The organism is Winslowiella toletana, assembly GCF_032164335.1.
GTDB classification, from domain to species: Bacteria; Pseudomonadota; Gammaproteobacteria; order Enterobacterales; family Enterobacteriaceae; genus Erwinia; species Erwinia toletana_A.
The window spans coordinates 1-922,746 of record NZ_CP134152.1; the positions used below are offsets into that span (position 1 = coordinate 1).

Sequence of the window (922,746 nt, forward strand, 5' to 3'; positions counted from 1 at the left end):
GTGTCACTTTCGCTTTGGCAACAGTGTCTTGCCCGCCTGCAGGATGAGCTACCTGCCACAGAATTCAGCATGTGGATACGCCCGCTACAGGCCGAACTGAATGACAATACACTGGCCTTGTATGCACCTAACCGGTTTGTACTCGACTGGGTTCGTGATAAATATCTGAATAATATCAACGGACTATTAAATGAATTTTGTGGCACGGATGCGCCATTGCTGCGTTTTGAAGTTGGCAGTAAGCCTGTGACTCAAATCATCAGTCAACCGGTGGCGGCGACCGCCAGCGTCAGCGCGCCACCTGCTCCGGCAGGCGTGCGTCCGGCACCTTCACGCCCAAGCTGGGACAACGTACCGGCTCCTGCGGAGCTTTCTTACCGCTCGAACGTCAATACCAAACATAACTTCGATAACTTCGTCGAAGGTAAATCGAACCAGCTGGCGCGTGCCGCCGCACGTCAGGTTGCCGATAATCCCGGTGGTGCCTATAACCCGCTGTTCCTTTATGGCGGTACCGGCCTGGGTAAAACTCACCTGCTGCACGCGGTAGGTAATGGCATCATGGCGCGCAAGCCCAATGCCAAAGTGGTGTATATGCATTCCGAGCGCTTTGTGCAGGATATGGTGAAAGCGCTGCAAAATAATGCGATTGAAGAGTTCAAGCGCTATTATCGCTCTGTCGATGCGCTGCTGATCGATGACATTCAGTTCTTCGCGAATAAAGAGCGCTCGCAGGAAGAGTTTTTCCATACCTTTAATGCCCTGCTGGAAGGTAATCAGCAGATCATTCTGACGTCGGATCGCTATCCAAAAGAGATCAACGGCGTGGAAGATCGTCTGAAGTCGCGCTTCGGCTGGGGATTAACGGTCGCTATCGAGCCGCCTGAGCTGGAAACGCGCGTGGCGATTCTGATGAAGAAAGCCGACGAAAATGACATTCGCCTGCCGGGCGAAGTGGCGTTCTTCATTGCCAAGCGTCTGCGTTCCAACGTACGTGAGCTGGAAGGGGCACTGAACCGTGTGATTGCCAACGCCAACTTTACTGGCCGCGCGATCACTATCGATTTCGTGCGTGAAGCGCTGCGCGATCTGCTGGCGCTGCAGGAAAAACTGGTTACCATCGACAATATTCAGAAGACGGTGGCCGAGTATTACAAAATCAAGGTGGCCGATCTGCTTTCCAAACGTCGTTCTCGTTCAGTGGCGCGTCCGCGTCAGATGGCGATGGCGATGGCTAAAGAGCTGACCAACCACAGTTTGCCGGAAATCGGTGATGCTTTCGGGGGTCGCGACCACACGACCGTGCTGCATGCCTGCCGTAAAATCGAGCAGCTACGCGAAGAGAGTCACGACATTAAAGAAGATTTCTCAAATTTAATCAGAACATTATCTTCCTGACGCTATGAAATTTATTGTAGAACGTGAGCATTTACTCAAACCGTTACAGCAAGTCAGCAGCCCGTTAGGTGGCCGCCCAACGCTGCCTATTCTTGGTAACCTGCTGTTGCAGGTTAATGAAGGCAGCCTGCTGTTAACCGGTACAGATTTAGAAATGGAAATGGTAGCGCGCGTGGCGCTGGCGCAGCCGCACGAGCCGGGCGCAACCACCGTACCGGCGCGCAAATTTTTTGATATCTGCCGCGGCTTGCCGGAAGGCGCAGAAATCACCGTGGTGCTGGAAGGCGACAGAATGCTGGTGCGCTCAGGGCGTAGCCGTTTTTCACTGTCGACGCTGCCTGCCAGCGACTTTCCGAACCTGGATGACTGGCAAAGTGAAGTTGAATTCACGCTGCCACAGGCTACGTTGAAGCGCCTGATTGAAGCCACACAGTTTTCAATGGCGCATCAGGACGTTCGCTATTACCTGAACGGTATGCTGTTCGAAACCGAAGGTGAAGAACTGCGTACCGTGGCAACCGATGGTCACCGTCTGGCGGTTTGTTCAATGCCGATTGGTCAGGCATTACCAAACCATTCGGTGATCGTGCCGCGTAAAGGGGTGATTGAGCTGGTCCGTCTGCTGGACGGCGGTGAGACGCCATTGCAGGTGCAGATCGGCAGTAATAACATCCGCGCGCATGTCGGTGACTTTATTTTCACCTCCAAACTGGTGGATGGTCGTTTCCCTGATTATCGTCGCGTACTGCCGAAAAATCCGGATAAAACGCTGGATGCTGGCTGCGATCTGCTTAAGCAGGCGTTTGCCCGTGCTGCGATCCTCTCCAATGAGAAGTTCCGTGGCGTTCGCCTCTATATCAGCGAAAATCAGCTGAAAATTACCGCGAATAATCCCGAACAGGAAGAAGCGGAAGAGATACTCGACGTCACTTATGGCGGCACCGATCTGGAAATTGGCTTTAACGTCAGTTACGTGCTGGATGTGCTGAACGCGCTGAAATGTGAAAACGTGCGTTTACTGCTGACCGATTCGGTTTCCAGCGTGCAGATCGAAGATGCGGCCAGCCAGTCGGCGGCCTATGTGGTTATGCCGATGCGCCTGTAGTGGGTGAAATATATCGGGCTTACTTGCCATTTTGCGTCCGGGCAGTGCTCGCCGTACTCAGGTACGCTGTGGGGCTGCCGCTGGCCGGACGCAAACCGGCTGCGACGCTGATGCCCAGAATCGGAGTGGGTGACTGATTCACCTGCGGAGTTGTTTCTTCTATGGCTTTAACCCGCCTTCTTATCAAAGATTTCCGCAATATTGAAAATGCGGATCTCGCGCTTGCCCCCGGTTTTAACTTTTTAGTTGGCGCCAATGGTAGCGGCAAAACCAGCGTGCTTGAAGCCATCTATACCCTTGGCCATGGCCGCGCCTTTCGCAGCCTGCAAGCCGGACGCGTCATTCGCCACGAGCAGGATGCATTTGTCCTGCATGGCCGTATCGACGGAGCCGACCGTGAAATGTCGGTTGGGCTGACTAAAAATCGCCAGGGTGACAGTAAAGTGCGTATTGACGGCAGCGATGGCCATAAAGTGGCCGAGCTGGCGCAAATGTTGCCAATGCAGCTGATTACGCCCGAAGGTTTTACCCTACTCAATGGCGGGCCGAAGTATCGCCGTGCCTACATTGACTGGGGATGTTTTCACAATGAGCCAGGATTTTTTACCGCCTGGAGTAACCTGCGCCGCCTGTTGAAACAGCGTAATGCCGCGCTGCGTCAGGTGTCACGTTATCAACAAATTCGTGCCTGGGATCAGGAACTGGCACCGCTGGCGGAGCAGATAAGCCGCTGGCGTGCAGCATACAGTGAAGCGATCGCGGCGGATATCACCGCCACCTGCGCGCAATTTTTGCCTGAGTTTCAACTGAGCTTCTCTTTTCAGCGCGGCTGGGACAAAGAGAGCGATTATGCCGAGCTGCTGGAAAGGCAGTTTGAGCGCGATCGTGCCTTAACTTATACCGCCAGCGGCCCGCACAAAGCGGATTTTCGCATTCGTGCCGAAGGGACGCCGGTGGAAGACTTACTGTCACGCGGGCAATTAAAGCTGCTGATGTGCGCTTTACGCCTGGCGCAGGGTGAGTTCCTTACCCGACAGAACGGGCGACGTTGCCTGTATCTGATAGATGATTTTGCCTCTGAGCTGGACGAGAGTCGCCGCCGCCTGTTAGCGGCGCGTCTGAAGGCCACTCAGGCCCAGGTTTTTGTCAGTGCCATCGGTGCGGAACACGTCATCGATATGACTGATGAAAAGGGCAAGATGTTCCACGTAGAACAAGGTAAAATAGCAGTTCAACCTGAAGATTAAATGAGCGAGAAACGTTGATGTCGAATTCTTATGACTCCTCAAGTATCAAAGTCCTGAAAGGGCTTGATGCGGTACGCAAACGCCCGGGCATGTATATCGGCGATACGGATGACGGCACCGGTCTGCATCACATGGTATTCGAGGTTGTGGATAACGCCATCGACGAAGCACTCGCCGGGCACTGTAGCGATATTATCGTTACAATTCATGCTGATAACTCTGTCTCCGTGCAGGATGATGGCCGTGGTATTCCGACCGGCATCCATGAAGAAGAAGGTATTTCTGCTGCTGAAGTCATTATGACCGTACTGCATGCTGGCGGTAAGTTTGATGACAACTCCTATAAAGTGTCCGGCGGCCTGCATGGCGTGGGCGTCTCAGTGGTTAACGCCCTGTCGCAAAAGCTGGAGCTGACCATTCGTCGCGATGGCAAAGTTCATCAGCAGACTTACGTGCACGGTGTGCCACAATCGCCGCTGGCAGTGTCTGGCGAAACAGAGGCCACCGGTACCCGCGTGCGTTTTTGGCCAAGCCACGAAACCTTTACCAACGTCATTGATTTCGAATATGAGATCCTGGCAAAACGTCTGCGTGAACTCTCCTTCCTGAACTCCGGCGTCTCGATTCGTCTGGAAGATAAGCGTGACGGCAAGAACGACCATTACCATTACGAAGGTGGTATCAAGGCGTTCGTTGAATATCTGAACAAAAACAAAACGCCTATCCATCCGAACGTCTTCTATTTCTCTACTGAAAAAGATGGCATTGGTGTGGAAGTGGCGTTGCAGTGGAATGATGGTTTCCAGGAAAATATCTACTGCTTTACTAACAACATTCCACAGCGCGATGGTGGTACTCACCTTGCGGGCTTCCGTGCGGCGATGACGCGTACGCTGAACGCCTATATGGATAAAGAAGGCTACAGCAAGAAAGCCAAAGTCAGCGCTACCGGTGACGATGCGCGTGAAGGCCTGATTGCTGTGGTATCCGTTAAAGTACCGGATCCGAAATTCTCTTCACAGACCAAAGATAAACTGGTCTCTTCTGAAGTGAAATCTGCGGTTGAGCAGCAGATGAACGAACTGCTGGCTGAATATCTGCTGGAACACCCGTCCGATGCCAAAATTGTCGTCGGTAAAATTATTGATGCCGCCCGCGCCCGTGAAGCTGCGCGTCGTGCGCGTGAAATGACCCGCCGTAAAGGCGCGCTGGACCTGGCTGGTCTGCCAGGCAAACTGGCGGATTGTCAGGAACGCGATCCGGCACTGTCTGAAATCTACCTGGTGGAGGGTGATTCTGCAGGCGGTTCCGCCAAGCAGGGTCGTAACCGTAAGAACCAGGCGATTCTGCCGCTAAAGGGTAAAATCCTTAACGTAGAAAAAGCGCGTTTCGACAAAATGCTGTCTTCGCAGGAAGTTGCCACGCTGATCACCGCGCTGGGCTGCGGTATTGGCCGCGACGAATACAATCCGGACAAGCTGCGCTATCACAGCATTATCATCATGACCGATGCCGACGTCGATGGCTCGCACATCCGTACGCTGCTGTTGACCTTCTTCTATCGTCAGATGCCGGAAATTGTTGAGCGTGGTCACGTATATATCGCTCAGCCACCGCTGTACAAAGTGAAGAAAGGCAAGCAAGAACAGTATATTAAAGACGACGAAGCAATGGACCAGTACCAGATTTCGATTGCGCTGGACGGTGCAACGTTGCACACCAATGCCGATGCCCCTGCACTGGGCGGTGAGCAGCTGGAAACGCTGGTCGCTGAGTTCAACAGTACGCAGAAAATGATTAAGCGTATGGAACGTCGTTTCCCGGTTGCGTTACTTAACTCACTGATTTATCACCCAACCTTAAACGATCTCAGTAACGAAGCTGCGGTGCAGAGCTGGATCGAAAGCCTGGTGATTTACCTCAATGAGAAAGAGCAGCACGGCAGCACCTACAATGCGGTAGTGCGTGAAAATCGTGAACTGCATCTGTTTGAACCGGTACTGCGCATTCGTACCCACGGTGTTGATACCGATTACCCGCTGGATAACGAATTTATGCTGGGTGGCGAATATCGCAAAATCTGTACCCTGGGTGAAAAACTGCGTGGCCTGATTGAGGAAGACGCATTTATCGAACGCGGTGAACGTCGTCAGCCAATTGCCAGCTTTGAGCAGGCGCTTGAGTGGCTGGTGAAAGAGTCACGCCGTGGGCTGTCAGTGCAGCGCTATAAAGGTCTGGGTGAGATGAACCCGGATCAGCTGTGGGAAACCACCATGGATCCGGACAGCCGTCGTATGCTGCGCGTGACGGTTAAAGACGCCATTGCGGCTGACCAGCTGTTCACCACCCTGATGGGTGATGCGGTTGAACCACGTCGTGCATTTATCGAAGAAAATGCGCTGAGAGCAGCGAATATCGATATTTAATATCTGCTGCAATGTGAATTAAAAGGAACGGCAATTGCCGTTCCTTTTTTTTTACTCCTGCATTTCCGAAGGCGGTAAAACAAATTTATAGCCTTTACCCCACACGGTAAGAATACGTTCAGGAGCAGCCGGATTGGCCTCGATTTTCATCCGCAGCCGGTTGATATGGGTATTCACCGTATGCTCGTAGCCATCATGCTGATAACCCCACACCTGATTCAGCAGATTCAGACGGGAAAATACCTTTCCGGGATTTTTAGCAAAATGGTAGAGCAGATCAAACTCACGTGGCGTCAGATCGATATTACGCTGAAGCAGCTGCACTTCACGCGAAATCGGGTCGATTGTCAGATCGGCGATATTGAGTTTTCCCGTTTCTCTGCGCAGATTGGTCGTCATCGCTTCCTGACGACGAAACAGGGCTTTGATGCGTGCCATCAGTTCCAGCATCGAAAAGGGTTTGGTCAGGTAATCATCCGCACCCAGCTCCAGTTCTAAAACGCGATGAACCTCGCTGGAGTGTGCGCTGATAATAATAATCGGCGTGTAGTGGGGCATCAGGCGTGCGCGACGGCACATCTCCAGACCATCCACTCCCGGTAACATAAGATCTAAAATTAAGGCATCCCAGCCCCCCTGTTCCAGTAACAAGACGCCAGAATTCATATCAGTCGCGTGACTGATTGCATATTCTCCGTTGCGTATATTAAGTTGCAGAAGTTCAGCAATGTTGCTGTCATTTTCCACAATTAATATCTTTTTTGATCCCATCATCACTCATTGGCCTGTGCTTACGTCCTGCAAACTCGAGTGGAGATAGTACATAACTTCATCACTGCAAGTTATCACATTTTGTTTAACTTATGTGAGATATCGGTGAAGATTAGGGAAATTAACAGATTTTTATTTTCCTCAGTGCAAATTATTGTTTATTTTAATTTGCGGATTTTTTTAATCATTTTTGATTAACAAGCTGCTGTCGCTGCATCAGAGGCTGGTCACTTATTTCGCATTATTCACGCTGGTCAATGTGAGCGGGATCGCGCTAGCATGGTTAACACACCGTTATCTGACGAGGATGTTATGGCGATAAAACTGATTGCAATTGATATGGATGGCACGTTACTTAACCATCAACACCTGATTACGCCGCGCGTGAAAGAGGCGATCAGCCGGGCGCGGGACAAAGGCGTGCATGTGGTTCTGGCAACCGGACGACCTTTTATCGGCGTACAACGTTACCTGATGGAGCTGGATTTGCAGCAGGAAGGCCAGTTCTGCATTACCAATAACGGTGCGCTGGTGCAGCGTGCTGATAATGGTGACTGTATCGCCGAAGTTACCCTCTCTTTTGCTGATTACCTCTATTTTGAACAGCTTTCTCGCCAGCTGGGCGTTCATTTCCAGGCGCTGGATAAATCACTGCTGTATACCGCCAATAAAGATATCAGTGAATTTACCATTCATGAGGCGTCAATGACTGGCATTCCTTTGCGCTACCGCAGTGTGGAAGAAATGGACCGTAGCCTGACCTTTCCGAAAGTAATGATGATCGATCCGCCAGAGGTTCTGGATGAAGCGATTAAGCGCCTGCCGCAGGAAGCACGCGAGAACTACACCATTCTGAAAAGCGCGCCTTATTATCTGGAAATCCTGCATAAACAGGTGAATAAAGGTGCAGGTGTTAAAGCGCTGGCCGATCGGCTGGGCCTGTCACGCGATGAAGTGATGGCAATTGGCGATCAGGAGAACGATCTGGCGATGCTGGAGTTTGCTGGCACCGGCATTGCGATGGGTAACGGCATCGAATCGGTAAAAGCCATCAGCCAGTTTGTCACGAAAACCAATATGGAAGATGGCGTCGCGCACGCGATTGAGAAGTTCGTTCTGTAGTTTCTGGCTCTCTTTTCCGGGCCACATCACGTGGCCCGTTATGTAATCCCACCTGAAATCTGCTTGCTGATTCTCTGACAGCGAACTGTCCGTTTTGTGATCTCGATTGTAGTACAATATATATTTGTAGTACTACAATGGTCGCATCATCCCGCACTGAAGATTAAGGACATGATGTGACCAGCTATATCGCTATCGACTGGGGCTCAACCAATCTGCGTGCCTGGCATTATCAGCAGGGCAAATGCATTGATCAGCGACGGTCTGAGGCCGGCGTCACCCGGCTGGCTGGTCGCAGTCCGGCTGAGGTGTTTGCCAGCATCACCGCGGGCTGGCCGGTTGAGCAGTTGCCGGTGGTGATGGCTGGAATGGTGGGAAGTAACGCCGGCTGGCAGTCGGTTCCCTATCTGCCTTGTCCGGTTGCGCTGACTCAGCTGGCATCAAATCTGAGTAGTGTTCAAGGAAAAGCGTGGATTGTGCCGGGATTAAGCATCGAACGTCGCGATAATCACAATATTATGCGAGGTGAAGAGACGCAGCTGCTGGGCGCATTCAGCCTGGCGCCGTCGACAACCTATGTGCTGCCCGGTACCCATGCCAAATGGGTGCAGACTGAAGGCGATAGCGTGCGCGATTTTCGCAGCGTAATGACCGGCGAACTGCATCATCTTCTGCTGCAACACTCCCTGCTGGGCGCGGGCCTGCCGCCACAGCAGCCGGATGCCGCAGCATTCCGTGACGGGCTGGAAACCGGTTGTAACGACCGCAGTATTCTCTCACGGCTGTTTGAAGTGCGCGCCGCACATATTCTGGGCTCCCGTCCCGCTGAATCAACCAGCGAATTCCTTTCCGGTTTATTGATTGGTCATGAAGTGGCGCTGATGCAGCAGCAATTCGCCCCCGACAGTCATTCACCGCTGACGCTGATCGCTGACGGCTCGCTGGCAGAACGTTATCAGCAGGCGATGATATTTGCCGGTATTCCGGCGCAATTACTGGAGGGTGATGTGGCCTTCCTGCATGGAATAAGGAGCATTGCCGATGAACTGGCCAACTAAGCTGCCGTTAATCGCCATTCTGCGGGGTATCGAGCCGGAAGAGGCTGAGGCGCACGTCAGCGCACTGATTGCCGCCGGTTTTGATGCGATTGAAATCCCACTGAATTCACCGCAGTGGCAGCGCAGTATTGCCCAGGTGGTACAGCGCTATGGTCATCAGGCGCTGATCGGCGCTGGCACAGTGCTGACGCCCGAACAGGTCGAGATACTGAGTGATATAGGCAGCCAGCTGGTGGTAACACCTAACACCGATCCGGCGGTAATCCGCCGCGCAGCAGAAAAAGGCATGACGATTGCTGCCGGTTGCGCCACCGCTTCTGAAGCGTTTAGCGCGATCCACGCGGGTGCTCAGGCGCTGAAAATTTTTCCATCATCAGCATTTGGGCCGGATTACATCAAAGCGCTGAAAGCGGTACTGCCGCCAGCGATACCGGTGTTTGCCGTCGGCGGCGTTACGCCGCAAAACCTGAAGGATTTTCTGGCTGCGGGTTGTATCGGCGCAGGTCTGGGTAGCGATCTGTATCGGGCAGGCCAGCCAGTTGCGGTGACTGCCGCTAAAGCACAGGCTTTTGTAGACGCTTATAAGGAAGCTGTACGATGAAAATAACCAAACTGACCACCTATCGTCTGCCCCCGCGCTGGATGTTCCTGAAAATTGAAACCGATGAGGGCATTGTGGGCTGGGGCGAACCGGTCATTGAAGGGCGTGCGCGCAGCGTTGAAGCAGCGGTGCATGAGTTTTCTGATTATCTGATCGGTCAGGACCCGGCACGCATCAATGATCTGTGGCAGGTGATGTATCGCGGCGGGTTTTATCGCGGCGGTGCGATTCTGATGAGTGCGATTGCCGGTATCGACCAGGCATTATGGGATATCAAAGGAAAAGCGCTGGGCGTGCCGGTTTATCAGCTACTGGGTGGTCTGGTTCGCGACAATATTAAGGCCTACAGCTGGGTAGGCGGCGATCGACCGGCAGAAGTGATTGAAGGCATCAGCAAACTGCGCGCGATCGGGTTTGATACTTTTAAACTCAATGGCTGCGAAGAGCTTGGCATCATTGATAACTCGCGAAAAATCGATGCGGCGGTCAATACCGTGGCTCAAATTCGTGAAGCTTTTGGTCATCAAATTGAGTTTGGCCTCGATTTTCACGGTCGGGTGCATGCGCCGATGGCGAAGGTGCTGATCAAAGAGCTGGAGCCGTATCGCCCGCTGTTTATTGAGGAGCCGGTACTGGCGGAACAGGCGGAATACTATCCCCGCCTTGCGGCGCAAACTCACCTGCCGATTGCCGCTGGTGAGCGGATGTACTCCCGCTTTGAATTTAAACGCGTACTGGATGCCGGTGGCCTGGCGATTCTGCAACCCGATCTGTCACATGCCGGTGGCATCACTGAGTGTGTGAAAATTGCCAGCATGGCGGAAGCTTATGATGTGGCGCTGGCACCGCACTGTCCGCTCGGCCCGCTGGCGTTGGCTGCCTGTCTGCATGTGGATTTCGTCTCGCGCAATGCGGTATTCCAGGAGCAAAGCATGGGGATTCATTACAACAAAGGTGCAGAACTGCTGGATTATGTGGTGAACAAACAGGATTTCAGCATGAATAATGGTCACTTTGCTCCGCTGAATAAACCGGGGCTGGGTGTGGAAATTGACGAGCAACTGGTAATTGAGCGCAGCCAGCAGGCGACAGACTGGCGCAATCCACTGTGGCGCTATGCCGATGGTTCAGTCGCAGAATGGTAATCCCTCAGATAACAAGAATTCTTATAGTTCATAAATAATTCGCGTTGCAGCCAGCCTGGCCGCAGCCTGAAGATTGACGAAAAGAACCCGTGGCAAATAAACCTGGCGTAAATTGCGGGCGGCTTACTGCTGCCCCGCTAACGATACGTGAATAAAAGAGGTTGTTATTATGAACACCGACCTGTACTCCTCAACGCTAAAACAACTCAATGCCAAAATAATACCTTTTATCGTTATTTGTTATTTTGTCGCCAACCTGGATAAAACCAATATTTCGATCGCTGCATTACAGATGAATGCCGATTTAGGCTTGTCCGCCAGTATGTACGGGCTGGGCGTAGGCATGTTCTATATCTCGTATATTATTTTCGAACTGCCGAGCAATATTATTATGACCCGCGTCGGCGCGCGTATCTGGATTGCCCGTATTATGATTACCTGGGGCATCGTCAGTACCGGCATGGCCTTTGTTCAGTCGGCTAACCAGCTGTATGTGATGCGCTTTTTGCTCGGCATGGCGGAAGCCGGTTTCACCCCCGGCATCATTTACTACATCTCCTGCTGGTTCCCGAAAAGCAACCGCGCCCGCGCCATGTCATTTTTCTATATGGGATCGGTCGCCGCATCCATTATCGGTTTGCCGATTTCCGGTGCGCTTCTCAATATGCACGGCATTGCTGATATCGCTGGCTGGCGCTGGCTGTTTGCTATCGAAGGTGTTCCGGCGCTGGTGCTGGGCGTGCTGGTATTACGGCGCTTACCGGACTCTCCGGCGCATGCCAGCTGGCTGAATCCGCAGCAGAAAAGCTGGTTGCAGCAGCGCCTGCAACAGGACAATGTGGGCGTAGAGATCGGAGCCAATCACTCCTGGCTGAGCGCGCTGAAAAATAAAACTGTACTGCTGTTAAGCCTGGTGTGGTTCCTGCAGGCATTTGGCTCGATTGGTATTACCCTATTTATGCCGTTAATTATAAAAAGCATGGCCGCTGAACAAAGTAATTTTGTTATCAGTCTGCTTTCTGCGGTGCCGTTTGTCTGTGCCTGCTTATTTATGTATTTAAACGGACGCCACTCGGATAAAACCGGCGAACGTTCATGGCATCTTGGATTACCGCTGATCTTTTCCGGTCTGTCGCTGGCAATCGCCATCTGGTCCGGCAGCCTGCTGCTCTCTTATCTGCTGCTGATCTTAACCGTCGGCTTTAACTTTGCGCTGACGCCGATCTTCTGGGCGGTTACCACGGAAAAACTGGCTGGCGTTGCCGCTGCCGCTTCGATTGCTTTTATCAACACGGTCGCCAACTTTGTCGGCCTCGGCCTGCCGCCGATACTTGGAAAAATTAAGGATCTGACCGACAGCTATCACTACGGTCTGTTAATCGTCGCACTGGCGCTGATTATTGGCGGCATTATCGGCATTGTGGTGTCGCGACCGACGGGTAATTCTGCGGCGAACGCACTCTCTCAGGTATCAAAATGAAACAGAAAATCTTATTACAGGCGGCGCTACCCGCGCCGTTAATCGCAGAACTGCAACAGCGCTATCAGCTGATCGATTATCAAACTCTGACGCCAGCCGATTTTTCCGCCGTCGCCGCAGAATTTCAGCTGCTGCTGACCAACGGCGAAGCCACGGTGACCCGTGAGTTAATCGCTGCGCTGCCCAACCTGGCGCTGATTGCGGTATTTGGCGTCGGCTATGACGGCGTGGACGTGGCCGCTGCGCGCGAGCATCAGGTGGCGGTAACCCACACCCCGGGAGTGCTGACCGATGATGTCGCAGACCTGGCGATGGGGCTGATGCTGGCGACCTCAAGGCAAATTGTTGCGGCCCAGCAGTTTATTCAGCAGGGAAGCTGGGCGCAGGGCGGCTATCCATGGACGCGTAAAGTATCGGGTTCGCGGCTGGGTATTGTCGGTCTCGGGCGCATTGGGATGGCGGTGGCAAAACGCGCCGGGGGATTTGATATGTCGATTGCTTACTGCAACCGTAGCCCGCTTGATGGCGCGCCGTGGCACTATCAGCCGGATTTACTGACGCTGGCACAGCAGAGTGATTATTTACTGGTCTGCACCCCAGGCGGAGCCAATACCCGCCATCTGATTAATCGGGCGGTGCTCGATGCGCTGGGTGAACAGGGAACGTTAATCAATATTTCACGCGGTAGCGTGGTTGATCAGCAAGCACTGATCGCCGCGCTGGACGCCGGTACTCTCGGTGCCGCCGGGCTGGATGTATTTGATGATGAGCCGCGGGTGCCGGATGCACTGCAAAATCGTGCCAATGTGGTGATTACGCCGCATATGGCCAGTGCCACCTGGTCGACGCGGAAAGCGATGTCGCAACTGGTTCTGGATAACGTGCAGGCGTTTTTTGCCGGTCATTCACTGGTGACGCCGATACCCTAATGGCAGCGAATGTTTTACCCTTAACAGAATCACCGTGAAGGGTAAAACAGATGACGGAAAAACAGCTTACTTTTGATGACCGGAACCATCAGCTCACTAATATCAATGTCTGGACCGCCGACAGTCAGTGGCTGGTATACGATCTGCGCCCGTCCGGCGCGTCCTTTACCAGCCTGACGGTTGAACGCGTTAACTGCGCCACCGGTGCAACTGAAGTGCTGTATCAGGCCACTCAGGGCGCGCACGTGGGCGTGATAACCGCCAGCCCTGATCTGCCTGCCCGCTACGTCTGTATTCACGGGCCGGAACATCCCGACAGCCACTGGCAGTATGATTTTCACCATCGTCGCGGCGTGATCATTCAGCACGGCCAGGCGGAAAACCTCGATGCCTGTGATATCACCGCACCTTTTACCCCAGGCGCATTGCGCGGCGGCTCGCATGTGCATGTGTTCAGCCCTGACGGATCGCGTCTGAGTTTCACCTATAACGACCATGTGATGCATGAATGGGATGCCAGAGAAGATTTACGTAACGTTGGCGTGGCGGTGCCGCTGCATGCGGTCTGCCCGGTTAAACAGCATCCACGGGAATATGACGGCAGCCATTTCTGTGTGCTGGTGAGTCAGACCAGTGCAAAACCGATTCCCGGCAGCGATGAGATCAACCGTGCTTATGAAGAGGGATGGATCGGCAATCAGGGCTATCGCAAGCCGGACGGTAGCCAGCAGCGCTGGGCGCTGGCATTTATTGGCGATACGCTGAGCAGCCAGGGCGACACGCTGGCGGAGGTGTTTATTGTCGATTTACCGGAAAAAATGCAGGATTACGCGCAGGCGGGCGACTGGCCGCTGGAAGGTAGTGAAACGCGCTTACCGGCTCCGCCGCGGGGTGTGCATCAGCGTCGCCTGACGTTTAGCGCCGAGCGGCGCTATCCCGGCGTTGTCAGCCAGCCGCGCCACTGGCTGCGCGCCTCGCCGGATGGCAGCGCCATTGCTTTTCTGATGAAAGACGACCGCGGTATTGTCCAGCTGTGGACGGTCTCGCCGAATGGCGGCGCTCCGCAGCAGATTACCCGCAGCGCCAGCGATATTCAGTCAGCGTTTAGCTGGCACCCACAGGGTAACGCGCTGGCGTTTATTTGCGATAACAGCGTGATGTTATGTGAGGTAGTCAGCGGGAAGATGCAGAGATTAACGGCACGCAGTGACAGCGCGCCGTGCGGAGATGCGGTGGTGATATCGCCGGACGGCCAGCAGGTGGCCTATGTGCGCGATATCAATGGCTACCGTCAAATCTTTACGGCCGCGATCAATTAGCGGCCAGTGGAGCGCTTTCTACCATGCTGTCATGAGTTTGTGACAGCTTTTCGCTTTGCAGTACACGTTCGCGCGGTGAGTCTTCCGCTTTATTATCATCAGAGCGGGCGTAGTCCCACGGCAACAGCAGCGTATCCATAACGGCGGAAAACGGCAGGTCGATCACCGCCAGGGGTTTAAGCGCCCAACTGGTCTGGTCATCGGCAATAATAGCAGCACTGGCGCGCGTGCCTGGGTAGTAACCCTGGCTGGCGCCGGTATGTGACATTACACTGGAACAGCCGGTAGTACTTGCCAGAGAACAGCAAGCGAACAGACCGGCTAAATGGTAACGCTTAATTGCTTTCATCTTGAATATCCCTTCAGCCATGGTCACAGTGCCTGCCTGAGTTTACTCGCCGACGAGCAGGGAAACTTCCCGGTTACTCTGTGGTAACTCTTACCCGATTCTCAGCGATGTCTCAAATGAGTGTATGTCATTTACCGTGGGATGGTTAAAAAAATTGCTGGCCCCACACTTGAAAGCGACATAAATGTCACCATTTTTAAATCACGGTCACAAAAGAGTACGCCGACAGGGTACTGCTTTGATGGCTGACAGCCTGTCCATTGGGGAAGGTTGTTTATCTCACTCGCTGAATTTCAGGAGCTATTACTATGCGTAACTTTGATCTCTCTCCACTTTACCGTTCTGCTATTGGTTTCGATCGTCTGATTAACCTGCTGGAATCCAATCAGGGCCAGAGCAACGGCGGCTATCCTCCGTATAACGTCGAGCTGGTGGATGAAAATCACTACCGGATTACCATTGCCGTGGCAGGATTCGCTCAGAGCGAACTGGATATCACTTCCCACGACAATCTGCTGATTATTCGCGGTGCGCATGCTGATGAGCAAACTGAGCGCCAGTATCTCTATCAGGGCATCGCCGAGCGTAACTTCGAGCGTAAATTCCAGCTGGCCGAGCACGTGCACGTCCGTGATGCACGTTTAGAAAATGGCCTGCTGTATATCGAACTGGAGCGTGTGGTTCCTGAAGCCATGAAGCCACGCCGTATCGATATTCTTAGCTAATTGCGACGTTGTTACAGCAGCCAGCACCCGTCTGGCTGCTGAATTATTGCTGGTGCTGCCGCACATTGCGCGATGGCATCAGCATTCCGCCAAACATATTGAGTAACAGTCCGGCGATAATTATCCCCGCGCCTACCATCTGCATCAGTGACAAGCTTTCATCCAGCAGTAAAGCCGCACTAATAATACCCACCACCGGCACCAGTAATGCCAGCGGCGCAACCCGCCAGGTTTCATAACGCTTCAGCAAACTCCCCCAGATGGCATAGCCGACAATAGTGGCGATAAACGCCAGGTAAATCAGCGCCATAATGGTTGTTGAGTTAATGTTTATCAGGCTGGAAATCATCGCTGACGAACCGTCATACAGCCAGGAACAGGCCAGAAAAGGCCCCACGGGAATCAGCGCGCTCCAGACCACCAGCGACATCACCGGCACCTGACTATTACGCATAATCACCTTATTGGTGATATTGCCCAGCGCCCAAGACAGCGCCGCTGCCAGTGTCAGCAGCAGAGTGACAACAGTGATACCGCCGCTCTGATTCGCCATACCGGCCTCTGCCAGCACCAGCATACCGGCCGAAGCCAGCAGAATGCCGGCAATATGGTTCCACTTCAGCTTTTCAGACAGCAACACTGCGCCGAGCAGAATGGTGAAAAAGGCCTGAGCCTGAATCACCAGTGAAGCGATACCGGCTGGCATTCCCAGCTTGATTGCCAGGAAAAGAAACGCGAACTGACCAAAACTGATGGTCATACCATAAGCCAACAGCCATCTGAGCGGGACTTTCGGCGGTTTGATAAAAAGGATTGCCGGAAAAGCCACCAGTGCAAAGCGCAAGCCGGCCAGAAGAAATGGCGGCATATCGTGGAGACCGACTTTAATCACCACAAAATTCACTCCCCAGGCGATTACTACGCAGAGAGCCAGCAGCATATCTTTGACCGACATAGCGTTATCCTTCTTTAAGCGTTTACACCCCTTCAGCGTGGGCGCGATCGATCTCTTCGGCGAGAATTTTAATGCCTTTCTCGATAGTCTCGCTGTCCGGCACGTAGTTCATGCGCATGCACTGATGAGTATGCGGCCATTCGTGCTCCAGCCCCGGGAAGAAGAAGTGGCCCGGTACCATCAATACGCCGCGCTGCTTCAGGCGCTGATAGAGCACTTCGGTGGTAATCGGCAGATCTTTAAACCACAGCCAAAGGAAAATAGCGCCTTCTGGTTTGTGAATCAGGCAGCGATCTGCTGATAAATAGCGGCGAATGACGGCAATCGTCTCAGTTACGCGCTGCTGATAGAATGGCTTAATGACGTCGTTCGAGAGCCGCAGCAGATCGCCGCGCTTGATCATTTCATTGGCTATCGCCGGGCCAATACTGCCTGGTGCCAGGCTGATGATGCCGTTCATATTACCGATCGCCGAAATCACTTTTTCGTCGCCAATAATAATGCCGCAGCGTGAACCCGGCAGGCCGAGCTTGGACAGGCTCATGCACAGAATAATGTTGGGATTCCACAGCGGGCGTACATCGCTGAAAATAATGCCCGGGAAGGGAACGCCGTAGGCATTGTCGATCAGCAGCGGGATATCATGCTGTTGCGCCAGTACGTCGAGCTTCATCAGCTCTTCATCGGTAATCACATTGCCGGTCGGGTTGGTTGGGCGTGAAACGCAGATTAACCCGGTATCCTCGGTGATCGTTAAATGCTCGAAGTCGACGTGATATTTAAACTGGCCTTCCGGCAGTAGCTCAATATTCGGCTTGGCGGAAACAAACAGATCCTCATCCAGCCCGGCGTCGGCATAACCGAGATATTCCGGCGCCAGCGGAAACAGCACGCGCTTCTTGCTGCCGTCGGCGCGACGCCCGGCATAAAGATTAAACAGATAGAAGAACGCGCTCTGACTGCCGTTAGTTAAGGCAATATTTTTCGGCGAAATTTGCCAGCCAAGATGTTCGCGCAGCATCTCTGCCAGCGCATCCAGCAGCACGGTTTTGCCGCGTGGTCCATCATAGTTACACAGTGCATCAGTCAGCTTGCCTTCATCATGCATCTGCTGCAACAACTGCTGAAAATAGTCATTCATCGCCGGAATCTGGGCCGGATTACCGCCGCCCAGCATCACTGTACCGGGGGTGCGTAAGCCTTCGCCCATGTCTTCCATCAGGCGGGTGATGCCTGAGTGGCGGGTAAATTTGTCACCAAAAACGGAAAAGGTCATAGCGTGTAAATCATTTGTTAGCGCAAAAGGTGAGTCACCATAACGCCAGAGGAAAGGGGGTGCAATGGCTATCACAAATATAAAACGAGGCGGCCGAAACAGGTTCCGGGAGCCGTTTTCAGCTCCCGGAATCTGGGGGTTATTTCAGCAATTGCGGGTTAACGCAGTTTTTCTCAACTTTACCGCTCAGCGCGGCAATCAGGTTATCAACCGCATCCTTTGCCATTCCGTAGCGCGTTTCATGGGTTGCGGAACCAATATGCGGCAGTGCCACGACATTCGGCAGCGTCAGCAGCGGCGAATCAACCGGTAACGGTTCCTGCTCGAACACGTCCAGACCGGCGGCGTGAAGGGTGCCGCCTTTCAGCGCGTCAATCAGCGCCTGCTCGTCGACCACCGGACCGCGTCCGGCATTAATTAAAACTGCGCTGCTCTTCATTTTTGCCAGCTGCTCGCGACCAATCAGATGATGGGTTTGCTCGGTCAGTGGCAGGCTGATGCACAAAAAATCGGACTCTTTCAGCAGGGTGTCGAGATCGCAATACTGCGCGTCGAAACGCTGTTCAGCTTCTTCATGATGCTTACGCGCGTTATATAAAATCGGCATGCTAAAGCCGAGATGCGCACGCTGCGCCAGCGCCAGACCGATGCGGCCCATGCCAAGAATACCCAGTTTTTTATGATGAACATCGATGCCGAACCAGTCCGCACCGATACTGCTTTGCCATTCACCGGCCTTCACGCGTTCGGCCACTTCTACCACGCGCCGCGCCGAAGAGAGCACCAGCGCCATCATGGTATCAGCGACGGTTTCCGTCAGCACGGTTGGCGTGTGCATCAGCAGCACGCCACGCTGATTCAGCGCGTCGACGTCAAAGTTGTCATAACCGACGGAAACGGTCGAGGCGACGCGCAGTTTTGGCGCTTTGGCCAGAAAGGTGCCATCCACTTTGCCGCCCGAACCGAGAATACCCTCAGCCGATGCGAACGCTGCGGCGTGCTTCTCCAGGTTCTCTGCGGTCAGGCCATCGATTTCGGTTACGGTAAAGTGTTCATCAAGACGCTGGCGTAAATCGTCAGGTAAGGATTTATACAACACCACTGAAGGCTTCATGCGTTTCTCCCTGTTAAAGCAATTTAATGCGCTGAGGGCGACACGCATGTCGCCCAGGATTATGTTAACGACCTGGCCATTTTCAGGCGGATTTTGCGCCCTGACCCATCGGCTGCTGCTTGTTGTCGGCGGGTTTAACGATCAGCGTCAGCCAGACCGCAACCAGTAATGCCGCACCCATAAAAATATAGGATGCCGACGGGCTACCGGTAGCACCGTTGAGATAGCCGACAAACCATGAGCCGGTAAACGAACCGAGTGCGCCCATGCTGTTGATCAGCGCCATTGCCCCGCCGGAAACATTGCGCGGCAGCATTTCAGGAATGATGGCGAAGAACGGGCCATAAGGTGCATACATTGCCGCTCCGGCAACCACCAGTAGCGCATAAGACATCCAGAAATTACCCGGGCCAACCAGATAGGAACCTAAAAAGGCCAGCGCACCAATTAACAGCAGCGGCCAGACAAACAATTTGCGGTTCTGTAATTTATCCGATGCCCATGAAACGATAATCATCGCAATGGTGGCGGCCAGATAAGGCACCGCAGAAAGCCAGCCAGCTTCTACCATACCCATTTGTGTGCCGTTGCGCAGTATTGATGGCAGCCACAGCACGAAACCATAAACCCCAATGCTCCAGGCGAAATACTGCATGCACAGCAGGATGACATTGCGCGATTTAAACGCTTCACGGTAGTTGGGTACCGCTTTAATGCTCTCCTGCTCTCTTTTCAGCTCAGCTTGCAGCGCGGCTTTTTCGTCCTCGCTCAGCCATTTTGCCTGCGCCGGTTTGTCCTGCACCAAAAACCACCAGGCGATGGCCCAAATTACCGCCGGGAAGCCCTCGATGATAAACATCTCGCGCCAGCCGTAGGATTCGATCAGATAACCGGATACTACCGACATCCACAGCACCGTCACCGGATTGCCGAGGATCAGGAAGGTATTGGCGCGCGAGCGCTCCGATTTGGTAAACCAGTTACTGATATAAATCAGCATGGCGGGCATCACCGCCGCTTCCACCACGCCGAGAATAAAACGAATGGCGGCCAGCATCGGAATATTACTGACGATGCCGGTCAGTGACGCACAGCCCCCCCACAGGATCAGACACCAGAAAATCAGCTTTTTCACGCTGCGGCGTTCAGCATAAATCGCGCCGGGGATCTGGAAGAAGAAATAGCCGAGGAAGAACAGCGCGCCCAGTAACGATGACATGCCTTTGGTAATGCCTAAATCTTCATTAATCCCGGCTGCTGAGGCGAAACTGAAGTTCGCCCGGTCCAGATACGCCAGACTGTAGGTGATAAACACGATGGGCATGATGTACCACCAGCGTTTAGGCGCGATCGTATGCTTTTTCATAATCTAATCCTCTGTTGAGGTGGCCGCATTCTGGTCCACTGGGGATCGATGCGATTTTATTTTGTAGCAGGGACCTGTGGTTCAGCCGACGACTAAAAGTCGCCGAGTTCAGCGCGCGTCGGTAGCCCTTCGCTGTCGCCAATCACCTGAATCGCCAGTGAGCCGATTTTGTTGCCGCGTTTAATCGCCTGCGGCAGCGACTTACCTTCCAGTAACGCGCTGATCACGCCAACCGCAAAGCCATCGCCTGCGCCAACGGTATCCACCACGTTTTCTACTCTGATCGCTTCCACCTGGCCTTTCTCGCCCTGTGCGGTTTTGTACCAGGCGCCGTCGCAGCCGGTTTTGATAATTACCGCTTTCACGCCCTTATCGAGGTAAAAGTCAGCAATCGCTTCTGGCTGGCTGTAACCGGTCAGGATTTTGCCCTCTTTCTCGCCGGGCAGTACCCAGTCGGCATACTCTGCCAGATGGTTCAGCTGCCGGACCATCTCCTGTTCGCTCGACCACAGCACCGGACGCAGATTCGGATCAAAAGAGATAGTTTTCCCCAACGAACGCATCTCTTTCGCCGCATATTTCGACAGTTCCAGCGAGCTGTCAGAGATCGCGGCTGAGACACCACTCAAATGTAAATGGCGTGCCGCGCCAAAATAGTCGCGGTTGAAGTCTTCAATCGAAAGATGGCTGGCAGCCGAACCTTTGCGGAAATATTCCACCAGCGGATCGGAGCCATCATCGACTTTTGATTTCAGTTGAAAACCGGTGGGATAGCGCTTATCTACCGTGACCTGACGATGATCGACCTGCTCTTTCTCCAGCTGCTGACAGGTAAAGCGGCCAAAGGAGTCGTCACCGACGCGGCTGACCCAGCCGACTTTCAGCCCCAGTCGTGACAGGCCGATCGCCACATTCAGCTCGGCGCCGGCGATACGCTTGATAAAGCTCTCTGCGGCGGCCAGATCGCCAGTTTCGCGCGCGACAAACATCGCCATCGCTTCACCGATGGTTACTGCATCCAGCATGCCATTGCTGTTAGTTGTCATCAGGGTTACTCCTCTCGCAGCAGGTTGACGTAATGGCGTGTAACGGCCACCAAGTCGTCACCTTCTAACGGAAATTCGATGCCGCGCGGAGCGGCGGCAGGCAGCAGCTTAAGCAGCTCACGCCAGAGGTTATCGGCGTCGTCGAGTGCAATGGCGCGGAAAGAGTTGCGATGGGGCGTGGCCGCCTTAACATGAATGTAGCTGACAAAACGCCCCAAACTGTCGGCCGCTGCGCGCGGGTTATCGCCCACCCACAGCCAGTTGCCCATATCAAACGTCATGCTGTTTGGCATACGCGCCTCGGCACAGTCAGCGAAAAACTGTTCCAGCGCCTGCTGCTTGCCGCAGTCGGTTTGATCGTTTTCTACCACCACGTGCAGCGAATAGGCCGCCAGCTGCTGATGCAGTGCGTTGCAGTCAAAACCGGGCGTGTAATGGCCTAAGGAGAACTTAAGCAACTGGGCATTCAACTGTTTTGCTTCAGCTACACGCTGATCCAGCGCCGGATTGAGCGTGCCATCCGCCATAAACAGTGCTTCTGGCACAGAGTAGAAGGCGATCAGCTGATGCTGCGCAATCGCGGTTCCCAGTTCGCTTAGCTGTTGCAGTTCGCTATTGCTCAGCAATTCACGGCGAATCTCAACGCCATCCGCTCCGGCTTCAGCAATAATCGGCAGCAGCGCTCGCTGGCCCCCTAAGGCTTCAACTCGTTGATGACCATACGCAGCGGTCACGACAATCACTTCTCTCTTCATCTTTATTCTCCGGCCCCGTCGCCTCGACGTTATAAAAACGTTAAATGGAACCGGTTCCAAAGCAAAGTACCAGAGTGTGAAATTATGATCGCGCTCACGATGTGAGCAATTATTAGCAGGGTATTGTCTGAATTAAGGCGGGTGAAACGTCAGGGGGAAGTGACCTCCCCCTGCGCATTATATCGGCTGGGATGAACCGCGAACCACCAGTTCAGCGGAAAACATCTGCTCGCCGATCGGCTCTTCGCTGCCTTCGATACGGCGAATAACCTGTTCCAGCGCGGTATAACCGAGCTGCCAGGTTGGCTGTTTTAAGGTGGTGATGCCGACGCCCGCCAGTTCTGCCCACTCCAGTTCATCAAAGCCAAGCAGGCCGATATCTTTGCCCCAGTGTAAATCGAGGCGGCGTAATGAACGTGCGACTTGCAGGGTCAGTGCCCCATTCGCTACCAGTAATGCGCAGCGATGAGACTGATGACGTTGATAAAAATCCTGCAGGATAGCGTCGAGCTTCGCGCCCTGGCTGAGCGCCACTTCGGCTTGCTCAGCGATCGCCTGTGGATGTTGCTGCGCAGTCGTTTTAAACGCCTGTAAGCGCTCAAGGCGCGTATTGACCAGCCCGAGTGGTTCGCTGACGAATAAAATCGCCTGATAACCGTTAGCCAGCAGATGTTCGGTGGCCGCGGTAGCGGCTTCGGCATTATTAAGCCCAACCACATCACAGGCAAAATCAGGAATTTTACGGTCGATCAGCACCATTGGCAGCAGAGATTGCTGTAACATATTCAGCGCTTCTTCCCGCATGCCTACCGCATTGACCACAATGCCTTCTACCTGATAGCTGCTGAGTAATTGCAGGTAGTGGCGCTCCTGATCAACCTCGTTATTGGTGTTACACACCAGCAGGGTAAAACCCTGCGCGCGGCAGGCGGCCTCAATCCCGGAGAGGACATCGACGGAATAGGGGTTGGTAATATCGGCGATAATCAGGCCAATCAGTCGGGTGCGGCCACGTTTCAGTCCGCGTGCCATCTGGCTGGGGCGATAATCGAGATCGGCAATCGCCGTTTCAATGCGCTGTTTCAGATCGGCCGACAGCGCATGCTGCTCGCCGTTCAGATAACGCGAAACGCTGGTTTTTCCGGTGTTTGCCGCGTTGGCGACATCGCTGATGGTTGCTCGTGCAGCTTTGCGCTTCATGGCTTTCCTTTGGCGTTCAGATTCAGCCGAGACTAGCACAGCTTTTTTATCCGGCGTTAATTGCGCGTCGGGCAGGGGCAGCACGCGCCCCTGCTGGCGAGAGAATTACAGTGGGCTGAGGGTGATTTCCACACGGCGGTTTTGCGCTTTACCGCTCTCAGTATTGTTGCTGGCGATTGGGTTATCCGGCCCTAATCCACTGGTGCGAATGCGGTTAGCCGCAACACCCTGGGTAATCAGCGAGCTGCCGACGCTGTCTGCACGCTGCTGCGACAGTGTCATATTCAGCGCACGGGTGCCGGTACTGTCGGTATAGCCGATAATATTCACCGCGGTTTTTGGATACTCTTTCAGTACCATCGCCACGCCGGTCAGGGTATTCGCCCCGGCAGGTTTCAGCGAGCTGCTGCTGGAATCGAAAGTGACGTTGCTTGGCATATTCAGAATAATATTGTCGCCGTTACGGGTGACGCTGACGCCAGTGCCTTTCATCTGGTCGCGTAGTTTCGCTTCCTGCACATCCATATAGTACCCGGCACCACCGCCCAGAGCAGCACCTGCTGCTGCGCCAATCAGCGCGCCTTTGCCGCGATCTTTCTTCGACGAAGAGAGTGCGCCGACGCCCGCGCCTAAGGCGGCACCCAGTCCGGCTCCGATCCCGGATTTACCGGCCTGCGACTCACCTGTGTAGGGGTTAGTGGTACAGCCGGAAAGTGCGATGGTGCCGCTCAGTAACAAGGCGAGAGTAATAATGCTTTTTTTCATGGATTTTCCCTTAATCGAATTCACAGGTGCCAATGCACGTACACCTATAAGCGGCACGATTATGCCGCTTAATTATGAGGAAAATACCTAAGGTTAAGTCTTAAAGTGTAAAGTTAGACGTCTAAAGATTACGAGGATGGCAAAAGCAGTTAATAACGTGATCGTTAACCAGCCCGCAGGCCTGCATAAATGCGTAACAGGTGGTCGAACCGACAAATTTAAAACCGCGCTTTTTTAATGCTTTTGATAGCTCGTCAGAAACCGGGGTTTTACTCGCAACCTCGGCGAGGCTTTTCAGCTGATTAATCTGCGGCTGATTGTCGACAAAATCCCAGATAAAACGCGCAAAATCTTCGCCTCTGGCTTCCATTGCCAGCAGCGCACGCGCATTTGCAATAATCGCTGAAAGTTTACCGCGATGACGAATCAGACCGCTGTCCTGCATCAGCTCATCAACCTCTTTTTCGCCCATCAGCGCCACCGCTTGCGGGTCGAACTGGTGAAAAGCGCGGCGGTAGTTCTCGCGTTTTTTCAGCACCGTAATCCATGATAAACCCGCCTGTTGCCCTTCGAGACAGATCATTTCAAACAACGCGTTACCGTCGTTTTGCGGAATGCCCCATTCCCGATCGTGATAGGCAATATAAAGCGGATCTTGTGTGACCCAACCGCATCGCTGCATGACTAAACTCCTTATCAATAAAGGCGCAAAATTTGTTGTTTTTATCCTTGAACTGCTGCTTAATCGGTCAATAGTTAATCAATGGAATGAGATAACTCTCTGGCTGATTAATAATACTAACACTTCGCCAATTTGGCTCTTTCTCGGAGTCGTTATTATGCTGCAGAAAAGACAGTGCAAAGGTGGCCGTTTATCCGCTGGCGCGATGATGGTGACAGGGATTTTGTTCTATCCGATGGCGGCAAGCGCCTGGGATCAGTTATATGTCTTTGGTGATAGTCTGAGTGATAGCGGAAATAATGGCCGTTATACCTGGGATGGCAGCGCACACCCGCTTTACGACGATATTCTGGCGGAAAAGATCAATCAGGCGCTGAAACCCTCAAAAGAAGGCGGTACGAATTTCGCCGCCGGTGGCGCGGTGGCAGTACCGGCACTGAATCCACAGGATAACACTCAGGATCAGGTGCAAAATTATCTGGCCGCCAACGGTGGGCGGGCAGACGCCGATGGCCTGTATATTCACTGGATTGGCGGTAATGATCTGGCCGCAGCGGCGATCAATCCGGCTGAGGCGCCGGATATTGTCAGCAACAGCGCCTTTGCTGCTGCCAGCCAGGTTAAGGAACTGCTGTCTGCCGGGGCGAATACCGTGATTGTCCCGACGGTGCCGGATATCGGTGCCACGCCAGCACTGCTGGAAGCCGTGATTCAAAGCGGGCTGACACCGGTCGCCGACGCGGCGCTGTCGGCCGCTTACCAGTCGCTGAACAGCCAGACCACTCTCAGCACCGCAGCGCGTCAGCAGGCGATTTACGAGGCGCTGTTTGCCGCAGCCGGTACTGCCACCTCGGTGCCGGAACTGCAAAAAGCGATAGCCGATCAACTGCTTGCCGCCTGGCAACAGATCAGCCGCCAGGCATCGGCGTTGACCAGCAGTTACAATCAGCAGGAAGAGCGCTACCTGGCGAACATCGGCGGCAATATCGTGCGCGTCGATGTTTATGGGCTGTTCAATGAAGTGCTGGCCGATCCGGCACGTTACGGTCTGAGCAATACTGCCGGTATGGCCTGTCCACCCGGCGTATCGGCGGCTGTCTGTGGCGTCTCGACGCCGGGCTTTTCCAGTGAGCAGAATTATCTGTTTGCCGATCGCCTGCATCCCAGTCCGGCAGTTCACCGGCTAATTGGTGATTATATTCAGTCGGTGCTGGATGCTCCGGCGCAGGTGGTAGCGCTGAATCAGGCCACGCTGGCGATGTCGCGTGATATGCGTAATACCCTCGACAGTCATCTGCAACAGCAGCGACACAGCGATAATCCGCAGGGCTCGCTAAGCGTTTTTGGCGGCTACGCCGGGCAGCGTTATGACTATGCCGCTAATCTTGCGGCAGGTAACGGCGATGCCACCAGCCATAATCTGACCCTTGGCGTGGACTATAAGCTGACGGATAACTGGCTGATGGGCGTGCTGCTTTCCGGCTCCAGTGATAATCAACAACCGACGCCTGGCTACGATTATAAAATGCGTGGCTGGCTGGTCTCAGCTTACAGCGAGCTGGACTTTTCCTCGGGCGGTTGGATAAATGCCGATCTGCATTTTGCCACCGCCGACTATGACGATATCTCCCGCCGGATAATCTTAGGCCCTGCCAGCCGCACTGAGCAAGGCAGTACCGATGGCAAGCAATTAGGCGGGCGGATAACCGCTGGTTGGGATTTCCCGCTTGCCAGCTGGCTGACTACCGGACCAACGCTGCAATATGCACTGGACTACAGCAAGGTATCGGGCTACAGCGAACAGGGCGATTCCAGCACTGCAATGCGCTTTAACGACCAAACTTACCATTCGCAAATTGGTGCGGTTGGCTGGCGAGTGGACTCGCGAATGGGCTGGGTGAATCCCTGGGCGCAAGTCAGTTATAACCATCAGTTTGGTGACGATGTCTGGCGAGCCGGTGGCGGACTGAAATCGACCCAAATCTCGTTCTCGCGTGATACGGCACAGCAGGATACCAACTGGGTTGATGTCAGCGTCGGTGCCAATGTGCCACTGGGCGAAGATGTCGCCGCGTTTGCTTCACTGTCGCAGAGCGCGGGCCTCAGTTCGGGTGAGCAATTTATGTATAACCTGGGGGTCAGCGCGCGCTTCTGATCTGGCTCTGAAACCAGTATCCATGCCGCTTTGCGGGCTATCAGGGCATCAAAGGTGAAGTTAAAATACAGTTAAATAATATAATTATCGGGATAATCATAACTATGGAAACATTATGCCGTCCGATCTTGCCGTTATTCGTAATAAACTCTTCGCCTTTTTGGCATGCGCTGTCTTTTTGGCAATGATGATGGGCCTGATTTTTATGGATGTGAACTGGATGAATAATGCCGTTCACGAGTCCTCTTTTACTGAAATCGCACAGGAACTGATTTTGGCTGCGATTGCTTCTTCATTTTTCATTGCCGCTGCGGGTCATGAGCAGCATCGCCCGAGCCTGCTGCTGCTGGGTGGTTTTTTTGGCTGCATGCTGATCCGCGAAATGGACTTCCTGTTCGACGAGATTCACCACGGTGCCTGGGTGTGGTTTGCGCTGGCGCTGGCGGCTTTTAGCCTGAGCTATGCCGCGAAAAATCTGGCAAAAACCCTGTCTGGTCTGGTTCATCTGCTGCAACATCCTGCCTGGAATATGATGGTGGCTGGCCTGCTGACGGTGCTGGTGTTTTCCCGTCTGTTTGGCATGCATCAGCTGTGGCAACATCTGATGCTGGACGGTTATAACCGCACGGTGAAAAATATCGCCGAAGAGGGCAGCGAACTGCTGGGTTACAGCTTCTGCCTGTTTGCCAGCGTGCGCTATTTGTGGGAGCTGAAAACTGCCACGGTGAAGAAGCCCGTGATGGTGTGGCAGCAACAAAACTAATTTATTGTCGCGATTACGACCTTCCGCGCCGGATTCAGGCGATCTCCTGCGCTAAAATTGTTAGAATCGTGGAAGGACGTTAACTGCTGTTCGCTCCCGCTGCTTTACATTAACACCAACCAGAGACTGAGCCATGTCTGTCAAAATCTTAACCTCAACCATTATCGGCATGGATGCATTCCGTCATCATCCGCTGGAAGCGCTGGCGTCGGCGGAGCAAGGTACGGTCGCCGTATTCGACAACAATGCGCCGGTATTGTACGCGGTCACGCCCGACAGGCTGGCAGAGTTGCTGGCGTTTGAAGCGTCTGCCAGACAGGCGCGTTCGGATGTGACGCTGGAGGAGAGTTTGTTTGATGATGAACTGGCACACCCCGATGCGATTCCGGTTCCTGCCGGTAAATTCCCGATGTATCAGGGCTGGCAGCCGGATGCGGATTTTGTGCGTCTGGCAGCAATCTGGGGCGTGGCGTTAAGTTCAGCGGTGACGCCTGCCGAGCTGGCCTCGTTTGTCAGCTACTGGCAAGCGGAAGGACGGGTGTTCCACCATGTCCAGTGGCAGCAAAAGCTGGCGCGCAGCATACAGCTGAGCAGAGCGGCCAGCGGTGGTCAGCAGAAACGGGATCTTAATCAACTTCCGGAACCCGACCAATCCATTCCTGATGGCTTTAGAGGTTTGCGATGAAAAACAGTAGCGACTTGCTGAAACGCATGCAGCGCTTAATGCCTGCGCATATTAAGCCCAAGTTTAAGGACAGTGCCGAGCTGTTTGCCTGGAACCAGGAGCAGGGACGAATCCGCTCGCAGGACATCGTTCGTGAAAACCGCGCAATGAAAATGCAGCGTATTCTGGGTCGTTCCGGCATTCGTGAACTGCACATCAACTGCTCCTTTGATAATTACCGCGTGGAATGCGCAGAGCAGCAGTACGCGCTGGATTGTGCACGTCAGTATGCGGAAGAGTTTGACGGCAGCATCGCCAGTTTTGTTTTCTCGGGTAAGCCGGGTACCGGTAAAAATCATCTGGCGGCGGCAATTGGTAACTATCTGATTCTTCGTGGTAAAAGCGTGCTGGTGGTGACGGTTGCCGATTTGATGTCAAATATGAAGGGCACCTTCAGCGGCAGTAAAGGCGTGACTGAAGAGAGCCTGATCCACGATCTGAGTACCGTTGATTTGCTGGTAATTGACGAGATTGGAATGCAGACCGAATCGCGCTATGAAAAGGTGATTATCAACCAGATTGTCGACCGTCGTTCCTCTTCCAAGCGCCCGACCGGGATGCTGTCCAACCTCGATATGGCGGGAATGAATACGCTGCTCGGCGAGCGCGTAATGGACCGTATGCGCCTGGGTAAAAGCCTGTGGGTACGCTTTAGCTGGGACAGCTATCGCAGCCGGGTGACCGGTGAAGAGTATTGACTGTCAAGGGCGGCAAAAAGCCGCCCTGTTAAACAGCACTCATTAACCCGCGCGGTTGCCCACCAGTTCCGTGACCAGGTTATTGACCCCATCACTCATGGTGGTAAAACGGCTTAGCGGCGAGCGCGTGACCACCACAAATACGCCCACGTTATATTGCGGAACCATCGCCATATAGGTAATAAAACCGCCACCACCGCCGGTTTTCTGAATAATTCCAGGACGTCCATCTTTCGGCTGCATATACACCCAGCCCATTCCGAGCGCATCGGCTTTGCCCGGCACATCCATGCCTTCAAGTTTAGTTAACTGATTACGCGAGTAGATCAGCGTCTGCAACCGGTCGGCCTGCGCACTGCGCTGATGCACGTCCGAGGCGAGAAACTGCTGCATCCAGCGGGCGATATCGTCCGGCGTTGAGTAAATACCGCCGCTGCCAATCGCTGCAAGGGTATTCACGCAGGGGCTGGCACCTTTTTCCGCCACCATCAGGCGCGCGCACTGTTCTGGCGACGGGATAAACGTGGTGTCTTTCATCCCCAGCGGTCGGGTGATTTTGCTGCTGAGCAAATTCGGATAGGTCATACCGGAAGCGCGTACCAGCGCATCGCCGAGCAGATCATAGGCCAGGTTCGAGTATGATGCACTGACGCCCGGCGGGGTAGTTAAGCGGGCGGTTTGCAGCCAGTCCCAGCGCTCGGCGCGGGTAGGCCAGACAAATACCGGACGCACCGGTTTACCGCCCGGCTGCTCACGCGGCAGGCCGCTGGTGTGGGTCGCCAGATTGATCAGCCTGATTGGCTGGCCCGCATAGGTCGGTACACTGCTGCCAGGCGGAGCAAACTTACTCAGCGGATCGTCAAGACGCAGAACCCCGTCCTCGGCCAGTTTCAGCAGCAGTTCACTGGTCAGCAGCTTGCTGATCGACGCGATACGGATCAGCGAGTCCTTTTGTGGCCTGACGTTATTGCCGGGCCGGGTATCGCCTAAGCTGGTAAACACCCGTTGATTACCATCAATCGCCACCATCGCCATCCCGGTGGCTGCGGTGCCGTAGAAGATATGCTCCGCATAGCGATCAACGATTTGCGAAGCCAGTAGCGGATCGGGTGAGCTGAGTTGCTGGCTGCGTGCGGGCAAAGCGATAACCATCAGAGCCAGTAAAAAGGAGAGGGATGATTTCAACGGCGATTTGTCCAGATGGATGACAGAGAATAATCAGCATAGTAGTCATTTCTGTTATTCATGGCACTAATCAAATTTTGCCGGACGATGTTTTTTTAAGGTCGGTCACGCTGGGAGATAATTTACAGCGTCACTTCGCCGAAGCGTTCGCGATACTCTTTTGGCGTAGCGGCGTAGCTTTTCTTAAACACCGAATAAAAATACTGCAGTGACGGATAGCCACACATCTGCGAGATTTCATTGATCGACAGCGATGACGAAACCAGCAAGCTGCGCGCCTTTTCCAGCTTTTCACTGTGGATCAAGGCATGGATGGTTTCGCCGGTCTCATCTTTAAAGCGTTTTTCCAGATTAGAACGTGACATGCCAACGGCATCCAGCACCTGCTCCACTTTGATTCCTTTGCAGGCATTGAAGCGAATGTAGTGCATCGCCTGAATCACCGCCGGATCGTACAGCGACCGATAGTCAGTCGAACGGCGTTCGATAACTTTTACCGGCGGCACCAGAATACGTTGTAACGGCAGCGCTTGTTTATCCAGCAGGCGATGCAGCAGTTTTGCCGCCTGATAACCCATCTGTCGCGATCCCTGCGCGACCGATGACAGCGCCACGCGTGACAGATAGCGCGTCAGCTCCTCGTTATCAATGCCAATCACACACAGTTTTTCCGGCACCGGTATCTTCAGATGTTCACAAACCTGCAGCAGATGACGAGCGCGTGCATCGGTAACGGCAATAATGCCGGTTTGCGGCGGCAGGGTTTGCACCCAGTCGGCGAGGCGGTTTTGCGCGTGCTGCCAGTTTTCCGGCGCGGTCTCCATGCCCTGATACACCACCCCCTGATAGCGTTCCTGCGCCACCCGCTGCCGGAAGGCGTGCTCACGCTCCTGCGCCCAGCGTTTACCGCTCGACAGCGGTAAACCGTAAAAAGCAAAGCGATGCACGCCTTTCTCTTTTAAATGCAAAAAGGCGCTTTCGATTAACGCCGCGTTATCCGTCGCGATGTAATGCACCGGCGGATAATCCTCCGCCCGGTGATACGAGCCGCCGACGCCGACAATCGGCACATCAACCTGTTGCAGCAGTGACTCAATCTGTTTGTCGTCGTAATCGGCGATCACCCCGTCGCCCAGCCATTCGCGAATATTATCGATGCGGCAGCGAAAATCCTCTTCAATAAAGATATCCCAGTCGCTTTGCGAAGCCTGCAAATATTCACCCACGCCTTCTACTACCTGGCGATCATAGACTTTGTTGGCATTAAACAGCAGGGTGATACGAAAACGTTTCTCAACCATGGCGTCTTTCCCGGAGTGAATCACTCCATTTCAATAACACGCCGTAATATCCAGCAGAAAAAAATAAGCCAGCCCTGTGATCGCTATCGATAATCAGACGCGGCGTTTGGTTGCCGAATCCATCCACACCGCCAGCAGCAGAATCGCGCCTTTAACGATGTATTGCCAGAAGGTCGGAACATCCATCATGCTCATGCCGTTATCCAGCGAGGCCATAATAAACGCGCCCATTACCGCCCCGGCTACCGTGCCGATGCCGCCCGCCAGACTGGTGCCGCCAATCACGCAGGCGGCAATCGCGTCCAGTTCGGCGATATTACCGGCGGAAGGCGAGCCGGCGCCAAGGCGTGAACTGAGGATTAACCCGGCGATCGCCACCATCAGGCCGTTAATTGCGAACACCGCCATTTTGGTGCGGGCAACGTTAATACCCGATAACCGGGCGGCATCGAGATTGCCACCGATGGCATAAATTCTTCTGCCAAAAGCGGTACGCGTCGCCATAAACATTCCGGCCAGCAGCAGCAGGGAAAGGATCAGTACCGGCGTCGGCACGCCACGATAATCGTTCAGCATCCAGATGGCGCCGAGCACCAGAATCGCGGTCAGCGACTGACGCGCCACTGAACCGGTGGCGGAAGCCTGCGGCAGGCCCATGCTTTGACGGCGCAGGCGTAAGCGCCACTGCCAGAAGATAAACAGCAAAAGCCCGACCACACCAAAGCCAAAACCGATGCCGTCCGGCAGATAACTCTGGCCAATCTGCGACATCGCCGGACTGCCAGGGGCGACGGTGGTGCCATTGGTGATGCCGACCAGAATGCCGCGAAACGCCAGCATGCCGGCCAGCGTGACGATAAACGACGGCACCTTGCGATACGCCACCCACCAGCCGTTCCACGCGCCAAGCAACAGTCCGAGCGCCAGCGTCACCAGAATGGTCAGCGGCAGCGGCCAGCCCAGCCAGACGTCAAATATTGCCGCCACGCCGCCGAGCAGCCCCATCATCGAGCCAACCGACAGGTCGATTTCGGCGGAAATAATCACAAACACCATGCCAACCGCCAGAATGCCGGTAATCGCCGTCTGGCGTAGCAGGTTAGAAATATTACGTGCGCTGAGATAAGCACCGTCGGTCATCCAGGTAAAAAACAGCATAATCAGCAGGATCGCGGCCAGCATCACCAGTACCTGGAAATTAAGCAGTCGAAACTTACCGCTGGATGCGCTCGCCGCTGGCGATAACAGACTGCGCTGAGTTGAGTCGGTCTTAAGCATAATGTTCGCTCCGCAGTGCCGCTTCCATTACCTGTTCCTGGGTCAGGTTCTGATTGACTAAGTCGGCTTTGATTTGCCCCTGATGCATTACCAGCACGCGATCGCTTAATCCCAGCACCTCCGGCAGTTCTGAGGAGATAACGATAATCGCGATGCCTTGCTGAACCAGCTGATTGATCAGTTTGTAGATTTCATATTTGGCACCGATATCGATGCCGCGAGTGGGTTCATCCAGAATCAGAATGCGCGGATTAAGCAGCAGGCATTTGGCCAGCACCGCTTTCTGCTGGTTGCCGCCGCTGAGGCGACCAATCGGCAGTTCCGGCGACGAGGTTTTCACTTTCAGCCGCACCAGTGCCTGCTGGATCGCCAGCTGTTCCTGAGCATCGTTAAGGGTGGAGACTGCGCCGCTAAACTGATCGAGTGAAGCAAGCGTGATATTTTTCCCGACGCCCATTACCGGAATGATGCCGTCCTTTTTACGATCTTCCGGCACCATCGCAATACCGTGCGCCAGCGCATGCTGGCAGTCGGTAATGCTGACTGCTTTGCCATCAATAATGATCTGCCCCTGCCAGCGGCCGGGCCAGACGCCAAACAGGCACTGAACGGTTTCGGTGCGCCCGGCACCGACCAGCCCGGCGATGCCAAGAATCTCACCGCGATGCAGGCTGAACGAGACGTTATCGACTCGTTTAATCTGGCGGTTAACCGGATGCCACGCCGTCAGGTTTTCAACCCGCAGGATTTCGCTGCCGATCTGGTGCAGTTCATTAGGATAGAGAGAAGTCAGCTCACGACCGACCATCATGGTGATAATTTCATCTTCACTCATCACCGTCGCGTCACGCGTGTCGATATGTTTACCGTCACGGATTACGCAGATGGTGTCGGAGATGGCTTTCACTTCATTCAGTTTGTGCGAGATATAAATGCAGGCGATGCCGTGCTCGCGCAAGTTGTTAATAATTGCCAGTAGCACCTCAGTTTCCTGTTCGGTGAGCGAAGCGGTCGGCTCATCAAGAATCAACAGGCGCACCTGCTTATTCAACGCGCGGGCGATTTCCACCAACTGCTGCTGGCCCAGCCCCAGCTCGCCGACGCGGGTGTCCGGCGACACATCAAGCCTGACCCGGGCCAGCAGCTGCTGGCAGCGCAGCGTCATGGTTTCATAATCCACCATGCCAAAGCGGGTCAGTTCTGCGCCAAGAAAGATGTTTTCCAGCACCGTCAGCTGCCGCACTAAAGCCAGCTCCTGATGGATAATCACAATGCCTCTGCGCTCGGTATCGCGGATACCGCTGGCCTGCATTTCATCACCGGAAAAAAGTATCGTGCCCTGATACTCGCCAGCGGGATAAAGACCGCACAACACCTTCATCAGCGTCGATTTACCCGAGCCATTTTCGCCGCACAGCGACAGCACTTCACCGGCCTGCAGGCTGAGGCTGACATCATCAACCGCTTTGACCACGCCAAACAGCTTGGTGATGTTTTTCATTTCCAGCAGCGTTGTCATGTCACCGTGACCTCCGCAATTTGCCCATTACGAGGAGACCGCCAGCGGCAGGCTGGCGATCGCAGAAACCGTCAGAGATCGCTTTTCTTATGGAAACCGTCGGCGATCACCGTGCTGTCGATATTGGTTTTATCGACCGCAATCGGTTCAAGTAAAAAGGCAGGCACCTCTTTGACGCCGTTATTCAGTTTGGCATTCGACTGGGGTTGCTGGTCATTACCTAGCTCAACGGCGATTTTTGCCGCTTCGTCAGCCAGTTTGGTGATCGGTTTATACACCGTCATGGTCTGCGTACCGCTGTTAATACGCTTGATGGCCGCCAGATCGGCATCCTGGCCGGAAATCGCTACCTTGCCCGCCAGCCCCTGGGCGCTTAACGCCTGGATAGCACCGCCGGCGGTCGCATCATTGGAGGCCACTACCGCATCGATTTTATTGCTGTTTGCCGTCAGCGCATTTTCCATAATTTTTAGCGCGTTTTCCGGTAACCAGGCATCGACCCACTGATCGCCAACCACTTTGATTTTGCCAGAGTCGATCAGCGGTTTAAGCACTTTCATCTGGCCGTCGCGGAACAGGCGGGCGTTATTGTCCACCGGCGAGCCGCCCATCAGAAAATAATTACCCTGCGGCACGCGTTCAGTCAGGCTTTTCGCCTGCATCTCTCCGACCTTTTCGTTATCGAAGGAGATATAAAAATCGATATCGGCATTATTAATCATTCGATCGTAGGCTAATACTTTAATTCCTTCGCGTTTGGCTTCGGTAATAACATTACTTAACACCTGTCCGTTATAAGGAATAATAACCAGAACATCGACGCCGCGATTTATCATATTTTCGATTTGCGACATTTGCGTTTCTTCATTGCCGTTTGCTGACTGGACAAATACTTTTGCGCCCAGTGCTTCGGCTTTTTTGACAAATATGTCACGATCTTTTTGCCAGCGTTCAAGACGCAGGTCATCAATGGCCATACCGATTTTAACTTCTTTTGCACTCGCCGCATGGCCGATCAGAGCCAGCGCGGCGCATACCGCCAGTAAAGCGTGTTTAATCTTCATCGTCGTCACCTTGTAGGTTGGCTGCTTTTGACATTCGCATAGTCAGGCGGATGAATTGTTATCACAGACGTTTCTGACGGCAATTACAGATTTTCCTCCTGACGTTATGTTTTTTGGTTTATTTGCGAAACTATGACGGGGATCGGGTTTTTTCTCCCGTAATATCTGGCTTCCGTTATTTTGCGAGCTGGCGCACATTTATTAATTATCTTAATTCAGGTGTGAAATAACGTAATTGAGCGGATGCCATTGCGATAACACAATCAACCTAAGTTAACGATTTTATTAAATGGCAACCTTGAGGAGCCGGTTATGCACGCTTATTTTGACAAGCTGGATGGTGTTCGTTACGAAGGAACGCAAAGTACTAACCCGCTGGCGTTTCGTCACTACAATCCCGATGAGATGATTTTGGGCAAGCGCATGGCCGATCATCTGCGTTTTGCCGCCTGTTACTGGCACAGCTTCTGCTGGAATGGTGCAGATATGTTTGGCATCGGGGCATTTGACCGTCCGTGGCAGCAGCCGGGTGATGCGCTGGAACTGGCAAAACGCAAAGCGGATGTCGCATTCGAATTCTTCCAGAAACTGAACGTGCCGTATTACTGCTTCCACGATGTCGATGTATCGCCTGAGGGCGATTCACTGCACAGCTATCTGGAAAACTTTGCGGTAATGACCGATGTATTACTGGAAAAACAGCAGCAGAGCGGCGTCAAGTTGCTGTGGGGCACGGCGAACTGTTTTACCCATCCGCGTTATGGTGCCGGCGCGGCAACCAACCCGAATCCAGAGGTGTTTGCCTGGGCGGCGGCGCAGGTAAATAGCGCGATGAACGCCACCCATAAGCTGGGCGGTGAAAACTATGTGCTGTGGGGCGGACGCGAAGGCTACGAAACCCTGCTGAACACCGATCTGCGGCAGGAACGCGATCAGATTGGTCGTTTTATGCAGATGGTGGTGGAGCACAAACACAAAATTGGCTTCCAGGGCACCTTACTGATTGAGCCAAAACCGCAGGAACCGACCAAGCATCAGTATGATTACGACGTAGCAACGGTGTATGGCTTTCTGAAGCAATTCGGGCTGGAAAAAGAGATTAAGGTTAACGTTGAGGCCAATCACGCTACGCTGGCCGGTCACTCTTTCCATCACGAAATTGCCAGCGCCATTGCGCTTGGAATTTTTGGTTCAGTCGATGCCAACCGCGGCGATCCGCAGCTCGGCTGGGATACCGATCAGTTTCCAAACAGTGTCGAAGAGAATGCGCTGGTGATGTATGAGATCGTTAAAGCAGGCGGATTTACTACTGGCGGTTTAAACTTTGATGCGAAAATTCGCCGCCAAAGCACCGATAAATATGACCTTTTCTACGGTCATATCGGCGCGATGGATACCATGGCACTGGCGCTGAAAGTGGCGGCGCGCATGGTTGAAGCCGGTGAACTGGATAACCGTGTCGCACAGCGCTACAGCGGCTGGAACGCTGAGCTGGGCCAGCAGATCCTGAGCGGTGAGTATTCTCTGGCGGCACTGGCGCAATATGCGCAGCAGCATCATCTCAGCCCACAGCATCAAAGTGGACGTCAGGAGCAGTTGGAGAATCTGGTTAATCACTATCTGTTCGACAAATAATCGCGCGAAGGAGCAGGCAATATGGTAATCGGCATCGATTTAGGCACGTCGGGCGTTAAAGTGGTATTGCTGGATGCCGCAGGCCAGCTGCTGGCCAGTAAAACGGAAAAACTCAGCGTGTCGCGGCCACAAGCACTCTGGAGTGAACAAGATCCTGAAAGCTGGTGGCAGGCGACCGATAAGGCGCTCCAGGCGCTGGCGGCGGAACAGGATCTCAGTCAGGTGCAAGCCATCGGACTGAGTGGTCAGATGCACGGAGCCACGCTGCTTGATGCGCAACATCGGGTACTGCGTCCGGCGATATTATGGAATGACGGACGCAGTGCAGTGCAGTGTCGTGAACTGGAAGAGAAAGTCAGCGACTCACGGCAGATTACCGGTAACCTGATGATGCCGGGCTTTACCGCGCCAAAGCTGCTGTGGATTAAGCAGCATCAGCCAGAGATTTTCGCTAAGGTTGCTAAAGTGCTGTTACCAAAAGATTATCTTCGCTTCCGCCTGACCGGTGAGTTTGCCACAGATATGTCTGATGCGGCGGGCACCTTGTGGCTGGATATGGCAGCACGCGACTGGAACGATGCGCTGCTGAGTGCCTGCGGCCTGAGCCGTGAGCAGATGCCTGCCCTGTTTGAAGGATGCCAGATAACCGGCCAGCTAAGCCCGCAGATTGCCGCCCGATGGGGGATGTCAACGGTGCCGGTGGTGGCAGGTGGCGGCGATAATGCCGCAGGTGCACTGGGTGTGGGCATGTTTCAGCCTGGCCAGGCGATGCTGTCACTCGGCACTTCTGGGGTCTATTTTGTCGTCAGTGACGGTTTTCGCAGTAATCCGGAAAGTGCGGTACACAGCTTCTGCCATGCACTGCCGCAGCGCTGGCACCTGATGTCGGTGATGCTCAGTGCGGCCTCCTGCCTCGACTGGGCAGCGCAACTCAGCGGCTGCAAAGACGTGCCGCAACTGCTGGCGGAAGCGGAAAACGCGCAGCGCGATCTGTCGCCGGTATGGTTTTTGCCTTATCTTTCGGGTGAACGCACGCCGCACAATAATCCCGAGGCTAAAGGGGTATTTTTCGGTTTTACCCATCAGCATGGCCGACCTGAGCTGGCGCGTGCAGTGCTGGAGGGCGTTGGCTTTGCACTGGCGCAGGGCATGGACGTGCTGCATGACAGCGGCGTTAAGCCACAGACCATTATGCTGATTGGCGGTGGCGCGCGCAGCGCGTTCTGGCGACAGCTGCTGGCCGATATCAGCGGTCAGACGCTGGATTATTCCAGCGGCGGTGATGTGGGCCCGGCGCTTGGTGCGGCGCGTCTGGCGCTGATTGCGCTGCATCCGGAAACTCCGCTGGCAGAACTATTACCGACGCTACCACTGGAGCAGCGGCATCAGCCGGATGCCGCTCGCCATCAACAATATCAGGCGCAGCGTGAAACCTTTGCCCAGTTGTATCGTCAACTTGAGCCGCTAATGTAGGAGCGTTTCTGGCTGACCGTGGCGTATTACGGCCATCAGATAATCGGTCCTGAACCTTGTCTGATATGTCCTTTTTTGGCCTTCATCATCATCAGGATTCCCGTCATTATTGGGCTTAACCCATCTGACGAGGCGTCCTGAAATGTCCAAAACGGCACTGTTACTGATCGATATCCAACAATCTTTCTGGCACCGGGGCTATTCAGAAACAGCAGAAACCCCGGCTTTTGAACAAAAGGTCAGCCAGTTGATAGCCGGTTGTCAGCAAAAAGGTATTCCGCTGATTGATGTGTTTCACGTTGAAGCTGAAGGCCCGTTTTCACGCGCGTCAGGGCTGGTTGAACGCCTGCCTTTCTTACATCATCAGGCAGATAAAACCTTTTATAAACAAGTGCATAATGCACTGACAGAATCGGGTCTTGAAAGCTGGCTGCGTGAACAGCAGATTACTAAGGTGATAATCAGCGGGCTGCGTACCGAACAATGTTGCGAAACCACCGCGCGCGTGGCTTCGGATTTAGGCTATAACGTTACTTATGTCACTGAAGCCACGCTGACTTTCCCGATCACTCATAATGGCATCACGCTGAGCGTGGCTGATTTACGCCATCGTACCGAAAGCGTGCTGATCAACCGCTTCGCCACTATTCGCACCGTGGAACAATGCCTGCAGGAGCTAGAATAATATGCCGATTCCGGTGTGGTTTTTGACGTTACCTGGCGTGATGACGCTGGACCTTACCGGCCCGGCCGAGACGCTGAAGCTGGCGAAAGGCGCATTTTCACCGCGTTACATTGGCCCGCAGGACGCGGTCATCACCTCCACCGATATGACCATCAGCAGAATTGAGCCGCTGCCGGAAAGTTTACCGGACGGCAGTTTGCTGGTGGTGCCTGGAGTGTTCGATTCCAGCATCTGTTTTGATACTCCGCAGGCGCTGATCGCGCGAAACTGGCTGATGCAGCTGCAACCGGCTATTTATGCCCGCAAAATCACGCTGGTCTGTGTCTGTTCCGGCACGTTACTGGCGGCACGCGCCGGTTTAATGCAGGGCGTGCAATGCACCACCCATCATGAAGTACTGGCGCGACTGAAGGCCGCCGATCCCCGTGCGTTAGTTAAAGAAAATCGTATTTTCATCGAAGATCGCGGCATCTGGACCAGCGCCGGAATCACCGCTGGCATCGATCTTGCGCTACATTTGATCCAGCGCCTGTGTGGATCGCAGATGGCGCTGGAAGTGGCGCGGGAAATGGTGGTCTATTTTCGGCGATCCGGCGACGATCCGCAGTTATCACCGTGGTTAAGCTATCGAAATCATCTTAATCCGGCGATCCATCGTGCGCAGGATTTGTTGATTCAGCATCCGGAGAAAAGCTGGCAGCTGGAAGAGATAGCCGGGCGTGTGCACGTCAGTGCGCGGCATCTTACGCGGCTGTTTCGCCAGCATCTGGGCATCAGCGTGCGCGACTATCATGAACAGCTGCGGCTGGCGGTGGCGCAGCAGCGAGTCACGCAGGGTGAAGGCGCCGAACGCGCAGCGCTGGCGGCGGGGTTTTCCTCGTCGCGGCAATTGCGACGTGCGGCCTTACGCTGGCAGCGCTAACGGCGTGGGGACTTTTCGGACATTTCAGCATGATGAATATTTTGTGCTAGTGTTATCGGTAACAAAAATTTACGTCCCAGCGGGATTAAGGACTCAGTTTGGTCACAAACAGCAGTGATAAATCGACGTGGTTACACTTGGGCGCAGGGGCTTTTCACCGTGCTCACCAGAGTTGGTATCTCAATCAACTTCGGGATCAGGGTGAAACCTCCTGGAGCCTTACTCTCGCCAATATCCGCAACAGCGCGACTCAGCAAACCCTGCAACAACTCGCCGATCAGCAAGGCCGCTATACGCTGGAGATTATCTCTCCTGAAGGTCAGATGACGTACCAGCCGATCACCGCCATCGAACAGGTTATTCTTTGGGATAGCGGCCTGAAGACGCTGATCAACGTCGGTGCCGACAGTGCCACTAAAATTATCTCTTTTACCGTCACTGAAGGCGGCTATTTCCTCGATGATGAAGGCCATCTGAATACTGACGATCGCGCGATTCAGGCTGATCTAGCCGAAGAGGATGAAACCTCGACGCTGTATGGCGCACTGGTAAAAATTCTACGGGCGCGTATGCAGCAGAACGGCGGCGCGGTGACGTTGCTGAATTGCGATAATTTACGCAATAACGGTGACAGTTTTTACCGTGGACTGCTGGAGTTTGTCAGCGAAAAAAATGACCCGGACCTGCTGGCGTGGATTAAGCAGCATACCTCCGCACCTAACAGCATGGTTGACCGCATCACACCTAAATTTGATGAAGCAATTTACTCGAGGCTGGAACAGCAGGGGATTACCGATGATCGGGTGCCGCTGTGCTGTGAAGCGTTTTCTCAATGGGTAATTGAAGATAACTTTATTGCCGGCCGTCCTGCGCTGGAGCAGGTTGGCGTCGAGTTTGTCGATGACGTTACGCCGTTCGAAGAAGCAAAAATCCGTATCCTGAATGCCAGCCACAGCGGCATTGCCTGGGCCGGCTCACTGCTGGGTTATCAATACATTGACCAGAGCCTGACGCCGCAAGTGCAGCAATGGATCCGCGATTATGTATTGCAGGATGTGGTTCCGTGTCTGGAGCCCGCACAGTTTAATCTGGCGGAATACTGTGATACCACGCTAAACCGTTTTAGCAATCGCTGGGTGCGCGATACAAATCAGCGCGTTTCCTCCGATAGTATCGCCAAACTACATGAGTTTATTGTTCCGACGCTAAAAGCGCGTTTTCAGCAGCATCAGCAGCCTGATGCGACGCTGGTGCTTACCGCACTATTTTTCCTGTTCATGCAGCAGCGCCATCAGGGAAAACTGGCGTTTGACTATCAGGATCGCGCCATTGATTCGCTGTCGTTTGAAGAGATCTACAACGCTGACGATCCGCTGCGCGCGTTTGCCTCGAGTAAAAAACTGTTTGGTTCACTGGCGGGCAAACCGGAGTTTATCGATCGGCTGGCGGCGGTGGTTGAGCAGGTGAAACAAACTATCGTGGCCGAGGAGAAAACGTCATGAAGAATATTGCAATTGTCGCACTTACGCTGATTCTGGCGCTGATCTCTATCGTCAGTCTGTCACCCTGGCCGATTGCACTGGGTACGCTGGCAGCCTGGGTGACCACCGGTTCGTTTTTCTTGCAGGTGCTGCATATTATTAAAAATAAGGATACCAGTGGCTTATCGCTGGGCATGTGGGCGGCGCTGTTCTTCGGCGTTTCTTGCTGGACGTGGTACGGCTATCGCATGGGGGATATTCCGGTGATGTGCGCCAACGGTATGACCGCGCTGCTGGCATTTACCGTCATTGCGCTGAAGCTGTGGCACGAACGTCCGGTACGCAGCAACACTCCGCGCCGCAAATTTGTGCGCATTCCGCGCGTGATTATGAAACCGCGGATCAACCGTTTGCGCCCGCTGGCCAGCGACAAACCGCAAAAAAGCAGCAAGGCGGACAAAAAATCCCGGCGGCGCGAAATCGCCTAACTCACCAGATGATACTTATCAATGCGGCGTAGGCCCAGTGCCAGCAGCAAGCTACCACCGAGGGTAATGAAAAAGACCAGCGGAATATCCAACAGTGGCTGGCTGGTATGATCGAAATCGTGGGTGCGCATAAAGTGAATAAACAGCGCATGGAAGCCATAAATTGGCAGCGAATTGCGCGAGATGGTGGCTAAAATTGGTAACGGGCGTTGATTCAGGCAGTTTTTGAACAGTACCAACAGGCTGATGGCGGCGATAAACACCAGTGGGCCGCAGTACAGATACCAGGTATCGGAAAAGGCGCCGTTAACATGCAGCTCTTTACGCGTACCGATGGAAATACCCATCACACAGGCAGTAAATAATCCTCCCGCCAGCCAGCTGAGCGCGCGCTTTTCGGTATTCATCATGCCGATAGCACGCCCCAGCAGCGCATACAGCACATAGTAAAATGTATCGCCATTGATATACAGATTGATCGGCAGCCAGTGGAAGGGGCCGAACGACTGATCGACGGTATTCGGGTTTGCCACTACCGCAACGATTAACACCAGTATTGCCACATAGCGTGCGCTGACCGTTTTAACCTGAATCAGCGGCGACAACAGATAAATTACGGTAATCGCGAAGAAAAACCACAGGTGATAGAACACCGGTTTTTGCAGTAAGTGTTTAAGGGAAATCGCTTCACTGATCGGCGTCAGTAAGGTGATATAGACCAGCGCCACCGCGCTGTAAAACAACAGGCACAGCGCAATACGTAAGAAATGGCGGTTTTGCGCGCTGCGCTCGCCGAAGAACAGATAACCCGAAATCATAAAGAAAATCGGTACGCAGACTCGTGAAGCGGAATTAAGCAGATTGGCAATATCCCAATGGAATTCGGCCACTTGTGGACTGTTGGTAATATACCAGGTGGTGGTATGGATCATGATGACCATCAGGCAGGCCACAGCGCGTAAATTATCTATCCAGCCAATCTTTTGCGGCATTACTTCCTCTTTTTACTGGCGCTTCAAGGCGTAAAAAGAGGTTAGCCAGGCGGCAGTCATTCAACAACCTCTGACGCCGTGAATCGGAATCAGCTTAGACGAATGGGATGACTTAAACGCGATTGGTTGATTATTGCACAGTAGGGTATTGTTTAAGCCAGTGGATTAAGGAAAACGGTAAACTCGATGGAATGGAGAAAATCACAGGCCAAAGGGAAGAAAATCGCTAAGTCATCGAAAAAATGCAGGGTATTTGCCCTGGATACTGATGCCGCAAAATTTTTTCCCTTCGATGGCAACCGCGTTCGCTACGATGAAAACAGTATTCCAGAAGAAGAGATCTGGCGCATCCATCCCGACCAGAAACAGTATGGTGTGATTTTGATAGCAGAAGATCGCCGTAAGCATAGCCGGGCCGCTGTATAACGATTGGCCGCTGACCAGCGGCCATTTCGCGCATAATCCTGACGAATCAATATCACGGGCTGCATAAATGGCGGTCAAAGGGTATACTGGCGCACACTTTTTTAATCCACTCGTATCGCGTGCGAAATCATCATGCAAAAGTTTGATACTAAGACCTTTCAGGGCCTGATCCTGACCTTGCAGGATTACTGGGCGCGTCAGGGCTGCACCATTGTTCAACCACTGGACATGGAAGTCGGCGCCGGCACCTCTCATCCAATGACTTGCCTGCGTGCGTTGGGGCCGGAGCCAATTGCTGCCGCCTACGTGCAGCCGTCACGCCGTCCAACCGACGGTCGCTATGGCGAAAACCCAAACCGCTTACAGCACTACTACCAGTTCCAGGTGATTATCAAGCCATCACCGGACAATATTCAGGAGCTGTATCTCGGCTCGCTGAAAGAGCTGGGCATGGATCCGACTATCCACGATATCCGCTTTGTTGAAGATAACTGGGAAAACCCAACGCTGGGTGCCTGGGGTCTCGGCTGGGAAGTGTGGCTGAACGGCATGGAAGTGACGCAGTTTACCTACTTCCAGCAGGTTGGCGGCCTCGAGTGTAAGCCGGTAACCGGCGAAATCACCTACGGTCTTGAGCGTCTGGCGATGTATATCCAGGGCGTGGACAGCGTATACGACCTGGTGTGGAGCGACGGCCCGCTGGGTAAAACGACCTACGGCGATGTGTTCCATCAGAACGAAGTGGAGCAGTCCACCTATAACTTCGAATACGCTGACGTCGATTTCCTGTTTACCTGTTTCGAGCAGTACGAGAAAGAGGCACAGAGCCTGCTGGCGCTGGAAAAACCACTGCCATTGCCGGCTTACGAACGCATTCTGAAAGCAGGCCACACCTTTAACCTGCTGGACGCGCGCAAGGCGATCTCGGTTACCGAGCGTCAGCGCTATATTCTGCGCATTCGTACCCTGACTAAAGCCGTGGCTGAAGCTTATTACGCGTCTCGTGAGGCGCTGGGCTTCCCGATGTGCAATAACAAGAAATAAGAGGCAGCCATGACTGAAAAAACGTTTCTGGTGGAGATCGGCACCGAAGAGCTGCCACCAAAGGCTCTGCGTAACCTGGCTGAATCTTTTGCCGCTCATGTGACTGCCGAACTGGATGCCGCTAACCTGGCGCACGGTGAGGTCAGCTGGTTTGCTTCACCGCGTCGTCTGGCGCTGAAAGTGGCAAATCTGAGCGCCTCCCAGCCGGATCGCGAAGTTGAAAAACGTGGCCCGGCGATTGCTGCCGCGTTTGATGCCAATGGCGTTGCCACTAAAGCAGCCGAAGGCTGGGCGCGTGGCTGCGGCATTACCGTCGATCAGGCCGAGCGCCTGAGCACCGACAAAGGTGAATGGCTGCTGTATCGTGCACAGACCAAAGGCGAAACTGCCCAGGCGCTGTTACCGGCGATGGTGGCAACCGCACTGTCTAAGCTGCCGATTCCTAAACTGATGCGCTGGGGCGATAAAGAGACTCAGTTTGTGCGTCCGGTGCATACCGTGACTCTGCTGCTGGGTGATGAGTCGATTCCTGCGACGATTCTCGGCATTGATTCTGCCCGCACCCTTCGCGGCCACCGCTTTATGGGCGAAGCGGAATTCACCATCGATAACGCCGACCAGTATCCGCAGATTCTGCTGGAGCGCGGCAAAGTGATGGCGGATTACGCCGAGCGTAAAGCTAAAATTAAAGCCGATGCCGAAGCCGCAGCGCGCAGCATTGGCGGTAATGCCGATCTGAGCGAAAGTCTGCTGGAAGAAGTGACCTCGCTGGTGGAGTGGCCGGTAGTACTGACGGCGAAATTCGAAGAGAAATTCCTCGCAGTTCCGGCTGAAGCGCTGGTTTACACCATGAAAGGTGATCAGAAGTATTTCCCGGTGTACGACGATGCCGGTAAATTGCTGCCGCATTTTATCTTTGTTACCAATATTGAGTCGAAAGATCCGCAGCAGATTATCTCCGGTAACGAGAAAGTGGTGCGTCCACGCCTGGCCGATGCGGAGTTCTTCTTCAACTCCGACCGTAAAAAGCGTCTGGAAGATAACCTGCCGCGTCTGGAAACCGTGTTGTTCCAGAAACAGCTCGGTACGCTGCGTGACAAAACCGACCGTATTCAGGCGCTGGCTGGCTGGATTGCCGCGCAGATCGGTGCTGACGTGAATCATGCTACTCGCGCTGGCCTGCTGTCGAAGTGCGACCTGATGACCAATATGGTGTTCGAATTCACCGACACCCAGGGCGTGATGGGAATGCACTACGCGCGTCATGACGGTGAAGCAGAAGACGTTGCCGTGGCGCTGAACGAGCAATATCAGCCGCGCTATGCCGGTGACGATCTGCCGTCAAACCCGGTGGCTTGTGCGCTGGCGATTGCCGATAAAATGGATACGCTGGCCGGTATTTTTGGTATCGGACAACATCCAAAAGGCGATAAAGATCCCTTTGCACTGCGTCGTGCGGCGCTGGGCGTACTGCGTATTATCGTCGAAAAAAATCTGCCACTCGACCTGCAAACGCTGACGGAAGAGGCGGTGCGTCTGTACGGCAACAAGCTGACTAACGCGCAGGTTACCGATGACGTTATCGACTTTATGCTCGGTCGCTTCCGTAGCTGGTATCAGGAGGAAGGTCACAGCATTGATACTCTGCAGGCGGTACTGGCACGTCGCCCAACCCGTCCGGCTGATTTTGATGCGCGCATGAAGGCGGTTTCGCACTTCCGCACGCTGGAAGAGGCCGCTTCGCTGGCCGCAGCCAATAAACGCGTCTCGAATATCCTGGCAAAATCGACTGAAACGCTGAACGACAGCGTGCAGGCGTCACTGCTGAAGGAAAATGAAGAGATTCAGCTGGCGACATTCGTCACCGCGCTGACCAGCAAACTGCAACCGTTCTTCGCGGAAGGCCGCTATCAGGATGCGCTAATCGAGCTGGCGCAACTGCGCAAGCCGGTGGACAACTTCTTCGATAAAGTGATGGTAAACGCGGACGACCAGGCAGTGCGGATCAACCGCCTGACGCTGTTATCTAAGCTGCGTGAGCTGTTCCTGCAGGTCGCGGATATTTCGCTGTTGCAGTAATGCGAGGGTGGTAAATCTTTGCAACGGGCGGTAAAAATACCGCCCGCTGAGATTTCCATTTAGTCTGTCGTAGGGGAGCCATTTTCGGCTCCCTTTCTTATGCCGAAGGCGGAACCGTCCGGGCAAAACTCTCGCGCTGAAACATTTTTTCAGCCAGTTTAATCAATGATGGGCGCTCGACGCACCAGTTCGGCACCACGCGGCGAAAATTAAGATAACCGATGGTGCAGGCGGTGGCGATATCGGCCAGCGTCAGGCTCTCGCCGTTCAACCACTCCCTCTGTGCCGCATGTTTTTCCAGCGCATCCAGCCCGCGCTGAATTTTATTACGCTGGCGCAGCAGCTCGCTTTCCGACTGTTGTTCCGGCGGCAGCATCTGTTGACGCACGATTACCAGCGCCGCATCGCATACGCCATCGGCCAGCACTTCAATCTGACGCACTTTCAGCGATGCCAGCCTGTCAGAAGGCAGCAACGCCGGGTCAATATCCAGCTGATCGAGATATTCGGCAATCAATGCAGAGTCGTACCAGATCTCATCAGGTTTAACTACCAACGCCGGCACTTTACCCAGCGGATTGTATTGCGGCACAGGACTCTCGTCATGCCAGGGCGATTCATTGATAAACTCAAACGTAATGCCTTTTTCCAGCATAATAACCGAGATTTTACGCACATACGGGCTGGTATAATTGCCGATCAATTTCATTACGCTCTCTCCATTGGTTCGCTAAACAAAGTCCGCTTAATCACCCGAAAAATTATTCACCTGGAAATTAAAAGGATTCAGGCTGCTGCGGGTAAAGCCTTCCTGCTCCATACGCGCATCCAGCACCAACGTGGCAAGGTCATCGGCGACCGGTTCCACTGCCGGATCTTTCTGCTGATAAAACAGCTTCAGCCCGGTGCCGCAGTCGCCGCAACTTTCTGCTTTTACCACCCTTAGTGCATTTATCCGGCGCAACGTACCACTCGCTTTCACACAGATTACAATGAAGATAGCGCAGATCGTCATTTTGACTACCGATATGCACCACGCTGGCGACCGGAGCGCTGTTACAAACCGGACAAAACTGGTGATGATCGCTGGCTTCATTTCGGCGATCAGTGAATGCAGCAGTCGTTGCCAGTGCGCTTCGAGCGGCAGGATATGAACATTGAGCGGCGGTTTGCCACTGGTAGCGCTGGTAACCAGCTGCGGGTGTAAATCCATTAGCAGCGGATGGTCGTACAATACGGGGCCCCCTGGAAAACGGAAATTATCCCACGTTAAGACTGTTTTTTGTACATAAGCATTTTGTTGCTTTTATCACCATCTTTATTCTGTGCATTAGCCGGTGGTATCTTTAAGAAATTAAAACAAAATAATGATTCGCGATCTGTGGGTAAATTTTTTGACTGATTAAACGCGAGCCGCATCACTTGACCACTACCTGACAATATCCTGAATAGCGATGGCGATGCTATAAATGGTGCATATCCTGTTTGTGGAGTGAAATTAACGTCACCATCATCAAGCTCAGACCTGAGCAGCATAAGTTACTGTATCTTTATTTCTAAATTCCAGAACGACAGAACGGCTTCCTGAAGGATATATTTTACGATTACCAATCATTGTGACGCTTGAAAATAATTTTGAAAATAAAAATAATGATAATATCAAAAAATATAAGTTTTAGATTTTTTTAATATTAAGGTGTTGATTATCACTGTTGCTACCTGATTTAGCATTTCTAAAACCCCTTAAAAAGGATATTTAAATCACAGCAATATTGGCATGAAACGTTTGAGCATTCATTTCACCTGCCAATACTTATATTCTTCACTAATCATTATTTTTCTTGGGGGGCTAATTTCTACTGATAACTGATCGCATATTGAACGGATGCAGCAACGGTACCTGGAGTGGCAGCCCCAGTTGCGTAAGATTGCGCCGAGAAAGCAGAGGTTGCTTCAGTTTCACCGGATGCAAGAGAAAGGTCTTACTGCGCGGTGTAACGTGAAGTCAGAGCTATCGGTTGAGCGCCAGTATCTGGTAGCTGCATTGTCACATTCCGAGCTGTACCAGTATGTGTATTATCCACAAGGTTGCCAACGAAAACTGTGCTGATATTTGTAGCCGTAGAGCTGCCAGTACAACCAGACACCCCCATATTAAATGAAGCCGCATCGGCAACATCACCCGCTGCGGCCACGTCTCCTGCATAAACGGTAGGTAATAAAATAACAGCTGGAGCCTCATTCCCATTTACCATCAATGAACAGGTCTCATCCGTTACTTCACCATGGAACGATATGGTGTTAGTTGACGCTATTGGCACATGGCTTGAAGCAAAGATAGCGAACAAACTTCCAGCGATAAGTAGATTCTTTTTCATTCAAATTTCCCTATTTGTAATCATGTTAAAAGCGATTACTTAAGTTAAGTAAACAAACCGTAATAACCATAACTCAAGTGGGAAAATGATAATTAAAATTTTTATTTTTTTGTGTCGATAACCATTGAAAATGTAAATATTAAAACTACACAATCACCGCTTGCGTAGTGTTTTATGTTGTTTGTTTGGTTTTTATAGTATTTTATATAATTGAGTTTTAAACGAAATAGGGCTTACTCTAAAATATTTAACTAAACAATTAAAAAGTAACTAAGGATATTAGCCAAGAAGAATCCTGGATGATATAAAATAATTTTTCTTTATTTAAAAAAAACATATCTGTGGAGTGTGTTATTTTGCCATAGCTCGGGCTTGGTTGAATAAATCGAACTTTTGACGGTAGTCAGGATCAGATCACCACACTCCTGATCCTGCAGCGATATCGCGTGGCAAAAAAAGTTCAAAATCACCAGCTGGGCTACCTACACACGGTGCTCATCCATCGGGGCTCTGACATTCTGGCTTGATGAGTCGGTCATTCAGGCCTGGTGTGACGAGCCCAACATGAATCCCGACATTTAATTACATAAGCCGGCGAATAATACTTAGTGTTAATAATTCATTTGCTGAATGTATAATCTAATGCTTAAATAGCTCACCATCGCGTATGAAACACAACAACCTGTAGAATAAAAGAATTACTCAAAGGATTAGGACAATGGCAGGGAGAAAATACCTCACTCATTTGGAAATTGAGAAACTGATCGCCGCAACTGCGGTCGGAAAGAACGCAGTCAGAGATAAATGCATGTTATTAATGTGTTTTATTCATGGCCTTCGCGTCAGTGAATTAACAAAGTTACGGGTAAACGACATTGAGCTGGCAACGAATATAATTCACATATCCCGTCTGAAAAATGGTTTTTCGGTCCATCACCCGTTACAAATCCGCGAGGTAAAGGCAATTAAAGACTGGCTGAAAGTACGTTCACAATATCTTGATTCAGACACTGAGTGGTTATTTCTCTCACGACACGGTGGTCAGATCTCCCGCCAGCAGATCTACCGTTTAATACGCAACTATGGAAAACAAGCCGGTATCAATGTCAATGTTCACCCCCATATGCTCCGGCATGCCTGCGGGTTTGCGCTGGCAGATAAAGGATGTGACACCCGGCTGATTCAGGATTATCTCGGCCACAGAAATATTCAGAATACTGTTATTTACACGGCAAGTAATGCCGAGCGGTTCAGAGCCATCAATATATAGTCATCGTGTTCTGCGCCCCAAAACGGGAATGCCCGCTTTATTTATGAAGGGGCATTTCCTCCGCCCGCAGGCCTTTCCCCTTCACGGCCTGTTCAGCACCTTTTTTTAACTCCTGTTATTTAACAAATGTTTTTCAACATCAGGAACAGCTCGGAATCGGTTTTCACTCCCAGTTTGCGCATCGCATTGCATTTGTGCGCACTGATCGTTTTGATGCTCAGCTGCTTAGCTTGTGCAATTTCACGCAGGTCCATGCCGTTAAACAGATGCCTGAGCACCTCAGTTTCGCTTCGCGTGATCCGCGCGGAAACCTGTATATTTTGTTCAGTCAGACGCACCAGGTCACAACAGATCCGCGGGCTTAAGACGCGCTTTCGGGCAAACGCCTGTCTGAAATAATCTTCGGTGTCGCTCAGCGATTCACCGCGTGCGATCAGACTGATATTGCGCTGGTTGACCAGCTTTCGCAGTTCGTTGCCGTTATGGCAAAGCGTATAGACCACGATATCCAGACGGGGAAATTGCTCACTCAGATTTAGCAGAATATCCAGCCCCTGGTGCAGGTTTTCCTGCGCGCTTTGCAGGTCTGTCACCAGAATATCCACGGAGTGATACATCAGGGCTTCTGAGATTTTCTCCAGACATGTTTCTTTCACGCGGATATCGCAGCCGCTATCAATGGACTTAATCAGTGATGACAGTCCGGAGAGCGTCAGCGGCTGGCTGTCCATCAGCGCCACGGCGCGGGTCGATGTATGAGTATGATACATAACTCTCTTGCTCCTTGCTGCCGGGCTTCATTTCCCGACACCGTTCCATTTGCGGATGCCCTTTTGCCACCGGGATTAATGGCTGGCAGCCGGACCAATCTTCGCCATCCATGTGCCCTGGGCAAAAAGTTCACTGTCATTGTGAAAACCCAGTTTCGTCATCGCATTGCGCTTATGTGTGCTCACCGTGCGGATATCGCGATACAGCGTCTGCGCGACGCTGGAAACGCTCATACCCGAGAAAAGACAGGTCAGCACCTCGAGTTCACGGGCGGTGAGTGCCGGGTTTTTCATCGCAGTGTTCGTCACCAGCCTCTTTGCTTTCGGGCTAAGCCACTGCTCCCCACCGGTCATCACGTCAAAAACACACTGCACCAGCGCCAGCTCCGGCTCGTGTTTAAGTAACACACCGTTGGCCGGAGAGGACGCCAGCAGTTCCAGCACGCGATGATCGCTGAAATCAGTGCAGATGATGATTTTCATCTCCGGATGTGAATCTTGCAGATGGGCCAGCAACAGCAGGCCATCAAGCACCGATTCCTTTTCGCCGCAGATATCCATGATAAGCAGGGCCGGTAACGAGCGGGCGATGGCCGCCGGGATATCCGCAAGGCGTTGTACATAATTGACGGATTTTGTGATGCCGCAGGAACCGGTCAGTACACGCTTCATGCCCAGAGCTGTAACGGGACAAGCGTCCATAATCAATACGCCTTCCACCGGTAAATTTCGGCTGAAAGCGTCATGGGTACCATGACCCGGCGTGAGGTTTTCGACACTGTTCATCATAGCTTCCTTGTTTTTTCAGTCACTTCCCGACAGGGACATAATCCGGGACAAAATCCTTACGTTCTTTATTGATGGTTCTTATTGATGGTTCTTATTCATGGTACTTGCTGATTTTCCTCAGTTGCTGATCGTTCAAATGGGCTTACTGGTAGGTAAACGTGACTTGCACGCTGCCGACAATCGTCCCCGGCGTCACCTTCCCCTGCGCGCTGTATGCCCGGGCGCGCATGTCAAACGTGGTACTGCGGGTGGCGGTGTCAATGTTCTGAACTTTTTGCGCCGCGTTTCCCAGTGCCGTACCGTCGCTGGTTTCCAGCTGAATTTGCACCTGCGTGGCGCTGCCGGTGTTGGCGTACATGTCGCTTTCAGTCTCATCCGGTGTCCCGTTAACGGTCATGGTGGCTTCGGAGGTCGAGGCCGGACACGCCGTCAGCGCAATCGAGAAAGGTTTCCAGTCTGATGATGAGCCGGCCTCTGCCATCGACGAGGCCAGAATCTTCTGCCCCAGATCCACATTCATTCCGCCGGAAGGCAGGCTGATCGTGCACGGCGACGCTTTAATATTGCCGGTGATATTCAGCACGGTGTCTGCGCTGGCTGTTTGCCACAGCGTGCTGGCCGTCAGCCCCAGTCCAAGCGCCAGAACCAGTGCCGATGCTTTTCCCTTAGTGATTACAAATGCCGTTAAGCCTTTCATCATGGTGATATCCCCTTACCGGTCACGTCCCGGAATTACTGTATTTCTGCGCGGATGGTCGCGGTGGCGGTGAAATCACCGGTGCCCGGCTCTTTACCACTGGTGTTAATCGGAAATAAGTTAATCTGCGACGTTCCCACCTGAGTAGCGTAATCCATCGTCAGCGGTAAGCGGCCGCTGAGCGGTGCCACGGTGGCACCCGCGCTGTCCTGGATCCTGACGCCCACATCGGCGTTAGTGGTCGAGAGTGCGGTCGGATCGTTGGCATCCGGCGTTCCCTGGAAAGAGAGGCTGACATTGACGCCTTCGGAAATATTGGTACAGGCCACGTTGAAATTGACGTTTTTCGGCGTGAAGTTTTTCGCCATCTGACCTTTGGTGGCGATATCGCCCGACAAGATGTCGTCGAACGGTACCGTGATCACGCCACCGCCATTGATAACGCACGACTGCGGCACAGTCACTGTGCCGCTCATCCAGACGGTCGAGACAGGAACGGCCGACTGCGTCGTCGGATCAGAAGCGATATACACATCCACTACTTTGGTCAGCGGAATGGTTTGTACACCGACAAAAGGCCGGCGGAAATAGAGTGAAATGGTGCCGCGTGCGCCGGTGGCATAAGGATATCGGGCGCAGTTGGCGGCGGTATTCTGGTTGCTGACACTGGTGAACGGCGTCGATTTAAAATCGCCAACTCCTCCGGCGATATAAACCTGACTGGCCACGGCGAGAAACTCGTTGATACTGTAATAATTCAGGTCACCGTCGGTGTACGCCAGCCCGGTATCCGGCACTTTTGCGGTCACGTAACCCCCGACATAGCTGCCAGTGCAGGAACAGGTAACATTGTAGTTACCGCTGAGGTTCCACTGATAGGCGTTGTTAACGATCTTTCCGGCCGTGTTTTGGGTCGGGTCGGTTAACAAATAACTCATGTTGAACGTATAAGATTTTGTCCCGTCAGTCGGGGCGCAGTCACTTGCCTGCGCATTGGCGCTCAGTATGCCACCGGCCAGCATCAGCCCGAACAATGCACCCTTTTTACCCCCGGACACGCGGCAGAGGATTGGCTGGCGTGGTGAAGTCACGTCTGTTGATAATTGATTCATACGATCGGTCATTTCCATGTTCCGCCTTACCGGCAGTCTCCGTTAATAAGTTGAATACCCGACGTGGCCGGTTGTTCAGGCAGGCGATAGTTCACCTGACAGGACTGCGCCGCTGAATTACCCCATTTCACTGTCAGCGTGCCGCTGTCGGACATGCCTGACAGATAAACCTGCCCACCGTCCCCGACAATGCTGCTGTTCTCCTTGCCACCGTTGTTCACGCCTGCGGTGGCACCAAATGGCACCGGCTCGCCGTTGGCGCGGGTCAGTGTCATCAGCACACGCTGGCCGACGTTCGGATCAAAGTCCGCACGCACCACCGCGCCACGCGTTGGGATCACCGTGGTGCTGGTCAGCGTCATATCGACATTGTCCGGCAAGGTTGAGGTATCAAGGGAAATCTGGTTACGCCGGTACGCCGTGGCGTAAGGCACCACCGCATAGCCGCGCCAGTCTGTTTTAACCCCGGTATTGCTGGCGATGCTGACATCGTCGGCGCCCGGCGCTTTCACCAGCACCACCGTTTCACTCAGCGGTTGCGAGAAGGTCACGCCATTTTCGTGCAACAAAATGCCGCCCTGCAGACCGTAATCCATACGGCGCTGCGTGCGGTCATAGCCGTAACCGGCATTCACTTCGCCGTAACCGCCTTTATAGTCTGCGCTGGCATAGCCGTTCGCACCCTGCCCCTGCGTGGTGTAACCCTGACTGATGTTGTAATTCAAATTGTCATCACGCAGTGCCGTGCCGCTCAGCCCGACGTTATGTGAGGTATTGCCGTTTTTACTGCTGTTAAGGTTATAGGTGGCGTAACTGCCCGGCAGCCATTTGCTCAACGGCACGCTGATGTTGACGGCCACAATCTGATCGGTGTAATAGGTCCGGTTGCCGTTGCTGTCCGTGCCATTGCGGTTATAGGTATAGTTAACCCCCCAGGAAATGCCTTCCCAGGTGTTGTTGTAGCCCACGCTGCCCGACTGGGTTGACCGGTTATTATTCCAGTATTCTTCTTTAACCAGACTCAGCGAAAGCGCACCGCCCTTTTCCCACAAGTTCTGGCTCAGGGTCAGTTCAGCGCGGCTTTTCTTGTGATCGCTGTAATATCCGCTGCCGCCGGAGTAGCTTTCCAGCGCTTCCTGCAAGGTGTAAAAACCGGCGGTGGAATAGCGGTAGCTGGCCAGGCTGAAGTTGGTGCCTGACTCGACAAAGCTTTTGCCGTAACGCAGACGGTAAGACTGACCGCTGTCTTTTGGCGCGTCTTTCTGTTTAGTCCAGGCCTGCGTCACGTCAGCGGAAAGCGCACCGATGCTGCCGAGGTTTTGACCCAGCCCCATCGCCACCGACTGATATTTGCTGGCCGCCTGCAAGCCGCCATACACCGTCGCACCGTGCGATAAACCATAAATCGCGGTGCCCTGAGTGAACGGCGTCTTTTCGACGTTATCGTTATACGAGCGGTACTGACCGCTGGTGAAGCTGTATTTAAGATGTCCTTCGCGCTGAAGCACAGGCACCGACGCGAAAGGCACCACCATATTTCGCTCACTGCCGTCGGCTTCTTTAATCGTCACATTCAGGTCGCCACTGCCCGCTGTCGGATAGAGATCTGAAATGGCAAAAGGCCCGGCAGGCACGTAACTCTGGTAGATGACATACCCGTTTTGGCGGATGGTCACCTGCGCATTACTGTTCGCAATGCCACGCACCACAGGCGAGTAGCCTTTCATACTGTCCGGCAACATATCGTCGTCAGAGGCCAGCTGCAAACCGCGAAACGGAACCGTATCGAACACTTCGGTCGGTGAGTTACTTTCGCCTAACGTCAGCTGACCCCGCAGCGCCTGGATATCACGTTGCAAATAGGTATTGATGGAATCCCAGTGGTCAGTGCCATTGCTGTCGCGGTTCCAGGTGGAATAGTTACGCAAACGCCAGGCACCCAGATTCGCCCCGGAACGCAGATTCAGGTAATAGGTATTGCTGTTACGAGCGTCGTTTTCCCGCGCTTCGGTGTTCGCGCCGCTGAAGCTGTAGTTCATCAGCAAAGCCGGAATGCCCGGTTCCCATTTGTCAGGAGACACGTAACCGCGCGCCTGCGAATTCAGCGCCGCCTGGGGAATGCTCAGATCCAGCCGTTGCTGATCGAAGCGGAAAGCAGCAGAGGATTGCGCTATCGCACCGGTGAAATTGGCACACTCGTCTGTAGCCTGGATACCGGGGAACATGCCAATTTTCACGCCCATATCTCGCAGCAGTTCGCCGCTCAGACAGGGCTGCAGGCTTTGCTTACCCGCCGTATCCGTTGTCAGGGTAAATTTTACGTCGCGGGTATCGACCGCTGAACCATTCAGATAAATATCAACACGATAAGTGCCTGGCGGCTGTAAATCCCCCTCTTCGAAAATCGACAGATCGGCATTACCCTGTGCAGGATTATCGATTTCCAGTAAGGCCGGGTTGAAATATTCCGCTGCGCTGGCCAGAGGTGTTCCGCCCATTAACATTGCTATCTGGCACGACACCAGCCAGGCAAGCCGGGAACGCGTAAAGCCGGTCGAATTATGACTTTTCGTTTTGTTCTTCATTGTGTTAATTCCATGTTTGCAACGCAGCCAGAATTTCTGGCGCTACTCCCTCGCCTTCCTTGTTTACCGCCGTGACAGACTTCTTCTGGTCATTAATTCAGGTCAGAGACTGGCAATAAAAGGTTTGCTGGTGCCTCCGTAATCGTTGATGAATTGCCAGCTCAGTGAGCCGCCGGTGACGCCGGCCGGTAAGTCAAAACTGGCATCAGACTGCGGTGCGACCATGGTGACGTTCTTCATCGCGCCGCCATTGATTTTCACGTTAAAGAAAGTGATGTAATGCGCCGACGGGTTGGTCACCTGAATGCGGTTACCGATGCGTTTCCATGTCAGCGTTTTAGCGGACTCTTCCAGCGTACTTTTCACGCCGGACGGGCGAAAAATCAGCTTGATGCGCGTTTTCACGGCAATCTGCAGGGTGTTTTCTCGCTTCTCGGCGGAAGGGATCGATTTGATGTTCAGCCAGTACAGCGACTCTTTGGTCTCGGGCAAATCACCGCCCGCACGCACTACGCGCAGAATGTTTTGCTGATTACCGTCAAGGCGGAATAAAGGTGGAGTCACGATGAACGGCGCTTTGTCAGCCGATGCTGTTTTGCCGTTTTCAGCGCCATCCACCCAGGACTGGATCAGATAAGGCGTTTTATCGGGGTTACTGATATTGATGGAGGATTCTTTCTTGCCGCCGTCATAGATGAGACGCGTGCCGCCGACCACGACACCCGCCTGTGCGGCCATGCCGAAGGTCATTAATAATGCTGCCACCGCTGTAGCGCGCCATGTTTTCATCGTGTCCCTGCCTGTCTTAACCATTCAAATAGACCAGGGGCATGCACTCCCCTGGTCTGACTTAATTCAACTGAAGCGAATCAAAAGGGCTTATTGATAAACCACGGTGAACTGAGTCACGCCGTTTGCATCACCCACGGTGACTGAGTCGGTCAGGGAGATGTAACGAGCGCTAAAGTCCAGATTGTTAGGACCGGTGCTGACCAGCGGATAAACAGAGGAGTCTTCGTACAACGGAACCACTTTGTTCTGGTTGTCAGAAATCTGAATACCTACGCCTGAGGCAGTGTTGTCACCGGCAGTCAGCGCCAGCACGGTGTTGTCACCAGAAACCTGAGTACCGTCGAAACGCACGGTCGCACCGGTCACGGTGTCAGGGCAGTCGGTCAGAACTAAAGTGAATTTTTTGGCAGCGGCTAGTGAACCCGCAACAGGGAACGCGGTACGGGCGATATTACCCAGGAAGACATCCTGGTTTTGAGAAGCAGTATCGATCGTACAAGCCGCATCTGTGATAGTGCCAGTGAAGTTAACGGCGCCATCTGCTGCAAAAGCGGAAGAAGCGAATGCAGAAGACGCGATCAGGGCAACAGCAAGAAGATTCTTTTTCACGAAATTTTTCCTATTAACATAATGCAAATCGAAACACCTTTCCCGGTGTTCGAATTAGTTTTGACAAAACCATCTGTCATTCCTTTATTTAGTTCATGAGGTTCCACCCCACTTAATAAGCCGCCGGGCGTGTTTAATCCCGAAACCCAAACGATTCATTTTGAACTAAAGTGACTCCTTTGGTTTATTGTGCTAAATATGGAATTTTGTGCAGAATCTAATGCTTTTATATGGGGTTATTATGAGATAAAACTAAAGTATTTGCCGGCAGAGTGAGTATGGCGTGAGAAATCAAGCGAAGGGGATGTAAGAAAAAACCGAGAGACTTCCGGTATGTCGAATTAACAAATTAATCTATAAGAAACTGAATTTTATATGATTTTAATAAACTTCTGCGGAGGGTGGCACTCAGTATTGACAGAAATTTACCGGCTGATTAGAGTATGCTCCAATTTAGTTCAAAATGACCCCATTGAAACAATTAATTACAGGTTGGCTACCAGACTTCTTTAAATCTTTTGGCGTTACTCGCCGTATATAAAACCGTGTTCTGAATATTACGATGACCTAAATAATCCTGAATTAAGCGGGTATCAATCCCTCTGTCTGCCAGCGCAAAACCACAGCCGTGTCTTAACATATGCGGATGGGCGTTAATAGTTAGATTAGCGGCCTGACTATAATTTCTTATTAACCAGTAAATGCGCTGTCGTGATAATTTAGAACCACGATTAGAAAGAAACAACCAGTCGGAATCCGCACCACGGTATTGCTTTCTTTTATTCATCCAGAGCATTAACGATTTCCTTTCCCGCATATAGAGAGGATGAACGGTAGAGAAGCCATTTTTTAACCGGTGGATATAGATATTATTGCCTTCCATGTCGATATCCGAGAGCCGCCAGCTGCTGATTTCACTGACCCGGCAACCGTGGATAAAACACATCCAGATCAGGCAATAATCCCGTTCTGCGTGCCTTCCGCGCAACGTAGCCTCAAGCAGTTTCTCAACCTCAGACGGAGTCAGATATTTACGATTTTTCATAGTGCCTCTTCATGTTCATAGTGTCCCGGATAAGTATTGATTTCGGTGGCACTCATCATTCAACACTTTTCCGAAAATGGAAATAGTGATCGCCTGCTGCACAACGGTTCATTAATTCATCGTTTAATAACAGGGGTTTTTAATATCCCTGTGTGGTTAGGGCCCTCCTTAAAGTGATGCGTATAAAGTCAATTCATTCATTTTCAATATACGTCCTAAACCAAACGCCATCAAATAAAATAAAAATCAAAGCTTTATGGTTATCATCACTGACAATTAAGTTTATATCATATTCGCCATAACGTAGGCGTAATTTAAAATAATTCACGGTTTTAAACTGTTGTGAACTATATTAACAGATCAAGTACGTGGCAATCAGCATGGCGTATTTTCGCGTTTATCCTTTAACACCCTCTCATTTTCGGTGCTACGGAGGCATTTTATCCTGCCTGTGGCAGGAATTTTTTACAAGGAAATTTCTGAGGCTTTTTACGCATTTTCAGGGCGGGCGAGAAGTTTATTTCAAGTGTATAGCTTAACATCCGAAAGTTGTGCCGAATAAACGGCGATCTGGCAACCACCAGTCGTTTTTTCGCGGCTACGGCGGGGATTAGCAAAGCAGGAACAACCTGAGACAGCGCGGAAATAAAAAAAAACAGGACGCAATGCGTCCTGTTTTGGTCAGGCAGAAGTAACGGGAGATCAGGCGGAAAGACCACCGTCCAGAATGAGACTTTGTCCGGTCATGTACGTGCTGTCCTCACTGACCAGCCACGCCACCGCGCCTGCCACTTCGTCCACCTTTCCGAAACGTTTCATCGGAATCGTTTTACGCAGCGCAACAAGCTTGTCTTTAGGCATATCAGCGAGAATTTCGGTGTCGATATAACCGGGCAGCAGGCAGTTAATCCGAACGTTAAAGCGCCCCAGTTCTACCGATAACGTTCGCGCAAGGCCGATCATCGCCGCCTTACTCGCCGCATAAGCGCTCTGCCCACTGTTACCCTTTATCCCCGTCACCGACGACATCATTACCACCGAACCACCGCCCTGCATCATCATCGGTTCAACTAACTGGCTGTTCCAGTAGAAGATGGCGTTTAAGTTGGTGTCCATGACTTTACGCCAGTTATCGGCGTTTTGGTGGATATGCAGCGCATCAAGCGTGATACCCGCATTGTGTACCACGGCGTGCGGCGCGCCGTAGCGTGCCAGCAGGTCAGTGGCCAGATGTATAACCGCCTGCTCATCACGCCCGTCGCACTGATGACTTTCGACCCGGCCGGGCAACCCCGCACAGGCCAGCTCCACCTCGTGCGCGGCGCTTTCGCCCTGACACCAGGTAAATACCACATTCCATTCTTTCGCCAGACGCTGTACGGCGGCGCGTCCGATCCCCCGGCTGCCACCGGTGATTAAAATCCATTGATTTTCCATGACTTCTTTCATGGCTTAGTGGCTTTTTCGCTGAGATACTGGCACAGCTCACGCACCGTAATGTTCACGTTATCGACGAACAAATCAGCCTCGATGGTGACGCCAAACTCTTTCTTCGCCAGCACCATCAGTTCAACGTAATCCAGGCTATCGAGTTTGAGCTGATACAAGGGCATGTCCGGGGTGAGATCTTCCTGCTCAAGATCCTTCGCGTCACACAGCATCTCGCAAACCTTGCTGTAAACCTCATCATAATTCGGCATGTTTATTCCTTTAAGTGATTAATTTATATTTCTTTTTTATGAAAAATTAGTGTGTCATTCAGTCAGCGGTCCGGTTTTAAGCGTGACCGCGACGGACATCAGCGGTTCAGCGTCCTGCCATGCCTGAATGCCTGCCAGCAGCACCAGCCCGCGCTGTTTTTCGCCTATGACCAGCGTCGGCAGGATGGCGTAATGTATCGCGCCGAAACGCGGTTCCTGTTCTGTCTGCGTCAGTAATCGCGGGGAAAAATGCGTTTCATGATGCGTCTGCACCACCTGTACCAGAGTAAAAACGTCACCCAGGCTGGTCGCATGAACCGACGGTAAAAGACTGTGCACGGTTTCCAGCGTCTGCGGGGCGTTCACCAGCTGGCGAAACAGCACCGCGTCGAGAAAACTCCACGGCGGAACCACCGGACTGCCGACAGCCAGAAACTGCGTATGCAGCGTTGCCAGTTCCTGCGCGCCCAGCGTATTCACCTGCGTGACCGGTGACAGCACCAGTGCCTGCGTCGGCGTCAGTTTGCTGCTGATGCTGGCCTGCTGTGTCTGCGCATGACGCAAGCTTGCGCTCAGCTGCACCCTGTCATCACGCAGCGTTTCGCGCACCGGCAGCTGATACAGCGTGTCGCACAACACCGGTTCGCGTAGACGGCTGGTGAACATCAGTCCGTCTGCCGTAACCCCGTGCTTTTCCCGCGAAGTACTCAGCGCCGATTTCATATCCAGCATCGCGCGCATTCCGTGAACACATAATCCGGTCAGACCAAGACGCTGCGCCTCAGCAGCATCAAAATGGATCGGATTGTAATCACCGGAAAATGCCGCCCAGCGTTCGGCATCAGACAGGCTGTAACGCAAAGTGTCAGCCGCCAGCATTATTTTCCCCTTCCGATCACCAGCGCGGCGTTCGCCCCGCCGAAGCCGAAACTCAGGTTCAGCGTGGTGTTCAGTACCGCCGGGCGATGCACATTGGGGACGTAATCCAGATCGCACGCAGGATCGGGCGCATCAAGATGGCAGGTCGCAGGTATGATTTGATGCTCAAGTGCCTGCAGGCAGATGATTGATTCAAAACTGCCAGCCGCCGCGATCAGATGTCCGGTATAGGATTTGGTGCTTGAGCACGGGGTGCTATAAGCCGCCGTTTCTCCCAGCGCAATCTTGATTGCTTCGGTTTCATTGAGATCGTTGAGCGGCGTAGAGGTGCCGTGCGCATTGATATAATCCAGATCGCTGGCGGCAATACCGGCCTGCGCCAGCGCATGGCGGATGGTTTGCACCCGCGCAATTTTGTCTTCAGCCGGTGCGGTAAAATCAAACGCATCTGAGAAATTGCCGTAACCCAGAATCTCACCGAGAATGTTTGCGCCGCGCGCAACGGCCGATTCCCGTTCTTCCAGACATAGCACCGCCGCACCTTCGCTGAGCACAAAACCGTTGCGATGCAGGCTGAACGGGCAACAGGCGCGGGTGATCGCTTCCTGTTCACTGGCCAGCGCGCCCAGCACGTCGATATTCCATACCGCCGAATCAGAACGCAGTGATTCTCCCGCACCCGCCAGCATCATGCTGGCCCGGCCACTGCGGATCAGTTCGAAAGCGTCGCCGACCGCGATAGTTCCGGTCGCACAAGCCGCAACCGGCGTGTTCTGATAGCCACGCAATCCCCACAGCAAACTGACTGCCGCCGTGGCGGAATTCGGCATGGAGAAAAAGCAGCCAAAAGGAGATCCCATACCGGTACGCAGATAGTCTTCGTAATGCAGCTGAGTTTCATCCTGGCCCGCCCAGCCGGTACCCATAATGACGCCACAGTCGCGCAAATCGTAATGTTGCTCCGGCTTGTCATCGCCAAACGCCATCTGCATCGCTTCCCGCGCGGACGCCAGCGTCAGCCGTGCATAACGCGGCAGGCGGCGACGGATCGCCGCAGGCACGCCTTTGAGCGAAGGTTCATGATCAATCAGGCCGTAAAAACGCGATTTAATCCCGGCAGCTGATTTGTCGCAGTAGCGGTAACCAGGCGTGTAATCCATGATCGCGGCCCAACTTTCGGCGGAGTTCAACCCCAGCGGGGTCACCGCACCGTAACCGGTCACGACCACCCGACGCGGCGTGTCTGCCGTCTGTAAAACATCCTTTTGCATGCTTTATCCTTGTTGACTCAATGTGTTGTCTTCCCCGCCACCCAGCGCCAGCCAGAGTTTCATGGTTGAATACAGGTAGTTATATTGCGTGGTGACCAGCGTGTTCTGGCTGTCCAGCAAGGTGTTCTGCGCGTCGAGCAGCGTCTGATACGCCACCGAACCGTGACGATACTGGCTTTCCACCAGCGCCAGCCGCTGCTGGCTTAATACCAGATCTTCCAGCTGTCGCTGTTTTTCCTGCTGATAGGTCAGGCGCTGCGACATGGCATTGTCGATATCCTGCAACGCGCTGTACGATGCGCTGCGGAACTGAATCGCCGCGGTTTGTACATCCAGACCGGATTGTTCAACGGTCAGCCGTACTTTGTTCCATTCGATAAACGGCAAGTTGAGCGCAGATCCAAGCGTTCTGGCCGGATTGCTGAACCATTGCTGAAACACAGAAGCCCCGGCATTCAGTGACGCATTCAGCGTCAGCGACGGATAAAAGCTCAGCCGTGCGACGTCCGAACCGGCCAGCGCCGCACGCAGATTCATCTCAGCCGACTGCACATCCGGCCTTCTGGCGATTACTTCAAGCGGTAAACGCTGCGCCACAGGCACGCTCTGATGAATATCCAGCGACTGACGCTCTGCAAGGTATTGACCCGGCGGACGGCTAAGTAAAATCGCCAGTGCATTACGGTTTTCATCGCGCTGTTGATACAAATCGCGCAGGTTATTTTCGCGGCTCAGCACCGTTTGCTGTGCCTGCAAATAATCCAGTTGACCGAGATCACCGGCTTTCCAGCGTGACGTCACCATCACCACGGTTTTCCGCGCAATCGCCAGGCTTTGCTGCAAATTACTGATTTGCTGATTCAGGCTGGCAATCTGCCAGTAAAGCTGTGAAGTGGTTCCGATGAGCGTCAGTGCGGTGGCCTGCAAATCCTGCTCCGAGGCTTTTGCCAGCCAGTCGGACTGCTCGCGGGTGCGCGCCAGTTTCCCCCACAGATCCAGCTCATAAGAGGCCGACAGTGAGTTCGTGTAACTTTCGACCGGCGTGGTTTCGCGGCGCATATTTTTGGTGTTGCTGGCCGATGCATTGGCAGAAAAATCAGGGGTCAGATTCAGATCTGAGATACCCGCCGTCAGCAGCGCTTGCCGCAGTTTTATGCCCGCCAGCGCCAGATCGTTATTGCTTTGCAACGCGGAAACAATCAGCCGTGACAGCTGCGGGTCATCAAAGTTATCCCACCAGTGCGGAGAAAATTTCGCCACGCCCTCGCCGGTATCCTGCACCCGCCAGGTTTGCGGCACCGACAGCATCGGCCGCTGGTATTCGCTTTTCAGCGCCTGACCACAGCCGGTGATCAGTAACGTCATCACTGCCATTGAGAGTAAATTCAGTTTGTTCATTCGCGTGCCAGCGCCTCTGTCGGATGCAAACGCGCGGCGTTACGTGCCGGGAAAAAGCCGAAGCCGAGACCGATAAGCGCCGAGAAACCGCAGGCTAAAAGGATCGGCGGCCAGGTGAAAATCATGGTAAATTCCTGCGTAACCTGAGAAAAAATCAGCCCTGCCACGCCGGATCCGACAATGCCGATCAGGCCGCCAAGGGTACAAATCACCACCGCCTCAATCAGGAACTGACGCATGATGTCCGCCGGACGTGCGCCAACCGACAGACGAATGCCAATCTCGTGCGTTCTTTCCGTCACCGACACCAGCATGATGTTCATCACGCCCACACCGCCCACCAGTAGCGAAATCCCGGCAATGGCGGTGATCAGCAGCGTCATTGATTCCGATGTTTTACGGATAGTCTTCGTCAGTTGGTCGTTGGTCATGGTGAAGAAATCGCGTTTGCCATGCGCCGAATCCAGCAGTTGCTCGACGTTGCGCTGGGCGACATCCGTCGGATAACCGTCGGCAATACGCAGGGTGATGGATTGCAGCGGCGTATCGCCCGACATGCGCTCCAGCAAGGAGGTGTAAGGGATCCACGCGCCGAGCTGCTCGCCGATATACTTCGGCCCTTTTTTATCCGCTACGCCGATCACCCGGTAAGGCACGCCGGAAAGCTGAATAATTTCGCCCAGCGGATCCTGTCCGGGAAACAAGGTGCTGCGCACATTCGGGTCGATGATCACCACCGGCTCGCGGTCGTCGAGATCGCGGGGCGTAAAACGGTTTCCGGCAATAAAATTGAGCCCCTGCACGCGAAAGAATCCGTTACTGACGCCCGACAACGACACCAGCACCTGTTTACCGCCACGAATTGCCATTACGGTTTTGCTCACCACCGGCGACAGGCTGTCGATGTACGGCTGCCTGCCGAGCAAATCCACGTCTTCCAGCGTCAGGGAACGTTCAAAATCAGGTCGCGGTTTATCCCAGCCCAGACCGGGCTGAATTTCGATGGTGCTGGTACCGAGCTGGCTTATCTGGCTGAGAATGCTCTGCCGCGCGCCTTCACCCACCGCCATTGAGGACACCACCGAAGAGATGCCGATAATGATGCCGAGCATGGAAAGAAAGGCGCGGATCCGGTGCCCGAGCAGGGAACGCCACGCCATACGCACCGCTTCTTTCAGACTCTGCCACATCGGCGTGCGTCCGGTGGCGGCTATTGCCGGTAATCCCTGAGATTTGCCCTGCTGTATCACCAGATTGATGCGATCTGCGATAATCTCGCCGTCGTGGATTTCGACAATACGCTGACACTGTTCGGCGATACTGCGGTCGTGGGTGACGATAATCAGCGTATGGCCGGCCTGATGCAGGCCATGCAAAATCGCCATCAGCTCCTGACCACTGGTGCTGTCGAGCGCGCCGGTCGGCTCGTCGGCGAGGATCACCGGCGCACCGTTCATCAGTGCCCGCGCAATACTGACGCGTTGCTGTTGCCCGCCGGAAAGCTGCGCGGGCCGATAATTCATGCGGTTGTCAAGACCTAACCGGTTGAGCAAATGTTCCGCCCGCGCCTGACGCGCCGCCGCGGGCATGTCGGTATACAGCGCCGGAATAGTGACGTTTTCGAGGGCCGTAAGATAGGGCATCAAGTGATAGCGCTGAAAAATAAAGCCCAGATACTGGCTGCGCAATTGCGCCAGTTGTTCGCTGGTCGCCACATGCGCAGGCACATCCATAATGCGCATTTCGCCTTCCGACGGCTTATCCAGACAACCGAGAATATTCATCAGCGTCGATTTACCCGAACCGGACGCGCCGATAATCGCCAGCATTTCCCCGGCATTGACGCGCAGGGAAATATCTTTGAGCACCGTGACGGCGGCGTTGCCCTCACCAAAACGGCGGGAGATATGCGAAAGTTCGATGACCGGAGAATTAGCCATTTGCCGTCTCTCCCTCATTTTGCATCACCACCACGTGCTCACCTTCGCTCAGCCCGTCTTTCACTTCGACAAACTGGCGGTCATTGATGCCCGCGCGGATTACCCGTTGTTCGGTCTTATCACCGTTCACCACCTGCACCTGAAACCGGTCATCGCCCAGTGGCTGCCCCAGCGCCATCACCGGCAGACGCAGCACATTTTTGGCTTGTTCGGTGATGATAAATACCTGCGCGGTCATTGAGGTGCGCAGCAGATGGTCAGGGTTCGGCACGCTGAATACGCCGTTGTAATAGACGGCAGAAGGTTGTTGAGTCTGGCTGCTGGTGCTTTCATCCTGTAAGGCGTCGTTTGGCGCGTCCTGCAAGGTGCCCATTACGCTCTGATAACGATGTTTGGGATCGGCGACCACGTAAAACCACAGCGGCTGGCCGGGATGCACTTTCAGGATGTCGGTTTCTGAAATACGGGTTTGCACGGTCATGGTATCGACGTTGGCCAGCACCAGAATGGTCGGTGCGGTCTGCGAAGAGACCACGGTTTGCCCTTCTTTGGTGACGATGCCGAGCACCTGCCCGTCCACCGGTGCCAGGATCCGCGTATAGCCCAGATTGGCTTTCGCCGTTTCCAGCGCCATCTGCGCCTGCACAATCTGCGCTTCGTTGACTTTGATCTGCGCTTTCTGGGTATCGACTTTAGCCTGCGCCTGCTCGAGATTGCTTTTGGTGCCTGAGCCATCGCGATCCATCTGTAACTGACGTTTCAGCTCCAGCTGATATTGCGTGAGCGTGTACAGCGACGCCTGTTTTTGCGCCACGGCACTGTCGAGTTCCGCTTCGGATTTACGCAGTTCGCTCTGTTGCAGCGTCGGGTCGATTTCGGCCAGTAACTGGCCTTTTGTGACCCGGTCGCCCGCACGGACATACAGTTTTTTCAACTGACCGTTGACCTGCGCACCAACGTTGACCTGCGCGGAAGGCTTGAGGATACCGGTCGCCAGTACGGTTTTTTCGATATCCCCGCGACCTATAGCCTGTGAAACCAGCGGCGCAGCAGTGCCGGACATTATGCTATGTACACCGTACGCAGCACCGGCCAGCAGGATCAACAACACAATGATCAGTGCATAAAATACCTTGCGGTGTCCGACGGCGATTTGTCTGATCGAGAAACTCACGCCGGTTCTCCTTGCGGGGTGATAGTGGAAATCACAGTGCTCGTTGTCGCGGCTACGCGACCATTTCTCATCACACAGATGCGGTCAAATAAGGCCAGCGCGGTTTCACTGTGCGTTACGGTGATCAGAATTTTTCCGTATTCATGGCAATGACTGATCAGGGTTTGCATCACCTGCTGCGCCGTCTCTTCATCGAGATTGGCCGTCGGCTCATCCAGCACCATCACCGGACAATCGCTGTACATCGCACGTGCCAGCATCAGACGCTGACGTTGCCCCAGCGACAGCGCGGGATGGCTTTCGCGGATCAGCGCGTTTTGTTTGCCTGGCAGACGGTCGATCACCTCCGTCAGGTTCAGCCCGCGCAGCGACTTATCGATACGCAGCTGTTTTTGCGCGTCGTGTTCACGATCAAACAGCGTGATGTTTTGCAGAACGCTGGTATTGAACAGGATGTCCTCCTGACTTTGCAGGAAGAACAGCTTCTGTACCTGACGGCTGCTGACCGACTGTCCGTCGACCAGGATTTCTCCGCCCTGAGGTTCGATAAGTCCGGTAATGACTTTCAGCAACGTACTTTTCCCCGCGCCCGACTCACCGACAATCGCCAGCGTTTCGCCATGACGCACCGTCATCGACACGTGATCCAGCACCGGTTTACCAGGATCGTAAGCAAACTGAAGTTCCCGGTAGATGAGCTCCTGGCTAAAGCGGACAGGCAGCAGTAAGTCACCGGCGGCCTCTTCTCTGACCTGCGGGAACAGATCGGCGGCTCGGGTATCAATCACGTGCAGCTGATTCTTTTGCAGCACTGAGAAGAAAATCTGCGTGATGTAAGCGGTAAAAATCTGACGGACAAAGCTGTAGGCGAAGAATTCACCCAGTGAAATCCGGTTATCTTTCAGCAACGGTAGCGCCAGCAGCATAAAGAAAACCATCTCGAGGCTGCCAATCAGCTGATACAGGCTGCTTTTCACCTGCTCGTACACTTTCTGTTTCTGGCGGCAGTCAAACAGCGACAGCGCATATCCGGCGAATGCCGCCTGACGCTGGCTGTTCAGTCCGGCGGATTTGAGCGTGGCGAAACCCTGAATAGTTTCCAGCAGGAAGTCGCTTTGTTCTGCACTCTTTACCTGAACCTGCTGAGTGTAATAGCGGTCGCGGAAAATCGCCCAGACGCTGACCAGCCCCATCAGCGTGACGCCGATGGCGGAAATTCCGGCCAGCAGCGGGCTGATATAGCACATCACCGCCAGCGCAATCACGCCGACGACCCAGTCCACACGCAGGCCGTTATCCAGCTCGATTTTTTGCGCCGCCGCCATCTGCCAGTTGGAGAAACGGCTGTAGATTTCACCGGGGCTGCGTTTCTCAAAGAAAGAGAGCGTGTTGTTCAGCAACCGGGCAAAACCGCTGACGCTCTGCATCACGACAAAACGTTTGATAAACCGCTCGGTCACGCTGCGCACAATAAACGCCAGCAACGTCGAGACAACGAAGGCCAGCAGGTAATAGAAATATGGGAATTCGGTTTTGCCGCCGGAAGAGAAAACGTTGTTGATTGCCGAGCTGACCATCACCGGCATGATGAACAAGGTCAGTGATACCAGAAATGCCAGCAACATCAGCTTGTAAATGCCGGGGATCGCCGCCGTTTGTTTCAGGCTCATGCATTCGAGCGCACGGAAACGACGCGTGCGCGGTTGTTTTTCTGCCGGCTGCGCAGTGCGCGGCGCCTCCTGATCGAGCACTACCGCGTAACCGCTGATTTCAGATTTGAGCGCGGCAATCGGCAGAAGCTGTTCGCCAATCGCCGGATTCATCACGCAGACATAGCTTCCCTGACGATAGGCCAGCAGGACATAGTGACTGGCACCGTAGTGCAAAATGGCCGGTAAAGGCAGTTCTGCCAGCTCATCGAAATCAAACGCTACCGGATACGCCGGGATCGCCAGCTCAGATAAGATGTCGCACAGGGTCGACAGCGCGGTGCCGTGGGACGATGTCGGGAAACGTTCACGTAACACTTCAAGCGGTGCGCTGATGCCCTGAGTCTCCGCCAGCATAGAAATACAGGCCAGCGCGCACTCATTCGTTTCTGCCTGATAAACCAGCTTAGGAATAATATTATCCATAATCGATACCTTAAAACGCCCTGTTTTTTTCAGTAATATCGCTGCGCTGTTGCGGATTGGTTTTCATTCATTAATAAAAAATAACGAATGTGAATGCCACAGCATCCAGTCGGTTGAGTGTTCACGAATACTTTGTTCAATAATGCGCGGCATTTTTTCTTTTAATTCTTTTGCACTGACCGGGTCATGAATAACGATATTCAACCCCTTGTCGTAATAAAGATGATAAAAAATCACCTTCGCAGACATCATTCGTGCCAGCCGGATAATACCGCTGTGTAAACTGGCAGGACGGCCAAACATCCGGCAGGATAATTTTTCAGCTTTGTCTTTACTGGCGAACTGCGTGAAATCAGGCGTGATATCCGGGAATAAAATAATATTCCGCTGGTTATCGGCTGCCTCCATGACCGACGTCATCAAATTCCCGGCAATGTTTTTATTATCTGCATGTATCGAACAATAGGTCAGATCGACGCCACCCAGTTGCCGTTCCGCTGCGGAATGTTCATCCGCGCTGCGCGAGGTGATGACCGTCGCTTTACCCGGAAACGCCGCAGCACCGACCATAGTAGTGAGTACGTCGGACACCATGTGTAATGGCGCGAGGATCACCGGCTGACCGGCGCGTTGCAGCGGCTCGACCACCGCATTGAGCCTGGCCGAGCAGTCGGCCAGCTCACGTAATGCACGGCGGTTCTGTCCGTAGGTCACCGCCTGAATCAGCAGCTGTCGCCGCTGGGTCAGCCAGATATAATCAAATTTCTTATTGTCATTCATCAGACACTGACGGTTAGACTGCGCGACCGCCGCCCGTAATTTCACATCGCGGCCTGTCAGCCCTAAAAAGCGGCTGACGTGGGACAAGGAAAAAATAACGCGATAATGCATATGCCGGAATAATAAACAATGCGCCCTGTAGCCAGTAAGCCGAAGTTTATACAAAAACCACTGACATCTGACGGTGAGGTTTTTCCAAAACAGCGCGCACCACAGGGCAACGAATTTCATTATTTCTCCGGCGCTTGATCATTCTTTAAAATAGAGAGTAATTTGTCAGAGAATGACGGAAAATCACGGTCCTGAATCGCTACCCATTTTTTGGCCACAATAAAGGTCGGGGTCGCATTAATGTCGTAATATTGCGAAACGCGGGTCATATAATCCAGCAGATCTTTGACTTCTGCCGACTGACTGACTTTATGGTATTCATCGACATCAATCTTATTTTCTGCCAGCCACGCATCTCGTTTTGCCGCATCACCTAAATCGATGTGATTTTTCATGACCGCGTCATAGGCGCTTTCACGATGGGCTTCTTCAATACCCATTACCTGCAATGTGGCAAATACCGGTGCAAAACGCGCCAGTCCGGCCTGATTATCCAGGCTTAAGTGCAGGCGAACCAGTTTTTTACCCGCTGGCATACGTTTTTCCAGCGCCTCAACATTCTTTTCGTTTATTGCACAGTAATGACAACCGTATGAGAAGATTTCAATAATATCTTCACCATCCGTAATTGGACTTTTGGCTAATTTATCCGCCGACAACGACGTCAGAACCTGTTGTCCGTCATCGCTGGCTTGGTTGCGCACAAGGTAATGGATCCAGGCTGTCGTAATCAGCGCTGAAATAACCGCGACAAAAACAGTATACGCCAGAATGGGCAGAATTCTTTTTTTCATGGGGGGCTTTTCATCCTGAAATAATAATACGCGACGCTCACAGGGGAAATATCAGGCGGGCGTTGTATATGAAATACAACGCCCTGTCAGAAAAACAGTACAACTATTTATTCTGATTTAATAAGAAACGGATGTTTCTCAGCCTACGTTACCGCAGTTGATGATTGCTGCAGCGGTGAACGTTTTAGTCACAACGCCATTTTTATCAGTACAGGTTTTCACTGCGTTACAAACAGTTGCATCACCCACCAGGTTTAATTCAAAGCTGTTTACGCAAGTAGTGGTGCCGCCAACAATTGCGCTTGCTTCATTCATGTTGATCTTTTTCATCTGTGATATCCTTATTTAGTTAGAATTAATATAACAATAGTCTGCAGATATCGTTCACTGACCTGCTTCCAGTGACTCTCCGCACAGAGAAAACATGATAAAAACATGTCCCCTGCACTCCGAAATAATCCCCTTGAAGAAAAACATTCAGGATTTCATTATCGGATCCGGCGCATTGTAGCGGCGGTTTTTTAATTGGGCAATACACCTGAAATGACATGAAACGAGCAAAATCAATCGTTCTATTACACAGGTTGCAGGAGTTTTCTGATATAAAATCAAGATAAAACGCACCGGGCAAATTCAGACTTGCCCAATGCCAGATCTGTCTAATTTATGATGCAGGACATTTCTCAGAAAATATCAAGAATAGCGGATCCTGAGACGGCAAAATTTTTTAAAAATAATTTGAGGGAAACGTTATGCAAAGCTTTAGCGGGGACACAGGCAGGAAAATGAATAGCCGCGACCTGCAAAATTCACGGATGTTCGCCGTTATGCTTCGCTGGTTTGTGTCGTATCGGCAGCCAGAGCCACCCTGACAGACGAAGTTATTGATCTGCACGAGCGAATTATGGGCAGTCTGTTCAGCAGGGGAAAGCAGCGGAGGAATGTTTTCCGCCACGTGCCGATCGCTTTCCTCCAGCGACTGTTGCGGGATTATGCGAATACTCATCAGGGGCTTTTTTCTGTGGTTTACGCCCATCCGCTGTTGGTAAACCGCTAATGGGCTGAGAGCGATTGGCTGATGATAGCAGCCATGAAGGTGCACTTCTGCTCAAAATTTATCCATAACCCGATTTGGACTGCCGATGCTGACGAATTTTTTGCGCCGGCACGCCGAACGGTTCAAAATCGCTGCAGATAAAGACCAACAGGTAGCGTTAACGTGAAAGGTACAACACCGGATTCAGTGATTAATCCGCAGCAGCTTGCCGGAATAAGCTCGGTTCAGGTATGGAAAAAAGAGGATTTGCAGCATGCGCAGCCAGACTGGCTGGCCGATGAAGTACCGGTTGCACTGGTCTACAACGGCATTTCGCATGTGGTGATGATGGCCTCGCCAAAAGATCTTGAAGCCTTTGCCATTGGTTTTTCATTGTCAGAAGGGATTATCGCTGCGCCGCAGGATATCTATGGCATCGATGTGGTCGACTCCTGTAACGGAATCGAAGTACAGGTCGAGCTTTCAAGCCGCCGTTTTATGGCGCTGAAGGCCCAGCGTCGAGCAATGGCCGGACGCACCGGCTGCGGCGTATGTGGCGTTGAGCAACTGGCTGAGATCGGCAAGCCAATTCAACCGCTGCCTTTTACCCAGACTTTTGATTTGCAGTATCTTGACCTGGCATTACGCCAACTGCGTCAATTCCAGCCGCTTGGCGAATATACCGGCTGTACCCATGCCGCCGCGTGGATTACGCCTGATGGTCAGCTGATGGGCGGCTATGAAGATGTCGGGCGTCATGTGGCGCTGGATAAGCTGCTCGGTTATCGCAGCCAGCAACAGTGGACACAGGGAGCAGCGTTAGTTTCCAGCCGCGCCAGTTATGAAATGGTGCAGAAATCAGCGATGTGCGGCGTCGAAATTCTGTTTGCGGTTTCCGCGGCCACCCGGCTGGCGGTTGAAGTGGCGCAGCGCAGTAATCTGACGTTAATCGGCTTCAGTAAACCCGGGCGCGCAACGGTGTATACCCACCCGCAGCGACTGATTTAGCCTACGCTAAAGCGGATAAAAAATAACCATACTAAAGGCGGGGCATTGATAACCATTTTCAAGATCATTTATTTAACTATAATGATCCGACTGCTTACGCGGTGCTAAACCAAATAATGAGTGCCGCCCAACATTAATGGAGATGATGAACATGAGCTATTCACTGCCATCCCTGCCTTACGCATACGACGCACTGGAACCGCATTTCGACAAGCAGACGATGGAAATCCATCACACCAAACACCACCAGACCTACGTTAACAACGCTAACGCTGCGCTGGAAGGTACCGAATTCGCTGACTTGCCAGTCGATGAACTGATCACCAAACTGGATCAGGTTCCGGCTGACAAGAAAACCGTGCTGCGTAACAACGCAGGTGGTCACTCAAACCACAGCTTCTTCTGGAAAGGCCTGAAAACCGGCACCACTCTGCAGGGTGACCTGAAAGCGGCAATCGAAAAAGATTTCGGTAGCGTTGATGCCTTCAAAGCAGAATTCGAGAAAGCTGCTGCTACCCGCTTCGGTTCTGGCTGGGCGTGGCTGGTTAAGAAGGGCGACAAACTGGCAGTTGTTTCAACGGCTAACCAGGATAGCCCACTGATGGGTGAAGCCATTTCTGGCGTTTCCGGCTTCCCGATTGTTGGCCTGGACGTGTGGGAACACGCTTACTACCTGAAATATCAGAACAAGCGTCCTGACTACATCAAAGCATTCTGGGAAGTGGTTAACTGGGACGAAGCCGCAGCGCGTTTCGCTTCAGCTAAATAAGATCTTCTCCTCACGCTAACGCGTGACGACCAACCGACGGAGCTGGCTTCGTCGGTTTTTTATTGCCTGTCGTTCAGCCTGCCGAAAGCGGACGCCAGCATATCCTGTTGGTTTAATCCGAATTGTTATCTGTTTCACTCTGCTAATTCTCTCTTTCTCTTCGCTAACTCTCTGTTATGTCTGGATGTCTGGATGGCTAATAACTTTTTGTGTTAGCTTATGCGCTTTCGATGGTTGTCGTGGGCAATCATTCCGATAAGAATGCGACCAACCTGGCGCTAAAATCCGAGAGCAGAAATCCTGATGACCCTGTTAAATCGCCTTGAAATGCACAACATTTCCATCGCTTTTGGCGGTTTCGCAGCGCTGACCGCAGTGGATTTCACCCTGCAAGGGGGATCGATCCATGCGCTGACGGGTGCTAATGGTGCGGGAAAATCGACCCTGATGGCGGTGCTGTCGGGGGCATACAACCATTATCACGGCGATATTTTGCTGGATGGCCAACCGGTAGCCATCAACTCGCCGCGCGATGCGAAACAGCTGGGTATTCATCTGGTGCAGCAGGAAGTGGATGTGGCGCTGGTGCCGACGCTCAGCGTGGCGGAAAACATCATGCTGGACCGGCTGGCGGAAGGCGGGCAGCTGTATCGCTGGGGTCAGATTCGCCGGCAGGCCCGCGAACTGCTGGCGCAGCTGGAGGTGCAGATTGATGTCAGTCGTCGTATCGACCAGTGTTCACTGGCAGAAAAACAGCAAATCTTGCTGGCGCGGGCGTTATCTCACCACTGCCGCTTTCTGATCCTCGATGAACCGACTGCGCCGCTCGATCAGCATGAAAGCGAGCAGTTGTTTAGCGTGGTGCGCCGCTTGCAGCGCAACGGGATTGGCGTGGTGTTTATTTCCCACCGTATTCATGAGCTGAAAGCAATTTGTGACCAGCTCACGGTACTGCGCGATGGCCGTCTGATTGAAACCGGATCGATGCAAAATCTGAGTGGCGAACAGATCGTTGAAAAAATGCTCGGCCACCAGTTGGATGATATCTATCCGCCGCGCCGTGCCGATCTTCAGGGGAAAATCCTGCTGAGTATTGAAGGCCTGCACGACGATAAGCTGCTGCAGGATATCTCGCTGTCTTTGCGCAAAGGCGAAATCCTCGGCATTGCCGGCCTGGCCGGCGCGGGCAAAACTGAGCTGTGCAAAGCGCTGTTTGGCGCCAGCCGCAGTCGGGTGCGCCGCGGTGAACTGCACGGTAAGGCGTGGAAACCCTCTTCACCGCATGCCTCGGTTGAAAAAGGGCTGGCGCTGGTGCCGGAAGAGCGGCGCAAAGAGGGCATTTTTATTGATGAGCCGGTCAGCATGAACCTCAGCGTCAGTGCGGATAACAGTTTCTCCCGTTTCAGCTTCTTTTCCCATGGGTCGGCGCGCCGCTGGGCTGAGAACATCATTATCCGGCTTGGTATTCGTACTACCGGGCCGCAGCAGACGCTGCGCCGTTTGTCCGGCGGTAATCAGCAAAAAGTGGCGATCGGCAAATGGTTGCGTAATAACGCCGACGTGCTGATTTTTGATGAGCCAACAAAAGGCGTTGATGTTAAAGCAAAAACTGATTTATTTGTGCTGATCGACAGGCTGGCGCGCGAAGGGAAGGGGGTCATTTATGCTTCCGGAGAATTTGCCGAGCTGGTTGGCCTGTGCGATCGCATATGCGTGCTATGGGATGGCCGGATAGTCGCCGAAATGGATGCGCGTAACGTCGACGAAGAGACGCTTTTACTTTATTCCACCGGAGGAACGCCTGCGTGAGCAGCAAAGACATTTCCCTGAAGGGGTCGCCATTATGGCGTCACCAGTTTTTTGAATTTCTCTACAAGTGGGGAATGTTACTGACGGTCGTTGCGCTGATTACCGGCTTCGGCATGGCATCGGACAGCTTCCTCGATCCCAATAACATCATCAATATTTTACGCTCCATCGCCATCGTGACGGTGATTGCCATCGGCGTGTCGGTGTCGCTGACCATCGGCGGTTTCGATCTGTCGGTAGGTTCCACGGCGTCACTGGCTAACTCACTGGTGATCTCGCTGTTCGTCTGGTACGGCTTTGGCTCGACGCAGGCGATTGTTGTGACGCTGCTGCTCTGCACGCTGGTCGGTCTGTTTAACGCCTTTATGATTGTGGTGCTGAAAATTCCCGACATGCTGGCAACGCTGGCCAGTCTGTTTGTGGTGCAGGGCGTGGCGATGACCTACAGTTTTGGCGGCTCGATTACCGAAAATATGGTGCTGCCAGGCGGTGATATGGCGGAAGGCACGATTCCTGCCGGGTTTTCGCTGCTCGGCCAGGTGCCGACCATCGTCATCATTATGCTGGCGGTGACGGTGGTTGCTCAGTTGCTGCTGTCACTGACCAAACATGGGCGGCGGATGTATGCCATTGGTGGAAATCCTGAAGCGGCGCGTCTTTCCGGGATTCGTACCACCCGCTACCGTGTCGCGGCGTATGTGATTGCTTCACTGTTGGCGGGCCTCGGTGGCATTCTGCTGGCATCACGTATCGGCTCCTCTCAGGTGAACGCCGGTGGTGGCTATCTGATGGATGCGGTGGCGGCGGCGTGGATTGGCCTGTCGCTGGCTGGCTCCGGCAAGCCGAATGCGCTGGGAACCCTTCTGGGCGCGGTGATTCTCGGTGTGCTGCAAAATGGGTTGGTGATGCTTTCCGTGCCTTATTACGCGATGGACATTATTAAAGGGTTAGTGCTGGCGGTTGCGCTGGCGATCACTTATATCCAGCGCCGCTAACGCGCTGTTCACTTCAGGACAGGGACTAAAATGAAAAAATTTACCATATCACTGCTGGCTCTGAGCTTGCTGACGGCGGTTCCTGCTTTTGCCGCACAAACCCTGGCACCGGTTCCGGCGGCGATCGCTAATCATGATGGCCCGGTGCGCGTGGCGGTGATCCGTAACCTCGGTTCGGACGATAACACCACGCAGTTTGTTGCCGGAGCAATCCAGCAAGGTAAGAAGCTGGGCTTTAAGGTCAGCACTTTTCTCAGTAACGGCGACGATGCGCGCTTCCAGGATTTCGTCAATCAGGCGATTAGCCAGAAATACGACGGCATTATTCTCTCCCATGGTCGCGATCCGTATTCAACCGCGCTGGTGAAGCGCATTGCCGATGCCGGAATCAAGGTGGCGGTTTTCGACACGCCGGTAAACAGTGAAGTGCCAGGCGTGACGGTTTCTCAGCAGGATGATGCCTCGCTGGCGAATCTCTCGATTAGCCAGCTGGCGAAGGATTTCAACGGTAAGGCGAATATCGTCAAACTGTGGGTTGCGGGCTTCCCGGCAATGGAACGCCGCCAGGCCGAATTTGAAAAATTGCAGAAAACCTGGCCGGAGATTAAACAGCTGGAGTCGATTGGTGCGGTCTCTTCGGACGTGCAGGGTGATACGGCGAACAAAGTTGGCGCAATTCTGGCGAAGTATCCGAAAGGTAAAATTGACGCCATCTGGGGAACCTGGGACGCTTTCAGTCAGGGTACTTATAAAGCGCTGCAGGAGAATGGTCGTACTGAGATCAAACTGTACAGTATTGATATCTCCAACCAGGATTTGCAGCTGATGCGTCAGCCGAAAAGCCCATGGGTCAGCAGCGTGGCGGTGGACACTAAACTGATTGGCGCCGTTAATATGCGTCTGATTGCTAACAAGATTGCTGGTGAAGACACGCCTGCAACCTATGAGTTTAAAGCTGCCGCAATCCCACAATCATTGCTGAACAGCCAGCAGGGTGCGGTCAACGTCGCGACCTTAAGTAACATCATTCCGGGCTGGGGCCAGACGGATGACTTTATCGCCCCGTGGTTTGCCACCCTGGAAGCAAAGTACGCTAAGAAATAAGCAAAAAAAAGGGGTCGCATTAATGCGACCCTGATTCATTCTGCTACTTCTTTACGCTTCTGGATCAGGACAAGTTATTCCAGAACTTAAATTTATTTTTCGGCTGAAAAATGTTTACGACCGTTTTGATTAAAACGCTTTCTTGGCGAAACCGGTCATCTCTTTCAAGCCCATTTCCCGGCCCAGTGCGGTCATCGGGTGAACCACCACAATGCCGCGTACCGCTTTCTTCAGGCCACCCATATCAGCCTGCTCTTTCTTGGTGATCGGACGGCTGAACGGTAACTGCTGCAGTTTCTGTGCTTCAAGGCTGAGCTTCTGCTCACGCACACCTTTCAGACGTTCGATCTCTGCCAACAGCTTATCTTTCTCTTTCAGCAGTTCGCCGAGTTTCTCTGCATCACCTGATTCCAGCAGCGCTGGCTCTTTGTGATTCAGGGCATCAAGCTGATCGCTCAGACGTTTAATTTCTGCTTTTTCCTGCTCTTTCATGATTGTTACCTGATAAATTGACGCTATGCGGCAAAGGATACACCAAAATTCATCGGCTCGCGGCGTTACTTTTTAAAGGCTTGTTTCATACTGATGCGGGAAATCAGTTCGGTCAGGGAGAGAACCATTGTGGAGCGTACCACTTGCAGATAGCGCTGACGTTGCATGGCGCGCAGTTCGTCATCTTCGCTGATAAAGTGTGGCTGGGGGGGTAAAGCAGTGACGCAGTGCAGTTCGCCAAAAGGACCAAGGATTTCATCGTCGTTAAAGCGATATTCAGTGCTATCGTCGTTCAGCTCTTCACGCAATGCCATCAACAGTTCGCAATCTTCGTATTCGCTGCGGTTAATCACCCCAAGGCCGTAAATCAGCTTCAGGCGTACCGACAGATCGCCCAGCGGGCCATCACCTAATAACAGCGGCTCTACGGCGTATTTCACCGCATAATCGTCTTTGCGAAACACCTGAATAACCAGCATGTTGACCGCTTCTGCCAACAGTTCTACCGCGGCGATCAGAAAGCTTCTCACCGAACGACCGGCATTCAGGCGCTCAAGCACCCGATTTTCAAAAGCCCGCTTCTCTTCCATTATCGCCTGCATATCTGTCATTGCGCCTGAGGGCACAGCAGTGCTGTGCCCTTGTTGCCCTTCCAATTATTTTGCGGAGATGGCGTTATAAGCCCGCACCACTGCGGCAACAACCTCGCTATCAGCATCCAGCCCGGATACCTGTGCCAGCGTTGCTTGTGGCCCCAGCTTATCCAGCAGCGCCACCAGTTCCTGCGCCTGCGGATCCTGTTCGCTGCGGTAATGCATCGCGGCAGCAATACCGGTAACCAGATTGCTATGTGGCAGCTGATATTCCAGCGTGCCGAGAGTCGGTTTAATCAGGCGATCGCCAGCGCTCAGTTTACGCAGCGGCTGGCGGCCAACGCGCTCCACATCATCTTTCAGATACGGGTTTTCAAAGCGACCAAGGATTTTCTCGATATAGGCGGCATGTTTAGCGGCATCGAAATCATAACGTTTAATCAGAACTTCACCGCTCTCCTGCATCGCGCCTTTCACCACCTGACGCACCTTCTCATCCAGAATGGCATCACGAATGGTCTGATGCCCCGCCAGCTGACCGAGATAGGCGGTGATGGCATGGCCGGTATTGAGGGTAAACAGTTTACGTTCAACAAATGCCATCAGATTGTCAGTCAGTTCCATACCCGGAATGTTCGGCAACTCACCTTTAAACTGGGTCTTATCAACAATCCATTCGCTGAAGGTTTCAACTGTGACTTCCAACACATCGCTGCTGCCCGCTTCGGATGGCGGAACAATGCGGTCAACGGCAGAGTCGACAAAGCCGACATGCTGTTCTGTCCAGGCGTGATACTGCTGCGGCAGCGCTTTCAGTACATGCTGTTTTAGCTGGCTGGTGCCGCGCACCATATTCTCACAGGCAATAATATTTAACGGACGGACATTACCGCTATCACTGCGTTTGGCCAGTCCCTGCGCGACGCTACCTGCGATGCGCTCAAGAATCTGCGGGCCAACCGCCGTGGTAACGATATCAACCTCAGCAATCAGCGCGATAATGTCATCACTGGTGCTGTTAACCGCGCTGACGCCTTTGACTATCTCAGTCTGGGCATTCTCACCCACCACATGGACTGGATATTCGTGACGCGCATTCAGCGCATCCAGTACTGCCTGATTCACATCCGCAAAAACCAGTTCGATACCGGCGTCTGCCAGCAATTTACCAATAAAACCACGGCCAATGTTACCTGCGCCAAAATGTAGAGCTTTCATATGATTACCCATTTAAACGATCAAAGGGCCAGGCATGCCTGCCCCGAATGAAGGGGCTGGGCATGCGCAGCCCCTGGGAAAGTGTTGCCTGAGCGACTAATCAGGCCGATTTTTTACCTGACAGCAGATCCAGAACTTCCTGAACGCTGGTGGTGGCAGCCAGCTTCTCAATCACGCTTTCATCGTCCAGCGCGTTGGTCAGACTGGTAATCACCTGAATGTGTTCATTATTACGCGCGGCGATACCGATAACCAGACGCGCAATATCGTCCTCTTCTTCGCCGAAACGCACGCCTTGTGGATACTGACAGAACACCACGCCGGTTTTCAGCACGCGATCTTTCGCTTCAACAGTACCGTGCGGCACCGCAATCGACTCACCAAGATAAGTTGGGGTTAATTTCTCACGGTCCAGCATCGCCTGTACATATTCCGGCTCAACATAACCGCCTTTTACCAACTGCTCACCGGCAAAGCGAATTGCCTGCTCTTTTTCTGTCGCCTGCAGACCGAGGAAAATATTACCTTCGCTCAGTTTGAACAGATGATCCTGACCTTCGTCGAAGCTGTCATTCAGCGTGCTCATCACTTTTTCACGATGGTCAGCGGAACGGTTGGCATCAACCAGACGCGTGGTCAAATCATTATACAGACCGCTGTCGAGGAAGTTGGTCAGAGAAATATGCTGCGCATGAGGCGCCTGGCGCATCGCTCGCTCAGTCAGGTCGCGGTGAGTAATCACCAGATCGACATCGCCCGGCAGGCTATTAATGGCGCTGTTGGACACTGAAATATTGCTCAGACCCGCATCGCTGACTTTCTTACGCAGTACACCGGCACCCATGGCGCTGGAACCCATACCGGCGTCGCAGGCAACGATGATTTTACGCACGTGGCTCAGGTCGCTGTTCAGACCATCCGCTGCGGTAACCGCGGCTCCGCTCTGGCCTTTAGACTGCGCTTTCATATCCTGCACGCGGCGTGCAGCCGCTTCGATATCGTCATCTTCTTTGATTTTGCTGGTTTTCAGCAGAATCGCGGAGACCACGAAAGAGACGGCAAAGGCTGCTGCAATCGCCGCGATGTTGGCGAAGTAGGCACCTTTTGGCGTCATTGCGAGGATAGCCAGGATAGAGCCTGGTGAAGCCGGGGAAACCAGACCGCCGTTCAGCACGGTCAGGGTAAATACGCCGGTCATACCACCGAGGATTACGGCGATGATCAGACGCGGGTTCATCAGCACATACGGGAAGTAAATCTCGTGAATACCGCCGAAGAAGTGAATGATAGCCGCACCGCCCGCAGACTGTTTGGCATTACCGCGACCAAAGAACATATACGCCATCAGTACGCCCAAACCTGGGCCTGGGTTAGCTTCGATCAGGAAGAAAATCGATTTACCCGCTTCGCTGGCCTGCTGAATACCCAGTGGCGAGAAGATACCGTGGTTAATTGCATTGTTGAGGAACAGGATTTTCGCTGGCTCAACAAAGATGGAAGTCAGTGGCAGCAGATTGTTCTGCACCATCAGGTTTACACCTGCGGCGAGGATATGTGACAAGCCCTGAACCAGTGGACCGATTGCCAGAAACGCCAGAATTGCCAACAACATACCGATAATACCGGCAGAGAAGTTGTTAACCAGCATTTCAAAGCCACTTTTGATTTTGCCGTCAACCACGCGGTCAAAAGTTTTGATGACCCAGCCGCCCAGCGGGCCGGCAATCATCGCGCCGAGGAACATTGGCATATCGGCACCGACAATCACACCCATGGTAGTGATCGCACCGACCACGCCACCGCGGTCTCCACCAACCAGACGCCCACCCGTATAACCGATCAGCAGCGGCAGCAGATAAGTAATCATTGGGGCAACCAGCTTGGCCAGGGTTTCGTTTGGCAACCAGCCGGTCGGAATAAACAGCGCAGTGATGATACCCCAGGCGATAAACGCCCCGATATTCGGCATCACCATATTGCTCAGAAAGCGACCAAAGCTCTGAACTTTGATCTTAATATCTGATGAGGACATAAAACACACCCCTTATTGTTACGCGCTGATAAATAAGAGAGCGCGTTGATTTTTGTATGAGACATTCCGGCGGGGAGCCGACGACACCATTACTGTATGCAGGCGGACTCTAACACGCCAATATGACGCTGCGTAGTCAGGGGAAAAAATGTGATATTCATCACGCTAAGTGAGGGGGTTAAGAGGTATTTTTAGTGATGCAGATCACATAAATAAGCTGTAAAAAAAGGACGCTGATGAATAATTAGACTGAGATAGTGGATAAATGTGACTTGAATCACGAAAAGTTGCTGAGGGTTTGTGACTAAATTGTGACTGACATCACAATTTATTTTTAGCCTGAAATGCGTACCATCACACAATACCCTGCTGATAAATTTGCCAGCGAGAATAATGTAAGAAAGTTACGGCAATCCTTTTCCTTTATAAGAATAGAACTGCCGCATAATCAGAATTTACCGCTTACTGAAAACCACCCTGAACGGCACTTTTCGCCTGCTCCAGCGCCGGTGTTTTCGACGACAAATTACTCATAATGGTATTGTACTGCGCGGCCTGCTCACGGGTGGCAAACTGCACGCCATTATTATTAAAGGTGACGCTGGTGCCCTGTTGCTGCAGGAAATCGCCAGCCTGTAACACGTCCTGGCTCAGCGACTGCAGTGCAGGTAATAAAGGAATCAGTGAATTAGCCGGCTGAGTGACCACTTTAGTAAAGACGCTGTCATAGACCGCTTTTAAATCTTCTGGCTGTTTCAGCGTGGCTTTACTGCTGTCTGCCTGGCTTTTTGCACTCTGGATCTGTTGCGCCAGCACATTAAGCGAGCCACTGGCCTGTCGTAAGCTATTGCGGCGCGTCAGGTAATCCTGCGGTACGCGAATCGTCAGCAGCTCATCCACCACTGGTTTCAACCCGTTATCTACCGCTTTATTCACCTGCTGCGAGAAGCCATAAATAATGGCGTAATCACTGGCGTAGTTACCCATTTTCTGTTTCTGATCTTCGCTTAACGCGGGCAGATGTTCGCCGCTGCGCATCACGGTGTTTTGTAGAAAATCGATAAAGGCTTTACGTTGATCCGGCTCTTTATCACCGCAGCCGGTCAGTTGAAAGACGATAAACAGTGCCGCCAGTGGCACCCATACGCGGGCCCAGACACGGGAGATTCCTGCCGCCATAAATAAACTCCTGTCTTTGAAAAGGGTTAACTACCTGATAACGCTTAGCAACATTTCGAGCCTCAAGGATAGTCTAATGTGCCTGCGCTGAATACCCTTACAATGGGCTTTCTACTGCGGCAGAATGCGGTTTTCCGCAAAAAAACAAATCAGAACGCATAAAATTTAAGGCTAATAAGAATCTGTGAGGATGCTATGATTAAAGAGGAATAATTTATTTTTCTTTATCAGCTTTATTTATAATCTGGTAGCGTAATATCAAATAACTCATGGAATGAGTATTATGACATTAGTAAAAGGCCAGTCGCGACCACTTACCACAGGTGAAATATCATTAGCTCGATCAGTATTTTGTCATGGGATTGATTACAGTCGGGTAGAAATTCATCATGGCAGTTACTTTCCGTTTGATCTGCAAAGTGAACAGGTGGCAATGGCACCGAACGGTAGTATTTACTTTATGACAGAGCTTTATAGAGATGACTTATTTCACGAGGATCCTCGTGGAAAACATCTTTTTATCCATGAAATGGCTCATGTCTGGCAATATCAAATGGGTATGAATGTCAGAATGCGTGGATTGGTTAGCGCAATAGTCTCATATAAGTATAGTTTACCACACTATAAAACTCTGCGTGATTATAGTCTGGAGCAACAAGCCTCGATTATTGCTGACTATTACTATATTATGCAATTCGGTTTGAATGGTTTTGAACAGCGTAAAAATTTTATTGGAATTATTGGGCCTAATTTGATGCAGCTTTATGAAAGTACTCTGGTCTACTTTCTTGAAGATGCTAAAGAGGTTCGAAGTATACGATGAAATACTATATTCGAACTTTATTTACGGTGTCAGCAACAGTATTATTAAGTTCTTGTCTTTTTCATCGTCAAATGTCCTGGTTGATGGAGGTTGAAATAGTTAATAATGCTCCTTGCTTTCTGATACCTGCAGACGTTAAAACACGTAATCATCACATGTCAAACAATGGATTGATGATATCTAAATGGGTTGATGGAAGTTACCAAACGATATGGACGGCACAGATAATGGGCAGGAAGAACCACGTTTCTGTTATTCCTGGAAAGTGCTTAGTCAACGATTTTGATGACTGGCAGGAAGGGCAATATACAATTGATACCGGTATTTGGTTTGATAGTGAAACAGATCAGCGGCTTTATTATGCTGAATTTTCCTTGATTCGCGACCCTCAAACACAGCAACTGAAACTAAGCGATCAGCGGCGGATAAAATAATCTGCGGGGGCCAGCACTCACCCCCTTAACAGATCTAAAACACCACTGCCTGTCCATCCTTACGACTTTCCGTCGCGGCAATATAGAATCCTTGTGGATCGCGCACGATCGCCTGCGCACCACCAAAATTATAACTTTGCAGCGGATCTTCCAGCACGATCTTGTGGCCCATCGTGCGTAAAGTTGCCAGCGTATTGCGATCGATTGATGGCTCAACAATCACTTCACGGCCTGACACCACTCGCCAGCGCGGTGCATCAATCGCGGCCTGCGGATTTTGCTTATGAAGCATAATGCGCAGCACCAGTTGCAGATGACCCTGTGCCTGCATTGGCCCGCCCATTACGCCAAAAGACATTAATGGCTGCCCGTCACCGCCCAGCGCAAAGGCCGGAATAATGGTGGTAAATGCGCGCTTGTTGCCCGCCACCACGTTGGGATGCTGCTTATCCAGCACAAAGTCTGCACCGCGATTTTGCAGGCTGATACCGGTTCCGGGTATCCAGAACGCATAAAATTTAAGGCTAATAAGAATCTGTGAGGATGCTCTGATTAAAGAGGAATACTTTATTTTTCTTTATCAGCTTTATTTATAATCTGGTAGCGTAATATCAAATAACTCAAGGAATGAGTATTATGACTTCAGAAAAAGGCCAGTCGCGACCACGTACATACAGCAGCTTTATCAAAGTACATTGCTGTACTTTCTTGAAAATCCTAAAGACAGCAGGTGCATAAGATGAAACTTATTTTTAGAACACTCCAATCATTAATAGTGATCTTACTATTAAGTGGGTGTTTTTACTTCCAACGGCCATGGTCTTATCCAATAACAGTAAAACTTATAAATGCTTTTCCCTGTTTCACAATCCCTGGTGACCGTGCGATAAGGCAACATAATCTAATGCATAATGGCTTTATGTTGCAAAAAGTAGTTAATGGAAAATATGAATTAGTTTGGGCAACCCAAGGCAAACCTGATAATGTCAGCCTGCCTGTAAAGATCAATGAATGTCTGCTAGTGGAATTTGATAACTGGCAGGCGGGAAAATATGCTCTTTCAACCGGAGTATGGTTCGATGATGGGATAGATAAAAGATATTATCGTGTTAAATTTTCCCTGATTCGCGACCCTCAAACACAGCAACTAAAACTAAGCGATTAACGGCGAGTAAAAATTTTAGGGGGCCAGCACTCACCCCCTTAACAGATCTAAAACACCACTGCCTGTCCATCCTTACGACTTTCCGTCGCGGCAATATAGAATCCTTGTGGATCGCGCACGATCGCCTGCGCACCACCAAAATTATAACTTTGCAGCGGATCTTCCAGCACGATCTTGTGGCCCATCGCGCGTAAAGTTGCCAGCGTATTGCGATCGATTGATGGCTCAACAATCACTTCACGGCCTGACACCACTCGCCAGCGCGGTGCATCAATCGCGGCCTGCGGATTTTGCTTATGAAGCATAATGCGCAGCACCAGTTGCAGATGACCCTGTGCCTGCATTGGCCCGCCCATTACGCCAAAAGACATTAATGGCTGCCCGTCACCGCCCAGCGCAAAGGCCGGAATAATGGTGGTAAATGCGCGCTTGTTGCCCGCCACCACGTTGGGATGCTGCTTATCCAGCACAAAGCCTGCACCGCGATTTTGCAGGCTGATACCGGTTCCGGGTACTACCACGCCGGAGCCAAACCCCATGTAGTTCGACTGAATAAATGACACCATCATGCCGTCGGCATCGGCAGTGGTGAGATAGACGGTGCCGCTTTGTGTTGGCGCACCGAAGGTAAAATCACCCGCTTTTTTTGCATCAATCAGCGCCGCACGGGTTTTTAAATATTCATCACTCAGCAAATGCCCGGCTGGAAATACCATATGATCTTCATCAGCGATATAGCGCTCCAGATCGACCAGCGCCAGTTTCATCGCTTCAATCGACAGGTGCAGCCATTCAGCGGAATCAGGTTGATAGCGGCCAATATCCCAGTGCTCAAGAATGCCGAGTGCAATCAGCGTCGCGATGCCCTGACCGTTAGGTGGCAGCTCATAAACTGAACCGTCAGCAAACGGACGTGACAGCAGCTCTACCCAATCAGCCTGATGGTTTTTCAGATCGTCGAGGCTCAGTGCAGCGTGATGCTCGCGGGCAAAAGCAGCGATCTTTTCCGCCAGTTCGCCACGATAGAAAGCCTCGCCGTTAGTCGCGGCGATTTTTTCCAGCGTGTCGGCCTGGTCAGGGTTGCGGAATAGCTCGCCAGCACGCGGCGCGCGCCCCAGTGGAGCGAAACAGTCGCTAAAGCCAGGCTGATCGCCCAGCTTATGATAGCCGCGCTGCCACAGTTCAGCGATCAGCGGCGAGACCGGAAAGCCGTGGCGCGCGTAGTCGATTGCCGGCTGGGCGAGGGTGGTCAGTGGCAAAGTAGCAAACCGCTCTGCCAGTTCAACCCACGCAGAAACTGCGCCTGGTACGGTGACCGCATCCCAGCCCGTCTCTGGCATTGCTGCTAAATGGGCGAAATCCTCGTGTTTCCAGGCAGCAGGGGAGCGGCCAGAGGCGTTCAGTGCATGTAATTGCTTACCATCCCAGACAATGGCAAAGGCATCGCTGCCAATACCGTTGCCGGTCGGTTCAACCACGGTCAACGCAATGGCGGTAGCAATCGCCGCATCGACCGCGTTTCCGCCCTGTTGCAGCATACGCAGCCCCGCTTGTGCGGCCAGTGGCTGCGAGGTGGCCACTGCGTTATGTCCCATCATTGGCGCACGCCACGAGGGATATCCGACGTTAAAATCACTCTCTCCACTCATCACTGTTCCTTAAGGATTAATCGCTGCACAAATCGCTAACATTCGGTGCTACAACGACTTTTGTTAAATGAGACCAGAGCCTCATAAAGCAGGATTAAAATATAGTCAAAAAAGGGGGCGCAAAACTTTTTCCTTCAACTAATACTTACCGTTCTGGTGAATTTCTGTGCTGACCTGACGTCTTTTTCAGCTGCTGCTTGCCAGTCTTGAGCGCCACAGTTTTTTGGCACTCTTTCTCTGTTCTGGTCATGTCATTTCATTGCGAGTTGTAAGGAGTTCTCGATGGAAAATAAAGATCCAATGTTTGAATTGTTGAGTAGCCTTGAACAAATTGTGTTGGCTCGTGGAGTGGTTAACGTTGCCCCTGCTTTGCAGGCCCAACCTGTTGTGATGCCAGAACCGCAGCGACTGCGAGAGATTACCGGTATGCAGGTTGATGAATTTGCCCGGGTAATGGGCGTAAGTATCTCTTCAGTGAAAAGCTGGGAGGCGAAGCGCACCAGACCCTCAGGTTCGGCGCAGAAGCTGATGCAGTTGCTCCATTCGAATCCAACCCTTGGTCGACAATTGTTAGACTGAGTTGATGTAAAAACCCGCCCACTGGCGGGTTTATTATTTCTGCGGTGACAATGCGGGCAGATTAGATTTGGGTATTTTTCATTATTCGTCTTGTCGAAGCTGATTCTCGTTTATTTTTTACCTGCCACACTGACCCCCCAAGTCACCCCCCAAGTCACCCCCCAAGTCACCCCCCAAGTCAGAGTGCTTTGAAAGAACTGGCAGATAAGCTGTTCTGCTAACAAAAACCGCATCACCACTAAACGTAGCGCGCCGCCTGTCGGGTAAACCAGTCAGCCGGAATATTGTACGGCGGCTCGCTCAGTTGCCTGATGCCTTGCTCAATAATCACCGAGGCTTGCTGCCACAACTCGCGATTACCCTCTTTAAGCAGATCAATCTGCACCCGCTTTTCCACCAGATAAATCCGTGCGAAGCTGGCATCGTAATGAATAATCGAGCGGGTGTTGTCGATGATGTCAGCCAGTTTAATGGTTTGCGCATCGGGGCTGGCTTCAGCCGTGTGGCGAAAATGCGCCGCTTTGCGCATCGCGCGGTTTTTCGCCTGTGGCTGTTCGCCATCGGTAAGCATTGCGACCAGCTTAGCCACCTCATCGCCAAAATGACTTTCAATATCATTCAGCGTGGTGGCGGTATCTTCAACTGTGTCATGTAACCATGCCGCCGTCAGCATCGCTTCGTCGTCCGTCACACTGCGTACCAGTTCCACCACCGCCGCCGGATGAACAATATACGGTTCGTCAGTATATTTACGCCGTTGTCCGGCCTCGGCATGCGCTTTTGTGGCGTAGCGCCGCGCCTTTTCTTCCAGAGTTTGCATGCCATTGTCTCCCCAAGTAAAAAAGTTGCTTGCAATTATATAGCGCACTATCTATATTTTATTCCATGACATTACAACAAAATGTCAAAAAAGAGCCGGACGCGCCACTGTTGCTTGATTGGCCCTCTTGCTCAGGCCGGAATCAGCTATGCTGATGGTTGATAGTTATAGTGATTTTCAATATAAATCGCTCGCGATTTAATAGTGTATATAGATGCCCCTGAGGGCGAATCCCTGACAATAAGGAATACTGTTTATGTCATTAGAAAAAGTCGTCTATCGTGCAAAAGCTAAAGCAACCGGCGGTCGTGATGGTCGTGCAACCTCTTCCGACGGCGTGCTGGACGTAAAACTGGGCGTGCCAAAAGAGATGGGCGGGGCCGGTGGCGAGGCGACAAACCCTGAGCAGCTGTTTGCTGCCGGTTACTCTGCATGCTTCCTGGGTGCAATGAAGTTTGTTGCCGGACGCGACAAAATTGCGATGCCTAAAGACGCGTTTATCGAAGGTGAAGTGGGTATTGGCCCTTTGCCAACCGGTTTTGGTATTGAAGCGCAGCTGAATATTCACCTGCCAGGTATGGACGAAGCTGAAGCTCAGAAGCTGGTCGATGCCGCGCATATCGTTTGCCCGTACTCTAATGCCACGCGCAACAATATTGATGTGACGCTGAATATCATTAACTAAGCTTCCCGGGCGGCAACCCTGCCGCCTCTGTTTTATCCCGCCGACTTGTCCAAAACGCGCCTTTCCCGTTACAAATTTAATTTTCCCTGAACAATAGCGCTAAATATGTTTAACTACGCGGCGATTTCAGCGAAAACGTCAGACATTTCGCTTAAGAATCATCTTGATCATGATTTCAGAACGTCTAATTGCCCTTATTCCCGAACTCTGGCGCGACAACAGGGTCTGATTAGCGTTTAGAGTTTACTTCGTTACGCCGGGAAAAAAGGTCGAATGAATTTTATAAAATCGTTAACGCAACAGAAGTTATCCATTCTGCTTGCCCTCTATATTGGTATCTTGCTGAATCTCCCCGTCTTTTATCGACGTTTTGATCCTTTACTGACCCACTCTTCTTTGAAAAGCTGGCTGTCTGCCACCGCTGAAGTCGTTGCTATTGTTTTACTGACCTTCTTTCTGATGCGCATATTATCGCTCGGCGGGAAAATCTTTTATCGCATTGTCGCCAGCTTAATGGTGCTTATTTCCGTAGCGGCCAGCTACTACATGGCGTTTTTCAACGTGGTGATTGGCTACGGCATTGTGGCGTCGGTAATGACTACCGATATTGATCTGTCTAAAGAAGCGGTAGGGTTCCAGTTTGTCATCTGGATGGTGGTGGTCAGTGCACTTCCGCTGCTGATGATTTGGCGTAACAAGTTAAGCCTGACGCTGCTTGAGCAGCTAAAAACCCCCGGGCATCGCATCAGACCCCTGATCGTTATGGTGATCTCGCTGGCACTGGTCTATCTGCCGATTCGCTACTTTGATCAGGCACAGTCAAAACAAGAGAAAATCACCAATGTCGATCTGCCAAGCTATGGCGGCGTGGTGGCGCACTCTTATCTGCCGTCCAACTGGCTTGCCGCGCTGGGTTTATTTGCATATACCCGTGCTGATGAGTCAATGAACGATCAGGACTTACTGGATCCGGCGCAGGAGTTTACTTATGTGGCCCCTGCCGGTCTTGATGATACCTATGTGGTATTTGTGATTGGTGAAACCACGCGCTGGGACCATATGGGAATTCTTGGTTACGAGCGTGATACCACGCCAAATCTCTCTAAAGAGAAGAACCTGGTGGCGTTCCGTGGCGAATCCTGTGATACCGCGACTAAACTCTCGCTGCGCTGCATGTTTGTCCGTGAAGGCGGGACGATGGATAATCCCGGCCGTACGCTGAAAGAGCAGAACGTGTTTGCGGTGCTGAAAGCGCTGGGCTTCAGTTCTGAGCTGTTCGCGATGCAGAGCGAAGTCTGGTTTTACAACAATACCGATGCGGATAACTACGCTTTCCGTGAGCAAATTGGCTCAGAGAAGCGCAATCAGGGCAAAGCAGTGGATGATATGCTGCTGGTGCCGGAGCTGAAAGCCTCCGTTGACCGTCATCCGAACGGTAAGCACCTGGTGGTGCTGCATACTAAAGGTTCGCATTACCTCTATTCTCAGCGCTATCCGCGTGAGTTTGCCCGCTATCAGCCGGAGTGTATGGGAGTTGATGATTTCTGCAGCAAAGATCAGCTGATTAATGCCTTTGATAACTCGGTACTCTACACCGATACCGTATTACACAGCGTGTTTGATCAGCTGCGCGATAAAAAGGCCATTGTCTTCTACGCATCGGATCATGGTGAATCCATCGACGAGAATATGCATCTGCACGGCACGCCGCGTGAAATGGCCCCACCAGAGCAGTTCCGGGTGCCAATGATTATCTGGGCGTCGGATAAATATCTGGCTGATGCAGACAATAAGAGCGCCTTTGAGCGGCTGCAGGCGCAACAGCGTCTGGGGAAAACCCATCGCCATGTTGAGTTGTACGATACCATTCTGGGCTGCTTAGGTTACACCTCTCCGGATGGGGGTATTAACCCGGCAAATAACTGGTGTCAGGCTCCGGCGAAGAGTGGGCAGGAAAATCCCTGATCCTGCTTTTAAAGGAAGCACTTAGCTTACGTTCGCACGCTTTCCAGGCAATCGGTAAGCATTTTTCAAAAAGTCATTGACGCTATCAGGGGGTAGCAGTAACATGCGCCCCCATCGGCGAGTAGCGCAGCTTGGTAGCGCAACTGGTTTGGGACCAGTGGGTCGGAGGTTCGAATCCTCTCTCGCCGACCATCTTCAGAACCCCAGTCAGCAATGACTGGGGTTTTTTGCTTTTTGCATCCGCCATTTTCTTTGTTATCTCTTCAGTAATCTGACCAGCTTAACCTTTCTCTGCCGCTGTTTTATTCGACGTAAAACACTTCTCTGCATTCTGATAGCTGTGATTTGCCTTAAACCCTTGCACCGTACGGGCTGAGCGCTTAATTCGCGACACGTTCTTCTTATGACCGATTCCCGCTTGTTGACCATTTCTTATGCCACAATGCCAGCATATTTAGCTGCTTTGGTGCTGGATAACAAAATTTATCGAGCAGTTATTCAGCGTTTAACGACAATTTTTATTTGTTTTTTAGTGGTGTAAATCGCTGGTAAATTTTTGTTACACGCGATCATTGTCTGGTTATTGGTGGCTGTAGAGTGTTTTTTAACTGTAATTGTTAGCAGGAAGTTTTTTTTATGTTTGCTTGCTGTTTCTCACACTCTGTGTAAATACCTGATAGTTGTATTGACGTTGGTTGCAACTGTTGACAAATTGATGCCTCAGTGAAGTGGAAGTAAGCGGATTCGTCTGATGGATTCCACGGAGTCAGACGTAAATAAAACTGCTTTTAACCGAAATTCTTCATTGATCTCCTGACCACATTAAAAAAACACAGGTCGGGCGTAACGCACACAACAACACATCACAATTGGAGCATAAGCATGAGTATTTCCTTGGCTAAATCAGGGATGCTGAAGGTTGGTCTGAGCCTGATCGCTATGACCGTTGCCGCAGGTGTCCAGGCGAAAACCCTCGTCTACTGTTCAGAAGGCTCACCTGAGGGCTTTAACCCGCAGTTATTCACCTCCGGCACTACCTACGACGCCAGTTCTCGTCAGATTTATAACCGTCTGGTTGAATTTAAAATTGGTACGACCGAAATTCAGCCGGCGCTGGCTGAAAAATGGGACGTCAGTGAAGATGGCAAAACCTATACATTCCACCTGCGTAAAGGTGTGAAATGGCACACGACCAAAGACTTCAAGCCAACCCGCGATTTTAATGCCGACGACGTTATCTTTACCTTTGAGCGTCAGCTGGATAAAAACAACAAGTATCACGGCGTTTCCGGCGGCAGCTACGAATACTTCGAAGGCATGGATATGCCTAATCTGATCAGCAAAGTTGAGAAAGTAGACGATAACACCGTGCGCTTTGTGCTGACCCGTCCTGAAGCACCGTTCCTCGCTGACCTGGGGATGGATTTTGCCTCCGTGCTGTCTGCCGAATATGCCGATAACATGCTGAAAGCCGGCACCCCGGAAAAAGTGGACCTGAACCCGGTAGGGACTGGCCCATTCCAGCTGCTGCAGTACCAGAAAGATTCACGCATTTTGTATAAAGCTAACGCCGATTACTGGGGCACCAAGCCGAAGATTGATCGCTTAGTGTTCTCTATCACGCCAGACGCGTCCGTGCGTTACGCGAAAATGCAGAAAGGCGAATGCCAGGTGATGCCGTACCCGAATCCGGCAGATATCGCGCGCATGAAGCAGGATAAAAACATCAACCTGATGGAGCAGCCTGGCCTGAACGTCGGCTATCTGTCATTTAACGTTGAGAAAAAACCGCTGGATAATCTGAAAGTGCGTCAGGCGCTGACCATGGCGGTAAATAAGAAAGCCATCATCGAAGCGGTTTATCAGGGTGCAGGCCAGTCGGCTAAAAACCTGATCCCACCAACCATGTGGGGCTACAACGATGAAGTGCAGGATTACCCATACGATGTGGAAAAAGCCAAAGCTCTGCTGAAAGAAGCGGGCATGGCAGATGGCTTCAGCATCGATCTGTGGGCGATGCCGGTACAACGCCCTTATAACCCGAACGCGCGCCGTATGGCTGAGATGATTCAGGCTGACTGGGCGAAAATCGGCGTGAAAGCCAAAATCGTAACCTACGAGTGGGGCGAGTATCTGAAGCGTGCCAAAGCCGGTGAGCATCAGACGGTTATGATGGGCTGGACCGGTGATAACGGGGATCCGGATAACTTCTTCGCGACCCTGTTCAGCTGCGCAGCGGCGAAAGATGGTTCTAACTATTCGCGCTGGTGTTACAAGCCGTTTGAAGATCAGATTCAGCCTGCCCGTGCAACTGAAGATCACGAAAAACGTATCTCTTACTACAAGCAAGCTCAGGTTGTGATGCACGACCAGGCGCCTGCTCTGATTATCGCGCATTCTACTGTCTATGAGCCAGTCAGTAAGAAAGTCAGTGGTTATGTCGTCGATCCATTAGGCGGCCACTACTTCGTCAACGTCGATATCGCAGAGTAAGTCGTTATACCCTGCAGGGCCAGCCTGGCTGGCCCTTTTCCCGGATGAATAAACTGGTCAAGGCGCGAGCTGGCTCCTGTGAGAGTCAGAGCGTCGCGGTGAGCGCTGTCTGGTTTACCGCAAGATGTGAGCAATTATAATCCCGTCGGCTACGCGCTGCGGGAAAATACAGAGATTACGGATTATGCTGCAGTTCATACTCCGACGTTTGGGTTTGGTTATCCCAACGTTTATTGGTATCACCCTGTTAACTTTCGCTTTCGTTCACCTGATTCCGGGCGACCCGGTAATGATTATGGCCGGTGAACGTGGCATCTCTCCTGAACGTCATGCCCAGTTACTGGCCCAGTTGGGGCTGGACCAGCCGATGTGGAAGCAGTACCTCACCTACATTAATGGTGTGTTGCATGGCGATCTGGGTATCTCCCTGAAAAGCCGCATCCCGGTATGGGACGAATTTGTACCGCGCTTTAAAGCCACGCTGGAGCTGGGCATCTGCGCGATGCTGTTTGCAATTGCGGTAGGCATTCCGGTTGGCGTGCTGGCGGCAGTAAAACGCGGGTCAATCTTTGATCATACCGCTGTTGGGATCTCCCTGACCGGTTACTCAATGCCAATCTTCTGGTGGGGCATGATGATGATCATGCTGGTGTCGGTGCAGCTTAACCTGACGCCGGTCTCCGGGCGCATCGGCGATACGGTGTTCCTTGACGATACCATGCCGCTGACCGGTTTTATGCTGATTGATACGCTGATTTGGGGCGAGCCAGGCAACTTCCATGATGCCGTGATGCATATGATTCTGCCTGCGGTAGTGCTGGGCACCATACCGCTGGCGGTAATTGTGCGTATGACGCGTTCATCAATGCTGGAAGTGCTGGGCGAGGATTACATCCGTACTGCTCGCGCTAAAGGGCTGACGCGCATGCGGGTGATTGTGGTGCATGCGCTACGTAATGCGATGTTACCGGTGGTCACCGTGATCGGTCTGCAAGTCGGCACGTTGCTGGCAGGTGCGATCCTCACCGAAACCATTTTCTCCTGGCCGGGACTGGGCCGCTGGCTGATCGATGCTTTACAGCGTCGTGACTATCCGGTGGTTCAGGGCGGCGTCCTGCTGGTTGCTACCTTGATTATCCTGGTAAACCTGCTGGTCGACCTGCTGTATGGCGTGGTTAACCCACGTATCCGACATAAAAAATAAGGGGGCCAGGATGTCTCAAATTACTCCGGGCAGCGTCAGCGCTGCACCAAAGCCGATGACCCCGATTCAGGAATTCTGGCACTATTTTAAGCGTAACAAGGGTGCGGTTGTCGGCCTGGTCTACGTGGTGGTCATGATTTTAATCGCGGTGTTCGCCAGCGTGCTGGCACCGCACGCGCCTGCTGAGCAGTTCCGTGATGCACTGCTGCGCCCGCCGGTCTGGCAGGAAGGCGGCAGCTGGCAGTTTATTTTGGGTACTGACGATGTTGGCCGTGACGTGCTGTCACGCCTGATGTACGGCGCACGCCTGTCGCTGCTGGTTGGCTGTATGGTGGTGGTGCTGTCACTGATCCTCGGCGTGGTGTTCGGCTTAATCGCCGGTTACGTCGGTGGTGCGGTAGATGCGGCGATTATGCGTCTGGTCGATATCATGCTGGCGCTGCCAAGCCTGCTGCTGGCATTGGTACTGGTTGCCATCTTTGGCCCGTCGATCGTTAATGCTTCGATTGCGCTGACCTTTGTGGCACTGCCGCACTATATCCGCTTAACCCGCGCCGCGGTATTGGTGGAAGTGAACCGTGACTATGTTACCGCGTCGAGAGTCGCGGGTGCTGGCGCACTGCGGCAGATGTTCGTCAATATTTTGCCGAACTGCCTCGCACCGCTGATCGTGCAGGCGTCTCTTGGCTTCTCCAACGCGATTCTTGATATGGCTGCGTTGGGCTTCTTGGGTATGGGCGCGCAACCGCCAACGCCGGAGTGGGGCACCATGCTCTCCGACGTATTGCAGTATGCGCAAAGTGCCTGGTGGGTCGTCACCTTCCCGGGTGTTGCGATTCTGCTGACGGTTCTGGCATTTAACCTGATGGGTGATGGCTTACGTGATGCCCTCGACCCGAAACTCAAGCAGTAAAGAGGCACCGACATGGCGTTATTAAATGTAGATAAATTATCGGTGCATTTCGGCGACGAAAAGGCACCGTTTCGTGCGGTTGACCGCATTAGTTACCAGGTTGAGCAGGGGCAGGTAGTCGGTATTGTCGGCGAATCTGGCTCCGGTAAATCGGTCAGCTCGCTGGCGATTATGGGGCTGATCGATTATCCCGGCAGGGTGATGGCCGACAAGCTGGAGTTTAACCAGCGCGACCTGAAGAAAATCTCGGAGAAAGAGCGGCGTCAGCTGGTGGGTTCGGAAGTGGCGATGATTTTCCAGGATCCAATGACCAGCCTTAACCCGTGCTATACCGTCGGTTTTCAGATTATGGAAGCGATCAAGGTTCACCAGGGCGGCAACCGCCGTACTCGTCGCCAGCGCGCCATCGATCTGCTTAACCAGGTGGGGATTCCCGATCCGGCCTCGCGTCTCGACGTTTATCCGCACCAGCTTTCTGGCGGAATGAGCCAGCGCGTGATGATCGCCATGGCGATTGCCTGCCGCCCTAAATTACTGATTGCCGATGAACCGACCACCGCACTGGACGTGACGATTCAGGCACAGATTATTGAGCTGCTGCTCGACCTGCAACGTCAGGAAAATATGGCGCTGATCCTGATTACTCACGATCTGGCGCTGGTGGCGGAAGCGGCACAGCACATTATTGTGATGTACGCCGGGCAAGTGGTGGAAACCGGGAAAGCGGTCGATATTTTCCGTGCACCGCGGCACCCGTATACCCAGGCGCTGTTACGTGCGTTGCCGGAGTTTGCCGCCGATAAAGCGCGTCTGGCTTCGTTGCCGGGCGTGGTGCCGGGTAAATATGACCGCCCAGAGGGCTGTCTGCTTAACCCGCGCTGCCCGTATGCCAACGTGCGCTGCCGTACCGAAGAACCTGAACTGCGTGATATTCCAGGGCGTCAGTCCAAATGCCATTTCCCTCTGGATGATGCCGGGAGACCAACTTATGAGTCATGATAAATCGCTGGAGCAGCAGTATCTGTTGCAGGCTATCGATCTGAAAAAGCACTATCCGGTGAAGAAAGGGCTGTTTGGTCAGGAACGCCTGGTTAAAGCGTTGGATGGCGTTTCGTTTAATCTTGAGCGCGGCAAAACGCTGGCGGTAGTCGGTGAGTCGGGCTGCGGAAAATCGACGCTTGGCCGCCTGCTGACGATGATTGAGACGCCCACCGAAGGCCAGCTGTATTGGCACGGTCAGGATTTGCTGAAACACGATCCCCAGGCGCAGAAGTTGCGTCGGCAGAAAATCCAGATTGTGTTCCAGAATCCGTATGGCTCGCTGAATCCGCGTAAAAAGGTCAGCCAGATACTGGAAGAGCCGTTACAGATTAATACCAGCCTGAGCAAAGCCGAGCGCCGTGAAAAAACGCTGGAGATGATGGCGAAAGTGGGTCTGAAAACCGAGCATTATGATCGCTATCCTCATATGTTTTCCGGTGGTCAGCGCCAGCGCATCGCGATTGCCCGTGGCCTGATGCTCGATCCGGATGTGCTGATCGCTGATGAGCCGGTCTCCGCGCTTGATGTATCGGTCAGGGCGCAGGTATTGAATCTGATGATGGATCTGCAACAAGACCTCGGCCTTTCTTACGTGTTTATTTCCCATGACTTATCGGTTGTTGAACATATCGCCGATGAAGTGATGGTGATGTATCTTGGCCGCTGCGTGGAAAAGGGCAGCAAAGAGGCGATTTTTGCCAATCCACGTCATCCGTATACTCAGGCGCTGTTGTCGGCAACACCGCGTCTGAATCCGGACGACCGTCGTGAACGTATTAAGCTGACGGGAGAACTGCCCAGCCCGCTTAATCCACCGCCGGGATGTGCGTTTAATGCCCGCTGTCGTCGTCGTTTCAGCACCTGCACGCAGTTGCAGCCAACGCTGAAGCAGTATGGTGAACAACAAATCGCCTGTTTTGCCGTCGATCAGGATGAGCAGCAACACGCGGTGTAAATCAAATCAGGCCGACATCTGTCGGCCTTTTTTACCGACATAACTTTGACTAACCCCTTCATTCAGTGATGATTAATTTCTTTCTTACTCATCTTTCAGCATGAGAAAAATCCCGCTTTATCCATTTAAGAATTTTAAATAGTTACGGTGACCATAAATAACAGACGTAATCATTCTGGAATTAACTAATCCATTGGATTAAAAACAATGATGTATCATCACGTTTAATTAATTAGAATCTTCTGACTCAACATTTTGGAGTGTGCTATATTTTTCTCAAATCAAGCCATTAATACGTTGAATCATATGAAAAGTTATGATGATTTGCAGCGATTCAAAGAAAAAACGCAAACAAATAACATCAAATTCAAGGACATGTCCGAGCAATCCCTTGAATCTGATACCACTAATTGGGCAATCATCAAGCAATTACTCAATGACAATAACGGCGATTCTGCGCTGGAGCGTGGGCAAAGTATTGATGTGATTCAACCGCAACCGATACCAAAAGATCAGTTTGCCTCACCGGTCTCAGCGCATCAGGTGGTGAAGTCTTTTATTGCCGCTCCGTCGGTGACTCATCAGGACGGCTCACTGTTTGACAGTATTGCGGCAACGCTAAAGCCCGCTGCCGAATTGTCGTCAGCACGGCCAGACATGCCGCCAGCTGCACAAATGACACCGCCTGCTGCGGCTTCCATTTCGCCGTGGACTGAAGCTGCTGCTGTTCCCCTGTTTCAGCAGGCCGCCGCTCAACTGGCTGCTGCGCCGCCTGTCAGCCATACTGAAAATACGTCGCGTTACAAACAGTTGTTTCACTCCCGTTCTGCCAGCCCGGCAATCAGTCTGACCAAAGATGCATTACTTAAACCCCTGCTGGAGAAGATTGCTTTATGCCGTTAGTTTGTGTGTGTTCTCCAAAAGGTGGCGTGGGTAAAACCACCATGGCGGCTAATCTGGCTTACGCACTGGCGCGCGGGGGAAGTAAGGTACTGGCCATTGATTTTGACGTGCAAAATGCGCTGCGTCTGCATTTTGGCGTACCGCTGTCTGACGGGCGCGGGTTTGTTGCCCGTTCGGCCGAAAACTCCGACTGGAGCCAGTCGATCCTGACTACCGGCGGTAATATCTTTGTACTGCCTTACGGCGATGTCACTGAAGATCAACGCGTAGCGTTTGAAAATAATCTGGCGAACGACCCCCACTTTCTGCGACGTGGGCTGGATACGGTACTCAATTATCCCGGGCTGGTGATTATTGCCGATTTCCCTCCCGGCCCTGGCCCGGCGCTGAAAGCGATGAGTGAGCTGGCAGATTTGCATTTGGTGGTGATGCTGGCAGATACCGCGTCCTTGTCACTGCTGCCACAAATTGAAAATGAACGGATGATCGGTAAAGCGCTGAACCAAAAATCAGGACATTACTTTATTCTGAACCAGAGTGATTCGCGCCGTAATATCAGCCGCGATGTCACGGCGTTTATGCAGCAGCGTCTTGGTGAAAAACTGCTGGGTGTCGTGCATCGCGATGAGAGTGTGGCGGAAGCCAATGCGTCGCAGCGTTCGATTTTTGACTTTAGCCCGGTATCCGCCGCGGCGTTTGATATTGAGCTGGTCAGTAAACGTCTGGCTGGCTTACTGAATATTAAGGTTGGTGATGGCGAAGTTCATGCCAATCTGCGTTCATTCTGACGTTGACGTGGCAAGGATGCCGCACCCAGTAGTGGGTTACAAATAGCTTATTTATAAGCATTAAAATCTATCCTTGCTTGCGGGATTCCCAATGAATAAAGCGCTCTTTTACCTGCTGTTGCTGGTATTATTTCCAGTTGCAGCGGTGATTGTCATCACGCCAATGGACAGTCAGAAGCAATATATATTTGGCTTAATTAGTATCGGAATCTTGTTTTTACTCGGTCTGAGTAAAAGTAAGCAAGTCTCAATTGTGATGGTGATCCTGTCGGCGTTAATGTCCACCCGCTATATTTATTGGCGCGCCACGGAGACGCTGCATTTCAATTCTGAAATTGAAGCGATCCTCGGGATTGGCTTATTTATTGCCGAACTGTATGTCTGGCTGATTTTAATCCTCGGCTTCCTGCAAACCACCTGGCCGCTAAAGCGCACTATCGAACCGCTGCCGGATGATATCAATCTGTGGCCGACGGTCGATGTTTACGTGCCGACCTATAACGAAAGCCTTGATGTAGTCCGTGATACGGTGCTGGCGGCACAGTGTATTGATTACCCGCGCAATAAACTCAAAATCTACCTGCTGGATGATGGCAAGCGCAGTGAGTTTGCAGTGTTCGCCGCCGATGTCGGCGTCGGCTATATTACCCGTGAAGATAACTCGCATGCGAAAGCGGGCAATCTTAACCATGCGATGAAAATCACTAAAGGCGAGCTGATTTGCGTCTTTGACTGTGACCACGTGGCGACGCGGACTTTCCTGCAGGCGACGGTGGGGCCATTTCTGAACGATCCGAAGCTGGCGCTGTTGCAAACCCCGCACTATTTTTACTCTCCCGATCCGTTCGAACGTAACCTGCGCGCGGCACGCAATGTACCCAATGAAGGCGCGCTATTTTATGGGCCGGTTCAGCAGGGCAACGATAACTGGAATGCCACCTTTTTCTGCGGTTCCTGTGCGGTGATTCGCCGCTCGGCGCTGGAAGAGATTGGCGGTTTTGCGGTTGAGACGGTGACCGAAGATGCCCACACCGCATTAAAGATGCAGCGTCTCGGATGGGGTTCCGCGTTTCTGGCGATCCCGCTGGCAGCCGGTCTGGCGACCGAGCGTCTGGGGCTGCACGTGGTGCAGCGCACCCGCTGGGCGCGAGGCATGACGCAGATTTTCCGCGTCGATAATCCTTTACTGGGTCGCGGCCTGAAGTGGCAACAGCGTCTCTGTTATCTTAACGCGATGCTGCACTTCCAGTTTGGCTTGCCGCGCGTGGTGTTTCTGACCGCGCCGCTGTGTTATCTGCTGTTTAATCTGAATATCATTCACTCATCGGCTTCACTGATTTTTGCCTATGTACTGCCGCATCTGGTGATGTCAGTGTTCGTCAACTCACGAATGAATGGCCGTTTCCGCTACACCTTCTGGGGTGAAATTTACGAAACGGTGATGGCATTTCATCTGGTGATCCCGACGATATTAACCCTGTTGTCGCCAAAGCACGGCAAATTTAACGTTACCGATAAGGGCGGCTTGCTGGACGTTGGCTTCTTCGATTTTAACATCGTGCGACCGCACGTTATTACCGCAGCCTTGCTGTTTATCGGCATTGTTGCCGGTATTACCCGTGCCGTCGCGCATGACTACTTTGGTGTTGATCCTTACGTTATCGCGCTGAACGTTGGCTGGGCGATCTTCAGCCTGATTATTCTGATGGCGGCAATCGCCGTGGCGCGTGAAACTCGCCAGACGCGTAAAACCATCCGTATTGATGTAAAAGTGCCGGTGATTATTCACTACGCCAGCGGTATCTCTTCACGCAGCACCACGGTGAATCTGTCGATGGGCGGTGCGCAAATTGTCGCGCCGGATAATCGTCATGAAAATGATGAGATTGAAGAGATTGATCTGCTGTTGCAGTCTGGCGCTATCTCTATCCCGGTGAAAACCATGGGTGCCAGCGATGGCGTGATCCGCATGAAATTTGAAGAAATGCCGCTATCGCGGCGGCGTGAACTGGTACGCGTTGTGCTGGCGCGTGCCGATGCCTGGATTCAACCACCGCATCAACCGGATAACCCGCTGCGTTCGCTGTTAACCATTATCCGCACCGTTTTTGAATTGTTCTGGCTTACCTGGCAGGCGCGTCGTGACAAACGCAAAGCCAGCAAAGCCGCTGAAAACCCGGTGCAAGAGGATAACGCCGCATGAAGCAACTTTTTATCAAGGCGATGCTGGCAACCCTGATTGGCGGCAGTATCACGTTGAGCAGCGCCGGGGCAGTGGAGCAGAGCGTCACCGTCGACAGCAATGCGTTGTCGCAACTTCCGCCGCCAGCGGATATTGATACCGCAGAAAGCAGCCTGCGTTCCTCTGCTGAAGCGATGCCGTATGCGCCTGAAAGCCTGCTGACCGGCAGCCAGATAACCGATCCAGCCACGACGGCGGCACCGGAAACGGCGATCGCGCAACCTGCTGAGCTCACTCCGGCCGATTTGCCGCCGGTGGCTGGTAATGCGCCAGCGTTGGCGTTTCAGCCGATTTCCAGCAGCGTGACCGTGGCGCAGATGGGTCAGCAGAAGGGTATCACGCTCAGCGGGGGGCAGTTGCAGTCAGGCATCGTGTTTACCCTGCCGAGCGACCAGGTGATTACCAATGCGCATCTCGATTTAACGTTGCACGTTTCACCCGCGCTGGCCGCGCGCAACACCTCAATGCAGCTGATGCTCAACGGCCAGCCGTTGGGTACGCTGCCGCTGAGCGCTTCCGACAGCGACAGCGCCAGTTTCCAGCTGGATATTCCGGCGGCGATGGTGGTATCAAGTAACAACCTGAGTTTTAAAATTAACGACGCCGATCAGCTGTTGTGCGAGCGTGACAGTGCCGATCAATATCAGGTCACTATTCTGCCGCAGACCCGCCTGTCACTGGAAGGTCAGCAGCTGAATATCGGCACCAGTATGCGTAACTTCCCGCGGCCGTTTATTGATCCGCTGCAGATGACATCTGCTACGGTGCCGATGGCTTTTCCTGCCAAGGTCACACCAGCACAGGTTACCGCTGCGGCGATGGTGGCTTCATGGGTTGGCATCCAGGCAGACTATCGTGGCGCGCGCTTCCCGGTGCTGCGTAATCAGCTGCCAGAGAAAAACGGTATGGTGTTTGGCCAGCCCGGCGAAAGAGTGGGCAGCCTGACGCTACCTGCGGTAGACGCGCCAACGCTGCAACTGGTAGATAATCCTGATAACCCCACTTATAAATTGATGCTGGTGATCGGTAAAAATGAAGATCAGTTACGTCAGGCCGCTTACCGTTTAATCAATGCGCCGCTGGCGCAGGATTCACCGACGCTGACGGTTGCGACGCAAACTATTCCGCAGCGCAAAGCCTATGATGCGCCGCGCTGGATTAATACCGATCGGCCGGTGCTGCTAAGTGAATTATTGCGCAAGGACCAGAGTCTGACCACCAACGGAATCTGGCACGACGCCTTGCGGGTTAACTTCCGCGCCGCGCCGGATCTGTTCCTGTGGGACGGCGATACCATTCCGGTGCAGCTTAACTATCGCTTTCCGTCAGAAAACTGGATCGATGAGAATAAATCACTGCTCAATGTCACGCTGAATGGCACCTTTTTGCGTAATCTGACGGTGAATAAAGTCGGTCTGCTGGAGAATATCTGGCATCGGCTGGGGGGGGATGCGCGTCAGGAAAAGTATACGCTGAATCTGGAACCCTATCTGATTTATGGCGATAACCAGCTGCAACTCTATTTTAATATCCAGCCAAAGGCCGATGCGCCTTGCAGCGTGTTACTGAATAATAATATCAAGAGTCGTATCGAAGAGAGTTCGTCGATCGATCTGAGCAATACCCGTCATTTTACCCTGTTGCCAAACCTCTCTTACTTTGTTGGCGCATCGTTTCCGTTCTCGCGTTTGGCTGATTATTCACAAACGGTGATGCTGCTGCCGGAAAAACCCACCGATGCAGAAATTACCGCGCTGCTGGATATGGCCGGGCGCTCAGGCAACGCCACCGGTGCGACGCTCGACCACAGCAGCGTGATGTTTGGTATTCCTGCTGGCGGCGCGAATCTCGCACGGCTGCAAAAAAGCGATGTGCTGGCGGTGTCGACGCTCGGACAGAGCGCGTTTAATCAGCAGATGTTGCAGTCCTCACCCTACTACACCAACGCCCGGACCTTTGGCGTCAAAGCACCGGATACGCTGGAAAAACTGCGCAGCTGGCTGACCGGTGACTGGTATCGCAAGCCACTGGACGCCGATCGCTACTTCTCCTCTAACGAAGCCTGGCGCGGGTTTGTCAGCTATCGCTCGCCATGGAGTCAGGATCGTCTGGTGGTGATGACCATCGGCAGTAACGATCAGCAACTGCTTAATTTACATAACGACCTGAATTCTGCGCGGATTAATGCCGGGATTCGCGGCGATACTGCGATCATCACTGATGAAAACGGTATTCGCAGCTTCCGCGTCGGTCCGCAGTTTCCGAGCGGCCAGATGCCGTGGTACATGATGGTGGTGTGGTATGCCAACCAGCATTCAGTATTGATGGCATTGATGGCGTTACTGGTCTCTGTGGTGATAGGTAGCTGTGCTTATCTGATGCTGAAGCGCCATGCGTGGCGGCGTCTGCATGGGCATAAAAAAGATGATTCCTCTGGCGAACAGAAGTGATACAACCATGAAAATAACCACGTTAACCGCCAGAGTTCGTCAGGCACTACTGCTAAGCAGTGCAATGGCTGCCGGCGCGTTTTCGCCCATGCTGCTGGCGGCAGAAAATAATCCGGCGTTGCAGGCGTTATTCGACCAGGCCACTTACTGGCATCAGAAATCGCATGATGATCTGGCTAAAGATGCGCTGCAAAAAGTGCTGATGGTCGATGCCAATAATACGCAGGCGCTGTATCTAATGGCGCTCTATTCGCAGCAAAATGGCGACAACGCGGCGGCGGCTCAGTGGCGTAATCGTCTGAGCAGCGTCTCGCCGCAGGACCCACGACTGAGCGAGCTGGACAATGCCAGACAGTTGCAATCGATTCCTCAGGCGCAGCTCTCGCTGGCACGTCAGCAGGCGCGCAGTGGTAACGTCAGTGCGGCACTGCAAACCTGGCGTAATACTTTTGCCGGTAGCGAACCGCCTGCCAGTATCGCAGCGGAATATTATCTGACGATGGCGGGCGATCGCAGCTTGCGTCCGCAGGCTATCGACAGTCTGCGCCAGTTTGCTACTCAGCATCCACAGGATGCTGGCGCTCAGCTGGCATTGGGTAAAGCATTGACCTGGCAAGAGTCGACGCGGCGTGAAGGGTTGCAGATGTTGCAGGGAATGGCCGACGGTAACCCTGATGCCGATCGCTCAATGCGTCAGGCTTTATTGTGGTTAGCGCCGCAGCCGGAAGATGCCGCACTGTACCAGACCTGGCAGCAGCGCCATCCTCAGGACAGTGCCGTGCTGGAGTACTATCGCAAAAATGTCGGTGGTGCCGAGAAAGGCCAGGGCTTTACCGCACTGAACAGTGGGGATGTTGCTGGTGCGCAAAGCGCCTTCGAACAGGTGCTGCAGGCCAATCCACAAGATGCCGATGCGCTGGCCGGTATGGGTTATGCCGCGCAGCGCAGCGGTAACTACAGCGCCGCCGCTGATTATCTCGAGCGCTCAGCGAAGCTGGGAGGAAATGACAGTCAACAGCGTCAACAACAGGCCAGTGACGCGCGTTTTTATGCGCAGTTAGCTTCGGCGCAGCAGGCGCTGAAATCCGGTGATACTGCCCAGGCGCTGACGCTTAGTGAGCCGCTGGTGCAGGCCGACGGAGAAAAGGGCATTGCGGCCAGGTTATTTCGTGCCGATGTGTTGCGCCGTACTAACCAGCTGACGCAGGCAGAACAAACCTATCGCTCGGTGTTGCAGAGTGATGCGGATAACCGTAACGCCAAAGAAGGCCTGTTCTACGTGCTGCGTCAGCAGAATCGCGCTACAGAAGCCAACGCCTTATTGTCATCGCTGCCTGACAGCGTGCGTCAGAGTGTGATGCCACGAGCTGTCAGCACCAGCGAGCCGGTACGTCAGCAAGCGAAACAGGCGCTGGCGGCAGGGAACGCCTCACAGGCGATGACGCTGTTGCAGCAGGGTATTGAACGTTTTCCAAATGATGGCTGGCTGCGTCTTGATCTGGCACGAATTTATCGGACGCAGGGTGATAACGCCGCGGCTGCAAGTGTCATGCAGCCGGTGTTTCGTAACGGGGCCAGCAGCAACGAGCTGTACGCCGGTGCGCTGAATGCCAGCGAAAGTGGCGCATGGCAGCAAGCCAGCACACTGCTGGCGCGCATTCCTGTCAGTAGCCAGAATGCGGAGATGCGCGCGCTGGCACAGCGGGTGAACTTTAATCTGCAAATGGCGACCGCCGCACAGTATCTGGCACAGGGTTCTGATGCGGCCGCGGCTAATACCTTGAAAGCGCTGGCAGCCAATCCGCCGTCGAATCCGGCCGATGCTGGCAAGCTGGCACAAAACCTGGCGCAGGCCGGAGATATTTCAACGGCGATAGCGGTAGTACGCGGCAATATGCAGCGTGGCGTGCAGGGCAACGCTGGCGATTATGCTGCGCAGGTGGCGGTGCTGAATCAGGCGGGCCTGAGCGCCGAAGCACAGCGTTTTCTCAGTAGCCCGGAGTTGCAATCGCGCAGTACGCCGACCCAGCTGGCTGGTATTCGTAATGGTTATATCATCAATGAAGTCGACCGGTTGCGTGAGCAGAAGCAATACGCAGCGGCTTACGACAAGCTGATTGGCGCACTGCAAAACGACCCGCAGAACAGCGATCTGATGTTTGCCATGGCGCGACTGTATCAATCCGGCAAAATGAATAAAGAAGCCGGCGTGGTTTACGATTATCTGTTAACCCGTGATACCCCAACCCAGGATGCACGCGTCGGTTCAATTGACGTGGCGCTGGCACTGAATGATGTGCCGAAAGCTCGCGCATTAACCAACGGCCTGCGTGGCGAACAGACACCGGAACGCCTGCTGTTGATGGCGCGGGTGTCTGAAGCGGAAGGCGAGCATAACCAGGCACTGGGTTACTTACGTACCGCACGCGGCAAAATGATAGGGCTGCAAGGTGCAGAAACCGGCAGCGTGCCAGCAGTGGGTGGGCTGGCGCTGGCGGATAATCCATTTATAAACCGCAGCACCCCAGACCGGCGACGTACAGCTTCAACTTACGGTGCCACTATGCCATGGCAGCAGGCGCCGGATGCTACCAGCTATCGTGATATCGATGGTCAGACGGCGGCTATCGATGTGCCGTCACAGCAGAGCCGGACGCTGCATCAGATCGACAGCATGATGGACGATCTGCAACAACGCACCGGCACCTGGGCGCAGGGTGGCGTACAGATTCGCGGCCGTGATGGCGAATCCGGTTTGAGTAAGCTGACTGAAGCCAAAGCGCCGCTGAGCTGGTCAAGCGTGCCGTTTGGCGATTCGCGCTTTGAATTTACCGTCACACCGGTCTCGCTTAATGCTGGCAGTGCCGACGGTCAGTCAAGCCGCCGCTTCGGAACCGGTGCGCTGTCGCAGGCGGTTTCCGCCGCGGTTCAGACCCTGAAGAATGAGAAAATTACCAAGAGCGACGGCACTGATTTCACCTTTGACGATCTTAATCCGCTGACGACGAAAGGTCTGTCGACGCTGCAATCGGTGCAGAATTCGCTGGCCGCCGCCACCGATAAAGCCAATCTTGATGATGTCACCGTTGACTCTCCGGGTTCACAAAACGCCTCTGGCGTTGAGCTGAAACTGGCGCTGACTGGCGATCAATACAAAATTGATCTCGGCAGCACGCCACTGGGCCAGGATCTGAGTACGCTGGTGGGTGGCATTCAGTGGTCGCCAAAAATTACCGATTATCTGACGCTGATCCTGACCGGTGAGCGCCGTCCGGTCACCGACAGTCTGCTCTCTTATGTCGGTGCAACGGATAAACTTTCCGGCGAAAGCTGGGGGCGCGTCACTAAAAATGGCGGCAATGCCTTACTCAGCTATGATGACGGCGATGCCGGTTTTTATGCCGGTGTGGGCGCATACAGTTATCTCGGCGAGAATGTCACCAGTAACAACAGCGTGGTAGCGAATGCCGGTGCTTATATTCGTCCTTACCATTACGAAGACCGCGAGCTGAAGACCGGTATCAGTATGAGCTGGATGGATTTCTCAAAAAACCTCAGCTATTTCAGTTACGGCCAGGGTGGCTATTTCAGCCCGCAGGACTATGTCAGCGTCTCTTTCCCGGTGGAGTTTACGCAAAAGTATGACGATTTAAGTGTGCGTTTCGGTGGCTCAGCGGGCTATCAATCTTATTCACAGGATCGCAGCGCCTACTTCCCGAACAATCCTCAATGGCAGAGTCAGTTAGAGACCGCAGTCACCAATGGTTATGCGACAGAAGCGTACTACTCGGGTGGCAGCAAAAACGGCATTGGCTATAACCTGCATGCCGGAGCGGATTATAAGGTGAATAAAGATGTCACCATTGGCGGACAGTTGGGCTATGACACCTTTGGTGATTACAACGAAAGCACCGCGCAACTCTATTTCCGCTACATGCTGGGAGACAAATAACGATGAGTGAACCGTCCAACACTTTGCATCAATCCCGTCTACACTCTCATCAGCCTGGCTGGTTTGATCTGCTGAGCGTGATTGTGGCTGGCATGCTGGAAAATGCCGGTGAGCAGGAAAGTCAGCTGTTTTTGCAGCAAATGGGTCAGCAACTGGCGCAGCGTTATCCACTGGAGAGCGCCCGCACGGTGCGCGACCTTGAGGTGCAGATTAATCTGGCGTTATCCCGCTTTAACTGGGGATTTGTAGATATCGAGCCGCTGGAAAATGCATTAGTGATTACCCATCGCGCATTACCGGCAGGTGATGAGCATCTTGAGGCGGTACACTGGCGCGATGCTATGGGTGCCGTACTGACCGGGCTGTATGCTGCCTGGTTACGTGCGCAAGGGGGGAGTGAACAGGTTCCTCTGGTGTGTGACTCGGTATCTGACGATGCTGCTTTATTATTCCGTTATCAAAATAGTTAGCGAGGTTGAAAGGTGAAGTTTGTCTGGCGTCATTGGCTGATGATGGTTGTACTGGGGATGTTTAGCGTGCAGGTGGCGGCAAGTGAAGGATGGAGCAGTTATAAAACTCGCTTCATGGCTACCGACGGGCGTATCAAGGACACCGCAAATAACAATGTTAGCCATACCGAAGGCCAGGGCTTTGCCATGTTGCTGGCGGTAGACAATGATGATCGCCAGGGGTTTGAACGCCTGTGGCAGTGGACGCGCCTCCACCTTAGTAATAAGCAGAATGGGCTGTTTTACTGGCGCTACAATCCGGCCGCCGCCGATCCTGTTATTGATAAAAACAATGCCTCGGATGGTGACGTACTGATTGCCTGGGCGCTGTTACGCGCTGGTGAGAAGTGGAATGTTGCAGACTACCTGACCCAGTCTGACAAGATTCAGCGGGCGATTGTTTCGCGTAACGTCATTCGCTTTGCCGGATATACCGTTATGCTGCCGGGTGCGCAGGGCTTCAATAAAACCAGCTATGTCGTATTAAATCCGTCCTATTTTCTGTTTCCTGCCTGGCGAGACTTCGCGCGCCGCAGCCATTTAAAAATCTGGAGCCAGCTGATTGATGACGGCTTTGACCTGCTGGGCAAGATGAATCATTTTGGTCGTTCCGCATTGCCGCTCGACTGGGTGGCGCTTAATGTGGATGGCAGCATGGCTCCGGCGATTGCCTGGCCGCCACGCTTTAGCTACGACGCCATCCGTATTCCGCTGTATATCTGGTGGTATGACCCGCAAAGCCTGCGGCTGGTGCCTTTCCAGCGCTACTGGGCTAACTATTCCCGCTTACAAACACCGGCGTGGATCAATGTCAGCACTAATGAAGCCGCCCCCTATAATATGGACGGTGGTTTGCTGGCGGTACGTGATTTGATCATGGGCGACACGGCTCAGCTGACCGACAGGCTGGATGCACAAGAGAATTACTATTCAGCCAGTTTACGTCTGCTGGTGTGGAGTGCATGGCAGAGTCGGCAAGCTAAATAGCCGCTGTTTCGATACCTCTCTCCTGAAGGGGGCGCTGCTTTTAGCTCCCTTTTTGGTGTGATGTAGCGTGCAAAACCCCGGCACGCATGGTGAAAACGCAGTACCTGAAAAATACTGTTATTTAAATATCTGCCTTTGTTAACGTCGCTGAATATTCTTTACTTTCCCATACATTATTTCCGTAAGAAAAATGTTTTTTACGAAAAATACTTTCTTTGAATATATCTAGTATCCGGAGTAATAGAAAACTGGAATAGAATTTTATAATGAAAGCGATATCACCTAAACTTACACCAGAAACGTACAGCAACCCGAGCGTATCCCACTCAGAATCTCCTGATGCATCGTTAAAAGTCGCGACAGAACGCATGAGTGACGACCTGAGTAATTGTTACAGTAAGCTGATAAAAACAAATGAAAAGTTTACTGCGCCAGAACGCGATTTATTAAATAGAGTGGCGCAAGAACTTTATAAAAATGAAAAAAACGATATTAAGAACAGCTACTCTGACGCGACAGAACTTTCTGATTCTGAGGATTTTCTAAAAAGTTTACTGGCAAAACACCAGGGAAAAACAAGCGAAAATATTGGAGCAGGGGAGCTGGAGAATTTCAGCAACGCTCTGCGGGATAAGCTTGGGGAGAATCCAGCAAAGTGGAATGAAGCTTTTGCTGAGCAGCAGAAAGTATCAGGCGAGGGCGCAGCTCCTGCGGCCGGCGGGTTATCCCTGCTGGGAGCGGCAAAATTATTTGCGCAGTCCCTTCTGCCCTGGACGCAGGCATCAGCGGTTTATGATCCTTCACGCGCCTGCGCGCAGGCGCGTGAAGTATTTCAATCAGCCTCACCGACGGATATAGATTCCCTTATTCTTTTGGTGCGCGATAAATTAAACGATGATGAGAAGTCAAAAACGATTCTGGCCCAGTCACAGCCGAATGGCTTCGAAAAATTAATGACGGAAGCCAGTACGCGGGGGCCTTTATTTCCAATCGCACTCAGTGATTCACAACTGCGTTTGTTAACTGAAAATACATTAGGTCATGACCTGTCTTTTGAAGCGTTGAAAGAGAAATGTCCTGACCTCATGATGCTATTAAACGCAGAGTTTCATCGGGCAGCGGCGTCCGCGGTACCCGACATTACGGCTATCGTAGAAAATCCTGTTCGTCATCTTCGGGGAATGGTCAGCAATCTGCTGCCATCGGCATTAACGCATTTGTCAGCCAGTCTGCACCCGGGGTTACCTGCAGTAATTGAGCTTTTCCATATACTCCAGAACGTTAAACAACATGGTCTTACTCAGGAGCTGGAGAATCAGGTAAAAAAACAGGCAGTCGGCCTGTTAATGATGATGGACAGCAAAGAAGGAAGCTCTTTTCAACAGCAAATTAATGGCGCATTAGACCAGATGTTGAAAAAAGCGGGTTACAAGTCATCACAGCCGGTAACGCTGAGTGGATTGCTGACGTCAACGTTGGGCAATGTTATTGGCATTCGCAAAGGTGCTGATTTGCACGCCAATACTCTGGTAGAAAAGAAAAGAGTGACAGAATTTCTACAAAAGTATTTGGATAAAACCCATCTGCGCAACGTTGATGAGGGAAAAGTATCGGCTGACGAAATGATCTATGCGCGAGATAAAGTGTATACAGCAATAAAACAGGGTATACCGACCACGCCCTATAGCCTGACCCGCCAGGGGGATCCGATCAGTTACTTAGTTAAGTTATCTGATAAGGGGCTAAATTCTTTGGCAGGGGCAGTAACAGGTATGGCAGTGGCTGGTCCTGTTGGCTCGGTGGTGGGCGGCGCTTTGGGCGCGATAGTCGGCGCTGAAGCCCGTCCTGTGCCCAATGTATGGGTAACTAAACTGAGCGTCAGTGATGAGGTTAAATCGGAGTCAGCCGAGCAGTTTATGGATTCTTTGTCCGCAGAGTATCAAAAGGAAATTTCCCGTTTTCCTGAAGTGAGACTCCTGCAACCCAGCAGAATTGGTTTAGAAACGTGGGGGAAAACGCTTAACCTTGAAGAAGCCCTTTCGGTGATAGAAATAGAAAGAGATGAGGGCTATCTTAAAGGCTGGGAAATGTTATTACCCGCGCAATGGACACCCTCGCTTAAGGAAACCGTAAAAAAATACGTTGGGCAAGAGCAACCTGAGCAAAAGCCTGTGTTTGACGCCAATGTATCTCAAATCCATCAGGCGATAAGAGACGCCAGCTCGGGTATTATCCGTGCTCAGATGTCAGATGATTCTAACGGAATATCAGAGAGCGTAGTAAACCGTCTGGTAATCGATGCACGCAAAAGTTATGCGCAGCAATATCTCAATGATTTAAAATATATCGACGAAAATCGCTCTCAAAAGCCAATTTTTCAGTCAATGATTATCGCCAGGGACAGAGCAGGTTTGGCTGAAGATCTGTTACCCGGCGAAATGCTCAAAGAGAAGAAGTTTATCTATGAGCTGAGTAAAATGTTGGTGAAAGGTGAAATTAACGATCCTCTGCTTCAGGCTGGTAGTCTGGAGAAGAAGATGGAACCTCTCTTCTCCAGAACGCCACCAATGCTTTCACTGGTGGAGGAAGGGCTGCGCCAGGCGCATGAAATTCGAGTAGAGAATCAGATTAGCCGCTATTATTTCCCTGATGGCGGAGCCGAAGTGCGACTGGCTGCGAAGAGTTTTGATGATAATCATATTAGCAAGATGATGGAGGTATACGCCCTGCATTACAGTAATATGCATGAGGATACAGAAGAAGAAACTCTTTTTAACCAGCATGGAATATTGGCCAATTATGATTTTTGGTATACTGAGGCCGGTGTAGCAGAAACAGTTAACGATTTATCTTCTGTCATCTCCGATGCACAAATAAGTGGATATGTCGAGTCGGCAGCAAAAAATAATGGCGTAAGCGCCCTGATAACACAGGATAAATATGTTGATTCGGTAGAAAGATTTAATGAAGGAAAATCGGCTGTTGCGGATTATGCAAAAAACTTCCATTTCAATACCGTGCTGGAAGATATTGTTATTGATGAGGTGAGGAAAATACCAGGCCTGGAGAATGCGCGGCTTAATGATTCCATAACCATAGCGTCTGCGCCTGGCCGCCTTGATGTACCACGACAAGATTTTACAATAAAAGAGATCGCGATAGGCGCTATTTATAAGCACTCTTCTTTATTTGGCAATATCAGAATTGATATTAAACAAGATGAAAATGGAAAAGATTATACGGTTGATCACCCCGACGCTTACTTTTCAGGACTGAAGTTTTTGCCAGGTAAAGTTGAGGAAAGGTTAAAACAAACACTTGAGGAAAGTATCTCGCGTCCTGATGCGAAAAATGTAGTAGAAAAGTTTAATGATATTGCAATCAGAAACGCTCTGTTAGATTATAAAAAAAGTGCGACAGACAGCGAGAAAAAAGAGTTTGGCGTTGCCATTGATAATTTCCTTGCGGGAAAAATTCAGCCTAAGGTATTACAAATATTTGATAATAAGATGTCTGATATTGTCGCCCTGCAAGGAGCATCAGACCGTTATTTAGCTGTTTCACTGCTCAAGCAGGAGTGCAGGATCGTTCCCGAAGCAGCAGAACTGGAAAGTGATAAGGACGTTCAGGGTTGGTTATTAAGCCACCTTTCACATTATGACTCGCAGAAAAACGCAGTAAAGAATTCTTTTGAACCACACTTAACTGACGCGATGCATGCGGCCTACTTTTATGAATATCCGGTAAAATACAGTGGCGTAGATAATTACAAATCAGAGCTGGCGCAACGTCATTTTGACAAAATGACAGATGATGCTGACAGCATGATAAAGACGCTAATGGAGAAGTCAGGTGATGCGCTCCTCAGGATAGGGGCTGAGTTACTGTCAACGGCAATCATATTCACGCCGGCCAGCCCGCTGGGTATATTCTGCAGTGCGGCCATGGGTACTGGCGCTACTGCGATGCAGATTGCCAGGTACTTCATCGCAGACACCCCGGATGAAAAGATGGATGCGGTATTTGGCGCATTAATGACCGGTCTTTTTGATACGGGTATCGAGTTAGCTCAGGCCGTAAAATTCTTCCGTCATCAGCTGGCAACGACAATAAAGTCTGCGTTGCCAAAAGCAGGAGGCAATTTCAAGCTGCCGGATGTCGTAATATCAGCAAAAATGGGCAGAGATTACCGACTTACTGCGCCTGTTGGTGAGGGAACCGCAGCAAAGGTCTACAATGTAGACAATTTCATGGTTAAAGAATATAAGCGTCCACTGAAAGAGGGGACTTTCTCTAAAGAGGCGCTATCCTCAGCGGAGGCGAAAACCAGCAGCTATTCGGGTGCATTGCACGAGGCCAATAATAACGCCGTGGCTTATAACCGTCTTTATGGCGAGGGATCATCCGTTGTCTTTATTGATGATGTGGCAGGTGCTAAAACTGTCTCAGTGACGATGCCTAAAGTTCCGGGTCATTCTTTAAGTTCGATTTTGGAAGATATTGACTTACCGACTATCAGAAGTGCTAAAGCATTACTGATGGATGAAAAAAATATGCAGTTTGTCGTCAATGACGTGCTCGCCGATTTGCAGAAAAACGGTATTAATCATCTGGATATTAATGCCGGTAATATCATGTTCGATAAGAGTAAAAATAAATTCAGATTAGTGGATTTTGATCGTGCTAACATTAATCCTAAAGTTAACGATCAGATACCTGAGTTGTCTGCTGGCCAGATGAAAACAATGGAGCATAAGCTTAAATCTGACTTAACAGAATTCAGAACAAATGCGGTAAAAGTAGAGGCCTTAGAAAAAAACGCGTTAAGCCTGAATATAAAAGCCGATCAACCCGTTGCCGAAGTGGGTGGATTTAAATGTTTAATCAAACGTTCAGTGGATGATGTCACCTGTATACCCAGCCCTGTCAGCATCGAAGACCTTGTATCAAAAGAGGCGGCGTTTACCACCTTTTTGGAAAGCCCGGATCATAAGTTGTTTCATGAGCTAATGAACACTAAAGATAAATTTATTTCAAAAATAGAGCATCTTGATAAACTCGACTATAAAGTAGGCAATGAGTTATATCGTGCTCACGCCGGAACTAAGGATGAAATACTTTCTCGCGGGCTTATTCGTCGCCACAGTGTGGGTGAGGATATCGGTGGTACTGATGCGGTACAAAAATTTGATACCTATCTGAAAAATGTCTTCATACATGCAGGCGGAACCGGGAGCAGAGGTAAAGCGTTATCGTTATCGACTGAAAAAAAGATTTCTAAAGATTTTTTTAAAAGTGAAGGTAACGATAATAATGTCCTGGTTAAATTAAATCCGGGCAATAATAAAGGGCTGTTTTTAACCGCGCCACAGGTAGTTAAAAAATATGCTGGTTATGCACTTGATAAAAAATTGATAACATCAAATCAATTAGAAAGTGTTTTAACTATGCTCCCACTGTCTAAAAAAGAACATGAAGTGTTTTTTATGGGTAAATTTCCGGATAGTGACTGGGGAGAACTGCCGGTTAGCGCTGTTCAGGTGATAAAATCGAAAAACTAAACTGTGCGCCAGACAGACCGGGTTGCAGTAGTATTACTTGCCCGCCGTAGCCGCGAGGCAAGGCGGGCAAGTTCGTTTTATCCTGCCGCTGGCATCCACCCCGTAGTGCGATGGCCGAAAAATTGGCTTAAGCACCGACGAGGTGGCTGTGCTGCTATTGCGGATAAGCGACCCAATCCCCGCCATTCAGTCGAATCCATGGCTTGCCCTGATACATCATTACCACGGCATTATCATTTTCCGACACCACCGGCGTCTGCGGCAGATTTTCGATTAGCGCCGACATATTAACATTGGCGGCGTTAAACACTTTGCCATCCACTGCCCGGGAAATCAGGTCGGAAAGCGCTAACAAACTGGTTGGCGTATTAACGCTCAGCGGCTGATCCTGATGGTGTGCTTTCATGCCGACAAACTTAATTCCCACCGGCACGTGGGTAATGCTCGGGCTGGGAATATCACGCAAACCAGACATCTGCATTTTATCGCCCACCACCGCTGCACCATGCTCAGGCACCACCACCACCATCACCCGACGGCCTGATTTATCCAGATTGGTAAAAAAGGTGTCCAGTTGGTCAAATAATGCCTTGGCCCGTGGCAGATATGGCGCCGTTTTGGTGCTGCCGAGTTCACGCGTGCCGTCATGCAGTGGAATCAGATTGTAGAAAGTGGCACTGCGCGTATCGCTGCTTTTCTGGCGATTATCGAGCCAGCGTCGCATCAGCTCGGCATTACTGAATACCGGTGTGCCATCAAATGAGGTCAGTTCAGGATCAATGCCCGCCAGCGACATCAACGGCGCCTGCATATCACCGTCTTTGCGCAGATTATCCAGATAGCCACCAAACTCGCCGGTGTGATCCATCATCAGCTCAGTTTTAAAGCCCAGCTTCGCCAGGTTATCGAACATATAGCACTGGCTGTCAGCTGGCTGATAGAGATCGTGATGTGAGCTCTGTCCGCAGCTGGCACGCAGCAGGCGAATCCCTGCCGGGCCGCTGTAAGCGGTCGCCGAGTTATAGTTATTAAACAGAATATCAAAATGCTTCCATAACGGATGATCGCGCAGCTGCACCGCGTCAATATCTGACCAGGCAAGTGAACAGATGTTAATAACCAGCAGATCAAACGGCGCCGAGTCTGGCGGCAGCGTTTGCGGAAAATGGCTGACGCGCTTTTTCTCTTCGTCATAAAAGCGATTGAGATACGCCGTCAGGTTAGCGCTGGTCGGCGGTGCTGACTGATCGAGCACATTTTGCGATGCCGCTTGCGGTTTTTCCGGCGTCTGGTTGTCTGACAACACTGCTGGCGTCGCGATTTTATCTGGCAATAAAGAGAACGCTGGCCCGGCAATATTCACCAGGTTAATCCACAGCAGCAGCAGCGTGACGATCACCGTGACGCGAATCCATTGTGAAATAAACAGATAAATAACCAGCAGCACAAAGGCGGAACCCACCATTTGCCAGTTAATAAAGCGATTCAGTAAATCAACAATATAGTCGAAGGAGAAGCCAGACAGCTGCCCTCCCTGACTGATTATGCTGGCAATGCCTGGCAGCCAGGTATCGTGCCAGAACAAAGCAAAACCAATGGGAATTGAAATCCAGTGGCGAATGCGATGCAGGCGCAGAGAGCGAACTGGAAACAGCAACCAGGCGAGAAAAACCAGGTTACTTAACGGATGAAAATTGAGATAACCGAACCACAGCAGCGCGAATTTCAGCAGAAAATAGAAGTTCCAGCCTTCAAGACCGCGCCAGCAGGCCCACAGCGAGGGAGAGGAACGGTATGGCCTTTTCGGATCACTCATGATTTATCCTCATTGTTGTTTGAGGATTTTCGATGCCACGTCCCCTCATACTTCAGGTGGCGTGGCGGCATAATGCGATGGATAATACGGTGCCATGTTGCTGGTAACCAGCGGGTATAAAATGGCTTTAAAATTAGCAAAATTATCAGCAGTAATATCAGAATCTGCACCGCGTCCATGATGTTCATTTTTGGCTAGCCTGGCGGGTGCCGACACCCAGAGTAATGGGCTGAGGCACGCGGCGTGAAACAGGTTTTTTATCCTGTTTATCAATCACTTTATCTGCCTCACTCACCGGCTTAACATCACGCCATGCGGTGGGGATCAGCCCCTTAATTTGCCTCACTTCTGACAAGATTTGCAGATCTTCATACCAAATAAGCCGATTGGAGAAAATTTCATTATGAGGCAGGCGAAAAATAGATTTTAAAGCAGTATCAAGATCGTTAAAGCGGCAGGAAGAAAGAAACAGGTAGAGTCGGTCGTTTATGATGGTGACCAGATCGCCATAACGTCTTGGCTTACACAATGTTAACGCCTGGTCGGTCTGCAATTCCGGCACCGGGCGCAGCGCGACTAACAACCCCTTACCATCTTCGGGCAGCTGAGTATTACCGATCAGTAACGTCACCGCGTCGCAGAAACGTTCCATTGGCAGATAGCCCTTTTCATGCAGTGGCTGCATTGACGCCAGTAACCGGGACAGATCGGCCGGAACATGACGAAGATAGCGTTGACCCTGCAGGCCTTCAAGCGTGGTCAGAAATTTCGAAAGCGTGGTATCAAAAGGCACTACATTGTTGGCGCCACAGGCCAGCAGTAATCGTTCATCGCTGTAACGCAAGCTGGTTTCCAGTTCACGCACCACAATCTTCATCGCGCTGCCACGCGCCCGACGCAGGCTGTGAATACTCTGTGCCAGAGTATTAATTTGTTGATTGTTACTGAGGCTAAAAATAACCGTCGCTGAGCTGGCCTGCTGCGCGCGGGAATAAACGGCGTCATTATTTTCAAAAATAAGCCACTGATGTGATAAAGGCGGTGCACCTTCTAAAACATGCTTTTCTGCAATGAAACTATTCTCATCATCCAGCGTCAGTGGTCTGCTCTGTTCGTCATCATTAATTAACAGATAAATCTCATCTTTAATGCCCAGGCGAACAGCACGGTCGGCCATAAGCTGATTGCCATTACACCACCAGTTAATTCTGTAATTCCAGCTGTCCTGTTGCCATTCCAGATGTGAAGTGCCATCCAGATAGCGAAAAAAACCTTGTAACTGGTTTCGCAGGTTATTAATACCTGCACCGGAGGAAATAATTAATAGCGTGGATTGTTTCGTGATTAACAATCGGGTAATTTTTTTAAGCCATGATGAGATTTCGGTGGTAGTTAACGTTTGCCAGGACGAATATGAGGTATAAAGTAGGATCAGCCCTGGCCGGGGCGCTAACGCACGTGACAGATCTTCATCAATATTTATCAGAGCCTTACGTGTTGCGGGCAGTGAGTACATCGGGATTTTTTGCGTAATGCCAGCGGGCGCAGGCGTTAATAAATCCTGCGGCCTGTCGGCGTTGCTTATCAGGGTTAATGCCTGTTGCGCGGCAATAACCTGCCGTGCCAGCAAACGGGCATCTGGCTGGCGATCGGCGGTTATCCAATAGCAACCCGGCGGCTGCATTAGCATTAACTCGCACTGCAACTGATCAATACCAAGCGTATATGATAGCGTCATGTGATGTTTCGCAAAGTTGGTAAGCCAGGACTACTGTATTATAGAAAGGAACCTCTGGCACTAACTGTAATTTAAAAATATTGTATAGCACTAAATAAGCCGTCACATTTTTATGAGCCAAATGGCTTAGCCGTATATTAACCGCAAGAAAAAAGGCGGGTTTTCATGGCGATCGATGATAAAAGTGATATAGCCATTTCTGTTGTGGCCAACGCCAGCGGGCAGCATGATGATATCAGCGCGCTGAGCGAGGCATTCTCTTTAAACGCATTCCACTATATTGACATTGCCAGAGACGAGCGTCTCGAAAATATACTTTCGCGCTGGTCATTGTTGCAGGAGTTCTTTCCCGACACTCAGGAGAATCGTCAATAATGCCGATTATCGCACTGCAGGGGCTTCGCGGCGGTACGGGAGCCAGTTCAGTCACCGCCGCGTTGGCCTGGGCTTTTAATCAGTTGGGTGAGGAAGTGCTGGCGATGGACTTTTCCAGCAGCAATCAACTGGCGTTGCATTTCAATGCGCCAGTCGGGCTGACACGTGGCTGGATGCGGGGCGCGCTGGACAGTGACGACTGGCAGCAGAGCGCATTACGTTATTTGCCAGGCCTGGATTTGGTGCCTTTTGGCACCCTCAGCGAACGGGAGTGTGAGACGCTGGAGGCGGGCGGTATCGATATTTTACTGTCGTGGTTACAACATCTTACCGATCTAAAAACCGACTATCGCTGGTTGCTGCTGGATGTTCCGGCGCAACAAAACCGCTGGTCGCGACAAATTCTGGCCCACGCCGATCGTGTTATCAGTGTGATCACGGCTGATGCCAACTGCCATATTCATCTGCATCAACGGCAGCCAGGCAGTAACACACTATTTTTGATCAATAATTTTAATGCTAACAGTCAGTCACAACAGGATCTGCAACAGCTATGGCTCAGCACGCTGGACAGGCTGATTCCGGTTGTTATTCATCGTGATGAAGCGATGGCAGAAGCATTACTGGTAAAACAACCGACGGGTGAATATCGCCCCGAGAGCCTGGCAGCGGAGGAGATCACCACGCTGGCCAATTGGTTATTGATCAATCTCGCTGAGGCGCGAAAATGAACCCGCTACGCTGGTTGTTAATACCGCCCGCCAGACAGGCACTGAGTCAGCGATATAGTGGCTGGCGGCGCAATGGCGTCAGCCGATTTGCCGCCTCGATTCACTGTTTGTGGATTATTCTCAGCTGGTCGCTGTTGCGTTTAGAGACGCCGGCGTGGCAAAAAATTATCGACCAGCGACTTTTATTTTATCCGCAGATTTCTCCTGAGCGCCCGCGCCCGGCTGATGCGCTGCGGTATCTGGTACAAAGCCTGTGGCTAATTCTGTTTCTGCCGGTGGATGCTTCAACCCGCAGTCAGCGCCAGCGCTTCAATGCATTCCATTCGCTATATCAATGGCGTCAGCGCTTTAATCTGTGGCTCGATAACCTGCCTAAACGTGCGGCGAAAAAAAACCTGCAAGCGCGCACGGAGAAAAGGCTGGAACAGCTTAGTCCAGGGGTGCGTAAGCTGTTGTATGGCGTCTGTGCCACTATTGGTACTTTGCTGGCGATATTATGCATCTCCCAGCCTTTTGACCTGTTTACTCAGTTTATATTCGTGGTGTTGTTGTGGTCGGTGGCGATGGTCGTGCGTCGGATCCCGGGGCGTTTATCAACCACTATGCTGATCGTGCTGTCGCTGACGGTCTCCTGTCGCTATTTGTGGTGGCGCTACACCGCCACGCTGAACTGGGATGATCCACTCAGCCTGACCTTTGGCCTGATGCTGATAGCCGCTGAGACCTTCTCATGGGTGGTACTGATTCTTGGCTATTTTCAGACCCTGTGGCCGCTTAATCGTCAGCCGGTTTCGTTACCGAAAGATATCGCCAGCTGGCCAACGGTGGATCTGTTAATCCCGACCTATAACGAACCGCTCAGCGTGGTGAAGCCGACGATTTATGCCGCGCTGGGTATTGACTGGCCGCAGGATAAAATCTGTATCTATTTGCTTGATGATGGTAATCGCCCGGAGTTTCGCCAGTTTGCCGACAGCGTTGGCATCAATTACCTCGCGCGCAGCACCCATGAACATGCCAAAGCAGGCAATATTAATCATGCGCTGCGCGTGGCTTGTCGTAGCGAATATCTGGCGATTTTTGACTGTGACCATGTGCCAACCCGCTCTTTCCTGCAAATGACCATGGGCTGGTTTATAAAAGAGCCCGAACTGGCGATGATGCAGACGCCGCATCACTTTTTTTCCCCCGATCCTTTCGAGCGTAATCTGGGCCGTTTTCGCCGTACGCCGAACGAAGGCACGCTATTTTATGGTCTGGTGCAGGATGGTAATGACGTCTGGGATGCCACCTTTTTCTGTGGTTCCTGTGCCGTTATAAAACGTAAAGCACTGGACGAGGTTGGTGGGATTGCGGTGGAAACCGTAACCGAGGACGCGCATACCTCGCTGCGTATGCACCGCAAAGGCTACACCTCAGCCTATATCCGCATTCCGCAGGCGGCCGGGCTGGCCACCGAGAGTTTATCGGCGCATATCGGTCAGCGTATTCGTTGGGCGCGCGGTATGGCGCAAATTTTCCGGCTGGATAATCCGCTGTTCGGCAAGGGGCTGAAGCTGGTACAGCGGCTCTGTTATGCCAATGCCATGCTGCATTTTCTTTCCGGTATTCCGCGGCTGATCTTCCTGCTGGCACCGCTGGCTTTTCTGCTGTGCCATGCCTACATCATTTTCGCGCCAGCGCTGGCCATCGCCATTTTTGTGCTGCCGCATATGATTCATACCAGCCTTACCAACTCACGTATTCAGGGGCGTTATCGCCACTCTTTCTGGAGTGATATCTATGAAACCGTGCTGGCCTGGTATATCGCCCGGCCCACCACAGTGGCGCTGTTTAATCCGCATAAAGGCAAATTTAACGTCACCGCCAAAGGCGGGCTGGTTGAGAGTCAGCATCTCGACTGGGTGATTACCCGGCCCTATATCTTTTTGGTACTGCTCAATCTTGCCGGCGTTTTTGCCGCTATCTGGCGTTTTAGCTATGGGCCAGAAACCGAAATGCTGACCGTACTGGTCAGTTTACTCTGGGTTTTTTACAACATGATTATTCTCGGCGGCGCAGTGGCGGTTTCCGTCGAGGCGCGTCAGATCCGGGAATCTCACCGGGTAGAAATTGCGATGCCGGCGGCGGTGATGCGTGCCGACGGACATATGTTGCCCTGTACCCTGCGTGACTACTCCGACGCCAGTGTCGGTATTGAATTGCGTGAAGAGGGAATGCTGAAGGATAACGAGCAGATTTTTCTGCTGCTTAAACGTGGTCAGCAGGAGTTCAGCTTCCCTTGCTATGTACAGCGCGTGTTTGGCAGGCGAGCAGGGATCAGCCTGAAAGAGTTAACCACTAAACAGAATATCGAATTTATTCAGTGCACTTTCGCCCGGGCGGATACCTGGGCGTTGTGGCAGGACGGTTTTCCGGAAGATAAGCCTATTCAGAGTCTGACCGACATTATGTTGCTGGGATTCAAAGGCTATATCCGTCTGGCGGAATATGGGCCAACAGGCGTGCGTCGTCTGTTCAGGCTATTGACCACTTTTATTCTCTGGATCGCCTCGTTTTTCCCAAGAAGCCCGGCGAAACTCACTACATGATGATGACACTATGATGAGAAAATTAAGCTGGTTTACCGCAATGCTGATGGGTTCGATGCCGCTGTGCCAGGCGGCTCCTGAAGGAATTGTTCCGCTGCAGACACAAGAGACGGCATCGCCATCGGTCATGCCGCTAAACAGTGATGCCCCGACCGCCGATTTTGCGCCGATGCCGGTCGATCCTGCTGCGCCGTTACGCGATGTGGTGCTGCCATTCAGCAAAGTTGCGCCCCCGCCCGGAACGTTTAACCTGCGCGGCGTTCGACCTCAGGGGCAGATTGAATTTGGCGTGCGCAGTGACGAAGTGGTCACCAGGGCGCTGCTGAATCTTCACTTTCGTCCCTCTCCGGCACTGATTCCGACGTTATCGCATCTGAAAATTTATCTGAATGATGAGTTAGTCGGGCTGGTAACGCTGACGACAGATCAGCTGGGAAAAGATAATCATGTGCAGATCAATATCGATCCGCGATTTATTGGTGACTTCAATCAGATCCGAATGGAGCTGGTGGGGCATTACACCAACGTCTGTGAAAACCCGGCATATAGCTCGATCTGGCTGGATATCGGTAAAGACAGCTCGCTCGACCTGACATTGCAAAAATTGCCGCTGAAAAATGACCTTTCGCACTTCCCGGAGCCCTTTTTTGATGCCCGCGATAACCGTCCGTTGACGCTGCCGATGATATTCGCCAGCGCGCCGGATCTCGCTGCGCAGCAGGCTGCGGCGGTACTGGCATCGTGGTTTGGCGTGCAGGCAGACTGGCGCGGCCAGTCCTATCCGGTGCTGTACAACCAGCTGCCGCAGCAGCAGCATGCGGTGGTATTTGCCACCAATAATAAGCGGCCAGATTTTTTGAAGGATTATCCTGCGGTGCAGAAACCAACCGTAGAGATCGTCAGCCAGCCGGATAATCCTTATCAGAAAATGTTGCTGATACTCGGGCGTGATGACCAGGACCTGATCACCGCAGTACAAGGGATTGCGCAAGGTGAGGTGCTGCTGCGGGGTCAGACATCGGCTGTTGATAGTGTGAAATCATTACAGGCGCGGCAGCCCTATGATGCGCCTCGCTGGGTACGAACCGATCGTCCGACCACCTTTGCCGAGTTGAAGGCTTATGAAACTCAGCTGCAGTCCGACGGCCTTCAACCTGCTCCGATAGTGCTTAATATGAATTTGCCACCCGATCTGTTCCTGGTGCGGGCGCGTGGCATCAATATGGACATCCACTATCGCTACACTTCGCCGTTGCAGAATAACGACGGTTCGCGTCTGGCGATTCACCTGAACAATCAGTTTATTCAGGATTATCCGTTGCTGGCAAAAGAGGATAAGGGTAAGCAGTTTTTGCATATCCCGCTGATTCAGGGGCTTCAGGATAGCAATACCGCGTTGACCATCCCCGCGTTACGGCTTGGTGTGGTGAATCAGATGCGGTTTGATTTTGATTACGCCACCACCTTTATCGGCGGCACCAGTGATGGCCGCTGCGAAACGGTGACGCCGGTTGGTAATCATGTGGTGATTGACGGTACATCGACGGTGGATTTCTCAGGCTATCGCCACTATATCGAGATGCCCTCACTGCGTGCCTTTGCTAACGCTGGTTTCCCTTTCAGCCGTTATACCGATCTGTCGCAGACGCTGGTACTGATGAGTCCGCAGCCTTCCGCGGAGCAAATCAGTACTCTGCTGAATGCGCTCGGGACGGTGGGTGCGCAGACCGGTTATCCGGCGCTGAAAATCCAACTGACCGATGACTGGAATAAGGCGCAGGGAAGTGATGCCGATCTGCTGATGATCGGCACGATCCCGGAGAATCTGCGTGATGATACGAAGATCAATTTGCTGGTTGAGGCGGCGAAAAGTTGGGTAAACACGCCGAATCGTCGAACGACGGGCGATAACAGCGATGTTTCCGACAGCGACCGTAAAGCAGAGAGCCATACGGCGATCAGTTCCAGCGGTCCGCTGGCGGCGATTGTTGGCTTTCAGTCACCGTTTGACGAACAGCGTAGCGTCATTGCATTGCTGGCCGACAGTTCGCGTGGCTGGCAATTACTCAATAATGCGCTGCTGGATACCGGTAAGCGCGCGGCGATTTTCGGTACGGTGGCGATTGTGCGCGAATCCGGAGTAAACAGCCTGCGCGTAGGGGATAATTACTACGTCGGCTATCTGCCGTGGTGGGAGCGAGTGTGGAATGCACTGGCAACACATCCGGTATGGCTGGCGGTATTCGCGGTGATCGTCGTCGTGCTGTTTGCCCTGCTGATCTGGCGGGTGATGAGGCTGGTCAGCCGCCGCCGCTTTGGCGATGAGGATGATAAATAGTGGCCATTAAAGCGCTGCCGTGGCTGGGCCTGATACTGCCCGGCATGGCTTTGTTTGGCCCAATTGCTGCGGTGGCGGCAGAGACACCCGTGTCACACGAAGTGGCACCGGTAACGTGGTTGCTGCAGCAAATACGTATTGGTGAAGCCACCAATAAATTCGATCTGGTGACGCAGTCGCTTTACCGGCTGCAAAAAATCGATCCGGATAATCCTGAAGTGCTGGCCGCGCAGCTGCGGCTGGCGCTGCGTCAGGGCGATCAGGCCAAAGCTCAGCGCCTGATGGAACAGCTGAATAAAACCGCCGCAGATTCTCAGGCGGCAAAGCAGTCGGCTGCCAGTATGCTGCTGATCACCCCGGACGGACGCCAGCAGTTGCAGCAAGCCCGTTTACTGGCGACGGCGGGTCATCTTGAAGAGGCGCAAGCCGCTTACGACAAACTCTTTAACCGCCAGTTTCCGGGCGTCGATATCGCGCTGGAATACTGGCGGCTGGTGGCACGCATAGACGGCCAGCAGCCGCAGGCGTTAGCTCAGCTACAGGCGTTGGATCAGCAGTATCCGGGTAATTCCGGCCTGCGATTACAGATTGCCCGGATGCAGCTGGAGAACAACAAAAACAATCAGGCCATTGTTGAGCTGAAAAAAGTGGCGCAGGACCCGGCAGGCCGTGAGTCGGCGGGAGCGCTATGGCTGGCAAAAATTCAGTCGCAGGCGGTTACCGAGAGCAGTGTCGCCGAACTGAAGCGGTATCTGGAGACGTTTACTGGCGGAGATGCGCAGCGCAATGGCCAACAGGAGCTGGAGCGTCGACAAAAATTGCTGGCCGATCCGATATTTCGCCAGCGTGAGCGTGGGCTTTCGTTAGTGGACAGAGGAGCAGGCGCGGCGGCGATTCCTGCATTACAGGCGGCGCTAAAGGCCAGGCCGGACGATGCCGAACTGCTTGGTGCCATGGGACAGGCGCAATCGCGCGCTAATCGTCGGGCTAGCGCGATTGGCTATTTTGAACGCGCGATTCAGGCGGGCCAGCAAAGTACCCGTATCGGTAAATGGCGTAGTTTGCTGACATCGAATCGCTATTGGCTGGCAATTGATAAAGGCGATAAGGCGCTGGCGAAGGGCGATATTACCGCAGCACAGCACCAGTATCAGCTGGCACGTACGCTGGATAACAGCGACAGCTATGCGCTGATTGGCCTTGGAGACGTGGCGCTGGCGAATAAAAATAACGCCAGTGCTGAACAGCAGTTTCTTCATGCCTTGCGGCTTGAGCCGGGCAACAGTACCGCGACTCGTCGTCTGGCGGCGCTGTATCAGCAGCAATCGCCACAAAAGGCGATCGATTTTATTAACCGGCTGACACCCGGCCAGCAACGTGCGCTGGGCAATACGCTTAATGACCTGCGCAGCGATGCGCAACGGGCGGAAGCGGATGCGCTGGCCGCGCAGGGCAACTGGGCGCAGGCGGCGGAGAAATACCGTCGGGCACAGCGCGATGCGCCGGATGACGTCTGGCTTAACTATCGTCTGGCTGGCGCTTTGCGTGAGTCAGGGCAACTGCAGCAGGCGGATCGGCTGATGGCGGCAATGGCGAGTAAGCGTGCTGACGATCCGGCGCAGGTTTATGCTTACGGGCTGTATCTCTCGGGCAGCGATCGGCGCGATCGGGCTCTGGCGCAGCTCAGTACTCTGCCCAGAGCGCAATGGGACGAAGATATTGTCAGTCTTGCCGGGCGACTGGAGCAGGACAAAGTGTTTGAGCGTGCCAGTGCATTGCGTGACGCAGGCGATGAAGCCTCAGCGATTGCGCTGTTACAGCAGCAGCCATTCTCGGCGCGCCGTGATAATACGCTGGCGGACTGGGCGCTGGCGCGCGGCAACGCCGCTCAGGCGTTGCAGGGTTATCAGCAGGTTCTCACCCGGCTACCGCAAGACAATGATGCCGCGCTGGGACGAATTGATGCGCTGGTGGCGCTGAAGCGCAGTGCCGAGGCACGTAGCGCGTTGCAATCGCTGCCGCCAGAGGCAGTAGCCGAAAGCAGTAACACTGAACGTCGGGTTGCCAGTGCCTGGCAGAGCGTCGGTGAAACTCAGCGTGCAGCCACGCTGTATCACGGCCTGAAAGCGCGTGCGGCTAAAGAGATGCCGTCGCAAAGCAGTGCGCTGGTATTTCGCGACGCGGCGCGGCTGGAAACTGAACAGCGCCAGCCGCAGATAGCACTGGATGATTATCGTCAGGCGATGGTTGCCAGCGGTATCACCCGGCAACTTCCGCCGGATAATAATGAATTCACCCGGCTAATGCGCAATGACGCGCGTGATGACTGGCTGAAACGTGGCATACGCAGCGATGCCGCCGATCTGTATCGCCAGCAGGACACCACGCTGACGCTGGAGCAGGATTATTCACGTAATAAAGGAACCGGCGGAATTTCTGACTTTACCGCCCACACCACCATGTTTGAAGCGGAAACACCGTTGGCCGATGGCAAAGGTTTTCTGCGGCTGGATCATGTTGCCGCTTCGGCAGGCAGTTTCTCTACCACTGACGGGTCTCATCGCGACGTGTTCGGCAGCTGCGCTGACAACAATACCAATGGCTGTAGCCGCGATCTGAAACAGCGTGCCGAAGGCACGGCTCCGGCGATTGGCTGGCGCAACGATCGCTGGTCCGCCGATATTGGCACCACGCCAGTCGGTTTTGAGGTGGTGAACTGGGTGGGGGGCGTCAGCTGGGATACCGACTACAGAGATATCGGTTTGTCATTTACGGCTTCACGACGTCCAATTGCCAGCTCGCTACTCTCTTTTGCTGGCGCTCGCGATCCGAGTATTGAAGGAGGCCGCAGTTGGGGCGGGGTGGTCGCCACCGGTGGCAGCATCGGTATGAGTTACGATCGGGGCGGCGCGCATGGCGTATGGGCGGATCTTAGCGCGCACCAAATCACCGGTAAAAACGTGGCGAACAACTCACGTGAAAGATTGATGGCGGGCTACTACTATAAGCTCATTAATGAAAATAACCGTCGCGCCACGATGGGTCTTAACAGCATGCTGTGGCATTACCAGAAAGACCTGAGTGACTACGCATTTGGTCAGGGCGGTTACTACAGTCCGCAAAGTTATTTCTCGTTGGCGGTGCCGTTGACCTGGCGTCAGCGTAGCGAAAACTGGTCGTATGAACTGGGCGGTTCAGTGTCATGGTCACACTCAACCACCAAAGCGCAGGCGCGCTATCCGGTTAACCCGGGTTTTCAGACCACGGCGAATCCGATCTCATCCGACAGTTCCGGTGGTGGAGTGGGCTACACGTTGCACGCGCTGGTAGAGCGGCGATTAACCGCGCACTGGACGCTGGGTGTTGGCATTGATATTCAGCAGGCAAAAGATTATACCCCCAGCCACGGGCTGCTCTATCTGCGATACTCGCTGGCAGGTTGGGAAGGCGATCTGGATATGCCGCCACAACCGCTGACGCCCTATGCCGATTTTAAATAGTATGTTGCGGTAAAATCTTGTTATTTTACTGCTGAACGAGGGTTTCGACTCGGAAAAGACTTAAACACCACTATCAGGCATTCTGCTGTCATATAAAATTGAAAGCATGGGATATACTCTGGACAGTTTTTTCCTACTTATCCTTACGAGGAGCCTGGAGAACAGCTTTGCGCGTTAGTCGTTCACTTACGATCAAGCAGATGGCAACGGTTTCAGCGATTGCCATTATCACCATCTGCATCTTTATCGTTATTCAGCTTTTCCATTTTGTGCAGCAGCGCAGGGTTGACTACGCCCAGCAAATGGAAAACATCGCGCACACCGTTCGTCAGCCCTTGTCTGAAGCGGTACTGCGCGCCGACATCCCTGAGGCAGAGAGCATCCTTAATTCGCTTAAACCGGCGGGAATTTTGTCACGAGCTGATGTGGTGCTGCCGAATGCATTTCAGGCGTTGCACACGGATTTTTCGCCGGAAAAACCGGTGCCACGGCTGGTGGCTCGCGTGTTTGAACTGCCGGTGCAGATTACGGTGCCGCTCTATGCAACGGAGCGCACTGCGGCACCGAAACCGTTGGCATATCTGGTGTTGCAGGCTGACTCATGGCGCGTTTATCAGTTTATCCTCAGCACCGTCGCTACCATGTTGACCACTTATTTGCTGCTGGCGCTGATCCTGTCAGTGGCGATCAGCTGGTGTATTAACCGGCTGGTGATTCATCCGCTGCGTGATATTTCACGCGAGCTGCAGGCGCTGCCGCCGCAGGATATTCTCACCCATAAACTGACTATTCCGCCGCTGCATCGTGATGATGAAATTGGCATGTTGATTCGCAGTTATAATCGCAATCAGCAGGTGCTGGAATCAATACATGATGAGATGAGCCGCCTGACCACTCACTTTGCACTGACCGATTTGCCAAACCGAACGCTGTTTCTTGCGCTGCTGGAGCAGCATATGAGATCGGCCGGTACGCTCAGTGGTTTTACCGTGATGGTACTGCGTGTTGAGACTTTGCAGGAAGCCAATGGCGTTCTGACCGATGAACAACGCGACACCCTTATTTTGACGCTGACGGAAAAAATTCGCAGCTGTCTGGATGACCGAACGGTGCTGGCGCAGCTGAACGGCAGTGATTTTGCGCTGCTGGCGAAAAGGGCCAACAGCCCGTTTCGCGCGGTGCGTCTGGCGCGCAATATGATGATGCGTCTGACACAACCGGTGGCGCTGCAACATATGCAAATTCGTCCGGTTGCCAGTATTGGTATGGCGCAGCGTGATGCCGCCACCCTCGCCGTGGCTGACCTGCTGGGTCGCGCGACTTCAGCGATGATGTCGGCGCGCCATCAGGGGAAAAATCAGATTCTGTTTTATGATCCGCTGCTGACCGAGCGCGCGCAAAAGCGCCTGACGCAGGAACATGACATCTTGCGCGGACTGGAACAGGAACAATTTGCGCTCTATCTGCAGCCCCAGGTCAATATGCAAACCGGTGAGCTGGTGGGGGCTGAAGCGCTGTTGCGCATGCGTCAGCCGGATGGCAGCTACAATTTGCCGGAAGATTTTATTGTCGGTGCCGAAGAGCTTGGCGTGATTGGCGATTTGGGCCGCTGGGTATTTGAAGAGTCCTGTCGCGTACTGGCCGGCTGGCAAAAGCGCGATATTATTCTGCCGCTTAGCGTCAATATTTCAGCGGTACAGCTGCGCGATCCCGGCATCGTGCCGCATTTACAAGATTTGCTGGCGCGCCATCGAATTTTGCCTGGCAGTCTGGTGCTGGAAATTACCGAGACCGCCGAGATTGGCGATCCGCAACAGGCCGCCGCATTGTTGAGTGCTTTGCAGCGAGTTGGCGTGGCGGTAGCGCTGGATGATTTTGGGATGGGCTATTCCAATCTTAACTATCTGCGCCAGTTTAAATCATTGCCAATCAGTAAGTTGAAGATGGACCGCAGCTTTGTATCGGCACTGCCTGCTGACGATACTATGGTCAAAATCATCGCGGCGATCGCTGAAATTGTTGATATTGATGTGGTGGCTGAAGGGGTGGAAACTGACGAGCAGCGCGACTGGCTATTGGCGCGCGGGATTAATATTGGTCAGGGCTATCTCTACTCTCCGGCATTGCCGCTGGCCAGTTTTGATCAGTGGTTACTGCGTGCGGATTATCTGAAATCAAACCCTTCCAGATAACGCTTTAGGTTAATCCAGGGTTATGGATTTTCATGCTGAAGCGTTTCAGTTCATAGTTATTGATTATGCTTTCATCAGCTTGTGTCAAGATATATCAATCTTGTTACCCCGATGTTATTTTCCGCGCTGTTGTTCAATTCTAATGATAGCGATGTAAATCGCATGTTCGGCCGCAAACGGAAACGCTTTTTATGAAAACATCACTGTTCAAAAGCCTTTATTTTCAAGTTCTTACTGCTATCGCCATCGGCATCCTGCTCGGGCATTTCTACCCGGATCTGGGCGCGCAGATGAAGCCACTTGGCGATGCATTCGTTAAACTGATTAAAATGATTATCGCCCCGGTCATCTTCTGTACGGTAGTTACCGGTATTGCCGGTATGGAAAGTATGAAGGCGGTCGGGCGAACCGGTGCGGTAGCACTGCTCTATTTCGAAATTGTCAGCACCATTGCGCTAATTATCGGACTGCTGGTGGTCAACATTGTGCAGCCTGGCGCCGGGATGAATGTCGACCCGGCCACGCTGGATGCCTCTGCGGTGGCGGTCTATGCCCAGCAGGCTGAGCAGCAAGGGGTAATACCGTTCCTGCTGGATATCATTCCTTCCAGCGTGATTGGCGCTTTCGCCAGCGGGAATATTTTGCAGGTACTGCTGTTTGCCATTCTGTTTGGTTTTGCCCTGCATCGCCTCGGTGATAAAGGCACGATGATTTTCAATGTCATTGAGAGCTTCTCCAAAGTGATCTTTGGCATCATTAATATGATTATGCGTCTGGCACCGATAGGCGCCTTCGGCGCGATGGCCTTTACCATTGGTAAATATGGCGTTGGCTCGCTGGTGCAGCTCGGACAGCTGATTATCTGCTTCTACATCACCTGTGTGCTGTTCGTGGTGGTGATTTTGGGGCTGATATCGCGTTACGTCGGCTTCAATATCTTCAAATTTATCGGTTACATCAAAGAAGAATTACTGATTGTGCTTGGCACCTCCTCTTCTGAATCAGCGCTGCCGCGCATGCTTGAGAAGATGGAGCGGCTGGGCTGTAAGAAATCGGTGGTGGGACTGGTGATTCCGACCGGCTACTCGTTTAATCTCGACGGCACCTCAATCTATCTGACTATGGCCGCGGTGTTTATCGCTCAGGCGACCAACAGCCATATGGATATCGTCCATCAGATTACCCTGCTGGTCGTGTTACTGCTGTCATCGAAAGGCGCGGCAGGCGTCACCGGCAGTGGGTTTATCGTGCTGGCTGCTACCCTCTCAGCGGTGGGCCATCTGCCGGTGGCGGGCCTGGCGCTGATCCTCGGTATCGACCGCTTTATGTCGGAAGCCCGTGCGCTGACTAACCTGATTGGTAACGGTGTGGCGACGGTGTTTGTTTCCAAATGGGTTGGACAGCTGGATGAGAAAAAGATGAAAGAAACGCTGTCGTCATCGGTTAAAACTGAAAAAACCGCCTGAAAAATCACTCTGAGCGACTAATTCAGCTAAAAAGCCCCTGAAATGCCCGCAGCAGCTTGCCCTTGCTGCGGGCATTTGCATAATAATCCCCACTTAGCATTTTTTTTCATGATATTTCACTTCGTTGCGCGACATCTTTCTAATCGCGTGGTCTAAGAAGCTGTTCTCTTAAAACAGCAGCTTCCCTTTGTGATCTTATGAACTGATAACAAAGGATAACGTAGCGCCAGTGATTATTATTGGTTTGTTATTGAGTAGGGGTTCACATGCAGGGCACCAGATTACGTCTTTTGGTTGGTGGGTTGTTACTGGCAACAGTCAGTTACACGGTGCAGGCTGAAACACTACAACCAGATCCTGCCTGGCAGCAGGGGAAATTAGCAAATGGATTTAACTGGCAGGTGCTCAGTACGCCGCAGCGCCCCAGTGACCGGGTCGAAATTCGACTGCTGGTGAATACCGGATCGTTGGTGGAGACCGCCCAACAGATCGGATTCAGCCACTTATTACCACGTCTGGCGCTGGTGCATAATACCGCGCTGGATACTACGCAGCAGCGAGCACTGTGGGCCCAGGGCATCGACCCAAGCCGCCCATTGCCGCCTGCCGTTACCTCGTATGATTTCACCCTTTATAATCTCAGCCTGCCGAACAATCGCCCGGAAGTGGTCAAAGATGCCCTGAGCTGGCTGGCCGCTACTGCCGGCAAAATGACGATTAACGATCAGGTGGTGAATACTGCGATCAATGCTGATAACCCGGTGAAAACCTGGCCGACGAATCCCCAGGATGTCTGGTGGCGCTACCGGCTAAAAGGCTCACTGTTATTGGGGCACGATCCCTCTGAACCCGCCAAAGCGCCTGTTGATATCAACCAGCTGAGCAGCTTCTACAAGCAGTGGTATACCCCTGATGCGATGACCCTGTTTGTGGTCGGTAATGTCGATACCCGCAGCTTGTCAGAGCAGATTAATAAAGCGTTCTCCTCGCTGGAAGGCAAGCGTGAAGCGCCTTCACCGATGCCGACTCTTTCGCCGTTGCCGCATCAGCCGGTCAATCTGGTGAATAATGACGTCAGCCAGGATCGCCTGTCGCTAATATGGGATACCGCCTGGCCGCCGATTCGTGATTCACAAAACCTGACGCGTTACTGGCAGAGTGACCTGGCACGTGAGGCGCTGTTCTGGCATGTGCAGCGGGTGCTGAGTGACAGTAAAGCGCAGGGCGTGCAGGTGGGTTTCGATTGCCGTGTGCTGTATCAGCGCGCCCAGTGCGGAATTAATATGGATTCCAGCAACAGTACGTTACTGGAAAATATGAATCTCATTGCCCGCGAGCTGGCGAATATTCGTGATAACGGCCTGCCAAAGGATGAGTTTGATGCGCTGATGGTGCAGAAAACCGCTGAGCTGAACAAGCTGTTTGCTACCTATGCGCGCACCAGTACTGATGTGCTGATGAGTCAGCGTCTGCGCTCGCAGCAGAATGCGGTGGTGGATATCGCTCCTGAGCAGTATCAGAAACTGCGCCAGGCCTTCCTGTCTGAATTAACGCTGCCGATGTTAAATCAGGAGTTACGTCAGCAGCTAACGCAGGAACTGACCATGGTGCTGATGCAGCCGCAGGGTGAAGCCGAAACCAATGTCAAATCACTGCAGGAGAGCTGGCAGCGCATTATGACTCCGGCGACTGCGGCCAGCGCACCGGCTGACAACAATAAACCGGAAGTGTCAGATATTCCGGTTCCGCAGTCCTGACAGGATTGCAGGGCGGGAGCCGGAAACGGCTCCCGTTTAGGGATTTCAGTAACCCCGTTTACAGCTTTCGCGTAAGTAATATCTTCGGCATCCGGCTCTGATGAATAACGCCGATCACCTCAACACCGCCAGGCGGCTGTAGGTAATAAATCACATAGCTTAAACTGAACACTCCGGGTAACAGGGTTAAATCTTCTGTACGGCTAATATTTGGATGAGAGGCCAGCAAATGCAGGGTGTCGCGCAAATCCATTAGCGCATTTTCCGTTAGTTTGCAGCGCTCCCTTACATATCCTTCATAAGCTCATCGAATACTGCATCACCATCATGAACAAGGCCTGCTTTAGTCTGAGCAATAGACTGGGCCAGTTCAGCTTGAAGGTGCAGAAGTTTTCATTCCTCGATCTGGTCCTATTCTTCTGCAGAAATCAGAACAGCAACGCGTTTACCGTGTTTACTGATCTCAATCGGTTCGCGCTGCGTTTTCATCAGCGGCTCAAAAGCTAAAGGTGCTAATGACAGGATGGTCCACCTTAGTTCGACTAATTCGAAAATCATGACGAAGCACTGGCAGGCGTGACGTAAATGAGTGGCAAGGTGTAGGGCGGAGTTAAAAGGATTGCGGTAATCTCAGCGATTTGGCGCTTAATCACATTGGTTATGCTCTGACTACCCATAGAGTTAACAGTGCCCGGCAGGGCACTGATTGGAAGATTAACTGCACTTATTGTGGCATAGCACTTTTGGGAATGATCGCCCCGCGGTGCTGAATAACGGTACTGGCCGTCAGGTGACCGCGCCCGGCGGCCTGCTCTGCACTGCCGCCGGATAAGCGTACCGCAAGATAACCGGCGCTGAAAGAGTCACCTGCTGCGGTAGTATCCACCACTTTGTCGCTGGCGAGTCTGACCGCAGGCACTTCGACTAATGGCGTATCACCGGTCGCAACCAGGCAGGATTCGGCACCGCGTTTAATCACAATCTCTTCAACGCCCGCAGCAAGCGTGCGCGCCACAACCTGCTCAATGGTCGCTTCACCCCACAGTAGGGTTTCATCATCCAGCGTCAGAAACGCGATATCGGTGCAGGCCAGCATCGCGGCGTAAGTCTGCTGCGCCTCTTCACGGCTTTGCCACAAGCGCGGGCGATAGTTGTTATCAAAAATCACCTTACCGCCGTTACCGCGACACTCGGCTAACAGCGTCATCAGTCGGGCACGGCTGTTGTCGTTAAGAATTGCCAGGCTGATACCGCTCAGATAGAGATAATCGAACAGCGCCAACTCTTCACAAATTTCATCGGCGCGTTCGCTTTCCAGCCAGTAACGGGCGGCCGCTTCATTGCGCCAGTACCAGAAAGTGCGCTCTCCCGCAGCATCAGTTTCGATAAAATAGAGCCCTGGCAGTTTGTTTTCCATGCGCTGGACCAGCGTGGTACTGACATTTTCCTGCTGCCAGGCGTCAATCATTTCGTTGCTGAAGGTATCGGTTCCCAGCGCGGTGACATACTCGACCGCGATCGTGCCGGCGGGCAACTGACGTGCGAGGTAGACCGCGGTGTTCAGGGTATCACCGCCAAATCCACGGCTTAAATCTGCGCCTTTTTGCGACAGTTCAATCATGCATTCGCCAATGATGGCAATTTTTTTATGCGTCATGGTTTCCAGCCTCAGGAAATATCAGTTCCTAGTCTCGCTTTGCATCAAGCCTCAGTCAATGATTTAAAACGCTGTTTTAAATTTATTTACAGCGAATATATGATGATTAAATAGCCTGGCTGACCGCTAAAGTGATCGCTATTAATTCGATTGAAAAGTTAAGGAGCTGATAAACTGGAGGGTGTGAAACTGGCTTTCAATGCCGGTAAAGTTATGCAGGCCAGTGCCGATACTTGCTGAGCGGGATGCCATTTGAGGCAATCTCAAATAACCAGGATGTAAACCATGATGCTGAAAAAAATCAGTCATCGGCTTCCTTCCTCAATTGTTGTGCAAAAACATCAGGAAGAGCGTCTGTTCTGGAAACAGTGTCAGCGATTGTACACTTTTCAGCCGATCTACCAGGTCACTGGTCGCTTGATGGCAATTGAGTTGCTTACCGCGGTGTTTCATCCTGCCGCGCCGAGTCAAAGGTTATCGCCCGAAGACTATTTTGCCGCGCTTGATATTTCACAGCGGTTACATATCGTCCAGGAACAGCTTGAGCTACTGATCCAGTGGGAAAGTAAATTTATTGATGGTGATCTGGTCGCTTCCGTCAATATCGACGGGCCATCGCTATTAGCCATACAGCATCACCACAACATTCGGGCATTGATTGCCCGGCTGCCTTGGGTGCGCTTTGAGCTGGTTGAGCATCACGTATTACCACAGGAAGAGATTGTCGCGCAGATGCCTGAACTTGGCCCACTGTGGCTGGACGACTTTGGCTCCGGCATGGCAAATTTTTCTGCACTGACCGAATTAAAGTATGACTACATCAAGCTGGCGCGTGAGCTGTTTGTTCTGCTGCGCGCCACCGAAGAAGGCCGTAATCTTTTTCTGATGTTGCTGGCGTTAATCAATCGCTACTGTAAGGGCGTGATTGTTGAAGGTGTGGAAACTGCGGAGGAGTGGGCGCAGGTGCAAAGCTCTTCAGCCTTTGCTGCACAAGGCTATTTTTTCTCGCGGCCGTTACCGTTTGAGCAGCTGACGGATATTCCTCTGCAACTGATCTGATGCCGATCTCATTGGTCTCTACTATCTTTAATCAAAGATAAAGGATGAGCAAGGAGTTGGAGATGTCGCGTAGTGGGAAAATAATAAGCTGGATCGTCGGGATTTTTTTGTTGCTGGTGATCATTGTGGTACTGGTTATTGCTTTCTTTGACTGGAACCGCCTGAAACCCACCATCAACCAGAAAGTCTCGACGGAGCTAAACAGACCCTTCGCTATTCGGGGCGATCTGGGTGTCGCCTGGCAGCGCAATCGTGATGAACCGGGCTGGCGTAGCTGGATACCCTGGCCGCATGTGCACGCCGAAGATATTATGCTCGGCAACCCGCCTGAAATTCCTGAAGTCAGCATGGTGCATCTGCAACGAGTCGATGCCACGCTGGCACCGTTAGCGCTGATCGGTAAGCAGGTGTGGATTCCGTGGATCAAACTGCAGCAGCCGGATGCCAAACTGATCCAGACCGCCGACGGTAAAAATAACTGGACGTTTAATCTGGCAGAGAGCGAAAACAAGGATGACAGTCAGACACCATCTGCCTGGTCATTCCGTCTTGATAATATTATGTTTGATCGCGGGCAAATCGACTATCGCGACGAAATCAATAAAGCCAAAGTGCAGATACTGGTTGATCCGCTGGGCAAACCGGTGCCTTACGGCCAGCTGGCTGGCGGTGACGATAAACAGGAAAATGCGGCCGATTTTGTTTTCGGCTGGAAAGCGCGCGGTACCTACAATAATGAGCAGTTGAACGGCGATGGCAAAATCGGCGGCATGCTCTCTTTACGCAGTAAAACGACTCCATTCCCGATTCAGGCTGACGTGCGCAATGGCACCACTCGCGTTCGTATTGCGGGTATCGTGCAGGACCCGATGAATCTGGGAGGCGTTGATCTGCGCCTGCGCTTTTCAGGTGATACGCTGGCCAATCTGTATGGTCTGACCGGCGTGCTCCTGCCGGACACGCCGCCTTATGAAACCGATGGTCGCTTGCAGGCGCGTTTCCAGCAAAAAGGCGGCGCGGTATTCCGCTATCAGAACTTTAACGGCAAGATTGGCGACAGCGATATTCACGGTACTCTGACTTACAGCCAGGGTAAACCACGGCCAAAACTGGAAGGTTCACTTGAGTCACGCCAGCTGCGTATGGCTGATTTGGGGCCGCTGATCGGCGTCGATTCGGGTAAAGGCAGTGAGAAAACCAAACAGGCGAAGGCAAAACGCGGTGAAGCCTCTTCTCAGCCAGCCGATCGGGTACTACCGCATGATAAATTCGATACCAAAAGCTGGGACGTGATGGATGCGGATGTGAAGTTCAGCGGTAAGCGTATTGAACACAGCAATTCGCTACCGATAAGCGATCTTTACACTCATCTGGTGTTGAAGAAGGGGGATTTGCGCCTCGACCCGCTGCGGTTTGCCATGGCCGGTGGCAACCTGAATTCCACCATTCATTTAGAAGGTGACAGAACGCCGATGCGCGGACGCGCCGATATTCACGCGCGCAAGCTGAAGCTGCGCCAGCTCTTCCCAGGTGTGGAGGCGATGCAGAGCAGTCTGGGGCAGATGAACGGTGATGCGACGCTGAGCGGTACCGGCAATTCGGTGGCTGACTTGCTGGCAACCAGCAACGGTAATTTGAAATTACTGATGAATGACGGTTTGATCAGCCGCAGCCTGATGGAGATTGTTGGACTCAACGTCGGTAACTACCTGGTCGGCAAACTGTTTGGCGATGACGAGGTGCGCATTAACTGCGCCGCCGCCGACCTCAATGTACGCAACGGCCTGGCATCAACGCGGCTGTTTGTGTTTGATACTGAAAATGCGGTGATTAATATTTCCGGCACCGTCAATTTTGCTAATGAGCGGCTCGATTTGTCGATCGATCCGGAAAGTAAGGGCATGCGCATTATTACCCTGCGTTCACCGCTGTATGTGCGCGGCACCTTTAAAAATCCGGATGCTGGTGTGAAAGCCGGCCCACTGATTGCACGCGGTGCGGCGGCCGTGGCACTGGGCGCGGTGGTTGCACCTGCGGCAGCGTTGCTGGCACTGATTTCAACCAGCGATGGTGATGATAATCAGTGCAGTAATGTGTTGCAGCAGATGAAGTCGAAGAAGTAGACCAAAAAAAGCCGGACGATGTCCGGCTGTTCACTCAGTGATGGGGGGATGCCCTCAAAGCGTCTGGTGTCGCGTCTCTTTCGAGGCGATCAGCGCCAGCAGCGTCAGGCAGGCCATCGCGGCGAGGTATAAACCCACCGCATACAGACCATAGGTGGTTGCCAGCCAGGTGGCGATGTAAGGTGCCACTGAAGCGCCAAGAATTGACGACAGGTTGTAGGAGAATGATGCACCGGTATACCGCACTTCGGTCGGGAACAGCTCCGGCAGCAGCGCACCCATTGGGCCAAAAGTCAGGCCCATAATACTCAGACCCAGCAACAGAAAGCCCATCACCACCCATTGATTACCTGAACCCAGCATCGACGGGAACAGCAGCGAGAAGGCGATAATCATCAGGGTAATCACAATCATGGTTTTACGACGGCCAAAGCGATCCGCCAGTACACCGGCAATTGGCACGGTAATACCAAAACCAATGACTGCCACCATCAGCATCCACAGGAAGCTATTACGTGAATAACCCAGACCAATTGGTTCAGCTGCGGTTCCGTAACTCATTGAGTAAACAGTCATAATATAAAACAGCGTATAGGTCGCCAGCATAATAAAGGTGCCGATAATCGTTGCCTTCATATGCTTACTGAACAGGGTGCCAATCGGAACTTTAACCTGCGCATTGGCTTTCTGTACTTTGGCGAACACCGGCGATTCATGCAGCGATACGCGGACATATAGGCCGATCAGCACCAGCACCGCCGAGAGAATAAACGGGACGCGCCAGCCCCATTCCATAAATTGCTCATCGCTTAACAGCCATGAGAGCAGCAGGAAGGTGCCGTTGGCAAAGAAGAAACCAATCGGTGCTCCCAGCTGTGGGAAAGAGCCATACAGTGCCCGCTTCTTCGCCGGGGCATTTTCGGTTGCCAGTAGCGCTGCGCCGCCCCATTCGCCGCCAAGACCGAGGCCCTGACCAAAGCGCGCCAGCGCCAGCAGCAGAGGAGCGAATACGCCAATGGTCTCGTAGCTGGGCAGCAGGCCAATTACTACGGTTGAAATACCCATGGTCAGTAGCGAAGCAACCAGCGTGGCTTTGCGGCCTACGCGGTCGCCGAAGTGGCCAAACACCGCAGAACCAATGGGGCGTGCAATAAAGGCAATGGCAAAAGTCGCCAGCGACTGTAGCGTGGCAACGGTGGCATCGCCCTGTGGGAAGAAAATATGCGGGAAGACGATAACCGCTGCCGTGGCATAAATATAGAAATCGAAGAATTCGATAGCTGTGCCGACCAGCGAAGCGACCAGCACTTTTCCGCGTGAGTTTACTGGTGTGGCATCGTGTTCGGCGTCGAGAGTTGGTGCGATGGAGGCTTGCATAATTGTTTCTTATTTTTAATACGTGAAAGGGAATCTTACGCACAGCAAATGGCGCATTCAATGGCGAAAGGCGGTGTCGAAACGGGCCTTGTTGGTTGAAAAGTCGATAATTTTTATCAATGGATATTTGCTGGCGAATGCCAAGGCGATTGAGCCATTTTTTAGCGGGAATCACTGGCAAAGGGCTAAATAAAAGTTAGCTGTCAGCGATTAATGCTGGATACTGCGCAAAATTCAACCGCAGGACGAGATTTTTAACTGTTTTTTCAGCGTTTCATCGGTGTGGAGGCGGTGCGCCACCGCTAATCTGTGTGGCGCACCGGTCGATTATTGCGTGCCTGAGTCGGTCACTGACTCTGGCATTATCTTGTCATCTTTGTACTGCGCGGTGGCAATCCACGCGGCGCAAAACAGCGTCAGACGTGCGAAGAAGTAGAAGAACGCCATCAGCCCCAGTACCGAGCCAAACGCGGCACCCGAAGGGGAAGAGGCCAGTTTTGGTAGCGTCAGGGTCATAATAAATTTAATCACTTCAAAGCCAATCGCCGCCAGCAACGTGCCGCGTAACAGCGCTTTTTTGCGGGGTTTATGGCGCGGCAAAATCCAGAAAATCCATAAGAACAACAGATAGTTGGCAAATATCGAAATCGACAGGGCAATCACCGTCAGCGCCGGACGTAACCATTCAATATGATCAAGACCAAGGGCACTGACAATTGCTGCCTGCGCCGAACCCGCCACTGAAGTCAGCGACAGGGTAATAATCAGCGCCAGCACCAAACCGGTAAGCGAAATAAAGTCGCGGGTATATCTGAAGTAAATCTTCTCTTTGTCGGTGGGATTCCGCTCCCAGACATCGCGCGACTGGGCGCGAATCGCCTCGCGCAGATTACCCATCCAGCTAATCCCGGAATAGAGCGCAATCAACAAACCGGTCAGGCCGACGGTGGTGCGCTGCTGAATTGCCGTATTCACGGTATTTTTCAGGGTCTGAGCCAGCGTCGGATCGCTGATACTGCTGACAATTTTATCGATCAGTTCGGTCAGCAGCGTGGGATGCGAGGCGAGAATAAAGCCGACGGCGGCAAAGGAGACCATTAAAATCGGGATAAGCGATAAAAAGGAAAAGTAGGTAATCGCCGCGCCGAACTGGCTGCCGAGACGATCGTTAAAACGTTCACCCGCGCGGATAAAATGCGCCACCGCTGGGATAGCCTGGAACCAGCTGACAAAACGTGACACGCGAGTAATCGAGTGATCAACGGTTTTATTACCGGTTTTAATGGAGATCAGTGGCTTCTCTTCAGCCACTTCATGGGGATGGTTGGGTTGATTTTGCTTGTCCGTCATTAACCGCTCTTGTCCTTATTTTTAAATGCCTGAATAATAATTATAGCCCGGCTGTCACTCTGCGTAGCGTTTCATCGCCTGAGTCAGCCATTCCATAAACACCTGCACCCGACGAGCCAGGTTACGCCGGTGTGGGTAAATCAGTGAAACCGGCATCGGCTGGGCGCAAAATGCCGGTAGCACCTCTTGCAGCGTTTTCGCTTTTAATTCGCTCTGTACCCCAACGCGGGGCACCTGAATAATCCCTAATCCAGCGATGCAGGCTGCGCGATAAGTTTCGGTACTGTTTACCGTCATTACGCCCCCGGTCTGAATGATATGGCAACGCTGACCATCAAAAAACTCAAACCCAACGGGTGGGCTACCCAGCTGCTGGCTGTAGTGCACCATCGCATGTTGTGACAAATCATCCAACGTTTGCGGCGTACCAAAACGGGTCAGATAGTTCGGGCTGGCGCAATTTATCATTGGCAGATGTCCCAGCGGACGGGCGATCAGGCCGGAATCCTTCAGCGTACCGACGCGCACCACACAATCAAAGCCTTCACTGATTACATCAACCAGCCGGTCGCTGCTGCTGAGTTCCAGCTCAATCGCCGGATAGTGCTGTAAAAATTCCGGCAGCCGTGGAATAACAAAATTACTCGCCAGACTGACCGGCATATCCACCCGCAGCCGTCCGCTGAGAGTGGCGGGATCGTGCTGGAACAGTGAATCCATCTCATCCAGCGTCGCCAGCAGGTCGCGACAGCGCTCATAGTAGATCATGCCGTCCTGGGTTAGCTGGACGCGCCGCGTAGTGCGATGCAACAGCCGGACGCCCATCTGATTTTCCAGTGCCTGTAACTGGCGCGAAACGCTGCCTTTAGGCAGACCCAGGCTTTCGGCGGCGCGGGTGAAACTCTGCATTTCAGCTACTCTGACAAAAACCTGCATAGCGTGAATTTTATCCATTTTGTGCACCGATTGTTATCTGTAGTGAAACAATGAAACGTAGCTACAGGCGTTTATAGATCAAAACGAGAGGAATATCCTGATTTTCGTCCCCACTTTTCTCCGAGGAGCTTAAAATGACGCGTAAAATTGCATTAATCACCGGTGGCAGCCGCGGTTTAGGTAAGAATGCAGCCCTGAAGCTGGCTAAAAAGAGCAGTGACATCATTTTGACCTACCACAGCAAACAGCAGGAAGCGCAGGCGGTAGTTGAGGAGATTGAAGCACTCGGCGCGCGTGCGGTGGCGCTTCAACTGGATATATCCAACTGCAGCAGCTTTGATGCTTTTGCCACTGAGGTGAGGCATCAGCTAAAAACGCTGTGGCAGCGCGAGAGTTTTGATTATTTATTAAACAATGCGGGTATTGGCATTCACGCTCCGTTTGAAGAGACCAGTGAAGCGCAATTTGATCAACTGGTGAATATTCAGTTCAAAGGGCCATTTTTCCTGACGCAAAAGTTGTTGCCGCTATTGGTTAACGGTGGCCGTATTCTGAACGTTTCCAGTGGGCTGGCGCGCTTCAGCCTGCCGGGCTACTCCGCGTATGCAGCAATGAAAGGCGCGATGGAAGTGCTGACGCGTTATCAGGCGAAAGAACTGGGCGCACGTGGCATTGCGGTAAATATTATCGCGCCGGGTGCCATTGAAACTGATTTTGGTGGTGGCGTGGTCAGGGATAACAGCGAGTTAAATGCTTTTATCGCTTCACAAACTGCGCTGGGGCGCGTTGGGTTACCGGATGATATTGGCGATGCGATTGCGGCGATTCTCAGTGATGAAAGCGGCTGGATCAATGCGCAACGTATTGAAGTGTCTGGCGGGATGTTTATCTGAGGCGGCATTGATGCCTCTGGCGTACGGGAGCCGTTTTCGGCTCCCGCACTGATGTCATTGTTGATTAAAGCCGGATAGTGCCATCAATCACCGTCACCGTCTGGCCACCAATCCAGATGTCATCATTCTTGTAGCTGACCTGCACTCGGCCATTGCGTTGCATCGCCGTGCCCTGACGCACCCGGTAATCATCGTTTTTTCCCTGCTGCTGAAAATAGCGAGCGAGGCAGGCATTGGCGCTGCCGGTTACCGGATCTTCCGTCAGCGATCCCTGCTCAATCAGCAAGCCACGCACTTCATACTGCTCATCCCCTTCGGCCAGTGGACCAAACGGCATCACGCCGTTGACGTTGGCGTGTTGTTGCAGGCGTTCGAGATCTGCCGGATTCGGCTTTATTGCCAGTACCGCCTCCGCAGAAAGCATCGGCACCAGCAGCCAGCGAATCCCCATATCTGCCACCATAACCGGCTGCTGTTGATCAAAGGCATCACTGTTTAACGCCGACGTGAGCAGTGCATCACTGTAAGGTGTCAGAGTAGCGGCCGGGGCGGCAAAGGCCAGCGAGCCGTCGTCGGCAATATTGATCGTCACCAGACCAACACCGCACTGCTGCACGATTTGCCCGGCGTTTTTACACGCAATGCCTGCTTCCAGCAGCGCATGGGCGCTGCCAAGCGTCGGGTGCCCGGCAAACGGCAACTCATAATCCGGCGTGAAAATGCGCAGGCGATAGTCAGCCGCTGCGTCAGTGGCTGGCAGCACAAACGTGGTTTCCGACAGATTGGTCCAGCGCGCAATATCAGCCATCTGTGAATCGCTTAAGCCGTCGGCCTGCATAATCACCGCCAGCGGATTGCCATTAAAAGCAGAACTGGTGAAAACATCGACCTGTTTAAACGGTATGAATTGTGACATTGAGATCTCGCTATGCTGACGAATAAGCTCTATTACTACTGCGAAGAGATTGCCATCGTCAACCAATGGGTTTATGAATAACACTATGTACCTTAAGAGAAAGTGACGGTTTTATGCTGAAAATTCTGGGAAGAGCGTCATCGATTAACGTCAGAAAAGTACTGTGGCTGTGCGACGAACTGGATATCGATTTTCATCGTGAAGAGTGGGGCGAAGGGTTCAAATCGCCTCATGAAGCAGAATTTTTAGCCCTTAATCCGAATGCAATGATTCCGGTGATTCAGGACGATGATCTGGTGATGTGGGAATCGAATGCCATTATTCGCTATCTGGCGAACGCTTATGGCGGCGAATGGCTCTATCCCCAGCAGCCACGCGCCCGTGCGCCGGTTGATCAGTGGATCGACTGGCAGGCCACTGAACTCAACACGTCATGGCGCTATGCATTTATGTCGCTGGTGCGTAACTCGCCTGCGCATCAGGACCCAAGGTTACTGGCCGCCGCCTGTAAAGGCTGGTCGCACACCATGGGCATTCTGAATAAACAGCTGGAAAGAACCGGTCGCTATGTTGCGGGGCGTCATTTTTCGCTGGCGGATATTCCGGTCGGCCTGTCGGTTAACCGCTGGTATGAGACGCCGCTGGATCATCCGAGTTTGCCCGCAGTGCGCGCCTATTACGAGCGTCTGACCGAGCGCAGCGGCTATGCCACCTGGGGACGTAACGGAACGCCCTGAGATTTAACCGATGCCCGGCGACAGGCCGCTCATCTCACAGGCCAGCGCGCCGGTACGTTTAATTGCGTAAGTGTAACGCTCATCAAACGGGTAGCAACAGGAGAGTCGCAGCGCGTTATTACAGCGTTCACTTAGGGTATAGAGTGCGCCTGGCGTAACGCAGATTTTCTCCTGGAGCAGACGGTGGAACAGCGCAATACCATCGACATTACCCGGTAGCTCAACCCAAAAGACAAAGCCGCCCTGCGGCAGGGTGGCGCGTGTACCTTGGGGGAAGTGGCGAGCAATCAGACCACGCGCTTCATCCAACTGACTGATATAGCGACGGCGCAGACTGCGCAAATGATGATCGTAACCACCCGACTCAAGGAAATGTCCCAGCGTTTCCGAAAGCAGTATCGATTCTGACATCGATGACACCGCTTTTAATCGCGCAATCTCCGCGCTGAAGCGACCTGCTACTATCCAGCCGACACGGAAATCCGGTGCGAGCGTTTTGGTAAAGCTGGAGCAGTAAATCACCCAGCCATCGCGATCAAAGGCTTTTACCGCAGGTGATAGCGGCGTGCAGAACTGTAACTCGCCGTATAACCCGTCTTCAATCAGCGGAACCTGGTAGTGATTAACCAGCTGCGCCAGTCGCTTTTTATCTTCCAGTGACATGCTGCAACCCAGCGGATTCTGCACGTTCGGCATGGCTATCAGCGCCGAGATGCGTTTCTCAATTAACAGCATTTCCAGCGCATCCAGCGACAGTCCACGCTGTGGATCGGTGGGAATTTCAATCGATTTTAGTCCGAGGCTGGCGAGCAGCGGAAACAGGAAAAAATAGGTCGGAGTCTCCAGTCCGACACAGTCTCCCGGTTTAGTCAGGGCGCGTAGTGCCAGTTGCAGCGCCTCCATACAGCCGTGGGTCAGCGTAATATCGTCAGCAACCAGTGCCATGCCGGAATCCATCGCGCGTCTGGCGACCTCCCGGCGCAGGCGCATGCTGCCAGGCGGCATGGCATAGCGACCAATCATTCCCGGCTGGCGGCGCAGCAGTGAGGCCATAATGCGGCTCAACCTGGCCGCCGGATAGAAATCGCCATTTTGCGGGCAGGCCAGTGAAATATTGGTGTAGTCAGGATGATTTTGTGCGGCAAAAACGGTATCAATAAGATCCAGTTTTTCACTGCTCGGTGACGAAACTTGTGCACGGTGCTTACTGGCTTTGGTCACGGACGGCAGTACCCCACGGACAAAATACCCCGACTGCGGTCGCGCTTCTATCAGGCCGCGATCTTCAAGGATCCGCCAGGCATTTAACACCGTATTGACGCTAACCTGATGTGAACCTGCAACCCGACGAATCGCCGGTAATCGGCTGCCAGGAGGATAAGTGCCATGATGAATCGCTGTGGCAAAGGTTTCGGCCAGCTGATGATAGAGCGTCGTTTCCTGTGGTTCGATGATGGACACAATTTCCTCCTGACCTGATGGTTACAATGCGTTCATTTGTCAGATTGTACTCAATACAATAGTCATTTTGTGTATCTGTTACCATCACGCAGTAGTTTTTACACTGGTGCTCTGATAATTCATAAACAGGTGCACCATGCTCGATCCCTCATTTTTCAGTTATGTCACCGTAATGTCGATCACACCCGGCCCAAATAACCTGTTGCTGGCAACGTCAGGGGTTAACTTTGGCCTGCGGCGGACGCTGCCAATGGTTTTCGGTATTTTAGTTGGCTGTGCGATACAAACCATGCTGGCTGGCTTACTGCTGGAGGTGTTACTGCACTGGATGAGCCAGGTGCGTTTGCCGCTGACTTTGCTCGGCTGTACTTATCTGCTCTGGCTGTCGTGGAAACTGTTTCGCTCATCGGCACCGGAAATGCGGGCCAACGGTCGGCCCATGACGCTGATTGGCGGCGCACTGTTTCAGGCAGTAAATCCCAAAGCCTGGCTGATGGCGACCAATGTTGCCTTGTTGTACAGCGCCAGCAGCGGAGTATTAACCGTGATGGCAGGTTTTATGCTGCTTAATCTACCCTGTATCCTGGTCTGGGCGGTGATGGGCGATCGTTTACGTCATCATCTGCAAATACCGTGGAAGCTGAAGCTGTTTAATAGCGTAATGGCGTTGTCGCTGGTGGCTACCACACTATGGATGCTGATTGAGGCGCTGCAATATTAATGGCACATCTGATAAAAAGCCCTCATCGCAAATGAGGGCAGGTTGGTTTACTGTCTGATTAAGCGCGGAACTTCAGGAGTTTCTTCAAAATTGCTGCGGAATGGATTAATATCTAAACCTCCTCTGCGCGTATATCTGGCAAAAACAGTTAATTTATCGGGACGGCAGTAATGGTTGATATCATTAAAAATTCGTTCAACGCACTGTTCGTGAAATTCATTATGCATTCTGAATGAAATCAGATATCGCAATAGTTTTTCTCTGTCTATCCTGTTTCCTTTATACTTAATTACAACGCTTACCCAGTCAGGCTGATTAGTCACCAGACAATTAGACTTTAACAGATTAGAAGAGAGTGACTCATAAACATAGTCGCCGGAAGTGGCGTCAGAAAGATATTGAGGATTAAAGTCATAATCATCGATCTGTATGTCAAGATGATCAATGCACTCTCCCGGAAGTGAGGTGGTTAATAAGGGATAATGATTGAGGTGAGGATAAATTTTAACGCTAACCTGACCGTTGGCGGCCTGGGATAAGTCTTTTTTAAGTGCTGCCGAAACATGATCCGGCGTATCAAATTTGCTTTGATTAAAACTATTAAGATAGAGTTTAAAAGATTTCGATTCGATCAGATTACTGCTGGTTGCCGGAATAATAAACTCGGCAATAGCAACAATCGGCTTACCGCGCGGATTTAACCAGGAAAGCTCGAATCCAGTCCAGAGATCAAAGCCTGAAAATGGCAAGTTGTCTGGCTTAATATCAATTTCATCCCGGCCATAAGCTCTTGGCAGAGATTCCAGTAAATCGGGTGAGTAATACTGAATATATTCAGTGTTTTTACCGAGCAGGGTGATTCCTTCGTTACTTTTCACAGGCATTCCTTTTTTGTGCGTTAATATATCTACTGAATAACTCACGAGCTGCATAGATCGGCCCGACACCGATGATGGCGTAGGCTAACTTTATGATAAATTGTGAAATGATCATGGTTTGTATGGTTTCTGTACTCAGTACGTTATAAAAAGCAAGAGTACAGAATATAATACTGTCTATAGCCGAAGCTATCACCGTACTGGTAATCACCCGGATAAACAGAAATCTGGAATTAGTCAGCTCTTTTATTTTACATAACAGTAAGGAGTTTATATTTTCTGAAATCAGATAGGCACAGCTTGATGCAAACAGCACGGCGATAATGCTTTCGACAAACTCACTGTAGGATTTATTCAGATCCCATTCGCTCAGGCCCGGCAACAGACTGGTAGCCCATAATCCGGTAACAAATAAGATATTGGCGATAAAAGAGATAAGAATGGTTCTTCTGGCCATTCTTAGTCCGAAAAATTCATTAAGGATATCAACGAAAATAAATGTTAAAGGGTAAAAGAAAATGGCCGGTGGAACTACAAAATTGACCAAGGGAATGTGGATGGGTTTGACCCCACTTATAGTACAAAGAATGTAAATCACACACATGGTCACACTGATTATCAAATAAGCATACCATGATCTTTCATGCCGATCCGCCAGGTCGTAAGAGGTAATGGTATTTATATCACCATATAAACGGCGATAGAGAGCTTTAAGCTCATTGCGATTAAAGTCATCGGTAATTATGCTATTATCCAGCTCCTGTAAGTCAATATTGAGATGCTTGCCTGTTGCAAGTACCATAATATTGGCTTTTATGGTATCCGCGCGACTAAAACCCAATAGTTTGTATTTTTTATTGCAGTCCATTTAATATTTATCCTTAAATATTTAAACTACATTTCATTCAAACTCACTCTTTCTTCAATAATCGAACCCAACAGCATCTCGCCATATTGCTGCATATGCTTTCCATAATTATTGTTTTGTCTAAAAAAGATTCCATCTTTTTCTGAATGGAAGAGTCCCAGCTGTTTATTTGATGGCGGGCTGTGACGTCTTATAATAAGTGTGTCTCCAGGGAAAAAGAGATTTTTTATTTTATCTTCTACTTTTAATGCCACCATATTAGACACGTCACCAAAGTACCATGTTACCGGATACTGAGTGGCCAGAAATCCGACTCTCTGTTTAAAACACGACAAAAAAACCGACTGCGGTATCACCGGAATTGCCGCGGGATTTTTATCTCCTTCAGGCGATAACATTTTTTCAATGAACTCAATCTGCTCTAAATCGTGATTTTCAATGACATCACAAGTTACGCCAAAGAAGTCAGCAATACGGGTAATGGTAGAGTGCTGGACGTTATCTACCTTACCCTCAAGGATTTTATATAATGTTGCACGCGTTACGCCGGTGCGGTTAGCAAACGACACCTTCGTTTCACCCCGACTTCGCATAATATAATCTATATTGTTGATTATATTATCCTTTCTCTGAGAGCCAGATACTTTCATAGATTAGCTTTCCCTGCTCTAAATTGAGTCGCCTTAGCATATAAATATTTCTAATGGCTGTCCATGTTCCAGAGGGCCAGTGGTGCATATAAAGAGCTAAAATAACGACTTAAATTCATTTTCCAAAATATAAATAAACTATTTAACTTATTGTTTATAATAATTAAAATAAAATAGTGTACATTAATGAATTCAAAATGACTCTTTTTCGGTTGACTTTGCCCCCTCTGAGGAATTAATTTCTCTTCATAGTTTCGGTGCGTTATCGGTTTGTCTGGCGACAAATTACTGAGTAACAATCTCTAAGCAATAGCTATTACCTCTGATTTTTACGCTGTATTACTACGATTTTATCAGGAGATAAAATGAATGGAGTCACTTCGCAAGACTGGCATCGGGAAGATATCCTTGCTGCCGTCAGAAAGAAGAAAAAGTCGCTTGCTGCTCTGTCGAGAGAAAATGGTCTGTCATCAGGTACGCTGACTAACGCATTACAAAGGCCCTGGCCGCGTGGGGAAAAGATTATCTCTCACGCCATTGGAGTCGCACCTGAAGAGATATGGCCCAGCCGATATCTGAATAAAATTTAATAAATTAATATTTATTTTCATAGCCTTACATAACAGCTTGTTTTGCGGTTATCTCTTTGCTCCACACCAGGGAAATTTAGATTTTTATTTTGCTGAAGATGCTGGCTGATAAACGCCAGGCTGAATTAAAGAATCTGGCTAAAAAGTCTGACAGCGAGCTTGATTACCGCGGTATTCCCCTTCGGTAAGGCGCGGCTTAACGCTCTCCTGCGTAAGGAATTGCCGCGTGAGTTAAAGGGCAAATAATGTCTACGAAACAGGATTATCGCAAAAAAAAACGGCGGCATAATTGCCGCCGTTGTTCAGACAAGCTGACTTATCGACTAGTTCTGCGCTGCCGCGGCGGGTGCTGCTGCCGGAGCGTCGTTAGCGTTTGAATCGTCGTTCGCCGCTGGGGTCATTGGCGTGTAATCAAGCTGCAGAATACGGCTGGTATCACCCAACTCTTTTTCTGTCGCGGCAACGTTACCATTCAGTTTCTGGCCGTAAGAAGGGATGATCTCCTTCAGTTTAGCCTGCCACTCTGGCGTAGCGACTTTGTCTTTAAACACTTTGTTCATCAGATCCAGCATGATAGGTGCCGCAGTTGATGCGCCAGGTGAAGCACCGAGCAGTGCGGCGATGCTGCCATCCTGCGAGGAGACCACTTCGGTGCCCAGGCGCAGTACGCCGCCTTTCTCGGCATCTTTCTTGATGATTTGCACGCGCTGGCCTGCAATCACTAAATGCCAGTCCTCTTTCTTCGCGTCCGGGAAGTACTCTTTCAGCGCCTCGTAACGATCGTCATCAGACAGCATCACCTGGCTGATCAGGTATTTCACCAGATCAAAGTTATCCATGCCAACGTGCATCATCGGCATCACGTTAGAGGTGGTGATGGAACCGAACATATCCCACAGTGAACCGTTTTTCAGATACTTAGTGGAGAAGGTAGCGAACGGACCAAACAGCAGAACCTGTTTGCCATCCAGTACGCGGGTATCGAGGTGCGGAACGGACATTGGCGGCGCGCCAACGGAGGCTTTACCGTACACTTTCGCCAGGTGACGTTTTACCACTTCCTGGTTTTCAGTGACGAGGAATTCGCCGCCAACCGGGAAACCGGCATAGTTTTTCGCTTCAGGAATACCTGACTTTTGCAGCAGTGGCAGCGCTGCGCCACCGGCACCGATAAAGACGAATTTCGCCTTAATGGTTTTCTCTGCGCCATTATTTTTCAGATCAGCGATGGTGACATTCCAGCTACCGTCGTCATTACGCGTGATATCGCGCACTTCGTGGCTGGTCTGCAGATTAAATTTGTCGCTTTTTGACAGTGATGCCACTAACTGACGGGTGATCTCGCCAAAGTTAACATCAGTACCGATGGTAATGCGCGTCGCGGCAACTTTCTGATTAGGATCGCGACCTTCCATCACCAGTGGGATCCACTGTTCAATTTGCTGATGATCTTCTGAGAATTCCATTCCGCGGAACAGCGTGCTCTGCTGCAGTGCGGCATAGCGCTTGCGCAGGAACTCGACGTTATCGTCGCCCCAGACAAAGCTCATATGCGGAGTGGTGTTAATAAAGCTGCGTGGATTTTGCAGCACGCCTTTCTGTACCTGATAAGACCAGAACTGACGTGAAATCTGGAAGGATTCGTTAATCTCTACGGCTTTGGAGATATCAATCGAACCATCTTCTTTTTCCGGCGTGTAATTCATCTCAGCCAGCGCTGAGTGGCCGGTACCGGCATTGTTCCAGCCGTTAGAGCTCTCTTGTGCTACGCCATCAAGACGTTCGACCATCTCAATGGACCAATTCGGTTCAAGTTCATGCAGATAAGTCCCCAGAGTGGCACTCATAACTCCGCCGCCGATCAGCAATACATCGACGTTCTTTTCTTGTTCTGCAACTGCTTGTTTGCTAAAGCCAAAAGCATTCATACACAGCGCGAGAATTAATGCTGTTTTGCGCATTATGCGACATCTCCAACCGTTGATTTCTCAACATTTCTTTGCAGGCGATAGAGTTCCAGCTTCTGATGAGCGGTTAATCTATTTCCACCACGATAAAAAGGACACTCACGAGTAAAGCAACATAAAGCGTCATTTTGCTTAACTGCACGTTATACATGCGAGCAGAAATATAACATTCCTGAAATTAATTTGAACAATTTGTTTAAAATTTAAAATATGTAGCGGGATTTTGACGGGCTGAAACGATAAGGCTGAAGAGGGTATCAGCCTGAAATGTTAACAAAAATTGCTTTCAAAAGATTATCGACAGCGGATCAGTCGCGCGGCGCGCTGTCCGGTAATTTTCGCGTACTGATAGCCAGCCGGTTATAGGTATTCATCAGGCCAATCGCGATAGTCAGATCAATAATCTCTTTTTCGCTGAACTGAGTAGCCAGTGACGCATATAATGAGTCAGGCGCGCCTTGCGTTGCGATTAATGTCAGGCTTTCGGCCCACGCCAGCGCTGCTTTCTCTTTTGCGCTGAACAGCGTGCCCGACTCATGCCACACCTGCGTCAGCACGATTTTATCCCAGCTTAAGCCCGCTTTGTGCAGCGCTTTAGTGTGCATATCGATACAGTATGCACAGCCGTTAATCTGTGAAACGCGCAGGAACACCAATTCGACCAGCTCATGCGCAAGGCCGCTTTGCGAGACATAGCTGTAAACCGCGCCGAGTGCCTTCATGCCTGCCGGTGCAACCTGAGAAAAATCAATACGTTCGCTCATTATATCTCTCCTGCCATCATTAATGTTGGGTTAGCCTTGTGGCGTTGATGAGTATTCTCTTCTCTGTGATGGAATAGAAAAAGTGCCAGGAATTGATAAAAATAGTGGTCCATTCAGAATCAGCGTTAATCGCGATGCGCGTAGCGGATTAACCGAGCAGATTCGCAGTGCCATTACTCAGGCGATCGGTGAAGGACGATTAAAACCGGGGGCGCGAATGCCGTCCTGCCGCGACCTTGCCGCGCAGCTTGGCGTTGCGCGTGGCACTGTGCGAAGCGCCTACGATATGCTGGCTGACAGTCAGTTGCTGGAAGCGAAAGGTGCGGCCGGAACCTTTATTACCCAATATCCGCCGATCACAATTTCAAACTCCGTGCCATCCGTGCCATCCGTGGCGCTGACGCCACTGCCGGATATCGTCTGTGACTATGATACGCCGCCACTGACCTTTCAGATGGGCGTACCGGCAACTGATGCCTTTCCGGCCAGCGTCTGGTCACGTATTCTGCAACGCCATGCACGTAGTAGTGCCACCCAGCCAGTCTGTTATCCCGATCCGCGTGGTAGCCTGGCACTGCGTCAGGAACTGGTGGCGTACCTGGCGATGTCGCGTGGCGTTAACTGTCAGGCAGCGCAAATCATTATTACTAACGGCTACGCCGGTGCGCTGGGGCTGATCTGTCTGGCAATGGGTTTTCGTGACGCTCAGGCGTGGATTGAGGAACCGGGCTACTTACTGGCCTGTAAGGCGCTGGGATTAGTCGGTATTGAGCCGGTGCCGATTGCGGTTGATGAGCAGGGCATCAGGGTGAGTGAAGGGATACAGCGTGCGCCTGCCGCCAGCTTCGCGCTGGTGACTGCCGGGCAGCAGTCACCGCTGGGTATGGCACTTTCGCCGGAGCGTCGCAGTGAGCTGTTGGCATGGGCACAGGAAAATCACCGCTGGATTATTGAAGATGACTACTTAGGCGAGTTGCAGCTTAGCAGCCGCGCGGCTCCGGCGCTGGCTTCAAGAGACAGCGCCGGGCGGGTCATCCATATCGGCACGTTCAGCAAAACGCTCAGTCCCGCGCTGCGCCTCGGTTTTGTCGTCGTCCCGCTGGCGCTGGCTGCGCGCTTTGGTGATATCGCGGCGGCAATGGCTCCGGCATCGGGTGCTGTATCGCATAACGCGGTGGCGGAGTTTCTGCGTGAGGGTCACTTTTTACGCCATTTGCGCCGCATGAAGCGCCTCTATGCCGAGCGAATGGAGAAAATGATGCAGGCGCTGCAACCGCATTTTCCCCAGCTCCGGCGCGGCGGGCTGGCGGTTATCGTGCAGCTACCGGCGGGAATCGCCGACCGTATCATTGCTCGTGAAGCGCTGGCCTGGGATATGGCTCCCTCGCCGCTGTCAGCATGGTTTCAGCGTGATGAGCTGCGCCAGTATGGCCTGATATTAGGGGTGACCAATATGCCAGGCGACGGCTTTGAACAGTGCGCGCAAAAACTGCGCCAGTTAGTTGACGCACATTTGCCGGTGGTTACTTCTCCAGGGTCTGATTGACGCGCTGCAACATCCAGGGATAGAACGGATTGGATGAGATACGCATCAGCATATCAAGGCTGACAATCAGCACCGAGCGTTCGCCGCGCGGCGTCAGGCTGCCAAAACTGACGCCAAATTCTTCTGGTTTGTCCGGGTAGCGGCCATACAGCGAGTCGCTAAGTGGGAACGGCAGCGAGACGTGCGACAGTGAATAGATATCCGTCGGATATTTCACCCCCAGCGGCTCGGTCACCGAGACGGTTTCACCGGCCAGCGTGCGTATAGCGACAGCTTCACTGCTGGTGTGGGAGGCGCTGGTGATCAGTGTAGTAGTGTAACGCCTTGGAGGGGGCGGTAGTAGGTGTTCACTTGCATGCAGTGAGCTGCTGCGCATTAACGGTGACAGGCGTACCGACTGATTCACATCAAATAACACCAGTTCGCTGCCGTTAGCCGGTAACTGATTGTATAACGCATTGATTACCGCAGGCGTACTGACGGTGGCATCCGCTACCGACTGGAAGGTCAGTACCGGAGGCAGTCGGTTTAAGCCATCAGCGCGCGCAAAATCGAGAATTTCCTTCTGTAGTGCACGGGTTAACAAATAAGACTGCCGCGCAGCTTTTACCGGAAATGAATTGTATTTAAATGGATTAAACTCCGGCAGGATGCCGAGCCACGCGGTGCGGGCAAATGCCGGTAACAGTGAAGGCAGCCCGGCCAGTCCGGCATAACGGGCATAGCCGCTGACGCCAATCATTGGTGAAATCAGAACCAAACGCTGCGGTATCACCAGCCGTGGATCATCCAGCGCGTCCAGCGCATATTTCATTGCCAGCGCACCGCCATTGGAAAATCCCATAATATGCAGTGGAGCATCGGCCGGAACCCGCTGGCGGGCTTCACGCACTGCCAGCCGCGTGGCCGCCATCCAGTCTTCCCAGTTGACGCGCGTCAGTCCGCCCGGCACGGTGCCGTGTCCTGGCAGACGAATAGCGACAGCAACAAAGCCGTGCTGCTGATAATTTTCCGCAAAATGACGCAGGCTGTAAGGCGAGTCCGTCAGGCCGTGCAGCAACACTACCGCACCGCGTGGTTTTCCTTCTGGCAGCAAGATATAAGAACGGTTCCAGTCATGGGCAAAGCCGGGTGGATAAACCGGACTTTTCGCGGCGTAGCGATTGAACGTTTCCGGCTGATCGTCACTGAGTTTGTCAGTGACGTTGGCTTTTACTGCGGCAAAAACACGGTTTTCATTTTCTGCCCACGTAGCCCAGTTGGCTCTGTCCATCGCGCTGGCGCTCAGCTCTTCCGGTACATAGGTGTGCCACAGCTCAAGATCTGGCCCGCGCTCTGTCACGGTAATACGTATTGCCAGCAGCACAATTGCCACGATGACAAACGAAATGATTGCGCGTTTCAGCCAGGTCCTGGTCCGTTTTAACATCGTGATTTTGTGCCTTTAGCGATTAAATTTTAAAGTACCGGCGATAAATATAGCGGATAACAAAATACTCAATAGCGCCTAATAACAGAAACCACAGGCAAAATACCAGCGTGTACAGCTGGCCAATATCCTGCAAATGGAAGGTTGCCATCAGCGATTTAGTCAGCTGCACGCCAAACCACGGTGCCGGCAGCAGCAGGGCTGACAGAAAACCGAGCATCAGGATGCCCATTGGGATCAGAAAGGTTTCAAAGGTGCTTTTCATGCGTTCAGACTTGTTCGCTAAAGTGAACCGGCATTGTCAGATAATATTCCTTCAGATTCAATATTCATGCCCGTGCCAGCAGGCTGCGCATCTTCTCAGGCATTTCCAAAGATAACGCTTTGATCTGTATAGGGCCAGCGTCGTCTGGCCCACAGAATTCAGCAACGGGCAAGTTAGCCTGCGTTAAAATGTATAGCCAAGGCTATACTCAAATCCATGATTTTATTGTCTTTTTATCTGCACCACTGCGTGATAGCATGCGCGCTCTTTTGGAAAGTTCGCACAATTTTGACGAAAAGCAGGCTTTTAATTTCGTCAGCACGCAGTCGGTATAACAACAATGAACGTTTACGCCACACTGATTCTTGCATTTGCTATGTCAATGGATGCTTTTGCCGCTGCAATGGGTAAAGGCGCCGCGCTGCACCGCCCGACGCTGAAAGAAGCGATTCGTACCGGACTGATTTTTGGCACGGTTGAAGCTTTAACGCCGTTGATCGGCTGGGCCATCGGCCTTGCGGCCAGCCAGTATATTATGGCGTGGGATCACTGGGTGGCTTTCACCCTGTTATTTATTCTCGGTGCGCGGATGATTGTTGAAGGTTTTCGCCGCCCGCAGCAGGAAGAGTATCAACAGCCACAGCGCCACGGCTTTTTACTGCTGGTCACCACTGCGATAGCGACCAGCATCGACGCCATGGCAGTTGGTGTGGGTCTGGCATTCCTGCAGGTCAATATTGTGGCAACCGCACTGACCATTGGTGCTATGACGGCCTTTATGGCGGCAAGCGGGATTTTATTAGGCCGCTTTATTGGCCCGGTAATGGGAAAATGGGCTGAAGTGGTCGGGGGTGTGGTGCTGATTGGTATTGGCTGTAGCATTCTGGTGGAACATTTAGAGCTGCTGGGCTAAGTGCAATTAAAACGTCTTATATTACTGAGCTGGCATGATTTTCTGCCGCATTCGGCGGCGAAACTTCACCCCTGATTAGTCAGTATTGCGGGCAGGCGTGCTGCCCGCAACAAGGCTTATTACGACTTATTTTTGCAGCGCATTCAGCTCAGTGCGTGCCTGGTTCAGCTCCTGCTGAATTTCACTCAGGTCAGACTGCTTTTCGGCTAACTTGCGTTGGTATTTAGCGATTTTTTGGCTATCACCTTTGGCTTTCGCTGCGCTCAGGTCTGCCTCAACCTCAGCAACATCATCATTTTTTTCAGCCAGCTTTTTCTCCAGCTTATTCACGTCTTGCTGTGCGTCAGCCAGCACGCTTGCAGGAGTGCAGTGCGCTTTCACTTCCGCCAGCGCTTTTTTCAGTCCGGCGACTTTATAGGTATTGCCATATTGTTCAGCGATGCTGATCTCTTTTTCCAGAGCTGCGCTTTTCGCGGAACAACTTTCTGCTGCATGCGCAGAAGCGAACATACCAACTGAGGCCACAACGGCCAGAACGGATACTAATTTTTTCATCATCTTTTTCCTTAATTGATGAGTCGCCGGAGCCAAATGCTACGGCAAGTTTTGCAGGCTAAAGAGTCGTACAGATGCGCCCTCATTTTTTTGAAAAACATTCCCTGCGGGCAGGCATGGATGGTGGTGGGCGCAAGCTGATAAGTCAACACTAATCAAATGGTCATTAACGTTGAATCCGGCTGTTCAGGTAAGATTTTGTGATCTACTTCAAATAAATTTGCCTGAAAAACGTGCGGATTGTATAATTTTTTGCGTTATTAAACAAAATTTGAACCAGGTGGCACCATGAAAAAATTCTTTAAATATGTATTCCGCACCTACGTTGAAGCTTATAAGCACGTACCGCCGGGCGCACTGCACTGAGTTTTCATCCCGAAACCGGTCAGCTAAGAACCCTCGATAGCCACGGTTAAGGATCGACCGATGGTTATCAAACCTCTGCTTTTCTCCCTGTAAATTCTCTCTTCTTGCTATTTTTCCCTTATCAGGCAATGTATTAGTTAAACCAGTCTGGCTATCCCTACAGGCGATTTAACCGGAGATGATGATGAGTCAACACGTTGCTGCTCTGCTGATTATTGATATGCAAAATGGTTTGGTAAATGGTGAAAAGACGCCCTGGGCCAGAGAAAGCTTACTTAATAATATTAATAAGCTGATCGCTAAAGCGCGCGAAAGCCAGCAAACCATTATCTTTGTGCAGCATACCGGGCCGGATGGAACGATTCTGGCGCAAGGCAGCGAGATGTGGCAGATCGCGCCCGAATTGCAGCGGGAAGAGCACGACAGCTATCTGACCAAAACGCGGCCAAGTTGTTTTTACCAGACGTCGTTAATGAGCCTGCTGGCAGAGAAAGGTATCAAAAAGCTGATAGTGTCGGGAATGCAGACGGATTACTGTGTCGATACCACCTGTCGTGCTGGCCGCGATCTGGGTCTGGACACCGTGTTGGTCAGTGATGCTCACAGTACTTTCGCTAATGGTGTGCTGAGCGCTGAGCAAATCGTGGCTCACCACAATAAGCTGCTTTCGGGTCCATTTGTTACTTTACTGACAAGCGATGAAGTGAGCTTTAAGCGCTGATGAAAGCTGGCGACAGTGCTGCCGCCAGCCGGTTACAAACTCAGAGTTTCGTATCGATAATCGGGTCGCGAACGACAAACAGGTAGGACATCGCACCCAGCACCGTGACGCAGGCACAGATGGTCAGTGCCAGACTGAACGAGTTAGTGGTGTCAAGGATCCAGCCGGTGACTACCGGGGCGAATGAGGCAAAGACAAAGCTGGCAAAGTTCTGGATGCCACCGACTGACGCGGTCATCCGCGAGTTAACCGCCACGTGAATCAGGCCCCAGCAGGAGGTGCCGGCAAAGTGGATGCAGAAGAGCGCCATACCAATTAACACCACCGCACTGCCGGTGTTGTCGGCGCGCACCACCACCGCAGTAAAGGCGGCAGAGAACAGCATACCGGCGACAATACAGATTTTGCGGGTTTTCAGCGGTTCCATGCCTTTGCGCACCAGCGCATCGACGACAAAACCATTCAGCAACATACCAGCAGCGCCAAACAGGAAAGGTATCGCGGACAACAGGCCGGTGCTTTTTAAGTCGAGGTTATACGTGGTTTGCAGATAACCCGGTAACCAGGCCAGATACAGCCAGGCAGTGTAGTTAATGCCGCTGAAGCCAATCATCATCCCCCACATGGTGCGGTTTCTGAACAGTCCACGCCACTCGCGAAAACTCAACGGTTCTTTGCTGGCGCGGACGCTGCCCGCCTCCAGATAATTAATCTCTTCCCTGGTCAGAGTGCTGTTATCGCGGTTGCGATACAGCATGTACCAGCCCACCGCGAGGAACATCCCCAGTACCCCGATAGTGACAAACATGCCGCGCCAGCCCATTACCAGCATCATTGCCGCAAGGATGGGTGGGCTGATCGCCAGGCCGACGGTAGAAGCGGCGTTGAAAATCCCCATCGGCATGCCGCGATCTTTGATATTAAACCAGTCGTTGATCACTTTAACGCCACACGGGTTCATCGGCGCTTCACCAATACCCAGCCCGATGCGCACCAGAATAAATTGGGTGAAGTTATGTACCAGCCCGGACAGCGCCTGGAAAAATGACCAGACAAACATGCCGATACCCAGCATGATGCGCGGCCCTTTGCGGTCCAGCAGCGCGCCGCAGGGCAGCTGAGCAATGCCGTAGGCCAGTGAAAAAGCAGACAGCAGAAAGCCAATTTCAGTGGCGCTCAGGCCCAGCTCACCGCGAATCGTCATATTTGCGACCGACAGTGAACTGCGGTCGAGATAGTTGATGATGGCCGCAAGGAACAACAATATCATTGCGGTGGTCTGAATCTTTTTGATCCGTGGCGATCGTAAAATCGCGCCGCGAGCAGGCACGAAATCAACGGGATCGGCGCCCTTAGCGGTACTGGCTTCGTTACCGGTTACGCTGCGACTATTTTCCATTACTCACTCCCGGAATATGTAGAGTTTTATTATTTTGCATCGGCAACCTCACCAGAGGGTCGGTTGCCAGTCGGGGTTTGGGGATTAACAGATCAGCAGACTAGAGGGCAAAAATTGAGCGTGTTACGAGGTTGTTTCATTTCCGTGCGACAGCTAATGCTTTGCGGTTTTTTATCGGTACTTAATCGCTTTTTCTGGCGACAGGATGAAAAAAACGCTGCCGCAGACTCAGTTGTACTGATTAATTGAGCGAATCATCGATTGCTTGGCGGTAGACAGATGGCGATGCAGTTCACAGTGCGCGTCTACGTCATTGCGGCTCAGCATCGCGGTGAGAATCGCCATATGTTCTTCCAGCGCAACGATATTGCGTGATTTTAAATCGCTTTCATCCCACTGATAATGTGAATGAAAAATGACCGATATAATTTCAAGAGACTGATTGAAGAAGGGATTATTTGCCGCTGACAGAATCAGTGAGTGCATCTCTTTATCCAGCTGGGCAAACATGCGGTAACTGCTGGCAATGGTATCGCGCATCTGGCGATGGCGATCGAGCAGATCTCTGGCCTGCATCCAGCGTCCGTCATCGCCAGGCAGATTCATAAAGCGATTAAGCGCGTGCGTTTCCAGCATTTCGCGCAGCTCAAACAGTTTTTCCGCATAGTTTTGATCGAATTTTTTCATATGCCAGTAGCCGCGCCGCACCTGTTCAATCAGGTCATAGCGGCAGAAGCGCAGTAAAAACTCCCTTACCACCACCGGGCTGACCTTTACCGACTGTGCCAGCTTAATTTCCGAAAACGTGTCGCCCGCTTTCAGCTGGCGCTGATTAATCATCTGGAAAAAAGCCTGTTCAAACAGTGTGGTCTGTTTATCCACCGGTGGATAAAGCTCGCTAAAACCGTCCTGCTCATTGGGCTGACGGGCAATCAGATAGCATCCGGCAACGTTCTCCAGCACGCCACATTGCTCAAAATGCGCCAGCGTATGGCGCACGGTGGTCCGGCTGATATTAAACATTTCGGCCAGTGCCGCCTGCGGGGGCAGCGGTGAACGGATATGCCGATGCACCATGGCGTCAATCATCTGATTGATCACGTTCTGACGAAGTTCCAGCGATCGGCTCATGGTGTCTCCCGGTTTTTTTAAGCTATTAAAAACCACATGAAGACCAAAAAATCAGTCGACGGTCACAGTTCTGCACTGATGAAATTTCCGCGTCGTTTTTTTACGCCATAACAGCGCACAGACAACAGGAGATTAGCCATGACGATGATGAACACGCTGGTATGCCCGGAACCGAGAAAAATGGTTTATCAGCAGGTTGAGAAACCGACCCCGAAAGCGAATGAAGCGCTGATCAAAATCATCGCCGCAGGAATTTGCGGCACCGATATTCATGCCTGGGCAGGAAATCAGCCGTTTTTCAGCTATCCACGCGTACTCGGTCATGAGCTGTGCGGCGAAGTCGTGGCGCTCGGCAGTGAGGTGAAGCATCTGCATATTGGTCAACGCACGGCGCTGATTCCTTATGTGTCCTGTTTACGTTGTGGTGCTTGCCGCAGCGGTAAAACCAACTGCTGCGAAAATATTTCGGTAATTGGTGTTCATCAGGATGGGGGGTTTGGCGACTATCTCAGCGTGCCTGCGGCGAATCTGCTGGCGGTTGACGATCTACCGGCGGAAACCGCGGCGCTGATCGAGCCTTTTGCTATCAGTGCCCACGCGGTGCGCCGCGCCGGATTGCAGCCGGATGAAGATCTGCTGGTGGTGGGTGCCGGGCCGATTGGCCTGGGTGTGGCGGCGATAGCCAAAGCGTCAGGAGCGAATGTCATCGTCGCCGACACCAGCGAGTTTCGTCGTCAGCATGTTACCGACACGCTTGGTTTACCGGTGCTGAACCCGCTCGACGCGGATTTCGAAATGGCACTGCGTCAGCATTGCTCCGGCATGCTGGCCGCGAAAGTGATAGATGCTACCGGTAGCCCACAGGCGATGAACAACACCATCAGCCTGATTCGGCATGGTGGCACGATTGTGTTTGTCGGGCTGTTTAAAGGCGATTTGCAGTTCTCTGATCCGGAGTTCCACAAGAAAGAGACCACCATGATGGGCAGCCGCAATGCCACGCTGGAGGATTTTACCCGGGTCAGACAATTGATGGGCGAAGGTAAAATCACCGCCGGTATGATGTTGAATCAGCACTTCGAATTTGCCAGTCTGGCTGACGTGTTTGAGGAGCAGGTGATTAACAACCGGCAGTTAATTAAAGCTGTGATTCACTTCTGAAGCCGCGTTAAGCCTCGCGATACTTCAGTTTATCGGCCTCGGTAATTTCACGCATCACCCGGCAGGGATTACCGGCGGCCAGCACATTTGGCGGCAGATCTTTAGTCACTACGCTGCCGGCGGCAATTACGCAGCCATCGCCAATCGTCACGCCCGGCATCACTGAGACGGCTGCGCCAATCCACACATTATTGCCGATAGTGATAGGAAAAGCGTATTCCAGCCCTTGATTACGGCGCCCGGCATCCAGCGGATGCCCGGCGGTATACAGACCAACGTTCGGCGCGATAAACGCGTTATCCCCAATAGTGACTTTCGCGCCATCGAGGATCACCAGATTCATATTGGCGTAGAAGTTTTCACCGACTTCGATATTAAAACCGTAATCACAGTAAAATGGCGGTTCAAACAGGAAGTTTTCACCGGTCTTTCCCAGCAGGGATCGCAGCAGCGCCGTGCGCCCGGCACCGTCACGCGGATGCGTATGGTTGTAGTCAAATAACTTCGCTTTCGCTTCTTCGCGCTGACGCAAAACTTCTGCATCGTAATTAGCGTCGTACAGCAATCCTGCAGCGGCTTTTTCCATCTCTTTCATGAGTGAAACCTGGTTTTCAGCTGAGTAATGCTTCACAGTTTAGTTTTAGTTACACCCAGCGCAACTATACTCTCTGGCAGACAGATTTGAGGATGTTTCAATGATGATTAAATCTTTGCTGGCGGTAGTGGTAGGGGGCTCGGTAGGCTGCGTACTACGCTGGCTGATTTCAGTACGCTTTAACCCGTTATTTCCCAATCTGCCGCCGGGAACGCTGATCGTTAATCTGGTGGGCGGGTTTATTATCGGTATGGCGCTGGCGTATTTTATTAAAAATCCGCAGCTTGATCCGGCATGGAAATTATTGATCGTGACCGGCTTATGCGGCGGCATGACCACTTTTTCAAGCTTTTCGGCAGAAATTATGACGCTGTTGCAAAGCGGTAATTATCTGTGGGCAATGCTCAGTGTTATGACCCATGTCATTGGTTCGGTGCTGATGGCGTTTGCCGGGTTTGCAGTGATCACGATGCTTTAAATAGCCGTTTTAATGGGGCGACGTTCTCGCCGCCCGTCATTTCAGATTTATTTCAGACAGTCAGCAATAAACTGAGCGGCGGTTTGTGCGCCCTCGGCGGAAATAGAGTGGCCGGTTGTTGGTTCAATCTGGGTTTTCACCTGCACGCCTGCAGCGATCAGCCGTAGCGCGGCAGATTCACTTTCCGCCCATGGAATCACCGTATCAGCCTGACCGTGAATCAGTAGTGCTGGCGTCTGCTTCGTCGGCGTCAAGGGTTCAGGTGAAGCCAGTCGCCCGGAAAATGCCACCACGGCGGCGACCGGCCAGCGTCCGGTTACCAGCGCATCCAGCGCCATAATCGACCCCTGTGAAAAACCGACCAGCACTACGCGGTGCAGTTGCTCACTCATCTGATGGGCTTCAAGAATACTCTGTAGTTTAGCGTCAAAGGCTTCACGCGCCTCAGCCACCCGCGCCGGACGATTCTGTTCGGTAATGCCGTTCAGGCTAAACCATTGGTAACCGCCGCCATGCTCAAAGTGAAACGGTGCATCAGGTGAAGCAAAGATCGCGCCGGGTAATGCCGGTGACCAGTGGTTGCCTAAACCCGCCAGATCGTCGCCGTTACTGCCGACACCGTGCAGCATAATGATTAAACTTCTTTCCATCTCTACTCCTGAATACGAATTTCTCCACTTCACGCTTGAAGAAGAAGTCAGTGACTCAACATAATTACGCTGTTCATCGTCCAGATCAACTGACAGCGCCAGCGGCGATTAATCCGCTTTACGATAAGGCAGAGCGTCGCGCGCCTCAACGATCCAGTCGGCAACCCCGGCACGCTCCTGCCGGAGAAAATCATCCACCGCCGCACGTAAACCGGGATGACACAGATGATGCCATGAGCGGGTTAACGTGGGCTCAAATCCTCTGATTAGCTTATGTTCGCCCTGCGCACCGGCGTCAAAATGGCTGAGCCCGGCGGCGATGGCATATTCCATCCCCTGATAAAAACAGGTCTCAAAATGTAGCCGATCGAACTCGGCTATCGATCCCCAGTAGCGGCCATAAAATGTGCTGCCGCTGACCAGGCTGAAGGCCATTGCCAGCGGTTGTCCGCGCAGTTGTGCCAGCACCACGCGGATATTCTCCGGCATCCGCTGCGCCAGCAGGCTAAAAAATTCTCGCGTCAGATAGGGACGTTGCCCGCGCACCGCATAAGTATTGGCATAGCAGGTGTAGATAAAATCCCATTGATTTTCCGTCACCTGCGCACCTTCCAGCCAGATAAATTCAATGCCGGATGCCGCCACCTGCTGGCGCTCTTTACGCAGTTGTTTACGTTTGCGCGACAGTAAACTGTCGAGGAAATCCTGGAAGTCGCGGTAACCGCAATTGTGCCAGTGATACTGGCAGCCATGGCGTTCCAGCCAGTCTGGCTGGGCCGCCAACAGGCCATCAGCCTGCGCATCGGTAAAATTGATATGTGCGCCTGACAGACCGTGGCGTAACAGATAGTCGGGCAGCTGCGCCAGCAGCTGGCTGGCCGCCCCCGCATCACCCAGAACTCTGGCTCCTGTCACCGGACTGAACGGAATCGCTCCCAGCCATTTCGGATAATAAGCAATACCAGCACGATGGCAGGCGTCGGCCCAGCCATGATCGAAAACGTATTCACCGCGCGAGTGGCTTTTACGATAGCCGGGAATCGCCGCGCGCAGCGAGCCCTGCTGATACCACAGCAGATGTTCAGGCTGCCAGCCGCTGTGCTGATTCAGGCAACCGCTTTCTTCCAGCGTCGAGAGAAAAGCGTGGCGCAGAAACGGATTATCATCCGGCAGCAGCGCGTCCCATTCGGCGGCGGGCAGTGCTGACAATGAGGTCAGGCGAGTGACAGACATCAACAGGCTCCGTGGGCGTGAAAAGTCGAGTGTAATGCAAGTCGGCAGTGGCTGTCCGGGATAATCAGCGCCCGGAAGGGGTTAAAAACAAGCCCTCAGTCCATAAAGTCCATAATTGAAATATTTAAGTCACTTGTAATTTGTGACATTCATTCCGGCTATTAACTTGTTAAGTTGCTTATTTGTCGGGTTTGACTCTACTCTCAGCGCAAGAGTAGCCGCGTGTTTCTCTGCCGACACTCCCGATATAAATGAAACGTAAGTTCCAAAAATAGTGATTACGATAGATTTTCATCTGCCTCGCGGAGAATCATAATGAAATTTGCCCAAAAATTACTGCTGGCTGCTGCACTCAGCTGTTCCGGTTCGGCCGTTGCCGAAACCATCGGTGTCTCTATGGCCTATTTTGATCAGAACTTCCTGACTATTATTCGCCAGTCGATTGATAAAGAAGCAAAAGCGCGCGGGCTGGAGGTGCAGTTTGAGGATGCGCGCGGCGATGTCGGTCGCCAGACCGATCAGGTGCAGAGTTTTATCAGTGCTGGGGTTGACGCGATTATTGTCGATCCGGTGAATTCGGCGGGTACGCCAGCGATAACCAAACTGGTACATCAGGCAAATATTCCCCTGGTGTATGTCAACCGCACGCCCGGTGATGTGAAACTCCCTGCCGGTGTCGTGTTTGTCGGTTCGGATGAGAAAGAGTCCGGCAAAATGCAGATGGAAGCGCTGGCGAAGCTGGCAAATTATCAGGGCAACGTGGCGATTATGATCGGCAATCTGACCGACGCCGGAGCGGTGCAGCGCACCAAAGATGTTGAGCAGGTCGTGGCGAAGTACCCGAAAATGAAGGTAGTGCTAAAACAAACCGCCAACTATTCGCGTAACGAAGGCATGGATCTAATGCTTAACTGGCTGACCAACGGTGAGCAGATCGATATTGTGGCCGCCAACAATGATGAAATGGCGATTGGCGCGATTATGGCGTTGCAACAGGCGAAAAAGACCGACGCTAAAATTTTGGTTGGCGGCATCGACGCCACGCCGGACGGCCTGAAGGCGCTGGCTTCCGGCAAAATGCAAGTGACGGTATTTCAGGACGCGGTTGGTCAGGGCAAAGCCTCAGTGGATGTTGCCCAGCGTCTGATTAAAGGCGAAAAACTCGAGCCTTACTACTGGATTCCGTTTGAGCTGGTGACCAAAGAGAATATGCAAAGTTATATCGACAAACAGTAATCAGCTGCGGCCAGCAGAGCATTCTGCTGGCCGTTAGTTCTCATCAGCCTGCATCTGTAATGCCATGGCGCTGGCCGGATCAAATAACGACAGGCTCTCAATCTGATCGAGCAGGATAACCTTACGAAACGCCATCGCCGATTTAGGCTCTGAGATCAGCGTAATATCATGTTTTGCATACCAGGCACTGTAATTATGCTCGACGCAGAGTTCCAGTGATTTACTGTTGCGATAACCGCTCAGCATGGGGATCAGTACCAAATTATTGGCGGTTGAGTTGTCAAAAGAAGCTGTATGGATCATGCCGATGTAAATACGCCGGGACTTCAGCGTTATCCACGCCAGCTCACCCTCTTCCATACACTGATACAGTATTCCTTCCACGCCATTGGCGCGGGTCAGGCGCTTATACAGTCGTTGCCTGCCGCTGCTGCTCAGCCGTGCACTGGGCGCCCAGTTTGAGCGATATAAACAGAACAGTATCGCAAATGACAGCATCACCACCACCGGGGCCTGAATGCCGAGAAAACTCCAGTTCATAAATTCAATCTGGTAATGGTGATGTTCAAAGCCGGAGAACTGTGGCAGCGTATTAAGCGTGGCCGACACCGTCAGCAATATCAGCCAGGTCAGGCCGGTCGCGATCACACCTTGCAGTACAAAGATGCAGCCGTACAGCGCCACCAGAAAGTAGACGTCCCAGCCGAAGGAGCGTTTGATTTTAAACCGGGTAGAGAGGTCGCGGCTGGTGTACCAGTAGCCGCACACCATCAGCACCATAAATATCGCGGTACCCATCTCAAGCCCTCTTCAACGTGTTAACGTGCTCGTCAAAATCACGTTGCACCTCTTCGCTAAGGATATTCACCGTAGCGTTGCCATCTTCGTCGATAATGATGCGTTCGCCATCGGCAATCGACTCTTCAATATCGCTACGATTTAATACCTGCAATAACTTTTCCGGGCTGGAAAACAGTGAGCGAGCCAGTCTGAACATAGATATCTTCCCTCTTTTGAACGTTAAGTGTAGAGCGTCTGCGGGGAAGGGACAGGAAGATAATTCTGCATTACAGGGTTTAAACGCCCGTTCAGCGCCTCGGCTGCACGGGCAGGGGATCGGTAATTATCGCTGGAGTAATCGTCAGTTTTATCAAACTTGATTATTCGGCATCTTGCCGTTCGCGGCTTGCCAGCAGCCATGCCTGACGGCGATTCTCCAGCGGCGTGACGGTAATACCGTGTACCACAATACTGGCAACGACCAGCGTAAACGCCATATCGATCATCCGTTGCGCATCCGCGCCTGCCAGCCCGTGCATTGAGGCAAAAGCGATATAGTTGATACTGCCAATGCCGCGAATGCCCAGCCAGCCAATCAGCAATCGCCGCATGCGCGGCATGCCGGTGCCGATAGTCATCAGGTATACCGCCGCCGGACGAATCAACAGAAACAGTATGGCCGCAATCAGTAAACCGGTCAGATTCCAGTGCAGGGCAAGAGTGACGCCGAGAATCAGCACCACGCCCGCCGCCAGTAGCCGCTCAATGGTATCGCCAAATGATAACGCATCGCCAACCACCAGACCGACAGACTTGGTCAATCCGGCACCGGTGTGACGCTGGCGCTGATTGATATCGACCAGCATTTCCGCTGGCGGATAGCGATCGTCTTCCGGCATATTTTCCGGCGGATGGCGCATCATCACCCGCAGTTCCGCGCGCCGCAGGCCGACGCCTGCGGCAAAAGTAGCCAGAAATCCGGAGGCATCTACCGCCTGCGCCGCCGCATAGCTGAGGGCGATCAACGCCAGCGCCAGAAAGTCATTTGGCGCAATATCCTGATGTGCGCTGCGCAGATGAGTTGTCAGTACGCCAATCAACCGGCCCATACCAAAGCCGATGGCAATTCCCCCGGCCAGCGCCCAGATGACATCGACCGCAGCCCAATGGGCAAAGTCACCGAACGAGAGTGGCTGCTCACTAACTATCATCATCATCGCCAGCATCAGCAGTGGCAGCGCGGAGCCGTCATTCATGCCGGCCTCACTGGAGAGCGCCACGCGCAGCGAGTCATTATCGCGTGCGTCATTAACCGAAATCAGGCTGGCCAGTACCGGATCGGTCGGCGCGACAATCGCACCGAACGCCAGCGACAGCGGCCAGTCAAAATGGGCGAGAAAGTGCGCCACTACCGCCACGCCCGCTACCGTCAATAACATCGCCGGAAAAGCCAGCCGCATGCCAACGCGCCAGTCTGGCGCTCGCAGCGGCAAACGCAGCTTAAGACCGGTAATAAACAGCGAGGCCGCCATCGCAATTTCGGTGATATGTGAGGCCAGCGTGGCGTGTTTGACGATATCGATGCGTAACAGATCCAGTACCCACGGGCCGCAAATAATACCGGCCGCCAGATACAGGCCAAAGGAGGTGACCGGACCGCGAAGGATCCACCCTGATGCTAAAGACATTAAAAGTAGCAGACCGCCAACCGCGGCGGTCCAGCCCAGAAAATCCATAGTGATTATTTCCTTTCTACAAGAGTTAAAGCGGAAAAACGGCACACTAAGCCTGGCATATTGTGGATAAGTCGCTATTTCATTGCGTAACGATCGGTCCCGGTACGCTGTGGAGGTAAAGTGAGGTAAATTTCCTGCTTCACACCGTCGTTGCTGTTGAAAGAGATGAGAAATCATCAGTTATACTGTGCGCTGTTTAATTTCTAAGTGGATGCTATGGAACGTTTCGCAGAAAATCTTATGTATGCCTCTCGCTGGCTGTTGGCACCGGTCTACATCGGCTTATCCCTTGGCCTGCTGGCGCTGGCGATCAAGTTTTTTCAGGAAGTTTTCCACCTGTTGCCGCATGTACTGACCATTGCTGAGAATGATTTGGTATTAGTGCTGCTGTCGTTAATTGATATGACGCTGGTGGGCGGTTTGCTGGTCATGGTGATGTTATCCGGTTACGAAAACTTCGTTTCCAAACTGGATATTGATGAGGGCAAAGAGAAGTTAAGCTGGCTAGGCAAAATGGACTCCGGTTCGCTTAAAAATAAGGTCGCCGCGTCGATTGTCGCCATCTCTTCAATTCACTTACTGCGGGTGTTTATGGATGCGCGAAACATTCCCGACAATAAGCTGATGTGGTACGTGATTATCCATCTGACCTTTGTGCTTTCGGCATTTGTCATGGGCTATCTCGACAATTTGTCACGCAAGGATGCCAAAAAGTCACTCTGAAACCGGTCATTTTTGTCGGGTCGCAGATTTGTATCCTGCCTAATATCATGAGAGGAGCCGAAAACGGCTCCTCTTCAGTATCCATTTGAATTAACGTCATTTTTATTCCCACCTGATTCCCCACTTAACAAGGCCGCCGCCACGACATGTCGCCCCGCTCAGTGTGAGATTGATCACATCTGCTACGCTTAATAGTACGTTAAGCATAACGATGAAGGAGCGCACCATGAGTGATCACCACAAGACATCAGCTAAATCGCTACTGACCACTGACTACCCGGCTCCGCCTTTTGAGCGCCAGCCGCAGCCGATTCCAGGACTCGCCAGCAAAATGATCCCGGTGCCGGATCATGGTGAAAAAAGCTATCGCGGCTCGGGTCGTCTGGCCGGCAGAAAAGCGCTGATTACCGGCGGTGATTCCGGTATTGGCCGCGCGGTGGCGATTGCCTATGCACGCGAAGGTGCTGATGTGGCGATAAACTATCTGCCAGAAGAAGAGTCCGATGCGGCAGAAGTGATTGCGCTGATTAAAGCCGAGGGGCGTAAAGCGATTGCGATTCCCGGTGACATCACTTCCGAAAGTTTCTGCAAAAGTCTGGTTCACCAGGCCGCTGAACAGCTCGGTGGTCTCGATATTCTGGTTAACAACGCCGGACGCCAGCAGTTTGCCGAGTCGATTCGCGATCTCACCACCGAAGCCTTCGATGCCACTTTTAAAACCAACGTCTATGCGATGTTCTGGATAACCAAAGCGGCGCTCGACTATCTGCCGCGCGGGGCATCGATTATCAACACCTCTTCGGTTCAGGCGTTTAAACCGAGCGAAATTCTGCTGGATTACGCGCAGACCAAAGCCAGCATCGTGGCCTTTACCAAATCGCTGGCGAAGCAGCTGGGGAAAGAGGGCATCAGGGTAAATGCCGTTGCGCCTGGACCATACTGGACGCCATTGCAGTCCAGCGGCGGGCAGCCACAGGAGAAAGTGCAACAGTTTGGTGAATCTGCTCCGCTGGGGCGTCCTGGTCAGCCTGCTGAAATCGCGCCGCTGTATGTCACGCTGGCCTCAACGGAAAGCAGCTACACTTCAGGCCAGGTATGGTGTTCTGATGGCGGTACTGGCACGTTGTAAATTCACTGGCCGTTACGGCGGCCTGCTTTAAAGATTGGGAACAGTATCAGAACTGCCCGACCGACTTTTTATTAATTCGGAGGAACTGATTTGACTACTGATTATGAAAGAAAAAATATTCAGCATGCGATTGGCGAAGCTGCGATTCTGCTGGCCGACGACCGGCAAGTTTTGAGCAAGAATGCGGTGATGGCGAAATTACAGCAACTGGGCGAAGTCGAAACTGATGATCGCCGGGTGCTGGTTTACTGGAATGCGCGCAAGCTGCTGGGTTATATCCGGCAGTCCGCAACCGGTTTTACCCTGCCATCGTATGCTGCACGCGGTAACCATGCCGACAATGATAATGATGGTGCTTCGACTCAGGACAGCTACCACCAGTGGCGCGGGCGCAACGGGCGTTCTGACGAACACAATCGCGGCGATTAGCGCGTAGCTTATCACGCTGGCTGAGAAGCCAGCGTGTTGTTGGCGCAGGTTTACCAGCGATACTTATTGGAGTCTTCCCACTCTTTCAGCTCTTTCTCGGCCTGATCTTTACCGTAGCCATAGCGCTCCTGGATTTTACCCAGTAGCTGCTCGCGTTTACCTTCCACCACCGTCATATCGTCGTCGGTTAAATCGCCCCACTTTTCCTTTATTTTCCCTTTGAACTGCTTCCAGTTGCCGCTGATTCGATCTTCGTTCATGGTGATCTCCTGGGATGTGATCTCGCCGGTCTGGTGAGATGGCTGAGGCTGGTTAGCCTGTGATAAGCTTAGCTGCAGAGTGGGGATTCGCCCTGCCGAAGTGTGATCCCACACGTTAAACCATCAATTATTTTTTTCCTTGAATGTTCAAACAGTGAAAGCCTTGCCGTTGTTGGTCTGCGCCGCATTTTGTCGGTCAGCCTCGGGCTTTTAAACTTTAACTATTCTCGCGGATTTCCGCGGGTTCAGGACATTTCATGCCTCACTTCACGATTGATGTGCTTGCCGACCAGTGCGGCGTGACGCCGGCCAATATCCGCAGCTGGCAGCGTTATGGGTTGCTGACACCGCTGCGCGATGAGCAGGGTCACCGTTTTTTTGAAAGCAGCCACATTGCCCGTATCGCCACTATTGTTTCCTGGCTGCAAAAAGGGGTGGCACTGAGCGACATGCTGGCGCTAATCAATGGTGAAACCTTGCGTGAGACTTCGGGCTGGATGACCTGCCAGCAGCAGCTTCTTACCCATTGCGAGGCGCTCAGGCCGTTAAAGCTGCGGGGGCTTATCTGGCGCTACGGCCGCGAAATTCCGCCGGCAATTTTTGTTGATGAAGTGATCCGTCCGCTGCGTCAGTGGCTGAACGTGGGTAAGCAACCAGAGCTGGATATGCCGCGACTGTTGCTGGATACCGCGCTGACCGAATACGCCACCTTTCTGTTAAGCAGCATGCGCAAACGCCCGGCGGCGAGCCTGATGATTATGGCTTTCAGCCTGAAAGATCCGCTGGATCTGTGGCTGGAGGCGATACGCTATGCCGGTGATGGTTTTCGCGTCGAGGTTTTGAGTGGAGCGGTAGCTAAACCCGATCTCAGTCGGGTGCAGGCCGAGCATATTATGATCTGGAGCGACAGTGCGCTGACGCCCAGCCAGCAGCAGCAATACGACAGTTGGCTGAAAAGTGGTTTATATGTTTTCCTCGCCGGACCGGCAGCAAAAGTAGCCAAAGCACCGCCGAAAAAAATCTGGTTTACCCCGGCAGATGACGCATCTGACGCTTTCAACACCCTTCCTGTCGATAAAAATCGCTAAAATTGTCAATTGATACTGGCGTATCGAGCGTTTGCGACTAGATTTAAGCAACAATCATCTGGCGTGCTGAAGAATACCGCCGATGAGGTCCATTCCTTGTGCTACACATTGCCAGTTTTGCTATCCGCTTCCCTGTCCGGAGCGGATTTTTTTATACCATGGAGAGAACGATGAGTACTCAGCTCACAACGGATGAAGAGCTACGTCTTCATCTGATGAATTCGCAGTCAACGCATACGCCAGGCAGCACCGCTGATATTCTGCACGCGGTTAATCATCAGATCAGCGCATCAGCCAGTAATGTGACGCGTAAAAATCTGCTGGCAGTAATTGTTGAACGGCTGGAAACAGAATCAGATGCGGCCGAGCAACAAGTATTACGTGAAGCGCTGGCGATGTTATTGAGTGCCAGCAGCAAGTAATTGCTGTATTAATGCTGCGCTAATGCATCAGTGAGCAGACTATTCAGTAGCCGATGACTTTCAGACAGGATGAATCTATGCGCTTACTACGTTATATGAAATGGATGTTGCGTGGCCTGGTGGTAGTGATCTCGCAAAATCTCCCGGAACTCAACTACCCGCCGTCGAGTTTTATTATGTATGCCTGAGTTGACAGAAGCCTGCGGCCTTGCAGCAATTTGTTGTGATTTTCACACCAGGTTGCAAAGGCCGTGGCTGCTTTTGTCGTTTTAGCCCCCTGCACGATACGCTGGCTATTCTTTCGAAAAAAAGCTAAAACGGTTTAGCTTTGTTTGACTGAATGCGTAAAAAGGTGAGTTAAAAATGACAAAACGAGTCTGGGTACTTGGCGATGCGGTAGTCGATCTGTTGCCTGAAGAGTCTCTCCGTCTGTTGCAGTGCCCGGGTGGCGCACCTGCTAATGTCGCGGTCGGCATTGCCCGCCTGGCGGGAAACAGTGCTTTTATCGGCTGTGTCGGCGGCGATCCCTTCGGCGATTTTATGCAGCAGGTGCTGAGTGCTGAAGGGGTAGACAGTGTTTATTTACATCAGCTTAATCAACAACGTACCTCGACGGTGCTGGTAAGCCTCGATGCTCAGGGTGAACGTCACTTTACCTTTATGGTGCGTCCGAGTGCCGATCTGTTCCTCACTGTCGATCATCTGCCGTCATTCCAGGCAGCAGAAGGGTTGCATCTCTGTTCTATCGCACTCTCTGCTGAGCCGTCGCGCACTGCGGCCTTTCAGGCGATTAACGCGATAAAACAGGCCGGCGGCTGGGTGAGCTTTGATCCTAATCTGCGTGACGATCTGTGGCCAGATAAACAGCTGATGATGAGCTTGCTCGACCGCGCTTTCCGCCAGGCAGATATCATAAAGCTGTCGCTGGAAGAGCTGGCACTGCTGAGTGAAGGTCAGCAGTCGGAAGCGGCGATCTGCCATTTCGGCGAAAAATATCAGCCCGCTTTACTGCTGGTTACGCAGGGAAAAAATGGTGTGACGCTATGGAAAAACAATCAGTTGCAGCATTTTTCTGCTCCTGAAGTACAGGTGATTGACACCACTGGCGCGGGTGATGCCTTTGTGGCCGGATTGCTGGCGGCGCTGGCGCAACAGCCCGATCCGCTTGATCCCGACGATCTTCCTGCTGCCATTGCGCAGGCACAACGCTGCGGCGCATTAGCCACAACTGCGAAAGGGGCGATGACCGCGCTACCCTACGCCAAAGATCTTCTGCCGGCTTAATAGCTGATGGTAAAAATGCCAACCCGGTCACAATTAGCTAACCGGGTTAGCAAATCTCGTTGCCTTCCTCTTGTTGATTCCAATAATCTTCTTATCGAACCGGTTTAGCCATTCCGCTACATCATCATGGAACTGAACAGACAATGATAAGAAAAAGCCATCTGGCCATCGCCATAGGGTTAACACTTGCAGGCAATACCTCTTATGCCGAAACCTCATTAAGCAGCCTTGAAGCGCGATTAGCGGCGATGGAAAAGCGCTTGCAGATGGCGGAAAAACGTACCGCTGCGGCAGAGCAGCGCGCCAGCGACGCCGAGCAAAATGTGGTGATGCTTCGCCAGCAGGCCGAAAAAAATCAGCAAAACGTTGCCGCATTGAATCAGCAGGCACAGCAGAATCAGCTGGCGACGCAGCAGGTTACCGAACGCACCGCCGCCATTGAAAATAAGACCAATGTGGCGGATGGCTTTGAATTTCATGGCTATGCCCGTTCCGGGCTGATCATGAATGATGCAGCCTCGGCGACCAAAAGTGGCCCGTACCTGACTCCCGCCGGAGAAACCGGCGGTTCGGTCGGGCGATTGGGCAATGAAAACAACACCTATGTTGAGCTGAATCTTGAGCACAAACAGCGGCTGGAGAGCGGTGCCACCACGCGCTTTAAAGTGATGCTTGCGGATGGGCAGGAGAGCTACAACGACTGGACCGGCGACACCAGCGATCTCAATATTCGTCAGGCGTTTGTAGAACTGGGCAGCCTGCCAACGTTTAACGGCGTGTTTAAACATAGTACCTTGTGGGCCGGTAAACGCTTTGACCGCGATAACTTTGATATTCACTGGCTGGACTCTGACGTGCTGTTCCTCGCCGGGACCGGCGGCGGTATCTACGATGTGCAGTGGAACGAATCGCTTAAGAGTAACTTCTCGATTTATGGGCGTAACTTCGGCGATATTGAAGCGATCGATAATACAATTCAAAGCTATATCGTCAGCGCCAACAACTTTGCCGGACCCTGGCAGTTTATGCTGAGTGGGCTGCGCGCCAAAGATAACGATCGGCGCATCAATGTTGCACAGCGTAATGATAAGGCTGGTGACAGCGGGATTCACAGCATGCTGGCGCTGCATAACGACAGTTTCTATGGCCTGCGCGCAGGGCAGTCGAAAACTGCGCTGTTATATGGTCACGGCCTCGGTGCTGAAGTGAAGGGACTGGGTTCTGACGGTAACCTGACGCAGGATGCCAATACCTGGCGTCTGGCAACCTATGGCGTCACGCCGCTGAACTCAACATGGAGTTTTGCCCCGGCGGTGCTCGCTCAGCAGAGTAAAGATCGTTATGTCAAAGGCGATGAGTATCGCTGGGTCACCTTCAATGCCCGCCTGATTCAGGAAATTACTCAAAACTTTGCGCTGGCTTACGAAGGCAGTTACCAGTACATGGATCTCTCGCCGCTGGGCTATAAAAATCGTCAGGCGGTCAACGGCAGCTACTACAAATTAACCTTTGCGCCGACCTTTAAAGTGGCAGATATCGGTGACTTCTTTACCCGCCCGGAAATTCGCTTTTTTGCCAGCTGGATGGACTGGGATAAGTCGCTGGACAACTACGCCAGCAATGACGCTTTCGGCAGCAGTGGATTTACTTCCGGTGGTGAGTGGAACTTCGGCGTACAAATGGAGACCTGGTTCTGATCGAACTCAGGTCACCGCTGTGAACAAAGGGGAAAGGTATGGATGTGAATCAGGTAGCCGGGCAGATGGTTCCGCTGCTGGGTGGTAAAGAAAATATCGCGACGGCGGCGCACTGTGCAACGCGTTTACGGCTGGTGCTGGTGGACGATTCGCTGGTGCAAAAAGAGGAGATTGAAGCGCTGGACGGTGTAAAGGGCTGCTTTAGCAACGCCGGACAAATTCAGATTATCTTCGGCAGCGGCATCGTCAATAAGGTGCATGCGGCCTTTATTCAGGCGGCGGGGATTAGCGAGTCGAGTAAAAGTGAAGCGGCCGATATAGCGGCAAGAAAACTCAATCCTTTCCAGCGGCTGGCGCGGCTGCTGTCGAATATTTTTGTACCGATTATTCCGGCGATAGTCGCCTCCGGCCTGTTAATGGGCCTGCTTGGCATGGTGAAAACCTATGGCTGGGTCAATGCCGACAGCGCGCTGTTTGTGATGCTGGATATGTGCAGTTCGGCGGCGTTTATCATTCTGCCGATTCTGATTGGCTTTACCGCGGCGCGTGAGTTTGGCGGTAACCCTTATCTGGGTGCAACGCTTGGCGGTATTCTGACTCATCCGGCGCTGACTAATGCCTGGGGCGTCGCCAGCGGCTTCCACACCATGAATTTCTTCGGGCTGGAAATCGCCATGATCGGCTACCAGGGCACGGTGTTCCCGGTGCTGCTGGCGGTGTGGTTTATGAGCCTGATTGAAAAGCGCCTGCGCCGGATTGTGCCGGATGCACTGGATATTATTTTGACGCCGTTCCTGACGGTGATTATTTCCGGCTTTGTCGCCTTGCTGATTATCGGCCCGGCAGGCCGGATGCTTGGCGACGGCATTTCGCTGGTGCTCAGTACCCTAATTGCTCACGCCGGCTGGCTGGCGGGTGGAATATTTGGCGGCCTGTATTCGGTAATTGTGATTACCGGTGTGCATCACAGTTTCCATGCCATTGAGGCCGGGTTGTTGGGCAATCCGTCGATTGGCGTTAACTTCCTGCTGCCAATCTGGTCAATGGCTAACGTGGCGCAGGGCGGTGCGTGTCTGGCGGTATGGTTTAAAACCCGCGATGTTAAAACGCGCAGTATCGTGCTGCCATCCGCGTTTTCCGCTATGTTGGGCATTACCGAAGCGGCAATTTTTGGCGTTAACCTGCGCTTTATTAAGCCATTTATTGCCGGAATTATCGGCGGGGCGCTGGGTGGGGCATGGGTAGTGGCGATGCATGTCAATATGACGGCGGTCGGCCTGACGGCGCTGCCGGGGATGGCGATTGTGCAAGCCAGCTCCATTGTTAACTACCTGATTGGGATGCTGATCGCCTTTGGCGTGGCGTTTACCGTTTCGCTGTTACTGAAATACAAAATTGAGGCCAGGTGATGAACGAGCAACATCTGCTGAAGCAAACTCTGCGTGCGGTAATGGCGGGCCAGCAGCGTGCGGCAGCCGATCCGCATCGGCCGATGTGGCATCTTGCGCCGCCGGTCGGGCTGATGAACGACCCGAATGGCTTTATTCAGTTTAATCAGCGTTATCACCTGTGCTATCAGTGGAACCCGCTGGCCTGCGCCCACGGCGCTAAATTCTGGGGCCACTGGAGTTCTGCCGACCTGGTGAACTGGCAGCATGAACCGCTGGCGCTGGCGCCGGTTGAAGCGTATGAAAGCCACGGCTGCTACTCCGGCTCTGCGGTTGATGACCACGGCGTGCTGACGCTGATCTATACCGGCAATGTTAAATTTGAAAATGGCCGCACCGCCTGGCAATGCCTGGCGCGGCTTAATCCACAGGGCGAATTTGACAAGCAGGGGCCGGTACTGGCGTTACCGGCAGGCTACAGCGGCCATGTGCGCGATCCTAAAGTCTGGCGTTACCAGGATAGCTGGTGGATGGTACTCGGCGCGCAGGATGTCGACTTACAGGGCAAAGTGCTGCTGTTGCAGTCTCCCGATCTGCAAAGCTGGACGCTAAAGGGCGAAATTGCCGGCAGCGGGCTGGGCGGGCTGGGGCCGTTTGGTTATATGTGGGAGTGTCCGGATCTGTTCCGGCTGGCCGACCAGGATATTCTGCTGGTTTGCCCGCAGGGTCTGGCGGCGGAGCCGTACCGCTATCTGAATACCTTTCAGAGCGGCTATTTTAGCGGTGAACTGGATTATCAGGCAGGCCACTATCATCACGGTGAGTTTCACGAGCTGGACCACGGCTTTGAATTTTATGCGCCGCAGACCACCGCCAGTGACGATGGTCGTCGCCTGCTGATTGGCTGGATGGGCGTGCCGGATCAGGATGAGTTTTATCAGCCAACCGTTGAGCATGGATGGATTCATACCCTGACCTGCCCGCGTGAACTGAGCTGGCAGGCGGGAAAACTGTTTCAGCAACCGGCGCGCGAGCTGCGCCAGCTGCGCGATACCGGCCGCACTTTTAGCGGCGTGGCGGCTTCACTGCCGGCGATGGATATCGCCAGCGCTGAGATCGATTTTGCGGTGACCGGTGACGTTAGCGCCAGCTTTGGCGGAATTTTGCAACTGAACTGCGATCGGCAGGGTCTGACCCTGACGCGCAATAATCGTCGCACGGGTGACATCGAGCATCGCTACTGGCGCGGAAGCGTGACGCATTTACAAATTCTGTGCGATTGCTCAAGCGTGGAAATTTTTATTAATCACGGCGAAGCGGTAATGTCAGCACGCTATTTCCCTGGCAGCCAGCCGCAGCTGCGGTTACAGGGTAGCAGCACGCTGGCCTTGCATCACTGGAGCTTGAAAAGATGCGTGATAGAATGACGGTACTGAGCCACCATCACTAAGCAGAATGTGAATAAAAGCAAACGTGTCACCATCAATGATATTGCACGACTGGCCGGCGTCTCCAAATCCACCGCCAGTCTGGTTCTTAATGGGCGAGGTAAAGAGCTGCGAGTGGCCGAAAGCACCCGTTTGCGGGTGCTGGAAGTGGCAAAGCAGGAGCATTACCAGCCCAGCATCCACGCCCGTGCGCTGAACTCGTCGCACAGTAATACCATTGGTCTGGTGGTTCCGGAAATGACCAACCACGGCTTTGCGGTGTTTTCACATGAGCTGGAAAAGCTTTGTCGTGATGATGGTTTGCAGCTGTTGATCGCCTGTACCGATGAGAATGCCAGCCAGGAAATTCTGGCGGTTAACAATCTGATTCAGCGTCAGGTCGACGGGCTGATTGTTGCCTCCAGCATGCTGAGCGACGGTGAATACCAGAAAATAAATCAGCAGCTGCCGGTGATCTTATTTGACCGCCATCTTGGCGAATCGTCGCTGCCGCTGGTAATTACCGATGCGATTGAACCTACCGCGAAGCTGATTGAGCATGTCGCCAGTGAAGGCTACGACGAGCTGTATTTTTTCGGCGGCCAACCGCGCATCTCACCTACCCGCGATCGGCTGGAAGGATATAAGCGCGGCCTGCAACGTGCCGGGGTAGAACTGCAACCGGAGTGGGTGATTTATGGTCATTACCATTCCAGCTCAGGCTATGAACTGTTTGCCGATCTCTGCTCGCGCCTGGGACGCGTGCCGCAAGCCCTGTTTTGTGCCGCTTGTGGGTTGCAGGAGGGAGTGCTGCGCTATCTCAGCCAGCATGGCTTGCTGGAAAGTGATATTCGCCTGTGCAGTTTTGACGATCACTATTTATATGATTCCCTCTGTGTGCCAATTGATACCGTGGCGCAGGATGAGCGGCTGCTGGCATGGAACTGTTTTGAGATGGTTACCGACCTGATTAAACAGCGCTCGCCCGAACCGCTGCAGCGCTGGTTGCCACCCTCCATCAGGCTGCGCGCGAATAAAAATCCGCGCTGACGCCTGAATCATTTCACGTCAAAATTTATTGCGGCAAGCAAAAAGCATTTTACATACCGACCGGTAGGTATGTAAAATTCCGGCAGGAACTTTCCTGCCCTGTTATCGGAAATCAATCTTATGAATCTTTTTCTCGCCTGGACGGCCCTTGCGGGTGCCATCGTCATGGAAGTGGCTGGCACCATGTTTCTCGGCAAGTCAGAGCAATTTTCACGTCTCTATCCGTCCCTGATGACGGTGCTGTTATATGGCCTGTCGTTTTATTTGCTGTCACAGGTGCTGAAAACCCTGCCGCTGGCGGTGGCGTATGCCTCATGGGGCGGGCTGGGGATTGTTTTAACCGCAGCAATTAGTGTGGTGGTGTTTAAGCAGCGGTTGGATCTGCCCGCGATTATCGGTATTGCGCTGATAGTTACCGGGGTGGTGGTGGTCAATGGATTTTCTAAAATGGTCGCGCACTGATGAGTGATAAGTCGCAATCGCGCAAACGACAGCCGGAATATGTCCGTCAGCAATTGCTGATCAGCGCCGCGCGGCTGGCGGTAGAACAGGGGCCAGCCAGTGTTACCGTCAGCGCGGTGGCAGAGGCGGCAGGCGTCACTAAGGGCGGTTTTTTTCACCACTTTCCCAGTAAACAGGCGCTGATTGAAGGCCTGTTTGATGAAATTATTAATCAGCTGGATCGCGATATTGACCAGTTTATTGCCGCCGACCCGCAGCAGTATGGCTGCTTTAGTCGCGCCTATATCAGAACGGTTTTTCTTGATAGCCACACCGAGAATAGCTGGGCAGTACTCAGTTTTACCCTTGGCAGCGATAGCCAGCTGACGTGCAAATGGGACAGCTGGCTGAAGAACCGGCTGAAACAACATCAGCAAACCGACAGCGACCCACAGCTGGAAGTGGCGAGGTTAGCATCTGACGGGCTTTGGTTTGCCTGCATGCTGCATCGTGTCGGCACCAGCGAAATGTTTCCACATATGGAAACACGGCTGATTGCCATGACTCTGGCTGCCAGTTAACGGCGGTATTAGCAACGGGAGTACATAATGTTCAGGAAAAATATCGTGTCTGATTTAATCATCTGGATTGATGAAAATATCGATAATCGCCTGAAAATTGATGATTTTGTTGAGAAATCAGGCTATTCAAAATGGCATATTCAGCGGATGTTTCGTGAGGCGACCGGTCAGCCGTTAGCCTCCTACTGTCGCCAAAAAAGGCTGGCTGCGGCGGCGAAAATGCTGTGCAGCCAGCCCGGTCCGATCCTTACCGTGGCGCTGTTACATGGTTTTCCATCCCATGAAACTTTTCATAAAGCGTTTAAGCGCCAGTTTGGTGTTACCCCCGGTCAGTATCGGGAAAATCACCCGCTCGCTTAGCGAGATGACAGGCAATTATTCGTGATAATGCCGCTTTCGCCCCGTCGACTGTCAACCTACTCTAAACCGCCTGGCAGTTCTGTCTCGTCGCTCGCCCTGAAGCATTGACGGCGTGACCGCGACAATTTATTTATAAACTTCCTTATAAACAGGGAGGTTCTGTGCCTATGCAAAAGTGTTTATTGATTTTTCCCGCATGTTTTCTTGTCATATCCTGTAGCCCTTACCAATACGAAGCCAATAGCGCCAAAAAGCCGGTCTGGAGTGAGAACAGGCCGGTAATCTATGTGCCCGACGGCAAGGGTGGGATGAAGAGAGACCGGCGTATGGAGCGGATTCAGGCTCGCGGTCAGCAAGACAATAGTACTGATGGCGGTTGGCAATCTGGCTGGTGAATTACCCGGTGGATTAACGCCACCGGGCAGCAGGCGTTTACAGCCAGTGTCTTAGCAGCGCCGCCGCAACAATGCCAACGGCGACGGTAGAAAACAGTGACAGGCGGCTGGCGGCAATCAGGGTAATCACGATGGCCAGCAGATCGGCTGGGCGATCGGTGACAAAATAGGGCGCAATAACTGAAATCAGTACGCAACCCGGAGCGGCGTCCATCACCGCTCTGGCGCGCGGCCCCAGCTCGCGGTTACGTAAACCAATATAGCCAATCACCCGCGTTAGCCAGGTTACGCTGGCCATTAACAAAATTGTCAGTACCGTGATGCCGCTAATCATGATTTTTTCCCGACAAAAAACAGTGCAGTCAGCATTCCTGATAGCGCACCCACCGGAACGTACCAGGCCCCTGGAATCAGATAATAGGTTGTAGCGGCCATCACCAGGCTGACCATCCACGGACGCGCCGCGCGGAAACCGCGCCACATGCCGCGCAGCAGCACCAGAAAGATCGCCGGAAACGCCATATCAAAGCCCCACTGGCTGATATCGCCCATCAGCGGGCCAAGCAGCACGCCGGAGGTGGTGAACACCACCCAGATGACATAAAGCGAAGCCGATACGCCAGCGTAGTAAGGAATGCTAAAGCTATTTACGATGCCCGCCTGACGGCGTTTAGCCGCATCGGCCATTCCCATCGCCCAGCTCTCATCGGTCATCACAAACAGCGCGGCGAACGCTTTACGCTTCGGCAGATGGCGCAGATGCGGTTCAATGGCGGCACCCATCAAAATATGGCGGCTGTTAATCAGGAAGGTAATCATCATAATCACCAGAATATGGGGCGGATGCGTCCACAGTTCGATGGCGGCGAGTTCCGAACCGCCAGCGAAATTCAGGCCGGTCATCAGCGGCAACTCTATGGCGCTAAATCCTTTCTTCGCCGCCTGCGCGCCAAGCACCAGTGCCAACGGAATCACGCCCAGCAGCACCGGTAAGCTGGCTCTGACACCACGCCAGAACTCTGATTTTTTTGTTATGTTGCTGGCAGCCGGCCAGACAGAATCTGTATCGCTCATATCACCTCCTGAAGGAGCTGAATTATAAGCGTTTTGCTGTGAAATTGGGTTGCTATTATGCCAATATTTCGTTATCAATTGGCAGTTGAATGCTAATTTTTTGCTTAAAATGGAATCTGATGCCATGAACCTTGATCTCACCGATCGTAAAATCCTTAATGCACTGCAACGCGATGGCCGCATGCAAAATATTGACCTGGCTCGCGAGGTCGGTTTATCACCGTCACCCTGTCTGCGGCGGGTTAAGCAGCTGGAGCAAAGTGGCGTGATAAAAGGCTATGTGGCGCTGATTGACGGTGCCAAAGTGCAACGCAACGTCACCATTTTCACCCGCGTCTGGCTGACCCGGCAGGATGCTGAAACGGTGGATCATTTTGCTGCTGAAATTATGAAGCTGCCGGAGGTGGTCGAGTGCCATCTGATGGCCGGGGAGTGTGATTATCTGCTGCGGGTGATTACCGCCAGCCTGGATGATTATCGCCAGCTACAAATTAATCACCTGACGCGCATTCGTGGCGTCTCCAGTATTAAAACCGATATCCCGATGCAGTGTTATAAACAGACCACCGAATTGCCGTTGTTATAACCACTGCTGCCGTTACCTGATGATTAATTACTGTCAGTAATTAATTAAAAATCATTAACTATCAACTGGTTAATCTCGCATTTCCCTTATTTTTTGCAACACTTTAAAAGTTAATAAATCTTTACAAAACTATAACAAGAGCGTGAGATATATCACCTTCTCATGTTTCAGAATTGTAGGTTTCGATGATAACACGTAGGCAGATTCTCATTTCTGGTGCGGCTTTGGGCGGGTTTGCGGCACTGAATCCGGTTTTGTCCTGGGCTTCTCAGCCCGCCGCTGCTTCTGACCAGGGGATGTTCCATACATTATCAAAATTACTCACCGGTCGTACGGCATTAAGTCAGGTGGTGTCTGCCCGCGCACTGCATTGTCTGGTATCCGAAGATGCCGATTTCCTGATAAAAATGCATGCGCTGGTGGACGCGTTAAACACGGCAAATATTAGCGCCGCCGACCAGCTTAATGGTCATCCCATTATGCAAAATCACCTCGCCAGCGAGACGGTTAAAAAAATTGTTTCTGCCTGGTATCTCGGCTTTACCGGCACGCCGGTGTCACTGCGGGCGGTCGATAATACCCGCTTTGTCACTTATACCGATGCCCTGATGTATGCACCAACGCTGGATGCCACGGTTATTCCGACCTATTCGCGTGGGCACACCAATTACTGGACGCAGCCGCCAGCCACGATAAAAAACGATTAATCTTTTCATTCTTTTGTGAGCAACACCATGAGCAAACACTATGATGCCGATGTGATTGTCATCGGTTCGGGTGCATTGGGTAGCAATGCCGCCACCACCCTTGCCCGTAAAGGCAAATCGGTGATTATTCTGGAAGCCGGAGAGAAAATCCCGCGCTGGAAAATTGTCGAAAATTTCCGTAACTCCTCGAAAAAAGCCAACTATAACTCGCCGTATCCTAACCAGCCGTGGGCGCACCACTCTTACGACGAACAATATATCGAAAACACCGGCTCGTTTGATTTTCGTCCCGGCATGCTGAAACTGGTGGGCGGCACCACCTGGCACTGGGCCTCGGCCTGCTGGCGTTATCTGCCTAATGATATGAAATTGAAAACGCTGTATGGCGTGGGTCGCGACTGGCCGATGGAGTACAGCGAGTTAGAACCGTGGTATGTCAAAGCCGAGCTGGCGATGGGCGTATGCGGTAGTGATACCGACGACCAGAGCGGGCAAGGAGGCAGCGCCTTTCCACCGCGTTCGCAGCCGTATCCGATGGAGCCTGAAGGTGAAACTTATCTGTTCCAGCGCCTGAAAAGCCGCATCAGCCCGGCAGGTTACCACTTTATTCATGAGCCCAACGCGCGTGCGACCCGCCCTTATGACGGTCGTCCGGCTTGCAGCGGCAACAACAACTGTATGCCGGTCTGCCCGATTGGCTCGATGTACAGCGGCGATAAACATGCCCAGCATGCGGAAGATGCCGGTGCGCAGCTGATGACTGATGCTACCGCCTGGAAGCTGGAAAAAGGTGCGGATGGCAAAATCGTAGCGGTGCACGTTCGGAGTTCAAAAGGCGAAGATAAACGGCTGACGGCAAAGTACTTTATTGTCGCGGCCCACGGGCTGGAAACCCCTAAGCTGCTGCTGATTTCTGATGTCGCTAACAGTTCCGATCAGGTGGGGCGCAATCTGATGGACCACACCGGCATGGGGCTACAATTCCTCGCGGATGAGCCGGTCTGGCCGGGGCGTGGTGCGGTACAGCAGGGCGGTATTTTCAACTTCCGCGATGGCGAATTCCGCAAAAAACACGCCGCGATTAAGCATGCTATTTCTAATAACGTGCCCAATATGACAATCGCGCAACGGCTGATCGCTGATGGCGTGTTGGGGCATGAGCTGGATAAGCAGATTCGACACCAGGCTGCACGCTGGGTGGATATCTCCACGGTGTTTGAAATCCTGCCGCATGCCAGCAATACCGTGCGTCCCAGCACTACCCGTAAGGATGCGCTCGGTATCCCGATGCTGACGGTTAACTATGAAGTGGATGACTATGTGAAAACCGCCAAAGCGGTGGTCGACGCTGACTATAAACAGTTTGTCAGCCTGATGGGCGGTACGGTGGTCGAGGACAATACCGGCTGGCAGAACCGTGACCATTTGATGGGGACGGTGATAATGGGTGATAACGCGAAAGATTCCGTGGTTAACCATGAGTGCCGCAGCTGGGATCACAGCAATCTTTTCCTCGCGACGACTGGCGTTATTCCGGCATCCGGTGTGATTAACCCGACTCTGACCGGTGTTGCACTGAGTATTCGTGCGGCTGAAATCATCGATCGGGAGATTTAATGATGCAGATTACGGGTAAATTTTTCGCCGCCGCCGCGCTGTTGGCTGGCCTCGGCAGCACAGCAGCAGTAAGCGCTGCGCCATCTTCTGCCGATGCGGCGCTGATAAAACGCGGTGAGTATCTTGCCGTTGCGGCAGACTGCGGCGCTTGCCACCGTAAGACCGCTGAAGACGGCGCGCCGTTTGCCGGTGGTTACGCCATTGATTCGCCGATGGGGCGAATTATTGCCAGCAATATCACCCCTTCAAAGCAATATGGCATTGGTGATTACAGTGAGCAGCAGTTTGCCGATGCGCTGCGTAAAGGGGTGGCCGCTGACGGCAGCAATCTCTATCCGGCGATGCCTTACACCGCTTACCAGGGGCTGACTGACGAAGATATTCATGCGCTGTACAGCTACTTTATGCTGGCGGTAAAACCGGTTGATATTGCGCCGGATGAGCATACCGATCTGAGCTTTCCGTTTAATATCCGCCAGATCATGTGGGGCTGGAATCTGCTGTACCGCAGTGATAAACCGTTTGAAAAACAGCCTGATTTATCAGAACAGCTGAATCGGGGTAAATACCTGGTTGATGTGCTGGCGCACTGTAGCACCTGCCATACGCCGCGCAATATGATGATGGCTGAAGACAGTAGCCAGTATCTGGCCGGTAGCCCGCTGGGCGGCTGGTATGCGCCGAATATCACGCCGGATAGCAGCGGAATTGGCGACTGGAGTCAGGATGATATTGTCAGCTACCTGAAAACCGGTCATCTGGCTGGAAAAGCGCAGGCGGCGGGGCCGATGGCTGAAGCGGTGGAGCACAGCTTCCGTTATCTCGGTGATGACGATCTGCATGCCATTGCGGCCTGGATTCAACAGATTCCGGCGATCAAAACGCCAGTGGCGACGCCGTCAGCACAGGCAGCAGAGCCGCGGGATATAAATCAACTGGTGAAAGGACAGGGGGATCAATCCTCGCTGGCCGACAGCAGTTCAACCGATGGTGCTGAACTGTATAACGGTGCTTGCGCCAGCTGTCATGGGCGCGAAGGGCAGGGCACAGCGGACAATTTCTATCCTTCACTGACTAAAAATAGCGCGGTCTCTGGCCCGACGGCGCAAAATTTGGTGATGACCATTGTCGACGGTATCCATCGCAAAAGCAGTGACAGCGATGTCGGGATGCCGGCTTTCGGTCAGCAGTTGAATGATGCGCAGATTGCTGCCGTCACCCACTACGTGCGTCAGCAGTTTGGCAATATCAATGAGGATATCTCGGCGGAACAGGTTAAAACTCTGCGTAGCGGTGGCGAAGCGCCATTTATCGTGCGCTATGTTGATTATCTGATTGCGGCTGGAGTGTTTATCGCGTTGTTATTGTTGCTGTTAATCGTACGTCTGCGGAAGAAATAGTCAAAAAAACGGCATCCCCCGCCGGGGATGCCGTTAATTTTGTGCGGTTAGCCTCTTTTACGCACCAGCTGAGTGCGGCGGGTAATAAATTCCAGCGGCACGCTCCAGATATGCACCAGACGCGTAAAAGGAAACAGCAGAAACAGCGTCATACCGGTGATCAGATGCACGCGGAAGATCGGCGCCACGCCATCAAGGTATTGTGACGCACCAAAGCGGAAGGTCACGATGTGCTGCGCCCAGTTCACCAGCTTCATCATTTCGCTGCCGTCCATATGCTGCGCCGAAAAAGGTATGGTGGCGAGTCCAAGTGTCACCTGCACCATTAACAGCGCCAGAATCAAAATATCAGCGACGCTGGATGAGGCACGCACTCGGGCAACAAACAGGCGGCGATACAGCAGCATCATGCCGCCAATCCACATGGTTACGCCGCAGATGCCGCCCAGCACCATCGCCATCCACTGTTTAGCGGGCAATGACAGGAACGACTGATACATCCAGTGCGGTGTCAGCATGCCCACTATGTGACCGAAAAAAATTCCGATCACGCCGATGTGAAACAGATTCGACGCCAGGCGCATCCAGCGTTTATCGAGAATCTGGCTCGAACCGGCGCGCCAGCTGTACTGACCGTAGTCGTAGCGGAGCAGGCTACCGAGCAGGAAGACAGTACCGACGATATACGGATAGATATCAAAGAAAAACAGGTTAAAGAACGACATTATTTTCTCTCCCGATTCTTCGGCTGTGCTTGCTCAATATTGAGATACTGCGGAGCCACAGCGCCGGAAAAACGCTGCTGATGCTGACGCGTCTCGCCACAATCACCCTGCTGGGTTGCCATAAAACGTACCTGTTCTTCTTCCCACACCGCGTCCAGCGCGGCGGGGGTATCATCACGTGCCTCTTGCCCGACCTGGTGTTGCAGGTTTTCACTGCTGGCGTCGCTGCCGGAGAGCTGGGTTAACAGATCCAGCAGCAGTGCGTAATGACTGTCGCGTTGATGCAGGCGTGCTGCCAGCAGCGCCAGAATCGGCGCAATGCTTTCCAGCCAGCTGGTGGCTTCTTCGCTGCTGAGCTGCGCGAGAAATTCGAGAAACAGCGGCAGATGATCCGGCAGCTCATTGCTGTTCAGATCGAATCCGGCCTTGCGATAGTGATCCAGCAGATCGACCATTGCCTGGCCGCGATCGCGTGATTCGCCATGCACATGTTCAAACAGCAACAGCGACAGCGATCGGCCACGATCGAACAGGCTACCGTAGTCGGCCTGTGCATCTAACAGGCGGCCAGAGATACGCCACTCAATCACGCGCTTCAGCACTGCCTGCTGGCTGGCGTTAAGTTCTGTTAGCTCATCCACGGCTTCCAGCAGTTCGCTTTTTGCCTGCCAGAGAGACTCGTCGGGATAGTCGAGTAATCGGGAAAGTATCAGTAACGATCTCATTAGCGGCCTCCCGTGGTTTTGGCATCAACGTTAATCGCATCAATACGTTTAGAGTTGAACAAGTCGAATTTGCTGTTGCTGCCGTGGCAGCCATCGCCAAAGCTAAAGCCGCAACCGTTGCGTTCCGGGAAGGCATCGCGCGCCAGTTCACGGTGGCTGGAAGGCACCACAAAACGATCTTCGTAGTTTGCAATCGCCAGATAGCGATACATCTCTTTCGCTTGTTGTTCAGTCAGGCCGACCTCTTCCAGCGCACTGATATCGTGCTTGCCTTCAACGGTTTCCATGCGTTTATAGTGGCGCATCGCCAGAATACGTTTCAGCGCCAGTGCTACCGGTTTGGTATCCCCGGCCGTCAGCAGATTAGCCAGATATTGCAGTGGGATGCGCAGCGAATCGATATCCGGCAGCACGCCGTTTTGTTCCAGCACGCCAGCATCGGCGGCAGACTGAATTGGCGACAGCGGCGGCACATACCATACCATCGGCAGGGTGCGATATTCCGGATGGAGCGGCAGTGCCAGCTTCCATTCCATCGCCATTTTGTACACCGGCGAGCGCTGTGCGGCTTCAATAACGCTCATCGGAACACCATCTTTCTCTGCCTGTGCAATCACCGCCGGATCGTGAGGGTTGAGGAATACCGACAGCTGGCGCTCATACAGATCCTGCGTATTCTCAGTCGAGGCGGCTTGCTCGATGGCATCGGCATCGTACAGCACCACACCGAGGTAGCGAATACGTCCGACACAGGTTTCGGAACAGACGGTTGGCATGCCTGATTCAATGCGCGGGTAACAGAAAATGCACTTCTCAGACTTGCCGCTCTTCCAGTTGAAGTAGATTTTTTTGTACGGGCAGCCGCTGACGCACATGCGCCAGCCACGGCATTTATCCTCATCGATCAGCACGATGCCATCTTCTTCACGTTTATAGATGGCACCACTTGGGCAGCTGGCGGCACAGGCTGGGTTCAGACAGTGCTCGCAGAGACGCGGCAGATACATCATAAAAGTGCTTTCAAACTGGCCGTACATCTCTTTCTGGATATGCTCAAAGTTTTGATCCTTTGAGCGTTTGGCAAACTCGCCGCCGAGATCGTCTTCCCAGTTAGCGCTGCGATGGATTTTATCCATCCGTTTGCCGGTCAGCAGCGAGCGCGGCCGCGCAATCGGCTGTGCTTTACCGGGCTTCGCGGTGTGCAGATGCTGATAATCGAAATCGAATGGCTCGTAGTAATCATCGATCTGCGGCATATGCGGGTTAGCAAACAGATTGGCCAAAATGCTGAGTCGTCCGCCCTGACGCGGCTGCAATTTGCCGCTGATCTTGCGAATCCAGCCACCTTTCCATTTCTCCTGATTTTCCCAGTCAATCGGGTAGCCGAGGCCGGGTTTGGTCTCGACGTTATTAAACCAGGCATATTCCATGCCTTCGCGGCTGGTCCAGACGTTTTTACAGGTGACTGAGCAAGTGTGGCAGCCAATGCACTTATCCAGATTCATCACCATGCCAACTTGTGAGCGGATTTTCATTTCACTGTCCCCTTGGCCACTGCCGCTTGTTCACTGTCACTGTTTTCATCATCCAGCCAGTCGACACGGCGCATTTTGCGCACTACGACAAACTCATCGCGGTTTGAACCGACGGTGCCGTAGTAGTTAAAGCCGTAGGCTTGCTGGGCATAACCGCCAATCATATGGGTCGGTTTCGGACTGATACGGGTCACCGAGTTGTGAATTCCCCCGCGCTGGCCGGTAATTTCGGAGCCAGGAATATTCACCAGTCGTTCCTGCGCGTGATACATCATCACCATGCCAGGTTTAATGCGCTGGCTGACGATGGCGCGTGCCGACAGCGCACCGTGGGTATTAAACGCTTCGATCCAGTCGTTATCTTCAATCCCCAAATCGCGGGCGTCGTCTTCACTCAGCCAGACAATCGGGCCGCCGCGCGCCAGCGTCAGCATCAACAAGTTGTCGCTGTAGGTAGAGTGAATACCCCATTTCTGGTGCGGGGTGATAAAGTTCAGCGCTTTTTCCGGGTTGCCATTCGACTTACGGTTAAGCAACGGCTGCGCGCTGCGGGTATCGATTGGTGGGCGATACACCATCAGGTTTTCACCAAATGCCAGCATCCACGGGTGATCCTGATACAGCTGCTGACGGCCACTCAGGGTGCGCCACGGAATCAGCTCGTGCACGTTGGTATAACCGGCGTTATAAGAAACGTGTTCATCTTCAAGGCCTGACCAGGTCGGGCTGGAGATGATTTTGCGCGGTTGCGCCTGTAAATCGCGGAAGCGAATTTTTACTTCACGCTTTGGCAGTGCCAGATGGGCATGGTCGCGGCCGGTAAATTTGCCCAGTGACTGCCAGGCTTTTACCGCGACTTCACCATTGGTTTCCGGTGCCAGCGTCAGAATCACTTCAGCCGCATCTTTGGCGGTGTTGATCACCGGACGTCCTTGCGCGCTGCCGCTTTCATGGCGGCGATTCAGCCGGCCCAGCAGCTCCACTTCTTCTTCGGTATTCCAGAAAATGCCTTTGCTGCCGTTGCCAAGCTTATCCATCAGCGGACCAAGCGAGGTAAAGCGCTCATAGGTTTCCGGATAATTACGCTCGACTACCGCGATATTCGGCGCGGTTTTACCTGGAATCAGATCGCACTCGCCTTTTTTCCACTCTTTAATATCACCGGTTTGCCCCAGCTCTTCGGCGGAATCGTGCTGCAACGGAACGGTAACCACATCGGTTTCCACTCCCAAATGGCCGACGCAAACTTGCGAGAAGGCTTTCGCTATCCCTTTATAAATTTCCCAGTCGCTGCGTGAATCCCAGCAGGGATCAACTGCCGCCGACAGTGGGTGAATAAACGGATGCATATCCGAAGTATTCATATCGTCTTTTTCATACCAGGTGGCGGTAGGCAGCACGATGTCGGAATAGAGACAGGTGGTCGACATACGGAAATCCAGTGTAACCACCAGATCCAGCTTGCCTTCGCGGCCTTGTTCCAGCCACTCGACCTCTTCCGGACGCTGACGCCCTTGTTCACCGAGATCGGTTTGCTGAATGCCATGCTCGGTACCCAGCAGGTATTTCAGCATGTATTCATGGCCTTTACCGGAAGAGCCAAGCACGTTTGAGCGCCAGACAAACAGGTTACGCGGTGAGTTCTGCGGCGCGTCCGGTTGTTCAGCGGCAAAGCGGATATCGCCGGATTTCAGTGCATCCACCAGATATTCTTTCGGCGTCTGACCGGCGGCGGCGGCGGCTTTCGCCAGCCCAAGCGGGTTAGTATCCAGCTGCGGTGCCGAAGGCAGCCAGCCCATACGTTCGGCGCGCACGTTGAAGTCAATCAGGCTGCCGCTGTAGCGTTTTTTATCCGCCAGCGGAGAAAGGATCTCTTCCGTACTCAGAGTCTCATAGCGCCACTGACTGGAGTGATTGTAGAAAAATGAGGTGCCGTTCATCTGGCGTGGCGGACGCGTCCAGTCAAGGGCGAACGCCAGTGGCAGCCAGCCGGTCTGCGGACGCAGTTTTTCCTGGCCGACATAGTGCGCCCAGCCACCGCCGGTTTGACCGACGCAGCCACAGAACACCAGCAGGTTGATGATGCCACGGTAGTTCATATCCATATGGAACCAGTGGTTGATACCGGCACCGACGATAATCATCGAACGACCATGGGTTTTATCAGCATTATCGGCAAACTCGCGCGCAATGCGGATCATATCCTGCTGCGGCACACCGGTAATTTTTTCTGCCCAACCTGGCGTATAGGCTTTAATTTCACTGTAATCGCTGGCGCTCTGGCTGTCGTCGACTTTTGCATCGCCCCAGTCGCGGGCAATACCGTAATTTGCCAGCGTTAAATCAAATACGCTGGCAACCAGCGCGCTGCTGCCATCAGCCAGCGTTATACGTTTCGCGGCGATCGGATGTGAAATGACATCTGACAGTGCCACCGGGCGGAAGTGTTCGCTTTCAATTCCGCCAAAGTAAGGGAACAGCGTATTGGCGATTTCGTCATGCTGGCCGAGCAGCGACAGTTGCAGCGTGACGTCACGGCCATCATTGCCCGCGCGCTGTTCAAGATTCCATTTGCCTTGCTCACCCCAGCGGAATCCAATTGAGCCTTGTGGCGCAACCAGATCGCCTTGTTGATCGACGGCGATAGTTTTCCATTCCGGATTGTTGTTTTCACCGAGAGCGCCGAGCAGATCGGCGGCGCGCAGCTGACGTCCGGCGACATAAAAGCCATCCTCGCGTTGATCCAGCATGACCAGCATCGGTAAATCACTGTAGCGGCGGGCGTAATCCAGGAAATAACTGCTCGGCTTTTGCAGATAAAACTCTTTCAGAATCACGTGGCCCATCGCCAGTGCCATTGCGCTGTCGGTACCCTGTTTTGGTGCCAGCCACTGATCGCACAGCTTCACGACATCGGCATAATCAGGCGTCACTGCGACGGTTTTGGTGCCTTTGTAGCGCACTTCGGTAAAGAAATGGGCATCCGGAGTACGGGTCTGCGCGACGTTTGAACCCCAGGCAATCAGATAAGACGAGTTATACCAGTCGGCGGATTCCGGCACGTCGGTCTGCTCACCCCAGGTCATCGGTGATGCTGGCGGCAAATCGCAGTACCAGTCATAGAAGCTCAGGCAGGTGGCACCGATTAATGACAGATAGCGCGCACCGGCGGCATAAGAAACCATCGACATCGCCGGAATCGGCGAAAAGCCAGCAATGCGGTCAGGGCCGAAGGTTTTCGCGGTATAGACGTTAGCGGCGGCGATCAGCTCGTTCATTTCCGCCCAGCTGGAGCGCACCAGCCCGCCGCGCCCGCGCGCTTGTTTGTAACGTTTTGATTTTTCAGGATCGTTAATAATGCTTGCCCAGGCATCTACCGGATCCTGATGCTGCTGGCGTGCTTCACGCCACATTTCCAGCAGCTGCTGGCGAATTTGAGGATATTTCAGGCGGTTGGCGCTGTAGATATACCATGAATAACTGGCACCACGCGGGCAGCCACGCGGTTCGTGATTCGGCAGGTCGGGGCGAGTTTCTGGATAATCGGTTTGCTGAGTTTCCCAGGTGACCAGGCCGTTTTTAACATAAATCTTCCAGCTGCATGATCCCGTACAGTTCACACCGTGTGTGGAGCGAACGATTTTGTCATGCTGCCAGCGTTGACGATAACTGTCTTCCCAGTCCCGGTTGGTTGCCAGCGTCTGACCATAACCATCGGCAAAGGGTTCTGCCAGTTCCTTGAAATATCGGAACCGATCCAGAAACTTACTCATTCGACACACTCCTCACAGATCAAATAACTGCAAAAACGATTTATTATCATTCGCGAATAAAACGCGTTGTTTTGGCATGATCAGTTAATAAAATTTCAGTTCGTAAGCTGACTATTCAATAAGGGTCGGCGACATAATGAAATTACTGTCTCTCTAACCCGAAGTGAGTAGAAATTAATTTCACAGAACACTTTACAAACTCACCTGCGATCAACCAGAATTCAATTCACTCGGCAAAAGTGATGTCTCAAAGCTGGTCAAATTTTCCCAATAGCATGTCAGAAAACATTGAGAGGATATTGATCTGTGTCGTATAAAAATGACATTAAAGCCGAAAGCACCCGCGGTGTGCTGGCTACATGGACCCCCGAAGATAAAAATTTTTGGGAGCGAAGTGGAAAGAAAATTGCCGCCAGAAATCTCTGGATTTCAATTCCCTGTTTACTCCTGTCGTTCTGCGTCTGGATGTTATTCAGTACCGTTGCGCTTTACTTACCCGGAGCTGGATTTAGTTTCACCACCGACCAGTTATTTATGCTGACGGCGCTTCCTGCGCTGGCAGGCGCAATTATGCGCGTGCCCTATTCCTTTGTAATTCCTATATTTGGCGGTCGCCGCTGGACAGCTTTCAGCACTATTATTCTGGTGGTGCCAGCTATCTGGTTAGGTTTTGCGGTGCAACAACCAACTACCCCTTATTGGGTATTTGTCATTATCGCTTTATTATGTGGCGTGGCTGGCGGTAATTTTGCATCCAGTATGGGAAATATCAGCTTTTTCTATCCAAAACATTTGCAGGGTGGCGCACTGGGACTAAATGGCGGCCTCGGCAATCTTGGCGTCAGCGTGATGCAACTGGTTGCGCCGTTGGTGATGAGCGTTGCGATTTTTGGCTCGTTTTCCGGTGCCGGTCAGGTTAGCCCGTCCGGTGATGTACGCTGGATTGAACATGCGGCATTTATCTGGGTGCCACCGCTGGTGATTTTCGCCGTTGCCGCCTGGTTTCTGATGAATGATATCGCCACTGCGAAAGCGTCACTGGCTCAACAGCTGCCGGTATTGAAACGTCCGCACATGTGGATTATGGCGTTATTGTATCTGGCTACGTTTGGCTCTTTTATCGGCTTCTCTGCCGGTTTCGCCATGCTGACCAAGACTCAATTTCCAAATGTGGTCATTCTGCATTACGCCTTCTGGGGGCCATTAATTGGCGCGCTGGCTCGTCCGGTCGGTGGCGCGCTTTCCGATCGCTTTGGTGGTTCGAAAGTCACCTTAATCAATTTTGTGATGATGGTGATTTTCGCCACGCTGATTTTCTTTACGCTGCCGGGTGAAGGACATCAGGGCACATTTGGCGCTTTCTTTGTGGTATTCCTTGGTCTGTTCCTTACCGCCGGATTGGGCAGTGGTTCCACCTTTCAGATGATCTCAGTGATTATTCGCGCCGATACGCTGCGTCGGGTTAAACAGGTCGGAGGCAGCGAAAAACAGGCAGCGCAGGAAGCCGCCACAGACTCTTCGGCCGCGCTGGGATTTATTTCTGCTATTGGTGCCGCCGGGGGCTTCTTTATTCCAAAAGCGTTTGGTACTTCACTGGCGCTGAGCGGATCGGCAGAAGGGGCTTTAAAACTGTTTCTGCTGTTCTATGCGATTTGCGGCGTGATTACCTGGTGGTGCTATATTCGTAAATCTATCTCGTAACGGCCTGCACTACTCCACAATTGACTCTTCAGGGCCACACTTGCTGGCCCTTTTCTCTTCCGCTCCAGCCCGCTTAGCCGATATTTAATCAAACATTCATCAGGCTTGCCCTGTACTAACCAGACATAATCAGCGCCAGAGTAAAATCGGTGCGCAGATGCGCCATTCACTTTTCTCGCGGTGAGTGAACGGTCGATTCTCAGCGGACGTCAGACTAAAAGGACTTAAATACGATGTATGCGGGCGATTTCTTATCTCCGGTGAGTTATGCCGCAGGCGATGAACTTTCAGCTATCGCGACGCGTTTATTCTGGTTTGAAGCCGGAGTAATGGAAGGGTGCGAAATCATCGTCAGCCAGAATGATTGCTGTGCTCGTTTACATCTGGCTGCCGGTGAAGCGGGCATGTTTGCGGTAAAAAGTAGAAAAGTGCTGATCGAATCCGGTAGCGTGCAGGGGGTCGAATTAAAGGTTATTGCAATGGCAAAATTGCAGGCTTTTATTGATGCCGGCAGCCGCACGGCCGGGCAGACCAAAAAAAAGGAGACGTTATTTGGTTTCAGCCGCTACCGACGTCCTGAAGAGCTGTCGCGTAAAAAGTTTGAATACTGGTTAATTAGCCAGAGTGTTAAGCAGTGTCAGGGTATGGATAATATCGTCCAGTTGATTCGAGATAATGAATGCTACTGGATAGTTAATTATTTACTAACCCGATCGGACGAATATAAATCTTTGCGGGAAATTGGTGGTCGTTACGGACTTTCCGTTTCACATTTTCGTCGTTTAAGTAAATCAGCGTTGGGAAATACGGCAAAAGTGGAAATGTGTGACTGGCGTCTGATTCGTGCCATTCTCGATATTATGGATGATGAGCACAATCTGACGGCCATCGCGATGAAGCATGGTTATGCCTCGTTATCGCATTTCTCCGGAGATGTTAAAAACAGATTCGGTATTCCGCCACGGGATTTAAAAAAAATGATCAATTGTGAGTTACTTAAATGAAACGGTCATCGCTTATGCTACTTTTTTTGGCGGTTTCTTTTATGTACTGCTGTCTGGCAATTGCCGTTACACCGGTTGAAGAAAAAATGCCTGCCCAAGGCTACGTTACCGCAAAAGACGGTGTTAAACAGTTTTTTGATGCGCTTTCCGCCAGAATGAAAACACCCTTTATTGTCAGTAACCTGGCGGCAAAGAAAAGAATCAGCGGTAACTTTGATTTTTCCGCTCCGCAGGCATTGCTGGATAATATCACCAACAATATGGGATTGGTCTGGTATTACGATGGGAATACTATTTATATTTATGACGCCAGCGAATTAAAAAATGGCGTTGTTCGGCTGAAAAACAGCTCGGTAGCGGAACTGCAAAAGTTTCTGCTGGCTTCCGATCTTTATGATGATCGCTATCCGCTGCGAACTGAACCCGGCAGCCAGACTTTTTATCTCGCCGGGCCACCGGTCTATTTTATGCTGGTCATGCAGACGGCTGCTTATCTTGATCAGCTGGCGGTAACAGATGTTGAAGCAACCAGCCTGTCGGCGATCCCGTTGTACAACAGTTTCGTGGAAGATCGAAAATATAAATTTCGTGATGAAGTGATTACCATTCCCGGCGTGGCTTCGGTGATTCGGGCGTTAACTTTTAACGGTATCGCGACCACTCAGGTAGAAAACCGACCAACAACCGAACTGCAGAGCGGCGCGGAAGAGGATACAGAAGCACCAGCCCTCGGTGATGAAGTGGCAGAAAAAGCGCTGCAACCGGCAGTGCGCACTGCGATTGAAAACGAGATGGTGGTCATTGCTAATCCCGATAACAACAGCCTGCTGATTAAAGGATCCGCTGAGCAGCTGAGTAATATTAAGCGGCTGGTGAATTTGCTGGATGTACCAAAACGGCATATAGAAATGTCGGTGTGGATTATCGATCTGCAGAAAGATGAACTGGAGCAGTTGGGCGTGACCTGGCGCGGTACGCTTAATTTAACCGATCAGTTTGGCGCCTCGTTTAATGGGGGTATCTCCAGCACTGTTGATGGAGCCAGCTTTATGACGGCGATTATGGCTCTGTCGCAGCAAAATCGTGCCAATGTGGTTTCACGCCCAATGTTGCTGACGCAGGAGAACGTCCCGGCAATTTTCGACAACAGCCGCACGTTCTATACCAAACTGATTGGCGAACGCAGCACCAGTCTTGAGCATGTGACCTATGGAACATCGCTCAGTGTTTTACCGCGATTTACCGATGCGGAAGAAATAGAAATGATGCTGAACGTTGAAGATGGCAATCAGTATCGTCAGGAAAATGACAAAGAGAGCAGCCTGCCGGAAGTTGGCCGAACCAATATCAGCACGGTGGCCCGCGTGCCGAAAGGCAAAAGCCTGCTGATCGGGGGCTATACCCGCGATGAAAACAGTAATTTACGCCAGGGAATTCCGTGGCTAAGAGATTTGCCGCTGATTGGCGGCCTGTTCAGTTATCGTCAGAGCCGCAATGCCAATATGGTACGCGTCTTTCTGATTCAGCCTAAAGAGATCGATGGCCGTGAATCACGCGACAGTACGCGGCTGGTTGCCGGGCTACGCAATAAGCCTGCTGAGGCTCCGCTATTTGACTGGATGAACAATTTTCTGGATGCGCAACGGTGACCAGCCCAATTGCTGCGCTGACCCGACCGCTGCTGTCTGGGCAATTGTTGCCAGAACCGCGCACAATACTGAGTGACCAGTTGAGCAAGCCGCTGGCAAATTCTGCCGGTCATCCCGGTGGGGCGGTTGATAACGATGGTCTGATTGTCAGCGCGGAAAACTTTCTGAAATCCGTTGATGAGTTTTCTGTTTTTATCAGCCAGGTACGCAGGCTAAGGGACATTGCCGGGCGCTGTGATTTTTCTGCTGCGGCAGAGATCTACGAGCTACTGGATGATGATGCCGAAGCAAAGATTGCCGCACTGTGGCGGGTGATAAAAACGCAGCAAACAAAATCTGCCGCGCTATTACTGCACGAGGCAAGAAGTCTGTTTCCCGATGAAAGTAATCGGGTGGTTGCCCTGCGAGAGATGCTGAAACATCGCAATATCTTAGAAATTGAACGTGAAATTATAGAGCAGGCGCTGGCGATTGCCGAAGATGATGCCTGCCCGACGCGGCTAAAGTCAGGAATTAATGTTGCGCTTAAAGCGCGGTTAATGAGTAAGCAATTAAAACTGTCACCGGCTGTTATTCGTGAAAGCTATCGTAATTTTATTGAAAGCAACGAGAATGAGCGAAAAATATATCAGGGATGGGTATTAATGTTTGGCGGGGACAGACGTCGCATGCTGATCAACTTTATGGAGGCTGCGTTGCTGGCAGATATGAATGCCAGCGATCCGGGATGTACCGATATTGAATTTGGTAATTTACTGGGGCGTCTGACACAAATAAAGTTGATTCGTTCAAGCGAGGATTTATTTATCCAGCGTGCCAGTAAAGATGGTTTTCTAAAACGCTTTAATTTTTCTGAAGATGACTGGCTACTGTTTATATTATCCATTTTACATGATGCCGGGCTGCTCTACGATCAGTTGAGACAGTTGGGAAACAATGTCTTAAGTCGGATGTCACCAAGAGAAAAAGTGTGTTTTATCCAGAAGATATATCACTTTGTCCGCGAATTCCCATCGGGAATTTTTGACAGTTTTGACCAGCAGCAATTGTTGTATCAACACTTTATATCGTTGATCGGCCACGGCTATCAAGCTGAACTGGCAGAGAGCAGAACTTATTAATATTCATCCTCGTTGGTATATCAGGTACTGAGCATGATTAATGACTTTTTCATCAATTTGAGGAAGCATCCGGAATTATTTATTCTGTTATTGGTCGTTATGATTATCGCCATGTTGGTTATTCCCTTGCCAACCTATCTGGTCGATTTCCTGATTGGGCTGAATATTGTTATTTCGGCGCTGGTGTTTCTTTCTTCTTTTTATATTGATCGTATTCTGAGTTTTTCGTCGTTTCCAGCGGTATTGCTGATTACTACGCTATTCAGACTGGCATTATCGATTAGCACCAGCAGGCTGATATTGAATGATGCCGATGCCGGAGAAATTATTGCCACTTTTGGTCTGTTTGTTATTGGTGACAATCTGGTGGTGGGGTTCGTAATTTTTTCAATTGTCACAATCGTGCAATTTATGGTGATCACTAAAGGTGCGGAGCGCGTGGCGGAAGTGGCGGCACGCTTCTCGCTGGATGGCATGCCCGGCAAGCAGATGAGTATTGATGCCGATCTGCGTGCCAGTTCGATTGATGCGGAACAAGCCACCCAGCGGCGCAGCATTCTGGAGAAAGAGAGCCAGTTATACGGCTCTTTTGACGGCGCGATGAAGTTTATTAAAGGGGATGCCATCGCCGGTATTCTGGTTATTTTTGTCAACTTTATTGGCGGCATCAGCGTGGGTGTGAATCAGCACGGCATGGATATGTCCACGGCGCTGTCCACCTACACCATGCTGACCATTGGTGACGGGCTGGTTGCGCAAATTCCTTCGTTGCTGATTGCCATCAGTGCCGGATTTATTGTCACCCGGGTCAGTGGCGAGGGTGACAATATGGGTATCACCATGATGTCACAGCTGATGAATAATCAGTTTGTCCTGATTATCGCGGCGATCATTGCCGTCGCCATCGGTTTTTTACCTGGCTTTCCGCTGTTTATTTTTCTGCTATTGGCGCTGATTCCTGGAGGATTGTTTTTCTTAAAGTGGCGTGAAGCGAACAATAAATTGGCGGGCGGCAAGCCGGGTAGCGTGAAGCAAAACAACGATGCAGCGGATGAGGCGAGCCCAGTTGCTGCTGATGCCGATACCCAGCTGGGATTAATTGAAAATCTTGACCAGGTTACCCCGACGACCATTCCGCTTATTCTGCGGGTTAACCCGTCGGCCGGTGATTATCTGACCCAGCTGGATGCCGCCGAACGTTTTCGCAGCCAGTTTTTTGTCGATTACGGCATCCATCTGCCAGCGATTGTCATTCGGTCGACTGAAAATCAGCAGCAGAACAAAGTCGCTTTGCTGATTAATGAAATTCAGGCTGAACAGTTCGATATTTTGCTCGGACAAATTACCGTGGTGAACGTCTCTGATGAGCTTGAGCATCTTGGTATTCAACCGGTCAACTATGGCGGTGTAGTGTGGGTTGCCGCTGAACAGCGGTCGCTGCTTACCGAGCTGGGTTTTCACACCCGGACACCGGTTGACGAGCTCTATTACTGCATTGCTAACTCGCTGGTGCGCAATGTGAGTGAGTTTTTTGGCGTGCAGGAGACCAAAGCACATATCGATAAGCTGGAGAAAGACTATCCCGATCTGATTAAAGAAGTGATGCGCCACACCACGGTGCAACGGGCATCGGAAGTGATGCAGCGACTACTCGGCGAGAAAATCTCGGTGCGAAACACCAAGTTGATCATGGAGTCCCTCTCCGTCTGGGCACCACGAGAAAAAGATGTCATTACCCTGGTGGAACATGTGCGCACTTCTCTCTGTCGTTATATCAGTCATAAATTTGCCGTCGGTAATTCCCTGAAGGCGGTATTAATTTCCGCTGAGATGGAAGAGACCTTGCGTCAGGGAATTCGCAGTACCGCCGCCGGAACTTTTCTTAATCTGGAACCAGCGGCTTCTGAAAAGTTAATGGACACTTTTACCCTCGGCTTAAGCGACATTCTGATGTCGCAGAAGGACTACGTCATTCTGGCGTCAGTCGATATCCGACGCTTTGTGAAACGCTTTCTGGAAAATAAATTTAAAAATCTTGAGGTGCTTTCTTTTGGCGAAATTTCAGAAGGCATTTCAATTGATGTAATCAAATCAATTCAATAATAAGGGACTTTCAGATGGATATTGATATTGCCTCTCTGGTACGAGAATCACTCCGCTCTGGCGGTTGCGATGCTTCGCTGCTCAACAATTTTGATGGCCACTCTACCATTTTGTTAGATTTTGACGATATGCCCGGCATTTTAGTCAGCGTGGTTGATAAACAGGTGGTGCTCTGGTCTCAGCTCTGCGATCACAACGTTCATGTCCTTTCTCAGGTCGCCGACCGGATACTTGAGCTGCTGCTTGAACCGGCAAAATATTCGGTAACCGGTCAGCTGCAGATCGCCAAAGAAGATAATGCGACGGTATTGAAGTGTGTGCTGGAAGAGAGTTGCCTGAATGAAGCCATGTTCGGTGATGCACTCGAAACCTTTTATCTGAGCCTGCGCAAATATTGTGAGGTATTGCGCTAATGCCATGGCCGACACTGGTGCGCTATCAGGCGCATCCTGTGCGTGTCACCGGCCCGATCCTTGAAGCCCGGCTGAAGGGGGTCACGATTGGCGAAGTGTGTAATGTGCTGAGAAGTGACAGCGACAAAACGCTGGTCGCCAGAGCGCAGGTGCTCGGTTTTGAAAGAGATTCAACCATACTCAGCCTGATTGGCTCGGCCGAGGGCTTGTCACGCGACATGGTGATCAGTCCTACCGGTCACGGTTTGATGATGGAAGTGTCAGCCATGCTGGCTGGTGCGGTTCTCACTCCTTCAGGCAAGGTGTCTGAGCGTTTCTCGCCCGCGGCTGAAGGCGCGTTGGTAGAGAGCCGCCCGGTCAATGCGCCACCGCCGGCCTGGGATCAGCGCTGTGGCATCAGCGAGCTGTTAGTCACCGGCATTCGGGCGATAGACGGCCTGCTGACCTGCGGCATTGGGCAAAGAATGGGTATTTTCGCCGCCGCCGGATGTGGCAAAACGACCCTGATGCAGATGCTGATCAACAATGCGGATGCGGAGATATTTGTCGTGGCGTTGATTGGCGAGCGTGGCCGCGAAGTGACGGAGTTTGTCGAGGCATTGCGGCAAATGGATCGAAGATCACGCTGTGTGGTGGTGTACGCCACTTCTGACTATCCGGCGCTGGACCGCGCCAATGCGGCATCGGTGGCGATGACTATCGCCGAATATTTCCGTGACTGCGGGCTGAACGTTCTGCTGTTTCTTGATTCGATAACGCGTTATGCCCGCGCGCTGCGCGACGTGGCATTGGCTGCCGGTGAACCGCCGGCGCGTCGTGGCTATCCGGCCTCGGTATTCGAAAAACTTCCCGCCCTGCTGGAAAGGCCCGGCAAAACGCAGCGTGGCAGTATCAGCGCCTTTTTTACCATCCTGTTGGAAAATGAGGAGGAGTCCGATCCGGTCGCGGAAGAGATTCGCTCGATCCTTGACGGCCATATCTGGCTGAGTCGCAAACTTGCCAGTAAAAATCATTACCCGGCTATTGATGTATTGCGCAGCGTCAGTCGTGTCTGCCAGCGAGTGACCAGCGATAGTCACCAGGCTCACGCCAGTAACCTGCGTAATTTGCTCGCCAGAATGGAGGAATTGCAGGTGCTGGTCGACTTCGGCGAGTACCAGCCGGGTGTGAACCCTGACAATGATATGACCTTTAACGCCAGCGCTGAAATTCAACGCTTTCTCTGTCAGCCAGTAGAGCAGCAATGCGCGCTTGCCGACACGCTAATAAGGATGCAATACCTTGTTAAATAACATTCCAGTTGTTATTCGTCGGATTGAACAGCGCACGGTAAGCAAAGAGAGTGCGCTGCAACAAGTCCAGCTCACTATTCATCACATCCAGTCAGAAATTACCGCCGGCGACCAACAACGCGATCTGCTGCTCAGGCACCTGTCCTCACTGATTATTGCCGGTAATACCAGCCTTGAAGCCATTCTGGATAACAAAGCGCGGCAGGGATCGCTGCAACGCAAAGTTGCGGAAATGGAGCTGATGCTGGCGGATAAACATCATCAACTGCAACAGCAGTGCCAGCAGCACGCCAGCCTGAAAGCCGAACGCATTCAGATGCAGCGCAAGTCAGAAAAATTGACTGCTCATTTGCGACAGCGTCAAAAGCAGCAGCTGCAATGCAGACAGCGTCAGCACGAGACCGAAACCGAGGAGCAGCTGAATTGGCAAAGATAACCGGACCCGTTTCCCCCCACTTTACCCAGGCAGGCAGCAGCAGTGATGCCGGTTACCCCACCGAGCTGGACGAACGGCTGAAAAAAGCGAAAAAGGAGCAGGGTGCAGAGGCGATGCCACCGATCGGCCTGATACCGCCACTGCTCCGGATGTTTTCGGAACCGCCGCCTGCCGTAACGGATTTTGCCCGGTATACGGCACTGACGGTTAAAGCCGACTATCAGGTGGGTAATTGGCAACATCCTCCGCGATACGCGACGGCAACGGCTCAAACTACGACGCTGGCGGCTGAGCCGTTGACCGAGGACAGATCGCTGCCGCAGAGCGCCGCTACCAAATCTTTCACGACGCCCAGCCGTGACACGCCATCAATGCCCCGCGGCAGTCGCCCGCTTTCGGCAGCACATAATAGCCACCGCTCTGTTGTGCGTGAGAGTCTGACGCCGCCGGGTAGTGCAGTCGCACTCAGTGATAACACGCCAGCGGATCGCCCACTGGATAAATCACGCCGCGAAGAAAACAGTGCCGCCCCGTTGCCTGCCTTGCCGCCACCGCTGCCAGGCGATGGGGAAGCGGTAGCAAAAAGTCGACCCGTCGCGGCAAAAAGTGAATCGCATCAGCTTTTCGCACAGGCTTCTGTCCGGCCAGCTAAATCAGCGCCGTCAGCCGAGGGACAAAATAAAATCAGCTACTCCTTTAGCTCATGGGGCAGAGAACACCGGGTAGTGCTGACCACCGTGCGTGACAGCAGCCAACAGCTGGCGGTGATGATGACTCCCTCTGATGCGCTGGTCAGCCACCGTTTACAGTATGCCATCAGCGCCCACCCGCCGGTTACGGCAATTGCCCTGCGAGAAGAGCGAGGTGATGGGCAGCAGCAGCGTGATAAGCAGCAATCGATGGTGGATGAGGAATGAAAGCGCTGGCGATACGACGTTACGATGCGCAATCCAGCGCGTTGAAGCTGTTTTTTCGCTATCTGGAAATGCATCACCAGCCCGTGCTGATGACCACGCCGCCGCCCGGAGCGGTGCTTGCCAGGGCAACGGCACAAATAACCGGCGTTGAATTGCTGGTCGATGTGCGGGCCTGGTTTGGTAAAAGTCTGCCGGAAAAAAGCGGATTACGAGCCGATTTGATCACGCCTGATGAAATCAGGGATCTCTTTCACTACAGCGGCGCGCTGCTTACGCTGCATTTGCCGGGCGAAGCTGAAGAGCCACTGACGGTGTTGGCACCTGTCGCGGTGGAAGAGTATCGCGATAAAGCGATGCCGAGGGTTAACACCAGCTGCGGTCCTGGTTGGCTCACGGCAGTGAACACCCATTATCGGAGCCATATATGCCAGGTGTTACCGTCGCTACTGCATGGCACGATTCCATTCCATCTGGACTTAATGCTTGGCAGCAGTGCGCTGAGTTATCGCCACCTGAAAAAGTTACAGCCGGGCGATGTGCTGCTGGTGAATCAGCTACTGGAGACGGTAGTGACAGGCAACAGGACGTTAGCTAAATACCGGCAACAGGAGGACTATTTAATGCTGGAAGATATCTACGACGACGAGGAACAACACGAGCATTATCAGCCGCTGCACCCGCACCAGAATCTTCAGGCGCAGCGTATTGGCATCAATAATATACCGGTGCAACTCACCTTTATTATTAATCAAATGACCCTGACGCTGGATGAATTATCGGTTCTGCATATCGGTGATGTGATAGCCGTGGGAACCGAAGGGGAAAACAGTATCACTATTTGTGCCAATGGATCGCTGTTGGCAAAGGGTGAGTTGGTGATGGCTGATGAACGGCTGGGAGTAGAAATTCAGACGCTGTGTCATGAGGCACAGTATGGAAAATGATATTTCGCTGATTGCCGTGCTGGCTCTCTCATCACTGGCTCCATTTCTGATTGCCTGTGGCACCAGCTATATCAAATTTTCCATCGTGTTTGTGATGGTCAGAAACGCCATTGGATTACAGCAAATTCCCTCCAATATTACCCTGAATGGTATCGCCTTTGTGTTGTCGGTATTTGTCATGATGCCGGTAATGAAAGAGGGATATAACCATTTCAAACAGCAGCCGATCGATTTAAGCAGTGCCGAAGCAATCGAATCCTGGATCGACAGTGGTTTTGATGGCTATAAGGCTTACCTGCGTAAGTATGCCGATCGAGATTTAGCGGCGTTCTTTGAGCAAGCCCAGCGACAGCGTGATGGCGAGCCAGACGATGCTGAAAATCCGCCCGAACCCTCTTTGTTTGCCCTGCTGCCGGCTTACGCCTTAACCGAAATAAAAGATGCTTTTAAAATCGGTTTCTACATTTATCTGCCCTTTGTGGTTATCGACTTATTGATCTCCAGCATCCTGCTGACGCTGGGCATGATGATGATGAGTCCGGTGACTATATCCGTGCCGATCAAGCTGCTGCTGTTTGTGGTGATGGATGGCTGGACATTGATTTCAAAGGGTTTACTTAATCAGTATCTGGATCTTAGCGCCTCAGGGGCAACTTTCTGATGGATGAAGTGATTCTGGCAGGAAATAAAGCCATCTGGCTGGTACTGATTTTGTCTGCCGTGCCGGTAGTGGTGGCAACCGTCATTGGTTTACTGGTCGGGCTGTTTCAGACGGTAACGCAATTACAGGAACAAACCCTGCCTTTTGGCATCAAGCTGCTGGGTGTCTGTATCTGTTTATTTTTATTATCCGGATGGTATGGCGAAACATTATTAGCCTACGGTAAGGAAGTGATTTATTTCGCACTAAAACGATAATGGAAAACATACAAACCGAGCTCTATTTTGAGTTAAATAACTGGCTTTTTATGGTGCTGTTAAGCTCAGCGCGTCTGTTCCCGGCATTTATGCTGTTGCCTTATCTCAGCAATTCAACGCTTACCGGATTATTTAAGTTTCCATTGGCATTTTTGCTGGGTGCTTCGCTGTGGGATGCGCAGGGAGTGCTGATATATCAACTCGGCGTGCTGGAATTTAGTGCTTTAATGATCAAAGAAATCGTCATCGGGCTAATTATTGCCATCTTTATTTGCCTGCCTTTCTGGACCCTGCATGCGGCAGGTAGCCTGATAGATAACCAGCGTGGAGCGACGCTGAGCAGCACGCTAAATCCGCTGAGTGGCATTGATACCTCTGAACTGGCGAATTTATTCAATCTGATCGCCGTGGTGATTATTCTGGAGGCAGGGGGAATGCTGACCTTTCTGCAGGTAATGCAGCAGAGTTATCAGCTGTGGCCGCCATTGTCGGCGGCGATGCCCGGCTGGGAGAATGTGATTAGATTTCTCGGTGAATTGATGAAGCATGCCGTCAGGCTCTCTGCGCCAGTGATCTCCATCTTTCTGATTACTGAACTTTTTCTTGGCCTGTTGGCGCGCTATACCCCCCAGATGAATGCTTTCTCCATGGCGTTAACCGTCAAAACTCTCATCGGGTTTATGGTGCTGTTGCTCTATTTTTCTCCAGTACTGCCCTCTGAGGTAATCGGACTGGAAAAGATCTTTTTTCCACTTAGCTGACTTAAGCTGCGGAGGCCGGGAGAACACCAGCATGGCGGGCAATAAAACTGAAAAGCCGACCGACAAAAAAAAGCGTGATGCGGCCAAAAAAGGACAGACATTTAAAGGCAAGGATTTAGTCACCACCTGCCTGACGCTGGTCGGAGTCGAGATGGTGCTCAATTTCACCTCTCTGCGCGAGTTTTCAGACATTCTGCACAGCATTGTTGCGCGTCAGTACGACTACTCATTGCAGGGATATATTCTGCAATGCGTCTGGTTTGGCATAAAAATATTACTGCCAATTGCCATAATTTGCATTGCCGCCTCGCTGTTACCGGGCCTGCTGCAGACCGGTATGCAGCTGGCGACTAAGGCATTAAAACTAAACCTTTCGGCAATTAATCCTCTTAAGGGTATTAAAAAAATATTTAACCTGAGAACGTTAAAGGATCTGCTTAAGTCAGTGCTTTACCTCGGCTGCTTTGTGCTGGCGACTCTGTTCTTCTGGCAAGAAAATCGCGCACTGATTATCAGTCTGGTCTGGTCAGAGCCGGGTGTCATGCTGAAAGTGTGGGGGCAGCTGGTACATTCACTGCTGGTGATCTTTATTGCCTGTATTTTCATTATTATTCTTATCGACTGCGTGGCAGAGTATTTGCTGTATATCAAAGATCTGAAAATGGACAAGAAAGAAGTTGATAATGAAACCAAAGAGATTAATGGTAATCCCGAGATAAAGAAAAAAAGAAAGGCTCTTAATCAGGAGTTACTTTCTGAAGAATTCAAAAAAGACATCAAAAAATCCAGTGTTGTTATCGCCAACCCTAAACATATTGCGATAGGAATCTATCGTAATCTGGCGATTACACCCATACCGTTTATTTCATTCATTGAAAAGAATCAGCGTGCTCTCGCGGTACGTCGCTATGCGGAACAAGTCGGTGTGCCGGTGGTTGAAAATATTCCGCTGGCAAGAGAGCTGTTTCGTACCCATAAAAAACATGCGTTTGTTAGCCTGAAAATGTTTACCGAAGTGATGGATATTCTTTTTTGGCTTGAGCAGGTTGAGAACAACTGGATGGCTGAACACGCCGAAAATAATCCGTCAGAAACCGTTGTCGATGAATCTACATCCGCTTCACAAGGCACAGAAAACCCTGCTGCTGATGAGCGTTCTTTGTGAGTAAAAAAAATACAACTTTGTTCTAATAACACCATTCATCATGGATGGTTTAACTAAGGAAGAGAGATGACTCAGGAAAACGAGAAAATCCATGAAGCTGAAATGTGTTCCATGCTAATGGAGTATGTTCAGCAAGGTATATTACTGAAGGACTTACAGGGTATCCCGGATGATACCATGGAAGATATTTATGCCCATGCTCACCATTTTTATTATCAGGGGCGTCTGGATGAGGCAGAACATTATTTTAGTCTGCTCTGCATGTATGATTTAAATAACCCGGATTATTTTATTGGACTGGGAGCCGTAAATCAGTTGCAGAAGAAGTACCAGAAAGCCTGCGATCTCTATTCTCTGGCGTATATTTTCTCGAAAGACGATTACAGCCCGGTATTTTATAGCGGCCAATGTCAGCTACTGATGGGAGATGTGATTAAAGCTCTGCAATGTTTTGAAGTAGTGATAAAAAAATGTCCGAATGAACATCTGGTAAAAAAAGCTCAGGTTTATTTTGAAACCATCAAAAAAAATCGAAAGATGCTAAATAAAGATAAAGAAACCACCGAGTCTGCTAAGGAGAGTTAGTCATGTCTAATCTGACAGATTTATCAATAAATGGAACATTTGCTAATTTTTACAGCAATAATCTTCATCAGAAAAATAACGATCTTGCTGCAGCTGGCAGAGTTGCTAACCGCTTTAACGATATTAACAAGGTATCTGAAGCAAATGCTCGCTTTATTCATGATATTGCCGAGCAAGTGATCGAGGACAACGTTGATAATGGCACGGACAGTAATCGCGTGCTGCGCAACGTGGCGTCAACGTCAAAGTTCGATAAAGAGAGCAATATTCTGCTTCGCTTGTCCGCAACGGATGAAAACCATGCTGTAGAGGCGACTAACCCTGCATCTGAGCAAAGCAGCGCAGAAGAGTTACGTAAAAAACGGCGCGAAGTGATTTCAAGTCTGCTCAATCGCGCAGCTAAGCATCAAAAGCAAGCAACCGAGCTCTCGCAAGCCATGGATAGGGCTACCGGGCAGTTGCAGGCCGCAACCCTTGAGCTGGATGCGGCAATCGGCTCGCTGGATAACAACACTGCCATATTAAAAGAGCTCAAGCAGCAACATACTGCCTTACAGGGTGAGCTGGGCGAACTGTCGCTGGAGAGCGGAGAGAAGAACGCGCCACGCTATATTGCGCTTAAACAGAAAATTGAGCAGGCCAAAAATGCCATTAATTCCGCCTCACAGACGGTAATTGCCGCTGAAGCGGAGATGCTAAAAAAACTGGATATGTCACAGGCGCTGATTATTCAGCATGGCGATTTAATCAGGCAACTGACGATATTGAGCTGTAACACTGCTGGCGTAGTGGTGAGTAATCATCAGCAGTTAATTACCGAGGAGAAGAAGAATTTATCGTTTCAGGCGATGGTGACTTTGCGCATGGCGCAGATGCAGAGCATTGTTCATGAAAACAATCTGAATAAATTGAAAAACGACCGGGAATTAAGTGCAAAGCTGATGGAAGCGACGCGCACCAGCCTGACAGAAAAAGCTCGACAATTTGATGAGCAACAGGCAAAGGCGAGAGAAGCTGCTGAAAAGATGAGTAAGTGCACCAAAATTTTTGGTGGCATCGCGACGGCACTGGGAGCCATGACCATGGTGTTTGGCGGTGCAGGCGCACCACTGATGGCACTGGGCCTTGGTTTGCTGGTCGCGGATACCGTTACTGAAAAATTGTTCGGTTTTTCAATTACTGAGAAGGTGATGGGTCCGTTAATGGATCATGTCTTTATGCCATTGATGAATGCCATCAAAGATGTGGTCAGCGATATTTTCGATCACACCCCCATAGGCGCGCTGCTGAATTATATCGATCAAAAAACCGGTGCCAATATGATGAACACTATCCACACCGCGGTGGCGGCAGCGGCTACGGTGGCGATTATTGTGGCTGCGGCTTTTATCCTGAAAAGTGCCGGCAAAGTGCTGTACAAAACCCTCGGTAAATCGCTGGCGAGGGCCGTGGGGTCCTATGTTAAAACGGCGATTAAATCGGCACTGGAACAGATGCCGAAGCTGTTAAAAAATGCCGTTAAATCGATTAAAAATTTCGCACAGCAGACCAAACAAATGCTGGATGAGCTGGCAACAAAATCACTGGAAAAACTGCATTTCTCTCCTGCTAACCGGATAGTGGCCGGGCGGATCGCCACTATCGCGGGCGAAGTTGTCACCCTCGGTGATACAACCAACAGACTGGCTAATAGCATTATTATTGGCCAGCATAATAAACAGGCCCACGATGCTTTGGCTAATTATCAAATCAGTCGTGAGCTGTTGGATCATTTGACGAAAAAACTTAACGCCCTGCTGGAAACATTGAAGAAAGATGATGCAGAAACTAAGTCGCGCGGCGAAAAAATCAGCGAATTAATTCAATCCAGTCATCAGGCCAGAGTCTCTATCGTAAGAGCTATCTAAGGATAAATTTATGGAAAGGTTAACTTCATTGACTTCCTGCTGGCAAACGACAGTGGCGGAGAATGGTTTGTCGGAAATATCGCTTAAGCCAGCAGTAAAAACATCGGCAACATTGCCGGTTAGCTTAACCGAATTGATGAGCAATATCAGTTTCATCACGGCTTTTGAAATGCTGGCAGAGTTGCGTCCGCCGCTGAGAGAAAGACGGGACAATCTCAGTGCGCTGCTTGGTACTTTTCTTAACAATATATTGGAAGTAATCGAAACGGATACCCCAACAGATAAGCCACAATCCGGAAAGACAGATTGGTCCAACTACAATAACTGGTCATCGCGAATGGTGAATATGCTGGATCAACTGGTGGAAATATTAGTGTTGCTCTCGAAGGCAGATAATGAACTCAGGGCAGCTAATACCATCAATCAATTTAAAGCATCGTTCGCCAGCGCTGAAAAGACCAAACTGGCAGGAGAAGATAGTTTACTTGGAGCAATTAACTCAGGAATGTTCGGTCTGGCCTTTGCGGGTGCTGGCACCTGGAAAACGGTAAAGAGCACCGCGCTACATATGAAAACTGAAGCCTCAGTGGTGTCTGATAAAGGAAAGTTACATGACTCAGTTCGCGATAATAAGGCACTGATCATCGATAAAACGGCCTCAATGAAAAAGCTGGAAACTGCCAGTATAAGCAGTAGCAAAAAACAGCATGCTATAGACGAAGAGATCAAAACGTTAAACATCCAGAACGATGCCATTAAGGCGAAACTTTCAGCCAATGAGCGAGAAATACAAAAAGCCGGTGCTGACGGCGATAGTCTTTCCGTTACCGGTTTAACCAGAGAAGGTGACGAACTGAATGCGCGGCTGAAAGAGAATACAAAGATCATAACGGCGAAGGAAGCAGAAATAAAACAGCTGGTCAGGATGGATATTGAGCGTAATAAGCAGAGGGAAGCACTGGAGAAAGAGATTCACAAACTTAATGCCAGCAATGATGAAATTCATGTTCAGCTGGAGAAGCTTAACCACGATCTCAGTACGTCACAGCACAAGTTACAAAAATTGCAGGCTGAAAGTGCATTGCTAATTCAGATGCAACGCCCAGTTTCTGCTATCGCTGAGGCAGAAGGACAGCGACAGGCTGCCGCTAACAGCGCGCAGGCAAAGTTACTTGAAGAGAATTCACGCGTTTTTCAACAGACGGCCGCAACGGAAGAGGATCACAAACGCAAAGCTGATGCTCTTAAAGAGATGATTATTAAAATCGTGGGCGATCTGATAAACGCCAATAATGCGCGAATAAGCACCACCATTAGTTTGCTGACGGTGCGTGCCTGACCATGCGTGGTAATAGCTTCCTTTTAAAGTGAGATAACGATGACATTTAATATCAGTTCATTACCCACCCTCCAAAACTTCCTGCCTCTGGCCGCTGCAAAGCAGCCGGTTGAAGATAACCCTTCGCTGGTGCGGGATGAGCCACAAGTGGGTATCACCCGCACGTCAGCTGACGTTAGCGCCGAGCAGGCCTGGCTGGCATTTCGTCGCTATCTGACACCGTTACAAGATAAACTTTCCCGTGGCGATGCGGATTGGTTGGTCAATGCTGAAGGTGCTAATGAAGAGCTTGAGTACCATCTTCTTCGGCTGACGATGCAGGAGAGGAATACGGCTGGCGACACGCCACCGCCCGGTGAGGTGATCAGTGGCAATGATTTAATCGATAAGCATCTGGAAACCATCGGCGAGATGGAAACTGAATATTTGCAGGTATTTCTGCACGCGTTCGATCAGATGAGTGCATTTTATAAAGCTTTTGTTGAGCTCAAAGCAACGCTGTCGAGTCATCTGCTGCCCAGTGATAAAGAGGGGCAGATACTCTTCCAGGCACATAATTTTGCTCAAAAGGTGCAGGAGCTGATCAATAAATTCAGTGGCACGAATGGGCAGCTTTTCCCGCAGCCTGATGCCGACGGGAAGTACGGCACCACCACGGAAGATATCGCAAAAAAATGGATAGCAAATTTGGGGCTACCAGCTGACTGCCTGAAAGGTGATGAAAAAAGTGGCTTCTGGGTACAGATCGATTTGAAACCCTTAAACAACATCGTTCAGACCCTGCTTAACTTACAGGGAAGCCGTAATTACGGAGCCATTATCCTTAATGCTGCGATTTATAATGCATGGGAAAGCGGATTTAACTCACATGCTGAAGGTTTTCAGACCCTCGCGAACCTTTTAACGCAAAAAATGACCAACGCCAACTCTGCATTCGACCAGCGAGTGCTGATACTGAGCAAGTTCACCGAGCAGGAGGCTCAGTCCAGAATGATGGTTATACAAAATCTTAAGTAAGGGGCGGCAGCGATGATTCGCAGTGGAGACGTTACTGATGATGAGCTTGCACAGCTGACGATGGCACGTCGGCAGCATATTAAACAGATTATTGCCCGTTGCAGCGATTGCGACAGTCAGTTAATCACTGACTCATCGTTACTGGCGATGGATCTCTATATTGACTCTCTGATTTTGACCGACATCGTTTATGAAGCCGAATCTGCTTTTAGTATCGCTATTACAGAAAGTGAGATGGCGATAGTTGAAGATGTCACTGATTTTTATCGACTGGTAGAAAGTAAATTAGCGAGGACAGAATCCTAATTTCAGAGAAAGTTTATTTTTGCAGGTTAACTATGATGAATTTGATAAAAGTTGAATTTAACGCGTAATGTTTTTCATGTTTCATTCGGTCAATGTAATTCGAATTGGTTTAAGTTATATCTGAATAATAACAATGACGTAAGGTTGAAATTATAGCCTTAAAATCAACTGAATTGTTGCGAAATGCTCTCGATTAAAGTCACTATCAACCTTGACGTCAGGAAAATTAGCGGCGAAAGATTAGATGGAAATTCATCATTATTCTGTCAAGTATCGATAATTTTGACATGGTAACCTGGCGTCATAATCTTAAGGACGTTTGGTAAGCAACGGATGATGGGAATGTATAATGACGATGTGAGACATCACTATGTGATACGTTTCATGAATACATTGCTGATGGGATGCGAATACGTTATCAGTGAGGAAAGAACCACTTATATCGTTGCTGACCGCCATACCCTTGAGTCTGAACAACAGCATACCGACGATCCTGCCACTATTTATGTGCTGGATGACAGGATCAATACCCGGTTCGTTATCCTGTTTACCGCCGCGATGTCGCAGCCGCAGCTGATAACAGAGAACGAAAGCCAGGCTACAACGAGTTCGGTTAACTTTCATCAACTGATAAACGTCGACGATGTTCACTTTGTGTTGCGGCCGGAGCACAGCGAGTGGCAACAGCCAGTAGATGAAGTCAGTAGCACGCAGGAGGTCAGCTCCAGCATCGCTTCTGCACCAGCCAAAGCGCCACGCAAGCCGTGGAGAAAAATGCTGTTGCTGCCGTTAGTGTTGATGGGTTTGATCGGATTGAGTGCTTTCTGTCTTCTGTACCCGCGTGAAGAAGATGAGATAATTTCTGTTAACCTGGCGTTAGGAGGAGAATCGCAAGAGCTTAACAGCTTTATGGGCGGTGATGGCCGAGTGTATATTTTTGCGCGTACGACAAAAAGCAGTAACCGCGCTTTGCAATCGCTGATTAAGAACAATATTAGTAGTGATGTCACCGTTCTTTCCGCTAAAAAAGAACAAGAGAAAATTTTCCGGGAGATAATGGCACGCTGGCCACAGGTTAAGTTTCATGACGTACGTTTTGATGACCCCGCTAAACCTGAAATCATTCTGAGCCAGGAGCGGGCAAAACTGATGACGAAATCCCAACTGGAGAGTATCTCGGCGGAGCTTTCGTTATTATTTACCTGGGCTCATACCTTCAGATTTAGTTATCTCAGCGATCGCAGCATTGCTGATAATGCTGAACAGGGGATACTGAGTATTACGCCTTTTTTCAATAAAAGAAATAACATTGATAGCGTCACGTTTTCAGTCGTGGGAAATCTTAATGATAGCGAGCTCAACGCAATTAAGAATTTTATCAATGATTTCAGAAGTCAGTGGAGTAGTGGATATATTCAGTTTGATATCAAGCTGGAAGAGGATCGGCTAAAAGGTAAGTCTTATCGATATGGTGCGGGTGGTTATATTAAAATAGCTGCCGAGCAATGGTATTTTCCCGAGAAAATTTAATGGAGTAAACTTATGTCTGGTAATAATGAAGTTACCGAATCCTGGAAAGGATTTCTGACCGAGATGTCAGCAGAGTTCGATGAAAAAGTGGCAAGTTTAAACCTGGAGCTGCAAGCAGCATTGGAAGAGTTTAAAAAGGACTCATCCGATCCAAAGATTCTGGCAAAATATCAATCACTGGCATCAGACTATCAGGTATATCGGCAAACGCAATCGGGAGTGGTAAAAAGCTACAAGGATGTCGCAACCTCGATTATTGCTAACTTCAGATAAGATCTGAGTTTCTGGAATGAATCATGCTAACTATCGCCCTTGAAAAAACCGGAATGACGCAAAATTTGAGTAATGATATGGCAACCGAGTCACTTGAAGGATTACTCAGGCAAGCCTATACCCAGCATGTTGCAGTGGAATATCAGGATAAAATGGCCGTGCTGACCAGTGCTAACGATCCGGTTAAATCAACAGATATTGATGAAATATATCAGTATCAGCTAAAAACATCAGAATATAATATTAAAATTTCGCTTTACTCAATTTTGACAAGAAAAGCAGTCACGGCTGTCGATACGTTAATTCGTGCTTAATTATGAGGATGCTAAAAGTGACTTTACTTGCCACATTGCTGCTTATAAGTGGATGTAAAGAAGAAGCCTTGCTAAATGGTCTGAATCAAAACCAGGCTAATGAAGTTGTCGCACTGTTGCAGAAAAATAATATCGAAGCCAGAAAACGAAATATTGCCAAGTCCGGATACAGTGTCTATGTTGGTTTACGAGATTTTTCGGCAGCGGTAGACCTGACAACGATATATGATTTACCATCAAAACCACGGGTGGAAATAGCAGAGATGTTTCCGAGTGATGCATTGATCTCTTCGCCTCGTGCTGAAGTGGCGAGGATTTATTCTGCCATTGAGCAGCGGCTAGAGCAGACGCTTAACCAGATAAGTGGTGTTGTCTCATCGCGCGTCCATGTCAGTTATGATATCAGTAACACAGATGCAGAGAAAAAAGGCAAACCAATGCATTTAGCTGTTTTATTACGTTATGACACCGCTAATAACGCGCCAGCAAATTTGATTGCCGATGCAACTCGGTTATTAAAGAACAGTTTTTCGAATGTTGATTATGATAACATTTCGGTGGTGATGACGCCGGCACCGGATGCGTATCAACTGCCTCCGGTACAGACGAAAAAAGATAACGTACAATTTAAGATGGTAGGGTTATTTTTAGGCGTGATTTTAACGATGTTCATCATTGTTTATATTTTAGATAAAAATGGTCTAGTCAGAAAAATCAAGATAAATAAGAAAGTGTAGTGTACTATGAAATATTCTATTTGCTCTGAAAGAATTATTTCTGATCCAGTGTCATGGATTCACTCTTCAAGAACTGGATTACCGGATTTATGCTGTGAAGGTATTCCTCGTGGAATTATTAATAAAACATTAGTACGTCAGTTTTCACTTGATGAAATTCACCGTCTTGAGAGTGGCGTGGGTATCATTCAGGTGGTTGTCGATAACTGGTATCTGTTGCGTGAGGCCGCATGGAGTATGGCTTGTCAGCGATATCGGGCATGGATTTTACAAAATAAGGCTCAGGATTTTCTGACGCCAAAAGCGCGATCTTTTATGATGCTCAACATTGTACCGGCTGGTTTACCTCGCAAAGAAAAAGTTGAGGAAATAAAAATATGGCAACTGGCTTATGCAGAACTGACGCCTCTTAATGCCTTATTACCTGACGCGCTAATCAAACGCATCAGATTATTGTTTCCTGAAGGCATAAGTGATGTTTCAGTGGAAAGACAGTCAGAGTTTGATTCTGTTTTGTTTTTGATGGCGGTTCAGCATGCAAAAAAATTTACAGTCACACTTTGAACTGGCGGCGATTGAGGATACATTACTCACCCGTGACTATCTTGCTGCCAGAAAACGAACGAATAATATTGATGCTGTAGCCAGAGAACAAGCGAAGAAAATTATCAATCAGGCATGGCAACAAAGTGACGAAATAAAAAAGGAATCTTTTAGCCAAGGCTTCGAGGCTGGGTTTATTCACTGCATTAGTAATATTGTCGCCCATTTTAATGCGATAAATCAAGAGCAAAAGAGACTCGAATCGGTACTTGCAGAAAGAATCATCTCCATGTTGCAGGCAACATTCAGAGATAATGATTTATTTCTGAGTATCGTTATCGACTGGTATGAAAGAAATAAAATATCGGGACATGATGAGATATTGCTGACTATGCCGCTGGGCCATAAAAAATTGGCAGCACAACTCTGTGAACGATTACGACCTCAGATCTTGATTGAGCCAAAAGTTGCGTTCCATGCTTATGATTTTTACCAGGTGAAAACAGGCGATCAGATTATTGAATTTAACTCAGAGGAATTTACATCCGCTCTTATTAAACATCTGGTTTACGAAAATGATGATATTCGCAACAGAATTAGTAACATAAGCGCCAGTTCGCGTGAACTGCTTAAATCTCTTTTACTATAATAATACGGAAAAAAATGGATATTCTAATCAGTAATCTAACCAGTCATATTGATGTAATGGAAGATCTGCCGGTCAGCACTCCAGAGCAGACGATTATGGATTTGATGATGCAAGGAATGATAGACCGCTGGCGCAGTGAAATTCTGTTATCGGAAGGTGGAGTAAGCGAAGAGAGTAAAATCGAGTGGTAGTCGGTAATAAATTTTTTATTAACTGGTTAATATTGACTCTGCTGCTGATTCTCACGGCAGGCTGCGGGATAGCTAATCCTTCAGCAATGGCCGATCGCAACAAGGGGGAGTGCGTTGATATCTCACCTGAAACTGTCGGTACCATTACGGCTGAAAGACACTATGAATATATGATCAACTGTATCAGAATGAAGCATTATGCGAATGCTTCATCACATTATGCTATTGCTGGGGTACAAACCTGGCGCGATTATTTGGCCAGTCCAGGGGCTGCCAGTAAACAGCGTCATCAGACTGAACTGCGTAAACAGTTAGGCAAGTTAAATGATAAAGAAAGGAAAGTTTTCTGGGATAAACTTAATGTCACACTGCGTGATGATGAAAAATTACAACAACTTTGTCAGCTGCTGGAAATATCAGAGAGTAATCATCGCTCTAAAATTCTTTGGCACAAGGCGAAAAATGGTTATCTGCACTGTGAGCCAGCAACGGTATTCTGAATCCTGCATAATAGTCAGAGAAGTTACCTGAAAATATTTCTCTGCTTCCCTTCTTAAAATTCGATAAATTTACTACTTTTTATACTTCAATAATATTATATTTTGAATATATTAAGATTGTTCTTGATTGGCACCCCCATAAATCGATAATCACCGTATGATTTCACATTTTAACTGATGCCGTTATGTTATCTTTTTTACAGTCGAGCATCTGTATATCACGTCATCTTCTTAAGAAGAGTGTATATAACAGTTGATAACATTTGTTAGAAAAATTTGTTTAACAAAAAATGGATAAATTGACATGGAAAATTATCGTTTCAGTGACTTTACACTTTGCGGTGATCAAGTACTGTATCACAAAGACAGGATTGTCACTGTTCCCCCCAAGGAAATGGCTGTATTGCTATTATTGGTTAAACATGCGGGAGAGGTGATTACTAAAGATCATATCATTCGGGAGGTGTGGAAAGGTGGTGAGGTATCAGATGAATCTCTCTCACGCTGTATTTATGTGTTGAGGAAATTATTGGGAGAAAGTTCGACATATCGTTATATTAATACGGTCTATGGCAAAGGTTATCTTTTTGTCATGAATGTGACCAGGGTAACGCGGCAGTCAGCTAAAGAGCCTCCTGAGCAGAAAGATACGCTGGCTATCTTCCCCTTTGTCATGCAGGACAAAACGTTGTCGATGATAATCTTTGATTTTATCATTAATCATAGTGCTATTTTCGAAGAAAAAGGTTTTCGCTTTTTACCGGCGGCATTAACGGTCAACAGCAATAATCTGACAGATAGCTTTAATAATTTAAGAGCGACCGGGGTACGCTATTTTCTTACCGGGATAGAACTCAAAACTGGCTCAGATACGGTGATAAAAGTTGAGCTGATTGACAGTGCTTTACTGACGGTAGTTTTTCGTGATTCAGTGGTGCTTTCTGACGATAACTCACTTAATCTGGTCAGGTTTAATAATATTATTTCTCTACTTTTGCATAAAATATCACATTGTGAAAAGAAAGAGTTTGCTAAAGCTTTAGTTTCAGCCAATAACAAACTCTGTCAGATAAAAAATAATTATAATAATTATTCTTTCTTTTTGTTTGAGTCGTACAAAAACGTCGACTCACACTCTTTGCTGCTTGATAACTACGATACTGTGACCCTGTGCCACCTTGCCGGGTGCTACTTTTCACTGGCCAGTTTGGGACTGATGAAGTATGAAAAAGCTGAGGAGATAATCAACGTTATCACTGATAAAGTGCTGGTCGAGGAGCCTTGCAATGCCCTTGCTATTTCGATGAAAACCCTTATTTGCCGCGATAATTACACTAAGCAGAAAGAGTCAGATTTTCAACTGGCAATTATTCTTTCGCCCTTAAGCGCCGAGGTCTATTACTACTACTCCTGCTGTTTGGTTCAGAATCAGGAATATGATAAAGCTCAGATTATGACGGGTGTCGCACTTTCTCTGAATCCTGATTTCTTCGCAGCTAAAATTTTGTATGCAGTGATTCTGACTCTGAGTGGAGATGCCGCTGCTGCTATTGCCTATGCGACTGAAATGAAAGGTCGCGATAGTTCATGCGACATCATTATTAATTGCCTGCTGGCGATTCTTTTTTCTCGTACAGAGCAGATGGATAAAGCGGTAGCCTGCATACTTGAAGTGCAGCATTACCGCGATTCTTGTGCCTTTGTCGGCTGTTGCTATGCTGCGGTGATGGTCAAGCAGGGAGGCGATACGCTAAAAACGCTTAAGCGTTTACAGAATATGCCACAAAAATCGCTGCCTAAAAAATCTGTCTACTGGATGCCATTATTCGACTGAATGAGTTCTTGCTGTTATTGATTAACTCATAGCCACTCTGTCGTCTCCTCCTGCAAATTGATTTTCTTAACGGCTGTTAATTTGCAGGGGCTTTTTTATCAACATTTTCTTGTTGCTGCTCCACCTCTTAATTAAAACTGAGCGAAATATGATAGCTCAATGACTTTATTAAATATAAAATTATATTCAATAAAATAATTCAAGAGGAGTTTTATATCTACTAAATGATAAATTAATATTTATTGTTAACAATAGTCGGCTGCTTTCCGCTAACAATAAGAAAGGAAGCTGTCTATTGAGGTTATAAATCGGGAGCTTTTTATGTCAATTATCGATTCTTTTAGTACCGCAGTGGTGCAGAGTTCGCCTGTTAGCTCTGACCATCCTGCGATATCGCAGTTAGCGATTAATCTAACCTCTGCAAAGAATGAACAGATCAATTTAAAACCTTTACTCCTGTCCACCGTTGCCTCCGGTTCTGCGCTCAGTACTCATCCTGCTACCGATCCACCCGTTCCAACCGGCAGCCGTTTTTACCAGGCAGTGGTCGATATAAAAAACTTTATCCAGAACTGGGGGCCTAATCATCTGATACTGCAATGTGGTCCACAAATCAAGCACCCCGCAACCGGCATCGATTTTAAATTCACTCCTACCCTGGTATTAGCAAGCGATCATGTGGAAGGTTATCTTTGGCATACCGAAGTGGGAACGGTAATTCCAATGGGTTCTGACTATGTTAATGGCTATGCTCTGGGCGTTAATCAACAGGGCATTGAATTCAATTGGTGTGATCGAACTCTCACTTATAACCGGCAACAGCTGGGAAGAGTGGAGCTGGATATTCCTTACGGTAAATCCGGTTTGCAGTTTACTGTGGCGGTAGAGCTGGGAATGACCAGTAAAACCCGAACGCTGTTCAGATCATTGCAACATGCGGTACAGGATACGATTACCCAGGTACCGGCTGCGACTTTGTTGCTGACTCGTGCTTATCATCAGCTGGGGATTATTGGTTCGATTATTGGCTTACTGTCCATTCCTTCTGTCATGGATAAAATCGTGGAATGGGCAATTCCCGGTGGTAACGAACGGGATAATTATCTCTGGTTCGGCTTATCTATTGGCTATGCGGATTATAATGGTAACGTAGCGCCCAATCTAAATGAGTATGATGATCCGTCGTTGCCTGGGGTTAATATACTGGCCACTTCTTATCTGCGTCATGGGGAAGCGATGAGTTATGACTTCCAGACCAAAAAAGTCACCCTTCCCTATGGGATACGTAAGATATTGGGGAATTCTTATCAGTCATCCGCTGATTTTATCAAGAATGCTTTACATAGCCGCGATCTTCTTAGTCGGGACCTCGTTCAATCGCATAAAAACGGAAAGATTACCGCTGAGGTGAAAGATTTTATTATCGATATTGCCGATGAAATAATTTTAAAGGCGAGTAGTGGTGTTGAAGTTCGGCAGAATATTCAATCCAAAGCGGAAATTGATGAGATTGATAATGCTTTCTCATTTATAGAAGATGAAGTGATTAAATTCGAAATTAATCAATTTTCAGTGGAGAAAATCGCACAAGAAATCGCGAGGCGTAAGCAGTGTTACGTCGTATTGAATAAAGAAGGTGAGGTGAGGATAGTGATCGACAGAAATGGCAATCATACAGAAGAAAGTCTTATTGAATCCGGATTTGGTGTCATCGTTATCGGTGCGGATAGTATTGTCGAAATGACATCCAGCCTTATTGTAAATGAATTCGCCATGACCAAAGGTTACAGTAACTATGATTTACTTAATACGTTAGAAATTGCCGTTAACTGATTAAACTGGTTATTAAATAATAACTTCACCCTTCGCTAATGTGGGCCGACGAGTGATACTAAATCATCCCTGTATTACAGGCTATGCATCGACGCATAGCCTGTTGGGTGACACCGGATGGCTTAACGCATGGTGACAAATTCTTCCGAACCAGTCGGATGGATAGCAACGGTATTGTCGAAGTCTTTCTTGGTTGCGCCCATTTTCAGCGCTACCGCGAAGCCCTGCAACATTTCATCCATACCATAACCAATACCGTGAATGCCGACGATCTTTTCGTCTTTGCCGACGCACACCAGCTTCATACGGCAAGGCTGGCGATGCTGAGTCACCGCGGTGTACATGGCGGTAAACGACGATTTATAAACTTTGACTTCGTCGTCGCCATACTGTTCACGCGCTTGCGGTTCACTCAGGCCGACAGTACCAATCGGTGGATGGCTGAATACCACGGTTGGCACATTGCTGTAATCCAGGTGCTCATCTGGCTTGTTATTAAACAGGCGCTCTGACAGACGACGACCAGCAGCAACGGCGACCGGTGTGAGCTCTACTGCGCCGGTGTTATCACCTACCGCATAGATCCCTTTGACGTTGGTATTCTGGAACTTATCGACGTTGATATAGCCTTTATCATTCAGCGCCACGCCAGTCACTTGCAGATTGAGGTTATCGGTCGCAGGCTCACGGCCAATCGCCCATACCAGACAATCAACGGTATGCTGTTTGCCATTTTCCAGCGTCAGCGTCAGGCTGCCATCGGCATTTTTCACAATCGCTTGCGGGATCGATTCGGTATGCAACGCCGGGCCTTCGGCGTTCATCACTTCGACCAGCGTATCCACAATCAGCGGATCAAAACTACGTAGTGGTGCGTGTTTACGCACGAACAGATGGGTTTCAGAACCCAGCGCGTTAAGCACACCGGCAATTTCTACCGCGATATAACCGGCACCCACTACCGCAGTGCGTTTTGGCAGAGCATCCAGCTCAAAGAAGCCATCGGAGTCGATACCGTGTTCCGCACCCGGAATATTCGGATGACTTGGGCGGCCACCGGTGGCGATTAGAATATGGTCTGCTGTAATGGTTTCACCGTTTACTTCCACGGTGTGCGCGTCAACAAAACGGGCAAAACCTTTAATCACATCGACCTTGTTTTTGCCTAATACGTTGTCGTATGAGGCATGAATGCGGTCGATATAGGCGCTGCGGTTTTTAACCAGGATATCCCAGTTAAACTGGTTAACGGTGGTATCAAAACCATAATCCGGGCCATATTGATGGATAGCTTCGGCGATCTGAGCAGCGTGCCACATCACTTTCTTCGGCACGCAACCCACGTTGACGCAGGTGCCACCAAGATCTTTTGCTTCGATCAGCGCACATTTCTGTCCGTACATGGCCGCGCGGTTAATGGAGGCGATTCCGCCGCTGCCGCCACCGATTGCAAGGTAATCATAATGTCTGGTCATCGAATCTGTTCCATAAGTTGAGTAGGAAATTGCCATAGAGTGTAACGCCACTCGCCGTATTGCCGCAAAGTTTGCGTCTATGGTTGTGATAGGGTAGGAATTAACTGGCTTAATATAGCCGATTCGATCTGCTGATTTAATGAGTAAAACTGGAATCATTACATGGAACTGCTTTTCCTCGGCACCTGTGCCGGTACTCCCAGCCGGGAGCGAAATGTCACTTCAATCGCGCTGACGCTGGGCAACAGTGGCAGCGGAGGTTACTGGCTATTTGACTGCGGTGAGGGCACGCAGCATCAGATGATGCGCAGCCCGTTAAAGCCGGGGAAAATGGAAAAAATCTTTATCACTCACCTGCATGGCGATCATATTTTTGGTTTGCCGGGTCTACTGACCAGCCGTTCAATGGGCGGCGTAACTGAGCCTTTGACCATTTATGGCCCGGTGGGGATTAAGGCTTTTGTCGACACCACGCTGAGCCTCAGCGCTTCTTATGTCACTTTTCCGCTGGAGATTATCGAGATTAGCGCCGGAGAAGTGTGTGATGACGGCCAGATACGTGTTACTGCATGGCCGATGTCACATGTGATTGAGTGTTATGGATACCGTATTGAACAACATGATAAACCGGGTGTGCTGGATGCCGCGCGTTTAAAAGCGGATGGTATTCCGGCTGGCAACTGGTTCCAGCGCCTGAAGCGTGGCGAAACCGTGGTGCTGGAAGACGGGCGCCAAGTTTGCGGATGGGATTATCTTGGTCCCTCAATTAAAGGTAAATCGCTGGCGATATTCGGTGATACTGGGCCAACGCCGGTAGCCAGCGAACTGGCGGCAAATGTTGATGTGATGGTGCATGAAACCACCCTGGAGGCTTCGATGGCGGAAAAAGCCAACGGACGCGGTCATTCGACTACCGTTCAGGCAGCAAACGCGGCAAAACTGGCGGGGGCGAAGCGGCTGATTGCTACGCATTTCAGTGCACGCTACGGCTTTGCCGACAGTGAAAGGTTGCTGGCAGAGTGCCGGGCGATTTTTCCTGCCACTGAGCTGGCGAGAGATTTTGCGGTGTTTAAAGTGTAACGGTTAGCGGCCAATCCGTTTATCTGGTTGATCCATAAGGTTCAAACCGGCTGAGCGGATTAGGGAAAGATAGTTTTAGCCCGCTCTTCAGGATCTTGCTTGTTAAAATGCCGATCTTTGGGATAGTACTGTCAGTCTCGGTTATAATCGACGTTTATTTTACATTACTGTTCATAAGGCATTCGAACTTGTAAAATTGTTGTGGCGTCTTATATAACGGTCTGGTACATGGCGGGTTCGTCCTGTTAAACACTCCCGGCTTAACCCCAGCCCAGTGCCTTATCGGCGAGGTGATCAACCCGCGCCAGCGGGCTACAGAATTCATTCGGATCGTAAAGCTGGGATATTTTAAACATACACCTGACTTATTATTAAATTAAGTGTCACTAATATTTCCAGCTTCAAATATCAACCTCTATTTCAATATTTTGAAAAGACCAGTTTTAATACCTGATTTAAAGAAATCCTCCAGCTCAGAAATGGTTATTTCTACAGGGGATTCAACTATACTTACTTCAGCAGGCCAACTGCCTGGCAAGTCAAGAACAAAAAAATAACAGTCAAATCCCAAGCCAACTCTTCCTTTTAAAAATTTGAATAACTTATCTCTAACTCTTTGAGCAACAGATACTAACCGTGTCGGTTTATTAAAAATATAAAATAATGTTGCATCCATTCTGGAGGATAAAATACTGCTCTCAACGTTAGCTCCTTTATACATAACAGACACCGTGCCTTCTGAAATCTCACCATCAATGGAGTAAACGTTAATATCCTTACACTGATCATGGTGCGTTCCATTTTTAGAACGTTGTTCAAAATATAATATAAAATAGCTCATTTAATCTTGCCCATAAAAAATATGCCCGTGGTTACTAAGATGTTGATTTGGATGCGCATGAGGTAATCGGCCTGCTGTTGATCCTGTTAATGGATTAACGTGAGGTGCATGCATCATGGGTTTACCGTGTTCAACAGCTCTGGCAATAGCTCTTGCTTCTTGTTTTGTAGAAACTAAAACATCTTCCCCATTACGTACACGCCTTATCACTTCCACCGGCAATTGCGGCGGAGCGACCGTTGATAAATACGTCTGGCGAGCCGCTACGAATGGTGCCCCTTTTACGCACTCTGCCCCTGCCGTTCTCACTCATTTCGCTACGTGCAGACTCGGCGGCCTCAACGGCCAGATAGCCAACCGCCAGGCTGGCGGCAACCAGTAGTGCTCCGGCTGCAATGCCACCGGCTGTTGCGATCAGGCCACCGACCAGTGTGCCAGCCAGCATCCCAGCCAGCGCATCTGAGTGGCCGATATCGTCCCCGATACGTGCTGCTTCATACATAGCAACAATCCCTGTTGTTAACGATGGAAAGCAAAGCTGCCAAGCAGGCTGCTGAACAGCTGAGTGTCAGAATCATTTAGCGGATTGGATTTGCTTAGGGTAAACACCAGCAGCTGCGTCTGCCCGACAGCAAATATCGCCTGTTGCTGCCAGATTCAGCGGCTATCGTAGCGATAGTTTGTGAGCGCACACTCACCAGGTAACAGTTGATCGCCCAGCCAGACGGGCTGGCGTTCCTGCAGTTTCCAGTCGGTCAGTTGCTGATTCAGCAGTAATAGCTGGCGATCGATATAGGCTGCCGCCGTCTCGCCGTCAGCCAAAATATCGCGGGAGATATTAACGCCCGGCGCGGCGGGTTGTTCAGAGATAAAAACATTTACCGTCCGGTCCTGATAACCTTCCGGCAGAATCACGCTACCGTGATTAAAGCGGCAATATTGTGGCGTGGTTTTCATTGCGCAGCATCCTTGTGCTCCTGACAGGTAAAGCCCCTGAAAGATTACGCAAAATTACTATTTTTAACGGGCGGAAGTTTCGAGCGGGATCGAATAACGGGCAAAAAAAATCCGCCAGCAGCGTGCTGGCGGATGCTTATCGATTCAAACCGTGGTCAGTGATTATTCCGGGACAAGCATATTGACGCTGGTATGGCCGGTGCCGGCAGGAACCAGCGTTTTATGCAACCACGGCAGCAGGTCGCGCATCTGCTTTTCCAGTTTCCACGGTGGGTTAATCACGATCATTCCGGAAGCGGTCATGCCGCGCTGATCGCTGTCCGGACGCACCGCCAGTTCAATCTGCAGAATATTACGAATGCCAGTGGCTTCCAGATCCTTACACATACGCTTAATTTGCTGGCGTAGTACCACCGGATACCACAGGGCGAACACGCCGGTACCAAAACGTTTGTGGCCTTCCTGGATGCCTTTAACCACGTCCTGATAGTCAGTTTTCAGCTCATAAGGAGGATCGATTAAAATCAGGCCACGGCGTGAGTGCGGTGGCAACTTCGATTTCAGCTGCTGATAACCATCGGCCTTTTCAGTGCGCGCGCGGTTATCTTTCAGAAACTCATTGCGCAGCATTGGAAAATCACTGGAGTGCAGTTCCGTCATCTGCAGTTTGTCATCTTCACGCAGCAGGTGGCGGGCAATCAGCGGCGAACCCGGATAAAAACGCAGGTTACCGTTTTTATTCAGCGCTTTTACCGCATCGATATAAGGCAGCAGCGTTTCCGGCAGATCGTCCTGTTGCCAGATGCGCGCAATGCCTTCCAGATATTCGCCGGTGCGCTCTGCATGCTCACCGCTCAGCTGATAGCGTCCGGCACCCGCATGGGTGTCGAGATAGAGAAAAGGTTTCTCTTTCTCTTTCAGTGCTTCGATGATCAGACTTTGTACGGTGTGCTTAAGAACGTCAGCATGGTTGCCGGCGTGAAAACTGTGGCGATAACTCAACATAACTTTGGTGATATCCGGTGCGTTCCTGACGAAGCAGGAGAGGGGCGATAGCTGCGCAGACGATGCGGGCGCGTATATGGCGATAGTATACCTGGAAGAGAGAAAAATTGCTGAAAAGTCGACAGGGGTTTTTTATCAGGCTGCTTATGTTGTCGCCAACTCGACCGACGACCATTGATTTTCGCTACACTTAACCGCATGTTAATCAGATTGCCAGATTGCGCGCAAAGCAGCGCCACTCACAACCATAAGGACTGCGCTATGACCAATCCGTTACTTTCTTCTTTTACGCTTCCTCCTTTTTCCGCAATCAAACCAGAACACGTTGTGCCAGCCGTTCAGGCGGCACTTGATGATTGCCGTGCAGCGGTAGAGAAAACCGTTGCTCAGGGCGCGCCTTACACCTGGGATAATCTTTGCCAGCCGCTGGCCGAAGTGGACGATCGCCTTGGTCGCCTGTTCTCGCCGGTCAGCCATCTGAATTCCGTTAAAAACAGCCCGGAACTGCGTCAGGCCTATGAGCAGACGCTGCCGCTGCTGTCCGAGTACAGCACCTGGGTTGGCCAGCATGAAGGCCTGTATCAGGCTTATCGCGATTTGAAAGAGGGCGACAGCTATGCTGCGCTCAGCCAGCCGCAGCAAAAAGCAGTGGATAATGCACTGCGCGATTTTGAGCTGTCAGGTATCGGCTTGTCGAAAGAGAAGCAAAAACGCTATGGCGAAATCGCTGCGCGCCTGTCTGAGCTGGGTTCGACCTACAGCAATAACGTGCTGGATGCCACCATGGGCTGGAGCAAGTTGATCACCGACGAAGCGGAGCTCTCCGGTATGCCGGAAAGCGCGCTGGCGGCAGCAAAAGCACAGGCCGAAGCCAAAGAACAACAGGGCTGGTTGCTGACGCTGGATATTCCCAGCTACCTGCCGGTAATGACCTATTGCGATAACCAGGCGCTACGTGAAGAGATGTATCGTGCTTACTCGACGCGTGCTTCCGATCAGGGGCCGAATGCCGGTAAGTGGGATAACAGCGAAGTGATGGCGGAAGAGCTGGCGCTGCGTCATGAGCTGGCACAGCTGCTCGGCTTTGACTCCTATGCCGATAAATCGCTGGCGACCAAAATGGCGGAAAACCCGGCGCAGGTGACGGAGTTTCTGACCGATCTGGCGAAACGCGCGCGTCCTCAGGCCGAGCAGGAGCTGGCACAACTGCGGGCTTTTGCCGAGCAACAGCACGGTATCAGCGAACTGCAGCCGTGGGATCTGACTTACTACGGTGAGAAGCAGAAACAGCATCTGTATGCCATCAGCGACGAGCAGCTGCGCCCGTACTTCCCGGAAGAGCGCGCGGTAAACGGTCTGTTTGAAGTGGTAAAACGCATCTACGGCATTACGGCGAAAGAGCGTAAAGATGTCGATGTCTGGCACGACGATGTGCGTTTCTTCGATCTGTTCGATGAGAGCGGCGAACTGCGCGGCAGTTTCTATCTTGATCTCTATGCGCGCGAGCACAAACGCGGCGGTGCATGGATGGACGACTGCGTTGGCATGATGCGTAAAGCGGATGGCACGCTGCAAAAACCGGTCGCTTATCTGACCTGTAACTTTAACCGTCCGGTGAGTGGCAAACCTGCGCTGTTTACCCATGACGAAGTCACCACGCTGTTCCACGAGTTTGGTCACGGCCTGCATCATATGCTGACGCGCATTGAAACGCCGGGAGTGTCAGGTATCAGCGGTGTGCCATGGGATGCAGTCGAGCTGCCAAGCCAGTTTATGGAAAACTGGTGCTGGGAGCCGGAAGCGCTGGCGTTTATCTCCGGTCATTACGAAACCGGCGAGCCGCTACCGCAGGAGCTGCTGGACAAAATGCTGGCGGCGAAGAACTACCAGGCGGCGCTGTTTATTCTGCGTCAGCTGGAGTTTGGCCTGTTTGATTTCCGCCTGCATGCTGAATTCGATCCGGCACAGGGCGCGCAAATCCTGACCATGCTGGCAGAAATTAAAAAGCTGGTGGCGGTAGTACCAAGCCCGTCATGGGGCCGTTTCCCGCACGCCTTCAGCCATATCTTTGCCGGTGGTTATGCGGCCGGTTACTACAGCTATCTGTGGGCTGACGTGCTGGCGGCGGATGCGTATTCGCGTTTTGAAGAAGAGGGTATTTTCAATCGCGAAACCGGTCAGTCGTTCCTTGATAACATCCTGACGCGCGGCGGTTCTGAAGAACCAATGGAGCTGTTTAAACGCTTCCGTGGCCGTGAGCCGCAGCTCGACGCGATGCTGGATCATTACGGCATTAAGGGATAACGCCGCGCGTGAAGATCTGTTTAATCAATGAGTCAGGCGCCGATAACGGCGCCTTATCTGTTTTAGCGCAGCGCTGGCAGTTAGAGCATGACGACGAGGCGCTGATGGCGCTGGTGATGACGCCGCAGCATCTTGAGCTGCGCAAACGCGATGAGCCGAAGCTGGGCGGTATCTTTGTCGATTTCGTCGGCGGCGCGATGGCGCATCGTCGTAAATTTGGTGGCGGGCGCGGCGAAGCGGTTGCCAAAGCGGTCGGTATCAAAAGTGGCTATCTGCCGGACGTGGTGGATGCCACTGCCGGATTAGGCCGCGATGCATTTGTGCTGGCGTCAGTGGGTTGCCATGTGCGGATGCTGGAGCGTAATCCGGTGGTAGCGGCACTGCTGGATGATGGCCTGCAACGTGGCTATCAGGATGCGGAGATTGGCGGCTGGCTGCGTGAGCGTCTGACGTTATTACATGCTTCGAGCCTGACGGCGCTGACCGATATTACGCCGCCGCCTGATGTGGTTTATCTTGATCCGATGTATCCGCACAAGCAGAAAAGTGCGCTGGTAAAGAAAGAGATGCGGGTATTTCAGACTCTGGTCGGTGCCGATGAAGACGCGGATGGCCTGCTGGAACCGGCTCGTTTACTGGCGAAGAAACGCGTGGTGGTGAAGCGCCCTGACTATGCGCCGCCGTTGGCAGAAGTGGTCACGCAATCTGCGGTGACTACCAAAAGCCACCGCTTTGATATTTATCCCCCGCTGGCGTAATTCCGCTTCCCCCACCCTCTGGGGGAAGACCGGAATCAGCGTGGTAATTACTCGTCGTCTTCCTCATCGCGCAGTGGCACGATCAGCATATCAATGTGGACGGTGTTAATCAGCTGGCGTGCGGATGACATCAGCTTGCTCCAGAAATCCTGGTGATGTCCGCAAACCACTAAATCCACATCGTATTTTTTAATCGCATCAACCAGCACCTGGCCCAAATCACCGCTACCGCTCAGCGTTTCGCTGATGGTGTAACCGGCGCTCTGCGAAAGTTCGGTCAGCGCGCTGTGGGTCTCTTCGGAGATGCGTTTCTGCATATCACCGAGATTGACATCAATCAGCCCGGTATAGAGATCGGAATAGTTTACGTCAACATGAATCAGTGACACTTTGGCGTCATAAGGGCGTGCCAGCGAGACTGCCTTTTCGACCAGTAGTTTACTTTCCGGGGAAAGATCTACTGCTATCAGAATATGTTTATAAGCCATTATTAAACTCCTTCCATTAGATGCCTGCCATGAGGCGCATGTGCTGCCCGCATCACTTTGTTATACCTTGAGTATAGCGCTAATTGTTAACAGATGTTGTTGCCAGACGCATCCTTTGCGATAGCGATCAATGTGAAATTTTTTCCATTTTGTCGTAAGCGGTGAAACATCGCTGGAAAAAAATTGAGCATATCTCCTACACTGAAGTATGACGGTCTCAACATCGCTTGATGGTCGCCATCTTCTTTTATAAAAAACAATTCGGTCCGGTTCAATAATGGTTGGCAATAAGTTGTGGGGCGTGTTCAGCGTGACCCGTTGAAAACTGTCCCTGCGGTAATTAGCCGGGAGGGGATCATGATCAGCACCATCGCATTGTTTTGGGCGTTATGTGTGGTTTGTTTAGTGAATATGGCGCGGTATTACTCTTCTCTGCGTGCGCTGCTGGTGGTGCTGCGCGGCTGTGACCCATTACTTTATCAATACGTTGATGGCGCAGGCTTCTTTACCTCGCATGGACAGCCGAGTAAGCAGGTGCGGCTGGTGCGCTATATCTGGGCGGAGCGTTATCGCGATCATCATGACGATGAGTTTATTCGCCGCTGCCAGCGGCTGCGTGGGCAGTTTATTTTGACCAGCGCGCTCTGTGGGCTGGTGGTGCTCAGCCTGGTAGGATTAGCAATCTGGCACTGAATGCCGGGACTGAAATGAAAAAGGGCGGCAGTTAATCACTGCCGCCCTTAAAGACACTGCTATCAGATAAACCGCAATGCAATCCAGTACAGGCTACCAGAAAGCAAAATCGAGATTGGCAGGGTAAATACCCACGCCAGCGCGATGCTCTTGATAGTGCGACTCTGTACGCCGCCGCCGTCAACCAGCATGGTACCGGCTACGGAAGAGGAGAGGATATGGGTGGTGGATACCGGCATTCCGGTATAACTTGCCACGCCAATTGACACCGCTGCGGTTAGCTGCGCCGACATCCCCTGAGCATAAGTCATGCCTTTTTTACCGATTTTTTCACCAATGGTGGTCGCCACACGACGCCAGCCAATCATGGTGCCAATCGCCAGTGCCAGCGCAACCGCAATAATAATCCACACCGGTGCATATTCAACGGTATTCAGCAGATCGCCTTTCAGCTTATTGAGGAAGCGTTTGTCATCCGCGCTGGTTTCCGGCAGTTTCGCCGCTTTATCGGCGGTGTCGGAAATACACATCAACAGACGACGCATCTGGGCGCGTTGATCGACGTTCAGGCTGTCATAGCTCTGCAGATTATTCAGCAGACCCTGAGCTTGTTGAATCGCCGACAGGGCGCGGGCGCTGTCACAGTGGAACTCAGTCGGACCGCTTGGCACTTGTTCCGGCGTTGGCACGGCCGGTGGTGCCATCTCGATAATGTGCGCCAGCGTTTTGCTGTGCTGCTGGTAATACTGCTCGAGATGGTTGACCGCATCGCGGGTACGCGTGATGTCGTAACCGGAAGCATTCATGTTCACCACGAAGCCCGCAGGTGCCACGCCGATCAATACCAGCATAATCAGGCCGATACCTTTCTGACCATCGTTCGCGCCGTGTGAGTAGCTCACGCCGATAGCGGAAACGATCAGGGCGATGCGCGTCCAGAATGGCGGCTTTTTCTTACCGTCGATCTTCTCGCGCTCGGCGGGTGTCATATGGATACGGCGACGTTTTTTATTGCCGCTCCAGTAACGACGCAGCAGGAAAATCAGACCACCTGCTACTACCAGACCAATAATCGGAGACAAAATTAACGACATGAAAATGCCGATCATTTTGGGAATATTAAGCGCATCGACCACCGAGGTGCCAGTAAGCAACGCGTTGGTCAGACCGATACCAATAATGGCACCAATCAGCGTATGGGAGCTGGACGCAGGCAAACCGAAATACCAGGTGCCTAAGTTCCAGATTATCGCGGCGAGCAGCATGGAAAAGACCATCGCCAGCCCGTGAGCCGATCCTACATTGAGCAGTAAATCGGTGGGGAGTAGGTGGACAATTGCATAGGCAACGCTTAAACCGCCCAGCAAAACGCCAAAGAAGTTAAATACCCCGGCCATAACAACCGCTAATTGCGAGCGCATTGCACGGGTATAAATAACAGTAGCTACTGCGTTGGCGGTATCATGGAAGCCGTTGATAGCTTCGTAGAACAGCACAAACATCAGAGCGAGTACTAATAACAGGCCGGTATGGTAATCAAGACCAGCAAACAGATGCAGCATAAGCGTTACGCCATTTTGGAGGACATGAACGCGGCGCATTATCAGCGACAAACCGCGCCGGGGGAAAGTGAAATATAGACTTTTTTTGACATTAAAGCGTAATAAGACCCGATTAGGGGGTGAAAAAAGCCTATAAATTAAACGGTTACATTGTGTTACTTTCCCAACAGTTTTGTTACGCTGGCATCACCGCCAGCAACTCTCTACAATCAGCGTTTTTTGCCAGCCGGCAGGAGTGAGTTGTGGAAAAGTTTGACGTTATCATCATAGGCGCCGGGGCCGCAGGACTGTTCTGCGCCGCACAGGCAGGCCAGCGCGGTCGCCGGGTGCTGCTGCTGGATAACGGCAAAAAGCCAGGACGCAAAATTCTGATGTCCGGTGGCGGGCGCTGCAACTTCACCAATCTCTATACCGAACCGGCGGCCTATCTGTCGCACAACCCGCATTTTGCCAAATCGGCACTGGCGCGTTACACCCAGTGGGATTTTATCGATCTGGTTAACCGTCACGGCATTGCCTGGCATGAAAAAACGCTTGGTCAGCTGTTCTGCGATGACTCGGCGCAACAGATTGTTGAGCTGCTGCTGAAAGAGTGTCAGCAGGGGAATGTCACGCTGCGCCTGCGCAGTGAAGTGTTGAATGTCGAACGCGATGAGCAGGGTTATACCCTGCAGTTGAATGGCGGCACGGTGCAGGCGGAAAAACTGGTGATCGCCAGCGGTGGCTTATCCATGCCGGGCTTAGGTGCCACGCCGTTCGGTTACAAACTGGCTGAACAGTTTGGCCTGCGGGTCTTCCCGACGCGCGCCGCACTGGTGCCCTTTACCCTGCATAAACCTTTACTCGACCATTTGCAGACGCTTTCCGGCGTATCGCTGCCGACGGTAATGAGCGCTGAAGACGGCACGGTGTTTAAAGAAGCGATGCTGTTTACCCATCGTGGGCTTTCCGGTCCGGCGGTATTACAGCTTTCCAGCTACTGGCAACCGGGTGAGTTTATTACCATCGATTTGTCGCCAGCGCAGGATCTGGAAGCGTTTATTAATGAAGAGCGCGCGGCTCATCCGAATCAGAGCCTGAAAAATACCCTGGCAAAAGTGTTGCCGAAGCGGTTGATTGAGGTGCTGCAAACGCTGGCGATTGTGCCGGACGTCACGCTTAAGCAGCTGAACAGTCGTCAGCAGAGTGAACTGGCGGCGACGCTGCACCAGTGGCGGGTGCAGCCAAATGGCACTGAAGGCTACCGCACCGCCGAAGTGACGCTGGGCGGGGTCGATACCACTCAGCTTTCATCCAAAACCATGGAAGCGCGTGAGGTGGCCGGTTTGTACTTTATCGGTGAAGTGGTCGATGTCACCGGTTGGTTAGGCGGTTATAACTTCCAGTGGGCATGGAGCTCGGCCTGGGCTTGCGCGCAAGCGGTTTAAATTTTTGGGCGATAAACGTTGTACATAACGCTTCTGTTTTGTACGAAGTTATCCTTGTGAACTTTGGCATCAGGACATTGATTAGGCTTCACCTGTACTCAGAACAGCTCAAAACAGAGAGTGGATGACATTGTCGATGGTGCGTCTTACAGGTAAACGCTTGAGTTGCCTGGGGGGCACATTGCCAAAAGTATGATAAAAATACCGGAAAATCATCAGCATTCTGAAGTCAGAGTCGATACCTTGCTTTAGATGCTCATTGTTTAGCAGACTTTTAAGCCTTAACGAGTTACGCCATCGACGATTATCGCCATCTGATACGCCAAAATTATTAGCTGATTAACACTTAACGTTGCCGATTGGTTGCAATATAAGAACGTAGAAAATTTGAGTACTTAATTGATTAATGGACGATTACTCCGATATCGTAGCAATACTGTTTTCTATAATTTTGTAGCGTGTTACACATCGTAAGCCTTTATCAGTTTCCGATGAACAAATCATTGCAAAAACATCCTTATTGGCTTCCTGAACTTTCGTCAGGTACATAAATTCGTTTGATGAACAGGTAAACTCCTTATCTTTCAACAGGCCTACATATTTATCCCAGTTTGCCTTGAAGTTATTGTTGTCTACATAGACGTTACAATCATTTATACGCGCTATTTTATTGTGAGCGTAGACAAGCTGTTCGCGGTGTATTGGCGAAGCCATTAAGGAAAAGTAAATTATGATGGCTAATACCAGAAAAAATAAAGCAGGAATGATTATTTTCAAATTCAAACTTTTTATCCACGAATTTTTCTCTGGTATAGCCTTCTCAGGAGGCGTTTCTGTATTGTCATCTGACAGTTCTTCCAACAATATCGGATCTGCTATTTTTTCTTCTTTCTCAATAAAATCAACCGCCCCTATAAAGGTGAATCCTATCTTAGGAATGGTTTTTACCGTGGAGTGTAAGATGCCTGCGCTACGCAAATTTTTGCGTAGAAGTGAAACATTTTGATATAAAGTATTCGCAGTCACCAGCTGTCCGTGCTTTTCCCAGACCTCTTTAAATATTTTTTCCTGACTCACTACTTCTCCGTGATTATGCAAGAGTAATAGCAGAAATCGGCTTACAGGAGTGTTCATAAGGGTCTCCTTGCCGCGCAATCCCAATGGAGTAAGCGTACGATCGGAGGGACTGAAGATCACAATGTTTTCCAGTAGTATTTTTTCCATAAATTCAATAACCTATAACTTGAAGCAATAAATTTCTTAAGTGATCATACAGCAGCTTAAGATTTTTTTCTTAAGAAATTATATTCATATATAACAATGATTTAATAAATAAACTGTGTTCTTTATTTATGCTGCAAGATAAAACTTAAGGAGTGTTACAGGAGTCTGGCCATAACCGGCTAATTCGTTGTTATTTATATATTTTTCTCTTAATAAGAATATTTAACATTACTTCATTCAAAGAAATATCCTAATAACTGTATATTTTCTCACGGCAAAACCGAGATGTTTCTTAAATTCATATACACAGATGATATCAAGTAATTTTGATAAACATTGTGATTAGCGTGATTGATTTAATTATAGTGCCAGGATCTCTATCCCATGAAATTAGTAAACATAATGAAATGGAAGTTCGATATGAAAAAGCAATTATTTGTAGCAACAATTCTATCAACAAGTCTTTTTTCATCCGTAAATGTCTTCGCTGAGGATGGCCGGATTAACTTTGTCGGCAGTATTACCGATGAGGCCTGCACTGTGGTGAATAATCCGGGTAATCCCCTGACGGTGACCTTAGGCACAGTTAACCGTACGTCGCTGGATGGCGGTGCAGGTAAAACAGCGGCTCCAACGAGTTTTGCCATAAAGCTGACAGATTGTCCTTCAACTGTTACCAGTGCAACTGTGAAGTTTGACGGAAAATCAGCTAATGGCGATAACACCGCTCTGGCACTCACTGCAGATACTGACGTTGCAACTGGGGTCGGAATTCAGATTACTGATGCTCAGAATGCAATTGTGCCGTTATATACAGACTCTTCTGTCTACGATCTTGTTCAGGGTGAAAATAGTCTTAATTTTGTCGCACGCTATCTCTCGATTGCAGACAAAGTTGAAGCAGGCCCGGCTAACTCGACCAGTCAGTTTACAATTGCTTATAACTAAGCGGTGATTGAAACTTGCCCATTACCGGGCGGGGTTAAAATATATACGGACTGGATATAACCAGTCCGTATATTTATCCGGAGTGGATGTTATGAAAAACTGCCTTAAGGCTTTATCAATTATTTTACTTCTAACCACAAGCTTTGCTCAGGCGGTGGGAGCGGGTGGAGTGACTGTAGGCGGTACTCGCTTAATCTATGAGGGTGCAAAAAAAGAAGCCGCTATAAACGTCACAAATACCGATACCATTCCTTACCTTATCCAGTCCTGGGCGGAAAACTCAGATAATGGTGCAGGTAAAGCGCCTTTTATTGTTACACCTCCGCTGTTTCGTCTGGAAGGTAATCAGCAGAACGTGCTGCGAGTCGTACGCACGGGGGGTCATCTCCCGGAAGATCGTGAATCCCTTTTTTGGTTGAACATAAAAACGATCCCGGCCGCAAACAAAAACGAAGCGACTAATACCCTGCAGATCGCGGTTAAAACTCGCATAAAACTGATTTATCGGCCTCAAACTCTTCGCGGCGTTCCGGAAGATGTGGCCGCTAAACTTCACTGGCGTCAGTCCGGTAATCAGCTGACTGTCACTAATCCGACACCGTTCGTAATGAACTTCCAGTCGGTAAAAGTAGGCGGGAAAGAAATAAAGACCGCGACCTATGTGATGCCTCACTCTCAGGCTACGTTCACTATGCCCACAGGCGCATCAGGCAGCGTTTCCTGGGCGTTAATTAACGATTACGGTGGTTTTGGAAAACAGTACACAAATAGCCATTAGCAGCATATTCCGAGAAGCATGGGCTTAAATAACAATAAAAAAGAACATATTTATTACAGAGCCTAAGGGATTAAGGATGAACATCATTAATCGCAAAAATAAAACTAATCAACAATATTTAACCAGACTGTCATATTTTTTTGCAGCCCAATTAGCCCTGGCGGCTGGATTGATGGAATATGCACAAGCAGAGGATTATTTTAATCCAGCACTACTGGAATTAACAGCGCCCGATCAAATGGCAGCCGATTTGTCTATCTTTGAGAAAAAAGGTGGACAAATTCCGGGAACCTATCGTGTAGATATTTATCTGAATAATACAATGATGGAAACCCGCGAGGTTGAGTTTCGCATGATGAAGAATCAGGCTGGAATCGAGACTTTGCAGCCCTGTCTTCAAATCAGCGATCTTGAAAACTGGGGAGTGCTGGTAAAAAAAATTCCAGACTTAAATGTCGCTGGTTGCAATTGCGCTAATTTGCAGGCTGTACCAGATGTCAGTAGCGATTTCATATTCGGCCGGCAACAGCTATTGCTGAGTTTCCCACAGTCATTAGTCAGCAATTCTGTTCGGGGTTGGGTGGACGCTAAACAATGGGATGATGGTATTTCAGCATTCTTAATTAACTATAGCGTTAGCGGAGCTAATAATTACGTCGACAGCAGTCAGGGTAGCGACGCTAACAGCCAATATATCAATCTGCGGCCAGGCATTAATGTCGGCCCCTGGCGATTCCGTAATTATACCACCTGGTCCAGAACCAGCGCTGATGCCAGGGATGAGACGGTCAGCAAATGGAATACTGTGTACACTTATGCCAGGCGTAATTTAATCGATCTGAAAAGTCAGTTGACCCTGGGGGATACCACCACACCCTCCGAGGTATTCGACAGTATTCCTTTCAGAGGAGCACAGCTCGCCTCAGACGATGATATGTTGCCTGAAAGTCTCAAAGGCTATGCGCCCGTGGTGCGCGGCATTGCCCGAACTAACGCGCAAGTTACCATCAGGCAGAATGGTTATATTGTGTATCAGACCTACGTCTCGCCGGGTAGTTTTGAAATTAATGATATGTACCCCACAGGGGGATCGGGTGATCTGTTTGTCACGATAAAGGAATCTGACGGTAGCGAACAGCAGTTAGTTGTCCCTTATGCCTCGCTGCCGGTATTGCAGCGAACGGGGCGCTTAAAGTACAGCCTGACATCAGGGGTTTATCGTTCAAACGATAGCATCGCAGATAAAACCCCACTTATGGAAGCTACGGCAATTTATGGCTTGCCGTGGGGGTTTACTCTCTATGGTGGCGGACAAGTCAGCAGTCACTATCAGTCAGTGTCACTGGGCCAGGGGAAAAACCTGGGCGACCTTGGGGCGATCTCTGTTGATATGACTCAGGCATGGTCAACGCGAAAAAATGACCAACAGGAGAGTGGTCAGTCGTGGCGGATCCGCTACAGCAAAAACTTCGTTGAAACCGGGACGAATTTCGCGATGTCGGGTTACCGTTATGGCACCAAAGGTTTTTGGAATATGCAGGAAGTATTAGATACCTATGTCAATGACAGATCAACTGCGGTAAAGGAACGGCGTCGAAATCGCGCGGAGATGACGCTGAACCAGTCTTTATGGCAAGGCTGGGGGAGCATTGCATTGACCGCCGTCCGTGAAGATTACTGGAGTACTGGCCGAAGTATGGCGTCATATGGTACCAGCTACAACAACTCATACAGTGGTATCAGCATAGGGATTAGCTACAGCTATAACCGTAACGCCTTAAGCGCAACAACCGCAACAACGACCGGCTGGGAAGGGAGCCGTATTTACGAAAGGGATCAGTTACTGGCAGTCAACGTCAGCGTGCCGCTGGATCGTCTGTTCCGTAACCATCCTACGTATGTTAATTACATGATGAATACCAGTAAAAATGGTCATTCAACTAATAGCGTGAATATCGGCGGAACGCTTCTTGAACGTAATAATCTGAGCTGGAATGTACAGGAAGGTTATGGAACTCAGGGCAATGGTAATACTGGTGGCGTTAATGCTAATTGGCGTGCGACCTATGGTGAAGTAACGGGTGGTTATGCAAGAGACAACTATACACAACGCGTAAATTATGGTCTGCAGGGCGGTATAGTCGCGCATGAATACGGTGTGACATTCGGGCAGCCTCAAGGGGAGACGATAGCGCTGATAGCCGCGCCTGGTGCTAAAGGCGTTGGTGTTCAAAATCAAACAGGTGTTCGCACTGACTTTCGCGGTTACACCATTGTTCCGTACGTCAGTCCATACCGTAAAAACGATCTTACGCTGGATACACAAACGCTAAAAGATGACACGGAATTGGCATTAACGACGCAAACAGTGGTGCCAACACGCGGTGCTGTTGTCATGGCTAATTATAAAGTCAGTGTAGGTTCACGCGTCCTGATGACAATCATAAGGCCTGGCGGAAAGCCGGTGCCATTCGGTGCGACAGTGACAGACCGGGCATCGAAAGAGGATCAGGGATTTATTGTTGGCGATGCGGGTCAGGTATATCTGACGGGGCTGAAAGTTAAGGGGCAATTAAACGTTAAGTGGGGCCATGCTCCTGATGAACAGTGCAGTGTCGATTACTCTTTACCGAATAACTCGCACGGTATTCTGGATATTAACGGCCAATGTCGCTGAGGAATAATGATATGCTGGTGTATAAAATATATTTTTTGATTAATAACCCGTTTAAATCCATTACAGGGTTAGCCTGTTTTCTATTATTAATTACCGGAAATAACGCTTTAGCGTCAGTTACCTGTACAAAGAATGTTAACAGCATTTCTGTCTCGGGGGGGACAATATCTGTCCAGCGTGATAAATCTGTCGGTGAATCATTTTCTAATGTTTTAAGCGGTAACATGCAGGAAGTTGCTTCTTGCTCAATAAAAAATAACGACAGTTTTTACATAAATTTAGAGTCAGCAATTCCGAACAGTACAAAAACACCAATCTTTGGAAATAAGGCCGTCTTCTCGACAGGTGTCAACGGCGTAGGCTTAATTATGGGAGTCAGTGGGGGGCTAAGTGATCCCGGCAGAACAGGCTATTACATCAGATCTGGTAATAACACAATCAATCTGACGGGATTATGGAATAGTGGTTCTGGAGGTCCCTATCCGATTTATATACAGAACTTATTCCAATTTATTAAGACCGAGCAACCCATGCTATCCGGAAATATTTCTGGCAGAGTTGCCAATGTTGTCCTGAGACAAGGGACGGTAAACGGGCCAATATTGCTGACTATTCCAGTGAACCTCACAGCAACTGTAAAAGTGTTGGCCTGTTCTGTCAGTAGCTCTAACGTTACTGTCCCTCTGGACACTGTTTTTGCTGATACTTTTAATGCTGTTGGATCGACTAAAGGCGACAGCCTGTTTACGGTGGGGCTGAGTTGCGATGCCGGAGCCAGAATCAACGCCACAATGAATTTTACGCAGGACGAAGATACGGCTGACAATAGTGTTATCGCATTAACAGGTAAAGGAAACCCTGATGTCGCTACTGGTGTTGGCATACAATTATTGTATGGCTCTACGCCATTGAAAAATAATACTAATGTAGTGCTAAAAACATCAGAAGGTGGGCAGGAATTTCCACCGGGAGCTTTTACTGCAAGGTATTTTCAGACCCAAAAAACGGTTAAGCCAGGTAGCGCCAATGCAACAGCAACCATGACGTTGACTTATCAATAATAAATCAGCGTGTGGTGATGGTGCTCATGTGAAGGATCTTTTATGACTTTTTTATTAAAATTAATGAGTAAACTAATCTTAGTTCCGCTGATTCTATTATTAAGCGTCAAGACATTTGCTGCCGACAATGTGACGATTAATATTACTGGGAGGGTTGCTGCTTCATCCTGCAACATCGATAATAGCGGTACGTACAATATCAATCTGGGGCAGAAAATTCCGTCAGTAAAATTAATTAATGCCAATTCTTATACAGACTGGATACCTTTTAACTTCACCCTCAGCAAATGTCCGACGGGAACCTCAAGTGTGACAGCGACTTTTTCAGGTAATGCCGACAGTTCTGACAGCACAATTTATGCGAATGCCACTGGAGATGAGTACGCAAAAAATGTTGCTGTACAGTTACAAAACGCTGAAACGGGCAGTAATCTGGGCGACAAGACTACCATGAATATAAAAGTAGCCAGTGATAAATCAGTTAATTTTCCGTTGCGGGCGCGAGTTTATAGTACTCAGGGAAAGGCCACCTCAGGAAATATCAGTACCACAGTGCTGATAAACCTGACGTATAATTAAATGCTCTGTAGTTATTTTCATCACGCATTTTATCTCACTGACTGTTGTATCTAATTCTGGCGGCAGGCCCCTACAGCGACACTGCGGTTAAGGTGTGCCAGAAAGCAGTTCAGCGCGGGTGAAGGCGCTTCATTATTGCGCCAGAAGACGCCAACACTGCCTTTCTGCTCAATGCGTGGCAGATTGAGAATCGCGAGCTTATCCTGGCTGGCATAGCGTTCGGCCAGGCGTAAAGAGAGAATCGAGATCATATCGCTACTTTGCAGCAGATGACTGGTCACGTTCATTGAGGCCGATTCGAGAATTTTTTCCGGAAACATCACCCCGTTATCCGCCAGGCTGCGATCGATACTTAACCGAATCGGCGTGCCGCCAGGCCAGACAATCCAGCGCCAGGGGGCGAGATCGTTCCAGTTAAGGCATTGTCGGCTGGCTAATGGATGAGCCGGACGGGCGACGAAACAGACGGGTTCGGTATACAGCACCTTATAATTGAGCGGCAGCTGTAACGCGCGTCCTCCGACACGCCCCACCACCACATCCACCCCGCTTGAGAGCAGCTCATCAAGCAGAGGCGTCATCACCTTTTCCTCGATATTGAGGTGCAGCCCTGGCATCTCCCGTAACAGAGAAAGAATCGCTTGTGCCACGCAATCGGTGGCGACCGGTGAACAACCAATTTTCAGGCAACCGGCATCGCCGCCCTGTTTGAACCGCTCCATTTCAAACTGTGAACGCTCCATTTCTTTGATCAGCCGCTGCGCATGTTGCAACAGCAACTTGCCTCCCTGAGTAGTGCGCAGCCCTTTGCTGTGACGCTCAAACAGTCGAATCCCGATATCGTCCTCCAGCTGCGTCAGCCATTTTGACAGCGCGGGCTGGGTGATACTTATCATTTTCGCCACTTGTGTCAGGTTTCCCTGTTCACCCAGCGCAACCAGCATTTTGAGATGATGCAGCTTCAGTTTCTGCGTCCAGTTAGCCATCTGATATAACCTCCATGTTATGTCATTGTCACAAAAGCCATTGTACTTCTCTTTCTATCCGAAACAGTATCTCGGCAGATAAAAAACAACCTTTCCTCTCTGACCGAGGCATTCCTTATGACGCAACGACGTGAAATACAGGAACTGATCAACGCCGCTCCCGTTAGCGCAACGCAGTGGCGCGTTGTCATCTGTTGTTTCCTGGTTGTGATGATGGACGGTTTTGACACTGCGGCAATTGGCTTTATCGCGCCAGATATTCGTGCTCACTGGCAGCTGACTGCTGGCGAGTTGGCACCTTTATTTGGCGTTGGGCTGCTGGGGCTGGCAATGGGGGCGTTGCTGTGTGGCCCGCTGTCCGACCGCTTTGGACGCAAACGTGTCATTGAGTGGTGTGTGGTGGTGTTTGGTGCGTTCAGTCTGCTTTCGGCTTTTTCGCCCAATCTGGAAACGCTGGTGATACTGCGCTTTTTAACCGGCCTCGGGCTGGGAGGCGCGATGCCTAACACGATCACCATGACGTCAGAATATTTACCGGCGCGGCGGCGCGGTACGCTGGTCACCCTGATGTTTTGTGGCTTTACGCTGGGCTCGGCCTTAGGCGGAGTGATCAGCGCGCAGTGGATTCCCCATATCGGTTGGCAGGGCATCCTGATATTGGGCGGCGTACTGCCATTAATGCTGGTTATTGCGCTGCTGGTGCTATTGCCGGAATCACCTCACTGGCAGGTGCGTCGCCAGCTGCCAGCTGCCGTTGTTGCCCGCACTCTGAGTGCTATAACCGGCGAGCGCTATGAAAATACCCAATTCTGGCTGAATGAGCCGGCAGCGAGTGAGAAAGGCAGTATTCAGCAGCTGTTCAGCGGCGGTCAGTTAGCGATCACGCTTATATTATGGGTAATCTTCTTTATGAGCCTGCTGATCATTTATCTGCTCTCCAGCTGGCTGCCAACCCTGCTTAATCAACGTGGCATCAATTTACAGCACGCTTCCTGGATCACCGCAGCTTTCCAGATCGGTGGCACCTTAGGCGCGTTATTGCTGGGGGCGCTGATGGACAAAGTGAACCCCTACAAGGTGCTGGCGATGAGCTATGCGCTGGGAGCGCTGTGCATCGTGATGATTGGCCAGAGCGAAAGCTACTTGTGGTTTATGGCGCTGGCGATTTTTGGCACCGGCATCGGTATTAGTGGATCGCAGGTCGGCCTGAATGCGCTGACTGCCACACTCTATCCGACCCATAGCCGTGCGACGGGAGTCAGCTGGTCAAGCGCCGTGGGGCGTTGCGGGGCGATCTTCGGTTCACTCAGCGGCGGCATGATGATGGCAATGAATTTCTCTTTCGCCACTCTGTTTATCATTATCGCGGTTCCCGCCGCCATCTGCATGGTGATGCTTACTGTTCTGGCGCGGGTTGCCCGCCGGAAGGTATCTGTACCTGAAACTGCCCGGATGGGCGTGGTGAATGAATAAGGATATTCCTCATGTCAAACAGCAATCAGCGTAGTGAAAACGGTCGTCAGCAGTTTTATCAGCATATTTCCGGGCACAATCTCACCCCGCTGTGGGAGTCACTGCATCGTCTGGTGCCACCGACGCCGAATGCTAACTGCGCGCCAGCGTACTGGAACTATCAGGAGGTGCGGCCGTTGCTGCTGGAGAGCGGAAAGCTGATTGGCGCAAAGGAGGCGGTGCGGCGGGTATTAGTACTGGAAAACCCGATGCTGCGCGGTCAGTCTTCGATTACCGCCTCGTTGTATGCCGGGTTGCAGCTGATTCTGCCGGGAGAGATTGCGCCAAGTCATCGCCATAACCAGTCGGCATTGCGCTTTATTGTTGAGGGTAAGGGAGCATTCACTGCGGTAGATGGCGAGCGCACACCGATGCAGCCAGGAGATTTTATTCTGACACCGCAGTGGCGCTGGCACGACCACGGTAATCCAGGGGATGAACCGGTTATCTGGCTGGATGGTCTGGATTTACCGCTGGTCAATTATCTCGGCTGCGGTTTTGCGGAAGATCATCCGCAAGAGCAGCAGCCGGTGATGCGCAAAGAGGGCGATTATTTGCCGCGTTACGCTGCCAATATGCTGCCGCTACGCCACCAGGTGGGAAATTCATCGCCAATCTTCAACTATCGCTATGACCGCAGTCGTGAGGTTTTGCACGATCTGATGTCTCTGACTGAGGCTGATGAGTGGGATGGCTACAAGATGCGTTATATCAATCCGGTAACCGGAGGATATCCGATGCCGTCTATCGCTGCCTTCCTGCAACTGCTGCCAAAGGGGTTTGATTCCCGTATTGCACGCTCCACCGACAGCACTATCTATCATGTGGTGGAGGGCGCTGGCCAGGTCACTATCGGCGAACAGAGCTTTAACTTCCAGGCGAAAGATATTTTCGTGGTGCCAACATGGCATGAGGTGTCTTTTCAGAGCCGCGATGAAACGGTGTTGTTCAGTTTTTCAGATCGACCAGTACAGGATGCGTTGGGCTTATTTCGTGAAGCTCGTTATTAATCAGGGAAATATAAATGACCAGATATGTCTTTGAACCACCTGCGGTTGTCACCGTGCCGGTTGCCGGCAGCAGTGAACAGTTTCCGGTACATCGGGTTTATTGTGTCGGACGTAATTACGCCGCTCATGCCCGTGAAATGGGCTTTGACCCCGATCGTGAACCGCCATTCTTCTTCTGCAAACCGGCGGATGCGACGGTAGCCGTGGCTGCCGGTGAAACGCTGAAATTGCCCTATCCGACACAGACCGACAATTATCACTATGAAATTGAACTGGTGGTAGCGATTGGTAAAAAAGGCCGCGATATTCCACTGGAAAGCGCCGCCGAATATATCTGGGGTTATGCCACCGGTCTGGACATGACCCGGCGCGACCGCCAAATGGAGATGCGGCAAATGGGGCGCCCGTGGGAGATCGGTAAAGCGTTTGATCTCTCTGCCCCAATTGCGCCGATACACAAAGCTGCCGGGGTTGCCAGCGTAAACGCTGCGCCTGTCTGGCTGCAAGTTAACGGCGAAGATCGTCAGCGTAGCGATATTCGCCACTTAATCTGGTCAGTCAATGAGACCATCAGCTATCTGTCCGGTTTTTTCGAACTACAACCTGGCGATCTGATTTTTACCGGCACCCCGGAAGGCGTTGGCGCAGTGGTGAAGGGGGATGTAATCATCGGCCAAATTGAAGGCTTGACCCCGATTGCTGTGGAAATTGTTTGAGGTAATAAATGAAGTTGTACGGTTTTTTTAATAGCTCTGCTTCGTACCGCGTACGTATTGCGTTGGCACTGAAGGGGATCGATTATCAGTCCATCGGGGTCAACATTCGCGTGGGCGAACAGAAAACAGCAGAGTTCAGCCGCCTGAATCCGATGGGACTGGTTCCGGCGTGGATAACGGATAAAGGCGAGTCGCTCGGGCAGTCGCTGGCGATTATTGACTGGCTGGACAGGCATTATCCGTTAACGCCGCTGTTACCGGCGGAAGATCCGCACCGTATGCGGGTAATGGAAATTGCCGGTGCCATCAGTTGCGACATTCATCCGATCAATAACCGGCGGGTATTAGATTACCTGAGTGAAGAATTACACATTACTGAAGAAGCGAAACAACGCTGGTACGATCACTGGATTCGGCAAGGGCTAAGCGCCGTAGAGCAATTGTTGCAACATAACTCATCAGGGCAATTCTGCGTCGGGGATGTGCCGACACTGGCTGATTGTTGTCTGATTCCACAATGGGCGAACGCGCTGCGAATGGGTTGCGATCTCAGAGATTATCCGCGTTGCCGCACGGTGTATGAAACCTGCATTCGGTTACCTGCTTTTATCGCGGCGGCACCGGAGAATCAACCTGACAAAATCTGAGTAACCCTAAGCAGGGCAAAGTGAGTCGACGTGGGTATCGACATCAATGTTATAGCTTGTTAAATGCCTGCTCGTTGGCTGAAGCTGGTTGCGGACCAGTCAACGCCACACCACACCAGGGAGAGACGTTTGCAATAGAGCGTCTGCAACTGGCTTCAGCCAACGAGCAGGATGGACGATTTTAGCGGCCCTTTTTCTTACGTCCGGGCTGTGCAAAGCGCTTACGGGAAGCCGCGTTGCCTTCAGGCTTTTCGGCGATTTTTGGCCGGTTAACCGTCGGTTTTTTAGCGGCTGGCTTGGCTTGTGCTTTCTTCGTCGGTTTATCTTCAGACGAAGAGTTTTCAATCAGCTTAAATAACTCAATCAGCTCATCGTCGGTTAAATCACGCCATTCACCGAGCGGCAACCCTTTCAGGTTGACGTTCATAATGCGGGTGCGCTCAAGTTTGGTGACTTCATAGCCAAAGTGTTTACACATGCGGCGAATCTGGCGGTTCAGTCCTTGCACCAGAGTGATACGAAAGACAAACGGCGCTTCTTTCTTCACTTTGCATTTTTTCGTCACCGTGCCGAGCATCGGTACGCCTGCGCTCATGCCGTGGATAAATTCATCCGTCACCAGTTTATTTACCGTGACCACATACTCTTTTTCGTGATTGTTCCCGGCACGTAAGATCTTATTGACCAGATCGCCGTGGTTAGTCAGAAAAATCAGGCCCTGGGAGTCTTTATCCAGCCGGCCAATTGGAAATACGCGCTTGCTGTGGTTAACGAAATCGCTGATGTTGTCGCGCTCACCTTCTTCCATGGTAGTAATGATGCCAACCGGCTTATTCAGCGCAATAAGTACCAGGTCTTCTTCATCACGTGGCTCGATAAGCTGACCGTTTACTTTCACCACATCCCCAGCAAATACCTGAGCGCCAACCGTAGCTCGTTTGCCGTTAATAAAAACATTGCCCTGTTCGATATAGCGATCGGCATCGCGACGAGAACAGATCCCGCTCTCGCTAATGTATTTGTTAAGACGAATGGATGAGTTGGTCAGCATGGTTCCTCCGTAAAAAAGCGGACTATACCCTACCTCCGCCATGTTGCGAAGCCTGGCGGGGGGAATCGACGTTACGGTTTATCATCCACTAAACCTCACACCTTCACTCACTTTCTCAACAATCTCTAAATCGTCATCTGCCTGAGCTTGATTTTGAGCGCTCGCTCAATTATCGTGCGGCCTTGAGCGGTTGCTCAATTTTAACAACACCTATTTTGATCGGCAGCTTAAGCTGAGATTCAGAGGCACTTTTATGCACGCCAATAAACGCTGGCTGATACTGGCAATTCTCACCAGCACACTTTTTTTGATCGTTGTTGATATGACGGTCCTGTACACCGCATTGCCACGTATTATGCAGACGCTGGATGCTTCCGCGTCTGAGAAGTTATGGATTATCAACGCCTATCCGCTGGTCGTCGCTGGGCTGTTGCCCGGTGCCGGTATGCTGAGCGATCGTATCGGGCATAAGCGACTGTTTATGACCGGATTACCGCTGTTTGCGCTGGCATCGTGGTGTGCGGCGTTTTCACCCTCAGCGCAGATGCTGATTGCATCGCGGGTGTTCCTCGCGGTGGGGGCGGCGGCAATGATGCCCGCCACGTTAGCGATTGTTCGTCAGGTATTTATTGATGAAGGTGAACGCGCGATGGCGATTGGAATCTGGGCGGCGGTAGCCTCTGGTGGTGCGGCACTTGGCCCGGTGTTGGGTGGCGTGATGCTGGAGTATTTCTGGTGGGGATCGGTATTTTTAATCAACGTACCGATTGTACTGATGGTGATTCCCTTTGCCTGGGCGTTGATTCCCGCCGGAAGCAGCAATCAACGTCGACCTTGTGATGTCATCGGCTCGCTGCTGGTGATGGTAGGTCTGGTGGGCGTGATTTATGCGCTGAAAGAGCTGAGTAAAATCGATGTATCGCTGATTACTCTGTTAATCGCGGCGCTGGTGGGCGTATTTTCTCTCGCTTTGTTTGTCCGTCGGCAAAAACATTCAGCGCAGCCGATGATTGATTTCTCACTGTTTCGTAATCGCTATTTTGCCAGCGGCGTCGCCATTGCGGTTATCTCGATGATTGCGCTGACCGGTATTGAGCTGGTACTGACTCAGCGTTTACAGCTGGTACTGGGATTGTCTCCGCTGATGGCGGCGCTGTTTATGTTGCCGGTGCCGGTTGCAGCGGCACTTGGCGCGCCGCTGGCGGGTAAGCTGATGCCGCGCCTCGGCGAGCGCCGCATTATCCTCGGTGGCTTTACCCTGACGGCCTTAGGGATTATCGCTCAGGTGCTGCTGGCTCACAGCGATATGCTTTTGCAGTTGATCAGCCTGTTTATTATCGGCTTTGGTCTCGGCGGCACTTTCACCGCGGCTTCAACGGCGATTATGCTGAACACGCCGGAAGAAAAAGCCGGTATGGTGGCGGCGATTGAAGATGTGGCATGGGAACTGGGCGGCGTACTTGGCGTAACGCTGCTGGGGGGATTAATGACTGCGGTTTACAGCCACGGGTTAGCTCTGCCGCCGGGAGTGGTTAATGGCAATGGCGCTTATGACAGCATTGACGAGGCGTTACGCATTGCCGCTACGCTGAGCAATGATAAAGCTGAAATGTTGGTGCAGCTGGCCCGTAGCGCATTTGATCAGGCTTTTCTGGCGGTACTGATTGCGGCGGCTGGTTTGCTGATTATCAGCCTGATGGGATTAAAACGCGCGCTGCGCAGGCCGAAAAGAGTCCCGGGCACATAGTGGCAAATAGCATTTCGCTCAATCGCCCTAGAATGTCGCCTTAAGCTCAGGAGACAGTTATGAAAAGCGTTGTTGAAGTACTGACAGAACACCGTAGTGACAGAAGTTTTTTAGAAACGCCGATTGCGGACGAGATCTTAAATAAAGTTATCCTGTCGGCGTATCACGCGCCGACTTCGGTTAACTCGCAGCAGGTATCGGTAATCCTCGTTCAGGATAAAGAGCATAAGCAAAAAATTGCGGCATTAGCGGGCGGCCAGCCGTGGATCGCGCGCGCACCGGCATTTCTGATTTTTGTGCTGGATATGTATAAAAGCGCACAGGGAATGGCGGCAATCGGTAAACAACAGATTGCACATCAGAGTATTGAGAGCCTGATTTCTGGCGCGACCGATGTTGGCATCGCCCTGGCTTCCGCTTTGGCAGCTGCACGTTCGGAAGGATTAGGTGGCGTGCCAATTGGCGGCATCAGAATTAATCCGCAGCAGATGATCGAAATTTTAGACCTGCCGGAGATGACTTTCCCGGTCGCCGGGATTTCAATTGGTTATGTCGATCAGCCTGCTCATATTAAGCCGCGTCTGCCGCTGGAAACATTTGTACATCACGAGAAGTACAGCACTCAAGGCCTCGTGGAGAAGATTGATAGTTATAATCAGCAACTGACGCAGCACTGGAAAAAGATTGGCCGTACGGAAGGTGAATCCTGGAGCGAAAGCGTCAGCAGTTACTATGAGAAGATCTATTTTCCTCAGGTTGCCCCGGCCATCAGGCAACAGGGCTTTGGTACTGATAAATAACAAAAAAACGGAGAGAAATCTCCGTTTTTTATTGCTGGTTTGCTGCGCTGTTCCGTTTGTTATGTTCACTGCCGGGCCACCCTCCGTTAAGCGTATCCCCCAATGGAAGAATCTGAGTTAACCGCTGGAAAAGCAGGAAAACACGCCAAAGCGGTAATTCTCCAGATTTTGCAGATGTTTTTTCATCAGGTTCAGTTGCATATCAGGAATTGATGAACCATAGTGACTTGTTACATTTAGAATTGTTTTTAATTATAACAGGTAATTTATGAGTCACATTGCACCAGATAAGCCGGTTAAACGAAGTCATATTCATCCCCCCGTTTTTTACACATCAGCAATTCTGATCTTTATTCTGGTGGGATTCGCCGCCCTTTTTCCTGAAGTGGCAGACCAACAGCTTAAGGCATTACAAGGGAGCCTGTTTGCCAATGCCAGTTGGTTTTACATTCTCGCGGTCGCCTTGATCTTATTGAGTGTGGCCTATCTTGGTTTATCGCGTTACGGCAACATTAAACTCGGTCCGGACCATGCCCAACCTGATTTCAGCTATGTCTCGTGGTTTGCGATGCTGTTTTCCGCCGGGATGGGTATCGGGCTGATGTTCTTTGGCGTCGCCGAGCCGGTGATGCACTACCTGGCTCCGCCGGTTGGAACACCTGAAACCGTTGAAGCCGCGAAAGAAGCCATGCGTATTACCTTCTTTCACTGGGGGCTGCATGCGTGGGGTATTTACGCCATAGTGGCGTTAATCCTGGCATTTTTCAGCTACCGACACGGCCTGCCACTGAGATTACGCTCGGCGCTGTACCCGATTATCGGCGATCGTATTAATGGTCCGATTGGCCATGCGGTGGATATCTTCGCGGTGATTGGCACCGTGCTGGGCGTGGCAACCTCACTGGGCTATGGCGTTTTACAGGTTAATGCCGGGCTGAACCATCTGTTTGGCTTGCCGATTAATCAGACTGTGCAGGTGATTCTGATTGTCGTTATTACCGCGATGGCGACCCTTTCGGTGGTATCCGGGCTGGATAAAGGCATCCGTATTCTTTCCGAACTTAATCTGGGGCTGGCGGTATTACTGCTGGTGCTGGTCGGTACGCTTGGCCCGACGGTACTGTTACTGAAATCCTTTGTGGAAAATACCGGTGGTTATCTTTCTGAAATCATCAGTAAGACCTTTAACCTGTATGCCTATGAGCCAAAGTCTAATACCTGGTTAGGAGGATGGACGCTACTCTACTGGGGATGGTGGCTTTCCTGGTCACCGTTTGTCGGTATGTTTATCGCCAGGGTTTCTCGTGGGCGTACCATCCGCGAGTTTGTTACCGGTGTACTGTTTGTACCGGCCGGTTTTACCCTGCTGTGGATGACGTTTTTTGGTAACAGTGCCATCTGGTTGATCATGGAAAAAGGCGCTCGCGAACTGGCTAATGTGGTGCAGAATGACCAGGCGCTGGCGCTGTTTAACTTCCTTGAACACTTCCCGTTCGGCAATATCCTGTCGTTTATCGCCATGGCGATGGTGGTGGTGTTCTTCGTCACCTCGGCTGACTCCGGTGCAATGGTAGTGGATACGCTGGCGGCTGATGGTACTGAGAATACGCCGATCTGGCAGCGTATCTTCTGGGCCGGACTGATGGGCGTGGTGGCTATCACTCTGCTGCTGGCGGGGGGAATGAGCGCGCTGCAAACCGTCACTATTGCCAGTGCCTTGCCATTCTCAATAATTCTACTGGTCTCAATTTATGGCCTGTTTAAAGCGCTACGTGTTGACGCTTATAAACGCGACAGCCAGCAGATGACCACTATCGCGCCGACGGCGTCACGTAATCCGATCTCCTGGCAGCAGCGACTGCGCAAAATCGCCTGGTACCCGAAACGCTCTAACGTCAGACGTTTTATGACCGAGGTGATTCAGCCGGCGATGGAAATGGTGAAGGCAGAGCTGGCAAAACAGGGTACTGTCTCTTCAACCAATGACAGCGAGGACGACCGTATTCGTTTCGAGGTGAATATGGGCGAGGACCTTAACTTTGTGTATGAAGTGCGCCTGCGCGCCTATTTGCAACCGGCGTTCGCACTGGCTGGCCTGAAAGATGAGGAGCGCGATGAGGAATATAAATATTATCGTGCCGAAGTCTATCTGAAGGAAGGTGGCCAGGATTACGATGTTATGAGCTGGACGCAGGAACAGATTATTCACGATATTCTCGACCAGTATGAGAAGCATCTGCACTTTCTGCACCTGGTGCGTTAATTACCGTGATATCGCCCGCGTTAGCGGGCGATTTTCATTACGGCCGCAGGCCGTTGATTAACAGAGCAACCACGTGTTTCGCCAGCTGGCTGGCATCGGGCTGGCTTCCCGATGGCTGACTTAATACCCGGGCAGAGGCCATCGGCAAAAAAGTGAGCCCGAACAGTGAGATAAAAATCAGTTCCGGATTAATATCGGCATTCAGTTTTCCCTCTTGCTGCCAGCGAGTCAGAGACTGCAAAGAGGCCTTTCTCTGGCTGTCGCCGTAATGCTCTTCCATCCGCTTTTTCAACATTCCGCTGTCGCTGATAATCTCCCGCACCCACAGTGGAGCGAACCATTCATGCTTAACCGAGATATCAATAAACTGCTCGGCAAGCTGCGTTAACGTCGCGACCGGATCGGCATCAGGATCCTGAAACAGATTGCGAAAAGAGGAGCGGATAGGCAAAAAACGTTCTTCAATCAGCACATCGAGCAGCTGCTCACGGGTATTGAAGTAGTAATGCAGCATCGCTGGCGTGACGCCCGCTTCACGGGCGATCAGGGTTAATGGTGTATCGGCAATTCCCTGACGGGCAAACAGCGTCAGCGCGGTTTCCAGCAGCAATGCACGGCGATCCGCACCTTTTGCTCCTCCGGCAGGTCGACCCGGTTTTCGCGGAGAAATACCTGAATTATCAAGTGTTTCAATCTTAGTCTTCGCCGGTTTTACGCTTTTTTTACTCGCCATGGGTTATGCGATCCATTGACCAGAGATAAATTTTACCCATATATTAATTACCTTGTTAATTAATATCAAGCAGGTTACTAACGCGATGACAGCGCATCACTCTTCTTCGACAGCAAGCGATAAACCGGCCATCCCTCCGGCTCCGTCGATACGGCTGCTGTTTTCGGCATTGCTGCTGGTCATGCTGTTGGCAGCACTGGACCAGACGATTGTATCCACCGCGCTGCCGACCATTGTTGGCGAACTCGGCGGGCTGGAAAAGTTATCGTGGGTGGTGACGGCCTATTTACTCTCATCGACCATCGCGGTGCCGCTGTATGGCAAATTTGGCGATCTGTTTGGCCGTAAGCGGGTGCTACAAATCGCGATTATGATATTCCTGCTTGGCTCGGTACTCTGCGGGCTGGCGCAAAATATGACTCAGCTGATTCTGATGCGCGCATTGCAGGGGTTAGGCGGCGGTGGATTAATGGTGGTAACGATGGCGGCGATTGCCGATGTGGTGCCGCCCGCCGACCGTGGTCGTTATCAGGGCTTATTCGGTGGCGTGTTTGGGCTGGCAACGGTGGTCGGGCCGCTGATCGGCGGCTTTCTGGTGCAACATTTCTCCTGGCACTGGATTTTCTTTATTAATTTACCGCTCGGCCTGGTTGCGCTGCTGGTGATTGGTGCGGTATTTCAGCCGCAGGCGACTAAAATTAAGCATGAGATTGACTACCTGGGGGCGCTCTATCTGGCCGGTGCGCTGACCTGCATCATTCTGTTTACCACCGAGGGGGGGTCGGTAATGCCCTGGGATTCGGGCCAGCTCTGGTGCATTCTGGCTTTCGGACTGGTCTGCCTCGGCGGTTTTATTTACGAAGAGCGGTTGGCGGCGGAACCGATTATCCCATTGCATCTTTTTCGTCAGCGCACCTTTTTACTCGGCTGCCTGATAAGCTTAATTATTGGTATGGCGCTGCTGGGCTCGGTGACTTTTTTGCCGCTTTATTTGCAGGTAGTCAAAGGTTCGACTCCTTCAGAAGCCGGCATACAGCTGCTGCCGCTAATGGGCGGGTTGTTAATGACCTCGGTGATTAGCGGAAGGATTATTAGTAAAACCGGTAAATACCGGCTGTTCCCGATTGCCGGCACCTTACTGGCACTGGTCGCGATGCTGCTGTTGGGCACGCTGAAAAATACCGACGCCATGTCGAGGCTGTATCTGTATATCGCGCTATTAGGTTGTGGTTTAGGCATGGTGATGCAGGTATTGGTGCTGGCGGCGCAAAACAGCGTTGAGCCGAAAGAGATTGGCGTGGCGACCTCAAGTACTTCGCTGTTTCGTTCCATCGGTGGTTCGATTGGTGTAGCCGCATTTGGCGCGGTGTTTACCCATTCACTGCAAACGCGTTTAATGGCGCTGATACCAGAGGGAACCGCCTTACCACAGGCGATGGGGGCAGAAGCGATTCGTCAGTTGCCTGATGGCATACAAGCTGATTATCTTGCGGCATTCGGCGGCGCGATCCATAACGTTTATCTGATTGCGGGTTGTGTGATGGCGGTGGCTTTTTTGCTGTCGCTGTTTATTAAAGATCAGCCGCTGCGCGCGCACTGATAGCGGAATGGCAGGATTGGCGAGCGGTGCAACACCGCTCGCCAGAGTGAAATCAGAAATCCGCTTTCAGCACGACACGGTAATTGGCTTTACCGGCACGGACATGATCCAGTGCATCATTGATTTTCGACATTGGGAAAAACTCGACCTGCGGCGCGATATCGCGACGTGAAGCCAGTTTCAGCAGCGAACGCAGCTGGCCTGGTGAGCCGGTTGAAGAACCCGTTACCGCTTTATCGCCCATAATCAAATCAAACGCCTGAACCTGGAACGGCTTCATCACGGCACCGACGGTATGGAATTTACCTTTTGGTGCCAGCGCATCAAAGTAAGGTTTCCAGTCGAGATCCACTGCCACGGTGCTGAGAATCAGATCAAAGCGGCCAGCCTGCTTCTTCAGTTCTTCTGCATCGCGGCTGTTGACGACTTCATCGGCACCCATATCAAGAATCGACTGCTTTTTGCTGGCAGTGGAGCTGAATGCCACCACTTCTGCGCCAAGGGCACGCAGCAGCTTAATTGCAATATGGCCAAGGCCGCCAATGCCGATTACGCCAACCCGGCTGGTGGCCGTGATATTGCTCATCAGCAGCGGTTTAAACACCGTAATGCCACCGCACAGCAGTGGGCCTGCGCTGGCTGCATCCAGTTTTTCCGGTAATGGAATCACCCACTGCCAGTCGGCACGCAGCTTCTCAGCAAAACCACCGTGATTAAGGATGGTCGGGGTGGTGCCCTGCTGGCAGTTAACCTGCTCGCCATTAATACAGGCATCACAGTGCTGACAGCTTTTCGCCGTCCAGCCGATACCAACACGTTGTCCAATGGATAAGCCTTTATTTTTGGCGGCTTCACCCAGTGCGGACACGCGACCAATCACTTCATGGCCGGCAATGGTCGGATAGCTGGAAATGCCCCATTCATTATCAATCATCGACAGGTCAGAGTGGCAAACGCCGCAGTATTCGACCTCAACCTCAACTTCCTCTGCACTCAGCGCGCCCGCATCGTACTCGTACAATTCCAGAGCCTTACCGGCTTCCATAGCTGCGTAGCTTTTGATTTTCACACTTCACCTCAGATTCAGTTTTTGGTTCAGATAACAGTGTAGCGGCTTGGGCCGGGCAATGAGTGTCCGCAATGGCTGTTTTCGCCAGGGCGGCGCAGAATTTTAGGTGAAATATTTATTTTATTGACATAAAAAATCGACATGTTCATTTTATTACGATGCCACGAGGATTAACTGAAAGCGTAGCGAGGATAAAAAATGGCGAGTTACACGTTATCGGTCTGTGCGGAAATGGTCTTTTTGAAGTTACCGTTTATCGAGCGGGTGAAGCGTATCGACAGGCTGGGATTTGGTGTGGAGATCTGGAACTGGGCCAATAAAGATATTGATGCGCTGGTGGCGACCGGTGCGCGCTTCACCTCCATGACCGGCTATTTGTCCGGTAATCTGACTGACGACCGGCAGATTGCCGCGTTACTGAACAGTGCTGAACAATCGCTGGCGGTGGCGCAGCGGCTCAATTGCCCCGGACTCAATTTGCACGGCACCGGCCTTGATGAAAAAGGATTACCGGTTAAGCCGGTCGAAGCGGTGAGTGGCGCGATGTGGTTAAAGGCGCGTCAGACCCTGAGCCAGCTGGCCGCAATGGGAGAGAAAGCCGGAAAAGTTTTTACGCTGGAAAACCTTAATACTGCGGTTGACCATCCCGGCACGCCATTTGCCAAAGCCAGTGATACCCTGGCGCTGGTTGAAGCGGTGAACAGTCCGGCCCTGAAAATGAATCTCGACCTTTATCATGCGCAGATTGGTGAAGGCAACCTGATCGCGTTGCTGAAGCGCAGTGCGCCAGCAGTTGGTGAGATTCAGGTCGCGGATGTGCCGGGCCGTTATCAGCCGGGAACCGGTGAAATTAACTATCGCGCCATTGCCCGCGTGCTGAATGAGATCGATTACCGTGGCGTGGTGGCGCTGGAAGGCTGGGCGCTGGGTGACGACGTGGAAGCGTTGGAACAGTTCCGCGACTGCTTTAGTGGCTAATCGATGCGCCCCGCCGCAGCGGGGCGGCAGTATTAGCGAAACTCCACCCAGCTGGCGTTATTATCTGCCGAGCGTACGCAGTTCTCTACCCAGCGTACGCCCATCAGTCCGGCATAAACATCGGGATACCAGAAATCTTCCAGCAGTGCCCGATCGTCGCGATCGGTGGCGTCCATCGCAATGGCAAAACGGCGGTAGAGATTCGACCAGGCTTCAAACAGACCTTCCGGGTGCCCGCCGCCAATGCGATCCTCCTCCAGCGCCCGCGGTGTGAGATACCCCATACCGCGTTCGAGAATGCGAACCGGCTCCCCCTGAACTTCGTAGCGCAACTGGTTCGGCTGTTCATCCCACCATTCAATACTGGCTTTTGAGCCAATTACCCGTACTTTCTGGCCGTGCATCGAACCGCAGTTAACTGCCGAGCACCACATCGAGCCGACGGCACCGTTGTCATACTCCATTAATACATACGCATTATCTTCCAGCGGCGCGCGTGTTTTCACAAAGCTCTGGCGACAGCACATCAGGCGCTTAATCGATAACTCGGGCACCATGGTTTCGGCAATAAACAGCGGATGGGTCGCCAGATCGCCCAGTACATAGCTCGGCCCGACATAGCGGGGATCGACACGCCATTGCGTGCTGGGATTCTCCCGTTCTACCGCCTGGTTGTGAAAGCCGTGCGAGAACGACATATTGATAATCCGAATATCACCGAGCAGTCCTTCGGCGATCATCGCGCGCGCCTGCTGAATCAACTGATGCCCGGCATAGCCGTAAGTGACGCCAACGATCTTATGGTTGCTGCGACAGAGATCCGCCAGGATCTGCGCCTGTTCGCTGGTAAAGCACAGCGGCTTTTCACACACTACGTGCAGTCCGGCCTCCAGCGCGGCACGGCAAATATCAAAATGGGTGTTGTTTGGCGTGGCGATCGACACCGCTTCAATACCGTCTGCGCGGGCGGCCTCAGCTGCAAACATCGCCTGGTAGCTGGCGTAACAACGGTGCGGGTCAACGCCCAGCGCAGTGCCAAACGCTTTGCCACGTTCGGCATCAATATCAAACGCACCGGCTATCAGGGCAAAAGTGCCGTCGCGCTGTGCAGAGGAGCGATGGATATAGCCAATCTGGCTGGTGCCGCCGCCGCCAACCATGCCCCAGCGTAGCGAGCGGTCGAGAGGTTTTAAACCGTTAATCATTCTATTTCCCCTGTCAGAAGCCGACGGAATGCAGATAGTTCAGGCTGGCAGTGACATCGCGCAGGCTGCTCCCGACGTTACGAGGATCGCGCTCCTGTTCGATGGTGATCCAGCCCTGGTAATCGCGTTCGGCAAGGAAAGCGCGTATCGCCGGATAATCAATCGCACCCTGGCCCAGTGGGCACATCACGCCCTCTGCACAAGCGCTGAAGAAGTCCAGCTCGCGTTTCAGGCCCGATGCAAATATCTGCGGGTTAACATCTTTAAAGTGCAGATAGTCGATGCGTGAGAAGTATTTTTCCAGCCAGATCAAAGGATCCATACCGGCGTAGTACAGGTGCCCGGTATCGAGGCACAGCCCGGCGACAGAGTGCGGAATATCCGCCACCAGTTTTTCCAGTTCATCGGCAAATTCGATATTGCCACCGGCATGAGGATGAATTACCGGGCGCACGCCGTACTGCCGGGCGATATCGCTGAGCGTGATGATGTGCTGCATCATGCGTTGCCAGTCAGCCGCGCTCAGACGTGGCGCTTTATCATACTGGCCGGCCAGCCTGGCGCGATTGGCATCACCAAAATCGATAATCACCAGATACGGCGCTGGCGCGTTATCTCCGTGAGTTTTCTCAGCAGTCGGCACGTCGGACAGGATTCGACAGATGTTATGCGTCAGCGCGATCATATTGTCGACATTGGCTTCGCTGACCAGGTCATCAAACAGGGTGCCTGCAACCAGCGATAAACCGTGTTGATTCAGCGCCGTGGTGAGCTGTTGGCTGTCGGTTGGCAAATAGCGCCACGGACCTAATTCAATACTGCGATAACCTGCCTGTGCTGCCTCCTGCATAACTTTTTCCCACGGCGGTAAAAAAGGATTATTAGGGTCATCGACTCCCCAACTGCACGGGGCATTAGCAATATGTAGGGTCATAGTTATTTCCGTTACTGACAGGGTTAAAGGATCCGGAGATAGCGATCGATCGCCGATCGCTGTCGATCGTTAGCGAGAGTATTAAATAGATATTCCAAAACCATCAATGATGGAATCTTTGTTTTTTGATAGCGATCAAACTATTTATGATAGTTTTAAATGATAGAAATCTATCATTCAGAAGTGCAGTCAAGGTGAATGCGATGCGGAATAAGGGCGGTGAAAGGTGCTACAGCAAGCGGTAAATGCCCGAGGCTGTAGCAGCAGAACTAGCAGTTTTCGGCGGTAAGCAGTTCGAAAGGGCAGGTGTGATTGATAAAACCGCTGTTGTTATCCAGCACTGCTTGTCTGAACGCATCGATCACCGTGCTGGAGAGCTCGGCCAGCCGATGGCCGATAATCAGGTCAACCGTACCATTGATAAGCGCCAGATCGCTGTCAGCAAAAGGTCCGTGAGAAATCAGCGTCAACGTTTCCCGCCTGCCATGCTCTGCGGTTGCGCGAATCACCCCTTCAACACCACCACAGGGCGCATAGATGACCGATAAATCGGGATGCTGTTGTAACAGTTGCATTGCAGCCTGATAGCCACCGGCAATACTTTCATGGCTTTTAACCGGTTCGAGAATCTGGTGGCCAGCCATGCGCTCGCGCAAATAGGAACGGAAGCTGATTTCACAGGTTTCCTGACAGAGAAACTGATGGTCGCCGATGATAATGCCAATTTTACCGTTTTTGCGCTGAAGCCTCTCCACCGCCCAGGCGGCAGTTCGGCCCGCCTTGCGATTATCCAGCCCGATATAGCCCGTGTGGCCACAGGGTGAAAGGTCGGATAACAGCGCAAAGACTTTGACTCCCCGGCGAGTTACTTCCTCAACCGCATGGCGGATCAGCGGATTATCCAGCGCGACCAGCCCGATAACATTGACTCGGGTCGCCAGTTCGCGGATGCGTGCAGCGGTCGCTTCAATGGCATCGATGGCATGAAAATGAAATTCTGGCCGATCATCGTCCTGGTGCCAGGGCGCGGCTTGCTGCCTCAGCTGCTGAGAAAATGGATAATAGAAAGAGTAATCTTCTGGCAGCAGGATAAACCCCATTTTAATGCTGGTGCCAGTTCTGAAAGCATGGGATGTATCAGGCAGGCCTTGTGGAAAGCGATAGCCTAAGCGAGTGGCTGCGGCCATCACTTTTGCTTCAGTTTCCTGACGTACCGGCGCACGGCGGTTTAGCACCCGATCCACGGTAGCCACACCCACGCCCGCCTGTTGCGCAATATCCTTTATTGTTGGATTTCTCATCTTTCATCAACTTTGCTGTCCACCTGACAGAAATTTATCACGTAACAGAATGTATAGCCTGAAAAAAACGGCAGTACGGCTGGTTAATCTGCCTGAGAGAGTGGCAACGTGCCGAGTTTTTTCGCCTTTACGCTAAAAAAGTCACGATAAGATGATCTGGCGCAAAGAATGTCAGCGAGAGCGGATCGGTGAATGTTAATAACTCCAGGTTTATTTTATAAATATTTTAATAACCGGAAAAGTTCTTAACAATTATTGTTAATTTTCTTCACCAAAAAACATTAGCGGCATTAATATTGATGAATAATTAAGAAATAATATTTCCAAATGTGAATAATATTACCGAATTATCCCAAGAATTTTCTTAAGAAAGCGTAAATATTCCCGGAACTCAGCCGATTCCCTTCCTAAACGTGAGTTAAACCGCAGTTTGGCCTCAGCACAAAAATTGTGTCATTGGTGGTTTTTAAGTGATTTATTTTGCGTATGGCGGATTTATATGGCTTTGTGACTATATATGCATTTAACTTATGATTAATCGGAAATGATTTCGGGGGTTGACGATATTTGTTCCGGCTCCGTATAATTTTCACACACGAACCGGATGGTTCATTGTATTTCATCAGTGATTGGCCTTTTTTGTCTTTTAATGCCAGGGGTTCTACTTTTATAAGGAAGGCTATGGGTGAACAAAGCGAGAGAGAAAGTTTTGTGGCTCTGGCCTGCAAATAAATTATTTGAATCTTCGATAAAGTTTTTGATCAGCGAGTCCAGTTTAGTCACCAACAATAACTTTATTATTGTTGTGGATTTTAACGTAGGTAACACGCGGGAAATTGTAATTAACGAAAAAGGATTGTTCAGCAAAGATCTGTCCAGGGATTGTATTGTCTTTCTGGCAGACGAGCATACGTTGCCGATTGCTAATTACTACGAGCGCAAGTACGGGCACGTTTTTAAAAGCACCACGGTAATGCTGAACAGTCATGTTGATACTATTCGCGATGAGATTATAAATGCCGTCGAACCTGCGAGTCCTGTTTCGTATGGCTGTCGGGAAAATCTCGAGTCGTTAAATAACGAAGAGTATTTCCTGTTGCGGGAATTACTCAGAGGGCGGGATATCACCTCCATTGCCAATATTATCAAGATGAATCGGAAGTCACTCTATAGCAGAAGGAATGCATTACTGACGAAACTGAAAGTGCCGAGTATTTTTGCATTAATTTAACCCTCAATACCATTAGTGTTCTTTTAATATTTACCTGGGAATTTATAAAATGAAAAAAATTGCTCTGATAGCTGCTTTATCTGCCGGTTTGTACAGCGTTAATACTTTAGCTGACGTTACCGCAACTGCTACTGCAACCTGGACAGCAACCGCCACTAAAGATACTACCAGTACTCTGGTAGTCACTCCGCTTGATTCAATCACCTTCCAGTATGCCGAAGGCATGCAGCGCTTTAATACTCAAAATGGTGCGTTCGATGTCACTATTCAGGGACAGAGTGGGGCTACCGATTTTAAACTGGCCGCACAGGTACTTAGCAATACGCTTACCGGCAGCGGTGCATCCACTCTTGATGTTGGCGTAGCGTGGAACGGCACTGCGCTGTCTTCCACCGCAGCCACCGATCTGGTTAACCACGGTAACAACCTGACCAGTGGGCTGGCGAGTCTGGTTAGTAACAATGCTTATGCCAGTGCAGATCGTACCAGCGCACAGGGTAATTTCACTTTTAGCATTGATTCTGCCACTTCAGATGGCAGCACGACGACCACCTTTGCTCAGCTGAATGACGGTTTCTGGAGTGGTGACGTTAAAGTTCAGTTTACCGCGACCTGGACGGTAGATGAGAGCTCAAGCAGTGATTCTTCTTCAGTACAAGTTGGTGCCTAAAGTTTAAATAACTAAGCCAATTATTAGTCAGTTGGGGCTTTATTAAGCCCCATTTTTAAAGTCAGAGAAAATGCATAAAATTACGGTCGGACTTTTATTTTCTTCGCTGATGCTGATGCTTCCCGCGGTTAACGCCATTGATGTGGGTGAGATTACCTCTATTATGCATCCCGGTGAGCATATTCATGCTAAAGAAATTACCAATACCAATAATACCGCACGTTATATTCAGTTAAACGTGGTGCGTATTTCCTCTCCTTTGCCCGGCGGTGTTGAGATCCCGATGGAGTCAAAAGGGGAGTTATTATCTACACCGGCCAGTCTGGTGTTGCCAGGTCAGGCAAAAGATGTTTTTCGTTTAATCTATAAAGGGCCTGAAGATAATAAGGAACGTTACTATCGTCTGCAGTGGCTTGATGAACCACTGGCTGATAATAGCCGCAACACTGCCAGTAAATACGGTGTGGCGACAACTTCAGCTGAAATCGGCACTATTCTGGTCGTGGCGCCACGCAAAGAGAATTTCAAATACAGCTTTAAGAATGGTTCGGTCACCAATGAAGGTAATACGTCATTTCGGATTATTGCGCATGGTGAGTGTCTGAAAAAGATGGAAGACCAGGACAGCTGCAGAGAGCGATATTATGTAATGCCTGGTATGTCGAAAAAACTGAACTATGTAAATCTCAGTTCGGCGAAAAGCCATGTGGGTATCTGGCGCGGAAAAACTTTTATCAGTATTAAATAATAATTAAAGGTTTAATTATGCGTGCCTCTAAAATGAGTGCTGCGGCTTGGCTTATGGCGGCGGCAATCAGTCCGGCGATGGCCAAAGAACAGACTTTTAATACCCTGGGTGATTATATTATTCCTAAGGCTTTTTCCCGTGCGCTCTCTCAGGGCATGAAAGTCCCGGTCTATTTAAAGTTTGTTGATAGCCAGGATGCACCAGGCCAGCAAAAAATTGCTGATGCTATTGTGTCTGTCGATAAACAAGGCCTTTTTGTGAAAGAGATCGAACTTGTTGAACTGAAAGACAATACCGAACTTGCCATCGAAACGAAAAATATCGTCAAAGCAATGAAAGATACCCATTTCGATGCGGATAATAAAATCGCTTTTTCGTCAGACGCGGTATTAAACCTCGACATTAAATCATTTCAACTGGTTCTGGATGTTTCACAAAAAGCCCTTACGGCAGTGATGAAGCCGAGAAGCTCGCTGCTGGGTGAGGCAGATGTCACCGGATTGAGTTCGGTTCTGACCTATGCCATTGGTAGCTATTACAACCAGTACCGCGCGACATCCAGTTCCAGAACTTATGTGACGCTGGATAACACCACGTCCAAAGGTGAGCATCATTTTAATCTGAATGGTTCGCTATACGGTGGCGGCTCGTCCGATCTGTCCGGCAAATGGTATCGGGCGATGTACGAACGCGATTACGCAGGCAGGCGCTTTGCTGCCGGGATGGTCGATACCTGGAATCTGCAATCGATCACCAGCCTCGATACGCTTAACTCCGGAAAAATTTACGGCGCCAGCTATGGCAATAAAGCCAGCACCAAAATTGAGAACAATACGTTGTCGTTGACGCCGATTACGGTGTTCTTACCGGCGGCAGGTGAAGTCCATGTATTGCGTGATGGCAAGCTGCTGAGTATTCAAAACTTCTCAATGGGAAGTTATGAGATCGATACTTCACGTCTGCCGTACGGCGTTTATCCGGTTGTGCTGGAAGTGGTGGTAAATGGTCGTATGGTGAGCAGTCGTAGTGCAATGATCAACAAGGCTTTTTCTCGTTCTTCGGCCGAAATGAATCAACTGGCCTGGCAATTTTTTGGCGGCAGTCTGCAATACAATAAAATCGACTACCGGCGGAATTACTCGCGCGATTATGGCCAGCAGACAACCTGGCTGGCGGGTGTTGCAGGGGCGATAAACTTTCCGCTGCTGTCGGGGCTGGCGATGAAGTCGAGCCTGTACGGTTTTGACCAGAATGGCGTCAGTGAAACCGAAGCGAATCTTGCCATCAGTGAGCAGGTGAGCCTGAACAGCCGCGTAATGGTGTCAAATAATCGTTCGTGGCGTAACGTCAGTACGGTTAACCTGCAAATCCCGGCCGGTTATGGCTCGCTGTGGATCAGTCGTGATAAGAGCAGTATTCAGCAGGGATTGCCGGTTGAAGAGACGGATTATCTGGCAGCAGGGGCAACGCTGAATCTCAATCAACTGGTCAACCGTGCCGGCTTAATCACTCTCAGCCGCACCAATAATCGCCACACTGGCAATGAATACACCACTTTTGATTATTCCACTAATCTGGCATCTACCCGCTACGGCACCATTGGTTTACGCGCCGGTGTGCAGCGTTATAACTACACCAATAATGCCAATAGCGACCTGACGGAGAAATATATTTCGCTGGATTTCTCTCTGCCGCTCGGCAAATGGCTGAGTGCGGGCATCTCCAGTGAAAATGGCAGTAAAAGCGCTAATCTGACCGCCAGAAAACAATTTAATGACGGACTGATTCGCTCGGTGGGCGCATCGGTATCTAAACGTCTTGATGGCGGTAACTCTCATGCTGATAACTATGCCATTAGTGGCTTTACCAACTATATCTCGCCGTATAACTCCGGCACGGTGTCGGTAAATCGCTCCTCAGACGCCTCGACTAACGTCAACTTCTCTTCAATGGGATCGGTTGCCTGGAGTGGTGGTGGTGTGGGCTTTAGCCATGAGAAGCAGCGCGCCGGCGTGATGATCAAGACTGGCTTAAAAGATGACGGCGATCTGGCGGCGAAAATCAATGGCAAAACCGTCAGGGTGTCGGGTAAGGGCAGCTATATCTCGCTACCGCCTTATGCGCGTTATCACATTGAGTTTATGAACGATAAAAACTCAGAGGACAGCTTTGACATTGTCGATGGTCGTCAGAGTAGCGTGACACTTTATCCCGGCAATGTCGGGGTTATTCAGCCGACCATTAAGAAAATGGTGACGGTTTTTGGCCGGGTTAAATACCCGTCCGGTGCCATTGCCGCCAACCAGGATATCCACAACCACATTGGCCGCACCCGCACCAATGAGGAAGGGGAGTTCTCGATGGATATTGATACCCACTACCCGGTGCTGACGCTGACTGACAGCAGCGGAGCGCGTTGTGAAGCCGATCTGCAACTGGATAAGGCCAAAGGGGCGATATGGGTTGGTGATGTTAATTGTGTTCCACAGCAAGTTACGGCGAGTCGTTAATCTGATGAAAAAAATTACGCTGATTGTCTCTTTTATCGCAGCATGTTGGGCGCAGCAGGTGACGGCCGCGACGGCCACTTCAGCCAGCGCCGTGACCAACAATTTTCTGTTTATTGAAAATGATATTGATAATGAATATTTCATTACGCCGAGGACGACCGATCCACGTTTTAGCGGTGCTAACGTTTGGGTGAAGTATAATTCCAACCAACGTAGTTTGGGCTATATCGGTACCAGCTGGGCTGATTCAAACCAGTACAAAGATATATGGTTTAACGATTCGCCAATCCAAACGCCGTTTAGGGGTCTACGCTGCATGAATAACGGCTCAACCTGCCCGTCTGGCAGTAACATCCCGGCTGATGTTACTGATGCCAATGGCATCTATCATGCCCTGAGCGGTAACAGCGTTAACAACGGATCCTATGCTTTCGCAACATTGTCCTCCTCTGCCTATGAGTATTTTAAAGCGATGAGCGTAGGTGGCAGCGAGACTCTGGTACTGAATTATTGCACCACCGCCGTTAACTATGATTACGCTGCGGGGGTACGCTGCAAGGATGTGGCTAACGCCACCTGGCGCTATCGCAATTTTATCCTGAATAAACTGGGCCATTTGACGCTGGTCAGCACAAATGCGCTGGCGGAGCTGTTTATTGCCAGCGACGGCACGCCAAGTATCAACAGTGGTTCAAATTATTGCAGTGTTGCGGTGGTGAACAATGTCAGCGGCGTAACCTGCCAGATGGTTTCCTATAGTCTTAGGCAGTCGGCGGCACTTGGCACTGGTGTAACCTTCAGGATGCAAATTGACAACAGCGTACTGGGTTTTACCCCAACGGCGGCTATGGTCAGATACAGCGGTAACGGTACCAACTGGTATAACTTCAGTCAGTCTACTGCTTACAGCAATGTATTCACCACTTCGGGTGAATATGTTTACATATTTATGTCGAATAACTTTCTGCGAGCGATTGTTAATGCCGGTACCAACATCAGTACCTCTACGCAACCTTTCACATTCTCCTTCAGTAACTCAGCGGTTCCTGAGTCCGGCTTCTATGAGTTCACTCCCTCCAGTGCGATAGTGATCACGCCAAAAGAGTATGGCATCAGCATTGTTGCCAGCGACGGCGAAATCTCACCAAGCGGAACCGGCACTATTGGCGGCGACGATATTGAGCTTGATTATCGGGTGACGGTTTCCGGACCGCAGCAGGCCGATGCGATCACTGCGCAGGTGACGGGAAGTAGCGTCATCCTCGACAGCATTCCATATTGTCTGTTCACTTCCGCTGACAACAGCGTGTCCGTGCCGGTTCCTGCCCGCCTCTCTTATACTTCGGCCAGCGGAACCCGGGTAAGAAAAAGTAACAGTTGCAGTGAAGAACCGATCAGTCTGAATGACGCGCAGTGGACGGAAACCGCATGGGATGCGTCCAAAGACGATGGTTACTACTACAGTACCGATCTAAAGCTGCTATTCCCGATGAGTGTGAATCGCTCGTTTAAAACCGTTAGCGGCGATGACTGGGAAGGCACGGTTTCAGCATCCGGCGAGATCAAAGTCACCGCTACCTGGATAGGCGTAACGGCGAATTAAGATGATCAAGAAATTACTGTTATTGCTGCAATTTATCTCTGGGATCAGCGCATCGTCCGTTAGTCAGGCCGCCTGGTTTGATTCGATTATTTACGATATGGATGCCGATCAGAACTTTATTGCGCGGCGGGTACTGAATAATACCGGTTCGTCAAAGCTGTATAACGTTTCGGCGGTAAGGATCGATAAGCCGGGCGTGGGCGGCGAGAATGCCTCGCCGCTGCAACAGGGAGAGCTGCTTTACGCGCCGCTGAAGTTTTTTCTTGAGAAAAATCAGAGCGAGTTTTTCAAGATTTACTACAAAGGCCCGCAGGACGATCGGGAGCGTTATTACCGCATCAGCTATTCCGAAACCCCGCTCAACCTGGTGCATAAACCTGATGCGAAGCAGGCATTTCTGCCACAGCCGGTTATCAGCATGAGCACAATCCTGATAGTCAGGCCGCGCAAAATAAATTTGTCCTGGCATCTTGATGAGCAGAAAGGCGTGCTGATGAATAACGGCAATACCTATTTTACCGTGCTGATCCATAAAGGCTGTGAAGCCAACGACAACAGTGCCACCCGCATCAATTTATTGCCGGGTGAGCATTTCAGCAGCCATAAACTGAAAGACATTAACAAGAAGTTCATTGTCGGGCTGAAAAAGTATATGCGTCTTGGCAAGGGGTGTTTCTGATGAAGTTTTTTTGCGGACGTCATGATGAAAGAGGATGAGGTGCTGACGCCTTTTTTCCAGCCCATTATCGATTACTCAGCCAGAAAGATTGTCGCTTTTGAAGTGCTGGCGCGCTGGCGGCGCGCAGGAAAATGGTGCAGCCCGGCGGCAGATTTTAATCTGCATAATGATGTGGATCGCGAAATGCTGCATTTCGCTGAAATGATGCATAAAGTCAAAATGATGGTGCGGGCGCATGCCGACTTCTTTGCTGTCGTTGACTACCTGAGTTTCAACATCAATGTTAATAATGCCGATCAGCGAGTGATTTCCTGCTGCCAGGATTTTCTATCTTGCGGCTATCAGGGCCGGATCATGATTGAGCTGAATGAAGCGCAGGACATTGCCGCAGATCGCGCCATCTCTCAGCTGCTGGAAAAACTTAACGGTATGGGCGTGATGCTGGCGCTGGATGATTTTGGCAACGGCTATTTATCGTTTATCACCTTACTGAGATTTAATTTCAGCGTGATCAAGCTTGATAAGTCACTGATATTAAATGCGCAGCAGGCACGGCCAAAAGCGGTTATCCAGCATCTCACTGATTTGGCACATGAACTGGGCATGCAGGTAGTGGCTGAAGGGGTGGAAACGCTGGCGGTGGCCGAAGAGCTGAGGCGGATTAATCTTTCGCTCATGCAGGGATTCTGTTTTGGCAAACCGGTTAGTTTTGCCGAGGTGCTGAGCGCTTTTGGCAACCGTATGACCCGGCATTAAAGTGAAAAATATCCCCTCAGTGGCCTGAGGGGATAGAACGATTACTCGTTAATATTTGGATGCTGGTTAATCAGATGCTTACGCTTCTGCTCCAGCTGTTCAATCTCATCGTTGATATCTTCGATTTTCTGTTCGATGTTATCGTGATGTTCCTGCAAAATTTCTTTCGCTTCAGCCAGGTCGGATGCGGCCGGAGTCGCGCCACGCAGTGGCTTATTGGCCGTCTCTTTCATCATGATACCGGTAATCAAACCGACAACTGCCACTACCATCAGGTAGTAAGCCGGCATATACAGATCGCCGGTGCTTTCGACTAACCAGGCGGCCAGCGTTGGCGTAAGACCAGCGATTAATACCGAGATGTTAAAGGCACTGGCCAGCGCACTGTAGCGAATATGCGTCGGGAACATCGCTGGCAGAGTGGAAGCCATTACCCCGGTAAACGAGTTAAGAATCACTGCCAGAATCAACAGACCAGCGAAGATCAGGCCAAGCACGCCACTGTTAATCATCATAAAGCACGGAACCGCGAACGCCATCAGTGCGATACTGCCGATAATCACAAACGGACGACGACCAAAGCGGTCACTCAACAGGCCCATTACCGGCTGTACAAACAGCATACCGATCATGATGGCGATAATAATCAATACGCCATGATCTTCCGAGTAGTGCAGGTTGTGTGACAGGTAGCTTGGCATGTAAGTCAGCAGCATGTAGTAGGTCACGTTGGTGGCAATCACCAGACCGATACAGGCCAGCAAACTTCTCCAGTGCTTGGTTGCGATCTCTTTGAAGGAGACTTTCGGACCTTCACGCAGGCCGTCACGATCGCCCTGTTCCAGTTTCTCAACGTGCTGCTGGAATGCTGGCGTCTCTTCCAGCGCATGGCGCAGGTAAAGGCCAATAATACCGAGCGGCAGTGCGAGGAAGAACGGAATACGCCAGCCCCAGTCAAGGAACTTCTCTTCGCCAATAATCGCGGAAATCAGTACCACCACGCCGGCACCGAGGACGAAACCGGCAATCGAACCGAAGTCCAGCCAGCTGCCCATAAAGCCACGCTTACGGTCAGGAGAGTATTCCGCAACAAAGATAGACGCGCCGGTGTACTCGCCACCTACCGAGAAGCCCTGTGCCATTTTTGCCAGCAGCAGCAGCACTGGCGCCCAGATGCCGATGCTGGCATAGGAGGGTATCAGGCCGATGGCAAAGGTACTGATCGACATGATGATGATGGTAATTGAGAGGATTTTCTGGCGGCCGTATTTATCACCGAGTGCGCCAAAGAACAGGCCGCCCAGTGGACGGATTAAAAACGGTACTGAGAAGGTTGCCAGCGCTGCAATCATCTGTACGCCAGGATCGGCACCAGGGAAGAAGACCTTACCGAGTGCATAGGCAACGAAGCCGTAAACCCCGAAATCGAACCACTCCATAGCGTTACCGAGTGACGCTGCGGTGATTGCCTTACGTAATCTTGCATCATCAATGATGGTGACATCATTCAGCGCAATTGGCTTTACACGCTTCCTACGTAGCTTCATATAAAATGCCCTGTATTTACCCAAAAATGAAAATTTTCACTGACCGGTATGCACTGACTGAACAGGCCGTCCAGGGCCAGGATAAATTCTTATAATGGCCATTTGGTAGCCATGCCAAAGAAGTACCGGGAAAAACTATTTCCTGAGGAAATCGGTACTCTCCGGATTACAGTATATCGTCTGAATAGCGCTATATGTAATTTTCGGTCAGTTTATCTGTGGCGAATCTGAGCGAATTGTCAGTTAATGTTGTGATTAATAGCGTAATCATGCGCTTTGGCAGCAGGGTGATGGGATAAGAAAATTCTTGCGCAGAATAATCGTTTGCTGGTTTTTTAGGCGGAATTTATCGGTTTACAGTGGATTTACGCGCAGCCTCAGCCCTGAATGACCTCATGAGTTCACTCAGGGCTAATCGTTGCCGAACGCACTAATTGGCGTGAAAAACGGTGGTTAACGGCAATGTGCCTTCATTCGCCAGCCAGTGGATCAACGCCTCGCTGCTCATCGGCCTGGCATACAGATAGCCCTGAATAAATACCACGCCATGATTCTTCAGATACTCCAGCTGCATCGGCGTTTCAACCCCTTCACCCAACACCTGCAATTCCAGCTTATGGCTGAGGTTAATGATGGCGTCCAGCACCGGCGTTTCGCCGTCAACCGATTCGATAGCGTTAATAAAACCGCGATCGATTTTCAGGTAATCGAGTTCGAAGGTTTGCAGATAAGAGAGCGAGCAGTTGCCGGTGCCAAAATCATCGATGGCAATTTCAATCCCTTCTCGTCGCAACAGCGCCAGCTTTTCAGCCACCTGCTTACCTTCACTGATCAGGCTACGTTCGGTCAGTTCAAGGATGATAACCAGCGGTTTATCCGCCACTTTGGCTGCAAACTGACGAATATCGTTGACGAAACACGGGTGCTGTAAATGCTCGGCAGCGACGTTAATACCCAGATGGAAGCCGGGTTGCACTTCCCATTGACTGACGTCTTTCGCAATCAATTGCAACAGATGCTGGGTCAACGGGATAATCATGCCTTCGGCTTCGGCGGCGGCAATAAACACATCCGGACGTACCCACTCACCGTCAGGCCATTGCCAGCGCATTAGCGCCTCTGCACCCGCATAAGAGGCAGTAGTGGTGTTATAAACCGGCTGATAATTGACTGTAAACTCTTCGTTAGCGATGCCGCGCCGTATTTCATCACGGTACGACAGCCTGCGCTTCAGCCAGTTACTGGCCAGCGCCACAAATAACAGTGACAGAATCGCTGCCATCGGCAGAAACGTCAGGAATACCTGACGCCAGGCTTTAATCGCTTCTGAGGGCGGGGACGTCACGCTGATGGTGATTGGGTAGCGATCCGAGTTAACGCGATACTTATTGCTGTTGAAGAACAGGTTGCTGTCGGTGTCAATGTGGCCGCTTTCAATGCGATAGCCATGATTAAACTGCATGGTAATCTGATAGCTGCGAGATAAGCTCAGCGCATGCATAAAATCGAGTAAATACTGGCCGTCGATCAGCGCGTAAGCGCCGTATCCGCTGGGTTGCTGACGTAAAAAAAGTACTGCCGGGCGCTGTGGCGCGCCCGCAGTGCCGGCGAGCGACTGAACCCAGGTATCGGGGTGTGGGGACGGTAACGACCTGTGGGTCATACCCTGTAAGGTGCCCGGATACTGACCGTAGGCTGAAGAGCACAACACCTGATTATTGTGGATCAATCCGACAGCGCGAAAATAGGCGGTAATCGAGCCAATACGCTGAATGTCTTTGCCAATAGTGCCACAGGCGCGAGGATCGTATTGTTCAAGCTGCCCTATCATATCCCAGGCATGATCGCTGATATTTTCCGCATGGTTTAACACCATGTCAGCAGTGGTCTCCAGCTGACGCTGCTCGATGCGCTGTGCAACAATAAAGGTAAAAAACACACCCAAAATCAGTGGCAACAGACCCGCCGCGAACAGCACAAGCCAGCCGCGTTCGCGTTTCTTTTGCATGGATGGCACCACTATTTTCCCCTTATTCACTGATCGGATGTAGTGCAAGGCACGGTGTTTAAACAAAGGTATTCACTGGAGTATATTGCTAAACTGCCGGAAATCGATAATGTCGATTAACAGATAAGCAATCTTACCTGACTTGCATCGGTTAGCGGGAAAAGGCAATGAAACTCAGCAATATTGCATTTGGTACCACGGCATGGTCGGCGGTGGCGGCAACGGAACATCAGGGTGAAAAGGGCGTTGCAACCTGGAGAACACAGCAATTCGGCGATGTTCGCGTCAGAATGGTGGAATACAGCCCTGGCTATCTCGCCGACCACTGGTGTTCCAAGGGGCATATCCTGCTGTGCCTTTCGGGTGAACTTCACACCGAGCTGGCAGACGGGCGGGTATTTTCTTTGCAGGCGGGTATGAGTTATCAGGTCGCGGATAATGCTGAAGCCCACCGCTCCTGGAGCGACAGTGGCGCAACGCTGTTTATCGTTGATTGATGGGTGGCAACACAGTATACAACCTGCTGCCCCACACTGACCTTCCCCCCTATTTTAAGGGAAAGGTCAGTGGGAAAGATTAATGTTGGAAAAAACTCTGCTTCAGTGCCAGCTCGACGCCGCGTAGCTCTGCCAGCCCTTTTAGCCGACCGATGGCGGAATAGCCCGGATTGGTTTTTTTATGCAGATCGTCAAGCATCTGATGACCATGATCTGGCCGCATAGGAATGGCGCGCGTCTTGCCCTGTTTACCGCGCTGGTGCTCTTCTGCCAGGATGGCTTTTATCACCGCGACCATATCAACATCGCCACCGAGGTGTGCCGCTTCGTGGAAGCTTTTGGGATTCTCTTCGCGCAGAGTGGCACGCAAATGCGCGAAGTGAATGCGGTCAGCAAAGGTTTCCACCATGTTCACCAGGTCATTTTCCGCCAGTACGCCATATGAGCCGGTGCAGAAGGTAAAACCGTTGTGAATACTATCGACGGTCTGTTTTAACCACTGCATATCTTCAATATTCGAAACGATGCGCGGCAGGCCGAGAATCGGGCGCGGCGGATCGTCCGGATGCACTGCCAGCACAATGCCGGACGCCTCGGCCACCGGTACGATGGCGCGCAGAAATTCGGCCATATGTTCACGTAACCGGCCTTTGTCGATGCCATCATACTGCGACAGCTGCGCCTGGAACTGCTCCAGCGTATAACCTTCTTCAGCGCCCGGCAGGCCGGCGATAATATTGCGCGTCAGCTTTTCGATCTGCTCGGCGCTCATCGCCGCGAAGTAATCAGCTGCCTGCTGCTGCTCCTCGGCGGAGTAATCCTGCTGCGCGCCAGGCCGTTGCAGGATATGCAGTTCAAAGGCAGCAAAGGCAATAAAATCAAAGCGCAGCGCTCTTGAGCCATCTGCCAGCGGATATTCGAGGTCGGTGCGCGTCCAGTCGAGCACCGGCATAAAGTTGTAGCAAACGGTATCGATGCCACAGGCACCGAGATTGCGCAGTGACTGCTGATAGTTAGCGATATATTTTTTAAAGTCGCCGCGTTGGGTTTTAATCGATTCATGCACCGGAATGCTTTCCACCACCGACCAGACCAGCCCTTTTTCCGCCAGCAACGCCTGCCGTGCTTTAATTTCCTCCACCGGCCATACGTCACCGTTGGCAATATGATGCAGAGCGGTAACGATGCCAGTGGCTCCCGCCTGACGGGCATCATCCAGCGAAACCGGATCTTTCGGGCCATACCAGCGCCATGTGTGTTCCATTGCTTCTCTCCACGCAGGGACGAGCTCATCGCCCGTCTGAGGATTGTGGCCCAGTGGTCAGGCCGCTGGACCAAGAATAACGTTAATCTTGTCGGTTATGCCGTGATGGCGATCCCAGCCCGGCAGATATTCAGCAAGATAAACGCTGTGATAAGCTGCATGGCATCAATGCGCTATACAGAGAGCGGTATGGAATTACCTACACTTAAAGTCGAGCGACTGTATCGGCAGATTTCTAATCTATTGATTAACTGTATTCGTCAGGGGCAATTTGCTCCCGGTGCGATGCTGCCGGCCGAACGTGAGCTGGCTAAACAGCTGGGCGTCAGCCGCTCATCGATTCGTGAAGCCCTGATTGCGCTGGAAATTACCGGCTGGGTTGAGATTCGCACCGGTAACGGGGTGTTTATTGCCAGTCCGCTACCGACGGCGGTTCCTGCACGCGCGGAAGATGAATTCAGCCTGCAGGATTTAATTAAAGCGCGTCAGTCTTTTGAGGCGATGACCGCCGAGCTGGCAGCCCGCAATGGCAGCGATCATCAGCGTGCTGAACTGCGGGAGCTGACGCAGGATTTGATTCAGCACCAGCTTAACGATGAGGCGTTTTTGCGTGACGATAAACGATTTCATCTGCTGATCAGTGAGATGAGTGGCAACGATGTGCTGCGCGATATGATGGAATATCTGTGGGACAAACGTAACAGCTCACGTTTTATGCGGCTGGAAACCCATTATGCGGAAGGCGATTTTGCGGCAGAGATGAATCGCGACCATCAGCAAATTGCCCAGGCAATTATTGGGCGCGATGCGCCACGTGCGCGTAGCTGTATGGAGCAGCATTTGCAGCACGTTTACGATCGGCTGTTTAGTGCTGGCTAGCCTGGTTTTTTCATCGGTCGCCCGTCGCTGAGCAGAATAGCCAGCTTGCTGCCGCCCGGTGTCGTCTCCATCAGAATCTTACAGACGCTGGTCAGCGGCACCGACAGCAGCATACCCACCGGGCCGAGCAGCCAGCCCCAGAAAATCAACGACAGAAAAACCACCAGCGTCGACATGCCAAGACCGCGGCCCATCACTCGCGGTTCGAGAATATTACCAAATACCATATGAATAGCGGTAAACAGCGCTCCGACCAGCGCCGCATCGTAGACGCTGTTCAATACCAGCGCCTGAATCAACGGCGGGATACCGGCAATAATCGGCCCGATATTGGGAATAAAGTTGAGTACAAACGCCACCACGCCCCACAGCAGCGCAAATTTTACCCCTAACAGCAGCAGCGTCAGCCAGACGGCGACGCCGGTTATCAGGCTAATCAGCGTTTTCAGTGCCAGATAGTGAGTGACGCCTTTTAACGCTTTATGCATCCCTGCAATACGAATCTGCGGATTTACCAGCGCATTGCGCAGTTTGTAGGGCAGATGGCGCACCTCAAACAGCATAAATACCACCGTCAGAATCAGTAGTACAAAATTGGTCATCGCGCCGGAGAACTGCGTCAGTACCATAGTGGCGACATTCATCAACGAGTTAGGATCGAGCCGTGCAGCCAGCGATTCTGCTGAAATATTAATATGCACCGTGGCGGCAAGGTGCTGTACCACACCGAGTTTTTGTTCCAGCGTGGCGCGAATTTCTGGGTAGAGATTACTGAACTCATTAACCGAGCTGGCCAGCATCGCCACTAATAGCGTAATCACTACTAAAATGGCGACGATCACCAGCGAGATGGCGATACTGCGGCGAATACCGCGCTTCATCAGGATGGTTACCAAAGGATTCAGTACGATGGCAAGAAAACTGGCCAGCAGAAACGGCACGATGATTTCGGCTGCCGCGCGTATACCGGCGAGGATGATTACCAGCATCGCCATTTTCAGCAGCATGTTCTGGCCTATTTTTTCCTGCAGCGGTGCGTTCATTAAGGCTCCTGAGAAGAGATCAGCACTGCAAGTGTAGTCGCTGCACGGTTAACTTTATGATTTTAGGAGTAATGGAAATCGCCAAGACAGTAAGGCGTGAACAGTAAGCAAACAATTGTCACTCGAGGATTGCTGAAAAAAGCGTATAGTTATTTTTCCGCACTACGCCAATATCAGATCGCGAGCCATAAATTTCATGTCAGAGCCACCTGCTACGGAAGTTGTCCAGAGCGGATTACGCTTAAATCTGCGCATTATCTCCACCGTCATTTTCAACTTTGCCAGCTATCTGACCATCGGCCTGCCGCTGGCGGTGCTGCCCGGCTATGTCCACGACGTTATGGGCTATAGCGCTTTCTGGGCCGGCCTGGTGATTAGCCTGCAATACCTTTCGACGTTACTGAGCCGCCCGCATGCCGGACGTTATGCCGATCTTTGGGGGCCGAAGAAAGTGGTGATTGTCGGTCTGTGCGGCTGTTTTATCAGTGGCGTCTGTTACGCGTTGGCAGCGCTCAGCGCGGCAATACCGTTGCTGAGCTTGGGGTTATTGTGCGCCGGACGACTGATTCTTGGCGTTGGACAAAGTTTTGCCGGTACTGGCTCGACGCTGTGGGGTGTCGGCATGGTCGGTTCGCTGCACATTGGACGGGTGATTTCATGGAACGGTATTTTCACCTACGGCGCGATGGCGATTGGCGCACCGCTGGGGGTGCTGATTTACCGGCTTGGCGGCTTGCTGCTGTTGTCGGCCATCATCATGGCAATTATCGTAATTGCCGTGGTGCTGGCACTGCCGCGTCCGGCCGTTAAAGGCAGCAAAGGTAAGCCGATGCCGTTTCGCGCGGTACTTGGCAAGATTTACGGTTACGGCCTGATTCTGGCGATGGCGTCCGCCGGTTTCGGCGTAATCGCCACCTTTATCACTCTGTTTTATCAGGATAAAGGTTGGGAGGGGGCGGCATTCGCACTGACGATGTTCAGTGTGGCTTTTGTCGGTACCCGGCTACTGTTTCCCAATAGCATCAACCGCTACGGTGGATTACAGGTCGCCATCTGTTGCTTTACGGTTGAAGCCATTGGCTTGTTTCTGGTCTCGGCCTCATCGCTGCCGTGGATGGCGCTTCTTGGCGCACTGCTTACCGGTGCCGGCTTCTCGCTGGTGTTCCCGGCAATTGGCGTCGTGGCGGTAAAAGTGGTGCCGCCACAAAATCAGGGTAGTGCGCTGGCAACCTATACCGCGTTTATGGATTTATCACTGGGAATAACCGGCCCGGTTGCCGGATTTATCATGACCTATGCCGGGGTTCCGATGATTTATCTGTTAAGTGGGTTACTGGTGTGTGTGGCGCTGGTGGTGACATTGCGGATGCGGCTGAAAGCCGAGCCGCAGGGGAGCTGAAACGCCCCCCTGGGGATTGATTAGCGGTCAGCCCTGCATCAGTGCAATACTCTGGCGGATTTCACGTTCGATATCCGCTTCGCTCCAGCTTTCCAGTTCACTTGAGAAGGGCTCAAAGGCGTAAATTCCTTGATAACCGAGCCTTTCCAGCCGCTGAACCTGCTCTACACTTTTCAGCAGATCGCCTTCACTCAGCATAATACGCTGTTCATCAGTCAGCTCTTCAGTGGCACGGGCGTCCTCAACGCCAGAAAGATGTACCAGCCCGATGCGGTTGATATCGATTGCGCTGAATTCCTGCTCTGCATGTTCATACAGATGATGGTGGAAGGTATCGAGTACGATACTGAACGGCACCTGTGCATCACGGATCAGTGCCTGCGCCTGTACCGCCGAGCGCAGAGAGCTGACCGGGAAACCCAGAGGTTCCACCAGACCCTGAATAGCATACTTCTCAAACAGCGGAGCCAGCTTTTTCATTGCCGCTACGGTGTCTTCCGCCGGGATCGCGGTACCCTCATTAAGCGGGCACAATACCAGCGCTTTCGCGCCCACGCCCTGCGCATCTTTCAGTAATCCCTCGGCTTTGGCCAGCAGCGCATCATCTGCCTGATTAAACGGATAGACCGCGTTAATGGTGACAATTTCCAACCCGTATTGTTTTGCCAGCGCCTTCACTTCAGCATGGCTGAGATTGTCCGTTACCTTGCCGCCAGGCATATCGTTGCGTAATTCAACTTTATTCAGGCCCAGCCTGTGCACCAGTTTAAAAAAGCTGTTGATGGACAGCGTGGGCGCAATTTTGCGGTTGATACAAAAACGGGTTGGATCGATGGCCATGTTGTCACTCCTGCGGACAGAAAAAGGGGATAAAGCATCTGTTGCATAAGAGAACATTTATTTCACTATAAGTTAATTGTGAAATTTAAATTTTTAGATCGGCTTCGCATAAAATCGCTAATCAGCACTGTCTCCGCAGGTTGTCAGGCCGGATAACAGACCAAAATCGGCAATAATTTAGCGCGATTGTTGTGGTGAACAGCTTGGCTTGCAGGCCAGTGCTGATGCGGTTTGTTGACCTGCTGGCGCGGCGGCTGAGATCGTTGAATGTCGCTTGCAGCAAAAATGCGATCCACCCCGCTAAAAATGAATTTTCCAAAGGGAAATATTTGAAAAATTTATTTCAATATAATACTTTCTTAGCACGCATTCGGGTTTTGCCCGGTCAGGTAGCGTGTGACGTTAAAGACTGCCTGCAGGGATCTATCACATCAAAGAGGCAAGAACATGAATATCACGGGTAACTTTATTGGCGGTAAAACTTCGCTGAGTGCCAGCAACGAAACGATTCCGGTCTACGATCCGGCTACCGGTAAAGCGGTACGCGAGCTGACGCAAAGTAGCGCGCAGGAAGTCGCCAATGCGATTGAAGTGGCACATAACGCCTTTGATGAATGGTCCCGCACCTCACCGCTGCGCCGTGCGCGAATTCTGTTTAACTTTAAAGCGCTGATGGAACAGCATCGGGACGAGCTGGCCGAGCTGATTGTCAGCGAACACGGCAAGGTATGGTCAGATGCGCTGGGTGAACTGACGCGTGGCCTCGAAGTCGTTGAGTTCGCCTGCGGTATTCCGCATCTGATTAAAGGGGAAAACTCCGCTGACGTCGGTACCGGCGTCGACAGCTACTCGCTGATGCAGCCGCTGGGCGTGGTAGCGGGTATTACCCCGTTTAACTTCCCGGCGATGGTGCCATTATGGATGTTCCCGATCGCGCTGGCCTGCGGTAACACCTTTGTACTGAAGCCGCCGGCGCTCGATCCTTCTGCTTCGGTGCGCATGGCCGAATTGCTGACCGAAGCTGGCCTGCCGGACGGCGTGTTTAACGTGATTCACTGCTCGAATGAAGATGCAGAGCAGCTGTATACCGACCCGCGGGTGCAGGCGGTAAGCTTTGTCGGCTCGTCTGGCGTGGCGGAACATATTTATAAAACTGCCAGTGCGCACGGCAAGCGCGTGCAGGCGTTTGGCGCGGCGAAAAACCATGCCATCGTGATGCCGGATGCCGATCTCGATGCAACGGTTAATGCCATTATGGGCGGTGCCTTCGGATCTGCTGGCGAGCGCTGCATGGCGCTGCCGGTGGTGGTCGCTGTCGGTGATGATACTGCCGACAAGCTGATTGCAGCCCTGACGCCGCTGGTAAAAGCGCTGCGCGTCGGCCCTGGCATCCAGAAAGGCAATGACGAAAACGAAATGGGGCCGGTGGTTTCCGCTGCCCATCAGAAAAAGGTGCTCGGCTATATTGATAAAGGCGAGCAGGAAGGGGCGAAGCTGGTGGTCGATGGCCGCAATATCAGCGTCCCGGGTTATGACGAAGGTTACTACGTTGGCGGCACGCTGTTCGATAACGTCACCTCTGATATGGTGATCTGGCGTGAAGAGATTTTTGGACCGGTGCTGAGCATTATGCGTGCGCCAGATTATCAAAGCGCACTGCAACTGGTTAACAGTCACGAGTTTGGTAACGGCAGCGCAATTTTCACCAGCAATGGTCACACTGGCCGAGACTTTGTGCGGGAAGTTCAGGCGGGCATGGTTGGCGTTAACGTGCCGGTGCCGGTTCCGATGGCATTCCACAGCTTTGGCGGCTGGAAACGCTCGGTGTTTGGTGCGCTGAATGTGCATGGCCCGGATGGCGTGCGTTTTTATACCCGGATGAAAACCGCTACCGTGCGCTGGCCAAGCGGTCAGCAGACGGTGTCTGAATTCAGTATGCCAACCCTGGAATAATCACCGGGCACAGGAGAAGCCGATGTCTTTGTTAGCCAAATATCAACAACCGGATGCCAGTGGTCGCATCCAGCACGTCACGCCGGAAAGCGCAGGCTGGCGCTATGTGGGGTTTGACGCCTACCAGCTTAAGCAAGGGCAGACCCTGACACTGGAAAGCGGCAATAAAGAGCTGTGTCTGGTGCTGGTCGCCGGGCTGGCGTCGGTCAAAACCCGGCATGCTGAGTTTCCGGGAATCGGCAAGCGCATGTCACCGTTTGAGCGTACACCACCCTATTCGGTGTATGTACCGCATGGCGATAAAGTGGAAGTGGTGGCCGATTCCGATCTTGAGCTGGCGGTGTGTAATGCACCCGGCAACGGCAATCTGCCAGCGCGGCTGATTACGCCAGCAGATGTCGGCGTTGAACAGCGTGGTAAAGGGCGCAATAAGCGCCTGGTTCACAATATTCTGCCGGACGATAAACCTGCCGACAGCCTGCTGGTGGTTGAAGTGTATACCAATGAGGGCGATACCAGCTCTTATCCAAGCCATAAGCACGATCAGGAAAATTCAGAACACGAAACCTATCTGGAAGAGACCTATTATCATCGGTTCAATCCGGAGCAGGGTTTTGCGATGCAGCGTGTTTATACCGATGACCGCTCGCTCGATGAGTGCATGGCGGCGTATAACCGCGACGTGGTGACGGTGCCACGCGGTTATCATCCGGTGGCAACTATCGCCGGGTATGATAACTATTATCTGAACGTGATGGCCGGTCCGGTACGTCTGTGGAAATTTACCTGGGAGAAAGATCACGCCTGGGTAAACAGTGACGAATATCCACGCAGTAAATGACGGGCAGTGATGCTGGTAAGGGAGCCGAAAACGGCTCCCTTGCTATATATTGCAGTTATAACAGTCGGTTGTTGGGCGACTAACCGGCGTTATTCAGTGCCAGCGAGACCGCCAGCGTTTGCGCCAGACATAGCGACGCCACCTGCGAACGGAAGCCATCTACCTGCGCTTCACGCACCACAAAACAGATATCACTGAAGGCGGCCAGCGGGCTGACCTGGCTGTCGGTGATGGCAATCAGATGCGCGCCGCGCTTGGCTCCCAACTCCACCAACTCCACCGCTTCACGCGCGTAAGGTGAATAGCTGATGGCAATCACTACGTCCTTCGGGTTCACCATACTCAGCTGCTCGGTAAACATGCCGCCGAGGCCGTCGATCAGAAAAGCACGACGCTCAAGGTGGCGCAGCGCATAGGTCAGATAAGAGGCGACGCTGAACGAGCGACGCAGGCCGATAACATAAATATTTTCCGCTTCACTCAGCATCTGCACCGCTTTTTCCAGCTGCTCAGGATTGGTCTGCATCGCCAGCTGTTGCAGAGCCTGCGAGTTAACCATAGTGAAAACGTTGAGGATCTCAGCCGGGTTTTCCGGCGCGGCGGCATTCTCATCGGTAGCGGTCTGACGAAACAGCCGGGCGCGCTCGGTATAGTTGACCGTCTCTTCCATCAGATGCTGACGGAAAACTTGTTTCATTTCGTTGAAACCACTAAAGCCAAAAGCATTGGAGAAACGAATCAGGGTGGATGGCGGCACGTCAGCCTGCTGCGCAATCGAGGCAACGGTATCAAAAGCAATGCTGTTACTGTTATCAAGAATATAGCGAGCGACCTGTTTCAGGCGTTTGCTGAGAGTGTCATAACGACGACGAATGTCGTCCTGCAGCAGGGAGAGTTGAGTAGGGTTATTGGTCATCACTTCGGCTCGCTAAAATTATTGGCGTTTTGCTGAACGATATACTACCAGATGAATGGAAAATTTCACTTTATGACTAATATTGCCGAGTTTATTTCATGGCAATATGAATCACTTCACATTCTGTCGACTTACGTTCGGCGGAGATTAAAAAGGCGACCCGCCGGTCGCCTTAGCTGTTAATGCAGATTTATTGCGCCGGGCGCGCTTCGCGCCAGTAGCCGATAAGCCGCAAATAGTTGCTCTTCACCTGATTAATCAGCGACTGATCGTCCAGTTCGCCCTGAAGCCACTGACGTGAAGGCTGAGCGAAAATGGTGCGGCCAACGGCAAAGCCTTTTACCCATGATGCTTGCGCCGCGTCAGCAAAACCGGCTTTCAGCTTCTCTTCCGGTGCGTCCAGCCCCAGCAGCAGGATACCGCGGCAGTGTGGATCCTGCTGTTCGATCAACTGGCCAATGGCCTGCCAGTTTTCCAGCGGCAGCGGTGGCAGTTTCCACCAGTCTGGCTGGATGCCGAGGCTGTAGAAGTGGCTGAGCATATCGTGATAGTAGGAGGGGTTATGATCAGGATTATCCTCCGGCAGAATCACTTCCAGCAGCAGTTCATGACCAGATTTATTGCAGCCGCGCCAGACGTCGAGGATCAGTTCATCCTGCTGCTGGCGCATCTCCGCGCTGTCGTGTGGGTGGTAGAACACCAGGCATTTCACCACGTGCTCCTGCGGCCAGTCGATCAGCTGCGAGCCAATATTGCCATGCTCAAGACGCAGCGGGCGCGAGCTGGGTAGCTCAATCGGACGGCCAATCCACCAGCCTTTACCGGTAATTGCATTCAATGCCGTCTGGCCATAAGTGGTATCCGCCAGAATACCGCTGCGATGATCGAGACCGGCTTCTGCCGCTGCAGATTCCGCTGCTTTCAGTAACAAACTTTTCAGTTGTGGAATTCGTGATTCATCCACACCGGCTTCACGCGCCATTTCGGCCAGTTGCTTACGGTGATCAAAGGCAAAAACATTCAGTTCCTGCCACTGCTGTTTGCGGGTGGTGACGCGATGCAGATGGTTCAGATGGGCATCAAGGTCCGGGCGTTTCACTTCGTTATCGCGACCGAGAAAATCATCCAGCTCTTCTTTGGTTGGCATCGCTGGCGCACAGCCGTGGCGGGAAACGACCAGCGCACCACAGGCGTTGGCATAACGGCACGCCTGTTCCCAGCCTTCATCATTCAGCCAGCCGCGCAGCAGACCAGACATAAATGCATCGCCCGCGCCAAGCACGTTCAGCACTTCTACCCGCACACCGCTATGCAGACGGATCTGTTCCCAGCTGTCCGGAATCGCCTCTTCAAACACCACGCAGCCCATCGGGCCACGTTTACACACCAGCGTGGCGTTGGTCGCCTGACGCACATTTTTGAGCGCGGTCAGAGTGTCGGTGCTGCCACCGGCAATATGAAACTCTTCCTCGGTACCCACCACCAGATCGAAGTAGTGCAGCACTTCCTGCAGTTGCTGCGTCACGTGCTGTGATTCAATAAAGCGGGTTTCGCCATCGCCCAGCGAGGTCAGGCCCCAGAGCACCGGACGGTAGTCAATATCCAGCGCGGTGCGCAGACCGTGAGCTTTGGCAAATTCCAGCGCTTTCAGCACTGCGGCACGGGTATCCGGGTGTGACAGATGGGTGCCGGTTATCGCCAGCGCCCGTGAAGAGGCAATGTACTCCTCACGAATATCTTCTGGTTTCAGTCCCATATCAGCGCAGTTATCACGGTAGAAAATCAGCGGAAAGGACTCTTCATCTTTAATTCCGAGGATCACCAGCCCGGTCAGACGCGACGGGTCAGTGATCAGCGATTCGGTATCCACACCAACGCGTTGCAGCTCTTCACGCAGGAAACGACCATTGTGCTCATCACCCACGCGCGCCAGCATCGCCGATTTCAGCCCCTGAATCGCGGTACCGTATGCGACATTACCGGACGAGCCGCCGAGATATTTGGAAAAGGTGCTCATATCTTCCAGTCGCGCACCAATCTGCTGACCATAAAGATCAACGGCGATGCGCCCGATACAAATCACATCAAGCCGCTTCTGTTGTGTACTCATACCTGTAGTTTCCTTCTGTGATAAGCAGACTCCGTCGGGCTTTGCGCCAATCACGCCACCAGCACGCGGGAAGACGTCTGGTGGATAAAATCGAAAGCCGCTCGAACCGGATTTAACATGTTTTGCAGTATGAGGAATAAAAATTCCAAGTTCAATATGAAATGAAATTATCACCCCAAAATTGTGAGGTAGATAAAACTCTGGCTGAGGCTGTGATCCAGGCGCGGTTTTTCAGAGCATATCCCGCCCGCCTGAAAGCGGCGAGCCGTACCGCAACACCGCCTTGCTATATAAAGAAAGCTGTTGAAGTGAAATGAAATTTCCTTTTTATCGCGTTGTAGTAGAGAGATGTTCCAATTAATGGACTCTGACAGCCGGTCAAATGTCGTTTCATCACAGAATTTGATCTCTCTCGCAAAATGAAATGTTTTTTCTGTAATTGTATTTAGTGGAAAAAATATTTGTTTATAATCGCCTCACGTTTCACTTATTTGCTGTCGCCTCTGACAGCACCCGATACCCAAAGGATGAGCACATGGGCACAATCAGATTAACTACCGCACAGGCGCTGGTCAGATTTCTGGATAACCAGTATTTGTCGGTAGACGGTGTGGAAACTAAATTCGTGAAAGGGATTTTCGCCATTTTCGGCCACGGAAATGTGCTCGGTCTGGGTCAGGCGCTGGAGCAGGACAGCGGCGATCTGGTGGTGCATCAGGGGCGCAATGAGCAGGGGATGGCTCATGCGGCAATTGGCTTCGCCAAACAGAAACTGCGCCGTCAAATCATCGCCTGTACCTCATCTGTCGGGCCGGGTGCGGCAAATATGATTACCGCCGCGGGCACTGCCAGCGCTAACCGTATTCCACTGTTACTGCTGCCGGGCGATGTGTTTGCCACGCGCCAGCCCGATCCGGTGCTGCAACAGATTGAGCAGAGTTACGATCTGAGCATCAGCACCAATGATGCCTTCCGTGCGGTCAGCAAATACTGGGATCGTATTAACCGCCCTGAACAGCTGATGACGGCCTGTATTAATGCCATGCGCGTGCTGACCGATCCGGCTGAAACCGGAGCCGTCACTCTTTCGCTGCCGCAGGATGTGCAGGGCGAAGCCTGGGATTTCCCGGACTATTTCTTCCAGAAACGCGTACACCGTCTCGATCGCCGCCTGCCGACGCTGGCCCAGCTGCAGGATGCGCTGAAACTGTTGGCCGGCAAACGCAAGCCGCTGATTATTTGCGGCGGTGGGGTGAAATATTCCGAAGCCGGTGAAGCGCTGCGTCAGTTTGCCGAGCGCCATAATATCCCGTTTGCCGAAACGCAGGCCGGTAAAGGCACCATCGTTTCCGATCATCCACTGAATGTCGGTGGCGTGGGTGAAACCGGTTGTCTGGCGGCCAACCTGCTGGCGAAAGAGGCCGATTTGGTGATTGGCGTTGGCACCCGTTATACCGATTTTACCACCGCATCTAAATGGATCTTCCAGAACCCGGAAGTCAGCTTCCTGAATATTAACGTCAGCAATTTCGACAGTTATAAGCTCGACGGCGTTCAGCTGGTGGCCGATGCGCGTGAAGCGCTGACGGCACTGGACGGTCGCCTGGCCGCGCAGGGCTTTACCAGCGGCTGGGGCGAACAGGTCAGCCAGGCGCAGAGCAAGTTGCTGAAAGAGACCCAGCGTGTTTATCAGGTTGAGTACAGCGGGGCTGATTTTATTCCGGAAATTGCCGATGGCATCGACCGTGAAGCGCTGTTCGCGGAGTTTAATCGTCTGACCAACTCCTTCCTGACGCAGAGCAGCGTCCTCGGCACGCTTAACGAGCAGCTCCCAAAGAATGCGGTGATCGTCGCCGCAGCGGGGAGTTTACCTGGCGATCTGCAACGCGTGTGGCGCACCAAAGATTACAACAGTTACCACGTCGAATATGGCTACTCCTGTATGGGGTATGAAGTCAATGCCTCGCTGGGCGTCAAGCTGGCAGAGCCGCATCGGGAGGTCTACACGCTGGTCGGCGACGGCTCGTTTATGATGCTGCACTCCGAACTGGTGACCTCCATTCAGGAAGGCGCCAAGATCAACGTGGTGCTGTTCGACAATATGACCAACGGCTGCATTAACAATCTGCAGATGGAACACGGCATGGATAGCTTTACCACCGAGTTCCGCTTCCGTAATGCCGAAGGTGGCAAACTGAACGGCGGGTTTGTGCCGGTGGACTTCGCGGCGATTGCGGCTGGATACGGCTGTAAAACTTACCGCGTTACCACACTGGCGGAGCTGAAGCAGGCGCTGGAAGATGCCCGTCAGCAAACCGTTTCAACGCTTATCGATATCAAAGTGCTGCCAAAAACCATGGTGCACAAATACTTCAGCTGGTGGCACGTTGGCGGCGCGCAGGTTTCGACCTCCGATCGCGTTGATGCCGTCGCTAAAATGCTCAACGAACATGTTGATCAGGCGCGTAAGTATTGATTTAACAGCTTTATCTGATGCGGGATAACCCGCATCGATCATAAAAAAATTAGCCCCAACCCTACAAAATTCCGGAGTTATCATGACGCTACGTTTAGGTGTTATCGGCACAGGTGCCATCGGTCAGGAACATATTCGTCGCTGCAGCAAAGTCCTGCAAGGGGCAGAAGTGGTGGCGGTTTCAGATATTAATGTTGAGGGCGCGCGCGCGGCGCTGGCTAAGCTCGGCCTTAATGCAGAAGTGTATGCCGACGGTCATGAGGTGGTGAAGTCTGCTGACGTTGATGCGCTGCTGGTCACCTCGTGGGATCCGACGCATGAAGAGTTCACGCTGGCCGCGATTGCCGCAGGTAAACCGGTATTTTGTGAAAAACCGCTGGCGATGTCTGCTGAGGGCTGCCGCCGTATTGTTGATGCTGAGATTAAATTCGGTAAGCGTCTGGTTCAGGTTGGCTTTATGCGTCCGTATGACGCCGGCTATGTGGCGCTGAAAAAGGTTATCAGCGCCGGAGAGATTGGCGAGCCGCTGATGCTGCACTGCGCGCACCGTAATCCGACGGTACCGGAAAGCTATACCACCGATATGGCAATTACCAACACCCTGATTCATGAGCTGGATGTGCTGCGCTGGCTGACTGAAGATGACTACAAGTCGGTACAGGTCGTGTTCCCACGTACCACCTCGAAGTCACATGCCAAACTGAAAGATCCGCAAATTGTGCTGTTTGAAACCAACAAAGGTATTCGTATCGACGTCGAAATCTTTGTTAACTGTGCTTACGGCTACGACATCCAGTGCGAAGTGGTGGGTGAAAGCGGAATTGCCAAACTTCCCGAACCTTCGTCAGTGCTGATGCGCAAAGATGCCAAACTGTCTGAAACCATTCTGACCGACTGGAAAGACCGCTTTATTGATGCTTATGACGTTGAACTGCAAGCGTTTATCAATGACGCGACGGCGGGACAGCTAAAAGGTCCATCGGCCTGGGATGGCTACGCCGCGTCAGTCGCAGCGGATGCCTGTATCAAAGCCCAAAACAGCGGTGCCATTGAGCCGGTTGAACTGCCTGCGCGTCCGGCATTCTACGACAAATAAACTGCAACAGCTCCCCGCTGCGTGCGGGGGGATCTCCCCTTTATATTGTTGTACGTTGGAGAGACTGATGAAAATTGCTTTTGATGTTGATGTCATAAAAGATTTAGGCATCACCAAAATGGTTCACCAGGTTGCCGACTGGGGCTACAAATATATTGAGCAGTCGCCGCATCCGCAAATCAACCCGTTCTATAAACATCCGAAAGCCAGCCGCGAAATTATCACTGAATATAAAAACGCGCTAAGGGCAACGGGCGTCGAGCTTTCCTCGTTTATCGTGGTTTATCGCTGGTCAGGCCCGGACGAAGCGCGGCGCCAGGCGGCGGTGCGTAACTGGAAACGCATGATTGAGATCGCGGTAGAAATGGGCGTACAGGTGATTAATACCGAGCTTTCTGGCACCCCGAACGAGCCGGAAATCTGCGAAGAGATGTTCTATCGCTCGATGGAAGATCTGCTGCCGATTATTGAGCGAGAAGGTATTCGTATCGAAATTCAGTCGCACCCGTGGGACTTCTGTGAAGAGAATAATGAAACCGTCGATCTGGTGAAATCGTTCCGCAGTGAGAACGTCAAGTACCTCTACAGCGTGCCGCACACATTCTTCTATGACAAAGGGAAGGGCGATGTGAAAAGCATGCTGGAGTACGCCGGTGACGATCTGTCGCATGTGTTAATTGCCGATACCATGAACCACACCAAGCATTGTCGCTACATCGTTAACCCGCCGGGCGTGGATGCCACTATTCACCAGCATGTTGGCGTCGGTGAGGGTGAAGTTGATTTCGACACGCTGTTTAAGACGCTGCGCGAAACCGATTTTGCCACCCGCAGCTACAAAGTGGGCGGCGAACCGATTATTGCCGCTTCGCTGTTTGGTTATCCGGAAAAAATGAAGTATCAGGCAGTGGAAACCCGCGAGCTGATTGAGCGCGAATTACTGAGCAAATAAACGTATCCGTAGGGGCGGCGAGATCGCCGTTCCTGGAGGCATCACGATGAATAAAGATCATGTAAAACTGGCGATTGCGCCAATCGGCTGGACTAACGACGATATGCCGGAGCTGGGTAAAGAGAATACTTTCCAGCAGACGGTCAGTGAAATGGCGCTGGCCGGCTTTACCGGCAGTGAGGTGGGCAGTAAATATCCGCGCGATCCGGCGGTGTTAAAGCCGATGCTGGAGATCCGGGGTATCCAGATTTGTAACGCCTGGTTCAGCACCTTTTTTGCCCAGGGCGATAAAGCAAAAACCATCGACGAGTTCGTTAATCATATGAACTTCCTGCACGCTATGGGTGCTAAGGTGATTGGTTGTTCCGAGCAGAGCAAGAGTATTCAGGGCACGGAGCTGGCAGTTCTGGAGCAGAAACCGCACTTTACTGATGAAGAGTGGCAGCTCACGGCAGACGGCTATAACGAGCTGGCGAAAATCGCCGCGGAAAAAGGCATGCAGGTGTGTCTGCATCACCATATGGGCACGGCAATTCAGACCAATGCAGAAGTTGATCGCTTTATGTCGCTGACCAATGATGATGTGTTCCTGCTGTTTGATACCGGCCACGCCTACTACTCTGAAGGTTCGCAGCAGGAGATGCTGGCGCTGCTGAAGAAGTACCTGCCGCGTATTAATCATGTGCATCTGAAAGATGTGCGTGATGAGATTGTGGCGCAGGTTCGTCGCGAGAGCCTGTCATTCCTTGATGGCGTCAAAAAAGGCACTTTTACCGTTCCGGGTGATGGCGTTATCGATTTCAAACCGGTGTTCAAAATTCTCGACGATTATGGCTATAAAGGCTGGATGGTGGTAGAAGCCGAGCAGGATCCGGCATTAGCGAATCCGTTCGAGTATGCGGTAAAAGCGCGGAAATATATCCGCGAGACGGCGGGTATTTAATCCGCTGTTACGCAGGGGCGGCACACTGCCGCCCCTCATGATTGATTACTTCAGCGTGATGGTATTAATAATATTATCCGCTGCGATCTGCGCCTGCTGCTGATTATCAGCCGGCAAGGTAATTTGCATTGTCAGCAGTTTGCCATCCACTTTTGCCAGCACCACTGAAGACCAGGCAGACTGATTATTCGCCGAGATCACCGTGTTCAGCTGCTGCACCGTCTGGCCCTTCAGCTCGACAGATTTATTGGTCACCACCTGCAACTGTGGGTCGCGGTTACGCTGTTGGTCTTCCAGACGCTTAGCCAGTACATCCAGCCCTTCGTTGGTGGTATCACCGACAATAATAATCACCGCTTTCTGGCCGGATTCGTCGGCATACACGTGCATATTATTCGCCTGAGTACCCAGCTTTCCGCTCTTATCGGACATATCTGCTGGCAGGTTAAAACTCAGTTTACCGTCAAGCAGACTGATAGTTTGAGTGGACTGGCTGCTGCTGACGCCATTAGTATCGGCTGCTGCTTTGTCATCTTTTCCGTCACAGGCGGCTAAGCCCATTACCAGTAAACCTATTCCTACATATTTCGCTAAATTACGCATCAGGTTCCCTTTATCTATTCGCGTACGGAGTGTCAGGCATTGATACCCGCGATACTTCAATCAGCAGATCGAATTTCTCAGGCTATATACAAACCAAATCAGTCACTAAATGCAACCGACTTACTGTCACAGAATATAGCCTTTGCTGACAACACCAGTGAGATGTTATCCGAAATTCAGCCCGGCGTTAGTGCTGCGCTCGGCCAGACGCTTTAACGCGGCGTTAAGCAGCAGGCCATAGGCTGGCAAGAAGAATGCCATGCAGATCAGCACCTTAAAGCAGTAATCCACCAGCGCGATCTCCATCCAGTTTTGCGCCATAAACGGATCGGTGCTCTTATAGAAGGCGATAAAGAAGAAGGCGAGGGTGTCGCTGATATTGCCGAGGAACATCGCCGCTGCCGGAGCAATCCACCATTTAGCGTTACGGCGCAGGCGATTAAACACGTGCACATCAAGAATTTGCCCCAGCGCGTAAGCCATAAAACTGGCGCAGGCAATGCGGGCAACAAACAGATTCATCTGGCGTAAAGCCTCTACGCCCTGCCACTCACCCTGATAAAACAGTGAAGAGAGCGCGTAAGAGATAAATAGCGCCGGAATCATCACCATCAGAATGATGCGTCGTGCCAGTGGCGCGCCAAAAATACGCACGGTCAGGTCGGTCGCGAGAAAGATAAACGGAAAGCTAAACGCACCCCAGGTGGTGTGAAGGCCAAAAACGGAGATCGGCAGCTGCACCAGATAATTACTGGAAGTGATCACCAGCAGGTGAAATAGCGACAGCCATACCAGCGCATAAGCGCGCTGACGCGGAGTAAACGGAATCATATGTAGCCTTTTTAACAGTGGGGTGAGGGAACCCAGCAGAAATTTGTGGTGTTATTGATAGCAAGCTAATGCTTTCAACCGGCCGGAATCTTACCGATTTCACTTTTCAATGCAATGGTTAATTTTAACGCAAACGTTAACGTCCGGCATCTTACTTGCACGCCTGGCGCGCAGGGGTAAAATAAGCTGCAATGTTGTCTTTACGTTGATGAGAGTGTTATGAGCGATATTTTCGCCGAAGCCGACCAGACTCTGGATGCGCTCGGTCTGCGCTGCCCTGAACCTGTAATGATGGTGCGTAAAACCGTGCGGAATATGCAGCCGGGCGAAACGCTGCTGATTATTGCTGACGATCCCGCCACTACCCGCGATATTCCCGGCTTTTGTCGCTTTATGGAACATACTTTGCTGGCAGAGTCCGTCGAGCAACTGCCGTATAAGTATCTGTTGAAGAAAGGATTGTAAGCAAAACTGAGCCGGTAAGGATGTTGATCATTAACCGGCCCATTGCTTAACTCACTGATAAATTTGTACGGCGTGATGCCGTACAAAAGTCTGCATCATTTATCTTTACGCAATAACCGTAAAGCATTTGCCGTAACCAGCGCCGTAGCACCTGAATCGGCAAGTACCGCCAGCCACAATCCGGTAATACCCAACAGCGTGGTTAGCAGGAAAATCGCTTTCAGGCCAAGCGCTATCGTAATATTTTGCCGGATATTGGCATGGGTGGCGCGTGACAAACGTATCATTGCGACCAGACCGGTCAGGCGGTTATGCGTCAGCGCCGCATCGGCAGTTTCCAGCGCCACGTCAGTGCCGCCGCCCATCGCGATGCCAATCGTGGCGGCTTTCATCGCCGGTGCATCATTGATGCCGTCGCCGACCATCGCCAATGGCTGCTGCTGATTAAGTTTGTCCACCAGCTGGACTTTATCTTCCGGTAACAGGCTGGCGTGGAAGTCGATGCCCAGTTCATCGGCAATGGCCGCCGCGGCGCGCGGGTTATCGCCGGTCAGCATCACGCTGTTGATGCCGAGTGCTTTCAGCTGATTAATTGCCTGTCGTGCATCGCTTCGTAAGCTGTCGCGTAGGGCAATCAGGCCAATAGGCTGCTGCTCTTCCAGCACCACCACGGTAGTATTGCCCGCCGATTCCAGCGCCGCAATCTGCGCCTGCTGCGCCTCATTAAGCTGAGTCAGTTTTGCCGGTGCGCTTAGCAGCAGGTGGCGTCCATTGACCCAGGCTTCGATACCGCTGCCTGCCAGTGCACGTTGCCCTTCGGCGACGGGAACAGGCTGATTCAGCGTGGCGGCATGTGCCACAATGGCGCGCGCCAGCGGGTGCGATGAGCCACTCTCAACCGCCGCTGCTTTTAGTAACAGTGAGCTTTTATCTTCACCGTTTAGCGCGACCACTTCGGTAACCTGCGGTTTCCCTTCGGTCAGCGTACCGGTTTTATCAAAGGCAATGGTGCGCACTGCGCCCAGACTTTCCAGCGCCGCGCCGCCTTTAATCAATGCGCCGCGGCGGGTGGCCGCTGCAAGGCCTGAGGTGATGGCCGCTGGCGTCGAGATCACCAGCGCACAAGGACAGCCAATCAGCAGCAGTGTCAGCCCTTTATAAATCCATGGCTGCCACTCAGCGCCGAATAACAGCGGTGGCACGACGGTAACCAGCAGCGCCAGCGCCATAATCGCCGGGGTGTAGTAGCGGCTAAAGCGGTCAAGGAAGCGTTCTATCGGCGCACGGCGCTCTTCGGCCTGTTCAATCAGATGCAGAATACGGTCGATAGCGCTTTCGCCGCTGCGTGAGACCACTTCCATCCGCACCTGACGATCGACGCTGGTGCAGCCTGCGGCCACCGTTTCACCCTGCAAACGTTCAACCGGAACTGATTCACCGGTCAGCGCACTTTCATCAAAGCTGGCAAAGGCGGTGAGTAATCGGGCATCGGCGGGTAAACGGGCACCGGCGGCGACTTCGATCATATCGCCGGGGCGCAGATCATCGACAGCCACGCTTTCTCGTTGATCGCCTCGAAGACGCACCGCTTCGTCGGGTTTCAGCGCCATCAGTGCCGTCACGCCCTGTCTGGCACGACCGGCGGCAAAAGATTCCAGACGTTCGCCCAGTAAAAACAGCAGCAGCACCATCGCGGCTTCCGCGCTGGCACCGATAAACAGTGCGCCAATCGCCGCGACGGTCATCAGGGTTTCAATGGCAAAAGGGGTACCGCTGCGCATCAGTTGCAGCGCTTTACGGCCAACCGGCCAGATGCCCATCAGCGTAGTGGCGATAAAGGCAATGCGCCCGCTGGTTTCATCAACACTGCTCAGCAGCCAGCTGGCCAGCATCAGCAGGCTCAGTAAAAGGATGGTACGATTCTGCTGCCAGAAACTGGGTTCTGGCGCTTTTTCGCGTGTTTTCAGGCTAAATCCGGCCTGTTTAACCACCTGTTCGATCTTTTTACTGAGATCGGTGTTGCTGCTGACCACCAGTTTTTCGGTGGAAAACAGTACGCGTGCGCGGCTGACGCCATCGATCCGCTGTACCGCAGTTTCTATTTTCCGTGCGCAGCTGGGGCAATCCATACCGTTAATCAGCCAGCTGTAATTTTTGCCGCCAGCAGGCCTGTCGCCTTCGTCGTCGACCTCTTCACCCGAACCGCAGCCGCTGTCATGGCAGCAGGCGGCTTCACTGGTGGTGGCGGACAGGGCAGTAATTTTCTGGATAACCGGGCGTGACGCAGTGGCGCAGGCCGGTTTGTTTGCAGCGTGGCGCTGGCCACAGCCGCAGGACGTGTGCTGATGCATAAAGCCTCCCGAAGAGTCAGACAGCGGGCGAAGCTACCCGACTGTCCGAATATTCTACACTCTGGAGTCAACTCCAGAGTCAAGGATTGAGCGCTGAGTATTTCTCAACGGCAGGCGATTGCTGGCTTACAGATACAGTGAACGCACAATCATAAAGTGGCCCGCGAAGTAGCAGGCGGCAATAATTGCCCGATCGGCGCTGAAACGGCGGCGAAAATGGCTGATAAACCAGACGCTACTCGCCAGTAGCAGGAAGATGGCGCCGACCAGCAGCGAGAAGCTGTAATCATCAGGGCGGAAGTAGTACTGCTCTGCGCTCAGCCATACCATTACCAGCGTCATGCCGATGAAAGTACACACTGGCCAGCGCAACTCTTCCAGCCGCGTCCACAAAATAGCAATCAGCACGACACCCATTAACAGCATGACCAGCGGTATCGGCCAGAAGAAACTCAGCGTCATATGCCCGGCAAAGCTGATGGTGTACAACAGGTGAGAGAGGAAAAACGCGCCGATAGCGTACAGCATGCGCTGTTGCGGCAGTAGCGTCAGGGTATCGCCGACCAGCGTTGCCAGCAGGCCGAGCAGAATCAGATAATCAGTGGTCTTCAGCACTGGCGCTTGCCATGCCCAGGCAAGCAACAGCAGCATTGTAACCGGCTTAAATACCCAGCGTTGCCACTGTGGGCCACGATACGAAGCATCAACATACAGCCAGCCCGAAAAAAGCACGGCTAAAAAGGACCAAAGCATAAATTTATTCCTTTTTTTGTGGACTTACGTCCTTCAATAATGAGTGTTCATTTCCCGTAATGTCGATCTCAGTTTAGGTTACACGCTCTGAATGTGACAATGACAGCGATCTGGTTGTATGCTTTTGCCGGGTAAAATGTTTTCAACCGCATACCTGAGGAGCACGAGAAAAAACATGGGCAAGCCACCGCTACTCTTTTTCATCGTCCTGGCGATGATTGCCATTCTTGCTACCCGCCAGTTTATTAAGCAGCGGCGTGAAGTGGCGGTCAATGATGCCTCACCATTACGGATGATACCGGTTGAAGTGAAAACGAAACGTGAATATCCGGCATCAAATCGCCGCTCACGTCAGCGGGAAGTGATCCCGGTTGAAGAGATGCGCTATGAAGCCTGGTTTCATCCGCTGAACGGCGCGGGCGATTTTAAGCTGGTGCTGACGGCTAATGATTATCATCAGATTGATAAAGGCGTGAAGGGACAGTTGCAGGTGAAAGGCTCGCGTTTTGTCAGTTTTAGCCCGGCAATGCAGTAACTGCGCTGCGGCAAAGGGCGGCGAGCGCGCCGCCCGGTAATCAATTTATCTTACTGTTTTGGATAATGTTTTTTCTGCCACGCCAGCAGTTCAAACACGCCAAAAAAGAAAATTTTCGTCTGCGTCCACTTGCTCAGTTTTGGCCCTTCCTTTGGCTGAGTAGCGCGCAGCAGCACCAGCTGTAATCCGTGCATCACCACCATAAAAAACAGTGCGATATCAACAAAGTACTTTAATGGTTTGGGAAACGGCTGCACCACATTCAATAGCAGAAACGCCCAAACGCACAGCATCAGTAAACGTCCCAGATTAAGCCACATCATCATTCTCCTTGTTGATGGTCTGACGCACATAGAGTCGGTAAGCTACCTGGCCGGCGATTTTCTCGCGGTGCAACTGCCAGTTTACCGGCACCGGCGGCATACCGTTTTCCACTTCACTTTCAACATAAATCAGTGCGCCATCGGCCAGCCAGCCCTGGCTTTCCAGTAAGCTGAGGGTTTGCTCCAGCAGCCCTTTGCGGAATGGCGGGTCGATAAACACCAGATCGTGTGGCTCGCCAGCCTGTGCCAGCCAGCTCAGGGTGTTGGTGTTGATCACCCGGCCATTGGCGGCACCCAGCGTAGCGAGATTTTTTTCCAGCTGTTGCGCGACCGGGCGTTCCAGCTCTAATAAAGTAGCAGATGCGGCGTGACGCGACAGTGCCTCCAGCCCCAGCGCGCCGCTACCGGCGAAGCAGTCGAGACAGCGCGCCTGCTGAATATCCGGCGCCAGCCAGTTAAACAGCGTTTCGCGTACCCGATCGGTGGTTGGGCGCAAGCCTGCGCTGTCCGGCACCGGCAGCTTTCGGCCACGCCATTGCCCGCCGATAATACGAATCTGTCCGGCGGCATTGCTGCGGGGTTTTTTATTCATCTTGCTCACAACTCGTCATAATTTGTTGCGTAGTTTAACGGGCTAATTGGGCTGTGGAAACGTTAAAAAGGGTGCTGGTGTTGCGCTGCATGGAAAGTGTTAGACTAAGAGATTCATTATCAGGTTATTTCTCATAACCCAGGGCGCGCAGTCGACCGGGTTTTAGCCATCGAGGAGTGTGGTTGCACAATGGCAAAAGATAAAAAACGTGGCTTTTTTTCCTGGCTGGGCTTTGGGCGTGATGAGCAGTCTTCACCGCAGGAAGAACAAAAAGAGACGTTAAAAGAACAACAGCCTGATGCTGAAAATGCATCGGATGCCGCAACGCTCCCACCGTCTGACGCTGACGCGCAAACCCCTGAGCAATTAGCTGAAGAGATTGTCGCCGTTACCGAAACGGTCGCTGAAGAAGAGCGCGCTGCGCCAGAGGCTGCTGAGCAAACGCCGCCGGTTGCGCCAGTCATCGAAGAAGAAACGACGCCGACTGAACTGTCGCCGGTTGCTGAAGAGTGGCTGCCGGAAGATGCGCCAGTTGAGCCTGTGCAGGTTGCAGAGCCAGTGGTTGAGGCCGAGCCGGAAGAGGTTACTGAGCCAGAGCCAGTGCTAATCTCTGAGCCAGAGCCAGAGCCAGAGCCAGAGCCAGAGCCAGAACCAGAACCAGAACCAGAGCCAGAATTAATCCCTGAGCCGGTGGCCGTTGTCGAGCCGCAGCGGGTCGAGGCTGAACAACCAGCAGCAGAAGAGGCTGAGGTCATCCCGGCGCTGGTTGAACAGCAGCGTCCGACCAAAGAAGGTTTCTTTGCCCGACTGAAACGCAGCCTGGTTAAAACGCGGCAGAATCTGGGTTCAGGATTTATCGGATTGTTCCGCGGCAAAAAGATCGACGACGATCTGTTTGAAGAGCTGGAAGAGCAGTTACTGATTGCCGATGTCGGTGTGGATACCACGCGTCGCATCATTACCAATCTGACTCAGCAAGCGAATCGTAAACAGCTGCGTGATGCAGAAGCACTTTACGGCTTGCTGAAAACCGAAATGTCGCAGATTCTGGCTAAAGTGGAAGCGCCGCTGGATGTCAGTGGCAAAACGCCGTTTGTCATCCTGATGGTCGGGGTTAACGGTGTCGGTAAAACCACCACTATCGGTAAGCTGGCTCGTCAGTATCAGGCGGAAGGTAAATCGGTGATGCTGGCGGCAGGTGATACCTTCCGTGCTGCTGCGGTTGAGCAGTTACAGGTCTGGGGCCAGCGTAACAGCATTCCGGTCATTGCCCAGCAAACCGGGGCCGATTCTGCATCGGTGATTTTCGATGCTATTCAGGCGGCGAAAGCACGTGGCGCAGATGTACTGATTGCTGATACCGCAGGTCGTTTGCAGAACAAAGCGCACCTGATGGAAGAGCTGAAAAAGATCACCCGTGTAATGAAGAAGCTTGATGGCGATGCGCCACATGAAGTGATGCTGACCATTGACGCCAGCACCGGCCAGAATGCCATCAGCCAGACTAAGCTGTTCCATGAAGCGGTGGGGCTGACCGGAATTACGCTGACGAAACTGGATGGCACCGCGAAAGGTGGGGTGATTTTCTCGGTAGCAGATCAGTTTAGTATTCCGATTCGTTACATTGGTGTTGGTGAAGGTATCGAAGATTTGCGGCCATTTAAGGCCGACGATTTTATTGAGGCACTGTTTGCCCGAGAGGACTAATTAGGATGATTCGCTTTGAAGAGGTCAGTAAGGCTTATCTCGGCGGTCGGCAAGCGCTTCAGGGAGTAGATTTTCATCTGCGCCCTGGAGAGATGTCGTTTCTGACCGGACACTCCGGGGCAGGGAAAAGTACCTTGCTGAAGCTGATTTGTGGCATTGAACGACCAAGCGCCGGACAGATCTGGTTTGGCGGGCATGATATTAGCCGCCTGAAAAGCCGTGAAGTACCGTTCCTGCGTCGTCAGATTGGCATGATTTTTCAGGACCACCATCTGTTGATGGACCGTTCGGTGTACGACAATGTGGCGATTCCGCTGATTATTGCCGGTGCCAGCGGTGAAGATATCCGTCGCCGCGTCTCGGCCGCGCTGGATAAAGTCGGCCTGCTCGACAAAGCGAAGAGTTTCCCGATTCAACTCTCCGGCGGTGAGCAGCAGCGCGTCGGCATCGCTCGTGCGGTGGTGAACAAACCTGCGGTACTTCTGGCCGATGAACCAACTGGTAACCTCGATGATGCATTGTCGGAAGATATTCTGCGTCTGTTCGAGGAGTTTAACCGCGTTGGCGTGACCGTACTGATGGCTACCCACGATATGGGGCTGATTGCGCGCCGCAATTACCGCGTGATGTCACTGAATCAGGGACGTATGTACGGAGGCCATGATGGTGAATAAACGTATCAAGCGCGCCCCGGCACCGAAGGCGAAACAGCCATCGAAAAGCAAAGCGCTGAAGGGCGGCTGGCAGGAGCAGTGGCGTTATGCGCTGCACGGCTCGCTGTCGGATATGTGGCGTCAGCCGCTGGCAACGCTGCTAACCGTGATGGTAATTGCCATCTCGCTGACGCTGCCAAGCGTCTGTTATATGGTGTGGAAAAACGTCAGTCAGGCTGCCGACCAGTGGTATCCGGCACCACAACTGACGGTATATCTCAGCAAAACGCTGGATGACAGCGCGGCCGAGAATGTTGTCGCAAAGCTGAAGCAAGAAGACGGTGTCGATAAAGTGAATTACCTGTCGCGAGAAGAAGCGATGGGTGAGTTCCGCAACTGGTCTGGCTTTAGCGGCGCGCTGGATATGCTGGAGCAGAATCCGCTACCGGCGGTAGCCATCATTACACCGAAACTGAATTTCCAGAGTTCTGACACCATGCAAACCCTGCGCGATCGGGTGGCGGCGGTTGAGGGAGTGGATGAGGTGCGGATGGATGACAGCTGGTTTGCCCGGCTGGCGGCTCTGACCGGGCTGGTTGGTCAGGTGGCGGCGATGATCGGCATTTTGATGATAGCCGCAGTATTCCTGGTGATTGGTAACAGCGTGCGGCTGAGTATTTTTTCCCGCCGCGACACCATTAACGTGCAGAAGCTGATTGGTGCAACCGATGGCTTTATCCTGCGTCCGTTCTTATATGGCGGTGCGCTGTTAGGTTTCGCCGGTGCGCTGTTGTCGCTGGTGCTGTCTGAAGTGCTGGTGTTACGGCTGGAATCGGTGGTGACGCAGGTGGCATCGGTATTCGGCACCACTTTCACTCTGAGCGGCTTATCCTGGGATGAGAGCCTGCTGTTACTGCTGATAGCCGCGATGATTGGCTGGATAGCAGCATGGCTGGCGACGGTGCAGCATTTACGTCGATTTACGCCGCAGTAACCCACAGTTACTTTTTTCTGCTATAATATTCCTCTGCTGCAAGAGTTTGTGCCGCAGAGGAAGTGCTCCTCTTTCGTTCCTTCTGCGTCTCCTAAGCCAACTTCACAGCTCACTGCTTTGTGTGTAAAATATACACAGTAAAATTGAACTTGTGGATAACTCTGCCGTCAAAACCAGCACGGATTGCTTTCGATTTCTGCTGGTAATTCAAGTAGTGTAATGATGGCGCGAAGGAATCGCGTGGCAATATGGCAATTTTAATTGAGAGGGTTTGAATGACCAAAGAAATGCAAACTTTAGCTATCGCACCTTTAGGTAACCTGGAATCCTATATTCGGGCTGCCAACGTCTGGCCGATGCTGTCGGCAGAAGAAGAGAAGGCGCTGGCTGAACGGCTGCATTACCAGGGCGATCTGGATGCGGCTAAAACGCTGATCCTGTCTCACCTACGCTTTGTTGTTCATGTCGCTCGTAATTACTCTGGTTACGGCTTGCCGCAGGCGGATCTGATTCAGGAAGGTAATATCGGCCTGATGAAAGCTGTGCGTCGCTTCAATCCTGAAGTGGGCGTGCGCCTGGTTTCCTTTGCCGTGCACTGGATTAAAGCCGAGATTCACGAATACGTACTGCGCAACTGGCGTATCGTTAAAGTCGCTACCACTAAAGCACAGCGTAAGCTGTTCTTTAACCTGCGTAAAACCAAGCAGCGTCTGGGCTGGTTTAACCAGGATGAAGTGGAAATGGTGGCGCGCGAGCTGGGTGTCAGCAGTAAAGACGTACGTGAAATGGAATCGCGTATGGCAGCGCAGGATATGACCTTTGATCTGTCGTCGGATGATGAATCCAGCGAAGGCAAATCCATGGCGCCGGTGCTTTATCTGCAGGATAAAACCTCTGACTTTGCCGATGGCATCGAAGAGGATAACTGGGAAAACCACGCTGCCGACAAGCTGAGTGACGCGATGCAGGGGCTGGATGAACGCAGCCAGCATATTATCCGCGCTCGCTGGCTGGACGACGATAACAAAACCACGCTGCAGGAGCTGGCCGATCAATACGGCGTCTCTGCAGAGCGTGTTCGTCAGCTGGAAAAGAATGCGATGAAAAAATTGCGCATGGCGATTGAAGCCTGATGCGTTAAGCCGCTTACCCAGCCAAAAAAGCCCCGCTGTGTCTCACGCGGGGCTTTTTTTATGCCGCATGACAACTGAGCGACGTCAATAAGCAAACAAACAGTGTTACCCCGGCATCACGCTTTTCGTCCAGCCGGTAGCTTCAGGCTGGAAACCGGATGCCTGCATAAATGCCGTAATCACCTGCGGTTGTTCACTGCCGTCATTGGCTATCCACCAGTGGTCAATCGACGGATTCTGCACCAGCGTCTCAGCCAGTAAATAGTGGCCGACGCCACGACGGCGGGTGACTTCTCTCACCTGTAAATCAAAAAGTTTGCCCTCTGCTCCGGTAATCTCAAGACGCAGCGCGCCCAGCAGCCGATCGTTAAAGCGTGCGGCATACAGCTGATGCTGGTCATTCAGCTGTTTTTCTAAAGCGGCGATATCTTTTTCCGGCCACACTTTGCTCAGATCCTGTCGGTCCTGCGCGCTGAGTTGTTGCAGCCGTATAATAGTCAGTTTCATTCATCTCACCCGAAATGCTGGCAAAGGCATATTGTAGCGAATTTGTGCAGCGCGGGGCGCGTAACTTTTCTCATGCCAAAACGATGCTATCTGTTTTTTATCTGGCTTATTATCCGAGCAAAAAATCAACAAGTGACTATATTGACAGCATAACGCGCTGGTAAATTGCTGATTATGCCACCGAAAGCTCCAGGTAATTATGCTGCTGACCCCGTGAGTTTCGACAGATGTCAGTTGATTTACAGAATAAAATTCCTGTTTAATAACCTGAAAAATAAAGCCTTATTACAAGAAAAAGCCGATTTTTAAGATAACTTGTTATTAGCTAACGAGTTTTCTACATAAATCAGGCAAAAAAATAACTGCAATCACACAACAGACCAAACAGATGGGGAAGTCCGGATGAAAATCAGTAAAGGTAGCGCGTTTCTGGCGGGTTGCGTTGCGCTGGCGATGAGCCACGCGGCAATGGCAAAAGACATTAAAATTGCCATCGTTGGGGCGATGTCGGGTCCTGTTGCGCAGTATGGCGATATGGAATTTACCGGCGCCAAACAGGCAATTGCTGACATCAACGCCAAAGGCGGCGTCAATGGCAACAAACTGGTCGGCGTGGAATACGACGATGCCTGTGATCCGAAACAAGCGGTAGCGGTGGCAAACAAAGTGATTACCGATGGCATCCGTTACGTTATTGGTCATCTGTGCTCTTCCTCAACTCAGCCGGCTTCTGATATCTATGAAGATGAAGGCATCATCATGATCACGCCAGCGGCAACCAATGCCGATCTGACCACCCGTGGTTATAAAATGATTATGCGTACCACCGGTCTGGACTCCGATCAGGGCCCAACCGCGGCGAAATATATTCTTGATGAAATTAAACCGCAGCGTATTGCCGTGGTGCATGACAAGCAGCAGTACGGTGAAGGTCTGGCGCGTTCAGTGCAGGACAGCCTGAAAAAATCTGGCGGTAATGTGGTGCTGTTCCAGGGCGTAACAGCCGGTGATAAAGATTTCTCCACGCTGGTGGCACGCCTGAAGAAAGAGAATATCGATTTCGTTTACTTCGGTGGTTACTACCCGGAAATGGGGCAAATTCTGCGTCAGGCGCGTGCCGCCGGGCTGAAAACTCAGTTTATGGGGCCGGAAGGCGTTGGTAACTCTTCGCTGTCCAATATCGCCGGTGCCGCTTCAGAAGGCATGCTGGTGACGCTACCGAAGCGTTATGACCAGGTTCCTGCCAACCAGCCGATTGTGGATGCGCTGAAAGCGAAGAAACTGGATCCAACCGGGCCGTTTGTCTGGACTACCTACGCCGCGCTGCAATCGCTGACCACCGGTATGGAGCGCAGTAAGAGTGAAGAGCCAGAAGATATCGTGAAAAACCTGAAAGAAGGCCAGCCGGTTCCGACCGTGATGGGCGATCTGAGCTGGGATGCAAAAGGTGACCTGAAAGGCTTTGAGTTCGGCGTGTTTAAATGGCACGCAGACGGCACCTCGACAGCGGTGAAGTAAGGCCAGGCGATTTTCTCTGCGGCCAGTTGGCCTGCAATAATAACGCCTGGTTACTAAACCGGGCGTTTTTTGTACCTTCCGGCAACGGGCGGATGAGTAAGGTAATAAGGTATGTCCGAGCAGTTTCTCTATTTTCTGCAGCAAATGTTCAACGGCGTGACGTTGGGCAGCACCTATGCGCTGATCGCCATTGGTTACACCATGGTGTACGGCATTATTGGCATGATCAACTTTGCCCACGGCGAAGTGTATATGATCGGTAGCTATGTCTCTTTTATCGTGATTGCTGCCCTGATGATGATGGGCATTGACGTTGGCTGGATGCTGATTGCCGGTGGCTTCATCATGGCGATTGTGATTGCCAGCGCCTACGGCTGGAGTATCGAACGTGTGGCCTACCGCCCGGTGCGATCCTCCAAGCGTTTGATCGCGCTGATCTCCGCCATCGGGATGTCGATCTTCCTGCAAAACTACGTCAGCCTGACGCAAGGCTCGCGTGATCTCGCGCTGCCGAGCCTGGTAACCGGGCAGTGGACGCTGGGTGAAAGCAATGGTTTTGCCGCGACCATCTCCACCATGCAGATCGTTATCTGGTCGGTGACATTCCTCGCGATGCTGGCGCTGACGCTGTTTATCCGCTATTCCCGCATGGGGCGCGCCTGCCGTGCCTGTGCTGAAGATCTGAAAATGGCCAGCCTGCTGGGCATTAATACCGACCGTGTTATCTCGCTGACCTTTGTTATTGGTGCGGCGATGGCGGCGGTGGCTGGCGTATTGCTGGGCCAGTTCTACGGCGTGATTAACCCTTACATCGGTTTTATGGCCGGGATGAAAGCCTTTACCGCCGCGGTTCTTGGCGGCATCGGCAGCATTCCTGGTGCGATGATCGGCGGCCTGATCCTGGGCATTGCTGAAGCGCTGACCTCCGCTTATCTCAGCACGGAATATAAAGATGTGGTCTCCTTCGCGCTACTGATCGTGGTATTGCTGGTAATGCCTACCGGAATCCTTGGGCGTCCGGAGGTAGAAAAAGTATGAAACAGCTTAATCTGATTAACGCCATCGTGTCGGCGTTAATGCTGCTGATTCTGGCCTCTTTCTTTATGGGGATGCGTCTGAACCTCGACGGCACGCAGCTGGTGGTGAATAACGCCGGTAGCGTGCGCTGGAACTGGATCGCCGTCGGCTGTGCGGTGGTATTTTTCTTCCAGTTATTGCGGCCGATGTTCCAGAGCGGGCTGAAAAAGATCTCCGGCCCGTCGTTTGTGTTACCGAGCTTTGATGGCTCCACGACCCGGCAGAAACTGCTGGTGGTGGCGCTGATAATCGCGGCGGTAGTCTGGCCGTTTGTCGTTTCACGCGGCACGGTGGATATCGCTACCCTGACGCTAATCTACGTAATGCTGGGTCTCGGTCTAAACGTGGTGGTGGGTTTGTCCGGCCTGCTGGTGCTTGGCTACGGCGGTTTCTACGCGATTGGCGCCTATACGTTTGCGTTGCTGAATCAATACTACGGTCTGGGTTTCTGGCAATGCCTGCCGCTGGCGGGGCTGGTTTCGGCGATGTTTGGCCTGCTGCTGGGCTTTCCGGTCTTGCGTTTGCGCGGCGACTACCTGGCGATTGTCACCCTCGGCTTCGGCGAAATCGTGCGTATTCTGCTGCTGAATAACACCGAAATCACCGGTGGGCCGAATGGCATCAGTCAGATTCCGAAACCGACCTTCTTTGGCCTTGAGTTTAACCGCAGCGTGCGTGACGGTGGCTGGGATACTTTCCATAATTTCTTTGGTCTGAAATACGATCCGAGCGACCGCATTATTTTCCTCTATCTGGTGGCAATACTGCTGGTAGTGCTGACGCTGTTTATTATTAATCGCTTACTGCGTATGCCGCTGGGTCGCGCATGGGAAGCGCTGCGTGAAGATGAAATTGCCTGCCGCTCGCTGGGCTTAAGCCCGCGTCGTATCAAGCTGACCGCTTTCACTATCAGTGCGGCCTTTGCCGGTTTTGCCGGTACGCTGTTTGCCGCGCGCCAGGGGTTTGTCAGCCCGGAATCCTTTACCTTTGCCGAGTCGGCGTTTGTGCTGGCGATTGTGGTATTGGGCGGTATGGGTTCGCAGTTTGCGGTGATCCTTGCGGCAATTCTGCTGGTCGTTTCACGCGAGTTGATGCGTGATCTGAATGAATACAGCATGTTAGTGCTGGGTGGCTTGATGGTGCTGATGATGATCTGGCGTCCGCAAGGATTATTGCCGATGCAGCGCCCGCAGTTGAAGTTAAAGCGTGACGGGAAAGGAGAGCAGGCATGAGCCAGCCTTTGTTAGCAGTAGATGGCCTGATGATGCGCTTTGGCGGCCTGCTGGCGGTCAACAATGTAAAGCTTGAGCTGCACCCGCAAGAGATTGTTTCGCTGATTGGCCCGAACGGTGCCGGTAAAACCACGGTGTTTAACTGCCTGACCGGTTTTTATCGTCCGACCGGCGGCACCATCAAGCTGCGCGATCAGCATCTTGAAGGATTGCCGGGGCAGAAAATTGCCCGCATGGGCATCGTGCGGACTTTCCAGCACGTTCGCTTGTTCCGTGAAATGACGGTGATTGAGAATCTGCTGGTGGCTCAGCATCAGCACCTGAAAAGCGGCGTCTTTGCCGGCTTGCTGAAAACACCGGCCTTTCGTCACAGCGAAAGTGAAGCGCTGGATCGCGCCGCCAACTGGCTGGAACGAGTGGGATTACTGGAAATGGCGAACCGCCAGGCGGGGAATCTGGCTTACGGCCAGCAGCGTCGGCTGGAAATTGCCCGCTGCATGGTGACACGCCCTGAGATCCTGATGCTGGATGAACCGGCGGCGGGGCTGAATCCGCGTGAAACTCATGAGCTGGATGAGCTGATTGCCGAACTGCGTGGTCAGCATCAGGTCTCGATTCTGTTAATTGAACACGATATGAAGCTGGTGATGGGAATTTCCGACCGTATTTACGTAGTGAATCAGGGAACGCCGCTGGCGAATGGCAAACCGGAAGAGATCCGCAATAACCCGGATGTTATCCGCGCATATTTAGGTGAGGCGTAAAATGGCGAACCCGATCTTAACACTTGATAACGTCAGTGCGCATTACGGCAAAATTCAGGCGCTGCACGGGGTCAGTCTGCATATTAATCAGGGGGAAATTGTTACCCTGATCGGTGCCAATGGCGCGGGCAAGACTACGCTGCTTGGCACGCTGTGCGGCGAACCGCGCGCCACGCAGGGTTCGATCACCTTTGACGGTAAAACCATTACCGACTGGCAAACCGCGCGCATTATGCGTGAAGCCATTGCGATTGTGCCGGAAGGCCGTCGGGTGTTTTCCCGTATGACGGTGGATGAGAATCTGGCGATGGGCGGATTTTTTGCTGAGCGGCAGCAATATCAGCAGCGCATTCAACGGGTTTACGAACTGTTTCCACGCTTACTCGAGCGCCGTGTGCAGCGGGCAGGCACTATGTCCGGTGGCGAACAGCAGATGCTGGCGATAGGCCGTGCGTTGATGAGCCAGCCGCGTTTACTGCTGCTGGATGAGCCGTCGCTGGGTCTGGCGCCGATTATCATTCAGCAGATTTTCGATACCATTGAGCAGCTGCGTAGGGAAGGGATGACCATCTTCCTGGTCGAACAAAACGCCAATCAGGCGCTGAAGCTGGCCGACCGTGGCTACGTGCTGGAAAACGGCCATGTGGTACTGGAAGACAGTGGCGAAGCGCTATTGGCTAACGAAGCGGTACGCAGCGCCTATCTCGGCGGATAACCGCGGCGTTCTCATCCCCAGCGCCACGGATTAGCACATTGCATCCCCTCTGAACGGGAGTCGAAAATGGCTCCCGTTCAGAAATTACAGGCTATTTTTTCTGGTTATTCCGTCACTCTCCCGTCACATTTCCGTCACAACACGGTTATCTCACTGTCATTTTTCCATGTCATGTTACTTCCCGAACATAAGATGCGTGAAATCGCGCGTAACAATCATGTTATGGGAAACTGATATGCCATCCTTCACATTTCGTCGTACCGCACTGAGCATCGTGCTGGGTTTCGCTTTCACCGGCAACGCGCTGGCCGCAACCGAAATCCCATTCTGGCACTCCATGGAAGGCGAGTTAGGGAAAGAGGTTGATTCACTGGCTCAGCGCTTCAACCAGGCGCACCCTGATTATAAAATTGTTCCGGTTTACAAAGGCAACTACGAACAGAGTCTTGCCGCCGGCATTGCTGCGGTACGCACTGGCCGCGCACCGGCTATTTTGCAGGTGTATGAAGTCGGCACGGCCACCATGATGTCGTCAAAAGCCATCAAGCCAGTGAACGAAGTGTTTAAAGATGCAGGCATCAGTTTCGATGAGTCACAGTTTGTGCCAACGGTAGCCGGTTACTATACCGATGCTAAAAGCGGCAAACTGCTTTCCCAGCCGTTTAACAGCTCTACCCCGGTGCTGTATTACAACAAAGACGCCTTTAAGAAAGCCGGGCTGGACCCGGAGCAGCCACCGAAAACCTGGCAGGATCTGGCCGCTTACAGCGCCAAACTGCGTGAAGCAGGGATGAAATGTGGTTATGCCAGCGGCTGGCAGGGCTGGATTCAGATCGAAAACTTCAGCGCCTGGCACGCACTGCCGGTCGCGACACAGAACAACGGCTTTAGCGGCACCGATGCGGTGCTGGAATTTAACAAGCCGGTGCAGGTGCGCCATATCCAGCTACTGGAGGATATGAATAAGAAGGGAACCTTCACCTACTTTGGCCGCAAGGATGAGTCGACCGAGAAGTTCTATAACGGTGACTGTGCGATTACTACCGCCTCTTCCGGTTCACTGGCCGATATTCGCCACTACGCCAAATTTAACTATGGCGTCGGCATGATGCCTTACGATGCGACAGTCCCTGACGCACCACAGAACGCCATTATTGGCGGAGCCAGCCTGTGGGTAATGAACGGCAAAGATGCGGACACTTACAAAGGCGTCGCGGAATTTATGCAGTTCCTCGCCCAGCCGGAAATTGCTGCGGAATGGCATCAGAAAACCGGCTATCTGCCAATTACCACCGCAGCCTATGAGCTGACGCGTAAGCAGGGCTTCTACGATAAAAACCCAGGGGCAGATATCGCCACGCGCCAGATGCTGAATAAGCCACCGTTGCCGTTCACCAAAGGGATGCGTCTGGGCAATATGCCGCAGATTCGTACCATTGTTGATGAAGAGCTGGAAGGCGTCTGGACCGGTAAAAAAACGCCGCAGGCAGCACTGGATACCGCCGTTCAGCGTGGCAACCTGTTGCTGCGTCGCTTTGAGCAGCAGACCAAATAACCTTAGGGGCGGCGTCCTCGCCGCCCGAAATCCTTTCTGATCCCCGAGCTAAACTATGTCCTCAGTTCGCCCCGGTTTTCGCACCAACTGGCTACCCTATCTGTTGGTACTGCCACAGCTGCTGATCACCGCCATCTTCTTTATCTGGCCTGCCGGAGAAGCGCTGTGGTATTCAGTGCAAAACGTCGATCCGTTCGGCATGTCCAGCCAGTTTGTCGGGCTGGAAAACTTTAGCCGACTGTTTGACGATGAATATTATCTGGCCTCGTTCTGGACCACGCTGATTTTCAGCGGGCTGGTGACCGGTTTTGGCCTGCTGATATCGCTATTTTTCGCTGCGCTGGTGGATTATGTGCTGCGAATGAAGGGCTTCTACCAGACGCTAATGCTGCTGCCATATGCGGTGGCCCCCGCGATTGCCGCCGTACTGTGGATGTTTCTGTTTAACCCTGGTCTTGGGCTGATAACCCACTTTCTCGGCCTGCTGGGTTACAACTGGAACCATGCGCAGAACAGCGGCCAGGCGATGTTCCTGGTGGTGCTGGCCTCGGTCTGGCAGCAGATTAGCTATAACTTTCTGTTCTTCTTCGCCGCGCTACAATCGATTCCGCGCTCGCTGATTGAAGCGGCGGCGATTGATGGTGCTGGCCCGGTGCGCCGCTTCTTTTACCTGTCGTTGCCGCTGATCGCCCCGGTGAGTTTCTTCCTGCTGGTGGTCAATCTGGTTTACGCCTTCTTTGATACTTTCCCGATCATTGATGCCGCGACCGGCGGTGGGCCGATGCAGTCGACCACTACCCTGATCTATAAAATTTATCGCGAAGGTTTTGCCGGGCTTGACCTCTCTTCCTCGGCCGCTCAGTCCGTAGTGCTGATGCTGTTAGTGATTTGCCTGACGGTGATTCAGTTCCGCTATGTCGAACGTAAGGTGCGCTACCAATGATTGAAAATCGACGCGGGCTGACGATTTTCAGCCATATCATGCTGGTTTTCGGCATTCTGACCATTCTGTTTCCGCTGTATGTGGCGTTTGTCACCGCCACGCTGGATAACGTGCAGGTTTATCAGGTGCCGATGACGCTGATTCCCGGCACCCATTTATGGGAAAACATCCGCACGATCTGGCAGGACGGCGTCAGCAGTAACAGTGCGCCCATCGGCATCCTGTTGCTGAACAGCACCATTATGGCGCTGGGGATTACCGTCGGAAAAATCAGCGTCTCGATGCTCTCAGCCTTTGCGTTGGTGTGGTTTCGCTTTCCGCTGCGTAATCTCTGTTTCTGGCTGATTTTTATCACTCTGATGCTGCCGGTTGAAGTGCGCATTTTCCCGACGGTGGAAGTGATCGCCAATCTGCATCTGCTGGACAGTTACACCGGCCTGACGTTACCGCTGATGGCTTCCGCCACGGCGACCTTCCTGTTCCGCCAGTTCTTTATGTCGTTACCGGACGAACTGATTGAGGCAGCGCGAATTGATGGTGCCAGCCCGATGCGCTTCTTCTGGGACATTGTGCTGCCGCTGTCGAAAACCAATCTTGCGGCGCTGTTTGTCATCACCTTTATTTACGGCTGGAATCAGTATCTCTGGCCGATTCTGATCACCAGTGACAGCAGCATGGGCACGGCGGTAGCCGGCATCAGAACCATGATTTCCAGTGGGGACGGATCGACGCAGTGGAATCTGGTAATGGCAGCAATGTTAATGACGTTAATTCCACCGGTGGTGGTGGTAATGGTAATGCAGCGCGCCTTTGTGCGTGGTCTGGTTGAGAGTGAGAAATAGCAGATGGCAGGCGTAAAACTTCAGGCGGTGACAAAATCTTACGATGGCAAAAATGCGGTGATCAAACCGCTGGATGTCACGGTAAACGACGGCGAATTTATGGTGATGGTCGGGCCATCCGGCTGCGGTAAATCGACGTTACTGCGCATGGTTGCCGGGCTGGAGCGCGTAAGCTCCGGCGATATTTATATTGATACCCAGCGCGTCACCGATTTGGAGCCGAAAGATCGCGGCATTGCGATGGTATTTCAGAACTACGCGCTTTATCCGCATATGACGGTGGAAGAGAATATTGCCTGGGGCCTGAAAATTCGTGGGATGGGCAAAGAGCAGATTCGCCTGCGGGTACTGGAAGCGGCGCGCAGCCTCGAACTGGATGCGCTGTTGCAACGTCGCCCGCGTGAACTTTCCGGCGGCCAGCGCCAGCGTGTGGCAATGGGGCGTGCGATTGTACGCGAACCGGCAGTGTTCTTGTTTGATGAACCGCTGTCTAACCTCGATGCACGGCTGCGCGTGCAGATGCGCCTCGAATTGCAACAGCTGCACCGTCGCCTGAATACCACCAGTTTATATGTCACGCACGATCAGGTGGAAGCGATGACGCTGGCGCAGCGGGTGATGGTGATGAATAAGGGCGTGCTTGAGCAGCTTGGCACCCCGGTTGAAGTCTATGAGCGGCCGGCAACGCGTTTTGTCGCCAGCTTTATTGGTGCGCCATCAATGAACCTGCTGGAAGGCGCCATCAGTAGAGAAGGCACGCGTTTTGAACTGTCGCCGGGTTTTGCTTTGCCGCTGACCAGTAGCCGACCTAAATGGGCTAACCGATCCTTGACGCTGGGCGTGCGCCCGGAGCATATTCAGCTGTCGACGCCAGAAGATGGTGGAATTCCACTGGTGGTTGAGACGCTGGAGATGCTGGGAGCCGACAACCTGGCGCACGGTAAATGGGGCGGCAACAATGTCGTCGTACGGTTGTCACATACTGAACGACCGGCGATGGGAGAGACCCTGTGGCTGCATCTGCCGGCTAACGCGCTACACTTTTTCGATTCGACTACGGGAATGCGTCTGGAATGATAACTACAGCATGGCCTTATCCGACGATCGTTGCCCATCGTGGCGGCGGCAAGCTGGCACCGGAAAATACCCTGGCAGCGATTGATGTCGGTGCGAAATATGGCCATACCATGATTGAATTTGATGCCAAACTGTCGGGCGATCGGCAGATTTTCCTGCTGCATGACGACACGCTGGACCGCACCAGTAACGGTTGGGGCGTTGCTGGCGAGCTGCCGTGGGAAAAGTTACAGCAGCTGGATGCCGGCAGCTGGTTCAGCAGCCAGTTTCAGCATGAAGCGCTGCCGCTGCTGAGTGAAGTGGCGCAGCGCTGTCAGCAGCATGGCATGATGGCGAATATCGAGATCAAACCGACGCGCGGCACCGAACGCGAAACCGGTCAGGCCGTGGCGCTGGCGGCACGCGAACTGTGGCAAGGGCAAACCGCGCCATTGCTGTCGTCATTCTCGTATCAGGCGCTGGAAGCAGCGATGCAGGCGGCCCCTGAGCTGCCACGCGGTTTATTGCTGGATGACTGGGAGGAGAACTGGCAGCAGATGACTACCGCACTGGCCTGCACCTCGATTCATCTGAATTATAAATTACTTAACCCGGAGCGCACTGCGGCGCTGAAAGCCGCCGGATTGCGTATTCTGGTGTATACCGTGAATCAGCCGCAACGCGCACGCGAGCTGCTGAGCTGGGGTGTCGATGCCATCTGTACCGATCGCATCGACACCATCGGGCCGCACTTCGTTTAAGGCGTCTGCTTAGTATTATTGCCCGGCTGCGACTGAATCACACGCTGCTGGGCACTGTTGCGCTGCTCCTGCATTTTACGCTGGGTATCCTGAGTCTGACGCTGTTGATCCAGTCTCAGCTTCTGCTGTTGCTGCTGTTGCTGGCTTTGCATCTGCTGCTGCATCCGCTGTTGACTCGGGTTATAACCCGGCTGGGCAGGATTGTTATTGTTGCTGTTGTTATTCAACATGTTTGCCATTCCGCTCAGCGGTACCAGCGCGGCAAAAATTATTAACCATTTTTTCATCTTTTATCCTTCCTCTTTCAGGCTGGCGACGGATGCTGTGTGCCTTGCCGGTCAGGCAGAAATCCGCCAAAACCTGTTGTCGCCTGTTACAAGTCTAACGCACCCCGCAGATTCTGAATTCAGGAGTGATCCGAATTTGACTTTGCATTGGTGTTTTTGCTTATCTGGTATTCACTTACCAGATGTAAAACCAATGTAAACAATCATAAAAAGGTGTGGCAGGATGATCAAACCCGGCAATATGCGACGCGTTTCCTGGTCGCTGATGGTATGTTTTTGTTTCTGGCAGGGTGCTGGTGCGGCGCAGCCCGCTCCTCCGGTCTCTTACGGTGTTGATGCAGACACCTTTCATCCGGTAAAAGAACGCCACGGGATGGTGTCCTCAGTTGATGCGATAGCCACCCAGGTTGGCGTCGATATTCTGAAGCAGGGCGGCAATGCGGTCGACGCAGCGGTCGCGGTCGGTTTTGCGCTGGCGGTCACGCATCCGCAGGCCGGTAATATCGGCGGCGGCGGTTTTATGCTGCTGCGCACCGCTTCGGGCCGCACCACCTCGATTGATTTCCGTGAAATGGCACCGGTAAAAGCCAGCCGCGATATGTTCCTTGATGCGCAGGGCAATGCCGACAGCAAATTATCACTCACTTCACACCTCGCTTCCGGCACGCCGGGCACGGTAGCTGGTTTTGCTCTGGCCGCACAGCAATACGGCACCTTGCCACTGAGTCGCTTACTGCAACCGGCTATTGAGCTGGCGCGTAACGGCTTTGTCGTCAACGATTCACTGGCGGACGACCTGAAAACCTACGGCAGCGAAGTGCTGGTTAACCACCCTAACAGCAAAGCGATCTTCTTTAAGGCCGACGGTACGCCTTATCAGAAGGGGGAGCGGCTGGTGCAGCGTAATCTGGCGCGTAGCCTGGCGCTGATTGCTAAAGAGGGGCCGGACGCTTTTTATAAAGGCGCGATTGCTGACGACATTGCCGGTGAAATGGCTCAGCACGGTGGCCTGATTAGCAAGGCCGATCTGGCAGCTTATCGTGCGGTTGAACGTCAGCCGATTAGCGGCACTTATCGTGGCTATGAAGTCTTTTCGATGCCACCGCCGTCTTCCGGTGGGATTCATATCGTGCAGATTCTGAATATTCTCGAAAACTTTGATTTGGCGAAAATGGGTTTCGGCAGCGCTGATGCCATTCAGGTGATGGCTGAAGCTGAAAAATATGCCTATGCCGACCGCTCGGAATACCTCGGCGATCCGGAGTTTGTCAAAGTGCCGTGGCAGGCACTGACCAGTAAAGCCTATGCCAAAACGCTGGCAGAGAAAATTGACGTGGCGAAAGCGCGACCGTCGTCGGAAATTAAGCCCGGCAAACTGGCACCTTACGAGAGTAATCAGACCACCCACTTCTCGGTAGTGGATAAAGACGGCAACGCGGTGGCGGTGACCTATACCTTAAACACCAATTTCGGTAGCGGTATTGTCGCAGGTGACAGCGGTATTTTGCTGAATAACCAAATGGATGACTTTTCAGCCAAGCCGGGTACACCGAATGTCTACGGCCTGGTCGGTGGCGAGGCTAATGCAGTCCAGCCTTATAAGCGTCCGCTCTCTTCTATGTCGCCGACTATTGTGGCTAAAGATGGCAAAACCTGGTTAGTCACCGGCAGTCCGGGCGGCAGTCGGATTATTACCACCGTGCTGCAAATGGTGGTCAACAGCATCGATTTTGGAATGAACGTCGCAGAAGCCACCAACGTGCCGCGCTTCCATCATCAGTGGTTGCCGGATCAGCTGCGTGTCGAAAAAGGCTTCAGCCCGGATACCCTGCGACTGTTGGAAAGCAAAGGGCAGCATGTGAAGGTGCAGCCAGCGATGGGCAGTACCCAGAGCATTATGATTGGGCCGGATGGCATGCTGTACGGTGCATCCGATCCACGTACGGTTAATGATTCAACCGCCGGTTATTAAGGCAAATCGGGCGGCTGGCACGCCGCCCGTTCAGGTTTAATCACGCATACGCGCCATATAAAACGCGTCAATTTTCTCGCCGTTACGCAAACCGTACTGACGCCCGGTGCCTTCCACTTCAAAGCCGAATTTGCGATAGACCGCGATAGCCGCTGCATTATCGGTAAATACCGTCAGTTCAATGCGCTCGATTGCCAGCCAGTTGTCACAGAGATCGATAATCGCCGCCAGCAGCGCCTGCGCCACGCCTTTACCACGATGATTGACGTCAACGCCCATCCCAAAGGTGGCGGTGTGACGGCGGCGGGGTGAGGAATTAATTTCTAACGTAATTTGCCCTACCACCTGGCCTTCAATACAGGCAACCAGCGAATGCACGCCAGGGCGCAGATCCGTCAGACGATCCTGCCAGTGCTTTAGTGATGGAAACGGCACCTGTAGCGTATTCGCCTGCGTATCTGGCTGGCTGTAAAGCTGCTGAAGGGCGTGTGCATCATCAATGCTCACATGGCGAATCGATATCTGACTCATCGTGCTGCTCCTTTTGCTGGTGGGTTATTCCTCTTGAAGATCAGGGACTTTAAGCAAAAGGTCAATTGAAAATTAATCGCAGAAAGATCTTTACAGATGCGAATGATAATGATTATTATTGTCGTGCGTTCTCAGGAAGTCCACCCTGGATCTACTGTGAAGGCACGACATTGCTCACATTGCTTCAGTGTTTCTTAGCCAGCTCGGGTGCTGGCTTTTTTTTTTGGCCGCTATTCTGGCATTACATGGTGTAGTAAGTCGCAGCCCCTGGCCCTACCGGTAAACCAAAACCAAATACCCAAATCACAAACAGTAAGCTCCAGCCGATCAAAAATACCACGGAGTAAGGCAGCATCATCGCCACCAGCGTACCGATACCAAGATTGCGTTGATAACGCGCCGCCACCGCCATAATCAAACCAAAATAGCTCATCATCGGCGTAATTAAATTCGTCACCGAATCACCGATGCGATAAGCCGCCTGGATAACTTCAGGTGCGTAGCCCACCAGCATCAGCATCGGCACGAAAATCGGGGCAGTGACCGCCCACTGCGCCGATGACGAGCCAATCATCAGATTGATAAAGCCGCAAATTATAATAAAGCTGAAAAACAGCAGCGGGGCGCTGAGATCAATCGCTGACAGCAGGCTGGCACCTTTAACCGCAATCACCGTACCAAAGTTACTCCAGCTAAACAGCGAGACAAACTGGGCGGCGAAGAACACCAGCACGATATACATACTCAGCATACTGATACTTTTCGACATCGCGCTAATAACGTCGCGATCGCTGCGCATGGTGCCAAGCATCCGGCCATAGACATAACCCGGAATAGCGAAAAACAGCATAATAAACACCACGATGCCATGCAGGAAAGGCGAACCGGCTAAACCATCGGTCTTCGGATTCAGCAGGATGCCGTAACCCGGAATCAGCGTCAGCGACACCAGCAGGCTCAGTAGCAGAAAGGTAAGCCCCGCGCCTTTCAGCGCCCGTTTCTCCTGCGGCGTGACTTTGCCCATATCGCCCTGTGGCGCATCGCCCTCGCTTTCGCGATATTTACCCAGCTTTGGCTCAACAATGTAGTTGGTTATCCAGGTGCCAAGCAGCGCAATAATAAAGGTACTGATAGCCATAAAGTACCAGTTCACTTCTGGCCCAACGGTATAGCTCGGGTCAATAATCTGCGCGGCGTTTTGCGTTATGCCTGACAGCAGAGGATCAACGGTGCCGAGCAGCAGATTGGCGCTGTAGCCACCGGAAACGCCCGCGAAGGCGGCAGCCAGCCCGGCCAGCGGATGACGGCCTAAAGAGTGGAACAGCATCGCCGCCAGCGGAATTAACACCACATAACCCAGTTCAGAGGCGCTGTTGGAAATAATACCGGCGAACACCAGGGTAAAAGTAATCAGCTTTTTAGGTGCGCTGAACACCAGCGCGCGCATCGCGGCCGACAATAGCCCGGAGTGCTCGGCAATTCCCACCCCCAACATGGCAACCAGCACCGTGCCAAGTGGCGCAAAACTGGTAAAATTGCTGACCAGGTTGCTGATAATGCGCTGTAAACCTTCAGCGCTGAACAGGTTGACCACCTGAATGACGCCATCAGCGGCGCGACCACTGACGCCTTCCGGTCGGGGATCGATAACGCTGAGGTTAAAGCCGGCCGCAATGCCTGAAGCGACGATGATAAACAGGCAGAGTATGGCAAACAGCGTGATGGGATGCGGCAGCAAGTTTCCCAGCCACTCAACGGTATTCAGAAAGCGGGTAATCGGACTGATAGGCTTTAGTGTTGTATTGTCGGTCATATTCTGTCCCTGAAATTGCTGCTAATCCGGCAGTTGCGTTCCAATGTCAGGCCATCTTACGTGGGTAAAAAAAGTTACCAAGGCAGCAAAGCCGAGCAGATACCAAGGGAAAACCGAATTAATTTGCAATCATTAGCTATCAGTAGATGCGTTAGTCGATGATTTTGCTGTATTTATTGCGCGTTCGGTGCGGAATTTCACTGCGGGTTTAGCCTGTTTTAGTCAGCGTTGAGTTTCAAATAGTGTGAGATGGATTAGAAAAACTCATTGGGAAATTTTCAGGCATTATTAACGCCATTGTCCGTTCATCAGGCCGAATAACTGCGGTTTTTTTCATTCACTTTTTTTGAACAGAGGAGTGAAGTTTTTCAGCTATCATCCGGCTCGAATCAAGTCCAGACTAGGTCAAAACGTTGAGGAGAGTTGAATATGATTTATGTACGTAAAGCTGAAGATCGCGGTCACGCAAACCATGGCTGGCTGGACAGCTGGCACACGTTCTCCTTTGCTAATTACTATGATGCAGACTTTATGGGCTTTTCCGCACTGCGAGTGATTAACGAAGATGTTATCGACGCCGGGCAGGGTTTTGGTACCCATCCGCATAAAGATATGGAAATTCTGACCTACGTATTGTCCGGGGTGGTTGAACATCAGGACAGCATGGGTAACAAAGAACAGATTCCGGCGGGTGAGTTCCAGATTATGAGCGCAGGTACTGGCGTGCGCCACTCCGAGTACAACGGCAGTAAAGATCAGCCGCTGCATCTTTATCAGATCTGGATCATTCCGGATACGGCTGGCATTGAGCCGCGTTACGAGCAGCGCCGCTTCGACGATGTTGAAGGCCGTCAGTTAGTACTGTCACCGGATGCCCGTGACGGTTCTCTGAAAGTGCATCAGGATATGACGCTGTCGCGCTGGGCGCTGAAAAAAGGTAAGCAATCGGCAATCGACGTTGAGGCTGAACGCCGCATCTGGATTCAGGTAGTGAAAGGTGACGTTCAGGTGAATGGTGAGAAAGTGACCACCAGCGACGCGCTGGCAATCTGGGACGAAAGTGCGCTGTCAATTCAGGCCGACAGCGACGCAGAAATCCTGCTGTTTGATCTGCCACCGGTCTGATTTATGGGTCATAAATAATGGTCAGATTATTCTGGCCATTATTATTTGCGCGGTAACTCAATGATGTTACCGCAACATTTTTTGATAGACTCATCGTTACCTCACTACACAGTCTGATAACGATGAAAAAAAGAAGACCCGTCCTGCAGGATGTTGCCGATCGAATTGGCATCACCAAAATGACCGTCAGCCGCTACCTGCGTAATCCAGAGCAGGTCTCCGTTGCCCTGCGTGAAAAAATCGCTGTGGCGCTGGATGAGCTTGGCTATATCCCCAATCGGGCGCCGGATATGCTATCCAACGCCACCAGCCGCGCCATTGGCGTGCTGCTGCCCTCGCTGACCAATCAAGTTTTCGCCGATGTACTGCGCGGTATTGAAGCCGTCACTGATGCTGCGGGTTATCAGACCATGCTCAGCCACTTTGGTTACAACCAGGACAAAGAGGAGTTGCAGCTGCGTTCGCTGCTGGGCTGGAATATTGATGGCCTGATCCTCACCGAGCGCAGCCACACGCCGGGCAGTTTGCGAATGATTGAAACCGCCGGTATTCCGGTGATTGAGATGATGGACTGCGTATCGCCCTGTCTGGATATGGCGGTGGGTTTTGATAACGTCGAAGCGGCACGGCAGATGACGCGGGCGATTATCGCTAAAGGCCATCGCCATACGGTTTATCTCGGGGCGCGTCTGGATGAGCGAACGCTACAGAAACAGCGTGGCTATGAAATCGCGATGCGCGAGGCCGGTTTGCAGTCACAGAGCGTGATGATGGAAGAAGCCTCTTCGTTTACCGCCGGTGCCGATCTGTTACGCGAAGCGCAACGTCGTTATCCGCACGTCGACAGCCTGTTCTGTACCAATGATGACCTGGCGGTTGGCGCAATGTTTGAGTGCCAGCGGCAGGGGCTGAGGGTGCCGGACGATCTCGCCATTGCCGGTTTCCACGGCCACGATATTTCTCAGGTGGTGAATCCAAGACTGGCTACGGTGCTGACGCCGCGTGAGCAAATGGGGCGTGAAGCCGCTTCAATGCTGCTGGCGCGGATTGGCGGTAATAAAAGCGCCGTGCAGCCGGTAAATGTCGGTTTTGAGATTTCTGAAGGCGGTAGCATCTGATTATTTCAATTATTTGAGGTATCTCACATTTACCACCTTTTCCCGGCGGAACGGTTGCCATTGCCAGCGCACGTACTGAGAATGTGATCAGCAATTGTTATCGGTAACATGCGCATACTCATCTGCCGGAGTTAAAATAATGAAAACGAATTCCTCGTCACATCATGTGTTTATCCTGATGGGCGTATCTGGCAGCGGTAAATCCGCCGTTGCTAACCAGGTTTCTTATCAGTTGAAAACCGCCTTTCTTGATGGCGATTTCCTGCATCCCCGCGCCAATATTGAGAAAATGGCCGAAGGTCATCCGTTAAATGACGACGATCGTCGCCCGTGGTTACAGTCGCTGAACGATGCCGCCTTCGCCATGCAGCGCACTAACGATATCTCGATTATCGTCTGCTCGGCGCTGAAAAAAAGCTATCGCGATATCCTGCGCAAGGACAACAGCAACCTGTCATTCGTCTATCTGCAGGGTGATTTCGAAACCATCGAAGCTCGCCTGAAAGCGCGTAAAGGCCACTTCTTTAAGCCGCAAATGCTGGTTACCCAGTTTGCCACGCTGGAAGAGCCGGGCGCAGATGAGCAGGACGTGTTAGTGGTTGATATCAATCATTCGCTGGAAGAGGTTGTTGCCGCCACCGTCGCTACCATCGAAGGTGCGATCAAAAAGGATTAGTTGTAATGAGTACCGCAACACTGGTTCTGACCGCAGCAGGTTCGGTATTACTGCTGCTGTTTCTCGTGATGAAAGCCCGTATGCACGCCTTTGTGGCGCTGATGTTAGTCTCAATCGGTGCCGGAATTTTCTCCGGCATGCCTGTCGATAAAATTGCTGACACCATGCAAAAAGGCATGGGTGGCACCCTCGGTTTTCTCGCCATAGTCGTCGCACTGGGCGCGATGTTCGGCAAAATCCTGCATGAAACCGGTGCGGTTGATCAGATAGCCATCCGGATGCTGAAGGTATTCGGTGAAAGCCGCGCGCACTATGCGATGGGGATTGCCGGCCTGATTTGCGCGTTGCCACTGTTTTTTGAAGTGGCGATTGTGCTGCTGATCAGTATTGCCTTTGCCGTCGCGCGCCGCACCCACGACAACCTGGTGAAGCTGGTGATTCCGCTGTTTGCCGGTGTGGCTGCGGCCGCCGCATTTCTGCTGCCGGGGCCGGCTCCGATGCTGCTGGCTTCACAGATGCACGTCGATTTCGGCTGGATGATTCTGCTTGGCCTGTGCGCGGCGATCCCCAGTATGATTATTGCCGGTCCGCTGTTTGGTAACTTTATCAGTCGCCATGTTGAATTCCGCGTGCCGGATGACGTCTCGCAGCCGGAGTATGACAGCAGCAAACTGCCGTCGTTTGGCTTCAGCCTGTCGCTGATTCTGTTTCCGCTGGTGCTGGTTGGACTGAAAACCATCGGGGCGCGTTTTACCACCGAAGGCAGCACGCTGTATCAGTGGCTGGAGTTTATCGGCCATCCGTTTACCGCCATTCTGCTGGCTTGTCTGGTGGCGATTTATGGCCTGGCGTATCGCCAGGGAATGGATAAAGAGCGGGTGATGGAGATCTGCGGCAGCGCGCTGCAACCGGCGGGGATTATTCTGCTGGTGATCGGTGCCGGTGGCGTGTTTAAGCAGGTGCTGGTGGATTCCGGCGTCGGTCCGGCGTTAGGTAATGCCCTGACTGGTGCCGGGCTGCCGATTGCGCTGGCTTGCTTTATCCTGGCTGCCGCGGTACGCGTGATTCAGGGTTCAGCAACCGTTGCCTGCCTGACGACCGTCGGTCTGGTGATGCCGGTCATTGAGGTGCTTAACTACTCGGGCGCGCAGATGGCCGCGCTGTCGATCTGTATCGCCGGTGGGTCAATAGTGTTGAGCCACGTGAATGATGCCGGATTCTGGCTGTTTGGCCGATTTACCGGTGCCACCGAAGCGCAGACGCTTAAAACCTGGACGCTGATGGAAACCATTCTCGGCACGGTTGGTGCGGTAGTGGGGATGATCGCGTTTGAGTTGTTGTCGTAATCTTTCGGGCGGCAGTCCATTTTGGACTGCCGCCAGATTGTCAGATTTTTAAATACGCCCGAATCCCATCCAGAAACATCTGCGTTGCCAGCATAATCAAGATCAAACCCATCAGACGCTCCAGCGCATTGACGCCTTTATCGCCCAGCAGGCGCAGAAACAGGCCGGAAAGCAGTAAAATCACCACGGTTACGCCCCAGGCAATCATCAGTGCGACCACCAGATGCCCGATCTGATTCGGATACTGGTGCGACAGCAGCATCAGGGTTGCCAGCAGCGACGGTCCCGCTACCAGCGGTATTGCCAGCGGCACCAGAAACGGCTCTTCACCCGCGGATAAGCCGCTGCTGCTGCTTTCGTGCGAAGGAAAAATCATTTTGATGGCGATCAGAAACAAAATAATGCCGCCGGAAATTGATACTGTCTCAGTGCGCAGATTAAGGAAAGTCAGAATTTTTTCGCCGGCAAACAGAAACAGCAGCATGATAAACAACGCAATCAGCATTTCGCGGATTAACACCACTCGTCGACGTTTCGGCTCCAGATGCTTTAAAACCGACATAAAAATCGGCAAATTGCCCAGTGGATCCATGATAAGCAACAATAATATTGTTGCGGAGATCATCTCAGTCATCGTTGTTGTTCTCTTGTTCCATTGCGATATTCATCGGTTATAAGCCGTACTGCTGAAAAAATGCTGAGCATCGATTTAATTCACTTGCCTGTTTTGCTGCATTTTGTAAGGTGGTAGTTATCTTTCGTTTGTTTTACTTACTCTAACAGGCCTGGCGATATTGGCGCAGCCTGAAGCAGGTACCAGGACATGAAAAATGTAGGACTAGTAGGCTGGCGCGGTATGGTCGGGTCAGTGTTAATGCAGCGTATGATCGAAGAACGCGACTTTGATGTGGTGCGTCCGGTGTTCTTCTCCACCTCACAGCACGGCCAGGCCGCGCCGGAATTTGCCGGCAAGTCCGCAGGTACGCTGCAGGATGCTTTTGATATCGAAGCGCTGAAGGCGCTGGATATCATCATTACCTGCCAGGGCGGCGATTATACCCATGAAGTTTATCCTAAATTACGCGCCAGCGGCTGGCAGGGTTACTGGATTGATGCGGCTTCTTCGCTGCGTATGGATGATGATGCGATCATCATCCTCGATCCGGTTAACCATCATGTGATCCGCCAGGGGCTGGATAACGGCATCAAAACCTTTGTTGGCGGTAACTGTACCGTTAGTCTGATGCTGATGTCGCTCGGCGGCCTGTTTGCTAACGATCTGGTGGAGTGGGCGTCGGTTGCCACTTATCAGGCGGCTTCCGGCGGCGGCGCGCGCCATATGCGTGAGCTGCTGAGCCAGATGGGAATGCTGCATAACCATGTGGCAAAAGAGCTGGAAAACCCGGCCTCAGCGATTCTGGATATCGAACGCAAAGTGACCGAAATGAGCCGCGCTGGCGTGCTGCCAGTGGATAACTTTGGTGTGCCGCTGGCGGGTAGTCTGATTCCGTGGATCGATAAGCAGCTGGAAAACGGCCAGAGCCGCGAAGAGTGGAAAGGCCAGGCAGAAACTAACAAGATTCTGCAACCTGCTGGCATCATCCCGGTCGACGGGCTGTGCGTCCGCGTTGGCGCACTGCGTTGTCACAGCCAGGCGTTTACCCTGAAGCTGAAAAAAGATGTGCCGCTGAGCGAAATCGAACAGCTGCTGGCTGCGCATAACGACTGGGTTAAAGTGGTGCCGAATGACCGCGAAATCACCCTGCGTGAACTGACGCCTGCGGCAGTCACCGGCACGCTGAATACGCCGGTCGGACGTCTGCGTAAACTGAATATGGGCCCGGATTATCTTTCGGCCTTTACCGTTGGCGATCAGCTGCTGTGGGGCGCGGCGGAACCGCTGCGCCGCATGCTGCGTCTGCTGGTGGACTAACCCGATACTGACGGGCCCGGCGCAACGGGCCCGTTTATCGTCCATCGTTATCTGTTAAGGAAAATGCGTCCATTCCGGAACAACTGACCTGTGTTCCTGCTTCAACTGAGTCCTTCATACTTCTTGTTTCTTCTTTTTGGCATTAACAAAAATTATTTATGCATTCTTACCAGGCTAATTGTCGGCCTTAGCTATGCTTAGAACAGGTGTTCTGATTTTTGACTGTTTTTGCTTTCCAAATAAATTGAATTTGTTCGCAGCAGTGGTTTTCTGTTCCAGCGGATGGATATTCACCGTGCCTGCGAGCTGATGGCTCAACAAAGAGCAGCCTTCATCTGATGCATTATTTATCAATGCGTCACTGATTCGCTTGCCAAATGTCACAGGAAGAATGCCATGTCTGAGCTTCCCGATCGCCATGCGATCAATGCGATTATTTCCGGCCATTATGCCGACCCTTTTGCGCTGCTTGGTATGCATCAAACCGACGCCGGGCTGGAGGTGCGTGCTCTGTTGCCTGATGCGTCAGAAGTCTGGGTGATTGAAACCAAAACCGGGCGGAAGTGTGTGCAGCTGAAGTGCCTTGATTCACGCGGATTTTTTAGTGGTGTGATCCCACGGCGTAAAAACCCGTTTCGCTATCAGCTGGCGGTGATCTGGCATGGTGAACAGAATTTAATTGATGATGCTTACCGTTTTGGTCCGCTACTGGCTGAGCTGGACAGCTGGCTGCTGTCGGAAGGGACGCACCTGCGCCCGTATGAAACCATGGGCGCTCATGCTGATGTGATTGATGGCGTTACCGGCACGCGCTTTTCCGTCTGGGCGCCCAATGCCCAGCGTGTTTCGGTGGTAGGCGAATTCAACTATTGGGATGGCCGTCGCCATCCGATGCGTTTTCGCCGTGAAAGCGGCATGTGGGAACTGTTTATTCCGGGGGCGCGTCAGGGGCAGCTGTATAAATTCGAAATTATCGATGTGTATGGCCAGCTGCGGCTGAAAGCCGATCCTTATGCTTTTGAAGCGCAGATGCGACCGCAAACCGCCTCGATGATTTGTGGCCTGCCGGAAAAAGTAGAGATGAAACCGGAGCGTAAGGCGGCGAATGCCTTTGACGCGCCCATCTCTATCTATGAAGTGCATCTCGGTTCCTGGCGTCGCCATACTGATAACCATTTCTGGCTCAGTTACCGCGAGCTGGCTGAGCAGCTGGTGCCCTATGTCAAAGAGATGGGGTTTACCCATATCGAACTGCTGCCGATTAACGAACATCCGTTTGACGGCAGCTGGGGTTATCAGCCGCTGGGGATGTACGCGCCGACCCGCCGTTTCGGTACCCGTGATGACTTCCGCTATTTTATTGCTGCGGCGCACGCCGCCGGGTTGAACGTGCTGCTCGACTGGGTGCCAGGCCACTTTCCTTCCGATGAGTTCGGTCTGGCGAAGTTTGACGGCACCGAACTGTATGAGCACGGCGATCCGCGCGAGGGCTATCACCAGGACTGGAACACGCTGATTTACAACTTTGGTCGCCGCGAAGTGAGTAATTACCTGGCGGGCAACGCGCTCTACTGGATGGAGCGCTTTGGTATTGATGGCCTGCGGGTTGATGCGGTGGCATCGATGATTTATCGCGACTACAGCCGTAAACCAGGCGAGTGGATCCCCAATGCGTATGGTGGTCGCGAAAACCTCGAAGCGGTGTCGTTCCTGCGTTACACCAACCGCACGCTAGGGCACGCGGCACCGGGCAGTATTACCGTTGCCGAAGAGTCGACTGACTACCCCGGCGTGTCGCGTCCGCCGGAATCGGGCGGGTTGGGATTCTGGTTTAAATGGAATCTTGGCTGGATGCACGACACCCTCGACTATATGAAGCTCGATCCGGTGCATCGTCGCTATCATCACAATCTGATGACCTTTGGGCTGCTGTATAACTACACCGAAAACTTTGTGCTGCCGTTGTCCCATGACGAAGTAGTGCACGGTAAGCGCTCGATCCTCGATCGCATGCCGGGCGACGCCTGGCAAAAGTTTGCCAACCTGCGTGCCTACTATGGCTGGATGTGGGCATTCCCGGGTAAGAAGCTGCTGTTTATGGGCAACGAATTTGCTCAGGGACGCGAGTGGAATCATGACACCAGCCTCGACTGGCATCTGCTGGAGGGCGAGGACAACTGGCACAACGGCGTGCAGCGGTTGGTGCGCGATCTGAACCTGACCTATCGCCATCATAAACCGATGCATCAGCTCGATTTTGACCACAGCGGCTTTGAATGGCTGGTGGTCGACGATCATGAAAACTCGGTATTTGCCTTTGTCCGCCGCGACCACGCGGGCAATGAGATTATCGTGATCGCCAACTTTACGCCGGTCGCACGCCATGACTACCGTTTTGGCATTAATCAGCCGGGCAGCTGGCGTGAAATTCTTAATACCGACGCCGGACATTATCACGGCAGTAACCTGACTAACGGCCTGCTGCACAGTCAGCCAGTCAACAGCCATCAGCGTGAACATTCGCTCAGTATGGTGGTACCACCACTGGCAACCGTGTGGCTGATGCGGGAGGGCGAATGAGTTCATTACTGGAGGGGCGTCCTGAGCCGTCGGGTGCCAGCTATGACGGTAAAGGCATCAATTTTACGCTGTTCTCCCACTTTGCCGAGCGCGTAGAACTGTGCCTGTTTGATGCCGAGGGCAACGAAACGCGTTATGACCTGCCAGCGCGCAGTGGTGATATCTGGCATGGTTATCTGCCCGCCGCCACGCCCGGCCAGCTGTATGGTTATCGCGTACACGGCCCGTGGCAGCCGCAGCAGGGGCACCGCTTTAATCCGGCCAAGCTGCTGGTCGATCCCTGCGCCCGTGAAGTGATCGGGGAAGTCACCGACGATCCGCGTTTCCAGTGCGGTATCGAAGAGCCAGACGGCGAAGACAGTGCCGCCATCGCACCGAAAAGCGTGGTGATTATCGACGATTTCGACTGGGGCGATGACCAACCGCCACGCGTGCCGTGGGGATCGACGGTTATCTACGAAGCCCACGTGCGTGGCCTGACGAAACTGCATCCGGATATTCCTGAAGAGATCCGCGGGACTTATGCCGCACTGGGCCATCCGGTGATGATCGACTATTTCCAGCGGCTGGGTATCACCGCACTGGAACTGTTACCGGTGGCCTATTTTGCCAGCGAACCACGACTGTTACGGCTGGGCTTAACCAATTATTGGGGCTATAACCCGCTGGCAACCTATGCGCTCGACGCGCGTTACGCTTCCGGCGTGGATCAGCTTCATCCGCTGAATGAGTTTCAGCAGGCGGTTAAAGCGCTGCACAGTGCGGGTATTGAGGTGATTCTTGACGTGGTGTTTAACCACACCGCCGAACTGGAAGAGACCGGGCCCACGCTGTCGAAACGCGGCGTTGATAATAAAAGCTATTACTGGCTGAGCGACGAAGGCGAGTACCAGAACTGGACCGGCTGCGGTAACACGCTGAATATCAGCCATCCCGAGGTGATGCAGTGGACGCTGGAGTGTCTGCGCTATTGGGTGGAAGTCTGTCATGTCGACGGTTTCCGCTTTGACCTCGCCACTGTGATGGGCCGCTCGCCGGATTATGACCCACAGGCCGTGATGTTTGAGGCGCTGAAAGCCGATCCGCTGCTGTCGCAAGTTAAGCTGATCGCCGAGCCGTGGGATGTTGGCCCCGGTGGTTATCAGGTGGGGAATTTCCCCGAGCCGTTTGCCGAATGGAATGATCATTTTCGCGATGCGATGCGCCGCTTCTGGATGTATGGCGATATCTCTAATGGCGAATTTGCCCGCCGCTTTGCCGGCTCCAGTGATGTGTTCCAGCAGCGGGGGCGTCTGCCCTCGGCCAGCATCAATCTGGTTACCGCGCACGACGGTTTTACACTGCGCGATGTGGTGAGTTTTGAGCGTAAGCATAACCAGGCCAACGGCGAAGATAATCGTGATGGCAGCAACAATAATTACAGCCATAACCACGGTGTTGAAGGGCTGAAGGCGCCACTGACGGTAATTGAGCATCGCCGTAACAGCGTTCATGCGCTGTTGACTTCGCTACTGCTGGCGCAGGGCACGCCGATGCTGCTGGCCGGTGATGAACATGGTCACAGCCAGCATGGCAATAATAACGCTTACTGCCAGGACAACCAACTGACGTGGCTCGACTGGCAGGACAACGATAGTGGGCTGTTTGACTTCACCGCCGCGCTGATCCACCTGCGCCGCCGTATTCCGGCGTTACAGCAGGACAGCTGGTGGCAGGAGGGCGACGGCAACGTACAGTGGCTGAATGCTGACGGGCAGCCACTGAGCAGTGAGCAGTGGGAGCAAGACGTGCACAGAATGCAAATCCTGCTTTCAGACCGTTGGCTAATAACAATAAACGCCTCTGAAGAGGTGAGTGACATCGTACTGCCTGATGGAGAGTGGCGCGCCATTCCTCCTTTTGCCGGGGATGATAACCCGATCCTTACAACCGTCTGGCATGGACCCGCGCACGGTGTGAGCGTGTTCCAAAAGCAATCATAAGGAGTCAGACATGGTTAAATTAGAAAGAGCAGATCATCTGATGTTGGCGAGACAGCTGCCAACGCAAACTGTAGCCCTCATCCTTGCTGGCGGACGCGGCACGCGCCTGCGGGATCTTACCGCTAAACGTGCCAAGCCTGCCGTGCATTTTGGCGGCAAATTCCGCATCATCGACTTTGCGCTGTCAAACTGTATTAATTCGGGCATCCGTCGTATTGGCGTGATTACCCAATATCAGTCACATACGCTGGTGCAGCATATTCAGCGTGGCTGGTCATTTTTCAGTGAGGAGATGAACGAGTTTGTTGATCTGCTCCCGGCGCAGCAACGTTTCTCGACGGAAAGCTGGTATCGCGGTACTGCCGATGCGGTGACGCAAAACCTCGACATTATCCGACGCTATAACGCGCAGTATGTGGTGATTCTGGCGGGCGACCATATCTATAAAATGGATTACTCGCGCATGCTGCTGGATCATGTAGATAACCGCGCGCAGTGCACCATTGCCTGTATTCCGGTGCCGATTGCCGAAGCCAGCGCCTTCGGTGTGATGGCGGTGGACAGCAACAATAAAGTGATCGAATTTGTTGAAAAACCGGCCAATCCGCCGTCGATGCCGGGTGATGATACTCAGTCATTAGCCAGCATGGGGATTTACGTCTTTAACGCCGATTATCTCTATCAGTTACTGGAAGAGGATCTGCAACAGCCTGATTCCAGCCATGACTTTGGCAAAGACCTGCTGCCAAAAATTGTCGCCAGCGGCGAAGCTTACGCCCATTCATTTAATCTTTCCTGCGTACAGAGTGACGATAACGCCCCGCCTTACTGGCGTGATGTCGGCACTTTAGAAGCCTACTGGCGCGCCAATCTTGATTTAGCCACGGTGACGCCGGAACTGGATATGTATGACCATGAATGGCCGATTCGAACCCAGATGGAGCAGCTGCCACCGGCTAAATTTGTTCAGGATCGTTCCGGCAGTCATGGAATGACCATGAACTCACTGGTTTCCGGCGGCTGCATTATCTCCGGTTCAGTGGTGGTGCACTCGGTGTTATTCCCGCGCGTGCGGGTGAATTCATTCTGCAATATCGATTCCTCGGTGCTGTTACCCGATGTGGTAATTGGCCGCTCATGTCGTCTGCGTCGTTGCGTGATCGATCGCGCCTGCGAGCTACCGGAAGGCATGGTGATAGGTGAAAACCCTGATGAGGATAGCCGCCGGTTTTATCGCTCGGAAGAGGGGATTGTGCTGGTGACGCGAGCGATGTTGGCCAGACTGGCCAAAGCGGCTGGCTGACGGATGAAAACGGTTATCGCTGTTGGCGCGCTGGAGCGCGCCAGAGCCTAGTTAAGGAGCCCAGAATGCAGGTTTTACATGTCTGTTCAGAACTTTTTCCGCTGCTCAAAACCGGGGGTTTAGCGGATGTTGTCGGGGCATTACCAGCAGCACAGATTGCAGAAGGAACGGATACGCGGGTGTTATTACCGATGTTTCCTGATTTACGTAAAGGCATTACCGATACAGAAGTGGTTGCGGAACTACAAACCTTCGCCGGTTACGTTCGGCTGCATTTTGGGCATTTTAATGGCGTCGGGATTTACTTGATTGAGGTGCCGGGCCTGTACGATCGTCCGGGAAGCCCTTATCACGATGAGTCTCAGTTTGCTTACACGGATAACTATTTGCGCTTTGCACTGCTGGGCTTTATCGGCTGTGAACTGGCATGTGGGCTGGATACCTGGTGGCGTCCGGATGTGGTGCATGCGCACGACTGGCATGCCGGTTTAACCTGCGCCTATCTGGCGGCGCGTGGGCGTCCGGCGAAGTCGGTATTTACCGTGCATAACCTGGCCTATCAGGGGCTGTTTTCGGCCCATCATATGGATCAAATTCAGCTGCCGTGGTCATTCTTCAGTATGCATGGCCTCGAGTTTTACGGGCAGATCTCATATCTGAAAGCCGGGCTATTTTATGCCGATCACATTACGGCGGTCAGCCCGACCTATGCGCGTGAGATTACCCAGCCGGAGTTTGGTTACGGCATGGAGTCGCTGCTGGAGCTGCGATTACGTGAAGGGCGGCTGAGCGGTATTCTCAACGGTGTTGATCCGGCGATCTGGGACCCAGAACATGATCTGCTGCTCGGTTCGCGTTATAACCGTGATGTGCTGGAAGCCAAGGCGGAGAACAAGCGACAGTTACAGACGACCATGGGCTTAAAAGTCGATGACAAAGTGCCGGTGTTTGCGGTGGTCAGCCGTTTAACCCGGCAAAAGGGGCTGGATCTGGTGCTGGAGTCGCTGCCCGGACTGCTGGAACAGGGCGGTCAACTGGTGCTGTTGGGAGCCGGTGATGCGGTGCTTCAACAGGGCTTTCTCGCGGCGGCGGCGGAACATCCGGGGCAGGTTGGCGTGCAAATTGGTTATCACGAAGCCTTCTCCCATCGCATTATTGGCGGCGCAGATGTCATTCTGCTGCCCAGCCGCTTCGAACCTTGCGGGCTGACGCAGTTATACGGTCTGAAATACGGTACTTTACCGCTGGTGCGCCGTACCGGCGGGCTGGCGGACACGGTTAACGACAGCTCGCTGGAGAATCTGGCGGATGGTATTGCCAGTGGTTTCACCTTCGAGGACAGTAATGCCTGGTCGCTGCTCAGAGCAATCCGGCGTGCTTTTGTTTTGTGGTCCCGTCCTTCACTTTGGCGTTATGTACAGCGTCAGGCGATGGGGATGGATTTTAGCTGGCAGGTGGCCGCACGTGCCTACCGCGATCTTTATCAACGCTTGCTGTAACCAGCACATGGGATACTTGATATGAACGCACCTTTCACCTACGCCTCACCGACACTCAGTGTTGAAGCGCTGAAGAATTCGATTGCCTATAAGTTAATGTTTACGCTGGGTAAAGATCCTTCGATTGCCAATAAACACGAGTGGCTTAACGCCACGCTGCTGGCAGTACGTGACCGGATGGTGGAGCGCTGGCTGCGTTCCAATCGGGCCCAGTTGTCACAGGATGTGCGCCAGGTTTATTACCTGTCGATGGAGTTTCTGGTTGGACGTACCCTGTCGAACGCGCTGCTGGCGATGGGTATCTATGATGATATCAACCGGGCGCTGGAGGAGATGGGCTTTGACCTTGCCGAGCTGATTGAGGAAGAGAACGATCCGGGGCTGGGCAATGGTGGTCTGGGCCGACTGGCTGCCTGTTTCCTCGACTCGCTGGCAACGCTGGGTCTGCCGGGGCGCGGTTACGGTATCCGCTACGACTACGGCATGTTTAAACAGAATATTATCGATGGTCGCCAGGCGGAGTCACCGGATTACTGGCTGGAATATGGCAACCCGTGGGAATTTCAGCGTTTTAATACCCGCTATAAAGTACGCTTCGGTGGCCGAATTCAGCATGAAGGCAGTAAGGCGCGCTGGGTCGAAACCGAGGAAGTGCTGGCAACCGCTTACGACCAGATTATTCCCGGCTACAACACCGACGCAACCAATACCCTACGGCTTTGGGGTGCGCAGGCGAGTAACGAAATTAACCTCGGTAAATTTAACCAGGGTGATTACTTCGCGGCGGTAGAAGATAAAAACCACTCGGAAAACGTGTCGCGGGTGCTCTATCCCGATGATTCAACCTATTCCGGACGTGAGCTGCGTTTGCGTCAGGAGTATTTCCTGGTCTCGGCGACGGTGCAGGACATTCTGCATCGACACTGGACCATGCATCAGACTTTCGACAATCTTGCCAATAAAATCGCCATTCACCTGAATGATACCCATCCGGTGTTGGCGATTCCTGAGCTGATGCGCCTGCTGATCGATGAGCATAAATTCAGCTGGGATGAGGCGTTTGAAGTGACCTGCCAGGTGTTCTCTTACACCAACCACACGCTGATGAGTGAAGCGTTGGAAACCTGGCCGGTTGATATGATCGGCAAAATTCTGCCGCGTAATTTGCAAATTATCTTTGATATCAACGACTACTTCCTGAAAACCGTTCAGGAGCACTATCCCGACGAATGGGAGCTGCTGTCACGCATCTCCATTATTGATGAAAATAATGGTCGCCAGGTGCGTATGGCTTGGCTGGCGGTGGTGGTCAGCCATAAGGTGAACGGCGTATCAGAGCTGCACTCTAATCTGATGGTACAGTCGCTGTTTGCCGACTTCGCCAGAATATTTCCCGGTCGTTTCTGTAATAAAACCAATGGCGTAACCCCGCGTCGCTGGCTGGCGCTGGCTAACCCGCCGCTGTCCAGCGTGCTGGACGAAGCGATTGGCCGCACCTGGCGCACCGAGCTGGGCGAGCTGAGTGAAATAAAACAGCATATCGACTATCCGACCTTTATCGAGGATATCGCCAATGCCAAGCTGACCAATAAAAAGCGGCTGGCAGATTGGGTGGCGAAAAATCTTGATGTGGTGCTCGATCCAACTGCGCTGTTTGATGTGCAGATTAAGCGTATTCACGAGTACAAGCGTCAGTTGTTAAATGTGCTGCATATCATTACGCGCTATAACCGCATCAAAGCCGATCCCACCGCTAACTGGGTGCCGCGGGTGAATATTTTTGCCGGTAAAGCCGCTTCGGCGTACTACACCGCCAAACATATTATCCATTTGATCAATGATGTAGCGAAGGTGATCAACAGCGATCCGCAGGTGAAGAATAAGCTGAAAGTGGTGTTTATTCCTAACTACGGCGTCAGCCTGGCACAGATCATTATTCCGGCGGCGGATCTTTCCGAGCAGATCTCGCTGGCAGGGACTGAGGCCTCCGGCACCAGTAATATGAAGTTTGCCCTGAATGGTGCGCTGACGATTGGCACACTGGATGGCGCAAACGTTGAGATGCTGGAGCACGTCGGGGAAGAGAATATCTTTATCTTCGGCAATACCACGCCGCAGGTTGAGGAGCTGAGACGCAACGGTTACAACTCACATCAGTATTATGATGAAGATCCGGAGTTACGCCAGGCGCTGACGCAGATTGCCACTGGCGTGTTCAGCCCGCAGGAACCGGGCCGCTATCGCAACCTGTTTGATTCGCTGGTTAACCTTGGCGATCACTATCAGTTACTGGCCGATTACCGCAGCTATGTTGATACCCAGGATAAGGTCGATGAGTTGTATCGTCATCCGGAAGAGTGGCAGCGTCGTGCGGCTTATAATATTGCCAATATGGGTTACTTCTCGTCGGATCGTACCATTCAGGAATATGCCGATGAGATCTGGCATATTTCACCGATAAGGCTGTAGCAAGGGTACTGGCAGGAAGTCGGGCGGCGTTCTTGTATAGCCGCCCGTATCTTTTAAGACGCCAGCGATAACGCCGGTTTTTTCTGGTGGGTAGCAAGCCATTCGCTGATGCGCGCTTGCTGCTGCTCGTTCAGCCACATACCCTGCTTGGTACGACGCCAGATGGCATCATCCAGTTCGCGCACCCACTCGTGCTGCACCAGGTAGCGCAGCTCGGCTTCGTAGAAATCGTGACCAAAGTTCTCACCTAAATCTTCGAGGCTGGTGGCATCTTTCAGCAGCGCTTCGCTGTTGCTGCCGTAAGTCCGCGCATAGTGACGCGCCATTCCTTCAGTAATAAAGCTATAACGACGGCGCAGGCTGGCCGCGTAGTCATCACGACCACCCGCGATATCACCACCCGGCAGTACGCAGTTGCGCGTCCAGGCTTCACCGATATTCGGGTAGTACTTCGACAGTTTCTCTAACGCATGCTCCGCCAGCTTACGATAAGTGGTTAGCTTGCCGCCAAACACCGACAGTAGTGGGGCTTTACCTTCGTCATCGCGCACATCCAGCGTGTAATCGCGGGTGATGGCTTGCGGTGAGTCGGACTCGTCGTCACACAGTGGACGAACGCCGGAATACGTCCAGACGATATCGTCACGCGCCAGGTCTTTCTTAAAGTGTTCATTAAACACTTTAAGCAGGTAATCGATCTCGTTGTCGTCAATTTTGACACTCTTCGGATCGCCTTTGTACTCCACGTCGGTGGTACCGATAATTGAGAACTCGTCCATCCACGGAATAACAAACACGATACGGTTATCTTCGTTCTGCAGGATGTAAGCCTGTTTCTGCGTATGAACGCGCGGCACCACAATATGGCTGCCTTTAATCAGACGAATACCGTAAGGCGATTTCAGCTTCAGGCTGTCGTCGAACAGCTGTTTAACCCACGGGCCGGCAGCATTCACCAGACCTTTGGCACGCCAGGTAAAGGTTTTACCGCTGTCGACGTCTTCTGCTTCCACCATCCACAGCCCTTTTTCGCGCCATGCACGGGTAACACGGGTGCGGGTACGGACTTCACCGCCGCGTTTCACCACTTCCTGAGCATTCAGCACAACCAGACGCGCATCGTCGACCCAGCAGTCGGAATATTCGAAACCGCGCACGATTTCAGGTTTAAGTACCGAATCTGAGTCAAAACGCAAACTTTTGCTGCCCGGTAAGCTGGTGCGCTTGCCGAGATGATCGTACATAAACAGGCCAACGCGGATCATCCACGCCGGGCGCAGATGCGGGCGGTGCGGCAAACGAAAGCGCATAGGAAAGGCAATATGCGGCGCCATTTTCAGCAGCACTTCGCGCTCGGCCAGCGCTTCGCTGACCAGGCGGAATTCGTAGTGTTCCAGATAGCGCAGGCCACCGTGGATTAATTTAGAACTGGCGGAAGAGGTCGCACAGGCCAAATCTTGCGCCTCAAGCATTAGCACAGACAGTCCGCGTCCTGCAGCATCAGCTGCAATGCCGGCACCGTTGATGCCGCCGCCGATTACGATCAAGTCTTTGGTTTCCACGTCATCTCCCCCGATGTTCGGAATGGCTCAATTATGTTCGTTTTCGAACATGATATTAGTCGGAAACCAACATTGATGCCAGTGGTTAACCGAATAAAAACATTTATGCGTGATGCAGGTAACATAATTAGCGACACAAAAGCGCGGTAACAATAACATTTGTCTGGTTATTGCCGACCGGGTTCAGGTTACAATAGCGCCAATTCGTTTCGTAATTGACTGGAAAACACCATGGAACAATTTGAATGTATCAGCGTGCAGCAGGCACAACAGCGTCTGGAACAAGGCGCGGCGCTGCTGATTGATATCCGCGACCCGCAAAGCTTTGCAGCCGCCCATGCCAGCGGTGCCTTCCATCTGACTAACGATTCACTTAACACCTTTATGCAACAAACCGATTTCAGCACGCCTGTACTGGTCATGTGCTATCACGGCAACAGCAGTAAAGGTGCGGCGCAGTATCTGCTGACTCAGGGGTTCGATCAGGCTTACAGCATCGATGGTGGCTTTGACGCCTGGCGCGCCGCTTTCCCACAGCAGGTTGAAACCACAGCAAGCTGATTTTCAGCCGACCGGCAATTAACACAGACAGGCACAGGGGCTGACAGTAATAATGAGGCGTATAACCCACTTTAATAATCCGCGTCTGGCGCAGGCGTTTGTCGACTATATGGCGACGCGCGGCGTGACGCTGCGCATTGAGCACCAGGAGGGCAGCTGGAATATCCTGCTGCCGGATGAAGCGCAGGCTGCGATGGTCGAAAACGAACTTCAGCAGTTTGTGCGTGATCCGCTGCACCCGCGCTATCAGGACGCCAGCTGGAAGTCAGGCAATACGTCCAGCGGCTTGCGTTATTCCAGCGCATCGCTGCTCGATAACATTCGCCAGCGCGCCGGTCCGCTGACCATGACGCTGATGGTTGTCTGCGTGGCAATCTATATTCTGATGCAGCTGCTCGGCGACCGCGCCGTAATGGCCTGGCTGGCGTGGCCGGATGGCGAAGGTCAGTATTTCCAGCTGTGGCGCTGGTTTAGCCATAGCTTATTGCATTTCTCACTGCTGCATATTTTGTTCAATCTGATGTGGTGGTGGTATCTCGGCGGAGCGGTAGAAAAGCGCCTTGGCAGCGGCAAGCTGATCGTGATTACGCTGATTTCGGCGCTGCTCAGTGGCTGGATGCAGGCAAAATTCAGCGGCATCTGGTTTGGTGGTTTATCAGGCGTAGTGTATGCGCTGATGGGTTATGCCTGGCTGCGAGGCGAGCGCGATCCCGAAAGTGGAATTTACCTTGAGCGTGGTTTGATGGGTTTCGCTATCCTGTGGCTGGTGATTGGATACTTTGGCGTGTTCGGCTTAGCGATTGCCAATGCTGCGCACGTCACCGGCTTGCTGGTGGGGCTTGCAATGGCATTTGTCGATACGCGCCATGTACGCAAATAAAAAGTATAAAGTTCGGAGATCTTCGTGAAGCAGACGCAACGTCACGACGCCATTATCGATCTGGTTCGTCGTCAGGGATATGTCAGTACTGAAGAGCTGGTGGAGCATTTCGACGTCAGCCCGCAAACTATCCGCCGCGATCTTAACGATCTGGCCGATCAGAATAAAATTCAGCGTCATCACGGCGGCGCGGCGCTGCCTTCCAGCTCCGAAAATACCGCGTGGCAGGATCGTAAAATGATGTGGTCAGCGGAAAAAGCGCGCATCGCTCAGCGGGTAGCCAGCCAGATACCCGATGGTGCCACGCTATTTATTGATATCGGTACCACGCCGGAAGCTGTCGCCCATGCGCTGATGAATCACAATAATCTGCGGGTGGTGACCAATAATCTCAACGTGGCAATGCTGCTGATGTCCAAGCCGGACTTCCGCCTGATTCTGGCCGGTGGTGAAGTGCGTACCCGCGATGGCGGTATCATGGGCGAGGCGACGCTTGATTTTATCTCTCAGTTCCGTCTGGATTTCGGCATTCTTGGTATCAGCGGCATCGATATGGATGGCTCGCTGCTGGAGTTTGATTACCATGAGGTGCGCACCAAGCGCGCGATCATCGAGAATTCGCGCTGCGTGATGCTGGTGGCCGACCATTCAAAGTTTGGCCGTAATGCGATGGTTAATCTCGGTAATATGAGCCTGATCGACCATCTGTATACCGACGAGCCACCGCCGCCGAGCGTGATGAAAGTGATTGAGCAGCATGAGGTGCATCTGGAGCTGTGCTGAATTGATGATTGCGGGCGGTGAGAACGCCGCCGCGCATTCATTTCTTAACGGTGATTGATCACGCCACGCCCATTCCCATCAAATGCAATAACTGCTGCGCCTGCTGTACGGCTTCCTGGCGATGTACCACGCCCAACTTCTGATAAAGATTACGAATATGGGTTTTAATGGTGGTTGGCGCGACGTCCAGTTCGCTGGCGATTTGATCGTTGCTGTAGCCGGAATAGATCAGTCCTAACACCTGCCACTCGCGCTGGGTCAGCGGGCTGGTACGAATCAGCTCCGGTACTTGTGGGTGGGTTAATAATCGGGTGATAAACGTCTCATCAAAATGGGCGAACTTGTGACGGTGATGCTGGTTGATATCGCGTAAAATCCTCTGCGCACGGTGCTGTTCCAGTTCGGGCAGGGTATTCAGTTGTAATAACTGCCGCAGCTGCTGCGCCATCGCTTCACCTTCAATCACAAAATGGCTGACAAAGCCGGTGCGGTTAGCCAGCGACAGCGACTCTATCAGTGCTTTCTGCGCATCGCTTTTACGGTCGGTCTGCCAGTAGAGCGCGTTGCTCAGCAGCAAGTTACGATTGAGATCGCTGATTAAACGCAAACGGCGTGCATTTTCATTCAGCTCATCCAGTACCACTTCGGCTTCATCATATTGCCCAAGCAAAATTTGCGCGCGGGCGATATTGCGCCACTGCCCCTGCAAAAAGTGGTTATCGGCATCTGCCGGTTTTGGCGTCAGTCGCAGCCAGTTAGCGGCGGCCACTTTGTCATTGGTCATCTGCCAGTAAATTACCCGCGGCTTGTCGGCATTCGTTACCCAGTCGCTGTGATACTGGCCGTTACCCAATAAGTTTTCACAGCGGTTAAGATGACGACGGGCATTATCCATATCTCCGCGCGCCAGTGCACATTTCGCCAGCATCGCCAGACACTGTAGCTGTTGCTGCGGCTGGAAATTTGCCAGCACCTCCAGCCCATTGCGCGCGGCGGTTTCAGCATCATCAAGATGCGACCACGACCACAGCAGCTGCGCGCGAATACGCAGCAAAAATTCGTGCATCGGTAACTGTTCCAGCCCCTGTTTATCAATCAGGGCAAAGGCTTTTTGCTGGGTTTCGAACGCGGTTTGCAGGAATCCCTGGGCGATCAAAATTTCACTCTGCTGCAATAGCGCCCAGAGCGCGTAATGGCAGATATCATGCTGTTGAGCCATCTGCGCGGTTTGCTGCATCATCGCCAGCGCCTGGCTCAACTCACCCTGGCAGTGCAGCACTTCACCCTTAACCGAGGTGGCAACAATCCGGCTGTAGTAATGAGCCAGCGGCAGTGTATTCAGCGCGTGAGTGGCCAGTCGCTCCGCTTCATCTGGCTTACCGGCGTTGATTGCCACCTGCGCGCGCAGCGCATCAAATTCGGCGCTCAGAACCGCATCAACCGCTATTTGCTGCATTGCCATCTCCTGCTCAGCGCGTGCCAGCAGCAGATTGACTTCATTATACCGATGCTGACTCTGTGCCAGCCACGCCTGCAATAAGATCAGCCGTGGGTTTTCCACCAGCAATTGCCATGGCAGCGCTTTCAGACCCTCTTCCAGCAGCGCCAGTTCGCTATGATTGAACAGCGACCAGGCGTGTTGCAGCAAGATATCGCGCAGTAACAAGGTATCTTCCGCCGCCAGCGCATGATGAATGGCTTCTCCGGCAAAGCCGAGCGCCATCCAGCCTTCCGCCGCCGCGCGATGCAGCTGATGCAGATCGCTACCCAGCTCCCACTGGCAGCGCTGGCGCAAAAAGCTGACAAACAGCGGGTGAAAATTAAACCACTGGCCGCTGTCGTCCATCCGCTGCAAAAACAGCCCCTGCCGCTCGGTCTCTTCCAGACGCAGCTGGCCATTTTCTTCGCCGGTAATGCGGGCAATCAGCTCATCATTCATTGAGCGCAGTACTGAGCTGCGCAGTAAAAAGTTACGCGTGGCGTCATCAACGCAGTCGAGCACTTCATCGACCAGATAATCAGACAGATGGCTGGCATTAATGCCCGCCAGTCGTTGCGCAGACTGGTGTGTTGGCGTATTGGACTGGCGTTCCGACAGCGCAATCAGCTGCAAAGCGGTTGCCCAGCCAGCCACATCATCACACAGCCGCTGGGAGTGAGTGGCATCAATTGGCTGCTGTAAACGGCAATCGAAGAACTGTTTCGCCTCGCCGTGGGTAAATGCCAGCGACTGGCTGTTAACTTCCAGCAGTTGCTCACGCACCCGCAGATTGGCAATGCCAAGTGAGGGCAGATTGCGCGACAGAATCACCAGCGTCAGGTTTTCCGGCTGGTGACGAATAAAAAAGCGCATAGCCTGATGGATGGCATCATTCGTCAGCAGGTGATAGTCATCTATTACCAAAAACAGCGGACGGTGCCATTCAGAAAGTTCGACAAACAGCTGGGAAAACAGGGCGCTCAGGCTGGCGTACTGACGTTTTTGCGCCAGCGCTTCGCTGCGCACGCAGTGGCCGCCGGTAGCCTGCTGAATGGCGGCCATAAAATAGGTGGCGAAGCGCTCGGGATAGTTGTCACTCTCATCCAGAGAGTACCAACCCAGATCGCTTTTATCGGCGGCCCACTGTGCAACCAGCGTGGTTTTGCCATATCCGGCCGGGCTGGTGACCAGCGCCAGGCGGTAAAAATTAATATTCGTGAGCCTTGCAATCAAACGCTCCCGAACAATGGTGTTCTGAAGCCGCGATGGACGGCTGAGTTTAGATGGTATCAGCATGGCTTACACTTCACTGTGCGAAATAGGAGGATACAACCGGAATTATTTTACAGCGTGTAATTAAGTACATTCCGTCAGTCGGCAGCCTATTGCAAGGATCGCTGATAATGAGAATTCATTATGTTGCACCTCATCACATTTCCTTACGCAAATTTTAATATTTCAGCTCACGGTATTAATTGAACATAACGAAATAATTAACTGTAGTTATCATTTTTATCAACGTTTTATCTTTACTGCTGCGGCTGCCGAGCTTCTGCCCGGCCAGAAAAATGGGCGCGTCAGAGAGTGACGTCAGCAGAATTTTTTGGCTTTATTGTCGTCATTAATGAGCTTTTTTCCGCATTGCCGTCTTAAATTAAGTGCTGGCGATCACATTTATGGCTACGCCCTGCAACTCATCCCCGTCTAAGCCCCTCACAGGATGATGCTGTGCGATAACGCAACCGTCAGCATGTGCGCATCAATTTTTCGCGAAACTATTCACTTACCGGAAGAGATTTATGTCGCAGCAAAAATTTAATAAGGCACGTTTTGAGGCAGCGCTGACTCGCCAGTGGCAACACCTGGGATTGAACTCGTTGCAGGAGCTGAACAGCCATCAGCGCTGGCAGGCGGTAAGCGGCGCGCTGGCCGAGCTGCTGGCCGCACAGCCGGTGGCGAAAGCAGATAAAAAGCAGCGTCATGTTAACTACATTTCAATGGAGTTTCTGATTGGTCGCCTGACCGGTAATAACCTGCTGAATCTTGGCTGGTATAACGAGGTGCAGGCGGTTCTGGCCGACCAGCAGATCAGCCTGACTGAACTGCTGGAGGAAGAGGTCGATCCGGCTCTGGGCAACGGTGGGCTTGGGCGTCTGGCGGCCTGCTTCCTCGATTCAATGGCAACCGTGGGCCAGTCGGCGATCGGCTATGGCCTTAACTATCAGTATGGTTTGTTCCGGCAGTCGTTTGATGATGGTCACCAGCAGGAAGCGCCGGATGACTGGCATCGCCAGTCTTACCCGTGGTTCCGCCATAACGCCGCGCTGGATGTGGATGTATCAATCGGCGGTAAAGTCGTGCGGGGTGATGACGGTCAGTATCGCTGGCAGCCGGGCTTTGTACTGCGCGGTGAAGCCTGGGATCTGCCGGTGATTGGCTACCGTAATGGCGTGGCGCAGCCGCTGCGACTGTGGCAGGCGACCCATGTTCATCCGTTTAACTTTACGCTGTTTAATGACGGCAAATTCCTGCAGGCAGAACAGCAGGGGATTGATGCCGCCAAACTGACCAAAGTGCTGTACCCGAACGATAATCATCAGGATGGCAAACGTCTGCGCCTGATGCAGCAATATTTCCAGTGCGCCTGTTCCGTTGCCGATATTTTGCGCCGCCATCACCAGGCCGGGCGTGCGATTGCCGAGCTGGCCGATTACGAAGTGATTCAGCTCAATGATACCCATCCAACCATCGCCATCCCTGAGATGCTGCGGGTGCTGCTGGATGAGCATCAGCTTGGCTGGGAGGCTGCATGGGCCATCACCAGTAAAGTGTTCGCTTACACCAACCATACGCTGATGCCGGAAGCGCTGGAGCGCTGGGATGAGAAGCTGGTACGCAGCCTGCTGCCGCGTCATTTAATGATTATCCATGAAATTAACAAACGCTTTAAGAAACTGGTCGACAAGCAGTGGCCGGGCGACGAGGCGGTATGGGCGAAGCTGGCGGTAGTGCATGACAAGCAGGTACGGATGGCGAACCTGTGCGTGGTCAGTGGTTTTGCGGTTAACGGCGTGGCGGCGCTGCACTCTGAACTGGTGGTTAAGGATCTGTTCCCGGAATATCACCTGCTGTGGCCGAATAAATTCCACAATGTCACCAACGGCATCACGCCGCGTCGCTGGCTGAAACAGTGCAATCCTGAACTGGCAGCGCTGATTGATGACACCCTTAAAGTGGAGTGGGCCAACAATCTGGATGCGCTGAAAGGGCTGGAGCCGCTGGCCGATGATGCTGCGTTCCGTCAGCGTTATCGTCAGATCAAGCATGATAATAAGGCCCGGCTGGCAAGTTACATCCACCAGCTGACCGGCATCAGTGTGAATCCGGATGCGATGTTTGATATCCAGATCAAGCGCCTGCATGAGTATAAGCGCCAGCACCTTGGGCTGATGCATATTCTGCACTGCTACCGTCAGCTGCGCGATAATCCGCAAAGCGAGATGGTGCCGCGCGTATTCCTGTTCGGTGCCAAAGCAGCGCCGGGCTACTACCTGGCAAAAAATATCATCTACGCGATCAATAAAGTCGCCGAGAAGATCAATAACGATCCGCTGGTGGGCGATCGCCTGAAAGTGGTGTTTATTCCGGATTACCGCATTACCGCCGCAGAACTGATGATCCCGGCCGCCGATCTTTCGGAGCAGATCTCTACCGCAGGTTATGAAGCCTCCGGCACCGGCAATATGAAGCTGGCGCTGAACGGCGCACTGACCATCGGCACGCTTGACGGCGCGAACGTCGAAATTGCCGAGCAGGTGGGTGAAGAAAATATCTTTATCTTCGGTAATACCGTGGATGAAGTGAAAGCGCTTAAAGCTAAAGGCTATGACCCGCGTAAGCTGCGTAAAAAAGATAAACATCTTGATAGCCTGCTGAAAGAGCTGGAAAACGGCTTCTTCAGCAATGGCGATAAGCACGCCTTCGATATGCTGCTCGACAGCCTGACCAAAGGTGGCGATCCGTGGCTGGTGCTGGCAGATTTTGCCGAATACATTGCAGCGCAGCAACGGGTTGAAGCCTTATGGCGCGATCAGGAAGCCTGGACGCGTACCGCGATTCTTAATACCGCGCGTACCGGCATGTTTAGTTCGGATCGTTCAATTCGCGACTATCAGCAGCGTATCTGGCAGGCCAAACGGCAGGGCTGATTTCAGGCTGGTTTACTGGCGAGTCTGGCACTGTCCAGGCTCGCTGCAATAATGACGCCTGACAGGCAGGATTGGCCAAGGTGAATAATGGATTCAAAACAACTTAACAAGGCTGCCACTGCGGCCGGTATTGCATCCAGCTATATCAATGCGAAGGGGCAGCCAGAGGCGATTGCCGACGAGACCAAACAGCGCCTGCTGGCGGCGATGGGCAATCCGAAGCCGGCCAGTGCTGCGCCGCTGCCGGCGGCCAAAGTATTTAGCGGCAGCGGTAAGTTAACGCTACCGGTCGATGGCAAAGGGCATTTCCACTGGCACTTACAGGCAGAAAGCGGCAAGCAGTATCACGGCGAGATTGCCGCAGGCGATACCCTGACATTGCCATCCCGGCTGGCAACCGGCTATCACCAGCTGACGCTGACTCAGGGCAAACAACAGTGGCCGTGCCGTATTATTGTTGCGCCGAAGCGCTGCTTTGAGCCACAAAGACTGCGTGACGGTAAAAAGCTGTGGGGTGCCTGCGTCCAGCTTTATACCGTGCGCTCCGAGAAAAACTGGGGCATCGGCGATTTTGGCGACCTGCGCAGAATGCTGGAACAGATTGCCGATCGCGGCGGTGATTTTATCGGCCTTAACCCGATTCATTCGCTCTATCCGGCTAACCCGGAAAGTGCCAGCCCGTACAGCCCCTCTTCGCGTCGCTGGCTGAATGTGATTTATATCGATGTCGCACAGGTAACCGATTTTCAGCAGAGTAAAGCGGCGCAGCGCTGGTGGCAGGAGAGTGCGACTCAGCAGGCGTTAAGCCGTGCGCGCGACAGTGAATGGGTGGATTATCAGACCGTCAGCGATCTGAAAATTGCCGCACTGCGTCTCGCCTGGCAGCAGTTTTGTACCCGCGATAAGCAGGATGAAACCTGTGTCGATTTTGAACGCTTTATTACCCATGGCGGCAGCAGCCTGTTTTATCAGGCGGCTTACGATGCAATGCATGCGGCGATGCTGAAAGAGGATGCGCAGCGCTGGGGATGGCCGGTATGGCCGGAAGCGTATCAAAATGCAGATAACGCAGCTGTACAGACTTTTTGCCAGAAAAATCAGCAGGAAGTGCGCTTCTGGCTGTGGTTACAGTGGCTGGCTAATCGTCAGTTCGACCAGTGCTGGCAGCAGAGCCAGCAGCGTGATATGTCCATCGGGCTGTATCGCGATTTGGCGGTCGGCGTGGCAGAGGGCGGAGCGGAAACCTGGTGCGACCGCGAACTCTATTGCCTGAAAGCCTCGGTGGGCGCGCCGCCGGATATCTTAGGGCCGCTGGGACAAAACTGGGGCCTGCCGCCGATGGATCCGCATGTGATGGCGGCGCGGGGCTATCAGCCGTTTATCGACCTGCTGCGTGCCAATATGGCCAGCTGCGGCGCATTGCGCATCGATCATGTGATGTCGATGCTGCGGCTGTGGTGGATTCCGTACGGTGAAACCGCCGACCACGGTGCCTATGTGTATTATCCGGTGGAGGATCTGATGGCGATTCTGGCATTAGAGAGCCAGCGCAATCAGTGTATGGTCATCGGTGAAGACCTCGGTACTGTGCCGGTGGAGATTATCGGTAAGCTGCGCGACAGCGGGGTTTATTCGTGGAAAGTACTCTATTTCGAGCAAGAGTCGGCCGATCGCTATCGTGCGCCGGATGCCTGGCCAGCTCAGTCGATGGCCAGCGCCACCACCCACGATTTACCGACGCTGCGCGGGTTCTGGAGTGCCGGTGATTTGACTCTCGGTGAAGAGTTAGGACTGTATCCTGATAAGGTGATTTTGCGCGGGCTGTATGAGAATCGTCAGCAGCAGCGGCAGGCGTTGCTGGATGCATTGCACCAGTACGGCTGTGTGCCTAAGCGGTTGGGTAAGCGGGCGCTGAACATGCCGATGACGCCAGAGCTGAATCGCGGTATGCAGCGTTTTATCGCCGACAGTAACAGTGCGCTACTGGGTTTGCAGCCGGAAGACTGGCTGGATATGGAAAAGCCGGTGAACGTGCCGGGAACCACCGATCAGTATCCCAACTGGCGGCGCAAGCTCAGCACTACGCTGGAAGCGATGTTCACCGATCAAAAAGTTAATCGCCTGATTAAGGATCTGGATCGGCGTCGGCGTTAGAAACCAAGACGACCCGACAGGCGGAGTGATTCGCCCGTCGGGTAATTGTCCATCAAAATCATTGAGTTAAATTAGCACAGGCAAGTTTAGGAAAGAGAGATACGGTATAAAATTCTTTAATCCATCAGAAATTCAGTTTCTTTTGAAGAAAATAGCAGCAAAGTTGGGGGAGGCTTATCTGTCCTGGTATGGATGATGAGGTTTCTACAGTTAATCTTACCTGTTCCATTAGCTAAACGTGTTGCGCGACAGCTTTAAGAATCAATATTTATTCAGCCGGGATGATTAACGTCTTTTGATTCTCCGGATACATTATGCACCTTCAAAAAAGTCATTCATTACTTAACTCCATTTATCACTCACTCCATTATCGCAACGTTTTTGATTAGTCGATCATTTGGAAAGTGGCTGTCCGGCGATCAATTTCACTACGTTAAAATTAATCGCATAAAAAAGGGTTCATAACACTGTTATGAACCCTCCGCACCATCAAGTTTTCATGGCGTGACGACAAACTTAATAATAAGAGTGCTCGCCGCGCTGGTGTTCTGTCAGATCGCGCACGCCTTTCAGCTCCGGGAAAGTTTGCAGCAGCTCTTTCTCGATACCTTCTTTCAGCGTCACGTCGACCATTGAACAGCCGTTACAGCCGCCGCCAAACTGCAGAATGGCGTAGCCTTCATCAGTGATCTCCATCAGCGAGACTTTACCACCGTGGCCTGCCAGCTGCGGGTTGATCTGCGATTGCAGCTGATACTCAACGCGCTCAATCAGTGGCGCATCGTCTGACACCTTACGCATTTTCGCGTTAGGCGCTTTCAGCGTTAGCTGGGAACCGAGGTTGTCAGTAACGAAGTCAATTTCAGCATCATCCAGATATGGCGCACTAAGTTCATCAACGAAAGCGGACAGTTTTTCAAACTTAAATTCGGTGTCAGTGGCTTCTACTGCATCGGGTGGGCAGTAGGAGACGCCGCACTCGGCGGTAGGCGTGCCCGGATTAATAACGAATACGCGGATCTGGGTGCCATCTTCCTGGTTTGACAGCAGTTTTGCGAAGTGTTCTTGCGCAGAATCAGAAATTCGGATCATGGCGATTGCTCAATAGTTAACACATTTAACTGGTTATAATACGCCCATCACTGGCGCGCTACAAGGTTCGACACTGGCATGTCACGGCAAAGCAGAAGCGGTAGCTCTTACTGCTAAAAAGATAGCTCCTTGTCCGGTCCAGGCCTCAAACAGCGCGATTCAATTTTCTCCATTTCCAGACATTTTTGCCTGATTTTGTATAGCGTTTTGCTCTACGCTGGATTTGGCTGGATGTGACATCAATACTGGCAGATATCTACTGTTCATCACTGGCGGAGATTCCTGGTATGCCAATACTGCTTCTTCGCTGTAGTTCAGAAGTAAGAGTTAGGTTTTTGGGCAGCCCGTGACTTGCGGGTAATTGCGACAGACCAGATTGAGTTTGTATTTCGGCTCGAAACCCTTATCCAACATGCATTGCTGAACAATAGCGGCTTTGCGTAGTGTCGGCACGTAGGGCACCGAGCCCAAAGGTTGCGGATAACCGCATTGATACATTACCGCCAGTGCTTGTTTGTCGTTTTCAATTTCATGAGAATAATGCAGCGAGGCCCCCGCTTTACGCCAGCTAATCAGCGAGAACGTGCTCACGCCGGAATCCGGCTTTATCGGATGAAACCCTCTGTCTGCAACAAAAGGCAGCGCTTCTAACTGGCTCTGACTCAAGGGATGCCCCTGCTCTTGTTCAAGGCAGGCTGGCGTATCGTGGTAAATACGAATGCTGCAAATTTTGAATCCGTCTTTTCGGGTAAACCCCATATTTTCCATGCATTGGTAATACAGAACCGACTCATTATCCGTTTTAGGGATATCGGGCCCAGGCAGTTGTACGCCGCATTTACCCATCGCGATACGCACGCCGTTGATGTCGGTATCAGGACGCTGCCACTGTGTCAGATCCGGTGCTGGAGGGCATCCTGCCAGCAGTAATACCGACGTTGTCAGCAGAGGTAAAGTTATCAGAGTCGATTTGCGGAACATCAAAAAACCTTAATTATTATAGTTTCAGCTGGCATCCATACTCTGCCCGTATTGCTCCTCACTCCAGTAAAAATTTCAACCTTTCTGGATTGATCAGTTTCCACAACGGATCTGAAATATTCGACCCGCTGATACCCTGGGATTTACGTTGAGTTCTGACTGCTGTTTTTCGCTTATAGCGGCCTGATAACCCGTTCCCCCAGAAATTAAATTCTCATTTATTAAAGCCTGCGCCAGTCACTGGCTAATTTTGTCTGGTGGACAATCTTATGCTAAGCAATCTGCGTATCGCGGTTTCGGCTATCACTTATACCGAGATGCCGAGCGGTCCAAATGGCACGGCGATTGTCGGGTACGCCATTGCCGTCGGCGCCGTACTGGTAAAAATAATGTGAGGGTGTTTAAGCGGGAGCCGGATCTGGCGCTGGAAGATTTCGTCAGCTAGCTGCAGGCCCAATCTCGAAGTTGTAAGGTCCGCTTTGTGCCAGAAGCGGACGTAGGGCATGTCCTGGAACTTTAAAATAATCTATCTGATGAGTCGCAGCCCTCTGAATACGATTTTTTTGAATTCTTCACATTCGGAATGCTCAGTCTTTGTACAACATGCGACATGTTTCAGCCCCCGGCTTAACAACTGGAGTTTGCGGATAGTGCCGTCGATCTCCGTTGCTCGCTGAAGAAGCTGAACGCTGTCTAATGCGAGTTTGTTCTCTGCACTAAACATTGCGCCTATTTCATCAAGAGAAAACCCCGCAGCCTGCCCAAGCGCGATTAATTGCAGTTTATTGATAACATTTTCATTGTATTGCCTTCTTAGCCCGTTACGGCCAACAGGTTTGATTAGTTTTTTCTTTTCGTAATATCGCAACGCTGACGGGGTAACTCCGGTAAGGTCAGCGATTTCCCTGATATCCAGTTCTTTCATTGTTGACTTAAACCTCACTTTAAGTTGCACACTGATCATTATGTCATTTAAAAGAAGGAGTAAGCATTGGATATCATTATTTTTTTCAAAACTGTCATCACGGGCATTGGCGCAACACTGGTCATGGATTTGTGGTCGTTATGTCAAAAGCTCATTTTAAAAATTCCACCATTGAATTATGCGCTGGTAGGCCGCTGGATTTTATGGCTTCCACAAGGAAAATTCAGGCATCACACCATTCTTTCAGCGTCACAGATACGTGGGGAGAATCTTACTGGCTGGGTATTCCATTATCTGACCGGGATAATTTTTGCTGTTATCCCGCTTTTGCTTAACGGAAGGGGTTGGCTCCATGAGCCTTCTATCTCCACAGGTGTGTTGACAGGTTTGTTAACTTTGATTGCTCCGTTCTTAATTTTGCAACCCGCGTTTGGCTTTGGTATCGCCGCCTCCCTTACACCTCGTCCATGGGTGGCGCGTTTGTTAAGCCTGATTACGCACCTTGCGTATGGTATTGGGTTATATGGCATTACCGCTGTTATGACGTCATCATCATAGCGACATTGAGCAGTTCAAGTGTCAGAACACCCACTTTTATTGCCTTGCACTGACCCTATCGCTGTTTTGATAAGCCGGATGAACAGAAAGTTATTAATTGGCGGACAATTTCATTGTCCGCTTCTCGTTCTTAGCGGAAATTCGTCAGAAGAGTTAGTTTGCTCTTTGCCAGAAACGGAAGTTGTGACAGCGGCTTATCCGGATAAATGGAGAGTAAGCGAGCTTGCCCTTTGCCTCGCGGCCAGAAATACATCCTCTTGAATATGGAATTATTATTCAGGTTTTAATCGCTCTTCAAAGGTTTACGAGAATCGCTTCTGACATGTTGTGATGTCCTCAAAGCCATTCATAATATAAAAGTGAACAACTTGGATACCGCAACGCACCTGGAGAGCAAAAATGGATAAATATGCGGAGCAACTTACAGGATTTATGCGGGCCGTAGGCTGTATGAATGATGCGGCAAACCGCACGTCTGACTATTTCGTGATGAAACTTGAAGAAAGCGATAGCATGCAGACTTCTGTGGCGATATATCACTCGACCATTACAGATAAGTTTCCTGCCGCATACTGGCACCCGCAACTTGAAGCTTGCGATGAAAAAATGTTTATGGAAAAGGTGGCGTTATGGTTTTTTGAGCATCGGGACACTCAGCGGCTGCCTACTTCACTCAAGCAGAACCTGCTCGCCCATTTTCACGATGGACTCACTTACATGACCGGTAATGCGTTGTACTTTACCCTCATCACCAGCCCACCAGTTTGGTATGGCTCCCTACATGATGAGTTCGTCATTGAGTCACAATATGGCAGATTCCTCGTGCATTTTAGTTGTACTGACTGACTCTTTATTCATCATCCAGCGGCAGTAACGTTCCGATTAATAATGTATTTAACAGGCTAATTAGCCGCTGGCAGTAGAAGCGGTCCTGGCAGAGGCTGTGCGGTGAGTAGGTGGCCGGGATTATAAGTTTAACTCGATGTCATTACGAAGCTGTAAAAAGTAAAACGTCCGCTTCTCGCTCATAGCTGACATCGACGACAATTAAAATAAGAAGTAAACACAAAAAAGTCGAGCGGCATTATTTGCACGCTTACCGCATCTGTTGGATACCATATCAACAGAATCTCCCTGTTGGCATAGCGTAACGGCCTCTTTAATCATACCCCACGAAAATCATTCGGGAACCGTTCAGCATGGTTCAAACAGCGCTACAGGGTTCGGCACAGGCACCAGACCTGCACGCTGGCGGCGCCAGCAGCCATTAACAGACGGCTGATTTCGCCAACGGTACTGCCGGTAGTGACCACATCATCAACGATGGCGATGTGACGCCCGCGAACGTCAATTTCCAGCCTGAAAGCCCCACGCAGATTTTTACGCCGTGCGCTGGCGCTTAACTGATGCTGCACCTTTCCGGCGCGCACCCGGCGCAATCCTTGTGGCTGATAATCACTACCGCACCAGTGCGCCAGTAAACGCGCCAGCAGGTCGGCCTGATTAAATCCCCGCTGCCATGCGCGTCGCTGATGCAGTGGCACGGCAACAATGATCGCTGGCCTGGCTAACGGGCGAATTCGTCGTTGCTGCCACCAGCTCAGCAAAATCAGCCGCGCCAGCACCGCAGAGAGTGCCGTTGTGCGATGGAATTTGAACTGAGTCAGCAATACGCTGAGAGGAGGCTGGTAGTTGCTGACAAAGCACAGCGCCTGCCACGGCGGCGGACGTCGCAGGCAGCGGCCGCACTGCCCGGTGATACCGGCTGCTGGCAAGCCACAGCGCGGGCAGGCCGCCGGATGAAGCGGCAACTGGCGATAACAGTAACTACAAACTCCCTGCTGATGCAGCGCCAGCGGCATCAGGCATAGCCAACAACATCCCGGCATTGGTAGCATAGTGGCCTCTAAAGTAATTCTGTAACGAATAAAGGACAATAACCGATGGCGCAGCTCTACTGGCAGACCGCCGGCACAGGAAAAGTTGATCTTGTGCTGTTGCACGGATGGGGACTGAATGCCGAAGTGTGGCATTGCATAATCGACCGGCTCAGCCCGCATTTTCGTCTGCATCTGGTAGACCTGCCAGGCTTTGGCCGCAGCAGCGGTTATGGCGCAATGACGCTGGACCAGATGGTGGACAGCCTGCTGCCGCAGATGCCGGAACAAGCGGTGTTAGTTGGCTGGTCGCTGGGCGGCCTGGTCGCCAGCCGCCTGGCGCTGCGTTATCCCGACAGAGTGCGGGCGCTAATCAGTGTGGCATCGTCACCTTGTTTTACTGCCCGCGAAGACTGGCCCGGGATTAAACCGCACACCCTGCAAGGTTTTCAGCATCAGCTGAGTGAAGATTTCCAGCGCACGGTTGAGCGTTTTCTGGCGCTGCAAACGCTGGGTACTGAATCTGCGCGGCAGGATGCGCGGTTGCTGAAGAGTGTGGTGTTGTCGCAGCCGATGCCGTCGGTCGAGGTACTGGAAGGTGGGCTGGAGATTCTCAGGCAGGTCGATCTGCGTGCTGAGATGGCCGGATTAAAAGTGCCAATGTTACGGCTGTATGGCTATCTCGACGGGCTGGTGCCGCGCAAGGTTGCCAGTTTGCTGGATGAGCAATGGCCAGATAGCGAATCACGCATTATTGAGAAAGCGGCACACGCGCCATTTATCTCGCATCCCGAGGCGTTCAGCCAGCATGTTATTGATTTTACGCAGTCGCTGGCGCAGTAACATTTGGTCATATAACTGGCAAATTTGTAAGTTAGCAGTAATAATTGCTCAGGTAAGCAAGGCTGCTAATTATCTCATCAGTCTGAGTTGTCCACGGAACCGGGCAATAATTTTTTGGCTGTTTACGTGTTCTGAAGTGGTAATTGCACATATCAATATCGATCTAAGGAGAGGCTTTATATGAATGTATTAAAAACTATTGCTGCAACATTAGTACTGGGTTCAGTTTCTTTTGGCGCGCTGGCGGCGGAAGAAGTGACCAAAGAGCAGGTTGAACAGATGAAGCTGGAAAAAATCGGTACGGTAACCACTACCGCTGAAACCACTTCACCAATGGATGCTAAAGCAGTGCTGTCAAAAGAGGCTGATAAAAAGGGCGGTAAATACTTCCTGGTTATCGCCGGACGTGAGCACGGTAAAATCAGCGCGACTGCTGAAGTTTACAAGTAATCCGTTCGCCGGGCATGCCTGATTAAGGCACGCCCGTTTTCAGCCACAGATAATGCCACGGCGCTAACACCAGCGTTTCATTCCCGTCGATCACCTCTTCGCGCACAATATCACGATACTTTCTTTGCTCGGGCAGCCGGGTTTCCACGCTTTTACTGCTCAGGTTATACACGCATAACAGGCTGGCTTGTCCGTCATGCGAGTAGCGGCGCAGTATCAACAGCGTATTGTCGCTGTCGAGAATTTCCATTGGATTATCAGGATGAAAAGCCGGCTGGCGGGTTCGCAGCTGGATTAATGCGCTGAGCTGCGTAAACACCTGATGGCGCAGCCCGTTTTCTGCCGTCAGCTGCTGCTCAATATCGGCAATGGCATATTTCTCGCGATTAATCGCGCGGTTGTGGCCGGCCGCTTTTACCCCTTCGTTGTCATTGCGCGAACCCAAAATACTCTGTACATAAATCGCCGGTACGCCGGGAAAGGCCAGCAGCAGGGCATGTGCCAGCATAAATCGGCGCAGACGCGTCTCGTCGTCGTCGTCCTGCTGGTTAAGCGCGTCCATATAGGTGACGTTAATTTCATAGGGGCTGGTGCTGCCATCCGGATTGTTTTTATACGAGATCAACGCGCCTTCCATTGCCAGATCGCGCACCAGTGCGACGATCTCTGATTCCGGCAAAATACCGCGCGCCGGATTAAGACCAATACCGTCATGTGAAGCGAGGAAGTTAAAGAAAGTGGTGGTGCCACCGCCGGAGTCCAGCGAGGCGGCCCACTGGCGCAGCGCGCGTGAAGAGCCATTATGTATTGCATGCAGCACCAGTGGCGGCAGCGAAAACTGATACACCATCTGTGCTTCATCCTCGCCGTTACCAAAATAGCTGATGTTGTCCTGATGCGGCACATTGGTTTCGGTAATGATCACCGTGCCGGGCGCCACCTCATCGACGATGGCGCGAAACAGTTTCACCAGCTGATGGGTTTTCGGCAGATGAATGCAGCGGGTGCCGGGGGTTTTCCACATGTAGCCAACTGCATCAAGGCGGACATAATCGGCCCCTTTTTTCAGGTAATCCAGCAGTACGCCGGCCATGCGAATCAGCACTTCCGGATTGCCGAAGTTGAGGTCTATCTGGTCGGCACTGAAGGTGGTCCAGATAAAGCGCTTTTCACCATTGGCAAAATCAAACGGCGTCAGCAGCGGCGAAGTGCGCGGGCGCGTGACCGCACTAAGGTCGGTGGCGGGCGGCATACTGATAAAAAAGTCGTCCCAGCCGGGGTCCAGCGCCAGAAAATGTTTAAACCAGGCGCTGTGCGCTGACATATGGTTGCAGACAAAATCGAACATCAGCCGCGTATGGCGATGTAATTCGGCAATATCTGACCAGTCGCCACAGATACTGTCGATCCGATGGTAGTCAATCACGGAAAAGCCATCGTCGGAAGACCATGGAAAGAACGGCAGCAGATGGACAATATTAAAAGTGTTGTGCAGATGCTGTTGGTAAAAGCGGGCAAAGGTGGCCAGCGTTGGCGCTTCGCTTTCGCGGAACTGATCGGCATAGGTAATCAGCACCACATCTTTCTCATCCCAGTGTGGCTTACGGGCATTTTTTATTGACTCGCGCGCCGCACGTATATCAGAAAGCAGCCGCTCGCGGCTGGCCTGCGGGAAGGTCGATGAATAGATTTCGTCTATTAAATTATTGATATTATGCATTTTAATCCAACGGGCCACCGCGTGGAGAATGAAAAAGCACTCTTTTTCACTGTAGACCGTTGGACTAAATTCGCAACCACCTGGCAGAGTGAAGCTGCAGACTAATGGCAGTTTTTGCTCTGTTTACATCCCCGGCAGCCGGATGATGAAAGCGTCGTGATGGCAATCCTTTCTGACGGCAGGCGCAAGTGACGGAGTATGGCGATCACCAGCAGGTTAAACACCACGACTAAGGCGATGGCGATACTGCTGTAACGCGGATGAACGGCAAAGGTGGCGAACTGATAAAACAGCGTAGCCAGTGAAAAGGCCAGATTTAATCCCCAAAATATGGAGAACGCCATCCAGCGGCGGCTGCTTTCGCGGGCGATCGCCCCCATTACCGAGACGCAGGGAACATACAACAGCACGAATAACAGATAGCTATAAGCGGCAGCATTGTTTGCGAATTTACTGCTCATCATACCCATCGCGCCGCTGGCCATTTCGCCATCGCCTTTGCTGGCTTCAATCGGATTAGCCAGCACGCTGAGTGAAAAGGTGGCTTTCAGGCCCTGCCAGGTTTCATTCAACGCTTCGGTGAGTTCCTCACGCAGGCTGAACTGGCTGGGATCAAATGGCGTCTGGCTGATCGCTTCAGCGGTATACAAGGTGTTAAGCGTACCGACCACCACCTCTTTTGCCATTGCTCCGGTTACCAGGCCGACGGTGGCCTGCCAGTTATCATTGTGCACGCCAATCGGCGCCAGCAGCGGCGTAATGCTGCGGCTGACGTTAGCCAGCGCTGAGTCGTTGATGGTGCTGACCGGCTTACCGCTAAAGGAAAAACTGTTAAGTGCGCCGATAATAATACTGGCGACAATGATCACTTTACCGGCGCGCAGCACGAATCCCTGTAAGCGCTGCCAGGTTTGCAGCAGTAAGGTTTTCAGATGCGGAACGTGGTACAGCGGCAGCTCCATAACAAATGGCGTCGCGTCGCCACGCATCAGGGTATGCTTCAGCAGCAGGCCAGTGCCAATCGCCGCCAGAATGCCGGTAATGTAGAGGCTGAATACCACCAGCGCACCGTTCTGACCAAAAAAGGCGGCGGCAAATACGGCAAAAATCGCCAGCCGCGCCCCGCAGGACATAAACGGGGCCATCATTACGGTGATCAGCCGCTCACGCGGCGCATCAAGGGTGCGGGCACCCATTACCGACGGCACATTGCAGCCAAAGCCGACGATCAGCGGCACAAAAGATTTGCCTGGCAAACCGAGCGCCTGCATCAGGCGATCCATCACAAACGCCGCGCGCGCCATATAGCCGGAGTCTTCCATAAACGACAAAAACAGATACATCATGCCAATCTGCGGCACCAGTGGCAGCACGGTATTGATGCCGCCGCCCACTCCCTGCGCCAGAAACAGCGTCAGCCAGTCGGGGAGCTGCAACATCCAGCCCAGCCATTGCATACCATGAATAAACAGCGCTGCCGAGCCGATATCAAACAGCGGCTGTAGTGCACCGCCAATGTTTATTGCCAGCAGAAACATCAGATACATCATCAGCAGGAAAATCGGCACGCCGAGCCAGCGGTTGAGGATCAGGCTGTCCAGCCGTTGCGACAGGCGATGGGGCTGCGCCAGATGACTATTGCTGACGGCGGCACTCAGCTTTTCGATGGTGCGGTAGCGCGCTTCAACGATGGCCAGTGCGTAATCCTGCGATAGCGATGCCAGTAATGCCTGGGCTGCGGTTCCGGCTTGCGCAATACTAAAGATATCGCCTTCCAGCATTTGAATCGCTAACCAGCGACGTTGCGCTGCGGAAAAAGAAGCGGGCAGCGTCTGCGTCAGCTGCGTGGCGGCATGGTTAATCTCAACCGGATAATCAATCGTCAGTTCGGCGGCCTGAAGTGAATGCTGATCTATCGCCTGCTTCAGCGCATCAATACCCTGCGCCCGGGTTGAAACCAGCGGGACTACCGGGCAACCGAGACGTTTTGCCAGTGCCTGAGTATCGATGCTGATACGCTGATTTTCGGCAATATCCAGCATGTTAAGCGCCACAATGCAGGGCACGCCGAGCTCCAGTAACTGCACGGTGAGATAAAGATTACGCTCCAGATTGCTGGCATCGACCACATTAATCAGCAGGTCGGCGTCGTTGCTGAGAATGTAGTGGCAGGCGATCTGCTCATCCAGCGAGCTTTGCTGCGCCAGCGTGGTCAGCGAGTAAGTTCCCGGCAGATCGATCAGCCGCACCTGCTGCTGAGCGGTGTTAAAGCTGCCCTCTTTGCGCTCAACGGTGACGCCCGCCCAGTTGCCAACACGCTGGCGTGCGCCGGTTAACTGATTAAACAGCGTTGTTTTGCCAGCGTTTGGGTTGCCAATCAGGCCAATGGTGCAGGTTTTCATCATCAGCCTCGTTTAGCTCACGCATTCGAGCTGGAGCAGGGCGAGATCTTTTTTCCGCAGCATCAGATTAACGCGTCGCGTTTCAATCTGCAGCGGGTCACCCAGTGGTGCAATACGCACCACATCAAAACTGGTGCCGGGCAGCATGCCCATCGACAGCAGTTTCTGGCGAAATGCTGCGCCGATAGTGGCGCTGAAACCGATGATTTTATAGCGTTGTTGAGCGATAAGTTGCATTAAAGCACCTCGATATTGTCGCCGGGCGACAAAGAAGATCAGGGTGTAATTTTAATGAGAACGATTATCGTTGGAATTGACGTAAAACAATTTCGCGGTGAACTGAGAAAAATAATCAGGGCGAAAAAGATTCCGCCCTGTGAGGTGATTACTTTTTACCGAAGGCCGCGGCTAATGCATCGCCCATCGCGCTGTTGCCCGCCGGGGTCTGACTGGCTTTTGGACGCGGTTTGCCCTGTGCCGGACGTCCGCCATCACGCGCGGCGCTCTTGCCGTTGCCGCCTGCGCGGACATTACTTTCGCCAGGCTGTTCGTCGAGACGCATGGTCAGTGCGATACGTTTACGTTGCAGATCGACTTCCATCACCTTCACTTTGACGATATCACCGGCTTTCACCACTTTATGCGGATCGTCGATAAATTTGTCGGAAAGTGAAGAGATATGCACTAAGCCATCCTGATGCACACCGATGTCGACAAATGCACCGAAGTTAGTGACGTTAGTCACCGCCCCTTCCAGCACCATGCCAGGTTGCAGATCGTTCATGGTGTCGATGCCGTCGGCAAACTGCGCGGTTTTGAACTCAGGACGCGGATCGCGACCCGGTTTTTCCAGCTCTTTGATAATGTCGCTGACGGTAGGCACACCAAAACGCTCATCGGTAAAATCAACCGCTTTCAGGTTACGCAGCTCAGACGGATTACCCATCAGCTCGTTCAGCGCCTGGCGGGTAGCAGACAGTATGCGCTCCACCACCGGGTAAGCTTCCGGGTGCACGGTTGAGGCATCCAGCGGGTTATCGCCATGGTTAATACGCAGGAAGCCGGCACACTGTTCAAAGGCTTTCGGCCCGAGGCGGCTGACTTTCAGCAGCTGCTGGCGGTTGCGGAAGCGGCCGTTCTCATCACGCCAGCCGACGATATTCTGCGCCATCATTTTGCTCAGCCCGGCCACGCGCATCAGCAGCGCCACCGAGGCGGTATTCAGATCGACACCCACGCCGTTTACGCAGTCTTCGACTACCGCATCGAGCTTTTTCGCTAACTGGCTCTGGCTGACATCATGCTGATACTGGCCAACACCAATGGATTTCGGATCGATTTTCACCAGCTCGGCCAGCGGATCCTGCAAACGACGGGCGATAGATACCGCGCCGCGCAGCGACACGTCCAGATCCGGGAACTCCAGCGCCGCCAGTTCGGAAGCCGAGTACACCGAGGCACCGGCTTCACTGACAATCACTTTCTGCGCCTGTACCTGCGGGAACTGTTTCTGCACGTCCAGGAAGAAGCGCTCAGTTTCGCGTGATGCCGTACCATTACCAATCGCCACCAGCTCAACCTGGTGTTTACTGCACAGATTCGCCACCGCCACTGCCGCTTTCGCTGCCTGGCCGGTGTGTGGATAGATGGTATCGGTCGCCACCAGTTTGCCGGTGGCATCGACTACCGCCACTTTTACGCCGGTACGCAGGCCCGGATCGAGGCCCATGGTGGCGCGCATGCCGGCCGGGGCCGCCATCAGCAGATCGTGCAGGTTACGGGCGAACACATTGATGGCTTCATCTTCTGCACGCTCGCGCACGCTGCCCATCAGCTCGGTTTCCAGATGCAACAGCACCTTGATGCGCCAGGTCCAGCTGACGACCGCTTTACGCCAGCTGTCAGCCGGCGCATTGTTCAGGCGCAGATTCAGGTGTTCAGTGATGATCTGCTCACCGTGGCTTTCACGCGGCGGCTCATCAAACTGCGGATCGGCATTCAGCGCCAGCTGCAGCACGCCTTCGTTGCGGCCACGAAACATCGCCAGTGCCCGGTGTGAAGGCACCGTCGACAGCGCTTCATGATGATCGAAGTAGTCGCGGAATTTCGCGCCCGCTTCCTCTTTGCCTTCCACCACGCGGGAAACCAGATGGGCGTTTTTCCACAGGTATTCGCGCACCTTCGCCAGCAGCGCAGCGTCTTCAGCAAAGCGCTCCATCAGAATATAGCGTGCGCCATCCAGCGCGGCTTTCACATCGGCCACGCCTTTATCGGCGTCGACAAATTCTGCGGCCAGCTGCTCAGGCTGATGTGACGGATCCTGCCATAGCGTATCTGCCAGCGGTTGCAGGCCCGCTTCCATCGCGATCTGTCCACGCGTGCGGCGCTTCGGCTTGTAAGGCAGATAGAGGTCTTCGAGTTCGGTTTTGCTCATCGTGCCGTTGATCGCGGCAGCTAGCGGTTCGGAGAGTTTGCCCTGTTCGTCAATGGATTTCAGAATGGACTGACGGCGCTCTTCCAGTTCGCGCAGGTAGCCAAGACGCGTCTCCAGTTGGCGCAGTTGGGTGTCATCCAAACCTCCGGTCACTTCCTTACGATAACGTGCAATAAACGGCACGGTATTCCCTTCATCCAACAGGCGAACAGCGGCTTCAACTTGTTCAGCTCGTGCCTGAAGTTCACTTGCAATAATGCGGCTCAGCGAATCATTCATCATCGGTTCAACTATCTTGCTATCACAGGGTTGAGAATCAGGGGACAGTTATACGGATCGACGCGCAAAATTGCCAGCCAGCTGGCAGTGATTGCGCCATAATCCGAATTTTCTATCCGGCGTAGCTGATTTCATTCACGTACCACAGCGCTTCGCCTGCCGGTGTATGAACGATAACGGCATCGCCGACTTCTTTTTTCAGCAATGCGCGCGCCATGGGTGAGTCAATAGAGATATAGTCGTTACGACCAAAGATTTCGTCATAACCCACGATGCGAAAGCGTTTGATGTCGCCATCATCATTTTCAATCTCGACCCACGCACCGAAGAACACTTTGCCATCCTGCTGGGGTGAGTAGTCGACAATGCGCAGCGCTTCGAGGCTTTTGGTGATATAGCGCACTCGTCGGTCGATTTCACGCAGCCGTTTTTTATTGTATTGATAATCGGCATTTTCACTGCGGTCACCCAGACTGGCAGCCCAGGTCACTTTTTTGGTCACTTCCGGCCGCTCTTCACGCCAGAGGAAGTCCAGTTCCTCTTTTAGCCGGTTATAGCCTTCACGGGTAACGAGTTTGGTTTTCATCGGCTTTTAGCTCTGTTGGTTATGACATGCTGTTACTGCGATTTTAGAGGGAATATTATCAGAGCTTCAACCTTGTTCGGGTTAAGCTGTGACAATCAGTGGCGATAAGGTTGCAACGGCGCAAAAATGCGCACAGACCTGTTAAAAATCAATGTTAAGCCCCTGTTTAATATGCTTTGTAACAATTTCGGCTACAATATAAACCATTAATAACTGTCACTGTACGGCAACTTTTTTAAGAATAGTGACTCAGGCAATCGCGCCTTTGGGAGTATCGAAATGCAAGAAAACTACAAAATCCTCGTCGTTGATGATGATATGCGTTTACGTGCGCTGCTGGAGCGTTACCTGACCGAGCAGGGCTTTCAGGTGCGCAGCGTGGCTAACGCTGAGCAGATGGACCGTCTGCTGACCCGTGAATCTTTCCACCTGATGGTGCTGGACCTGATGCTGCCAGGTGAAGATGGCCTGTCTATTTGTCGTCGTCTGCGCAGCCAGAGCAACCCGATGCCGATCATTATGGTCACCGCCAAAGGTGAAGAAGTCGACCGTATCGTCGGGCTGGAAATTGGTGCGGATGACTATATTCCTAAACCGTTTAACCCACGTGAACTGCTGGCGCGTATTCGCGCGGTGCTGCGTCGTCAGGCCAATGAACTGCCGGGTGCGCCTTCACAGGAAGAGGCGGTGATTGCTTTTGGTAAATTCAAACTGAATCTCGGCACCCGTGAAATGTTCCGTGAAGATGAACCGATGCCGCTGACCAGCGGTGAATTTGCGGTACTGAAAGCACTGGTCAGCCATCCGCGTGAGCCACTTTCCCGTGACAAACTGATGAACCTGGCGCGTGGCCGCGAATACAGCGCCATGGAACGCTCCATCGACGTGCAGATCTCTCGTCTGCGTCGTATGGTTGAGGAAGATCCGGCGCATCCGCGTTATATCCAGACCGTCTGGGGCCTCGGCTATGTCTTTGTGCCGGACGGCAGCAAAGCATGAGGCGATTCCGCTTCTCTCCGCGCAGTTCGTTTGCCCGAACGCTGTTACTGATTGTGACCCTGCTGTTTGTCAGCCTGGTCACAACCTATCTGGTGGTGCTTAACTTCGCCATTCTTCCCAGCCTGCAGCAGTTTAATAAGGTGCTGGCATACGAAGTGCGTATGCTGATGACTGACCGGTTGCAGCTGGAAGATGGTACGCAGCTTGAAGTGCCGCCAGCGTTCCGGCGCGAGATCTATCGCGAACTGGGTATTTCGCTGTATACCAATGCAGCGGCGGAAGAGAGCGGATTACGCTGGGCGCAACACTATAAGTTCCTCAGCGATCAGATGGCGCAGCAGCTGGGTGGGCCAACCGATGTTCGGGTCGAGGTGAATAAAAACTCGCCGGTGGTGTGGCTGAAAACCTGGCTGTCGCCGGATATCTGGGTGCGTGTGCCGCTGACCGAAATTCATCAGGGTGATTTCTCGCCGCTGTTCCGCTATACGCTGGCGATTATGCTGCTGGCTATCGGCGGGGCCTGGCTGTTTATCCGAATTCAAAACCGACCCCTGGTGGAACTGGAGCATGCTGCGGTACAGGTGGGTAAAGGTGTGATCCCGCCGCCGCTGCGTGAATATGGCGCATCGGAAGTGCGTTCGGTTACGCGTGCTTTTAACCAGATGGCGGCTGGCGTTAAGCAACTTGCGGATGATCGTACCCTGCTGATGGCAGGCGTCAGCCACGATTTGCGTACGCCGCTGACGCGTATTCGCCTGGCGACTGAGATGATGTCGCAAGAAGACGGTTATCTGGCCGAGTCGATTAACAAAGATATCGAAGAGTGTAATGCGATTATCGAACAGTTTATTGACTACCTGCGCACCGGCCAGGAAATGCAGACCGAACTGGCTGATTTGAACAGCGTGTTAGGTGAAGTGGTGGCCGCTGAAAGTGGTTATGAACGTGAAATTGAAAATGAGGTAATGCCTGCCGAGTTGCTGGTGGAAATCAATCCGCTGTCGATCAAACGTGCGGTGGCAAATATGGTGGTTAACGCCGCGCGTTATGGCAACGGCTGGATTAAAGTCAGCAGCGGCAGTGAGCTGCAGCGCGCGTGGTTCCAGGTGGAAGATGACGGGCCGGGAATCGCACCTGACCAGCTAAAACATCTGTTCCAGCCGTTTGTACGTGGTGACAGCGCCCGCAGTACCAGCGGCACCGGGCTGGGGCTGGCGATTGTGCAACGCATTATCGATGCGCATCAGGGGGCACTGGATATTGGTGTCAGTGAGCGTGGAGGTTTACGCATTCGCGCTTACTTACCGTTGCCACAACAAGCGTCAGTAGCGTTACCGGCAATAACAACGCCGTCCTGACGGAGAGCTGGGCGAAAACGCGGCGCGTCGTTACCCGTATCGAAGGTTTGCATCAGAACGGGAGCCGGGAACGGCTCCCTGCGTTATTCCTGTCAATCTCAGAGCTGTGGGCCTGCTTTAACCAGCGCGGCACCAGCAGGTGTATCAGTGTATTTATCAAAGTTATTAATAAAGCGCTGTGCCAGATCGCGTGCTTTGTCGTGCCACTCTTCTGCGGTCCGGTAGGTATTGCGCGGATCGAGAATCTGACTGTCCACTCCCTTCAGTGCTACCGGCATTTGCAGATCAAAAATCGGCAGTGTCCGGGTCTCCACTTCACTCAGTTCACCCTGCAAAATGGCATTAATAATCGCACGCGTGTCTTTGAGTGAAATACGCTTGCCGCTGCCGTTCCAGCCAGTGTTGACGAGGTAGGCTTCAGCGTCAGCATCCTGCATGCGCTTCACCAGCACTTCGGCATACTGTGTCGGATGCAGAGTGAGGAATGCCGCACCAAAACAGGCGGAAAAGGTTGGCGTTGGCTCAGTTACGCCGCGCTCGGTGCCCGCCAGCTTGGCGGTAAAACCGGACAGGAAGTGATACTGCGTTTGATCGGCGGTAAGACGCGAGACCGGCGGCAGTACGCCAAACGCATCGGCGGTCAGGAAGATCACTTTTTTCGCGTGGCCCGCTTTTGAAACCGGCTTAACGATATTATCGATATGATTGATCGGATAGGAAACGCGGGTGTTTTCGGTTTTGCTGCCGTCATCAAAATCAATCGAACCATCGCTTAATACCACCACGTTTTCCAGCAGCGCGTCGCGACGGATGGCGTGATAGATTTCCGGCTCCGCTTGCTCGGAAAGTTTGATGGTCTTGGCGTAGCAGCCACCTTCGAAGTTAAACACGCCGTCATCATCCCAGCCGTGTTCATCATCACCGATCAACTGACGCAGCGGGTCGGTAGACAGGGTGGTTTTTCCAGTACCGGACAGGCCAAAGAATACTGCCACATCGCCTTTTTCGCCGACGTTCGCCGAACAATGCATCGAAGCAATACCTTTTAATGGCAACAGGTAGTTCATGATAGCGAACAGACCTTTTTTCATTTCGCCACCGTACCAGGTGCCGCCGATCAGCTGAACGTTTTCCGTCAGGTTAAACGCGACAAAGTTCTCCGAGTTTAACCCCTGCGCTTGCCAGTCCGGGTTGCTGCATTTCGCACCGTTCATCACGACAAAGTCGGGTTTAAAGCTGGCCAACCCGGCTTCATCTGGCTGGATAAACATGTTTTTCACGAAGTGCGCCTGCCAGGCAACTTCAGTGATAAAACGCACGCTGAGGCGGCTGTCAGGGTTAGCACCGCACCACGCATCGACAATAAATAAGCGTTTGCCGGACAGTTGCCTGGTCACCAGCGCTTTCAGTGAATCCCAGGTGTCCTGTGACAGCGGCTGATTATCATTCTTGCCTTTACCCTGATCGCACCACCACAGGGTGTCGCGCGTGGTGTCATCACGCACAATATATTTATCTTTGGGTGAACGTCCGGTAAAGATGCCGGTATCCACCGCAATAGCACCGGATTGAGTCTGAATGCCGCGCTCGTAACCTGTTAAACCGGGTTGGGTTTCTTCCTGAAAGAGAGTGTCATAATCGGGGTTATGAACAATCTCAACCGTATCAGTGATGCCATAAGCGACGAGGTCCTGGGCGGTCAGGCCGTTAGCGCGCATATTACTGCTCCTTTATCGGTTTTTTTACTGCATAAAATGTAGGGGGTATTTCGTTTTCACCGACCGTGATCATCGATATCAAGGGTGAAACAGGGCAGGGATAATCACGATCGCGCGCAGTGTACACCTGTGACTCATTAGCGAAAGAGCGGAACGGCAGAAATGAGACACGAAACGATTTAATGATGTAATTCAGTGCAATCTGAGGCGGGAATATGTCGTAAGCATCAGAGAAGCCAGCTTTAATTGTCGATATTAGTGATAATAACAGTGGGGAATAGATAAGGAGATGGCTTAAGAATTTTAGTGCGGGCGGCGCGGCCGCCGCCCATGACTGATTAATGTACTTGCTGGTTGCCGGTCGCTGAGTCGTTACGAATGGCGGCAATATCGATGGCATCATAGACATAGTGGCTACCACAGTAGTCACAGTTCATATCAATTTCACCGTCTTCCGCGAGAATTTCATCCACTTCGGATTGCGGTAGCGTAGTCAGCACTTCGCCACAGCGCTCACGCGAGCAGGTGCATTTAAACTGCACGTTCTGCGGCTCATAAACCGTCACTTCTTCCTGATGATACAAACGCCATAACACTTCGTTGGCAGGCAGAGTAATCAGCTCTTCGGTTTTAATGGTTTCGGTTAAGGTCGCCAGATGAGTAAAGTCATCAGTGCTGGCATCCTGCGCCGGTAAGACCTGTAGCAGAATGCCGCCGGCACCTTTCTGGCCTTCCACTTCACCGGTGCGCAGGAACAGGCGCGTTGGCAGCTGCTCGGAGCGCATAAAGTAATCTTCGAGACAGGCAGCCAGCGTATCGCCTTCCAGCCCGACCACGCCCTGATAGCGCTCACCCTGCTCCGGGGAGATAGTGATCACCAGGTAGCCATTACCCACCATTTCTTTCAGCGTGCTGCCTTCAGCAATTTCACCCTGAGTACGCGCCACGCCGCGCATCTCCTGACGATTGTTGCCATTGATTACCGCCAGATTCAGTGCGCCATCACCCTGCAACTGCACGGTGATATCACCGTCAAACTTCAGCGTCGCGGTTAGCAAGCTGGTGGCAATCAGCAGTTCGCCCAGCAGTTGCTGAACCGGCTGTGGATAGTCATGGCCTTCAATAATTTCGCGCCAGGTGTCAGAGACGTTTACCAGTTCACCGCGTACGGCATAGTTTTCGAACAGGTAACGATGCATTTGGTCTTGATGGGACATAATTTTCTCTCATAGTTGCGATCTATTCATCGCCAGAATGTTTAAATTTCATCAGATCGCGGCGCTCTTTCTTGTCGGGGCGGCGGTCGGGATGGGGCATCGTCAGCGCATTCATTTTGCGCGCCAGCGCCACTTTTTCGCGTTTCTCAATACTTTGTGCCGTTTCGGCGTACAGCTGCTGGGCTTCCGTTGCGGGACGTCGTTGGTCGGTAATTGCCAGTACCACCACGGTTTTTTCATCGTTGCCCTGGCGCAGTGTCAGTTCGGCATCCACTTCCATTAGCTTGCTCGGTTTGCTGCGCTGACCGTTATAGTGAACCTTGCCACCTTCGATCATTTCGCGAGCCGCCGCGCGGGTTTTATAAAAGCGTGCAGCCCAAAGCCATTTATCGAGCCGGACGCCCTCAGTGCTTTTCTCTTTCATTGCTGCTCCTGATTAACGATCTTCCGTCACTATCGCGCTAACGCGGCTAGCAGGGTGCGATAGTCATTTATCGCAGGATGGCGGGCGAAGGTGATATCGGGTCGCCCTGAGTCAGGATTGCTGATGCCTAAACAGTAGCCAATTCCCCAGCATTTTGCCGCATCGAGAATCTTTTCGTTATCGTCGATAAATAGCGTGCGCGCATTGTCAAAGCCTGTCTGCTGCTGAACCGCCTGCCACAAACGCTGATCTTCTTTCGGATATCCAAATGTGTGGGTAGAAAGTAATAAATCAAGGTGCTGGTCAAGGCGGGTTTGTTCCAGCTTCACCTGCAGATTCCACGGGTGCGCATTGGTCAGCAGGATGGTGCGCTTGCCGCTGGCGCGCAACGCCGCAAGAAATGGCAGCGTGTCGTCACGCATCTTCGCTCGCTCGCGCATCTCCCAGGTCATCGCACGGATATCAAGATCCAGTTCCCGGCTCCAGTAATCCAGGCAGTACCAGTCCAGCGTATGCTGCACCGCCTGATATTTATCGTCGATCAGCTGGCTGGCGGCATCAATGCTAATACCACGCTGGTTGCTGAGCGTTAGCGGCACGTGCTGTAGCCAGAAATGGCTGTCAAAAGCGAGATCGAGCAGGGTGCCGTCCATATCAAGCAGGACGGTATCAATTTCAGACCAGTTCAGTGAATCAGGCATGCGGGCTCCGCGCGAGGATGAAAAACCGGGCGACAGGGTAGCACAGTTACTTAGCGGTCAGAACAGCGGCCGTACCGCCTGAATGGAGGTCAGCGAGTGGTTAAAGCAGTGTTCGTAATAGCGCTGTATTTCGACCATCCGCGTACGATTTCGGTGCATTCGCTTCAGTGCCAGCAGGCTGTTTACCAGCAGAGTGATGCTGACGATTAACAGCAGTAAACTGGTGCCGAGGTAGCGCCACAGGCTAAGGGCGTCCGGCTCATTGTGCAGCGCAACGTGCTGAGTGCCGTTCGCATCGGTAGTGATACTGGTGATAATACCGGAAGCGCTAAACGGCGTATGCAACAGCATTGATGACAATCGTTGCAGCTCATTCCACTGATCCGGCGCATTATAATCAAACAGCGAAACCGCTGGCTGCGGCTGGCTGACCAGCTGGCGGCCTTCATCACTGATAATCAGGAAACCACCCGGAGGTGGGCTGTTCAGCGCTTCCGCCGCGCGATGAGTTTCGCGATAGAAGAAAGAGGAGGTGGCGGTGTTTACCAGGTTTTCCAGCGCCTCCGCACTGACCGGCCGTAACAGCACGTTCATGCCGTTCAGCGCACCGGAATTTGCCCGACCAATCAGCGTTTCCCAGTCTTTAGCATTACCAAGATTAACCAGCGCGTTCTTCAGGCGCACACAGTCCTGCGGCTGGCTACACAGGTCCTGCGTTTTTACCACCAGGTCCGAAAAGTCATCCAGCAGAATCATACCTGATTTCTGAATGGCAGTAGCCAACTGTGGGTTTAGTTTGGGATCGGTACTGGTTTGCGGATGCAGTTGCTGATTGGTTGTCAGCTGTAAAGCGGTGGCTTTATCAATGATCTCAGACTGCGGCTGTGGCAACGGTGCGGCATTATTCCAGTAGATCGCCGAACAGTCGAACGGCATAAAGGCGTAAGTGCGGTTGCTCTGATAGTTGGCGGGCACTGAGCACATGCCGCTACCGCTGGCATGCAAGCTGTCGCCAACCCGCAGTGAAATTTTCTGCAGATCGTCAACCGTCGTCACCTTGATGCTTTCGGTGCCTTTAATCCACGCCATACTCAGCTTGATTGGCATGCTGAGCGGTATCCAGCTGACCAGCAGCACCAGTACCAGCAGCGAGCCGCAGGCCAGCACCAGATTTTTTCTCCAGCGCTGAATGGGAAAATTACGTACTTCATCCTGCAATGACAGGAAGCGCCCCTGGCGTACTACCTGGCAATTAAGATAGATATCTACTTCGGTGGTCTGGCCTAAATCGTGATTAACGTAAGGCTGCCAGTGTGGCGGATAAATCAGATCGATAATGCCCAAAGAGATATTACTGATCTGACCCTGATTAGACTCACTAAACAGCCCCCAGCGTTTCGGCGCACCGCGCAGGCAGTGAATCTCGCGCAGGTCTTTTTCCGATGGGCGACGATACAAAAACCAGCAACTGACGGCGATCATCACAATACCGGCGCTTATCAACCACGGCATCAGCAGCGCAGGAGAGATCAGGCTGATAAAGAACATCAGCAGGGCGCAGCCAATCACTACCGCTTCACGGGTGCCCTCTGGCCGCGACAGGCTGTACTCTTCAATCGTCTCTTTACGAATGTTGAGCAGCTCAATATTTTCGCCTTCTTCTTTACGAATTGACGCGTTAGGTGCCAGTGGGCGCACCATCGGTGGCAGCGCGGGCTGTTCAAAGGCGTAGCTGGTCAGCGAATGGCCGTTAAGGGAGATCACCAGCGGGATGGTCTGCGTTTTAATCAGCTCAACATAGTTCTCATCGGCGATATGCTGTTCCCACAATGGCGGCAGATGAACTTCAACTGCATCAAGGTAATAGCGCCATTTATGCGGCTCATCGGTGGAGAGTCCGTAACGGGTAATCGCTCGGGTAACCGGATAGACATTGCTGCTTTGCGAGTTAAGCGCCAGTTTTACCGGAGAGGCGCTGGTTCCACCTGGCAGTTTACTGGCAGCGTTCTTCGTCAGCGATGCGAGGTAGCGTTCGACGGCAGCGCGTTCTTCATCGGTAAGTTTACGGTGAGGGGGACTGACAAACGGCAGTGGTTTCGCCAACGGCGGACGATGCCGCATAGCGTACCAAAAGAAACAACCTGCTACGATCGAACAGGTTAGCATTACAGCCAATATGATGACTATTGTGCTCATGCTTTGCTCATCCCAGCCAATGTACTCCCGTCACAGTCTTGCTCATTCCTGCATACATTATATCTTAAGGTTAATTTTGGCGTGGCAGGGCAGAACTGGTAACTGGCCTTACATACAAAATAGCGCACAAAATCATAAAATTAGAGGGTTTTTACAGTAAGCCTTGTGCAGATGTTACCAGGCATGTCTGTATTTAAGTATCGGCATAGTCCTATTTTTATCGCCAAAACGGTGATTTATGCAAAACTTTTTCTTAGCATTTACAACCATTTGTTATAAGAAAGTAAATTAAAGCATGCGATGATTGGATTCCGCTGGTGGCTATCGCACAATGGAATTTAATCACATTCTGCGCTTCGCTTCACAATGGCGAAGATGCACCTTATTCGGCTTTTCCCTGGGGCCATTATGACCAGACAATTACAGAAACCTGAAATCCTTAACGTAGAAACAGTTGCGCGCTCGCGGTTATTTACCGTTGAAGCAGTCGACCTGGTATTCAGCAATGGTGCGCGCCGGGTCTATGAACGCATGCGCCCTTCCGGTCGTGAAGCGGTGATGATTGTGCCAATTATTGATAATCACCTGATTTTAATCCAGGAGTATGCCGTCGGTCTGGAAAGCTATGAACTGGGTTTTCCCAAGGGACTGATCGATCCGGGTGAATCGGTGTTTGAAGCGGCGAATCGTGAGCTGAAGGAAGAGGCGGGCTTTGGCGCAAGCGAACTGGAGACACTCAGCAAGCTGACCATGGCGCCATCTTACTTCTCCAGCAAGATGAACATCGTAGTGGCTGAGGGGCTTTATCCGGAAAAGCTGGAAGGTGATGAGCCAGAACCGTTGCCGCTGACGCGCTGGCCGCTGGATAATTTGCTGGCGCTGCTGGAAGAGCCGGATTTTCGTGAGGCGCGCAATGTCAGTGCGCTGTTCCTGGTGCGGGAGTGGTTAGTGAAGCAGGGCAGGCTGGATTACTGACAACAGATCCAGGGGCGACGTTGCCGCCGCCCCTGTTACCCTCAGAACAATTCGTGACTTTCGCCATTATCCATCAGGGTGGTGCCGACATCGTGCACGGAGTATTCGGTTGGCTGTGTGCCATCGATAAAGTATTCCGCACGGCTGTTACCGCCATTAGCCAGCTTACCGGTGCTGCGATCGATATTCACCGTCACCACGCCTTCTGGCGGAGTAAGCGGCTCTACCGGAACGCCATCCAGCGCCGATTTCATAAAGCTGTCCCATGCTGGCTGAGCGCTTTTTGCTCCGCCTTCATAACCAGAGATCTGGTCAGGGATAGCACCTGAAGCGGTGGTACGACCCAGATCGCGACGATGATCGTCAAAACCAATCCATACCGATGTCACCACGCCTGGGCCATAGCCCGAGAACCAGGCATCTTTTGAACTGTTCGTGGTACCGGTTTTACCGCCGATATCATTACGTTTCAGATCACGCCCGGCACGCCAGCCGGTTCCCATCCAGCCTGGTTCGCCAAAGATATTACTGTTCAGCGCGCTTTTAATCAGGAACGACAGCGGTGTGTTGATCACGTGTGGTGCATACAGCTGCTCGCCATCCTGCTGGGGCTGGCCACCCGGCACCTGCTCAAGCTGTGGCTGCGGTACTGCGACATTACGGTTTTCTTGTGAAACCGCCACGTTCTCCACGCTGTCTTCGTTCATCGCCAGTGCTTTTTTGGTTTCACCGTAAATCACTGGCAGATTGCACTCAGGACAGGCCACTTTTGGCTTCACTTCAAACAGCACGTCACCCTGTTCATTCTCGATTTTGCTGATGAAATAAGGGTCTATCAGGAAGCCACCGTTAGCCATAACCGCATAGCCGCGCACTAACTGCAGTGGGGTAAACGAAGCTGAACCCAGTGCCAGCGATTCAGTATGCACGATATTCTGTGCCGGGAAGCCAAAGCGTTGCAGGTATTCCGCCGCGTAATCGACACCCATCGCGCGCATGGCGCGAACCATCACCACGTTCTTCGATTCACCCAAGCCTTGACGCAGACGGATTGGGCCATCATAGCGCGCCGGGGAGTTTTTCGGACGCCAGTCTGAACCGGCACCCGCATCCCAGCGAGAAATGGGCACATCGTTAAGGATTGAGGCGAGGGTTAAACCCCGGTCCATCGCGGCGGTATACAAGAACGGTTTGATGTTAGAACCGGCCTGGCGCAGTGCCTGAGTCGCACGGTTAAATTTGCTCTGGTTGAAGTCAAAACCGCCAACCAGGGCGCGTACCGCACCATCTTTAGGGTTGAGTGATACCAGTGCCGAGTTGACATCCGGTACTTGTCCCAGCCACCAGTCGTTATCAACTTTGCGAACCCAAATCTGCTGGCCCGGCTGAACGACCTGGGTCACGCTGCGCGGCGTAGCACCCTGCTGGGTATCCGATTTGAAAGGGCGCGCCCAGCGCATTCCGGCCATGCCGATCGACACGCTGTTGCCATCGCGCATCAGCACGGTGGCTTCATCGTTGTTAGCCGCAGTGACTACCGCCGGGATCAGCGGTCCGTAAACCGGAAGCGCCTTCAGGGTTTTCAGTATTTCTGTATTGTCCCAGGCGGCTTCACCAGCCTTCCACAGCACATTTGACGGGCCGCGGTAGCCGTGACGCATATCGTAAGCCATTACGTTATTGCGAACGGATTCCTGCGCCGCCGTTTGTAGCCTGCGGGTAACGGTGGTGTAGACTTTAAAGCCGTCAGTGTAAGCATTTTCACCGTAGCGCTTGATCATCTCCTGGCGCACCATCTCGGTCAGATATGGCGCCGAGAAGACAATTTCAGGTCCGTGATAGCTGGCTACCAGTGGTTCGTTACGGGCTTCGTTGTACTGTGACTGACTGATGTAGTTTTGATCCAGCATACGCGCCAGCACCACATTACGGCGTGACACCGCACGATCGTGCGAGTACAGCGGGTTGAAGGTCGACGGCGCTTTCGGCAGACCGGCAATCATTGCCATTTCGCTCAGCGTCAGCTGGTCTACGTTTTTACCGAAATAGACCTGTGCCGCTGCGCCAACACCATAAGCACGGTAGCCGAGATAAATCTTGTTCAGATACAGCTCAAGAATTTCGTCTTTATTCAGCAATTGCTCAATGCGGATCGCCAGAAACGCTTCCTTAATTTTACGCATCAGCGTGCGTTCCGGGCTGAGGAAGAAGTTACGTGCCAGCTGCTGAGTGATGGTACTGGCACCCTGCGAGGCGTGACCGGACATCAGCGCAATGCTGGCAGCACGGAAGATACCGATAGGATCGACACCGTGATGTTCATAGAAACGGCTGTCTTCCGTGGCAATAAACGCCTTAACCATTTCTGGTGGCATTTGCTCGATAGTCAGCGGCACACGGCGTTTTTCACCGTATTGTGCAATCAGATCGCCTTCGGCACTGTAGACCTGCATAGGGGTCTGCAACCGGACGTCTTTCAGCGTGTTCACATCGGGTAGCTGCGGTTCAATGTACTTATACAAGCCATAAACCGAGCCGGCTCCCAGCAAAATGCAACACACTGCAAGGATCAAAAAATACTTTACGAACTTCACCTGAGATTTCCCATTTAATGTCGATTGGGCAGTTTATAAACAATCGCGCGGTAGTATAAAGGCAAGCCAGTAGCTTTGATACATCCTTCGTACCCGAAACCGGATAACAACCTCTGACGATATGGAGATCGCGCGAAATGGCTTTTCAGACATGGCAAATTGGACTGGATATTCAGAACGGACAGCTCTGTGCCTTAGGCATCCAGCGCCGTCGTAACGGCTGGCAGTTGCGCCACTGGTGGCAACATGCGCTGCCGAAAGATACGTTAAGAAACGGCGCACTGCAACGTTCTGCCGAACTAACCGCAGTACTGCAATGCTGGCGTAAGCAGCTTCCCCGCCATATCTCGCTGCGCGTTGGCTTCCCGCCTCAGCTGGTGTTGCAGCGCCAGATTGACCTGCCGCGCCAGCCATTACGCGAACCGGAGCGTAACAGTTATGTGCGCGCGGCGGCGAGACGATTTTTCCCAATTGAGTTGGATGCGCTGGCGCTGGATTACCGTGAATCGCCGGACTATCCCGGTCAGCTATGCGTGACGGCAGCACGGCGAGAAATGCTGGAACAGTGGCTGGCGTGCCTGGCTCAGGCTGAGCTGCTGCCGCAGGTTTTTGAGTTAACCGCTGCGGCGTTGCGCTCGCTGGCACTGGCGCTGGCGCTCGATCAGGCTGCGACGCTGGTCCATCGGCTGGCCGATCACTGGCTGTGGTTTTCGCCGCAGGATAAACAGCAGCCTTGCGGTTGGTGCACGCTGGATGACGCCGCTGATTACCGTGCGCTGCGCCAGCGCTATCTGCCTGCTGCCACGGTTATCTATTACAGCGCGCTTGAAGCCGATAGTTTGCCTGAGGGAGCGCGTGACCTGCTGCCGCTCGATGCACTGCAACTTATGCAACCGCCATTGCCGCACAGCAGCGGCAGTTTTGCGCTGGCTGCCGGGCTGGCGCTGCGTCCGGAGGATTGCTGATGGTGTGGGTAAATCTGCTGCACTGGCGTGAACAGCAGCGGGCACAGCGTCAACGCCAGTGGCTGTGGGCTCTGACAGGCATAACCGTGCCTGGTCTGATGGCGATAGCGTGGCTGCATAATGATTTAGCGACCAGCAATCAGTTCTGGCAGCAGCGGCTGAGCCAGCGCCAGGCGGCGATAGCATTGGCTGACGCGCTGGCATACAAGCTGGCACAGGCGCAACAGGAGCACCAGCGCTTGCTGGCGGTTCAGAGCCAGCAACAGCAGAGACGGCAGCATAATCAGCAGTGGTATCAGTTTGCGCTGGCGTTGCCGCAGCTGATGCCGGAGGGAGTGTGGCTTACCGGCATCAACAAGGCGATATCGGGATTCAGCGTCAGCGGGAGTGGTCAGCAGATGGCTGACATCAGCGATTTTCGCCAGCAGCTAGAGCAGCAGGCGCTGTTTCAGCAGGTGAAGCATGGCCCGGTGCAGCGACAAGCAGGTGGTGAAATGCATTTCAGCCTGCTCGCCAGCATGCAGGAGGAATCTGCGCATGAGTGAGTGGCTACTGCGCTGGCAATATGCCTCACCTTTCTGGCAGTGGATAACCGTGCTGACGATGCCGGTGCTGTTACTGATATTACTGGCCGGATGGTGGCTGCAACCGCTGCAACAGCAGCGTCAGGCACTGATTCATCAGTACCAACAGCGGCTGATGCATTATCAGTCACAGCTGGTGCATTTACGCAGCCAGCCGGTGCTGCTGACGCAGCAGCAGCACAATCAGCAGTTGCGTGCTGTACTGCTCGGTACGGGCGAACAGGCATTTTCTCTGGTGTCGTTAACTGCACAGGTTACGGCGCTTGAGGCCTGGCAGCCCGGTACTCAGGATAGTGCATTGACGCTACAGCTGAGCTGGCCGCAGTTTCAACAATTGATGGCGTATCTTGCTTCCCGCCAGCCGCCGATTGCCGTCAATACTTTTCAGCTCCAGCGCAGCGGGGAACGGCTGCGGATGACGCTCAGCCTGGGGAGCAGTGATGAAGGGTAGCCCGGTGCTGTGGCTGGTAACACTGATGATCGCCAGTGCGCAGGCGCGCGATCCCTTTGTCGCTCCGCAGGAGGCCCGCTGTGTCACTGAGTTGCCGACGCTCAGCCAGTGGCATTTGCAGGGGGTGATTGGCCGTGACAGCGACTGGCGCGGCTGGCTGCTGTCGCCGCAGGGGCAAGTGTTGGCGGTCGTGCCGGAAAGCCATTTTCCGGTTTATCCCTGGCAGATCAGCGAGATCAATGGACAAAGTATCAGCTTTCGCGCCACGCAAAGCTGTGAAGAAGGGCAATTCAGCCTGCGACTAAAAGGACGTTTCAATGAAAAGGATAGGCATCGCCATGCTGTGGTTGCTGATGACCAGCAGCCGCGCCAGTGAAGCACCAATCACACTGGCATTTGATGACGCCCCGGTTGAACGGGTATTACAGGCACTGGCTGATTATCAGCAGCTTAATCTGATGGTGGCTCCTGGCGTGCAGGGCACGCTGTCGCTGCGTCTGAAAGATGTTTCATGGCAACAGGCGCTGGCCTTAATCACCCGTATGGCGAAGCTCGATATCGAAACCGAGGGCAACGTGATGCTGGTTTATCCTGAAAGCTGGCAACAGGAAAAGCAGCAGCGTGCTGCGCAGCACAGCGAAGAACAGCAACGAAAACTGCCGCTGGAGACGCGCACGCTGACGTTACTCTATGCCGATGCTTCGGCGGTCATTAACAGCCTGCTTAGCGAGCGGGATAAGCTTCTTACGCCACGCGGCAGCGTTACGGTGGATACCCGCACAAACGCGCTGTTACTGCGTGATACGCGTTCTGCCCTGCAGCAAGTCGAGCAGTGGGTGCGAGCGCTGGATGTGCCGCTGGATCAAATTGAACTGGCGGCGCATATCGTGACTATCAGTGAAGAGAATCTGCGTGAACTGGGCGTCAGCTGGGGATTAAGCAGTGAAGAGCAGATTACCCGTGCATTGCGATCCAGCCAGTTGGGGATCGATCTTGGCGTCACTAAACCGACTTTTACCGCCGGATTCAGTCTGGCGCGGCTGGACGGTCGCCTGCTCGATCTGGAGTTAAGCGCGCTGGAGCGCGAAAACCAGATTGAAATTATCGCCAGCCCACGTCTGTTTACCTCGCATCAACAGCCTGCCAGTATCAAACAGGGCACCGAAATTCCCTATGAAGTTTCCAGCGGCAGCAACGGTGCGACGACGATTGAATTCAAGGAGGCGGTGCTGGGCATGGAGGTCACGCCTTCGGTGCAGCCCAATGGGCGAATTATGCTGAAACTGCGTATCAGCCAGAATGTGCCCGGCCGTAACCTGCACAGCGGTGAAATTGAAGTGCTGACTATCGATAAGCAGGAGATTGAAACCCAGATTAGCCTGAAAGATGGTCAGACGCTGGCGCTGGGCGGTATTTTCCAGCAGCAGAACTCGACGGGACGCGATAAAGTGCCATTATTAGGAGATATTCCGCTACTGGGTGCGCTGTTTCGTCATGATGTTCGCCAGCAGAAGCGCCGTGAGCTGGTCATTTTTATCACTCCACGGTTGATCCGTGACGAATGAAGTTTTTTTGTCAGGAAAGCGTCTTAGCTGGACGTTTTTTCAATGATTGCTAACATATGCGTTTGACGCAAGAGCGGAATTAGCTTACAAGGTTTAGCGATTTTGAATTTTAGGCCATCGTGCCGGTTGCAGAAAATGCAATAAACCGTTTTATATCGCGCTAATGCAGCGTTCCGATGCATGTTAAATCGGTCAGATAAATAAAGCGGACTGAAACGCGCCGAAGTCAGCGCGCAGTGAGCAGGCAATTTATTCGGTTGCCAAACGACCTTGAGTATTGAGATAATTTTCAGTCTGACTCTCGCACTATCGCTCATGAGGTTTCAGTTCATGTCCCGCCAGCGGCAGCATCGTTGAACGCGGGGTATCATCAACGAATTGTCTTAGTAATACCGAAAAAATGGCAGAGAAACGCAATATCTTTCTGGTTGGGCCTATGGGTGCCGGCAAAAGCACTATTGGTCGTCAGTTAGCTCAGCAACTCAATATGGAATTTTTTGATTCCGATCAAGAAATTGAGCGACGTACCGGAGCGGATGTGGGCTGGGTGTTCGACGTTGAAGGCGAAGAAGGCTTTCGTGATCGCGAAGAAAAAATCATTAATGAACTCACCGAAAAACAGGGCATCGTGCTGGCAACTGGCGGCGGTTCTGTAAAATCACGTGAAACCCGTAATCGTCTTTCCGCCCGTGGCGTTGTGGTGTACCTGGAAACCACTATTGAGAAACAACTGGCACGCACGCAACGCGATAAAAAGCGTCCGCTGCTGCAGGTTGATTCGCCTCCGCGTGAAGTGCTGGAAGCTTTAGCGAACGAACGCAATCCGCTGTATGAAGAGATTGCAGATGTGACGATTCGCACCGACGATCAAAGTGCCAAAGTAGTCGCTAATCAGATCATTAATATGTTGGAAAAGAACTGATTAGTGTGAACGCGTTGGAATGGGGCACGTGCGGCTTCAGATGAGGTCAGAACCAGTAAGCCTGCGCCCGTTATTGCTGATAACGGCGTATTGCGTACTGGTCTGACGCCGAGTCATGAAGCGCAGCCGATTTCAGCTCAGTTGTACATACCTGCCCAGACAATGGGCATAGCACATAGGGTTATACAGCGTCATGGAGAGGATTACCGTCACTCTGGGGGACAGAAGTTACCCCATCACCATCGCTGCCGGACTGTTTAACGATCCGGCTTCTTTTTGGCCGCTGAAAGCGGGCGATCAGACTATGCTGGTGACAAACCAGACGCTGGCTCCTCTCTATCTGGACAAGCTGCGTAACCTGCTGGAAAGCGCGAACATCAAGGTCGATCAGGTGATATTGCCTGATGGCGAACAGTATAAAACCCTGGCGGTTATGGACCAGGTATTTACCGCGCTACTGGAAAAACCGCATGGTCGCGATACCACTCTGATTGCCCTCGGTGGCGGAGTGATTGGCGACCTGACCGGTTTCGCCGCCGCCAGCTATCAACGCGGCGTGCGCTTTATTCAGGTGCCGACCACTTTACTCTCTCAGGTCGACTCCTCGGTTGGCGGAAAAACCGCCGTTAACCATCCTCTTGGCAAGAATATGATCGGCGCTTTTTACCAGCCAGCTTCGGTGGTTGTCGATCTGGACTGCCTCAACAGCTTACCGCCGCGTGAACTGGCTTCAGGCATGGCGGAAGTGATCAAATACGGCATTATCCTCGATGCCGACTTCTTCGACTGGCTGGAACAGAACCTTGATGCGCTGATGGCGCTGGACGGTACTGCGATGGCCTATTGCATTCGTCGCTGCTGTGAGCTGAAAGCAGAAGTGGTTGCGGCCGATGAGCGTGAAACCGGCCTGCGCGCACTGTTGAACCTTGGTCATACCTATGGTCATGCCATTGAAGCGCATATGGGCTACGGTAACTGGCTGCATGGAGAAGCGGTTGCGGCCGGAATGGTTATGGCGGCCCGCACGGCTGAGCGTCTCGGCCAGTTTAGTGCGGCGGACACCGATCGCATTATTGCCCTGCTGACGCGTGCCGGTTTACCGGTTAACGGTCCGGAAAGCATGCAGTCGCAGGAGTACTTACCGCATATGATGCGTGATAAGAAGGTGTTAGCCGGCGAATTACGCCTGGTGTTACCTCTCGCAATTGGCAAAGCCGAAGTGCGTGGCGGTGTTGCGCATGATATTGTTCTGGCAGCGATTGAAGATTGCCAGAAATCTTAAAATAGCGTCGGCGCTGCCGGCCTGCATATGATCCAGACGCCGCCCACACAGATGAGCGGCGTATGCTTTTAAACGGGAGGAGGTTGTAATGGACGAGTTTAAACCGGAAGACGAGTTAAAACCTGACACCAGTGACCGTCGCCCTACGCGATCGCGTAAAACGTCTTCGGCGCCGAAAATTGCGGTTTCCCGTCAGCATATGATGATGGGCATCGGTATCCTCGTGCTGCTGCTGTTAGTGATTGGTATCGGTTCGGCGCTGAATGGCCCGAGCGATGATAAGCAAGCTCAGCAGCCAGTGACCGGTAATACCGGCAGCAATGGCAACGGTGGCGAAAAGAATATTGATCTCTCCGGCTCCTCATCAATAAGCGGCCAGAATAACGATCAATCCTCATCGTCTAATGCGCAGTCCGACTCATTCGGTCAGAATGCAGCGAATTCCTCTCAGCAGCCGCTGAGTGCACCGCCAATCTCCTCGACGCCAACTCAGGCTGAGCCAGTCCAGGCTCCGGCGAATCAGCAGCGTGTTGAGCTGCCTGGCGATCTGAACAATGCGCTCAATTCGCAGCAGGGTGAAGTGAATAACTTCGCATCAGGTAACAGTTCATTGCCTGTTGCTCCGGCGACGGTTGCCGGCGGTAATCAGAATACTCAGCCAGCGTCGAAGCCAGCGACCAAACCTGCGCAGCATCAGGCAAATACGCAACAGCATAAACCGGCGACGCAAAAGCCGGCTGCGAGCAAACCGGCAGCAAAAGAAACCAGTAAGCCGGCAGCAACCGCCAGCCGTAACAGCACGCCAGCGGCTGGCAGCCAGTCGGTACCCGGCGGAAACTATACCTTGCAGCTGAGCAGTGCTTCACGGTCTGACACGCTAAATGCCTGGGCGAAAAAACAGAATCTGAATGGCTATCACGTGTATAAAACCACGCGTAACGGTCAACCCTGGTATGTGCTGGTCAGCGGCTCTTATGCCACACCAGCCGAAGCCAAACGTGCTGTCTCTTCACTGCCTTCTGAGGTTCGTGCCCAGAGTCCATGGGTTAAACCGGTCAGTCAGGTGAAAAAGGAATCGGTTAATTAAATCTGTCGGGGCCGTAGTGCTACGGTCCCGTCATGAATTTCAAGCGCAGATATGCTGTCGGGTCAATCCACAGCCAGAAGAGTAAAAGTAATAACGACGGCATGAAAAAAAATCGCGCTTTTTTGAAATGGGCGGGTGGTAAATACCCGCTTCTGGACGACATTCGACGTCATCTTCCGCAGGGAGACTGTTTAGTTGAGCCTTTTGTAGGGGCCGGATCGGTGTTTCTTAACACCGATTATGACAACTACGTGCTGGCTGATATCAACAGCGATCTCATCAATCTCTACAACATCGTGAAAACTCGCACCGTTGAGTTTGTAAACGATGCGCGCCAGCTGTTCACCCCAGAGGCGAACGATGCTGACTTTTATTACGCGCGGCGCAGCGAGTTTAACGCCAGCCGTGATGTATATCGCCGTGCCGTACTGTTTACTTATCTTAATCGTCACTGCTACAACGGTTTATGCCGTTACAATCTCAGTGGCGAATTTAACGTGCCGTTTGGCCGCTACCGTAAACCGTACTTCCCGGAAGATGAGTTGTACTGGTTTGCCGAGCGCGCGCAAAAAGCGACCTTTGTCTGTGAATCGTACGATGTTACCCTGAATAACGCGCGTCCGGGTTCGGTAGTCTATTGCGATCCGCCGTACGCACCGCTGTCGGCCACGGCGAATTTCACCGCCTACCACACCAACAGCTTCAGTCTGCCTGAGCAGCAGCATCTGGCAGAGCTGGCGGCAAAGCTGTCGCAGCAGAGTGGCATTCCGGTGTTAATCTCTAATCATGACACCGAGTTAACGCGTCTCTGGTATCAGGATGCGGTGCTGCATGTGGTGAAAGCGCGGCGGTCAATCAGCAGAAGTATTAGTGGTCGCAGTAAAGTGGACGAATTACTGGCGCTCTATAGCTAAACCAGCACGGCTGCAATATAGAGCGTTTCGTCCGCCGACCTTGAAATTATGCCTGTGCTGGTTACAGGCGCATCAATTGGGAGAAACGGATGAAACGATTTTTGCTGGCTCCATCAATTCTGTCTGCAGATTTTGCCCGCCTTGGCGAAGATACCGCTAAAGCACTGGCAGCGGGTGGCGATGTAGTGCATTTCGACGTAATGGATAATCATTATGTACCTAATCTGACCATGGGTCCGATGGTGCTGAAAGCGCTGCGCGACTATGGCATCACTGCACCGATTGACGTCCACCTGATGGTAAAGCCGGTCGACAGTCTGATTCCGGAGTTTGCTAAAGCCGGTGCCAGTTACATCACTTTCCATCCTGAAGCCTCTCTACACGTGGATCGCTCGTTGCAGCTGATCAGAGAGCACGGCTGTAAAGCCGGGCTGGTATTCAATCCGGCTACGCCACTGAGCTACCTTGATTACGTGATGGATAAAGTCGATATCATCCTGCTGATGTCAGTGAATCCGGGCTTCGGCGGCCAGTCATTTATTCCTGCCACCCTGGATAAATTGCGTCAGGCGCGCAAGTTAATCGATAACAGCGGTTACGATATTCGTCTGGAAGTCGATGGTGGTGTGAAGATCGATAACATTGCTGAAATCGCGGCAGCGGGTGCGGATATGTTTGTTGCCGGTTCGGCGATCTTTGGTCATCCGGATTACAAAAAAGTGATCGACGATATGCGCAATGAACTGGAGAAATCGCATCATGGCTCATTTCACTGATATACGCGCGCTGGCATTCGATCTGGACGGTACGCTGGTTGACAGCGCGCCCGGGCTGGCGAGTGCACTTGATCAGGCGCTGGAAGCGATGCAGCTTCCGGCTCCGGGCGTCGAACGTATTGCTACCTGGATCGGTAATGGCGCTGATATTATGGTTGAGCGCGCGCTGACGTGGGCGCTGGGCCAGGCGCCGCACGAAGACCAGGCACGCGACGCCCGCACGCTGTTTGATAAATATTATGCGCAAACGGTCGAAAGTGGCAGTAAGCTGTTCCCGCATGTTGCCACGGTGCTGGCAACGCTGTCGCAACACAACCTGCCGCTGGCGCTGGTCACTAACAAGCCCACACCGTTTGTCGAGCCACTGCTGCGTTCGCTGGGAATTGCTCAGCACTTCTCGCTGATTATCGGCGGCGACGACGTGGTGGTGAAAAAGCCGCATCCGGCACCGCTGTTTTTAGTCTTAGGTCAGTTTGGTCTGTTGCCCGGCCAGTTACTGTTTGTCGGTGACTCGCGCAATGATATTCTGGCTGCACAGGCGGCAGGCTGCCCCAGTGTGGGCATGACCTTCGGTTATAACTATGGTGAATCAATCACTACCAGCCATCCGAGCCTCGCTCTGGACGATTTTAACGATCTTCTGCCCGCGTTAGGGCTGTAATTATCAGGATAGAAAAGCATGAGCAAACCCATCGTATTTAGCGGCGCACAGCCTTCAGGTGAACTGACCATTGGTAACTACATGGGGGCGCTACGTCAGTGGGTGCAGATGCAGGATGATTTCCACTGCATCTACTGCATCGTTGATCTGCATGCGATCACCGTGCGTCAGGATCCGGTTGCACTGCGTAAAGCGACGCTGGATACGCTGGCGCTCTATCTCGCTTGCGGTATTGATCCGAGCAAAAGTACCATTTTTGTTCAGTCCCACGTGCCGGAGCACACTCAGCTGAGCTGGATCCTGAACTGCTACACCTATTTTGGTGAGCTTAGCCGTATGACGCAGTTCAAGGACAAATCCGCGCGCTACGAAGAGAATATCAATGCTGGCCTGTTCGATTATCCGGTATTGATGGCGGCCGATATCCTGCTGTATCAGACCAATCAGGTGCCGGTAGGCGAAGATCAGAAGCAGCATTTAGAACTGAGCCGCGATATCGCCAGCCGTTTTAACGCGCTGTATGGTGATGTGTTTAAGGTACCTGAGCCGTTTATCCCGAAATCTGGCGCGCGCGTGATGTCGCTGCTCGATCCGACGCGGAAAATGTCCAAGTCTGACGACAACCGTAACAACGTGATCGGCCTGTTGGAAGATCCGAAATCGGTAGTGAAAAAGATCAAGCGTGCGGTCACCGATTCCGAAGAGCCGCCGGTAGTCCGTTATGACGTGAAAGAAAAAGCGGGGGTTTCGAACCTGCTGGATATTCTGTCGGCGGTCAGCGGTAAAACCATTCCTGAGCTGGAACAAGAGTTCGAAGGCAAAATGTATGGTCATCTGAAAGGTGCGGTAGCTGACGCGGTATCCGGCATGCTGACCGAGTTGCAGGAGCGTTATTACAGCTTCCGTAATGATGAGGCCTATCTGAATCAGGTCATGCGTGACGGTGCCAGTAAAGCACGTGCACATGCTCAGGAAACGCTGAAGAAGGTGTATGAAGCAGTCGGATTTGTTGCACAGCCGTAAATCGTGCTCGCTTTGATACGGGAGCCGTTAACCGCTCCCGTATCAGCTATTATTCAGAACCAGCGCAGCCGGTCGCGCAGAGCCACCACCCGGCCGACGATAATCAGGCTCGGGCTTGCTACCTGCTGCGCCAGTTCAGCCAGCTGATGTAACTCGCCACTTACCACCCGTTGCCGGGTCGACGTTCCGTTCTCTACCAGTGCCACCGGCATGCTGCTATCCATACCGTGCGCCGTTAACTGACGCGCAATCTCCTCAGCCTGTGATAGTCCCATATAAAACACCAGCGTTTGCTGTTCGGCGGCTAAATGCGCCCAGTCGAGCGTGCTGTTCTGCTTAAGATGGCCGGTAACCAGCCGTACGCTTTGCGCATAATCACGGTGCGTCAGTGGAATGCCGCCATAAGCCGAACAGCCCGATGCGGCGGTAATGCCTGGCACCACAGAGAAGGGAATATCCGCATCCAGTAATGCCTCCAGCTCTTCCGCTCCGCGTCCGAAGATAAAGGGATCGCCGCCTTTGAGTCGCACCACGCGTTTACCGAGCTGCGCCTGCGCCAGCAGTATTTGATTAATCTCCGACTGCGGAACGCAGTGATAACCGGCGCGCTTACCAACAAAAATACGCTCGGCATCGCGCCGCGCCAGGTTAAGCACCTCCGCGGAAACCAGCCGGTCATACACGATTACGTCGGCCTGCTGCATCTGTTGCAGCCCTTTTAACGTCAGTAAACCGGCATCACCCGGTCCGGCACCGACCAGCACCACTTCACCGCGGTGGCTCAGTGGTTCGCTGAACAGCTTTTCTGTCAGCTCACTGACCTGCTGACTGTCATTATTCGCCAGCGACTGCGCCAGTCGATCGTTGCTGAACAGCTTTTCCCAGAAACGTCGGCGTAACCCCCCCTCGCGATAGTGTGTTTTAACCCGCTGGCGCAGGCTACCGGCGTAAGCTGCCACCTTACCGAGCTGCAACGGTAAAATTGCTTCCAGTTTCTCACGCAGCAGGCGTGCCATTACCGGTGCGCGACCACCGGAAGAAACGGCGATCATCAGCGGTGAGCGGTCAATAATCGACGGCATAATACAGCTGGCACTTTGCGGCGCATCGACCACATTACAGAAGATTCGCCGCGCATCGGCCTCGGTACTGACCCGCTGATTCACTTCGTCGTTATCAGTGGCGGCAACTGCCAGCCAGCAATCATCGAGTAATTCAGCGCGGAAAGGTTGTTCAAATAAGCTCAGTTTGCCTGCCTGCTGCCAGTGGATAAATTGCGGCGCGAACGCCGTGGCGCAGACGCGTAGATTGGCACCGGCATCCAGTAACAATCGCGCTTTGCGTTCGGCAACTTCACCACCACCTACCAGCAGGCAGGTTTTATCACGTAACTGGCAGAACAGAGGCAGGTAATCCATAACAAATCCTTGCAGAGACGGGCGTTAAGCACAGACCTCAACGCGCCCGTCATTAACACGTACCGGAAAATGCGCTACCGAGCGGCTTTCATCTTCCATGCATAAGCCATCCCGTAAACGGAAACGCTGTTTTTTCAGCGGGCTGGCGACCCACAGCTCCTGCTGATGTTCAGCGATTATACCGCGCGAGAGCACACTGGCGGCGGCAAACGGATCGATATTACTGATGGCAAACAGCTCATCGTCCGGACGCGGGCGAAAAATCGCAATCTGCTGCTGATTGACCCATGCGCACACCCCGGTGGCGGGCAGGATATCGTTCAGTGCGCAGACGCTGTGCCACTGGCTCATAGGTTTTCCTCCATCTCAATCAGGGTCACCGCAATGCGTTCATGCGGGCGGGCAGGACGATGCTGTTGCCGTTCGCTGACCATTTGCACATCAGGATCGCGCAGCGCGCTGTTAATGAAGTGCGCAAAGCGTGTCTGATATTCCGGATGCTCAACCGTTTCGCGCCATTCGCAGACCACCTGCTCACGCAGTCGGGTAATATCGGCTTCCAGCTGGTCGTTAAGCTGTAGTTTGTCGTCGATGATCACTTTTTTCAGATAATCGATGCCGCCTTCGAGGCTTTCCAGCCACAGAGAGGTGCGTTGCAGCTTATCGGCGGTGCGGATATAGAACATCATAAAGCGGTCGAGATAACGCACCAGCGTATCGCGATCGAGATCGGCAGCCAGCAGATCGGCGTGGCGTGGTTTCATGCCGCCGTTACCGCAGACATACAAATTCCAGCCTTTTTCGGTGGCGATAATACCGACATCTTTGCCCTGCGCTTCGGCGCATTCACGGGTACAGCCGGAGACACCAAATTTCATTTTGTGCGGGGTACGGATGCCTTTATAGCGATGCTCCAGTTCAACACCGAAGCCCAGACTGTCGCCGACGCCGAAGCGGCACCAGCTGCTGCCGACGCAGGTTTTCGCCATGCGCAATGCTTTGGCATAGGCGTGACCAGTTTCGAATCCGGCATCAATCAGCTGTTTCCAGATTGCCGGCAGGTCGTCTTTTTGCGCACCAAACAGGCCAATGCGCTGTGAGCCGGTAATTTTGGTATACAGCTGATACTGTTCAGCGACTTTACCTACGGCTATCAACCCTTCCGGCGTAATCTCGCCGCCCGCAGTGCGTGGGATAACCGAGTAAGTACCATCTTTCTGGATATTGCCGAGGAAGTTATCGTTACTGTCCTGCAACGGCGTATTCTGTGGTTCCAGCACATATTGGTTCCAGCAGGAGGCCAGTAGAGAGGCGACCGTCGGTTTACAAACTTCGCAACCATAGCCGTGGCCATATTTGCTTAACAGCTGATCAAAGGTTTTGATCTCTTCGACACGGATCAGGTGATACAGCTCCTGTCGTGAATAAGCGAAGTGTTCACACAGATTATGATTCACTTCGATACCCTGGCGGCTCAGCTCGGCGTTCAGGACTTGAGTAATCAGTGGCACGCAGCCGCCGCAGCCGGTACCGGCGCGAGTTTCAGCTTTTAATGCCGCAACGGTATGGCAGCCTTGCATTACGGCATTGACGATATCGCCTTTAGTAACGTCGAAACAGGAGCAGATCTGTGCGCTGTCCGGCAAGGATTCGACGCCGATTGCCGGTTTATCACCACCCGCGAGGGCAGGCAGAATCAGTGCCTCGGGATTTTCCGGCAGTTCAATTTTATTCAGCGCCAGCTGTAACAGATTGCCGTAGTCGCTGGTATCGCCAACCAGTACCGCGCCGAGCAGCGTTTTGTTATCGGCGCTGACCACCAGGCGTTTGTACTGTTCTTTGCTCTCATCGAGCCAGACATAGCTGCGTGCGCCTGGCGTACGGCCATGAGCATCGCCGATACCGCCGACGTCAACGCCCAGCAGTTTCAGTTTGGCGCTCATATCGGCACCGGTGAACGCATTGTTTTTACCCAGCAGATGATCGCTGGCGACCTGTGCCATTTTATAACCCGGCGCCACCAGACCATAAATACGCTGGTTCCATGCGGCGCATTCGCCGATGGCATAAACATCCGGATCGACGGTCTGGCACTGATCGTTGATCAGAAAACCACCGCGCTGCCCCAGTGGCAGCTCGCAATTTTTTGCCAGCTTATCTTGTGGACGAATGCCGGTAGAAAAGACGATAAAATCAACATGTAGCTGGCTACCGTCGGCAAAATGCAGCATTTTAGTGCCATCAGCCAGGTGTTCTATCTGCTGAGTATTTTTGCCAGTATGAACCTGCACTCCCATGCGTTCGATTTTCTGGCGCAGCTGGTCACCGCCCATAGGATCAAGCTGTTCGGCCATCAGTACCGGCGCGAATTCAATAACATGCGTCTGGATACCGAGGTTTTTCAGCGCACCTGCGGCTTCAAGACCGAGCAAACCACCGCCAATTACCGCACCGCTTTTGCTGCGACGTGCGCAGGCTTCAATCGCATTGAGATCTTCAATGGTGCGGTAGACGTAGCAGTCCTGGCCTTCAGAGCCTTTAATCGGGGGTATCCACGGATAAGAGCCGGTGGCTAACACCAGTTTGTCATAATGGACGGTGCGTCCGGTGTTGGAGTGGATCACTTTATCCTGTCGATTAATGGTGATCGCGCGTTCAGCAAGCAGCAGCTGCACGCCATGCTTCTCATAGTAACCGTCACGCACCAGCGACAGTTCTTCAGCGGTATGGTGGGAGAAATAAGCGGAGAGATGGACACGATCGTAAGCCACGCGTGGTTCTTCACAGAATACGGTGATGTCAAACTGACCGGGTTCGGCTTTATCGATCAGTTCTTCAATGAAGCGGTGACCAACCATGCCATTGCCGATAATGGCGAGTTTGACTTTGCTCATGATTGCCTCAGATTGCTATTTTATACCGCTACAATAGCGCGCTGGGTGAGGCGATTATTGATGTATATCAACTGACCTCTGATATACCTCTTTGTGGTTATATTGCTGATTTAAAAATGAATATTATAAGTTGCAGATTACACTCAACTTTAACCATCACGCTGCTGAAATTACCCGTCGTTTATCACGTCAATCCATGCCAGGATTAAAAACAGTCCCCCGCTTTTCACTCAGGAGGTTTTAATGATTTCCACTCAGTTGAAATGGATTAATAATTTGCGTTTGCCGTGGCGCGAAGGGCTTTGGCAAATCGAAATCGACGGCGGCAAGATTGCGCGCATCACTCAGCAGCCGCATAACATGGCGCAGGGTGATGATGTGCTTGATGCCGAGGGCGGGTTGGCCTGGCCGCCATTTGTTGAGCCGCATATTCATCTGGACACCACGCAGACCGCGGGCGAACCGGCGTGGAACCAATCCGGCACCCTGTTTGAAGGCATTGAGCGCTGGGCTGAACGTAAGGCGCTACTTAGCCATGAGGACGTTAAACAGCGTGCGAAGCAAACGCTTAAGTGGCAGATCGCCAACGGCATTCAGCATGTGCGTACGCATGTTGATGTCTCCGATCCCAGCCTGACCGCGCTGAAAGCCATGCTGGAAGTGAAGGCTGAAATGGCCGCGTGGGTCGATATCCAGATTGTGGCTTTTCCACAGGAGGGAATTATTTCCTATCCCAATGGCGCAGCGCTGCTGGAGCAGGCGTTAAAGCTGGGTGCAGATGTGGTCGGTGCCATTCCGCATTTTGAATTTACCCGGGAATATGGCGTGGAATCGCTGCATATCGCCTTTGCGCTGGCGAAGAAATACCATCGGCTGGTGGATGTCCACTGCGATGAGATTGACGACGAGCAGTCACGCTTTGTTGAAACGGTTGCCGCGCTGGCGCTGCGTGAAAAGATGGGGGCGCGTGTCACCGCCAGCCATACTACCGCAATGCATTCCTACAATGGCGCTTATACCTCGCGTTTGTTCCGTCTGCTGAAGCTTTCCGGGATTAACTTTGTGGCGAATCCGCTGGTTAATATTCATCTGCAGGGGCGCTTTGACAGCTATCCGAAACGACGCGGTATTACGCGGGTAAAAGAGATGCTGGAGGCGGAGATTAACGTCTGTTTTGGCCACGATGACGTGTTTGATCCCTGGTATCCGCTCGGTACTGGCAATATGTTGCAGGTACTGCATATGGGGCTGCATGTCTGTCAGCTGATGGGTTATGACCAGATTGATGCCGGCATCAATCTAATCACCAGCAACAGCGCCAGAACTTTACAGCTGGATGATTACGGTATTCAGAGTGGTAACAGCGCTAACCTGGTGATTCTGCCCGCCGAAAACGGTTTTGATGCGCTGCGCCGACAGGTGCCAACACGTTATTCAATTCGTCACGGACGAGTCATTGCCGCTACGCAGCCAGCGCAGAGCGAAATATTTCTTGATGAGGTTGAAGCGGTCACTTTCCTGCGTTAAGTGTTGCGGTCAGGCGGCGAGTATCACCAGCTGTTAAGCGTAAGTAAGCGATCGCCTAATGTATTTTTAAACTCTGTTGCGTATATTTTGATCGGACATTGATGCGAGTTGTTTGGCTTGTTTAACAATAAGGAACATTGTTATGAGCATTATTCTTCGTGCTGAAGAGCTCAGCAATCAAAAAGGAGTCATCTTTTTCAAGGATTTCTGGCGGAGGGGAGATGAAAGCTTTCAGAACCGTAGCGGAGACCATATCGATTTATGGAATGGTACGCGCTTAACCACTCGGCTGAGTTATTTTCGCATCCAGTGGGGGATCAGCATTGAAGGAATGGCTTCCGATCTGATGCAATCACGCGAAATCTGGTTCTGGAAAATTCACTAATGGGAAAAAAGATCCTGATAGTGATGTGCCCCGTTTTGATAATGCTTATCATCTGGTTGGTGGTTGTTATGCTGGCCGTTAAGCTGTTCGGGCCTTTGTATAACAGTAACGACGATATGGATAGCAACGTATTGATATTGATAGTGGTAATTCCACTGCTGGCATTGTTGATTATGCTCAGAGAGTGGGCGACATATCAGTCCGAAGACGCTATCAACTATGTCGTCTGGAAATTACTGGCAGTGATGATAGCGGGCGGCCTGGTGCTGGCGATACTGACTTTGAATCATCTTATGTCGTTGTTTATGCTTCAGCGCCATGGTGCACTGGTCATGCTGTTTACCGCGTTGATTATTTTATCGGGATACTGGCAAGCTGGCCGATTATCGCGTTGGTCGAAGTCACGATAGTCAGAAGAGAATGGGCGACGAACAGTCGCCCATTAAACAGCAATTAATGCATCGCGTGACCGTGGCTGCGATGTTTGGTCACCAGACCCAGCAACACACACATCACAAACACCACTGCGTACAGTGCGTTTGAGGTTGCCAGTGCCGCATGCGCGCCACCCTGAGCAACAATCGGGCCGGTGACCACAAAGGTCAGCATGGTGCCGATGGTGCCGCAGGTAAGGATAAAGTTCACCAGCTTCGGTGAAGAGACCTTAGTCTGTAGTGAGCCCAGCGTAATAATAGTGGTGTAGATAGCGCTGGAGCTAAAGCCAAGAATCATAATGATCCACTTCAGCATCGAGGCGTCGCTGGTTTTAACAAACCAGTACATCAACAGCGTTGCCAGTCCGGCCAGCACCATCAGAATGCGTTGCAGGTCGAAGAAGCGCAGAACGAAGCTGAATACCCACATTCCCACCATATAAGCGGTCCAGAAATTACCCACCAGTTGTCCGGCACTGACGATATCCATGCCCATGGTTTTGGTGGCGTATTCCGGTACCCAGGAGATAAAGCCCAGCTGGCCGAGAATGTAGCAGAGGGCAGCAATCGACAGGAACAACACGCCGATACCCCATTTCTCTTTTACCAACGGCTTATCAGAGTGCGCTTTCTTACCCAGCGTCGGGAATTCAACATTAAGCGTCAGGATAAAGATCGCGACATAGATCAGGCCGATGCAGGCATAGACCCAGTACCATGGCAGATGGCGCGCCAGCAGCACCCCGGCGATAATCGGGAATATGGTGCCAGCCATGCTGAAGAAAGAGTCGGTAAACAGCAGGCGCGAGCCACGCTGACGTCCCTCATACAGATGGGTGATCAGGAAAGTACCAATCGACATGGTGATACCGCTGACCACGCCCAGCACGAACATACACAGTGAGAACACGCTTAAACTGTGGCTGGTCATCAGTCCGGCAATGGCCAGAATCATTAATACAAAGCCGAATATCAGCTGACGCTTCAGCGGAATGATCTCCATCAGCCAGGCATTGAGGAAAATTGCCACCAGAATACCGGCGTTGAGGAAGGTAAAGGTGTTGCTCATCTGCGATATTGGCAGCTGGAAATACTCTGCGATATTACCCATCACCATCCCGGTGACAATCACCAATGCGCCAGTGAGTGCATAGGAGAAAAAACTTATCCAGGTGAGACCGATTCGATTACGATTTGTCATTTTGGAGGCCTGTGTGTCGATGAAACCTGCGGCCAGTCAGCCGAGGGGAAGCGGCAGAATTGTAAAGTTATATGTGATCCAATTAAACATAAATTGAAAGTGAGATGATTGCTTTCACTTATAGCGTGACTTCAGTCACTATTTTTCGTTGTGACGCTCAGTCTCATTGGCTGGATAAGCTAAGTAAATAAAGGTAAAACGCTGGCTCTTATATAACAGCCTATTTACAATCAAATTCGATTTTTGAGCTTGTTGTCCTCAGTAAGGAATCTTTCATGTTGAAACGTACTCTGACAGCGGTTGCGACAGTTCTCGCGCTGTCCACGATCTCAGCGTCTGCCATCGCCGCTAAAGGTGATACGCACGTGCTGTTAACTACCTCGGCTGGCAATATCGAACTCGAACTTGATAACCAAAAAGCCCCGGTTTCGGTGAAAAACTTTGTTGATTACGTCAATAATGGTTTTTATAACAACACCACTTTTCACCGCGTAATCCCAGGTTTTATGGTGCAGGGCGGTGGCTTTACCAGCGATATGCAGCAGAAGCCTGCCAACTCGCCAATCAAGAATGAGGCGGATAATGGCTTACGTAACGTACGTGGCTCCATCGCCATGGCGCGAACCGCTGAAAAGGACAGCGCCACCAGCCAGTTCTTTATTAACGTCGCGGATAACGCCTTCCTTGATCACGGACAGCGTGATTTTGGCTACGCGGTATTCGGTAAAGTGATTAAAGGAATGGACGTCGCCGATAAGATTTCCCAGGTGAAAACCGACAATGTCGGACCTTATCAGAATGTCCCAAGCAAGCCGGTGGTAATTCTCTCCGCCAAAGTCCTGCCATAATCTCCTCACCGCCGCACTCCTGCGGCGGTTTGCTTTCTGCGTTCTGCAGAGCTGAAGTTTGCTGCTTATACTAAGGCTGTGCCCGTAATCGAGCGCGGCACCGTCTCTAATCGACGCAGCCACGGAGGCTTTATGAGTAAAAAACTGACTGACAAGCAGAAAGCGGCACTGTGGCTGGAGCATCACAATGCTAATTTTCAGGCCAGTAGCCGTCTCGAAGGTTATCAGATTGAGCGGGTGGAGCTATCCGCACAGCAGGTAGCCGAGCGCCTGAATGCGTTAAGGAGGCACTATGAGCGCTAATGCCATGTCCGCACGGGATCCCTATTACTGGCAGGATATTAAGGTACTGAAGAATCGCCTGCAGATTCCTGAGGCGCAGCGGTTGCAGCAGGCCGAACTGGCGTTTACCGCATTACGCGCAGCCACCATTGAGCTGGGCCCACGTAACCTGGGCTTTCCGCATCTGCGAGCCATTCACCGCACGCTGTTTCAGGATCTGTATGACTGGGCCGGTGAACTGCGCCAGATTGATATTTATCTCGACGATACGCCGTTCTGCCATTTCGAATACCTTGAGAAACAGGGCAACGCCTTAATGGCGGCGCTGGAAGCTGAAAATGGCCTGGCTGACTTATCGCCGGATAAATTTACGCAAAGACTGGCGCACTATTATTGCGAAATCAATATGCTGCATCCGTTTCGTGACGGTAACGGTCGGGCGCAGCGGCTGTTCTTTGAGCAGCTGGCACTGCATGCTGGCTGGCTAATCGACTGGCAGCACGTTGAGCGTGAAGCGTGGCTAAAGGCTAACCGCGATGGTGTGAGTGGCGATCTGGCAGGTTTAATCGCTATCTTTGACAAAGTGATTAGCCGCCCCGACTAAAATGCTAGAATGGCGGCGTCTGAGAATTTTGCCCGGAACCAGAATGCTGCTGCTTATCGATAACTACGATTCCTTTACCTGGAATCTCTACCAATATTTTTGCGAATTGGGGAGTGAGGTCTGTGTGCGTCGCAATGACGAGATCTCACTGGACGAAATGACGGCCTTGCAGCCTGAGCATCTGGTGATTTCGCCCGGCCCCTGTACCCCCGATGAATCAGGGATCTCGTTAGCGGCGATTCGCCATTTTGCTGGTCAGTTACCCATTCTCGGCGTGTGCCTGGGCCACCAGGCTATCGCGCAGGCGTTTGGCGCGCGGGTTATTCGGGCGCGTCAGGTGATGCACGGTAAAACCTCGGCTATTGAACACAATGATGGCGGGGTATTCAGCGGCCTTAATCATCCTCTGACCGTCACGCGTTATCATTCGCTGATTGTTGAAAAAAACTCGTTACCGGACTGTTTCGAAGTGACTGCCTGGAGCCTGCGTGATGGCGTGCCGGATGAAATCATGGGATTCCGCCATACTTCACTGGCGCTGGAAGGGGTGCAGTTTCACCCGGAAAGCATTCTCAGTGAGCAAGGCCATCAGCTACTGGCAAATTTCCTCCGGCAGTGAGTTTTTATTTGCCTTTGTTTGATTTTTTATGCATATTTCTTGATTATTATTTCACATATCCAGAACGAAAATCAGACGAGGTAGTGAATGAATTCGGGAAAAATGGCAGTCACACGCGCAACATTTGATAAGGTTATTTTGCCTGTTTATGCACCAGCGCAGTTTGTGCCGGTAAAAGGCAAAGGCAGCCGCGTGTGGGATCAGCAGGGTAAAGAGTATATCGATTTTTCTGGTGGGATCGCGGTAACGGCGTTGGGCCACTGTCATCCGGCGCTGGTTGAAACGCTGAAAACTCAGGGTGAAACCCTGTGGCACACCAGCAATGTCTTTACCAATGAGCCGGCCCTGCGACTGGCCAGTAAGCTGATTGCCGCCACTTTTGCCGAACGCGTGTTTTTCGCTAACTCCGGCGCGGAAGCAAACGAAGCCGCCTTTAAACTGGCGCGCTACTATGCCTCTCAACGTCACAGCCCATATAAAAGTAAAATTATTGCTTTCCACAATGGTTTCCATGGCCGCACCTTGTTCACCGTGTCGGTCGGCGGTCAGCCAAAATATTCTGACGGTTTTGGTCCGAAACCGGCTGATATTGTCCATGTGCCATTTAACGATTTAGCGGCAGTGAAAGCGGTCATTGATGATCACACCTGTGCCATTGTCGTTGAGCCGATTCAGGGTGAAGGCGGCGTGATGCCAGCAACGCCGGAGTTTATTCAGGGACTGCGGGCACTTTGCGACCAATATAAAGCGCTACTGGTATTTGATGAAGTGCAGACTGGCATGGGTCGTAGCGGTAAGCTGTTTGCCTATGAGCATTATGGTGTGGCTCCGGATATCCTTACCACGGCGAAGGCGCTCGGCGGCGGCTTCCCGGTTAGCGCCATGCTGACCACCGACGAGATCGCTTCGACCATGTCGCCGGGCACACACGGCACCACCTACGGCGGTAACCCGTTAGCTTGCGCGATTGCTGAAACGGCGCTGGATATTATCAACACTGAAGAAGTACTGGGTGGGGTTGAAACTCGCCGCCAGCAGTTTGTCACGGCGCTGCAAGCCATTGACGCGAAGTTTGATATTTTCAGTGAGATTCGCGGTAAAGGTCTGCTGGTGGGGGCGGTGCTGAAACCGCAGCACGCCGGTAAAGCGCGTGACCTGCTTAATGCCGCTGCGTCACAGGGCGTGATGATTTTGAATGCGGGTACCGATGTCATCCGTTTTGCGCCGTCACTGGTGATTGAATCAGCGGATATTGAAGAGGGGATGGCGCGCTTTGCCCAGGCGGTAGAGAGCGTGCTTTAAATCTTCAGGAGCGGCGATGTCGCCGCTCAATCATTTAGCCGACTTACGCAGCGTCCTTACCAGCCACACACCGTGCTGTGGGCGCTGACTCCACGCCAGCGATGAAATGGTATGCATCACATCCAGATGGCCAAGAATCTGCCTCACATGCCGCTCCATAATCGTCATCGGACCCTGATTGAAGTTTTCCTGCGCCTCAAGAATATTGGTATCTGATCCCGGGCCGTCAAATTCCAGCCGCTGCTGACAGCGCTGTAATGCAATCTCGCACGATTGCAGATAACGTTCGGCCAGCGCCGGCGTTAACATGGTATGTTCACGCGCCAGAATAGTCATGGCGTTAATATGCTCGACAATAAACTGGCTGTGCGTCACCCACAACTTCATATCAGACAAGTATCTGTCATTGAATCCCGGCTCCTGCATCGCCTGATTAAGCGAGTTAAACAGTGCATTGTGTGCCTGATTCACCCCAATGCGCTGGTAAGCCAGTTTTTCTGCATTTTGCTCATTGCCTAGCAGCATCTGCAATGCTTCCTGATAAGCCTCCAGTGCATCGTGGGCATTCTGGCGGATCAGGCCACTCTGCCACTGCGGCCATAACCAGATCATGCCGCCAAAAGCGATCAGGCAACCCATCACCGTATCCAGCAGGCGCGGCAGTAAAAACTGTGAGCCGTCCAGCGTCAGCAGCTGCAAAGAATAGACCGCAGTGACGGTAAAGCCGATGGTGGCCCAGCCATAAAACTTGCGGATAAACAGATAACTGATCAGCGTGATGGCCAGCATTGCCAATAACACCCAGCTCTCTGCCACCTGTAAACGCAGTGTCGCCGCCGCAATCGCCAGGCCTGCCAGCGTGCCCAGTGCACGGTGCTGAATGCGTACCCGCGTCGCGCTGTAACCATTCTGGCTGACGAACATGATGGTCATCAGTACCCAGTAGGGTTTAGGGATATTAAAAAATAACGCCATCGAGCTGCCAAACATCAGCATCACGGCAAAACGTGCCGCGGTACGTAGCGCCGCTGACTTCAGTGAAAGATAACTTTTCAGTGCCCGAATCAGCGGCAGGCGGCGTTGGCGGTCGGCCATTAAGTCGCGCTGATAAAGTGGACGCAGGGTGCGCAGTACGCGCGCAATACGGCTGAAATGGTAATAGCAGAAGTTACCAACCGGATTATCGCTATGCTGTCGGGAGATTTTCTCCAGCGCACCCAGCTGCTTATCCATCGAGAAACGCCTGGGCAGCTTGTGGTAAAGAATATCATCAGCCAGCTCACGCAGCCGCGCGGCAATGGCCTGAGAATTCCAGCGGATCACCGCTTCAGCATGACTCTGCTCAACCAGCTGCTGTACCTCTTCCGGCTGATTCAGACTGACGGAGATATGTTCCTGTAGATCCAACGCCACCTGAAAGGCGCGCGTCAGGCGTTTATGGCTGTTATCGCGGTTTGCCGACAGCATATGCATCTGCTGATAGCAGGTGTTAATCAGATCGACGGCTTTTTGCTGACGTGCCAGCAGCGGCGGCAGGGCTTTTTCAGGATCGGAAAGCTGCGTCAGCAGGGTGTATTTGGCATCGCAATAATCTGCCAGCTCACGGTACAGCAAACTCAGGGATTCGCGCATTGGCTGCTCTTTCCACAGCCAGAACCAGAACCAGTTAAATACGCCATACCAGATGGTGCCCAGTATATACAGCAGCGGCGGTTGCCAGATTGGCATATGGCCGGCCAGACTGAGGGTAAAAATTCCGGCGATCAGCGAAGCAGGCAATAAGCGGGCGTGTAATGGACTGATTTCGCCAGTGACACCGAGCAACATTGCCATGGCGCACAGGATGACGGGCAGCGGAATGCTGTGTAGCGTCATCAGCTGAATCAAAAGGCTGCTCACGGCAAACAGGCCGCCGCCAATAATCAGACGTTTAAAGAAGCGTTTATGAGGAGTATCGAGACCGGCAACATTGCAACAAGCTGGAACTAACGAGAACAGCAGGCCTTGCTTCAAGTCACCCAACAGCCAGCCGATAGCCACAGGTAAGCTAAGCACTAACGTTTGCCGCAGCGCGTAGTTTACTTCAGGGTGATAAATGATTCTCCGCCACATCAGGCCATCACAATATAGAAAACGGCGCGATAGCAGCTGCCTCACGCCGTGGGTTCAGAAATACTTAACGTGTACCGTATACGACAATGGTTTTGCCGTGTGCGGAAATCAGATTTTGATCTTCCAGCATTTTCAGAATACGACCAACGGTTTCACGTGAGCAGCCGACAATCTGGCCGATCTCCTGACGGGTGATTTTAATCTGCATCCCGTCCGGATGTGTCATCGCGTCTGGCTGTTTCGCCAGGTTAAGTAAGGTTTGCGCAATGCGTCCGGTGACATCAAGGAAAGCTAAATTACCGACTTTCTCAGAAGTGACCTGCAGACGGCGAGCCATCTGAGAGGAGAGACGCATCAAAATATCCGGGTTTACCTGAATCAGCTGACGGAATTTTTTATATGAAATTTCAGCCACTTCGCAGGCGGTTTTTGCTCTTACCCAGGCACTGCGCTCCTGACCTTCTTCAAACAGGCCAAGCTCGCCGATGAAATCCCCCTGGTTGAGATAGGACAGGATCATCTCTTTGCCTTCTTCATCCTTGATCAGCACTGCTACAGCGCCTTTAACGATGTAGTAGAGCGTTTCGGCCTTTTCACCTTGGTGAATCAGCGTACTTTTGGATGGATATTTGTGAATATGGCAATGTGACAGGAACCATTCGAGAGTAGGGTCTGTTTGCGGTTTGCCGAGAACCATTCGCTTTTATCCTCTGTTGTAATCGTGCCCTAAAGACAGGGGGATCAATTCCCTGCAGGCGATGAAATATTCAAGCGTTTTCCGGGTCAGGAAAGTTGTCCGGGCTTCTGTTCAGAGCATAGCTCATTATGTCGTCCCGCTTTCGTCGTGCTTTTACATGCCAACGAAAATATTACCGCTTTGTTTGTAGCACAGCTTTCAATGAGTGTCTCCTGTTGTATCGCTTCAGCATAGTGGGAATCGCTCACCGTTGCCGTTTTTCAGCCGAAGGCGTACTCTGACGATAACTGAATGAATTAGAGGATTAATAATATGCAAGCACGAGTGAAGTGGGTGGAAGGGCTGACATTTTTAGGAGAATCCGCATCCGGTCACCAGGTGTTGATGGATGGCAATTCCGGTGATAAAGCGCCAAGCCCGATGGAGATGGTGTTGATGGCTGCGGGTGGCTGTAGCGCGATTGATGTGGTGTCGATTCTGCAAAAAGGGCGTAACGATGTCACTGACTGTGAAGTAAAACTGACTTCTGAACGTCGTGAAGAAGCGCCGCGTATTTTTACCCATATTAATCTGCATTTTGTGGTCAGCGGTAAAGCGTTAACCGATAAAGCGGTTTCACGCGCGGTTGACCTGTCGGCCGAGAAGTATTGCTCAGTGGCAATCATGCTGGGTAAAGGCGTTGAGATTACCCATAGCTATGAAGTGATTGAGTGCTAAGCGCTAATTCACGTCGGTAAACAGGACCTGTGAAAGGTCCTGTTTTGCCCGGTCAGGTTTCGCGATTCTCTTTAATATGCCAGCCCGATGCGGTTTCTGGACCTTTGCCGCCATTGGCCGTCAGTTCCCAATACTGTTGACCAACTTTGGCTGCCTGAAATTTGTAGCTCATACCGATTCTGTCTGTGTGAGAGGTGCCGTTATAGTTTGCACCAGTGATCAACACTTCTTCCAGTGTGATGCGCAGATATTCAACCTGACCGTCGCTGGCGTGGCAGGCAGACAGTTCAACTTTATTGATATGTTTGCCATTCGACAGATAGCGCATAATTGCCGGCGTGGCTTTATCTACATCTGCAATAACCTGTAAATCCTGATACTGCACGCGGCCTGTTCCGCCTCCACCGCCAACATTGATATTCGCTGGCTGGGTAGCCCCCCAACTGAAAGAGCTGACTTTGATCCAGCCTTTATGATTAGCATCCTGCGACTCTCCGTTAATATTATCGATTTTCATATATATATCGGTATTCATCCTTGCTCCTTATGATGTGATGGGTGAGTTTTTGTAATATTTTTTACCAGTAATAAATGGATTATTATTTAATTATTAACTGTCCCCTTTTTTTATATTTTAAAACGTCATGGCGCCACTGTGCTTAATTGATGCTATCTTTTATCACCCAGGTTCTTTGCCAGTTATCAAAAAGGAAAATAGTTTCTCTTTGTTTTTTTCGATACCATATTTGTAACGGTTGGTTTCCTTTTTTAATGCAATTTTTCGTGGATCGCATATCTTCAAAGCAAAGCAGATCGCTTCCCTGATCGGTATCGGGTTCCTCTTTGTATTCGCCCACCCAGAAACCAATGCCATAATCATCTTGTCCTACAGGAACGTTATACTTTACTTTTAATACGTCTTTGTTTTTCTCCCACCACTCAATTTTCCCTTTATCTGTTAATGGGAAATTTTTGACGATAATGTCGAAGCTGTCTCGTGTGTCTAAACGATGAACATCAATGATTTCGACCGGAGCGAGAAAGCGCCATGCCAAAAACCCGGTAGCGGCGATAAAAATGAACAAAATTCCTTTAAATTTTGTCAAAACGTCCACCTTCAACTGCCATTGTCGCATTCATCTCAGTGATAAAAGGTTTAAAACCGTAGCCTTCCCAACGTTGTAACGTAAACCAGATGCGAAAAATTCGAAATTGCTTGTAAAGCCAGTCATTAATATCGTTATCATCAAGACCAAAGTGATCCTGAATTCGATAGTGCACTTTAGCCTTATATCGATCGCCAGTAATTTCCAGAGAATTGAAAGTGATGTGTGTTGACCAGGTATCGTGGATAGAAATCGTCAAACCGTTAATACGATCGAGTTTTTCATTAAATTTAGGAAGAACTGATTTCCTGATGGCATCCTCAAGCCCGTAAAAATCTTGTTGAGAATAAATTCTTGCATCCCAATCTATGAGTTTAATCATGGCTTTATTTATTTTATTCAATGAATCATCCATCGAACTATGCCCAGCCAATGCATCATCCATTAGTTTATCGGTAAATTTTTTACCCGTGTTGTGCTGCATATGATCAATCAAGCTGCGGATAAGCCCTTTATAGGGACCAATAAACGAAAAGGTGTCAGATAACTGACGAAACTCGTCAAACAGGATGCGTGCACTTTCATCACGGTTTGGATGAGTAAAGGGATTAATATTTTTTGAGATATCTTTTAGCTGATAATACTCTTGCAGGCAAAACTGAGTAAGATCGCCAAATTTCATATCCTCAGCCTTGTAGTCATCCATCCTTTTCTGGGTCTCAAACAGCCGGATGGGTAACCTGATGGGCAGTGCCTGCCTGGGATTTTCGATAGGGGTATCCATAAGTAACATCCTGTTTTTATTTTCAATCCATTAAGTTATCAATCCACCTTGCGCATATGTTCTGCCTTCACCGCCAACATTGATATTCGCTGGCTGGGTAGCCCCCCAACTGAAAGAGCTGACTTTGATCCAGCCTTTATGATTAGCATCCTGCGGCTCTCCGTTGATGTTATCGATTTTAATATATCGGTATTCCTCCTTGCCCCTTATTATTTGATGCTGTCTTTTTTGATATGTGTTCTTTGCCAGTTATTGAAAAGAAAAGTGGTTTGGGCTTCATTATCATCTTTTCTATACCAAATCTTTAAGGGTTGGCTATCTTTTTCAATACACTTCTTCTTACTTTTCATATCATAAAAACACAGTAAATCGCTGCCTTGATCGGTATTGGCTTCTTCTTTGTAATCGCCAGTCCAGAAGCCAATGCTGTACTTATCAGAGTTAATGGGTATATGATATTTTTCTCCAAGCAGGTGTCTGTTTTCTTCCCACCACTTGATTTTTCCACTATCAGTAAAGGGGAAGTTCTTAACAATAACAAAATAACTATCACTTTCTGATTTATAATGCACATCAACAACTTGAGTAGGAAGCAGTAAATTCCAGAATATAACGCCGCAAGGTATGGTCAACGTCATTAAAATCCATCTGGTCTTTATCATTACGCCCACCCTCAATCGTTTTAGTCACGTTCATTTCTGTGATAAAGGGCTTAAATGCAAAACCTTCCCAGCGTTGCTCGTCAAACAGGATGCGTGCACTTTCATCACGGTTTGGATGAGTAAAGGGATTAATATTTTTTGAGATATCTTTTAGCTGATAATACTCTTGCAGGCAAAACTGAGTAAGATCGCCAAATTTCATATCCTCAGCCTTGTAGTCATCCATCCTTTTCTGGGTCTCAAACAGCCGGATGGGTAACCTGATGGGCAGTGCCTGCCTGGAATTTTCGATAGGGGTATCCATAAGTAACATCCTGTTTTTATTTTCAATCCATTAAGTTATCAATCCACCTTGCGCATATGCCCTGTCAGGGTGTTTTTAAAATAGGTGCTTTCTCCATTATTGAGAGAAATCATCATTTGATGAGTATCATGATTATATAGAATGGTTAATGGATTATTATTTTTCTCGATACAATTTGCAGTTGTGTTCATGTCATTAAAACAAAGCAGATCGCCTTCCTGGTCAGCATTAGAATTTTTTTTATAATCAGAGACCCAAAAGCTGATTAAATAGCTTCCTTTATCAACTGGAACATGATATTTTTCATTCATTATCATGTTGTTTTCCTCCCACCATTTAATTTTCCCTTTATCAGTTACTGGTGGATACTTCATAATTACACGAAAAGCAGTCCCTTTTTCATTTGAATGAACTGCTATGATCTTAGTGGCCTGTTGAAGGCGCCAGCTTAGTATCATTACTGTAATAAACACCATTATCAAAAACCATCTATATCTTATCAAAACGGCTACCTTCAATTTTTTTGGTATCGCTCATTTCAGTGATAAATGGTCTATAACCATAACCTTCCCAGCGCTGTATGACAAACCAGATGCGAAAAATGCGAAATTGACGATAGAGCCGATGGGTTATGTCGGCGTTATCAAGACCAAAGTGGTCCTGAACTCGGTAGTGTACTTTTGCCTTGTAGGCATTATCGTTTATCTCAAGTGACTCAAGAGTGATATGAGTTGCACTGGTATCATGCACACTTATTGTTAGCCCATTGACATGATCATTCCAGTTATCAAACTTAGGCAGTTTGGATTCCTGGATCATTTGTGTGAAAAATTCATAATTCTTCCGAGGAAAATATCCTTTATGCCAATCAATATTAGTCGTTAAAGTATCTTTTATTTTCTTCAACGAGCTCTGCATCGAACTATGCCCCGACAACGCATTATCCAATCGTTTATCGGTAAACTTCTTACCGCTGTTTTGTTGCATATGATCAATCAAGCTGCGGATAAGCCCTTTATAGGGACCAATAAACGAAAAGGTGTCAGATAACTGACGAAACTCGTCAAACAGGATGCGTGCACTTTCATCACGGTTTGGATGAGTAAAGGGATTAATATTTTTTGAGATATCTTTTAGCTGATAATACTCTTGCAGGCAAAACTGAGTAAGATCGCCAAATTTCATATCTTCAGCCTTGTAGTCATCCATCCTTTTCTGGGTCTCAAATAGCCGGATGGGTAACCTGATGGGCAGTGCCTGCCTGGGATTTTCGATAGGGGTATTCATCAATAACATCCTGTTATTTTTTTACTGTGTCCTTTCGCCTAGACTATCGGGTTATCTGTCGATTTAAAAGTATCAGAATTGAAAAATACCTGCCGCCTCACAAATTCATTGTCAAATTTCTTTGAGCGTTGCAGAAATATCTAAAGGGATTAATTAACCGCGTATTGAAACAGATAAATATAATAAATAAAGAAATAATAGTCAGGAACAAATATACACTGTTCCTGACTGATTAAGCGATTACTCGATTTTCCTGCCTTCCATCAGGCGTTTAACCAGTGGCCCCATAATCAATTCCATCGCCAGACCCATTTTTCCGCCCGGTACTACCAGGGTGTTAATATGCGAAATAAATGAGCCTTGCAGCATCGCTAACAGGTAAGGGAAGTCGATATCTTCCAGGCCCCGGAAATGGATTACGACGAAACTTTCATCCAGCGACGGTATATCGCGCGCAGCAAACGGATTCGAGGTATCTACCGTTGGCACGCGTTGAAAGTTGATATGAGTGCGCGAAAACTGAGGTGTGATGAAATTGATGTAATCTTCCATTGAACGCACCACCGAATCCATCACCGCTTCGCGTGAGTGGCCGCGTTCACTGGTGTCGCGCACCAGTTTCTGAATCCACTCAAGGTTAACGATCGGCACCACTCCCACCAGCAGATCCACTTTCTCTGCCACATTATGCTGTTGGGTTACCACTCCGCCGTGCAGTCCTTCATAAAACAGTACATCGGTCGGCTCCGGCAGGGGCTGCCACGGGGTGAATGTTCCGGGTACCTGGTTCCACGGCACCGCTTCATCATAGGTGTGCAGATATTTGCGCGATTTGCCGCTGCCATTGAGACCATACTCAACAAACGTCTGCTCCAGCAGGCCAAAATCATTGGCGTCCGGACCAAAGTAGCTGATGTGGCGACCTAAATCACGCGCTTTGCGAATCGCCATATCCATCTCTGGACGGGTAAAACGGTGAAAGCTGTCGCCTTCAAGTTCGGCAGCGTGCAGATTCAGCTGCTGGAAAATTTTACGGAAGGCGAGACTGGTGGTCGTGGTTCCTGCACCACTTGAACCGGTAACGGCGATAACCGGATGCCTGGCTGACATAATAAGCTCCCTGTGAAGGTGGGGCGATGAGCATTGTTAACACGTTTCCAGCAGTAAAGTCATTGGCCTTTTATTCGCGCAACTGGCCACGTGGCATGATATTGACCGTTTCATGCAATTCGGACCATACCAGCACGGCTTCACCATTTTTCAGCTGGCGACGGACATCTTCAACTTTACGTTCCAGCGAACGCTCTTGCTCGCCATAATCGGTGCCTTCACGCAGCACAAAGGATTCAATCAGATTTTCCAGCGCCTCGGGCGTCAGATCTTGCCAGGGAATAATCACAGCTTAGTTATCCAGATAGTGAGAAAGCCATTGCGGAATACGCTGTTCAAGCCACATTTGTGGCTGGCGCAGAGTGCCGCCAACAAAGCCGACGTGTCCGCCATTTTTAGTTAGTTGATACTCAATGTTAGCAGGTAGTTTACTGAGATCGGGAATAACGGCGTCCGTCATAAAGGGATCGTCCTGCGCGTGGATGATCAGTAGCGGTTTAACCACCGCTGGCAGCAGCGGCAGCGCGCTACAGCGGCGGTAGTAGTCGAGCGCATCATTAAAACCGTGGGCGCGCGCGGTAATAGCATCATCGAAATCGCGCAGTTTCTTCAGTGCCTTAAGCTGGTGCAGATCGATCGGCAGGGTTCCCGGCCAGCGCAACAGCTTTCTTTCGGCATTCTGCTTCAGCAGCTTTAGCAGGTAACGTTGGTAAACGCGGGAGAAACCTTGCTCAAGGCGTTCACTGCAGGGTTCCAGCATCAGCGGTGCTGAGACCACCACGCCAGCATCCAGCAAACACTCTTCACCCTGCTGGCCCATCAGGTAAGCCAGCATATTGCCGCCCAACGATACGCCGACCGCAGCGGTCGGCACTTTTCCCAGCGTGTCCTGCATCCACTGCAAAAAGTAGCTGGCGTCGCTGGTTTCTCCAGAGTGATAGATGCGCTGCAGGCGATTGGGTTCGCCGCTACAACCGCGAAAATGCATCACTACGCCGAGCCAGCCGCGTTCTTTCCACGTCTGCAACAGCCCATGAGCATAAGGACTGTGAAAACTGCCTTCAAGACCATGAAACAGCACCGCTCGCGGTTTTCCACGTGCCTGTGCCGGGTCTTCACTCCAGGCTAAATCGACAAAGTCGCCGTCAGGCAGAGTCAGCCGCTGCCAGTGGGGCTGAAGCAAAATACGACGCCGAATCAGCCGCGGCAACACCGTTTGCAGATGTGGATTACCCATGCCAGGCATCGGATTAAATGAATCATCAGCTGCGGGATTAAATTTCATGTTCAGAAGGCTTGTACGATCCATATCACACTGTTAGCTTCGATGGGTTAGCAATCGTTTGGGGGTGAGGAGCACCCGTTTCATGGAACTGAGTCTTTTTCTGTCGATGCTGGGCTTTTTGTGGGTCGCCGCAATTACACCTGGCCCTAATAATATGTTACTCACCGCCTCCGGCGCCAATTTCGGTTTTCTTCGCTCACTGCCGTTGATGATTGGAATTATGCTCGGTATGCAGGCGATGCTGCTGTTAGTGGCGTTTGGCGTTGGTGGTTTACTGCTGATCTATCCTTCACTGCATCTTATCCTGAAAATCGCCGGTAGCCTTTATCTGTTGTGGCTGGCATGGAAAATTGGTTCAGCCAGTTACGAAAAGCTTGAGACCGGTGAAGGGCCGACTGCCCCGATGCCTTTCTGGCAGGGAGGGTTACTGCAACTGGTTAATCCGAAAGCCTGGTTAATGGCGCTCGGCGCGGTAGCCAGCTTTAGTCTGGCGGGTGAGGCTTACCGTAGTTCAGTGATGGCGATCAGTATTGGCATTGTGTCGGTGAATATTGTTTCCGGGATGATCTGGCTGGGCTTTGGAACGCTGATTGGCCGTATTCTGCGTAGCCGTCGTGCCTGGGCCATATTTAATATTTCGATGGGGCTGCTTACCGCGGCCTGCGTACTGCTTATCTGGCATTAATTTGCCGCACTTTCGTCACCAACCACCGCGAAGCGGTGGTTTTTTTTGCCTGCATTAAACCCGCCGTTTCCTTTGCCATTTTTTGCATGAGTTATGCGCAATAACTTCTAATGCGATTTTGTGCTTAAACAGAATTTTTAATTACTTATCGCCGGGTTAACTGTCGGTTAAAACTATCAGCAAATCACCTGATAACAATAACCAGCGGAGTCAAACATGGCGGGAAAATGGCGTAAATCTTTGGTTGCGGCAGCATTGTCACTGGCAGCGCTGAATGCGCACGCCGTCGATGTTACGGTGGCTTATCAAACTTCTGCCGAACCGGCAAAAGTTGCCCAGGCAGATAATACGTTTGCCAAAGAGAGTGGCGCAAAAGTCGACTGGCGCAAATTTGACAGTGGTTCCAGCGTGGTACGTGCACTGGCTTCGGGTGATGTGCAGATTGGTAATATTGGCTCCAGCCCGCTGGCGGTTGCTGCCAGTCAGCAGGTGCCGATTGAAGTTTTCCTGCTGGCTTCGCAACTCGGTAACTCTGAAGCGCTGGTCGTGAAAAAAGAGATTACCTCACCTAAAGATCTGATTGGCAAGCGCATTGCGGTGCCGTTTATTTCGACGACGCATTACAGCCTGCTGGCAGCGCTGAAACATTGGGGCATCAAGCCTGGCCAGGTCCAGATCATTAACCTGCAACCTGCGGCAATTACTGCCGCCTGGCAGCGTGGCGATATCGATGGTGCCTATGTCTGGGCGCCGGCAGTTAACGAACTGGAGAAGGAAGGCCATGTGCTGACCGATTCCGCCCAGGTCGGTCAGTGGGGATCGCCAACGCTGGATGTGTGGGTGGTGCGTAAAGACTTTGCTCAGCAGCATCCAGAGGTGGTAACCGCCTTTGCCCGTAGCGCGCTGGCCGCGCAGAAAGCCTATCTCGATAACCCGGAGCAGTGGCTGAAAGCTGACGATAACCTCAGCAAACTGTCGCGCCTGAGCGGTGTGCCGAATGAGCAGGTTCCGGGGCTGGTAAAAGGGAATACCTACCTGACCGCAGCGCAACAGGTTACTCAACTGGGGCAGCCGGTTGATAAAGCGATTATCGATACGGCGAAGTTCCTGAAAGAGCAGGGTAAAGTGCCGCAGGTGGCAACGGACTATAGCGATTATGTTACCGATCGCTTTGTTAAACCACTCGCTAATCAGTAAGGCGCGCCTATGTTATCTGTCTCTCATTTGCATGCCCGCTACGATGGTCATCTGGCGCTACAGGATATCAATCTGTCGATTGATTCCGGGGAGTTACTGGTGGTGCTGGGGCCGTCGGGCTGTGGCAAAACCACCTTACTCAATCTGATTGCCGGTTTTTTAGCGCCGGAATCCGGCTCTATCACGCTCGAAGGTAAAACCATTACCGGGCCCGGCGCCGAGCGTGGCGTGGTGTTTCAGCATGAGGGATTGCTGCCGTGGCGTAACGTACTGGATAACGTGGCGTTTGGCCTGCAGCTGGCGGGCGTCAGTAAAACGGAGCGGCGGGCGGTTGCGCAGCGCATGCTGAATAAAGTCGGGCTGGAAGGGGCAGAAAAGCGCTATATCTGGCAGCTTTCCGGCGGTATGCGGCAGCGCGTCGGTATTGCCAGAGCACTGGCCGCCGATCCGCAGCTATTACTACTCGACGAGCCGTTTGGTGCGCTCGATGCTTTTACCCGCGAGCAGATGCAGGAACTGTTGCTGAAGCTGTGGAGTGAAAGCGGTAAACAAGTATTGCTGATTACTCATGATATTGAAGAAGCGGTGTTTCTCGCCAGTGAGCTGATTCTGCTGTCGCCGGGCCCCGGACGCATTATCGAACGCCTGTCGCTCGATTTTGGGCGTCGTTACGCTGACGGTGAATCCTGCCGCTCAATCAAATCCGATCCGCGCTTTATTGAGCGCCGTGAATATGTTCTCAGTCAGGTGTTTCAGCAACGCGAGGTGTTCTCATGAGTTCACTGATTAATGACAAAGTGACGACGCCAGCGGCATCGAAACTGCGCTGGCCACTGTCGCGCCAGCTGACGCTCAGCGCCGCCACTCTGCTGGTGCTGTTAGCCATCTGGTGGAGTGTTACTGCGCTGAAGCTGATTAGTCCGCTGTTTCTACCAGCGCCACAACAGGTATTGCATCAGTTGCTGACCGTCGCCAGTGCGCAAGGTTTTATGGATGCGACCTTATGGCAGCATCTGGCGGCCAGCCTGACGCGAATTCTGATCGCGCTGTTCGCCGCGGCGTTAATCGGCATTCCGGTTGGAATCGCGATGGGGCTGAACGCCACGGTTCGCGGCATTCTTGATCCACTGATTGAGCTGTACCGTCCGGTGCCGCCGCTGGCTTATCTGCCACTGATGGTTATTTGGTTTGGCATCGGCGAAACTTCAAAAATCTTACTGATCTATCTGGCGATCTTCGCACCGGTGGCGCTTTCAGCGCTGGCAGGAGTGAAAAGCGCCCAGCAGGTGCGGCTGCGTGCGGCACGTTCGCTGGGTGCCAGCCGCTGGCAGGTGCTGTGGTATGTAGTATTGCCCGGTGCGTTGCCGGAGATTTTAACCGGGCTGCGTATTGGGCTGGGCGTTGGCTGGTCGACACTGGTGGCAGCCGAGCTGATCGCGGCCACACGCGGGCTGGGCTTTATGGTGCAGTCTGCCGGTGAGTTTCTTGCCACTGACGTGGTGCTGGCTGGCATTGCTGTGATTGCGGTAATCGCATTTACCTTAGAACTGGGTCTGCGCGCGCTACAGCGTCGTCTGACACCCTGGCATGGAGTTGTACAATGAACGAACGTCTCACTATCACCGCGCTCGGCCCTTACATCGGGGCAGAAGTCAGTAATCTTGATTTGGCTCGTCCATTGAGCGATGCCCAGTTTGAACAGCTGTATCATGCGATGATTCGCCATCAGGTACTGTTTTTTCGCCAGCAGCCGCTGACTCCGGTGCAGCACCGGGCGCTGGCCGCGCGCTTTGGCGATCTGCATATCCATCCGGTTTATCCACATGCCGCCGATGTTGAAGAGATTATCGTGCTGGATACCCATGACAATAATCCGCCGGATAATGATAACTGGCATACCGACGTCACCTTTATCGACACGCCACCCGCCGGGGCGATTCTCGCCGCCAGGCATCTGCCGGACAGCGGCGGCGACACCCTGTGGGCCAGTGGAATTGCGGCATATGAGGCACTTTCCGCGCCGATCAGAACGCTATTGAGTGGTTTACAGGCCGAGCATGACTTCACCAAATCTTTCCAGGAGTTTAAACATCGTGGCAGCGAAGCAGAGCATGCGCGCTGGAAAAAAGCGGTGGCCAGTAATCCGCCGCTGCTGCATCCGGTAATCCGCACTCATCCGGTCAGCGGCAAACAGGCGCTGTTCGTCAATGAGGGTTTTACCACCCGTATTGTGGATTTAACGCAGAAAGAGAGTGATGCACTGCTGGCATTTCTGTTTGCGCATATCACCAAGCCTGAATTTCAGGTGCGCTGGCGCTGGCAGCAGGATGATGTAGCGATCTGGGATAACCGGGTGACGCAGCATTATGCCAATGCTGACTATTTGCCACAAAGACGGATTATGCATCGGGCAACGATTTTAGGGGATAAACCGTTTTATCGTGCGGGATAAAGCAACAGGCGGCGAGAACGCCGCCCGCTAACTCTTTATTCAGCCAGCATATTCTCCAGCTGCTCCTGCGCATCAAGCCATGCCATCTCGCACTCTTCAAGTGCTGACTTACTCTCGGCCTGGCTTTTCAGCGCGGCGGTTAAGTCGGCCTTACGGCTTTGCTCGTAAATCGCCGAATCAGCCAGCTGCTCTTCCGCTGCCGTCAGCTGCGCATTCAGCTTCTCCATCTGTTTTTCCAGCTGGGTAATCTGTTTGCGCAGCGGCTGCGTCTGGGTGCGCAATTCCGCCTCGCGACGTTTCTGGTCTTTGCGCGACTGGGCGCTGTTGGCGTTATCCAGTTTTGGTGTTGCATCCTGCTGGGCTTCTTGCTTCTGCACATCGCTCAGCCACTGCTGATAATCTTCCAGATCGCCTTCAAACACTTCCACTTTGCCGTCATGCACCAGGTACAGGTCGTCAGTGGTTGAACGCAATAAGTGACGATCGTGCGAGACCACCACCAGTGCGCCTTCAAAATCGATTAACGCCTCGGTCAGCGCCTGACGCATATCGAGATCGAGGTGGTTGGTCGGTTCATCAAGCAGTAACAGGTTGGGGCGCTGCCAGACGATGAGCGCCAGAACCAGTCGCGCTTTTTCGCCACCGGAAAAACGTTCGGTCTTCTCGCTGACCTGATCGCCCTGGAAGCCAAAGCCGCCAAGATAATCACGTAACTGCTGTTCCAGCACTTTTGGCGCCAGACGCACCAGGTGTTGTAACGGCGATTCATCTGCCCGTAAGAATTCGAGCTGATGCTGGGCGAAGTAACCGAGCTTAATTCCTTTGGCTAAACCGATATCGCCCTGCAATGGCGCCAGTTCACCAGCCAGCAGCTTGATCAGCGTTGATTTACCCGCGCCGTTGCGGCCCAGCAGGCCAATGCGTGAGCCGGGCACCAGGTTTAGCTTGATGGAGTTAAGAATCACCCGGTCTTGATAGCCAGCACTCACTTTTTCCATCTTCAGCAGTGGATTAGGCAAGCTTTCCGGCTGACGGAAACTGAAAGTGAACGGGTTATCGACGTGCGCCGGTGCAATCAGCTCCATACGCTCCAGCATTTTGATACGGCTTTGCGCCTGTTTCGCTTTGGTGGCCTGAGCGCGGAAACGATCGATATAGCTTTGTAAGTGCGCGACTTTTTGCTGCTGATGCTCAAACAGCGACTGCTGCTGCGCCAGCTTAGTCGCACGCTGACGTTCGAAGGAACTGTAGTTGCCGGTGTACTCAAACAGACCTTGCTGCTCGATATGCAAAATCTTATCGACTACCGGATCGAGGAAGTCGCGGTCGTGAGAGATCAGGATTAGCGTACCGGGATAGCTTTTCAGCCAGCGCTCCAGCCAGATCACCGCGTCAAGATCGAGGTGGTTTGTCGGTTCATCCAGCAGTAGCAGATCGGAACGAACCAGCAGCGCCTGTGCAAGATTCAGGCGCATGCGCCAGCCACCGGAGAAATCACTGACCGGGCGTTGCAGCTGTTCCTGACTGAAACCTAAGCCGTGCAGCAGGCTGGCTGCGCGCGACTGGATGGTCCACGCCTGAATTGCATCCAGCTTGCCGTGTAGCGTAGCGATGGCATGACCATCGTTAATTTCATTGGCGTGCTGTAATTCGGATTCCAGCTGACGAAATTCACGGTCGCCGTCGATAACATACTCAATTGCCGGCACGTCAAGCGCGGGCGTCTCCTGATTAACCCAGGCCAGCGCCCAGTTAGTCGGATAAGTGAGTCTGCCCGCATCGGCGCTCATCTCGTTCTTCAGCAGCGACAGCAGGGTCGATTTTCCGCAGCCGTTCTTACCCACCAGCCCGACCTTCTGGCCTGGATTGATGGTGGCAGTAGCATTGTCCAGCAGCACGCGGATGCCGCGACGAATTTGTAACGAGGAAAATACAATCATAAGCGCCGTATCGTCAGAATATGTTAATTTATTGTCATCATAATCAGAATTTCGGAATGACCTATTCCGTTGCGTCGAGCATGGTAGCTGAAAACGTACACCATGACGACGATTGAAGGGGACAAGATGTCGCAGCCACCTAAAGTTTTGCTGCTATATGCTCACCCGGAATCACAAGATTCGATAGCCAATCGCGTTTTGTTGCAGCCGGCGAAGCAGTTAGCCCACGTCACCGTGCACGATTTGTACGCGCACTATCCTGATTTTTTTATTGATGTGAGTTACGAACAACAGCTGTTGCGTGAGCATCAAGTTATCGTGTTCCAGCATCCCCTTTATACCTACAGCTGCCCCGCGCTGCTGAAAGAGTGGCTGGACCGCGTGTTGTCGCGCGGCTTTGCCAGCGGCGTCGGCGGCAATATGCTGGAAGGTAAATACTGGCGCAGTGTGGTGACGACCGGCGAGCCGGAAACGGCCTATCATCAGCATGGGCTGAATCGTTACCCGCTGTCGGAAATTATGCGTCCGTTTGAACTCACCGCACAAATGTGCCGGATGCACTGGATGACGCCGATGATTATCTATTGGGCGCGCCGTCAGACACCGGAAGTGATGAAAAATTATGCGCGAGCTTACGGTGACTGGCTGGCATCACCGCTGCCGCATGGAGGTTTATAAATGGAAGGACAAACCCTACTGACGGCTGGCGTACTGTATCTGTTTGCCGCCGTGGTGGCGGTGCCGATTGCTGCCCGGCTGGGTATTGGAGCGGTACTGGGCTATTTGCTGGCAGGCATCGCGATTGGACCGTGGGGATTAGGATTTATCAGCGACGTTGATGAGATCCTGCATTTCTCCGAGCTGGGCGTGGTGTTTCTGATGTTTATCATTGGCCTGGAGCTGAATCCCTCTAAGCTCTGGAAGCTCCGGCGTTCGATATTTGGCGTTGGCGCCGCGCAGGTGATATTCAGTGCCGCAGTGCTCGGCGGTTTGCTGTGGCTGACCGACTTCTCCTGGCAGGCAGCAATGATCGGTGGGATTGGTCTGGCAATGTCCTCGACGGCGATGGCGCTGCAACTGATGCGTGATAAAGGCATGAACCGCAATGAATCCGGGCAGTTAGGTTTCTCGGTATTGCTGTTCCAGGATATCGCGGTCATCCCGGCGCTGGCGCTGGTGCCTTTGCTGGCAGGCAGTGACAGCGGACATATTGACTGGATGAAAGTCGGTATGAAGGTGCTGGCGTTTGGCGGCATGCTGATCGGTGGCCGCTATTTACTGCGACCCATTTTCCGCTTTATCGCCGCATCCGGCGTACGTGAAGTGTTCACCGCAGCCGCGTTGCTGCTGGTGCTTGGCTCGGCGTTATTTATGGATATGCTCGGCGTTTCCATGGCGCTGGGGACGTTCATCGCCGGTATTCTGCTGGCTGAGAGTGAATACCGTCACGAGCTGGAAATTGCGATTGAGCCGTTTAAAGGCTTGCTGCTGGGCTTATTCTTTATCTCGGTCGGCATGGCGCTGAATCTCGGCGTGCTCTATACCCACATTCCCGAAATTCTCATCGGTGTTGTGGCGCTGGTGCTGATGAAAATTGCGGTTCTGTATCTGCTGGCGCGTACTTACGGCTTGCGCAGTTCGGAGCGTTTGCAATTTGCCGGCGTGCTAAGCCAGGGTGGAGAGTTTGCTTTCGTGCTGTTTTCGGCTGCGTCATCGGCAAAACTGTTTAGCGGCGATCAGCTTCCACTACTGCTGGTTATTGTCACTTTGTCGATGATGACCACGCCGCTGCTGATGCAGGGCATCGATAAAATCCTGTCCCGTCGCTTTAATGAGAGTGACGCCAGCGATGAAAAACCGTTTGTTGAAGATGATAAACCTCAGGTGATCGTGGTGGGGTTTGGTCGTTTCGGGCAGGTAGTTGGTCGTTTGCTGATGGCGAACAAAAAGCGCATTACCGTGCTGGAGCGTGATATCAGTGCGGTTAGCCTGATGCGTAAGTATGGCTATAAAGTATACTATGGTGATGCAACCGAGCTGGAGTTATTGCGTGCGGCAGGGGCTGAAAGCGCACAGTCCATCGTGATTACCTGTAATGCGCCGGAAGATTCGATGACCATTGTGCATCTTTGTCAGCAGCACTTCCCTCATCTGCAAATTCTGGCGCGTGCGCGGGGTCGTGTTGAGGCCCACGAATTGTTGCAGGCTGGCGTCACGCAATTCTCGCGCGAAACCTTCTCCAGTGCGCTGGAGCTGGGGCGCAAAGCGTTGATGACCGTCGGCATGCATCCGCATCAGGCGACGCGTGCGCAGTTGCACTTCCGCCGGCTGGATATGCGCATGCTGCGCGATCTGATGCCTAACCACGGTGACAGTGCGCAAATTTCGCGCGTGCGGGAAGCGCGGCGTGAACTGGAGGATATCTTCCAGACGGAGATGCAGCATGAGAGGCGGCAGTACGATGGCTGGGATGAGTTCGAGTAATTCTTAGCTTCAATTCGATCATTCAGGTGCGGCGTTTTCGTCGCCCGCAATGTGGAAACAATAATGCGTAAACGCTTTATCGCCGGTGCGGTTTGTCCGCACTGTCAGGAAAAAGACACTCTCGCGCTATGGCGGGAAAACAATGTTGACGTCGTTGAGTGTGTAAAGTGTGGTCATCAAATGCGTGAAGCGGATAAGCAGGTACGCGATCAGGTTCGCAGCAATGAGCAAGTGATCGGTATTTTTCATCCCGAGTAGCGCAATGAGGCAGCTTTTTTTAAGCTTAAGCGTACAGCGGGGTTGAATTCCGTTACAATCGGCGCCATTAAAATCTGACTGGTTGGTATTATTGCACGCAAAAATAGACCAATGAGGCAGGATCTAAGTTCTCAACGGTTAGGAGATATCATGAAAGTAGCAAAAGACCTGGTGGTTAGCCTGGCCTATCAGGTACGTACAGAAGACGGTGTATTGGTTGACGAGTCTCCGGTGAGCGCACCGCTGGACTATCTGCACGGTCATGGTTCCCTGATTTCTGGTCTGGAAAAAGCGCTGGAAGATCACGTTGTTGGTGATAAGTTTGACGTGCATATCGCGGCTAACGAAGCCTACGGCCAGTATGATGACAATCTGGTGCAGCGCGTACCAAAAGACGTGTTCATGGGCGTTGACGAGCTGCAGGTTGGCATGCGTTTCCTGGCTGAGACCGACCAGGGTCCGGTTCCAGTTGAAATCACTGAAGTTGAAGATGAGCATGTTGTGGTTGATGGTAACCACATGCTGGCGGGTCAGAACCTGAACTTCAACGTGGAAGTTATCGCGATTCGTGAAGCGACTCCGGAAGAACTGGCTCACGGCCACGTTCACGGTGAAGATGGCCATCACCACGATCACGAGCATGACCATGACCACGGTAAAGGTGGTTGCGGCACTGGCGGCTGTGGCTGCCACTAAGCATTTAATGCTAAAAAAAGGTCGCTTCGGCGGCCTTTTTTGTTTTACAGAGCGAGCGACTGGATGACTGCGCCAGCAGCAGCGTAGCGCAGCTATTTCATCAATCAATAATGCGGTGGTGGCGTCTCTTCAGACTGTGAAGCAATCATCGACGGTGCCGCAGCCTTTAGTTTATCCAGCATCAGGCGTAGCTGCTCACGCATCCTCGCCATCTCTAACTCATGCTGCACCACTGTCTGATTCAGCTCATCAATTGTGTGCTCCTGAAAAGCCAGTTTGCTTTCCAGCAACTCCAGCCGCTGTTCAAACAATGATTGTTGCATATTATTTCCTCTGATTACTGCCTGCGCAGCGTAGACCTATTTCCGGGTGATTCGTCTGATTCTAACGGTAAAAGCATTGCTTTAACCAGGCAAAAGCAGCTAATTTCAAGCTAACGATTGAAAAATGGTTATGCTGTCTTCATGTACTGTTTGAAACTTAACGGCATTACAACAGTCGTAGGTTAACTGAGTAATCTTTGGCAGAACCAGGTAGTTTACTCGCGCACAGCTATAGTACTAACCGACAGGTTATAATGATTTCCGAGGTGAGAGGCTTCGGTTTTGGAGAAATGGATGAAATCACTGTTTAAAGTCACATTGTTAGCTACCACCATGGCCGTTGCGCTGAATGCACCGCTGGCAATGGCAGCAGAATCTGCACCTGCTCAACAGGCCGCGCCTCAGGCTCCTAAAAACGCCGCGTTTAAAAATGAGGATCAGCAGTCCGCTTATGCGCTGGGTGCATCCTTAGGCCGTTACATGGAAAACTCCCTCAAAGAGCAAGAAAAGCTGGGTATCAAACTGGAGAAAGACCAGCTGATCGCCGGCGTGCAGGATGCGTTTGCCGGTAAGAGCAAACTCTCTGATAAAGAGATCGAGCAAACTCTGCAGTCCTTTGAAGGTCGTGTGAAGGGCGCAGCCCAGACCAAGATGGAACAAGATGCGAAAGAGAACGCTGAAAAAGGCGAAGCTTTCGCAGCAAAATTTGCTAAAGAAAAAGGCGTGAAGAAAACCGACTCAGGCCTGCTGTATCAGGTAGAGAAGCAGGGTACTGGTGAAGCGCCAAAAGACAGCGACACCGTAGTTGTAAACTATAAAGGTACGCTGATCGACGGTAATGAGTTCGATAACTCCTACACCCGTGGCGAGCCACTGTCATTCCGTCTTGACGGCGTGATCCCAGGCTGGACCGAAGGTCTGAAGCAGGTTAAAAAAGGCGGTAAAATCAAGCTGGTAATTCCACCGCAGTTGGCTTACGGTAAAAATGGCGTTCCGGGCATTCCGGCTAACTCCACGCTGGTATTTGATGTTGAACTGCTTGATATCAAACCAGCACCTAAAGCAGACGATAAGGCGCAAGCACCAGCCGCTGCTGACAAACAAGCCCAGTAATTACTGAGTTTGTTCCCAATCTATTTGGGAGAACCGCCGCAGCTTCTGCGGCGGTTCAGTGTTTCTTTCTTCCTGCCCCGCGTTTCACCACTTTTCGAGATTCTACGCAATTAGCAACAAAGGCCAGGACATGACTTTGCCAGGTTTGCTAAACTGTTTATCGCGCAAAATTCTGATATTGAGTCTGCCCAGGCCGCGCTGAGACAGGCTCCAGCCACTAGTAGGGTGTCTCTTTCATGTCTAATCCATTCAGTCCCAGTGAGCTAACCGAGTCAGACTTACTGGAGCAACATCCGTTCGTCCAGACCGATCACGATATTCTGAAGTCCTATGAAGCGGTGGTCGATGGCCTGGCGATGCTGATCGGTTCACACTGTGAAATCGTGCTTCACTCGCTGGAAGATCTGAAGTGTTCAGCGGTGCGTATTGCCAATGGCGAACATACTGGCCGCCAAATTGGTTCGCCGATAACCGACCTTGCGCTGCGCATGCTGCATGATATGACCGGAGCGGATACGAATGTCTCCAGAGCCTATTTCACCCGCGCCAAAAGCGGCGTGCTGATGAAATCGGTCACTATTGCCATTCGCAACCGTGAACACCGGGTTATTGGTTTGCTGTGCATTAACATGAATCTCGACGTGCCGTTCTCACAAATCATGTCGACTTTTATGCCGCCGGAAATCAAAGAGGTCGCTTCATCGGTAAATTTTGCCTCTTCAGTGGAGGATCTGGTGATGCAAACGCTGGAGTTCACCATTGAAGAGATCAGTGCCGATCGTAATGTGTCGAATAATGCCAAGAACCGCCAGATTGTGCTTAACCTGTATGAAAAGGGCATTTTCGATATTAAAGATGCGATCAATCAGGTCGCTGACCGCCTGAACATCTCCAAGCACACCGTGTACCTTTACATTCGTCAGTTCAAGAGCGGCGATTTTCAGGGACAAGAGCGCTAATGCGCTTTACGCTGCTGGTCACCGGGCCGGCTTATGGCACTCAGCAGGCGAGCAGCGCATGGCTGTTCGCCAATGCTTTGCTGGCGGCAGGGCACACGCTATCCAGCGTGTTCTTTTATCGCGAAGGGGTGCTGAATGCCAATCAGCTGGCTGCGCCAGCCAGTGATGAGTTTGATCTGGTGCGCGGCTGGCAGAAATTGCATGACGAGCAGGGTACCGCACTGCATATTTGCGTGGCGGCAGCGCTGCGGCGTGGTGTGACTGACTTACAGCAGGCGGAAAGTCTCTCTCTGCCCGTTGCTAATCTGCAGCCGGGCTTTGAACTGACCGGACTGGGCTCGCTGGCAGAAGCGGTACTGAGTTGCGAAAGACTGGTGCAATTTTAATGAATTCAATCGCTTTTATTTTTACTCAGGCGCCACATGGCAGCAGTGCCGGACGTGAAGGGCTGGATGCGGTGCTGGCGACATCAGCACTCAGCGATGACGTTGCGCTGTTTTTTATCGGTGATGGCGTAATGCAGCTCACTGCAGGCCAGCAGCCAGAGAAAATACTGGCGCGTAATTATATTGCCACCTTTGGTGTGTTACCGCTGTATGACGTTGACCAGTGTTATCTCTGTGCGGCCTCGCTGGCCGAACGTGGATTGTCTGTCGATGATGCGCGCGTGCTGCCCGCTGAGGTGCTCAGCAGCGATGCGCTGCGTGAATGTCTTGGTCAGTTCGACCGGCTACTGACGTTTTAAGGAACACCGATGCTGCATACCCTGATGAATTCTCCGTTTCAGTGTGACTTTGATTTGATGTTGCGCATGTTGAAAACCGGAGATGAGTTGTTAATGCTGCAAAATGGCGTGCTGGCCGCAATTGAGGGCAGTGGTGCTCTGACATCGCTGCTGGCGGCGCCGGTGACGCTGTATGTTTTGCAGGAGGACGTTGATGCTCGCGGCCTTTCTGCTCAAATTTCAACCAAAGTGAAGTTAGTGAGCTATAATGATTTCGTCGCGCTGGCGGTGAAACATCCGCAGCAAATGACCTGGTAAACACAGTAATCCTGGTTATTTCTTGACACCTTTTAAGCTCAGCTCTAAAATTCTGCGTCCTCGTGATACTACGAGGCGATTTATTACGTGTTTACGAAGCAAAAGCAAATCCCAGGAGCTATTTAATGGCAACAGTTAATCAGCTGGTTCGCAAACCACGCGTACGCAAAGTTGCAAAAAGCAACGTGCCTGCGCTGGAAGCCTGCCCGCAGAAACGTGGTGTATGTACTCGTGTGTATACCACTACCCCTAAAAAACCGAACTCCGCACTGCGTAAAGTATGTCGTGTTCGCTTAACCAACGGTTTTGAAGTTACCTCCTACATCGGCGGTGAAGGTCATAACCTGCAGGAACACTCCGTGATCCTGATCCGTGGCGGTCGTGTTAAAGACTTGCCAGGTGTGCGTTACCACACTGTTCGTGGCGCGCTGGACTGCTCCGGTGTTAAAGACCGTAAGCAAGCTCGCTCCAAGTATGGCGTGAAGAAGCCAAAGGCTTAATGGTTCTCCGTTAAGTAAGGCCAAACGTTTTAAATAAATGTCAAAATAAACTCGTAGAGTTTTGGACAATCCTGAATTAACAACGGAGTATTTCCATGCCACGTCGTCGCGTTATTGGTCAGCGTAAAATTCTGCCGGATCCTAAGTTCGGATCAGAACTGCTGGCTAAATTTGTAAACATCCTGATGGTAGATGGTAAAAAATCTACTGCTGAAGCAATCGTCTATACCGCGCTGGAGACCCTGGCTCAGCGTTCTGGTAAAAACGAACTGGAAGCTTTCGAAGTAGCTCTGGACAACGTGCGTCCGACTGTCGAAGTTAAGTCTCGCCGCGTTGGTGGTTCTACTTATCAGGTACCAGTTGAAGTCCGTCCGGTTCGTCGTAATGCCCTGGCAATGCGTTGGATCGTAGAAGCTGCTCGTAAACGCGGTGATAAATCTATGGCTTTACGCCTGGCGAACGAACTTTCTGACGCTGCAGAGAACAAAGGTACTGCAGTTAAGAAACGTGAAGACGTTCACCGTATGGCTGAAGCCAACAAGGCGTTCGCTCACTACCGCTGGTAATAGCCACGTAGTCGTTAAGCTAACCAAGCGGGCGCTTCAACTAGCCAACCCGCTTGGGTTAACTAACCTTGAACGTCCGAGAATCAGAGGAATCAAATGGCTCGTACAACACCTATTGCACGCTATCGTAACATCGGTATCAGTGCACACATCGACGCCGGTAAGACCACTACTACCGAACGTATCCTGTTCTACACCGGTGTAAACCACAAAATCGGTGAAGTTCATGACGGCGCAGCCACCATGGACTGGATGGCACAGGAGCAGGAGCGTGGTATTACCATCACCTCCGCAGCAACCACTGCGTTCTGGTCAGGTATGGCGAAGCAGTTTGAGCCACACCGCGTAAACATTATCGACACCCCTGGACACGTTGACTTCACCATCGAAGTTGAACGTTCCATGCGTGTTCTCGACGGTGCAGTAATGGTTTACTGTGCAGTTGGTGGTGTTCAGCCACAGTCTGAAACCGTATGGCGTCAGGCAAACAAATATAAAGTTCCACGTATCGCGTTCGTTAACAAAATGGACCGTATGGGTGCTAACTTCCTGAAAGTTGTTGGTCAGATTGAATCACGTCTGGCAGCTACTCCGGTTCCTCTTCAGCTGGCTATTGGCGCAGAAGAAGGTTTCACCGGTGTTGTTGACCTGGTGAAAATGAAAGCCATCAACTGGAACGATGAAGATGCAGGCGTGACCTTCGTATACGAAGACATCCCGGCAGATATGCAGGAACTGGCTGAAGAATGGCGCGCGAAATTAGTCGAAGCCGCAGCTGAAGCTTCTGATGAGCTGATGGAGAAATTCTTTGGTGGCGAAGAGCTGACTGAAGAAGAGATCAAAACTGCTCTGCGTAAGCGCGTTCTGAATAACGAAATTATCCTGGTAACCTGTGGTTCTGCATTTAAGAACAAAGGTGTGCAGGCGATGCTGGATGCGGTTATTGAATACCTGCCGGCACCGACTGACGTTACCGCGATTAACGGTATCCTGGACGACGGTAAAGACACTCCGGCTGTGCGTCACTCCGATGACGATGAGCCGTTTGCTGCGCTGGCGTTCAAAATCGCTACCGACCCGTTTGTGGGTAACTTGACCTTCTTCCGCGTGTACTCTGGTGTCGTGAACTCCGGTGATACCGTGTATAACCCGGTCAAATCTCAGCGTGAGCGTCTGGGCCGTATCGTACAGATGCACGCTAACAAACGTGAAGAGATCAAAGAAGTTCGCGCAGGTGATATCGCTGCTGCAATCGGTCTGAAAGAAGTGACCACCGGTGACACCCTGTGTGATCCGGATAACGTCATCATTCTGGAGCGTATGGAATTCCCTGAACCGGTAATTTCTATCGCCGTAGAACCGAAAACCAAAGCTGACCAGGAAAAAATGGGTCTGGCTCTGGGTCGTCTGGCTAAAGAAGACCCGTCATTCCGCGTATGGACTGACGAAGAAACTAACCAGACTATTATCGCTGGTATGGGTGAGCTGCACCTCGACATCATCGTTGACCGTATGAAGCGTGAATTCAACGTTGAAGCGAACATCGGTAAACCTCAGGTTGCTTATCGTGAAGCGATTCGCGCAAAAGTTACCGATATCGAAGGCAAACACGCCAAGCAGTCTGGTGGTCGCGGTCAGTATGGTCATGTGGTTATCGACATGTACCCACTGGAGCCGGGTTCAAACCCGAAAGGCTACGAATTTATCAATGACATCAAAGGTGGTGTGATTCCTGGTGAATACATCCCTGCGGTTGATAAAGGCATTCAGGAACAGCTGAAATCTGGCCCTCTGGCTGGTTATCCAGTAGTTGACCTGGGTGTGCGTCTGCACTTCGGTTCTTACCATGACGTTGACTCCTCAGAACTGGCGTTTAAACTGGCAGCATCTATCGCCTTTAAAGATGGCTTTAAGAAAGCAACTCCGGTACTGCTTGAGCCAATCATGAAGGTTGAAGTAGAGACTCCTGAAGAGAATACTGGTGACGTAATCGGTGACCTTAGCCGTCGTCGTGGTATGCTCAAAGGACAGGAATCTAACGCTACAGGCGTTCAGATTCACGCTGAAGTTCCGCTGTCTGAAATGTTCGGATACGCGACTCAGTTGCGTTCTCTGACCAAAGGCCGTGCTTCATACTCTATGGAGTTCCTGAAGTATGATGATGCGCCAAACAACGTCGCTCAGGCCGTTATTGAAGCTCGTAGTAAATAAACTACAGTTTTAACATATTGATCATATGCTCTCACCTCGGGTGAGAGCATTAAAGTAAGGAATATCGTCGTGTCTAAAGAAAAATTTGAACGTTCCAAACCGCACGTCAACGTCGGTACTATCGGCCACGTTGACCACGGTAAAACTACCCTGACTGCAGCTATCACCACCGTACTGGCTAAAACCTACGGCGGTTCTGCTCGTGCATTCGACCAGATCGATAACGCGCCAGAAGAAAAAGCTCGTGGTATCACCATCAACACCTCTCACGTTGAGTATGACACCCCGACTCGCCACTACGCGCACGTTGACTGCCCGGGACACGCCGACTACGTCAAAAACATGATCACCGGTGCTGCTCAGATGGACGGCGCTATCCTGGTTGTTGCTGCGACTGATGGCCCAATGCCTCAGACCCGTGAGCACATCCTGCTGGGTCGCCAGGTTGGCGTTCCTTACATCATCGTGTTCCTGAACAAATGTGACATGGTTGATGACGAAGAGCTGCTGGAACTGGTTGAGATGGAAGTTCGTGAACTGCTGTCTGCATACGATTTCCCAGGCGACGATCTGCCGATCGTTCGTGGTTCTGCTCTGAAAGCGCTGCAAGGCGAAGCTGAGTGGGAAGAGAAAATCGTTGAGCTGGCAGGTTACCTGGATTCTTACATCCCAGAGCCAGAGCGTGCGATTGACAAGCCATTCCTGCTGCCTATCGAAGACGTATTCTCCATCTCCGGCCGTGGTACTGTTGTTACCGGTCGTGTAGAGCGCGGTATCGTTAAAGTTGGTGAAGAAGTTGAAATCGTTGGTATCAAAGATACCGTGAAATCTACTTGTACCGGCGTTGAAATGTTCCGCAAACTGCTGGACGAAGGCCGTGCTGGTGAGAACGTTGGTGTTCTGCTGCGTGGTATCAAACGTGAAGACATCGAACGTGGTCAGGTTCTGGCTAAGCCAGGCTCAATCAAGCCGCACACCACTTTCGATTCAGAAGTTTACATCCTGTCTAAAGATGAAGGCGGCCGTCATACTCCGTTCTTCAAAGGCTACCGTCCACAGTTCTACTTCCGTACTACTGACGTGACCGGTACCATCGAACTGCCAGAAGGCGTTGAGATGGTAATGCCAGGCGACAACGTAAACATGAAAGTTACCCTGATCCACCCAATCGCGATGGATGACGGTCTGCGTTTCGCAATCCGTGAAGGCGGCCGTACTGTTGGTGCGGGCGTTGTTGCTAAAGTTATCGCTTAATTGCAGATAACCTGAAGTGGCCAGCTCAAACTGGCCACAGCAGTAAAAAAGAGCACTTCGGTGCTCTTTTTTTATGCCCAAAAACCAGCGATAAGTCGCGCTACTCCTGCTATTCAGGGATTGTAATAAAAACGATTCGCATTTACACTATGATCAGAAATTGTACTGGAGTTCAGAAATGTACGTCTGCTTGTGTAATGCCGTAAGTGATAAAACTATTCGTGAAGTCGTGCGTCACTATCAGCCAAAGTCTATTCAGCATCTTCGTCAGTTAGTGCCAGTAGGTAAACAGTGCGGCAAATGCATTCGCGCCGCGCGTGAAATCATGGATGATGAGCTGCAACACGTTCCGCAGTACAAAGAGATCGCCTGACAATACCCATGATTATTGTCATGGATTTTTGACTTCCTTCATTCCGCATCTACGCTGTTATTAACTGGAAGCGGAGGAAGCAAAATGAAGGGCGATATTAAAATCATAAACCATCTCAACAAATTACTGGGTAATGAACTGGTTGCTATAAACCAGTATTTCCTGCATGCGCGAATGTTCAAAAATTGGGGACTGATGCGCCTGAATGATGTTGAGTATCACGAGTCGATTGATGAAATGAAGCATGCGGACAAGTACATTGAACGCATTCTCTTTCTCGAAGGCATCCCCAATCTGCAGGATTTAGGCAGGCTGCGCATCGGTGAAGATGTTGAAGAGATTCTGAAATCAGATTTAGTACTGGAACTGGAAGGTGCCAAGGATCTGCGAGAGGCCATTGCCTATGCAGACAAGGTTCATGACTATGTGAGTCGCGATATGATGATCGAAATCCTTGCGGATGAAGAGCACCATATCGACTTTCTTGAAACCGAACTCGATCTGATTCAAAAAATCGGCGTTCAGAATTACCTGCAATCACAAATTAAACAATAAATTAAACCAGTCAGTTTCACTATGTTGAGCAATAAGCACCGACCATCCCGCAACTGACAGGCTCGGCCCAAAAGGTTGCCGGATGGTTTTTTGTCCCTTCAGCCGGCTTACCAGCCAGCCCAGAATGCCAATGGCTGCCGCCAGCGTGGCAATCAACGGCAGTGAAAGCCAGCCAGTCCACGCGCCCAGCGCGGCAAAATATTTCGCGTCGCCTAATCCCATTCCCTCCTGCTGCCGTAGCCAGAGATAGACCTGGTTAATCCCGCGAAAACTGATATAGCCGCATATTGCGCCAAGTAGTGCATGCTGCAAATGAAGCGGCGAAAGTTGCAGATTAAACAGCAGGCCGCACCACAGCAGCGGCAGTGTAATGGCATCAGGCAATAACAGATGGCGTCGATCAATTTCACTCAGAACCAGAACCGCACAACTAAAAAGAGCTAGCCAGGCAAACAGGGCAGGGTGCGGGCAACTAACGGCGACCGTTGCCAACAACAGAGCAGTACCTGACTCGAGATAGTAACTGTAGCGCGAAATAGGTTGATGACAGTAGCGGCAACAACCCCGTAGCATCAACCAGCTGATCAGTGGCAGCAAATCGCGCAGGGCCAGTCTGCGACCGCATGAGATACAGGCAGAAGCTGGACGGCAAATTCGTGCCAGCCAGACGCGTGCGTTGGCATCCATCGGAAAACGTTCAATGACCAGGCAAAGAAAACTGCCCAGTACGGCGCCCGTCAGCAACGCCGCTATCACCAGCCACTCATCCATAAGTTTCTCCCATTGACTGTCCGGCAGCATAGGGCGGGGCAGGCGGGGTTGTCACTGGCGCAATCGTCAAACTGGAAAACATTGCACAAGCAAGTAGTGCAGTTGCAGCCTCTGTCAGGATTTATTTGCACCAGCTTCCGGATGCCAGTAGTCAATCATCGAATATGGGTTGCCAGATGAGCAGATTCACGTATAATACGCCGGCCTGCCATTTATGTCAGGCGCGACTCAATTAGAGTCGCAGGCTAACGTTAACGCGTCTGGCCAGACAATACTCCCAATTGGGGAGTTATGTACTGAACGATTACACTCCTCCATCAATCGTAATGGATGTGGGTAGTAATTCTTTTCGTTTATAAATAATTGGAGCTCTGGTCTCATGCAGAACCAAAGAATCCGTATCCGTCTTAAAGCGTTTGATCATCGTCTGATCGATCAATCAACTGCGGAAATCGTTGAGACTGCCAAGCGCACTGGTGCGCAGGTTCGTGGTCCAATCCCGCTGCCGACCCGCAAAGAGCGCTTTACCGTTCTGATCTCCCCGCACGTTAACAAAGACGCGCGTGATCAGTACGAGATTCGCACTCACAAGCGTCTGGTTGACATCGTTGAGCCAACTGAAAAAACGGTTGATGCTCTGATGCGTCTGGATCTGGCTGCCGGTGTTGACGTGCAGATCAGCCTGGGTTAATCAGGTCATTGAGCGATTGAGAGGTTGAAACAATGATTGGTTTAGTCGGTAAAAAAGTGGGCATGACCCGCATCTTCACTGAAGATGGCGTTTCTATCCCAGTAACCGTGATCGAAATTGAAGCAAACCGCGTTACTCAGGTCAAAGGCCTGGAAAACGACGGTTACACTGCTGTGCAGGTAACTACCGGTGCTAAAAAAGCTAACCGTGTAACTAAGCCTGAAGCAGGTCATTTTGCTAAAGCTGGTGTTGAAGCTGGCCGTGGTCTGTGGGAATTCCGTACTGCTGAAGGCGAAGAATTCACCGTAGGTCAGAGCATTAATGTCGACATTTTCGCTGAAGTGAAAAAAGTTGACGTGACTGGTACATCTAAAGGTAAAGGTTTTGCCGGTACTGTAAAGCGCTGGAACTTCCGTACTCAGGATGCTACCCACGGTAACTCCTTGTCTCACCGCGTTCCGGGTTCTATCGGTCAGAACCAGACTCCGGGCAAAGTGTTCAAAGGCAAGAAAATGGCAGGACAGCTGGGTAATGAGCGCGTAACCGTTCAGAGCCTTGACGTTGTGCGTGTTGACGCTGAGCGCAACCTGCTGCTGGTTAAAGGTGCAGTTCCCGGTGCTACCGGTAGCGACCTGATCGTTAAACCAGCTGTGAAGGCGTAAGGGGATAGCCATGGAATTAGTATTGAAAGACGCGCAAAGCGCGCTGACTGTTTCCGAAACTACCTTCGGTCGTGATTTCAACGAAGCGCTGGTACACCAGGTTGTTGTTGCTTATGCAGCAGGTGCCCGTCAAGGTACTCGTGCTCAGAAGACCCGTGCTGAAGTAACTGGTTCCGGTAAAAAGCCGTTTCGTCAGAAAGGCACCGGCCGTGCGCGTGCGGGTACTGTAAAAAGCCCAATCTGGCGCTCAGGTGGTGTGACCTTCGCTGCGAAGCCACAGGACCACAGTCAAAAAGTTAACAAAAAGATGTACCGCGGCGCGCTGAAAAGCATCCTGTCCGAACTGGTACGTCAAGAACGCCTGATCGTTGTCGAGCAGTTCTCTCTGGAAGCACCTAAAACTAAGTTGCTGGTAGAGAAGCTGAAAGACATGGCTCTGGCAGATGTGCTGATCATCACTGGCGAACTGGAAGAGAACCTGTTCCTGGCCGCACGTAACCTGTACAAGGTTGACGTACGTGATGCAGCGGGCATCGACCCAGTTAGCCTGATCGCCTTCGACAAAGTCGTTATGACTGCTGACGCAGTTAAGCAAGTTGAGGAGATGCTGGCATGATCCGTGAAGAACGTCTGCTGAAAGTACTGCGCGCGCCGCACGTATCTGAAAAAGCATCTGCTGCGATGGAAAAAACCAACACCATCGTTCTCAAAGTTGCTAAAGACGCGACCAAAGCAGAAATCAAAGCCGCTGTTCAGAAACTTTTCGAAGTTGAAGTTGAAGTCGTGAATACCCTGTTAGTTAAAGGGAAATCAAAACGTCACGGACAGCGTATTGGTCGTCGTAGCGACTGGAAAAAAGCTTACGTCACCCTGAAAGAAGGCCAGAATCTGGACTTCGTCGGCGGCGCTGAGTAAGTCGGAGGAGAAGAACAATGGCAATTGTTAAATGTAAACCGACATCTCCGGGTCGTCGTCACGTAGTTAAAGTGGTGAACCCAGAGCTGCACAAGGGCAAACCATTTGCCCCGCTGGTAGAAAAAAACAGCAAATCCGGTGGCCGTAACAACAATGGTCGCATCACTACCCGTCATATCGGTGGTGGTCACAAGCAGGCTTACCGTATTGTTGACTTCAAACGCAACAAAGACGGTATCCCGGCAACTGTTGAACGTCTTGAGTACGATCCGAACCGCTCCGCGAACATCGCGCTGGTTCTGTACAAAGATGGCGAGCGCCGTTATATCCTGGCCCCTAAAGGCCTGAAAGCTGGCGACCAGATTCAGTCTGGCGTTGATGCTGCGATTAAAGCAGGTAACACCCTGCCGATGCGTAACATCCCAGTGGGTTCTACCGTTCACAACGTAGAAATGAAACCAGGCAAAGGCGGTCAGATTGCTCGCTCTGCTGGTGCTTACGTGCAGATCGTTGCGCGTGAAGGTTCCTACGTTACCCTGCGTCTGCGTTCAGGTGAAATGCGTAAAGTCGAATTAGACTGCCGCGCGACCCTGGGTGAAGTCGGTAACGCTGAGCACATGCTGCGCGTTCTGGGTAAAGCCGGTGCAACTCGTTGGCGTGGTGTTCGTCCTACCGTTCGCGGTACTGCGATGAACCCAGTCGATCACCCGCACGGTGGTGGTGAAGGTCGTAACTTTGGTAAGCACCCGGTAACCCCGTGGGGCGTTCAGACCAAAGGTAAGAAGACCCGTAGCAACAAGCGTACTGATAAATTTATCGTACGTCGCCGTAGCAAATAATTTTAGAGGATAAGCCATGCCACGTTCTCTCAAGAAAGGTCCTTTTATTGACCTGCACTTGCTGAAGAAGGTAGAGAAAGCGGTGGAAAGCGGTGACAAGAAGCCCCTGCGCACTTGGTCCCGTCGTTCAACGATCTTTCCTAACATGATCGGTTTGACCATCGCTGTCCATAATGGTCGTCAGCACGTTCCAGTCTTTGTTTCCGACGAAATGGTTGGTCACAAACTGGGTGAATTTGCGCCGACTCGTACTTATCGCGGACACGCGGCCGACAAAAAAGCCAAGAAACGCTAAGGCAGGAGGAAGAGATGGAAACTTTAGCTCAACATCGCCACGCTCGTTCTTCTGCTCAAAAGGTTCGCCTGGTGGCTGACCTTGTACGCGGTAAGAAAGTGTCGCAGGCTCTGGACATTCTGACCTACACCAATAAGAAAGCGGCTGTACTGGTCAAGAAAGTTCTGGAATCTGCCATTGCTAACGCCGAACACAACGATGGCGCTGACATTGATGATCTGAAAGTCACGAAAATCTTCGTCGACGAAGGCCCAAGCATGAAGCGCATTATGCCGCGTGCAAAAGGTCGTGCAGATCGCATCCTGAAGCGCACCAGCCACATTACTGTGGTTGTGTCCGATCGCTGAGACTCTGGAGACTAGCAATGGGTCAGAAAGTACATCCTAATGGTATTCGACTGGGTATTGTTAAACCCTGGAACTCTACCTGGTTCGCCAATACCAAAGAATTCGCTGACAACCTGGACAGCGATTTTAAAGTTCGTCAGTTCCTGACTAAAGAACTGGCTAAAGCGTCCGTATCTCGTATCGTTATCGAGCGTCCGGCTAAGAGCATCCGTGTGACTATTCACACCGCTCGTCCTGGCATCGTAATCGGTAAGAAAGGCGAAGACGTAGAAAAACTGCGCAAGGTCGTAGCGGATATCGCTGGCGTTCCTGCACAGATCAATATCGCCGAAGTCCGTAAACCGGAACTGGACGCTAAATTGGTTGCTGACAGCATCACTTCACAGCTGGAGCGTCGTGTGATGTTCCGTCGTGCTATGAAGCGTGCTGTACAGAACGCAATGCGTCTGGGCGCTAAAGGTATTAAAGTTGAAGTTAGTGGCCGTCTGGGCGGTGCTGAAATCGCGCGTACTGAATGGTACCGTGAAGGCCGCGTGCCGTTGCACACCCTGCGTGCTGACATTGACTACAACACCTCTGAAGCGCACACCACTTATGGTGTAATCGGCGTTAAGGTATGGATCTTCAAAGGTGAGATCCTGGGTGGTATGGCTGCTGTTGAACAACCGGAACCGGCTGCTCAACCTAAAAAGCAGCAGCGTAAAGGCCGTAAGTAAGGAGAGTCGCTGATGTTACAACCAAAGCGTACAAAATTCCGTAAAGTGCACAAAGGCCGCAACCGTGGTCTGGCGCAGGGTACGGATGTTAGCTTCGGTACTTTCGGTCTGAAAGCTGTTGGCCGTGGTCGTCTGACTGCACGTCAGATCGAAGCAGCACGTCGTGCTATGACCCGTGCAGTTAAGCGTCAAGGTAAGATCTGGATCCGTGTATTCCCGGACAAACCGATCACCGAGAAGCCGCTGGAAGTGCGTATGGGTAAAGGTAAAGGTAACGTGGAGTATTGGGTTGCCTTGATCCAGCCTGGTAAAGTCCTGTATGAAATGGACGGCGTACCAGAAGAGCTGGCCCGTGAAGCATTCAAGCTGGCAGCAGCAAAACTGCCTATCAAAACCACCTTTGTAACTAAGACGGTGATGTAATGAAAGCAACAGAGCTGCGTGAAAAAAGCGTTGAAGAGCTGAACACTGAGCTGCTTAATCTGCTGCGTGAGCAATTTAACCTGCGCATGCAGGCAGCATCCGGCCAGCTGCAACAGAGTCATCTGTTGAAGCAAGTGCGTCGTGATGTTGCACGCGTTAAGACTTTACTGACTGAGAAGGCGGGTGCGTAATGACCGATAAAATCCGTACTCTGCAAGGTCGTGTCCTGAGTGACAAAATGGAGAAATCCATCGTTGTTGCGATTGAACGTTTTGTGAAACACCCGATCTACGGTAAATTCATCAAGCGTACGACTAAACTGCACGTACACGACGAGAACAACGAATGTGGTATCGGCGACGTGGTTGAAATCCGCGAATGCCGTCCACTGTCCAAGACTAAGTCATGGACTCTGGTTCGCGTTGTAGAGAAAGCGATTCTGTAATAGAATCACCTTTCTTTAAAAATAAAATGAACGGCTCTGTCGAGCCGTTCATTTTTTCTACCCATATGCGAGATCCGGTGTTATAATGCCGCGCCCTCAATTATGGGGCTTTCTAACGACCTGTATCAGGTCCCGAAGTAGTAGTTGACATTAGCGGAGCACTAAAATGATCCAAGAACAGACTATGCTGAACGTCGCCGACAACTCCGGTGCACGTCGCGTAATGTGTATCAAGGTTCTGGGTGGCTCGCACCGTCGCTACGCAGGCGTAGGCGACATCATCAAAATTACCATCAAGGAAGCAATTCCTCGCGGTAAGGTTAAGAAGGGTGATGTGCTGAAGGCGGTAGTGGTGCGCACCAAGAAGGGTGTTCGTCGCCCGGACGGTTCTGTCATTCGCTTCGATGGTAATGCATGCGTTATTTTAAATAATAACAGCGAGCAACCTATCGGTACGCGTATTTTTGGGCCGGTAACTCGTGAACTTCGTAATGAAAAGTTCATGAAAATTATCTCTCTGGCACCAGAAGTACTCTAAGGAGCGAGCAATGGCAGCTAAAATCCGTCGCGATGACGAAGTTATCGTGCTGACCGGTAAAGATAAAGGTAAGCGCGGTAAAGTTAAGAATGTCCTGTCTTCTGGTAAGGTCATTGTTGAAGGTATCAACCTGGTTAAGAAACATCAGAAGCCGGTTCCGGCCCTGAACCAACCAGGTGGCATCGTTGAAAAGGAAGCTGCTCTGCAGGTTTCTAACGTTGCACTCTTCAATACGGCAACCGGCAAGGCTGACCGTGTAGGCTTTAGATTCGAAGACGGCAAAAAAGTCCGTTTCTTCAAGTCTAATAGCGAAACTATCAAGTAATTTGGAGTAGTACGATGGCGAAACTGCATGATTACTACAAAGACGAGGTAGTCCAAAAACTCATGACTGAGTTTGGCTACAATTCTGTCATGCAAGTCCCTCGGGTCGAGAAGATCACCCTGAACATGGGTGTTGGTGAAGCGATCGCTGACAAGAAACTGCTGGATAATGCAGCAGCTGACCTGACAGCAATCTCCGGTCAAAAACCGTTGATCACCAAAGCACGCAAATCAGTTGCAGGCTTCAAAATCCGTCAGGGCTATCCGATCGGCTGTAAAGTGACTCTGCGTGGCGAGCGCATGTGGGAGTTCTTTGAGCGTCTGATTTCTATTGCTGTTCCACGTATCCGTGACTTCCGTGGCTTGTCCGCTAAGTCATTCGATGGCCGTGGTAACTACAGCATGGGCGTTCGTGAGCAGATCATCTTCCCAGAAATCGACTATGACAAAGTCGATCGCGTTCGTGGTTTGGATATTACCATTACCACTACTGCGAAATCTGACGATGAAGGCCGTGCTCTGCTGGCTGCCTTTGACTTCCCGTTCCGCAAGTAAGGTAGGGTTACTTCATGGCTAAGCAATCGATGAAGGCACGCGAAGTCGTTCGCGTAAAACTGGCTGATAAATACCGCGCTAAACGCGAGGAATTGAAAGCTATCATCTCTAGTGTGAACTCATCCGACGAAGATCGTTGGAATGCTGTTCTTAAGCTGCAGACTCTGCCGCGTGATTCCAGCCCGTCCCGTCAGCGTAACCGCTGCCGCCAAACTGGCCGTCCACATGGTTATGTGGGCAAATTCGGGTTGAGCCGTATTAAGCTTCGTGAAGCCGCAATGCGCGGTGAAGTACCTGGCTTGAAAAAGGCTAGCTGGTAATTACCAATTGAATCACGGGAGTAAAGACAGATGAGCATGCAAGATCCGATCGCGGATATGCTGACCCGTATCCGTAACGGTCAGGCCGCGAACAAAGTTGCGGTCACCATGCCTTCCTCCAAGCTAAAAGTGGCAATTGCCAACGTGCTGAAGGAAGAAGGATATATTGAAGAATTTAAAATCGAAGGCGACACCAAGCCAGAACTGGAACTGACTTTAAAGTATTTCCAGGGCAAGGCTGTGGTAGAGAGCATTCAACGTGTAAGCCGTCCAGGTCTGCGTATTTATAAGCGCAAAGACGAACTGCCTAAAGTTATGGCAGGACTGGGTATTGCCGTTGTTTCTACCTCTAAAGGTGTTATGACTGATCGTGCAGCGCGCCAGGCAGGTCTTGGTGGCGAAATTATCTGCTACGTAGCTTAATCGGAGGAAAGAATGTCTCGTGTTGCTAAAGCACCTGTCGTCATTCCTGCCGGCGTAGAGGTAAAACTCAACGGTCAGGTTATTTCGATTAAAGGTAAAAACGGCGAGCTGACTCGTACTATCAATGATGCTGTTGAAATTAAGCATGCTGACAACGCTCTGACTTTCGCTCCGCGCGAAGGTTTCGTTGACGGCTGGGCGCAGGCGGGTACTTCTCGCGCGCTGCTTAACGCAATGGTTATCGGTGTTACCGAAGGCTTCACTAAGAAGCTGCAGCTGGTTGGTGTAGGTTATCGTGCGGCCGTTAAAGGCAACTCGGTGAGTTTGGCTCTTGGCTTCTCTCATCCAGTTGAACACGCGCTGCCAGCGGGAATCACTGCTGAATGTCCGACTCAGACTGAAATCGTGCTTAAAGGCGCTGATAAACAGTTGATCGGCCAGGTTGCAGCTGACATCCGCGCCTACCGTCGTCCTGAGCCTTATAAAGGCAAGGGTGTTCGTTACGCCGACGAAGTCGTGCGTACCAAAGAGGCTAAGAAGAAGTAAGGTAACACTATGGATAAGAAATCTGCTCGTATCCGTCGTGCGACCCGCGCACGTCGCAAGCTCAAAGAGCTGGGTGCAACTCGCCTGGTAGTACATCGTACTCCGCGTCATATTTACGCACAGGTCATTGCTCCGAACGGTTCTGAAGTTTTGGTTGCTGCTTCTACTGTAGAAAAAGCTATCACTGAACAACTGAAGTATACCGGCAACAAAGACGCTGCGGCTGCTGTGGGTAAAGCACTGGCTGAACGCGCTCTCGAAAAAGGCATCAAAGATGTTTCTTTCGACCGTTCCGGTTTCCAATATCATGGTCGCGTCCAGGCACTGGCAGATGCTGCTCGTGAAGCTGGCCTTCAGTTCTAAGGTAGAGGTGTAAGATGGCACACATCGAGAAACAAGCTGGCGAACTGCAGGAAAAGCTGATCGCGGTAAACCGTGTATCTAAAACTGTAAAAGGTGGTCGTATTTTCTCCTTCACAGCATTGACTGTGGTAGGTGACGGTAATGGTCGCATCGGTTTTGGTTACGGCAAAGCGCGTGAAGTTCCAGCAGCGATCCAGAAAGCGATGGAAAAAGCCCGTCGCAATATGATTAACGTCGCGCTGACCAACGGCACCCTGCAACACCCTGTTAAAGGTGTTCACACAGGTTCCCGCGTGTTCATGCAGCCGGCTTCAGAAGGTACTGGTATCATCGCCGGTGGTGCAATGCGCGCCGTTCTGGAAGTCGCTGGGGTTCATAACGTTCTGGCTAAAGCCTATGGTTCCACCAACCCGATCAACGTGGTTCGTGCAACTCTGGATGGCCTGGGCAATATGAATTCCCCGGAAATGGTCGCTGCCAAGCGTGGTAAATCCGTTGAAGAAATTCTGGGGTAATGACCATGGCAAAGACTATTAAAATTACTCAAACCCGCAGTGCAATCGGTCGTCTGCCGAAACACAAGGCAACGCTGCTTGGCCTGGGTCTGCGTCGTATTAACCACACCGTAGAGCGTGAAGACACGCCAGCTGTACGCGGTATGGTTAACGCGATTTCCTACATGGTTAAAGTGGAGGAGTAACAGATGCGTTTAAATACTCTGTCTCCGGCCGAAGGGTCTAAACACGCACCGAAGCGTCTGGGTCGTGGTATTGGTTCTGGCCTCGGAAAAACCGGTGGTCGTGGTCACAAAGGTCAGAACTCTCGTTCTGGCGGTGGCGTACGTCGCGGTTTCGAAGGTGGTCAGATGCCTCTGTACCGCCGTCTGCCGAAATTCGGTTTCACCTCTCGCAAAGCAATGGTTACGGCAGAAGTTCGTCTGTCTGACCTGGCGAAAGTTGAAGGCGGGATCGTCGACCTGAACACGCTGAAAGCGGCTAACATTATCGGTATTCAGATTGAATTCGCTAAAGTTATTCTGTCTGGCGAAGTCTCTGCACCGGTAACGGTTCGCGGTCTGCGTGTCACTAAAGGCGCTCGTGCTGCAATCGAAGCTGCTGGCGGTAAAATTGAGGAATAAGTAGCAGATGGCTAAGCAACCGGGATTAGATTTTCAAAGTGCCAAGGGTGGTTTTGGCGAACTAAAACGCAGACTTCTGTTTGTAATTGGTGCGCTGATTGTCTTCCGCATTGGCTCTTTTATTCCGATCCCTGGTATCGATGCCACTGTACTTGCCAAACTGCTTGAGCAACAGCGTGGCACCATCATTGAAATGTTTAACATGTTCTCTGGTGGTGCTCTGAGCCGTGCTTCTATTTTTGCTCTGGGTATCATGCCGTATATTTCGGCATCGATTATTATCCAGCTGCTGACGGTGGTTCATCCCGCCCTGGCAGAGATCAAGAAAGAAGGGGAGGCTGGCCGTCGTAAGATTAGCCAGTACACCCGTTACGGTACTCTGGTATTGGCTATATTTCAGTCTATCGGTATTGCTACCGGTTTACCGAATATGCCTGGAATGCAGGGCCTGGTGTTAAACCCAGGCTTCCCATTCTACTTTACCGCTGTTGTGAGTCTGGTTACCGGGACAATGTTCCTGATGTGGCTGGGCGAACAGATTACTGAACGAGGTATCGGTAACGGTATCTCGATCATTATCTTCGCTGGTATTGTTGCGGGATTGCCGCCGGCCATTGGCCATACCATCGAGCAAGCGCGGCAAGGCGACCTGCACTTCCTCCTGTTGCTGTTGGTTGCAGTTCTCGTATTTGCAGTGACCTTCTTCGTTGTTTTCGTTGAGCGTGGTCAACGCCGCATTGTGGTGAACTATGCGAAACGTCAGCAAGGCCGTCGTGTCTATGCTGCGCAGAGCACACATTTACCGTTGAAAGTGAATATGGCCGGTGTAATTCCTGCTATCTTTGCTTCCAGCATCATCCTGTTCCCGGCGACAATTGCGTCCTGGTTCGGTGGTGGTACCGGTTGGAACTGGCTGACTACAATTTCGATGTATTTACAGCCAGGACAGCCGCTGTATGTGTTACTCTATGCGACTGCAATCATCTTCTTCTGTTTCTTCTACACGGCGTTGGTTTTCAACCCGCGTGAAACAGCAGATAACCTGAAGAAGTCTGGTGCATTTGTACCAGGAATTCGTCCGGGAGAGCAAACGGCGAAGTACATCGATAAAGTAATGACTCGCCTGACCTTGGTCGGTGCACTGTACATTACTTTCATCTGCCTAATCCCGGAGTTCATGCGTGATGCGATGAAAGTTCCATTCTACTTCGGCGGTACATCACTGCTGATCGTAGTCGTTGTCATCATGGACTTTATGGCTCAAGTGCAAACTCTGATGATGTCTAGTCAATACGAGTCTGCATTGAAGAAAGCAAACCTGAAAGGCTAAGGCCATTTTCAGGAGCTTGAGAAGTTACGGAGAGTAAAAATGAAAGTTCGTGCTTCCGTCAAGAAATTATGTCGTAACTGCAAAATCATCCGTCGCGACGGTGTTGTGCGTGTGATTTGTAGTGCCGAGCCAAAGCATAAACAGCGCCAAGGCTGATTTTCACATATTTTTCTTGCAAAGTCGGGTTGAGCTGGCTAGATTAGCCAGCCAATCTTTTGTATGTCTATGCGTTTCCATTTGAGTATCCTGAAAACGGGCTTTTCAGCATGGAGCGCATATTTGAATAGTAGGAGTGCATAGTGGCCCGTATAGCAGGCATTAACATTCCTGATCAGAAACATACCGTTATCGCATTAACTTCGATCTACGGTATCGGCAAGACTCGCTCCCAGGCCATTTGCGCCGCTGCGGGTATCGCTGAAGATGTTAAGATCAGAGAGCTGTCTGAAGAACAAATTGACACGCTGCGTGATGAAGTTGCAAAGTTCGTCGTTGAAGGCGATCTGCGTCGTGAAGTCACCCTGAGCATCAAGCGTCTTATGGACCTTGGTTGCTATCGTGGTTTGCGTCATCGTCGTGGTCTTCCAGTTCGCGGTCAGCGTACTAAGACCAACGCACGTACCCGTAAGGGTCCGCGTAAACCGATCAAGAAATAATCGGGGTGATTGAATAATGGCAAAGGCACCAGTTCGTGCACGTAAGCGTGTAAGAAAACAAGTCTCTGACGGCGTGGCTCATGTCCATGCTTCTTTTAACAACACCATCGTTACTATTACTGATCGTCAGGGTAACGCACTGGGTTGGGCAACTGCCGGTGGTTCCGGTTTCCGTGGTTCTCGTAAATCTACGCCGTTCGCTGCGCAGGTCGCTGCAGAACGTTGCGCAGAAGCCGTGAAAGATTACGGTATCAAGAACCTGGAAGTTATGGTTAAGGGTCCGGGTCCAGGCCGCGAATCAACGATTCGTGCTCTGAACGCTGCTGGTTTCCGCATCACTAATATTACTGATGTGACTCCGATCCCTCACAACGGTTGTCGTCCGCCGAAAAAACGTCGCGTATAACGCACGTTTTTAGGAATGTTGGAGAAAGAAAATGGCAAGATATTTGGGTCCTAAGCTCAAGCTGAGCCGTCGCGAGGGTACAGACCTGTTCCTTAAGTCTGGCGTTCGCGCGATTGATACCAAGTGTAAGATTGAACAAGCTCCTGGCCAGCACGGTGCGCGTAAACCGCGTCTGTCTGACTATGGTGTGCAGTTGCGTGAAAAGCAAAAAGTTCGCCGTATGTACGGTGTTCTGGAGCGTCAGTTCCGCAACTATTACAAAGAAGCAGCACGTCTGAAAGGCAACACCGGTGAAAACCTGTTGGCTCTGCTGGAAGGTCGTCTGGATAACGTAGTTTACCGTATGGGCTTTGGCGCTACTCGTGCAGAAGCACGTCAGCTGGTTAGCCATAAATCTGTAATGGTAAACGGCCGCGTTGTCAGCATCGCTTCTTATCAGGTAACTCCGAATGACGTTGTTAGCATCCGCGAGAAAGCCAAAAAGCAGTCTCGCGTTAAAGCCGCTCTGGAGCTGGCTGAGCAGCGTGAAAAGCCAACCTGGCTGGAAGTTGATGCGACTAAGATGGAAGGTGTGTTCAAACGTATTCCTGAACGTACCGATCTGTCTGCGGACATTAACGAACACCTGATCGTCGAGCTTTACTCCAAGTAAAGCTTAGTACCAAAGAGAGGACACAATGCAGGGTTCTGTGACAGAGTTTCTAAAACCGCGCCTGGTAGATATCGAGCAAGTCAGTTCGACGCACGCCAAGGTGACCCTTGAGCCTTTAGAGCGTGGCTTTGGCCATACTCTTGGTAACGCACTGCGCCGTATTCTGCTTTCATCCATGCCGGGTTGCGCGGTGACCGAGGTTGAAATTGATGGTGTACTGCATGAGTACAGCACCAAAGAGGGCGTACAGGAAGATATCCTGGAAATCCTTCTCAACCTGAAAGGGCTTGCGGTAAGAGTTCAAGGCAAAGATGAAGTTATTCTTACCCTGAATAAATCTGGCATTGGCCCTGTGACTGCAGCCGATATCACCCATGATGGTGATGTCGAAATCGTCAAGCCGCAGCACGTGATCTGCCACCTGACCGATGAGAACGCAGCTATTAATATGCGTATCAAAGTTCAGCGCGGTCGCGGTTATGTGCCGGCTTCTGCCCGAATTCATTCGGAAGAAGATGAGCGCCCGATCGGTCGTCTGTTAGTCGACGCCTGCTACAGCCCTGTAGACCGTATAGCCTACAATGTTGAAGCGGCGCGTGTTGAGCAGCGTACTGACCTGGACAAGCTGGTCATCGAAATGGAAACCAACGGCACTATTGATCCTGAAGAAGCGATCCGCCGTGCGGCAACCATCCTGGCAGAACAACTTGAAGCTTTCGTTGACTTACGTGATGTTCGTCAGCCGGAAGTTAAAGAAGAGAAACCAGAATTCGATCCGATCCTGCTGCGCCCTGTTGACGATCTGGAATTGACTGTCCGCTCTGCTAACTGCCTTAAGGCAGAAGCTATCCACTACATCGGTGATCTGGTACAGCGTACCGAGGTTGAGCTGCTTAAAACGCCTAACCTTGGTAAGAAATCTCTTACCGAGATTAAAGATGTGCTGGCATCACGTGGTCTGTCACTGGGCATGCGCCTGGAAAACTGGCCACCAGCTAGCATTGCTGATGAATAACCCGATCACAGGTTAAGGTTTCACTGAGAAGGATAAGGTCATGCGCCATCGTAAGAGTGGTCGTCAACTGAACCGCAACAGCAGCCATCGTCAGGCTATGTTCCGCAACATGGCTGGCTCTTTGGTTCGTCATGAGATCATCAAGACGACCCTGCCGAAAGCGAAAGAGCTGCGTCGCGTAGTTGAGCCGCTGATTACTCTTGCCAAGACCGACAGCGTAGCTAATCGTCGTCTGGCATTCGCCCGTACTCGTGATAACGAGATCGTGGCAAAACTGTTTAACGAGCTGGGCCCGCGTTTCGCGAGCCGTGCCGGTGGTTACACTCGCATTCTGAAGTGTGGCTTCCGCGCTGGTGACAACGCTCCGATGGCTTACATCGAGCTGGTTGATCGTCCAGAGCTGCAAGCAGAAGCTGCTGCAGAGTAATCTGCAGTAACGTAGAAAAACCGGGCTTGCCCGGTTTTTTTATATCCAAAATTCTTCGTACTTCCCGTCTGATATTTGGTTATGCTATCCATAGCTCACTTCTGTAAAGGAGAAGGTGATGTGGTTAATTGACCAACTCGTTGAACAACATATCCGTGAGGCGCAGGCCGCTGGCGAACTCGATCAACTTCCGGGCGCGGGAAAACCGCTGATCCTTGATGATGACAGCCATGTTCCACCAGAACTGCGGGCATCCTATCGGCTACTGAAAAATTCCGGCTATTTACCTCCAGAACTGGAAATGAAACGTGAAGCGGTTGAACTTGATGCTTTACTTCAATCGCTTGAACCTGATGATCAACGCTATCAGCCTAATCTTAAGCGCTTGACGCTACTTGAAATGAAGTTGAAGCAGGCTGGCCTGTCGACCGGATTTCTCGATGGTGAATATCGTCACCATTTAAAACAGCGCTTTGCGGAGAATAATTAATGTATCGTATCGGACAACTGGCCAGGCTGGCGGATGTAACCCCGGACACCATTCGCTATTATGAAAAGCAGCAGATGATGGAGCATGAGGTGAGAACCGAAGGGGGATTTCGTCTCTATACGGAGAAAGATCTGCAACGTCTTAAATTTATTCGCTATGGCCGACAGCTGGGTTTTACTCTTGATTCAATTCGTGAGCTACTGTCGATACGTATCGATCCCGAGCAGCATACTTGCCATGAGTCGAAAACTATCGTGCAAAAGCGGCTCGGCGAAGTTGAGGAAATGATTAATGAGCTACAACATATGCAGCGCTCGCTTAAACGGCTGAATGATGCCTGTTGCGGTGCGGATCACAGCAGTGCTTATTGCTCAATTCTTGAGGCTTTAGAACAGGGGGCCACCACTATCAATGCGAAAGCAGATTGAAATTCAGACAAATCGAGCCTATATTCTTCGCGTTAATCACAAAGGAAAATATCATGACCGTTTACCAGCATAAAAAAGGCAAGATACGCGATAACGCTATCGAAGCGCTGCTTCATGACCCGTTGTTTAAACCGCGCATTGAAGTGAATCAGAAAGGAAAAGGCAGCTATCGACGTAAAGATAAGCATGCAGGAAAAGGTAACTGGGAGGCCAGTGGTAAGAATGCAAAGCAGATTCTTACCACTGGCTTTCTGGTTTCAGGTAAAAAAAAACCGTCTTTCGACGGTTTTTTTTCAGCTACGGCTGGTTATTTTGTTGCTTCAACAGATCGCGGATTTCAGTAAGCAGGACTTCTTGCGCTGGAGTTTTCGCTGGCGCAGCCTCTTTCTTCTTGTACATCTTGTTCATCAGTTTAATTGCCATAAAGATAGCAAACGCAACAATCACGAAATCGAACACGGTCTGAATAAATACGCCGTACTGCATGACAACAGCAGGCGCTTCGCCCACCGCAGGTTTCAGTACCCATTCAAATTGCTTAAAGTCGACTCCGCCAATCAGAAGTCCTAACGGCGGCATGATAATATTCGCTACCAGTGAAGAGACGATCTTGCCGAACGCTGCACCAATAATTACACCCACTGCCAAATCGACGACGTTGCCACGCATCGCAAAGTCGCGAAACTCTTTGAATAAACTCATTGTTATCTCCATTCCTGTGCCAATGGCTAAAGTTTAACAAACGATTCGCCGTTTGCCATTTCTTACTGCAATTAGTTGATATTAGCCGGGAGCCACGTTACTGACTCCTGTGTATATCAGAGGAAGAAAGGACTTGGCTGGAAGAGTCGTTCAACGTCAGGAACGAACTTCTTATCGGTCAGGAACATAATCACATGATCGCCTTGTTCAATGCGCAGATTGTCATTGGCAATCATCACATCATCGCCGCGTACAACGGCACCAATGATGGTGCCCGGCGGCAGTTTTATATCATCAATTAAGCGGCCAACCACCCGCGAAGTGCTTTCGTCACCATGGGCAATGGCTTCGATAGCTTCAGCGATGCCGCGGCGTAATGAGGAAACACTGACAATATCGGCTTTACGCACATGGCCCAGCAGCGCAGAGATGGTGGCTTGCTGCGGTGAGATGGCAATGTCTATCACGCTACCCTGAACCAGATCGACGTAGGCTTTACGCTGGATCAGTACCATCACCTTTTTTGCTCCCATCTTTTTCGCCAGCATGGCTGACATAATGTTAGCTTCATCATCATTGGTGACGGCAATAAACAGATCGACCTGCTCAATATGCTCTTCTGCCAGTAATTCCTGGTCTGAGGCATCGCCATAAAACACGATGGTATCCTGCAACTGCTCTGCCAGTTCGGCAGCACGCTGCTGATTACGTTCGATCAGTTTAACGCTGTAATTCTTCTCCAGTCGTTGCGCCAGACCAAATCCAATATTACCGCCGCCGACTAGCATAATGCGCTTATAGGGTTTTTCCAGTCGTTGCAGTTCACTCATCACCGCCCGGATATGTTGACTGGCGGCAATAAAGAACACTTCATCACCGGCTTCAACAATGGTAGATCCCTGAGGACGAATAGGTCGATCCTGGCGGAAAATAGCGGCAACGCGGGTGTCGATATGCGGCATATGCTCACGCATAATTGACAGTGCGTTGCCGACCAGCGGGCCGCCGTAATAGGCTTTCACTACTGCGAGACTGACTTTGCCGCCAGCAAAATTCACCACTTGCAGGGCGCCCGGATATTCAATCAGGCGATAAATATTGTCGATAACCAGCTGCTCAGGTGCGATAAGGTGATCGATAGGCACCGCTTCGGGAATAAACAGCTTGTCAGCATCGCGGATATAGTCAGGTGCACGGATACGCGCGATACGATTTGGCGTATTAAACAGCGAGTAGGCAACCTGGCAGGCAATCATATTGGTTTCATCCGAACTGGTTACTGCCACCAGCATATCGGCATCTTCGGCACCGGCTTCGCGCAGTACTCTCGGGTGTGAGCCATGCCCCTGCACCACGCGTAAATCGAATTTATCCTGCAGCTGGCGCAAACGCACGCCATCGGTGTCCACCACCGTAATGTCGTTGTTCTCGCCAACGAGATTCTCCGCCAGTGTTCCGCCAACCTGTCCGGCACCCAATATGATTATTTTCATCGTTGTTTCAGCTTATTCCGTGATTAAGTCCGGCTGCCAGCGCAGCCGGATAATCAATTTTTTATCAGCTTAGCGTAAAAGAAACCATCTCCGCCCTGCGGATGTGGGAAAACTTGCAGGCCGGGCAGCGTGTCGTCAGCAATCGGCTGAAGTTTTGCATCAGGATGACGGTTAAGAAACGCGCTGACCTGGTGGTGGTTCTCTTCCGGCAGAACTGAGCAGGTTGCATACAGCAGCGTACCGCCCGACTTCAGCTTAGGCCATACTGCATCAAGGATCTCCTGCTGAAGCGCTGCCAGCTCAGCGATATCACGATCGCGACGCAGCCATTTGATATCCGGATGTCGTCGAATCACCCCGGTTGCTGAGCATGGAGCATCCAGTAAGATGCGGTCGAATTGCACGCCCTCTGCCCATTGTTCCGGATAGCGACCATCGCCTGACTTCACCGTTGCGCTCATCCCCAGACGAGCGAGGTTTTCATTCACTCGCGCCAGGCGCTGCTCGTCAATATCAACGGCCATCACCTTAGCCTGAGGTGCTGCCTCAAGAATATGGGTAGTCTTACCACCGGGAGCTGCACAAAGATCGAGGATCGATTCGCCATTTTGCGGATCAAGCAGCGCGACGCAACCTTGCGCTGAGGCATCCTGCACCGTGACCCAGCCTTTATCGAAGCCTGGCAACTGACTGACCGGGCATGGCGAATCAAGACGCAATGCATCGCTGTGTTCAGGATGTGCTTCAGCTTGTTTACCTGACTCCTGCAGCAGTGCCAGCCAGGCATCACGGCTGTGATGCTGACGGTTAACGCGCAGCCACATCGGTGGGCGCTGGTTATTAGCCTCGACGATTTGCTGCCAGTTATCTGGCCATGCGCGCTGCAGGCGTTCCAGCAGCCACTTCGGATGCAGATATTTATGCGGGCCGTCATTCATTTCCAGCATCAGCGCTTCCTGCTGGCGCTGGAACTGACGCAGTACGCCATTGATTAACCCTTTCAGCGCCTGCCGCTTCAGCACTACCGCGCCTTCGACGGTTTCAGCCAGCGCAGCATGTGCCGGAATACGGGTATACATCAACTGATACAGGCCGACCATAATCAGGAAGTGGATAGTGCGCTGCTTGCCGGTCATCGGACGCGACATCAGTTTATTAATGATCCACTGCAGCTGCGGCAATGTACGCAGCACGCCGAAACAGAGCTCCTGCAGCAGGGCGCTATCTTTTTCGGATAATGACTTTTGCGCAGCGGGCAGGACATTGCTGAGTGATTGTCCCTGCTCAACAACGCGCTCGATAGCTTGTGCCGCAAGGCTGCGGAGATTGGTCTGTTTTTTCATTATTAGGTCGTCAATAAACAAAAGCCCGACGTATTGCCGGGCTGGAGGATCAGGCAAGAATACTGCCCTGTATGAACCATTCACGGCGGGAATTAAGAATATCCTGCGCTTTCATCGCTTTTTTGCCGGCTGGCTGCAATTCAGTGATATTCAGTACGCCGTCAGAGGTCGCGACCTGAATACCGTTTTTATCTGCATGCACGATCTCACCCGGCTGGCGATTAGCCTGGTGCGGCAGAACTTGCGCGCTCCACACTTTTACCGGCTGATCCTCAACGGTAAAATAGCTCATCGGCCATGGGTTGAAGGCGCGGATACAGCGTTCCAGCTGAGCCGCAGAGAGTGACCAGTCGAGGCGAGCCTCTTCTTTACTCAGCTTCTCAGCGTAGTTTACCGCCGTTTCATCCTGCACTTCCGGTTTAGCACTGCCTTCCGCCAGCTGCTGGATGGTGGCTAACATGCCGGTTGGACCAAGCTGCGCCAGCTTGTTGTACAGCGTGGCACTGGTATCACTGGATTCAATCGGGCAGGCGAGTTTATACAGCATGTCACCGGTATCCAGACCGACATCCATCTGCATAATAGTGACGCCGGTTTCGCTGTCACCCGCCCACAGTGAACGTTGAATTGGCGCCGCGCCACGCCAGCGCGGCAGCAGTGAGCCATGCACATTGATACAGCCAAGGCGTGGCATATCCAGCACCGCTTTTGGCAGAATCAATCCGTAGGCGACCACCACCATCAGATCGGCATCCAGGTCAGAGACCAATTGCTGGTTCTCTTCCGGACGCAGCGACTTAGGCTGAAACACCGGAATATTATGTTCCAGTGCCAGCACTTTAACCGGGCTGGGCGTCAGTTTATTGCCACGGCCAGCCGGGCGGTCAGGCTGAGTAAACACGCCAACCACCTGATGCTCTGAAGCAAGCAGCGCAGCAAGATGCTGCGCGGCAAAATCAGGGGTACCGGCGAAAATGATCTTTAGCGAATCGGACACAGTTTTCCCTTCGAAAGCAGTACTATCAGGCACGCGTATTAAGACGCGCCAGTTTTTCCAGTTTCTGACGAATACGCTGACGCTTCATTGGCGAGAGGTAATCGATAAATAACTTACCAACCAAGTGATCCATCTCGTGCTGAATACAGATTGCCAGCAGGCCATCTGCTTCCAGCTCAAAACTGTTACCGTCACGATCCAGCGCGCGGATTTTCACTTTTTCTGAACGCGGTACCAGCGCACGCTGCTCTGGAATCGACAGGCAGCCCTCTTCAATACCGGTTTCGCCACACTCTTCCAGCAGCTCCGGATTGATCAGGACTAAACGCTGGTCGCGCTCCTCTGACACATCAATAACGATGATGCGCTGATGGATATCAACCTGCGTCGCCGCCAGACCGATGCCTTCTTCGGCGTACATCGTTTCGAACATATCATCGACGATGCGCTGAACGTCTGCATTCACTTCTTTAACTGGCTTTGCGACGATGCGAAGGCGATCGTCAGGAAAATGTAATACCTGCAAAACTGACATAACTTTCCAGATCTGTGTTCAAGGGATAAAAGAATTATTCCTCTTATTGTAGACATTTCAGGCGCTGATTGACAGCATTCCTCGCGATGAGCGGCGCACCTTTGCGCTGGCGATTACAAGGAAAGTAACGTGAACTCAACTGAGATTTGGCTGCGCTTGTCTGAAGTGAAAGCTCTGTCTGGCATGCAAATGCTGAATACGGCTACCACCCTGATTTCTTTTAATGAAACCAGCGACGATGCTTTGCGTACTGCCGGGTTAAACGCCGGGCAAATTAGTCAGTTTCGCCAGTGTAACCCACGTGTGCTGGAAAATACTCTCAGCTGGCTGGCGTTGCCTCAGCACCATCTGTTAACCGCCGACGCGGCTGATTACCCGCCACAGTTGAAGAATATTGCCAGCTATCCGCCGCTGCTGTTTATTGCCGGCAATCGGGATATCCTGTCATCGCCACAGCTGGCGGTGGTCGGTAGCCGCGACTGTAGTCACTATGGTCGTGAATGGGGAGCTTATTTTACCCAGGCGCTGGCGCTGAGTGGCCTGACCATCACCAGCGGACTGGCGCTGGGGATTGATGGCGTGGCACATCGCGCGGCGCTTGAGGTGGAAGGAAAGACGATTGCAGTATTGGGCAGTGGTTTAACTGCGCTGTATCCAAAGCGGCATAGCGCACTGGCCAGTGAGATTATTGCTGGCGGTGGTGCGCTGGTTTCCGAGTTTCCTCTGTCAACACTCCCCCTGCCACATCACTTCCCCCAACGTAACCGGATTATTAGTGGCCTGAGTGCCGGGGTGTTGGTAGTTGAAGCTTCGCTGCGCAGTGGTTCGCTGGTGACCGCGCGCTATGCGCTGGAACAAAATCGCGAGGTGTATGCTCTGCCAGGTGCGCTGGGAAATAGCGGAAGTGAGGGGGTGCACTGGTTGATTCAGCAAGGGGCATTATTAGTCGCGCACCCGAACAATATTCTGGAAGAAATGAACAGCAACCTCAACTGGATGCCTTTTTTCGCTAAACAGCCAACATATTCTTCAGACAATGCCGATGTTCCATTGCCATTTGCTGATGTGTTGGCTAACGTAGGAGATGAGGTTACACCTGTTGACGTCGTCGCTGAACGTGCCGGCCAACCTGTGCCAGCCATCGTAGCTAAGTTGCTTGAGCTGGAGTTAGCAGGATGGATCGCAGCTGTACCCGGCGGCTATGTCCGATTGAGGAGGGCATGCCATGTTCGACGTATTAATGTACTTATTTGAAACCTATATCCACAACGAAGCAGAAATGCGCGTGGACCAGGATAAATTGACTGATGATTTGACCGATGCAGGTTTTCATCGTGAAGATATTTATAATGCGTTGAACTGGTTGGAAAAGCTGGCAGATTATCAGGACGGTCTTACCGCTCCGATTCAGCTGGCAAGCGATCCGTTGTCAATGCGTATCTACACTGAGGAAGAGAGCCAGCGTCTCGATGCCAATTGTCGTGGTTTCATTCTGTTCCTGGAGCAGATTCAGGTGCTTAATCTCGAAACCCGGGAAATGGTTATCGAACGCATTATGGCTTTGGATACCCTCGAGTTCGATCTGGAAGATCTTAAATGGGTCGTGCTGATGGTGCTGTTTAACATCCCGGGATGTGAAAACGCCTATCAGCAGATGGAAGAGCTACTTTTCGAAGCTAATGAAGGAATGCTGCACTGAAGATTGCCTTCGTGTACACAACGCTATGAATAAAACAGCGCTTTTCGCTGTGCGAAAAAATGAACCCTGCCCCCAATGCGGGGCAGAACTGGTTATTCGCTCCGGGAAACACGGTGCGTTTCTCGGCTGCTCTGATTATCCAACCTGTGAATATATACGTCCGCTGAAAAGTCAGGCCGACGGGCATGTGGTGAAAGTACTGGAAGGGCAACTGTGTCCGCAATGTCAGTCCGAGCTGGTGCTGCGGCAGGGTCGCTACGGTATGTTTATCGGCTGCAGTCATTATCCAGCTTGCGAACATACTGAAGTGATCGATCGTCCCGATGAAACCACCATTCCTTGCCCGCAATGTCAGCAAGGCAAACTGGTTCAGCGTCGCTCGCGTTATGGCAAAACTTTTCACGCCTGCGATCGCTATCCTGATTGTCAGTTTGCAGTTAATTTTACCCCGGTTGAAGGCGAGTGCGAGTTCTGCCACTTTCCTCTGCTGATCGAGAAAAAAACCGCCAGAGGCTTAAAACGTTATTGCGCCAGCAAGGCGTGTGGCAAGCCAGTTACCGCAGGAATCCGTAGTGAAGAATGATCTGTTAGCCGGCTCGCTTGAGTCATCCGTTGCACAGCTTCTACAGCAAGCTGTGATCGCCTATCCGACAGAGGCGGTTTTTGGTTTGGGTTGTGACCCTGACAGTGAAACTGCGGTACTAAAGTTACTGGCGCTAAAGCAGCGTCCGGTTGAGAAAGGGCTGATTTTAATCGCAGCTGATTACCAGCAGCTTGAGCCCTATGTTGCCGACGCTGAACTTTCTGTCGAGCAGCGCGAACGTATGTTTGCCAGCTGGCCCGGTCCGGTAAGCTGGGTGGTGCCGGCATCACAACATACTCCCCGCTGGCTGACCGGCCGTTTTGATTCACTGGCGGTGCGCGTCAGCGATCATCCGGACGTGCAGCGCCTGTGTCGCGCGTTTGGTAAGCCGCTGGTATCCACCAGTGCTAACTTGACCGGTGCCGAACCTTGCCGCAGTGTCGAAGAGGTGCGCGCGCAGTTCGGCAGCGAGTTTCCACTGCTGGTGGGGGTAACCGGCGGACGACTTAATCCCTCAGAAATCCGTGATGTTATCTCGGGTGAACTGATCCGTCAGGGGTAAGGAACAGAATGGACGCTTTCGCCGTATTTGGTAATCCGATAAGTCACAGTAAATCACCGCGTATTCATCAACTGTTCTCACAGCAAACCGGTATTGACCATGCTTACGGACGAATTTGTGCGCCGGTTGACGATTTTGCCGCCACTCTAAATCAATTCTTTGCGCAAGGCGGGCGTGGCGCAAATGTTACGTTGCCTTTTAAGCAGCAAGCCTTTGCGCTGGCCAGTGAGTTAACCGAGCGCGCGGCACTATCCGGCGCGGTTAATACCCTGAAGCTAAATGCAGACGGTACTTTAACCGGCGATAATACCGATGGCATTGGTTTGCTAAGCGATCTTCAACGTCTTGAGCTGATCAAGCCAGGCGACCGGATCTTATTGATCGGTGCAGGCGGCGCGGCGCGCGGTGTGATCTTACCGTTATTGTCATTTGGTTGTTCGATCATATTGACCAATCGCACCCTGAGCCGTGCTGAAGAGCTGGTTACGGTGTTCCAGCAGAGCGGGGACGTGCAGGCGGTGGCGATGGATCAACTGGCAGGTCAGCATTTCGACCTGATTATCAATGCCACCTCCAGTGGTGTCGCGGGAGATATTCCAGCGGTGCCAGCTTCATTGGTTACTGATAAGGTGCGTTGCTACGACATGTTTTATCAGGTTGGGCTCACGCCGTTTCTTAGCTGGTGTCAGCAACAGGGTGCAATGCAGTTTGCCGATGGCCTCGGGATGCTGGTGGGACAAGCCGCGCATGCTTTTCTTTTGTGGCATGGCAAATTACCTGAAATCACCCCGGTGATTGCGATCCTGAAACGCGAGCTGGCAGAGTGAACCAGGCGATTCAGTTTCCCGATCGTGAGTTCTGGGACAATGAGCGTCAGGCGGTCTGTTTTCCGGCACAGGTAAACGGTTTTCATCTCACCTGCGCTATTGCGGCGTTAACGTTGCGTCAGCGCTACGGCAGCGGTGCATCCGATCTTGAATTGTTCAGATCGCACCGCTGGGATATAGAAGAAGAAGCCGAAGCATTGATCGAGCAACAACAGGAAGACGATCAGGGCTGGGTCTGGCTCTCCTCAGCTAAGTAATCATCCTTCCAGCCAACATAGTTGCTGGAGGAGTAGAGTAACCCGGCGATCTCTTTTTCTGACAGTGGTCGTGCTTGCTTCGCCGGGCTACCTATATAGAGATAACCACTTTCCAGCCTTTTACCCGGAGCCACCAGACTGCCGGCGCCAATCATCACATCGTCTTCTACTATTACGCCATCCAGCAAAATCGACCCCATACCCACCAGCACGCGATTACCAATGGTGCAACCATGCAGCATCACTTTATGACCGATCGTTACGTCTTCACCGATGATCAGTGGATGACCTTCCGGATTATATGACGACTGATGGGTTACATGCAGTACGCTGCCGTCCTGAATATTCGTACGTTTGCCGATCGCTACCTTATGAACGTCACCGCGAATCGTTACCAGTGGCCAGATACTGACATCGTCCGCCAGTGAGACATCACCGACCACCACGCTCGACGCATCGACCATTACGCGTTCGCCTAATTGAGGAAACTTTTGTTTAAAAGCACGTAAAACTGCGGGCATAGAGTTGTTCTCCTGTGATGATGTCATTGAAGGATAATGTTTACGCCGGATTGCTATCAATGAATAGCGTTAATTGTGCGGCAAAATTGCGCGGATCGAACGAGATCTCAGCGAAAAGATTGAAAACTCAGCAACCAAAATAAAAGATCGAAAAAAGGCTTGTGCATTAAATTCGGATCCCTATAATGCGCCTCCATCGACACGGAACAACGGCTTACCAGCCACGGTGTTGAGAGGTTCAGGAAGTTCTGAACCGCCGGAGAAAAACTTCTGAAAAAGAGGTTGACTCTGAAGGAGGAAAGCGTAATATACGCCACCTCGCAACAGCAAGCCAAATCGCTGATTGCACTGCTCTTTAACAATTTATCAGACAATCTGTGTGGGCACTCGCAGGGTTGATATCGCAAACCATCCTCGGATGGAAAAAATTTGAAATATCAAGTCTCAAGAGTGACTACTATATTCATTACGAATAACAGTTTTAATTCTTTGAGCATCAAGCTTTTTAATTGAAGAGTTTGATCATGGCTCAGATTGAACGCTGGCGGCAGGCCTAACACATGCAAGTCGAACGGTAGCACAGGGGAGCTTGCTCCCCGGGTGACGAGTGGCGGACGGGTGAGTAATGTCTGGGGATCTGCCCGATGGAGGGGGATAACTACTGGAAACGGTAGCTAATACCGCATAACGTCGCAAGACCAAAGTGGGGGACCTTCGGGCCTCACACCATCGGATGAACCCAGATGGGATTAGCTAGTAGGTGGGGTAACGGCTCACCTAGGCGACGATCCCTAGCTGGTCTGAGAGGATGACCAGCCACACTGGAACTGAGACACGGTCCAGACTCCTACGGGAGGCAGCAGTGGGGAATATTGCACAATGGGCGCAAGCCTGATGCAGCCATGCCGCGTGTATGAAGAAGGCCTTCGGGTTGTAAAGTACTTTCAGCGGGGAGGAAGGGATGAGGGTTAATAACCTTCGTCATTGACGTTACCCGCAGAAGAAGCACCGGCTAACTCCGTGCCAGCAGCCGCGGTAATACGGAGGGTGCAAGCGTTAATCGGAATTACTGGGCGTAAAGCGCACGCAGGCGGTTTGTTAAGTCAGATGTGAAATCCCCGGGCTCAACCTGGGAACTGCATTTGAAACTGGCAAGCTTGAGTCTCGTAGAGGGGGGTAGAATTCCAGGTGTAGCGGTGAAATGCGTAGAGATCTGGAGGAATACCGGTGGCGAAGGCGGCCCCCTGGACGAAGACTGACGCTCAGGTGCGAAAGCGTGGGGAGCAAACAGGATTAGATACCCTGGTAGTCCACGCCGTAAACGATGTCGACTTGGAGGTTGTGCCCTTGAGGCGTGGCTTCCGGAGCTAACGCGTTAAGTCGACCGCCTGGGGAGTACGGCCGCAAGGTTAAAACTCAAATGAATTGACGGGGGCCCGCACAAGCGGTGGAGCATGTGGTTTAATTCGATGCAACGCGAAGAACCTTACCTGGCCTTGACATCCACGGAATTCGGCAGAGATGCCTTAGTGCCTTCGGGAACCGTGAGACAGGTGCTGCATGGCTGTCGTCAGCTCGTGTTGTGAAATGTTGGGTTAAGTCCCGCAACGAGCGCAACCCTTATCCTTTGTTGCCAGCGAGTAATGTCGGGAACTCAAAGGAGACTGCCGGTGATAAACCGGAGGAAGGTGGGGATGACGTCAAGTCATCATGGCCCTTACGGCCAGGGCTACACACGTGCTACAATGGCGCATACAAAGAGAAGCGACCTCGCGAGAGCAAGCGGACCTCATAAAGTGCGTCGTAGTCCGGATCGGAGTCTGCAACTCGACTCCGTGAAGTCGGAATCGCTAGTAATCGTAGATCAGAATGCTACGGTGAATACGTTCCCGGGCCTTGTACACACCGCCCGTCACACCATGGGAGTGGGTTGCAAAAGAAGTAGGTAGCTTAACCTTCGGGAGGGCGCTTACCACTTTGTGATTCATGACTGGGGTGAAGTCGTAACAAGGTAACCGTAGGGGAACCTGCGGTTGGATCACCTCCTTACCTATGTGAAGATACCCGCGTAGTGTCCACACAGATTGTCTGATGAAAAAGTAACGAGCAGAAAAAACCTCTACAGGCTTGTAGCTCAGGTGGTTAGAGCGCACCCCTGATAAGGGTGAGGTCGGTGGTTCAAGTCCACTCAGGCCTACCAAATTCCTTCTCATGCTGCGTTATGCAGTCGGTCGTTTACCGAAGTAAACTTCCCTCCCGCACGCCTTGCCTGAGAACGAATTAGCATTTCTTCAAAAGAGAGATGTGACTCCTGGTGAGTGGTAGTAGATGGTCTCTGCAGTAACTGTATGGGGCTATAGCTCAGCTGGGAGAGCGCCTGCCTTGCACGCAGGAGGTCAGCGGTTCGATCCCGCTTAGCTCCACCATACTGTTTACTCAAAAAATACTTCAGAGCAAACCGGCAACGGTGTGCTGCGAAGTATTATGCTCTTTAACAATCCGGAACAAGCTGAAAATTGAAACGACGCGTCGTCTCATTTCTCCGTAATAAGAAATGAATCGCGATGTGTTCGAGTCTCTCAAATGCTTACAACCGCAGTGGAAACACTTGTGGGTTGTGAGGTTAAGCGACTAAGCGTACACGGTGGATGCCCTGGCAGTCAGAGGCGATGAAGGGCGTGCTAATCTGCGATAAGCGACGGTAAGCCGATATGAGGCGCTACAACCGTCGATACCCGAATGGGGAAACCCAATGCAATTCGTTGCATTATCATTAAGTGAATACATAGCTTAATGAGGCGAACCTGGGGAACTGAAACATCTAAGTACCCAGAGGAAAAGAAATCAACCGAGATTCCCCCAGTAGCGGCGAGCGAACGGGGAACAGCCCAGAACCTGAATCAGTTTGTGCAGCAGTGGAAGCCTCTGGAAAGTGGCGCGATACAGGGTGATAGCCCCGTACACGAAGCTGCACTTATTGTGAGTTCGATGAGTAGGGCGGGACACGTGACATCCTGTCTGAATATGGGGGGACCATCCTCCAAGGCTAAATACTCCTGACTGACCGATAGTGAACCAGTACCGTGAGGGAAAGGCGAAAAGAACCCCGGCGAGGGGAGTGAAACAGAACCTGAAACCGTGTACGTACAAGCAGTGGGAGCCTTGATTTATCAGGGTGACTGCGTACCTTTTGTATAATGGGTCAGCGACTTATATTCTGTAGCAAGGTTAACCGTATAGGGGAGCCGCAGGGAAACCGAGTCTTAACTGGGCGTTAAGTTGCAGGGTATAGACCCGAAACCCGGTGATCTAGCCATGGGCAGGTTGAAGGTTGGGTAACACTAACTGGAGGACCGAACCGACTAATGTTGAAAAATTAGCGGATGACTTGTGGCTGGGGGTGAAAGGCCAATCAAACCGGGAGATAGCTGGTTCTCCCCGAAAGCTATTTAGGTAGCGCCTCGTGAACTCATCTCCGGGGGTAGAGCACTGTTTCGGCTAGGGGGCCATCCCGGCTTACCAACCCGATGCAAACTGCGAATACCGGAGAATGTTATCACGGGAGACACACGGCGGGTGCTAACGTCCGTCGTGAAGAGGGAAACAACCCAGACCGCCAGCTAAGGTCCCAAAGTCATGGTTAAGTGGGAAACGATGTGGGAAGGCACAGACAGCCAGGATGTTGGCTTAGAAGCAGCCATCATTTAAAGAAAGCGTAATAGCTCACTGGTCGAGTCGGCCTGCGCGGAAGATGTAACGGGGCTAAACCATGCACCGAAGCTGCGGCAGCGACGCTTATGCGTTGTTGGGTAGGGGAGCGTTCTGTAAGCCGTCGAAGGTGGACTGTGAGGTCTGCTGGAGGTATCAGAAGTGCGAATGCTGACATAAGTAACGATAAAGCGGGTGAAAAGCCCGCTCGCCGGAAGACCAAGGGTTCCTGTCCAACGTTAATCGGGGCAGGGTGAGTCGACCCCTAAGGCGAGGCTGAAAAGCGTAGTCGATGGGAAACAGGTTAATATTCCTGTACTTGGTGTTACTGCGAAGGGGGGACGGAGAAGGCTAGGTTATCCGGGCGACGGTTGTCCCGGTTTAAGCGTGTAGGCTTGCATTCCAGGCAAATCCGGAATGCTCTAAGGCTGAGGCGTGATGACGAGCCACCACGGTGGTGAAGTAACTGATGCCATGCTTCCAGGAAAAGCCTCTAAGCTCCAGGTAACACGAAATCGTACCCCAAACCGACACAGGTGGTCAGGTAGAGAATACCAAGGCGCTTGAGAGAACTCGGGTGAAGGAACTAGGCAAAATGGTGCCGTAACTTCGGGAGAAGGCACGCTGGCGCGTAGGTGAAGGGACTTGCTCCCGGAGCTGAAGCCAGTCGAAGATACCAGCTGGCTGCAACTGTTTATTAAAAACACAGCACTGTGCAAACACGAAAGTGGACGTATACGGTGTGACGCCTGCCCGGTGCCGGAAGGTTAATTGATGGGGTTATCCGCAAGGAGAAGCTCTTGATCGAAGCCCCGGTAAACGGCGGCCGTAACTATAACGGTCCTAAGGTAGCGAAATTCCTTGTCGGGTAAGTTCCGACCTGCACGAATGGCGTAATGATGGCCAGGCTGTCTCCACCCGAGACTCAGTGAAATTGAACTCGCTGTGAAGATGCAGTGTACCCGCGGCAAGACGGAAAGACCCCGTGAACCTTTACTACAGCTTGACACTGAACATTGAGCCTTGATGTGTAGGATAGGTGGGAGGCTTCGAAGCGTGGACGCCAGTCTGCGTGGAGCCAACCTTGAAATACCACCCTTTAATGTTTGATGTTCTAACCTGGCGCCGTAATCCGGCGTGGGGACAGTGTCTGGTGGGTAGTTTGACTGGGGCGGTCTCCTCCTAAAGAGTAACGGAGGAGCACGAAGGTCAGCTAATCACGGTCGGACATCGTGAGGTTAGTGCAATGGCATAAGCTGGCTTGACTGCGAGAGTGACGGCTCGAGCAGGTGCGAAAGCAGGTCATAGTGATCCGGTGGTTCTGAATGGAAGGGCCATCGCTCAACGGATAAAAGGTACTCCGGGGATAACAGGCTGATACCGCCCAAGAGTTCATATCGACGGCGGTGTTTGGCACCTCGATGTCGGCTCATCACATCCTGGGGCTGAAGTAGGTCCCAAGGGTACGGCTGTTCGCCGTTTAAAGTGGTACGCGAGCTGGGTTTAGAACGTCGTGAGACAGTTCGGTCCCTATCTGCCGTGGGCGCTGGAGAATTGAGAGGGGCTGCTCCTAGTACGAGAGGACCGGAGTGGACGCATCACTGGTGTTCGGGTTGTCATGCCAATGGCATTGCCCGGTAGCTAAATGCGGAAAAGATAAGCGCTGAAAGCATCTAAGCGCGAAACTTGCCTCGAGATGAATTCTCCCTGACTCCTTGAGGGTCCTGAAGGGACGTTGAAGACTACGACGTTGATAGGCCGGGTGTGTAAGCGCAGCGATGCGTTGAGCTAACCGGTACTAATGACCCGTGAGGCTTAACCTTACAACGCCAGAAGTGTTTTGGTGGTTGTGTGTGAGAGAACCATCAATTTCAGCTTGTTCGAAACGGATTGATTCGCGTGGCCTGCAGGGCGGCGCGGATAACAGAATTTGCCTGGCGGCTTTAGCGCGGTGGTCCCACCTGACCCCATGCCGAACTCAGAAGTGAAACGCCGTAGCGCCGATGGTAGTGTGGGGTCTCCCCATGCGAGAGTAGGGAACTGCCAGGCATCAAATTAAGTAAAGTGACGTAATCGTCACCTGCAGTTTTGCTGATATGGCTCAGTTGGTAGAGCGCACCCTTGGTAAGGGTGAGGTCCCCAGTTCGACTCTGGGTATCAGCACCAGTATTAAAGCATGAGTTCGGTAAATAAAGAATTTGCCTGGCGGCTTTAGCGCGGTGGTCCCACCTGACCCCATGCCGAACTCAGAAGTGAAACGCCGTAGCGCCGATGGTAGTGTGGGGTCTCCCCATGCGAGAGTAGGGAACTGCCAGGCATTAATTAAACAAAAAAGCCCCATGCGAAAGCATGGGGCTTTTTTGTCTGTGTTGCATTCAGACTGTGAATCATTTTCGGTCAAATATCGCCCCCGATGCCAACAAGTGGCAGCAGGGTGCGATGACATGCAGCGAATTGTACAGCCGGTCGGTTAGTGAATAACCTGCGACAGAAATGCACGAGTACGCTCGGACTGAGGATTGGAGAAAAATTGCTGCGGTGGCGCTTCCTCAACGATTTCACCACGATCCATAAAGATCACCCGATCGGCAACGGTACGCGCAAAGCCCATCTCATGGGTGACGCACAGCATAGTCATACCGTCCTCCGCCAGCCCAATCATGGTATCCAGCACTTCCTTCACCATTTCCGGATCGAGCGCCGAGGTGGGTTCATCAAACAGCATGATCTTCGGCTTCATACAGAGTGAACGGGCAATCGCCACGCGTTGTTGCTGACCACCTGAAAGCTGCCCAGGAAATTTATGTGCATGCTCTGCAATGCGCACGCGTTGCAGGTAATGCATGGCCAGCTCTTCCGCTTCTTTCTTTGGCGTCTTGCGCACCCAGATCGGTGCCAGAGTACAGTTCTGTAACACAGTAAGGTGGGGGAACAGATTAAAGTGCTGGAACACCATGCCGACTTCGGTACGTACGCGCTCAATGTTACGCAGGTCATCATTCAGCAACGTCCCATCGACCACGATGCGCCCTTTCTGATGCTCTTCCAGATGATTGATACAACGAATAGTTGTAGATTTACCTGAGCCGGAAGGACCACACAGAACGATACGCTCGCGCGGTTTGACCTTCAGATTAATATCTTTCAGGACATGAAACTGCCCGAACCACTTGTTAACATTTTCGAGCGTAATCATCATCGCGTTGTCAGAATTAGTCATCGTCATTTTAAACCTCAGTGCGGTGTACGCCCGGTGTGAAAGCGCTTCTCCAGATGCTGGCTATAGCGCGACATGCTGAAACAGAAAATCCAGTAGACCAGAGCAGCAAAAACATAGCCTTCGGTCGACATACCAAGCCAGGTCGGGTCGACGGTTGCCTGCTGAACACTACTGAAAAGATCAAACAGACCAATGATGATGACCAGACTGGTATCTTTAAACAGTGCAATAATGGTGTTTACCAGCCCCGGAATTACCATCTTCAGCGCCTGTGGCAGTATCACCAGCCCTTGCGTTTTCCAGTAACCCAGCGCCAGCGATTCAGCCGCTTCGTACTGGCCTTTTGGCAGCGCCTGTAGACCACCGCGCACTACTTCAGCCACATAAGCTGATTGGAACAGGATCACTCCAACCAGGGCGCGTACCAGTTTGTCGATACTGGTGCCCTCCGCCATAAATAGCGGCAGCATCACCGAAGACATAAATAGCACGGTAATCAGCGGTACGCCGCGCCAGAACTCGATAAAGATTATCGATAATGTGCGGACCACCGGCATATGTGAACGGCGACCTAACGCCAGCAGAATCCCCAACGGCAGTGCGCCTGCAATACCAATTGCAGCGATGATTAGCGTCAGAGTTAAGCCACCCCACTGTCGTGTTTCAACGCGCTCCAGGCCAAACCAGCCTCCGTACAGCAATAACCAGGCGATGACAGGATAAGTCACCGCCCAGACGGCGATGTAGCGGCCACGGCGCGGCAGACTTTTGATAAACATGGGTATAATCGACAGCAAGCCAATGACCAGCGCCAGATTAATGCGCCAGCGTAGCTCGTGCGGATAGAGCCCATACATGAACTGACCAAAGCGGGCGTGGATAAACACCCAGCATGCACCCTCCTTAGTACAGTCGGCACGGGTTGTGCCAAACCAGTTTGCCTGGAAGATTAGCCAGTTAAGTGCAGGGGGAAGCAGGCTCCAGATCACCCAGACGCAGAAAAGCGTTAACAGGGAATTTGTCCAGCTGGAAAACAGATTCTTTCTAGCCCATTTCACCGCGCGAGAAAACGCATTGGTCGGCACGGGCGGTATTTCATGAGTGGTTACAGTCATAATGGCACCGTTCTCTTAACGCTCAACCAGGGCGATTTTGCGGTTATAGATATTCATCAACAGCGAAATAGACAAGCTGATGGTCAGGTAGACCGCCATGGTGATGGCGATAGTTTCAATCGCCTGACCGGTCTGGTTAAGCACCGTTCCGGCAAACAACGACACCATATCCGGATAGCCGATAGCTGCTGCCAGCGATGAGTTTTTTACGACATTAAGATACTGGCTGGTTAGCGGGGGAATAATCACCCGCATCGCCTGCGGGATAATCACCTGACGCAGGGTGACCGGATTCGGTAATCCCAATGAAAGTGCAGCTTCGCTCTGACCATGCGGTACCGACTGAATGCCTGAGCGAATCACCTCAGCGATAAACGAAGAGGTATAAATCGACAGTGCCAGGGTCAGCGCCGCCAGCTCAGGTATCAGTGCAAAGCCTCCACGGAAGTTAAAGCCGCTCAGTTCGGGCACGTTCCAGTGCACCGCCGCGCCGAAAATCAGATGAGCGCCCAACGGTAACAGAATCAGCATCACCAGCGCCGCCGGCCAGCTACGACGCAGCTGGCCGGTTTTTAGCTGGTGTTTACGATTAAAACGGAATAACCCGATGCTGCCAGCAATCGCTATCATCAACGCGATCAGAAATGGCAGAGTGCCAGGCGCAGATTCCGGCCAGGGTAAGTAGAGACCGCGGTTACTGACAAAGGCGAGATCGAAAGCGCTTAATGCCTGGCGCGGGCCGGGTAAATTGCGCAGTACCGCAAAATACCAGAAAAAGATCTGCAACAACGGCGGGATATTACGGAAGGTTTCGATATAGATATTGGCGATTTTTCGCAACAGCCAGTTGTCAGACAAGCGGGCCAGGCCGATGAAAAACCCCAGCAATGATGCAAAAACAATACAAAGTGCGGAGACCAGCAGCGTGTTGGTCAGGCCGACAAGAAACACCCGTGCGTAGGTATCGCCATCTGAATAATCAATCAGATGCTGCACAATACCGAAACCTGCACTGCGTTCGAGAAAGCCAAAGCCGGAGGTAATGCCGCGGTTGGACAGGTTAATCACGGTGTTGTGAACCAAATATCCCACAACTACCAGCACCGCGACAATCGCGATAATCTGATATAGCCATGCGCGCACCGCAGGATTACTGAAGGAAAAATCCCTTTTGACGGTTGGGCGTTGAGACATGATGAAACCTCAGCTACAAGAACTCTGGCCTGAGCACCGCGTGTGCGGTGCCCGGTAGACAGGGGGGATTAACGAACCGGCGGTGCGTACTGGATGCCGCCATCTTTCCAGAGAGCATTCTGACCACGAGCAATTTTTAGCGCGCTGTCTTTACCGACGTTACGATCAAAACTTTCCTGATAGTTGCCTACCTGTTTGATGATGTTGAACGCCCACTTGTTGTCGAGTTTCAAATCCTTTCCGAAATCACCCTCAGTACCTAATAAGTGAGCCATATCTGGCGTGGTAGGTTTGGCTGCCATCTGATCGACATTCTTTGATGAAACACCCATTTCTTCCGCATTGAGCATGGCGTTAAATGACCATTTGACGATAGTGAACCAGTCATCATCGCCCCGTCGAACAACCGGGCCCAGCGGCTCTTTAGAGATCACTTCCGGCAATACGATAAATTCTTCAGGTTTACCCAGTTTTATACGCAGTGCATACAGCTGTGACTGGTCAGAAGCCAGGGTATCGCAGCGGCCAGTGTCCAGCGCTTTTGCTGATTCATCTGAGCGGTCGAAGGTTACCGGGATATACTTCATGTTATTAGCTTTGAAGTAATCGGCGACGTTCAGTTCGGTATCGGTGCCTGCCTGAATGCAAACGGTTGCACCATCAAGCTCCTTAGCACTTTTTAATCCTGCTTTGTTGTGCGTCAGGAAGCCGATACCGTCGTAGTAGTTGACACCGGCAAACATAAAGCCCATGCCGCCATCCCGTGCTGAGGTCCAGGTGGTATTACGTGACAGGATATCGACTTCGCCAGATTGCAGAGCGGTAAAGCGCTCTTTGGCTGTCAGTGCGGTATATTTTACTTTATTGGCATCACCAAATACTGCCGCTGCGGTAGCACGACAGATATCCACATCCAGGCCGGTAAATTTGCCGCTGGCATCAGCATAAGAGAAGCCAGGCAAACCGTCACTGATACCGCACTGCACAAAGCCTTTCTTCTTAATCGCATCCAGCGTGGCGCCAGCATATGCCTGACTGGTGGCTGCGAGCAGCGTGGCAGTAGCTACCAGAGTTGAAAGCATCATCTTATTCATAAGGCATCCTGTGTGACGTAGTGTTTTTTTATGTGTTTAGTACACTTAAAGGTCGTGCACTTTTCCTGTCTGCGGCTGTTAGCCATCCACCACTCTGCAAACGCAATGCCAAAGTTGCGGAATCCTGAATTAGCTAGAAAGAGATATTAATAACCTAAGGTAACCAGATAGTTTGTCTAATATCCGCACCAAAGAGAGGCAAAGCCAGACGGGGCGATCACAATTAGTGCAAAAATTTTCACCAGATATCAGCATTGTGACCGGCAGCGCACTTGCAGATGTCCGATTTAAGAATGGGCAAAAAAAAAGCCCGTCTGATAACAGACGGGCTTTTTTACAAGGAGGGAATTAATAGAGCGAAGAGGCGCCGGCTGGCCGGGTTTTAAAGCGGCGATGTAGCCACATATACTGGCTTGGCGCACGCATGATTTCCTGCTCAATCACTTTATTCATATAGGCTGCGGCGTGATGTTCATCTTCCAACGGGTAATCACGCAGTTCAGGCTGGATCACCAGTTCATAACCGCTACCATTCTCTTTACGAATCAATACCACGGTTACCATTGCCGGATTAGCCAGACGCGCCAGCATGTAAGTACCGCTGGTGGTGGCAGCTTGTGGCACGGCGAACAGCGGTGCAAACACGCTGCCCTTCGGGCCGTAATCCTGGTCAGGAGCGAACCAAACGGCTTCACCCTGTTTTAGCGCGCTAACCATACCGCGCAGATCGCGACGGTTAATCATCGCTTTGTTGGAGCGCATACGACCTTTGGTTTGTACCCACTCCATCATTTTATTGTTGTGCGGGCGATACATCGCCATCATCGGCTGGCAGATGCCCATTGCACGGCCACCCAGTTCGAGCGACATAAAGTGCACACCAATAATCAGCGCGCCGCGTTTATTTTCCTGTGCCTTTTGCAGATTATGCAGGCCATTGACGGTGAACCAACGTTTCACACGTGCATCTGACCAGAACCAGGCCATACCGGTTTCCAGCAGGCCCATACCCAACGATTCGAAATTGCTGACGATGCGCTGCTCGAGAATTTCCGATTGCAGGTCCGGGAAGCAGAGTTCCAGATTACGGCGGGTAATGCGCACACGGCGCTTCAGGAAGCGCATTGAGGTGCGTCCCATCCAGGTGCCGAGCTTTTCCAGTAGCGGGAAAGGAAGCTGGACCAGCAGAAAAAGCAGACCCAGGCCTGCCCATGTCGACCAGTAACGCGGGTGGAGCAGATCGCGAGAGAAGGCCGGTGGCGCTTTTGGTGCTTTCATTATTTTCTCTTTATGCATAAGTGGATGGTGTAACGCATAAAGAAATTAATCTATCGCGGTACATTGCATCAGACATCGTTAATGACCAGAAGTTGAGGGCTTTGCTGAAACTTTACATAAGTCAGAGAAGTCCGACCGCAGGCGGGTATTCCACAGTGCTCACTTTGGCAGCAGCACCGTTAACACAATGAACCGAAACTTAGTTACTGTAATCTTATCAGAAACTTAGTCGAAGACTATTGGTGACGCTTGATTATTCTACGCCTAAATCATTGTCTTTGATAGTAAATTTACGTGATTGCAAGGTTGTGGCTGTTGGTTTAATACTATGTTGTTATTGCGTAACTCAATGGATGAGTTATGGACAAGGAGAGCAGTTATGGCATGGATATATCAACAAAGTACCGGGCAGTTGTCTCACAATGGCAGGTTGGTTGCTACAGGTTACGCTGGCAAAGACGAGGGTAAAAATATTCCCGATATGCAGGACAGAGTCGATATTGGGCCGCTTCCTCGAGGGAACTACACGATCACCAATCCGTTTCATCATCCTCATACTGGTCCTTATTCAATGCGTCTGCAGCCCTCTCATGGCAACGTAATGTATGGCCGTGCCGGTTTTCTTATTCACGGTGATAGTATTGAAAATCCGGGTGAGGCTTCAAATGGCTGCATTGTTATGCCGCCTGATGTGCGAAGGAGAATATGGACTAGTGGCGATCGGCAACTGGAGGTGATTTGGTGAATAAACTCATATTGTTAACATGCCTGCTTTTTTCTTTTTCTGTCAGTGCAAAGAAAGCGGATTGCCATTCATGGCCAATGAATATGGCCGAAGTATGGTTGAAGAATAATAATGTTGCCGATATTACTCATCTGGACAGGACAAAAACTGAGATTAAACAGTTGGCGGCGCAAAAGAAAGCGGGTGGGATAACCACTGAGATCTGGCATTTTATTTTCCATGATAATAGCGGCAAAGCTTATGAAGTGATTACCCAAAGCGATGCAAATCTGGAAGAGTGTTCAGCCAGTGAAGTAAACGTATTTCTGATTGCCAGCAGCACAATCAACCACTGAAGTGGGGCATAACTGCATACAAAGAAAAAGGCGCTTTATCAGAAGATAAAAGCGCCTTTATTCAGACATTTAGCTGATTAATCAGTTCATGCCGTATTTTTTCAGTTTCTTACGCAGCGTACCGCGGTTGATGCCCATCATCAGGGCTGCACGGGTCTGGTTGCCACGGGTATATTGCATCACCATGTCCAACAAAGGCTGTTCAACTTCAGCCAATACCAGCTCATACAGATCATTGACATCTTGACCATTCAATTGAGCAAAATAGTTCTTCAGTGCCTGTTTGACCGAGTCACGCAGAGGCTTTTGGGTAACCTGATCCTGTGAGTTAACGGTAGAAACGGTCAGTACGTCAGAATTTACGCGTTGTTCGAACATAGTTCTGTCAGCTCTTTATTTCTGTTTACGCAAGTTTTTCGAAGTATGCCTCCAACGCCTCCAGCTGTTCGCTGGCATCCTCAATGGCGTTGAATGTGCGCCGAAACTGGTCGTTCGGGGCGTGCTCCTGGAGATACCAGGAGACGTGCTTCCGGGCAATACGGTATCCCTTGCGCTGACCGTAAAAGTCGTGCAGTTCCCGTAAGTGCCCGATGAGCAAGCGCTTAACTTCTGCCAGCGGCATCGGTGCCAGCAGCTCCCCAGTGTCCAGATAGTGCTGGATTTCCCGGAAGATCCACGGTCTTCCCTGAGCAGCACGGCCTATCATCAGGGCATCAGCCCCCGTATAGTCGAGTACTGCTCTGGCTTTGTGCGGGTCAGTAATGTCTCCATTCGCGATAACCGGAATGGAAACGTTCTGCTTAACTGTCCGAATGCTGTCATATTCAGCGTCACCGTTGAACAAACAGGCGCGTGTGCGTCCATGTATTGTCAGGGCCTGAATACCACAGCGTTCAGCCAATTGGGCAATCTCTACGCAGTTGCGATTGTCTGTATCCCAGCCGGTGCGAATCTTTAAGGTCACCGGTACGTCAACGGCATTGACCACCGCAGAGAGGATAGACTTCACCAGCTCCGGGTGTTGCAGCAGTGCCGAACCTGCCATCTTGCGATTCACTTTTTTGGCCGGGCAGCCCATATTGATATCGATGATCTGCGCGCCAGATAAAGCATTAAAACGCGCAGCTTGTGCCATCTCATCAGGGTCACATCCGGCAATTTGCACGGTGCGAATCCCGGGCTCGTCACTGTGTACCATACGCAAACGGGATTTATCGCTCGCCCAAACTTCCGGGTTAGACGATAACATCTCCGATACGGTCATTCCGGCCCCCATGTCATGACAGAGCGTCCTGAACGGCCTGTCAGTAATACCGGCCATCGGGGCTGCTATCAAACGATTACGAAGCTGGTGTTGTCCTATGCGCATGAAAAGAAGTGACCATATATGTTCGCAAGGCGGCGTATATTACGCATTTTTTAACGAAGATGAAAGGCCAAACTTTGAACAATTGGCAGTAACAGATCAAGCAAAACCGCCTCAGAGGTAGGTGCTCTGATATTTTACCTTTCTATACAATGAGTTAAAAAATAACGACGAAATTGTGTACAAAGATTTTTCTTTTTTTGTGAGCCTGTAAGCAACATAAATCACGCCATAAACGGCGGTTTACGTGATAACTGACGTGCTAAAAGCGCCGCTACAGAGTTTCACCTAAGTAAAAAGGGTAGCGGCGCTGGAAAACTGGTAATTAGCGGCGAATGCCTGTAATCCGGCACCATTCCTCTTTTTCGGCGACCGGATCAAGAGCAAATTTATCAGCATAGGCTTCACAAACGCTGTCTGCCTGGCTGGCGAGTACGCCGGAAAGGCCGAGGTGTCCGCCCTGTTTTGGCAGCACGCTAATTAGCGGTGACAGCTCACGTAACGGACCCGCGAGAATATTGGCTACCACCACGTCGGCAGACAGGTTTTCCGGCTGCTGATGCGGCAGGTAGAGCGACAAACGCTCTGAAACACCGTTACGCTCGGCGTTATCGCGGCTGGCCTGAATCGCCTGCGGATCGATATCGATGCCAATCGCCTGCGCGGCACCCAGTTTCAGAGCTGCAATCGCCAGAATGCCGGAGCCACAGCCGAAGTCGATGACGGTTTTGCCCTGCAAGTCGAGGCCATCAAGCCACGCCAGGCACAGTGCGGTCGTCGGGTGAGTACCGGTGCCAAACGCCAGGCCGGGATCGAGCATGACATTCACCGCAGAAGGATCGGGCACGTCGCGCCAGCTTGGGCAGATCCACAGACGATTGCCGAAACGCATTGGATGGAAATTATCCATCCACTCGCGCTCCCAGTCTTTGTCTTCAATCTGTTCGATCTTGTGGTGAAAACCTTCGCCCAGCAGCGGGTGAAATTGCAGACCGGCAACCACGTCGTGCATATCGGTTTCGGCATCAAACAGTCCGATCACATCGGTATCGCCCCACAGACGCGTTTCGCCCGGCAGCGGTTCAAATACCGGATTATCGTGGGTATCCTGGAAAGTAACGGATACCGCGCCGTGTTCAATCAGCGCATCGCCCAGCTCTTCGGCATGAGCACCAGTGGTGTTGATCTTAATTTGTATCCAGGGCATAGCGATTCTCTTACTCTAATAGGGTGGATGCGTCGTCAGGCTGCGGGGCCGGGCGACCAAACAAGTTGCCGATCAAAAATGCGATCAGGCTCAGCAGCAGGGCAGGAACAATCGGATGAAAGCCCAGCAGCTGAATATCTAAACTGGCTAATAGCGTATAGACAGCGGCACCGACCAGCATCCCGCTCAGTGCACCTGCCGCATTGGCTTTCTCCCAGTACAGCCCCAGCACCAGCGGCCAGAGGAAGACGGCTTCGAGACCACCAAAGGCCAGCAGATTAAGCCAGATGATCATATCGGGTGGATTCCACGCCGCCAGCAATAATAATAACCCAAGCACCAGCGTTATCATGCCGGACATGCGTTTCAGCAGCGGTTCATTAGTTAGCTGATGTGGACGCAGGCGCAGATAGAGATCTTTCACGATCGTTGCAGAGGATTGCAGCAGTTGGGCGTTGATCGTTGACATGATCGCTGCCATCGGCGCAGCAAGAAAGATCCCGGCGGCGAACGGCGGCAGTACGGTGATCATCAGCGTCGGGATCACCTGATCGGGTATTTTCAGATCCGGTATCACCGCGCGGCCAAGCACTCCCGCCAGATGCATGCCAGACATCAGAATCATCACCACAATGGTGCCGATAATAATGCCACGATGCACCGCTTTGCTGTCTTTATACGAGATGCAGCGTACCGCAGTATGCGGCAGGCCAATCACGCCAAAGCATACCAGTACTGAGAATGACGCGAGGAAGGTCGGGCTGATAATCTGATCGACACCCTGCGGGGTCAGCAGCTGCGGATCGATTTTCTGCAGCTTATCAATCGCCGCGTGCATGCCGCCCGCCGCGTGAATCACGGCAAACAGCAACAGGAAAGTCCCTGCCAGCATCACCAGCCCCTGCATTGCATCATTCAGCACGCTGGCGCGGAAGCCGCCAAATGCGGTATACAGCGCGATAGTCAGGCCGAATATCAGCAGACCGCTGTCGTAAGGAATGCCGGCGGCGGTTTCCAGCAGGCGAGCGCCGCCGATAAACTGCACCGTCATCGCCCCGATAAACGCCACTAACAAACTCAGGCTGGCGAACCAAACCAGCAGCGTGCTGCCATAGCGGGCGTACAGCATGTCATTCAGCGTCACCGCATTGTAGCGTCGCGCCAGAATAGCGAACTTTTTGCCCAGCACGCCCAGTGACAGCCAGACCGCCGGTACCTGCACCATCGCCAGCAGCACCCATCCCAGACCATATTTATAGGCGGCACCCGGGCCACCGATAAACGAGCTGGCGCTGATATAGGTGGTGGTAAGCGTCATGGCTAATACGAAACCGCCCATTGAGCGGCTGCCGAGAAAGTATTCGTTAAGGAAGTTGCCTTCATAGCGTTTGCGCACCGCATACACCGATAACCCGGCGACCAGCAGCAAATAGCCCAGTAGTGGCAGAAGCACTTCAATTTGCACGATCGTCCTCCAGCGGAATATCGCGGAAAACCACGCGAATCATCAACCAGCAGAGAAAAATAAACAGTAGCGGCACAAACAGGCAGGAGAGTTCAAACCAGCGCGGCAGCCCGGTAAAACCAATCTCATTGCCAGCCAGCCAGGCGCTTAGTGCCCAGGCGGCAAGATAGGCGACTGCCAAAGCAAACGACCAGCGCGCTTCTTTATGCGCCTGCACAAAACGTGCATCCATAAGTCAACCTCAACTGATAATTCAGCAAAAAATCCGCAAGAAAAAGGCCGGTTAAACCGGCCTTTACGACAAACTGGCGATATCAGAACGGTTAGTCCTGCAGGCCGAGTTTTTTCTCCAGATAGTGGATATTGGTGCCACCCTGCTGGAAGTTTTCGTCGGACATGATTTTCATCTGCAGTTCGACGTTAGTTTTAATGCCGTCGATAATCAGCTCAGCCAGCGCATTCTTCATGCGCGCAATCGCCACGTCACGGTTTTCGCCGTAAGTGATCAGCTTACCAATCATTGAGTCATAATACGGCGGTACGGTATAACCGGCGTAAATATGCGATTCCCAGCGCACACCAAAACCACCTGGTGCGTGGAAGCGGGTAATTTTACCCGGGCTCGGCAGGAAGGAGTTTGGATCTTCGGCGTTGATACGGCATTCCACCGCATGACCGCGAATAACCACTTCTTCTTGCTTGATTGACAGCGGCTGGCCAGCAGCAATACGCAGCTGCTCTTTGATCAGGTCAACGCCGGTAATCATTTCGGTAACCGGATGTTCAACCTGAATACGGGTGTTCATTTCGATGAAATAGAACTCGCCGTTTTCATACAGGAACTCGAAAGTCCCCGCACCGCGATAGCCGATTTCGATACAGGCTTTCGCACAACGATCGCCGATAAAACGACGCATTTCGCTGGTGATGCCTGGTGCTGGTGCTTCTTCAACCACTTTCTGGTGACGACGCTGCATTGAGCAGTCACGTTCACCCAGATAGATCGCATTACCCTGGCCGTCGGCCAGAACCTGGATCTCAATGTGGCGAGGATTCTCCAGATACTTCTCCATATAGACCATATCGTTGTTGAAAGCGGCTTTCGCTTCCGCACGGGTCATATTAATGGATTGTTCCAGATCTTTTTCCTGACGCACAACGCGCATACCACGACCACCGCCGCCGCCAGAAGCTTTGATGATGACCGGATAACCGATGCGCTTACCGAAGGCACGGTTTTTTTCCATGTCGTCACCCAGCGGGCCGTCAGACCCAGGTACGCACGGAACACCGGCTTTCTTCATCGCATTGATCGCCGAAACTTTATCACCCATCAGGCGAATAGTGTCAGCTTTCGGGCCGATAAAGATAAAGCCAGAACGCTCAACCTGCTCAGCAAAGTCAGCGTTCTCGGACAGGAAGCCATAGCCTGGGTGAATCGCTACCGCGCCGGTAATTTCAGCGGCAGAGATTAGCGCAGGAATGTTCAGATAGCTTTTGACCGACTGGGCCGGACCGATACACACGGTTTCGTCGGCCAGCAGGACGTGTTTCAGATCGCGGTCCGCGCTGGAGTGCACAGCCACAGTCTTGATGCCAAGTTCTTTACAGGCACGCAGAATGCGCAGCGCGATCTCACCACGGTTTGCAATTACAATTTTATCCAGCATGGTTCGCCTCGTTATTCGATGACTACCAGCGGCTCGTCAAACTCAACTGGCTGACCGCTTTCGACCAGAATCGCTTTAACAACGCCGGATTTATCGGCTTCGATCTGGTTCATCATTTTCATCGCTTCAACGATGCACAGGGTATCGCCTGCATTCACTTTCTGGCCCACTTCCACAAACGCTTTTGCGTCCGGGCTTGGCGTGCGGTAGAAAGTACCGACCATTGGGGAACGTACGATATGGCCACTGATCTCAGCGCTTGCCGGCGCTTCCATTACCGGAGTGGTAGCTGGTGCTACTGCATTAGCCAGAGCTGGCTGCTGTTGCATAGCCGGTAATGCGTAAGCCTGCTGCATCATTGGGTAGCCCATGTTTGCAGGGGAGCGGCTGATACGAACTGACTCTTCACCTTCAGAGATTTCAAGTTCAGCGATGCCTGATTCTTCAACCAGTTCGATCAGTTTTTTAATCTTACGAATATCCATGAGTTTGGTTCCGTACTCTGTTTAATTAGAATGTGACAGGCGTTTTACTGCCGTTTGTAAAGCCCAGGAATAACCGTCGACGCCAAGTCCACAGATCACGCCCGCAGAAATATCAGAGAGATATGAATGATGGCGAAAAGGCTCGCGGGCATGCACATTGGAGAGATGCACTTCGATAAACGGAATGCTCACTGCCAACAACGCGTCGCGAATAGCCACGCTGGTATGGGTGAATGCCGCCGGGTTAATGACGATATAATCGACATTGCCTTTTGCCTGATGAATGCGATCAATCAACGCATGTTCAGCATTTGACTGGAGATGGCTGAGTTTTACCTGCAGCGCGTCAGCTTGCGAGGTCAGGTCACTGACAATCTCGGCTAATGTGGTCTTACCGTATTTTTCAGGCTCTCGCGTGCCCAGCAAATTGAGGTTGGGACCGTTCAAAAGCAGAATATGAAAGTTGACTGCCATCTTGCTGCTATCTCCTGCAATAATTGAGGCAACGCGTAAAATACCTTGTGAAAAACCATTTGTCACCCTTCAGGATGAAAATTGGCGCCACATTGCCTGCAAAGGCGGGCATTATATCGATTTCGTTGCAATTAGCAGCTAAATACTGGTCTTATCAGCGAAGATTATCAACCGCGAGCCGATGATGGCTGGCGGTTGTCTGCAGGATATGCGGGCTGGAACACATTATCTGGGGCTATTTGGAAAACCACTTAGCAAACTTCTTGTAACGCCATGCCAGCAAGATCGCTGCAATAATGGCGTAAATTACCGGCTGTGGCGACAAAATCTTCACCGACCAAAGATAGTGAATCGGTGTGAGGATCGCCACCAGATAGACGAAATTATGCAAAGTCTGCCAGCGACGGCCAAGAGCGCGCTGGGCTTTCTGAAATGAAGTCAGTGCCAGTGCCAGCAGCAGCAGCCAGCTGATCATCCCCAGTAGCAGATAAGGGCGGGTAACCACTTCCTGACCGAGCAGTCGCAGATTGCTGATCCCCAGCTCCAGCAGTGAATAACTGATCAGATGAAGCGTGGCCCAGGCAAAACACCATAAACCGAGCAGTCGGCGGGTGCGAATCAGCAGCGGCTGCCTGGCGTAGCGCGCCAGCGGGGTGACCACCAGCGTCGCCAGCAGCAGTTTCAGCGCCATTCGGCCGGTAAAATGCTGAATATCTTTCGCCGGATCGGCGCTGAACCACCCCTGATCGACAGAAAGGATCAACCACAGCAGCGGCAAAAAAGCCGCCAGGTGCAGCAGCACCTTCAGCGCGGTAATCTGTTTTAGTGTCAGGCGCACTCAGTAATTCTCCCGCAAATCCAGCCCGCGATACAGTGAGGCCACCTGTTCGGCATAGCCGTTAAACAGCAGGGTTGGCTGACGCTTTACGTCCAGAATGCCGCCAGAACCGATAAAACGCTCGGTAGCCTGCGACCAGCGCGGATGGTCAACATGAGGATTCACGTTGGCATAGAAGCCGTATTCTTCCGGACCTGCCAGGTTCCAGGTGGTCGGTGGGCGATCGCGGGTCAGGCTAATATGCACAATTGATTTGATATTTTTGAAGCCATATTTCCACGGCACCGTCAGGCGGATGGGCGCGCCATTTTGTGGGGGTAATGCTTTACCGTACACGCCGGTGGTTAACAGCGTCAGCGGGTTCATTGCTTCATCCAGCCGCAGCCCTTCAACATACGGATATTTCAGGCCGCCGCCAATAAAACGGTCCTGCTGGCCGGGCATTTGGTCCGGTGCATACACCGTCTGAAAAGCGACAAAGCGCGCATTGCTGGTGGGCTCGGCGGCTTTCAGCAACTTGCCCAGCTCAAAGCCTACCCACGGCACCACCATTGACCAGGCTTCAACGCAGCGCATGCGGTAGATTCGCTGCTCAAGCGGAAAACGCTTAAAGATGTCATCCATATCCAGCGTCATTGGCTTGCCAACTTCACCGTCGATACGGATTTTCCAGTCGGTGGTTTTTAACGAACCGGCATTCGCCGCCGGGTCGGCCTTATCAAGGCCAAACTCATAATAGTTGTTATAGCCGGTAACTTTATCTTCCGGCGTTAAGGTTAAATCGGCCTGCCAGGCGGCAGGTTTGGTGAAATCGAGTGGTTTACCGGAAGGTGCAGCAGGGCGGTCATTGCCTTTAAACCACGACAGCAGGTCGGCACGCGCGGTAACCGGCAGCGTCATGGCGGCGGCGCTGAGACCGAGTGTTTTTATAATATCGCGGCGGCGCTGGTTAAATACGCTTTCCGGCGTAACGTCGGCTTCAGTCAGTTTATTCACAGGCTTCATCAGAACGCCCTCATGGCAGGAGAAGAGACTGCAATCAGCATGGTGCAAGCTGGCTTAACTGGCGAGTTTTTGCCGGAAAATATGAAATTTCCTGGACGCGTTCCCTCGCGTCCTGTGCCGGTTACGCGATTTTGACCAGCGTACGACCGGTAACATCATTATTAAGCAGTCGCGCTGCCGCGTCGGCCGCGTCGGCCAGCGGTACTTCGCGGGTCGCCTGCTGATAAAACGATGCAGGCAGGATCTTCGGTAAACGTTTCCAGGCTTCACTGCGGCGTGCAGCGGGTGTCATTACTGAATCCACGCCTTGCAGGCGCACATTGCGCAGAATAAACGGCATTACCGTGGTCGGCAGCGAAAAACCACCAGCCAGACCGCAGGCGGCGACGGTGCTGTTATAGTTCATTTGCGCCAGTACGCTGGCCAGCACCCGATCGCCGGCGGTATCAATCGCTCCTGCCCAGCGCTGTTTTTCCAGTGGGCGCGTCTCGCCGCTAAATGCGCTACGCGGCAGAATCTCGCTGGCACCCAACTGGCGCAGATAATCGTGCGTGCTTTCGCGACCGCTTACCGCCACCACGCGGTAGCCCAGCGCGCTGAGCAGAGCGATTGCAGTACTGCCCACGCCGCCGCTGGCACCGGTTACCAGCACCTCTCCGCTATCCGCCGTCACGCCACCTTCTTCCAGCGCCATTACGCACAGCATGGCGGTAAAACCGGCGGTACCGATAATCATCGCCCTGCGCGCGTCCAGTCCTTCCGGCATCGCTACCAGCCAGTCGCCGTTTACCCGCGCCTGCTCTGCCAGACCACCCCAGTGCTGTTCACCGACGCCCCAGCCGGTCAGCAGTACTGCCTGGCCAGTATGAAAACGCGGATCTTCGCTGTGATGGACGGTGCCGGCGAAATCAATACCCGGCACCATCGGGAAATTGCGGATTATCTTTCCTTTACCGGTGATCGCCAGCGCATCTTTATAATTAATACCAGACCAACTGATATCCACTGTGACATTGCCTGGCGGCAATAAATCACGGGAGACCGTTTTTACGGTGGCGAGGGTTTTCCCCTCGGATTGTTCTAATAGCAATGCTTGCATAAGAATCTCCTGAAATAATCCGTCAATCTGCTGAAAATGTAGTTGCTATAACTATACTCGCCAAAAATAGGCGTAAACTGCGGCGGCGCAAACAAAAGCGCATTCGGTTATGTTATTTTCTACCATTAAGCTGATTCTGATGACTCAGCGCGGCTCTTTTTCACTGTTATTAACCTCAGATCGCCTCTCGCTTGGTTAATGGCGTTGTTTATCACCGCAGTTAAAAGGCACAAGGATGCGATTAACCACCAAACTATCTGCGTTTATCACTTTGCTCAGTGCATTGGCAATGTTGCTGATGTTAGTGGGCTGTGCGTTCAGTTTCTTCTATCTCAGCTATCAGAAAGTCGAGCAGCGGGTTCAGACTATCGCCACCGAAATCGATCAGTCGCTGATGTACAGCACGGCAGCGGAACTGGAACCCTGGCTGCGCAAAATGATGCCGCCGCTCAACATTGAACGTATCGAGATTCACGATAACCTCCACACTCTGCTGTCACTCAACCGCCATCAAAATGCACTTATCGAAGATGAGCCTAACCGCTTCAGCCAGTCGGAAATCACGCTGATTAAGCATCCGGAAATGAGGGTACGTATCCTCTGGCTCGATCCGGCCAATACCTGGTTCCGTTCATTTATTGGTACTTCAACGGTGATCGCGGTGGTCAGCGTGGTCATTATTATGATGATGATTCTGCTGCTCTCTCACCGCTGGCTCTACCGCCAGTTGAAAGGGATGGAGAGCCTCGAGTCACGCGCGCAAAGAGTGATCCTCGGCGAGCGCGCCAGTATTGAGCGCGGTTCGGTGCATGAATGGCCGCCCAAAGCCAGCGGCGCTATCGATCTGTTACTCAACGATCTGCAGGAAGCCGGTGAACAGCATATCCGCGTTGATACGCTGATCCGCGCCTTTGCCGCCCAGGATGCCAAAACCGGACTGCATAATCGGCTGTTTTTTGATAATCAGCTCGCCACCCTGTTGGAAGATGCGGAGGACGTTGGCGCGCATGGGGTGGTCATGATGATCCGCCTGCCAGATTTAGACACCCTGCGCGAACACAATGTGCAGAACACCCGTCAGGACTATCTGTTCGATCTGGTCAATATGCTGTCGACCTTTGTGATGCGCTATCCAGGCGCGCTGTTGGCGCGCTATTTTCGCAGTGACTTTGCGGTGTTATTACCGCACCGCACCTTAAAGGATGCCGACAGCATCGCCAGCCAGCTAATTAAGGCAGTGGATTCGCTGCCGCCGATGCGCATGCTGGATCGTAACGATATGATCCACATCGGTATCAGCGCCTGGCGCAGCGGCCAAAGCACCCAACAGGTCATGGAGAATGTTGAGCTGGCGACGCGTCACGCCACGCTGTTGGGCGGCAACAACTGGTCGGTTGGTGAGGGGAATACCAGTGAGATGGGGCGTGGCAGTGTTAAATGGCGCACGCTGCTGGAACATACGCTCAACCTCGGTGGGCCACGGCTGTACCAGAAACCGGCGGTAACCCGCGAAGGTAATGTCCATCATCGGGAAATGCTGACGCGCATCTTTGATGGTGAGAAAGAGCTGCTGCCTGCTGAGTATATGCAGCCGGTTCAACAAATGGGGCTGGCAGAGAGCTACGACCGTTTGCTGGTCACACGGATTATCACGTTACTGAGCGTCTGGCCGGAAGAAACGCTGGCGATGCCAGTCACCGTCGACGCGTTATTGCAGCGTACTTTCCAGCGCTGGCTGCGTGATAGCCTGCTGCAATGCACTAAATTGCAAAGAAAACGTATTTTATTTGAACTTGCAGAAGCGGATGTGTGTCAACACATCAATCGACTACAGCCAGTTTTCCAGTTACTTGAAGGATTTGGCTGTCGGATTGCCGTCAACCAGGCAGGATTAACCATGGTGAGTACCGCGTATCTTAAACAGGTCAAGGTGGAAATTATTAAGCTTCACCCTGGGCTGGTACGCGATATTGAACGTCGTACTGAGAATCAGCTGTTTGTACAAAGTTTGATCGAGGTATGCAAGGTGACACCGACGCGTGTTTTCGCCGCAGGTGTCAGAACACGATCCGAGTGGCAGACGTTGTCGGAGCTGGGCGTAGCAGGCGGTCAGGGTGACTTTTTTGCCGCCTCTCAGCCGGTTAACAGCAACGTAAAAAAATATTCGCAAAGATATCGAGTTTAGTCTGCCGTTAACCTCGATTTCACGTAGAATAGCCGCGCGGTTGTGGTTCGAGGCGGCTTCGTCGGTGAACCGATGAAACCTAAAAATGTTAAATTTTATGTATGTTATGTCCGCTTGCCAGCCATAATTTTGAAAGCACAGTGCCTGATTTCAGGGCTACGGTTGTAATGTCGCTATTGCGGTTATGTCATGAGCAAGAAATTGCCTGACTTTTCACCGAATCAGAACGCTCTGGCGCCTTGTAGCTGCCTCGTGTGGTTGGTAAAGTAAGCGGATTTTATTTTCCGCCCCCAGCTTGCAGGATTATCCTTTAGTATGTTTAAAAAATTTCGTGGCATGTTTTCCAACGACTTGTCCATCGACCTGGGTACCGCCAATACCCTTATTTATGTGAAAGGACAGGGCATCGTTCTGAATGAGCCTTCGGTCGTTGCTATTCGTCAGGATCGCGCTGGCTCCCCAAAGAGCGTAGCGGCTGTCGGTCATGACGCAAAACAGATGCTGGGCCGTACGCCGGGTAACATCGCCGCAATTCGCCCAATGAAAGACGGCGTAATCGCTGACTTCTTCGTGACCGAGAAAATGCTGCAGCATTTTATCAAGCAGGTTCACAGCAACAGTTTTATGCGCCCCAGCCCACGTGTGCTGGTGTGTGTGCCGGTCGGCGCAACGCAGGTTGAACGCCGTGCCATCCGCGAATCTGCTCAGGGAGCAGGTGCTCGCGAAGTATTCCTGATTGAAGAGCCAATGGCTGCGGCTATCGGTGCCGGATTACCTGTTTCTGAAGCGACCGGTTCTATGGTCGTGGATATCGGTGGTGGTACTACCGAAGTTGCCGTTATCTCGTTGAATGGTGTGGTTTACTCCTCTTCTGTTCGTATCGGCGGTGACCGTTTCGACGAGGCCATCATTAATTATGTGCGTCGTAACTACGGTTCACTGATTGGTGAAGCGACGGCTGAACGTATCAAGCACGGCATTGGCTCGGCTTATCCGGGTGATGAAGTGATTGAAATTGAAGTTCGTGGGCGTAACCTGGCTGAGGGTGTGCCACGTGGCTTTACGCTCAACTCCAACGAAATTCTTGAAGCGCTGCAGGAGCCGTTAACCGGCATCGTCAGTGCGGTAATGGTTGCACTGGAACAGTGCCCGCCGGAGCTGGCTTCCGACATTTCCGAGCGCGGTATGGTGCTCACCGGAGGTGGCGCACTGCTGCGCAACCTCGATCGTCTGCTGATGGAAGAAACCGGTATTCCGGTTGTTGTCGCAGAAGATCCACTGACCTGCGTCGCGCGCGGCGGTGGTAAAGCGCTGGAAATGATCGACATGCATGGCGGCGATTTGTTCAGCGAAGAATAATCTGCCAGGGGAGTGGTGGTCAGGCCATCACTCCCTTTTCTTGATGTCGAGGAATACGCTGCGTTTATGAAGCCGATTTTCAGCAGGGGTCCATCCCTGCAGCTGCGCCTTTTTTTGGCGGTTATCGTGGCAATTGGAGTTATCGTTGCCGACAGTCGAGTGGGGGCTTTTACCCAGATTCGCACCTATATGGACACTGCTGTCAGTCCATTCTATTTTCTGGCCAATGGGCCACGTCAAATTCTGGACAACGTTTCTGAAACGTTGGCCTCCCGCCAGCAATTAGAGCTGGAAAATAAAGCGTTGCATCGCGAACTCTTCCTGAAAAACAGTGAGCTGCTGATGCTGGGCCAGTTTAAGCAGGAGAACGCGCGCCTGCGTGAGCTGCTTGGCTCGCCACTGCGTCAGGATGAACATAAGATGGTCACTCAGGTGATCTCTGCCGGAACCGATCCTTATACCGATCAGATGGTGATCGACAAAGGCAGCATCAACGGTGTTTATGAAGGTCAGCCGGTAATCAGTGATAAAGGCGTTGTCGGGCAGGTGGTTGCCGTTGGCAAAGTCACCAGTCGGGTGCTGCTGATTTGTGATGCCTCACATGCGCTGCCAATTCAGGTATTACGCAATGATATTCGCGTGATTGCCGCCGGTAATGGTTGTACTGAAGATCTGCAGCTGGAACATCTGCCGGGTAATACCGATATCCGCGTGGGCGATGTGCTGGTCACCTCAGGGCTGGGCGGCCGCTTCCCGGAAGGTTATCCGGTTGGCGTTGTGTCCTCGGTCAAAGTGGATACCCAGCGTGCTTACACCGTGATTCAGGCGCGTCCGACGGCCGGCTTGCAGCGGTTACGTTATCTGCTGCTGCTGTGGGGCGCGGATACGCGTGGTGATATGCCAATGGCACCGGATGAAGTTCATCGCGTTGCTAACGAGCGCCTGATGCAGATGATGCCGCAGGTGCTGCCGCCTGCCAGTGCGATGGGGCCACCGGCACCCGCCGCGCTGACCACGCCGCCAGCGGCCACTGCACCCTCGACCAACAGCCAACAACCTGCCGCCAGCGGCAGCGGACGTAACCCACCCGTCAGCCGTGGAGGTCAGCCTTGAGTAGCTATCGCAGCCATGGTCGTTGGGTTATCTGGCTCTCCTTTTTGGTTGCGCTGGTGCTGCAAATTATGCCCTGGCCGGATCAGTTCTATATGTTCCGGCCATCATGGCTGCTGCTGATTCTGATTTACTGGGTGCTGGCGCTGCCGCATCGGGTTAATGTCGGCAGCGGATTTTTGATGGGGGGCATCATGGACCTCATCTCCGGTTCCACACTGGGCGTGCGTGCGCTGGCGCTAAGTATTATCGCCTATCTGGTGGCGTTTAAATTCCAGCTGTTCCGCAACCTGGCATTGTGGCAGCAAGCATTAATGGTTATGGTTCTGTCGCTGGCAATGGATGTCATTGTTTTCTGGGCTGAATTCTTAGTAATTAATGTCTCATTCCGACCAGAAATTTTCTGGAGCAGTGTAGTCGACGGTATTCTCTGGCCCTGGCTATTCTTATTGATGAGAAAGATCCGCCGTCAATTCGCTGTTCAATAAGGACAACTATGCTATCTCTGTATCTTGCTTCCGGTTCACCGCGCCGACGTGAACTGTTGACGCAGCTTGGCTTGCGTTTTGAACGGCTGGCGACTGAAGTTGAAGAGCAGCGTGGTGACGGCGAAGCTGCCGCGCACTATGTGCTGCGCCTGGCGCGCGATAAAGCGCTGGCTGGTGTGGCGGTTGCTGCGCTGGATTTGCCGGTGCTCGGAGCAGATACTATCGTAGTGCTCGACGGTGAAGTGCTGGAAAAACCCCGGGATCAACAGCATGCCCGCGAAATGCTGGCGAAACTTTCCGGTGCCACCCATCAGGTGATGACCGCCGTGGCGCTGGCCGACTCGCAGCAGGTGCTTGATTGTCTGGTGACCACTGACGTCACTTTCCGCATCTTATCAGCGGAGGATATTGCCAGCTATGTCGCCAGCGGCGAGCCGATGGATAAAGCCGGAGCCTATGGTATTCAGGGGCTTGGCGGTAACTTTGTCAGAAAAATTAATGGCAGTTATCACGCAGTTGTCGGACTCCCTCTGGTTGAGACAGCAGAGCTGTTCAGCCACTTCCAGTCTCTGCGTGAACTGAGAGGACAACATGACGGCTGAATTGCTGGTTAACGTTACGCCATCGGAAACGCGGGTTGCGTACATCGATGGTGGAATTCTGCAAGAGATTCATATTGAGCGCGAAGCGCGTCGCGGCATTGTCGGAAATATTTATAAAGGTCGCGTCAGCCGGGTGTTACCGGGTATGCAGGCGGCTTTTGTCGATATTGGGCTGGATAAAGCCGCATTTTTGCACGCCTCTGACATCATGCCGCATACCGAATGCGTCGCCGGTGAAGAGCAGAAGAACTTCAGCGTGCGTGATATCTCTGAGCTGGTGCGTCAGGGACAGGATCTGATGGTGCAAGTCGTAAAAGATCCGCTCGGCACCAAAGGCGCACGCTTGACTACCGATATTACTCTGCCGTCGCGCTACCTGGTGTTTATGCCCGGCGCTTCACATGTTGGCGTCTCACAGCGTATCGAAAGTGAAGCCGAACGCGATCGCCTGAAAGCGGTGGTATCGAGCTATTGCGATGAGCTGGGTGGTTATATTATTCGCACCGCTGCTGAAGGCGTCGGTGAGGATGAGCTGGCATCCGACGCGGCCTTTCTGAAGCGCTTATGGACGAAAGTCATCGAGCGTAAGAAGCGTAATCAGACGCGTTGCCGTCTGTATGGCGAAGTGGCGCTATCGCAACGCGTGCTGCGCGACTTTGCCGGGGCGGCGCTCGATCGGGTGCGCATTGATTCACGTCTGACCTTCGAACACCTGGTGGAATTCACCAGTGAATATATTCCGGAGATGACCGATAAGCTTGAGCTGTATACCGGCAAGCAGCCGATCTTCGATCTGTTTGATGTTGAAAACGAAATTCAGCGCTCGCTGGATCGTAAGGTGGAACTGAAGTCTGGTGGCTACCTGATTATCGATCAAACCGAAGCGATGACTACCGTCGATATCAATACCGGCGCGTTTGTCGGCCATCGTAATCTCGATGAAACTATCTTTAATACCAATATCGAAGCGACGCAGGCGATTGCCCGCCAGCTGCGGTTACGTAACCTGGGCGGCATTATTATTATCGACTTTATCGATATGAATAATGAGGAGCATCGCCGTCGGGTGCTGCACTCGCTTGAAACCGCGTTAAGTAAGGATCGGGTGAAAACCGGGATTAACGGTTTCTCACAGCTTGGTCTGGTGGAAATGACGCGTAAGCGGACCCGAGAAAGCATTGAGCACGTGCTGTGTCGCGACTGCCCGGTATGTAAAGGGCGCGGCACGTTAAAAACCGTCGAAACCGTCTGCTACGAAATTATGCGCGAGATTGTCCGGGTGCATCATGCATACGATTCCGATCGCTTCCTGGTGTATGTCTCACCGGCAGTAGGGGAAGCGTTAAAGAGTGAAGAGTCTCACGCGCTGGCGGAAGTGGAAATTTTCGTTGGTAAACAGGTCAAAGTCCAGGTCGAACCGCTCTATACTCAGGAGCAGTTTGACGTGGTGATGATGTAAAGGTTTATCCAACATTGCGGGTAAGCAAAATTGCCCGGCAGGTTATACAGATTTAAGACAAGGAGAGGTGTGTGAGGCAGTGGCCGAGGATCCTGTTATTAACAGGCGCAACAGTGATCGTCATCGTTGCGCTGCTGATCAGTGGCTTGCGATTAGTGATGCCGCATATGGACAGCTATCGTGCCTCGATCCTTAACACCCTCTCATCTGCCAGCGGTTTGCCGATTGACGCCAGCGCCTTGCACGGTAGCTGGCAAACCTTCGGCCCGACTCTTGAGGTCAGGGACGTCAGTATTGGCCTGAAAGATGGCGGAAAGCTGACTGTCGAGCGGCTCACCTTAGCGCTGGATGTCTGGCAATCGCTGCTGCATGCCCGCTGGCAGTTTCGCGATCTGACTTTCTGGCAGTTGCACTTCACCACCAACTCACCGCTGATGAGTAGCGACAGTAACAGCGGCAGTTTTAAAAGCGATAAAATCAGCGATCTGTTTTTGCGCCAGTTCGACCACTTTGATCTGCGCGACAGCAGCGTCAGTTTTCTGACGCCTTCCGGCCAGCGTGCGGAGCTGGCGATTCCACGGCTTACCTGGCTTAACGAACCCGCACGCCATCGTGCCGAGGGCGAAGTCAGCCTCTCCAGCCTGAATGGCCAGCATGGTGTGGTGCAGATACGGCTCGATCTCAACGATAATAATGGTTTACTCAATAACGGTCGCGTCTGGATGAAGGCCGATGATGTTGATGTTAAACCGTGGCTCGGTCAGTGGATGCGCGATAATACCAGTCTGGACAGCGCCCGCTTTAGCCTCGCGGCGTGGCTTAGCCTGAAACAGGGCGAAGTGTATGACGGTGATATCTGGCTGAAGCAGGGCGGCGCCAGCTGGCAGGGCGATCAACGCGAGCATCGTTTAGATGTCGATAATGTCACTGCGCATGTCACACGGGCTAACGGCGGCTGGGCGATTCAGCTGCCGGAAACCAACCTGCAAACTGACGGCGAAGCCTGGCCGAAAGGACAAATCTCGCTGTTCTGGCAGCCGGAAAGCGGTCTGCTGCCGGGGTCGGATCGCGGTGAAGAGCTGCGCGTGCGGGCAACCCATTTGGATATCAAATATCTCGACCCGCTGATCCCACTGTTTGCCCGATTATCTCCTCAGCTGCTGGATAACTGGCGCGCTATCCACCCGCGTGGGCAGATTGAGGCGCTGGCGGTGGATGTGCCGCTGCAACAGCCGGAACAGGCGCGTTTTCAGGCGCACTGGAAAAACCTGAGCTGGCAGCATTGGCGGCTATTGCCGGGAATGGAACATTTTAACGGTTCACTCTACGGAAGTGTGGCACATGGCAGGATACAACTGGATATCGCCGATGCCACGTTACCCTATGGGGATATGTTCCGCGCGCCACTGGAGATTCAGCAGGCTACCGGTGCTATTGACTGGCACTACAGCGACAGTGGCCTGAGCTTAAGCGGCAAAGATCTTGATGTAAAAGCGCGTTCACTGTGGGCGAAGGGCGATTTTAACTACAGTCAGCCGAAAGAACAGCCACCGCGTCTGGATATCCTCGCTGGCATTAATGTCACCGAAGCCAGCGATGCCTGGCGTTATTTCCCGGAACCCTTGATGGGCAAGTCGCTGACCGACTATCTGAGCGGGGCGATCAAAGGCGGTCAGGTGCAGAATGCGTCGCTGATTTTTGCCGGTAATCCTGCGAAGTTTCCGTTTAAGCATAATGACGGCATGTTTGAAGTCTGGGTGCCGCTGCGCAACGGTCACTACGAGTTTGAACCGGGCTGGCCGGCGCTGAATAATCTGGCTATCGACCTCGATTTCGTCAATGACGGGCTGTGGATGAATGCACCCGAGGCGATGTTGGGTAATGTGCACGGCAAAAATATTACTGCGGTGATCCCTGACTATCTGAAAGAGAAGCTGATCATTGATGGTGATATCAGCGGTTCCGGGCCGGATGTCCGTAACTATTTTAATCAGTCACCGCTGAAGCCATCGCTGGGTGCGGCGCTGGATGAACTGCAGATTGGCGGGGATGTAAGTGGTCGCTTACATCTCGATATCCCGCTTGATGGCGAAGAGGTGCGTGCCAGCGGTGAAGTGGCGCTGAATAACAATACGTTACTGATTAAGCCGCTGGAAAGTACTCTCAGTCAGCTGACCGGCCGCTTCAGCTATGACAACGGTAATCTGCAAAGTGATGAAATGAGCGCCAGCTGGTTTGGACAACCAATTGGTGTCAATTTTAATACCGTTGAAGGTGAGAAAGACTACCGGATTGGTGTCAATCTGAAAGGCGACTGGCAGCCGGCAAAAATCGATTTATTGCCAAAGCAGCTGGCGGGGCGACTGAAGGGCAGCGCAGCGTGGAACGGCAAAGTGGCAATTACCCTGCCGCACAGCGGTGATGCCAAATACGATATTACTCTCGACGGCGACCTGAAAAATGTAAGTAGTCACTTACCTTCTCCGCTGGATAAACCCGCCGGCAGCGCGTTACCACTTAAAGTAACAGCTAAAGGTAATCTGAACAGTTTCGAGCTGAGCGGTGCCTTGGGTGAAAGCCACAGGTTTAACAGCCGCTGGTTACTGGGCAAGCAATTACGCATTGATCGGGGTATCTGGGTCAACGACAGTAAAACCAAGCCAGCCTTACCGGCAACGTCTGGCATGGTTTTAAATCTGCCGCCGCTGGATGGTGAAGCCTGGCTCGGGTTGATGGCGGGCGGCGGCCAGGGGCAGGCGGGCAGTGGCTATCTGCCGGGAAATATTATTGTGCGCACGCCAGCACTGACGTTGGCGGGTCAGCAGTGGCGCGATCTGGATGCCAGCATCAACCAGACGGTTTCCGGTGACACGCAGGTCAAGGCAACCGGGCGCGAAATTCGCGGTTCACTGGACATCGCGCGTAACGCGCCGTGGCGCGTTCACCTCAACTATCTCTATTACAATCCAGAATTTGCCAGCAGCCACGATGGTAACTCTTCACCGCTGCCAGCCGACAGCAGCGCGATCGATTTCAGTCGCTGGCCCGCGCTGGCCGCGATGTGCGACGAGTGCTGGATCAGAGGACAGAAATTCGGTCGTATGCAGGCCACGCTGACGCCGAAAAATACCACTCTGACGCTGACTAACGGCTTGATTGACAGCGGCACTGCGCGGCTGACGGTCAATGGCGAATGGGTTAATCGCCCGGGCGAGCAGCGCACGTCATTAAAGGGCCGACTTAACGGACAAAATATTAGCGAAGCGGCCAACTGGTTTGGCGTAAGCACGCCGCTGCGCGACTCGCCGTTTAATATCGAATATGACCTGCACTGGCGTTCTGCGCCATGGCAGCCATCGGAACAGAGCCTGAGCGGCGTACTGAAGACACATTTAGGTAAGGGGCAAATTGCCGATGTGAGCACCGGCCGCGCCGGACAGCTGCTACGACTGGTCAGTTTCGATGCTCTGCTGCGCAAGATGCGCCTCGATTTTAGCGATACCTTCGGTCAGGGCTTCTGGTATGACTCGATTAACGGCACCGCGTGGATTGAAAATGGCGTGATGCGTACCGATAACCTGCTGGTGGATGGCCTTGAAGCGGACATTGCCATGCAGGGCAAGGTGGATTTAGTGAATCGCGAGATTGATATGCAAGCGGTGGTGGCTCCGGAAATTTCTGCCACTGTCGGTGTTGCTACCGCCTTTGTGATTAACCCAGTGGTGGGTGCGGCGGTATTTGCCGCCAGCAAGGCGCTCGCACCACTATGGAATAAGATTTCTGTCCTGCGTTATCACATCAGCGGGCCTATTGATAAGCCCGTCATCAACGAAGTGTTACGCAAGCCGCGTGAAAACAGCGCAAAGTGAATTTGACGGCGCTGGTGAATTGCCGCAGGCTATAACTATATTGTCACACAACAAGTGAGAAACGATGACTCTGAATCTGGTAAGTGAGCAGTTACTAACTGCTAACAACATTAATCATCAGGATCTATTCACCCTTTTAGGGCAGCTTTCAGAACGTCGACTGGATTACGCCGATCTCTATTTCCAATCCAGCTACCATGAATCCTGGGTGCTGGAAGATCGCATTATTAAAGATGGCTCTTACAACATCGATCAGGGCGTCGGCGTCCGGGCGATTAGCGGTGAGAAAACCGGCTTTGCTTATGCTGACCAGATCACCCTGAATGCGCTGACGCAGAGCGCCAATGCCGCGCGCAGTATCGTGCGTGAACAGGGTGACGGCAGAACCAAAACGCTGGGTGCGGTAGCCCATCGTTCGCTTTATCCGGCACTGGATCCGCTACAGAGCCTGTCACGGGAAGATAAAATTGCCCTGCTGCATCGCGTCGACAGCGCGGCGCGTGCCGCTGATAAGCGCGTGCAGGAAGTTACCGCCAGCCTGAGCGGCGTGTACGAACTGATCCTGGTGGCGGCCACTGACGGCACGCTGGCCACTGATATTCGCCCACTGGTCCGACTGTCTGTCAGCGTGCAGGTTGAAGATGATGGCAAGCGCGAGCGTGGTTCCGCTGGCGGCGGTGGTCGTAGCGGCTATGAATTCTTCCTCGCCGATGAAAATGGTGAAGTGCGTGCTGAAGCCTGGGCGCGTGAAGCGGTGCGCATGGCATTAGTCAATCTGTCTGCCATTGCTGCTCCGGCCGGCACTATCCCGGTAGTGCTGGGGGCTGGCTGGCCGGGCGTTCTGCTGCATGAAGCGGTAGGTCACGGTCTGGAAGGTGACTTCAACCGTCGTGGCACCTCGGTGTTTAGCGGCCAGATGGGGCAACTGGTGGCATCTGAACTTTGTACCGTGGTCGACGATGGCACCATTGACGGACTGCGCGGCTCACTGGCAATCGATGATGAAGGCGTACCGGGTCAGTACAATGTGCTGATTGAAAACGGCATTCTTAAAGGTTATATGCAGGATAAGCTTAATGCGCGTCTGATGGGCGTGCAGCCGACCGGAAATGGTCGCCGCGAATCCTATGCGCACCTGCCGATGCCGCGTATGACTAACACCTATATGCTGGCGGGGCAGTCGACGCCGCAGGATATTATCGAAAGCGTTGAGTATGGCCTGTATGCCCCGAACTTTGGCGGCGGCCAGGTGGATATCACTTCCGGTAAGTTTGTCTTCTCAACTTCCGAAGCCTATCTGATTGAGAAAGGTAAAGTGACTAAGCCTGTGAAAGGCGCGACGCTGATCGGTTCCGGTATTGAAGCGATGCAGCAAATTTCGATGGTGGGGAATGACCTGGCGCTGGATAAAGGAGTCGGCGTTTGCGGTAAAGAAGGGCAAAGCCTGCCGGTAGGCGTTGGCCAGCCAACTCTGAAGCTGGACAAACTGACGGTCGGCGGTACTGCCTGATCACTGCTGCAGGGCGGCGATTTCGCCGCCCTGCAGCAGATTACTGCTTGCGGTGTTCCTGATAAAGCGTGCCCACCTGCTCAAAATATTCCGTCAGATAATTAATACACACCTGTACTTTCAGCGGTAACTTATCTTTCTGGGTATACACCGCATACACTGGCCGTGGGTCAGACTGATACTGGCTAAACAGAATTTCCACTTCTCCGGCATTAATCTCATCAATCACCCACATTAATGGTACATAGGCGATACCAGCGCCGGATTTCAGCCAGCGCGTCAGTGTTTGCGAATCATTGGTGACAAAGCGTCCCTGTGGCGACAAACGAATAGCGGTGCCTTCCGGCGCGATCAGCTCAAAATCATTATCCGGACGTACGCTGTACTCCAGCCAGGAAAAATGGCCGATATCGCCGGGCTTTTCCGGCGCGCCATGCTGAGCAAGAAAGCTCTTTGCTGCGCACACCACCATCGGCATCGAACCCAGGCGTTTTGAGAACAGGCTGGAGTCCTGCAGCGCACCCACGCGGATCACCAGGTCGAGGCCGTCGGCAATCAGATCCGGAGCCGGAATGCCGGTGACCAGATTGACCGTCAGGCCGGGATATTCACGCAGCATTTCTGCGGTCATGGTGGCGAGGACATTCTGCGCCATGGTCGATGAACTGCCAATTCTCAGGGTGCCAGTCGGGGTGTTGTTAAAGGCATACAGTTGTTCATGCACTTCCTGTGCCTCAGACAACATGCGGCGGCAGCCCTGAAAATAAATTTTTCCGGCTTCAGTCAGGCCGATGCTGCGGGTACTGCGGTTCAGTAGTTTAACCTGCAGTACATCTTCCAGTTTTGCCACGATCTGGCTGACGGAAGAGACGCTCATCTGCAACTGACGCGCCGCAGCGGTAAACGAACCCAATTCAACCACTTTGGCAAAAACCGACATGCCTTTTAGTCTTTCCATTATTCACTCTGGCTTAAAAGTGATTTAGATCACAATATGTAGAAAACATATAGTCATGCGCGTTACTATATGGCTGCCGGGTCACCGTCTGGTTACTCACCCCCTTGCCAATATTGCTTAATGCTAATCTATCATTAAGCTACGGTTCTGATTTTCGTCTGACAGTTTACCTGTCGCCCGACCATCATCAACCTGTAACGCGTAGTCCACCTGAAATATTGGCGGTGCACCATTTTGGCGAAACGGACTCACCCGGCACTGTATGTAAAAGGATAAGAGATGAGTGTGCTTCCGGTTATTGTCGTATTCGGGCTTTCGTTTCCGCCCATATTCTTTGAGATTATAGTGGCGCTGATGCTGTTCTGGCTGGTGCGTCGCGTGCTGATGCCCACTGGAATCTATGATTTAGTCTGGCATCCGGCACTGTTTAATACAGCGCTGTTTTGCTGCCTGTTTTATCTGGTATCCCGTTTGTTCGTCTGAGGTCATAGTGAAAGCTCTAATAAGAAAAATCGCCCGTTATGCGATCACCATTTTGCTGGTTATCATCGCTGTCCTGGTCATCTTCCGCGCCTGGGTGTTTTACACCGAATCGCCATGGACGCGAGACGCTAAATTTACCGCTGATGTGGTGGCCATTGCGCCTGACGTCACCGGTCTGATTACCGATGTGCGCGTGTATGACAACCAGTTGGTTAAGCAAGGTGATGTGCTGTTCACCATTGATATGCCACGTTTTCAGAAAGCACTGGATGAGTCCGAAGCGGATGTCGCCTACTATCAGGCGCTGGTCAATGAGAAACGCCGTGAAGCCGGACGCCGCAACAAGCTGGGCGTATCGGCGATGTCACGCGAAGCGATTGAGCAATCCAACAACGATCTGCAGACCAGCGAGCATCAGCTGGCTAAGGCACAGGCCACGCGCGATCTGGCGCGGCTGGATCTGGATCGTACCGTAATCCGTGCGCCAGCCGATGGCTGGGTCACCAACCTTAATGTGTACCGCGGTGAATTTATTACCCGTGGGTCAACGGCGGTCGCGCTGGTTAAGCAGAACAGTTTCTACATTCTGGCTTATATGGAAGAGACCAAGCTGGAAGGCGTGCGTCCGGGCTATCGCGTTGAAATTACGCCGCTGGGCAGCAGTAAAGTATTGCGTGGCACCGTCGACAGCGTTGCTGCAGGTGTGACCAACAGCAGCAGTACCGTTGACAGTAAAGGGATGGCGACCATCGACTCCAACCTGGAGTGGGTGCGACTGGCACAGCGTGTTCCGGTTAAAATCCGTCTCGATAACCAGCCTGGTAACCTTTACCCATCAGGCACCACTGCCACTGTGGTGGTAACCGGCGCAACAGATCGGAAAAACGAGCAACTACCGCCGCTGGCCAGGTTTTTGCAACGCTTGCGTGAGTTCGGCTAAGCGGAGGCAATATGCAAGGTTTTACCTTAGAGCGGATGCGTTTTCCGCTCAAACTAACCTTCGCGGTGGTGATGGCGCTGTTTATCGGCTTTCATTTTAACCTCGAAACGCCACGCTGGGCGGTCATGACTGCCGGTATCGTCGCCGGTGGTACTGCGTTTGCCGCCGGTGGCGATCCGTTCTCCGGCGCGTTACGTCATCGTGGTCTGTTGCGCATCATCGGCACCTTTATTGGCTGTATCGCTGCGCTGGTGATTATGATCAGTACCATCCGCGCACCGGCACTTATGCTGATGCTGTGCTGCTTATGGGCGGGTATCTGCGTCTGGTTGTCGTCGCTGATTAAAGTTGAAAACTCCTATGCCTTGGGGCTGGCCGGCTATACCGCGCTGATTATCATCGTCAGTGTTGACGCCCAGCCCAATGGTTCGGTGCTGCTGGCACCACAGTTCGCCATTGAGCGCTGCAGTGAGATTGTTATCGGCATCGTCTGTGCGATCGTCGCCGATCTGCTGTTTTCTCCGCGATCGATCAAAAGTAATATCGATCGTGAAATCGACTCTTTGCTGATCGATCACTACAAACTGCTGCAACTCTGTATCGCTCATGCTGACAAAGAAGAAGTGGATAAATCCTGGGCGGACCTGGTGCGCCGTACCAATGCGCTGAACGGCATGCGCAGCCTGCTGATGATGGAGTCGGCGCGCTGGCAGAATGTTAACCGACGGCTGATTGCGCTCCATACTCTATCGCTGAAGATGATCACCCAAGCGGCAGAAACCTTTCTTATTCAGAACAGCCGACCGGAATACCTGCCGCCGCAGTATAAAATACTGTTTGAAAAACAGGTTAATAGCGTCAGTGATGTCCATAAGCGCATGAAGCTGATGCGCCGGGTGATCACGGCCAGCAGCAGTAAGCAGACGCCAATTACCGTCGCCAGCTGGGTGGGCAATGCCACGCGTTATCTGCTGTTGCTGAAAGGTATTCAGGGTAATTGTCGAATTAGCGGCACCGAAGAGGCGATCCTCGACGATGAAGTGGTGATCAAAGCCAAATCCGCTGAAAGTCGTCACGCGATAATTAACGGTGTTCGTACCTTTGTCGCGACGGCAGCAGGCTCGCTGTTCTGGCTGTATACCGGCTGGACTTCAGGCAGTGGCTGCATGGTGATGCTGGCGGTGATTACCGCGCTGGCGATGCGGATGCCGAACCCGTTGATGATGGCCAAGGATTTTCTTTACGGCATGATTGTGGCGATCCCAATTGGTGCCTTCTACTTCATGTTTATCCTGCCCGCCACGCAGCAGAGCTTGCTGTTACTGCTAATCGCGATTGGTGCGCTGGCGTTTATTGCCGGAATCTTTATCCAACGGCGGCAGCTGGGCACTCTCGGCGCGTTTATCGGCACGCTGAATGTTCTGGTACTGGATAATCCGATGACGTTTCATATCAGCACCTTTATCGACGGAGCTTTAGGCCAGTGCATTGGCGCTTTTGTCGCGACGATGGTCATTCTGTTGATTCGCGATACCTCTAAGGCGCGCATTGCCCGCACGCTGCTTAACCGCTTTATGTATGCGGCGGTATCGGCGATGACCACCAATCAGGCGCGTCGTCGCGAAAACCATCTGCCAGCGCTGTATCAGCAGCTGTTTATGCTGTTAAACATGTTCCCCGGTGATATCGATAAATACCGCCTGGCGCTGACGCTGATTATCGGCCATCAGCGCTTACGTAACGCGGATATTCCGGTCAATGCCGAACTGTCAGCGTTCCACAAGCAGCTGCGCTACACCGCTGACCGGGTGATCTCTGCACACAGTGATGACAAGCGACGTTACTACTTTCAGCGTCTGCTGCGTGAGTTTGATGAGTATCAGGAAAAGCTGGTGGTTTATGATGCGCCGCTCAGCGTCACCGAGCCGGTTAAACGCCTGGCCGATATGCTTAACAAATATCAGAACACGCTGATTTCCGTGTAAATCTTTGTCGGTGCCTGCGGGCACCGCTTATGCCCGCTTACACTTCTTCTGCCAGCACACCGCTGTCGAACAAAATCCCCTGAGTTTTGCCAACTATACTGAGTCATCAGGATGGCAAATCTAACAGGAGAACCCATGTCTTATTCATTCCTTACAGATAACGATCTTTTCCAGACTGGCTACCTGGCAGATGGCCAGTGGCACTCGCTGAGCGCCAGCTTTGATGTGCTCAACCCGGCGACCGGCGAAATCATTGCCAGTGTGGCAAAGGCCGGGAAAAGTGAAACTGAACAGGCGATTGCCGCCGCGCAGCGGGCATTTCCCGGCTGGCGGGCGAAAACCGCTAAACAGCGCGCTGAAATCCTTTACCGCTGGTATCAGCTGATGATTGAGCATAAAAGCTGGCTGGGCAAACTGATGACCGCTGAACAGGGTAAGCCGCTGAAAGAAGCCGAGGGTGAAGTGGAGTATGCCGCCAGCTTTATTCAGTGGTTTGCCGAGCAGGCGAAGCGTGCAAATGGTGAGATCATCCCTCCTGCTAAGCCCGGCTCAAGGATTTACGCTACCCGCGAGCCGATTGGCGTAGTGGCAGCCATTACGCCCTGGAACTTTCCGATGGCGATGCTGACGCGCAAGCTTGGCCCGGCTCTGGCTGCAGGCTGTACCGGCATTATCAAACCGGCCAACAACACGCCGCTATCGGCGTTTGCTCTGCTGGCGCTGGCAAAAAAAGCCGGCGTACCGGACGGCGTGCTGAATGCGGTAGCCGGTGATACTCAGGCGATCAGCGATGCGATTATGGCCAGTAAAGCGGTGCGGAAAATCTCTTTCACCGGTTCCACTCAGGTTGGCAAACTGCTGATGCGTAATGCTGCCGAAACCATGAAAAAAGTGTCGATGGAGCTGGGAGGCAACGCGCCTTACATCGTGTTTGATGATGCTGATATTGATGCGGCAGTGAAGGGGGCGATAGCGAATAAATTCCGTAACGCCGGACAAGTGTGCGTCAGCGTTAACCGTTTCTACATACACAGCTCGGTTTACGATCGCTTTGTTAACCAACTGGCAGACGAAGTGAAGACGCTTAAAGTGGGTAATGGCGTGGATGACGGCGTGATCGTCGGGCCGCTGATTGAAAAATCGGCGCTGGAGAAAGTGGAAGAGCACGTAAAAGACGCGGTAGCTCAGGGAGGACGCATTGTCGCCGGTGGCGCTCGCCACCCGTTGGGTGGAAACTTCTGGCAACCGACGGTGATTGCCGATGCTCACGAAGGCATGAAGCTGGCGCAAGAGGAGACCTTCGGTCCGGTGGCCGCCTGCTTCCGCTTTGATGATGAAGAGGATGTGATTCGTCGTGCCAATGACACCGAATTTGGTCTTGCGGCCTACTTCTACACCCAGAACCTGCAACGCGTCTTCCGCGTTTCGGCGGCGCTGGAAAGCGGTATGGTCGGAGTGAATGAGTGTGCGGTTTCCACTGAGCTGGCACCGTTCGGCGGCGTGAAAGAGTCCGGCCTTGGCCGTGAAGGATCGGTGCTGGGTTTAGAGGAGTTTCTTGAGGTGAAGGCCCTGCATCTCGGTGGGTTGTAATGATTCGGGCGGCGAATGCTGCCCGGTTTATTTTTACGGAGCGGCCAGCATGAAGAAAGAGAGCTTTGATTTTAACCAGATCGTCGATCAGGCCCATTTTTATCGACAGTTCAGCGAGCGCTTTGCGCTGGCGGAAGGGGTAATTATCGACCTGGACAGTCTCTGGGATGCGGTGACCGCTTCTCTGCTGCCGCTACCGCTGGAGATCGAGTTTGTGCATCTGGGTTCGGGGCAGAAACGGCGCTACGGCGCATTAATATTGCTGTTTGACGAAGCTGAAGAGGAGCTTGAGGGTAAGCTCCGCTTCAACGTTCGGTAGGATATCGGATCGGTTAAATATTGCAGTGGCAAAAAAGAGCCCCGGCGTGCGGGGCCAAAGGGTTCGTCAGGTCGACGAGGAATTACTGATAACACTTAGCTGTGACATGTCCGTTTACTTCACCGCGAATTAAAATCTCGCGTCAGACACACTCACCTTATTCATTCCAGCAACCTACGGATTTCAGGTCTTCAGCGCAGCGGCCAGGCGCTTAGTCAGCGCCCGTGCGGGCGAATTATTTATAAATTTCAGCAGTTGCGTGATAGTTGCCGTTGTTATACGCCTCAATCACCCGATAAGAGCTGGCGCCCTGCTGATTGGCTTTCTCTGACAGCGCATCACGGATAGTCATGGGTGAACTGTCCAGTCCGCTGACGGTAATAGTGCCCATTGACTGCAGGTTCTGGCTGGTAGCCTGTTGCTCGGTGACCAGGTCAGCTGCGGCAGCAGAAAAAGAGAGAACGGAAGCCAGACCGAGTGCAGCGATAGCGATAGTGGTTTTCATGATACTTACTCCAGAAATATGTTGTTCAGAGCAACCGAAAGGTGTGTACAGCTATTTTTATACTTGGGGTTGCCGTCGTTATGTACGGGGTACTGCAAATGCGCTTATTTATACAGTTCAGCGGTAGCGTGGTAGTTACCGTTGTTGTAGGCCTCAATCACGCGGTAAGCGCTGGCGCCTTGTTTATCGGCTTTTTGTACCAGAGCCTGATGGATATCCATTGGTGAACCGGCGATGCCGCTTACGGTAATGGTGCCAACAGACTGCAGATTTTGCGCCTGTTCTGCGGTGACGGATTCAGCTGCAAAAGCGCCGAATGACAGGGCAGAAAGGATGCCAAGAGTCGCGATAGTAGTTTTAACGTTCATATTTATTTCCTCGTCGTCAATTTTTATCTTTTTAATTAGTGTGATTGTCATCACGAAAATAAGTATAGATCTAATCACGTAGGAAATTAATACCTAGCTAATAATATTTTAGTGGGATGCTTTGCATGGAAATGACTTTTTAATAACCGATAGTTATAAAAAAAGCTTATAATTTACCCGTATCGCATTAATATTGAGCAAAAACAATAACATGGGTGAATTTAGCTATTTGTGCGTAAATTTGCAGTGGATCACGCTGGTAGAGGAGTATATCGAGGAGGAAAGAATGAGATTGTCGTCTCGAGCCAGTGTTTTATCCCATATAAGCCGGGTTTGAAGCAACAAAAAAAAGAGCCGACGGGATGTCGGCTCTAAGTCAAGCTGAGGATAACGCGGCCTGAACGGCCAATTTCAGCCGTCGATTCAGCGCAGCGTTTCAGAGTTCTTGTTCGAATAACATCAAAATCGCGTCGTACAGTTGCTTAACGGTAAACGCGCGCGCCGGGGTAATAAAGATGGTGTCGTCACCGGCGATGGTGCCAAGAATCCCCTCAGCTTTACCGAGCGAATCCAGCAGGCGGGCAATCAGCTGGGCAGCACCTGGGCTGGTATGGATAACCACCAACGCATCGTTATAGTCGATATCCAGCACCAGATTTTTCAGCGGGCTGGTGGTAGTTGGCACGCCAAGCTCGGCTGGCAGACAGTAAACCATCTCCATTTTGGCGTTACGGGTACGCACCGCGCCAAATTTAGTCAGCATGCGCGATACTTTGGACTGATTGATATTGTCGAAACCCTCGTCCTGCAGCGCCAGCACAATCTCGCCTTGAGAGCTAAACTTCTCTTCTTTTAATAAGGCCTTAAATGCCTTAATCAAATCTTCTTGTTTTGATGGGTTACGCATAGGCTACCGATATAGAAGAAAGTAAAACGGGATGCCCGATGCCGGGCGATAAATTATTATGCATTTAAATGAATTATTATGCAAACTGCCTTTAGGCTTGAGTTGCGGAATTTTCAATGCGGGCGCGCATTCTACCAAACTTTCTTCGCGATGAAAAATGGCGCACTGGCGCATAGCTATGAGAAAGCAAGTGAACAGATTGTTATAAAATTGATGTTGTTCTGATAACTGTTAAAGGTGTAATGTAACCGCCGAATAATGTGTCTGCATGCAGTTACTATCAGCGTCAAATCTGTACGTAATGCGGTCAATCTCAACGGTTTGTGCTCGATTCAGTGCGACAGCACGCAAAACCATGACAAGATCCTCGTCATTCGCTCGCAGGTTGGTTATGGTCGTAACCGGATGGATTTCCGGCACTTTTCTGCTCACAATAATAAGGAGTTTAGGATGAAAGTTGCAGTTCTCGGCGCAGCTGGCGGTATTGGCCAGGCTCTCGCACTTCTGCTTAAAACCCAGCTTCCGGCAGGTTCAGAACTCTCCCTGTATGACATCGCTCCGGTAACCCCTGGCGTTGCAGTCGATTTAAGCCACATCCCTACGGCAGTTAAAATCAAAGGTTTCAGCGGTGAAGATGCTACCCCTGCGCTGCATGGTGCGGATGTGGTACTGATCTCTGCCGGTGTGGCGCGTAAGCCAGGTATGGATCGCTCCGATCTGTTCAACGTGAACGCCGGTATCGTGCGTAACCTGATTGAACAAGTGGCGACCACCTGCCCGAAAGCACTGATTGGTATTATTACCAATCCGGTGAACACCACGGTGGCGATTGCTGCTGAAGTGCTGAAAAAAGCCGGTGTATACGATAAGAACAAACTGTTTGGCGTTACCACGCTGGATATCATTCGCTCCAACACCTTTGTGGCTGAGCTGAAAGGCAAACAGCCTGAAGAGCTGAATGTACCGGTGGTTGGTGGGCATTCTGGCGTGACTATTCTGCCGCTGCTGTCGCAGATTCCTGGCGTCAGCTTCAGCGAGCAGGAAGTGGCCGACCTGACTAAACGTATTCAGAATGCGGGTACTGAAGTGGTTGAAGCGAAGGCCGGTGGCGGATCGGCAACGCTGTCGATGGGTCAGGCGGCGGCACGTTTTGGCCTGTCACTGGTGCGTGCGCTGCATGGCGAAAGCAATGTGGTTGAGTGTGCCTATGTTGAAGGTGACGGCGAGCACGCGCGTTTCTTCTCTCAGCCGCTGCTGCTGGGTAAAAACGGCGTTGAGCAACGTAAGCCTATCGGCACACTGAGCGCGTTCGAGCAGCAGGCGCTGGAAGGCATGCTGGATACGCTGAAAAAAGATATTACGCTGGGCGAAGAGTTCGTTAAGTAATTTCTGCAGCATGCTGTCACGGGCGGTGTTCGCGCCGCCCGTTTGCGATGTAGCCATTAATTCTGTTGCGGATATTCGAGAATGGTCACCGGCAGCGTCAGTTTCTGATCGTTGCGGTTAACTTCAACATCTATCACTGACCCAGGGCGTATTTCAGCTACCTGATCCATCGTTTCCTGTGCTGACACCGCAGCTTTGCCGTTAACGCTGGTGATAACATCATTGGCCTGAATACCGGCTTTCGCCGCCGGACCGCCTGGCGCCACTTCACTGACCACAATCCCCTGAATCCGATCGATACCGGCGCCCTGACCATGCAGCGGCGGCACTTCACGCCCGGTGATGCCGATATAGCCACGGATAACCCGTCCGTCACGAATCAGTTTATCCATAATCTTGGTGGCTAACGCGGTAGGAATAGCAAATCCAATGCCTTCAGGCGTTTCACCATCGTTGCTTTTGTCGAATGAGAGTGTGTTGATGCCCATCAGCTCACCGAGTGAGTTAATCAGCGCACCGCCGGAGTTACCGTGGTTAATCGAGGCGTCAGTTTGCAGAAAGTTCTGGCGGCCGGAAGGGCTCAGACCGACACGTCCGGTGGCACTGATAATCCCCTGAGTCACGGTTTGTCCGAGGTTATACGGATTACCGATAGCCATCACGATGTCACCAACGTGTGCGACTCGTTTGGGATTAATCGTGATAACCGGCAGGCTGGATGCCGTAATTTTTAATACCGCCAGGTCGGTCAGGCTGTCGGAGCCGACCAGCATCGCTTCGAAGAAACGGCCATCCTGCAAGGCGACGATAATTTGATCGGCATCGTTGATTACGTGTCGATTGGTGAGGATGTAACCTTTTGCATTCATAATCACGCCGGAACCCAGCGTCGTTACGCCGCGATTTTGCGAGCCGTTTGCCGCACTGCGATTATAGACGTTGACTACCGCAGGCACAGCACGCCGCACGCCGGGATTATAGCTAACCGGTGTCTGATCGGCGCTGTCATCCTGCGCGGAAATCAGGTTACTGCCGATCCTCAGCGCAGGCATCGCTGCCAGTAAAATACCCGCGACGATCAGGCCAAGAATCACCGAACGCAAAAGTTTAGGAAACATGGTGTTAAGTTAAGCCAGAAATAAACGGAAGGCAGAATAACATGAGTTACGCGGACACACACAATGTTGTGTCCGCGTCGTGATGGCAATAACGACTTAACGCAATAGCAGGTAGATACTTTCCCCGCCGCGCATCACATTCAGCGCCACCAACGGAGGTTTGGCTTCCAGTATCTTGCGCAGTTCTGCCAGGTTGTGAACCGGAGCGCGGTTAACGCCGACAATCACATCATCCTTATGCAGGCCGACCTGTTCTGCTGGGGTCGATTTGGCGACGTCATCAACTTTCACCCCTTTGGTGCCATCTTTCAGCTGGCCATCGCTCAGGGTCGCCCCCTGCAACGCCGGTGAAAGCTGTGCAGCGCTGGTGCTGCTCTGGCTACCACTTTCCAGCTTAACGGTCAGCGTCAAGGGTTTGCCATCACGCAGCAGGCCAATTTTTACTTCTTTGCCTGGTGCAGTGGTGCCGATTTTAACCCGCAGCTCAGCAAAACTGGTGATCGGCTTACCGTCGATGGCAGTAATGATGTCGCCAGATTTTATGCCGGCAGTGGCGGCAGCAGATTTCGGCAGCACCTCACTGACGAAAGCACCGCGCTGGGCATCAACCTTAAAGGCTTTAGCCATATCAGCGGTCATTTCGGTGCCTTTGATTCCCAGCTGACCGCGTTTTACCTCGCCAAATTCAATCAGCTGCTGCGCCAGGTTCATTGCCATATTGCCTGGAATGGCAAAGCCGATGCCGATATTGCCGCCGCTGGAGGCGAGAATCGCGGTATTAATCCCGATCAGTTCGCCGTTAAGATTAACCAGCGCGCCGCCGGAGTTACCGCGGTTGATGGCAGCATCGGTCTGGATAAAGTTTTCCAGCCCTTCCAGATTCAGGCCGCTGCGGCCAAGGGCGGAGATAATGCCGGAAGTGGCGGTTTGTCCAAGGCCAAACGGGTTACCGATGGCGACGGCAAAATCACCCACTTTTAGCTGATCGGAATCCGCGACTTTCACCTGAGTAAGATTTTTTGCGCCGTTGATCTGGATCAGCGCGATATCGGTTTGCTCATCATGCCCGATCAGCTTGGCGTCATATTCATTGCCATCACTCAGCTGAACGTTGATTTTATCGGCACCGTTAACCACGTGATTATTGGTCAGCACATAGCCTTTTTCCGCATTGATGATCACGCCAGAGCCCAAACCTTCAAAAGGCTGCGGCTGTCCGCCGCGCGCGCCGCCCTGGCCGAAAAAGCGCTTCAGCGGCTCGGGAAGATCCTGCGATTGAGTCTGCGTTCCCTCAACATGCACGCTGACCACTGCCGGCAGCACTTTTTCCAGCATCGGTGCCAGGCTCGGCAGCGGTTGGCCCTGAATCTGAGCAGGAAGTGACGCCAGCGCCTGTGGAGCAAGGGTTAAGTTCATGCCAATACTTAATGCTAATGCGCTAAACAGTAATGATTTTTTTTTCATCGCTACGACGCTCTCGCTGCTAAAAAATTGAGGGGGAAAAGTTATGAAGACTAAAAACTGTGACAGATGATTCAGAAAAGGGTTCGACGCTTTATGTCGAAAAAGGGGCGCAAAAGCGCCCCTGAGAGTAAATTAATCGCGTTTGGCGTGTTCGCTACGCAGCAGGCCGGATGCGCCTTCGGAGTAGTCTCGCGGCATCTGGACCGGTGCCTGATCGTTATCCGCTTCTGCTTCAGTTAACTGATAAGCAAAAGGGTTTTTCTCACCTGGCAGATTTGGCAGCAGGTCGTTCGAACCTTTCGCCATATGCTGATAAAGCTGGCGGTAATCACGCGCCATGTTATCCAGCAGCTCTGCGCTCTGTGCAAAATGGCCGGTCAGTTCTTCACGATAATCCGACAATTCGGCTTTAGTTTTTTCCAGTTCATACTGCATGCTGCGCTGCTCACGCAATTTTCTGTTACCAAAACGCATCACAACTGCGCCGATAATAATACCAACCACCAAACCAATGAGCGCGTATTCCCAGGTCATAAATGACTCCCATGTTGTCTTCGTTGTTCCGTAGGGCCTATCAACTTAATAATAGCCACTATACCTGCTTATCGAATCGAAGTGGAATCCTGTGGCAGCATCGCTTAGTGTAGAACGGCCTTTTTTTCGTCAACCGGCTGCGTGACAGACCACTTTTCAGGGAATGTGATTTAACAATGCAAACGACTTCTCCTCTGGCGCTTTATCAGCAGGCGCTGAATAACGGCGACTATCAACCTGACGAGGTTCAGCGTAATGCGATCGCTCGTTTAGACGTTATCCAGCAGGCCTTGATCGCCACACCGTCTGCGCCGTCTGCGCCGCCTGGCGGCCTGTTTGGTAAGCTGAAGGGACTGATGGGCAAGGAGAAAACCGCGCCGCTGCCACCGGTTCGCGGGCTGTATATGTGGGGCGGAGTGGGGCGCGGGAAAACCTGGTTAATGGATCTGTTTTTTCGGGCTATTCCTGGCGATCGCAAACTGCGTCTGCATTTCCATCGCTTTATGCTGCGGGTGCATCAGGAGCTGACCGAACTTCAGGGGCAGTCCGATCCGCTGGAAATCATTGCCGATCGTTTTAAGGCGCAGACCGATATTCTCTGTTTTGATGAGTTTTTTGTTTCTGATATTACCGATGCAATGCTGCTGGGAACCTTGATGGAAGCGCTGTTTGCCCGTGGTATCGCGCTGGTGGCCACGTCGAATATCCCGCCGGACGATCTCTACCGTAATGGTCTGCAGCGTGCGCGCTTCCTGCCAGCGATCGAATTGATTAAACGCCATTGCGACATTATGAACGTCGATGCCGGCATCGATTATCGTCTGCGCACCCTGACGTCGGCCCATTTATGGATGCAGCCATTGAACGATGAAACTGCCCGCGAAATGGAGAGGATGTTTGTCGCGCTGGCTGGAGTGGCACGCGATGATGAGAAGCCGGTACTGGAAGTTAACCACCGGCCGTTGCCGACGCTGGGCGTTGCGGAAGGCGTGGTGGCAATGGATTTCTATACGCTGTGCGGCGAAGCGCGCAGCCAGCATGATTACATCGAGCTGTCACGCCGTTTTCATAGCGTGCTGCTGTATAACGTGCCGGTAATGGTCAATCGCACCGAGGATCAGGCACGCCGTTTTCTGGCGCTGGTGGATGAGTTTTATGAGCGTCACGTGAAGCTGGTCGTCGCTGCTGAAGCCTCACTGTTTGAAATTTATCAGGGCGAGCGGCTGAAATTTGAGTATCAGCGCTGTTTGTCGCGTTTACAGGAGATGCAGAGCGAAGAATACCTGCGTCTTGAACATTTGCCGTAAGCGCTTAAAAAACCCTGGCCGGAAGTGGATTTAATCGCAAAAAGGGGTCGCGCTTTGTGTGCGACTTCTCTATAATCTTGCGACCCCACGTTACGGCATTGGTTTTTTTTCCCAAAAACTTTTGCGTTCCAGTAACTCTATCCGAAGGGGTGGGCTTGCTGGTCAAGATGGTCGTGTGAGCCTCAACCGTTTATTCAAGCGTTTGGGATTTCACCAACGTGTAACTTAATTTGGGTAAGCTTTTAATGAAAACTTTTACAGCTAAACCAGAAACCGTAAAACGTGACTGGTACGTTGTTGACGCAACGGGCAAAACTTTAGGTCGCCTGGCGACTGAACTGGCACTGCGCCTGCGCGGTAAGCACAAAGCGGAATATACTCCGCACGTTGATACTGGTGATTACATCATCGTTCTGAACGCTGAGAAAGTTGCTGTAACCGGCAACAAGCGTACTGACAAGATTTATTACCATCACACCGGTCACATCGGTGGTATCAAGCAAGCGACCTTCGAAGAGATGATTGCTCGCCGTCCTGAGCGTGTGATTGAAATCGCGGTTAAAGGCATGCTGCCAAAGGGCCCGCTGGGTCGTGCTATGTACCGTAAACTGAAAGTTTACGCGGGCAACGAGCACAACCATGCGGCACAGCAACCGCAAGTTCTGGACATTTAATCGGGATTATAGGCAATGGCTGAGAATCAAAACTACGGCACTGGTCGCCGCAAAAGCTCTACCGCTCGCGTTTTCATCAAGCCGGGCAGTGGTAACATCGTTATCAACCAGCGTTCACTGGAACAGTACTTCGGTCGCGAAACTGCCCGCATGGTAGTTCGTCAGCCGCTGGAACTGATGGATGTGGTTGGTAAATTTGATCTGTACATCACCGTTAAAGGTGGTGGTATCTCTGGTCAGGCTGGTGCGATCCGTCACGGTATCACACGCGCTCTGATGGAGTACGACGAGTCCATGCGTGGCGAACTGCGTAAAGCAGGCTTCGTTACTCGTGATGCGCGTCAGGTTGAACGTAAGAAAGTCGGTCTGCGTAAAGCACGTCGTCGTCCACAGTTCTCCAAGCGTTAATTCGCCTGTTTACAGCGCAAATTATCGAAAAAACCCGGTGCTTACACCGGGTTTTTTATTGCCCGTCACGGATGTAATCCGGGGTATTTTCCCGCTCACTAGCATTTTCCCGTCAAATCTTCAATGCTTCCCCCACAAGTCGCTTAAAATCTGGTAAACTGTGTGTCACTTTGCGCCCGTATGCCGGGTAGTTACGCATGATTATCCTGTCAGGATGCTGGATCGGCGCAACTTTTGGCTGCGAGGGGTTATATCAAGCAGGTTAGTCGCCGCGTGGTTGGCTATTCGCAGTAATTTTCTCGATAAACTTGGAGGTTTTCATGGCTGTCGCTGCCAACAAACGTTCGGTAATGACGCTGTTTTCTGGTCCGACTGACATTTTTAGCCATCAGGTACGTATCGTGCTGGCTGAGAAAGGTGTCAGTGTAGAGATCGAGCAGGTTGAAACGGATAATCTGCCGCAGGATCTGATTGACCTCAACCCGTATCGTACCGTGCCAACGCTGGTCGATCGCGAGCTGACGCTGTATGAATCCCGCATCATCATGGAATACCTTGATGAGCGCTTTCCGCATCCGCCACTGATGCCTGTGTACCCGGTTGCACGCGGTGAAAGCCGCCTGATGATGCACCGCGTAGAGCAGGACTGGTACAGTCTGATGCGTAAAGTTGAAAACGGCAACGCGCAGGAAGCTGACGCGGCACGTAAACAACTGCGTGAAGAGCTGCTGGCGATTGCCCCGCTGTTCTCCCGTACGCCATTCTTTATGAGTGAAGAATTTAGTCTGGTTGATTGCTATCTGGCACCGCTGCTGTGGCGTTTACCACAGATGGGCATCGAACTGTCTGGTGCGGGTTCAAAAGAGCTGAAAGGCTATATGACGCGTGTGTTCGAGCGTGATTCCTTCCTGGCTTCCCTGACGGAAGCGGAACGTGAAATGCGCCTGCAAACGCGGGGCTAATCGTATGGAAATGTCTCAACTAACCGCACGTCGCCCTTATCTGCTGCGAGCGTTTTACGAGTGGCTGCTGGATAACCAGCTGACGCCGCATTTAGTCGTAGACATCAATCTGCCTGGCGTAATGGTGCCGCTGGAGTACGCTCGTGATGGACAGATCGTTCTGAATATCGCACCGCGTGCCGTGGGTAACCTTGAGTTAGGCAACGATGACGTTCGTTTCAATGCCCGCTTTGGTGGCGTTCCGCGCCAGGTTACCGTACCGCTGAATGCGGTGCTGGCAATCTACGCCCGCGAGAACGGTGCAGGCACGATGTTTGAGCCTGAACCTGCCTATGAAGAGGGTGGTGAGCAAAACTTTACTGCTGAGCAGGATGAACCAGAGACCGTCATGTCGGTTATTGATGGCGATCGTCCTGATGACAGTAGCGATGATGACGATAACCCTGATGATACGCCGCCGCCGCGCGGTGGTCGTCCGGCGCTTCGCGTCGTCAAATAGAAAACGGGCCTGCTGGCCCGTTTTTTTTTACCCTGCTTGGTGTCACACGCCGACCAGCCAGAGAGGTTGCCGGTCGTCCTGCTCAGGCTGGTCGAAGGTGTGCAGAAACAGAAACCAGGCTTTCGACAGATCCTCGGTGGCTCGTTCAGGGTGCTTTTCCACAAAGTAATCACACATCAGGCCAAACACCATTTCCGCATCGGTCATAATTAATCGGGTGACCAGCAGATTGCTGTTAAACAGCTGGATGAAAAGCGCAGCGTAGTGGCTCTTATCGATCAATTCAGGCTGGCTTTGCTGCAGAAACTCAGCGGTGGCCGGCGAGCGGTAAAATTCTTGTTCCTCCTGACACCAGCTGTCCGCTTCCTGCGCCATTACCCGCTGAATTCTGCCATGCAGACGTAACAAAAATTCAGGCCCGGAAAAGGCCTGTAGCGCCCACGGGCTGGAGAGCCGCAGCTTAATCCAGTCGGCAAACTGCCGGGCATTTTGCGGATCGGCATTAATCGCCGCCAGCCGTGCCGACGGCTCTCCGCTTATTGCCGGGCCAGGCGGCGTCAGCAATAAATCTTCGTTATGTTGCGCGCCAATCTGTAACGGCGGCGCGGTGCCCGCGCTTTGATTATTGTCAGGATCGCCAATACCGGCTGCCAGCACCAGGCGAACCGGCCAGCGATAGCGCTGTGACATCAATTGCGGCTCTTGCGTTGCGGCAGCGGGCCGCAGCAGTAACATTTGTTCGGCGCTGCGTGCGGTCTGCCAGTAGCGAAATCCCTGCTGGCAGGTCTGCTGCCATGAGCGTGCGCGCTGCTGCATCTCATCTGCGCGCCACAGCGGCTCGGGCAACGTCAGTAGCCGGTCTGCTATCCTTACCTGCGGCGGCATCTCAGTAACCAGAGTGTGCAGCAGGTCCAGCGCCGGTTGCCAGCTGTTGCGCGCCGCTCCCGGCCAGTCGGCATCGCGGATACACGGCCACGGCTGCTGAAACAGCTCTGCGGTAACATAAAGCTGACGGTCGTAATAACCAAAGAAATAGTTGTGCGCAAAGCGCTGCAACTGCAATGGTAATATCGTCTTCATCGCATCTGGCTGACTGTGCTGCTGGCTTTTAATCGACGGAATCGCAGCCACGGCAGCATTGAGCATTGTCAGGCGTTGTGCGATCCACGCCTTTAAATCGTCGCTGGTTAAGCGCACATCATGGTGCAGATTTATCTGCTGACGCATCGCATGCAGTAGTGTCTTCTCCTGTTGTAATTTTTCCAGCGCGCTGTCGCAGCCAGCATGGCTGAAAAGGTTGTAATCCCGCCAGGCGTAAGGCTTCCACAGCAGCTCATCCAGAGAAAGCGGCGTATCTTCAAGCTGCGCGTTTATTTTTACTCGCTGCCAGAAGTTTTGCCGCATCCGAAGAAAGGCCAGCAGGATATCCTCCAGCTCGCTTTGCGCCTGTTTGCTGAAGGCTGAGCGGAAGAGAAAGGCACGATGCTGGCTGTAAGCCTGGCTGATGGCCGCACGCCTGTACTGCCGCGCGCCGGACAGGACATTTTCCAGCCGCAACTGCTCATCCGGCTCCAGCAATGCGCGATAATCCGGTGCTTTTTGGCGGGTAATAAGCTGGTTAATGGCCGCATTACGTTGCCGTGTGTCTGCACCACTGACGTCGCGCGGCCAGTCCGCGGGCAGGGCCGGGGAAGGCTGAAGCTCGCCGCTGGTATCCAGCATCCGGTAGCTCAGACGCTGATCATTCTCGATAAAAATAAATACCAGACTGCCGTCGTTGCGTTGCAGCACGCGGGAAATCGGCACCATGGTGGTGGTGTGGTGACTGCCGCCGTTCCAGTGCAGATAGCTGGCAGGTGTGAAAATCCCTTGTTTTGATATTTCATCCGCATCGGCAGCGGAAATAAGTTGCCAGGCGGGTTGTCCGCTAAGTCTGCGCAGGCCGCCCTGGGTGATATCGATCTGATTGGTTTCAAGCGACAGGTAGTTGTCTTGCAGTGCCTGTGCGTTATGCGGCGAGAAATCGAGCCGCCAGCCACCGCCGGTCAGCCTGGTGACGGTGACCGGAACTGCCAGTTCAGCCCCGGCTGGATAAAAGTAGTCTCTCTGCTGATTGTTCTCACTGCGGATAACCACCAGGGGTAATCCGGGGCGTTGTATAACTGAGCCGTCGGGCAGAGGGATACCGCCAATCAAGACGCGTTGCAGCTGCCATGCCAGAGCTATTGATTCATCGAAGAATTGCCTGACGGATATCGCAGCGCGTCGCAGCGCCTGCACGTCATTCTGCAGCCAGTCAAAATAGGTTAAGTCCGGCCAGATTGTGGCGTTGATTGCGTCATCTGCTAACAAATACAAGGCTTCCCGGTTATCGGCGGTGCTGGCATACAGCGCGCGACTTTCTCCGTTTTTCCAGCCGAGATAGCAGAAGCGACTGACCGGATCCCACCAGAAACCGGCGAAACCGTATTCAGGCAGATTAGCCCAGGGCGTTGCGCCAGTTCGTGGCGCGGTCGCTCTTAATACCGCAGTCATTGAAGGCCAGAGGGTGTGACCACCCATTACCGTGCTGATAGCGTGACTAAAGCGGCTGACCGGATCTGAGTGAACGAGTGTGGTGGGATCCCGCCGTTGCCACTTCGCAATGTCCGGATGCGCCGCTGCCCGGGCAATATGTTCAGTTTTCTCCGGCAAAGAGGAGTAGTAGCTTTTCTCATTATCATAGAAGAACAGATGCTGGCTCAGCCAGGTGATCAGGCTCTGCTTTGCCTGATTAAATGATGTCTCATTGTTTTCCTTCTCCAGCGTAGCTAATCGTTTCACTGCCTCTGATTGCATCCATTCAAACAACACGATTGCCGGGTTAGTGACCGGAAAGCTGACAGAATAAGTACCGATTGTCAGGTTCAACTGGATGGGATCGAGAAAAAGGCGGTCGTTGTCAGCATCAGCAAAACAGAGACGGGTCAGTTCATGCGCATCGGGAGTTGCGGTCAGCTGGCGAAAGATCGGGGGGACTGATTCTGGCTCACCCAGCGGCAGTATAATACCGTGCTGATTTTTGATATTAAAAGCCAAACCTGCAACCAGCCCCTGTTGTATCAGGTTGCTTTCTTGCCGATACCAGGTGAGCTGCAGCTCTCCCCGATAAATTGCCTGAGTCAGCTGCAGGTTTTTCTCGTCAGTAAGCTCAAACAGCGCATGTTGCAATAATTTACGCTGTTCTTGCAGAGCAGTACTGAGCAAAGTTCGCAATGCGTCCCAGTCGCCAGGGCTGGAGAAGTTCATCTGAGCAAGAAACAGCGCCAGCCAGTGGCTTGCCTCCAGGCAACTGAAAACGCGTTGTTGCATCGCGTCAGCCTGCAAAAGAGTTGAGGACACCGTCTTTAGCGCATCCAGGGCTTCGGCACGCCGATCGCCAACGGGCTGGCATCCACTAAGAAAAGCCAATTGCTGAATGGCGGTTTCGCGTAAAGAAAGCAGGCCAGTGTCATGCTGGGCGGCGCTGGCCAGCATAAGCAGTTCACCGGCAGTCGACGTAACTAAATTTAACTGACGGCAAATAATTGCACCGAGACAAAGCCACTGCGATGAGAGCGAGTGGAGGGGAGCCTGAGCCAGCAGTGGTTCAATATCGCTCAGATAAGCGGTAAAAGAGAGCAGATGACGAACTGTGGCGGTGATGTAGCGTCTGATGGCCGCCAGCACGGCGCTGTCATATTGCTTGCTGGCTAATGTAAAGCGCCGGACGATTTCTGTAATCTGCACGCCGGCAAAATTTTGCTGTGTCAGGCTGGCGAGGCGGAATGCGGGATCGGCAAGATTATTTTGTAATGAATGAACGATAAATTCATATAAATCAGGTGATTCTGGCATCGTGAGCCGTAAAGTATCACTTAATAGCTGGAGAAGAAGGTAATCGTCCTGTACATCCAGCAGTGGCAAATAGTGGCTCAGTGCCCGGTATTGGTAATCCACGATATTGCCCAGCACGTCAATCAGATCATTGAACAGACTGACTACATCCTGCGCTGTCGGGCTGTTGACTGGGGGGCGATCGTCCAGTGCATGTTGCTGCAAACGTTGATGAAACGGCAGCGATCTCGCGCGTGAATAGAGACTGACTAACGCCTGTAATTGTTGTTGATACACGCTGGTTTGATTGAGCATCACGTTGGTGGTAATAGAGGCTTCCTGCAGCAGGTCAGACGCCTTTGGCAACCGGCTCACCAGTGGGGAAACGGGCCAGGAAGGATCGGTGTCAGCCAGCTGGCGTTTAGAGCGGTGATAGGAGTCGGACATGAAGTCGTTGATTAAAAAAGTAAACCAGTGTCCATTATCTCGCTGATAAACCTGGCAGAAAAAAAGCTCAGGATACCGTGCACAGCTCTTCGTCAGCGCCTCTCTGACATCATCAATAAACAGTGAGTTAACCACACCATTATCAATAATCTTAATTCTGTTGCCGGATGTACTTAGCCGCTGCTGCCAGCTTTGACCTAATTGCTGCGCGGCGCGCTGTAAGACCGGGGTTATCTTTTCAAAGTGCATTTCTGGAAAAAGATATTGCTGAAGTTTATCCCGCCAGGCATTCAGCGCTGTCTCCTCACGCCATTTGCTGACAGGATAATCAGCTAAAACTTGCGCACTGAATTCGATGCGTACTAATGGCAGATAAATATCTGAAATGCTCCGGGCTATGCGCTGCCAGTTAGTGGTAAAACTGGCGAGGGAAGGGAGTGTTGCATCCGGGTACTTCACACGGAAATCAGCAGCCCGCTGAAGAAATGTTTCAATGTTGGGGCTAAACAGTGTGATATTAGCCGGGTTACTGGAAATAAGTTCATTACTGATATGACAGAACTGTTGAACAACTGCTGTATGAAATTTTTTCTGCATCGAGAAATGACTGGACGCATAAATGGTAAATCTGTCCAGGTTATAATCCAGATTTTGCTGAATAATATCCAGTTGATGCTTTCGTTCTATCGGACTTCCTGCTATTGCTTTCGAGAGAGCGTCGCTGTCTTCGTTCATTAACAGATATTGAATCATAAAAAGGTAATTTAGCTCAATACCCTGAATGTTACTTGTTAACAGTGCCTTGATCGTGCGCAGAGACTCGCTGATAAATATATTTTGATCGGATTGCATGGTGACCGGCAGGGATATATACGACCTTAATTGATAGTCATGATAATACTGATAAAGTGCTTCTTCAGTAATTTTGATATCGTTTTTATCTTTTTTGTAATGCTTTTGCTGAGTCATGATGCTGCTGGTTAACCAGCGTACAGAAATGGTCAGGGAGATAAAACAAAACATTGCCATCTGATTATAGTTATCAGGAATCGTCCAGCCAGCATTTTTGGCGGCATCAATGACGGATTCTACATTAGGATCACGTAATGCGGTAAAAAAGAGTTTCTGATAAAGCGTTGAATTAGTGCGGTTAAGATCAAAAATATCGAGAATGACATTATCAGCTTGTGACGAGTCAGCGTGGCAAGTAAAGTTACTTTTACTGGGCTGGGGAAGAATATATTTCTCATTCTCAACTGATTTTGCTGCTGTCGGATTATGCCATGGAGCCTGGAATCCAGCATTTTTTTTCAATGAGTAGGCTTTTTTGATAAACATTTTAGCCAGTCCGATGCCCCATGGAATATTAGATACTAAAAAATCTTCGCCGGAACGTAATGAGAGATAAGGAAATTTAACGTAAACCGGCATCGAAAATAAATTTCCCAGAGAAGTTTGCAGCTTGAAGCGTAATTGAGTTATTTCATCATCATAAGCTTTCAATGAATTCTGAGTGAATTTTATTTTTTCGATGAGGAGGTTGGTATTACTGTCCGAAGAAGACATCGCTATGTTATTGCTTAATTGTAAATTAAAGCTACTCAACTCGCTTCTTCTTATCCAGCGTAAGGTGTATATTTTCCTGAGCGATTGCATTAAGGTAGTGAGCGTTTTTTTTAAACCATATCCCATATAAAAATCCGCTGCGCATATGGTTAGCTGAAATACCGGAATCAGTGGAGACGGAGGTGAAATATCTTGCCGGGTATAGAAAATGTCGCGAAAGAGTTCATAACAATTGTAAAAGGGGAATGACTCTATCAGCGTCATCGCTTTTCCTTTTTCTTTCGTCAGTTCAACCGCCGTGGGATCGTGTGCTTTACTTTTTAGATGAAAAAGAAGCTTTCTGCGGTTTTCTGTCATCTCTTTTTTTAACGCATCCAGTGGCACATTGTTCTTATCGCCTAACCGTCGTTCATGATAAGTGACGACTATCTCTTTAGGACTTCTGACGGCATGGCAGAGTTTATTCTTATAATATTCATAATGTTCTGTAAAAAAAACGCCTGATTCTTCCAGGCGACTGAGTAAGTTTGTGGTGGGTTGTTTAATATCATCACAGGGGTCAAAGAAAGATTGTTGATCCATAAACAGATAATTTTCATCCAGAAAGCCATTTCCCGCTTTAAATATATCCTCAGTTTGGTTATACAACAGTCGTTGTAAGGGGTAATGGCCTGGGTGCATGCGACTAGCTTCAATGTGGATAGCATAATAACGTTTCTCTTTGGTGATGCGATTGTAGCCAAAAAAAATCTTTCCAATTTCATGGTAGGGTCGTAAATTGTAAGATGTACGTTCAATAGTTTTGCGGTTGAATTTTATTAAAACAGACTGAAGTGTGTATCGTAATGTTTTAAGTCTTTTAACTTCTGCATCGATAGCATAAATTTCCGTATTCGTATTTTTAAGAAAACTGCATTCTTCTTCTGATGAAATTTCGCATGCACGGTCAACCACTTCTTTATATAAGGAACAATGATAATCCACCATTTCCTGATAAGTTTGATCAAACTTTTTATATAGTTCTGGCAATGTCGGATGCTTTTTTAATGAAAAAATTCGTTTGTTACTTGAATCATAGAGACGTAATGACTCGGGCACTTTCATCGGAAGATAATGATGTAATACTTTAAAACCATCATTAAAGTTACGTATCAGATCGCGGAAACTCCTGCACTCTGATAATCTTCGAATATCTTCGCTGAATTGCCCCTGAGTGATAATTCTGAAGTGAATGGTATCGAAGTTTTGTTCGGCTTCAATATCAAGTTCTGGAAATGCATTGCTGATGATATCGTCAAAATTTCCGATAGGCACACCTTCGAGTTCAACATCATATTTATGATAGGCATACATTTCTTTATTTAGATCTTTATACACCTCTTCAAGGTATTCCCGATCTTCGGTTAAATTATAGCTGGCATAACTTCTTAGCCGGGCAGTAATCAAACCATCAATTTGCCCCAAAGCCAGCGCGGAAGAAAAATCATTGTTTCGGATATGTTTATTTTCGGTGAATATTTTTCCAATGTAATTCCAAAGGTAGTAAACATTTTTTGACAGAATTTTTTCATTTTCCCTGCCATTTCTTTCCAGAAATAACAGGTCTGGTGCCACCTGGGATATCAAGAAATCGGTGATCTTATGCATTTTTAGTCGAGTGAAAATATTCATCGATAGATATTCTTTGTTACAATGCAGGCGTAATTCGTGAAGTATTGTTCTGGCCGAGCTGTTTTTCTTATTCTTAATGAAGTATATCCATATTATATTAATTTTGTTTCCCATCGAGATGATGATACTGCTAATATCTACGGGCTCTTTTCTGCCCGCCGGCCTTAGCAGTAGCGACAACAGGTGCAACAGCTGTTGATTCATCTCATTACGTTCACTACTTTTAAATGTTGTTATATCAAAAGCTGCCAGTAAACGGTCGGCATGAATAATATTAATATCGCCATAGTCGTCAAATAAATAATCGAAAAGATCAATTGCGAGCGGTGCCTCGGTTTTGTCAGAATGAAGCAATTTTCTGATCTTATCCGTGCCATCAGCGCACAGATCTTGATTCTCGCTGAGCGCATTTCTCTTAGTGGTTGATGATGTCGCTGCATCCGATAAGCTACTGTGCAGATAGCGCGCACCCGCCAGCAGAGTAATACCAGATGCTGCCAATAGTAAGTTGGTCCTGAGCTTACACCATGGATTTTGTACCGCCGCTGCCGCTATTACCACAGAAGCACCTGAAATCAGCAGCGGTGCTGAGGCGTCTGCGGCCGAAGAAGCCGCCGGTGGCACGGTGTTTGCCGGAATGGCGGAACGATCCCGGTTGCCTGGCGGCAGCATTTCTCTCTGGCCCTGCGGGCATGTGGTGAGTTTTCCGGATAAAATTTGCTGCTCGGTTTGCTGATAAGCCTGATAAAAGCGTTCGGTGCGCAGGCTGTCGGATTGGTGGCACTCCACACCGGTTAATTGCCGGTCTTTTTGCATCAGTACGTCTTTATTCATACAGCGAATCACTGAACGGTTTAAGGCTTTATTGGCTTTACTCTCTTCCCAGGGTTTGTGGTGGGCATGCTCATACCATGTTTTCGTGAGCGCCTGCCGATGTTTAATCAGATACAAACGTTGATAATCATGACTTTCTGCGGATAAATTGCAGATGTCCTGGATTATTTTTATCCCATAAGTGAAGACATTAACCGGCGGTCTTTTGCCATCGGTCCAGCCGGTGATGCGCAGCATGGTGTAAGCCGCGAGGATCAGTGTGATGCCGGTTGTCACTGTCTCAGTGATGCCGGTTTCACTGCATACCTGCATAACCGGAGCAATCACCTGTTCATATAGCGCCACCAGCCAGCCGGGTTGAGCAAAATCCTGCTGTGCGCAAATCGTCAATCCGGTGGCCAATAACAGGGAAGCGGTGTGCAGCGCTGTTTCGGTCAGAGTAATATGCTGCCTGAATAACCAGATACTTAGCAGTGCTGGCAGCGTGGTCAGCAGGGCAGCGGTGGATGTCGCACCCGCCACCAGATAGATAAGTTTATTGATCAGTTCCAGTCCGCCAGTAAATCCTGCCAGCCAGACAATATTCTTTCCCTGACGACTACAGATTAATACCGCCGCGAGCAGCTTACTCAAATCGGGATGAAGAACATGCAGTAAGTTTGAAGCCAGGGTGGTTTGGCTAAGTAAATGAAGTTGGTGATGAATCGCTTCTTTCACCTGCGAGGCGAGAGAGCTGAGTAATGGCCAGTGCGCGGAGGCAGGAGTCAGCCAGGGCTGTGTATCTAAGGCATCGTAGAACAGCTCTTCATCAGCCGCTCCCTCCCTTTCCGCAACCGGTAAAGACAAGCAAGTATTGCAAATACTGGCAACCGGAAGCGTGCATAAATCAGCGCGGCTTATTTTGATTCTTGCCGGTAACATATGGCCGTTGGCGACGGGATTGATGTCGTTTTTCATATAAACACTCAGATTCCTTGAGTAAAAAATCCATTAAAAACAGGTTGATATTTCGGTTGAAAATTACACGCCGACCAGCCAGATGGGCTGACTTTCATCCGCTACAGGCTGCTCAAAGGTGTGCAGAAACAGAAACCAGGCTTTCGACAGGTCCTCTGTGGCTCGCTCAGGGTGTTTCTCCGCAAAGTAGTCACACATCAGGCCAAACACCATTTCCGCATCGGTCATAATTAACCGGGTGACCAGCAAATTACTGTTAAACAGCTGGATGAAAAGCCCTGCATAGTGGCTACTGTCAATCGATTCGGGCTGGCTTTCCCGCAGGAATTCAGCGGTGGTGGGCGAGTGATAAAAGTCCCGCTCCTCCTGGCACCAGCCGTCAGCTTCCTCGGCCATCATCCGTTGAATTCTGGCGTGCAGACGTGAGAAAAAGTCGGGGCCGGAAAAGGCCTGCAGCGCCCACGGGCTGGAGAGCCGGAGTTTGCTCCAGGCGGCAAACTCCCGGGCATTTTGCGGATCGGCATTGATCGCCGCCAGCCGCGCTGCTGGTTCATCGTCTCTTGCTGGCCCTGATGGCGTCAGTAATAAATCTTCGTTCTGTTGGGCGCTAATCTGCAATGGTGGCGCGGTGCCCGCGCTCTGGTTATTGATCGAAGCGCCGATGCCAGCAGCCAGGATCAGACGAACCGGCCAGCCATACTGGTGTGACATCAATTGCGGATCCTGCGCCGCAGCCCCGGTTCGCAGCAGCACTATCTGCCCGGTATGGCGCGCTGTTTGCCAATAGCGAAAGACCTGCTGGCAGGTTTGCTGCCAGCAGCGCGCCCGCTGCTGCATTTCATCTGCCCGCCATAGCGGCGCGGGCAGTGTCAGTAGCCGGTCTAATATCCGTACCTGCTGCGGCATCTCAGTGGTCAGAGTGTGTAGCTGGTCCAGCGCCGGTTGCCAGCTATTACGCGTTGCCGCTGGCCAGTCGCCATCGCGGATGCAGGGCCAGGGCTGCTGAAAATCTTCTGCGGTGAGGTGGGGCTGGCGATCGTAGTAACTGAAGAAATAATTATGTGCAAAGCGCTGCAACTGCAGCGGCAATGACGGCTTCACCGTTTCTGACTCTCCTTTGATCAACTGAATCGCCGTCGTAGCGGCCGTCAACATCGTCAGGCGCTGTTGGATCCACGTCTTTAAATCGTCACTGGTTAAGCGCACATCATGGTGTGCGTTTATCAGCTTGCGCATCGAAAGCAGCAGTTTCTTTTCCTGATTTAATTTATTCAGCGCCTTTTCGCGTCCGGCGAGACTGAAAAGATTGTAATCACGCCAGCCGTAAGGCTTCCACAGCAGTTCATCCGGGGTGATCGGCGTGTCTTCAAGCTGCGCGTTTCTTTTTACCTGCTGCCAGAAGTTCTGACGCATCCGGAGAAAGGCCAGCAGGATATCCTCCAGTTCGCTCTGTGCCTGTGCGTTGAAACTGGAACGAAAGGGAAAACTACGATGCTGAGTGTAAGCCTGGCGGATAGCGGTGCGCCTGTGCTGCTGTGCGCCGGAAAGAGCCGATTCAAGGCGCAGTTGTTCATCCGGTTCCAGCAACGCGTGGTAATCCGGAGTATTCTGTCGGGTAATAAGGTCGATAATCGCGGTGTTAATCTGTGGCGCGTCTGCGGCGCGCATAGCGTGCGGCCAGTCGGCGGGTAACACCGGAGTGGATTGAAGCTGCCCCTCTGCATCCAGCATTCGGTAACTGATACGCTGATTATTTTCGGTAAAAATAAATACAAAATTACCGTCGTTGCGTTGCAGCACGCGGGAAGTTGGCACCATGGTGGTCGCGTGATGATTGCTTTTGTTCCACTGCAAATAGCTGGCGGGAGTTAAAACGCCACTTTTCATTAATTTAGTCGAATCTTGCGCGGATAATAATTGCCAGCCAGGCTGTTCCGTCACTATCCATTGCTTCTGCCGGGCGCTGTTCAGCCGGTTGGTTTCCAGTGATAAGTAGTGATCCTGTTGGGCAAGATTATTATGCGGAGAGAAATCCAGTCGCCAGCCACCGCCAGCCAGCCCGGTGACCGTGACCGGTGTCGCCAGCTTCGCCCCGGCAGGATAAAAGTAGTCTCTCTGCTGGCTGGCACGCCGCTGGGTATACACCTGCGGTAATCCGGAACGTTGTGGAACCGCGTCATCAGGCAGCGGGACGCCGCCGGTCATTGCACATTGCAGCTGCCATGCCAGCGCGATTGAGTGGTCGAAGAATTTGCCTGCGGATAGTCTGGCGCTGCGCAGTGCCTGCACGTCATCCTGCAGCCAGTCAAAATGGGTTAATGCTGGCCAGATGGTGGCGCTGGCCGCGTCATCCGCCAGATTGTATAAGATCTCGCGATTTTCGTTGGTACTGGCATACAGCGCGCGCTGGTTGCCGGTAACCCAGCCCAGATAACAGAAGCGACTGACAGGATCCCACCAGAAGCCGGCAAAGCCGCTTTCAGGGATGCGGGTTAGCGGGATGGAACCCTCTTCCGATACCGTTGCGGCTTCTCTGAGTACCTCGGTCAGGGTCTGCCATTCGGTACTGGCGCCCATTAGCGTGCTGATGGCCTGACTAAATTGGCTGACCGGGTTGGCATCGATGGTTTCGCTGTCGTTATGCGGGTGCCCTCGCCAGCGATTAACGTTGGTGGCAATGCTATTGAAATGTTCAGACTGTTCTTTGATAAAACGATAATCGCTGGTGTCGCTGCGACCATAGAAGAACAGATGCTGACTTAGCCAGTCGCTCAGCGCTTGTTTTAACTGATTAAATTCTGTTTCGTCATGCGCGGCGATCAGTGTCGCTGACTGCGATTCTGTTTCTGACTGCATCCATTCAAATAATACGATTGCCGGATTGGTAACCGGAAGGCCGCGCGTTTGAGAACTGACGCTGAGAGTAAGCCGGACGGGAGGAATAAAATTATGTGGGGTATCAGAAATCGCAAAACAGAGGCGAGTTAATTCCTGATAGTCAGGTGTCGGCGACAGCTGACGAAAGATCAGCGGAATATATTCCGAGTCGCTTAGCGGCAGAAACAGTTCATGCTGGCCAGGGCAATTAAACGCCAGCCCGGCAACCTGAATATCTTTGCTGGAATGGTTCTCCTCCAGATACCAGCTGACCTGCAAATTGCCATTAAACACCGCTTGTATCAGCAATAAATTACTCTTATCAGAAAGCTGATACAGCGCGTTAAGCAACAACTGGCGCTGTTTCTGCAGGGCGCTGGTTAGCATGGTCCGCAACACAGATACTTCTGATAACTGGCTGGAGAACGTTAACTGTTTAATAAATGCAGCCAGCTGCTGGCTTTCCTCCAGGCAACTGAAGACATGCTGCTGCATCGCCGCGGCTTCTTTCACATTAACAGCGATCGTCATAAGCGCATCCGCTGCCTCGAAGCGATGTTGCTTATCGGGTTGGCGACCGCTGAGTAACGCTGTCTGCTGAATGGCGGTTTCCCTCAGGGAAAGCAGACCGGCGTCATGCTGGGCGGCAAAGGCCAGCATCAGCAAGCTACTGACAGAGGTATCTTCCGCCCGTAACTGATGAGAAATAATTGCGCCGAGAGAGAGCCACTGTGAAGCAAGGCTGTTTATGCGGGATGCTGCCAGCTCAGGTTCAACCGGCTGCAGATATTGTGTAAACGAAAGCAGATTACGCAGAGTGGCAGTAATGTACCGCTGAATCGACTGCTGTATCGCCTGATCACTGCTTTGCAGCTTTGCAAGATAGCGGCTGGTAATATCGGTAATTTGCCGATCAACGAAACGTTGTTGCGACACGGTGGCGAGGCTGAGTGAGGAGTCCGCGAAGCTATTCTGCAAATGGTGAAGAATAAACTGATAGAGTTTCGGCGCTGCCGGACAGGCGATACCGAATATATCACTTAGTAGCTGCAGCAATACGGCCTTATCCGCGATCGCCACCTGCGGTAAATAGCTGAGTAATAGTGTGAGCTGATAATCAACGAAATTGCCCTGTGCATCAATGACGCTACTTATCAGCCTGATAACATCATCCTGATTAGCCCCCGACGTCAGAGGCACGGCATCCAGTAAATGGCTCTGCAGGCGTTGATGAAAGGGAAGCGAAGCAAAGCGTATAAAGCGGTTCAGCACCTGGCCCAGCTGTTGCTGATAACATAATGCCTCATCAAAGCTGGTTCCTGGCTTTGATACGGTCTGCATCTGCTTTATTGGCAAAGTAATACTCTGTTGCAGCTGCGGAGTTGTCAGTGCTGAAACCGGCCAGCTGCGATGCGTGTTGCGCGTTTCGCGCCGGATGCGGTTACGTGTTTCGGTAATAAACTCGTTATTCAGAAAACTAAACCAGCTACCGCCATCGGTTTTATAGACATGACAAAAAAACAGTTTGGGATAAAGGGAGCAGCTGTCAGACATCGCTTGTTTAACACTTTCAATAAACCGTGGGTTTACCACATCATTACTGACAATCGCACTGATGTTAGCGGTGGAGCTTTGTCGCTTTCGCCAGTCATTGGTTAATTTCTCCGTTGCGCTGAGTAAAAACGGACGAAGATTTTCGTAGCGCATCTCGACAAACAAAAATTCTTGCAGTGCGGCCAACCAGGCGTCCTGTGCCGCTTTGCCAGACCACTCATCAGGTGAGAAAGCCGCCAGCGCTTTAGCGCTGTATTCGATACGCGCAAACGAGCGATAAATCCCTGAAATAGTCTGCGCTATATCCAGCCAGCGGTTGATGTAATCAGCGGGGGATGGCAGCGTGGCCAGAGGATCCATTTGCTGAAACTGCTCTGTTCGTTGAAGAAAAATTTCCATATTGGCGCTGAAAAGCAGGGTGTTGGCAAAGTTACTGCTGATCAGTTGGTCATAGTATTGGCAGAATTGATTGATCACGGCGATATGAAATTTTTTCTGCACTGAGGAGTAATTAGCACTAAAAAGGGTAAATCTTTCCAGATTATAGGATAAAGCCTGCAACAACCGATCAAGATGCTGCGGTTTATCGGCGGGTTGGTCATTCATTGCCTGCAGTTGCGAGACAATATCTTCCTTCATCAGCAGATACTGAATCATAAACAGATAACTCAACTCAGCACCCTGAATATTACTGCTGACTACTGTCCTGATGAAGTTTATCGACTGATTAATCAATCGGCTTTGTTCTGGTCTCAGCCCCTCTGGAGGATTGGAGTAAGGCTTTGTCAGATAATCAGCATAATATTTATAAAGTGTTTCCTCATTTATTTTATTAGTTGACTGCTGATGATCTTGCTGAGCCAGAATCATACTGGTTAAGCGTCTTACCGGAATGGTAAATGAAATAAAAAAGAACATCGCCATCTGATTATAATTTTCCGGAATTATGCACTGCTGGCTCTCAGCCGTAGCGATAATTGATTCCGGAATCGGATCGCTTAGCGCGCTGAAGTAGAGCTGATGATAAAGGGTTGAATTTAAGCCACGCAGGTCAAAAATATTAAGAATCAGTTTACCGGCTTTTAAAGGGATGGTGGCGCATGAATAATCAGGTTGTTGGGGAAGTTCAGGGTTGTAGTTATTTCTGTCAACCAGATCGATAGTTCGTGGAGGGCTCCACGGAACTGGTAATCTGTTGCGGGTAGCGGTGGCGAGGCTTTTCTTTAATACCATTTTGGCCATATTAATCCCCCAGGGATAGTTTGACGATAAAATTTTGTCACCCCTGCGTAAGGAAAGATAGGGAAAAGCGGTGAAGGGGGGAATCGACGCAAGGTTCCCCAACATTAAATAAGCTTGACTGCGCAATGCAGCAATTTCTTCGTCGAGTGTTTTCAGATTATTTTTCGCGGTTATTATTTTCCCCGCCAGTTGATTGGCGTAATTCAATGAAGATGGCTGAATAAGAGAATCACTGATCATTCTGTTTAATTTTGCCAGTTCAACTTCTCTTATCCAGCGCTTTGCATACATTTCCCGTAAAGATTGCAACAGTGAACTAAGGGTTTTTTTAACTCCATATCCCATATATAAGTCTGCCGCACAAATCAATAGCTGAAAAAAAGGCGTCATTATCGACGGAGGCGTCGTATCATCTCTGATCATAATGATATCGCGAAAAAATGCATAGCAATTGTATAAAGGCATCAATTCTACGATCTGCTGTATTTTTCCTTTCTCATTATCCTGTTCCACAGCGGAAGGATTGTGAGCCCTTTTCTTCAAATAACTAAGGTATTTTCTGCGATTTTGTACTATCTCGTTCTTTAATGCCTCCAGTGCAGAGACGCCATTTTTTCTAACGGCTCTTTCCTTGTATGAGGTGACCATGTCCTCGGGATGCTTGAGTTTTATGCAGAGTTTGTTTTTATAGTAGTGGTAATGCTCGGTGATAAATTCTCCTGATTTATCCCAGCGACTCAGAAGGGTAGCATTCGGCTGCTGAATTTCGTCACAGCTGTCATGGAAGGGTTGGTCATCCATAAATATATAGTTTTCATTCAGGATGCTGTTATCTAATCCGGCTATCTGTTCATTTTCAGTTATATTTAATCGACGCAAAGGAAGTTGTCTTGAATGTATGCGACTGGATTCGATATTTAGAATATAGAAGCGTTTTTCGTTGGAGATACTATTATATCCGACAAAAATTTTACCCGTTTCATGATAAGGCCGATTGTTATAGGAAATTTTTTGATGGAATTCAGGAAATAATCGAAAAGTTGACGGTTGTAAAAGAAAACGTAAAGATTTTAATCTTTTTACTTTGATGTCTATCGCATAAATCTGCGTATCAGCACTATGCAGGAAGTTAGAATCTTCTTTAGATAATATTTTAAATGCCTGGTTAACGACTTTAAGATAAATATCACAATGATGATCGATCATCTTCTGATACGCCTGGTCGAAGCTTTTGTACAACTCAGTTAACTTGGGATGTTTTTTTAGTGAGAAGGTTTTTCTGTTGTTTTGATCGTAGATACGTAATGCTTCAGGTATTTTCTGCGGCAGATAATGATAAAGCTCACCAAAACCATCCTCCATGTTGCGTATTATTTCTCCGTAATTACTGCAATCAGCTATTATTCTGATTTCTTTTTCAATACGCGCCTGAGTGGTAACTATCAGGGTAAACGTTTTGAAATTCTGTGCGGCATGAATATCGACACCCGGAAAGGTAAGCTTGATAATGTCATCAAAAGTCACAATAGGTATCGCTTCCAGTATGGTATCCTCCCTGTGATAGATATCCATCTGCTGAGTCACGTCTTTATAGGCTTTTTGGAGATATTCCCTGCTGCTGGTCAGATTATAACCTGGATAGCTACATAATCGGGACAGAACAAATCCATCAATCCAGCCTTCATAGAGGGCGACAGAAAACTCATCGTGCGTAACATAGCGGTTGTTAGCAAATTGCTTACCGATATAATTCCATATGTAGTAATTATCTTCCGTTAAATAAGCATCATCTGACCTGCCATTTTGCTCCATAAAAAGTAAGTCCGGAGCTACATAGGTAATAAGGAAGTTAGTAATGCTCAGCATGTCAGATAAACTATGAACACCCAACGCGGCATACTTTTTAGCACAGTGAGAGCGCAAATTATGCAGCAGTGACTTTACGGTTTTATTTTTAAGCGACTCAGTTTCATTTCGCCATAATTTATTAAACTTTTGGCTTAGTGTAAGAATAATGCTGCTGAGATCAATCGGCTGGCTGCGGCCAGCGGGCGTCACCAGTAATGATAATATATATAATAACTGCCCATTCATCTCATCTCGATCGTTACTGGTGAATGTCGTGATGTTCCATTTTTCCAGTAGTTTATCTGCAAATGAAAAGTTGAGATCGCCCTGATTGTCGAAAAGTTTGTCAAACAGCTCAACTGCCAGATTGACATAAGTTTTATTGGAACTGAGGAGCTGCCTGATCGTGTTTCGCGCATCAGCACATAAATTGATGCTGGGTTTAACATTATCAGTGTGCAGTTTCGTCGGTGTCTCTAAGCGCGTGATGCGCTGGCGAAGGTATCCTGCCGCCGCCAGCAGGGTGACGCCGGCTGCCGGCAGCAGCAGATTCGTTCTTCTCTGCCACCAGACGTTTGGTACGGCAGCCGCGGCGATGAGCGCGGCAGGGATAAGCAGAGGTGCGGAAGCGCCCTCAGATGAAGATGCTGCTTGCCCGCTGGCGTCGTCCGATAAAACAGCGAGATTCTCCCTGACCATCGGTGACACGATACGCCCCGAGTCGTCCGGGCACACTGTTAGCTGCCGGGCTAAGATCTGCTGCTCGATTTGCTGATAAGCGCGGTGATAATTTGCTTCAAATGAAACAGGGGCGGATGACCGGTCCGCGTTGCTGTTCGGTCGATCTTTTTGCAGCAGGATATTTCGCGGTATGCAACGAATCACTGCCCGATTTAATGCCTTATCCGCTTTGCTCTCATCCCAGCGCGGGTGGTGTGTTGCCCGATACCATGCTTTCTTTTGCCTGCCGACAAGCTCTTTGTTATGCAGCAGCTGAAGATTGCTGCTGCGCGTCGATAGCTGGCAGATATCCTCGATGATTCGCAGGCCATCGCTCAGCATCGTGGGTGACGGCTTTTTTCCTTTCAACCAGCCGCTTAAAGCCAGCGCGCTATACAGTCCGACGATCAGCGTGATGCCGGTCATCACGACTTCACCCGCACCGCTCTCACGACATAACTGTGTAACCGGAAAGATTAGCTGTTGGTGCAGATCGACCAGCCAGCCGGGCTGACCGATATTTTCAAACACGCAGGATGTTGACCAGCTGGAGAGTAGCACCACAATGCTTTGCAGAAGTTTGGCCGCCAGAGACACCTGATGGTGTTGCAGCCAGATGATCAGCAGGCCAGGCAGGCTGGAGAGGATTGCCGCTTTCGATGTCATGCCCGCAGCGAGATAAATCAGCTGATTGATCAGTTGCAGACCCGCGATTAAAGCCGCCTGGCAAACGATCTCTTTACCCCGACCGCTGCATATCAACGCTGCGGCCAGTAATTTACTTAAATCGGGATGAATGACACTCAGTAATGTGGTCGCCATAGAAGTCTGGCTGAGCAAGTGAATCTGATAATGGATAGCTTCCTTGATCTGCAGGGCGAGAGCATTTAGTCGCGGCCACTGCGGCGATACCGGGGTTAACCAGGGTTGCGTATCCAGCGCGTCGAAATAGTGGTCTTCATCAACGTCTGGCGGCGCTAAACGCAGCGGTACATTGCTAATATTGGTCACAGGCAGAGAGCACAGGTCTGCGCGTGTGGTGTTGAACGGCCTTGCGATGGCAGAGCCGGACGCGATGATGGGCAGCGGTTTGATCATTAAGGGCACTCATATCCGTGAGTAAAAAACATCCAGCAAGATAATGATTGTAGTGAGGTAATTCATTCGCGCCAGTCGATGGCAACAGGCAATAAAAAAGGCGGCATTAAGCCGCCTTCAGACATTCAGCTGAGATTAATAGACGTCGCGCAGATAGCGCTTCTCTTTCTTCAGTTTATCGACATACTCCGCGGCACCTTCTTCTGACAGGCCACCAAAGCGGGCAATGACTTCATACAGCGCATGATCGACGTCTTTGGCCATACGCGACGCATCGCCACAAACATAGAAGTAAGCGCCTTGCTCCAGCCAGGCAAACAGCTCAGCGCCTTGTTCCAGCATGCGGTTCTGCACATAGATTTTTTCTGACTGGTCGCGTGAAAATGCCAGATCCAGTCGGGTCAGCAGCCCGCTCTGATGCCATTCTGCCAGCTCATCCTGATAGATATAATCATGCTGTTGATGCTGGTCACCAAACAGCAGCCAGTTCTTACCGGTGGCACCGGTTGCCTGGCGCTCCTGCAAGAAGGCGCGGAACGGGGCGATACCGGTACCAGGGCCGACCATAATCATTGGCGCATCGGCATTTGCCGGTACGCGGAAGGCTTTATTTTGTGAGATAAAGATTGCTGGCTTCTCACCACGGCCAACGCGTTCGGCCAGATAAGTGGAGCAAACACCATTACGTGCGCGCCCTGAACTGTGGTAGCGCACGGATGCAATGGTCAGGTGCACCTGATTTGGATGCGCTTTCTGGCTGGAGGAGATCGAATAAGCACGATGCTGTAACGGGCGCAGCAGCGCAACAAATTCAGGCACGCTCAGTGAGCGGGTCAGCTCCAGTTGCAGCAGATCGAGCGTGTCTTTACCCCACAGCCAGACGCCCATCGCATCTTTGTCATCATGCTGCAGAACGTGACGCAGTTCCTGATTCGTGGTGTTCTGACCCACCCAGTCGATCAACTTACGTGAAGGTTCAGAAATTTCGAACTGGTAGGTTAACAGGTCACCTAAGTTTCTGTCGAAGCCAGGGACCGGCGTGTCATAGTCTGCTTTCAACTGGGTCAGCAGTAATTTCACTAATACCGCGTCATTCACCGGGAATACGCCCAGCGCATCACCAGCTTCGTATTTCAGTCCGCTCTCGCTCAGATCAAATTCAAAGTGGCGGATATCTTTACCGGAATCAGCACCGGAAAGGCGTTTATTGGTTATCAACGCCGCAGCATACGGATTCTGTTTATTGCTGCCCGGAATGACCGGTTCTTCCGGTAAGTTCTCCAGTGCGGTACCGCTGCTGCCAGCGCTGGCAGCAAACTGTGGCATCGCGCTGCCGATCCACGTTTCGGAAGGCTCTTCATAGTCCACGTCACAGTCAATACGATCGGTAACGCGTTTTGCACCCAACTGCTCCAGGCGCATGTCGAAGAATTTACCCGCCTGGCAGAAGCCATCGTAGCCGGTATCGCCAATCGCCAGTACAGCAAAATGCATCTGTTCAAGACGCGGTGCGGTGCTGGCGGAAATGGCGTCCCAGAACAGCTGGGCGTTATCCGGCATTTCACCTTCGCCGTAGGTCGAGGTGATGATCAGAACATGACGCATGGTGGCGAACACTTCAACATCGACTTCACCCAGCCCCTGCACCACAGGAACCAGCCCTTTAGCGCGTGCCGCTTTCGCCGCGCTTTGAGCCAGCGCTTCAGCATTACCGGTTTGTGAACCAAACAGGATATGCAACTGGGTGGTCGCCGCGGCTGCAGCACCGGCGTTAGTCTGCTGCTTGTCTTCCAGTACCAGCAGGCGTGAATGTAAGCCAGCGAGGAAGCCCGCCAGCCAATATTTCTGCTCACCATTAAATGGCGCATCTTCAGGAATATAAGGAATCTTCATCGGTTTTCTGTACTCAATCCCGTTTTCGTCATGTTCAGTCAATATTCACATTCAGCATTGCTGGCAATCAGGATAATTTCCCGACCGCCGCAGCTAATTCCGGCAGTGCTGCACGTGCAAACAGCTCTTCAAAGTCAGGCAGTCGTCCCAGAACCTCTCTGTTACGTGCATCCTGATAAATGATCCAGCCGTAAGTAGCCAGACTGTCCATTGAGCGAATATTGCGTTGCGTCAGTGCCGCTTTGTAATCCGCCATACGCTTGGCGGCAATCAGGCACGAAAGTTCTTCATCACTGTAGTTTTCAATCGCCGAGCGGGCATGGCGTTGCAACTTACTGATAAGCGCAAAATCTTCAGTCATCAGCAGGTTACGTACCGCTTTTTCGACTGCCGGATCTTCGACAGCGGTTCCCTTCGGCAAGCGCGACAGCGCCAGCTGTTGTACGGTACTGAGCACGGTGTAGTTGTTAAGCAACACGAACATTTCTGGCGTGTCGGTTGCACCATAGCTCGGTACTGCGCCATTGGCGATAGTGGTACGGTTGCGCCAGGCATTCTTAAATTTGGCTACCTGATGGCTGGCCAGTGCCGTAGACAACTCTTCCAGCAGATCCTTACGGGTTTTTGCCTTCAGAATTTCAGCACTGTCCTGATACAGCAGCAGCGAGCGCGGCATCACGTAGACAAAGTGCTGGCACTCGCTCTCCCAGTGCTCAAGTAACCAGGCCGCACGCTCAGAGCCGGTCGCTGCCAGATGCCAGTTCAGCATCGTCAGCACCGCCTGTTTGTGCACTTTTGCCATCTCATCGTCATCCGCGATCGAACCAAACAGCACCGAGTCACCTGCGGCATGAGCCGCTAATGCGCCGTACGGGTCGTACTGGTAGGCGAAGCCGCCGCTCATACCGTTACCAAATCCTTTACCGAACGTCCCGAGGTTGAGGATGGCGCCATTGGTCATATATTCGCAGCAGAAATCACCAACGCCCTCGACCACGGCGGTCGCACCGGAGTTACGCACCGCAAAGCGGTCGCCCGCCTGGCCCTGCACGAACAGGCGTCCGCCGGTGGCACCAAACAGTGCAAAGTTACCAATCAGCACGTTGCCATCCGTATCCTGCGAGCCGCCGCCCGGTGAGCGCACAATAATTTCACCGCCGCACTGGCCTTTGCCGACACCATCGTTACAGGTGCCGCTATGAGTCAGCTGCATACCGTCATTACAGAATACGCCATACGACTGACCGGCTGAGCCGGACGTGGCGATCGCGACGGTGGCCGGAGCCAGATAACGGCGTCCGCGATCGTCACACAGTGCTGCCGGCATGTTCTGCAGCTGCGCCTCATCCAGCTGGTGGTTAAGCATGCGTTCAATATCAATCGCCAGCTGCCCACCCACGCTCTTGTGGCGGTTGTTCAGCGTAATGCCATCACCAAGCTGAATATTGGTCGCGCCCTGAGCCACCAGTGAGCCATTCAGCAGGGCTAACCAGCCTTCATCCAGTTCAAAATCTTTTTCCAGATAGACCGGATGGGCAATTTTCTGCTCAGGCACCACGGTCAGCATTGCACGCAGGTCTAGCTTGCCGACTTCACGCGGATGATCCATCAGATGCAGCAACTCGGAGCGACCACGCGCTTCACGCAGCGAGCGCAGGCCCAGTCTTGCCAGCATTTCGCGCACTTCCTGGGCGACATTAATAAAGTACTGTGCCAGCTGACGCGGATCGCCATCAAAGGCTTCGGCATTGGTGGTCAGGCCCGCCGGACATTTAACGTTGCAGTTTTTCGCCATCACGCATTTCAGCATCATCAGCGCGGTAGTACCGAACTCAAAGCTATCGCCACCGAGCAGAGCAGATTTCACTACGTCACTACCGGTTTGCTGTGCGCCGGAGCAGCGTAAAATCACTTTTTCACGCAGACCGTTGGCACACAGCGCCTGATGAACTTCGGCAATGCCGATTTCTGCCACGCGTCCGGTATATTTCAGGCTGGTGACCGAAGCCGCACCGGTTCCGCCGGTATTACCCGCAACGTTGATCACATCCGCGCCGGCTTTCGCTACGCCGACCGCGATGGTGCCAATGCCCTCTGAGGAAACCAGTTTGACGATCACTCGCACACGTGCCGCTTTACAGTCATGAATCAGCTGCGCCAAATCTTCAATCGAGTAGGTGTCGTGGTGCGGAGGCGGTGAAACCAGCTCGACGCCAGGCGTGCCGCCACGCGCTGCGGCAATTTCTACCGTCACTTTTGCTGACGGTAACTGACCGCCTTCGCCCGGTTTTGCGCCCTGGCCGATTTTAATTTCCAGCTCTTCCAGCATCGGGTCGGCCAGATAGGCAGCCCAGACGCCAAAGCGGCCGGACGCCAGCTGCTTAATGCGTGAGGCACGAATCGTGCCGTGACGCGAATAGTGCTCGCCGCCTTCACCACAGTTGCTCATGCCACCAACCATATTGGTGCCGTGCGCGACCGCTTCGTGCGCCGGAGCAACCAGCGCACCGTGGCTCATCGCACCGGAGGCGAAGGTGCGGGTGATTTCGCTGGCAGGCTGCACTTCACTTAACGGCAGTGAAGGGGAGGTGGTGAAAATCCGTGACAGATAGTCTGCCGCCTTGCCATGCGCACTGACTTGCAGGCCACCGGCAACAATTTCAGTGTGCTTGATATCCGTCGCAAAGCGGTTTTTCAGCGCGGTCGACAGCGCAGCCAGGCGCTCAGCTTCTGGCTTCAGCCCTTCAATAGCGTCAGTCAGGCGCAGGGTGAACAGGCCAGCGTTATCCGCATGGGTTTCGCACATCAGACCGCGAACTGCGAAGCCGTTGTTGATTAGTGAGTAACGGCCCAGCTTACGTGAGAATTCCGCCAGGCTGTCGACGTGGGTCAAATCAGCCGGGAAGGCGAGAATATCGCGCAGTGCCGCCGGGCGACGTTTACGCTCTTCATGCATCAGGCTGGAGAACTGACGGTAATCCGGCGTGATGGTGAAGTTGTCGATCACCTCATTGGGAATGCGCTCGAAGCTGCTGTCGGCAAAAGATTTTGCTTTGATATTAAAGGCGTTATCCAGCTTAGCCAGCGTCAGCAGGCGAATGAACTGATCGTCCTCGCGCGGCTTATCGGCGAAGCGAATCGGCTGCTCAGTCATATCAATAAAGGTACGCACCGCAATGGTGCCATAGGAGTGACCCGCACCCTCCGCACGCTCTTTAAACAGGCCCAACAGCGGCACTTCAGACTCGCCTTTGATCTTCAGCGCGCTTTGATGCCAGTCCACCGCCATCTGAGCGATAGTGGCAAAGCTGGCGCCGCCGACCGGCGTTTTGATATTCGGGAAGTATTTTTTCAATACCGCATCGTCGGTATCGAGGAAGTTCGGCTCAAAGAATTCACCGCAGCTGTAGCTTTCCACGGTACACAGGCCGACTTTACCCATGGTTTTCATCAGCGCTTTTTCAGCGGCTTTGGCATAGCGTTTAAACGCCTTATTGCCTTCTTCGCCTTCGCCGTATTTCTCTTCGGCACGCATCTGCACGCCCAGCGGATAAATCGCCGATGCGCCAAAGCCGAGGGTGGCGGCAATATGGTGTGATGAAATGCTCTGGCCGCTCTCCACCACCAGTGAAACATCAAGGCGCAGCCCTTCCTGCACTAAACGCTGGTTAATCGCGGAAACCACCAGCAGCATCGGCATCGCTGCGCGGGTAGAGGAGATATGACGGTCGGTAATCACCGCGATCCCGCCCTGTGCGCGGGCAAAATCCACCACCTGCTGTGCCAGATCGTCGATGGCTTGTTCCAGCGCGCGGGCATTATCCTGACGACTTTGCGCATCAGTGCCGATCACTGGCTGGTACAGCATTTCGAAACGTGCATAAGGTGCCACTTTCTGCTCGCGCAACTGCAGCATATCCAGATGCGTCAGGATCGGCGTTGGCACAATAATCTGCCGCCCCTTGCTGCGGCCCAGATGCGGTTTGGCACCCAGCGCAACGCGCAGGGTCATGCCGTCGGCCTCACGGATGGAGTCCAGCGGTGGGTTGGTTACCTGGGCAAAACGCTGGGAGAAGTAGTGCGCCATGCCGCCTTCATGATCGGATAACCCGTTAATTGCGTTGCCGTAACCCATTGCTGAAATCTTTTCAGCTCCGGTAGACAACATCGGGTCCATCATAAATTTGAAGCTTTCCTGGTTGTAGTAGTAAGCGACAAAACGCTGGTACGCCTTCAGATCGCCGCTGTAGCGCAGTGGCGAACCCTGTTGCTCGGCAGGCACCACCGGCAGATCGCTTAAGGTTACGCGCGCTTGCTCCAGCAGGGCCGGATAATCTTTTTCCGCTGCCAGTTTTTCCAGCGCTTCCAGCGTGGTGTAGCTGCGTTTTTCGCTGTGATCGTAATACAGCATGCCGCCCGCTTCGATACGTCCACGGCGTAATACGCTTTCCGGTGGGAAGGCGATCTGGCCTGCTTCTGACATTGCGCCGATATACTCAGCGGTTTCCACTGAGCGCAGCGGACGCAGACCAAGGCGGTCAAGACGTGCGCCGATGATTTCGCCATTACCGAAAATCAGCGCCGCCGGGCCATCATTTTTCTCTTCATATAAAGAGAAATACTCCAGCATTGCGCGGACGTTGTCAGACAGCGAGTCGTCGTTTTCCCAGGCTGGCGGCATCATAGAAACCACCGCGTTGATCAGATCGAGATTATCTTCCATCAGGCGGCTTTGGATGCTTTGGTCAAGGCGTGAACTGTCAGACTGCCCTTTCGGACGGACAATTTTCTTTCCTCGCGCCAGTGCCAGCGCGGCTTCAGCAATACGGTTTTTACGATCGGTATTCAGCTCACCGTTATGCGCCATCAGACGGAACGGCTGAGCCATGGTGGTGTGCGGATCGGTGTTGGTAGAAAAACGGGTATGGAAAAACAGTCCGCGCACCTGGTGATCGGTATCGGTCAGATCTTTGAAGTAAGGGATGACTTCATTCGAGTTCAGACGCGCTTTCAGCACCTGGGTGCGTGAAGAGAGCGACAGCGGATACAGACCGCCAAATTCGCTTTCGGTAAAGGCGCGTGACTCAATATCCAGCAGCGCGCGGTAGATACGCTGCTCAAAGCTATTTTGATTGTCGACGTCCTGCGGGGCAGTAAACACCCACTGCACGATCGGTAACTGGAACTGGATTGCGGCCGGGCGCAGTACGCTGGCATCCAATGGCAAGTCACGTTTAACCATCACCGCAAAACCACAGGCGGCGAAGGTTTCTTCGACCAGGCGCTCGGCATTGGCACGCAGCGCCGGATCTTTTGGCACAAAGAAGTTACCGACGCCGAAACGTCCAAACTCCAGCGGCTGGCCAGTAATTTTTTGGAAGAAGCGCAACGAAATATCGACGTTGACCCCTGCGCCGTCACCTACGCCTTCAGCAGACATACCGCCGCGGTGAGGTACGGTGCAAAGCGCACTGTGCGCCATTTGCAGTATCTCATGGGTTTGCTCGCCGTCCTTACGTGTAATAAAACCCACGCCACAGCTATCACTTTCTTTTGATGGATCATACAAGCCATAGGGATACGGGGTTTGATTGGACATCGAGGGCCTCCTTAAATTACTGCTTTGACATTACTTTTATTGTTTCAAACACAGAGCGCCGTCGCGTCAGCCTGAGCGGATTCTGTATCATTTTTTTGAGCGCTAACAAGCGGGCGCCGTCACTCAAAACATTTCACTTAGAGAAAGTTGAAAACGTCCATGAGTGGGGGCTTGCTCTCTAATTTCCGGGTCTCTTAAATGGAGATAACTTGCATCATGAGGGAGTCTTCTTGCTGCATAGATATGTCGAGACACTGACCCGTCAGAAATGCATCCAGCGGATTTCCAACTTATCGGGAAAGCGTACTGAGGTCAAATAGCGTTCTTACTTATGCCTTTTTAGTCCTTAATAAGTCTATTTGATTGAATAATATAGGTTTAGTGCTTATTTTTATCCCTGTTAGCCGGGTGGGAACTGTCAGAGAAGTGTGAGCTGACTCACTATAGTGCAGACGGCAAATACCTGCACCATGCTGGTGCCGGCAATAATTACAGCATGATATGCTGATAAATCCCTCGCAAACACCGGATGAAACTGTTTTTCTGTCGCGTGCATATTTGAAGTAAATAGCTGCACATCATTAGTAAAATTAATCATGCTGAAACTGATTAAAATTTCGCTAAAGATGAATGATTATTCGTTTCGATATGGGGAGGCCAGACGACAGGACAAGGTCATCGTATTGAAAAGCAAGAATTGCGCAGAATCGCCTGTTTATCCAGGCGGCTCATCAGATTATGCGCTTGCAAAAATTAGTCAATAGCTTTCCTGTGGTAATTGCATAAAGGCCGCGTCCGGCGCGGGCTTCGCACCAAACTGGCGCGTGATCTGCACCAGTTTGGTGCGAAAACCCGGTCTTAATTAGCCGATCGGGCAGCACCGCGCAATAAGTCAAAGTAAGATATGATTGTCCCAGTTGACCAGGAAGGAAGCTGTTATGAAACAAATTCGTTTATTGGCGCAGTATTATGTTGATTTGATGGTGAAACTGGGGCTGGTGCGCTTTTCACTGTTGCTGGCCTCGGCGCTGGTAGTGCTGGCGATGATCGTGCAGATGGCAGTGACCATGCTCTTGCGCGGCCATGTTGAAAGTATTGATTTGGTGAGATCGGTGTTTTTCGGCCTGCTGATCACACCGTGGGCGGTCTATTTCCTTTCGGTAGTGGTTGAACAGCTTGAAGAGTCACGCCAGCGTCTGGCGCGGCTGGTGGATAAACTTGAGGAGATGCGCAACCGCGATCTCCAGCTTAACCAGCAGATGAAAGAGAATATCAGCCAGCTCAATCAGGAGATTGCCGACCGTATAAAGGCGGAAGAGGCGCGTCTGCAGGTGATGGCCAAGCTGAAAGAGGAGATGGCGCGGCGCGAGCAGGCGCAAATCGAACTGGAGCAACAGTCCTCTTTTCTGCGCTCGTTTCTGGATGCCTCGCCCGATCTGGTGTTTTACCGCAATATCGATCAGCAATTTTCCGGCTGTAACCGCGCGATGGAATTGCTGATTGGTAAAAGCGAGAAGCAGCTGATTGGCCTGACGCCAAAAGATGTCTATGACGATGAAGCCGCCACCAAAGTGCTGGAGACGGATGAGAAAGTCTTCCGCCATAACGTCTCGCTGACCTACGAACAGTGGCTGCAATATCCTGACGGTCGTAAAGCCTGTTTTGAGATTCGGAAAGTGCCGTACTACGACCGGGTTGGTAAACGTAGCGGGCTGATGGGCTTTGGACGCGATATAACCGAACGCAAGCGCTATCAGGACGCGCTGGAGAATGCCAGCAGGGAGAAGACCACTTTTATCTCTACCATCAGCCACGAGCTGCGTACGCCGCTTAACGGCATCGTCGGCCTGAGCCGTATCCTGCTGGATACCGAACTGAATCCGGAACAGCTGAAATACCTGAAAACCATTCATGTCTCCGCTATTACACTCGGCAATATTTTTAACGATGTGATCGAGATGGATAAAATCGAGCGCCGCAAAGTGCAGCTGGATAATCAACCGCTTGATTTCACCGGTTTCCTCGCCGATCTGGAAAATTTATCCGGGCTGCTGGCACAGCCGAAAGGGCTGAAATTTGTCATGGCACCGCAGCTGCCACTGCCGCATAAGATCATTGCCGACGGTACGCGACTGCGTCAGATCCTGTGGAATCTGATTGGTAATGCGGTGAAGTTCACCCAACAGGGCGAGATCGTCGTGCGGGTGCAATATCACGACGGCGATCGTCTGCGTTTTGACGTGCAGGATTCCGGAATGGGCATCCCGCAGGATGAGCAGGACAAAATTTTCGCCATGTATTATCAGGTGAAGGATCAGCACGGCGGCAAGCCTGCGACCGGCACCGGTATCGGACTGGCGGTATCACGCCGGCTGGCACAGAGCATGGGTGGTGATATCACCGTGCACAGTGCTCCAGGGCAGGGTTCCTGCTTCAGTATGGAGATTAATGCGCCACGGGTGGCCGGCGAAGTCGAAGACGAGCAGCCGGAGAACGAAATGCCACTGCCAGCGCTGCATGTCTTGCTGGTTGAGGATATTGAGCTGAATGTCGTCGTGGCGCGTTCGGTGCTGGAGAAACTGGGTAATAGCGTCGAAGTGGCGATGACGGGCACTGAAGCGCTGGCGATGTTCCAGCCGGAAGAGTTTGATCTGGTACTGCTGGATATTCAACTGCCGGATATGACCGGGCTGGATGTGGCGCGTGAAATTCATCAGCGTTTTGCCGGACAGCATCTGCCGCCGCTGGTGGCGCTGACCGCCAACGTACTGAAAGACAAGCGTGAGTACCTTGATGCCGGAATGGATGAGGTGCTGAGCAAGCCACTGGCGGTGCCGGCACTTACCGCGATGATTAAGAAGTTCTGGGATTGCGAGCAGGCCGACGAAATTGTGGAGAGCGGTATGGTCGATGAGAAGAAACTGGCATTACTGGATGTGCCGATGCTGGAACAGTATATCGAACTGGTGGGGCCATCACTGATTCATCAAAGTCTGGCGATGTTTGAACAGATGATGCCGGGTTATCTGGAGGTGCTCGACTCCAATATGATGGCACGTGACCAGAAGGGCATCGCCGAAGAGGGGCACAAAATCAAAGGTGCTGCCGGATCGGTCGGCTTACTGCATTTGCAGCAGATAGCGAAACAGATTCAAAGCCCGGAACTGCCAGCCTGGTGGGATAACGTGCAGGAGTGGATTGATGAGCTGAAGCAGGAGTGGCAACACGACGTCAATGTATTGCGCGAATGGGTTCAGGACGCTGAGAAAAAATGACCCCGACCGAGGCCGGGGTGCGCGAATACTGCGCCAACACCAGGGAAATCACCGCCTCGGCTATTCTGATAGGAATCAATGTTATGCCAAGGCGCGGTATTGGTTAAAACGGTCCAACCACCTTAACAAATCTCATAAGACTTGTAGGAAGATTCATTAAAATGTGTGATATGGAACAGCGTTTCCACACAGAAAACATCAATTTGCTGGCACAGTCAAGTAAGGAATTAATTTATGAAGTGTATTGGTGTGGTTTTAAGCGGTTGTGGCGTTTTTGATGGCAGTGAGATTTACGAAACCGTCTTAACTCTGTTGGCCATTGAGCGGGCCGGGGCGACGGCGATTTGCTTTGCGCCAGATAAACCGCAACTTCATGTAATTAATCATATTACTGGCGAGGAAATGCCGGAGTCACGTAACGTTTTAGTGGAATCTGCCCGAATTGTCAGAGGCAAAGTTTTACCTATTGATCAAGCTGATTCTTCGCAACTTGATGCACTGATCTTACCAGGTGGTTTCGGTGCGGCAAAGAACTTAAGCAGCTTTGCTCTCGCCGGTGCGGACTGCGTCATTGAGCCAAATTTGCAAAAGCTTACGCAGGAAATTCATAAGCAAAGCAAACCAATTGGCTGCATCTGTATCGCCCCGGCGATCCTGCCTTTGCTGATTGACGCACCGATTCGCCTCACCATTGGAACCGATTCCAATTACGCGGAAGTGATTGAAGCAATGGGAGGAATTCACGTTCCTTGCCCGGTCGATGACATTGTTGTTGATGAAGAACATAAAATTATTACTACTCCGGCATATATGTTGGCCAGCTCAATGGATGAAGCCGCCAGAGGAATCGATAAGCTGGTCAAACGCGTGGTGGAAATGATTGCATGAAAAAGCGTCGGGGAAAGTTGCTACAACGGCTGAAGATTTGGCTGCTACGCGCGGTGCTGGCAGTGGCCGCGGTGTGGGTTGCAGGCATTCTGCTGTTTGCTTTTCTGCCGGTTCCTTTCTCAGCGGTGATGGTTGAGCGGCAGCTGGGAGCCTGGTTGCAGGGCGATTTTACTTATGTTGCCCATTCCGACTGGGTGGGGATGGATGAAATTTCGCCGTGGATGCCGCTGGCAGTGATGGCGGCGGAAGATCAAAAATTCCCGACCCACTGGGGATTCGATATGAATGCGATTGCCTCGGCGCTTGATCATAATGAGCGTTCGGGTCGGGTTCGGGGCGCATCAACCCTGAGCCAGCAAACTGCGAAAAACATGTTTCTCTGGGACGGACGTAGTTGGCTGCGTAAAGGGCTGGAGGCCGGGCTGACGCTGGGAATTGAGGTGGTCTGGACCAAGCGCCGCATTCTGACGGTGTACCTTAACGTAGCGGAGTTTGGTGAGGGAATTTTCGGTGTCGAAGCCGCCGCGCAGCGCTATTTTCATAAACCGGCCAGCGCCCTGACGCAGTCAGAAGCAGCGTTGCTGGCGGCAGTACTGCCCAGCCCACTGCGTTTTAAGGCAGATGCGCCTTCAGGTTATGTACGGCAACGTCAGCAGTGGATAATGCGCCAGATGCGGCAGCTGGGCGGAGAAGGCTTCCTGCGCGAGCATAAACTGGATTGAGGATGAGGGTTCATTCTTGATAAGGGCGGCAAGAATGGAACGCCGCCCTTTAGGTTTCGTGGTTAATCCTCGTCGAAACCGGCATTAAACAGGTCGATTACCGCCGATAATGCCTGTTCTTCCTCTGGCCCGCTGGCTTCAATTTCAATATGGCCGCCTTTAGCAGAATCCAGCATCAGCAGCGCAATCACGCTGCTGGCTTCGGCTTCAGTCCCGGCTTCATTACGCAGCAACACCTCAGCATCAAAACTCTGCACCAGCTCAAACAGCTTCATCGCCGGTCGCGCATGCATGCCAAGTTTGTTCTGAATTTCTACGGTCTGCTTGACGGTCATGATTTACGTTTTTCCAGCGTACGGTGACGCGATTGTACGTTTTTACCGCGTGAGCGGAAATAATCGGCCAGCTGTTCAGCAATATACACCGAGCGGTGCTTACCACCGGTACAACCGATTGCCACCGTCAGATAGCTGCGGTTATTGGTTTCCAGCATCGGCAACCATAACTCAAGGTAGCTGCGGGTCTGATAGATAAAGTTATGAACTTCAGTATGGCGATCGAGGAAGGCCGCTACCGGACGATCCAGACCGGTCATCGGACGCAGTTTCGGATCCCAGTGCGGGTTCGGCAGAAAGCGTACGTCGAAGACATAATCGGCATCGATCGGAATACCGTGTTTAAAGCCAAAGGATTCAAACACCATTGTCAGTTCACGCTCGCGTTTACCCAACAAGCGGGTGCGCAGCATCTCCGCCAGTTCGTGCACCGACATTTCAGAGGTGTCGATTATCAGGTCAGCACGTGAACGCAGCGGCTCCAGCAGGTCACTCTCTTCATCGATGGCGCTCTCCAGCGACAGGTTCTTGTTGGAGAGTGGATGAAGGCGTCGCGTGTCGCTGTAGCGGCGAATAAGCGTATTACGATCGGCGTCAAGAAACAGCAGCTGCGGCGAGAAGCTTGCCGGCAGGCTGGTCAACGCTTTCTCAAAAATCTCAGGCGACTCTGGCATGTTGCGCACGTCAATGCTGACCGCCGCAGACATGTTGCGATCGGCCAGTGAGTTCGCTAATTCAGGTAATAACACCACCGGCAGGTTGTCAACACAGTAAAAACCCATGTCCTCCAGCGCGCGTAATGCAACAGATTTGCCTGAACCAGAACGACCGCTGACGATCATCAGCACCATTAAATATTCTCCCGATTTATACGACCGAACAGCCGTGCCAAAGTCTGGTAGTTATTCCTGACTCTCAGTAATGATTTCGTAAAGCTCTTCATCGCTCTGCGCTGAACGCAAACGGCGACAGATGGTTTTATCCGCCAGTCGTTTTGCCACCAGAGAGAGCGTGTGCAAATGTGTTTTGCACTGGTCGGCTGGAACAAGCAGGGCGAACAGCAGATCCACTGGCTGATTATCAATGGCATCAAAAGCGATAGGCTGGTCAAGACGGACAAACACGCCAACGGCGCGCAATGTATCCTCTTCCAGTTTACCGTGCGGAATGGCGATACCGTTTCCGATACCGGTACTGCCCATCCGCTCACGGGTCAGAATCGCTTCGAAGATAGTCTGGTGCGGAAGATTAAGCTGCTTCGCTGCTAATTCGCTGATAATTTCCAGCGCCCGCTTTTTGCTCTGGCAGTGTACGCCGCTTCGGGTACAGTCAACGCTGAGTACAGAGCTTAATTCCAGTGTTAGATCATTGTTCATCATAGTTTCACTTACGTGTTCACTTATGCTGGCTCATCGGTTTACTTTACTCGCCCTTCGGTGAGAAAAGCAGCAAATATTGACAGCAAACTGCGGTATCAGCTGCGGGCCGCTGGCACAGAGCAGATGCTGTGCTATATCAAACGGGGCGAATAAATTCGCCCCCGGCCTGCTCCCGATGACGCAGGGTGAATTTAGTGTTGTTTTAACTTGTCTTTATGTTTAGTTAACTGGCGCGCGAGTTTATCAATTAACCCATCAATCGCCGCGTACATATCCACCGCTTCCGAGGTTGCGTGCAACTCGCCTCCGTTCACATGCAGCGTTGCGTCAGCCACCTGAGTGACTTTCTCCACTTTCAGAACAATATAAACCTGATTTATCTGGCTGAAATACTGTTCCAGTTTGGCAAATTTGCTGTTAACGAAATCACGTAATGGATCAGTAATTTCAACATGTTGCCCTGTGATATTTAGCTGCATAGTGTCTTCCTTCTCAGTTCAGATCAAACCAGCTGTTTACGCTGGTTCGATGGCGGGATGGATAAAGACTCTCGGTACTTTGCCACAGTTCGACGCGCTACCATGATGCCTTGATCTGATAGCATAGTCGTTAACTTACTGTCGCTCAGCGGTTTGGCGGGATTTTCCGCCGAGATAAGTTTCTTCACCAGCGCGCGAATAGCGGTGGAGGAGGCTTCGCCGCCACCTTCAGTATTGACGTGGCTGGAAAAGAAATACTTAAGCTCAAAAATTCCACGCGGGCTGTGCAGATACTTTTGCGTTGTCACGCGGGAAATGGTTGATTCGTGCATATCGACGGCAGAGGCGATATCTGCCAGTACCATCGGCCGCATAAATTCTTCGCCCTGCTCGAAAAAAGCCTGCTGCTGCTCAACGATACAGCGTGTCACTTTCAATAGCGTGTCATTGCGGCTTTCCAGGCTTTTAATCAGCCACTTCGCTTCCTGCAGGTTACTGCGGATAAACTGGTTGTCGCTGTCGTTACGGGTGCTGCCGCCCAGTGAGGCATAGTGCTGATTGATTTTAAGCCGCGGGACGCTTTCCGCATTCAGCTCGACGGCCCAGCGGCTGCCAATTTTGCGCACCAACACGTCGGGAATCACATATTCAGGTTCACTGGTGTTGATCGACTGACCGGGGCGAGGATCGAGTGACTGGATCAGTAACATCGCGCCTTTCAGCACCTCTTCCTTCAGGCGGGTAACGCGCATCAGGCTGCGGAAATCATGGTTAGCCAGCAGATCAAGATGCTCACTGACGATCAACCGTGCCTCTTTCAGCCACGGGGTTTCCGCCTGATACTGTGAGAGTTGCACCAGTAAACAATCGCGCAGATCGCGGGCACCGACGCCGATCGGATCAAAGCGCTGAATGCGTTTCAGCACCGCTTCCACTTCGTCCATCGCCAGATCGTCGTTACCCATACTGTCATGGATATCTGCTAAAGGAACCGTGAGGTAACCCATGTCGTCAATGGCATCGACGATCGAGGTGGCGATAGCGCGGTCAGTATCGGTAAAAGGCGTCAGTTCGACTTGCCACATCAGGTAGTCTTGCAGAGACTGGGTGGTTTCGCCCTGATAAACCGGCAGTTCATCATCATGATAATCAGTACCGGTGCCGGAAGGGGTGCCGGCAGTGTAAATTTCATCCCAGGTTGCATCCAGCGGAAGTTCTTCCGGCATATCCTTTTGTTCAAGTGCTTCACGGGTATCAAGAGCTTCGTTCTCGTTCTCCTGATACTCGCGGGCGTCTATCTCTTCATGGATGTCGGTTTGCTCCAGCAGTGGGTTGCTTTCCAGTGCCAGTTGTATCTCCTGCTGAAGTTCAAGCGTAGAGAGTTGCAGCAAACGAATGGCCTGCTGTAATTGCGGCGTCATCGCGAGCTGTTGGCTAAACCTGAGTTGCAAACCTTGCTTCATATTCAGGATACAAATTCCCAAGAAATCATGCGTGAAACAAACACCATATCAGAGTCTGAACTCTTCACCCAAATAGACACGCTTAACTTGTTCATCGGCCAGCACTTCTTCTGGCGTACCGTGGGCAATCAAATGGCCCTGGCTGACGATATACGCCCGCTCACAGACCGCCAGTGTCTCACGCACGTTGTGGTCGGTAATCAGCACGCCGAGGCCGCTGTCGCGCAAGTGTTCGATGATTTTCTTAATATCAATTACCGAGATCGGGTCAACACCGGCGAAGGGTTCATCCAGCAGGATAAATTTCGGATTAGCAGCCAGCGCACGGGCGATCTCAACGCGACGGCGTTCACCACCGGAAAGAGACTGACCAAGACTGTCGCGCAGATGTTCAATATGGAACTCTTCCATCAGCTCTTTTGCGCGATCTTCACGCTGCTCGGTGGTCAGATCATCACGGATCTGCAGCACCGCCATCAGGTTGTCATAGACGCTGAGACGGCGGAAGATCGAAGCTTCCTGCGGCAGATAACCGATACCACGGCGCGCCCGCGCGTGCAGCGGCAGAATACTGATATCTTCATCGTCGATCACAATGCGACCGGCATCACGCGGTACAATGCCGACTACCATGTAAAACGTGGTGGTCTTACCGGCTCCGTTTGGCCCCAGCAGACCGACGATCTCGCCAGATTTAACTTCCAGACTGACATCTTCCACCACTCGACGGCCTTTGTAAGCCTTCGCCAGGTTTTCAGCGATTAAGGTTGCCATAGCGAATTAGTTTCTCTTTTTCTGATCGTTGGACTGGGTACCTTTGTCCTGCAACTGCGACGGTACCAGCACGGTGGTGACACGTTTGCCGCTGTTGCCAAAGGCCTGCATCTTCTGCTCTTTCACCAGATAGGTGATGCGATCGCCTTTCACATTGCTGTCGAGCTGCTCGAGGTAAGCATTGCCGGTCAGCTCAATGAAATCTTTCGCCAGTTCATAGCGCATTTTCTGCGCGTGGCCTCTTACTGGCTTGCCGTTATCCTGCATCTGGTAAAAGGTGGCCGGATTGCCCCAGGCATCAACCACCGTTTTACTGCTGTCGCCGCCAGGACGCGTAACCACCACCTTATCAGCGGTAATTTTAATCGAGCCCTGAGTGACGATGACATTACCGGTAAAGGTCGCCACATTGCCCTGCATATCCAGCGACTGGTTTTCCGAGTCGATATTAACGGGCTTTTCCGAGTCACCGGTCAGAGCGAAAGCCGGCAGGCTGGTGGCGAACAGCGCGCCAATCAGCAGAAGTTTAAGGCTATGGTTGTTGTGCATTTTGAATTTCATAAGAGGTTTTGACCTTTTCAAGCAACTCGGCAGTTTTCGTCCGTAAATTTCCACGCATCTTCATACCGGTAGAGTTAAAGCTGCGGCCATAAATTGTGACCTGATCGTCTGACGTCACGTCCTGCGTAATCAGGTTAACCTGAGCATTATCGGTTTTGATACGCTCCAGCTGAGAATCTGGTGTGAGGCTATTGACTTCGACATGACCATACAGAAAGAGTTTACGATCTTTCGTTAATTTGGCCTTATCCGAACGCACCGACCAGGTGGGAACTTTGTTTTCGTCGTAGGTGGTCATGATCGGATTATCGAACCAGCTGACCTCTTCCTCCTGGAAGTAAGTCACTTTATCGGAGACCAGTTTATAGCTTAGTGCGCCCAGTGGGTTATAAACCACGGTACTGGAATTGGCACTGGTATAGGTCGGTTGCTGATTGTTGGTGGCGAGCGGCCCCTGATTGTCATCATTGGTCAGGCTCCAGCCCACCAGAATAATGGCTATCACTGCCAGCACTAGCGTAATCCAACGCCTGGTTTTACTCATACAGATTGCCCTTTGGCATCATCAAACTTATCCTGCGCGATCAGTATCAGATCGCAGATTTCGCGAACGGCGCCGCGCCCCCCCGCAATACGGGTGACATAATCCGCCCGTGGTAGCAGTACCGGATGCGCATCGGCGACGGCGACGCTTAATCCCACTTTTGCCATCACTGGCCAGTCAATTAAATCATCACCGATATAGGCGACCTGCTCCGGGCTGAGTGACAGTTTATCCAGAAGTTCGCCGAAGGCCAAAAGCTTATCCGACTGTCCCTGATAAAGATGCTGAATTCCTAACGTTTTGCAGCGATCTTCCAGCAGTCTGGCGTTACGGCCGGTTATAATAGCCACTTCTACCGATGAGGTCAGCAGACAGCGAATACCATAGCCATCGCGCACGTTAAACGCTTTCAGCTCTTCGCCGGAATTGCCCATATAAATCACGCCGTCGGACATCACGCCGTCGACATCGCAAATTAACAGGCGGATCTGTTTGGCTCGCGCCATCACCTGATGGCTGACGGCACCGTAGCAGGTGTCAACCACTGCCTCTGTCTGGCTCATTGTAACTGGTTTCCTTTTCAGACTACGCCTGCGCGCAGCATGTCATGCATATGTACCACACCCAGCAACTGGTCGCCATCGGCAACCATGACGGCGGTAATATGTTTCGTTTGCATCAGGTTCAGCGCATCGACCGCCAGCATGGCAGGACGAACGCGAATGCCGCCCGGTGTCATCACGCTGGCGATCGAGGCATGTTGAAAGTCGATCCCCATATCAAACACCCGGCGTAAGTCACCGTCGGTGAAAACCCCTTCAATTTTCATCAGGTCGTTGACGATGACCGTCATACCCAGATTTTTACGGGTGATCTCCAGTAGCGCATCGCGCAGTGAAGCGTCTTTACTGACATGAGGGATTTCATCACCGTGGTGCATGATATCACTGACTCGCAGTAATAATTTACGGCCCAGCGCGCCACCCGGGTGAGAAAGCGCAAAATCTTCCGCGGTAAAGCCGCGTGCTTTCAGCAGCGCCACCGCCAGCGCATCGCCCATCACCAGCGCCGCAGTGGTACTGGAGGTCGGTGCCAGGCCGAGCGGGCAGGCTTCCTGTGGCACTTTGACGCACAGATGAATATCGGCGGCACGTCCCATGGTGCTGTCCGGGCGGCTGGTCAGGCAAATCAGCGAAACCTGCAGCCGTTTCAGTACCGGGATCAGCGCAAGGATTTCACCGGACTCGCCGGAGTTAGAAATCGCAATCACGATATCACTGGCGGTGACCATACCGAGATCGCCGTGGCTGGCTTCACCGGGATGAACAAAAAACGCCGGCGTACCGGTGCTGGCAAACGTAGCGGCCATTTTTTTGCCAATATGGCCTGACTTGCCCATTCCCATCACAATGACTTTGCCCTGGCAGTAAAACATCTTTTCACAGGCGCGGCTAAAGTCGTCGTTAATATACTGATCGAGCTCTTCGAGCCCCAGACGTTCGATGCGTAAAACATCTTTTCCCGCCTGCTGAAAATCAAAACCGGGTTCAAGGTTGATGTGAGACATGGTTTTCAGTCCTTTCAATCAGATTGAGCTGTTCGGAAGCAGATAAAGCGTGGCCACCCAGCCAATAAAGCCGCACAGTAGCAGTGTGCCGGCCACGCGTCCGATACGACGACTGCGCTGCAGGCAGATTAGCGTAAACAGCGCGCTGACGCCCAGCATCACCCAGTAGTCGCGCGCAAACGCGCTGGCATCGATGGTGCCGGGATAAATTAACGCCGGAATACCGAGCACGATGGCAATATTATAAATGTTCGAGCCAATCAGGTTACCAATGGCGATATCATCTTCACCTTTCAACGCCCCGGCAATCACCGTGGCCAGCTCCGGCAAGCTGGTACCGACCGAGATAATAGTCAGGCCAATCACCAGCTCACTGACGCCGAAGTAATCGGCAATCAGCGTCGCGTTATCAATCACCATCCGGGTGGACATCGGTAGCATAATCAAGGCCACTGCCAGCCAGAGAAAGGCGACGGTGTTACCGGCGTCATCACGTGGCAACTCCGCCAGCTGCTCGCGGGTCAGCGTATCGTTATTATCGCGTTCCGCACGGCGGGCAATTTTGATAATAAACGCCAGATAAATCGCGGCGATGGCAATCAGCGCAACGCCGTCGAGGCGGCTTAGCTGGTTATCAAACAGCATAAAGCCGCACAGCAACGTGACCAGCAGCATCAGCGGCAATTCGCGCCGTACCAGATTAGAGTGTACCGTTAATGGATGAAGTAATGCCGCGCCGCCTAAGATCAGCAAAATATTAGTAATGTTCGAGCCCATGGCGGTGCCGACGGCGATATCCATCTGGCCATGCGCTGCGGCAGAGAAAGAAACAATCAGTTCGGGTAGAGAGGTGCCGATACCAACCACCGTCATACCGATAATTAGCGGTGGAATTCCTGACGAGCGACATAAAATAGCGGCACTGAAAACCAGACGATCTGCACCATAGACCAGTAAAATTAAACCGATAACTAAGAGTGCTGTAGCTAAAAGCATGAAAAGTCCTTTGATCGGATATAATCGTCGGTTTGCCTGATTCGACGTTAGGGCGGTAAAAACGGAGATATGACGGTGATTTTGACGGGGTGTGAGCCAAAAGTAAAACTAAGGCTGCCTCCGGAAGGGGGCAAATATCGATTATTGTTGGTAACCAATGCCAGTTATTGCCACACCTTCGCAGTAAGTTTCTGTAAAAGTGTCCGCTGTCGCCTGCACCAGGCTACCATAGGCGGTAAATTATCTGCCTGAATATTTGGGAAGGGTTAACGATGAGCCAGACGGCAACGAATCTGGTCGATGTGCGCGGAGTCAGTTTTTCGCGTGGCAATCGGCCTATTTTCGACAACATCTCGCTGACGGTGCCAAAAGGGAAAGTGACCGCAATTATGGGTCCTTCAGGCATTGGTAAGACCACGCTGCTGCGATTGATTGGCGGGCAGCTGCAACCTGATGCCGGTGAAATCTGGTTTAATGGCGAGAATATACCGGCACTTTCGCGCTCGGGCCTGTATGAAGCGCGTAAAAAGATGAGCATGCTGTTTCAGTCCGGAGCGCTGTTTACTGACTTAACGGTCTATGAAAATGTCGCCTGGCCGTTGCGTGAGCATACCCGCTTGCCGAAGCCGTTGCTGCACAGCACGGTAATGATGAAACTGGAAGCGGTCGGACTGCGCGGCGCAGCTTATCTGAAGCCCTCGGAGCTTTCCGGCGGGATGGCGCGTCGTGCTGCGCTGGCGCGCGCCATTGCGCTTGAGCCAGAACTGATTATGTTTGACGAGCCGTTTGTGGGTCAGGATCCGATAACCATGGGGGTATTGGTAAAACTGATCGATGAACTTAACCACTCGCTGGGCGTGACCTGCATTGTGGTTTCACATGATGTGCCAGAGGTATTGAGCATTGCCGATTACGCCTATATTGTTGCGGGGCAAAAAATTATTGCGCAGGGCACCACCCACCAGCTGAATGAAAATAAAGATGCGCGGGTGCGACAGTTTATCGATGGCATTGCTGATGGACCGGTGCCTTTCCGTTTTCCCGCAGGGGATTACCTTACCGATTTAACCGGTTCAGGGAGCTAATCAACCGATGCTATTACGTGCGCTGGCATCTCTCGGGCGACGGGGAATTAATACATTCGCTTCCTTTGGTCGTGCCGGGCTGATGTTGTTTCATGCCCTCGCGGGTAAACCTGAATTTCGTAAACATGCGCCGCTACTGATCAAACAGCTGTACAGCGTTGGCGTGTTGTCGCTATTGATTATTGTGGTTTCAGGTCTGTTTATCGGCATGGTACTGGGGTTACAGGGCTATCTGGTTCTTACTACTTACAGTGCAGAGAGCAGTCTTGGCATGCTGGTGGCATTGTCATTGCTGCGCGAACTGGGGCCGGTGGTGACCGCGCTGCTGTTTGCCGGCCGGGCAGGTTCAGCACTGACTGCTGAAATCGGCCTGATGAAAGCGACAGAGCAGCTCTCCAGTATGGAGATGATGGCGGTCGATCCACTGCGCCGGGTGATTTCCCCACGCTTTTGGGCCGGTTTTATCAGTATGCCGCTGCTGGCGCTGATTTTTACCGCCGTTGGCATCTGGGGCGGTTCACTGGTCGGCGTAAACTGGAAAGGGATCGACAGCGGTTTCTTCTGGTCTGCGATGCAAAACGCGGTCGATCTCCGCATGGATATCATCAACTGTGTGATTAAGAGCGCGGTATTTGCCCTTACGGTGATGTGGATCGCGCTGTTTAACGGTTACGACGCTATTCCGACTTCGGAAGGAATCAGTCGGGCGACGACGCGCACTGTGGTGCATTCATCACTGGCGGTGCTCGGTATAGATTTTGTGCTCACGGCACTGATGTTTGGGAACTGATTCAATGCAAACCAAGAAAAGTGAAATTTGGGTAGGCGTATTTATGCTGCTGGCGCTGGGTGCAATAGTGTTTTTATGCCTGCGCGTGGCCGATGTTAAGTCGCTCGGCACTCAGCCGACCTGGACGCTATATGCTACCTTTGACAATATTGGCGGCCTGAAAAGCAGCTCACCGGTAAAAATTGGTGGTGTGGTAATCGGGCGTGTCACCGATATCTCTCTCGACCCGAAAAACTACTCGCCGCGTGTAACGATGGCCATTGAAGACCAATACAAAGAGATTCCTGATACCAGCTCGCTGGCGATTCGTACCTCCGGCCTGTTAGGTGAGCAATTCCTGGCGCTTAATGTCGGCTTTGACGACCCGGAAATGGGCACCGCGATACTGAAGGATGGCGATACTTTGCATGATACCAAATCCGCGATGGTGCTGGAGGATCTGATCGGTCAGTTCCTGTATAAGAGCGGCGACGGCAGCGATACCAAACAGCAAGAGCAGGATGCCCCGGCAACGGGTGCGGCACCGGCTTCTGCGGCACCTGAACAACCATAAGAGGTAATAACGCATGTTTAAACGTTTACTGATGGTCGCGATGCTGGCCATCGTGCCAATGGCGGCGAGCGCTGTCGATCAAAGCAACCCCTACAAACTGATGAACGAAGCGGCGGATAAAACCTTTACCCGCCTGAAAAATGAACAGTCGAAAATCAGGCAAAATCCTGACTATCTGCGTCAGGTGGTACGTGAAGAGCTGCTGCCGTACGTGCAGATTAAATATGCTGGTGCGCTGGTACTGGGCCGTTATTACAAAGATTCTACTCCAGCGCAGCGCGATGCTTACTTCAAAGCGTTTGGCGCTTACCTTGAGCAGGCTTACGGCCAGGCATTGGCGTTGTATAATGGTCAGACTTACCAGGTCGCGCCTGAGCAGCCGCTGGGGGATGCCAATATCATCGCCATTCGCGTGACAATCGTTGATCCTAATGGCCGCCCGCCGGTACGTCTCGATTTCCAGTGGCGTAAGAACAGCCGCACTGGCGACTGGCAGGCGTATGATATGATTGCCGAAGGCATCAGCATGATCACTACCAAGCAGAATGAGTGGAGTGATACTCTGCGCCAGAAAGGCATTGATGGCCTGACTGAGCAGCTGAAATCATTTGCGGCGCAACCGATCAAACTGGATCAGCAAAAGTAATGGCAGAACAACTCAGTTGGCAGGTTGAGGCGTCAACGCTGCATCTGCGGGGTGAACTCGATCGTGAAACGTTGCTGTCACTTTGGCAGCAGCGTGAAACCATGATGAAACAGATCGATACAATCGATGTATCGGCGCTGGACAGAGTCGACTCTGCTGGCCTGGCGCTGCTGGTTCATCTGCGTCAGATTCTGCAACAGCAGGGTAAGAACCCGCTATTTACCGGCGTCACCGATAAATTAAGCTCGCTGATTACCCTGTATAACTTGCAGCAAATCATTGTTTCCTCGACTGAGTCTTAACGCTCAGCCGGCCAGCATGCAAAGCCCCTGCATTTTCAGGGGCTTTTTGCTTGTTTAAGATAAATTCCGTTTCCACTACTATGTCACCCTGTTTATTATCAACCGAATTAGAGCATCATGGAAAATAGTGAAATTCAGTCCGTGCTGATGAGCGCGTTACCGTTAGAAGAAGTTCATGTCACGGGTGATGGCAGCCATTTTCAGGTGGTTGCTGTTGGCGAGATGTTTGCTGAACTGAGCCGGGTGAAAAAGCAGCAGGCGGTGTATGCTCCGCTGATGGAATACATCGCGGACAATCGCATTCACGCGGTTTCAATCAAGACCTATACGCCTGCAGAGTGGGCGCGCGACCGTAAGCTAAACGGTTTTTAAGCTGATTCAGCGTAGCTTCATGGTGAAGCTGGCGGACAGCCTGTTTAAGTTTCTGATAACAGAGAGCAGTTGCAATGGATAAATTTCGTGTACAGGGTCCGACCCGGCTAAGTGGTGAAGTGACTATTTCCGGAGCCAAAAATGCCGCGCTGCCGATCCTGTTCGCCGCTCTGCTGGCGGAAGAGCCGGTTGAGATTCAGAATGTCCCGAAACTTAAGGACATCGATACCACCATGAAGCTGCTCAGTCAGCTTGGCGTAAAAGCAGAACGTAATGGTTCAGTCCATCTGGATGCCAGCGACGTCAATATTTACTGCGCTCCTTACGACCTGGTGAAAACCATGCGTGCATCCATCTGGGCGTTAGGTCCGCTGGTGGCGCGTTTCGGTCAGGGCCAGGTTTCGCTGCCAGGCGGCTGCGCCATTGGCGCACGTCCGGTTGACTTGCATATCTCTGGTCTGGAGCAGCTGGGTGCCGAAATCAAACTGGAAGAGGGCTACGTCAAGGCTTCTGTCGATGGCCGCCTGAAGGGCGCGAATATCGTTATGGATAAAGTCAGCGTTGGCGCGACGGTCACCATTATGAGCGCAGCAACGCTGGCGACCGGTACGACGGTGATTGAAAATGCCGCGCGCGAGCCAGAAATTGTCGACACCGCGAACTTCCTCAATACGCTGGGTGCAAAAATCACCGGCGCAGGTAGCGATCGTATTACCATTGAAGGCGTTGAGCGCCTGGGTGGCGGTGTTTACCGTGTGCTGCCCGATCGCATTGAAACCGGCACCTTCCTGGTTGCGGCGGCGATTTCTCGTGGCAAAGTGATTTGCCACAATGCGCAGCCTGATACGCTGGATGCGGTACTGGCTAAACTGCGTGAGGCAGGCGCTGATATCGAAACCGGTGAAGACTGGATCAGCCTTGATATGCACGGCGAACGCCCGAAAGCGGTGAACTTCCGTACTGCGCCGCATCCAGGCTTCCCGACCGATATGCAGGCACAGTTTACCTTGCTGAACCTGGTGGCTGAAGGTACCGGTATCATTACCGAAACTATCTTCGAAAACCGCTTTATGCACGTGCCTGAGCTGATTCGTATGGGCGCACATGCAGAAATCGAAAGTAACACGGTGATTTGCCACGGCACTGAGACCCTGTCAGGTGCTCAGGTGATGGCCACCGATTTACGCGCTTCTGCCAGTCTGGTACTGGCAGGCTGTATTGCTGAAGGTACTACCATCGTCGATCGTATTTACCATATCGATCGTGGCTATGAGCATATCGAAGATAAGCTGATGGCGATGGGAGCGAATATTCAACGCGTTAGCGGCGAATAATTCACTGCCAGCAGCAGGCGATAACTCTCTGGGCCGACAACATGTCGGCCCATTTTTTCAGGTGCGCATAAGTTTTTTGCGGTCAATCAGCTGCTGGGTGACCTTATCGTAATAGCGACTGGGCCAAATAACTGCCGGATGTATGGCAATCGCCTCGGCAATTAACCATTCACCTTTTGGCCATGGACGTGTGAGCGCATTGGCTAATGTCGACGAGCTCAATCCTGCCTGACGGGAAACGGCCGCCAGCGATGTACCACGCTTGCGTAATGCGGCAATAATATCTGCCGGATGCCAGTCCTTATTCCTTGCATACATAATCCTTCCTCCTTGAGAAACTCTTCCGGTCAAATCAGGCGATCACCTGAGGGTTATTACCGGATAATTTATAACAATTATTTTCCATAAAGCTCCAGTAATTTTTCGTAAAGGAGACGATTTTGTGTAGGGGCGCGCAGAAGGGGTGTAACGGGTTGCAACAACAAAAACAGCGGGATAAGCGATCGGCGAAGGAGGGAAGGGGAACGCGCAGGCGTTCCCCGGAAACATCAGAATTCGCGCTGTACCGACATATGGGCCAGAGCCTCAAGCGCGCTGCGCCACGGTGATTCTGGCAGAGCCTGCAGTGCGGAAATGGCTTTATCCGCTTCCTGTTCGGCGCGCGCGCGCGTCCACTCAAGTGAGCCGTGCTGGCGCATGGTTTCCAGAACGGGTTCCAGTAAATGACGACCGTTACCCTCTTCGATAGCTTTACGAATCATCGCGGCTTGCTCAGCATTGCCGTGTTGCATGGCATGCAATAACGGTAACGTGGGTTTACCTTCGCTCAGATCGTCGCCGACATTTTTGCCTAAGGTTTGACCATCAGCGCTGTAATCCAGCAGATCGTCAATCAGCTGAAACGCGGTGCCAATATAGCGACCATAGTCCTGCAACGCTTTTTCCTGCGCATCGCTCGCATCGGCGAGGATCGCCGATGATTGCGCCGCAGCTTCGAATAAGCGCGCCGTTTTGCTGTAAATCACCCGCATATAACTCTCTTCAGTAATATCCGGATCGTTACAGTTCATCAGCTGTAGCACTTCGCCTTCAGCAATTACGTTCACCGCTTCTGACATCAGGGCCAGTACCCGCAGTGAGCCGAGGCTGGTCATCATCTGAAATGCGCGGGTATAAATAAAATCGCCGACCAGCACGCTGGCCGCGTTACCAAAAGCGGCATTGGCGGTGGCCTTACCCCTGCGCATGTCCGACTCGTCCACCACATCATCATGCAGCAGCGTGGCGGTATGGATAAATTCGATCAGCGCTGCCACGGTGACGTGCTGCTTGCCGCTATAGTTCACAGCACGTGCAGCGAGCACCGCAATCATCGGACGAATACGTTTGCCCCCTCCGCTGATAATGTAATATCCCAACTGATTGATGAGAGAAACATCTGAATTCAGTTGCTCGAGGATTGTCTCGTTGACGGCCGCCATATCCTGCGCGGTTAATTCATTTATCTGTTCTAAGTTCATCAGTCTGTTCAGCTATCGCTCTGTTCACTGCTATCCCCATCCTGCTCTAAGCTGCCCGGTATTGGCTACACCAGCTCACCCGGTTCACAGCGTTATCGCTGCTATCGGGGGGTTGCGGATGGGCCGTAGTCCTGCAACTCAAATTATTTTGGGTTATGATAAGCGCCTTATTCGTGCTCGCGGCAAGTAATGTATTACAGATTGTACTTGAAAAACGAGGCGGATGAACGCCAACAATCATGCTGCGTTTTTTTTCTGCAATCCTTTGCATTGGACTCTTGTCAACGCGAGGGAATTTGCGTAGAATTCGCGCCCTATTGTGAATATTTATAGCGCCGCCTGAAAATTAAAAGAAGGCATGCGCGGAAAGCGGAGTTTTATATGTACGCGGTTTTCCAAAGTGGTGGTAAACAACACCGAGTTAGCGAAGGTCAGACCGTTCGCCTGGAAAAGCTGGACATCGCAACCGGCGAAACCATTGAGTTCGATCAGGTTCTGATGATTGCAAACGGCGAAGACGTTCAGATCGGCGCACCATTAGTTTCTGGCGGCCTGATTAAAGCAGAAATCGTTGCTCACGGTCGTGGCGAGAAAATTAAGATTGTTAAGTTTCGTCGTCGTAAACACCACCGTAAGCAGCAAGGCCACCGTCAGTGGTTCACTGATGTGAAAATCACTGGCATCAGCGCCTAAGAGGAGATCTGACAAATGGCACACAAAAAGGCTGGCGGCTCTACTCGTAACGGTCGCGATTCCAATGCAAAACGCCTCGGCGTTAAGCGTTTCGGTGGTGAATCAGTTCTGGCTGGTAGCATCATCGTTCGTCAGCGTGGCACCAAATTCCATGCAGGCACCAACGTAGGTTGTGGTCGTGACCACACCCTGTTTGCAACTGCAGACGGCAAAGTCAAATTCGAAATTAAAGGCCCGAACAACCGTAAATACATCAGCATCGTTGCTGAGTAAGGTTTTCGAGTCTCAGGGCTGCCTGAAAAGGCCGACCTGAACTGACGAAGATAAGCCCCGCAAATGTTGCGGGGCTTTTTACATTCTGGTCTTCTCTGACCGCAGGATGCAAAAATGCAACAACAGGCAGGGGTTGGTATGGCACTGGCGCTGGTCACAGCGATGTGCTGGGGCTCACTGCCTATTGTGATGAAACAACTATTGGTGGTGATGGATCCGTTCACCATTGTGTTTTATCGGTTTTTACTGGCCGGACTGGGATTGGGCATTATTCTGGCCCTGAAACGTCAGCTGCCACCACTGCGTATCTGTCGTAGCCCACGCTGGTTGCTGATGCTGTTCATTGCCACCTGTGGCTTGCTCGGTAACTTTGTGCTGTTCAGCTCGTCGTTACAGTACCTCAGCCCTACGGCTTCGCAAGTGATTGCGCAACTGGCACCGCCTGGCATGATGATCGCCAGCGTCTTTATTCTGAAAGAAAAGATGCGCGTGACCCAGATTATCGGGGCGGTATCACTGCTCTGTGGGCTGGTGATGTTTTTTAATACCAGCCTGATCGAGATTTTTACCCGCCTGTCAGACTATACGATGGGCGTAATACTGGGCGTCAGTGCCGCAGTGGTTTGGGTCACTTATGGTGTGACACAAAAAATTTTGCTGCGGCGTCTCGCCTCACAGCAAATTCTGTTTTTGCTGTATGTTTTATGTACAATAGCGTTACTGCCGTTGGCACAGCCGGCTAAATTGCTGCAGCTTGACGGCTGGCAGCTGCTTTGCTTGCTCTATTGCGGCCTGAATACCCTGGTCGGCTACGGCGCATTAGCTGAAGCTTATGCGCGCTGGCAGGCGGCACAGGTCAGCGCCTTAGTCACGCTGACGCCACTGTTTACGCTGCTGTTTTCTGAATTATTATCGCTGGCCTGGCCCGATTTTTTCGCGGCACCGATACTGAACCTGTTGGCTTATATCGGCGCGATGGTCGTGGTGGCTGGCGCCATGTTTTCCGCAATTGGTCATCGCTTGTGGCCTCGGCGGAACAAACCCGTCCCGGTGCCTTCGCTCCGGTCAACGGGCGAATGATTTACGGAGAAGTAAAATGAAGTTTGTAGATGAAGCGACGATTCTGGCTGTCGCAGGCGATGGCGGTAATGGCTGCGTAAGCTTCCGTCGTGAAAAATATATCCCGAGAGGCGGTCCCGATGGCGGTGACGGCGGGGATGGCGGCGATGTCTATATGGTCGCCGACGAAAACCTGAATACGCTTATCGATTACCGATTTGAAAAATCTTTCCGCGCTGAACGTGGTCAGAACGGCCAGAGCCGTGACTGTACCGGTAAACGTGGTAAAGACATTATCATCAAGGTGCCAGTGGGTACCCGCGTGATCGATCAGGGCACTGGCGAAACTATCGGTGATATGACGCGCCATGAGCAGAAGCTGATGGTAGCGAAGGGCGGCTGGCATGGCCTGGGTAATACCCGCTTTAAATCCTCCGTTAACCGTACGCCGCGTCAGAAAACCATGGGAACTCCTGGTGAGAAGCGCGATCTGCAGCTGGAACTGATGCTGCTGGCAGACGTGGGTATGCTTGGCCTGCCTAACGCCGGTAAGTCGACCTTTATCCGTTCCGTTTCTGCGGCCAAACCTAAAGTGGCGGACTATCCGTTTACCACTCTGGTTCCAAGCCTCGGCGTGGTCCGCATGGACAGCGAGCAGAGCTTTGTGGTCGCCGATATTCCGGGCCTGATTGAAGGTGCGGCGGATGGTGCCGGTCTGGGCATTCGCTTCCTGAAGCACCTTGAGCGCTGTCGCGTATTGTTACACCTTATCGACCTCGCACCGATCGATGAAACCGATCCGGTCAATAACGCCCGCATCATTCTGGGTGAGCTGGAAAAATACAGCGAGAAGCTGTTCCAGAAACCTCGCTGGCTGGTCTTCAACAAAGTCGACCTGCTGGACGACGAAGAAGCAGAAGCACGCGCCAAAGCGATTGCTGAAGCGCTGGGCTGGACTGACAAGTACTATCTGATCTCTGCGGCTAATCGCGTTGGTGTTAATGCACTGTGCTGGGATGTGATGTCCTTCATCAATGCCAACCCGAAAGAAGCGGCAGAAGAAGAGAAGCAGCCTGAGAAAGTCGAATTTATGTGGGATGACTATCATCGTGAGCAGCTGGCTGAAGCACAGGCTGAAGCTGAGGAAGATGATGACTGGGATGACGACTGGGACGAAGATGACGACGAAGGTGTCGAAATCATCTATCAGCGTTAAACCTCACGGGGCACATTATGTGCCCCGTTTTATTACTGACAGCGCCTGGAATACCGGGTTTCCGCTAAGTAAGCACTCAGTTATTCTGATAAATATCTTTGTATAAACGGCTTTCAAAACGCACCAGTGGGATACGGCGCTGGCGCTGATCCTGCGGCGCGACGGCATAGCCAGAGAGGAACTGAACGAATGCCACACGTTGGCCACTGGCGGTGGTCAGGAAGCCAGCTAGGTTATAAACCCCTTGTAATGATCCGGTTTTCGCCGACAGCTTGCCATCAACGCCCGCCTCATGCAGGCCACCGCGATAACGCAGGGTGCCGTCATAGCCTGACAGCGGTAGCATCGAGATAAAGTTTAGCTGCTGGTCGTTCTGAGCAATATATTGCAGAACCTGCATCATGGTGGCTGGCGAGATCAGATCGTGGCGTGATAAGCCCGATCCATCCACTTGAATGCTGTTTCCCATATCGATATTGGCTTTCTGACGCAGAATCTGGCGCACTGCATCTTGTCCGGCACGCCAGGTACCCGGCACGTTAAAGCGCTCGCGGCCAATGGTGCGGAAAACCGTATCGGCAATCATATTGTCGGACTTTTTCAGCATAATCTTCAGCAGATCGTGCAGCGGTGCCGACTGAGTCTGTGCCAGCACGGTTCCGGCAGCATTCTGGCGCTTTTCACGCACCAGGTGGCCGGTGTAATCAATACCGGCACTTTGCAGTTCATCTTTCAGGATCGCACCGGCATAGCTGGCACCATCCTGCACGGCAAAGGCCAGCGGCAACGGTTCAGCACGCTGGGTCATGCAGCCGGTGAGTGTGAAACGGTTTAACTCACCCGGAACGACATCCAGTTCGCAGTACTGGGCTTCAGAGGAGCCTTTCGCCAGCGTGCGCACCTCACTGAACATATTGACCGGGTAGAATGACGCTACGCGGATAAACGCGTTGTCGCCCGGATTTGGCGCGCTGTACAGCGAAACCGAGAAGCAGTTGCGGTCAACAATAGCCGCACCCGGCGGGGCGCTGAAGCACTGGGTCATGTCGTTCCACGGCCAGCCAGGCGCTTTGTCATGGCTGGAAAACACCGAGGTATCAATCACCAGGTTGCCCTCAATATGCTGTACACCCTGTTTTTTTAACACGGCGACCATATTGCGCAAATTTTGCCGCGTCAGCGTAGGATCGCCGCCAAAGCGCGCAATCAAATCGCCACGCAGCGTATCACCTGAAAGAGTGCCTTTACTCTCCAGCGTAGTCTGGAAGCGGTAGTCTGGGCCAAGCTGCAACAGTGCTGCCAGCGCAGTAATCACTTTCATGGTACTGGCCGGTAGCGCCATTTGCTGGCTGTGATAATCAAGCAGCGGTGTTGTCGCGCCAACTTTCTGCACCATTAGCGCCAGGTTTGCACCATCTGGCAAATATTGAGCATACTCTTCAACGGGCGCAGCGTTAGCTTGCAGCATAAACGCGAAGGTTAATCCGGTAACAAGTCGTGAAAATCGCATAATCTCGCGGTAACTGACAGTAAACGAGCTGTCATACTACGGTGCATTGAGGTGCAAAGTAAACGATGACCCATAGGGAACTCTGGGTTAAAATACGTATCAAAATGCAAAACCGATCCTGACCCTGGGGATAATCTCCGGGTCAGGTTTCTTTTGTTTGCAATTCGGCAGTAAGCGCGGCAGAACGCAGTTTCTGCAGTCACCCTGTCAGGATGACGACACTTTGAACAGGATAGATTACGAGGTATTGAGATGAACCAGATTCCGATGACGTTAAGGGGCGCCGAGAGGTTGCGCGAAGAGCTCGAAGAGCTGAAAACCGTTAAACGCCCCAGAATTATTGCCTCAATTGCAGAAGCACGCGAGCATGGTGATTTGAAAGAAAATGCCGAATATCATGCTGCGCGTGAAGAACAGGGTTTCTGTGAAGGCCGTATTCAGGAGATTGAAGCTAAACTCTCCAATGCGCAGGTGATTGATGTCACTAAAATGAATGCTAACGGTCGCGTGATTTTTGGTGCGACAGTCAGCATCATGAATGTGGAAAGCGAAGAAGAGTTTACCTACCGCATTGTCGGTGACGATGAGGCGGACTTTAAACAGAATCTGATTTCAGTTAATTCACCGATGGCACGTGGCCTGATCGGTAAAGAAGTGGATGATGTCGTCGTGATCAAAACGCCGGGCGGCGATGTTGATTACGAAATTCTGAAAATCGAATACGTCTGAGTCCGCTCGGATAAAATCTACCGCTGGCTGGAATTGACGGCAGTTTTATCGGTCAGATTGTGCGGTTGAACAAAATTTCCGCATATTCGCGCCAGTTGGTCAGATTTTAAAAGGTCGAATGTAAAGAAAGGAAAAAGGCCGCGTTGCGGCCTTTTATCTGATGCAGGAGCATGGCACTTTTGCCATCAATGAGCCTTGAGCACCGGGATAATTACCCTTAAAGTGCGTTATTAAGGCAGGCCATTAACGCGGTATTGAAATCTTGCGTTCCTTTGATGGGCGATACAGCACCAGCGTTTTGCCGATTACCTGCACGTTACTTGCACCCGTCTCGCGTACGATCGCTTCGACTACCAGCGTTTTGGTTTCACGGTCTTCGGTCGCGATTTTCACCTTGATTAATTCATGGTGTTCAAGTGCTTGTTCGATCTCGGCCAGCACACCTTCGGTCAGGCCATTGTTACCCAGCATGACAACGGGCTTCAGTGGATGCGCCAGGCCTTTCAGGTGCTGTTTTTGTTTGGGACTCAGATTCATCGTATTTTTTACTTACATTGGGATTGAAAACGGTACATTCTACCGCCATCTCGAGTGTATCACCAAACGGCAGAACCGTTTTGGGCGGTTTATTTATCGCTTATGATGAAGAATAGTTGGAAATTGTATGACTGGTAAAAAGCGTTCGGCCAGTTCCAGCCGCTGGCTGCAGGAACACTTTAGCGATAAATATGTGCTTCAGGCGCAGAAAAAAGGGTTGCGCTCGCGTGCCTGGTTTAAACTTGATGAAATACAGCAGAGTGACAAGCTGTTTAAGCCAGGAATGACCGTGGTCGATCTTGGCGCGGCTCCGGGCGGCTGGTCGCAATATGTGGTAACACAGATTGGTAACAAAGGCCGTATCATCGCCTGTGATATTTTACCGATGGATCCCATCGTCGGTGTCGATTTCCTTCAGGGCGATTTTCGTGAAGAATTAGTGCTTAAAGCGCTGCTGGAGCGCGTTGGCGAGCAAAAAGTTCAGGTTGTGATGTCGGATATGGCACCCAACATGAGTGGTACACCTGCCGTTGATATTCCCCGGTCGATGTATTTAGTTGAACTGGCGCTGGAGATGTGTCGGGATGTTCTGGCACCTGGCGGCAGTTTTTTAGTGAAAGTGTTTCAGGGAGATGGCTTTGATGAATACCTCCGGGAAATTCGCTCCCTGTTTACGAAGGTAAAAATTCGTAAGCCGGACGCTTCGCGTTCACGTTCGCGCGAAGTGTACATTGTAGCGACAGGGCGAAAACTATAACCAAAATAATTGGGGTCGTATTCACAACTGCGATTCCAGGTTTAAAGGATATATAGTACCCTACGCTGTCTGTTAACACAGTTGTAATATGAGGTTAATCCCTTGAGTGACATGGCGAAAAACCTGATTCTCTGGTTAGTCATCGCAGTTGTTCTGATGTCTGTATTCCAGAGCTTTGGGCCCAGCGAGTCGAATAGCCGCAGGGTTGATTACTCAACCTTCCTGTCGGAAGTGAACCAGGATCAGGTCCGCGAGGCACGTATTAACGGGCGTGAGATCAACGTAACTAAAAAAGACAGTAATCGATACACGACCTACATCCCTGTCAACGATCCCAAGTTACTCGATAACCTGTTGACCAAAAATGTAAAAGTTGTCGGTGAACCACCAGAAGAACCAAGCCTGCTGGCTTCAATCTTTATCTCCTGGTTCCCGATGCTGTTGTTGATCGGTGTCTGGATCTTCTTCATGCGTCAGATGCAAGGCGGTGGCGGTAAGGGCGCGATGTCCTTCGGCAAGAGTAAAGCCCGCATGCTGACTGAAGATCAGATTAAAACCACCTTTGCTGATGTCGCAGGTTGTGACGAAGCGAAAGAGGAAGTGAGCGAGCTGGTTGAATACCTGCGCGAGCCGAGTCGTTTCCAGAAACTGGGTGGTAAAATTCCGAAAGGCGTACTGATGGTGGGGCCACCGGGTACCGGTAAAACGTTGCTGGCAAAAGCGATTGCCGGTGAAGCGAAAGTGCCTTTCTTTACCATTTCCGGTTCTGACTTTGTCGAAATGTTCGTCGGTGTCGGTGCATCACGTGTGCGTGATATGTTCGAGCAGGCGAAAAAGGCCGCTCCTTGCATCATCTTTATCGATGAGATCGATGCCGTCGGTCGTCAGCGTGGCGCCGGTTTAGGCGGTGGTCATGACGAACGTGAGCAGACGCTGAACCAGATGCTGGTTGAGATGGATGGCTTTGAAGGCAACGAAGGTATCATCGTGATTGCCGCGACTAACCGTCCTGATGTACTTGACCCTGCGTTACTGCGTCCGGGCCGTTTCGACCGCCAGGTTGTGGTCGGTCTGCCAGACGTTCGTGGTCGCGAGCAGATTCTGAAAGTGCATATGCGTCGTGTGCCACTGGCAACCGATATTGATGCATCAGTCATTGCACGTGGTACGCCGGGCTTCTCTGGTGCTGACCTGGCTAACCTGGTCAACGAAGCGGCACTGTTTGCTGCGCGCGGTAACCGCCGCGTGGTGTCGATGGTTGAGTTTGAAAAAGCCAAAGACAAAATCATGATGGGTGCAGAACGTCGCTCCATGGTGATGACCGAATCGCAGAAAGAGTCGACCGCTTATCACGAAGCAGGCCACGCGATTATTGGCCGCCTGGTACCGGAACACGATCCGGTGCACAAAGTGACCATCATTCCTCGCGGACGTGCGCTGGGTGTGACTTTCTTCCTGCCTGAAGGCGACGCGATCAGCGCCAGCCGTCAGAAACTGGAAAGTCAGCTTTCTACGCTGTACGGCGGCCGTCTGGCTGAAGAGATTATCTACGGTGTGGAACATGTTTCCACCGGTGCTTCTAACGACATTAAAGTCGCTACCAACATCGCTCGTAACATGGTCACCCAGTGGGGCTTCTCAGAGAAATTAGGTCCGTTGCTGTATGCTGAAGAAGATGGTGAAGTTTTCCTCGGTCGCTCGGTAGCAAAAGCCAAGCACATGTCCGATGAGACTGCGCGTATTATCGATCAGGAAGTGAAATCTCTGGTTGAGCAGAATTACCAGCGCGCCCGTCGCTTGTTGAATGAAAACATGGACATCCTTCACGCGATGAAAGACGCGCTGATGAAGTATGAAACCATTGATGCTCCGCAGATTGACGATCTGATGGCTCGCCGCGAAGTGCGTCCGCCAGCAGGTTGGGAAGAAGCAAGCAGCAACAATAATTCAGATGACAACGGTACGCCAAAAGCACCGCGTCCGGTCGATGAGCCACGTACGCCAAACCCAGGCAACACCATGTCTGAGCAGTTCGGCGACAAATAATTCGGCTTCAACGAATCGACTGACACCTCCAAAACCCCGGCTCTGACCGGGGTTTTTTCTTGCTGAATATTTTTAAGCTAAAGTGCAAACCCTCATTACCCAAGGAAAATCAGAATGAAGTTACACGCCAGAAACTCGGTTTTGGATCTCGCATATCCCCAGGTCATGGGCATTTTGAACGTCACACCAGACTCCTTTTCCGATGGCGGTAAGCATAATTCGCTGATTCACGCGCTGACCCATGCCAACGACATGATCAATGTCGGGGCCACGATTATTGATGTTGGCGGCGAGTCGACGCGTCCCGGTGCCGCAGAAGTCAGCGTGGAAGAAGAGCTGGAGCGCGTAGTACCGGTGGTTGAAGCGCTGGCGCAGCGTTTTGAAGTGTGGATCTCGGTTGATACTTCCAAGCCAGAAGTGATCCGTGAGTCAGCGCGAGCAGGCGCTCACATCATTAACGATATTCGCTCTTTGCAGGAGCCGGGCGCGCTGGAAGCCGCGGCGGAAACCGGGCTACCGGTTTGCCTGATGCATATGCAGGGTGATCCGCAATCGATGCAGCAATCGCCGCACTATCAGAGTGTGCTGGCAGACGTCGATGCATTTTTTGTGCAGCATATCGCGCGCTGTGAAGCGGCGGGTATTAAAAAAGAGCAATTGATTCTCGACCCGGGCTTTGGTTTCGGTAAGAATCTCTCTCACAATTATCAACTGCTGGCGCATCTGGCCGATCTGCATCATTTTGGTTTGCCATTATTAGTTGGAATGTCCCGTAAATCGATGATAGGACAGCTGCTGAATGTCGGACCATCGCAGCGATTGACCGGCAGTATTGCCTGCGCGGTGATTGCCGCCATGCAGGGCGCGCACATTGTGCGAGTACATGACGTTAAAGAAACCGTCGAGGCGATGCGAGTCGTCGAAGCGACACGATCAGCGAAGGAATAGTAACGCTATGAGTAATCGTAAGTATTTTGGTACCGATGGCATCCGCGGCAAAGTGGGCGAAACCCCGATTACCCCCGATTTTGTGCTGAAACTGGGCTGGGCGGCTGGCAAGGTGCTGGCGAGCCACGGCTCGAAAAAAATTATCATCGGTAAAGATACTCGCATCTCTGGTTATATGCTGGAGTCGGCGCTGGAAGCCGGGCTGTCAGCAGCAGGCCTGTCAGCCTCGTTCACCGGACCGATGCCAACCCCGGCAGTGGCTTACCTGACGCGTACTTTCCGTGCGGAAGCCGGTATCGTGATTTCGGCTTCACATAATCCCTTCGACGATAACGGCATTAAATTTTTCTCGATTGATGGCACCAAGCTGCCGGATGAAGTGGAAGAGGCGATTGAAGCCGAGATGGAAAAGCCTATCACCTGCGTCGAGTCAGCTGAACTGGGCCGCGCCAGCCGCATTGTTGACGCTGCCGGCCGTTATATCGAATTCTGCAAGGGTACTTTCCCGAGCGAGCTGAGCCTGAGCGGGCTTAAAATTGTGGTGGACTGCGCCAATGGTGCGACCTATCACATTGCGCCGAACGTGCTGCGAGAGCTGGGTGCAACGGTGATTGCCATCGGCTGTCAGCCGGACGGCATGAATATCAATAAAGAGTGCGGTGCGACCGATGTGCGCATGTTACAGGAACGCGTATTGGCAGAAAAAGCCGATATCGGCCTGGCGTACGACGGCGACGGCGACCGTATTATGATGGTCGACCACCTGGGTAACAAAGTCGATGGTGACCAGATTCTGTATATTATTGCGCGCGAAGGTCTGCGTCAGGGTCAGCTGAAGGGCGGTGTTGTCGGTACGCTGATGAGCAATATGGGTCTCGAGCTGGCGCTGAAGCAGCTGGGTATTCCGTTTGCCCGGGCGAAAGTCGGTGATCGTTATGTGCTGGAGAAATTGCAGGAGAAAGGCTGGCGTATCGGTGCTGAAAACTCTGGTCATGTGATCCTGCTGGATAAAACCACCACCGGCGACGGCATTGTGGCAGGTTTGCAAGTACTCACCGCTATGGTACGTAACCATATGACGCTGCACGATCTGTGCAGTGGCATGAAATTACTGCCGCAGATTCTGGTCAACGTGCGCTTTAGCGGCGCAACCGATCCACTGGAAGATGCGACGGTAAAAGCAGTCACGGCGGAAGTAGAGAAAGAGCTGGAAGGGCGTGGTCGCGTGCTGTTGCGTAAATCCGGCACTGAGCCACTGATTCGCGTGATGGTTGAAGGCGAAGATGAAACCCAGGTCACTACACTGGCACATCGTATCGCCGATGCGGTAAAAGCAGTCTGATTATGTAGCGGCGGCGTTCTCGCCGCCTGTGAAGAGGTTTGCACCTCAGCCCGTCTTCAGAACCGCCTTTAAACGGCTTGCCTGTAATCGGTTGATGCTTACCGGATAACTGCTCGTTTTTTCTGCTGAAATTGACAATATGGCGTTTTTTTCCGCAATCAGCTGGCGGCAATGAAATTGCGCTTGCGCGGACAAGGACCTTTGGTTAGTATTCACACCCGCTTCTGGTGGGTGTGATGACAACATCCATTTGACTGGTTTGAAGCTATTTATGTGCGGTTAGCGCGCAAGGAACAGGTTGATTATGTACGAAGCTCTTCTGGTAATTTTCCTTATTGTGGCACTGGGCCTTGTAGGTCTGATCATGCTGCAGCAAGGTAAAGGCGCGGATATGGGAGCCTCCTTCGGTGCAGGCGCTTCCGGTACTCTGTTTGGTTCAAGCGGTTCAGGCAACTTTATGACCCGTATGACCGCAGTGCTGGCTACCCTGTTCTTTATTATCAGCCTGGTTCTGGGTAACCTGAACAGCAATAAAACCACGAAAGGTAGCGAGTGGGATAATCTCACGCAGCCAGCTCAGTCTGAACAGACTGCGCCAGCGAAACCGGCAACGCCGAGCAGCGACATCCCGCAGTAAGCAGTAAAAAGTTACAATTTCGATGCGACAGAAATAAAAAAGTCGCCGTCTTAAAGTGCCGAGGTGGTGGAATTGGTAGACACGCTACCTTGAGGTGGTAGTGCCCGATTGGGCTTACGGGTTCAAGTCCCGTCCTCGGTACCAAATCTCAGAATTGCTTGCGTTAAGCGCAAGATCGGCGTAATATTCGCCACGTTTTCGGACGCGGGGTGGAGCAGCCTGGTAGCTCGTCGGGCTCATAACCCGAAGGTCGTCGGTTCAAATCCGGCCCCCGCAACCACTTTCCCTTAGAGTTCTTTTTCAAATATACTGTATGCATCTTACGGCGCATTTTCAGCGAGTTTTGAAAAAAATTCTTTTGGATTGTGTGCCGAGCCGCAATTGCGGCGTACAGGGTCCAGTCGCATTAAGCCCCGAATTTTCGGGGTTTTTTGTTATCAGGCTATCAAAACACTGGGCTATTAAGCCCTTTTTTTATGTCTTGGGGGTGGCTTTGTCCACATTAGAGCAAAAATTAACAGAGCTGATTTCGGCACCAGTAGAAGCGCTTGGCTACGAACTGGTCGGTATTGAGTTCGTTCGTGGTCGCACATCCACGCTGCGCATCTATATTGATAGCGAAGACGGTATCAACGTTGACGATTGTGCTGATGTCAGCCATCAGGTTAGTGCGGTAATGGACGTTGAAGATCCCATCACCGTTGCCTACAACCTTGAAGTCTCTTCACCGGGCCTTGAGCGCCCCCTGTTTACTGCAGCACATTACACGCAATTCATTGGCGAACAAGTCAGCCTGGTTTTGCGTATGGCCGTACAAAACCGCCGCAAATGGCAGGGCATCATTAAATCTGTTGAAGGTGAAATGATCACTGTTACCGTTGAGGGTAGCGATGAAGTGTTCGCGCTGAGTAATATCCAGAAAGCGAACCTGGTCCCCCACTTTTAAACGTCCGGATTGAGGCTAACCAGGATGAACAAAGAAATCTTAGCTGTTGTAGAGGCAGTTTCTAACGAAAAAGCCCTCCCGCGTGAGAAAATTTTCGAAGCGCTGGAGAGCGCGCTGGCCACTGCAACCAAGAAAAAATACGAACAAGAGATCGATGTTCGCGTTAGCATCGATCGGAAAAGCGGCGATTTTGATACTTTCCGTCGCTGGGTGATTGTGGATGAAGTTACACAACCGACCCGTGAAATCACGCTGGAAGCTGCACGTTACGAAGATGAAGCATTCAATCTCGGCGAGTTTGTTGAAGATCAGATTGAATCTGTCACTTTTGACCGCATTACTACTCAGACAGCGAAACAAGTTATCGTACAGAAAGTACGTGAAGCTGAGCGCGCGATGGTGGTTGATGCGTTCCGTCAGCACGAAGGTGAGATCATCACCGGTGTGGTGAAGAAAGTAAATCGTGACAACATCACCCTCGATCTGGGTAGCAATGCTGAAGCAGTCATTATCCGTGAAGATATGTTGCCACGTGAAAACTTCCGTCCGGGTGACCGCATTCGTGGCGTACTGTACGCTGTGCGTCCGGAAGCTCGCGGTGCTCAACTGTTTGTCAGCCGCTCTAAACCAGAGATGCTGATTGAACTGTTCCGCATTGAAGTGCCGGAAATCGGCGAAGAAGTGATTGAAATTAAAGCAGCCGCTCGCGATCCAGGTTCTCGTGCCAAGATCGCAGTGAAGACCAATGACAAGCGTATCGACCCGGTCGGTGCTTGTGTCGGCATGCGCGGTGCGCGTGTTCAGGCGGTATCCAGCGAATTAGGCGGTGAGCGTATTGATATCGTGCTATGGGACGACAACCCGGCACAGTTCGTTATCAATGCCATGGCCCCTGCTGATGTCGCGTCAATCGTGGTGGATGAAGATAATCACACCATGGATATCGCTGTTGAAGCCGGAAACCTGGCTCAGGCGATCGGCCGTAACGGCCAAAACGTGCGTCTGGCTTCTCAACTGAGTGGCTGGGAGCTGAACGTGATGACGGTCGACGACCTGCAGGCCAAACACCAGGCTGAAGCACATGCAGCCATCGACGTCTTTACCAAATATCTCGACATCGACGAAGATTTCGCCACCGTTCTGGTTGAAGAAGGCTTCTCCTCTTTGGAAGAGCTGGCTTATGTACCAATCAATGAACTGCTGGACATCGACGGCCTTGATGAAGATACGGTAGAAGCGCTGCGCGACCGTGCGAAAAATGCGTTGACCACCCTGGCACTGGCAAAAGAAGAGAGCCTTGGCGATAGCAAACCGGCAGATGATTTACTGAATCTGGAAGGTCTGGATCGCGCACTGGCGTTCAAACTGGCGGCGAAAGGTGTATGCACGCTGGAAGATCTTGCTGAGCAGGGTGTTGACGATCTGTCAGATATTGAAGGCCTCAGCGATGAGCGGGCCGGTGAGCTGATTATGGCTGCGCGCAATATCTGCTGGTTCGGTGACGACGCGTAATAACAGGAAGGAACAGCATGACAGATGTAACCGTAAAATCGCTGGCCGCAGAGATAGAGACTTCGGTAGAACGCCTGGTACAGCAATTCGCTGACGCAGGGATCCGTAAGTCTGAAACTGACTCTGTGACCCAGCAGGAAAAAGAAACCTTACTGACGCACCTGAATCGTGAGCACGGCAGCGTGTCAAGTAAGCTGACCCTGCAGCGCAAAACGCGCAGCACCTTGAATATTCCAGGCACCGGGGGTAAAAGTAAATCGGTGCAAATCGAAGTCCGCAAAAAGCGCACCTATGTGAAGGGCGAAACTGACGCTGAACAAGCGGAAGCAGAAGCGCAGGCACAGCGTGAAGCGGAAGAACAGGCTCGTGAGGCTGAAGAAAAAGCTAAACGTGAAGCAGCAGACAAAGCGAAACGTGAAGCCGAAGAGCAAGCCAAACGTGAAGCCGCCGACAAAGCAAGGCGCGAAGCAGCGGAAAAAGATAAAGTGAGCAATCAACCTACCGACGAAAAGACCCGGGCCAATCAATCAGATAAAGCCCGTCGCGAAGCCGAAGCCGCAGAGCTGAAGCGTAAAGCTGAAGAAGAAGCGCGCCGCAAGATCGAAGAAGACGCTAAGCGCGTAGCCGAAGAGGCCCGTAAAATGGCTGAAGAGAAAGGTGAAAGCTGGACCGTCGCGTCCGAAGAGCCGGAAGATACCTCCGATTACCACGTCACCACATCCACTCATGCCCGTCAGGCTGAAGATGAAAACGACCGTAAGGTTGAAGGTGAGCGTCGTAGCCGTCCGGTTAAAGCCGTACGTCAGAAGAAAGGCAACAAGCATTCTGAATCGAAAGCTGACCGCGAAGAAGCGCGCGCTCAGGTTCGCGGTGGTAAAGGCAAGCGTAAGCCTAGCTCGCTGCAGCAGGGCTTTAACAAGCCAGCGCAGGCGGTTAACCGTGATGTGATCATCGGCGAAACCGTGACCGTTGCCGAACTGGCCAATAAAATGGCAGTGAAAGGCTCCCTCGTCATCAAAGCGATGATGAAAATGGGCGCGATGGCGACTATCAACCAGGTTATCGACCAGGAAACTGCTCAGATGGTCGCGGAAGAAATGGGTCACAAAGTGACGCTGCGCCGCGAAAATGAGCTGGAAGAGGCGGTAATGGGCGACCGTGATACTGATGCTGCGCTGGAATCCCGCGCGCCAGTGGTCACCATTATGGGTCACGTTGACCATGGTAAAACCTCCTTGCTGGACTACATCCGTTCCACCAAAATCGCCTCTGGCGAAGCGGGCGGCATTACTCAGCATATCGGTGCTTACCACGTTGAAACCGAAAACGGTATGGTCACCTTCCTGGATACCCCAGGCCACGCCGCGTTTACCGCGATGCGTGCCCGTGGTGCTCAGGCAACTGACATCGTTATCCTGGTTGTTGCTGCGGACGACGGCGTGATGCCTCAGACCATCGAAGCTATTCAGCATGCGAAAGCAGCGAAAGTGCCGGTTGTGGTTGCGGTTAACAAAGTTGATAAGCCAGACGCCGATCCAGATCGCGTTAAAAACGAACTGACTCAGTACGGTATCATCCCGGAAGAGTGGGGCGGCGAGAACATGTTTGTTAACGTCTCCGCTAAAGCCGGTACCGGTATTGATGACCTGCTGAACGCAATCCTGCTGCAAGCTGAAGTTCTTGAACTGAAAGCTGTTCGTCAGGGTATGGCAAGCGGCGTAGTTATCGAATCCTTCCTTGATAAAGGTCGTGGTCCGGTTGCTACCGTACTGGTTCGTGAAGGTACGCTGAATAAAGGCGATATCGTGCTGTGCGGCTTTGAATATGGCCGTGTCCGTGCGATGCGTGACGAGTTAGGTCGCGAAGTGACCGAAGCTGGCCCGTCAATCCCGGTTGAGATCCTGGGTCTGTCAGGTGTTCCGGCCGCAGGTGATGAAGCAACTGTGGTGCGTGACGAGAAGAAAGCACGTGAAGTTGCGCTGTATCGTCAGGGCAAATTCCGCGAAGTTAAACTGGCTCGCCAGCAGAAATCTAAGCTGGAAAACATGTTCGCCAATATGACCGAAGGCGAAGTGTCCGAGCTGAACATCGTGCTGAAAGCCGACGTACAGGGTTCTGTCGAAGCGATTTCCGACTCGTTGCTGAAACTCTCCACCGACGAAGTGAAAGTGAAGATTGTTGGCTCCGGCGTAGGTGGTATCACCGAAACCGACGCGACTCTGGCTGCTGCGTCTAACGCAATTCTGGTTGGCTTTAACGTTCGTGCTGATGCCTCTGCGCGCCGCGTGATCGATTCTGAAAGTCTGGATCTGCGTTACTACTCCGTAATCTATAATCTGATTGACGAAGTGAAGCAGGCGATGAGCGGTATGCTGGCGCCTGAGTACAAACAGCAGATCATCGGTCTGGCTGAAGTACGTGACGTGTTCAAATCACCGAAATTTGGTGCTATCGCCGGTTGTATGGTCACCGAAGGTAACATCAAGCGTCACAACCCGATCCGTGTTCTGCGTGACAACGTGGTTATCTACGAAGGCGAGCTGGAGTCCCTGCGCCGCTTCAAAGATGACGTTAACGAAGTTCGTAACGGCATGGAATGTGGTATCGGCGTGAAGAACTATAACGATGTGCGCACTGGCGATATGATCGAAGTATTCGAAATTATCGAGATTCAACGCACCATCGATTAATAGTCACGCACGACGAGACTATTTTTTGGGAGGCCGCGTGCCTCCCTTATTATTTGGAGAATTAATTATGCCAAAAGAATTTGGTCGCCCGCAGCGTGTCTCCCAGGAGCTGCAAAAAGAGATCGCGATGATTTTACAGCGTGAGATCAAAGATCCTCGTCTGGGCATGATGGTTACCGTGTCTGGCGTCGAGCTTTCTCGCGACCTGGCTTATGCCAAAGTATTCGTTACCTTCCTGAATGACAAAGATGAAGAGGCGATTAAAGGCGGCCTGCGTGCGCTGGGTGATGCCGCTGGCTACATCCGTACCCTGCTGGGCAAAGCGATGCGTCTGCGCATCGTACCTGAGCTGACCTTCTTCTACGATAACTCGCTGGTCGAAGGGATGCGCATGTCTAACCTTGTCACTAACGTAGTGAAAAACGACGAACAGCGCCGTTCTTCTGCGGAAGAAGACAAGGAGGATTAATGAGTCGTCCTCGTCGTCGCGGTCGTGACATTCACGGTGTGCTGCTACTCGATAAGCCGCAGGGTTTGTCATCGAATGATGTGCTGCAGAAAGTAAAGCGCATCTTCAACGCTAACCGCGCAGGGCATACCGGTGCGCTGGATCCGCTGGCAACCGGCATGCTGCCGATCTGCCTTGGCGAAGCCACTAAGTTCTCCCAGTATCTGCTGGATTCAGACAAGCGTTATCGTGTGATCGCTCGCCTCGGCCAGCGCACTGATACTTCCGACGCCGATGGCGCGATAATCAGTGAACGTCCGGTGAGCTTTAACCAGCAGATGCTGGATGAAGCGCTCGACAGCTTCCGTGGGGAAACCCAGCAGGTGCCGTCGATGTATTCGGCGCTGAAATATCAGGGACGCAAGCTGTACGAGTATGCACGCGAAGGTATTGAAGTACCCCGCGAAGCGCGCAGCATTAAAGTGTATGAACTGCAGTTTATTCGCTGGGAAGGCGACGAGCTTGAGCTGGAAATCCACTGCTCGAAAGGCACGTATATTCGTACCATTATTGACGACCTCGGTGAAAAGCTCGGTTGCGGCGCGCATGTGATTATGCTGCGACGTCTGCAGGTGGCAACTTATCCGGTTGGCAATATGGTAACGCTGGAGCAACTGAATAGCTTGCTTGAGCAGGCGAATGCGGAAGGTGTCGCGCCGGGTGAAAAACTCGATGCGTTACTGATGCCCATGGACAGCCCGGCATCCGCTTTTCCTGAAGTGAACCTGCTGACCGTGGTCGCGGCTTATTTCAAGCAGGGTCAGCCGGTGCAGGCTTCCGGCGTGCCGGCCTCTGGCTTAGTGCGTGTGACCGAAGGTGAGGCGCGTAAGTTTATCGGCATGGCAGAAATTGATGACGATGGTCGCGTTGCGCCGCGTCGTCTGGTCGTGGAATATTCTGAGTGAGCCATTTGCCATCGTAACTGGCTCAGAGTAGAATGGCGCGGCTTTATACCAGCGTTTCTGACGCAGGTATAATCCTGGGTAGCTGAATTAGAGATCGGCGCCTGTACATTTATCTTATAATTTGGAGTTGTATTATGTCTCTAAGTGTTGAAACTAAAGCACAAATCGTTGCTGATTATGGTCGTGACGCTAACGACAGCGGTTCAACTGAAGTTCAGGTTGCTCTGCTGACTGCACAGATTAACCATCTGCAGGGTCACTTCTCTGAGCACAAAAAAGACCACCACAGCCGTCGCGGTCTGCTGCGTATGGTTTCTCAGCGTCGTAAGCTGCTGGATTACCTGAAGCGTAAAGATGTTGCACGTTACACCAGCCTGATCGAGCGTCTGGGTCTGCGTCGCTAAATCTTAGAATCTGTTCACAGGCGGTCATCGGCGTTAAACTGATGAAAGCACGGCTTGATGAACAGATTCGTGCGAGTTTCGTTAAAAGGGGGCCTTTACGGCCCCTTTTTTCGAGCAATCGGCAGCAATATTGCTCAAACTAATGTATTGTTGCTGAGTGTGATCTTTAGTTGCAGAGGTTCGCGCGGCTAATGAGAGGCTTTATCCAACGAGGCGTGGATTAAAGGTTGTCATTAGTCGCGAGGATGCAAATAAAGATTAAAAATCCACGGCAGAGCACGATGAAAGTGCCTGCTTTGCGTAAAGGATATTATTTTGCTGAACCCGATCGTACGTAAATTCCAATATGGTCAGCATACCGTTACCCTTGAAACCGGTATGATGGCGCGCCAGGCAACGGCTGCCGTAATGGTAAGCATGGACGACACCGCAGTGTTCGTCACCGTTGTTGGTCGTAAACAAGCTAAACCAGGTCAGGACTTCTTCCCGCTGACGGTTAACTATCAGGAGCGTACTTACGCTGCTGGTCGTATCCCGGGTAGTTTCTTCCGTCGTGAAGGCCGTCCAAGCGAAGGCGAAACCCTGATCTCCCGTCTGATTGACCGTCCGGTTCGTCCGCTGTTCCCGGAAGGTTTCGTCAATGAAGTACAGGTTATCGCTACCGTGGTTTCCGTTAACCCACAGGTTAACCCGGATATCGTGGCAATGATTGGTGCCTCTGCTGCACTGAGCCTGTCTGGTCTGCCGTTCAATGGTCCAATCGGTGCCGCGCGCGTCGGTTATATCAACGATCAGTACGTTCTGAACCCAACCAGCGACGAAGTTAAAGAAAGCAAACTGGACCTGGTAGTTGCTGGTACTCAGGGCGCAGTATTGATGGTTGAGTCTGAAGCCGATGTGCTGAGTGAAGAGCAGATGCTGGGCGCAGTGGTGTTCGGCCACGAGCAGCAGCAGATTGTTATTGAAAACATTAACTCACTGGTTGCTGAAGCAGGCAAACCACGTTGGGACTGGCAGCCAGAAGCAGTGAACGAAGCGCTGACTGCGCGCATCGCTGCACTGTCTGAATCTCGCCTGAGCGATGCTTACCGCATCACTGAGAAACAAGAACGCTACGAAAAAGTTGGCGTGATCAAGTCTGAAGCCACCGCAGCACTGCTGGCAGAAGATGAGACGCTGGACGAAGGCGAAATCAGCGACATTCTGCACGCTATCGAGAAAAACGTTGTGCGTAGCCGTGTTCTGAACGGTGAGCCGCGTATCGATGGCCGTGAGAAAGACATGATCCGTGGTCTGGATGTGCGTACTGGCGTGCTGCCACGTACTCACGGTTCCGCACTGTTCACCCGTGGTGAAACTCAGGCACTGGTTACCGCGACTCTGGGTACTGCCCGTGATGCGCAGAACCTGGATGAGCTGATGGGCGAGCGCACCGACAGCTTCCTGTTCCACTACAACTTCCCTCCGTACTCGGTGGGTGAGACCGGTATGGTCGGTTCTCCTAAGCGTCGTGAAATTGGTCACGGTCGCCTGGCGAAACGCGGCGTGCTGGCAATGATGCCGAAACCAGAAGACTTCCCGTACACCGTACGTGTTGTGTCTGAAATCACCGAATCTAACGGTTCTTCATCAATGGCTTCCGTTTGTGGTGCTTCACTGGCACTGATGGACGCAGGCGTACCGATCAAAGCCGCTGTTGCGGGTATCGCGATGGGCCTGGTGAAAGAAGGTGAGAAGTTTGTCGTTCTGTCTGACATCCTCGGTGACGAAGATCACCTCGGCGACATGGACTTCAAAGTAGCCGGTAGCCGTGACGGTATCACCGCGCTGCAAATGGATATTAAAATTGAAGGCATTACCCGCGAAATCATGCAGGAAGCGCTGAATCAGGCCAAAGGTGCACGTCTGCACATTCTGGGCGTGATGGAGCAGGCTATCAGCACACCGCGTGGCGATATTTCTCAGTTTGCACCACGTATTCACACCATCAAGATCAGTCCGGACAAGATCAAAGATGTTATCGGTAAAGGCGGCTCGGTCATTCGTGCGCTGACCGAAGAAACCGGCACCACCATTGAAATTGAAGATGATGGCACCGTGAAGATCGCAGCAACCGACGGTGAAAAAGCGAAATACGCTATCCGTCGTATCGAAGAGATCACTGCTGAGATCGAAGTTGGCCGTATCTACAATGGTAAAGTGACCCGTATTGTCGACTTCGGTGCCTTCGTGGCCATCGGTGGCGGTAAAGAAGGTCTGGTACACATTTCTCAGATCGCTGATAAGCGCGTTGAGAAAGTGACCGACTACCTGCAGATGGGTCAGGAAGTTCCGGTTAAAGTACTGGAAGTTGATCGTCAGGGCCGCGTGCGCCTGAGCATTAAAGAAGCGACAGAACAGCAGCAGCCTGAAGCTGCTGCAGCGAATCCTGAAGCTGAATAACGATCGACCACTGAGCTCTCCATGTGCGCATGGAGAGCTGTTTCATCGCGAGGGCGGGAAACCTCGTGCACGGCAGGCGGATGGCAGGATGTACATCCCAGTGTTTGTTTTCGGGAGTGGGAAATGAAGCCTTTTTTGCGCTGGTGTTTGGTTGCGACAGCTATATCGCTGGCAGGATGCAGCAACTCTGATTGGCGTAAGAACGCGGTTTTGGCCGTTCCGCTGCAACCCACATTGCAACAGGAAGTCATCCTGGCGCGCATGGAACAAATACTTGCCAGTCGGGCATTAACAGATGATGAACGCGCACAGCTGTTATATGAGCGCGGAGTGTTGTATGATAGTTTAGGTTTGAGAGCATTAGCGCGAAATGATTTTTCACAAGCGTTAGCGATCAGACCGGATATGCCGGAAGTATTCAATTACTTAGGCATATATTTAACGCAGGCTGGCAACTTTGATGCCGCCTATGAAGCGTTTGATTCTGTACTTGAGCTTGATCCAACTTACAACTATGCGCATTTAAATCGTGGCATCGCCCTGTATTACGGTGGTCGATTCCCGCTAGCGCAAGATGATCTGCTGGCGTTTTATCAAGACGATCCTAACGATCCTTTCCGTAGCTTGTGGCTCTATCTCGCAGAACGTGAGATGGATGCAGACAACGCGAAAGTAACGCTACAAAAGCGTCACGACAAATCGGATAAGGAACAATGGGGATGGAATATTGTCGAGTTCTACCTTGGCGACATCAGTGAAAAAACGCTGATGGAACGTCTCAAGGCGGACGCAACGGATAACACCTCGCTCGCTGAACATCTCAGTGAAACCAACTTCTATTTAGGTAAGTACTACCTAAGTCTGGGGGAGAAGGACAACGCAGAAGCGTTGTTCAAACTGGCGGTTGCTAACAACGTAAATAACTTCGTTGAGCACCGATACGCATTGTTGGAGCTGGCGCTACTCGGCCAGACACAAGACGATTTATCAGAATCTGACCAGCAATAGCTGACGAACTTTCTTTGCCTGAATTTCTGAAATGTCATCATCTTAGCGGATGAGGGCTTTTTTGTTCGTCGAAACCACTAATTTGAGCCGGTTCACACTTTTTGATGAAAATGATTGAAAATTTTCACGACGAGTTATGTAGACTGGCCGCCGCAATATAAGAGGCTTGTGTACTACATGACTACGATCGAAACCACGACTGAAATCGAAACTACTTTTGCTGACCTGGGCCTGAATGCTGCCCTTCTCGAATCCCTGAACGGTATGGGCTACGTAAAACCATCACCTATCCAGTTAGAGTGTATCCCACACCTGCTGGCTGGTCGTGACGTGCTGGGCATGGCCCAGACTGGTAGTGGCAAAACAGCTGCATTCTCTCTGCCCCTGCTGAACAATGTTGATAGTAATCTGAAAGCACCACAGATTCTGGTGCTGGCACCAACTCGCGAGTTGGCGGTTCAGGTTGCTGAAGCTATGACTGAATTCTCTAAGAAAATGAACGGCGTAAACGTTGTGGCCCTGTATGGCGGCCAGCGTTATGACGTTCAGCTGCGTGCTCTGCGTGCCGGTCCACAGATCGTTGTGGGTACTCCGGGCCGTCTGCTTGACCACCTGAAACGCGGTACGCTGAACCTGTCCAGCCTGCGTGGTCTGGTACTGGACGAAGCAGATGAAATGCTGCGTATGGGCTTCATCGAAGACGTTGAAACCATCATGGCGCAGATCCCAGACGGTCATCAGACCGCGCTGTTCTCTGCAACTATGCCGGAAGCTATTCGTCGTATTACTAAACGCTTTATGAAAGATCCGCAGGAAGTGCGTATCCAGTCCAGCGTTACTACTCGCCCGGATATCAGCCAGAGCTACTGGACTGCTTACGGTCGTAAGACTGACGCGCTGGTTCGCTTCCTGGAAGCGGAAGATTTTGATGCGGCGATTATCTTCGTGCGTACCAAAAACGCGACGCTGGAAGTGGCTGAAGCGCTGGAGCGTAGTGGCTACAACAGTGCTGCACTGAACGGTGATATGAACCAGGCACTGCGTGAGCAGACGCTGGAGCGCCTGAAAGATGGTCGTCTGGACATCCTGATTGCCACCGACGTTGCGGCACGTGGTCTGGACGTTGAGCGTATCAGCCTGGTTGTTAACTACGACATCCCTATGGATGCTGAGTCTTACGTTCACCGTATCGGCCGTACCGGTCGTGCGGGTCGTGCTGGCCGTGCGCTGCTGTTCGTTGAGAACCGCGAGCGTCGTCTGCTGCGCAACATCGAACGCACCATGAAGCTGACCATTCCTGAAGTTGATCTGCCAAATGCAGAACTGCTGAGCGAGCGTCGTCTGGCTAAGTTCGCGGCTAAAGTTCAGCTGCAGCTGGAAAGCAGCGATCTGGACCAGTACCGTGCACTGCTGGCTAAAATGCAGCCAGAAGAAGAACTGGATATGGAAACTCTGGCCGCAGCTCTGCTGAAAATGGCCCAGGGCGAACGTCCACTGATTCTGCCACCAGATGCACCACAGCGTCCACGTCGTGAATTCCGTGACCGTGACGATCGTCGTGATGACCGTCGTGGCGAGCGCGGTGACCGTGCTCCACGTGAAGCGCGCGATGGCGACCGTCCACGTCGTGAACGTCGTGAAGTTGGCGATATGGAACTGTACCGCATTGAAGTTGGCCGTGATGATGGTGTTGAAGTTCGTCATATCGTTGGCGCGATTGCTAACGAAGGCGATATCAGCAGCCGTTACATTGGTAACATCAAGCTGTTCGGTACTCACTCAACTATCGAGCTGCCGAAAGGCATGCCGGGCGATGTGCTGTCGCATTTCACCCGCACGCGTATTCTGAACAAACCAATGAATATGCAGCTGCTGGGCGATGCACAACCGCGTAGCAACGACCGTGGTGCTGAGCGTGGCGGCGAACGTCGTCCGGGTGGCCGTGGTGGCTTCGGCGGCGGTGCAGGCCGTGAAGGTGGTCGTGATGGCGGCGCACCGCGTCGTTTCAGCGAGCGTCGTGAAGGCGGCAATGGCGGTCGTGGCGGCTTCAGCCGTGACGGCGGCAACCGTGGTCCACGTCAGGACGGCGGAAGCGCACCCACTCGTCGTCGTGATGCATAATCACTGATGCCAATAAAAAAACCAGCCTTCGGGCTGGTTTTTTTTTGCTCCAGGGGAGCCGTTTTCGAATTCCGCCCTGATGTTACTCTGCGGCACGAAAGACGAGAATGTCGGCCTTACAGCGTTTGTGCCGCCTGCATCGCCAGCTCAAACGAGCGCAGTCGCGCTCCGGTATCAAAGATCTGGCCGTTAACCATAATCTCATCCGCATCGGTTTCACGAATCAGTGAGGCCAGGCCATCACGCACTTTAGCGCTGTCACCGACGATCGACATACTCAGTGCCTGCTGCACGCCATACTGCTCTGACGGCGACCACAGGTTATCCATATTTTCCACCGGAGCCGGAAGTGGGCCGGGCTTACCGCGACGCAGGTTGATAAACTGCTGCTGCATTGAGGTAAACAGAAAACGGGCGTCACGGTCACTTTCGGCGGCGACGACGTTAACGCACACCATCGCGTAGGGCTTCTCGAGCCGCGCCGAAGGTTTGAAGTTCTGACGATAGATTTGCAGCGCCTGGAACAGTAAGTCAGGCGCAAAGTGTGAGGCAAAAGCAAATGGCAGGCCCATTTGTGCTGCCAGCTGAGCACTGTAGAGACTGGAACCCAACAACCATACCGGAATTTTCAGACCGAGGCCGGGCACCGGCTGTACGGGTGGCTGTTCATCCTGAAGTGCATCGAACCAGTTAACCAGCTCGGCGACATCTGCCGGGAAACTGTCGGCCTGGGCACCGGAGAGATGACGGCGCAGTGCCATCATGGTGCGCTGGTCAGAGCCGGGTGCGCGTCCCAGTCCCAGATCGATACGTCCTGGATAGAGCGACTCGAGAGTACCGAACTGCTCCGCAATCATCAGCGGCGCATGGTTAGGTAACATCACGCCGCCAGAACCGAGGCGCAGTGTGGTAGTGCCCGCAGCCAGATAACCAATCAGCACCGAGGTGGCAGCACTGGCGATGCCGGTCATATTGTGGTGTTCTGCCAGCCAGTAGCGATGGTAACCCAACTTTTCCGCCTGCTGAGCCAGCGCCAGCGAAGTATGGAACGCATCCCGCGCCGAAGAGCCTTGCGGGATGGGGGCTAAATCGAGAACTGACAGAGGGACAGTTTTTTTATCAGACATAGGAACTCACTTTTTTATGCACGACGAACAACGTCGCCTGCTATCAATAAGTATCAGTGTTAGCTGACTGTCCCTCTATTAAAGCTGTATTTATCGCCAGCGGCTTTACACCCTGTGCCGTGTTAGTTTTCCAGTACCAGCCCGGCCAGATTGCGCCAGTAGCCATTACAGTCATTTCGCTGCGCGACCATCAGCGGTGAGCCGCCATTTTCATTGGCCCGGAAACGATCGATCACCGTCAGCGTTTGCTGATCCTCAGGCGATAAACGCACGATATCTACCAGCCCGGACATCGACGCCAGATCGTTACCGAGGTTGTAGCAGTAGCCACTCATGGTCTGGATCCCATTCAGCACAAACACTTGCTGATTCTCCTGCGACAACACGCGACGGCCTTGTGGATAGTTAATACAGCAGGTCTCACACTCATCCTTGGCGCGATTCTCGGAACGGGCGGTAAAACAGCGCGCCGACAGTGCCAGCGGCAGATGCCCATAGGCCATTACTTCCACCTCAAATTGCTGACGAATTCCCAGCTCATCGCACTGGCGCAGGATATTCGTCAGCCAGTCGCGCGACAGTTCGACCGGCATGCACCAGCGCGTCATGCCCTGTTTCAGCAGTAGCTTCAGGGTAACGGCGTTATAACAGTTTAGTGCGTGACCGGCGACAAACGGCAAGTTCTGCTCTGCGGCGAGATTCACCGTGCCTAAATCATTGGCCTCAATCAGAAACTCACCGTTATCAACATAGCGCTTTATTTCACTCAGCTCGGAAGGCGACTGCACCAGCGCCAGCGTGCTGAACACCACCTGTTTACCGCTCTGGCTGAGCTGTCTGGCGATATCCAGCCAGGCGCTGAATTTGGTGGCGCGGCGCTTGCTGCACACGCTCTCGCCGAGATAAATAATGTCAGCACTGCTGCTGGCGGCAGCCTGATAAAAATCACTGAGTTTTTCAGTTGGCCAGTACCACAGTACCGGCCCCAGGGCATATTTCATTGAGGCTCCTACTGCCATTTACGGTGGTATGCGCCGAGTGTGGTTTGCGTACCTTCAGATAACGCACCTAAGGCATTCATCCAGTTTTGCTCGACCTTAAACTCATCGGGAGACGCTTTGCAGCGATCGATTGCCTGACGCCAGATACGCGCCACCTCAGCGACATACGCCGGGCTACGCTGGCGTCCTTCAATTTTTACTGAGGCGATATTGGCCTGCAGCAGTTCCGGCAGTAGTGCCAGCGTGTTCAGACTGGTTGGCTCTTCCAGCGGGTGATAGCGCATTTCATCGACTTTATAACGTCCTTTGCACAGCGTCGGATAACCGGCATGTTCACCATCGGCATAGCGGTCAATTAACACTTCATTCAGACGCGCTTCCAGACCCGCTTCGGTTTGCTGCCAGCGCACAAAGCGTGCTGGTGAGCAGGCGCCGACGGTATTAGGCGATTCTCCGGTAAGCCAGGAAGAGAGATAGCAGCGGCCTTCGGCCATAATGCACAGGCTGCCAAAGGCAAAGACTTCCAGCGGTACTGGCGTGACGCGCGCCAGCTGGCGCACCTGATGCATCGACAACACGCGTGGCAATACCACTCGGGAAACAGCAAAATTACGCTGATAGAACTTTATTGCTTCGAGGTTGGTGGCTGACGCCTGTACGGAAACATGTCGTTCAATATGCGGATAGCGCTCAGCGGCGTAATCCAGCGTCGCCAGATCGGCAAGGATCAGCGCATCGGCACCGAGATCCGCCGCCACATCGATCGCCCGCTGCCAGCGCTGATAATTATCGGGATGGGCAAAGGTATTAATCGCGACATGCAGTTTGCGTCGCCGCTGATGCACAAAGCGCGATGCCTCGTGTAAGCGCTTTTCGGTAAAGTTAAGGCCGGCAAAGTGGCGAGCATTGGTCTCATCTTTCAGACCGATAAACACCGCATCGGCACCATTGTCGATGGCTGCTTTCAGGGCAGGGAGGTTCCCGGCCGGACAAAGAAGTTCCATGATTATTCTCTGTAATGAGCGATAACAGTCGACGAGTGTAGATCTGCTGCCGATGACAAATTTTGATTTAAGGCAGCGAATGGCGTATTGAATGTATATTGGTAGTTCAAAAAGAGTAAAGTTCGTTCACTTTGTTGATCCCGCTACCTGATGAATTTTGTCGATATGGCAAAATGTCCGAAATTTTTCAAAAGGAGTGATAACGGGTGTTGAATCAGCTTCGCGCACAGTGCGTACAAAATGGTCCGAAATTTCTGCGTTTTCCGCTACAATTTACCCCTTTCGCGTTGAAAAAACGTTTGTTGCAGCAACTGCTTAACTGGCAATTTGCGCAAGCTCTGGCTGAAGGTGAGTTAGACTTTCTGCAGGGACGCTGGTTGGGCATTGAAATTCGCGATCTTGATCTGCGTTGGGCGACCAGTGTGTCAGAGGGGCAGCTACAAGTTAGCGATGCTCAGCAGATCGATGTATGGTTTCGGGGTGACGCTAATGATTTAATATTGGTGGCGGCGCGTAAACGCGATCCGGATACGCTGTTTTTCCAGCGCCGGCTGGTGATAGAAGGTGATACCGAGCTTGGACTTGAGGTGAAGAATTTAATGGATGCGATTGAACTGGAAATGATGCCGACACCGCTGCGTATCGGGCTAATGCAACTGGCTCAGTTTGTTGAGGCTGGGCTGAACAAGGACGCGAACTCCCCGGAGAATCGCGCAGGTGCGCCATGTTAATTCGGACAGAAATCGGGGTTGATGCCGCAGGTATCGACAGTCTGCTGCGCCGCTGCTTCCCGACGCCGGCAGAAGCCGAGCTGGTACAGCAGCTGCGCGAAGACGGCCTGCTGACGCTGGGCGTTGTCGCCACGGATGATGAAGGCCAGGTGCTGGGCTATGCGGCATTCAGCCCGGTTTCCATGCAGGGTGAGGATCGACAGTGGGTGGGGCTGGCACCGCTGGCGGTGGATGGCAGCGTACGCCAGCAGGGTATCGGCAAACAGCTGATTTACGAAGGGCTGGATACCTTAAATGAATTCGGCTATGCCGCCGTGGTGGTGGTAGGCGATCCGGCATTTTATGGCCGTTTCGGCTTTGAACCGGCCGCGCGCCATCAGCTCCACTGTAAATGGCTGGGCGCCGAAGCGGCATTTCAGGTCTACAAACTGGCAGATGACGCGTTTGTTGACGCGCAAGGGCAGATTGAGTTTGCCGAGCCGTTTAACCGTTTCGATTAGCCAGCCACTGTGGCAGTGAGACAGGCTGGCTTTCGACCAGCCTGATCTTGTCCTGCTTTTTCAGCTGTTTTACCTGATATTCCAGCTTTGACGCGCTGGAACGATCGCCCGCTTCACAGTGAAACAGCAGCGCCAGCGGACCTTTACCGCGCAAGGCTTTTGCCCCCTTGCCTTGCTGATGCTGGTGTAAGCGACGCGCCACATCGTTGGTGATGCCGGTGTACAGCATGCCGCTGGCGGTGCGCAGAATATACAGCTGCCAGACTGGCGTAGCAGAGTTATCCATAAAGACTCTCAGTTTGCGAAGATCTGTCAGCATTCTAAAGTGATTCAAATCTGGCGGCTATCGCCACTTTTCCGGAAAACACGGAGTTATTTTGTCCGAAACTGAAACGCTTGCCGCGATTGGCCGTTATCTGAAAAAACAGCATGTGCTGTCATTATGCTGTGGCACGGCGGAAGACTTATGGTGCGCCAACTGTTTTTACGTGTTTGATGCCAGCCAGACGGTGTTCTGGCTGATGACCGAACCGGATACCCGCCATGGCGAACTGATGCAGCAGCAGCCAGTGGTCGCCGGAAGCATTAACGGTCAGCCCAAAAGCGTCTTGTTGATTAAAGGCGTGCAGTACCGCGGGCAAATTATCCGCTTAGCTGGCGAACGCGAAGCGCTGGCGCGTGCCGCTTACTGTAAGCGTTTTCCGGTAGCAAGAAAGGTTTCCGCACCGCTGTGGGAAATCCGTCTGGATGAGCTGAAAATGACGGATAATGCGCTGGGATTCGGTAAGAAACTGCGCTGGCAACGCGCATAAAACGACGGGAGCCGCTTTCGGCTCCCGTGCTGTCGGTCAGAGTGACAAAATACGCAGCGATTCCCGATTAAACGCCGGTAAATCATCAGGCGTACGGCTGGTGACCAGTTTCTCGTCGTCGATCACCACCTCTTTATCGTAGAAATCTGCACCGGCATTTTTCAAATCAATGGCGATGGCTTTCACCGCGGTCATTTTGCGACCACGTACGGCGTTGGCGCTGATCAGCAGCTGTGGACCGTGACAAATGGCAAATATCGGCTTGCCGCTGTCGACAAAGGCCTTAGTGAAGGCAACAAAGCGGTCATCGCCACGCAGGCTGTCTGGCGAGTGGCCACCGGGCAACAGCAGCGCATCAAATTCGGCAGCATCGACCTGATCGATACCTCTATCGATCTTCACTTTTGCCTTACCTTGCTTACCGGTTACCGTTTTACCCGCTTCCGTATCGATAGTGACAAGCTCATGTCCCGCTTTGGAGTAAGCCTCGGCAGGAGAGGTAAATTCTGAGTCTTCAAATTCATCGGTAATCAGCACCGCAATCTTCTTGCTCATCTTTTCCTCCGTTTATATTGATTACATTATTAATTTTGGACAACTATGCTGAGTTAGCAATGTCATATAATGAGTTAATCTATAAAAATAAAGATTTACAGTGAGTTAGCTTAACACTGTGCCAGTAACAAATCGTTTCTGACCGAGACTATACTGAGAGTAAAGGGAGAACATCATGAGCCGAGTATTGTTGACCGGAGCCACCGGACTGGTGGGGGGCCATGTACTGCGTTTGCTGGTGGCAGACCCACGCGTCAGTGAGATTATTGTTCCGACGCGGCGGCCTTTGCCAGCACAGGACAAAGTGACCAATCTGGTGGAAGAGGATTTAACCGACGTACTGCGTCCGCTGGAAACGCCGATAGATCTCGTATTTTGCTGTCTTGGCACGACGCGTAAACAGGCGGGCAGCAAAGAAGCATTTATTCATGTCGACTATACGCTGGTGGTGGACAGCGCGCTGACCGGACAGCGGCTGGGCGCTAAACATCTGCTGGTGGTCAGTGCACACGGTGCCAATGCCCGCTCGCCATTTTTCTATAACCGGGTAAAAGGTGAGATGGAAAATGCGCTCCGGCATCAGGGCTGGCCACGGCTGACGCTGGTCCGGCCTTCGCTGTTGCTAGGCGAACGCCATCAGCAGCGCGGCGGTGAATCGCTGTTTGCGCCACTGTTTAAACTGTTGCCTGGAAACTGGCGGGCGGTTGAGGCGCGTGACGTCGCTGAAGTGATGGTGCGGCAGGCATTTACTGCCGCAAATGCGGAGATTACCGTGATCGAATCGGCCGATCTACAGCCGAATCAGCGTAAATAGTGAATCACCTGATTACTGCTGCCGCGCCACGGCAGCATGGGATCATGTAGCGCCTGAACAAATTTACCGTCGATCAACACATCGATCTCCGCCACCACTTGTTGCTGCGCGACCGTCAGCTGCGACAGGCTATAACCGGTCCATAGCCAGATATCCTTGCCGTGGCACTGGCGGCGCACCCGTTTCACCAGCCGCAGCACATCGGCCACATTGGCCGGGTGCAGCGGATCGCCGCCGGACAGCGACAGCCCCTGACGCGGAATACGGCGGTCGTTAAGATCGTTAATCAGCCTCTCTTCCATCTCGATGGTCAACGGCACCCCGGAATTCAGCCGCCAGGTGCTTTTGTTATAGCAGCCTGGACACTGGTGTTCGCAGCCGGCGACAAACAGCGTGCAGCGCGTGCCGGGGCCATTGACGATATCGACCGGATAGTACTGATGAATATTCATCCCAGCTGTCCGTTGCCCAGATGTTTGACGCGCCTTTTCACCTCTTCCTGTTTGCCGGCGTTAAACGGGCGGGCATCAGGGCTGCCAAGATAGCCGCATACCCGGCGGGTAACGGAAACCCGGCTGGCATCATGATTGCCGCATTTCGGGCAGGTGAAGCCTTTGCTGGTGCAGTCGAATTCCCCGTTGAAACCGCAGTCATAGCACTCATCGATCGGCGTATTGGTGCCGTAATAAGGCACGCGGTGATAGCTGTAGTCCCAGACATCTTCCAGCGCTTTCAGGTTGTGCTGAATATTGGGATATTCGCCGTAACAGATAAAGCCGCCGTTGGCCAACGGAGGGTAGGCCGCTTCAAAGTCGATTTTATCGTAGGGATTGACCTTCTTCTCGACGTCGAGATGGAAGCTGTTGGTGTAGTAGCCTTTATCGGTAACGCCGCTGATAACGCCAAACTGCGCCGCATCAAGACGGCAGAAACGGTCACACAGGTTTTCGCTTGGCGTACTGTAGAGGCTGAAACCATAGCCGGTTTCCTCTTTCCACTGCTCTGTGGCATCACGCATACGTGCGACGATAGCCAGCGCCTTTTCCTGTAGCGCGGCGTCGTCATAAAGATGCGTTTTTCCGCCGCTGAGTGCATTAATGGTTTCATGAATGCCGATATAGCCCAGCGAAATCGAAGCGCGACCGTTTTTAAAGATCGGCGCAATGTCATCGTCGGGCTGCAGGCGTACACCGCACGCGCCTTCCATATACAGAATCGGCGCTACCCGCGCTTTCACCCCTTCCAGCCGGGCGATACGCGTCATTAAGGCACGCTTCGCCAGCAGCAAGCGCTGATCGAGCAGCGTCCAGAAGCGTGCTTCATCGCCGGCGGCTTCCAGCGCGATACGCGGCAGATTCAGGCTGATCACGCCAATATTGTTGCGCCCTTCATGCAGCAGTTCGCCATCCTGCTGATAAACGCCCAAAAAGCTGCGGCAGCCCATAGGCGTTTTAAACGAGCCGGTAACCTTAACCACTTGATCATAATTGAGAATATCGGGATACATCCGCTTGCTGGCGCACTCCAGCGCCAGCTGTTTAATATCGTAATTTACATCGCCCGGCTGGTGATTAACGCCGGAACGGATGGCAAACACCAGTTTGGGGAAGACGGCGGTTTTATGGTTTTTACCCAGTCCGGCAAGGCGATTGCGCAGAATCGATTGCTGGATCAGACGCGCCGCCCAGCAGGTGCCAAGGCCAAAGCCAAAGGTGACAAACGGCGTCTGCCCGTTGGCGGTATGCAGGGTATTGACCTCGTACTCCAGCGACTGAAAGGCGTCGTAGCACTCTTTCTCGGTACGCGCATGGGCGTAGCCGGTGCTGTCCGGAATTTGCCACTGTTCTGCCACCGCCTGATGCCTGGCAAAACTGGCTTGTACAAACGGTGCCAGCACTTCATCGATGCGGTTAATGGTGGTGCCGCCGTAAATATGGCTGGCGACCTGAGCAATAATTTGTGCGGTAACCGCGGTCGCCGTCGAGATCGATTTAGGCGGTTCAATTTCGGCATTGCCCATCTTAAAGCCGTTGTTCAGCATCCCTTTTAAATCAATCAGCATGCAGTTAAACATCGGGAAGAAGGGGGAGTAATCGAGATCGTGATAGTGAATTTCACCGCGCTCATGCGCCGAGACCACATCTCGCGGCAACATCGTTTGTTGCGCATAGTGTTTCGCCACAATGCCCGCCAGCAAATCGCGCTGCGTGGGGATCACTTTGCTGTCTTTGTTGGCATTTTCATTCAGCAGCGTCGGATCGGTCTGCTCGACCAGCCCGCGAATCGCTTTATTCAGCTTGCCGCGCTGCTCACGCGCCCGATCGCGATCGTGGCGATACTCAATATAACAGCGTGCCAGCTGTGGATAGCGTCCGGCCATCAGCAGATCTTCCACTGCGTGCTGGATCTCGTGGATATCGACGCGATCTTTGCCAACAATTTTCCGGCTGACCTGGCTCGCCACGGTGGCAAAATAGTCGTAATCCTCAATCTGTACCGCGCGCGCTGCACTGGCAATCGCCGCGCAGATGCGCTGCTCGTTAAAGGCTACCTGGCAGCCATCTCTTTTGATCACAACTATTGCCACCGCCGCTCTCCTGTTAGTGAAATATCTATATGTAGACTTTGAAAGGCAGTGTAAGCGCTATATGTGGTGTTTTGATCGTAATTATCCGCATCTTTGTTGATGCAAAGCAAAGATTGATGATTGCGGCAGAAAAGATCGGCAAACGGCTTTCGATGAGAGAAAAATTGACCAGAAAAACGAACGGGAGCCGTTTACCACTCCCGTTAAGATGCTATGCGGGGTATGAAGGCAGGAAACGCCGCCGGTATCACTGTCAGCGTGCTTTCTGATACCACCACACCGCTTCATAGGGGCGCAACATCATTTCACCCGGTGCCGGGCGAGCATCATCATAGTTGCTCATCAATACCTGCCAGCGGCCAGCGAATACATCGGGATGCCACGACTGCGCTTCACCGCTGAGGTTCGCCACCACCACCAGCGTTTCATCGTTATATTGCCGACGATAGCACCATAAATACGGATGGTCGGGGAGCAGATCCTGATAATCACCCCAGGTAAGAATGCCATGGCTTTTACGCAGCTGAATCAGTTGCTTATAGGTATAAAATACCGAGTTCTCATCAGCAATTGCCGCTTCGGCATTAACCGTCTGGTAGTTATCGCTCATACCAATCCACGGCGTACCTGCGCTAAAACCGGCATTTTCGCTGGCATCCCACTGCATCGGCGTACGGCCGTTGTCGCGTGACTTACTGGCAAGAATTTCCAGCAGATTGTCATTGTCGCGCCCCTGCGCACGCAGCTCGGCATACATATTGTGGCTTTCAATATCGCGATAATCGATGATGCGGGTGAAGTGCGGATTGGTCATACCCAGCTCTTCCCCCTGAAAGATATACGGCGTGCCCTGCATACCGTGCAGCGCCATTGCCAGCAGCTTGGCCGACTGCACGCGGTATTCTCCCTCATCGCCCCAGCGTGAAACCACTCGTGGCTGATCGTGGTTACACCAGAACAGCGCGTTCCACGCTACGTTATGCATGCCCTGCTGCCAGTGGGTGAAGATATTTTTCAGCGCCACCAGATCGAGCGGCGTCAGCGTCCATTTCTGACCCTGATAAAAATCGACTTCAACATGGTCAAAACTAAACACCATTGACAGCTCTTCGCCTTCCAGCGAACCGTAGCGCTGACAATGCTCCAGCGTGGCGGAGGACATCTCTCCCACCGTCATCAGTTCGCGTGGGCGAAACACATCGCGGCTCATCTCCTGCATATATTCATGAATACGCGGCCCGTCGGTATACAGCCGCAGGCCGTCACCGGCCGGATCGTCCGGGAAATCCTGATGCTTGGAAACCAGATTCACCACGTCGAGGCGCAGGCCATCAATGCCGCGATCGGCCCAGAAGTTAACAATCTGCTTAAGCTCAGCGCGCAGATTATCATTCTCCCAGTTCAGGTCCGCCTGCTCGGGTGCCCACAGATGCATATAGTACTGGCCGCTCTCGGCGTGCCAGCGCCAGGCATTGCCACCGAACTTGGAACGCCAGTTATTGGGTGGGCCACCGGCTTCACTCTGATCGCGCCAGATATAGTAAGAGCGGTAAGGGCTTTCGCGATCGAGCGCGTCGTGAAACCAGTGATGCTGGGTTGAAGAGTGGTTAAACACCATATCGAGAATAACGCGCAAACCGCGCTTGTGCGCCTGTTCAACCAGGTTATCGAAATCGGTCAGGGTGCCAAACGAGGGATCGATAGCGGTGTAGTTAGCCACGTCATAACCGTTATCGACCTGCGGAGAGATATAAAACGGCGTCAGCCAGAGGGCATCCACCCCGAGCAATTTCAGGTAGTCGAGTCGCTGAATCACACCCGCCAGATCGCCTGTTCCGCTACCGGTCGTATCCTGAAAGCTCTTGGGATAGATTTGATAGATGACGCCGTTCTGCCACCACGGTGGAATTTTATTCATTGCTCAGTCCTGAATTTAAGGGGCGAAATGTTCCACCCAATTAGCGGTTCAGTATCTTCGGTCTTTTTTGCATCCTATAAGATTAGCCAGTTACTGGCGGTTCGATACCAAAGCTGACCAGGAATCAGTCTGAAATTAAGTCAGCCGGGAACATCAAGGCGCGAGAAATAACCGTGACACAACAAGATAGCGTCACTCGGCCGCGGAAAAAAAGTTAAGTAAATCCGTTAATAAGGATGTTGCAAAAATTTACGAGCAGGCCAAAGTTTCGCCATCGCCAACTTGCTGTTAATCACGAATTATGTTTTATGGAGGTCTGCCTGATTTTTGCTCCGTCGTCTTAAAAAGGGAGTTAATGATGCATTTCCGCCATACCCTGCTTGCCGCTTCGTTACTGTTTACCTTTCATACTTTTGCTGCTCCGGCTGGCGATTTGCCGTTAATGCCGTGGCCACAGCAGGTTGAGCAACCCGCCAGCGGCGGCAAGCTGGTGCTGGATCGTCAGCTGACGCTGCAAATCAGCGGTGATTATCTGGCCGGTGCCGAACAGCGTTGGCGACAGCGCATTGCGCGCCAAACTGGCTGGGAGCTGGAACCGCAACCGGCGCAGGTCGCGAATCCGACCATCAGGATAATTATTGAGCAAGCGGTCGATCCACAACCGCTGCCGCACAGTGACGAAAGCTACCGGCTGGATGTGACGGAGCAGGGTGTGACTCTCAATGCTCACAGCCGCTTCGGCGCCATGAGAGGCATGGAGACGCTATTACAGCTGATTCAGAACGACAGCCAGAACAGCGCTATTCCACTGGTCAGCATCAGTGATAAACCGCGCTTTCCCTGGCGCGGCGTACTGATCGACTCGGCGCGTCACTTTATGCCGCTGGAGACCATTAAACGCCAGATTGACGGCATCGCCGCTGCGCGAATGAACGTATTTCACTGGCATCTGACTGACGATCAGGGCTGGCGCTTTGCCTCGAGCCACTATCCACAGCTACAGCAGCAAGCCAGCGATGGATTGTTTTACACTCAGGACCAGATGAAGAGTATCGTGCGCTACGCCACCGATCGCGGTATTCGCGTGGTGCCGGAGCTGGACCTGCCGGGGCATGCGTCAGCGATAGCCGTGGCGATGCCGGAGCTGATCGCTGCGCCTGGCCCTTACAGCATGGAACGCGGTTGGGGAGTGTTTAAACCGCTGCTGGACCCAACCCGCGACGAGGTTTATCGCTTTATCGATACGCTGGTGGGGGAGATGGCCGAAATTTTTCCTGATCCTTATTTGCATATTGGCGGTGATGAAGTGGATGCCAGCCAGTGGCAGGCGTCCGCTCAGATTCAGCAGTTTATGCAGCAGCACAATCTGAAAGATGAGCATGCTTTACAGGCCTGGTTTAATGCGCGGGTCGAGAAGATCCTCGAAAAACATCAGCGTCAGATGGTGGGCTGGGATGAAATTTATCATCCCGATCTGCCGCGATCTATTTTGATTCAGTCGTGGCAGGGGCAGGATGCGCTCGGTGCGGTGGCGAAGGACAATTTTCGCGGTATTTTATCCACCGGTTTCTATCTTGATCAGCCACAGCCAGCTGCTTATCACTATCGCAATGAAGTCTCTCCGCACGGGCTGGAGGGGGCCGATCGCCTACACGCCGATGAACATGCACAAAGCTGGCAATTCAGCATGCCACGGCTGAAAGGCAGTGCGGTCACCGGCAGTTTTACGCTGATCGATGGCGCTGATGGCTGGCGCGGTTTTATCGACTTTAGCGGCAAGTCGCGGCGTATGGTGCGCGATATCCACTGGTTGTCACCGAATCAGCTCAGTTTTAGCGTCGACAGCTGGATGGGCGAGGTGCAGCCGGTGGTCAGCTTAAGCGGAGAGCAGCTCAGCGGTTATCTGCGGGTCGGGAATGTGCGTTATCCGACCACTGGCAGCAAGCTGGCGCAGATTCCGACAGGGATTCAGCCGGTGGTGCCGGATGAGCAACAGCAGCAGGAAAACCTGATGGGGGGGGAGGCGGCGCTGTGGGCAGAAAATATCAATGCCAGCATACTGGATATCAAACTGTGGCCACGGGCATTTGCGGTGGCTGAACGGTTATGGTCGGCGAAAGACGTCACTGACGAAGCCAATATGTACCGACGGCTGGCGGCGGTCGATCGCTGGTCTGCGGTATCGGTTGGATTGCAGCAGCATGCCCAGACGCAAAGCCAGATGATGCGTCTGGCGAACAGCAGCGATATCGTGCCGCTACAGATTTTCAGTGAAGCGCTGGAACCGGCACAGTATTACACCCGTCAGCATCTGAAGTTCCAGGCCGGTAATTATCACCAGTTTGAGCCGCTTAATCGTCTGGCCGATGCGCTACCGGCGGAGAGCGATAAAGTGCGTCAGTTGGATCAACAGGTCGATGCGTTAATTGCCGATCGCGGCAACAGCCAGGCGGCGCAGGCGATTCGTCAGCAGCTGTTACGATGGCAGAGCAATATCCCGCAGGTGATGCCGCTGATCGAAAGTAACTATCAGCTGAAGGCGATGCAGCCGCTCGCCAGCCAGGTGGCACAAATCAGTGAGATGGGGATTGCGCTGGTAAATGCGTTTGAGAGCCATCGGGCATTTGGTGCCCATCAGGTGGCACAGATGCAGGCTACGCTGGATGAGGCGGCAAAAACGCAGGATGAAGTGGTTATTGCGCTGGTCTATCCGATTGAGAAATTATTACGCGCCAATTAAGCGTAGGGGAGCCGTTTTCGGCTCCCGTCATCTTTAACGACGCACGGCGATCGCTTCGATCTCAATCTTCACATCTTTTGGTAAACGCGCCACTTCAACACAGGAGCGCGCCGGGAAGCTGGCGTTATGCTCGCTGAAAAATGCTTCGTAAGTCGCATTCACGGTAGCGAAATCATTCAGATCTTTGACAAATACCGTGGTTTTGACGATATCGCCGACCTGCAAGCCAGCCGCCTCAACGATCGCTTTTACGTTTTCCAGCGACTGGCGTGCCTGCGCGGAGACCTCATCCGCCACTGCGCCGGTTTTCGGATCGACCGGAATCTGGCCTGAAGTGATGATCATGCTGCCCAGATCGACACCCTGGACATACGGGCCAATCGCAGCGGGTGCGTTTTCAGTACTGATTTCACGAGACATCGTTTCTCCTGTCATTTTTTGCTGATTGTCCGCCCATTATAGGCGGCACCAAAGTGATTACCAGTTCGCCAGCACCACGTGATGGGCAAACTCTTTTTCGCAATATTTGCACTTCAGGTGAACATCATCGTGGCGTTTTTTCACCGCAAAACTGGAGGTAACCGGCTCGCTGCGGCTGATACAGTTGCTGTTCGGGCAGGTCAGCACCCGCTCAATGCGATCCGGCAGCGTCGGGGCGATCTTGCCGACCACTTCATACTCATCAATTCGGTTCACCGTGGCGTGCGGCGCATAAACCGCCAGCTGATTGATCTGATCGTCGGTCAGAAAGGTATTTTCGATCTTGATCAGATCTTTGCGTCCCAGCTCGCCGGAAGGCAGGTTCAGGCCGATAGTAATACGTTGATCGGTTTCCGTCAGGCGAAACAGCGTTAACAATTTAAATCCGATCTGCGCCGGGATATGGTCGATGACCGTGCCGCGTTTAATTGCTTCAACCTGCAGTTTAGTATCCTGCGTCATAATTGTTTCCCCTTACAGAGTCAGTTCGCGATTCAGGACCAGCGCCAGCAGCGCCTGACGTGCATAAATGCCGTTGCCCGCCTGCTGGAAATACCAGGCATGAGGTGTGGCATCAACATCGGTGGTGATTTCATCAATGCGCGGCAGCGGGTGCAGCACCTTCATATTGTCGCGCGCACCGATCAGATCGGCCGCGCGCAGTACAAACTGTGCCTTCACATTGGCGTATTCCGACGGATCAAGACGCTCTTTCTGCACCCGCGTCATATACAGAATATCGACCTGCGGAATCACCTCTTCAATGGTGTCGTGGCGGCTCCAGGCAATGCCCTGCTCATCCAGCATATCGGTGATGTAGGCAGGCATGGCCAGCGCGTCCGGGGCGATAAAGAAGAAACGGTTCCCGTCGAATTTCGCCAGCGCCTGCGCCAGCGAGTGCACGGTGCGGCCATATTTCAGGTCACCGACCATCGCCACATTCAGGTTGCTGAGGCGGCTCTGGGTTTCCTGAATGGTAAACAGGTCGAGTAAGGTCTGGGTAGGATGCTGATTGGCACCGTCACCGGCATTCAGAATCGGCACGCCGCCGGAGAACTCGGTCGCCAGCCGCGCCGCGCCTTCCTGCGGATGACGCATCACAATGGCATCGACATAGGTGCCAATCACCGAAATGGTGTCGGCGAGGGTTTCGCCTTTCTTACCCAGCGAGGTGTTGCTGCCGTCGGCAAAGCCCACCACTGCCGCGCCTAAACGATGCATCGCCGTTTCAAAAGAGAGGCGCGTACGCGTAGAGGCTTCAAAAAAGCAGCTGGCAATCACATTGTGCTTCAGCAGTTCTGGCTGTGGCCGGGCTTTCAGGCTGGCGGCAGTGTTCAGCACCAGCTCCAGCTCAGCACGATTCAGATCGTTAATCGAAATAATATGTTTGTGATACAGCGGATTGGCCATCTTCACTCTCCTCTGGGCGTGCCGAAAAACGGACAAAAAAAAGCCCCTTCAATGAGGGGCTTTTTTTAAGATCGGGTATGCAACGGAAGGAAAAAGGTGCACCGCCTGCAAGCAGACGTGGTTGAGCGGTAATCTCAAAGGTGCTCAGATGCATACTTCCTCCCGGCAAAGTGTCGGGCATTATACTGAATCAAAATTTCGCATCAAGCGAAAATCGTCGTTGAAGTAACCGTTTGCCTGGCGATTGCTACGGCAGTTTTGCCAGCGTTGCCACCATCACGGCTTTGATGGTGTGCAGGCGGTTTTCAGCCTGGTCGAACACAATACTGTGGGCGGATTCAAATACTTCATCGGTGACTTCCATGCCGCCATGCAGGCCGTATTGCTCTGCCATCTGCTTACCAAGCGCGGTCTGATCGTCATGAAATGCCGGCAGACAGTGAAGGAACTTCACCTGTGGGTTGCCGGTTTGCTGCAACATCGCCATATTAACCTGGTAATTGCGCAGTAATGCGATACGCTCCTGCCACACCTCTTTTGGCTCGCCCATCGAAACCCAGACATCGGTGTAAATAAAGTCAGCTCCGTTAACGCCTTCGGCAATATCTTCCGTCAGGGTAATTTTACCGCCGGTTTTTTCTGCCGCCTGGCGACACTCAGCGACCAGCGCCTCCTCCGGCCAGCAGCCTTTCGGCGCCACCAGGCGCAGATCCAGCCCGACCAGCGCCGCCGCTTCCAGCATGGTATTACCCATATTATTGCGGGCGTCGCCAACATAGACAAAGGTCATCTCTCGCAGGGATTTCTGCGGCAGATGTTCCTGCATGGTCAGCAGATCGGCCAGCAGCTGGGTGGGATGGAACTCGTTGGTCAGGCCATTCCACACCGGCACTCCGGCGTATTCCGCCAGCGTCTGCACGATTTCCTGACCGTGACCGCGATACTGAATAGCGTGATACATGCGGCCCAGCACGCGGGCGGTATCTTTGATCGACTCTTTATGACCAATCTGGCTGCCGCTTGGGCCAAGATAAGTGACGTTAGCGCCCTGATCGAATGCGGCAACTTCGAAAGAGCATCGGGTACGAGTCGAGTCTTTTTCGAAGATGAGCGCGATATTTTTTCCTTTCAGATGCTGAACTTCTTCACCGTTTTTTTTATCACTTTTTAACGCTGAGGCCAGCGCCAGCAGGGCGTTGATTTCAGCGGGGGTAAAATCGAGCAGCCTGAGGAAATGGCGTTGATATAACTGACTCATACAGCACTCCGTGTGTCACTTTAATTGAATTTAAATTCAATTTAACCGTATGAATATGCATTTTCAAGCCTGACCAAAAGAAACTTTTCGTTTTGTGTAGTGGCGCGAACGGCGCTGTGGGAAAATAATCAAACTTACTGTCGAATATTTTGAGGAACAGGATCATGGCTTACGAAGAATTGCTGGAAGAGCAGCGCGAAGAAACGCGTCTGATTATCGAAGAACTGCTGGAAGATGGCAGCGATCCCGATGCGCTCTATGCCATTGAACATCATCTTTCCTGTAACAATTTCGACTCACTGGAAAAAGTGGCGGTGGATGCGTTCAAGCTGGGTTACGAGGTGAGTGAACCGGAAGAGCTGGATCTGGATGACGGCACTAAAGTGATGTGCTGCGACATTATCAGTGAAGGTGCGCTGAACGCTGAGCTGATTGATGCCCAGGTTGAGCAACTGGTTATCCTTGCGGCGAAGTACAACGTGGATTACGACGGCTGGGGCACCTACTTTGAAGATCCTGATGCTCAGGATGACGAAGGCGAAGAGGGTGAAGAGGGTGAAGTCGACGAAGACGATACTGGCGTTCGCCACTAATTTGGGTGCAGACCATTAACCTGGGCGGCGAAAACGCCGCCCCTGAACTTAATCTGGCGTAATGAACTATTCTGAACTGCTTGCTCCAATCCACCGCTTCTTACACTGCACGACGCCGCAAGCCTGGATTGATGAGGCGCGCAAAGCCGAAAATCTGCCAATCCTGCTGACCGACCACCTGGTGTGTGAGCTGAAAGCGGCACAAACCGCCATCTGGCTAATCCGTAAGTATGTCGCCGACAAAGAGAGCGGTGATGCGCTGCTGGCGTGGCTCAAACCTTACGAAAACTTCGTCCATAGCGAAAACTACGATCTGCACTTTTTAGATGCGCATAAAAGCCTGTCGAAAAGCGTGATAACCCGTGGCGATCTGCCGTATGCCGATGAGCTGGTGGAAAAGATGGTGCTGCTGATTAAAGAAGAGCTACACCATTTTTATCAGGTACTGGAAATTATGCAGTCGCGCAATATTCCGTATATTAAAATCACCGCCAGCCGTTATGCCAAAGGGCTACTGCGTGAGGTCACCACTCATGAGCCGGATACGCTGGTGGATAAACTGATCTGCGGGGCGTATATCGAAGCGCGTTCCTGCGAGCGTTTTGCCAGCCTGGCGCCTTACCTGGATGAGGAGCTGGAGAAATTCTATCTGTCGCTGCTGCGTTCAGAGGCGCGCCATTATCAGGATTATCTGGCGCTGGCGGCCCGAATCTCGCCGACAGATATCAGCGCGCGGGTCAGAAAGATTGGTGAAACCGAAGCGAAACTGATTCAGCAGCCCGACAGCGAGCTGCGTTTTCACAGTGGCGTTCCGCAGGGGACGCCACTGTAAGGGCGTCGTTTTCGACGCCCGCGTCAATGCGGCGGGATTTCTGCGTTACAAATCCCGCAGCATCGTCACTTCACAATCCACATGCCCGGTACATCCCATCGGACCGTCGATATGGCGAAAACCTAACTGTTCATACAGTTTGATTGCGCGCGTCAGCGACGCGGTAGTTTCCAGATAGCAGCGTTGAAAGCCGCGTTCACGGGCAAATTCCATCGCCTGTAGTGCCAGCGTACGCGCCAGACCTAACCCGCGCACGCCGGGTAAAAAATACATCTTCTGTAGTTCGCAGATATCGGGTTCACTGCACAGCAGCGGTGCGACACCGCCGCCGCCGACCACTTTGCCATCAAGCTCGACAACCCAGTATGCGCTGTTGGCTTCACTGTAGAGTTCAAATAAGCGATCCAGATTTGGATCGGATACCGTATAGCCTTTATCAGCCGTCAGACCAAATTCGGCGGATACCTCGCGGATGACCTGAGCAATCAGCGGGTTATCTGTTGGCATAATGGGGCGTACCCGAACGTCAGCCTGAGTTGCGGTTGTCATACTGCTCACTCGATAATAATTTTGCAAAAGAGGAGTGTTTTAATAACACCGCTGGCGGGTGGATGCAATGCTGTTGCGCTTATCTGTGCGCTGGTCAGTACCCGTCAGCGCGAGATTTCTGATAAGAATGTCTATTGTCGTCGATGACACACCCGGTTTAAATAAGCGGATCAATAATCATGCTGAACGCTGCATTTGGCGTATTTAATGGATAATTAATTTTCAGGAAGAAAATTTATGGCAATCGATCTTGCTGTTCCGCAAAAACATGCGGTGCTTTTTCATGGTAACTGTACGGAATACCTCGCGCTGTGGCTGAGTAATCTGGCGTTGACGATTCTGACGCTGGGAATCTATTCCGCCTGGGCAACCGTCCGTCGTCGGCGTTATTTTTATCAAAATACCGAAATTGATGGCAACCGCTTTACTTACCATGGCCGCCCGCTGGATATTCTGCAAGGGCGTATTATTGTCATTGCCGCGCTGAGTACACTGTTTATTCTGTCAGCGGCGATGCCGGATTTTGTCGTCATCTTTATACTGGCATTTCTGGCGCTGATGCCGTGGCTGATTATTAATCGCTGGCGCTACAAAGCGCTGATGAGCCGCTTTCGAGGCCAGCAATTTAACTATCATTGCCGCCCAGCGCGTGCTTACTGGAGCCTGTATCTCTGCCCGCTTTTACTGTTTATCGCGTGGTATCTGGTGGTGAGCATCGTCGGGCTGGCGGCGATTGATTGCGAAAGCCTTACCCGTTCACTGGTATTGGCTGGCTTAGCGCTGGTGATGTTTATTATTGGGCTGGCGGTGGTGAAGGGGATGGTTACCACTCTGTACTACAGTCTGTATATCAATAATATGGCTTTCGCTAACAGGCGCTTTAAGGCCGTTCTGGTTAAGCGTGTTTTTATCAAAATGGTACTCATTAGTTTTTTAATTATCTTTCCATTTATTATTGCTGCCGGATTAATGATTGATTCGCTATTTTTAACCTTATTTTACGCCATGCTGTTTGCCGGAGACTGGCAGATGATCCTTGCGCTGATGGTGGGAAATATTACCCATCTGACTATGATATTGATGGTATTGCTGGTCGGCAGCCGAATTTCCACCGCCTGGCTGTCGGTGGCGCAGCGCAATGATATTTTTAATAAAACCCGGCTGGGCGAGAATATCCAACTGAAATCAACCGCACGCCCGCTGGCGTTTATTGGCCTGATGCTGACTAACAGTCTGATTATTATTATTACCTTCGGTGTTGGTACGCCACTGGCTGAAATTCGCCTGGCGCGCTATCTGGCGCAAACCACCTTACTGGAGGGCGATCTGGCGTTGCTGAATGTCGGGAGTTAAACCGGGAAGGGGAACTCAGCAGCGTGGCCGGGCGAACCCGGCCACGCTGGTACAGATTACAGCGCGGCGATAACCGCCTGCTGTTCAATCAGTTTCACTTTAGCCTGCTCGCACTCTTCCATGCGCTCACGCTCTTTCGCCACTACCGCTTCCGGCGCGCGCGAGACAAAACCTTCGTTGGAGAGTTTACCGGCGATACGGTCAATCTCCACTTCCAGCTTGGTCACTTCTTTCGCCAGACGATCCAGCTCAGCAGCTTTATCCACCAGGCCAGCCATTGGAATCAGCAGCTCAGCACCGTCGATCAGTTTGGTGACCGATACCGGGCCTTTGTCATCGGCAGGCAGCAGGGTGATGCTCTCCAGGCGCGCCAGCGTCTGCAGGAAGCTGCGGTTGTCGGTAACGCGACGCTGGGCTTCAGCATTGGCACCACGCAGCAGAACCGGCAACGGCTTGCCCGGTGCGATATTCATCTCAGCACGGATATTACGTACTGCGACAATTGCCAGCTTCAGCCACTCGGTGTCGGCCAGCGCGGCTGCATCCACTTTCTCAACGTCAAACGCCGGCATCGGTTGCAGCATAATGGTGTCGTCGCTGATGTTTTTCAGCACTTTCACCCGCTGCCAAATGGTCTCGGTGATAAACGGAATAATCGGATGCGCCAGGCGCAGCAGCGACTCGAGCACTTCAATCAGCGTATGGCGCGTACCGCGCAGTTCCGCTTCAGAACCGCCGTTCATAACTGGCTTGGTCAGCTCCAGATACCAGTCACAGAACTGGTTCCAGGTGAATTCGTACAGAATGTTGGCAGCAATATCAAAGCGATAGCTATCCAGCGCTTCACGATACGCTTTCACCGTCTGGTTGAATTCTGCCAGAATCCAGCGATCGGCCAGTGACAGCACCATTTCGCCACCGTTCTGACCGCAATCCTGGTCTTCGGTGTTCATCAGCACAAAGCGGCTGGCGTTCCACAGCTTGTTACAGAAGTTGCGATAACCTTCCAGGCGTTTCATATCCCAGTTGATATCGCGACCGGTCGAAGCCAGTGCAGCCAGCGTAAAGCGCAGTGCGTCGGTGCCGTGTGGTTCGATGCCGTTCGGGAACTGTTTTTCAGTACGCTTACGGATCTTCTCGGCCATCTGCGGCTGCATCATATTGCCGGTACGTTTTTCCAGCAGCGCTTCCAGCGAAATACCGTCAACCATATCCAGCGGATCGATGACGTTACCTTTCGACTTGGACATCTTCTGCCCTTCGTCGTCGCGGATCAGGCCGGTCATATACACGGTTTTAAACGGTACCTGCGGCTTGCCGTTTTCATCTTTCATAAAGTGCATGGTCAGCATGATCATGCGCGCAATCCAGAAGAAAATGATGTCGAAGCCACTGACCATAACGCTGGTCGGGTGGAAGGTACGCAGCGCTTCGGTGTTTTCTGGCCAGCCGAGAGTTGAGAAAGTCCACAGGCCGGAAGAGAACCAGGTATCCAGTACGTCTTCATCCTGTTTCAGGGCGATTTCTGCACCGAGATTGTTTTCCGCGCGCACTTCTTCTTCGCTGCGGCCAACATAGACGTTACCGGCTTCGTCGTACCAGGCCGGGATACGGTGACCCCACCACAGCTGACGTGAAATACACCAGTCCTGGATATCACGCATCCACGAGAAGTACATGTTTTCGTACTGCTTCGGCACGAACTGGATATCACCTTGCTCAACCGCTTCTACCGCTACTTTCGCCAGCGGCGCGGTGCGCACGTACCATTGATCGGTCAGCATCGGTTCAATCACTACGCCGCCACGGTCGCCGTAAGGCACCGTCAGATCGTGCGGTTTGATCTCTTCCAGCAGGCCGAGTGCGTCGACTGCGGCAACAATCGCTTTACGCGCGGCAAAACGCTCCAGTTTCTGGAACTCAGCCGGGATTGCGCCGTCATAGACGTCAGACTCTTCGCCATTAGTATCGTAAACCTGAGCGCTCTCACGGATATCACCGTCAAAGGTCAGAATATTGATCATGGGCAGCTTGTGACGACGACCGACTTCATAGTCGTTGAAATCGTGCGCCGGGGTGATTTTCACGCAGCCGGTGCCTTTTTCCATATCGGCGTGTTCATCACCAACTACCGGAATACGGCGATTCACCAGCGGCAGTACCACAAATTTGCCAATCAGATCTTTATAGCGCGGATCTTCCGGGTTAACCGCCACGCCGGTATCACCCAGCACGGTTTCCGGACGGGTGGTCGCAACCACCAGGTAATCTTTGCCATCAGCGGTTTTCACGCCGTCAGCCAGCGGATAACGCACGTGCCACATCGACCCTTTGGACTCGCGGTTTTCCACTTCCAGATCGGAAATGGCGGTGCGCAGTTTCGGGTCCCAGTTGACCAGGCGTTTGCCGCGATAAATCAGATTCTCTTTATGCAGGCGAACAAACACTTCTTTCACCGCATTGGACAGGCCTTCATCCATGGTGAAGCGCTCGCGCTCCCAGTCCACGGAGTTACCCAGACGACGCATCTGACGGGTAATGGTGCCACCGGATTCAGCTTTCCACTGCCAAATTTTGTCGATAAACGCATCGCGACCGTAATCCTGACGCGTTTTACCTTCTTCAGCGGCGATCTTGCGCTCAACCACCATCTGGGTCGCAATACCGGCGTGATCGGTACCGGCCTGCCACAGGGTATTTTTACCCTGCATACGCTGGTAACGGATCATGGTATCCATGATGGTTTGCTGGAAAGCGTGACCCATATGCAAGCTACCGGTGACGTTCGGCGGCGGGATCATGATGCAGAAGCTTTCCTGGCTGGTATCGCCATTCGGTTTAAAGTAGCCCTGCTTTTCCCAGTGCTCGTAAAGCGGCTGTTCGATATCTTGCGGGTTATATGTCTTTTCCATTTCTGCTATGTCGTTCTGGGCAAAGGCGGCGTTGCCGTATTCAAGTGGAATCCGACGCTGCGATAAGCTTTATAGCGGTCGCGCGCCAGCTGTTTGAGAGATTCTTCGTAAGGTACGAAGTCTATCACTTCATGGAAAGCAGTGGCAAAATCTGCAAACTGCGGCAGCAGGCTGATCAACAGATCGCGTGGCGCATTGCCACGACGCTGTGGCCAGGCCAGCTCAACCGGTGCGCCATATTTCGGGCCTTCACCAGCCAGGTTGTGTGGAACAAAGGCGCTGGCCGGACGCTGCCATAAGGCTTCATCCAGTTTAATCGCCTGCTGTTCAGATTCGCAGGCAATCAGCACACGCTTCCCCGCGCGCCAGCGCGCCTCCGCCAGTTCACACACCAGCGCTTCAAGTGCGCTGAGTCCGTCAACCGGGGTATCGGTTTCCAGCAGATAGAAGGTTGCGTTTTTCATTTGTGATGCCTGTTATTGAAACGGGCGGCGAAAACGCCGCCCCGACGGGAGATGATACGCGATTAATCGTCGCCGTTTAAGCCCGCACGATTTAACAGGAACTGCGACAGCAGCGCGACCGGACGACCGGTAGCCCCTTTAGCTTTACCTGAACGCCATGCGGTACCGGCGATATCAAGATGTGCCCAGTTGTATTTACGCGCATAGCGCGCAAGGAAGCTGGCTGCGGTAATCGCACCACCCGGACGGCCACCAATGTTGGCCATATCGGCGAAGTTCGACTCCAGCTGATCCTGATACTCATCGGCCATTGGCAGACGCCACGCGCGGTCACCGGCCTGCTCTGACGCGCCAATCAACTCATGCGCCAGCGGATTATGGTTCGACATCAGCCCGCTGATATGGTGGCCCAGCGCAATCACGCAGGCACCGGTCAGGGTGGCAATATCGATAACCACGTCCGGATCGAAACGTTCGACGTAGGTCAGGGTATCACAAAGCACCAGACGACCTTCGGCATCGGTGTTCAGTACTTCCACCGTCTGGCCGGACATCGTCGTCAGCACGTCGCCCGGACGGAAGGCGCGGCCACCCGGCATATTTTCACACCCGGCCAGCACGCCGACCACGTTCAGCGGCAGATTCAGTTCGGCCACCATGCGCATCACGCCATAGACCGACGCGGCACCACACATGTCGTACTTCATCTCGTCCATCGAGTCAGCGGGTTTGATCGAGATACCGCCGGAGTCGAAGGTCAGGCCTTTACCGACCAGCACAATCGGCTTGCTGTCCGGATCCGGATTGCCTTTGTACTCAATTACCGACATCAGCGACTCATTTTGTGAGCCCTGGCCGACGGCCAGATAGGCATTCATGCCCAGCTCTTTCATCTGCTGTTCGCCGATAACGCGAGTGGTAATATTTTTGCTGTAGTTGTCGGCCAACTGACGCGCCTGTGACGCCAGATACGCGGCGTTACAAATATTTGGCGGCATATTACTGAGATCTTTCGCCGCTTTCACGCCGGCGGCGACCGCCAGACCATGCTGAATGGCACGCTCACCGCTGGTCAGTTCACGGCGCGTTGGCACATTAAACACCATTTTACGCAGCGGACGACGCGGTTCGACTTTGTTACTTTTCAGCTGATCGAAGCTGTACAGCGACTCTTTCGAGGTCTCTACCGCCTGGCGTACTTTCCAGTAGGTATTACGGCCTTTAACGTGCAGCTCGGTGAGGAAACACACTGCTTCCATCGAGCCGGTATCATTCAGGGTATTGATGGTTTTCTGGATCACCTGCTTATACTGGCGCTCATCAAGTTCGCGCTCTTTACCGCAGCCAATCAATAGAATACGCTCAGACAGGATGTTCGGCACATGATGCAGAAGCAGAGTCTGGCCTACTTTTCCTTCCAGTTCGCCACGGCGCAGCAGGGCGCTAATGTAGCCATCGCTGATTTTATCCAGCTGTTCAGCAATCGGTGACAGCCGACGCGGTTCAAAGACGCCAACGACAATACAGGCACTGCGCTGTTTTTCCGGGCTACCGCTTTTTACACTGAACTCCATGCACTCTCCTGAATCTTAAAGACAACGGCGTCTGCTACGGCTAGAATGTAGCGCTTTCGTAACGCATAAAACCGTTGCGTATCGACGTTTAGTAAACGGACGTCAGATTGAGTTTCGATGACAATCGTGGTTTTTTGTGTCATCTAAACGCTTGTGTCATACAATATTAGCTATGACGACTGCCATTGATGAGAAAAAATGGCGAACAAGCGATGAAACTATCGATTTTCCTGCAAAAAGACAAGTTTTCACAGGCGTACTAAGCGTGATCATCATTAGATATCTGGTTCGGGAAACGCTCAAAAGCCAGCTGGCAATCCTCTTTATCCTGCTGCTGATCTTCTTTTGTCAGAAGTTAGTCAAGATTCTGGGTGCCGCGGTAGATGGCGAAATTCCGACAAATTTAGTTCTGACATTGTTAGGCCTCGGCGTGCCGGAAATGGCACAACTTATCCTGCCGTTGAGCCTGTTTCTTGCCATCTTAATGACGCTGGGCCGGTTATACACCGAAAGCGAAATTACGGTGATGCACGCCTGCGGCTTAAGTAAAGCCGTGCTGGTCAAAGCCGCGATGATTTTGATGCTGTTTACCTCCGTGGTGGCAACGATCAACGTCGTCTGGCTCGGGCCCTGGTCGGCGCGTTATCAAAATGAAGTGACGCAAAACGCCAAGGCTAACCCTGGCGCGGCAGCGCTGGCCGCCGGACAGTTCCAGCAGTCCAGCGATGGTAACTCGGTGCTGTTTATTGAGAACGTGAAAGGCAATGCCTTTGGCAATGTGTTCCTGGCACAGCTGCGCCCAAGCGGCAACGCGCGTCCCTCGGTGGTGCTGGCTGACAGCGGCCATATGGAGCAGCGTCGTGACGGTTCTCAGGTGGTGACGCTGGACCGCGGCACCCGCTTCGAAGGCACCGCGTTACTGCGTGATTTCCGCATTACTGATTTCGAGAATTATCAGGCGGTAGTCGGTTACAAAGCGGCAGTGATTGATCCTAACGACTCGGCGCAGTCCAGCTTTTCTAATCTGCTGAAATCTGACAACCCGGAGTTCCGCAGCGAGCTGCACTGGCGTCTGACGATGGTGTTTGCGGTGCTGGCGATGGCGCTGATGGTGGTGCCGCTCAGCGTGGTGAATCCACGTCAGGGCCGGGTACTGTCGATGCTGCCGGCAATGCTGCTGTATCTGATCTTCTTCCTGCTGCAAAGCTCGTTACGGTCAAACGGCGCGAAAGGGCGTCTCGACCCGGCGATTTGGATGTGGATGGTCAACCTGCTGTATCTGGCATTAGCCATTGCACTTAACTTGTGGGACACGGTACCGATGCGTCGGATTCGTGCACGCTTTAACAAGGGAGGTAGCGTGTAATGTTTGGCGTACTCGACAGATATATCGGTAAAACCATCTTTAACACCATCATGATGACGCTGTTCATGCTGGTGTCGCTCTCCGGCATTATAAAGTTTGTCGATCAGCTGCGCAGAACGGGCCAGGGCGATTACACCGCGCTCGGTGCGGGTCTGTTCACCATCCTTAGCGTGCCAAAAGATATTGGGATCTTCTTCCCGATGGCGGCGCTGTTGGGCGCACTGCTTGGTCTTGGTACGCTGGCGCAGCGTAGCGAACTGGTGGTGATGCAGGCATCGGGCTTTACCCGGTTGCAGATTGCGCTGTCGGTGATGAAAACGGCGATTCCGCTGGTTATCCTGACGATGGTGATTGGTGAATTTGTTGCGCCGCAAGGCGAGCAGATGGCGCGTAACTATCGTGCGCAGCAGCAGCTGGGCGGTTCACTGCTGTCGACCAAAAACGGCTTGTGGGCTAAAGACGGTAACAACTTTGTCTACATCCAGCGGCTGAAAGACAATAACGATCTCGGCGGTATCAGTATCTACAGCTTTAACGATCAGCGGCGTTTACAGAGCGTGCGCTATGCCGCCTCTGCAACCTATGATCACGACAATAAAGTGTGGAAGCTGTCGCAGGTGGATGAGTCGAACCTGACCAATCCGTTGCAGGTAACGGGCAGCCAGACCGTCAGCGGTGAATGGCGAACCAGCCTGACCCCGGATAAGCTCGGTGTGGTCGCACTGGACCCGGACGCATTGTCGATTACCGGCCTGTATGACTACACCAAATACCTGAGGCAGAGTGGTCAGGAAGCCGGACGTTACGAGCTGAATATGTGGAGTAAAATCTTCCAGCCGTTATCAGTGGCGGTGATGATGCTGATGGCGCTGTCGTTTATCTTTGGCCCACTGCGCAGCGTGTCGATGGGTATGCGCGTGGTCACCGGTATCAGCTTTGGCTTCCTGTTCTATGTGCTGGACCAGATCTTCGGCCCGCTCAGTCTGGTATATAACATTCCACCTTTCCTCGGTGCAGTACTACCCAGCGCGGCGTTCTTCGCTATCAGCATGTTTATGCTGCTGAAACGCCGGTAACACCGTTAAACGTACGGGCGACATTCTCGCCGCCCGTACGTTGGCTACCCGATTAACGGCAGCACTGCCGGTATCTGCGACAGCAGATAGAGAATCAGCCCAATAGTCCCGCCAACCAGCGTGCCGTTAATGCGGATAAACTGCAGGTCTTTACCGATATTCACTTCAATCTGATGCGACATATCGCGTGCATCCCAGCTTTTCACCGTATCGCTAATATGGCGGGTAAGAAACGCGGCGAAATCCGGTGCAACGGTGCTGGCGGCGTCTTCCATATGCTGATTCAGCGAGGCGCGCAGGCTGGCATCATTCAGCAGCGTTTCGCTAAACCACTGCGCGGCAGCGGTAATTTTTGCCTGTACCGCCGAATCATCACTGTTCAGATCCTGTTTCAGCCAGCCGCGTAAATCGCCCCACAGTTCAGCAATATAATTATTCAGCGCCTCATCTTCTTTAAGATAAGCCTTGATACTCTCAGCGCGCTGTTTCATCTCCGGATCGTGCTTCAGCTTCTCAATCAGCCGCTCTACCGCGCGGTTAAAACCCTGCCGCAGCTCGTGACCGCGATCCTGACCGATATCATCAAGAATCGAATTCACCGCGTTCGACACCAGATCGGCACTGTGTTCACCCAGCCACTCGGTCGGCAGCATTTTGGCTTTAATCGGATGTTCGCGCTTCAGCCAGCGCACCAGCTGCAGGGCGATAAAATCACGGGTACCGGGCTTATTAATCAGCTTCAGCAGTTGCTCAATCGCCGCATCGAGCAGCTCCTGATGGCGATTATTTTTGGTCAGGCTGTCCAGCAGCATGGCGCTGGACTGGGTAAGATCGACCTTATCGATCGCTTTATGCACCGCACGGCGTATAAAGCGCTGAATGCGCGCATCGTCGGTCATATCAAGAAAGCCGCGCATCAGCTGCATCAGATGACGGCCAAGCCGCTCGGCATTCGCTGGCGCACTCAGCCAGTTGGCAATAATCTGCGCCGGATCGTGCCGACGGATCAGCGCCAGCAGCGACTGGGTATCCAGAAACTTCTCCTGCACAAAGCGGCCCAGATTGTCACCGATACGATCTTTATTGCGCGGAATAATCGCCGTATGGCGCGAAATAAACGGCACCGGCACCCGGCGAAACAGCGCCACCACCGCAAACCAGTCGGCCAGCGCGCCAACCATCGCCGCTTCGGCGATCGCTTTAATCCCGCTGACCCAGAAGCCCGGCGGGAAAAACAGCGTGGTGACAAACACCCCGGCCGCGATACACAGCAGCAGCAGGGCGATGCGCTTCACTCTCTTTAATTCAGTCTCTTTATCCATAACCTTCGCTTAGCGCTTGCGGCCTCCCATAATACTGCCCAACACACCGCGGATAATTTGATTGGTAATCTGACGGGTGGCGCTCTTCGCCATAGTCTGCACCACGCCATCGCGCTTACCGCCACGCGGGCCGGTAGTGCCGAACAGAATATCTTTCAGCCCACCGAGAATTCCGCCATCCACACCGGCGGACTGGCCTTTAGCCTGAGGAGCCTGCTGCTGCTCACTGGCCGCCTGCACGCCTTTTTGCAGCATCTCATAGGCGGATTCACGATCGACGGCTTCGTCATACTTGCCCGACAGCGGCGAGTGATTAATCAGCCCGTTACGCTCATCGGCGCTCACCGGCCCCATCCGTGAGCACGGCGCAATCACCATCGCACGCTCCACAACCGACGGGCTGCCTTTCTCATCAAGAAATGAAATCAGCGCTTCGCCAGTCCCCAGCTCCTGAATCGCCGTCACGGTATCGAAGGCCGGATTGGCGCGCATGGTTTGCGCAGCGGCTTTTACTGCTTTCTGATCGCGTGGCGTAAAGGCGCGCAGCGCATGCTGAATGCGGTTACCCAGCTGGCCGAGCACCACATCCGGAATATCCGACGGGTTCTGCGAAACAAACCAGACGCCGACGCCTTTCGAGCGAATCAGACGGATCACCTGTTCAATCTTATCCAGCAGCACCTGCGGCGCATCGTTAAACAGCAAATGCGCTTCATCAAAGAAAAACACCAGCTTTGGCTTATCGACATCACCGGCTTCCGGCAGCTGCTCATACAGTTCCGACAGCATCCACAGTAGGGTAGTGGCGTACAGTTTCGGCATCTGATACAGCTTTTCCGCCGACAGAATATTAATCACGCCTTTTCCGTTGGCATCGGTGCGCATCCAGTCTTTGATATCCAGCATGGGCTCGCCAAAAAAGTACTCAGCACCTTGCTGCTCCAGCGACAGCAGCCCGCGCTGAATCGCACCGACCGAGGCGCTATTAATATTGCCGTACTGCGTCTGGAAAGATTTGGCGTTATCACCGATATACTGCGTCATGGCGCGCAGATCTTTAAAATCGAGCAGCAGCAATCCCTGATCGTCGGCGATGCGGAAAATAATTTGCAGCACGCCCGACTGCACCTCATTCAGATTCAACAAACGTGCCAGCAGCAGCGGGCCAAGATCCGATACCGTCGCGCGCACCGGATGGCCTTTTTCGCCAAAAATATCCCACAGCACCGCAGGATTCGCCTGGGGTTGCCAGTCGTTAACGCCGATAGCTGCCAGCCGCGCCAACAGCTTCTCAGACGCGACGCCCTCGGCGGCAATACCGGTCAGATCACCTTTGACATCCGCCATAAACACCGGCACGCCGATATTTGAAAACGACTCCGCCAGCTTCTGCAACGTCACGGTCTTACCGGTGCCGGTCGCGCCGGTTATCAGGCCGTGGCGGTTTGCCATATTCGACAGCAGATGCAGCTGAGTTTCTTGAGTGCGGGCAATCAACAGGGGTGTGCTCATAGTGGCGGCTCCATTAGCGGGCATGACTATTCAGTGAAAACTTCACGACATCGGCATTGCTGGTGAAATTCATTATTTTCATCATGCGCGACTTACCAATAAGTATCGGCTAAATATCAGGTTAGCGCACATCAGGCGCATCCTTTGCCAACGTGAAGGGGAAGGGGAGAGACAGGGCGGAATGGCTCCCGCCCAAAAGTGGCTTACGCGATAAAGTTTTTGCCCTGCTTCAGCACCACATCACAGGCTTTGGTTTTCACCTTCTTGCCCATTTCGGTCTCGCCGAGGCTCTTCAGATTCAGCTGCTGGCCATTGCCGGTATTTAACAGACCTGCCAGACCCTGCTGATAATCAGTTTGCTGAGTTTTTTGCGTCTGGGTAGTCAGACCCAGCTTATCCAACACCTGCTCTTTAACCGAGGCAACATTGTTATCCACCACGTTATTCTTCACGCAGTATTCAAGAATACCGGCAGCATTGGTCATATTATTGGCGCTCACTGCCTTATCGCCGCCGTTCAGCAGGCCAGCCAGTGAGGAAAGCGACAAACCGCCCTGTGAAGCACTGCTGGTGGTGGTGCCGCTATTCTGCTGACCAAGCTGCGTTGCCGCGCTGTGCAGCTGATCCTGCCAGCTGGCTGCTGCGGCGCTGCCGACCACCAGTGCAGATGAGAGACTTGCCGCCAGCAACACCCGCTGAGTAAACTTCTTCATTGGAAACTCCTGTTTTTTGAAGCGTAAAAACCGTTTTACGTCTGACATCAGTTACTTTCGGACTTTAACCGGCTGCAGAAGTTCCGGCGAGAGCATTTGAGCGGTGATAAAAGCGGCTGCATAAGTGATTGCCTGTATAAGTTTAAAAGCCTGAAAAATACGGCTGTTGGGGCTGCGGCGCTGTTTTTTTCAGCACTCAGATCGCAACCCGGAGGATTAAGGTTGCGCGGATCTGGGGTAACGGTATAATCCCCAACGTTTTCCGCGTACCTCTTCGTGCCGAAGTGGCGAAATCGGTAGACGCAGTTGATTCAAAATCAACCATCGAAAGATGTGCCGGTTCGAGTCCGGCCTTCGGCACCAAAAAGGTATGAAAAATTAAAGTCGCTTATGGGCGGCTTTTTTGTGCCTGAAATTCAGTCTCCGCAAGGCTTTGCCCCGCTTTTCATCCAACCTAAGTTGACCTGATTCAATCTACATCAATTTACTGATGTGGGGATAACTGCGGGTATATCCCGGTTCGATTATGATTGTACCCACACAGAATCCTTGTGAGGATACTCATCATGGCTCTGAGTGATGTGAAGGTTCGTTCGGCTAAGCATGAAGCAAAAGCCTATAAACTTAATGATGGTGACGGCATGGTATTGCTGGTTCACCCCAACGGCTCTAAATATTGGCGGCTGCGTTATCGCTTCGGTGGTAAAGAGAAGATGTTGGCGTTGGGGAAGTATCCTGAAGTTTCGTTAGCTGATGCTCGATCGCGGCGAGACGAAGCGCGTAAGCTTTTAGCTAACGGCGTCGATCCCAGTGAAAACAAGAAAGCGGTTAAGGTAGAACAGGAGCAAGAGGCGATAACGTTTGAAGTGGTTGCCAGAGACTGGCACGCCAGCAATCAGAAGTGGTCTCCATCGCATAGTGCTCGTGTATTGAAAAGCCTCGAAGATAATCTCTTTGCTGCTATCGGTAAGCGGAACATTGCTGAATTGAAGACGCGGGATCTGCTTGTCCTCATCAAAGCGTTGGAGTCGTCCGTGCGTCTTGAAGTCGCCGCCCATTTACAGCAGCGAACTACCGCGATTGTGCGCTTTGCCGTTCAGAGCGGCTTAATCGACTACAACCCCGCGCAAGAGATTGCTGGTGCGGTTGCTACGGCGAAAAGACAGCATCGTGCAGCTCTTGAACTGAACCGAATACCTGAATTACTTCACCGCATCGATAACTATTCTGGCAGACCGTTAACCCGATTGGTTGTCGAACTCACGTTGTTAGTTTTCATCCGTTCAAGCGAGCTGCGTTTTGCCCGCTGGTCAGAAGTGGATTTTGAAACGGCCATGTGGACGATCCCCGGTGAGCGTGAAGCGCTGGACGGTGTTAAACATTCTCAGCGTGGTTCAAAGATGCGGACGCCCCATCTTGTTCCCTTATCGCGTCAGGCCTTAGCTATTCTGGAAAAGATCAAAAGCATGAATGGGAATCGAGAGCTGATCTTTGTTGGTGATCATGATCCTCGTAAGCCGATGAGTGAAAACACGGTTAACAAATCGCTACGAGTCATGGGCTACGATACGAAAGTTGAAGTCTGCGGGCATGGTTTTAGGACGATGGCATGTAGTTCATTGATTGAGTCGGGGTTGTGGTCGAAGGATGCGGTAGAACGGCAGATGAGTCACCAGGAACGTAACTCTGTGCGGGCGGCTTATATTCATAAGGCCGAGCTCTTGGGGGAGCGCAGGCTGATGGTGCAGTGGTGGGCGGATTATCTGGATGCGAATCGTGAGAAGGGAGTTAGTCCGTTTGATTTTGCTAAATTGAATTGAGACTGACTTTCATATTGTTAGGGGGCATTTGGTAAGCATTTTTGCCCAATTGTTCTCTAGATTACAAACGCATTTGATTCATTATTGATCGTTGTCCCTGATATCTTTTTATGAGCTAACATTTGCCAACTACTAACTGTCTGTAAGGGCTATAAAAATAAAAACCGAGAAAGCAGGAACATCTCGTAGGAAACTGCATTGTGAGAAGCACCACTTGGTGAAATAAATTGCTCTCGAGAGATTTGAGCGGAGCCTGTTACCAGACTCCGCTTATCCGAAAGTACAGGTAGTATGTGACTAAAAAACCGATTTTAGGACGTTCCGGTTATGTAGAGCCATAGATATTACACTATACCCGACTGCGATTAAGGCAATAAGGGCAGACCCAGTTCTGCTAGGTACTGGTTATGTCGCTCCTTAATTGAAATGATCTTACCTTCGACCGCTAACAGGTCGGCATGTGAAGCGGTAAGATCTATTTCCTTCTCATCCTCAGCAGTACTAATGTAACGTGATACGTTCAAGTTGAACTCATGCTTCTCGATCTCTTCCATATCTACACGCCGCGAGTAACGTGGCTCTTCCTTACGGAATTGATAAGTGGTGATGATCTTGTCGATATGCTCATCTAATAGCTGGTTCTGACGCTTTCCTGGAGAGAAGTGCTCAGCTGCATTGATAAATAATACATCGTCAGGTTTTTTACACTTCTTTAACACCAGGATGCACACTGGGATACCGGTAGAGAAAAACAGATTAGCTGGTAATCCGATGACTGTGTCGATATGACCATCCTTAAGTAGCTTAGTGCGGATTCGTGCCTCGGCACCGCCACGGAACAATACGCCGTGAGGTAGGATAATCGCCATCACGCCGTCTTGTTTCAGGAAATGGAATCCATGCAGCAGGAAGGCGAAATCTGCCGCCGACTTAGGTGAAAGACCGTGGTTTTTGAATCGTGTGTCCTCGCCCAGCGCTTCACTCGGATCCCATCGGTAGCTAAATGGTGGGTTTGCCACCACTGCATCAAACTTCGGCATCTTGCCCGGATTGGTCTCACGCAGAATGTCCCAGTCGTTAAGCAAAGTATCGCCGTGGAAAATCTCAAACTCCGAATCCTTCACACCGTGTAGTAGCATGTTCATGCGCGCAAGGTTGTAGGTGGTGATGTTTTTTTCCTGACCGAAAATTTTATTGATCCCATGCTGACCCATTCGATGGCGCACATTTAGCAACAAAGAGCCAGAGCCGCAGGCAAAATCAAATACACTGTCAAGATGTTGGCGCTTGCCTGTGGCGGGTTCCTGCCCATCTAACGTGACGATTGCCGACAAAATGCTGGAAATTTGCTGAGGCGTGTAGAATTCACCAGCCTTCTTGCCTGAATCGGCTGCAAATTGGCCAATTAGATATTCATAGGCATCACCCAGGGTATCGCTGTCGGTGGAAAACTCGCGCAGTTCTTTAGCGATTTCGGCAATAACTTTGCACAATAAAGTATTACGCTCGATGTAGGTTTTGCCAAGTTTTTCTGAGGCTAGGTTAATCTCAGAAAATAATCCTCGGAATGTACTTGCGAAAGACTCTTCCTCAATATACTTAAACCCCTCCTGTAATGTGCTGAGTAATGTGGCATCTTGTATTCGTGCCATCTCAGCAATATTACCCCACAAGTAATCAGGTTTGATCACATAATGCACTTTACGGCGCATCTGTTGCTCAAACTCGGAGACATCTTCTAGGTTACTTTCGTACCAGCGTTGCAATGGTGTGAAAGTTGAATCCTCATTTTGCTGTGGGTAGTCTGACCCTAGCTCTTTTTGTGCGGCAGCCTCGTAGTTGTCCGACAAATAACGCAGGAACAAGAAAGCCAGCATATAGTCGCGAAAGTCGTCCGCATTCATTGCACCACGTAGTTTATTCGCAATAGCCCAAAGGGTTTTACCAAGTTTTTGCTTTTCAATATCTGTCATGTTATTTCCTGCTCTTTCTTTTCTAGAGCGACTTTTTGTGAAGTGATTTGCAAATTTCCATCAACTGATGCGCCTAAAATCTCCGGGAGAGCGAATTGAAATTCGGCTACAAAGTCTCTAAGAATTCGGCGAAACAATTCTTTTGTATCCTCACCCATTTGGGTTGGTTCATGTATGGCGTATTTACCATGGCTAAGAAGATTGAGTGCTCTATTATAGAGTATTCTGTCATCCTCATTATTAAGTGTCTTAAGGCAAAAAGAGATATTAGAGTGGCCGAAAAAAGAGGCTGTTTTCTCCATGATGCTACGCATCGCATTGAAGTGAAAAGTGTAGAGAGTACCTGAAGTGTGGAAAGCTGCACGCTGTAGTTCAGCAAGAGAAGCAACATGATGAAAAAAAGGCGTATCTTCTGTCGCACGCAATGTATATACTTCGCCGCCATTGGGACGGTGAAGGAAATAACGTTTGTGGGTCACTTTAGGCTCTCCCTCCTTTGATCTGCCAATCTCATTGCACATCACGTTGAAGAAAAGAGCGTGATGGGAAGAAAAGATAATCTTAATTGGGGCAGACTCACCATTGCTGCCTTTCCTATTAGCTGCGCGGCGGAGAAGCTTGGCAAGATCGCAGGCAATGGCTACTGCGTTATTGTCGTCAAGGGACGAAATAGGATCATCTATATAAAGGTATTTCACCCATTGGTAGGATTCATGTCCATCAAGCATACGTTCGCAAATAGCCATGAAAAGACACCAGACAAAAATATTTTGTTCACCCCTTGATATCTTGATGTTTTCTTCGTCACCTTTTCGAAAAGCTACCTGCCAATTTCCATAATCAATATCAAAATCAAAGTCGGCGTAATGGCTGACAAAACCAGCGATTGCTTCATCTAAAGCAAGCTCATCCATTGCTTTGAAGAACTTGGATTTATTGTTAAGCTGCAGATAGCGTACACTATCGCCATCCAAATCGTTTTCCCACGTAAATAGATCTTCCGTAAAGGCATTAAAATATAGAGTATCTGCTTTTCTCTCAGGATTTTTCTTGGATTTCCGTTTTCCGGCATTCTTGAATTCCATAGAAAGCCGAGTTTTTCCGGTCCGGTTATAAGCATATATTAGGATTATGGTAGCCGGGCTCTTAATTATATTTTTCTGAGAAACGGTTTCCTTTTGATTCAGATCATCACGTAACCGGGTCACTACATTACGAAGGCTTTTGTAGGTTCGAATGCCACTCATATACTCACCTCAGCGAACTTAGGGAAGAGTTTTTGCATCAAGCCTTTCTTCCATGTCTTTAGAAGATAAACTTTGTGGCTTTGAGCCGCGATCAGGTCGTCAACGGAAGATAAACAATCGGCGATTTTCTGTTGTTCTTCTTGATCTTTGTCTTGGGGAATGACACATGGAACCTTCTCAAGACTCTCTATAGAAAGTCCTGGTTGGGCTTGTCCAGTGGCATAAGTATTCAAATTTAGGAATTTTAGGCAATAATAAAGCCAATCTGTACTTACTCCAGGTTTAGGCGTCGTTACAACTGCATGCTCGGTTGCATAAAAATTGCCATCAACAAGATTGACGTTCCCACATAAGGCACCTTGGCGGCCAATAAGTGAATACCTTCCTGACCGATTAAACTTCTTGGCATAACCACGTAGACCGTTACCACCATAGCAAGGGTAAAGGCCATCTGAAAATTCTTCTGAAAGATCGGCTGCAGCGATGAATTTCCCGGCTTGCATATGGCAAAGGTCGCCAAGCAATACCTGTCGCCACTCAGGATCTTTCTGAAACTTAGGAAACCGCAACCGTGCTATGGATTCGCCTTTGCGAGGAAAAAGCTGCTGCATCAAGCCATTTTTGTGAGTGTTGAGTCTATCCAGTTTGAGGGATTCGTTTGTAATAAGTTCATCAAGGGAAGACAAGCAGTCAGCGATCTTTTGTTGCTCTGCAAGGGATAGAGAACCACTAGGTAACGGTATTGGTATCGCCCTTATATCATCATCATTAACTTGTAGTGAGCCGTGAGCGCGAGCACCGATTGCGATACGATTTCTCAGCCAATTTCCATGCAGATTATTAAAAAAAAGTGCATCCAAAAAAGCAGGAATAACTAGCTTTTTATTTACGCGAAAACACGTAAATATGCTGTTCGGTACAGCAGCCCGTTCATCGCCGAGATAACAGGCAATAAAACCTTGCGGATATGCTTTTGTAGCACTTTTATTGTATGCGAAGTCATTCTTCTGCAGGATAATATAGTTTTTCAGAGAATTACCCGCAATGGTGCGACCAAGTTTCTCTTCCTGGCTAATAAGGCCAACCCCAGATGTAATTGTATAAGGCGTGCAGATAGTAGTACCAGCCCTTTCAGTTACAAATTGAGAGATTTCACCTAGTTCGATTGTGAACCATTCCCCCGCATTCCGAAATTCAGGAAATCTCAACTGTGGCACTAGTGGATATTTTTGGTTTCCAGTCATACTACTTCTTCCTGTAGTACCATAAATAGACAGCGTGCGTTTTCATCGACAAAGTCGATAAGTGACCAGGAATCCATTTTCCGTAACCTTTGTACGAAATCTATACTTATCATCGTTCTTCCTCATAAGCCGCTAGACCAGCTATTTCTCGACCTTGCGAAAGTTTATGCAGTATTGGAGTTAATTCCTCCATAAGTGCCAACTCTTTCACTCTTCTGCTCTTCCAGTTGAGCCCTAACGGCTTCAGAAAGTCAGTGAGTTTTTCACCGTCGAAAATACATCGACGCATGATTTCATCTACAAACTCTTGAAGGGCATCGAGCGAAAGCCCGTGACGGTTGGCAATGTTGGCGAGTTCTCGTGTTTTTTTCTCTGCTTTGAATCTAGCAAAGCCATCACGTATTTGTTTTTCATTCAATGCCTCATCGGTTGGGAGACCTCGAATATACTCAGCAATCTCCTCACGCTCATCGATAAACTTGGCATCGGATTGGATCAGGCCGATGAGTTGCTCACGATTCATTGTGCTCTTGCCGGGTTTCTGTTGTGTCAGTTTTGCAATGAGATCCATTATATAATCGTAATCAATCACTGCGGAGGAGAAGAGAACAAACTCGAAATCAAGTTGTTGCACTTCAGACGGTGCTTGGTCACGATCTTGCTGTTCCTTTAGTTGTTTGGCCGTATCCAAGTATACGCCCTTGAACCCTTGCAACTGATCAGGTGGTACAATTTGCGCGATCAGTGTCTTTTGCTCATCGGTGAGATCTGTGTACTGATCAAGTTGCGTTTTTAAGCGCTGTACTTCCTTGAATAGGTTAACAAACTGTGCACGAGCCGCATCACCTCTAAGATTAGAAACCTCTTCCGGTGCATTAGCTAGGCCCTGTGAATGCATGTAATCTGCCAGCTTCTGGGTGGCGGTTTGTAGTGTGTCGATTACTTTGATAGCAGGATCTACGAGCCAGATTTCGCGAGGATTATCGATCTTCTCGCCGGAGAATAGTGCGATAGCCTCGTCTACTGACGTTTTCTGTTGGCGAAAATCAAGGATATTGCCGTAGGGCTTGCTGTCGTTAAGCACGCGATTGGTTCGCGAAAATGCTTGGATCAGACCATGGTGTTTGAGGTTCTTATCCACATAAAGCGTGTTGAGGTATTTGGAATCAAAACCCGTGAGCAGCATGTCCACCACTATTGTGATGTCAATTTTTTGCGCAGCCGGAAAATCGACATTTGGATACTGTTGATCTTTGATGCGCTTTTGCACATCTTGATAGTACAGATCAAAAACGCTAATACGGTGGTTGGTGCCAAAGCGAATATTATAATCTGTGATGATATTGTTGAGTGCTTCTTTCTTGCCTTCTGGATCCTGCTGATTGTCTTGCTTTTCCTGGGGCAGGTCTTCCTGAATCTGCTGTATATCCTTATTCCCCTCAGCTGGCGGTGAGAACACGCAAGCAATACTTAAAGGGCGAAAATCAGGGTCTTGCTCCGCTTGCTCACTTTGAATTCTTGTGAACAACTCGAAGTACTCGATGGCATCATTAATACTCGCAGTAGCCAGTATTGCGTTAAATTTGCGCTCATTAGTAGCTGCATCGTGTTTGGCCAGAATGGTCTTAATGACCTTAGTTTTGTCAATCCTTTCGCCTGGCTTGGGTGGCTTCTTGCCCTCGGGCTTGAAATGGTCCACATGAAAACGCAATACGTTGCGATCTTCGATAGCATGGGTGATGGTGTACTCATGCAGGCTGCGCTGAAACAAATCATCGGTCGTGCGGTAACTGGCCTTCTGATCTTCGATCTGCTGATAGTTGGCGTTTTGTTCAAAAATTGGTGTGCCTGTAAAGCCAAAGAGCTGGGCGTAGGGGAAAAAGTCCTTTATTGTTTTATGGTTATCACCAAATTGTGAGCGGTGGCATTCATCGAAGATAAATACTAAGCGAGCTTTGCGCAGTGGCTCTAGCCGCTCTTTGTAGTTACGTTTATTGGTACCGTCTAATGCCAAACCCAATTTCTGGATAGTGGTGACAATGACCTTGTCTGCATAATCGTCGGACAGCAAACGGCGCACCAATGTTTCGGTGTTAGTATTTTCCTCAACGCAGCCTTCCTGAAAACGGTTAAACTCTTCACGGGTCTGACGATCGAGGTCTTTTCGGTCTACCACGAACAGACATTTGTCTATGTCTGGATTGTCTTTGAGCAGGGTAGAGGCCTTAAAGGAGGTCAGAGTCTTGCCCGAGCCTGTGGTGTGCCAAATATACCCGTTGCCACAATTCTGGTTAATGCATTCGACAATGGCTTTGACCGCATAGATTTGATATGGCCGCATTATGAGCAGCTTCTGTTCGCTGGCTACAATAACCATATAGCGACTTATCATCTGACCCAAGGTACACTTTGCCAAAAACTTCTCAGCAAAACGGTCAAGCTGGGTGATTTTCTTATTGTCCTCGCTGGCAAACTGGTAGACAGGAAGGAAACGCTCGTCGGCATTAAAGCTGAAGTGTCGCTGGTTGTTGTTAGCGAAGTACCATGTATCGCTGCGGTTGCTGACGATAAAGAGCTGGATGAAACACAGCAGTGTTTTACCATAGCCATTGCTAGGCGCGTTTTTGTAATCCACGATCTGCTGCATGGCACGTCTCGGGCTTACGGCCAGCGTTTTAAGCTCAATCTGCACCATTGGTATACCGTTGATAAGCAGTATTACGTCGTAGCGATGATGGCTGTTATCGTTATTAATGCGTAACTGGTTGATTACTTCGAAGTCGTTTTTGCACCAGTCTCTAATGTTTACTAAGGTGTAGTTAAGCGGAGTACCATCGTCGCGCTCGAAGCTGTTGATACTTCGCAGTATCTGGGCAGCGTTGTACACATCGGGCGTGATAATGCCATCGATCAGTCGCTGAAATTCGCTATCTGTCAGATGCACTCGGTTAAGTGCCTCGAATTTTTCACGAAAATTGGCTTTTAGCGTAGTAAGATCGCGGATATCGGGACGGTAGGTATATTTTAGGTCGCTGAGCTTAGCGATCAGGTCATTTTCGATCTGTTGTTCTGATGTTGCCATGAATCCTGCCCCAAATACCAAAAAAGTTATCCTAACTGTCACACAGATTTGTTAATGCCATTGTGTTTGAATGCCCTGAATTCCCTTTTTGACACCCTTCAATAATTATTACGCCACTGCCCCCTTCAACCCGCCTACCTCGGACAACTGGAAGTTCCTTAGCCTCATACACGATTTGCGGAAATCTCTTACTCTCTCGAGCAGTAGACGGTGTCCTTGGGGACATACGGATGCCGGGCAACCTTTTCAACTGCAATCCACCGTTCTGAGTTTATGGGTGGGTAGCTGTTTTATCTGTTTGTGAGAGTCTTTTTGAGTCTATCATGGGTTTTACGCGTATGCATCTTCGCATAGCCGCAAGCTGCTTTGCGGTTGAGGTGTGACATGTTTAAGGAGACATAAAAGTCCCCGAACTGACTCAGCATTTTTATTTCTGAATGAGCCCTTTTTCCCCATAAAAACTGTTACTTGGCTGTGTTATAAATCATCAGCTAAAGGTGCCAGCGTATTGTTGCCGAGAGATAATTTCCAGTTGCCCCTCTAGGTGACAGGCCTGGGGGCCATTTAACCACATCCCCGGCATGTGGTTTATTTCGTACTTCCACCGAATGAGCGTTCTTCCTTTCTGTATGCCTTCGTACGTTCTTTGGCAAAGTATTCCAGGTGGCTCCGTAACTTCAGTATCTGTTCCCCAAAGCGGTCCACCCGAAGACGCTCCAGATAATGCGGCGCATTGGTGAGGTTAACCAGCGTCCTGTACTCAGGGAATTCGAGCAGACCCAGCGCACTTAGCCAGGCCTCGCAGATGTAACTCCCTAGGTTATGGTCTTCTTTCGAATAATTCCCTAATCCATTAAACGTATCTTTGTTGACGAATATCGCCATGTGGTAGTGAGATTTACCGCTAGTTCCCACCTCACGTACCCAGACGTGTCTCAGGTCAGTTGGACAAACCTGATGACCTTCACGCTTACGTCGTTTCTGATGGGCTGTGAAACGAGCTCTCAGCGACCCAATTACTCGTTCCATCAATCCTGAACTAAGATCAGGGACGCAGGCAATACTGTCGCCTGTATCACGATGCTCAGGTAGCCTGAGTACGAAGATGAATACGGATGTCCTAGCGTGAGCTTTTGTCGCGAAGTTGATGATATCCGTAATACGATTCATATAACTCGTATTGATTTCCCCAAATTTACTGTTAGTCATAAGTATTACTCCTTTTGAGTCTGTTTCAGACGAGCGAAGTCCCTGCCAGAGCGAATGGCAGTAATGAATACATTGGTTGTTTGATATTTATGCCTTTCCTGGGTAGGGGGGGTTATTTTCCCGTTATTATCCCCTGGTAGTTATAACTTAAGAGTTAACATTGTGGTTTCTATTTGTGAGATGTGGCTCTCTTTTTGACATTTAACACATATCTTTTTGAATGTGTATTAAGGTATTTAAATTGAAATGATGCATGTGGATTGCATAAGCGGAATTATTGCATGCACTCTGTTGATTTATATTTAATTAGTCAGTGTTGTGTGTTTCATACTAAAAACACATGAACTCCTGGAAATACATTTTAATCATTTTTCATATCTGCCTACATATCTACTTACATATACCATTAGCTTGTTTATGTATATTTATATGTATTTATATCTTAGGGTATTAGTCTCTTTACATATAATATATATACTGTACAACTGAATATAACTTATATACACAAAAGCCTTTCCACATGCGGGGCTTTATATTATAGGTGTTCAGAATTTACTCCAGGGTTAGCAATTCAGAATATAAATAAAATTCTGATAATCAGGATATTCGGAAGTGCTCATGGACAACATCTGTTTTGTCCATTTATGCTTCTGCCAGGCCACCAGGAGCTAAGCCTTACTTCCACTATTTTACAGACATGCTCAGTTACCCCGGGAGTCTGCTATGCGCTGCTGCAACCAGGCTTCCACTTCGCTCTTTAGCCAGCGCGAGCTACGACCCAGTTTGATTGGCTTAGGAAAGAGTCCTTCACTGATGAGTTTGTAGAACCATTTGTCTGTCATTTCGGTATAGGTGGTGATGAATGCCATATCGACAAGCTGGTCGTTCAGCAGAGCAGGTGATGTATTCATGGGGATATCTCCTTTACGTTGAATGTGAAAAGGAGGAATGACTGGTTCTCAGTGTTGTGTTGCAGCCTTCCTCAGGGGATGGAAGACCGTGTAAAAAATCAATGAAGCTGGCTGTTACCCACTTTCCTCTGTCGCGTAAGAGATGCATAAAACGTCACTTCTTTTACCCGGAGCAGATGTCATGCCATAGCGGTCCATTGGGTATGACGGGCAGCGTCTGAGAAGATTGTTATCGCAGTAATTTTTAACTAACTTCCGGTTAAGTGAGATTCTCAAGGTAAAAAAGAACCTTCTGAGTAGATGGTATCTGGTAGGTTACAGAAACTACTGAATTTAAATTAACGCAATGAATTTAAATGTTAAAATTGAAAGTAGCCTACTTTTATAAGTCACTTTTAAATTTTATAGCATGTAATTAATAACCTATATCTTATCAATTTTAGGGTACTTTTTATTTTTTAATTACCATAAAATTAAGGTAAATTGGTTGTGCGATAGTGATGGGTGGAGTTCCGGAGCAGGAATGTAAACCAGCAGGTAAATGCAGAGAAATCAGGAACAGCCCGGGGGGATGTATGGCGTATAAATACAAAGCAACGATGTACTATTCTGATGAGGAGACTGAGGCGTTTCTTCGTGACAAAGCGGTGAAGTCGAATGGGAAAAAAAGTGCGTCTCATTATCTTTACTCTCTGGTCACAAAAGAGAGAGAGAATTTGATGGCTAATAATGACATCAAAGGTAAACTCGTTCCGGTTCAGCTTTTTCCCGAATATGTTAATTCGAGAGAATTCAGTGTGAACGGTTCGGTTGATTTCATCGGACTGCCTGAGGTGTACTTCCCTAATAACGGAGAGAGCTCCTTGATACGGCAAAACCATAAGTCTTTGATGGAAACAATTGACGATAAAATTCTTGAACACGTTGCTAATCATTTTAGCAATCATGGTCACGAAGTTAACGATAAATCGTTTCGGATTGTGCTGAAGACATATGTGGCTTGTTATTACTGTAATACCAGCACTGCCACCGGATTGTACTCAGGGACCTTTACTGCAACATGCAGGATGATTACTGTCAGCAGGAGCGAATGGGACAAATGTGGCGGGGTGCTGGATTTTGAAAACTTACGCTATATAAAATACGAGGCTGTCGCTCAAGCAGGACGAAGAATTCCCAGAGGTCTGTGTAAGGTCGCTGAATCGTCCCGGACAGATACAACCGGGGCATTTTTTATACCGGTATTAACTTTACCAAAAAAATTCCCTGAGAAGACGTTACCTGAATCTGTGATTATCAAAGGGGTTGATATTTCTTTTAGTAAAGAACGTCTGAAGTTTAAAGCAATGAATGAAAGCCAGAAGAAGAGGTATCTGCTGAAACCTTAACGCTGGGTGATTGAGTTGTAAATTATTTCAGGCCTATATTACTCCTGTGATATTGAACAAGATTGTTTTATCACAGGTGAAATATGAACAATGAATCCTCTAAAATAATGCCGCTACAGCAGCTCCTTTCACAGTTACCTGCTGATGCTACAGAAAAGATATACCGTCAACTCAGCAGTATCATAAGTTATGAACCCTGTATCGGACTGATGGGAAAAAGCGGCACAGGGAAATCCAGCCTCTGCAATACCCTTTTCAGCCCACCTCCCGCCAGGGTTGATGCCATCAGCGGCTGTACCCGTACCGTTCAGCGCTATCGGGTCACTCACGGCACACATACCCTGACACTGGTAGATTTTCCGGGTATTGGCGAAACCCCGGAGCTGGACAGTCTGTACCGTAGCCTGTATCAGGCGTGGTCCGGCAGGCTGGACCTGATTGTCTGGGTACTCAAAGCCGATGAACGGGCCTGGAACGAGGATATCCGCTGTTACCGCGATTTACTCCGCAGCGGAGCAGAACCGGAGCGCTTTCTGTTTGTCCTAAGCCAGGCAGACAAAATAGAGCCCTGCCGGGAATGGGATGGGCTGAATCACCGGCCCTCGCAACAGCAGCAACAGAACCTGCAGGCCAAAACCCGACTGGCTGAAACCCTTTTCGCCACTGTCCACCCGGTCATTGCCGTCTCTGCTGCAGAGCACTACAACCTGCATCACTGGGTGGAGGCCCTGATACTGGCGTTACCAGTACACAGCGGCAGCGCAGTTTCCCGCCATCTGCACCCCGAACTTCGGACCGACACAGTCAGGGAAACTGCCCGTGATGGATTTGTCCGTGTGACCGGGGAGATATTTGATGAAGCGGTGAACACTCTGAAGACTTCCGGGATTCTGGTTCACTATCTTCACCAGCTCCGCCACCGGTTGCTGACTGTTGCCCGCGCCGTCTGGCATCTCCTGTTCTGATTTTATCGTGTCTTTTCTCAGCACCTGTTCGATCTGTTTCGACGATCGAAATGAAACCGGGCAATAGATATTAGCTATCAGATTAAGTTTATCGATCGTCGCAATCGATAGAAAATAACGATCGGTAATCAATTATCGATCTGAATTAACGATTATCACACCAGAAAGTTAGGCAGTACGATCTGCGCTGAAAATAACCAGCAAACCTTTCTTAACCATCCCAGTAATTTGTTTATTAAGGAGTATTTTATGTCTTTGTGCGTCCCTGTGTTTAACAGAGAAAAGAGCAATTCGGGGGAATCGCTATGAAATCTTATCCGTTATTACGTCAGGACCTGTTCGCATGGTGTCTGGCGGCAATTCTCCCGACCCTCTGGATTGTGCTTTACCTGAACTTTCCGCAGGGCGTTGCCGGGGTCATTTATATGATTGTTGCCCTAGTCTGGGTGTTACTGGACCGGATAAACCTGATGAAGCAGGGCATCACACCACCTTCATGGCTGTGGTTTCCTCTGAATTTTGTTTACCTTCGCCAGCGCGACCAGATGCAGGGCAAATCGTGGCGGCTTCTGCAGGTCTGGTTGCTTTGTACAGTGCTGTCATTCGTGGCGATAAATCAGTTTAAGAAAACCTCAGGTACAGAAAATCTGGCGCAGAGTGCCTGTGCCGTCGTGACGAAAATCCTGCATAAAGAGGGGAGTGATGAGCGCTGTATCCGCGTCACGGAAATGCATGAAGAGGTCAGCGGTCGTTTCTGGCAGGCGCAGGCATTGCTGAATACCGGTGTAAAGGAGCATGTGACCATTGAGGTCAGGGGCCGGGATATTTATGTCGTTTTACCCGAAGCGGGAGAGTGAAAAAATGAAAACGGTAAACGTTATCGCCCGGCTGCTAATTGTCGTCGCGGTATTATGGACTCAGGTGAGCCGTGCTGCTGCCTATGACATTAAACCCGTTATCGTCACAGGCGAGGTGGCAGGAAATGTGCAAGTCATGCATGACCACATCATGGATGGCGTGGATGATTTTATAATTAGCGCCACAAAGGGTAAGGAAACGCAGAAGTTTATTCTTACCTGCAACGGCCCGGAAAAGCGCCTGAATATTTTCTACTGGCTGAAAGATATCACCGGAGGTAAGGCATCAGGCGCAACGGGTATGACCATCCAGTATTACCCGGAGGAAGAGCGTCAGATAAGGACACATGCGGAACAGACAGTGACACTTTTCGACAGCCAAGTCTCACCGGATCTTACACGCGCAGCGTCACGTATGCTGAATTATAAAAAAGGAAGCTTTGTTTTCCATTTCTATGAAAATGACGGCGTATCCGATCACGGTCCAGTGGCATGGAGCTGGCAATATCCGGCCCCGAAACTGGCCCCGGCGCTCGCTGGCGCACTCGTATCCGCCAAGGCCAATAACTGCAGCCTGGCGCAGGGTGAAACCCGTATTGCCTCCCTCGCGCGTCTGGCCAACCATCAGTAAGGATACTGACATGATAGCAGGCGTTCTCTATCTAACATCCTGCATTGTTTATGTCCTGGTCCTTGTTCTGAGTTACAGCCTACTCTTCTGGCATCCCTAGTACTGACCGTATTCCCCCAGGTATTAACCCCGTTATTTTTGTTCACTAAAAGGCCGTACTTCCTTCGGGAGGTATGGCCTTTTCATTTATGTAATCAAAGGAGTTACCCATGCGCTTAGCCAGCCGTTTTGGCACTGCCAGCCTCGTGCGCCGCGACCGTCCGTTAACCCACGATGAACTGGCGCACTACGTGCCCAGCGTCTTCAGCGAAGAAAAACATGAATCCCGCAGCGAACGTTACACGTACATCCCGACCATCACCTTGCTGGATAACCTACAGCGGGAAGGATTCCAGCCGTTCTTTGCCTGCCAGACCCGCGTGCGCGACCTGAATAAACGCGATCACACAAAGCACATGCTGCGTCTCAGGCGTGAGGGGCAAATCACCGGCAAACAGGTCCCCGAAATCATCCTGCTTAACAGTCACGACGGCTCCAGCTCATACCAGATGCTGCCGGGCCTGTTTCGTTTTGTCTGCCAGAACGGGCTTGTCTGCGGCGAAACCTTTGGTGAGGTGCGCGTCCCGCACAAAGGCAATGTGGTGGAAAAGGTCATTGAAGGGGCTTACGAGGTACTGGGGATTTTTGACAGGGTTGAAGAAAATCGGGATGCGATGCAGTCGCTGCTACTTCCCCCACCGATACAACAAGCTTTTGCCAGAGCCGCGCTGACGTATCGCTTCGGGGAAGAGCACCAGCCGGTGACGGCATCCCAGATACTGATACCCCGCCGCTATGAAGACCGTCAGGACGACCTGTGGTCAGTTTTCAATCGTTGCCAAGAGAACCTGCTGAAAGGGGGTCTGTCAGGACGTACTGCCAAAGGCAAACGCAGCCATACTCGCGCGGTTAAAGGCATAGACGGCGACGTTAAGCTCAACCGGGCACTCTGGGTGATGGCGGAAGAACTGCAGCAGGCGCTGAGCTGATGCCACCGCTGCCTGATAGCGCCCGCCAGGCCACCCTGGAGAATAATCTATACAGCCGCTCTATCTCCGATGACGACTTGTGCGCATGGTGCTCACACCTTCTTTATCGACCCGGTGAACTCAGCCAGTGCAGCTTAAGCATCACTGAGGGGAGCAGGCCTTCGTGCTGTGATGAGGATGGCTATGCGCAGTCCTGCCCATCACTTCGTCTCGACAACCTATCTGAAATACAAAGGAAACTAAATGAACAACATACTCATCCTGACCAGCACAGTGGCTGAATCCCCCGCTTCACCACACGCTGATACAGTGCGCATCGTATGTACGCCCGTGCCCGATGAACAGCGTACTGCCTTCTGGTCGCAGCACTTTGGCTCCATTCCACAATGGATAACCCTTGAAACCTGTATTTTTGCCTGGATGGACCGGCTGTGTGCCGATTACCACGGTGGTATCTGGAACTTTTCGACGATCGGTAACGGCGGTGCTTTCATGGCTCCTGAGTCAGAGAACGATAAGACGTGGGCATTGTTCAACAGCATGAACGGCAATGGCGCAGAGCTCACCAGTGAAGCAGCAGGGATAATCGCCTGCCTGATGGCATACAGCCACCACGCTTGTCGCACCGAATGTGACGCGATGACTGAGCACTATTATCACTTACGTGACTACGCGCTAAACCATCCGGAATACAGCGCCATTATGCATCTAATCGACTGAGGAATACCTGACATGAATATCGCATTATCCCCGGTATCATCACAGCCTGAACTTTTTCCTCTGGCGGTTATGGCTCAACATGATTACCTGCTTACCGCGACATCCGGATTAACCCCCTATGCCCAACGCACCATTCGTCGTGCTATCAACTTGCTGGATAAATATCTGAGCCAGCCCGGCATATCCTTTATCTCAAGCACTGCTGCCCGTGACTGGCTTTGGTTACGACTGGCAGGACAAGAACGGGAAGTGTTTATGGTGCTCTATCTCGATAACCAGCATCGTTTACTGGAGAGTGAAACGCTATTTGCCGGTTCTATTAGCCATGTGCAGGTCCATCCCCGTGAGGTAGTGAAATCAGCGCTTCGCTTCAATGCTGCGGCCGTTGTGTTGGCGCATAACCATCCATCCGGTGATCCGGAGCCCAGCCAATGTGACCGCAACATTACGGGCAGGCTTAAAGAAGCGCTGGCACTGGTTGATGTGAACACTCTCGATCATCTGGTTATCGGTTCAGATGGAATTGTGTCGTTTGCAGAGCGAGGCTGGATATGAGGGCACTTCAATGAAATCTACTGACTCAGAGAATGATTCATTTCTACAATGGGGACTGAATTGTAATGTGACACCTTGCTTTGGTGCTCGTCTGGTACAGGAGGGAAACCGGCTGCACTATCTGGCTGATCGGGCCTGCATTACCGGTGAATTCAGTAACGCAGAATCTTTGAAGTTGGATGAAGTATTCACACGTTTTATCAGCCAAATGGAATCGATGCTGACCACTGGTGAAATGAATCCTCGCCATGCCCATAGCGTCACCCTGTACCACAACGGCTTTACCTGCGAAGCCGATACCCTTGGCAGTTACGGCTACGTATACATCACCGTTTACCCCACTCATCGTTAACTACTTTCACAATAGCAAATATGAAAACTCTATCTGCAACAAATCCGCAGGCGGCGACGCTATATCTGTCGCCCGTGGCAGTCTGGCAAATGCTGCTTGCACGCCTGCTGGAACAACATTATGGCCTGACACTCAACGACACGCCGTTCAGTGATGAAACGGTAATTCAGAAACATATCGATGCTGGTATATCTTTGGCCGATGCCGTTAATTTTCTGGTGGAAAAGTACGGGCTGGTTCGTATTGATCGCAGGGGATTCGACTGGCAAGAACAGTCCCCATATCTGCGGGCAGTCGATATTCTGCGGGCGCGACAGGCAACTGGTTTATTGAAAAGAAATCGTATTAGCGCGGTACGATGAATATTGGGAATAGCCTTCCTGATTCACACTGCAGCTTTCCTTACTTATTTAATTTACTCATTCCAAAAAGCACCTGCCGATGCTGGTTGGTGCTTTTACTTATATGGACGAAATATCATGCAACTAGAAGCTGTAATTTTAACTGGGCACATTATCGCAAGTACAATCCGGGAATGCTGGGCCGTCGTTGTTGATGGTTTTGACGCATGCGGCGAACAAGCTTATGATCCAGCTTAATTTCTTTTCCTCATGAAGGGACGGGTATGGGCAACAGAATGTGGATGATCCGCGGTGACGGCGGCAAGCTCTATGACGATTTTCGCGATAAGCAAATTGTAGGCATCGGTTGGTCTCAGCTGGCTCCATTAGTCAAACCCGGCCTATCCCGAGCCCAGTTACTCGCCTTATACCAGGAGGCAGACCCTTTAACAAAGCTGGGAACTGCGCGTTCTGGTGCATCGCAGGTCTGGCGTTTTGTGAACGAAATCCAAAAGGGTGATTGGGTTATTACCTATTCGCCAGCCAACCGTACTTATTTGCTAGGTAAAGTTACTTCAGACTTCCAGTATCATCCTGAATGGGTGGAAGAGGGGATGGGTATCACTCGGCAGGTTAAATGGAATACTCAAGAAATCGATCGCGATCGACTGTCTGTAGCTACCAAGAACACATTGGGTTCTACGCTGACGGTTTTCCAGCTTCCAGAATATGCGCTAGAAGAGCTTTTACAGGATAAGAAACCCACTATAGATGTGATTACTCAGAATCCAATTGTGATGGATGAAGATGAGGTCGTTTCTGATCCGCTGCGCGATGTGGAGTCGTTGGCGCGTGAAGGTATTAAAGATCGAGTTAATGGGCTCGATCCGAAGGAGATGGAGTATCTGGTTGCAGGAGTTTTACGCAGCATGGGATATAAAACACAGGTGTCTCCTGTGGGTCCAGATCGTGGGAAGGATATCATCGCATCACCTGATGGCTTTGGATTTGAGAATCCACGTATCGTCGTTGAGGTAAAACATCGCAGGGAGCAAATGGGGAGTCAGCAGATTCGCAGCTTTATCGGCGGTCGCCATAAAGACGATCGCGGGCTTTATGTCAGTACGGGGGGCTTTACGAAAGATGCTCGCTATGAAGCCGACCGTTCGACGATACCTCTGACGCTCTGGACGCTTGATGATCTCGTCCGTGCGCTTATTGAGAACTATGAGCAAGTCGATATCGAGACCAAACTTTTGGTGCCTCTGAAGAAAACTTTCCTTCCTGCCTGAATCTTGCTTTGATAGCCATATCGGTGTTCTACTGGTATGGCTTTATACCCACTTGCAATGTCTATTTTTTGTACGGATTTTAACTTGTGGGTACAAGTGCGGGTATAACTATTTATTCCTGTTTATAAACAATACTGATATCAGTCTATTAGGTGTGAAATTCGAGTCCGGCCTTCGCTACGGTTGGCAGTAGTAAATTAGTGTTCTAAATCAGATAGCCCTCTTGTCCCAAACGTCAAGGACGTATCTATCTACAACTTGAAAACTAATGATGTGCAGGGGATTCAGCTGCGCTCCCAGAGTGGGATACAGTTATCCTGATAACTTCAATTGCCTGGTATATTCCCGATGCAGTCGCTACTCCCCACAGGTTATTCGCCATCAGCAAGCAATAAGATTCCATTTTTTTAAAACAGACGTTTAGTTCGTAGACTGCACTTTAAGTAGTCGTCATGATTGCATTTCATACGGAATTCATGAGGGAATATGAAGTGGATACAGTAGAGGAACTTAACGGAACATATTTCTATGCCGGGCGCTCTAATCTTACCGCCTCTGAACTGTTTTTTATGATTTTTTGTGAAAGCACGGCGGATCACTTCGGAATTGATGATGTGTTAGCCGTGGTGGCGCTTTACAGCGGTGTTAACAATCAGAAAACAAGAACTAAGCCTAAAGGGGCAAAAGAAGGTACTTCACGAGTTTCTCAAACAATGCGGAAGTTTTTTAAGAGTGCCAAATTTCCTTATGGGATAAAGCTGCCAACCTGGGTGGGTGGTTATACACCCTGGACAGCTAAACGACGGATGGTAGCGAAAATAAGTACCTTTGTAGGACGAACTATTCCACTTATAGGCGAGGTGATTTTACTTGCCGATGTATCTCAAATCACCTACTGCTCAGTACGCGATTATAATCGTATAGCGCGGGGTAACGATAAGCTATGGTAGATGACATTGAAAAACGTATTTTCGCGTTGGCAAGGCGTTACAACGGTGTCTATTTATTCAATAACGAAAAGAAGCAACGGTTGTTAACGCCAGAGACCGATTTTGACACTGACATGCAGTTAGATGTTAGTGAAGCCGAAGAGTTAATGGATGAATTTTTCAAAGAATTTCAGGTCGACCGAATGAATTTCAAGATTGAAACGTATTATCCTGATGAGTCTTTCTCATGGAATCCCTTCAAGAAATTCCCGCCTGTTCCCGTTCCAGATTTCACTATCGGTATGTTGATTGAGTCAGCAAAGGCCGGGAAATGGATGTACGACTAATTACAAGCAAGGAGCTTTAAAGATGGCTGTACCTGTACACTTATTTTTGACTGATGATGGCGGCGCGGTGATCCGTGGTTCTTCCGATGTAACGGACAGAGAAGGAAGTATTGAACTACGAAGTTTGCACCATAGTTTAATGATTCCAACAGACCCTATGACCGGGAAAGTTACTGGCACACGTCAGCATTCTCCTTTCCAGTTTACTAAAGAGTTGGATAGCGCCTCGCCGTATCTTTTCAAGGCTGCAGCAACGGGGCAGGCGCTTAAATCTGCAGAGTTCCGCTTTTACCACATCAACGATGCAGGGCAAGAGGTGGAGTATTACCGGATCACGCTGGAACACGTGAAAGTGATTTCTGTTAGCCCGGTGATGCATGACACGCGGGGTTGTACGGGTACTGGTCACATGGAAGAGGTCGCAATGAACTACGAGAAGATCATCCATCTGTACAAAGACGGTAATTTGTTAGCGCATGATGCCTGGAACGAACGCCCTACAGCTACAGCCTGAGGTAGGGGGCTTGCGAGCCCCCTCTTTATTGGCTTTGGCAGCATTCGCCATAGACGACTTAGGTTCAATTATAAGTTGTGCCGCTTCGAGCCTGCATTCAGAGCTGCAATTATTTTGGAAACGTCAGGCTTAAAGGTCAACTTTTTATTCTGATGCGATAATATCACTTATGAGCAGTTAGCCCGATTAACTGTGTCGCTACGATATAAATAACACGTCTACACATAGCCAACAGTTAAGAACGAATTATCTCTGCACCCACACACCTTTAATCGGTCTTGAAAAGTAAGCAAGTACAGCCACCATACAAATTTCAATCGATACCGACCAATAGATATGCCCCAGAATCTCACTGAATAGTTCAGCGGAGTTCAGGTTCCACAGCCAACCTACTGCGCCATCAGCGTAGACGGGATTTCTGAATCCCAGCAAAGGGATCAGGAATCCGTGCATAACGACAGTGATGATTAAGCCATAGAGCGCGCCCCAGAAAAGCCTGATTTTAGGGCAGTAAGCAGACCACGCGACATAGACAAAAGCGAAGATAAAGCTGAAAAGCCAGTGATATAAAGTAACAGCACCAGGAATGCTGACTCCTTGATAGACGTAATCAAGCGAGTGGGAATTGATACCTAACCATCCCAGCCATGCATCTATATGCGCCGCAGGAGGTGAAATCTCGCCCGGTACGCGTGGCGGCATGTTGACTTCAGATCCCCATTTGACCAGTGAACTGATAAAACCACCAACCAAAGTCGTCCATACTATGATCTGAAGATTGATCTTATTTTTCCACATAATTCCATCCGAATAAGTTATATAACAAAAAGATAACTTTTGTGACTTAAAATTAACATCCCTACGAAATAGTCAACCAATCTTATTACTATATCATTGAATCAGACAATACTATTAGCAGGTGAACAGTGTCGCAGAAGGAAATTCTATACTTTGTCCTGAAAATAAGTCTGCATACAGTGTTTAATTTCTGGCAGAGCCAGAGCAGACTTACAATGACACACTAACCAATGCTAGCGTTTAAGTCTTAGAACTCATCTCATTGAATTTAAAGTTAAAAAACCGAAAATAAAATCCTGGAAAAATGCTCAATAGAATAATGACGGCTTTAGCCTCACGGAGAATAATGATATTCCGTTCGTTATAAAACGCCTCTACATCGGGATCGCCTCATCTCGCTGATGAAGACATTGCTGACATCGCAGTGTGTTATCAGCGTGGAGCAGGGCAAGAAGAATCAGACTTTAAAAAATATTCCCGGCGCTGGCCGGAAACGCACCTCTGGAACTGGCCCCGCAGAAACTCTCTGAAAAGTACGGGCCTGTGGCTGTTGAAGCTAGTAAAAGTCATCAGAGATGAAACCGGAAAGCTGATGCCACAAAGATCACATTCTGCCGGAAATTCGTGATGTCCATAACAGTTCAGAGGAATAGTTAGCCTGCATATGAGCTGTATTATTTTTTAGCGACAGGGTTCTAATTCGCTATAAAAAGACCTGTAACAGCAGGAGCAGCCATAGAGGTTAATGGTCGAAATACCGCTTAATTGACGCATCATCAGAACGCATTAACGCTCAAGTTTAATTTGAAGCTTGTCACGTTATGCTTTCTCGGTATATCTGCTAGATAGCTTTGTCGGTATCAGCGGTAGTGAAGTTATTTGATACTCCTGTGAAGAACAATGAATAGCCCTACAGGAGAAAGAAATGAAATTTATTCCATCACCAAACTGGCTCCCTTTTGATCCTCACCCTTCACCGCCGAAATATGTACTTCCCACTGACGCGGTAGATGCGCATTGTCATGTATTCGGTCCCGGCGATGAATTTCCTTACGCGCCAGAGCGCAAATACACCCCCTGCGATGCCGGAAAAGAGGGGTTATTTGCACTGCGCGATAAATTGGGCTTCACACGTAATGTGATTGTTCAGGCAAGCTGCCATGGCGCAGATAATCGTGCACTGATCGACGCATTAAACACGTCTGCTGGCTATGCTCGTGGTGTTGCAACCGTCACAGCGGATATCAGCGATGAAGAACTGTTGCAGATGCACCATGCTGGCGTGCGGGCAGTCAGGTTTAATTTTCTGAAGCGGCTGGTGGATTTTACTTCACGTGAGACGCTCGAAAGTATTGCCTATCGCATTGCGCCGCTGGGCTGGCATGTCGTCGTCTACTTTGAAGCGTGCGATCTGTCTGATTTAGAAATTTTTTTCACTTCTCTCCCTTTGCCGGTGGTCATTGACCATATGGGCAGACCCGATGTGAGCCAGCCTGTTGAAGGCGAGCAGTTTCAGCGAATTGTAAGTCTGATGCGAAATAATCCGCATATCTGGATCAAAGTCAGTTGCCCGGAACGACTCAGTCAGCTGGGTTCATTGCCCGCTCCGGGCGAAAGTGTGCCTTACAGCGATGTTCTGCCTTTCTCACGCTATCTGGTTGGCCATTTTCCTGACCGCGTGTTGTGGGGAACAGACTGGCCACATCCAAACCTTCACGATCATATGCCAGATGATGGTGTTCTGGTCGATATCATCCCGTTTATCGCGCCAACCGCAGAGTTGCAGAAAAAACTCTTGGTTGATAATCCACTTCATTTGTACTGGCCGGAACTTCATCAAGACATCAATACCACAAAACCATAACGCGATGTCTGCCTGATTAAAACGACGTTTTGTTGTCCTGTGCAAATTAACGAGGCGCATATGAACCGCTCGGAAAAGCCCTTTTATAAAACTCTCTATTTTGAAGTCTTTATTGGTGTGTTGTTGGGTATTGCTCTGGGCCATTACTGGCCCTCTATTGCTGTCCAGATGGCTCCACTCGGTGAAGCTTTTATCAAGCTCATCAGGATGATGATTGGCGTGGTGGTCTTTTGCACCATCGTCAGTGGTATCGCTGGCATGCAGGATATGAAAAAAGTAGGCCGGGTGGGTGGCAAAGCGCTTCTTTATTTTGAGGTGATCTCCTCTTTCTCACTGCTGGTGGGGCTGATTGGCAGCCACCTCCTGCAGCCGGGGGCTGGCTTTAATGTTGATAAGTCCAGCCTCGACGCTTCATTGGTACAGGGATATATCGATAAAGCGCATCATCTCGATTTTGTCAGCTTTATGCTGCATATCATCCCGGAAAGTTTAGTTGGCGCTTTTGTTCAGGGAGATATCCTCAGTATTTTGCTGGTGGCGGTATTGTTCGGTTGGGCGCTGACGGCACTGGGTGAAAAGGGAAAACCGGTATTTTTAATGATTGATGGTTTTTCACAGGTGTTTTTTAAAATAGTGAATATGATCACCCGCTTTTCATCTGTTGGCGCGTTTGGGGCGATTGCCTTTACCGTAGGGCAATATGGTACCGAATCCTTAGGCCCGTTGTTCAAACTGGTAGGCTGTTTTTATCTTGTTTGCCTGTTTTTTATTATTGTGGTGCTGGGGGCGGTTTGTTACTTATGCCGCATAAATATATTTAGCTTCATCAGTTACATAAAAGATGAACTGCTGATCGTGCTGGGTACCAGTTCGTCCGAAGTGGTTATGCCGCAGATCTTACGAAAGATGGAACAGCTTGGCTGCTCGCGTTCCGTGGTTGGCTTAGTGATACCCACCGGATATTCATTCAACCTCGACGGCACTAATCTCTATTTAACTATGGCGGTAGTTTTCATTGCGCAGGCGCTGAACATCGACCTTACGCTTAGTCAGCAACTGCTGTTATTGGGGGTGGCTATGCTTACCTCAAAAGGGGCCAGCGGCATTGCCGGTGCAGCGTTTATTATGCTTACCAGTACGCTTCTGGTGGTGCCTGTCGTACCCGTTGAAGGTATGGTACTGATTCTTGGCGTGCATCGTTTTTTAGGCACCGGATTGGCAATGACCAATCTGATCGGAAACGGTGTTGCTACGCTGGTGGTTGCGGCATGGGAGAAAGAACTTGATCGCGACTGTCTTAAACAGCATCTGAAAAATCCGCCTCTGCAGGAATCCTGAATTACGCCGGTAATTGAATTTGAGCAGCAGCAGATGTGATGGTTAGCTGATGATTGATAAGCAGATTAGGGCATCTCTCTAACGAGATAATAATTCTTTAATAAGACGGATGGTTTCTTGCTGAAGCAGGGTGCCCGGTCGGCGCGTGCTGGTCGCCAGCGATAACTGGGCAAACAAGCCCTGCTGGGCGATGCCCCTCAGACGTAGCCTGTCTGCATGGGCGAAATTGGCGATTGCATTTTTCGGCAGGATGGCCGCGCCAATGCCGCTTATCACCAGTTCAAGAATAGTGCCGACCCCATCAACATCAACTGCCATCAGCGGCTTCAGGCGGCGGGTATTTAATGCTTCTTCGACCAGAATACGAAAAGCATTGTAGCGGCCAGGCATAACCAACGGGATCTGCGCTAACGCTTCCAGCGTGACGTTTTCACCCGATCCCGGTGCATCACAACGCTCAACAAGAAACAGAGCTTCCTTGTGAAGCGGTATCGTCTCAATGTCAGGGGTGGGTTGAGTGTGATAAAGCAGGGCGATATCGACCCGGGCTTTCACCAGAGACTCCTGAATCTGGCTGCTTAAGCCTTCCGTAATTGAGAGTGTTGCATCAGGCATTAACGTCTGAAATGACTTCACCAGAGGCAGGGTCAAAGAACGCGCAAGGGTTGGTGGTAATCCCACGGCGATGCGGTCGGTGCGGATTCCTCGCAATCTTTCTAACTCTCCTCGCGTGCGTTCCATCTGGTGCAATATCCCGCGTGCATGGCCAAGCAGCAGTTTTCCCGCTTCGCTGCAAAAGGCTCCGCGCCCGTTACGCACCAATAAATTCTGACCGACTTCTACTTCAAGTTGACGAATCTGGCGGCTCAGAACGGGTTGAGCCACGTTCAGTGCAATTGAAGCGCGGGTAAAACTCCCCAGTTCAGCGACACAAACAAAGTACTCGAGTTGTCGGATATCCACTGCTATTCCTTATAAAATTATCTCACTGCCTGATCATAATACAGCTGGAGTAAGCTTTAGCACGTCGTTCATCTCCAGGCCGTTACCAGCAGATGGCCGCCAGCCTGTCAGTAGCCCATGCACAATCGAAAATTCAGCAGAAGTGTGATCGCGCTCCAGATTAATACGCATAATAAATATTTATCAAAAATAATCTTATCAAAAATATTCGCTGAACGATAAATTACAGCTTAAGGCATGAAGCCACTTTATATCGAAAAGGAATCACCTATGTCGTCCACCCCAGATCTTAACTGCACTCCGTTACGCTTTCCATTTACTGTATATCAGACTAAGAATAAAATGAATGATTATCGTGCTGATGATATGAGATATGGTGATTTATCAGAATTTCATTTGAAGGAATATTTTGGCTTAAGGGAGATAGTTGAAGGGGTTAATCCTTATGCCAGCGAAGTATCGCGCTATCCATCAGGCAACTACAGTTTTGCCCGACCGGCAATCATTACAGAAAAACGCAGCCATGAAGACATTGCGGCAATATTATTTGAGCAGTTCCGGCGCTATTCCGCGCCCGTCTCCTTTATGGGATATCGAAAATTGTTTATCCGTCTGGTTGATCATCTGCAAACAGGAAGAGGTGAACCTTTTAAGGATGAATTATTGGATAAGGCATATCATCAGCAGATAGTGGGTGATAAGTCTAAAGAAAGTTCGCTGGAAAAGATAAAATGGGTCATTAAAAACAATATTGACTTGAATACAGGTGCTTATCCAGCAAGTAATAGAGAACGATTCGGTGAGGAGTTAAGTTATACGGTTCTTCCCAGGTTTGACAGGTGGATAGATCGTGTAAATGGATTGGGGATTTCCGTTCACGGCATTTATGCAACCCATATCACAATGATATCATTGCTGGTAGAAGGGAACGCGTACACCGCAACTATCCATTATCGTGGTCAGGATCATTTTGGTCTTGATGATATCGACATTATGGATCTTAGATTTCATAACCTTCCTATTTTTCGCATCTGGTTTCTTCTGCAACGCTGGGAAAAATTTGGTTATAAACCTTTTATGACCAATATGGAGGCAACTGTTGAAATTAAGGGTTTTTTAGAATGAAACTGAAAAAATTCTCCTGGCAGATAGCGTTATTTATGCTATTAACTTTTGCGACTTATTCAGCCTACAAATCTACACGACCTGTTAAAATCATCGATGTTCATAAAGACCAAAACAGACGCTATCTGGTAGTGGATAACTTTCCTTATACAGATCATGGAAAGCTGAACTGGTGGTTATCTAATAAACAATATCTTGAGGAAAATTATGGAATTCCAGAGCTTCATAACGATGGTATATACTCTGTCGTTATCTGGGGCATTGGTGATGGCTATGAGATTGAAGAACGCGACAGAAGTACATTTTTTCCATCCAGAAGCACCGATCACTTATTTTGCTTTTATGATATGAAAGTGGAAGCCAGATGTGTAAGAAAAGAAAACTGGAAAATGGGAATCAGCGCAATACCTAATAATCGGATTAGTTTTTCTTTGGGTGATAGTAGCTATTATCAGGATCAAAGCGGTAAAATTATAAAAAGCAGATAAAATATTCAGCAAGGTATTTGCTTATTCCTGTGTATTCGTAGTGCCGCACTCAACTCTGTAAGCCAATCTCCAGTGCTGCTTTCCAGGCGCCAGTTTTTCTTGTAGCGATGGCATCTTCGCCATCCGTGCGGAGGGTTTACACTTTGCTTGCCATCAGGACGAGAGCCGGAAACGGCTCTCCTCTGGTATTCCGCCAATCTGATTGATTTGGCCTTAAATTATCAGCATTAACCGAAAATTCTCCCTCACAAATTCACTATCAATCCATCTGCATCCGCAGCCCGGCAAAAGCACTCTTTTATCGATGCTTAAAAAAGAACAACAAAAAAAACCGCGTCATTCATCGTGAAAAATAACCACTTTACTATAATAAATATCTTTATTAATGCCGCTATTTAAACAACGTTTTTCGTTATTAAAACCGTAACATAACAGTTATTTCCAGCAAAAAACCCCAAGAATAATCTTAGTGATTGGATAAGTTATCAGGATATTCTTATTTGCCTTGCAGGCGTTGCTTATAAGACTTTTCTTTGTTTTTCTGTGCTGTTAAATTATCCAACTCTATGTTTTATAATGATTAACATCGTGTTCACAGGCGGCTTTCATCAGCGCTGATTCAGCCGTTAATAAGACATTTCCGGCCGCACTCACGACCAGGAAATATTTATTGATCTCCAGGTGATTATCAGCATAATACATTCGTCTACATTATCGTCTCTTTCCGATAATTTCATATAAATGTTAATTATTCTCTTTCTCAACTTTCTTAAGCTGACGGCAGCAATGGCGGCAGTGGGGTATTAACGAATTTAAGGAGCGATATATGCGCCGGGACTGCGCTCGTATTTTACCTCGTGTTATCCATTGGGGTCTGTTGGGGCTTTCCATCAGCTCTGCTCCGCTGTTTGCCGCTTCGGTGTCCGATACGCCGGGCCAGAGTGCCGCAACGATTGATGCCCGCGAGCAGCTGCGTCAGCAAGAGCGTGAGCGCGCGCTGCGAGAGCAAAATACCCCGAACAGCGATGTCCGCCTGACGCGTCCCGACGTGGCATTGCCTGACTATCCCGTCGATGAAAAGCCCTGTTTTATTATTCACTCCCTGCGCCTGGAGGGGGATTCCGCCGCGCGTTTTCAGTGGGCGCTGGATGCCGCAGACGACGCCAAAGGCCGCTGCCTCGGTAGCCAGGGAATTATGTTGGTAATCAACAAGGTGCAGAACGCCATTCTGGCGGGCGGCTATGTCACCACCCGGGTGATGGCGCAGGAACAGGATCTGACTACCGGCGTGCTGACGCTGAATCTTCAGCCCGGCCGCATTGACAATATTCGTTTTGAACAACCGGTTTCCTGGCGGGGGCGGCTGTGGAATGCTGTTCCGGCGTCGTCTGGCGATATCCTCAATCTGCGTGATATCGAACAGGGGCTGGAGAACTTTAAACGGGTGCCCAGCGCCGCCGCCGATATCAAAATTGTGCCCGGCGAGCAGGAGGCGACCAGCGATCTGCTGGTGCACTGGCAGGAGGGCCGTCCGGTGCGGCTCAGCCTGGGGATGGACGACAGTGGTTCCAAAAGCACGGGCCGTTATCTCGGCTCCGCCACCCTGGCGGTGGATGCGCCCTTTGCACAGAACGATCTGTTTTACGCCAATATCGGCAAGGATATGTTCGAGAAAGGGCCCTTCGGCAACCGCTCGCATACCCTGAACTACTTTTTCCCGGTCGGCTACTGGGGATTTTCTGCCAACTATAACGATTACACCTATCACCAGAATATCCCTAACGCCAATGAAGTACTGAGTTACAGCGGCAAGAGCGAAAATTTGCAGCTGACGGTCTCGCGATTGCTGTTTCGCAATCAGTCGCATAAAACCACGCTGAATCTGCGCGCTTACCGTAAACACGCCACCAATGCGGTGGACGGCATTGAGATCGATCAGCAAAAACGCCGCACCGCTGGCTGGGAACTGGGATTTAATCAGCGCAGTTATTTCGGCAATACCACGCTGGATGCCAATATCAACTGGCGGCGCGGCACCGGGGCATTCGGTGCAATACCTGCCCCGGAAGAGGCCACGCACAGTGGCAGCGCCCGCACCGGCATATTGCTGGGTGATATCAGCGTTAATCAGCCCTTTAACTGGGGTGAACAGCCCTGGCGCGTGAACAGCGCGATGCGCGGGCAGTGGAGCCCTAATGCGCTGACGCCGCAGGAGCGAATGGCCATTGCCGGGCGTTATACGGTGCGCGGCTTCGATGGCGAACAGGTGCTGTCCGGTGAGAAAGGGCTGATCTGGCGCAACGAGCTGGCGTGGAACGTGCAGTCGCGCGGTCACGAGTTATATCTGGCGCTGGATTACGGTCGCGTAGAGGGGCCGGGCACGCGTTATCTGGTCGGCCATCAGCTGGCGGGCAGCGCGCTGGGCGTACGTGGCGCACTGTGGCAGCGATTCAGCTATGACCTGTTTGCCGGTGTACCGCTGCTGAAACCGGACAACTTTCATACCTCCGGGGCGACGGCTGGTTTTAGCGTCAATCTGGAAATCTGAGCAGCTTATACGCTTGCTGATGCTGACCTGACAGGCCCGAACGGATTCTGGCGGTTGCGACCGCCTTCTATTACGGATAATACCCATGAATAAACATTGCTATCGCCTTATCTTCAGCCGCACCCACGGAGAACTGCGGGTGGTCTCCGAGCTGGCACGCAGTTGCAGTACCGAACCGGGTCAAAGCCGTGGCATCGCTGCGCCGCGACTGTGGGTGACGCTGCGCCGTGCCGGATGGCTGTTGGCGCTGGCAATGTTTGCCGGGCCTGCACTGGCCGACGGCATTGTGGCGAACGGCGCTGCCGCGCCGGGTCAGCGTCCGCAGGTGATAAATACGCAGAATGGCTTGCCGCAGGTCAATATCACCGCACCCAACCAGGCCGGCGTGTCGCATAACCATTATCAGCAGTTTGATGTCGGCCAGAAAGGCGCGATCCTCAATAACTCGGCGGTGATGACGTCCACCCAACTGGCCGGGATGATCCAGGGTAACCCGAATCTCAATCCGAATAACGCTCCGGCGCGGGTGATCCTTAACGAAGTTAACAGTAACAATCCCAGCCAGCTGCGTGGCTTCCTTGAAGTGGCCGGTGGTCGCGCGCAGGTGATTGTCGCTAACCCGGCGGGAATCGTCTGTAACGGCTGCGGCACCATCAACGCCGGGCGCATGACGCTGACCACCGGTAAGCCACAGCTGAATGCTGACGGCAGCCTGGCGGGCTACCAGGTTGAGCGCGGCGTAGTGCGCATTGAAGGCGGCGGCCTTAACGGTGATACGCGTCATGATACTGAATATGTAGATATTTTGGCACGTGCGGTGCAGATCAATGCTGGCGTCTGGGCGAAACAGGGTGTTTCGGTAGTTGCCGGTCGTAACCGCATCAGCGCCGACGCGAAAACGGTAAACGCACTGGCCAGCGATAGCAGCAAACCCGAGCTGGCGATCGATATGGGACAGATGGGCGGCATGTACAGCGGTCTGATCAGCATGGTCGGCACCGAAGCGGGCGTCGGAGTGCGTAATCAGGGCGGACAGCTGCAGGCGGATAAAGCGCTGACGGTCAGCAGCGAAGGCAAGCTTATCTGGCAGTCTGGCGCTCAGGAGGCGGTCACTCAGGCCGGTGGTGATATCCGGCTGGCTGCCAGAGACGACATTGAGCACAGCGGCAAGCTGCACAGCGGCGGCACGCTGTCTGTCGAGAGTCGCAGTGGCGGAATAAAACAGTCCGGTACGCTGGCGGCGGCAGGCGATGTTCAACTGACTGCCGCTGGCAATATTCAGAGCAGTGGTCACCTGCTGGCAGGCAGTGATATCAACAGCCAGCTGGTACGTGAATCAAACCTGACGCTAAACAGTCAGGGCGATATCCGCGCCAGCGGTAGCCTGCTGAGTAAGAAGGACGTCACCCTGAGCGGCCAGCGGGTCGATATCAGTCAGGCGCAGCTGGCAGCCAGCCGCGCTACGGTCAGTGCAAAACAGGGCGGCGTGGCGCTGCGTCAGGCGAAAATCGACAGCGGAAAGCTGGCGATCAATACCGCAGGCGATGTCGATGCACAGCAGGCGCAGGTTAAAGCCAGCCAGTGGGATGTCGCGGGGCGTAATCTGTTTAATCAGAAGGCCGCGTGGTCGCAGGTAGGGGCCGGAGAGAGCCGCTTTAGCTTCGGCGGCACGCTGGATAATACCGACGGCGGCATCGAGACTCGCCAGCTCAGCCTGAATGCCGGCTCGCTGATTAATCAGCGCGGTCGTCTGGTGGCGCTGGATGGCGTTGATCAGCACTGGCAGATCGGCGGCCTGCTGAATAACAGCAGCGGTGAACTGGGCAGCAACGGCAAGCTGACGCTGGATGCGGCCAGTATGGATAACCACTCCGGTACGGTAAAAAGTCAGTCGGCGCTGAATGTTAATACGCGCGGCGATATTAACAATGGCAGCGGCAATCTGCTGGCCGGAAAACAGCTGGCGCTGAAGGCCGGAGGCGCGGTTGATAACCGTTCCGGTACGCTTAACGGCAGTCAGTTACAGCTGACTACGCAACGCCTGAATAATAATCAGGGTCAGCTGATCAGTCAGGGAGATCTGAACCTGACGGCGAGCCAGCGGTTGGATAACCAGCAGGGTCTGGTTGGCGCCGTTGGACGCCTGACGATTAACACCGACGGCGAGTGGAATAACCGTGGCGGCACGGCACAAAGTGAAACGCAGCTGAACGTCAGCGCACAGAGCATCGATAACGCCGAAGGCAAACTGTTGTCAGGTCAGCAGCTGACGCTGAAAACCACGGGTGCGGTGCAGAACCGTGCCGGTGAAATCAGCGGTGAAACGCTTGATTTGCAGATGCAGCGCCTGAGCAATGCACAGGGCAAAGTGATAGGCGAGAAGTCACTCAGCCTGAGCGCCCGTCAGGCGCTGGATAATGCCCAGGGATTGCTGGCGGCTGGCGAGCGGCTGACGATCCGCACCGACGGCGAGCTTAATAATCGTGGCGGTACCGCACAGGGTAACGAACAGCTGTCGGTTGCCGCACAGAGCGTGCGCAATGACGAGGGTAAACTGCTGTCCGGCCAGCAGCTGACGCTGAACGCTGCGGGCGCACTGTCCAACCGTGCGGGTGAAATCAGCGGCGGATCGCTGGAGATCTCAGCGCAGCAGCTGGATAACGCGCAGGGTAAAGTGATTGCCGCACAAAACCTGAACTTGCTGGCGCAACAGGCGCTGGATAATACAAAAGGGCTGCTGGAAGCGGGTCACTCGCTATCCCTTCGCACTACCGGCAACTGGGATAACCGCAACGGAACCGCGCAGGGCGGCGGTCTGGTGACGGCGACAACCGGCACGCTGAATAATGCCGGCGGCAAACTGCAGTCAGGCGGTGGGCTGACGCTGAACAGCACCGGCAATGTGAATAATCAGGCCGGGATCCTGACGGCGCAGCAGGCGCTTTCACTTGGCCTGAACGGCGAGCTGGATAACCAGAGCGGCACCCTGACCGGCAATGGCCGTACCGTGCTGCGCGCCGCCGCAGTGCGCAATGCACAGGGCAATATTAATTCGCTCGACAGCCTGGACATGCAGCTGACCGGAGCGCTGGATAACGCCAGCGGCCGTATTTTCAGCAAGCTGTCGCAGACACTACAGGCGCAGGACATTTTTAACCAGCAGGGCTGGATCGGCAGCCAGGGTGGCTGGAGCGCCGTCAGCAAAACTTTTGATAATCGTAACGGCAGCGTTCAGAGCCAGCAAGATGCGACAATCACCGCCAGCATACTGAATAACGCCAAAGGCGTATTGCAGTCGGCTGCCAGTCTGGTGTTGCGCATCGCGCAGGATATTGACAACCGCGCGGGCAAAATCAGTGCCCAGCAGCGTCTGAACGTGCAGGGCAGCACCGGCGATGCCGCAACCGGTAAGCTGAATAATGCCGCTGGGCAGCTATTGTCCGGCGACGCATTGACACTCAGAGCGCAGGCGCTGGACAACCGTCAGAGTGGTCTGCTGTACAGTCAGCAGCAGATGCGACTGACGTTAAACGCGGCGCTGGATAACCGTCAGGGCAAGTTACAAAGTGGTGCAGGATTGCAGCTTGATGCGCAGTCGCTTCTCAATTCCGGCGGCACCTTCGACAGCCAGCAGCAGCTTGGGCTGCGGATTATCGGGCTGCTGGATAATAACGGCGGCGCGCTGCGCAGTAATGGCGATCAGCAGATAACCGCCGGGCAGGTCGATAATGTTCAGGGCGTAGTCAGTAGTGGCGGCGGGCTGACTCTGCAAACGGCGCGGCTGGACAACAGCAACGGCACTTTTATCAGTCAGGGCAGCGGTGTTTACCGCGTTGATACGCTGAATAATCAGCAGGGCAAGCTGCACAGTGGCGATGCGCTGACGCTTAATACTGCCCAGTTAAACAATCAGGCGGGCCAGTTGGTCTCAACCCGGGCGATGAAGCTGAACGCGCAGCAGCTCGACAACAGCGGCCAGGGCACCATCAGTAGCCAGGCGGAACTGGAGCTACAGGCAGACCATTTCAATAACCGTGACGGCGGATTACTGCTCGGCACCACGCGCACCACCGTCAGCGCCCGCGAGATAGACAATACCGCTGGCCGTTTGCAAAGCAGTGGTTCACTGTTGTTTTCCGGGTTGTCCAGCCTCGATAACCGCCAGGGGCGCATTCTGGCGAATGGCGCACTTGGCCTTAATGCCAGCATTCCAGCCGCCACCTCAGCGCTGGCGCTGCTTAATCAGGGCGGGATCATTCAGAGTGGCGACACGCTGACCCTTAACGCCCGCACCCTCGATAATCAGAACGGTACGTTACAGAGCCAGCAGGCACTGACGCTTGCCGTGCAGCAGGACTATACCCAGCGCAGCGGTGATACCCTCAGCAGTAATAGCGCGGTTACGCTGTCGGTCGCGGGCGTACTGACCAATCTGGGTAACTGGCTGCTGCCGGGCAATCTGACCGTCACCAGCACCGATTTTACCAACCAGGGTTCGCTGGTGGGCAAGGTCGTGCAGCTGACTACCGGGCAACTGCTCAATTACGGACGGCTGGAAGCCGACCGCATGACGCTGGCGGTCGATACCCTCGACAATGATGCGACCCTGATGGGCGATGAGATCACGGTGCGGAGCCGCATCATTGATAACCATGGCCGCGATGCGGTGATGGCGGCCACCGGGTCGCTGCAATTGCAGGCCAACGAGCGCCTGACCAACCGCGACGGCGCTCTGCTGTTCAGCGGCGATCGTCTGCATCTCAGCAGCAACGATCTGATTGAGAATCGGGCCAGCTTTATCGAAGCGGATGGTGATGTCACGCTGGAAGCGCGCCGACTGGATAACCTGCGTGAAGGGCTGGAGATTGAACGCGATGCCGAGCAAAGTGACTACAAATGGCAGCGCTACAACTACTACTGGCGCTCTTATGACATGGCGGTCAATCCCGATAAAAGCACCATGGCACCGACTACCCAGCAGCTGACATTCCAGGATGACGCCGCCGCGCAAAGCAACCGTTACGGCACGCTGCTGGCGATTGATGCCAGCGGCAAACGCGCCCAGGTTCGGGTAAAGAACAATCTGGGCGTGATGACCGATATGTGGGTTAACTACCTCGCATTGCAGCCGAATGCCGACGGCAGCTACGCCATGACGTTCTATGAAACCCGTGGATTCCGCCAGGAGAACGTGCCGACCCCTTATCAGAATACCGTATGGCGCGAGTTCGATTGGGGAAGCCTGGAGCAGTGGGATCCCGAGAAGCATCTCGATATCGCTAACGTGCCTTTTGTGACCGATTACAATAACTTCCGTGAGCGTACCGTTAGCGGCACGGTCACGCGCGACAAACTGGTGTCTGAAGGTATCGGTGCCCGCATTCTGGCAGGCGGCAATATGGTGTTGCGCATCACGGAACAACTGTTGAATGACGCCAGCGTGATTACTGCGAATGGCAATCTGAGCATTGACGGCGGCGGCAACGTTGAGAATAAAGGTTACTCGATCAACGAACGGCGACAGGAAAATATCGTCGATCATTACGATCGCGATACCGTGCACTGGTATCCGGTATTTAACACCGATGAGACCACGGCGCTGAGCACCATTGACGGCATCATCACCGGCAACGGTAATGTCAGCATCAGTGGGGCGAAGATCACGAATACTACCGTTAATCAGGCGCAAATCAGCAGCGTCGAGGCCGCGCTGAAAGCGGCAGAGGCGGAGCGTGCGGAGTGGGAACGTAACCCGCTGGCTTTCGACGTGCAAGGCATCACGCAGGATGGCACCCAACTGGCTGCGGGCAGCCAGCCATCGCAGGCCGCGGACGGATCGGCCACTTCGCCGGTTCGTCCTCTGTTGCCGGCCGAGCAGGCGCTGACGGAAAAACAGCATCTGGGTAGCGTGGCAACATCGATTCCCAATAACGGCCTGTTCAGTCAGCATCCGGCCGTCGGCAGCCCGTTCCTGGTGGTGACCGACGAGCGCTTTACCAGCCGCAGCAAATTTATCAGCAGTGATTATCTGATGCAGCAGGTCGGGTATGACCCGGCGCAGGTCCACAAGCGGTTAGGCGATGGCTTCTATGAGCAGCGGCTGGTGCGCGAACAGGTTCTGTCACTGACTGGCAGAGCATCAGTGCATGGCGAAGATGCGATGACGCAGTACCAGACGCTGATGGACAACGGCGCGAAAGTGGCAGAGGACTTCCACCTGGTGCCTGGGGTCGCGCTGACGCCGGAGCAGATTGCGGCGCTGCAACAGGATATTGTCTGGTTGGTAAGCGAGACGGTGGAGACGGCCGACGGCCCGCAGACGGTATGGGTACCGAAAGTCTATCTGGCTCAGTCCACGCTGCGCCTGACCGCTGACGGCGCACTGATCGCAGGTGGCAATTTGCAGCTTTCTGCAGACAGCATTAACAACGCTGGCAACCTGTTTGCCGACCAGGCGCTGAGTATCGATACCAAACAGTTCCAGCATCAGGGCGGCGACATCAAGGCCGACAGCATCAATGTGCAGGCGGACAGCCTGACCTTGAGCACTAACCTGCAGGATGCGCTGCGTCAGGCGACGATGAGCGCCAACGATATCAGCCTGAGCGGCAGCAATCTTCTGTTGCAAGGTGCGAAGCTGGAGGCCACGCAAAATCTCAGCCTGAGTGCGCGCAACAATCTTGAGATCACCAGCGCGAAAAGCAGCAACAGCATAAATCTTGAGGTGATCTCAGGCGCGATGGGCAATCGCACCAGTGGCGGCAGAGAAGATGCTGGCTGGCGTATGGCGCAGGTTCAGGGCGACCTGCAACGGGCGCAGGGCAGTGAACTTAGCGCCGGTAGCAATCTAAGCCTGAAGGCCGGAAAAGACATTACCGTGCAGGGTAGCCAGGCGAAAGCGGGCGGTGAGCTCGGCGTGCAGGCGGGCGGCGATATCAAACTGCTGGCGGAAACCACCACCAATAAAACCCATCTTGAGGCCAACAGCAGCACCTCTTCGGTGAGCAACAGCTTTGAGGAGCAGCGCTTACGGCTCAGCACCCTGAGCGGCGACCAGGGTGCGACGCTGGTGGCGGGCAACAAACTGCTCGCGGAGGGCGCGCAGGTAGACAGCACGAAAGGCAGTATTGATATCAGTGCCAAAGATGTGACCATCAAAGAGGCGCATCAGCAAAGCCTCGACCTCGACAGTGAAAATAAACGCAAGGGCAAGACCAAAAGCCATCGCGAAATGGAGAGTTCGCAGGATCAGGCGGTGGGCAGCACCTTTAGCGGAGCGAACGGCGTCTCGGTAACCGCCCGCGAAGGCGATATCACCTTAACCGGCAGTGCGCTGCACAGCGAACAGGGCGAGATTGCACTGCAGGCGAAGAAGGACGTGACGCTGAACAGCGCGACCGAACGCGAGTCGCTATTTATGGAAGAGCGTACCGAGAAGAAAGGCTTCCTGAAAAAAAGCAGCACCCATACGGTGAAGGACGATCGCGTAACCAGCCAGACAGGATCGCTGCTTAGCGGCAACAGCGTCAGTATCAGCGCGGGCAAAGACCTGACGGTCAGCGGCTCGGCGATTGCCGCCGATCAGGATGTCACGCTGCAGGCGGGCAACAATGTTGATATCAGCGCTGCCACGGAAACTGAATATCATTACCTGCTGGAAGAGAAGAAAAAGAAAGGCCTGCTCGGCGGCGGCGGCCTCGGCTTTACCATCGGCAGCCAGTCGACCCGTCATCAGATTGATGAAAACGGCACGACCCAGAGTCAGAGCGTCAGCACGGTCGGCAGCAGCCAGGGCAACGTCAGCATTACGGCGGGCAACCAGCTGCATATCGGCGGTGCCGATCTGGTAGCTGGTAAAGATCTCAATCTAAGTGGCGACAGCGTGCAAATCGATCCCGGCTACGATCAGCGCACCCGCGTCGAGACTTTTGAATCGAAACAGAGTGGCCTGACGCTGGCGCTGTCGGGAGCGGTGGGCAGCGCACTTAATACTGCCGTCAGCACTGCGCAGCAGGCGAGAAAAGAGAGTGACAGCCGACTCAGCGCGTTGCAAAACACCAAGGCGGTGCTGTCCGGTGTGCAGGCGGCACAGGCGCAGGAAGCGGTGAACCTCAACGACAATAAAAGCGAGATGAGCGGTATCAGCATCAGCGTGTCGGCGGGCAGCCAGAAATCCTCGTCAACCCAGCGACAGGAACAGGCGATCTCCAGTGGATCGACGCTGAACGCGGGCAATAACCTCAATATCACGGCTACCGGTAAAAAAGGCGGGGCCAACAGCGGCGATATCGCCATCACCGGCAGCCAGCTGAAGGCCGGGGGTGATACCACGCTTGATGCGCAGCGCGATTTGATGCTCTCTGCGGCGGCTGATACGCAAAAAACCGAGGGCAGCAACAAAAGCAGCGGCGGTAACGTCGGCATGAGCATCGGACTGGGTAAAAATTCCGGGTTCAGCGTATTTGCCAATGCCAACTCGAGCCGCGGCAGTGAGAATGGCGACGGCACCAGCTGGAACGAGACCACGCTGGACAGCGGAGGCAACGTTACGCTTCACAGTGGCCGCGACACCACGCTGACGGGCGCGCAGGTCAGCGGCGAACAGATTACCACTGATGTCGGGCGCGACCTGACGCTGCAAAGCCTGCAGGACAGCGACCGCTACGACAGCAAGCAGACCAGCGTCAGCGGCGGCTTCAGCATCCCGATTGGTGCGGGCAGCGGTTCGGCAAACCTGAGCGTCAGCAAGGATAAACTGCACAGCAACTACGACAGCGTCACCGACCAGACCGGGCTGTACGCCGGTAAAGGCGGCTACGATATTACCGTGAAGCAGCACACCCAGCTGGAAGGTGCGGTGATAGCCAGCACCGCCGACAAGGATAAAAATACCCTTGATACCGGCACGCTGGGCTGGAGCGATATTCACAATCAGGCGGACTTCAGCGCCGAGCACAGCGGCGGTTCATTCAGCAGCGGCGGCCCGGTAGGCAGCGACCTGCTGACCAACCTGGCGGGTTCCGCGCTGTCCGGTGCCAACAACAGTGGACATGCATCAGGCAGCACGCAATCCGCTGTCAGCGAAGGCAACCTGGTGATCCGCGACCAGGACAACCAGCAGCAGGACGTGGCTGAGCTGAATCGCGATACCGACCATGCCAATGACGGCAGCATTAACCCGATCTTTGACAAAGAGAAAGAGCAGAACCGACTGAAAGAAGCGCAGCTGATTGGTGAAATTGGCATGCAGGCAATGGATATTGTGCGGACGCAGGGTGACCTTAACGGGCTGAGCGAGGCGAAAAAGGCCCATCCTGACATGAGCGTAGAGCAGTTACGCCAGACGGATGTTTACAAAGCGGAGATGCAGAAGTACGGCACGGGCAGCGCACTACAGCAGGGAATGCAGGCGGCGACGGCGGCTATCCAGGGACTGGCGGGAGGCGATATCGCGAAGGCGCTGGCGGGCGGTTCAGCGCCTTATATTGCCAATATTATCGGCAGCAGTAATCTGGATGGTCCTGGGAAGATAATGGCGCATGCTGCGGTCAACGCGACGCTGGCGGCGGCGCAGGGAAATAATGCGCTGGTCAGTGCTTCGGGAGCGGCAACGGCAGAAATGATCGGCATGATTGCGGTCAACGCCTACGGTAAACCGGTCAGTGAGCTGAGCGAAACCGAGAAGCAGACGGTCAGTGCTCTGGCTACGCTGGCAGCAGGGCTTGCGGGCGGGTTGATTGGTGACAGTAATGCTGATACGGTGGTGGCAGCGCAGGCGGGTAAGACTACGGTTGAGAATAATGCGCTGAGTGATATTGCACAGGCGCAGTCTGAAGGCAAGACGCTGGAGCAGAAGGCCGGTGAGCACGTTGAGGCTGAAAACGAGCGTTATAAGAAGGCAAACTGCGGCGGCATGAGTGCTGAAGCCTGCTCGGTGAAAATGTATACTGAGCGGCGTGAAGCGCTGAAAGTGATGGGGTCACTGGGCGCTGACTTCGTGCCTGTCGTGGGTGATATAAAGAGTTTTGCGGAAGCACAGTCGGCTCTTGATTACCTTGCCGCTGCAATCGGTATAATCCCTGGCGCAGGTGATGCGGCAGGAAAGGTCATCAAGGCGGCTGAAACAGCGCTGAAGAAAGGGAATGTGGCTGAAGCATCAAGGCTGATTAACAAGGCCAGTGATGAAGTATCTGCCACTCTTCCAATGGGAAGTAAGCGCAATCCGATGAATCAGCCAAGTAACCCATCTTATCAACCTGTAAGGAATCAGCCGGGTACGATCAGTAATCGAGAATATTCCGGACACGCCTTAGACAGAATGCAGGATCGAGGAATAACCCCTTCTGTTGTCGAAAATACGATTAAAAATGGTAAATCAACGCCCAGTCGAGGCGGAACAACAGTACATTTTGATCCTGAGAGTAAGGTATCCGTAGTAACGAACGAATCTGGTAGAGTGGTCACGGTTAAATATGGCGATAAATGAGAAGAATGATATCTGTGAGTATGCGCTTAATTCATTAAATGATGTCGTCAGCTTTGCGAGGTTCGTCAGTTACGCAGAAGATTTGCCTCGGCTAAATGAGCTATTTGAAAATGAGCACAATAGAGATAATTACCAGAAAATATGGTTTGAACTAGAAATTATCAACGCACTTGCTCTGTCTGAATGGGAGAATGAAGGCCGTCCCGCAGACTGGCAAACGCGTTGGGAATCAGAATATAAACACGATGCTTCTGGACTAATGGATGAGTTATTAAATACGTTGAAGTAAATAAGAAATCCCAGCCAATCGGCTGGGATTTTACTTTATATGCCAGTCAGTTACTCTTCTCCCGCCAGTCTGATGATCAGTTGTCCTGCTTCCGGGATCACCTCGATCTTCTGCCCGGTCTCAAAGCCAAAATCTGCCATCCAGTGTCCCTTCAGGGTAATCGACGGAGACGGCTGAAACTTCCGCTGATCCCGGATATAGCCCACGGTATAACGCCGGGCTTTGGTTGAAACGTGTTCTGACTTATGATGTTGCGCAGCCATAGTAACTACTCCTTTTAGTTGCCTGTGGTTAGCAGTTAAAGCAGGTTGCCGCCTGCTTTAACTGTGTTCATTAATCTGTTTAGCCTGATACTTCAAAATCATCCCATCCAGTAACGCCTTGATGCAGCAGTACCAGCAGGACATGAAGCGGGTGCAGCATCGCGGAGAATGGCTGGAATATATCGAGGTGCAGCCGTCGGATATCGCGCTGGCGAATAAGCTGGCGCATGAGGTGCTGGGGCGCACGCTGGACGAGATGCCGCCGCAGACAAGGAAGCTGTTAGTGCTGCTGAAGGGCTGGGTGCAGGACACCGCGCAGCAGCAGGCGGTAAAGCCGGAAGAGTTGCGCTTCACGCGGCGAAACGTGCGGGCGGCGCTGAACTGGGGTGATACGCAACTGAAGATACACCTGGCGCGGCTGCTGGAAATGGAATACCTGATACTGTTCCGGCGTGGCTTAACCTATGAATACGGGTTGTTATGGGACGGTGAAGAGAATGGCCAGCCGCACCTGTGCGGGTTACTGGAAGTGGTGGAAGGGGAAGCAATCGTGATGAATAACGAGGGCAGCGCGTTCCGGTCGGAGTCTGAAACTGAACAGTCGGCCCCCGGTCGTGGCGCGGTCGGTGACGGGTCGGGGAATGAAAAAGCGGCTTCAGGCCAGGCAGCACAGGGGTCGGAAGCAAATCCGGTCGGGTCCGTGCAAAACGCAGTAATAAAGGGAAAAAAGAAAACGGGGCTGCTGCCTTCGCCCTCGTTATCTGAATCCTCTTCTTAGCTCGCCAGCCCTGACAACGGAGCGTCAATATGGCCAACCGCAAACCCGCCGCAAACCGTCTGCTCACTGTCGATGAAATCTACCGCCAGCCGGTGGGGCCGGCCAGTGACCCTAAAAGTCTGTATGCGCTGCTGCTGCGGTTCGTGAAGTGGCGGCGTGAGCGGAACTGGTCGGAGACGACGCTGAAGGTGCAGACGCACCACCAGTACCGCTTTATCCTGTGGGTGGCTGAACGGGGCCTGTACCATGCGGCAGAGGTGACGCGCCCGGTGCTGGAAACGTAACAGCGTTATCTGTACCACTATCGCAAGAGCAACGGTGAGCCGTTAAGCACGCGCACTCAGCGGACCACGCTGCAACCGCTTCAGGTGTGGTTCTCGTGGATGGCGAAGCAGGGGCTTATCCTGGCGAACCCGGCCGCTGACCTGGAGCTGCCGAGGCTGTAGAAGCGCCTGCCGCGCACCATCCTGAGTGTGGAACAGGTGGAGGACATCGTAAACCTGTGTGGCCTGAGCACGTTGCAGGGCCAGCGTGACCGGGCACTGCTGGAGCTGTTGTGGTCAACGGGAATAAGGCGCGGTGAAGTGGCCAGCCTTGAGATATACAGCGCGGACTTCTCACGGCGCATACTGACCATCGTACAGGGCAAGGGAAAGGTGGACCGGGTTATCCCGGTGGGCGAACGGGCGCTGTGGTGGCTGGAATGCTATATCAGCCAGATACGCCCGGATATCCAGGTCAGCCCGGGCTGTAAGGCGCTGTTCCTGGCGATGGACGGGGTGGCGGGCCTGACGGCGAACGGCATCACCAACGCGGTGGTGCCGTATCTGCGGACGGCGGGAATAGAGAAAGGGAGCTGCCACCTGTTCCGGCACGCGATGGCCACGCAGATGCTGGAGAACGGCGCGGACCTCAGATGGATACAGGCAATGCTGGGGCACCGGAGCGTTGAGTCCACGCAAATTTACACACAGGTGAGTATCCGGGCGTTACAGGCGGTTCATGCCTCAACCCATCCGGCAGAGCAGCGTGAGCCGGAAACCTCAGAGCAGGATGCAGCAGCAGAGCCGCCGGACAGCTCGCTGAGTTAGCCGGTTCCCTGTGAGTTGGGTTATTACGTGCACGGCAGAGCGCCGCGTCCCTGCGGCGATCTGCCTTCATCGCGTTCCGTGTGCGCGGGGGTAAATGGCCGTGCAGCAGCCCGGGCCGGGCACAATATGGTCGTTCAGGCGTGGCCGCTTCCCGACCATTAAACATAATGTGCGGGTATTATGCGAAGCTCGCCGTCCGCCTGCATAGCTCCTCTTCGCCGCGTTCTGCGGCTCGTATCGCATAATACACATTATGTCTTGCGCCCCCGCGTTGTACCTTGGGTGCGGCCGCCGTCCCTGGCGGCGCAGGCTCCGCAGCCGTCTGTAAGACCTCACCTGAGCCTCTTCCCCGTCATCAGCAAACATCAATAAAGAAGTCGGCCTGACGGCCTCTGCTTAAGGGCTTCATGCCCGCCCGCTGCGTCTGTCTGCACGGGGTCGCACGCCGCTTCGCTCTGTTGCTCCTTCCCCGTTCGCCAGCTTCCGCCCCCGCCCCGATGTGGCGTGGTCATGCAAAATCAAACCCCGGTCGGGCAGCGTGCCACAGGGAGCCGTTCCGGCTCCAGCGGGCCTCGCCAGCCCGCGCCCGGCAGACGCTGCGCCGGTCCACAGGCAAGCTGTGAACCGGCTCCCGTCGCGCAGAAAAGCGGTAATGACAGCGTGTAAAGGGCTGTTAAAATGCGCGGGTGCAGGCAGGACGCCACGGCAGGGCGGTAGCGTGCGCGGGGGAAAAGGGCGCGTCGGGGCAAAAAGTTATCGCAGCTGAAACGTGACAGGAAAAAGCGGCTGTAACTGACGGAAAGCACAGGGAAAAAGGTGGTTCGTCGCCAGACTTCGTGCCGGATAAAGTTGTTGTGGAGAATAATGCGCTGAGTGCTACACAATCCCTCGCATTCGATAAAGAAATGCAGGCGTGCAAAGCCTCTGGTGGAGATTGCCAGTCGGTGATTGATAAATGGAAGAACATCAGTGATGAGCAAAGTGCTGAAACCGATCAGAAGCTGATAGATAACCCACTTGAAGCACAGGTTGTTGATAAGGAAGTGGCTCAGAGTGGTGTTGATATGGCAGAGCGTCCGAGCTGGCTGGGTAAGATCCCTGGCGTGGACGTAATGACCAGCGATGAGGCAAAGGCTTACGTTCAGGAGTGGAACGGTCAGGATCTGGCGAATATTGATGTAAACAGCCCTGGCTGGACGAAGTTCGCGGCGTTTGCATCAGACCCAGAAAACCAAGCAGCATTGGCTTCACTGGGAGTGTTGGGTAAAGATCTAATCAATCTTGCTAAAACAACTGTATCAAATCTCATTCAGGGTGGCGCATCAACCGGTATAAAAAGCATGCAGGTAGGGCTAAGAAACCCACAGCAAATAGATCAAATAAAAAATGATATGACATCAGGAAATTATAGATTTACTTCACCTGAAGGTCGTATTGCTGGCTATATAGATAGCAAGGGTAATTATTATATATCGGAAGGTAATCATCGAATGGTAGCTGCTCAGGAAATATATAAAAAGACGGGAGATAGATCTTACATAGAGAAATTACTACAAAACGGCTCATGGACTCAGACAAAGAATGCTCCAGCGGGGGCTAAACCAATGCCGACAAGGAAGTGAGGACCTTATGGAGAATGTTATCCCTATGAAAAAAAATGAGATATATGTGAAAATGTTATCTCTTTCCTTGCCTTATATCAGGAATGTCCAGTCGTTAGATAAAAAGGATAAAGGTCGAGATATATCGTGCTATTTTGAAGCTGAATTAGTGCATAATATAATGCATACATTACTAATTTCGGAATTTGTTGAGCATGATTTATGGTTCTTAAATAATCAGGCTAAATATTATTTTGAAAAATGTAACGAGGATATATCACCTAATTATAACCAACACATCGAATATATTAGAGCCTTATTCAAAATGGTGCCTGATAGTTTAAAACCTAAGTTGTTATGGCAAGGTCCTTGATAAAAACCCCAGCCCTTATGGCTGGGGTTTTTACTTTACAGGTCAGTCGGTTATGTATCTTCCGTCAGCCTGATAATCAACTGCCCTGGCTCGGTGATCACTTCGATCTTCTGGCCGGTGGTGAATCCCAGCGATCCCAGCCAACGGCCCTTGAGGGTGAGCTGAGGGAGCGGGTTGGGCCTGCCGCCGTTGGGGCGGTAGCCGACAATGCTCTTGCGGGCTTGGGGTGTGGCGGGTTCTGACTTATGATGTTGCTCAGCCATATCAACTCCTTGTAAGTTGCTTGTGGTCAGCGGGCTGGGGTGTTCGAGCACCTCAGTTCCGCGTCTGCTAACTACTCCGTTTTACCAATCACGTTATCCAGTATCTCAGAAACAAACTTCTGCTTTGTCATCGGCATCTGCCGGATCGTATCGATCTGCTGCTCCAGCCGTGACGCCGGGCCACGCTTCGCTGTACGTCTGGTCGGCAGCCCCAGCAGCTCATCCAGCGACAGGTTCAGGATCTGTGCCAGTTGCGGCAGCAGTGAGGCAGAAGCCTTGAGTCGCCCACCTTCATAATGCGCCATCGTCTGTTGGGCAATCTGCGCGGACGCAGTGCGAGTTAGCGGCGACCAAAGCCGCCAAAGAGAAGATGAAAGGCGTGACGGCGGATCAGCTGAAAGCGGCTGAAGATGACTGGCGGAAGGCGAATCCGGATAAAATACCGACGGCAGAGCAAATCAGCGAACAGGCCTATCAGACTTTTTATAACCAGGCGTTTACAGATAGCGGTTTTGGCATGGGCGGCAGGGTACAACAGGCAATCCAGGCGGTGACAGCCGTGGTGCAGGGGTGATATCGCGAAGGCGCTGGCGGGCGGTTCAGCGCCTTATATTGCCAATATTATCGGCAGCAGTAATCTGGATGGTCCAGGGAAGATAATGGCGCATGCTGCGGTCAACACGACGCTGGCGGCGGCGCAGGGAAATAATGCGCTGGTCAGTGCTTCGGGAGCGGCAACGTCAGAAATGATCGGCATGATTGCGGTCAACGCCTACGGTAAACCGGTCAGTGAGCTGAGCGAAACCGAGAAGCAGACGGTCAGTGCTCTGGCTACGCTGGCAGCAGGGCTTGCGGGCGGGTTGATTGGTGACAGCAGTACTGATACGGTGGTGGCAGCGCAGGCGGGTAAGACTACGGTTGAGAATAATGCGCTGAGTGATATTGCACAGGCGCAGTCTGAAGGCAAGACGCCGGAGCAGAAGGCCGGTGAGCACGTTGAGGCTGAAAACGAGCGTTATAAGAAGGCAAACTGCGGCGGCATGAGTGCTGAAGCCTGCTCGGTGAAAATGTATACGGAGCGGCGTGAAGCGCTGAAAGAGATGGGGTCACTGGGCGCTGACTTCGTACCCGTTTTAGGTGATATCAAAAGCTTTGCGGAGGCGCAGTCGGCTCTTGATTATCTTGCCGCTGCAATCGGTATAATTCCTGGCGCAGGTGATGCGGCAGGTAAGGTCATCAAAGCGGCTGAAACAGCGCTGAAGAAAGGGGATGTGGCTGAGGCATTTAAGCTGATTAATAAAGCTAGTAATGAGATCTCCGCAAAAACGGCCACTGGCTCAAAAGGTAATCCGCTCAACATTATAGATGGTCAGAATAAGCCAGTAATGATAGGAAATCGTGACTACTCTGGGCACTCATTAGACCGTATGCAGAAGCAGGGTATAACGCCTACTACTGTGGAAAATGCAATACGAGCAGAAAATGCGATACAAGGTAAACGACCCGGTACAACAGCTTATTATGACAGTAAGAACAATATAACCGTTATTGCTGATACCAAAACTGGCACAGTCGTAACTGTCGACTTTGGAAGGATAAAACAATGAGATTACTGTCAGATATGAATATTAGCGAGTACGATGAGCGCCAGGTCTCTCTGATGAAAGAAACATTGTCCCTTTTTGAATCAGAGAAAATTACTCTTAAAAAACTGATTGATAATTTAGAAGATTTATTATTTTGTCTACAGTCGGTAGATATTCAGTGGAAAAACGATTTCCATGAATATTGGTTCGTATTAGAGCAAATATATGCTGTTGCTTTGTTCAGAAATGAATCTATTTCTCCAGATGATCCTGATTTACTTGATGCTCTGAGGCATCTGAATGAACTATTAAGCAAATAACCTTAGAGATCCCGGCAAAATTGCCGGGATCTTTTTTGTCACTCAGTCGCAAGCCGGATCACCAGTTGTCCGTGCTCAACGGCCACGGTAACCGGCGTATCCGTCCCAAACCCTGCCTCTTTTAACCAGTCGCCCTTAAGATGCAGGCTGGGGTGGCGGTTGTAATAGGTGGTCATGCACGTTCTGCTATCCTGATGGCGAACGCTGACATAACCGACTTTATAACGGCGCTGTGGTTAGCTCGTTCCTTTCGGCATGGCTGAGTCCGTGCCCGACAGACAACCGCCGTCCGTGGCGGTTGACTGCCTCGCCCACCTTCAGTGCTCCCGGCGGTAAATGCCGCCAGTCCAGCGTTAAACTCAGCCGTTCTCTGCCAGTTGCGTTGCTGGTCTGTCGTCATTCAACATAACGTTGCATTAGGCGAAACGGGCCGTCGTGGCGTCCCGTAACGCGTAACAAACGTTATGGCGTCGCCGTTCAGGTACGGGCGCTGCGCGTAAAACCTGGCAGTGGTGGGCGGCTCGCCGCCGGTATCAGCATCTGAGTCCGTGCGTCTTTCTGGTCCTGTTCTCACCTTCACATCGCAGTCGCCGCCGTCCCTGGCGGCTCCGGTGGCAACTTCATCCTCTTCGTTGTGTTCAGCAAACAGCATAAAAGGTGGTCGGCCTGCGGCCTCCGCTTAAGGATTAATGCCCGCCTGCGTGGGTCTGTCCGTCACGGCTCGCACTGCGTTGCTCGTTCCCGTGCCGGCCAGCCAACGCCACCCGGCCCGGTTCAGTGTGGTCATGCAAAAGCAAAACCCGATCTGGCAGCAGTGCAACCTGCGGGCCTCGCCAGCCCGCGCCCGTTCAACCTGTCGCGGAGCCGCAGCAAGCAGCGGCCCCACAACAGGTTCGGGTAATGATGGTGGTCACAAAACAAAATCAAGGGCTAACCGGCGGTGACGCCGCCGGTATACTGCTGCGGTTGTTATGGTTGCTCTTTAACATCGTCAGGGGGAAACGGCATTACAGGCCGAAAAAGCGCGTCGGTGCATCGTCGTCCGGCCATCAAAAAGCACTGCCAAAAAGTGGTTGTAAGCTGTTGAGTGGACTGAGGAAAAGCGGGTTCGATACAGAGGTTCACGTCAGGGTGAATTGTTGTTGAGAATAACTTCCTGAGTGCTGCTCAGATAGATGATTTTGCGGCGAGAGCGAAAGGGTGTGAAGCTCGCGGTGACTGTGGTCAGATCGTGAAGGAAATGGAAGATCTGAGCCTGAAGCAGCGTAATGAGTTAATTGTTACTTGTGCTTCGGATGCAGCGGCCTGTAAAGAGAAATACGGTGATATCCCGGCTAACAGTATGCTGGTTCATGAAGCGATTGACAGAGCGCTCGGCGAAGATATTCCTTGGGCAATGAAGATTGATTTATCGGTCTTGCTGTTACAGCAGATGGATGAGTCAGGAATAGTCAACAGCACTGAATTTGCTCAACAGCTTCAGACCTTGTATGGCCTAGATAGTCAGAAAGCCGAAATACTGGCTGGTGCAACGATGGCTGCTGTTACAGGTGGCCTGGGTAAAGCAGATAATAGATTGCCAATCCCCGCAGCAACAGTTGCAAATAATGGATTTAAAATTGAATCAAATCCTAAACATACACCAGGTGCGCCTGGTTCTAGACCTAGTGCAGGTGTAGAACCAAAGAATTCTTTAGTGCTCTTCGAGAATTCGATTGCTACAAAAGATCCCAAGATAAGACTATCAGTTGATAGTGATGGAAATATTTATCGATTCTTTAACACTAGCAAAGATGGCTCTGGTACTTATCATTGGAGCGGCAGCACTGGTGATGGTAAAATGCTTTTGATAACAAAGAGCTTGGTAGTTTTAATAAAGAAATCAAAGAATTAAAGGCTAAGAAATGATCTTTGGACAACCTTTTGAATTTGCTGTTTTTTATGAGCTTTTGGAAAAAACAGAAGATAATTACTGGAAGTACGGACTTTTTGGTTTTTTTATCGAGGATGAAATATATCCATCGAAAGGATCAAACTATACGTTACACATGGCTATGAATTATTTAAAAGATAGTCAGCAAGAAATAAATAGCTGCAAGAGTATCGGATTAGCTTTATCAGGAAGTGCTTCTGAGCTGATAACACAGTTGGCTCATTCACATGGAATACTTCTTAATGGTGATCCTGATGATCTGGAACTACCTGCTTCTGGAGCATTAGGTGTGTTTTTAAGCCCTCTTGAGATATCAGACGCCGGCTTTTATCTATTTTATTATCCTAAAGATAACGATGAAGAGTGTTTGGTATATAGTTCAGATTATGGCAGCGCTGCTAAAAAAACTATTTTAAAGAAAGGAACTGTCAACAGCGTGCTCGACAAACTTCCTAATCAAGAAGCTATATAGAAGTAAAATCCCGGCCTTGATGCCGGGATTTAAATTTATAAGTCAGATAGTTATGCTTCTGCTGCCAGTCGGATGATCAACTGACCCGGCTCGGTGAGGACTTAGAGCTTCTGCCCGATGGTGAATCCCAGCGGCTCCAGCCAGCGGCCCTTGAGGGTAAGCTGTGGCAGTAGGTGGGGCCTGCCGCCGTTGGTGCGGTAGCCCACAATGCTCTTGCGGACTTGAGGGGGCGGGTTCTGACTTATGAGGTTGCTCAGCCATATCAACTACTCCTAACTAGTTGGGTTGGGTGCAAACACGCGGCCAACCCCAAAGCAGAGGTCGGCCCAAAGGGCCTCCGCTAAACGCGTTGATGCCCGCCCAGGCGTGGTCTGTCTGCGCCGGGTCGTGCCACGCGGTGAAGCAGCGCGTCACTCCTTACCGGCTCCGCAGCCAACGCCTCCCGGTTCGGTGCTGGCATGTACATCGTGCGTTCCCTCAACCTCCTGCGCTCCCGGATACCGTTCCGTCACTAGTGGGCCTCGCCAGTCCACACTCGGCAGGCGTCCAGGCAGTGGGCAGCAAAAAGACGCTGCCCACTGCCTGGCCACCGTCACAAACCCCGAAAGCGGACGTGGCATGGGTAAAAAGCGCTGTTATGATGGGTGCGTTGGTTGCTCTTTAACAGCGTCGGGGAAAATGGCGTAACGGGCTGAAAAAGCGCGTCTGGGAAAAAGGTTGCCCGGGCCAAAATGTACAGGGAAAAGATGGTTGTAATCTGCTGAGTGCACTAGGAAAAATGTCGAGAGACGACGGACTCCGCACTGGATAAAGTTGTTGTTGAGAATAACTTCCTGAAGGTTGTTGCGGAAGGTTGTGCCATCGCTGCCCCATGTCGTAGCAAGGTTGCAGAGCAACTGCTGGAGATCGGAGCAAAAGCAGGTATCGCCGGGTTGGCAGGTGCCGCAATCAAGGATATTGCGGACAAGATGACCTCCGATGAACTGGATCAGCTTGTTACCCTGAAAATGATGGGCAACGACGAGATCACCGGAAAATATCTCAGTTCGCTTCAGGATAAATATGCTCCTTCGCATACCGGTGGCAATCAACAGGCGGGTACTGAGAGTTTAGGCAAGCTGGAAAATCCTGTGCAGGATGTGAATAAGGGAACTGCGCTAGTTACGCCAAATCAGACAGATAAGAATAGTCCCCTTATCACTATATCTCCTGAAATCCAGCCAGGAAAAAATGATGGAATATTCATCAATCCTAAACCGACAGATAATACTAGTACTGGTTATATCTCTGAGTCATCTGATAAAAATAGTCCTATTAGTGCAGGTGATTTTTTCAAGGGGACGGCGTACACAGATAAAGTCAAACAACAAGCTTCTTCTGGGGACTTCCATTGGTTCCCAGAATCAGTAGATGGTTATGCTGAACTGGGAAAAATATCAGTAATTACAGGGGGGGATGGTGTGGAGCGTCTTAAGCTAGAGATATCTGGCAGTTATCGCGGGAAAGAAGGTGTATTCGAATATATCCGTGAACCAAGTGGTGCCATAAATCATCGCCTCTTTGTACCTAAATAATAAATGGGAGTGGTTTGGGAAATGATAAATAAAATATTAGAATTATATGCACGTTGTGGGAAAAGCCTTATAGATAACGGGCTTAATGATGCAGTTCTGCCGATGTCTGTAGCGAATCAGGCTCTGGAGTTATTTTTTGAAGCTAAGTGGATTGTACTTGGGGGAGACGTTTATCAGCATGAAGATAATAAGATGAATAATTTTTATGCTGACTGGCACTGTAATTTGGCTGATTCCTCTGATAGCTGCAATTATGCTAAAGAGCATTTAAACAAATTAAAGGGCGATAACATCTATATCTCTTTCACAATAAAAAACTGAAAAGCTCCCGGCCACTTGGTCGGGAGCTTTGTCATGCCCTAAAAAACTCCCCTTCTCGCCGCCGCAATCGGATCACACCGGGTGCGGCGGTGAGTTCCTGTTGAGCCACGTTGGTGATCTCGGACTCAGTGAGCTGGTCGCCACCGATAATCACCTCGCCGTTATCTTTTACCCAGTACGCGCCCAAATCTTGCCGGTCTTGACTGGTTTCGCACAGTGCTTCCCTGGTGGCTTCGTCGGTGACGGTGGTGATCCAAAGGATGCGATGCTGGATTATCAGTTATAACGGGGTGCCAGCAGTAAATCCGAGCCTGGCCAACGTAGCGCTTGCCAGCGTCAGTTCCGGGATCGGTTGAGGGGTAAAGGTGATGTTTACAGTTCCCCTACGTGGCGGGCGCGGTGCGGACAATTAGTTGGCCGCGTTCGGCGGTAATGCTCACCTGTTGGCCCTGCACCTGGGTGATAAATAAAATTTTAGAATTTTTCACGCTGTGGAAAAAATCTCTTCTGTATTATGGCATTATTGATGCGCGAATCATGGGCCGGAGTTATTTGCAAAAGCTAAATGGATTGAGATGTTAGGAAATGTTTATCGACATAAAGATAATAAAAGGAAGCATGTTGATGCTAACTGAAGATGAAATGTCACTGATTCCTCTGATGGCTGTGATTATGCTGATAGTATTAAATGACAATAAAATTCACATCCTTTTCACAATAAAAATTTAAATGCCCGATTATCTGGCTAAACGTTTTACTTTTGTGTCCTTTAAATACCTTCTAATCGCATTTTAGTGAGATGTTTTTCTTCAGCTATGTCCCTTTAGCGTGTGAAAAAACCTTGTCTTCAACTCCAGGGGCCTGATACAATTGATATTATAACAAGCTGCTTAGAAATGATATTCTATTTTTTTAACAACAGTTTATTAGCAATAAACTGTTCAGCATTTAATGCTGTTTCAACATACTGTATAACTTCTTATAATCAATAAGTTAATATTAAAGATTTCACCTTTTAATAATATTTTAAGATATATTTATTATATTCATATTAAAGTTTAGTACTGTTTAGGGGGGGCAAAACAATTACCTGTGCCTATTGAAGAGACTGTGTTCATAATGTAATGATTCATATATTAATACATTCCAATGCATTGTTGTATAATCTTGTTTTTACTTGTCAGGCATCATAGTTACTGTTCTATTTAATACCCATCATTATGTTATGTAAAACATCATGGTGTAGTGAAAGTTTTCATGGTGTTAAGAGTTTCCATCATGAAAATTAATATTAAGAAGATAACGCATTCTCAAGGAGAGGAAGAATGAAAACAAAAATAATAATAAGCGCATTGACATCAGTGGTTTTCTTATCAGGCTGCTCTGGCAACATTAAGCCTGAGGCGGTTAAAGCAGCTAATGGCAGTTCTGTCGATATTATTAGTTTGTCTGCTATGCCTGAGCTAAATAATAATCTTTATGCTGACCATCGGTTGCGAGAGGTCACAACGGCTCATAATACCATGCAAAAAAGCCTGGCGGTTTTATCAGTGCTGACCGGGAGTTTCGATAGTCGCAGCTTTGATAAAGATAACTATAAAGGGACCAGTATTGAGTCCTTAAAAAATCCGACCAATGATTATTTTGTGCCAAAGGCTAAAGAAAATATCAGTCAGTGGTTGTCAGATAATGCCAACGGGTATGTTTATAAGGAGCCGCTTTATATTGGCTATGCCACTTGGGCTTTGATATTCAAAGATGCAGCAGCATCTGATCCTGACTATCAGCTTAAATATAAAGTAATATTTTATAAACGTCCTGAAGACGGAAGTTTGTTCTCAAAATTCATACTGGCTGGATGTACTCCTGCACCAATAGAGGCAAAATTAAGTGAGTGGCATGTGGAAAATTATAAAAAAGTGACCGTAGAAACACAAAAGTATATGGATAGTTGTCTGCTGGAGTTGAATAATCAGCTCCCTCGATTACTTAAAAAATAAGTATTAAATTATCATCTTAAACAGATTTAAAATCCCACTGTATTAAGTGGGGTTTTATAAATCTCAATTATTACTATGTTGCTAAGGCACCATTCGTCTAAGCTAAAATACTCTTTCATATTCCAAATTCCTGTTCCTGCACTTAAGTTGATACCGCATTCAGAATTTTCTACACATCATTAAAACGTAACAGCACTCCTGACTCATCAAGATCTCTGTTTTTAATCCGGTGGTATAGTTACCGAGATAATAGTAATTAGTTCATAAGATTAATCTCCTCAATACGACGGTTGTTCATGTTTATTTCGCACTGCTCAATAGTAGGCTGATAATCAAAGCCTTCCTCACCAACCTGAGATGCGACCGTCAGGCATAACACTTTTTTATATTCTTTCCAGGCTTTGTGAGATTTCAATAGCTCTTTTTGAAACACACTCCCTTTTGTTTCTTCACTTTTACTATTAAATGGATCCATAAGATTAGGATCGCTAATTATAGAGGATAGTTTTTTATTAAAGATATGGTCTACTTCTTTATTACTTTTTTTCCATTGTAATTCAATGCAGTTTTCACCTTTATGACGATCGTCTACATCTGCATAGCATGCATTTTTTTCGCTTCCATCCATTAGAGAAGTGATGGACAGAGAAATTGATGGAAAAATGATTAAGGTGAAAAATAGGATGGTTTTTTTTTTCATTTCAGGTACCTGATTCTGTTTCGACTTGATTCAAATGTCATGTAATGAGCATTAGCGCTAATGTGTGCAATTAGCTTACTTTCATCATTATCCATTGCAGACAGACATAAGCTTTCAGCTTCAGTAGTGCCTTGATAATATATATCTACAAGAACATCACGAATTTTTTGATTCAATGAGTGCCAGGGGATTGCTTCGTGCTGATTTTTTGTGTTCCTTAAATAAGATCTTTCGGTCTCATCTCGTTTAATTCTGTAAGCAATCTCAAACAACCTTATCTGTTGCTGATGGCTAATCTCTCCCACCATCGGGCCATAGACCTGCACAAACTGACCGGCCTGATGACCTTTTAATCCGGCGGCTTTGGAGCAGATAACTGCTTTAAACTCCTCGAGGCCCGCCTGCCGTAACGTCGAATAGACTTCTCCACGACTGCGGCTACCCATATCATAGCCTCGGCCCAGCGTAACGCCTGAACTGTACCCCGGCCAGTGCAGTACCCGAGAGAAATAGGGAGTGCGATGTGGCCGGAATGGCTCAACCACCGTGAGATAGTCATGCCCTTCGGCATCAAAGGTTATTTGCCCCTCGCGCACATGCAGCGGGCCATTCTGCTGCCGTGGCCGCCAGTGGGGAGACATCTCTTTTAATGCGGCGATAAACCAGCTGTCGGTAGGGCCAACCAGTCCGCTGGGTGACAGGTTCAATAGCCGCTGATACCAGACCAGCGCTTCCGTCGTATCCTGTGCGCATTTGCCGTTTATCTCCAGTTCGCGGCCGGTTGCCTGCTGATAGCCAGCGTTCATTATCATTCGCTGGAGTTTTTTTACCTCTTCCGGCTGGTTAGTGCCGCAGTTTCCCACTGAACTAAACAGTGAATCCGGCTGTAACACCATCGGATCGTGATAGCGCTTTTGATTCATCAGAACTCCTTTTCTGTACCCGGTAATCGCGTTTTCCTTTAACTTCTTTTTTATCTGCAAGACGGATATATTAATATAATTATTAATATGAAAATAAAAATCATACTATTAATAATTTGTTGAATTATATTGTGAGGGTAATGATTAATGTCTTTCTGAGGATAAATAAAGTAAAGCATAAAGCGGTTCAATTTATCAATAGCTTTATTTGACTAATGGGAATTAACGACGCAGCTGTCAGGCTACGTCGTTAATCATTCCGTTAATTTTGCCGGGTCGGTACAATCTTAATATCTATCATACCAATTCCCAGTTTACGCGGGTCGTGGCCGATGATATTGCCTTCATCTGAGACAATCGGCTCTGGCGGTGTAATTACCAGCGTGCTGGCCTGCTGTGGGTTGCTGAAATGCAAGGTGGTGGTAGTGGCCTGTTCAGTCAGGTTCAGCTGCTGAATATCCTCACCAACGCTAACCGGAATCGGGCGATGGATATTCGGGCCAATGGCGCGCGCGGTAATCACCAGATCAAAGCTTTGCGGCAGAGGTTCGCGATATTCGATTTTAACCTCCGGCGCCAGATTGGCATTTGACCAGCGCCCCCACGGCTCCGGACGCGAAATACCGCTAAAACTTTTCACCGTTTGCGGTGCGCCAGGCAGATTGAAAATAAAGCTGTCGGCCTGGTAGCGGATAGCGTTATCTTCAATTTTAAGCTCGTCGATATTCTGCCTGAACTGTTTATCATCGCCCTGTACCGGCTTAAAGTCGGCGGTGCCGTGATAATTGTCACCGTCAATCTGCATAACCTGCGGCTGGCCGTTTAGCTGGCCGCTGGACAGGCAAAGCTGACGGGAAAGCGCCAGTTCTGGCTGCCAGAGTCGCGCCATTTTGAAGCAGGTATCCACCCAGACAAACATGTCGTCAGCGGCAAATTCCGCCAGCTGATAGCGCAATGGAGTAGAGTATTCCCCTTCCGGGAATGGCTCGACCTTACCTTCGCTCACGCGAAGCAGCAGCGGTAGTTTAAAGTTAGCGCCGGAGAAACTGAAGGTGCCATTTTTCTTATCGATAGTGAAATCAGTCAGCGTTTTCGGGAAGTTCCACAGGCGTATAATGTCCGGCTTCCACTCGATGATCTTCTCTTTCATATTAAGAAATGAAGACGAAAGCGAAATGCCAGACAGGCTGCTGCGGCCAAGGCCGATATAGTTATCGCCACCTAAAATATCCAGCACCGTCGCACCGTTATCCAGCGAGCTGCGTTTGACGGTGATTACATCGCTTTCTGGCCGATCGCCACGAATAATAAAGAACAGGTTTTTGCGATCCTGCTTTGTGAGATATTTATAGGCGCTGTTATTCATCGCCAGATGGTCGCTGGAGACCACAATCACGGTATTGTTAAAGTAAGGTGATGCCTTAATTCTCTCTATCAGACGCGCAATGTGCTGCTGGCTACAGGTAACGGCGCTTAGGGACTGATTCGCCTTACCCTCGATGCTGTAAGTTTTGCGCTGGCAGCTGCGTGAGATAAAACCGTCAGGATGGTGGGTGTCGACAGTCAGGGTAAATAGCGCGAAGCGCGTGTTCTGCTGTGACAGTTCGCTAAACTTCTGATACACCTCATCCATCACCGTGTCGTCGTAATATCCCCAGTTGTTGCGGTATTTCGCATCGGTGACGAGCGTTTCCAGCTCACGTGCACCGTACAGATTCTGACTGTCGAAGCCATGGGATTTCAGAAACAGATCTTTACCCGCGAAGCGTAAATCGGCCCCCTGGATAAAGTAGTTGGTATAGCCGGAAGCCTTAAGGATATCGCCGAGGCAGATGTTTTCCGGGTAAAAGCTCGACAGGGCAGAGGATGCATTGCCATTAAACGGCGCAAATAGCGGTATGCCGCATTGCGAAGCTACCATACCGGCGATGGTGTAATCCGTGCCGGGCAGCTGCTCGGTATGGCTGAAATCAATCGCGTCGTCTTTTAACGCACTCAACTCTTCGGTCAGGCCTGGAAAAGCTTCTGAGTTAAAATAGGTGCGTTCGAGGCTCTCAGCGTAGATATACACCAGATTCGGTTTGCTGCCGTTCATGGTTTTATGCGGCACTTGATAGTGTGCGCTAAAGTCTGATTCGCCCTGGCGCGTCTGTGAGCGCACCAGATCGTACACCTGCTGAAACGCGGGAGTGGTCTTAATTGAGGCGAGTGAAAGCAGCAATGCCAGCAGGCTATAGCCAAAATGGTGGGGCAGATGATTACGCCGCCGGAGAATCCAAGAGAGCAGACAGAATATCAGCAGCAGCCCGGCGAACAGACCGATGGCGGGCAGGATATATTTGCCGAATCCGGCACCTTCCAGGCTGTTAGTCAGGGTGTAAATGACCGCGTCATTGATGCCGTCGCCGGTGAAATAGTTGCTGGCGAACAGCGTCGCATTCAGAATAACAAACAAGCCTGATGTGATGAGAATAACGCTAAACCAAATATTATTACGCCCGGCTTTAAACGCATAAAGCAAAATAGCAGTTAAAAATAAAATAACTGAAAGTAGTTCCGACGACATCAATTCCTCTCTTGTTCTAAACCCGCTTTCCTTTGCGCTTACCCTTCCTCCCGGTAGCGATACGCGCGTCCAATTTAGCCTGAGAGGCGCAGGCAGGCAACTGGAGCTGGCAGAAATGCGGGCTGGCTCTGAATCAGGCAAAAAGAGATCCGCTCAGGGAAGGCGGATCTGTTGGCCGGAAATCAGGCGAGAGGGTTCAGAGCTCGCCGGTAATATACTGGGCAACGCCGTTGCCAAAACTCCAGTCACCCTTGTCGTTGCTAATAAACGTGATCATCAGATCGCTGCCGGCAATGCCGCAACTCTGTTTAAATTCGCGCGCCAGTTCAGCCATAAAAAACTGTTTCTGCTGGTCGCTACGTGGGCTGGTAAACACCCGAACCATCACCAGATTATCGCTGCGTTGCAGCCCAAGGCCGGTATCCTCGAAAACCATTTGGTATCTTTTATTTTCGTGAACAATCTGATACCGGTCACGCGCCGGAACCTGAAACGCCGCCAGTACTGCGCGATGCGCCGCATCCAGCAGAGTTTTCATTTCAGATTCTGAACGGCCCTGAATTACATCGAATTGTAGTAACGGCATATTGGCTCCTGGCATGGCATAAAAGGGGAAACTCACTGGGTTATCCTGCACCTGCAGGCGGCGAAGAAAAAGCGCTATACTTGAAATGATTATTTATTATTTTGAACAATCCTGATGAAAGAACTGAAAACCGATGCGTTGTGGATTCATCTGCACTGGCTGACGGTGCTGGCCGAGCAGGGAAGTTTTACCCGTGCGGCTGAGCGGCTGGAGGTCAGCAAGGCGGCGATGAGCCAAAAAATCAAACAGCTGGAAGAGATGGCCGGCGTGGCGCTGGTGCAGCGCACCACGCGCAGCGTGCGGCTGACCAGCGCCGGTGAAAAGCTGGTGGAGGATCTGCGCGCGCCTTTTTCGCAGATCGCCCAAAGTTTTTTCAGCGTCAGAGATTCCAGTGGGCCACTGCGTGGAATGGTACGCGTAACCGCGCCGGTGGCGTTTGCCCGTCAGCAGCTGGTGCCGCATATCACCGGCTTTCTGCGCCAGCATCCGCAGGTGCGCGTGCAGCTGGAAGTGTCCGACCGTCTGATTTCACTGTCCAGTGAAGGCTTTGATCTGGCGATCCGCCACAGTAATAATCTGCCGGAAACTCACGTCGCGCTGCCGCTGTGTGAGACGCGCGCGCTGTTAGTCGCCTCACCGGCTTATCTGGCTGAGTATGGCGAACCGGGCACGCCGCAGGATCTGCATCAGCATCAGTGCCTCTATTACCCACGTGGAGTCGAACTGCCGCGCTGGACCTTTGCCCGTCACGAGGCGGCCAGCGAGCAGGTGACGGTCAGCGTCAGTGGGCCATTTGCCACCAATAATAGTGAGTCGATTCGTGATGCGGCGCTGGACGGTTTAGGTATCGCCATGCTGCCGGACTTTAGCGCCCGGGCGGCGCTGGAAAATGGCGGTTTACGAGAAGTTTTGCCACAGTGGCGCACCGTCGGTGCGTTTGCCGATAAGCTGTATATTGTGCGGCCGTATGCGGTGCAGGTGCCCCGTGCGGTAACCGAGTTCAGCCACTGGCTGCGCGCGGCTTTTCAGCGCGATTCCTGACGTTTTTCAACGGCATCGGTCAATGAACTACGCTTAAAGTAGTGAATTCTCACTTGTCAGCAAGGAGAACAATATGACTCATGCGCCATTCGGCCTGATCGCCGTTGATAAGCAGGGTAGCAACGTACTGTTTCTGAATCCGCAGACTTTTGCCGTTGAGCAGCAGCTTAACGCCTTTCCTCCACGACCCCATGAGCTGCTGATTCTGCCGCAGCAAAATAAAGCTTACGTACCGATTTTCGGTGACGGTGTTCACGGTGATAACCCGCATCCCGGGCATAAAATCGCGGTTATCGATCTGGTGACGCGCCAGCTAAAGGATTTTATTGATATTCGCCCGCTGGTGTCGCCGCATACTGCGCGCCTTGGCAAAGATGGCCGGGTGTATATTTGCTGCGAGAACAGTGCCACCATCCTGGTGATCGATCCTGAAACCGATCTGCCGATCGATAAGATCGCGCTGCCTTCGCATAACAGCCATCGCCTGACGATTCTGCCCTCAGGCCGCAAATTGTTTACCGAGAACGAAGAGGATGCCAGCATCACGGTGATCGATCTCTGCACCACGCATGGTGAAGTGGTGGAGAATATTTTGATGCCGCGTGCCATCAACGGTATTGCCGCCTCGTCGCGCTATCCCTATCTGGTTGCCACCGATGCCGAACGGCCATTGTTGTATGTGCTTGATGCTGAAAGCCATCGTATCCGTCATTATCTGCCATTACCGGGCCATAAAAAAGCCGCGCAGATTGTTCGCTTTAGTGAAGATGGCGCGCTGCTGGTGGTGATTGGCGCTGGCGAACCGATTATTACGCTGTTCGATGAGATGCTGACGCCGCTGAAGCAGATAAAAGTCGGCAACAAGCCGATGGATGGCTGCTTCAGTCCGGATAATCGCACTTTACTGATAGCCAATGAAGAGGATGGCACCCTGAGCGTGATCGACGTGGTGGAAGGCAAAGTGATCGCCACGCCGTCGGTCGGACGTGGATGTGAAGTGCTGAGTTATTTTACCCTGGCCTGAAACCGTTTGAGAGGGAGTGAATGAACAACTATAAAGTGGCCGTAATTCCGGGCGACGGCATTGGCGTCGATGTGATTAAAGCGGCATGGCAGGTGCTGGAACAGAGCGCAAAAGTGCATCAGTTTACTCTTGAAGGCGAGTGGTTTCCGTGGTCATGCAACTACTATCTGGAGCACGGCGAGATGATGCCGAAAGACGGCATCGCCACACTGCGCCAGTTTAATGCCATTCTGCTTGGCGCTGTGGGCTGGCCACAGCGGGTGCCTGATAATATCTCGCTGCACGGTTTATTGCTGCCAATCCGTAAACAGTTCGATCTGTTCGCCAATGTGCGCCCGCATCGGCTATTGCCGGGCGTTCGCGGCCCGCTTCGTCATGAAAACTTCGATATTCTCTGTATTCGTGAAAATACCGAAGGGGAGTATAGCGGCGCCGGTGGCCGGGTACATCAGGGCTCACCGCAGGAAGTGGCGGTTGAAACCTCGATTTTCACCCGTCAGGGTGTCGAGCGTATTTTACGGTTTGGCTTTGAGGCGGCACGTCAGCGCAGCGGGCGTCTGGCGTCGGTAACCAAATCCAATGCGCAGAAATACACGATGGTGATGTGGGATGAAATCACTGACGAGATAGCCAAAGAGTATCCGGATGTCAGCGTCACGCGCTATCACATTGATGCCATTGCGGCGCGCTTTGTGATGCAGCCCGACTCACTGGATGTGGTGGTGGCATCGAATCTGTTCGGCGATATTCTGACCGACCTGGGGGCGGCGATTCAGGGCGGGCTGGGCTATGCCGCCTCGGCTAATCTCAACCCGAACCCGGCGCTACCGTCGATGTTTGAACCGGTACACGGCTCGGCCCCGGATATTGCCGGGCAGAATATTGCCAATCCGATGGCTGCCATCTGGTCAGGGGCGCTGATGCTGGAGCATCTTGGTGAGCAGGCGGCAGCACAAGGCATAATGCAGGCGCTGGCGCGCGTGACTGCCGAAGGTCAGCTAAACCAGACGCAAACTACCGCTGCGATAACTGACGCGGTATTACGTCATATTTAATTGTGATGGTCATGCGGTGATTACGTCAGATTAATCACCGCAAGGAGTGAATAATGCAGGGACCTAATCCCAATAATCCGTATCCGATGGCCGGTTTCCCACAGGTTTGCTATCTGAAAAATGTGGTGCAGAATCCGCAAATTGAGGTGGGTGATTACAGCTATTATGACGATCCTGACGGTGCAGAAAATTTCGAACGAAATGTGCTTTATCTGTTTCCGTTTATCGGCGATAAGCTGGTAATCGGCAAGTTTTGTGCACTGGCACGCGGGGTTAAATTTATTATGAACGGTGCCAATCATCCGCTTTCCGGACTATCGACCTATCCTTTCTGGATCTTTGGCGGCGGCTGGGAAAACAGTATGCCGCCTAAAAGCGAGTTACCGTTTAAAGGTGATACGCGCGTTGGCAATGACGTGTGGATAGGTTATGACGCACTGATTATGCCGGGGGTGAACATCGGCAATGGCGCGATTATCTCTTCGCGCGCGGTGGTGACGCGTGATGTGCCCGCTTACAGCGTCGTCGGCGGTAATCCGGCCGCGGTGATTAAAATGCGTTTTGAGCCGGAGCAGATTGCGCGCTTAGAAGCGCTGCGCTGGTGGGACTGGCCGGTAGATAAAATCACCGCCCGCTTGCCGCACATAGTCGCCGGGGATATCGACGCGCTGGCGCGTGACAGTTAAATAAATGGCCGGTTATAAATCGCCGTGCTCCAGTGACGGCTGCTGGCATGTTTTTCCCCTTGCCAGCCCTGCTTGCGTAACTCACGGGCGATCATTTTATTCATAATGCCGTGGCCAACCAGCAGAACCGTGCCCTGTTCTGACAAGCGAATCAGCTGTTTCGCCGCCTGCCGGGCGCGTGCGGTGGCCGATTTAAATGACTCTACCGAACCTGAATAGCCACAGAACCACATTAAGCGCCACAGTGACAGCCAAATTGCCGGCGGCAGGTGCAAGCGCGTCAGTGGCAGAATCGGGATGTCGACTTCACTGTACAGTGCATCGCTGCTGTGCGCCTGCATACCGAGTTTTTCCAGTGACGACAGTGCGCGCGGCAGGGTGCTGGTAACAATCACGTTGGCCTTTTTGGCGATCATCAGACTACGCTGCGGTGGCAGATCGCTGACCCGCGAGAGGTTATATTCTTCACACCATTGCGCCATCGCCAGCGCAGAAATTCGTGCCGGAAATGCGTGATCGGGTTTCCCGTGCCGCATCAAAATAATAGCCATGTTATCCAGCCTGTGTTGCCGTCCATGCAGGGTAGCCGATTGTTTCTGCCGCCAGTATCTCTGACAGATACTTTCAGAATCAGTCCGTCTTTTGCGACGGGATTCATCTTAATGACATCTTGCCATGCGACAAACAGTGGCCAGTTGAACGTTCAGCAGCGTATCAGACTCAGCAGCAAAGGTTAGCACTAAACAGTTGAATAAAAATTACTGTTTTTATACCCATTGATGATTGTTTAACCCTCTGATTTTACGAGTCATCGATCTTAATACGGCGATCGAATGTGAAGGTAATCTAATAATTAGTTGGGTTTGCTATTGATTTATCTACGCGCGTAGATACAATTAAAGGATAGTGATAACTCACAGCGCTGGTTGTTCTGGCTGCTAAGTGATGGTCGCATTTGTTTCGCGTTACTTAAGCGATCGGTTAATTAAAAACCGACAGGCGCGCAACAAACATAAGATCCTGACACCAGGGAATCCTTTAATGACCTTTCATCATGGCTCAGAAACTGAGCGTCTTCACCGGGGAGTTATCTCTTCGTAAACAGGGACGATGACCCACGGAAGGGCGCTCTTAAGATCTCCTAACATCAGGGAATTTTTTGAATGACCGCACCTCAATCTGTAGTGCAAAAGGCTTCGCCAGCGGCAAACTCCGCGGCTGATGAACGACTCACCACCGAAGAAGGACGCAAAGATTTCTGGCGCGCCACCTTCTCATGCTGGTTGGGTACTGCGATGGAATACGCCGACTTTGCGCTCTACGGACTTGCCGCCGGAATTATCTTTGGCGATATCTTTTTCCCGGAAGCCACTCCTGAGATGGCACTCCTCTCCAGTTTTGCCACCTGGTCCGTCGGGTTTATTGCCCGCCCCATCGGCGCACTGTTTTTTGGCTGGCTGGGCGATCGCAAAGGCCGTAAGGCCGTCATGGTCACCACCATCATTCTGATGGGCGCTTCCACTACGCTGATTGGTTTAATTCCCAGCTATGCCTCGATTGGCATCTGGGCGCCGGTTTGTCTGGTGATCCTGCGTTTCTCACAGGGATTTGGTGCTGGCGCGGAGCTTTCTGGCGGTACCGTAATGCTCGGCGAATATGCGCCGGTGGCACGACGTGGGCTGGTATCCTCAATTATCGCGCTGGGTTCCAACAGCGGCACCCTGCTGGCTGCGCTGGTGTGGCTACTGGTGGTACAGATGGACCAGCAACAGTTACAGGAGTGGGGCTGGCGTATTCCCTTCCTTTGTAGTTCGCTGATTGCTCTGACGGCGCTGTGGATTCGCCGCAACCTGCGTGAAACGCCGGTTTTTGAGCGCAAGAAAGCGCAGTTAGAGGCGCAACGCGCCGAAATGATTGACGCGCATCCGCCGACACAAGACAGCCGGAGTTTCTGGCAGCGCAGTAAGGCGTTCTGGATTATGGTTGGCCTGCGTATTGGTGAGAACGGCCCTTCCTATCTGGCGCAGGGCTTTATTGTCGGCTATGTGGCGAAAGTGCTGATGGTGGACAAATCGGTACCGACCACCGCCGTATTTATCGCTTCACTGTTAGGTTTCCTGATTATCCCGCTGGCGGGCTGGCTGTCCGATCGTTTTGGTCGTCGTATTACCTATCGCTGGTTCTGCCTGTTACTGATTATTTATGCCTGGCCCGCCTTTATGCTGCTTGATACGCGTGAGCCTGCTTTGGTGATAGCGACCATTGTTACCGGTATGGCGCTGGCCTCGCTGGGTATTTTCGGTGTGCAGGCCGCGTGGGGCGTCGAGATGTTTGGTGTGACGCATCGCTACACCAAAATGGCGGTGGCAAAAGAGCTGGGGTCGATTTTATCCGGTGGTACTGCACCGCTGATTGCTGCGGCGATGCTGTCATTTACTGGCCACTGGTGGCCGATTGCGGTCTATTTCTCTGCGATGGCCGCTATCGGTTTTCTCACCACCTTTGTGGCACCGGAAACCCGCGGACGCGATCTCAATCTTCCAGAGGATGCCATCTGAGCCGCGTTGCCGCCGGGATGTAAACAGGCTGGCCGGGCGTTGCCTGGCCGGCATTTTCTCTTTTATCGATTACTCTGCAGGTAAAAGGTTTGGCTAAACAGCATCCCGATCGTGTTACCCGTTCTGACGTTGCCAGGCTGGCAGGAACTTCCGTGGCGGTGGTGAGCTATGTGATTAACAATGGCCCACGGCCGGTGGCAGAGGCGACGCGCCAGCGGGTGCTTGATGCGATTAAACAAACCGGCTACCGACCAAATGGTATCGCCCGCGCGCTGGCATCCGGCAGCACGAAAACCTATGGCTTAGTGGTGCCCAATATTTCCAATCCGTTTATTGCGTCAATGGCGCATGCGCTGATTCAGGAGGCGCTAAACGAAGGGCTGGTGATTTTGCTGGGTGACGCAGGCGACGACCGCGAACGTGAACGGGAACTGATTCACAGCCTGTTGAATCGTCAGGTCGATGGTCTGTTTTACAATAGCGTTGACCGACATCCGTATATAGACCTGATCAAAACCAGCGGTACGCCTTTTGTGATGCTGGATCGCGTCGACCCGGAATTACAGGTCAGCATGCTACGGGTTGACGAACGCGCCGCCTCACGGCAGGTCACCGGGCACTTACTCAGCCACGGCTATCAGGATGTCGGCATTATCTCTGGCCCGAGCGAGATGCTGAATGCTCAGGACCGTATCAACGGCTGGCGTGACGCGATGGAACACTATGGTTTAACGGTCAATCCACAGTGGATCTTCCCGGCCAGCTATACCCGCGAAGGCGGTTATCAGGCGACAGAAAAGATGCTGCAGGGCGAAAAGCTGCCGCGTGCGCTGTTTACCAGTAATGAAGCACAGGCAATAGGCTGTATTCGCGCATTGCAGCAACACAATATCCGCGTACCAGAACAGATTGCTCTGGTGTGTTTTAACGGAACCGATCAGTCAGCGTATCATGTGCCTGCGCTGACGACCGTGCGCCAGCCCATCAGGGAGATGGCAAAAACGGCCATTGAGATGCTGAAAGCATGGAATGGCGAAGCGATGCTGCGTGAGTTTTCTCATCAGCTGGAAATCGGCGAATCCTGTGGCTGCCAGTCAGTCAGGCCGGAAAGCGCCAGCAAATAAAGATAATAAAGATGAAAAGAGTAATTATTGATTGCGATCCGGGGAATGGCATCGCAGGAGCAAATGTTGATGATGGCCTGGCTTTAGCACTGGCCATCGCCTCACCGGATATTTCGCTGGAGATGATCACCACCGTTGCCGGTAATACGCCGGTAGACGTGGGCTATCGCGTGGCGCAGGATCTGCTGAACCGCCTCGGGCTGACTATCCCGGTGTATAAAGGGGAAAGCCAGGCGCTTCAGGAACCTCCTGAGCCATGGCGACAGGTGCTGGATCAGCGGGTACATCAGCTGAATCTGACGCATTTGTGGCAAGGCGTACGCCAGCCGTCAGCGCAGGATACGCCGACGCACGCTGCAGTAGACGCCATCGGCCAGCTAATTTGCGATAATCCGGGTGAAATTACGCTGGTGGCAATTGGCCCGCTGACTAACGTGGCGCGGGCGATGCAACGCTATCCGCAGCTGGCTGAGTCGGTAGCCGAGATTGCAATTATGGGCGGCGTATTTGCCTTAGATGATTATCTGAAGGACACCAATTTTGGTCTCGATCCGGAAGCGGCCCATCAGGTGCTGACCAGCGGTGCGAATATCACTCTGGTGCCGATGGACGTTACGACTCAGACATTAATGACCCATCAGGATCTTGACAGGATTGCCCAAATCGATAAGCCACTGGCGCGTTTTGTCAGCGAAACTTTTCGACCGTGGATTGATTACTCGATCACAACGCGTAACTTGCCCGGCTGCTGGATCCACGACGCGCTGGTGGTTGCCTGGCTGTTAAATCAGCGGGTCGCCACTGCGAGCGATTATTATGCGGATGTGGAACTGCATGCTGGCCCAACGCGTGGCAAGTCGTGGCGTTATCGTCAGCCGCTGCGAGTGAATGTTGGCATTCCGCAGCCGGCGGGTGGGTTGGTGCATGTGTTGCAAACGGTAGATAACCCGCTGCTGTTAACTATGCTGGAGCAGGCGCTGGCAGCGTCAGAATACTGAGAGGAATGGGGCGGCGAGAAATGCCGCCCCGCTGACAGACTATTCCGCGTCAGGCGTTAGCACTTCTCTTCCAGCGCACGAAATCAATCAGTAAAAACAGCAGCAGGCTGATGCCCATTAATGGCAGGCTGAATGCCAGCGCGATAACCAGCACAGACAGTAAAAAACGTCCGCTGAGATTCAGCTTACGCCAGCCGTAAATCAGGGTATCCGCCGGATTCGCCTGCTGTTTCAGCGCCGGACGACGCAGCCACCACATGCGATAACCTAACACCACCATCAGGCACAATCCGGCGCCAAACAGTGCCAGCACCAGCTGGTTTGCCAGCCCAAACAGCACGCCCATATGCGCATCGACGCCCCAGCGCGTCAGTTTGGCTAACAGGCCAAAACTGGCAAACTCGACCTTATCGGTGACCTGGAAATTGTGGGGATTGACGGCTACGGCATCGACCTGCGTTGGCCAGCGACGATCGATTTCAGACACTACCCAGGCTTTATCCGCCGTATAGGCCGGACGAATTTCCACCTTACCGGCATCAATATTGGCCGCACGGGCAGCGGCCATTACCGCATCGAACTGCGCCGGTGACAGCGGCTCATGTTCGGCGTGGTGGGTCATCATCGCCATATCGTGACCATGGTGCTCTGCATGCTCATCTGCTGGCATTGCGTGCTGCGTGCCACCCAGCTGGGTATTAACCGCTGGTGTCAGCCAGCCAAAATGCGCGCGCATCTGCGAAATATTATTTCCCGCCCAGTTCGACCAGGTTAAGCCGGTGGCTGAGAAGAACACCAGCCCAACCAGCAGTACCAGACCAAGCGTGGTGTGCCAGTGGCGCTGACGCAGGAAGCGGGCAGTGCGTGAAACGCGCTGGGATGATGCTTTACGGCGCGGCGCGCGGCTCATCGCCCACAACGCCGCGCCACCCAGCGCGGCAACCCATAGCCAGCTGGCGGCCAGCTCACTGTAGTTACGGCCAAACTCACCCAGCAATAAATTGCGATGCAGATAGTCCAGCCAGGTGCGGAATGGCAGGATACCGCTGGTGCCATAGGCCGTCAGCTCACCGCGAATCTCCAGCGTTTTAGGGTCAATAAACACCGCATGAGTTTCCGATGGGCCAGCTGTCGCATCGCGAAACATCACGCGGGTGGTTTCCCCGGCAGAGGGTGCAGGCCGTACCGCGACGATATGGGCTTCAGCGCCCATATGATGAAGCGCGCTGGCTACCTGTTGCGACAGTGGTCGATCTTCACCACTGGCGCTGGTAAATAACTGTTGCGCATACAGCTTATTTTCCAGCTGCGGCGTGAGGACATACAGTGTGCCGGTCAGCGCGGCGACGAAAATAAATGGGCCGATAAACAGGCCAATATAGAAGTGCAGACGACGCAACAGATGCATGATCGCCTGGGTGCTTTGTGCATTTTCGGCGCGCGCGGATGACGCGGCCGGGATGATTTTTTCCGACATAAAAGTTCCTTTGCCCATAGCAGGCATGTGCAGGTGCCTGTCTGCTTACGCGACAGGTTTATAAATTAGCGTTTCAGAAAGTCAGTGTCGGAAACGGTGGGGCACGCGAGCGGAAGTGGATGGGAACAAAGATAGCGATATGCAGTGGCTCAGGGCGCGCTATCGGGCGCGTCGCCGCCTGTAGCATACTCCAGAGTTGAGGCAGGTTGCTCAGATTCAGTGGCAGATGGATCAGCAGCACACAGTAGCCGCAGGCGCTGTCATCCATCATCGACATGTGGTGCACCGGTGCTGGCCGCACCCGCTCAGATGACGACATATGATGCGGCATATCTGCCATCGCCATCTCGCCATGATGCGACATCATCATCATCGGCATCTCTGCGCCATGGGCATGTGCCAGTGATTTTGAGATCACCGGCGCAATAAACAGCAGCAGAATCGCGATCAGTCCCAACCAGGCGGGCAGGCGGCTGCGCGAAGCATGAATCTGAATCAGAGACACGTTAAATCCATAACTTTTCAACGCGGGGGATTGTAGCTGAAACCACCAGGGATGTTGATAACGTTCGATGCAGAAATTTCCCGCATCCAATGCAGAACATTGTGCTTTGTGCCGTGCGGGCAGCGGCAACAGGCCGCTGTCAACAATTGCAGGCTAGTCAGCGGGCTGACACACATCAACCCATTCTGCGGCGGTCAGCTCGGCCATCTGCTGCGGCGAGATGCGCACCGCGCTGTAAATCGCTCCGGCGGCGGGCAGCACTTCAGCAAAGGTTTGCAGTGATACATCACAATAAACCGGCAGCGGATTCTCAAGGCCAAACGGGCAAATAATTTGTCAGCAAGCCGCTGAGATCAGGCGCACTTTAACGTGCAGTCACCGCAGCGTTGCACATCAGGAATACGATAGCGCTGGCAGCAGCTGCGGCGCTGCATGGCGCCGTCGCGTGGGATCATGGTGCGATACAGTGGATTATCTGCACCGTTCAGCAGCTCACGCGAGAAGAACAGCGCATGCTCGAGAGTGACCAGCGTATCTTCATCGAGGAAAGGTTTCAGTTCACCGAGAAACCAGTGCATCAGGTAACCGGTGTTATTCCAGATAAGTTTGGCATTGATGTCGCCATGTTGCTCAATCCCCTGCACCACCGGCAGCAGATGGCGCTGGATCATGCGGTCGATGCGCTGGCGGGCGCTGAGATAGCGGGCGTCGTCATCTTCACGCACGTCGAGCCAGTAACAGGCCGGGCGGCCAGTCTCATGGAACTCAATATGGAAATGCTCTGCCGAACAGTCGAGCGCGCGCGGCTCCAGCAACAGCGCCATCATCATCGGTGGCACAATCAGGCCGAAATACCATTGCGCCCACAGTGACTGTAGCGGTTTGGCTTCGCGTGGCGTATCCGGATGATCGCGATAGAGGTAGTCGCTGTACCGCTGAGTGAGCGGTAAAAACGTATCAGCTTGCGACCAGTTTGCCAGCGGCATACAGCCAGCCGGAGCTTCTTCACCCAGCTTAACGCTGTCGAGGAAATGAGCACGATGTTCAGTAAACAGCGCATGCAGCGCACTGCTCAGCGATCTGTCACTTTGCAGAAAGATCAGTGGACTCGAACCATACTCATAAGCCTGACGCGTAATGATTGCCATGGGCATCCTGTGTGCAGCGTTACCGTGATACGAAAACAAATGATAATCGTTCTTGATTCTATCCAGGATGTAAAACGCAGGCAAGCTGATCAACGGCACTCTTTCGTCGATAGCATTTCTCGCCACCCGATCTCTGCGAACCCCTGAAGCGCTGAATCAGTTTTTTCTGATGCTCAGATAATTAGCGTCGCGGGTAGCAATTCAGCGTGTAAAGCGATCTCAAAACGATAAATAACCGATTAACAGGCATTAGAATTTTGATTTTTATTTGGCAGAAAGTCTGGTGGGAAATAAGCAGCCCCGTGACAGGGCTGCGATCAGTGAATATCGGCGGGCACCTTGGAAGTGGCTGCCGCCAACGTATCCCAGCAAAGAATAGTATTGCGCCCCTGATTTTTAGCCACGTACAGTGCGCGATCGGCATTCGCCAGCGCCTGCTCAAAGTCATCGTCAAACAGGGGAGCGATACCCGCGCTGATAGTAACGTGCGTGGCGACCCGTTCATTAAACCGGTGCGGAATATCTAAATCCAGTACGTACTGACGAATACGCTCAGCCAGTTTCAGGGCAATTGAGGCATTAACATTGGTCAGCAGCACCAGAAACTCTTCACCACCGTAGCGTGTGACAATATCGCGCGAGCGCACCGCATCGCGGATCGCGACAGAGACGCGTGCCAATGCCTGATCGCCCATAGCATGGCCGTAATTGTCGTTATAAGCTTTGAAATGATCAATATCCAGCAGCAGCACGAAATGACTGCCGGAGTGGTTCTCCAGCACGTTCTGGAGACGATTGTTTAAGCCGCGACGATTATATAAACCGGTCAACGGATCGAGCATGCTGAGATCGCTATAGGTCTGTTTTTCTTCGTAAAGCTGAGACATCAGCCGGCGGGTAAAGCTGTCGCTGCGCCGCCGCATAAAGTGGTGCAGGGTAAATCCAGTCAGCGGTAGCGCAATGGTGAACAGAATCATCAGCAAGTTATTACCGTTGTCGAGTATCAGTACGGTCACCACGGCGGGCGCGGTATGCAGGCAAAATGCCAGCAGATGATCGCTCAGGGCAATCGAGCTGATAAAGAAAATACTGATTAAACTGATCATCAGGTAACTGCCATCAAAATAAAATACCAGCTCATACCTCAGGGCGATATGCCAGGCCCAAAGTATTCCTGTTATCAGCGCGACAATATTTAATAGCGGGAATTTGGCTTGTGGCTTTAAGAACATCCAGCCTAAAAGCACCGTGCTCAGTAACGGGATCAGTGCCGTTGGCAACAGTATCTGCGACGCCGATTGATAATGGTTATTGAGTAAAAAGAACAGTGATGTGGCTGTGTTTAAAAAAAGAAATAACATCACAGTTAGCCGATATTTGCTGTGAAGCAATTCGTCATAAGTTTGTAATTTCATATATATACTCGCTGCAGCCCTGAAATATCAAAGCACTACGCCTGAATTCGAATTTATTATTCGAACAGGAATAGTTTTTAGCTGTTATTATTTTGATTTTATAGATATTGATCGTGCGCAATTTATCACTTTAGCAATGGCCTGTCATCCTCAGGGTCAAAGTTTCAACAATTCTTGCTGCATAATGAAAAAAATTATCATATGCTATTGGTAATCATTATCATCTATGCGCAGCGAAGAGTGTAGCCAGCTATCTGCAACCTGAAGGTTAACGGGTAGCAACGGCAGGTGAACAGGGGGAGTGGGTTGGATGTCAGGAAAACGACTGGATAGCGCCTGGGGCGTGCTGTTACCTTGTGCCATTATGCCGGTAATGGCAATGATGGAACTCTCATTTAATCAGTGGCGTCTGGTGATGGTTATCGCGCTGCTGGCGACCGTCAGTATGCTCTACCATAAAAAGCTGCGTCATTATCTGCTGCTGCCTTCATGCGTAGCACTGGCCGGATGTCTGGTCGCGATTTCGTTGAAATTTACCGTCTGGTAAGGGAAGTCACAAAAACAGGGAAGTAATTTAAATCAGAGGGGAAGGGACAACAGGAAGAGTTTACAACTTGGTGCGAAGAGAGGGACTTGAACCCTCACGTCCGTTAAGACACTAACACCTGAAGCTAGCGCGTCTACCAATTCCGCCACCTTCGCATCGTCGTTGTAAATTTTGTATCACTGCTGCATTGGTGCGAAGAGAGGGACTTGAACCCTCACGTCCGTTAAGACACTAACACCTGAAGCTAGCGCGTCTACCAATTCCGCCACCTTCGCGCAAATGCAAAGCAATATCATGGTTGTTGGTGCGAAGAGAGGGACTTGAACCCTCACGTCCGTTAAGACACTAACACCTGAAGCTAGCGCGTCTACCAATTCCGCCACCTTCGCATACCGACAATACTTTATTAGTATTGCAACCACGGAGGCGCATTCTAGAGATTTTCACCGGGACGTCAACAGATATTTCATCGTCATGGAATGATTGCGTTAAAAAGCAACATCTCCATGACGATTAGCTGAATCAGTAAGTTGCGAAAACCGGCAGTGGCAACAAATCACTGATTAGCGTTTTGCTTTCGCCGCACGACTTAACACTGCACGATAAACCTTAAAACGCCCGGTCTGCGCCAGCACTTCATGGCTGCCAAACGTCTCATCAAGAATCGTCGGATACGGCAGGAAGGCGTTGGCAACTATGCGCAGTTCACCGCCCATATTAAGGTGTTTTGCTGCACCGCGAATCAGGGTGTGTGCGGCGTCAAGGCTGGTCTGCATCCCATCATGAAACGGCGGATTGGAGATAATCATATCGAAGCGGCCGTTCACGTCAGAGTAAACGTTGCTGGCAAATACTTCGCCTTCCAGCTGATTAGCCGCCAGAGTAGCCTTACTCGCTTCAATTGCGGCGGCGCTGACATCGGTCAGCCACAGGCGTACCTTGGGTGAGTGGCTGGCCAGCAGGGTAGAAAGCACGCCAGCGCCACAACCGACATCCAGAACTTTACCTTTGGTATGAGCGGTAAAGGTCGACAACAACAGCTCGCTGCCAATATCCAGTCCATCACGGCTGAATACGCCCGGCAGCGTTTTGATGGTGAAGTCGCCGAGAGCATATTCGCCCCAGAAGCTTTCGGCATTAAACGCCGGGGTCGTGTCGAGACGGCCGTGATACAGGCCGCAGCGGCGCGCGCTGTCAATTTTATTCAGCGATGCCCACTTGCTGACCATCTCTTCTGCACTGCGAACGCCGCTGCGGTTTTCGCCGATAACAAAGATATCGCTACCCACAGGTAACAGCGACAGCAGGTTCTGCAACTGGAACAGCGCTTCCGGCTTATTTTTCGGCCAGTAGTAAATTAAGGTATCGCATTCACTGACCATCGCGGCGCTGGCCACCAGGCTGTATTGCGCATTTTCGCCCATCGCACGGCTCAGGGTCTGCCAGTGATGATATTGCTGGGTATGAACTTTGCTGTGTGCAGTCTCCAGTTGAGCGGGCAGGTCATCCTGCAGGTCACCGGCAAACAGCACGCGGCGTTCAATAAATTCATCACTGTGGCGCAGAATAACTTCACTGGCCGGGGTAAAAGCGGACATCGGATGGCTCCTTTTAAATCAGAACCGCGATTATACCTGAAGTCGTCCATGTTGCAGCAAGGCAGCAGCAGAATGAATGTCGGGTAAGGGATTGTGCAGCGATAGCGTGGTTTGTTGGCGCATATTCGATGGGTTTGTTAGCATAGCGGCGCAATCGGGCGACCAGACAGGAAAAAATATGTCTTCCAGACGTGACTGGTTATTACAGCAAATGGGCATTACGCAGTATGTACTGCGGCGTCCGCGTGCCTTACAAGGGGAAATTGCTGTCTTCTTGCCGACGCATACGCGCTTGCTGATTATCGCCGATGTGCCGCCCTCTACTGAGGATCCGTTAGTCAGCGACGTGTTGCGCGCGCTGGCGATCAATCCGCATGATGTTTTCGCATTAACACCGGATCAACTGGCGATGTTGCCGGATGATAATCATTGTGCCAGCTGGCGTTTAGGCATTGATGCGCCGTTGGCGGTGCAGGGCACCCAGCTTGCTTCTCCTGCTCTTGATGAGCTCTATCATAATGCCAGCGCCAAACGCGCACTGTGGCAGCAGATCTGTGAACATGAATCAGATTTCTTTACTCACCCCGAACGACCTTAGCCACGCATTTGCCATCGAGCAGCGTAGCCATGCATTTCCGTGGACGGAAAAAACCTTTGCCAGCAATCAGGGTGAGCGTTATCTCAATTATCGGCTTGATGTCGATGGCGTGATGGCTGCCTTTGCCGTAACACAGGTTGTGCTTGATGAGGCCACGCTATTCAATATTGCGGTTGATCCGGCTTTTCAGCGGCGTGGACTGGGGCGTCAGTTGCTGGAACACATCATCACCGAGCTGACACAGCGCGAGGTGTTAACGCTATGGCTGGAAGTGCGCGCCTCAAACCTCGGGGCAATAGCGCTTTATGAACAGCTGGAATTTAATGAGGTATCGGTGCGCAGAAATTATTACCCGACAGCAGAGGGACGTGAAGACGCACTGATAATGGCTCTCACCCTGTAGCGGACAACGCCGGTGCAGATAAAACAGGATTTAACGACAAGATGTTAAAAGATTGGGATTGGATCTTATTCGACGCTGACGACACCCTATTTCACTTTGATGCCTATGCCGGCTTGCAGCGCCTGTTTGAGCAATATGATGTGCAGTTTACCACCGCAGATTATGATGAATACCAGGCGGTAAACAAACCGTTGTGGGTGGATTATCAAAACGGTGTAATCAATGCATTACAGCTTCAGCACCAACGTTTTCAGGGCTGGGCGGATAAACTGAGTGTTGAGCCACACGAGCTTAACAGCGGCTTTCTGGCGGCGATGGCGGAGATCTGTATTCCACTGGAAGGTGCTGTTGGCCTGATGAACCTGCTGAAAGGCCAGGTCAAAATGGGCATCATCACTAATGGCTTTACTGCGCTACAGCAGGCGCGTTTACAGCGTACCGGTTTCCTTGAATACTTTGATCTGCTGGTGATTTCGGAACAAGTGGGTTACGCGAAACCCCATCCGGCGATCTTTGACTATGCGCTGGAGAAAATGGGCAATCCACCGCGCGAGCGCGTCATGATGGTGGGAGATAACCCGGATTCAGATATTCTGGGCGGCATCAATGCGGGTCTGGCAACCTGCTGGCTGAATGCTGATAACCGCGCCAGGCCTGAAGGGATTGAGCCTACCTGGCAGGTCTCTTCACTGAAACAGCTGGCTGAAATTCTCAGCGCTTAATCGATCGCTTCTGCTTTTCCTGCTGTCCGGTTACCAGCCAGAGCATTATCTTACTGGTAACCGCACTCCTCTTAGCCGTTCCGCTAAAAATAATCCTACTTGCTGATTTCATCATCCGTTTGTGCCCCGCGAGGCAGCGATAAAAAAATCCGAAAAGTTTTTTTCACTACTCAACTCCTCAGTGTTGGCGTTTTTTTGTGCGGTGTATCATAAATTTTATCAATGTTTGTCAGCTGCTTCCTACAGCCGCGGCGCAAAATATCGAAGATTTGTGATTATTTTCAGGTTTAAGAATAATTAATGATTATCGGTTGGTTAACAAACCGTTGAATTTTTGTCGGGACACGATAAACTGCGCAAATTATGATCTTTCAGGCCGCAGTGAAACGCAGTTGGGCGTTACCGGGTGCAAACTCGTGCGGTAGCCATGGATTGGTGATGTTTGATTAATATTCTGATTTAAATGATTAATATCAGAAATTAATGCACATGCTTAGCTATTAAACCATCATCTCAGTGAAAGTCTCTCTCCCTACGATAGTAGAGAATCGAATCAAGGAAGTTTTAGGGCATGATGAGCGTTATCCCCTGGCGTTCATCATTCCAGCACAGGAGTGCAGTGTCTATTTACTCGTTCGCTTATCAATTATTCTGATATTGCTTTGTTTTTAGTCCATAAATATTTTTTGATTATTAATAAGTTTAATTAAATTAACTGGCATTTTTATCTGTTGGCCAGAGCGGAGCCGATGGCGTTTTTCAGCTAGTCGGAAGTTTTTTTAAGAGCGTGTTTACCTCGCCAGCGATCCTGGCGTGACGTCATTATTGTTAAGAAAATTTATGAGGATCATGGTGAAAATTCGTGTCGCACTAAGCCTGATTGGGGTTTTAAGCCTTGTCGGTTGTATCGCTCCCACCCCGCCATTAACGGATGAGACGATAGTTTCCACCACTGTCGACGGCGTGAAGCTGAACTACCGGTACGCCATTGTGCCACCGGCACAGTTCACACCGCTGAATGAAGAGTATCGTGCGCTGTATAACGCGTCAGTCATGAGTCGTCCTGATTTTGGCGGCAAACTAATACGCTATCTGAATAACGGTGAAACCTACACCGTTGCAGGCAAGGTAGAAAATGGCTGGTTTGCGATTGCCGGAGATCAGCAAGAGTTAATTGGCTATGTTCCTTTGCGTGCCGGAGTGAAAAGTGAACTCTGGGATAAGACCGTCAAAGCCGACTCCCGGCGTAAACGTGTCAGGAGCAATCAGCCCGCTAAGCCGACCTGTGTGGCCGTTGATGGCGAGAGTAAAGCTTGCCAGAGCGCAAATAACGGTACCTGGATCATTGATTAACATCGCTCTAATGGAATCATCGCTATGCAGGGATTTCACTGGCTGCGTCTGAGTTTTCCGATCTTAATACTGGCGGCGCTGCCGCTGTTATTTGGCTGTATTTCGCCTTCAACCAGTTCGCAGGTGCGTTACAACCTGTCTTTTCAGGCGCACCCGCAAATCAATGATTCAGCACCGCTCAAGGTGAGAGTGCTGTTACTTAAATCAGATGCGGATTTTATGGCGGCAGATTTCTGGTCGCTGCAAAGCGATGCCCGGGCTTTACTGGGGGCCAATTTGCTTAACAGCGAGCAGTTTTTTCTGCGGCCCGGGCAGTTAAATAAAAAAATTAGCGGTCAGGGCGAGGGGGAAGCGCATTACCTTGGCATCCTGGCTGAGTACCAGTCGCTTGATGGCAAGATATGGCGGCTGTCACTGCCGCTCCCGGCCTCTGGTGAGGGCTTTTTTAAATCCATCTGGCAAGGATCGTCAGTGGAGTCAGATGCAGAGATTATTGCTGATATTAACGGCATTCGCGTCATTCGCTGAAAAAGTTAATTCTATGAAAAGGAAGTCATTATGAATCACACAGCAAAAGTGGTGTGGAGCGAAGGGATGTTTCTGCGCCCACACCATTTTCAGCAATCGGAAAGCTATTTTCATCATCTTATTCACGCCAGGGCAGAGGTTCAGCACCCCTGGCTGTGGGGTTTTTTCGATTTTGACATCAATCTGACTTTGCTGCGGCAGGGGCAAGTAGCCCTTAACTCTGCCAGTGGCCTGCTGCCAGACGGAACCTACTTTTCCTTTCGCGACGGACGCAATGCGCCGACTCCATTATCCCTTGCAGACCCTTCCGGCGGGGCAAAAGTGGTACTGGCATTGCCTGCGCGTCGTGGCGGTCGCGAAGAGCTGATCTTTGACGACGCTACGGACTCACTGGCGCGTTTCGTGAGTTTTGAACAGGATGTTGAGGATTTTAATGCAGTCTCAATGGGGCAGACCGCGATTCAGTTTGGCAGATTGCGGCTGAAACTGATGCTGGAAAGTGAGCTGTCGGCAGAGTGGACGGCAATAGGCGTAGCGCAGTTCAATGATACTCGTAGCGAAAATCAGTTGCGCCTCGACACCCATTACATTCCTCCGCTGCTTAACTGCAAAGCCTGCGCCCCGCTGCGTGATTACCTTCATGATCTCCAGAATATACTGACACAGCGCTGTCAGCAGCTGGGCCTGCGGCTGCAGCAACCAGGCCGTTTTAACCAGGCTGATACCGTTGATTTTATGCTGCTGGCATTACTCAATTACCATGTTGGCCAGATCAGCCACTTCAAAAACCTTCCCGTACTGCATCCCGAACAGCTTTGGCGCCACTGGCTGGCCTTTGCCTGTGAACTGACGACCTATACTTCCCGACGTTTTCCTGAACATGCCCTGCCTGAATACCGCCAGGATGATCTGGCGGGTTGTTTCGCTGAGCTGATGCTGATGCTGCGCCACGGCTTATCGCAGGTGCTGGAAGAGCATGCTATTCAGCTGGTGCTCACCGAGCGTTCTCACGGCCTCAGCGTGGCGACAGTAACCGACAATGCAATGCTTCGTGAGTTTGGCTTTGTGCTGGCGGTGCGTGCCGATATTCCTGGCGAAACACTGCATATCCATTTTCCGGCGCAAATGAAAATCGCGCCAGTGGCAAAAATTCGTGACCTGGTGCATCTGCAGTTGCCCGGCCTGGTGCTGCGCGTAATGCCAACACCACCACCACAAATTCCCTGGCATGCTGGCTACAGCTATTTTGAGCTGGAGAAGGGCGGTGAACTGTGGAAGGAAATGGAAAAGTCCGGCGCTTTTGCCCTGCATCTGGCGGGAGATTTTCCCGGTCTGGAGATGCAGTTCTGGGCAATACGCAGTCATTCAGTCTGAATTACGGTCAATGAGCAATCATGATGCAGGAACGACAATCCACCGGCAGTAATACCATTTACCCTGGCGCGCACAGCAGCAACCTGTTGGTGGTTGCGGCTAATTCGTTACTCAATGCCATTCCTGATATTCGCCATTGCGTCACGCACGCTGATCCAGCGGGATTACGTCAGCAGCTGATCGACGAGATCCGTCAATTTGAGATGCATTGCCAGCGCACAGGATTGCCCTATGAAATGATCGTTGGCGCGCGCTATTGCTTGTGCACCGCGCTGGATGAGGCTGCCGCGCTGACCCCGTGGGGTAGCAGAGGTGTCTGGCCTGGCAACGGTTTGCTGGTGACTTTTCATAATGAAACCTGGGGCGGTGAAAAGTTCTTCCAGCTGTTGGCTAAGCTGTCGCAAAGCCCGCGGGAACATCTCTGGTTATTGGAGCTGATCAACTTCTGCCTGCAGCTGGGCTTCGAAGGGCGCTATCGCGTGCTGGACAACGGGCGCTCACAGCTGGAAACCATTAAACGGCGATTGTTGCAGATGATTCACGGCGTGCGCGGTAATTATTCATTGCCGTTATCGCCACATCCGCTGGATCAACCCCAAATCAGCAAGCTGTGGCGACCGGTAGTGCCGCTCTGGGCGATGACTGCACTGGCCGGTTTTCTGGCCTGCCTATTTTATATCGCGCTTAACTGGCGGCTAAGCGATCGTGTCAGCCCGGTACTGGCGGCGATCTATCAGATTGCTCTGCCTGACGTCACTATTCCTCATCCGGCACCACCACCGCCACCGGCACTTAACCTGCGGGGGTTTCTGCGGACGGAAATCGAACAGGGGCTGGTCAGCGTGCGAGATGAGGCCGATCAGAGCGTAGTGACGATCAATGGTGACGGTCTGTTCGCCTCGGCATCAACCACGGTACGCAGTAATTATCGGGCGGTGCTGGATCGCATCGCCCAGGCGATGAACAGCGTCAGTGGTCAGATTCAGGTGGCGGGCTACAGCGATAATCTGCCGATACGCAGCGTGCGCTTTGCATCGAATTATGAGCTGTCGCTGGCACGGGCGGAGTCGGTGCGTCAGATATTACAGTCACACCTGATGCAACCAGAGCGCGTAACAGCTGAAGGGCGCGGTGAGAACAGTCCGCTGGTAGCCAATGATAGCTCAGAGAACCGCGCCCGCAATCGACGGGTTGAAATAACGCTGTTGGTTGCACCCGAGAATACCCGGGCAGAGCTGAATCGCCGGTCGCAAGGAAATTAACGCATGCTGAACAGACTATTCGCTATCCTGACCAGCCGATTGATGTGGGGATTTATCGGCATTTCCGCGCTGGCTTTTATCATCTGGACGGTCGGCCCACTGCTCTCTGTTGCTGACGCCCGGCCACTCGAGCCCGAAGTTAATCGCCAGATACTGATTGGCTTGCTCTACCTGCTGTGGGCAATCAGCCGCGTTATACCCCGTTTATATAACGCCTGGCTTAACCGCAAACTCATCGGAAGCCTCAGCCGCGTGTCCCCGCCCGGTACGGACCAGCCTAAGAGGCTCACCAGCGAAGAGCTGCAGCTGGCGGAGCGTTTTAATGAAGCATCTCAGCTGTTGAAAAAAGCGCATTTCATCCGCGCCGAAAGTAAGTTCCAGCCGCGCTGGATCCAGGCGTTAAGTCGCCAGTATCTTTATCAACTGCCATGGTATCTGATTATTGGCGCGCCGGGCGCAGGTAAAACGACGGCGCTGCTCAACTCTGGCTTGCACTTTCCACTTGCCGACAGTTTTGGCAAAGCCGCATTGCGCGGAGTCGGGGGAACGCGCAACTGCGACTGGTGGTTCACCAGTGAAGCGGTATTGATAGACACCGCCGGGCGTTACGCTCTGCAACAGAGCCAGCAGGCGCAAGATGCCGGAGAGTGGCAGCGTTTTATTACATTACTGCGTAAATATCGCGCTCGCCAGCCAATTAATGGCGTCATCCTGACGATCAGCGTGGCCGATCTGCTGACGCAGGATCCGCAGGTTGCGCAGCAGCACGCTCGCTCACTGCATCAGCGACTGGCCGAGCTGCATCAACAGTTAGGCATTGGATTTCCGGTATATGTGCTGGTAACCAAAACCGACTTACTGAAAGGCTTCAATGCCTATTTTGCCGGCTTTGATAAAGCGCAGCGCGATCAGATCTGGGGCTTTACTTTCCCTCGCGAGCGGGTTGAGCAGGCGGATTTTGATCTGACTGAGACATGCAATTATCACTATTCGCAGCTGCAACAAAGGCTGGAGGCCGGGCTGCCGGATACCCTGCAACAGGAACAAAATACTCAGGCTCGCGCCGAAAGTTATCTTTTTCCTCAACAGTTTGCCGCATTACGTCAGCTGCTGATTGAGATGCTTGGCAATGTGTTTTCTCGTTCTGACTTTGAAGCGCCTTTTTTCCCTCGAGGAATTTATTTTGCCAGCGGAACTCAGGAGGGGCTGCCCTTTGATCGGGTTATGGGCGAACTGCATCGGGCCATGCAGTTGCAGCCGGTTGCGGACAAAGAGCCGCACGTAAATACCGATAATGCCTGGAAGCGGGTTAATAAAGCTGCGCCGGTTCCGGCTAACAAAGGCCAGAGTTTTTTTCTGAAAAATCTGCTGCAGGAGGTGATTTTTCAGGAGTCGGGGCTGGCAAGCAGTAACCGCTGGTGGGAGCTGCGTAACCGTGCGGTGTTGTGGTCTGGTTATTTGTTACTGGCGACGTTACTGGTTATCGCTGCTGTCCTCTGGCTGACCAGTTATCACCACAATCAGCGCTGGCTGCACGAAGTGCAGCAAAAAGTGCCGCCGATTGAGCAGCAAAGTAAGCAGCTACAGATTAGCGGTGAGAACGATCTGTTTACACTGCTACCGTTTCTCAACCAGCTGAGATATTTGCCGCAAAGCCAGAGTGTTGATATTGCCGCGCCACCGCTGACGTGGCGCATGGGGCTGTATCGCGGCGTTGAGGTCAGCGATGCCTCCATGACGTTATATCAGAAGTCACTACGCCAGCTGTTATTGCCGCTGGCGGCGCAGGCGATGACGCACTGGTTTCGCAATGATAACGGCAGCGATGCGGATTATAGTTATGAAGCATTAAAGGCTTATCAAATGCTTTATCTGCCTGAACGCTACGACGGTAAGTTTTTGCACGCCTGGCTGATGCTGAATCTGCAGCGAAATTTGCCATCGGGGATAACCCAGCAGCAGATTAAACAGCTTGAAGACCATCTGACGCAGTTACTGGAATCTCAGCGACAGACCTCTCCCTATGCGCGTGATGACAATTTGATTATCCGCCAGCAGGCACTCATTAATCAGGCTCCTTTATCACAGCGTGTTTATGGACGCCTGAAACGGCTACTGGAGCCTAACGCAAATTTAAAACCAGCCTCTCTGTCATCTCTTGGCGGGCCACAAAGTGAGCTGGTGTTTTCGCGCAAGAGCGGCGCCTCTGCCAGTGAGGGAATTAACGGATTGTTTACTCCAGAGGGATACTGGAACAATTTTAATAAAAACATCGATGGCGTTATCGCCGAGCTGCACAAAGACGACATATGGGTGCTGGGTGGCCACAGCCAGAACGAGGACCAGCAACAAATCGATAGTGCAGTTCGTCAGCTTTATCTCACTGACTATATCGCTCAGTGGGAAGGGTTGATGCAGGATATCCAGCTGAACAACAGCGCCAGTCTGGCGCAGCGCATTAATACCGCGCGTCTGCTCTCCGGCAACAATTCACCGCTGCGCAGGCTGGTGGTGAATCTCAGCCATTATCTGATGCTGGAACGCTTACCAGAGCAGGGCGGCGAGGTGAAGCCGCTTCCGGAAGTACCATCTGGTCGTGCGGCACAAACCTTACAGGCACTGTTTCGTGCGCCGCAGCCGACAGCACTGGTCGATTCGCCGCCGTCGCCCGAGCAGGCGGTAAACCATCACTTTGCCGCGTTGATTGAGCTGGCACAACCGCTGGAAAAAGGCGGCAGCGTCCTGGTTTTCGACGATATTCTCCATCAAATTGATGATCTTTATCGCTATCTGACCGCGGTTCAGGATGCGGCGAATAGTGGTATGCCACCGCCCGCCGCGGAGTCAATCAGCCGCTTACAGGCCAGTGCAGGGCGTCTGCCGGGTCCATTACAAACCATGCTGAGCAGTCTGGCGGTGGGAGCCAGCAGCGATACCCAGCGGCGTGACCTGGAAAACGTCAGCAAGCGTATCAATGTTGAAGTTGGCAGTTTTTGCCGCCAGGCCATTGCCGGTCGCTATCCGCTGGCGCGTTCGGGGCGTTCAGAGGTGACGCCGGACGATTTGGCACGAATGTTTGCTCCCGGCAGTGGGCTGATGGACAGTTTTTTTCGCGATAACCTGGCCAATAAAGTTGATACCACCCAAGCCAGCTGGCGTTTTATGCCAGGTATTGACGGAAAAACATTACCCGGCGGGGAGGCCATTCTGCGACCGTTTCAGCAGGCGCAGAGCATTCGCGATGCTTTTTTTGCCAATGGAGCCAGTGCTCCCTCTTTTCGTACCACGGTGCGCACGGTGAGCATGGACAACGACATCTTAACTCTTACGCTGGATGTTGATGGTCAGATCCTGCGCTACAGCCATGGACCGCAGGTGGTACAGCTGGTGAGCTGGCCCGGCGCGGGTGGTACCAGTCAGGTGCGTATGCAGCTGGGGTTGGCTAACGGCAAGACGTCAACGCTGGTGACCAGTGGCCCATGGGCGCTTAACCGCTTTTTTGATCGTGCACGTCTGGCCAACGGCAGCAGCAATCTGAGCCGTCAGGCCAGCTTTAATCTGGATGGTCATCAGGTCACTCTGGAGTTTACGCCAAACAGTATCCGCAATCCGTTTCAACTTCCCGGCTTCTCATGCCCATAGCTGTAAGGAAATGATAATGAGTAATTCCACTGTGATTGGCTGGTACGGAAAATTACCCAGTGCCGGAGACTTTTTGCAGCGACGCTTCCCTGACGCGTTGATCAATCAATGGACCCACTGGTTTCAGGTCGGGCTGGTTAACTGGCAAAAAAATGCTGGCGAGCGGCAGGCGAATGGACGTCATTTTAGCCACGCGCCGGTATGGAATTTTGTTGTGCCGCCGATGCTGGACAGTCAGCTGATACAGATGGGGTGCCTGCTGCCGGCATCTGACAGTGTCGGTCGTCACTATCCGGTTTGCGCGCAACGCACCTTTACCTCAACGCAGTGGTCACCGCAGATGCTGTCAATGGCCGGTGAATGGTATCAGCAGCTGGGTAGCGCTCTGAAGCATGCTGTACACCATTGCTACTCCGCTGAACAACTTGACCAGGCGCTGCTGGCTATTCCCGCACCACCGGATCCGGCAGCAGACCAACGCTCGGATATTTTTGATGTGATCGGCTATGGCGACAATATCAGCACCCTGAGCTGGAAGCAGGTTTCCGACTGTTTTGATCCGCAGCATTACACCAGTTTCTGGTGGAGTAATCAGACCGATGGTTTCCCTCTTTATACCCATGTTCATAGCGGCAATCTGACCGGCCAGCTGTTTTCGCTGCTGTTTGATCCGGCTGGAGGTGCAAGGCCGGGACGCCATGGCCTCTATCCGCCAATGTTCGACTAAACCTGAAGAAAGGAATCGATATGGATCTCGATGCTTTATTAGCGCCGCTTAGTGCCGAGCGACCTTGTGGAGAAAACCTTGAATATGACGCTGATTTTATCGCGATGGAGCTTGCCTGCGCCGGCAAGGCTGAACAGCAATTTGGCGACACCCTGATCCCCGCCGAACCGGCCGACTGGAACAAAGTTGAAGCGCTGGCATCCGGGCTGCTGCTTCGTAGTAAAGATCTGCGTGCAATGCTGGCTCTGACTCGTGCATGGACACAGCTTAAAGGCCTGAGCGGTTATGCCAAAGGTTTGCAGCTGATTACACAGTCACTACAACAATTCTGGCAATCGCTTTATCCGGCGCTGGAAGAGTGGGGCGAAGTGAGTCCTCACTATCGGATTAACGTGCTGGCGGGACTGAGTGATAAATCAGCCTTAACCCTGGCGGTCCGTCAGGCGCCGCTGTTGCGTTCAGTGGCTGATGAAATCAGTTTGCGTGATGCCTTCGCACTACTTGAAGGCAGCAAAACTGACTTTCCTGATTATCCCGGCGGCCGCGTACGATTGATGGATGAACTGTCACGCAGTGAGCATCCCAATATTGATGCGATCAAAACAATAAGTGAGTGCTTGCAAACTATCAAGCTGATGCTGACAGAACAGCTAGGGGAAGCGGGCGTTCCTGCAATGAATCAGCTGATGAAAACAGTCAGCACGGTCGAGCAGGCCTGCCGTATAACCCCTGTTGCAATGATGATTCCGTCAGCCAGCAGCGCAGATGAAATAAAGCAGACCACCGCTGCCATAATTCTGCCGCAGTCAAAGGAGCCGATCTGGAGAGCTTCCGGTCCTCAGTCACGTGGTGACGCTCTACTGATGCTGGAGCAGGTTAAACAGTATTTTACCGAATACGAGCCGGGTCATCCTGCTCCGCTAATGATCGAGCGTGTGCAGCGGGTTATTGGACTGGATTTTATGGATATGGTGCGCGAGCTGGCACCAGACGGCGTTAATCAGCTGGAAAATATCTTTGGCCGACGTGCTAACTGAATGCCACCGGCCTCAGTCGTCCCTTTCTTTCCTGTATCGCCTAACAGATGGAGCGAACTATGCATAACAATAAAGCTGGCGGGCAGAAGTTTATTGCCCAAAATCGTGCGCCACGCGTGCAAATTGAATACGACGTGGAAGTTTATGGTGCCGATCGCAAAGTACAACTGCCTTTTGTCATGGGCGTAATGGCGGATTTAGTCGGTAAGTCAGGTGAAAATCAGCCGGAAATCGGCGATCGCAAATTTATCGATATTGATGTCGATAATTTTGACGATCGTATGAAAGCTCTTGAGCCTCGGGTGACGTTCCGTACCGAAAACACCCTGACCGGAGAGGAAGGATTGAATATCGACCTGACTTTTCATGGCCTCAATGATTTTTCACCAGACGCCGTGGCCCGTAAAGTCGCGCCGCTGAGCCAGCTGCTTGATGCCCGGACTCAGCTGTCAAATTTGCTGACTTATATGGATGGCAAAAATGGTGCCGAGCAGCTGATAGCGAATATTCTGCAGGATCCTGGCTTACTCAAATCGTTGAGCTATGTACCGCAGTCGGCGGATCAAGCGGCCAACAGCCCGGATAAAGAGGGGTAACTGATGAATCAACTACAGCCCGAGCAATCTGTGCAGCAGTTTAGTGAAGACCAATTTAGCGCCCTGTTAAACAAAGAGTTTCGACCGAAAAGCGATCAGGCACGGGCAGCCGTTGAAAGCGCGGTAAAGACTCTGGCACAGCAGGCTCTCGAACACAGCCTGACGCTATCCAATGATGCTTACCGAACTATCCAGGCGTTAATAGCCGAAATTGATCAAAAGCTGTCTCAACAGATCAACCAGATTATTCATCACCCGGATTTTCGCCAGCTGGAAGGTGCATGGCGCGGGCTGAGCTATCTGGTGAATAACACCGAGAGTGATGAAATGCTCAAAGTGCGCTTTATCAGCATCTCAAAGCGTGAGCTGGGGCGCACGCTGAAGCGTTATAAAGGTGTCAGTTGGGACCAAAGCCCAATTTTTAAAAAGATCTATGAAGAGGAGTATGGCCAGTTCGGCGGCGAGCCTTTCGGCTGTCTGGTGGGAGATTACTATTTCGATCACAGCCCGCAGGACGTGGAGTTACTCGGCGAAATGGCACGTATTGGTGCGGCTTCTCACTGCCCGTTTATCAGCGGAACGGCGGCAGGTATTATGCAGATGGAGTCCTGGCAGGAGCTGGCTAATCCACGTGATCTGAGCAAAATTTTTCAGAACACCGAGTATGCCGCGTGGCGCAGCCTGCGCGAATCTGAGGATGCGCGTTACCTCGGTCTGGTGATGCCGCGTTTTCTTTCGCGCCTGCCCTACGGTATTCGCACCAATCCGGTTGATAACTTTAATTTTGAAGAGCAGTGTGACGGCGCTGACCACAGTAATTACACCTGGAGCAATGCGGCCTATGCGATGGCGGCAAACATTAATCGATCGTTTAAACAGTATGGCTGGTGCACCTCAATACGCGGAGTGGAATCCGGTGGTGCAGTCGAGAATCTGCCAGCACATACATTTCCGGGTGATGATGGTGGGGTTGATTTAAAGTGCCCGACGGAAATCGCTATCAGCGATCGCCGCGAAGCGGAGCTGGCGAAAAACGGATTTATACCGCTGGTACATCGCAAGAACTCTGACTTTGCCGCCTTTATCGGTGCACAGTCACTGCAAAAGCCCGCGGAGTATCACGATAGCGATGCCACCGCCAACGCTCGTCTCGCGGTACGTTTACCCTATCTGTTCGCCTGCTGCCGTTTTGCTCATTATCTGAAGTGTATTGTTCGCGACAAAATCGGCTCTTTTCGCGAGCGTGACGAAATGCAGCACTGGTTGAATAACTGGGTGATGAATTATGTCGATGGCGATCCGAAAAATTCCTCACAGGAGACTAAAGCGCGTAAACCACTGGCGGCAGCTGAAGTGGTGGTGGAAGAAAGTGAAGAAACGCCTGGGTATTACGCGGCGAAATTCTTTCTGCGTCCGCATTATCAGCTGGAAGGCTTAACGGTTTCTTTGCGGCTGGTTTCTAAATTGCCATCGCTAAAATCCGGTGATATGGGTTAACCGTTATGCGCCATATTATTTGAAAATAAGCGGGCTAAGTACGAAGACAGTTATGTCCAGAAGAATTTTTTTTTGCAGTAAGATGTGCAGCAAGAAAAGATTAATTCACTTAAAATGTATACTCGTTTCTTTTCAACCTTGTGCTGAAGGAATCAAGAGTTCTGTTAGCTTTATAAAACGCATGCCTTACTATCAGGTGGTAAAAGATTTAACTCTCACCCGATGTATTGCTCAGTTATCATCTGAAAATAAAATATTTTCAGATGATGCGGCGAGAACGGCAAACGCTATGCGTGAATGGATGCCATATAACATTGATTCAGGAGATATAAAGATAAATGCAATTATTAACTCCTTTAAATCGAAAGAGAATTATTTCTATAATGACTCGGGAGTAATATCAAACGGATATATGATCAATTGCCTAAGGCTTTATCATAGCGCTGAACTGGATAAGTTATCCAAAGAGGTTATCGATAATGATCCTTTCAGCAATTGGTATCAGGACAACGCTAAGTAACTAATTTGACCCTATCTCTATGGTCATACCCTCTGAATAATCACATGTAGCAGCGATATTCAGGATCGCGGCAAAGGTAAAACATGGAACGTTTTATTTTACCCCATGATTTTCTGCATGCCATATCAGTGCTTTATCTCTACCCCATAACTGAAGTAACTGCTGAAGCATCAGCAGTTTCAGGTGCAAGGGTAAAGCAAAATTAACTTAAGAGTAGATAATTATGCCTATTGATATGTTTATGAAAGTTGACGGTGTGACCGGTGAATCGAAAGATGCCAATCACGTCGGCTGGACAGATATTAGCTCTTTTTCCTGGGGAGCATCACAACAAGGCAGTTCAGGTGATGCAGCGGGAAAAGTCAGTTTCACTAATCTTCATATTACAACATTGATTGATAAATCTGTTACGGCACTACTGCAGTTTTGCTCTAACGGAAAAAGGGTGAAGAACATTGAGCTTTCGCTGTGTAAAGCCGGAGGGCAACAGGTTGAATATGCGAAGATTACGCTGGAGGATGTGCTGGTCACTTCAGTTGATTATAGCGGTGCAACCAAGAACGATACGCTTGGTATCACCTATAGTTTTCAGGGGGCCAGAGTAAGACAACAGTATTGGGAGCAAACCAGCTCTGGCGGTCGAGGTGCGGAAACCAGTATGGGATGGGATATTAAAGGGAACAGAGAGATGTAAGTAACTGGCAATCTCTCAAATTGGGAGATTGCTACTTTACTATGGCTTGAGCAGTATTGATATTATTTGACAATATTAATGACATCTTAGAAATTCATAATCTCTATGGTTTGGGTTTTCTAAAGCGTAATAGAGGTATTTGATATGGAAAGACCTTTATTTTTAAATGTCTGGCAGCGGTTTAGTGAGATCAATGTATCAGTTGATAAGGTTGGAGAGATAATTGGTGGAAGTGTTGGGGTAAATATAAGATTGGGTGTTAATGATCCTGTTGCAGGTTTTACAAATGCATGCGCTATTAGAATGAGTTATGCATTAAATTACTCTAATAATAGAATAAAAAGAGGTGTATGGAAAACTGTTTCTGGTGCTGACAGGAACTGGTATATATATCGTGTAAAAGACCTTATTGCATATCTCATTGAAGAGTATGGGCCTCCAGAAATTGTAATACAATACCCTACAGGAGCAGACTTTCAGGGGGTAAAAGGAATATTGATTTTCTCGGTTAATGGTTGGCGGGATGCCAGCGGACACGTGACATTGTGGAATGGATCATTATGTTCTGACAGATGTTACTTTCCGGTATCCAGTGAGGCATCATTATGGTTATTAGACTGATTATTTTGATCTTCATCTCGATGATCTCACTTCAGCTACCCGCAAAAATCAACGACTCGGCACAGCAATATATCAAAAACTATGCATTCAGTACCTGCATTGCTCAGGGTTATAAGAGTCGTGAGGTAAAAGATGATGCTGCTGCTGCTGCAAGAGGCTATCTGGAGTTTGGCGATTACTCACTATCTGCTTACACTGCTGCCAGAGAGTTGGGAAAAAAATTTTTAGCTAAAAACTATTTAAGTGAATCAGGACAACCGATGACAATGGCGAAATGTTTAGATTTTTTCCATAGCAGCGAACTGAATGATTTAATTATGGAGTATCGGGATAAACAGGATAATTAGACAATCAGAAAATATGACGGAAATTTTCTCAACCTCAATGCGCAGCATTTTATCAGCGAGATTACTGCGCTATGAAATTTAAAATGAACATATTTATTATCATTTTTTTATGTGCCATCTCGTTACCCGCAATTTCTGTTACTCCTCCTTCCCCTGAAGGTTTGTCACAGAAAGCTATTTTTAATAACTGGCTGATTGATCGCTGTATTGGTAAGATTGATTCTGAAAGTAAATTAATGGATGACGCCTTTAAAAGCGCCGCAGTTTGGTTAGAACTCAGTAAGTTGCCAGTCGAGGCATTTAATGAAGGTGATGTTCTTATTGAGGAGTATCTAAGATTAAAATTAGACGGTTCGGTAAAAAGTAATTACAACGTACTCAAGTGTACCCTGCTTTTAAGTAGTGGTGAGGCAATTTCTATTTTCGATAAATATTATATGCCCTGATTAAATAAGTGATAATGTATCCGTCAATTAATTATCTGGCAGCTTGCGCTTTTTTCAGGTTAACTAAATTTTTAAATGTTTAGATATTGTTTTTATATATCCGCGATAACTTCCTGACCGTTACAAGTAAAAATCTATCATTTAGATTGATAATCTATAAAACTATGCTTCGCAATATACAGAGAGTATTAATTGCATAGGCCAGCAATGAACTAAGGATAATATTCAAAATTAAGGGATTAACATGACGTGTTATTCAAAAATATCGATTTTTATTTTTATGATTTTATCGTCTTTTAACAGTATGGCGGAAATTTCCTCAATCTTTAATGGTCGCCATTTTACTATCGAGATTGAGTCGCAATGTGATATTACCACTGAAAATTGTGAAAACGTCAGGTTTCACTCGGTGAGCCTGGCTACCGGTGGTTCGCTTTATTTGCAGGGGCGGGCGGTAAAACTATCAGGTGATAAACCTGTGATTGGTTACCATTTTAATCATGGTGAATATAGTTATCTGTTATCTCCTGCTATTACCAATATTAACTATTGGCACCTGATGGTATTAAACCAGAATAAGTTAGTGGCAGAAGACTCCGGAATAATGAAGTAGTTCTTAACAAGACCGCTCTCACCTGAAGGTTGCGGATTTATGGCTGGAAAGGTGAACACCTCAACCGCAGGAAAACGTTATGCGATTTACGATTATAACCATCAAAAATGGTCATCAGCCGCCGCAGAGCCGTTGTGATTTTCTGCCGCCTGGCGGCACGATTGGCCGGGGAATCGATAATAATCTGGTACTGCCAGATGATGAGCGCACAATATCCCGTTTGCAGGCCATTGTTCATATCACTGCCGAAGGGGATTGCCGTATTACTAATCGCGGTAATGTCACTCGCGTCATACTCAACGATATTCCTCTGGAGCGCGGCCGACAGGTCGATTTGCAGGATGGCGATATTATTGGAATTGATGATTATCGTTTGCAGGTAAACGATCTCAAAGTGGATGTGCCGGTAACTGTCGCGGACAGGCCAGCAATAGCATCGCCGCCACCCGTGAAAATATGCGCATCCACGTCTGTTCCCGGTGAGATTTGGGACGATCTGGTGCAGGAGTTTGCAGCCGCTGGCAACATTTCCGGCCCGAAGGTATCGTCAGTGGAGAGAGAGGCGAATCCGTTCACCGAACCTGTCTGCATTGATCGTAACCCTCTTGATCCGCTGTCGCTGCTGGCAGATCAGAGCGTGACGCTTATTCCAGAACAGCGGCAGCGCTTGCCAGAAGAGTTATTCTGTAACGATCCGCTGTTTCAAACTGACAGCCTGTTTGCCGATCCCACGCCCAGCACTTTGCTGCAACCCTCTGATCAAACGAAGGTTGAACGGTCACTCAATCCCTATCAGGAGCAACAGGATCCTCTGGCGCTATTTGGCTCGACGCAGCTTAGCCTCGATCCGCTTGGATTAATGATGGCGGAGACGGCGCTGAGCGATGATGCGGTTGGTTTGCCGAATTCATCGCCGCTGGTGCCAACTGCCGTTGTTCCACCTCACAGCGATCCGCACTATGACGGTATTACCTTACCCACGCCGCAGGCGGTAGCGCGGACGGTAACGCCGGCGCCAAAAGGGCGTCTGCGCATCGATCCGGTAGCAAATAATGTTGCGCATCAGTCGTCACAGCCGGACAGCAGCGAAGCGTTGCAAGGGGAGTTATTGCAGGCATTGATAAATGGCATGGGATTAAACGATATGCAGCCGACGCCGCGTTTTGAACCCCATAATATGGAGCAGCTCGGCCAGATGCTCAGTATGTTTTCACAGGGCACGGTGGCGCTACTCTCTTCCCGCTCAATTCTCAAGCGTGGTGTCAAAGCAGAAATGACGGTGATCCTTGATGAAGCGAATAATCCTTTCAAGCTGTTACCGTCGGGCAAAACGGTGTTGATGCAGATGTTCGGCAGCCGGATGCCAGGTTTTATGCCGCCTACCCAATCGGTGCGTGATGCGCTGGTTGATCTGCAGGCGCACCAGCTTGGCATGATCGCCGGGATCCGCGCCATCATCGCCTCAATGCTGCAATCTTTTAATCCTGAACAGCTCGAGCAGGAGGCGCGCAGCGAGGGAATAACGTCGCGCCTGTCATTTCCGCGCAGCCGGAAAGCGACGTTGTGGGAGCAGTACAGCAGGCGCTACCAGCAAATTGCCGGCGAAATCGAAGATGACTTTCACACGTTGTTTGGTGAGGCCTTCTTACATGCCTACGACATGGAAGTTAACCAGTTTAAAGACTCTCAGGATCGATTGGATAAATGATGAATATCACCGTTGCATCAATGTCGAATCAGGGCGATCGCGAATCTAATCAGGATCAGACGGGAGAAATTATTGGTGAGCGCTCCGCTTGCTTTGTGGTGTGCGACGGCGTGGCGGGTTTTCCCGGTGGGGAGGTGGCGGCAAAACTGGCCTGCAATACGCTGGTTAATGGCTTTGACGGCCAGCAGCATCTCGATGCCCAGCATATTCGTCAGTATGTGACGGAGGCTAATCACGCAATACGCCAGCAGCAGAAAGCACAACCGCAGTACAGCCGCATGGGCACCACTATGGTCAGTTTGTTTATTGACCGCGATTATCAGCTGGCTTACTGGGCACACGCAGGCGACAGCCGCCTGTATCTTTTTCGTCGTGGTTACCTTGTTCATATCACCCTCGATCACAGTCTGGTGCAGCAGATGAAGGATGCCGGGCATCAAACCGAGGGTATTAACAGCAATCTGCTCTATTTTGCACTTGGCATGGGCGATGAGGAACGCGATGCCAGTTACAGCGATGTAGTGCCGATTGAAGATGGTGATGTGTTCCTGCTCTGTACGGATGGCTTCTGGCATGAAGTCTCCCGGCAGCATATGCAGCAGGCGTTACATATGGTGAATACCCCGCAAGAGTGGCTGACGTTGATGCATCAGATAGTAAAGAAAACTGATGAACGCATCGACGTCAGGCAGGACAACTACAGTGCCATCGCCGTCTGGATAGGATCGCCACAGGACACCACGCTGCTGCACTCGCTGTCAGAGACGGCACAGTTTTTTCCCATTCGCGATTGAGCTAAGGAAAGCTATGAAATTCAGTATGTTATTAATATTAACGCTACTGACTGCGTTTAACGTCAGTGCACAGGATTATCGCGTGGTCTTTTCTCCCTCATTAAAGCTGGAGGTGTGGATTGACGACCAGGCGGATACCAGCCCGGCAGGCTGGTGTGCGGCAGAGCTGCCGGTGCGCATTGTGTCTACCGGCTCTGAACAGCCCGCCGTGCTCAATGACTTCTTGCCGCGCGTGGGCAGTCTGCTGGAAAAACAGTGTCCTGCTCTTACTCAACTGAAATGGCAAATGAATGATGGCGATGGCAAAAAGCTGGCGCAGGGAAGCGCGTCGAAAGCGGAAAGCTGGGGGCTGCGTGTTGAGACTACCGCCAGCGAAACCACTGCCCCACCGGTGAGCCCATCAATCGAGGTGCTGCCTGCGGCTGTTGCTGCAGATACCACACCGTGGCTTCAGTTTAGTTTGATTGAAGGATGCCATTTTCGGGGTTATTGGGGGGAAAACAGCACCGCCAGCGCGTTGTTTGTGCCAGCGAAACAGGGTGCGCAATGTGGCAGTGATGGCTGGCTGAGTGGTCAGAGCCAGGTGACGCAAATTGAGCAGGGCGCGGCCAAAAATCTTAACGCTATCTTTCTGCAAGGTTTTCAGGTGCAGGGACTGAAGAGCACGGCCATCGACGATAACCTGACAATTACCACCGTTAATAATCAACGGATGGTGCTGCATCACAGCGAGTCGCCTGACAGCTGGATGATTTTACCTTATATCAGCCAGCTCAGCGGCTGGCAGACTGATGGCACTATTGCGATTCAGCTTGCTCAGGCAGAGGTTAAAGATGAAGAGCATTTGCAAGCGCTGCTCGGTGAGGTGCGAAAAGTCTGGTCGCCGCACATTGCCGATGAGACGGCATTAACCCTGGTGCTGGTTGAGACATTACAGCCCCAACTTAAAGATCCTACCGTCGGTGCCTGGCGCACCATCAAATAACTTTCGGCAGCAAAGAGACTCAGGATGAGTGACCTTTTCAACGGACGTAATGCACTGAGTAGCCGCGAAATACTGTATGCGGGGTATCAGGCGCGTAATAAAAAGCAGTCGCTGAACGCGCGCGACACTATGCAACCGTCATTACTGGATCGACTTACCGATAACCAGCCCGACAAACAGCAGGAATTGCCCGGCAACCGATTGATTACTCAAAGTGAACTGCGCCGCAACGTACTGCGCGACTTGCAGTGGCTGTTTAATGCGGTAAGCAGTGAAAGCCAGCTTAACCTGCATCCTTTTATCCATATTCAGCGTTCCACCTTTAATTTTGGCCTCGCGCCACTGGCTGGCAAGCGAATGAGTGATATTCAATGGCCCGATTTACAACGCAAAATTACGGCGGCAATTCTGCATTTTGAACCCAGAATAATACCGCAGGAACTGCTGGTCGATTGTCTGTCCAGCGGTAAGTCATGCGAATTGCATAATCAGTTATCGATTGAAATTCGTGGTCGACTCTGGTGTGTGCCATACCCGCTTGAGTTTCTGTTTCGCAGTGAAGTCGATCTGGAAAATGGTCATTTCGAGCTGCAGGATGTGGGTTAACTATGGACAGTAAACTGCTCGAATATTACAACCGTGAACTGGCCTATTTACGTGAGATGGGTGCCGAGTTTGCTGAACGTTTCCCCAAAGTGGCCGGCAGGCTGGGGATGCAGGGAATTGACGTCGCTGACCCATATGTCGAGCGTTTAATGGAAGGTTTTGCCTTTCTGACCTCACGGGTGCAGCTCAAAATGGATGCGCAGTTCCCGCGCTTTTCCCAATATTTACTGGAAATGATCGCCCCTAATTATCTGGCTCCGACTCCTTCAATGGCGATTGCACAGCTGCATCCTGACAGTCGTAAGGGCGATCTCAGCAATGGGTTTCGCGTACCGCGCGGTAGCATGATGGAAAGTCTGACGTTGAAAAAAGAGGGGATAACCTGTAGCTATACCACCGCTCAGGAAGTGATATTGCAGCCACTGCGGGTCAAAAATGTCGAGTTGGGTGGCGTGCCGGCAGATATTCCGCTGGGTCAGCTGGGGCTTAACCAGCGTGGTGCCGTAAGTGCATTACGTATTCAGCTTGAATGTTTCGATAACGTCGTGCTGAGCCACCTCAGCTTTGACCATCTGATGTTTTTCCTGAGCGGCCCGGATATTCAGGCACAGCAATTACTTGAGCTGGTCATACAGCATCGGGTTGGCCTGTTTTGCCGGTTCGATGGCGTGCAACCGCAGCACATCATACTGGATGATGAGGCGTTGGTGCATGAGGGATTTGCCGCCCATCAGGCGCTGTTACCCGATGACTTACGTAACTTCGACGGCTACCGCCTGTTGCAGGAGTATTTTGCTTTTCCGGCGCGCTACCAGTTTATCAGCGTGAATCAACTGCAGCAGGTAGTGAAGTGCAGTAGCGGAATGCGCGGATTCGAAATTATTGTCCTGCTGGATAAGAGTGATATCGCCCTCGAGCGGATAGTCGATACCAGTTATCTGGCGCTGCACTGTACGCCGGTGATCAATCTTTTTCCGAAACTTACCGAGCGGCAAAACATCAGCGAAAGCCTCAATGAATACCATCTGGTGGTCGATAATATTCGTCCACTGGACTACGAAATTTTTTCAGTTCAGAAGTTATTTGCCAGCAGTAGCAGCCAGCGTGAAGAGCAAGTTTTCCGCCCGTTCTGGCACACTTTCAGTCAGGATAATGGTGATTATGGCGCTTATTTTTCGCTGCGCCGTGAGCCACGCACCTTGTCGGAAAATGCCGGACGCTATGGCACGCGCACCGGCTATATCGGCTCCGAAGTGTTTCTGTCACTGGTTGATGCGCATCACTCACCGTGGCATCAGGATCTGCGCTATCTGACTGCCGAAGTCACCTGTACCAGTCGTGATTTGCCCCTGTTATTTCTGCAACAGGATCAAGCAAATTTTGTCATGTCTGATTCGGTGCCGATATGCCAGCTTAGCCTGTGTAAAGGGCCGACATCACCACGTCCGGCATTAGCGGAAGGAGAAATAACTTGGCGGTTAATCAGCCATTTACAGATGAATTATCTCAGCCTAATGGATGGTGATGACGGGCAGGGCGCTGCGGCGTTACGTCAGCTGCTGGGTTTGTACGCCAATCTTGCTGAAGCCGCGGTTGCCCGACAGATCGAGGGTATTCGCCACTGTCAGCTTCAGGCTGTCTACCGGCGAGTGCCACAACCGGGGCCCATGGTTTCGGCACGTGGCATCGCCATTGAGCTGAATGTTGATGAGCAGGCGTTTTCCGGCTCCAGCCCATGGCTGCTGGGCAGTGTGCTGGAGCGTGTCTTCTCTCGTCTGGTGGCAATTAACAGCTTTACGGAATTGACGCTGACCAGCCAGCAGCGTGGTGAAGTGGGTTACTGGCCGCCGCGCCTCGGCAAAAGGTCGCTGATATGAGCCAGCCAGCGGATGCCAGGCAAAGCCCATCCCGGCGTTTATCTGAGGACTTTTGGCCGTTATTAATTGCTACGCCCTGGCGCTATGACCTGTTCCAGCTGCTGCGCCGGATTGATGCCCAGGGTGGTGAGCGCTATCCACTCGGACGAGCACCGCTTCCCCATCATGAACCCCTGCGCATTGGTCAGCGGCCTTCGCTGGCATTTGCGCCATCAACGCTGGCTGGCGTGGCAGCACGGAAAAACTCGCCGCTGCACGATGTATCAATTTACAGCTTTGGCCTGTTCGGGCCGAATGGTCCGTTGCCTTTGCATCTGACTGAATATGCCCGTGAGCGTATTGATCATCATCAGGATCCTGGCCTCGCCTCATTCGTAGATCTGTTTCACCATCGTCTGACGCTGTTGTTTTATCGCGCCTGGGCTGATGCGCAACCTACCGTTTCGCTCGACAGGCAGGATCATCAGTACTTCGAGCGCTACCTCGCCAGTCTGACCGGAATGGGGCAGCCTGCTCAGCTTAATGCCGGTGGGCTGTATGCCCATGCACGCTATGCGCTGGCTGGTCATCTCAGCCGTCACGGCCGTGATGCGCAGGGAATGGTGAAAATATTACGTCACTACTTTGACATCCCGGTACAGCTGGTGGAAAACGTGGCGCACTGGCAGCCGATTGATCGTCGCGATCGCACGCGTCTGGCGGCGGGTCGGGCGGCACCTCGCCTCGGAAAAAGTACCTTTCTCGGGATTGCGACGCGTGATGTGCAGCATAAATTTCGCATTGAACTGGGTCCGCTAACGCTGGTGTCTTATCGCCACTTTTTGCCGGATCGGCGTGGCGCACAGCAGTTACGCGCATGGGTCCGGCAATATCTCGGTATTGAATTTGTCTGGGAACTACGCCTGATCCTTGCTGCGGATGCGCTGCATGGTGTGACGCTGGGTGGGCAAAGTCGTCTTGGCTTTGACTGCTGGCTGGGTCTGCCTGACAAAGCGCAGCCACGCGGAGATTTTATCTTTATCCCTGAGGAACAAAAAACCTCGATCAACTAATCGTGCCAGTAAGCCATTAAACCTCCTGCTCACTATTTCAGTTTTCCCCTTTCTCCTCATTATTCTATCGGGACACACTATGTCAGAAATCAGCCGTGCCGTGCTTTTCGGTAAACTGGATAAGCCACTATTGACCTCGCTGGAGAGCGCTACCGCGTTTTGCAAACTGCGCGGCAATCCTTATGTTGAGATCGTTCACTGGCTGCATCAGCTGATGCAACATGATGGCGATCTTCAGCGGCTTATCCGTCATTTTTCACTGGATGAAGCCGCCCTGATGCGCGATATCGTCGCTGCGCTGGATCGCTTGCCGAGAGGTGCAAGTGCGGTTTCCGATCTCTCTGAACATATCGACAGCGCCGTTGAACGCGCCTGGGTTTATACCTCGCTGAAATTTAACGCGGCGGAGATTCGGGGCGGTCATTTGCTGATCGGCATTCTGAAAACCTTCAATCTTGCCAATCTGTTAAAAAGCATTTCACCACAGTTCAGCGTCATCGGTGCGGAAGCGTTAATTGAACAGTTCACGCAGATCTTTCCTGATGTGACTCAGGGGGATATTGCCACGCACGCCGAACCGGGGCGGATAGCAACGCCAGCAGGTGCGAGCACGCTGGCACAGTATGCGCAGAATCTCACTGCCAGCGCGCGTCAGGGCGAGATTGACGCGGTAGTCGGGCGCGATGACGAGATTCGCCAGCTGATCGACATTCTGTTACGTCGCCGCCAGAACAACCCGTTACTTACCGGCGAAGCGGGCGTGGGTAAGACCGCGGTAGTGGAAGGACTGGCGCTGCGCATCGCCGCCGGTGAAGTACCGGAACCTTTGCGGCAGGTGCAACTCTGGCTGCTGGATATCGGACGGTTGCAGGCGGGAGCCGGGGTAAAAGGCGAATTTGAATCGCGTTTGCAGGCGTTAATTGGCGAAGTTCATGCCAGTCCATTGCCGGTTATCCTTTTTATCGACGAAATTCATAGCCTGGTAGGAGCAGGAGGACAGCAAGGCACTGGCGATGCGGCTAATTTATTAAAACCGGCGCTGGCGCGTGGGCAACTGCGAACCATCGGTGCCACCACTTGGGCAGAGTACAAGAAATATATTGAGAAAGACCCGGCGCTGACGCGTCGTTTTCAGACGGTACAGGTGAGTGAGCCGGACGAGAGCACGGCGGTGCTGATGCTGCGCAGTACCGTGGCGGCGCTGGAGAAACATCATCGGATACTGCTGCTGGATGACGCCGTTCAGGCGGCGGTACGGTTGTCGCACCGCTATATACCTGCCCGTCAGTTGCCGGATAAAGCCATAGCGCTGCTGGATACTGCCTGCGCACGTGTTGCTATCGGTCAGGCGGTCAGACCGGCACCTCTTGAGGATTGTTTTCATCGTATTGCGGCGTTGCAGATTGAGCGACAGATCGCCGAACGCGAAGCCAGAGTGGCACTGGGGGATATTGCGCGTCTGGCAGCCATTGATGATGAACTCAGCGCGCTGAATGTTGAATGTCAGCAGTTAACTGCGCGCTGGCAGCAGGAGCGTACGCTGATCGAAACGCTGATGGCGCTGCGCGCTCAGTTGCAGCAGAAACATATCGCTGAAAGCGGCGCACTCCATCAGCAACTAACGGATATACAACTGCAACTGCACGAAATGCAGGGTGATACACCGCTGCTGTTTGCTGCAGTAGATGCCAGTGTCGTGGCCGCCGTAGTCTCTGACTGGACCGGTATTCCGCTGGGCCGTATGGTGAAAAACGAGATTGAAGCGGTGCTGAATCTCACCGACACCCTCAGCCAACGGGTGGTGGGTCAGCGCCACGCGCTGGAGATGATAGCTAAACGGGTGAGAACTTCGCGCGCGCGCCTTGATGATCCGCATAAGCCGGTTGGTGTTTTTCTGCTGTGTGGCCCATCCGGCGTCGGAAAAACCGAAACCGCACTGGCGCTGGCAGAGTCGCTGTACGGTGGCGAACAGAACCTGATCACCATCAATATGAGCGAGTTTCAGGAGGCGCACAGCGTTTCAACGCTGAAAGGCGCACCACCCGGCTATATCGGATATGGCGAGGGTGGGGTATTAACTGAAGCGGTACGCCGCCGCCCTTACAGCGTGCTGTTGCTGGATGAGATTGAAAAAGCGCATCCGGACGTGCATGAAATATTTTTTCAGGTTTTTGATAAGGGCTGGATGGAAGACGGCGAAGGGCGGCATATCGACTTTCGTAACACCATTATTATTTTAACCTCCAATACCGGCAGCCGCGCCATCAGCACGCTGTGTGCTGACCAGCAGCAACCTCCCACGCCTGACACGCTATGTGCTGCGTTGCGCGCTCCGTTACTGAAGGTGTTCCCGGCAGCATTGCTGGGACGCTTACTGGTGGTGCCTTATTACCCGTTAAACGATGCGGTGATGGCCAGCATCGTCCAGCTGCAACTGAGCCGTATTCAGCAGCGTTTGCGACAAAACCATAACATCAGCTCGCAAGTCGATGACGGTGTTATCTCCAGGATTGTGCAGCGTTGCAGCGAAGTAGAATCAGGGGGCCGTACGGTTGACGCCATTCTTACCAACACTCTGTTACCACAAATCAGCCAACTACTGCTGTCTGCCTGCGCCCGCGGCGAGCAATTTCGACGTCTGCATATTGGCTTCGAACACGATGAGTTTCACTGTCAGTTTCAGGTTTAAAGCTATTCGCTATCAGAGAGTTATCTATTATGTCGCAACAAGATAATAACCGGGTAGTCGCGCATGCGTTACCGGTTGGCTACCGTTTTAATGAGTTTGAAATTCAGCAGGTACTTGGCGGTGGAGGTTTCGGAATTGTCTACCGCGCCTGGGACCATCAATTAAAACGCAACATTGCCATTAAGGAGTTTATGCCAGCTTCGCTGGCGGTGCGTAATGAAGAGTTAAAACTGGTATTGCGCAGCGAACGTTTCAGTAAAACGTTCCACGCCGGGCTTAACAGCTTTATTCAGGAGGCGCGTTTGCTGGCGCGATTTAATCATCCGAACTTGCTGCATGTGCTGAGGTTTTGGGTGCAGAACGACACGGCTTATATGGGGACACAGTATTACAGTGGCACCACCCTTTCCCAGATGCAGGCTCAGCATCCTGAATTAATTAATGAAACCTGGATTCGCAACCTGCTCGCTCCGCTATTTGGTGCCATTAACACCATACATCAGGCGGGTTATCTGCATCGCGATATCTCGCTGGATAATATCCAGATTCAGGAAGATATGACGCCAGTATTACTCGACTTTGGTTCGGCGCGTAAAACCATCAGTAATCTCTCCGATGAAACCGAAACCATGTTGAAGCCGGGTTTTGCGCCAATTGAACAGTACAGCGACAACAATGAGAGTGAGCAGGGACCATGGACCGATATCTATGCGCTTGGTGCGGTGCTGCATACCTTAATCACCGGCTCACCACCGCCAGTCAGTGTGGTACGCAGTATTGAGGATAGCTATCAGCCACTGACCGAACGGCGTCCGGCTGGCTATTCGCTGCCGATGCTGCACGCGATTGATTGCGCGCTGGCGTTAAAGCCGGAAGAACGCCCGCAGAGTACCGAACAGATGGCGGCAATAATGGTGCTGCCGCCTGAGACGTTGCCCCAGTTATCGGAGGAAAAAGCTGCCGGAGCGCCGCTGTTGCCGGTGGCATTGATCGAGTCTGCAACAGACGACAAACCGCGATGGTTTCTTCCACGTCGCTTTTGGGTGCCGGCCATGATTGCCGCAGGGGTACTGGTGGGGGCGATATTAGGCGGAGTGATCCGAGGTAGCGGCAGTCATCCGCCAGCCTTGCCAGCGTCAGCGGTGGCCGGTGAAAGCAGTGAGGTGGTGAATCCCCCGGCGCTTATCAGTGAAAACGTTGCCGCGCCGCCTGAACCAGAGAAAGAGCCAACACCACCGATTGCGCAGATCTATATCAAACTGCTGGCTGGTGATGAGGTATGGCTAAACGGCAGTCGGCAGGCGCTGGTACCGGCCGCCAATGGTTTTGCCCGCTTGCAACTGCCGGCAGGTGAGTATCAGTTCAGCATTGATAATCAGGGCCAGAAGCGCGAGCAAAAAATCAATATTGATCGCGAAGGAACCTGGCTGCTCAGCCCACAACTCTGATGCGACTTACTGCGTAAATTCGCTTATTTAGGGAATAGCTATGACTGAAAGGATTACAGCAACACTGCCAATGGATGGCCTGCTTTTCTGGAAGCTTGAAGGAGAAGAGGCGCTTTCGGAGGCATTTACTTTACAGGTGACCTTACTCAGCACCGATGCGCGCATTGAGCGCCACGCGCTGTTGGGCCAACCAATCACCTTATCGATCCCCGTCCAGGGGCTACTGGCGACACGCTATCTGAATGGCAAAATCACCCGGATAAAAGTGCACAGCGAGGACCTGAATGGAACGCGCTATGCGGTTTATTCACTGACGATGGAGCCTGATCTCTGGCCGATGAAGCGTGACAGAAATCTGCGCATTTTTCAGAACCAGACGGTGCCGCAAATTATCAAAAGTTTGCTGCAGGAATACAACGTAACGATAGAAGACAAACTTAGCGGCAACTATCGCCTGTGGGAATACTGTGTTCAGTACCAGGAAAGCAGCTTTAATTTTATCAGCCGCCTGATGGAACTGGAGGGTATTTACTACTTTTTCCGCCATCAACAGGATCAGCATGCGATGGTGCTGATGGACACGGTGAGTCAGCATCAGCCTGTTCCCGGCTATGAATTTATCCCCTACCACGTTACTGCTTCCGGCGGCGTTACCAGTGAGGAAGGAGTCAGCCAGTGGGCGCTTGAGGATCACGTCACGCCGGGAATATACAGCCTGGATGACTATGATTTTCGCCAGCCTAATGCGTGGCTGTTCCAGGCCCGGCAGAATCCGGTATCTCCAGTGCCGGGTGAAATCGATGTTTATGACTGGCCGGGACATTTTGTCGAACACCAGCATGGTGAAAACTATGCCCGCATTCGCCAGCAGGTCTGGCAGGCCGGACATCAGAAAATCAGCGGCAGCGGCACGGCGTTGGGTATTGCGCCGGGCCACACCTTTCTGCTGCATAACGCGCCCTGGCTGAGCGATAACGGGGAATATCTGACGATTAAAGCAGAGTATCAATTTGCGGAAAATCGCTACGCCAGCGGCAGTGATAACCTAAGTGAAAAGCGGATTACGTTTAGCGTCATTCCGGCTGACTGCCCCTTTCGTGCGCCGCCGAAAAGCCCATGGCCGAAAACCTGTGGGCCACAAACGGCGAAAGTGGTTGGGCCGCAAGGCGAGTCGATCTGGACGGATAAATATGGCCGCATTAAGGTGAAATTCCACTGGGATCGGCAGGCGAAGGGCGACGACAGCAGCTCTTGTTGGGTACGTGTTTCCAGTGCCTGGGCCGGGCAGGGGTTCGGCGGCGTGCAGATCCCGCGGGTGAATGATGAAGTGGTGATTGACTTTATCAACGGCGATCCCGATCGCCCGATGGTGATTGGCCGGGTGTATAACGAAGCCAGCATGCCGCCGTGGTCGCTGCCGGCGGCGGCAACGCAAATGGGATTTATCAGCCGCTCGAAAGACGGCACGCCAGACAACGCTAATGCACTGCGTTTTGAAGACAAAGCCGGTGCCGAGCAGGTATGGGTCCAGGCCGAGCGCAATATGGATACGCATATTAAGCATGACGCCAGCAACCATATTGGCAGCAATCATAGCCACTTTGTCGGAGCCAGCGAACAGCGGCGGGTGGCAGAGAATCAGATGCAGGCGGTAAAAGGCACAAGGGAACTATTGACCGGTAAAGCGAAGCTGGACGCAGTGGTCGACGAGCATGTGCTGGCATCCGGAAGGTTGCTGAGGCTGGAATGTGGCAAAAGCGCGATAGAATTAACCGCAGCGGGAAACATTAATCTGGTGGGCACGGGATTTAATATTTTCGTTGAGGGGGATGGTCAAATTACTACCAGTGGCGGTGAGTTAGCGCTGAATGTTGCCGGCAGTATTTCGGCTATTAATGCGCCTGGCGATGGACATCGTGATCTTATTTTGCAGGCGGTAGAGGAGAAGTTTTTGCCGGAGAAGGAGCAGAAGAGCAGGAAGCCAAGCTTAAGAGGAAATCAAGTTCATAAAAAATTAACTTCTGATAAAGTTAACTCCATTATAGTCGCTTCTGATAATGAAATTTTTCATAAAATATCCGCGGTAGTTTTTAAAAATGAAGGTGGGTATGTTAATGATCCTAATGATTCTGGAGGGGCAACCAATAAGGGAATATCCTGGAAAACATGGAGGAAGTTTGCTAAAGAGGATCTTGACCTGGAACCAACATTGGATAATTTAAAGAAAATCTCTAACGAACAAGCTGAAATTATATATAAAAAAAGATATTGGGATGCTGGAGGTTTTGATAAAATTCAGAACCCTAAACTCGCGTTAATGTCGTATGACTGGACAATCACTTCGGGTGGCGCAGGAAAGAAAATCCAGAAGTTGCTTAATGAGGAATTTAATCAAAATTTATCATTAGATGGAGTTATAGGGCCTAAGACAATTCAAGCAATGAATAGTGTAGGAGATAGCAGTATTCTCACGTCAAGAATTACAGATATAAGAAAGGAATATTATAGAGAATTAGCAGTCAATGAAACTAAAAATGTTAAGTTTTTGACTGGCTGGCTTAATCGTGTAGATAATTGTTCAGAGGTTATATTAGAATGAAATTTTCAATGTCTTATCTTATTTTGCTTTATACTTTTCTCTCTCCGTCGTCATTTGCACTCGAAAATTTCACGGGGAAATGGTATGGAGAAGTTTTCTATGATAATAAGAAAATACCAGAGTCTACCTTTGAGCTACAGCTCATACAGAACCTACAAAAGGTGAGTGGGCGCTACTGTTTTATCACAAAATATGGTAATCGTATTGACTGCGTGAATGATGATGAGATAAATATTAAAGGAGTAGCACAAAGTAAATATATTTCACTTGTAACCTTTAACTCATCTTTTGGTGGAAAAGATGGAAAAGCCAAGTTAACTATCGAGGGTGATCATTTAAAGTGGACGGTTTTAACTCTACCAATGCATGGTAAGTATTATATTCCTAAAGAGTATCTTTTAACCAGGAAGGCTGCCGAAACCCATTCGCATAATACCTTAGAAACCAAAGATTATATTGTGACAGTAACGAATAATTGTGAGGTTGTGAGTAAGCCGTGTAATAATGTTTCATATCTTGGTATCAGAAAGTCTGATAATAATGTGATAAATCTTTCTGGAACATCATTTTATTCTGTCAACTACTCTGGTGTTGTTTCGGGATATGAGTTTTCTAATAAAGAATTCAGTTATCGAGTTTATCTGGATGAGGCTAAGATAGAGATCATAAAAGATAATAAGATTATTTTTTCTCAAAAGGGAGTGTGGAAGGATAAATAGCTTTTTTCACGTTGTTACGCGTTGTTATCTCCTGGGTTTACTCTATGTCTGAATGGTATCCAAACCTCTTTGATTGCTGAGAAAAATGTGCTGATACCCGATGGAGTTCAGAGGCGGTTCAAGCGGGATGCGCCATAAATTTATCGTTCAGAGAATTTAGATGAAATTTTAAATGGAGATTTTTATAAGTTAAAAGAGTGCTTATGGTAATTAATAAACATCGCAATGAAAATTTCACATGAAGTTTTTTATTTTATCTAAGATGAGTTAATTATAATGAAATATCATATTCAGGAAGGAACCTTCTCTGTTGGTAACAGGAGCTGGCTGGATAATAGTTTAAATATATTACGCAACGATCAGGATGGTATTTCCATTGTTATCAGTCGTGGACCTATTCCGGAAGATTGTGACTTTGAACAGGCATTTAATCAGCAATGGTCCACCCTGCGCGAACAAATGGGGCGGGTTAAACAGTCCGCTTTCGAACGTATCAGCGCAGGCCCGTTGCGGCAGATACGCGCGATAGAAGTTGTTAGCGAATTTGAACATCATGGGCAATACCTGTTTCAACGGCAGCTTGCAGTGCAGGTGCCTGATACTGCCGTTTTGCTGGTAATAACCTATTCATCACAGCATGGGCTAAGCGAGCAAGAGTTACAGCAGTGGGACGAGCTGAAAAGCACGCTAATTTTAAATCCTACGGACAGGACGGCTGAACCATGAGTGATCATTTTGCCGCCTGCCAGAACGACACGCTGGTGTACACCAGCGTGTTTGCCGAAATCACCAGCCTGCTGGTCGAAGGCGGCGGGCTGGCGTGACTTTATCCCTCATCCTTGATGCTTGGCGCGGGCACTTTTCTGCCCTACACTGCTAATCAACAATTGTTATCCCCATTCTGAGGCCAGTCCAGTGTAGAAAAAGGCAAATCGTCCGCAAAAATGGTTACAGCAGCAGGTTGCTGAAGGTGCCGTATGGCGGCTTGTTAGCCTTTTATGACCGATAAAGCGGCGTTCTGGATTGTTTATAGCCCTCGGATCGGCGAAAATGCCGGCCATTGATGATTAATCGTTGGTGACTGCTGTCCGCGCGGTTTGTGCCGCAGTATCACCACATCAGACCAGAAGATTCCCCATGTCAAATGCACCGTTTATGCAAGAGGTGGCTCGCCGCCGCACTTTTGCCATTATTTCTCACCCCGATGCCGGTAAAACCACCATTACTGAAAAAGTGCTGCTGTTCGGACAGGCGATTCAGACTGCCGGTACGGTTAAAGGTCGCGGGTCCAACCAGCATGCTAAATCCGACTGGATGGAGATGGAAAAGCAGCGTGGTATTTCGATCACTACCTCAGTAATGCAATTTCCCTATCGTGAAAGCCTGATCAACCTGCTGGATACCCCAGGACACGAAGACTTCTCTGAAGATACCTACCGCACGCTGACGGCGGTCGACTGCTGTCTGATGGTGATTGATGCCGCAAAAGGCGTTGAGGATCGTACCCGTAAGCTGATGGAAGTCACCCGTCTGCGCGATACGCCAATCCTGACCTTTATGAACAAGCTGGACCGTGATATCCGCGATCCAATGGAAGTGTTGGATGAAGTGGAAAGCGAGCTGAAAATCGCCTGTTCACCAATCACCTGGCCAATCGGCTGCGGCAAGCTGTTTAAAGGCGTCTACCACCTGTATAAAAATGAAACCTATCTTTATCAGAGCGGTAAAGGTCACACCATTCAGGAAGTGCGCATCATTAAAGGGCTGGATAATCCCGAACTGGATGCCGCAATCGGTGAAGACCTGGCCGTACAACTGCGTGAAGAGCTGGAACTGGTACAGGGCGCGTCGCACGAGTTTGATAAAGAAGCTTTCCTTGAAGGCCAGCTGACGCCGGTATTCTTCGGTACTGCACTGGGTAACTTTGGCGTCGACCATATGCTTGATGGCCTGGTTGAGTGGGCGCCGTCTCCGATGCCGCGTAAAACTGATACCCGCATCGTGACCGCTGCTGATGATAAGTTCACCGGCTTCGTGTTTAAGATTCAGGCCAATATGGATCCGAAACACCGTGACCGCGTGGCGTTTATGCGCGTGGTGTCCGGTAAATACGAAAAAGGCATGAAGTTGCGCCAGGTGCGTACCGGTAAAGATGTGGTGATTTCTGATGCGCTGACCTTTATGGCTGGCGATCGTTCGCACGTGGAAGAAGCTTTTCCAGGCGATATTATTGGCTTGCATAACCACGGCACTATCCAGATTGGTGACACCTTTACTCAGGGTGAGAACATGAAGTTCACCGGTATACCGAACTTCGCGCCAGAGCTGTTCCGCCGCATCCGTTTACGCGATCCGCTTAAGCAGAAGCAGTTGCTGAAGGGACTGGTCCAGCTGTCGGAAGAGGGCGCGGTACAGGTGTTCCGTCCGGTGCATAACAATGATTTGATTGTTGGTGCGGTCGGTGTGCTGCAGTTCGACGTGGTGGTTGCGCGTCTGAAGAGCGAGTACAACGTCGAAGCGATTTATGAGTCGATCAACGTCTCCACTGCCCGCTGGGTAGAGTGTGACGATGTGAAGAAGTTCGACGAGTTCCAACGCAAAAACGAAGTTAACCTTGCGCTGGATGGCGGTGACAACCTGACTTATATCGCCCCTACCATGGTAAATCTGAATATCACTCAGGAACGTTATCCTGATGTGGTGTTCCGCAAAACCCGCGAACATTAATCCTGTCGCACGGTAATGTGGAGAGTGTCCGGTTAACCGGCCACTCTCCTTTTTTTTTGAGCTATGCTTAATTGCGGACGCGTAAAACCGCTCACTCTTTGCCCTTTTCACACAGACTCCTCCTAAAAAACCTCTGTTTTTCGGCTTTTGCCGGTTTTTAAACCATAAACGCCTGCTAAATCCTGATCGTTGACTATGATTATTTCTATCGGGTGCTGATTCATGTGGTGTTTTACCCAATCCCCGTTTCAACAGTTACGCCGTTTGTAGCTGTAAATCTCACGATTGTGGGCGCATCAACAGAAAGAAGGAATATATCGATGAACAAGACTAAGATTGCAAAAACTCTGATGGCTGTAATGGTAGGTTCTGCGCTGATTAGCGGTTCCGCTATGGCTGCAAGCACTACCGAAAGCGCGGGTTCTAAAATCGATAGTTCTATGAAAAAAGTCGATGGCTACATGGGCGACAGCTCAGTCACAGCGAAAGTAAAAGCAGCATTGGTTGACGACGATGCGATCAAAAGCACCGATATTTCAGTCGAGACCCATTCTGGCGTGGTAACCCTGAGCGGTTTCGTTATCTCTCAGGATCAGGCTGAAAAAGCGGTCGCGTTGACCAAGAAAGTTGAAGGCGTTAAATCCGTCAGTGACAAACTGCACGTTAAAGACGGTAAATCTCAGTCAATGAGTGGTTATGCAGGTGATGCCGCTACAACCAGCGAAATTAAAGCTAAACTATTAGCAGACGACATTGTGCCGTCACGTAATGTGAAAGTAGAAACCAACGACGGTGTGGTTCAGCTTTCCGGTACGGTTGAGAATAAAGCACAGTCAGAGCGTGCTGAAGGAATTGCTAAAGCCATTGAAGGCGTGAAAAGCGTTAAGAATGACGTGGTAGTCAAACCTTAATCTTCAGTACCGCGCGGCTTGATAAAAGCCGCGCAATAAGGTCACTAACCAAAAAAGAAAGAGAATAGGTTCGAGGGATTATTTCTCCGAACGGTATTGAGACAGGCAGTTCGATTTTAACTATGGTGAAGGAGAGGCTTATGTTTCGTTGGGGTATTATTTTTCTGATCGTTGCGCTGATTGCAGCCGCATTAGGTTTTGGTGGTTTGGCGGGTACAGCCGCGTGGGCAGCGAAAATTGTCTTCGTCGTTGGTATCATTCTGTTCCTCGTCAGCCTGTTTACCGGTCGTAAAAGACCTTAGTTAAATCGGATATCTGTTTCGATTAAGCTCTGTTAGCGGAGACCAGTCATGAATAGCGACATCATCGTTGGTAAGTACAAGCAATGGAAAGGCCAACTGTGGTTAATATGGGCGGAATGGTTTGATAACGATTGCGCCTGGGTCGCAGGGAATAATGACTGGTTCTCCGGAATTCTCCAGGAGGATTACGGCAGAGAGCAGCAGCACGGCGAGCCAAACGTCACTGTTGCAAAGGAGCCTTTGCAATAAGGGCTACCTGGTTTGTCATCGCTTGTCCTCAGATGTTATAACTCCGTTAAGCTGCAACACGCAGAAAACATCGGAAAAGCATCTTTAAGGAATGAGCTGTTGGGCAAACGCATCCCCATTACGCTGGGCAATATTGAGCCACTGGCATTAAAACCTTTTAAACCAGGTAAAATCGCGCTGGTCTGCGAAGGCGGTGGGCAGCGTGGCATTTTTACCGCTGGCGTGTTGGATGAATTTCAGCGTGCGCATTTCAATCCCTTTGATCTGATGCTCGGTACCTCTGCCGGAGCACAAAATCTGTCGGCTTTTGTCTGTGCTCAACCTGGCTATGCGCGTCGGGTCATCACCCGCTATACCACCAATAAACTGTTTTTCAATCCGCTGCGTTTTGTGCGCGGTGGTCATCTGATCGATCTCGACTGGTTACTGGATATCACAGCGAAAGAGTTTCCGCTGGCAATTACCAGTGCACAAAAGATGTTAAGCAGCGGCAAAGAATTTTATATGTGTGCCTGCCGCAGTGATGACTATACACCGGGGTATTTTGCGCCAACGGCTGATAACTGGCTGAATATTATTAAAGCATCCAGCGCTATTCCGGGATTCTATCGGCCGGGTGTCGATCTGGACGGTATCAGTTATCTGGATGGCGGCATCAGCGATGCGATACCGGTTCGTGAAGCAGCACGGCGGGGCGCGGACACCATCGTTGTGATCCGTACCGTGCCTTCGCAGATGCATTATACCCCACAGTGGATCAAACGTATGGAGCGTTGGCTGAGCGAAAGTGCGCTGCGACCCCTGGTCAATGTGATGCAGCAGCATGAGCAAAGCTATCATGACACTCAGCAATTTATTGATAATCCACCAGGTAAACTGCGGGTGCTGGAGATCTTTCCACCGAAACCGCTGGCCAGCAGTGCACTGGGAAGTCGGATAGCTTCACTGAATCAGGATTATCATTTAGGACGCCGCTGTGGCCGCTATTTTCTCGCGACCCTCGGTCAGTGGCTGAGTGACAGTGAGACGCCACTGCGGCCGCGCTTTGTCATGCCACCTGCTGCGGTGGCGAATCAGCCAGCTAACACCACGATTATTCGCGATCCGGTTGCCGGCAATGATGCAGACTATGATGAGGGATCACGCGCATGAGTTTTGTCGATACCCACTGTCATTTTGATTTTCCGCCCTTCTGCGGGCATGAAAGTGACAGCCTGCAACGGGCAACTGCGGCGGGAGTGGAAAAAATTATTGTTCCTGCGGTTGCCGCTTCGCGTTTTCAACAGGTGCTGGCACTGGCCGATAATTATCCGCCGCTGTATGCCGCGTTGGGACTGCATCCGATGGCGATTGCTGAGCATAATGATGCCGCCGTGGCTTTGCTGGAGCAGCATCTGAAGCAGCGCCCGAAAAAGCTGGTCGCGATCGGCGAAATAGGACTCGACCTCTATATCGAGAATCCGCTGTTTGATAAGCAGCAGGCGTTGCTGGACGCGCAGCTGAAACTGGCACGTGATTATGATCTGCCGGTGATTCTGCACTCGCGGCGCACGCACGATAAACTGGCGATGCAGCTGCGGCGCATTGAGCTGCCGCGGCGCGGAGTGATTCATGGTTTTGCCGGTAGCCTGCAACAGGCCGAAGCGTTTATCAAAGCCGGTTATGCGATTGGCGTTGGCGGTACGATTACTTATCCGCGCGCCAGTAAAACCCGTGAGACCATCGCCCGTTTACCGCTGGCTTCTCTGCTGCTGGAAACCGATTCGCCGGATATGCCGCTGTGTGGATTTCAGGGCCAGCCTAATCGCCCGGAACGGGTAGTTAATGTCTGGCAAATGCTGTGTGAATTACGTCATGAAGCGCCTGAACTGATTCGCGATACCCTGCGTGAGAATACCCGCCGCCTGTTTCACATCTAGTAATGTGACTTAGATCACCCTATAGAATTTACAATTGCTTCTATTTGTATTTTTGTGTGACTTCAATCCGTGCCTTCTGCTTCCCTGTGGTTATAATCGCCCGCGCTTAAGACTTTTTGCACATCCGCCATTTTTGTTCGGCGTGTCACTTCGCGACTTTTAAATTATAACGAGGGAAAAATGCAACTTATCATGGGATTGATTGGCATGGTGGCGCTGATGCTGTTTGCCGTCCTGCTGTCGACTAACCGCAAAGCTATCAAACTCCGTACGGTGCTGGGTGCCTTCTTATTGCAGGTGGGTATCGGTGCATTAGTGCTGTATGTACCGGTTGGGCGCAGCGTGCTGCTGGGCATGTCGCAGGGCGTTTCCAGCGTGATTGCCTATGGTAATGAGGGGATTTCATTCCTGTTTGGCGGCCTGGCGTCGGACAAAATGTTTGAACTGTTCGGCGGCGGCGGCTTTGTGTTCGCACTGCGCGTACTGCCAATTATTGTCTTTTTCTCCTCGTTAATCGCTGTGCTTTATTACCTCGGTATTATGCAACTGGTGATTCGTCTGCTCGGTGGTGGTTTGCATAAACTGCTGGGGACTTCGCGTACAGAGTCGCTGTCGGCAACGGCAAATATCTTCGTCGGACAGACCGAAGCGCCGCTGGTGGTACGTCCTTATATCGCCACCATGACCCGTTCCGAACTGTTTGCCGTGATGTCTGGTGGACTGGCATCCGTAGCAGGCTCAGTACTGGCGGGCTATGCTCAGATGGGCGTGCCGCTGGAATATCTGATCGCCGCTTCGTTTATGGCCGCACCTGGCGGGTTATTGTTTGCCAAGCTGATGCTGCCGGAAACAGAAACCAGCCTCGACAAGCGCGATGCGGCTGAAATGGTGGCGGAAGATGATAAGCCCGCCAATATCCTTGACGCGGCAGCCTCGGGTGCTTCTTCGGGCATGCAGCTGGCGCTGAACGTCGGTGCGATGTTGCTGGCCTTTGTCGCGCTGATTGCGTTACTGAACGGAATTCTTTCTGGTATCGGTGGCTGGTTTGACTATCCGCAATTGTCGATGGAACTGATTCTCGGTTATCTGTTTGCACCCGTTGCGTTTCTGATTGGCGTGCCGTGGGAAGAGGCCATGATCGCGGGTTCGTTTATCGGCCAGAAGCTGATCGTGAACGAATTCGTTGCTTATCTTAATTTTGGTGCCTATCTGAAAGAAGATGCGGTAGTGGCAGCTGCCGGTCTGCAGGTCATCTCCGATCACACTAAAGCGATAATCTCTTTTGCGCTGTGTGGCTTTGCTAACCTTTCATCGATTGCCATTCTGATCGGTGGGCTGGGCAGCATGGCACCGAATCGCCGCCACGATATCGCCAGTCTGGGAATCAAAGCGGTGATAGCCGGTACCTTATCTAACCTGATGAGTGCCAGTATTGCCGGGGTATTCCTCGCGCTGTAACTAAAATGTGAAAATTATCACATTGCCGCGATGAGGGATCTTCATCGCGGCTTTTTTGTTTTTAAGGGCCGGGCTTTGGTTGATTTAATGTGATTAAAGTCACAATCAGAGTAGAATGATGGCAGACGTTTCTTAATCAACTGTGAGTTAACGCACATCAATGGCGGGCTGGGACTGTTAGAATAATAACATAGAAGCTGGCCTGTGTCGGAAGGCTCATTAAATCTGTTTTGGAGAGTAATATGACTGATGTAACCGCTGCAGCGCTGCGCGCGTTGAAACTGATGGATCTGACTACCCTGAATGATGATGATACCGACGCGAAAGTGATCGCGCTGTGCCATCAGGCAAAATCCCCGGCTGGCAACACTGCTGCCATCTGCATTTATCCGCGTTTTATCCCGATCGCCCGTAAAACCTTACGTGAGCAGGGAACGCCGGACATTCGCATCGCGACGGTCACTAACTTCCCGCATGGCAACGATGATATTGCTATCGCGCTGGCAGAAACCCGTGCGGCAATTGCCTATGGCGCGGATGAAGTTGACGTGGTGTTCCCTTACCGCGCGCTGATGGCTGGCAACAGCGAAGTTGGTTTTGAGCTGGTGAAAGCCTGTAAAGAGGCGTGCGCGGCGGCCAATGTGCTGCTGAAAGTGATTATCGAAACCGGTGAGCTGAAAGAGGCGGCGCTGATTCGTCAGGCTTCTGAAATCTCCATCGATGCCGGTGCTGATTTTATCAAAACCTCAACCGGTAAAGTGCCGGTTAACGCCACCCCGGAAGTCGCCGAAATTATGATGACGGTTATCCGCGATAAAGGCGTTAAAGCTGACGTCGGTTTTAAACCTGCTGGTGGCGTGCGCAGCGCAGAAGATGCCGCCATCTACCTGAAACTGGCTGACGATATCCTTGGCAGCGACTGGGCCGATGCGCGCCATTTCCGCTTTGGCGCTTCCAGCCTGTTAACCAGCCTGCTGAACGCGGCCGGTCATCAGGTTGCAGCCAGTAAATCTGCTTACTAATCAGTAACGACGGCAAGCATGCCGTCGCCGTTTTCAATGAGATTGCACCGTATTCCGAGATAATCCGGGCGAGAGACTTCTCGCCCACTTACCTTTTTAAACAGGGGGTTTACCTTGTTTTTGCCGCAAGAAATTATCCGCAAAAAACGCGATGGCCAGCCACTGAACGAAGATGAGATCCGCTTTTTTATTAATGGCGTACGTGATAACACCGTTTCTGAAGGGCAGATCGCTGCACTGGCGATGACCATTTACTTCCACGATATGTCCCTGCCTGAACGTGTGGCGCTGACCATGGCGATGCGTGATTCGGGTACGGTGCTGAACTGGCAATCGCTGAATCTCAATGGCCCGATCGTCGATAAACATTCGACCGGTGGTGTCGGTGATGTGACCTCGCTGATGCTGGGTCCCATGGTTGCCGCCTGCGGCGGCTATGTGCCAATGATCTCTGGCCGTGGGCTGGGCCATACCGGCGGTACGCTGGATAAACTGGAAGCGATTCCTGGTTTTAATATTTTCCCGGATGATGAGACATTCCGCCGCATCATCAAGGATGTCGGTGTGGCGATTATTGGCCAGACTAACTCGCTGGCACCGGCTGACAAGCGCTTCTACGCGACGCGTGACATCACCGCTACCGTTGACTCGATTCCGCTGATTACCGCGTCAATCCTTGCGAAGAAGCTGGCCGAAGGTCTCGATGCGCTGGTAATGGACGTCAAAGTGGGTTCCGGTGCTTTTATGCCGACCTTCGAGCAATCTGAGCTGCTGGCGCAGGCGATTGTTGGCGTGGCGAATGGCGCAGGCTGTAAAACCACCGCGCTGCTGACCGATATGAACCAGGTGCTGGCATCCAGCGCCGGTAACGCGCTGGAAGTGCGTGAAGCGGTGCAGTTCCTGACCGGAGCTTACCGTAATCCACGTCTGTATGAAGTGACGATGGCGCTGAGCGCCGAAATGCTGATCTCGGGTTCACTGGCCGTCGATGAAAAAGATGCCCGCGCTAAACTGCAAGCGGTGCTGGATAACGGCAAAGCCGCAGAGATCTTTGCGCGCATGGTGGCGGCGCAAAACGGCCCGACTGACTTTATTGATAATCTCGACCGCTATCTGCCAGCGCCGATGCTGAGCAAAGCGGTCTATGCCGATCGCTCCGGCATCGTCAGCGCCATGGACACCCGCGCGTTGGGTATGGCGGTGGTATCGATGGGCGGTGGCCGTCGCCGCGCCAGCGACAGCATTGATTACAGCGTTGGACTGAGCGATATGGCACAGCTCGGTGAACAGATTGATGCGCAGCGTCCGCTGGCAATTATTCACGCCTCCAGCGAGGCCAGCTGGCAGGAAGCTGCCCTGGCGCTGAAATCGGCGATCGCAGTCAGCGATAGTGCGCCGCAATCTACACCAGTTATCTATCGCAGAATTACTGAATAAGCGTCATACTATTCTGATCGCTATTTTTTAATCCTCATCGCGTTGATACGCAGGAGAGCAGGATGAAACGTGCATTTATCATGGTGCTTGATTCCTTCGGAATCGGTGCCAGCAAAGACGCCGACAAGTTCGGCGATAAAGGCTCGGATACCCTGGGCCACATTGCTGAGGCGTGCTTTAAAGGTGAAGCGGATCATGGGCGTAAAGGGCCACTGCATCTGCCAAATCTGACCGCACTGGGCCTCGGCAAAGCCGCGGAAGAATCCACGGGCACTTTCCCGCCGGGCTTGGATCCTAACGCCGAAATTATTGGTGCTTACGCCTACGCCAGCGAGCTGTCGTCTGGTAAAGATACGCCGTCGGGCCACTGGGAAATCGCCGGTGTACCGGTGCTGTTTGACTGGGGCTACTTCAGTGACAAGCAGAACAGCTTTCCGCAGGAACTGCTGGACAAGCTGGTAGAGCGCGCCAATTTACCGGGCTACCTCGGTAACTGCCACTCTTCCGGCACCGTAGTGCTTGATGAGCTGGGTGAAGAGCATATGAAAACCGGCAAGCCGATTTTCTATACTTCTGCTGACTCGGTGTTCCAGATTGCCTGTCATGAAGAGACGTTCGGCCTCGACCGTCTGTATGAGCTGTGCGAAATCGCTCGTGAAGAGCTGACCGAAGGCGGCTATAACATCGGCCGCGTGATTGCGCGTCCGTTTGTGGGTGATAAAGCCGGTCAGTTCGAGCGTACCGGTAACCGTCACGATCTGGCGGTAGAGCCGCCAGCGCCAACCATGCTGAAAAAGCTGGTGGATGAGCAGGGCGGTGAAGTGATTTCGGTGGGTAAAATTGCCGATATCTATGCCCATGTTGGTATCACCAAAAAGGTCAAAGCCACCGGTCTTGATGCGCTGTTTGATGCCACGATTAAAGAGATGGCATCCGCGCCGGATAACGCCATCGTCTTTACCAACTTCGTTGACTTCGACTCGGCCTGGGGCCACCGTCGCGACGTAGCGGGTTATGCCGGCGGACTGGAGTTGTTTGACCGTCGTCTGCCGGAGCTGATGGCACTGGTTAAAGAGGGCGATATTCTGATCCTCACCGCCGACCACGGTTGTGACCCAACCTGGCCAGGTACCGATCATACGCGTGAGCACATTCCGATTATGATCTACGGCCCGAATGTGAAGCCAGGCTCGCTGGGATACCGTGAAACTTTCGCCGATATCGGCCAGACCGTGGCGAAATACTTTGGCCTGTCCGATATGGATTACGGCAAAAATATGCTGTGATTGCAGCACAATGCAACCACTTCGGGGCCGCGCTTGCTGGCCCCACACTGACTAATTAAGGAATACTAAATGGCAACGCCTCATATTAACGCCGAGATGGGTGATTTCGCTGACGTGGTTCTGATGCCGGGCGACCCGCTGCGTGCTAAGCATATTGCTGAAACCTTCCTCGACGACGCGGTTGAAGTGAATAACGTGCGTGGCATGCTTGGTTACACCGGTACTTATAAAGGCCGTAAAATCTCCGTAATGGGCCACGGCATGGGCATTCCGTCCTGCTCGATTTACACCAAAGAGCTGATCACCGATTTTGGCGTGAAGAAAATCATTCGTGTCGGTTCATGCGGTGCGGTTCGTGCGGATGTGAAACTGCGTGACGTGGTGATTGGTATGGGTGCCTGCACCGATTCCAAAGTTAACCGTCTGCGTTTTAAAGATCACGATTTCGCGGCGATTGCTGATTTTGACATGGTGCGTAACGCCGTAGACGCAGCTAAACAACTCGGTGTTGATGCGCGCGTTGGCAACATCTTCTCTGCTGATCTGTTCTATACGCCAGATCCGCAGATGTTCGACGTGATGGAGAAATACGGCATCCTCGGTGTGGAAATGGAAGCGGCGGGCATTTACGGTGTGGCGGCTGAGTTTGGTGCTAAAGCGCTGACCATCTGTACCGTGTCTGACCATATCCGTACCCATGAGCAGACCACCGCGGCTGAACGTCAGACGACGTTTAACGATATGATTAAAATCGCGCTGGAATCCGTGCTGTTGGGTGACAAAGAGTAAATCTCTGCTGAACCCGGGGGCGGTATTCTCACCGCCCCAGTAACCGGCAGTTATTCTGCAACATTACCTAATCACTTACTCCCTCGTAATCAGGCTTTCTCTTCTTTTACCGTTTCGCCAGCGTCAGCTTCTTCTTCATCGTCCTCTTTAACCGGAGTGCTGGCGGTCAGCAGGAACGGTGATTGCTGCCAGCGTGTGCGGCGATCACGCAGCAGAGTACGCGTCAGAATGATGCCAATCGCCAGCGCCAGCAGCATCATCAGGCGCAGAATATTGGTGGTGTTGTCGACCTGTTTGGCCTCGGTCACCAGTACGTGGGTATCCAGCGTGACGCGCAAGAATCCCAGCGGGCTGCCGTTGCTTGCCAGCGGCTGCACAATTTGATGATTGAAATAGCTACCGGCGCGCTTTCCGTCAAGCGCCAGACGGTCGCGCACATTAATGTTTTCGCCGCTACGCGCCAGCAGAGTGCCATCATCGTTATACACCGAGGCATCCAGAATCCGGCTGCGATCGGTCATCTGGCCGAGCAGCGCCTGAATCTGCTGGCGATTATCCTCGCTGTTTTCCATCAGCGGCGTCAGGCTAAAAGCCACCTGTTTTGTCAGGGTGCGCGCCAGCTCTTCTACCTGGCCGGATCGCGCCATCTGATGGCCGAGGCTGAACCACGATGCGCCCTGCATCAGTACGACCAGTAGCGTCAGGCAGATCAGTACAATCACGGTACGATGCAGGCGAAATTTCAGTTTAGCTTTAGCCATCTCTAACCTTTGAATTTTGTGAACAGCGAAGACGCTGTTTTCGACAGTTTATGTTGCCAGAAGCGCGGCATACAAGGTAGCCTCTTGCGTGGTTTTGTTTAGGTTGCGTAGCGAAACCTTACGCAGCCTGATATGTCCCCTACAGGAGCTGTAATGCCAAATCGTCTGACCTGGTGTGACCTGCCTTCCGATGTCTCTCTCTGGCCAGGTTTACCTCTTTCTCTTAGCGGCGACGAAGTGATGCCGCTGGATTATCGTGCCGGGCGTACCGGTTGGTTGCTTTACGGGCGTCAGCTCGATAAAGCTCGTCTGACCCAGTATCAGCACCAGCTGGGTGCTGCGATGGTGATCGTCAGCGCCTGGTGCGTGGATGATTATCAGGTGATTCGTCTGGCCGGGTCGCTGACGCCGCGCGCGACCAAACTGGCGCATGACGTCGGGCTGGATGTGGCGCCGCTGGGCAAAATACCTCATCTGAAAACCCCGGGTCTGCTGGTGATGGATATGGACTCGACGGCTATCCAGATTGAGTGCATCGACGAAATCGCTAAACTGGCAGGCTGCGGTGAGCAGGTCGCGGAAGTGACCGAGCGGGCAATGCGCGGTGAACTCGATTTTGCGGCCAGCCTGCGTCAGCGTGTTGCCACGCTGAAAGACGCCGACGCCAATATTCTCAAACAGGTTCGCGATGAGCTGCCATTAATGCCAGGCTTAACCACGCTGGTACAGAAGCTACAGGCTCTTGGCTGGCAGGTCGCTATCGCGTCCGGTGGTTTTACCTACTATGCAGAATATCTGCGTGACAAGCTGCATTTGGCGGCGGTGGCGGCCAACGAGCTGGAGATCTGTGATGGCAAGCTGACCGGTGAAGTGATCGGCCAGATCGTTGATGCGCAATATAAAGCGAAAACGCTGCTGGAGCTGGCGAAGAAGTTTGCTATCGCAGAAGATCAAACCGTGGCGATCGGCGACGGAGCGAACGATCTGCCGATGATCGCTGCATCCGCGCTTGGCATTGCGTATCACGCCAAACCGACCGTAAATGAAAAAACCGAAGTGACAATCCGCCATGCGGATTTGATGGGCGTGTTCTGTATTCTCAGCGGCAGCCTGATTCACGAAGAGCGTTAATCTAAGGATAAAATTTGGCAAAAGCGGTAAAACGCGCCTTCGTTTGCAACGAATGTGGCGCAGACTATCCGCGCTGGCAGGGGCAATGTAGCGCCTGCCAAGCCTGGAATACCATTACTGAAGTGCGCCTTGCCGCTTCACCCACGGTGGCGCGTAACGAGCGTCTGTCGGGATACGCCGGTAGCGCCGGCACCAGCCGGGTGCAGAAACTTTCTGAGATCAGCCTTGAAGCTCTGCCGCGTTTTACCACCGGCTTTAAAGAGTTTGACCGCGTGCTCGGCGGCGGCGTGGTGCCTGGCAGTGCTATCCTGATTGGCGGTAACCCCGGCGCAGGAAAAAGTACTCTGCTGCTGCAAACGTTGTGTAAGCTGTCGGAAGGAATGAAAACCCTGTACGTCACGGGTGAAGAGTCGCTACAACAGGTGGCGATGCGTGCGCATCGATTAGGCCTGCCCACCGAAAATCTCAATATGCTGTCGGAAACCAGCATCGAGCAGATCTGTCTGATCGCCGAGCAGGAACAGCCGAAGCTAATGGTGATTGACTCAATCCAGGTGATGCATATGGCGGATATTCAGTCGTCGCCTGGCAGCGTCGCGCAGGTGCGTGAGACCGCCGCTTACCTGACCCGCTTCGCCAAAACGCGCGGTGTGGCGATAGTAATGGTGGGCCATGTCACCAAAGACGGCTCGCTGGCCGGTCCAAAAGTGTTGGAACACTGTATCGACTGTTCGGTACTGCTGGATGGCGATGCCGATTCTCGCTACCGCACGCTGCGCAGCCATAAAAACCGCTTTGGTGCGGTGAATGAGCTGGGGGTGTTTGCCATGACTGAGCAGGGGCTGCGTGAAGTCAGCAATCCTTCGGCAATCTTCCTGTCGCGCGGTGATGAAGTGACCTCAGGCAGTTCGGTAATGGTGCTGTGGGAAGGGACACGCCCGCTGTTGGTTGAGATCCAGGCGCTGGTTGATCATTCGATGATGGGCAATCCGCGTCGTGTCGCGGTGGGGCTGGAGCAGAACCGCCTGGCGATTTTGCTGGCGGTACTGCATCGGCATGGTGGCCTGCAAATGGCCGATCAGGATGTGTTCGTCAATGTGGTGGGTGGCGTCAAGGTGACGGAAACCAGTGCCGATTTGGCGCTGATGTTGTCTATGGTCTCCAGTCTGCGCGACCGCCCGTTGCCGCAGGATCTGGTGGTATTCGGTGAAGTCGGCCTTGCCGGAGAGATCCGTCCGGTGCCAAGCGGTCAGGAGCGTATTTCTGAAGCCGCCAAGCATGGGTTCCGCCGCGCCATTGTTCCGGCCGCTAACGTGCCGAAAAAACCGCCGGAAAATATGCAGGTATTTGGTGTTAAGAAACTGGCTGACGCGCTGGCGATTCTCGAAGATTTATAATTTCCTGCGCCGGGCATTCCCGGCGTCAGGTGGTCAGTGTATTCCGGATTGATATGCAGGAGGCAGTTCATGTCGTCATTTGATTATCTGAAAACGGCTATTCGCCAGCAGGGCCACACTCTGCAACAGGTGGCGGACGCCAGCGGCATGACCAAAGGCTATCTCAGTCAGTTACTGAATGCCAAAATCAAAAGCCCCAGCGCGCAAAAGCTGGAGGCGCTGCATCGTTATTTGGGGCTGGAGTTTCCGCGTCGTGAAAAAACCGTCGGTGTGCTGTTCGGTAAATTTTATCCGTTACACACCGGTCATATCTATCTGATTCAGCGCGCCTGTAGCCAGGTGGATGAGCTGCATATCATTATGGGATATGACGAACCGCGCGATAAGATGCTGTTTGAAAACAGTGCCATGTCACAACAGCCGACCATCAGTGACCGCCTGCGCTGGCTGCTGCAAACATTTAAATATCAGAAAAATATTCGCATTCACTCGTTTAACGAAGAGGGAATGGAGCCTTATCCGCACGGCTGGGATGTCTGGAGCCAGGGCATCACGGCGTTTATGGCGAAGCAGGGTATTGAGCCAAACCGCGTTTATACCAGCGAAGAGCAGGACGCAGCACAATATTCTGAGCATCTGGGTATTGAATCGGTGCTGATCGATCCAAAACGATCGTTTATGAACATTAGCGGTGCGCAGATTCGCCAGGATCCTTTCCGCTACTGGGACTACATTCCGACGGAAGTGAAACCGTTCTTCGTGCGCACCGTGGCGATTCTCGGTGGCGAATCGAGCGGGAAATCGACGCTGGTTAATAAGCTGGCGAATATCTTTAATACTACCAGTGCGTGGGAGTTTGGTCGCGATTACGTCTTCTCGCATCTCGGTGGTGATGAGATGGCGTTGCAATATTCGGACTACGACAAAATTGCGCTGGGTCAGGCACAATATATTGATTTTGCAGTTAAATATGCCAATAAAGTGGCGTTTATCGATACCGATTTTGTCACTACTCAGGCATTTTGTAAAAAGTATGAAGGGCGTGAGCATCCGTTTGTGCAGGCGCTGATTGATGAGTACCGCTTTGACCTGGTGATCCTGGTGGAGAATAACGTGCCATGGGTGGCAGACGGTCTGCGTAGTCTCGGCAGCTCGGTGGATCGTAAGGAGTTTCAGGATCTGCTTATCACCATGCTTAACGATAACCAGGTTCCATTTGTGCATGTTGAAGAGGATGATTACGACAGTCGTTTTCTGCGCTGCGTCGAATTAGTCAAGGAGATGTTAGGGAATCGCTGAGGCGAATTCCCTAACCGGTTATACCGTGGTTTGCTGACAAATTTGCAAGTTTGACGTAAGTAAGTTGACAGAATAGACAGGTAAAATTGTTCTGTTCTTAAAGACTACGGAGAGTCGAACTTATGCGTTTACTGTTAGTGGAAGACGAGCAAAAAACCTCATCCTATATTCGCCGTGCGCTGGTTGAACAGAGCTATTCTGTTGATGTTGCGGAAGATGGCAATGAAGGATTATTCCTGGCTCTGCAACATGATTATGACGTGATCATCCTCGATGTAATGTTACCAGGCCTCGATGGCTATGCCGTGCTGGAAAAGATCAGGGCAGTGAAACAAACGGCTGTTTTGATGTTATCAGCAAGAAGTTCGGTTGATGAAAGAGTGCGAGGGCTGCGATCCGGAGCGGATGATTATCTGGCTAAACCGTTCTCATTGATTGAGCTGGTGGCACGTATTCAGGTTTTGCTGCGGCGAAAAATGTCCGATGCCAGCGATCCTCAGCATCTGTGCATTGACGATCTGCAAATCGATCTTATTGCGCGGAAAGTTTTTCGCGCTGGCATCCGCATTGATCTGACGGCAAAAGAGTTTTCATTATTAAGTCTTCTGGCCAGGCATCAGGGAAAAATTCTGTCGAAGATGATGATCGCTGAAGAAGTCTGGGATATGAATTTCGACAGTGATGCAAATGTGGTTGAAGTTGCCATTAAGAGGTTACGTAATAAAATTGACGTACCCTATGAGGATAAACTTATTCACACTGCGCGCGGCATGGGATATGTGTTGGAAACGCGCACTTCGCGCATTACTCATCGGGAGTATGCGCCATGAAAACCTCTATTTCCCTTCGGCTGACCTGCCTGTTTGCCACACTGCTGATTGTTATTATGTTGATTTCCAATTGCTTTTTGAGAACATCGTTATTCTCATCGCTGGAAAACCTGATGCAGAAAGAACTTATCTTCCGTCACTCGCTAATGGCAAAATATATTTCTACCCAGGGAAGTGCCAGTCACTGGTCGAATGTCAAAGATAAGATAGCGACGTTAACCGAGCATGAAGGAAGGAAGGTTGACTATCTTGTTCTCAGCAAAGACAGAAAATTTAATTTGGGCGGTGAAGTAGCCGATAAAATAAACTATGATGGCTTGCCCGAAGGGTTTTCAACTGTTCATCATCAGAATGAATCCTACCCGCTGTATATTCTGGTTGAGACCCTCAAACCTCTGGGGGAAAGACCAGAAGTAAAATTTATTGTCGCGATTAAATCCAAACCTTATTATGCAACTCTTAACGAATTCACCCGTTCTCTGGTGTTTATTTCACTTGCAGGGCTGATTCTGGTGGTGATGTTAAGTTATTTTCTCGCACGTTATGGATTACGTCCGGTAAGAAAACTGAGCGAACAGGCAAATTGCCTTGCACCGGGCAAACAGTTCCAGCGTCTTGATTGTGATACCTTGCCGGATGAACTGTATTCATTAGCGGTCTCTTTTAATGGTGTCCTTGAGCGTCAGGAAGTCGCCTGGAAACAGCTTGAAAGCTTTAATGCTAATGTTGCGCACGAACTCAGAACCCCTCTTACTAATCTGATCGGTCAAACTCAACTCGGCTTGTCGCGTCCGGGAGCCTCTGACGAGCTTGGCGAACTGCTTGAATCGAATCTGGAAGAGCTGGGGCGTATGGCATCGATTGTGAATGATATGCTGTTCCTTTCACACGCTCAGGCTGGTCAGCATGCGGTTGAGCTCAGTCAGGTCTCACTGCGTGAAGAAACACGCAAAACCTGCGAATATGTCGAACCCTCTTTCCTCGAGAAAAATATCAATATCGATGTGATTGGGGATGTTCAGGTAATGATTGATAAAAGACTCTTTCATCGGGCACTGGCTAATTTGCTGGAAAATAGCGCGCGTTATGCGCTAGCAGGTAGCTCAGTCGGGGTTGCATTGTCACAACAAGGAAATTTTACTTATATTGCGGTATCAAATGTGGGGGAGCCGATTGAACCTCAGCATTTAAGCCGACTGTTTGAGCGCTTCTATCGTGTCGATGAGGCGCGTAATCTGAGCAGTGTTCACCATGGATTAGGGCTGGCTATCGTCAAGGCTGTTGCCCTGATGCATGGCGGAGAAGCTTTTGCCCGCAGTGAAAATGGCGTAAATACCTTTGGCTTCACCTTGAGGATAAATGCCCCGGATATAGCCAGTAACAGGGCGATTTTATCTGCCAGTCGTGTTTCAGTTGAGGCGTTGTGATCATTGTTTTCGTTGCCTGTCCTGATGGGGAAGAATAATCCATCAAAGACAGGCAATCTCATTATCGATTGAAGATATGTGAGCGGGAATAGCGTTGTTTAGCGATAGATAACTGCAACACCAAACTGCCTGTTGTTGCCTCCGGTAGCAATAATTTTATAGGCGGTTGCACCGGCTTCAACAGCCTTTTCTCTGAGCTTTCCTGATACTTCTGACGGTGTTGACATGCCGCTAACGCTAATGACACCTATTTTTTCTTTACCGTAATCAGACGAAATAAGATCTGCTGCGATAACATTTTTAGTCGCAAACAGTGAAATAACAGCGAGCGCGGCGATGGACTTAATTTTCATCTCTTTTCCTCTTTATTTAATATTGTCATTGTAAATTTATTGATTGCGTTTCATCGCTTTACTGTATCAATTGAAGCTGTCATCAAAATTACCCTGGGATGACAAAGCTGACAGAATGAGCGGTGCTTACATTTCTTTTACTTTGACGATATTTCAACGGCGGTTGCCTGAATCGCCTGGAAAAGACGCGTGAAAATGCCTGCTGCGACTCAAAGCCATAACTATAACAAATATAGCTAATGCTATAATCCGTTTCATGGAGATCCCGTGCTGCCAATTCTAACTTTCTGTTTCTGATGTAACTTGCCAGATTTTCATTGGTTATCTTGCGAAATAACTTTTGTAGATACCATTTTGAATAGCCTGATTTTTTAACTACGTCAGTTATTTTTATTGGGTAACGGATGTTTTCTTCTATCCAGATTAACAAGTGAGCGACTGTTTCATGATGTCTGTCCATTGACAACTCCTGTATTAATATCCTGTTGGTAATTAACTGAATTAATCAGCGGCTGTGTGTCAATCTGATTTAAACCTGCGGAAAGATGCTGGCATCGTGCTTATTTTTCCGCTTGATGCGAAAAATTCGGGTAATAATAACAAAGAAAACCGGAACAAAATGGATCACCAGAAAAGTCGAGGCTAACACTCCGCCGAGCACCGCAGTGCCAATTGCATTCTGGCTGGCTGCTCCAGCACCACTGGCAAAAAATAGCGGAAGAACACCCAGCATAAAAGCCAGTGAGGTCATGACTATCGGCCGCAGTCGCTGGCGTGCGGCGAGCATAGCGGATTCAGTGGCACTTCCCCCTGAGTCATAATGTGCTTTGGCAAACTCAACAATCAGGATGGCATTCTTTGCTGCCAGTCCTATGGTGGTCAGTAAGCCAATTTGGAAGTAAACATCATTTGCCAGCCCACGAAGCAGCATCAGCAGTACTGTGCCAATAATGCCGCCAGGCACCGCCAGTATCACAATTGAAGGAATGCTCCAGCTTTCATAAAGCCCTGCCAGACATAAAAAAATCACCATCAAAGACATTAAGTACAGCATCGCCGTCTGCGACCCGGCTTTCCTCTCTTCATAGGAGAGACCGGTCCAGTCGTAGCCCACACCGTCCGGCAAGGTGGCGGCAAGGCGCTCTATTTCTGCTATCGCATCGCCTGAACTGTAACCGCTCGCCGGAACGCCCTGGATATTATAGGCGGGAACGCCGTTATATCGCGTCAGCTTCTGCGAACCCACCCCCCATTCTGCCGCCGCGAAGGATGAAAACGGCACCATATTTCCCAGTTCATTACGCACATACCATTTGTGCAGGTCATCAGGTTGCATACGTGATTCTGCCTGCCCCTGAATATAAACGCGCTTGACGCGTCCGCGATCGATAAAGTCATTGATATATCCCGACCCCCAGGCGAGTGATAATGTTTGATTAATTTCATTTAATGGCACACCTAACGCTTTGGCCCGCTCTTTATCAATTACCAGTTGATATTGCGCAGCATCTTCAACGCTATTTACCCGAATATTCGCCAGTATTGCGCTTTGACGCGCCTGGTCGATAAACAAGTTACGTGCGGCCAGAAAGGCTTGATGATCGAGGCCCGCCTGATTCATTAACTGGAGATTAAAACCTGCCACATTACCCAGTTCCCTGACCGATGGCGGCATTGAGACAACCACGTTTGCATCCCTGAGCTGCTCCCTGAACACGGCATTAAGCCGCTGCGTAACCGCTTCGGCATGCTGAGCCGGCGCGGTTCTCTGCTCCCAGGGTAATAACCGCACCCAGATCATCCCGGTATTTTGGCCACGCCCACCAAAATTAAATCCGGAGCCGATAAATGCGGATAAAACCGTGTCTTTCTCTTTCGTCAGCAAGTATTCACTGGCTTGATGCAGTATTTGCTGTGTGCGTTCAGCACTGGAGCCGGCGGGAGTGGTTATCTGCACAAACAAAAATGCCTGATCTTCCTGCGGCAGAAATGAGCCAGGTAAGCGGATAAACATCACTACCGTTACCACAATCAGCAGAATATACAGAGCGATAAGTCGTAAAGGACGCGTAATACAGTGACCGACCAGGTTGCTGTAACGATCTGTTATTTGCTCAATAAATCGATTTATGTTTTGGAAAAAACGTCCCTGATGGCGATCGGCAGTGGGCGTTTTCAACAGCGTGGCGCAAAGGGCGGGGGTAAAAATGAGGGCGATAAATAGCGATAAAACCATCGCGGTAATAATGGTAATCGCGAACTGACGATAGATAACGCCGGTCGAACCGCTAAAAAACATCATCGGGATAAACACCGCGGATAACACCATTGTCATACCAAACAGCGCGCCGCTAATCTGCTTCATCGATTGCCGTGTCGCCTGTACCGGTGACAGTTTCTGCTGCTGCATAAGGCGCTCAACGTTCTCTACCACCACAATGGCATCGTCCACCAATAGCCCAATAGCGAGTACCATCGCAAACATGGTCAGCGTATTGATGCTGTAACCGAGGGTAGAAAGTACGCCAAATGTCCCGAGTAAAATAACCGGGATAGCTAAGGTTGGGATCAATGTTGCTCTTAAATTTTGCAAAAAAAGAAACATAATAACGAAGACCAGCACAATGGCTTCGATAAGTGTTTTCACCACATTCTTAATCGAGAGACTAATAAAAGGCGTCGAGTCATAGTTGGTGACGACTTCAAAACCCGGCGGGAAAAAAGGCCGCAGCTGATCAAGAGTGGCATACACCGCTTTTGCGGTATCAAGCGCATTCGCCTCGCTGGCAACTCGCACCGCAAGCCCGGCAGCGGGCTTCCCGTTGTACCAGGAGGTTACCGCATAGTTTTGCGCCCCCAGCTCAACTTTTGCCACGTCACCTAAGCGAACCTGAGATCCATCGCTGTTGGTTTTAATCAGAATGGCAGCGAATTCCTCCGGATATTGCAGGCGCGTTGCTCCCTGAATCGTCGCGTTTATTTCCTGTCCTCGCGCGGCGGGCAGGCCGCCTAACTGACCGGATGAAATTTCAATATTTTGTTCACTCACCGCGCGGCTGACATCCGTTGCCGTCAGATTGAATTTAAATAATGCTGCCGGATCGAGCCATATCCGCATCGCGTAAGGCGATCCAAAAAGCTGGAAGTCCCCTACGCCAGCGGTGCGACCGATCGGATCCTGAATAAATGTTGCAACATAATCCGCGATATCCTGGCGCGACATGCTGCCATCTTTGGAGATAAAACCGAGAAACAACAGGTTATTTGCCGGTGCTTTGGTTACCCGAATACCCTGTTGTTGCACTTCGACCGGCAGCATCGGTTGCGCCAGCGAGATTTTATTCTGCACCTGAACTTGCGCGGTATCGGCATTGGTACGCTGAGAAAAGGTCAACACGATGGTCATGCTGCCATCAGAATGACTTTCAGATGACATGTACTCAAGATTATCAAGGCCATTCATCTGCTGCTCGATAACCTGCACCACAGAATCTTGCCCGGTTTTGGCTGAAGCGCCGGGCCAGTTGATATGAATATTGATGGTTGGCGGGGCAATGGCCGGGAATTGACTGACCGGCATCGAGAACATCGCCAGGCCACCAAACAGCATGATCAATATGGCAATAACCCATGCCAAAACCGGACGCGCAATAAAGAAAGTAGCCATCAGGCGCGCCCTCCGGCAGCGGTGGCGATGTCATCCGCAGACGAGCGCCACTCCTCAACCGCTACCGTCATCCCTGGTTTTACTCTTTGGCTGCCCTCGATAATGACTCTGTCACCCGGTTTAACGCCCTGCGTCACTAACCAACTATCGTCAATGGCCTGTGCGGTGCGGATAACTCGTTGCTCAACGATATTGCTGTCATTAACCAGCAGAACCAGCGAATCTCCTTGTACTGAGCGGGTGACGCCGCGCTGGGGGATCAGTAATCCTTCGGCAGCGATACCCTGGTTCAGACGCGCTTTAACAAACATACCGGGCAAAAGCAGGCGTTCCGGGTTGGGAAACAGTGCGCGCAGCACAATGGATCCGGTTGAGCGATCGACCGTTACTTCGGCAAATTGTAATGTGCCCTGATGGGCGTATTCCGTATTGTCTTCAAGTCGTAACTGCACGCTGGCGGACATTTTTGCACTGCCACGGCTTAATTCACCACTGTCGAGCATTTGCCTCAGACGCAGCAGTTCGCTGCTGGACTGCACGATATCGACATAAATAGGATCAATTTGCTGAATAGTGGCAATTGCCATTTCCTGTTGAGCCGTGACCAGGGCACCTTCAGTCACCCGCGAGCGGCCAATAATGCCGTTCAGTGGAGAAAGCACGCGGGTAAAAGAGAGATTAATATTAGCGGTATCCAGCGCGGCCTGCGCCGCCAGTACATCAGCCTGAGATTGATTTTTGCCGGACTCGGCATTTTCATAATCCTGACGGCTGATAATATTTTGCTTAGCCAGGGTGTTATATCGATGCAGTAGCTGTGAGGCAATATGTAGCTGGGCGTTAGCGCGAGCCAGGGATGCTTGCCTTTGCCTGACTTCTGCCTCGAAAAGTGCAGCATTAATCTGATATAACGGTTGATCAAGGCCGATCTCTTCTCCCTCAATAAATAATCGTTGCTGAATAATGCCACTGACTTGCGGCCGAACTTCTGCCTGACGAAATGGCATGGTTCTGCCGGGCAATTCAGTGGTAATTTCGACCGGCTGTTTATGCAATGTCACTACGCCAACTTTTGACGGCGGCGTCGCTGATTTTGCGGCGGATTTTTCTGGCAATGACCTGAGTTGCATTGCGACCAACGCCAGAATAATCACGCCAGCCATAATTAATATGATTTTGTTGATCATAATTACCTCGCAAATATTTCGCGCTTATTGGCCTGGCGAAAATGTCGGCCAGTGGGAATATTGAAAGGTCACTATATATTTTATCTGCTGACATCGGCATGACAGCAAAATAACAAACAGGTCAGATTATGATTTTCTGGCGATTATTTTAACGTTAAGTGGTGAATTAATTATCACTCAATATATTTAGTGTTCAAGAGAAGTGAATTTATCGGCAATTTAATGTGAGGGGAGGGCGTTGTCCTGATGGGCAATAAGTCATTCATCGTCTGGAAATGGAAAAGGCTTTTTCTGGGGATTTCCCCCAGAAAAAGAGGCTGATACTTAATACACTATTACTACTTTTCCGCGCATATGGCCTTCCAGCACGCGCTGATGAGCTTCAGTCAGGGTTTCCACTGACAGTCCTTGCAAGGTCTCATTTAGCGTGCTGGCAATTTTACCGGCATCCAGTAATGCGGCGACGTCATCAAGAATTTCTCCCTGACGGGCGATATCCGGCGTGTTATACATGCTGCGGGTATACATAAACTCAAAGTGCAGCGCCGCGCTTTTCAGCTTCAGCTCATTCATATCCAGCGGCTGCTCATTTTCCACAATGGTGCAGATATGGCCCTGCGGCGCAATCAGCTTCGCCATGGTGTCCCAGTGGCCGTCGGTATCATTCAGGCAGAAAATATAATCCACCTGTTTCAGGCCCAGCTTCTCCAGTTCGCCTGGCATATCCTTGTAGTTAATTGTCAGGTCAGCACCGCGATCCAGGCACCACTGCACGGAATCCGGGCGTGAGGCGGTCGCAATCACTTTCAGTTTGCTGTGCAGTTTGGCAAACGGGATCGCCAGTGAACCAACGCCGCCAGCGCCGCCAACAATCAACAGGGTTTTACCTTCCGGCGCATCCTGAATATTCAGCCGCTCAAACAGGCCCTCCCAGGCGGTCAGCGCGGTCAGCGGAATAGCCTGATGAGCTTCAGTCAGGGTTTCCACTGACAGTCCTTGCAAGGTCTCATTTAGCGTGCTGGCAATTTTACCGGCATCCAGTAATGCGGCGACGTCATCAAGAATTTCTCCCTGACGGGCGATATCCGGCGTGTTATACATGCTGCGGGTATACATAAACTCAAAGTGCAGCGCCGCGCTTTTCAGCTTCAGCTCATTCATATCCAGCGGCTGCTCATTTTCCACAATGGTGCAGATATGGCCCTGCGGCGCAATCAGCTTCGCCATGGTGTCCCAGTGGCCGTCGGTATCATTCAGGCAGAAAATATAATCCACCTGTTTCAGGCCCAGCTTCTCCAGTTCGCCTGGCATATCCTTGTAGTTAATTGTCAGGTCAGCACCGCGATCCAGGCACCACTGCACGGAATCCGGGCGTGAGGCGGTCGCAATCACTTTCAGTTTGCTGTGCAGTTTGGCAAACGGGATCGCCAGTGAACCAACGCCGCCAGCGCCGCCAACAATCAACAGGGTTTTACCTTCCGGCGCATCCTGAATATTCAGCCGCTCAAACAGGCCCTCCCAGGCGGTCAGCGCGGTCAGCGGAATAGCGGCAGCGGCTGCCCAGTCGAGGCTTTTCGGTTTGTGACCGGTAATCCGCGCATCAATCAGTTGCAGCGTGCTGTTACTGCCCGGACGAGTGATATCGCCAGCATAATAAACCTCGTCGCCGGGTTTGAAACCGCTGACTTTGCTGCCGGTTTCCAGCACCACGGCGCTGGCATCCCAGCCCAGAACCCGCGGCGCTTGCAGACCATTCTTCTGTGCGCCTTTATGCACTTTGGTATCCACCGGGTTGACCGATGCGGCCTTCACTTCCACCAACAAATCATATTCACCCGGCGTCGGACGCTCTGGCTGAATTTCAATAAACTGCTGTGGATTTTCCGGATTGATTGCAATCGCTCTGTTATTCATCTCAATTCTCCTCAGGTTAGTGGGTTAATTGTAGATGCTGTAAACTGGAGTGATAAGATGGACAATCAATCACAGAGTGTTCGTCTCAGGTGAACAATCATGTTTAAGCAGTTACAGGATATGGCGCTGTTTGCGCTGGTGGCAGAGGGCGGCAGCTTTACTGCAGCGGCACGCCGCGCCGGGCTACCAAAATCGAGCGTCAGCCAACGCATCAGCCAGCTGGAACAGTCGCTCGGCTTACGTTTGCTGAACCGTACTACCCGCCAGCTGAATCTGACCTTTGCTGGTGAACGTTACCTGATTCACTGTCAGGAGATGCTACAGGCCAGCGAACGCGCCGATCAGGCGATTGAGCGACTGCGCGATAACCCCAGCGGCAGGTTGCGCATCACCAGCCCGGCGGGTATTGGCGCGACGCTGCTGGCGCGTTGTAATGCCGGCTTTCAGCAGCAGTTTCCCGACGTGACGCTGGAAGTCTCGGTATCCGATGATATGCGAGATCTGGTGCAGGATGGCTTTGATATCGCCCTGCGCACCGGCAAGCCGCAGGATTCATCGCTGATTGGCCGGCGCATTGGCTACTGCCAGCGCTATCTGGTGGCGGCTCCGGGCTATCTGGCGCAGCATTCGCCGATTTTGCATCCGCAACAGCTGGCGGAACATCGCTGTATTGCCCATCGCGCCTGGAGCGAATGGCTACTGAAGCGCGGCGAGGAGTGGTACAGCTGGCTACTGCCTCCGACGCATATGACGGACAACCTGGTGTATGCGCGCGAATGTGCGCTACAGGGAGCGGGCATTACCTTGCTGCCGCGCTTTTTAACCCATGATTTAACCCGAGATAATGCGCTGGTACAGGTGTTACCGGAGTGGGAAGTCGAAGGCAATGAGTTATGGCTGGTTTATCCCAGCCGTAAGCTGAACTCACCGGCGCTGGCCTGTTTTATCGACTATGCCATCGGTTCGCCGGTGTTTACGGAGTTCTACAAGTAGCCACTAATGCATAACAGATCAACTTAATAAGCATTCTCATTATCATTTGGCTTTGCTATTCTGCTTGCTTAAGATTTTTCCTGGCTAAATTAAAGGCGGGTGTATGGCAGCGGTTCCGGATTCGACATTATTAACTGAGCCTTGTATCTAATCCTCGGGGCAAGTAATGGTGAAGAGTTATCAGCTAACTGATTATCATTTAAGTGATTAATAAATATAGTATATAAAGCAAGAATGAACAGGGTGAACACTTTTCTACAAAATCATTTTTCTATTACATGAGTTAAATATGCTACTTAGAAGAGTGATCTCACAAAATTTTCTTGTGTGTAAGAATGTGTGCAGGCGTGATTTTTTCGGTATGTAATTTTAATAAAAACATATTATTATCTATTTCTTATCACTCCTGCGATCGACTAAAACCGCGCCCTTAAGCGCGGATCGATACTCATTTATGCAGCTGGAGACTAATTCTTAAAGCCCGGTTTTCCGTTGGCCTGACGCCATTCTTTGACTTCCTGAACAACACCTTCTGGACTATCTTCGCGTCCTTCTCGTGGATAATAAATAAGGTCTGAACCCTCTGGATGTTCACACAGACGTTCAAACTTCAAAAGATTATTTACATCTTCTTCTTCGCTTTCTTCTTCTGCATTGTAGATCCTACTAACCAATGCTAAAAATTCTTGCTCAGTATAATCAGAAATGGATTTTTTATTATTCATATAACCACCTTATTTATTAGAATGAATATCAATATGCCGCCGGGGTGTTGTAACGCCCATGTTATCAACGTCATAGACTTCACCACCTTGGCCTATCGGCTTGATATGATGAATCTCAAACTTGATACGTTTTCCAACTCGCCCCTCTCTATACGTTGCCGGAGCCTTCCCTTTCTTCATATTAATAATATTTGAACCTTTAAATTGCCTTGATAACTCAGGATCTTTAGATACTTCAATCCAAAATGCTTCACGGAACTGGTCAAAGTTCGCAAACGTTCGGCCTCGCAGCTTATCCGCTATTTGGCTTGGAATCGGGGAACCATTACCGGTATTTGCATCCAACAGCCATATCCCGCTGACCTTCTGACCTTTACCCGTAACCTCTCCAGAGCTGTTGCGCAAATATATATATATCGGTGGAACATCCGATATTGGCAAGATAAGAATATAATCTGCAAATTTTTTCTCTTCCGGCGTAGGGCTGGTTGTAGCCTCAATCCCGGTGTCTTCCGGCAGCGGATTAACAATAACAGGATTCGGTATCCTTACCGGATTCTGGTTACCTGTATTTGAAGGAACATTGACACCTGAACTGTCGGGCGTCCAGATAATGGTAATACGCGGATCTTCCTCTGTGGTGAACGTATAAGCTTTTCGGCTGCTGTCCCACTCCATTTTGCGCACACGCACCCTATCTTTACCGGGTGGAGTATGCCAGCCATGAGGAACCGGATTACCTTTATCATCTTGTTCCCATGTATAACGCACACGGCTTGGCGCTTCACGCATCTGTTCCAGACGCATCCGGTCAATAAAGTCCTGTTCACCGTCGTTCAGTCTGCCGGGCATCATTCCCATCACAACTGCTGCGATGGGAGCACCGGGGCCGCTGGCTGCTACCCTTCCGAGTCCTGTAGCCATCTCACCAAGTTTTACTGCCCATGTTCCTGTTGTAATGGCTTTTCCACCCACCAGCCCAAGCACACTGGCTCCTTCAACCGCCATCTGAGCGTTAGCAGCACTTGTGGCTGCTGCTGTTGCCCGCTGGTATTCGACCTCCTCATGATTACCGAACCACCATTTATACAGGGCGCTTCGCTTTTTCGGCTTTGGAATATCTTCTGCAGCTTTCTTTTTCCTGGCTGTCTGAGCGTGCTGGACAACATCATTATCTGATACAGGATCAGCAGGGGGAACGGCCTGATAAAATGCCATCACAGCGAAATTGGTATGAGGTTCCTGATCTTCTCCGGCATCATTACAGCCCTCACCCTGCAGGCAGGATTTGGCGAACACACGATTGCGGTCACGTGCTTCAGCCAGTTGTTTGGCTTTTTCTTCTTCTGCGGCCTTACGTTCAGCAACCCATGCTTCAAGGGCTGCAATAGAAGGATCCGGGCCTCCTCCTACCCACTGTCCGGCAGGCGCAATTATCCAATTCGACCCGGAAGGGCAACCGCAGTGCACAATTGAACCGTCTACCGCTGCTATTTTTCCATTATTGGTATCACGGGGTTCACCGGATACGATAACCCCAACCTCACCACATTTGGGGCATCGGGTAGTTTTATCACCAACACGGACAACCCTTCGTCCGTGCTCGATATCATTGGATATTGAGGCGATACATTCAGCACCCGAGGCTGTTTTATCCCCCTCCAGTGCCGTGCCTCGCCCATAACAGGTAGAACGATTTCCCATTACGCCACCTCGCTTGATGGCAGGAAATCTTCTGGCATCGTTTCTCCTTCACGCCCGACAATCATTGGCCCATGGCACAAAGTGCTGATAATCTCATCACCGTTATCCAGACGGCTACCAACGAGCTCCACACTGCGGGCATTGACTTCACTTCTCTTACCCGCTCCCGTTATAATTTTCGCAGTTCTGCCATTCGCATAAACAACGTCATCACCTTCCAGTGCAACATTCAATTTTGTTCTATCTGAAAGTTCGATCTGATTTCCATTCCAGGAGGCATGAACCGTTCCGCCCTCCCTGGTGAGGCTACCCTCCACAGCAATACGGTACAGGGCCGTAAACGGTGATTGCTCCATTGTTGACAGCAGTTCCGGTGCCAGTTCATTGGTAAATTGACGTGTCATTCCTTTTTCCTTGTCATTCCCATGGTTTAACTGATGAAATTCTAACCGATTTGTAATTTGACTTAAAAGAGATGGTTGTCATGGGGTTAAAAATCAATATCGAAGTAGCAGTGATGGTTTATTTGTGTTCGCTAATATTTATTGTCCCCGCCGTCACTCCGATCTGATTTATCAGCATGGCCAAAACCCTTAACGACACGATAGATTTCGCAGCCTGGCGACCAGGCTGGCCAGCCAACCTTAAATCAACAACAGATCAACTTAATAAGCATTCTCATTATCATTTGGCTTTGCTATTCTGCTTGCTTAAGATTTTTCCTGACTCAATCAAAGGCGGGTGTATGGCAGCGGTTCCGGGTTATCGTGTATTCAATGTGGTGCTTGCACGCAAACAGCTGCTCTCTCCATCAATGCTGTGCTGTGTGTTCAGTGGAGAAGAAGTCCGGCATATGAAGATGGACGCGCCGGATCAGCGCATTAAGCTGCTGTTTCCCGCCCTGAACGGCTCGCCCGCCGCGTTTTCAGTTGAAGGCTCCTGGTGGGAGCAGGCCAAAGCGATGGCAGCAGAGTGCCGCCCGATTGCACGCACTTACACAATTCGCCGCGTGAATGCCGATGCCGGCGAGATGGAAGTCGAGTTTGTGATGCACGGCACGGAGGGGCCAGCATCAGCCTGGGCAGCGGCGGCAGAGCCGGGTGACGGATTGCAGATTGTTGCGCCAAATCGTGACCATTGCGATGACAGCGGCGGTTACGAGTGGAAACCCGATCCGCAGGCAGAACGCGCGCTGGTGATCGCCGATGAGACGGCGCTACCGGCGGCGAAAGGTATTCTTGAGCAGCTGGCACTACGTAAGACGCCACCGCAGGTACAGATTTTCCTCGAAGTGCCGAAGCGAAGTGACTGCATCGATCTGAGCCAGTTCGCTTTTGCTGAAGTGCACTGGCTGCCGCGTGAAGAGAGCGGTGCCAGCTATGGCGAAGCACTGCTGAGTGCGGTTCAGCAGCACGTCAGGCTGCCGGAATATGCGCTGACGCGACAGGCATTACGTGAAGAAGATGAGGGCGAAATTCTTTGGGATCGTGCCGCCAGTGAAGATATCCGTTTTCACGGCTGGGTCGCGGCGGAGTCCCGTTCGGTAAAACATCTGCGCCGCCATCTGATCGGCGAGTGCGGATTATCACAGGATACCATCAGCTTTATGGCCTACTGGAGTCGCGGACGCCGCCCGCAATAAAAAACGGGTGACGTAAACGCCACCCGTTGATGACATCTGTTTTCCTGACGGACGGTGTTCACGCCGCCCGTTCAGAAGAGAGATGCTATTTGGTCATACGTTTGTACTTAATACGCTTCGGCTCCAGCGCTTCCGCGCCGAGGGTGCGTTTCTTATACTCTTCGTATTCAGTAAAGTTACCTTCGAAGAACTCGACTTTACCTTCATTCTGGTAATCCAGAATATGGGTAGCGATACGGTCAAGGAACCAGCGGTCATGCGAGATCACCATGGCACAGCCAGGGAATTCCAGCAGGGCGTTTTCCAGCGCACGCAGGGTTTCGATATCCAGGTCGTTGGTAGGTTCATCGAGCAGCAGCATATTGCCGCCAACCTGCAACAGCTTAGCCAGATGCAGACGGCCACGCTCACCACCGGACAACTCGCCAACGCGTTTGCCCTGGTCGACGCCTTTAAAGTTAAAGCGGCCCACATAAGCACGGCTTGGCATCTCGGTATTACCGATACGCATGATGTCCTGGCCGCCGGACACTTCTTCCCAGACGGTTTTTGAGTTATCCATCGCGTCGCGGAACTGATCGACGGAAGCCAGCTTAACGGTGTCGCCCAGTTCGACGCTGCCGCCGTTCGGCTGTTCCTGACCGGATAACATGCGGAACAGGGTTGATTTACCGGCACCGTTCGGGCCGATAATGCCGACGATTGCGCCCTTCGGTACGGAGAAGGTCAAATCGTCGATCAGTACGCGGTCACCGTAAGACTTGCTCAGGCCGTTAACTTCAACCACTTTGTCACCGAGGCGTGGGCCTGGTGGAATAAACAGTTCGTTGGTTTCGTTACGTTTCTGGTATTCAGTGCTGTTCAGCTCTTCAAAGCGCGCCAGACGGGCTTTGCCTTTAGACTGACGGCCTTTGGCACCCTGACGCACCCACTCCAGCTCTTTCTCAATCGATTTACGACGAGCGGCTTCGGAAGAGGCTTCCTGTGCCAGGCGCTGATCTTTCTGCTCCAGCCATGAAGAGTAGTTACCTTCCCACGGAATACCTTCACCACGGTCAAGCTCCAGAATCCAGCCAGCAACGTTATCGAGGAAGTAACGGTCGTGGGTAATCGCCACCACTGTACCTTCGAAGTCGTGCAGGAAGCGCTCAAGCCACGCCACGGATTCAGCATCCAGGTGGTTGGTCGGTTCATCGAGCAGCAGCATATCTGGTTTTTCCAGCAGCAGACGGCAAATCGCCACGCGGCGACGCTCACCACCGGAAAGGTTAGCGATTTTCGCATCCCAGTCCGGCAGGCGCAGTGCATCAGCAGCGCGCTCCAGTTGGGCATTGAGGTTATGGCCGTCGTGAGCCTGAATAATCTCTTCCAGCTTACCTTGCTCAGCTGCCAGCTTATCGAAATCTGCATCCGGCTCGGCGTACAGTGCGTACACTTCGTCGAGGCGTTTCAACGCGCCGACGACTTCAGACACTGCTTCTTCGATGGATTCGCGAACCGTATGCTCAAGATTGAGCTGCGGTTCCTGCGGCAGATAGCCGATCTTCAGGCCAGGCTGCGGGCGCGCTTCACCTTCGATATCTTTATCGATACCGGCCATGATACGCAGCAGGGTAGATTTACCGGCACCGTTCAGACCCAGTACGCCAATCTTTGCGCCCGGGAAAAAACTCAGGGAGATGTTCTTGAGAATGTGACGCTTCGGCGGAACCACTTTGCCGACGCGATGCATGCTATAGACGAATTGAGCCACGTTAAAATGAGCCTCTTATGGTCTGTGTTGTTGTTGGGGCGGGACTGCCCACTCAGATGACGAAGTTTAGCTGTTTTCCGCCTTTAATCACAGCCGATGCCCGGAGGAATCTGTCGATTTTGCCGAAAGACGGTTTTATATAAAGAGGCGAAAGGCGAGGCCGCCTGCCTCAGGTCATGACCTGAACCTCAGCCTCTTTCATTTTTTGCGCCAGCGCTCGGGGTGGCGCGCTGTCGCTGATCAGATTGTCAAACAGCTGCAATTCGCCGATGCGCGCCGGCAGCACTTTACCGAATTTGCTGCTGTCGGCCAGCAGCACTTTGCGCTGAGCGCGCTGCAATGCGTAGTGCTTCATCTGCAACTCATTGACGTTGTAGCAGGTGGCTCCCTGCTCCGCATCAATGCCCGCCGCAGAAATTAACGCCAGCGAAGGGCAGAGCACATCCAGCACGTGGTGGTGACCAACCGGGGTGAAAATCGCGTTGTCCGGATGAAATTCACCGCCGCTAAGAATGACGTTGCAGGCACTTTTCTCTTTCAGCGCGAGAAAGGTGTTCATTGCGCAGCAGATGGCGGTGAAAGGCAGGCTGTCGTCAATCGCATCGATCACATACGGTATGGTGGTGCCGCAGTCGAAAAATACCGTGTCATTAGCGTTAACCAGCGCCGCGGCCAGCTGGCCGAGCTGCTGCTTTTTACTGACGTTTTGTGACTGTTGATCGGAGACAAAGTAGTGACCATGGCTGTTACGCGGATCGCTGACTATATAGCCCCCCAACAGCACCAGCGTTGACGGCTGCTCGTTCAGATCGCGCCGGATTGTCATCTCGGAGACGGCCAGCAACTGTGCGGCGTCCTTCAGATGGATCTTGTCGATGCGCTTTAACGCCTGCGCCAGTTTATTCACGCGCTCGTCGCGCCGGGTTTCCATGGTGACGTTCCTTAAATGAGTATCCTCTGCCAGATGATGCGATGCGGGTGAACTTCGCGCGCAGCCCATCACAGGCAAGTTCCTGATATTACCTTTAATCAGAACGTCGCGTAAACCTCGCGCACCACCAGAGCAGAGGCGTATCACATCAGAAAATCCGGCTGCTGGCATCGTATTGTGGCTGAGTCAGGGCGTCGGTTATCTCCTGATGGCAAAGAATGATGGAATGGTGATTCACCGCCAGCGGAATGATCTGCAGCTGCGGACAAATCTGCGCCAGACCGTTATCAGCAATCGCGAGAATTTCACGTCCATCAATGCCGCCAGAGAGGCTTAAATCAACAAACTCAGTGGCTTTAAACAGCGTGACTTTGCTGTGGCGCAGTGGCGCGCTGAGACACTGATTATTAATATTGATCTCGGTCTGCTCCACCTGCTGCCCACGTCGGGCGGCTTCGCCTGTAATTCCCATCATCGCCAGAATCGGTGCCAGCATGCCCGGAACAATATGCTGTTGGACCTCGGTCTGGTACAGGCTATCAAGCAGGCAGACGTGAATATCGTTAAAGCCGCGCTGTTCCAGCTGGGCGGCAATCTCCAGCGCGATAATCCCGCCCAACGACCAGCCGAGCAGCCTGACCGTTTTATGGCGCGGCAGGCCATAATTGCAGATATGTTGCAGATAATAGCTGGCCAGCGCGGGCAGCGCGCTGATATGCGGATGATTAAACAGATTGTAATTGTTGACGCCGATGGCGTTAAAGTGGCCGGTCAGCGCGCGTGCTAAATCACGATAAATCTCACAGCCAACTACCGCCGGATGAATCATCCACAGATCGTTGCTGGTCAGCGCGGTGTTCAGCGGCTGAATCAGCACAAAATTGTCGGCTGGCTGGTTAAGCTGTCGCAGCAATTTCTGCATGGCAACCGGGGTGTTATCAGCGAGGCCGGCCGGACTGGCCGCCTGATTACGGTGAATCGCCTGTGCCTGCGCCTGCAACGTCGGATGGATAAACAGCGTTTTCATCTCGGCGTTGATGCCCGCGCGCTTAAGCAGCAGCAGTAGCTGAATGGCGTGCAGCGAGTGGCCGCCAAGGGCGAAAAAATCGTCGCCGCGATCGATGCGATCCACCCCCAGCAGCGACTGCCACCAGTCAGCCAGCTGCTGCTCCTGCTGGTTGGCCGGTGGGCAAAACGCTTTACCGATTATCACCGGTTGCGGTGGCGGTAGCCGTTTGCGATCCAGCTTGCCATTAGCAGAAAGTGGGAAAGCCTCAAGCGCAACCACGCTGCCTGGCAGCATATATTCCGGTAAGGTTGCGCGTAAATGCGCGCGCAGTCGTTCGGTTAAATCGGGCTGCGGCGGGGCAATTACCCAGGCAACCAGCCGCTTATCACCGTCATGATGATCGCAGGCCATCACGACCGCATCGGCGATCGACGGGAAGCGACAGATCTGCTGCTCGATCTCACCGGCTTCAATGCGCAAGCCGTGGATCTTTATCTGAAAATCGTTACGGCCCAGGTACTCCACACTGCCATCTTCCAGCCAGCGCGCCACATCGCCGGTTCTGTAGATCCGCGCCTGCGGATCGTCACTAAAAGGATCGGCAATAAAGCGCTCTGCCGTCAGCGCCGGAAGATTCAGATAGCCGCGCGCCAGCTGAATACCACCGATATACAGTTCACCCCGCACGCCAGCTGGCAGCAGCTGGAGGTGCCGATCGAGAATATAGAGTCGGGTATTGGCAACCGGGAAACCGATCGGAATCAGCGGACGGCGATCGTCCGGCTGGCAATGCCAGTAAGAGACATCAATCGCCGCTTCGGTAGGACCATACAGATTATGCAGTTCGGCCATCGGCAACTGTTGATGGCAGCGTTCCACCGTCGTCAGCGGCAGCGCTTCGCCACTGCAAAAAATACGCTTCAGGCTGCTACAGGCGGCCATCTCACCATAACGTAGAAACAGCTGTAGCATTGAGGGCACAAAATGCAGCGTCGTGATCTGCTCTGTGGCGATCAGTTTACTGAGCCAGGCCGGATCCTGATGTCCGCCAGGTTTCGCCAGCGCCAGCCTTGCGCCGATCATCAGCGGCCAGAAGAACTCCCAAACCGAGACGTCGAAGCTGAACGGCGTTTTTTGTAATACCGTATCCTGCGGTGACAACTGGTAACGGTGCTGCATCCACATCAGGCGGTTAATCACCGCGCGATGCTCAATCATCACGCCCTTCGGCTGACCGGTGGAGCCGGAAGTGTAAATAACATAGGCCAGCGTGCGGGAAATATCGCCGGGAAGGGGGGGCGGATTCTCAATACTCTGCTGTTGCCATTGCGGCAGGTCATCATACAGATGATAAGCCAGCGGGCCTTCGCCATTCAGCGCCCGTAGCGCCCGCTGCCCGGCATCATCGAGCAGCAGCCGTTTCGCGCCACAGTCCTGTAGCATATGGCGCAGACGATCTTGCGGATACTGCGGGTCCAGCGGTACATACGCCGCACCTGCTTTTAGTATCGCCAACAGCGCAATCACCATCTGTGCACCGCGCTCAACGCACAGTGCCACGCGGTCATCAGCCGCCAGGTCGGTACTGCGCAGAAACCATGCCAGCTGATTAGCGCGATGATTAAGTCTGGCATAGCTGAGCGGCGCGCTGTCACCGCATAGCGCAATCGCGTCCGGAGTGCGTGCTGCTTGTTGCTCAAAAAACTGCTGGAGGGTTAACGGCGTGGGCCAGTGACGATCGCTGTTATTCCAGCAGTGCAAAATTTGCTGCTGCTCTTGCGCTAACAGCAGTGGCAGCAGGGCGACCGGTTGCTCTGGCGGTGCATCAAGCACCGCCTCCAGCAGATGCACAATGCGCGATGCCAGGCGCCCGGCATCCTGTTCGCTGAACCACGCCTGATTAAAATGAAATTCCAGCTGCGGCTCTGCCGCCTGATGATAGTGGCGCAGATAGAGAGTCAGCGGCGTCTGTTCATGACCATGATGCATGGCTACGCTTCTCAGTTCGCCTCCGCCGATATCAATATCCGTCAGGAAAATCTCCTGAGAAAAACTGAGATCAAATAGCTGACGACGGCCCTGCTGACCGAGGCGCAGATGCCGGTTGAGTTCGGCAATCGGGAAGCGTTGATGGCGGTAGCTACGGCGCAGCTCAGTGGCAACCTGCTGCATCAGCGCCGGAAAGGGGTGATGATCGTCCAGCTTTAGCCGCAGCGGGATCATCGACGAGAACATGCCCAGCGTCTGTTTAAACCGTGCGCCGTTACGATTATGAATGGGCAGCCCGATGGTAAGATCCTCAACCTGCCATAATCTCCCCATACAACAGGCGAGCAGTGCGGTCATAAAGTGCATCACCGAAGCGCCGTGCCGCTCGGCGTAGTCGCCGAGTTGCTGGTAGCGCGCCAGCGGCAAACTTTGGCTAATCTGGCTGCTGGGCCAGGTCATCTCCTCGCTGTACCCCTGACGTCGCTCCAGCGCCGAGGGCGGAACATCGGCAAAGCGACTGAGCCAGAAATCGCGATCCAGCTGATAACGCGGCGAGGCAAGATACTGCCGGTCATGCTCAATAAAATCGCTGTAACTGGCGATTGGCAGCGCAGTCAATGGTTCGCCGCTCAGTAGCTGTTGATAGCGCTCGAGAATCAGTCGACTGAGCAGAGCAATGGAGGAGCCGTCGGCAATAAGATGATGGCCATTAAGCAGCCACAGCGATAAATTATTGCTGACCTTAATCAGGTGGCAGCGCCACAGCAGGCAATCATAGAGGGGAAAAGGCTGAATAAATAGCTGACGGATTTTCTTCCAGCTACTGTTTAACGCCTCTTCTGCGAGGCTGAAATCATGATGGCTGAATGTCATCTGATGAATATGGCTGATACTCTGAACGGTGCCCTGTTCCGTCTCGGATAAAATAAATTTCAATACGTCATGCTGCTGCATTATTTCCGCGATGGCCTGCTGAAATAACTTTAGTTCAACCTGATGAGGGATCTGCCAGACGCAGCCAATATTATAGCAAGGGGTAGCGGGCGTCAGCAGTTGATCGATCCAAACGGCTTGCTGTACGGTAGTTAACGGATACACAGACATGCGTGCGCCTCCAGTCAAGGCAGAGGGAATTTTCGGTGAAAGAAATTAAGTATATAAATAATTAGCAGAGATGAGATGAAATAGTATAATTTTTTAATAAATAATAAATTACTTGATATCGATAATTATATTATTTTATCAGATATGTTTATCTCTATTTAATACCGCAATCTATTTTTGATTCACCGATATCGGCAAGATAAATATGGCGTAAATGTGTGGAATCATTTTACGCCACTATTAATAACCTTAAATCGCTACTAATCCACGTACGCCGTCGGCTTCCATTGTGTCACCGCGCCCGCGTTGCACTATTTCACCACGCGACATCACCAGATAGCTGTCGGCCAGTTCGGCGGCGAAATCATAAAATTGTTCCACCAACAGAATCGACATATCACCGCGCTGTGCCAGCTGGCGGATCACCGCACCGATTTGTTTAATCACCGAAGGCTGAATGCCCTCAGTTGGCTCATCAAGGATCAGCAGCTGTGGCTTGCAGGCCAGCGCACGGCCAATCGCTAACTGCTGCTGTTGACCACCGGAGAGATCGCCGCCGCGCCGGGATTTCATCTCTTGCAGCACCGGGAACAGTTGATAAATCTCGTCGGGCACCTGTCTGGCTTCGTTACCTGAAAATCGCGCCAGCCCCATCAGCAGATTTTCCTCTACCGTCAGGCGCGGAAAAATCTCTCGTCCTTGCGGCACATAAGCGATACCAGCCTGAACGCGCTGATGAGGTTTACGTGTGTTAATCACCTTATCATTCCAGCTGATGGTGCCGGATTTTGCCGGAATTAAGCCCATCAGACACTTCAGCAGGGTAGTTTTGCCGACGCCATTACGCCCCAGCAGGCAGGTCACTTCACCCTGACGAGTTTCAAATGACAGCCCGCGCAAAATATGGCTGCCGCCATAATATTGATTCAGTTCAGATACCTGTAACATTTCAGCGCCCCAAATAAACGTCGATAACCTGCTCATTGGCCTGCACTTCGCGCAATGAACCTTCAGCCAGTACCTGGCCCTGATGCAGCACCGTAACGTGATCGGCGATGGTTTCAACAAAGCCCATATCGTGCTCTACCACCATCAGCGAATGCTTGCCGGCCAGGCTGCGAAACAGCTCGGCGGTATAGTCAGTTTCGGCATCGGTCATACCGGCCGCCGGTTCGTCAAGCAGCAGCAGATGAGGCTCCTGCACCAGCAGCATGCCAATTTCCAGAAACTGTTTTTGTCCGTGGGATAGCAGCCCGGCCGGGCGTGCGCGTTCAGCGCCAAGACGCAACAGTTTCAGCACTTCATCAATACGATCGCGCTGTTCGCTGCTGAGCCGGGCGCGCAGACAGGCCCAGACTGATTTATCGGTTTTTAGCGCAATTTCCAGGTTTTCAAACACCGACAGCGCTTCAAATACCGTTGGCTTCTGGAATTTACGGCCAATACCGATGCGGGCAATCTCTACCGGCGACAGGGTAGTGAGATCGGTGTCCTGATCGTAAGTGATCTTGCCGTTATCTGGTCGGGTTTTGCCGGTAATCACATCCATTAGCGTAGTTTTTCCGGCACCGTTTGGGCCGATTATGCAACGCAGTTCGCCAACGCCAATATTTAGTGACAGGTCGGTCAGCGCACGAAAGCCATCAAATGAGACATTGATATTGCTCAGTTGCAGCAGCGGATCGCTGTGCTGGCGGAAGCGATCCGCCGGGTGGGTTTGAGTAAACAGCCGATCAGTCATGTTTCCTCCGGCGTATCAGCCCGATAACACCACGCGGCAGAAACAGCGTGACAAGAATAAACATCAGGCCGAGGAAAAACAGCCAGTATTCAGGGAAAGCCATGGTGAACCAGCTTTTGGCACCGTTGACGATAGTGGCACCGAACAGTGGCCCAATCAGGGTGCCGCGCCCGCCCAATGCAACCCAGATGGCAGCTTCAATAGAGTTAGTTGGCGACATCTCACCCGGGTTAATAATTCCGACCTGCGGCACATACAGCGCCCCTGCGAGGCCGCACAGTACGGCTGACAGCGTCCAGACAAACAGCTTAAAACCTTTTGGGTCGTAACCGCAGAACATCAGACGGTTTTCGCCATCGCGCACCGCTGTCAGCACCCGGCCAAACTTACTGCGTGCCAGCGCAAAACCGATGCTAAGGCTGATTATCAGCAGCAGTACGCTGGCGATAAACAGCCCGATGCGGGTGCTGGTGGCGGTGACCGGAAAGCCAAGCAGGGTGGTAAAGCCGGTAAAGCCATTGTTACCGCCGAAGCCGGTTTCATTGCGAAAAAACAGCAACATGCCAGCATAAGTCAGCGCCTGGGTCATGATCGAGAAGTACACGCCTTTGATCTTTGAGCGGAAAGCAAACCAGCCGAAGATCAGCGCCAGCAGACCGGGCACCAGCATGATCAGACACAGCGCCCAGGCAAAATGCTGGGTGCCCGCCCAAAACCACGGCAGTTCGCTCCACGACAAAAAAGACATAAACGCCGGTAAGCCATCGCCCGCCGCCTGGCGCATCAGGTACATGCCCATCGCGTAACCGCCAAGCGCAAAAAACAAGCCGTGGCCGAGCGACAGTAAACCGGCGTAGCCCCAGACCAGATCCAGCGCGACGGCGACAATCGCATAGCAGAGGATCTTGCCGATCAGCGTCAGGGTATAGGTGGAGATGGCCAGTGGATTATTCGCGGGCAACAAAGCGAAAAACGGCAGGATCAATAGCGCCAGCAGCAAGACAGTGCCGATCCCGATGGTCAGCCGCGGTGCTTTTTGCGCCACGCTCAGTGTGATGGGTTGTGTCATCAGTCAGTTACCCGTCCTTTAAATGCAAACAGCCCCTGCGGTCGTTTCTGAATAAACAGAATGATCAGCACCAGAATCAGGATCTTGCCGAGTACCGCACCGATTTGCGGCTCCAGCACCTTGTTCAGGATGCCGAGGCCAAACGCAGCCACTACCGTGCCTGCCAGCTGGCCGACACCACCCAACACCACCACCAGGAAGGAGTCGATGATATAACCCTGGCCCAGCTCCGGGCCGACATTGCCCAGCTGCGACAGCGCCACGCCGCCCAGCCCGGCAATGCCCGATCCCAGGCCGAATGCCAGCATATCGACGCGTCCGGTTGGCACGCCGCAGCAGTCGGCCATTGCGCGATTCTGCGTGACCGCACGTACATTCATGCCAAGGCGGGTTTTGTTCAGCAGTAGCCAGGTGAGGATCAGCACCCCTGCGACAAACAGAATCACCGCGATACGGTTGTAGGGCAGTACCAGATTGGGCAGTAATTGCAGGCCGCCTGACAGCCACGCCGGATTAGCCACTTCCAGGTTTTGTGCGCCAAACAGCACCCGTACCAGCTGAATTAACATCAGGCTGATGCCCCAGGTGGCGAGCAGCGTTTCCAGCGGGCGACCATAGAGATGACGAATCACCGTGCGTTCCAGCAGCATGCCGATGCTGGCGGTCAGAAAGAATGCTACCGGCAACGCCAGCAGCGGATAGTAAGCCAGCCACTCCGGCGCGAAACGCTGGAACATCGACTGCACCAGCCAGGTGGCATAGGCACCGAGCATCAGCATTTCGCCATGCGCCATATTGATCACCCCGAGCAGGCCATAGGTGATCGCCAGTCCTAACGCCGCCAGTAATAAAATCGAACCCAGCGACAGGCCGGTAAACGCCTGGCCGAGTAAATCTCCCCACATCAGACGCTGTTTAATTTGCTGCAGGCTGGCAGCGGCGGCGGCGCGCACCTCGGCACTGGCTTCATTCCCGGGCTGAGTAAGCCGTTGCAGGCTGGCCTGTCGTTGCGGATCGCTGCTTTCACCCAGCAGTTTTACCGCGTTAAGTCGTACCTGTGGATTGCCGTCGCTCAGTTGCAGATTAGCCAGCGCTATCGCCAGCTCAGTATGAACATCAGCATTTTGTTCTGCTGCCAGCCGCTGGCTCAGTAGCGGTAACTGATCGGCGACCGCATCATTTTGCAATGCGCGTGCGGCGCGCAGGCGTGTGGCAGCGTCATCACTGACTAACTGGTGTGAAGCCAGCGCGTTTATCGTTAATACGCGCAACCGGTTATTGGTGAACAGTTTTTTAGTGGTTCCACTGGGTTTCGCATCGCCTTCAAGCGGCGTCAGCTGACCATTGAGAGTACTGAACGGCTGTTTATGCTGATCGATGACCACCGACTCTGCGCGTAATGCCTCCAGCAGCGGCAGGCGGCTGGCGTCAGGCGTAGCCGCCCATTGCTGTAACAGTTTTGCCTGTTCGCTGCGGCTGGCAGCAGCGTAGTCAGCCGCCGGGCCAGCTTGAGCGGCGAATGGCGTGCCGATCAGCAGCACCAGCATTAAAAGTATTCGCGTCATGATAATTACCACTCTTTGAACCCCATCCCCTTAATGCGGGAGGGGGCGTTGTGCCAGGGTTACTGTCCTGATTTCACCGGATGATCGGGCTTCTTGTCGTTACCGGCGATGTACGGGCTCCACGGCTGGGCGCGAACCGGCTGTTCGGTCTGCCACACCACGTTGAACTGCCCGTTATCTTCGATTTCGCCAATCATCACCGGTTTGTGCAGATGGTGGTTGGTTTTATCCATGGTCAGGGTGTAGCCATCCGGCGCGACGAAAGTCTGCCCGGCCATCGCGGCGCGCACTTTATCTACCTCGGTAGTGCCGGCTTTCTCTGCCGCCTGTGCCCACATATGAATGCCAACATAGGTAGCTTCCATCGGATCATTGGTCACCACGGTGTCGGCATGCGGCAACTTACGTGCTTTGGCCCAGGCGCGATAATCGGCGACGAATTTGGCGTTGGTGGGGTTATCCAGCGACTGGAAGTAGTTCCAGGCGGCCAGGTTTCCGACCAGTGGTTTAGTGTCGATGCCGCGTAACTCCTCTTCACCGACCGAAAACGCGACAACCGGCACGTCGGTAGCTTTAATTCCCTGATTCGCCAGCTCTTTGTAGAAAGGCACATTGGAATCGCCGTTAATGGTCGAGACCACCGCAGTTTTGCCGCCCGCTGAGAATTTTTTGATATCGGCAACAATGGTCTGATAATCGCTGTAACCAAACGGCGTATAGACCTCTTTGATATCCTCGTCCTTAATACCTTTGCTGTGCAGGAAGGCGCGCAGAATCTTGTTGGTGGTGCGCGGATAAACATAATCGGTGCCGAGCAGGAAGAAGCGCTTCGCTTCGCCGCCGTCTTCACTCATCAGGTATTCCACCGCCGGAATCGCCTGCTGATTCGGTGCCGCGCCGGTATAGAACACATTTGGCGACATCTCTTCACCTTCATACTGCACCGGATAGAACAGCAGGCCGTTCAGCTCCTCAAACACCGGCAGTACCGATTTGCGCGATACCGACGTCCAGCAGCCAAACACCACCGCCGCTTTATCCTGTGTCAGTAACTGGCGTGCTTTTTCTGCAAAAAGTGGCCAGTTTGAGGCCGGATCAACTACCACCGGTTCCAGCTGTTTGCCCAGCACACCGCCTTTGGCGTTGATTTCATCAATCGCCATCAAGGCGACATCTTTCAGCGGCGTTTCCGATATCGCCATGGTGCCGGAGAGAGAGTGCATGATGCCGACTTTAATCGTCTCTGCCGCCTGAGCTGCCCATGCCATCCCCATGCTGACTACCGTGGCGGAAAGTGCGAATGCTTTTAACAGTGAACGTCTTTTCATCTCACAAAACCCTTATAAAGTAGTGGTTAGAATTATTCTGGTGATGCGGTTTGCCGCCTGGCCTGCTGAAGCATATGTAAGGTGATTTTCCTGACCTCGGCTTTACTGACTGAAATGTGAGCGGTCAGGATGCGTTGCGCCTCCTCGGTTTGTTGGGTTAACACCGCCAGCAAAATGGCGGCGTGCTCGCGATAAGTGGCATCAACCCGATCCTCACGGGTAAAGTCGAGGCGGCGAATAATGCGAATTTTTTCGGTTAATTCGGCATGAATGCGCGCCATTTCACTGTTACCTGCGGCACTGACCATTGCCATATGAAAGCTTTCATCATGCAGTGAGACGGCTTTTCCCTCTTCCAGCCGTGGCTGGTCGATCCAGAATGTTTTCAGATCCGCCAGCCGTTCCGCGCAGCGCCCCGGCGGCATTCCGCACAGGCGGCGCACCGCTTCGCGCTCCAGCACGATGCGCAAGTCATACAGTTCTTCGAAATATTCAAAATCGAACGGCCGCACCTGCCAGCCGCTGCGAAACCACACTTCGACATAGCCTTCACGTTCCAGCCAGAACAACGCCTGGCGCACCGGCGTGCGGCTGACCGCCATGCGTTGCGCGATCTCGCTTTCGCTAAAGCGGTCGCCTGGCATTAGACGAAAGTCGAAAATGTCATTTTTGATCGTCTGGTAAATACGCTCGGCCAGCACTTCCGGGCGACCTTTACCGCGCTTCTGGTGAAAGCTGGCCTGTTGCATCATTCGCTCCTTATTCCAGCCACAGCAGGGCGTCACCCGGGCTAACCGGACGACCAGGCTGGCAGGCAATACGCGTCACGCGACCTGCCTGCGGTGCATGAATTGCCAGTTCCATTTTCATCGCTTCGACGACAATCAGCGGCTGGCCTTCTGCCACTTCATCACCTGGTTTCACCAGTACTTTCCAGATATTGCCGTTCATATCGGCGCTGATCGGCAGCGCACCGTCATCGGCTGGTGGCGGGTAGAGATTCTCTTCGCTGGTCAGCGGCGCAGCTTCTCCTTCCTGCTGCCACAGGGAGACCTCAGCCTCAAAAGCACGGGCCTGATGCTGACGGAAATCGGTAATCGCCTGCGCATTGTTGGCAAGGAATTGCCGATGTTCGGCGAAATCAAACGTTGTCTGTTCGACAGCGATCTGGGCGCGGCCCTCGCGGAAATCTTCACGCAGCACGTCCAGTTCGGCTTCGCTGACCGGGTAGAAACGTACCTGATCAAAGAAGCGCAGCAGCCAGGGTTCACCGGCGGTAAACTGGTCGTTTTTCAGGAATTTATTCCAGATTGGCAGAGTGCGGCCCACCAGCTGATAGCCGCCGGGCGAATCCATGCCGTAGATGCACATATACATACCGCCGATGCCGACGGTGCCTTCAGCGGTGAAGGTTCGTGCCGGATTATATTTCGAGCTGAGCAGGCGATGGCGTGGATCGATCGGCACCGCGCACGGTGCGCCAAGATAGACATCGCCGAGTCCCAAAATCAGATAGCTGGCAGCAAATATCATCTCGCTGACCTGTTCACGGCGCGATAACCCGTTAATTCGCTGGATAAAATCAACATTATTTGGCAACCATGGCGCAGTGCTGCAAACCGTTTCCTGGTAACGTTCCACCGCGCTCAGCGTGGCGCCGTCTTCAAACGCCATCGGCAGCCAGACAATGCGTGACGGAACTTTCATCTCGCTGACATCGCCGAGTTGCTGTTCCAGCGTCAGCAGCATACTAATCAGCGGTTTCTGACCAAGAATCCGGCTGTCATAGCGAATTTGCAGCGAACGCACGCCCGGCGAAAGCTCTTCAATGCCCGGCTGCGCGCTGGCCTGAATGGCACTCATCAACAGGTGAACGCGCAGGCGTAGCGCCAGGTCCAGCACGTTGTCGCCATACTCAATCAGGACGTAGTTATCGCCAGCCTGACGATAAACCGCAGATGGGGTTGTGGCGGTAGCCTCAAGCGCCGCCAGCAGAGTGGCCGACCCCTGGGTGGTCTCTGCCAGCGAGGGCAGGGCAAACGTGGGCAAAGCCGTTGGCGCTAAACGTTCGACTGAGCTGGTCTGGGCTTTTTCCAGCGCCAGCGCTTCTTCGATGCTAATCGGATGAAAACGAATACGATCGCCGGGTTTCACCTGGCCCACTTTCCACAGTTCTGCTTTGGCGATAGTCACCGGGCAGACAAAGCCGCCGAGGCTCGGCCCGTCACGCGTCAGGATCACAGGAAAGTCGCCGGTAAAGTTCACCGCGCCGATGGCGTATTCACAGTCGTGTACGTTTGATGGATGCAGACCGGCTTCGCCGCCGTTGGCACGTGCCCAGATCGGTTTCGGCCCTACCAGGCGCACGCCAAGGCGGTTAGAGTTGTAGTGCACCTGCCATTCGCTGGCAAAGAATTCGTCGATGGAGGCGTGGCTGAAGAAGTCTGGTGCACCGTGCGGCCCGTACAGCACGCCGATGCGCCATTCATCACCATATTCCGGCACCAGTGCAGGATCCATTGCTTGCGGCTCGCTGACCGGCGCTGGCGTGGTGCAGGCATCCAGCTCTGGCTGTGAAATGGCCAGCATATCGGCGACACGCAGCGTGCGCCCGGCATGGCCGCCAAACTGACCGAGCGCGAAAGTAGAACGACTGCCGAGATATTCCGGCACATCAAAACCATTGCGTACCGCCAGATAGGTGCGGCAACCGTTCTGCGCACGGCCAAGCGTCAGGGTTTGCCCGGCTTTTATCGTCAGCGGTTGCCAGAAATCAACCGCCATACCGTCGATATCAGCAGGGCAGGCGGCACCGGTCAGGGCAATAATGCTATCGCTGTGAAAGCGCAGCGTCGGGCCTTGCAGAGTAAATTCCAGCCCGGCGGCTTCTTCAGCATTGCCGACAATGCGGTTCGCCAGGCGGAAAGAGAAATCATCCATTGGGCCAGATGGCGGCACGCCGATATCCCAGTAGCCGAGGCGGCCGGGATAGTCCTGAATGCTGCTCCAGGTGCCTGGCTGTATGACTTCAACCACTCTGGCTTGCGGGGTAAAACTGTCCAGCATGCGGGTCCAGACATTTCCGGCGCGAAACGCTTCGGTGGCAATAATCTGACGCAGATAGTCGAGATTGGTGGCAATGCCGTGCAGTCGGGTTTCATTCAGCGCTTGCTGCATTTTTGCCAGCGCTGCTGCGCGGTTGTCGGCGTGGACGATCAATTTGGCGATCATCGGATCGTAGAAGGCGGAAACCTCGGTGCCGGTGCTGATCCAGCCGTCGACGCGCACATCCTGCGGAAAGCAGACTTCGGTTAACACGCCCGGACTGGGCAGAAAGTTTTTTAACGGATCTTCGGCGTAAATACGCACTTCCAGCGACGCCCCTTGCGGCGCAGCGCTCATCGCCTGCCAGTCGAGTGGATCACCGGCGGCCACGCGCAGCATGCACTCCACCAGATCCAGCCCGGTCACGCATTCGGTAACCGGATGCTCGACCTGCAAACGCGTGTTCACTTCCAGAAAGAAAAATTCATCGCGTTCGGCATCGTAGATATATTCCACCGTACCGGCACTGCGATAGTTCACGAGTTCCCCCAGTTTAACTGCTGAGTCGAGCAGCGCGGCGCGGGTAGACTGCGGCAAATTAGGGGCCGGAGTCTCTTCCACCACTTTCTGATTGCGGCGCTGCAGCGAGCAGTCGCGTTCACCCAGCGCGATCACCCGACCTTTGCCATCGCCAAAGATCTGCACTTCAACGTGGCGGGCGCGATCAATGCAGCGCTCAAGAAATACCCCAGCATCACTGAAAAACTGTTCGCCAAGCCGGCGTACGCTTTCCCACGCGGCGCTCAACGCCGCGGCGTCGGCGCAGCGGGTCAGGCCGATGCCACCACCGCCAGCGGTGCTTTTCAACATCACCGGATAGCCAATTCGGTCGGCGGCGCTCAGCGCTTCCTGCAGCGAAGCGAGTAATGGCGTACCGGGCGTCATCGGTACGCCAGCGGCGGCCGCCAGTTCACGCGCGCGATGCTTCAGGCCAAACTCACCAATTTGCTCGGCGGTGGGGCCAACAAAAGCGATACCGGCCGTTTCGCAGGCCTCAGCAAACGGCAGGCTTTCCGACAGGAAGCCGTAGCCCGGCCAGATCGCTTCACTGCCGGTCTGCTGTGCGGCAGCAAGAATTTTATCTATGCGCAGATAGCTGTCGCCCGGCTTATCGCCACCGAGGGCGATAGCGATATCCGCATCTTTCACGTGCTGTGCATTTTTATCGGCAGCGGAATAGACCGCGACGCTGGTCATCCCCAGACGTTTCAGCGTGCTGATAGCACGGCAGGCAATTTCGCCACGGTTAGCCACCAGAACGGTTTTAAACATGGGTTGTCTCCTTGCGCGCCAGCCAGTTACGCCAGCCACCAAACTCGGTGATTTCCGTGGCGTCGTTGAGCGCCGCCGGTTCACAAATAAAGCCCTTCACTGACCGGCCATCAGCCAGCGTCAGGGTGCCGATACCCAGAGGGGCAGGAATTTCTGCAACAAATTCGCCAAAGCGCGCCAGCGGGATATCCCACAGCTCGACGGTAATCGCTTTGCCACCCTCCGCCTTCGCCAGGCCGGGCTTTGGCGGCTGGGTATTCGTCAGCGCCCAGAGGCGATAGCAGGCCGCAGTTTGCGTCTCTTCCACCAGCACCGCGTGACGCGTGGTTAACTGATGATTGAGCGGCATACCGCTGAGATGAGCACCGACCACCGCTACCCGCACATGCCGCGCGGAATCGGGCAGGGAGAGGTGATGGGCAGGCTGAGGTTTTCCGGTGGCGCCCAGCGTCAGCGCTTGCTGCTGCTGCCAGCGCTGTCCAAAGGTTGCCAGCGCCCGATCGTGCCAGGCGGGCGCGATCAGCGTGATGCCTGCTGGCAGGCCATCGGCGCGAAACGGGCCTGGCAGCGCCAGTGCCGAGAGGTCGGCGAGATTGGTAAAGTTGGTGTAGGTGCCAAACTGTGAGTTGTAGCGCACCGGCTCCTGCTTCATCTCTTCGAGGGTATGAATGGTCGGTGACGTGGGTACAACCAAAGCATCAAACTGGCTCAGGGTTTGCTGAATCTGGCGTGTCAGTTCGGCCCGCTGGTATTCGGCTTTAAAGGTCTCCACCGCGCTGTATTTCTCGCCGCTGGCGACGATGTCATATACCACCGGATCCATATTTTCCGGATGTTGCAGCATTTCGCCGACGGCTACGGTGCGTTCTGCCACCCAGGGGCCGTCGTAGAGCTGGTCGGCCAACTGGTGAAAAGCGGTAAAATCGATCGGATGCAGGCTGGCCCCGGTCGCGCGCAGCGCCGCCAGCGCCGTTTCCCAGGCGGCTTCGGCCTGCCGATCGCCAAAGAAAGTTGGGCTGGCCGGAATGGCGAAGCGCGCAGCGGCGGGCATGGCTGCTGGTGCCAGCGCCGGATTGCGGCGCGAATAGGCATCGCTTTCGTCATAGCCGCCTGCGATATCCGCAACTGTCCACGCATCTTCCACCGTCAGTGCAAAGACGGAAATGGTGTCATTAAGGCGGCAGGCGGGAACCACGCCGCTGGCGGAGAGCCAGCCTTTGGTCGGCTTCAGCCCGACCACATTGTTAAAACCAGCGGGTACGCGCCCCGATCCGGCGGTATCCGTGCCGAGTGAAAATCCTACCAGACCGCGGGCCAGCACCGAGGCCGAGCCGGAGCTGGAGCCGCCGCTGACGTAAGCCGCATCGAAGGTGTTGGGAACGGCGCCAAACGGCGAACGGCAGCCAACCAGTCCAGTGGCGTACTGGTCAAGATTGGTTTTGCCCAACACCACCGCACCGGCGGCTTTCAGGCGGGCAACGGCAACGGCATCGGTTTCTGCCTGATAAGTAAACGCCGGACAGGCAGCTGAGGTTGGCCAGCCGGCGACATCAATATTGTCTTTAACCGCAAACGGCACGCCAAACAGTGGCAAAGCGGCGGGGTCTTTGCGATAAGCCGCCAGCAGCGGCGCGATCTGTGCGTGCAGTTGCGCCGGAGTCGCCAGACAGAGCCAGGCGGTATCGTCGGTGGACAGCGTTGCCAGCAGATTTTCCAGCGTGTCGCTGATGGCTTCAGCATCGTGCTGATAGTGTTGCTGCCACTGCTGCAGCGTAAACCCTGTGATTGATGTCATAGTCTGAATTCCATCTGGTATACAAGATGGAATTCAACAGAGCAAAGCGCGTGCCAAAATTTAACTCATTAAATTTTATGGCTTTAATAAGTGAAGTGTTGTGAGGGTGCACGTTATCTGAGCATGGGTTGAGCAAAAATGGGGCGGGGGATTTGCGGAGCGTTATATCGTAGGGGGGTATGCAGAGTGCGAATCATTGATTTGGGCGGCGAGAACGCCGCCCTGGTGATACTTATGCTTTACGCCATTTCCGGGTCAGCGGTTTTTCAATCTCAACGATGATAAATACCATCGCTGCGACCAGTAACGGCACGATCCAGAACAGCACGGGCAGTGGGGTAGTACCAAACAGACGGTTCATCAGTGGCAGATAGATAATCGCCGCCTGTAACAGCACCAGCACGCCGGTGACCAGCCAGATTCCACGATTGCGCAGCACGCCAGCCGTCAGTGAGAAGCCATCGGTTTTACGACAGTTCAGCATATAGGCCCACTGTGCGGTGACCAGCGTCTGCAACAGCACGGTACGGATAAACTCGGCGCTGTAACCGCGTGGCTGCAACCAGGCTTCCAGCGCGAAGGCGCTGATGGCAATCAGCGTGCCGACAAACGCCACGCGCCAGACCGCATAACCATCCATTACGTGCTGACGCGCATTGCGCGGTGGGCGACGCATGGCATTCTTCTCTGCCGCTTCAAATGCCAGACCGAAGGAGAGAGTGGCGGAAGTGGCCATATTCATCCATAAAATCTGTACCGGCGTCAGCGGCAGCAGGTTGCCCATCAGCATGGCGATAATAATCAACAGACCCTGCGCCAGGTTGGTTGGCATAATAAACAGGATGGTTTTTTTCAGGTTGTCGTAAACGCGACGCCCTTCTTTTACTGCATTGGCAATGGTGGCGAAGTTGTCGTCGGTCAGAACCATGTCCGCCGCCTCTTTCGTAACTTCAGTACCTTTGATTCCCATCGCAATGCCAACATCCGCCTGCTTCAGCGCCGGTGCGTCATTGACCCCGTCACCGGTCATGCCAACAATTTCATTGCGGCTTTGCAGCGCTTTCACCAGGCGCAGTTTATGCTCCGGGCTGGTACGGGCAAAGATGTCATACTGCTGGGCGGCGTCGGCCAGCTGTTCGTCATCCATATGCTCCAGCGCGTAGCCGGTCAGCGCGCGACTACCGTCGCCGATACCCAGCATACGGCCAATCGCCATCGCGGTTTCCTGATGGTCACCGGTGATCATTTTGACGCGAATCCCGGCCTGATGGCATTCAGCAATCGCGGTCACCGCTTCCGGACGTGGTGGATCCATCATGCCGGCAATGCCAACAAACACCATCTCTACGCCCAGAGCTTCATGACTCAGCGTCTGACGCGCATCCACTTTACGGCTGGCCGCTGCGACCATACGCAAACCCTCGCGTGCATAGCGGGCAATTTCGGCTTCCCAGTGGGCGATGTTTAACGGCTCGATACCGTTTTCACTCAGCTGGTAGCGGCAGTGCTTCATCAGCACATCCGGTGCGCCGGTCATCAGTAAGTTGGTCGCCGCGCCGATCTGGTGCAGCGTCGCCATGTATTTCCATTCTGAGTCGAACGGGATTTTATCCAGCTGGGCACAGGGCTGCGGTGGCAGGCTGACTTTTCCCGCCAGCACTTTTAACGCGCCGCCGGTTGGCCCACCGGTAATGCCCCAATGGCCCTGTTCATCTTTAAATACGGTGCTTTCGTTACACAGGTCGATGACCCGCAAGAAGTGGCTGAGAACGGCATTCTGCGTTGCATCGATGACCACATCGTCATGTTCTGCAAGAATGTTGCCGGTTGGCTGGTAGCTGTTACCTTCCACGCGGAAGTTTTTATCAGCGAGGATGACCGCTTTCACCGTCATCTCATTCATGGTCAGCGTACCGGTTTTATCGGAGCAGACCACCGTCATTGCGCCCAGCGTTTCGACGGTTGGCAGTTTACGAATAATGGCTTTTTTACCTGCCATCGCCTGCACGCCCAGTGACAGGATGATCGAGATAATTGCCGGCAAGCCTTCCGGCACCGCCGCGACCGCCAGGCCAATCAAGGACAGCAGCAGTTCACCCATTGGCATATCGCGTAACAGCAGCATAAACACAAACAGTGCGGCCATCATCGCCAGGATAATGGCGAAAATTGCTTTGCCCAGTTTATCCATCTGCACCAGTAGCGGGGTGCGATGCTGTTTGATATCGGCCATCATATGATTGATTTTACCCAGCTCGGTATCCGCGCCAGTTGCAATCACCACGCCTTTACCGCTGCCTGCGCTGATGGTGGTACCAGAAAACACCAGGTTATAGCGATCGCCAATCATCACTTCGTCATCAATTGCGGCGGTCTGTTTGGTCACGGCAATGGATTCGCCGGTCAGGATCGCTTCCTCGATTCTCAGGTTATGGGCTTCCAGTAACCGGATATCGGCCGGAATGCGGTCACCGGCACGCAGTACCACCACATCACCCGGCACCAGCGTGCTGGCATCAACCGTTACCAGCGTATCGTTTCGCAACACCTGGGCCGATGCGGAGAGCATATTTTCGATACTTTTCAGCGATTTCTCTGCATTGCTTTCCTGTACAAAGCCAATCATTGCATTGATCACCGCCACGCCGATGATGACGGCGGTATCCACCCAGTGGCCCATGACGGCCGTTAACACCGCCGCAGCCAACAGGACATAGATCAGTACGTCATTGAAATGAGCAAGAAAGCGCATCAGTGCATTTTTACCGGCGCGCGCCGGTAACTGGTTCGGGCCATGTTCCATCAGGCGCTGGTGGGCTTCGTTGGCGCTCAGCCCGCTCTCGCGGCTCTTCTGCGCCTCGAGCGTCTCTTCACTGCTGAGCTGATACCAACGGGTTTCGTTGGTGGGAGGTATTTTGCTCATCGTTTTTCTCCAGTAAGCAGGCGTTGTTCTCCAGTGGAAAATTCTGCCAGATCGAAATTTAAAAAAATTCGCTGCCGGAACTTATTAAGCAATTGGTTTTCTTGTGCTGTATCGATTGATAATTGCAGTATATTGAAAGCCAGTTGTTTAATGAGCCGGGGTGTGGCGCAAGGATGCCCTGTTATTAGCTGGCATAATTTGATCAAGATTAATAATTGGTTACATCGTTAATGTCAGCATAGTGGTGTTTAAGCGCGGTTCAGGCAGTTTTTGCTAATGTGATAGCTATCCAGGATTAATTTTCGAGGGTGTACTGATGAAAAAAAGTAAGCAGATAAGCGCAGTACGTATGACATTGATTATTCTCTGCGGATTAATCCTCGCCAGCGCGGTCGGCATGATTATCTTCGAGATTGCCGAGCGTCTTTGATCTTTGCTGCGGCCTGATGGTAAAAATTTGTTTGAGTCATGGCGTTAAGCGATATGCCTGGTTAGCATGAAAAGGCTATACCCTTCCGGTGTATAATTTTTTCAACAATCGGCTTAAGAGAGGCGCTAACGTGGTAAAGGTCATGGCGGACAAGTGGCAGTACTGGATTGTTGGAGCCTGTCTGACAGTTATGGCTGGCAGTGTGCAAGCCGATTCATTAGATGCGCAGCGCCAGCGCTATCAGCAAATTAAACAAGCCTGGGACAATAAGCAGATGGATACCGTGGAGCAACTGATGCCCACGCTGCGTGATTACCCGCTTTACCCTTACCTTGAATATCGCCAGCTGTCGCAAAACCTGAATCAGGAAACCAGCATGGCGGTCAGCAATTTTATTAAGCAGCACCCGACGCTGCCGCCGGTGCGCTCACTCTCTTCCCGTTTCGTCAATGAACTGGCCCGACGCGAGGACTGGCGCGGCCTGCTGGCTTTCAGCCCCGAAGCACCAAAACCGGTTTCCGCCCGCTGTAACTGGTACTACGCCAGGTGGGCCACTGGCCAGCAGCAGGTGGCTTACACCGGAGCGAAAGAGATCTGGCTGACCGGAAGCTCGCTGCCTGCAACCTGCGATAAACTGTTCTCCGTCTGGCAGGGTGCCGGTGAACAGACGCCCATCACCACGCTGGAACGCATCCGTCTGGCGATGATCGCCGGTAATACCAGCCTGGTGAACTATCTCGCGAAGCAGCTGCCGTCCGACTATCAGACCATGGCCAATGCGGTTATGGATCTGCAAAACAATCCTGCCAGCGTCGAATCATTTGCCCGCGCGGTCGGGCCGACTGACTTTACCCGCCAGGCAACGTCGATTGCCTTCGCCAGCGTGGCGAGGCAGGATGCGGAAAATGCCCGGGCGATGATCCCGTCGCTGGTTCGCCTGCAAAAGATGAGCGAGCAGGAAAAGCAGGATCTGGATGAAGCCGTCGCCTGGCGTCTGATGGGCAATGACATCACCTCAGAACAGGCGCGCTGGCGCGACAATGTGGTGATGCGCAGCGGCTCCACCTCGCTGATTGAACGCCGGGTGCGTATGGCACTGGGTAATAACGATCGCCGCGGGCTGAACACCTGGCTGGCTCGTCTGCCGGTGGAAGATAAACAGAAAGATGAGTGGCAATACTGGCAGGCTGATCTGCTGATTGAGCAAGGACGAAAAGAAGAGGCCGATGGCATTCTGCAGAAACTGATGCAGGAGCGAGGATTCTATCCGATGGTTGCCGCACAGCGCCTCGGCGTTGAGTATCCGCTGCGGGTGGATAAAGCGCCACGTCCTGAGGGTAGCCTGCTGCAGGGCAATGCCATTGCGCGGGTGCGTGAGCTGATGTACTGGAATATGGACAATCTGGCGCGCACCGAATGGGCCTATCTGGTCGCCAGTAAAACCTCTTCCGAACAGCAGATGCTGGCGCGTTACGCTTTCGAGCAGGACTGGTGGGATCTGAGCGTGCAGGCCACCATCAGCGGAAAATTATGGAATCATCTGGAAGAGCGTTTCCCGCTGGCGTGGAACGATCAGTTTAAGCGCTTTACCCAGGACAAGCAGATTCCACAGAGCTACGCGATGGCCATTGCCCGGCAGGAGAGCGCATGGAATCCGAAAGCCGGTTCACCGGTCGGTGCTTCTGGCCTGATGCAGATTATGCCCGCCACTGCTCAGCATACCGTGAAGCTGTACAGTATTCCGGGCTATGTAAACAGCAGTCAGCTGCTCGATCCGCAGACCAATATTCAGATCGGCACTCAGTATCTTGAGCATGTCTACCAGCAGTTTGATCAGAACCGCATATTCGCTTCGGCGGCCTATAATGCCGGGCCTTCGCGGGTAAAAACCTGGCTGGGCAACAGCGCCGGTCGGCTGGATGCAGTGGCGTTTATTGAAACCATTCCGTTCTCGGAAACGCGCGGTTATGTGAAGAACGTGCTGGCATATGATGCTTACTATCGCCACTTTATGAGTAAGTCAGACAAAATCCTCTCTGACAGTGAGTGGCAGCGCCGTTATTGAGTGTGCTATTCTTCCGTACTCGCTAATGAGTACGGAAGAGCCTTTATGACGTCACAATCCCCAATCCCGGTTACTGAAGAACCGCACAATGCCGAGTGGCTGCGTTTTGTGACGCTGATGCAACGCGCGTTTGCCGACAATCTGCATATGCCGCTGTTGCAGCTGATGATGACGCCCGATGAGCGCGAGTCTTACGGTACCCGGTTGCGGATTATTGAAGAGTTAATGCGCGGGGAGATGAGCCAGCGCGAGCTGAAATCCGAACTGGGTGCCGGTATCGCCACTATTACGCGTGGATCAAACAGTCTGAAAGCTGCGCCGCCAGTGCTGAAAACCTGGCTGGAGACGCAGTTACTTAATGGTTCAGATAAGGTCTGAGTCGTCCGGCTTGATCTGATAGATATCGTTATGAAACGGGCAGAGCGCCAGAATCAGTGCCTGATGATAAACGCTGGTGCGCGTCAGTAAGCCATGGGTGAATGCACCAATTGCCCCGCCTTTATGCTTAATATTATCAATGCCGGTCAGGCGTGCCATCTCATCGCCCAGTTCACGACCTTCATGGATACCTTTCATCACTATCGGCGGCAGGGTAAAGCTGGCAGAACGCGATTCGCCCCGCTGTTTTTGATCCTCAACGACCATCCATGCAAAGGCGCTGGTCTCTTCGATTCCCGCTTCAATCGCCACCCAGAAGTCAGCTTCTGGTCTGACCTGTCGGGCGTTCATCACCCGCTGACGTGCGCCAGTTCTCGTTTCTGTATTTGTAACTGGCTGCGCAGCTACGCCACTGTCGACCTCAACACCTTCGATATGGCAGGATCCCTCTCCGAAAACATCGCTGAACGCCTGAGAAATCGCGCTAATTTTTGCCGGATTGGTGGTTGCAGCGACAACATGGTACATAATTGTTTGAACCCTCTACGCAAATTTGTCGCAGTATAACGGAAAAACTACATGTTACAGGTCTATCTTGTTCGCCACGGGGAAACGGTCTGGAATGCAGCACGCCGCATTCAGGGACAATCGGATAGCGCGCTGACTGCCAAAGGTGAGCAGCAGGCTTTTCAGGTCGCAGAGCGCGTCAAGTCATTAGGAATTACGCATGTCATTGCCAGTGATTTGGGCCGCACGCGACGTACAGCCGAGATTATTGCTGACGCCTGCGGTTGCGACGTAATTCTCGATCCTCGCCTGCGCGAGCTGAATATGGGCGTGCTCGAGCAGCGTCCTTTAGATGAGCTGACCGCCGAGGAAGAGAGCTGGCGCAAGGCGCTGGTTGATGGCACCGAAAATGGCCGTATTCCGCAGGGAGAGTCGATGGCAGAGCTGGCGTCGCGCATGCATGAAGCGCTGAATGCCTGCCTTGAGCTGCCGGAAGGAAGTCGGCCACTGCTGGTCAGCCACGGTATGGCGCTGGGCGCGCTGGTCAGTACGATTCTGGGCCTGTCGCCCAGTGCTGAGCGTCGGTTACGCTTACGTAACTGCTCGATCTCTCGTGTCGATCATCAACAGAGTGCCTGGCTGGCATCCGGCTGGATTGTTGAAACCGCGGGGGATGTATCACATCTTGATGCGCCGGCACTGGATGAGCAACAGCGCTGACATTTGACGGTTGGGCGGCGAAAATGTAACGCCGCCCTTATCGATCAGGCCTGGCGCCGAATCGGAATCAGATAATCACAGCGGATCTCGCTTGGCGGATCCTGGCGCTTCTTACCACCGTGGGTATGGAATCGTTCAATATCCTGACCCTGACGACGCGTCAGCCCCAGCGTTGGCATACAGGTGCCGTAAATCAGCAGAATAAACTCCTGCAGATCGCCGGTCGGGCCGTGGTAGCTGAACTGTACATAATCACCGGCTTCCAGCAGTACCGTTTGGGCAGACTGCATGGTCTGCGTCAGCTGCTCAGAAGTGACTGCGGTGGTGTAAAGGATTTCCTGCTCATCATCTTTTTCCTGACTTGGACGCGACTGATGCAGACCGTACAGCATCGGTGGAACCGTGTCGGTTTCAGTCAGGAACTGACGCCAGAAATGGATGCGCATTTCATCACGGAAGCGGGAAATCTGCTCCAGCGTGCAGGTATAACTTTGCGTCTGGCCAACCAGCACGGTTTCCGGCAGCGTGACATAGGTCGCTTCCGGTAGCTGGAAATCGCCGAGGCGAATCGGTGGACGAATACCGAAAGAGTTCCAGTCAGATGCGCGACGATAGTAGGCCGGAGTCTGAGCAAACTGCTTCTTAAAGGCGCGAGTAAAGGTTTGCTGAGAATCAAACCGGTACTGCAGAGCAATATCCAGAATCGGACGGCTGGTCAGACGTAAGGCGACTGCGGCTTTCGACAAACGGCGTGCGCGGATATAAGCGCCAATCGCATGACCGGTCACTTCCTTGAACATGCGTTGCAGATGCCATTTGGAATAACCTGCTTTTGCAGCCACATTGTCCAGCGATAATGGTTGATCCAGATGGCTCTCCAGCCAGACAAGCAAATCGCGAATGATACCGGCTTGGTCCATAAAACGTCCTCTTCGTACTCTAATGTTGGCGCAGGGAAAGCAAAGTCGATGAATAATAGCACTAAATGCCCAGGAAACCGTGGCGGTTTTATTAGTCAGAATGTGCTATATCAATGCAAATTGGCGACAGGATGTAAATTTAGCGGGTGAATGCAAAACCCATTCCTGAGTTTACCTTACAATCTCATCTATTACTCAAGCAATGGTAACGTAATGATAATAAAAGCACGGTTATTAGTAACAGCAGTTATTTTTTCGGCCTTTACCGCTCAGGCAGAGGTAGTGGGCTCAGTCGATACGGTGTTTAAGGTGTTTGGGCCGGACCATAAAATCATCGTTGAGGCCTTCGATGATCCTGACGTAAAAAATGTAACCTGTTATATCAGTCGGGCAAAAACCGGCGGAATTAAAGGTGGACTGGGTCTGGCGGAGGATACCGCAGATGCGGCGATTTCCTGTCAGCAGGTAGGGCCGGTAACGCTGAGTGACAAAATTGCGCAGGGTAAAGCCGAAGGGGACGTGGTATTTAAGAAGCGGACATCGCTGGTGTTTAAGAAACTTCAGGTGGTGCGCTTCTACGATCAGAAACGTCATGCGCTGATCTATCTGAGCTACTCCGACAAAGTGGTCGAAGGTTCCCCGAAAAACGCATTAAGCGCGGTGCCTATTATGCCGTGGAAGGAATAACGTCGCGGTAAAAATTCCGCTAGGCGTTAAGGGAGCCGTTTTTGGCTCCCGGCCTGATGGTATGCAGAGTGCAAACCTTTGACATGGACGGCGGTGACGCCGTCCCAGGGGTTAATCGTGCAGCTCACCACAGAAACGATAGCCTTCGCCATGAATGGTGGCGATGATTTCTGGCGTATCCGGTGTGGATTCGAAATGTTTACGGATGCGACGAATAGTCACGTCGACAGTACGGTCGTGCGGCTTCAGTTCGCGGCCGGTCATCTTCTTCAGCAGATCGCCACGGGTCTGAATTTTGCCCGGATTTTCGCAAAAGTGCAGCATGGCGCGGAATTCACTGCGCGGCAACTTGTACTGTTCGCCATTTGGGCTGACCAGTGAGCGGCTGTTGATATCCAGCTCCCAGCCGTTGAACTTGTAGCTCTCAACCAGCTTACGTTCGTCGCTGCTGACCGCCAGATTCATGGTACGGGACAGCAGATTACGCGCACGAATAGTCAGTTCGCGTGGATTAAACGGTTTAGTGATGTAGTCATCAGCACCAATTTCTAAACCGAGAATCTTGTCGACTTCGTTATCGCGGCCCGTCAGGAACATCAGCGCAACGTTAGCCTGCTCGCGCAGTTCACGCGCCAGCAACAAGCCATTTTTACCCGGCAGATTAATATCCATAATCACCAGATTTACGTCGTTATCGGTCAGCACCTGGTGCATTTCAGCGCCATCCGTAGCTTCATATACCATGTAGCCTTCGGCCTCAAAAATACTTTTGAGAGTATTACGAGTCACTAGTTCGTCTTCAACGATAAGTATGTGCGGGGTCTGCATGTGTTCGCTACCTAAAATTGCCAACAAAATCGAAACAGGACGTACAACCATTAATAAGCCCTTCATCAAGGGTTTTAATCGAAGTACAGAATTATGTTCTTGATGCACTATCCATCAACGTCAACAACATTGTCAGCTCAGCCATAAGGATGAATCCTGCATGCCCCGGCGGTGCCCTAACGCTGACTATCCTAACTGCATTAACAGCAACATAACAGCAACGAGCACAACCGATAAGCATTAAAACAACGCTTCGTTGACTTATATCAAATCCAATTGTAGCACGTTAACACTTTTGTGAAAAACTCTTCACAGAATGCCAGCTTAGCTCACAAATATAGGCGAATTCGCAACGATTCAGCGACAAAATTTGAAACCGTCCAATTTTGTCTGGCTGTGAATTTTAATGCCTTGATAAATATTAATTAATTGTTAATGATTTGAATTAATTAGTGATTAAGCACTCTGCGGTGAATAAACCCTAACCTCAGGTAATTTATCAGTGTAATTTAAGCTTGTTATTTAATTGTTAAATTAAGCGGAACTGTTATTTAACATGCTGTCGTGTCAGAGTATCTGCCTCTGGTGATGTAACATTTAAGGCTGTCATGCTGTTTCCTCTGATTCTGGTCTCTCCTGCCCGTGCAGAAAATATCGGTGCCGCTGCGCGCGCGATGAAAACTATGGGCTTTAGCGAGTTGCGTATTGTGCAAAGTCAGGCTTATCTTGAGCCAGCCGCGCGCTGGGTGGCACACGGTGCCGGTGAGATTCTTGATAATGTCACTCATTTTAACTCGCTGGCCGAGGCGCTGGCGGATATCGATTTCTCGGTCGCGACCACCGCGCGCAGCCGTGCCAAATTTCGCTATTACGCTACGCCACCGCAAGTGCAGGAGATCCTGCAAGAGAAGATGCAGTGGGTAAACAGTATGGCGCTGGTGTTTGGCCGTGAGGACAGCGGCCTGACGAATGAAGAGCTGGAGCTGGTCGATTTACTCACCGGCATCCCGATGGCAAATGATTATCCCTCGCTGAATCTCGGCCAGGCGGTGATGGTGTATTGCTATCAACTGTCGGCGTTACGCCAGCTGGCAACTGAACGGCCAGCGGTCGCCGACGCACAGCAACTGAGCGCACTGCGTCAGCGTATTGAGCAGTTGTTAGTGAAGCTGAAGGTCGACGACGATCAGAAGCTGGCAGACTGGCTGCACCAGCGCACCGGCCTGCTGGAGCAGCGCGACAGCGCAATGTTGCATCGCCTGCTGCACGATATTGAAAAAAACTTATCACGCTGAAAAAAAACGCCAGATAAAAATTCGGTGTGATCGGCTTTTGCTGGTGTGACTCACCAGCAAAATTATCAGCGGTAAAAGATCCGCACTGGCAAGTGTCAATTCGCACCGGCAGCGTGCGGTAAAGCCAGCCGGTGAATGTGGATAAAAAAATTGACTTAGCCAGCAGTTTGCTTTACTTCTGGAGTCAGACAGACATTAAAAGACAGACAGACGATAAATCTCAATGCGTAAAATCAGCCTGAACACCACAATTATTATTACCACCACCATTACCACAGGTAACGGTGCGGGCTGACGCATAAAGAAAAAAACAAAAAAGAAGCCCGCACCTAAACAGTGCGGGCTTTTTTTTCGGCGTAAATTCAGGAGAGTTTTAAAATGCGAGTGCTGAAATTCGGCGGGACCTCAGTGGCAAATGCGGACAGATTTATGCGCGTTGCCGATATTCTGGAGAGCAATGCACAGCAGGGACAGGTCGCGACGGTGCTTTCTGCCCCGGCTAAAATTACTAATCATCTGGTGGCGATGATTGAAAAAACCATCAGTGGTCAGGATGCATCACCGAATATCAGCGACGCCGAGCGCATTTTCGCCGAACTGGTGCAGGGGCTGGCCGACGTGCAGCCGGGTTTTGCTCTCCAGCGAGTCAAAACTCTGGTAGAGCAGGAGTTCGCTCAGCTAAAGCAGGTACTGCACGGTATCAGCCTGCTGGGGCAGTGCCCGGACAGCGTCAACGCGGCGATTATCTGTCGTGGTGAAAAACTCTCAATCGCGATTATGGAAGCGCTGCTACAGGCGCGTGGCTACAGCGTGACGGTGATTGATCCGGTAGAAAAGTTGCTGGCAGTGGGTCACTACCTCGAGTCCACCGTTGATATTCCTGAATCTACCCGTCGTATTGTCGCCAGCCAGATCCCAGCCAACAATATGGTGCTGATGGCCGGCTTTACCGCCGGTAATGAGCGCGGTGAGCTGGTGGTGTTAGGGCGTAATGGTTCCGATTACTCGGCAGCGGTGCTGGCCGCCTGCCTGCGCGCCGACTGTTGCGAAATCTGGACCGATGTTGACGGCGTTTATACCTGTGATCCGCGCCAGGTTCCGGACGCACGGCTGCTGAAGTCGATGTCGTATCAGGAAGCCATGGAGCTTTCTTACTTCGGCGCTAAAGTTCTGCATCCCCGCACTATCACCCCCATCGCCCAGTTCCAGATCCCTTGCCTGATTAAAAATACCGCCAATCCCCAGGCACCCGGCACCTTAATTGGTGGCGATGGTGCGGATGAGGAAAATCCGGTGAAGGGCATCACCAACCTGAATAATATGGCGATGTTTAACGTCTCAGGTCCGGGCATGAAAGGGATGGTCGGGATGGCGGCACGGGTCTTCGCCGCGATGTCGCGCGCCGGAATTTCTGTGGTGCTGATCACTCAGTCTTCTTCGGAATACAGCATCAGTTTCTGCGTCTCGCAGCACGACCTGGCGCGAGCGCGCCGCGTGCTGGAGGACGAGTTCTTCCTGGAGTTAAAAGATGGCCTGCTGGAGCCGCTCGACGTGACCGAACAGCTGGCGGTCATCTCGGTAGTGGGCGATGGCATGCGCACCCTGCGCGGTATCTCAGCAAAATTCTTCTCGGCGCTGGCGCGTGCCAATATCAATATAGTGGCGATTGCCCAGGGCTCTTCCGAGCGCTCGATTTCAGTGGTGGTCAGCAACGAAGACGCCACCACCGGCGTGCGGGTCGTGCATCAGATGCTGTTCGCTACCGACCAGGTAATTGAGGTGTTTGTGGTTGGCGTCGGCGGCGTCGGCGGTGCTCTGATCGATCAGCTGTATCGCCAGCAGGCGTGGCTGAAGAAGAAACATATCGATCTGCGCGTCTGCGGTATCGCCAACTCGAAAGCGCTGCTGACTAATGTGCACGGTGTGGCATTAGAGAACTGGAAAGAGGCGTTGCAGGCGGCGAAAGAGCCATTCAGCCTGGAGCGCTTATCGCGACTGGCGAAAGAGTACCATCTGCTTAACCCGGTGATTGTTGACTGTACTTCCAGCCAGGCCGTGGCCGATCAGTATGCCGATTTTCTCGCCGACGGTTTCCACGTGGTGACGCCGAACAAAAAGGCCAATACCTCCTCGTGGAATTACTACCAGCAGATGCGCGCAGCGGCAGCGAAGTCGCGTCGTAAATTCCTCTATGACACTAACGTCGGGGCCGGCCTGCCGGTAATCGAAAACCTGCAAAATCTGCTGAACGCCGGTGACGAGCTGATTCGCTTCTCCGGCATTCTGTCGGGTTCGCTGTCGTTTATCTTTGGTAAGCTGGATGAAGGCGTTTCGCTGTCTGAAGCCACTAAACTGGCGCGTGAACTGGGCTTTACCGAGCCGGATCCGCGTGATGATCTTTCCGGAATGGATGTGGCGCGTAAGCTGCTGATCCTTGCCCGTGAGGCCGGTTATCAACTGGAACTGAGTGATATCGAGATTGAAGCAGTACTGCCGGACAGCCTGAACCAGATTGCCGACGTAGAGAGCTTTATGCAGCGTCTGCCAGAGCTGGATGAAGCCTTTGCCACCCGCGTGGCGGCAGCACGCGACGAAGGCAAGGTCTTACGCTTCGTTGGCGCGATTGAAGAAGGCGGCGTCTGTAAAGTGAAAATCGATGCGGTTGACGGTAACGACCCGCTGTATAAAGTTAAAAATGGTGAAAATGCGCTGGCGTTCTACAGCCGCTATTATCAGCCGATTCCGTTGGTACTGCGGGGTTATGGTGCCGGCAATGATGTGACGGCTGCCGGAGTCTTTGCCGATCTGTTACGCACGCTGTCGTGGAAGTTGGGAGTTTAATGATGGTAAAAATTTATGCACCGGCCTCGATTGGCAATGTCAGCGTCGGATTTGATGTGCTTGGCGCGGCGGTTTCGCCAGTCGACGGTTCGCTGCTTGGCGACTGCGTAACCGTTGAGGCTGCGGACAGCTTCAGTCTGGTCAATGAAGGTCGTTTCGTCAGTAAGCTGCCGACTAATCCAGAAGAGAACATCGTTTATCAGTGCTGGGCACGCTTCTGTGAGGCTATCGGTAAGCAAGTGCCGGTGGCGATGAAGCTGGAAAAAAACATGCCGATCGGTTCCGGGTTGGGTTCCAGCGCCTGTTCGGTGGTGGCTGGCCTGATGGCGATGAATGAGCACTGCGGTAAACCGCTAAATGATACCGAACTGCTGGCACTGATGGGCGAGCTGGAAGGGCGGATTTCCGGCAGCGTACACTACGACAACGTTGCTCCCTGCTTCCTTGGCGGGTTGCAGCTGATGCTGGAAGAGAACGGCATTATCAGTCAGGAAGTGCCAGGCTTTGACGACTGGCTGTGGGTAATGGCTTATCCGGGTATTAAAGTTTCGACGGCGGAAGCGCGGGCAATTTTACCGGCGCAGTATCGCAAAGAGGACTGCATTAAGCATGGTCGCTACCTGGCGGGCTTTATCCATGCCTGCCACAGCCAGCAACCGCAGCTGGCGGCGAAACTGATGAAGGATGTGATTGCCGAACCGTACCGCACTAAGCTGTTGCCGGGCTTTGCCGAAGCACGCCAGGCGGCACAGGATATTGGCGCGCTGGCCTGCGGCATTTCCGGCTCCGGCCCAACGCTGTTTGCCGTCTGCGATAAGACGGACACCGCGCAGCGCATGGCGGACTGGCTCAGCCAGCACTATCTACAGAATGATGAAGGCTTCGTACATATTTGCCGTTTAGACACGGCAGGCGCACGTAAATTGGGATAACGCATGAAACTGTATAACCTTAAGGATCACAACGAGCAGGTCAGCTTTGCCCAGGCGGTAAAGCAGGGTTTGGGTAAACAGCAAGGGCTGTTTTTTCCACTGGAGCTGCCTGAGTTTGAACTGACTGATATCGATGAAATGCTGAAGCTGGATTTTGTGACCCGCAGCAGCAAAATTCTCTCGGCATTTATCGGCGATGAAATTGAGCCACACCAGCTGCAGGAGCGCGTAAAGCAGGCGTTTGCCTTTCCGGCACCGGTAGTGAAAGTCAGCGATGATATTTCGGCGCTGGAGCTGTTTCACGGCCCGACGCTGGCATTTAAAGACTTCGGCGGCCGTTTTATGGCGCAGATGCTCTCTTATATCAGCGGTGCCGATGAGCAGATTACCATTCTGACCGCAACCTCCGGTGACACCGGTGCGGCGGTAGCCCATGCGTTTTACGGTATGGAAAATGTCCGCGTCGTCATCCTCTATCCGCAGGGCAAAATCAGTCCGCTGCAGGAGAAATTATTCTGTACGCTGGGCGGCAATATCGAAACTATCGCCATTGATGGTGATTTCGACGCCTGCCAGTCACTGGTCAAACAGGCCTTCGATGATGAAGAGCTTAAGCGCGCGATTGGTCTTAACTCTGCCAACTCCATTAATATCAGCCGTTTACTGGCGCAGATTTGCTACTACTTTGAAGCCGCTGCGCAACTGACACAAGAGCAGCGTAACCAGCTGGTGATCTCGGTGCCAAGCGGTAACTTTGGCGATCTGACCGCTGGCCTGCTGGCGAAATCACTCGGCCTGCCGGTGAAGCGTTTTATCGCCGCGACCAATGCCAACGATACCGTTCCTCGCTTCCTCAACAGCGGTGAGTGGCAGCCAAATGCGACGGTGGCGACGCTGTCCAATGCCATGGATGTCAGCCAGCCTAACAACTGGCCGCGCGTCGAAGAGCTGTTCCGTCGTAAAACCTGGCGTTTACAGGATCTTGCAACCGGTGCGGTAAGTGATGAAACCACTAAAGCTACCATGCGCGAGCTGGACGCCATCGGCTACGTATCTGAGCCACATGCGGCAATTGCCTATCGTCTGCTGCGCGATCAGCTGCAGGATGGCGAGTTTGGCCTGTTCCTCGGCACGGCGCATCCGGCTAAGTTTAAAGAGAGCGTTGAAGAGATTCTGGATAAGTCGCTGCCGCTGCCGCCAGAACTGGCAGAGCGTGCCGATCTGGATCTGCTTTCCCATGAGATGAAAGCTGACTTTGCTGAGCTGCGGGCATTTTTGCTGAAGGCGTAAATCCGTCTTTTAACATTTACTCAGTATTAACGCGCAGGCGTCAGTTATCACGCCTGCGCCAGCAAATCTTACTGCTGCTCGTGGCGCTTAAACACCAGTTCATCCTCTGAACTTGATTCGACATCAAAGAAGTAACCTTCAAGGTCAAACTTTTTCAGCTGGGCTGGTTTGGTCAGTCGCTGTTGAATAATATAGCGACTCATCAGGCCGCGCGCCTTTTTGGCGTAAAAACTGATCACTTTAAACTTGCCGTTTTTCTCGTCGAGAAACACCGGCTTGATAATCCGGCCATTGAGTTTTTTCGGCTTCACCGCTTTGAAATACTCATCGGAAGCCAGATTGATCAGTACCTCATCGCCCTGTTCGGCCAGTGCCTGATTCAGCGCTTCGGTCAGGGTATCGCCCCAGAAACTGTAGAGATTGGCTCCCGCCGGGTTTTCCAGCTTGATCCCCATTTCCAGACGATATGCCTGCATTAAGTCGAGCGGGCGCAGCAGGCCATACAGGCCGGAAAGCATACGCAGATGCTGCTGGGCGAAATCGAAATCTTTTTTGCTGAAATCTTCTGCCTGCAGGCCGGTATAAACATCGCCTTTAAACGCCAGAATCGCCTGACGCGCATTGTCGAGCGAGAAGGGCGGCTGCCAGTCGTTAAAACGCTGGGCATTCAGTTCGGCCAGCTTATCGCTGATATGCATCAACGAACCAATTTGCGCCGGTGAAAGCTTGCGCGCCACATCAATTAACTGCTGTGATTTGTCCAGCAGTGCGGGTTGGCTGAACTGTTTAGTTGCCAGCGGACTGTCAAAATCCAGCGTTTTAGCCGGAGAGATAACCATCAACATATATTCTATTCCTGACAGTGATTCACAAGGATATCATCTGTTTGGTTGCTATTCCGATACGGTAACTGTAGCAAAAAAGCCATAAGGACAGGCAAATCATTGCTATTCGTGCTGGCTATGTTTTTACCGGTAACCTTACCTTGCGCGACGAAGGACAAGTGATATTATCGACCACAGACTTTTTCACACCCTGACAGTCTAACTTGATGAGAATGACAACTATGACGGACAAACTTACTTCCTTACGTCAGCTGACTACCGTGGTTGCTGACACCGGCGATATCGCAGCGATGAAGCTGTATCAGCCGCAGGATGCTACCACCAACCCTTCTCTGATTCTGAACGCCGCGCAAATCCCTGAATACCGTAAACTGATCGATGAAGCGATCGCCTGGGCGCGCGAGCAGAGCAGCGATAAAGAACAGCAGATCCAGTTCACCTCTGACAAACTGGCAGTGAATATCGGTCTGGAAATCCTGAAGCTGATCCCTGGCCGTATCTCGACTGAAGTTGATGCTCGTCTTTCTTACGACACCGAAGCCAGCATCGCTAAAGCGCGTAGCCTGATCAAACTGTACAACGATGCAGGTATCAGCAACGACCGTATTCTGATTAAACTGGCGTCAACCTGGCAGGGTATCCGTGCCGCTGAGCAGCTGGAAAAAGAAGGCATCAACTGTAACCTGACGCTGCTGTTCTCCTTTGCGCAGGCGCGTGCTTGTGCCGAAGCGGGCGTATTCCTGATTTCTCCTTTCGTTGGTCGTATCCTCGACTGGTACAAAGCCAACACCGACAAGAAAGAGTACGCGCCAGCTGAAGATCCAGGCGTAGTTTCTGTTTCTGAAATTTATGAGTACTACAAGCAGCACGGTTACGAAACGGTAGTGATGGGCGCGAGCTTCCGTAACGCCGGTGAGATTCTGGAACTGGCCGGCTGTGACCGTCTGACCATTTCCCCGAACCTGCTGAAAGAGCTGGCGGAAAGCGAAGGCACCGTTGAGCGCAAGCTGTCTTACACCGGCGAAGTAAAAGCACGTCCGGCGAAAATGACCGAGTCTGAGTTCCTGTGGCAGCACAACCAGGATCCAATGGCGGTCGACAAACTGGCGCAGGGCATTCGCAACTTTGCCATCGACCAGGGCAAACTTGAGAAGATGATTGCCGACCTGCTGTAACGGCAATAACCGTGATCAGAACGCTGGTCACGGTTTCTGTTTTGTATCCCATCCCCGCTTCAATGTATTATCCTGCTAAGTAACACTCCTTTTTAAACCGCGCCGCTGCTGTTTTGCAGGCCGCGACTACGCAGCGAATACACCATGAATACATTACGCATAGGCTTGATTTCGGTCTCCGACCGCGCATCTAACGGCATTTATCAGGATTTGGGGCTGCCGGCTCTGGAAGAGTGGCTTAGTCAGGCGCTGGATACGCCATTTGAGCTGGAAAAACGTCTGGTGCCTGACGAGCAGCCGATGATTGAACAGACGATTTGCGAGCTGGTGGACGAAATGTTCTGCCATCTGGTGCTGACCACCGGCGGCACCGGCCCGGCGCGGCGCGATGTGACGCCGGATGCCACGTTGGCCGTCGCCGACCGGGAGATGCCCGGCTTCGGTGAGCAGATGCGACAAATCAGCCTGAACTTTGTGCCAACGGCAATTTTATCGCGTCAGGTTGGGGTGATTCGCAAGCAGTCTCTGATTCTCAACCTGCCAGGCCAGCCGAAAGCGATCAAAGAGACGCTGGAAGGCCTGAAGGATGAGCAGGGCAACACCCGTGTTCACGGCATTTTCGCCAGCGTGCCGTATTGCATTCAACTGCTGGACGGGCCGTATATTGAGACGCACGCCAGTGTGGTAGCAGCTTTTCGCCCGAAAAGCGCCAGACGTGACACAAACGACTGAAAAACGAATTTTTCAGGCATAAAATCCAGCACGGCTGGGTGTGGCGAGAGATTGACGGTATAGTCAGATTAGCTTTACATCTTTCGCTATACCCTTTCTACTCTGCCTCTGGAAATGCAAGAAAAATCATGGATCAACACATTGCACGCCGCTTAAACCGGCAGGATTATAAAACCCTCTCTCTGGCGGCACTGGGCGGTGCGCTGGAATTCTACGACTTTATTATCTTCGTGTTTTTTGCGGCGGTAATTGGCGAACTTTTCTTCCCGGCTGATATTCCCGAATGGCTGCGTCAGCTGCAAACCTTTGGCATCTTCGCGGCCGGTTATCTGGTGCGCCCGCTTGGCGGTATTGTGATGGCGCACTTCGGTGACAAAATCGGCCGTAAAAAGATGTTTAGTTTGAGTATTCTGCTGATGGCGCTGCCGACGCTGGCGATCGGCATGCTGCCCACTTACCAGAGCATTGGGATGGCCGCACCGATACTGTTGCTGTTGATGCGCATGTTACAGGGCGCAGCGATTGGCGGTGAAGTGCCTGGAGCCTGGGTGTTTGTCGCTGAGCATGTGCCGGAAAAACGTATTGGTTTTGCCTGCGGCACGCTGACGGCCGGATTAACCTTTGGCATTCTGCTGGGGTCGCTGGTCGCCACGCTGATTAATACCAGCATGTCGCCACAGGCGATTGCCGAAACCGGCTGGCGAATCCCGTTCTTTCTCGGTGGTATTTTTGGCCTGCTGGCAATGTACCTGCGCCGCTGGTTACAGGAAACGCCGGTATTTCGCGAGATGCAGGCGCGGAAAAAACTTTCCGAGGCGCTGCCGCTGAAAACCGTGCTGGCAGATCATAAGCGTGCTGTCGCGGTGTCGATGCTGCTGACCTGGCTGCTGTCCGCCTGCATTGTGGTGGTGATTTTGATGGCGCCGACGCTGCTGCAAAAGCAGCACGGCATTGCCGCTGCCATCGCATTACAGGCTAATAGTCTGGCTACGGTGATGCTGATTGTTGGCTGTATTGTTGCCGGATTGCTGGTCGATCGCTTTGGCGCGGCGAAAATCCTTGCGGCGGGCAGTCTGCTGCTGGCGATATGCAGCTGGAGCTTTTTCCATAGCGTGGCAACGGCGCCAGAGTATCTGTTTATTGCCTATGCGATTACCGGTTTCAGCGTCGGCGTGGTCGGTGTGGTGCCTTTTGTTATGGTGCGGGCTTTCCCGGCGGCAGTGCGTTTCACCGGCATCTCTTTTTCCTACAACCTCTCTTACGCCATTTTTGGTGGTCTGACGCCCATCTTCGTCACCCTGATGATGAAGCTGACGCCGATGGCTCCGGCGTGGTACGTGCTGGCGCTGGCGCTAATCGGCCTGCTGCTGGGGCTATGGCTGGCCGGCGAGCGCCGTCAGCCATTGGCACCCGGTGAGGTCAGCGCGCGTTAATCTTCGCGGATCATCACCCTTACAGGCTCGCTCAGGCGGGCCTGTGCTGTTTTAACAAAAGAGAATTTTTTTTAGTTTTAACCCTTGATGCTGTGCGAAGCGGCCCCATCTAGTTGTCATCCAGAATTGTTGAACCAGAAAAAAAGCCTGCGCCGGCGCTTGAAACAGAGTAAATCGCCCGCATAACTGGTTCACAAGCAGATTAATGATGAATTGACGAATTTAAGTGGGAGACGTTTAGATGGGTAAGATTATTGGTATTGACCTGGGTACAACCAACTCTTGTATCGCAATTATGGATGGCACCAAAGCACGCGTGCTGGAAAATGCGGAAGGCGATCGCACCACGCCTTCAATCATTGCTTATACGCAAGATGGCGAGATTCTGGTAGGTCAGCCGGCTAAACGTCAGGCTGTGACTAACCCGCAGAACACTCTGTTCGCGATTAAGCGCCTGATTGGCCGTCGCTTCCAGGACGAAGAAGTACAGCGTGACCTGAAAATCATGCCATACAAAATCACCGCAGCAGACAACGGTGATGCATGGCTTGACGTGAAAGGCCAGAAAATGGCACCACCGCAGGTTTCTGCTGAAGTGCTGAAAAAAATGAAGAAAACGGCTGAAGATTATCTGGGTGAGCCAGTCACTGAAGCGGTTATCACTGTTCCAGCCTACTTTAACGATGCGCAGCGTCAGGCGACCAAAGATGCCGGCCGTATCGCGGGTCTGGACGTAAAACGTATTATCAACGAACCAACCGCAGCGGCTCTGGCCTACGGTCTGGATAAAGAAGTTGGCAACCGCACTATCGCGGTATACGACCTCGGCGGCGGTACTTTCGATATCTCCATCATCGAAATTGATGATGTTGACGGCGAAAAAACCTTTGAAGTACTGGCGACCAACGGTGATACCCACCTCGGTGGTGAAGACTTCGACAGCCGCATGATCAACTATTTAGTGGCTGAGTTTAAGAAAGATCAGGGCATCGATCTGCACAACGATCCACTGGCAATGCAGCGTCTGAAAGAAGCCGCAGAGAAAGCTAAAATTGAGCTGTCTTCTGCACAGCAGACTGACGTGAACCTGCCGTACATCACTGCGGATGCTACTGGTCCTAAGCACCTGAACATCAAAGTGACTCGTGCGAAACTGGAATCACTGGTTGAAGACCTGGTAGCACGTTCTATTGAGCCGCTGAAAGTGGCACTGCAGGATGCGGGTCTGTCTGTTTCTGATATCAACGACGTTATCCTCGTCGGTGGTCAGACTCGTATGCCAATGGTGCAGGCGAAAGTTGCTGAATTCTTCGGTAAAGAACCACGTAAAGACGTGAACCCGGATGAAGCGGTAGCGGTAGGTGCTGCAGTTCAGGGTGGCGTACTGGCGGGCGACGTTAAAGACGTACTGCTGCTGGACGTGACTCCACTGTCACTGGGTATCGAAACCATGGGTGGCGTGATGACTGCGCTGATCAGCAAGAACACCACCATCCCAACCAAGCACAGCCAGGTGTTCTCTACTGCTGAAGATAACCAGTCTGCGGTAACCATTCACGTGGTGCAGGGTGAACGTAAACGTGCGGCGGATAACAAGTCACTGGGCCAGTTCAACCTTGACGGTATCCAGGGCGCACCACGCGGTATGCCACAGATTGAAGTGACTTTCGACATCGATGCGGACGGTATCCTGCACGTATCAGCGAAAGACAAAAACAGCGGTCGTGAGCAGAAGATCACCATCAAGGCCTCTTCTGGTCTGAACGATGATGAAATCGAAAAAATGGTTCGTGACGCGGAAGCAAATGCCGAGTCTGACCGTAAATTCGAAGAGCTGGTTCAGGTTCGCAACCAGGCCGATCATCTGTCGCACAGCACGCGTAAGCAGCTGGACGAAGCCGGCGATAAACTGCCAGCAGACGACAAAGCACCGATTGAAGCGGCACTTAACGATCTGAACACCGCGCTGAAAGGCGAAGACAAAGCTGAAATCGAAGCCAAAATGCAGGCTCTGATGGAAGTTTCCAGCAAGCTGATGGAATTTGCCCAGCAGCAACAGGCTGGCGCGGCTGATGCTGGCGACGCTTCTGCGAAGAAAGACGACGACGTTGTCGACGCTGAATTCGAAGAAGTAAAAGACGACAAAAAATAATCGCCCTGAGCGGCAAGGATAGCGGTTTCGCTGTCCTTGACGAGAGTATGCAAGGCTCCCGGCCAGGAGCCATTGCAGGGTAGAGGTAACCCGCACGGGCGTAGGAGTTCTCTCCACGCCCGTGCACGCATGTTAAGGGCAGGACAACTAACAATGGCGAAAAGAGACTATTACGAGGTTTTAGGCGTTCCGAAATCGGCGGAAGAGCGTGAAATCAAAAAGGCCTACAAACGCCTGGCGATGAAATTCCACCCTGACCGCAACCAGGGCGATAAAGAAGCCGAGACTAAATTTAAAGAAGTGAAGGAAGCCTACGAAATTCTGACCGACGATCAGAAGCGTGCGGCCTACGACCAGTACGGTCATGCAGCCTTTGAACAAGGTGGTATGGGCGGTGGCGGTTACGGCGGCGGTGGCTTCGGTGGCGGCGGCGGTGCTGACTTCAGTGATATCTTTGGCGACGTATTCGGCGATATCTTTGGCGGAGGCCGTCGTCAGCGTGCCGCTCGCGGCGCTGATTTACGCTACAACATGGAGCTGTCGCTGGAAGAAGCGGTACGCGGCGTGACCAAAGAGATCCGCATTCCCACGTTGGAAGAGTGTGACGTTTGCCACGGCAGCGGGGCGAAATCGGGCACCAAGCCCCAGAGTTGCCCAACCTGTCATGGTGCAGGCCAGGTGCAGATGCGCCAGGGCTTCTTTACCGTGCAGCAGGCGTGTCCGACCTGTCACGGTCGTGGTTCAATAATTAAAGATCCTTGCAACGCCTGTCACGGCCACGGTCGCGTCGAGAAGTCGAAAACCCTGTCGGTTAAAATCCCGGCTGGCGTCGATACCGGTGACCGCATCCGCCTGACCGGTGAAGGTGAAGCTGGCGAGCAGGGAGCACCAGCGGGCGATCTGTATGTTCAGGTTCAGGTGAAAAAACACCCAATCTTCGAACGTGAAGATAACAACCTGTACTGCGAAGTGCCGATTAATTTTGTGATGGCAGCACTGGGTGGTGAAATTGAAGTGCCGACGCTGGATGGCCGCGTGAATCTGAAAGTGCCGGCCGAAACCCAAACCGGCAAACTGTTCCGCATGCGCGGCAAAGGTGTCAAATCAGTGCGTGGTGGCAGTCAGGGTGATCTGCTGTGCCGTGTAGTGGTAGAAACGCCGGTCAGCCTGAGTGAAAAACAGAAATCGCTGTTGCGCGAGCTGGAAGAGAGTTTCGGTGGCCCCTCCGGCGAGAAAAACAGCCCACGCTCCAAGAGCTTCTTTGACGGTGTGAAAAAGTTTTTTGACGATTTGACCCGTTAATGCGGATTGCTCCCTGCAACGGCAGGGAGCAGTTTTTCTGGATCCTGAGTAACTGTTTAAAACTAAAGCCGCTGATGCGGTTTTTTTTTGTTCCTGAGTCTTTTTTATCCACTTTCCCCTCTCCCTCCCTTAACTGCTTAATTTTGCTTGATAAGCCTATGCTTCGTTTTTTCCGAGCTGAATGTGCTGAATAAACTGTTATTTTCGATGCTTCAAACGGCGTATGCTTCTGCCCCAGTACTGAAACAGGCAACAAACAGGGATTGAAAATATGTTTCTTCAGATAAAACGTTTGCTTAAGAATGAAGCGACCAGCGGCGTGGTGCTGATACTGGCCGCGGCGCTGGCAATGGTGCTGGCCAATACGGCAGCGACGCAACAAGGTTATCTCTCACTGCTGGCTACGCCGGTAGAGTTTCGCTTTGGCGCCCTTGATATCAGCAAAAATCTGTTGCTGTGGATCAATGATGCGCTGATGGCGCTGTTCTTCCTGATGATTGGCCTCGAAGTGAAGCGCGAGCTGATGGTCGGCGCACTGGCCAGCCGTGAGCAGGCGATATTTCCGCTGATCGCGGCCGTTGGCGGTATGGTTGTGCCGGGTTTGCTGTTTTTGCTGTTTAACGGCAGTGACGAGGTGACACGCAGCGGTTGGGCAATTCCTACTGCTACTGATATCGCCTTTGCACTGGGTATCCTGGCGCTGCTGGGTAGCCGGGTGCCGCCAGCGCTGAAAATTTTCCTGATGGCACTGGCAATTATCGACGACCTCGGGGCCATTATCATTATTGCGCTGTTCTACACCAACGAGCTGTCAATGACGGCGCTGGCGGTTGCAGCGGCGGCGATTGTGGTGCTGGCGCTGCTCAACGCGACTAATGTACGCAGTACCGCAGTGTATTTGCTGGTGGGTATGGTGCTGTGGACGGCGGTACTGAAGTCTGGGGTGCATGCCACTCTGGCGGGCGTGATTGTCGGCTTCTTTATTCCACTGGCGAAGAAAGACGGGCATTCTCCGGCCGAACAACTCGAGCATGGCTTGCATCCGTGGGTAAGCTGGCTGATTCTGCCGCTGTTCGCCTTTGCCAATGCCGGTGTGGTGCTGGACGGTATTTCTGCCGGCGATATGTTCTCGCTGCTGCCGCTGGGAATTATGGTTGGCCTGCTTATTGGTAAACCGCTGGGCATTACCCTGTTTTGCTGGCTGGCGGTCAGGCTGGGGCTGGCGAAGTTACCTCAGGGCACTACCATGTCGAATATTGTCGCGGTCGGTGTGTTGTGCGGCATTGGTTTTACCATGTCGATCTTTATCGCCTCACTGGCCTTTGGCGACATCGACCCGGCGCTGATTACCCTCGCTAAGCTGGGCATCCTGATTGGTTCGATAGCCTCCGCAGTTATCGGCTATCTGCTGCTGCGTATCAAGCTGAAATAACCACAACGGCAAACCTGTAATTGCAGGTTTGCCGTGTTTTTTTCGGCTGGTAATACGCTAAGCTGGAGCTTATCCGGCTGCAGTAAAGGAATATCCCCGTGCGCATGTCTCATATCAATTACAACCATCTCTATTACTTCTGGCAGGTGTGCAAGGAAGGGTCGATAGTCGGGGCCGCCGAAGCACTGTTTCTGACGCCACAAACCATTACCGGGCAAATTAAAGCGCTGGAAGATCGCCTGCAGGGCAAACTGTTTAAGCGTCAGGGGCGTGGACTGGTGCCGTCAGAATTGGGGCAGCTGGTTTTTCGCTATGCCGACCGCATGTTTACCCTGAGCCAGGAGATGCTGGATATCGTTAACTACCGCAAGGAGTCGAACCTGCTGTTTGACGTTGGCGTCGCGGATGCGCTGTCCAAACGTCTGGTCAGCCAGGTGCTGGAAACTGCAGTGCGTGATGATGAGAAGATTCATCTGCGCTGCTATGAGTCGACGCATGAAATGCTGCTGGAGCAGCTCAGCCAGCACAAGCTGGATATGATTCTGTCCGACTGCTCCATCGATTCCACCCAGCAGGAAGGGCTGTTCTCGGTGAAGCTTGGCGAGTGCGGCATCAGTTTCTGGTGTACCCGCCCGCTGCCGGATAAGAGCTTTCCGGCCTGCCTTGAGCAGCGGCGCTTACTGATTCCTGGCCGCCGTTCAATGCTTGGGCGCAAGCTGCTTAACTGGTTTCATTCCCAGGGATTGCAGGTCGAGATTCTTGGCGAGTTTGATGATGCGGCGTTGATGAAGGCGTTTGGCGCATCGAATAATGCGATTTTTGTTGCGCCGTCACTGTACGGTCAGGATATCTATAATGATGATGAAATTGTCGAGATTGGACGGATTGATAATGTGATGGAGGAGTATCACGTGATCTTCGCCGAACGGATGATTCAGCATCCTGCAGTGCAGCGTATCTGCAATAAAGATTTTACCGCGTTGTTTCCACAGTAAAGATAAGAAAGGCCGCCTTTCTTTATCGTCGCCCGTAGCGAAAACCTTCATTCTCCCTGGCTTGAGGAGCCTGTTATGGCTCCTTTGGGCGACGCCCGTCATTTCACGCTAAGCGAACGGTATCAGCCGGAATCGCTTTTTCCGATAATTTATTAAGAAATTTCTGCTATTCGAAAAGAGTAACTATTTATATTGGATTAAGATTTTTCTCTATAATTATAAGATAGTGGATATTTATATATCAAGGATCGTAAAGTAGTGAATTGAATAAGTAAATAACGTATTGGGCTTTCTGTTTTGCTTATTGGTTATTAATATCCATTAAGATTGTTGCCATGGTAAGTGTGGCCTAACCTTATGTTTTTTAATTAATATTAATTTATAAGGTCCTGAGAAAAATTAATGTAATTGTGGTTTTTCATTGTAATTACTTAACGGAATTTATGCTGTTTTTACACGGTCTGAATTTTGACGATTAATAAAATGATACGTAAAGTCACTTTTGGAATTAATTTAAAAAATACCATCTAATTTACCAGGGCTTTTATTATGAATATAAATTTGAAGAAAACTTTGCTGGCGGCAGCGATTTCCTGTTGTCTGCCCGCCGCGCAGGCAAATATGTCTGCTATCGATGCTGATGTCAGTGCCGGGGTACCGCTTACTGCGGCAAATCCCGGCTATATTGATGAAAAAATCAATGTTAACCTGGCAGAAAAGCTTGGCGTGGACGGCAATGCCACAGTGACGATAACCAAAGCGGGCGCCAGCGAACTGCTGATTCATTTCAGTGACGTAAGCTTACAGCCGGGGGCTTATTTACGCGTCTCCTCGCCGGACGGGCAGCAGACAGAAATTATTAACCATAAAGCACTGTATGACGGCAGTGGTACCAACTTTGACAGCAGCATTCGCGGCAACACCGCGCTGGTGCAGCTGGTTTATCCCGATCGCTTCAACCGTCACGCGAATAACGACCGGGCGATTGTTTCTCATTTCAGCTACCCTGCGGCGAGTGATGACGAGATAGGTTCAAAAAATATCATCGGAAATAATCAGGCAGTCGATTCCCGCTGCTACGAGCAATCTAAACCCGTATTGTATAACACGAGCCAGGCATCAATGAGATTTGCTGGCGCTACAGGATGGAATCTTGCCGGCGGTCCTTACGCGATCACTAATCACCATGTTATTGATCACGCGCCAAATTCATCGTTTTTACTGCAATATAACTATCAGAACAACGGGTGCAACTCGAATTCCGTCTCACATGTAGTAAGCATGCGTACTGAACGTCAGTTGCAGGCTGGAAACAACAACGTAAACAATGATTATGCGCTTTATGCTGTCAATGCCAATGATTATCAGGAAGCGGGGATTAGGCAAATATTTGGTAATCTGTGGCTTAACTCGGCAAGCTCTCTGCCTGCCGGTACTCCGGTATATGTTGCTCATCAACTCTGGGGCGGAGTTCAGAAAATAAATGATCGCCATGACGATGGTGGCCCCTGCACTCTGATCGGCAGTACCGGTGGTCACTATGTACGCTACAACTGTGATACTTCTGCTGGTTCCTCAGGAGCGCCGGTTATCGTGCAGGCTGACAATACTATTGCGGGATTGCATGTTGGTGGGACGTCCACTGAGAACGTTGGTATAAGCGCTCCGCGACTTTATGATTTAATTAAAGCGACAGTCCCGGGGCCGAACACGACTTATCCGCTAACTGTGGGTCAAGGAAAGGTTTCGGTTACTAATCTTACTGTCAATCCTTATATTCCTGCGCAACCTGCTCATCTGACGAGCTGGGGAGATGTCAAAGTATCCTCGCACTATGAAGGGCGCATGCAGCATTTTGGCAGCTATTCGATATTTGTAGCGAAACTGAGAGCAACAGGTGGGGCCGTTGAACAGATCAATGTACGTATGCAGGTGCGCACGCCTTGTGGCCTGACGGATTTAAATGCCGCACAGCCGTGCTCTACTGCAGCGGGTGACCGTTTCCTTGAGCTGAGTGTATTAGCTGAAGATAACGCGACGTTAACCTCACCAGCCTATAGCGGATTTATGGCGTTGCGAGTCACAAACTTGCAAAATGAGTTGATAAGAAACCTGGTTGTTCCATTTAGCTACGCGCATTACGACCCATTTGTATCGCCGTTTACGCCTGGAACGTCGGTAAGATCGTTTAATATGACCACGCAGCACCTTGAGACACCGCGTATGTCTCATAGCAACAATTTCGGCTTTATTGCCGTTAATCAGGGGCAGGGGCCATTGGCCACCACGAGTGTGGCTGGCGGCGGTTCAACACGCGTTCAGGTGCCGCTGAAAAATGCGCGCGGTGAAGTAAAGCTGGTAAACCTGGATGTACTGCGTAAAACCAGCTGTGCAGGAGCGCCAGGCAGTGGCCCGATGGAGTCGATTGTTGGTTGTGGTTCCACTGCGCAAACCGCAAACCTTGATCTGCGATTCTGGTATGGGAGCAACCCGGGTCTGCCTTCTGGTCGCTATACCGGCATTCTGCCACTGAAGCAGAAACGCGACGGGTTTGAACAGGCGATTATGATAAATATTGATTTCACCATCTAAGAAAGACGGAAGGCGATAATGGTGGTGGCCGGTCACTTGACCAAAAGCCCTGACTTCTGATGAATCGATGTGGTCGTGCCCTGGGCATGACCACATTTTTTTTGTGGTATTCGTTCTGCTGGCAACCATTCACCTGAAATTCAGACGTAAAAAAACCGGCGGTTAGGCCGGTCTCTTTCAAAGCCGATTAACAACTTAGCATTAAGCCAGTTTGTTGATCTCTGCAGTCAGGTTTGACTTATGACGTGCAGCTTTGTTTTTGTGGATCAGGCCTTTGCTTGCCTGACGGTCCACAATTGGTTGCATTTCGTTAAATGCTTTCTGTGCAGCTTCTTTATCGCCAGCAGCGATAGCCGCGTATACTTTCTTGATAAAAGTACGCATCATAGAACGATTGCTAGCGTTGTGCTTACGACGCTTTTCAGACGTTACGGCGCGTTTCTTAGCTGATTTGATATTAGCCAAGGTCCAACTCCCAAATATTTTCTATTGAGGACAATTCAAAGGCCGAGGAATATGCCTTTTTAGCCTTCGTTTGTCAATGGATTTGTGCAAATAAGCGCCGTTAATCTGACGACACTTGATTACGTTGTGATGGCGCAGGATTCTACCAGCATCGTCATGACGAATACAGCCTTTCCCGATAAAATTGTCTGTTATCTGACTAAGTCGCTGCCATCTCACTGAAAACAGCATCAGAAACCGCTAAACGGGACAATCGCGGGTTAACCTTAATCGCTGTACAAGGTATAATCCGCCGATTTCCACAAATTTGAGTCAGCCATGAAGTTTATCCGCGGCATACATAATCTCAGAGAGCAGCATCGCGGCTGCGTGCTGACCATTGGCAACTTTGATGGCGTGCATCGCGGTCATCAGGCTCTGCTGGCACGACTGTGCGAAGAAGGGCGTCAGCGCGGCTTACCGGTGATGGTGATGCTGTTTGAGCCTCAGCCGCTGGAGCTGTTCGCGGCTGACAAAGCGCCTGCGCGCCTGACGCGCCTGCGCGAAAAACTGCGTTACCTGGCTGAAGCCGGGGTGGATGCGGTACTCTGTGTCCGCTTTGACCGTCGCTTTGCCGCACTGACCGCGCAAAGTTTTGTTGCCGATTTGCTGGTTAACAAGCTTGGCGTGCAGTTTCTCGCCGTTGGCGATGATTTCCGCTTTGGCGCTGGTCGCCAGGGGGATTTCCTGTTATTACAGAAAGCGGGCGTCGAATATGACTTTGACGTCATCAGTACCCAGACCTTCTGCGACAGCGGGAAGCGTATCAGCAGTACTGCGGTACGCCAGGCGCTGGCGGAAGACAACCTGGCGCTGGCTCAATCGCTGTTGGGGCATCCCTTCAGCATTTCTGGCCGTGTGGTACATGGCGATGCGCTGGGCCGCACCATTGGTTTTCCCACCGCAAACATTCCTTTGCGCCGCTCAGTTTCACCGGTGAAAGGGGTGTACGCGGTTGAAGTATATGGCCTTGCTGAGCAACCGCTGCCCGGTGTTGCCAATATAGGTACCCGCCCGACCGTTGCCGGGTTACGTCAACAGCTGGAAGTTCATCTGCTGGACGTTGCAATGAACCTGTACGGACGCCATATAGATGTGGTGCTCTGTCAAAAAATCCGTAACGAGCAGCGATTCGCCTCGCTCGATGCGCTAAAAGAGCAAATTGCTAAAGATGTGGTGACTGCCCGAAACTTTTTTGGGCTACAAACACCGGTTTAAGAACTGAAACTGAACCGACAAACGGAACCGAGAATCTGATGAGTGACTATAAATCTACCCTGAATTTGCCGGAAACGGGGTTCCCGATGCGTGGCGATCTGGCCAAACGCGAACCGGGAATGCTGCAACGTTGGTATGATGACAATCTGTACGGCATCATCCGCGAAGCCAAAAAAGGGAAAAAAACCTTTATTCTGCACGATGGCCCTCCTTACGCGAACGGCAGTATTCATATTGGTCACTCAGTAAACAAGATTCTGAAAGACATTATCGTTAAGTCGAAAGGCATGGCGGGTTTTGATTCGCCTTATGTGCCGGGCTGGGACTGTCATGGTCTGCCAATCGAACATAAAGTTGAGCAGATGATCGGTAAGCCGGGTGAGAAGGTGAGTGCGGCTGAGTTCCGTGCGGCCTGCCGTAAGTATGCTGCTGAACAGGTTGAAGGTCAGAAGAAAGACTTTATCCGCCTCGGCGTGCTGGGCGACTGGGATCGTCCTTATCTGACGATGAACTTCCAGACCGAAGCCAACATCATCCGTGCGCTGGGTAAAATCATCGGTAATGGCCACCTGCATAAAGGTGCCAAGCCGGTGCACTGGTGTCTGGATTGCCGTTCTGCGCTGGCAGAAGCGGAAGTCGAGTATTATGACAAAACCTCTCCTTCTATCGATGTGATGTTCAATGCCGTCGATACTGAAGCGGTAAAAGCGAAATTTGGCGTAGCCAGCGTGACTGGCCCGATTGCATTGGTGATCTGGACCACCACTCCGTGGACCATGCCGGCTAACCGTGCTATCTCTCTGCATCCTGAATTTGAGTACCAGCTGGTGCAGATCGACGGTAAAGCGCTGATCCTCGCCAAAGACCTGGTTGAGAGCGTGATGAAGCGTGCTGGCGTCAGCGAGTGGACCGTACTGGGCACGACCACCGGTGCCGAGCTGGAACTGATGCGTTTCCAGCATCCTTTCCTCGGTTTTGATGTGCCGGTTGTGCTGGGCGAGCACGTCACCCTCGATGCCGGTACCGGTGCGGTGCATACCGCGCCAGGCCACGGTCCGGATGACTATGTCATCGGCCAGAAATATGGTCTGGAGACCGCTAACCCGGTTGGCCCGGACGGCTGCTTTATCACCGGCACTTATCCGACGCTGGATGGCGTGCAGGTCTTTAAAGCTAACGATATCATCGTTGAGCTGTTGCGTGAGAAAGGCGCGTTGCTGCATCTGGAAAAACTGTTCCACAGCTATCCGCACTGCTGGCGTCATAAAACGCCGATCATCTTCCGTGCTACCCCGCAGTGGTTTATCAGCATGGATCAGAAGGGTCTGCGTGCGCAGTCGCTGAAAGAGATCAAAGGCGTGCAGTGGATCCCGGACTGGGGCCAGGCGCGTATCGAATCCATGGTTGCTAACCGTCCCGACTGGTGTATCTCACGTCAGCGTACCTGGGGTGTGCCGATGGCGCTGTTCGTCCATAAAGAGACTGAACAGCTGCATCCGCGTTCGCTGGAGCTGATGGAAGAAGTCGCTAAGCGCGTAGAAGTTGATGGTATTCAGGCCTGGTGGGATCTGGACGCAAAAGATCTGATGGGTGAAGAAGCCAACGACTACGTGAAAGTGCCGGATACGCTGGACGTGTGGTTTGACTCTGGTTCGACCCACTCTTCAGTGGTTGATGTGCGTCCTGAGTTTGGCGGCCACAGCGCGGATATGTATCTGGAAGGTTCCGACCAGCATCGCGGCTGGTTTATGTCTTCATTAATGATTTCGACCGCGATGAAAGGCAAGGCGCCTTATCGACAGGTGCTGACTCACGGTTTCACCGTTGATGGTCAGGGCCGCAAGATGTCGAAATCAATTGGTAACACCGTCAGCCCGCAGGACGTGATGAATAAGCTGGGTGGCGACATCCTGCGTCTGTGGGTGGCTTCAACCGATTACACCGGTGAAATGGCGGTGTCTGACGAAATCCTGAAGCGCTCTGCTGACTCTTACCGTCGTATCCGTAACACCGCACGTTTCCTGTTGGCTAACCTGAACGGCTTCAACCCGGAAACCGATATGGTGAAACCGGAAGAGATGGTCGTGCTGGATCGCTGGGCGGTAGGCCGTGCGTTAGCTGCACAGGACGATATCATTGCCTCTTACGCGAACTACGACTTCCATGAAGTGGTTCAGCGCCTGATGCAGTTCTGCTCGGTTGAGATGGGCTCGTTCTATCTGGATATCATTAAAGACCGTCAGTACACCGCCAAAGCGGATGGGCTGGCACGTCGTAGCTGCCAGACTGCGCTGTACTTTATCGTTGAGGCGCTGGTGCGCTGGATGGCGCCGATCATGTCGTTTACTGCCGATGAGATCTGGGGCTACCTGCCAGGTAAACGTACTCAGTACGTGTTCACCGAAGAGTGGTTCGACGGGTTATTTGGTCTGGCTGAAGATGAGCCAATGAACGATGCTTACTGGGCTGAGCTGCTGAAAGTGCGTGGTGAAGTTAACCGCGTGATCGAGCAGGCGCGTGCTGATAAGCGTCTGGGCGGATCGCTGGAAGCCACCGTAACACTGTATGCCGATGCGGCGCTGGCTGAGAAACTGAACAGCCTTGGCGAAGAGCTGCGCTTTGTGCTGCTGACCTCGGGGGCACAGGTTGCTGATTATGCGCTGGCTGGCGAAGAAGCACAGCAGAGTGACGTGTTGAAAGGGCTGAAAATCGCCCTGCACAAAGCGGAAGGCGAGAAGTGCCCACGCTGCTGGCATTACACCACTGACGTCGGTCAGAACGCGGAGCACGCAGAAGTTTGCGGTCGCTGTGTCACTAACATAGCCGGTAACGGCGAAGAGCGTAAATTTGCCTGATGCGTAAACCCCTTTTATCGACCGGATTGCGCTGGCTGTGGCTGGTGCTGGTAGTGATTGTTGTCGACTTTGCCAGCAAGCAATGGATTATGGATAATCTGATGCTGCATCAGTCGGTGCCAGTGATGCCATACTTTAATCTCTTCTACGCACACAACTACGGCGCGGCATTTAGCTTCCTCGCCGATAAAGGTGGCTGGCAACGTTGGTTCTTTGCCGGTATTGCGATTGCGATTGTCGTCGCATTGCTGGTGATGATGTACCGTACCTCTGCCAGCCAGAAGCTTAATAATATTGCCTACGCGCTGATTGTTGGCGGCGCGATTGGCAACCTGTTTGATCGCTCTTATCACGGCTTTGTGGTCGATTTTATCGACTTCTATGTGGGTGACTGGCATTTTGCCACCTTCAATATTGCCGACTGCGCCATCTGTATCGGTGCGGCGTTGATCGTTCTGGAGGGGTTTATTACTCCTGCCGGAAAACAGGCTAAAGAGAAAGGGTAAGGCATGACTGATTCAGTACAGCACGATAGCGCGGTGCTGGTGCACTTTACGTTGAAGCTGGAAGATGGCTCAACGGCGGAGTCGACGCGTGCCAATGGCAAGCCTGCCCTGTTTCGGCTGGGCGATGGCAGCCTGTCAGAAGGACTGGAGCAGGCGTTGCTTGGTCTGAAAACCGGCGATAAGCATCACTTCAGCTTGCCGCCGGAATCGGCCTTCGGCGCGGCCAGCCCGGATATGATTCAGTATTTCTCCCGCCGTGATTTTGTGCAGGCGGGGGAGCCGGAAATCGGTGCTATTATGCTGTTTACCGGGATGGGTGGTAGCGAAATGCCAGGCGTGATCCGTGAAATCTCCGGTGATTCGATCACCGTAGATTTTAACCATCCGCTGGCAGGGCAAACCATTCAGTTTGATATCGAGGTGCTGGAGATCGATCCGCAACTGGAGGGGACCAATGCAAATCCTGTTGGCTAACCCGCGCGGTTTCTGCGCCGGTGTTGATCGCGCAATCAGTATTGTAGAGCGCGCGCTGGAGATGTACGGCGCGCCAATCTACGTGCGACATGAAGTGGTGCATAACCGTTACGTGGTCAATAGTCTGCGCGAGCGTGGGGCGATCTTTATTGAAGAGATTGCTGAAGTTCCGGATGGCTCGATTCTGATCTTCTCTGCCCACGGTGTCTCTCAGGCGGTTAGGGCTGAAGCGCGCGCACGCGATCTGACCATGCTGTTTGATGCTACCTGCCCGCTGGTCACCAAAGTGCATATGGAAGTGGCGCGAGCCAGTCGTAAAGGCACCGAAGCGATTCTGATCGGTCACGCTGGCCACCCGGAAGTGGAAGGTACTATGGGGCAGTACAGCAACCCGCAAGGGGGCATGTACCTGGTGGAGTCACCGGCCGATGTCAGTAAGCTGCAGGTGAAGAACGAAAATAACCTGTGCTTTATGACCCAGACCACGCTGTCGGTTGATGATACCTCGGATGTGATCGATGCCTTGCGCCAGCGCTTTCCAAAAATCATCGGCCCGCGCAAAGATGATATCTGTTATGCCACCACTAACCGTCAGGAAGCGGTGCGCAGCTTAGCGCAGGATGCCGATGTGGTGCTGGTAGTTGGCTCGAAAAACTCCTCCAACTCCAATCGACTGGCTGAGCTGGCGCAGCGTGCTGGTAAGTTGGCACGCCTGATTGACTCTGCGGAAGATATTCAGGAAAGCTGGCTGAGCAATATCAAATGTGTTGGGGTGACTGCTGGTGCTTCAGCGCCCGATATTCTGGTACAGGAAGTGATTCAACGCCTGCGCCAGCTGGGCGGCGAACCGGCTATCGAGCTGAGTGGCCGCGAAGAGAATATCGTGTTTGAAGTGCCGAAAGAGCTACGTGTTGAGGTTAAACAAGTAGACTGATTTCATCTCTCTGCATGTAGGGGCGGCGCTATCGCCGTCCGTACCACCGGTTTGCACCCTGCATACCTTCAGGACCGGAGCCGAAAACGGCTCCGCTACATTTACCGCAATCCCTGAACCTTGTCCTTTATCCTGCCTTTCACACCTCCCCTGATGATTTGTTTTACTGATAATCCCTTCCCGCTGGCGTAAAATTCTAATTATGCTGTGATTATTGTGGCGCATTTGTAGTCACCTCGTTAACCTCATTAGTCTTAGTGCCTGCCTGTTTGCAGGTACAGGTCGTTGTCAGGAATTAATTATTATGAGTCATTCAGAAATCCGTATTGCCATCGTCGGTGCCGCCGGGCGCATGGGGCGTCAGCTGATTCAGGCTACTCAGCAAGCCGAAGGCGTGCGCTTGGGAGCTGCACTTCAGCGCAGTGGATCCTCTTTGGTCGGTAGCGATGCGGGTGAGTTAGCCGGAATTGGCGCTATCGGCGTTAAGGTGAGCGACAACCTTGATGCGGTGGTTAATGATTTCGATATTCTGATCGATTTCACTCGCCCGGAAGGCACGCTGGAATATCTGGCTTTCTGCCGTCAGCATCAGAAAGCGATGGTGATTGGCACCACCGGTTTCGACGATGCGGGTAAAGCGGCGATCAAAACAGCTGCCGAAGATATCGCTATTGTGTTCGCCGCCAATTTCAGCGTCGGCGTTAATCTGGTTCTGAAGCTGTTGGAAAAAGCCGCCAAAGTGATGGGTGATTACGCCGATATTGAAATTGTTGAAGCGCATCATCGTCATAAAGTGGATGCGCCATCGGGTACTGCGCTGGCGATGGGCGAAGCGATTGCCGATGCAATGGACTGGGATTTAAAAGAACACGCGGTGTACGCGCGTGAAGGTTACACCGGCGAGCGTGAAGCGAAAACCATCGGTTTTGCTACCGTCAGAGCTGGCGATATCGTCGGTGAGCACACTGCGATGTTTGCAGATGTCGGTGAGCGTGTAGAGATTACTCATAAGGCTTCAAGCCGTATGACCTTCGCAAATGGTGCGGTTCGTGCGGCTCAGTGGTTAAGTTTGCAGAAAAATGGTCTTTATGACATGCGTGACGTGCTTGGTTTAGAGAATCTGTAAGTGTTGCGACCATCGTGATGTGGTTATTTTAATCATAACCTTATGATTATATGGGCAATAATTTTATTGCCCTTTTTATTTTTCAAAAACAGGTGTTAGGTTAATCAAATCCTTTGTTGTTCTTATAATAGTAACTTATCTGTGATTTTTAGCCCTGCTGCAAGCTAATTTTGACCATTTGGTCTACTTTTTACTGATAATTACCCCAAAATTAAAATCATTTCACCAGGCAATCGGTTTTATCACGGGGTTGTCTGCTGTTTTCAGTGCAAATCTTCTGTTTTTCCTGTCAGCAGGCTAAAAAAGTATGAAAAAGTGGCCTTCAGGGTAGACAATCGACAGGGCGATCATTAGAATGCGCGCAATTTGCCAAAAATCGACATCTCAGGCGGTTTTTACATTGATTCAGGCTATGATTATGAATTAATATGCAGATATTGTGACTGTTTATTCCCTGGAGGACGTTTTGATTAAGTCAGCGCTATTGGTTCTGGAAGACGGAACCCAATTCCACGGTCGGGCCATTGGGGCAGTAGGATCGGCAGTGGGTGAAGTCGTTTTCAACACTTCAATGACCGGTTATCAAGAAATCCTCACAGATCCTTCCTATTCTCGCCAGATCGTCACCCTTACTTATCCCCATATCGGCAATGTCGGCACCAATGCTGCTGACGAAGAATCCTCTCAGGTACATGCACAAGGCCTCGTTATTCGCGACCTGCCGCTTATCGCCAGCAACTATCGCAATGAAGAAGGGCTGTCTGAATACCTGAAGCGCAACAATATTGTTGCTATCGCCGATATCGATACCCGTAAGCTGACCCGTCTGCTGCGCGAGAAAGGTGCACAGAATGGCTGCATTATTGCCGGTGACGCGCCGGATGCTGAACTGGCACTGCAAAAAGCGAAAGCCTTCCCTGGCCTGAAGGGCATGGACCTGGCAAAAGAAGTGACCACCCAGGAGTCTTACAGCTGGCTGCAAGGCAGCTGGACGTTACAGGACGAACTGCCGGCACAGAGCAACGCCAGCGAGCTGCCGTTCCACGTGGTGGCCTATGACTACGGTGCCAAACGCAACATTCTGCGGATGCTGGTTGACCGCGGCTGTCGCCTGACGGTAGTTCCGGCGCAGACGCCGGCTGATGAAGTACTGAAGCTCAATCCTGACGGCATTTTCCTGTCGAACGGACCGGGTGACCCGGAGCCTTGTGACTACGCCATCTCCGCGATTCAGTCTTTCCTTGAAACCGATATCCCGCTTTTTGGCATCTGCCTTGGCCACCAGTTGCTGGCACTGGCCAGCGGCGCGAAGACCGTCAAAATGAAACTTGGCCACCACGGCGGCAACCATCCGGTGAAAGATCTGGATAACGACTGCGTGATGATCACTGCCCAGAACCACGGTTTTGCCGTAGATGACAGCAATTTACCGGCCAATTTGCGGGTAACTCATACATCGCTGTTTGATCATACGGTGCAGGGTATTCACCGCACCGATAAAGCGGCGTTCAGCTTCCAGGGGCACCCTGAAGCCAGCCCGGGCCCCCATGATGCCGCGCCGCTGTTCGATCACTTTATCGAGCTGATTAAAGCTTACCGTTCAACCGCAAAATAATCAGGAGCGAGAAAATGCCAAAACGTAACGACATAAAAAGTATCCTGATTCTTGGCGCTGGCCCGATCGTCATCGGCCAGGCTTGTGAATTCGACTACTCTGGTGCGCAAGCCTGTAAAGCGCTGCGCGAAGAGGGTTACCGGGTGATTCTGGTTAACTCTAACCCGGCAACCATTATGACCGACCCGGAAATGGCCGATGCTACTTATATCGAGCCGATTCACTGGGAAGTGGTGCGTAAAATCATTGAAAAAGAGCGCCCGGACGCGGTACTGCCAACCATGGGTGGCCAGACGGCGCTGAACTGTGCGCTGGAACTGGAGCGCCAGGGTGTGTTGGCCGAGTTTGGCGTAACGATGATCGGTGCGACTGCCGATGCCATTGATAAAGCGGAAGACCGCCAGCGCTTTGATAAAGCGATGAAGAAAATCGGTCTGGAAACTGCCCGCTCCGGTATTGCGCACAATATGGAAGAAGCGCTGGCGGTGGCGGAAGATGTTGGCTTCCCGTGCATTATTCGTCCTTCTTTCACCATGGGCGGCACCGGCGGCGGTATTGCCTATAATCGTGAAGAGTTCGAAGAGATTTGTGAGCGCGGTCTCGACCTGTCGCCAACCAATGAGCTGCTGATTGATGAGTCGCTGATTGGCTGGAAAGAGTATGAGATGGAAGTGGTGCGTGATAAAAACGACAACTGCATCATCGTCTGCTCAATCGAAAACTTCGACGCCATGGGTATCCATACCGGTGACTCGATTACCGTTGCGCCAGCGCAGACGCTGACCGACAAAGAGTATCAAATCATGCGTAACGCCTCGATGGCGGTACTGCGTGAGATTGGCGTTGAAACCGGTGGTTCTAACGTGCAGTTCTCGGTCAACCCGAAGAATGGCCGTCTGATCATTATCGAAATGAACCCGCGTGTTTCCCGCTCTTCTGCTCTGGCATCGAAAGCCACCGGCTTCCCGATTGCCAAAGTGGCGGCCAAACTGGCGGTAGGCTACACGCTGGATGAGCTGATGAACGATATCACCGGTGGCCTGACCCCGGCTTCGTTCGAGCCGTCAATCGATTATGTTGTGACCAAAATCCCACGCTTTAACTTCGAGAAATTTGCCGGTGCCAATGATCGTCTGACCACCCAGATGAAGTCGGTCGGTGAAGTGATGGCGATTGGTCGTACGCTACAGGAATCGATGCAGAAAGCGTTGCGCGGCCTGGAAGTGGGCGCTAACGGCTTCGACCCGAAAGTCAGCCTTGACGATCCGGAAGCCCTGACCCGCATTCGCCGCGAACTGAAAGATGCGGGCGCTGACCGGATCTGGTACGTGGCCGACGCTTTCCGTGCCGGTATGTCGGTCGACGGCGTATTTAACCTGACCAATATTGACCGTTGGTTCCTGGTACAAATCGAAGAGCTGGTGCGCCTGGAAGAGCAGGTTGCACGCGAAGGCGTAAATGGCCTGACGAAAGATTTCCTGCGTGCTCTGAAACGTAAAGGCTTTGCCGATGCGCGTCTGTCTGACCTTGCTGGCGTGTCCGAATCAGAAGTCCGCAAGCTGCGTGAGCAGTACAATCTGCACCCAGTCTATAAACGCGTGGATACCTGTGCGGCAGAATTTGCCACGGATACTGCTTATATGTACTCGACCTATGAAGACGAGTGCGAAGCGAATCCAAACCATGACCGCGATAAAATCATGGTGCTGGGTGGTGGTCCAAACCGCATCGGCCAGGGCATTGAATTCGATTACTGCTGCGTGCACGCCTCGCTGGCACTGCGCGAAGACGGCTTCGAGACCATTATGGTCAACTGTAACCCGGAAACCGTCTCTACCGACTATGACACCTCTGACCGCCTCTACTTTGAACCGGTAACGCTGGAAGATGTGCTGGAAATCGTCCGCATCGAGAAGCCGAAAGGCGTCATCGTGCAGTACGGCGGTCAGACGCCACTGAAACTGGCGCGTGCGCTGGAAGCCGCCGGTGTACCGGTGATTGGCACCAGCCCGGATGCCATTGACCGTGCAGAAGACCGTGAGCGTTTCCAGCAGGCGGTAGACCGTCTCGGCCTGAAACAGCCCGCTAACGCCACGGTAACCGCACTGGAGCATGCGGTTGAGAAAGCGGTGCAGATCGGTTACCCGCTGGTGGTGCGCCCTTCTTATGTACTGGGTGGCCGGGCGATGGAAATCGTTTACGATGAAATCGACCTGAAACGCTACTTCCAGACGGCCGTTTCTGTATCCAACGATGCGCCGGTGCTGCTGGATCGCTTCCTTGATGATGCGGTTGAAGTTGACGTTGATGCGATTTGCGACGGCGAGCGCGTGCTGATTGGCGGCATCATGGAGCATATCGAGCAGGCAGGCGTGCACTCCGGTGACTCCGCATGTTCACTGCCGGCCTACACGCTGAGTGTTGAAATTCAGAACGTGATGCGCCAGCAGGTTGAAAAACTGGCGTTTGAACTCTGCGTCCGTGGCCTGATGAACGTCCAGTTCGCGGTTAAGGATAATGAAGTTTACCTGATTGAAGTCAACCCACGTGCCGCGCGTACCGTGCCATTTGTGTCGAAAGCCACTGGTGTACCTTTGGCGAAAGTGGCGGCGCGCGTGATGGCCGGAAAATCGCTGACCGAGCAGGGTGTCACTGAAGAGGTGATTCCACCTTACTACTCAGTGAAAGAAGTGGTGCTGCCATTTAACAAGTTCCAGGGCGTTGACCCGATTCTTGGCCCTGAAATGCGCTCTACCGGTGAAGTGATGGGCGTTGGCCGCACCTTCGCGGAAGCCTTTGCCAAAGCGATGCTGGGTGCGCAGTCCAATATGAAGAAATCGGGCCGTGCGCTGCTGTCGGTGCGTGAAGGCGATAAGAAACGCATTGTTGACCTTGCGGCGAAGCTACAGAAGTTTGGTTTCGAGCTGGATGCGACCCACGGTACCGCAGTGGTGCTGGGTGAAGCGGGTATTAATCCACGCCTGGTGAATAAGGTGCATGAAGGCCGCCCACACATTCAGGATCGACTGAAAAATGGTGAGTATGCCTATATCGTTAATACCACCGCCGGTCGTCAGGCGATTGAAGATTCGAAGCTGATTCGCCGCAGCGCGTTGCAGTATAAAGTCCACTATGACACCACGCTGAACGGCGGCTTTGCCACCGCGATGGCGCTGAATGCTGACCCGACTGAGCAAGTGATTTCCGTGCAGGAGATGCACGCGCAGATTAAAGGCTAAGTTGCCTGTAATAAAAAATCCCCGCACGGCGGGGATTTTTTTTATTCTTTTCAACGAGCAGGTTTTCAGGACAGCGCCACTTTAATCCCTAATCCAATCAACACGCCGCCCAGCAGTTTATCAATCAGTTTCTGTGCTTTAGTCAGGCCGCGACGCACCGGTGCGCTCTGTATCAGAAACACCAGCGTTGGCCACCAGACTATCGACAAACTCAGAATGATGCCGGCATACCACATCTTTTCGCCAAAACCTGAATCGATGCTCAGTACCTGAGTAAACACCGAGAGGAAAAACAGCGTGGCTTTCGGGTTAAGCAAATTGCACAGATAACCCTGTAAGAAAGCTTTCTTCAGCGAAGTTTGCTCGCGCTGCACATTGCTCAGATCCATTTTACTGTTACCGCGCGCCAGTAGCGCCTGCACACCGATATAGATCAAATAGCCAGCACCGGCGTATTTCAGCAACATAAACAGCCACGGAGTGGTGGTAATCACTACCGCCAGCCCCGCGACGCAATAGGTCATATGGGTGGCGACGCCAGAAATCACGCCAAGTGAAGTTACCAGTGCAGTACCACGGGTATAGCGTGCGGCATTTTTAATAATCAGGAAAAAATCCGGGCCGGGAGAGAGCATTCCCAAGGTTGCGAGGGTCGCAACAAACAAGCTGGTTTCTAACATGGTAGTAATCTGAGTCAAAATAGAAAGCGCAAGTTTAGCACGTGTTATGCCGAATGGTGGTGCATCCTGTCAGCGCTCCGCTTGTGATTTACATGAGCGAAACGCATTCATTTGATTAGAAAATCAATTAATGTCTTCACTCTTTTGGTTTTGCCCGCATTTCTCGGGTAATAGAGATACACTGGCGGGTAGGTTTTCCAGAAATTCTCCATCACGGGGATAAATTTTTCTTTGTCCGGCTGTAAGCTGTGGATCGGCTCAAATAATCTTCCAATACCCAGGCCGTTGCGTATTCCATCGGCCATAACGTCAATATCGTTGCTGGTTAACTGGCCGGGCATTTCAACCGTCAGTTGTTCCCCGTTGTAGTCCAGGATCAGTGGAAGAATACGATTATTGGTAATAAATCGATAACCAATAAGCTTGTGCTGATAGAGCGCGGCGGGCGTCGTCGGGATACCGAACTCCTCAAGATAAGCCGATGACGCATAAAGCCCTTCACGAAACGGTTTCATCAACTGTCGGGCCACTACGCCGCCCTCCAGGATATCGCCAAAGCGAATCCCCAAATCAAAACGTTCCTTAATGATATCAACAGTGCCGTCGTAGACAGAAATTTCAAGTCGAATGCCGGGGTGTTGTTGGCAAAAGGCTGCCATAACCGGTTTAAGTATCAGCAGATAAGCGAAGCGGGAAAGCGTAATTCTGACCAGGCCTGAGGGTTCATGATTCTGATCACGGATACTTTCCAGCGATTCCTCAAGCGAGTCTATCGCTGCTGATGTCTGCTCAAGCAGCTGTTGCCCGGCGTCCGTCAGTTCAATACGCCGTGTTGTACGAACAAAAAGCGGGTGTCCGATATGCTGCTCAAGTAATTTAAGCGCCTTACTGACGGAGGGGGGAGTAATCTCAAGCTTTCTGGCGGCAGCGGAAATATTGCCCTCGCGAGCAATGCTTTGAAAGATGCGTATCTGGTTATAAATCACATTGTTCATCACGTCATCCTGAAGCAATAGCCTGCTGATTATTAACTACAGGCTAAATATCTTTAAGTTGATAATCACCTAATCTAATCAAATTTGCCAGCTTATACTTCCTTCCAGCTCCTCACTGATAATTAAATTCAGCAGACAACAAGCTTCATTCTGGCCGATCGGATAATGCTTTATCCGACCCTTATTCAGGAAAACATCATGAAAGAATTACCAAAAATAGCGCTGGGAACCTGGTCCTGGGGAGCGGGATTTGCGGGTGGAGATACCGTATTCGGAAACCATCTTTCCGATCGGCAGATGGAAGAAGTGTTCCGCACTGCCATGGATAAAGGGCTTAACCTGTGGGATACCGCCGCCGTCTACGGGATGGGAAGCTCAGAAGCAGCGCTGGGTAAATTAGTTCGTCAGTATCCGCGAGAAGAGATCATCTTATCGACCAAGTTTACTCCGCAAATAGCTGACGAGCAGTCGGCCATGCCGATGAGTAGCATGCTTGAGGCGAGTATTGAGCGCCTGGGCGTTGAGGAGATTGATATCTACTGGATCCATAACCCGTTTGATGTGGAAAAGTGGACGCCGGGACTTATTCCGCTGTTGCAGAGCGGCAAGGTTAAACAGGTTGGCGTATCTAATCACAGCCCGGAGCAAATAAAGCGGGTAAATGAGATTCTGCAATCGGCAGGGTTCACTGTGAATGCCGTTCAGAATCACTATAGCCTGCTCTACCAATCATCGGCAGACGCAGGGATCCTCGATTATTGTCATAAAAACAACATCACTTTCTTTGCTTATATGGTGCTGGAGCAAGGTGCGTTGAGTGGCCATTACAACTCGCAAAATCCTATGCCAGCAGGCAGTGGGCGTGCGGAAACCTATAACAAGGTTTTACCGCAGCTTGAACAATTAACCCAGGCGATGAAAGTGATGGGAGAGGCCAAAAACGCCAGTGTTGCGCAGATTGCCATCGCATGGGCAATTGCGAAAGGCACGCTGCCAATCATTGGTGCGACAAAAGTACACCATGTTCTGGACGCAGCCGGGGCAACGGAAATTCAGCTCGGCGCTGAAGATATGGCAACGCTGGAACGCCTGGCAAGAGATGCTGGGGTGGATACGCGGGGAGCGTGGGAACAACCTATGGCATAGCGTAAAGTTATCGAGAATGCCGCCAGCTAACACCTTTTACGTGGCGGCCTGGCGCAGGGCGAATAAGTCAGTGAAAACAAGTGCAGTGGTGAAGTCAGCGGGGTCGGCCGCGAGAAGTGACACGGTTTAGCGCCCTGATGATAACCGCTGGGGTAAATCAGGTTAATTATTAGCTTTTGGCTAAAAGTGATTGAGCTATTGATACCCTAATAAACAGAACGCGATCGACATATACTGAAGGCCTGTTGACTAACTAACTTTTAATTTATTGAAAATGAACAATATTCTGATTGTTTCCGGTCATCCTAATCTGAGCGAGTCCATTGCTAACGCGACAATTTTACATGAGTTAGCCACGGCACTGCCTGAGGCTGAAGTTCGCCGCCTCGACTGGCTCTATCCGGACCACAAAATTAATGCAGAAGCAGAGCAGAAGAGCTTGCTGCAAGCTGACGTGATCATCTGGCAATTCCCATTCTCCTGGTATTCACTGCCTGGAATAATGAAATTATGGCTGGATGAGGTTTTTGTACATGGGTTCGCGCACGGTTCAACGGCCCGCCTTGGCGGTAAAAAACTTATTCTTTCATTTACCACCGGTGCACCGCAGGCGCTCTATTCATCGGAAGGGTTCTTTGCGCATAACATTGAAGATTACCTCATCCAGTTTGAAACCACTGCCAGACTCTGCAATCTGGATTTGCAAAAACCGGTGTTTACCTGCGGCATTAACTATGCTGACAGAGATGAAAATAAAATAGCACAACAAAAAATAATTGCTAAAGAGCATGCTTCACGACTGATCGCGCTTTTGAAATCTTTATCTCCGGAGCTGAAATTGGCTGTGTAAAAGAGAGGTGTTAATTGTTTATTATTAATATTACGGTAAAAGAAACGTTGTCACCTGAGCAGCATGAATCCCTGTTTATTCGTCATGCGCAATGGTTTAAACACTATTTCTCTGCAGGAAAATTTGTCATTGTCGGGCCTTATTCCGATCGGGAAAGAGCGGGTGTCATCATAGCCAACATCGACAATCATCATGAGCTGATAACCATTCTTGGTGAGGACTCCTATTATCCCGATCTGGCCACTTATGAGGTAAGTGAATTTTCCCCTAAAATGATTGCGGAGAACCTGCATCAGCTTCAGGAATTATGAGAAGAAGCAGATAACTGATTTGATTGACTGGAAAATAAGGATGGAATGGAAACCTGATTTATTGTCGAAGATTAATGCTGAAGATGATGTGAAAAGCTGTGAATCTTTAATCATCGTGAGATGCACAGACGTAAATAAAAGATTGGAGTCAATATGATAAAAAAAATGATACTGGCTTGCCTTGTGGCATTCTCTGGTGTTTCATCAGCGCTGGCGGTCACGCCAGCCTACTATGTTGCAGAATTTCAGCCTACCGATCGGGATGCAATCAAACCTTACAGTGCTCAGGTCGAAGCCACCTTTGTACCTTACGGCGGACGCTTTATTGTTCGCGGCGGTGAGCCCGATATTAAGGAAGGATTTGGTGCACAAGGTCGGCTGGTCATTATTGAGTTTGACAGTCTGAAACGCGCTCAGGACTGGTACAACTCTTCAGAGTATCAGAAAATTATACCACTACGTCATCGTGCCGGAAATTCTCGCACTTATATCGTTGAAGGTTTACCTGGGCAGGAACCTGATAGACCTTAAAAACGTCAACAATTCTCAACGTTATTTTGACCTGGCCGTTACAGGAGAAGTGAATGAGCTGGATTAACTTATGCAAGACTGCAAAATTCATTACGCTTATTGTTTTGTTTCTGATACCAGTCAGCAAAGCAATTGGCAATGACAAGACCAATATCAAAACGCTGGTTATCGTTTCTCATCCTTATCCGGAGAGATCTGTTTTAACTAAAGGGTTGCAGCAGGCCGCGGAAAGCGTGGAAGGCGTGACGGTGCGTAATCTTGAATCGATATATGGTTTTGACACCCGCAAAATAAATGGTGAAGAAGAGCGCCGGATAATGCGCGATCACTCACGTATCGTTTTTCTGTTCCCGACGCATTGGTTTAATATTACGCCGATGATGAAGGCCTGGCTCAATGATACCTGGGGTAGCGTCGGGCCGGGTTCATGGCAGGGAAAAGAGATGCTTGTTGTCAGCACTGCCGCTGGAGGCGCATCAACTTACGGAGAGGCGGGCAGAATCGGCGTTACGCTTGCTGATGTCTTTTTACCGATGAAAGCCAGCGCCCTGCATACCGGTATGACTTACCTGCCACCGCTGGTATTCCAGAATGCCAGTGGCAGTAATTTAGCGGAATATCAGCGCCAGCTTATTGAACGTCTGAAAATGTAAGCAGGCGGACACTTACTCTACAATCCATAATTAAATAAGGCACCTCGTGAAATATCTCATCGCTATGACGCTCTGCCTGCTGTTGGGTAGCCCAGCATTTGCCACCAGTACCATCCCATTGGATAAAGCCGTTATGAACATTTTTGAACTTGGCATTAAAACGGGAAAAAATCAGCAGTATGATGAAGTCGCCAGAAGCAATATTTCCTCCTCGGTCAGGAATGAAAGTGGCACATTGGCGATGTACTCACTCAAACGCAAAGATGACCTCAATCAGGCGTACATGATCGAAATTTACGCCAATGAGGAGGCTTATAAAAAACATCTGGACTCAGAACCCTATCAGGCATTTGTTGCCCAGGCGCCTGAAATCATAGAGCAGAAGCGTAAAAAAGATGTCGTACCGCAATTTCTTGGCGATAAGCGCATCACTCAAACGGAGAAGACGATAAATAACCTGGTTATTGTCGATGTGAAACCCAGCTATCAGCAGGCGTTTAAAAATATCGTCCTTCCGGAAATGGCTGAGTCCTTGCGTGTTGAAGATGGCGTGCTGGCTATGTATGCCGCAACCGATGCGAAAGATGAAAATCGCTGGTATTTCTATGAAATTTACGCCAGCGAAGCGGATTATCAACTGCACAGAGAGACGCCACACTTTCGCGCATATATTGAGCAAACGGCAGAAATGACAACCGGAAAAGAGTCCATTCCTGTTGTGCCAGTGTTTCTCAGAAATAAAGGCAAGCTGGCGTTTAGTGATCGCTAGCACCGGAGTTTCCGTCGGCACGCTCTACCAGAGAAAACCGCTTACCGGGTTAAAGGATGAAGTCGGGTTGTCCAGTGCGCTATCGGCTTCGCCGTTTAGGTTCAAAAAATCATCTTAGCGTAAAATATTTTTCATTTCCCGAATGGGCCTCTGTCGGCGCATCGACAAAAGGCGCAGAGGGTTTAAAAAACCTTTACAACCTTTACGCAAATCCCGCCATCTCGCTATCGACGAAACTTTCGCCTTTACGTATGATGGCGCCAATTTAACCCTGTTGAGTTTCATATGATGATTAGCCTTATCGCGGCTTTGGCAGCCGATCGTGTTATTGGTATGGAAAACGCGATGCCGTGGAATTTGCCTGCGGATCTAGCCTGGTTCAAACGTAATACCCTGAATAAACCGGTGATTATGGGCCGCCTGACCTGGGAATCGATCGGCCGTCCGTTGCCGAATCGCCAGAATATCGTGGTCAGTAGCCAGCCTGGCAACGCAGATGGCGTGACCTGGGTGGCGTCAATTGACGAAGCGATTAAAGCTGCCGGTGAGGCGGAAGAGATTATGGTGATTGGCGGCGGGCGTGTTTACGAACAGCTGCTGAGCCGTGCCGATCGCCTTTATCTGACCCATATCGACGCTGAAGTTGAGGGCGATACTCACTTCCCGGATTACGAGCCTGATGAGTGGGAGTCCAGTTTTAGCGAGTTCCACGATGCAGATGCCAATAATTCGCACAGCTACTGCTTTGAAATTCTCGAACGCCGTTAACGGCGAATAAATCGCTGCGTTTGCCTTTTGCCTACGCAGCGCTATTCAGCTTGTCGCGGTCAAACATTATGAGGTGGTATCAATCACTTCAAGATAGTAAATCATGGTCGCTGCGGGTGGAATCAGCGGTGGATTACCTTCTTCACCATAAGCCAGTTCCGGCGGCACCACCAGAGTGATCGCCCCCTTTTGACCTGCCAGATAAATCGCATCCTGAAACAGCGGCGGATAGGCGTTCAGCTGCTGCGAGATGACGCTGCCACTGCGACCACTGTCGCTGACCACCGTGCCGTCGACCAAACTTTCTCTGATCCGAATAGTGATTTTGTCTGATGGGGAAACCACTCCCCGGCTTTTCTGCTCAATTTTATAGTAAAAGCCGGCAGGCGCACGGTGAGTTCCCGCCCGCTTAATAAACTTTTCGACAAAAGCCGCTCCAGCTAACTGATGACGGGAGGAGAAAGCTTCGGTCGCCTCCTGTAACGTTGAGCCCACAGTAAAAAGCACGTCGTTCACTTCCTCTTCCGATAACCGGCTACGCTGCTCAAGAAAATCCTGAATGCCTGATAAAACCGTCTGATTATCGGTTTTGATATTCAACGCGCTGTTTCTCTTATTCATCTGCATGATATTGCGGCCAATCAGGATCCCGGCGGCGTAATCAGCTTTCATTTCGTCTGCCAGCGGGGTTAACACATTGTGGCGACTCGGCGCATCAGGCTGTAAATTCCGCGTCGGTAATGCGCTGCCCGTTATCGCGCCGGACAGCGGTGATATCACCGACAGCGCGGCAGAGAAAATGTCATGGCTGCTGATAAGCCCCGATGCTGGCCAGACAGCGGTTGGAAACAGCCCGAAGAGTAAATTTTTCTGCCTGGCCTGAGCGCTGTCCAGCGCGTTATTAAGTCGGCTTACTTCAAGCTGCAACTGTTTTATTTCTCGTGCAGATTGATCGCTCACCTGACTGATTTTTTTCTTAAGTTGCGCAATCTGCCGATTTCTTTCACGAATACTTGCTCTATCAGCAGGTCCGGTAAGCTTTTTTTCGATTAACGCCGGAGGTGCCGGGGCTTTGGGTAGTGGCTCTTTTTGCGTGGGTAAGAAACGCTTTTCATCAAAATTGTTGATCGAACGATGAGTCTCTCCCGGGCCCCATGAAAAGTCTCTGGCCGATGATTTTCCGCAGAACAGCAGCAGGAAAAGTGTCAGTAATATCAGGAAAGATGAGCTTTTTATACTGACCGCCTCAGCGGCAAAAAAATCCTTGCAGTAATAAATCATTTGAATGCTCTTTAATTAAATAACGTAATGTCGGCGTGTTTATTTAACCTGTGCAGACGGAGTTATTGATGAATAGTGTTTTCCGTCAATCTAAGACGTGAGTCAATTCACTCATCATCGCAGTATGCATAAAAAGTAATAATAAAATTAATGCTGGTCAATTTAAGCTTGTTAATAACACATTGCTAAAATGGAAATGGTCTTCCTGTATCAGCAAAAATAGACTGACGCCGTTCCTGTGAACTGGACTGTTTTCAGAGCAGGGTAATTTAAATGTCGATGATATGGGGAATGTAAAGATGAAATTTAAAACAACTTCAGCAATGCTGCTGGTGATGGGGGCGTTTTCCACAGGAGCGGCTCAGGCGAATGAAGGCAGCGGCAACGTCACTTTTAACGGCTCAATTATTAGTGCGCCATGCAGTATTGCGCCCGACTCTACCGATATTGATGTGAATATGGGCGCTGTCGCCGCGTCTGCGGTCAATGGCGGCAAAACCGCAACGCCGGTTCCTTTTGTGATAAATCTGAAAGACTGTACGGGTCAAAATTCCGTAGTGGTGAAATTCGGCGGCACCGCGGATCAGACCAATACCAACCTGCTGGCATTACAGGGTGGACATGCAACAGGCGCGGGCATCCAGCTGATGACCGGAAACGGCGATGCGATTAATCTTGGCGAAGACTCTCCGGAATTCGACCTGGATGCAGGTGACCAGACGTTGCGCCTACAGGCCGCGTTGAAAGGTAATTCAACCACGTCAGTGGCAGTGCCCGGTGCATTTACCAGCGTTGCGAACTTTACCCTCGCCTATAACTGATCACCGACCGTAGTGAGCGAATAGATATATTGAGTGATGATTTTATCGCTCAATATTATTCATGTGGGGTGAGGGCAATGCTAAAGATTTTCAGTTTCAGCATTATGATTTCAATGTTTTTGATCGTGTTAAATGTCAAGGCAGAGGAACCGACGCGGCAAGATGGATTGGTTCAGTTAGGAGGAGAGTTGATCGCTTCCAGCTGCGGGATTGATAACGACAGTGCGGAGCAAACCGTTGACTTTGGGCTACTGGCAATAACAACCAACAGAGCCGAATACAGCCAAAGCGTAGCAAACAGTCAAAAAAAATTTTATATCCGCCTGACACACTGCTCTGTCATGGAATTCAGTCAGATTAATAGCCAGCCATTTGATTTACTGCTTTCCGGCACGCCAAGTCATTATGACTCACGCTTGCTGGCAGCAAGTGGCGATGCCAGAGGTGTGGCAATTGAAATTCTTGATTCCGCGGGTCGGCTAATTCCTGTTGGAACGGCGGTTAATTTGCAGGATGTCATGATGAATAACAATTTACTGGCTTTCAATACCTCGCTGAGAGGCTTCGGTAATCAGGTTCGTGCCGGGACGATTGATGGTATGGCGCAATTCACCCTGAGATATTTTTAACCTGTCAGGCAGCTTTCCAGTTTGCATCATGCTCTGAGCGAAGACCACAGGCTTACCCAGAGATGTTTGGTCAGGAATAGATGGATATTAGCGATGGCGTCCTTATATACGAAAAAAAAACTACTTGCGGTTTGTGTCGCGTTACCATTCTGCGACAGCGATCCGGCCGAGGCTAATACCGAGTTCAATACTGCGGTATTAGATGTCAATGAGCGTAGCAGCATCGATTTAAGCCATTTTTCCAATGATGGGTATGTGCTGCCTGGCGAGTATCTGCTGGATATAAAAATAAATCGGGCAACGTTAAACCAGCGAATCATCAGTTTTCTCGCCGACCCGAATTCGGACAATCCGTCGCGCCTGTGTCTGCCATCAGATTTAATCAACAGAATGGCATTAAAAAAAGAAGCCAGCGAAAAAGTTACATACTGGAATAATGAAAAGTGTGCCGATCTCACGGCTCTGACTGGCGCATCCGTATCCAATAAAATTGGTGATGGCACATTACAAATTAGTATTCCGCAGGCGTGGATGAAATATTCCGATCCCGACTGGACGCCACCTGAACAGTGGGACCAGGGCATCCCAGGGTTACTGGCCGATTACAATCTCAGTGGGCAAATCGGTAAAAGATATGGCCACGGTGAAGCCCACAGCTCATACAACAGCTTCAGCAGCTACGGTACGCTGGGGGCAAATGCCGGCAACTGGCGGCTGCGCGCCGATTATCAGGCTTATTCTGCCCGTAATAAGCTGCAAAATAACAGCGAGTTTGCCTGGAATCAGATTTATGCCTTCCGCACATTGCCAGAACAGGCTGCTCGCCTGGCGGCCGGTGAACTCTATCTGGACTCTGATGTGTTCAGCAGTTTCCGTTACACCGGGGTGAGTTTACGCAGCGATGAGCGCATGCTGCCACCAAACTTGCAGGGTTATGCGCCTGAAGTTCGGGGTGTGGCAGACAGTAATGCGAAAGTGACTATTCTGCAGGAAGGGCGGGTGCTGTACGAAACAACAGTGCCGGCTGGCCCGTTCGTTATTCAGGATCTCAAAAGCTCGGTTCGCGGCCAGCTGGATGTCAGGATCGAAGAAGAAAATGGCAAAATTACGACCTTCCAGGTGAATACCGCTTCGTTACCTTATCTGACTCGCCCGGGCCAGATACGCTATAACACGGCGATAGGCTTGCCTTCCAACCGCGATCACCGCATCTACGGTTCGGGAATGGCGATGGGCGATTTTTCCTGGGGACTGACGAATTCATGGTCACTGTATGGCGGTACATTACTGGCCGGTAATTACAATGCGTTAACCACAGGCGTGGGGGTCGATCTGAAAGCATTAGGCGCGATGTCGCTGGATGCAACGCAATCTCTGGCTAAATTACCGGGGCGAGAGCGTGAGATGGGAACCTCGTTTAAAATTAACTATGCCAAACGCTTTGACACTTATAACAGCCAGATAAGTTTCGCCGGTTACCGCTTCTCACAACGAAAATATATGGATATGTCGCAGTATCTGGCGGCGCGTTATCAAAGTAATGATGACTATTCTCGTCGGGAAAAGCAGGCATATACCGTCTCGGCGAATAAGACTTTTTGGGCAAACGACCCGGCAAAAACCTTTACCACTTATCTGAGTTACAGCCACCAACAGTACTGGAACAGCGGTGCCCGGGAACGACTGGATTTCTCGGTCAGTAAATTCTTTGATGTCAGCAGCGTCAAAAATGTCTCGGTATCGTTAACTGCCTATAAGTCTAAATACTATGGATCAGATGATTATGGCGGCGCGTTAAATATCTCAATTCCACTGCAGGACCGACGTCGTGCCGGATATAACATGCAAGTTGCTAATCGTCATGTTACGCAAACCGCCTCATACGGTGATTATTCCGATGCAAATAATAGCTGGCAAGTGAATGCCGGGGTCGATCAGCGAGGCAAAGTGATTGGACGCGGATATTATAATCACGAGTCACCTTACGGCACGCTTAATATTAACTCGGCCTATCAGCAGGACAGTTACACTTCGATGAGTGGCACCTTACGTAGTGGTATAACCGCTACTGAACATGGCGCGGCGATACACCGCAATACTCTCAACGGTGCCAGCCGCATTATGGTGAGCACCGGAGAAGTCAGTGGCGTGCCAATTAATAATGGCCGGGCCAAAAGTAACCGTTTCGGCGTGGCAGTGGTGAGTGACGTCAACAGTTATTACGATACAACAACCCGTATTGATGTTAATAAGCTGGATGATGATGTTGAAGCGATGCGGGCTGTCGTTCAGGGAACACTGACTGAGGGCGCGATCGGTTATCGTAATTTTGATGTAGTGAAAGGGGAAAAAATGTTCGCCGTATTACGTACGGTTGAAGGAGTGGCACCGCCATTCGGCGCGATTGTATTAAATAAACAAGGTCGTGGCGTGTCAGTGGTCAATGATGATGGCAGCGTCTATTTAACTGGCGTAAAGCAGGAAGAAACATTAGATGTGGCATGGGGTGGCAGCAAAAAATGTCAGATTCGCGTACCGGCTAATTACAAGAGCATATCGCAACTTCTTTTACCGTGTGAATAACGTAAACTGGATTATTAACAATGCATTATATAGTGAAACTAAGCCTGTTGCTTTCAGGCATCTTTAGTGTCGGCCTGGTTCAGGCAGCACTGACACTGGATCGGACCCGTGTAATATTTGATGCCGATGAAAAGTCCATCAGTTTAAATGTCAGCAATGATAACAAAAAGCTGCCATTTTTAGCCCAGGCCTGGATTAAAGACAGTAATCATAACAAAGTGAGTTCTCCGCTGGTGGTATTACCGCCGTTGCAACGTATCAATATGGGTGAACGCAGCCTGGTGCGTATTGCACAGTCTGGCGGAGTCAGTGCATTACCACAGGATCGCGAAAGTTTATTTTATTTCAATTTGCGTGAGATTCCACCGCGACCAGAAAAATCTAATGTTATGCAAATCGCGCTACAAACTCAGATTAAGTTGTTCTGGCGGCCATCAGCCATTCGGGCTGAAAGAAATGCTGTCTGGCAGGATAAGCTTATATTCAAAAAAACAGCACAGGGTTTCACAGTGGAAAATCCCACGCCGTACTACGTCACTCTCACCACGATAAAGCGCCAGATGAAAAAAGACGGTGGTAAGGAGATGAAAGAATTCAGGCCACTCATGCTGGCGCCAAAGTCCAGTGAGAAAATAACTCTCCCGTCAACCGGACTGAACAGTTTTGTGGTGACTTATATTAACGATTACGGTGGGCATCCTGAACTCAAATTTGTCTGTGACAGTAACCAAATCTGTCGTGCCGGCAGTCATTAATAATACACTATGCAGGAGGCAATATTATGCGAGTTCAATTTTCTGTTATAAATATCATCCGGGCGGTGCTGCCGCTATTATGCGGATTACTGCCTGCCGCTGGGCAGGCGTCGTATAAGCCTAAAGAAATCGCACAACCTCGCAGTCAATTTGCCGAAACGGCCAAAGTGCATTTTGTCGGTGGGCTGCTCAGTACCCCTTGCGCGTTATCCGTGGAGTCAGAGCAGCAGTGGGTCGATCTCGGAAACACGCCCGCCAGCCAGTTTCGTCAGCAGGGCGATCGCGGCCCGGAGGTCAGGTTTAGCCTGAAGTTTCAGGATTGCCTGATGGGAGCCAGCAACTGGCAGCCAGCAGCAGAGCAGCTGCAATTCCCGGGCAGCACGTCAGGGTATAACAGTGGCGAGCAACTGGTGGCTTTTTCCTTTGCCGGAGTACCTGACGATCAGAACGCCGAGCTGCTTAAGCTTAATGGCGCTGTTGGGGTAGGCTTGCGCCTGCGTGATGCGCTATCCAGACCGCTGCCACTGAATCAGAAGATTAATAATGCTGTGCTCCAGCCCGGCGATAATACGCTGACCTTTAGTGCCAGCCTCGAGTCGACGGGGAAATTTGTTCAGGCAGATTATATCGATACGGTTGTTAACGTGAATATTTACTATTTTTAATGGGGGCAGTGGTGAAATTAAAACAATTGAGTCAGCTGTTGAGTATCGCGATGCTATATAGCGGATTGTCCACTGCGGCGGCGGCATTTGAGCAGGGAGAGGTTCGGCTGACCAATGGCACCCAAACCAGGGAGATAGAATTAACCGACAGCGATATCATTGATAACCGTCCCGGCGCAGAAGTCACGCGAACCTGGAGTGTCTCAGAAAGATATCCGGGGCAAGTTTACTGCGAGCAAGGCAGTATCCCCGCGCGAAAATCGATATTTTTTCAAACCACATCGGCGCTCCCTTCTTCTGATATCAACCCTGGATTTATGAAAATCAATGATTTTATTGATGTTAAAGTTGAAATCATCGTGGCGGGATACAACCAAAACTACTATGCAGTGCCATTCTTTGACGTCGACAATCTCGATCGGGATTATTATTGTCAGTCTTCTCCGCAGAATATTCATAATCCTTTTGAATCGGCCTCAAAGGGCAGGGTGACGTTTAAATTAAGAAAGAGCATTACCAATGGTGCGGTGATTGACGACCTGGAAACCTTCGATATGTTCGGACGCATGGATGGCGGAAATGGGCGTTATGGTAGTGAACCGATGTTTAAGGTGAAAATCAAAACCGCCATTATTGGCGTGCCGGAAAAATGTATCTTTAATGGTGGAAATCCCATTGAGGTTGATTTTGGTGATGTGGGTAATGAAGGGCTGGATGGCAGCCGTTATATCCAGGATCTACCGATTCAGTTTGTTTGCAGCGGTGGTGATTTCGATAACGGGTCCAGAAATATTCGGTTAACCATCAAAGGAATTGCCAGTGATTTTTCGAGCGATTACTTTAAAACCGATAAGCAAGATTTAGGCATCAGGCTGACCAGCAGCACAGGGACTGTCAGGCCAAATATTACTTATCCGGTGCAGAGTAACCAAAATAGTGGTAGTTGGCCGTTGCGTGCGGCACCGTTAGCAAAAACAGGTGCAAGCATTAGCGATGGGGAATTTAATGCCAGCGCCACCGTTATCGCCAGCTTTGATTAAGGAAATTCAGCAATGCAGAGCAGAATTATCAGCCTGATGGCAGTTATTATCTTTTTTACCACCCGTGCACAGGCAAATATTATTATGGAGGGCGGTGAGATCACCTTCAGTGGAAGAATCGTCTCTCAGCCCTGCGTGGTCGCTCCTGATTCAGAAGATATTGAAGTCGATATGGGCAGTATCAGCAGGCAAGATTTGCAGCAACATGGTAAAGGACAGACGAAGAACTTCACTATCCGGTTACTTAACTGCAGCGTGCCCACCGGCCAGTCGGTGGTGGTGACCTTTACCGGCAATGAGGACAGCAAGCTCCCCGGACGGCTGGCCGTGGTTGGCGATGCCGGTGGAGCGGCCATCCGTTTGCTGAATCAGGATGGAAGCGCGATCGGTATTAATAATCCGGCGCAGGGGATTAGCCTGCAAGACGACGAAAACATCCTGAATTTCGGCGCCTATCTGGAAGCGCAACCCGCGACGGAAGTGGTGGCAGGAAACTACAGCGCCAACGCAAACTTTCTCTTACGTTATCCGTGATAACAATGAGTAAAGTTTCGGATTTCCGCAGGTTAAAGTGTAGTTAGCCAGCGTTCAATCGCCTGAGAGCATCACAATGGCGATAATAGCCGGGTCGATTAGCGATGTCATTAGTATCAGTCTAAAGACAATATCAAATAATACTTATCACCAGGGTTAATGATAATGAGTGAAATCGTCTTTAATGAACGTGATGGTGTTGAGTTTGATCCTCTTTACAATGAAATTTTATTTATTTTGGCTGAATATGATAATTCAATCGATCCGTTAAATGATCAGCAGGCGGTAGAGCAGATCAACTGGCTGGATATCAGAGAAAAGAGTGAGCGCTTATTAATGGCTTGCAATGACCTGCGGGTAATTATTTGGTTTATGCGCGCCGGGTTTCATACTCTGGGGGTCGCTGCTCTCTGGCAAGGTATTAAGTTAATTGATGACCTGCTGACCGCAAAAGAAAAAATTTATCCACTGTTGGCGGATGAACCTGAAGGCAGCGGCCATGCTGCGGCATTAGGATGGTTATCTACGCCCTCCTGCCTGTCTGATTTAAAAAAGACCAGGTTATCAGCAGACATTGGTTTAACGTTTGAAGCGCTGCATGAAAACGCGCTGCACAGCGCGGATTCAACCATCGGTTTCGCCGAGCTTATTGTGATGCTTGATAATGCCGACAGTTATTATCAGGCACAAAATATGCCTGTATTATTTAACCAGTTAGTATTTGCTGGTGACGCGCTGGAGCGAATTGAACAATATGCCAATCAAAGCAGCGATGGCTATCTGCTGGAATGCAGGAATCTTCGACTGGCAATCAGCAAACTGGCCGCGCAGTTATCCGGGCTTAATCTTGCTGTTGAAAAACCGTTTTCCGATGCTGTTTACGACGATAACTCGCTTGCAGATATCGCGCAGGTCACTGCTGATAATGCCCGATTTGATGGAAAAATCAGAACGCGGCAGGAAGCGATTTTAATGCTGGATAAAATTATTGATTATTTTAAAACCTATGAGCCGAGTCATCCCGCGCCTATTTTTATCCGGCGCTCGCAGAAAATGATCGGCATGGAGTTTGAAAATATTGTTGAAGAATTAATGCCGGATGCCATGAGCTCTCTTAAGCAGTTTATTGGCAATTAATGGCATCAGGCTATCAGGGAGTGAATTATGGCAAAAGATACAAGTTCGCAAAAGTTTATAGGTAAGAACAATGCTCCTCGCGTACAAATTGAATACGATGTGGAGATTTATGGTTCGCAGAAAAAGGTTGAACTGCCGTTTGTCACCGGCGTGATGGCCGATTTATCGGGCCATCGGGTAGAGCCTCTGGCTGCTGTTGCCGATCGTAAGTTTCTCACCTTCGATCAGGACAACTTCGATTCGCGTATGCGCGCAATTAAGCCACGGCTGGCGTTGAATGTTAACAGTACTCTTGATGACGACAACGATACCTTGCTGAATATTGAGCTTGAGTTCGAATCGATGGACGATTTTTCTCCAGGCGCTATTGCTAAAAACGTGCCGGAACTGACTCGCTTACTGGAAACCCGCACCCGCTTAGCAGAGCTGATTACCTATATGGATGGTAAAGCCAGTGCTGAAGAGGTGATTAAAAATCTGCTCGAAGATCCTGAGTTTCTGCATCGTGTGGCGCATCAGAATAAAAAACCGCTTAATGGCCCCAATCTTAATGCCGGAACGGAAGGGAAACCGGAGGAGCAAGCATGATGGAGAATATGTATGCACCGGCGAGTATCAGCACCGTTGAGCTGGACGCGGAGCACGATGAGAATCATCTGGATCAAATTTTAAAACGTTCTTTCCGTCCACGCACCGATGAAGCCAGTGATGCGGTGCGCCGTGCGGTCAGTACGCTGATGGATTATGCCAGCAGTAATAAGATGACGGTCAGCCGTGATGTCGTGCTTACCGTTGAGTCACTGATTGCCGAAATTGATGACAAGATCGGTCGCCAGGTGAATGAAATTCTGCATCATGCTGAATTTCAGAAGCTGGAATCATCGTGGCGCGGGCTTGATTATCTGGTGACCAATACTGAAGCGAATGAGCATCTTAAAATTCGCGTACTCAATATCAACAAAGATGAACTGGCACGTAATTTACGCCGCTATCGCGGTGCTGCATGGGATCAAAGTCCGATTTTCAAACAGATTTATGAGTACGAATATGGCCAGTTTGGTGGCGAGCCTTTTGGCTGCCTGATCGGAGATTTTGAGTTTGACCATAGTCAACAGAGTGTTTCACTGCTGACCGAAATGGCGAAAATTGCCGCGGCTTCACATTGCCCGTTTGTCTCTTCTGCCTCACCGTCACTGATGCAGATGAGCCACTGGAACGAACTGGCTAATCCACGTGATATCGGCAAAATTTTCTCCACGCCGGAATATGCGGCATGGCGCAGTCTGCGTGCGAGCAATGACTCACGTTATCTGGTGCTGACACTGCCCCGGTTTTTATCACGCCTGCCGTATGGTGCGATGGCTAATCCAGTGGAAGAGTTCGCCTTTGAAGAGACGGTGCGCCCTGAAAGGGTTGAGGATTTTGCCTGGGCGAACTCCGCTTATGCGATGGGCGTTAATATTAACCGGGCTTTCCATCAATATGGCTGGTGCTCGCGTATTCGCGGCATTGAGTCTGGTGGTGGTGTTGAAGAGCTGCCAGCCTATGCCTTCCCTTCAGATGAAGGCAGCTATGAGCTGATTTGCCCGACTGAAGTCGCGATTTCGGATCGCCGTGAGCATGAGCTTTCAGAAGCCGGTTTCTTGCCGCTGGTCTATCGTAAGAATACTGATTTCGCGGCCTTTATTGGCTCCGGAACGCTGCATCAGGCGGCAACCTATGATGATCCTGATGCCAGCGCTAACGCAAAATTGTCAGCGCGCTTGCCCTATATTTTTGCCACCTGTCGTTTCGCGCATTATCTGAAATGTATTGTGCGCGACAAAATCGGTTCTTTCCGCTCACGTGCAGATATGCAGAGCTGGCTTAATGACTGGTTGATGAATTATGTTGATGGCGATCCGTCAATTTCAACCGAAGCCACCAAAGCAATGCGCCCACTGTCGGCCGCAGAAGTGAATGTGGAAGAAGTCCCTGAGGATCCGGGTTATTACCGTGCGCATTTTTATTTGCGTCCGCACTATCAGTTAGAGGGCATGACCGTTTCATTACGGCTGGTCTCTAAATTACCTTCAGCCAGAGCGGATGTGCGAATCTAAATATAATCCTGCTTGATAAACTCATTATTTTATCTTTTTATTTCCGGATTAATTTTACGGTCAGTGTCATTTAATTAATTAACCGATAGTTTTACTTTTATATTTTTTCTATTGACGTGTGCGCTTTGAATCAGTGGTTATGTGAGTTGTTAATATCTTAAGGAGAAGTAGATGGCTTCAAGTAAGTTCGATGAAAATATGTCTGGATTAGTAGACTACTTTCTGAAAATAGAGGGTGTGGACGGTGAGTCGCAGGACAGAAAATATAATGGCTGGATTCAGCTGCAAGCCTGGCAGTGGGCGCAGGAGAACTCTGGTCGCCTGGCTCATGGCAGTGGCGGCGGTGCCGGCAAAGTCAATATGAGCGATTTTGAATTTCGCATGGCAAGCAACAAAGCGTCTCCGAAATTATTCCAGCTGTGTGCAACCGGTGAACATATTAAGCAAGCCCAGCTTGTCTGCCGTAAAGCCGGTAGCGGACAGCAGGACTTTATGACCATCACCTTTAAGCAGTGCCTGGTCTCTTCTTATCGCGTAGTGGGCAATATGCCGCTGGGTATCGGTGCAGCAGCAGGAAACGATATGGTGCTGCCAACCGAAATGCTGAGCCTGAACTTCGCGCAAATTGAAATTGAATACCGCGAGCAGAATGCAGACGGCACCATGGGGCCAGTAATCAAGGCCGGTTACGACCTGAAAGCAAACACCCGCATTTAATGGTAACAGACTGACCGGCTGGCTTTTTCAGCTGGTCAATTATTCAGGAGCGTAATAGTGAAAACGTCACTGCCCGCCATTTTCGATAAATTAAGTTCGCGCAGTGATAAACGAAAAGGTGGAAACTGGCGGGAGATATTATTACGTGACATCGAATGCCTGTTAAATGATGCCTCGCGCGGTGCGGACTTAAAACTTTCCGCCGGATCGAATGCGGAATCATCGGTAATTAATTTTGGATTACCTTCACTGAGTAAAAGAATTCCCATTGATATCGACCCGATATTACTGGCAAAACATATTCAGCGGATTATCTCGACATTTGAGCCAAGGCTGGACTCCCGAAGTATAAAAGTTATTCCGTTAATTGATGGCGAGCAGTGCTATGTACTGGCAATTCTGTTTGATATCTACGGGGTCTGCCTGTTCGCAGAAGGAGAGGAAAGAGTCAATCTGCGCATTGCTCTGGATTATTCATGTGGCGCAGTACGTGTTTTTAAATAATAAAGGGTTGAATAATGCTGAGTGCGCGTTTTCTGGATCGTTACAATGAGGAGCTGCGCTTTTTGCGTGAGTCCGGCATGCAGTTTGCCGAGCGACACCCTCAAATTGCCCGGCATTTAGGTATGCATGCCGACGGCATTCAGGATCCTTTTATTGAACGCCTGTTGGAAGGTACGGCATTTCTCAGCAGCCGGGTGCATGAACGCATTGATAATGAATATCCTGAGTTTGCATTGCAGATGCTCTCTCGTCTGGCACCGCTTTGGTATACGCCGATGCCGGCGATTGCTACCGTTGATTTGTCGCCAGATTTGACCTCACCGCAATGGCAAAGTAGCGCCATATTGCCCAAAGGCAGCGTACTCAAACTTAGCGACAGCACACTCAATAATAAACCGGCCATTTTCACCACCGGGCGTACAGTTAACCTGCAACCGGTCACGATTTCCGAAGCTGAATGCTCGACTACCCTCGCTACGCGACTGCCGGATGCGGTCGCCAGTCTGTTACAGGGGACGCCAGCGTGTATCCGTCTGAAACTGACCACGCACGGCGTTAAAGCCCTGTCTGGGATCGGTTTTGACCCGCTACATCTGTCATTTACCGGCGATGCAGTGCGGGCGAATCAGTTACTCAGCGCGCTGCTCAGCCAGTGTCGACACGTGGTGCTGTGGGCTAAAAATAGCGTATTGCCGGTGGTACAACGTCTGAATCCGACAGCTTTGCAGCCTGGCGGAGTGAAAGAGACCGAGTCATTGCTGCCTGGCAGTATCGGTGAATTACCCGGTAGCCGTTTGCTGCGCGAATATTTTGCCGCGCCTTCGCGTTTTTACAGCGTTGAACTGCATCAGCTGAATGCTTTCCTTGCGCAGTGCCGGAATCTGCATGAATTTGAGATCGTCTTTGCCCTGGAGCAGTTGCCTTACAGCTTAGTCGATCGTATTAGCGCCAGGGACTTCAGCCTGTTTGCCACACCGGTCATCAACCTCTATTCGCGTCGTTGCGATCCCGTGGTTTTTGATGCGGATCGTACTGAACATCAGTTGATAGTGGATCGTCTCAATCCCGCACAGTATGAAGTCCATCACCTTAGTCAGGTGCAGGGGACGCTGAAAGATGGCACCAGCCTGCAGTTTTCCACGCTACCGGAAGAGGTCTGTTTCGACCAGCATCAACCGCAGGCGGGGTATGCCGTGCGCCGTAAAGCGATTCGCTATGACAAAAAATATAAAAAGTCAGCTTTTGGCCACAATGAACTGTTTATCACGCTCTCTTCAGGAAGCTCGGGGGTATCGCTGGATGAAGTTAAGTCGCTATCGGTCAATGCCATGATTTGCGATCGTCACCTGTTCCCGGAGCAGTTACAGAACCCGGTTTTCCATGCGGAAGTGGCGCTGCCGGTGAAACAGATCGGTTTACTGCGGCCGCCTTCGTTACCGCGACCTGTCCCGGATATCAGTCTGGTGTGGCAGGCGGTGCAGATGGTATCCGTCAATCCGCTGCGCTATGCCCGGCCGCAGGTGATCAATGCTGCCGCACTGCTGCGCAGCTGGTTAACCCTGTTTGCCTGGCCGGATGATGTCAGCCACAGCAAACGCATTGCCAGCCTGGCTGAGGCCGAGTTTTTACACTGTTTCGAACATTATCGGGGCGCAGGCCCGATTGCCTGGAATCGTGGCGTAGCGGCACGATTAAATCTGCGTGGCGATCATCATGCCGATCAGGGCGCATTTTTGTTCGGACGTATCGTTCATTATGCCCTGTCTGAATATTGCCAGCTCAACCAGACGTTACGTATGTCGCTGAATATTGATGGCGAGTCAGCGGCCCAATGGGGGCCGCTGGGCAATGATGTATAGAATCGATCCGCTTTATCCCAGCGAGATTTGTTATCACAGCCCGCTGACGGCGAAATCCGTCGCGGACGGTGTGATTTCTCAGCGGGTTGTGCCCTTTAGCGGGCTGTCGAACCGGCAGAACTTTTTTGAGGTGCTGCGGCGAATCGAACGTGACAGCGCGATGCCAGTCCGTCTGGGGGATGTGAATCAGCGGGCTTATCTGGATTTACGCATTATCCAGCCTGCGGATATGTCTTTCGCTACCCGCGAGGTGGTTGATATCAGCCACGCGCGGCAGGATAACCATCCGACGCAAATATTCATTATCTGTCGCCATTTCGGCTTATTTGCCCCTTACGGGCCGTTACCGATTCATATTACCGAGCATGCGCGACAAGAGTTGCTGGTGCAGCGCAGTGGCGCATTCGAGGCGTTTATTAACATCCTCAGCCAGCGGCTGGCGCTATTTCACTACCGCGCCTGGGCGCAACTGAATGTCGCGATAGGGCATGAAAAGCCATCGCTGAATTCGTTTTTGCTGCACCTGAAACAGCTGGGCGGATTAAGTGAAATTCTTGAGGTTGATCAGCATGTGCAGCGAGTGAGAAGCCGGTTTTGTGCCGCTTATCTACCAGGACGTCGCGGGCTAAATACATTGTGCCAGATCCTTAAGCACTATTTTGCCGTACCGATATCGCTGATACCCCGCCATGCCCGCTGGATTGATGATATGCAGGGCGAGGTGCATCAGCGTCTGGGCTACCTGGGAAAGACGCGGGTGGGAAAGCGTTTTTATGATGTTCAGCACCAGGTCAAGTTGGTGATTGGCCCGTTAACGTCACCCGAGTATATGGCGTTCCAGCGCGGCAGTCAGAAGCTGAAAGCATTAGTCGCTATCAGCCAGGATTATGTCGAACATCAGTTGTTGTTTGAGATCGACTTAATTATTGAAACCACACCTGAAATATCGGGATTGTTAGGCAAAGCTCGCTTGGGCAAGGATGGATGGCTTAAAGCGACTCGCGGCTATTTTATAAAAAATTTATGTTAGCGACAGGGGTTTGTTGTGTATCAACGTGAGAGACTTTTTTCCCGGCTGGGACATTATGCTTATCAGTCGGTGGTAAAAGCCACCAGGCTTTGCCGCACTTTTCGCCATGAAGATGTTGAATTAGAACACTGGTTAAAAACAGTTATCGACAGCAGTGAAGGGGATATTCCGCTGTTACTGGCGCATTACGACATCAATATTGCCAAACTGAACGAGCAACTGGATAAGGTTATTTGTCATATGCCGACCCGTACCCGTTCAGTGCAGGATATCTCTGCACGGCTGGAAGAAGCGGTAGAGCGCGGCTTATTAATGAGTCAGATCGGTGACGACAGTACTTCAGTTCGCACCGCACATATTCTGCTCGGGATATTGCAGGATAAGGACCTGCAGCGCTGGCTGTATCGCCTGAGCAGCGAATTTGAACAAATCCCGACGCCGCAGGTGATGACGGAATTTAACGAATTAGTGGAAGGATCGTGCGAGCAAGGGGCAGTGACCTACTCGCAGGACGCGCGGATGCAGGATGGCGGCGATCAGGCTGGTGAGATCCTGACTAAATGGTGTAGTGATTTAACCCTCAGCGCACTGGAAGGTAAGATTGACCCGGTGGTCGCGCGTGATAGCGAGCTGCGCCAGGTGATTGATATTTTACTGCGTCGTCGTCAGAACAATCCAATTCTGGTTGGCGAAGCCGGTGTGGGTAAAACGGCGGTAGTGGAGGCGCTGGCCAGTAAAATTGCTGCCGGTGATGTTCCCCCCTCGCTGAAAGGGGCGCGCTTACTGTCGTTAGATCTTGGGCGTATGCAGGCCGGATCCGGCGTACGCGGTGAGTTTGAATCGCGGCTTAAATCATTAATTGATGCCATAACTCAATCCAGTTCGCCGATTATTTTATTCTGTGATGAAGCGCATACGCTGGTCGGTGCTGGCGGACAGGCTGGAACGGGCGACGCCGTTAATTTACTCAAGCCGATGCTGGCGCGCGGGGCGCTGCGCATGATTGCCGCCACGACCTGGTCAGAATACAAACAGTTTATTGAGCCTGATGCGGCCTTAACGCGCCGTTTTCAACGGGTGCTGGTCGGCGAGCCGAAGGAGCAGGATGCCATCAGTATGCTGCGCGCCATTGCACCGGCACTTTCCCGTCATCATGGTGTGATTATCCGCGACGCGGCGATTCAGGCGGCGGTGCGCTTGTCTTTGCGCAACCTGCCTTCGCGCCAGTTGCCTGACAAAGCCATCAGTCTGTTAGATACCGCCTGTGCCAGGGTGTCATTAAGCTATCATGCTACTCCACAGCGTATGGAAATGCTCAACGCCACCATGAATATGCAGAATAGTGAAATTGGCGCACTGAACGCCGAAATTTCGTTGGGGGGTAATGTGCTGGAGCGGCTAAAGGGATTGCAGCTCAATGTGGCGTGTGCTGAAGCTGAGCTGAAACTTTTGTCGCTGCGCCGCGAGCGCGAGCAGCAGCTGGTGGCTGAACTTCAGGCGACAGAACCGAAGCAACCTGAGCAGATCCGCCAGTTGCTCGGTGAGCTGGAAGGCGTGCAAAATCAGGATCCGCTGGTCTATCCATGGGTGGATGAGCAGGTGGTGGCCGAAGTGCTGTCAGACTGGACCGGGATTCCCGGTGGACGCATGATTCAGGACGATTTAGATAATGCGCTGCAGCTGGAAAAACTGCTGGGAGCACGGGTGTTCGGCCAAAAAGTCGCGATGGCGGAAATCGCGCAGGCAGTTCGAATCAGTCGGGCAGGTATTCACCAGCCTGAACGTCCGCTGGGCGTGTTTTTGCTGGCTGGCCCGACCGGGACTGGCAAAACAGAAACCGCGATTGCGCTGGCGGAAGCGATGTATGCCGGTGCGCATAATCTGATTACCTTTAATATGAGTGAGTTTCAGGAATCTCATGCGGTATCGACGCTGCGTGGTGCACCTCCGGGTTATATCGGCTATGGCAAAGGCGGCAAACTCACCGAAGCGGTAAGGCGCAAACCTTATTCCGTCATTCTGCTCGATGAGTTTGATAAGGCGCATCCCGATATTCACGATCTGTTTTATCAGGTATTTGATAAAGGCACGATGGAAGATGGTGAAGGGCGGCAGATCAGCTTCCGTCACTGCTTTATTCTTATCACTTGTAATCAGGGGGCTGAAGAGATTGAGCAGGCGATATTGCGTGAGCCAACTCTGCCGCTGGCACAACTGCGGCCACTGGTTTATGACGCTCTACAGCGTAAATTTGCCCCTGCATTACTGGCTCGTATCAATATTATTCCCTATTTACCATTGGGCGAGGAGGCGCTGGTACTGATAGCGCGTAAAAATCTCAGCAGTTTACAACGCCGACTGAAAAGTGAAATTAACGCTGAATTTGCCTTTGAGTCAGAAGTCGAACGCTGGGTAGCAAACCGGGTCGTCTCACACCCTAACAGCGGAAGGGCGGTTGAAGATCTGTTACGTCAGACGATATTGCCGGCTATGGGTAATGAAATTCTGCGTCGTAAAAAGAACGAAGAGGAAACCAATAATATTCATCTTATCGTTCAGGATGGTGAGCTCAGCATGGCTTTTGAGTAACGGGCCTGAATATACCTGCCATTCGCCAGATAATGATGTTGCCAGAGTCTGGAACATAGTTAATTTAAAAAAGGGAGTTTTTTATGTCTCTTCCATTATCAGAGAGTAGTAAGGTTTTTACTCTGGAAATAAAGAATGATTATCTGGCGGATGTACAGGCCTGGCCAATCAGCTTTACGACAAAAGAAGATATTTCGCACAATCAGGAATATGTTCTGGCATTTGAATCGCCGTTACCTGATGTTGACCTTGATTCACTGCTGGGACAGGTGGTGCGGATTAAAATACGTTATATCAGCAATGTCTTACCTTTCGCGGTAATAAGCGATTTTGATAGCTTCCGTCATCGTTATTACTATGCCTATGTTACCGCCGGTTATGATGATGGTCAGAACGGCAATAATTTTGTTTATAAACTTGAGCTGAGTACCTGGCTGTGGTTTTTGATGCAGAATCGCAATAGTCGTATCTTTCAGGAGAAAAGTGCGCCTGACGTCGTCAGGGATATTTTTTCTCGCTATAACCAGATTGCCGATTTTAGCCTGGAGCTTGATGGCGACTATCCGCAGCGCGAATACTGCGCGCAATTTGGTGAAACCGACTTTACGTTCATTAGTCGGCTGCTGGAGGAAGAGGGGATCTGGTACTACTTCCGTCATCAGCAAGATAAACATGTCATGGTGATCACCGATCGGCAGGCGTTTGAAACCATGCCGGAAGGCTATGATGTAATTGACTTTATTCCTGATGATGAAGACGGCCGTGCAATTCGTGAAGGAATTCAGGAGCTTAAACGTTCGCGCAAGGTGCGACCGAATGAAATCGTGCTACGCGATTATGATTATTTGCATCCGAGCAATAATTTGCAGGCCGCTGTCGATGAGCCGGATGGTGGGCTGGATAACGTCCAGCTTGAATGGTACGACTATGCGGCGGGATATCAGGATACCCGTCGCGGCGAACATATTGCGCGTTTACGACTGGAAATGATGCAGAGCGATCGACAGCTACTGCGTGGTAAAAGCAGCGCTATGGGCATGGTTCCCGGCTATGCATTTCGGCTGATGGGGCATCCTGACAACGCGCGTAATCGCAATTATAAGCTGCTGGGCGTGCATTACCGCTACCTGCAAGGTACGGCTGACAGCGGTAATGATATTTCCGCCAGCGGTGAGATTTCCTGCACCCTGACCACACTCAATGATGATGTTTCCTGGCGTCCGTTACTGAAAACCCGACCGCCGCGTGTCTCCGGCCTGCAAAGTGCCACCGTCGTGGGTACGCCAGACTCAGAGGTCTATACCGATCAGCATGCGCGTATTCGCGTGCATTTCCACTGGGACCGCTATAAGAGTACCGAAGAGGACAGTTCCTGTTGGGTGCGGGTAGTGCAGGCCTGGGCCGGTAAAGGATGGGGAGTGGTTGCGATGCCGCGCGTCGGCCAGGAGGTGTTAATCACCTATGTTGACGGCAATCTTGATCGGCCATTGGTGACCGGCATTGTTTATAATGGCGAAAACCCTCCGCCGTATAACTTGCCGCAGCAGATTGGCCACACGGGTATTGTCTCGCGTTCGTTGCAGCAGGGGCTGCCACAGAATGCCAGCCAGATTACGCTGGTGGATGACCGTGGCGGTGAGAAGGTTGTTATTCATGCTGAACGCGATATGCACACTTCGGTCGAACAAGATCAGTATAATATTATTGACCGCCACCGCTGGGAGTGGATCAAGGTCATTCATGGCAATCTGTATAATACCCATCTTTATTATACCAATATCCACTTTAGCGTAACCGGTTTAGGTGTTCATCTTACGGGTGTGCAAGCCGAAGCCAAAGGTATCCATACCGGTGTTACGATGGTGGACGTCCTGTTTACCGGCGCAAAAACGTCGTTCACCGCGCTGGATACCTCATTTACCACCATCAGCACCCACTTTACCGGCATTGAAAAGAACTTTACCGGTCTGAAAGTCTCGTCGACCGGCATTGATAACCTGATGTTGGGTATCAGAAATAAAGTTGTGGTGATGGAAAATGACTTAACCGGTAATAAAAATAGCTTTATCGCATTTAATAATGAATTTGTTGGCATGGATAACTCTGCGGTGGTGAATCGTAATCAATTAATTGGGGTCGGAAACAGAATTGTCGGCGTCAATACCGAGCTTTGTGGCATCAATACCGTACGCACCGGTAATGCGCTTAATTTTACCGCCTCGGAGATTAATGTTACCGAGGCCAGAGTTGAGGAGTTCGGTAATTTGGTCACCAGCAGCAAATCACGTATTGAGAATAATGGCACTGTGGTTAACAGCACTGATTTTGAAAACCGGACGGTTGGATTGTTGTTGATCAATTAAGGAATAAAAATGCGGATTGTAAAACCTCAACAACTTATTTTTCTTAATGGACGATACCAGCTTGCTCAGCAGAGTTATCTGGGTGTCAGTGTGGTGGCGGGAGTCTATTTATCAAAACCACAGCATTTTGCCAATGAGGCGGAAATTTGGGCGGGTTGGGAAAAAGCACCGCTGGCTAATCGAATCATGGATTTAGCTGAGCCAAAGCCGTTTGCTGAGTATTTGCTGGCGGGGCATGCCGCTACGGCTAAACCGGTGACATCACTGAATATCAGCGTGTCGGTCGGCGAATTGCAGCGGCGCTGGCGCGTACAGGGAGAAGCGAAGCTGTCCGCAATGCAGATCGCCCCTTTTACGCAGATGGCGCTGGATCATCAGCACAGTTATGGCGGCGAAGGATATGCGGAAAATCCGACCGGACGAGGGTTTCAGGATGGTCTCTCCCCACGTTTAATGACGCTGGGTGCAGACGATCTACCACAGGTGAATTCACCGCTGGCCGCGCCGGGTCCGCTGCCGCAGCATTTCCTGCAGCGTAAACGTTATCTCGATCGCGTGGCGGGGGAAATGGCTGGAGAAGGCTACCTGAAGACCCTATTTCCCGGCTATCCGCAGCAACTTGACCGACAATATTTTCAGCTGGCGGCTCCAGCGCAACGTTATCATCAGACGGAGTGGCCGGACGATGTACCGTTTGAACTGAAGGGTTTTCGTGCTGACGGTATGCAGATTCAGGGACATTTCCCTCGCGTGCGCGCCCGGGTGTTTTACAGCCTGAAACAGGCGGAGGCTCGCCTGATCCCCTTAAATATGGCGCGTAAAACCCTGTGGCTGTTACCGGACAGCGATTTGGGATTGCTGATATTTACCGCGGCCATTCCACTGGATTACTTAATGCAGGAGCCTGTAGCGACCATGGTCATTGGCTTAGATGCTGTCGATAATCCGCGTGACGACCACCACTTTCGCGATGTGCTCGACAGACGGCTGGCAAAGGATGGCAGTGATTTCGAATTTCTCTACGATCCCGATTTGATGCCGAAAGGAATGGGTATGAACGTGATTAATGCCCGTCAGCACAATCCTGACTCACTGCGTTATCGTGCCGGGCCACGGGAGGATTATCTGGCCTACTTTCTCGATATCCGTCAGAAACTCAATCAGCATCAGCAGCGTATGGCGCTAAAACAGGAGCCGGCGCTGGAAAAAATTCAGTGGGAGGTCTTTCCCCAGGTGAATCAGAAGAGCCTGAACCAGCTGCTGTCCGGTAGCGGTAGCCACTGGACTGAGGGAGAGATTTTTACCTGTCAGTCGGTAGAGCAACTAAATCCGGCCAATATGCGCTTTCAGCAATGCCAGTTTGTCGACTGCTCCTTCTCTGAGATGGTGCTGGATAAGTGTATTTTTGAATACTGTCAGTTTGAGAATTGCACCTTTTCCTCGGTGACATTTAAGCATGTCACGCTGAATAAATGTCGCTTTACCGACGGACAATTCTCGCAGGGGAGCTTTAATAATGTTCAGCTTGAGCAGACCAGTTTCAGCCGACTGCGGGCCATCGGCTTAGTCAGTCATAGCAGTCAATGGAAAAGCTGCCAGTTTGAAAAAGTCAGTCTGGAAGGTGCCGTGCTGAATCATAGCCTCTGGGATCACTGCACTTTTGCTGAGACCGATCTTTCCCTGATCAAGCAACAGGACGGGATGATCACCGCGTCGATCTTTAATCGCTGCCAGCTGCGGCAGGCATATTTTATCAACAGCCAACTGGATAGCGGATCGATTCTCGACAGCGACTGCCGTGGGCTGTCCTTTGCGCAGTGCAAAATTGACAGCACCACCATCCAGCAGGATTGCTGGCTGCCGGAGGCGAAATTCGAACACTCGGTGCTGAATCAGGTCGGGCTGCGTGGCGTGACGCTGGAAGGCAGTGAGTTTACCCGTTGCGTGGTGAGGGAAACCAGTTTTGAGAGTGCCCAACTGGCTAATGCGCAGTTTATTTTATGCGATATGACCGGCGTAGGCCTGAAGGACGCCATGATGCAACATGCCCGATGGGATCGATGCAGCCTGCAGCAGGCGATGCTTTACCATGCCGATATCAGAAATACGGTTTTTTATCGCTGTAACCTGGTGGCCGCGAATCTGTCGATGGTCATTCGCGATGTGGGGGAGCCTTTTTCAGAATGTTTACTGAGTGAGGTGACCTGGTATCCACTTTATCAGGCTGTGGAAGGGAAGGGATAAACCGTGTCTGAGAGCAAGCAGCAAAGCGCATTAAGCAGAATGGTCAGTAAAGCGTCTTTTGAGATGAGCCAGTTCGATATTCCGCCAGCAGCGGAACAGAACGAAAAAAAGGATTACCGGCATCGCCGAATTCAGGCAGTTGATAAAGCAGATTGCCGTTATATTGAATGTGATTTTTCAAATGCAACCATTGAAGCATGTAATTTCAGGAAACTATATTTTGAGCGTTGTGTAATGGACAACGTTAAGGTTATCGCCTCTAATATCGATGAACTGACTTTTATTAATTGTAATATTAATCAGTTTATTATGCAGGATTGTCTGGCAAAGAACTTACGTTTTCAGCAGGGAGAATTACGCGCCTCTCACTGGCAGCGATGCTTAATCGAGGGCATGGTGCTGGAAAAAACGCAGATCGCCAAGATGAGAATCAGCGATGTACAGCTGGCTAATTGGGTGGCGCTCTCATTACCCGCTACGGATTTTACTGTCTCCGGCGGTAAATTTAAGGACGCAAGCTGGTTCGCCAGCCGAATTGAGCAGGGGCGATGGCAGCAGGTTGAAATTCATCGCTTAGCGATGAGCCAGTGCGAGCTTGAGGATGTGGTATGGCAGGATATCAGCGGTGGACACGCAGTCTGGAACCAGTGTGAGTTAAGCCAGGTCGTGCTGAGTGGGCTTAGCCTGCCGGGCAGCAGTTTTTATCGTTCGCGCCTGACGCATTGCGATCTCAGTGGCAGTAATTTGGCCCACGGCGTATTTACCCGTTCACAGTTAAGCGATTGCCAGCTGTCTGGAGCCAATATGACGGCGTGCATGGCGGATAACGCGCAGTTTGTTCGCTGTAATTTCGTCGGGGCCACCATGGCAACTGCACAAATGGCGGGGTGTAGCCTGCAGCACTGTCGTGTATCGGGCTGCGATCTTTCTCAGGCCGATTTGCGCGCGGCGGATGTATCGACCACGCCGTTACACGAGGCAGCGCAAACGGCCGGCGTTCGTTTGCATGGGGCAACGCTCGGGCCAGCCGAGCAGACTGTCGTCAAAGAAGAGCCGGTACTGACCACTGTCGATGCCTGGTATCAGTATTACCAGCCGGGGATTCCGTCAGATTCACCGTTGTCATCGCAAGTGTTACCGGGAGGAAGCCGCAATGTCTAGAAGATTATCCGCAGGTGCGCCATTAAGAAATCCTTTGCCGTTCAGAGATGAGCCACCGGCCTTTTGTGCGCTTCCTTCTGGTACTCAGGTGGTTGCTGAAATTAAAACTGATAATCAGGGCAAGCTGTATCTGGCTGCCTGGTCAAACTATGAATTGCAGGTTGCGGCCAGTTGTTTACTGAAACCGCTGGAAGGCGACCGTGTCAGAGCCACTCTCGATCAAAAAAGATTATATATCACCGATATTTTAGTGCGGCGGCAGGCAGGCGAGTGGATATTAAACAGCGGCGAGCATGCTTTACACATTATTGCGCCTCAGCTGATCTTAAACGGCGGCAAAAAAATAGTGCTGCAAGCGGAAAGTATCTCACTGCTATCACGGACCTCACGCTGGGTCGCCGAACGTATGGAGCAAATGACTAAACGGTGGTTTGTGCAGGCGGATGATGCTCACCGTAAGATTAAATATAACGAAAGTATTGAAGCGGAAAATATCACTCACCACGCTGAAGAAATGATGACAGTAAAAGGACGCATGACTTCGATAAACGGCTCTGCCGTGGTGAAGGTCGAGGGTAGCCAGATCCATATGGGGTAAGGAAATGCCATCAGTCAATATCAGTGCTGGAGGGCTCAGTACATCAGGAAGTGATGTGCTGAAGTCAGGGTTAATTATTGTTGTGGCTGAAAATACCTTACCGAACAGCAGTGGCGGCGTTAACGTGCCCAATGTGCTGATTTGTGGCGGATATGTTCAGACTTTATCCACGCAGTTTTATCATAGCGCGACCAAAGGGGCGGGGATCGGTATTTGTTCCTCTACTCACTCGGGTAAAGGATCGCATATGATGTCGTCAAGCGTACTGATTGTAAAAGGTAATGGCGTAACCTATCTGGGTTGCGCTGGCGTCACTAATTCTGGCAATACCGCTTGTGTTCAGTCTGCGCCTGGTCAATATACCGTTCATGTTAATCGCTAATATGAAGAAGTTTAGTTTTATTTTTCTGGCGGTAATGATCAATACCGGCTGTAGTCATTTTTTTGATCGCGCAACTGAGCAGGAAGCGCGGAGTATCGAAGTCAGCCTGTCTGTCGCAAAGCAGGTGAATCCCGACATGGCGAATAATTCACAGCCGGTAAAAATCTGCATTATTGAAACGCGCAGGGCGGGATGGTTGCCACAACAGCTCTATGAAGGAAGAATTTGTGAAGGATTGAGTGCTTCGGCAGATGTGGTCAATTTCGAGCAGTATATTCTGGCGCCGGGGCAGAAAAAAACCTACAGAACGATAAGCCATGATTACGATAGCGGCAGCCGTTGGATATTAGTCGGGGCTGAATTTCAACGAGGAATCGGTGAGTATTCTCTTATCGAAAAAATCATCCCCCCTGACGGGGATTTTAAAATAGACGTGGTTGCTGAATATACCGCGCTAACTTTTTTATAAAATAAATATCCTGCATTTCAGGGCGGAGCTAATGTGCCTGCAACATGAAATATTAAGGGTATCAATATGGAATGTTGATATGTTGCCCACACAGCGTGTTGCTTGGGTTGAAGGAATGCTAATGGAACCACAGCATTTCCAGCAGCAAGAGCGTTATTTAGAAAACTTAATTTATGCTCAGGCGCGAAGCTTTGGCGCTTATACCTGGGGTATTTGTGAGCTGGAGATCGACGAGGGGCTGCTTGAACAAGGCAAGCTGGCGATTAGGCGGGCAAAAGGCATTTTTCCTGACGGCACTGTTTTTGATATGCCAGCACAGGACCCTTTGCCATTGCCGCTGGAATTGAACGACAGTTGTCAAAATAAAATGGTCTGTCTGTCGGTGTTATCCGATATGCCGGGTAATCCATGGATTGATTTAACGCGCGGTAACGCGGGCAGCCGCTATCGTGCTATTGATAGCGAAATTCAGGATCGTAATGTATTCCAGCAGGCCGAAGGTAATCCGCGAAATGCTATGTTGCAGTTGGGGCAGTTGCAGACGCGCCTGAGCCTGCGGGACAATCTCAGCGCCAATGAATCAATGTTGCCGCTGGCGATGATTGGCGAACGAAGCGCCGAAGGCAGTCTGGTGTTAAACAGTAAAATTCTGCCACCGATGCTGGATTTTCGCGCCACCGGCTGGCTTAACAGTGCCGTTTCTGAATTGCAGGGGCTGATCTCGCTTCGCCTGAATAGCGTACGCCTGCCGGATGCCCACTACGCGGGCGGCGGGATGTCGGAAGTGCTGGAACTGATGCTGGTGCAGCTGCTTGGCGAGTATCATCTGGTGCTGACGCATTTATTGCGCCGTCCGCGCGTGCACCCTGAAGAGCTGTATCAGCTGCTGCTGGGGCTGCTGGGCCGACTGTGCATTATTCCGGGCAGTGAAGCGATCCGCGAGCGCAACGATCTGCACTATAGCCATGAACGTCCGGACATTGGCTACTTCCAGCTGTTTGCGGCGCTGCGTCGTGCGCTCTCGTTGGTCATTGAATCTCCGGCAGTCGCCATGCCGTTTAAAAGTAGCGGCGATAATCTTTATTTATGTCAAAACGATGGACAGCTGCGGCTGGAACGCCTGATCTTCGCGGTGAGTGCCGATATTCCGGCAGAAGTGCTGCGCCGTGATTTCCCGGCACAGATCAAGCTGGGGCCGGTTGAGAAAATCATCAAGTTAATTGATTTGCAGTTGCCGGGCGTGCGCCTTGCGGCGCTGGGAGCGCCACCGCGTCATATTCCCTACTATCCCGACAGCGTCTATTTTGAAGTGGATCCCTCTGACGCGCTGTATAAAGAGATGATGGCCGGTGCGGCTATTGCTTTCAGCGTCGTCGGTGATTTTCCAGCATTGCGCTTTGATGTCTGGGGGCTGAGGCCGGGGAGAGGGAGATGAACGAGTTTGAACAAAAAATCCGTGATGCCATGTCCTCCTCACGCAACGGGCTGAATCAGATAAATGGCTTGCTGAATTCGCCGGTGGTTCAGGCTTCGGTGGGCACCATGGCTGCCTTTGCCGCCACAGCACGCCACGACGCGGAAGATTGCCGTGGGGAGGGATTTACCCGTTCCACAGAAGAAGCGCCGCCCTTCCATTCGGGAGCGGTTACGACTGGCGGCGAAAGTTATTTTTCGGCACCTGCGCGTAAGGTGGTTAAGTCGGCCGCACTGACCCGGCCGGGTAGTATTGCCGGCAACTGGGCCAATCCCTGTGTTGCCGCAGCGATGCCTGCCCTGTTAATGATGGAGCGCATCCGCGGACAGCAAGGCATTGATAACCTGCTGATTCGCGCCCAGATGGTCAGAGAGCTACAGCACTTTAGCCAGACGCTGCTGAAGCAACAAACGCTGCCCGAAGATGTGCGCCGCATGTCCTATCTGCTCTGCACTTATCTGGACGGGATGTTTGCTGAGCTGCGGGAATATGGCCTGACGGCGATGAATTTGCTGATTGAGCTTCATCGCGACTCCTGGGGAGGTGAAAAATGTTTCGACGATCTTGAACACTATATGCAGAACCCGCATCAGTTTCGCAATATCCTCGGACTTTATCATTTGATCTTATCGATGGGGTTTAAAGGCAAATATCACGTACTCGAAAGAGGAGATGTCTTATTAACGGATCTCTTTATTCGTCTTAACTCGACACTGTATGAAAAAGGGTTTACTCAATCGCTGAGCAGGGTAAAGACCAATGTGGTTACCGGCTCACTGACGTTATTAACGCCGCTGAAAGTACTGAGCTATGGGTTAATATTATGCCTGATTGCCTATGGCGGGGTATCGCTATTTCTGCATGATAAATCACGCGAGATTCGCAATGCCATTATGGTATGGGAACCGCCGGTGCCGCGTAAAATTAATATTATGGAAACCCTGCCGCAGCCTTTGCCGCAAATTTTAAATGAGGGCTGGCTGCAGGTACGCGAAGACCCGCGCGGTTGGTTATTACTGTTTACTTCTGATGGTGCATTCAGTACCGGTAAATCAGTGCTGTCAGCGGAGTTCGTCAAAAAACGTAATATTGAGCGTCTGGGGGAAGCACTGGCCGGCTGGCCGGGCGATCTCGAGGTGATTGGTCATACCGACGCCCAGCCATTCCGCAATAACACTTCTGGCGATCCTAATATGCGGCTGTCGCAGGAGCGCGCCAGCATGGTGGCGGATAAGCTGGAAGAAGGTACCCTGGTGAACAGTAAATATCAGCGAAATATTTTGGCCGTGGGTAAAGGTGACACCGAGCCGCTGGCTGATAACAGTACTGACGAGGGGCGCCGTAAGAACCGGCGTGTTGATATTCTTTGGAAAGTGGGAGAGCGCAGCGAAATAAAAAACAAAATGACTGAAAGTCATCTCAGTGAGCAGACTCCTGGTTTATTAAACAATAAAAACTCGACAGCAACGTCTGCCCGTTAAGTGGAATGATATTATGATTCGTAGAACACTGGTGATATTTGTCGCCATCGTTTTAAGCCTGCTGGTTTGGTGGGTGGGGCCGCTGATTGCGATAGGCACTTTTTATCCTATGGTGTCGGTGCTGGTGCGTGGAATTATTATCGCGCTGATTTTAACCTGGGCGCTGTGGCCTCTGGTGGCTTCAGCGCTGGGGTATCTGTTTCGGCACTTCCGCGCACCGAAAATCAGTAATAAAAAATCCCGCCAGCGCGACCGGGTATCAGCACGTTTTTTTGATGCTATTCGCACGCTGAAATATATTGGCATCGCCGGGCAAAAAACGCTGTGGCAGCGTTTACGTTATCGGTTAAGAAATGATTATCTGAATGAAAAACCCTGGTTTTTAATTATCGGCCCGTCGGGTAGTGGTAAAACCTCACTGGTTAATGAGAGCGGCAAACGCTTTTTATTATCGGAACAATATGGCTTCACGCAGACCGCCGATATTGGCCCAACCCGCGACTGCAATCTGTGGCTGACGGATAAGGCGGTATACATTGATACCGCTGGCGAGTGGACTCAGCTACACGGCCTGAGTGATGAGGCCAGCAAAGCGCAGGGACGGCTATTCTCGCTGATTCGTCGTTATCGCCAGCATCCCGGCATCGACGCGATTGTGCTGTGTCTTGATGCTCACTGGCTGTTACATGCCTCGTTAACCGAGCGCAAGTCGCTGGCTGATGCGCTGCGCGCCCGCATGCTGGAGGTGGCGTCTTATTTTCGCAACGATATCGCCGTTTACCTGGCGGTCAATAATCTCGATTCGTTATCGGGCGGCAGCGCATTTTTATCGATGATGAGCGAAGAGATTCTCGCACAGGGTATCGGCTTTACCATTGTGTCAGACAGTGCTGGCAAGCTGGATTTCCCGCAGAGTGATGCGGAGTACAGTTATCTGCTGGCGCGGGTAAGTCGCTACGTGCAGGAGATGCTGCATTCCACCCACAGCAACGAATTACGCCAGCAGCTGCTGTTCTTTACCGAGTCACTCGGCAATCTGCGCAAACCATTATTCAATCTTCTCGAGCAAATCGTCCCACAATCGCCGGTAGGCTACTCGGCGCAGGTGCGTCAGATTTGGTTGGGCAGCACCCAGGTATTGCAGCTGGGTGACTCACCACTGACTGAGGTGGAGCCGCGTCCAACCGGCCAAATCTATTCGCCAATGCTGGACAATGCCATTGTCGAGCGCGGCACGCTTAATTCCCGGGCGTTACCTCTGCGCGCGCGCATCGGCCGTACTTTGCGCTATTCGCTGGTGTTTCTGCTGTTGGCGTTTGCCGTCAATATGCTGGTGACCCGCTATTTATGGGAGGAAGAGTATATAGCTTATATGAGTGCCAGCTTTGATGAGACCAAAAGAATGGTGCGCGAAATCCCGGCGACCAATCGCATCAGTGACGATCTGATTTCTGCCTACGAACAGCTGGGGTATATGAATGCACAGTTATCCAACAGTGCATCACTGATAGTCAATCCCTACTTTGAGCATCGGTTGATCAACCAACAGGCTGAGCAGACTTACCATCGTCATCTGTTTAAGTTTTTCTGGCCCGCGCTGGAGCGTTACGTCTCTGAAGAGATGGAAAGGGATATTTCATCGAGTGACGCTGACGTTTATAACACGCTAAAAATCTATCTGATGATGGGGAAACCTGAGCATCGCTCAGCAACAGAATTAGAAAACTGGTTTTTAGCCCGCTGGAGTCGCTTTGCCCCACAGGGCTATTCGGATGCCGATAAGCGGTTATTTGGCCTGCATTTGCGCACTATCTTTAAAGAGAGCCTGCAATCCGAGGCTCCGGTCACCAAACTGAATTCTGAACTGATTCGCATGGCACGGGTTAAGGCCATGGCGATTCCTGTTCATGTGCGCGTGCTACAGGATTTGAAAATTAAGGTGCCGTCTAACATCGAAAACGTCTCATTAGCGAGCGCAGCTGGTGCCAATGTTTCCCTGATGCTGCGGCGTAAAGGGCAGGCGACGGTAACCGATATGGCCGTGCCGGCGTTCTACACCCTCGCCAGCTACCATGATGTGTTTAAGCCTCAGCTTAATAGCGCGGTGACCTCAATGATTCGTGAAGAGGCATGGGTATTGCGCGACAGTGACGGCAACGTCGATAAAGCCAGAGCGCTGGACTACGGTCAAAAACTCAGTGATGAAGTGCGTAAACTCTATCTGCTGGAGTATGCCGATAGCTGGGAGTCGTTCCTGAAGGATGTGCACGTACGCCCGGTCAGTAATCTCGATGATGCGGCACTGCTGGCACGGCAATTTAGCGATCCTTCTTCGCCGCTGGCCAATTTACTGCGTTTTGTCACCCGACAAACAGGACTGAGCCAAACCGACGGTAACGATGTTTCTGGCTGGATGAGCAAGCGGCGTATGGAGCTGGAAAATGCCCGCCGCGATATCGTCGGTGAAATTTCCGGTGAACGCTCGCGTTTTCGCATTACTCCGGAAAAGTCACTGGAGCAACGCTTTGAAGTGGTACGGCGTCTCGGTGCTCAGCTGATGCAGCCCGGTGGCAATAACGATCCCTTAGCACGCGGTTTTGAAGAGCTGTATAACCAGCTCTCTTCACTGGCGGTGTCGCTGCGTGCGGGCGAAGTGATGCCGCAGAACTCAGCGATCAGTCGGCTGCGCATTGCCGCGGCACAGCAACCGGAACCGGTGCGCAGCATCATGCTGGATCTGCTGGAAGTCGGTAATCATCAGAGTTTGCAGCAGAGCCGTAACAACTTAAATAACAGTGCGGCAATCTTTGCCACCGATGTGTGTAAAAACGTGCTGTCCGGACGCTATCCATTTAATCGCCGGGCGCGGGATGAAGTTGGCATTGGTGATTTTGCGCGAATGTTCGGTCCAGCGGGTTCAATGAAACGCTACTTTGATCAGCATCTTGCGCCTTATGTTGATAACACCGCTGGTAAGTTACGTATCCGCGAGGGAAGTCGCGGCCTGCTGAGTGCCAGCACGCTGAAGGCATTTGAAAGCGCGATGCTGATCGGCGATACCTTCTTTAACGGTGGCGATAAAGTCTCTTTCTCGCTGTATCTGCGTCCTCTGTCGCTGTCACCGAATATTATGGAAGCGGTGCTGGATATTGATGGCGAGGTGATTCGTTATAGCCACGGCAGCATTCAGCCGGTCGCCGTGCAGTGGCCCGGTAAGAATGGTGGCGCTTATGTTCGCCTCTCTTTCAAAGATATGAACGGTAAAATTGAATCAGTCAGTTTTAACGGGCCATGGGCACTGTTCCACCTGTATGACAAAAGTAATCCACTGCAAATTGATCGCGACCGCCGTGAACTGACCATGGGTATTGCCTCGATCAGCGGATTTTTCAAAATGGAATTACGTTCGACAATAAATGATTTTCCTCTCTGGTCCCGGGCGTTGAGCCAGTTCTCATGTCCTGGTTAATGCAAATAATGGAGTTCCTATGCTAGATCCTAATAAATTACTGGCAATGCTGACTGATTTAAACAGCATGGCGCAAACCACACAAAGTTCCCTGTCACAAAATTTTATGTCCGGTGTTTCGGGTATGAATTTAAACGGCAGTGCGGAAATGGAAAAAATGATGGCGCTTATGACCGATATCAATGGTAAAGCCACGGCTGATATGAGCGGCATTATGCAGAACTTCCAACAGAATGCTGATATGCAACAGCAGAGTGCGGCGCAGCAAACGGCTGAAAACAATAATGAAGGCAAGCAGTCTGATCCAGCAGCACCACAAATGAGTTTCCCGCAGGGGGCGATGGATTTCTTCTCCAGCTTGCAAAAGAAATAACATCAGATGATTAACCAGCTCAGAGGAGCTGGTTAATCTGATAAGCTCAGATGCCGGTGAAGGTGGCTGCCATTTTCTTTACACGCCTGCGCTGACTTTTTTCCGCAGAAAATCTTTCGTATTATCACGTAGCCACTTATGCGGCGGTGAGTTGTCATGTCTGGGATGCCACGCCTGAATGATATTCACCTCAGGTAGTGTTATTTGTGGTTCGAAAGCAATCACATCGATGTTAAAACTCTCCAGCGCACTGAGAAAGAATAATGGCACTACCGCCAGTGAACTGGTACGCATTACCGTTTCGATCGTCGAAAAGTAGCTGGGATTGATACCAACAATTTTACGCTGAAAGCCTTGTAGCGTGAATAAGTTGTCTACGTCATCATTAAGTTTACTGCGCGTGCTGATAAATCCAAAACTGGCTATGTTTTCAAGGGTTTTATTCAGCCCGAGGATTTCATGATTTTTATTGGCAACAATGATACATTTATCCCGGTGTATGGTGCGAATTTTGATCTCCGGGCTGAGCTTACGTGACTCCCCGATGTAGAGATCAATATTATCTTTCCGTAAGAAATCAGCGGCACCGTGGTCGTAGGAGAAATCCAGCACTACATTCGGTTCTTTATCCTGCATCTCTTCGAGAAATCCAGAATTTAATAGTGAGATAAGTAAATCGTTCGAGACGATATTGAACATCAAGGATGAGCTTCCAGCATCAAACGAGAGGTTATGATTGAGTACGGCATCAATATTTTTTATCAGATTATGAATTTGTGGTTTTAATTCAATGGCTAAGGGCGTAAGCATTAACAAGGAGCCAGAGCGAACCAGAATTTGGTCCTGAAAAGCCTCTCTTAATTTATTCAGTGACTTACTTATCGCAGGAGGAGTGACATTTAATTTATTTGCTGCTTTACTGACGCTGCACTCCTCCAGTAAAGCATCCAGAACAATTAACAAATTCAAATCTGTGCGTGGCATATCAAATCAAATCCTTATGTTGATACATAAAATTTTTGAATGTAATCCTTTGGTACATACTGGAGGAAAAGGCTTTTTATCATTATTATGATTAAGGACGTAATTTTACACGCTTTCAGGGGTATTTAATGCTGAAACCGCGCTGGCTGAAACTTAAATATAAATGCTATTATTTTTATTAATTTACCAAATTTTCAGCGCATACACATGGATTATCCGTTTCTCTACGTGGTTAAAATGTGTTTAACCAGCGTTCATTGTCTCAAAGATGTCCTCTTCAGCTAAAATGTACTAAATTCAGTATGCCAATGGAAGTGGTAAGCATGAAAAATATTTCTGAATCGATAATTAAGACAGTCCACTATCAGTGGAATGAAATTATGCGCGATAATAGTAATGGCGCGATAATTTTTCGCGTGGTGTGCAGTATTTCGACCAATTCAGGTCTCAGTGTTGAAGGAAGTCATATATTTACCATTCATGATATTACTCATGCTGAAGATAAAAACTCGCTGGCTCTGACTTCTGAAAGCGCGGCTTATAATAACGCCATACAGTGCCTGACGGCGGCAATGGCCTATAGCGGGCAGGCAATATCGCGAATTGAGAATAACGAATAATCGTTAATATACTCTTTGATAGTTATATTGTTTTAATAGGCTGTAGCGAAGATCATTTCTCTGAAAGCCAGAACCCCCTGCCGCCGTTGCCGCTGAAACATTACTGACATCTTCGCGCTTTAACATGCGTTATCTCTGGGAAAAAAATAACAGGAAGTAACGGTTATGAGCGATAAAATCAAAGAGTTAAATGTCGATCGTTTGAAAGACCCTGCACGTCGCAAATTGCTGGCGGGCACTAGTGCTATCGGCCTGACCGGCTTTCTGGCTGGTGGTGTCTGGAGCCTCCCTGCGGACGCACTTGCCAAAGGAGAACCGGCAGGCAGCCAGTTATTAGGCTTTAAAGGTATCGCTGCTTCAACTGCCGATAAGATCGTGACTGCCGATGGCTATCAGGCTGAGGTATTGATCTCCTGGGGAGATCCGCTGGTAAACGGCGCTGCGGCATTTGATCCGAATGGTAAAAATAGCGCCAGCGATCAGGAAAAGCAGTTTGGCGATAATAATGACGGTATGAGCTTTTTTCCGGTAGATGAAAATCGTGGTGTGCTGGCCATTAATAATGAGTATGTTAATGAGCAATACTTGTTTGCTCACGGTGGCAGCAAGGCAATCAGTGAAGAAGATGTCCGTAAATCTCAGGCGGCGCACGGCATCTCGATTGTTGAAATTCAACGCGGTGCAGACAACCGCTGGCAGGTGGTGCGCCCGTCACGCTATAACCGCCGTATTACCGCGAATACCCCGATGGTTTTCTCCGGCCCGGCAGCCGGTGACAAAGCGCTGCAAACTGTTGCCGATCCCAGCGGCACCCGCGTACTTGGTACGTTTGGTAACTGTGCCAACGGTAAAACCCCGTGGGGAACCTATCTGACCTGCGAAGAGAACTTCGATACTTACTTCGGCACCAGTAAAAGTGACTATCAGGTTACCCCGGCGCAGAAGCGTTACACGCTGAATCCGAATGAAGCAGAGCGTAATTGGGCAGACTTCGATGCGCGTTTTGATATGGCGAAAAATCCCAACGAATTTAATCGCCATGGCTGGATCGTTGAGATCGATCCGCTCGATCCCACCTCGACGCCGATCAAGCGAACCGCGCTGGGACGCTTTAAGCATGAAAATGCTGCCGTTACGGTAGCGAAGAACGGCCACCTGGTGGTGTATATGGGTGACGACGAGCGCGGCGAATATATCTATAAATTTGTCTCTGACGGCGTGGTCGACAGCGCCAATCCGACAGCGAATAGCACGCTGCTGGATAACGGCACCTTGTACGTTGCGGAATTTAATGGTGATGCGCAGGGTACGCCGTTGAAAGGCAGTGGCCGCTGGCTGGAGCTGACCCACGGTAAACAGGGGCTGACGGCAGAAAATGGTTTTCACAGCCAGGCCGATGTGCTGATTAATGCGCGCGGCGCGGCAGACCGGGTCAATGCGACGCGGATGGACCGCCCGGAATGGATTGCGGTTAACCCGCATGATGGCCGTGCCTACTGCACTCTCACCAACAACAGTAAGCGTGGCGATGAAGGGATGCCGGTCAATCCGGCAAACCCGCGGCCAAAAAATGTTTATGGTCAAATCATTCGCTGGGATGAAAACGGCGATGCCACTGCGCGTCAGTTTGACTGGGATATGTTTGTGCTGTGCGGAAATCCGATTGCTCATCCACAGGGGGTGAATCGCGGTACGCCCAACATTACGGCAGAGAACACCTTTAACAGTCCTGACGGGCTCGGTTTTGACCGCGATGGACGCCTTTGGATTCTGACCGATGGAAAATACAGTAATCAAGGTGATTACGCGGGGCAGGGGAATAACCAGATGCTGGTAGGCGATCCGGCGAGCGGTGAGATTCGCCGCTTTATGGTTGGACCGAAATCTTGCGAGCTGACCGGCATTGCTTTCACCCCGGATTACAAAACGATGTTTGTTAACGTTCAGCACCCAGGGGAAGAGGGTGATTCAACTTTCCCGAATAACAGCCCACGTCCACGCTCATCGGTGATTATGGTGACGCGTAAAGACGGTGGTGTGCTGGGAGCATAATTCTGTTTTTTCTGCTGGGCGGAGCGATTGCCGCCCATTTAAATCATCCACTTCAAGCCCACGGCTACCTCCCCGCACGTTATCTCCTGCAATTTCAATATTTCAAATGAGCTTATTAGTTTAAAACAGATTATTCTCTAAACAGGTCTGGTAAAAGTTTGAGTCGCAAGCTTATGAAAATAAAAATGATGCTAATCGGCTGGCTGGCATTTATCTGCTGCGATTTTTTTCTGGCTATGATGAGCCTGCAGGCCAGGGACGTCTGGAGTTTGTCGTCACTGGTCTGGTTCCCGGCCGGTCTGCTGCTCGGCACACTCTGTACTCTGCCTCCGCGTTACTGGCCGATCTGGTTATTGAGTTCTGCCTTAGTGCATCTGGTCGCCAGTCAGCTTTATGGCCGCCCGGTCAATGTGTCGTTAATTTTCTGCTTTTTTGATGCGTTATCGTTAACGGTGACTGCACTTATCTGGCAATTCTTTTATGGCGTGATGGCTCGACCCGTGCGGGAGCGTGACATTATCGTGCTGGTAATATTGTGTATTGTTAGTGGCATTATTGAGCGCTTTGTCACTACCTGGGCGCTGCTTTTGCTGGATTATCCCATTGACCAGTCGATCTCAGTTATTCATACCGTGGGTTATGTCATCAGCGCCTTACCTCTGACCTTTTTTGTTTTTTATCTGATTACCAGGGTGAAAAGAGAAAGAATTGATACCCGTGGCTACCTGATAATGCTGTCGATGCTGGTGGCAATGCTGGCACTGTTCTGGCGAACATCTGACATATTAAACGAAGCGCTGCGCTGGCAGGATCTGGCGCTGATATTCTCGCTGGCTTTGCCGGTTTTATTAGCGATGCGCGGAGATTTGCTGATGCTGAGCGGCTTTTTATCGCTGTGCTCGATTATCTCTGTTGGCGCAACACTGTTTGGTTACGGGCCGTTTTATCAGATGTTGCTTGTCCAGCAGGAGGATGTGTTGGTTGCCGCCTGGTACAGCGCCGTATTGAGTTTACCGGCGCTCCTTTGTGCCAGCCTGGTCAGCCAGAAGTCTGCGCTGCTGGCACGGCATCGCTGGCGCGAACAATTAATGGATAATGTGTTACAGCATGGCTGCTACCACCGTTTTCAGCTGGGCAGCAGTGATGATTTGCGCTGGCTTTACCAAAGCCGCTGGCCGGAGTCTGGCCACGCGCCGGTCAGCTGGCAACAATTTATTGGCTGGTTACATCCGGACGATCGGCTGGCGGTGGAGCAGCTGAAAAATAGCGCTTCCGCGACACCTCAGGTGTTACCCATACGGCTGGCCGATCGATATGGCGAGTTTCATCAGAGCAGTATGGCGCTGGTTGCCTGTCAGGAAGGGCAGGTATTTTGGTTTGAAGGCGTGATTTTTCCGCTACAAGTATTATTGCCGCCTGAGGGGGACATATGAGCACGCGAGTGATTATTGCTGATGACCATCCGGTGTTTCTGCTGGGATTGCGCGGTGTGCTGGCCACACTGCCAGAGGAATATCCGGTGATCGCTGAGGCGCATGATGTCAGCAGCCTGTTTGAGCAGCTGAGCGTCTGCCAGGCCGATATGTTGATTACCGATCTTAATATGCCTGGCGATGATCAGGTCGATGGTGTGCGGATGATCGGCAGGATCCGTGAGTTATATCCCGATCTGACCATTGTGGTGATCACCATGTTAAGCGACCAGCGGATTCTTGAGCTGCTGGCGGGATACCGGATAAAAGCCATCCTGAACAAGAGTAGCCTGTCACATGAGCTGGCGGATGGCCTGAACAGTCCGCAGAGTGACGAGCAGCCGTGGTTGAGCGACGCGTTTCGCAGCGATCCGCTGATTCAGGTGGAAAAAGCGCTGTCGGTGAAGGAGATGGAAGTGATACGGCTGATAGGCCAGGGGCTTAGCGTCAATGAGATAGCCGCACGCCTGTTTCGCACCAAGCAGACCATCAGCGCGCAAAAGCTGAGTGCCATGAGAAAGCTGGGGCTGGAAAATGATGCCGCCCTGTACCTCTATCTCAGCCAGTGTGGACTGGGACAATAACGATGTGGCGTAAGGTCTGCTGTCTGTGGTGGCTGGGGCTATTGCTGGCGCTGTCCGGGCTGACGCTGGCGAGCGAGCCGCCGTTTACGGCGCATAACAGTGCGCCCGGGCAGATCGAAGGGCGTCCGGTCGAGCTCTATTCCAATATGACTCAGGATTTTTTGCCGCTGGCTGAAACGCGTTCCCACGCGCTGGCGCAGTATCCGGTGCTGAAAGTAGGAATGTATTGCTGTTCAGCCGCGCCGCTACAGATGCCGCGCTGGGACGGCAAACTGGAAGGCATTTATCCCGATTATCTGCAACTGTTGCAAATGGTGCTGAAAAGGCCGGTGCAGGCCATGCTGTACAATAGCTGGGAGCAGGCTTATCAGGCGTTGCAGCGCGGGGATATTCAACTGCTGACCCAGTCTGATTTTTTACAATCGGCGAATCGCGATAATGAAACCGATCCGTTACTGGTGCAGCCACTGATGCTGATGGTGCGTAAAAATCATCAGACTACGCCACTTTCCAGCCTGCATATTCTCGCCGCTCCTGATATCAGCCCGACGGTGATTGAGCATCTGCGAACCCTGTATCCCCACCTGGAAGTGGCACGCAGTTCAACGCTGGCGATTCAGTCGGTGGTCAATGACCAGGCTGATGCTTATCTTGATGGTCAGAGCCAGATTACCTTGTTCAGCGCACTGCGGCCTGTCGCTGGCGTGGTCTGGCGGCGCGACCCCGCACTTGATGAACTGCTGTACGGTTTTGTCGGGCGCAGCGGCGACGGGGTGTTGGAAGTGATAAATGACATCCTGACCAATATTCCGCATTCGATTAAAAATGAGATTTATCAGCGCTGGGTCTCTGGCCTGTCGCAGTCCGCTAACAATGATGCCTCGATTTTTACGCCGCAGGAGATCGACTGGATTAAGCAACATCCGGTGATTAACGTGGCGATAGATATTGATATCCCCCCTTACTCTTTCCTGGATAAAAATGATGAGATAACCGGCCTGGATGTCGATATTTTGCAGCTGGTGGCGGAAAAAAGTGGCCTGAATCTAAACTTTATCCCGGCATTCGAGCCGGCGGGCGTAGAGCAGGCGCTACGGGCCGGGAAGGCGCAGATGACGCCATCACTGATGGATTCGCCCGACCGGCGCGGCTGGCTGTCATACAGCGATCCTTACGGCATCGTCGAGTGGGTGATGATTACCCGTAACGAGCGCAGCGCCCCCTTTACTCCGGAGCAACTGGCTCATAAGCGAGTGGCTATCCAGCGTGGTCATGCGCTGCTGGCGGCAATGCAGCTTTATCCCTCGCTGTCGATTGTTGAGGTGGCTTCCGTGCCGGAGGCGGTGGATATGATGCTGGCTGGGGCAGTGGATGCCACTTTTGCCAGTATCGGTAGCGCTAATTATCTGCAGTCCAGCCGCTATGGCAGCCGCATCGCCGTTCAGCCGCTGGATAATGCCTTTCAACCAGAACGATTCGCCGTGTTGCCGGCTTATCCGCAACTGACTGAAATTTTGAATAAAAGCCTGCATGTCGTGGCACCGAATGAAATACGTGCTTTGCGTATGCATTGGTTTTCAGTGGCGAATCTGGCTTCTTATAACACCATGATTTCGCCGTGGATAATCGTATGGGGTGGAGCACTGTGCGTGATTGCGCTCAGTTCAGTATTCTGGGGAACCTATCTGGCGCGTCAGATCGGACTGCGCAAAAAAGCCGATCGCCGCTTACAGGAGCTGTTGGCCTGGTGGGAGACCTTATTTAATAACGTGCCGACGCCGATGTTTGTCTGCGCGCCAGATATGACGGTGACGGCAGCAAATCTCTGGTTCTGCCGCGTGATGGGAAAAACGCCACCGGACATTGTCGGCAGCAATCTGTTTTCTCTTCGTTTTTTATCACCGGCCGATGAGCAAGATATCCGCGGTATTTTTCTGCGCTGTCTTTCCGGCGAAATGCCGCATTTTTCCGACCGCCGGGTGTTTTTGTAGGGCGAGGAGCGCGAAGGTTATCTGTGGTTTGAGGGATATCGAAATACCGAGGGCGTTATGCTGGGTGTGATGGGCGGCTGGTTTGATGTGACCGAGCGTAAATCACTGGCGCGTGAACTTCGCCTGGCACGTGACAAAGCCGAGCAGGCCAGCCACGAGAAGTCGGAGTTTCTGGCGCGGATGAGCCATGAAATCCGCACGCCGCTGCATGCGATTATTGGTATTCTCGAGCTGGCGGTAAAACAGCAGCGGGAGAGCGATGCTCCATTGCATATTGCCTGGCAGGCAGCAGATTCCCTGCAGGGCATTATTGGCGATGTGCTGGATTTCTCCAAAATCGAAGCAGGCAATATCGACATTACGCTTCAGCCAGCCAGCCTGACGCAGTTACTGGAAAATTGTGCCGCGACGTTTCGCATCAGTGCGGAAGATAAAGGGCTGGAGCTGTTAACCGCGGTCAGCATACCGCAGAGCGCGCTGCACTGGCTGGACAGTATTCGCCTGAGCCAGGTCATCAATAACCTGTTGCTCAACGCAATAAAATTCACCGCGAATGGAAAAATACAGTTGCGGGCGGCTATCCACTATCGCGCCAACGATCCGCGCGACCGGATAACGATTGAGATTGAGGACAGCGGCTGTGGCATTCCCCCGGATATGTATCAGGCGGTATTACAACCCTATGTCAGAGTTGAAACGGCGCAGGGCGTACCGGGCACCGGGTTGGGTTTACCGATCTCCGCAAAACTGATCGCGCTGATGGGGGGAACCTTACAGCTGTGCGGCAGCGAAAGCGGCGGAGTCAGGGTAACGGTGGAATTGATGCTGAAAAGAGCGGCGACTCAACTGTTAATCCCGCCTGCGCAGGGAGCGGCTGACGCTACGATGGAAGAGGAGTCATTAAATATTCTGGTGGTAGATGATTTAGCGGTTAATCTGCAAGTGCTGGCGCTGCAATTTGCGACTTCCGATCATTATGTTGAGCTGGTGGGCAGTGGCGACGAGGCTTTGCAGGAAGTGGAGCAGCACTATTACGACGTGGTGCTGACTGACTGCCAGATGCAGGGAATGGATGGTTACAGGCTGACGGCCCATTTACGCCAGCACCAGCAGCGTCATCAGTTGCCACCTTATGCCATTATTGGTTGTACAGCGAATGCCTTTGCCACCGAGCGCGATCGCTGTCTCGAAGCCGGAATGGATGAGGTGCTGATTAAACCGCTTTCGCAAACTACGTTGCTGAACGGTATTACGCAAGTCTGGCAACAAATAAGCAGCAGGGGTGTAGCAACTGAGCCGTTTGCTGAAATACAGGCGCTGGCTCAGGCGGATGTTCAGCAGGAGCAAGCGTTGCTCACCTCTTTATTACAAGGAATGGAGCAGGATCTTGAGGGAATAATAAAAAACCGTGATGGTGACCATGTATCGCAGCTGGCTCATTACGCGCATCGTCTGCATGCCGCCTTTGCTTTGCTGCCCTATTATCCGGGAATGCGCGTGTGTTTGCGTATTGAGAAAACTCAGCGTTTCGATCGGCAAACAATAGAGGCTCTGGAGAAATACACGGCTATTATGATTCAGCTGATTAAGCAGCGCCTGTTATCTATAAATAGTGAGGAACCGCGTTGAATTTTTTTGACCTGTTTCTGCAGCCAGCTGTTAATCAGTTGGCTGCTTTTAAAAATCATTTTTGAAACCATTTTGCTATTTAAATAATCCAGCGTTGGCTCTCTGTTTACTGAGTCTTATTACGTTATTTCTTAAATTCAACCAGAATTATCTTCTTGTTGTGGATCGCAGCGTGACTCATTATTAATAAGTTAGCATTAAGCTAAAGTCATTTTTATCCGGCATTAAACGATGCGTTTACCGATATTTATTTACGAGAGACTAATTATGAAAACTAAGATTATTGCATTAGCCGTGATGATGTCAGCGCTGTTCTCTGTCCCTTCATTTGCCCATGAAGGTCACGATCATCAGAGTGACGAAGCCGCAGAAGTTTCGCAAAATCCTGAGGTAAAGCCAGCGGAAAAAGCACATGATTGTGAGGGTGCCGCCATTGCTGATGATGAAAGCACTGATTAATTTATTTAATTGCTGCCATCGGAGATTACCGCCCGGTACTAAGCCAGTCGGTAATCTCAACCTGGGATAATCCGCAGAAGAAGATGGCGAAATCAATGAATTAAGCATTACAATCTGATATCGAACAGGCTGGATCGGCTCAACAGGAAATAGAGCTGACAGTCATTGTCTACATCCAGTTTATCCATCGCTCTGAGTTTATGTGCGCTGACGGTCTTAATGCTGAGGTTCATCCGCCCGGCAATCTTCGTCAGGCTTAAACCTTTACACAGCAATCGTAATACCTCTAACTCTTTAGGCGTGATTTCGTTAGTATTATTGTGCGAGTTAAGTAAGCTGCACATCAGGTCATTTTCTACATAAACTTCGTTATTCAGCACGGTGCTCAATACCCGCTCCAGTGTTCTGTCACAGATATCCATACTGATATAACCTGAAACGCCCGCTGCCAGCATCATTCTCACCAGGCTGGCATGACGGTGTGGTGACATGACCACAATCTTCAGTTTAGGATATTTGTTACGTAACCACTTCACCAGATTATAGCCATCCATTGTGGCGATAGGGCTATTTTTACTTTCATCGGTTTGCAATGAATAGCCTAATAACAGAATATCGACACTGTTATTCGTCAGATTCGCGACCAGTTCTCCTGGTGTGGAAACATCATTTATAATATTATAACAAGAATACTCTTTACTCGATGACAGCTTTTTGCTGGTCATGTTTTCAATCAGTGACTTAATACCACTGCGGAACAGCTTATGCTCGTGTGCAATTATAATGTTTAGATTCATTGAATATATCCCCGAATGTTTTCAGACTAAAAATCAAGTTGGCCGGATAGTAACCAGTTATCTCGCTTTCAGGGAGAAAATTCTTTCTGAATAAGAAAAACTCATTTTATTAATTTTAAGTTATTGCTACGGATAATTCTGCATTTTCTGACTGGTCAGATTTAATTGTGGTGAGGGTTGCGATTAAACTTCGTCTCGCTGTGGGTCCACAATATATTTTAATACAATTCAGGTAAAAGTGATGAGAGCGGGCTTTAAAAAAATTAATACATTTCTGATGGTGGTTGAGACGGGAAGTTTTGAAGAGGCGGCCAAGCGGCTGTATATCACCCCTTCTGCGGTATCATTACGCTTAAGCTCACTGGAAAGTGAAGTCGGCGAGAAACTGGTATTACGCCGTCGCCCTTGCGTTCCAACGCCTAAAGGGGAAATATTTTATCAACATGCACTGGCACTGCGTGAGGTGAAAATGCAGTTGGATGATGCATTTAGCAATAAAGCTACTGATAATAAGTAAGGTGTTATGGGGTAATGCAGTTAGCAGGTAGTGGCGCATTCGCATCTTCATCAACTTTGAATTGCCACTCAGCATAGCTGCTCGCTTTTTTAAAGTTCTGATAAATATGCGCAAATCCTTCTTTCTTAATCGGTTTTCCAGCACCTTTACTGTAAACCCCAGTCCAGCGTCCTTTATCATCATAGATCATTCCCCAGTCGCCTTTCTGACTGAACGGATCCCGATAGTGCTGGCGCAGCAGATAACGATGGGGCGTGAAGCGGCGATCGCTCAGCAATTGCTGAATATTTAATGGGAAGCATCTATTCCCGGCGGGGTTATCCCGATATTTCTGGATGGCTTCACGAATCTGATCGCCAGCAAACAGTAGCTGTGCCTCTCGTTCCTGACGCCATTCGGTGCGCAGATGATCCTGACTGCGCAGCAGCATCAGAGCCAGTATACTCAGCCAGGCCAGCAACAGCAGATAGCTGAATCCAGCCTGATGATTACCAGTCGGCATAAGCGCTGCCTTCCAGCGATTTCTTTTCGGAACCGCTATGAACATCAATAATCTGACCGTGCTCATCTTGTTGAGTTTTCCAGCTGTTATTTTTATCGGTAATCGGATCGAGCGGCAGCTGGCGCAGATATCCCTTGTCTATCATCTCTTCCAGCGTGGTTGGGCTGTTGATATTGTCGCGACGGAACTGATCAATAGACAGACGCAGGGTGTTCAGATTGTGCTTTAACACCACCTCTTTTGCCCGTACGGTTTGCTGAAAGTAGCGCGGTGCCACCAGCGTCATCAGCGTGGCGATAATTGCCATCACCACCAGCAGTTCAATCAGGGTAAAGCCTTTTTCACCATTGCGCATAAGGCACTCCATTCAGTCCATAAGCCTGGCTGGATGAGACAACGTCGTAAATATCGCTGCCTGGAGAAAAATTACCGGCATCATTAGTACTGCTGCGCACGCGCCAGGTCTCCTCGTCCGCTTTGCCTTCACAATCACACATCGGATCGCGCGGCAGGCGTCGCATAAAATAGATTTTGCGTTTATTCGGTGAGGTTTTATCGACCACCCCCTCGGTTAGCGCTTTAAGGTTTTTTGGATAGCCAGGCTCGTCGGCTTTTTTTTCTATTCGCCCTTCAATCGCCGCGCGCTGGTAGTCATCCAGCGCCTGACGTATTTGTCGCAGTGCCGTTTGTAGCTGCTCCTCTTTATGCCGCTGACCCTGTTTTTCGAGCAGCGGCAGTGAGGCGGCAGCCAGCGTCGCCAGCAGGCTTAGGGTTACCATCATCTCAATCAGGGTAAAACCCTGCTGCCTGATCCGCTTCATCTGGTCAGTTCCGGCAGAGGTTCAGCCGCCGGATTCGGTGACGGCAATGCACCGCGCTGTTCAGGGAAATGCGCCGGTGGCACCAGCTGTGGCGCAATAAACGCTTCTCTGCCGACCTGAATACGGCCCGGTGCTCGCAGACGCATATCCTGCTCACCCGGTAGATCTTCGGTGCCGACCGCAATGGCGCTGACATGCGCGCCTGGCAGATCAATGTTGCGGGCAATACGCGGCGTAATCAGCAGTACCACTTCCGTTCGTTTACTCTCTTTATCCGAGGTTCTGAACAGCGAACCAATCAGGGGAATATCGCTTAGCCATGGCAGGCCGCTTTTCTCATCTTTTTGATCCTCTCTGATCAAACCGGCCAGCATTTGGGTTTCGCCATCAAGACTGCTGAGAATGGTTTTCGCCATGCGGTTGTTGGTACTGTAATATTTCAGCCCGTCTTTACTCTCCTGCGACTGCCCAAGGCTGCTGAGTGTGAACTCCACATCCATACTGATTTCACCATCAAGGCTGATCTCCGGCGTCACATTAAGTTTCAGGCCAACGTCCTGATAATCCACTTTCTGATTGGTGACGCCATCATTGGTGGTATTGGTCAATACCGGCATTTTTTCGCCAATTTCAATCAATGCAGGTTTGTTGTTTTTCACATGAATTCGCGGGTTAGCCAGCACTTTAGCGTTATTGCGTATTTTACTGATGTCGACTTTGATACCGCGATTCCCCCCGAGATTGATAAACATATTGTCGCGGTTAAAGCCATTCAGCGGGATATTATTGCCGGCATCGGTCGTACCGAAGCCAATACCCACTTCGCCTGGATAACGAATGCCCAGTTTGGTGGCGTCGCTACTGCTGATCTCCAGCACTTCTACTTCCAGCGTCACTTCTGCTTCTGGTCGATCCAGCGTCATCAATAAGCGCTCGATCATTTCAATGCTTTCGCGCGGACTACGCACCGTGATGGTATTGGTGCGCTCATCAACGTGAATATCTTTTAGTTTCAGAATATTGCGCAGCGCGACGTTGATATCTTTGGCTTTGGCATAACCAAGGAAGAAGGTCTTCACCATCATATCGCGGTACAACTTCTCTTTGCTTTGGCTGGCCGGATAGATCAGCAGGGTATTACTGTTCAGCACTTTTTTGCGCAGTTGATTGGAGATCAGCAGTAAGTTGATTGCATCTTCAGCGGTGGTGTTATTGGCAATAATGCTGGTGGTAATACTGCGGGTAACGTCATTATCAAAGATAAAGTTCACGCCTGTAATTTTGGAAATGGTGGCAAAGATCTCCATCAGATTATGGGAGCGAAAGTTAAGTGATACTGGCTTTTGCAGTTCCACATGCATACGTTGCGACGGCATTGAGCTGGAAGAGAGTCGGCGTAGCAGATGGTCGCGCAGCGCGACGGCCTGTGGCCAGCCCGGCTCTTCCTCCAGCACTTTGCGGATTTTTTCCAGCGCCGCTTCCGGATTATCAGCCGACAGCTTGCTGGCCTGCTGGTACATCACGTCCAGAGAGCGATAATTGTTAATGCGGCGTATTCCTTGCTGAGCGCGCATATTACCGGGTTGATACTCCAGCGCGGTGTGCCACAGACGTGATGCTTCCTGGTAATTGTTTTCGCCAACGGCACGTTCAGCTTGTTTCATATACAGATCGACCAGCTGGTTACTTTCCAGCTGTTCGCGGCTCTTCAGCGCCATATCATCAGGAGCGACCTGACGCTGTTTTTTCAGCTTATCCAGCGAGGTGACTAACTGTTGTTGTTGGTTTTGCACCCGGGCGGCATCGTGATCGCGAGTGTCTGAAGCGCAGCCTGCCAGCAGCAGCAGTCCGATGACCACTGAGAGATTTTTTTTAATAAACATAATCAGAATTCTGGTTTCGATTTCATATCATCCAGCGATAAATGCTGGTCGTTTTTTAGCGGCAGCCAGCGGAACGTCAGCGAATCTGTCGCGATTTCCATCAACTGCCAGTTGTTATCCAGCTTGTCGCCGGGGCGGATGCTCTCCTGCAATTTGCACTGTCGACAGACAATCCAGCTTTCGCGGCCATCAGTCAGCACCAGCAGGCGCTGGTTATTGCTCCACCAGGCACCGACCACCTTAAAAGGAAGCTGTGGTGCGCGTGGCTTTTCTGGCCTGGCGGTGGCGGGTGCAGAAGCAGGCTCGACGGGGTTACCCTGATAAGGAAACAGGTCATCAGACGCATTGCCGGCGATCGCGGGCGGCGCGGGAGTCGTCGGGATATCACGCACCGGATGGGGCTGGCTTACCGTCAACAGACTTTCTTCTTCCTGAGCATCGCCACTCAGTGCACTCCACAGGCTGATGACCGCGGTCAGCAGCAGCATCACCTGTAGGTAACGCGGCAGCTTCATCGGCCTTCTCCGGTTAATGTGACGCGCAGCGACATCGTCAGCTGAGTGCTGGCGGGGGAAGTCCGCGCCATCGCCAGCGATTCAAACTGCAACGGCAGCGTGCCTGACATCTCACGCAGCGCGGCTTGTAAGCGCGGATAGTCGCCGGTTAACGGAATATCGAGGATCATCTGCTCACTCTTTGAATCATTACTGTCAGAGAGCAGCTGGTAACGACTCTCACGTGCTTCAAGACCGTGTTTTTTCAGAATGGCAAACAGCGCCTTGACCTGCTGATACTCTTTAACGCTCAGCGAGCTCAGCGCTTCTTCCTCCTCCGGCGTACTGACGGGCAGCGGCACAGCAAGCTGCTGATGCACGGATTGCAGGCGCAGGCTATTTGCATGCAGCTCCGGGCGCAGCTGGGCGCATAAATACATCAGCAGTACCAGCCATAATCCGACGATTAACAATGGCAGCGGGCCGAACATTTCATAACTCTTACCGGCCCACCAGCGCAGGCGCGGCAGCAGATCTTTCATCGAAGGCAGCGTGCCAGCATTAAGACGCATGGGAATACTCCAGATTGAGCGTGGCGCGTATCTTCCATGGTTCGGTCAGGCTGGTTTCGGTGTGATGATGTTCCAGGCCAACCCTGGCTCTGGTGTCTTGTAAGCGCGAGACGAAATCCAGCAACGAGTCCAGCGAATGGGCGACCACTTCCACCCGCATCTGCTGTTGACGTGCATCCACTTGCAGCGACATCAGCGCAATATCTTTGCTCAGGGCCTGACCAATAAGCGCCAGCCCGGCCAACTGCTGCGGTTCTTGCTGCTGGGGCTGGCTGGCGTAAGCCCGCTGCCTGGCCAGAATGACCTCCGCGGCCTGACTGTGCGCATTCAACTTCTGCATCTCTGCGGCCAGCTCTGTCTGCAGTTGGTTTTGCTGCTGATGGCTGAAGAAAATCGCCGTCAGCAGCGGAGTCATCAGCACAATCAGTAACGCCGCATTAACCGGCATTGCCCGGCGGGATATAAACTGGTGGTTAGTCATCACGATTATTCTCTGCCGCAATCTTGGTGCTGGCGGTCTCACTGTGCACCACATAGCGCTCCAGTGGTGGCAATCCTGCCAGGCGATTTGCCGTATCCAGTTGTTGTAATTCGTCACTGTGTGGCAGGCGCAACGTAAAGGTACTGTGCCAGCGATGCTGCCAGCGAAAGGCAAAGCTGCTTTGCTGCTCACCGATGCTGGCAAACAGCGCGTTCTCCGGCAGGCTGCGACCACAGCGAGCCAGCAGGTTACTGAATGGCGTGCTGCAGCCAATCAGCCGCAGCCGATGCTGGCTGCTCAGCTGTTTCAGACTGACCAGCAGCGTTTTATTCAATAACGCTGCAAAAGCATCTTCACCGAAGCTGCTGCGCAGAAAGCTGACCTTCATCTCATGCTGTTCACCCTGCTGCTCGGCCAGCAATAATCTGGCGTACTGCCTTAGCTCGCGTGGCCGCGTAATCCCCTGTGGCCAGGGAACCAGCAGGTAACTGACGTGTGGTGCATCAACGATAAATTCCAGCGAATCGCGCCAGGCGGGGGCCGCAGGCAGCGTGCTGAACAGCTGCTCCAGCTGGGCTGGCAACGGCAGGTCGGGCTGCCACTGGCACTGCGCATGCAGGCTGCCGCCCAACCATAGCTGCAACTGGTGTTGGTAGAGCTTGCAGCACCAGTGATTAATGAAGGGAAATAACACGCCTGACCTCCTGTAAAGTGGTGAAGCCCTGGCTGGCGGCTTCAATTGCGATTTGATGCAGCGGGATAAAACCCTCTTTCATCGCCAGTTCGCGCAGCTGGCGCAGTGGCGCGCGCGCCAGCAAGGCTTCTTTCATCGCATCGCTAAAATGCAGGACTTCGGCCAGCGCCAGTCGCCCGTGGTAGCCGCTGTGACGGCAATGCTCACAACCTGCGCCAACGTGCCAGCAGGCGTGGCTGAACGGCTGTTTATCCAGCTGCCAGTGCGTAATCTCTTCGGCTGTCGGTTGATGAGGTTGTTTACACGCCGGGCACAGCTGGCGTACCAGCCGCTGCGCCACCACGCCATTCAGTGCCGTAATCAGGCTGGCTGGCTCCACCTGCATATACATAAAGCGTTCCAGCACGCTGAACACGCTATTGGCGTGTACCGATGACAACACCACGTGCCCGGTCAGTGCTGCCTGAACCGCAATGCCCGCCGTCTCACCGTCACGGATTTCGCCGACCAGGATAATGTCTGGGTCATGGCGCAGAATGGCGCGCAGACCGCGGGCGAAAGTCAGCCCTTTTTTATCGTTAACCGGGATTTGTAATACCCCTTCCAGCTGATATTCCACCGGATCTTCAATGGTGATGATCTTGCTTTCACCGCTGTTCAGCTCGCTGAGCGCGGAGTAGAGCGTGGTGGATTTGCCGCTGCCGGTCGGTCCGGTCACCAGTACCATGCCGTGTGGGATTTGCGTCAGCTTGCGGATCGCCTGCAGTGTCTGGCCGTCGAATCCCAGCGTTTCCAGCCGCAGTTTTTTGTCGTGGGATTTATCCAGTACGCGCAAGACCGCATCCTCGCCGTGAATGCTCGGCATGATCGAAACGCGGAAATCGACGTTGCGCTGCTGAATGTGCGCTTTGAAACGTCCATCCTGTGGAATGCGGCGTTCAGAAATATCCATACAGCCCAGCACTTTCAGCCGTGAAATGATCTGTTCCGCATTCTGTGAACCGTTGCAGCGGGTAATGGCGTGCAGTACGCCATCGATCCGGTATTTCACCACCAGCCCATCGGGTACGCTCTCCAGATGGATATCACTGGCACGGCTTTGAAGTGCGTCGTACAGCGTGGAGTTGACCAGTTTAATCACCGGGCTTTGCTCCTCGGACAGGCTAAGCAGCGAGATCACCAGCGCCGTTTCTTCCGTCTGGCCGTCAAAATCCTGCGGTTCGAGGTGATCCATGGTGCGCTGCTGGCGCGACAGCTGATCCAACTGCTCATTCACCCAGCCCGGACGACAAAGCGCGATGCGATCGCTGTAACGCTGCGCCCACTGACGCTGCGTCAGTGAAAACGGATCGGCCATCAGCAACCAGCTTTTTCCGTCCAGCGTAATTGGCAACAGGCGGCGTGACAGCGCCTGCGGCAGCGAGATACGAGAGAAATCCTGCCCGGCCTCAACCAGCTGCTGCTGTGATAACGGGTATAAACCCAGTTCAGCGGCGAGCGTTGTCAGCTGTTCAGGCTGCGATGTCAGCAGCTGTTCCAGCCAGTCGGTTCGTTGCTCCGGCGTCATGGTTAACCATGGCGAGGATGCGCTGTCGGCATGATGTGTTAGTTGAGTCATCAGGCTAATCCTCCGGCCATTTCAAAAATCGGCATATACAGCAGAAATACCACCAGGCCGACCAGTCCACCGACGATCAGCATCAGGATCGGTTCAAACACCTTGCTGAAGGTTTCGATGGCACGTTCGAGGTTTTCGTCATAAAACGCCGCGATGCGTTCGCACATGGCGGGCAATTCACCACTGCGTTCACCGACCACCAATAGCCTACTGGCGACCGGAGTGGTCAGCCCCTGAGTTTCCAGGCAGTGCGAAAGCGCCTTGCCCGCCTGCACATCCATCAGTGCCTGCTGTAGCCGTGGCTGATACGAATTCGGTAGCAGGCTGCCGGTCAGTTGCAGCGCTTCGACGGCGGCCATTCCGCCCTGCAACAGCAGGCCAAGGGTGCGGTAGAAGCGCACCAGTATCGCCAGCTGATATTGTTGTTTAAGCTGTGGCACGCGCATCAGCTGGTTTAAAGCGGACTGCCGCAGGCTTTTGCTGCGCACGGCGGCGATCAGCAGCACGACCGCAGCGGCGGTCAGCATCATTAATAACGCGCCATAGTTCTGCGTCAGGTGCCCCCACCAGACGATAAACTGCGCGCTGCCCGTCAGGTCTTTCATGCCGGTGAACACCACGGCGAAGCGCGGGATAATAAAGCCGAGCAAAAAGAACAGGATCAGGCAGCCGACGCTGATCACCACGCAGGGATAGAGCAGGGTGCTACGAATGCGCTTACGCAAGGTTTCCATACGCTTTTCGTAATGCAGGAAACGCCCGAGCGCGACGGGCAGCTGTCCGGTCTGTTCTGACGACGCTACGGTGCTGACCAGTAATGGCGGGAACAACAGCGGCTGGGCGACAAGCGCCTGAGAAAGCTGCTGACCGCGATAAAGTTCTTTCAGGATTTCCCCTAATACCCGGCGCTGTTCTGCATCAGCGCTGCTTTCACACAGTGCTTCAATCGCTTCGACAATCACCAGACCGGCCTCGAGCAGCGCGATTAACTCCTGGATAAACAGCGTCAGCGGAAAAGGGCGCACGCGTCTCGTCAGCCGGCTGGCTTTGGCCTCAAGTACCAGAGCACCTGGCGCCAGCTGGGCTTTGGCTTCTTCGACGCTGTTGGCACACACCTGCTCCGTGCTGCGGACACCGTTACGCAATAAAGTAATTTGATAGTTTTTCATGATTTCTTACTGGCTTACGGCCGGTTTTCTTGTTTGAGCCGCGCATAGTGAGGCTGGACGCGCATAACGTAACGCTGGCGCAGATGTTCACGGGCGGCCGATCCGCCGGCGTTATACGCGCCAACCGCGTCCCAGCTGTAGCCGTAGCTACGCATAAAACCGGCCAGTACCCAGGCTCCCGTCATTACGCTCAGACAGGGATCATCGAGCAGCTTTCGTTCTGATATCTGAAAGTTGCGCAGCCTGGGCAGATGCCGACTGTTAATCTGCATCAGCCCGATGTCATAGCTACCATCGCGGTTCTGATTGCGCGCCGAGGCTTGCAAATTGGACTCTACAATGGCGATAGCCTGTAGCAGCTCCGGCTCAATGCCGTAACGCTGCCCGGCCTGATCCCAGCAGGTGGCGTAAACGGGCAGTTGCACAAACCAGAGCAGGAGTAAAAGCAGTGAAGTACGCACAATCAGAACCCGTAACTCACCTTTTTCCCGTCATTACCGGTGGCAATCAGCTCCACTTCATACACCACATTCTTGTTACGGGTCGGTTTGTGCCATTGGTAAGGATTGCCCCAGGGATCGGCGGGCACTTCTTTACTCAGATAAGGGCCGTGCCAGTTCCTCTCGCCGCTCGGGCGCTCTGTCAGTGCTTTCAGCCCCTGCTCTTCGGAGGGATATTGACCGACGTCAAGACGGTACTGGCTCAGTGCCTGTGACAAACTCTTCATCTGGCTGGCGGCGGTTTTATCTTTGGCCTGATCAACCTGTGAAAAAAGACGCGGACCAACAAAGCCAGCCAGTAAGGCGATAATCATTAACACCACCAGTAATTCGAGCAGGGTAAAACCTTGTTGCTGGCGATAATGGGATAATAGATATTTGTTCATGAGGTTCTCACGGTAGCCATATTTCATTCATTGCAAATTCATTCGATTATTCTTAAACATTTAATGATGAATTTGTAGGCTATTGCTCTTTCGTTTATTAAGAATATTGGCGGGCTGGCGGAGAATATTCTTTATCTGCTGATTGCCTTTAACTTTCATCACTCTTTGTATTATCTTTAGAGAAAATTAAGCTTTCGCCGTTCAGTTTTAGAAAATTAAAAAACATAATGGTTTATTAATAACGTTTTGTTTCTGATAAAAAAGTAGACTCAACCTGTCTGGCGGTGTGTTAAATAATTAATAAATGAGATGATAAATGCAGATTGCTCTGGCTCTGCTGCTTGGTGCAGTTTTCGGTAGTTTCCTCAACGTGGTGATTTATCGCCTGCCGCTAATGATGGCAGGTGCGCAATGTTGTTTAAGTTTTCCTCCTTCTTCATGCCCTTGTTGCCAGGCACGTATCCGCTGGCGGCACAATCTGCCGCTATTCGGCTGGTTGCTGCTGCGCGGACGCTGTGCCGATTGCCAGCAGGCAATTCACTGGCGCTATCCGCTGGTGGAAGCGGTGACGGCAGGATTGTTTGCGCTGATGCTCTGGCGCTACGGCGTAACACTGTATTGCGCCATGTTACTGATTGCTATCTGTCTGATGATTGCGCTGGCAGCGATTGACTGGCAGACCATGCTGCTGCCGGATTGTCTGGTATTGCCGCTGTGGGGGCTGGGAATTGCCGCCGCCGGATTGGGCCTTGAAACCGTCAGCTTAACAGAAGCGTTAATCGCGTCTCTGCTGGGGTATCTGCTGCCGTGGTTATTGGATCGCGGATGTTACCTGCTGCGTGGACGCGCCGGAATGGGGATGGGGGATATGAAGCTGTTTGCTGCGCTGGGGGCCTGGTTTGGCGTGGAAACGCTGTGCCAGATTATGGTATTTGCGCCTTTGCTGGCGATAGCGACTGCCATACTGTTGTTACGGGTGAAACCGAATCAGCCCTTTCCTTTTGGCCCTTATCCGATTGTCGTGGCGCTGATCTGCCTGGTTTTTGGACGCCAGGATTATCCTGCTTTTTTCTGAGCATTAAAACATTTTATTTAGAAGTATCCTGGAACTGCTGGGAATTTTCCACAGGCTGGCTGTCATGCCTCTTATATTTATCATTAATGTCGGAATATATTATGCGCCGGGTTTTCCATCCTGAAAATAAAGAAAAATGAGCCATGAAAAATAACATTAAGAAACTAAGTTTATTGATTAGTGTGCTCCTGTCCCCCGCACTTTCTGCTGCGCTTCCTGGTGAAGCGGTGATTTCTGATACGGATAATTTGACCGCCTCGCTGGTTGATATTGATTATAATGCGCAGTCTTATCAACAGTTAGTCACCGTTAAATCCGCAGCAAAGGTGACGGTTAAGTGGAATATCTGGAGTGGCGACGGCGGTACACGTGCAAATATATTAGTCGATGATATTGTTCACTGGAGCGGAAGCAGCGCCGAGCAACGCGCCAGTTTTATCATCAAGAAAGGCGGACATTATCAGCTACAGATTGAGCTGTGTAATGTCGAAGGCTGTAGTTTCAGTAAAAGACATCCGCTGATCGTGGCCGACACAGACGGCAGTCATCTGGAGCCGATAGACCTCCCGCTGCCGGATAACCATCAGCCTTACCAGAACCGTTCGGCTAAAGTCATCGCGGCCACGTTCACCGAATGGGGCGGTGAGGATGGCTATTTTCCGGTGAGCAGCATTCCGGCACAGAATCTGACGCATCTGCTTTATGCAGAGCTGCCAATTTGTGGTGGCGAGATGATAAATCATACCCTGAAAATACGTCAGCCACAGCGCTATCAGGCTTTGATGCGTAGCTGCGCCGGACGGCCAGATTTTAGCGTCGGCTTACTGGATCTTTACGCTGCGGTGCAGAACAGTGAGGGAATAAGTGGCCAGAGTAGCTATCAGGGCCATTTTGGTCAGTTGATGATGCTGAAAAGAAGTTTGCCACAACTACAAATCCTGCCCTCAATCGGCGGAGCGACGCTTTCTGATCCTTTCAGCCAGTTGGACGATCCGCTTCGTCGTCAGCAGTTTGTCGATTCGGTAAAAGTACTGCTGCAGACGTGGAAGTTTTTTGATGGGATTAATATCGACTGGCAATATCCAGGCGGGGGCGGCGTCGGTGCAAACCCCGGTAAGCCAACCGATGGCGCAATTTTCACCGCATTAATGAAAGAGCTGCGGGCCATGATGGATGAGCTGGCCATCCGCAACGGCAAACAGTATCAGTTAACCGCAACGGTTGATGGCGGCGCACGGCGTATTGCCAGAGTGAACTATGCTGAGGCTCAGCGCTATCTGGATCATATTTTCCTTAATGGCGACGGCAGCGTCGCGCCGGGTGAGCAGCAATACCCCTGGCATCAGAGCGCGCTGTATGACGAACGTCGGCCGGCCGTTGATAACAGCGTGCGCGCGTTGATTAATCAGGGAGTCAGTAGTGATAAAATTGTACTGGGTTTTGCCAGTTACGCCCAGGGCTGGCAGGGAGTCGACACTCATCAGCAAGCAAACCCTTTCACCGGACGCGCCCTGGGGCCGCTGAACGGCAGCAGAGAAGCGAGCCTGATCGGTTATCGTAATCTGACGCAGCAATTGAACGATAGCCACTGGCAAGCGGGTTATGACGAAAAAGCCGAGGTGCCTTTTCTGTTTAACAAATCGTCCCGGCAGCTGCTCAGCTATGAGAATCCGCGCTCGGTGAAAGCAAAAGGGCAGTATGTTTATGCTCAGCGACTGGGTGGACTGCTGCTCAGCGATATCAGCGCTGATAACGGTGATTTGCTGAATGCGATGCATGAAGGTCTGGGAAACGGTGATAGTTTGCAACTGCCCGAAAACCGACCGCCGATCGCCAACGCTGGCTACACGCAGCACATTAGCGGAGCGGAGCGGGTGACGCTGGATGGATCGCAGTCAAAAGATCCGGAAGGTGGATCTCTGAGCTGGCGCTGGGAGCAGTTATCCGGGCCGCCTGTCACGCTTGAAGATGATGATCAGCAGCAGGCGCATATTAGTTTAATGGCGGTAGATCAGCAGACAGAATACAGTTTTATTCTGACGGTCACTGACGATCATCATCAGTCGTCAATAGCCAAAGTGAAAGTTATTGAATATCCACAATAATATTAATTTATTTTTCCTGTTTATTAAAAACGAAACCTAAATCAAACACTAATAAAAGAAATTTCTGCGTCATTCCGGGAAGTCGCTTATTTTATTGATGGCGGAGTGATATTAACTTGTTTGGATAAAGTATCATCTATCTGGAGTATTATTCGATGAAATCCTTGTTCAAAAAAAACATTATCACCGCCAGCCTGCTAATCGCGGGAGTACTTTCCGGTTCTGCGAGTTTTGCTGCTGCCAATGATGCCGCATCAGTTTTTCCTGATATTAGCGGGAAAAAAATAATGGTGGGGTTCTGGCATAACTGGGCTTCAAAATCAGATGGTTATCAGCAAGGTAGCGCTGCCGATGTTGAACTGACCAGTATTCCTGCCGAGTATAATGTTATTACCGTCGCTTTTATGGAAGGCAGCGGTATCCCAACTTTTAAACCCTATAATATGACGGATGCACAGTTCCGTCAGGCGGTCGCCACGCTGAATAGTCAGGGGCGTGCGGTATTAGTATCACTGGGGGGGGCTGACGCGCATATTGAGCTTAAAGCCGGAGACGCGCAGAAATTTGCTGATGAAATTATTCGTCTGGTTGAGCTGTACGGTTTTGATGGTCTGGATATCGATCTGGAAGGCAGCGCAATTAAGGCCGGCGCTAACCAGACTGAAATTCCGGCGGCACTGAAACTGGTCAAGAATAAATACCCGCACTTTATTATTAGTATGGCACCGGAATTCCCTTATTTGCGGAATGGCGGAGCCTACGAAGGTCTGATCAAAAATCTCGAAGGCTATTACGACTTCATCTCTCCTCAGTATTACAACCAGGGTGGCGATGGCGTCGCGGCCGGAAGCGGCTGGTATGCGCAAAATGATGACAGCAAAAAAGCGGAGTTCTTGTACTATCTGACAGATTCGCTGGTTCACGGCTCGCGTGACTTTATCCGGATTCCTGCCGATAAGTTTGTCATCGGCCTGCCGAGCAATCCGGATGCCGCCGCAACCGGTTATGCCCGCAACGAAGCCGATGTGCGTTCTGCCTGGGAGCGCCTGACGGCGCAGGGTACGCCGATTAAAGGGCTGATGACCTGGTCAATTAACTGGGACACCGGTCACAGCAAGGCGGGCAATGCCTACGGTTATGAGTTTGCCAACCGTTACGGCAAGTTGATTAACGAAGATTTCGTTGGCGAGCCGGATAATCAGGCACCGAGCCAGCCGGGTAAGCCAGAGCTGATCGCCTCATCGGGCCTGGTTGCATTGAGCTGGACGCCATCCACCGATAACGTCGGCGTTGCTCAGTATCAGATTTGGCGCAATGGTGAAGAGATCGGTCAGTCCACTTCGCCGCAGTTCAGCGATAATCAGGTAACTAACGGCAATGCTTACGAGTATGTGATTATCGCCGTGGATAAAGCAGGCAATCTGTCACTGCCGAGCGAAGCGGCATCAGTGGTGTTGGATGATGATAAGCCATCTGAAGATAACGAGCAGCCGAGCACTCCGCAGGGTCTGTACGGTGAGGCGAGCGGAGCGCACGCGGTGAAACTGTCGTGGGAAGCCTCAAGCGATAATGTCGCGGTGCGTCACTATAATATTTATCGCAACGGCGCGTTGCTGACGAAACAGCTGCAGACCAGCTTTATCGATACCGGCCTGGCGGCAGGCACTTCCTATCAGTATCAGGTTGAAGCGGTTGATACCTCTGATAATCATTCTGATAAGAGCGAAATGATTTCAGTCACTACCGAAGCGGGTGAAAATCCACAGCCGGGCTATCCTGCCTATGTCGCGGGTACTGCTTATAAAGCCGGTGATAAGGTCAGTTCAGCTGGCGGAGTGTATGCATGTAAGCCATGGCCGTATACTGCCTGGTGTGCAGGCGCAGAATGGGCCTATGCACCAGGAACGGGCAGCAGTTGGGCACAGGCCTGGGATAAGAAATAATCTGGACTGACAGATAACAGCGGAGACCGTAGCAACGGTCTCCGCTTACACCGACTACGCTTCAACCGCGCGTTCACGGTTGGACGGTTGGGTAAACAGCGAGCCATCTTCCCAGCGCAGCAGCGTCAGATTACCGCCCCAGCAACAACCGGTATCAAGCCCGATAATCCCCTGCGGTGTACCGCGGCCTTCTAACGACGCCCAGTGACCAAAGATAATGGTGTAGTCGCGTGCCACTGGCCCTTCAATGGCGAACCAGGGTTTCAGCGGTGGCGGGGCAGACTCCGGCGAATCCTTGCAGATCATATCCAGCTGACCGTTCGGGAAGCAGTAGCGCATCCGCGTCAGCGCGTTGGTACTGAAACGCAGGCGGGATAATCCGCTCAGTTCCGGCGTCCAGTTATTAGGCATATCACCGTACATGGCATCGAGGAACAGCGGATAACTGTCACTGGAGAGCACCGCTTCCACTTCGCGTGCGCACATCTTCGCCGTGGCGATATCCCACTGTGGGGTAATGCCGGCATGCGCCATCACCAGCTTCTTTTCTTCATCAACCTGCAACAGCGGCTGACGACGTAGCCAGTTAATCAGCTCATCAGCATCGGGTGCTTCCAGCAGCGGAGTAATACGATCTTTCGGTTTATTACGGCTGATACCGGCGTAAACCGCCAGCAGATGCAGATCGTGATTGCCCAGAACCAGGCGTACGCAGTCGCCCAGAGTGCGCACAAAGCGCAAGACTTCTAACGATCCCGGCCCGCGTGCTACCAGATCGCCGGTCAGCCACAGGGTATCTTGCTGTGGATCGAAGGCGACTTGTGCCAGCAGCGATTGCAGCTCGTCATAGCAACCGTGGACGTCGCCAATCAGGTAAGTACTCATTGAGTCTGTTTCTTAATGAATATGGGTTTGAACGGCCAGCCTGAAGACCGGGATATCGACGTGAAAGGTTTCACCCTGCTGGTCGATCATCACGTAGTGGCCTTGCATGGTGCCCATCGGCGTTTCAAGGATCGCGCCGCTGGTATACTGAAATTCTTCGCCTGGCTCAATATGTGGCTGTTCTCCAACCACACCTTCACCCTGAACTTCAGTTTCCCGACCGTTACCGTTGGTAATCAACCAGTAACGGCCAAGTAACTGCACAGGATTGCGCCCCAGATTGCGGATGGTAATGGTGTAAGCGAAAACGTAGCGCTGTTCATCAGGTGCTGATTGCGACTCAACGTAAACACTCTGCACCTGTACACAAACTCGGGGCGAATCAATCATCTGTTAGTTCTCCTGCGGCTGAGGATGCGCAGTTAACCAGTTAGCTAACTGGCAGTATTGTGCGACAGAAATATTTTCCGCACGCAGCGTGTTATCGATGCCCAGTTCATTAAGCACTTCAAGCGAAAACAGATGACCGAGGCTGTTGCGCAGGGTTTTTCTGCGTTTGCCGAAGGCTTCAGTGGTAATACGGCTCAGTGCGCGAATATCGTCAACCGGATTAGGCAGCGTGGTATGGGGCACCAGACGCACCACCGCTGACTCAACTTTAGGTGCCGGAGTAAACGACTCAGGCGGCACTTCCAGCACCGGAATGATATTGCAGTAGTACTGTGCCATTACGCTCAGGCGGCCATAGGCTTTGCTGCCCGGACCCGCAACCAGACGATTAACCACTTCTTTTTGCAACATAAAGTGCATATCACGGATTGATCCAGTATAGCTGAACAGATGGAACATCAGTGGCGTGGAGATATTGTAAGGCAGGTTACCGAACACACGCAGCGGCTGGCCTTGCTGCTCTGCCAGTTCGGCAAAGTTAAAGGTCATCGCATCTTGTTGGAAAATGGTCAGTTTAGGGCCGAGAAACGGATGCGTTTGCAAACGTGCCGCCAGATCGCGGTCAAGTTCAATGACGGTCATGGCATCGAGGCGATCGCCTACCGGTTCGGTCAGGGCGCCAAGGCCGGGACCGATCTCCACCATCGCCTCACCGGGCTGTGGATGGATAGCGGAAACAATGCTGTCGATGATGTACTGGTCGTTGAGGAAGTTCTGTCCAAAACGTTTGCGGGCAAAGTGGCCCTGGTGGACGCGATTATTCATTACTGCTCTTGATCATGGTAATGGCGAGATTAAGCGCCGTGATAAAGCTGCCCGCATCCGCCGTGCCCTGGCCCGCAAGTTCAAGCGCGGTGCCGTGGTCAACAGAGGTACGGATAAATGGCAGGCCAAGGGTGATATTCACCGCGCGACCAAATCCCTGATATTTTAGCACCGGAAGTCCCTGATCGTGATACATCGCCAGCACCGCATCGGCATTTTGCAGATATTTCGGCTGGAAAAGCGTATCCGCCGGCAACGGGCCGGTAAGCTGTAACCCTTGCAGGCGCAGCTCATTCAGAGCCGGGATAATGGTATCAATCTCTTCGCGGCCCATATGACCGCCTTCGCCAGCATGCGGGTTAAGGCCGCAGACGAAGATATGTGGGTTGGCAATGCCAAACTTATTTTGCAGATCGTGATGCAGAATACCTATAACTTCATGCAGGCTCTCACGCGTAATGGCGTCGGCGACATCTTTAAGCGGCAGGTGGGTGGTGGCCAGCGCGACGCGTAACTCTTCCGTCGCCAGCATCATCACTACCCGCTCACATGCGGAACGCTCAGCGAAATATTCAGTATGCCCACTGAAGGCAATACCGGCATCGTTGATCACCCCTTTGTGTACCGGACCGGTAATCAGCGCGGCAAATTCGCCGTTCAGACAGCCGTCACAGGCACGCGCCAGGGTTTCCAGTACGTAGTGGCTGTTATCCACACTTAGCTCACCGATTGTCACCGGCTGTGGCGTTGCCACCGGCAACACCGTCAGCGTACCGGCGCGTTGTGGCTGCGCGGCAGTACCCGCTTGATACTCTCGCAGCTCCAGTGGCAGGCCGAGCAGGGCGGCGCGCTCAATCAGCAGTGCCGGAGAGGCACAGACCACCAGTTCAACCGGCCAGTCGCGCTGTGCCAGTTGAATGGTCAGATCGGGACCAATCCCGGCGGGTTCGCCGGGAGTGATCGCCACACGCAGATTACTGCGCATTCTGATCGAGGATTTTCACGTAAGCGCTGGCACGTTGTTCCTGCATCCAGGTTTGTGCTTCTTCAGCAAACTTACGGTTAAACAGCAGGCGATAGGCACGCTCTTTCTGCGCCGCATCAGTTTTATCAACCTGGCGGGTATCCATCAGCTGAATCAGGTGCCAGCCGAAAGAGGAGTGAACCGGCTGGCTGAGCTGGCCCTTATTCAGTTTCAGCAAGGCATCACGGAACGCAGGGTCATAGACTTCAGCTGACGTCCAGCCGAGATCGCCGCCCTGATTGGCAGAACCTGGGTCATCAGACAGCTGTTTTGCCGCGCTGCTAAAGTCGGTTTTTCCGCTTTGAATATCAGCAGCAACCTGCTCCAGTTTCTGGCGCGCCTGCGCATCGGTCAGTACCGGCGATGGCTTCAGCAGAATGTGGCGGGCATGCACTTCGGTAACCGAAATGTTCTGGCTCTCGCCGCGCAGGTCATTGACCTTCAGGATGTGGAAACCGACGCCAGAACGAATTGGGCCGACGATATCGCCTTTTTTCGCCGTGCTCAGCGCCTGGGCAAACAGCGTTGGCAACTCTTCGATTTTGCCCCAGCCCATGTTGCCGCCTTTCAGCGCCTGAGAATCAGCCGAGTAAGTCACTGCTAACTTACCAAAGTCAGCGCCGCCTTTGATCTCGCCGACCAGCTGATTCGCCAGGTTTTCCTGATCATCAACCTGCTGCTGAGTCGGGTTTTCCGGCAGCGGTAGCAGAATGTGGCTAAGGTTCAGCTCGGTTCCACGGTTATTCTGTGCGCCGACCTGAGTTGCCAGCGTGTCGACTTCCTGCGGCAGAATGGTAACGCGACGGCGTACTTCGTTATTACGCACTTCGGCGATCTGCATCTCTTTACGAATCTGCTCGCGATAAGTGCCGTAATTGACGCCATCATAGGCCAGACGGCTACGCATCTGATCCATTGACATCTGGTTCTGCGCCGCGATGTTAGCGATCGCCTGATCAAGCTGTTGATCGGTGATCTGTACGCCCATCTGTTTACCCATCTGCAGCAGGATGTTATCCATAATCAGACGTTCAACAATCTGGTGACGCAGCGTTTTATCGTCAGGCAGCTGCTGCCCGGCCTGCTGCGCTTGCGCTTTGACCGATTGCATCATGCCGTTTACATCGCTTTCTAGTACCACGCCGTTGTTTACCACTGCGGCGACTTTATCAACAACTTGTGGTGCTGCAAACGCGGTATTGGCTGCCAGCGCCACACCAAGGATCAGCGTTTTCCAGTTCTTCATACTTTTTCCATTCTTTTCCGCACTGCGGGTTTGCATGCCAGACATTACAACATCAGAAAGCGCGCTGGTAAGGCAGAATACCCTGACGCAGCATTTGACCGGTTCCTAAGCCGTAGTTAGAGCTCAGGCCACGCAGTTCAATGTTGAACGAGATTTGGTTGTCGTATTTACTGTTGTCGTTTTCCCAACCGTTGATTTTGCGTTCATAACCCAGGCGGATAGCATAGCAGCACGAACTGTACTGCAGGCCGACCAGCTGATCGGCAGGCTGTTGTGCTTTGGTGTCGTAGTAGTATGCACCTACAACGGACCAGGCATCAGCAATTGGCCAGCTAGCCGTCATACCAACCTGAGAAATACCATCTTTGTAGATCGGGTTGGCCGAAATGTTCTGTTGCAGCGCTGACGCAACGTACTCCGGGCTGCTGTAACGATAGTTAAGCTGTACCATGCGGTCAGCGTCACGACGATATTCCAGCACCGCATTTCCCTGCGAAATATTATCCAGACGCGTGTCGTACTGAATGCCGCCGCGGGTGCTCCAGCGATCGCTAATCTTCCAGTATGTATCACCGGCCCACACCAGGCTGCCAGTATCATCTTCATCGCTAACGGTATTCAGACCGGTGCGGGAAGGGGTAAACGAGTAGATTTGACCCACAGAAACGTTAAAACGTTCAACCAGATCGTTATCAAAAATACGCGACGTGACACCGGTGGTCACCTGGTTAGCGGAGGCGATACGATCGAGGCCGCTGTAAGTACGATCACGGAACAGGCCGGTATAGTCAGATTGCAGCAGCGTGGAGTCATACGAGTTGATATTACTCTGGTTGCGATACGGGATATACAGGTACTGGGCGCGTGGCTCCAGCGTCTGGGTATACCCTTCTGCCCAGTTCATCTCGCGGTCGAAGACCACCTTGCCGTCAACTTTAAACTGCGGCATCACGCGGTTAACCGACTCATCCAGCTGATTATTGGCATTGGCCGGCAGTGAGTTGAAATATTCAACATCATCCTGCTGATAGTGCGTCGCCAGCAGTTTTGCTTCGGTATTCAGGCTACCCCAACCGTTGGACATCGGCAGATTGATGGTTGGCTCAAGATGTAAGCGCGTCGCATCCGGATAGCGATCGTTTACGTTGGTAAACTTAACCGCCTGTGCATACAGATGGGTGTCAAACGGGCCGACATCATTCTGATACCAGTTAAAATCAAACTGTGGCTGCGCACGATAAACGTTTCTGGTGTTGTTAATTGGGAACACCTGGAAGTCTTTACTGGAAATCGTCGCATTCCAGTTCTCTTCCGCGTAGCCGATGCTGAATTTCTGCGTCAGATAACCATCGGTAGACGAATAGTAAGGCGAGTCGAGATCGTTGAAATAGTATGGATCGCTGACCTTCGAGAAGTCGGCATTGAAGCGCCAGTGTTGATCATAGACGCCAGCATGACGCCAGTAGAAGAACCAACGATTTGAATCTTTGTCATCGGTGTTCCCGCGCTCGGCCTGATCTTTATTGTACTGATTGTCCGAAGGCAGATAGTCAAATTGCACCAGACCGGTGCCGGCAACGGTCAGATAGCGGAACTCGTTCTGCCACTGCACACCGCGCTTGCTCATGTAGTGCGGCGTCAGCGTCGCATCAAAGTTTGGCGCGATGTTCCAGTAATAAGGCAGCATAAATTCGAAGCCGTTATTACTGCCGTATTTTGCATTCGGGATCAGGAAGCCGGAGCGGCGACGATCGCCGATTGGCAACTGCAGGTATGGGCTGTAAAACACCGGTACCGCGCCGATTTTAAAGCGCGCGTTCCAGATCTCAGCCACTTCTTCTTCGCGGTCCTGAATCACTTCTGAACCGACCACGCTCCAGCTGTTATCGCCAGGCAGACAGGAAGTAAAGGTGCCGTTTTCCAGAATAGTGTAACGATTTTCACCGCGCAGTTTCATCTGATCGGCCTGACCACGCCCCTGGCGGCCTACCATCTGATAGTTGCCGTTCCAGACGTTAGTGTCTTTTGTATTCAGATTTGACCAGGCTTTCGGACCTTTCAGGATGACCTGATTGTCGTCATAGTGCACATTTCCCAGTGCGTCGATGGTGCGCGTCGGCACAGTCTGGCCCGGCAGCATTTTCTGGTGAAGCTGAACTTCATCAGATTGCAGGCGACTGTTCCCTTGCTGAACATCAACATTACCGCTGAATACCGCATTGTCGGGATAATTGCCTTTCGCGTTATCAGCGTTGATCGTTACCGGCAATTGATCGGTTTTGCCTTCAACCAGTGGCCGGTTAAAACTTGGCACGCCAAGCATGCACTGCGACATCAAATCGTCGGCAAGCACCTGCTGGCTGTATAGTGCTGAGCCAATCAGAGTGGCCAGCAAAGTAGGTATACGTTTTTTCATACGCGGTATCGAGAATTCCGTGATAACAGGCATCATGCCGACAAACGGTCAGAGACTAACTTACTCAACTGCGTTGCGCTAGTGTTAATCCTGCTCGTTTACCCGCGTTGCCGTTAGGCTCTGAGATAAATGACAGGTATGATAATGCAATTTTTAGCCTTGAGCATGGCGAATTGAGGAGTATATGCGCTATTGGGGAAAAGTACTCGGCCTTGTGCTGGGTTTGATGTCAGGAGCGGGCTTCTGGGGTCTGGCAATTGGCCTGATTATTGGCCATATGGTCGATAAGATTCGCGGTGCGCAAGGGCAGGGCTATTTTGCCAATCAACAAACGCGACAAACATTATTTTTTCGCACCACCTTCCAGGTAATGGGGCATTTAACCAAATCTAAAGGGCGTGTAACCGACGCGGATATCCAGATGGCATCACTGCTGATGGATCGGATGCAGTTACACGGTGAGGCGCGTACCGCTGCCCAGCGGGCATTCCGCGAAGGTAAGCAGGGTGAATATCCGTTGCGAAATAAACTGCGCGAACTGCGCAGCGCCTGTTTTGGTCGTTTTGATCTGATTAGGATGTTTCTGGAAATTCAGATTCAGGCCGCCTTTGCTGATGGTTCACTGCACCCCAATGAACGTCAGGTGTTGTATGTGATTGCCGAAGAGCTGGGCATCTCTCGCACGCAGTTCGACCAGTTTCTGCGCATGATGGAAGGGGGCCAGCAGTTTGGCGGCAGCAATCAATCCTGGGGCGGCTCTTCGCACGGCGGTTTTCAGCAGGCTCCGCGTGGGCCAACGCTGGAAGATGCCTGCAGCGTGCTGGGAGTGAAAAGCAGCGATGACAGCACCACCATTAAACGTGCGTATCGTAAGCTGATGAGCGAACACCATCCGGATAAGCTGGTTGCCAAAGGGCTGCCGCCGGAGATGATGGAGATGGCAAAGCAAAAGGCGCAGGAGATTCAGGCGGCGTATGATTTGATCAAACGCGAGAAGAATTTCAAGTAATTCAGGCTGGCTTACTTGCCATTCCAGGCTTGGGCAGTGCGCAAAATCCTTATGTACTTTGTGTACGTTCCGGTTTTTGCGCGCTGGCCGCACCTGAACTGACGGCGCCACCGACGCCTGAATAAGCGAGAGTCTGGCGTAACTAAAAATCTGCCGGCTGACGAAAGGTCATCGGCGTCTGATACTCAGGATGAGTAATCGTCAGCATTTCCGCATGCAGCTGTAATCTTGATGCCATTGCTCTGGCTTCCTCGTGCGCATAAAAATTATCGCCGAGAATCGGGTGGCCTAATGCCAGCATATGCACGCGCAGCTGATGCGAACGACCGGTAATCGGCTTCAGGCGCACGCGCGCGCTGTTGTCGCTGGCATACTCCAGTACTTCATACTCGGTCTGTGCGGCTTTGCCGGTTTCAAAACACACTTTCTGCTTTGGCCGGTTCGGCCAGTCACAGATCAGCGGTAAATCAACCAGACCGGTTTCCGGCTGCGGGTGGCCCCAGACGCGCGCCACATAGCTTTTCTGTGGCTCACGCTCACGAAATTGCCGCTTCAGCTCACGCTCAGCGGCTTTGTGCAGCGCCACAACAATCACCCCGCTGGTCGCCATATCCAGCCGGTGCACCGATTCGGCCTGCGGATAATCGCGCTGAATACGCGTCATCACGCTGTCTTTATGCTCCTCAAGACGACCGGGTACTGACAGTAAACCGCTGGGCTTATTGACCACCATAATATGCTGATCCTGATACAGAATATGCAGCCAGGGATCCTGCGGGGGATTGTAAGGTTGCATTATTGGTGAGTCACCACTATCAGACGCAGTGCATCAAGACGCCAGCCGGCGTCGTTGAGGCTGGCCAGTACCTGTTCACGGTTGTTTTCCAGCGCCTCTACCTCATCATCACGGATGTTAGGGTTAACGGCTCTCAACGCTTCCAGACGTGACAATTCAGCACTCAGTTTTTCATCGGCTTCCTGACGCGCCGCATCGATCACTAAACGCGCTTCCGCTGCGGCCTGCTCTTCGGATAACTTCAGAATCGCATGCACATCCTGCTGAACCGCATTGACCAGCTTACTGCCGGTATGACGATTTACCGCATTCAGCTGACGGTTAAAGCTCTCAAACTCCACTTTACCGGCAAGATTGGTGCCTTTACGGTCAACCAGCATTCGAATCGGCGTCGGTGGCAGGAAGCGGGTCAGCTGCAGATGTTTCGGTGCCTGCGCTTCAACGACATAGATCATCTCGACCAGCAGCGTTCCGACCGGCAGCGCTTTGTTTTTCAGCAGCGACAGCGCACAGCTGCCGGTGTCGCCGGAAAGAATCAGATCCAAACCGTTACGAATTATCGGGTGTTCCCAGGTCACATATTGCGCATCTTCACGTGATAATGCCTGATCGCGATCGAAAGTGATGGTGCAGCCATCTTCCGGCAGCCCAGGGAAATCAGGCACCAGCATATGATCCGATGGCGTCAGAACGATCAGGTTGTCGCTGCGATCTTCCTGGTTGATCCCAACGATATCAAACAGATTCAGCGCGAAATTCACCAGCTCGATATCGCTGTCCTGCTCGCCAATCAGCCCGGCCAGCGCCTGCGCTTTTTCACCGCCGTTGGAGTTCAGCTCCAGCAGACGGTCGCGGCCCTGCTCCAGCTGCGATTTCAGCGCATCATGCTGGCTGCGGCACTCGGCAATAAATTCGTCCAGCCCTTCGGTATTTTCCGGCGCGGCCAGATACTCGATCAGCGGTTGATAAACGCTGTCATAAACCGTACGACCGGTTGGGCAGGTGTGTTCGAATGCATCCAGCCCTTCGTGATACCAGCGCACCAGCACCGACTGCGCGGTTTTTTCCAGGTACGGCACCATAATCTGGATATCGTGCGCCTGGCCGATACGGTCAAGACGACCAATACGCTGCTCCAGCAGATCCGGATTGAATGGCAGATCGAACATCACCAGCCGGCTGGCGAACTGGAAGTTACGGCCTTCAGAGCCGATTTCTGAACACAGTAGTACCTGAGCGCCGCCCTCTTCGGTAGCGAAGTAAGCCGCTGCACGGTCGCGTTCAATAATCGATAAGCCTTCATGGAAGACCGCCGCGCGGATGCCTTCACGCTCACGCAGTACCTGTTCCAGTTGCAGTGCGGTTGCGGCTTTGGCGCAGATCACCAGCACTTTTTCATCGCGGTTGCTGGTCAGGTAACCCATCAGCCATTCGACGCGCGGATCGAAGTTCCACCAGGTGCCGGAATCCCCTTCGAATTCCTGATAAATCTGCTCCGGGTAAAGCATATCGCGCGCGCGTTCATCAGCAGATTTACGTGCGCCCATAATACCGGAGACTTTGATCGCCGTCTGATACTGCAACGGCAGCGGCAGGCGGATCTGGTGCATCTCGCGTTTCGGGAAGCCTTTAACGCCGTTACGGGTGTTACGGAACAGCACGCGGCTGGTGCCGTGACGATCCATCAGCATGCTGATCAGTTCTTCACGCGCCTGCTGCTTGCCTTCACGATCGCTGTTAGCCACCTGCAGTAGCGGCTCGATATCCTGTTCACCGACCAGGTCGTTCAGCATATTCATCTCATCTTTAGAGATGCTTTTGTCAGCCAGCAGCATTGCTACCGCATCGGCGATCGGACGGAAGTTCTTCTGCTCTTCAACAAACTGGCCAAAGTCGTGGAAACGATCCGGATCGAGCAGGCGCAGGCGGGCAAAATGGCTCTCCATCCCCAACTGCTCTGGCGTTGCGGTCAACAGCAGTACGCCGGGAATTTGTTCGGCCAGCTGTTCAATGACCTGATATTCACGGCTTGGCTCACCTTCGCTCCACGCCAGGTGATGTGCTTCATCGACAATCAGCAGATCCCACTCGGCATCGGCCATTTTTTCCAGACGCTGTTTGTTACGGCGCACGAAATCCAGCGAGCAGATAATCAGCTGTTCGGTATCAAATGGATTATCGCTGTCGAGCTGTGCTTCGGCATAGCGCGCATCGTCAAACAGCGCAAAGCGCAGGTTAAACCGGCGCAGCATCTCGACCAGCCACTGATGTTGCAGCGTTTCCGGCACCACAATCAGCACGCGCTCTGCGCGGCCAGCCAGCAATTGCTGGTGAATAATCATACCGGCTTCGATGGTTTTACCCAGGCCAACTTCATCGGCCAGCAGCACGCGTGGGGCGTGGCGACGACCCACGTCATGGGCGATATGCAGCTGATGCGGGATCAGGTTGGTGCGCATGCCGCGCAGCCCGCTGATCGCCAGGCGATACTGTTCACTGTGGTATTTGCGTGCGCGAAAACGCAGCGCAAAGCGGTCCATACGATCAAGCTGACCGGCAAACAGGCGATCCTGCGGCTTGCTGAACACCAGTTTGCTGTCCAGCATCACTTCACGCAGCATGACACCGCTTTCGTCGGTATCGAGACGTCGGCCGACGTAAGCCATCAGGCCGTTTTCGCTGATGGCTTCTTCAACTTCCAGCTGCCAGCCTTCATGGCTGGTGACGGTATCGCCCGGATTAAACATCACGCGGGTAATGGGAGAATCATTTCTGGCATAGAGACGGTTTTCACCGGTAGCGGGAAATAACACTGTCACCATACGTGCGTCCAGTGCAACAACAGTTCCCAATCCCAGTTCGCTTTCCGTATCGCTGATCCAGCGTTGACCAAGTGTAAAAGGCATAGATAGTTGGCTCGATTCTCTTAAAAAAAATTTTTAGAACGCGCTCACAGGCAAAAAGTATTGCGGCCGGACATGAATGTCTGGCGAAAGGTTCAGAGCGGTAGCGTTCAGGAAGGGCGCTATGGTACTGGAAGGTGGCGCGTTCGTCACCTGTCAAAACAGCCCTAATTGCCCGGTTATTAGTGTAGCAAAATCATCCTGAACAAAGGGCAAAATACCCTCGGCTACCGGCTGGAGCTGGCGCGAAAGATAATGATCGTAGTCGAGCGGCGTAAGCCGGGCTTCCAGCGGTTCCGGGCCAGAGGTGGCCATCACGTAGCGAATATAGCCACCGTTCTGATACTGCAACGGGCGGTCTAATTTGCGGTTCTGTTCATCGGCCAGTCGCGCTGCCCGCACATGGGGCGGCACATTACGTTGATACTCACTCAGTGGCCGACGCAGGCGCTTTTTAAACACCAACTGGTCATCAAGTTCGCCATCCAGCAGCTGGCGCACGGTTTCACGAATAAAATCCTGATAGGGTTGGCGCTGAAAAATACGCTGATAAAGCTGTTGCTGAAATTGCTGCGCCAGCGGCGTCCAGTCAGTGCGCACGGTTTCCAGCCCTTTAAATACCATACGCTGTTGACCGCCATCGTTAATCATTCCGGCATAACGCTTTTTACTGCCCTGTTCCGCGCCGCGAATGGTCGGCATCAGAAAGCGATTAAAGTGGGTCTCATACTCCAGTTCCAGCGCGCTTTCGAGGCCAAACTGCTGGTGCAAATGGTCGCGCCACCAGTTATTAACCACTGCCACCAGTTGCTGACCAATTTCATTCGCTTCGGCTTCACCATGGGGTGATTTCAGCCAGACAAAGGTTGAATCGGTGTCGCCATAAATCACATCATAGCCTTGCGCCTCAATCAGCTCGCGGGTTTGCCGCATAATCTCATGACCACGCAGGGTGATTGAGGAAGCCAGCCGGGGATCGAAGAAGCGGCAGGCGCTGGTTCCCAGCACGCCATAAAAAGCATTCATAATGATTTTCAGCGCCTGAGACAGCGGCTTATTGCCCTGTTTTTTTGCCGCTTCGCGGCCAAGCCAGATCTGGTTGACGATTTCCGGCAGGCAGTGTTCTGTACGCGAGAAGCGGGCGTCACGAAAACCCGGCACCGAATGGGCATCGTCAGGCTGCGCCAGCCCGGCGATCAGCCCGACCGGATCGATAAGAAAGGTGCGAATTATCGACGGATACAGGCTTTTGTAGTCGAGAACCAGTACCGAGTCATACAACCCGGGACGTGAGTCCATCACATAACCGCCCGGACTGGCTTCCGGCGCAATTTCGCCGAGGTTTGGCGCAACATAACCGGCGCGATGCATGCGCGGCAGATAAAGATGACCAAAGGCGGCGACCGAACCACCGTGACGATCGACCGCCAGCCCGTTAACCGTGGCGCGCTCGAGTAAAAATGGCATCAGTTCGGTGTGCTGGAAAATACGGGTTACCAGCTCACAATCCTTCAGGTTGTAATGGGCCAGCGCCGGCTTATCGTTGGCAAAACGCTGGTTGATTTCCTCCATGCGCTGCCAGGGATTATTGATCGCTTTGCCTTCGCCCAGCAGCTCACGAGAAACCGCTTCAAGGCTGAATGAGGAGAAGTTCCAGAACGCTGATTTCAGCGCTTCAATACCATCAATGACCAACCGGCCGGTGGCCTGGGCGAAAAACACGCCGGGTTTAAAGCCATGTTCACGCCATTCGAGGGGTTCATTATTGCGGCCTAACCGCAGCGGAATACCGTAGCGGTCAGCATGTTTCTGTAATACCCGCAGATCGAACTGCACCACATTCCAGCCAATCAGCACATCCGGATCGTGCTGCTGAAACCAGGCATTAAGTTTTTCCAGCAGCTGCGGCCGGCTGCTGACGTACTCCAGTGCAAAATCTAGCTGGCTGGCATCGCCATTTTCCGGCCCCAGCATATAAACCTGGCGCTGACCGCAGCCTTCCAGACCAATGCAGTACAGTTCGCCGTGCTGAGTGGTTTCAATATCCAGCGACACCCATTTTAGCGGTGGACGATAATCAGGATGCGGTTTCAGACGGGCGTTTTGCAGGCTGTTACCCAGTGGCTGGCCGCTAAACCACACCGGTGCGGTGATAAAGCGCTCCATTAAAAAGCGCTCTGGCGGGCGGATGTCGGCTTCATAAACCGGTATCTGGTTTTCCCGCAGCAGTTTTTCCAGCCGCTGCAGCTGACGGTACTGACGACAATACAGCCCAAATACCTGACGCAGGCGAAAATCTTTCAGTTCCAGCGGTGCAACGCGGTAGTGGCGTTCATTTGCCAGCAGCTGCTGCACCTGCTGCTGATACTCCAGCGGAATAAAGGCCACCGACTCCTGTTGCGGCAGCACCAGCCGTTGCGGCCCGGCATCGGTTGCCAGCCACAGCACCACCTCCGTTCCCGTGGCGGTATCCCGCCAGTGGCGAGTAAGTAAAAAGCCTGCGCGCGCGTTGTCCACCGAAAACCCTTATTGCGTTAACTATAAGCAATAATAGCATGTTTATTTATACAGTGCTGCAGGCGCTGAGTGTTTAATTGATAATAATTATCATTACACTTTTAAATTATTGCTCAATCTTTCGCTTGTGGCTGGCAAGATACAGAATCAGGTGTTAAACCTTACGGCGATTTAACGTAATAATGTTATTCAGACCGATTGGTATGACATTTTTATGGCAATAAATACGGACGATGTTAATTTATTTTTTAGCCAGGCAGGCGAAGAGTTAATAAAAGGATTTTTACCATGGAACGCCAAATTGTCGCCTATACTCCGCTGGATGACGGTCGGCTGCTATTCAAAAAACTGACCGGCAGTGAGCAGCTTTCCGGATTGTATCGCTTTGAAGTTGAGCTATTAAGCGCCAGTAATGATATCGAGCTGAAATGTTTGTTAGGGCAGTCAATAACGGTTGCATTAAATACCCACAAAGAAATACCGAGATATTTAAATGGCTGTGTTACGCAAATAACCCTGGTAGGACGTGAAAACCGTGGTGAACGTTATTATGTTTATTTGGCGGTTTTACGTCCGGCGCTGTGGCATTTAACACAAAATCGCGATTTCAGAATCTGGCAGGAAAAAAGCGTTCCTGAAATTGTGGCAGGGCTACTGACGGAGCATCAAATCCTTTTTGAGAATCAACTTAGCTGGCGCTACCGGCGGTGGAATTATTGCGTACAGTATCAGGAGAGTGATTTTGATTTTATCAGCCGCCTGATGGAGCACGAAGGGATCTATTACTACTTTAAGCATCAGCTGGGCAGCGAGGTCTGCATTCTGGCTGATGCACCCGGAGCACATAACCCGCTGCCGGGTTATGAAAGGCTGACGTTTCAGCCGGATGAAGAGCAGGTTGCGGAAGCGATAATGAGCTGGAGCGTAACGGATTCTGTGACTCCGGCACGCTACAGCCACGCGGATTACGATTACTTACAGCCACATGCGCGTTTGCTGCAGGTGCGTCAGAATCCCCACTCTTTTGCCAGCGGTAAAGCGGAAGTCTTTGACTGGCCTGGCGGGTTTACCGATCGAGAGCACGGCGAGTTTTATGCCCGAGTGCGTCAGCAGGAGCTTGCTGCACGTCATCAGCAGATAACCGGCAGCGCCAGTGCTGTCGGCATCGCTGCGGGTTTTCTGTTTAACTTTAGCCAGGCGGCCCGCGCGGTGGATGAAGGAGACTACCTCACCATCAGCGCCAGCTATCAGCTGGTGGCAAACCCCTATGCCAGCGGTAACGAGCAGGATGCCGAACAGCATATCAACTTTGTCGTGGTGCCCGCGGTGGTGAACTGGCGACCGGCGCGAAATACCCGCTGGCCGAAAACGTATGGGCCGCAAACCGCCGTGGTTGTCGGGCCGCGAGGTGAAACCTTCTGGACCGATCAATACGGGCGGGTAAAGCTGAAGTTTCACTGGGATCGTCACGGTGGTGATGATGAGACGGCTTCCTGCTGGGTGCGGGTCTCCAGCGGTCGGGCAGGCTGGAAATATGGTGCGGTTCAGGTGCCGCGCATCGGGGAAGAGGTGGTGGTGGATTTTATTAATGGCGATCCGCATCGGCCGATTATTACCGGAGGCGTATATAATCAGCAGAATATGCCGCCGTGGGCGTTACCCAGCGCCGCCACCCGCATGGGCTTTATGTCGCGCAGCAGCGGTGGCAGCATGGACAATGCCAGCTACCTGTTTCTTGATGATGCGCCGGGGCGCGAGATTTTCGCCATGCACGCCGAGCGTGATATGACGATTTCGGTAGAGAACGACCTGAATCTGCAGGTAGACAGTGACGCCCGCTATCTTATCAAAGGCCAGCAACGCACTGAAATTGGGGGAGACAGTAAGCTGACGATTGCCGGCGATCGTAATGTTTGTATTCATGGCGAAGCGAATGTTTCGATTGAGGGTGGCTGGCAACAGAATGTTAATGGCGGAAATATTGCTATTACTTCACCCCATAATATTCATCTGAAAAGTGACAGTAATATAGCCATCAACGCGCCGGGCATTACCTTTACTACCCGGGGAGAAGCCTGCACTATTTCTGGTGTCAATATTGGTATTAATGGTCTTGATATCAAAGTAAATGGTATGACGGCAGGTACTACGCTATCGAGTAATGAATTTAAGGGCGTTTCCAGCAGTATTACCGGCTTTAATATGTCTAAAAGCGCCGTTACGCTGCAAACCGATACCATAAAATACAGTGGTTCCGGAGTGAAGCTGGATTTTTCCAATCAAATATCGATATTCAGCATGCTGCATTTATATATGTAATCACCAGCCTTTATCGCTTGCAGTGTGCTTAAGGATCATCGCATGAAAATAATTAAGCCTCTGCGTTTAAGTGTATTAAACCGGCCTTATTGTTTGCAGGGGGAAAATCAGCTGGGAATTTCGGTATTAGCACTGGCGGATATGGGGGCCACACCGCAATTACGGCCCGAAGCGGAAATGTGGCAACTGGCTGCCAGTGAGTTATCCACCAGCGGTGGCGTGCTGGATTTAGCGATACCAAAAGTCTGCGCCGAATACCTGGCGACCGGCTATGCCTTTAGTCAGCATCAGGCAGATAAAACGCGCTGCACGGTAAAAATTGAAGTCGGGATGTTGAGTAAGACGCTGCTGGTCACCGGCGATCGTCACTGGTTAGCCGATAAACCGTCCTCGCCCCGCTGTTTTCGTCAGATGCGCCTCGACTGGAGCCGGGCTTTTGGTGGTAAAGGCTTCGCGGACAACCCGCAGGGTATTGGCTTTCATCCCGATAACATTGAGGGGCATGATTTTTTTCGCCTGCCGAATATTGAGTCGCTTAGCGGGCGCATGGCATCAGTGGGCGACAGGCCAGAACCCGCCGGATTTGGTCCGTTAGATATCACATGGCCACGACGTTTTTCGCGCGTGGGTCAACAGTACGATACCCATTGGTTACAGCAACATTTTCCGGGTTTCGCGTCGGATATGGACTGGCGACTGTTCAATGCCGCCAGCGAAGATCAGTGGTGGCCGCAGGATGACAGGCTGCCCGCCGGGGCGCAGTGGCGCATCTGGAATATGCATCCAAACCGGCCGTTACAGCAGGGGCGATTACCGCCGTGGCAGGCGCGCTGTTTTATCACCCGTCAGAATCAGCAGCAGTTTGACGAGGTGCCGCTGCGCGCCACGACGCTGTGGTTCTTTCCACATCTTGAGCAGATGCTGCTGATTTGGCAGGGCAGTATCCGCATTGCTGAGGATGATGGTGCCGATATATTGCAGATCTTACCGGCGCTGGAAAAAATCGGTAGTGAACGTTCACTTAGTCACTATCGCCTGGTGCTTGAGCAGCGGCTGGATAAAGAAAAGGGCGCGTTGTATGCCTTTCGTGAAAAAGATCTGCTGCCGGAAGATGCCATTGGGCCATGGCTGGATACCGAGCAACCGGTGCAGGATAGCCCGATTGCGGCAAATTTGCGCAGCCGTGAAATCCACCTGCGACAGCAGCATCGCGCCCGGCTGGACGAACAGGAGCAGGAGAGCAGTCAACAGCCTTCCGGGTTGAGCGAGCTGAGCTTACCCGATCTGGATGCGCTTCCGGCATTTATTGAGCAGCTGGAGCAGCAGGCTGACCAGCTGCACGAGCAAGCAGAACGACACTTTGCACACCACAATCAAGCTAATGCGCCGTCCGCTGCCTTGCCCGGCGGGCCGGAAGCGCTGCATCAGATGCATCAGCTATTGCACAGTCAGGAGATGAGCGAGAAGCAGCGCGCAGAAACCATTTCCTCACTGCATCAAATCTATTTGATGTCGGTGCAGGCACAGCCAGCGGCAGCACGTATCGAGGGCGAAACGGTGCAGGTATTGCGTAATCGCGCAATGACGACGATGGCGCTAAATGGCGACTTCAGCGGACTGGATTTTACCGGTGCCGATCTGTCTTATATGGATCTGCGGGGGGCTAATTTCTCACGTGCGCTGCTGGAGAGTGCGGATTTCAGCCACAGTCAGCTGGACGGGGCTAACTTCAGCGAGGCAATACTCGCCCGCGCTGAGTTCAACCAGGCATCGCTGCGTCATGCGGTATTTGACAATGCCTCGCTGGCCTTTGCCCGTTGTCAGCACAGCGATTTCTCCGGGGCGCATTTCCTCAGTACCGTCTGGCATGAGACGGTACTGGATCACTGCCGCTTTGACGATGCATCACTGAGCGAGATGGTGGTGCATAACGCGATGATATCTCAGACGCGCTTTCATCAGGCTACGCTCGATAACCTGTTGTTTTTAGGATTGTCGTTAGCGGAGCCCGATTTCAGCGCGGCAAGTTTAACTAAAGTCAGCTTTGTACAGTGCCAGCTTGATAAGGCGGACTTCGCTGAGGCACGACTGACGGGGTGTTCACTGGTAGAGAGCCGTGCGGAGTACAGCAACTTCCATCGTGCTTGTTTGCGAAACTGCGCAATCACCGCTGAAAGCCAGTTGTCAGGAGCCGATTTTACGCTCGCGACGCTGACCGAATGTAATCTGCGTCAGTTGCAGCTTGATAACGCTTGTTTTCACCAGGCGAAGCTGGTGAACAGCGATCTCAGTGAAGCCAATTGTCAGCAGGCAGATCTGAGCCGCAGCAATCTGGCAGGCAGTCTGTTTATTCGCACCAATTTTCGTGATGCCTCGCTGGTGGACAGCAACCTGATCGGTGCGGTGTTGCAAAAAAGCCTGCTGAGCGGGGCCGATCTGCGTGGGGCAAATTTGTTTCGCACCGATCTCTCGCAATCGTTGATCACGGAAACGACGCGGCTGAACGATACCTTTATCAGCCGCACCAGGACGCTACCAAAGCGGGAGCGGCAATGAACCGTCTCAGCGCTGAAGCGTTGCAACTGAAGATCAAAAACGGCGAACAGATTGAGCAGGTGTCGTTACGCGGGGCAAATTTACGCGGGCTGGATTTAGCCGGAGGACTATTGCAGGAGGTGGATGTCAGCGGCGCTGATTTTTCCGGTGCCAGTCTGCATGAGACGGTGTTCACCGCCTGCCAGCTCAACGATGCGGTATTCAGCGAAGCGCGCCTCGAACAGGCGGTATTTAATCAGTGTGAAATGAACGCGGTGAATATGGCACGAACAGCGATAACCGACACCATTTTTAACCACTGCCAAATTAACGATGCGCAGTTTAATGACAGTCAGCAGGATAAAAATCAGTTTATCTCCTGTTCACTGCGGCGCGCGGGGTTTACCGGCGCGCCGCTAAGCCATTGCACGTTTTATCACTGTTTGCTGGAGGGCGCACTGATGGACAAGATGCGCTGCCTGCTGACTACTTTTTTTAACATAGATTTACGTCACACCCGATTTGCACGTACCCGTTTCGAACGAGCGGTATTTTTTTCCTGTAACCATCATAAGCAGTGCTATGCGCAGCAGGTGTTTATCGGCTGTCAGTTTTCTGACAATAACCTGGATGCAGTTGATTTTTCCCGCGCGCAGCTGACGCAGTGTAATTTCAGCGGTGCGTCGCTGAAGGGAGCCAATTTGCAACGCGTGAATGCCGCACAAGCGCTGTTTACCACGGCGGATCTCAGCGGAGCGCGTTGCCAGCACAGCGTTTTTGATCAGGCTATTTTTGTTGGTGCCATGCTGGAGGGCTGCGATTTCACCGCTAGCCGTTTTTATCAGGCGATTTTGCAGCAGGTCAATGCCGCGGCGGCAAACTTTGCCGAAAGCGATCTGACATGGGCCGATCTCAGCGGGGCAGATATCAGTCACGCCAATTTTCACCACGCGGTTTTTTTCAGAACGCGTTTCCATTTAGCCCGGCACGCTGGGGCGCATTTTTCCGATCGTAATCATATTATCGAACACGATAGCGAATTATTAGCCGCAGAAGCCTGGAGTCTACTTCGTCAAAGTCGTCGTTAACCGAGGTTTTGTACTATGAATACCGCTAACCAGACCTATCCCGCCGTGCTGTTGTCGCCGCAGCAGTCGGCCGGGCGCGTGACCCATCTGTTTCCCGATGGCACTCTGACCGTTGAATGTGCTGAACGTGGCTGGCACTGCCGGCGTGCCGCCAGCTGCCTGCTGGTTCCGGCAGTCGGAGATGCGGTGCTACTGGTGACGATTGAACAAGGTATATGGGTGCTGGCGATTCTTGATCGTAGCTCACCGCGACAGGTCGCCGAGCTGAGTACTGAAAGCCATTTGCGCATCGTCAGTCAGGGCGAGTTAAGCCTTAACAGTAAAAGTTTGCGGATGACGGCGGAAGAGGCGGATTGCCATATTCATGCGCTGAAATACAGCGGTGAGTCGCTTTCCGCCTGGGTGAACCTGACCAGCCTGGTGGGCAAGCGCTGTGAGTCGGTGTGGCAAACCATTACCCAGATTAGTAATAACGTGTTTCGCAAAACCAGTCAGACCGAACATCTGCGCGCCGGACAGCTGGATATTAAAGCGGAAAATTATCTGCGGATGCATGCGCAAAATACGGTGATTACCGCTAAGGCTATCGCCAAAGTTGATGCCGGTCAGATCCATATGGGTTAAGCAGCAGGAGAGTCTATGTTTGCCAATTGCCAGTTAATGGGGAGCGATCTGGCGCTGCCGGATGTTTGTCTGACGCCAATGCCGTTGCCGGTTCCGCTGCCATATCCAAATATCGCACTGGGGCCAACCGCTATTCCCGTGGCAATGAATATTCTGTTTCTTGGGATGCCGGCGCATAATCTGGCAACGATTATTCCGCTGACCAATGGCGATAATGCCGGAATTAATCTCGGGGTCGCTTCGGGAACGGTAATGGGCCCGGCCCGTCATCTGACGGCTTCGTTTACCGTGTTGCTGAAAGGCTCACCGGCAACGCGGTTGACCAGCCTGAGCCTGCAAAATAGCAACAATACGGTCGGGATGCGTGCCGTTCCCAGCCAGTTTAAGGTCGTGATGATGGCACCTTAAACCGTCGGGTGGTAAAGCTTGCGATAACTGTCAATGTCCGCATACAAAACAAGCCTTGACGCTGCCGCAAGCTGTCAGGACAATCCAACATCCTGAATACCGGATGGAAGCTTATGGAAGCCTGGCTGGAACAATTAATTACCCAATCGCTGGCGTGGTCGCTGTTCGCCGTGATGCTGGTGGCATTTCTCGAGTCACTGGCATTAGTGGGCTTGTTATTACCCGGAACCGTGCTGATGGCGACGTTAGGTGCGCTGATTGGCAGCGGCCAGATGGGACTGTATCCGGCATGGGGGGCGGGAATTATCGGCTGCCTGCTGGGCGACTGGATCTCATATTATATTGGCTGGCAGTTTAAGGGGCCGCTGCATCGCTGGTCTTTTCTGCAAAAGCACAAGTCGATGCTGGATAAAACCGAGCATGCACTGCATCAGCACAGTATGTTCACCATTCTGGTTGGGCGTTTTATCGGGCCAACCCGACCGTTGATTCCGATGGTCGCCGGGATGCTGGAGTTACCGATCAGGAAGTTTGTTCCGCCGAATGTGATTGGCTGCCTGCTGTGGCCGCCGCTCTATTTTATGCCGGGCATTCTCGCCGGGGTAGCAATAGACGTGCCGCACGATGCGCAAAGCGGCATGTTTAAGTGGTTGCTGCTGGCGGTGGCGTTACTGGTGTGGCTCGGTTTCTGGCTGTGCTGGCGCTGGAAGCGGGCGAATAAGCAAAACGACTGGGCAACGCCGTATTTACCGATCGCGCGCTTGCGCTGGCTGGCACCAACGGTTGCCGTTGCTGGCATCGCCAGTTTTGTTGCTATTCAGTTCCATCCAATGATGCCGCTGTTCCGTCATTTGCTGTGGCAGGTATTTTTCGGCCAGTAAGGCCGTGCTGTGGGCCAGCTTTGCTGGCCCCGGCTATTTCCGCGTGACCCCTAAAATCTCCGCAGCGGCGGTTTCGCCCTCTGCCAGAGCGGTAGTTGGCCCATCCCAGTAAACCCGACCGTCAACGATCAGTACGCTACGTGCGGCAATTTGTAGCGCATCTTCAAGGCTGTGCGACACCATCAGTAAAGTGATGTTTCGCTCACTGCATACCTCATCCACCAGCTTGAGCATCTCTTTACGCAGCGCGGGATCGAGTGCAGAAAAGGGCTCATCCAGCAGCAGCAGCGGCTGTTGGCGCACCAGACAGCGCGCCAGTGCCGCACGCTGCCGCTGTCCGCCGGACAGCTGCGCAGGGAGCCGCTCAAGATAGTCGCTAAGGCTGACGCGCGCGGCGATATCGCTGATGATTTGCCGCTGGTGCGCATTCAGCTTTAAGCCCGGATTTAACCCCAGCCCGATATTTTGCGCCACGCTCAGATGCGGAAACAGATTATTTTCCTGAAATAACATCGACACCGGGCGTTGCGCCGGTGCGCTGACAGTATGATCTGCACCGTTCAGTATCAGTTCGCCGCTGTTGGCCGACAGAAAACCGGCAATCAGGCTGAGCAGGGTACTTTTACCGGCCCCGCTTGGGCCCAGAATCGCCAGCCGCTCACCGGCCTGCATCGTCAGAGAGAAACGCATCGGCAGATGATGATAGAGATAGGTTAAATTATTCAGCGTTAGCATGGCGACCCGGCAGCTTTTCAATAAGGGTAAACAGCAGGAAACAGAGCAGCAGCAGCAGCAGTGCGGTAACCGCGCCCTGCTCACTGCGATACGAGCCAATCTGCTGATACAGCCAGAACGGCAGGGTGCGGAAATCGTCGTTGCCAAACAGCGCCACCACGCCAAAGTCACCAATGGATAATACACAGGCGAAGGCCAGTGCCTGTGCCAGCGGGCGCTTCAGGGCTTTCAGCTCGATCAGCCGCAGCCGGTTCCAGCCGCGAATATCCAGTGACAGGCAGAGCCGGTTATAGCGTTCTGCGATATCCCGCAGCGGGTTTTCCAGCACTTTCATCGCGTAGGGGATTGCCATCAGGGCATTGGTGAAAATCACCAGTCCGTCGGCGGACTGCGGCAGACCGACCGTGCTGTTCAGCAGCAGGAAAAAGCCGGTAGCCAGCACAATGCCGGGCATCGCCAGAATCAGCATGCCGCTCAGCTCCAGCGCCTGACCCGCCAGTGCGCGATGACGCAGGCGCAGTTCGCGGCTGGTCCACAGCAGCATGGTGGTCAGCATCACGCAAAGCAGCCCGGCAGCAATTGCAATGCGTAGCGACGTGAAGGTCGCCTGCCACAATGCCGGTTGCCGCAGCACCGAGCCGAAACCCTGATTGATGCCATCGACAATCACCGCCAGCAGCGGTGGCAGCAATAACAGCAACGCCAGCGTGATTAACAGGCCATCGACAAGTTTTGCCCGCCAGCTGTCCTGCGGATTACGCCAGCCGCTTACCGCCGCCGTGCCTGCCGGAATCGCTTTACTCAGGCGCTGACTGAGCATTACCAGCCCGAGGCAACAGACCATTTGCAGCAGCGCCAGTAGCGCCGCGCGTCCGGGATCGTAGTCGTAGCTGAGTGCCTGAAAAATCGCCAGCTCAATGGTGGTGGCTTGCGGGCCGCCGCCCAGCGATAACACGGTAGCAAAACTGGCGAAGCACAGCATAAAGATCAGCGCAGCGGCCGGCATAATTTGCCGCCGCAGCCACGGCCATTCCACCAGCCGAAAATGGTGCCAGCCGCGCATACCGAGCTGGGCAGCCAGTTGCCGCTGCTCACCGGGAATCTGCTCGAGCGTTTGTAACAACAGGCGCGTTGCCAGCGGCAGGTTGAAGAACACATGCGCCAGCAGAATGCCCTGCAGGCCGTAGGGTGAAAATGGGTAGTCAATGCCCAGCAGCTGGCACAGCTGCGCCAGCCAGCCCTGACGACCATAAACGCTGAGAATACCAAATACCGCCACCAGCACCGGCAGCACCAGCGTCATCGCGCAGAGTCGCAGTAGCGCGGCGCGTCCGGGGAAGCGGCGGCGATACAGCGCTCTTGCCAACGGAATAGCCGGAATGACCGACAACAGTGCCGATAATGACGCCTGCCAGAATGAGAAGCCCAGCACGTGCCACAGATAGCTGTCCTGCGCAATGGCGCGCCAGTCGGTTTCCGGCGCGTTAAACCACAGTGCGCCAAACGCCAGTATCGCGACGGCGACCAGCAGTGTCGCCGCCAGGCCGCCAGGGATCATCCAGCCAGCGATTAACGGCTGACGGCGCGTTGCCATGCACTGATCCATTGCGCGCGTTGATCGGCGACTTGCTGTGAGTTGAATTCCAGCGAAGTTTTCGGAACTGTCAGCGTCTCAAAGCCGGCGGGGAGCTTAATGTCGGTAACCGGATACATCCAGTTGCCGGTTGGAATAGCCTGCTGGAACGGCTGGCTGACGATAAATTTCATAAAGCGCTGTGCCAGTTCCGGTTGCTTGCTGCTGGCCAGCTGTCCGGCCACTTCCACCTGCATATAGTGACCTTCGGCGAAATCCGCGGCGGCATAGCGATCTTTCTTCTCTTCGATCAGATGATAAGCCGGCGAAGTGGTGTAGCTCAGCACCAGGTCACCTTCGCCTTTCAGGAACAGGCCGTAGGCTTCGCTCCAGCCTTTAGTGACGGTAACGGTTTTCTTCGCCAGTTTCTGCCAGGCCTGCGGCGCGTCATCACCGAAGACTTTTTGCATCCACAACAGCAGGCCAAGCCCTGGTGTGCTGGTGCGCGGATCCTGATAAATCACTTTCCAGTTTTGATCGCTGTCGACCAGTTCTTTCAGGCTTTTCGGCGGGTTAGTCAGTGTGGTTTTATCGTAGACAAAAGCAAAGTAGCCGTAGTCGTACGGCACAAAGGTGCTGTTGTGCCAGCCGCCAGGAATAGTCAGTTTGCGGGTATCGACATTACTGTCGGTAAACAGGCCGGTCTGCTCTGCCGCCTGCAACAGATTGTTATCAAGACCGAGGATCACGTCAGCCTTGCTGTTTTTCCCTTCCATCCGCAGACGATTCAGCAGGGAAACGCCATCTTCCAGCGCGACGAATTTCAGCTGGCAGTCGCAGTCAGCTTCAAAGGCTTTTTTGATCGCCGGGCCAGGCCCCCAGTCAGCGGAGAAAGAGTCATAGGTATAGACGGTCAGCGTCGGTTTGGCAGCAAATGCCGGTGCCGCTAACAGCAGTAACAAAGGCAGGGTCCTGTTTAACACTATGCGCTCTCCTTGAGAGGGGATTATATGAGGCGCATGATCTGAGCGACGGGCACTCTCAAATCCCTACGCCGGTATGAGCCGGATCAGGTTCGACGGGTTTTTCTCAGCGGAAAAACGGTGGATGGCAAACAGTCGGCATCACAAGGTTTTTCCGCACCCCGTTGAGAACGGCCCATTCTATTGATTTACTGCCCTCAGTGAAAGACTCATGATTCCGGCGGGGCAAACCAGGCTGATTTAAAATCAAACCAGCCGAGGGTGTTCATGCGGACCCCGCGCATACTGCGCTGCCCCTCCAACAGTAGCCAGTGGTGGAACAGAGGATGCAGACTGTAACTGTCGACCAGCAGTTTACTCCAGTCGGCCAGCGACAATGTCTGTTGCCGCCAGCGCTCGGCATCCGCTTCCCAGTCGATCTGCACACAGTGATGGATCAGCGGGATCTCATACAGTAAGGCGAACAGCGAAAACTCCAGTGGCAGGGTAAAATTGGCGCTGCCCAGCCAGATATCACTTTCGGCTTCGCCGCGATACCAGCTGTCGTAATCGATCTGCTGAGTAATCAGTTTTACGCCATGCGCCGCAAGGATCGGTTCCAGCGCATTGGCAATGCCCTGGTGTTCGATATGATCGCTGTACCAGGTGAGGGTTAAGCTGGTCAGCCCCTGCGGTTTTTCCGCTGGCGTCATATCGCGCCGGTGGTGCCAGCGCGGCAGCAGACCATAAGCCGGGAACCAGTAGCGCTGATAGCCGATGCCGGAGTTGTTCAGCAGCGCTATTGGGTTAAAGATATAGCTGACCCAGCGGCGTACCTGCTCATTGCGGCCCTGCGGCGAGCGCTGATCGAACAGCAGAAAGTAGCAGCCCTCTTCCAGCCGGCTCTCTTCTGATTTTTCGTCCTGCTTTTTGCCCTGCAGTTTCACGCCGGAGTAAACCAGTTCATCTGTGATTTCCGGTAATACCCAAATCGCCACTTCATCTATTAACGCGCGATAGCCAAAATAGTCGTCAAATGCCTGAATCTTTAGCTGTGACTGCTGATTGCGCACCACGGAGTAGGGGCCAGTACCGATCGGCTGGCGCGAAAAGTCGGGCAGGGTTGGCCATTCACGCGGCAGAATCATGGTACTGACATTTCCGAGTAGCCACGGCAGCCAGTTATCCGGCTGACTCAGATGAATATCCAGCGCCCACGGAGTGGAAGATTCAATGCGGATCAGATGGCTGAACAGCGGTTGGCTGGTCAGGCGCGTCAGCGAGGCAATAACATCGGCCATCTCCAGCTCGCGGCCATGATGGAAGTGGATCGCCGGACGCAGGTAGAAGCGCCAGTGGGTAGCGGAAATCTGCTGCCAGTGATGGGCAATATCCGCCTCCAGTTCCCCGTTTTCCTCATTTATCCGCGTCAGGCTGCTGAAAATCTGCCTCGCGAGGTGCGTTTCTGAACGGCGTAAGGGGGAACCGGGCAATAAATTAAGCAGCGAGCGGTAATAAAGCACCCGCAGGATATGTTTGCCCTGACGGAAGCTGCGCCCGAGATGGGAAGTAATCATCTGGCGCACCTGGTTTTTATCGCCGACCAGCTGCACTAGCTGATCGATGCGATCCTGCTCCAGCAGATCTTCGGCGCGCTGCTGTTGCAGCGCGAGGCCGGTATAGAGGAAAGTCAGCATCGATCGTTTGCCGCGTCCGGCTTCCGCCTGCCACTCCAGCCAGCCGTGCCCTTGCATCGCGTTCAATAAATTGCGCATATGACGGCGCGAACAGCTGAGCTGATTAGCCAGCTCATTAAGCGTGGTCTCTTGCGACTGGCCATTACAGCTCTGCCACAGGCGAATAAATTGTTGCTGCAAGCGGGGAGAGGACATAAAAGGGGAACTCCGCAGTGAAAGCCATCAGTTTTTTAGTTCCGGTATTATGGCAATAATAGCCACAGATGGAAGCGCGGGAGGCATCGCTTTTGATGGCGCACTTTCATCTCATTCTGAGTATGGTGCTTTCACCTGCCAGTGGATTAATGTCTGCTGGCTTTTTTCTTTTCCCTGTGGTTTCTTCTACGCTTCTTATTTGTCATTTTTTCGCCTCTTCCATCCAGGAAGGATCAAAGTATGAAATCGCTGCTGACCCGTCGTCGTCGCATCAATCCGGTTTATGTCGCTTTTATGGCAGTCTCTTTTATGGTTGGCATCGCCGGTGCCTTGCAGGCTCCGACCCTGAGCCTGTTTCTCAGCCGCGAAGTGGAAGTCCGGCCGTTCTGGGTTGGGCTGTTTTATACCGTTAATGCCATTGCCGGAATTGCGGTAAGCCTGCTACTGGCGAAGCGATCTGACAGCCGTGGCGATCGGCGGATGCTGATTCTGTTTTGCTGCCTGATGGCGCTGCTGAATGCGTTGCTGTTTGCTTTTAATCGTCACTATCTGACGCTGATTACCGCCGGCGTTTTTCTTTCGGCGCTGGCCAGCGTGGCGATGCCGCAGATTTTTGCTCTGGCGCGCGAATATGCCGACAGTTCGGCGCGAGAAGTGGTGATGTTCAGTTCAGTGATGCGCGCCCAGCTGTCGCTGGCATGGGTGATTGGGCCGCCGCTCTCTTTCGCACTGGCGCTGAATTATGGTTTTACCACCATGTTTATCGTGGCCGCCGCGCTGTTTGTTATCTGCCTGGCGCTGATCTGGTTTGCTTTGCCGTCGGTTCCGCGCGTTGAGCAGTCGCCGGAAGTGCTGCTGACGCAAATCAGTGCGTGGAAAGATAAAAATGTGCGCATGTTGTTTATCGCTTCGATGATGATGTGGACCTGTAACACCATGTATATCATCGATATGCCACTGTATATCAGCAGCGTGCTTGGGCTACCCGAACGACTGGCAGGCTTACTGATGGGGACGGCCGCCGGGCTGGAGATTCCGGCGATGCTGCTGGCGGGGCACTACGTAAAACGCTTCGGTAAGCGCAATATGATGCTGTTTGCCATTGCTTCAGGCGTGCTGTTTTACCTTGGGCTGGTGCTGTTTCAGTCGCGCACCATGCTGATGGTTATTCAGATCTTTAACGCGGTGTTTATCGGAATTATTGCCGGTATTGGCATGCTCTATTTTCAGGATTTGATGCCGGGCCGTCCCGGCGCGGCAACCACGCTGTTTACCAACAGTATTTCAACCGGCGTGATTCTGGCGGGGATTCTGCAGGGCGCGCTGGCGGAAACCTGGGGGCATTATTCGGTGTACTGGATGACGCTGGCATTATCGCTGGTGGCGCTGGGGCTGTCGATGCGGGTAAAAGATGTCTGAAGGCCTGAGACTGGTCGGGGGCCGTTTTCGGCCCCCGTGCTGAAGCTGTACCGCAGACTGATTAATTCAAAAATGCGGGCTGTCGGGTTTCGTAATCACCAATCTCGGCATCGTGCTGCAAGGTCAGGCCAATACTGTCGAGGCCGTTAATCATGCAGTGACGGCGGAAGCTGTCGATCTCAAAACTGTAGTGCCGATCGCCGGCGATCACTTCCTGCTTTTCCAGATCGACGGTGAAGGCGATGCCCGGATCGGCAGCAACCTTTTTAAACAGCTCATCCACTTGCTCTTCGCTCAGCTTAACCGGCAACAGCTGGTTATTAAATGAGTTGCCGTAAAAGATATCGGCAAAGCTGGGGGCGATCACCGCGTGGAAACCGAAATCAGTCAGTGCCCATGGCGCATGTTCACGTGAAGAGCCACAGCCGAAGTTTTCACGCGCCAGCAGAATGCTGGCACCCTTGAATTCTGGCTTGTTCAGCACAAACTCAGGGTTCGGCTGCTCACCGGCATCATCCAGGTAACGCCAGTCGTTAAACAGGTGCACGCCAAAACCGGTACGCGTGACTTTCTGCAGAAACTGCTTAGGAATGATGGCATCAGTATCGACGTTCGCCGCGTCCAGCGGCGCGACAATCCCGCTGTGCTGAGTAAATTTAGTAGCCATAATCTTGTCCTTAATGCAGTTCGCGGATATCAGTAAAGTGACCGGTGACGGCGGCTGCCGCAGCCATTGCCGGGCTCAGCAGGTGAGTACGTCCACCGCGTCCCTGACGACCTTCAAAGTTACGGTTACTGGTGGAAGCACAGCGTTCGCCCGGATTCAGACGGTCGTTATTCATCGCCAGACACATTGAGCAACCCGGCAGACGCCATTCAAAACCGGCTTCGATAAAGATCTTATCCAGACCTTCCGCTTCCGCCTGCGCTTTAACCGGACCGGAACCCGGTACCACAATCGCCTGCACGCCAGCAGCCACTTTACGCCCTTTGGCAATTTCAGCTGCGGCACGCAGATCTTCAATACGTGAGTTAGTGCAGGAACCAATAAACACTTTATCGATGCGTACGTCAGTCATTTTGATGCCTGGCTGCAAGTCCATATAAGCCAGCGCTTTTTCTGCTGAGGCGCGCTCAACCGGATCGCTGAATGAGGCAGGATTCGGGATCAGCTCATTCACCGCCATGACCTGGCCTGGGTTGGTACCCCAGGTGACTTGCGGTGCGATATCGGCGGCATTCAGCGTAATCACGCTGTCGAACTGCGCATCGCTGTCGGATTTCAGGCTGCGCCAGTAGTCAACGGCGGCGTCCCAGTTGGCGTCTTTCGGCGCGAACTGGCGTCCTTTCAGGTAGTTGAAAGTAATATCGTCCGGTGCGACCAGACCGGCTTTTGCGCCCATCTCAATCGCCATATTACACAGCGTCATACGGCCTTCCATGCTCAGCGCTTCAATCGCCGGGCCACAGAATTCCACCACATGGCCGGTACCGCCTGCGCTACCGGTTTTACCGATAATTGCCAGCACGATATCTTTCGCGGTAATGCCGGTTGCGGCTTCACCAACCACTTCAATCTTCATGGTTTTGGCACGACCCTGCTTCAGCGTTTGGGTAGCCAGTACATGCTCAACTTCCGAGGTGCCGATACCAAATGCCAGCGCGCCGAACGCGCCGTGGGTGGCGGTGTGGGAGTCACCACACACAATCGTCATGCCAGGCAAAGTCATGCCTTGCTCAGGACCAATCACGTGTACGATGCCCTGGAACGGGTGATTCAGGTCGTATAACTGCACGCCAAATTCGGCGCAGTTCTTAATCAGTTCCTGCATCTGGATACGCGCCATCTCGCCAGACGCGTTAATGTCTTTGGTCTGGGTCGAAACGTTATGGTCCATGGTGGCGAAGGTCTTGGACGGCTGACGGACTTTGCGTCCGTGCGCGCGCAGACCATCGAACGCCTGTGGTGAAGTGACTTCGTGCACTAAATGGCGATCGATATACAGCAGTGGCGTTTCGTTTGGTGCTTCGTGGACGACATGTGCATCAAATAACTTCTGGTATAATGTTTTGCTCATTTTATTATTTTTCCTCGGTGATGAACCGGGCGATTATGGAACCCATTTCATCAGTGCTGATTGCCTGTCCGTCACCCGCTAAGTCGCTGGTGCGGAAACCTTCTTCCAGCGCACGGTTAATTGCGCGCTCAATGGCGTCTGCCGCTTCATCTGCATTAAGGCTGTAGCGCAGCAGCAGTGACAGCGAGAGAATTTGCGCAATCGGGTTGGCAATATTTTTACCGGCAATATCCGGCGCCGAGCCGCCAGCAGGTTCATACAAGCCAAAGCCCTGTTCGTTCAGGCTGGCGGAAGGCAGCATGCCCATCGAACCGGTGATCATCGCGCATTCATCCGACAGAATGTCACCAAACAGGTTAGAACAAAGCAGCACGTCAAACTGTGACGGATCTTTAATCAGCTGCATGGTGGCGTTATCGATGTACATATGGCTCAGCTGCACATCCGGATACTCTTTACCAATTTCACTAACGATTTCGCGCCACATTACCGAGGTCTGCAAGACGTTAGCTTTATCGATGGAAGTTACTTTACTGCGACGTTTACGCGCTGACTCGAAAGCGATGCGGGCAATACGTTCGATTTCGAAACGGTGATAAACCTCGGTGTCGAAGGCGCGTTCGTGCATACCGCTGCCTTCACGGCCTTTTGGCTGACCAAAATAGATGCCGCCGGTCAGTTCACGTACGCACAGAATATCAAAGCCGTTATCGGCGATATCACGACGCAGCGGGCAGAATGCTTCCAGACCTTTATACAGGCTGGCCGGGCGCAGGTTGCTGAACAGTTTGAAATGCTTACGCAGCGGCAGTAATGCGCCGCGCTCAGGCTGTTCGGCCGGCGGTAAATGTTCCCATTTTGGGCCGCCAACAGAGCCAAACAGAATCGCGTCAGCCTGCTCACAGCCAGCAACGGTGGCCGCTGGCAGCGGAGCGCCGTGACGATCGATGGCGATACCGCCGACGTCATATTCGCTGGTAGTGATGCGCATCGCAAAGCGCTGACGAATGGCGTCCATAACCTTTGACGCCTGCGCCATGACTTCCGGTCCAATGCCGTCACCCGGCAATACAGCGATATGATAAGACTTAGACATGTTTACACCGTTTCCTTTTGCTCTTTGTTCTTCGATTTACGTTGTAATTCTTGCTCGACCTGACGTGCGCGCCAGATATTGTTCAGGGCGTTGATCATCGCCTGGGCCGATGACTCAACGATATCGGTCGCCAGACCAATGCCGTGGAATTTACGGCCATTATAGTTAACCACGATATCCACCTGGCCCAGCGCATCTTTACCGTGACCTTTGGCGGTCAGCTGATATTTCACCAGTTCGATATCAAATTCAGTGATGCGGTTGATTGCCTGATAGACGGCATCCACCGGGCCGTTACCGGTCGCGGCTTCAGATTTCTCTTCGTCACCGCAGCCCAGACGTACTGAAGCCGTTGCGGTGATACTGGAGCCGGACTGCACGTTAAACTCTTGCAGCTGGAAATGTTCCGGCTCTTCATTTTGTTTGTTGATAAACGCCAGCGCTTCCAGGTCGTAATCGAATACCTGGCCTTTTTTATCCGCCAGCTTCAGAAATGCGTCGTACAGTGCATCCAGGCTGTAGTCGGCTTCTTTATAGCCCATCTCTTCCATACGGTGTTTAACCGCTGCGCGACCGGAGCGAGAGGTCAGATTCAGCTGAACTTTGTGCAGACCGATCGATTCTGGCGTCAGGATTTCGTAGTTTTCACGGTTTTTCAGCACGCCATCCTGGTGAATACCGGAGGAGTGGGCGAAGGCGTTGGAGCCGACCACCGCTTTGTTCGCCGGAATCGGCATATTACAGATCTGGCTGACAATCTGGCTGGTGCGGTAGATTTCCTGATGCTGAATGTTGGTATGCACATTCATAATCTGGCTGCGGGTTTTAATCGCCATAATCACTTCTTCCAGCGCACAGTTACCGGCGCGCTCGCCCAGACCGTTCAGCGTACCTTCAACCTGACGGGCGCCAGCCTGAATTGCCGCGATAGAATTACCGACCGCCATACCCAAATCGTCGTGGGTATGCACTGACAGGATGGCTTTGTCGATATTGGGCACGCGGGCAATCAGTGAAGAGATGATATTGCTGTATTCATCTGGCAGGGTATAACCGACGGTATCCGGGATGTTAATTGTGGTGGCACCGGCATTAATTGCTGCTTCAACCACCCGACACAGATCGTCAATCGGCGTGCGGCCACCATCTTCGCAGGAAAATTCCACGTCATCAGTGTAGTTACGTGCCCGTTTTATCATGCGTACTGCACGATCAATCACTTCCGGCAAAGTGCTGCGCAGCTTAGTAGCGATATGCATTGGCGAAGTTGCCAGGAAGGTGTGGATACGATAAGCATCAGCAATGCGCAGTGACTCATACGCGGCGTCGATATCTTTCTCTACGCAGCGTGCCAGCGCACAAACCCGGCTGTTTTTAATCTGGCGCGCAATGGTCTGCACGGATTCGAAATCGCCTGGTGAGGAGACCGGGAAACCGACTTCCATCACATCAACGCCCATGCGCTCCAGCGCCAGCGCGATTTGCAGTTTTTCTTTCACACTCAGACTGGCCTGTAATGCCTGTTCACCATCACGCAGAGTGGTATCGAAAATAATAATTTGTGAGCTCATCGTAATCGTCCTTCCTGAAAGCTGCCGTTTTTGCTACGAGCATAAAAAAACCCGCGCATCGGCGCGGGTTTTTTAAGTTTTGCAAGTCTGAATCAGTGATTGATTCCGCCCACAAGCCTACCGCGCATATTGGATGCGTTTAGTAGTAGACCGAGTAGGCGGTTAGTACGAATCATTGAATCAAACTCCGTAATTTTTGTGTTGCTAATATTGATACGTGGTTCAGCCGTTAATGTCAACCTTCTGACTGCGATCAATTCCAGCTCGGCGTCAGACGGGCTGAGTAAAATATTCTGCAGTTATTTATGTTGGCAGAGGAATGGCAAAGCATAAGAAAAAATCAGGATGACATACTGTATAAAATCAAGTGATTGCAAATAAGGTATTGTGTATAACTTATTGATAGTTATTGTTTTTGTGTTGGCTGTTGCTGGATTCATTTAACAGCCTAAAGTGATTATCGCTGGAGAATTATAGCGTCGCTTAATCAAAGGTCAGCAGATATAACTATAAATACGCGCACCTTTGAAAGGCTTGTCTCTGATTAAGCATGAGTTAATTTTAAGAAGAATTAGATCGCACTGTTCAGGCTATTTCCCGCAGCATAAACCGCTTTTGTTTAGCGACTCTTTTAGTGGAATTGTCGAGGCTATTCACTTTCCTCCAGCTGCTTAATTTCGTCATTATTCCAGGCGTGAACGTTTGGTGTTTGCCTGCTAACTTTTTCGCGGTTATGGTAACCACACAACTCTAACGAGAAATCAGCAAGGGCCTCGCGACCCTGTACCTGGGTTGTGGAAATGATTTCCACCGCCTGAGAATAAAACACAAGGTTCTGACTTCCTCTGGCATCGTCTGCGCGACGCTCCACTTTGTCGCGCAGCGCAAATGACAAGAACTGAGTCAGTGGAATCAGCACCTTAAGCCTGGAGGCAAGAAATGGAGATGTTGTCAGGAGCCGAGATGGTGGTCCGGTCGTTAATCGATCAGGGCGTAAAGCATGTGTTCGGTTATCCGGGCGGAGCGGTACTCGATATTTATGACGCTCTGCAAACGGTCGGTGGTGTTGACCATGTGCTGGTGCGCCATGAGCAGGGCGCGGTGCATATGGCCGATGGCTACGCGCGTGCCACCGGTGAAGTCGGTGTGGTGCTGGTGACGTCCGGTCCTGGTGCCACCAATGCGATTACCGGTATTGCTACCGCTTATATGGATTCGATTCCGATGGTGGTGCTGTCAGGTCAGGTAGCCTCGTCGCTGATTGGTTACGATGCCTTCCAGGAGTGCGATATGGTCGGTATTTCACGTCCAATCGTCAAACACAGCTTCCTGGTGAAACACACCGAAGATATTCCTGGCGCGATTAAAAAAGCCTTCTGGCTGGCGTCCAGCGGTCGCCCTGGCCCGGTGGTTATCGATCTGCCAAAAGATATTCTTAATCCGGCCAACAAACTGCCTTACGCCTGGCCCGAATCGGTCAGCATGCGCTCTTATCACCCGACCACTCAGGGTCATAAAGGGCAGATCAAACGCGCATTAAATAGCTTACTAGCGGCGAAAAAGCCGGTTATTTATGCCGGTGGCGGCGTAATCAATTCAGCCTGTCACGATGAGCTGCGCGAGATTGCGGAGAAACTCAATCTGCCGGTGACCACTTCCCTGATGGGGCTGGGGGCTTTTCCGGCCACGCACCGTCAGTCTGTTGGCATGCTCGGTATGCACGGCACCTATGAAGCCAATATGACGATGCATAACGCTGACGTTATCTTCGCCGTTGGCGTGCGTTTCGACGATCGCACCACCAATAATCTGGCGAAATATTGCCCGAATGCCACGGTGTTACATATCGATATCGACCCGACGTCGATTTCGAAAACCGTTGCCGCCGATGTGCCGATTGTCGGTGATGCGAAGCAGGTGCTGGAGCAGATGCTGGAACTGCTGGCGCAATCCGATGCGACGCAGAACTTTGATAACCTGCGCGACTGGTGGCAGAGCATCGATCAGTGGCGTTCTCGTCAGTGCCTGGAGTTCGATCGCACCAGCGATAAAATCAAGCCACAAGCGGTGATCGAGACCATTTGTCGTCTGACGCACGGTGATGCTTATGTAACTTCCGACGTTGGTCAGCATCAGATGTTTGCCGCGCTTTACTACCAGTTTGATAAGCCGCGTCGCTGGATCAACTCCGGTGGGCTGGGCACCATGGGCTTTGGCCTGCCCGCTGCACTGGGCGTTAAGTTGGCGCTGCCGAATGAAACCGTGGTCTGCGTGACTGGCGATGGCAGTATTCAGATGAATATTCAGGAGCTGTCGACCGCGCTGCAATATGGCCTGCCGGTGCTGGTTCTGAATCTGAACAACCGCTACCTTGGTATGGTGAAGCAGTGGCAGGATATGATCTATTCCGGACGCCATTCGCAATCCTATATGGAATCACTGCCTGATTTTGTGCGCCTGGCGGAAGCCTATGGTCACGTTGGCGTGGCGATTAACCATCCGCAAGAGCTGGAAGAGAAACTGACACACGCGCTGGAAGAATTGGCAAAAGGGCGTCTGGTATTTGTTGATGTTAATGTCGACGGTACCGAGCACGTTTACCCGATGCATATTCGCGGCGGTGGTATGGACGAGATGTGGCTGAGCAAAACGGAGAGGACATAATTATGCGTCGCATTTTATCAGTATTGCTGGAGAACGAGTCCGGCGCATTGTCCCGCGTGGTTGGCCTGTTTTCCCAGCGCGGTTACAACATTGAAAGCCTGACGGTGGCACCGACCGATGATCCGACGCTCTCACGCATGACGATTCAGACCGTCGGTGATGAGAAAGTGCTGGAGCAGATTGAGAAGCAACTGCACAAGCTGGTGGATGTACTGCGGGTCAGCGAGCTGTGCAAAGGATCGCATGTTGAGCGTGAAATCATGCTGGTGAAGATTCAGGCCAGCGGTTACGGTCGTGAGGAAGTGAAGCGCAGCACGGAAATTTTCCGTGGGCAAATCATCGATGTGACGCCTGCGCTTTACACGGTTCAGCTGGCAGGTACCAGTGACAAGCTCGATGCCTTCCTGAATACCGTACGTGAAGTCGCGGAAATTGTTGAAATCGCGCGCTCGGGTATCGTTGGTGTGTCGCGCGGTGGTGACCGCATTCTGCGCTGATATCCTGCTGTACCGTGCCGTATTTATCATCAACCCGACTTCGGTCGGGTTTTTTTATGGCTTATATCAATCTGGCTTAAGCGTCCGGCGGCTAAAAACTTTTGTTAATCAGAGCCGCTAAGTCGATGAAAAGCGGTTGCTCACCGCTGTTTTCTGCTGTTAGATGTAACAAATCTCTTATCCATGGCTACGATATGGCTATTAACAGCGCGGTCGTAGCGACAGAAGTGTGGGGTTATTGTGAAACTGGATGAAATTGCGCGCCTTGCCGGTGTGTCGCGCACGACGGCCAGCTATGTCATTAATGGCAAAGCTAAGCAGTATCGTGTCAGCGACAAGACCGTCGAAAAAGTGATGGCAGTGGTGCGTGAGCATAATTACCATCCCAATGCGGTCGCTGCGGGACTGCGTGCAGGACGCACGCGCTCAATAGGACTGGTTATTCCCGATCTGGAGAATACCAGCTACACGCGTATTGCGAACTATCTTGAGCGCCAGGCGCGTCAGCGTGGTTATCAGCTGCTGATTGCCTGTTCTGAAGATTTGCCGGAAAACGAGATGCGCTGTATTGAGCATCTGCTCCAGCGTCAGGTCGATGCGATTATCGTTTCCACTGCTCTGCCGCCAGAACATCCGTTTTATCAGCGCTGGATTAACGATCCGCTGCCAATCATTGCGCTGGATCGCGCGCTGGACCGTGAACACTTTACCAGTGTGGTCGGTGCCGACCAGGATGATGCCGAGATGCTGGCCGCCGAATTACGCAAGCTGCCGGTCAACAATGTGCTGTTTCTTGGCGCGCTGCCGGAGCTTTCGGTCAGCTTCTTACGCGAGATGGGTTTCCGCCAGGCGTGGGAAGGCGATCCGCGTAATATCGACTTTATTTATGCCAATAGCTACGAACGTACCGCCGCGGCGGCACTGTTTGAAAACTACCTGAATGAACATCCGATGCCTGATGCGCTGTTCACCACCTCATTTGGTCTGTTGCAGGGCGTGATGGATGTGACGCTGAAACGTGAAGGACGCTTGCCAATTGATCTGGCGATTGCCACCTTTGGCGATCATGAACTGCTCGATTTTCTTGAGTGTCCGGTGTTGGCGGTAGGGCAACGCCACCGTGATGTGGCGGAACGCGTGCTGGAGCTGGTACTGGCCAGTCTCGACGAACCAAGAAAACCGAAACCAGGTTTAACCCGTATCCGGCGTAATTTGTTCCGACGCGGGAAGTTAAATCGTAAGGTAATCTGAATTGAAGGCAGCGCAGGCTGCCTTTTTTACATCTATTAATATTTTTACTGAAATTTAAATTTACACAGGCAATCTGCCTGAGAATTCAAAATGCTGGTGAAAGTTTAAGGTAAATTATAGTAAGTATTGAAAATAACCCTCATAACGACTGAATTCGTCACCCTGAATAAGCTGGGGTTTCTCGCTGCCTTCAGGCACCATGCGGCTACAGCCCACTGTGCAAGCTCTCAGAAATACCCTAAAATGCAGACCGGCTCGCAAAGTTTGCAGGTTAATTTAATCCCACCTGGGCTGCTATATTTTTGAGCATAATTTAATTTAACGTGATTTTTTTGTCATTATTCATCGGCTTATTTTTTTGTTTTGGTTCAGGCAGGCTTTTTTTTTAACTTTCCTTCCTTTTCTTCCTCTCAGAAATAATGCCTTCAGGCTGGTACTGCGGCTTGACAATGTTTTCCTTCGCTCCGTAAACTCTTTTAGTGGGAATTTGTGGTGTAAAGTGGTGAGAAGGGGTAATTCGGGGGTGAGACTGGCATGTTCCGTGGGGCAACGTTAGTCAATCTCGACAGTAAAGGCCGGCTTGCCGTGCCAACGCGCTATCGCGAAACGCTGATCGGGGAATCCGAGGGGCAAATGGTGTGTACCATTGACCTCCACCAGCCGTGCCTGTTGCTTTATACCTTACCCGAATGGGAAATCATTGAACAAAAGCTGTCTCGCTTGTCCAGCATGAACCCTGCCGAACGTCGCGTTCAGCGACTGTTATTGGGTCATGCCAGCGAGTGCCAGATGGATAATGCAGGTCGGTTACTGCTGGCGAATACCCTTCGTCAACATGCGAACCTCACTAAAGAAGTGATGCTGGTTGGACAGTTCAACAAGTTTGAACTGTGGGATGAACAGACCTGGTATCAACAAGTCAAGGATGATATTGACGCTGAGCAGTCGACGCAGGAACCGTTATCTGATCGATTGCAGGATTTGTCGTTATAGCTATGCAGGATAATTTTAAACATACCACGGTGCTGTTAGATGAGGCGGTAAATGGCCTCAACCTCAAGGATAACGGCATCTATATTGATGGCACGTTCGGGCGCGGAGGACATTCGCGCCTGATTCTTTCCCAACTTGGAGAACAGGGCCGTCTCTACGCCATTGATCGTGATCCGCAGGCTATCGCAGCCGCTGCAGAAATAACCGATCCCCGTTTTAACATCATTCATGGCCCATTCTCTGCGCTGGCAGAGTATGTGGAAGAGCGGGGATTAACCGGCAAGATCGACGGTATCTTACTGGATCTCGGCGTCTCATCGCCGCAGCTTGATGATGCTGAACGCGGTTTTTCGTTTATGCGTGACGGGCCACTGGATATGCGTATGGACCCAACGCGCGGTCACTCAGCAGCAGAATGGTTGTTGCAGGCTGAAGAGAGCGATATTGCTTTTGTGCTGAAGACTTTCGGTGAAGAGCGTTTTGCCAAACGTATTGCGCGCGCCATCGTCGAACGCAATCGCGAACAGCCAATGACGCGCACTAAAGAGCTGGCCGATGTGATTTACGCGGCTACTCCGGTCAAAGACAAGTTTAAGCATCCGGCTACCCGCAGCTTCCAGGCGATTCGCATCTGGGTTAACAGCGAGCTGGAAGAGATTGAACTGGCGCTGAAAGGCGCACTGATCGCGCTGGCGCCGTCAGGACGCTTATCGGTAATTAGCTTTCACTCGCTGGAAGACCGCATTGTGAAGCGCTTTATGCGTGAACAAAGCCGAGGCCCGCAGGTTCCGGCCGGTATTCCTATGACCGAAGCGCAGCTGGCCAGCCTCGGTGGTCGTCAGCTGAAGGCGCTGGGCAAGATGATGCCGGGCGAAGCTGAGGTGGGTGAAAATCCACGCGCCCGCAGTTCAGTATTGCGTATCGCAGAAAGGACCGCCTCGTGATTGGCAATGAGCGCCACAGCTTACCCGGTGTTATCGGTGGCGATCTGCTCCGTCACGGAAAGATTCCGTTAATCCTGGTGGTTGCGGTGCTGGTTTCAGCGGTTCTGGTGGTAACAACTGCCCATAAGACCCGCCTGCTGACCGCGCAGCGTGAACAGTTAGTACTGGAGCGGGATGCGCTGGACATTGAGTGGCGCAACCTGATTCTGGAAGAAAATGCCCTGGGCGATCATAGCCGGGTTGAGCGCACGGCCACCGAGAAGCTGCAGATGCAGCATGTCGATCCGGCGCAGGAAAATATAGTGGTACAGCAATAATAAGGAACCACGGACTCAATGAAAGCTGCAACCAAGACGCTTAAATTGAAAAAACAGGAAGATCAGGCCAGCTTTGTAAGCTGGCGTTTTGCGTTGCTGTGCGGTTGTATTTTACTGGCTCTGACTGGCTTACTGCTGCGGGTGGCTTATCTGCAGGTGATCAACCCGGACAAGCTGGTGCGTGAAGGTGATATGCGCTCGCTGCGCGTGCAGGCAGTGCCTACCGCGCGCGGAATGATCAGCGATCGCGCCGGGCGTCCGTTAGCGGTCAGCGTGCCGGTAAACGCCATTTGGGCCGATCCGAAAGTGTTGCATGAACATGGCGGCGTTACCCTCGACAGCCGCTGGAAAGCGCTGTCCGATGCGCTGTCTATTCCGCTCGATCAGCTGGCGAGCCGCGTAAATGCCAACCCAAAAGGGCGTTTTGTCTATCTGGCGCGCCAGGTTAATCCGGCGATTGGCGACTACATCAAAAAACTGAAACTGCCGGGCATTTATTTGCGCGAAGAGTCGCGTCGTTACTATCCCGCCGGGCAGGTCACCTCACATCTGATTGGCTTTACCAATATCGACGGTCAGGGTATCGAAGGGGTAGAGAAGAGCTTCGATAAATGGCTGACTGGCCAGCCCGGTGAACGTACCGTGCGTAAAGACCGCTATGGCCGGGTAATTGAAGATATCTCCTCGGTGGACAGCCAGGCCGCACATAACCTGGCGTTAAGCATTGATGAGCGCTTGCAGGCGCTGGTCTATCGCGAGCTGAACAATGCCGTGGCGTTTAACAAAGCCGAATCCGGTACTGCGGTGCTGGTGGATGTGAATACCGGCGAAGTGCTGGCGATGGCGAACAGCCCGGCTTATAACCCGAATAACCTCAGCGGTACGCCAAAAGACGTCATGCGTAACCGTGCCATCACCGACATCTTCGAACCCGGTTCAACGGTGAAGCCGATGGTGGTGATGACTGCGCTGCAACGTGGCGTGGTGAAAGAGAATACCGTCCTGAATACCGTGCCGTACCGCGTTAATGGTCATGAGATCAAAGACGTGGCGCGCTACAGCGAATTGACCCTGACCGGGGTTTTGCAGAAATCGAGTAACGTCGGTGTTTCAAAGCTGGCGTTAGCGATGCCATCCTCAGCGTTAGTAGATACTTACGCGCGCTTTGGATTGGGTAAGGCGACCAATTTGGGGTTGGTCGGAGAAAGCAGTGGCTTATATCCTCAAAAACAACGGTGGTCTGACATAGAGAGGGCCACCTTCTCTTTCGGCTACGGGCTAATGGTAACGCCGTTACAGTTAGCGCGAGTCTACGCAACGATTGGCAGCTATGGCATCGCTCGTCCGCTGTCGATTACCAAAGTTGACCCGCCGGTTAATGGCGAGCGCGTCTTCCCTGAAGACCTGGTGAAAACCGTGGTGCATATGATGGAAAGCGTGGCATTGCCGGGCGGCGGTGGCGTAAAAGCGGCAATTAAAGGTTATCGCATAGCGATTAAGACCGGTACCGCGAAAAAAGTCGGCCCGGATGGTCGCTACGTCAATAAATACATTGCTTATACCGCAGGCGTTGCGCCTGCGAGCCATCCTCGTTTTGCACTGGTGGTGGTGATTAACGATCCACAGGCCGGTAAATATTATGGTGGTGCGGTTTCTGCGCCGGTGTTTGGTGCCATCATGGGCGGTGTATTACGCACCATGAACATCGAGCCGGATGCGCTGCCGACCACGGATAAGAACGATGTGGTACTTAACAAGAAAGAGGGATCAGGTGGCAGATCGTAACTTGCGCGACTTACTGGCTCCATGGGTGCCCGGTGCACCGGAGCGCCCGCTTCGTGAAATGACACTGGATAGCCGCCAGGCGGCATCCGGCGATCTGTTTGTGGCGGTTGCCGGCCATCAGGCCGATGGGCGACGTTTTATCCCGCAAGCTATCGCGCAGGGTGTGGCTGCGGTGATTGCTGAAGCCGAAGGCGTCGCAGAAGATGGTGATATCGTCGAAATGCACGGCGTGCCGGTGATTTATCTGGCACAGCTGCCACAGCGTTTATCGGCGCTGGCCGGGCGCTTTTATCAGCAACCGGGCGAGCAACTGCGCCTGATTGGCGTGACCGGAACCAACGGTAAAACGACTACCACCCAGCTGCTGGCGCAGTGGGCCAATCTGCTGGGTGAAACCGGCGCGGTAATGGGTACCGTCGGTAACGGCCTGTATGGTCAGCTGGTGTCGACTGAAAACACCACTGGCTCTGCGGTGGATGTTCAGCACGTGCTGCACTCCCTGGTGGAAAAGGGCGCGACCGTCGCCGCCATGGAAGTCTCCTCACACGGGCTGGTACAGCATCGCGTTGCGGCGCTGCCATTTGCCGCTGCCGCATTTACTAATCTCAGTCGCGATCACCTGGATTACCATGGTGATATGACGCGTTATGAAGCCGCCAAATGGCTGCTGTTCTCTGAGCATCAGGTCGGCCAGATGATTATCAATGCAGATGACGAAGTCGGTTACCGCTGGTTACTTAACCTGCCGGATGCCGTTGCCGTCACCATGCAAAACAATCTGCAGCCGGGTTGCCGTGGTCGCTGGCTGAAAGCCACCGAGATTAATTATCACGACAACGGTGCCTCAATTACCTTCGAATCCAGCTGGGGTAATGGCGTTATCGACAGCCGCCTGATGGGCGCGTTTAACGTCAGTAATCTGCTGGTGGCGCTGGCGACCTTACTGTCGCTGGGCTACCCGCTGGACGGCCTGATCGCTACCGGTAATCAGTTACAGCCAGTTTGTGGCCGCATGGAAGTGTTCAATGCGCCAGGCAAGGCAACGGTAGTGGTGGATTATGCTCACACGCCGGACGCGCTGGAAAAAGCACTGGAAGCGGCGCGACTGCACTGTAAAGGTCAGCTGTGGTGTGTGTTCGGCTGTGGCGGCGATCGTGATAAAGGTAAACGCCCACTAATGGGCGCGATTGCCGAGCAGTTCTCCGACGTGGTGGTGATTACTGATGACAACCCGCGCGGTGAAGAACCTGCGGCAATTGTCGAAGGTATTCTTTCCGGCTTACTCGATGCAGGCCGCGCACGGGTAGTGCACGGGCGTGCGCAAGCGGTCACTAACGTCATTATGCAGGCGCAGGAAGATGACGTGGTGCTGGTTGCCGGTAAAGGCCACGAAGATTATCAGTTGGTCGGCAATCGCCGACTGGATTACTCCGATCGTGTGACGGTCGCCCGCTTACTGGGAGTGGTGGCATGATCGCCCTTTCTCTGCAGCAGCTGGCCGACATTACCGCAGGTAAGCTGCACGGCGGCGACCTGAATTTTGCTGAGGTCACCACCGACACGCGCAAAGTGTCTGCGGGCGCGCTATTTATCGCGCTGCAAGGCGAACGCTTTGATGCCCATAAGTTTGTTGCTGATGCCATTACGAATGGCGCGGCAGCTTTGCTGGTAAGTAAGCACTTACCGGTGGCGGTGCCGCAGGTGGTGGTTAATGACACACGTATTGCGCTGGGTCAGCTGGCGGGCTGGGTACGCCAGCAGAGCACGGCCCGTGTGGTGGCACTGACCGGTTCGTCCGGCAAGACTTCGGTAAAAGAGATGACCGCGGCGATTCTGCGCGTTTGCGGTGAGACGCTGTATACCGCCGGTAATCTGAATAACGACATCGGCGTGCCGCTGACGCTGTTACGCCTGACGCCGGAGCACCAGTTTGCGGTGATTGAGCTGGGTGCTAACCATCAGGGTGAAATTGCCTACACCACCGATTTGACCCGTCCGGAAACCGCGCTGGTGAATAACCTCGCCGCGGCGCATCTGGAAGGGTTTGGTTCGCTGGCAGGCGTTGCGAAAGCCAAAGGCGAAATTTTCGAAGGCCTGTCAGCAACCGGCACCGCCATTATCAATGCTGACAGCAATGACTGGCCGCACTGGCAGAACCACCTGCACCATAAAACGCTGTGGCGTTTCTCGGTTGAGTCGCAGCCAGACAGCGATTTCTATGCCAGCAATATTCGTTTCAGCACCCAGGGCACGCAGTTCACCCTGCATACGCCAGCAGGGGCAGCGGAAATCACGCTGCCGCTGCCTGGTCGTCACAATATCGCTAACGCGCTGGCTGCTGCTGCACTGGCGCTGTCGGTTGATGCGCCTCTTGACGCGATTCAGCAAGGGTTAGCCTCACTGAAAGCGGTGCCGGGGCGTTTATTCCCGGTAGCGTTAAACGCCACGCAGTTGCTGATTGATGACAGCTATAACGCCAACGTTGGCTCGATGACCGCCGCCGCACAGGTGCTGGCAGAAATGCCCGGTTACCGCGTGATGGTGGTAGGTGATATGGGTGAACTGGGCGCAGAAGCCGTTGAGTGCCATCGTGAGGTGGGGGACGCGGCGCGTCTGGCAGGCATCGATCGGGTATTGAGTGTCGGTACGCTGAGTAAAGGTATCAGCGAGGCCAGCGGTGTTGGCGAGCATTTTAATGATAAGCCAGCGCTGATCGCACGTTTATCAGCGCTGCTGTCCGAGCATCAAGAGTTAACCATTTTAGTTAAAGGTTCACGTAGTGCCGCCATGGAGCAGGTAGTACAGGCCTTAAAGGAGAAAGGAACATGTTAGTCTGGCTGGCCGAACATTTGGTCGCTTTTTATTCTGGCTTTAACGTCTTTTCCTATTTGACGTTTCGCGCCATCGTCAGCCTGCTGACCGCGCTGTTCCTCTCGTTGTGGATGGGACCGCGCCTGATCGCGTATCTGCAAAAATTACAAATTGGTCAGGTGGTGCGTAACGACGGTCCGGAGTCGCATTTCAGCAAGCGCGGCACGCCGACGATGGGCGGCATTATGATCCTCACGTCGATTACCATTTCGGTACTGATGTGGGCCTATCCGTCGAATCCGTATGTCTGGTGCGTGCTGTTTGTACTGGTGGGTTACGGCATTGTCGGCTTTATTGATGACTACCGCAAAGTAGTACGTAAAGACACTAAAGGATTAATCGCCCGCTGGAAATATTTCTGGCAGTCGGTGATTGCGCTGGCGGTTGCTTTTGTGATGTACGCCATCGGCAAAGATACCCCGGCCACCGAGCTGGTGGTGCCGTTCTTTAAAGACATCATGCCGCAGCTTGGTTTGCTGTATCTGCTGCTGGCCTATTTTGTGATTGTTGGTACCAGTAATGCGGTCAACCTGACCGACGGGCTGGATGGTCTGGCAATTATGCCGACGGTGTTTGTGGCTGCGGGCTTTGCGCTGGTGGCCTGGGCAACCGGTAACGTTAATTTTGCCGCCTACTTACATATTCCTTATCTGCGTCATGCCGGTGAGCTGGTGATTGTTTGTACCGCCATTGTCGGTGCCGGTCTGGGCTTCTTATGGTTCAACACCTATCCGGCGCAGGTATTTATGGGTGACGTCGGCTCGCTGGCGCTGGGCGGCGCGCTCGGCACGATTGCCGTGCTGCTGCGTCAGGAGTTTCTGCTGGTGATTATGGGTGGGGTGTTTGTGGTTGAAACCCTGTCGGTCATTCTGCAGGTGGGATCGTTTAAGCTGCGCGGACAACGTATTTTCCGCATGGCGCCGATTCACCACCACTATGAACTGAAAGGCTGGCCGGAGCCGCGCGTGATTGTGCGCTTCTGGATTATTTCACTGATGCTGGTGCTGATTGGCCTGGCAACACTGAAGGTGCGTTAATCATGGCAGACTATCAGGGTAGAAAAGTCGTCATTATCGGGTTGGGCCTGACCGGCCTGTCCTGTGTTGATTTCTTTTTAGCGCAAGGCGTTACGCCACGCGTGATGGATACCCGACTGTCACCGCCAGGCCTCGATAAGCTGCCGGAAACGGTGGAGCGTCATTTAGGCTCGCTCGATGATGGCTGGTTGCAGGCCGCCGATTTGATTATTGCCAGCCCGGGTATGGCGCTGGCACATCCTTCTTTAATGGATGCCGCCGCGGCGGGAGTTGAGATTATCGGTGATATCGAGCTGTTTTGCCGCGAAGCGAAAGCACCGATCGTGGCGATTACCGGCTCTAACGGTAAAAGCACCGTCACCACGCTGGTAGGTGAGATGGCGAAAGCCGCTGGCTGGGCAGTGGGTGTCGGCGGAAATATTGGTTTACCGGCGCTGACGTTACTGCAGCACCCGGCGCAGCTGTATGTACTGGAACTGTCAAGCTTTCAGCTGGAGACCACCCACAGTCTGAAAGCGGCGGCGGCGACCATCCTCAATGTTACTGAGGACCATATGGACCGCTATCCGCTCGGTTTGCAGCAGTATCGCGCCGCGAAGTTACGTATTTATGAAAATGCCGCAGTATGCGTGGTTAATGCCGATGACGCGCTGACCATGCCGGTGCGCGGGGCGGATAAGCGCTGCATCAGCTTTGGCGCTGACGTCGGTGATTATCATCTTAACCGTCAGCAGGGCAGCACCTGGCTGCGTGCGGATGGTGAAAAAGTATTGAATGCCGATGAGATGCATCTTGTCGGGCAGCATAATTACACCAATGCGCTGGCCGCGCTGGCGCTGGCAGATGCCGTTGGCCTGCCGCGTGCAACCAGCCTGAAAGCGTTGACCACTTTCAGCGGTCTGGCGCACCGTTTCCAGCTTGCATGGCAGCATAACGGCGTGCGCTGGATTAACGATTCTAAAGCGACCAATGTCGGCAGTACTGAAGCGGCGCTGAATGGCTTGCAGGTTCAGGGCACGCTGTGGCTGCTGTTGGGCGGTGACGGTAAATCAGCCGACTTCAGCCCGCTGGCGCGCTATCTGCAAGGCGATAACGTGCGGGTGTACTGCTTCGGACGTGACGCTGCCGCACTGGCAGACTTACGCCCTGAAATTTCAGTACGCACCGAGACCCTGCAGCAGGCGATGGAACAGATTGCTGTCCAGCTGCAGCCGGGCGATATGGTGCTGCTGTCGCCGGCTTGTGCCAGCCTCGATCAGTTCCGTAACTTTGAACAGCGTGGCGATCTGTTTGTGCAACTGGCTAAGGAGCTTGGCTGATGCGTTTTCCTGGTCTGAGCCTTGCTGGCGGCATTTCTCATCGTCTGAAAGATTGGGTGATGGGATCGCGTGAAAAAGACGCCTCGTCAATGGTGCTGTATGACCGCACGTTGCTGTGGCTGACTTTTGGTCTGGCGATTATCGGTTTTGTGATGGTGACATCGGCATCGATGCCGGTGGGTCAGCGTTTGTCAGAAGATCCGTTCTTCTTTGCCAAGCGTGAAGCATTCTATCTGCTGCTGGCGTTTGGCATGGCGCTGGTGACACTGCGGGTGCCAATGGAAGTCTGGCAGCGTTACAGCAACATTATGCTGGTGGCCTCGGTAGTGATGCTGTTGATTGTGCTGGTCGTCGGTAGCTCGGTCAACGGCGCATCGCGCTGGATTGCCCTTGGGCCGCTACGTATCCAGCCAGCAGAGTTATCGAAGCTGTCATTGTTCTGCTATCTCGCCAGCTATCTGGTGCGCAAGGTAGAGGAAGTCCGTCACAACTTCTGGGGATTCTGTAAGCCGATGGGCGTAATGGTGGTGCTGGCGGTGTTACTGCTGGCACAGCCTGACCTCGGTACGGTGGTGGTGCTGTTTGTTACTACGCTGGCGATGCTGTTCCTGGCTGGGGCGAAGTTATGGCAATTTCTGGCAATTATCGGCTCGGGGATTTTTGCCGTTTGCTTGCTGATTATTGCTGAACCGTACCGTATGCGCCGCGTCACTTCCTTCTGGGATCCATGGGAAGATCCTTTCGGCAGCGGCTACCAGCTGACCCAGTCGCTGATGGCGTTTGGTCGCGGTGAGTTCTGGGGCCAGGGCTTAGGTAATTCAGTACAAAAACTGGAGTATTTACCGGAAGCGCATACCGACTTCATTTTCTCGATTATCGGGGAAGAACTGGGTTATATCGGTGTGGTTTTTGCCCTGTTAATGGTATTCTTCGTCGCTTTTCGTGCGATGTCGATTGGCCGCCGGGCATTAGAGCTTGACCAGCGTTTTTCCGGCTTTTTAGCCTGTTCGATTGGCGTGTGGTTTAGCTTCCAGGCGTTGGTTAACGTCGGTGCTGCCGCGGGCATGCTGCCGACCAAAGGTCTGACGCTGCCGCTGATCAGTTACGGTGGTTCCAGTCTGATTATTATGTCGACGGCTATCGTACTGTTATTGCGTATTGATTATGAAACGCGTCTGGCAAAAGCGCAGGCGTTTACACGAGGTGCCCGATGAGTGGTAAGCGACTGATGGTGATGGCTGGCGGAACCGGTGGGCATGTATTCCCCGGGCTGGCAGTAGCACACCATCTGATGGAGCAAGGCTGGCAGGTTCGCTGGCTTGGCACCGCAGACCGAATGGAAGCGGATCTGGTTCCCAAACACGGCATCGAGATTGATTTTATTCGCATCACCGGCCTGCGCGGCAAAGGTGTGAAAGCTCTGTTACTGGCACCGATGCGCATTTTCTCCGCCTGGCGTCAGGCGCGGGCGATTTTGAAAGCGTATCAGCCAGACGTGGTGCTGGGGATGGGCGGCTATGTCTCCGGTCCCGGCGGGTTGGCGGCCTGGAGTTGCGGTATCCCGGTGGTGCTGCATGAACAAAATGGTATTGCCGGACTGACCAATAAATGGCTGTCCAAAATTGCCAAAAAAGTGCTGCAGGCGTTTCCAGGTGCGTTTCCGAATGCCGATGTGGTTGGCAACCCGGTGCGTACCGACGTGCTGGCGCTGCCGTTACCCGGCGAGCGACTGGCCGGGCGTGAAGGCCCGATTCGTGTGTTAGTGATCGGCGGTAGCCAGGGCGCGCGAATACTGAACCAGACGCTGCCCCAGGTCGCGGCGAAAATGGCTGATGGCATCACGCTCTGGCATCAGACCGGCAAAGGCGCGCTGGATAGCGTGCGAAAGGCTTATCAGGACGTCGGGCAAACGCAGCATAAAGTCACCGAGTTTATCGATGATATGGCTGCGGCCTACGCCTGGGCTGATGTGGTGGTGTGTCGTTCGGGCGCGTTAACCGTCAGCGAAATCGCTGCCGCCGGTTTACCAGCGATTTTTGTGCCGTTTCAGCATAAAGATCGTCAGCAGTACTGGAATGCACTGCCGCTGGAGCAAGCGGGTGCAGCCAAAATTTTTGAGCAGCCGCAGTTTACGGCGGATGTGGTGGCAGAAACGCTGGCAGGCTGGGATCGCCCAACGCTGCTGCTGATGGCTGAAAAGGCACGCGCAGCGTCGATTCCGGACGCGACACAACGCGTCGCTGACGCCGTCGCCGCCACGGCATTATAAATATGATTTTCAGGGGCCGGATCAACACGGCTCGCAACAGGCAGAAAAGATGAATACACAACAATTGGCGAAACTGCGTTTAATGGTGCCCGAGATGCGTCGCGTCCGGCACATTCACTTTGTCGGCATCGGTGGTGCTGGCATGGGCGGTATTGCCGAAGTGTTGGCCAACGAAGGTTATGAGATTAGTGGTTCTGATTTAGCGCCGAACCCGGTTACCCAGCATCTGGCGGCCCTTGGCGTCACCATTTATTTTAACCATCGCCCGGAAAACGTCAGTGACGCCAGCGTAGTGGTGGTGTCGACGGCAGTTTCTCAGGATAACCCGGAGATCGTTGCCGCACGTGAGGCCCGTATCCCGGTGATCCGCCGTGCTGAAATGCTGGCTGAACTGATGCGCTACCGTCACGGTATTGCGGTTGCCGGTACGCACGGTAAAACCACCACCACGGCGATGGTTTCCAGTATTTATGCTGAAGGTGGCCTGGACCCGACTTTTGTTAACGGTGGTCTGGTTAAAGCGGCGGGCACGCATGCTCGCCTGGGCAGCAGCCGTTATCTGATTGCCGAAGCGGATGAGAGCGACGCGTCGTTCCTGCATCTGCAACCGATGGTGGCGATTGTCACCAATATTGAAGCCGACCATATGGATACTTACCAGGGCGACTTCGAAAATCTGAAGCAGACGTTTATTAACTTCCTGCATAACCTGCCGTTTTATGGTCGTGCAGTAATGTGTATTGATGATGCCGTTATCCGCGACTTGCTGCCGCGGGTTGGCCGTCAGGTGACGACTTACGGTTTCAGTGATGATGCTGACGTGCGTATCGAAAATTATCAGCAGCACGGTGCTCAGGGCCATTTCACGCTGGTGCGCCACGATAAGCCGTTAATGAACGTCACGCTTAACGCACCAGGCCGACATAACGCGCTGAATGCTGCCGCTGCTGTAGCAGTGGCCAGTGAAGAAGGCATTGAGGATGAAGATATTCTCAGCGCGCTGGAGAGCTTCCAGGGCACTGGCCGCCGCTTCGACTTCCTCGGCGAATACCCGCTGGCTAACGTCAACGGTGCTGAAGGTAGCGCGATGCTGGTTGATGACTACGGTCATCACCCAACCGAAGTCGATGCGACGATTAAAGCGGCACGCGCCGGCTGGCCAGATAAGAAACTGGTCATGATTTTCCAGCCGCACCGTTATACGCGTACCCGTGATCTGTACGACGATTTTGCCAATGTGCTGTCGCAGGTAGACGTGCTGTTAATGCTGGATGTTTATGCCGCTGGCGAGTCGGCGATCCCGGGTGCTGACAGTCGATCGCTGTGCCGCACCATTCGTGGCCGTGGCAAAGTCGATCCGATCCTGGTTCCCGATCATGACGACGTGCTGGAGATGCTGGCTCCGACTCTGTCAGGCAACGATCTGATCCTGGTTCAGGGTGCCGGCAACGTAGGTAAAATCGCCCGTAAACTGGCGGATAACAAGTTACAACCGCAAATCACTAATGGAGAAGAACATCATGGCTGAGAAAGTAGCGGTATTGCTGGGTGGGACCTCCGCAGAACGTGATGTGTCTTTGCTTTCAGGCAGTGCGGTTCTGGCAGGGTTGCAGCAGGCGGGTATTAACGCGCATGCTGTCGATATTCGTGACTTTTCGCCAATGCGCCTGAAAGAAGAAGGTTTTGCCAAAGCGTTTATCGCTCTGCATGGCCGTGGCGGGGAAGACGGGACGTTACAGGGGCTGCTGGAGTTTCTGCAAATTCCTTACACCGGCAGCGGCGTGATGGCTTCGGCCATCACCATGGATAAGATGCGCACCAAACTGCTGTGGCAGGGCGCGGGTCTGCCAGTGTCACCGTATGTGGTGATTAACCGTCAGCAGATGAATGCTGGGGTGACGGGCGAACTGGCTGAACGCATCGCCGCGCTGGGTATGCCGGTGTTTGTGAAACCAAGTTGCGAAGGTTCCAGCGTCGGTATCTCGCGTGTTAATCAGCCTGCTGATCTGCCAGCAGCGCTGGAAGAAGCGTTCCGTCATGATGACGAAGTGCTGGTTGAGAAATTTTTAAGTGGCCCTGAGTACACGGTGGCGATTGTCGGCGAAGACATTCTGCCGTCGATTCGTATTCAGCCGGCCAGTGATTTTTATGATTATCAGGCCAAGTACATCTCTGATGATACTGAGTACTTCTGCCCAAGCGGCCTGACCGCCGAACGCGAAGCCGAATTAAGCGCGTTGGTGATGGATGCGTGGCGTGCGCTGGGTTGCAGCGGCTGGGGTCGGGTTGATGTAATGATGGATAGCGAAGGCGCTTTCTGTCTGCTGGAGGTTAATACCTCGCCGGGCATGACCAGCCATAGTCTGGTACCGATGGCAGCGAAGCAGGCAGGTCTCTCTTTCTCGCAGCTGGTAACCCGTATTCTGGAGCTGGCTGACTGATATGTCTCAGGCGGCTCTGAATGTACGTAACCGGGAAGCGCAGGAGAAGGCGCGCACCGGACGCAGTAATGGCTCACGGCTGGCAGGCATTATTTTCCTGCTCATGGTGTTAGGCACCATGGCGTTCGGCGGGCTGGTGGTGCTGAAGTGGATGAATGACGCGTCGCGCTTGCCGCTGTCGAGGCTGGTGGTGACCGGAAAAACCCATTACACCACCCATGACGATATTCGCCAGGCGATTTTGTCACTGGGCTCGCCGGGAACGTTTATGTCGCAGGACGTTAACGTTATTCAGCAGCAAATTGAACGTCTGCCGTGGATTCAGCAGGTAAGTGTGCGTAAGCAGTGGCCGGACGAATTAAAGATTCATCTGGTTGAATATGTTCCGGTTGCGCGCTGGAATGACCTGCATATGGTTGATGCTGAGGGTAAATCATTCAGCGTCCCGGCAAATCATCTTGGCAAGGAAGAGATGCCGATGCTGTATGGCCCTGAAGGCAGCGAGCAGGAAGTCCTCACCGGTTATCGCGAGATGAGCCAGGTGCTGGCAGCAGATAAGTTTAAGTTGAAGATGGCCTCAATGACGGCACGACGTTCATGGCAGCTGGTGACGGGCGACGATATCCGCATCGAACTTGGACGTAATGATGACATGAAGCGTTTGAAGCGTTTTATGCAGCTCTATCCTTCGCTACAGCAGCAGGCGACGGCAGAGAACAAACGCATCGATTACGTAGATCTGCGTTATGACTCTGGCGCGGCAGTAGGATGGGCACCGGCATTTATTGAGCCGCAGGACAGTAACCAGCAACAGAATCAGGCACAGGCTAAACAACAATGATCAAGTCGACGGACAGAAAACTGGTAGTTGGACTCGAGATCGGCACCGCGAAGGTTGCCGCTTTAGTAGGGGAAGTTCTGCCCGATGGCATGGTCAATATTATCGGGGTCGGCAGCTGTCCTTCCCGCGGTATGGATAAAGGCGGCGTTAACGATCTGGAATCGGTAGTGAAGTGCGTACAGCGCGCTATCGATCAGGCTGAACTGATGGCCGACTGCCAGATTTCGTCGGTTTACCTCGCATTATCGGGCAAACACATCAGTTGCCAGAATGAAATCGGGATGGTTCCGATTTCCGAAGAGGAAGTGACACAGGAAGATGTAGAGAATGTGGTACATACTGCTAAGTCAGTCCGCGTTCGTGATGAGCATCGTATTCTGCATGTTATTCCTCAGGAATATGCGATCGACTATCAGGAAGGGATCAAAAATCCGGTCGGTTTATCCGGCGTGCGTATGCAGGCAAAAGTGCATTTGATCACCTGTCACAACGACATGGCAAAAAACATTGTTAAAGCCGTTGAACGTTGTGGCCTCAAAGTTGACCAACTGATCTTTGCCGGTCTGGCATCAAGCTTTGCGGTGCTGACCGAGGATGAACGCGAGCTGGGCGTTTGCGTGGTGGATGTCGGCGGTGGCACCATGGATATCGCGGTCTATACTGGCGGCGCACTGCGTCACACTAAAGTGATTCCGTATGCTGGCAATGTGGTAACCAGCGATATCGCTTACGCCTTCGGCACGCCGCCAACCGATGCTGAAGCGATCAAAGTTCGCCATGGTTGTGCCCTTGGCTCCATCGTGGGCAAAGACGAAAACGTCGAAGTACCGAGCGTCGGTGGGCGTCCGCCAAGAAGTCTGCAGCGTCAGACGCTGGCTGAAGTCATTGAACCGCGTTACACCGAACTGCTGAATCTGGTTAATGAAGAGATTCTGCAGTTGCAGGAACAGCTGCGTCAGCAGGGCGTAAAACACCATCTGGCGGCGGGGATTGTTCTGACCGGCGGTGCGGCACAAATTGAAGGGCTGGCTGCCTGTGCCCAGCGTGTTTTTCACACGCAGGTACGAATTGGCCAGCCGCTGAACATAACCGGTTTAACCGATTATGCTCAGGAGCCTTACTACTCAACAGCGGTAGGCTTACTGCACTACGGAAAAGAGTCTCACCTGAACGGTGAAGCTGATATTGAAAAAAGAGCCTCGGTCGGTAACTGGTTTAAACGTATCAACAGCTGGCTGAGAAAAGAGTTTTAATTTTTAGTAAAGGGGATTCTTACCTAAAAAAATTTCGCATTACGGCTAACACCGCTGTAGCGTGAAAGATAACAGGTATTATTAGATCCCCAGGCGACAGGCACATAACGGAGAGAAATTATGTTTGAACCTATGGAATTAACCAATGACGCGGTGATTAAAGTCATCGGCGTCGGCGGGGGCGGTGGCAATGCCGTAGAGCATATGGTGCGTGAGCGCATCGAAGGTGTTGAATTCTTCGCTGTGAATACTGACGCGCAAGCGTTACGTAAAACTGCGGTCGGTCAGACGATTCAAATTGGTAATGGAATCACCAAAGGTCTGGGTGCTGGTGCAAACCCGGAAGTCGGTCGTAACTCTGCTGAGGAAGATCGTGAAGCACTGCGTTCAGCTCTGGAAGGCGCTGACATGGTGTTTATCGCCGCTGGTATGGGTGGCGGTACTGGTACCGGTGCAGCGCCTGTCGTTGCCGAAGTGGCGAAAGATTTAGGTATCCTGACGGTTGCCGTGGTGACCAAGCCTTTCAATTTTGAAGGCAAAAAGCGCATGGCCTTTGCCGAGCAGGGTATCGCCGAGCTGTCCAAGCATGTCGATTCACTGATTACTATTCCTAACGACAAGCTGCTGAAAGTGCTGGGCCGTGGTATCTCTCTGCTCGACGCATTCGGTGCGGCTAACGACGTACTGAAAGGCGCGGTGCAGGGTATCGCCGAGCTGATCACCCGTCCGGGTCTGATGAACGTCGACTTCGCTGACGTGCGTACCGTGATGTCTGAAATGGGTTACGCAATGATGGGTTCTGGCGTCGCTTGTGGTGAAGACCGTGCGGAAGAAGCCGCAGAAATGGCGATCTCCAGCCCACTGCTGGAAGATATCGACCTTTCTGGTGCGCGTGGCGTGCTGGTTAACATCACCGCGGGCTTTGACCTGCGTCTGGATGAGTTCGAAACCGTGGGTAACACCATCCGTGCTTTCGCGTCTGATAACGCGACAGTGGTGATTGGTACTTCTCTCGACCCGGAAATGAATGACGAACTGCGTGTGACTGTGGTTGCGACCGGTATCGGCATGGACAAACGTCCAGAAATTACGCTGGTTACCAACAAGCAATCCAGCCAGCCAGTGATGGATCATCGCTACCAGCAGCACGGTATGGCTCCACTGCCTCAGGAGCAAAAACCGGCCGCGAAAGTGGTGAACGATCAAAGTGCACAGACCAATAAAGAACCAGATTATCTGGATATTCCAGCCTTCCTGCGTAAGCAGGCTGACTAAGAATTGCCTGAGAATTTGGATTCTCCGCTCTTTGTGCTAAAATGTTCGCCCGTCAGTGATATACACTGGCGGTCGGATGAGTAATTTTTGCGAGATAATGCGATGATCAAACAACGGACATTAAAACGTATTGTTCAGGCGACTGGAGTCGGTTTACATACCGGCAAAAAAGTCACGCTGACTTTACGCCCTGCGTCGGCTAACACCGGGGTCATCTATCGTCGCACTGACTTGAATCCACCGGTTGATTTCCCGGCTGATGCCAAATCCGTGCGTGATACCATGCTCTCAACTTGCCTGGTTAATGAGCATGGCGTGCGTATTTCAACAGTCGAGCACCTGAACGCAGCACTTTCCGGTCTGGGTATTGATAACATTGTGGTTGAAGTTGATGCGCCTGAAATCCCGATTATGGACGGCAGCGCAGCACCCTTTGTCTATCTGCTGATGGACGCAGGCATTGAAGAGCTGAACAGCGCCAAGAAATTTGTTCGCGTCAAACAACCAGTCCGGGTTGAAGACGGTGACAAATGGGCTGAGATCAAGCCATACAATGGTTTTTCGCTGGACTTTACCATCGATTTTAACCATCCGGCGATTGATTCCAGCGCGCAGCGTTACAGCATGAACTTCTCTGCTGAAGCGTTTGTGCGTCAGATCAGCCGTGCACGTACTTTCGGCTTTATGCGTGAAATCGAATATCTGCAGTCCCGCGGCCTGTGCCTCGGCGGCAGCTTCGATTGTGCAATCGTGGTGGATGACTACCGCGTATTGAACGAAGACGGTTTACGCTTTGAAGACGAATTTGTCCGTCACAAAATGCTTGATGCGATCGGTGACCTGTTTATGTGTGGCCACAATATCATTGGTGCGTTTACCGCATTCAAATCTGGTCATGCATTAAATAACAAGCTGTTGCAGGCGGTTATGGCGAAGCAGGAGGCCTGGGAATGGGCAACGTTTGAAGACGAAGCCGAACTTCCGCTGGCATTCAAGGCACCAAATCTGGTTCTGGCGTAAGCCTGAACTGACTATTACGACTGGTTGAGCTGGTACTCTCTCCGGCCAGTGAGGCCAGTCGTTCTATTATTTTTCCTCTTTCAGTAATCCCATCTACTGCCTCCAATGCCGCGTTACTGCCGGTTTTTCGTGTTTAGCTGCTGTTTTCTTGTGCAGATAACCGGACATTTCCCGCTGCGGATAGATATATCCTGATGTCGACAGTGACTAATAATGGTAATATTTGGCCTCAGTAAAACTATTGATTTCAGTGACCCCAGCCGCAGAGGTTTGGGCGCAGTGGCGGAAAAAAGTGATCGGCATTCTTAATCGTTGGCGACAATTTGGCAGGCGTTACTTCTGGCCGCATCTCCTGTTGGGGATGGTCGCGGCGAGTTTTGGCCTGCCTGTCACCCATGCCAGCGAGCAGAGAAGCCCTGAAACGTCATCCAATAGCCTGACTATTGGTAAAGTCGCACGTTTTGACAGCCTGGCGCTGCTACAGGAAAGCGCACGTCGTCCGAACTTTAACGTCGATTACTGGCACCAGCATGCGATCCGCATCGTTATTCGCCACCTCTCTTTTGCCTTAACGCCACAGCATCTGCCGACGGCAGAGCAGGCGTTACCGCTTGAAGTCCAGAAACTCGCGCTGCTCGACACGCTCAATGCGTTATTGACTCACGAGTCTCGTCCTCCGGTTATTATCCGTGATACTCCACGCCGTAATGAAGCGCTGCGCGCTGCTTATCACAGCGGTTTGTGGCTGGCGCAGGTTCAGGGCATTCGTGCCGGACCGGCTACTCTCGCCTGAACGATTCAGAGCACAGCTCTACAAACTTAAATAATCAAAACAACGCTGTAAGCCGTATAAAAGCCCGGCTGGAGAGAAGTATTTATTATGTTGACGACAATTTTAACCAAGGTTTTTGGTAGCCGTAACGATCGTACTTTACGCCGTATGCGTAAAGCTGTAGATGCCATCAATAAGATGGAGCCGGAATTTGTAAAGCTTACTGACGATGAGCTGAAAGCCAAAACTGACGAATTCCGCGCGCGCCTGAAAAAGGGCGAAACCGTAGACAGCCTGATTCCTGAAGCTTTTGCCACCGTACGTGAAGCCAGTAAGCGCGTGTTCGGCATGCGTCACTTTGACGTCCAGCTGCTTGGCGGTATGGTACTGAACGACCGCTGCATCGCGGAAATGCGCACCGGTGAAGGTAAAACTCTGACCGCGACGCTGCCTGCTTATCTGAATGCGTTAAGCGGTAAAGGCGTACACGTTGTCACCGTCAACGATTATCTGGCACAGCGTGATGCCGAGAATAACCGTGGGCTGTTCGAATTTCTCGGCCTGAGCATCGGTATCAATCTGCCAGGTATGCCAGCGCCGGCGAAACGCGAGGCCTACGCCGCCGACATCACTTACGGTACTAATAACGAATACGGCTTTGACTACCTGCGTGACAATATGGCGTTCAGCCCTGAAGAGCGCGTACAGCGTAAGCTGCACTATGCACTGGTGGATGAAGTTGACTCAATTCTGATCGATGAAGCGCGTACCCCACTGATCATCTCCGGCCCGGCTGAAGACAGCTCTGAGATGTATACCAAAGTTAATAAAATCATTCCTCACCTGATCCGTCAGGAGAAAGAAGACTCTGATACTTTCCAGGGCGAAGGCCACTTCTCGGTTGATGAGAAAGCGCGCCAGGTTCACCTGACCGAGCGCGGCCTGGTGAATATTGAAGAGCTGCTGGTCAGCGAAGGCATTATGGAAGAGGGTGAATCACTTTACTCGCCAACCAACATTATGCTGATGCACCACGTGACGGCGGCACTGCGCGCGCACGTGCTGTTTACCCGCGACGTCGACTACATCGTGAAAGACGGTGAAGTCATTATCGTTGATGAGCACACCGGTCGTACCATGCAGGGTCGTCGCTGGTCTGATGGCCTGCATCAGGCAATTGAAGCAAAAGAAGGCGTTGAGATTCAGAACGAAAACCAGACTCTGGCTTCTATCACCTTCCAGAACTACTTCCGTCTGTACGAAAAGCTGGCTGGGATGACCGGTACAGCGGACACCGAAGCATTTGAGTTCAGCTCTATCTACAAGCTGGATACCATTGTGGTGCCAACCAACCGTCCTATGGTGCGTAAAGATCTGCCGGACCTGGTCTACATGACAGAGAAAGAGAAGATCGATGCCATTATCGAAGATATCCGCGAGCGTACCGTTAATGGTCAGCCAATTCTGGTGGGTACTATTTCAATTGAGAAATCTGAAGTGGTTTCCCATGAGCTGGAACGTGCGGGTATTAAGCACAGCGTACTGAACGCCAAGTTCCACGCCCGTGAAGCAGACATCGTGGCACAGGCCGGTCAGCCAGGCGCAGTAACCATCGCCACCAACATGGCCGGTCGTGGTACTGATATCGTGCTGGGTGGTAGCTGGCAGGCAGAGATTGCCAATCTTGAAGCGCCAACGGCCGAACAGATTGAAGCGATTAAAGCCGCGTGGAAAATCCGTCATGATGCCGTGCTGGCGTCCGGCGGTCTGCATATTATCGGTACTGAGCGTCATGAATCACGCCGCATCGATAACCAGCTGCGTGGTCGTTCCGGCCGTCAGGGTGACCAGGGTTCATCGCGCTTCTATCTGTCGATGGAAGATGCACTGATGCGTATTTTCGCCTCCGATCGCGTCTCTAATATGATGCGTAAACTGGGAATGAAACCAGGCGAAGCGATTGAGCATCCATGGGTAACCAAGGCGATTGCCAATGCGCAGCGTAAAGTAGAAAGCCGCAACTTTGATATTCGTAAGCAGCTGCTGGAATATGATGACGTTGCCAACGATCAGCGCCGCGCGATTTACACCCAGCGTAATGAACTGCTGGACGTGTCTGACGTGAGCGAAACCATTAACAGCATCCGCGATGATGTGTTCAAAACCACCATCGATACCTATATTCCGCCGCAGTCACTGGAAGAGATGTGGGATGTTGCTGGTCTGGAAGAGCGTCTGAAAAACGATTTCGATCTGGAAATGCCGATTGCTGAGTGGCTGGACAAAGAACCTGAGCTGCATGAAGAGACGCTGCGTGAGCGCATCATGGAGCAGGGCAAAGAAGTCTATCTGCGTAAAGAAGAAGTGGTTGGCACCGAGATGATGCGTAACTTCGAGAAAGGCGTGATGCTGCAAACGCTTGACTCGCTGTGGAAAGAGCATCTGGCGGCAATGGACTACCTGCGTCAGGGCATCCATCTGCGTGGCTACGCGCAGAAAGATCCGAAGCAGGAGTACAAGCGTGAATCTTTCGCTATGTTTGGCGCGATGCTGGAATCACTGAAATACGAAGTGATCAGCACCCTGTGTAAAGTGCAGGTGCGTATGCCAGAAGAAGTGGAAGCGATGGAAGAGCAGCGCCGCCAGGAAGCTGAGCGCCTGCAACAGCAGCAGCATTTAAGCCATGTCGACAGTGAGACTCTGGCAGCAGAAGAGCTGTCTGGCCAGACCGGTGAGCGAAAAGTGGGTCGTAACGATCCTTGCCCATGCGGTTCTGGTAAGAAGTTCAAGCAGTGTCATGGCCGTTTAGCCTGATAATCCTTTCCTCCCCCGGCCTACGGGGGAGGAGGATCAAAAAGGGAGTTGAACAATGAAGCACCTGCAAGTTGCGGTCGGTATCATTCGCAATGCCAGTAAGCAAATCTTCCTCGCGCAGCGCTCAGCCAGTTCTCATATGGCCAATATGTGGGAGTTTCCCGGTGGAAAAATTGAAGCTGACGAAACTGCCGCGCAGGCATTAAGCCGCGAGCTGTTGGAAGAGACCGGAATTGAGGTTACGACGGCGGTGCCTTTCGATACTGCCGATCATACTTATCAGGATGTTCGCGTAACGCTGCACTTCTTTATGGTCGAAGGCTGGAACGGTGAGCCCTATGGCCGTGAAGGACAACCGATGCGCTGGGTGCCGCAAGCTGAACTGGTGGCGGAAGAGTTTCCACCGGCGAACAGCCCGATTGTGGCACGGTTGCTGGCTGAATAATTGCTTCACTGCCTGAATGGCGGCGTTACCGCCGCCGCTTCAGAGCGATCAATGACGATTGATCTGCTCTTCGCTCCAGTCATCGCTATCTGACAAATCACCGCTACTGGCAATCCGCTTCTCTTCTGCCGCCCACTCACCAAGATCAATCAGCTGACAGCGCTTACTGCAGAACGGCCGAAACTGGCTCAGTTCATCCCAGATCACATCTTTGCCACAGGTCGGGCAGTTTACTACGGTCACTTCATCTTTCATTACGGCAAACCTTTAACAACAAGCCAGTTCAAAATCGAGTCGGGCAGGGACCTCACCGCGCTCACTGTCGAGAGGCAGAAAACGGATCGCATAACGGCTTTTATGCCCCGAAACTTGTGGATACAGCGAATCTTCCAGCATCAGCTGTAAACGCAGCAGATCGGCTCCCTCGGCGTTATCCTGAAAGAAACCATTCAGGCTGGTGTGACGACGAAAAATCCCTGACTGACGAATCAAATCAAGCGTCAGAGTCAGCGCTTCACGCAGTGGAGCCAGTGAGTCCATCCAGATTGCTACCTGAGCATCACGCACCGCTTGATCAACATGCAGCCAGATATGCAGCGTCGGCAGATCAAAACTACAACAGCCACCGGGAATACTCAGGCGCTGGCGCACCAGGCCAATCAACCGGTCTTCCCGCAACAGCTGACCCATACGCGGCGCACCCATCAGCGTGGTCGAGCATTTTTTCAGGCGGCCGCTTAACGAATTAATCAGTTCCATATCGACTCCCGGCACTTCTGCCCAGGATCGCAATTTTTGCTGCTGGCGCTCCAGCTCTTTCAGGATATCAGTACGCAGTTCACCGCGTTCAAAAACATCCAATAATTCAGCGGTATTGCGGAAGAAGGTCAGTGCGCCAAGGTGATCGGTAATCTGCTGGCTGGCCTGCAGCTGCTTGAGTAAAAATTCAATGCGTAGCCAGGTACGCATTTTTTCATTCAGTGGATGCTCAAAAAGAATCGTTGTGCTCATGCGGTTAATCCTGTTTCGCTGACGCCGCCAGCGCGAGATAACGCTGGTGTAATGCAGCAATAAGTGGCGCTACGCTTTCGGGTAACCCACTGTTATCAATGACATCATCAGCTACGGCCAGCCGCGCCTCACGCGTTGCCTGCGCAGCAAGAATTTTGTTAGCGTGTTCAAGGCTGATATTGTCGCGTGCCATGGTGCGGGCCAGCTGAATCGACGGCTCAACATCAACCACCAACACGCGATCCGCCAGCTGATGCAAATTGTTCTCTACCAGCAGCGGCACCACCCACAGGCTCCACGGAGACTGGCTTTCAGCCAGCTGGCGACGAGTTTGCTGATGGATTAATGGATGAAGTAAATTATTCAGCCATAGTTTATCTGCCGGTTCGCTAAAAATACGCTGACGCAGGCTGGCACGATTCAGAGTGCCGTCGGCATTCAGCATTTCATCACCGAACTTTTCGCTAATAGCCTGTAATGCTGGCTGGCCAGGCTCCACCACCTGGCGGGCGATGACATCAGCATCGACCACATCAACGCCCAGTTCGGCAAAGGCATTGGCGATGGTGCTTTTTCCACTGCCGATGCCACCGGTCAGTGCGACGATATAGCCCATAAACCCTATTCCAGATTAACTTGCGAAAATAAGTCATCATTCAGTCGGTTAATGCAATAACGAGCCTGAATTTTGAGGACCGGATCACAAGTGAGTTTCACAGGTAAATTTAAGGGATTGTAGCGTAAATAAAGCTGTTTTCGCAGTCTTGTTGTTGCGATTTTAGCGCGTATGATAGCTTCACTGGAGCTGGGCAGCAGCACCCGATCGTCAGATCGTCGCCACTAACCAGGAAATATGTCATGCGTATCGAAGAAGATTTAAAACTGGGCTTCAAAGATGTTCTTATCCGGCCAAAGCGTTCCACGCTGAAGAGCCGCTCTCAGGTTGAGCTGGAACGTCAGTTCACCTTCAAACACTCAGCGATAGCCTGGTCAGGCGTTCCCATCATTGCCGCTAACATGGATACCGTTGGTTCTTTCCGCATGGCAGAAGCGCTGGCGTCATTTGATATTCTTACCGCGGTACATAAGCATTACAGCGTTGAGCAGTGGCAGGAATTTGTCGCGCGCGTCCCGGAAACTATCCTTAAACATGTGATGGTTTCAACCGGAACCTCTGAGGCTGACTTTATTAAAATGAAGCAGATTCTGGCACTCTCTCCGGCACTTAACTTTATCTGTATCGATGTGGCAAATGGCTACTCTGAGCACTTTGTTGAGTTCTTACAGCGCGCGCGTGAAGCCTGTCCGGGTAAAACCATCTGTGCCGGCAACGTAGTGACCGGTGAAATGGTCGAAGAGCTGATTCTTTCCGGTGCTGATATTGTCAAAGTGGGCATTGGTCCTGGCTCAGTCTGTACGACCCGGGTTAAAACCGGCGTTGGCTATCCGCAGCTTTCGGCAGTGATCGAATGTGCTGATGCGGCGCACGGCCTGGGCGGCCAGATCGTCAGTGACGGTGGCTGCGCGGTGCCGGGCGATGTGGCGAAGGCCTTTGGCGGCGGAGCAGACTTTGTGATGCTGGGCGGTATGCTGGCGGGCCACAACGAATGTGAAGGCACGATCGTGGAAGAGAATGGCGAACAGTTTATGCTGTTCTACGGTATGAGCTCGGAATCAGCCATGAAGCGCCATGTTGGCGGCGTTGCGCAATATCGTGCAGCAGAAGGCAAAACGGTGAAGCTACCGCTGCGCGGCCCGGTTGAGGATACAGCGCGCGATATTCTTGGCGGCCTGCGTTCAGCCTGCACATATGTTGGCGCGGAACGACTGAAAGAGCTGACCAAGCGCACCACCTTTATCCGGGTGGCCGAGCAGGAAAACCGCGTGTTTAACCGTTAAATCCAACCGGCAGGGCGGCTTTATTTACCGCCGCCCGCTATCCCAGCGCATCCCCCAGTCCAAAAATCGGCAGATACATTGCCACCACCAGAATGCCAACAATTGCGCCAATCACCACCATCATCAGTGGCTCCAGCGTGGCGGCCAGACTTTCGGCCAGTTCGTGAGTGTGCTCCTCATGCCACTGTGCGAGGCGCGCCAGTAATACATCCAGAGATCCCGCCTCTTCACCCACTTTGATCAGCTGATGGCAAAGCGGAGTAAAAAGTTTATGTTGCACCAATGCCTGATGCAGCGGCTTACCCGCCGCAATATGCTGCTGAAGCTGGACGATTGCTTCGCGCCATAAACAGTGGCTCAGGGTGTTCTCCACCGCTTGCAAGCTTTGCAATAAGGTTAGTCCGGCGCGTTGAGTAAGCGTCAGGGTGGTATAGATCTGGCTGAGCTGACTGCCGCGGTACAGCCGGGCGATCAGCGGCACGCGCAGCATCAGCCGTTGTTCGCTACGCTGCCAGCTGATGCGCTTTTTACGCTGGCTGCGCCAGAGTAAAGTGGTTGCCGCTATCGCCAGCGTCAGTGGTACAAAGCTGTTTTGCAGCAGCAGCGACAGCGCCATGACTCCTGCGGTAAAAGCCGGTAGCGGCGCATCGAATACCGCATAGATTGAGACAAATTCCGGCAGCACAAATACCAGCATACCCACGGTGACGGCCAGTGCCACCGCCAGAATAAACAGCGGATAGCGTAGCGCTTTCACCACTTTTTTTTGCAGTTGTTGCTGGCGCTCCTGCTGGGTGGCCAGCTGAAAGCAGCACTCATCCAGCTGACCGGTAACCTCACCGACGTGCATCAGGGCAGGGAACAGGGGTGGGAAAATTTCCGGCCAGCGGCTCAGTGCCTGGGAGAACGGTTCTCCCTGCTCGATCTTTGCCTGAATATCCAGTAACAGCGCCTGCCAGCCGGGATGCGGATGGCCTTCAGCCAACAGCTTTAGTCCCTGAGACAGCGTCATTCCGGCTTTCAGTAACGTTGCCAGCTGGCGAATTAGCATGATTTTTTGCTGCCATTGCCACTCGCCGGGACGATAGCTTTTACCTGCTTTGATACGCACCGGCGAGTGACCGGCATCCATCAGCGCTTGCATTACTGCCAGCGAACTTTGGCTCAGATGGGCACCTTCAATAAAGTCGCCTTTGGCATCAATAGCCTGCCAGCTAAACAGCGTATGTTTCGCCATCACAGGCACCCACAATGCGGTTAACTTCATCCAGTGAGGTCTCGCCGCGATTTACCGCATGCAGACCTTCCGTGAACAGCGAGTTCAGCCCCTGCTGTTGTGCCAGCGTGGCGAGTTCATCCGGGGTGGCATTGGCCGCGATGGCTTGCTGCAGCGGCTCGCTGATCGGCAACAGCTCAAACAGCGCCAGCCGGCCGTAATAACCGGAAAAGCAGTGATCACAGCCGCTGGCTCGCCAGCTCTGCACGCTGCCTGACCAAAGCGCTGGCGGAAAATGGCTAATGACGTGATCCGGCTGGCGACAGTGCGTGCACAAACGCCGCACCAGACGTTGCGCAATCACCAGTTTTAACGCCGACGCCAGCAGGTAACCGGGAATACCCATCTGGCCGAGTCGCGTCAGCGTTTCACTGGTTGAATTCGTGTGTAAGGTCGACAGCACCAGATGCCCGGTTTG

Annotated in this window: 817 protein-coding genes, 10 tRNA genes, 4 rRNA genes, 14 pseudogenes, 1 riboswitch and 1 other annotated feature (1 of these 847 only partly in view); of the genes and pseudogenes, 531 read left to right on the plus strand and 314 right to left on the minus strand. The window is 52.0% G+C overall.

Features of this window, described 5'->3' with window-relative positions:
* The 4 genes from dnaA to gyrB all read left to right on the plus strand — a co-directional run bounded on the left by dnaA (window position 1) and on the right by gyrB (window position 6,176).
* On the plus strand, window positions 1–1,398 hold the full coding sequence (gene dnaA / locus RIN69_RS00005) for a chromosomal replication initiator protein DnaA (protein WP_313854698.1): 1,398 nt from the start codon (window positions 1–3) through the stop codon (window positions 1,396–1,398).
* Window positions 1,399–1,402: 4 nt separating this feature from the next.
* Window positions 1,403–2,503 carry a DNA polymerase III subunit beta gene (gene dnaN, locus RIN69_RS00010; RefSeq protein WP_313854699.1) on the plus strand — a complete coding sequence of 367 codons (1,101 nt, stop codon included), beginning with the start codon at window positions 1,403–1,405 and terminating at the stop codon, window positions 2,501–2,503.
* Window positions 2,504–2,664: 161 nt separating this feature from the next.
* Entirely contained in the window at window positions 2,665–3,750 is a 1,086-nt protein-coding gene (gene recF, locus RIN69_RS00015) for a DNA replication/repair protein RecF (protein ID WP_313854700.1), read from the plus strand.
* A 17-nt stretch (window positions 3,751–3,767) separates the two neighbouring features.
* Entirely contained in the window at window positions 3,768–6,176 is a 2,409-nt protein-coding gene (gene gyrB, locus RIN69_RS00020; protein WP_313854701.1) for a DNA topoisomerase (ATP-hydrolyzing) subunit B, read from the plus strand.
* A 51-nt stretch (window positions 6,177–6,227) separates the two neighbouring features.
* Here the strand turns inward: gyrB and RIN69_RS00025 are convergent, their stop codons facing one another.
* A complete protein-coding gene (locus RIN69_RS00025) occupies window positions 6,228–6,950 on the minus strand; it encodes a response regulator transcription factor (RefSeq protein WP_313854702.1) in 723 nt (240 codons plus the stop codon).
* Window positions 6,951–7,259: 309 nt separating this feature from the next.
* Here RIN69_RS00025 and yidA point away from each other — a divergent pair, with 309 nt between their 5' ends.
* The 7 genes from yidA to RIN69_RS00060 all read left to right on the plus strand — a co-directional run bounded on the left by yidA (window position 7,260) and on the right by RIN69_RS00060 (window position 14,601).
* Complete coding sequence (yidA, locus tag RIN69_RS00030; RefSeq protein WP_313857840.1) at window positions 7,260–8,069, plus strand: sugar-phosphatase; 810 nt, start codon at window positions 7,260–7,262, stop codon at window positions 8,067–8,069.
* A gap of 176 nt (window positions 8,070–8,245) precedes the next feature.
* Window positions 8,246–9,127, plus strand: a complete 882-nt coding sequence (locus RIN69_RS00035; RefSeq protein ID WP_313854703.1) for a 2-dehydro-3-deoxygalactonokinase — start codon at window positions 8,246–8,248, stop codon at window positions 9,125–9,127.
* Window positions 9,111–9,728, plus strand: coding sequence for a 2-dehydro-3-deoxy-6-phosphogalactonate aldolase (locus tag RIN69_RS00040; RefSeq protein ID WP_313854705.1), 618 nt, complete (start codon window positions 9,111–9,113; stop codon window positions 9,726–9,728). The genes RIN69_RS00035 and RIN69_RS00040 overlap by 17 nt, the downstream gene beginning before the upstream one ends.
* The gene (gene dgoD / locus RIN69_RS00045; RefSeq protein ID WP_313854707.1) at window positions 9,725–10,873 is read left to right on the plus strand and encodes a galactonate dehydratase; all 1,149 of its coding nucleotides are present in this window, start codon (window positions 9,725–9,727) and stop codon (window positions 10,871–10,873) included. The genes RIN69_RS00040 and dgoD overlap by 4 nt, the downstream gene beginning before the upstream one ends.
* 169 nt (window positions 10,874–11,042) lie before the next feature.
* Window positions 11,043–12,353, plus strand: coding sequence for an MFS transporter (locus tag RIN69_RS00050; RefSeq protein WP_313854708.1), 1,311 nt, complete (start codon window positions 11,043–11,045; stop codon window positions 12,351–12,353).
* Window positions 12,350–13,282 carry a 2-hydroxyacid dehydrogenase gene (locus RIN69_RS00055; protein WP_313854710.1) on the plus strand — a complete coding sequence of 311 codons (933 nt, stop codon included), beginning with the start codon at window positions 12,350–12,352 and terminating at the stop codon, window positions 13,280–13,282. Before RIN69_RS00050 ends, RIN69_RS00055 begins: the two co-directional genes overlap by 4 nt.
* A 50-nt stretch (window positions 13,283–13,332) precedes the next feature.
* Window positions 13,333–14,601, plus strand: a complete 1,269-nt coding sequence (locus tag RIN69_RS00060; RefSeq protein WP_313854712.1) for a DUF3748 domain-containing protein — start codon at window positions 13,333–13,335, stop codon at window positions 14,599–14,601.
* On the opposite strand, the gene RIN69_RS00065 is transcribed toward RIN69_RS00060, so the two are convergent.
* On the minus strand, window positions 14,594–14,950 hold the full coding sequence (locus RIN69_RS00065) for a YceK/YidQ family lipoprotein (RefSeq protein ID WP_313854713.1): 357 nt from the start codon (window positions 14,948–14,950) through the stop codon (window positions 14,594–14,596). The two genes, RIN69_RS00060 and RIN69_RS00065, sit on opposite strands and share 8 nt — an antisense overlap.
* 308 nt (window positions 14,951–15,258) lie before the next feature.
* Between RIN69_RS00065 and ibpA the strand changes: the two genes are divergently transcribed.
* Entirely contained in the window at window positions 15,259–15,675 is a 417-nt protein-coding gene (ibpA, locus tag RIN69_RS00070) for a small heat shock chaperone IbpA (RefSeq protein ID WP_313854714.1), read from the plus strand.
* Window positions 15,676–15,718: 43 nt separating this feature from the next.
* On the opposite strand, the gene RIN69_RS00075 is transcribed toward ibpA, so the two are convergent.
* The 9 genes from RIN69_RS00075 to RIN69_RS00115 all read right to left on the minus strand — a co-directional run bounded on the left by RIN69_RS00075 (window position 15,719) and on the right by RIN69_RS00115 (window position 24,834).
* Complete coding sequence (locus tag RIN69_RS00075; RefSeq protein ID WP_313854715.1) at window positions 15,719–16,630, minus strand: EamA family transporter; 912 nt, start codon at window positions 16,628–16,630, stop codon at window positions 15,719–15,721.
* A 22-nt stretch (window positions 16,631–16,652) separates the two neighbouring features.
* Window positions 16,653–17,906: a valine--pyruvate transaminase gene (locus RIN69_RS00080; RefSeq protein ID WP_313854716.1), complete on the minus strand. Its 1,254-nt coding sequence runs from the start codon at window positions 17,904–17,906 to the stop codon at window positions 16,653–16,655.
* Window positions 17,907–18,045: 139 nt separating this feature from the next.
* The gene (gene ghrB / locus RIN69_RS00085) at window positions 18,046–19,020 is read right to left on the minus strand and encodes a glyoxylate/hydroxypyruvate reductase GhrB (RefSeq protein ID WP_313854718.1); all 975 of its coding nucleotides are present in this window, start codon (window positions 19,018–19,020) and stop codon (window positions 18,046–18,048) included.
* A gap of 82 nt (window positions 19,021–19,102) precedes the next feature.
* Window positions 19,103–20,386, minus strand: coding sequence for an MFS transporter (locus RIN69_RS00090; protein WP_313854719.1), 1,284 nt, complete (start codon window positions 20,384–20,386; stop codon window positions 19,103–19,105).
* 92 nt (window positions 20,387–20,478) lie between these two features.
* A complete protein-coding gene (locus tag RIN69_RS00095) occupies window positions 20,479–21,432 on the minus strand; it encodes a sugar kinase (RefSeq protein WP_313854721.1) in 954 nt (317 codons plus the stop codon).
* 5 nt (window positions 21,433–21,437) lie between these two features.
* Window positions 21,438–22,187, minus strand: coding sequence for a sugar phosphate isomerase/epimerase family protein (locus RIN69_RS00100; protein WP_313854722.1), 750 nt, complete (start codon window positions 22,185–22,187; stop codon window positions 21,438–21,440).
* Window positions 22,188–22,364: 177 nt separating this feature from the next.
* Window positions 22,365–23,387, minus strand: a complete 1,023-nt coding sequence (locus RIN69_RS00105; protein ID WP_313854723.1) for a LacI family DNA-binding transcriptional regulator — start codon at window positions 23,385–23,387, stop codon at window positions 22,365–22,367.
* 105 nt (window positions 23,388–23,492) lie between these two features.
* Window positions 23,493–24,152, minus strand: coding sequence for an OmpA family lipoprotein (locus RIN69_RS00110; protein ID WP_313854724.1), 660 nt, complete (start codon window positions 24,150–24,152; stop codon window positions 23,493–23,495).
* A gap of 121 nt (window positions 24,153–24,273) precedes the next feature.
* The gene (locus tag RIN69_RS00115) at window positions 24,274–24,834 is read right to left on the minus strand and encodes a DNA-3-methyladenine glycosylase I (protein WP_313854725.1); all 561 of its coding nucleotides are present in this window, start codon (window positions 24,832–24,834) and stop codon (window positions 24,274–24,276) included.
* Window positions 24,835–25,039: 205 nt separating this feature from the next.
* Here RIN69_RS00115 and RIN69_RS00120 point away from each other — a divergent pair, with 205 nt between their 5' ends.
* From RIN69_RS00120 to dnaC, 4 genes are all read left to right on the plus strand, one after another.
* Entirely contained in the window at window positions 25,040–26,989 is a 1,950-nt protein-coding gene (locus tag RIN69_RS00120; protein ID WP_313857841.1) for an autotransporter outer membrane beta-barrel domain-containing protein, read from the plus strand.
* 115 nt (window positions 26,990–27,104) lie between these two features.
* Window positions 27,105–27,752: a hypothetical protein gene (locus RIN69_RS00125; protein ID WP_313854727.1), complete on the plus strand. Its 648-nt coding sequence runs from the start codon at window positions 27,105–27,107 to the stop codon at window positions 27,750–27,752.
* Window positions 27,753–27,885: 133 nt separating this feature from the next.
* Window positions 27,886–28,437 (plus strand): primosomal protein DnaT, encoded by a 552-nt coding sequence (gene dnaT, locus RIN69_RS00130; protein ID WP_313854729.1) that lies wholly within the window; start codon window positions 27,886–27,888, stop codon window positions 28,435–28,437.
* Window positions 28,434–29,174 (plus strand): DNA replication protein DnaC, encoded by a 741-nt coding sequence (gene dnaC / locus RIN69_RS00135; RefSeq protein WP_313854730.1) that lies wholly within the window; start codon window positions 28,434–28,436, stop codon window positions 29,172–29,174. Before dnaT ends, dnaC begins: the two co-directional genes overlap by 4 nt.
* 42 nt (window positions 29,175–29,216) lie before the next feature.
* Here the strand turns inward: dnaC and ampH are convergent, their stop codons facing one another.
* The 5 genes from ampH to xylF all read right to left on the minus strand — a co-directional run bounded on the left by ampH (window position 29,217) and on the right by xylF (window position 35,521).
* A complete protein-coding gene (gene ampH / locus RIN69_RS00140; protein ID WP_313857842.1) occupies window positions 29,217–30,326 on the minus strand; it encodes a D-alanyl-D-alanine-carboxypeptidase/endopeptidase AmpH in 1,110 nt (369 codons plus the stop codon).
* A 155-nt stretch (window positions 30,327–30,481) separates the two neighbouring features.
* A complete protein-coding gene (xylR, locus tag RIN69_RS00145) occupies window positions 30,482–31,660 on the minus strand; it encodes a D-xylose utilization transcriptional activator XylR (RefSeq protein WP_313854731.1) in 1,179 nt (392 codons plus the stop codon).
* Window positions 31,661–31,753: 93 nt separating this feature from the next.
* Complete coding sequence (gene xylH / locus RIN69_RS00150; protein WP_313854733.1) at window positions 31,754–32,938, minus strand: xylose ABC transporter permease XylH; 1,185 nt, start codon at window positions 32,936–32,938, stop codon at window positions 31,754–31,756.
* Window positions 32,931–34,457, minus strand: a complete 1,527-nt coding sequence (locus RIN69_RS00155; protein ID WP_313854735.1) for a xylose ABC transporter ATP-binding protein — start codon at window positions 34,455–34,457, stop codon at window positions 32,931–32,933. Before RIN69_RS00155 ends, xylH begins: the two co-directional genes overlap by 8 nt.
* Window positions 34,458–34,528: 71 nt before the next feature.
* Window positions 34,529–35,521, minus strand: a complete 993-nt coding sequence (gene xylF / locus RIN69_RS00160) for a D-xylose ABC transporter substrate-binding protein (protein ID WP_313854737.1) — start codon at window positions 35,519–35,521, stop codon at window positions 34,529–34,531.
* Between the two features lie 312 nt (window positions 35,522–35,833).
* Here xylF and xylA point away from each other — a divergent pair, with 312 nt between their 5' ends.
* The 6 genes from xylA to RIN69_RS00190 all read left to right on the plus strand — a co-directional run bounded on the left by xylA (window position 35,834) and on the right by RIN69_RS00190 (window position 42,205).
* Window positions 35,834–37,156 carry a xylose isomerase gene (gene xylA / locus RIN69_RS00165; protein ID WP_313854738.1) on the plus strand — a complete coding sequence of 441 codons (1,323 nt, stop codon included), beginning with the start codon at window positions 35,834–35,836 and terminating at the stop codon, window positions 37,154–37,156.
* Window positions 37,157–37,177: 21 nt separating this feature from the next.
* On the plus strand, window positions 37,178–38,629 hold the full coding sequence (xylB, locus tag RIN69_RS00170) for a xylulokinase (protein WP_313854739.1): 1,452 nt from the start codon (window positions 37,178–37,180) through the stop codon (window positions 38,627–38,629).
* Window positions 38,630–38,771: 142 nt separating this feature from the next.
* A complete protein-coding gene (locus RIN69_RS00175; RefSeq protein ID WP_313854742.1) occupies window positions 38,772–39,314 on the plus strand; it encodes an isochorismatase family protein in 543 nt (180 codons plus the stop codon).
* 1 nt (window position 39,315) lies between these two features.
* Entirely contained in the window at window positions 39,316–40,236 is a 921-nt protein-coding gene (locus RIN69_RS00180) for a GlxA family transcriptional regulator (protein ID WP_313854744.1), read from the plus strand.
* 98 nt (window positions 40,237–40,334) lie between these two features.
* Entirely contained in the window at window positions 40,335–41,738 is a 1,404-nt protein-coding gene (dalD, locus tag RIN69_RS00185; protein WP_313854747.1) for a D-arabinitol 4-dehydrogenase, read from the plus strand.
* A complete protein-coding gene (locus tag RIN69_RS00190) occupies window positions 41,735–42,205 on the plus strand; it encodes a SemiSWEET family sugar transporter (RefSeq protein ID WP_313854748.1) in 471 nt (156 codons plus the stop codon). Before dalD ends, RIN69_RS00190 begins: the two co-directional genes overlap by 4 nt.
* Here the strand turns inward: RIN69_RS00190 and RIN69_RS00195 are convergent.
* On the minus strand, window positions 42,202–43,197 hold the full coding sequence (locus RIN69_RS00195) for an acyltransferase (RefSeq protein ID WP_313854750.1): 996 nt from the start codon (window positions 43,195–43,197) through the stop codon (window positions 42,202–42,204). The genes RIN69_RS00190 and RIN69_RS00195 overlap by 4 nt on opposite strands.
* A gap of 186 nt (window positions 43,198–43,383) precedes the next feature.
* Here RIN69_RS00195 and RIN69_RS00200 point away from each other — a divergent pair, with 186 nt between their 5' ends.
* The 3 genes from RIN69_RS00200 (at window position 43,384) to glyS (ending at window position 46,746) form a co-directional block, all read left to right on the plus strand.
* A complete protein-coding gene (locus RIN69_RS00200; RefSeq protein WP_313854751.1) occupies window positions 43,384–43,623 on the plus strand; it encodes a hypothetical protein in 240 nt (79 codons plus the stop codon).
* A 132-nt stretch (window positions 43,624–43,755) separates the two neighbouring features.
* Window positions 43,756–44,667, plus strand: a complete 912-nt coding sequence (glyQ, locus tag RIN69_RS00205; RefSeq protein ID WP_313854753.1) for a glycine--tRNA ligase subunit alpha — start codon at window positions 43,756–43,758, stop codon at window positions 44,665–44,667.
* A 9-nt stretch (window positions 44,668–44,676) separates the two neighbouring features.
* Entirely contained in the window at window positions 44,677–46,746 is a 2,070-nt protein-coding gene (glyS, locus tag RIN69_RS00210; RefSeq protein WP_313854754.1) for a glycine--tRNA ligase subunit beta, read from the plus strand.
* A gap of 97 nt (window positions 46,747–46,843) precedes the next feature.
* On the opposite strand, the gene RIN69_RS00215 is transcribed toward glyS, so the two are convergent.
* The 4 genes and pseudogenes from RIN69_RS00215 to RIN69_RS00225 form a co-directional block, all read right to left on the minus strand.
* Window positions 46,844–47,455 (minus strand): glutathione S-transferase, encoded by a 612-nt coding sequence (locus tag RIN69_RS00215; RefSeq protein ID WP_313854755.1) that lies wholly within the window; start codon window positions 47,453–47,455, stop codon window positions 46,844–46,846.
* Window positions 47,456–47,507: 52 nt separating this feature from the next.
* Window positions 47,508–47,980, minus strand: a pseudogene (locus RIN69_RS00220) (hypothetical protein); the annotation flags it as partial.
* A gap of 35 nt (window positions 47,981–48,015) precedes the next feature.
* Entirely contained in the window at window positions 48,016–48,282 is a 267-nt protein-coding gene (locus tag RIN69_RS22880) for a fimbria/pilus periplasmic chaperone (RefSeq protein WP_390902475.1), read from the minus strand.
* A 320-nt stretch (window positions 48,283–48,602) separates the two neighbouring features.
* Window positions 48,603–49,124 (minus strand): annotated as a pseudogene (locus RIN69_RS00225) (fimbrial protein).
* A 718-nt stretch (window positions 49,125–49,842) separates the two neighbouring features.
* On the opposite strand from RIN69_RS00225, the gene RIN69_RS00230 reads away from it, so the two are divergent.
* Window positions 49,843–50,394, plus strand: coding sequence for a tyrosine-type DNA invertase (locus tag RIN69_RS00230; RefSeq protein ID WP_313854757.1), 552 nt, complete (start codon window positions 49,843–49,845; stop codon window positions 50,392–50,394).
* Between the two features lie 119 nt (window positions 50,395–50,513).
* Here the strand turns inward: RIN69_RS00230 and RIN69_RS00235 are convergent, their stop codons facing one another.
* The 19 genes from RIN69_RS00235 to RIN69_RS00325 form a co-directional block, all read right to left on the minus strand.
* Window positions 50,514–51,164 carry a helix-turn-helix transcriptional regulator gene (locus tag RIN69_RS00235; protein WP_313854758.1) on the minus strand — a complete coding sequence of 217 codons (651 nt, stop codon included), beginning with the start codon at window positions 51,162–51,164 and terminating at the stop codon, window positions 50,514–50,516.
* Window positions 51,165–51,239: 75 nt separating this feature from the next.
* Entirely contained in the window at window positions 51,240–51,953 is a 714-nt protein-coding gene (locus RIN69_RS00240) for a response regulator transcription factor (protein ID WP_313854759.1), read from the minus strand.
* 142 nt (window positions 51,954–52,095) lie between these two features.
* Entirely contained in the window at window positions 52,096–52,653 is a 558-nt protein-coding gene (locus RIN69_RS00245) for a fimbrial protein (protein WP_313854761.1), read from the minus strand.
* Window positions 52,654–52,685: 32 nt separating this feature from the next.
* Window positions 52,686–53,774: a fimbrial protein gene (locus RIN69_RS00250; RefSeq protein WP_313854762.1), complete on the minus strand. Its 1,089-nt coding sequence runs from the start codon at window positions 53,772–53,774 to the stop codon at window positions 52,686–52,688.
* Window positions 53,775–53,788: 14 nt separating this feature from the next.
* A complete protein-coding gene (locus RIN69_RS00255) occupies window positions 53,789–56,347 on the minus strand; it encodes a fimbria/pilus outer membrane usher protein (protein WP_313854764.1) in 2,559 nt (852 codons plus the stop codon).
* A 102-nt stretch (window positions 56,348–56,449) separates the two neighbouring features.
* Entirely contained in the window at window positions 56,450–57,136 is a 687-nt protein-coding gene (locus tag RIN69_RS00260) for a fimbrial biogenesis chaperone (RefSeq protein ID WP_313854767.1), read from the minus strand.
* Window positions 57,137–57,226: 90 nt separating this feature from the next.
* Window positions 57,227–57,748, minus strand: a complete 522-nt coding sequence (locus RIN69_RS00265; RefSeq protein ID WP_313854769.1) for a fimbrial protein — start codon at window positions 57,746–57,748, stop codon at window positions 57,227–57,229.
* A gap of 496 nt (window positions 57,749–58,244) precedes the next feature.
* On the minus strand, window positions 58,245–58,793 hold the full coding sequence (locus tag RIN69_RS00270; RefSeq protein ID WP_095922315.1) for a tyrosine-type DNA invertase: 549 nt from the start codon (window positions 58,791–58,793) through the stop codon (window positions 58,245–58,247).
* A 702-nt stretch (window positions 58,794–59,495) separates the two neighbouring features.
* Window positions 59,496–60,230, minus strand: coding sequence for an SDR family NAD(P)-dependent oxidoreductase (locus RIN69_RS00275; RefSeq protein WP_313854777.1), 735 nt, complete (start codon window positions 60,228–60,230; stop codon window positions 59,496–59,498).
* An 8-nt stretch (window positions 60,231–60,238) separates the two neighbouring features.
* The gene (locus tag RIN69_RS00280) at window positions 60,239–60,493 is read right to left on the minus strand and encodes an acyl carrier protein (protein WP_313854778.1); all 255 of its coding nucleotides are present in this window, start codon (window positions 60,491–60,493) and stop codon (window positions 60,239–60,241) included.
* 54 nt (window positions 60,494–60,547) lie between these two features.
* Window positions 60,548–61,372, minus strand: a complete 825-nt coding sequence (locus RIN69_RS00285; protein WP_313854780.1) for a MaoC/PaaZ C-terminal domain-containing protein — start codon at window positions 61,370–61,372, stop codon at window positions 60,548–60,550.
* Window positions 61,372–62,643 carry a beta-ketoacyl-[acyl-carrier-protein] synthase family protein gene (locus tag RIN69_RS00290; protein WP_313854782.1) on the minus strand — a complete coding sequence of 424 codons (1,272 nt, stop codon included), beginning with the start codon at window positions 62,641–62,643 and terminating at the stop codon, window positions 61,372–61,374. Before RIN69_RS00290 ends, RIN69_RS00285 begins: the two co-directional genes overlap by 1 nt.
* A gap of 3 nt (window positions 62,644–62,646) precedes the next feature.
* On the minus strand, window positions 62,647–64,041 hold the full coding sequence (locus RIN69_RS00295; RefSeq protein ID WP_313854784.1) for an efflux transporter outer membrane subunit: 1,395 nt from the start codon (window positions 64,039–64,041) through the stop codon (window positions 62,647–62,649).
* Entirely contained in the window at window positions 64,038–65,981 is a 1,944-nt protein-coding gene (locus RIN69_RS00300) for a MacB family efflux pump subunit (protein ID WP_313854785.1), read from the minus strand. The genes RIN69_RS00295 and RIN69_RS00300 overlap by 4 nt, the downstream gene beginning before the upstream one ends.
* Window positions 65,974–67,155, minus strand: coding sequence for an efflux RND transporter periplasmic adaptor subunit (locus tag RIN69_RS00305; protein WP_390902476.1), 1,182 nt, complete (start codon window positions 67,153–67,155; stop codon window positions 65,974–65,976). The genes RIN69_RS00300 and RIN69_RS00305 overlap by 8 nt, the downstream gene beginning before the upstream one ends.
* On the minus strand, window positions 67,152–69,290 hold the full coding sequence (locus RIN69_RS00310) for a peptidase domain-containing ABC transporter (RefSeq protein ID WP_313854787.1): 2,139 nt from the start codon (window positions 69,288–69,290) through the stop codon (window positions 67,152–67,154). Before RIN69_RS00310 ends, RIN69_RS00305 begins: the two co-directional genes overlap by 4 nt.
* Before the next feature lie 63 nt (window positions 69,291–69,353).
* Window positions 69,354–70,115 carry an ABC transporter gene (locus RIN69_RS00315; protein WP_313854789.1) on the minus strand — a complete coding sequence of 254 codons (762 nt, stop codon included), beginning with the start codon at window positions 70,113–70,115 and terminating at the stop codon, window positions 69,354–69,356.
* A gap of 185 nt (window positions 70,116–70,300) precedes the next feature.
* Window positions 70,301–70,975 (minus strand): DsbA family protein, encoded by a 675-nt coding sequence (locus tag RIN69_RS00320; protein ID WP_313854790.1) that lies wholly within the window; start codon window positions 70,973–70,975, stop codon window positions 70,301–70,303.
* A 138-nt stretch (window positions 70,976–71,113) separates the two neighbouring features.
* Complete coding sequence (locus RIN69_RS00325; protein WP_095922324.1) at window positions 71,114–71,305, minus strand: DUF4762 family protein; 192 nt, start codon at window positions 71,303–71,305, stop codon at window positions 71,114–71,116.
* Between the two features lie 913 nt (window positions 71,306–72,218).
* Here RIN69_RS00325 and fdhD point away from each other — a divergent pair.
* The 5 genes from fdhD (at window position 72,219) to RIN69_RS00350 (ending at window position 77,696) form a co-directional block, all read left to right on the plus strand.
* Window positions 72,219–73,019 carry a formate dehydrogenase accessory sulfurtransferase FdhD gene (gene fdhD, locus RIN69_RS00330; RefSeq protein WP_390902557.1) on the plus strand — a complete coding sequence of 267 codons (801 nt, stop codon included), beginning with the start codon at window positions 72,219–72,221 and terminating at the stop codon, window positions 73,017–73,019.
* A gap of 151 nt (window positions 73,020–73,170) precedes the next feature.
* Window positions 73,171–73,788: a superoxide dismutase [Mn] gene (sodA, locus tag RIN69_RS00335; protein WP_052898057.1), complete on the plus strand. Its 618-nt coding sequence runs from the start codon at window positions 73,171–73,173 to the stop codon at window positions 73,786–73,788.
* 303 nt (window positions 73,789–74,091) lie between these two features.
* A complete protein-coding gene (locus RIN69_RS00340; RefSeq protein ID WP_313854799.1) occupies window positions 74,092–75,597 on the plus strand; it encodes a sugar ABC transporter ATP-binding protein in 1,506 nt (501 codons plus the stop codon).
* Window positions 75,594–76,592: an ABC transporter permease gene (locus RIN69_RS00345; protein WP_313854800.1), complete on the plus strand. Its 999-nt coding sequence runs from the start codon at window positions 75,594–75,596 to the stop codon at window positions 76,590–76,592. Before RIN69_RS00340 ends, RIN69_RS00345 begins: the two co-directional genes overlap by 4 nt.
* A 30-nt stretch (window positions 76,593–76,622) precedes the next feature.
* Window positions 76,623–77,696 (plus strand): sugar ABC transporter substrate-binding protein, encoded by a 1,074-nt coding sequence (locus tag RIN69_RS00350; RefSeq protein ID WP_313854802.1) that lies wholly within the window; start codon window positions 76,623–76,625, stop codon window positions 77,694–77,696.
* Window positions 77,697–77,825: 129 nt separating this feature from the next.
* On the opposite strand, the gene RIN69_RS00355 is transcribed toward RIN69_RS00350, so the two are convergent.
* The 5 genes from RIN69_RS00355 to RIN69_RS00375 all read right to left on the minus strand — a co-directional run bounded on the left by RIN69_RS00355 (window position 77,826) and on the right by RIN69_RS00375 (window position 83,210).
* Window positions 77,826–78,188 (minus strand): YibL family ribosome-associated protein, encoded by a 363-nt coding sequence (locus tag RIN69_RS00355; protein ID WP_313854804.1) that lies wholly within the window; start codon window positions 78,186–78,188, stop codon window positions 77,826–77,828.
* A gap of 65 nt (window positions 78,189–78,253) precedes the next feature.
* Window positions 78,254–78,799, minus strand: coding sequence for a mannitol operon repressor MtlR (gene mtlR, locus RIN69_RS00360; RefSeq protein WP_313854805.1), 546 nt, complete (start codon window positions 78,797–78,799; stop codon window positions 78,254–78,256).
* A gap of 45 nt (window positions 78,800–78,844) precedes the next feature.
* Window positions 78,845–79,999 carry a mannitol-1-phosphate 5-dehydrogenase gene (mtlD, locus tag RIN69_RS00365; protein WP_313854806.1) on the minus strand — a complete coding sequence of 385 codons (1,155 nt, stop codon included), beginning with the start codon at window positions 79,997–79,999 and terminating at the stop codon, window positions 78,845–78,847.
* Window positions 80,000–80,099: 100 nt separating this feature from the next.
* Complete coding sequence (locus RIN69_RS00370; RefSeq protein ID WP_313854807.1) at window positions 80,100–82,031, minus strand: PTS mannitol transporter subunit IICBA; 1,932 nt, start codon at window positions 82,029–82,031, stop codon at window positions 80,100–80,102.
* Between the two features lie 462 nt (window positions 82,032–82,493).
* Window positions 82,494–83,210, minus strand: a complete 717-nt coding sequence (locus RIN69_RS00375; RefSeq protein ID WP_313854808.1) for a DUF3053 domain-containing protein — start codon at window positions 83,208–83,210, stop codon at window positions 82,494–82,496.
* A 283-nt stretch (window positions 83,211–83,493) separates the two neighbouring features.
* Between RIN69_RS00375 and RIN69_RS00380 the strand changes: the two genes are divergently transcribed.
* Complete coding sequence (locus RIN69_RS00380; protein WP_313854810.1) at window positions 83,494–84,033, plus strand: hypothetical protein; 540 nt, start codon at window positions 83,494–83,496, stop codon at window positions 84,031–84,033.
* On the plus strand, window positions 84,030–84,467 hold the full coding sequence (locus RIN69_RS00385; protein ID WP_313854811.1) for a putative T6SS immunity periplasmic lipoprotein: 438 nt from the start codon (window positions 84,030–84,032) through the stop codon (window positions 84,465–84,467). Before RIN69_RS00380 ends, RIN69_RS00385 begins: the two co-directional genes overlap by 4 nt.
* 34 nt (window positions 84,468–84,501) lie before the next feature.
* On the opposite strand, the pseudogene RIN69_RS00390 reads toward RIN69_RS00385, so the two are convergent.
* Window positions 84,502–84,969 (minus strand): annotated as a pseudogene (locus RIN69_RS00390) (gamma-glutamyltransferase); the annotation flags it as partial.
* A 237-nt stretch (window positions 84,970–85,206) separates the two neighbouring features.
* On the opposite strand from RIN69_RS00390, the gene RIN69_RS00395 reads away from it, so the two are divergent.
* Window positions 85,207–85,632, plus strand: coding sequence for a putative T6SS immunity periplasmic lipoprotein (locus RIN69_RS00395; RefSeq protein WP_313854813.1), 426 nt, complete (start codon window positions 85,207–85,209; stop codon window positions 85,630–85,632).
* A gap of 47 nt (window positions 85,633–85,679) precedes the next feature.
* On the opposite strand, the gene RIN69_RS00400 is transcribed toward RIN69_RS00395, so the two are convergent.
* Complete coding sequence (locus RIN69_RS00400) at window positions 85,680–87,281, minus strand: gamma-glutamyltransferase family protein (protein WP_313854814.1); 1,602 nt, start codon at window positions 87,279–87,281, stop codon at window positions 85,680–85,682.
* 282 nt (window positions 87,282–87,563) lie between these two features.
* Between RIN69_RS00400 and RIN69_RS00405 the strand changes: the two genes are divergently transcribed.
* Entirely contained in the window at window positions 87,564–87,860 is a 297-nt protein-coding gene (locus RIN69_RS00405; RefSeq protein ID WP_313854815.1) for an HTH-type transcriptional regulator, read from the plus strand.
* 238 nt (window positions 87,861–88,098) lie between these two features.
* On the opposite strand, the gene RIN69_RS00410 is transcribed toward RIN69_RS00405, so the two are convergent.
* Window positions 88,099–88,680 carry an HD domain-containing protein gene (locus RIN69_RS00410; protein WP_313854816.1) on the minus strand — a complete coding sequence of 194 codons (582 nt, stop codon included), beginning with the start codon at window positions 88,678–88,680 and terminating at the stop codon, window positions 88,099–88,101.
* A gap of 256 nt (window positions 88,681–88,936) precedes the next feature.
* Here RIN69_RS00410 and RIN69_RS00415 point away from each other — a divergent pair, with 256 nt between their 5' ends.
* The 16 genes from RIN69_RS00415 (at window position 88,937) to RIN69_RS00490 (ending at window position 115,328) form a co-directional block, all read left to right on the plus strand.
* Complete coding sequence (locus tag RIN69_RS00415; protein ID WP_313854817.1) at window positions 88,937–89,365, plus strand: organic hydroperoxide resistance protein; 429 nt, start codon at window positions 88,937–88,939, stop codon at window positions 89,363–89,365.
* A 273-nt stretch (window positions 89,366–89,638) separates the two neighbouring features.
* The gene (gene eptB, locus RIN69_RS00420; protein WP_313854819.1) at window positions 89,639–91,330 is read left to right on the plus strand and encodes a kdo(2)-lipid A phosphoethanolamine 7''-transferase; all 1,692 of its coding nucleotides are present in this window, start codon (window positions 89,639–89,641) and stop codon (window positions 91,328–91,330) included.
* A 115-nt stretch (window positions 91,331–91,445) separates the two neighbouring features.
* A tRNA-Pro gene (locus RIN69_RS00425) sits at window positions 91,446–91,522 on the plus strand.
* 690 nt (window positions 91,523–92,212) lie between these two features.
* Entirely contained in the window at window positions 92,213–93,823 is a 1,611-nt protein-coding gene (gene dppA, locus RIN69_RS00430) for a dipeptide ABC transporter periplasmic-binding protein DppA (protein WP_313854820.1), read from the plus strand.
* A gap of 184 nt (window positions 93,824–94,007) precedes the next feature.
* Entirely contained in the window at window positions 94,008–95,027 is a 1,020-nt protein-coding gene (gene dppB, locus RIN69_RS00435) for a dipeptide ABC transporter permease DppB (RefSeq protein WP_313854821.1), read from the plus strand.
* Between the two features lie 10 nt (window positions 95,028–95,037).
* Window positions 95,038–95,940: a dipeptide ABC transporter permease DppC gene (gene dppC / locus RIN69_RS00440; RefSeq protein ID WP_313854822.1), complete on the plus strand. Its 903-nt coding sequence runs from the start codon at window positions 95,038–95,040 to the stop codon at window positions 95,938–95,940.
* Window positions 95,941–95,952: 12 nt separating this feature from the next.
* Entirely contained in the window at window positions 95,953–96,939 is a 987-nt protein-coding gene (gene dppD / locus RIN69_RS00445) for a dipeptide ABC transporter ATP-binding protein (RefSeq protein WP_313854823.1), read from the plus strand.
* Window positions 96,929–97,936, plus strand: coding sequence for a dipeptide ABC transporter ATP-binding subunit DppF (gene dppF / locus RIN69_RS00450; RefSeq protein ID WP_313854825.1), 1,008 nt, complete (start codon window positions 96,929–96,931; stop codon window positions 97,934–97,936). The genes dppD and dppF overlap by 11 nt, the downstream gene beginning before the upstream one ends.
* Before the next feature lie 306 nt (window positions 97,937–98,242).
* On the plus strand, window positions 98,243–98,839 hold the full coding sequence (gene bcsO / locus RIN69_RS00455; RefSeq protein WP_313854826.1) for a cellulose biosynthesis protein BcsO: 597 nt from the start codon (window positions 98,243–98,245) through the stop codon (window positions 98,837–98,839).
* Window positions 98,830–99,627 carry a cellulose biosynthesis protein BcsQ gene (gene bcsQ, locus RIN69_RS00460; RefSeq protein WP_313854828.1) on the plus strand — a complete coding sequence of 266 codons (798 nt, stop codon included), beginning with the start codon at window positions 98,830–98,832 and terminating at the stop codon, window positions 99,625–99,627. Before bcsO ends, bcsQ (RIN69_RS00460) begins: the two co-directional genes overlap by 10 nt.
* A 91-nt stretch (window positions 99,628–99,718) precedes the next feature.
* Window positions 99,719–101,830 (plus strand): UDP-forming cellulose synthase catalytic subunit, encoded by a 2,112-nt coding sequence (bcsA, locus tag RIN69_RS00465; RefSeq protein ID WP_313854829.1) that lies wholly within the window; start codon window positions 99,719–99,721, stop codon window positions 101,828–101,830.
* Complete coding sequence (gene bcsB, locus RIN69_RS00470; RefSeq protein WP_313854831.1) at window positions 101,827–104,319, plus strand: cellulose biosynthesis cyclic di-GMP-binding regulatory protein BcsB; 2,493 nt, start codon at window positions 101,827–101,829, stop codon at window positions 104,317–104,319. The genes bcsA (RIN69_RS00465) and bcsB (RIN69_RS00470) overlap by 4 nt, the downstream gene beginning before the upstream one ends.
* A 7-nt stretch (window positions 104,320–104,326) precedes the next feature.
* Window positions 104,327–108,271 (plus strand): cellulose biosynthesis protein BcsC, encoded by a 3,945-nt coding sequence (locus RIN69_RS00475; RefSeq protein ID WP_313854833.1) that lies wholly within the window; start codon window positions 104,327–104,329, stop codon window positions 108,269–108,271.
* 2 nt (window positions 108,272–108,273) lie between these two features.
* On the plus strand, window positions 108,274–108,741 hold the full coding sequence (gene bcsD, locus RIN69_RS00480; protein ID WP_313854834.1) for a cellulose biosynthesis protein BcsD: 468 nt from the start codon (window positions 108,274–108,276) through the stop codon (window positions 108,739–108,741).
* A gap of 12 nt (window positions 108,742–108,753) precedes the next feature.
* Complete coding sequence (locus RIN69_RS00485) at window positions 108,754–109,767, plus strand: glycosyl hydrolase family 8 (RefSeq protein WP_313854835.1); 1,014 nt, start codon at window positions 108,754–108,756, stop codon at window positions 109,765–109,767.
* Window positions 109,768–110,033: 266 nt separating this feature from the next.
* Window positions 110,034–115,328, plus strand: a complete 5,295-nt coding sequence (locus RIN69_RS00490) for an OspG family effector kinase (protein ID WP_313854836.1) — start codon at window positions 110,034–110,036, stop codon at window positions 115,326–115,328.
* Window positions 115,329–115,482: 154 nt separating this feature from the next.
* On the opposite strand, the gene bcsG is transcribed toward RIN69_RS00490, so the two are convergent.
* The 3 genes from bcsG to bcsE are packed head-to-tail and all read right to left on the minus strand — an operon-like array spanning window position 115,483 to window position 118,882.
* A complete protein-coding gene (bcsG, locus tag RIN69_RS00495) occupies window positions 115,483–117,144 on the minus strand; it encodes a cellulose biosynthesis protein BcsG (RefSeq protein WP_313854837.1) in 1,662 nt (553 codons plus the stop codon).
* A complete protein-coding gene (bcsF, locus tag RIN69_RS00500) occupies window positions 117,141–117,332 on the minus strand; it encodes a cellulose biosynthesis protein BcsF (RefSeq protein ID WP_313854838.1) in 192 nt (63 codons plus the stop codon). The genes bcsG and bcsF overlap by 4 nt, the downstream gene beginning before the upstream one ends.
* Window positions 117,329–118,882 carry a cellulose biosynthesis protein BcsE gene (gene bcsE / locus RIN69_RS00505; protein WP_313854839.1) on the minus strand — a complete coding sequence of 518 codons (1,554 nt, stop codon included), beginning with the start codon at window positions 118,880–118,882 and terminating at the stop codon, window positions 117,329–117,331. The genes bcsF and bcsE overlap by 4 nt, the downstream gene beginning before the upstream one ends.
* A 165-nt stretch (window positions 118,883–119,047) precedes the next feature.
* Here bcsE and bcsR point away from each other — a divergent pair, with 165 nt between their 5' ends.
* The 8 genes from bcsR (at window position 119,048) to RIN69_RS00545 (ending at window position 133,832) form a co-directional block, all read left to right on the plus strand.
* Window positions 119,048–119,257, plus strand: coding sequence for a cellulose biosynthesis protein BcsR (bcsR, locus tag RIN69_RS00510; RefSeq protein WP_313854840.1), 210 nt, complete (start codon window positions 119,048–119,050; stop codon window positions 119,255–119,257).
* A complete protein-coding gene (bcsQ, locus tag RIN69_RS00515) occupies window positions 119,257–119,988 on the plus strand; it encodes a cellulose biosynthesis protein BcsQ (protein ID WP_313854842.1) in 732 nt (243 codons plus the stop codon). The genes bcsR and bcsQ (RIN69_RS00515) overlap by 1 nt, the downstream gene beginning before the upstream one ends.
* On the plus strand, window positions 119,985–122,579 hold the full coding sequence (gene bcsA / locus RIN69_RS00520; RefSeq protein ID WP_313854843.1) for a UDP-forming cellulose synthase catalytic subunit: 2,595 nt from the start codon (window positions 119,985–119,987) through the stop codon (window positions 122,577–122,579). Before bcsQ (RIN69_RS00515) ends, bcsA (RIN69_RS00520) begins: the two co-directional genes overlap by 4 nt.
* Before the next feature lie 10 nt (window positions 122,580–122,589).
* The gene (gene bcsB, locus RIN69_RS00525) at window positions 122,590–124,917 is read left to right on the plus strand and encodes a cellulose biosynthesis cyclic di-GMP-binding regulatory protein BcsB (protein WP_313854844.1); all 2,328 of its coding nucleotides are present in this window, start codon (window positions 122,590–122,592) and stop codon (window positions 124,915–124,917) included.
* 44 nt (window positions 124,918–124,961) lie between these two features.
* A complete protein-coding gene (bcsC, locus tag RIN69_RS00530; RefSeq protein ID WP_313857844.1) occupies window positions 124,962–128,417 on the plus strand; it encodes a cellulose synthase complex outer membrane protein BcsC in 3,456 nt (1,151 codons plus the stop codon).
* A gap of 167 nt (window positions 128,418–128,584) precedes the next feature.
* Window positions 128,585–130,609 carry a biofilm formation regulator HmsP gene (gene hmsP, locus RIN69_RS00535; protein ID WP_313854845.1) on the plus strand — a complete coding sequence of 675 codons (2,025 nt, stop codon included), beginning with the start codon at window positions 128,585–128,587 and terminating at the stop codon, window positions 130,607–130,609.
* 191 nt (window positions 130,610–130,800) lie between these two features.
* Window positions 130,801–132,075 (plus strand): dicarboxylate/amino acid:cation symporter, encoded by a 1,275-nt coding sequence (locus tag RIN69_RS00540; RefSeq protein ID WP_313854847.1) that lies wholly within the window; start codon window positions 130,801–130,803, stop codon window positions 132,073–132,075.
* A gap of 266 nt (window positions 132,076–132,341) precedes the next feature.
* Complete coding sequence (locus RIN69_RS00545) at window positions 132,342–133,832, plus strand: M16 family metallopeptidase (RefSeq protein ID WP_313854849.1); 1,491 nt, start codon at window positions 132,342–132,344, stop codon at window positions 133,830–133,832.
* A gap of 58 nt (window positions 133,833–133,890) precedes the next feature.
* Here the strand turns inward: RIN69_RS00545 and RIN69_RS00550 are convergent, their stop codons facing one another.
* The 3 genes from RIN69_RS00550 to RIN69_RS00560 all read right to left on the minus strand — a co-directional run bounded on the left by RIN69_RS00550 (window position 133,891) and on the right by RIN69_RS00560 (window position 135,489).
* Complete coding sequence (locus RIN69_RS00550) at window positions 133,891–134,085, minus strand: type II toxin-antitoxin system RelE/ParE family toxin (protein ID WP_313854850.1); 195 nt, start codon at window positions 134,083–134,085, stop codon at window positions 133,891–133,893.
* Window positions 134,086–134,243: 158 nt separating this feature from the next.
* The gene (locus tag RIN69_RS00555; RefSeq protein ID WP_313854851.1) at window positions 134,244–134,390 is read right to left on the minus strand and encodes a type II toxin-antitoxin system prevent-host-death family antitoxin; all 147 of its coding nucleotides are present in this window, start codon (window positions 134,388–134,390) and stop codon (window positions 134,244–134,246) included.
* A gap of 166 nt (window positions 134,391–134,556) precedes the next feature.
* Complete coding sequence (locus RIN69_RS00560) at window positions 134,557–135,489, minus strand: 2-dehydro-3-deoxygluconokinase (RefSeq protein WP_313854854.1); 933 nt, start codon at window positions 135,487–135,489, stop codon at window positions 134,557–134,559.
* Window positions 135,490–135,774: 285 nt separating this feature from the next.
* Here RIN69_RS00560 and pdeH point away from each other — a divergent pair, with 285 nt between their 5' ends.
* Together pdeH and RIN69_RS00570 are read left to right on the plus strand one after the other, a co-directional pair.
* The gene (pdeH, locus tag RIN69_RS00565; protein WP_313854856.1) at window positions 135,775–136,548 is read left to right on the plus strand and encodes a cyclic-guanylate-specific phosphodiesterase; all 774 of its coding nucleotides are present in this window, start codon (window positions 135,775–135,777) and stop codon (window positions 136,546–136,548) included.
* Between the two features lie 62 nt (window positions 136,549–136,610).
* A complete protein-coding gene (locus RIN69_RS00570; RefSeq protein WP_313854857.1) occupies window positions 136,611–138,671 on the plus strand; it encodes an AsmA family protein in 2,061 nt (686 codons plus the stop codon).
* A 54-nt stretch (window positions 138,672–138,725) separates the two neighbouring features.
* Here RIN69_RS00570 and RIN69_RS00575 read toward each other — a convergent pair whose 3' ends face one another.
* The 3 genes from RIN69_RS00575 to RIN69_RS00585 all read right to left on the minus strand — a co-directional run bounded on the left by RIN69_RS00575 (window position 138,726) and on the right by RIN69_RS00585 (window position 142,352).
* Window positions 138,726–140,048: an MFS transporter gene (locus RIN69_RS00575; protein ID WP_313854858.1), complete on the minus strand. Its 1,323-nt coding sequence runs from the start codon at window positions 140,046–140,048 to the stop codon at window positions 138,726–138,728.
* 327 nt (window positions 140,049–140,375) lie between these two features.
* Window positions 140,376–141,398 carry an inner membrane protein YhjD gene (gene yhjD, locus RIN69_RS00580; protein WP_313854860.1) on the minus strand — a complete coding sequence of 341 codons (1,023 nt, stop codon included), beginning with the start codon at window positions 141,396–141,398 and terminating at the stop codon, window positions 140,376–140,378.
* 54 nt (window positions 141,399–141,452) lie between these two features.
* Window positions 141,453–142,352 carry a LysR family transcriptional regulator gene (locus tag RIN69_RS00585; protein WP_313854862.1) on the minus strand — a complete coding sequence of 300 codons (900 nt, stop codon included), beginning with the start codon at window positions 142,350–142,352 and terminating at the stop codon, window positions 141,453–141,455.
* Between the two features lie 116 nt (window positions 142,353–142,468).
* Here RIN69_RS00585 and RIN69_RS00590 point away from each other — a divergent pair, with 116 nt between their 5' ends.
* On the plus strand, window positions 142,469–143,227 hold the full coding sequence (locus RIN69_RS00590) for an SDR family NAD(P)-dependent oxidoreductase (protein ID WP_313854865.1): 759 nt from the start codon (window positions 142,469–142,471) through the stop codon (window positions 143,225–143,227).
* A gap of 64 nt (window positions 143,228–143,291) precedes the next feature.
* Here the strand turns inward: RIN69_RS00590 and RIN69_RS00595 are convergent, their stop codons facing one another.
* Window positions 143,292–144,143, minus strand: a complete 852-nt coding sequence (locus RIN69_RS00595) for a PhzF family phenazine biosynthesis protein (RefSeq protein ID WP_313854868.1) — start codon at window positions 144,141–144,143, stop codon at window positions 143,292–143,294.
* A 113-nt stretch (window positions 144,144–144,256) separates the two neighbouring features.
* Between RIN69_RS00595 and RIN69_RS00600 the strand changes: the two genes are divergently transcribed.
* Window positions 144,257–144,880 carry a glutathione S-transferase family protein gene (locus RIN69_RS00600; RefSeq protein ID WP_313854870.1) on the plus strand — a complete coding sequence of 208 codons (624 nt, stop codon included), beginning with the start codon at window positions 144,257–144,259 and terminating at the stop codon, window positions 144,878–144,880.
* Window positions 144,881–144,883: 3 nt separating this feature from the next.
* On the opposite strand, the gene RIN69_RS00605 is transcribed toward RIN69_RS00600, so the two are convergent.
* Window positions 144,884–146,341 carry an aminotransferase-like domain-containing protein gene (locus tag RIN69_RS00605; protein WP_313854872.1) on the minus strand — a complete coding sequence of 486 codons (1,458 nt, stop codon included), beginning with the start codon at window positions 146,339–146,341 and terminating at the stop codon, window positions 144,884–144,886.
* 136 nt (window positions 146,342–146,477) lie between these two features.
* Between RIN69_RS00605 and RIN69_RS00610 the strand changes: the two genes are divergently transcribed.
* A complete protein-coding gene (locus RIN69_RS00610; RefSeq protein WP_313854873.1) occupies window positions 146,478–147,062 on the plus strand; it encodes a LysE family translocator in 585 nt (194 codons plus the stop codon).
* A gap of 47 nt (window positions 147,063–147,109) precedes the next feature.
* Here RIN69_RS00610 and queF read toward each other — a convergent pair whose 3' ends face one another.
* The 3 genes from queF to RIN69_RS00625 are packed head-to-tail and all read right to left on the minus strand — an operon-like array spanning window position 147,110 to window position 149,458.
* Window positions 147,110–147,946 (minus strand): NADPH-dependent 7-cyano-7-deazaguanine reductase QueF, encoded by an 837-nt coding sequence (gene queF / locus RIN69_RS00615; RefSeq protein WP_313857845.1) that lies wholly within the window; start codon window positions 147,944–147,946, stop codon window positions 147,110–147,112.
* Window positions 147,930–148,808 (minus strand): queuosine precursor transporter, encoded by an 879-nt coding sequence (locus tag RIN69_RS00620; protein WP_313854874.1) that lies wholly within the window; start codon window positions 148,806–148,808, stop codon window positions 147,930–147,932. Before RIN69_RS00620 ends, queF begins: the two co-directional genes overlap by 17 nt.
* Before the next feature lie 26 nt (window positions 148,809–148,834).
* The gene (locus tag RIN69_RS00625) at window positions 148,835–149,458 is read right to left on the minus strand and encodes a helix-turn-helix domain-containing protein (protein ID WP_313854875.1); all 624 of its coding nucleotides are present in this window, start codon (window positions 149,456–149,458) and stop codon (window positions 148,835–148,837) included.
* A gap of 365 nt (window positions 149,459–149,823) precedes the next feature.
* Between RIN69_RS00625 and RIN69_RS00630 the strand changes: the two genes are divergently transcribed.
* A complete protein-coding gene (locus tag RIN69_RS00630) occupies window positions 149,824–150,048 on the plus strand; it encodes a helix-turn-helix domain-containing protein (RefSeq protein ID WP_313854877.1) in 225 nt (74 codons plus the stop codon).
* Window positions 150,049–150,371: 323 nt separating this feature from the next.
* Here the strand turns inward: RIN69_RS00630 and RIN69_RS00635 are convergent, their stop codons facing one another.
* Together RIN69_RS00635 and RIN69_RS00640 are read right to left on the minus strand one after the other, a co-directional pair.
* Window positions 150,372–152,009 (minus strand): malate:quinone oxidoreductase, encoded by a 1,638-nt coding sequence (locus tag RIN69_RS00635; RefSeq protein WP_390902479.1) that lies wholly within the window; start codon window positions 152,007–152,009, stop codon window positions 150,372–150,374.
* 314 nt (window positions 152,010–152,323) lie between these two features.
* On the minus strand, window positions 152,324–152,779 hold the full coding sequence (locus RIN69_RS00640; RefSeq protein WP_313854878.1) for a carboxymuconolactone decarboxylase family protein: 456 nt from the start codon (window positions 152,777–152,779) through the stop codon (window positions 152,324–152,326).
* 82 nt (window positions 152,780–152,861) lie between these two features.
* Between RIN69_RS00640 and pdxR the strand changes: the two genes are divergently transcribed.
* The gene (gene pdxR / locus RIN69_RS00645) at window positions 152,862–154,325 is read left to right on the plus strand and encodes a MocR-like pyridoxine biosynthesis transcription factor PdxR (protein ID WP_390902481.1); all 1,464 of its coding nucleotides are present in this window, start codon (window positions 152,862–152,864) and stop codon (window positions 154,323–154,325) included.
* Here the strand turns inward: pdxR and RIN69_RS00650 are convergent.
* Both RIN69_RS00650 and RIN69_RS00655 read right to left on the minus strand, forming a co-directional pair.
* Window positions 154,303–155,754 (minus strand): alpha/beta hydrolase, encoded by a 1,452-nt coding sequence (locus RIN69_RS00650; protein WP_313854879.1) that lies wholly within the window; start codon window positions 155,752–155,754, stop codon window positions 154,303–154,305. The genes pdxR and RIN69_RS00650 overlap by 23 nt on opposite strands.
* Window positions 155,755–155,776: 22 nt before the next feature.
* Window positions 155,777–156,019: a DUF1158 domain-containing protein gene (locus RIN69_RS00655; protein WP_313854880.1), complete on the minus strand. Its 243-nt coding sequence runs from the start codon at window positions 156,017–156,019 to the stop codon at window positions 155,777–155,779.
* Window positions 156,020–156,359: 340 nt separating this feature from the next.
* Between RIN69_RS00655 and mntP the strand changes: the two genes are divergently transcribed.
* The gene (mntP, locus tag RIN69_RS00660; protein ID WP_313854881.1) at window positions 156,360–156,932 is read left to right on the plus strand and encodes a manganese efflux pump MntP; all 573 of its coding nucleotides are present in this window, start codon (window positions 156,360–156,362) and stop codon (window positions 156,930–156,932) included.
* A gap of 126 nt (window positions 156,933–157,058) precedes the next feature.
* Here mntP and RIN69_RS00665 read toward each other — a convergent pair whose 3' ends face one another.
* Entirely contained in the window at window positions 157,059–157,490 is a 432-nt protein-coding gene (locus RIN69_RS00665; protein ID WP_313854883.1) for a DUF1090 domain-containing protein, read from the minus strand.
* A gap of 285 nt (window positions 157,491–157,775) precedes the next feature.
* Between RIN69_RS00665 and azuC the strand changes: the two genes are divergently transcribed.
* Window positions 157,776–157,853, plus strand: a complete 78-nt coding sequence (azuC, locus tag RIN69_RS22885; RefSeq protein ID WP_390902558.1) for a stress response protein AzuC — start codon at window positions 157,776–157,778, stop codon at window positions 157,851–157,853.
* A gap of 178 nt (window positions 157,854–158,031) precedes the next feature.
* Entirely contained in the window at window positions 158,032–158,574 is a 543-nt protein-coding gene (locus tag RIN69_RS00670) for a cysteine hydrolase family protein (protein WP_313854885.1), read from the plus strand.
* Between the two features lie 40 nt (window positions 158,575–158,614).
* Here RIN69_RS00670 and RIN69_RS00675 read toward each other — a convergent pair whose 3' ends face one another.
* On the minus strand, window positions 158,615–159,973 hold the full coding sequence (locus RIN69_RS00675) for an MFS transporter (RefSeq protein WP_313854887.1): 1,359 nt from the start codon (window positions 159,971–159,973) through the stop codon (window positions 158,615–158,617).
* Between the two features lie 228 nt (window positions 159,974–160,201).
* Window positions 160,202–161,104: a GntR family transcriptional regulator gene (locus RIN69_RS00680; RefSeq protein WP_313854888.1), complete on the minus strand. Its 903-nt coding sequence runs from the start codon at window positions 161,102–161,104 to the stop codon at window positions 160,202–160,204.
* Between the two features lie 138 nt (window positions 161,105–161,242).
* Here RIN69_RS00680 and RIN69_RS00685 point away from each other — a divergent pair, with 138 nt between their 5' ends.
* Window positions 161,243–162,265, plus strand: coding sequence for a zinc-binding alcohol dehydrogenase family protein (locus RIN69_RS00685; RefSeq protein ID WP_313854889.1), 1,023 nt, complete (start codon window positions 161,243–161,245; stop codon window positions 162,263–162,265).
* Between the two features lie 7 nt (window positions 162,266–162,272).
* On the opposite strand, the gene RIN69_RS00690 is transcribed toward RIN69_RS00685, so the two are convergent.
* Complete coding sequence (locus tag RIN69_RS00690) at window positions 162,273–162,860, minus strand: sugar O-acetyltransferase (protein ID WP_313854890.1); 588 nt, start codon at window positions 162,858–162,860, stop codon at window positions 162,273–162,275.
* A gap of 103 nt (window positions 162,861–162,963) precedes the next feature.
* Here RIN69_RS00690 and crcB point away from each other — a divergent pair, with 103 nt between their 5' ends.
* A complete protein-coding gene (gene crcB / locus RIN69_RS00695) occupies window positions 162,964–163,338 on the plus strand; it encodes a fluoride efflux transporter CrcB (protein WP_313857848.1) in 375 nt (124 codons plus the stop codon).
* 47 nt (window positions 163,339–163,385) lie between these two features.
* On the opposite strand, the gene RIN69_RS00700 is transcribed toward crcB, so the two are convergent.
* Both RIN69_RS00700 and RIN69_RS00705 read right to left on the minus strand, forming a co-directional pair.
* On the minus strand, window positions 163,386–163,988 hold the full coding sequence (locus RIN69_RS00700; RefSeq protein ID WP_313854892.1) for an alpha/beta hydrolase: 603 nt from the start codon (window positions 163,986–163,988) through the stop codon (window positions 163,386–163,388).
* Window positions 163,989–164,096: 108 nt separating this feature from the next.
* The gene (locus RIN69_RS00705) at window positions 164,097–165,221 is read right to left on the minus strand and encodes a GNAT family N-acetyltransferase (protein ID WP_313854893.1); all 1,125 of its coding nucleotides are present in this window, start codon (window positions 165,219–165,221) and stop codon (window positions 164,097–164,099) included.
* Between the two features lie 315 nt (window positions 165,222–165,536).
* On the opposite strand from RIN69_RS00705, the gene RIN69_RS00710 reads away from it, so the two are divergent.
* On the plus strand, window positions 165,537–166,457 hold the full coding sequence (locus RIN69_RS00710) for a sugar ABC transporter substrate-binding protein (RefSeq protein ID WP_313854894.1): 921 nt from the start codon (window positions 165,537–165,539) through the stop codon (window positions 166,455–166,457).
* Window positions 166,458–166,490: 33 nt separating this feature from the next.
* Here RIN69_RS00710 and RIN69_RS00715 read toward each other — a convergent pair whose 3' ends face one another.
* The 3 genes from RIN69_RS00715 to RIN69_RS00725 all read right to left on the minus strand — a co-directional run bounded on the left by RIN69_RS00715 (window position 166,491) and on the right by RIN69_RS00725 (window position 168,973).
* Complete coding sequence (locus RIN69_RS00715) at window positions 166,491–167,255, minus strand: hypothetical protein (RefSeq protein ID WP_313854895.1); 765 nt, start codon at window positions 167,253–167,255, stop codon at window positions 166,491–166,493.
* A 1-nt stretch (window position 167,256) separates the two neighbouring features.
* Window positions 167,257–167,454 carry a hypothetical protein gene (locus RIN69_RS00720; protein ID WP_313854896.1) on the minus strand — a complete coding sequence of 66 codons (198 nt, stop codon included), beginning with the start codon at window positions 167,452–167,454 and terminating at the stop codon, window positions 167,257–167,259.
* A gap of 163 nt (window positions 167,455–167,617) precedes the next feature.
* Window positions 167,618–168,973, minus strand: a complete 1,356-nt coding sequence (locus tag RIN69_RS00725; protein WP_313854898.1) for a cation:proton antiporter — start codon at window positions 168,971–168,973, stop codon at window positions 167,618–167,620.
* Window positions 168,974–169,189: 216 nt separating this feature from the next.
* Here RIN69_RS00725 and RIN69_RS00730 point away from each other — a divergent pair, with 216 nt between their 5' ends.
* The 3 genes from RIN69_RS00730 to RIN69_RS00740 all read left to right on the plus strand — a co-directional run bounded on the left by RIN69_RS00730 (window position 169,190) and on the right by RIN69_RS00740 (window position 171,254).
* Window positions 169,190–169,696, plus strand: a complete 507-nt coding sequence (locus tag RIN69_RS00730) for a TIGR00645 family protein (protein WP_313854900.1) — start codon at window positions 169,190–169,192, stop codon at window positions 169,694–169,696.
* A 226-nt stretch (window positions 169,697–169,922) separates the two neighbouring features.
* Window positions 169,923–170,825 carry an SDR family oxidoreductase gene (locus RIN69_RS00735; protein WP_313854901.1) on the plus strand — a complete coding sequence of 301 codons (903 nt, stop codon included), beginning with the start codon at window positions 169,923–169,925 and terminating at the stop codon, window positions 170,823–170,825.
* Window positions 170,826–170,915: 90 nt separating this feature from the next.
* A complete protein-coding gene (locus tag RIN69_RS00740; protein WP_313854902.1) occupies window positions 170,916–171,254 on the plus strand; it encodes a hypothetical protein in 339 nt (112 codons plus the stop codon).
* A gap of 50 nt (window positions 171,255–171,304) precedes the next feature.
* Here the strand turns inward: RIN69_RS00740 and RIN69_RS00745 are convergent, their stop codons facing one another.
* Window positions 171,305–171,514 carry a CsbD family protein gene (locus RIN69_RS00745; protein ID WP_313854903.1) on the minus strand — a complete coding sequence of 70 codons (210 nt, stop codon included), beginning with the start codon at window positions 171,512–171,514 and terminating at the stop codon, window positions 171,305–171,307.
* 257 nt (window positions 171,515–171,771) lie between these two features.
* Between RIN69_RS00745 and RIN69_RS00750 the strand changes: the two genes are divergently transcribed.
* The 10 genes from RIN69_RS00750 (at window position 171,772) to RIN69_RS00795 (ending at window position 181,252) form a co-directional block, all read left to right on the plus strand.
* Window positions 171,772–172,602 (plus strand): MerR family transcriptional regulator, encoded by an 831-nt coding sequence (locus RIN69_RS00750; protein ID WP_313854904.1) that lies wholly within the window; start codon window positions 171,772–171,774, stop codon window positions 172,600–172,602.
* Window positions 172,603–172,772: 170 nt separating this feature from the next.
* Window positions 172,773–173,024 (plus strand): biofilm development regulator YmgB/AriR family protein, encoded by a 252-nt coding sequence (locus RIN69_RS00755; protein WP_313854905.1) that lies wholly within the window; start codon window positions 172,773–172,775, stop codon window positions 173,022–173,024.
* A 363-nt stretch (window positions 173,025–173,387) separates the two neighbouring features.
* Window positions 173,388–174,308 carry an aminoimidazole riboside kinase gene (locus RIN69_RS00760; protein ID WP_313854906.1) on the plus strand — a complete coding sequence of 307 codons (921 nt, stop codon included), beginning with the start codon at window positions 173,388–173,390 and terminating at the stop codon, window positions 174,306–174,308.
* 143 nt (window positions 174,309–174,451) lie between these two features.
* Window positions 174,452–176,005, plus strand: coding sequence for a carbohydrate porin (locus RIN69_RS00765; protein WP_313854907.1), 1,554 nt, complete (start codon window positions 174,452–174,454; stop codon window positions 176,003–176,005).
* 38 nt (window positions 176,006–176,043) lie between these two features.
* The gene (locus RIN69_RS00770; RefSeq protein WP_313854909.1) at window positions 176,044–177,414 is read left to right on the plus strand and encodes a sucrose-specific PTS transporter subunit IIBC; all 1,371 of its coding nucleotides are present in this window, start codon (window positions 176,044–176,046) and stop codon (window positions 177,412–177,414) included.
* On the plus strand, window positions 177,414–178,820 hold the full coding sequence (locus RIN69_RS00775) for a sucrose-6-phosphate hydrolase (protein WP_313854910.1): 1,407 nt from the start codon (window positions 177,414–177,416) through the stop codon (window positions 178,818–178,820). The genes RIN69_RS00770 and RIN69_RS00775 overlap by 1 nt, the downstream gene beginning before the upstream one ends.
* 30 nt (window positions 178,821–178,850) lie before the next feature.
* Window positions 178,851–179,870, plus strand: coding sequence for a substrate-binding domain-containing protein (locus RIN69_RS00780; RefSeq protein WP_313854911.1), 1,020 nt, complete (start codon window positions 178,851–178,853; stop codon window positions 179,868–179,870).
* Between the two features lie 120 nt (window positions 179,871–179,990).
* Window positions 179,991–180,332 (plus strand): DMT family transporter, encoded by a 342-nt coding sequence (locus RIN69_RS00785; protein WP_313854913.1) that lies wholly within the window; start codon window positions 179,991–179,993, stop codon window positions 180,330–180,332.
* Window positions 180,332–180,892: a TetR/AcrR family transcriptional regulator gene (locus tag RIN69_RS00790; protein WP_313854914.1), complete on the plus strand. Its 561-nt coding sequence runs from the start codon at window positions 180,332–180,334 to the stop codon at window positions 180,890–180,892. Before RIN69_RS00785 ends, RIN69_RS00790 begins: the two co-directional genes overlap by 1 nt.
* 45 nt (window positions 180,893–180,937) lie before the next feature.
* The gene (locus tag RIN69_RS00795) at window positions 180,938–181,252 is read left to right on the plus strand and encodes a helix-turn-helix domain-containing protein (protein ID WP_313854915.1); all 315 of its coding nucleotides are present in this window, start codon (window positions 180,938–180,940) and stop codon (window positions 181,250–181,252) included.
* 432 nt (window positions 181,253–181,684) lie between these two features.
* Here the strand turns inward: RIN69_RS00795 and RIN69_RS00800 are convergent, their stop codons facing one another.
* Both RIN69_RS00800 and RIN69_RS00805 read right to left on the minus strand, forming a co-directional pair.
* Window positions 181,685–181,981, minus strand: coding sequence for an AzlD family protein (locus tag RIN69_RS00800; RefSeq protein WP_313854917.1), 297 nt, complete (start codon window positions 181,979–181,981; stop codon window positions 181,685–181,687).
* Entirely contained in the window at window positions 181,978–182,721 is a 744-nt protein-coding gene (locus RIN69_RS00805; protein WP_313854919.1) for an AzlC family ABC transporter permease, read from the minus strand. Before RIN69_RS00805 ends, RIN69_RS00800 begins: the two co-directional genes overlap by 4 nt.
* Window positions 182,722–182,845: 124 nt before the next feature.
* On the opposite strand from RIN69_RS00805, the gene RIN69_RS00810 reads away from it, so the two are divergent.
* The 4 genes from RIN69_RS00810 (at window position 182,846) to RIN69_RS00825 (ending at window position 187,031) form a co-directional block, all read left to right on the plus strand.
* Window positions 182,846–183,307 carry an Lrp/AsnC family transcriptional regulator gene (locus RIN69_RS00810; protein WP_052898203.1) on the plus strand — a complete coding sequence of 154 codons (462 nt, stop codon included), beginning with the start codon at window positions 182,846–182,848 and terminating at the stop codon, window positions 183,305–183,307.
* 185 nt (window positions 183,308–183,492) lie between these two features.
* The gene (locus tag RIN69_RS00815; RefSeq protein ID WP_313854921.1) at window positions 183,493–184,014 is read left to right on the plus strand and encodes a sugar dehydrogenase complex small subunit; all 522 of its coding nucleotides are present in this window, start codon (window positions 183,493–183,495) and stop codon (window positions 184,012–184,014) included.
* A gap of 27 nt (window positions 184,015–184,041) precedes the next feature.
* Window positions 184,042–185,631, plus strand: a complete 1,590-nt coding sequence (locus tag RIN69_RS00820; protein WP_313854922.1) for a GMC family oxidoreductase — start codon at window positions 184,042–184,044, stop codon at window positions 185,629–185,631.
* Between the two features lie 2 nt (window positions 185,632–185,633).
* Complete coding sequence (locus RIN69_RS00825) at window positions 185,634–187,031, plus strand: c-type cytochrome (protein WP_390902559.1); 1,398 nt, start codon at window positions 185,634–185,636, stop codon at window positions 187,029–187,031.
* Between the two features lie 47 nt (window positions 187,032–187,078).
* Here RIN69_RS00825 and narI read toward each other — a convergent pair whose 3' ends face one another.
* From narI to RIN69_RS00845, 4 genes are read right to left on the minus strand one after another with little or no spacing between them, the layout of a single operon-like run.
* Window positions 187,079–187,756, minus strand: a complete 678-nt coding sequence (narI, locus tag RIN69_RS00830) for a respiratory nitrate reductase subunit gamma (protein WP_313854926.1) — start codon at window positions 187,754–187,756, stop codon at window positions 187,079–187,081.
* Window positions 187,756–188,481, minus strand: coding sequence for a nitrate reductase molybdenum cofactor assembly chaperone (narJ, locus tag RIN69_RS00835; RefSeq protein WP_313854927.1), 726 nt, complete (start codon window positions 188,479–188,481; stop codon window positions 187,756–187,758). The genes narI and narJ overlap by 1 nt, the downstream gene beginning before the upstream one ends.
* Entirely contained in the window at window positions 188,481–190,016 is a 1,536-nt protein-coding gene (gene narH, locus RIN69_RS00840; RefSeq protein WP_313854928.1) for a nitrate reductase subunit beta, read from the minus strand. Before narH ends, narJ begins: the two co-directional genes overlap by 1 nt.
* Window positions 190,013–193,789 (minus strand): nitrate reductase subunit alpha, encoded by a 3,777-nt coding sequence (locus tag RIN69_RS00845; protein ID WP_313854929.1) that lies wholly within the window; start codon window positions 193,787–193,789, stop codon window positions 190,013–190,015. Before RIN69_RS00845 ends, narH begins: the two co-directional genes overlap by 4 nt.
* A 306-nt stretch (window positions 193,790–194,095) precedes the next feature.
* On the opposite strand from RIN69_RS00845, the gene RIN69_RS00850 reads away from it, so the two are divergent.
* The 29 genes from RIN69_RS00850 (at window position 194,096) to RIN69_RS00990 (ending at window position 221,771) form a co-directional block, all read left to right on the plus strand.
* Entirely contained in the window at window positions 194,096–195,490 is a 1,395-nt protein-coding gene (locus RIN69_RS00850) for a NarK family nitrate/nitrite MFS transporter (RefSeq protein ID WP_313854930.1), read from the plus strand.
* A 404-nt stretch (window positions 195,491–195,894) separates the two neighbouring features.
* Window positions 195,895–196,494 (plus strand): helix-turn-helix domain-containing protein, encoded by a 600-nt coding sequence (locus tag RIN69_RS00855; RefSeq protein WP_313854931.1) that lies wholly within the window; start codon window positions 195,895–195,897, stop codon window positions 196,492–196,494.
* A 14-nt stretch (window positions 196,495–196,508) separates the two neighbouring features.
* Window positions 196,509–198,143 carry a type III secretion system outer membrane ring subunit SctC gene (gene sctC, locus RIN69_RS00860; RefSeq protein WP_313854933.1) on the plus strand — a complete coding sequence of 545 codons (1,635 nt, stop codon included), beginning with the start codon at window positions 196,509–196,511 and terminating at the stop codon, window positions 198,141–198,143.
* Complete coding sequence (gene sctW / locus RIN69_RS00865; RefSeq protein WP_313854934.1) at window positions 198,140–199,264, plus strand: type III secretion system gatekeeper subunit SctW; 1,125 nt, start codon at window positions 198,140–198,142, stop codon at window positions 199,262–199,264. The genes sctC and sctW overlap by 4 nt, the downstream gene beginning before the upstream one ends.
* A gap of 33 nt (window positions 199,265–199,297) precedes the next feature.
* A complete protein-coding gene (locus RIN69_RS00870; RefSeq protein ID WP_313854935.1) occupies window positions 199,298–201,367 on the plus strand; it encodes an EscV/YscV/HrcV family type III secretion system export apparatus protein in 2,070 nt (689 codons plus the stop codon).
* Between the two features lie 14 nt (window positions 201,368–201,381).
* Window positions 201,382–201,780 carry an InvB/SpaK family type III secretion system chaperone gene (locus RIN69_RS00875; RefSeq protein ID WP_313854936.1) on the plus strand — a complete coding sequence of 133 codons (399 nt, stop codon included), beginning with the start codon at window positions 201,382–201,384 and terminating at the stop codon, window positions 201,778–201,780.
* Window positions 201,780–203,072 carry a type III secretion system ATPase SctN gene (sctN, locus tag RIN69_RS00880; RefSeq protein WP_313854937.1) on the plus strand — a complete coding sequence of 431 codons (1,293 nt, stop codon included), beginning with the start codon at window positions 201,780–201,782 and terminating at the stop codon, window positions 203,070–203,072. The genes RIN69_RS00875 and sctN overlap by 1 nt, the downstream gene beginning before the upstream one ends.
* The gene (locus RIN69_RS00885) at window positions 203,062–203,508 is read left to right on the plus strand and encodes a hypothetical protein (RefSeq protein WP_313854938.1); all 447 of its coding nucleotides are present in this window, start codon (window positions 203,062–203,064) and stop codon (window positions 203,506–203,508) included. The genes sctN and RIN69_RS00885 overlap by 11 nt, the downstream gene beginning before the upstream one ends.
* Complete coding sequence (locus RIN69_RS00890) at window positions 203,496–204,425, plus strand: SpaN/EivJ family type III secretion system needle length determinant (RefSeq protein WP_313854939.1); 930 nt, start codon at window positions 203,496–203,498, stop codon at window positions 204,423–204,425. Before RIN69_RS00885 ends, RIN69_RS00890 begins: the two co-directional genes overlap by 13 nt.
* Complete coding sequence (locus RIN69_RS00895) at window positions 204,422–205,369, plus strand: FliM/FliN family flagellar motor switch protein (protein ID WP_313854941.1); 948 nt, start codon at window positions 204,422–204,424, stop codon at window positions 205,367–205,369. Before RIN69_RS00890 ends, RIN69_RS00895 begins: the two co-directional genes overlap by 4 nt.
* Complete coding sequence (locus tag RIN69_RS00900; RefSeq protein ID WP_313854942.1) at window positions 205,359–206,030, plus strand: EscR/YscR/HrcR family type III secretion system export apparatus protein; 672 nt, start codon at window positions 205,359–205,361, stop codon at window positions 206,028–206,030. The genes RIN69_RS00895 and RIN69_RS00900 overlap by 11 nt, the downstream gene beginning before the upstream one ends.
* The gene (locus RIN69_RS00905; protein ID WP_313854944.1) at window positions 206,030–206,287 is read left to right on the plus strand and encodes an EscS/YscS/HrcS family type III secretion system export apparatus protein; all 258 of its coding nucleotides are present in this window, start codon (window positions 206,030–206,032) and stop codon (window positions 206,285–206,287) included. Before RIN69_RS00900 ends, RIN69_RS00905 begins: the two co-directional genes overlap by 1 nt.
* Window positions 206,287–207,048, plus strand: coding sequence for a type III secretion system export apparatus subunit SctT (gene sctT / locus RIN69_RS00910; RefSeq protein ID WP_313854945.1), 762 nt, complete (start codon window positions 206,287–206,289; stop codon window positions 207,046–207,048). The genes RIN69_RS00905 and sctT overlap by 1 nt, the downstream gene beginning before the upstream one ends.
* 31 nt (window positions 207,049–207,079) lie before the next feature.
* Window positions 207,080–208,213 carry an EscU/YscU/HrcU family type III secretion system export apparatus switch protein gene (locus RIN69_RS00915; RefSeq protein WP_313854947.1) on the plus strand — a complete coding sequence of 378 codons (1,134 nt, stop codon included), beginning with the start codon at window positions 207,080–207,082 and terminating at the stop codon, window positions 208,211–208,213.
* 66 nt (window positions 208,214–208,279) lie between these two features.
* Window positions 208,280–208,798, plus strand: a complete 519-nt coding sequence (sicA, locus tag RIN69_RS00920) for a type III secretion system translocator chaperone SicA (protein ID WP_313854949.1) — start codon at window positions 208,280–208,282, stop codon at window positions 208,796–208,798.
* Between the two features lie 2 nt (window positions 208,799–208,800).
* Window positions 208,801–210,705, plus strand: a complete 1,905-nt coding sequence (gene sctE / locus RIN69_RS00925; protein ID WP_313854951.1) for a type III secretion system translocon subunit SctE — start codon at window positions 208,801–208,803, stop codon at window positions 210,703–210,705.
* A gap of 10 nt (window positions 210,706–210,715) precedes the next feature.
* Window positions 210,716–212,044: a hypothetical protein gene (locus RIN69_RS00930; RefSeq protein ID WP_313854952.1), complete on the plus strand. Its 1,329-nt coding sequence runs from the start codon at window positions 210,716–210,718 to the stop codon at window positions 212,042–212,044.
* A 39-nt stretch (window positions 212,045–212,083) separates the two neighbouring features.
* Window positions 212,084–213,061, plus strand: coding sequence for an IpaD/SipD/SspD family type III secretion system needle tip protein (locus RIN69_RS00935; RefSeq protein WP_313854953.1), 978 nt, complete (start codon window positions 212,084–212,086; stop codon window positions 213,059–213,061).
* A 12-nt stretch (window positions 213,062–213,073) separates the two neighbouring features.
* Complete coding sequence (locus RIN69_RS00940; protein WP_313854954.1) at window positions 213,074–213,367, plus strand: acyl carrier protein; 294 nt, start codon at window positions 213,074–213,076, stop codon at window positions 213,365–213,367.
* Window positions 213,368–213,709: 342 nt separating this feature from the next.
* The gene (locus RIN69_RS00945) at window positions 213,710–214,897 is read left to right on the plus strand and encodes a PrgH/EprH family type III secretion apparatus protein (RefSeq protein WP_313854955.1); all 1,188 of its coding nucleotides are present in this window, start codon (window positions 213,710–213,712) and stop codon (window positions 214,895–214,897) included.
* A 12-nt stretch (window positions 214,898–214,909) separates the two neighbouring features.
* Window positions 214,910–215,170, plus strand: coding sequence for a type III secretion system needle filament subunit SctF (sctF, locus tag RIN69_RS00950; protein ID WP_313854956.1), 261 nt, complete (start codon window positions 214,910–214,912; stop codon window positions 215,168–215,170).
* Between the two features lie 23 nt (window positions 215,171–215,193).
* Window positions 215,194–215,484, plus strand: a complete 291-nt coding sequence (sctI, locus tag RIN69_RS00955; protein WP_313854957.1) for a type III secretion system inner rod subunit SctI — start codon at window positions 215,194–215,196, stop codon at window positions 215,482–215,484.
* A 17-nt stretch (window positions 215,485–215,501) separates the two neighbouring features.
* The gene (sctJ, locus tag RIN69_RS00960) at window positions 215,502–216,221 is read left to right on the plus strand and encodes a type III secretion system inner membrane ring lipoprotein SctJ (protein ID WP_313854958.1); all 720 of its coding nucleotides are present in this window, start codon (window positions 215,502–215,504) and stop codon (window positions 216,219–216,221) included.
* 6 nt (window positions 216,222–216,227) lie between these two features.
* Complete coding sequence (locus RIN69_RS00965) at window positions 216,228–216,785, plus strand: hypothetical protein (RefSeq protein WP_313854960.1); 558 nt, start codon at window positions 216,228–216,230, stop codon at window positions 216,783–216,785.
* On the plus strand, window positions 216,757–217,413 hold the full coding sequence (locus RIN69_RS00970; protein ID WP_313854961.1) for a hypothetical protein: 657 nt from the start codon (window positions 216,757–216,759) through the stop codon (window positions 217,411–217,413). Before RIN69_RS00965 ends, RIN69_RS00970 begins: the two co-directional genes overlap by 29 nt.
* 14 nt (window positions 217,414–217,427) lie before the next feature.
* Window positions 217,428–217,604, plus strand: coding sequence for a hypothetical protein (locus tag RIN69_RS00975; RefSeq protein ID WP_313854962.1), 177 nt, complete (start codon window positions 217,428–217,430; stop codon window positions 217,602–217,604).
* Window positions 217,598–218,104, plus strand: a complete 507-nt coding sequence (locus RIN69_RS00980; RefSeq protein ID WP_313854963.1) for a hypothetical protein — start codon at window positions 217,598–217,600, stop codon at window positions 218,102–218,104. The genes RIN69_RS00975 and RIN69_RS00980 overlap by 7 nt, the downstream gene beginning before the upstream one ends.
* 304 nt (window positions 218,105–218,408) lie before the next feature.
* On the plus strand, window positions 218,409–219,938 hold the full coding sequence (locus tag RIN69_RS00985; protein ID WP_313854965.1) for a winged helix-turn-helix domain-containing protein: 1,530 nt from the start codon (window positions 218,409–218,411) through the stop codon (window positions 219,936–219,938).
* Window positions 219,939–220,259: 321 nt separating this feature from the next.
* Entirely contained in the window at window positions 220,260–221,771 is a 1,512-nt protein-coding gene (locus RIN69_RS00990; RefSeq protein ID WP_313854967.1) for a hypothetical protein, read from the plus strand.
* Window positions 221,772–221,893: 122 nt separating this feature from the next.
* Here the strand turns inward: RIN69_RS00990 and gorA are convergent, their stop codons facing one another.
* Window positions 221,894–223,246: a glutathione-disulfide reductase gene (gene gorA, locus RIN69_RS00995; RefSeq protein ID WP_313854968.1), complete on the minus strand. Its 1,353-nt coding sequence runs from the start codon at window positions 223,244–223,246 to the stop codon at window positions 221,894–221,896.
* 162 nt (window positions 223,247–223,408) lie between these two features.
* On the opposite strand from gorA, the gene rnz reads away from it, so the two are divergent.
* The gene (rnz, locus tag RIN69_RS01000; RefSeq protein ID WP_313854969.1) at window positions 223,409–224,326 is read left to right on the plus strand and encodes a ribonuclease Z; all 918 of its coding nucleotides are present in this window, start codon (window positions 223,409–223,411) and stop codon (window positions 224,324–224,326) included.
* A 415-nt stretch (window positions 224,327–224,741) separates the two neighbouring features.
* Here rnz and RIN69_RS01005 read toward each other — a convergent pair whose 3' ends face one another.
* From RIN69_RS01005 to RIN69_RS01020, 4 genes are all read right to left on the minus strand, one after another.
* The gene (locus RIN69_RS01005; protein WP_313854971.1) at window positions 224,742–225,167 is read right to left on the minus strand and encodes a hypothetical protein; all 426 of its coding nucleotides are present in this window, start codon (window positions 225,165–225,167) and stop codon (window positions 224,742–224,744) included.
* 190 nt (window positions 225,168–225,357) lie between these two features.
* A complete protein-coding gene (locus RIN69_RS01010; RefSeq protein WP_313854972.1) occupies window positions 225,358–225,669 on the minus strand; it encodes a PAAR domain-containing protein in 312 nt (103 codons plus the stop codon).
* A 155-nt stretch (window positions 225,670–225,824) separates the two neighbouring features.
* Complete coding sequence (locus RIN69_RS01015) at window positions 225,825–226,124, minus strand: DcrB-related protein (RefSeq protein WP_313854973.1); 300 nt, start codon at window positions 226,122–226,124, stop codon at window positions 225,825–225,827.
* A gap of 162 nt (window positions 226,125–226,286) precedes the next feature.
* The gene (locus RIN69_RS01020; protein ID WP_313854974.1) at window positions 226,287–227,129 is read right to left on the minus strand and encodes a 23S rRNA (adenine(2030)-N(6))-methyltransferase RlmJ; all 843 of its coding nucleotides are present in this window, start codon (window positions 227,127–227,129) and stop codon (window positions 226,287–226,289) included.
* A gap of 261 nt (window positions 227,130–227,390) precedes the next feature.
* On the opposite strand from RIN69_RS01020, the gene prlC reads away from it, so the two are divergent.
* Window positions 227,391–229,433 carry an oligopeptidase A gene (gene prlC, locus RIN69_RS01025; RefSeq protein ID WP_313854975.1) on the plus strand — a complete coding sequence of 681 codons (2,043 nt, stop codon included), beginning with the start codon at window positions 227,391–227,393 and terminating at the stop codon, window positions 229,431–229,433.
* Between the two features lie 8 nt (window positions 229,434–229,441).
* Complete coding sequence (gene rsmJ, locus RIN69_RS01030; RefSeq protein ID WP_313854976.1) at window positions 229,442–230,191, plus strand: 16S rRNA (guanine(1516)-N(2))-methyltransferase RsmJ; 750 nt, start codon at window positions 229,442–229,444, stop codon at window positions 230,189–230,191.
* Between the two features lie 47 nt (window positions 230,192–230,238).
* Here rsmJ and uspA read toward each other — a convergent pair whose 3' ends face one another.
* On the minus strand, window positions 230,239–230,679 hold the full coding sequence (uspA, locus tag RIN69_RS01035) for a universal stress protein UspA (protein WP_313854977.1): 441 nt from the start codon (window positions 230,677–230,679) through the stop codon (window positions 230,239–230,241).
* A gap of 357 nt (window positions 230,680–231,036) precedes the next feature.
* Here uspA and uspB point away from each other — a divergent pair, with 357 nt between their 5' ends.
* A complete protein-coding gene (gene uspB, locus RIN69_RS01040) occupies window positions 231,037–231,372 on the plus strand; it encodes a universal stress protein UspB (RefSeq protein ID WP_313854979.1) in 336 nt (111 codons plus the stop codon).
* Between the two features lie 62 nt (window positions 231,373–231,434).
* On the opposite strand, the gene pitA is transcribed toward uspB, so the two are convergent.
* Window positions 231,435–232,934: an inorganic phosphate transporter PitA gene (gene pitA / locus RIN69_RS01045; protein ID WP_313854981.1), complete on the minus strand. Its 1,500-nt coding sequence runs from the start codon at window positions 232,932–232,934 to the stop codon at window positions 231,435–231,437.
* A 242-nt stretch (window positions 232,935–233,176) separates the two neighbouring features.
* On the opposite strand from pitA, the gene RIN69_RS01050 reads away from it, so the two are divergent.
* The gene (locus tag RIN69_RS01050) at window positions 233,177–234,361 is read left to right on the plus strand and encodes a BaiN/RdsA family NAD(P)/FAD-dependent oxidoreductase (protein WP_313854982.1); all 1,185 of its coding nucleotides are present in this window, start codon (window positions 233,177–233,179) and stop codon (window positions 234,359–234,361) included.
* Between the two features lie 414 nt (window positions 234,362–234,775).
* Here the strand turns inward: RIN69_RS01050 and RIN69_RS01055 are convergent, their stop codons facing one another.
* Entirely contained in the window at window positions 234,776–235,495 is a 720-nt protein-coding gene (locus RIN69_RS01055) for a transcriptional regulator (protein WP_313854983.1), read from the minus strand.
* 510 nt (window positions 235,496–236,005) lie between these two features.
* On the opposite strand from RIN69_RS01055, the gene RIN69_RS01060 reads away from it, so the two are divergent.
* The 5 genes from RIN69_RS01060 to RIN69_RS01080 all read left to right on the plus strand — a co-directional run bounded on the left by RIN69_RS01060 (window position 236,006) and on the right by RIN69_RS01080 (window position 241,628).
* Window positions 236,006–236,533 carry a fimbrial protein gene (locus tag RIN69_RS01060; protein ID WP_313857849.1) on the plus strand — a complete coding sequence of 176 codons (528 nt, stop codon included), beginning with the start codon at window positions 236,006–236,008 and terminating at the stop codon, window positions 236,531–236,533.
* Between the two features lie 91 nt (window positions 236,534–236,624).
* On the plus strand, window positions 236,625–237,311 hold the full coding sequence (locus RIN69_RS01065) for a fimbrial biogenesis chaperone (RefSeq protein WP_313854985.1): 687 nt from the start codon (window positions 236,625–236,627) through the stop codon (window positions 237,309–237,311).
* 76 nt (window positions 237,312–237,387) lie between these two features.
* On the plus strand, window positions 237,388–239,988 hold the full coding sequence (locus RIN69_RS01070; protein ID WP_313854987.1) for a fimbria/pilus outer membrane usher protein: 2,601 nt from the start codon (window positions 237,388–237,390) through the stop codon (window positions 239,986–239,988).
* A gap of 11 nt (window positions 239,989–239,999) precedes the next feature.
* Window positions 240,000–241,049, plus strand: coding sequence for a fimbrial protein (locus RIN69_RS01075; RefSeq protein ID WP_313854989.1), 1,050 nt, complete (start codon window positions 240,000–240,002; stop codon window positions 241,047–241,049).
* Window positions 241,050–241,091: 42 nt separating this feature from the next.
* Window positions 241,092–241,628, plus strand: a complete 537-nt coding sequence (locus tag RIN69_RS01080; protein WP_313854991.1) for a fimbrial protein — start codon at window positions 241,092–241,094, stop codon at window positions 241,626–241,628.
* A 50-nt stretch (window positions 241,629–241,678) separates the two neighbouring features.
* Here RIN69_RS01080 and RIN69_RS01085 read toward each other — a convergent pair whose 3' ends face one another.
* Entirely contained in the window at window positions 241,679–242,614 is a 936-nt protein-coding gene (locus tag RIN69_RS01085; RefSeq protein WP_313854993.1) for a LysR family transcriptional regulator, read from the minus strand.
* Window positions 242,615–242,731: 117 nt separating this feature from the next.
* Between RIN69_RS01085 and mhbT the strand changes: the two genes are divergently transcribed.
* The 4 genes from mhbT to maiA are packed head-to-tail and all read left to right on the plus strand — an operon-like array spanning window position 242,732 to window position 246,499.
* Window positions 242,732–244,087 carry a 3-hydroxybenzoate transporter MhbT gene (gene mhbT / locus RIN69_RS01090; protein ID WP_313854995.1) on the plus strand — a complete coding sequence of 452 codons (1,356 nt, stop codon included), beginning with the start codon at window positions 242,732–242,734 and terminating at the stop codon, window positions 244,085–244,087.
* 11 nt (window positions 244,088–244,098) lie between these two features.
* A complete protein-coding gene (gtdA, locus tag RIN69_RS01095; RefSeq protein ID WP_313854997.1) occupies window positions 244,099–245,136 on the plus strand; it encodes a gentisate 1,2-dioxygenase in 1,038 nt (345 codons plus the stop codon).
* 14 nt (window positions 245,137–245,150) lie between these two features.
* A complete protein-coding gene (locus RIN69_RS01100; RefSeq protein WP_313854999.1) occupies window positions 245,151–245,852 on the plus strand; it encodes a fumarylacetoacetate hydrolase family protein in 702 nt (233 codons plus the stop codon).
* An 8-nt stretch (window positions 245,853–245,860) separates the two neighbouring features.
* Window positions 245,861–246,499 (plus strand): maleylacetoacetate isomerase, encoded by a 639-nt coding sequence (gene maiA, locus RIN69_RS01105; RefSeq protein ID WP_313855001.1) that lies wholly within the window; start codon window positions 245,861–245,863, stop codon window positions 246,497–246,499.
* A gap of 181 nt (window positions 246,500–246,680) precedes the next feature.
* Here maiA and rluF read toward each other — a convergent pair whose 3' ends face one another.
* Window positions 246,681–247,550, minus strand: a complete 870-nt coding sequence (rluF, locus tag RIN69_RS01110) for a 23S rRNA pseudouridine(2604) synthase RluF (RefSeq protein WP_313855002.1) — start codon at window positions 247,548–247,550, stop codon at window positions 246,681–246,683.
* A 253-nt stretch (window positions 247,551–247,803) separates the two neighbouring features.
* On the opposite strand from rluF, the gene RIN69_RS01115 reads away from it, so the two are divergent.
* The 3 genes from RIN69_RS01115 (at window position 247,804) to RIN69_RS01125 (ending at window position 252,360) form a co-directional block, all read left to right on the plus strand.
* Window positions 247,804–249,297 (plus strand): MFS transporter, encoded by a 1,494-nt coding sequence (locus tag RIN69_RS01115; RefSeq protein WP_313855003.1) that lies wholly within the window; start codon window positions 247,804–247,806, stop codon window positions 249,295–249,297.
* Window positions 249,298–249,356: 59 nt separating this feature from the next.
* Window positions 249,357–250,097: a nitroreductase family protein gene (locus RIN69_RS01120; protein WP_313855004.1), complete on the plus strand. Its 741-nt coding sequence runs from the start codon at window positions 249,357–249,359 to the stop codon at window positions 250,095–250,097.
* 268 nt (window positions 250,098–250,365) lie between these two features.
* Window positions 250,366–252,360, plus strand: a complete 1,995-nt coding sequence (locus RIN69_RS01125) for a BCCT family transporter (RefSeq protein ID WP_313855006.1) — start codon at window positions 250,366–250,368, stop codon at window positions 252,358–252,360.
* A gap of 37 nt (window positions 252,361–252,397) precedes the next feature.
* Here the strand turns inward: RIN69_RS01125 and RIN69_RS01130 are convergent, their stop codons facing one another.
* Entirely contained in the window at window positions 252,398–253,093 is a 696-nt protein-coding gene (locus tag RIN69_RS01130) for a TetR/AcrR family transcriptional regulator (protein ID WP_313855008.1), read from the minus strand.
* Window positions 253,094–253,178: 85 nt separating this feature from the next.
* On the opposite strand from RIN69_RS01130, the gene RIN69_RS01135 reads away from it, so the two are divergent.
* Entirely contained in the window at window positions 253,179–254,693 is a 1,515-nt protein-coding gene (locus tag RIN69_RS01135) for an MDR family MFS transporter (protein ID WP_313855011.1), read from the plus strand.
* A gap of 52 nt (window positions 254,694–254,745) precedes the next feature.
* Here RIN69_RS01135 and ahr read toward each other — a convergent pair whose 3' ends face one another.
* Window positions 254,746–255,762, minus strand: coding sequence for an NADPH-dependent aldehyde reductase Ahr (gene ahr / locus RIN69_RS01140; protein ID WP_313855013.1), 1,017 nt, complete (start codon window positions 255,760–255,762; stop codon window positions 254,746–254,748).
* A gap of 198 nt (window positions 255,763–255,960) precedes the next feature.
* Between ahr and RIN69_RS01145 the strand changes: the two genes are divergently transcribed.
* Complete coding sequence (locus tag RIN69_RS01145; RefSeq protein ID WP_313855015.1) at window positions 255,961–256,740, plus strand: TIM barrel protein; 780 nt, start codon at window positions 255,961–255,963, stop codon at window positions 256,738–256,740.
* A 32-nt stretch (window positions 256,741–256,772) separates the two neighbouring features.
* Here RIN69_RS01145 and RIN69_RS01150 read toward each other — a convergent pair whose 3' ends face one another.
* The 3 genes from RIN69_RS01150 to RIN69_RS01160 form a co-directional block, all read right to left on the minus strand.
* Window positions 256,773–257,945 (minus strand): Gfo/Idh/MocA family protein, encoded by a 1,173-nt coding sequence (locus RIN69_RS01150; protein WP_313855017.1) that lies wholly within the window; start codon window positions 257,943–257,945, stop codon window positions 256,773–256,775.
* A 13-nt stretch (window positions 257,946–257,958) separates the two neighbouring features.
* On the minus strand, window positions 257,959–258,879 hold the full coding sequence (locus tag RIN69_RS01155; protein ID WP_313855019.1) for a TIM barrel protein: 921 nt from the start codon (window positions 258,877–258,879) through the stop codon (window positions 257,959–257,961).
* A 269-nt stretch (window positions 258,880–259,148) separates the two neighbouring features.
* A complete protein-coding gene (locus tag RIN69_RS01160; RefSeq protein WP_313855021.1) occupies window positions 259,149–260,180 on the minus strand; it encodes a LacI family DNA-binding transcriptional regulator in 1,032 nt (343 codons plus the stop codon).
* A 685-nt stretch (window positions 260,181–260,865) separates the two neighbouring features.
* Between RIN69_RS01160 and RIN69_RS01165 the strand changes: the two genes are divergently transcribed.
* From RIN69_RS01165 to RIN69_RS01195, 7 genes are all read left to right on the plus strand, one after another.
* Window positions 260,866–261,411 (plus strand): hypothetical protein, encoded by a 546-nt coding sequence (locus RIN69_RS01165; RefSeq protein ID WP_313855023.1) that lies wholly within the window; start codon window positions 260,866–260,868, stop codon window positions 261,409–261,411.
* 49 nt (window positions 261,412–261,460) lie between these two features.
* Window positions 261,461–262,081, plus strand: coding sequence for a common pilus major fimbrillin subunit EcpA (gene ecpA / locus RIN69_RS01170; protein ID WP_313855025.1), 621 nt, complete (start codon window positions 261,461–261,463; stop codon window positions 262,079–262,081).
* Between the two features lie 70 nt (window positions 262,082–262,151).
* Window positions 262,152–262,829: an EcpB family pilus assembly chaperone gene (locus RIN69_RS01175; RefSeq protein ID WP_390902488.1), complete on the plus strand. Its 678-nt coding sequence runs from the start codon at window positions 262,152–262,154 to the stop codon at window positions 262,827–262,829.
* A gap of 17 nt (window positions 262,830–262,846) precedes the next feature.
* Window positions 262,847–265,339: a TcfC E-set like domain-containing protein gene (locus RIN69_RS01180; RefSeq protein WP_313855027.1), complete on the plus strand. Its 2,493-nt coding sequence runs from the start codon at window positions 262,847–262,849 to the stop codon at window positions 265,337–265,339.
* A gap of 4 nt (window positions 265,340–265,343) precedes the next feature.
* Window positions 265,344–266,942, plus strand: coding sequence for a fimbrial protein (locus RIN69_RS01185; protein ID WP_390902560.1), 1,599 nt, complete (start codon window positions 265,344–265,346; stop codon window positions 266,940–266,942).
* Window position 266,943: 1 nt separating this feature from the next.
* Complete coding sequence (locus RIN69_RS01190; protein WP_313855030.1) at window positions 266,944–267,621, plus strand: fimbrial biogenesis chaperone; 678 nt, start codon at window positions 266,944–266,946, stop codon at window positions 267,619–267,621.
* A gap of 21 nt (window positions 267,622–267,642) precedes the next feature.
* Complete coding sequence (locus RIN69_RS01195; RefSeq protein WP_313855031.1) at window positions 267,643–268,377, plus strand: EAL domain-containing protein; 735 nt, start codon at window positions 267,643–267,645, stop codon at window positions 268,375–268,377.
* Window positions 268,378–268,418: 41 nt separating this feature from the next.
* Here the strand turns inward: RIN69_RS01195 and proP are convergent, their stop codons facing one another.
* Together proP and RIN69_RS01205 are read right to left on the minus strand one after the other, a co-directional pair.
* Window positions 268,419–269,924, minus strand: a complete 1,506-nt coding sequence (gene proP / locus RIN69_RS01200) for a glycine betaine/L-proline transporter ProP (RefSeq protein WP_313855033.1) — start codon at window positions 269,922–269,924, stop codon at window positions 268,419–268,421.
* Between the two features lie 430 nt (window positions 269,925–270,354).
* Window positions 270,355–271,932, minus strand: a complete 1,578-nt coding sequence (locus RIN69_RS01205; RefSeq protein WP_313855035.1) for an EAL domain-containing protein — start codon at window positions 271,930–271,932, stop codon at window positions 270,355–270,357.
* A gap of 167 nt (window positions 271,933–272,099) precedes the next feature.
* Between RIN69_RS01205 and RIN69_RS01210 the strand changes: the two genes are divergently transcribed.
* The gene (locus RIN69_RS01210) at window positions 272,100–272,429 is read left to right on the plus strand and encodes a DHCW motif cupin fold protein (RefSeq protein WP_313855037.1); all 330 of its coding nucleotides are present in this window, start codon (window positions 272,100–272,102) and stop codon (window positions 272,427–272,429) included.
* Window positions 272,430–272,508: 79 nt separating this feature from the next.
* Here the strand turns inward: RIN69_RS01210 and uxuA are convergent, their stop codons facing one another.
* Window positions 272,509–273,693: a mannonate dehydratase gene (gene uxuA / locus RIN69_RS01215; protein ID WP_313855038.1), complete on the minus strand. Its 1,185-nt coding sequence runs from the start codon at window positions 273,691–273,693 to the stop codon at window positions 272,509–272,511.
* A 189-nt stretch (window positions 273,694–273,882) separates the two neighbouring features.
* Between uxuA and RIN69_RS01220 the strand changes: the two genes are divergently transcribed.
* Window positions 273,883–274,572 (plus strand): FadR/GntR family transcriptional regulator, encoded by a 690-nt coding sequence (locus tag RIN69_RS01220; protein ID WP_313855039.1) that lies wholly within the window; start codon window positions 273,883–273,885, stop codon window positions 274,570–274,572.
* Here RIN69_RS01220 and RIN69_RS01225 read toward each other — a convergent pair.
* The gene (locus RIN69_RS01225) at window positions 274,569–275,615 is read right to left on the minus strand and encodes an AI-2E family transporter (RefSeq protein ID WP_313855041.1); all 1,047 of its coding nucleotides are present in this window, start codon (window positions 275,613–275,615) and stop codon (window positions 274,569–274,571) included. The two genes, RIN69_RS01220 and RIN69_RS01225, sit on opposite strands and share 4 nt — an antisense overlap.
* Window positions 275,616–275,811: 196 nt before the next feature.
* Here RIN69_RS01225 and RIN69_RS01230 point away from each other — a divergent pair, with 196 nt between their 5' ends.
* Entirely contained in the window at window positions 275,812–277,014 is a 1,203-nt protein-coding gene (locus tag RIN69_RS01230; protein ID WP_313855043.1) for an MFS transporter, read from the plus strand.
* A gap of 27 nt (window positions 277,015–277,041) precedes the next feature.
* Here the strand turns inward: RIN69_RS01230 and RIN69_RS01235 are convergent, their stop codons facing one another.
* Entirely contained in the window at window positions 277,042–277,854 is an 813-nt protein-coding gene (locus RIN69_RS01235; protein ID WP_313855044.1) for a TIM barrel protein, read from the minus strand.
* A 447-nt stretch (window positions 277,855–278,301) separates the two neighbouring features.
* Here RIN69_RS01235 and RIN69_RS01240 point away from each other — a divergent pair, with 447 nt between their 5' ends.
* Complete coding sequence (locus RIN69_RS01240; RefSeq protein ID WP_313855046.1) at window positions 278,302–279,807, plus strand: CoA-acylating methylmalonate-semialdehyde dehydrogenase; 1,506 nt, start codon at window positions 278,302–278,304, stop codon at window positions 279,805–279,807.
* 22 nt (window positions 279,808–279,829) lie between these two features.
* A complete protein-coding gene (gene iolB / locus RIN69_RS01245) occupies window positions 279,830–280,648 on the plus strand; it encodes a 5-deoxy-glucuronate isomerase (protein WP_313855047.1) in 819 nt (272 codons plus the stop codon).
* Window positions 280,649–280,727: 79 nt separating this feature from the next.
* Here iolB and RIN69_RS01250 read toward each other — a convergent pair whose 3' ends face one another.
* Both RIN69_RS01250 and RIN69_RS01255 read right to left on the minus strand, forming a co-directional pair.
* Window positions 280,728–281,564: a MurR/RpiR family transcriptional regulator gene (locus RIN69_RS01250; RefSeq protein WP_313855048.1), complete on the minus strand. Its 837-nt coding sequence runs from the start codon at window positions 281,562–281,564 to the stop codon at window positions 280,728–280,730.
* Window positions 281,565–281,754: 190 nt separating this feature from the next.
* On the minus strand, window positions 281,755–283,674 hold the full coding sequence (locus RIN69_RS01255) for a bifunctional 5-dehydro-2-deoxygluconokinase/5-dehydro-2-deoxyphosphogluconate aldolase (RefSeq protein ID WP_313855049.1): 1,920 nt from the start codon (window positions 283,672–283,674) through the stop codon (window positions 281,755–281,757).
* Window positions 283,675–284,209: 535 nt separating this feature from the next.
* On the opposite strand from RIN69_RS01255, the gene iolD reads away from it, so the two are divergent.
* The 4 genes from iolD to iolE all read left to right on the plus strand — a co-directional run bounded on the left by iolD (window position 284,210) and on the right by iolE (window position 289,141).
* Window positions 284,210–286,150, plus strand: coding sequence for a 3D-(3,5/4)-trihydroxycyclohexane-1,2-dione acylhydrolase (decyclizing) (iolD, locus tag RIN69_RS01260; protein WP_313855050.1), 1,941 nt, complete (start codon window positions 284,210–284,212; stop codon window positions 286,148–286,150).
* An 82-nt stretch (window positions 286,151–286,232) separates the two neighbouring features.
* Window positions 286,233–287,246, plus strand: coding sequence for a Gfo/Idh/MocA family protein (locus RIN69_RS01265; protein ID WP_313855052.1), 1,014 nt, complete (start codon window positions 286,233–286,235; stop codon window positions 287,244–287,246).
* A 67-nt stretch (window positions 287,247–287,313) separates the two neighbouring features.
* Window positions 287,314–288,198 carry a sugar phosphate isomerase/epimerase family protein gene (locus RIN69_RS01270; protein ID WP_313855054.1) on the plus strand — a complete coding sequence of 295 codons (885 nt, stop codon included), beginning with the start codon at window positions 287,314–287,316 and terminating at the stop codon, window positions 288,196–288,198.
* A 46-nt stretch (window positions 288,199–288,244) separates the two neighbouring features.
* A complete protein-coding gene (gene iolE / locus RIN69_RS01275; protein WP_313855056.1) occupies window positions 288,245–289,141 on the plus strand; it encodes a myo-inosose-2 dehydratase in 897 nt (298 codons plus the stop codon).
* 45 nt (window positions 289,142–289,186) lie between these two features.
* On the opposite strand, the gene RIN69_RS01280 is transcribed toward iolE, so the two are convergent.
* Both RIN69_RS01280 and RIN69_RS01285 read right to left on the minus strand, forming a co-directional pair.
* Complete coding sequence (locus tag RIN69_RS01280) at window positions 289,187–289,744, minus strand: DcrB family lipoprotein (RefSeq protein WP_313855058.1); 558 nt, start codon at window positions 289,742–289,744, stop codon at window positions 289,187–289,189.
* A 165-nt stretch (window positions 289,745–289,909) separates the two neighbouring features.
* Window positions 289,910–290,575, minus strand: a complete 666-nt coding sequence (locus RIN69_RS01285; protein ID WP_313855060.1) for a 7-cyano-7-deazaguanine/7-aminomethyl-7-deazaguanine transporter — start codon at window positions 290,573–290,575, stop codon at window positions 289,910–289,912.
* 219 nt (window positions 290,576–290,794) lie between these two features.
* On the opposite strand from RIN69_RS01285, the gene tusA reads away from it, so the two are divergent.
* The gene (tusA, locus tag RIN69_RS01290; protein WP_313855062.1) at window positions 290,795–291,040 is read left to right on the plus strand and encodes a sulfurtransferase TusA; all 246 of its coding nucleotides are present in this window, start codon (window positions 290,795–290,797) and stop codon (window positions 291,038–291,040) included.
* 95 nt (window positions 291,041–291,135) lie between these two features.
* Here tusA and RIN69_RS01295 read toward each other — a convergent pair whose 3' ends face one another.
* Both RIN69_RS01295 and RIN69_RS01300 read right to left on the minus strand, forming a co-directional pair.
* On the minus strand, window positions 291,136–293,391 hold the full coding sequence (locus RIN69_RS01295) for a zinc/cadmium/mercury/lead-transporting ATPase (RefSeq protein ID WP_313855063.1): 2,256 nt from the start codon (window positions 293,389–293,391) through the stop codon (window positions 291,136–291,138).
* A 126-nt stretch (window positions 293,392–293,517) separates the two neighbouring features.
* On the minus strand, window positions 293,518–294,144 hold the full coding sequence (locus RIN69_RS01300) for a lysoplasmalogenase (RefSeq protein ID WP_313855064.1): 627 nt from the start codon (window positions 294,142–294,144) through the stop codon (window positions 293,518–293,520).
* 175 nt (window positions 294,145–294,319) lie between these two features.
* On the opposite strand from RIN69_RS01300, the gene RIN69_RS01305 reads away from it, so the two are divergent.
* The gene (locus RIN69_RS01305) at window positions 294,320–294,679 is read left to right on the plus strand and encodes a DUF2500 domain-containing protein (RefSeq protein ID WP_313855065.1); all 360 of its coding nucleotides are present in this window, start codon (window positions 294,320–294,322) and stop codon (window positions 294,677–294,679) included.
* A gap of 50 nt (window positions 294,680–294,729) precedes the next feature.
* Here the strand turns inward: RIN69_RS01305 and RIN69_RS01310 are convergent, their stop codons facing one another.
* Window positions 294,730–294,999 (minus strand): DUF1145 family protein, encoded by a 270-nt coding sequence (locus tag RIN69_RS01310; RefSeq protein WP_313857852.1) that lies wholly within the window; start codon window positions 294,997–294,999, stop codon window positions 294,730–294,732.
* Window positions 294,989–295,594 carry a 16S rRNA (guanine(966)-N(2))-methyltransferase gene (rsmD, locus tag RIN69_RS01315; RefSeq protein ID WP_313855067.1) on the minus strand — a complete coding sequence of 202 codons (606 nt, stop codon included), beginning with the start codon at window positions 295,592–295,594 and terminating at the stop codon, window positions 294,989–294,991. The genes RIN69_RS01310 and rsmD overlap by 11 nt, the downstream gene beginning before the upstream one ends.
* 189 nt (window positions 295,595–295,783) lie before the next feature.
* Here rsmD and ftsY point away from each other — a divergent pair, with 189 nt between their 5' ends.
* The 4 genes from ftsY to rpoH all read left to right on the plus strand — a co-directional run bounded on the left by ftsY (window position 295,784) and on the right by rpoH (window position 300,081).
* Window positions 295,784–297,301, plus strand: a complete 1,518-nt coding sequence (gene ftsY, locus RIN69_RS01320; protein ID WP_313855069.1) for a signal recognition particle-docking protein FtsY — start codon at window positions 295,784–295,786, stop codon at window positions 297,299–297,301.
* 5 nt (window positions 297,302–297,306) lie between these two features.
* On the plus strand, window positions 297,307–297,975 hold the full coding sequence (gene ftsE, locus RIN69_RS01325; RefSeq protein WP_313855070.1) for a cell division ATP-binding protein FtsE: 669 nt from the start codon (window positions 297,307–297,309) through the stop codon (window positions 297,973–297,975).
* Window positions 297,965–298,948: a permease-like cell division protein FtsX gene (gene ftsX, locus RIN69_RS01330; RefSeq protein ID WP_313857853.1), complete on the plus strand. Its 984-nt coding sequence runs from the start codon at window positions 297,965–297,967 to the stop codon at window positions 298,946–298,948. The genes ftsE and ftsX overlap by 11 nt, the downstream gene beginning before the upstream one ends.
* A 275-nt stretch (window positions 298,949–299,223) precedes the next feature.
* Window positions 299,224–300,081 (plus strand): RNA polymerase sigma factor RpoH, encoded by an 858-nt coding sequence (gene rpoH, locus RIN69_RS01335; RefSeq protein WP_052898428.1) that lies wholly within the window; start codon window positions 299,224–299,226, stop codon window positions 300,079–300,081.
* A gap of 105 nt (window positions 300,082–300,186) precedes the next feature.
* Here rpoH and panM read toward each other — a convergent pair whose 3' ends face one another.
* Window positions 300,187–300,588, minus strand: coding sequence for an aspartate 1-decarboxylase autocleavage activator PanM (panM, locus tag RIN69_RS01340; protein ID WP_313855072.1), 402 nt, complete (start codon window positions 300,586–300,588; stop codon window positions 300,187–300,189).
* Between the two features lie 402 nt (window positions 300,589–300,990).
* Between panM and RIN69_RS01345 the strand changes: the two genes are divergently transcribed.
* The 10 genes from RIN69_RS01345 to ugpQ all read left to right on the plus strand — a co-directional run bounded on the left by RIN69_RS01345 (window position 300,991) and on the right by ugpQ (window position 311,051).
* Complete coding sequence (locus RIN69_RS01345; RefSeq protein WP_313855073.1) at window positions 300,991–302,106, plus strand: branched-chain amino acid ABC transporter substrate-binding protein; 1,116 nt, start codon at window positions 300,991–300,993, stop codon at window positions 302,104–302,106.
* Window positions 302,107–302,217: 111 nt separating this feature from the next.
* Window positions 302,218–303,144, plus strand: coding sequence for a high-affinity branched-chain amino acid ABC transporter permease LivH (livH, locus tag RIN69_RS01350; protein WP_313855074.1), 927 nt, complete (start codon window positions 302,218–302,220; stop codon window positions 303,142–303,144).
* Window positions 303,141–304,415 (plus strand): high-affinity branched-chain amino acid ABC transporter permease LivM, encoded by a 1,275-nt coding sequence (locus RIN69_RS01355; protein WP_313855075.1) that lies wholly within the window; start codon window positions 303,141–303,143, stop codon window positions 304,413–304,415. Before livH ends, RIN69_RS01355 begins: the two co-directional genes overlap by 4 nt.
* Complete coding sequence (livG, locus tag RIN69_RS01360) at window positions 304,412–305,179, plus strand: high-affinity branched-chain amino acid ABC transporter ATP-binding protein LivG (protein ID WP_313855076.1); 768 nt, start codon at window positions 304,412–304,414, stop codon at window positions 305,177–305,179. The genes RIN69_RS01355 and livG overlap by 4 nt, the downstream gene beginning before the upstream one ends.
* A gap of 1 nt (window position 305,180) precedes the next feature.
* Window positions 305,181–305,894 carry a high-affinity branched-chain amino acid ABC transporter ATP-binding protein LivF gene (gene livF, locus RIN69_RS01365; protein ID WP_313855077.1) on the plus strand — a complete coding sequence of 238 codons (714 nt, stop codon included), beginning with the start codon at window positions 305,181–305,183 and terminating at the stop codon, window positions 305,892–305,894.
* 235 nt (window positions 305,895–306,129) lie between these two features.
* Complete coding sequence (gene ugpB / locus RIN69_RS01370) at window positions 306,130–307,449, plus strand: sn-glycerol-3-phosphate ABC transporter substrate-binding protein UgpB (protein ID WP_313855078.1); 1,320 nt, start codon at window positions 306,130–306,132, stop codon at window positions 307,447–307,449.
* Window positions 307,450–307,504: 55 nt separating this feature from the next.
* Window positions 307,505–308,392, plus strand: a complete 888-nt coding sequence (ugpA, locus tag RIN69_RS01375) for a sn-glycerol-3-phosphate ABC transporter permease UgpA (RefSeq protein WP_313855079.1) — start codon at window positions 307,505–307,507, stop codon at window positions 308,390–308,392.
* The gene (gene ugpE / locus RIN69_RS01380; protein ID WP_313855081.1) at window positions 308,389–309,234 is read left to right on the plus strand and encodes a sn-glycerol-3-phosphate ABC transporter permease UgpE; all 846 of its coding nucleotides are present in this window, start codon (window positions 308,389–308,391) and stop codon (window positions 309,232–309,234) included. Before ugpA ends, ugpE begins: the two co-directional genes overlap by 4 nt.
* Before the next feature lie 3 nt (window positions 309,235–309,237).
* Window positions 309,238–310,311, plus strand: a complete 1,074-nt coding sequence (locus RIN69_RS01385; protein ID WP_313855082.1) for a sn-glycerol-3-phosphate import ATP-binding protein UgpC — start codon at window positions 309,238–309,240, stop codon at window positions 310,309–310,311.
* Entirely contained in the window at window positions 310,308–311,051 is a 744-nt protein-coding gene (ugpQ, locus tag RIN69_RS01390) for a glycerophosphodiester phosphodiesterase (protein ID WP_313855083.1), read from the plus strand. Before RIN69_RS01385 ends, ugpQ begins: the two co-directional genes overlap by 4 nt.
* On the opposite strand, the gene RIN69_RS01395 is transcribed toward ugpQ, so the two are convergent.
* The gene (locus RIN69_RS01395) at window positions 311,048–311,338 is read right to left on the minus strand and encodes a DUF2756 domain-containing protein (RefSeq protein ID WP_313855084.1); all 291 of its coding nucleotides are present in this window, start codon (window positions 311,336–311,338) and stop codon (window positions 311,048–311,050) included. The genes ugpQ and RIN69_RS01395 overlap by 4 nt on opposite strands.
* 223 nt (window positions 311,339–311,561) lie before the next feature.
* Here RIN69_RS01395 and ggt point away from each other — a divergent pair, with 223 nt between their 5' ends.
* Window positions 311,562–313,310 (plus strand): gamma-glutamyltransferase, encoded by a 1,749-nt coding sequence (gene ggt, locus RIN69_RS01400; RefSeq protein ID WP_313855085.1) that lies wholly within the window; start codon window positions 311,562–311,564, stop codon window positions 313,308–313,310.
* A 36-nt stretch (window positions 313,311–313,346) separates the two neighbouring features.
* Here the strand turns inward: ggt and RIN69_RS01405 are convergent, their stop codons facing one another.
* Both RIN69_RS01405 and RIN69_RS01410 read right to left on the minus strand, forming a co-directional pair.
* Entirely contained in the window at window positions 313,347–313,841 is a 495-nt protein-coding gene (locus tag RIN69_RS01405; RefSeq protein ID WP_313855086.1) for a GNAT family N-acetyltransferase, read from the minus strand.
* 241 nt (window positions 313,842–314,082) lie between these two features.
* Window positions 314,083–315,654, minus strand: a complete 1,572-nt coding sequence (locus tag RIN69_RS01410; RefSeq protein ID WP_313855088.1) for an AbgT family transporter — start codon at window positions 315,652–315,654, stop codon at window positions 314,083–314,085.
* Between the two features lie 429 nt (window positions 315,655–316,083).
* Here RIN69_RS01410 and RIN69_RS01415 point away from each other — a divergent pair, with 429 nt between their 5' ends.
* The 4 genes from RIN69_RS01415 to gntU all read left to right on the plus strand — a co-directional run bounded on the left by RIN69_RS01415 (window position 316,084) and on the right by gntU (window position 319,919).
* Window positions 316,084–316,779 carry a pirin family protein gene (locus tag RIN69_RS01415; protein WP_313855090.1) on the plus strand — a complete coding sequence of 232 codons (696 nt, stop codon included), beginning with the start codon at window positions 316,084–316,086 and terminating at the stop codon, window positions 316,777–316,779.
* Between the two features lie 122 nt (window positions 316,780–316,901).
* A complete protein-coding gene (gene gntR / locus RIN69_RS01420) occupies window positions 316,902–317,897 on the plus strand; it encodes a gluconate operon transcriptional repressor GntR (protein ID WP_313855091.1) in 996 nt (331 codons plus the stop codon).
* 139 nt (window positions 317,898–318,036) lie between these two features.
* Window positions 318,037–318,573: a gluconokinase gene (gntK, locus tag RIN69_RS01425; protein WP_313855092.1), complete on the plus strand. Its 537-nt coding sequence runs from the start codon at window positions 318,037–318,039 to the stop codon at window positions 318,571–318,573.
* Window positions 318,574–318,578: 5 nt separating this feature from the next.
* Complete coding sequence (gntU, locus tag RIN69_RS01430; protein ID WP_313855093.1) at window positions 318,579–319,919, plus strand: gluconate transporter; 1,341 nt, start codon at window positions 318,579–318,581, stop codon at window positions 319,917–319,919.
* A gap of 40 nt (window positions 319,920–319,959) precedes the next feature.
* Here the strand turns inward: gntU and RIN69_RS01435 are convergent, their stop codons facing one another.
* Complete coding sequence (locus RIN69_RS01435) at window positions 319,960–320,553, minus strand: YhgN family NAAT transporter (protein ID WP_313855094.1); 594 nt, start codon at window positions 320,551–320,553, stop codon at window positions 319,960–319,962.
* 189 nt (window positions 320,554–320,742) lie between these two features.
* On the opposite strand from RIN69_RS01435, the gene asd reads away from it, so the two are divergent.
* From asd to glgP, 6 genes are all read left to right on the plus strand, one after another.
* Window positions 320,743–321,852 carry an aspartate-semialdehyde dehydrogenase gene (gene asd / locus RIN69_RS01440; protein WP_313855096.1) on the plus strand — a complete coding sequence of 370 codons (1,110 nt, stop codon included), beginning with the start codon at window positions 320,743–320,745 and terminating at the stop codon, window positions 321,850–321,852.
* Window positions 321,853–322,248: 396 nt separating this feature from the next.
* Window positions 322,249–324,432 (plus strand): 1,4-alpha-glucan branching enzyme, encoded by a 2,184-nt coding sequence (gene glgB / locus RIN69_RS01445; protein WP_313855099.1) that lies wholly within the window; start codon window positions 322,249–322,251, stop codon window positions 324,430–324,432.
* The gene (gene glgX / locus RIN69_RS01450; RefSeq protein WP_313855101.1) at window positions 324,429–326,414 is read left to right on the plus strand and encodes a glycogen debranching protein GlgX; all 1,986 of its coding nucleotides are present in this window, start codon (window positions 324,429–324,431) and stop codon (window positions 326,412–326,414) included. The genes glgB and glgX overlap by 4 nt, the downstream gene beginning before the upstream one ends.
* A gap of 10 nt (window positions 326,415–326,424) precedes the next feature.
* Window positions 326,425–327,717, plus strand: a complete 1,293-nt coding sequence (gene glgC, locus RIN69_RS01455) for a glucose-1-phosphate adenylyltransferase (RefSeq protein ID WP_313855102.1) — start codon at window positions 326,425–326,427, stop codon at window positions 327,715–327,717.
* 65 nt (window positions 327,718–327,782) lie between these two features.
* Window positions 327,783–329,216 (plus strand): glycogen synthase GlgA, encoded by a 1,434-nt coding sequence (glgA, locus tag RIN69_RS01460; protein WP_313855103.1) that lies wholly within the window; start codon window positions 327,783–327,785, stop codon window positions 329,214–329,216.
* A gap of 21 nt (window positions 329,217–329,237) precedes the next feature.
* On the plus strand, window positions 329,238–331,685 hold the full coding sequence (glgP, locus tag RIN69_RS01465; RefSeq protein WP_313855104.1) for a glycogen phosphorylase: 2,448 nt from the start codon (window positions 329,238–329,240) through the stop codon (window positions 331,683–331,685).
* 53 nt (window positions 331,686–331,738) lie between these two features.
* Here glgP and glpD read toward each other — a convergent pair whose 3' ends face one another.
* Window positions 331,739–333,247 carry a glycerol-3-phosphate dehydrogenase gene (glpD, locus tag RIN69_RS01470; protein WP_313855106.1) on the minus strand — a complete coding sequence of 503 codons (1,509 nt, stop codon included), beginning with the start codon at window positions 333,245–333,247 and terminating at the stop codon, window positions 331,739–331,741.
* A 231-nt stretch (window positions 333,248–333,478) separates the two neighbouring features.
* On the opposite strand from glpD, the gene glpE reads away from it, so the two are divergent.
* The 3 genes from glpE to RIN69_RS01485 are packed head-to-tail and all read left to right on the plus strand — an operon-like array spanning window position 333,479 to window position 335,471.
* The gene (gene glpE / locus RIN69_RS01475) at window positions 333,479–333,808 is read left to right on the plus strand and encodes a thiosulfate sulfurtransferase GlpE (RefSeq protein WP_313855107.1); all 330 of its coding nucleotides are present in this window, start codon (window positions 333,479–333,481) and stop codon (window positions 333,806–333,808) included.
* A 52-nt stretch (window positions 333,809–333,860) separates the two neighbouring features.
* On the plus strand, window positions 333,861–334,688 hold the full coding sequence (gene glpG, locus RIN69_RS01480) for a rhomboid family intramembrane serine protease GlpG (protein ID WP_313855109.1): 828 nt from the start codon (window positions 333,861–333,863) through the stop codon (window positions 334,686–334,688).
* Window positions 334,689–334,712: 24 nt separating this feature from the next.
* A complete protein-coding gene (locus tag RIN69_RS01485) occupies window positions 334,713–335,471 on the plus strand; it encodes a DeoR/GlpR family transcriptional regulator (protein ID WP_313855110.1) in 759 nt (252 codons plus the stop codon).
* A 58-nt stretch (window positions 335,472–335,529) separates the two neighbouring features.
* On the opposite strand, the gene malT is transcribed toward RIN69_RS01485, so the two are convergent.
* Complete coding sequence (gene malT / locus RIN69_RS01490; RefSeq protein ID WP_313855112.1) at window positions 335,530–338,247, minus strand: HTH-type transcriptional regulator MalT; 2,718 nt, start codon at window positions 338,245–338,247, stop codon at window positions 335,530–335,532.
* A 503-nt stretch (window positions 338,248–338,750) separates the two neighbouring features.
* Here malT and malP point away from each other — a divergent pair.
* Both malP and malQ read left to right on the plus strand, forming a co-directional pair.
* Window positions 338,751–341,159 carry a maltodextrin phosphorylase gene (gene malP, locus RIN69_RS01495; RefSeq protein WP_313855113.1) on the plus strand — a complete coding sequence of 803 codons (2,409 nt, stop codon included), beginning with the start codon at window positions 338,751–338,753 and terminating at the stop codon, window positions 341,157–341,159.
* An 87-nt stretch (window positions 341,160–341,246) separates the two neighbouring features.
* Entirely contained in the window at window positions 341,247–343,313 is a 2,067-nt protein-coding gene (gene malQ, locus RIN69_RS01500) for a 4-alpha-glucanotransferase (RefSeq protein WP_313855115.1), read from the plus strand.
* Window positions 343,314–343,829: 516 nt separating this feature from the next.
* On the opposite strand, the gene nfuA is transcribed toward malQ, so the two are convergent.
* Together nfuA and RIN69_RS01510 are read right to left on the minus strand one after the other, a co-directional pair.
* Entirely contained in the window at window positions 343,830–344,405 is a 576-nt protein-coding gene (gene nfuA, locus RIN69_RS01505) for a Fe-S biogenesis protein NfuA (RefSeq protein WP_313855117.1), read from the minus strand.
* A gap of 327 nt (window positions 344,406–344,732) precedes the next feature.
* A complete protein-coding gene (locus RIN69_RS01510; RefSeq protein WP_313855119.1) occupies window positions 344,733–345,386 on the minus strand; it encodes a hypothetical protein in 654 nt (217 codons plus the stop codon).
* A 257-nt stretch (window positions 345,387–345,643) separates the two neighbouring features.
* Here RIN69_RS01510 and RIN69_RS01515 point away from each other — a divergent pair.
* Window positions 345,644–345,831: pseudogene (locus RIN69_RS01515) on the plus strand (hypothetical protein); the annotation flags it as partial.
* An 81-nt stretch (window positions 345,832–345,912) separates the two neighbouring features.
* Here the strand turns inward: RIN69_RS01515 and RIN69_RS01520 are convergent.
* Window positions 345,913–346,311: a helix-turn-helix domain-containing protein gene (locus tag RIN69_RS01520; protein ID WP_171149929.1), complete on the minus strand. Its 399-nt coding sequence runs from the start codon at window positions 346,309–346,311 to the stop codon at window positions 345,913–345,915.
* A 66-nt stretch (window positions 346,312–346,377) separates the two neighbouring features.
* On the opposite strand from RIN69_RS01520, the gene RIN69_RS01525 reads away from it, so the two are divergent.
* Window positions 346,378–346,869 carry a DUF2938 domain-containing protein gene (locus tag RIN69_RS01525; RefSeq protein WP_313855124.1) on the plus strand — a complete coding sequence of 164 codons (492 nt, stop codon included), beginning with the start codon at window positions 346,378–346,380 and terminating at the stop codon, window positions 346,867–346,869.
* A 399-nt stretch (window positions 346,870–347,268) separates the two neighbouring features.
* Window positions 347,269–347,715, plus strand: coding sequence for a hypothetical protein (locus tag RIN69_RS01530; protein WP_313855125.1), 447 nt, complete (start codon window positions 347,269–347,271; stop codon window positions 347,713–347,715).
* A 368-nt stretch (window positions 347,716–348,083) separates the two neighbouring features.
* On the opposite strand, the gene gntX is transcribed toward RIN69_RS01530, so the two are convergent.
* Complete coding sequence (gene gntX / locus RIN69_RS01535) at window positions 348,084–348,767, minus strand: DNA utilization protein GntX (protein WP_313855126.1); 684 nt, start codon at window positions 348,765–348,767, stop codon at window positions 348,084–348,086.
* Between the two features lie 45 nt (window positions 348,768–348,812).
* Here gntX and bioH point away from each other — a divergent pair, with 45 nt between their 5' ends.
* Both bioH and RIN69_RS01545 read left to right on the plus strand, forming a co-directional pair.
* Window positions 348,813–349,589, plus strand: coding sequence for a pimeloyl-ACP methyl ester esterase BioH (bioH, locus tag RIN69_RS01540; RefSeq protein WP_313855127.1), 777 nt, complete (start codon window positions 348,813–348,815; stop codon window positions 349,587–349,589).
* A gap of 180 nt (window positions 349,590–349,769) precedes the next feature.
* Window positions 349,770–350,039 (plus strand): YdgH/BhsA/McbA-like domain containing protein, encoded by a 270-nt coding sequence (locus tag RIN69_RS01545; protein ID WP_313855129.1) that lies wholly within the window; start codon window positions 349,770–349,772, stop codon window positions 350,037–350,039.
* 22 nt (window positions 350,040–350,061) lie between these two features.
* On the opposite strand, the gene RIN69_RS01550 is transcribed toward RIN69_RS01545, so the two are convergent.
* The 5 genes from RIN69_RS01550 to greB form a co-directional block, all read right to left on the minus strand.
* Window positions 350,062–351,759: an alpha-amylase family glycosyl hydrolase gene (locus RIN69_RS01550; protein WP_313855131.1), complete on the minus strand. Its 1,698-nt coding sequence runs from the start codon at window positions 351,757–351,759 to the stop codon at window positions 350,062–350,064.
* A gap of 101 nt (window positions 351,760–351,860) precedes the next feature.
* Window positions 351,861–354,161, minus strand: a complete 2,301-nt coding sequence (gene feoB, locus RIN69_RS01555; RefSeq protein WP_313857854.1) for a Fe(2+) transporter permease subunit FeoB — start codon at window positions 354,159–354,161, stop codon at window positions 351,861–351,863.
* A gap of 12 nt (window positions 354,162–354,173) precedes the next feature.
* A complete protein-coding gene (feoA, locus tag RIN69_RS01560) occupies window positions 354,174–354,398 on the minus strand; it encodes a ferrous iron transporter A (protein ID WP_313855133.1) in 225 nt (74 codons plus the stop codon).
* A 148-nt stretch (window positions 354,399–354,546) separates the two neighbouring features.
* Complete coding sequence (locus tag RIN69_RS01565) at window positions 354,547–356,877, minus strand: Tex family protein (protein ID WP_313855135.1); 2,331 nt, start codon at window positions 356,875–356,877, stop codon at window positions 354,547–354,549.
* Window positions 356,878–356,986: 109 nt separating this feature from the next.
* Window positions 356,987–357,460, minus strand: a complete 474-nt coding sequence (gene greB, locus RIN69_RS01570) for a transcription elongation factor GreB (protein ID WP_313855137.1) — start codon at window positions 357,458–357,460, stop codon at window positions 356,987–356,989.
* Between the two features lie 279 nt (window positions 357,461–357,739).
* On the opposite strand from greB, the gene ompR reads away from it, so the two are divergent.
* Together ompR and envZ are read left to right on the plus strand one after the other, a co-directional pair.
* Window positions 357,740–358,459: an osmolarity response regulator transcription factor OmpR gene (gene ompR, locus RIN69_RS01575; RefSeq protein ID WP_001157751.1), complete on the plus strand. Its 720-nt coding sequence runs from the start codon at window positions 357,740–357,742 to the stop codon at window positions 358,457–358,459.
* A complete protein-coding gene (gene envZ, locus RIN69_RS01580; protein ID WP_313855139.1) occupies window positions 358,456–359,817 on the plus strand; it encodes a two-component system sensor histidine kinase EnvZ in 1,362 nt (453 codons plus the stop codon). The genes ompR and envZ overlap by 4 nt, the downstream gene beginning before the upstream one ends.
* A gap of 98 nt (window positions 359,818–359,915) precedes the next feature.
* Here the strand turns inward: envZ and pckA are convergent, their stop codons facing one another.
* The 5 genes from pckA to RIN69_RS01605 all read right to left on the minus strand — a co-directional run bounded on the left by pckA (window position 359,916) and on the right by RIN69_RS01605 (window position 366,073).
* Entirely contained in the window at window positions 359,916–361,535 is a 1,620-nt protein-coding gene (pckA, locus tag RIN69_RS01585) for a phosphoenolpyruvate carboxykinase (ATP) (RefSeq protein ID WP_313855142.1), read from the minus strand.
* Window positions 361,536–361,873: 338 nt separating this feature from the next.
* Window positions 361,874–362,752 (minus strand): Hsp33 family molecular chaperone HslO, encoded by an 879-nt coding sequence (gene hslO / locus RIN69_RS01590; protein ID WP_313855145.1) that lies wholly within the window; start codon window positions 362,750–362,752, stop codon window positions 361,874–361,876.
* Window positions 362,753–362,774: 22 nt separating this feature from the next.
* Window positions 362,775–363,176 (minus strand): ribosome-associated heat shock protein Hsp15, encoded by a 402-nt coding sequence (hslR, locus tag RIN69_RS01595; RefSeq protein ID WP_313855146.1) that lies wholly within the window; start codon window positions 363,174–363,176, stop codon window positions 362,775–362,777.
* 29 nt (window positions 363,177–363,205) lie between these two features.
* Window positions 363,206–363,877, minus strand: coding sequence for a GMP/IMP nucleotidase (yrfG, locus tag RIN69_RS01600; RefSeq protein ID WP_313855148.1), 672 nt, complete (start codon window positions 363,875–363,877; stop codon window positions 363,206–363,208).
* Window positions 363,878–363,934: 57 nt separating this feature from the next.
* Entirely contained in the window at window positions 363,935–366,073 is a 2,139-nt protein-coding gene (locus RIN69_RS01605) for an intracellular growth attenuator family protein (protein ID WP_313855149.1), read from the minus strand.
* Between the two features lie 408 nt (window positions 366,074–366,481).
* On the opposite strand from RIN69_RS01605, the gene nudE reads away from it, so the two are divergent.
* Window positions 366,482–367,048 carry an ADP compounds hydrolase NudE gene (nudE, locus tag RIN69_RS01610; RefSeq protein WP_313855150.1) on the plus strand — a complete coding sequence of 189 codons (567 nt, stop codon included), beginning with the start codon at window positions 366,482–366,484 and terminating at the stop codon, window positions 367,046–367,048.
* A 41-nt stretch (window positions 367,049–367,089) separates the two neighbouring features.
* On the opposite strand, the gene mrcA is transcribed toward nudE, so the two are convergent.
* Window positions 367,090–369,642, minus strand: coding sequence for a peptidoglycan glycosyltransferase/peptidoglycan DD-transpeptidase MrcA (gene mrcA, locus RIN69_RS01615; RefSeq protein ID WP_313855151.1), 2,553 nt, complete (start codon window positions 369,640–369,642; stop codon window positions 367,090–367,092).
* A 137-nt stretch (window positions 369,643–369,779) separates the two neighbouring features.
* Here mrcA and pilM point away from each other — a divergent pair, with 137 nt between their 5' ends.
* The 12 genes from pilM to trpS all read left to right on the plus strand — a co-directional run bounded on the left by pilM (window position 369,780) and on the right by trpS (window position 379,872).
* Window positions 369,780–370,607, plus strand: a complete 828-nt coding sequence (gene pilM, locus RIN69_RS01620) for a pilus assembly protein PilM (protein ID WP_313855152.1) — start codon at window positions 369,780–369,782, stop codon at window positions 370,605–370,607.
* Window positions 370,607–371,152 carry a PilN domain-containing protein gene (locus RIN69_RS01625; RefSeq protein ID WP_313855153.1) on the plus strand — a complete coding sequence of 182 codons (546 nt, stop codon included), beginning with the start codon at window positions 370,607–370,609 and terminating at the stop codon, window positions 371,150–371,152. Before pilM ends, RIN69_RS01625 begins: the two co-directional genes overlap by 1 nt.
* The gene (locus RIN69_RS01630) at window positions 371,145–371,642 is read left to right on the plus strand and encodes a HofO family protein (RefSeq protein WP_313855155.1); all 498 of its coding nucleotides are present in this window, start codon (window positions 371,145–371,147) and stop codon (window positions 371,640–371,642) included. Before RIN69_RS01625 ends, RIN69_RS01630 begins: the two co-directional genes overlap by 8 nt.
* A complete protein-coding gene (locus RIN69_RS01635; RefSeq protein WP_313855156.1) occupies window positions 371,632–372,018 on the plus strand; it encodes a HofP DNA utilization family protein in 387 nt (128 codons plus the stop codon). Before RIN69_RS01630 ends, RIN69_RS01635 begins: the two co-directional genes overlap by 11 nt.
* A complete protein-coding gene (hofQ, locus tag RIN69_RS01640) occupies window positions 371,960–373,207 on the plus strand; it encodes a DNA uptake porin HofQ (protein WP_313855157.1) in 1,248 nt (415 codons plus the stop codon). The genes RIN69_RS01635 and hofQ overlap by 59 nt, the downstream gene beginning before the upstream one ends.
* Window positions 373,208–373,607: 400 nt before the next feature.
* Entirely contained in the window at window positions 373,608–374,129 is a 522-nt protein-coding gene (aroK, locus tag RIN69_RS01645; RefSeq protein ID WP_017802997.1) for a shikimate kinase AroK, read from the plus strand.
* A gap of 193 nt (window positions 374,130–374,322) precedes the next feature.
* Window positions 374,323–375,411: a 3-dehydroquinate synthase gene (aroB, locus tag RIN69_RS01650; protein ID WP_313855159.1), complete on the plus strand. Its 1,089-nt coding sequence runs from the start codon at window positions 374,323–374,325 to the stop codon at window positions 375,409–375,411.
* Between the two features lie 88 nt (window positions 375,412–375,499).
* A complete protein-coding gene (locus RIN69_RS01655; protein ID WP_313855161.1) occupies window positions 375,500–376,498 on the plus strand; it encodes an SPOR domain-containing protein in 999 nt (332 codons plus the stop codon).
* A 101-nt stretch (window positions 376,499–376,599) separates the two neighbouring features.
* The gene (dam, locus tag RIN69_RS01660; RefSeq protein ID WP_313855162.1) at window positions 376,600–377,412 is read left to right on the plus strand and encodes an adenine-specific DNA-methyltransferase; all 813 of its coding nucleotides are present in this window, start codon (window positions 376,600–376,602) and stop codon (window positions 377,410–377,412) included.
* A gap of 89 nt (window positions 377,413–377,501) precedes the next feature.
* Window positions 377,502–378,188, plus strand: a complete 687-nt coding sequence (gene rpe / locus RIN69_RS01665; protein ID WP_313855163.1) for a ribulose-phosphate 3-epimerase — start codon at window positions 377,502–377,504, stop codon at window positions 378,186–378,188.
* Window positions 378,172–378,849: a phosphoglycolate phosphatase gene (locus RIN69_RS01670; protein WP_313855165.1), complete on the plus strand. Its 678-nt coding sequence runs from the start codon at window positions 378,172–378,174 to the stop codon at window positions 378,847–378,849. The genes rpe and RIN69_RS01670 overlap by 17 nt, the downstream gene beginning before the upstream one ends.
* Window positions 378,850–378,867: 18 nt before the next feature.
* Window positions 378,868–379,872: a tryptophan--tRNA ligase gene (gene trpS, locus RIN69_RS01675; protein ID WP_313855166.1), complete on the plus strand. Its 1,005-nt coding sequence runs from the start codon at window positions 378,868–378,870 to the stop codon at window positions 379,870–379,872.
* 53 nt (window positions 379,873–379,925) lie between these two features.
* On the opposite strand, the gene cysG is transcribed toward trpS, so the two are convergent.
* The 3 genes from cysG to nirB are packed head-to-tail and all read right to left on the minus strand — an operon-like array spanning window position 379,926 to window position 384,184.
* Window positions 379,926–381,290: a siroheme synthase CysG gene (gene cysG, locus RIN69_RS01680; RefSeq protein ID WP_313855167.1), complete on the minus strand. Its 1,365-nt coding sequence runs from the start codon at window positions 381,288–381,290 to the stop codon at window positions 379,926–379,928.
* Window positions 381,291–381,314: 24 nt separating this feature from the next.
* Complete coding sequence (gene nirD / locus RIN69_RS01685) at window positions 381,315–381,641, minus strand: nitrite reductase small subunit NirD (protein ID WP_313855168.1); 327 nt, start codon at window positions 381,639–381,641, stop codon at window positions 381,315–381,317.
* Complete coding sequence (gene nirB / locus RIN69_RS01690; RefSeq protein WP_313855169.1) at window positions 381,638–384,184, minus strand: nitrite reductase large subunit NirB; 2,547 nt, start codon at window positions 384,182–384,184, stop codon at window positions 381,638–381,640. The genes nirD and nirB overlap by 4 nt, the downstream gene beginning before the upstream one ends.
* A 243-nt stretch (window positions 384,185–384,427) precedes the next feature.
* Here nirB and RIN69_RS01695 point away from each other — a divergent pair, with 243 nt between their 5' ends.
* The 3 genes from RIN69_RS01695 (at window position 384,428) to RIN69_RS01705 (ending at window position 386,506) form a co-directional block, all read left to right on the plus strand.
* A complete protein-coding gene (locus RIN69_RS01695) occupies window positions 384,428–385,711 on the plus strand; it encodes a cytosine deaminase (protein WP_313855170.1) in 1,284 nt (427 codons plus the stop codon).
* Between the two features lie 142 nt (window positions 385,712–385,853).
* Window positions 385,854–386,096 carry a T6SS effector amidase Tae4 family protein gene (locus tag RIN69_RS01700; RefSeq protein WP_313855171.1) on the plus strand — a complete coding sequence of 81 codons (243 nt, stop codon included), beginning with the start codon at window positions 385,854–385,856 and terminating at the stop codon, window positions 386,094–386,096.
* Window positions 386,097–386,164: 68 nt separating this feature from the next.
* Window positions 386,165–386,506: a hypothetical protein gene (locus tag RIN69_RS01705; RefSeq protein WP_313855173.1), complete on the plus strand. Its 342-nt coding sequence runs from the start codon at window positions 386,165–386,167 to the stop codon at window positions 386,504–386,506.
* Window positions 386,507–386,549: 43 nt separating this feature from the next.
* On the opposite strand, the gene tsgA is transcribed toward RIN69_RS01705, so the two are convergent.
* Entirely contained in the window at window positions 386,550–387,731 is a 1,182-nt protein-coding gene (tsgA, locus tag RIN69_RS01710; protein WP_313855175.1) for an MFS transporter TsgA, read from the minus strand.
* Between the two features lie 275 nt (window positions 387,732–388,006).
* Here tsgA and ppiA point away from each other — a divergent pair, with 275 nt between their 5' ends.
* The 5 genes from ppiA (at window position 388,007) to argD (ending at window position 391,386) form a co-directional block, all read left to right on the plus strand.
* Window positions 388,007–388,579: a peptidylprolyl isomerase A gene (ppiA, locus tag RIN69_RS01715; RefSeq protein WP_313855176.1), complete on the plus strand. Its 573-nt coding sequence runs from the start codon at window positions 388,007–388,009 to the stop codon at window positions 388,577–388,579.
* A gap of 132 nt (window positions 388,580–388,711) precedes the next feature.
* Window positions 388,712–388,882 carry a YhfG family protein gene (locus tag RIN69_RS01720; RefSeq protein WP_313855178.1) on the plus strand — a complete coding sequence of 57 codons (171 nt, stop codon included), beginning with the start codon at window positions 388,712–388,714 and terminating at the stop codon, window positions 388,880–388,882.
* Window positions 388,872–389,465 carry a putative adenosine monophosphate-protein transferase Fic gene (locus tag RIN69_RS01725; protein ID WP_313855180.1) on the plus strand — a complete coding sequence of 198 codons (594 nt, stop codon included), beginning with the start codon at window positions 388,872–388,874 and terminating at the stop codon, window positions 389,463–389,465. The genes RIN69_RS01720 and RIN69_RS01725 overlap by 11 nt, the downstream gene beginning before the upstream one ends.
* A 43-nt stretch (window positions 389,466–389,508) precedes the next feature.
* A complete protein-coding gene (locus tag RIN69_RS01730; protein ID WP_313855182.1) occupies window positions 389,509–390,084 on the plus strand; it encodes an aminodeoxychorismate synthase component II in 576 nt (191 codons plus the stop codon).
* Between the two features lie 87 nt (window positions 390,085–390,171).
* Complete coding sequence (gene argD / locus RIN69_RS01735) at window positions 390,172–391,386, plus strand: bifunctional acetylornithine/succinyldiaminopimelate transaminase (protein ID WP_313855184.1); 1,215 nt, start codon at window positions 390,172–390,174, stop codon at window positions 391,384–391,386.
* Window positions 391,387–391,416: 30 nt separating this feature from the next.
* On the opposite strand, the gene RIN69_RS01740 is transcribed toward argD, so the two are convergent.
* Together RIN69_RS01740 and crp are read right to left on the minus strand one after the other, a co-directional pair.
* Window positions 391,417–393,498, minus strand: coding sequence for a YccS/YhfK family putative transporter (locus RIN69_RS01740; protein ID WP_313855185.1), 2,082 nt, complete (start codon window positions 393,496–393,498; stop codon window positions 391,417–391,419).
* Window positions 393,499–393,562: 64 nt separating this feature from the next.
* A complete protein-coding gene (gene crp / locus RIN69_RS01745; protein ID WP_017803012.1) occupies window positions 393,563–394,195 on the minus strand; it encodes a cAMP-activated global transcriptional regulator CRP in 633 nt (210 codons plus the stop codon).
* Window positions 394,196–394,507: 312 nt separating this feature from the next.
* On the opposite strand from crp, the gene RIN69_RS01750 reads away from it, so the two are divergent.
* Entirely contained in the window at window positions 394,508–394,912 is a 405-nt protein-coding gene (locus RIN69_RS01750; protein ID WP_313855188.1) for an OsmC family protein, read from the plus strand.
* Between the two features lie 52 nt (window positions 394,913–394,964).
* Here the strand turns inward: RIN69_RS01750 and RIN69_RS01755 are convergent, their stop codons facing one another.
* From RIN69_RS01755 to RIN69_RS01805, 11 genes and pseudogenes are all read right to left on the minus strand, one after another.
* Complete coding sequence (locus RIN69_RS01755; RefSeq protein ID WP_313855190.1) at window positions 394,965–395,447, minus strand: Hcp family type VI secretion system effector; 483 nt, start codon at window positions 395,445–395,447, stop codon at window positions 394,965–394,967.
* A 124-nt stretch (window positions 395,448–395,571) separates the two neighbouring features.
* Window positions 395,572–396,018, minus strand: coding sequence for a DUF943 family protein (locus RIN69_RS01760; protein ID WP_313855191.1), 447 nt, complete (start codon window positions 396,016–396,018; stop codon window positions 395,572–395,574).
* Window positions 396,005–396,802: a DUF3289 family protein gene (locus RIN69_RS01765; protein WP_313855193.1), complete on the minus strand. Its 798-nt coding sequence runs from the start codon at window positions 396,800–396,802 to the stop codon at window positions 396,005–396,007. The genes RIN69_RS01760 and RIN69_RS01765 overlap by 14 nt, the downstream gene beginning before the upstream one ends.
* 63 nt (window positions 396,803–396,865) lie before the next feature.
* Window positions 396,866–396,985, minus strand: a pseudogene (locus tag RIN69_RS01770) (type VI secretion system tube protein Hcp); the annotation flags it as partial.
* A 26-nt stretch (window positions 396,986–397,011) separates the two neighbouring features.
* Window positions 397,012–397,440, minus strand: coding sequence for a DUF943 family protein (locus RIN69_RS01775; protein ID WP_313855194.1), 429 nt, complete (start codon window positions 397,438–397,440; stop codon window positions 397,012–397,014).
* Window positions 397,376–397,768 (minus strand): DUF3289 family protein, encoded by a 393-nt coding sequence (locus RIN69_RS01780; RefSeq protein ID WP_313855195.1) that lies wholly within the window; start codon window positions 397,766–397,768, stop codon window positions 397,376–397,378. Before RIN69_RS01780 ends, RIN69_RS01775 begins: the two co-directional genes overlap by 65 nt.
* Window positions 397,769–397,806: 38 nt before the next feature.
* Window positions 397,807–398,244: a DUF943 family protein gene (locus tag RIN69_RS01785; protein WP_313855196.1), complete on the minus strand. Its 438-nt coding sequence runs from the start codon at window positions 398,242–398,244 to the stop codon at window positions 397,807–397,809.
* 13 nt (window positions 398,245–398,257) lie between these two features.
* Window positions 398,258–399,055 (minus strand): DUF3289 family protein, encoded by a 798-nt coding sequence (locus tag RIN69_RS01790; RefSeq protein WP_313855198.1) that lies wholly within the window; start codon window positions 399,053–399,055, stop codon window positions 398,258–398,260.
* A gap of 240 nt (window positions 399,056–399,295) precedes the next feature.
* Window positions 399,296–400,165, minus strand: a complete 870-nt coding sequence (locus RIN69_RS01795; protein WP_313855200.1) for a phosphoribulokinase — start codon at window positions 400,163–400,165, stop codon at window positions 399,296–399,298.
* A gap of 70 nt (window positions 400,166–400,235) precedes the next feature.
* Window positions 400,236–400,454, minus strand: a complete 219-nt coding sequence (locus tag RIN69_RS01800) for a YheU family protein (protein ID WP_313855201.1) — start codon at window positions 400,452–400,454, stop codon at window positions 400,236–400,238.
* Window positions 400,455–400,457: 3 nt separating this feature from the next.
* Window positions 400,458–401,474, minus strand: coding sequence for a hydrolase (locus RIN69_RS01805; protein ID WP_313855203.1), 1,017 nt, complete (start codon window positions 401,472–401,474; stop codon window positions 400,458–400,460).
* A 58-nt stretch (window positions 401,475–401,532) separates the two neighbouring features.
* On the opposite strand from RIN69_RS01805, the gene RIN69_RS01810 reads away from it, so the two are divergent.
* The 5 genes from RIN69_RS01810 to tauD all read left to right on the plus strand — a co-directional run bounded on the left by RIN69_RS01810 (window position 401,533) and on the right by tauD (window position 405,784).
* Window positions 401,533–402,135, plus strand: a complete 603-nt coding sequence (locus tag RIN69_RS01810; RefSeq protein ID WP_313855204.1) for a LysE family translocator — start codon at window positions 401,533–401,535, stop codon at window positions 402,133–402,135.
* Window positions 402,136–402,351: 216 nt separating this feature from the next.
* The gene (tauA, locus tag RIN69_RS01815; RefSeq protein ID WP_313855205.1) at window positions 402,352–403,332 is read left to right on the plus strand and encodes a taurine ABC transporter substrate-binding protein; all 981 of its coding nucleotides are present in this window, start codon (window positions 402,352–402,354) and stop codon (window positions 403,330–403,332) included.
* A gap of 9 nt (window positions 403,333–403,341) precedes the next feature.
* Complete coding sequence (tauB, locus tag RIN69_RS01820; RefSeq protein ID WP_313855206.1) at window positions 403,342–404,109, plus strand: taurine ABC transporter ATP-binding subunit; 768 nt, start codon at window positions 403,342–403,344, stop codon at window positions 404,107–404,109.
* On the plus strand, window positions 404,106–404,936 hold the full coding sequence (gene tauC, locus RIN69_RS01825; protein WP_313855208.1) for a taurine ABC transporter permease TauC: 831 nt from the start codon (window positions 404,106–404,108) through the stop codon (window positions 404,934–404,936). The genes tauB and tauC overlap by 4 nt, the downstream gene beginning before the upstream one ends.
* Window positions 404,933–405,784 (plus strand): taurine dioxygenase, encoded by an 852-nt coding sequence (tauD, locus tag RIN69_RS01830; RefSeq protein WP_313855209.1) that lies wholly within the window; start codon window positions 404,933–404,935, stop codon window positions 405,782–405,784. The genes tauC and tauD overlap by 4 nt, the downstream gene beginning before the upstream one ends.
* Window positions 405,785–405,819: 35 nt before the next feature.
* Here the strand turns inward: tauD and RIN69_RS01835 are convergent, their stop codons facing one another.
* Complete coding sequence (locus RIN69_RS01835; protein ID WP_313855210.1) at window positions 405,820–407,724, minus strand: ABC transporter ATP-binding protein; 1,905 nt, start codon at window positions 407,722–407,724, stop codon at window positions 405,820–405,822.
* Between the two features lie 126 nt (window positions 407,725–407,850).
* Here RIN69_RS01835 and kefG point away from each other — a divergent pair, with 126 nt between their 5' ends.
* The 4 genes from kefG (at window position 407,851) to slyD (ending at window position 411,162) form a co-directional block, all read left to right on the plus strand.
* Window positions 407,851–408,402: a glutathione-regulated potassium-efflux system ancillary protein KefG gene (gene kefG, locus RIN69_RS01840; RefSeq protein ID WP_313855211.1), complete on the plus strand. Its 552-nt coding sequence runs from the start codon at window positions 407,851–407,853 to the stop codon at window positions 408,400–408,402.
* Window positions 408,403–410,208 (plus strand): glutathione-regulated potassium-efflux system protein KefB, encoded by a 1,806-nt coding sequence (kefB, locus tag RIN69_RS01845; protein ID WP_313855212.1) that lies wholly within the window; start codon window positions 408,403–408,405, stop codon window positions 410,206–410,208. It begins immediately after the preceding gene.
* 63 nt (window positions 410,209–410,271) lie between these two features.
* Window positions 410,272–410,466: a YheV family putative zinc ribbon protein gene (locus tag RIN69_RS01850; RefSeq protein WP_313855213.1), complete on the plus strand. Its 195-nt coding sequence runs from the start codon at window positions 410,272–410,274 to the stop codon at window positions 410,464–410,466.
* A gap of 150 nt (window positions 410,467–410,616) precedes the next feature.
* On the plus strand, window positions 410,617–411,162 hold the full coding sequence (gene slyD, locus RIN69_RS01855) for a peptidylprolyl isomerase (protein WP_313855214.1): 546 nt from the start codon (window positions 410,617–410,619) through the stop codon (window positions 411,160–411,162).
* 104 nt (window positions 411,163–411,266) lie between these two features.
* Here slyD and RIN69_RS01860 read toward each other — a convergent pair whose 3' ends face one another.
* Window positions 411,267–411,485, minus strand: coding sequence for a protein SlyX (locus tag RIN69_RS01860; RefSeq protein ID WP_313855215.1), 219 nt, complete (start codon window positions 411,483–411,485; stop codon window positions 411,267–411,269).
* A gap of 294 nt (window positions 411,486–411,779) precedes the next feature.
* Between RIN69_RS01860 and fkpA the strand changes: the two genes are divergently transcribed.
* The 11 genes from fkpA (at window position 411,780) to bfr (ending at window position 420,058) form a co-directional block, all read left to right on the plus strand.
* The gene (gene fkpA / locus RIN69_RS01865; RefSeq protein ID WP_313855218.1) at window positions 411,780–412,598 is read left to right on the plus strand and encodes an FKBP-type peptidyl-prolyl cis-trans isomerase; all 819 of its coding nucleotides are present in this window, start codon (window positions 411,780–411,782) and stop codon (window positions 412,596–412,598) included.
* 236 nt (window positions 412,599–412,834) lie between these two features.
* Window positions 412,835–413,557 (plus strand): helix-turn-helix transcriptional regulator, encoded by a 723-nt coding sequence (locus tag RIN69_RS01870; protein WP_313855219.1) that lies wholly within the window; start codon window positions 412,835–412,837, stop codon window positions 413,555–413,557.
* Entirely contained in the window at window positions 413,557–413,943 is a 387-nt protein-coding gene (gene tusD / locus RIN69_RS01875) for a sulfurtransferase complex subunit TusD (protein WP_313855220.1), read from the plus strand. The genes RIN69_RS01870 and tusD overlap by 1 nt, the downstream gene beginning before the upstream one ends.
* Window positions 413,943–414,302 carry a sulfurtransferase complex subunit TusC gene (gene tusC / locus RIN69_RS01880; protein ID WP_313855221.1) on the plus strand — a complete coding sequence of 120 codons (360 nt, stop codon included), beginning with the start codon at window positions 413,943–413,945 and terminating at the stop codon, window positions 414,300–414,302. The genes tusD and tusC overlap by 1 nt, the downstream gene beginning before the upstream one ends.
* Before the next feature lie 9 nt (window positions 414,303–414,311).
* Window positions 414,312–414,599: a sulfurtransferase complex subunit TusB gene (tusB, locus tag RIN69_RS01885; RefSeq protein ID WP_313855223.1), complete on the plus strand. Its 288-nt coding sequence runs from the start codon at window positions 414,312–414,314 to the stop codon at window positions 414,597–414,599.
* A 125-nt stretch (window positions 414,600–414,724) separates the two neighbouring features.
* Entirely contained in the window at window positions 414,725–415,099 is a 375-nt protein-coding gene (gene rpsL, locus RIN69_RS01890) for a 30S ribosomal protein S12 (RefSeq protein ID WP_003852912.1), read from the plus strand.
* 95 nt (window positions 415,100–415,194) lie between these two features.
* Window positions 415,195–415,665, plus strand: coding sequence for a 30S ribosomal protein S7 (rpsG, locus tag RIN69_RS01895; protein ID WP_017803037.1), 471 nt, complete (start codon window positions 415,195–415,197; stop codon window positions 415,663–415,665).
* A 96-nt stretch (window positions 415,666–415,761) separates the two neighbouring features.
* Window positions 415,762–417,876 carry an elongation factor G gene (gene fusA, locus RIN69_RS01900; protein ID WP_313855226.1) on the plus strand — a complete coding sequence of 705 codons (2,115 nt, stop codon included), beginning with the start codon at window positions 415,762–415,764 and terminating at the stop codon, window positions 417,874–417,876.
* A gap of 69 nt (window positions 417,877–417,945) precedes the next feature.
* Window positions 417,946–419,130, plus strand: coding sequence for an elongation factor Tu (gene tuf, locus RIN69_RS01905; RefSeq protein ID WP_313854325.1), 1,185 nt, complete (start codon window positions 417,946–417,948; stop codon window positions 419,128–419,130).
* A 178-nt stretch (window positions 419,131–419,308) separates the two neighbouring features.
* Entirely contained in the window at window positions 419,309–419,503 is a 195-nt protein-coding gene (gene bfd, locus RIN69_RS01910; RefSeq protein ID WP_313855227.1) for a bacterioferritin-associated ferredoxin, read from the plus strand.
* Between the two features lie 84 nt (window positions 419,504–419,587).
* The gene (gene bfr / locus RIN69_RS01915; protein ID WP_313855229.1) at window positions 419,588–420,058 is read left to right on the plus strand and encodes a bacterioferritin; all 471 of its coding nucleotides are present in this window, start codon (window positions 419,588–419,590) and stop codon (window positions 420,056–420,058) included.
* On the opposite strand, the gene RIN69_RS01920 is transcribed toward bfr, so the two are convergent.
* On the minus strand, window positions 420,041–420,829 hold the full coding sequence (locus RIN69_RS01920; RefSeq protein ID WP_313855231.1) for a prepilin peptidase: 789 nt from the start codon (window positions 420,827–420,829) through the stop codon (window positions 420,041–420,043). The two genes, bfr and RIN69_RS01920, sit on opposite strands and share 18 nt — an antisense overlap.
* Window positions 420,830–421,208: 379 nt before the next feature.
* On the opposite strand from RIN69_RS01920, the gene rpsJ reads away from it, so the two are divergent.
* From rpsJ to RIN69_RS02075, 31 genes are all read left to right on the plus strand, one after another.
* Entirely contained in the window at window positions 421,209–421,520 is a 312-nt protein-coding gene (gene rpsJ, locus RIN69_RS01925; RefSeq protein WP_001181005.1) for a 30S ribosomal protein S10, read from the plus strand.
* 32 nt (window positions 421,521–421,552) lie between these two features.
* The gene (rplC, locus tag RIN69_RS01930) at window positions 421,553–422,182 is read left to right on the plus strand and encodes a 50S ribosomal protein L3 (RefSeq protein WP_313855233.1); all 630 of its coding nucleotides are present in this window, start codon (window positions 421,553–421,555) and stop codon (window positions 422,180–422,182) included.
* Window positions 422,183–422,192: 10 nt separating this feature from the next.
* Complete coding sequence (gene rplD, locus RIN69_RS01935) at window positions 422,193–422,798, plus strand: 50S ribosomal protein L4 (RefSeq protein WP_052902728.1); 606 nt, start codon at window positions 422,193–422,195, stop codon at window positions 422,796–422,798.
* Entirely contained in the window at window positions 422,795–423,097 is a 303-nt protein-coding gene (gene rplW, locus RIN69_RS01940; RefSeq protein ID WP_052902730.1) for a 50S ribosomal protein L23, read from the plus strand. Before rplD ends, rplW begins: the two co-directional genes overlap by 4 nt.
* A 17-nt stretch (window positions 423,098–423,114) precedes the next feature.
* A complete protein-coding gene (gene rplB, locus RIN69_RS01945) occupies window positions 423,115–423,936 on the plus strand; it encodes a 50S ribosomal protein L2 (protein ID WP_052902731.1) in 822 nt (273 codons plus the stop codon).
* A gap of 16 nt (window positions 423,937–423,952) precedes the next feature.
* Window positions 423,953–424,231 carry a 30S ribosomal protein S19 gene (gene rpsS / locus RIN69_RS01950; RefSeq protein WP_004929772.1) on the plus strand — a complete coding sequence of 93 codons (279 nt, stop codon included), beginning with the start codon at window positions 423,953–423,955 and terminating at the stop codon, window positions 424,229–424,231.
* A 14-nt stretch (window positions 424,232–424,245) separates the two neighbouring features.
* Complete coding sequence (rplV, locus tag RIN69_RS01955) at window positions 424,246–424,578, plus strand: 50S ribosomal protein L22 (RefSeq protein ID WP_052902732.1); 333 nt, start codon at window positions 424,246–424,248, stop codon at window positions 424,576–424,578.
* A gap of 17 nt (window positions 424,579–424,595) precedes the next feature.
* Entirely contained in the window at window positions 424,596–425,294 is a 699-nt protein-coding gene (gene rpsC / locus RIN69_RS01960) for a 30S ribosomal protein S3 (RefSeq protein WP_002919766.1), read from the plus strand.
* A 12-nt stretch (window positions 425,295–425,306) separates the two neighbouring features.
* Window positions 425,307–425,717, plus strand: a complete 411-nt coding sequence (gene rplP, locus RIN69_RS01965; RefSeq protein ID WP_002438716.1) for a 50S ribosomal protein L16 — start codon at window positions 425,307–425,309, stop codon at window positions 425,715–425,717.
* A complete protein-coding gene (rpmC, locus tag RIN69_RS01970) occupies window positions 425,717–425,908 on the plus strand; it encodes a 50S ribosomal protein L29 (protein WP_013204129.1) in 192 nt (63 codons plus the stop codon). Before rplP ends, rpmC begins: the two co-directional genes overlap by 1 nt.
* Window positions 425,908–426,162 (plus strand): 30S ribosomal protein S17, encoded by a 255-nt coding sequence (gene rpsQ / locus RIN69_RS01975; RefSeq protein WP_017799048.1) that lies wholly within the window; start codon window positions 425,908–425,910, stop codon window positions 426,160–426,162. The genes rpmC and rpsQ overlap by 1 nt, the downstream gene beginning before the upstream one ends.
* A gap of 166 nt (window positions 426,163–426,328) precedes the next feature.
* Window positions 426,329–426,700, plus strand: a complete 372-nt coding sequence (rplN, locus tag RIN69_RS01980; protein WP_000613954.1) for a 50S ribosomal protein L14 — start codon at window positions 426,329–426,331, stop codon at window positions 426,698–426,700.
* A 10-nt stretch (window positions 426,701–426,710) separates the two neighbouring features.
* A complete protein-coding gene (rplX, locus tag RIN69_RS01985; protein WP_313855238.1) occupies window positions 426,711–427,025 on the plus strand; it encodes a 50S ribosomal protein L24 in 315 nt (104 codons plus the stop codon).
* Between the two features lie 14 nt (window positions 427,026–427,039).
* Window positions 427,040–427,579, plus strand: a complete 540-nt coding sequence (gene rplE / locus RIN69_RS01990; RefSeq protein WP_017799046.1) for a 50S ribosomal protein L5 — start codon at window positions 427,040–427,042, stop codon at window positions 427,577–427,579.
* A 14-nt stretch (window positions 427,580–427,593) separates the two neighbouring features.
* The gene (gene rpsN / locus RIN69_RS01995; protein ID WP_052902737.1) at window positions 427,594–427,899 is read left to right on the plus strand and encodes a 30S ribosomal protein S14; all 306 of its coding nucleotides are present in this window, start codon (window positions 427,594–427,596) and stop codon (window positions 427,897–427,899) included.
* 30 nt (window positions 427,900–427,929) lie between these two features.
* Window positions 427,930–428,322, plus strand: coding sequence for a 30S ribosomal protein S8 (gene rpsH, locus RIN69_RS02000; RefSeq protein ID WP_052902739.1), 393 nt, complete (start codon window positions 427,930–427,932; stop codon window positions 428,320–428,322).
* A gap of 12 nt (window positions 428,323–428,334) precedes the next feature.
* The gene (gene rplF / locus RIN69_RS02005) at window positions 428,335–428,868 is read left to right on the plus strand and encodes a 50S ribosomal protein L6 (protein ID WP_313855243.1); all 534 of its coding nucleotides are present in this window, start codon (window positions 428,335–428,337) and stop codon (window positions 428,866–428,868) included.
* A gap of 9 nt (window positions 428,869–428,877) precedes the next feature.
* Window positions 428,878–429,231 (plus strand): 50S ribosomal protein L18, encoded by a 354-nt coding sequence (rplR, locus tag RIN69_RS02010; protein ID WP_052902743.1) that lies wholly within the window; start codon window positions 428,878–428,880, stop codon window positions 429,229–429,231.
* Between the two features lie 14 nt (window positions 429,232–429,245).
* Entirely contained in the window at window positions 429,246–429,746 is a 501-nt protein-coding gene (rpsE, locus tag RIN69_RS02015; protein WP_313855244.1) for a 30S ribosomal protein S5, read from the plus strand.
* Between the two features lie 5 nt (window positions 429,747–429,751).
* A complete protein-coding gene (gene rpmD / locus RIN69_RS02020) occupies window positions 429,752–429,931 on the plus strand; it encodes a 50S ribosomal protein L30 (protein WP_024966590.1) in 180 nt (59 codons plus the stop codon).
* A gap of 3 nt (window positions 429,932–429,934) precedes the next feature.
* The gene (gene rplO, locus RIN69_RS02025; RefSeq protein ID WP_052902747.1) at window positions 429,935–430,369 is read left to right on the plus strand and encodes a 50S ribosomal protein L15; all 435 of its coding nucleotides are present in this window, start codon (window positions 429,935–429,937) and stop codon (window positions 430,367–430,369) included.
* 7 nt (window positions 430,370–430,376) lie between these two features.
* A complete protein-coding gene (secY, locus tag RIN69_RS02030) occupies window positions 430,377–431,699 on the plus strand; it encodes a preprotein translocase subunit SecY (protein ID WP_052902749.1) in 1,323 nt (440 codons plus the stop codon).
* Window positions 431,700–431,738: 39 nt separating this feature from the next.
* Window positions 431,739–431,855: a 50S ribosomal protein L36 gene (gene rpmJ, locus RIN69_RS02035; protein WP_004160566.1), complete on the plus strand. Its 117-nt coding sequence runs from the start codon at window positions 431,739–431,741 to the stop codon at window positions 431,853–431,855.
* A gap of 143 nt (window positions 431,856–431,998) precedes the next feature.
* On the plus strand, window positions 431,999–432,355 hold the full coding sequence (gene rpsM, locus RIN69_RS02040; protein ID WP_313855248.1) for a 30S ribosomal protein S13: 357 nt from the start codon (window positions 431,999–432,001) through the stop codon (window positions 432,353–432,355).
* A gap of 16 nt (window positions 432,356–432,371) precedes the next feature.
* Complete coding sequence (gene rpsK / locus RIN69_RS02045) at window positions 432,372–432,761, plus strand: 30S ribosomal protein S11 (protein ID WP_004160563.1); 390 nt, start codon at window positions 432,372–432,374, stop codon at window positions 432,759–432,761.
* Window positions 432,762–432,792: 31 nt separating this feature from the next.
* Window positions 432,793–433,413, plus strand: a complete 621-nt coding sequence (rpsD, locus tag RIN69_RS02050) for a 30S ribosomal protein S4 (protein ID WP_052902753.1) — start codon at window positions 432,793–432,795, stop codon at window positions 433,411–433,413.
* Between the two features lie 25 nt (window positions 433,414–433,438).
* Window positions 433,439–434,428 carry a DNA-directed RNA polymerase subunit alpha gene (locus RIN69_RS02055; RefSeq protein WP_017799035.1) on the plus strand — a complete coding sequence of 330 codons (990 nt, stop codon included), beginning with the start codon at window positions 433,439–433,441 and terminating at the stop codon, window positions 434,426–434,428.
* Between the two features lie 40 nt (window positions 434,429–434,468).
* Window positions 434,469–434,855 carry a 50S ribosomal protein L17 gene (gene rplQ, locus RIN69_RS02060; protein ID WP_052902755.1) on the plus strand — a complete coding sequence of 129 codons (387 nt, stop codon included), beginning with the start codon at window positions 434,469–434,471 and terminating at the stop codon, window positions 434,853–434,855.
* 118 nt (window positions 434,856–434,973) lie between these two features.
* Window positions 434,974–435,345, plus strand: coding sequence for a DnaJ family domain-containing protein (locus tag RIN69_RS02065; protein WP_313855250.1), 372 nt, complete (start codon window positions 434,974–434,976; stop codon window positions 435,343–435,345).
* A complete protein-coding gene (zntR, locus tag RIN69_RS02070; RefSeq protein ID WP_313855251.1) occupies window positions 435,345–435,773 on the plus strand; it encodes a Zn(2+)-responsive transcriptional regulator in 429 nt (142 codons plus the stop codon). The genes RIN69_RS02065 and zntR overlap by 1 nt, the downstream gene beginning before the upstream one ends.
* Window positions 435,774–435,826: 53 nt before the next feature.
* The gene (locus RIN69_RS02075; RefSeq protein ID WP_313857855.1) at window positions 435,827–436,117 is read left to right on the plus strand and encodes an alternative ribosome-rescue factor A; all 291 of its coding nucleotides are present in this window, start codon (window positions 435,827–435,829) and stop codon (window positions 436,115–436,117) included.
* Here the strand turns inward: RIN69_RS02075 and mscL are convergent.
* From mscL to def, 5 genes are all read right to left on the minus strand, one after another.
* Window positions 436,071–436,475, minus strand: coding sequence for a large-conductance mechanosensitive channel protein MscL (gene mscL / locus RIN69_RS02080; RefSeq protein ID WP_313855252.1), 405 nt, complete (start codon window positions 436,473–436,475; stop codon window positions 436,071–436,073). The genes RIN69_RS02075 and mscL overlap by 47 nt on opposite strands.
* A gap of 116 nt (window positions 436,476–436,591) precedes the next feature.
* Entirely contained in the window at window positions 436,592–437,968 is a 1,377-nt protein-coding gene (trkA, locus tag RIN69_RS02085) for a Trk system potassium transporter TrkA (RefSeq protein WP_313855254.1), read from the minus strand.
* A 53-nt stretch (window positions 437,969–438,021) separates the two neighbouring features.
* Window positions 438,022–439,311: a 16S rRNA (cytosine(967)-C(5))-methyltransferase RsmB gene (gene rsmB / locus RIN69_RS02090; protein ID WP_313855256.1), complete on the minus strand. Its 1,290-nt coding sequence runs from the start codon at window positions 439,309–439,311 to the stop codon at window positions 438,022–438,024.
* A 49-nt stretch (window positions 439,312–439,360) separates the two neighbouring features.
* The gene (fmt, locus tag RIN69_RS02095; protein WP_313855258.1) at window positions 439,361–440,308 is read right to left on the minus strand and encodes a methionyl-tRNA formyltransferase; all 948 of its coding nucleotides are present in this window, start codon (window positions 440,306–440,308) and stop codon (window positions 439,361–439,363) included.
* A 25-nt stretch (window positions 440,309–440,333) separates the two neighbouring features.
* Window positions 440,334–440,843 (minus strand): peptide deformylase, encoded by a 510-nt coding sequence (gene def, locus RIN69_RS02100; RefSeq protein WP_313855259.1) that lies wholly within the window; start codon window positions 440,841–440,843, stop codon window positions 440,334–440,336.
* A gap of 129 nt (window positions 440,844–440,972) precedes the next feature.
* Here def and dprA point away from each other — a divergent pair, with 129 nt between their 5' ends.
* The 6 genes from dprA to RIN69_RS02130 are packed head-to-tail and all read left to right on the plus strand — an operon-like array spanning window position 440,973 to window position 444,771.
* On the plus strand, window positions 440,973–442,097 hold the full coding sequence (gene dprA, locus RIN69_RS02105) for a DNA-protecting protein DprA (RefSeq protein WP_390902490.1): 1,125 nt from the start codon (window positions 440,973–440,975) through the stop codon (window positions 442,095–442,097).
* Complete coding sequence (gene smg, locus RIN69_RS02110) at window positions 442,069–442,542, plus strand: DUF494 family protein Smg (protein WP_052902768.1); 474 nt, start codon at window positions 442,069–442,071, stop codon at window positions 442,540–442,542. Before dprA ends, smg begins: the two co-directional genes overlap by 29 nt.
* 25 nt (window positions 442,543–442,567) lie before the next feature.
* Window positions 442,568–443,125, plus strand: a complete 558-nt coding sequence (locus RIN69_RS02115; protein ID WP_313855262.1) for a DNA topoisomerase family protein — start codon at window positions 442,568–442,570, stop codon at window positions 443,123–443,125.
* Complete coding sequence (gene tsaC, locus RIN69_RS02120; protein ID WP_313855264.1) at window positions 443,115–443,687, plus strand: L-threonylcarbamoyladenylate synthase type 1 TsaC; 573 nt, start codon at window positions 443,115–443,117, stop codon at window positions 443,685–443,687. The genes RIN69_RS02115 and tsaC overlap by 11 nt, the downstream gene beginning before the upstream one ends.
* Before the next feature lie 8 nt (window positions 443,688–443,695).
* Complete coding sequence (aroE, locus tag RIN69_RS02125; protein WP_313855266.1) at window positions 443,696–444,514, plus strand: shikimate dehydrogenase; 819 nt, start codon at window positions 443,696–443,698, stop codon at window positions 444,512–444,514.
* A complete protein-coding gene (locus RIN69_RS02130; RefSeq protein ID WP_313855267.1) occupies window positions 444,511–444,771 on the plus strand; it encodes a DUF1488 family protein in 261 nt (86 codons plus the stop codon). Before aroE ends, RIN69_RS02130 begins: the two co-directional genes overlap by 4 nt.
* Here RIN69_RS02130 and RIN69_RS02135 read toward each other — a convergent pair.
* Window positions 444,738–445,292: a gamma carbonic anhydrase family protein gene (locus RIN69_RS02135; RefSeq protein WP_313855269.1), complete on the minus strand. Its 555-nt coding sequence runs from the start codon at window positions 445,290–445,292 to the stop codon at window positions 444,738–444,740. The genes RIN69_RS02130 and RIN69_RS02135 overlap by 34 nt on opposite strands.
* A 506-nt stretch (window positions 445,293–445,798) precedes the next feature.
* On the opposite strand from RIN69_RS02135, the gene RIN69_RS02140 reads away from it, so the two are divergent.
* The 7 genes from RIN69_RS02140 (at window position 445,799) to rrf (RIN69_RS02170) (ending at window position 451,317) form a co-directional block, all read left to right on the plus strand.
* Window positions 445,799–447,341, plus strand: a 16S ribosomal RNA gene (locus tag RIN69_RS02140).
* Between the two features lie 74 nt (window positions 447,342–447,415).
* Window positions 447,416–447,492: transfer RNA gene (locus tag RIN69_RS02145), tRNA-Ile, on the plus strand.
* A gap of 150 nt (window positions 447,493–447,642) precedes the next feature.
* Window positions 447,643–447,718, plus strand: a tRNA-Ala gene (locus RIN69_RS02150).
* Window positions 447,719–447,913: 195 nt separating this feature from the next.
* Window positions 447,914–450,823, plus strand: a 23S ribosomal RNA gene (locus RIN69_RS02155).
* A 110-nt stretch (window positions 450,824–450,933) separates the two neighbouring features.
* A 5S ribosomal RNA gene (rrf, locus tag RIN69_RS02160) occupies window positions 450,934–451,049 on the plus strand.
* A 41-nt stretch (window positions 451,050–451,090) separates the two neighbouring features.
* Window positions 451,091–451,166, plus strand: a tRNA-Thr gene (locus RIN69_RS02165).
* Between the two features lie 35 nt (window positions 451,167–451,201).
* Window positions 451,202–451,317, plus strand: a 5S ribosomal RNA gene (rrf, locus tag RIN69_RS02170).
* Together the 16S, 23S and 5S rRNA genes with 3 tRNA genes alongside form the textbook arrangement of a ribosomal RNA operon.
* A gap of 153 nt (window positions 451,318–451,470) precedes the next feature.
* On the opposite strand, the gene RIN69_RS02175 is transcribed toward rrf (RIN69_RS02170), so the two are convergent.
* The 5 genes from RIN69_RS02175 to lpxP all read right to left on the minus strand — a co-directional run bounded on the left by RIN69_RS02175 (window position 451,471) and on the right by lpxP (window position 456,901).
* Window positions 451,471–452,226 carry an amino acid ABC transporter ATP-binding protein gene (locus tag RIN69_RS02175; protein WP_313855270.1) on the minus strand — a complete coding sequence of 252 codons (756 nt, stop codon included), beginning with the start codon at window positions 452,224–452,226 and terminating at the stop codon, window positions 451,471–451,473.
* 8 nt (window positions 452,227–452,234) lie between these two features.
* Window positions 452,235–453,335, minus strand: coding sequence for an amino acid ABC transporter permease (locus tag RIN69_RS02180; RefSeq protein WP_313855271.1), 1,101 nt, complete (start codon window positions 453,333–453,335; stop codon window positions 452,235–452,237).
* Window positions 453,336–453,350: 15 nt separating this feature from the next.
* Window positions 453,351–454,529, minus strand: coding sequence for an amino acid ABC transporter permease (locus RIN69_RS02185; RefSeq protein ID WP_390902491.1), 1,179 nt, complete (start codon window positions 454,527–454,529; stop codon window positions 453,351–453,353).
* 68 nt (window positions 454,530–454,597) lie between these two features.
* A complete protein-coding gene (locus tag RIN69_RS02190; protein ID WP_313855273.1) occupies window positions 454,598–455,623 on the minus strand; it encodes an amino acid ABC transporter substrate-binding protein in 1,026 nt (341 codons plus the stop codon).
* 348 nt (window positions 455,624–455,971) lie between these two features.
* Entirely contained in the window at window positions 455,972–456,901 is a 930-nt protein-coding gene (lpxP, locus tag RIN69_RS02195) for a kdo(2)-lipid IV(A) palmitoleoyltransferase (protein WP_313855275.1), read from the minus strand.
* Window positions 456,902–457,280: 379 nt separating this feature from the next.
* Here lpxP and RIN69_RS02200 point away from each other — a divergent pair, with 379 nt between their 5' ends.
* Together RIN69_RS02200 and RIN69_RS02205 are read left to right on the plus strand one after the other, a co-directional pair.
* On the plus strand, window positions 457,281–457,646 hold the full coding sequence (locus RIN69_RS02200; protein ID WP_313855276.1) for a tlde1 domain-containing protein: 366 nt from the start codon (window positions 457,281–457,283) through the stop codon (window positions 457,644–457,646).
* Window positions 457,643–457,981 (plus strand): hypothetical protein, encoded by a 339-nt coding sequence (locus RIN69_RS02205; protein ID WP_313857561.1) that lies wholly within the window; start codon window positions 457,643–457,645, stop codon window positions 457,979–457,981. The genes RIN69_RS02200 and RIN69_RS02205 overlap by 4 nt, the downstream gene beginning before the upstream one ends.
* 81 nt (window positions 457,982–458,062) lie before the next feature.
* Here RIN69_RS02205 and fis read toward each other — a convergent pair whose 3' ends face one another.
* The 11 genes from fis to acuI all read right to left on the minus strand — a co-directional run bounded on the left by fis (window position 458,063) and on the right by acuI (window position 467,590).
* Entirely contained in the window at window positions 458,063–458,359 is a 297-nt protein-coding gene (gene fis, locus RIN69_RS02210; RefSeq protein ID WP_000462905.1) for a DNA-binding transcriptional regulator Fis, read from the minus strand.
* A gap of 25 nt (window positions 458,360–458,384) precedes the next feature.
* On the minus strand, window positions 458,385–459,350 hold the full coding sequence (dusB, locus tag RIN69_RS02215; protein ID WP_390902495.1) for a tRNA dihydrouridine synthase DusB: 966 nt from the start codon (window positions 459,348–459,350) through the stop codon (window positions 458,385–458,387).
* 322 nt (window positions 459,351–459,672) lie between these two features.
* Complete coding sequence (gene prmA / locus RIN69_RS02220) at window positions 459,673–460,554, minus strand: 50S ribosomal protein L11 methyltransferase (protein ID WP_313855278.1); 882 nt, start codon at window positions 460,552–460,554, stop codon at window positions 459,673–459,675.
* Between the two features lie 10 nt (window positions 460,555–460,564).
* Entirely contained in the window at window positions 460,565–462,019 is a 1,455-nt protein-coding gene (gene panF / locus RIN69_RS02225) for a sodium/pantothenate symporter (protein ID WP_313855280.1), read from the minus strand.
* Window positions 462,009–462,251: a YhdT family protein gene (locus tag RIN69_RS02230; RefSeq protein WP_313855282.1), complete on the minus strand. Its 243-nt coding sequence runs from the start codon at window positions 462,249–462,251 to the stop codon at window positions 462,009–462,011. The genes panF and RIN69_RS02230 overlap by 11 nt, the downstream gene beginning before the upstream one ends.
* Before the next feature lie 91 nt (window positions 462,252–462,342).
* Window positions 462,343–463,689, minus strand: a complete 1,347-nt coding sequence (gene accC / locus RIN69_RS02235) for an acetyl-CoA carboxylase biotin carboxylase subunit (RefSeq protein WP_313855283.1) — start codon at window positions 463,687–463,689, stop codon at window positions 462,343–462,345.
* 11 nt (window positions 463,690–463,700) lie between these two features.
* Complete coding sequence (gene accB, locus RIN69_RS02240) at window positions 463,701–464,174, minus strand: acetyl-CoA carboxylase biotin carboxyl carrier protein (RefSeq protein WP_313855284.1); 474 nt, start codon at window positions 464,172–464,174, stop codon at window positions 463,701–463,703.
* Window positions 464,175–464,195: 21 nt separating this feature from the next.
* On the minus strand, window positions 464,196–464,648 hold the full coding sequence (gene aroQ, locus RIN69_RS02245; protein WP_313857564.1) for a type II 3-dehydroquinate dehydratase: 453 nt from the start codon (window positions 464,646–464,648) through the stop codon (window positions 464,196–464,198).
* A gap of 235 nt (window positions 464,649–464,883) precedes the next feature.
* The gene (gene msrQ, locus RIN69_RS02250; protein ID WP_313855285.1) at window positions 464,884–465,486 is read right to left on the minus strand and encodes a protein-methionine-sulfoxide reductase heme-binding subunit MsrQ; all 603 of its coding nucleotides are present in this window, start codon (window positions 465,484–465,486) and stop codon (window positions 464,884–464,886) included.
* A complete protein-coding gene (gene msrP / locus RIN69_RS02255; protein WP_313855286.1) occupies window positions 465,487–466,491 on the minus strand; it encodes a protein-methionine-sulfoxide reductase catalytic subunit MsrP in 1,005 nt (334 codons plus the stop codon). It lies immediately after the preceding gene.
* A gap of 121 nt (window positions 466,492–466,612) precedes the next feature.
* Window positions 466,613–467,590, minus strand: a complete 978-nt coding sequence (gene acuI / locus RIN69_RS02260; RefSeq protein ID WP_313855288.1) for an acrylyl-CoA reductase (NADPH) — start codon at window positions 467,588–467,590, stop codon at window positions 466,613–466,615.
* Between the two features lie 235 nt (window positions 467,591–467,825).
* On the opposite strand from acuI, the gene csrD reads away from it, so the two are divergent.
* From csrD to tldD, 8 genes are all read left to right on the plus strand, one after another.
* Window positions 467,826–469,775: an RNase E specificity factor CsrD gene (csrD, locus tag RIN69_RS02265; protein ID WP_313855289.1), complete on the plus strand. Its 1,950-nt coding sequence runs from the start codon at window positions 467,826–467,828 to the stop codon at window positions 469,773–469,775.
* A gap of 315 nt (window positions 469,776–470,090) precedes the next feature.
* The gene (mreB, locus tag RIN69_RS02270; RefSeq protein WP_052898226.1) at window positions 470,091–471,134 is read left to right on the plus strand and encodes a rod shape-determining protein MreB; all 1,044 of its coding nucleotides are present in this window, start codon (window positions 470,091–470,093) and stop codon (window positions 471,132–471,134) included.
* 66 nt (window positions 471,135–471,200) lie between these two features.
* Window positions 471,201–472,247 (plus strand): rod shape-determining protein MreC, encoded by a 1,047-nt coding sequence (gene mreC / locus RIN69_RS02275; protein ID WP_313855291.1) that lies wholly within the window; start codon window positions 471,201–471,203, stop codon window positions 472,245–472,247.
* A complete protein-coding gene (mreD, locus tag RIN69_RS02280; protein ID WP_313855292.1) occupies window positions 472,244–472,732 on the plus strand; it encodes a rod shape-determining protein MreD in 489 nt (162 codons plus the stop codon). The genes mreC and mreD overlap by 4 nt, the downstream gene beginning before the upstream one ends.
* A gap of 8 nt (window positions 472,733–472,740) precedes the next feature.
* Window positions 472,741–473,334 carry a Maf family protein gene (locus tag RIN69_RS02285; protein WP_313855293.1) on the plus strand — a complete coding sequence of 198 codons (594 nt, stop codon included), beginning with the start codon at window positions 472,741–472,743 and terminating at the stop codon, window positions 473,332–473,334.
* Entirely contained in the window at window positions 473,324–474,793 is a 1,470-nt protein-coding gene (rng, locus tag RIN69_RS02290) for a ribonuclease G (RefSeq protein ID WP_313855294.1), read from the plus strand. The genes RIN69_RS02285 and rng overlap by 11 nt, the downstream gene beginning before the upstream one ends.
* Before the next feature lie 71 nt (window positions 474,794–474,864).
* Entirely contained in the window at window positions 474,865–478,662 is a 3,798-nt protein-coding gene (gene yhdP / locus RIN69_RS02295; RefSeq protein WP_313855295.1) for an AsmA2 domain-containing protein YhdP, read from the plus strand.
* Window positions 478,663–478,726: 64 nt separating this feature from the next.
* On the plus strand, window positions 478,727–480,172 hold the full coding sequence (tldD, locus tag RIN69_RS02300; RefSeq protein WP_313855296.1) for a metalloprotease TldD: 1,446 nt from the start codon (window positions 478,727–478,729) through the stop codon (window positions 480,170–480,172).
* A 40-nt stretch (window positions 480,173–480,212) separates the two neighbouring features.
* Here the strand turns inward: tldD and aaeR are convergent, their stop codons facing one another.
* Window positions 480,213–481,130 (minus strand): HTH-type transcriptional activator AaeR, encoded by a 918-nt coding sequence (gene aaeR / locus RIN69_RS02305; protein ID WP_313855297.1) that lies wholly within the window; start codon window positions 481,128–481,130, stop codon window positions 480,213–480,215.
* A gap of 279 nt (window positions 481,131–481,409) precedes the next feature.
* Here aaeR and aaeX point away from each other — a divergent pair, with 279 nt between their 5' ends.
* The 5 genes from aaeX (at window position 481,410) to RIN69_RS02330 (ending at window position 486,447) form a co-directional block, all read left to right on the plus strand.
* A complete protein-coding gene (gene aaeX / locus RIN69_RS02310; protein ID WP_052898234.1) occupies window positions 481,410–481,613 on the plus strand; it encodes a p-hydroxybenzoic acid efflux pump operon protein AaeX in 204 nt (67 codons plus the stop codon).
* A 7-nt stretch (window positions 481,614–481,620) separates the two neighbouring features.
* On the plus strand, window positions 481,621–482,553 hold the full coding sequence (gene aaeA / locus RIN69_RS02315; protein ID WP_313855299.1) for a p-hydroxybenzoic acid efflux pump subunit AaeA: 933 nt from the start codon (window positions 481,621–481,623) through the stop codon (window positions 482,551–482,553).
* A gap of 11 nt (window positions 482,554–482,564) precedes the next feature.
* On the plus strand, window positions 482,565–484,538 hold the full coding sequence (gene aaeB / locus RIN69_RS02320) for a p-hydroxybenzoic acid efflux pump subunit AaeB (protein ID WP_313855300.1): 1,974 nt from the start codon (window positions 482,565–482,567) through the stop codon (window positions 484,536–484,538).
* Window positions 484,539–484,673: 135 nt separating this feature from the next.
* Window positions 484,674–486,128 carry an NAD-dependent succinate-semialdehyde dehydrogenase gene (locus RIN69_RS02325; protein ID WP_313855301.1) on the plus strand — a complete coding sequence of 485 codons (1,455 nt, stop codon included), beginning with the start codon at window positions 484,674–484,676 and terminating at the stop codon, window positions 486,126–486,128.
* A gap of 49 nt (window positions 486,129–486,177) precedes the next feature.
* Window positions 486,178–486,447: a barstar family protein gene (locus RIN69_RS02330; protein WP_313855302.1), complete on the plus strand. Its 270-nt coding sequence runs from the start codon at window positions 486,178–486,180 to the stop codon at window positions 486,445–486,447.
* A 235-nt stretch (window positions 486,448–486,682) separates the two neighbouring features.
* On the opposite strand, the gene yhcN (RIN69_RS02335) is transcribed toward RIN69_RS02330, so the two are convergent.
* The 3 genes from yhcN (RIN69_RS02335) to argR all read right to left on the minus strand — a co-directional run bounded on the left by yhcN (RIN69_RS02335) (window position 486,683) and on the right by argR (window position 488,227).
* Window positions 486,683–486,952 (minus strand): peroxide/acid stress response protein YhcN, encoded by a 270-nt coding sequence (gene yhcN / locus RIN69_RS02335; RefSeq protein ID WP_313855303.1) that lies wholly within the window; start codon window positions 486,950–486,952, stop codon window positions 486,683–486,685.
* A 104-nt stretch (window positions 486,953–487,056) separates the two neighbouring features.
* Complete coding sequence (gene yhcN, locus RIN69_RS02340; RefSeq protein WP_313855304.1) at window positions 487,057–487,320, minus strand: peroxide/acid stress response protein YhcN; 264 nt, start codon at window positions 487,318–487,320, stop codon at window positions 487,057–487,059.
* Window positions 487,321–487,756: 436 nt separating this feature from the next.
* Window positions 487,757–488,227: a transcriptional regulator ArgR gene (gene argR, locus RIN69_RS02345; protein ID WP_313855305.1), complete on the minus strand. Its 471-nt coding sequence runs from the start codon at window positions 488,225–488,227 to the stop codon at window positions 487,757–487,759.
* A gap of 450 nt (window positions 488,228–488,677) precedes the next feature.
* On the opposite strand from argR, the gene mdh reads away from it, so the two are divergent.
* Window positions 488,678–489,613, plus strand: coding sequence for a malate dehydrogenase (gene mdh / locus RIN69_RS02350; RefSeq protein ID WP_313855307.1), 936 nt, complete (start codon window positions 488,678–488,680; stop codon window positions 489,611–489,613).
* 56 nt (window positions 489,614–489,669) lie between these two features.
* On the opposite strand, the gene degS is transcribed toward mdh, so the two are convergent.
* From degS to zapG, 3 genes are all read right to left on the minus strand, one after another.
* Window positions 489,670–490,731, minus strand: a complete 1,062-nt coding sequence (gene degS, locus RIN69_RS02355) for an outer membrane-stress sensor serine endopeptidase DegS (protein WP_313855308.1) — start codon at window positions 490,729–490,731, stop codon at window positions 489,670–489,672.
* Between the two features lie 96 nt (window positions 490,732–490,827).
* A complete protein-coding gene (gene degQ / locus RIN69_RS02360; RefSeq protein WP_313855309.1) occupies window positions 490,828–492,195 on the minus strand; it encodes a serine endoprotease DegQ in 1,368 nt (455 codons plus the stop codon).
* 132 nt (window positions 492,196–492,327) lie between these two features.
* Window positions 492,328–492,729: a Z-ring associated protein ZapG gene (gene zapG / locus RIN69_RS02365; RefSeq protein ID WP_313855310.1), complete on the minus strand. Its 402-nt coding sequence runs from the start codon at window positions 492,727–492,729 to the stop codon at window positions 492,328–492,330.
* Between the two features lie 176 nt (window positions 492,730–492,905).
* On the opposite strand from zapG, the gene zapE reads away from it, so the two are divergent.
* From zapE to sspB, 5 genes are all read left to right on the plus strand, one after another.
* The gene (gene zapE / locus RIN69_RS02370; protein ID WP_313855311.1) at window positions 492,906–494,036 is read left to right on the plus strand and encodes a cell division protein ZapE; all 1,131 of its coding nucleotides are present in this window, start codon (window positions 492,906–492,908) and stop codon (window positions 494,034–494,036) included.
* A gap of 245 nt (window positions 494,037–494,281) precedes the next feature.
* A complete protein-coding gene (gene rplM / locus RIN69_RS02375; protein ID WP_313855312.1) occupies window positions 494,282–494,710 on the plus strand; it encodes a 50S ribosomal protein L13 in 429 nt (142 codons plus the stop codon).
* A 15-nt stretch (window positions 494,711–494,725) separates the two neighbouring features.
* Complete coding sequence (rpsI, locus tag RIN69_RS02380) at window positions 494,726–495,118, plus strand: 30S ribosomal protein S9 (protein WP_052898248.1); 393 nt, start codon at window positions 494,726–494,728, stop codon at window positions 495,116–495,118.
* Between the two features lie 320 nt (window positions 495,119–495,438).
* On the plus strand, window positions 495,439–496,080 hold the full coding sequence (sspA, locus tag RIN69_RS02385; RefSeq protein ID WP_313855313.1) for a stringent starvation protein SspA: 642 nt from the start codon (window positions 495,439–495,441) through the stop codon (window positions 496,078–496,080).
* Between the two features lie 4 nt (window positions 496,081–496,084).
* Window positions 496,085–496,579: a ClpXP protease specificity-enhancing factor gene (sspB, locus tag RIN69_RS02390; RefSeq protein WP_313855314.1), complete on the plus strand. Its 495-nt coding sequence runs from the start codon at window positions 496,085–496,087 to the stop codon at window positions 496,577–496,579.
* A gap of 42 nt (window positions 496,580–496,621) precedes the next feature.
* Here the strand turns inward: sspB and RIN69_RS02395 are convergent, their stop codons facing one another.
* From RIN69_RS02395 to RIN69_RS02410, 4 genes are all read right to left on the minus strand, one after another.
* Window positions 496,622–505,909 (minus strand): hypothetical protein, encoded by a 9,288-nt coding sequence (locus tag RIN69_RS02395; protein ID WP_313855316.1) that lies wholly within the window; start codon window positions 505,907–505,909, stop codon window positions 496,622–496,624.
* 63 nt (window positions 505,910–505,972) lie between these two features.
* A complete protein-coding gene (locus tag RIN69_RS02400; RefSeq protein ID WP_313855318.1) occupies window positions 505,973–515,248 on the minus strand; it encodes a hypothetical protein in 9,276 nt (3,091 codons plus the stop codon).
* Between the two features lie 135 nt (window positions 515,249–515,383).
* Entirely contained in the window at window positions 515,384–517,141 is a 1,758-nt protein-coding gene (locus tag RIN69_RS02405) for a sulfite reductase subunit alpha (protein WP_313855319.1), read from the minus strand.
* A gap of 67 nt (window positions 517,142–517,208) precedes the next feature.
* The gene (locus RIN69_RS02410; RefSeq protein ID WP_313855320.1) at window positions 517,209–522,740 is read right to left on the minus strand and encodes a glutamate synthase-related protein; all 5,532 of its coding nucleotides are present in this window, start codon (window positions 522,738–522,740) and stop codon (window positions 517,209–517,211) included.
* 938 nt (window positions 522,741–523,678) lie between these two features.
* Between RIN69_RS02410 and arcB the strand changes: the two genes are divergently transcribed.
* The 3 genes from arcB (at window position 523,679) to mtgA (ending at window position 527,625) form a co-directional block, all read left to right on the plus strand.
* Window positions 523,679–526,015, plus strand: a complete 2,337-nt coding sequence (gene arcB / locus RIN69_RS02415; protein WP_313855321.1) for an aerobic respiration two-component sensor histidine kinase ArcB — start codon at window positions 523,679–523,681, stop codon at window positions 526,013–526,015.
* 234 nt (window positions 526,016–526,249) lie between these two features.
* Window positions 526,250–526,903, plus strand: a complete 654-nt coding sequence (gene elbB, locus RIN69_RS02420; RefSeq protein WP_313855323.1) for an isoprenoid biosynthesis glyoxalase ElbB — start codon at window positions 526,250–526,252, stop codon at window positions 526,901–526,903.
* Window positions 526,900–527,625, plus strand: coding sequence for a monofunctional biosynthetic peptidoglycan transglycosylase (mtgA, locus tag RIN69_RS02425; protein ID WP_313855325.1), 726 nt, complete (start codon window positions 526,900–526,902; stop codon window positions 527,623–527,625). Before elbB ends, mtgA begins: the two co-directional genes overlap by 4 nt.
* A 62-nt stretch (window positions 527,626–527,687) precedes the next feature.
* Here mtgA and npr read toward each other — a convergent pair whose 3' ends face one another.
* The 11 genes from npr to RIN69_RS02480 form a co-directional block, all read right to left on the minus strand.
* Window positions 527,688–527,960 carry a PTS phosphocarrier protein NPr gene (npr, locus tag RIN69_RS02430; RefSeq protein ID WP_052898258.1) on the minus strand — a complete coding sequence of 91 codons (273 nt, stop codon included), beginning with the start codon at window positions 527,958–527,960 and terminating at the stop codon, window positions 527,688–527,690.
* Complete coding sequence (gene rapZ, locus RIN69_RS02435) at window positions 527,957–528,811, minus strand: RNase adapter RapZ (RefSeq protein WP_313855326.1); 855 nt, start codon at window positions 528,809–528,811, stop codon at window positions 527,957–527,959. Before rapZ ends, npr begins: the two co-directional genes overlap by 4 nt.
* A 51-nt stretch (window positions 528,812–528,862) precedes the next feature.
* Window positions 528,863–529,336, minus strand: a complete 474-nt coding sequence (gene ptsN, locus RIN69_RS02440; RefSeq protein WP_313857565.1) for a PTS IIA-like nitrogen regulatory protein PtsN — start codon at window positions 529,334–529,336, stop codon at window positions 528,863–528,865.
* Window positions 529,337–529,530: 194 nt separating this feature from the next.
* Window positions 529,531–529,818 carry a ribosome hibernation promoting factor gene (gene hpf / locus RIN69_RS02445; protein WP_313855328.1) on the minus strand — a complete coding sequence of 96 codons (288 nt, stop codon included), beginning with the start codon at window positions 529,816–529,818 and terminating at the stop codon, window positions 529,531–529,533.
* 23 nt (window positions 529,819–529,841) lie between these two features.
* Window positions 529,842–531,281: an RNA polymerase factor sigma-54 gene (gene rpoN / locus RIN69_RS02450; protein ID WP_313855329.1), complete on the minus strand. Its 1,440-nt coding sequence runs from the start codon at window positions 531,279–531,281 to the stop codon at window positions 529,842–529,844.
* A gap of 48 nt (window positions 531,282–531,329) precedes the next feature.
* The gene (gene lptB, locus RIN69_RS02455; protein ID WP_313855330.1) at window positions 531,330–532,055 is read right to left on the minus strand and encodes an LPS export ABC transporter ATP-binding protein; all 726 of its coding nucleotides are present in this window, start codon (window positions 532,053–532,055) and stop codon (window positions 531,330–531,332) included.
* A gap of 6 nt (window positions 532,056–532,061) precedes the next feature.
* The gene (gene lptA, locus RIN69_RS02460) at window positions 532,062–532,616 is read right to left on the minus strand and encodes a lipopolysaccharide ABC transporter substrate-binding protein LptA (protein WP_313855331.1); all 555 of its coding nucleotides are present in this window, start codon (window positions 532,614–532,616) and stop codon (window positions 532,062–532,064) included.
* Window positions 532,588–533,160 (minus strand): LPS export ABC transporter periplasmic protein LptC, encoded by a 573-nt coding sequence (gene lptC, locus RIN69_RS02465; protein ID WP_313855333.1) that lies wholly within the window; start codon window positions 533,158–533,160, stop codon window positions 532,588–532,590. Before lptC ends, lptA begins: the two co-directional genes overlap by 29 nt.
* The gene (kdsC, locus tag RIN69_RS02470) at window positions 533,157–533,723 is read right to left on the minus strand and encodes a 3-deoxy-manno-octulosonate-8-phosphatase KdsC (RefSeq protein ID WP_313855334.1); all 567 of its coding nucleotides are present in this window, start codon (window positions 533,721–533,723) and stop codon (window positions 533,157–533,159) included. Before kdsC ends, lptC begins: the two co-directional genes overlap by 4 nt.
* A 17-nt stretch (window positions 533,724–533,740) precedes the next feature.
* Entirely contained in the window at window positions 533,741–534,727 is a 987-nt protein-coding gene (gene kdsD, locus RIN69_RS02475; RefSeq protein ID WP_313855337.1) for an arabinose-5-phosphate isomerase KdsD, read from the minus strand.
* A gap of 18 nt (window positions 534,728–534,745) precedes the next feature.
* The gene (locus RIN69_RS02480) at window positions 534,746–535,723 is read right to left on the minus strand and encodes a calcium/sodium antiporter (RefSeq protein WP_313855339.1); all 978 of its coding nucleotides are present in this window, start codon (window positions 535,721–535,723) and stop codon (window positions 534,746–534,748) included.
* 272 nt (window positions 535,724–535,995) lie between these two features.
* On the opposite strand from RIN69_RS02480, the gene mlaF reads away from it, so the two are divergent.
* From mlaF to murA, 7 genes are all read left to right on the plus strand, one after another.
* Window positions 535,996–536,808 carry a phospholipid ABC transporter ATP-binding protein MlaF gene (gene mlaF / locus RIN69_RS02485; protein ID WP_313855340.1) on the plus strand — a complete coding sequence of 271 codons (813 nt, stop codon included), beginning with the start codon at window positions 535,996–535,998 and terminating at the stop codon, window positions 536,806–536,808.
* Between the two features lie 7 nt (window positions 536,809–536,815).
* On the plus strand, window positions 536,816–537,598 hold the full coding sequence (mlaE, locus tag RIN69_RS02490; protein ID WP_313855341.1) for a lipid asymmetry maintenance ABC transporter permease subunit MlaE: 783 nt from the start codon (window positions 536,816–536,818) through the stop codon (window positions 537,596–537,598).
* Between the two features lie 4 nt (window positions 537,599–537,602).
* On the plus strand, window positions 537,603–538,151 hold the full coding sequence (mlaD, locus tag RIN69_RS02495; RefSeq protein ID WP_313855343.1) for an outer membrane lipid asymmetry maintenance protein MlaD: 549 nt from the start codon (window positions 537,603–537,605) through the stop codon (window positions 538,149–538,151).
* A 13-nt stretch (window positions 538,152–538,164) separates the two neighbouring features.
* Complete coding sequence (gene mlaC, locus RIN69_RS02500) at window positions 538,165–538,797, plus strand: phospholipid-binding protein MlaC (protein WP_313855344.1); 633 nt, start codon at window positions 538,165–538,167, stop codon at window positions 538,795–538,797.
* Window positions 538,797–539,099, plus strand: a complete 303-nt coding sequence (mlaB, locus tag RIN69_RS02505; RefSeq protein ID WP_313855345.1) for a lipid asymmetry maintenance protein MlaB — start codon at window positions 538,797–538,799, stop codon at window positions 539,097–539,099. The genes mlaC and mlaB overlap by 1 nt, the downstream gene beginning before the upstream one ends.
* Window positions 539,100–539,216: 117 nt before the next feature.
* A complete protein-coding gene (gene ibaG / locus RIN69_RS02510) occupies window positions 539,217–539,471 on the plus strand; it encodes a BolA family iron metabolism protein IbaG (RefSeq protein ID WP_017801452.1) in 255 nt (84 codons plus the stop codon).
* 74 nt (window positions 539,472–539,545) lie between these two features.
* The gene (gene murA, locus RIN69_RS02515) at window positions 539,546–540,805 is read left to right on the plus strand and encodes a UDP-N-acetylglucosamine 1-carboxyvinyltransferase (protein ID WP_313855346.1); all 1,260 of its coding nucleotides are present in this window, start codon (window positions 539,546–539,548) and stop codon (window positions 540,803–540,805) included.
* Between the two features lie 57 nt (window positions 540,806–540,862).
* On the opposite strand, the gene RIN69_RS02520 is transcribed toward murA, so the two are convergent.
* Window positions 540,863–541,123, minus strand: a complete 261-nt coding sequence (locus tag RIN69_RS02520; RefSeq protein WP_313855347.1) for a helix-turn-helix domain-containing protein — start codon at window positions 541,121–541,123, stop codon at window positions 540,863–540,865.
* A gap of 230 nt (window positions 541,124–541,353) precedes the next feature.
* A complete protein-coding gene (gene ispB, locus RIN69_RS02525) occupies window positions 541,354–542,325 on the minus strand; it encodes an octaprenyl diphosphate synthase (protein WP_313855348.1) in 972 nt (323 codons plus the stop codon).
* 381 nt (window positions 542,326–542,706) lie between these two features.
* Between ispB and rplU the strand changes: the two genes are divergently transcribed.
* The 4 genes from rplU to cgtA all read left to right on the plus strand — a co-directional run bounded on the left by rplU (window position 542,707) and on the right by cgtA (window position 545,566).
* Window positions 542,707–543,018: a 50S ribosomal protein L21 gene (gene rplU / locus RIN69_RS02530; RefSeq protein WP_017801447.1), complete on the plus strand. Its 312-nt coding sequence runs from the start codon at window positions 542,707–542,709 to the stop codon at window positions 543,016–543,018.
* A gap of 15 nt (window positions 543,019–543,033) precedes the next feature.
* Window positions 543,034–543,291 (plus strand): 50S ribosomal protein L27, encoded by a 258-nt coding sequence (gene rpmA, locus RIN69_RS02535; protein WP_313855350.1) that lies wholly within the window; start codon window positions 543,034–543,036, stop codon window positions 543,289–543,291.
* A 114-nt stretch (window positions 543,292–543,405) separates the two neighbouring features.
* Window positions 543,406–544,371: a DMT family transporter gene (locus RIN69_RS02540; RefSeq protein ID WP_313855352.1), complete on the plus strand. Its 966-nt coding sequence runs from the start codon at window positions 543,406–543,408 to the stop codon at window positions 544,369–544,371.
* Window positions 544,372–544,387: 16 nt separating this feature from the next.
* Complete coding sequence (cgtA, locus tag RIN69_RS02545) at window positions 544,388–545,566, plus strand: Obg family GTPase CgtA (protein ID WP_313855353.1); 1,179 nt, start codon at window positions 544,388–544,390, stop codon at window positions 545,564–545,566.
* A gap of 76 nt (window positions 545,567–545,642) precedes the next feature.
* On the opposite strand, the gene dacB is transcribed toward cgtA, so the two are convergent.
* Entirely contained in the window at window positions 545,643–547,076 is a 1,434-nt protein-coding gene (gene dacB / locus RIN69_RS02550; protein WP_313855355.1) for a serine-type D-Ala-D-Ala carboxypeptidase, read from the minus strand.
* 252 nt (window positions 547,077–547,328) lie between these two features.
* On the opposite strand from dacB, the gene greA reads away from it, so the two are divergent.
* On the plus strand, window positions 547,329–547,805 hold the full coding sequence (gene greA, locus RIN69_RS02555) for a transcription elongation factor GreA (RefSeq protein WP_313855357.1): 477 nt from the start codon (window positions 547,329–547,331) through the stop codon (window positions 547,803–547,805).
* A 243-nt stretch (window positions 547,806–548,048) separates the two neighbouring features.
* Here the strand turns inward: greA and yhbY are convergent, their stop codons facing one another.
* Window positions 548,049–548,342 (minus strand): ribosome assembly RNA-binding protein YhbY, encoded by a 294-nt coding sequence (yhbY, locus tag RIN69_RS02560; RefSeq protein ID WP_052898290.1) that lies wholly within the window; start codon window positions 548,340–548,342, stop codon window positions 548,049–548,051.
* A gap of 127 nt (window positions 548,343–548,469) precedes the next feature.
* Here yhbY and rlmE point away from each other — a divergent pair, with 127 nt between their 5' ends.
* The 17 genes from rlmE (at window position 548,470) to RIN69_RS02640 (ending at window position 566,608) form a co-directional block, all read left to right on the plus strand.
* Window positions 548,470–549,099: a 23S rRNA (uridine(2552)-2'-O)-methyltransferase RlmE gene (gene rlmE, locus RIN69_RS02565; RefSeq protein ID WP_313855360.1), complete on the plus strand. Its 630-nt coding sequence runs from the start codon at window positions 548,470–548,472 to the stop codon at window positions 549,097–549,099.
* 111 nt (window positions 549,100–549,210) lie between these two features.
* Window positions 549,211–551,145: an ATP-dependent zinc metalloprotease FtsH gene (ftsH, locus tag RIN69_RS02570; protein ID WP_313857566.1), complete on the plus strand. Its 1,935-nt coding sequence runs from the start codon at window positions 549,211–549,213 to the stop codon at window positions 551,143–551,145.
* A 114-nt stretch (window positions 551,146–551,259) separates the two neighbouring features.
* Window positions 551,260–552,093 carry a dihydropteroate synthase gene (folP, locus tag RIN69_RS02575; protein ID WP_313855362.1) on the plus strand — a complete coding sequence of 278 codons (834 nt, stop codon included), beginning with the start codon at window positions 551,260–551,262 and terminating at the stop codon, window positions 552,091–552,093.
* Window positions 552,094–552,100: 7 nt separating this feature from the next.
* Window positions 552,101–553,435, plus strand: a complete 1,335-nt coding sequence (gene glmM / locus RIN69_RS02580; RefSeq protein WP_313855363.1) for a phosphoglucosamine mutase — start codon at window positions 552,101–552,103, stop codon at window positions 553,433–553,435.
* 304 nt (window positions 553,436–553,739) lie between these two features.
* Window positions 553,740–554,072, plus strand: a complete 333-nt coding sequence (gene secG / locus RIN69_RS02585; RefSeq protein ID WP_052898298.1) for a preprotein translocase subunit SecG — start codon at window positions 553,740–553,742, stop codon at window positions 554,070–554,072.
* Window positions 554,073–554,129: 57 nt separating this feature from the next.
* Window positions 554,130–554,216 (plus strand) — tRNA-Leu (locus tag RIN69_RS02590).
* 59 nt (window positions 554,217–554,275) lie between these two features.
* A tRNA-Met gene (locus RIN69_RS02595) sits at window positions 554,276–554,352 on the plus strand.
* 213 nt (window positions 554,353–554,565) lie between these two features.
* Window positions 554,566–555,018, plus strand: coding sequence for a ribosome maturation factor RimP (gene rimP, locus RIN69_RS02600; protein WP_052898376.1), 453 nt, complete (start codon window positions 554,566–554,568; stop codon window positions 555,016–555,018).
* Between the two features lie 24 nt (window positions 555,019–555,042).
* Window positions 555,043–556,530 carry a transcription termination factor NusA gene (nusA, locus tag RIN69_RS02605; RefSeq protein WP_313855364.1) on the plus strand — a complete coding sequence of 496 codons (1,488 nt, stop codon included), beginning with the start codon at window positions 555,043–555,045 and terminating at the stop codon, window positions 556,528–556,530.
* A gap of 17 nt (window positions 556,531–556,547) precedes the next feature.
* Complete coding sequence (gene infB / locus RIN69_RS02610; protein ID WP_313855365.1) at window positions 556,548–559,220, plus strand: translation initiation factor IF-2; 2,673 nt, start codon at window positions 556,548–556,550, stop codon at window positions 559,218–559,220.
* 67 nt (window positions 559,221–559,287) lie between these two features.
* On the plus strand, window positions 559,288–559,689 hold the full coding sequence (rbfA, locus tag RIN69_RS02615) for a 30S ribosome-binding factor RbfA (protein ID WP_052898304.1): 402 nt from the start codon (window positions 559,288–559,290) through the stop codon (window positions 559,687–559,689).
* A complete protein-coding gene (gene truB / locus RIN69_RS02620) occupies window positions 559,689–560,633 on the plus strand; it encodes a tRNA pseudouridine(55) synthase TruB (protein WP_313855366.1) in 945 nt (314 codons plus the stop codon). The genes rbfA and truB overlap by 1 nt, the downstream gene beginning before the upstream one ends.
* A 134-nt stretch (window positions 560,634–560,767) precedes the next feature.
* A complete protein-coding gene (gene rpsO, locus RIN69_RS02625; protein ID WP_024966694.1) occupies window positions 560,768–561,037 on the plus strand; it encodes a 30S ribosomal protein S15 in 270 nt (89 codons plus the stop codon).
* A gap of 315 nt (window positions 561,038–561,352) precedes the next feature.
* Window positions 561,353–563,479, plus strand: coding sequence for a polyribonucleotide nucleotidyltransferase (pnp, locus tag RIN69_RS02630; RefSeq protein WP_313855368.1), 2,127 nt, complete (start codon window positions 561,353–561,355; stop codon window positions 563,477–563,479).
* Between the two features lie 123 nt (window positions 563,480–563,602).
* The gene (gene nlpI / locus RIN69_RS02635) at window positions 563,603–564,487 is read left to right on the plus strand and encodes a lipoprotein NlpI (RefSeq protein ID WP_313855369.1); all 885 of its coding nucleotides are present in this window, start codon (window positions 563,603–563,605) and stop codon (window positions 564,485–564,487) included.
* A 104-nt stretch (window positions 564,488–564,591) separates the two neighbouring features.
* A complete protein-coding gene (gene yrbN / locus RIN69_RS22890; RefSeq protein ID WP_156322019.1) occupies window positions 564,592–564,648 on the plus strand; it encodes a protein YrbN in 57 nt (18 codons plus the stop codon).
* A 16-nt stretch (window positions 564,649–564,664) separates the two neighbouring features.
* Entirely contained in the window at window positions 564,665–566,608 is a 1,944-nt protein-coding gene (locus RIN69_RS02640) for a DEAD/DEAH family ATP-dependent RNA helicase (RefSeq protein WP_313855370.1), read from the plus strand.
* A gap of 116 nt (window positions 566,609–566,724) precedes the next feature.
* Here the strand turns inward: RIN69_RS02640 and RIN69_RS02645 are convergent, their stop codons facing one another.
* The 3 genes from RIN69_RS02645 to ubiU all read right to left on the minus strand — a co-directional run bounded on the left by RIN69_RS02645 (window position 566,725) and on the right by ubiU (window position 569,740).
* A complete protein-coding gene (locus RIN69_RS02645; RefSeq protein WP_313855371.1) occupies window positions 566,725–567,735 on the minus strand; it encodes a luciferase-like monooxygenase in 1,011 nt (336 codons plus the stop codon).
* A 122-nt stretch (window positions 567,736–567,857) separates the two neighbouring features.
* A complete protein-coding gene (locus tag RIN69_RS02650; RefSeq protein WP_313855372.1) occupies window positions 567,858–568,736 on the minus strand; it encodes a U32 family peptidase in 879 nt (292 codons plus the stop codon).
* A gap of 8 nt (window positions 568,737–568,744) precedes the next feature.
* Window positions 568,745–569,740 carry a ubiquinone anaerobic biosynthesis protein UbiU gene (ubiU, locus tag RIN69_RS02655; protein ID WP_313855373.1) on the minus strand — a complete coding sequence of 332 codons (996 nt, stop codon included), beginning with the start codon at window positions 569,738–569,740 and terminating at the stop codon, window positions 568,745–568,747.
* 206 nt (window positions 569,741–569,946) lie between these two features.
* On the opposite strand from ubiU, the gene ubiT reads away from it, so the two are divergent.
* Both ubiT and RIN69_RS02665 read left to right on the plus strand, forming a co-directional pair.
* A complete protein-coding gene (gene ubiT / locus RIN69_RS02660) occupies window positions 569,947–570,471 on the plus strand; it encodes a ubiquinone anaerobic biosynthesis accessory factor UbiT (RefSeq protein ID WP_313855374.1) in 525 nt (174 codons plus the stop codon).
* Complete coding sequence (locus RIN69_RS02665; protein ID WP_313855376.1) at window positions 570,465–570,971, plus strand: GNAT family N-acetyltransferase; 507 nt, start codon at window positions 570,465–570,467, stop codon at window positions 570,969–570,971. Before ubiT ends, RIN69_RS02665 begins: the two co-directional genes overlap by 7 nt.
* On the opposite strand, the gene RIN69_RS02670 is transcribed toward RIN69_RS02665, so the two are convergent.
* Window positions 570,955–571,257 (minus strand): GIY-YIG nuclease family protein, encoded by a 303-nt coding sequence (locus RIN69_RS02670; RefSeq protein ID WP_313855377.1) that lies wholly within the window; start codon window positions 571,255–571,257, stop codon window positions 570,955–570,957. The two genes, RIN69_RS02665 and RIN69_RS02670, sit on opposite strands and share 17 nt — an antisense overlap.
* Window positions 571,258–571,348: 91 nt before the next feature.
* Here RIN69_RS02670 and RIN69_RS02675 point away from each other — a divergent pair, with 91 nt between their 5' ends.
* Window positions 571,349–571,783 carry a YhbP family protein gene (locus RIN69_RS02675; RefSeq protein ID WP_313855379.1) on the plus strand — a complete coding sequence of 145 codons (435 nt, stop codon included), beginning with the start codon at window positions 571,349–571,351 and terminating at the stop codon, window positions 571,781–571,783.
* A gap of 36 nt (window positions 571,784–571,819) precedes the next feature.
* Here the strand turns inward: RIN69_RS02675 and RIN69_RS02680 are convergent, their stop codons facing one another.
* Window positions 571,820–572,338 carry a type 1 glutamine amidotransferase domain-containing protein gene (locus RIN69_RS02680; RefSeq protein WP_313855380.1) on the minus strand — a complete coding sequence of 173 codons (519 nt, stop codon included), beginning with the start codon at window positions 572,336–572,338 and terminating at the stop codon, window positions 571,820–571,822.
* Window positions 572,339–572,513: 175 nt separating this feature from the next.
* On the opposite strand from RIN69_RS02680, the gene RIN69_RS02685 reads away from it, so the two are divergent.
* Complete coding sequence (locus tag RIN69_RS02685; protein ID WP_313855382.1) at window positions 572,514–573,152, plus strand: NAD(P)H-binding protein; 639 nt, start codon at window positions 572,514–572,516, stop codon at window positions 573,150–573,152.
* Here the strand turns inward: RIN69_RS02685 and nrdG are convergent.
* From nrdG to treC, 3 genes are all read right to left on the minus strand, one after another.
* A complete protein-coding gene (gene nrdG / locus RIN69_RS02690; RefSeq protein ID WP_313855384.1) occupies window positions 573,140–573,604 on the minus strand; it encodes an anaerobic ribonucleoside-triphosphate reductase-activating protein in 465 nt (154 codons plus the stop codon). The two genes, RIN69_RS02685 and nrdG, sit on opposite strands and share 13 nt — an antisense overlap.
* Window positions 573,601–575,739, minus strand: coding sequence for an anaerobic ribonucleoside-triphosphate reductase (nrdD, locus tag RIN69_RS02695; protein ID WP_313855386.1), 2,139 nt, complete (start codon window positions 575,737–575,739; stop codon window positions 573,601–573,603). Before nrdD ends, nrdG begins: the two co-directional genes overlap by 4 nt.
* 253 nt (window positions 575,740–575,992) lie before the next feature.
* Window positions 575,993–577,657 (minus strand): alpha,alpha-phosphotrehalase, encoded by a 1,665-nt coding sequence (gene treC / locus RIN69_RS02700; RefSeq protein ID WP_313855388.1) that lies wholly within the window; start codon window positions 577,655–577,657, stop codon window positions 575,993–575,995.
* Window positions 577,658–578,015: 358 nt separating this feature from the next.
* Here treC and RIN69_RS02705 point away from each other — a divergent pair, with 358 nt between their 5' ends.
* Window positions 578,016–580,397: a beta-N-acetylhexosaminidase gene (locus RIN69_RS02705; protein ID WP_313857567.1), complete on the plus strand. Its 2,382-nt coding sequence runs from the start codon at window positions 578,016–578,018 to the stop codon at window positions 580,395–580,397.
* Between the two features lie 33 nt (window positions 580,398–580,430).
* On the opposite strand, the gene ridA is transcribed toward RIN69_RS02705, so the two are convergent.
* The 4 genes from ridA to argF form a co-directional block, all read right to left on the minus strand.
* On the minus strand, window positions 580,431–580,817 hold the full coding sequence (gene ridA / locus RIN69_RS02710) for a 2-iminobutanoate/2-iminopropanoate deaminase (RefSeq protein ID WP_313855390.1): 387 nt from the start codon (window positions 580,815–580,817) through the stop codon (window positions 580,431–580,433).
* 57 nt (window positions 580,818–580,874) lie between these two features.
* Window positions 580,875–581,339, minus strand: a complete 465-nt coding sequence (pyrI, locus tag RIN69_RS02715) for an aspartate carbamoyltransferase regulatory subunit (RefSeq protein WP_313855391.1) — start codon at window positions 581,337–581,339, stop codon at window positions 580,875–580,877.
* A gap of 12 nt (window positions 581,340–581,351) precedes the next feature.
* On the minus strand, window positions 581,352–582,287 hold the full coding sequence (gene pyrB / locus RIN69_RS02720; protein WP_313855392.1) for an aspartate carbamoyltransferase: 936 nt from the start codon (window positions 582,285–582,287) through the stop codon (window positions 581,352–581,354).
* A 247-nt stretch (window positions 582,288–582,534) separates the two neighbouring features.
* A complete protein-coding gene (gene argF, locus RIN69_RS02725; RefSeq protein WP_313855393.1) occupies window positions 582,535–583,545 on the minus strand; it encodes an ornithine carbamoyltransferase in 1,011 nt (336 codons plus the stop codon).
* A 164-nt stretch (window positions 583,546–583,709) separates the two neighbouring features.
* Here argF and rraB point away from each other — a divergent pair, with 164 nt between their 5' ends.
* Window positions 583,710–584,138, plus strand: a complete 429-nt coding sequence (rraB, locus tag RIN69_RS02730; protein WP_313855394.1) for a ribonuclease E inhibitor RraB — start codon at window positions 583,710–583,712, stop codon at window positions 584,136–584,138.
* A gap of 61 nt (window positions 584,139–584,199) precedes the next feature.
* A complete protein-coding gene (miaE, locus tag RIN69_RS02735) occupies window positions 584,200–584,970 on the plus strand; it encodes a tRNA isopentenyl-2-thiomethyl-A-37 hydroxylase MiaE (RefSeq protein ID WP_313855395.1) in 771 nt (256 codons plus the stop codon).
* Between the two features lie 45 nt (window positions 584,971–585,015).
* Here the strand turns inward: miaE and RIN69_RS02740 are convergent, their stop codons facing one another.
* The gene (locus RIN69_RS02740; RefSeq protein ID WP_313855396.1) at window positions 585,016–585,519 is read right to left on the minus strand and encodes a GNAT family N-acetyltransferase; all 504 of its coding nucleotides are present in this window, start codon (window positions 585,517–585,519) and stop codon (window positions 585,016–585,018) included.
* Window positions 585,520–585,756: 237 nt separating this feature from the next.
* Between RIN69_RS02740 and RIN69_RS02745 the strand changes: the two genes are divergently transcribed.
* A complete protein-coding gene (locus RIN69_RS02745) occupies window positions 585,757–586,872 on the plus strand; it encodes a YjgN family protein (RefSeq protein ID WP_313855397.1) in 1,116 nt (371 codons plus the stop codon).
* A 56-nt stretch (window positions 586,873–586,928) separates the two neighbouring features.
* Here the strand turns inward: RIN69_RS02745 and RIN69_RS02750 are convergent, their stop codons facing one another.
* The 3 genes from RIN69_RS02750 to pepA all read right to left on the minus strand — a co-directional run bounded on the left by RIN69_RS02750 (window position 586,929) and on the right by pepA (window position 591,822).
* Window positions 586,929–589,784: a valine--tRNA ligase gene (locus RIN69_RS02750; RefSeq protein ID WP_313855398.1), complete on the minus strand. Its 2,856-nt coding sequence runs from the start codon at window positions 589,782–589,784 to the stop codon at window positions 586,929–586,931.
* Window positions 589,785–589,789: 5 nt separating this feature from the next.
* On the minus strand, window positions 589,790–590,248 hold the full coding sequence (locus RIN69_RS02755; RefSeq protein ID WP_313855400.1) for a DNA polymerase III subunit chi: 459 nt from the start codon (window positions 590,246–590,248) through the stop codon (window positions 589,790–589,792).
* Window positions 590,249–590,310: 62 nt separating this feature from the next.
* Entirely contained in the window at window positions 590,311–591,822 is a 1,512-nt protein-coding gene (pepA, locus tag RIN69_RS02760; RefSeq protein ID WP_052898331.1) for a leucyl aminopeptidase, read from the minus strand.
* Between the two features lie 265 nt (window positions 591,823–592,087).
* On the opposite strand from pepA, the gene lptF reads away from it, so the two are divergent.
* Window positions 592,088–593,188 carry an LPS export ABC transporter permease LptF gene (gene lptF / locus RIN69_RS02765; RefSeq protein WP_313855401.1) on the plus strand — a complete coding sequence of 367 codons (1,101 nt, stop codon included), beginning with the start codon at window positions 592,088–592,090 and terminating at the stop codon, window positions 593,186–593,188.
* The gene (gene lptG, locus RIN69_RS02770; RefSeq protein WP_313855403.1) at window positions 593,188–594,264 is read left to right on the plus strand and encodes an LPS export ABC transporter permease LptG; all 1,077 of its coding nucleotides are present in this window, start codon (window positions 593,188–593,190) and stop codon (window positions 594,262–594,264) included. The genes lptF and lptG overlap by 1 nt, the downstream gene beginning before the upstream one ends.
* Window positions 594,265–594,308: 44 nt before the next feature.
* On the opposite strand, the gene RIN69_RS02775 is transcribed toward lptG, so the two are convergent.
* The 3 genes from RIN69_RS02775 to RIN69_RS02785 form a co-directional block, all read right to left on the minus strand.
* Window positions 594,309–595,586, minus strand: coding sequence for a DUF445 domain-containing protein (locus RIN69_RS02775; RefSeq protein WP_313855406.1), 1,278 nt, complete (start codon window positions 595,584–595,586; stop codon window positions 594,309–594,311).
* Between the two features lie 9 nt (window positions 595,587–595,595).
* Window positions 595,596–597,098 (minus strand): helicase HerA-like C-terminal domain-containing protein, encoded by a 1,503-nt coding sequence (locus RIN69_RS02780; RefSeq protein ID WP_313855408.1) that lies wholly within the window; start codon window positions 597,096–597,098, stop codon window positions 595,596–595,598.
* 203 nt (window positions 597,099–597,301) lie between these two features.
* Entirely contained in the window at window positions 597,302–597,811 is a 510-nt protein-coding gene (locus tag RIN69_RS02785) for a DUF2501 domain-containing protein (protein WP_313855409.1), read from the minus strand.
* 278 nt (window positions 597,812–598,089) lie between these two features.
* Between RIN69_RS02785 and RIN69_RS02790 the strand changes: the two genes are divergently transcribed.
* Together RIN69_RS02790 and RIN69_RS02795 are read left to right on the plus strand one after the other, a co-directional pair.
* A tRNA-Leu gene (locus tag RIN69_RS02790) sits at window positions 598,090–598,174 on the plus strand.
* Between the two features lie 203 nt (window positions 598,175–598,377).
* On the plus strand, window positions 598,378–599,631 hold the full coding sequence (locus tag RIN69_RS02795; protein ID WP_313855410.1) for a tyrosine-type recombinase/integrase: 1,254 nt from the start codon (window positions 598,378–598,380) through the stop codon (window positions 599,629–599,631).
* Window positions 599,632–599,996: 365 nt separating this feature from the next.
* On the opposite strand, the gene RIN69_RS02800 is transcribed toward RIN69_RS02795, so the two are convergent.
* The 6 genes from RIN69_RS02800 to RIN69_RS02825 all read right to left on the minus strand — a co-directional run bounded on the left by RIN69_RS02800 (window position 599,997) and on the right by RIN69_RS02825 (window position 609,297).
* Window positions 599,997–601,604: a type I restriction-modification system subunit M gene (locus RIN69_RS02800; RefSeq protein WP_313855411.1), complete on the minus strand. Its 1,608-nt coding sequence runs from the start codon at window positions 601,602–601,604 to the stop codon at window positions 599,997–599,999.
* Complete coding sequence (locus tag RIN69_RS02805) at window positions 601,601–602,851, minus strand: ATP-binding protein (protein WP_148654723.1); 1,251 nt, start codon at window positions 602,849–602,851, stop codon at window positions 601,601–601,603. The genes RIN69_RS02800 and RIN69_RS02805 overlap by 4 nt, the downstream gene beginning before the upstream one ends.
* The gene (locus RIN69_RS02810) at window positions 602,848–604,095 is read right to left on the minus strand and encodes a restriction endonuclease subunit S (protein WP_061498095.1); all 1,248 of its coding nucleotides are present in this window, start codon (window positions 604,093–604,095) and stop codon (window positions 602,848–602,850) included. Before RIN69_RS02810 ends, RIN69_RS02805 begins: the two co-directional genes overlap by 4 nt.
* A gap of 109 nt (window positions 604,096–604,204) precedes the next feature.
* Window positions 604,205–607,177 carry a type I restriction endonuclease subunit R gene (locus RIN69_RS02815; protein WP_275388225.1) on the minus strand — a complete coding sequence of 991 codons (2,973 nt, stop codon included), beginning with the start codon at window positions 607,175–607,177 and terminating at the stop codon, window positions 604,205–604,207.
* 588 nt (window positions 607,178–607,765) lie between these two features.
* Window positions 607,766–608,386, minus strand: coding sequence for a YagK/YfjJ domain-containing protein (locus RIN69_RS02820; protein WP_061498086.1), 621 nt, complete (start codon window positions 608,384–608,386; stop codon window positions 607,766–607,768).
* 701 nt (window positions 608,387–609,087) lie between these two features.
* On the minus strand, window positions 609,088–609,297 hold the full coding sequence (locus tag RIN69_RS02825; protein ID WP_275388224.1) for a helix-turn-helix transcriptional regulator: 210 nt from the start codon (window positions 609,295–609,297) through the stop codon (window positions 609,088–609,090).
* 575 nt (window positions 609,298–609,872) lie between these two features.
* Here RIN69_RS02825 and RIN69_RS02830 point away from each other — a divergent pair.
* The 13 genes from RIN69_RS02830 to RIN69_RS02890 all read left to right on the plus strand — a co-directional run bounded on the left by RIN69_RS02830 (window position 609,873) and on the right by RIN69_RS02890 (window position 619,216).
* Window positions 609,873–610,685 carry a hypothetical protein gene (locus RIN69_RS02830; RefSeq protein ID WP_275388223.1) on the plus strand — a complete coding sequence of 271 codons (813 nt, stop codon included), beginning with the start codon at window positions 609,873–609,875 and terminating at the stop codon, window positions 610,683–610,685.
* 83 nt (window positions 610,686–610,768) lie between these two features.
* Entirely contained in the window at window positions 610,769–611,650 is an 882-nt protein-coding gene (locus RIN69_RS02835; protein ID WP_275388222.1) for a GTPase family protein, read from the plus strand.
* A gap of 305 nt (window positions 611,651–611,955) precedes the next feature.
* The gene (locus tag RIN69_RS02840; protein ID WP_275388221.1) at window positions 611,956–612,507 is read left to right on the plus strand and encodes a hypothetical protein; all 552 of its coding nucleotides are present in this window, start codon (window positions 611,956–611,958) and stop codon (window positions 612,505–612,507) included.
* A 4-nt stretch (window positions 612,508–612,511) separates the two neighbouring features.
* Window positions 612,512–613,138 carry a hypothetical protein gene (locus tag RIN69_RS02845; RefSeq protein ID WP_275388220.1) on the plus strand — a complete coding sequence of 209 codons (627 nt, stop codon included), beginning with the start codon at window positions 612,512–612,514 and terminating at the stop codon, window positions 613,136–613,138.
* A 209-nt stretch (window positions 613,139–613,347) separates the two neighbouring features.
* A complete protein-coding gene (locus RIN69_RS02850) occupies window positions 613,348–614,166 on the plus strand; it encodes a DUF932 domain-containing protein (protein ID WP_275388219.1) in 819 nt (272 codons plus the stop codon).
* 243 nt (window positions 614,167–614,409) lie between these two features.
* Complete coding sequence (locus RIN69_RS02855) at window positions 614,410–614,886, plus strand: antirestriction protein (RefSeq protein ID WP_313855423.1); 477 nt, start codon at window positions 614,410–614,412, stop codon at window positions 614,884–614,886.
* A 12-nt stretch (window positions 614,887–614,898) separates the two neighbouring features.
* Window positions 614,899–615,441: a RadC family protein gene (gene radC / locus RIN69_RS02860; protein WP_313855425.1), complete on the plus strand. Its 543-nt coding sequence runs from the start codon at window positions 614,899–614,901 to the stop codon at window positions 615,439–615,441.
* Window positions 615,442–615,451: 10 nt separating this feature from the next.
* A complete protein-coding gene (locus RIN69_RS02865) occupies window positions 615,452–615,793 on the plus strand; it encodes a type IV toxin-antitoxin system YeeU family antitoxin (protein WP_313855427.1) in 342 nt (113 codons plus the stop codon).
* 20 nt (window positions 615,794–615,813) lie between these two features.
* The gene (locus tag RIN69_RS02870) at window positions 615,814–616,155 is read left to right on the plus strand and encodes a TA system toxin CbtA family protein (protein WP_313855429.1); all 342 of its coding nucleotides are present in this window, start codon (window positions 615,814–615,816) and stop codon (window positions 616,153–616,155) included.
* 263 nt (window positions 616,156–616,418) lie between these two features.
* Window positions 616,419–617,426, plus strand: coding sequence for a restriction endonuclease (locus tag RIN69_RS02875; RefSeq protein ID WP_275388214.1), 1,008 nt, complete (start codon window positions 616,419–616,421; stop codon window positions 617,424–617,426).
* 491 nt (window positions 617,427–617,917) lie between these two features.
* Entirely contained in the window at window positions 617,918–618,376 is a 459-nt protein-coding gene (locus tag RIN69_RS02880) for an STM2901 family protein (protein WP_313857569.1), read from the plus strand.
* Window positions 618,370–618,702, plus strand: a complete 333-nt coding sequence (locus RIN69_RS02885) for a DUF1493 family protein (RefSeq protein WP_313855432.1) — start codon at window positions 618,370–618,372, stop codon at window positions 618,700–618,702. Before RIN69_RS02880 ends, RIN69_RS02885 begins: the two co-directional genes overlap by 7 nt.
* A gap of 22 nt (window positions 618,703–618,724) precedes the next feature.
* Complete coding sequence (locus tag RIN69_RS02890; RefSeq protein ID WP_313855435.1) at window positions 618,725–619,216, plus strand: Hcp family type VI secretion system effector; 492 nt, start codon at window positions 618,725–618,727, stop codon at window positions 619,214–619,216.
* Window positions 619,217–619,462: 246 nt separating this feature from the next.
* On the opposite strand, the gene RIN69_RS02895 is transcribed toward RIN69_RS02890, so the two are convergent.
* Complete coding sequence (locus RIN69_RS02895; protein ID WP_313855437.1) at window positions 619,463–620,014, minus strand: YagU family protein; 552 nt, start codon at window positions 620,012–620,014, stop codon at window positions 619,463–619,465.
* Window positions 620,015–620,939: 925 nt separating this feature from the next.
* Here RIN69_RS02895 and RIN69_RS02900 point away from each other — a divergent pair.
* Together RIN69_RS02900 and dctA are read left to right on the plus strand one after the other, a co-directional pair.
* Complete coding sequence (locus RIN69_RS02900; RefSeq protein ID WP_313855438.1) at window positions 620,940–621,878, plus strand: amidohydrolase family protein; 939 nt, start codon at window positions 620,940–620,942, stop codon at window positions 621,876–621,878.
* 60 nt (window positions 621,879–621,938) lie between these two features.
* Window positions 621,939–623,216: a C4-dicarboxylate transporter DctA gene (gene dctA / locus RIN69_RS02905; RefSeq protein WP_313855439.1), complete on the plus strand. Its 1,278-nt coding sequence runs from the start codon at window positions 621,939–621,941 to the stop codon at window positions 623,214–623,216.
* A gap of 78 nt (window positions 623,217–623,294) precedes the next feature.
* Here dctA and RIN69_RS02910 read toward each other — a convergent pair whose 3' ends face one another.
* On the minus strand, window positions 623,295–624,179 hold the full coding sequence (locus RIN69_RS02910; protein ID WP_313855441.1) for a LysR substrate-binding domain-containing protein: 885 nt from the start codon (window positions 624,177–624,179) through the stop codon (window positions 623,295–623,297).
* Between the two features lie 270 nt (window positions 624,180–624,449).
* Between RIN69_RS02910 and RIN69_RS02915 the strand changes: the two genes are divergently transcribed.
* From RIN69_RS02915 to RIN69_RS02935, 5 genes are all read left to right on the plus strand, one after another.
* Entirely contained in the window at window positions 624,450–625,304 is an 855-nt protein-coding gene (locus tag RIN69_RS02915) for a DUF3289 family protein (RefSeq protein WP_313855443.1), read from the plus strand.
* Complete coding sequence (locus RIN69_RS02920) at window positions 625,301–625,792, plus strand: DUF943 family protein (protein WP_313855445.1); 492 nt, start codon at window positions 625,301–625,303, stop codon at window positions 625,790–625,792. The genes RIN69_RS02915 and RIN69_RS02920 overlap by 4 nt, the downstream gene beginning before the upstream one ends.
* Window positions 625,793–626,618: 826 nt before the next feature.
* Entirely contained in the window at window positions 626,619–628,340 is a 1,722-nt protein-coding gene (locus tag RIN69_RS02925; RefSeq protein WP_313855447.1) for a ShlB/FhaC/HecB family hemolysin secretion/activation protein, read from the plus strand.
* An 85-nt stretch (window positions 628,341–628,425) separates the two neighbouring features.
* Window positions 628,426–638,826, plus strand: a complete 10,401-nt coding sequence (locus RIN69_RS02930) for a hemagglutinin repeat-containing protein (protein WP_313855449.1) — start codon at window positions 628,426–628,428, stop codon at window positions 638,824–638,826.
* Window positions 638,813–639,115, plus strand: coding sequence for a hypothetical protein (locus RIN69_RS02935; RefSeq protein ID WP_313855451.1), 303 nt, complete (start codon window positions 638,813–638,815; stop codon window positions 639,113–639,115). Before RIN69_RS02930 ends, RIN69_RS02935 begins: the two co-directional genes overlap by 14 nt.
* 50 nt (window positions 639,116–639,165) lie before the next feature.
* Here RIN69_RS02935 and RIN69_RS02940 read toward each other — a convergent pair whose 3' ends face one another.
* A complete protein-coding gene (locus tag RIN69_RS02940; RefSeq protein WP_313855454.1) occupies window positions 639,166–639,378 on the minus strand; it encodes a SymE family type I addiction module toxin in 213 nt (70 codons plus the stop codon).
* Between the two features lie 115 nt (window positions 639,379–639,493).
* Here RIN69_RS02940 and RIN69_RS02945 point away from each other — a divergent pair.
* From RIN69_RS02945 to RIN69_RS02965, 5 genes and pseudogenes are all read left to right on the plus strand, one after another.
* A pseudogene (locus RIN69_RS02945) lies at window positions 639,494–640,156 on the plus strand (DNA primase); the annotation flags it as partial.
* Window positions 640,157–640,185: 29 nt separating this feature from the next.
* Window positions 640,186–641,247 (plus strand): annotated as a pseudogene (gene xerC, locus RIN69_RS02950) (site-specific tyrosine recombinase XerC).
* A 510-nt stretch (window positions 641,248–641,757) separates the two neighbouring features.
* Complete coding sequence (locus tag RIN69_RS02955) at window positions 641,758–641,913, plus strand: hypothetical protein (RefSeq protein WP_313855456.1); 156 nt, start codon at window positions 641,758–641,760, stop codon at window positions 641,911–641,913.
* A gap of 149 nt (window positions 641,914–642,062) precedes the next feature.
* Window positions 642,063–642,869, plus strand: a pseudogene (locus RIN69_RS02960) (hemagglutinin repeat-containing protein); the annotation flags it as partial.
* A 7-nt stretch (window positions 642,870–642,876) separates the two neighbouring features.
* The gene (locus RIN69_RS02965; protein WP_313855461.1) at window positions 642,877–643,221 is read left to right on the plus strand and encodes a zinc ABC transporter substrate-binding protein; all 345 of its coding nucleotides are present in this window, start codon (window positions 642,877–642,879) and stop codon (window positions 643,219–643,221) included.
* Window positions 643,222–643,271: 50 nt separating this feature from the next.
* Here RIN69_RS02965 and RIN69_RS02970 read toward each other — a convergent pair whose 3' ends face one another.
* Window positions 643,272–643,484 carry a SymE family type I addiction module toxin gene (locus RIN69_RS02970; protein WP_313855462.1) on the minus strand — a complete coding sequence of 71 codons (213 nt, stop codon included), beginning with the start codon at window positions 643,482–643,484 and terminating at the stop codon, window positions 643,272–643,274.
* A 71-nt stretch (window positions 643,485–643,555) separates the two neighbouring features.
* Window positions 643,556–643,804, minus strand: a pseudogene (locus RIN69_RS02975) (transcriptional regulator); the annotation flags it as partial.
* A 50-nt stretch (window positions 643,805–643,854) separates the two neighbouring features.
* Between RIN69_RS02975 and RIN69_RS02980 the strand changes: the two are divergent.
* The 3 genes from RIN69_RS02980 to RIN69_RS02990 all read left to right on the plus strand — a co-directional run bounded on the left by RIN69_RS02980 (window position 643,855) and on the right by RIN69_RS02990 (window position 645,390).
* A complete protein-coding gene (locus tag RIN69_RS02980) occupies window positions 643,855–644,058 on the plus strand; it encodes a hypothetical protein (protein WP_313855463.1) in 204 nt (67 codons plus the stop codon).
* Window positions 644,059–644,239: 181 nt separating this feature from the next.
* A complete protein-coding gene (locus RIN69_RS02985) occupies window positions 644,240–645,091 on the plus strand; it encodes a VENN motif pre-toxin domain-containing protein (protein WP_313855464.1) in 852 nt (283 codons plus the stop codon).
* A complete protein-coding gene (locus tag RIN69_RS02990; protein WP_313855466.1) occupies window positions 645,088–645,390 on the plus strand; it encodes a hypothetical protein in 303 nt (100 codons plus the stop codon). Before RIN69_RS02985 ends, RIN69_RS02990 begins: the two co-directional genes overlap by 4 nt.
* A gap of 38 nt (window positions 645,391–645,428) precedes the next feature.
* Here RIN69_RS02990 and RIN69_RS02995 read toward each other — a convergent pair whose 3' ends face one another.
* Entirely contained in the window at window positions 645,429–645,566 is a 138-nt protein-coding gene (locus RIN69_RS02995; RefSeq protein WP_313855467.1) for a SymE family type I addiction module toxin, read from the minus strand.
* A gap of 1,064 nt (window positions 645,567–646,630) precedes the next feature.
* Here RIN69_RS02995 and RIN69_RS03000 point away from each other — a divergent pair.
* Both RIN69_RS03000 and RIN69_RS03005 read left to right on the plus strand, forming a co-directional pair.
* Window positions 646,631–647,284: a hypothetical protein gene (locus RIN69_RS03000; protein WP_313855468.1), complete on the plus strand. Its 654-nt coding sequence runs from the start codon at window positions 646,631–646,633 to the stop codon at window positions 647,282–647,284.
* A gap of 10 nt (window positions 647,285–647,294) precedes the next feature.
* Window positions 647,295–647,795 (plus strand): immunity 42 family protein, encoded by a 501-nt coding sequence (locus RIN69_RS03005; protein ID WP_313855469.1) that lies wholly within the window; start codon window positions 647,295–647,297, stop codon window positions 647,793–647,795.
* 101 nt (window positions 647,796–647,896) lie between these two features.
* Here RIN69_RS03005 and RIN69_RS03010 read toward each other — a convergent pair.
* Window positions 647,897–648,056: pseudogene (locus RIN69_RS03010) on the minus strand (SymE family type I addiction module toxin).
* Window positions 648,057–648,604: 548 nt separating this feature from the next.
* On the opposite strand from RIN69_RS03010, the pseudogene RIN69_RS22895 reads away from it, so the two are divergent.
* From RIN69_RS22895 to RIN69_RS03030, 3 genes and pseudogenes are all read left to right on the plus strand, one after another.
* Window positions 648,605–648,869 (plus strand): annotated as a pseudogene (locus tag RIN69_RS22895) (VENN motif pre-toxin domain-containing protein); the annotation flags it as partial.
* 521 nt (window positions 648,870–649,390) lie between these two features.
* On the plus strand, window positions 649,391–649,690 hold the full coding sequence (locus RIN69_RS03020) for a hypothetical protein (protein ID WP_313855471.1): 300 nt from the start codon (window positions 649,391–649,393) through the stop codon (window positions 649,688–649,690).
* 1,325 nt (window positions 649,691–651,015) lie between these two features.
* Window positions 651,016–651,690 (plus strand): hypothetical protein, encoded by a 675-nt coding sequence (locus RIN69_RS03030; RefSeq protein WP_313855472.1) that lies wholly within the window; start codon window positions 651,016–651,018, stop codon window positions 651,688–651,690.
* 256 nt (window positions 651,691–651,946) lie between these two features.
* Here the strand turns inward: RIN69_RS03030 and RIN69_RS03035 are convergent, their stop codons facing one another.
* The 4 genes from RIN69_RS03035 to RIN69_RS03050 form a co-directional block, all read right to left on the minus strand.
* Window positions 651,947–652,390, minus strand: a complete 444-nt coding sequence (locus RIN69_RS03035) for a lysozyme inhibitor LprI family protein (RefSeq protein ID WP_313855473.1) — start codon at window positions 652,388–652,390, stop codon at window positions 651,947–651,949.
* A complete protein-coding gene (locus RIN69_RS03040; RefSeq protein ID WP_313855474.1) occupies window positions 652,387–653,313 on the minus strand; it encodes a peptidoglycan-binding protein in 927 nt (308 codons plus the stop codon). The genes RIN69_RS03035 and RIN69_RS03040 overlap by 4 nt, the downstream gene beginning before the upstream one ends.
* 262 nt (window positions 653,314–653,575) lie before the next feature.
* Window positions 653,576–655,879, minus strand: coding sequence for a phosphatidylglycerol--membrane-oligosaccharide glycerophosphotransferase (opgB, locus tag RIN69_RS03045; RefSeq protein WP_313855475.1), 2,304 nt, complete (start codon window positions 655,877–655,879; stop codon window positions 653,576–653,578).
* Between the two features lie 196 nt (window positions 655,880–656,075).
* On the minus strand, window positions 656,076–656,465 hold the full coding sequence (locus RIN69_RS03050) for a tautomerase family protein (RefSeq protein ID WP_313855476.1): 390 nt from the start codon (window positions 656,463–656,465) through the stop codon (window positions 656,076–656,078).
* Between the two features lie 114 nt (window positions 656,466–656,579).
* On the opposite strand from RIN69_RS03050, the gene RIN69_RS03055 reads away from it, so the two are divergent.
* The 4 genes from RIN69_RS03055 (at window position 656,580) to RIN69_RS03070 (ending at window position 660,271) form a co-directional block, all read left to right on the plus strand.
* Complete coding sequence (locus RIN69_RS03055; protein ID WP_313855478.1) at window positions 656,580–657,506, plus strand: LysR family transcriptional regulator; 927 nt, start codon at window positions 656,580–656,582, stop codon at window positions 657,504–657,506.
* Window positions 657,507–657,579: 73 nt separating this feature from the next.
* A complete protein-coding gene (locus RIN69_RS03060) occupies window positions 657,580–658,530 on the plus strand; it encodes a beta-propeller fold lactonase family protein (protein ID WP_313855480.1) in 951 nt (316 codons plus the stop codon).
* A gap of 20 nt (window positions 658,531–658,550) precedes the next feature.
* Window positions 658,551–659,585 (plus strand): tartrate dehydrogenase, encoded by a 1,035-nt coding sequence (locus RIN69_RS03065; RefSeq protein WP_313855481.1) that lies wholly within the window; start codon window positions 658,551–658,553, stop codon window positions 659,583–659,585.
* 53 nt (window positions 659,586–659,638) lie between these two features.
* Window positions 659,639–660,271 (plus strand): Vat family streptogramin A O-acetyltransferase, encoded by a 633-nt coding sequence (locus RIN69_RS03070; RefSeq protein ID WP_313855482.1) that lies wholly within the window; start codon window positions 659,639–659,641, stop codon window positions 660,269–660,271.
* On the opposite strand, the gene RIN69_RS03075 is transcribed toward RIN69_RS03070, so the two are convergent.
* A complete protein-coding gene (locus RIN69_RS03075) occupies window positions 660,268–660,822 on the minus strand; it encodes a histidine phosphatase family protein (RefSeq protein ID WP_313855483.1) in 555 nt (184 codons plus the stop codon). The two genes, RIN69_RS03070 and RIN69_RS03075, sit on opposite strands and share 4 nt — an antisense overlap.
* A 612-nt stretch (window positions 660,823–661,434) precedes the next feature.
* On the opposite strand from RIN69_RS03075, the gene RIN69_RS03080 reads away from it, so the two are divergent.
* The 3 genes from RIN69_RS03080 (at window position 661,435) to RIN69_RS03090 (ending at window position 664,951) form a co-directional block, all read left to right on the plus strand.
* Entirely contained in the window at window positions 661,435–662,829 is a 1,395-nt protein-coding gene (locus tag RIN69_RS03080) for an MFS transporter (RefSeq protein ID WP_313855484.1), read from the plus strand.
* A gap of 89 nt (window positions 662,830–662,918) precedes the next feature.
* A complete protein-coding gene (locus RIN69_RS03085) occupies window positions 662,919–663,953 on the plus strand; it encodes a LacI family DNA-binding transcriptional regulator (protein ID WP_313855485.1) in 1,035 nt (344 codons plus the stop codon).
* 11 nt (window positions 663,954–663,964) lie between these two features.
* Window positions 663,965–664,951, plus strand: coding sequence for a nucleoside hydrolase (locus RIN69_RS03090; protein WP_313855487.1), 987 nt, complete (start codon window positions 663,965–663,967; stop codon window positions 664,949–664,951).
* 49 nt (window positions 664,952–665,000) lie between these two features.
* Here the strand turns inward: RIN69_RS03090 and RIN69_RS03095 are convergent, their stop codons facing one another.
* From RIN69_RS03095 to RIN69_RS03115, 5 genes and pseudogenes are all read right to left on the minus strand, one after another.
* Window positions 665,001–666,428 (minus strand): PepSY-associated TM helix domain-containing protein, encoded by a 1,428-nt coding sequence (locus tag RIN69_RS03095; protein ID WP_313855489.1) that lies wholly within the window; start codon window positions 666,426–666,428, stop codon window positions 665,001–665,003.
* A 73-nt stretch (window positions 666,429–666,501) separates the two neighbouring features.
* Window positions 666,502–666,933: a DUF2946 domain-containing protein gene (locus tag RIN69_RS03100; protein ID WP_313855490.1), complete on the minus strand. Its 432-nt coding sequence runs from the start codon at window positions 666,931–666,933 to the stop codon at window positions 666,502–666,504.
* Between the two features lie 153 nt (window positions 666,934–667,086).
* Window positions 667,087–667,263 (minus strand): annotated as a pseudogene (locus RIN69_RS03105) (YbaK/EbsC family protein); the annotation flags it as partial.
* 23 nt (window positions 667,264–667,286) lie between these two features.
* Window positions 667,287–668,081 carry a siderophore-iron reductase FhuF gene (gene fhuF, locus RIN69_RS03110; protein WP_313855491.1) on the minus strand — a complete coding sequence of 265 codons (795 nt, stop codon included), beginning with the start codon at window positions 668,079–668,081 and terminating at the stop codon, window positions 667,287–667,289.
* 317 nt (window positions 668,082–668,398) lie between these two features.
* Window positions 668,399–669,496, minus strand: coding sequence for a GGDEF domain-containing protein (locus tag RIN69_RS03115; RefSeq protein WP_313855492.1), 1,098 nt, complete (start codon window positions 669,494–669,496; stop codon window positions 668,399–668,401).
* A gap of 310 nt (window positions 669,497–669,806) precedes the next feature.
* Between RIN69_RS03115 and RIN69_RS03120 the strand changes: the two genes are divergently transcribed.
* Window positions 669,807–670,043, plus strand: coding sequence for a DUF1435 domain-containing protein (locus tag RIN69_RS03120; RefSeq protein WP_313855493.1), 237 nt, complete (start codon window positions 669,807–669,809; stop codon window positions 670,041–670,043).
* 68 nt (window positions 670,044–670,111) lie between these two features.
* Here RIN69_RS03120 and RIN69_RS03125 read toward each other — a convergent pair.
* The 4 genes from RIN69_RS03125 to rsmC all read right to left on the minus strand — a co-directional run bounded on the left by RIN69_RS03125 (window position 670,112) and on the right by rsmC (window position 671,641).
* A tRNA-Leu gene (locus RIN69_RS03125) sits at window positions 670,112–670,198 on the minus strand.
* A 33-nt stretch (window positions 670,199–670,231) separates the two neighbouring features.
* A tRNA-Leu gene (locus tag RIN69_RS03130) sits at window positions 670,232–670,318 on the minus strand.
* A 27-nt stretch (window positions 670,319–670,345) separates the two neighbouring features.
* Window positions 670,346–670,432, minus strand: a tRNA-Leu gene (locus RIN69_RS03135).
* A 174-nt stretch (window positions 670,433–670,606) separates the two neighbouring features.
* Window positions 670,607–671,641, minus strand: a complete 1,035-nt coding sequence (rsmC, locus tag RIN69_RS03140; RefSeq protein ID WP_313855494.1) for a 16S rRNA (guanine(1207)-N(2))-methyltransferase RsmC — start codon at window positions 671,639–671,641, stop codon at window positions 670,607–670,609.
* Window positions 671,642–671,819: 178 nt separating this feature from the next.
* Between rsmC and RIN69_RS03145 the strand changes: the two genes are divergently transcribed.
* From RIN69_RS03145 to deoD, 41 genes are all read left to right on the plus strand, one after another.
* A complete protein-coding gene (locus RIN69_RS03145; RefSeq protein WP_313855495.1) occupies window positions 671,820–672,239 on the plus strand; it encodes a DNA polymerase III subunit psi in 420 nt (139 codons plus the stop codon).
* Window positions 672,202–672,642 (plus strand): ribosomal protein S18-alanine N-acetyltransferase, encoded by a 441-nt coding sequence (gene rimI / locus RIN69_RS03150; RefSeq protein ID WP_313855497.1) that lies wholly within the window; start codon window positions 672,202–672,204, stop codon window positions 672,640–672,642. The genes RIN69_RS03145 and rimI overlap by 38 nt, the downstream gene beginning before the upstream one ends.
* Before the next feature lie 41 nt (window positions 672,643–672,683).
* The gene (gene yjjG / locus RIN69_RS03155; RefSeq protein WP_313855499.1) at window positions 672,684–673,364 is read left to right on the plus strand and encodes a pyrimidine 5'-nucleotidase; all 681 of its coding nucleotides are present in this window, start codon (window positions 672,684–672,686) and stop codon (window positions 673,362–673,364) included.
* Window positions 673,365–674,213: 849 nt separating this feature from the next.
* On the plus strand, window positions 674,214–674,717 hold the full coding sequence (locus RIN69_RS03160; protein WP_313855500.1) for an SH3 domain-containing protein: 504 nt from the start codon (window positions 674,214–674,216) through the stop codon (window positions 674,715–674,717).
* A 24-nt stretch (window positions 674,718–674,741) separates the two neighbouring features.
* Window positions 674,742–675,245 (plus strand): type VI secretion system lipoprotein TssJ, encoded by a 504-nt coding sequence (gene tssJ / locus RIN69_RS03165; protein WP_313855502.1) that lies wholly within the window; start codon window positions 674,742–674,744, stop codon window positions 675,243–675,245.
* 30 nt (window positions 675,246–675,275) lie between these two features.
* On the plus strand, window positions 675,276–676,619 hold the full coding sequence (tssK, locus tag RIN69_RS03170) for a type VI secretion system baseplate subunit TssK (protein ID WP_313855503.1): 1,344 nt from the start codon (window positions 675,276–675,278) through the stop codon (window positions 676,617–676,619).
* A 20-nt stretch (window positions 676,620–676,639) separates the two neighbouring features.
* Window positions 676,640–677,881, plus strand: coding sequence for a DotU family type VI secretion system protein (locus RIN69_RS03175; RefSeq protein ID WP_313855504.1), 1,242 nt, complete (start codon window positions 676,640–676,642; stop codon window positions 677,879–677,881).
* A gap of 3 nt (window positions 677,882–677,884) precedes the next feature.
* Window positions 677,885–681,523, plus strand: a complete 3,639-nt coding sequence (tssM, locus tag RIN69_RS03180) for a type VI secretion system membrane subunit TssM (RefSeq protein ID WP_313855505.1) — start codon at window positions 677,885–677,887, stop codon at window positions 681,521–681,523.
* A 16-nt stretch (window positions 681,524–681,539) separates the two neighbouring features.
* Window positions 681,540–682,250, plus strand: a complete 711-nt coding sequence (gene tagF, locus RIN69_RS03185; protein WP_313855507.1) for a type VI secretion system-associated protein TagF — start codon at window positions 681,540–681,542, stop codon at window positions 682,248–682,250.
* A gap of 20 nt (window positions 682,251–682,270) precedes the next feature.
* Window positions 682,271–683,287 (plus strand): type VI secretion system protein TssA, encoded by a 1,017-nt coding sequence (gene tssA / locus RIN69_RS03190; RefSeq protein ID WP_313855509.1) that lies wholly within the window; start codon window positions 682,271–682,273, stop codon window positions 683,285–683,287.
* A gap of 47 nt (window positions 683,288–683,334) precedes the next feature.
* Complete coding sequence (tssB, locus tag RIN69_RS03195) at window positions 683,335–683,883, plus strand: type VI secretion system contractile sheath small subunit (RefSeq protein WP_390902496.1); 549 nt, start codon at window positions 683,335–683,337, stop codon at window positions 683,881–683,883.
* Window positions 683,884–683,886: 3 nt separating this feature from the next.
* Window positions 683,887–685,380 (plus strand): type VI secretion system contractile sheath large subunit, encoded by a 1,494-nt coding sequence (gene tssC, locus RIN69_RS03200; RefSeq protein WP_313855513.1) that lies wholly within the window; start codon window positions 683,887–683,889, stop codon window positions 685,378–685,380.
* A gap of 52 nt (window positions 685,381–685,432) precedes the next feature.
* Window positions 685,433–685,900, plus strand: coding sequence for a T6SS amidase immunity protein Tai4 family protein (locus RIN69_RS03205; RefSeq protein ID WP_313855514.1), 468 nt, complete (start codon window positions 685,433–685,435; stop codon window positions 685,898–685,900).
* Window positions 685,901–685,983: 83 nt separating this feature from the next.
* Window positions 685,984–686,106, plus strand: coding sequence for a hypothetical protein (locus tag RIN69_RS03210; RefSeq protein ID WP_313855515.1), 123 nt, complete (start codon window positions 685,984–685,986; stop codon window positions 686,104–686,106).
* A gap of 17 nt (window positions 686,107–686,123) precedes the next feature.
* Window positions 686,124–686,594: an Hcp family type VI secretion system effector gene (locus tag RIN69_RS03215; protein ID WP_313855517.1), complete on the plus strand. Its 471-nt coding sequence runs from the start codon at window positions 686,124–686,126 to the stop codon at window positions 686,592–686,594.
* A 144-nt stretch (window positions 686,595–686,738) separates the two neighbouring features.
* A complete protein-coding gene (locus tag RIN69_RS03220; RefSeq protein ID WP_313855518.1) occupies window positions 686,739–687,215 on the plus strand; it encodes a type VI secretion system amidase effector protein Tae4 in 477 nt (158 codons plus the stop codon).
* A 20-nt stretch (window positions 687,216–687,235) separates the two neighbouring features.
* On the plus strand, window positions 687,236–687,562 hold the full coding sequence (locus RIN69_RS03225; protein ID WP_313857572.1) for a T6SS amidase immunity protein Tai4 family protein: 327 nt from the start codon (window positions 687,236–687,238) through the stop codon (window positions 687,560–687,562).
* Window positions 687,563–687,645: 83 nt separating this feature from the next.
* Window positions 687,646–688,008: a T6SS amidase immunity protein Tai4 family protein gene (locus RIN69_RS03230; RefSeq protein ID WP_313855520.1), complete on the plus strand. Its 363-nt coding sequence runs from the start codon at window positions 687,646–687,648 to the stop codon at window positions 688,006–688,008.
* A 244-nt stretch (window positions 688,009–688,252) separates the two neighbouring features.
* Window positions 688,253–688,621, plus strand: a complete 369-nt coding sequence (locus RIN69_RS03235; RefSeq protein WP_313855521.1) for a hypothetical protein — start codon at window positions 688,253–688,255, stop codon at window positions 688,619–688,621.
* Window positions 688,622–688,700: 79 nt separating this feature from the next.
* Window positions 688,701–690,329 (plus strand): type VI secretion system-associated FHA domain protein TagH, encoded by a 1,629-nt coding sequence (gene tagH, locus RIN69_RS03240; protein WP_313855522.1) that lies wholly within the window; start codon window positions 688,701–688,703, stop codon window positions 690,327–690,329.
* Window positions 690,329–691,123 carry a PP2C family protein-serine/threonine phosphatase gene (locus RIN69_RS03245; protein WP_313857574.1) on the plus strand — a complete coding sequence of 265 codons (795 nt, stop codon included), beginning with the start codon at window positions 690,329–690,331 and terminating at the stop codon, window positions 691,121–691,123. Before tagH ends, RIN69_RS03245 begins: the two co-directional genes overlap by 1 nt.
* 13 nt (window positions 691,124–691,136) lie before the next feature.
* Window positions 691,137–692,108: a hypothetical protein gene (locus RIN69_RS03250; protein ID WP_313855523.1), complete on the plus strand. Its 972-nt coding sequence runs from the start codon at window positions 691,137–691,139 to the stop codon at window positions 692,106–692,108.
* 24 nt (window positions 692,109–692,132) lie between these two features.
* Window positions 692,133–692,714, plus strand: a complete 582-nt coding sequence (tssE, locus tag RIN69_RS03255; protein ID WP_313855524.1) for a type VI secretion system baseplate subunit TssE — start codon at window positions 692,133–692,135, stop codon at window positions 692,712–692,714.
* Between the two features lie 2 nt (window positions 692,715–692,716).
* Window positions 692,717–694,591: a type VI secretion system baseplate subunit TssF gene (tssF, locus tag RIN69_RS03260; protein WP_313855525.1), complete on the plus strand. Its 1,875-nt coding sequence runs from the start codon at window positions 692,717–692,719 to the stop codon at window positions 694,589–694,591.
* Window positions 694,588–695,643: a type VI secretion system baseplate subunit TssG gene (gene tssG, locus RIN69_RS03265; protein WP_313855526.1), complete on the plus strand. Its 1,056-nt coding sequence runs from the start codon at window positions 694,588–694,590 to the stop codon at window positions 695,641–695,643. The genes tssF (RIN69_RS03260) and tssG (RIN69_RS03265) overlap by 4 nt, the downstream gene beginning before the upstream one ends.
* 79 nt (window positions 695,644–695,722) lie before the next feature.
* Window positions 695,723–698,332: a type VI secretion system ATPase TssH gene (gene tssH / locus RIN69_RS03270; protein WP_313855527.1), complete on the plus strand. Its 2,610-nt coding sequence runs from the start codon at window positions 695,723–695,725 to the stop codon at window positions 698,330–698,332.
* 29 nt (window positions 698,333–698,361) lie between these two features.
* The gene (locus tag RIN69_RS03275; protein ID WP_313855528.1) at window positions 698,362–699,780 is read left to right on the plus strand and encodes a serine/threonine protein kinase; all 1,419 of its coding nucleotides are present in this window, start codon (window positions 698,362–698,364) and stop codon (window positions 699,778–699,780) included.
* Window positions 699,781–699,820: 40 nt separating this feature from the next.
* Complete coding sequence (gene tssI / locus RIN69_RS03280) at window positions 699,821–702,379, plus strand: type VI secretion system tip protein TssI/VgrG (protein WP_313855530.1); 2,559 nt, start codon at window positions 699,821–699,823, stop codon at window positions 702,377–702,379.
* A complete protein-coding gene (locus RIN69_RS03285; RefSeq protein WP_313855531.1) occupies window positions 702,376–703,098 on the plus strand; it encodes a hypothetical protein in 723 nt (240 codons plus the stop codon). Before tssI ends, RIN69_RS03285 begins: the two co-directional genes overlap by 4 nt.
* A gap of 276 nt (window positions 703,099–703,374) precedes the next feature.
* A complete protein-coding gene (locus RIN69_RS03290; RefSeq protein ID WP_313855533.1) occupies window positions 703,375–703,824 on the plus strand; it encodes a DcrB-related protein in 450 nt (149 codons plus the stop codon).
* Between the two features lie 411 nt (window positions 703,825–704,235).
* A complete protein-coding gene (gene prfC, locus RIN69_RS03295) occupies window positions 704,236–705,825 on the plus strand; it encodes a peptide chain release factor 3 (protein WP_313855535.1) in 1,590 nt (529 codons plus the stop codon).
* 320 nt (window positions 705,826–706,145) lie between these two features.
* Window positions 706,146–706,736: a molecular chaperone OsmY gene (gene osmY / locus RIN69_RS03300; protein ID WP_313855536.1), complete on the plus strand. Its 591-nt coding sequence runs from the start codon at window positions 706,146–706,148 to the stop codon at window positions 706,734–706,736.
* 140 nt (window positions 706,737–706,876) lie between these two features.
* A complete protein-coding gene (locus RIN69_RS03305; protein ID WP_017800599.1) occupies window positions 706,877–707,038 on the plus strand; it encodes a DUF1328 domain-containing protein in 162 nt (53 codons plus the stop codon).
* Between the two features lie 48 nt (window positions 707,039–707,086).
* Complete coding sequence (locus RIN69_RS03310) at window positions 707,087–707,287, plus strand: CsbD family protein (RefSeq protein ID WP_313855540.1); 201 nt, start codon at window positions 707,087–707,089, stop codon at window positions 707,285–707,287.
* 99 nt (window positions 707,288–707,386) lie between these two features.
* Window positions 707,387–708,439, plus strand: a complete 1,053-nt coding sequence (locus RIN69_RS03315; RefSeq protein WP_313855541.1) for a patatin-like phospholipase family protein — start codon at window positions 707,387–707,389, stop codon at window positions 708,437–708,439.
* A complete protein-coding gene (locus tag RIN69_RS03320; protein WP_313855543.1) occupies window positions 708,436–709,206 on the plus strand; it encodes a TatD family hydrolase in 771 nt (256 codons plus the stop codon). Before RIN69_RS03315 ends, RIN69_RS03320 begins: the two co-directional genes overlap by 4 nt.
* A gap of 180 nt (window positions 709,207–709,386) precedes the next feature.
* Window positions 709,387–710,664, plus strand: a complete 1,278-nt coding sequence (locus tag RIN69_RS03325) for a NupC/NupG family nucleoside CNT transporter (protein ID WP_313855545.1) — start codon at window positions 709,387–709,389, stop codon at window positions 710,662–710,664.
* 242 nt (window positions 710,665–710,906) lie between these two features.
* Complete coding sequence (deoC, locus tag RIN69_RS03330; RefSeq protein WP_313855546.1) at window positions 710,907–711,686, plus strand: deoxyribose-phosphate aldolase; 780 nt, start codon at window positions 710,907–710,909, stop codon at window positions 711,684–711,686.
* 114 nt (window positions 711,687–711,800) lie between these two features.
* Window positions 711,801–713,123, plus strand: a complete 1,323-nt coding sequence (gene deoA / locus RIN69_RS03335) for a thymidine phosphorylase (RefSeq protein WP_313855547.1) — start codon at window positions 711,801–711,803, stop codon at window positions 713,121–713,123.
* A gap of 62 nt (window positions 713,124–713,185) precedes the next feature.
* Window positions 713,186–714,409, plus strand: a complete 1,224-nt coding sequence (gene deoB, locus RIN69_RS03340; protein ID WP_313855549.1) for a phosphopentomutase — start codon at window positions 713,186–713,188, stop codon at window positions 714,407–714,409.
* A 69-nt stretch (window positions 714,410–714,478) separates the two neighbouring features.
* Window positions 714,479–715,198: a purine-nucleoside phosphorylase gene (gene deoD / locus RIN69_RS03345; protein ID WP_052902444.1), complete on the plus strand. Its 720-nt coding sequence runs from the start codon at window positions 714,479–714,481 to the stop codon at window positions 715,196–715,198.
* Window positions 715,199–715,287: 89 nt separating this feature from the next.
* Here deoD and RIN69_RS03350 read toward each other — a convergent pair whose 3' ends face one another.
* Window positions 715,288–715,959, minus strand: coding sequence for a YtjB family periplasmic protein (locus tag RIN69_RS03350; protein ID WP_313855551.1), 672 nt, complete (start codon window positions 715,957–715,959; stop codon window positions 715,288–715,290).
* Window positions 715,960–716,112: 153 nt separating this feature from the next.
* On the opposite strand from RIN69_RS03350, the gene serB reads away from it, so the two are divergent.
* The 5 genes from serB to RIN69_RS03375 all read left to right on the plus strand — a co-directional run bounded on the left by serB (window position 716,113) and on the right by RIN69_RS03375 (window position 722,043).
* Window positions 716,113–717,090, plus strand: coding sequence for a phosphoserine phosphatase (serB, locus tag RIN69_RS03355; protein WP_313855553.1), 978 nt, complete (start codon window positions 716,113–716,115; stop codon window positions 717,088–717,090).
* 14 nt (window positions 717,091–717,104) lie between these two features.
* Window positions 717,105–718,487, plus strand: coding sequence for a DNA repair protein RadA (gene radA / locus RIN69_RS03360; RefSeq protein ID WP_313855554.1), 1,383 nt, complete (start codon window positions 717,105–717,107; stop codon window positions 718,485–718,487).
* A 69-nt stretch (window positions 718,488–718,556) separates the two neighbouring features.
* Window positions 718,557–719,786, plus strand: coding sequence for a multifunctional transcriptional regulator/nicotinamide-nucleotide adenylyltransferase/ribosylnicotinamide kinase NadR (nadR, locus tag RIN69_RS03365; RefSeq protein ID WP_313855556.1), 1,230 nt, complete (start codon window positions 718,557–718,559; stop codon window positions 719,784–719,786).
* Window positions 719,787–719,908: 122 nt separating this feature from the next.
* Window positions 719,909–720,616, plus strand: a complete 708-nt coding sequence (locus RIN69_RS03370; protein WP_313855558.1) for a heavy metal response regulator transcription factor — start codon at window positions 719,909–719,911, stop codon at window positions 720,614–720,616.
* The gene (locus tag RIN69_RS03375) at window positions 720,613–722,043 is read left to right on the plus strand and encodes a heavy metal sensor histidine kinase (protein ID WP_313855559.1); all 1,431 of its coding nucleotides are present in this window, start codon (window positions 720,613–720,615) and stop codon (window positions 722,041–722,043) included. Before RIN69_RS03370 ends, RIN69_RS03375 begins: the two co-directional genes overlap by 4 nt.
* A gap of 98 nt (window positions 722,044–722,141) precedes the next feature.
* Here the strand turns inward: RIN69_RS03375 and RIN69_RS03380 are convergent, their stop codons facing one another.
* From RIN69_RS03380 to RIN69_RS03405, 6 genes and pseudogenes are all read right to left on the minus strand, one after another.
* Window positions 722,142–722,396: a YdgH/BhsA/McbA family protein gene (locus RIN69_RS03380; protein ID WP_313855561.1), complete on the minus strand. Its 255-nt coding sequence runs from the start codon at window positions 722,394–722,396 to the stop codon at window positions 722,142–722,144.
* Between the two features lie 88 nt (window positions 722,397–722,484).
* On the minus strand, window positions 722,485–722,856 hold the full coding sequence (locus tag RIN69_RS03385; protein WP_313855563.1) for a helix-turn-helix domain-containing protein: 372 nt from the start codon (window positions 722,854–722,856) through the stop codon (window positions 722,485–722,487).
* Between the two features lie 69 nt (window positions 722,857–722,925).
* On the minus strand, window positions 722,926–726,063 hold the full coding sequence (locus RIN69_RS03390; RefSeq protein ID WP_313855564.1) for an efflux RND transporter permease subunit: 3,138 nt from the start codon (window positions 726,061–726,063) through the stop codon (window positions 722,926–722,928).
* Window positions 726,063–727,250: an efflux RND transporter periplasmic adaptor subunit gene (locus RIN69_RS03395; RefSeq protein ID WP_313855565.1), complete on the minus strand. Its 1,188-nt coding sequence runs from the start codon at window positions 727,248–727,250 to the stop codon at window positions 726,063–726,065. Before RIN69_RS03395 ends, RIN69_RS03390 begins: the two co-directional genes overlap by 1 nt.
* A 324-nt stretch (window positions 727,251–727,574) precedes the next feature.
* Window positions 727,575–728,210 (minus strand): annotated as a pseudogene (locus tag RIN69_RS03400) (zinc-binding alcohol dehydrogenase family protein); the annotation flags it as partial.
* Window positions 728,205–729,164 (minus strand): annotated as a pseudogene (locus tag RIN69_RS03405) (zinc-binding alcohol dehydrogenase family protein); the annotation flags it as partial. The pseudogenes RIN69_RS03405 and RIN69_RS03400, both read right to left, overlap by 6 nt.
* Before the next feature lie 96 nt (window positions 729,165–729,260).
* On the opposite strand from RIN69_RS03405, the gene RIN69_RS03410 reads away from it, so the two are divergent.
* Window positions 729,261–730,157, plus strand: coding sequence for a LysR family transcriptional regulator (locus RIN69_RS03410; protein WP_313857577.1), 897 nt, complete (start codon window positions 729,261–729,263; stop codon window positions 730,155–730,157).
* 467 nt (window positions 730,158–730,624) lie between these two features.
* On the opposite strand, the gene RIN69_RS03415 is transcribed toward RIN69_RS03410, so the two are convergent.
* Genes RIN69_RS03415 through RIN69_RS03425 form a run of 3 tightly spaced genes read right to left on the minus strand, consistent with a single transcriptional unit; the run spans window position 730,625 to window position 732,990 of the window.
* A complete protein-coding gene (locus tag RIN69_RS03415; RefSeq protein ID WP_313855567.1) occupies window positions 730,625–730,882 on the minus strand; it encodes a bacteriocin immunity protein in 258 nt (85 codons plus the stop codon).
* A 9-nt stretch (window positions 730,883–730,891) separates the two neighbouring features.
* The gene (locus RIN69_RS03420; RefSeq protein ID WP_313855568.1) at window positions 730,892–732,586 is read right to left on the minus strand and encodes an S-type pyocin domain-containing protein; all 1,695 of its coding nucleotides are present in this window, start codon (window positions 732,584–732,586) and stop codon (window positions 730,892–730,894) included.
* Window positions 732,586–732,990 carry a hypothetical protein gene (locus tag RIN69_RS03425; RefSeq protein WP_313855570.1) on the minus strand — a complete coding sequence of 135 codons (405 nt, stop codon included), beginning with the start codon at window positions 732,988–732,990 and terminating at the stop codon, window positions 732,586–732,588. The genes RIN69_RS03420 and RIN69_RS03425 overlap by 1 nt, the downstream gene beginning before the upstream one ends.
* Window positions 732,991–733,331: 341 nt before the next feature.
* Here RIN69_RS03425 and RIN69_RS03430 point away from each other — a divergent pair, with 341 nt between their 5' ends.
* The gene (locus tag RIN69_RS03430; RefSeq protein ID WP_313855571.1) at window positions 733,332–734,228 is read left to right on the plus strand and encodes a siderophore-interacting protein; all 897 of its coding nucleotides are present in this window, start codon (window positions 733,332–733,334) and stop codon (window positions 734,226–734,228) included.
* Window positions 734,229–734,313: 85 nt separating this feature from the next.
* Here the strand turns inward: RIN69_RS03430 and ettA are convergent, their stop codons facing one another.
* The 12 genes from ettA to RIN69_RS03490 form a co-directional block, all read right to left on the minus strand.
* Window positions 734,314–735,981: an energy-dependent translational throttle protein EttA gene (gene ettA / locus RIN69_RS03435; protein ID WP_313855573.1), complete on the minus strand. Its 1,668-nt coding sequence runs from the start codon at window positions 735,979–735,981 to the stop codon at window positions 734,314–734,316.
* A gap of 169 nt (window positions 735,982–736,150) precedes the next feature.
* Window positions 736,151–736,912, minus strand: coding sequence for a DNA-binding transcriptional repressor DeoR (deoR, locus tag RIN69_RS03440; RefSeq protein WP_313855575.1), 762 nt, complete (start codon window positions 736,910–736,912; stop codon window positions 736,151–736,153).
* Between the two features lie 148 nt (window positions 736,913–737,060).
* Window positions 737,061–741,014, minus strand: a complete 3,954-nt coding sequence (locus RIN69_RS03445) for a non-ribosomal peptide synthetase (protein ID WP_313855577.1) — start codon at window positions 741,012–741,014, stop codon at window positions 737,061–737,063.
* A gap of 249 nt (window positions 741,015–741,263) precedes the next feature.
* Window positions 741,264–741,962, minus strand: coding sequence for an urea ABC transporter ATP-binding subunit UrtE (urtE, locus tag RIN69_RS03450; protein WP_313855579.1), 699 nt, complete (start codon window positions 741,960–741,962; stop codon window positions 741,264–741,266).
* Between the two features lies 1 nt (window position 741,963).
* Complete coding sequence (gene urtD / locus RIN69_RS03455) at window positions 741,964–742,755, minus strand: urea ABC transporter ATP-binding protein UrtD (RefSeq protein ID WP_313855580.1); 792 nt, start codon at window positions 742,753–742,755, stop codon at window positions 741,964–741,966.
* Window positions 742,748–743,824 (minus strand): urea ABC transporter permease subunit UrtC, encoded by a 1,077-nt coding sequence (gene urtC, locus RIN69_RS03460; RefSeq protein ID WP_313855582.1) that lies wholly within the window; start codon window positions 743,822–743,824, stop codon window positions 742,748–742,750. Before urtC ends, urtD begins: the two co-directional genes overlap by 8 nt.
* Complete coding sequence (gene urtB, locus RIN69_RS03465) at window positions 743,824–745,389, minus strand: urea ABC transporter permease subunit UrtB (protein ID WP_313855584.1); 1,566 nt, start codon at window positions 745,387–745,389, stop codon at window positions 743,824–743,826. The genes urtC and urtB overlap by 1 nt, the downstream gene beginning before the upstream one ends.
* Window positions 745,390–745,448: 59 nt before the next feature.
* On the minus strand, window positions 745,449–746,717 hold the full coding sequence (gene urtA / locus RIN69_RS03470) for an urea ABC transporter substrate-binding protein (RefSeq protein WP_313855586.1): 1,269 nt from the start codon (window positions 746,715–746,717) through the stop codon (window positions 745,449–745,451).
* 32 nt (window positions 746,718–746,749) lie between these two features.
* Window positions 746,750–747,466, minus strand: coding sequence for a GntR family transcriptional regulator (locus RIN69_RS03475; RefSeq protein ID WP_313857578.1), 717 nt, complete (start codon window positions 747,464–747,466; stop codon window positions 746,750–746,752).
* A 10-nt stretch (window positions 747,467–747,476) separates the two neighbouring features.
* Window positions 747,477–751,094 carry an urea carboxylase gene (gene uca, locus RIN69_RS03480; RefSeq protein WP_313855587.1) on the minus strand — a complete coding sequence of 1,206 codons (3,618 nt, stop codon included), beginning with the start codon at window positions 751,092–751,094 and terminating at the stop codon, window positions 747,477–747,479.
* Window positions 751,087–752,889, minus strand: coding sequence for an allophanate hydrolase (gene atzF / locus RIN69_RS03485; RefSeq protein ID WP_313855589.1), 1,803 nt, complete (start codon window positions 752,887–752,889; stop codon window positions 751,087–751,089). The genes uca and atzF overlap by 8 nt, the downstream gene beginning before the upstream one ends.
* 232 nt (window positions 752,890–753,121) lie before the next feature.
* Window positions 753,122–755,812 (minus strand): cation-transporting P-type ATPase, encoded by a 2,691-nt coding sequence (locus RIN69_RS03490; RefSeq protein ID WP_313855590.1) that lies wholly within the window; start codon window positions 755,810–755,812, stop codon window positions 753,122–753,124.
* A gap of 572 nt (window positions 755,813–756,384) precedes the next feature.
* On the opposite strand from RIN69_RS03490, the gene sltY reads away from it, so the two are divergent.
* Entirely contained in the window at window positions 756,385–758,307 is a 1,923-nt protein-coding gene (sltY, locus tag RIN69_RS03495; RefSeq protein WP_313855591.1) for a murein transglycosylase, read from the plus strand.
* Window positions 758,308–758,352: 45 nt separating this feature from the next.
* Window positions 758,353–758,685 carry a trp operon repressor gene (gene trpR / locus RIN69_RS03500; protein ID WP_313855593.1) on the plus strand — a complete coding sequence of 111 codons (333 nt, stop codon included), beginning with the start codon at window positions 758,353–758,355 and terminating at the stop codon, window positions 758,683–758,685.
* Here trpR and yjjX read toward each other — a convergent pair.
* Window positions 758,671–759,213: an inosine/xanthosine triphosphatase gene (gene yjjX / locus RIN69_RS03505; protein ID WP_313855595.1), complete on the minus strand. Its 543-nt coding sequence runs from the start codon at window positions 759,211–759,213 to the stop codon at window positions 758,671–758,673. The two genes, trpR and yjjX, sit on opposite strands and share 15 nt — an antisense overlap.
* A gap of 51 nt (window positions 759,214–759,264) precedes the next feature.
* Here yjjX and gpmB point away from each other — a divergent pair, with 51 nt between their 5' ends.
* On the plus strand, window positions 759,265–759,912 hold the full coding sequence (gpmB, locus tag RIN69_RS03510) for a 2,3-diphosphoglycerate-dependent phosphoglycerate mutase GpmB (RefSeq protein WP_313855597.1): 648 nt from the start codon (window positions 759,265–759,267) through the stop codon (window positions 759,910–759,912).
* Between the two features lie 44 nt (window positions 759,913–759,956).
* Here gpmB and robA read toward each other — a convergent pair whose 3' ends face one another.
* A complete protein-coding gene (gene robA / locus RIN69_RS03515; protein ID WP_313855599.1) occupies window positions 759,957–760,832 on the minus strand; it encodes an MDR efflux pump AcrAB transcriptional activator RobA in 876 nt (291 codons plus the stop codon).
* Window positions 760,833–761,045: 213 nt separating this feature from the next.
* On the opposite strand from robA, the gene creA reads away from it, so the two are divergent.
* Window positions 761,046–761,519: a protein CreA gene (gene creA / locus RIN69_RS03520; RefSeq protein WP_313855601.1), complete on the plus strand. Its 474-nt coding sequence runs from the start codon at window positions 761,046–761,048 to the stop codon at window positions 761,517–761,519.
* A 111-nt stretch (window positions 761,520–761,630) separates the two neighbouring features.
* Here creA and arcA read toward each other — a convergent pair whose 3' ends face one another.
* On the minus strand, window positions 761,631–762,347 hold the full coding sequence (gene arcA / locus RIN69_RS03525; protein WP_313857579.1) for a two-component system response regulator ArcA: 717 nt from the start codon (window positions 762,345–762,347) through the stop codon (window positions 761,631–761,633).
* Between the two features lie 608 nt (window positions 762,348–762,955).
* Here arcA and RIN69_RS03530 point away from each other — a divergent pair.
* From RIN69_RS03530 to thrC, 5 genes are all read left to right on the plus strand, one after another.
* Entirely contained in the window at window positions 762,956–763,642 is a 687-nt protein-coding gene (locus tag RIN69_RS03530) for a tRNA/rRNA methyltransferase (protein WP_313855603.1), read from the plus strand.
* Between the two features lie 223 nt (window positions 763,643–763,865).
* The gene (thrL, locus tag RIN69_RS03535; RefSeq protein WP_313857581.1) at window positions 763,866–763,937 is read left to right on the plus strand and encodes a thr operon leader peptide; all 72 of its coding nucleotides are present in this window, start codon (window positions 763,866–763,868) and stop codon (window positions 763,935–763,937) included.
* Window positions 763,873–763,995: a sequence feature (Thr leader region), on the plus strand. (Overlaps the previous gene by 65 nt.)
* A 25-nt stretch (window positions 763,996–764,020) precedes the next feature.
* Window positions 764,021–766,483, plus strand: coding sequence for a bifunctional aspartate kinase/homoserine dehydrogenase I (gene thrA, locus RIN69_RS03540; protein WP_313855605.1), 2,463 nt, complete (start codon window positions 764,021–764,023; stop codon window positions 766,481–766,483).
* Between the two features lie 2 nt (window positions 766,484–766,485).
* Window positions 766,486–767,415, plus strand: a complete 930-nt coding sequence (thrB, locus tag RIN69_RS03545; RefSeq protein WP_313857584.1) for a homoserine kinase — start codon at window positions 766,486–766,488, stop codon at window positions 767,413–767,415.
* Between the two features lie 3 nt (window positions 767,416–767,418).
* Window positions 767,419–768,705 (plus strand): threonine synthase, encoded by a 1,287-nt coding sequence (gene thrC, locus RIN69_RS03550; RefSeq protein WP_313855608.1) that lies wholly within the window; start codon window positions 767,419–767,421, stop codon window positions 768,703–768,705.
* Window positions 768,706–768,773: 68 nt separating this feature from the next.
* On the opposite strand, the gene yaaA is transcribed toward thrC, so the two are convergent.
* The gene (gene yaaA / locus RIN69_RS03555; protein ID WP_313855611.1) at window positions 768,774–769,550 is read right to left on the minus strand and encodes a peroxide stress protein YaaA; all 777 of its coding nucleotides are present in this window, start codon (window positions 769,548–769,550) and stop codon (window positions 768,774–768,776) included.
* A 221-nt stretch (window positions 769,551–769,771) separates the two neighbouring features.
* Between yaaA and tal the strand changes: the two genes are divergently transcribed.
* From tal to RIN69_RS03595, 8 genes are all read left to right on the plus strand, one after another.
* On the plus strand, window positions 769,772–770,725 hold the full coding sequence (gene tal, locus RIN69_RS03560) for a transaldolase (RefSeq protein WP_313855613.1): 954 nt from the start codon (window positions 769,772–769,774) through the stop codon (window positions 770,723–770,725).
* Between the two features lie 144 nt (window positions 770,726–770,869).
* The gene (gene mog, locus RIN69_RS03565; protein WP_313855615.1) at window positions 770,870–771,457 is read left to right on the plus strand and encodes a molybdopterin adenylyltransferase; all 588 of its coding nucleotides are present in this window, start codon (window positions 770,870–770,872) and stop codon (window positions 771,455–771,457) included.
* Between the two features lie 128 nt (window positions 771,458–771,585).
* Window positions 771,586–772,890 carry an MFS transporter gene (locus RIN69_RS03570; RefSeq protein ID WP_313855617.1) on the plus strand — a complete coding sequence of 435 codons (1,305 nt, stop codon included), beginning with the start codon at window positions 771,586–771,588 and terminating at the stop codon, window positions 772,888–772,890.
* 241 nt (window positions 772,891–773,131) lie between these two features.
* Window positions 773,132–775,042: a molecular chaperone DnaK gene (gene dnaK / locus RIN69_RS03575; RefSeq protein WP_313855619.1), complete on the plus strand. Its 1,911-nt coding sequence runs from the start codon at window positions 773,132–773,134 to the stop codon at window positions 775,040–775,042.
* 153 nt (window positions 775,043–775,195) lie between these two features.
* Entirely contained in the window at window positions 775,196–776,344 is a 1,149-nt protein-coding gene (gene dnaJ / locus RIN69_RS03580; RefSeq protein WP_313855621.1) for a molecular chaperone DnaJ, read from the plus strand.
* 271 nt (window positions 776,345–776,615) lie between these two features.
* Entirely contained in the window at window positions 776,616–777,776 is a 1,161-nt protein-coding gene (gene nhaA, locus RIN69_RS03585; protein WP_313855622.1) for a Na+/H+ antiporter NhaA, read from the plus strand.
* Between the two features lie 104 nt (window positions 777,777–777,880).
* Entirely contained in the window at window positions 777,881–778,771 is an 891-nt protein-coding gene (nhaR, locus tag RIN69_RS03590; RefSeq protein WP_313855624.1) for a transcriptional activator NhaR, read from the plus strand.
* Between the two features lie 549 nt (window positions 778,772–779,320).
* Window positions 779,321–781,363: a trypsin-like serine peptidase gene (locus RIN69_RS03595; RefSeq protein WP_313855625.1), complete on the plus strand. Its 2,043-nt coding sequence runs from the start codon at window positions 779,321–779,323 to the stop codon at window positions 781,361–781,363.
* Between the two features lie 201 nt (window positions 781,364–781,564).
* Here the strand turns inward: RIN69_RS03595 and rpsT are convergent, their stop codons facing one another.
* On the minus strand, window positions 781,565–781,828 hold the full coding sequence (rpsT, locus tag RIN69_RS03600; protein WP_313855626.1) for a 30S ribosomal protein S20: 264 nt from the start codon (window positions 781,826–781,828) through the stop codon (window positions 781,565–781,567).
* A gap of 318 nt (window positions 781,829–782,146) precedes the next feature.
* Between rpsT and ribF the strand changes: the two genes are divergently transcribed.
* The 8 genes from ribF to carB all read left to right on the plus strand — a co-directional run bounded on the left by ribF (window position 782,147) and on the right by carB (window position 793,834).
* A complete protein-coding gene (gene ribF / locus RIN69_RS03605) occupies window positions 782,147–783,085 on the plus strand; it encodes a bifunctional riboflavin kinase/FAD synthetase (RefSeq protein ID WP_313855627.1) in 939 nt (312 codons plus the stop codon).
* A 38-nt stretch (window positions 783,086–783,123) separates the two neighbouring features.
* Window positions 783,124–785,940 (plus strand): isoleucine--tRNA ligase, encoded by a 2,817-nt coding sequence (gene ileS / locus RIN69_RS03610; RefSeq protein ID WP_313855629.1) that lies wholly within the window; start codon window positions 783,124–783,126, stop codon window positions 785,938–785,940.
* The gene (gene lspA / locus RIN69_RS03615) at window positions 785,940–786,446 is read left to right on the plus strand and encodes a signal peptidase II (RefSeq protein ID WP_313855631.1); all 507 of its coding nucleotides are present in this window, start codon (window positions 785,940–785,942) and stop codon (window positions 786,444–786,446) included. The genes ileS and lspA overlap by 1 nt, the downstream gene beginning before the upstream one ends.
* A gap of 3 nt (window positions 786,447–786,449) precedes the next feature.
* Window positions 786,450–786,920, plus strand: coding sequence for an FKBP-type peptidyl-prolyl cis-trans isomerase (gene fkpB, locus RIN69_RS03620; protein ID WP_313855632.1), 471 nt, complete (start codon window positions 786,450–786,452; stop codon window positions 786,918–786,920).
* Window positions 786,901–787,854 carry a 4-hydroxy-3-methylbut-2-enyl diphosphate reductase gene (gene ispH / locus RIN69_RS03625; protein ID WP_313855633.1) on the plus strand — a complete coding sequence of 318 codons (954 nt, stop codon included), beginning with the start codon at window positions 786,901–786,903 and terminating at the stop codon, window positions 787,852–787,854. The genes fkpB and ispH overlap by 20 nt, the downstream gene beginning before the upstream one ends.
* Window positions 787,855–788,158: 304 nt before the next feature.
* Window positions 788,159–788,980: a 4-hydroxy-tetrahydrodipicolinate reductase gene (gene dapB / locus RIN69_RS03630; RefSeq protein ID WP_313855634.1), complete on the plus strand. Its 822-nt coding sequence runs from the start codon at window positions 788,159–788,161 to the stop codon at window positions 788,978–788,980.
* Window positions 788,981–789,446: 466 nt separating this feature from the next.
* Window positions 789,447–790,595 (plus strand): glutamine-hydrolyzing carbamoyl-phosphate synthase small subunit, encoded by a 1,149-nt coding sequence (gene carA, locus RIN69_RS03635; RefSeq protein WP_313855635.1) that lies wholly within the window; start codon window positions 789,447–789,449, stop codon window positions 790,593–790,595.
* 14 nt (window positions 790,596–790,609) lie between these two features.
* Window positions 790,610–793,834, plus strand: a complete 3,225-nt coding sequence (carB, locus tag RIN69_RS03640) for a carbamoyl-phosphate synthase large subunit (RefSeq protein ID WP_313855636.1) — start codon at window positions 790,610–790,612, stop codon at window positions 793,832–793,834.
* A gap of 65 nt (window positions 793,835–793,899) precedes the next feature.
* Here the strand turns inward: carB and RIN69_RS03645 are convergent, their stop codons facing one another.
* Complete coding sequence (locus RIN69_RS03645; RefSeq protein ID WP_313855638.1) at window positions 793,900–794,514, minus strand: LysE family translocator; 615 nt, start codon at window positions 794,512–794,514, stop codon at window positions 793,900–793,902.
* 107 nt (window positions 794,515–794,621) lie between these two features.
* The gene (locus RIN69_RS03650; RefSeq protein ID WP_313855639.1) at window positions 794,622–795,509 is read right to left on the minus strand and encodes a LysR family transcriptional regulator; all 888 of its coding nucleotides are present in this window, start codon (window positions 795,507–795,509) and stop codon (window positions 794,622–794,624) included.
* 198 nt (window positions 795,510–795,707) lie between these two features.
* Between RIN69_RS03650 and RIN69_RS03655 the strand changes: the two genes are divergently transcribed.
* The 7 genes from RIN69_RS03655 to folA all read left to right on the plus strand — a co-directional run bounded on the left by RIN69_RS03655 (window position 795,708) and on the right by folA (window position 800,537).
* Window positions 795,708–796,655 carry an aldo/keto reductase gene (locus RIN69_RS03655; protein ID WP_313855641.1) on the plus strand — a complete coding sequence of 316 codons (948 nt, stop codon included), beginning with the start codon at window positions 795,708–795,710 and terminating at the stop codon, window positions 796,653–796,655.
* A 274-nt stretch (window positions 796,656–796,929) separates the two neighbouring features.
* The gene (locus RIN69_RS03660; protein ID WP_313855642.1) at window positions 796,930–797,505 is read left to right on the plus strand and encodes an NAD(P)H-dependent oxidoreductase; all 576 of its coding nucleotides are present in this window, start codon (window positions 796,930–796,932) and stop codon (window positions 797,503–797,505) included.
* A gap of 14 nt (window positions 797,506–797,519) precedes the next feature.
* A complete protein-coding gene (locus RIN69_RS03665) occupies window positions 797,520–797,816 on the plus strand; it encodes a YciI family protein (RefSeq protein WP_313855644.1) in 297 nt (98 codons plus the stop codon).
* Between the two features lie 153 nt (window positions 797,817–797,969).
* Window positions 797,970–798,347, plus strand: coding sequence for a DUF1330 domain-containing protein (locus tag RIN69_RS03670; RefSeq protein ID WP_313855645.1), 378 nt, complete (start codon window positions 797,970–797,972; stop codon window positions 798,345–798,347).
* A 53-nt stretch (window positions 798,348–798,400) separates the two neighbouring features.
* Window positions 798,401–799,000: an NAD(P)H-dependent oxidoreductase gene (locus RIN69_RS03675; RefSeq protein ID WP_313855646.1), complete on the plus strand. Its 600-nt coding sequence runs from the start codon at window positions 798,401–798,403 to the stop codon at window positions 798,998–799,000.
* 46 nt (window positions 799,001–799,046) lie between these two features.
* On the plus strand, window positions 799,047–799,769 hold the full coding sequence (locus tag RIN69_RS03680) for a putative quinol monooxygenase (RefSeq protein ID WP_313855647.1): 723 nt from the start codon (window positions 799,047–799,049) through the stop codon (window positions 799,767–799,769).
* A gap of 288 nt (window positions 799,770–800,057) precedes the next feature.
* The gene (gene folA / locus RIN69_RS03685; protein WP_313857585.1) at window positions 800,058–800,537 is read left to right on the plus strand and encodes a type 3 dihydrofolate reductase; all 480 of its coding nucleotides are present in this window, start codon (window positions 800,058–800,060) and stop codon (window positions 800,535–800,537) included.
* Between the two features lie 66 nt (window positions 800,538–800,603).
* Here folA and RIN69_RS03690 read toward each other — a convergent pair whose 3' ends face one another.
* A complete protein-coding gene (locus tag RIN69_RS03690; RefSeq protein ID WP_313855649.1) occupies window positions 800,604–801,497 on the minus strand; it encodes an FKBP-type peptidyl-prolyl cis-trans isomerase N-terminal domain-containing protein in 894 nt (297 codons plus the stop codon).
* Between the two features lie 620 nt (window positions 801,498–802,117).
* On the opposite strand from RIN69_RS03690, the gene RIN69_RS03695 reads away from it, so the two are divergent.
* From RIN69_RS03695 to RIN69_RS03815, 25 genes are all read left to right on the plus strand, one after another.
* Window positions 802,118–802,639, plus strand: a complete 522-nt coding sequence (locus RIN69_RS03695; protein WP_313855650.1) for a fimbrial protein — start codon at window positions 802,118–802,120, stop codon at window positions 802,637–802,639.
* A gap of 77 nt (window positions 802,640–802,716) precedes the next feature.
* Window positions 802,717–803,268, plus strand: coding sequence for a fimbrial protein (locus tag RIN69_RS03700; protein WP_313855651.1), 552 nt, complete (start codon window positions 802,717–802,719; stop codon window positions 803,266–803,268).
* 93 nt (window positions 803,269–803,361) lie between these two features.
* Window positions 803,362–805,851 carry a fimbria/pilus outer membrane usher protein gene (locus tag RIN69_RS03705; RefSeq protein ID WP_313855652.1) on the plus strand — a complete coding sequence of 830 codons (2,490 nt, stop codon included), beginning with the start codon at window positions 803,362–803,364 and terminating at the stop codon, window positions 805,849–805,851.
* A gap of 20 nt (window positions 805,852–805,871) precedes the next feature.
* Window positions 805,872–806,606, plus strand: coding sequence for a fimbrial biogenesis chaperone (locus RIN69_RS03710; RefSeq protein WP_313855653.1), 735 nt, complete (start codon window positions 805,872–805,874; stop codon window positions 806,604–806,606).
* Window positions 806,607–806,632: 26 nt separating this feature from the next.
* Complete coding sequence (locus tag RIN69_RS03715) at window positions 806,633–807,271, plus strand: fimbrial protein (protein WP_313855654.1); 639 nt, start codon at window positions 806,633–806,635, stop codon at window positions 807,269–807,271.
* A gap of 11 nt (window positions 807,272–807,282) precedes the next feature.
* Entirely contained in the window at window positions 807,283–808,311 is a 1,029-nt protein-coding gene (locus tag RIN69_RS03720; RefSeq protein WP_313855655.1) for a fimbrial protein, read from the plus strand.
* A gap of 12 nt (window positions 808,312–808,323) precedes the next feature.
* Window positions 808,324–808,845 (plus strand): fimbrial protein, encoded by a 522-nt coding sequence (locus RIN69_RS03725; RefSeq protein WP_313855656.1) that lies wholly within the window; start codon window positions 808,324–808,326, stop codon window positions 808,843–808,845.
* Between the two features lie 165 nt (window positions 808,846–809,010).
* Window positions 809,011–809,982: a type VI secretion system protein TssA gene (locus tag RIN69_RS03730; RefSeq protein ID WP_313855657.1), complete on the plus strand. Its 972-nt coding sequence runs from the start codon at window positions 809,011–809,013 to the stop codon at window positions 809,980–809,982.
* A 27-nt stretch (window positions 809,983–810,009) separates the two neighbouring features.
* Entirely contained in the window at window positions 810,010–810,570 is a 561-nt protein-coding gene (gene tssB, locus RIN69_RS03735) for a type VI secretion system contractile sheath small subunit (protein ID WP_313855659.1), read from the plus strand.
* Window positions 810,571–810,578: 8 nt separating this feature from the next.
* A complete protein-coding gene (tssC, locus tag RIN69_RS03740) occupies window positions 810,579–812,081 on the plus strand; it encodes a type VI secretion system contractile sheath large subunit (RefSeq protein WP_390902525.1) in 1,503 nt (500 codons plus the stop codon).
* A 198-nt stretch (window positions 812,082–812,279) separates the two neighbouring features.
* Window positions 812,280–812,798, plus strand: coding sequence for an Hcp family type VI secretion system effector (locus tag RIN69_RS03745; protein ID WP_313857588.1), 519 nt, complete (start codon window positions 812,280–812,282; stop codon window positions 812,796–812,798).
* Window positions 812,799–812,855: 57 nt separating this feature from the next.
* Window positions 812,856–813,302 (plus strand): type VI secretion system baseplate subunit TssE, encoded by a 447-nt coding sequence (locus RIN69_RS03750; RefSeq protein ID WP_313855660.1) that lies wholly within the window; start codon window positions 812,856–812,858, stop codon window positions 813,300–813,302.
* A 14-nt stretch (window positions 813,303–813,316) separates the two neighbouring features.
* The gene (tssF, locus tag RIN69_RS03755; protein WP_313855662.1) at window positions 813,317–815,161 is read left to right on the plus strand and encodes a type VI secretion system baseplate subunit TssF; all 1,845 of its coding nucleotides are present in this window, start codon (window positions 813,317–813,319) and stop codon (window positions 815,159–815,161) included.
* A complete protein-coding gene (gene tssG, locus RIN69_RS03760; RefSeq protein WP_313855664.1) occupies window positions 815,151–816,191 on the plus strand; it encodes a type VI secretion system baseplate subunit TssG in 1,041 nt (346 codons plus the stop codon). The genes tssF (RIN69_RS03755) and tssG (RIN69_RS03760) overlap by 11 nt, the downstream gene beginning before the upstream one ends.
* Before the next feature lie 15 nt (window positions 816,192–816,206).
* Window positions 816,207–818,780: a type VI secretion system ATPase TssH gene (tssH, locus tag RIN69_RS03765; protein WP_313855665.1), complete on the plus strand. Its 2,574-nt coding sequence runs from the start codon at window positions 816,207–816,209 to the stop codon at window positions 818,778–818,780.
* 83 nt (window positions 818,781–818,863) lie between these two features.
* Window positions 818,864–821,143, plus strand: a complete 2,280-nt coding sequence (locus RIN69_RS03770; RefSeq protein WP_313855666.1) for a type VI secretion system Vgr family protein — start codon at window positions 818,864–818,866, stop codon at window positions 821,141–821,143.
* Window positions 821,144–821,152: 9 nt separating this feature from the next.
* Window positions 821,153–823,387: a DUF2169 family type VI secretion system accessory protein gene (locus tag RIN69_RS03775; RefSeq protein WP_313855667.1), complete on the plus strand. Its 2,235-nt coding sequence runs from the start codon at window positions 821,153–821,155 to the stop codon at window positions 823,385–823,387.
* A gap of 234 nt (window positions 823,388–823,621) precedes the next feature.
* Window positions 823,622–824,548 carry a pentapeptide repeat-containing protein gene (locus RIN69_RS03780; RefSeq protein ID WP_449361560.1) on the plus strand — a complete coding sequence of 309 codons (927 nt, stop codon included), beginning with the start codon at window positions 823,622–823,624 and terminating at the stop codon, window positions 824,546–824,548.
* The gene (locus tag RIN69_RS03785) at window positions 824,541–825,146 is read left to right on the plus strand and encodes a DUF3540 domain-containing protein (protein WP_313855668.1); all 606 of its coding nucleotides are present in this window, start codon (window positions 824,541–824,543) and stop codon (window positions 825,144–825,146) included. Before RIN69_RS03780 ends, RIN69_RS03785 begins: the two co-directional genes overlap by 8 nt.
* Before the next feature lie 4 nt (window positions 825,147–825,150).
* On the plus strand, window positions 825,151–825,528 hold the full coding sequence (locus tag RIN69_RS03790) for a PAAR domain-containing protein (protein WP_313855669.1): 378 nt from the start codon (window positions 825,151–825,153) through the stop codon (window positions 825,526–825,528).
* Window positions 825,515–825,997, plus strand: coding sequence for a type VI secretion system lipoprotein TssJ (gene tssJ, locus RIN69_RS03795; protein ID WP_313855672.1), 483 nt, complete (start codon window positions 825,515–825,517; stop codon window positions 825,995–825,997). The genes RIN69_RS03790 and tssJ (RIN69_RS03795) overlap by 14 nt, the downstream gene beginning before the upstream one ends.
* A 79-nt stretch (window positions 825,998–826,076) precedes the next feature.
* Window positions 826,077–827,432, plus strand: coding sequence for a type VI secretion system baseplate subunit TssK (gene tssK, locus RIN69_RS03800; protein ID WP_313855673.1), 1,356 nt, complete (start codon window positions 826,077–826,079; stop codon window positions 827,430–827,432).
* Window positions 827,429–828,952 carry a type IVB secretion system protein IcmH/DotU gene (gene icmH / locus RIN69_RS03805; RefSeq protein ID WP_313855674.1) on the plus strand — a complete coding sequence of 508 codons (1,524 nt, stop codon included), beginning with the start codon at window positions 827,429–827,431 and terminating at the stop codon, window positions 828,950–828,952. The genes tssK (RIN69_RS03800) and icmH overlap by 4 nt, the downstream gene beginning before the upstream one ends.
* A 13-nt stretch (window positions 828,953–828,965) precedes the next feature.
* A complete protein-coding gene (gene tssM / locus RIN69_RS03810) occupies window positions 828,966–832,421 on the plus strand; it encodes a type VI secretion system membrane subunit TssM (RefSeq protein WP_313855676.1) in 3,456 nt (1,151 codons plus the stop codon).
* Between the two features lie 19 nt (window positions 832,422–832,440).
* Window positions 832,441–832,794 carry a DUF6277 family protein gene (locus RIN69_RS03815; protein WP_313855677.1) on the plus strand — a complete coding sequence of 118 codons (354 nt, stop codon included), beginning with the start codon at window positions 832,441–832,443 and terminating at the stop codon, window positions 832,792–832,794.
* A 78-nt stretch (window positions 832,795–832,872) separates the two neighbouring features.
* On the opposite strand, the gene RIN69_RS03820 is transcribed toward RIN69_RS03815, so the two are convergent.
* A complete protein-coding gene (locus tag RIN69_RS03820; RefSeq protein WP_313855678.1) occupies window positions 832,873–833,778 on the minus strand; it encodes a LysR family transcriptional regulator in 906 nt (301 codons plus the stop codon).
* Between the two features lie 323 nt (window positions 833,779–834,101).
* Between RIN69_RS03820 and RIN69_RS03825 the strand changes: the two genes are divergently transcribed.
* From RIN69_RS03825 to RIN69_RS03855, 7 genes are all read left to right on the plus strand, one after another.
* On the plus strand, window positions 834,102–834,398 hold the full coding sequence (locus RIN69_RS03825) for a hypothetical protein (RefSeq protein WP_313855680.1): 297 nt from the start codon (window positions 834,102–834,104) through the stop codon (window positions 834,396–834,398).
* 165 nt (window positions 834,399–834,563) lie between these two features.
* Complete coding sequence (locus RIN69_RS03830) at window positions 834,564–836,450, plus strand: PhoX family protein (protein ID WP_313855681.1); 1,887 nt, start codon at window positions 834,564–834,566, stop codon at window positions 836,448–836,450.
* A 185-nt stretch (window positions 836,451–836,635) separates the two neighbouring features.
* Window positions 836,636–837,883 carry an MASE1 domain-containing protein gene (locus RIN69_RS03835; RefSeq protein WP_313855683.1) on the plus strand — a complete coding sequence of 416 codons (1,248 nt, stop codon included), beginning with the start codon at window positions 836,636–836,638 and terminating at the stop codon, window positions 837,881–837,883.
* On the plus strand, window positions 837,880–838,506 hold the full coding sequence (locus RIN69_RS03840) for a response regulator (RefSeq protein ID WP_313855685.1): 627 nt from the start codon (window positions 837,880–837,882) through the stop codon (window positions 838,504–838,506). The genes RIN69_RS03835 and RIN69_RS03840 overlap by 4 nt, the downstream gene beginning before the upstream one ends.
* Before the next feature lie 2 nt (window positions 838,507–838,508).
* On the plus strand, window positions 838,509–840,497 hold the full coding sequence (locus RIN69_RS03845; protein ID WP_313855687.1) for a transporter substrate-binding domain-containing protein: 1,989 nt from the start codon (window positions 838,509–838,511) through the stop codon (window positions 840,495–840,497).
* Window positions 840,498–840,554: 57 nt separating this feature from the next.
* Window positions 840,555–842,126: a sensor histidine kinase gene (locus tag RIN69_RS03850; RefSeq protein WP_313855688.1), complete on the plus strand. Its 1,572-nt coding sequence runs from the start codon at window positions 840,555–840,557 to the stop codon at window positions 842,124–842,126.
* A 267-nt stretch (window positions 842,127–842,393) separates the two neighbouring features.
* A complete protein-coding gene (locus RIN69_RS03855; RefSeq protein WP_313855690.1) occupies window positions 842,394–842,585 on the plus strand; it encodes a hypothetical protein in 192 nt (63 codons plus the stop codon).
* Between the two features lie 107 nt (window positions 842,586–842,692).
* Here the strand turns inward: RIN69_RS03855 and RIN69_RS03860 are convergent, their stop codons facing one another.
* Window positions 842,693–843,382: a response regulator transcription factor gene (locus tag RIN69_RS03860; RefSeq protein ID WP_313855692.1), complete on the minus strand. Its 690-nt coding sequence runs from the start codon at window positions 843,380–843,382 to the stop codon at window positions 842,693–842,695.
* A 241-nt stretch (window positions 843,383–843,623) separates the two neighbouring features.
* On the opposite strand from RIN69_RS03860, the gene RIN69_RS03865 reads away from it, so the two are divergent.
* On the plus strand, window positions 843,624–843,899 hold the full coding sequence (locus tag RIN69_RS03865) for a LysR family transcriptional regulator (RefSeq protein WP_313855694.1): 276 nt from the start codon (window positions 843,624–843,626) through the stop codon (window positions 843,897–843,899).
* A 4-nt stretch (window positions 843,900–843,903) separates the two neighbouring features.
* Here RIN69_RS03865 and RIN69_RS03870 read toward each other — a convergent pair whose 3' ends face one another.
* Genes RIN69_RS03870 through gspG form a run of 12 tightly spaced genes read right to left on the minus strand, consistent with a single transcriptional unit; the run spans window position 843,904 to window position 853,019 of the window.
* Window positions 843,904–844,401 carry a hypothetical protein gene (locus tag RIN69_RS03870; RefSeq protein ID WP_313855695.1) on the minus strand — a complete coding sequence of 166 codons (498 nt, stop codon included), beginning with the start codon at window positions 844,399–844,401 and terminating at the stop codon, window positions 843,904–843,906.
* Window positions 844,388–844,756 carry a type II secretion system protein gene (locus tag RIN69_RS03875; RefSeq protein ID WP_313855696.1) on the minus strand — a complete coding sequence of 123 codons (369 nt, stop codon included), beginning with the start codon at window positions 844,754–844,756 and terminating at the stop codon, window positions 844,388–844,390. The genes RIN69_RS03870 and RIN69_RS03875 overlap by 14 nt, the downstream gene beginning before the upstream one ends.
* On the minus strand, window positions 844,743–845,222 hold the full coding sequence (locus RIN69_RS03880; RefSeq protein WP_313855697.1) for a type II secretion system protein: 480 nt from the start codon (window positions 845,220–845,222) through the stop codon (window positions 844,743–844,745). Before RIN69_RS03880 ends, RIN69_RS03875 begins: the two co-directional genes overlap by 14 nt.
* Complete coding sequence (locus tag RIN69_RS03885; protein WP_313855699.1) at window positions 845,219–847,105, minus strand: secretin N-terminal domain-containing protein; 1,887 nt, start codon at window positions 847,103–847,105, stop codon at window positions 845,219–845,221. Before RIN69_RS03885 ends, RIN69_RS03880 begins: the two co-directional genes overlap by 4 nt.
* 2 nt (window positions 847,106–847,107) lie before the next feature.
* The gene (locus RIN69_RS03890; protein WP_313855700.1) at window positions 847,108–847,620 is read right to left on the minus strand and encodes a hypothetical protein; all 513 of its coding nucleotides are present in this window, start codon (window positions 847,618–847,620) and stop codon (window positions 847,108–847,110) included.
* Entirely contained in the window at window positions 847,617–848,171 is a 555-nt protein-coding gene (locus RIN69_RS03895; protein ID WP_313855701.1) for a hypothetical protein, read from the minus strand. Before RIN69_RS03895 ends, RIN69_RS03890 begins: the two co-directional genes overlap by 4 nt.
* The gene (locus tag RIN69_RS03900) at window positions 848,161–848,655 is read right to left on the minus strand and encodes a hypothetical protein (RefSeq protein ID WP_313855702.1); all 495 of its coding nucleotides are present in this window, start codon (window positions 848,653–848,655) and stop codon (window positions 848,161–848,163) included. Before RIN69_RS03900 ends, RIN69_RS03895 begins: the two co-directional genes overlap by 11 nt.
* Complete coding sequence (locus tag RIN69_RS03905; RefSeq protein ID WP_313855703.1) at window positions 848,645–849,346, minus strand: hypothetical protein; 702 nt, start codon at window positions 849,344–849,346, stop codon at window positions 848,645–848,647. The genes RIN69_RS03900 and RIN69_RS03905 overlap by 11 nt, the downstream gene beginning before the upstream one ends.
* Window positions 849,327–850,964 (minus strand): GspE/PulE family protein, encoded by a 1,638-nt coding sequence (locus RIN69_RS03910; protein WP_313855704.1) that lies wholly within the window; start codon window positions 850,962–850,964, stop codon window positions 849,327–849,329. Before RIN69_RS03910 ends, RIN69_RS03905 begins: the two co-directional genes overlap by 20 nt.
* The gene (locus RIN69_RS03915) at window positions 850,964–852,133 is read right to left on the minus strand and encodes a type II secretion system F family protein (protein WP_313855706.1); all 1,170 of its coding nucleotides are present in this window, start codon (window positions 852,131–852,133) and stop codon (window positions 850,964–850,966) included. The genes RIN69_RS03910 and RIN69_RS03915 overlap by 1 nt, the downstream gene beginning before the upstream one ends.
* Before the next feature lie 14 nt (window positions 852,134–852,147).
* Complete coding sequence (locus tag RIN69_RS03920) at window positions 852,148–852,594, minus strand: lytic transglycosylase domain-containing protein (protein WP_313855707.1); 447 nt, start codon at window positions 852,592–852,594, stop codon at window positions 852,148–852,150.
* A 2-nt stretch (window positions 852,595–852,596) separates the two neighbouring features.
* Window positions 852,597–853,019: a type II secretion system major pseudopilin GspG gene (gene gspG / locus RIN69_RS03925; protein WP_313855708.1), complete on the minus strand. Its 423-nt coding sequence runs from the start codon at window positions 853,017–853,019 to the stop codon at window positions 852,597–852,599.
* A 316-nt stretch (window positions 853,020–853,335) separates the two neighbouring features.
* Between gspG and RIN69_RS03930 the strand changes: the two genes are divergently transcribed.
* The 3 genes from RIN69_RS03930 to RIN69_RS03940 all read left to right on the plus strand — a co-directional run bounded on the left by RIN69_RS03930 (window position 853,336) and on the right by RIN69_RS03940 (window position 858,142).
* On the plus strand, window positions 853,336–854,094 hold the full coding sequence (locus RIN69_RS03930) for a prepilin peptidase (RefSeq protein ID WP_313855709.1): 759 nt from the start codon (window positions 853,336–853,338) through the stop codon (window positions 854,092–854,094).
* A gap of 143 nt (window positions 854,095–854,237) precedes the next feature.
* Entirely contained in the window at window positions 854,238–856,199 is a 1,962-nt protein-coding gene (locus tag RIN69_RS03935) for a glycosyl hydrolase family 18 protein (RefSeq protein WP_313855710.1), read from the plus strand.
* 155 nt (window positions 856,200–856,354) lie between these two features.
* Window positions 856,355–858,142: a glycosyl hydrolase family 18 protein gene (locus tag RIN69_RS03940; RefSeq protein ID WP_313855711.1), complete on the plus strand. Its 1,788-nt coding sequence runs from the start codon at window positions 856,355–856,357 to the stop codon at window positions 858,140–858,142.
* Between the two features lie 54 nt (window positions 858,143–858,196).
* Here RIN69_RS03940 and apaH read toward each other — a convergent pair whose 3' ends face one another.
* From apaH to lptD, 6 genes are read right to left on the minus strand one after another with little or no spacing between them, the layout of a single operon-like run.
* Window positions 858,197–859,027, minus strand: a complete 831-nt coding sequence (gene apaH / locus RIN69_RS03945; RefSeq protein WP_313855712.1) for a bis(5'-nucleosyl)-tetraphosphatase (symmetrical) ApaH — start codon at window positions 859,025–859,027, stop codon at window positions 858,197–858,199.
* Window positions 859,028–859,039: 12 nt separating this feature from the next.
* Window positions 859,040–859,417, minus strand: coding sequence for a Co2+/Mg2+ efflux protein ApaG (gene apaG / locus RIN69_RS03950; protein WP_313855714.1), 378 nt, complete (start codon window positions 859,415–859,417; stop codon window positions 859,040–859,042).
* Between the two features lie 3 nt (window positions 859,418–859,420).
* Complete coding sequence (gene rsmA, locus RIN69_RS03955; protein ID WP_313855715.1) at window positions 859,421–860,242, minus strand: 16S rRNA (adenine(1518)-N(6)/adenine(1519)-N(6))-dimethyltransferase RsmA; 822 nt, start codon at window positions 860,240–860,242, stop codon at window positions 859,421–859,423.
* Window positions 860,235–861,227: a 4-hydroxythreonine-4-phosphate dehydrogenase PdxA gene (gene pdxA, locus RIN69_RS03960; RefSeq protein ID WP_313855716.1), complete on the minus strand. Its 993-nt coding sequence runs from the start codon at window positions 861,225–861,227 to the stop codon at window positions 860,235–860,237. Before pdxA ends, rsmA begins: the two co-directional genes overlap by 8 nt.
* Entirely contained in the window at window positions 861,217–862,512 is a 1,296-nt protein-coding gene (gene surA / locus RIN69_RS03965; RefSeq protein WP_313855717.1) for a peptidylprolyl isomerase SurA, read from the minus strand. Before surA ends, pdxA begins: the two co-directional genes overlap by 11 nt.
* 52 nt (window positions 862,513–862,564) lie before the next feature.
* A complete protein-coding gene (gene lptD, locus RIN69_RS03970) occupies window positions 862,565–864,964 on the minus strand; it encodes an LPS assembly protein LptD (protein WP_313855718.1) in 2,400 nt (799 codons plus the stop codon).
* A gap of 148 nt (window positions 864,965–865,112) precedes the next feature.
* Here lptD and djlA point away from each other — a divergent pair, with 148 nt between their 5' ends.
* On the plus strand, window positions 865,113–865,937 hold the full coding sequence (gene djlA, locus RIN69_RS03975; protein ID WP_313855719.1) for a co-chaperone DjlA: 825 nt from the start codon (window positions 865,113–865,115) through the stop codon (window positions 865,935–865,937).
* Window positions 865,938–866,079: 142 nt separating this feature from the next.
* Here djlA and rluA read toward each other — a convergent pair whose 3' ends face one another.
* The 3 genes from rluA to polB form a co-directional block, all read right to left on the minus strand.
* Entirely contained in the window at window positions 866,080–866,733 is a 654-nt protein-coding gene (gene rluA, locus RIN69_RS03980) for a bifunctional tRNA pseudouridine(32) synthase/23S rRNA pseudouridine(746) synthase RluA (RefSeq protein WP_313855720.1), read from the minus strand.
* Window positions 866,733–869,639 (minus strand): RNA polymerase-associated protein RapA, encoded by a 2,907-nt coding sequence (gene rapA / locus RIN69_RS03985; RefSeq protein WP_313855721.1) that lies wholly within the window; start codon window positions 869,637–869,639, stop codon window positions 866,733–866,735. Before rapA ends, rluA begins: the two co-directional genes overlap by 1 nt.
* 153 nt (window positions 869,640–869,792) lie before the next feature.
* On the minus strand, window positions 869,793–872,153 hold the full coding sequence (polB, locus tag RIN69_RS03990; protein ID WP_313855722.1) for a DNA polymerase II: 2,361 nt from the start codon (window positions 872,151–872,153) through the stop codon (window positions 869,793–869,795).
* Between the two features lie 288 nt (window positions 872,154–872,441).
* Between polB and RIN69_RS03995 the strand changes: the two genes are divergently transcribed.
* The 6 genes from RIN69_RS03995 to RIN69_RS04020 all read left to right on the plus strand — a co-directional run bounded on the left by RIN69_RS03995 (window position 872,442) and on the right by RIN69_RS04020 (window position 880,008).
* Window positions 872,442–874,472 (plus strand): type VI secretion system Vgr family protein, encoded by a 2,031-nt coding sequence (locus RIN69_RS03995; protein ID WP_313855723.1) that lies wholly within the window; start codon window positions 872,442–872,444, stop codon window positions 874,470–874,472.
* 42 nt (window positions 874,473–874,514) lie between these two features.
* Entirely contained in the window at window positions 874,515–877,028 is a 2,514-nt protein-coding gene (locus RIN69_RS04000) for a DUF2169 family type VI secretion system accessory protein (RefSeq protein ID WP_313855724.1), read from the plus strand.
* Window positions 877,025–878,095, plus strand: a complete 1,071-nt coding sequence (locus tag RIN69_RS04005) for a pentapeptide repeat-containing protein (RefSeq protein WP_313855725.1) — start codon at window positions 877,025–877,027, stop codon at window positions 878,093–878,095. Before RIN69_RS04000 ends, RIN69_RS04005 begins: the two co-directional genes overlap by 4 nt.
* Window positions 878,096–878,110: 15 nt before the next feature.
* The gene (locus tag RIN69_RS04010; RefSeq protein ID WP_313855726.1) at window positions 878,111–878,719 is read left to right on the plus strand and encodes a DUF3540 domain-containing protein; all 609 of its coding nucleotides are present in this window, start codon (window positions 878,111–878,113) and stop codon (window positions 878,717–878,719) included.
* A gap of 15 nt (window positions 878,720–878,734) precedes the next feature.
* Window positions 878,735–879,127, plus strand: a complete 393-nt coding sequence (locus tag RIN69_RS04015) for a DUF4150 domain-containing protein (RefSeq protein WP_313855727.1) — start codon at window positions 878,735–878,737, stop codon at window positions 879,125–879,127.
* A 113-nt stretch (window positions 879,128–879,240) separates the two neighbouring features.
* On the plus strand, window positions 879,241–880,008 hold the full coding sequence (locus RIN69_RS04020) for a DedA family protein (protein WP_313855728.1): 768 nt from the start codon (window positions 879,241–879,243) through the stop codon (window positions 880,006–880,008).
* Window positions 880,009–880,041: 33 nt separating this feature from the next.
* On the opposite strand, the gene thiQ is transcribed toward RIN69_RS04020, so the two are convergent.
* From thiQ to sgrR, 4 genes are all read right to left on the minus strand, one after another.
* Entirely contained in the window at window positions 880,042–880,743 is a 702-nt protein-coding gene (gene thiQ / locus RIN69_RS04025; RefSeq protein ID WP_313855729.1) for a thiamine ABC transporter ATP-binding protein ThiQ, read from the minus strand.
* Window positions 880,727–882,337, minus strand: a complete 1,611-nt coding sequence (gene thiP / locus RIN69_RS04030; RefSeq protein WP_313855730.1) for a thiamine/thiamine pyrophosphate ABC transporter permease ThiP — start codon at window positions 882,335–882,337, stop codon at window positions 880,727–880,729. The genes thiQ and thiP overlap by 17 nt, the downstream gene beginning before the upstream one ends.
* On the minus strand, window positions 882,313–883,299 hold the full coding sequence (gene thiB, locus RIN69_RS04035) for a thiamine ABC transporter substrate binding subunit (RefSeq protein WP_313855732.1): 987 nt from the start codon (window positions 883,297–883,299) through the stop codon (window positions 882,313–882,315). The genes thiP and thiB overlap by 25 nt, the downstream gene beginning before the upstream one ends.
* 45 nt (window positions 883,300–883,344) lie before the next feature.
* Window positions 883,345–883,473: riboswitch (TPP riboswitch) on the minus strand.
* A 35-nt stretch (window positions 883,474–883,508) separates the two neighbouring features.
* Window positions 883,509–885,170: an HTH-type transcriptional regulator SgrR gene (gene sgrR / locus RIN69_RS04040; RefSeq protein WP_313855734.1), complete on the minus strand. Its 1,662-nt coding sequence runs from the start codon at window positions 885,168–885,170 to the stop codon at window positions 883,509–883,511.
* A 240-nt stretch (window positions 885,171–885,410) separates the two neighbouring features.
* On the opposite strand from sgrR, the gene RIN69_RS04045 reads away from it, so the two are divergent.
* Window positions 885,411–886,589 (plus strand): sugar efflux transporter, encoded by a 1,179-nt coding sequence (locus RIN69_RS04045; protein ID WP_313855736.1) that lies wholly within the window; start codon window positions 885,411–885,413, stop codon window positions 886,587–886,589.
* A 61-nt stretch (window positions 886,590–886,650) separates the two neighbouring features.
* Here the strand turns inward: RIN69_RS04045 and leuD are convergent, their stop codons facing one another.
* The 6 genes from leuD to RIN69_RS04070 form a co-directional block, all read right to left on the minus strand.
* Window positions 886,651–887,256, minus strand: coding sequence for a 3-isopropylmalate dehydratase small subunit (gene leuD / locus RIN69_RS04050; RefSeq protein WP_313855737.1), 606 nt, complete (start codon window positions 887,254–887,256; stop codon window positions 886,651–886,653).
* 10 nt (window positions 887,257–887,266) lie between these two features.
* Complete coding sequence (gene leuC, locus RIN69_RS04055; RefSeq protein WP_313855738.1) at window positions 887,267–888,667, minus strand: 3-isopropylmalate dehydratase large subunit; 1,401 nt, start codon at window positions 888,665–888,667, stop codon at window positions 887,267–887,269.
* A 4-nt stretch (window positions 888,668–888,671) separates the two neighbouring features.
* Window positions 888,672–889,763, minus strand: a complete 1,092-nt coding sequence (leuB, locus tag RIN69_RS04060; RefSeq protein ID WP_313855740.1) for a 3-isopropylmalate dehydrogenase — start codon at window positions 889,761–889,763, stop codon at window positions 888,672–888,674.
* Window positions 889,764–889,765: 2 nt separating this feature from the next.
* Complete coding sequence (leuA, locus tag RIN69_RS04065) at window positions 889,766–891,334, minus strand: 2-isopropylmalate synthase (RefSeq protein ID WP_313855742.1); 1,569 nt, start codon at window positions 891,332–891,334, stop codon at window positions 889,766–889,768.
* A 92-nt stretch (window positions 891,335–891,426) separates the two neighbouring features.
* Window positions 891,427–891,510 carry a leu operon leader peptide gene (leuL, locus tag RIN69_RS22900; protein WP_390902527.1) on the minus strand — a complete coding sequence of 28 codons (84 nt, stop codon included), beginning with the start codon at window positions 891,508–891,510 and terminating at the stop codon, window positions 891,427–891,429.
* Window positions 891,511–891,983: 473 nt separating this feature from the next.
* Complete coding sequence (locus RIN69_RS04070; protein WP_313855743.1) at window positions 891,984–892,253, minus strand: hypothetical protein; 270 nt, start codon at window positions 892,251–892,253, stop codon at window positions 891,984–891,986.
* A 20-nt stretch (window positions 892,254–892,273) separates the two neighbouring features.
* Between RIN69_RS04070 and ilvI the strand changes: the two genes are divergently transcribed.
* From ilvI to mutT, 22 genes are all read left to right on the plus strand, one after another.
* The gene (gene ilvI, locus RIN69_RS04075) at window positions 892,274–893,998 is read left to right on the plus strand and encodes an acetolactate synthase 3 large subunit (RefSeq protein ID WP_313855745.1); all 1,725 of its coding nucleotides are present in this window, start codon (window positions 892,274–892,276) and stop codon (window positions 893,996–893,998) included.
* Between the two features lie 2 nt (window positions 893,999–894,000).
* Window positions 894,001–894,495: an acetolactate synthase small subunit gene (ilvN, locus tag RIN69_RS04080; RefSeq protein ID WP_313855747.1), complete on the plus strand. Its 495-nt coding sequence runs from the start codon at window positions 894,001–894,003 to the stop codon at window positions 894,493–894,495.
* 240 nt (window positions 894,496–894,735) lie between these two features.
* Entirely contained in the window at window positions 894,736–895,746 is a 1,011-nt protein-coding gene (gene cra / locus RIN69_RS04085) for a catabolite repressor/activator (RefSeq protein WP_313855749.1), read from the plus strand.
* 534 nt (window positions 895,747–896,280) lie between these two features.
* Window positions 896,281–896,739, plus strand: a complete 459-nt coding sequence (mraZ, locus tag RIN69_RS04090) for a division/cell wall cluster transcriptional repressor MraZ (protein WP_313855752.1) — start codon at window positions 896,281–896,283, stop codon at window positions 896,737–896,739.
* Window positions 896,740–896,741: 2 nt separating this feature from the next.
* Window positions 896,742–897,683 carry a 16S rRNA (cytosine(1402)-N(4))-methyltransferase RsmH gene (rsmH, locus tag RIN69_RS04095; RefSeq protein WP_313855754.1) on the plus strand — a complete coding sequence of 314 codons (942 nt, stop codon included), beginning with the start codon at window positions 896,742–896,744 and terminating at the stop codon, window positions 897,681–897,683.
* A complete protein-coding gene (gene ftsL, locus RIN69_RS04100) occupies window positions 897,680–898,000 on the plus strand; it encodes a cell division protein FtsL (RefSeq protein ID WP_313855755.1) in 321 nt (106 codons plus the stop codon). The genes rsmH and ftsL overlap by 4 nt, the downstream gene beginning before the upstream one ends.
* 18 nt (window positions 898,001–898,018) lie before the next feature.
* Complete coding sequence (locus RIN69_RS04105; protein ID WP_313855756.1) at window positions 898,019–899,785, plus strand: peptidoglycan glycosyltransferase FtsI; 1,767 nt, start codon at window positions 898,019–898,021, stop codon at window positions 899,783–899,785.
* Window positions 899,772–901,259, plus strand: a complete 1,488-nt coding sequence (gene murE, locus RIN69_RS04110) for a UDP-N-acetylmuramoyl-L-alanyl-D-glutamate--2,6-diaminopimelate ligase (RefSeq protein WP_313855757.1) — start codon at window positions 899,772–899,774, stop codon at window positions 901,257–901,259. Before RIN69_RS04105 ends, murE begins: the two co-directional genes overlap by 14 nt.
* Window positions 901,256–902,617 carry a UDP-N-acetylmuramoyl-tripeptide--D-alanyl-D-alanine ligase gene (murF, locus tag RIN69_RS04115; RefSeq protein ID WP_313855758.1) on the plus strand — a complete coding sequence of 454 codons (1,362 nt, stop codon included), beginning with the start codon at window positions 901,256–901,258 and terminating at the stop codon, window positions 902,615–902,617. The genes murE and murF overlap by 4 nt, the downstream gene beginning before the upstream one ends.
* Window positions 902,611–903,693 (plus strand): phospho-N-acetylmuramoyl-pentapeptide-transferase, encoded by a 1,083-nt coding sequence (mraY, locus tag RIN69_RS04120; RefSeq protein WP_313855760.1) that lies wholly within the window; start codon window positions 902,611–902,613, stop codon window positions 903,691–903,693. Before murF ends, mraY begins: the two co-directional genes overlap by 7 nt.
* A 2-nt stretch (window positions 903,694–903,695) precedes the next feature.
* Window positions 903,696–905,012, plus strand: a complete 1,317-nt coding sequence (gene murD, locus RIN69_RS04125; RefSeq protein WP_313855762.1) for a UDP-N-acetylmuramoyl-L-alanine--D-glutamate ligase — start codon at window positions 903,696–903,698, stop codon at window positions 905,010–905,012.
* On the plus strand, window positions 905,012–906,226 hold the full coding sequence (ftsW, locus tag RIN69_RS04130; RefSeq protein WP_313855763.1) for a cell division protein FtsW: 1,215 nt from the start codon (window positions 905,012–905,014) through the stop codon (window positions 906,224–906,226). Before murD ends, ftsW begins: the two co-directional genes overlap by 1 nt.
* Window positions 906,223–907,281, plus strand: a complete 1,059-nt coding sequence (murG, locus tag RIN69_RS04135) for an undecaprenyldiphospho-muramoylpentapeptide beta-N-acetylglucosaminyltransferase (RefSeq protein WP_313855764.1) — start codon at window positions 906,223–906,225, stop codon at window positions 907,279–907,281. The genes ftsW and murG overlap by 4 nt, the downstream gene beginning before the upstream one ends.
* A gap of 49 nt (window positions 907,282–907,330) precedes the next feature.
* The gene (gene murC, locus RIN69_RS04140) at window positions 907,331–908,809 is read left to right on the plus strand and encodes a UDP-N-acetylmuramate--L-alanine ligase (RefSeq protein ID WP_313855766.1); all 1,479 of its coding nucleotides are present in this window, start codon (window positions 907,331–907,333) and stop codon (window positions 908,807–908,809) included.
* Window positions 908,802–909,722 (plus strand): D-alanine--D-alanine ligase, encoded by a 921-nt coding sequence (locus RIN69_RS04145; protein ID WP_313855767.1) that lies wholly within the window; start codon window positions 908,802–908,804, stop codon window positions 909,720–909,722. The genes murC and RIN69_RS04145 overlap by 8 nt, the downstream gene beginning before the upstream one ends.
* A 1-nt stretch (window position 909,723) precedes the next feature.
* A complete protein-coding gene (gene ftsQ, locus RIN69_RS04150) occupies window positions 909,724–910,563 on the plus strand; it encodes a cell division protein FtsQ (protein WP_313855769.1) in 840 nt (279 codons plus the stop codon).
* A complete protein-coding gene (ftsA, locus tag RIN69_RS04155) occupies window positions 910,560–911,816 on the plus strand; it encodes a cell division protein FtsA (protein WP_313855770.1) in 1,257 nt (418 codons plus the stop codon). The genes ftsQ and ftsA overlap by 4 nt, the downstream gene beginning before the upstream one ends.
* A gap of 120 nt (window positions 911,817–911,936) precedes the next feature.
* Entirely contained in the window at window positions 911,937–913,091 is a 1,155-nt protein-coding gene (gene ftsZ, locus RIN69_RS04160; protein WP_052900285.1) for a cell division protein FtsZ, read from the plus strand.
* Window positions 913,092–913,193: 102 nt separating this feature from the next.
* Window positions 913,194–914,111 (plus strand): UDP-3-O-acyl-N-acetylglucosamine deacetylase, encoded by a 918-nt coding sequence (lpxC, locus tag RIN69_RS04165; protein ID WP_313855771.1) that lies wholly within the window; start codon window positions 913,194–913,196, stop codon window positions 914,109–914,111.
* Window positions 914,112–914,403: 292 nt separating this feature from the next.
* Complete coding sequence (gene secM, locus RIN69_RS04170) at window positions 914,404–914,904, plus strand: secA translation cis-regulator SecM (protein ID WP_313857590.1); 501 nt, start codon at window positions 914,404–914,406, stop codon at window positions 914,902–914,904.
* Between the two features lie 87 nt (window positions 914,905–914,991).
* Window positions 914,992–917,697: a preprotein translocase subunit SecA gene (gene secA, locus RIN69_RS04175; RefSeq protein WP_313855772.1), complete on the plus strand. Its 2,706-nt coding sequence runs from the start codon at window positions 914,992–914,994 to the stop codon at window positions 917,695–917,697.
* Between the two features lie 55 nt (window positions 917,698–917,752).
* Window positions 917,753–918,142, plus strand: coding sequence for an 8-oxo-dGTP diphosphatase MutT (gene mutT / locus RIN69_RS04180; RefSeq protein WP_313855773.1), 390 nt, complete (start codon window positions 917,753–917,755; stop codon window positions 918,140–918,142).
* 48 nt (window positions 918,143–918,190) lie between these two features.
* On the opposite strand, the gene yacG is transcribed toward mutT, so the two are convergent.
* The 3 genes from yacG to coaE are packed head-to-tail and all read right to left on the minus strand — an operon-like array spanning window position 918,191 to window position 919,769.
* A complete protein-coding gene (gene yacG, locus RIN69_RS04185; RefSeq protein WP_313855774.1) occupies window positions 918,191–918,397 on the minus strand; it encodes a DNA gyrase inhibitor YacG in 207 nt (68 codons plus the stop codon).
* A gap of 12 nt (window positions 918,398–918,409) precedes the next feature.
* Window positions 918,410–919,153 (minus strand): cell division protein ZapD, encoded by a 744-nt coding sequence (zapD, locus tag RIN69_RS04190; protein ID WP_313855776.1) that lies wholly within the window; start codon window positions 919,151–919,153, stop codon window positions 918,410–918,412.
* 4 nt (window positions 919,154–919,157) lie between these two features.
* Window positions 919,158–919,769 (minus strand): dephospho-CoA kinase, encoded by a 612-nt coding sequence (coaE, locus tag RIN69_RS04195; protein WP_313855778.1) that lies wholly within the window; start codon window positions 919,767–919,769, stop codon window positions 919,158–919,160.
* Window positions 919,770–920,011: 242 nt separating this feature from the next.
* On the opposite strand from coaE, the gene RIN69_RS04200 reads away from it, so the two are divergent.
* Entirely contained in the window at window positions 920,012–921,052 is a 1,041-nt protein-coding gene (locus RIN69_RS04200; RefSeq protein WP_313855779.1) for a GMP reductase, read from the plus strand.
* Window positions 921,053–921,089: 37 nt separating this feature from the next.
* Here RIN69_RS04200 and hofC read toward each other — a convergent pair whose 3' ends face one another.
* Window positions 921,090–922,289, minus strand: coding sequence for a protein transport protein HofC (gene hofC, locus RIN69_RS04205; protein WP_313855780.1), 1,200 nt, complete (start codon window positions 922,287–922,289; stop codon window positions 921,090–921,092).
* Window positions 922,267–922,746, minus strand: partial view of a type II secretion system protein GspE gene (gspE, locus tag RIN69_RS04210; RefSeq protein WP_313855782.1) — the final stretch only. The gene runs 939 nt beyond the window's last position; only the last 480 of its 1,419 coding nucleotides appear in the window; the start codon falls outside the window, past its right edge; its stop codon occupies window positions 922,267–922,269. Before gspE ends, hofC begins: the two co-directional genes overlap by 23 nt.

Bases quoted from the DNA above. Each gene is read 5' to 3' on its own strand.
- zapE (WP_313855311.1), top strand. From the start codon at position 492,906: ATGCAAACGACTTCTCCTCTGGCGCTTTATCAGCAGGCGCTGAATAAC.
- tagF (WP_313855507.1), top strand. From the start codon at position 681,540: ATGAGTAATTCCACTGTGATTGGCTGGTACGGAAAATTACCCAGTGCC.
- RIN69_RS03430 (WP_313855571.1), top strand. From the start codon at position 733,332: ATGGCAGCGGTTCCGGGTTATCGTGTATTCAATGTGGTGCTTGCACGC.
- tssK (WP_313855673.1), top strand. From the start codon at position 826,077: ATGTTGCCCACACAGCGTGTTGCTTGGGTTGAAGGAATGCTAATGGAA.
- ftsE (WP_313855070.1), top strand. From the start codon at position 297,307: ATGATTCGCTTTGAAGAGGTCAGTAAGGCTTATCTCGGCGGTCGGCAA.
- lptC (WP_313855333.1), bottom strand. From the start codon at position 533,160: ATGAGTAAAACCAGGCGTTGGATTACGCTAGTGCTGGCAGTGATAGCC.
- RIN69_RS02835 (WP_275388222.1), top strand. From the start codon at position 610,769: ATGAACAATGAATCCTCTAAAATAATGCCGCTACAGCAGCTCCTTTCA.
- osmY (WP_313855536.1), top strand. From the start codon at position 706,146: ATGAACAAGACTAAGATTGCAAAAACTCTGATGGCTGTAATGGTAGGT.
- rnz (WP_313854969.1), top strand. From the start codon at position 223,409: ATGGAACTGCTTTTCCTCGGCACCTGTGCCGGTACTCCCAGCCGGGAG.
- RIN69_RS01550 (WP_313855131.1), bottom strand. From the start codon at position 351,759: ATGCATAATATCAATAATTTAATAGACGAAATCTATTCATCGACCTTC.
- yhcN (WP_313855304.1), bottom strand. From the start codon at position 487,320: ATGAACGTTAAAACTACTATCGCGACTCTTGGCATCCTTTCTGCCCTG.
- yhcN (WP_313855303.1), bottom strand. From the start codon at position 486,952: ATGAAAACCACTATCGCTATCGCTGCACTCGGTCTGGCTTCCGTTCTC.
- RIN69_RS02865 (WP_313855427.1), top strand. From the start codon at position 615,452: ATGAAATCTACTGACTCAGAGAATGATTCATTTCTACAATGGGGACTG.
- azuC (WP_390902558.1), top strand. From the start codon at position 157,776: ATGAAAAAATTCTTTAAATATGTATTCCGCACCTACGTTGAAGCTTAT.
- RIN69_RS01785 (WP_313855196.1), bottom strand. From the start codon at position 398,244: ATGGTGTTTATTACAGTAATGATACTAAGCTGGCGCCTTCAACAGGCC.
- RIN69_RS01405 (WP_313855086.1), bottom strand. From the start codon at position 313,841: ATGAGTCAGATATCGATTCGCCATGTGAGCATTGATGATGCACACGCC.
- RIN69_RS00255 (WP_313854764.1), bottom strand. From the start codon at position 56,347: ATGAAGAACAAAACGAAAAGTCATAATTCGACCGGCTTTACGCGTTCC.
- RIN69_RS00750 (WP_313854904.1), top strand. From the start codon at position 171,772: ATGCCTCACTTCACGATTGATGTGCTTGCCGACCAGTGCGGCGTGACG.
- tagH (WP_313855522.1), top strand. From the start codon at position 688,701: ATGCGATTTACGATTATAACCATCAAAAATGGTCATCAGCCGCCGCAG.
- RIN69_RS01410 (WP_313855088.1), bottom strand. From the start codon at position 315,654: ATGACCGACAATACAACACTAAAGCCTATCAGTCCGATTACCCGCTTT.
- uca (WP_313855587.1), bottom strand. From the start codon at position 751,094: ATGTTTAAAACCGTTCTGGTGGCTAACCGTGGCGAAATTGCCTGCCGT.
- RIN69_RS03120 (WP_313855493.1), top strand. From the start codon at position 669,807: ATGTCAGGAAAACGACTGGATAGCGCCTGGGGCGTGCTGTTACCTTGT.
- RIN69_RS00915 (WP_313854947.1), top strand. From the start codon at position 207,080: ATGGCGGGCAATAAAACTGAAAAGCCGACCGACAAAAAAAAGCGTGAT.
- RIN69_RS03790 (WP_313855669.1), top strand. From the start codon at position 825,151: ATGCCATCAGTCAATATCAGTGCTGGAGGGCTCAGTACATCAGGAAGT.
- RIN69_RS01145 (WP_313855015.1), top strand. From the start codon at position 255,961: ATGGCGAGTTACACGTTATCGGTCTGTGCGGAAATGGTCTTTTTGAAG.
- RIN69_RS01780 (WP_313855195.1), bottom strand. From the start codon at position 397,768: ATGGATACCCCTATCGAAAATTCCAGGCAGGCACTGCCCATCAGGTTA.
- dnaJ (WP_313855621.1), top strand. From the start codon at position 775,196: ATGGCGAAAAGAGACTATTACGAGGTTTTAGGCGTTCCGAAATCGGCG.
- ftsW (WP_313855763.1), top strand. From the start codon at position 905,012: ATGCGTTTTCCTGGTCTGAGCCTTGCTGGCGGCATTTCTCATCGTCTG.
- RIN69_RS03005 (WP_313855469.1), top strand. From the start codon at position 647,295: ATGATCTTTGGACAACCTTTTGAATTTGCTGTTTTTTATGAGCTTTTG.
- rpmD (WP_024966590.1), top strand. From the start codon at position 429,752: ATGGCAAAGACTATTAAAATTACTCAAACCCGCAGTGCAATCGGTCGT.
- dusB (WP_390902495.1), bottom strand. From the start codon at position 459,350: ATGCGCATAGGACAACACCAGCTTCGTAATCGTTTGATAGCAGCCCCG.
- glgA (WP_313855103.1), top strand. From the start codon at position 327,783: ATGCAGGTTTTACATGTCTGTTCAGAACTTTTTCCGCTGCTCAAAACC.
- accC (WP_313855283.1), bottom strand. From the start codon at position 463,689: ATGCTGGATAAAATTGTAATTGCAAACCGTGGTGAGATCGCGCTGCGC.
- RIN69_RS00680 (WP_313854888.1), bottom strand. From the start codon at position 161,104: ATGAGCCGATCGCTGGAACTTCGTCAGAACGTGATCAATCAGATGATT.
- queF (WP_313857845.1), bottom strand. From the start codon at position 147,946: ATGCCTGTGAAAAGTAACGAAGGAATCACCCTGCTCGGTAAAAACACT.
- iolD (WP_313855050.1), top strand. From the start codon at position 284,210: ATGGGCACAATCAGATTAACTACCGCACAGGCGCTGGTCAGATTTCTG.
- rsmC (WP_313855494.1), bottom strand. From the start codon at position 671,641: ATGTCCGCTTTTACCCCGGCCAGTGAAGTTATTCTGCGCCACAGTGAT.
- tssI (WP_313855530.1), top strand. From the start codon at position 699,821: ATGACTGAAAGGATTACAGCAACACTGCCAATGGATGGCCTGCTTTTC.
- RIN69_RS01195 (WP_313855031.1), top strand. From the start codon at position 267,643: ATGATGAAAGAGGATGAGGTGCTGACGCCTTTTTTCCAGCCCATTATC.
- sodA (WP_052898057.1), top strand. From the start codon at position 73,171: ATGAGCTATTCACTGCCATCCCTGCCTTACGCATACGACGCACTGGAA.
- rplD (WP_052902728.1), top strand. From the start codon at position 422,193: ATGGAATTAGTATTGAAAGACGCGCAAAGCGCGCTGACTGTTTCCGAA.
- RIN69_RS01160 (WP_313855021.1), bottom strand. From the start codon at position 260,180: ATGAGAAATCCAACAATAAAGGATATTGCGCAACAGGCGGGCGTGGGT.
- RIN69_RS04005 (WP_313855725.1), top strand. From the start codon at position 877,025: ATGAACCGTCTCAGCGCTGAAGCGTTGCAACTGAAGATCAAAAACGGC.
- fkpA (WP_313855218.1), top strand. From the start codon at position 411,780: ATGAAATCACTGTTTAAAGTCACATTGTTAGCTACCACCATGGCCGTT.
- pdeH (WP_313854856.1), top strand. From the start codon at position 135,775: ATGATGCTGAAAAAAATCAGTCATCGGCTTCCTTCCTCAATTGTTGTG.
- RIN69_RS04000 (WP_313855724.1), top strand. From the start codon at position 874,515: ATGAAAATAATTAAGCCTCTGCGTTTAAGTGTATTAAACCGGCCTTAT.
- RIN69_RS01235 (WP_313855044.1), bottom strand. From the start codon at position 277,854: ATGGCCATCGATCCAACCCGTTTTTGTATCAACCGCAAAATTGCGCCC.
- RIN69_RS00650 (WP_313854879.1), bottom strand. From the start codon at position 155,754: ATGTTAAAACGGACCAGGACCTGGCTGAAACGCGCAATCATTTCGTTT.
- RIN69_RS00745 (WP_313854903.1), bottom strand. From the start codon at position 171,514: ATGAACGAAGATCGAATCAGCGGCAACTGGAAGCAGTTCAAAGGGAAA.
- RIN69_RS02395 (WP_313855316.1), bottom strand. From the start codon at position 505,909: ATGAAAAACGACATCAATCCCGTCGCCAACGGCCATATGTTACCGGCA.
- RIN69_RS00375 (WP_313854808.1), bottom strand. From the start codon at position 83,210: ATGGCGGCAGGAATCTCCCGTGTCTGGGCCCGCGTATGGGTGCCACTG.
- lptB (WP_313855330.1), bottom strand. From the start codon at position 532,055: ATGGCAACCTTAATCGCTGAAAACCTGGCGAAGGCTTACAAAGGCCGT.
- RIN69_RS03865 (WP_313855694.1), top strand. From the start codon at position 843,624: ATGAGAGCGGGCTTTAAAAAAATTAATACATTTCTGATGGTGGTTGAG.
- iolB (WP_313855047.1), top strand. From the start codon at position 279,830: ATGTCTTTGTTAGCCAAATATCAACAACCGGATGCCAGTGGTCGCATC.
- dnaN (WP_313854699.1), top strand. From the start codon at position 1,403: ATGAAATTTATTGTAGAACGTGAGCATTTACTCAAACCGTTACAGCAA.
- tusC (WP_313855221.1), top strand. From the start codon at position 413,943: ATGAATTCAATCGCTTTTATTTTTACTCAGGCGCCACATGGCAGCAGT.
- thiP (WP_313855730.1), bottom strand. From the start codon at position 882,337: ATGGCAACGCGCCGTCAGCCGTTAATCGCTGGCTGGATGATCCCTGGC.
- glgX (WP_313855101.1), top strand. From the start codon at position 324,429: ATGAGTTCATTACTGGAGGGGCGTCCTGAGCCGTCGGGTGCCAGCTAT.
- RIN69_RS02075 (WP_313857855.1), top strand. From the start codon at position 435,827: ATGACCGTTTACCAGCATAAAAAAGGCAAGATACGCGATAACGCTATC.
- mraZ (WP_313855752.1), top strand. From the start codon at position 896,281: ATGTTCCGTGGGGCAACGTTAGTCAATCTCGACAGTAAAGGCCGGCTT.
- RIN69_RS00180 (WP_313854744.1), top strand. From the start codon at position 39,316: ATGCCGATTCCGGTGTGGTTTTTGACGTTACCTGGCGTGATGACGCTG.
- RIN69_RS02795 (WP_313855410.1), top strand. From the start codon at position 598,378: ATGGCTCTGAGTGATGTGAAGGTTCGTTCGGCTAAGCATGAAGCAAAA.
- RIN69_RS03910 (WP_313855704.1), bottom strand. From the start codon at position 850,964: ATGACTCAACTAACACATCATGCCGACAGCGCATCCTCGCCATGGTTA.
- RIN69_RS00635 (WP_390902479.1), bottom strand. From the start codon at position 152,009: ATGCGCAAAACAGCATTAATTCTCGCGCTGTGTATGAATGCTTTTGGC.
- RIN69_RS00490 (WP_313854836.1), top strand. From the start codon at position 110,034: ATGAAAGCGATATCACCTAAACTTACACCAGAAACGTACAGCAACCCG.
- RIN69_RS03175 (WP_313855504.1), top strand. From the start codon at position 676,640: ATGATGCAGGAACGACAATCCACCGGCAGTAATACCATTTACCCTGGC.
- RIN69_RS02520 (WP_313855347.1), bottom strand. From the start codon at position 541,123: ATGTATGCAAGGAATAAGGACTGGCATCCGGCAGATATTATTGCCGCA.
- RIN69_RS01385 (WP_313855082.1), top strand. From the start codon at position 309,238: ATGGCAGGCGTAAAACTTCAGGCGGTGACAAAATCTTACGATGGCAAA.
- RIN69_RS01080 (WP_313854991.1), top strand. From the start codon at position 241,092: ATGACTTTTTTATTAAAATTAATGAGTAAACTAATCTTAGTTCCGCTG.
- RIN69_RS01635 (WP_313855156.1), top strand. From the start codon at position 371,632: ATGAAGGGTAGCCCGGTGCTGTGGCTGGTAACACTGATGATCGCCAGT.
- RIN69_RS01295 (WP_313855063.1), bottom strand. From the start codon at position 293,391: ATGCATCAGCACACGTCCTGCGGCTGTGGCCAGCGCCACGCTGCAAAC.
- RIN69_RS01520 (WP_171149929.1), bottom strand. From the start codon at position 346,311: ATGAAAGAACTGGATATCAGGGAAATCGCTGACCTTACCGGAGTTACC.
- RIN69_RS03995 (WP_313855723.1), top strand. From the start codon at position 872,442: ATGGAACGCCAAATTGTCGCCTATACTCCGCTGGATGACGGTCGGCTG.
- yjjX (WP_313855595.1), bottom strand. From the start codon at position 759,213: ATGTACCATGTTGTCGCTGCAACCACCAATCCGGCAAAAATTAGCGCG.
- RIN69_RS00075 (WP_313854715.1), bottom strand. From the start codon at position 16,630: ATGTCGGTCAAAGATATGCTGCTGGCTCTCTGCGTAGTAATCGCCTGG.
- RIN69_RS03215 (WP_313855517.1), top strand. From the start codon at position 686,124: ATGCCTATTGATATGTTTATGAAAGTTGACGGTGTGACCGGTGAATCG.
- RIN69_RS00250 (WP_313854762.1), bottom strand. From the start codon at position 53,774: ATGACCGATCGTATGAATCAATTATCAACAGACGTGACTTCACCACGC.
- RIN69_RS01190 (WP_313855030.1), top strand. From the start codon at position 266,944: ATGATCAAGAAATTACTGTTATTGCTGCAATTTATCTCTGGGATCAGC.
- RIN69_RS03570 (WP_313855617.1), top strand. From the start codon at position 771,586: ATGGATCAACACATTGCACGCCGCTTAAACCGGCAGGATTATAAAACC.
- urtA (WP_313855586.1), bottom strand. From the start codon at position 746,717: ATGAAAAGACGTTCACTGTTAAAAGCATTCGCACTTTCCGCCACGGTA.
- RIN69_RS02825 (WP_275388224.1), bottom strand. From the start codon at position 609,297: ATGAATACATCACCTGCTCTGCTGAACGACCAGCTTGTCGATATGGCA.
- RIN69_RS03650 (WP_313855639.1), bottom strand. From the start codon at position 795,509: ATGAACAATGTGATTTATAACCAGATACGCATCTTTCAAAGCATTGCT.
- RIN69_RS03670 (WP_313855645.1), top strand. From the start codon at position 797,970: ATGATAAAAAAAATGATACTGGCTTGCCTTGTGGCATTCTCTGGTGTT.
- dnaC (WP_313854730.1), top strand. From the start codon at position 28,434: ATGAAAAACAGTAGCGACTTGCTGAAACGCATGCAGCGCTTAATGCCT.
- RIN69_RS03050 (WP_313855476.1), bottom strand. From the start codon at position 656,465: ATGCCGTTACTACAATTCGATGTAATTCAGGGCCGTTCAGAATCTGAA.
- RIN69_RS01085 (WP_313854993.1), bottom strand. From the start codon at position 242,614: ATGGCTAACTGGACGCAGAAACTGAAGCTGCATCATCTCAAAATGCTG.
- yjjG (WP_313855499.1), top strand. From the start codon at position 672,684: ATGTTAAAAGATTGGGATTGGATCTTATTCGACGCTGACGACACCCTA.
- ugpA (WP_313855079.1), top strand. From the start codon at position 307,505: ATGTCCTCAGTTCGCCCCGGTTTTCGCACCAACTGGCTACCCTATCTG.
- rplR (WP_052902743.1), top strand. From the start codon at position 428,878: ATGGATAAGAAATCTGCTCGTATCCGTCGTGCGACCCGCGCACGTCGC.
- atzF (WP_313855589.1), bottom strand. From the start codon at position 752,889: ATGACATCAATCACAGGGTTTACGCTGCAGCAGTGGCAGCAACACTAT.
- RIN69_RS03395 (WP_313855565.1), bottom strand. From the start codon at position 727,250: ATGATCAACAAAATCATATTAATTATGGCTGGCGTGATTATTCTGGCG.
- rapZ (WP_313855326.1), bottom strand. From the start codon at position 528,811: ATGGTGCTGATGATCGTCAGCGGTCGTTCTGGTTCAGGCAAATCTGTT.
- RIN69_RS02055 (WP_017799035.1), top strand. From the start codon at position 433,439: ATGCAGGGTTCTGTGACAGAGTTTCTAAAACCGCGCCTGGTAGATATC.
- RIN69_RS00280 (WP_313854778.1), bottom strand. From the start codon at position 60,493: ATGCCGAATTATGATGAGGTTTACAGCAAGGTTTGCGAGATGCTGTGT.
- ampH (WP_313857842.1), bottom strand. From the start codon at position 30,326: ATGGTTATCGCTTTGCCCGCACGCAGCCAGCAACTCAGCTCACCCGAT.
- uspA (WP_313854977.1), bottom strand. From the start codon at position 230,679: ATGGCTTATAAACATATTCTGATAGCAGTAGATCTTTCCCCGGAAAGT.
- RIN69_RS00720 (WP_313854896.1), bottom strand. From the start codon at position 167,454: ATGTTCAGACTGGCTCGCTCACTGTTTTCCAGCCCGGAAAAGTTATTG.
- RIN69_RS02230 (WP_313855282.1), bottom strand. From the start codon at position 462,251: ATGGATGCACGTTTTGTGCAGGCGCATAAAGAAGCGCGCTGGTCGTTT.
- RIN69_RS00370 (WP_313854807.1), bottom strand. From the start codon at position 82,031: ATGTCCTCATCAGATATTAAGATCAAAGTTCAGAGCTTTGGTCGCTTT.
- RIN69_RS04200 (WP_313855779.1), top strand. From the start codon at position 920,012: ATGCGTATCGAAGAAGATTTAAAACTGGGCTTCAAAGATGTTCTTATC.
- hofC (WP_313855780.1), bottom strand. From the start codon at position 922,289: ATGGCGAAACATACGCTGTTTAGCTGGCAGGCTATTGATGCCAAAGGC.
- rplQ (WP_052902755.1), top strand. From the start codon at position 434,469: ATGCGCCATCGTAAGAGTGGTCGTCAACTGAACCGCAACAGCAGCCAT.
- creA (WP_313855601.1), top strand. From the start codon at position 761,046: ATGATAATAAAAGCACGGTTATTAGTAACAGCAGTTATTTTTTCGGCC.
- RIN69_RS02920 (WP_313855445.1), top strand. From the start codon at position 625,301: ATGAAACTGAAAAAATTCTCCTGGCAGATAGCGTTATTTATGCTATTA.
- RIN69_RS00755 (WP_313854905.1), top strand. From the start codon at position 172,773: ATGAGTACTCAGCTCACAACGGATGAAGAGCTACGTCTTCATCTGATG.
- RIN69_RS03645 (WP_313855638.1), bottom strand. From the start codon at position 794,514: ATGTTAGAAACCAGCTTGTTTGTTGCGACCCTCGCAACCTTGGGAATG.
- RIN69_RS02935 (WP_313855451.1), top strand. From the start codon at position 638,813: ATGGCGATAAATGAGAAGAATGATATCTGTGAGTATGCGCTTAATTCA.
- RIN69_RS02870 (WP_313855429.1), top strand. From the start codon at position 615,814: ATGAAAACTCTATCTGCAACAAATCCGCAGGCGGCGACGCTATATCTG.
- RIN69_RS01695 (WP_313855170.1), top strand. From the start codon at position 384,428: ATGATTTCCACTCAGTTGAAATGGATTAATAATTTGCGTTTGCCGTGG.
- rpoH (WP_052898428.1), top strand. From the start codon at position 299,224: ATGACCAAAGAAATGCAAACTTTAGCTATCGCACCTTTAGGTAACCTG.
- RIN69_RS03730 (WP_313855657.1), top strand. From the start codon at position 809,011: ATGAGTGAAATCGTCTTTAATGAACGTGATGGTGTTGAGTTTGATCCT.
- urtB (WP_313855584.1), bottom strand. From the start codon at position 745,389: ATGACGCGAATACTTTTAATGCTGGTGCTGCTGATCGGCACGCCATTC.
- folP (WP_313855362.1), top strand. From the start codon at position 551,260: ATGAAGTTACACGCCAGAAACTCGGTTTTGGATCTCGCATATCCCCAG.
- mlaD (WP_313855343.1), top strand. From the start codon at position 537,603: ATGCAAACCAAGAAAAGTGAAATTTGGGTAGGCGTATTTATGCTGCTG.
- RIN69_RS01700 (WP_313855171.1), top strand. From the start codon at position 385,854: ATGAGCATTATTCTTCGTGCTGAAGAGCTCAGCAATCAAAAAGGAGTC.
- RIN69_RS01285 (WP_313855060.1), bottom strand. From the start codon at position 290,575: ATGATTCCGTTTACTCCGCGTCAGCGCGCTTATGCGCTGGTATGGCTG.
- tssH (WP_313855527.1), top strand. From the start codon at position 695,723: ATGTCAGAAATCAGCCGTGCCGTGCTTTTCGGTAAACTGGATAAGCCA.
- rlmE (WP_313855360.1), top strand. From the start codon at position 548,470: ATGACTGGTAAAAAGCGTTCGGCCAGTTCCAGCCGCTGGCTGCAGGAA.
- RIN69_RS01120 (WP_313855004.1), top strand. From the start codon at position 249,357: ATGAAAAGCGTTGTTGAAGTACTGACAGAACACCGTAGTGACAGAAGT.
- RIN69_RS01655 (WP_313855161.1), top strand. From the start codon at position 375,500: ATGGACGAGTTTAAACCGGAAGACGAGTTAAAACCTGACACCAGTGAC.
- leuL (WP_390902527.1), bottom strand. From the start codon at position 891,510: ATGATTCGTACTAACCGCCTACTCGGTCTACTACTAAACGCATCCAAT.
- RIN69_RS04105 (WP_313855756.1), top strand. From the start codon at position 898,019: ATGAAAGCTGCAACCAAGACGCTTAAATTGAAAAAACAGGAAGATCAG.
- infB (WP_313855365.1), top strand. From the start codon at position 556,548: ATGACAGATGTAACCGTAAAATCGCTGGCCGCAGAGATAGAGACTTCG.
- RIN69_RS00195 (WP_313854750.1), bottom strand. From the start codon at position 43,197: ATGCCGCAAAAGATTGGCTGGATAGATAATTTACGCGCTGTGGCCTGC.
- RIN69_RS01155 (WP_313855019.1), bottom strand. From the start codon at position 258,879: ATGACCCTACATATTGCTAATGCCCCGTGCAGTTGGGGAGTCGATGAC.
- bcsO (WP_313854826.1), top strand. From the start codon at position 98,243: ATGAAAAGTTATGATGATTTGCAGCGATTCAAAGAAAAAACGCAAACA.
- rplX (WP_313855238.1), top strand. From the start codon at position 426,711: ATGGCAGCTAAAATCCGTCGCGATGACGAAGTTATCGTGCTGACCGGT.
- uspB (WP_313854979.1), top strand. From the start codon at position 231,037: ATGATCAGCACCATCGCATTGTTTTGGGCGTTATGTGTGGTTTGTTTA.
- RIN69_RS03940 (WP_313855711.1), top strand. From the start codon at position 856,355: ATGAAATCCTTGTTCAAAAAAAACATTATCACCGCCAGCCTGCTAATC.
- RIN69_RS00395 (WP_313854813.1), top strand. From the start codon at position 85,207: ATGAAACTTATTTTTAGAACACTCCAATCATTAATAGTGATCTTACTA.
- hpf (WP_313855328.1), bottom strand. From the start codon at position 529,818: ATGCAGCTAAATATCACAGGGCAACATGTTGAAATTACTGATCCATTA.
- RIN69_RS03885 (WP_313855699.1), bottom strand. From the start codon at position 847,105: ATGTTTATTAAAAAAAATCTCTCAGTGGTCATCGGACTGCTGCTGCTG.
- ecpA (WP_313855025.1), top strand. From the start codon at position 261,461: ATGAAAAAAATTGCTCTGATAGCTGCTTTATCTGCCGGTTTGTACAGC.
- dctA (WP_313855439.1), top strand. From the start codon at position 621,939: ATGAACCGCTCGGAAAAGCCCTTTTATAAAACTCTCTATTTTGAAGTC.
- RIN69_RS01435 (WP_313855094.1), bottom strand. From the start codon at position 320,553: ATGACTGAGATGATCTCCGCAACAATATTATTGTTGCTTATCATGGAT.
- RIN69_RS00620 (WP_313854874.1), bottom strand. From the start codon at position 148,808: ATGGACTGCAATAAAAAATACAAACTATTGGGTTTTAGTCGCGCGGAT.
- RIN69_RS01065 (WP_313854985.1), top strand. From the start codon at position 236,625: ATGAAAAACTGCCTTAAGGCTTTATCAATTATTTTACTTCTAACCACA.
- RIN69_RS01345 (WP_313855073.1), top strand. From the start codon at position 300,991: ATGAAAATCAGTAAAGGTAGCGCGTTTCTGGCGGGTTGCGTTGCGCTG.
- RIN69_RS03220 (WP_313855518.1), top strand. From the start codon at position 686,739: ATGGAAAGACCTTTATTTTTAAATGTCTGGCAGCGGTTTAGTGAGATC.
- rpmJ (WP_004160566.1), top strand. From the start codon at position 431,739: ATGAAAGTTCGTGCTTCCGTCAAGAAATTATGTCGTAACTGCAAAATC.
- bcsD (WP_313854834.1), top strand. From the start codon at position 108,274: ATGAGTGAACCGTCCAACACTTTGCATCAATCCCGTCTACACTCTCAT.
- RIN69_RS02850 (WP_275388219.1), top strand. From the start codon at position 613,348: ATGCGCTTAGCCAGCCGTTTTGGCACTGCCAGCCTCGTGCGCCGCGAC.
- RIN69_RS00815 (WP_313854921.1), top strand. From the start codon at position 183,493: ATGATAACACGTAGGCAGATTCTCATTTCTGGTGCGGCTTTGGGCGGG.
- RIN69_RS00610 (WP_313854873.1), top strand. From the start codon at position 146,478: ATGCTCGATCCCTCATTTTTCAGTTATGTCACCGTAATGTCGATCACA.
- RIN69_RS00665 (WP_313854883.1), bottom strand. From the start codon at position 157,490: ATGATGAAAAAATTAGTATCCGTTCTGGCCGTTGTGGCCTCAGTTGGT.
- RIN69_RS02400 (WP_313855318.1), bottom strand. From the start codon at position 515,248: ATGATCAAACCGCTGCCCATCATCGCGTCCGGCTCTGCCATCGCAAGG.
- elbB (WP_313855323.1), top strand. From the start codon at position 526,250: ATGAAGTGTATTGGTGTGGTTTTAAGCGGTTGTGGCGTTTTTGATGGC.
- RIN69_RS02640 (WP_313855370.1), top strand. From the start codon at position 564,665: ATGACTACGATCGAAACCACGACTGAAATCGAAACTACTTTTGCTGAC.
- prlC (WP_313854975.1), top strand. From the start codon at position 227,391: ATGACCAATCCGTTACTTTCTTCTTTTACGCTTCCTCCTTTTTCCGCA.
- RIN69_RS00775 (WP_313854910.1), top strand. From the start codon at position 177,414: ATGAACGAGCAACATCTGCTGAAGCAAACTCTGCGTGCGGTAATGGCG.
- eptB (WP_313854819.1), top strand. From the start codon at position 89,639: ATGAATTTTATAAAATCGTTAACGCAACAGAAGTTATCCATTCTGCTT.
- RIN69_RS01060 (WP_313857849.1), top strand. From the start codon at position 236,006: ATGAAAAAGCAATTATTTGTAGCAACAATTCTATCAACAAGTCTTTTT.
- lpxC (WP_313855771.1), top strand. From the start codon at position 913,194: ATGATCAAACAACGGACATTAAAACGTATTGTTCAGGCGACTGGAGTC.
- RIN69_RS02925 (WP_313855447.1), top strand. From the start codon at position 626,619: ATGCGCCGGGACTGCGCTCGTATTTTACCTCGTGTTATCCATTGGGGT.
- RIN69_RS01010 (WP_313854972.1), bottom strand. From the start codon at position 225,669: ATGTATGAAGCAGCACGTATCGGGGACGATATCGGCCACTCAGATGCG.
- RIN69_RS01125 (WP_313855006.1), top strand. From the start codon at position 250,366: ATGAGTCACATTGCACCAGATAAGCCGGTTAAACGAAGTCATATTCAT.
- thrC (WP_313855608.1), top strand. From the start codon at position 767,419: ATGAAACTGTATAACCTTAAGGATCACAACGAGCAGGTCAGCTTTGCC.
- sctE (WP_313854951.1), top strand. From the start codon at position 208,801: ATGTCTAATCTGACAGATTTATCAATAAATGGAACATTTGCTAATTTT.
- rplP (WP_002438716.1), top strand. From the start codon at position 425,307: ATGTTACAACCAAAGCGTACAAAATTCCGTAAAGTGCACAAAGGCCGC.
- ribF (WP_313855627.1), top strand. From the start codon at position 782,147: ATGAAGTTTATCCGCGGCATACATAATCTCAGAGAGCAGCATCGCGGC.
- xylF (WP_313854737.1), bottom strand. From the start codon at position 35,521: ATGAAGATTAAACACGCTTTACTGGCGGTATGCGCCGCGCTGGCTCTG.
- RIN69_RS01530 (WP_313855125.1), top strand. From the start codon at position 347,269: ATGGATAAATATGCGGAGCAACTTACAGGATTTATGCGGGCCGTAGGC.
- icmH (WP_313855674.1), top strand. From the start codon at position 827,429: ATGAACGAGTTTGAACAAAAAATCCGTGATGCCATGTCCTCCTCACGC.
- tldD (WP_313855296.1), top strand. From the start codon at position 478,727: ATGACTCTGAATCTGGTAAGTGAGCAGTTACTAACTGCTAACAACATT.
- RIN69_RS00825 (WP_390902559.1), top strand. From the start codon at position 185,634: ATGCAGATTACGGGTAAATTTTTCGCCGCCGCCGCGCTGTTGGCTGGC.
- RIN69_RS03060 (WP_313855480.1), top strand. From the start codon at position 657,580: ATGACTCATGCGCCATTCGGCCTGATCGCCGTTGATAAGCAGGGTAGC.
- yhbY (WP_052898290.1), bottom strand. From the start codon at position 548,342: ATGAATCTGAGTCCCAAACAAAAACAGCACCTGAAAGGCCTGGCGCAT.
- RIN69_RS02755 (WP_313855400.1), bottom strand. From the start codon at position 590,248: ATGAAAAACGCAACCTTCTATCTGCTGGAAACCGATACCCCGGTTGAC.
- feoA (WP_313855133.1), bottom strand. From the start codon at position 354,398: ATGCAACTTATCGCTCAACAACGCTATAAAATCATCGGTTTCAGCGCC.
- mntP (WP_313854881.1), top strand. From the start codon at position 156,360: ATGAACGTTTACGCCACACTGATTCTTGCATTTGCTATGTCAATGGAT.
- RIN69_RS00715 (WP_313854895.1), bottom strand. From the start codon at position 167,255: ATGGGTACCGCGATATTTATGGTGCTGATGGTGTGCGGCTACTGGTAC.
- malQ (WP_313855115.1), top strand. From the start codon at position 341,247: ATGGATTCAAAACAACTTAACAAGGCTGCCACTGCGGCCGGTATTGCA.
- ompR (WP_001157751.1), top strand. From the start codon at position 357,740: ATGCAAGAAAACTACAAAATCCTCGTCGTTGATGATGATATGCGTTTA.
- ggt (WP_313855085.1), top strand. From the start codon at position 311,562: ATGATCAAACCCGGCAATATGCGACGCGTTTCCTGGTCGCTGATGGTA.
- glmM (WP_313855363.1), top strand. From the start codon at position 552,101: ATGAGTAATCGTAAGTATTTTGGTACCGATGGCATCCGCGGCAAAGTG.
- RIN69_RS02805 (WP_148654723.1), bottom strand. From the start codon at position 602,851: ATGAGTGGCATTCGAACCTACAAAAGCCTTCGTAATGTAGTGACCCGG.
- proP (WP_313855033.1), bottom strand. From the start codon at position 269,924: ATGAAGCTACGTAGGAAGCGTGTAAAGCCAATTGCGCTGAATGATGTC.
- RIN69_RS00595 (WP_313854868.1), bottom strand. From the start codon at position 144,143: ATGTCACAATTCATACCGTTTAAACAGGTCGATGTTTTCACCAGTTCT.
- secG (WP_052898298.1), top strand. From the start codon at position 553,740: ATGTACGAAGCTCTTCTGGTAATTTTCCTTATTGTGGCACTGGGCCTT.
- RIN69_RS03040 (WP_313855474.1), bottom strand. From the start codon at position 653,313: ATGAATCAAAAGCGCTATCACGATCCGATGGTGTTACAGCCGGATTCA.
- rsmB (WP_313855256.1), bottom strand. From the start codon at position 439,311: ATGAAAAAACAGACCAATCTCCGCAGCCTTGCGGCACAAGCTATCGAG.
- RIN69_RS03375 (WP_313855559.1), top strand. From the start codon at position 720,613: ATGAAAACCTCTATTTCCCTTCGGCTGACCTGCCTGTTTGCCACACTG.
- RIN69_RS00945 (WP_313854955.1), top strand. From the start codon at position 213,710: ATGTATAATGACGATGTGAGACATCACTATGTGATACGTTTCATGAAT.
- RIN69_RS01750 (WP_313855188.1), top strand. From the start codon at position 394,508: ATGCAAGCACGAGTGAAGTGGGTGGAAGGGCTGACATTTTTAGGAGAA.
- RIN69_RS01020 (WP_313854974.1), bottom strand. From the start codon at position 227,129: ATGTTGAGTTATCGCCACAGTTTTCACGCCGGCAACCATGCTGACGTT.
- RIN69_RS00975 (WP_313854962.1), top strand. From the start codon at position 217,428: ATGGATATTCTAATCAGTAATCTAACCAGTCATATTGATGTAATGGAA.
- fkpB (WP_313855632.1), top strand. From the start codon at position 786,450: ATGACTGATTCAGTACAGCACGATAGCGCGGTGCTGGTGCACTTTACG.
- RIN69_RS01055 (WP_313854983.1), bottom strand. From the start codon at position 235,495: ATGAACACTCCTGTAAGCCGATTTCTGCTATTACTCTTGCATAATCAC.
- RIN69_RS00985 (WP_313854965.1), top strand. From the start codon at position 218,409: ATGGAAAATTATCGTTTCAGTGACTTTACACTTTGCGGTGATCAAGTA.
- RIN69_RS00155 (WP_313854735.1), bottom strand. From the start codon at position 34,457: ATGACAACGCTGCTGGAAATGAAAAACATCACCAAGCTGTTTGGCGTG.
- rpsJ (WP_001181005.1), top strand. From the start codon at position 421,209: ATGCAGAACCAAAGAATCCGTATCCGTCTTAAAGCGTTTGATCATCGT.
- RIN69_RS00785 (WP_313854913.1), top strand. From the start codon at position 179,991: ATGAATCTTTTTCTCGCCTGGACGGCCCTTGCGGGTGCCATCGTCATG.
- hslR (WP_313855146.1), bottom strand. From the start codon at position 363,176: ATGAAAGAGAAAAGCACTGAGGGCGTCCGGCTCGATAAATGGCTTTGG.
- thrA (WP_313855605.1), top strand. From the start codon at position 764,021: ATGCGAGTGCTGAAATTCGGCGGGACCTCAGTGGCAAATGCGGACAGA.
- RIN69_RS22880 (WP_390902475.1), bottom strand. From the start codon at position 48,282: ATGCTGCTCAGGTCTGAGCTTGATGATGGTGACGTTAATTTCACTCCA.
- prfC (WP_313855535.1), top strand. From the start codon at position 704,236: ATGTCAAATGCACCGTTTATGCAAGAGGTGGCTCGCCGCCGCACTTTT.
- bcsA (WP_313854843.1), top strand. From the start codon at position 119,985: ATGAACCCGCTACGCTGGTTGTTAATACCGCCCGCCAGACAGGCACTG.
- leuD (WP_313855737.1), bottom strand. From the start codon at position 887,256: ATGGCTACTAAATTTACTCAGCACAGCGGGATTGTCGCGCCGCTGGAC.
- rplU (WP_017801447.1), top strand. From the start codon at position 542,707: ATGTACGCGGTTTTCCAAAGTGGTGGTAAACAACACCGAGTTAGCGAA.
- mutT (WP_313855773.1), top strand. From the start codon at position 917,753: ATGAAGCACCTGCAAGTTGCGGTCGGTATCATTCGCAATGCCAGTAAG.
- serB (WP_313855553.1), top strand. From the start codon at position 716,113: ATGCCAAATCGTCTGACCTGGTGTGACCTGCCTTCCGATGTCTCTCTC.
- ppiA (WP_313855176.1), top strand. From the start codon at position 388,007: ATGTTGAAACGTACTCTGACAGCGGTTGCGACAGTTCTCGCGCTGTCC.
- RIN69_RS01625 (WP_313855153.1), top strand. From the start codon at position 370,607: ATGGTGTGGGTAAATCTGCTGCACTGGCGTGAACAGCAGCGGGCACAG.
- argF (WP_313855393.1), bottom strand. From the start codon at position 583,545: ATGAGTCAGTTATATCAACGCCATTTCCTCAGGCTGCTCGATTTTACC.
- yrfG (WP_313855148.1), bottom strand. From the start codon at position 363,877: ATGCCTGATTCACTGAACTGGTCTGAAATTGATACCGTCCTGCTTGAT.
- RIN69_RS03700 (WP_313855651.1), top strand. From the start codon at position 802,717: ATGCTAAAGATTTTCAGTTTCAGCATTATGATTTCAATGTTTTTGATC.
- ridA (WP_313855390.1), bottom strand. From the start codon at position 580,817: ATGTCTCGTGAAATCAGTACTGAAAACGCACCCGCTGCGATTGGCCCG.
- RIN69_RS02480 (WP_313855339.1), bottom strand. From the start codon at position 535,723: ATGCTTTTAGCTACAGCACTCTTAGTTATCGGTTTAATTTTACTGGTC.
- apaG (WP_313855714.1), bottom strand. From the start codon at position 859,417: ATGATTGATTCGCCCCGAGTTTGTGTACAGGTGCAGAGTGTTTACGTT.
- RIN69_RS00630 (WP_313854877.1), top strand. From the start codon at position 149,824: ATGAATGGAGTCACTTCGCAAGACTGGCATCGGGAAGATATCCTTGCT.
- RIN69_RS03490 (WP_313855590.1), bottom strand. From the start codon at position 755,812: ATGAGCAAAATACCTCCCACCAACGAAACCCGTTGGTATCAGCTCAGC.
- rpsS (WP_004929772.1), top strand. From the start codon at position 423,953: ATGCCACGTTCTCTCAAGAAAGGTCCTTTTATTGACCTGCACTTGCTG.
- RIN69_RS00540 (WP_313854847.1), top strand. From the start codon at position 130,801: ATGAAAACATCACTGTTCAAAAGCCTTTATTTTCAAGTTCTTACTGCT.
- RIN69_RS01230 (WP_313855043.1), top strand. From the start codon at position 275,812: ATGTCAGAGCCACCTGCTACGGAAGTTGTCCAGAGCGGATTACGCTTA.
- RIN69_RS00065 (WP_313854713.1), bottom strand. From the start codon at position 14,950: ATGAAAGCAATTAAGCGTTACCATTTAGCCGGTCTGTTCGCTTGCTGT.
- sspB (WP_313855314.1), top strand. From the start codon at position 496,085: ATGGAAATGTCTCAACTAACCGCACGTCGCCCTTATCTGCTGCGAGCG.
- ftsZ (WP_052900285.1), top strand. From the start codon at position 911,937: ATGTTTGAACCTATGGAATTAACCAATGACGCGGTGATTAAAGTCATC.
- dppB (WP_313854821.1), top strand. From the start codon at position 94,008: ATGCTGCAGTTCATACTCCGACGTTTGGGTTTGGTTATCCCAACGTTT.
- rsmA (WP_313855715.1), bottom strand. From the start codon at position 860,242: ATGAATAATCGCGTCCACCAGGGCCACTTTGCCCGCAAACGTTTTGGA.
- RIN69_RS00625 (WP_313854875.1), bottom strand. From the start codon at position 149,458: ATGAAAGTATCTGGCTCTCAGAGAAAGGATAATATAATCAACAATATA.
- glgP (WP_313855104.1), top strand. From the start codon at position 329,238: ATGAACGCACCTTTCACCTACGCCTCACCGACACTCAGTGTTGAAGCG.
- lspA (WP_313855631.1), top strand. From the start codon at position 785,940: ATGCGTAAACCCCTTTTATCGACCGGATTGCGCTGGCTGTGGCTGGTG.
- RIN69_RS03855 (WP_313855690.1), top strand. From the start codon at position 842,394: ATGAAAACTAAGATTATTGCATTAGCCGTGATGATGTCAGCGCTGTTC.
- RIN69_RS03715 (WP_313855654.1), top strand. From the start codon at position 806,633: ATGCGAGTTCAATTTTCTGTTATAAATATCATCCGGGCGGTGCTGCCG.
- dam (WP_313855162.1), top strand. From the start codon at position 376,600: ATGAAAAAAAATCGCGCTTTTTTGAAATGGGCGGGTGGTAAATACCCG.
- rraB (WP_313855394.1), top strand. From the start codon at position 583,710: ATGGCTTACGAAGAATTGCTGGAAGAGCAGCGCGAAGAAACGCGTCTG.
- hslO (WP_313855145.1), bottom strand. From the start codon at position 362,752: ATGTCCCATCAAGACCAAATGCATCGTTACCTGTTCGAAAACTATGCC.
- RIN69_RS00410 (WP_313854816.1), bottom strand. From the start codon at position 88,680: ATGCAAACTCTGGAAGAAAAGGCGCGGCGCTACGCCACAAAAGCGCAT.
- RIN69_RS02780 (WP_313855408.1), bottom strand. From the start codon at position 597,098: ATGAGCACACCCCTGTTGATTGCCCGCACTCAAGAAACTCAGCTGCAT.
- RIN69_RS01725 (WP_313855180.1), top strand. From the start codon at position 388,872: ATGAGCGCTAATGCCATGTCCGCACGGGATCCCTATTACTGGCAGGAT.
- ptsN (WP_313857565.1), bottom strand. From the start codon at position 529,336: ATGAACAATGATCTAACACTGGAATTAAGCTCTGTACTCAGCGTTGAC.
- arcB (WP_313855321.1), top strand. From the start codon at position 523,679: ATGAAACAAATTCGTTTATTGGCGCAGTATTATGTTGATTTGATGGTG.
- RIN69_RS00990 (WP_313854967.1), top strand. From the start codon at position 220,260: ATGTCAATTATCGATTCTTTTAGTACCGCAGTGGTGCAGAGTTCGCCT.
- RIN69_RS03285 (WP_313855531.1), top strand. From the start codon at position 702,376: ATGAAATTTTCAATGTCTTATCTTATTTTGCTTTATACTTTTCTCTCT.
- dacB (WP_313855355.1), bottom strand. From the start codon at position 547,076: ATGCGATTTTCACGACTTGTTACCGGATTAACCTTCGCGTTTATGCTG.
- RIN69_RS00570 (WP_313854857.1), top strand. From the start codon at position 136,611: ATGTCGCGTAGTGGGAAAATAATAAGCTGGATCGTCGGGATTTTTTTG.
- murF (WP_313855758.1), top strand. From the start codon at position 901,256: ATGATCGCCCTTTCTCTGCAGCAGCTGGCCGACATTACCGCAGGTAAG.
- RIN69_RS02915 (WP_313855443.1), top strand. From the start codon at position 624,450: ATGTCGTCCACCCCAGATCTTAACTGCACTCCGTTACGCTTTCCATTT.
- RIN69_RS03380 (WP_313855561.1), bottom strand. From the start codon at position 722,396: ATGAAAATTAAGTCCATCGCCGCGCTCGCTGTTATTTCACTGTTTGCG.
- RIN69_RS03090 (WP_313855487.1), top strand. From the start codon at position 663,965: ATGAAAAGAGTAATTATTGATTGCGATCCGGGGAATGGCATCGCAGGA.
- cgtA (WP_313855353.1), top strand. From the start codon at position 544,388: ATGAAGTTTGTAGATGAAGCGACGATTCTGGCTGTCGCAGGCGATGGC.
- RIN69_RS02815 (WP_275388225.1), bottom strand. From the start codon at position 607,177: ATGGCAACATCAGAACAACAGATCGAAAATGACCTGATCGCTAAGCTC.
- RIN69_RS00895 (WP_313854941.1), top strand. From the start codon at position 204,422: ATGAAAGCGCTGGCGATACGACGTTACGATGCGCAATCCAGCGCGTTG.
- miaE (WP_313855395.1), top strand. From the start codon at position 584,200: ATGAACTATTCTGAACTGCTTGCTCCAATCCACCGCTTCTTACACTGC.
- rpsQ (WP_017799048.1), top strand. From the start codon at position 425,908: ATGACCGATAAAATCCGTACTCTGCAAGGTCGTGTCCTGAGTGACAAA.
- RIN69_RS01005 (WP_313854971.1), bottom strand. From the start codon at position 225,167: ATGAGCTATTTTATATTATATTTTGAACAACGTTCTAAAAATGGAACG.
- RIN69_RS02820 (WP_061498086.1), bottom strand. From the start codon at position 608,386: ATGACTAACAGTAAATTTGGGGAAATCAATACGAGTTATATGAATCGT.
- RIN69_RS03895 (WP_313855701.1), bottom strand. From the start codon at position 848,171: ATGCGTCTTAATGCTGGCACGCTGCCTTCGATGAAAGATCTGCTGCCG.
- zapD (WP_313855776.1), bottom strand. From the start codon at position 919,153: ATGAGCACAACGATTCTTTTTGAGCATCCACTGAATGAAAAAATGCGT.
- pyrI (WP_313855391.1), bottom strand. From the start codon at position 581,339: ATGACGCAGGATACTAAACTGCAGGTTGAAGCAATTAAACGCGGCACG.
- folA (WP_313857585.1), top strand. From the start codon at position 800,058: ATGATTAGCCTTATCGCGGCTTTGGCAGCCGATCGTGTTATTGGTATG.
- RIN69_RS02930 (WP_313855449.1), top strand. From the start codon at position 628,426: ATGAATAAACATTGCTATCGCCTTATCTTCAGCCGCACCCACGGAGAA.
- greB (WP_313855137.1), bottom strand. From the start codon at position 357,460: ATGAAAACCAAACTCGTTACCCGTGAAGGCTATAACCGGCTAAAAGAG.
- argR (WP_313855305.1), bottom strand. From the start codon at position 488,227: ATGCGTAACCCATCAAAACAAGAAGATTTGATTAAGGCATTTAAGGCC.
- RIN69_RS01135 (WP_313855011.1), top strand. From the start codon at position 253,179: ATGACAGCGCATCACTCTTCTTCGACAGCAAGCGATAAACCGGCCATC.
- aroB (WP_313855159.1), top strand. From the start codon at position 374,323: ATGGAGAGGATTACCGTCACTCTGGGGGACAGAAGTTACCCCATCACC.
- RIN69_RS02845 (WP_275388220.1), top strand. From the start codon at position 612,512: ATGAAAACGGTAAACGTTATCGCCCGGCTGCTAATTGTCGTCGCGGTA.
- RIN69_RS04015 (WP_313855727.1), top strand. From the start codon at position 878,735: ATGTTTGCCAATTGCCAGTTAATGGGGAGCGATCTGGCGCTGCCGGAT.
- ftsH (WP_313857566.1), top strand. From the start codon at position 549,211: ATGGCGAAAAACCTGATTCTCTGGTTAGTCATCGCAGTTGTTCTGATG.
- RIN69_RS01510 (WP_313855119.1), bottom strand. From the start codon at position 345,386: ATGTTCCGCAAATCGACTCTGATAACTTTACCTCTGCTGACAACGTCG.
- RIN69_RS03310 (WP_313855540.1), top strand. From the start codon at position 707,087: ATGAATAGCGACATCATCGTTGGTAAGTACAAGCAATGGAAAGGCCAA.
- nudE (WP_313855150.1), top strand. From the start codon at position 366,482: ATGACCAGACAATTACAGAAACCTGAAATCCTTAACGTAGAAACAGTT.
- RIN69_RS01355 (WP_313855075.1), top strand. From the start codon at position 303,141: ATGAAACAGCTTAATCTGATTAACGCCATCGTGTCGGCGTTAATGCTG.
- bcsQ (WP_313854828.1), top strand. From the start codon at position 98,830: ATGCCGTTAGTTTGTGTGTGTTCTCCAAAAGGTGGCGTGGGTAAAACC.
- hofQ (WP_313855157.1), top strand. From the start codon at position 371,960: ATGAAAAGGATAGGCATCGCCATGCTGTGGTTGCTGATGACCAGCAGC.
- robA (WP_313855599.1), bottom strand. From the start codon at position 760,832: ATGGACCAAGCCGGTATCATTCGCGATTTGCTTGTCTGGCTGGAGAGC.
- gtdA (WP_313854997.1), top strand. From the start codon at position 244,099: ATGTCAAACAGCAATCAGCGTAGTGAAAACGGTCGTCAGCAGTTTTAT.
- RIN69_RS02650 (WP_313855372.1), bottom strand. From the start codon at position 568,736: ATGAAATATGCCCTGGGGCCGGTACTGTGGTACTGGCCAACTGAAAAA.
- narI (WP_313854926.1), bottom strand. From the start codon at position 187,756: ATGTCGTTCTTTAACCTGTTTTTCTTTGATATCTATCCGTATATCGTC.
- RIN69_RS01300 (WP_313855064.1), bottom strand. From the start codon at position 294,144: ATGCTTTGGTCCTTTTTAGCCGTGCTTTTTTCGGGCTGGCTGTATGTT.
- RIN69_RS02750 (WP_313855398.1), bottom strand. From the start codon at position 589,784: ATGGAAAAGACATATAACCCGCAAGATATCGAACAGCCGCTTTACGAG.
- greA (WP_313855357.1), top strand. From the start codon at position 547,329: ATGAACCAGATTCCGATGACGTTAAGGGGCGCCGAGAGGTTGCGCGAA.
- glpG (WP_313855109.1), top strand. From the start codon at position 333,861: ATGAGGCGTATAACCCACTTTAATAATCCGCGTCTGGCGCAGGCGTTT.
- RIN69_RS00870 (WP_313854935.1), top strand. From the start codon at position 199,298: ATGATTAATGACTTTTTCATCAATTTGAGGAAGCATCCGGAATTATTT.
- mtlR (WP_313854805.1), bottom strand. From the start codon at position 78,799: ATGACAGATATGCAGGCGATAATGGAAGAGAAGCGGGCTTTTGAAAAT.
- RIN69_RS01310 (WP_313857852.1), bottom strand. From the start codon at position 294,999: ATGTGGCTTAATCTGGGACGTTTACTGATGCTGTGCGTTTGGGCGTTT.
- rplM (WP_313855312.1), top strand. From the start codon at position 494,282: ATGAAAACTTTTACAGCTAAACCAGAAACCGTAAAACGTGACTGGTAC.
- yhjD (WP_313854860.1), bottom strand. From the start codon at position 141,398: ATGACGGACAAGCAAAATCAACCCAACCATCCCCATGAAGTGGCTGAA.
- nhaA (WP_313855622.1), top strand. From the start codon at position 776,616: ATGTTTCTTCAGATAAAACGTTTGCTTAAGAATGAAGCGACCAGCGGC.
- RIN69_RS01185 (WP_390902560.1), top strand. From the start codon at position 265,344: ATGAAAAAAATTACGCTGATTGTCTCTTTTATCGCAGCATGTTGGGCG.
- RIN69_RS03390 (WP_313855564.1), bottom strand. From the start codon at position 726,063: ATGGCTACTTTCTTTATTGCGCGTCCGGTTTTGGCATGGGTTATTGCC.
- RIN69_RS02135 (WP_313855269.1), bottom strand. From the start codon at position 445,292: ATGCCCGCAGTTTTACGTGCTTTTAAACAAAAGTTTCCTCAATTAGGC.
- RIN69_RS03710 (WP_313855653.1), top strand. From the start codon at position 805,872: ATGCATTATATAGTGAAACTAAGCCTGTTGCTTTCAGGCATCTTTAGT.
- deoC (WP_313855546.1), top strand. From the start codon at position 710,907: ATGACTGATGTAACCGCTGCAGCGCTGCGCGCGTTGAAACTGATGGAT.
- RIN69_RS00295 (WP_313854784.1), bottom strand. From the start codon at position 64,041: ATGAACAAACTGAATTTACTCTCAATGGCAGTGATGACGTTACTGATC.
- RIN69_RS00385 (WP_313854811.1), top strand. From the start codon at position 84,030: ATGAAATACTATATTCGAACTTTATTTACGGTGTCAGCAACAGTATTA.
- rplB (WP_052902731.1), top strand. From the start codon at position 423,115: ATGGCAATTGTTAAATGTAAACCGACATCTCCGGGTCGTCGTCACGTA.
- RIN69_RS02830 (WP_275388223.1), top strand. From the start codon at position 609,873: ATGGCGTATAAATACAAAGCAACGATGTACTATTCTGATGAGGAGACT.
- tssA (WP_313855509.1), top strand. From the start codon at position 682,271: ATGGATCTCGATGCTTTATTAGCGCCGCTTAGTGCCGAGCGACCTTGT.
- sctC (WP_313854933.1), top strand. From the start codon at position 196,509: ATGCTACTTTTTTTGGCGGTTTCTTTTATGTACTGCTGTCTGGCAATT.
- RIN69_RS00475 (WP_313854833.1), top strand. From the start codon at position 104,327: ATGAAAATAACCACGTTAACCGCCAGAGTTCGTCAGGCACTACTGCTA.
- RIN69_RS03915 (WP_313855706.1), bottom strand. From the start codon at position 852,133: ATGAAAAACTATCAAATTACTTTATTGCGTAACGGTGTCCGCAGCACG.
- nfuA (WP_313855117.1), bottom strand. From the start codon at position 344,405: ATGATCCGAATTTCTGATTCTGCGCAAGAACACTTCGCAAAACTGCTG.
- RIN69_RS01605 (WP_313855149.1), bottom strand. From the start codon at position 366,073: ATGAGCACAATAGTCATCATATTGGCTGTAATGCTAACCTGTTCGATC.
- RIN69_RS00700 (WP_313854892.1), bottom strand. From the start codon at position 163,988: ATGGAAAGAAGTTTAATCATTATGCTGCACGGTGTCGGCAGTAACGGC.
- RIN69_RS03655 (WP_313855641.1), top strand. From the start codon at position 795,708: ATGAAAGAATTACCAAAAATAGCGCTGGGAACCTGGTCCTGGGGAGCG.
- RIN69_RS03820 (WP_313855678.1), bottom strand. From the start codon at position 833,778: ATGCCACGCACAGATTTGAATTTGTTAATTGTTCTGGATGCTTTACTG.
- RIN69_RS03745 (WP_313857588.1), top strand. From the start codon at position 812,280: ATGTCTGGATTAGTAGACTACTTTCTGAAAATAGAGGGTGTGGACGGT.
- RIN69_RS02900 (WP_313855438.1), top strand. From the start codon at position 620,940: ATGAAATTTATTCCATCACCAAACTGGCTCCCTTTTGATCCTCACCCT.
- RIN69_RS00725 (WP_313854898.1), bottom strand. From the start codon at position 168,973: ATGGATTTTCTGGGCTGGACCGCCGCGGTTGGCGGTCTGCTACTTTTA.
- pyrB (WP_313855392.1), bottom strand. From the start codon at position 582,287: ATGGCCAATCCGCTGTATCACAAACATATTATTTCGATTAACGATCTG.
- iolE (WP_313855056.1), top strand. From the start codon at position 288,245: ATGAATAAAGATCATGTAAAACTGGCGATTGCGCCAATCGGCTGGACT.
- livH (WP_313855074.1), top strand. From the start codon at position 302,218: ATGTCCGAGCAGTTTCTCTATTTTCTGCAGCAAATGTTCAACGGCGTG.
- dppD (WP_313854823.1), top strand. From the start codon at position 95,953: ATGGCGTTATTAAATGTAGATAAATTATCGGTGCATTTCGGCGACGAA.
- RIN69_RS03035 (WP_313855473.1), bottom strand. From the start codon at position 652,390: ATGAAAAAAAAAACCATCCTATTTTTCACCTTAATCATTTTTCCATCA.
- ubiU (WP_313855373.1), bottom strand. From the start codon at position 569,740: ATGGAACTTCTTTGTCCGGCCGGGAACCTCCCTGCCCTGAAAGCAGCC.
- narJ (WP_313854927.1), bottom strand. From the start codon at position 188,481: ATGAGATCGTTACTGATACTTTCCCGATTACTCGACTATCCCGACGAG.
- RIN69_RS00285 (WP_313854780.1), bottom strand. From the start codon at position 61,372: ATGCTGGCGGCTGACACTTTGCGTTACAGCCTGTCTGATGCCGAACGC.
- RIN69_RS03870 (WP_313855695.1), bottom strand. From the start codon at position 844,401: ATGCCGACTGGTAATCATCAGGCTGGATTCAGCTATCTGCTGTTGCTG.
- tssG (WP_313855664.1), top strand. From the start codon at position 815,151: ATGATGTATAGAATCGATCCGCTTTATCCCAGCGAGATTTGTTATCAC.
- rpmC (WP_013204129.1), top strand. From the start codon at position 425,717: ATGAAAGCAACAGAGCTGCGTGAAAAAAGCGTTGAAGAGCTGAACACT.
- sspA (WP_313855313.1), top strand. From the start codon at position 495,439: ATGGCTGTCGCTGCCAACAAACGTTCGGTAATGACGCTGTTTTCTGGT.
- RIN69_RS03445 (WP_313855577.1), bottom strand. From the start codon at position 741,014: ATGTCTGTGTATCCGTTAACTACCGTACAGCAAGCCGTTTGGATCGAT.
- RIN69_RS01015 (WP_313854973.1), bottom strand. From the start codon at position 226,124: ATGAAAACCACGCCACAATATTGCCGCTTTAATCACGGTAGCGTGATT.
- RIN69_RS02325 (WP_313855301.1), top strand. From the start codon at position 484,674: ATGTCTTATTCATTCCTTACAGATAACGATCTTTTCCAGACTGGCTAC.
- lpxP (WP_313855275.1), bottom strand. From the start codon at position 456,901: ATGAAAGCACCAAAAGCGCCACCGGCCTTCTCTCGCGATCTGCTCCAC.
- RIN69_RS00355 (WP_313854804.1), bottom strand. From the start codon at position 78,188: ATGAAAGAGCAGGAAAAAGCAGAAATTAAACGTCTGAGCGATCAGCTT.
- bcsB (WP_313854831.1), top strand. From the start codon at position 101,827: ATGAAGCAACTTTTTATCAAGGCGATGCTGGCAACCCTGATTGGCGGC.
- RIN69_RS01175 (WP_390902488.1), top strand. From the start codon at position 262,152: ATGCATAAAATTACGGTCGGACTTTTATTTTCTTCGCTGATGCTGATG.
- RIN69_RS03775 (WP_313855667.1), top strand. From the start codon at position 821,153: ATGCGGATTGTAAAACCTCAACAACTTATTTTTCTTAATGGACGATAC.
- acuI (WP_313855288.1), bottom strand. From the start codon at position 467,590: ATGCAAGCATTGCTATTAGAACAATCCGAGGGGAAAACCCTCGCCACC.
- RIN69_RS01100 (WP_313854999.1), top strand. From the start codon at position 245,151: ATGACCAGATATGTCTTTGAACCACCTGCGGTTGTCACCGTGCCGGTT.
- RIN69_RS03020 (WP_313855471.1), top strand. From the start codon at position 649,391: ATGATAAATAAAATATTAGAATTATATGCACGTTGTGGGAAAAGCCTT.
- RIN69_RS01415 (WP_313855090.1), top strand. From the start codon at position 316,084: ATGATTTATGTACGTAAAGCTGAAGATCGCGGTCACGCAAACCATGGC.
- tssJ (WP_313855672.1), top strand. From the start codon at position 825,515: ATGTTAATCGCTAATATGAAGAAGTTTAGTTTTATTTTTCTGGCGGTA.
- rplO (WP_052902747.1), top strand. From the start codon at position 429,935: ATGCGTTTAAATACTCTGTCTCCGGCCGAAGGGTCTAAACACGCACCG.
- rpmA (WP_313855350.1), top strand. From the start codon at position 543,034: ATGGCACACAAAAAGGCTGGCGGCTCTACTCGTAACGGTCGCGATTCC.
- RIN69_RS01720 (WP_313855178.1), top strand. From the start codon at position 388,712: ATGAGTAAAAAACTGACTGACAAGCAGAAAGCGGCACTGTGGCTGGAG.
- uxuA (WP_313855038.1), bottom strand. From the start codon at position 273,693: ATGGAACACACATGGCGCTGGTATGGCCCGAAAGATCCGGTTTCGCTG.
- RIN69_RS02745 (WP_313855397.1), top strand. From the start codon at position 585,757: ATGGCAATCGATCTTGCTGTTCCGCAAAAACATGCGGTGCTTTTTCAT.
- RIN69_RS01630 (WP_313855155.1), top strand. From the start codon at position 371,145: ATGAGTGAGTGGCTACTGCGCTGGCAATATGCCTCACCTTTCTGGCAG.
- RIN69_RS03030 (WP_313855472.1), top strand. From the start codon at position 651,016: ATGAAAACAAAAATAATAATAAGCGCATTGACATCAGTGGTTTTCTTA.
- mtgA (WP_313855325.1), top strand. From the start codon at position 526,900: ATGAAAAAGCGTCGGGGAAAGTTGCTACAACGGCTGAAGATTTGGCTG.
- dgoD (WP_313854707.1), top strand. From the start codon at position 9,725: ATGAAAATAACCAAACTGACCACCTATCGTCTGCCCCCGCGCTGGATG.
- tssC (WP_390902525.1), top strand. From the start codon at position 810,579: ATGTATGCACCGGCGAGTATCAGCACCGTTGAGCTGGACGCGGAGCAC.
- RIN69_RS03890 (WP_313855700.1), bottom strand. From the start codon at position 847,620: ATGAAGCTGCCGCGTTACCTACAGGTGATGCTGCTGCTGACCGCGGTC.
- RIN69_RS01265 (WP_313855052.1), top strand. From the start codon at position 286,233: ATGACGCTACGTTTAGGTGTTATCGGCACAGGTGCCATCGGTCAGGAA.
- RIN69_RS02180 (WP_313855271.1), bottom strand. From the start codon at position 453,335: ATGACTGTAACCACTCATGAAATACCGCCCGTGCCGACCAATGCGTTT.
- RIN69_RS01130 (WP_313855008.1), bottom strand. From the start codon at position 253,093: ATGGCGAGTAAAAAAAGCGTAAAACCGGCGAAGACTAAGATTGAAACA.
- RIN69_RS03780 (WP_449361560.1), top strand. From the start codon at position 823,622: ATGGACAACGTTAAGGTTATCGCCTCTAATATCGATGAACTGACTTTT.
- gorA (WP_313854968.1), bottom strand. From the start codon at position 223,246: ATGACCAGACATTATGATTACCTTGCAATCGGTGGCGGCAGCGGCGGA.
- leuA (WP_313855742.1), bottom strand. From the start codon at position 891,334: ATGAGCTCACAAATTATTATTTTCGATACCACTCTGCGTGATGGTGAA.
- RIN69_RS00585 (WP_313854862.1), bottom strand. From the start codon at position 142,352: ATGGATAAAATTCACGCTATGCAGGTTTTTGTCAGAGTAGCTGAAATG.
- RIN69_RS02840 (WP_275388221.1), top strand. From the start codon at position 611,956: ATGAAATCTTATCCGTTATTACGTCAGGACCTGTTCGCATGGTGTCTG.
- gntK (WP_313855092.1), top strand. From the start codon at position 318,037: ATGAAAACGAATTCCTCGTCACATCATGTGTTTATCCTGATGGGCGTA.
- argD (WP_313855184.1), top strand. From the start codon at position 390,172: ATGAATTCGGGAAAAATGGCAGTCACACGCGCAACATTTGATAAGGTT.
- RIN69_RS03530 (WP_313855603.1), top strand. From the start codon at position 762,956: ATGCTGTTTCCTCTGATTCTGGTCTCTCCTGCCCGTGCAGAAAATATC.
- RIN69_RS04020 (WP_313855728.1), top strand. From the start codon at position 879,241: ATGGAAGCCTGGCTGGAACAATTAATTACCCAATCGCTGGCGTGGTCG.
- RIN69_RS00935 (WP_313854953.1), top strand. From the start codon at position 212,084: ATGACATTTAATATCAGTTCATTACCCACCCTCCAAAACTTCCTGCCT.
- urtD (WP_313855580.1), bottom strand. From the start codon at position 742,755: ATGACTGATCGGCTGTTTACTCAAACCCACCCGGCGGATCGCTTCCGC.
- RIN69_RS00970 (WP_313854961.1), top strand. From the start codon at position 216,757: ATGCAAAAAAATTTACAGTCACACTTTGAACTGGCGGCGATTGAGGAT.
- surA (WP_313855717.1), bottom strand. From the start codon at position 862,512: ATGAAGAACTGGAAAACGCTGATCCTTGGTGTGGCGCTGGCAGCCAAT.
- RIN69_RS02800 (WP_313855411.1), bottom strand. From the start codon at position 601,604: ATGACAGATATTGAAAAGCAAAAACTTGGTAAAACCCTTTGGGCTATT.
- RIN69_RS00095 (WP_313854721.1), bottom strand. From the start codon at position 21,432: ATGACAACTAACAGCAATGGCATGCTGGATGCAGTAACCATCGGTGAA.
- aroE (WP_313855266.1), top strand. From the start codon at position 443,696: ATGGACGCTTTCGCCGTATTTGGTAATCCGATAAGTCACAGTAAATCA.
- RIN69_RS02980 (WP_313855463.1), top strand. From the start codon at position 643,855: ATGAAAGGCGTGACGGCGGATCAGCTGAAAGCGGCTGAAGATGACTGG.
- nlpI (WP_313855369.1), top strand. From the start codon at position 563,603: ATGAAGCCTTTTTTGCGCTGGTGTTTGGTTGCGACAGCTATATCGCTG.
- RIN69_RS02680 (WP_313855380.1), bottom strand. From the start codon at position 572,338: ATGAGCAAGAAGATTGCGGTGCTGATTACCGATGAATTTGAAGACTCA.
- aaeX (WP_052898234.1), top strand. From the start codon at position 481,410: ATGAGTGTGCTTCCGGTTATTGTCGTATTCGGGCTTTCGTTTCCGCCC.
- ghrB (WP_313854718.1), bottom strand. From the start codon at position 19,020: ATGAAGCCTTCAGTGGTGTTGTATAAATCCTTACCTGACGATTTACGC.
- RIN69_RS03230 (WP_313855520.1), top strand. From the start codon at position 687,646: ATGAACATATTTATTATCATTTTTTTATGTGCCATCTCGTTACCCGCA.
- rpsE (WP_313855244.1), top strand. From the start codon at position 429,246: ATGGCACACATCGAGAAACAAGCTGGCGAACTGCAGGAAAAGCTGATC.
- RIN69_RS00875 (WP_313854936.1), top strand. From the start codon at position 201,382: ATGGATATTGATATTGCCTCTCTGGTACGAGAATCACTCCGCTCTGGC.
- RIN69_RS02985 (WP_313855464.1), top strand. From the start codon at position 644,240: ATGATTGCGGTCAACGCCTACGGTAAACCGGTCAGTGAGCTGAGCGAA.
- glgB (WP_313855099.1), top strand. From the start codon at position 322,249: ATGTCTGAGCTTCCCGATCGCCATGCGATCAATGCGATTATTTCCGGC.
- RIN69_RS01565 (WP_313855135.1), bottom strand. From the start codon at position 356,877: ATGATGAATGATTCGCTGAGCCGCATTATTGCAAGTGAACTTCAGGCA.
- RIN69_RS02685 (WP_313855382.1), top strand. From the start codon at position 572,514: ATGAGCCGAGTATTGTTGACCGGAGCCACCGGACTGGTGGGGGGCCAT.
- RIN69_RS00685 (WP_313854889.1), top strand. From the start codon at position 161,243: ATGACGATGATGAACACGCTGGTATGCCCGGAACCGAGAAAAATGGTT.
- xylB (WP_313854739.1), top strand. From the start codon at position 37,178: ATGGTAATCGGCATCGATTTAGGCACGTCGGGCGTTAAAGTGGTATTG.
- dppF (WP_313854825.1), top strand. From the start codon at position 96,929: ATGAGTCATGATAAATCGCTGGAGCAGCAGTATCTGTTGCAGGCTATC.
- bcsQ (WP_313854842.1), top strand. From the start codon at position 119,257: ATGCCGATTATCGCACTGCAGGGGCTTCGCGGCGGTACGGGAGCCAGT.
- RIN69_RS01225 (WP_313855041.1), bottom strand. From the start codon at position 275,615: ATGAACGCACCGCTGCAGGAAAAAATAGGCCAGAACATGCTGCTGAAA.
- thrB (WP_313857584.1), top strand. From the start codon at position 766,486: ATGGTAAAAATTTATGCACCGGCCTCGATTGGCAATGTCAGCGTCGGA.
- mtlD (WP_313854806.1), bottom strand. From the start codon at position 79,999: ATGAAAGCTCTACATTTTGGCGCAGGTAACATTGGCCGTGGTTTTATT.
- mog (WP_313855615.1), top strand. From the start codon at position 770,870: ATGAATACATTACGCATAGGCTTGATTTCGGTCTCCGACCGCGCATCT.
- csrD (WP_313855289.1), top strand. From the start codon at position 467,826: ATGCGATTAACCACCAAACTATCTGCGTTTATCACTTTGCTCAGTGCA.
- RIN69_RS03115 (WP_313855492.1), bottom strand. From the start codon at position 669,496: ATGAAATTACAAACTTATGACGAATTGCTTCACAGCAAATATCGGCTA.
- carB (WP_313855636.1), top strand. From the start codon at position 790,610: ATGCCAAAACGTAACGACATAAAAAGTATCCTGATTCTTGGCGCTGGC.
- glyQ (WP_313854753.1), top strand. From the start codon at position 43,756: ATGCAAAAGTTTGATACTAAGACCTTTCAGGGCCTGATCCTGACCTTG.
- RIN69_RS00710 (WP_313854894.1), top strand. From the start codon at position 165,537: ATGAAATTTGCCCAAAAATTACTGCTGGCTGCTGCACTCAGCTGTTCC.
- RIN69_RS03660 (WP_313855642.1), top strand. From the start codon at position 796,930: ATGAACAATATTCTGATTGTTTCCGGTCATCCTAATCTGAGCGAGTCC.
- xylA (WP_313854738.1), top strand. From the start codon at position 35,834: ATGCACGCTTATTTTGACAAGCTGGATGGTGTTCGTTACGAAGGAACG.
- rpsG (WP_017803037.1), top strand. From the start codon at position 415,195: ATGCCACGTCGTCGCGTTATTGGTCAGCGTAAAATTCTGCCGGATCCT.
- RIN69_RS04145 (WP_313855767.1), top strand. From the start codon at position 908,802: ATGGCTGAGAAAGTAGCGGTATTGCTGGGTGGGACCTCCGCAGAACGT.
- envZ (WP_313855139.1), top strand. From the start codon at position 358,456: ATGAGGCGATTCCGCTTCTCTCCGCGCAGTTCGTTTGCCCGAACGCTG.
- tssB (WP_313855659.1), top strand. From the start codon at position 810,010: ATGGCAAAAGATACAAGTTCGCAAAAGTTTATAGGTAAGAACAATGCT.
- coaE (WP_313855778.1), bottom strand. From the start codon at position 919,769: ATGGGCTATATCGTCGCACTGACCGGTGGCATCGGCAGTGGAAAAAGC.
- ftsX (WP_313857853.1), top strand. From the start codon at position 297,965: ATGGTGAATAAACGTATCAAGCGCGCCCCGGCACCGAAGGCGAAACAG.
- aroQ (WP_313857564.1), bottom strand. From the start codon at position 464,648: ATGGCAGTCAACTTTCATATTCTGCTTTTGAACGGTCCCAACCTCAAT.
- RIN69_RS00320 (WP_313854790.1), bottom strand. From the start codon at position 70,975: ATGAAAAAAAGAATTCTGCCCATTCTGGCGTATACTGTTTTTGTCGCG.
- tssM (WP_313855505.1), top strand. From the start codon at position 677,885: ATGCTGAACAGACTATTCGCTATCCTGACCAGCCGATTGATGTGGGGA.
- RIN69_RS00175 (WP_313854742.1), top strand. From the start codon at position 38,772: ATGTCCAAAACGGCACTGTTACTGATCGATATCCAACAATCTTTCTGG.
- mhbT (WP_313854995.1), top strand. From the start codon at position 242,732: ATGACGCAACGACGTGAAATACAGGAACTGATCAACGCCGCTCCCGTT.
- mlaC (WP_313855344.1), top strand. From the start codon at position 538,165: ATGTTTAAACGTTTACTGATGGTCGCGATGCTGGCCATCGTGCCAATG.
- RIN69_RS00125 (WP_313854727.1), top strand. From the start codon at position 27,105: ATGCCGTCCGATCTTGCCGTTATTCGTAATAAACTCTTCGCCTTTTTG.
- rluF (WP_313855002.1), bottom strand. From the start codon at position 247,550: ATGCTGACCAACTCATCCATTCGTCTTAACAAATACATTAGCGAGAGC.
- glgC (WP_313855102.1), top strand. From the start codon at position 326,425: ATGGTTAAATTAGAAAGAGCAGATCATCTGATGTTGGCGAGACAGCTG.
- RIN69_RS01250 (WP_313855048.1), bottom strand. From the start codon at position 281,564: ATGACCAATAACCCTACTCAACTCTCCCTGCTGCAGGACGACATTCGT.
- RIN69_RS00235 (WP_313854758.1), bottom strand. From the start codon at position 51,164: ATGTATCATACTCATACATCGACCCGCGCCGTGGCGCTGATGGACAGC.
- mreB (WP_052898226.1), top strand. From the start codon at position 470,091: ATGTTTAAAAAATTTCGTGGCATGTTTTCCAACGACTTGTCCATCGAC.
- RIN69_RS03415 (WP_313855567.1), bottom strand. From the start codon at position 730,882: ATGAATAATAAAAAATCCATTTCTGATTATACTGAGCAAGAATTTTTA.
- RIN69_RS03245 (WP_313857574.1), top strand. From the start codon at position 690,329: ATGAATATCACCGTTGCATCAATGTCGAATCAGGGCGATCGCGAATCT.
- RIN69_RS03860 (WP_313855692.1), bottom strand. From the start codon at position 843,382: ATGAATCTAAACATTATAATTGCACACGAGCATAAGCTGTTCCGCAGT.
- rpsO (WP_024966694.1), top strand. From the start codon at position 560,768: ATGTCTCTAAGTGTTGAAACTAAAGCACAAATCGTTGCTGATTATGGT.
- RIN69_RS01810 (WP_313855204.1), top strand. From the start codon at position 401,533: ATGGAACTGAGTCTTTTTCTGTCGATGCTGGGCTTTTTGTGGGTCGCC.
- RIN69_RS01395 (WP_313855084.1), bottom strand. From the start codon at position 311,338: ATGAAAAAATGGTTAATAATTTTTGCCGCGCTGGTACCGCTGAGCGGA.
- RIN69_RS03250 (WP_313855523.1), top strand. From the start codon at position 691,137: ATGAAATTCAGTATGTTATTAATATTAACGCTACTGACTGCGTTTAAC.
- recF (WP_313854700.1), top strand. From the start codon at position 2,665: ATGGCTTTAACCCGCCTTCTTATCAAAGATTTCCGCAATATTGAAAAT.
- rplV (WP_052902732.1), top strand. From the start codon at position 424,246: ATGGAAACTTTAGCTCAACATCGCCACGCTCGTTCTTCTGCTCAAAAG.
- RIN69_RS00400 (WP_313854814.1), bottom strand. From the start codon at position 87,281: ATGAGTGGAGAGAGTGATTTTAACGTCGGATATCCCTCGTGGCGTGCG.
- msrP (WP_313855286.1), bottom strand. From the start codon at position 466,491: ATGAAGCCTGTGAATAAACTGACTGAAGCCGACGTTACGCCGGAAAGC.
- tauC (WP_313855208.1), top strand. From the start codon at position 404,106: ATGAGTTCACTGATTAATGACAAAGTGACGACGCCAGCGGCATCGAAA.
- RIN69_RS03425 (WP_313855570.1), bottom strand. From the start codon at position 732,990: ATGACACGTCAATTTACCAATGAACTGGCACCGGAACTGCTGTCAACA.
- RIN69_RS00555 (WP_313854851.1), bottom strand. From the start codon at position 134,390: ATGATTTTCGAATTAGTCGAACTAAGGTGGACCATCCTGTCATTAGCA.
- bcsC (WP_313857844.1), top strand. From the start codon at position 124,962: ATGGCTTTGTTTGGCCCAATTGCTGCGGTGGCGGCAGAGACACCCGTG.
- RIN69_RS00405 (WP_313854815.1), top strand. From the start codon at position 87,564: ATGGAAAATAAAGATCCAATGTTTGAATTGTTGAGTAGCCTTGAACAA.
- RIN69_RS00230 (WP_313854757.1), top strand. From the start codon at position 49,843: ATGGCAGGGAGAAAATACCTCACTCATTTGGAAATTGAGAAACTGATC.
- bcsB (WP_313854844.1), top strand. From the start codon at position 122,590: ATGATGAGAAAATTAAGCTGGTTTACCGCAATGCTGATGGGTTCGATG.
- slyD (WP_313855214.1), top strand. From the start codon at position 410,617: ATGAAAGTAGCAAAAGACCTGGTGGTTAGCCTGGCCTATCAGGTACGT.
- opgB (WP_313855475.1), bottom strand. From the start codon at position 655,879: ATGTCGTCGGAACTACTTTCAGTTATTTTATTTTTAACTGCTATTTTG.
- RIN69_RS01205 (WP_313855035.1), bottom strand. From the start codon at position 271,932: ATGCAAAAGAAACGCGAACGCGGCTGGCTTGTGCTGTTCGCGGCGGGT.
- RIN69_RS00550 (WP_313854850.1), bottom strand. From the start codon at position 134,085: ATGGATTTGCGCGACACCCTGCATTTGCTGGCCTCTCATCCAAATATT.
- RIN69_RS00025 (WP_313854702.1), bottom strand. From the start codon at position 6,950: ATGATGGGATCAAAAAAGATATTAATTGTGGAAAATGACAGCAACATT.
- trpS (WP_313855166.1), top strand. From the start codon at position 378,868: ATGAGCAAACCCATCGTATTTAGCGGCGCACAGCCTTCAGGTGAACTG.
- rluA (WP_313855720.1), bottom strand. From the start codon at position 866,733: ATGCAACCTTACAATCCCCCGCAGGATCCCTGGCTGCATATTCTGTAT.
- RIN69_RS00800 (WP_313854917.1), bottom strand. From the start codon at position 181,981: ATGATTAGCGGCATCACGGTACTGACAATTTTGTTAATGGCCAGCGTA.
- RIN69_RS03055 (WP_313855478.1), top strand. From the start codon at position 656,580: ATGAAAGAACTGAAAACCGATGCGTTGTGGATTCATCTGCACTGGCTG.
- djlA (WP_313855719.1), top strand. From the start codon at position 865,113: ATGCGCTATTGGGGAAAAGTACTCGGCCTTGTGCTGGGTTTGATGTCA.
- rimI (WP_313855497.1), top strand. From the start codon at position 672,202: ATGAATCAGATTTCTTTACTCACCCCGAACGACCTTAGCCACGCATTT.
- RIN69_RS02665 (WP_313855376.1), top strand. From the start codon at position 570,465: ATGTTAATTCGGACAGAAATCGGGGTTGATGCCGCAGGTATCGACAGT.
- RIN69_RS02940 (WP_313855454.1), bottom strand. From the start codon at position 639,378: ATGGCTGCGCAACATCATAAGTCAGAACACGTTTCAACCAAAGCCCGG.
- sgrR (WP_313855734.1), bottom strand. From the start codon at position 885,170: ATGTCCTCTCCCCGCTTGCAGCAACAATTTATTCGCCTGTGGCAGAGC.
- RIN69_RS03210 (WP_313855515.1), top strand. From the start codon at position 685,984: ATGGAACGTTTTATTTTACCCCATGATTTTCTGCATGCCATATCAGTG.
- gyrB (WP_313854701.1), top strand. From the start codon at position 3,768: ATGTCGAATTCTTATGACTCCTCAAGTATCAAAGTCCTGAAAGGGCTT.
- yidA (WP_313857840.1), top strand. From the start codon at position 7,260: ATGGCGATAAAACTGATTGCAATTGATATGGATGGCACGTTACTTAAC.
- tusB (WP_313855223.1), top strand. From the start codon at position 414,312: ATGCTGCATACCCTGATGAATTCTCCGTTTCAGTGTGACTTTGATTTG.
- RIN69_RS02200 (WP_313855276.1), top strand. From the start codon at position 457,281: ATGGCATGGATATATCAACAAAGTACCGGGCAGTTGTCTCACAATGGC.
- bcsE (WP_313854839.1), bottom strand. From the start codon at position 118,882: ATGACGCTATCATATACGCTTGGTATTGATCAGTTGCAGTGCGAGTTA.
- trpR (WP_313855593.1), top strand. From the start codon at position 758,353: ATGACGTCACAATCCCCAATCCCGGTTACTGAAGAACCGCACAATGCC.
- rpsL (WP_003852912.1), top strand. From the start codon at position 414,725: ATGGCAACAGTTAATCAGCTGGTTCGCAAACCACGCGTACGCAAAGTT.
- dnaT (WP_313854729.1), top strand. From the start codon at position 27,886: ATGTCTGTCAAAATCTTAACCTCAACCATTATCGGCATGGATGCATTC.
- RIN69_RS00735 (WP_313854901.1), top strand. From the start codon at position 169,923: ATGAGTGATCACCACAAGACATCAGCTAAATCGCTACTGACCACTGAC.
- xylR (WP_313854731.1), bottom strand. From the start codon at position 31,660: ATGGTTGAGAAACGTTTTCGTATCACCCTGCTGTTTAATGCCAACAAA.
- tusD (WP_313855220.1), top strand. From the start codon at position 413,557: ATGCGCTTTACGCTGCTGGTCACCGGGCCGGCTTATGGCACTCAGCAG.
- feoB (WP_313857854.1), bottom strand. From the start codon at position 354,161: ATGAAAACCTGCACCATTGGCCTGATTGGCAACCCAAACGCTGGCAAA.
- nusA (WP_313855364.1), top strand. From the start codon at position 555,043: ATGAACAAAGAAATCTTAGCTGTTGTAGAGGCAGTTTCTAACGAAAAA.
- rplE (WP_017799046.1), top strand. From the start codon at position 427,040: ATGGCGAAACTGCATGATTACTACAAAGACGAGGTAGTCCAAAAACTC.
- radC (WP_313855425.1), top strand. From the start codon at position 614,899: ATGAATATCGCATTATCCCCGGTATCATCACAGCCTGAACTTTTTCCT.
- murA (WP_313855346.1), top strand. From the start codon at position 539,546: ATGGATAAATTTCGTGTACAGGGTCCGACCCGGCTAAGTGGTGAAGTG.
- RIN69_RS01755 (WP_313855190.1), bottom strand. From the start codon at position 395,447: ATGAATACCGATATATATATGAAAATCGATAATATTAACGGAGAGTCG.
- RIN69_RS03080 (WP_313855484.1), top strand. From the start codon at position 661,435: ATGACCGCACCTCAATCTGTAGTGCAAAAGGCTTCGCCAGCGGCAAAC.
- rbfA (WP_052898304.1), top strand. From the start codon at position 559,288: ATGCCAAAAGAATTTGGTCGCCCGCAGCGTGTCTCCCAGGAGCTGCAA.
- RIN69_RS00090 (WP_313854719.1), bottom strand. From the start codon at position 20,386: ATGAAAAAGCATACGATCGCGCCTAAACGCTGGTGGTACATCATGCCC.
- mlaE (WP_313855341.1), top strand. From the start codon at position 536,816: ATGCTATTACGTGCGCTGGCATCTCTCGGGCGACGGGGAATTAATACA.
- RIN69_RS02885 (WP_313855432.1), top strand. From the start codon at position 618,370: ATGGTAGATGACATTGAAAAACGTATTTTCGCGTTGGCAAGGCGTTAC.
- mreC (WP_313855291.1), top strand. From the start codon at position 471,201: ATGAAGCCGATTTTCAGCAGGGGTCCATCCCTGCAGCTGCGCCTTTTT.
- RIN69_RS01220 (WP_313855039.1), top strand. From the start codon at position 273,883: ATGGAATTACCTACACTTAAAGTCGAGCGACTGTATCGGCAGATTTCT.
- rplN (WP_000613954.1), top strand. From the start codon at position 426,329: ATGATCCAAGAACAGACTATGCTGAACGTCGCCGACAACTCCGGTGCA.
- RIN69_RS03350 (WP_313855551.1), bottom strand. From the start codon at position 715,959: ATGGCTAAAGCTAAACTGAAATTTCGCCTGCATCGTACCGTGATTGTA.
- zntR (WP_313855251.1), top strand. From the start codon at position 435,345: ATGTATCGTATCGGACAACTGGCCAGGCTGGCGGATGTAACCCCGGAC.
- RIN69_RS01210 (WP_313855037.1), top strand. From the start codon at position 272,100: ATGAAACTCAGCAATATTGCATTTGGTACCACGGCATGGTCGGCGGTG.
- rpsD (WP_052902753.1), top strand. From the start codon at position 432,793: ATGGCAAGATATTTGGGTCCTAAGCTCAAGCTGAGCCGTCGCGAGGGT.
- fusA (WP_313855226.1), top strand. From the start codon at position 415,762: ATGGCTCGTACAACACCTATTGCACGCTATCGTAACATCGGTATCAGT.
- lptD (WP_313855718.1), bottom strand. From the start codon at position 864,964: ATGATGCCTGTTATCACGGAATTCTCGATACCGCGTATGAAAAAACGT.
- RIN69_RS00575 (WP_313854858.1), bottom strand. From the start codon at position 140,048: ATGCAAGCCTCCATCGCACCAACTCTCGACGCCGAACACGATGCCACA.
- sicA (WP_313854949.1), top strand. From the start codon at position 208,280: ATGACTCAGGAAAACGAGAAAATCCATGAAGCTGAAATGTGTTCCATG.
- murC (WP_313855766.1), top strand. From the start codon at position 907,331: ATGAATACACAACAATTGGCGAAACTGCGTTTAATGGTGCCCGAGATG.
- RIN69_RS00190 (WP_313854748.1), top strand. From the start codon at position 41,735: ATGAAGAATATTGCAATTGTCGCACTTACGCTGATTCTGGCGCTGATC.
- tssJ (WP_313855502.1), top strand. From the start codon at position 674,742: ATGCAGGGATTTCACTGGCTGCGTCTGAGTTTTCCGATCTTAATACTG.
- RIN69_RS01270 (WP_313855054.1), top strand. From the start codon at position 287,314: ATGAAAATTGCTTTTGATGTTGATGTCATAAAAGATTTAGGCATCACC.
- RIN69_RS03475 (WP_313857578.1), bottom strand. From the start codon at position 747,466: ATGCAACAGGCCAGCTTTCACCAGAAGCGCGGTAAAGGTCGCCCGGAA.
- RIN69_RS02970 (WP_313855462.1), bottom strand. From the start codon at position 643,484: ATGGCTGAGCAACATCATAAGTCAGAACCCGCCACACCCCAAGCCCGC.
- gntU (WP_313855093.1), top strand. From the start codon at position 318,579: ATGAGTACCGCAACACTGGTTCTGACCGCAGCAGGTTCGGTATTACTG.
- RIN69_RS00060 (WP_313854712.1), top strand. From the start codon at position 13,333: ATGACGGAAAAACAGCTTACTTTTGATGACCGGAACCATCAGCTCACT.
- RIN69_RS00705 (WP_313854893.1), bottom strand. From the start codon at position 165,221: ATGTCTGTCACTCGCCTGACCTCATTGTCAGCACTGCCCGCCGCCGAA.
- tauA (WP_313855205.1), top strand. From the start codon at position 402,352: ATGGCGGGAAAATGGCGTAAATCTTTGGTTGCGGCAGCATTGTCACTG.
- RIN69_RS02540 (WP_313855352.1), top strand. From the start codon at position 543,406: ATGCAACAACAGGCAGGGGTTGGTATGGCACTGGCGCTGGTCACAGCG.
- nhaR (WP_313855624.1), top strand. From the start codon at position 777,881: ATGTCTCATATCAATTACAACCATCTCTATTACTTCTGGCAGGTGTGC.
- RIN69_RS00340 (WP_313854799.1), top strand. From the start codon at position 74,092: ATGACCCTGTTAAATCGCCTTGAAATGCACAACATTTCCATCGCTTTT.
- RIN69_RS00270 (WP_095922315.1), bottom strand. From the start codon at position 58,793: ATGAAAAATCGTAAATATCTGACTCCGTCTGAGGTTGAGAAACTGCTT.
- glyS (WP_313854754.1), top strand. From the start codon at position 44,677: ATGACTGAAAAAACGTTTCTGGTGGAGATCGGCACCGAAGAGCTGCCA.
- nadR (WP_313855556.1), top strand. From the start codon at position 718,557: ATGTCGTCATTTGATTATCTGAAAACGGCTATTCGCCAGCAGGGCCAC.
- RIN69_RS00215 (WP_313854755.1), bottom strand. From the start codon at position 47,455: ATGAAATTGATCGGCAATTATACCAGCCCGTATGTGCGTAAAATCTCG.
- ibaG (WP_017801452.1), top strand. From the start codon at position 539,217: ATGGAAAATAGTGAAATTCAGTCCGTGCTGATGAGCGCGTTACCGTTA.
- rpsC (WP_002919766.1), top strand. From the start codon at position 424,596: ATGGGTCAGAAAGTACATCCTAATGGTATTCGACTGGGTATTGTTAAA.
- panM (WP_313855072.1), bottom strand. From the start codon at position 300,588: ATGAAACTGACTATTATACGGCTGCAACAACTCAGCGCGCAGGACCGA.
- RIN69_RS02190 (WP_313855273.1), bottom strand. From the start codon at position 455,623: ATGAATAAGATGATGCTTTCAACTCTGGTAGCTACTGCCACGCTGCTC.
- RIN69_RS03840 (WP_313855685.1), top strand. From the start codon at position 837,880: ATGAGCACGCGAGTGATTATTGCTGATGACCATCCGGTGTTTCTGCTG.
- malP (WP_313855113.1), top strand. From the start codon at position 338,751: ATGTCGCAGCAAAAATTTAATAAGGCACGTTTTGAGGCAGCGCTGACT.
- aaeR (WP_313855297.1), bottom strand. From the start codon at position 481,130: ATGGAAAGACTAAAAGGCATGTCGGTTTTTGCCAAAGTGGTTGAATTG.
- pitA (WP_313854981.1), bottom strand. From the start codon at position 232,934: ATGCTGCATCTGTTTGCTGGTCTTGATTACCATACCGGCCTGTTATTA.
- trkA (WP_313855254.1), bottom strand. From the start codon at position 437,968: ATGAAAATAATCATATTGGGTGCCGGACAGGTTGGCGGAACACTGGCG.
- rsmD (WP_313855067.1), bottom strand. From the start codon at position 295,594: ATGAATAAAAAACCCCGCAGCAATGCCGCCGGACAGATTCGTATTATC.
- nrdG (WP_313855384.1), bottom strand. From the start codon at position 573,604: ATGAATATTCATCAGTACTATCCGGTCGATATCGTCAATGGCCCCGGC.
- RIN69_RS02965 (WP_313855461.1), top strand. From the start codon at position 642,877: ATGGAGAATGTTATCCCTATGAAAAAAAATGAGATATATGTGAAAATG.
- RIN69_RS03290 (WP_313855533.1), top strand. From the start codon at position 703,375: ATGAAATATCATATTCAGGAAGGAACCTTCTCTGTTGGTAACAGGAGC.
- crp (WP_017803012.1), bottom strand. From the start codon at position 394,195: ATGGTTCTCGGCAAACCGCAAACAGACCCTACTCTCGAATGGTTCCTG.
- ftsA (WP_313855770.1), top strand. From the start codon at position 910,560: ATGATCAAGTCGACGGACAGAAAACTGGTAGTTGGACTCGAGATCGGC.
- RIN69_RS00415 (WP_313854817.1), top strand. From the start codon at position 88,937: ATGTCATTAGAAAAAGTCGTCTATCGTGCAAAAGCTAAAGCAACCGGC.
- livG (WP_313855076.1), top strand. From the start codon at position 304,412: ATGAGCCAGCCTTTGTTAGCAGTAGATGGCCTGATGATGCGCTTTGGC.
- RIN69_RS00675 (WP_313854887.1), bottom strand. From the start codon at position 159,973: ATGGAAAATAGTCGCAGCGTAACCGGTAACGAAGCCAGTACCGCTAAG.
- RIN69_RS00930 (WP_313854952.1), top strand. From the start codon at position 210,716: ATGGAAAGGTTAACTTCATTGACTTCCTGCTGGCAAACGACAGTGGCG.
- RIN69_RS03325 (WP_313855545.1), top strand. From the start codon at position 709,387: ATGCAACTTATCATGGGATTGATTGGCATGGTGGCGCTGATGCTGTTT.
- tssK (WP_313855503.1), top strand. From the start codon at position 675,276: ATGAATCACACAGCAAAAGTGGTGTGGAGCGAAGGGATGTTTCTGCGC.
- RIN69_RS02990 (WP_313855466.1), top strand. From the start codon at position 645,088: ATGAGATTACTGTCAGATATGAATATTAGCGAGTACGATGAGCGCCAG.
- deoD (WP_052902444.1), top strand. From the start codon at position 714,479: ATGGCAACGCCTCATATTAACGCCGAGATGGGTGATTTCGCTGACGTG.
- RIN69_RS01240 (WP_313855046.1), top strand. From the start codon at position 278,302: ATGAATATCACGGGTAACTTTATTGGCGGTAAAACTTCGCTGAGTGCC.
- kdsD (WP_313855337.1), bottom strand. From the start codon at position 534,727: ATGTCTCACATCAACCTTGAACCCGGTTTTGATTTTCAGCAGGCGGGA.
- prmA (WP_313855278.1), bottom strand. From the start codon at position 460,554: ATGCCCTGGATACAAATTAAGATCAACACCACTGGTGCTCATGCCGAA.
- glpE (WP_313855107.1), top strand. From the start codon at position 333,479: ATGGAACAATTTGAATGTATCAGCGTGCAGCAGGCACAACAGCGTCTG.
- ftsQ (WP_313855769.1), top strand. From the start codon at position 909,724: ATGTCTCAGGCGGCTCTGAATGTACGTAACCGGGAAGCGCAGGAGAAG.
- RIN69_RS03225 (WP_313857572.1), top strand. From the start codon at position 687,236: ATGATCTCACTTCAGCTACCCGCAAAAATCAACGACTCGGCACAGCAA.
- sctF (WP_313854956.1), top strand. From the start codon at position 214,910: ATGTCTGGTAATAATGAAGTTACCGAATCCTGGAAAGGATTTCTGACC.
- rapA (WP_313855721.1), bottom strand. From the start codon at position 869,639: ATGCCTTTTACACTTGGTCAACGCTGGATCAGCGATACGGAAAGCGAA.
- RIN69_RS03770 (WP_313855666.1), top strand. From the start codon at position 818,864: ATGTCTCTTCCATTATCAGAGAGTAGTAAGGTTTTTACTCTGGAAATA.
- ibpA (WP_313854714.1), top strand. From the start codon at position 15,259: ATGCGTAACTTTGATCTCTCTCCACTTTACCGTTCTGCTATTGGTTTC.
- tssF (WP_313855525.1), top strand. From the start codon at position 692,717: ATGGACAGTAAACTGCTCGAATATTACAACCGTGAACTGGCCTATTTA.
- RIN69_RS03160 (WP_313855500.1), top strand. From the start codon at position 674,214: ATGGTGAAAATTCGTGTCGCACTAAGCCTGATTGGGGTTTTAAGCCTT.
- RIN69_RS00600 (WP_313854870.1), top strand. From the start codon at position 144,257: ATGCTGAAAATTCTGGGAAGAGCGTCATCGATTAACGTCAGAAAAGTA.
- RIN69_RS02645 (WP_313855371.1), bottom strand. From the start codon at position 567,735: ATGTCTGATAAAAAAACTGTCCCTCTGTCAGTTCTCGATTTAGCCCCC.
- RIN69_RS00770 (WP_313854909.1), top strand. From the start codon at position 176,044: ATGGATGTGAATCAGGTAGCCGGGCAGATGGTTCCGCTGCTGGGTGGT.
- deoR (WP_313855575.1), bottom strand. From the start codon at position 736,912: ATGGAAACCCGGCGCGACGAGCGCGTGAATAAACTGGCGCAGGCGTTA.
- degQ (WP_313855309.1), bottom strand. From the start codon at position 492,195: ATGAAAAAAAAATCATTACTGTTTAGCGCATTAGCATTAAGTATTGGC.
- mscL (WP_313855252.1), bottom strand. From the start codon at position 436,475: ATGAGTTTATTCAAAGAGTTTCGCGACTTTGCGATGCGTGGCAACGTC.
- tssG (WP_313855526.1), top strand. From the start codon at position 694,588: ATGAGCCAGCCAGCGGATGCCAGGCAAAGCCCATCCCGGCGTTTATCT.
- RIN69_RS03825 (WP_313855680.1), top strand. From the start codon at position 834,102: ATGAAAAATATTTCTGAATCGATAATTAAGACAGTCCACTATCAGTGG.
- RIN69_RS00325 (WP_095922324.1), bottom strand. From the start codon at position 71,305: ATGAAAAAGATCAACATGAATGAAGCAAGCGCAATTGTTGGCGGCACC.
- RIN69_RS02855 (WP_313855423.1), top strand. From the start codon at position 614,410: ATGAACAACATACTCATCCTGACCAGCACAGTGGCTGAATCCCCCGCT.
- RIN69_RS02175 (WP_313855270.1), bottom strand. From the start codon at position 452,226: ATGACGATGACTAATTCTGACAACGCGATGATGATTACGCTCGAAAAT.
- fhuF (WP_313855491.1), bottom strand. From the start codon at position 668,081: ATGGCAATCATTACGCGTCAGGCTTATGAGTATGGTTCGAGTCCACTG.
- tssC (WP_313855513.1), top strand. From the start codon at position 683,887: ATGAATCAACTACAGCCCGAGCAATCTGTGCAGCAGTTTAGTGAAGAC.
- lptA (WP_313855331.1), bottom strand. From the start codon at position 532,616: ATGAAATTCAAAATGCACAACAACCATAGCCTTAAACTTCTGCTGATT.
- RIN69_RS00050 (WP_313854708.1), top strand. From the start codon at position 11,043: ATGAACACCGACCTGTACTCCTCAACGCTAAAACAACTCAATGCCAAA.
- RIN69_RS01075 (WP_313854989.1), top strand. From the start codon at position 240,000: ATGCTGGTGTATAAAATATATTTTTTGATTAATAACCCGTTTAAATCC.
- secA (WP_313855772.1), top strand. From the start codon at position 914,992: ATGTTGACGACAATTTTAACCAAGGTTTTTGGTAGCCGTAACGATCGT.
- RIN69_RS00200 (WP_313854751.1), top strand. From the start codon at position 43,384: ATGGAATGGAGAAAATCACAGGCCAAAGGGAAGAAAATCGCTAAGTCA.
- ugpQ (WP_313855083.1), top strand. From the start codon at position 310,308: ATGATAACTACAGCATGGCCTTATCCGACGATCGTTGCCCATCGTGGC.
- RIN69_RS03235 (WP_313855521.1), top strand. From the start codon at position 688,253: ATGACGTGTTATTCAAAAATATCGATTTTTATTTTTATGATTTTATCG.
- asd (WP_313855096.1), top strand. From the start codon at position 320,743: ATGAAAAATGTAGGACTAGTAGGCTGGCGCGGTATGGTCGGGTCAGTG.
- RIN69_RS00965 (WP_313854960.1), top strand. From the start codon at position 216,228: ATGAAATATTCTATTTGCTCTGAAAGAATTATTTCTGATCCAGTGTCA.
- RIN69_RS00100 (WP_313854722.1), bottom strand. From the start codon at position 22,187: ATGAAGAGAGAAGTGATTGTCGTGACCGCTGCGTATGGTCATCAACGA.
- RIN69_RS00040 (WP_313854705.1), top strand. From the start codon at position 9,111: ATGAACTGGCCAACTAAGCTGCCGTTAATCGCCATTCTGCGGGGTATC.
- RIN69_RS00350 (WP_313854802.1), top strand. From the start codon at position 76,623: ATGAAAAAATTTACCATATCACTGCTGGCTCTGAGCTTGCTGACGGCG.
- RIN69_RS04010 (WP_313855726.1), top strand. From the start codon at position 878,111: ATGAATACCGCTAACCAGACCTATCCCGCCGTGCTGTTGTCGCCGCAG.
- dppC (WP_313854822.1), top strand. From the start codon at position 95,038: ATGTCTCAAATTACTCCGGGCAGCGTCAGCGCTGCACCAAAGCCGATG.
- mlaF (WP_313855340.1), top strand. From the start codon at position 535,996: ATGAGCCAGACGGCAACGAATCTGGTCGATGTGCGCGGAGTCAGTTTT.
- RIN69_RS00820 (WP_313854922.1), top strand. From the start codon at position 184,042: ATGAGCAAACACTATGATGCCGATGTGATTGTCATCGGTTCGGGTGCA.
- RIN69_RS00310 (WP_313854787.1), bottom strand. From the start codon at position 69,290: ATGGATAATATTATTCCTAAGCTGGTTTATCAGGCAGAAACGAATGAG.
- RIN69_RS02185 (WP_390902491.1), bottom strand. From the start codon at position 454,529: ATGTCTCAACGCCCAACCGTCAAAAGGGATTTTTCCTTCAGTAATCCT.
- RIN69_RS01790 (WP_313855198.1), bottom strand. From the start codon at position 399,055: ATGAATACCCCTATCGAAAATCCCAGGCAGGCACTGCCCATCAGGTTA.
- RIN69_RS00245 (WP_313854761.1), bottom strand. From the start codon at position 52,653: ATGATGAAAGGCTTAACGGCATTTGTAATCACTAAGGGAAAAGCATCG.
- RIN69_RS01305 (WP_313855065.1), top strand. From the start codon at position 294,320: ATGGGCAAGCCACCGCTACTCTTTTTCATCGTCCTGGCGATGATTGCC.
- rpsN (WP_052902737.1), top strand. From the start codon at position 427,594: ATGGCTAAGCAATCGATGAAGGCACGCGAAGTCGTTCGCGTAAAACTG.
- sctT (WP_313854945.1), top strand. From the start codon at position 206,287: ATGGAAAACATACAAACCGAGCTCTATTTTGAGTTAAATAACTGGCTT.
- kefG (WP_313855211.1), top strand. From the start codon at position 407,851: ATGTCGCAGCCACCTAAAGTTTTGCTGCTATATGCTCACCCGGAATCA.
- RIN69_RS01730 (WP_313855182.1), top strand. From the start codon at position 389,509: ATGCTGCTGCTTATCGATAACTACGATTCCTTTACCTGGAATCTCTAC.
- pdxA (WP_313855716.1), bottom strand. From the start codon at position 861,227: ATGCGCAGTAATCTGCGTGTGGCGATCACTCCCGGCGAACCCGCCGGG.
- RIN69_RS02775 (WP_313855406.1), bottom strand. From the start codon at position 595,586: ATGGATAAAGAGACTGAATTAAAGAGAGTGAAGCGCATCGCCCTGCTG.
- RIN69_RS01670 (WP_313855165.1), top strand. From the start codon at position 378,172: ATGGCTCATTTCACTGATATACGCGCGCTGGCATTCGATCTGGACGGT.
- RIN69_RS00845 (WP_313854929.1), bottom strand. From the start codon at position 193,789: ATGAGTAAGTTTCTGGATCGGTTCCGATATTTCAAGGAACTGGCAGAA.
- RIN69_RS02875 (WP_275388214.1), top strand. From the start codon at position 616,419: ATGGGCAACAGAATGTGGATGATCCGCGGTGACGGCGGCAAGCTCTAT.
- rpoN (WP_313855329.1), bottom strand. From the start codon at position 531,281: ATGAAGCAAGGTTTGCAACTCAGGTTTAGCCAACAGCTCGCGATGACG.
- gntX (WP_313855126.1), bottom strand. From the start codon at position 348,767: ATGCTACCAATGCCGGGATGTTGTTGGCTATGCCTGATGCCGCTGGCG.
- ugpE (WP_313855081.1), top strand. From the start codon at position 308,389: ATGATTGAAAATCGACGCGGGCTGACGATTTTCAGCCATATCATGCTG.
- RIN69_RS00105 (WP_313854723.1), bottom strand. From the start codon at position 23,387: ATGAAGCGCAAAGCTGCACGAGCAACCATCAGCGATGTCGCCAACGCG.
- RIN69_RS02405 (WP_313855319.1), bottom strand. From the start codon at position 517,141: ATGAAGATTCCTTATATTCCTGAAGATGCGCCATTTAATGGTGAGCAG.
- treC (WP_313855388.1), bottom strand. From the start codon at position 577,657: ATGAATAAAATTCCACCGTGGTGGCAGAACGGCGTCATCTATCAAATC.
- murD (WP_313855762.1), top strand. From the start codon at position 903,696: ATGGCAGACTATCAGGGTAGAAAAGTCGTCATTATCGGGTTGGGCCTG.
- RIN69_RS01805 (WP_313855203.1), bottom strand. From the start codon at position 401,474: ATGGATCGTACAAGCCTTCTGAACATGAAATTTAATCCCGCAGCTGAT.
- RIN69_RS03785 (WP_313855668.1), top strand. From the start codon at position 824,541: ATGTCTAGAAGATTATCCGCAGGTGCGCCATTAAGAAATCCTTTGCCG.
- bcsA (WP_313854829.1), top strand. From the start codon at position 99,719: ATGAATAAAGCGCTCTTTTACCTGCTGTTGCTGGTATTATTTCCAGTT.
- bcsF (WP_313854838.1), bottom strand. From the start codon at position 117,332: ATGAACATCATGGACGCGGTGCAGATTCTGATATTACTGCTGATAATT.
- thiQ (WP_313855729.1), bottom strand. From the start codon at position 880,743: ATGCTAACGCTGAATAATTTAACCTATCTCTATCATCATCTGCCGATG.
- RIN69_RS03000 (WP_313855468.1), top strand. From the start codon at position 646,631: ATGGAAGATCTGAGCCTGAAGCAGCGTAATGAGTTAATTGTTACTTGT.
- RIN69_RS00730 (WP_313854900.1), top strand. From the start codon at position 169,190: ATGGAACGTTTCGCAGAAAATCTTATGTATGCCTCTCGCTGGCTGTTG.
- RIN69_RS00900 (WP_313854942.1), top strand. From the start codon at position 205,359: ATGGAAAATGATATTTCGCTGATTGCCGTGCTGGCTCTCTCATCACTG.
- sltY (WP_313855591.1), top strand. From the start codon at position 756,385: ATGGCGGACAAGTGGCAGTACTGGATTGTTGGAGCCTGTCTGACAGTT.
- RIN69_RS03930 (WP_313855709.1), top strand. From the start codon at position 853,336: ATGCAGATTGCTCTGGCTCTGCTGCTTGGTGCAGTTTTCGGTAGTTTC.
- bcsG (WP_313854837.1), bottom strand. From the start codon at position 117,144: ATGAGTGATCCGAAAAGGCCATACCGTTCCTCTCCCTCGCTGTGGGCC.
- npr (WP_052898258.1), bottom strand. From the start codon at position 527,960: ATGACCGTCAAGCAGACCGTAGAAATTCAGAACAAACTTGGCATGCAT.
- RIN69_RS00790 (WP_313854914.1), top strand. From the start codon at position 180,332: ATGAGTGATAAGTCGCAATCGCGCAAACGACAGCCGGAATATGTCCGT.
- tauB (WP_313855206.1), top strand. From the start codon at position 403,342: ATGTTATCTGTCTCTCATTTGCATGCCCGCTACGATGGTCATCTGGCG.
- RIN69_RS03065 (WP_313855481.1), top strand. From the start codon at position 658,551: ATGAACAACTATAAAGTGGCCGTAATTCCGGGCGACGGCATTGGCGTC.
- truB (WP_313855366.1), top strand. From the start codon at position 559,689: ATGAGTCGTCCTCGTCGTCGCGGTCGTGACATTCACGGTGTGCTGCTA.
- urtC (WP_313855582.1), bottom strand. From the start codon at position 743,824: ATGACACAACCCATCACACTGAGCGTGGCGCAAAAAGCACCGCGGCTG.
- xylH (WP_313854733.1), bottom strand. From the start codon at position 32,938: ATGCTTAAGACCGACTCAACTCAGCGCAGTCTGTTATCGCCAGCGGCG.
- lptG (WP_313855403.1), top strand. From the start codon at position 593,188: ATGTTTGGCGTACTCGACAGATATATCGGTAAAACCATCTTTAACACC.
- arcA (WP_313857579.1), bottom strand. From the start codon at position 762,347: ATGCAGACCCCGCACATACTTATCGTTGAAGACGAACTAGTGACTCGT.
- RIN69_RS00300 (WP_313854785.1), bottom strand. From the start codon at position 65,981: ATGGCTAATTCTCCGGTCATCGAACTTTCGCATATCTCCCGCCGTTTT.
- tusA (WP_313855062.1), top strand. From the start codon at position 290,795: ATGAGCGATATTTTCGCCGAAGCCGACCAGACTCTGGATGCGCTCGGT.
- RIN69_RS00290 (WP_313854782.1), bottom strand. From the start codon at position 62,643: ATGCAAAAGGATGTTTTACAGACGGCAGACACGCCGCGTCGGGTGGTC.
- rpsI (WP_052898248.1), top strand. From the start codon at position 494,726: ATGGCTGAGAATCAAAACTACGGCACTGGTCGCCGCAAAAGCTCTACC.
- tssB (WP_390902496.1), top strand. From the start codon at position 683,335: ATGGAGCGAACTATGCATAACAATAAAGCTGGCGGGCAGAAGTTTATT.
- RIN69_RS01860 (WP_313855215.1), bottom strand. From the start codon at position 411,485: ATGCAACAATCATTGTTTGAACAGCGGCTGGAGTTGCTGGAAAGCAAA.
- RIN69_RS00670 (WP_313854885.1), top strand. From the start codon at position 158,032: ATGATGATGAGTCAACACGTTGCTGCTCTGCTGATTATTGATATGCAA.
- RIN69_RS03835 (WP_313855683.1), top strand. From the start codon at position 836,636: ATGATGCTAATCGGCTGGCTGGCATTTATCTGCTGCGATTTTTTTCTG.
- RIN69_RS02890 (WP_313855435.1), top strand. From the start codon at position 618,725: ATGGCTGTACCTGTACACTTATTTTTGACTGATGATGGCGGCGCGGTG.
- zapG (WP_313855310.1), bottom strand. From the start codon at position 492,729: ATGACCTGGGAATACGCGCTCATTGGTTTGGTGGTTGGTATTATTATC.
- RIN69_RS03420 (WP_313855568.1), bottom strand. From the start codon at position 732,586: ATGGGAAATCGTTCTACCTGTTATGGGCGAGGCACGGCACTGGAGGGG.
- rpe (WP_313855163.1), top strand. From the start codon at position 377,502: ATGAAACGATTTTTGCTGGCTCCATCAATTCTGTCTGCAGATTTTGCC.
- mdh (WP_313855307.1), top strand. From the start codon at position 488,678: ATGAAAGTTGCAGTTCTCGGCGCAGCTGGCGGTATTGGCCAGGCTCTC.
- RIN69_RS00055 (WP_313854710.1), top strand. From the start codon at position 12,350: ATGAAACAGAAAATCTTATTACAGGCGGCGCTACCCGCGCCGTTAATC.
- RIN69_RS00765 (WP_313854907.1), top strand. From the start codon at position 174,452: ATGATAAGAAAAAGCCATCTGGCCATCGCCATAGGGTTAACACTTGCA.
- nirD (WP_313855168.1), bottom strand. From the start codon at position 381,641: ATGAGCCAGTGGCACAGCGTCTGCGCACTGAACGATATCCTGCCCGCC.
- ileS (WP_313855629.1), top strand. From the start codon at position 783,124: ATGAGTGACTATAAATCTACCCTGAATTTGCCGGAAACGGGGTTCCCG.
- yacG (WP_313855774.1), bottom strand. From the start codon at position 918,397: ATGAAAGATGAAGTGACCGTAGTAAACTGCCCGACCTGTGGCAAAGAT.
- rplW (WP_052902730.1), top strand. From the start codon at position 422,795: ATGATCCGTGAAGAACGTCTGCTGAAAGTACTGCGCGCGCCGCACGTA.
- narH (WP_313854928.1), bottom strand. From the start codon at position 190,016: ATGAAAATCCGCTCACAAGTTGGCATGGTGATGAATCTGGATAAGTGC.
- RIN69_RS00640 (WP_313854878.1), bottom strand. From the start codon at position 152,779: ATGAGCGAACGTATTGATTTTTCTCAGGTTGCACCGGCAGGCATGAAG.
- RIN69_RS02115 (WP_313855262.1), top strand. From the start codon at position 442,568: ATGAATAAAACAGCGCTTTTCGCTGTGCGAAAAAATGAACCCTGCCCC.
- dapB (WP_313855634.1), top strand. From the start codon at position 788,159: ATGAGTCATTCAGAAATCCGTATTGCCATCGTCGGTGCCGCCGGGCGC.
- pepA (WP_052898331.1), bottom strand. From the start codon at position 591,822: ATGGAGTTCAGTGTAAAAAGCGGTAGCCCGGAAAAACAGCGCAGTGCC.
- mlaB (WP_313855345.1), top strand. From the start codon at position 538,797: ATGGCAGAACAACTCAGTTGGCAGGTTGAGGCGTCAACGCTGCATCTG.
- RIN69_RS01255 (WP_313855049.1), bottom strand. From the start codon at position 283,674: ATGAGTACACAACAGAAGCGGCTTGATGTGATTTGTATCGGGCGCATC.
- RIN69_RS01150 (WP_313855017.1), bottom strand. From the start codon at position 257,945: ATGATTAACGGTTTAAAACCTCTCGACCGCTCGCTACGCTGGGGCATG.
- rpsK (WP_004160563.1), top strand. From the start codon at position 432,372: ATGGCAAAGGCACCAGTTCGTGCACGTAAGCGTGTAAGAAAACAAGTC.
- RIN69_RS02955 (WP_313855456.1), top strand. From the start codon at position 641,758: ATGCAAAATCAAACCCCGGTCGGGCAGCGTGCCACAGGGAGCCGTTCC.
- RIN69_RS01180 (WP_313855027.1), top strand. From the start codon at position 262,847: ATGCGTGCCTCTAAAATGAGTGCTGCGGCTTGGCTTATGGCGGCGGCA.
- bcsR (WP_313854840.1), top strand. From the start codon at position 119,048: ATGGCGATCGATGATAAAAGTGATATAGCCATTTCTGTTGTGGCCAAC.
- gspG (WP_313855708.1), bottom strand. From the start codon at position 853,019: ATGAACAAATATCTATTATCCCATTATCGCCAGCAACAAGGTTTTACC.
- RIN69_RS00810 (WP_052898203.1), top strand. From the start codon at position 182,846: ATGAACCTTGATCTCACCGATCGTAAAATCCTTAATGCACTGCAACGC.
- RIN69_RS01775 (WP_313855194.1), bottom strand. From the start codon at position 397,440: ATGACGTTGACCATACCTTGCGGCGTTATATTCTGGAATTTACTGCTT.
- RIN69_RS03070 (WP_313855482.1), top strand. From the start codon at position 659,639: ATGCAGGGACCTAATCCCAATAATCCGTATCCGATGGCCGGTTTCCCA.
- RIN69_RS00240 (WP_313854759.1), bottom strand. From the start codon at position 51,953: ATGATGAACAGTGTCGAAAACCTCACGCCGGGTCATGGTACCCATGAC.
- leuB (WP_313855740.1), bottom strand. From the start codon at position 889,763: ATGTCTAAGTCTTATCATATCGCTGTATTGCCGGGTGACGGCATTGGA.
- ugpB (WP_313855078.1), top strand. From the start codon at position 306,130: ATGCCATCCTTCACATTTCGTCGTACCGCACTGAGCATCGTGCTGGGT.
- RIN69_RS03830 (WP_313855681.1), top strand. From the start codon at position 834,564: ATGAGCGATAAAATCAAAGAGTTAAATGTCGATCGTTTGAAAGACCCT.
- aaeB (WP_313855300.1), top strand. From the start codon at position 482,565: ATGCAAGGTTTTACCTTAGAGCGGATGCGTTTTCCGCTCAAACTAACC.
- apaH (WP_313855712.1), bottom strand. From the start codon at position 859,027: ATGAGTACTTACCTGATTGGCGACGTCCACGGTTGCTATGACGAGCTG.
- RIN69_RS00080 (WP_313854716.1), bottom strand. From the start codon at position 17,906: ATGACCTTTTCCGTTTTTGGTGACAAATTTACCCGCCACTCAGGCATC.
- murG (WP_313855764.1), top strand. From the start codon at position 906,223: ATGAGTGGTAAGCGACTGATGGTGATGGCTGGCGGAACCGGTGGGCAT.
- RIN69_RS03850 (WP_313855688.1), top strand. From the start codon at position 840,555: ATGCTGGGTGTGATGGGCGGCTGGTTTGATGTGACCGAGCGTAAATCA.
- RIN69_RS02810 (WP_061498095.1), bottom strand. From the start codon at position 604,095: ATGACTGGAAACCAAAAATATCCACTAGTGCCACAGTTGAGATTTCCT.
- rsmH (WP_313855754.1), top strand. From the start codon at position 896,742: ATGCAGGATAATTTTAAACATACCACGGTGCTGTTAGATGAGGCGGTA.
- yaaA (WP_313855611.1), bottom strand. From the start codon at position 769,550: ATGTTGATGGTTATCTCTCCGGCTAAAACGCTGGATTTTGACAGTCCG.
- gpmB (WP_313855597.1), top strand. From the start codon at position 759,265: ATGTTACAGGTCTATCTTGTTCGCCACGGGGAAACGGTCTGGAATGCA.
- RIN69_RS03145 (WP_313855495.1), top strand. From the start codon at position 671,820: ATGTCTTCCAGACGTGACTGGTTATTACAGCAAATGGGCATTACGCAG.
- RIN69_RS02065 (WP_313855250.1), top strand. From the start codon at position 434,974: ATGTGGTTAATTGACCAACTCGTTGAACAACATATCCGTGAGGCGCAG.
- RIN69_RS00275 (WP_313854777.1), bottom strand. From the start codon at position 60,230: ATGGAAAATCAATGGATTTTAATCACCGGTGGCAGCCGGGGGATCGGA.
- crcB (WP_313857848.1), top strand. From the start codon at position 162,964: ATGATTAAATCTTTGCTGGCGGTAGTGGTAGGGGGCTCGGTAGGCTGC.
- nirB (WP_313855169.1), bottom strand. From the start codon at position 384,184: ATGAGCAAAGTCAAACTCGCCATTATCGGCAATGGCATGGTTGGTCAC.
- pilM (WP_313855152.1), top strand. From the start codon at position 369,780: ATGGCTTTTCAGACATGGCAAATTGGACTGGATATTCAGAACGGACAG.
- tssE (WP_313855524.1), top strand. From the start codon at position 692,133: ATGAGTGACCTTTTCAACGGACGTAATGCACTGAGTAGCCGCGAAATA.
- RIN69_RS01115 (WP_313855003.1), top strand. From the start codon at position 247,804: ATGCACGCCAATAAACGCTGGCTGATACTGGCAATTCTCACCAGCACA.
- ftsY (WP_313855069.1), top strand. From the start codon at position 295,784: ATGGCAAAAGATAAAAAACGTGGCTTTTTTTCCTGGCTGGGCTTTGGG.
- RIN69_RS02670 (WP_313855377.1), bottom strand. From the start codon at position 571,257: ATGGATAACTCTGCTACGCCAGTCTGGCAGCTGTATATTCTGCGCACC.
- RIN69_RS01870 (WP_313855219.1), top strand. From the start codon at position 412,835: ATGTCTAATCCATTCAGTCCCAGTGAGCTAACCGAGTCAGACTTACTG.
- RIN69_RS01765 (WP_313855193.1), bottom strand. From the start codon at position 396,802: ATGGATACCCCTATCGAAAATCCCAGGCAGGCACTGCCCATCAGGTTA.
- RIN69_RS01795 (WP_313855200.1), bottom strand. From the start codon at position 400,165: ATGTCAGCCAGGCATCCGGTTATCGCCGTTACCGGTTCAAGTGGTGCA.
- RIN69_RS03880 (WP_313855697.1), bottom strand. From the start codon at position 845,222: ATGAAGCGGATCAGGCAGCAGGGTTTTACCCTGATTGAGATGATGGTA.
- def (WP_313855259.1), bottom strand. From the start codon at position 440,843: ATGTCAGTTTTGCAGGTATTACATTTTCCTGACGATCGCCTTCGCATC.
- RIN69_RS00655 (WP_313854880.1), bottom strand. From the start codon at position 156,019: ATGAAAAGCACCTTTGAAACCTTTCTGATCCCAATGGGCATCCTGATG.
- RIN69_RS02785 (WP_313855409.1), bottom strand. From the start codon at position 597,811: ATGAAGAAGTTTACTCAGCGGGTGTTGCTGGCGGCAAGTCTCTCATCT.
- RIN69_RS02330 (WP_313855302.1), top strand. From the start codon at position 486,178: ATGAAGAAAGAGAGCTTTGATTTTAACCAGATCGTCGATCAGGCCCAT.
- RIN69_RS03595 (WP_313855625.1), top strand. From the start codon at position 779,321: ATGAATATAAATTTGAAGAAAACTTTGCTGGCGGCAGCGATTTCCTGT.
- rplC (WP_313855233.1), top strand. From the start codon at position 421,553: ATGATTGGTTTAGTCGGTAAAAAAGTGGGCATGACCCGCATCTTCACT.
- RIN69_RS03705 (WP_313855652.1), top strand. From the start codon at position 803,362: ATGGCGTCCTTATATACGAAAAAAAAACTACTTGCGGTTTGTGTCGCG.
- RIN69_RS00855 (WP_313854931.1), top strand. From the start codon at position 195,895: ATGTTTGCGGTAAAAAGTAGAAAAGTGCTGATCGAATCCGGTAGCGTG.
- malT (WP_313855112.1), bottom strand. From the start codon at position 338,247: ATGCTGATACCATCTAAACTCAGCCGTCCATCGCGGCTTCAGAACACC.
- livF (WP_313855077.1), top strand. From the start codon at position 305,181: ATGGCGAACCCGATCTTAACACTTGATAACGTCAGTGCGCATTACGGC.
- deoB (WP_313855549.1), top strand. From the start codon at position 713,186: ATGAAACGTGCATTTATCATGGTGCTTGATTCCTTCGGAATCGGTGCC.
- secY (WP_052902749.1), top strand. From the start codon at position 430,377: ATGGCTAAGCAACCGGGATTAGATTTTCAAAGTGCCAAGGGTGGTTTT.
- bioH (WP_313855127.1), top strand. From the start codon at position 348,813: ATGGCGCAGCTCTACTGGCAGACCGCCGGCACAGGAAAAGTTGATCTT.
- RIN69_RS01920 (WP_313855231.1), bottom strand. From the start codon at position 420,829: ATGGATGAGTGGCTGGTGATAGCGGCGTTGCTGACGGGCGCCGTACTG.
- RIN69_RS00560 (WP_313854854.1), bottom strand. From the start codon at position 135,489: ATGACGCATAAAAAAATTGCCATCATTGGCGAATGCATGATTGAACTG.
- ispH (WP_313855633.1), top strand. From the start codon at position 786,901: ATGCAAATCCTGTTGGCTAACCCGCGCGGTTTCTGCGCCGGTGTTGAT.
- RIN69_RS00110 (WP_313854724.1), bottom strand. From the start codon at position 24,152: ATGAAAAAAAGCATTATTACTCTCGCCTTGTTACTGAGCGGCACCATC.
- RIN69_RS03935 (WP_313855710.1), top strand. From the start codon at position 854,238: ATGAAAAATAACATTAAGAAACTAAGTTTATTGATTAGTGTGCTCCTG.
- RIN69_RS00115 (WP_313854725.1), bottom strand. From the start codon at position 24,834: ATGCAGCGATGCGGTTGGGTCACACAAGATCCGCTTTATATTGCCTAT.
- kdsC (WP_313855334.1), bottom strand. From the start codon at position 533,723: ATGAGCCAGACAGAGGCAGTGGTTGACACCTGCTACGGTGCCGTCAGC.
- RIN69_RS03370 (WP_313855558.1), top strand. From the start codon at position 719,909: ATGCGTTTACTGTTAGTGGAAGACGAGCAAAAAACCTCATCCTATATT.
- RIN69_RS03815 (WP_313855677.1), top strand. From the start codon at position 832,441: ATGCTAGATCCTAATAAATTACTGGCAATGCTGACTGATTTAAACAGC.
- sctI (WP_313854957.1), top strand. From the start codon at position 215,194: ATGCTAACTATCGCCCTTGAAAAAACCGGAATGACGCAAAATTTGAGT.
- RIN69_RS01740 (WP_313855185.1), bottom strand. From the start codon at position 393,498: ATGTGGCGGAGAATCATTTATCACCCTGAAGTAAACTACGCGCTGCGG.
- rng (WP_313855294.1), top strand. From the start codon at position 473,324: ATGACGGCTGAATTGCTGGTTAACGTTACGCCATCGGAAACGCGGGTT.
- RIN69_RS01280 (WP_313855058.1), bottom strand. From the start codon at position 289,744: ATGCGTAATTTAGCGAAATATGTAGGAATAGGTTTACTGGTAATGGGC.
- degS (WP_313855308.1), bottom strand. From the start codon at position 490,731: ATGTTTCCTAAACTTTTGCGTTCGGTGATTCTTGGCCTGATCGTCGCG.
- RIN69_RS00905 (WP_313854944.1), top strand. From the start codon at position 206,030: ATGGATGAAGTGATTCTGGCAGGAAATAAAGCCATCTGGCTGGTACTG.
- RIN69_RS00120 (WP_313857841.1), top strand. From the start codon at position 25,040: ATGATGGTGACAGGGATTTTGTTCTATCCGATGGCGGCAAGCGCCTGG.
- RIN69_RS03095 (WP_313855489.1), bottom strand. From the start codon at position 666,428: ATGTCGGAAAAAATCATCCCGGCCGCGTCATCCGCGCGCGCCGAAAAT.
- RIN69_RS03385 (WP_313855563.1), bottom strand. From the start codon at position 722,856: ATGGACAGACATCATGAAACAGTCGCTCACTTGTTAATCTGGATAGAA.
- maiA (WP_313855001.1), top strand. From the start codon at position 245,861: ATGAAGTTGTACGGTTTTTTTAATAGCTCTGCTTCGTACCGCGTACGT.
- RIN69_RS03725 (WP_313855656.1), top strand. From the start codon at position 808,324: ATGCAGAGCAGAATTATCAGCCTGATGGCAGTTATTATCTTTTTTACC.
- RIN69_RS03075 (WP_313855483.1), bottom strand. From the start codon at position 660,822: ATGGCTATTATTTTGATGCGGCACGGGAAACCCGATCACGCATTTCCG.
- RIN69_RS01545 (WP_313855129.1), top strand. From the start codon at position 349,770: ATGAATGTATTAAAAACTATTGCTGCAACATTAGTACTGGGTTCAGTT.
- RIN69_RS01835 (WP_313855210.1), bottom strand. From the start codon at position 407,724: ATGATTGTATTTTCCTCGTTACAAATTCGTCGCGGCATCCGCGTGCTG.
- accB (WP_313855284.1), bottom strand. From the start codon at position 464,174: ATGGATATTCGTAAGATTAAAAAACTGATCGAACTGGTTGAAGAATCA.
- kefB (WP_313855212.1), top strand. From the start codon at position 408,403: ATGGAAGGACAAACCCTACTGACGGCTGGCGTACTGTATCTGTTTGCC.
- aroK (WP_017802997.1), top strand. From the start codon at position 373,608: ATGGCAGAGAAACGCAATATCTTTCTGGTTGGGCCTATGGGTGCCGGC.
- RIN69_RS01850 (WP_313855213.1), top strand. From the start codon at position 410,272: ATGCGTAAACGCTTTATCGCCGGTGCGGTTTGTCCGCACTGTCAGGAA.
- RIN69_RS00545 (WP_313854849.1), top strand. From the start codon at position 132,342: ATGCAGGGCACCAGATTACGTCTTTTGGTTGGTGGGTTGTTACTGGCA.
- RIN69_RS03875 (WP_313855696.1), bottom strand. From the start codon at position 844,756: ATGCGCAATGGTGAAAAAGGCTTTACCCTGATTGAACTGCTGGTGGTG.
- tsgA (WP_313855175.1), bottom strand. From the start codon at position 387,731: ATGACAAATCGTAATCGAATCGGTCTCACCTGGATAAGTTTTTTCTCC.
- RIN69_RS03675 (WP_313855646.1), top strand. From the start codon at position 798,401: ATGAGCTGGATTAACTTATGCAAGACTGCAAAATTCATTACGCTTATT.
- RIN69_RS00380 (WP_313854810.1), top strand. From the start codon at position 83,494: ATGACATTAGTAAAAGGCCAGTCGCGACCACTTACCACAGGTGAAATA.
- RIN69_RS02740 (WP_313855396.1), bottom strand. From the start codon at position 585,519: ATGACAACCGCAACTCAGGCTGACGTTCGGGTACGCCCCATTATGCCA.
- bfd (WP_313855227.1), top strand. From the start codon at position 419,309: ATGTACGTCTGCTTGTGTAATGCCGTAAGTGATAAAACTATTCGTGAA.
- dnaK (WP_313855619.1), top strand. From the start codon at position 773,132: ATGGGTAAGATTATTGGTATTGACCTGGGTACAACCAACTCTTGTATC.
- tssF (WP_313855662.1), top strand. From the start codon at position 813,317: ATGCTGAGTGCGCGTTTTCTGGATCGTTACAATGAGGAGCTGCGCTTT.
- RIN69_RS02705 (WP_313857567.1), top strand. From the start codon at position 578,016: ATGCATTTCCGCCATACCCTGCTTGCCGCTTCGTTACTGTTTACCTTT.
- tssM (WP_313855676.1), top strand. From the start codon at position 828,966: ATGATTCGTAGAACACTGGTGATATTTGTCGCCATCGTTTTAAGCCTG.
- RIN69_RS03845 (WP_313855687.1), top strand. From the start codon at position 838,509: ATGTGGCGTAAGGTCTGCTGTCTGTGGTGGCTGGGGCTATTGCTGGCG.
- urtE (WP_313855579.1), bottom strand. From the start codon at position 741,962: ATGTTACAGGTATCTGAACTGAATCAATATTATGGCGGCAGCCATATT.
- gntR (WP_313855091.1), top strand. From the start codon at position 316,902: ATGAAAAAAAGAAGACCCGTCCTGCAGGATGTTGCCGATCGAATTGGC.
- sctN (WP_313854937.1), top strand. From the start codon at position 201,780: ATGCCATGGCCGACACTGGTGCGCTATCAGGCGCATCCTGTGCGTGTC.
- RIN69_RS00805 (WP_313854919.1), bottom strand. From the start codon at position 182,721: ATGAGCGATACAGATTCTGTCTGGCCGGCTGCCAGCAACATAACAAAA.
- ilvN (WP_313855747.1), top strand. From the start codon at position 894,001: ATGCGTCGCATTTTATCAGTATTGCTGGAGAACGAGTCCGGCGCATTG.
- fis (WP_000462905.1), bottom strand. From the start codon at position 458,359: ATGTTCGAACAACGCGTAAATTCTGACGTACTGACCGTTTCTACCGTT.
- RIN69_RS01070 (WP_313854987.1), top strand. From the start codon at position 237,388: ATGAACATCATTAATCGCAAAAATAAAACTAATCAACAATATTTAACC.
- RIN69_RS02410 (WP_313855320.1), bottom strand. From the start codon at position 522,740: ATGTCCAATCAAACCCCGTATCCCTATGGCTTGTATGATCCATCAAAA.
- RIN69_RS02995 (WP_313855467.1), bottom strand. From the start codon at position 645,566: ATGACCACCTATTACAACCGCCACCCCAGCCTGCATCTTAAGGGCGAC.
- RIN69_RS00590 (WP_313854865.1), top strand. From the start codon at position 142,469: ATGACGCGTAAAATTGCATTAATCACCGGTGGCAGCCGCGGTTTAGGT.
- RIN69_RS00940 (WP_313854954.1), top strand. From the start codon at position 213,074: ATGATTCGCAGTGGAGACGTTACTGATGATGAGCTTGCACAGCTGACG.
- RIN69_RS03205 (WP_313855514.1), top strand. From the start codon at position 685,433: ATGTCCAGAAGAATTTTTTTTTGCAGTAAGATGTGCAGCAAGAAAAGA.
- RIN69_RS03275 (WP_313855528.1), top strand. From the start codon at position 698,362: ATGTCGCAACAAGATAATAACCGGGTAGTCGCGCATGCGTTACCGGTT.
- RIN69_RS00760 (WP_313854906.1), top strand. From the start codon at position 173,388: ATGACAAAACGAGTCTGGGTACTTGGCGATGCGGTAGTCGATCTGTTG.
- RIN69_RS04045 (WP_313855736.1), top strand. From the start codon at position 885,411: ATGAAATCGCTGCTGACCCGTCGTCGTCGCATCAATCCGGTTTATGTC.
- cysG (WP_313855167.1), bottom strand. From the start codon at position 381,290: ATGGATTACCTGCCTCTGTTCTGCCAGTTACGTGATAAAACCTGCCTG.
- RIN69_RS03695 (WP_313855650.1), top strand. From the start codon at position 802,118: ATGAAATTTAAAACAACTTCAGCAATGCTGCTGGTGATGGGGGCGTTT.
- leuC (WP_313855738.1), bottom strand. From the start codon at position 888,667: ATGAGCAAAACATTATACCAGAAGTTATTTGATGCACATGTCGTCCAC.
- mraY (WP_313855760.1), top strand. From the start codon at position 902,611: ATGTTAGTCTGGCTGGCCGAACATTTGGTCGCTTTTTATTCTGGCTTT.
- RIN69_RS01705 (WP_313855173.1), top strand. From the start codon at position 386,165: ATGCTGGCCGTTAAGCTGTTCGGGCCTTTGTATAACAGTAACGACGAT.
- RIN69_RS03305 (WP_017800599.1), top strand. From the start codon at position 706,877: ATGTTTCGTTGGGGTATTATTTTTCTGATCGTTGCGCTGATTGCAGCC.
- RIN69_RS02285 (WP_313855293.1), top strand. From the start codon at position 472,741: ATGCTATCTCTGTATCTTGCTTCCGGTTCACCGCGCCGACGTGAACTG.
- RIN69_RS03320 (WP_313855543.1), top strand. From the start codon at position 708,436: ATGAGTTTTGTCGATACCCACTGTCATTTTGATTTTCCGCCCTTCTGC.
- ispB (WP_313855348.1), bottom strand. From the start codon at position 542,325: ATGAACTTAGAACAGATAAATGAATTAACCGCGCAGGATATGGCGGCC.
- RIN69_RS00690 (WP_313854890.1), bottom strand. From the start codon at position 162,860: ATGAAAGAGATGGAAAAAGCCGCTGCAGGATTGCTGTACGACGCTAAT.
- smg (WP_052902768.1), top strand. From the start codon at position 442,069: ATGTTCGACGTATTAATGTACTTATTTGAAACCTATATCCACAACGAA.
- rplF (WP_313855243.1), top strand. From the start codon at position 428,335: ATGTCTCGTGTTGCTAAAGCACCTGTCGTCATTCCTGCCGGCGTAGAG.
- tal (WP_313855613.1), top strand. From the start codon at position 769,772: ATGACGGACAAACTTACTTCCTTACGTCAGCTGACTACCGTGGTTGCT.
- bfr (WP_313855229.1), top strand. From the start codon at position 419,588: ATGAAGGGCGATATTAAAATCATAAACCATCTCAACAAATTACTGGGT.
- tauD (WP_313855209.1), top strand. From the start codon at position 404,933: ATGAACGAACGTCTCACTATCACCGCGCTCGGCCCTTACATCGGGGCA.
- pckA (WP_313855142.1), bottom strand. From the start codon at position 361,535: ATGCGCGCTAACGGCCTGACCGCCCAGGACCTCGTCGCTTATGGCATC.
- ilvI (WP_313855745.1), top strand. From the start codon at position 892,274: ATGGAGATGTTGTCAGGAGCCGAGATGGTGGTCCGGTCGTTAATCGAT.
- RIN69_RS02895 (WP_313855437.1), bottom strand. From the start codon at position 620,014: ATGTGGAAAAATAAGATCAATCTTCAGATCATAGTATGGACGACTTTG.
- dppA (WP_313854820.1), top strand. From the start codon at position 92,213: ATGAGTATTTCCTTGGCTAAATCAGGGATGCTGAAGGTTGGTCTGAGC.
- RIN69_RS00260 (WP_313854767.1), bottom strand. From the start codon at position 57,136: ATGAAAACATGGCGCGCTACAGCGGTGGCAGCATTATTAATGACCTTC.
- rpsH (WP_052902739.1), top strand. From the start codon at position 427,930: ATGAGCATGCAAGATCCGATCGCGGATATGCTGACCCGTATCCGTAAC.